This window comes from Bacillus sp. CGMCC 1.16607 (assembly GCF_042683745.1).
Classification (GTDB): Bacteria; Bacillota; Bacilli; order Bacillales; family Cytobacillaceae; genus Pseudoneobacillus.
Window position 1 is genome coordinate 1 of the sequence record NZ_JBHUJX010000008.1, and the last position, 741,066, is coordinate 741,066.

Annotated in this window: 766 protein-coding genes, 19 tRNA genes, 9 pseudogenes, 4 riboswitches and 3 other annotated features; of the genes and pseudogenes, 622 read left to right on the plus strand and 172 right to left on the minus strand. The window is 35.5% G+C overall.

Annotated features, from left to right (window positions below; all coding sequences use genetic code 11):
* The first annotated feature begins 36 nt into the window (after positions 1–36).
* The 18 genes from ACFSO7_RS02615 to ACFSO7_RS02700 all read left to right on the plus strand — a co-directional run bounded on the left by ACFSO7_RS02615 (position 37) and on the right by ACFSO7_RS02700 (position 2,146).
* Positions 37–111: transfer RNA gene (locus ACFSO7_RS02615), tRNA-Asn, on the plus strand.
* A gap of 7 nt (positions 112–118) precedes the next feature.
* Positions 119–210 (plus strand) — tRNA-Ser (locus ACFSO7_RS02620).
* Positions 211–228: 18 nt separating this feature from the next.
* A tRNA-Glu gene (locus ACFSO7_RS02625) sits at positions 229–303 on the plus strand.
* A 6-nt stretch (positions 304–309) separates the two neighbouring features.
* Positions 310–385 (plus strand) — tRNA-Val (locus tag ACFSO7_RS02630).
* A 24-nt stretch (positions 386–409) separates the two neighbouring features.
* Positions 410–483 (plus strand) — tRNA-Met (locus ACFSO7_RS02635).
* A 38-nt stretch (positions 484–521) separates the two neighbouring features.
* Positions 522–597 (plus strand) — tRNA-Asp (locus tag ACFSO7_RS02640).
* 8 nt (positions 598–605) lie between these two features.
* Positions 606–681, plus strand: a tRNA-Phe gene (locus tag ACFSO7_RS02645).
* Positions 682–698: 17 nt separating this feature from the next.
* Positions 699–771 (plus strand) — tRNA-Thr (locus tag ACFSO7_RS02650).
* Positions 772–786: 15 nt separating this feature from the next.
* A tRNA-Tyr gene (locus tag ACFSO7_RS02655) sits at positions 787–870 on the plus strand.
* Between the two features lie 7 nt (positions 871–877).
* Positions 878–951, plus strand: a tRNA-Trp gene (locus ACFSO7_RS02660).
* 20 nt (positions 952–971) lie between these two features.
* Positions 972–1,047, plus strand: a tRNA-His gene (locus ACFSO7_RS02665).
* Positions 1,048–1,121: 74 nt separating this feature from the next.
* A tRNA-His gene (locus tag ACFSO7_RS02670) sits at positions 1,122–1,197 on the plus strand.
* 33 nt (positions 1,198–1,230) lie between these two features.
* Positions 1,231–1,305, plus strand: a tRNA-Gln gene (locus ACFSO7_RS02675).
* 4 nt (positions 1,306–1,309) lie between these two features.
* Positions 1,310–1,384 (plus strand) — tRNA-Gly (locus tag ACFSO7_RS02680).
* A 7-nt stretch (positions 1,385–1,391) separates the two neighbouring features.
* Positions 1,392–1,465, plus strand: a tRNA-Cys gene (locus ACFSO7_RS02685).
* A 39-nt stretch (positions 1,466–1,504) separates the two neighbouring features.
* A tRNA-Leu gene (locus ACFSO7_RS02690) sits at positions 1,505–1,590 on the plus strand.
* A 27-nt stretch (positions 1,591–1,617) separates the two neighbouring features.
* Positions 1,618–1,698: transfer RNA gene (locus tag ACFSO7_RS02695), tRNA-Leu, on the plus strand.
* A gap of 374 nt (positions 1,699–2,072) precedes the next feature.
* Positions 2,073–2,146 (plus strand) — tRNA-Gly (locus ACFSO7_RS02700).
* A 92-nt stretch (positions 2,147–2,238) separates the two neighbouring features.
* On the opposite strand, the gene ACFSO7_RS02705 is transcribed toward ACFSO7_RS02700, so the two are convergent.
* On the minus strand, positions 2,239–2,907 hold the full coding sequence (locus tag ACFSO7_RS02705) for a B3/B4 domain-containing protein (RefSeq protein WP_377875095.1): 669 nt from the start codon (positions 2,905–2,907) through the stop codon (positions 2,239–2,241).
* A gap of 75 nt (positions 2,908–2,982) precedes the next feature.
* Here ACFSO7_RS02705 and queG point away from each other — a divergent pair, with 75 nt between their 5' ends.
* The 4 genes and pseudogenes from queG to ACFSO7_RS02725 all read left to right on the plus strand — a co-directional run.
* A complete protein-coding gene (gene queG, locus ACFSO7_RS02710) occupies positions 2,983–4,113 on the plus strand; it encodes a tRNA epoxyqueuosine(34) reductase QueG (RefSeq protein WP_377875097.1) in 1,131 nt (376 codons plus the stop codon).
* 89 nt (positions 4,114–4,202) lie between these two features.
* Positions 4,203–5,081, plus strand: a complete 879-nt coding sequence (locus ACFSO7_RS02715; RefSeq protein ID WP_377875098.1) for an amidase domain-containing protein — start codon at positions 4,203–4,205, stop codon at positions 5,079–5,081.
* Between the two features lie 44 nt (positions 5,082–5,125).
* Positions 5,126–5,602, plus strand: a complete 477-nt coding sequence (gene trmL / locus ACFSO7_RS02720; RefSeq protein ID WP_377875100.1) for a tRNA (uridine(34)/cytosine(34)/5-carboxymethylaminomethyluridine(34)-2'-O)-methyltransferase TrmL — start codon at positions 5,126–5,128, stop codon at positions 5,600–5,602.
* Between the two features lie 407 nt (positions 5,603–6,009).
* A pseudogene (locus ACFSO7_RS02725) lies at positions 6,010–6,432 on the plus strand (protein prkA); the annotation flags it as partial.
* Positions 6,433–6,467: 35 nt separating this feature from the next.
* Here ACFSO7_RS02725 and ACFSO7_RS02730 read toward each other — a convergent pair.
* The 4 genes from ACFSO7_RS02730 to ACFSO7_RS02745 all read right to left on the minus strand — a co-directional run bounded on the left by ACFSO7_RS02730 (position 6,468) and on the right by ACFSO7_RS02745 (position 9,484).
* Positions 6,468–7,922, minus strand: a complete 1,455-nt coding sequence (locus tag ACFSO7_RS02730; protein WP_377875101.1) for a recombinase family protein — start codon at positions 7,920–7,922, stop codon at positions 6,468–6,470.
* A gap of 49 nt (positions 7,923–7,971) precedes the next feature.
* A complete protein-coding gene (locus ACFSO7_RS02735; protein WP_377875103.1) occupies positions 7,972–8,355 on the minus strand; it encodes a hypothetical protein in 384 nt (127 codons plus the stop codon).
* On the minus strand, positions 8,355–8,960 hold the full coding sequence (locus tag ACFSO7_RS02740; RefSeq protein ID WP_377875105.1) for an ImmA/IrrE family metallo-endopeptidase: 606 nt from the start codon (positions 8,958–8,960) through the stop codon (positions 8,355–8,357). Before ACFSO7_RS02740 ends, ACFSO7_RS02735 begins: the two co-directional genes overlap by 1 nt.
* 164 nt (positions 8,961–9,124) lie before the next feature.
* Positions 9,125–9,484, minus strand: coding sequence for a helix-turn-helix domain-containing protein (locus ACFSO7_RS02745; RefSeq protein WP_377875106.1), 360 nt, complete (start codon positions 9,482–9,484; stop codon positions 9,125–9,127).
* A gap of 157 nt (positions 9,485–9,641) precedes the next feature.
* Between ACFSO7_RS02745 and ACFSO7_RS02750 the strand changes: the two genes are divergently transcribed.
* The 52 genes from ACFSO7_RS02750 (at position 9,642) to ACFSO7_RS03005 (ending at position 42,983) form a co-directional block, all read left to right on the plus strand.
* Positions 9,642–9,863, plus strand: a complete 222-nt coding sequence (locus tag ACFSO7_RS02750) for a helix-turn-helix transcriptional regulator (protein ID WP_377875108.1) — start codon at positions 9,642–9,644, stop codon at positions 9,861–9,863.
* A gap of 52 nt (positions 9,864–9,915) precedes the next feature.
* Complete coding sequence (locus ACFSO7_RS02755) at positions 9,916–10,260, plus strand: hypothetical protein (RefSeq protein WP_377875110.1); 345 nt, start codon at positions 9,916–9,918, stop codon at positions 10,258–10,260.
* A gap of 49 nt (positions 10,261–10,309) precedes the next feature.
* The gene (locus tag ACFSO7_RS02760; RefSeq protein ID WP_377875112.1) at positions 10,310–10,822 is read left to right on the plus strand and encodes a helix-turn-helix domain-containing protein; all 513 of its coding nucleotides are present in this window, start codon (positions 10,310–10,312) and stop codon (positions 10,820–10,822) included.
* A gap of 64 nt (positions 10,823–10,886) precedes the next feature.
* Positions 10,887–11,027 carry a hypothetical protein gene (locus ACFSO7_RS02765; protein ID WP_377875114.1) on the plus strand — a complete coding sequence of 47 codons (141 nt, stop codon included), beginning with the start codon at positions 10,887–10,889 and terminating at the stop codon, positions 11,025–11,027.
* A 360-nt stretch (positions 11,028–11,387) separates the two neighbouring features.
* Entirely contained in the window at positions 11,388–11,768 is a 381-nt protein-coding gene (locus ACFSO7_RS02770) for a hypothetical protein (protein ID WP_377875115.1), read from the plus strand.
* Positions 11,769–11,796: 28 nt separating this feature from the next.
* Positions 11,797–11,967 (plus strand): hypothetical protein, encoded by a 171-nt coding sequence (locus ACFSO7_RS02775; protein ID WP_377875117.1) that lies wholly within the window; start codon positions 11,797–11,799, stop codon positions 11,965–11,967.
* Between the two features lie 9 nt (positions 11,968–11,976).
* Entirely contained in the window at positions 11,977–12,141 is a 165-nt protein-coding gene (locus tag ACFSO7_RS02780; protein ID WP_377875119.1) for a hypothetical protein, read from the plus strand.
* A 1-nt stretch (position 12,142) separates the two neighbouring features.
* Positions 12,143–13,006 carry a DnaD domain-containing protein gene (locus ACFSO7_RS02785; RefSeq protein ID WP_377875120.1) on the plus strand — a complete coding sequence of 288 codons (864 nt, stop codon included), beginning with the start codon at positions 12,143–12,145 and terminating at the stop codon, positions 13,004–13,006.
* An 11-nt stretch (positions 13,007–13,017) separates the two neighbouring features.
* Positions 13,018–13,803, plus strand: a complete 786-nt coding sequence (locus tag ACFSO7_RS02790) for an ATP-binding protein (protein ID WP_377875122.1) — start codon at positions 13,018–13,020, stop codon at positions 13,801–13,803.
* The gene (locus tag ACFSO7_RS02795; RefSeq protein WP_377875124.1) at positions 13,804–14,034 is read left to right on the plus strand and encodes a hypothetical protein; all 231 of its coding nucleotides are present in this window, start codon (positions 13,804–13,806) and stop codon (positions 14,032–14,034) included.
* 199 nt (positions 14,035–14,233) lie between these two features.
* The gene (locus ACFSO7_RS02800; protein ID WP_377875125.1) at positions 14,234–14,440 is read left to right on the plus strand and encodes an XtrA/YqaO family protein; all 207 of its coding nucleotides are present in this window, start codon (positions 14,234–14,236) and stop codon (positions 14,438–14,440) included.
* A complete protein-coding gene (locus ACFSO7_RS02805) occupies positions 14,441–14,980 on the plus strand; it encodes a site-specific integrase (protein WP_377875127.1) in 540 nt (179 codons plus the stop codon).
* Between the two features lie 17 nt (positions 14,981–14,997).
* Positions 14,998–15,165: a hypothetical protein gene (locus ACFSO7_RS02810; RefSeq protein ID WP_377875129.1), complete on the plus strand. Its 168-nt coding sequence runs from the start codon at positions 14,998–15,000 to the stop codon at positions 15,163–15,165.
* A 46-nt stretch (positions 15,166–15,211) separates the two neighbouring features.
* A complete protein-coding gene (locus tag ACFSO7_RS02815; protein WP_377875131.1) occupies positions 15,212–15,490 on the plus strand; it encodes a hypothetical protein in 279 nt (92 codons plus the stop codon).
* A 79-nt stretch (positions 15,491–15,569) separates the two neighbouring features.
* On the plus strand, positions 15,570–15,809 hold the full coding sequence (locus ACFSO7_RS02820) for a hypothetical protein (protein WP_377875133.1): 240 nt from the start codon (positions 15,570–15,572) through the stop codon (positions 15,807–15,809).
* A gap of 2 nt (positions 15,810–15,811) precedes the next feature.
* Positions 15,812–16,228 carry a YopX family protein gene (locus ACFSO7_RS02825; protein ID WP_377875135.1) on the plus strand — a complete coding sequence of 139 codons (417 nt, stop codon included), beginning with the start codon at positions 15,812–15,814 and terminating at the stop codon, positions 16,226–16,228.
* A 34-nt stretch (positions 16,229–16,262) separates the two neighbouring features.
* Positions 16,263–16,394: a hypothetical protein gene (locus ACFSO7_RS02830; RefSeq protein ID WP_377875137.1), complete on the plus strand. Its 132-nt coding sequence runs from the start codon at positions 16,263–16,265 to the stop codon at positions 16,392–16,394.
* Positions 16,395–16,433: 39 nt separating this feature from the next.
* Positions 16,434–16,940, plus strand: a complete 507-nt coding sequence (locus ACFSO7_RS02835) for a hypothetical protein (protein WP_377875138.1) — start codon at positions 16,434–16,436, stop codon at positions 16,938–16,940.
* 39 nt (positions 16,941–16,979) lie between these two features.
* Positions 16,980–17,345, plus strand: a complete 366-nt coding sequence (locus tag ACFSO7_RS02840; protein WP_377875140.1) for a hypothetical protein — start codon at positions 16,980–16,982, stop codon at positions 17,343–17,345.
* Positions 17,346–17,443: 98 nt separating this feature from the next.
* On the plus strand, positions 17,444–17,698 hold the full coding sequence (locus tag ACFSO7_RS02845) for a hypothetical protein (RefSeq protein ID WP_377875142.1): 255 nt from the start codon (positions 17,444–17,446) through the stop codon (positions 17,696–17,698).
* A 59-nt stretch (positions 17,699–17,757) separates the two neighbouring features.
* Positions 17,758–18,156, plus strand: a complete 399-nt coding sequence (locus tag ACFSO7_RS02850; RefSeq protein WP_377875144.1) for a hypothetical protein — start codon at positions 17,758–17,760, stop codon at positions 18,154–18,156.
* Between the two features lie 23 nt (positions 18,157–18,179).
* Positions 18,180–18,407 carry a hypothetical protein gene (locus tag ACFSO7_RS02855; RefSeq protein ID WP_377875146.1) on the plus strand — a complete coding sequence of 76 codons (228 nt, stop codon included), beginning with the start codon at positions 18,180–18,182 and terminating at the stop codon, positions 18,405–18,407.
* A gap of 182 nt (positions 18,408–18,589) precedes the next feature.
* The gene (locus ACFSO7_RS02860; protein WP_377875148.1) at positions 18,590–18,976 is read left to right on the plus strand and encodes an ArpU family phage packaging/lysis transcriptional regulator; all 387 of its coding nucleotides are present in this window, start codon (positions 18,590–18,592) and stop codon (positions 18,974–18,976) included.
* Positions 18,977–19,308: 332 nt separating this feature from the next.
* On the plus strand, positions 19,309–19,494 hold the full coding sequence (locus ACFSO7_RS02865; protein WP_377875150.1) for a hypothetical protein: 186 nt from the start codon (positions 19,309–19,311) through the stop codon (positions 19,492–19,494).
* 192 nt (positions 19,495–19,686) lie between these two features.
* Positions 19,687–20,253 carry a tyrosine-type recombinase/integrase gene (locus ACFSO7_RS02870; protein WP_377875152.1) on the plus strand — a complete coding sequence of 189 codons (567 nt, stop codon included), beginning with the start codon at positions 19,687–19,689 and terminating at the stop codon, positions 20,251–20,253.
* A gap of 272 nt (positions 20,254–20,525) precedes the next feature.
* Positions 20,526–21,209 carry a phage terminase small subunit gene (terS, locus tag ACFSO7_RS02875; RefSeq protein ID WP_377875154.1) on the plus strand — a complete coding sequence of 228 codons (684 nt, stop codon included), beginning with the start codon at positions 20,526–20,528 and terminating at the stop codon, positions 21,207–21,209.
* 33 nt (positions 21,210–21,242) lie between these two features.
* Positions 21,243–21,530 (plus strand): hypothetical protein, encoded by a 288-nt coding sequence (locus tag ACFSO7_RS02880; protein ID WP_377875155.1) that lies wholly within the window; start codon positions 21,243–21,245, stop codon positions 21,528–21,530.
* Positions 21,530–22,213 (plus strand): hypothetical protein, encoded by a 684-nt coding sequence (locus tag ACFSO7_RS02885; RefSeq protein ID WP_377875157.1) that lies wholly within the window; start codon positions 21,530–21,532, stop codon positions 22,211–22,213. The genes ACFSO7_RS02880 and ACFSO7_RS02885 overlap by 1 nt, the downstream gene beginning before the upstream one ends.
* 117 nt (positions 22,214–22,330) lie before the next feature.
* Positions 22,331–22,657, plus strand: a complete 327-nt coding sequence (locus ACFSO7_RS02890) for a hypothetical protein (protein ID WP_377875159.1) — start codon at positions 22,331–22,333, stop codon at positions 22,655–22,657.
* Positions 22,654–24,402, plus strand: a complete 1,749-nt coding sequence (locus tag ACFSO7_RS02895; RefSeq protein WP_377875161.1) for a terminase large subunit — start codon at positions 22,654–22,656, stop codon at positions 24,400–24,402. Before ACFSO7_RS02890 ends, ACFSO7_RS02895 begins: the two co-directional genes overlap by 4 nt.
* Before the next feature lie 4 nt (positions 24,403–24,406).
* Entirely contained in the window at positions 24,407–25,660 is a 1,254-nt protein-coding gene (locus ACFSO7_RS02900) for a phage portal protein (RefSeq protein ID WP_377875162.1), read from the plus strand.
* Complete coding sequence (locus tag ACFSO7_RS02905) at positions 25,653–26,303, plus strand: HK97 family phage prohead protease (RefSeq protein ID WP_377875164.1); 651 nt, start codon at positions 25,653–25,655, stop codon at positions 26,301–26,303. Before ACFSO7_RS02900 ends, ACFSO7_RS02905 begins: the two co-directional genes overlap by 8 nt.
* Positions 26,300–27,577 (plus strand): phage major capsid protein, encoded by a 1,278-nt coding sequence (locus ACFSO7_RS02910; protein WP_377875165.1) that lies wholly within the window; start codon positions 26,300–26,302, stop codon positions 27,575–27,577. The genes ACFSO7_RS02905 and ACFSO7_RS02910 overlap by 4 nt, the downstream gene beginning before the upstream one ends.
* 13 nt (positions 27,578–27,590) lie before the next feature.
* Entirely contained in the window at positions 27,591–27,857 is a 267-nt protein-coding gene (locus tag ACFSO7_RS02915; protein ID WP_377875167.1) for a hypothetical protein, read from the plus strand.
* 4 nt (positions 27,858–27,861) lie between these two features.
* Entirely contained in the window at positions 27,862–28,167 is a 306-nt protein-coding gene (locus tag ACFSO7_RS02920) for a phage head closure protein (RefSeq protein ID WP_377875169.1), read from the plus strand.
* Positions 28,157–28,516: an HK97 gp10 family phage protein gene (locus ACFSO7_RS02925; protein ID WP_377875171.1), complete on the plus strand. Its 360-nt coding sequence runs from the start codon at positions 28,157–28,159 to the stop codon at positions 28,514–28,516. The genes ACFSO7_RS02920 and ACFSO7_RS02925 overlap by 11 nt, the downstream gene beginning before the upstream one ends.
* Positions 28,513–28,827, plus strand: a complete 315-nt coding sequence (locus tag ACFSO7_RS02930) for a hypothetical protein (protein WP_377875172.1) — start codon at positions 28,513–28,515, stop codon at positions 28,825–28,827. Before ACFSO7_RS02925 ends, ACFSO7_RS02930 begins: the two co-directional genes overlap by 4 nt.
* A gap of 2 nt (positions 28,828–28,829) precedes the next feature.
* Entirely contained in the window at positions 28,830–29,402 is a 573-nt protein-coding gene (locus tag ACFSO7_RS02935; protein WP_377875174.1) for a major tail protein, read from the plus strand.
* A 10-nt stretch (positions 29,403–29,412) separates the two neighbouring features.
* Positions 29,413–29,745 (plus strand): hypothetical protein, encoded by a 333-nt coding sequence (locus tag ACFSO7_RS02940; protein ID WP_377875176.1) that lies wholly within the window; start codon positions 29,413–29,415, stop codon positions 29,743–29,745.
* 222 nt (positions 29,746–29,967) lie between these two features.
* Positions 29,968–33,693 carry a hypothetical protein gene (locus ACFSO7_RS02945; RefSeq protein ID WP_377875177.1) on the plus strand — a complete coding sequence of 1,242 codons (3,726 nt, stop codon included), beginning with the start codon at positions 29,968–29,970 and terminating at the stop codon, positions 33,691–33,693.
* 11 nt (positions 33,694–33,704) lie between these two features.
* On the plus strand, positions 33,705–34,592 hold the full coding sequence (locus ACFSO7_RS02950; RefSeq protein WP_377875178.1) for a phage tail family protein: 888 nt from the start codon (positions 33,705–33,707) through the stop codon (positions 34,590–34,592).
* Positions 34,593–34,597: 5 nt separating this feature from the next.
* A complete protein-coding gene (locus ACFSO7_RS02955) occupies positions 34,598–35,704 on the plus strand; it encodes a siphovirus ReqiPepy6 Gp37-like family protein (protein ID WP_377875179.1) in 1,107 nt (368 codons plus the stop codon).
* Entirely contained in the window at positions 35,704–36,402 is a 699-nt protein-coding gene (locus tag ACFSO7_RS02960; protein ID WP_377875180.1) for a hypothetical protein, read from the plus strand. Before ACFSO7_RS02955 ends, ACFSO7_RS02960 begins: the two co-directional genes overlap by 1 nt.
* The gene (locus ACFSO7_RS02965; protein WP_377875182.1) at positions 36,403–36,714 is read left to right on the plus strand and encodes a hypothetical protein; all 312 of its coding nucleotides are present in this window, start codon (positions 36,403–36,405) and stop codon (positions 36,712–36,714) included. It abuts the gene before it with no gap.
* Complete coding sequence (locus ACFSO7_RS02970; RefSeq protein ID WP_377875183.1) at positions 36,714–37,409, plus strand: hypothetical protein; 696 nt, start codon at positions 36,714–36,716, stop codon at positions 37,407–37,409. The genes ACFSO7_RS02965 and ACFSO7_RS02970 overlap by 1 nt, the downstream gene beginning before the upstream one ends.
* A complete protein-coding gene (locus ACFSO7_RS02975) occupies positions 37,410–37,748 on the plus strand; it encodes a hypothetical protein (RefSeq protein ID WP_377875185.1) in 339 nt (112 codons plus the stop codon).
* Positions 37,748–37,888: an XkdX family protein gene (locus ACFSO7_RS02980; RefSeq protein ID WP_377875187.1), complete on the plus strand. Its 141-nt coding sequence runs from the start codon at positions 37,748–37,750 to the stop codon at positions 37,886–37,888. The genes ACFSO7_RS02975 and ACFSO7_RS02980 overlap by 1 nt, the downstream gene beginning before the upstream one ends.
* Before the next feature lie 104 nt (positions 37,889–37,992).
* Complete coding sequence (locus ACFSO7_RS02985) at positions 37,993–38,223, plus strand: hypothetical protein (protein WP_377875189.1); 231 nt, start codon at positions 37,993–37,995, stop codon at positions 38,221–38,223.
* A gap of 157 nt (positions 38,224–38,380) precedes the next feature.
* Positions 38,381–39,256, plus strand: a complete 876-nt coding sequence (locus ACFSO7_RS02990; RefSeq protein ID WP_377875191.1) for a hypothetical protein — start codon at positions 38,381–38,383, stop codon at positions 39,254–39,256.
* Between the two features lie 484 nt (positions 39,257–39,740).
* A complete protein-coding gene (locus ACFSO7_RS02995; protein ID WP_377875192.1) occupies positions 39,741–40,991 on the plus strand; it encodes a WG repeat-containing protein in 1,251 nt (416 codons plus the stop codon).
* 869 nt (positions 40,992–41,860) lie between these two features.
* Positions 41,861–42,340: a phage holin family protein gene (locus ACFSO7_RS03000; RefSeq protein ID WP_377875194.1), complete on the plus strand. Its 480-nt coding sequence runs from the start codon at positions 41,861–41,863 to the stop codon at positions 42,338–42,340.
* The gene (locus tag ACFSO7_RS03005; protein WP_377875196.1) at positions 42,327–42,983 is read left to right on the plus strand and encodes a glycoside hydrolase family protein; all 657 of its coding nucleotides are present in this window, start codon (positions 42,327–42,329) and stop codon (positions 42,981–42,983) included. Before ACFSO7_RS03000 ends, ACFSO7_RS03005 begins: the two co-directional genes overlap by 14 nt.
* Before the next feature lie 36 nt (positions 42,984–43,019).
* Here the strand turns inward: ACFSO7_RS03005 and ACFSO7_RS03010 are convergent, their stop codons facing one another.
* Positions 43,020–43,457: an SHOCT domain-containing protein gene (locus ACFSO7_RS03010; protein WP_377875198.1), complete on the minus strand. Its 438-nt coding sequence runs from the start codon at positions 43,455–43,457 to the stop codon at positions 43,020–43,022.
* 17 nt (positions 43,458–43,474) lie between these two features.
* Complete coding sequence (locus ACFSO7_RS03015) at positions 43,475–43,672, minus strand: helix-turn-helix transcriptional regulator (RefSeq protein ID WP_377875200.1); 198 nt, start codon at positions 43,670–43,672, stop codon at positions 43,475–43,477.
* 134 nt (positions 43,673–43,806) lie between these two features.
* Between ACFSO7_RS03015 and ACFSO7_RS03020 the strand changes: the two genes are divergently transcribed.
* The 20 genes and pseudogenes from ACFSO7_RS03020 to ACFSO7_RS03115 all read left to right on the plus strand — a co-directional run bounded on the left by ACFSO7_RS03020 (position 43,807) and on the right by ACFSO7_RS03115 (position 63,455).
* Complete coding sequence (locus ACFSO7_RS03020) at positions 43,807–44,049, plus strand: hypothetical protein (RefSeq protein ID WP_377875201.1); 243 nt, start codon at positions 43,807–43,809, stop codon at positions 44,047–44,049.
* A gap of 50 nt (positions 44,050–44,099) precedes the next feature.
* Positions 44,100–44,366: a hypothetical protein gene (locus ACFSO7_RS03025; protein WP_377875203.1), complete on the plus strand. Its 267-nt coding sequence runs from the start codon at positions 44,100–44,102 to the stop codon at positions 44,364–44,366.
* 386 nt (positions 44,367–44,752) lie between these two features.
* Positions 44,753–46,237 (plus strand): annotated as a pseudogene (locus ACFSO7_RS03030) (PrkA family serine protein kinase); the annotation flags it as partial.
* Between the two features lie 138 nt (positions 46,238–46,375).
* A complete protein-coding gene (locus ACFSO7_RS03035) occupies positions 46,376–47,518 on the plus strand; it encodes a polysaccharide deacetylase family protein (protein WP_377875205.1) in 1,143 nt (380 codons plus the stop codon).
* Between the two features lie 175 nt (positions 47,519–47,693).
* Positions 47,694–48,863, plus strand: coding sequence for a sporulation protein YhbH (gene yhbH, locus ACFSO7_RS03040; RefSeq protein ID WP_377875207.1), 1,170 nt, complete (start codon positions 47,694–47,696; stop codon positions 48,861–48,863).
* Between the two features lie 405 nt (positions 48,864–49,268).
* Positions 49,269–49,799, plus strand: a pseudogene (locus ACFSO7_RS03045) (protoglobin domain-containing protein); the annotation flags it as partial.
* A 240-nt stretch (positions 49,800–50,039) separates the two neighbouring features.
* Positions 50,040–50,558 (plus strand): annotated as a pseudogene (locus ACFSO7_RS03050) (methyl-accepting chemotaxis protein); the annotation flags it as partial.
* A 172-nt stretch (positions 50,559–50,730) separates the two neighbouring features.
* The gene (sda, locus tag ACFSO7_RS03055) at positions 50,731–50,934 is read left to right on the plus strand and encodes a sporulation histidine kinase inhibitor Sda (RefSeq protein WP_377875209.1); all 204 of its coding nucleotides are present in this window, start codon (positions 50,731–50,733) and stop codon (positions 50,932–50,934) included.
* Positions 50,915–51,943 (plus strand): annotated as a pseudogene (locus ACFSO7_RS03060) (HAMP domain-containing protein); the annotation flags it as partial. The gene sda and the pseudogene ACFSO7_RS03060, both read left to right, overlap by 20 nt.
* Before the next feature lie 6 nt (positions 51,944–51,949).
* The gene (locus ACFSO7_RS03065; protein ID WP_377876417.1) at positions 51,950–52,888 is read left to right on the plus strand and encodes a methyl-accepting chemotaxis protein; all 939 of its coding nucleotides are present in this window, start codon (positions 51,950–51,952) and stop codon (positions 52,886–52,888) included.
* Positions 52,889–53,053: 165 nt separating this feature from the next.
* Positions 53,054–53,704 (plus strand): response regulator, encoded by a 651-nt coding sequence (locus tag ACFSO7_RS03070; protein WP_377876419.1) that lies wholly within the window; start codon positions 53,054–53,056, stop codon positions 53,702–53,704.
* Between the two features lie 24 nt (positions 53,705–53,728).
* The gene (locus ACFSO7_RS03075) at positions 53,729–55,153 is read left to right on the plus strand and encodes a histidine kinase (protein ID WP_377875211.1); all 1,425 of its coding nucleotides are present in this window, start codon (positions 53,729–53,731) and stop codon (positions 55,151–55,153) included.
* A 188-nt stretch (positions 55,154–55,341) separates the two neighbouring features.
* Positions 55,342–57,837: an EAL domain-containing protein gene (locus ACFSO7_RS03080; RefSeq protein ID WP_377875213.1), complete on the plus strand. Its 2,496-nt coding sequence runs from the start codon at positions 55,342–55,344 to the stop codon at positions 57,835–57,837.
* A 52-nt stretch (positions 57,838–57,889) separates the two neighbouring features.
* Complete coding sequence (locus ACFSO7_RS03085) at positions 57,890–58,984, plus strand: GGDEF domain-containing protein (RefSeq protein WP_377875215.1); 1,095 nt, start codon at positions 57,890–57,892, stop codon at positions 58,982–58,984.
* Positions 58,985–59,005: 21 nt separating this feature from the next.
* A complete protein-coding gene (locus ACFSO7_RS03090) occupies positions 59,006–59,344 on the plus strand; it encodes an MGMT family protein (protein WP_377875216.1) in 339 nt (112 codons plus the stop codon).
* 57 nt (positions 59,345–59,401) lie between these two features.
* The gene (gene speD, locus ACFSO7_RS03095) at positions 59,402–60,238 is read left to right on the plus strand and encodes an adenosylmethionine decarboxylase (protein WP_377875218.1); all 837 of its coding nucleotides are present in this window, start codon (positions 59,402–59,404) and stop codon (positions 60,236–60,238) included.
* Positions 60,239–60,370: 132 nt separating this feature from the next.
* Positions 60,371–60,518, plus strand: a riboswitch (FMN riboswitch).
* Positions 60,519–60,642: 124 nt separating this feature from the next.
* Complete coding sequence (gene ribE, locus ACFSO7_RS03100) at positions 60,643–61,302, plus strand: riboflavin synthase (RefSeq protein ID WP_377875220.1); 660 nt, start codon at positions 60,643–60,645, stop codon at positions 61,300–61,302.
* Positions 61,303–61,313: 11 nt separating this feature from the next.
* Positions 61,314–62,507, plus strand: a complete 1,194-nt coding sequence (locus ACFSO7_RS03105; protein ID WP_377875222.1) for a bifunctional 3,4-dihydroxy-2-butanone-4-phosphate synthase/GTP cyclohydrolase II — start codon at positions 61,314–61,316, stop codon at positions 62,505–62,507.
* An 18-nt stretch (positions 62,508–62,525) separates the two neighbouring features.
* A complete protein-coding gene (gene ribH / locus ACFSO7_RS03110; protein ID WP_377875224.1) occupies positions 62,526–62,990 on the plus strand; it encodes a 6,7-dimethyl-8-ribityllumazine synthase in 465 nt (154 codons plus the stop codon).
* A gap of 18 nt (positions 62,991–63,008) precedes the next feature.
* The gene (locus ACFSO7_RS03115; RefSeq protein ID WP_377875225.1) at positions 63,009–63,455 is read left to right on the plus strand and encodes a DUF6376 family protein; all 447 of its coding nucleotides are present in this window, start codon (positions 63,009–63,011) and stop codon (positions 63,453–63,455) included.
* 64 nt (positions 63,456–63,519) lie between these two features.
* Here the strand turns inward: ACFSO7_RS03115 and ACFSO7_RS03120 are convergent, their stop codons facing one another.
* Complete coding sequence (locus ACFSO7_RS03120) at positions 63,520–63,741, minus strand: hypothetical protein (RefSeq protein ID WP_377875226.1); 222 nt, start codon at positions 63,739–63,741, stop codon at positions 63,520–63,522.
* Positions 63,742–63,815: 74 nt separating this feature from the next.
* Here ACFSO7_RS03120 and ACFSO7_RS03125 point away from each other — a divergent pair, with 74 nt between their 5' ends.
* Both ACFSO7_RS03125 and ACFSO7_RS03130 read left to right on the plus strand, forming a co-directional pair.
* Positions 63,816–64,310, plus strand: a complete 495-nt coding sequence (locus tag ACFSO7_RS03125; RefSeq protein WP_377875228.1) for a GNAT family N-acetyltransferase — start codon at positions 63,816–63,818, stop codon at positions 64,308–64,310.
* 86 nt (positions 64,311–64,396) lie between these two features.
* Positions 64,397–64,576: riboswitch (Lysine riboswitch) on the plus strand.
* 108 nt (positions 64,577–64,684) lie between these two features.
* Positions 64,685–66,115, plus strand: coding sequence for an amino acid permease (locus ACFSO7_RS03130; RefSeq protein WP_377875229.1), 1,431 nt, complete (start codon positions 64,685–64,687; stop codon positions 66,113–66,115).
* Between the two features lie 54 nt (positions 66,116–66,169).
* Here ACFSO7_RS03130 and ACFSO7_RS03135 read toward each other — a convergent pair whose 3' ends face one another.
* Complete coding sequence (locus ACFSO7_RS03135) at positions 66,170–66,616, minus strand: Dps family protein (protein ID WP_377875231.1); 447 nt, start codon at positions 66,614–66,616, stop codon at positions 66,170–66,172.
* Positions 66,617–66,941: 325 nt separating this feature from the next.
* On the opposite strand from ACFSO7_RS03135, the gene ACFSO7_RS03140 reads away from it, so the two are divergent.
* Entirely contained in the window at positions 66,942–67,262 is a 321-nt protein-coding gene (locus ACFSO7_RS03140) for a hypothetical protein (RefSeq protein WP_377875233.1), read from the plus strand.
* A 72-nt stretch (positions 67,263–67,334) separates the two neighbouring features.
* Here ACFSO7_RS03140 and ACFSO7_RS03145 read toward each other — a convergent pair whose 3' ends face one another.
* Positions 67,335–69,488 (minus strand): MMPL family transporter, encoded by a 2,154-nt coding sequence (locus ACFSO7_RS03145; protein ID WP_377875234.1) that lies wholly within the window; start codon positions 69,486–69,488, stop codon positions 67,335–67,337.
* A gap of 164 nt (positions 69,489–69,652) precedes the next feature.
* On the opposite strand from ACFSO7_RS03145, the gene ACFSO7_RS03150 reads away from it, so the two are divergent.
* The 4 genes from ACFSO7_RS03150 to ACFSO7_RS03165 all read left to right on the plus strand — a co-directional run bounded on the left by ACFSO7_RS03150 (position 69,653) and on the right by ACFSO7_RS03165 (position 72,541).
* Positions 69,653–70,612 carry a DNA-binding transcriptional repressor DeoR gene (locus tag ACFSO7_RS03150; RefSeq protein ID WP_377876421.1) on the plus strand — a complete coding sequence of 320 codons (960 nt, stop codon included), beginning with the start codon at positions 69,653–69,655 and terminating at the stop codon, positions 70,610–70,612.
* A gap of 62 nt (positions 70,613–70,674) precedes the next feature.
* Complete coding sequence (deoC, locus tag ACFSO7_RS03155; RefSeq protein WP_377875236.1) at positions 70,675–71,349, plus strand: deoxyribose-phosphate aldolase; 675 nt, start codon at positions 70,675–70,677, stop codon at positions 71,347–71,349.
* Between the two features lie 29 nt (positions 71,350–71,378).
* Complete coding sequence (locus tag ACFSO7_RS03160) at positions 71,379–71,777, plus strand: cytidine deaminase (RefSeq protein ID WP_377875238.1); 399 nt, start codon at positions 71,379–71,381, stop codon at positions 71,775–71,777.
* 119 nt (positions 71,778–71,896) lie between these two features.
* On the plus strand, positions 71,897–72,541 hold the full coding sequence (locus tag ACFSO7_RS03165; RefSeq protein ID WP_377875239.1) for a nucleotidyltransferase family protein: 645 nt from the start codon (positions 71,897–71,899) through the stop codon (positions 72,539–72,541).
* A gap of 33 nt (positions 72,542–72,574) precedes the next feature.
* Here the strand turns inward: ACFSO7_RS03165 and ACFSO7_RS03170 are convergent, their stop codons facing one another.
* The 8 genes from ACFSO7_RS03170 to ACFSO7_RS03205 all read right to left on the minus strand — a co-directional run bounded on the left by ACFSO7_RS03170 (position 72,575) and on the right by ACFSO7_RS03205 (position 78,919).
* Positions 72,575–72,775 (minus strand): YwbE family protein, encoded by a 201-nt coding sequence (locus ACFSO7_RS03170; protein WP_377875241.1) that lies wholly within the window; start codon positions 72,773–72,775, stop codon positions 72,575–72,577.
* A complete protein-coding gene (locus tag ACFSO7_RS03175) occupies positions 72,775–72,978 on the minus strand; it encodes a hypothetical protein (protein ID WP_377875242.1) in 204 nt (67 codons plus the stop codon). The genes ACFSO7_RS03170 and ACFSO7_RS03175 overlap by 1 nt, the downstream gene beginning before the upstream one ends.
* A 136-nt stretch (positions 72,979–73,114) precedes the next feature.
* Positions 73,115–74,275 carry an ABC transporter permease gene (locus tag ACFSO7_RS03180; protein ID WP_377875244.1) on the minus strand — a complete coding sequence of 387 codons (1,161 nt, stop codon included), beginning with the start codon at positions 74,273–74,275 and terminating at the stop codon, positions 73,115–73,117.
* A gap of 12 nt (positions 74,276–74,287) precedes the next feature.
* Positions 74,288–75,490: an ABC transporter permease gene (locus tag ACFSO7_RS03185; protein WP_377875245.1), complete on the minus strand. Its 1,203-nt coding sequence runs from the start codon at positions 75,488–75,490 to the stop codon at positions 74,288–74,290.
* Between the two features lie 11 nt (positions 75,491–75,501).
* Positions 75,502–76,437 carry an ABC transporter ATP-binding protein gene (locus ACFSO7_RS03190; protein WP_377875246.1) on the minus strand — a complete coding sequence of 312 codons (936 nt, stop codon included), beginning with the start codon at positions 76,435–76,437 and terminating at the stop codon, positions 75,502–75,504.
* Between the two features lie 155 nt (positions 76,438–76,592).
* On the minus strand, positions 76,593–77,264 hold the full coding sequence (locus tag ACFSO7_RS03195; protein WP_377875247.1) for a response regulator: 672 nt from the start codon (positions 77,262–77,264) through the stop codon (positions 76,593–76,595).
* On the minus strand, positions 77,261–78,454 hold the full coding sequence (locus ACFSO7_RS03200; RefSeq protein ID WP_377875249.1) for a sensor histidine kinase: 1,194 nt from the start codon (positions 78,452–78,454) through the stop codon (positions 77,261–77,263). Before ACFSO7_RS03200 ends, ACFSO7_RS03195 begins: the two co-directional genes overlap by 4 nt.
* A 312-nt stretch (positions 78,455–78,766) precedes the next feature.
* Positions 78,767–78,919 carry a YpzG family protein gene (locus ACFSO7_RS03205; RefSeq protein ID WP_377875251.1) on the minus strand — a complete coding sequence of 51 codons (153 nt, stop codon included), beginning with the start codon at positions 78,917–78,919 and terminating at the stop codon, positions 78,767–78,769.
* A gap of 407 nt (positions 78,920–79,326) precedes the next feature.
* Here ACFSO7_RS03205 and ACFSO7_RS03210 point away from each other — a divergent pair, with 407 nt between their 5' ends.
* The 7 genes from ACFSO7_RS03210 to ACFSO7_RS03240 all read left to right on the plus strand — a co-directional run bounded on the left by ACFSO7_RS03210 (position 79,327) and on the right by ACFSO7_RS03240 (position 91,762).
* Positions 79,327–80,943: a GGDEF domain-containing response regulator gene (locus ACFSO7_RS03210; protein ID WP_377875253.1), complete on the plus strand. Its 1,617-nt coding sequence runs from the start codon at positions 79,327–79,329 to the stop codon at positions 80,941–80,943.
* A gap of 4 nt (positions 80,944–80,947) precedes the next feature.
* Positions 80,948–81,985, plus strand: a complete 1,038-nt coding sequence (locus tag ACFSO7_RS03215; protein ID WP_377875255.1) for a HEAT repeat domain-containing protein — start codon at positions 80,948–80,950, stop codon at positions 81,983–81,985.
* Positions 81,986–81,988: 3 nt separating this feature from the next.
* Entirely contained in the window at positions 81,989–83,401 is a 1,413-nt protein-coding gene (locus tag ACFSO7_RS03220) for a glycosyltransferase family 2 protein (protein WP_377875257.1), read from the plus strand.
* The gene (locus ACFSO7_RS03225) at positions 83,398–86,622 is read left to right on the plus strand and encodes a hypothetical protein (protein WP_377875259.1); all 3,225 of its coding nucleotides are present in this window, start codon (positions 83,398–83,400) and stop codon (positions 86,620–86,622) included. Before ACFSO7_RS03220 ends, ACFSO7_RS03225 begins: the two co-directional genes overlap by 4 nt.
* A complete protein-coding gene (locus ACFSO7_RS03230) occupies positions 86,619–86,978 on the plus strand; it encodes a response regulator transcription factor (RefSeq protein WP_377875261.1) in 360 nt (119 codons plus the stop codon). Before ACFSO7_RS03225 ends, ACFSO7_RS03230 begins: the two co-directional genes overlap by 4 nt.
* Complete coding sequence (locus ACFSO7_RS03235) at positions 86,968–89,859, plus strand: ATP-binding protein (protein ID WP_377875263.1); 2,892 nt, start codon at positions 86,968–86,970, stop codon at positions 89,857–89,859. Before ACFSO7_RS03230 ends, ACFSO7_RS03235 begins: the two co-directional genes overlap by 11 nt.
* A 517-nt stretch (positions 89,860–90,376) precedes the next feature.
* Positions 90,377–91,762, plus strand: a complete 1,386-nt coding sequence (locus ACFSO7_RS03240; protein ID WP_377875265.1) for an L-cystine transporter — start codon at positions 90,377–90,379, stop codon at positions 91,760–91,762.
* 676 nt (positions 91,763–92,438) lie between these two features.
* Here the strand turns inward: ACFSO7_RS03240 and ACFSO7_RS03245 are convergent.
* The 8 genes and pseudogenes from ACFSO7_RS03245 to ACFSO7_RS03280 all read right to left on the minus strand — a co-directional run bounded on the left by ACFSO7_RS03245 (position 92,439) and on the right by ACFSO7_RS03280 (position 105,270).
* Positions 92,439–92,866 (minus strand): annotated as a pseudogene (locus tag ACFSO7_RS03245) (hypothetical protein).
* Between the two features lie 48 nt (positions 92,867–92,914).
* Positions 92,915–93,919: a DUF3231 family protein gene (locus tag ACFSO7_RS03250; protein WP_377875267.1), complete on the minus strand. Its 1,005-nt coding sequence runs from the start codon at positions 93,917–93,919 to the stop codon at positions 92,915–92,917.
* 655 nt (positions 93,920–94,574) lie between these two features.
* Positions 94,575–95,219 carry a gamma-mobile-trio protein GmtX gene (gmtX, locus tag ACFSO7_RS03255; protein ID WP_377875269.1) on the minus strand — a complete coding sequence of 215 codons (645 nt, stop codon included), beginning with the start codon at positions 95,217–95,219 and terminating at the stop codon, positions 94,575–94,577.
* Positions 95,220–95,267: 48 nt separating this feature from the next.
* The gene (gene gmtZ / locus ACFSO7_RS03260; RefSeq protein ID WP_377875270.1) at positions 95,268–97,988 is read right to left on the minus strand and encodes a gamma-mobile-trio integrase GmtZ; all 2,721 of its coding nucleotides are present in this window, start codon (positions 97,986–97,988) and stop codon (positions 95,268–95,270) included.
* Positions 97,989–99,476 (minus strand): gamma-mobile-trio recombinase GmtY, encoded by a 1,488-nt coding sequence (gene gmtY / locus ACFSO7_RS03265; RefSeq protein WP_377875272.1) that lies wholly within the window; start codon positions 99,474–99,476, stop codon positions 97,989–97,991.
* Between the two features lie 179 nt (positions 99,477–99,655).
* Positions 99,656–102,688 (minus strand): efflux RND transporter permease subunit, encoded by a 3,033-nt coding sequence (locus ACFSO7_RS03270; protein ID WP_377875273.1) that lies wholly within the window; start codon positions 102,686–102,688, stop codon positions 99,656–99,658.
* A 182-nt stretch (positions 102,689–102,870) separates the two neighbouring features.
* Positions 102,871–104,142: an NCS2 family permease gene (locus ACFSO7_RS03275; protein ID WP_483861707.1), complete on the minus strand. Its 1,272-nt coding sequence runs from the start codon at positions 104,140–104,142 to the stop codon at positions 102,871–102,873.
* Between the two features lie 207 nt (positions 104,143–104,349).
* A complete protein-coding gene (locus tag ACFSO7_RS03280; protein ID WP_377875277.1) occupies positions 104,350–105,270 on the minus strand; it encodes an RluA family pseudouridine synthase in 921 nt (306 codons plus the stop codon).
* Positions 105,271–105,418: 148 nt separating this feature from the next.
* On the opposite strand from ACFSO7_RS03280, the gene ACFSO7_RS03285 reads away from it, so the two are divergent.
* Positions 105,419–105,817: a YhcU family protein gene (locus tag ACFSO7_RS03285; protein ID WP_377875278.1), complete on the plus strand. Its 399-nt coding sequence runs from the start codon at positions 105,419–105,421 to the stop codon at positions 105,815–105,817.
* Positions 105,818–105,838: 21 nt separating this feature from the next.
* On the opposite strand, the gene ACFSO7_RS03290 is transcribed toward ACFSO7_RS03285, so the two are convergent.
* The gene (locus ACFSO7_RS03290; RefSeq protein ID WP_377875280.1) at positions 105,839–106,312 is read right to left on the minus strand and encodes a thioredoxin family protein; all 474 of its coding nucleotides are present in this window, start codon (positions 106,310–106,312) and stop codon (positions 105,839–105,841) included.
* Positions 106,309–106,737 (minus strand): disulfide oxidoreductase, encoded by a 429-nt coding sequence (locus ACFSO7_RS03295; protein WP_377875282.1) that lies wholly within the window; start codon positions 106,735–106,737, stop codon positions 106,309–106,311. The genes ACFSO7_RS03290 and ACFSO7_RS03295 overlap by 4 nt, the downstream gene beginning before the upstream one ends.
* Positions 106,738–106,891: 154 nt before the next feature.
* Here ACFSO7_RS03295 and ACFSO7_RS03300 point away from each other — a divergent pair, with 154 nt between their 5' ends.
* The 7 genes from ACFSO7_RS03300 to ACFSO7_RS03330 all read left to right on the plus strand — a co-directional run bounded on the left by ACFSO7_RS03300 (position 106,892) and on the right by ACFSO7_RS03330 (position 115,289).
* Positions 106,892–108,430 carry a GNAT family N-acetyltransferase gene (locus ACFSO7_RS03300; protein ID WP_377875284.1) on the plus strand — a complete coding sequence of 513 codons (1,539 nt, stop codon included), beginning with the start codon at positions 106,892–106,894 and terminating at the stop codon, positions 108,428–108,430.
* A 133-nt stretch (positions 108,431–108,563) separates the two neighbouring features.
* Positions 108,564–110,330, plus strand: coding sequence for a phospho-sugar mutase (locus ACFSO7_RS03305; protein WP_377875285.1), 1,767 nt, complete (start codon positions 108,564–108,566; stop codon positions 110,328–110,330).
* Positions 110,331–110,367: 37 nt separating this feature from the next.
* Positions 110,368–111,090: an SDR family oxidoreductase gene (locus ACFSO7_RS03310; RefSeq protein ID WP_377875287.1), complete on the plus strand. Its 723-nt coding sequence runs from the start codon at positions 110,368–110,370 to the stop codon at positions 111,088–111,090.
* A gap of 452 nt (positions 111,091–111,542) precedes the next feature.
* Positions 111,543–112,661, plus strand: coding sequence for a GAF domain-containing sensor histidine kinase (locus tag ACFSO7_RS03315; protein ID WP_377875289.1), 1,119 nt, complete (start codon positions 111,543–111,545; stop codon positions 112,659–112,661).
* Positions 112,662–112,675: 14 nt separating this feature from the next.
* On the plus strand, positions 112,676–113,320 hold the full coding sequence (locus tag ACFSO7_RS03320) for a response regulator (RefSeq protein WP_377875291.1): 645 nt from the start codon (positions 112,676–112,678) through the stop codon (positions 113,318–113,320).
* A gap of 196 nt (positions 113,321–113,516) precedes the next feature.
* On the plus strand, positions 113,517–114,050 hold the full coding sequence (locus tag ACFSO7_RS03325) for an NADPH-dependent FMN reductase (RefSeq protein ID WP_377875293.1): 534 nt from the start codon (positions 113,517–113,519) through the stop codon (positions 114,048–114,050).
* Between the two features lie 3 nt (positions 114,051–114,053).
* The gene (locus tag ACFSO7_RS03330; RefSeq protein WP_377875294.1) at positions 114,054–115,289 is read left to right on the plus strand and encodes an MFS transporter; all 1,236 of its coding nucleotides are present in this window, start codon (positions 114,054–114,056) and stop codon (positions 115,287–115,289) included.
* Between the two features lie 44 nt (positions 115,290–115,333).
* Here the strand turns inward: ACFSO7_RS03330 and ACFSO7_RS03335 are convergent, their stop codons facing one another.
* On the minus strand, positions 115,334–115,576 hold the full coding sequence (locus tag ACFSO7_RS03335; RefSeq protein ID WP_377875296.1) for a YhdB family protein: 243 nt from the start codon (positions 115,574–115,576) through the stop codon (positions 115,334–115,336).
* Positions 115,577–115,738: 162 nt separating this feature from the next.
* Here ACFSO7_RS03335 and ACFSO7_RS03340 point away from each other — a divergent pair, with 162 nt between their 5' ends.
* The 10 genes from ACFSO7_RS03340 (at position 115,739) to ACFSO7_RS03385 (ending at position 125,182) form a co-directional block, all read left to right on the plus strand.
* Complete coding sequence (locus ACFSO7_RS03340; protein ID WP_377875298.1) at positions 115,739–116,731, plus strand: M14 family zinc carboxypeptidase; 993 nt, start codon at positions 115,739–115,741, stop codon at positions 116,729–116,731.
* 11 nt (positions 116,732–116,742) lie between these two features.
* Positions 116,743–117,060 carry a DUF3889 domain-containing protein gene (locus ACFSO7_RS03345; RefSeq protein ID WP_377875300.1) on the plus strand — a complete coding sequence of 106 codons (318 nt, stop codon included), beginning with the start codon at positions 116,743–116,745 and terminating at the stop codon, positions 117,058–117,060.
* Positions 117,061–117,175: 115 nt separating this feature from the next.
* Positions 117,176–118,591, plus strand: a complete 1,416-nt coding sequence (locus ACFSO7_RS03350) for a SpoVR family protein (protein WP_377875301.1) — start codon at positions 117,176–117,178, stop codon at positions 118,589–118,591.
* Between the two features lie 192 nt (positions 118,592–118,783).
* A complete protein-coding gene (locus tag ACFSO7_RS03355; protein WP_377875303.1) occupies positions 118,784–119,608 on the plus strand; it encodes a GNAT family N-acetyltransferase in 825 nt (274 codons plus the stop codon).
* 26 nt (positions 119,609–119,634) lie between these two features.
* On the plus strand, positions 119,635–120,654 hold the full coding sequence (locus ACFSO7_RS03360; protein ID WP_377875305.1) for a phosphotransferase enzyme family protein: 1,020 nt from the start codon (positions 119,635–119,637) through the stop codon (positions 120,652–120,654).
* Between the two features lie 22 nt (positions 120,655–120,676).
* Positions 120,677–121,909 (plus strand): outer membrane protein assembly factor BamB family protein, encoded by a 1,233-nt coding sequence (locus tag ACFSO7_RS03365; protein WP_377875307.1) that lies wholly within the window; start codon positions 120,677–120,679, stop codon positions 121,907–121,909.
* A gap of 210 nt (positions 121,910–122,119) precedes the next feature.
* The gene (locus tag ACFSO7_RS03370; RefSeq protein WP_377875309.1) at positions 122,120–122,890 is read left to right on the plus strand and encodes a FixH family protein; all 771 of its coding nucleotides are present in this window, start codon (positions 122,120–122,122) and stop codon (positions 122,888–122,890) included.
* 151 nt (positions 122,891–123,041) lie between these two features.
* Positions 123,042–123,143 (plus strand): MerR family transcriptional regulator, encoded by a 102-nt coding sequence (locus ACFSO7_RS03375; protein WP_377876422.1) that lies wholly within the window; start codon positions 123,042–123,044, stop codon positions 123,141–123,143.
* Between the two features lie 216 nt (positions 123,144–123,359).
* Entirely contained in the window at positions 123,360–124,670 is a 1,311-nt protein-coding gene (locus ACFSO7_RS03380) for a hemolysin family protein (protein ID WP_377875311.1), read from the plus strand.
* A gap of 107 nt (positions 124,671–124,777) precedes the next feature.
* Entirely contained in the window at positions 124,778–125,182 is a 405-nt protein-coding gene (locus ACFSO7_RS03385; RefSeq protein ID WP_377875313.1) for a YbaN family protein, read from the plus strand.
* A 7-nt stretch (positions 125,183–125,189) separates the two neighbouring features.
* On the opposite strand, the gene ACFSO7_RS03390 is transcribed toward ACFSO7_RS03385, so the two are convergent.
* Positions 125,190–126,020 carry an EcsC family protein gene (locus ACFSO7_RS03390; RefSeq protein ID WP_377875314.1) on the minus strand — a complete coding sequence of 277 codons (831 nt, stop codon included), beginning with the start codon at positions 126,018–126,020 and terminating at the stop codon, positions 125,190–125,192.
* 161 nt (positions 126,021–126,181) lie between these two features.
* On the opposite strand from ACFSO7_RS03390, the gene ACFSO7_RS03395 reads away from it, so the two are divergent.
* Positions 126,182–126,595, plus strand: coding sequence for a hypothetical protein (locus tag ACFSO7_RS03395; RefSeq protein WP_377875316.1), 414 nt, complete (start codon positions 126,182–126,184; stop codon positions 126,593–126,595).
* 41 nt (positions 126,596–126,636) lie between these two features.
* On the opposite strand, the gene narI is transcribed toward ACFSO7_RS03395, so the two are convergent.
* The 7 genes from narI to ACFSO7_RS03430 form a co-directional block, all read right to left on the minus strand.
* Entirely contained in the window at positions 126,637–127,350 is a 714-nt protein-coding gene (gene narI, locus ACFSO7_RS03400; protein ID WP_377876424.1) for a respiratory nitrate reductase subunit gamma, read from the minus strand.
* 20 nt (positions 127,351–127,370) lie between these two features.
* The gene (narJ, locus tag ACFSO7_RS03405) at positions 127,371–127,922 is read right to left on the minus strand and encodes a nitrate reductase molybdenum cofactor assembly chaperone (protein WP_377875318.1); all 552 of its coding nucleotides are present in this window, start codon (positions 127,920–127,922) and stop codon (positions 127,371–127,373) included.
* Positions 127,909–129,459, minus strand: coding sequence for a nitrate reductase subunit beta (gene narH, locus ACFSO7_RS03410; protein WP_377875320.1), 1,551 nt, complete (start codon positions 129,457–129,459; stop codon positions 127,909–127,911). Before narH ends, narJ begins: the two co-directional genes overlap by 14 nt.
* A complete protein-coding gene (locus ACFSO7_RS03415) occupies positions 129,449–133,129 on the minus strand; it encodes a nitrate reductase subunit alpha (protein WP_377875322.1) in 3,681 nt (1,226 codons plus the stop codon). The genes narH and ACFSO7_RS03415 overlap by 11 nt, the downstream gene beginning before the upstream one ends.
* Before the next feature lie 142 nt (positions 133,130–133,271).
* On the minus strand, positions 133,272–134,321 hold the full coding sequence (locus ACFSO7_RS03420; RefSeq protein WP_377875323.1) for a M42 family metallopeptidase: 1,050 nt from the start codon (positions 134,319–134,321) through the stop codon (positions 133,272–133,274).
* A 151-nt stretch (positions 134,322–134,472) separates the two neighbouring features.
* Complete coding sequence (gene ytvI, locus ACFSO7_RS03425) at positions 134,473–135,504, minus strand: sporulation integral membrane protein YtvI (protein ID WP_377875325.1); 1,032 nt, start codon at positions 135,502–135,504, stop codon at positions 134,473–134,475.
* A 139-nt stretch (positions 135,505–135,643) separates the two neighbouring features.
* Positions 135,644–136,150 (minus strand): CBO0543 family protein, encoded by a 507-nt coding sequence (locus ACFSO7_RS03430; protein ID WP_377875327.1) that lies wholly within the window; start codon positions 136,148–136,150, stop codon positions 135,644–135,646.
* Between the two features lie 488 nt (positions 136,151–136,638).
* Between ACFSO7_RS03430 and ACFSO7_RS03435 the strand changes: the two genes are divergently transcribed.
* Together ACFSO7_RS03435 and ACFSO7_RS03440 are read left to right on the plus strand one after the other, a co-directional pair.
* Positions 136,639–136,938: a hypothetical protein gene (locus ACFSO7_RS03435; RefSeq protein ID WP_377875329.1), complete on the plus strand. Its 300-nt coding sequence runs from the start codon at positions 136,639–136,641 to the stop codon at positions 136,936–136,938.
* Between the two features lie 25 nt (positions 136,939–136,963).
* The gene (locus ACFSO7_RS03440) at positions 136,964–137,224 is read left to right on the plus strand and encodes a CGCGG family putative rSAM-modified RiPP protein (RefSeq protein WP_377875331.1); all 261 of its coding nucleotides are present in this window, start codon (positions 136,964–136,966) and stop codon (positions 137,222–137,224) included.
* 41 nt (positions 137,225–137,265) lie between these two features.
* On the opposite strand, the gene ACFSO7_RS03445 is transcribed toward ACFSO7_RS03440, so the two are convergent.
* The 3 genes from ACFSO7_RS03445 to ACFSO7_RS03455 all read right to left on the minus strand — a co-directional run bounded on the left by ACFSO7_RS03445 (position 137,266) and on the right by ACFSO7_RS03455 (position 140,201).
* Positions 137,266–137,808 carry a GNAT family N-acetyltransferase gene (locus ACFSO7_RS03445; protein WP_377875333.1) on the minus strand — a complete coding sequence of 181 codons (543 nt, stop codon included), beginning with the start codon at positions 137,806–137,808 and terminating at the stop codon, positions 137,266–137,268.
* A gap of 246 nt (positions 137,809–138,054) precedes the next feature.
* Complete coding sequence (locus tag ACFSO7_RS03450; protein WP_377875335.1) at positions 138,055–139,191, minus strand: histidine kinase N-terminal domain-containing protein; 1,137 nt, start codon at positions 139,189–139,191, stop codon at positions 138,055–138,057.
* Between the two features lie 137 nt (positions 139,192–139,328).
* Positions 139,329–140,201, minus strand: coding sequence for a cation diffusion facilitator family transporter (locus ACFSO7_RS03455; RefSeq protein ID WP_377875337.1), 873 nt, complete (start codon positions 140,199–140,201; stop codon positions 139,329–139,331).
* Positions 140,202–140,402: 201 nt separating this feature from the next.
* A riboswitch (TPP riboswitch) is annotated at positions 140,403–140,507 on the plus strand.
* 124 nt (positions 140,508–140,631) lie between these two features.
* Between ACFSO7_RS03455 and thiT the strand changes: the two genes are divergently transcribed.
* The 6 genes from thiT to ACFSO7_RS03485 all read left to right on the plus strand — a co-directional run bounded on the left by thiT (position 140,632) and on the right by ACFSO7_RS03485 (position 145,441).
* Entirely contained in the window at positions 140,632–141,201 is a 570-nt protein-coding gene (thiT, locus tag ACFSO7_RS03460) for an energy-coupled thiamine transporter ThiT (RefSeq protein WP_377875339.1), read from the plus strand.
* Positions 141,202–141,545: 344 nt separating this feature from the next.
* Positions 141,546–141,770, plus strand: a complete 225-nt coding sequence (locus ACFSO7_RS03465; protein WP_377875341.1) for a FeoA family protein — start codon at positions 141,546–141,548, stop codon at positions 141,768–141,770.
* On the plus strand, positions 141,770–143,764 hold the full coding sequence (gene feoB, locus ACFSO7_RS03470; RefSeq protein ID WP_377875343.1) for a ferrous iron transport protein B: 1,995 nt from the start codon (positions 141,770–141,772) through the stop codon (positions 143,762–143,764). Before ACFSO7_RS03465 ends, feoB begins: the two co-directional genes overlap by 1 nt.
* A 15-nt stretch (positions 143,765–143,779) precedes the next feature.
* Positions 143,780–143,917 carry a FeoB-associated Cys-rich membrane protein gene (locus ACFSO7_RS03475; protein ID WP_377875345.1) on the plus strand — a complete coding sequence of 46 codons (138 nt, stop codon included), beginning with the start codon at positions 143,780–143,782 and terminating at the stop codon, positions 143,915–143,917.
* A gap of 67 nt (positions 143,918–143,984) precedes the next feature.
* A complete protein-coding gene (locus ACFSO7_RS03480) occupies positions 143,985–144,446 on the plus strand; it encodes a helix-turn-helix transcriptional regulator (RefSeq protein WP_377875347.1) in 462 nt (153 codons plus the stop codon).
* A 167-nt stretch (positions 144,447–144,613) separates the two neighbouring features.
* Positions 144,614–145,441: a P-loop NTPase family protein gene (locus ACFSO7_RS03485; protein ID WP_377875349.1), complete on the plus strand. Its 828-nt coding sequence runs from the start codon at positions 144,614–144,616 to the stop codon at positions 145,439–145,441.
* A gap of 285 nt (positions 145,442–145,726) precedes the next feature.
* Here ACFSO7_RS03485 and ACFSO7_RS03490 read toward each other — a convergent pair whose 3' ends face one another.
* On the minus strand, positions 145,727–146,287 hold the full coding sequence (locus tag ACFSO7_RS03490; RefSeq protein WP_377876426.1) for a GNAT family N-acetyltransferase: 561 nt from the start codon (positions 146,285–146,287) through the stop codon (positions 145,727–145,729).
* A gap of 121 nt (positions 146,288–146,408) precedes the next feature.
* Here ACFSO7_RS03490 and ACFSO7_RS03495 point away from each other — a divergent pair, with 121 nt between their 5' ends.
* From ACFSO7_RS03495 to ACFSO7_RS03525, 7 genes are all read left to right on the plus strand, one after another.
* Positions 146,409–147,026: an NUDIX hydrolase gene (locus ACFSO7_RS03495; RefSeq protein ID WP_377875350.1), complete on the plus strand. Its 618-nt coding sequence runs from the start codon at positions 146,409–146,411 to the stop codon at positions 147,024–147,026.
* 94 nt (positions 147,027–147,120) lie between these two features.
* Complete coding sequence (locus ACFSO7_RS03500; RefSeq protein ID WP_377875352.1) at positions 147,121–147,345, plus strand: hypothetical protein; 225 nt, start codon at positions 147,121–147,123, stop codon at positions 147,343–147,345.
* The gene (locus ACFSO7_RS03505; RefSeq protein WP_377875354.1) at positions 147,342–147,614 is read left to right on the plus strand and encodes a hypothetical protein; all 273 of its coding nucleotides are present in this window, start codon (positions 147,342–147,344) and stop codon (positions 147,612–147,614) included. Before ACFSO7_RS03500 ends, ACFSO7_RS03505 begins: the two co-directional genes overlap by 4 nt.
* A gap of 211 nt (positions 147,615–147,825) precedes the next feature.
* Positions 147,826–148,311 (plus strand): DinB family protein, encoded by a 486-nt coding sequence (locus ACFSO7_RS03510; protein WP_377875356.1) that lies wholly within the window; start codon positions 147,826–147,828, stop codon positions 148,309–148,311.
* 300 nt (positions 148,312–148,611) lie between these two features.
* Positions 148,612–149,586 (plus strand): phosphotransferase enzyme family protein, encoded by a 975-nt coding sequence (locus tag ACFSO7_RS03515; RefSeq protein WP_377875358.1) that lies wholly within the window; start codon positions 148,612–148,614, stop codon positions 149,584–149,586.
* A gap of 157 nt (positions 149,587–149,743) precedes the next feature.
* The gene (locus tag ACFSO7_RS03520; protein ID WP_377876428.1) at positions 149,744–150,196 is read left to right on the plus strand and encodes an NUDIX hydrolase; all 453 of its coding nucleotides are present in this window, start codon (positions 149,744–149,746) and stop codon (positions 150,194–150,196) included.
* A 27-nt stretch (positions 150,197–150,223) separates the two neighbouring features.
* On the plus strand, positions 150,224–150,691 hold the full coding sequence (locus tag ACFSO7_RS03525; protein WP_377875360.1) for an NUDIX hydrolase: 468 nt from the start codon (positions 150,224–150,226) through the stop codon (positions 150,689–150,691).
* Positions 150,692–150,746: 55 nt separating this feature from the next.
* Here the strand turns inward: ACFSO7_RS03525 and ACFSO7_RS03530 are convergent, their stop codons facing one another.
* The 3 genes from ACFSO7_RS03530 to ACFSO7_RS03540 form a co-directional block, all read right to left on the minus strand.
* Positions 150,747–152,414: an ATP-binding protein gene (locus tag ACFSO7_RS03530; RefSeq protein ID WP_377875362.1), complete on the minus strand. Its 1,668-nt coding sequence runs from the start codon at positions 152,412–152,414 to the stop codon at positions 150,747–150,749.
* 185 nt (positions 152,415–152,599) lie between these two features.
* Positions 152,600–153,313 (minus strand): SRPBCC domain-containing protein, encoded by a 714-nt coding sequence (locus ACFSO7_RS03535; RefSeq protein WP_377875364.1) that lies wholly within the window; start codon positions 153,311–153,313, stop codon positions 152,600–152,602.
* Entirely contained in the window at positions 153,310–153,624 is a 315-nt protein-coding gene (locus ACFSO7_RS03540; protein WP_377875366.1) for a metalloregulator ArsR/SmtB family transcription factor, read from the minus strand. Before ACFSO7_RS03540 ends, ACFSO7_RS03535 begins: the two co-directional genes overlap by 4 nt.
* 198 nt (positions 153,625–153,822) lie before the next feature.
* Between ACFSO7_RS03540 and map the strand changes: the two genes are divergently transcribed.
* From map to ACFSO7_RS03585, 9 genes are all read left to right on the plus strand, one after another.
* Complete coding sequence (gene map / locus ACFSO7_RS03545; RefSeq protein ID WP_377875368.1) at positions 153,823–154,563, plus strand: type I methionyl aminopeptidase; 741 nt, start codon at positions 153,823–153,825, stop codon at positions 154,561–154,563.
* 288 nt (positions 154,564–154,851) lie between these two features.
* Positions 154,852–156,903, plus strand: coding sequence for a transglycosylase domain-containing protein (locus tag ACFSO7_RS03550; protein WP_377875369.1), 2,052 nt, complete (start codon positions 154,852–154,854; stop codon positions 156,901–156,903).
* Positions 156,904–157,293: 390 nt separating this feature from the next.
* Positions 157,294–158,469 (plus strand): beta-aspartyl-peptidase, encoded by a 1,176-nt coding sequence (gene iadA / locus ACFSO7_RS03555; RefSeq protein ID WP_377875371.1) that lies wholly within the window; start codon positions 157,294–157,296, stop codon positions 158,467–158,469.
* Between the two features lie 370 nt (positions 158,470–158,839).
* Positions 158,840–160,126, plus strand: a complete 1,287-nt coding sequence (locus ACFSO7_RS03560; RefSeq protein ID WP_377875373.1) for an MFS transporter — start codon at positions 158,840–158,842, stop codon at positions 160,124–160,126.
* Between the two features lie 121 nt (positions 160,127–160,247).
* Complete coding sequence (sigY, locus tag ACFSO7_RS03565; RefSeq protein ID WP_377875375.1) at positions 160,248–160,811, plus strand: RNA polymerase sigma factor SigY; 564 nt, start codon at positions 160,248–160,250, stop codon at positions 160,809–160,811.
* Positions 160,765–161,112 carry a YxlC family protein gene (locus ACFSO7_RS03570; protein WP_377875377.1) on the plus strand — a complete coding sequence of 116 codons (348 nt, stop codon included), beginning with the start codon at positions 160,765–160,767 and terminating at the stop codon, positions 161,110–161,112. The genes sigY and ACFSO7_RS03570 overlap by 47 nt, the downstream gene beginning before the upstream one ends.
* The gene (locus ACFSO7_RS03575; protein ID WP_377875379.1) at positions 161,102–161,299 is read left to right on the plus strand and encodes a sigma-Y antisigma factor component; all 198 of its coding nucleotides are present in this window, start codon (positions 161,102–161,104) and stop codon (positions 161,297–161,299) included. The genes ACFSO7_RS03570 and ACFSO7_RS03575 overlap by 11 nt, the downstream gene beginning before the upstream one ends.
* 20 nt (positions 161,300–161,319) lie before the next feature.
* Positions 161,320–161,523, plus strand: a complete 204-nt coding sequence (locus tag ACFSO7_RS03580) for a hypothetical protein (RefSeq protein ID WP_377875380.1) — start codon at positions 161,320–161,322, stop codon at positions 161,521–161,523.
* Positions 161,504–161,818, plus strand: a complete 315-nt coding sequence (locus ACFSO7_RS03585) for a YbjQ family protein (protein WP_377875381.1) — start codon at positions 161,504–161,506, stop codon at positions 161,816–161,818. The genes ACFSO7_RS03580 and ACFSO7_RS03585 overlap by 20 nt, the downstream gene beginning before the upstream one ends.
* Before the next feature lie 482 nt (positions 161,819–162,300).
* Here the strand turns inward: ACFSO7_RS03585 and ACFSO7_RS03590 are convergent, their stop codons facing one another.
* Positions 162,301–162,504 (minus strand): alpha/beta-type small acid-soluble spore protein, encoded by a 204-nt coding sequence (locus tag ACFSO7_RS03590; RefSeq protein WP_230497739.1) that lies wholly within the window; start codon positions 162,502–162,504, stop codon positions 162,301–162,303.
* A 344-nt stretch (positions 162,505–162,848) separates the two neighbouring features.
* On the opposite strand from ACFSO7_RS03590, the gene ACFSO7_RS03595 reads away from it, so the two are divergent.
* Positions 162,849–163,088 (plus strand): hypothetical protein, encoded by a 240-nt coding sequence (locus ACFSO7_RS03595; RefSeq protein ID WP_377875383.1) that lies wholly within the window; start codon positions 162,849–162,851, stop codon positions 163,086–163,088.
* A gap of 55 nt (positions 163,089–163,143) precedes the next feature.
* Here ACFSO7_RS03595 and ACFSO7_RS03600 read toward each other — a convergent pair whose 3' ends face one another.
* The 8 genes from ACFSO7_RS03600 to ACFSO7_RS03635 form a co-directional block, all read right to left on the minus strand.
* On the minus strand, positions 163,144–164,241 hold the full coding sequence (locus ACFSO7_RS03600; protein ID WP_377875384.1) for an ABC transporter ATP-binding protein: 1,098 nt from the start codon (positions 164,239–164,241) through the stop codon (positions 163,144–163,146).
* Positions 164,242–164,355: 114 nt separating this feature from the next.
* Positions 164,356–165,261, minus strand: a complete 906-nt coding sequence (locus ACFSO7_RS03605) for a PucR family transcriptional regulator (RefSeq protein WP_377875386.1) — start codon at positions 165,259–165,261, stop codon at positions 164,356–164,358.
* Positions 165,262–165,352: 91 nt separating this feature from the next.
* A complete protein-coding gene (locus ACFSO7_RS03610) occupies positions 165,353–165,535 on the minus strand; it encodes a hypothetical protein (protein WP_377875387.1) in 183 nt (60 codons plus the stop codon).
* A gap of 318 nt (positions 165,536–165,853) precedes the next feature.
* The gene (locus tag ACFSO7_RS03615; protein WP_377875389.1) at positions 165,854–166,063 is read right to left on the minus strand and encodes a YheE family protein; all 210 of its coding nucleotides are present in this window, start codon (positions 166,061–166,063) and stop codon (positions 165,854–165,856) included.
* A 53-nt stretch (positions 166,064–166,116) separates the two neighbouring features.
* Positions 166,117–167,310 carry a YheC/YheD family endospore coat-associated protein gene (locus tag ACFSO7_RS03620; protein WP_377875391.1) on the minus strand — a complete coding sequence of 398 codons (1,194 nt, stop codon included), beginning with the start codon at positions 167,308–167,310 and terminating at the stop codon, positions 166,117–166,119.
* Positions 167,307–168,674, minus strand: coding sequence for a YheC/YheD family endospore coat-associated protein (locus tag ACFSO7_RS03625; protein WP_377875392.1), 1,368 nt, complete (start codon positions 168,672–168,674; stop codon positions 167,307–167,309). Before ACFSO7_RS03625 ends, ACFSO7_RS03620 begins: the two co-directional genes overlap by 4 nt.
* Positions 168,652–169,755: a YheC/YheD family endospore coat-associated protein gene (locus ACFSO7_RS03630; protein WP_377875394.1), complete on the minus strand. Its 1,104-nt coding sequence runs from the start codon at positions 169,753–169,755 to the stop codon at positions 168,652–168,654. The genes ACFSO7_RS03625 and ACFSO7_RS03630 overlap by 23 nt, the downstream gene beginning before the upstream one ends.
* Positions 169,756–171,138, minus strand: coding sequence for a YheC/YheD family endospore coat-associated protein (locus ACFSO7_RS03635; protein WP_377875396.1), 1,383 nt, complete (start codon positions 171,136–171,138; stop codon positions 169,756–169,758). It abuts the gene before it with no gap.
* A gap of 260 nt (positions 171,139–171,398) precedes the next feature.
* Between ACFSO7_RS03635 and ACFSO7_RS03640 the strand changes: the two genes are divergently transcribed.
* The 5 genes from ACFSO7_RS03640 to ACFSO7_RS03660 all read left to right on the plus strand — a co-directional run bounded on the left by ACFSO7_RS03640 (position 171,399) and on the right by ACFSO7_RS03660 (position 177,741).
* Positions 171,399–171,746, plus strand: coding sequence for a YlbF/YmcA family competence regulator (locus ACFSO7_RS03640; protein ID WP_377875398.1), 348 nt, complete (start codon positions 171,399–171,401; stop codon positions 171,744–171,746).
* 139 nt (positions 171,747–171,885) lie between these two features.
* Positions 171,886–172,755 (plus strand): Cof-type HAD-IIB family hydrolase, encoded by an 870-nt coding sequence (locus ACFSO7_RS03645; protein WP_377875400.1) that lies wholly within the window; start codon positions 171,886–171,888, stop codon positions 172,753–172,755.
* Between the two features lie 348 nt (positions 172,756–173,103).
* A complete protein-coding gene (locus ACFSO7_RS03650) occupies positions 173,104–174,618 on the plus strand; it encodes a coproporphyrinogen III oxidase (RefSeq protein ID WP_377876430.1) in 1,515 nt (504 codons plus the stop codon).
* A 189-nt stretch (positions 174,619–174,807) separates the two neighbouring features.
* Positions 174,808–176,427 (plus strand): long-chain fatty acid--CoA ligase, encoded by a 1,620-nt coding sequence (locus tag ACFSO7_RS03655; RefSeq protein ID WP_377875402.1) that lies wholly within the window; start codon positions 174,808–174,810, stop codon positions 176,425–176,427.
* Positions 176,428–176,607: 180 nt separating this feature from the next.
* Positions 176,608–177,741: a zinc-dependent alcohol dehydrogenase gene (locus tag ACFSO7_RS03660; protein ID WP_377875404.1), complete on the plus strand. Its 1,134-nt coding sequence runs from the start codon at positions 176,608–176,610 to the stop codon at positions 177,739–177,741.
* Between the two features lie 101 nt (positions 177,742–177,842).
* Here the strand turns inward: ACFSO7_RS03660 and ACFSO7_RS03665 are convergent, their stop codons facing one another.
* A complete protein-coding gene (locus tag ACFSO7_RS03665; RefSeq protein WP_377875406.1) occupies positions 177,843–178,277 on the minus strand; it encodes an SRPBCC family protein in 435 nt (144 codons plus the stop codon).
* Between the two features lie 186 nt (positions 178,278–178,463).
* On the opposite strand from ACFSO7_RS03665, the gene ACFSO7_RS03670 reads away from it, so the two are divergent.
* Together ACFSO7_RS03670 and ACFSO7_RS03675 are read left to right on the plus strand one after the other, a co-directional pair.
* On the plus strand, positions 178,464–179,618 hold the full coding sequence (locus ACFSO7_RS03670) for a thiolase family protein (protein WP_377875407.1): 1,155 nt from the start codon (positions 178,464–178,466) through the stop codon (positions 179,616–179,618).
* Positions 179,619–179,753: 135 nt separating this feature from the next.
* Complete coding sequence (locus tag ACFSO7_RS03675; protein ID WP_377875409.1) at positions 179,754–180,473, plus strand: YebC/PmpR family DNA-binding transcriptional regulator; 720 nt, start codon at positions 179,754–179,756, stop codon at positions 180,471–180,473.
* A gap of 65 nt (positions 180,474–180,538) precedes the next feature.
* Here the strand turns inward: ACFSO7_RS03675 and ACFSO7_RS03680 are convergent, their stop codons facing one another.
* Entirely contained in the window at positions 180,539–181,339 is an 801-nt protein-coding gene (locus ACFSO7_RS03680; RefSeq protein ID WP_377875411.1) for a hypothetical protein, read from the minus strand.
* A 157-nt stretch (positions 181,340–181,496) separates the two neighbouring features.
* Between ACFSO7_RS03680 and ACFSO7_RS03685 the strand changes: the two genes are divergently transcribed.
* The 9 genes from ACFSO7_RS03685 (at position 181,497) to ACFSO7_RS03725 (ending at position 188,988) form a co-directional block, all read left to right on the plus strand.
* The gene (locus tag ACFSO7_RS03685; protein WP_377875413.1) at positions 181,497–181,904 is read left to right on the plus strand and encodes a cytosolic protein; all 408 of its coding nucleotides are present in this window, start codon (positions 181,497–181,499) and stop codon (positions 181,902–181,904) included.
* A 145-nt stretch (positions 181,905–182,049) separates the two neighbouring features.
* Positions 182,050–182,817, plus strand: coding sequence for a hypothetical protein (locus ACFSO7_RS03690; RefSeq protein WP_377875415.1), 768 nt, complete (start codon positions 182,050–182,052; stop codon positions 182,815–182,817).
* 3 nt (positions 182,818–182,820) lie between these two features.
* Positions 182,821–183,207 (plus strand): GntR family transcriptional regulator, encoded by a 387-nt coding sequence (locus ACFSO7_RS03695; protein ID WP_377875417.1) that lies wholly within the window; start codon positions 182,821–182,823, stop codon positions 183,205–183,207.
* On the plus strand, positions 183,194–183,898 hold the full coding sequence (locus ACFSO7_RS03700; RefSeq protein WP_377875419.1) for an ABC transporter ATP-binding protein: 705 nt from the start codon (positions 183,194–183,196) through the stop codon (positions 183,896–183,898). Before ACFSO7_RS03695 ends, ACFSO7_RS03700 begins: the two co-directional genes overlap by 14 nt.
* Entirely contained in the window at positions 183,898–184,815 is a 918-nt protein-coding gene (locus tag ACFSO7_RS03705; RefSeq protein ID WP_377875421.1) for an ABC transporter ATP-binding protein, read from the plus strand. Before ACFSO7_RS03700 ends, ACFSO7_RS03705 begins: the two co-directional genes overlap by 1 nt.
* Entirely contained in the window at positions 184,808–185,761 is a 954-nt protein-coding gene (locus ACFSO7_RS03710; protein WP_377875423.1) for an ABC transporter permease, read from the plus strand. Before ACFSO7_RS03705 ends, ACFSO7_RS03710 begins: the two co-directional genes overlap by 8 nt.
* 167 nt (positions 185,762–185,928) lie before the next feature.
* Positions 185,929–186,705 (plus strand): cobalamin-binding protein, encoded by a 777-nt coding sequence (locus ACFSO7_RS03715; protein WP_377876432.1) that lies wholly within the window; start codon positions 185,929–185,931, stop codon positions 186,703–186,705.
* A 98-nt stretch (positions 186,706–186,803) separates the two neighbouring features.
* A complete protein-coding gene (gene hmpA / locus ACFSO7_RS03720; protein ID WP_377875425.1) occupies positions 186,804–188,057 on the plus strand; it encodes an NO-inducible flavohemoprotein in 1,254 nt (417 codons plus the stop codon).
* A gap of 112 nt (positions 188,058–188,169) precedes the next feature.
* The gene (locus ACFSO7_RS03725; protein ID WP_377875426.1) at positions 188,170–188,988 is read left to right on the plus strand and encodes an enoyl-CoA hydratase; all 819 of its coding nucleotides are present in this window, start codon (positions 188,170–188,172) and stop codon (positions 188,986–188,988) included.
* Positions 188,989–189,028: 40 nt separating this feature from the next.
* Here ACFSO7_RS03725 and ACFSO7_RS03730 read toward each other — a convergent pair whose 3' ends face one another.
* A complete protein-coding gene (locus tag ACFSO7_RS03730; RefSeq protein WP_377875427.1) occupies positions 189,029–189,214 on the minus strand; it encodes a YhzD family protein in 186 nt (61 codons plus the stop codon).
* Positions 189,215–189,334: 120 nt separating this feature from the next.
* On the opposite strand from ACFSO7_RS03730, the gene ACFSO7_RS03735 reads away from it, so the two are divergent.
* The 3 genes from ACFSO7_RS03735 to ACFSO7_RS03745 all read left to right on the plus strand — a co-directional run bounded on the left by ACFSO7_RS03735 (position 189,335) and on the right by ACFSO7_RS03745 (position 192,717).
* Positions 189,335–190,234, plus strand: coding sequence for an ABC transporter ATP-binding protein (locus ACFSO7_RS03735; RefSeq protein ID WP_377875428.1), 900 nt, complete (start codon positions 189,335–189,337; stop codon positions 190,232–190,234).
* On the plus strand, positions 190,227–191,474 hold the full coding sequence (locus ACFSO7_RS03740; RefSeq protein WP_377875429.1) for an ABC transporter permease: 1,248 nt from the start codon (positions 190,227–190,229) through the stop codon (positions 191,472–191,474). The genes ACFSO7_RS03735 and ACFSO7_RS03740 overlap by 8 nt, the downstream gene beginning before the upstream one ends.
* 181 nt (positions 191,475–191,655) lie before the next feature.
* The gene (locus ACFSO7_RS03745) at positions 191,656–192,717 is read left to right on the plus strand and encodes a M42 family metallopeptidase (protein WP_377875431.1); all 1,062 of its coding nucleotides are present in this window, start codon (positions 191,656–191,658) and stop codon (positions 192,715–192,717) included.
* A gap of 59 nt (positions 192,718–192,776) precedes the next feature.
* Here the strand turns inward: ACFSO7_RS03745 and ACFSO7_RS03750 are convergent, their stop codons facing one another.
* The gene (locus tag ACFSO7_RS03750) at positions 192,777–193,241 is read right to left on the minus strand and encodes an SRPBCC family protein (protein ID WP_377875432.1); all 465 of its coding nucleotides are present in this window, start codon (positions 193,239–193,241) and stop codon (positions 192,777–192,779) included.
* Between the two features lie 231 nt (positions 193,242–193,472).
* On the opposite strand from ACFSO7_RS03750, the gene ACFSO7_RS03755 reads away from it, so the two are divergent.
* The 6 genes from ACFSO7_RS03755 to ACFSO7_RS03780 all read left to right on the plus strand — a co-directional run bounded on the left by ACFSO7_RS03755 (position 193,473) and on the right by ACFSO7_RS03780 (position 201,268).
* Complete coding sequence (locus ACFSO7_RS03755; protein WP_377875434.1) at positions 193,473–194,027, plus strand: NfeD family membrane protein; 555 nt, start codon at positions 193,473–193,475, stop codon at positions 194,025–194,027.
* Entirely contained in the window at positions 194,024–195,565 is a 1,542-nt protein-coding gene (locus ACFSO7_RS03760) for a flotillin lipid rafts scaffold protein FloT (protein ID WP_377875436.1), read from the plus strand. Before ACFSO7_RS03755 ends, ACFSO7_RS03760 begins: the two co-directional genes overlap by 4 nt.
* 121 nt (positions 195,566–195,686) lie before the next feature.
* Positions 195,687–196,910, plus strand: coding sequence for a metallophosphoesterase family protein (locus ACFSO7_RS03765; protein WP_377875438.1), 1,224 nt, complete (start codon positions 195,687–195,689; stop codon positions 196,908–196,910).
* A gap of 19 nt (positions 196,911–196,929) precedes the next feature.
* A complete protein-coding gene (locus ACFSO7_RS03770) occupies positions 196,930–199,917 on the plus strand; it encodes an ATP-binding protein (protein WP_377875440.1) in 2,988 nt (995 codons plus the stop codon).
* A gap of 118 nt (positions 199,918–200,035) precedes the next feature.
* The gene (gene yhaM / locus ACFSO7_RS03775) at positions 200,036–200,980 is read left to right on the plus strand and encodes a 3'-5' exoribonuclease YhaM (RefSeq protein ID WP_377875441.1); all 945 of its coding nucleotides are present in this window, start codon (positions 200,036–200,038) and stop codon (positions 200,978–200,980) included.
* A 96-nt stretch (positions 200,981–201,076) separates the two neighbouring features.
* Entirely contained in the window at positions 201,077–201,268 is a 192-nt protein-coding gene (locus tag ACFSO7_RS03780; protein WP_377875443.1) for a sporulation YhaL family protein, read from the plus strand.
* Positions 201,269–201,492: 224 nt separating this feature from the next.
* Here the strand turns inward: ACFSO7_RS03780 and ACFSO7_RS03785 are convergent, their stop codons facing one another.
* Entirely contained in the window at positions 201,493–202,344 is an 852-nt protein-coding gene (locus tag ACFSO7_RS03785) for a peptidylprolyl isomerase (RefSeq protein WP_377875445.1), read from the minus strand.
* Positions 202,345–202,651: 307 nt separating this feature from the next.
* Here ACFSO7_RS03785 and ACFSO7_RS03790 point away from each other — a divergent pair, with 307 nt between their 5' ends.
* Both ACFSO7_RS03790 and ACFSO7_RS03795 read left to right on the plus strand, forming a co-directional pair.
* Positions 202,652–202,732, plus strand: coding sequence for a YjcZ family sporulation protein (locus ACFSO7_RS03790; protein ID WP_377876434.1), 81 nt, complete (start codon positions 202,652–202,654; stop codon positions 202,730–202,732).
* 87 nt (positions 202,733–202,819) lie between these two features.
* On the plus strand, positions 202,820–202,903 hold the full coding sequence (locus tag ACFSO7_RS03795; RefSeq protein ID WP_377876436.1) for a YjcZ family sporulation protein: 84 nt from the start codon (positions 202,820–202,822) through the stop codon (positions 202,901–202,903).
* A 72-nt stretch (positions 202,904–202,975) separates the two neighbouring features.
* Here the strand turns inward: ACFSO7_RS03795 and ACFSO7_RS03800 are convergent, their stop codons facing one another.
* Complete coding sequence (locus ACFSO7_RS03800; RefSeq protein WP_377876438.1) at positions 202,976–203,161, minus strand: hypothetical protein; 186 nt, start codon at positions 203,159–203,161, stop codon at positions 202,976–202,978.
* A gap of 48 nt (positions 203,162–203,209) precedes the next feature.
* Positions 203,210–203,755: a DUF3267 domain-containing protein gene (locus ACFSO7_RS03805; protein ID WP_377875447.1), complete on the minus strand. Its 546-nt coding sequence runs from the start codon at positions 203,753–203,755 to the stop codon at positions 203,210–203,212.
* Positions 203,756–203,922: 167 nt separating this feature from the next.
* Here ACFSO7_RS03805 and ACFSO7_RS03810 point away from each other — a divergent pair, with 167 nt between their 5' ends.
* The gene (locus ACFSO7_RS03810) at positions 203,923–204,267 is read left to right on the plus strand and encodes a DUF1878 family protein (RefSeq protein ID WP_377876440.1); all 345 of its coding nucleotides are present in this window, start codon (positions 203,923–203,925) and stop codon (positions 204,265–204,267) included.
* Between the two features lies 1 nt (position 204,268).
* On the opposite strand, the gene ACFSO7_RS03815 is transcribed toward ACFSO7_RS03810, so the two are convergent.
* Positions 204,269–204,844 carry an HTH-type transcriptional regulator Hpr gene (locus tag ACFSO7_RS03815; protein ID WP_377875449.1) on the minus strand — a complete coding sequence of 192 codons (576 nt, stop codon included), beginning with the start codon at positions 204,842–204,844 and terminating at the stop codon, positions 204,269–204,271.
* A gap of 283 nt (positions 204,845–205,127) precedes the next feature.
* Here ACFSO7_RS03815 and yhzF point away from each other — a divergent pair, with 283 nt between their 5' ends.
* Complete coding sequence (gene yhzF / locus ACFSO7_RS03820) at positions 205,128–205,319, plus strand: membrane protein YhzF (RefSeq protein WP_377875450.1); 192 nt, start codon at positions 205,128–205,130, stop codon at positions 205,317–205,319.
* Positions 205,320–205,357: 38 nt separating this feature from the next.
* On the opposite strand, the gene ACFSO7_RS03825 is transcribed toward yhzF, so the two are convergent.
* Entirely contained in the window at positions 205,358–205,879 is a 522-nt protein-coding gene (locus ACFSO7_RS03825) for a tryptophan transporter (protein WP_377875451.1), read from the minus strand.
* A 180-nt stretch (positions 205,880–206,059) separates the two neighbouring features.
* Complete coding sequence (locus ACFSO7_RS03830) at positions 206,060–206,479, minus strand: HIT family protein (RefSeq protein WP_377875453.1); 420 nt, start codon at positions 206,477–206,479, stop codon at positions 206,060–206,062.
* Positions 206,480–207,085: 606 nt separating this feature from the next.
* On the opposite strand from ACFSO7_RS03830, the gene ACFSO7_RS03835 reads away from it, so the two are divergent.
* The 3 genes from ACFSO7_RS03835 to ACFSO7_RS03845 are packed head-to-tail and all read left to right on the plus strand — an operon-like array spanning position 207,086 to position 209,761.
* Positions 207,086–207,826: an ABC transporter ATP-binding protein gene (locus ACFSO7_RS03835; RefSeq protein ID WP_377875455.1), complete on the plus strand. Its 741-nt coding sequence runs from the start codon at positions 207,086–207,088 to the stop codon at positions 207,824–207,826.
* Complete coding sequence (locus ACFSO7_RS03840) at positions 207,819–209,024, plus strand: ABC transporter permease (protein ID WP_377875457.1); 1,206 nt, start codon at positions 207,819–207,821, stop codon at positions 209,022–209,024. Before ACFSO7_RS03835 ends, ACFSO7_RS03840 begins: the two co-directional genes overlap by 8 nt.
* A 5-nt stretch (positions 209,025–209,029) precedes the next feature.
* Positions 209,030–209,761 carry an EcsC family protein gene (locus tag ACFSO7_RS03845; RefSeq protein WP_377875459.1) on the plus strand — a complete coding sequence of 244 codons (732 nt, stop codon included), beginning with the start codon at positions 209,030–209,032 and terminating at the stop codon, positions 209,759–209,761.
* Positions 209,762–209,932: 171 nt separating this feature from the next.
* On the opposite strand, the gene ACFSO7_RS03850 is transcribed toward ACFSO7_RS03845, so the two are convergent.
* A complete protein-coding gene (locus ACFSO7_RS03850) occupies positions 209,933–211,132 on the minus strand; it encodes a M20 family metallopeptidase (RefSeq protein WP_377875460.1) in 1,200 nt (399 codons plus the stop codon).
* 233 nt (positions 211,133–211,365) lie between these two features.
* Between ACFSO7_RS03850 and ACFSO7_RS03855 the strand changes: the two genes are divergently transcribed.
* Positions 211,366–211,536: a hypothetical protein gene (locus ACFSO7_RS03855; protein WP_377875461.1), complete on the plus strand. Its 171-nt coding sequence runs from the start codon at positions 211,366–211,368 to the stop codon at positions 211,534–211,536.
* A 46-nt stretch (positions 211,537–211,582) separates the two neighbouring features.
* Here the strand turns inward: ACFSO7_RS03855 and ACFSO7_RS03860 are convergent, their stop codons facing one another.
* Entirely contained in the window at positions 211,583–212,980 is a 1,398-nt protein-coding gene (locus ACFSO7_RS03860; protein ID WP_377875462.1) for a hypothetical protein, read from the minus strand.
* 242 nt (positions 212,981–213,222) lie between these two features.
* On the opposite strand from ACFSO7_RS03860, the gene liaF reads away from it, so the two are divergent.
* Genes liaF through ACFSO7_RS03875 form a run of 3 tightly spaced genes read left to right on the plus strand, consistent with a single transcriptional unit; the run spans position 213,223 to position 215,729 of the window.
* On the plus strand, positions 213,223–214,035 hold the full coding sequence (gene liaF, locus ACFSO7_RS03865; protein WP_377875464.1) for a cell wall-active antibiotics response protein LiaF: 813 nt from the start codon (positions 213,223–213,225) through the stop codon (positions 214,033–214,035).
* A 10-nt stretch (positions 214,036–214,045) separates the two neighbouring features.
* Positions 214,046–215,098, plus strand: coding sequence for a sensor histidine kinase (locus tag ACFSO7_RS03870; protein ID WP_377875466.1), 1,053 nt, complete (start codon positions 214,046–214,048; stop codon positions 215,096–215,098).
* Positions 215,085–215,729: a response regulator gene (locus ACFSO7_RS03875; protein ID WP_377875468.1), complete on the plus strand. Its 645-nt coding sequence runs from the start codon at positions 215,085–215,087 to the stop codon at positions 215,727–215,729. Before ACFSO7_RS03870 ends, ACFSO7_RS03875 begins: the two co-directional genes overlap by 14 nt.
* Before the next feature lie 19 nt (positions 215,730–215,748).
* On the opposite strand, the gene ACFSO7_RS03880 is transcribed toward ACFSO7_RS03875, so the two are convergent.
* Positions 215,749–216,255, minus strand: coding sequence for an antibiotic biosynthesis monooxygenase family protein (locus ACFSO7_RS03880; protein WP_377875470.1), 507 nt, complete (start codon positions 216,253–216,255; stop codon positions 215,749–215,751).
* Between the two features lie 235 nt (positions 216,256–216,490).
* Here ACFSO7_RS03880 and hemE point away from each other — a divergent pair, with 235 nt between their 5' ends.
* From hemE to ACFSO7_RS03925, 9 genes are all read left to right on the plus strand, one after another.
* Positions 216,491–217,534 (plus strand): uroporphyrinogen decarboxylase, encoded by a 1,044-nt coding sequence (gene hemE / locus ACFSO7_RS03885; RefSeq protein ID WP_377875472.1) that lies wholly within the window; start codon positions 216,491–216,493, stop codon positions 217,532–217,534.
* Positions 217,535–217,569: 35 nt separating this feature from the next.
* A complete protein-coding gene (gene hemH / locus ACFSO7_RS03890; protein ID WP_377875474.1) occupies positions 217,570–218,502 on the plus strand; it encodes a ferrochelatase in 933 nt (310 codons plus the stop codon).
* Positions 218,503–218,536: 34 nt separating this feature from the next.
* On the plus strand, positions 218,537–219,976 hold the full coding sequence (gene hemY, locus ACFSO7_RS03895; protein ID WP_377875476.1) for a protoporphyrinogen oxidase: 1,440 nt from the start codon (positions 218,537–218,539) through the stop codon (positions 219,974–219,976).
* Between the two features lie 123 nt (positions 219,977–220,099).
* Positions 220,100–220,672, plus strand: coding sequence for a TetR/AcrR family transcriptional regulator (locus ACFSO7_RS03900; protein ID WP_377875478.1), 573 nt, complete (start codon positions 220,100–220,102; stop codon positions 220,670–220,672).
* 77 nt (positions 220,673–220,749) lie between these two features.
* Complete coding sequence (locus ACFSO7_RS03905; protein WP_377875479.1) at positions 220,750–222,954, plus strand: YhgE/Pip family protein; 2,205 nt, start codon at positions 220,750–220,752, stop codon at positions 222,952–222,954.
* A gap of 137 nt (positions 222,955–223,091) precedes the next feature.
* Entirely contained in the window at positions 223,092–223,826 is a 735-nt protein-coding gene (locus ACFSO7_RS03910) for an MBL fold metallo-hydrolase (RefSeq protein WP_377875481.1), read from the plus strand.
* 14 nt (positions 223,827–223,840) lie between these two features.
* Positions 223,841–224,830, plus strand: a complete 990-nt coding sequence (lplA, locus tag ACFSO7_RS03915) for a lipoate--protein ligase (protein WP_377875483.1) — start codon at positions 223,841–223,843, stop codon at positions 224,828–224,830.
* A 208-nt stretch (positions 224,831–225,038) separates the two neighbouring features.
* Positions 225,039–226,598 (plus strand): fatty acid--CoA ligase family protein, encoded by a 1,560-nt coding sequence (locus ACFSO7_RS03920; protein ID WP_377875485.1) that lies wholly within the window; start codon positions 225,039–225,041, stop codon positions 226,596–226,598.
* Positions 226,599–226,688: 90 nt separating this feature from the next.
* On the plus strand, positions 226,689–227,465 hold the full coding sequence (locus ACFSO7_RS03925) for an enoyl-CoA hydratase-related protein (protein ID WP_377875487.1): 777 nt from the start codon (positions 226,689–226,691) through the stop codon (positions 227,463–227,465).
* Between the two features lie 131 nt (positions 227,466–227,596).
* On the opposite strand, the gene ACFSO7_RS03930 is transcribed toward ACFSO7_RS03925, so the two are convergent.
* Positions 227,597–227,791 carry an alpha/beta-type small acid-soluble spore protein gene (locus ACFSO7_RS03930; RefSeq protein WP_377875489.1) on the minus strand — a complete coding sequence of 65 codons (195 nt, stop codon included), beginning with the start codon at positions 227,789–227,791 and terminating at the stop codon, positions 227,597–227,599.
* Between the two features lie 273 nt (positions 227,792–228,064).
* Between ACFSO7_RS03930 and ACFSO7_RS03935 the strand changes: the two genes are divergently transcribed.
* From ACFSO7_RS03935 to ACFSO7_RS03960, 6 genes are all read left to right on the plus strand, one after another.
* Positions 228,065–229,054 (plus strand): ABC transporter substrate-binding protein, encoded by a 990-nt coding sequence (locus ACFSO7_RS03935; RefSeq protein ID WP_377875490.1) that lies wholly within the window; start codon positions 228,065–228,067, stop codon positions 229,052–229,054.
* Positions 229,055–229,176: 122 nt separating this feature from the next.
* Complete coding sequence (locus tag ACFSO7_RS03940) at positions 229,177–230,208, plus strand: ABC transporter permease (protein WP_377875492.1); 1,032 nt, start codon at positions 229,177–229,179, stop codon at positions 230,206–230,208.
* Positions 230,183–230,974: an ABC transporter ATP-binding protein gene (locus ACFSO7_RS03945; RefSeq protein ID WP_377875494.1), complete on the plus strand. Its 792-nt coding sequence runs from the start codon at positions 230,183–230,185 to the stop codon at positions 230,972–230,974. The genes ACFSO7_RS03940 and ACFSO7_RS03945 overlap by 26 nt, the downstream gene beginning before the upstream one ends.
* 141 nt (positions 230,975–231,115) lie before the next feature.
* On the plus strand, positions 231,116–231,853 hold the full coding sequence (locus ACFSO7_RS03950; protein ID WP_377875496.1) for an AzlC family ABC transporter permease: 738 nt from the start codon (positions 231,116–231,118) through the stop codon (positions 231,851–231,853).
* A gap of 10 nt (positions 231,854–231,863) precedes the next feature.
* Entirely contained in the window at positions 231,864–232,148 is a 285-nt protein-coding gene (locus tag ACFSO7_RS03955; RefSeq protein ID WP_377876442.1) for an AzlD domain-containing protein, read from the plus strand.
* 136 nt (positions 232,149–232,284) lie between these two features.
* Positions 232,285–233,556, plus strand: coding sequence for a M48 family metallopeptidase (locus ACFSO7_RS03960; protein ID WP_377875497.1), 1,272 nt, complete (start codon positions 232,285–232,287; stop codon positions 233,554–233,556).
* Positions 233,557–233,682: 126 nt separating this feature from the next.
* On the opposite strand, the gene ACFSO7_RS03965 is transcribed toward ACFSO7_RS03960, so the two are convergent.
* Entirely contained in the window at positions 233,683–233,919 is a 237-nt protein-coding gene (locus ACFSO7_RS03965) for an IDEAL domain-containing protein (protein ID WP_377875499.1), read from the minus strand.
* A 176-nt stretch (positions 233,920–234,095) separates the two neighbouring features.
* On the opposite strand from ACFSO7_RS03965, the gene ACFSO7_RS03970 reads away from it, so the two are divergent.
* The 6 genes from ACFSO7_RS03970 to addA all read left to right on the plus strand — a co-directional run bounded on the left by ACFSO7_RS03970 (position 234,096) and on the right by addA (position 245,339).
* On the plus strand, positions 234,096–234,680 hold the full coding sequence (locus ACFSO7_RS03970) for a competence protein ComK (protein WP_377875500.1): 585 nt from the start codon (positions 234,096–234,098) through the stop codon (positions 234,678–234,680).
* 458 nt (positions 234,681–235,138) lie between these two features.
* Positions 235,139–236,200, plus strand: coding sequence for a ribosome small subunit-dependent GTPase A (rsgA, locus tag ACFSO7_RS03975; protein ID WP_377875501.1), 1,062 nt, complete (start codon positions 235,139–235,141; stop codon positions 236,198–236,200).
* Positions 236,201–236,352: 152 nt separating this feature from the next.
* Entirely contained in the window at positions 236,353–237,300 is a 948-nt protein-coding gene (locus ACFSO7_RS03980) for an LCP family protein (protein ID WP_377875503.1), read from the plus strand.
* A gap of 48 nt (positions 237,301–237,348) precedes the next feature.
* Positions 237,349–237,969, plus strand: coding sequence for a TVP38/TMEM64 family protein (locus ACFSO7_RS03985; protein WP_377875505.1), 621 nt, complete (start codon positions 237,349–237,351; stop codon positions 237,967–237,969).
* Positions 237,970–238,078: 109 nt separating this feature from the next.
* Positions 238,079–241,579 (plus strand): helicase-exonuclease AddAB subunit AddB, encoded by a 3,501-nt coding sequence (gene addB, locus ACFSO7_RS03990; RefSeq protein ID WP_377875507.1) that lies wholly within the window; start codon positions 238,079–238,081, stop codon positions 241,577–241,579.
* Entirely contained in the window at positions 241,572–245,339 is a 3,768-nt protein-coding gene (gene addA, locus ACFSO7_RS03995; RefSeq protein ID WP_377875509.1) for a helicase-exonuclease AddAB subunit AddA, read from the plus strand. Before addB ends, addA begins: the two co-directional genes overlap by 8 nt.
* Before the next feature lie 39 nt (positions 245,340–245,378).
* On the opposite strand, the gene ACFSO7_RS04000 is transcribed toward addA, so the two are convergent.
* The 6 genes from ACFSO7_RS04000 to ACFSO7_RS04025 are packed head-to-tail and all read right to left on the minus strand — an operon-like array spanning position 245,379 to position 247,310.
* Positions 245,379–245,597, minus strand: coding sequence for a spore germination protein (locus tag ACFSO7_RS04000; protein WP_377875511.1), 219 nt, complete (start codon positions 245,595–245,597; stop codon positions 245,379–245,381).
* Between the two features lie 14 nt (positions 245,598–245,611).
* A complete protein-coding gene (locus ACFSO7_RS04005) occupies positions 245,612–245,983 on the minus strand; it encodes a spore germination protein GerPE (RefSeq protein WP_377875513.1) in 372 nt (123 codons plus the stop codon).
* A 5-nt stretch (positions 245,984–245,988) separates the two neighbouring features.
* Entirely contained in the window at positions 245,989–246,168 is a 180-nt protein-coding gene (locus ACFSO7_RS04010; RefSeq protein WP_377875515.1) for a spore gernimation protein GerPD, read from the minus strand.
* Positions 246,165–246,791 carry a spore germination protein GerPC gene (gerPC, locus tag ACFSO7_RS04015; RefSeq protein WP_377875517.1) on the minus strand — a complete coding sequence of 209 codons (627 nt, stop codon included), beginning with the start codon at positions 246,789–246,791 and terminating at the stop codon, positions 246,165–246,167. The genes ACFSO7_RS04010 and gerPC overlap by 4 nt, the downstream gene beginning before the upstream one ends.
* A 55-nt stretch (positions 246,792–246,846) precedes the next feature.
* Positions 246,847–247,062, minus strand: a complete 216-nt coding sequence (locus tag ACFSO7_RS04020; RefSeq protein ID WP_377875519.1) for a spore germination protein GerPB — start codon at positions 247,060–247,062, stop codon at positions 246,847–246,849.
* A gap of 26 nt (positions 247,063–247,088) precedes the next feature.
* Positions 247,089–247,310: a spore germination protein gene (locus tag ACFSO7_RS04025; RefSeq protein WP_377875521.1), complete on the minus strand. Its 222-nt coding sequence runs from the start codon at positions 247,308–247,310 to the stop codon at positions 247,089–247,091.
* Between the two features lie 259 nt (positions 247,311–247,569).
* Between ACFSO7_RS04025 and ACFSO7_RS04030 the strand changes: the two genes are divergently transcribed.
* A complete protein-coding gene (locus tag ACFSO7_RS04030) occupies positions 247,570–247,929 on the plus strand; it encodes a DUF1516 family protein (RefSeq protein WP_377875522.1) in 360 nt (119 codons plus the stop codon).
* Positions 247,930–248,057: 128 nt separating this feature from the next.
* Positions 248,058–250,970: a bifunctional diguanylate cyclase/phosphodiesterase gene (locus tag ACFSO7_RS04035; RefSeq protein WP_377875524.1), complete on the plus strand. Its 2,913-nt coding sequence runs from the start codon at positions 248,058–248,060 to the stop codon at positions 250,968–250,970.
* A 199-nt stretch (positions 250,971–251,169) separates the two neighbouring features.
* Here the strand turns inward: ACFSO7_RS04035 and ACFSO7_RS04040 are convergent, their stop codons facing one another.
* A complete protein-coding gene (locus ACFSO7_RS04040) occupies positions 251,170–251,733 on the minus strand; it encodes a DUF2777 domain-containing protein (protein WP_377875526.1) in 564 nt (187 codons plus the stop codon).
* 160 nt (positions 251,734–251,893) lie between these two features.
* Between ACFSO7_RS04040 and asnB the strand changes: the two genes are divergently transcribed.
* A complete protein-coding gene (gene asnB, locus ACFSO7_RS04045; RefSeq protein ID WP_377875528.1) occupies positions 251,894–253,744 on the plus strand; it encodes an asparagine synthase (glutamine-hydrolyzing) in 1,851 nt (616 codons plus the stop codon).
* 33 nt (positions 253,745–253,777) lie between these two features.
* Here asnB and ACFSO7_RS04050 read toward each other — a convergent pair whose 3' ends face one another.
* Entirely contained in the window at positions 253,778–255,121 is a 1,344-nt protein-coding gene (locus ACFSO7_RS04050; RefSeq protein ID WP_377875529.1) for an MATE family efflux transporter, read from the minus strand.
* A gap of 114 nt (positions 255,122–255,235) precedes the next feature.
* Entirely contained in the window at positions 255,236–256,993 is a 1,758-nt protein-coding gene (locus tag ACFSO7_RS04055) for a glycoside hydrolase family 13 protein (protein WP_377875531.1), read from the minus strand.
* A gap of 240 nt (positions 256,994–257,233) precedes the next feature.
* On the opposite strand from ACFSO7_RS04055, the gene ACFSO7_RS04060 reads away from it, so the two are divergent.
* Together ACFSO7_RS04060 and ACFSO7_RS04065 are read left to right on the plus strand one after the other, a co-directional pair.
* Positions 257,234–258,775: an alpha-amylase family glycosyl hydrolase gene (locus ACFSO7_RS04060; protein ID WP_377875533.1), complete on the plus strand. Its 1,542-nt coding sequence runs from the start codon at positions 257,234–257,236 to the stop codon at positions 258,773–258,775.
* 89 nt (positions 258,776–258,864) lie between these two features.
* The gene (locus ACFSO7_RS04065; protein WP_377875535.1) at positions 258,865–259,914 is read left to right on the plus strand and encodes a LacI family DNA-binding transcriptional regulator; all 1,050 of its coding nucleotides are present in this window, start codon (positions 258,865–258,867) and stop codon (positions 259,912–259,914) included.
* A 37-nt stretch (positions 259,915–259,951) separates the two neighbouring features.
* On the opposite strand, the gene ACFSO7_RS04070 is transcribed toward ACFSO7_RS04065, so the two are convergent.
* The gene (locus tag ACFSO7_RS04070) at positions 259,952–260,443 is read right to left on the minus strand and encodes a YajQ family cyclic di-GMP-binding protein (protein ID WP_377875537.1); all 492 of its coding nucleotides are present in this window, start codon (positions 260,441–260,443) and stop codon (positions 259,952–259,954) included.
* Positions 260,444–260,557: 114 nt separating this feature from the next.
* Here ACFSO7_RS04070 and ACFSO7_RS04075 point away from each other — a divergent pair, with 114 nt between their 5' ends.
* Entirely contained in the window at positions 260,558–261,436 is an 879-nt protein-coding gene (locus ACFSO7_RS04075) for a CvfB family protein (RefSeq protein ID WP_377875539.1), read from the plus strand.
* A gap of 31 nt (positions 261,437–261,467) precedes the next feature.
* Here the strand turns inward: ACFSO7_RS04075 and ACFSO7_RS04080 are convergent, their stop codons facing one another.
* Both ACFSO7_RS04080 and ACFSO7_RS04085 read right to left on the minus strand, forming a co-directional pair.
* Entirely contained in the window at positions 261,468–261,599 is a 132-nt protein-coding gene (locus ACFSO7_RS04080; RefSeq protein WP_377875541.1) for a DUF3941 domain-containing protein, read from the minus strand.
* 75 nt (positions 261,600–261,674) lie between these two features.
* Positions 261,675–262,538: a DegV family protein gene (locus ACFSO7_RS04085; protein ID WP_377875542.1), complete on the minus strand. Its 864-nt coding sequence runs from the start codon at positions 262,536–262,538 to the stop codon at positions 261,675–261,677.
* A gap of 126 nt (positions 262,539–262,664) precedes the next feature.
* Here ACFSO7_RS04085 and ACFSO7_RS04090 point away from each other — a divergent pair, with 126 nt between their 5' ends.
* Both ACFSO7_RS04090 and ACFSO7_RS04095 read left to right on the plus strand, forming a co-directional pair.
* Positions 262,665–263,507: a YitT family protein gene (locus tag ACFSO7_RS04090; RefSeq protein WP_377875544.1), complete on the plus strand. Its 843-nt coding sequence runs from the start codon at positions 262,665–262,667 to the stop codon at positions 263,505–263,507.
* A gap of 14 nt (positions 263,508–263,521) precedes the next feature.
* Positions 263,522–263,908 carry a hypothetical protein gene (locus ACFSO7_RS04095; protein WP_377875546.1) on the plus strand — a complete coding sequence of 129 codons (387 nt, stop codon included), beginning with the start codon at positions 263,522–263,524 and terminating at the stop codon, positions 263,906–263,908.
* Positions 263,909–263,961: 53 nt separating this feature from the next.
* On the opposite strand, the gene ACFSO7_RS04100 is transcribed toward ACFSO7_RS04095, so the two are convergent.
* From ACFSO7_RS04100 to ACFSO7_RS04110, 3 genes are all read right to left on the minus strand, one after another.
* Positions 263,962–264,147, minus strand: a complete 186-nt coding sequence (locus ACFSO7_RS04100) for a DUF3813 domain-containing protein (RefSeq protein WP_377875548.1) — start codon at positions 264,145–264,147, stop codon at positions 263,962–263,964.
* A 2-nt stretch (positions 264,148–264,149) separates the two neighbouring features.
* Positions 264,150–264,302, minus strand: coding sequence for a hypothetical protein (locus tag ACFSO7_RS04105; RefSeq protein WP_377875550.1), 153 nt, complete (start codon positions 264,300–264,302; stop codon positions 264,150–264,152).
* Positions 264,303–264,418: 116 nt separating this feature from the next.
* Entirely contained in the window at positions 264,419–265,237 is an 819-nt protein-coding gene (locus ACFSO7_RS04110) for a Cof-type HAD-IIB family hydrolase (protein ID WP_377875552.1), read from the minus strand.
* Positions 265,238–265,452: 215 nt separating this feature from the next.
* Here ACFSO7_RS04110 and ACFSO7_RS04115 point away from each other — a divergent pair, with 215 nt between their 5' ends.
* From ACFSO7_RS04115 to ACFSO7_RS04125, 3 genes are read left to right on the plus strand one after another with little or no spacing between them, the layout of a single operon-like run.
* Positions 265,453–266,235 carry a prolyl oligopeptidase family serine peptidase gene (locus ACFSO7_RS04115; RefSeq protein WP_377875553.1) on the plus strand — a complete coding sequence of 261 codons (783 nt, stop codon included), beginning with the start codon at positions 265,453–265,455 and terminating at the stop codon, positions 266,233–266,235.
* A 25-nt stretch (positions 266,236–266,260) separates the two neighbouring features.
* Positions 266,261–266,572 carry a metal-sulfur cluster assembly factor gene (locus ACFSO7_RS04120; RefSeq protein WP_377875555.1) on the plus strand — a complete coding sequence of 104 codons (312 nt, stop codon included), beginning with the start codon at positions 266,261–266,263 and terminating at the stop codon, positions 266,570–266,572.
* A 3-nt stretch (positions 266,573–266,575) separates the two neighbouring features.
* Positions 266,576–266,914, plus strand: a complete 339-nt coding sequence (locus ACFSO7_RS04125) for a DsrE family protein (RefSeq protein WP_377875557.1) — start codon at positions 266,576–266,578, stop codon at positions 266,912–266,914.
* A gap of 810 nt (positions 266,915–267,724) precedes the next feature.
* On the opposite strand, the gene ACFSO7_RS04130 is transcribed toward ACFSO7_RS04125, so the two are convergent.
* Positions 267,725–268,426, minus strand: a complete 702-nt coding sequence (locus tag ACFSO7_RS04130; RefSeq protein WP_377875559.1) for a nuclease-related domain-containing protein — start codon at positions 268,424–268,426, stop codon at positions 267,725–267,727.
* Positions 268,427–268,645: 219 nt separating this feature from the next.
* Between ACFSO7_RS04130 and ACFSO7_RS04135 the strand changes: the two genes are divergently transcribed.
* The gene (locus tag ACFSO7_RS04135; RefSeq protein ID WP_377875561.1) at positions 268,646–269,767 is read left to right on the plus strand and encodes a TIGR04053 family radical SAM/SPASM domain-containing protein; all 1,122 of its coding nucleotides are present in this window, start codon (positions 268,646–268,648) and stop codon (positions 269,765–269,767) included.
* 37 nt (positions 269,768–269,804) lie between these two features.
* On the opposite strand, the gene ACFSO7_RS04140 is transcribed toward ACFSO7_RS04135, so the two are convergent.
* Positions 269,805–270,503 (minus strand): Crp/Fnr family transcriptional regulator, encoded by a 699-nt coding sequence (locus ACFSO7_RS04140; protein ID WP_377875563.1) that lies wholly within the window; start codon positions 270,501–270,503, stop codon positions 269,805–269,807.
* A 272-nt stretch (positions 270,504–270,775) separates the two neighbouring features.
* Here ACFSO7_RS04140 and moaA point away from each other — a divergent pair, with 272 nt between their 5' ends.
* Positions 270,776–271,798 (plus strand): GTP 3',8-cyclase MoaA, encoded by a 1,023-nt coding sequence (gene moaA, locus ACFSO7_RS04145; protein WP_377875565.1) that lies wholly within the window; start codon positions 270,776–270,778, stop codon positions 271,796–271,798.
* A gap of 329 nt (positions 271,799–272,127) precedes the next feature.
* Here moaA and ric read toward each other — a convergent pair whose 3' ends face one another.
* On the minus strand, positions 272,128–272,826 hold the full coding sequence (ric, locus tag ACFSO7_RS04150) for an iron-sulfur cluster repair di-iron protein (protein WP_377875567.1): 699 nt from the start codon (positions 272,824–272,826) through the stop codon (positions 272,128–272,130).
* Positions 272,827–273,085: 259 nt separating this feature from the next.
* Between ric and ACFSO7_RS04155 the strand changes: the two genes are divergently transcribed.
* The 4 genes from ACFSO7_RS04155 to ACFSO7_RS04170 all read left to right on the plus strand — a co-directional run bounded on the left by ACFSO7_RS04155 (position 273,086) and on the right by ACFSO7_RS04170 (position 275,970).
* On the plus strand, positions 273,086–274,351 hold the full coding sequence (locus ACFSO7_RS04155) for a molybdopterin molybdotransferase MoeA (protein WP_377875568.1): 1,266 nt from the start codon (positions 273,086–273,088) through the stop codon (positions 274,349–274,351).
* A complete protein-coding gene (mobB, locus tag ACFSO7_RS04160; protein ID WP_377875570.1) occupies positions 274,345–274,869 on the plus strand; it encodes a molybdopterin-guanine dinucleotide biosynthesis protein B in 525 nt (174 codons plus the stop codon). The genes ACFSO7_RS04155 and mobB overlap by 7 nt, the downstream gene beginning before the upstream one ends.
* A gap of 80 nt (positions 274,870–274,949) precedes the next feature.
* Positions 274,950–275,666 (plus strand): YwiC-like family protein, encoded by a 717-nt coding sequence (locus tag ACFSO7_RS04165; protein WP_377875572.1) that lies wholly within the window; start codon positions 274,950–274,952, stop codon positions 275,664–275,666.
* Between the two features lie 124 nt (positions 275,667–275,790).
* Entirely contained in the window at positions 275,791–275,970 is a 180-nt protein-coding gene (locus ACFSO7_RS04170) for a YjzC family protein (protein ID WP_377876444.1), read from the plus strand.
* 338 nt (positions 275,971–276,308) lie between these two features.
* On the opposite strand, the gene ACFSO7_RS04175 is transcribed toward ACFSO7_RS04170, so the two are convergent.
* Positions 276,309–276,500 carry a YjzD family protein gene (locus ACFSO7_RS04175; protein WP_377875574.1) on the minus strand — a complete coding sequence of 64 codons (192 nt, stop codon included), beginning with the start codon at positions 276,498–276,500 and terminating at the stop codon, positions 276,309–276,311.
* A 232-nt stretch (positions 276,501–276,732) separates the two neighbouring features.
* On the opposite strand from ACFSO7_RS04175, the gene ACFSO7_RS04180 reads away from it, so the two are divergent.
* From ACFSO7_RS04180 to ACFSO7_RS04245, 14 genes are all read left to right on the plus strand, one after another.
* Positions 276,733–277,470 (plus strand): lipase family protein, encoded by a 738-nt coding sequence (locus ACFSO7_RS04180; protein ID WP_377875576.1) that lies wholly within the window; start codon positions 276,733–276,735, stop codon positions 277,468–277,470.
* Between the two features lie 124 nt (positions 277,471–277,594).
* Complete coding sequence (locus ACFSO7_RS04185; protein WP_377875578.1) at positions 277,595–278,398, plus strand: hypothetical protein; 804 nt, start codon at positions 277,595–277,597, stop codon at positions 278,396–278,398.
* 121 nt (positions 278,399–278,519) lie between these two features.
* On the plus strand, positions 278,520–279,470 hold the full coding sequence (locus ACFSO7_RS04190; protein ID WP_377875579.1) for a BMP family ABC transporter substrate-binding protein: 951 nt from the start codon (positions 278,520–278,522) through the stop codon (positions 279,468–279,470).
* A 13-nt stretch (positions 279,471–279,483) separates the two neighbouring features.
* Positions 279,484–279,672 (plus strand): ComZ family protein, encoded by a 189-nt coding sequence (locus tag ACFSO7_RS04195; protein WP_377875581.1) that lies wholly within the window; start codon positions 279,484–279,486, stop codon positions 279,670–279,672.
* Between the two features lie 305 nt (positions 279,673–279,977).
* A complete protein-coding gene (locus tag ACFSO7_RS04200) occupies positions 279,978–280,913 on the plus strand; it encodes a beta-ketoacyl-ACP synthase III (protein ID WP_377875583.1) in 936 nt (311 codons plus the stop codon).
* A 36-nt stretch (positions 280,914–280,949) separates the two neighbouring features.
* Positions 280,950–282,188, plus strand: coding sequence for a beta-ketoacyl-ACP synthase II (gene fabF / locus ACFSO7_RS04205; RefSeq protein WP_377875585.1), 1,239 nt, complete (start codon positions 280,950–280,952; stop codon positions 282,186–282,188).
* Between the two features lie 289 nt (positions 282,189–282,477).
* A complete protein-coding gene (locus tag ACFSO7_RS04210; protein ID WP_377875587.1) occupies positions 282,478–283,260 on the plus strand; it encodes a DUF2268 domain-containing putative Zn-dependent protease in 783 nt (260 codons plus the stop codon).
* A gap of 148 nt (positions 283,261–283,408) precedes the next feature.
* Positions 283,409–284,428: an ABC transporter ATP-binding protein gene (locus ACFSO7_RS04215; RefSeq protein WP_377875588.1), complete on the plus strand. Its 1,020-nt coding sequence runs from the start codon at positions 283,409–283,411 to the stop codon at positions 284,426–284,428.
* Entirely contained in the window at positions 284,428–285,447 is a 1,020-nt protein-coding gene (locus ACFSO7_RS04220) for an ABC transporter ATP-binding protein (RefSeq protein ID WP_377875590.1), read from the plus strand. Before ACFSO7_RS04215 ends, ACFSO7_RS04220 begins: the two co-directional genes overlap by 1 nt.
* Positions 285,448–285,484: 37 nt before the next feature.
* Complete coding sequence (gene opp4A / locus ACFSO7_RS04225) at positions 285,485–287,206, plus strand: oligopeptide ABC transporter substrate-binding protein (protein ID WP_377875591.1); 1,722 nt, start codon at positions 285,485–285,487, stop codon at positions 287,204–287,206.
* 44 nt (positions 287,207–287,250) lie between these two features.
* The gene (gene opp4B, locus ACFSO7_RS04230) at positions 287,251–288,216 is read left to right on the plus strand and encodes an oligopeptide ABC transporter permease (RefSeq protein ID WP_377875593.1); all 966 of its coding nucleotides are present in this window, start codon (positions 287,251–287,253) and stop codon (positions 288,214–288,216) included.
* 14 nt (positions 288,217–288,230) lie between these two features.
* Positions 288,231–289,148 (plus strand): oligopeptide ABC transporter permease, encoded by a 918-nt coding sequence (gene opp4C, locus ACFSO7_RS04235; protein WP_377875594.1) that lies wholly within the window; start codon positions 288,231–288,233, stop codon positions 289,146–289,148.
* 168 nt (positions 289,149–289,316) lie between these two features.
* On the plus strand, positions 289,317–289,532 hold the full coding sequence (locus ACFSO7_RS04240; protein ID WP_483861706.1) for a YuzI family membrane protein: 216 nt from the start codon (positions 289,317–289,319) through the stop codon (positions 289,530–289,532).
* Positions 289,533–289,675: 143 nt separating this feature from the next.
* Positions 289,676–290,422 (plus strand): YjbA family protein, encoded by a 747-nt coding sequence (locus ACFSO7_RS04245; RefSeq protein WP_377875597.1) that lies wholly within the window; start codon positions 289,676–289,678, stop codon positions 290,420–290,422.
* A 38-nt stretch (positions 290,423–290,460) separates the two neighbouring features.
* Here the strand turns inward: ACFSO7_RS04245 and trpS are convergent, their stop codons facing one another.
* Positions 290,461–291,453 carry a tryptophan--tRNA ligase gene (trpS, locus tag ACFSO7_RS04250; RefSeq protein WP_377876446.1) on the minus strand — a complete coding sequence of 331 codons (993 nt, stop codon included), beginning with the start codon at positions 291,451–291,453 and terminating at the stop codon, positions 290,461–290,463.
* Positions 291,454–291,525: 72 nt separating this feature from the next.
* Positions 291,526–291,772, minus strand: a binding site (T-box leader).
* 501 nt (positions 291,773–292,273) lie between these two features.
* On the opposite strand from trpS, the gene ACFSO7_RS04255 reads away from it, so the two are divergent.
* The 5 genes from ACFSO7_RS04255 to ACFSO7_RS04275 all read left to right on the plus strand — a co-directional run bounded on the left by ACFSO7_RS04255 (position 292,274) and on the right by ACFSO7_RS04275 (position 297,897).
* Positions 292,274–293,914: a peptide ABC transporter substrate-binding protein gene (locus ACFSO7_RS04255; RefSeq protein WP_377875599.1), complete on the plus strand. Its 1,641-nt coding sequence runs from the start codon at positions 292,274–292,276 to the stop codon at positions 293,912–293,914.
* Between the two features lie 111 nt (positions 293,915–294,025).
* Complete coding sequence (locus ACFSO7_RS04260; RefSeq protein WP_377875601.1) at positions 294,026–294,961, plus strand: ABC transporter permease; 936 nt, start codon at positions 294,026–294,028, stop codon at positions 294,959–294,961.
* A gap of 2 nt (positions 294,962–294,963) precedes the next feature.
* Positions 294,964–295,881 (plus strand): ABC transporter permease, encoded by a 918-nt coding sequence (locus ACFSO7_RS04265; RefSeq protein ID WP_377875602.1) that lies wholly within the window; start codon positions 294,964–294,966, stop codon positions 295,879–295,881.
* Positions 295,882–295,892: 11 nt separating this feature from the next.
* A complete protein-coding gene (locus ACFSO7_RS04270; protein WP_377875604.1) occupies positions 295,893–296,960 on the plus strand; it encodes an ABC transporter ATP-binding protein in 1,068 nt (355 codons plus the stop codon).
* Between the two features lies 1 nt (position 296,961).
* Positions 296,962–297,897 carry an ABC transporter ATP-binding protein gene (locus tag ACFSO7_RS04275; RefSeq protein ID WP_377875606.1) on the plus strand — a complete coding sequence of 312 codons (936 nt, stop codon included), beginning with the start codon at positions 296,962–296,964 and terminating at the stop codon, positions 297,895–297,897.
* Between the two features lie 46 nt (positions 297,898–297,943).
* On the opposite strand, the gene ACFSO7_RS04280 is transcribed toward ACFSO7_RS04275, so the two are convergent.
* Positions 297,944–298,129 carry a hypothetical protein gene (locus ACFSO7_RS04280; RefSeq protein ID WP_377875607.1) on the minus strand — a complete coding sequence of 62 codons (186 nt, stop codon included), beginning with the start codon at positions 298,127–298,129 and terminating at the stop codon, positions 297,944–297,946.
* Between the two features lie 425 nt (positions 298,130–298,554).
* Between ACFSO7_RS04280 and spxA the strand changes: the two genes are divergently transcribed.
* The 5 genes from spxA (at position 298,555) to pepF (ending at position 304,723) form a co-directional block, all read left to right on the plus strand.
* Positions 298,555–298,950, plus strand: coding sequence for a transcriptional regulator SpxA (spxA, locus tag ACFSO7_RS04285; RefSeq protein WP_377875609.1), 396 nt, complete (start codon positions 298,555–298,557; stop codon positions 298,948–298,950).
* Between the two features lie 285 nt (positions 298,951–299,235).
* Positions 299,236–299,901, plus strand: coding sequence for an adaptor protein MecA (mecA, locus tag ACFSO7_RS04290; protein ID WP_377875610.1), 666 nt, complete (start codon positions 299,236–299,238; stop codon positions 299,899–299,901).
* 83 nt (positions 299,902–299,984) lie between these two features.
* A complete protein-coding gene (gene cls / locus ACFSO7_RS04295) occupies positions 299,985–301,496 on the plus strand; it encodes a cardiolipin synthase (protein WP_377875612.1) in 1,512 nt (503 codons plus the stop codon).
* Between the two features lie 114 nt (positions 301,497–301,610).
* Complete coding sequence (locus tag ACFSO7_RS04300) at positions 301,611–302,813, plus strand: competence protein CoiA (RefSeq protein WP_377875614.1); 1,203 nt, start codon at positions 301,611–301,613, stop codon at positions 302,811–302,813.
* An 89-nt stretch (positions 302,814–302,902) separates the two neighbouring features.
* On the plus strand, positions 302,903–304,723 hold the full coding sequence (gene pepF, locus ACFSO7_RS04305) for an oligoendopeptidase F (protein ID WP_377875615.1): 1,821 nt from the start codon (positions 302,903–302,905) through the stop codon (positions 304,721–304,723).
* A gap of 798 nt (positions 304,724–305,521) precedes the next feature.
* Here pepF and ACFSO7_RS04310 read toward each other — a convergent pair.
* From ACFSO7_RS04310 to ACFSO7_RS04325, 4 genes are all read right to left on the minus strand, one after another.
* On the minus strand, positions 305,522–306,385 hold the full coding sequence (locus tag ACFSO7_RS04310; protein WP_377875617.1) for a ClpXP adapter SpxH family protein: 864 nt from the start codon (positions 306,383–306,385) through the stop codon (positions 305,522–305,524).
* Positions 306,382–306,792, minus strand: a complete 411-nt coding sequence (locus tag ACFSO7_RS04315; protein WP_377875619.1) for a globin domain-containing protein — start codon at positions 306,790–306,792, stop codon at positions 306,382–306,384. The genes ACFSO7_RS04310 and ACFSO7_RS04315 overlap by 4 nt, the downstream gene beginning before the upstream one ends.
* A gap of 191 nt (positions 306,793–306,983) precedes the next feature.
* The gene (locus tag ACFSO7_RS04320) at positions 306,984–307,595 is read right to left on the minus strand and encodes a lytic transglycosylase domain-containing protein (protein ID WP_377875621.1); all 612 of its coding nucleotides are present in this window, start codon (positions 307,593–307,595) and stop codon (positions 306,984–306,986) included.
* A 13-nt stretch (positions 307,596–307,608) separates the two neighbouring features.
* The gene (locus tag ACFSO7_RS04325) at positions 307,609–308,208 is read right to left on the minus strand and encodes a CYTH domain-containing protein (protein ID WP_377875623.1); all 600 of its coding nucleotides are present in this window, start codon (positions 308,206–308,208) and stop codon (positions 307,609–307,611) included.
* Between the two features lie 119 nt (positions 308,209–308,327).
* Here ACFSO7_RS04325 and ACFSO7_RS04330 point away from each other — a divergent pair, with 119 nt between their 5' ends.
* From ACFSO7_RS04330 to ACFSO7_RS04345, 4 genes are read left to right on the plus strand one after another with little or no spacing between them, the layout of a single operon-like run.
* Positions 308,328–308,693: a UPF0738 family protein gene (locus ACFSO7_RS04330; protein WP_377875625.1), complete on the plus strand. Its 366-nt coding sequence runs from the start codon at positions 308,328–308,330 to the stop codon at positions 308,691–308,693.
* Positions 308,694–308,747: 54 nt separating this feature from the next.
* Positions 308,748–309,398, plus strand: coding sequence for a GTP diphosphokinase (gene yjbM / locus ACFSO7_RS04335; protein ID WP_377875626.1), 651 nt, complete (start codon positions 308,748–308,750; stop codon positions 309,396–309,398).
* Between the two features lie 51 nt (positions 309,399–309,449).
* Positions 309,450–310,250, plus strand: coding sequence for an NAD kinase (locus ACFSO7_RS04340; protein ID WP_377875628.1), 801 nt, complete (start codon positions 309,450–309,452; stop codon positions 310,248–310,250).
* The gene (locus ACFSO7_RS04345) at positions 310,251–311,141 is read left to right on the plus strand and encodes an RluA family pseudouridine synthase (protein ID WP_377875630.1); all 891 of its coding nucleotides are present in this window, start codon (positions 310,251–310,253) and stop codon (positions 311,139–311,141) included.
* Positions 311,142–311,479: 338 nt separating this feature from the next.
* Here the strand turns inward: ACFSO7_RS04345 and prpE are convergent, their stop codons facing one another.
* Positions 311,480–312,217 carry a bis(5'-nucleosyl)-tetraphosphatase PrpE gene (prpE, locus tag ACFSO7_RS04350; RefSeq protein ID WP_377875631.1) on the minus strand — a complete coding sequence of 246 codons (738 nt, stop codon included), beginning with the start codon at positions 312,215–312,217 and terminating at the stop codon, positions 311,480–311,482.
* Positions 312,218–312,415: 198 nt separating this feature from the next.
* On the opposite strand from prpE, the gene mgtE reads away from it, so the two are divergent.
* The 3 genes from mgtE (at position 312,416) to fabI (ending at position 316,635) form a co-directional block, all read left to right on the plus strand.
* Positions 312,416–313,801 carry a magnesium transporter gene (gene mgtE, locus ACFSO7_RS04355; protein WP_377875633.1) on the plus strand — a complete coding sequence of 462 codons (1,386 nt, stop codon included), beginning with the start codon at positions 312,416–312,418 and terminating at the stop codon, positions 313,799–313,801.
* 13 nt (positions 313,802–313,814) lie between these two features.
* The gene (locus ACFSO7_RS04360; protein ID WP_377875635.1) at positions 313,815–315,674 is read left to right on the plus strand and encodes a monovalent cation:proton antiporter family protein; all 1,860 of its coding nucleotides are present in this window, start codon (positions 313,815–313,817) and stop codon (positions 315,672–315,674) included.
* 187 nt (positions 315,675–315,861) lie between these two features.
* The gene (gene fabI / locus ACFSO7_RS04365; protein WP_377875637.1) at positions 315,862–316,635 is read left to right on the plus strand and encodes an enoyl-ACP reductase FabI; all 774 of its coding nucleotides are present in this window, start codon (positions 315,862–315,864) and stop codon (positions 316,633–316,635) included.
* A gap of 45 nt (positions 316,636–316,680) precedes the next feature.
* Here the strand turns inward: fabI and ACFSO7_RS04370 are convergent, their stop codons facing one another.
* Positions 316,681–317,607: an EAL domain-containing protein gene (locus ACFSO7_RS04370; RefSeq protein ID WP_377875639.1), complete on the minus strand. Its 927-nt coding sequence runs from the start codon at positions 317,605–317,607 to the stop codon at positions 316,681–316,683.
* Between the two features lie 179 nt (positions 317,608–317,786).
* On the opposite strand from ACFSO7_RS04370, the gene ACFSO7_RS04375 reads away from it, so the two are divergent.
* Entirely contained in the window at positions 317,787–318,437 is a 651-nt protein-coding gene (locus tag ACFSO7_RS04375; protein ID WP_377875641.1) for a CotO family spore coat protein, read from the plus strand.
* Between the two features lie 45 nt (positions 318,438–318,482).
* On the opposite strand, the gene ACFSO7_RS04380 is transcribed toward ACFSO7_RS04375, so the two are convergent.
* Entirely contained in the window at positions 318,483–318,971 is a 489-nt protein-coding gene (locus ACFSO7_RS04380; protein WP_377875643.1) for a CotY/CotZ family spore coat protein, read from the minus strand.
* Positions 318,972–319,186: 215 nt separating this feature from the next.
* On the opposite strand from ACFSO7_RS04380, the gene ACFSO7_RS04385 reads away from it, so the two are divergent.
* The 7 genes from ACFSO7_RS04385 to ACFSO7_RS04415 all read left to right on the plus strand — a co-directional run bounded on the left by ACFSO7_RS04385 (position 319,187) and on the right by ACFSO7_RS04415 (position 323,174).
* Positions 319,187–319,531, plus strand: coding sequence for a DUF1360 domain-containing protein (locus tag ACFSO7_RS04385; RefSeq protein WP_377875644.1), 345 nt, complete (start codon positions 319,187–319,189; stop codon positions 319,529–319,531).
* Between the two features lie 323 nt (positions 319,532–319,854).
* Positions 319,855–320,331, plus strand: a complete 477-nt coding sequence (locus ACFSO7_RS04390; protein ID WP_377875646.1) for a sporulation protein — start codon at positions 319,855–319,857, stop codon at positions 320,329–320,331.
* An 11-nt stretch (positions 320,332–320,342) separates the two neighbouring features.
* Positions 320,343–320,825: a stage V sporulation protein AC gene (gene spoVAC, locus ACFSO7_RS04395; protein WP_377875648.1), complete on the plus strand. Its 483-nt coding sequence runs from the start codon at positions 320,343–320,345 to the stop codon at positions 320,823–320,825.
* On the plus strand, positions 320,826–321,842 hold the full coding sequence (spoVAD, locus tag ACFSO7_RS04400) for a stage V sporulation protein AD (protein ID WP_377875650.1): 1,017 nt from the start codon (positions 320,826–320,828) through the stop codon (positions 321,840–321,842). It abuts the gene before it with no gap.
* 11 nt (positions 321,843–321,853) lie between these two features.
* Positions 321,854–322,210, plus strand: a complete 357-nt coding sequence (spoVAE, locus tag ACFSO7_RS04405; protein ID WP_377875652.1) for a stage V sporulation protein AE — start codon at positions 321,854–321,856, stop codon at positions 322,208–322,210.
* Between the two features lie 76 nt (positions 322,211–322,286).
* Positions 322,287–322,541, plus strand: coding sequence for a sporulation-specific transcription regulator SpoVIF (spoVIF, locus tag ACFSO7_RS04410; RefSeq protein ID WP_377875654.1), 255 nt, complete (start codon positions 322,287–322,289; stop codon positions 322,539–322,541).
* Positions 322,542–322,634: 93 nt separating this feature from the next.
* A complete protein-coding gene (locus ACFSO7_RS04415) occupies positions 322,635–323,174 on the plus strand; it encodes a CotY/CotZ family spore coat protein (protein WP_377875656.1) in 540 nt (179 codons plus the stop codon).
* Positions 323,175–323,196: 22 nt separating this feature from the next.
* Here the strand turns inward: ACFSO7_RS04415 and ACFSO7_RS04420 are convergent, their stop codons facing one another.
* The 3 genes from ACFSO7_RS04420 to ACFSO7_RS04430 form a co-directional block, all read right to left on the minus strand.
* Positions 323,197–323,361 carry a hypothetical protein gene (locus ACFSO7_RS04420; protein WP_377875658.1) on the minus strand — a complete coding sequence of 55 codons (165 nt, stop codon included), beginning with the start codon at positions 323,359–323,361 and terminating at the stop codon, positions 323,197–323,199.
* Between the two features lie 235 nt (positions 323,362–323,596).
* Positions 323,597–324,061: a hypothetical protein gene (locus ACFSO7_RS04425; protein WP_377875660.1), complete on the minus strand. Its 465-nt coding sequence runs from the start codon at positions 324,059–324,061 to the stop codon at positions 323,597–323,599.
* 13 nt (positions 324,062–324,074) lie between these two features.
* Entirely contained in the window at positions 324,075–324,479 is a 405-nt protein-coding gene (locus tag ACFSO7_RS04430; RefSeq protein WP_377875662.1) for an alpha-helical endospore appendage domain-containing protein, read from the minus strand.
* 245 nt (positions 324,480–324,724) lie between these two features.
* Between ACFSO7_RS04430 and ACFSO7_RS04435 the strand changes: the two genes are divergently transcribed.
* Positions 324,725–325,090 carry an alpha-helical endospore appendage domain-containing protein gene (locus tag ACFSO7_RS04435; protein WP_377875663.1) on the plus strand — a complete coding sequence of 122 codons (366 nt, stop codon included), beginning with the start codon at positions 324,725–324,727 and terminating at the stop codon, positions 325,088–325,090.
* A gap of 99 nt (positions 325,091–325,189) precedes the next feature.
* On the plus strand, positions 325,190–326,116 hold the full coding sequence (locus tag ACFSO7_RS04440; RefSeq protein ID WP_377875664.1) for an NAD-dependent epimerase/dehydratase family protein: 927 nt from the start codon (positions 325,190–325,192) through the stop codon (positions 326,114–326,116).
* Positions 326,117–326,251: 135 nt separating this feature from the next.
* Here ACFSO7_RS04440 and ACFSO7_RS04445 read toward each other — a convergent pair whose 3' ends face one another.
* Positions 326,252–327,358, minus strand: coding sequence for a glycosyltransferase (locus ACFSO7_RS04445; RefSeq protein WP_377875667.1), 1,107 nt, complete (start codon positions 327,356–327,358; stop codon positions 326,252–326,254).
* A 93-nt stretch (positions 327,359–327,451) separates the two neighbouring features.
* On the minus strand, positions 327,452–328,312 hold the full coding sequence (locus ACFSO7_RS04450; protein ID WP_377875669.1) for a DUF7164 domain-containing protein: 861 nt from the start codon (positions 328,310–328,312) through the stop codon (positions 327,452–327,454).
* A 453-nt stretch (positions 328,313–328,765) separates the two neighbouring features.
* On the opposite strand from ACFSO7_RS04450, the gene ACFSO7_RS04455 reads away from it, so the two are divergent.
* From ACFSO7_RS04455 to ACFSO7_RS04470, 4 genes are all read left to right on the plus strand, one after another.
* The gene (locus tag ACFSO7_RS04455) at positions 328,766–329,626 is read left to right on the plus strand and encodes an alpha-helical endospore appendage domain-containing protein (RefSeq protein ID WP_377875671.1); all 861 of its coding nucleotides are present in this window, start codon (positions 328,766–328,768) and stop codon (positions 329,624–329,626) included.
* Positions 329,627–329,821: 195 nt separating this feature from the next.
* The gene (locus tag ACFSO7_RS04460) at positions 329,822–330,700 is read left to right on the plus strand and encodes a glycosyltransferase (protein ID WP_377875673.1); all 879 of its coding nucleotides are present in this window, start codon (positions 329,822–329,824) and stop codon (positions 330,698–330,700) included.
* A 273-nt stretch (positions 330,701–330,973) separates the two neighbouring features.
* On the plus strand, positions 330,974–331,714 hold the full coding sequence (locus ACFSO7_RS04465; RefSeq protein WP_377875675.1) for a sugar phosphate nucleotidyltransferase: 741 nt from the start codon (positions 330,974–330,976) through the stop codon (positions 331,712–331,714).
* Positions 331,711–332,526: a hypothetical protein gene (locus tag ACFSO7_RS04470; protein WP_377875677.1), complete on the plus strand. Its 816-nt coding sequence runs from the start codon at positions 331,711–331,713 to the stop codon at positions 332,524–332,526. The genes ACFSO7_RS04465 and ACFSO7_RS04470 overlap by 4 nt, the downstream gene beginning before the upstream one ends.
* A gap of 71 nt (positions 332,527–332,597) precedes the next feature.
* On the opposite strand, the gene ACFSO7_RS04475 is transcribed toward ACFSO7_RS04470, so the two are convergent.
* Positions 332,598–334,889, minus strand: a complete 2,292-nt coding sequence (locus tag ACFSO7_RS04475; protein WP_377875679.1) for an ATP-dependent helicase — start codon at positions 334,887–334,889, stop codon at positions 332,598–332,600.
* A 187-nt stretch (positions 334,890–335,076) separates the two neighbouring features.
* On the opposite strand from ACFSO7_RS04475, the gene ACFSO7_RS04480 reads away from it, so the two are divergent.
* Positions 335,077–335,313, plus strand: coding sequence for a hypothetical protein (locus ACFSO7_RS04480; RefSeq protein ID WP_377875680.1), 237 nt, complete (start codon positions 335,077–335,079; stop codon positions 335,311–335,313).
* Between the two features lie 94 nt (positions 335,314–335,407).
* Here the strand turns inward: ACFSO7_RS04480 and ACFSO7_RS04485 are convergent, their stop codons facing one another.
* From ACFSO7_RS04485 to ACFSO7_RS04495, 3 genes are all read right to left on the minus strand, one after another.
* A complete protein-coding gene (locus ACFSO7_RS04485) occupies positions 335,408–335,833 on the minus strand; it encodes a GNAT family N-acetyltransferase (RefSeq protein WP_377875682.1) in 426 nt (141 codons plus the stop codon).
* A 6-nt stretch (positions 335,834–335,839) separates the two neighbouring features.
* Positions 335,840–336,352 (minus strand): YjcG family protein, encoded by a 513-nt coding sequence (locus ACFSO7_RS04490; RefSeq protein ID WP_377875684.1) that lies wholly within the window; start codon positions 336,350–336,352, stop codon positions 335,840–335,842.
* Between the two features lie 122 nt (positions 336,353–336,474).
* Positions 336,475–337,194 (minus strand): alpha/beta hydrolase, encoded by a 720-nt coding sequence (locus ACFSO7_RS04495; RefSeq protein ID WP_377875686.1) that lies wholly within the window; start codon positions 337,192–337,194, stop codon positions 336,475–336,477.
* Positions 337,195–337,451: 257 nt separating this feature from the next.
* Between ACFSO7_RS04495 and ACFSO7_RS04500 the strand changes: the two genes are divergently transcribed.
* The 4 genes from ACFSO7_RS04500 (at position 337,452) to ACFSO7_RS04515 (ending at position 341,946) form a co-directional block, all read left to right on the plus strand.
* Positions 337,452–338,462 carry a TAXI family TRAP transporter solute-binding subunit gene (locus ACFSO7_RS04500; RefSeq protein WP_377875688.1) on the plus strand — a complete coding sequence of 337 codons (1,011 nt, stop codon included), beginning with the start codon at positions 337,452–337,454 and terminating at the stop codon, positions 338,460–338,462.
* Between the two features lie 311 nt (positions 338,463–338,773).
* A complete protein-coding gene (locus ACFSO7_RS04505) occupies positions 338,774–339,304 on the plus strand; it encodes a DUF1850 domain-containing protein (RefSeq protein WP_377875690.1) in 531 nt (176 codons plus the stop codon).
* Positions 339,305–339,341: 37 nt separating this feature from the next.
* Positions 339,342–341,240, plus strand: a complete 1,899-nt coding sequence (locus ACFSO7_RS04510; RefSeq protein WP_377876448.1) for a TRAP transporter permease — start codon at positions 339,342–339,344, stop codon at positions 341,238–341,240.
* A gap of 148 nt (positions 341,241–341,388) precedes the next feature.
* Positions 341,389–341,946 carry a cysteine hydrolase family protein gene (locus ACFSO7_RS04515; protein WP_377875692.1) on the plus strand — a complete coding sequence of 186 codons (558 nt, stop codon included), beginning with the start codon at positions 341,389–341,391 and terminating at the stop codon, positions 341,944–341,946.
* Positions 341,947–342,185: 239 nt separating this feature from the next.
* Here the strand turns inward: ACFSO7_RS04515 and ACFSO7_RS04520 are convergent.
* A tRNA-Val gene (locus tag ACFSO7_RS04520) sits at positions 342,186–342,257 on the minus strand.
* A gap of 183 nt (positions 342,258–342,440) precedes the next feature.
* On the opposite strand from ACFSO7_RS04520, the gene ACFSO7_RS04525 reads away from it, so the two are divergent.
* Positions 342,441–342,710, plus strand: coding sequence for a hypothetical protein (locus tag ACFSO7_RS04525; protein ID WP_377875693.1), 270 nt, complete (start codon positions 342,441–342,443; stop codon positions 342,708–342,710).
* 178 nt (positions 342,711–342,888) lie between these two features.
* Here ACFSO7_RS04525 and ACFSO7_RS04530 read toward each other — a convergent pair whose 3' ends face one another.
* Positions 342,889–344,088 (minus strand): MFS transporter, encoded by a 1,200-nt coding sequence (locus tag ACFSO7_RS04530; protein ID WP_377875695.1) that lies wholly within the window; start codon positions 344,086–344,088, stop codon positions 342,889–342,891.
* Between the two features lie 278 nt (positions 344,089–344,366).
* Between ACFSO7_RS04530 and ACFSO7_RS04535 the strand changes: the two genes are divergently transcribed.
* The 5 genes and pseudogenes from ACFSO7_RS04535 (at position 344,367) to ACFSO7_RS04555 (ending at position 349,100) form a co-directional block, all read left to right on the plus strand.
* Positions 344,367–344,897, plus strand: coding sequence for an RNA polymerase sigma factor (locus ACFSO7_RS04535; RefSeq protein ID WP_377875697.1), 531 nt, complete (start codon positions 344,367–344,369; stop codon positions 344,895–344,897).
* Positions 344,890–346,254 carry a DUF4179 domain-containing protein gene (locus ACFSO7_RS04540; protein WP_377875699.1) on the plus strand — a complete coding sequence of 455 codons (1,365 nt, stop codon included), beginning with the start codon at positions 344,890–344,892 and terminating at the stop codon, positions 346,252–346,254. The genes ACFSO7_RS04535 and ACFSO7_RS04540 overlap by 8 nt, the downstream gene beginning before the upstream one ends.
* 240 nt (positions 346,255–346,494) lie before the next feature.
* Positions 346,495–346,704: an O-methyltransferase gene (locus tag ACFSO7_RS04545; RefSeq protein WP_377876450.1), complete on the plus strand. Its 210-nt coding sequence runs from the start codon at positions 346,495–346,497 to the stop codon at positions 346,702–346,704.
* 1,322 nt (positions 346,705–348,026) lie between these two features.
* Positions 348,027–348,158, plus strand: a pseudogene (locus tag ACFSO7_RS04550) (HAMP domain-containing protein); the annotation flags it as partial.
* Positions 348,159–348,203: 45 nt separating this feature from the next.
* Positions 348,204–349,100 (plus strand): methyl-accepting chemotaxis protein, encoded by an 897-nt coding sequence (locus tag ACFSO7_RS04555; protein ID WP_377876452.1) that lies wholly within the window; start codon positions 348,204–348,206, stop codon positions 349,098–349,100.
* Positions 349,101–349,619: 519 nt separating this feature from the next.
* Here ACFSO7_RS04555 and ACFSO7_RS04560 read toward each other — a convergent pair.
* The 3 genes from ACFSO7_RS04560 to ACFSO7_RS04570 are packed head-to-tail and all read right to left on the minus strand — an operon-like array spanning position 349,620 to position 351,563.
* Positions 349,620–350,303 carry a hypothetical protein gene (locus tag ACFSO7_RS04560; RefSeq protein WP_377875701.1) on the minus strand — a complete coding sequence of 228 codons (684 nt, stop codon included), beginning with the start codon at positions 350,301–350,303 and terminating at the stop codon, positions 349,620–349,622.
* Positions 350,300–351,196, minus strand: a complete 897-nt coding sequence (locus ACFSO7_RS04565; protein ID WP_377875703.1) for an ABC transporter ATP-binding protein — start codon at positions 351,194–351,196, stop codon at positions 350,300–350,302. The genes ACFSO7_RS04560 and ACFSO7_RS04565 overlap by 4 nt, the downstream gene beginning before the upstream one ends.
* Entirely contained in the window at positions 351,174–351,563 is a 390-nt protein-coding gene (locus ACFSO7_RS04570) for a GntR family transcriptional regulator (protein ID WP_377875704.1), read from the minus strand. The genes ACFSO7_RS04565 and ACFSO7_RS04570 overlap by 23 nt, the downstream gene beginning before the upstream one ends.
* A 288-nt stretch (positions 351,564–351,851) precedes the next feature.
* Between ACFSO7_RS04570 and ACFSO7_RS04575 the strand changes: the two genes are divergently transcribed.
* From ACFSO7_RS04575 to ACFSO7_RS04605, 7 genes are all read left to right on the plus strand, one after another.
* Positions 351,852–352,112: a metal-sensitive transcriptional regulator gene (locus ACFSO7_RS04575; protein ID WP_377875706.1), complete on the plus strand. Its 261-nt coding sequence runs from the start codon at positions 351,852–351,854 to the stop codon at positions 352,110–352,112.
* Between the two features lie 157 nt (positions 352,113–352,269).
* On the plus strand, positions 352,270–352,497 hold the full coding sequence (locus ACFSO7_RS04580; protein ID WP_377875708.1) for a sulfurtransferase TusA family protein: 228 nt from the start codon (positions 352,270–352,272) through the stop codon (positions 352,495–352,497).
* 58 nt (positions 352,498–352,555) lie between these two features.
* Positions 352,556–353,035, plus strand: coding sequence for a DsrE/DsrF/DrsH-like family protein (locus tag ACFSO7_RS04585; RefSeq protein ID WP_377875709.1), 480 nt, complete (start codon positions 352,556–352,558; stop codon positions 353,033–353,035).
* A gap of 26 nt (positions 353,036–353,061) precedes the next feature.
* On the plus strand, positions 353,062–353,358 hold the full coding sequence (locus ACFSO7_RS04590; RefSeq protein WP_377875711.1) for a rhodanese-like domain-containing protein: 297 nt from the start codon (positions 353,062–353,064) through the stop codon (positions 353,356–353,358).
* Between the two features lie 53 nt (positions 353,359–353,411).
* Positions 353,412–353,975 (plus strand): sulfurtransferase TusA family protein, encoded by a 564-nt coding sequence (locus tag ACFSO7_RS04595; protein WP_377875713.1) that lies wholly within the window; start codon positions 353,412–353,414, stop codon positions 353,973–353,975.
* A 40-nt stretch (positions 353,976–354,015) separates the two neighbouring features.
* Positions 354,016–355,143 carry an MBL fold metallo-hydrolase gene (locus ACFSO7_RS04600; protein ID WP_377875715.1) on the plus strand — a complete coding sequence of 376 codons (1,128 nt, stop codon included), beginning with the start codon at positions 354,016–354,018 and terminating at the stop codon, positions 355,141–355,143.
* Between the two features lie 54 nt (positions 355,144–355,197).
* A complete protein-coding gene (locus ACFSO7_RS04605) occupies positions 355,198–355,974 on the plus strand; it encodes a sulfite exporter TauE/SafE family protein (RefSeq protein WP_377875716.1) in 777 nt (258 codons plus the stop codon).
* 104 nt (positions 355,975–356,078) lie between these two features.
* Here ACFSO7_RS04605 and ACFSO7_RS04610 read toward each other — a convergent pair whose 3' ends face one another.
* Positions 356,079–356,588, minus strand: coding sequence for a CBO0543 family protein (locus ACFSO7_RS04610; RefSeq protein ID WP_377875718.1), 510 nt, complete (start codon positions 356,586–356,588; stop codon positions 356,079–356,081).
* Between the two features lie 155 nt (positions 356,589–356,743).
* Here ACFSO7_RS04610 and ACFSO7_RS04615 point away from each other — a divergent pair, with 155 nt between their 5' ends.
* From ACFSO7_RS04615 to ACFSO7_RS04625, 3 genes are all read left to right on the plus strand, one after another.
* On the plus strand, positions 356,744–357,475 hold the full coding sequence (locus ACFSO7_RS04615; protein WP_377875719.1) for a DsbA family oxidoreductase: 732 nt from the start codon (positions 356,744–356,746) through the stop codon (positions 357,473–357,475).
* A 352-nt stretch (positions 357,476–357,827) separates the two neighbouring features.
* On the plus strand, positions 357,828–359,390 hold the full coding sequence (locus tag ACFSO7_RS04620; RefSeq protein WP_377875720.1) for an amidohydrolase family protein: 1,563 nt from the start codon (positions 357,828–357,830) through the stop codon (positions 359,388–359,390).
* 12 nt (positions 359,391–359,402) lie between these two features.
* Positions 359,403–360,428 carry a LacI family DNA-binding transcriptional regulator gene (locus ACFSO7_RS04625; RefSeq protein ID WP_377875722.1) on the plus strand — a complete coding sequence of 342 codons (1,026 nt, stop codon included), beginning with the start codon at positions 359,403–359,405 and terminating at the stop codon, positions 360,426–360,428.
* Positions 360,429–360,550: 122 nt separating this feature from the next.
* On the opposite strand, the gene ACFSO7_RS04630 is transcribed toward ACFSO7_RS04625, so the two are convergent.
* From ACFSO7_RS04630 to ACFSO7_RS04645, 4 genes are all read right to left on the minus strand, one after another.
* Positions 360,551–362,203, minus strand: coding sequence for an FAD-binding dehydrogenase (locus ACFSO7_RS04630; RefSeq protein ID WP_377875724.1), 1,653 nt, complete (start codon positions 362,201–362,203; stop codon positions 360,551–360,553).
* Positions 362,204–362,247: 44 nt separating this feature from the next.
* A complete protein-coding gene (locus tag ACFSO7_RS04635; protein WP_377875725.1) occupies positions 362,248–362,472 on the minus strand; it encodes a hypothetical protein in 225 nt (74 codons plus the stop codon).
* A 200-nt stretch (positions 362,473–362,672) separates the two neighbouring features.
* Positions 362,673–362,816, minus strand: coding sequence for a hypothetical protein (locus ACFSO7_RS04640; RefSeq protein WP_377875727.1), 144 nt, complete (start codon positions 362,814–362,816; stop codon positions 362,673–362,675).
* 54 nt (positions 362,817–362,870) lie between these two features.
* Positions 362,871–363,068 (minus strand): DUF2187 family protein, encoded by a 198-nt coding sequence (locus ACFSO7_RS04645; protein ID WP_377875729.1) that lies wholly within the window; start codon positions 363,066–363,068, stop codon positions 362,871–362,873.
* Positions 363,069–363,242: 174 nt separating this feature from the next.
* On the opposite strand from ACFSO7_RS04645, the gene ACFSO7_RS04650 reads away from it, so the two are divergent.
* Positions 363,243–363,902, plus strand: coding sequence for a TetR/AcrR family transcriptional regulator (locus ACFSO7_RS04650; protein WP_377875731.1), 660 nt, complete (start codon positions 363,243–363,245; stop codon positions 363,900–363,902).
* 80 nt (positions 363,903–363,982) lie between these two features.
* On the opposite strand, the gene fumC is transcribed toward ACFSO7_RS04650, so the two are convergent.
* Entirely contained in the window at positions 363,983–365,371 is a 1,389-nt protein-coding gene (gene fumC / locus ACFSO7_RS04655) for a class II fumarate hydratase (RefSeq protein WP_377875733.1), read from the minus strand.
* 306 nt (positions 365,372–365,677) lie between these two features.
* Here fumC and katA point away from each other — a divergent pair, with 306 nt between their 5' ends.
* On the plus strand, positions 365,678–367,138 hold the full coding sequence (gene katA / locus ACFSO7_RS04660; protein ID WP_377875735.1) for a catalase KatA: 1,461 nt from the start codon (positions 365,678–365,680) through the stop codon (positions 367,136–367,138).
* A gap of 109 nt (positions 367,139–367,247) precedes the next feature.
* Here the strand turns inward: katA and ACFSO7_RS04665 are convergent, their stop codons facing one another.
* Complete coding sequence (locus ACFSO7_RS04665) at positions 367,248–368,723, minus strand: diguanylate cyclase domain-containing protein (protein WP_377875737.1); 1,476 nt, start codon at positions 368,721–368,723, stop codon at positions 367,248–367,250.
* 209 nt (positions 368,724–368,932) lie between these two features.
* On the opposite strand from ACFSO7_RS04665, the gene ACFSO7_RS04670 reads away from it, so the two are divergent.
* On the plus strand, positions 368,933–369,967 hold the full coding sequence (locus tag ACFSO7_RS04670) for an NAD-dependent epimerase/dehydratase family protein (RefSeq protein WP_377875739.1): 1,035 nt from the start codon (positions 368,933–368,935) through the stop codon (positions 369,965–369,967).
* A gap of 42 nt (positions 369,968–370,009) precedes the next feature.
* Here the strand turns inward: ACFSO7_RS04670 and corA are convergent, their stop codons facing one another.
* Positions 370,010–370,960 carry a magnesium/cobalt transporter CorA gene (corA, locus tag ACFSO7_RS04675; protein ID WP_377875741.1) on the minus strand — a complete coding sequence of 317 codons (951 nt, stop codon included), beginning with the start codon at positions 370,958–370,960 and terminating at the stop codon, positions 370,010–370,012.
* Between the two features lie 121 nt (positions 370,961–371,081).
* Positions 371,082–372,479: a branched-chain amino acid transporter BcaP gene (gene bcaP, locus ACFSO7_RS04680; protein WP_377875743.1), complete on the minus strand. Its 1,398-nt coding sequence runs from the start codon at positions 372,477–372,479 to the stop codon at positions 371,082–371,084.
* Positions 372,480–372,768: 289 nt separating this feature from the next.
* On the opposite strand from bcaP, the gene rluF reads away from it, so the two are divergent.
* The 3 genes from rluF (at position 372,769) to ACFSO7_RS04695 (ending at position 374,072) form a co-directional block, all read left to right on the plus strand.
* Positions 372,769–373,473: a 23S rRNA pseudouridine(2604) synthase RluF gene (rluF, locus tag ACFSO7_RS04685; protein WP_377875745.1), complete on the plus strand. Its 705-nt coding sequence runs from the start codon at positions 372,769–372,771 to the stop codon at positions 373,471–373,473.
* 320 nt (positions 373,474–373,793) lie between these two features.
* Positions 373,794–373,892: a YjcZ family sporulation protein gene (locus tag ACFSO7_RS04690; RefSeq protein ID WP_377875747.1), complete on the plus strand. Its 99-nt coding sequence runs from the start codon at positions 373,794–373,796 to the stop codon at positions 373,890–373,892.
* A gap of 39 nt (positions 373,893–373,931) precedes the next feature.
* A complete protein-coding gene (locus tag ACFSO7_RS04695) occupies positions 373,932–374,072 on the plus strand; it encodes a YjcZ family sporulation protein (RefSeq protein WP_377875749.1) in 141 nt (46 codons plus the stop codon).
* A 47-nt stretch (positions 374,073–374,119) separates the two neighbouring features.
* Here ACFSO7_RS04695 and ACFSO7_RS04700 read toward each other — a convergent pair whose 3' ends face one another.
* Positions 374,120–374,992 carry a metal-dependent hydrolase gene (locus tag ACFSO7_RS04700; protein ID WP_377875751.1) on the minus strand — a complete coding sequence of 291 codons (873 nt, stop codon included), beginning with the start codon at positions 374,990–374,992 and terminating at the stop codon, positions 374,120–374,122.
* 155 nt (positions 374,993–375,147) lie between these two features.
* Here ACFSO7_RS04700 and ACFSO7_RS04705 point away from each other — a divergent pair, with 155 nt between their 5' ends.
* From ACFSO7_RS04705 to ACFSO7_RS04730, 6 genes are all read left to right on the plus strand, one after another.
* Positions 375,148–376,728 (plus strand): peptide chain release factor 3, encoded by a 1,581-nt coding sequence (locus ACFSO7_RS04705; protein WP_377875753.1) that lies wholly within the window; start codon positions 375,148–375,150, stop codon positions 376,726–376,728.
* A 539-nt stretch (positions 376,729–377,267) separates the two neighbouring features.
* Positions 377,268–378,680, plus strand: a complete 1,413-nt coding sequence (gene nhaC / locus ACFSO7_RS04710) for a Na+/H+ antiporter NhaC (protein ID WP_377875755.1) — start codon at positions 377,268–377,270, stop codon at positions 378,678–378,680.
* A 121-nt stretch (positions 378,681–378,801) separates the two neighbouring features.
* Positions 378,802–379,272 (plus strand): hypothetical protein, encoded by a 471-nt coding sequence (locus ACFSO7_RS04715; protein ID WP_377875757.1) that lies wholly within the window; start codon positions 378,802–378,804, stop codon positions 379,270–379,272.
* A gap of 216 nt (positions 379,273–379,488) precedes the next feature.
* Positions 379,489–380,613, plus strand: a complete 1,125-nt coding sequence (locus tag ACFSO7_RS04720) for a DUF5667 domain-containing protein (protein ID WP_377875759.1) — start codon at positions 379,489–379,491, stop codon at positions 380,611–380,613.
* A gap of 124 nt (positions 380,614–380,737) precedes the next feature.
* The gene (gene sigI, locus ACFSO7_RS04725; protein ID WP_377875760.1) at positions 380,738–381,484 is read left to right on the plus strand and encodes an RNA polymerase sigma factor SigI; all 747 of its coding nucleotides are present in this window, start codon (positions 380,738–380,740) and stop codon (positions 381,482–381,484) included.
* A complete protein-coding gene (locus tag ACFSO7_RS04730; protein WP_377875761.1) occupies positions 381,481–382,587 on the plus strand; it encodes an anti-sigma factor domain-containing protein in 1,107 nt (368 codons plus the stop codon). Before sigI ends, ACFSO7_RS04730 begins: the two co-directional genes overlap by 4 nt.
* Positions 382,588–382,632: 45 nt before the next feature.
* Here ACFSO7_RS04730 and ACFSO7_RS04735 read toward each other — a convergent pair whose 3' ends face one another.
* On the minus strand, positions 382,633–382,833 hold the full coding sequence (locus ACFSO7_RS04735; RefSeq protein ID WP_377875762.1) for an alpha/beta-type small acid-soluble spore protein: 201 nt from the start codon (positions 382,831–382,833) through the stop codon (positions 382,633–382,635).
* A gap of 510 nt (positions 382,834–383,343) precedes the next feature.
* On the opposite strand from ACFSO7_RS04735, the gene ACFSO7_RS04740 reads away from it, so the two are divergent.
* A complete protein-coding gene (locus tag ACFSO7_RS04740) occupies positions 383,344–384,699 on the plus strand; it encodes a TrkH family potassium uptake protein (protein ID WP_377875764.1) in 1,356 nt (451 codons plus the stop codon).
* A gap of 36 nt (positions 384,700–384,735) precedes the next feature.
* On the opposite strand, the gene ACFSO7_RS04745 is transcribed toward ACFSO7_RS04740, so the two are convergent.
* Positions 384,736–385,071, minus strand: coding sequence for a DUF3905 domain-containing protein (locus ACFSO7_RS04745; RefSeq protein ID WP_377875766.1), 336 nt, complete (start codon positions 385,069–385,071; stop codon positions 384,736–384,738).
* Positions 385,072–385,206: 135 nt separating this feature from the next.
* On the opposite strand from ACFSO7_RS04745, the gene ACFSO7_RS04750 reads away from it, so the two are divergent.
* Both ACFSO7_RS04750 and ACFSO7_RS04755 read left to right on the plus strand, forming a co-directional pair.
* Positions 385,207–385,368, plus strand: a complete 162-nt coding sequence (locus ACFSO7_RS04750) for a hypothetical protein (RefSeq protein ID WP_377875768.1) — start codon at positions 385,207–385,209, stop codon at positions 385,366–385,368.
* The gene (locus tag ACFSO7_RS04755; protein WP_377875770.1) at positions 385,368–385,505 is read left to right on the plus strand and encodes a hypothetical protein; all 138 of its coding nucleotides are present in this window, start codon (positions 385,368–385,370) and stop codon (positions 385,503–385,505) included. Before ACFSO7_RS04750 ends, ACFSO7_RS04755 begins: the two co-directional genes overlap by 1 nt.
* Positions 385,506–385,533: 28 nt before the next feature.
* Here ACFSO7_RS04755 and ACFSO7_RS04760 read toward each other — a convergent pair whose 3' ends face one another.
* The gene (locus ACFSO7_RS04760) at positions 385,534–387,276 is read right to left on the minus strand and encodes a B12-binding domain-containing radical SAM protein (protein ID WP_377875772.1); all 1,743 of its coding nucleotides are present in this window, start codon (positions 387,274–387,276) and stop codon (positions 385,534–385,536) included.
* A gap of 309 nt (positions 387,277–387,585) precedes the next feature.
* On the opposite strand from ACFSO7_RS04760, the gene ACFSO7_RS04765 reads away from it, so the two are divergent.
* The 5 genes from ACFSO7_RS04765 (at position 387,586) to ACFSO7_RS04785 (ending at position 395,564) form a co-directional block, all read left to right on the plus strand.
* Complete coding sequence (locus tag ACFSO7_RS04765) at positions 387,586–388,599, plus strand: 2-oxoacid:acceptor oxidoreductase family protein (RefSeq protein WP_377875774.1); 1,014 nt, start codon at positions 387,586–387,588, stop codon at positions 388,597–388,599.
* On the plus strand, positions 388,599–390,893 hold the full coding sequence (locus tag ACFSO7_RS04770; protein WP_377875776.1) for a thiamine pyrophosphate-dependent enzyme: 2,295 nt from the start codon (positions 388,599–388,601) through the stop codon (positions 390,891–390,893). Before ACFSO7_RS04765 ends, ACFSO7_RS04770 begins: the two co-directional genes overlap by 1 nt.
* Positions 390,894–391,043: 150 nt before the next feature.
* The gene (locus ACFSO7_RS04775) at positions 391,044–392,855 is read left to right on the plus strand and encodes a methyl-accepting chemotaxis protein (RefSeq protein WP_377875778.1); all 1,812 of its coding nucleotides are present in this window, start codon (positions 391,044–391,046) and stop codon (positions 392,853–392,855) included.
* Positions 392,856–393,037: 182 nt separating this feature from the next.
* Positions 393,038–394,840, plus strand: coding sequence for a PAS domain S-box protein (locus tag ACFSO7_RS04780; RefSeq protein ID WP_377875780.1), 1,803 nt, complete (start codon positions 393,038–393,040; stop codon positions 394,838–394,840).
* A 145-nt stretch (positions 394,841–394,985) separates the two neighbouring features.
* Complete coding sequence (locus ACFSO7_RS04785; RefSeq protein ID WP_377875782.1) at positions 394,986–395,564, plus strand: DUF2087 domain-containing protein; 579 nt, start codon at positions 394,986–394,988, stop codon at positions 395,562–395,564.
* Between the two features lie 66 nt (positions 395,565–395,630).
* On the opposite strand, the gene ACFSO7_RS04790 is transcribed toward ACFSO7_RS04785, so the two are convergent.
* Complete coding sequence (locus tag ACFSO7_RS04790) at positions 395,631–396,419, minus strand: carbon-nitrogen family hydrolase (RefSeq protein WP_377875784.1); 789 nt, start codon at positions 396,417–396,419, stop codon at positions 395,631–395,633.
* Between the two features lie 230 nt (positions 396,420–396,649).
* Between ACFSO7_RS04790 and ACFSO7_RS04795 the strand changes: the two genes are divergently transcribed.
* From ACFSO7_RS04795 to ACFSO7_RS04820, 6 genes are all read left to right on the plus strand, one after another.
* On the plus strand, positions 396,650–397,822 hold the full coding sequence (locus ACFSO7_RS04795; RefSeq protein ID WP_377875786.1) for a pyridoxal phosphate-dependent aminotransferase: 1,173 nt from the start codon (positions 396,650–396,652) through the stop codon (positions 397,820–397,822).
* Positions 397,823–397,912: 90 nt separating this feature from the next.
* A riboswitch (SAM riboswitch) is annotated at positions 397,913–398,025 on the plus strand.
* Positions 398,026–398,100: 75 nt separating this feature from the next.
* Complete coding sequence (gene mtnW, locus ACFSO7_RS04800; RefSeq protein ID WP_377875788.1) at positions 398,101–399,315, plus strand: 2,3-diketo-5-methylthiopentyl-1-phosphate enolase; 1,215 nt, start codon at positions 398,101–398,103, stop codon at positions 399,313–399,315.
* Positions 399,315–399,989 (plus strand): 2-hydroxy-3-keto-5-methylthiopentenyl-1-phosphate phosphatase, encoded by a 675-nt coding sequence (locus tag ACFSO7_RS04805; RefSeq protein WP_377875790.1) that lies wholly within the window; start codon positions 399,315–399,317, stop codon positions 399,987–399,989. The genes mtnW and ACFSO7_RS04805 overlap by 1 nt, the downstream gene beginning before the upstream one ends.
* Positions 399,979–400,608 carry a methylthioribulose 1-phosphate dehydratase gene (locus ACFSO7_RS04810; protein WP_377875792.1) on the plus strand — a complete coding sequence of 210 codons (630 nt, stop codon included), beginning with the start codon at positions 399,979–399,981 and terminating at the stop codon, positions 400,606–400,608. The genes ACFSO7_RS04805 and ACFSO7_RS04810 overlap by 11 nt, the downstream gene beginning before the upstream one ends.
* Positions 400,609–400,636: 28 nt before the next feature.
* The gene (locus ACFSO7_RS04815; RefSeq protein ID WP_377875794.1) at positions 400,637–401,170 is read left to right on the plus strand and encodes a 1,2-dihydroxy-3-keto-5-methylthiopentene dioxygenase; all 534 of its coding nucleotides are present in this window, start codon (positions 400,637–400,639) and stop codon (positions 401,168–401,170) included.
* 229 nt (positions 401,171–401,399) lie between these two features.
* Complete coding sequence (locus ACFSO7_RS04820; RefSeq protein ID WP_377875796.1) at positions 401,400–401,663, plus strand: aspartyl-phosphate phosphatase Spo0E family protein; 264 nt, start codon at positions 401,400–401,402, stop codon at positions 401,661–401,663.
* A gap of 62 nt (positions 401,664–401,725) precedes the next feature.
* Here ACFSO7_RS04820 and ACFSO7_RS04825 read toward each other — a convergent pair whose 3' ends face one another.
* Positions 401,726–402,457: a ZIP family metal transporter gene (locus tag ACFSO7_RS04825; RefSeq protein ID WP_377875798.1), complete on the minus strand. Its 732-nt coding sequence runs from the start codon at positions 402,455–402,457 to the stop codon at positions 401,726–401,728.
* A gap of 495 nt (positions 402,458–402,952) precedes the next feature.
* On the opposite strand from ACFSO7_RS04825, the gene ACFSO7_RS04830 reads away from it, so the two are divergent.
* From ACFSO7_RS04830 to ACFSO7_RS04845, 4 genes are read left to right on the plus strand one after another with little or no spacing between them, the layout of a single operon-like run.
* Positions 402,953–403,777 carry an electron transfer flavoprotein subunit beta/FixA family protein gene (locus ACFSO7_RS04830; protein ID WP_377875800.1) on the plus strand — a complete coding sequence of 275 codons (825 nt, stop codon included), beginning with the start codon at positions 402,953–402,955 and terminating at the stop codon, positions 403,775–403,777.
* 34 nt (positions 403,778–403,811) lie between these two features.
* Positions 403,812–404,843, plus strand: coding sequence for an electron transfer flavoprotein subunit alpha/FixB family protein (locus ACFSO7_RS04835; protein ID WP_377875801.1), 1,032 nt, complete (start codon positions 403,812–403,814; stop codon positions 404,841–404,843).
* Complete coding sequence (locus ACFSO7_RS04840) at positions 404,836–406,134, plus strand: FAD-dependent oxidoreductase (RefSeq protein WP_377875803.1); 1,299 nt, start codon at positions 404,836–404,838, stop codon at positions 406,132–406,134. The genes ACFSO7_RS04835 and ACFSO7_RS04840 overlap by 8 nt, the downstream gene beginning before the upstream one ends.
* Positions 406,134–406,418, plus strand: coding sequence for a ferredoxin family protein (locus ACFSO7_RS04845; protein WP_377875805.1), 285 nt, complete (start codon positions 406,134–406,136; stop codon positions 406,416–406,418). Before ACFSO7_RS04840 ends, ACFSO7_RS04845 begins: the two co-directional genes overlap by 1 nt.
* Positions 406,419–406,555: 137 nt before the next feature.
* On the opposite strand, the gene ACFSO7_RS04850 is transcribed toward ACFSO7_RS04845, so the two are convergent.
* Both ACFSO7_RS04850 and ACFSO7_RS04855 read right to left on the minus strand, forming a co-directional pair.
* Positions 406,556–406,915, minus strand: coding sequence for a hypothetical protein (locus ACFSO7_RS04850; RefSeq protein ID WP_377875807.1), 360 nt, complete (start codon positions 406,913–406,915; stop codon positions 406,556–406,558).
* Positions 406,916–407,073: 158 nt separating this feature from the next.
* Positions 407,074–408,573, minus strand: coding sequence for an ATP-binding protein (locus tag ACFSO7_RS04855; RefSeq protein ID WP_377875808.1), 1,500 nt, complete (start codon positions 408,571–408,573; stop codon positions 407,074–407,076).
* Between the two features lie 158 nt (positions 408,574–408,731).
* Between ACFSO7_RS04855 and ACFSO7_RS04860 the strand changes: the two genes are divergently transcribed.
* Together ACFSO7_RS04860 and ACFSO7_RS04865 are read left to right on the plus strand one after the other, a co-directional pair.
* A complete protein-coding gene (locus tag ACFSO7_RS04860) occupies positions 408,732–409,166 on the plus strand; it encodes a MarR family winged helix-turn-helix transcriptional regulator (RefSeq protein WP_377876453.1) in 435 nt (144 codons plus the stop codon).
* Positions 409,167–409,266: 100 nt separating this feature from the next.
* On the plus strand, positions 409,267–410,961 hold the full coding sequence (locus tag ACFSO7_RS04865) for a M3 family oligoendopeptidase (protein WP_377875810.1): 1,695 nt from the start codon (positions 409,267–409,269) through the stop codon (positions 410,959–410,961).
* A 76-nt stretch (positions 410,962–411,037) separates the two neighbouring features.
* Here ACFSO7_RS04865 and ACFSO7_RS04870 read toward each other — a convergent pair whose 3' ends face one another.
* A complete protein-coding gene (locus ACFSO7_RS04870) occupies positions 411,038–413,167 on the minus strand; it encodes an ATP-dependent Clp protease ATP-binding subunit (protein WP_377875812.1) in 2,130 nt (709 codons plus the stop codon).
* Between the two features lie 233 nt (positions 413,168–413,400).
* Here ACFSO7_RS04870 and ACFSO7_RS04875 point away from each other — a divergent pair, with 233 nt between their 5' ends.
* Complete coding sequence (locus ACFSO7_RS04875; RefSeq protein ID WP_377875814.1) at positions 413,401–414,444, plus strand: YkvI family membrane protein; 1,044 nt, start codon at positions 413,401–413,403, stop codon at positions 414,442–414,444.
* A gap of 41 nt (positions 414,445–414,485) precedes the next feature.
* Here the strand turns inward: ACFSO7_RS04875 and ACFSO7_RS04880 are convergent, their stop codons facing one another.
* On the minus strand, positions 414,486–415,097 hold the full coding sequence (locus ACFSO7_RS04880; RefSeq protein ID WP_377875816.1) for a CPBP family intramembrane glutamic endopeptidase: 612 nt from the start codon (positions 415,095–415,097) through the stop codon (positions 414,486–414,488).
* A 142-nt stretch (positions 415,098–415,239) separates the two neighbouring features.
* On the opposite strand from ACFSO7_RS04880, the gene ACFSO7_RS04885 reads away from it, so the two are divergent.
* On the plus strand, positions 415,240–415,362 hold the full coding sequence (locus ACFSO7_RS04885; protein WP_377875818.1) for a DUF6254 family protein: 123 nt from the start codon (positions 415,240–415,242) through the stop codon (positions 415,360–415,362).
* A gap of 95 nt (positions 415,363–415,457) precedes the next feature.
* Here the strand turns inward: ACFSO7_RS04885 and ACFSO7_RS04890 are convergent, their stop codons facing one another.
* Positions 415,458–415,649, minus strand: a complete 192-nt coding sequence (locus ACFSO7_RS04890; protein ID WP_377875820.1) for a YkvS family protein — start codon at positions 415,647–415,649, stop codon at positions 415,458–415,460.
* Between the two features lie 264 nt (positions 415,650–415,913).
* Here ACFSO7_RS04890 and ACFSO7_RS04895 point away from each other — a divergent pair, with 264 nt between their 5' ends.
* From ACFSO7_RS04895 to ACFSO7_RS04905, 3 genes are all read left to right on the plus strand, one after another.
* Positions 415,914–416,108 carry a hypothetical protein gene (locus ACFSO7_RS04895; RefSeq protein WP_377875821.1) on the plus strand — a complete coding sequence of 65 codons (195 nt, stop codon included), beginning with the start codon at positions 415,914–415,916 and terminating at the stop codon, positions 416,106–416,108.
* Between the two features lie 242 nt (positions 416,109–416,350).
* A complete protein-coding gene (locus ACFSO7_RS04900; protein ID WP_377875823.1) occupies positions 416,351–416,941 on the plus strand; it encodes a cell wall hydrolase in 591 nt (196 codons plus the stop codon).
* Positions 416,942–417,026: 85 nt separating this feature from the next.
* A complete protein-coding gene (locus ACFSO7_RS04905) occupies positions 417,027–417,392 on the plus strand; it encodes a cytochrome-c oxidase (RefSeq protein WP_377875824.1) in 366 nt (121 codons plus the stop codon).
* A 39-nt stretch (positions 417,393–417,431) separates the two neighbouring features.
* Here the strand turns inward: ACFSO7_RS04905 and ACFSO7_RS04910 are convergent, their stop codons facing one another.
* On the minus strand, positions 417,432–417,806 hold the full coding sequence (locus ACFSO7_RS04910) for a PilZ domain-containing protein (protein ID WP_377875826.1): 375 nt from the start codon (positions 417,804–417,806) through the stop codon (positions 417,432–417,434).
* A 228-nt stretch (positions 417,807–418,034) separates the two neighbouring features.
* Between ACFSO7_RS04910 and ACFSO7_RS04915 the strand changes: the two genes are divergently transcribed.
* The 4 genes from ACFSO7_RS04915 to ACFSO7_RS04930 all read left to right on the plus strand — a co-directional run bounded on the left by ACFSO7_RS04915 (position 418,035) and on the right by ACFSO7_RS04930 (position 421,257).
* Positions 418,035–418,298, plus strand: a complete 264-nt coding sequence (locus ACFSO7_RS04915; protein WP_377875827.1) for a phosphocarrier protein HPr — start codon at positions 418,035–418,037, stop codon at positions 418,296–418,298.
* 2 nt (positions 418,299–418,300) lie between these two features.
* Entirely contained in the window at positions 418,301–420,016 is a 1,716-nt protein-coding gene (gene ptsP / locus ACFSO7_RS04920; RefSeq protein WP_377875828.1) for a phosphoenolpyruvate--protein phosphotransferase, read from the plus strand.
* 101 nt (positions 420,017–420,117) lie between these two features.
* Positions 420,118–420,999: an NAD(P)-dependent oxidoreductase gene (locus ACFSO7_RS04925; RefSeq protein ID WP_377875830.1), complete on the plus strand. Its 882-nt coding sequence runs from the start codon at positions 420,118–420,120 to the stop codon at positions 420,997–420,999.
* A gap of 81 nt (positions 421,000–421,080) precedes the next feature.
* Positions 421,081–421,257 (plus strand): hypothetical protein, encoded by a 177-nt coding sequence (locus ACFSO7_RS04930; protein ID WP_377875832.1) that lies wholly within the window; start codon positions 421,081–421,083, stop codon positions 421,255–421,257.
* 11 nt (positions 421,258–421,268) lie between these two features.
* On the opposite strand, the gene ACFSO7_RS04935 is transcribed toward ACFSO7_RS04930, so the two are convergent.
* A complete protein-coding gene (locus ACFSO7_RS04935) occupies positions 421,269–422,429 on the minus strand; it encodes an aminotransferase A (protein WP_377875833.1) in 1,161 nt (386 codons plus the stop codon).
* Between the two features lie 181 nt (positions 422,430–422,610).
* Here ACFSO7_RS04935 and ACFSO7_RS04940 point away from each other — a divergent pair, with 181 nt between their 5' ends.
* The 3 genes from ACFSO7_RS04940 (at position 422,611) to ACFSO7_RS04950 (ending at position 424,676) form a co-directional block, all read left to right on the plus strand.
* Positions 422,611–423,114 (plus strand): RDD family protein, encoded by a 504-nt coding sequence (locus ACFSO7_RS04940; RefSeq protein WP_377875835.1) that lies wholly within the window; start codon positions 422,611–422,613, stop codon positions 423,112–423,114.
* Between the two features lie 112 nt (positions 423,115–423,226).
* Positions 423,227–423,685: a DinB family protein gene (locus tag ACFSO7_RS04945; protein WP_377875837.1), complete on the plus strand. Its 459-nt coding sequence runs from the start codon at positions 423,227–423,229 to the stop codon at positions 423,683–423,685.
* An 85-nt stretch (positions 423,686–423,770) separates the two neighbouring features.
* Positions 423,771–424,676: a chemotaxis protein gene (locus ACFSO7_RS04950; RefSeq protein WP_377875839.1), complete on the plus strand. Its 906-nt coding sequence runs from the start codon at positions 423,771–423,773 to the stop codon at positions 424,674–424,676.
* 228 nt (positions 424,677–424,904) lie between these two features.
* On the opposite strand, the gene ACFSO7_RS04955 is transcribed toward ACFSO7_RS04950, so the two are convergent.
* Both ACFSO7_RS04955 and ACFSO7_RS04960 read right to left on the minus strand, forming a co-directional pair.
* Complete coding sequence (locus tag ACFSO7_RS04955) at positions 424,905–425,084, minus strand: H-type small acid-soluble spore protein (RefSeq protein ID WP_377875841.1); 180 nt, start codon at positions 425,082–425,084, stop codon at positions 424,905–424,907.
* A 107-nt stretch (positions 425,085–425,191) separates the two neighbouring features.
* Positions 425,192–425,674: a YkyB family protein gene (locus tag ACFSO7_RS04960; protein ID WP_377875842.1), complete on the minus strand. Its 483-nt coding sequence runs from the start codon at positions 425,672–425,674 to the stop codon at positions 425,192–425,194.
* Between the two features lie 270 nt (positions 425,675–425,944).
* Between ACFSO7_RS04960 and ACFSO7_RS04965 the strand changes: the two genes are divergently transcribed.
* Positions 425,945–428,044, plus strand: a complete 2,100-nt coding sequence (locus ACFSO7_RS04965; protein ID WP_377875844.1) for an EAL domain-containing protein — start codon at positions 425,945–425,947, stop codon at positions 428,042–428,044.
* 40 nt (positions 428,045–428,084) lie between these two features.
* Here the strand turns inward: ACFSO7_RS04965 and ACFSO7_RS04970 are convergent, their stop codons facing one another.
* Positions 428,085–428,948, minus strand: coding sequence for a metallophosphoesterase (locus ACFSO7_RS04970; RefSeq protein WP_377876455.1), 864 nt, complete (start codon positions 428,946–428,948; stop codon positions 428,085–428,087).
* 192 nt (positions 428,949–429,140) lie between these two features.
* Here ACFSO7_RS04970 and fadH point away from each other — a divergent pair, with 192 nt between their 5' ends.
* Entirely contained in the window at positions 429,141–429,905 is a 765-nt protein-coding gene (gene fadH / locus ACFSO7_RS04975) for a 2,4-dienoyl-CoA reductase (protein WP_377875846.1), read from the plus strand.
* 44 nt (positions 429,906–429,949) lie between these two features.
* Here the strand turns inward: fadH and ACFSO7_RS04980 are convergent, their stop codons facing one another.
* Entirely contained in the window at positions 429,950–430,747 is a 798-nt protein-coding gene (locus ACFSO7_RS04980; RefSeq protein ID WP_377875848.1) for a C39 family peptidase, read from the minus strand.
* Between the two features lie 136 nt (positions 430,748–430,883).
* On the opposite strand from ACFSO7_RS04980, the gene ACFSO7_RS04985 reads away from it, so the two are divergent.
* From ACFSO7_RS04985 to ACFSO7_RS05045, 13 genes are all read left to right on the plus strand, one after another.
* Entirely contained in the window at positions 430,884–432,098 is a 1,215-nt protein-coding gene (locus ACFSO7_RS04985) for an EAL domain-containing protein (RefSeq protein WP_377875850.1), read from the plus strand.
* 180 nt (positions 432,099–432,278) lie between these two features.
* Positions 432,279–432,845, plus strand: a complete 567-nt coding sequence (locus tag ACFSO7_RS04990) for a DUF3993 domain-containing protein (RefSeq protein ID WP_377875852.1) — start codon at positions 432,279–432,281, stop codon at positions 432,843–432,845.
* 169 nt (positions 432,846–433,014) lie between these two features.
* Complete coding sequence (locus ACFSO7_RS04995) at positions 433,015–433,248, plus strand: YkuJ family protein (protein WP_377875854.1); 234 nt, start codon at positions 433,015–433,017, stop codon at positions 433,246–433,248.
* Between the two features lie 133 nt (positions 433,249–433,381).
* Entirely contained in the window at positions 433,382–433,831 is a 450-nt protein-coding gene (gene cbpB / locus ACFSO7_RS05000) for a cyclic-di-AMP-binding protein CbpB (RefSeq protein ID WP_377875856.1), read from the plus strand.
* A 105-nt stretch (positions 433,832–433,936) separates the two neighbouring features.
* Entirely contained in the window at positions 433,937–434,821 is an 885-nt protein-coding gene (locus tag ACFSO7_RS05005) for a transcriptional regulator CcpC (protein ID WP_377875858.1), read from the plus strand.
* Between the two features lie 75 nt (positions 434,822–434,896).
* The gene (dapD, locus tag ACFSO7_RS05010) at positions 434,897–435,607 is read left to right on the plus strand and encodes a 2,3,4,5-tetrahydropyridine-2,6-dicarboxylate N-acetyltransferase (RefSeq protein ID WP_377875860.1); all 711 of its coding nucleotides are present in this window, start codon (positions 434,897–434,899) and stop codon (positions 435,605–435,607) included.
* 77 nt (positions 435,608–435,684) lie between these two features.
* The gene (locus tag ACFSO7_RS05015; RefSeq protein ID WP_377875861.1) at positions 435,685–436,803 is read left to right on the plus strand and encodes an N-acetyldiaminopimelate deacetylase; all 1,119 of its coding nucleotides are present in this window, start codon (positions 435,685–435,687) and stop codon (positions 436,801–436,803) included.
* A 282-nt stretch (positions 436,804–437,085) separates the two neighbouring features.
* A complete protein-coding gene (locus tag ACFSO7_RS05020; RefSeq protein WP_377875863.1) occupies positions 437,086–437,634 on the plus strand; it encodes a peroxiredoxin in 549 nt (182 codons plus the stop codon).
* Positions 437,635–437,837: 203 nt separating this feature from the next.
* On the plus strand, positions 437,838–438,290 hold the full coding sequence (locus ACFSO7_RS05025; RefSeq protein ID WP_377875865.1) for a TlpA family protein disulfide reductase: 453 nt from the start codon (positions 437,838–437,840) through the stop codon (positions 438,288–438,290).
* A gap of 170 nt (positions 438,291–438,460) precedes the next feature.
* Positions 438,461–440,221 (plus strand): ABC transporter ATP-binding protein, encoded by a 1,761-nt coding sequence (locus ACFSO7_RS05030; RefSeq protein ID WP_377875867.1) that lies wholly within the window; start codon positions 438,461–438,463, stop codon positions 440,219–440,221.
* Positions 440,222–440,232: 11 nt separating this feature from the next.
* Complete coding sequence (locus tag ACFSO7_RS05035; protein ID WP_377875869.1) at positions 440,233–442,053, plus strand: ABC transporter ATP-binding protein; 1,821 nt, start codon at positions 440,233–440,235, stop codon at positions 442,051–442,053.
* Between the two features lie 115 nt (positions 442,054–442,168).
* Positions 442,169–443,095: a DUF4349 domain-containing protein gene (locus ACFSO7_RS05040; protein ID WP_377875871.1), complete on the plus strand. Its 927-nt coding sequence runs from the start codon at positions 442,169–442,171 to the stop codon at positions 443,093–443,095.
* Positions 443,096–443,170: 75 nt separating this feature from the next.
* Complete coding sequence (locus tag ACFSO7_RS05045) at positions 443,171–443,830, plus strand: potassium channel family protein (protein WP_377875873.1); 660 nt, start codon at positions 443,171–443,173, stop codon at positions 443,828–443,830.
* Between the two features lie 69 nt (positions 443,831–443,899).
* Here the strand turns inward: ACFSO7_RS05045 and ACFSO7_RS05050 are convergent, their stop codons facing one another.
* The 3 genes from ACFSO7_RS05050 to ACFSO7_RS05060 form a co-directional block, all read right to left on the minus strand.
* Positions 443,900–444,331, minus strand: a complete 432-nt coding sequence (locus ACFSO7_RS05050; protein ID WP_377875874.1) for a cell wall hydrolase — start codon at positions 444,329–444,331, stop codon at positions 443,900–443,902.
* A gap of 280 nt (positions 444,332–444,611) precedes the next feature.
* Positions 444,612–446,282, minus strand: a complete 1,671-nt coding sequence (rnjA, locus tag ACFSO7_RS05055; protein ID WP_377875876.1) for a ribonuclease J1 — start codon at positions 446,280–446,282, stop codon at positions 444,612–444,614.
* A gap of 3 nt (positions 446,283–446,285) precedes the next feature.
* A complete protein-coding gene (locus ACFSO7_RS05060; RefSeq protein WP_377875878.1) occupies positions 446,286–446,498 on the minus strand; it encodes a DNA-dependent RNA polymerase subunit epsilon in 213 nt (70 codons plus the stop codon).
* Between the two features lie 673 nt (positions 446,499–447,171).
* Here ACFSO7_RS05060 and ACFSO7_RS05065 point away from each other — a divergent pair.
* Positions 447,172–448,071: a DMT family transporter gene (locus ACFSO7_RS05065; RefSeq protein ID WP_377875880.1), complete on the plus strand. Its 900-nt coding sequence runs from the start codon at positions 447,172–447,174 to the stop codon at positions 448,069–448,071.
* Between the two features lie 54 nt (positions 448,072–448,125).
* On the opposite strand, the gene def (ACFSO7_RS05070) is transcribed toward ACFSO7_RS05065, so the two are convergent.
* Positions 448,126–448,680, minus strand: coding sequence for a peptide deformylase (def, locus tag ACFSO7_RS05070; protein WP_377875882.1), 555 nt, complete (start codon positions 448,678–448,680; stop codon positions 448,126–448,128).
* Positions 448,681–448,805: 125 nt separating this feature from the next.
* On the opposite strand from def (ACFSO7_RS05070), the gene ACFSO7_RS05075 reads away from it, so the two are divergent.
* From ACFSO7_RS05075 to lpdA, 5 genes are all read left to right on the plus strand, one after another.
* Positions 448,806–449,480 (plus strand): YkyA family protein, encoded by a 675-nt coding sequence (locus ACFSO7_RS05075; protein WP_377875884.1) that lies wholly within the window; start codon positions 448,806–448,808, stop codon positions 449,478–449,480.
* Between the two features lie 421 nt (positions 449,481–449,901).
* Positions 449,902–451,017, plus strand: a complete 1,116-nt coding sequence (pdhA, locus tag ACFSO7_RS05080; RefSeq protein ID WP_377875885.1) for a pyruvate dehydrogenase (acetyl-transferring) E1 component subunit alpha — start codon at positions 449,902–449,904, stop codon at positions 451,015–451,017.
* Positions 451,018–451,020: 3 nt separating this feature from the next.
* Complete coding sequence (locus ACFSO7_RS05085) at positions 451,021–451,998, plus strand: alpha-ketoacid dehydrogenase subunit beta (RefSeq protein WP_377875886.1); 978 nt, start codon at positions 451,021–451,023, stop codon at positions 451,996–451,998.
* A gap of 91 nt (positions 451,999–452,089) precedes the next feature.
* A complete protein-coding gene (locus tag ACFSO7_RS05090) occupies positions 452,090–453,418 on the plus strand; it encodes a dihydrolipoamide acetyltransferase family protein (protein WP_377875887.1) in 1,329 nt (442 codons plus the stop codon).
* Positions 453,419–453,421: 3 nt separating this feature from the next.
* A complete protein-coding gene (gene lpdA, locus ACFSO7_RS05095; RefSeq protein WP_377875889.1) occupies positions 453,422–454,831 on the plus strand; it encodes a dihydrolipoyl dehydrogenase in 1,410 nt (469 codons plus the stop codon).
* Between the two features lie 39 nt (positions 454,832–454,870).
* Here the strand turns inward: lpdA and ACFSO7_RS05100 are convergent, their stop codons facing one another.
* A complete protein-coding gene (locus tag ACFSO7_RS05100; protein WP_377875891.1) occupies positions 454,871–455,242 on the minus strand; it encodes a small peptidoglycan-associated lipoprotein in 372 nt (123 codons plus the stop codon).
* Positions 455,243–455,423: 181 nt separating this feature from the next.
* Between ACFSO7_RS05100 and ACFSO7_RS05105 the strand changes: the two genes are divergently transcribed.
* On the plus strand, positions 455,424–455,663 hold the full coding sequence (locus tag ACFSO7_RS05105; protein ID WP_377875893.1) for a hypothetical protein: 240 nt from the start codon (positions 455,424–455,426) through the stop codon (positions 455,661–455,663).
* 47 nt (positions 455,664–455,710) lie between these two features.
* On the opposite strand, the gene ACFSO7_RS05110 is transcribed toward ACFSO7_RS05105, so the two are convergent.
* On the minus strand, positions 455,711–456,148 hold the full coding sequence (locus tag ACFSO7_RS05110) for a DUF1885 family protein (protein ID WP_377875895.1): 438 nt from the start codon (positions 456,146–456,148) through the stop codon (positions 455,711–455,713).
* A 152-nt stretch (positions 456,149–456,300) separates the two neighbouring features.
* Between ACFSO7_RS05110 and ACFSO7_RS05115 the strand changes: the two genes are divergently transcribed.
* Positions 456,301–456,600, plus strand: coding sequence for a DUF3055 domain-containing protein (locus ACFSO7_RS05115; protein ID WP_377875897.1), 300 nt, complete (start codon positions 456,301–456,303; stop codon positions 456,598–456,600).
* Positions 456,601–456,788: 188 nt separating this feature from the next.
* On the plus strand, positions 456,789–456,908 hold the full coding sequence (locus ACFSO7_RS05120; protein WP_377875899.1) for a GapA-binding peptide SR1P: 120 nt from the start codon (positions 456,789–456,791) through the stop codon (positions 456,906–456,908).
* Positions 456,909–457,180: 272 nt separating this feature from the next.
* Here ACFSO7_RS05120 and ACFSO7_RS05125 read toward each other — a convergent pair whose 3' ends face one another.
* Entirely contained in the window at positions 457,181–458,650 is a 1,470-nt protein-coding gene (locus ACFSO7_RS05125) for an aminotransferase class I/II-fold pyridoxal phosphate-dependent enzyme (protein ID WP_377875901.1), read from the minus strand.
* Between the two features lie 205 nt (positions 458,651–458,855).
* Here ACFSO7_RS05125 and ACFSO7_RS05130 point away from each other — a divergent pair, with 205 nt between their 5' ends.
* Together ACFSO7_RS05130 and ACFSO7_RS05135 are read left to right on the plus strand one after the other, a co-directional pair.
* Positions 458,856–459,815 (plus strand): NAD(P)H-dependent flavin oxidoreductase, encoded by a 960-nt coding sequence (locus ACFSO7_RS05130; RefSeq protein ID WP_377875903.1) that lies wholly within the window; start codon positions 458,856–458,858, stop codon positions 459,813–459,815.
* Positions 459,816–459,847: 32 nt separating this feature from the next.
* Entirely contained in the window at positions 459,848–460,123 is a 276-nt protein-coding gene (locus ACFSO7_RS05135; protein ID WP_377875905.1) for a UPF0223 family protein, read from the plus strand.
* Between the two features lie 307 nt (positions 460,124–460,430).
* Here ACFSO7_RS05135 and ACFSO7_RS05140 read toward each other — a convergent pair whose 3' ends face one another.
* Entirely contained in the window at positions 460,431–461,051 is a 621-nt protein-coding gene (locus tag ACFSO7_RS05140) for a YktB family protein (protein WP_377875907.1), read from the minus strand.
* A gap of 340 nt (positions 461,052–461,391) precedes the next feature.
* Between ACFSO7_RS05140 and ACFSO7_RS05145 the strand changes: the two genes are divergently transcribed.
* Complete coding sequence (locus ACFSO7_RS05145) at positions 461,392–461,586, plus strand: hypothetical protein (RefSeq protein WP_377875909.1); 195 nt, start codon at positions 461,392–461,394, stop codon at positions 461,584–461,586.
* A 150-nt stretch (positions 461,587–461,736) separates the two neighbouring features.
* Positions 461,737–462,525, plus strand: coding sequence for an inositol monophosphatase family protein (locus ACFSO7_RS05150; RefSeq protein WP_377875910.1), 789 nt, complete (start codon positions 461,737–461,739; stop codon positions 462,523–462,525).
* Positions 462,526–462,581: 56 nt separating this feature from the next.
* Here ACFSO7_RS05150 and ACFSO7_RS05155 read toward each other — a convergent pair whose 3' ends face one another.
* Entirely contained in the window at positions 462,582–462,767 is a 186-nt protein-coding gene (locus tag ACFSO7_RS05155) for a YlaF family protein (RefSeq protein ID WP_377875912.1), read from the minus strand.
* A gap of 168 nt (positions 462,768–462,935) precedes the next feature.
* Between ACFSO7_RS05155 and typA the strand changes: the two genes are divergently transcribed.
* The 3 genes from typA to ACFSO7_RS05170 are packed head-to-tail and all read left to right on the plus strand — an operon-like array spanning position 462,936 to position 465,412.
* A complete protein-coding gene (gene typA, locus ACFSO7_RS05160) occupies positions 462,936–464,774 on the plus strand; it encodes a translational GTPase TypA (protein WP_377875913.1) in 1,839 nt (612 codons plus the stop codon).
* Positions 464,775–464,795: 21 nt separating this feature from the next.
* Positions 464,796–465,128 (plus strand): YlaH-like family protein, encoded by a 333-nt coding sequence (locus tag ACFSO7_RS05165; RefSeq protein ID WP_377875915.1) that lies wholly within the window; start codon positions 464,796–464,798, stop codon positions 465,126–465,128.
* A complete protein-coding gene (locus tag ACFSO7_RS05170; protein ID WP_377875917.1) occupies positions 465,125–465,412 on the plus strand; it encodes a hypothetical protein in 288 nt (95 codons plus the stop codon). The genes ACFSO7_RS05165 and ACFSO7_RS05170 overlap by 4 nt, the downstream gene beginning before the upstream one ends.
* A 49-nt stretch (positions 465,413–465,461) precedes the next feature.
* Here ACFSO7_RS05170 and ACFSO7_RS05175 read toward each other — a convergent pair whose 3' ends face one another.
* Positions 465,462–465,662, minus strand: a complete 201-nt coding sequence (locus tag ACFSO7_RS05175; protein ID WP_377875919.1) for a YlaI family protein — start codon at positions 465,660–465,662, stop codon at positions 465,462–465,464.
* A 179-nt stretch (positions 465,663–465,841) separates the two neighbouring features.
* Between ACFSO7_RS05175 and ACFSO7_RS05180 the strand changes: the two genes are divergently transcribed.
* A complete protein-coding gene (locus tag ACFSO7_RS05180; RefSeq protein ID WP_377875921.1) occupies positions 465,842–466,297 on the plus strand; it encodes a pyridoxamine 5'-phosphate oxidase family protein in 456 nt (151 codons plus the stop codon).
* 190 nt (positions 466,298–466,487) lie between these two features.
* Here the strand turns inward: ACFSO7_RS05180 and ACFSO7_RS05185 are convergent, their stop codons facing one another.
* A complete protein-coding gene (locus tag ACFSO7_RS05185; protein WP_377875923.1) occupies positions 466,488–467,072 on the minus strand; it encodes a YhcN/YlaJ family sporulation lipoprotein in 585 nt (194 codons plus the stop codon).
* Between the two features lie 206 nt (positions 467,073–467,278).
* Between ACFSO7_RS05185 and ACFSO7_RS05190 the strand changes: the two genes are divergently transcribed.
* Entirely contained in the window at positions 467,279–468,607 is a 1,329-nt protein-coding gene (locus tag ACFSO7_RS05190; protein ID WP_377875925.1) for a PhoH family protein, read from the plus strand.
* A 39-nt stretch (positions 468,608–468,646) separates the two neighbouring features.
* On the opposite strand, the gene ACFSO7_RS05195 is transcribed toward ACFSO7_RS05190, so the two are convergent.
* Complete coding sequence (locus tag ACFSO7_RS05195) at positions 468,647–469,144, minus strand: peptidyl-prolyl cis-trans isomerase (RefSeq protein WP_377875927.1); 498 nt, start codon at positions 469,142–469,144, stop codon at positions 468,647–468,649.
* Between the two features lie 173 nt (positions 469,145–469,317).
* Between ACFSO7_RS05195 and ACFSO7_RS05200 the strand changes: the two genes are divergently transcribed.
* Positions 469,318–469,599 carry an Fpa/YlaN family protein gene (locus tag ACFSO7_RS05200; protein ID WP_377875929.1) on the plus strand — a complete coding sequence of 94 codons (282 nt, stop codon included), beginning with the start codon at positions 469,318–469,320 and terminating at the stop codon, positions 469,597–469,599.
* A gap of 119 nt (positions 469,600–469,718) precedes the next feature.
* Positions 469,719–470,924, plus strand: coding sequence for an FtsW/RodA/SpoVE family cell cycle protein (locus tag ACFSO7_RS05205; RefSeq protein WP_377875930.1), 1,206 nt, complete (start codon positions 469,719–469,721; stop codon positions 470,922–470,924).
* 39 nt (positions 470,925–470,963) lie between these two features.
* Here the strand turns inward: ACFSO7_RS05205 and ACFSO7_RS05210 are convergent, their stop codons facing one another.
* Entirely contained in the window at positions 470,964–471,863 is a 900-nt protein-coding gene (locus ACFSO7_RS05210; RefSeq protein WP_377875932.1) for a COX15/CtaA family protein, read from the minus strand.
* A gap of 660 nt (positions 471,864–472,523) precedes the next feature.
* Between ACFSO7_RS05210 and ACFSO7_RS05215 the strand changes: the two are divergent.
* The 8 genes and pseudogenes from ACFSO7_RS05215 to ACFSO7_RS05250 form a co-directional block, all read left to right on the plus strand.
* Positions 472,524–472,679, plus strand: a pseudogene (locus tag ACFSO7_RS05215) (protoheme IX farnesyltransferase); the annotation flags it as partial.
* Between the two features lie 149 nt (positions 472,680–472,828).
* Positions 472,829–473,896 carry a cytochrome c oxidase subunit II gene (gene coxB / locus ACFSO7_RS05220; protein WP_377875934.1) on the plus strand — a complete coding sequence of 356 codons (1,068 nt, stop codon included), beginning with the start codon at positions 472,829–472,831 and terminating at the stop codon, positions 473,894–473,896.
* A 32-nt stretch (positions 473,897–473,928) separates the two neighbouring features.
* The gene (gene ctaD / locus ACFSO7_RS05225) at positions 473,929–475,800 is read left to right on the plus strand and encodes a cytochrome c oxidase subunit I (RefSeq protein WP_377875935.1); all 1,872 of its coding nucleotides are present in this window, start codon (positions 473,929–473,931) and stop codon (positions 475,798–475,800) included.
* The gene (locus ACFSO7_RS05230) at positions 475,800–476,429 is read left to right on the plus strand and encodes a cytochrome (ubi)quinol oxidase subunit III (RefSeq protein WP_377875937.1); all 630 of its coding nucleotides are present in this window, start codon (positions 475,800–475,802) and stop codon (positions 476,427–476,429) included. The genes ctaD and ACFSO7_RS05230 overlap by 1 nt, the downstream gene beginning before the upstream one ends.
* Positions 476,430–476,433: 4 nt before the next feature.
* Positions 476,434–476,766 carry a cytochrome c oxidase subunit IVB gene (ctaF, locus tag ACFSO7_RS05235; RefSeq protein ID WP_377875939.1) on the plus strand — a complete coding sequence of 111 codons (333 nt, stop codon included), beginning with the start codon at positions 476,434–476,436 and terminating at the stop codon, positions 476,764–476,766.
* A 191-nt stretch (positions 476,767–476,957) separates the two neighbouring features.
* Complete coding sequence (ctaG, locus tag ACFSO7_RS05240; protein ID WP_377875940.1) at positions 476,958–477,863, plus strand: cytochrome c oxidase assembly factor CtaG; 906 nt, start codon at positions 476,958–476,960, stop codon at positions 477,861–477,863.
* 184 nt (positions 477,864–478,047) lie between these two features.
* Positions 478,048–478,509, plus strand: coding sequence for a DUF420 domain-containing protein (locus ACFSO7_RS05245; RefSeq protein ID WP_377875942.1), 462 nt, complete (start codon positions 478,048–478,050; stop codon positions 478,507–478,509).
* 107 nt (positions 478,510–478,616) lie between these two features.
* A complete protein-coding gene (locus tag ACFSO7_RS05250) occupies positions 478,617–479,789 on the plus strand; it encodes a GNAT family N-acetyltransferase (protein ID WP_377875944.1) in 1,173 nt (390 codons plus the stop codon).
* A 217-nt stretch (positions 479,790–480,006) separates the two neighbouring features.
* Here the strand turns inward: ACFSO7_RS05250 and ytvI (ACFSO7_RS05255) are convergent, their stop codons facing one another.
* Positions 480,007–481,065: a sporulation integral membrane protein YtvI gene (ytvI, locus tag ACFSO7_RS05255; RefSeq protein WP_377875946.1), complete on the minus strand. Its 1,059-nt coding sequence runs from the start codon at positions 481,063–481,065 to the stop codon at positions 480,007–480,009.
* A 211-nt stretch (positions 481,066–481,276) separates the two neighbouring features.
* On the minus strand, positions 481,277–481,636 hold the full coding sequence (locus ACFSO7_RS05260; RefSeq protein ID WP_377875948.1) for a YugN family protein: 360 nt from the start codon (positions 481,634–481,636) through the stop codon (positions 481,277–481,279).
* Positions 481,637–481,857: 221 nt separating this feature from the next.
* Between ACFSO7_RS05260 and ACFSO7_RS05265 the strand changes: the two genes are divergently transcribed.
* Positions 481,858–482,295, plus strand: coding sequence for a CBS domain-containing protein (locus ACFSO7_RS05265; protein ID WP_377875950.1), 438 nt, complete (start codon positions 481,858–481,860; stop codon positions 482,293–482,295).
* 181 nt (positions 482,296–482,476) lie between these two features.
* On the plus strand, positions 482,477–483,520 hold the full coding sequence (locus ACFSO7_RS05270; protein WP_377875952.1) for a CAP domain-containing protein: 1,044 nt from the start codon (positions 482,477–482,479) through the stop codon (positions 483,518–483,520).
* Positions 483,521–483,534: 14 nt separating this feature from the next.
* Here the strand turns inward: ACFSO7_RS05270 and ACFSO7_RS05275 are convergent, their stop codons facing one another.
* Together ACFSO7_RS05275 and ACFSO7_RS05280 are read right to left on the minus strand one after the other, a co-directional pair.
* Complete coding sequence (locus ACFSO7_RS05275) at positions 483,535–483,921, minus strand: hypothetical protein (protein ID WP_377875954.1); 387 nt, start codon at positions 483,919–483,921, stop codon at positions 483,535–483,537.
* Positions 483,922–483,932: 11 nt separating this feature from the next.
* Positions 483,933–484,421, minus strand: a complete 489-nt coding sequence (locus tag ACFSO7_RS05280; RefSeq protein ID WP_377875956.1) for a PaaI family thioesterase — start codon at positions 484,419–484,421, stop codon at positions 483,933–483,935.
* 147 nt (positions 484,422–484,568) lie between these two features.
* Here ACFSO7_RS05280 and ACFSO7_RS05285 point away from each other — a divergent pair, with 147 nt between their 5' ends.
* From ACFSO7_RS05285 to ACFSO7_RS05305, 5 genes are all read left to right on the plus strand, one after another.
* The gene (locus ACFSO7_RS05285; protein WP_377875957.1) at positions 484,569–484,976 is read left to right on the plus strand and encodes a YlbD family protein; all 408 of its coding nucleotides are present in this window, start codon (positions 484,569–484,571) and stop codon (positions 484,974–484,976) included.
* A gap of 12 nt (positions 484,977–484,988) precedes the next feature.
* Positions 484,989–485,231, plus strand: a complete 243-nt coding sequence (locus ACFSO7_RS05290) for a YlbE-like family protein (protein ID WP_377875959.1) — start codon at positions 484,989–484,991, stop codon at positions 485,229–485,231.
* A gap of 88 nt (positions 485,232–485,319) precedes the next feature.
* A complete protein-coding gene (locus tag ACFSO7_RS05295; RefSeq protein ID WP_377875960.1) occupies positions 485,320–485,739 on the plus strand; it encodes a hypothetical protein in 420 nt (139 codons plus the stop codon).
* An 84-nt stretch (positions 485,740–485,823) separates the two neighbouring features.
* The gene (locus ACFSO7_RS05300) at positions 485,824–486,267 is read left to right on the plus strand and encodes a YlbF/YmcA family competence regulator (RefSeq protein WP_377875962.1); all 444 of its coding nucleotides are present in this window, start codon (positions 485,824–485,826) and stop codon (positions 486,265–486,267) included.
* Positions 486,268–486,617: 350 nt separating this feature from the next.
* Positions 486,618–486,893, plus strand: coding sequence for a YlbG family protein (locus tag ACFSO7_RS05305; RefSeq protein ID WP_377875964.1), 276 nt, complete (start codon positions 486,618–486,620; stop codon positions 486,891–486,893).
* A 239-nt stretch (positions 486,894–487,132) separates the two neighbouring features.
* Here ACFSO7_RS05305 and ACFSO7_RS05310 read toward each other — a convergent pair whose 3' ends face one another.
* Entirely contained in the window at positions 487,133–487,522 is a 390-nt protein-coding gene (locus ACFSO7_RS05310; protein WP_377875966.1) for a DUF7147 family protein, read from the minus strand.
* Between the two features lie 168 nt (positions 487,523–487,690).
* Here ACFSO7_RS05310 and ACFSO7_RS05315 point away from each other — a divergent pair, with 168 nt between their 5' ends.
* The 3 genes from ACFSO7_RS05315 to coaD all read left to right on the plus strand — a co-directional run bounded on the left by ACFSO7_RS05315 (position 487,691) and on the right by coaD (position 490,508).
* Positions 487,691–489,088, plus strand: coding sequence for a hypothetical protein (locus tag ACFSO7_RS05315; RefSeq protein WP_377875968.1), 1,398 nt, complete (start codon positions 487,691–487,693; stop codon positions 489,086–489,088).
* 364 nt (positions 489,089–489,452) lie between these two features.
* Complete coding sequence (gene rsmD / locus ACFSO7_RS05320; RefSeq protein WP_377876457.1) at positions 489,453–490,010, plus strand: 16S rRNA (guanine(966)-N(2))-methyltransferase RsmD; 558 nt, start codon at positions 489,453–489,455, stop codon at positions 490,008–490,010.
* A 15-nt stretch (positions 490,011–490,025) separates the two neighbouring features.
* Positions 490,026–490,508: a pantetheine-phosphate adenylyltransferase gene (gene coaD / locus ACFSO7_RS05325; RefSeq protein WP_377875970.1), complete on the plus strand. Its 483-nt coding sequence runs from the start codon at positions 490,026–490,028 to the stop codon at positions 490,506–490,508.
* Between the two features lie 39 nt (positions 490,509–490,547).
* Here the strand turns inward: coaD and ylbJ are convergent, their stop codons facing one another.
* Positions 490,548–491,774 carry a sporulation integral membrane protein YlbJ gene (gene ylbJ / locus ACFSO7_RS05330; protein WP_377875971.1) on the minus strand — a complete coding sequence of 409 codons (1,227 nt, stop codon included), beginning with the start codon at positions 491,772–491,774 and terminating at the stop codon, positions 490,548–490,550.
* Between the two features lie 229 nt (positions 491,775–492,003).
* Here ylbJ and ACFSO7_RS05335 point away from each other — a divergent pair, with 229 nt between their 5' ends.
* Together ACFSO7_RS05335 and ACFSO7_RS05340 are read left to right on the plus strand one after the other, a co-directional pair.
* Complete coding sequence (locus tag ACFSO7_RS05335) at positions 492,004–492,795, plus strand: patatin-like phospholipase family protein (protein WP_377875973.1); 792 nt, start codon at positions 492,004–492,006, stop codon at positions 492,793–492,795.
* Positions 492,792–493,814 carry a SepM family pheromone-processing serine protease gene (locus ACFSO7_RS05340; protein ID WP_377875975.1) on the plus strand — a complete coding sequence of 341 codons (1,023 nt, stop codon included), beginning with the start codon at positions 492,792–492,794 and terminating at the stop codon, positions 493,812–493,814. Before ACFSO7_RS05335 ends, ACFSO7_RS05340 begins: the two co-directional genes overlap by 4 nt.
* A gap of 31 nt (positions 493,815–493,845) precedes the next feature.
* Here the strand turns inward: ACFSO7_RS05340 and ACFSO7_RS05345 are convergent, their stop codons facing one another.
* Positions 493,846–495,063: a nucleotidyltransferase gene (locus ACFSO7_RS05345; protein WP_377875977.1), complete on the minus strand. Its 1,218-nt coding sequence runs from the start codon at positions 495,061–495,063 to the stop codon at positions 493,846–493,848.
* 164 nt (positions 495,064–495,227) lie between these two features.
* Here ACFSO7_RS05345 and ACFSO7_RS05350 point away from each other — a divergent pair, with 164 nt between their 5' ends.
* The 4 genes from ACFSO7_RS05350 to ACFSO7_RS05365 all read left to right on the plus strand — a co-directional run bounded on the left by ACFSO7_RS05350 (position 495,228) and on the right by ACFSO7_RS05365 (position 497,572).
* The gene (locus ACFSO7_RS05350; protein ID WP_377875979.1) at positions 495,228–495,752 is read left to right on the plus strand and encodes a YceD family protein; all 525 of its coding nucleotides are present in this window, start codon (positions 495,228–495,230) and stop codon (positions 495,750–495,752) included.
* 86 nt (positions 495,753–495,838) lie between these two features.
* Positions 495,839–496,012: a 50S ribosomal protein L32 gene (gene rpmF, locus ACFSO7_RS05355; protein WP_377875980.1), complete on the plus strand. Its 174-nt coding sequence runs from the start codon at positions 495,839–495,841 to the stop codon at positions 496,010–496,012.
* Positions 496,013–496,112: 100 nt separating this feature from the next.
* The gene (locus ACFSO7_RS05360; RefSeq protein ID WP_377875982.1) at positions 496,113–496,865 is read left to right on the plus strand and encodes an enoyl-CoA hydratase/isomerase family protein; all 753 of its coding nucleotides are present in this window, start codon (positions 496,113–496,115) and stop codon (positions 496,863–496,865) included.
* Positions 496,866–496,951: 86 nt separating this feature from the next.
* Positions 496,952–497,572: an RsfA family transcriptional regulator gene (locus ACFSO7_RS05365; protein WP_377875984.1), complete on the plus strand. Its 621-nt coding sequence runs from the start codon at positions 496,952–496,954 to the stop codon at positions 497,570–497,572.
* 47 nt (positions 497,573–497,619) lie between these two features.
* Here ACFSO7_RS05365 and ACFSO7_RS05370 read toward each other — a convergent pair whose 3' ends face one another.
* Positions 497,620–498,075: an N-acetyltransferase gene (locus ACFSO7_RS05370; protein WP_377875986.1), complete on the minus strand. Its 456-nt coding sequence runs from the start codon at positions 498,073–498,075 to the stop codon at positions 497,620–497,622.
* 306 nt (positions 498,076–498,381) lie between these two features.
* On the opposite strand from ACFSO7_RS05370, the gene ACFSO7_RS05375 reads away from it, so the two are divergent.
* The 48 genes from ACFSO7_RS05375 (at position 498,382) to pyrE (ending at position 548,742) form a co-directional block, all read left to right on the plus strand.
* Positions 498,382–499,725: an acetyl-CoA carboxylase biotin carboxylase subunit gene (locus ACFSO7_RS05375; protein ID WP_377875988.1), complete on the plus strand. Its 1,344-nt coding sequence runs from the start codon at positions 498,382–498,384 to the stop codon at positions 499,723–499,725.
* A gap of 12 nt (positions 499,726–499,737) precedes the next feature.
* A complete protein-coding gene (locus ACFSO7_RS05380; protein WP_377875990.1) occupies positions 499,738–499,950 on the plus strand; it encodes a biotin/lipoyl-containing protein in 213 nt (70 codons plus the stop codon).
* A gap of 26 nt (positions 499,951–499,976) precedes the next feature.
* Positions 499,977–501,515 carry an acyl-CoA carboxylase subunit beta gene (locus ACFSO7_RS05385; protein ID WP_377875991.1) on the plus strand — a complete coding sequence of 513 codons (1,539 nt, stop codon included), beginning with the start codon at positions 499,977–499,979 and terminating at the stop codon, positions 501,513–501,515.
* A gap of 168 nt (positions 501,516–501,683) precedes the next feature.
* The gene (locus tag ACFSO7_RS05390) at positions 501,684–502,562 is read left to right on the plus strand and encodes a 2-dehydropantoate 2-reductase (RefSeq protein WP_377875993.1); all 879 of its coding nucleotides are present in this window, start codon (positions 501,684–501,686) and stop codon (positions 502,560–502,562) included.
* A gap of 11 nt (positions 502,563–502,573) precedes the next feature.
* Positions 502,574–502,960 (plus strand): DUF3397 domain-containing protein, encoded by a 387-nt coding sequence (locus ACFSO7_RS05395; protein ID WP_377875995.1) that lies wholly within the window; start codon positions 502,574–502,576, stop codon positions 502,958–502,960.
* 90 nt (positions 502,961–503,050) lie between these two features.
* Positions 503,051–504,685 carry a bacillithiol biosynthesis cysteine-adding enzyme BshC gene (gene bshC, locus ACFSO7_RS05400; protein WP_377875997.1) on the plus strand — a complete coding sequence of 545 codons (1,635 nt, stop codon included), beginning with the start codon at positions 503,051–503,053 and terminating at the stop codon, positions 504,683–504,685.
* Positions 504,686–504,850: 165 nt separating this feature from the next.
* Complete coding sequence (gene mraZ / locus ACFSO7_RS05405) at positions 504,851–505,282, plus strand: division/cell wall cluster transcriptional repressor MraZ (protein WP_377875999.1); 432 nt, start codon at positions 504,851–504,853, stop codon at positions 505,280–505,282.
* A 50-nt stretch (positions 505,283–505,332) separates the two neighbouring features.
* The gene (gene rsmH, locus ACFSO7_RS05410; protein WP_377876001.1) at positions 505,333–506,265 is read left to right on the plus strand and encodes a 16S rRNA (cytosine(1402)-N(4))-methyltransferase RsmH; all 933 of its coding nucleotides are present in this window, start codon (positions 505,333–505,335) and stop codon (positions 506,263–506,265) included.
* Between the two features lie 24 nt (positions 506,266–506,289).
* On the plus strand, positions 506,290–506,652 hold the full coding sequence (gene ftsL / locus ACFSO7_RS05415) for a cell division protein FtsL (protein ID WP_377876003.1): 363 nt from the start codon (positions 506,290–506,292) through the stop codon (positions 506,650–506,652).
* On the plus strand, positions 506,652–508,880 hold the full coding sequence (locus ACFSO7_RS05420; protein ID WP_377876005.1) for a penicillin-binding protein: 2,229 nt from the start codon (positions 506,652–506,654) through the stop codon (positions 508,878–508,880). Before ftsL ends, ACFSO7_RS05420 begins: the two co-directional genes overlap by 1 nt.
* A gap of 180 nt (positions 508,881–509,060) precedes the next feature.
* Positions 509,061–510,983: a stage V sporulation protein D gene (locus ACFSO7_RS05425; protein WP_377876007.1), complete on the plus strand. Its 1,923-nt coding sequence runs from the start codon at positions 509,061–509,063 to the stop codon at positions 510,981–510,983.
* Between the two features lie 165 nt (positions 510,984–511,148).
* Complete coding sequence (locus ACFSO7_RS05430) at positions 511,149–512,609, plus strand: UDP-N-acetylmuramoyl-L-alanyl-D-glutamate--2,6-diaminopimelate ligase (protein WP_377876009.1); 1,461 nt, start codon at positions 511,149–511,151, stop codon at positions 512,607–512,609.
* 3 nt (positions 512,610–512,612) lie between these two features.
* Positions 512,613–513,041 carry a hypothetical protein gene (locus ACFSO7_RS05435; RefSeq protein WP_377876010.1) on the plus strand — a complete coding sequence of 143 codons (429 nt, stop codon included), beginning with the start codon at positions 512,613–512,615 and terminating at the stop codon, positions 513,039–513,041.
* 2 nt (positions 513,042–513,043) lie between these two features.
* Positions 513,044–514,018 (plus strand): phospho-N-acetylmuramoyl-pentapeptide-transferase, encoded by a 975-nt coding sequence (mraY, locus tag ACFSO7_RS05440; protein WP_377876012.1) that lies wholly within the window; start codon positions 513,044–513,046, stop codon positions 514,016–514,018.
* Positions 514,019–515,368, plus strand: a complete 1,350-nt coding sequence (murD, locus tag ACFSO7_RS05445) for a UDP-N-acetylmuramoyl-L-alanine--D-glutamate ligase (RefSeq protein WP_377876014.1) — start codon at positions 514,019–514,021, stop codon at positions 515,366–515,368.
* Positions 515,369–515,478: 110 nt separating this feature from the next.
* Positions 515,479–516,579 carry a stage V sporulation protein E gene (gene spoVE, locus ACFSO7_RS05450; protein WP_377876016.1) on the plus strand — a complete coding sequence of 367 codons (1,101 nt, stop codon included), beginning with the start codon at positions 515,479–515,481 and terminating at the stop codon, positions 516,577–516,579.
* Positions 516,580–516,762: 183 nt separating this feature from the next.
* Complete coding sequence (murG, locus tag ACFSO7_RS05455; RefSeq protein ID WP_377876018.1) at positions 516,763–517,860, plus strand: undecaprenyldiphospho-muramoylpentapeptide beta-N-acetylglucosaminyltransferase; 1,098 nt, start codon at positions 516,763–516,765, stop codon at positions 517,858–517,860.
* A gap of 73 nt (positions 517,861–517,933) precedes the next feature.
* Positions 517,934–518,842, plus strand: a complete 909-nt coding sequence (gene murB / locus ACFSO7_RS05460) for a UDP-N-acetylmuramate dehydrogenase (protein WP_377876019.1) — start codon at positions 517,934–517,936, stop codon at positions 518,840–518,842.
* A gap of 336 nt (positions 518,843–519,178) precedes the next feature.
* A complete protein-coding gene (locus ACFSO7_RS05465) occupies positions 519,179–519,964 on the plus strand; it encodes a cell division protein FtsQ/DivIB (RefSeq protein ID WP_377876021.1) in 786 nt (261 codons plus the stop codon).
* Entirely contained in the window at positions 519,918–520,643 is a 726-nt protein-coding gene (locus ACFSO7_RS05470) for a DUF881 domain-containing protein (protein ID WP_377876022.1), read from the plus strand. The genes ACFSO7_RS05465 and ACFSO7_RS05470 overlap by 47 nt, the downstream gene beginning before the upstream one ends.
* A gap of 61 nt (positions 520,644–520,704) precedes the next feature.
* Complete coding sequence (locus ACFSO7_RS05475) at positions 520,705–521,403, plus strand: DUF881 domain-containing protein (RefSeq protein WP_377876024.1); 699 nt, start codon at positions 520,705–520,707, stop codon at positions 521,401–521,403.
* 3 nt (positions 521,404–521,406) lie between these two features.
* The gene (locus ACFSO7_RS05480) at positions 521,407–521,769 is read left to right on the plus strand and encodes a small basic family protein (protein WP_377876026.1); all 363 of its coding nucleotides are present in this window, start codon (positions 521,407–521,409) and stop codon (positions 521,767–521,769) included.
* A gap of 111 nt (positions 521,770–521,880) precedes the next feature.
* The gene (ftsA, locus tag ACFSO7_RS05485) at positions 521,881–523,164 is read left to right on the plus strand and encodes a cell division protein FtsA (RefSeq protein WP_377876028.1); all 1,284 of its coding nucleotides are present in this window, start codon (positions 521,881–521,883) and stop codon (positions 523,162–523,164) included.
* A 42-nt stretch (positions 523,165–523,206) separates the two neighbouring features.
* Positions 523,207–524,349: a cell division protein FtsZ gene (gene ftsZ / locus ACFSO7_RS05490; protein ID WP_377876030.1), complete on the plus strand. Its 1,143-nt coding sequence runs from the start codon at positions 523,207–523,209 to the stop codon at positions 524,347–524,349.
* Positions 524,350–524,619: 270 nt separating this feature from the next.
* Positions 524,620–525,558: a sigma-E processing peptidase SpoIIGA gene (spoIIGA, locus tag ACFSO7_RS05495; RefSeq protein ID WP_377876032.1), complete on the plus strand. Its 939-nt coding sequence runs from the start codon at positions 524,620–524,622 to the stop codon at positions 525,556–525,558.
* A gap of 44 nt (positions 525,559–525,602) precedes the next feature.
* On the plus strand, positions 525,603–526,322 hold the full coding sequence (gene sigE / locus ACFSO7_RS05500) for an RNA polymerase sporulation sigma factor SigE (protein WP_377876033.1): 720 nt from the start codon (positions 525,603–525,605) through the stop codon (positions 526,320–526,322).
* Between the two features lie 178 nt (positions 526,323–526,500).
* A complete protein-coding gene (gene sigG, locus ACFSO7_RS05505) occupies positions 526,501–527,280 on the plus strand; it encodes an RNA polymerase sporulation sigma factor SigG (protein ID WP_377876035.1) in 780 nt (259 codons plus the stop codon).
* 178 nt (positions 527,281–527,458) lie between these two features.
* The gene (locus ACFSO7_RS05510; RefSeq protein ID WP_377876037.1) at positions 527,459–527,725 is read left to right on the plus strand and encodes a YlmC/YmxH family sporulation protein; all 267 of its coding nucleotides are present in this window, start codon (positions 527,459–527,461) and stop codon (positions 527,723–527,725) included.
* Between the two features lie 269 nt (positions 527,726–527,994).
* Entirely contained in the window at positions 527,995–528,843 is an 849-nt protein-coding gene (gene pgeF / locus ACFSO7_RS05515; protein ID WP_377876038.1) for a peptidoglycan editing factor PgeF, read from the plus strand.
* The gene (locus ACFSO7_RS05520; RefSeq protein WP_377876040.1) at positions 528,821–529,501 is read left to right on the plus strand and encodes a YggS family pyridoxal phosphate-dependent enzyme; all 681 of its coding nucleotides are present in this window, start codon (positions 528,821–528,823) and stop codon (positions 529,499–529,501) included. The genes pgeF and ACFSO7_RS05520 overlap by 23 nt, the downstream gene beginning before the upstream one ends.
* Before the next feature lie 2 nt (positions 529,502–529,503).
* A complete protein-coding gene (locus ACFSO7_RS05525) occupies positions 529,504–529,932 on the plus strand; it encodes a cell division protein SepF (protein ID WP_377876041.1) in 429 nt (142 codons plus the stop codon).
* A 16-nt stretch (positions 529,933–529,948) separates the two neighbouring features.
* Positions 529,949–530,209 (plus strand): YggT family protein, encoded by a 261-nt coding sequence (locus ACFSO7_RS05530; protein WP_377876043.1) that lies wholly within the window; start codon positions 529,949–529,951, stop codon positions 530,207–530,209.
* Between the two features lie 50 nt (positions 530,210–530,259).
* Positions 530,260–531,033 carry a YlmH family RNA-binding protein gene (locus ACFSO7_RS05535; RefSeq protein WP_377876045.1) on the plus strand — a complete coding sequence of 258 codons (774 nt, stop codon included), beginning with the start codon at positions 530,260–530,262 and terminating at the stop codon, positions 531,031–531,033.
* A gap of 83 nt (positions 531,034–531,116) precedes the next feature.
* Positions 531,117–531,635, plus strand: coding sequence for a DivIVA domain-containing protein (locus ACFSO7_RS05540; protein ID WP_377876046.1), 519 nt, complete (start codon positions 531,117–531,119; stop codon positions 531,633–531,635).
* A gap of 48 nt (positions 531,636–531,683) precedes the next feature.
* Positions 531,684–531,916: a binding site (T-box leader), on the plus strand.
* A gap of 100 nt (positions 531,917–532,016) precedes the next feature.
* A complete protein-coding gene (gene ileS, locus ACFSO7_RS05545) occupies positions 532,017–534,788 on the plus strand; it encodes an isoleucine--tRNA ligase (RefSeq protein WP_377876048.1) in 2,772 nt (923 codons plus the stop codon).
* Between the two features lie 336 nt (positions 534,789–535,124).
* On the plus strand, positions 535,125–535,415 hold the full coding sequence (locus ACFSO7_RS05550) for a TraR/DksA family transcriptional regulator (protein WP_377876049.1): 291 nt from the start codon (positions 535,125–535,127) through the stop codon (positions 535,413–535,415).
* 77 nt (positions 535,416–535,492) lie between these two features.
* On the plus strand, positions 535,493–535,954 hold the full coding sequence (lspA, locus tag ACFSO7_RS05555; protein WP_377876050.1) for a signal peptidase II: 462 nt from the start codon (positions 535,493–535,495) through the stop codon (positions 535,952–535,954).
* 5 nt (positions 535,955–535,959) lie between these two features.
* Positions 535,960–536,871 (plus strand): RluA family pseudouridine synthase, encoded by a 912-nt coding sequence (locus ACFSO7_RS05560; RefSeq protein ID WP_377876052.1) that lies wholly within the window; start codon positions 535,960–535,962, stop codon positions 536,869–536,871.
* Between the two features lie 205 nt (positions 536,872–537,076).
* Complete coding sequence (gene pyrR, locus ACFSO7_RS05565; RefSeq protein ID WP_377876054.1) at positions 537,077–537,619, plus strand: bifunctional pyr operon transcriptional regulator/uracil phosphoribosyltransferase PyrR; 543 nt, start codon at positions 537,077–537,079, stop codon at positions 537,617–537,619.
* A gap of 149 nt (positions 537,620–537,768) precedes the next feature.
* On the plus strand, positions 537,769–539,076 hold the full coding sequence (locus tag ACFSO7_RS05570; protein WP_377876056.1) for a solute carrier family 23 protein: 1,308 nt from the start codon (positions 537,769–537,771) through the stop codon (positions 539,074–539,076).
* A 162-nt stretch (positions 539,077–539,238) separates the two neighbouring features.
* Positions 539,239–540,174 carry an aspartate carbamoyltransferase catalytic subunit gene (locus tag ACFSO7_RS05575; RefSeq protein ID WP_377876057.1) on the plus strand — a complete coding sequence of 312 codons (936 nt, stop codon included), beginning with the start codon at positions 539,239–539,241 and terminating at the stop codon, positions 540,172–540,174.
* Positions 540,140–541,417 (plus strand): dihydroorotase, encoded by a 1,278-nt coding sequence (locus ACFSO7_RS05580; RefSeq protein ID WP_377876059.1) that lies wholly within the window; start codon positions 540,140–540,142, stop codon positions 541,415–541,417. The genes ACFSO7_RS05575 and ACFSO7_RS05580 overlap by 35 nt, the downstream gene beginning before the upstream one ends.
* Positions 541,414–542,520, plus strand: a complete 1,107-nt coding sequence (locus tag ACFSO7_RS05585; protein WP_377876061.1) for a carbamoyl phosphate synthase small subunit — start codon at positions 541,414–541,416, stop codon at positions 542,518–542,520. The genes ACFSO7_RS05580 and ACFSO7_RS05585 overlap by 4 nt, the downstream gene beginning before the upstream one ends.
* On the plus strand, positions 542,499–545,711 hold the full coding sequence (carB, locus tag ACFSO7_RS05590; RefSeq protein ID WP_377876063.1) for a carbamoyl-phosphate synthase large subunit: 3,213 nt from the start codon (positions 542,499–542,501) through the stop codon (positions 545,709–545,711). The genes ACFSO7_RS05585 and carB overlap by 22 nt, the downstream gene beginning before the upstream one ends.
* Positions 545,708–546,487 (plus strand): dihydroorotate dehydrogenase electron transfer subunit, encoded by a 780-nt coding sequence (locus tag ACFSO7_RS05595; RefSeq protein WP_377876065.1) that lies wholly within the window; start codon positions 545,708–545,710, stop codon positions 546,485–546,487. The genes carB and ACFSO7_RS05595 overlap by 4 nt, the downstream gene beginning before the upstream one ends.
* Positions 546,484–547,395, plus strand: a complete 912-nt coding sequence (locus tag ACFSO7_RS05600) for a dihydroorotate dehydrogenase (protein ID WP_377876067.1) — start codon at positions 546,484–546,486, stop codon at positions 547,393–547,395. The genes ACFSO7_RS05595 and ACFSO7_RS05600 overlap by 4 nt, the downstream gene beginning before the upstream one ends.
* 1 nt (position 547,396) lies before the next feature.
* Positions 547,397–548,113, plus strand: coding sequence for an orotidine-5'-phosphate decarboxylase (gene pyrF, locus ACFSO7_RS05605; RefSeq protein ID WP_377876069.1), 717 nt, complete (start codon positions 547,397–547,399; stop codon positions 548,111–548,113).
* A complete protein-coding gene (pyrE, locus tag ACFSO7_RS05610) occupies positions 548,110–548,742 on the plus strand; it encodes an orotate phosphoribosyltransferase (RefSeq protein ID WP_377876071.1) in 633 nt (210 codons plus the stop codon). The genes pyrF and pyrE overlap by 4 nt, the downstream gene beginning before the upstream one ends.
* A gap of 53 nt (positions 548,743–548,795) precedes the next feature.
* Here the strand turns inward: pyrE and ACFSO7_RS05615 are convergent, their stop codons facing one another.
* Positions 548,796–550,067, minus strand: coding sequence for an ATP-binding protein (locus ACFSO7_RS05615; RefSeq protein WP_377876072.1), 1,272 nt, complete (start codon positions 550,065–550,067; stop codon positions 548,796–548,798).
* A gap of 165 nt (positions 550,068–550,232) precedes the next feature.
* On the minus strand, positions 550,233–551,945 hold the full coding sequence (locus ACFSO7_RS05620) for an Rqc2 family fibronectin-binding protein (protein ID WP_377876074.1): 1,713 nt from the start codon (positions 551,943–551,945) through the stop codon (positions 550,233–550,235).
* A gap of 239 nt (positions 551,946–552,184) precedes the next feature.
* On the opposite strand from ACFSO7_RS05620, the gene ACFSO7_RS05625 reads away from it, so the two are divergent.
* The 17 genes from ACFSO7_RS05625 to spoVM all read left to right on the plus strand — a co-directional run bounded on the left by ACFSO7_RS05625 (position 552,185) and on the right by spoVM (position 569,821).
* On the plus strand, positions 552,185–554,863 hold the full coding sequence (locus ACFSO7_RS05625; protein WP_377876076.1) for a calcium-translocating P-type ATPase, SERCA-type: 2,679 nt from the start codon (positions 552,185–552,187) through the stop codon (positions 554,861–554,863).
* 89 nt (positions 554,864–554,952) lie between these two features.
* Positions 554,953–555,828 carry a YicC/YloC family endoribonuclease gene (locus tag ACFSO7_RS05630; protein WP_377876078.1) on the plus strand — a complete coding sequence of 292 codons (876 nt, stop codon included), beginning with the start codon at positions 554,953–554,955 and terminating at the stop codon, positions 555,826–555,828.
* 59 nt (positions 555,829–555,887) lie between these two features.
* Positions 555,888–556,151, plus strand: coding sequence for an extracellular matrix/biofilm regulator RemA (remA, locus tag ACFSO7_RS05635; RefSeq protein WP_230495728.1), 264 nt, complete (start codon positions 555,888–555,890; stop codon positions 556,149–556,151).
* 9 nt (positions 556,152–556,160) lie between these two features.
* Positions 556,161–556,775, plus strand: coding sequence for a guanylate kinase (gene gmk / locus ACFSO7_RS05640; protein ID WP_377876081.1), 615 nt, complete (start codon positions 556,161–556,163; stop codon positions 556,773–556,775).
* A 3-nt stretch (positions 556,776–556,778) separates the two neighbouring features.
* Complete coding sequence (rpoZ, locus tag ACFSO7_RS05645) at positions 556,779–556,994, plus strand: DNA-directed RNA polymerase subunit omega (RefSeq protein ID WP_377876083.1); 216 nt, start codon at positions 556,779–556,781, stop codon at positions 556,992–556,994.
* Between the two features lie 152 nt (positions 556,995–557,146).
* Positions 557,147–558,358, plus strand: a complete 1,212-nt coding sequence (gene coaBC / locus ACFSO7_RS05650) for a bifunctional phosphopantothenoylcysteine decarboxylase/phosphopantothenate--cysteine ligase CoaBC (protein WP_377876085.1) — start codon at positions 557,147–557,149, stop codon at positions 558,356–558,358.
* Positions 558,355–560,769 carry a primosomal protein N' gene (priA, locus tag ACFSO7_RS05655; protein ID WP_377876087.1) on the plus strand — a complete coding sequence of 805 codons (2,415 nt, stop codon included), beginning with the start codon at positions 558,355–558,357 and terminating at the stop codon, positions 560,767–560,769. The genes coaBC and priA overlap by 4 nt, the downstream gene beginning before the upstream one ends.
* A gap of 74 nt (positions 560,770–560,843) precedes the next feature.
* Positions 560,844–561,329, plus strand: a complete 486-nt coding sequence (gene def / locus ACFSO7_RS05660; protein WP_377876088.1) for a peptide deformylase — start codon at positions 560,844–560,846, stop codon at positions 561,327–561,329.
* Positions 561,326–562,273: a methionyl-tRNA formyltransferase gene (gene fmt, locus ACFSO7_RS05665; protein WP_377876090.1), complete on the plus strand. Its 948-nt coding sequence runs from the start codon at positions 561,326–561,328 to the stop codon at positions 562,271–562,273. Before def (ACFSO7_RS05660) ends, fmt begins: the two co-directional genes overlap by 4 nt.
* Entirely contained in the window at positions 562,270–563,619 is a 1,350-nt protein-coding gene (gene rsmB, locus ACFSO7_RS05670) for a 16S rRNA (cytosine(967)-C(5))-methyltransferase RsmB (protein ID WP_377876092.1), read from the plus strand. Before fmt ends, rsmB begins: the two co-directional genes overlap by 4 nt.
* A gap of 2 nt (positions 563,620–563,621) precedes the next feature.
* Positions 563,622–564,704 (plus strand): dual-specificity RNA methyltransferase RlmN, encoded by a 1,083-nt coding sequence (gene rlmN / locus ACFSO7_RS05675; RefSeq protein WP_377876094.1) that lies wholly within the window; start codon positions 563,622–563,624, stop codon positions 564,702–564,704.
* A 4-nt stretch (positions 564,705–564,708) separates the two neighbouring features.
* Positions 564,709–565,467 carry a Stp1/IreP family PP2C-type Ser/Thr phosphatase gene (locus tag ACFSO7_RS05680; protein WP_377876096.1) on the plus strand — a complete coding sequence of 253 codons (759 nt, stop codon included), beginning with the start codon at positions 564,709–564,711 and terminating at the stop codon, positions 565,465–565,467.
* Positions 565,464–567,410: a Stk1 family PASTA domain-containing Ser/Thr kinase gene (gene pknB, locus ACFSO7_RS05685; protein WP_377876098.1), complete on the plus strand. Its 1,947-nt coding sequence runs from the start codon at positions 565,464–565,466 to the stop codon at positions 567,408–567,410. Before ACFSO7_RS05680 ends, pknB begins: the two co-directional genes overlap by 4 nt.
* Positions 567,411–567,429: 19 nt before the next feature.
* Positions 567,430–568,311 carry a ribosome small subunit-dependent GTPase A gene (rsgA, locus tag ACFSO7_RS05690; RefSeq protein ID WP_377876100.1) on the plus strand — a complete coding sequence of 294 codons (882 nt, stop codon included), beginning with the start codon at positions 567,430–567,432 and terminating at the stop codon, positions 568,309–568,311.
* A gap of 2 nt (positions 568,312–568,313) precedes the next feature.
* A complete protein-coding gene (gene rpe / locus ACFSO7_RS05695) occupies positions 568,314–568,970 on the plus strand; it encodes a ribulose-phosphate 3-epimerase (RefSeq protein WP_377876102.1) in 657 nt (218 codons plus the stop codon).
* A 29-nt stretch (positions 568,971–568,999) separates the two neighbouring features.
* Positions 569,000–569,647, plus strand: coding sequence for a thiamine diphosphokinase (locus ACFSO7_RS05700; protein WP_377876104.1), 648 nt, complete (start codon positions 569,000–569,002; stop codon positions 569,645–569,647).
* 93 nt (positions 569,648–569,740) lie between these two features.
* Entirely contained in the window at positions 569,741–569,821 is an 81-nt protein-coding gene (gene spoVM, locus ACFSO7_RS05705) for a stage V sporulation protein SpoVM (RefSeq protein WP_090758061.1), read from the plus strand.
* Positions 569,822–569,927: 106 nt separating this feature from the next.
* Here spoVM and rpmB read toward each other — a convergent pair whose 3' ends face one another.
* Positions 569,928–570,116 (minus strand): 50S ribosomal protein L28, encoded by a 189-nt coding sequence (gene rpmB, locus ACFSO7_RS05710; protein WP_377876105.1) that lies wholly within the window; start codon positions 570,114–570,116, stop codon positions 569,928–569,930.
* Positions 570,117–570,527: 411 nt separating this feature from the next.
* On the opposite strand from rpmB, the gene ACFSO7_RS05715 reads away from it, so the two are divergent.
* The 123 genes from ACFSO7_RS05715 to proS all read left to right on the plus strand — a co-directional run bounded on the left by ACFSO7_RS05715 (position 570,528) and on the right by proS (position 696,087).
* Positions 570,528–570,890 carry an Asp23/Gls24 family envelope stress response protein gene (locus ACFSO7_RS05715; protein WP_377876107.1) on the plus strand — a complete coding sequence of 121 codons (363 nt, stop codon included), beginning with the start codon at positions 570,528–570,530 and terminating at the stop codon, positions 570,888–570,890.
* Between the two features lie 36 nt (positions 570,891–570,926).
* Positions 570,927–572,594: a DAK2 domain-containing protein gene (locus tag ACFSO7_RS05720; protein WP_377876109.1), complete on the plus strand. Its 1,668-nt coding sequence runs from the start codon at positions 570,927–570,929 to the stop codon at positions 572,592–572,594.
* A gap of 474 nt (positions 572,595–573,068) precedes the next feature.
* Positions 573,069–573,731, plus strand: a complete 663-nt coding sequence (gene sdaAB / locus ACFSO7_RS05725) for an L-serine ammonia-lyase, iron-sulfur-dependent subunit beta (RefSeq protein WP_377876111.1) — start codon at positions 573,069–573,071, stop codon at positions 573,729–573,731.
* An 18-nt stretch (positions 573,732–573,749) separates the two neighbouring features.
* A complete protein-coding gene (gene sdaAA, locus ACFSO7_RS05730) occupies positions 573,750–574,631 on the plus strand; it encodes an L-serine ammonia-lyase, iron-sulfur-dependent, subunit alpha (protein ID WP_377876112.1) in 882 nt (293 codons plus the stop codon).
* Entirely contained in the window at positions 574,628–576,676 is a 2,049-nt protein-coding gene (gene recG, locus ACFSO7_RS05735; RefSeq protein ID WP_377876114.1) for an ATP-dependent DNA helicase RecG, read from the plus strand. Before sdaAA ends, recG begins: the two co-directional genes overlap by 4 nt.
* Before the next feature lie 138 nt (positions 576,677–576,814).
* Positions 576,815–577,381, plus strand: coding sequence for a transcription factor FapR (gene fapR / locus ACFSO7_RS05740; RefSeq protein WP_377876116.1), 567 nt, complete (start codon positions 576,815–576,817; stop codon positions 577,379–577,381).
* Positions 577,382–577,395: 14 nt separating this feature from the next.
* Positions 577,396–578,376, plus strand: a complete 981-nt coding sequence (gene plsX / locus ACFSO7_RS05745) for a phosphate acyltransferase PlsX (RefSeq protein WP_377876118.1) — start codon at positions 577,396–577,398, stop codon at positions 578,374–578,376.
* Between the two features lie 27 nt (positions 578,377–578,403).
* Entirely contained in the window at positions 578,404–579,351 is a 948-nt protein-coding gene (fabD, locus tag ACFSO7_RS05750; RefSeq protein ID WP_377876120.1) for an ACP S-malonyltransferase, read from the plus strand.
* A complete protein-coding gene (gene fabG / locus ACFSO7_RS05755; protein WP_377876122.1) occupies positions 579,348–580,091 on the plus strand; it encodes a 3-oxoacyl-[acyl-carrier-protein] reductase in 744 nt (247 codons plus the stop codon). Before fabD ends, fabG begins: the two co-directional genes overlap by 4 nt.
* Before the next feature lie 86 nt (positions 580,092–580,177).
* The gene (gene acpP / locus ACFSO7_RS05760) at positions 580,178–580,411 is read left to right on the plus strand and encodes an acyl carrier protein (RefSeq protein ID WP_377876124.1); all 234 of its coding nucleotides are present in this window, start codon (positions 580,178–580,180) and stop codon (positions 580,409–580,411) included.
* Between the two features lie 84 nt (positions 580,412–580,495).
* On the plus strand, positions 580,496–581,236 hold the full coding sequence (gene rnc / locus ACFSO7_RS05765; RefSeq protein ID WP_377876126.1) for a ribonuclease III: 741 nt from the start codon (positions 580,496–580,498) through the stop codon (positions 581,234–581,236).
* A 15-nt stretch (positions 581,237–581,251) separates the two neighbouring features.
* Complete coding sequence (gene smc, locus ACFSO7_RS05770; RefSeq protein WP_377876128.1) at positions 581,252–584,815, plus strand: chromosome segregation protein SMC; 3,564 nt, start codon at positions 581,252–581,254, stop codon at positions 584,813–584,815.
* 116 nt (positions 584,816–584,931) lie between these two features.
* On the plus strand, positions 584,932–585,924 hold the full coding sequence (gene ftsY / locus ACFSO7_RS05775; protein WP_377876130.1) for a signal recognition particle-docking protein FtsY: 993 nt from the start codon (positions 584,932–584,934) through the stop codon (positions 585,922–585,924).
* A gap of 274 nt (positions 585,925–586,198) precedes the next feature.
* On the plus strand, positions 586,199–586,531 hold the full coding sequence (locus ACFSO7_RS05780) for a putative DNA-binding protein (protein WP_377876132.1): 333 nt from the start codon (positions 586,199–586,201) through the stop codon (positions 586,529–586,531).
* A 12-nt stretch (positions 586,532–586,543) separates the two neighbouring features.
* The gene (gene ffh, locus ACFSO7_RS05785) at positions 586,544–587,896 is read left to right on the plus strand and encodes a signal recognition particle protein (protein WP_377876134.1); all 1,353 of its coding nucleotides are present in this window, start codon (positions 586,544–586,546) and stop codon (positions 587,894–587,896) included.
* Between the two features lie 120 nt (positions 587,897–588,016).
* Positions 588,017–588,289 carry a 30S ribosomal protein S16 gene (gene rpsP, locus ACFSO7_RS05790; RefSeq protein WP_377876135.1) on the plus strand — a complete coding sequence of 91 codons (273 nt, stop codon included), beginning with the start codon at positions 588,017–588,019 and terminating at the stop codon, positions 588,287–588,289.
* Positions 588,290–588,309: 20 nt separating this feature from the next.
* Positions 588,310–588,540 carry a KH domain-containing protein gene (locus ACFSO7_RS05795; protein WP_377876137.1) on the plus strand — a complete coding sequence of 77 codons (231 nt, stop codon included), beginning with the start codon at positions 588,310–588,312 and terminating at the stop codon, positions 588,538–588,540.
* Between the two features lie 86 nt (positions 588,541–588,626).
* The gene (locus ACFSO7_RS05800; RefSeq protein ID WP_377876138.1) at positions 588,627–589,013 is read left to right on the plus strand and encodes a YlqD family protein; all 387 of its coding nucleotides are present in this window, start codon (positions 588,627–588,629) and stop codon (positions 589,011–589,013) included.
* Between the two features lie 13 nt (positions 589,014–589,026).
* Positions 589,027–589,545: a ribosome maturation factor RimM gene (rimM, locus tag ACFSO7_RS05805; protein ID WP_377876140.1), complete on the plus strand. Its 519-nt coding sequence runs from the start codon at positions 589,027–589,029 to the stop codon at positions 589,543–589,545.
* Positions 589,542–590,279: a tRNA (guanosine(37)-N1)-methyltransferase TrmD gene (gene trmD, locus ACFSO7_RS05810; RefSeq protein ID WP_377876142.1), complete on the plus strand. Its 738-nt coding sequence runs from the start codon at positions 589,542–589,544 to the stop codon at positions 590,277–590,279. Before rimM ends, trmD begins: the two co-directional genes overlap by 4 nt.
* Before the next feature lie 134 nt (positions 590,280–590,413).
* On the plus strand, positions 590,414–590,758 hold the full coding sequence (gene rplS / locus ACFSO7_RS05815) for a 50S ribosomal protein L19 (RefSeq protein WP_377876144.1): 345 nt from the start codon (positions 590,414–590,416) through the stop codon (positions 590,756–590,758).
* Between the two features lie 141 nt (positions 590,759–590,899).
* Positions 590,900–591,454, plus strand: coding sequence for a signal peptidase I (lepB, locus tag ACFSO7_RS05820; RefSeq protein ID WP_377876146.1), 555 nt, complete (start codon positions 590,900–590,902; stop codon positions 591,452–591,454).
* Positions 591,455–591,472: 18 nt separating this feature from the next.
* On the plus strand, positions 591,473–592,345 hold the full coding sequence (ylqF, locus tag ACFSO7_RS05825; RefSeq protein ID WP_377876148.1) for a ribosome biogenesis GTPase YlqF: 873 nt from the start codon (positions 591,473–591,475) through the stop codon (positions 592,343–592,345).
* Positions 592,346–592,590: 245 nt separating this feature from the next.
* On the plus strand, positions 592,591–593,364 hold the full coding sequence (locus ACFSO7_RS05830; protein ID WP_377876150.1) for a ribonuclease HII: 774 nt from the start codon (positions 592,591–592,593) through the stop codon (positions 593,362–593,364).
* A 5-nt stretch (positions 593,365–593,369) separates the two neighbouring features.
* On the plus strand, positions 593,370–594,686 hold the full coding sequence (locus ACFSO7_RS05835; protein ID WP_377876151.1) for a hypothetical protein: 1,317 nt from the start codon (positions 593,370–593,372) through the stop codon (positions 594,684–594,686).
* Entirely contained in the window at positions 594,686–594,964 is a 279-nt protein-coding gene (locus tag ACFSO7_RS05840) for an EscU/YscU/HrcU family type III secretion system export apparatus switch protein (protein WP_377876460.1), read from the plus strand. The genes ACFSO7_RS05835 and ACFSO7_RS05840 overlap by 1 nt, the downstream gene beginning before the upstream one ends.
* 215 nt (positions 594,965–595,179) lie before the next feature.
* The gene (gene sucC, locus ACFSO7_RS05845) at positions 595,180–596,337 is read left to right on the plus strand and encodes an ADP-forming succinate--CoA ligase subunit beta (protein ID WP_377876153.1); all 1,158 of its coding nucleotides are present in this window, start codon (positions 595,180–595,182) and stop codon (positions 596,335–596,337) included.
* A 24-nt stretch (positions 596,338–596,361) separates the two neighbouring features.
* Positions 596,362–597,264 (plus strand): succinate--CoA ligase subunit alpha, encoded by a 903-nt coding sequence (gene sucD / locus ACFSO7_RS05850; RefSeq protein ID WP_377876155.1) that lies wholly within the window; start codon positions 596,362–596,364, stop codon positions 597,262–597,264.
* Between the two features lie 73 nt (positions 597,265–597,337).
* Positions 597,338–598,213: a DNA-processing protein DprA gene (dprA, locus tag ACFSO7_RS05855; RefSeq protein WP_377876157.1), complete on the plus strand. Its 876-nt coding sequence runs from the start codon at positions 597,338–597,340 to the stop codon at positions 598,211–598,213.
* Positions 598,214–598,487: 274 nt separating this feature from the next.
* On the plus strand, positions 598,488–600,563 hold the full coding sequence (topA, locus tag ACFSO7_RS05860) for a type I DNA topoisomerase (RefSeq protein ID WP_377876159.1): 2,076 nt from the start codon (positions 598,488–598,490) through the stop codon (positions 600,561–600,563).
* Positions 600,564–600,935: 372 nt separating this feature from the next.
* Positions 600,936–602,243: an FADH(2)-oxidizing methylenetetrahydrofolate--tRNA-(uracil(54)-C(5))-methyltransferase TrmFO gene (gene trmFO, locus ACFSO7_RS05865; protein ID WP_377876160.1), complete on the plus strand. Its 1,308-nt coding sequence runs from the start codon at positions 600,936–600,938 to the stop codon at positions 602,241–602,243.
* 63 nt (positions 602,244–602,306) lie between these two features.
* A complete protein-coding gene (xerC, locus tag ACFSO7_RS05870) occupies positions 602,307–603,206 on the plus strand; it encodes a tyrosine recombinase XerC (protein WP_377876162.1) in 900 nt (299 codons plus the stop codon).
* 24 nt (positions 603,207–603,230) lie between these two features.
* On the plus strand, positions 603,231–603,773 hold the full coding sequence (gene hslV, locus ACFSO7_RS05875; RefSeq protein WP_377876164.1) for an ATP-dependent protease subunit HslV: 543 nt from the start codon (positions 603,231–603,233) through the stop codon (positions 603,771–603,773).
* 19 nt (positions 603,774–603,792) lie between these two features.
* Entirely contained in the window at positions 603,793–605,199 is a 1,407-nt protein-coding gene (gene hslU, locus ACFSO7_RS05880; protein WP_377876165.1) for an ATP-dependent protease ATPase subunit HslU, read from the plus strand.
* 100 nt (positions 605,200–605,299) lie between these two features.
* Positions 605,300–606,079 carry a GTP-sensing pleiotropic transcriptional regulator CodY gene (gene codY, locus ACFSO7_RS05885; protein WP_377876167.1) on the plus strand — a complete coding sequence of 260 codons (780 nt, stop codon included), beginning with the start codon at positions 605,300–605,302 and terminating at the stop codon, positions 606,077–606,079.
* A gap of 404 nt (positions 606,080–606,483) precedes the next feature.
* Complete coding sequence (gene flgB, locus ACFSO7_RS05890; RefSeq protein WP_377876169.1) at positions 606,484–606,876, plus strand: flagellar basal body rod protein FlgB; 393 nt, start codon at positions 606,484–606,486, stop codon at positions 606,874–606,876.
* Positions 606,877–606,878: 2 nt separating this feature from the next.
* Positions 606,879–607,331 carry a flagellar basal body rod protein FlgC gene (gene flgC / locus ACFSO7_RS05895; RefSeq protein WP_377876171.1) on the plus strand — a complete coding sequence of 151 codons (453 nt, stop codon included), beginning with the start codon at positions 606,879–606,881 and terminating at the stop codon, positions 607,329–607,331.
* 16 nt (positions 607,332–607,347) lie between these two features.
* Positions 607,348–607,662 carry a flagellar hook-basal body complex protein FliE gene (gene fliE, locus ACFSO7_RS05900; protein WP_377876173.1) on the plus strand — a complete coding sequence of 105 codons (315 nt, stop codon included), beginning with the start codon at positions 607,348–607,350 and terminating at the stop codon, positions 607,660–607,662.
* 72 nt (positions 607,663–607,734) lie between these two features.
* A complete protein-coding gene (fliF, locus tag ACFSO7_RS05905; protein WP_377876175.1) occupies positions 607,735–609,327 on the plus strand; it encodes a flagellar basal-body MS-ring/collar protein FliF in 1,593 nt (530 codons plus the stop codon).
* A 19-nt stretch (positions 609,328–609,346) separates the two neighbouring features.
* Positions 609,347–610,363 carry a flagellar motor switch protein FliG gene (gene fliG / locus ACFSO7_RS05910; protein WP_377876177.1) on the plus strand — a complete coding sequence of 339 codons (1,017 nt, stop codon included), beginning with the start codon at positions 609,347–609,349 and terminating at the stop codon, positions 610,361–610,363.
* Positions 610,347–611,114, plus strand: coding sequence for a flagellar assembly protein FliH (gene fliH / locus ACFSO7_RS05915; RefSeq protein WP_377876179.1), 768 nt, complete (start codon positions 610,347–610,349; stop codon positions 611,112–611,114). The genes fliG and fliH overlap by 17 nt, the downstream gene beginning before the upstream one ends.
* A 2-nt stretch (positions 611,115–611,116) precedes the next feature.
* Positions 611,117–612,433: a flagellar protein export ATPase FliI gene (fliI, locus tag ACFSO7_RS05920; protein ID WP_377876181.1), complete on the plus strand. Its 1,317-nt coding sequence runs from the start codon at positions 611,117–611,119 to the stop codon at positions 612,431–612,433.
* 4 nt (positions 612,434–612,437) lie between these two features.
* Complete coding sequence (gene fliJ / locus ACFSO7_RS05925) at positions 612,438–612,881, plus strand: flagellar export protein FliJ (RefSeq protein ID WP_377876183.1); 444 nt, start codon at positions 612,438–612,440, stop codon at positions 612,879–612,881.
* 8 nt (positions 612,882–612,889) lie between these two features.
* Entirely contained in the window at positions 612,890–613,486 is a 597-nt protein-coding gene (locus ACFSO7_RS05930; RefSeq protein ID WP_377876185.1) for a MotE family protein, read from the plus strand.
* Between the two features lie 30 nt (positions 613,487–613,516).
* Positions 613,517–614,800, plus strand: coding sequence for a flagellar hook-length control protein FliK (locus ACFSO7_RS05935; protein WP_377876187.1), 1,284 nt, complete (start codon positions 613,517–613,519; stop codon positions 614,798–614,800).
* Positions 614,801–614,808: 8 nt separating this feature from the next.
* Positions 614,809–615,444: a flagellar hook assembly protein FlgD gene (gene flgD, locus ACFSO7_RS05940; RefSeq protein ID WP_377876189.1), complete on the plus strand. Its 636-nt coding sequence runs from the start codon at positions 614,809–614,811 to the stop codon at positions 615,442–615,444.
* A gap of 18 nt (positions 615,445–615,462) precedes the next feature.
* Positions 615,463–615,846, plus strand: a complete 384-nt coding sequence (locus tag ACFSO7_RS05945; RefSeq protein ID WP_377876191.1) for a TIGR02530 family flagellar biosynthesis protein — start codon at positions 615,463–615,465, stop codon at positions 615,844–615,846.
* 72 nt (positions 615,847–615,918) lie between these two features.
* A complete protein-coding gene (gene flgG, locus ACFSO7_RS05950) occupies positions 615,919–616,851 on the plus strand; it encodes a flagellar basal body rod protein FlgG (RefSeq protein WP_377876193.1) in 933 nt (310 codons plus the stop codon).
* A 46-nt stretch (positions 616,852–616,897) separates the two neighbouring features.
* Positions 616,898–617,116, plus strand: a complete 219-nt coding sequence (locus ACFSO7_RS05955; RefSeq protein WP_377876195.1) for a flagellar FlbD family protein — start codon at positions 616,898–616,900, stop codon at positions 617,114–617,116.
* On the plus strand, positions 617,106–617,534 hold the full coding sequence (fliL, locus tag ACFSO7_RS05960; protein WP_377876197.1) for a flagellar basal body-associated protein FliL: 429 nt from the start codon (positions 617,106–617,108) through the stop codon (positions 617,532–617,534). Before ACFSO7_RS05955 ends, fliL begins: the two co-directional genes overlap by 11 nt.
* 41 nt (positions 617,535–617,575) lie before the next feature.
* A complete protein-coding gene (fliM, locus tag ACFSO7_RS05965; RefSeq protein WP_377876199.1) occupies positions 617,576–618,574 on the plus strand; it encodes a flagellar motor switch protein FliM in 999 nt (332 codons plus the stop codon).
* Positions 618,564–619,817, plus strand: a complete 1,254-nt coding sequence (gene fliY / locus ACFSO7_RS05970) for a flagellar motor switch phosphatase FliY (RefSeq protein ID WP_377876200.1) — start codon at positions 618,564–618,566, stop codon at positions 619,815–619,817. The genes fliM and fliY overlap by 11 nt, the downstream gene beginning before the upstream one ends.
* Before the next feature lie 20 nt (positions 619,818–619,837).
* Complete coding sequence (locus ACFSO7_RS05975; RefSeq protein ID WP_377876201.1) at positions 619,838–620,200, plus strand: response regulator; 363 nt, start codon at positions 619,838–619,840, stop codon at positions 620,198–620,200.
* 206 nt (positions 620,201–620,406) lie between these two features.
* Positions 620,407–621,084: a flagellar biosynthetic protein FliO gene (locus ACFSO7_RS05980; protein ID WP_377876203.1), complete on the plus strand. Its 678-nt coding sequence runs from the start codon at positions 620,407–620,409 to the stop codon at positions 621,082–621,084.
* Positions 621,081–621,746 carry a flagellar type III secretion system pore protein FliP gene (gene fliP / locus ACFSO7_RS05985; protein ID WP_377876205.1) on the plus strand — a complete coding sequence of 222 codons (666 nt, stop codon included), beginning with the start codon at positions 621,081–621,083 and terminating at the stop codon, positions 621,744–621,746. Before ACFSO7_RS05980 ends, fliP begins: the two co-directional genes overlap by 4 nt.
* Before the next feature lie 14 nt (positions 621,747–621,760).
* On the plus strand, positions 621,761–622,030 hold the full coding sequence (fliQ, locus tag ACFSO7_RS05990; RefSeq protein WP_377876207.1) for a flagellar biosynthesis protein FliQ: 270 nt from the start codon (positions 621,761–621,763) through the stop codon (positions 622,028–622,030).
* A 4-nt stretch (positions 622,031–622,034) separates the two neighbouring features.
* On the plus strand, positions 622,035–622,811 hold the full coding sequence (gene fliR, locus ACFSO7_RS05995; protein ID WP_377876209.1) for a flagellar biosynthetic protein FliR: 777 nt from the start codon (positions 622,035–622,037) through the stop codon (positions 622,809–622,811).
* A complete protein-coding gene (gene flhB, locus ACFSO7_RS06000; protein ID WP_377876210.1) occupies positions 622,812–623,894 on the plus strand; it encodes a flagellar biosynthesis protein FlhB in 1,083 nt (360 codons plus the stop codon).
* A 43-nt stretch (positions 623,895–623,937) separates the two neighbouring features.
* Positions 623,938–625,974: a flagellar biosynthesis protein FlhA gene (flhA, locus tag ACFSO7_RS06005; RefSeq protein ID WP_377876212.1), complete on the plus strand. Its 2,037-nt coding sequence runs from the start codon at positions 623,938–623,940 to the stop codon at positions 625,972–625,974.
* Positions 625,971–627,137, plus strand: a complete 1,167-nt coding sequence (gene flhF, locus ACFSO7_RS06010; RefSeq protein WP_377876213.1) for a flagellar biosynthesis GTPase FlhF — start codon at positions 625,971–625,973, stop codon at positions 627,135–627,137. The genes flhA and flhF overlap by 4 nt, the downstream gene beginning before the upstream one ends.
* Positions 627,134–628,000 carry a MinD/ParA family protein gene (locus ACFSO7_RS06015; protein WP_377876215.1) on the plus strand — a complete coding sequence of 289 codons (867 nt, stop codon included), beginning with the start codon at positions 627,134–627,136 and terminating at the stop codon, positions 627,998–628,000. The genes flhF and ACFSO7_RS06015 overlap by 4 nt, the downstream gene beginning before the upstream one ends.
* A gap of 6 nt (positions 628,001–628,006) precedes the next feature.
* Positions 628,007–629,104 (plus strand): protein-glutamate methylesterase/protein-glutamine glutaminase, encoded by a 1,098-nt coding sequence (locus tag ACFSO7_RS06020; protein WP_377876216.1) that lies wholly within the window; start codon positions 628,007–628,009, stop codon positions 629,102–629,104.
* 18 nt (positions 629,105–629,122) lie between these two features.
* On the plus strand, positions 629,123–631,171 hold the full coding sequence (locus tag ACFSO7_RS06025) for a chemotaxis protein CheW (RefSeq protein WP_377876218.1): 2,049 nt from the start codon (positions 629,123–629,125) through the stop codon (positions 631,169–631,171).
* A gap of 37 nt (positions 631,172–631,208) precedes the next feature.
* Positions 631,209–631,679: a chemotaxis protein CheW gene (locus ACFSO7_RS06030; RefSeq protein ID WP_377876219.1), complete on the plus strand. Its 471-nt coding sequence runs from the start codon at positions 631,209–631,211 to the stop codon at positions 631,677–631,679.
* Positions 631,680–631,684: 5 nt separating this feature from the next.
* Positions 631,685–632,329, plus strand: a complete 645-nt coding sequence (locus ACFSO7_RS06035) for a chemotaxis protein CheC (RefSeq protein ID WP_377876221.1) — start codon at positions 631,685–631,687, stop codon at positions 632,327–632,329.
* On the plus strand, positions 632,319–632,816 hold the full coding sequence (locus tag ACFSO7_RS06040; protein WP_377876223.1) for a chemotaxis protein CheD: 498 nt from the start codon (positions 632,319–632,321) through the stop codon (positions 632,814–632,816). The genes ACFSO7_RS06035 and ACFSO7_RS06040 overlap by 11 nt, the downstream gene beginning before the upstream one ends.
* A 33-nt stretch (positions 632,817–632,849) precedes the next feature.
* Complete coding sequence (locus ACFSO7_RS06045; RefSeq protein ID WP_377876225.1) at positions 632,850–633,614, plus strand: FliA/WhiG family RNA polymerase sigma factor; 765 nt, start codon at positions 632,850–632,852, stop codon at positions 633,612–633,614.
* Positions 633,615–633,686: 72 nt separating this feature from the next.
* Positions 633,687–633,995 (plus strand): hypothetical protein, encoded by a 309-nt coding sequence (locus ACFSO7_RS06050; protein WP_377876227.1) that lies wholly within the window; start codon positions 633,687–633,689, stop codon positions 633,993–633,995.
* Between the two features lie 12 nt (positions 633,996–634,007).
* Positions 634,008–634,604: a hypothetical protein gene (locus ACFSO7_RS06055; protein ID WP_377876228.1), complete on the plus strand. Its 597-nt coding sequence runs from the start codon at positions 634,008–634,010 to the stop codon at positions 634,602–634,604.
* 146 nt (positions 634,605–634,750) lie between these two features.
* Complete coding sequence (gene rpsB / locus ACFSO7_RS06060; RefSeq protein WP_377876230.1) at positions 634,751–635,461, plus strand: 30S ribosomal protein S2; 711 nt, start codon at positions 634,751–634,753, stop codon at positions 635,459–635,461.
* Between the two features lie 176 nt (positions 635,462–635,637).
* Positions 635,638–636,519: a translation elongation factor Ts gene (gene tsf, locus ACFSO7_RS06065; RefSeq protein ID WP_377876232.1), complete on the plus strand. Its 882-nt coding sequence runs from the start codon at positions 635,638–635,640 to the stop codon at positions 636,517–636,519.
* A 102-nt stretch (positions 636,520–636,621) separates the two neighbouring features.
* Positions 636,622–637,344 (plus strand): UMP kinase, encoded by a 723-nt coding sequence (gene pyrH / locus ACFSO7_RS06070; protein WP_377876234.1) that lies wholly within the window; start codon positions 636,622–636,624, stop codon positions 637,342–637,344.
* A gap of 2 nt (positions 637,345–637,346) precedes the next feature.
* Complete coding sequence (gene frr, locus ACFSO7_RS06075; RefSeq protein ID WP_377876236.1) at positions 637,347–637,904, plus strand: ribosome recycling factor; 558 nt, start codon at positions 637,347–637,349, stop codon at positions 637,902–637,904.
* 243 nt (positions 637,905–638,147) lie between these two features.
* Complete coding sequence (locus ACFSO7_RS06080) at positions 638,148–638,924, plus strand: undecaprenyl pyrophosphate synthase (protein ID WP_377876237.1); 777 nt, start codon at positions 638,148–638,150, stop codon at positions 638,922–638,924.
* Positions 638,925–638,944: 20 nt separating this feature from the next.
* Positions 638,945–639,736 (plus strand): phosphatidate cytidylyltransferase, encoded by a 792-nt coding sequence (locus tag ACFSO7_RS06085; protein WP_377876239.1) that lies wholly within the window; start codon positions 638,945–638,947, stop codon positions 639,734–639,736.
* 31 nt (positions 639,737–639,767) lie between these two features.
* Entirely contained in the window at positions 639,768–640,910 is a 1,143-nt protein-coding gene (locus ACFSO7_RS06090; RefSeq protein WP_377876241.1) for a 1-deoxy-D-xylulose-5-phosphate reductoisomerase, read from the plus strand.
* Positions 640,911–641,141: 231 nt separating this feature from the next.
* Entirely contained in the window at positions 641,142–642,398 is a 1,257-nt protein-coding gene (gene rseP, locus ACFSO7_RS06095) for an RIP metalloprotease RseP (protein ID WP_377876243.1), read from the plus strand.
* A 204-nt stretch (positions 642,399–642,602) separates the two neighbouring features.
* Positions 642,603–646,925, plus strand: a complete 4,323-nt coding sequence (locus ACFSO7_RS06100; protein WP_377876245.1) for a PolC-type DNA polymerase III — start codon at positions 642,603–642,605, stop codon at positions 646,923–646,925.
* A 432-nt stretch (positions 646,926–647,357) separates the two neighbouring features.
* Positions 647,358–647,825, plus strand: coding sequence for a ribosome maturation factor RimP (gene rimP, locus ACFSO7_RS06105; RefSeq protein ID WP_377876247.1), 468 nt, complete (start codon positions 647,358–647,360; stop codon positions 647,823–647,825).
* A gap of 63 nt (positions 647,826–647,888) precedes the next feature.
* Positions 647,889–649,016 (plus strand): transcription termination factor NusA, encoded by a 1,128-nt coding sequence (nusA, locus tag ACFSO7_RS06110; protein ID WP_377876249.1) that lies wholly within the window; start codon positions 647,889–647,891, stop codon positions 649,014–649,016.
* Positions 649,017–649,030: 14 nt separating this feature from the next.
* The gene (gene rnpM / locus ACFSO7_RS06115; protein WP_377876251.1) at positions 649,031–649,312 is read left to right on the plus strand and encodes an RNase P modulator RnpM; all 282 of its coding nucleotides are present in this window, start codon (positions 649,031–649,033) and stop codon (positions 649,310–649,312) included.
* Positions 649,312–649,614, plus strand: coding sequence for a YlxQ family RNA-binding protein (locus ACFSO7_RS06120; protein WP_377876253.1), 303 nt, complete (start codon positions 649,312–649,314; stop codon positions 649,612–649,614). Before rnpM ends, ACFSO7_RS06120 begins: the two co-directional genes overlap by 1 nt.
* A gap of 19 nt (positions 649,615–649,633) precedes the next feature.
* Complete coding sequence (gene infB, locus ACFSO7_RS06125; protein WP_377876255.1) at positions 649,634–651,895, plus strand: translation initiation factor IF-2; 2,262 nt, start codon at positions 649,634–649,636, stop codon at positions 651,893–651,895.
* A gap of 54 nt (positions 651,896–651,949) precedes the next feature.
* A complete protein-coding gene (rbfA, locus tag ACFSO7_RS06130) occupies positions 651,950–652,315 on the plus strand; it encodes a 30S ribosome-binding factor RbfA (RefSeq protein WP_377876256.1) in 366 nt (121 codons plus the stop codon).
* Between the two features lie 89 nt (positions 652,316–652,404).
* Entirely contained in the window at positions 652,405–653,322 is a 918-nt protein-coding gene (gene truB, locus ACFSO7_RS06135) for a tRNA pseudouridine(55) synthase TruB (protein WP_377876258.1), read from the plus strand.
* A gap of 33 nt (positions 653,323–653,355) precedes the next feature.
* The gene (gene ribF, locus ACFSO7_RS06140) at positions 653,356–654,303 is read left to right on the plus strand and encodes a bifunctional riboflavin kinase/FAD synthetase (RefSeq protein WP_377876259.1); all 948 of its coding nucleotides are present in this window, start codon (positions 653,356–653,358) and stop codon (positions 654,301–654,303) included.
* A 141-nt stretch (positions 654,304–654,444) separates the two neighbouring features.
* Complete coding sequence (rpsO, locus tag ACFSO7_RS06145) at positions 654,445–654,714, plus strand: 30S ribosomal protein S15 (RefSeq protein ID WP_377876261.1); 270 nt, start codon at positions 654,445–654,447, stop codon at positions 654,712–654,714.
* Between the two features lie 244 nt (positions 654,715–654,958).
* Positions 654,959–657,076 (plus strand): polyribonucleotide nucleotidyltransferase, encoded by a 2,118-nt coding sequence (pnp, locus tag ACFSO7_RS06150; protein WP_377876263.1) that lies wholly within the window; start codon positions 654,959–654,961, stop codon positions 657,074–657,076.
* Positions 657,077–657,228: 152 nt separating this feature from the next.
* Positions 657,229–658,221, plus strand: a complete 993-nt coding sequence (locus ACFSO7_RS06155) for a polysaccharide deacetylase family protein (protein ID WP_377876265.1) — start codon at positions 657,229–657,231, stop codon at positions 658,219–658,221.
* Between the two features lie 47 nt (positions 658,222–658,268).
* Positions 658,269–659,513, plus strand: a complete 1,245-nt coding sequence (locus ACFSO7_RS06160; RefSeq protein WP_377876267.1) for a M16 family metallopeptidase — start codon at positions 658,269–658,271, stop codon at positions 659,511–659,513.
* Between the two features lie 118 nt (positions 659,514–659,631).
* Entirely contained in the window at positions 659,632–659,880 is a 249-nt protein-coding gene (locus tag ACFSO7_RS06165) for a YlmC/YmxH family sporulation protein (protein ID WP_377876269.1), read from the plus strand.
* A gap of 168 nt (positions 659,881–660,048) precedes the next feature.
* Positions 660,049–660,945, plus strand: coding sequence for a dipicolinic acid synthetase subunit A (gene dpaA, locus ACFSO7_RS06170; RefSeq protein WP_377876270.1), 897 nt, complete (start codon positions 660,049–660,051; stop codon positions 660,943–660,945).
* A gap of 1 nt (position 660,946) precedes the next feature.
* On the plus strand, positions 660,947–661,546 hold the full coding sequence (gene dpaB, locus ACFSO7_RS06175) for a dipicolinate synthase subunit B (RefSeq protein WP_377876271.1): 600 nt from the start codon (positions 660,947–660,949) through the stop codon (positions 661,544–661,546).
* A gap of 162 nt (positions 661,547–661,708) precedes the next feature.
* Entirely contained in the window at positions 661,709–662,761 is a 1,053-nt protein-coding gene (gene asd / locus ACFSO7_RS06180; RefSeq protein ID WP_377876273.1) for an aspartate-semialdehyde dehydrogenase, read from the plus strand.
* A 41-nt stretch (positions 662,762–662,802) separates the two neighbouring features.
* Positions 662,803–664,041, plus strand: a complete 1,239-nt coding sequence (dapG, locus tag ACFSO7_RS06185; protein ID WP_377876275.1) for an aspartate kinase — start codon at positions 662,803–662,805, stop codon at positions 664,039–664,041.
* Between the two features lie 17 nt (positions 664,042–664,058).
* A complete protein-coding gene (gene dapA, locus ACFSO7_RS06190; protein ID WP_377876277.1) occupies positions 664,059–664,931 on the plus strand; it encodes a 4-hydroxy-tetrahydrodipicolinate synthase in 873 nt (290 codons plus the stop codon).
* Between the two features lie 149 nt (positions 664,932–665,080).
* A complete protein-coding gene (locus tag ACFSO7_RS06195; protein WP_377876279.1) occupies positions 665,081–666,748 on the plus strand; it encodes a ribonuclease J in 1,668 nt (555 codons plus the stop codon).
* A gap of 287 nt (positions 666,749–667,035) precedes the next feature.
* Positions 667,036–667,779, plus strand: a complete 744-nt coding sequence (locus tag ACFSO7_RS06200) for a ClpP family protease (protein WP_377876281.1) — start codon at positions 667,036–667,038, stop codon at positions 667,777–667,779.
* Entirely contained in the window at positions 667,776–667,991 is a 216-nt protein-coding gene (locus ACFSO7_RS06205) for a YlzJ-like family protein (protein ID WP_377876283.1), read from the plus strand. Before ACFSO7_RS06200 ends, ACFSO7_RS06205 begins: the two co-directional genes overlap by 4 nt.
* 110 nt (positions 667,992–668,101) lie before the next feature.
* Positions 668,102–670,426, plus strand: coding sequence for an FtsK/SpoIIIE family DNA translocase (locus ACFSO7_RS06210; RefSeq protein WP_377876285.1), 2,325 nt, complete (start codon positions 668,102–668,104; stop codon positions 670,424–670,426).
* Between the two features lie 131 nt (positions 670,427–670,557).
* Entirely contained in the window at positions 670,558–671,283 is a 726-nt protein-coding gene (locus ACFSO7_RS06215; RefSeq protein ID WP_377876287.1) for a GntR family transcriptional regulator, read from the plus strand.
* A gap of 84 nt (positions 671,284–671,367) precedes the next feature.
* Entirely contained in the window at positions 671,368–672,474 is a 1,107-nt protein-coding gene (locus ACFSO7_RS06220) for a BMP family lipoprotein (protein WP_377876289.1), read from the plus strand.
* 187 nt (positions 672,475–672,661) lie between these two features.
* On the plus strand, positions 672,662–674,188 hold the full coding sequence (locus ACFSO7_RS06225; RefSeq protein ID WP_377876291.1) for an ABC transporter ATP-binding protein: 1,527 nt from the start codon (positions 672,662–672,664) through the stop codon (positions 674,186–674,188).
* Positions 674,185–675,237 carry an ABC transporter permease gene (locus ACFSO7_RS06230; protein ID WP_377876292.1) on the plus strand — a complete coding sequence of 351 codons (1,053 nt, stop codon included), beginning with the start codon at positions 674,185–674,187 and terminating at the stop codon, positions 675,235–675,237. Before ACFSO7_RS06225 ends, ACFSO7_RS06230 begins: the two co-directional genes overlap by 4 nt.
* A 1-nt stretch (position 675,238) precedes the next feature.
* The gene (locus ACFSO7_RS06235; protein WP_377876294.1) at positions 675,239–676,192 is read left to right on the plus strand and encodes an ABC transporter permease; all 954 of its coding nucleotides are present in this window, start codon (positions 675,239–675,241) and stop codon (positions 676,190–676,192) included.
* A gap of 360 nt (positions 676,193–676,552) precedes the next feature.
* On the plus strand, positions 676,553–677,833 hold the full coding sequence (gene yfmF / locus ACFSO7_RS06240) for an EF-P 5-aminopentanol modification-associated protein YfmF (protein WP_377876295.1): 1,281 nt from the start codon (positions 676,553–676,555) through the stop codon (positions 677,831–677,833).
* A complete protein-coding gene (yfmH, locus tag ACFSO7_RS06245) occupies positions 677,833–679,122 on the plus strand; it encodes an EF-P 5-aminopentanol modification-associated protein YfmH (protein ID WP_377876297.1) in 1,290 nt (429 codons plus the stop codon). The genes yfmF and yfmH overlap by 1 nt, the downstream gene beginning before the upstream one ends.
* A 144-nt stretch (positions 679,123–679,266) precedes the next feature.
* Positions 679,267–679,989 (plus strand): elongation factor P 5-aminopentanone reductase, encoded by a 723-nt coding sequence (ymfI, locus tag ACFSO7_RS06250; RefSeq protein WP_377876299.1) that lies wholly within the window; start codon positions 679,267–679,269, stop codon positions 679,987–679,989.
* Positions 679,990–680,093: 104 nt separating this feature from the next.
* A complete protein-coding gene (locus ACFSO7_RS06255; RefSeq protein ID WP_377876301.1) occupies positions 680,094–680,339 on the plus strand; it encodes a DUF3243 domain-containing protein in 246 nt (81 codons plus the stop codon).
* Positions 680,340–680,769: 430 nt separating this feature from the next.
* Positions 680,770–681,561 carry a DUF3388 domain-containing protein gene (locus tag ACFSO7_RS06260; protein ID WP_377876303.1) on the plus strand — a complete coding sequence of 264 codons (792 nt, stop codon included), beginning with the start codon at positions 680,770–680,772 and terminating at the stop codon, positions 681,559–681,561.
* A gap of 19 nt (positions 681,562–681,580) precedes the next feature.
* On the plus strand, positions 681,581–682,504 hold the full coding sequence (locus ACFSO7_RS06265) for a helix-turn-helix domain-containing protein (protein ID WP_377876305.1): 924 nt from the start codon (positions 681,581–681,583) through the stop codon (positions 682,502–682,504).
* Positions 682,505–682,562: 58 nt separating this feature from the next.
* Positions 682,563–683,141 carry a CDP-diacylglycerol--glycerol-3-phosphate 3-phosphatidyltransferase gene (gene pgsA, locus ACFSO7_RS06270; RefSeq protein WP_377876307.1) on the plus strand — a complete coding sequence of 193 codons (579 nt, stop codon included), beginning with the start codon at positions 682,563–682,565 and terminating at the stop codon, positions 683,139–683,141.
* A 28-nt stretch (positions 683,142–683,169) separates the two neighbouring features.
* Positions 683,170–684,426 carry a competence/damage-inducible protein A gene (locus tag ACFSO7_RS06275; protein ID WP_377876309.1) on the plus strand — a complete coding sequence of 419 codons (1,257 nt, stop codon included), beginning with the start codon at positions 683,170–683,172 and terminating at the stop codon, positions 684,424–684,426.
* A gap of 278 nt (positions 684,427–684,704) precedes the next feature.
* The gene (gene recA / locus ACFSO7_RS06280; RefSeq protein WP_377876311.1) at positions 684,705–685,745 is read left to right on the plus strand and encodes a recombinase RecA; all 1,041 of its coding nucleotides are present in this window, start codon (positions 684,705–684,707) and stop codon (positions 685,743–685,745) included.
* 297 nt (positions 685,746–686,042) lie between these two features.
* Positions 686,043–687,602: a ribonuclease Y gene (rny, locus tag ACFSO7_RS06285; RefSeq protein ID WP_377876313.1), complete on the plus strand. Its 1,560-nt coding sequence runs from the start codon at positions 686,043–686,045 to the stop codon at positions 687,600–687,602.
* Positions 687,603–687,731: 129 nt separating this feature from the next.
* Complete coding sequence (locus tag ACFSO7_RS06290) at positions 687,732–688,529, plus strand: TIGR00282 family metallophosphoesterase (protein ID WP_377876315.1); 798 nt, start codon at positions 687,732–687,734, stop codon at positions 688,527–688,529.
* Between the two features lie 288 nt (positions 688,530–688,817).
* Positions 688,818–689,078 (plus strand): stage V sporulation protein SpoVS, encoded by a 261-nt coding sequence (gene spoVS / locus ACFSO7_RS06295; protein ID WP_029281188.1) that lies wholly within the window; start codon positions 688,818–688,820, stop codon positions 689,076–689,078.
* A gap of 100 nt (positions 689,079–689,178) precedes the next feature.
* The gene (locus ACFSO7_RS06300) at positions 689,179–690,105 is read left to right on the plus strand and encodes a dipeptidase (RefSeq protein WP_377876318.1); all 927 of its coding nucleotides are present in this window, start codon (positions 689,179–689,181) and stop codon (positions 690,103–690,105) included.
* A 302-nt stretch (positions 690,106–690,407) separates the two neighbouring features.
* Complete coding sequence (locus ACFSO7_RS06305) at positions 690,408–692,141, plus strand: 2-oxoacid:acceptor oxidoreductase subunit alpha (RefSeq protein WP_377876320.1); 1,734 nt, start codon at positions 690,408–690,410, stop codon at positions 692,139–692,141.
* Entirely contained in the window at positions 692,142–693,008 is an 867-nt protein-coding gene (locus ACFSO7_RS06310) for a 2-oxoacid:ferredoxin oxidoreductase subunit beta (RefSeq protein WP_377876322.1), read from the plus strand.
* 129 nt (positions 693,009–693,137) lie between these two features.
* Positions 693,138–693,722: a YdcF family protein gene (locus ACFSO7_RS06315; RefSeq protein ID WP_377876324.1), complete on the plus strand. Its 585-nt coding sequence runs from the start codon at positions 693,138–693,140 to the stop codon at positions 693,720–693,722.
* A gap of 102 nt (positions 693,723–693,824) precedes the next feature.
* Positions 693,825–694,328: a DinB family protein gene (locus ACFSO7_RS06320; protein ID WP_377876326.1), complete on the plus strand. Its 504-nt coding sequence runs from the start codon at positions 693,825–693,827 to the stop codon at positions 694,326–694,328.
* Between the two features lie 62 nt (positions 694,329–694,390).
* Positions 694,391–694,606: a binding site (T-box leader), on the plus strand.
* Between the two features lie 50 nt (positions 694,607–694,656).
* Positions 694,657–696,087 (plus strand): proline--tRNA ligase, encoded by a 1,431-nt coding sequence (proS, locus tag ACFSO7_RS06325; RefSeq protein ID WP_377876328.1) that lies wholly within the window; start codon positions 694,657–694,659, stop codon positions 696,085–696,087.
* Between the two features lie 62 nt (positions 696,088–696,149).
* Here proS and ACFSO7_RS06330 read toward each other — a convergent pair whose 3' ends face one another.
* Together ACFSO7_RS06330 and ACFSO7_RS06335 are read right to left on the minus strand one after the other, a co-directional pair.
* Entirely contained in the window at positions 696,150–696,404 is a 255-nt protein-coding gene (locus tag ACFSO7_RS06330) for an alpha/beta-type small acid-soluble spore protein (RefSeq protein WP_377876330.1), read from the minus strand.
* 51 nt (positions 696,405–696,455) lie between these two features.
* On the minus strand, positions 696,456–696,752 hold the full coding sequence (locus ACFSO7_RS06335; protein ID WP_377876332.1) for a hypothetical protein: 297 nt from the start codon (positions 696,750–696,752) through the stop codon (positions 696,456–696,458).
* Between the two features lie 315 nt (positions 696,753–697,067).
* On the opposite strand from ACFSO7_RS06335, the gene miaB reads away from it, so the two are divergent.
* The 9 genes from miaB to ACFSO7_RS06380 all read left to right on the plus strand — a co-directional run bounded on the left by miaB (position 697,068) and on the right by ACFSO7_RS06380 (position 704,078).
* Positions 697,068–698,606: a tRNA (N6-isopentenyl adenosine(37)-C2)-methylthiotransferase MiaB gene (miaB, locus tag ACFSO7_RS06340; protein ID WP_377876333.1), complete on the plus strand. Its 1,539-nt coding sequence runs from the start codon at positions 697,068–697,070 to the stop codon at positions 698,604–698,606.
* A gap of 1 nt (position 698,607) precedes the next feature.
* On the plus strand, positions 698,608–699,066 hold the full coding sequence (locus tag ACFSO7_RS06345) for a YlbF/YmcA family competence regulator (protein WP_377876335.1): 459 nt from the start codon (positions 698,608–698,610) through the stop codon (positions 699,064–699,066).
* 253 nt (positions 699,067–699,319) lie between these two features.
* Entirely contained in the window at positions 699,320–699,859 is a 540-nt protein-coding gene (locus tag ACFSO7_RS06350; RefSeq protein WP_377876462.1) for an outer spore coat protein CotE, read from the plus strand.
* 113 nt (positions 699,860–699,972) lie between these two features.
* On the plus strand, positions 699,973–700,422 hold the full coding sequence (locus tag ACFSO7_RS06355; RefSeq protein ID WP_377876464.1) for a GNAT family N-acetyltransferase: 450 nt from the start codon (positions 699,973–699,975) through the stop codon (positions 700,420–700,422).
* 416 nt (positions 700,423–700,838) lie between these two features.
* On the plus strand, positions 700,839–701,675 hold the full coding sequence (locus ACFSO7_RS06360; RefSeq protein WP_377876337.1) for a GNAT family N-acetyltransferase: 837 nt from the start codon (positions 700,839–700,841) through the stop codon (positions 701,673–701,675).
* A gap of 92 nt (positions 701,676–701,767) precedes the next feature.
* Positions 701,768–702,244, plus strand: coding sequence for a GNAT family N-acetyltransferase (locus tag ACFSO7_RS06365; RefSeq protein WP_377876339.1), 477 nt, complete (start codon positions 701,768–701,770; stop codon positions 702,242–702,244).
* A gap of 8 nt (positions 702,245–702,252) precedes the next feature.
* A complete protein-coding gene (locus ACFSO7_RS06370) occupies positions 702,253–702,645 on the plus strand; it encodes a thiol-disulfide oxidoreductase DCC family protein (RefSeq protein WP_377876341.1) in 393 nt (130 codons plus the stop codon).
* 11 nt (positions 702,646–702,656) lie between these two features.
* The gene (locus tag ACFSO7_RS06375; protein WP_377876343.1) at positions 702,657–703,592 is read left to right on the plus strand and encodes an aminoglycoside phosphotransferase family protein; all 936 of its coding nucleotides are present in this window, start codon (positions 702,657–702,659) and stop codon (positions 703,590–703,592) included.
* A gap of 24 nt (positions 703,593–703,616) precedes the next feature.
* Positions 703,617–704,078, plus strand: coding sequence for a hypothetical protein (locus ACFSO7_RS06380; protein WP_377876345.1), 462 nt, complete (start codon positions 703,617–703,619; stop codon positions 704,076–704,078).
* Between the two features lie 207 nt (positions 704,079–704,285).
* On the opposite strand, the gene ACFSO7_RS06385 is transcribed toward ACFSO7_RS06380, so the two are convergent.
* The 4 genes from ACFSO7_RS06385 to ACFSO7_RS06400 are packed head-to-tail and all read right to left on the minus strand — an operon-like array spanning position 704,286 to position 707,687.
* Positions 704,286–704,888: a response regulator transcription factor gene (locus ACFSO7_RS06385; protein WP_377876347.1), complete on the minus strand. Its 603-nt coding sequence runs from the start codon at positions 704,886–704,888 to the stop codon at positions 704,286–704,288.
* A complete protein-coding gene (locus ACFSO7_RS06390; protein ID WP_377876349.1) occupies positions 704,885–706,027 on the minus strand; it encodes a histidine kinase in 1,143 nt (380 codons plus the stop codon). Before ACFSO7_RS06390 ends, ACFSO7_RS06385 begins: the two co-directional genes overlap by 4 nt.
* A 17-nt stretch (positions 706,028–706,044) precedes the next feature.
* Complete coding sequence (locus tag ACFSO7_RS06395) at positions 706,045–706,782, minus strand: ABC transporter permease (protein WP_377876350.1); 738 nt, start codon at positions 706,780–706,782, stop codon at positions 706,045–706,047.
* A 2-nt stretch (positions 706,783–706,784) separates the two neighbouring features.
* Entirely contained in the window at positions 706,785–707,687 is a 903-nt protein-coding gene (locus ACFSO7_RS06400; RefSeq protein WP_377876352.1) for an ABC transporter ATP-binding protein, read from the minus strand.
* 226 nt (positions 707,688–707,913) lie between these two features.
* Between ACFSO7_RS06400 and ACFSO7_RS06405 the strand changes: the two genes are divergently transcribed.
* The 9 genes from ACFSO7_RS06405 (at position 707,914) to ACFSO7_RS06445 (ending at position 718,482) form a co-directional block, all read left to right on the plus strand.
* Positions 707,914–708,372, plus strand: coding sequence for a DinB family protein (locus ACFSO7_RS06405; protein ID WP_377876354.1), 459 nt, complete (start codon positions 707,914–707,916; stop codon positions 708,370–708,372).
* A gap of 124 nt (positions 708,373–708,496) precedes the next feature.
* A complete protein-coding gene (gene spoIIP, locus ACFSO7_RS06410; protein WP_377876356.1) occupies positions 708,497–709,585 on the plus strand; it encodes a stage II sporulation protein P in 1,089 nt (362 codons plus the stop codon).
* Between the two features lie 103 nt (positions 709,586–709,688).
* Entirely contained in the window at positions 709,689–710,264 is a 576-nt protein-coding gene (locus tag ACFSO7_RS06415; protein WP_377876358.1) for a glycerol-3-phosphate acyltransferase, read from the plus strand.
* Positions 710,248–711,846, plus strand: a complete 1,599-nt coding sequence (locus ACFSO7_RS06420; RefSeq protein WP_377876360.1) for an aminotransferase class V-fold PLP-dependent enzyme — start codon at positions 710,248–710,250, stop codon at positions 711,844–711,846. Before ACFSO7_RS06415 ends, ACFSO7_RS06420 begins: the two co-directional genes overlap by 17 nt.
* A gap of 192 nt (positions 711,847–712,038) precedes the next feature.
* Positions 712,039–712,239, plus strand: coding sequence for a cold-shock protein (locus ACFSO7_RS06425; RefSeq protein WP_377876362.1), 201 nt, complete (start codon positions 712,039–712,041; stop codon positions 712,237–712,239).
* 416 nt (positions 712,240–712,655) lie between these two features.
* Positions 712,656–712,799, plus strand: coding sequence for a YycC family protein (locus tag ACFSO7_RS06430; RefSeq protein WP_377876364.1), 144 nt, complete (start codon positions 712,656–712,658; stop codon positions 712,797–712,799).
* A gap of 249 nt (positions 712,800–713,048) precedes the next feature.
* On the plus strand, positions 713,049–715,703 hold the full coding sequence (gene mutS, locus ACFSO7_RS06435) for a DNA mismatch repair protein MutS (RefSeq protein WP_377876366.1): 2,655 nt from the start codon (positions 713,049–713,051) through the stop codon (positions 715,701–715,703).
* A 316-nt stretch (positions 715,704–716,019) separates the two neighbouring features.
* Positions 716,020–717,855: a DNA mismatch repair endonuclease MutL gene (gene mutL, locus ACFSO7_RS06440; protein ID WP_377876368.1), complete on the plus strand. Its 1,836-nt coding sequence runs from the start codon at positions 716,020–716,022 to the stop codon at positions 717,853–717,855.
* Positions 717,856–718,023: 168 nt separating this feature from the next.
* Entirely contained in the window at positions 718,024–718,482 is a 459-nt protein-coding gene (locus tag ACFSO7_RS06445; RefSeq protein WP_377876370.1) for an SAM-dependent methyltransferase, read from the plus strand.
* A 68-nt stretch (positions 718,483–718,550) separates the two neighbouring features.
* Here ACFSO7_RS06445 and ACFSO7_RS06450 read toward each other — a convergent pair whose 3' ends face one another.
* The 3 genes from ACFSO7_RS06450 to mreBH form a co-directional block, all read right to left on the minus strand.
* Positions 718,551–718,829, minus strand: coding sequence for a hypothetical protein (locus ACFSO7_RS06450; RefSeq protein ID WP_377876371.1), 279 nt, complete (start codon positions 718,827–718,829; stop codon positions 718,551–718,553).
* Between the two features lie 117 nt (positions 718,830–718,946).
* Positions 718,947–719,351, minus strand: a complete 405-nt coding sequence (locus ACFSO7_RS06455) for a nucleoside 2-deoxyribosyltransferase (protein ID WP_377876372.1) — start codon at positions 719,349–719,351, stop codon at positions 718,947–718,949.
* 87 nt (positions 719,352–719,438) lie between these two features.
* Entirely contained in the window at positions 719,439–720,446 is a 1,008-nt protein-coding gene (gene mreBH, locus ACFSO7_RS06460) for a rod-share determining protein MreBH (protein WP_377876374.1), read from the minus strand.
* Positions 720,447–720,708: 262 nt separating this feature from the next.
* Between mreBH and miaA the strand changes: the two genes are divergently transcribed.
* From miaA to ACFSO7_RS06480, 4 genes are all read left to right on the plus strand, one after another.
* A complete protein-coding gene (gene miaA, locus ACFSO7_RS06465) occupies positions 720,709–721,662 on the plus strand; it encodes a tRNA (adenosine(37)-N6)-dimethylallyltransferase MiaA (RefSeq protein WP_377876376.1) in 954 nt (317 codons plus the stop codon).
* A 28-nt stretch (positions 721,663–721,690) separates the two neighbouring features.
* Positions 721,691–721,927, plus strand: a complete 237-nt coding sequence (hfq, locus tag ACFSO7_RS06470; protein WP_377876378.1) for an RNA chaperone Hfq — start codon at positions 721,691–721,693, stop codon at positions 721,925–721,927.
* Positions 721,928–722,102: 175 nt separating this feature from the next.
* Positions 722,103–723,056, plus strand: coding sequence for a stage V sporulation protein K (gene spoVK, locus ACFSO7_RS06475; RefSeq protein ID WP_377876380.1), 954 nt, complete (start codon positions 722,103–722,105; stop codon positions 723,054–723,056).
* A 72-nt stretch (positions 723,057–723,128) separates the two neighbouring features.
* The gene (locus ACFSO7_RS06480; RefSeq protein ID WP_377876381.1) at positions 723,129–723,560 is read left to right on the plus strand and encodes a histidine phosphatase family protein; all 432 of its coding nucleotides are present in this window, start codon (positions 723,129–723,131) and stop codon (positions 723,558–723,560) included.
* Positions 723,561–723,898: 338 nt separating this feature from the next.
* On the opposite strand, the gene ACFSO7_RS06485 is transcribed toward ACFSO7_RS06480, so the two are convergent.
* Positions 723,899–724,573 (minus strand): TerC family protein, encoded by a 675-nt coding sequence (locus ACFSO7_RS06485; protein ID WP_377876383.1) that lies wholly within the window; start codon positions 724,571–724,573, stop codon positions 723,899–723,901.
* 404 nt (positions 724,574–724,977) lie between these two features.
* Between ACFSO7_RS06485 and ACFSO7_RS06490 the strand changes: the two genes are divergently transcribed.
* Positions 724,978–725,574 (plus strand): YitT family protein, encoded by a 597-nt coding sequence (locus ACFSO7_RS06490; protein ID WP_377876385.1) that lies wholly within the window; start codon positions 724,978–724,980, stop codon positions 725,572–725,574.
* A 202-nt stretch (positions 725,575–725,776) separates the two neighbouring features.
* Here the strand turns inward: ACFSO7_RS06490 and ACFSO7_RS06495 are convergent, their stop codons facing one another.
* Positions 725,777–726,382 (minus strand): trimeric intracellular cation channel family protein, encoded by a 606-nt coding sequence (locus ACFSO7_RS06495; RefSeq protein ID WP_377876387.1) that lies wholly within the window; start codon positions 726,380–726,382, stop codon positions 725,777–725,779.
* A 238-nt stretch (positions 726,383–726,620) separates the two neighbouring features.
* Between ACFSO7_RS06495 and hflX the strand changes: the two genes are divergently transcribed.
* From hflX to glnA, 4 genes are all read left to right on the plus strand, one after another.
* Entirely contained in the window at positions 726,621–727,877 is a 1,257-nt protein-coding gene (hflX, locus tag ACFSO7_RS06500) for a GTPase HflX (RefSeq protein WP_377876389.1), read from the plus strand.
* A 14-nt stretch (positions 727,878–727,891) separates the two neighbouring features.
* On the plus strand, positions 727,892–729,178 hold the full coding sequence (locus ACFSO7_RS06505) for a methionine gamma-lyase family protein (RefSeq protein WP_377876391.1): 1,287 nt from the start codon (positions 727,892–727,894) through the stop codon (positions 729,176–729,178).
* Positions 729,179–729,311: 133 nt separating this feature from the next.
* Entirely contained in the window at positions 729,312–729,719 is a 408-nt protein-coding gene (locus tag ACFSO7_RS06510) for a MerR family transcriptional regulator (RefSeq protein WP_377876393.1), read from the plus strand.
* A 17-nt stretch (positions 729,720–729,736) separates the two neighbouring features.
* A complete protein-coding gene (gene glnA, locus ACFSO7_RS06515; protein WP_377876395.1) occupies positions 729,737–731,071 on the plus strand; it encodes a type I glutamate--ammonia ligase in 1,335 nt (444 codons plus the stop codon).
* A gap of 309 nt (positions 731,072–731,380) precedes the next feature.
* Here glnA and lexA read toward each other — a convergent pair whose 3' ends face one another.
* Entirely contained in the window at positions 731,381–732,001 is a 621-nt protein-coding gene (lexA, locus tag ACFSO7_RS06520) for a transcriptional repressor LexA (protein ID WP_377876397.1), read from the minus strand.
* Between the two features lie 157 nt (positions 732,002–732,158).
* Here lexA and yneA point away from each other — a divergent pair, with 157 nt between their 5' ends.
* From yneA to ACFSO7_RS06580, 12 genes and pseudogenes are all read left to right on the plus strand, one after another.
* The gene (gene yneA, locus ACFSO7_RS06525; RefSeq protein ID WP_377876399.1) at positions 732,159–732,482 is read left to right on the plus strand and encodes a cell division suppressor protein YneA; all 324 of its coding nucleotides are present in this window, start codon (positions 732,159–732,161) and stop codon (positions 732,480–732,482) included.
* 3 nt (positions 732,483–732,485) lie between these two features.
* Positions 732,486–733,133 carry a YneB family resolvase-like protein gene (locus tag ACFSO7_RS06530; RefSeq protein WP_377876401.1) on the plus strand — a complete coding sequence of 216 codons (648 nt, stop codon included), beginning with the start codon at positions 732,486–732,488 and terminating at the stop codon, positions 733,131–733,133.
* Positions 733,134–733,232: 99 nt separating this feature from the next.
* The gene (locus tag ACFSO7_RS06535; RefSeq protein ID WP_377876466.1) at positions 733,233–733,466 is read left to right on the plus strand and encodes a DUF896 domain-containing protein; all 234 of its coding nucleotides are present in this window, start codon (positions 733,233–733,235) and stop codon (positions 733,464–733,466) included.
* 185 nt (positions 733,467–733,651) lie between these two features.
* Positions 733,652–735,658 (plus strand): transketolase, encoded by a 2,007-nt coding sequence (gene tkt, locus ACFSO7_RS06540; protein ID WP_377876403.1) that lies wholly within the window; start codon positions 733,652–733,654, stop codon positions 735,656–735,658.
* Positions 735,659–735,732: 74 nt separating this feature from the next.
* Positions 735,733–735,930: a helix-turn-helix domain-containing protein gene (locus tag ACFSO7_RS06545; RefSeq protein WP_377876405.1), complete on the plus strand. Its 198-nt coding sequence runs from the start codon at positions 735,733–735,735 to the stop codon at positions 735,928–735,930.
* Positions 735,920–736,451: pseudogene (locus ACFSO7_RS06550) on the plus strand (IS3 family transposase); the annotation flags it as partial. The gene ACFSO7_RS06545 and the pseudogene ACFSO7_RS06550, both read left to right, overlap by 11 nt.
* Positions 736,452–736,981: 530 nt before the next feature.
* Positions 736,982–737,701 carry an MBL fold metallo-hydrolase gene (locus ACFSO7_RS06555; protein ID WP_377876406.1) on the plus strand — a complete coding sequence of 240 codons (720 nt, stop codon included), beginning with the start codon at positions 736,982–736,984 and terminating at the stop codon, positions 737,699–737,701.
* A complete protein-coding gene (locus ACFSO7_RS06560) occupies positions 737,701–738,276 on the plus strand; it encodes a TetR/AcrR family transcriptional regulator (RefSeq protein WP_377876408.1) in 576 nt (191 codons plus the stop codon). Before ACFSO7_RS06555 ends, ACFSO7_RS06560 begins: the two co-directional genes overlap by 1 nt.
* Positions 738,273–738,611 (plus strand): YrdB family protein, encoded by a 339-nt coding sequence (locus tag ACFSO7_RS06565; protein WP_377876410.1) that lies wholly within the window; start codon positions 738,273–738,275, stop codon positions 738,609–738,611. Before ACFSO7_RS06560 ends, ACFSO7_RS06565 begins: the two co-directional genes overlap by 4 nt.
* Positions 738,612–738,760: 149 nt before the next feature.
* Positions 738,761–739,201, plus strand: a complete 441-nt coding sequence (sirA, locus tag ACFSO7_RS06570) for a sporulation inhibitor of replication protein SirA (protein ID WP_377876411.1) — start codon at positions 738,761–738,763, stop codon at positions 739,199–739,201.
* A 77-nt stretch (positions 739,202–739,278) separates the two neighbouring features.
* Positions 739,279–739,491, plus strand: a complete 213-nt coding sequence (locus ACFSO7_RS06575) for a YneF family protein (RefSeq protein WP_377876413.1) — start codon at positions 739,279–739,281, stop codon at positions 739,489–739,491.
* A gap of 194 nt (positions 739,492–739,685) precedes the next feature.
* Entirely contained in the window at positions 739,686–739,838 is a 153-nt protein-coding gene (locus ACFSO7_RS06580) for a hypothetical protein (protein WP_377876415.1), read from the plus strand.
* The last annotated feature ends 1,228 nt before the right edge of the window (positions 739,839–741,066 follow it).

Here is a 741,066-nt window from a genome sequence, read left to right on the forward strand (position 1 = left end):
CCTGTGAGAGTAGGACGTCGCCAGGCATAATATCGTTCCGCAGTAGCTCAGTGGTAGAGCATTCGGCTGTTAACCGAACGGTCGTAGGTTCGAGTCCTACCTGCGGAGCCATATTTTTGGAGAGCTGTCCGAGTGGCCGAAGGAGCACGATTGGAAATCGTGTAGGCGGGTAACCCTGTCTCAAGGGTTCAAATCCCTTGCTCTCCGCCATATAAAATATTTCATTAAGGCCCATTGGTCAAGCGGTTAAGACACCGCCCTTTCACGGCGGTAACACGGGTTCGAATCCCGTATGGGTCACCATTTAACGGAGGATTAGCTCAGCTGGGAGAGCATCTGCCTTACAAGCAGAGGGTCGGCGGTTCGATCCCGTCATCCTCCACCATCATAATTTAATTTTCAATATCGACGCGGGGTGGAGCAGCCCGGTAGCTCGTCGGGCTCATAACCCGAAGGTCGCAGGTTCAAATCCTGCCCCCGCAATAATCCATCTAATAAATGGGTGCATAACATATTTAAATGGTTCCGTGGTGTAGCGGTTAACATGCCTGCCTGTCACGCAGGAGATCGCGGGTTCGATTCCCGTCGGGACCGCCATTAAATGTGGCTCAGTAGCTCAGTCGGTAGAGCAAAGGACTGAAAATCCTTGTGTCGGCGGTTCGATTCCGTCCTGAGCCACCATTAGTGTTTAGATTCTTGCCGGTGTAGCTCAATTGGTAGAGCAACTGACTTGTAATCAGTAGGTTGGGGGTTCAAGTCCTCTCGCCGGCACTCTTATCTAAATATGGAGGGGTAGCGAAGTGGCTAAACGCGACGGACTGTAAATCCGTTCCCTTGGGTTCGGCGGTTCGAATCCGTCCCCCTCCACCATTCTTATAGGGGTATAGTTTAAAGGTAGAACTAAGGTCTCCAAAACCTTCAGTGTGGGTTCGATTCCTACTACCCCTGCCAATTATTTTTTAAATATAATGGCGATCGTGGCGAAGTGGTTAACGCATCGGATTGTGGTTCCGACATTCGAGGGTTCGATTCCCTTCGGTCGCCCCATAATTTTTTAAAAAATATTCATAATTACTAAACAAATATCACTAAACTTTTAAAGTTAATCTATTAATATAATGGCGATCGTGGCGAAGTGGTTAACGCATCGGATTGTGGTTCCGACATTCGGGGGTTCGATTCCCCTCGGTCGCCCCATTAAATGTTTAATTTATTATTTAAAAATATTATTGGGCTATAGCCAAGCGGTAAGGCATCGCACTTTGACTGCGACATGCGTTGGTTCAAATCCAGCTAGCCCAGCCATTGTGCGGAAGTAGTTCAGTGGTAGAACACCACCTTGCCAAGGTGGGGGTCGCGGGTTCGAATCCCGTCTTCCGCTCCAATCTTATGGCGGCATAGCCAAGTGGTAAGGCAGAGGTCTGCAAAACCTTTACCACCGGTTCAAATCCGGTTGCCGCCTCCAATTATAATTTTATATGTTAAGTGGCAAATCTTTTATTTTGCCGGGGTGGCGGAACTGGCAGACGCACAGGACTTAAAATCCTGCGGTAGGTGACTACCGTACCGGTTCGATTCCGGTCCTCGGCATTACCCAAATTAAATAAATAGTATTACGCCGGTGTGGCGGAATTGGCAGACGCGCACGACTCAAAATCGTGTTCCTCTGGAGTGTCGGTTCGACCCCGACCACCGGTATAAAAATGTAAGAAACCTTATAAAGTCAATGCTTTGAAAAATTCAGAGCATTGATTTTTTTTGTTTTAAAGTATTTATTTAATTATGTGGAGAAATGAAATATTGCCGAAACCAGGTTTTGAGTTTGAAATCTATCGTGATCAATACTACTATCCCAATCATGAAGCGATAGTCTATTATCATCGATATAAACATGATATTGCTTAGTTTGCGGAAATAGGTTTCAAGGCATAAATGAACCAGGCGTGAGGGTAAACTCCAGATTGTTCATTAAATTAATGATATTTTTTCAAAAAAAAAACCAAAAAGGCTTGCATTTTATGTCGAAACTTGTTAAAATTTATTTTGTTGTTACAGAAATAAATTATTCAAATGCGGGTGTAGTTTAGTGGTAAAACCTCAGCCTTCCAAGCTGATGTTGTGAGTTCGATTCTCATCACCCGCTCCATACATATTGTTAACCAACGCAGTGTTCCATTTCTTAAGAATGAAGCATTGCGTTTTTTCTATTATGTAAGAATTAAAAAAAGACACCAATGATTAGTGTCCAATAATTTCAAATTTACCTTCTCCTCCATGAATTTGTAGAAACATATTCATTAATGATTCTGTTAGTTGTTTAGATTCATCTACATTCATAGATGGTCTCAGATAAATAATTTGTAGGGCAGATATCGTATTTTTTGTTACTTGTGTTCTATCTGAATCTACAAACGGACTTCCAAATGCGCCTAAATCATCTGAGGAAATAATTAGGTTTTCCAAAGAGTTTAATCTTCCATTAAGACCTAAGTATTCTTCCGATGGTTTTCCGATGCTAATTGTAACATTCCCATGGATATTACTTGTGTCATAAACCCCAATTGGAATACTGTATTGAAGAGAAAAGAAATTGTTAACATCAATTGCACTTTGTACGGTCTCTATGAAATTCTGTTTTTTTATTCTACGATAAAGTGCTTCTACGGAAGGTCGATAACGATTCGGATCTTTTCCTGTCTTTTTAAAAATTTCTCTCCATTCTTTAATACCCTCTATTTCCGTTACATTTTTGTCTTCTAGATCAAAATAAATGGATTCTTGAAATAAGCGTAATCTTCCTTTCAGCATTTGCGGAGATTCTGAGACAACAATATTTCGATAGTGGATGACACCTATTTTAAAATCAGGAACGATTTTGCTTAAATCTGATGAAATGATTATTTCCAAGCTTTGCACCTCCAAAAGTATACAAAAATAGTTTATCATAGGATAGGGAATGGGCAAAAGAAAAGGAGGGGTGATATGGATATACAAACTTTAAAAGAGGATATTATTCAATATAGTAAGAAAATTGGAATTGATAAAATTGGCTTTACAACTGCTTCACCGTTTGATGAGTTAAAAAACCGCCTAATCCGTCAGCAGGAATTAGGTTATCAATCCGGATTTGAAGAACCAGATATTGAAAAACGTGTTAATCCACCCCTGCTATTAGATCAAGCACAATCCATTATTTCAATTGCACTAGCATACCCCTCAAAAATGATAGTGCATATTCAAAGTAAAAAAGGATTAAGAAGAGGTATTTTCTGTCGAGCCTCATGGGGGCAGGACTATCATCATATATTACGGGATCGTTTACAGAAATTAGAAGAATATATTTCATTAAAAGTACCAAATGCGAAAGTTAAATCTATGGTTGATACAGGTGAGCTTTCTGACCGCGCTGTTGCTGAAAGGGCAGGAATCGGTTGGAGTGGAAAGAATTGTTCTATAATCACCCCTGAGTTTGGTTCCTTTGTATATTTAGGAGAAATGATTACCAATATTCCATTTCAACCTGATTCACCAATTGAAGACCAATGTGGAGATTGCACTTTATGTCTTGATGCGTGTCCAACTGGAGCGCTAGTTCAGGGGGGGCAATTAAATGCCCAAAAATGTGTCGCATTTTTAACACAAACAAAAGGATTCATTCCAGATGAATTTAGAGATAAAATCGGTAACAGAATTTATGGATGTGACTCCTGTCAGACAGCATGTCCAAAAAATAAGGGCAAGGACTTTCATTTTCATGAAGAAATGGAACCTAATCCTGAACTTGTTAAACCTTTATTAAAACCAATTCTTCATGTAAGTAATAAAGATTTCAAAGAGAAGTTTGGTCCTTTATCTGGGTCTTGGCGTGGAAAGAAACCGATACAAAGGAATGCGATTATTGCACTTGCTCATTTTAAAGATGAATCGGCAGTTGAAGATCTGATTTTCCTAATGAACAAAGATTCTCGTCCTGTCATTCGGGGAACGGCTGCGTGGGCACTAGGGAAAATTGGTGGAGAACAAGCCAAGAATGCTCTTGAAAAAGCAAAAATAATTGAACAAGATGAGGAAGTAAAATTAGAAATTGAAAAAGGCTTAGCTTTTTTCCAATAGTTTAGGAGCAATCGGATTACGATTGTTCCTATTTTATTAGATAAATCTATTTTTCCTTTCATATGTATTTTATGAAAGGAGTGTAAATCATGAGAGAACAGTTACAGAAATTGCTTGAGGAGAGGGTAAAGCAGTGTATAACCAATCCTAGTGGGTCAGATTTTTCATGTATAAAAATAGAAAAAAAGAAAGAAAACAATTTAAAAAGATTTGCCGAAATTGTCAAGGCTAAGGCTACTGGGAAGATTTTGAATAAAAGTGAAATTGGGGACAACACAAACGTTTCTTATCAAGTCCATTTTCAATATTTAATAAAACAAAAGGGACAATTATATTTAGAAGAAGAAATGGAACTTCGTATGGCAGATTTCTTTAAAGGAACATTAATAAAAGATGAAGAAGTTCGTCCATTTGAACAAAATCCGGAGGTGTCCATTGAAACCGATGTAGAGTATAGGGAAGAATCCCGAATAAAGTTTCAATATAACCGCCTTAAGGCAGTGCAGTATGCGGAAAGATGGTGGAATGATTACAATCCTGCATTTAAAAAAATTGAGGCAAATGATTGTACAAATTTCATTTCACAATGCTTATATGCAGGTGGTGCACCGATGAGAGGGTACCCGAATAAAGGAAATGGATGGTGGATGAAAGGGAATGCTTGGAGCTGGAGCTGGACCGTTGCACATGCATTTCGTAAATATTTAGGTAACTCTACGACTGGACTTCGGGCAAAGGAAGTAAGCCGCCCGGATCAATTGCTACTTGGAGATGTCATTTGTTATGATTTTGAAGGGGATGGTCGGTTTAATCACAACACGATTGTTACGGGAAAAGATTATTACGGGATGCCGCTAGTTAATGCCCATACGTATAATAGCCGATTGCGATATTGGGCGTATGAGGATTCTACTGCTTATACACCAAATATTAAATACAAATTTTTTACGATCGTAGATGATGAATGATTTGGTATAATTGAAGGTAGAAAAGACTTTATGAGGTGAAAATTGTGGCAGTACATGTAGTTTTATATCAACCAGAAATTCCAGCAAATACGGGAAATATTGCACGAACCTGTGCAGCAACAGATACGATTCTCCATTTAATACGCCCGCTTGGGTTTTCAACTGATGATAAAATGTTAAAAAGGGCGGGTTTGGATTATTGGGAGTTCGTTACGATTCATTATTACGATTCATTGGATGATTTTTTTGAAAAAAATGCCGGTGGTGAGTTTTTCTTAATTACTAAGTTCGGGCAGAAAAATCATTCAGACTTTGATTATTCGAATAAGGAAAAAGATTATTATTTTATATTCGGCAAAGAAACGACGGGGTTACCTAAGGATGTTATAGAAAAGCATATCGACCGTGCATTGCGGATACCGATGAATGATAATGTGCGATCATTGAATTTGTCCAATACCGCTGCAATATTGATATATGAAGCATTAAGACAGTTGGATTATTTACATTTAAGAAAATAAGAAAAACAGAAAGCGCCTCGAGGGGCTAGGAACTGGACAATTTTCGAAGTTCGAAAAGTTATATTTACTTACAAAATAAAAAAAGACCTCGATTGAGGTCTTTTTTTATTTTGTTCCCGGACGGTCGTTGTATCCAGATGTGAAAATAGCTGCTAAAAAGGCAACCATCACGCCTAAAATTAAGATTGTACCCATCGTATGTATTCCTCCTTTTTCAAGGTTCCTTTATACAGATAAGCTTATTATAACTTATCCTTTCCAAAGAGTGAATGCTATAACAGAATATTTTTGTGAACGAAAAATGAAAAATGACAATGTCTTATCCAAATGAAGATGAATGTTCAATTGTCCGTGCGCATAGATTATATTAATCGTCGTCTTTGTATTACGCTTCAAGGGAGGTCTTTATGGATATTCTAAAAAAGATTGAGAGGTTTCGCGAAGAGGAAGAAAAGCTGCGTTGGGAAGGCACATTTGGAGACTATCTACAATTATTAAAAGAAAAGCCATGGGTCGCACAGTCTGCACATTCACGTGTATATAACATGATCAGAGACGCCGGGATTGAAGAAGTAAAGGGCAAGAAACAATATAATTTTTTTAGTAATCAATTATTTGGTCTAGAAGAAGCTTTAGAGCGATTAGTCGAGGAATACTTTCATCCAGCTGCGAAAAGGCTTGATGTAAGAAAGCGGATATTGCTTCTTATGGGACCTGTTAGTGGTGGTAAATCAACGTTAGTAACAATGTTAAAAAGAGGGTTAGAAGCTTATTCACATTCGGAGCGCGGTTCAGTTTTTGCCATTAAGGGTTGTCCGATGCACGAGGATGCATGCATACGATAAGTAACCCTCATAAAAGGAGACTACCGAAAGCGGTAGTCTTTTATTATGACCACTGGTGGTTCTGGATATTTACCCATTTTAGATGGAGTAACTAGCTCAATTGTAAAACTTTCGAATAACATTTGTACAGCCTGTTTTTTTGCTTCAAAACTTAAATATGGCCATTCTAATTTTATATTCTGCAGCACAATTTTTATTTCCTCTATGGATGCCTCTTGTTCAAATTCCTCATATTGCTCTAATAATTCATTTTCTTGTATCGTAAGCAAGTCCATTTTCTTTTTATATTCATCCTTACTATATTCACCATCAATGTAAAGGTCTTTTGTTCGTTCCTTTTTTGTCCGGATTTTATGAAGCTGCTTATCCAACTCTTCTTTCGTTAGACCAAACTCTTCTTGGTCCTCATGAATTTCAATATCCAATTCGTCAAAGGACAGAAAATTTAACAATGCGGTTTCCATTGCTTCTTCCGCAATCGTCTGAACGTCACATACACCATATTTAAAGCGCCCAGCACATTTATAATGACGATAGACTCCCCCTGTTTTTCGTTTCTTAAAAGCGCCTGTAAAGCTATTTCCACACTTCCAACATTTTGCGACACCCGAGAAAGGATAATGATTATCTGAACGAAAAGCAGTGCTGCTACGTTCTCTCGATAATTTCTGAATATCATTGAATTCTTCTTCTGGAATTATTGCTTGAAAGCCTTCTTGGTTAATATCTTTAATAATTTCATTCCCAGTGTATGCTTTCCCTTTTACTGGGGAGCGCCAATTCCATCGGTTTTTTCCAGAATAGATGGGGTTACGTAGAATAAACCGAACGGAAAAATCACTCCATAATACCCCTTTTTTGGTTTTTATCCCATTCTTGTTTAAAGCTTTGGCTATGTTTTGTGATCCCATCGTTTGATACTTTTTGTATATGAAACGAACCCATTTAGCTTCTTCATCATTAATGACTAAGTTTCCTTTATCATCGTAATCATATCCATATGGAGCAGGACCACCATTCCGGTTTCCTTCTTGTGCACGATGCTTTAAGTTGTCATATACACGTTCAGCAATTGTTTCACGTTCCCATTCTGCCATAGCAGCTATCATGGTGATAAAGAGTTTTCCTGCTGGCGTGGTCGTGTCAAAAGGTTCTGTAGCAGATTTAAACATTACTTCGTGCTTTTCCATGAGCATGAGTAGTTCAAGAAGATCCTTTACCCTACGGACCAAACGATCTAGTTTATAAACTAAAAGAACATCAAATTTCTTTTCAATAATACCCTTCATCATAGATTGAATTCCTGGACGACCTTCAATATTTTTCGCAGAGATCCCTTCGTCCACGTATTCAATGACAATTGTCCAACCTTGTGACTCTGCAAATGCTCTCAATCGTTGAAGCTGATTATCTAAAGATACGCCTTCTTCCACCTGCATATCTGTACTAACTCGACGATAGATTGCACACCTCATATACAACACCTCAATTCAATCTATGCAAGTAGAAGGACAAGTTTGCTGATCAATTTGCGCCTAAAACAAATTTCATTGTTCTTTTATTTGGTATCAAACTTAAAATTTCCTCAACATCGGGCATTGTTAATACAAATTGTCTTACCAAATCACAATCCACATTATATATAGAAAGTCGTTTCTTCAATGATGTAAGGTTAATACCAATTTGACTAGGGGTGTTCGATTGAACCACTAGATCTGACAGTAGAATAGTTGTACTAATTATGGAATCGTCAAAATCATCTCGTCCTATAAATTCAAACGGAGAGTAAACCTCGAAATAAAAGATTGGTTTATTCCAATCAAGTTCACCTGTTTGAAAAGTAAGCACATACCAATAAGGCACCATTTCATCATTGACTAGATCATAATATACTCGTTGTTGGGGCATTATACTACCAGTCCTTTCTTATCTAAATTGGTGTATAGTTTTTTTAAAATAGCATTTGTTTCTTCAGAATAAGGTTTTGCCTTTGGGTATAGTGCTTCCAGCATTTTTCTGTGCTCTCCATCAAATTTGGATTGCTGAATTTGTTTTTGAAATCGAATGAGTCTTTCTTTTGCAAACTTTTCAGTTACATTGAAAGTTTTAGATACAAAAGCAGTTCCATCATTAACATTCATAAAATTGGCAATATGATAGTCTAATAGCATAAAAGTGGGTACACAAAAATGGTACATAAAGTTATCCGCTTGACCCTCTTGCAATCTATAAAATAACAACTCCATATTAGATTGATCTCCATAATGACGTAGTACATGACACAACTCATGCCCGAAGTCTTCCCATTGTTCAGGTGGACTTAATCGATTATCGAGAAACATTCGATATTTATCTTTATAAAAATTGGCTTCGCTCTTTTCGTCGTAGTAATGGACTGGTAAATTTAATTTTCCAGCTATTTTCATCATACATATGTCAGATGGCACAAATATAGATGAACGGTGGTACAAATTTTTAATAAAATCCTCCAATGGAGTGTAATAATATGTCAAAATATTTCACCTCATGAACATTATACAAACATGTGTTCGATATGGCAATAAAAAGAAAATGTCCAAATTGTGGACATTTCCTAGAAATTTAAAATTTTTAATAAAACAAAAGCACCCAAAGCAAAAAATATTTGTTTTAGGTGCTCGTTTAATTCTATATGAGACTACTTCTCCTCAGACTTAATAATCTCCCACATTTTTTTGAGTTTGCGAAGATCCTCTTCTTCTGACTTAGGTAACTCCTTATACCAACGCTGAAGATCTGGATCGTTGATAAAGTCCTGGAATTCTTTGTCATTATTTTGTAGATTAGGGTTGTTAGTGTTTCCCAAGAGCCAGTCAGTCGATACTCCGAATGTATTAGCTATCATGTTAAGTGTTTCTTTTCTAGGTACTCTATTTTTTTCTTCAGATTCATATCCAGCAATAGTAGGTCTAGTTACACCTAGTTTTTCAGCAATTTGTTCTTGAGTTAGACCTAAATCCTCACGTAATTTTTTAAACCTCTTAGCAAAAACAGACATTGTATCACCACCGGAACATTCTATATCAATTTTAAACTTTTTTGTTCCTTAAAGAAACGTAAAAAATAGGAACAAAACATGTTGACAAAGTTCCGTTTAGGAACTATTATAAGACTGTAAAGAATGTTCCTAAACGGAACTTAAAGAGGTGAAAGTAGTGACATCACGCACTGATTTAATTAGTAGAAGAAAAGAACTGAAATTTACTCAAGAACAAGTTGCTGAACTGTCAGGTATTAGTCGAGCTTACTATACAAATATCGAAGCAGGTCGCAAGGAACCGTCGATGGGGGTTGCAAAAAAAATCGCAGATGCATTAAAAACAACAGTAGATCAAATTTTTTTTAATAATAATGTTCCGAAGTGGAACGCAGGGTGAAAAGCTAGCAAAAATTTAAAAGCACTCATTAACTTTGAAAGGTTGTGTCGTAATGCAATATCACTTAGCTGACAATCTGGAACCACTTCAAACCATAGGGAATGGGATTGTCCAAGATTCTGTCTCCAAAATCTTGGAGAAAAGAACTGAAGCTACGATTGTCGCCTACTCAATTGAAGAAGGAAAAAAATATTCTAGCATTTATGTCCTATTTTTAAGCAAATACAAATTTTGCGATAGTTTTAATTTTAAAAGGTATGACTATTGGCATGATGAAAATGATTTGGAAGATAGAGGTTTGAAATCTGATCAATATGGTTTAGGCATTAACCTAGTTGATTTGGAAAAACTTTCACATCTTAAATCATTCTACTTAAGTGTAAAGCCAACGGAGTAACAAAGATATATGGGAAATGTTACAAATTTTTTAAAAAGGGGAGAGAAAGTTGGCATTTAGTGAAACAATGGCTGCGGCTAGAAAACGAAAGGGGATTACGCAACAAGATTTAAGCGAGTCTATAGGATATTCTCGCGCATCTGTTGCAAAATTCGAAACTGGAAAAAGAACTCTACCAAAAGAAGCTTTGTCAACTGTAACACAGCAAATTGATGATCCAAAATTTTACTTTGAAACATGGACGGAAACAACAGGGTTAGTAAGTATCCCCTATTTCGATGGGGAATACATAGATCGTCACCCTTCGAGCTTAGTTCATCTTGTAAAAAAAGAATCGGATGAGGCTTTGGATGCACTTGAAAATATATGTTGGTCAAAGCCAGTGAAAGCTTATACAAATAATGAACGTCAAGACTTAACTAAGTCTTTGCTGGAAGTTTTGGATGCGGCAGCTTCCATGGTTAATTTAGTGGCTGCCATTTGTAAGGAACATAAGATTTCGATGAAAGAATTATTTCTGTCATGGCAAATTAGCTTAAGAGCAAAAAGGTATAAAAGCTAGATTTATATTCTTACCATACTACTTTTTCTATCAACATATACATTTCCTAAAGGGGGAATGACTCATGAAAGTTCAACTAACCAAAGAACAAACAGCCAAATTCCTATCTTGCTTTATAGAAGATGCCAGAAGACTTGTCATTGCTCGAAAACAGAAAGCAAAAGAAACTGAATCAGCAATAAAGGAAAACGAAAAGGCGGGCTAAGCTAGCCTTTCGGTAGTGGACAAGCTATATAGGAGGGATGAAATTGAAGAGCTACATTTTGTATGCAAGTCGACTAATGACCGCAAGAGAAGTGAAGTTGCTATGTGCAGATTTGAAAGCTCAACGATACATACTAGATCAGACAGAGAAAGAAGGCAAAGGAAAAAGCAGCCAGTGCCGTCACACTAACTGCTTCATATAGTGAATATGTCCTTGAATTAAATATACCAATTTTTTTGATTGGCGGCAAGTGGTTGGACTTGCCGTAAAAACTAGGAAGGCGATTTCTATATACACCTGTTCGCATTCCACTCCTAGTTTTTACGGTGCGCACCAATCCATTCCAAAGGAGGGAAGCAAATGAACCGCGAGGAGAAGCGGAAAACACGGTTGGAAATATGTAAATTACTAGATACTGAGTGTTCGAAATGTGAATATCGGGTAAACCAAGGTGGAGCACACACATATTGTTATACGGTGTGTTCTGTTGGAATCAAGATGCAGTCTCTAGCTTCTCATTTAGTATGTGATGAAACTATGAAAGTTTTGCAACAAGTTACAGTTGAAAGAACAGAAAATGTAAAAACAGGATCTTGGAGTCATGAGGAAGAGTTCTACCTAGAAAATCATTTTCCTATTTTTAGTGTCAGTCACTTAGCAAACAGATTAAACCGTTCGCAAAAGTCAGTAGCTGCAAAAGTCTTTGCCATAAAAAGAGAAATCCCAAAATTAATTGGTTAATAAATAATATTCAAAAGGTGGACAAGCTATGCTTTTTGAAGTGGATTTTTCTATAAAAATTGATGGAGATTTTTATACCGTTCATACGGAGCTTATTCCTGCATTGAGCGTGTCTGAATGCAAGATAATGGCTGAAAACATTAAACAGGACTTGAGAAGAATACATGTCCAAGAGATTTACATTTTTATAGGAGCTTAATCTTAACCCATGATGATTACTAATCAATCAAAGGTATTATTGCCAGAGCGAATTTTAGATCCAGTTAATCAATTAGAATCCGTTCTAGAATACTTGAAAAGTTATCCTAATTACACACTTATTCGGATTGAAGACAGTTATGCAATTTGTGAAATACCAAGAGGGGAGAAATGAAATGGCAAAGTTTAGAATGGTACACACAGATTTCTGGGACGATCCAAAAGTCGTTGAAGAAATGACACCCGAAGACAAGTACTTTTTCCTTTATCTACTAACGAATAAAAATACTACTCAAATAGGCATTTATCAAATTACTAAAAAGCAGATGTCATTCGATTTAGGCTACACAATCGAAAGCATTAACGCATTGATGGATCGTTTTGTTAAACATCATAAACTAGTACTCTACAACCCTGATACAAGAGAAATAGCAATAAAAAATTGGGGTAAATACAACTTTAATAAAGGTGGAAAACCAGTTTTGGATTGTGTCAAATCTGAGTTGAAAATGGTCAAGGATATTTCGCTTATTCAATTCGTTGGAGAGCGTATCGAAAAAGTAGATATAAAAAAATTATACGATTCGTATACGATACGTGAAGAAAAAACGGATGATGATGGGAAGAAATGTGAAACGTTATTAAATCAATGTTTTGACGATACGTCCTCGATAGGTGGACAAGAAGAAGAAAAAGAAGAAGAAAAAGAAGAACAACAAGAAAAAGAAAAAGAAAAAGAAGAAGTTGCAGAAATCATTCAATTTTGGGATGACAATGGATTTGGGTTTAGCAATATCCATTCCAAAGAATCGTTGTTGTTGTGGTTAGATGATTCCAAATTCCCTAGACCAAAAGATATAATTCTTAAAGCTTTAAGCATAGCTTGCCATGCTAATAAGCGCCAAGGTAATTATGTTGAAGGCATTCTGCGTAAATGGGAAAACAGGTCTTTACTTACCGTTGAAGAAATTGACCAGGATGTTTCTAGAGCGAAGCAGACTAATAACACTCGCTATGATCCTTCAAAAGATAGTTTCTAGGAGGTTAGTGTATGCAATCCATTAGAAACATAACACTTTTTCCTATCAAAGAAGTTGGAGAGAAAACATGTACTTCATGCGGACACGTTTTTAAAATTTATGAAACATCCAGAGGAGTTACAGGAGCATGTAAAACATGTATTGAACGCGAACTTATTCACTCTCTTAATCTACCCAAATTAGAAGATTTGGAGAATGACAAACTTCGAAATTTTATTTTGAACACGGAAAAAGTAACAAGTGATATTCAAAATGCAACAGTTAGATCTTACCTACCCAAACATGAGATGCAAATTAAGGCTAAACAATTGGCTATTAGTTTTACTAAAGAATTCGATGGTACTAAATCTATGGTGTTTAGTGGAACTCCTGGACTTGGAAAAAGTCATCTATCTTTTGCAATTGTAAAAGCAGTGCGAGACAAGGGGCATAATGCTTTATTTATTAAAAGCACACATTTATTAGATTTATTTAGAAACTCTTACAGTGGTTCGGGTATTCCTGAAAGTCAAATATATGATCATCTAGAAAGTCTAGACTTATTAGCCATTGATGATATTGGTTCTGAGTATCTAAAAGCGAATGAAAGTGGTTTTGAAACTTGGGCATCAGATATTTTGTACAAGGTTTTTGACTCTAGAATCGAAAAGGCTAACATTTGTTCAACTAACTATTCAGAAAGTGAGTTAAAGAAGAAGTATGGAAATAACGGAGAGAGGATTATTTCACGCATGATGTTTAAGGCGAAAGCTATTCGATTAGAAGGTGAAGATTTTCGAAGACAGGAGGCATTTTGAATGGTTACGATGCAAGGATTTGAAGGACCAGTTCCCCATTCGATTATCATATGGCAACTCTCAGGTGAGGATCAATCAAAAACTATTTGTTATTCACACGAGGATGAGATTGCAGCAATTGAGCGAATGCATTCACTAGGGGATTTTTATAATAACTACGACAAAGCTATTGTCATTGGGGTTGATGATTCGATTGTTGAAATTCAAAAACACTTCTCAATTAGCGCCTAGATTTCAAGGGAAATCAAGGCAATGTTCATGTTGCGAGAAAACTTTTACAGTTACTTCCGATGAAGTCTTATATTGCTCTAGCAAATGCAAAAAGAATCATGACCTATTTAAAACGATTAAAAACAAAAAAGCCGAGCTAAGAGCCCGGCAAAAAAAACAATTAATAACACCTTAATTATAACATAAACGGGGTGTTCATGTGAGTAGAACTAGAGATTTAAAAGTCAATATCAATGATATGTCCATAAAGCAATCAATAGAACCAGGTGTTATAAAAGTTATTGTCCTTGACGGTACAAGAGGTACTGCAAAAATTTGTGAAGCTGTTGTACACGGTGAAACAGTTATCGAAACTCACAACGGTAAGACGAAGAAAATTCACTTTAGGGAAAGTGAGCTGATCTAAGTGAAAACCGTCCAGCCTATTCGTGATAAGCAGTTGATAGAATCCATGAAAATACAATTGGCAGATTGTAAAAGGAATGTCTTCTTGTTCACCTTAGGAATTAACACTGGACTTAGAATCAGCGATCTTCTCAGATTGAAAGTAAACGAAGTTAGAAATGTAACTCACATTATCATCATCGAGCAAAAAACGAAAAAGCTAAAAAGGTTCAAAATCAATGAAACTTTAAAATTGGCTATTAACGACTATACACATAGTATGCCAGATGATGTGTACCTTTTTAAGTCCCTTCGTGGGACAAAACCAATTAAGAGAGTCCAAGCTTGGAAAATTTTAAATCAAGCTGCTAAGCAAGTTGGACTTTCTGAAATCGGTACTCATACGTTACGAAAAACCTTTGGGTACCACTTTTACCAAAAGTATAAAGACGTGGCAGTACTACAACAAATATTCAATCATTCATCGCCAGCTGTGACGATGAGATATATCGGAATTAATCAAGATATCATGGATGAAAAAATAGATGGATTTAGTTTATAAAACGAGGAGGAATTTAAATGTTGAACAATGTTTTTGTGATTAAAACAAATTGTGACAGTGGGGAGTTTGAAAAAAAGATCAATAAATTTTTATCGAAGCTCTGTAAAGATACTGATACAAATGCAGCAATCTATGAATTAAATAATTCTGGTAAAGAACAGGTTGAACAAATTTTTAATAAATAGATTTATATAAAAAACTTCAACAATTATTCACTGGAGGTTGAATGTAGTGGCTGCTATACTTCAGTACTTAAATCAAGAAGGCAAAAAGAAACAGGTAGTTTTTAATAAATATCAAAACAAGATCTTCACCGCATTAATCAAGTACTATATTCAACTTCCAGGAGTGAAAAGATTACAGGTTATGGAAAAGACCTCTACAAGACCAGCAACATTTTATGAGTGTTGTAGATATGTAGAAAAACTAAAAGTAGAACATGGCAACAATTTGAAGCAACTAATTATCTGGGATGTTGATCAATTAAAAACTTACTCTGAATGGTGGTAACCAAAAGGGAGAAACTTTTCAACTAACAGTGATGATTAATAGAATTTGTATTATGTTTCCTAAAATTGGAGGGGTGAGAATGTTTAAAAAGATTAAAAGATTCAAAGATCTACTGTTTTGGAAATTTTCCATCTTGAAGCAAAAAATCAAGCATCCGAACGAAGGAAAATACACTCTAATGTGTCTAGCTGCTGGGTACACATTGGAAGATATTGATCACTACCTTGCCAATGAATATAAAGGTGATTACACCGATGATGATATTCATGTAAATCGTAATGATTGGTGCTCAGAAGAAGTCAGCTGTTGGGAGGAATGACCATGCGTGAGATAAAGTTTCGTGCTTGGGTTGATACTTATTCAAAGTGGCATATTACAGACAAATTATCCATCGGAAGTGACGGCGTGTTTTTTCACGCAGGTCAATCTAACATTACAAATCCTGAATGGATATTAATACAATACACAGGAAAAAAAGACAAGAACGGCAAGGAGATTTATGAGGGAGATATCGTAAAATCTCGAATGTATTATTCAGACAAGGATTGGGAAGATTTCGAAGTTATTGGCACAGTAACATATTTTGAAGGGTATGCCCAATTTTTGATTAAAGTCGAGAACAATCACCCTCAACTAGGATTCGATTTATTCCAATTTGATGATACCGATGAATATGAAGTTGCTGATCTTGAAGTTATTGGCAACATTTACGAAAATCCAGAGTTAATCAACTCTTGAATTATTCAGTTTCCCAGATTAAGGGGTGAAAAAGTTGGAAGCTAAAAAATGTTTTTGTGAAGATTGCGGAATGCAGTACTTAATCGTTTGGGATGATGAGAACTTTCATGAACCAGAGTTTTGTGCTGGCTGTGGAAGCGATAATGATTTGAAAGAAAGTGAGTAACAAAAGGATTGATTAAGTTTACTAGGCGGTGAGATTAATATGAGTCATTACTTTTATATCACACCTGTAGAATATGCAGAAGCAGAAATGAACGGAGTGGATCCTCACAATTTAGAAAGACGGATCCGGTTGCTGGGATGGGAAAAGCAAAAAGCTATTTCCACTCCTTTAGGCAAAATAACAGATCGTAAAGCTTGGACAAAAATTGCAGCAGAAAACGGAATAAAATATCAGACATTCATGAGTCGGATAAATATTTATGGAATGTCTGTGGAAGAGGCAGCTACTAAGCCTTTGCAGAACAGAAAACTAGCAGCTGAGAGGGCATCGGAAAGTAACCGCGTCATCCCGAAAGATTGGCTAAAGATAGCAATTGACAACGGAATAAATTATCACACTTTTCGTGATAGGTTAAAAAAAGGAATGAGCCCAGAGGAAGCTGCTACTAAGAAAGTAATGACTAGGTCGGAGTGCGGGCGTAAAGGTGCCGAAAGCTATCATAAGCAATACGGAAGATTTCATGAATTGGTATTTAAAAAGGCTTAATAAACAAAAGAGTAATTCAGTCAATTAAGGAGGGTTCCTGTGAAGAAATTTGACGGTGCAACAGATGCATTAAGAGAAGTAAAAAGGTTATCAAGTGAAATGAGCCCACACGATAAAATTTATTTTGCCTATAACGAGTATTACGAAAATTTTTATGTAACTGATGATAATGATGAATTATCAGAAGCTATTCATCAACGTTGGTGTGATTCTGGTTGTGATAGCGAACCTAAAGATGAAGCGAATGAATATAAGGTTTGGGAATATTCTTCAGCTGAAAACAAAGAAAAATATCCAAACTCATACAAAAATGCTAAGAAGTCTTTAATTCGCTCAGAGTTACCTTTAATTCGCAGAAAAAAAGAAGTTGAATGCGAGTATTCAGTTTCTTTTGTGATTGCCTAGTAAATACATTAAGCAGCGAGTTTCATAACAGACGCAAAATGCGACATAAAAGTGAATTTGATTTAGGGATGTTATAAATCAAGATGGAGGGAAATTAAATGCTAACAAAAAAAGAAGTAAAGAATTTAGAGAAGTATGCATCCAGCAATTCTGGTTCCTTGGTGAAAATATACGAGAATATTGAGGGCAAATTTAACATTCTGCCAATTAGGTCTAGTGCAAGTTTTAAAGGTGATAAGTTGGTCAGCGGTGAGCGTGTATTAGCGGAGTTAGACACTAGAGAAGAGGCCGAGAGTGCTTTAATCAATATATGTGGTTATTCAAAAGGGTTTATTGATTCACTTAGCCAGTGATGCACATTTCGAAGATGTAATGAACTAAATGATAGATCAGTTGATTAGGAGGGATAGTTTTGGAAATTACAGTGAACGAGCAAGCGCAACGCTTTTATTTAGCTTTAGATAAATGGGCTGATGTAGTGGGTCACGAAATTAAAGTAGGTAAATATCGATTTTGTGCAATTCCGTTGGGAAATCGTATTAATGTTTCAGAAGTGACAACTGGTTCCAAAGTGTTCAACATTCCTGTAGATATTTCAATTCACATTATCACAGAATCGAAAGAGGGTTCTATTCGCTTCTTTTATCAAATTGGAGAATCCATAAAACGCTTGATTGAGAAGCAAGTCGATTTTGACGGGATGCTTGAGAATATGAGAAAAATTACTTTCGATCGTTTGGGTGAAATGCCACCAATTGAAAATTTTGACACAGCTTGGATAGAAGCTGATATAAGTGAAGTTCTTAATTAATGATTGATTAGGAGGGAAAGAGGATGGCCAATACTCAAGGGATGAAAATGAAATACATCGTAATAAAAAACAGTGATGTTTTCGATGCAGATTCGGTTGCTCGGACTAATCTAGAATGTGCATTAGATTCAATTAATAAGCAACGGAAGAATAAAGGGAAAAAGGAAAATAACTATTTAGTTATCAACGTTGATGAACCGTATGCTGATGAAGTTATTGAGATTATGAAGCGCCATGGTCACTGGAATTAGTAAACAAAAGGTAGGAACTGTTAATTTCTAAAGAAAATATTACAAACAATCATAAAAATAGTATAATTATTTTAATTGAATATTAGTCCAAGAACGAGAAAGCGTGAGGACACTAATTAAGTAGCTTTTATTAGGCTCTTTAATTAGTGTCCTCTTTTTTTATAAAAAAAGGAGGGTTTTTCATGTTAGCAACACAACTAGCTTTCTTTCCAGAAATTAATGAAAAAGAAATTCTTTCTGAAGTAATTGAAATATTAGTTGATTATAAATCTTTAAAAGTAAAAATGTTAAATAGACAAGAAGTGCTGGAACGTGGATATAGCGGAAATCTTTTCCCAATATTTAAAAACAATGATTTAGAAAGCGAGTTAAAAGTTAATCTAATTGAGAGAGCTTTAAATTTTAGTCTGGATAAAACAGAAAGATTAATCATTGAAATGAAATATCTGAATTCTGAAGAAAAAACAGATTTAAATATTTACTTAGATCTTGGGATAAAAAAGAAATTATATTATATAAAAAAGAAAAGAGCTTTATTAGCAATTGCTAAGTCATTAGGGATGATATGAATGGAACAGAAAAGGAACAAAAAGGGTACCAAATTGGGTGCCTTTTTTTATTTGCATAATAGGTAATATTTTCTTATCAGCTGCTACAGTTGATAGGAGACGCATCTTTCCTTTATCAAAGGTGTACTCGAGCGATTCTGCACGATGTTGAAGTGTACATGGTTAACGAGAGGTGTACATGGAGTCATAAGCGCGCCAGGCAAAGAGGGTTCTTTTAAGAACTAGCGACCGAATCGAGCGGGGAATTTTGAAATCATTTTTCTTTTGATTTCTCAATCTCAGCCAACTCTCGGTGTATTGGGAATAAAATATTTTATTAAGAAGGTGATTTGATGCAAATTGCTAATCTGTTATCCAATGCAGATAAAAGAAAGATTGATAAAATCCGTTCGAATATGGATAAGCAACATGATCAAACCAAACAAAAATATGAAGAAAGAATTGATTGGAACGACATAATGGGTTGCAACAATAGGGGATTAAGACGAGGAAAAGGAGGAGCTTTTAAAAGAAGATAATTAACTCTACTATTTTGTATTCAGCATCACAGGCTAGCATCCACTCTTTACCCCTGTTTTATAAATATTAAAATCCTTGGTTATGTATGGTTGTTGATTCTGATTCTGATCATTTGGATGTAAACGATGTCCACCGTTATTGCCTGTGATGTTGAATAGAAGATAGTAAATAAAAGAAGGTGAGTTAATGAAATGAATTTTGTTCAGCCTATACGTGATCCAAAAGTCATTGAGGCAGTAAAACAATATTTCAAATTGAGAAGTATGCGTAATTATCTCTTTTTCTGCTTTGGTATATATAGTGGACTAAGGGTTAGTGATTTGAGAATGTTACGTGTGGGTATGGTAAGAGGAACTACTCACATCAATTTATTAGAGAAGAAGAATAAAAACAAAAAGTTATTTATCATACACCCTAGCATTATGGGAGATCTTGAAAAATATATTGCTGGAAAAATGGATAATGAATATTTATTCCCCAGTAGACAAATTAAAACCAAGAATAGGCTGAAAGGAGAGCCAATTGACCGTAGTACTGCCTATAAGATATTAAACGATGCAGCTCGTCATTTTGGACTCAAAGATATTGGCTGCCATACCATGAGAAAGACTTGGGGGTATCATCTATATAAACAAGACCCTCACAATTTAGCGTTACTAATGGATATGTTTGGGCATAGCAAATCAGAGGTAACTTTACGTTATATTGGTATCAATCAAGAGTGGATGGATGCTGCTATTGTTGGTCTTCCATACTAGTTTGGTAAAACACAATCATTTTAATGTGGCACTCATATTTTTAGGTGTGAAAAAACTAAGATTTCACAATGGAAAAACCATATTTTAAGAGTTCAACAGAATTTACATTATGGTTCACTCTAAACCCATATTTTAGGAGAATGATAGCGAAATACACTCACCTTTTAGAGGTGCTTTTTTTATGCTCTCAAAGCTAATATAAGGGGTCAAGAAAGGCTCGAAAAACAAAAACGTGAAAACAACTCAATTATGGTGGAGGTGGGGTGTATGACTTGTCTAGAGAGCCTAGTCCAAAAAGATTTCACGCATTAAAGATTTGGCTAAAAAGCGGGAGAGAAAAGAAGCCTAAAGAGATTGCAGATGAGTTAGGAGTAAGTGCAAATCTTATTAGGAAATGGAAGTGTATCGATAAGTGGGATGATATTCCAGATACTGGACCTCGAAGGGGAGCGCCGTATAGAAATAAAAATGCAGTAGGAAATAATGGCGGAGCACCACTAAATAATCAGAATGCTGTTAAACATGGATTATTCCGTAAATGGCTTCCAGATGATGATGAATTAAAAGAAATTTACACTGCTGTACGTGAAGGAATGAGTACCCTTGATATTCTGTATGAAGAAATATTAATTGGGTTCACTAATTTCATTCGATCACAAAAAATCATGTTCGTTAAAGATCAAAACGATATGACAAAAGAAATAAAAAAAGAAAAGAGCTACTCAGATGATAATTCGTCTACTGAGGAAGTTGAATATGAAATTCAATTCGCATGGGATAAACAAGCAAAATTGTTAACTGCACAAGCAGCAGCGATGAGAGCCTTATCGAATAAAATAAAACAGTATGAAGAAATGATTAGAGCTATGCCTCCAGAAGCTGTTAAGGAAGAGCATCGCTTAAGAATAGATAAACTCAAGGCAGATATAAGAGCAGTAGAAGCAAAGGCATGGTAACATGTCTATTTTTTATTAAGGGAGTAGATAATTATGGCAAGAAAAAAACAAGAAACACAAACAAGTTTAGTGAAAAAAACTGATCATTTATTAGTAGTAAAGCCTAATACGGCATTGGATGGAAAACAGTTTGAGTTGCTTTCCGATCTACTAAAGCGGGAAGAAAAAGAAAAGGATGTAAAAATTGTATTGATTCCTAACAGTGTTGATTTAGTGGATATTAGCGAAGTGGTCCATGAAGATGAACAGCAACCATTGAATGCTCCTGAGAAGGAAGAAGATAAGGAGACCAATGCTCAGTCAAGCGATGATGATAAATAATGGTTAAGTATGCAGTATTAAAATCTTTTTATGCTTCAGAAGAATGGATAAAACTTAGACTCCAACTTATCAATGAACGTGGAAATAAGTGCGAAAGGTGTAAGCAGATTATTCCAAGATCAAAAGATTTAATAGGTCATCATCTTATTGAGCTTACACCTGAGAATGTACATGATCGGATGATTAGTTTGAATCCAGAAATGATTGAGATTGTATGTTTCGATTGTCACAACAAAGAACATAAAAGGTTTGGCTATCAGTCTGAACGGGAAGTGTTTATTGTTTATGGTCCTCCTTTAAGTGGCAAGACAACATTCGTAAATGAGAATATTAACAGAGGCGATATAGTTATTGATATGGATCAACTATATTCTGCAGTATCGATGCTTCCTTTCTTCGACAAGCCAGACAATCTCTTTCAGAATGTTATGGGCATCCACAATCACTTAATTGATAATATCAAGACAAGGTTTGGCAAATGGCACAATGCTTGGGTCATTGGTGGATATGCTGATAAGTATAAAAGAAATAAGTTGGCTAATGATTTAGGAGCCGAACTTATTTTCTGTAACATTAGTAAGGAAGAATGCTTAAGAAGATTGTCTGTAGATGATGAAAGAAAATACAGAATAGATGAATGGCAAAGGTATATTGAGAAATGGTTTGAAACCTATACCGAATAACCATACAATCATAACCCCCCCATCTTTCGGCAAATGCCTCCTTCCTGGGGACCGAGAGGGGGAGGCAATTTTGACACACGCTGAAAAATTTCAATTTCCGTTGAGGTGTAAAAAAACATGTCTAAAAAGGCGGTTTATCAGCAAGAAAAGGAGAAGTTGACTGAGATTTTTGCTGATGTTGAGGAGTCGACGAGGAGACTCGTTGAGGGTCTTATTGAGGACGCAGCCTTTTTAAAGGCAGAGAATTATGTTCTAAAAGAGAATCTGACCGAAATAGGGATGATTATTTTTAATCCGAACAATAGACTACAGCAGAAACCAGTTGAAGCTTCAAAACAGTACTTAAAAAACGTAAATAGTTATGCTGTAATTATCAAAACGTTGAACAGTGTACTAAATAAAAACATATTAGAAGATGAAGAAGAATTGAGTGATTATGAATGATTTCTGGTTATAAACTAAAAAATAATCCAGATGAGTATGAAGGCACCCACTCCCATCTTTTAGAGTACATTAGAAAGTGTAAGTCTGGGGAAATTATTATTGGCCAAGAGCTCATGCAACAACTGGACGTTTTACTCACTCATTTTGAAAATCCAGATATCAAAATAGATTTTGAAGATGGTCACAAGCGAATAAAATTCATTGAAACAGAATGCAAGCATTTCGAAGCTCCTTTTGCCGGGAAGCCTTTTCTTTTAATGTTGTTTCAAAAGGCCTTCATTGAGGCAACGTATATGTTTAAAATTTTTGATGATGAAATCGGACGATGGGTACGTTTATATCAAGACGTGCTTTTTTTAGTTGCTCGAAAAAATGGAAAGACCCCTCTTATCTCAGCTGAATGTTTGGCAGAGTTTTTTTGCGGCGAAATAGGAACTCGAATCTTATGCTCAAGCAACGATTATGAACAGGCTGACTTAATGTTCCAAGCTATTAACTCTATGCGTGAGGAAAGTAAAACACTCGCAAATGTGACAAGGAGTAATATTAAGGGAATCTTTTTCGGTAATCCGAAGAAACCAAAAAAGAATGGGAAGTTTAGCTATAAAAACAAAGGTACTATTAAAAAAATCTCCGCAAAAACAGGCGCTAAGGAAGGGAAAAACATCAAAGTTGGTGCAGTCGATGAAGTTCATGAATTGAAGGATAATACCTCAGTTATGCCAATTCGGCAAGCGGTATCCACACAAGATGAGCCTCTTTACATTGAACTTACGACAGAGGGTGTTATTAATGACGGATATCTTGATGATAGGTTACGTGAAGCTAGGCAAGTTTTGAACGGTGAACTTGATAGACCTCGTTGGTTAATCTGGCTATATACACAGGATAGTGAACAAGAGGTATGGCAAGATGAAAAGTCTTGGGCAAAATCGAATCCGGGCATAGGTGTTATAAAAAAACGTAGCTTCTTAAGGAAAATGGTAGAAGAAGCAAAGACAAGTAAGTCTATGCGTGTTTTTGTTATGTCAAAAGACTTTAATATTAAACAAAACAATGCCTCAGCATGGTTGACACCTGATGATATCAAGAATGAAGAGGTTTTTGATATTGAAGAATTTAGAAATACCTTTGCGATTGGGGCTGTAGACTTATCGAAATCCGGTGACCTAGCGAGTGCAAGGATTTTTCTTATGAAGAAGGGTAGTCAAAAGAAATATACCTACCAACATTATTTTATCCCTGAATCCAAACTCGCAGAGCTTTCAAAAACGGATAAAGAAAAGTTTAAGGAATGGATCCGTGATGGTTATGTAACTGTATCGCCTGGAAATGAAAATGATTTTAGTCTTGTAACTGCCTGGTTCGTTAAGCTATACAAGGAATATGGCATTAGGGTTTATAAAGTAGGTTATGATAAGTGGTCAGCTATATATTGGGCAAAAGAAATGGATGATTACGGTTTTGATTGTGTAAGAGTGAGTCAGGATTGGGGCAGCATGTCGGAGCCTATGAAATTAGTTGAAGCTGATTTAAAAAGTGATCTTATCATTTACAATAACAATCCAATCGATAAGTGGTGTCTTGAAAATACAGCCTTGAATATGAATTCGAAAATGGACATTATGCCAATAAAAGTTCAAGGGAAAGAAGAACAGAAGATTGATGGTGCCGTAACAATGATTATTGGGTATAGAATATACATTGATAATCGTACGGAATTTCTTTCTTTGGTTGGGAGGTGATTAATTGGCTCTAAGAAATATATTTAAGAATATGTTCAGTACAAAAGAAAGCCGAGAAATGCAATATGCAAGAATGTTAGATGGTCATAGCCCTATTTTTTCTCAGTTCGGTCAAAATGTTTACGCATCCGATATTGTTCAGATGTGCATTGACGTAATAGCTTCAGAGATTAGCAAACTTCAACCTAAGCATATCCGTACAGACAATAAAGGGATGCAGATCCAAGTGAAAAGCACTTTAAATCGTCTTTTTAAATTTGCCCCAAACGAGTTAATGACTACGAGGGACTTTTTGGAAAAAGTTATATGGCTGCTCTATATGAATTACAACGTTTTTATCTATCCTACCTATGAAATTAAGATAGATTCGCTTGGAAAAGAGTATAAGGAGTATGTGGGGTTTTATCCACTCAATCCTAGTGAAGTTGTTTTTCTCCAAGACCAGTTAGGTAAGTTATTTGTGGAATTGAGTTTTGCAAATGGCTCACGTTTCACTTTAGCTTATTCAGAAATTATTCATTTACGCAAGAAATTTTCAGTTAATGACATAATGGGTGGTGGACAAGACGGACAACCAGACCATAAATCCCTGTTAAAAGTATTGTCTATTAATGATACAGTTCTCCAAGGTTTGGAGAAAGCAATCAAAACAAGTCTATCCATTCGTGGGATACTAAAAATTAATACAATGCTTGATGATGAAAAGCAACAAAAAGAAAGAGAGCGGTTTGAATCAGCGGTTTCTTCTGGACAAACAGGAATACTTCCATTGGATTTAAAAGGGGATTATATTGACATTAAACCTGATCCAAAACTGGTAGATAAAGATACATTAGAGTTTTTACAAAACAAGGTTCTGCATCATTACGGAGTATCTGTTCCCATTTTGACGGGTAAATTTACAGATGAAGAATACCAGGCTTTTTATGAAAAAACTTTAGAGCCGTTAGTGATTAGTTTCGGGCAAGCCTTTTCTAAAACGTTGTTTTCTCCTAGAGAACTCGATATGGGAAATGAGATGATCTTTTACCAAAAAGATATGATGTATCTAAGTACGAATGCCAAGTTAAATCTAGTGAAAACTGCGGGAGAACAAGGCCTTCTTACTGACAATCAAAAACTAGCTTTATTGGGATATCCACCAATCGAAGGAGGGGACAAGCGCACAATGTCCCTTAACTATATTGATGTTGAACTAGCGAATGCTTATCAAATGGGTAGAACGAAAGGTGTTAAAGGAGGGAATGAAAGTGAATAAAAGGTTGCCTTTAAAGGAAGACCCTGTTATTAGAAGCTTTGGAGCTGCAGATTTAAGAGCTTCAGAGGATGAAAGTGTTATAGAAGGGCATCCAGCTGTCTATGGTCAGAAGACCTTAATAGGCAGCTATTTTTATGAAGTTATAGAACGAGGGGCATTTGACGGCTGTAACTTTGATGATGTTTTGTTCTGTGTAAATCACGATTTGAAGAAAATTCCCTTAGCTCGAAGTAGAAGAAACAATGGAAATTCTACCATGCAGCTTACTACTGATGACAAAGGTTTATATATAAAAGCAACTCTGGATACTGAAGGTAATTCAGAAGCAAGAAATCTTTATAGCGCAGTAAAACGAGGGGACATCGATGGGATGTCTTTTATTTTTTTCATCCAGGAAGAAAGATGGGTAGACCTAGATAAGGAAAAACCAACAAGACATATTCTGAAGGTGAAAAGTGTTAGAGAAGTTAGTGCAGTCAACTTTCCTGCATATGCAGGAACTGACATAAATGCTCGTGATCAAGCTGTATTGGATAATGCAGCAATGGCATTGGAGAATGCAAGGTCTCAGCTGGATAACTCGAAAGACGAGCTTGAATTTGAAAAACAAAAACTTAAATTTTTGATGGAGGAATTTAAATGAAAAAGAAATTTCTAACTTTGCTTGCCAAAAAGAATCAAAGAAAAGAAGAACTTAGATCTAAAGGAACTGCAGCAAATACAGTTGAGGAACTACGCAGCATTAATACAGAATTAGAAGCATTAAATGGAGAAATCGAGGAATTGCGAAGTGCCATCGATGAACTTCCAGATGAACTTGAAGGAAATGACCCTCAAAGTCGAAATCAAGACCCTTCTGGAGAGCCTCAGTTAAGAAGTCATCCACCTATGAGTGGACTAAATATCCTTGGAACTTATGGAGTTGGTCAATCTCAACAACAACGTTCGGCTGATCGATTTGATACTCCAGAATATCGTTCTGCTTTTATGGATTATGTTACAAAAGGGGTTAAGTCTGATGGTTTAGAATTCCGTGCCGATGCGACAACTGGAACTGGTGATATTGGAGCGGTTATTCCAACAACGATTTTGAATCGTATTGTTGAGAAATTAAAAGACCATGGACGTATCTGGGCTCGTGTAACGAAGTCTAGTATTAAAGGTGGAATTCAAATTCCACTAGCGAATGCTAAGCCAGTGGCAACTTGGGTTTCTGCAGGGACAATGTCTGATAAGCAAAAGAAACAGACAAGCGGCACTATTTCTTTCTCGTATCATAAATTACAATGCCGTGTAGCTGTTGAGTTAGTTGCTGATACAGTTGCAATGCCAGTGTTTGAGCAAACGGTAACAGATAACATCTATGAGGCTATGGTTGTTGCTCTTGAAGAAGCAATTATTAATGGAGATGGTGCTGGTAAACCTTTGGGAATAACTAAAGATCCTGATATTACAGCTTCACAAAAGGTTGCGGTAGCGGTAGCGGATTTCAGTAAATATGAAACTTGGACTACTTTATTTGGTAAGCTTCCACGAAGCTACCGTAATGGAGCGGTTCTGATTATGGCCGACTCTGATTGGACTAAATATATTGAGGGTATGGTAGATACAAATGGTCAGCCAATTGCCCGTGTGACTTATGGCCTTGATGGTACACAACAAGAAAAATTACTTGGTAAAGAGGTCATTGCTCTTGAAGACTACCTACCTTCTATTGATGACGCTTCAACTGGTGAGGTTGTGGGTATTATCTGTAAATTGTCAGACTACATGATTAATAGTAATATGCAAATGACTTTTAAACGTTATTTTAACGAAGATACAGACGAGTGGATTAGCAAATCTACTATGATTTGTGATGGGAAACTTGCTGATCGTAACGGTGTAATACTGATTACGAAAAAAGCTACAGTCTAAGGTAGTGGTCTAGATGACTGATGATCAACTTCTAGTTGAGTGTAAAAAAGGGTTGAATATCCCAGTAGATAGCACCGCATTTGATCTTTTGCTTAAACAAAAACTTCTTGCAGTAAAAATGTTTATGACCAATGCTGGCGTTTCAGCAGATAGAATGGATAATGAACTTGCAGTCGGTGTCATGGTCATGGGTGTAACAGATCTTTGGGAATTAAAGTCAGGGGAAGTGAAATTTTCCCCTGCTTTTTTTACTTTAGTCACTCAATTGTCAATGGGGTGATATTGTGAGATTTAATAGCATCATTTATTTGATAAATGTCTCCTTAGAATCGGATGAATTAAAAAATCAAATTGAGAAAACTGCTGAAAAAAGGCAAACTTTTGCAGAAAAGAAATCTGTACGTCAGTCAGAATACTATCAAGCTGCTGTTTCGGGATTAAAACCTGAGATAGTTTTTTTGGTATGGACTTTGGAATATCAAGGTGAATCTAAATTGGAATATGAAGGAAAAGTATATTCTATTATTCGAACATTTGAAAAAAACGGATTCACGGAGTTAGTTTGTGAGGTGAAGGTCGGTGGGAGTTAAAATTGATAATCTAGCAAATGAAATTACTAAACAATTAGAACTTTATACTGACTTTGTAAAAGAGGAAGTTGAGAAGGCGCAGGATGAAATCTCAAATGAAACAGTGAAAGAACTTAGAGAAAAAAGTCCAGAGCGTACTGGTGATTACCGTAAAGGTTGGAGAAGGAAGAAAACTAAAAATGGTTATGTCATTCACAACGCCACCAATTATCGTCTTACTCACCTTTTAGAACATGGGCATGCAAAAGCTAGTGGTGGAAGGGTACCAGCAAAGGTACACATCAGACCTATTGAAGAAAAAAAAACAAAGGATTTTCTAGATAGAGTAGAAAGGGCAATCAAACAATGAATATAGCTGAGTTAGTTGGGATTCTTGAAGAAATAGGTTTTCCAGTAGCTTATTCTCAATTTAATGATCCACCAAGCCCTCCATACATTTGTTATTTAGTTTCACATTCATCTAATTTTTTTGCAGATGATGAAATCTATCATGAAATTGAAAATGTCCAAATTGAGTTATACACCACTAAGAAAGATTTGTTAGCAGAAAGGAAAGTAAAAGAAGTCTTAAAGGCTCATGAATTAGTCTTTGAAACTTCTGAAATCTATATCGATTCTGAAAAGTTATTTCAAAAAATATTTGAAGTGAGGCTGATTTGAAAATGTCAGAAAATAAAGTTGTTTTTGGTCTAAAGAATGCTTATTATTCTGTAATTACTGAAGGAGCAGATGGTTCATACACTTATGAAACGCCAGTTAGGGTGCCTGGGGCAACTCAATTGGCATTAGCTCCTAAGGGAGAACAAACAGATTTTTATGCGGATGATATCCTATATTACACAACAAGTGCTAACCAAGGGTATGACACTACATTAACGGTCGCTAACATTCCTGAAAAATTCCGCACAGATGTCTTAGGTGAAACATTACATGTTACTGATAAAACTTTGACAGAAAAAAATACTGCAAAATCAAAGAAAATCGCATTTCTATTTGAATTTGATGGAGATGTTAAAGCAACTCGTCACGTTCTTTATAGTTGTTCTGTATCTCGTCCAGGAATGGGATCATCTACAAAAACAACTTCATCCGAACCAGGCACAACTGAATTATCTCTTGTAGCGGGTCCTAGACCATCTGATGGGGTTGTTAAACGATCTACTTCGGCTGAAACTCCTGCATCAGTTTATGATGCATGGTATACAAATGTATATGAGCCTGCTCCAGCAGTGTAAGAGGTGACCTATGGAAAAGACAATTTTAATTGATGAAAAAAAAATAACGTTTAAAAGCACCGGAGCAACCGCATTACGATACAAAGCACAGTTTGGAAAAGATTACTTAACAGAAATTCTAAAATTAGACAAATTGAAAAAGTTTAATATGGAAGATGGAAATATTGACGGAGCGGATTTTGAAGTCTTTTATAACATCGCATGGGTTATGGCAAAAACAGCTGATCAATCGATTTCTGATCCTTTAACCTGGTTAGATGGATTCGATGAATTTCCTCTTCTTGATATCATTCCTGAGCTTCAAGAATTGATGACGTCTAGTCTTAAAGGTAAAAAAAAATAGAAAATGATACAGAGTCAAGAACATCAGATAGTGAATTTTCTACTGAAACGTTCTTGGCTCTTTGTTATAAATGCAAATTGACCAAGGCTGATTTAGAAGATATGACCATTGGAATGTGTATGGATTATATCGTTGAATATATTGAAATACAAAAACCACCAAAAGAAAATGTTAGAAAAGCATCACAAGCGGATTTTGACCGTTTTTAAGTGAGGTGAGAATATGTCTGATAAACGAATAAAAGGTATTACCTTGGAATTTGGTAGTGATACCACAGGGTTAGAAAAAGCCTTATCAGATGTAAATAAACAGAGTAGTAAGCTACAAAGTGAATTAAAGGACGTTGAGAGGCTGCTTAAATTTGATCCAGGCAACGTTGAAGCTTTGGCACAAAAGCAAAAACTATTATCTGATCAAGTAGTTGTAACGACAGATAAACTATCTAAATTACAACAGGCTGAACAACAAGTACAGTCTCAGTTTGAAAAGGGTAAAATATCTGAAGAACAATATAGGGCTTTTCGCCGTGAAATCGAATTTACTGAAAAATCTTTAGAAAGCTTAAATGGAAAGCTTTCTTATTTGAAGGAAGAGCAACAAAAAGTTGGAACCTCTACAAAACAATTAGAAACGTTTTTTCATGCGACTGGAACAAGTGTAACCGACTTTTCAGATGTTTTAGGAAATCGTTTAACAAACGCTATTTTGAAAGGTACGGCAACCTCGAAACAATTAGAGGATGCCATTCAAAAAATTGGACACGAGGCATTAGGTGCTAATGTCGATATAGATAAAATGAAACAAGCTCTTTCATCTTTGGATGATGGAGCTTCTTTAAAATCAGTTAAAAAAGAATTAGGCAGCCTCTCAAAGGAGGCAAGTGATGCCAAACAATCAGTCTCAGAATTAGGCGGGGCTCTGGAAGGGATTGCTGGTACCTTAGTAGCAGGTGGAGGAATCGCTGGTACCATTCAGCAAGCATTGGATACTTCCTCTTTAAAAACTAAAATTGATGTTTCTTTTGATGTACCCGAAAAATCAAAGGAATCGATAAAGTTAGCTGTTAAAGAAATAGAAGCCTACGGTGTAGACGGAGAAGCAGCTCTTGAAGGTGTTCGTAGACAGTGGGCTTTAAATAAAACCGCAAGTGATGAAGCAAATGCTTCAATAGTTAAAAGTGCTGCTACCCTAACACAAAGTTACGCTGGTCTTGATTTTACAGAAGTAATTCAAGAAATAAATGAAATAGCAAGCGAATTGAAAATGAGTAATGAGGAAGCTGCCGGTTTAGCTAACGCATTATTGAAAGCTGGATTTCCACCAGAACAATTTGATACTATCGCTGAATACGGTCAACAACTGCAAAGGGTAGGTTTTGACGCGGGAGAAGTACAGGCTATTATGATGGCAGGGGTCGATACAAAAACATGGAATATAGATAACCTTCTTGACGGCTTAAAAGAAGGTCGAGTAAAAGTAGCTGAATTCGGCCAAGGTTTAACTGAAGCTCAGATGATTGCTTTTAGGGCAGCGGATATTTCAGGCAAACAAGTAATCGCTTGGAGTGATGCGGTAGCAAAAGGTGGAAAAGATGGTTCGCAGGCAATGAATGAAATTGCTGTAGCCTTAAATGGAATAAAAGACGAAACGGTAAAAAATACCTTGGGGGTTCAGATTTTTGGAACCATGTATGAAGATCAAGGTCAAAATATTATCGACACATTAATAAATGCTAAAAATACAACAGTAGACCTAAAAAAAGGTCAAGAAGACTTAAATAATATGACTGATAAATACAGTGCCGATCCAGCAATCAAAATGAAAAAGGCAGTAACTGAACTAAAGACTTCTCTTGAACCACTCTTAAAAGTAGTTGCAGAAGTAATATCAAATGTTGCGGAATGGATTTCAAAGAATCCGAAACTAGCTGCAACTATTACGGCGATCGTAACTGGACTTGGAATATTAATTGGTATCATCATGGCAATGACACCAGTCATACTAGCACTGTCAGCAGCAGCGGGAGCCTTAAATATTGCCATGTTACCGTTGACAGGAATTATTCTTGGGATAATGGCGGCTATAGCAGCCGTTATTGCAATTGGTGTACTTTTATATAAAAACTGGGACACGATTAAGAAAAAAGCTAGTGAACTGGTTAAATCAATTAAAAACAAATTCAATGAATTTAAAGAGATTGACTTATTAGAAGTGGGTAAGAACATCGTTGGGGGTCTTATTAAAGGTATTGGGTCTATGGCGGGTTCCATTAAAGAAAAGGTAATTGAACTTGCCCAGAGCCTCCCTAATTGGATGAAAAAGGTCTTAGACATTCATTCACCTTCAAAAGTAACAGAAGAAATAGGTCAATTTGTAAGCCAAGGGTTGGCTAAAGGTATTGAAAAAGATAGTAAAAAGCCTGTTGCTTCAGCCAAGAAAGTTGCTTCTGATACCAAAAAAAGCTTTGAAAATGAATTTAAAAATATTGACCTTCGACTTGATGCGAAGAAAATTAATGTTCAAGAAGCTATCAATGAATTAGAAAAATTAAAGATAAAATACAAATCTCTTCCTAATGCAGTTGCAAAGGTTAATAAAGAAATCTATACCCTAAATAAAGAGCATGCAAAAATGGTCTTTGAGAATGAAGTAAAGTCCATAAAAGATAAGGCAGATTTAAATAAAATATCCATAGCTCAAGAATTAAAACTGTGGCAAGATCTTCAAAAACAATACGCATCTGGTAGTAAAGAGAGAATTGAAATTGATAAAGAAGTTCATAGGGTTAAAGGCGAACTTTTAAAACAACAATTTGATAATGAAAAGTCAATTGTCGACAAGAAGAAATATTATAATCAACTCTCATTAACGGAAGAACTTAGTGCTTACCAAGAATACATCTCAAAGTACAAAAAGGGTTCGGAAGAAAGAGAATATTATGAACGTGAAATCTATCGTGTTAAACAGGAAATTAACAATAAATTAATTTCCATAAACGAAGAGTATGCAAATAAAATCACTGAAACAAACAATCGTTTGATTGCTGAGGAAAAACGTTTAACAGATGAGTATAACCAAGCTGTTGAAAGTCGTACAAAATCTCTTTATAGTTTTTCGGGTCTTTTTGATGAGGTACAGAAAAAGAGTGATATTTCCGGAAAACAACTAATCGAGAATTTAAAATCACAAGTAGATACATTTACAAATTGGGCAAACACTCTACAAGAGTTAGCGGCAAAAGGTATAGATGAAGGTTTGCTCGAAGAATTACGCGCTATGGGTCCAAGTGCTGCAGCAGAAATCGCTGCATTAAATACACTATCTGCAAGTGAATTAGAATTGTATGTTCAGTTGTGGAAGGATAAAAATGCTTTAGCACGAACAGAAGCGATAAAAGAATTAGAAGAAATGAAACTTGATACACAATCCAAAATTACCGAGTTACGTGTCCAAACACAGGCAGATCTTGACTTATATAAAGCTGAGTGGATTACTAAAGTTCAGGAAATTCGTACAGGAGCTATAGGAGAATTAGACCCCTTAAGATCTTCTCTGAAAGGGATTGGGCTTCAATCCATTCAAGGATTGATTGAAGGAATGCAGGAAATGGTTGGACCATTAATGGAACAAGCCAGAAGCATTGCAGATGCTGTCTCCAGCACTATAAAAGAGGCATTAGATATTCATTCCCCTTCTCGTCTTATGCGGGATGAAGTAGGGAAAATGATCCCATTAGGGGTGGCCGAAGGGATTAAAGAAAATATAAAAGCTGTAATTAACGCCTCTAATCAAATGGCAAAAGCTACAATTCCAAGTACAACTAGTCATAACGTGAATAATTCCCGAACATATCAACCTAGTATTACAGTATATGGTGGTTCCTCAGCTAAAGATATTGCTATAGAAAATGAAAGAATGTTTAGAAGGTTAGCCTTTGAATTCAATTAAGAGGTGATCGAATGATAATCAAAAATATGACTATTACAAACAGTCGAGGCGATTCGATTACATTCGGTCGCCATTTTCGTTTAGCTGAGGATTTTGCTCTCAGTGGTTTATCAGCAACTATTAATTATACTGAGAGTACTTCAGATGGATCTAAATATCAAAATACAGTATTTGATAATAAGGAGTTTGAAATTCCTTTTATTATTTATAAATCAATATCTGATTTTTTGTGGATTGAGGAAAAAAGGAATGAAGCATACAAGGTATTTAATCCGAAAGCCAATCCCATGAGAATAGGTATTACGACTAAGGCTGACAAAGAATATTACATCAACGCCAACTTGGAAGGGGTGCCTTCCTTCCCGTCAGGATTCGAAAACAACAACCAAGTATGGCAGCGGGGACTTCTGCAGTTTAGTGCAAATGATCCTTTTTTTTATAGCAATAATGAAGAAAAAGTAGACATTGCTCTTTGGGTAGGGAATTTTGAATTTCCTTTAGAAATCAGTGAAGAAGGTATTGAAATGGGATACCGTGCTCCCTCATTAATTGTAAATGTATTTAATGATGGACAGGAGAGTACTGGGATGCTGATAAGGTTTAGAGCATTGGGTACGTTAAGTACTCCGTCATTAGTCAATGTAAACACATACGAATCTCTTAAAATCAATATAACCATGCTGCCAGGTGATGTAATTGAGGTCAGCACTTATAAGCGGCGGAAGCGAGTAACGTTAATTCGAAACGGTGTGATAAGTAACATTTTTAATCAATTAGATTTATCAAGTAAATTCTTGCAGCTTGACCTTGGAGATAATCTATTTAGATATGACGCGGTAGAAGGCTTGGACAATCTCGAAGTATCAATGACATTTACGCCGCGATTGCTGGGGGTTTAACTATAATGGAACTCTACGTGTTTGATAGGAACTTGAATTGTCTCGGCCTAATTGATGATTTTGTCGAATTGGAGATTCAACGACATTATACCAAAATGGGGCAACTGCACATGATTGTGGAAGGTAACTCAGAATCAATTGAACTTCTGCAGAAAGGAAGGATATTAGCCAAAACAAATGATCCCCAGCATGGATATTTAATCCTTACGAGAGATTATCGTGATGAAAAAAGCACAGAACTGGAGATTATTGCGCCTTCCCTAAATACGTTGCTTTCCAGACGATTACTCTTTGGTCAACAGTCATTTACTGGTACAGTCGAAAATGTCATGAAATCTTTTGTTTTAATCAATGCTGTCAATCCATCTAATCTTAACAGGAAAATTCCAAATCTCTTTATCTCTAGTAGCACTGGTATTAGCATTAATACTGAAGAGGTTGGAACTGGCGATCAGTTAGATGAATTTCTTTATGAGATTGCAAATAAGCACGATGTATCTTGGTCCATCTTAATAGATGACCATAATAAGCGATTTATCTTTGATGTTTGGCAAGGGACAAATCGGAGCGGAGACCAATCTTTAAATCCACACGTAACTTTTTCTAAGGATCGGGAGAATGTTCTAAGGCAACATTATACCGAATCAGATAGCGACCATAAAAATGTTGCTGTGGTAGCTGGGGAAGGCGAAGGAACTGCACGTACTATTGTGGTTTCAAATGATGACATTAGTGGTTGGGATAGGGTAGAGCTCTACGTTGATGCTAGGGATTTGCAAAGTACCTATTCGGATGAAAATGGTCAAGAAATTACTCTTACTGCATTCGAATATAATCAGCTATTAACTGAACGTGGCAAAAGTAAATTATCAGAATACCCTCAGATAATCACTTTCGAAAGTGACATTGATTTGTATTCAAATGAAGTCTATGGGGTGGATTATTTTTTAGGCGATAAAGTAAGTGTGAAAAATGATGACCTTGGCCTTATCATGCATACCAGGATTACCTCTGTTATTGAAAAGACAACCAAACAAGGAACAACTCTACAAGTCAATTTTGGAAGTAATATCCCATCATTTTTAGATAAAGTAAAAAGGGCGGTGAAATAGTGGCAATTAAAAGTGGTTTATTCAACAGCGTAAATGGTGACCGCAAATACAAAGCAGATTTTTTCGCGGAGTATTTTGCTAGTTTTATAGCAAATGGAGTATTTCCTAATCCGTCCACAGGATTACAAGTTATAACAAATGGGAATATGTCTGTTAGCATTCGAGCAGGAAAAGCATGGATTAACGGCTATTACATTGCAAATGATGCTGATTATACTCTGCAGTTGGATGTTGCTGATGGAGTACTTAAGCGCATCGATCGTATTGCTCTAAGACTTGATTTTTTAACAAGGCAGATTACACCTGTCATTAAAAAAGGTACGTTTGCATCGAATCCTACTGCTCGTACTTTACAAAGAGATGCAGATGCTTACGAGCTTGGAATCGCTGATATTCTAATCAACAACGGAGCCATTAGTATTTCACAAGCAAATATCACTGATACACGACTAAATACGGCGCTTTGCGGAATTGTTAAAGGTACAGTTGATCAAATTGACACAACGAATTTGTTCGCCCAATACGATGATGCATTTCAAGAATGGTTCGAGTCAATTAAAGATATTCTGGATGGCGATATAGCGGCTAATTTAGCCAATCGAATTTCAACTTTAGAGCAGACAGTTGCTACGCATTTGGCAGATTATCTTCAGTTTAAAAAAGATCAAGAAATTCTCTATTGGATGGGGGCGATTTAAATGGCAGTAATACCGAAAAGTTTTTTTAATGGTTATATGCTTAATACCACAACCACACACTATACTGTCCCAGCAGGCATAACCGCAATAGTAAAAAATGTAGTAATCTGTAACGTCACAAATACTGACCAGGTTGTAGATTTGGAAGTGGGGTCTGGCGGTGGTCATATATTGCAGCAGGCAACTATTAAAGCAAAAGATACGATAGTGATGGACTTAAGTATAGTATTAAATGCGGGTCATACCATCAAATCCAAGGTAAATGTTGGTGTACAATGTTCATTAATAGTTTCGGGCGTGGAGGTGTCCTAATGGGGATTCGTTCACTTAAGGATTTTACAATAGGAAAACCAAAGGGTTCGGGAGCCAGTGGAGGAACCAATCCTGCAATGTTGGGTACTATACAAACGGGCTATCGCGATTATCGGTTATTAGATGATGGGGGTATAATAGAATACACCATAGAGGATATGGGACAAAATCCTCGTTTTACAAAACGGGTCTATAACAGTAATGGAGTATTGATGGAAACCCTACCAATAAATCTTTTGACAAATAGGATCATTAATCAGTTGGGTGATCTTTCTTATTTGTTTATAAAGAAAAATCATTTTTACGCTATGCAATCTGATGCGGGTGTCATATCTATTCACAAATATACATTGAATGGTGTGTTTGTGAAAAAATTCCCATTTTCTACAAACTATAGTTATCTTGACATATTGGAAGAATCTGACCTTTCCTTGATTGAGGAAAGTCTGTTCGTTAAGATTTATAATTCAAATGGTGTTTATATTAGCGGGTATAATAATGCCGCCACACGTCAAACCATACCAATAGCAAAATTCATTTCCCCTACCGTCATTATCGGAAATGTAGGGACCTATAGTTTCATTCTCTATTTTAATGGGAGTTATTGGTCAACTAAACTTATTGGAACGTCATCAACTAATCCACAAACATCGACTATAAATCTATTATCACAATATGCATGGAGGGACAAATAAATGGAACGATTAAAGATTTCTAATTTAATTCAAAAAGATGGTAATCCAGATTATAAAGGACTCAATATTGATTTATTTGTAGGAGGGCAATTACTTTATTCTAATGATTTTAGTATCGAGAATCTTGCATATGTCACTACAAAGGAAGATACTATTCCTAGACATAAGGATATTCAAATCGTAACTGAAGAGGAATTCTTAGCATATAAGGAAACTTTGAATGTATCTAGACCAAAATCAGAAATTGAGATTTTAAAGGAAACAGTCGGACAACTTGAAACCCAACAAGGCGACCTACTCATGGAAATTGCATTACTGAAAATGGGAGGTAGTTTCTAATGTGGTACACGACAATCAAAAAGTATTATGACAATGGACACCCTTCTTATACAGATGAAAGCCTAATGAATTTTGTGAAGGCTGGAATGATTAGCAAAGATCAATACGAAGAAATCACTGGTAAAGCGTACACAGAGTAGGCTTTTTATTTTGTGAAAATTAGCCGTATTATAATGCTACAAGATAAAAAGTGACTTAATAGTTATTTAATAGTAGAATTATCCTGAAAAAGGGGGATATACTTTTGAATATTACTATTAAGCCACTAACGGATCAGTTTAATGATCCAATTTATCCAGTCCTAGTTGAAATTGAATTACCTAATAGGAAACTTAGTGAAGTTGTTTTGTTTAACCATGATAGAGAATTTGGTGAATTTGACTTTGGAAAATTAAAAGATTATATCAATGGGAGTCCAAAGACATTTCAAAATAGGATAAAAAACGAAATCAAGGAAGTTATTTTTAAGTCGTAAAATCTTTACGGCTTTTTCTTTTGAAAAGAACAAACTGACAATCAGCATTGGTTATTTCTCTACAAGAACATTTTATGCATATTCATTTGGAGATAATCCAATACAAGCAGGAAGGCCATTCATTAATATTGAATTAGTTTATGGGGAGTTGATGTTAATGAATGAGATTCTAAATAAGTTTATTAATTTACAAATTGAGCCAAGGAGACCTATTATAAATGAACGGAGTATAGCTTTAGATTGGAAAATGTCTTTTGGGCTGCCAAATTTTATTCTAGATCGTGCTGAAGAAATAAAAACAATGTACATGCTTGGAATGGATGTTATTCTAATGAAGTTCATTCCCATTTTTATAGAAGATATACTGAAATCCTTAGTGGTGAATTTTAAAGCGGACTATTTTGAGCAAATTTCAGAACTCTATAAAGATTACGAAGGTAAGAAATTCTACTTTTGGAATTATTTAAAAGAGGTTGAGGATTTTTCAATTTTTATAGAAGAAGATTTGAAATTTTGCCAGAGATATGTTCATGAGAAAATTAGGAACAATGAAATACACAATAAAGAATATAGTAAATATAGTGGAACTAAAAACTATCTAACCGATACTGAGACTGGTGAGGTTCGTGAGGCTGATGAGCAATTTGAAAAAATGATAGAAAGTGACCCTTCCTTATTAAGAGCAATAAATAGCAATAAAACTGTAGAAGCAATACAACAGGAAGTGGTGGGTATTTTAAACCTAATTCAAAGAAATGCACTACTGTTGAATAGAAGTGGTTACTTGGCTACAAAAGAAGTTTATGATGGGATAGGAAAAGTATCATCTAACTTTAAAATCACCGTAGATGAGGTTATTTTTAATGATTTAGAAATTGCATTGAATCAGAATCCATTAATAAAAACATTTGACATTTTAGAACATAATGAAAAAATCATTATAGAGCTAGCATATAAAAAGGCAGTTTTAAATGCAGAGGTTTTTCAGACATTAAGTTCTATAGTTAGAATAGGTTCTATTCAAGAAAGATAAAGCCAGCATTTATGTTGGCTTTTTTGTGTCACATTTGGAACAAACTACGTACTTGTTTGTGAACTAACGGGTAGATTAGCGTGGTGTTACCTGCTTTTATAAGCTTCACTGAAAAATTATTCATGAGGGATTTTCGGCTCGAAACTAAAATCAGTTCTTGACGAAATGCTCCGAAGCTAAAAATGGAAAAATATTTGCTAATCCTATATTGTTGTAAGTCCTACCCAACAACAAATAGGATTAGACAGATGCAGACCCATTATTTCAATGAATTACTCAACATTCCAGGGGAAATAACAGGAGCAAAGACGAGGGTTAGTCGTACTCTCACCCTGTTAGATTTATGCGTTCATCTGTCGGAATATATCTTTTTTTGCCGAAAAGCCTTTTTGGTTGTCGGTTTGTGCTAAAATTAACATAAGAAAAAACTCATAAGGAATCTCTTGTGTTTAGAGGTTTACAAAAAATTAAGGAGTGTAAAAAAATGAAAAAACCTTTTCTATCACTCGCATTTTCCCTGTTTATTGTTTTCGCACTTGTTCCGCAGGCTGCATTGGCGGCAGACTATATTGAAACCGTGCCGCCCCAATATGGTTGGGTAGGCGATTTCCATGAGGGGCTGGCGTGGGTTCAAGCTGGCGATTATCCCAACGAGAAATACGGATTCATAGACAAGACCGGAAAAGAGGTTGTTCCGCTCAAATATAATAGGGTAGGCGATTTCCACGAAGGTCTGGCATGGGTCGAGAAAGAAAAAAAATACGGCTTTATCGACAAGACAGGTAAGGAGGTCATTCCGCCCAAGTATAATAGCGCAGAATCATTTGCGGGGGGGTTGGCGATGGTTTATCTTGAGAAGCGTGACGGTGGATCTACATACGGCTTTATTGACACAACTGGCAAAGTGGTCGTTCCGTTTGGAAAGTATGACTTAGCAGATAGCTTCTCCAATGGTATGGCGAGCGTCACCTCAACCAGGAAGGGTGGCTACATAGATAAGACCGGCAAGGAGCTCGTGCAGCTTGGCAAGTATGCCAACCGGTGGCCTTTCTCTGAAGGTTTGGCGATGGTCAATCTTACCAATGGGAATGGCAATTTCGCTTATATTAACAAGACTGGAAAGGCGATTACACCGTTTAAGTATATTTTTGGAGGGCCATTTTCCGATGGGATGGCAGCGGTTCAAAATGGTAGTCGTAAATATGGATTCATAAACAAGACCGGCAAGGAGGTCGTGCCGCCCAAGTATGATTGGGTAGAAAATTTTTCCGAGGGAATGGCGGTGGTTAGTTATGGCGGTATGACCCCCGATAGCAAATGGGGATTCGTAGACAAGACCGGCAAAGAAATCATTCGCCCTGGAAAAAATGTTTATGTAAACCAATACTTTTCTGAAGGACTGGCGGGAGTAGGCGTCGGTGGTCAGTTTGTCTGGACAGGAGGGAGATATTCCTATCTAGGCGGCAAATGGGGTTATATAGACAAGGCTGGTCGAGAAGTCATTCCAAAACAGTATGACTGGGCATCCGAATTCTCCGAAGGAATGGCGGTGGTGGAAGTTAACGGCAAGCGTGGACTCATTGATAAGACTGGTCGTGAGGTTGTTCCTCCCATATATGATCTCATTGGAGAAGTACATGATGGAATGGCGTATGTTGGATTTGGCAGTGTCGGGCCTGGCTACACATACGGTTTTATCTCTGTACCCGACGCAACCCCCTATATACACTATTAAAGCTAACAATTATTTTAAACTGCGTGATTTAGGCCAAGCCTTTGACATCGGCGTTTCTTGGAACGGCGCCAAGAACGCAATCGTCATTGAGACAAGAGCAAGCTATACCGCTGATTAATAAGGAAAGCTACATGTAAAAGGCTATCGGATTTGATTTATCTGATAGCCTTTTAGAGTTTTTTTAAAAAAGGTTATTTCATCTTGTCTTATTATTGAATATTTACTTAAAGATGCTTAGAATTGGTTAAGGAGTTTCGTAATAAAAAGGTGGTGAAATAAAGGTATGCAAGTTCCAATATGGGATTTAGTTATGCCGATATTATCTGTTGTGATTTGGTTGTTGTTAGTCGTTTCAATTATATTTCTTGTGGTTAACTCCCGAAAGAGTACTCGAAGTCTTCAAACCATTGAAGCGTTACTTAAGTATCTGAAAAATAATAAAGACAACAACTAATGGAACAAAACCACTTTTCGGGTGGTTACAAATCATCGAGCTAACGGGATACGATAATTGAATAAGGAATTACCAGAGTCAGCCAACATATTAATTAATTTTTGGTTTTTTCTGTCGCATCAGGAACATACTGTGCAGTAAATTAAACACCTAAAAGGTGTATTTTTTTGTACTTTTTTGTTAAAGCTTTCATATATTGGAAGAAACGTTTCTTATTGACAATCAAAGAAACTTGTAGAGATTATTGATAGAGTAATCGATTAATTAGAAAACAAAAAGGGTTCTAATTAAACGTATTACATTAATATCTATTTATACACCTTTCAAAGAGTAGGTGTATTTTTTTATGCATTCATAACCCTAGAAATGCCCTGTACCGAGCAGGGCTATTTTTATTTAGATTGGGTTGATTAAAATGGAACAATATCAAAAAATATGGGCGGCCATCGTAGGAGCCTTGTTTACACCTTTATTTGAAAGCCTATATGGTGAAAGTCACACTGTGCGAGCCATTATGGCAGCAGTAGCATTCTTCATTTTTATGGATTGGATGAGTGGTACCAGAGCATCTAAAAAGGATAAATCATATGCGAGTAAGTACGGGATAGATGGTATCTTCCGTACTTTTTTTATTTTACTTTTACCAGCTGGAGGACATTTGTTGGATGCAGCCTCAAGCCTTCCAGGTATTTTCTTTGGTTTGCTTTCATTTGGTGTGCTATATCACGTCATTCAATCGATGACTGCTAATTCAATACGTGCTGGGTGGGTTGATTGGGTACCGATTAATATCTTAGAAAAAATAATTCAATGGGTCGGATCTGAAATCGACTCAAAAGTTAGTCGAGCCGAAAAACGTAATGATGAAAGAGGGATTAATAATGAACCTAAGTAGCGCGGGAAAAAACTTGATTAAACGTTTTGAGGGTTGCCGATTAACTGCATACAAGGCTGTGCCTACTGAACTACACTGGACAATTGGCTGGGGACATTATGGTCCAGAAATTAGAAAGGGTCAGACGATTACACAAGCTGAAGCTGATGCTTTATTTGATAAAGATGTTCAGCGATATGTGGATGCAGTTAATAGAATTGGCTTTAACTTTAATCAGAATCAGTTTGATGCATTAGTTAGTTTTTGCTACAATTGCGGACCAGGTAACCTATTAAAATTGTGTTTGGGAAAATCAATTACGAAGATTAGTAACGATATTTTGCTATATAACAAATCGGGTGGCAAAGTTTTAGCTGGTTTAGTTAAACGCAGAACTGCCGAAAGAGAATTGTTTTGTACGCCTATTGATCCAGTAGACACTACCCCTTATCGACTAGCTACAGGCAATTTTGGAAGCAAAGAAAGTTTGGCGAGAGCCAAGCAAAAACTCTTAGAAAAGTATAGTTGGCTTGTGTATGAAAAAGTGACCGATACAGAATTTCGTTTGGTAACAGGAACATTTAAGGGAAAAGATGTTGCTGAAGGACATGCAGCTGATTTAAGAAAGTTATTTGGTTGGACAGTATACGTTCAAGAAGCATAAGAAAAATCCCTTCCGGTCGGAGGGGATTTTCTATTTTTATATGTTTAAAATCTGCTTTTTTTTAAAATCAAATTCCTCTTGAGTAATAATTCCCTCATCTAATAAAGATTTAAGTTCTTTAAGAGAACCAAATTCAGATTTAGAAGAGCTTTGATTGTTAATTCGTTCTTCTATTTCTGCTTTTAATTTTAATGCTTCTTCGTTCTTATCTCTCTTAAACTTAACAGCATTTTGCGGTTGATCTACTGTTCTTAATATACCTACCATAGAACTTCTAGGTGTGGATAATTGCAGATAACCGGTTGAAGTTAACGAAGCTTCTTTGAATTTGATTTCTTGAATTTGACTAAATAATACTTTTGTTTCTCCACGTAATGCCTTATGGATCATTAGATCATTCTTGCCTCTTGTAAAAATTACACCATCATCTGTTAATTCCACAGTTGTATTAGGTTTTTTAAAAGTGTAATTCATTATGATTCCTCCTATATTTATTTTTTCATTTCAACTAACTGATCAATTGTTATTCCTAATATGCGAGATAAGTGAAACGATTGTATCAAATCAGGTTGAGTTTCATTTCGAACCCACCTTGAGAAAGTCTGTTCAGATACGCCAATTTGTTTAGCTAAATACTTATGTATTAATCCTCTTTCTTTTGCCCAATATTTGATTGTGTTAATAACCATATGTATTCACCTACTTTAAAATACAATTCTACAAATTCCTACTTTTTCCTCTAAACAATTTTGTATATAAAACTAATCATAAATAAGTATTAACGGTAATACCATATATTAAACAAGGAAAGGGGAGCAGAGACATGAGTAAAAACAAAGTAATTAAACCAGTGGGATTTAATGTTACTAATGAAAAAGATGTGGCCTTATTAGAACATGTCAAAAATGCAAACTTTAGTGGTTACGTAAAAGAGCTTATTTTTTCCGACCTTCAAAAAAGAAACCAGACACTTAGGATTGTCCAAAAGAGTGAAAACGGTGGTATTAAATATGTTCTGCCAACCGGTAATACCACTTCACCACCAAAAGATTGTGTAACACTGTAACACGGTTGACATATCCAATTGTCAATACAAGTGGAAAGGAGAGATAAAACATGATCGAAGGTAAGGGATTAGGTGGCAAGAAAATTAATCGTGTGAATGTCTCGTTATCGAACTTTCAAAATCAAAAGTTGAACAAGCTAGCTACAGCTTGTAATATGCGGCCTACTTCTTTAGCGTGTCTTCTTATTGAAAAATGTTTGAATAACGCCCAGGTTGTAGCAGATCTTCAAAAGGAATATGCAATTCATTCTGCTTATAAAGTTGTTCCTATAAATCATAATGGTGAACTGCAATACATTTTAAGCGAAAGGTGTTAATCTATATGGAATGGGTAACTTTTATTATAGGTGGTATTACATTCATGTTTGGTTATTTACTTTTTTCAACAAATAATGATCTAGATGACAGTGACGATGAGTTAGATGAAACGGAATCCGATTTAATTGTAAATCACGCTTCTGGACGTCATGTTACACTATCCTGTCAATCATGCAGAAAACTGAAAAAACACAAAGAAATAAAATCCAACCTGTTCCAATGTACAAAATGTAAAAGACAGGTAGACCTTAGAGCATCCTAGATTTTTACCATAAATTCAGCATCAAAATACAATTCGTTCTTAAGTGAAAAAATTTTCAGAAATCAGATAGTAGTTAGATAAAAATAGAGTTAGAGAGTGATATTTTAAAAGGGTACTTATCGTATGCATGAGGATGCTTTGCATTTAATTCCACATAATCTTCGCCAAGATTTTTATGATGAGTACGGTATACGCATTGAAGGGAATCTCTCGCCTCTAAATATGATGAGATTAGAACAAGAATATGGTGGACGCATTGAGGATGTTCAAGTAGAGAGAATTTTTTTCTCGGAGGATAAAAGGGTCGGAATTGGAACATTTAGCCCATCAGATCCAAAGTCACAGGATATTGCCGATTTAACTGGGAGCATTGATTTTTCAACGATTGCTGAATACGGATCAGAATCAGATCCTCGTGCTTATCGATTCGATGGTGAACTTAATAAAGCGAACCGTGGAATGATGGAGTTCCAGGAGATGTTAAAGTGTGACGAGAAATTCTTATGGCATTTGTTATCATTAACTCAAGAAGGTAATTTTAAGGCTGGAAGATTTGCGTTGATTTCCGCGGATGAACTGATTGTCGCGCACACGAATGAGACGGAATATCGTTCCTTTATTTCAAATAAGAAAAATGAAGCGCTTCATTCTCGGATCATCGTCATGCCTATTCCTTATAATTTAAAGGTATCACAGGAAGAGCGAATTTATGAGAAAATGATTCGCGAAAGTGATGTCGCAGATGTTCATATTGCTCCACATACACTTAAGGTTGCTGCAATGTTTACAATTTTAACACGTCTTAAGGAACCAAAAAAAGGCGATATTGATTTAGTGAAGAAGATGAGATTATATGATGGTGAACAGGTAGAGGGATACAATTCTGCAGATATCGAGGAGTTGAAGAAGGAATACACAGATGAAGGAATGAGTGGAATTGATCCTCGTTATGTGATAAACCGGATTTCTTCAACGATTATAAGGAAAGAGATTCCTTCAATCAATGCACTAGATGTATTACGTTCGTTGAAGGAAGGGTTGGATCAGCATCCATCCATCACAGCTGAACTTCGAGAACGTTATATGAACTTTATTTCTCTGGCTCGTAAAGAGTACGATAATATTGCGAAGAAGGAAGTTCAAAAAGCATTCGTCTATTCGTATGAAGAGTCAGCGAAAACACTAATGGACAATTATTTAGATAATGTGGAAGCATACTGTAATAAAAATAAAATGAGAGATCAATTAACAGGTGAAGAGATCAATCCAGATGAAAAACTAATGCGTTCGATTGAAGAACAAATTGGTATTTCGGAAAATGCGAAGAAGGCTTTCCGTGAAGAAATTTTAATTCGGATTTCCGCTTATGCTCGTAAAGGTAAACGCTTTGATTATAACTCTCATGATCGTCTGCGCGAAGCGATTCAAAAGAAATTATTCGCTGATTTAAAAGATATCGTGAAAATTACAACCTCAACAAAAACACCTGATGAACTGCAGCTAAAGAAAGTTAATGAAGTTGTAGCCCGCCTAATCGACGAACATGGCTACAACTCCACATCCGCAAACGAACTTCTCAGATATGTAGGAAGCTTACTAAATCGATAAACCTTTAACACACTAAAGCACTGGGGGATTGTCCCCCAGTGCTTTAGTGTGTTAAAATCCTTCTTTTCGAACTAGTCTACTCATATTTAGCCGTTTGGCTTAATAGATATAGTAGAAAAGTTCAAGGGGAGTAATGGCATGAAAAAAATTTGCGTTTATTTTTTCTTGTTTATAGTTGTTTTCATTTTTGGTGAAACGGATGTAATTGCAAATTCAGACACGAAAATCATTCCAATAGCCGTTAATGATCAATTAATTACTTTCCCTGATGAAAAGCCTGTATTGAAGGATCAGATAACGTATGTTCCTATACGAATCATTAGTGAAGCTATTGATGCAACATTGACAATTGATCTGCCGAATGAAACGTTTAGAATAACTACGAAAGAAAAATCCATGTTATTTGATGTTAAAAACTCAAAAATAAAAACATTGGATGGAAGCATGACAAATGTTAATCTATATAAGCAAAATGGTCGTAATTTTGCACCCCTTCGAGTAATTGGTGAGTATTTTAGTTATGACGTTCAATATATTTCAAATGGTCCAGTAGTTCGATTAGTCAACTCAAAAGCAAAACTGGATAGGAACCAATTTATAAAAGCGAATCAAAATGCAATTTCAAACTTTTACAATAAACCAATTGTAGATCATCGACCAAAAGTATATATAACATTTGATGATGGACCTATTAAAGGAACAGAAGAGATATTAGAAGTTTTAAAGAAGAAGAAAGCAAAGGCTAGTTTTTTCATGATTGAAACACAAATGAGATTATTTCCGAATCAAACGAAAAGAATTGTGAGCGAGGGACATTATCCAGCATTGCATAGTGTAACTCATAATAAAAATCTTTTATATGGAGGAAATTCAATAGCTGTAGCAAAGGAAATGTTAAAGACACAGAAAACCCTATTTGAACTCACTGGTTTTCATTCTAATCTTACGAGAGCTCCATACGGGAGCAAACCTTATATGAAAATTGCTTTTCGGGATGAATTGGTCAGAAATGATTTCAAAATGTGGGATTGGTCTATTGACTCAGAGGATTGGAAATATCATCAGACGGATCCAAAGGAAATTGTTGCGAATGTAAAAGGAGGAATTCAAAAACAAAAAAGCAAAAAAGAGCCAATTGTCATCCTTTTTCATATAAATAAAGGGACAGCAGCTGTCTTACCTGAAATTATTGACTATATTTATGCTGAAGGTTACCAATGTGTTGCATATGACCCGGCAGAACATTTTGTGATGAATTTTTGGAAGGATGAAAGACTATAAGTTGTCCAAGTATGGCAAAAGCATAATTGTCAAAATTATTTGTAAATTATTTCAGAAAACTGCATAGTATAAAGTAATTAATAGTAATTGAAGACCATAGTACGACACCCTAGTTATTGTATGAAACAGCATGAAAAAATGTGCAGGAAAAAAATTTTATTAGGAGGGTACAGAAATGACCGATGTGAACAATCATCAATTTGTGATTTCCAAGGAAGATTGGTCCCTCCACCGTAAAGGCCATGATGACCAGCAAAGGCATCAAGACAAAGTCCAAGAGGCCATTCGAAATAATTTACCTGATTTAATTACAGAGGAAAACATTATTATGTCCAATGGTCGAGATGTGGTAAAAATTCCAATTCGCTCATTAGACGAATACAAAATCCGCTACAATTATGATAAAAACAAACATGTTGGCCAAGGAAACGGTGACAGTCAAGTTGGAGATGTAGTAGCTCGTGATGGATCTAGTGGTCAAAAGGGACCTGGGAAAGGTCAAGGTGCTGGAGATCAGCCTGGTGAAGATTACTTTGAAGCGGAAGTGTCTTTGATGGAGATCGAGGAAGCCCTTTTTAAACAATTAGAGCTTCCAAATTTAAAAAGAAAAGAACAAGCAGAAAATATAGTTGAAAATATTGAATTTAATGATATTCGAAAAACGGGACTAATGGGGAATATTGACAAAAAGCGGACAATGATGACTGCATTTAAACGAAATGCAATGACAGGTGCACCAGCATTCTATCCGATTTATCCCGAAGATCTTAAGTTTAAAACTTGGAATGAAGTGAAAAAGCCTGACTCAAAAGCAGTCGTTATCGCGATGATGGATACAAGTGGTTCAATGGGAATATGGGAAAAATATATGGCGAGAAGTTTCTTCTTTTGGATGACTCGATTTTTACGAACAAAATATGAGACGGTAGAAATTGAATTTATTGCTCATCATACCGAGGCTAAAATAGTTTCAGAGGAAGATTTCTTTTCAAAAGGAGAAAGCGGCGGAACCATTTGTTCTTCAGCCTATCGTAAAGCCCTAGAAATCATTGATACGAAATATGACCCGATTAGATTTAATATTTATCCATTTCATTTTTCAGACGGTGATAATCTAACGTCAGATAATGCCAGATGTGTGAAGCTAGTTGAAGAATTAATGAAAGTATCCAATATGTTTGGATATGGAGAAGTCAACCAATACAACCGCCACTCGACCCTCATGTCCGCCTACAAAAACATCAAGGATGAAAATTTCCGCTACTATATTTTAAAACAAAAACCAGATGTATTTCATGCAATGAAGAGCTTTTTTAAGAATGAGGAATCAAAAGTATTATCTTAAGGAAAATCGACAGGTACACGAACCTGTCGATTTTGTATTGGATTTACCACAGTCCATAGAGTTGAGTATTTTTATACAATAGATAACAATCTTTTGTAATCAATCTTCTTTGATAAGCGTACTTATTGGGATTCCTTTCAAAAGAAATCCGAAATATATAAAATAATCTCTACATTTTTGTATTTTTCTAAAATATTTAGGTTTTTTCCTTATAGTGAAAAAGTTAACTAACGTCTATTATTGAATCACATATTTTATACAATCAAAAAAATCTTTCTGGCATAGTGGTCAGGAAGATTTTTTATTAGGGTGTTTTTATTGAATATATAGGGAAAACCCCTATATACAAATAAATATGGAAATATATACTAGAATTTCAACATTAATATATGGGGGAATTAAACATTGAAATTATCTTTCCGAAAAAAACTGTCGGAGTCCACCTTAGATTATTCAAAGCAACATGTTGTTTTTACAATAGAAGATCCAACCATACAAACTCAAATTAAGATGATTGATTTAACTAAAAAAGATATTCAAATATTAAAATCTCTTCAACCATTAATTAAAGAGAATCTTGAGTTTCTTACAGAAAGCTTCTATAATACTTTAAAATTCGAACCGTCACTCACTCAAATCATCGAGGATAATAGTTCTATCCAGCGCCTTCGGATAACCTTATCAGAGCATATAAGCGAAATGTTTAGTGGTGAAATCAATCAAGATTTTATTGAAACAAGGTATCGAATCGCCAAAGTTCATGTCCGAATTGGACTAAAAACAAATTGGTATATGTGTGCATTTCAAAACTTATTGTTATCCATCATGCAGATACTTACTAGCCATATTCTCACTAAGGAAGAATTTCATAAATCTATAGAGGCAGTATCAAAATTATTAAATTTTGAACAACAACTAGTTTTAGAAGCATATGAAATGGAAAACGAAAGAATCAGGCAAGAAGAGGCAAAAACAAAAGAAATGCTTAAAATACAACTGCAAGAGTCAGCCATTAATCTTTCCGCTATCTCCGAGGAAACAACAGCAAGTATTATCGGGTTAAATCAGCAAGTGTTGGAGATGTCTACTTTTTCTAGCTGTAGTTTAGAGGTTGCATCAATGGCAGAGGCGGAATCACAAAATGGAAAACGAGAAATAGACTTACAAAATGATTTAATGAAAAAAATATCAGAAAGAGTAAATAATATTTCGAGCGAGATGAATGTTTTAAATATGACTTCTACTAAAATAAAGGATATTGTTACGGTTGTCACTAAAATTGCTGAACAAACAAATCTTCTAGCTCTTAACGCAGCAATTGAAGCAGCCAGGGCGGGAGAGAGTGGAAAAGGCTTCACGATCGTTGCGTATGAAGTAAGGAAGTTAGCGGAAGAAACAAAGAATTCCGTTGAAGGAATTGAAGAGTTAATACGAACAACGAACGCTCAAATTGATAATATTTCTGTAACAACATCAGACACTAACGACCTAATTATTAAAGCATCGAAGAAAATCGAAGAAATCAATATATTTTTCGACTCCATTTTATTTATTATGGAAAAAAATAAGAATCAAAGTAAAGTAACAGAACAAAGATTAGAAGAATTAGTAAGTATAAGTGAGGATATTTCGAAAGCATCTGAACAAATATCTGTAACCTTTGAAAAGCTATCCCAACTTTCTACAGTTATATAAAGATTTTCACAAAAAAAATCTTCTTCCTATAGGACTAAAGGAGATTTTTTTTTGTCAAAAAGATTATTGATAATCAATAAATGGGAAAAGGAGTTTTTTTAGGGAACCCCCCTATATTTAGTAGGTTGATAATTTTGTAGACTAATAAAGATGTGATGAAAGGAGAATCTATATGTCCTGGCAAAATAAAATCGACGACAGTATGCTCATAAAAATTTATTTTGAAGCGAAAAAAAAGCATGTTGATCAATCTTTTCTCGATCTAATTATTAATGAAATCAATGTAAGGGGAATTTTAGTAACAAGAAAAAGCGAACATTTCGTTCAAATACATGATTACATTATGGAGGAACAACATGAAATCATTAAAATCTAAATTGCTAATTGTTATTATTCCTATTTTTATTCTGGCTTTAAGTGGTATTTCTTATATTAATCACAATAAAGCATCTGATTTTTTACAAAATTCATTCCAGAAAGAAGCAAATGTAAAGCTTGAAAAGATTCAAACGAAGGTCGATGATTGGTTAATAAATCATATAGATGTCGTATCAACAATGGCACTTAACGGCGATTTACAAACAGATAATCTTGAAAAACGAGAATTGTATTTTGAAAGTATGATTAAGTTGCATCCAGAGTTTGAAATGGTTTATATTTCTGACCTAACTGGAAAACACACGATAACATCCTTGAATAACGATCAAACTGATATATCAGAAAGGGACCACTTTATACGTTCTATCCAAGGTGAAACTGTTGTAAGTGAACCGCTTATATCCAAAGCATCTGGCAATATGGTTATAGTCGTTTCTACTCCTATTTATGCGGACGATCAAATAACAGGCGTAGTTGGGGCAACAATCCAAATCGAGAATTTACTAAATATTGTTGTTAAGGAAAAAGTAGGTAAGACAGGTTATCCATATATCTTCAATAAGGACGGTTTAGTACTGGCTCATCCGAAGAAAGAAAATATTTTAAAGCTGAACTTAAAAGATATTGGAGATAAAGACTTAACAGCAGCCATCACAAAAGCAATGAATGGAGAAAACGGCTTTGTCGAGTATACGTTTGAAGATATTCCGAAATATGTTTTCTATACAAAATCAACGGTAAACGAATGGGGAATAAGTGTTACTGCACCAATTTCAGAAGCGACGGAGCAAATGTATTATTTAGCAAAATTATCTTTAGTTACCGCTGGAGTTGTACTGATATTCACAGTGATTATCATTATGCTTTTTTCAACAAGATTTGTTAAACCAATTCAAAAGCTAAGTGAGATGACAAAGCAAATTGCTAGTGGAGATTTAACAATTAAAAATACGTTTCATTCAAAAGATGAAATCGGTCAACTAAATCAGCATTTCAAACATATGATTGAGAGTATGCAAAGTCTATTATATAAGATTAAAGATGTTTCCTCCCATTTAAAGAACTCATCACATATTCTTGAAAGAAGTAGTGGAGAAACGAAGGAAGCAGCGGAGCAAGTGGCTGTCACGATTTCTGAGCTGGCAAGTGGGACGAGTGATATTGCGATGTCTGTTCAAGGAATTGCCGGTGAAATGAATCAAGTGAAAGATACAATGGAACAGGTAACTGTGATTAATTCTGAAATGCTTCATAATTTTAATGAGACTCAAAGGATTACACAGTCAGGTGAAAAAGAAGCTCGCTTTGCCATTGAAAAAATGAATGATATAAAAGAAAAATCGGAAGAAAATGTTGAAATGATGCACCATTTAGGAAATAAAAATAAAGAAATTAATAGTATAGTAGCCATGATAAATAATATAGCAGCGCAAACGAATTTATTAGCCTTAAATGCTAGTATCGAAGCAGCAAGAGCTGGGGAACATGGTCGAGGATTTAGTGTGGTTGCTGAGGAAGTGAGAAAGTTAGCAGAAGAAACAGCTAAAGCAACAAGTCAAATTCAACATATTATTAGCGAAACGCAAGAGCAAACGGTTAAAGCCATTCAATCTATTGAAATGGAACAACAGCATATTAATGAAGGATTAGATAAGGTCAATGATGTAGGTGAATCATTTATTTCGATTAATGAAATGATGAACAAAGTGGTCGTTGAAGCTAGAGCGCTGGATGATTTCATAACAATTCTAAAAGACAAAGCAACAGTAATTGGATTAAATATAGAGAATATCTCTGCAGTTACAGAAGAAGCTTCAGCTGGAGCGGAAGAGGTAAGTGCTGCAAGCCAACAGCAGGCAGCATCGTCCAACCAAATATCAAAGGATGCAGAATCATTAAGCGAACTAGCAAAGTCACTAGAAAAAATTACTAGCCAATTTAAACTTGAATAATAGTAAAAAGGAGAGGAAATCAATATTTCCTTCCTTTTTTTATATATTTTTTGAAAGCTTTGTGAAGTGCATCATCCGTCAATCATTATGGTGTATATTTAGTTTAAAGATATAGGGCGAAAGACTTAGATGTAGTAAAAAAGGGGGGGGGGGCATGCAATGAATATGATAAAAGTTTTAATTGCAGATGATCATAAAATCGTTCAATCTGGATTAGCCATGCTAATCAATGGACAGCCCGATATTCAAGTTGTAGGAACAGCATCGGACGGATTAGAGGCGTATCATAAATGTATAGAACTTCAACCTAATGTTGTGTTAATGGATTTAAATATGCCTCCCGGTGAAAATGGTTTAATGGCAACAAAACGGATTAAAGAATCGTGCCTTGATACAAAGGTATTGATTCTAACGATGCATGATGAAAGAGATTATATTTTTAAAGTATTACATTCGGGTGCATCTGGATATTTGTTAAAAAGCTCAGAGGACATGGACTTAATTAACGCAATTCGAACCGTATTTCGAGGTCAGGCATACTTGTACCCGCGTGCTACGACTTTATTGATTGAAGATTATTTGAAACGTACAGTGGATGATCAGGAAAGCAAGTTAATGTTGTTATCTAGACGTGAACAAGAGGTATTATCATATCTTGCGAAGGGATATTCCAATAAGGAAATAAGTGAACTCTTATTTGTATCTGTGAAAACAATAGAGGCACATAGGGCGAATCTTATGCAAAAGTTAAAGCTGCATACAAGACCAGAGCTTGTTAAATATGCACTTCGAAACGGCTTGCTAGATTTTGAATAAACTAGAAAAAAGAAGGTTTTTTTGATGGTAACCATTAAGAAAAAAATACATCTTTTAACCACTTTTATGATTGTTTTAACGGGATCTGGTATGCTTTCGTTGCATTTTTACGATTACTGGAATTTGATTGTCCAAAATGAATTTAATAAAACACAATCAATGGCTTTATTATTAGATAAACAACTTGAAGGAACGTTTGATGAATTGTTAAAGGAGACAGGGCAATTAGATAGACGTGAGCAAGTTGCTATACTAAATAGCAAATTACAACCAATTATCGATAAAATGTCCAAATCATTTCCCGATTATGGAGCAGGTTATTATTCTAAAAAATTGAATTCAATTGTAGCATACGGACCTGAATTTGACCAAGAAGAACTAAGAGATTTACATCAATCACATAAGGCAAGAATGGTGTTTATAACAAAAAAGAGCTATCAATTTAAGGATTACTCGCAAACAAGAGATAAGCAGGTGATAGCGACTATTTATCCTATTATTAGACAGGGTGAGGTCATTGGACTTGTCTGGGCCTCGATTCCATCTATAGATGTATTGGAGCTTTTTTTAAAACAGATGAAGAGTCGAATTCTTCTATTAGGCTTCATGTTATTTGTTGCTTATTTAGGGACTAGATATATTACTAAGCAACATGAAAAAAGTTTAGCTATTTTCCGAAAGCGTGTTCGGAACTTAGATATAACAGAAAAAGAGTCACATGAAATTATGCCAGAGGTTTTGACTATTTACCAAGAGGTATTGGACGCTAGGAAGACAATTGTTGAAAATGAGAGAAAATACCAACGAGACATTACGGATAAAATTTTAAGAGCCCAAGAACAAGAACGGAAACGAATATCAAGAGAGCTGCATGATGGTGTGGGCCAATGGTTATTTAGTATTTTAGTAACTTTAAAGCTACTTAAAGAAGAAAAAAAGAATGAGATTATTAAAGCGGAACAAATCCAAACCATTGAACAATTGACAAAGATTTCAATGGATGAGATTAAAAGAATTGCATTAGATTTGAGACCAGCCTCATTAGACGATCTAGGTCTGATTCCCTCTATAAGATCATTAATTGATCGGTACGGAACCACCTTTCAAATGAAAGTTGTTTTTGAAGTTAAAAATAAAGTGAAAAAACTTAATCCTGATCTACAAACGACACTTTATCGAATATGTCAAGAGTCCCTAACAAATATTGCTAAATATGCGAAAACGGATAAAGTTTTTATTACAATAGGTATTCGAAATGAAGAAGTTTTCCTTGAAATCATGGATAAGGGAATTGGGTTTCAATATTTATCCGAGGCCTTAAATGCCAATGGGGGATTAGGTCTACACGGAATGGAAGAAAGAACGAAATTACATGGCGGTACTTTTAAAGTGATTTCAAAGTTGGGTGAAGGAACGACAATTTTGGTTTATATACCAATTGAAATGTAACAATGAGTTAGGAAAAATCAGATTGTGTAGAAAATTGTATAAAATTAGGGTAAGAAATTTGTTTTATAGGGAATTCCCTTATTCTTCTTTTCCTCTTTTTTCGACATACTAAAACATGAGTGTTTCTTTCGGCTATTGTAATTGCAAGCTATTAAACTAATATGCAATTAATATAGGAGTGCAAAATAATGAATTGGAAAATAGAAATGAGGGCTTACATAACGATTTTCATTGGATTGGTTTTATTGTTGGGAACAAAATATATTGGTCACACTTTTGAAAAATTTTATGACCCTAATAATTTTTTATCTTTACATACTTTGATTGAATTTTTATGTATTTCCATTTCCTTTTCAATATTTATACAAGGGTGGATGATTTTCACTCATACATTATCGAAATACCGAGTCATGATAGCATTATTATTTTTTGTAATGGGTATTTTAGATATTCTCCATACCTTATCTTATAAAGGGATGCCGTTCTTTCTAGAGGAAAGCTCTGTAGAAAGAGCAACTTGGCTATGGATTATCTCGAGAGTAATTCTCTCTTTAGGGTTATTTATGATCATCTATCAAAAGGATAAGGAAATAACGAAGGGTGCTAGATGGGGGCTACTATCTCTTACAGCTTTACTCGTTATTTCGATTGGTAATACTGTATTTTTGTGGGAAGACCAGCTTCCTATCTTAATTGATGCAGAGTCGGGTCCAACTAACATAAAAAGAATTTTAGAATACATCATATCTTTTATTTTTCTTTTAACTATTCTAATCCAAGTGAAGCGATACCGAGAATCGAAGGATCTATTAATTATTCCTTTTATTTTAGCTATCACATTTTCTTTATATAGTGAACTAATGTTTACAGTTTATAAAAATGTGTACGATTTAGATAATCTACTAGGCCATTTATTTAAATTGGCTGGGTATTATTTTTTTATGAAAGGAATCTTTATTTCCACAATTAAAGTACCTTTCATGAAAGAAAAGGAAGCAAAACAGGCATTAGAAACAAACGAAAAACAACTTAATACGATTCTATCAATGATTCCGACAGGTATTACAATTACGGACTCAAATGGTTCAAACTATTATGCAAATAAAGCAGCTGAAACGATATTAAATCTATCAAATGAAGAAATCATTTCGAGAGAAGTGACAAATCCAAAGTGGAAACTAAAAACATTAGATGGAATTGATTTTCCAGAAGAGGAACATGTTTTTCATACGGTTACAAAGACAAAGGAATCGGTATATGATGTAAAATGCATGTTGGATGGAGAAAAACGCACTGTCTTATCTATTAATGCTGCTCCCATTTTTAATGCACACGGACAAATTGAAGGTATTATCAATACGTTAACAGATATTACCGAGAAGGTAATGGCTGAAAAGAAAATTCATAGTCTTGCCTATGAGGATGAACTAACTGGCCTACCTAATCGTCATGCATTTATTGAAAAAGTTTCAAGTATGATGGATGATTCAAAATTAAATATAAATCTCTCTCTTTTACTTATTAATATTAATCGTTTTAAAAATGTGAATGACACATTAGGGACAGAAATTGGAGATTTTGTTTTAAAAGTCGTAGCAGAGCGATTAAGATTGTTCGATCATTCATTGGGTTTTATAGCTAGAATCGGACCTGATGAATTCGTCATTATGACTGAAAATAAAAGTGATATGAAGGAATACGCAAAAAAACTAGTTAAAGTTATGGAAGAACCAATTAGAGGAGAAGAGTTAAAATTCCATATTTCTGTTTCTATTGGTATTACTTCAATAGATAAATACATAGGTGATGAGGAGTTTATTACACAAGCAAATATTGCCTTAGCTGAAGCGAAAAAGTCAGAGCTTCCGTTTGTTTTATTCGATCCTAATATGAGTCGTAAATTGCTTGAAAAAGTAGCCCTTGAAAATGATTTACGTAGAGCCATTAATCAGGAAGAATTGTCATTATACTATCAACCGCAAGTAAATTCTTGTACAGGAAAAATGATCGGTGTAGAAGCATTAGTAAGATGGAATCACCCTGAAAATGGTATTGTTTCACCAGGAAAGTTCATACCAATTGCAGAGGAAACAGGATTAATCGTCCCTATTGGAAAATGGGTTATTAATGAAGCTTGTCGACAAATGAAAGAATGGCAATTAAAGGGCTATCCATCAATGAAAATCTCTGTCAATCTTTCTTTCCGTCAGTTCTTTCAAGAAGATTTGATCGAAACAGTTTCAGATGCTCTTCAAAACTCAGGACTGGACCCACAATTTCTGGAACTTGAGATAACGGAAAGTATGACGATCAATGTAAATTTGGCGATCAAAATTTTGAATCAATTAAAGGAATTAGGTGTAAGTATTGCTGTAGACGATTTTGGTACTGGTTATAGCTCATTAAGTTATTTAAATAAGTATCCGATTGACCTTTTAAAAATTGATCAAAGCTTTATTCGAAATATTAATATCGATAAAAATTACGAGGTTTTGCTTGGAACTATTATCTCAATGGCACAACATTTAAATCTAGAACTCATTGCAGAAGGTGTTGAAACAGTAGAACAAGTTAATTTCCTAAAGGAAAAGCAGTGTCTTGGAATTCAAGGATATCTCATTAGTAAGCCAATGACAAATATTGATTTTGAGAGATTTCTTGAAATGAACACGATTTTAATTTAAATAGTTATTCATCATGATGATTGGCTAGATTAATTTTTCTTTGAGGTGTGCAATGATTAAATCGCTTTTTACGAACATGGCGTATATTATTAGTTTTACATTTATAATAGCCAAATTGAAGGATGTTCTTAGTAGTTATCTGATTCAATTCCGTTATGTAAAGCCATTACTTATAGGGATATTCTCAGTAATTATTATGCAAGAGCAAATCACTATGAATGGAATGGTATTTGATCTTAGATGTGTCCCTTTACTTTGGCTGTCTCTTTTAAGAGGTTGGAAAATGGGATTCTTAGCCGCCGTCTTTCCGCTCATTTATCGTTTAAATATGGGTGGGCCAACTGTTCTAATTGGAACAGTTGTCACCATTATTCTCCCGGTGATCATAGGTGCTCTCTTTCATGAGAAAGAGCAGGCTCACGAAAAATTTAAACGATTAAACTTGAATCGAGTTATTTTAAGTAGCTCTATTTATTTTTTATTAAACTACATATTAGGGGTACTTACATTAGAATTACTGGCAATGGACTGGTTGGAGATTTCATTTTTCATGCTCATTTGTGGCATGTTATCCATTATTGCGATTACACTTATCATGAATGATGATAGCAATGTCAAAATAAGAAGAAATGAATTGATCCAACTTTCCACTTATGATGATAAAACTCAATTATTAAATTTCCGAACCTTTCTTGATCTAGTAGACAAAAAAGTAATGAATGGTATGAATGGTTATATTTTAATGATCGATATCGATCATTTTAAAATGTACAATGATACTTATGGACATACAGCAGGGGACGAGATTATTCGAAAAATAGGTGAAATTCTAAAATCATCTATTTCAGAAAAAGATCTTGCAGGTCGCTTTGGCGGTGAGGAATTTATCGTCTTTTTGCAAACAAATTCAAAGGCTGATGTTATCCTTTTTATTAAGAAGATAAAAACAAAACTAAAGGAAGCGGAATTTGAAGGGGCAAGCACACAACCGATAGGGCAAATTACCGTTTCAATCGGAGTAAGTCAGTCCACTCATCATATTCATGAGATGCTAGAACAAGCAGATAAAGCTCTATATCAATCCAAACATGAGGGTAGATGTCGCTTTACTTTTTATAATTTTAAAAAAACAATGAGGATGACGTAATTTTAATGAAAGGTGTCTACAATGGAGTCCTTTACTGAAAGAGCTATAAAGATTATTAAAAATATTCCAGTTGGAAAAGTCATGACGTATGGACAAATTGCCAAATTGTCAGGAAGTCCAAGAGGGGCTAGACAAGTCGTTAGAATTCTCCATTCAATGAGTAAAAAACATCGATTGCCTTGGCATAGAGTTGTAAATTCCAAGGGCGAATTATCTATTAAAGATGAGGAATCGTTGCAAGAGCAAATATTTTTCCTTCAAAGTGAGGGTGTAAAAATAATTAATAATCATTTTATTCACCTTGAAGAATTTCAATTTCATCTAGACATCGAAGAAGAAATATTTCTTGATGAAAGATGAATATAATCCCCCTATTCAAACAACCATAAAAGTATGAATGAAAAAGGGGATCAAAAAATGAAGCTTACTCCAACACAAAGAGTTGAATTATATGGATTTAATAATCTTACAAAGTCCTTGAGTTTTAATATGTATGATATTTGCTACACTAAAACGAAAGAGGAAAGGCAAGCTTATCTTGATTATATTGATGAGCAATATAATGCCGAAAGATTAACTAAGATTTTATCATCCGTTACAGATATTATCGGTGCGCACATATTGAATATTGCCAAACAGGATTATGTTCCTCAAGGATCAAGTGTGACTATTTTAGTATCAGAAGGTCCAGTGGAGGATTCACCGGCTGAATCATTTGAAGAGTCACCAGGTCCAGTTCCTATTACAAAAGGGAGTGCTGTAGTTGGAGCTTTGGATAAAAGTCATATTACTGTTCACACTTATCCTGAATACCATCCAGATGATGGAATCAGTACATTTCGTGCTGATATCGATGTTTCAACCTGTGGGGAAATTTCTCCACTTAAAGCGTTAAATTATTTAATACACTCGTTTGAAACGGATGTAATGGTCATTGATTACCGTGTTCGTGGATTTACTAGAGATGTTAACGGACATAAGTTGTTCATAGATCATGACATTAGTTCAATCCAAAATTATATTCCCGATGAGGTCCAAGAGTTATATGACATGATTGATGTGAATGTGTACCAGGAACATATCTTTCATACGAAATGTAAGTTGAACCAGTTTGATTTAGATAATTATTTATTCGGATATTCAAAAGAAAAACTGACTCCTGAAGAGCAAGTTTTGATTACAAAGAAACTTAAAACTGAAATGGATGAAATTTTTTACGGGAAAAATATTACCCAGGGGACTGTAGATTTTTGATAGGTAGATAAAACGATTCTTCAAAACATGAGGAATCGTTTTTATTTTGAAAATAAAACTGATTTTCTGAATCAAAGGGGTATTATTTCCCTTTAGCCATTCAATCAAGTATAATATTTGTTAACAATTAAATATTTCCTTCGGGGTCGGGTGAAATTCCCAACCGGCGGTGATGAAGCTAGTGCTTCTTAGTCCGTGACCCGTCTAACTTTTAAGCTAGACGGTGGATCTGGTGAAACTCCAGGGCCGACAGTTATAGTCTGGATGGGAGAAGGAAGAAATAAGGATTGGGTTCGAAAAATATTCGACTTAAGCCTTAGTTTCCTAATGTCATTTTTAGGCCCTGAAGTTTTATACTTTAGGGCCTTTTAGCATTTTATCCTTATAAAAAAGGAGAAGTAATTATGTTTACAGGTATCATTGAGGAGATCGGGTCGGTTACAAATATAAAACAGACTGGTGAAGCGATTGTTCTGACAATCGAAGCAAAGAAAATTTTATCGGATGTCCAACTAGGTGATAGCATATCTGTAAACGGTGTCTGTTTAACCGTTACAGAATTTACAAATAACCATTTCTCTGTCGACATCATGCCTGAGACAGTAAGAGAAACTAGTTTAAAATCCTTAAAGAGAGGGTCTAAGGTGAATTTAGAGAGAGCAATGGCAGCTGGGGGGAGGTTTGGTGGACATTTTGTTTCCGGACATGCTGATGGTATTGGGATGATCAAAAGTAAAAGACCGTTTGAAAATGCTATTTATTATGAAATTGAGGTTGAAGAGGAACTACTTCGTTACATTATCTATAAGGGATCGGTCACTGTGGATGGGACCAGTTTAACTGTATTTGGAGTTGGGGAGAATAGCTTTACCATCTCACTTATTCCACATACTTTTAGTGAAACAATCCTTGGATTTAAGGGAATTGGAGAAATTGTCAATGTCGAAAGTGACATGCTTGGGAAATATATCGATCATTTTCTAGCGAAACGATTTAGCGGGGAACTTCCGAAAGGAAAATCGAGTATTACTATACAATTTTTGGAAGAAAATGGGTTCAAATAAGGAGAGATAATATGTTTGATCCGATTGAAGAAGCAATTTACGAATTAATGCAAGGTGAGGTAGTCATCGTTTGCGATGATGAGGACCGAGAAAATGAAGGGGATTTTATTGCATTAGCTGAAAAAGCCAAGCCTGAAGTTATCAATTTTATGGCTACTTATGGAAGAGGATTAATATGTGTACCAATTGAGGAGGAGTTAGCGCAAAAGCTTGAACTGAATAATATGGTTGCGCAAAACACTGATCCACATGGGACAGCTTTTACTGTGAGTATTGACCATAAATCATCGACAACAGGAATCTCAGCGTTCGAACGCTCTGCCACGATTTTACAAATGCTTAATCCTGATTCAAAGGGGGTTGACTTTAAAAGACCAGGACATATCTTCCCGTTAGTGGCAAAAAAAGGTGGGGTTCTTAGAAGGGCAGGGCATACAGAAGCAGCAATTGATTTAGCTAAGCTATGCGGTTCAAAGCCAGCTGGAGTTATTTGTGAAATAATGAATGAGGACGGTACAATGGCGCGAGTACCAGAACTCAGAAAAATTGCCGATCAGCACAAGTTAAAAATGATTACAATCAAGGATTTAATCGAATACAGAAATCGAAAAGATAAGTTAGTAAATCGTGAAATTGAAATCAAATTACCGACAGAATATGGAGATTTTAAAGCTGTGGGTTATTCTAATGTCATTGATAATAAAGAGCATGTTGCTTTAATTCTGGGTGAGATTAAATCAGATGAGCCTGTTTTAGTTAGAGTACATTCAGAATGTTTGACTGGGGATGTTTTTGGATCATATCGCTGTGATTGTGGGCCTCAGCTTCATGCTGCCTTAAAACAAATTGAGAAGGAAGGTTCGGGTGTGCTGTTGTATATGCGCCAAGAAGGCCGTGGGATCGGACTGATTAATAAGATGAAGGCTTATAAACTTCAAGAAGAGGGTCTTGATACTGTTGAAGCAAATGAGAAATTAGGCTTTGCAGCAGATCTGAGAGATTATGGCATAGGCGCGCAAATATTAAAAGATCTTGGAATTAAAAAAATGAAGCTTCTTACAAATAATCCTAGAAAGATTACAGGATTAAAAGGTTATGAATTGGAAGTTGTTGAACGAGTTCCTATTCAAATGGAAGCAAGAGATGAAAACGAAAATTATTTGAAAACAAAATATAAAAAATTAGGGCATATGCTTCATTTTTAACAATAGGAGGATTTTTAAATGAGTAAAATTTATGAAGGCCATTTAGTAGGAACAGGCTTAAAGATTGGTATCGTTGTTGGTCGATTTAATGAATTTATTACTAGTAAGTTATTAAGCGGGGCACAGGATGCATTAAAAAGACATGGTGTAAATGAGGAAGATGTGGATATCGCTTGGGTTCCTGGTGCATTTGAAATCCCTTTGATTGCTCAAAAAATGGCAAAAAGCAATAATTATGATGCAGTAATTACACTTGGAACCGTTATTAGAGGCTCGACACCACATTTTGATTTTGTTTGTAATGAAACGGCTAAAGGTGTGGCTTCAACAGCTTTAAATACCGGCATTCCTGTCATCTTCGGAGTGTTAACAACTGATTCCATCGAACAAGCAATTGAAAGAGCGGGAACGAAAGCAGGAAATAAAGGCTGGGAATCGGCAGTAAATGCCATCGAAATGGCGAATTTATACAAAGCATTTTAATCAAAAGGAGGTTTTGATATGAAAAAGAGTTTGGTGATTTTTGCTGCTAGTCTATTGATCCTTCTAAGCGGTTGTTCATTATTAAATGATGCGAAAAGTACGATTACATATGTAAAAGATGCAACAGACTACTTTGGTAAAGCAACAGCTTTTGCCAATGAGGCACCTTCTCTTGCCCAACAAGCTGTGAAAGATCAGCAAGCAGCTGATAAACTGCAGACATTGCTTCAAGAGATGAAGGTAGAAATGGATTCGTTTAATGGACTGGAAGTACCTGAAATGGCAGCAGACTTGCACCAACAGATTGTGGATAAAAATAATATTATTGCTCAAGGTATTGACGTTTATTTAAGTAATATAAAGGATGGCAAACTTGATCCTGCTGTTCTTGAAAATACAGAACTATTTCAAAGCGTACAAGACATTTCAAGCATCATTGATCAAATAAAAAATCTAGGTCAATAATTTTTAAATTCGGATTGCATGAACATGAAAAAACGTTTGGATTAAGCTCCAAACGTTTTTTTTGTCATGGATTTTCTAAATTACCGCTGTCAGGAGTTCTATTATCGAAATAATTTTGAAAAGCTTTTTTATTTGTATGGTTATTGCTTGTAAAATAAGGATTATTTTCCGTTGGATCTTTAGGGTCTAAATTAGTTTTAATAACAAGCATTGGTTGGTTAGGTTGTTCAGCAATAATACGGTCATCTAAGCTATCAAAATCGGGCATTGAGTTTTTTTTATCCACATTTTCACCTCCATGTATTAGAATGTCAATAAAGACCATTTGTTATGAATATTGATGGAAAGAAGGGATTTTTAATGGTTTGCCTAGCTTTTTATGAAGAAAGATTCAGAGCTCAATTATTTGAGTTTAGTTTGCCAAGTGAACAGCATCAATTTACAGGTCTACCAGTAGACGTGTTAGAAATTTCAGTTAAGGATAAAGATCGTTTCCCAATAGTCATACTAGATGAGGATGATGTTGTCGGTTTTTTTATCCTTCATTACGGTGAGGAGATTTCTTCATTTTCAAAAAATCCAAATGCTATTCTCCTTCGGGCTTTATCTATTAATTATAAGCATCAAGGGAAAGGATATGGAAAATTAGCGATGGAGCAATTACCGAGCTTTGTAAAGGAAAACTTCCCTCAATTTGACGAAATCGTTCTTGCAGTGAATATGAAAAATATTGGGGCAAAAAAATTGTACGATAATGTTGGATTTATCGATCGTGGAGAACGAAGGGTAGGGAAGATTGGTCCGCAATACATATTGCATTATGGCATTAAAACGAAATACAGTGGTTTAGTATAATATTACCTTTGACAGTTCACTTTTCAGAATGTATGCTTACTAACGTAATAAATAATTTCAAAATAATTATTCCCTCATCAGCTAAAAGATGAGGTAGAGGTCGCGATTTTTAATAGTAAATTGACTAAGGGTGAGAGTACCCGATAGAGGTTAATTGAAAGGAAACGTCGCCGAAGCGCCATAATTACTCTAGTTATGGTAGCTGGGACTGTATCGAATAGGTGCAGGACTGTCATAGTGTTTAGCTATGATGAACTATCCATTTGGACTGATGCGGTATTGTAAACACACCGTATTCAGGTGTGTTTTTTGTTGTTTAAAAATGAAGATTATCACGTTTTAAGTATATAAAAGGATAAGTGAGGAGTGTACAAATGAGCCAAAACAACAAGCTTGGATTTTGGGTTTTAACAGCGTTGGTTATCGGTAATATGGTAGGGTCAGGGATCTTTATGTTACCGCGTTCATTAACAGAAGCAGCCAGCCCTGCAGGCGTAATGGGAGCCTGGGTTTTAACTGGAGCGGGAGTTCTAATGATTGCTCTTGTTTTTGGAAATTTAGCTATCAGAAAACCTAATTTATCTGGTGGACCGCAGATTTATGCAAAAGAGCTTTTTAAGAAAGATTCGAAAGCATCGATTCTTTCAGGATTTATGGCTTCGTGGGGATATTGGATTGGTACTTTTGCGGGCAATGTAGCTATTATTACGACTTTCGCTGGATATTTATCGACATTTTTTCCTGTAATGACAAGTCAAGCAGAGCTTTTTAGCTTAGGTTCTTTTACAATGAAAGTTGGAAATGCTTTAACATTCGTCGTTTGTACCATTTTACTTTGGGGTACACATTTTATTATATTGCGGGGGCTTGAGCATGCTGGAAAATTAAATTTTTTAGCAACTGCAACAAAAGTTATTGGTTTCTTTTTATTTATTTTGGTAGGATTATTCGCCTTTAATAAAGCAAATTTACTTCCATTTGTGGCACCAAGAGCAGATGAGGTAGGGCATACAATTGGATTGTTTGGACAAATAAATAATGCGGCAGTAGCCACTCTTTGGGCTTTTTGTGGAGTAGAATCAGCTATGATTTTTGCTGCAAGAGCAAAGAAAAAAATCGATGTAAAACGGGCTACGGTTCTAGGACTTCTGATTACCCTTACCATTTATATTGGAATTAGTACTTTGGTGATGGGGATGTTAAGTCAAGACGTTCTTGTTCATTCAGAAAAACCACTAATTGATGCAATTGATACCGTATTAGGTCCAATTGGAGGTAAGGTTTTAGCTGGAGTTGGCTTAATTAGTTTACTTGGTTCTACAATTGGATGGGTGATGTTAGGGGGAGAAATTCCTTATCAGGCAGCAAAACAAGGTTTATTCTTACGATCATTTCTAAAAGAAAATAAAAAAGGACTTCCTGTTACTGCATTAGTCATAAGCAATGGATTAGCTCAATTATTTATTTTTTCGACGATATCAAGTTCGATTTCAGCTGCATTTGATTTTGTTATTTATATTGCTACATTGTCTTATTTAGTACCTTATCTTATTGCATCTCTCTTCCAGTTGAAGCTAGTCATTACTGGGGATACGTATGCCAATATGATGAAAGAACGCTGGATGGATGGGGTTATCGCAGCTCTTGCTACCACATATTCGATCTGGGTCATTATTGCAGGTACTTCTGATCTAAAAACATTTCTTTTTGGAGTAATTTTGCTAGGAAGCGGAATCGTTTTCTATAAACAAGTGTTAGGGAAGCCGAAGATGAAAAAGGCATCTACGGAAAAAATACCTGCTTAATTAAAAAGAGACTAACCTTCTTAAGCTCAGTTTAAGTTGGCTAGTCTCATTTTTTTATACTGTTTTTCCTAAAAAAGCTTTCAACATCCAAACATGTTTTTCTAAGCTGGAATGAATGGCCAATAGCATATCACTAGTAATTTCATCATTAGCTTCATCAGCAATAGACATACCTTCTTTTAATTCTTTTACGAGAAGAGAAAAATCATTTGAAACCGATTGAACCATTTCTTCTGCGGATTCACTTCCTGAAGCTTCTTGGATTGATGCCATATTAAGACAGTCTTTCATCGTTGCAACGGGCTTACCACCAATGGCTAGTAGTCTTTCTGCAAGTTCATCGATATGTAGGCTAGCTTCGTTATAAAACTCTTCGAATTTAGTATGCAAGGTAAAGAACTGATTACCTTTTACATACCAATGATAATTGTGAAGCTTAATGAATAACACTGACCAGTTGGCAATTTGCTTGTTAATGATATTAGTTAATTGATTATCCACGACAATTCCTCCATTCCTTCATAGGTATTCCCAATTATTATTTTTCCTAATAAGGGATTTATTAAACAAACTATATCTTCCACAAAATGAGATAAAACCTCTCAACAACGACAAAAAGACATAAAAAATTCAAAAAAACTTTAGTGTATTAACGTGATGGGGGTCAGTCCCCCATCGCTTTAAAGCGATGGAGAACTGACGCGCTTTCATTTATGACAGAAACTTGTCACAAACCTTTGAAGAATATTTGAACTTTAATCTGTTAATCAGTATAGGGTTTAAATATTTTTTATAATAGATTTATAAAACATGGAGGTGTTTCGAGATGAATATGACGACTATTATTGAGTTAGAAAATAGTGAAGTAGAGCAAATTACAGGTGCGAAATTGGTTTTTATCCAGGAAAAAATTAATGATAATATTGTTGAAACTTGTGTAGAATGTTTTAAAATAGAAGGACTAGAAGAATGTATGAAAACTGATGAAGCTATGCAAATAGTATTTAACAAGCTTAAGCAGGATGGCATTATCCCAGAGCAAATACAAGATTTCTCATTTCAAATGCCTTCATGTGAACGTATCAAAAAGGATGTTTACAATGAAAGTGATATGCCTCAAAAAGTGATTATAACTTATATTTCCTGAAATAATGGAAATTTTTTTTAAAGAAATAAAGGGAGTTTTATCAAAAAACTCCCTTTTATAAATTCGCATTAATTAAGTTTCATTTTTGTTATGATTCGTCCTGAAAAACCACCAATTCCAATCACCTAAAAGCTTCATTAATGCAGGTACAAGAAGGAGTCTAACAATCGTTGCATCGATAAAAATAGCAATGGCGATTCCGATGCCAATTTGTTTAATTGGCATCACTCCTGTAAAGGAAAAAGCCCCGGTAATAACAATCATAATTGCTGCAGCCGACGTAATAATTTTACTAGTGGAAGTTAAACCTTTAACTGTTGCGTAACTATTATCTTTTGTTTCTAAATAAACCTCATGAATTCGAGAAATGAGAAACACTTCATAATCCATTGATAATCCGAATACAAGACTGAACACAAATACGGGTAAAATTAATCCGATTGAAACGGGTTCAAGATGAAAATGACCGTATTGAAAAATCCAAACGACAATGCCAAATGTAGCTCCTAAACTTAGCATATTCATAAATACAGCTTTAATGGGAATAAGAACCGATCGAAAAGCAACGGTCAAAATCAATAGGGTGGAGGCAAGAATGAATAATAACCCGTAAGGAGTTTTTATATATATTTCATCAAAGATTTCTTGTTCAAACTTTACTTGCCCACCTAAATACATACGGAAGAAAGTGTCTTTGTCCTCCCATTTATTTACCCATTTACGAGTATCAGCATCGCTTTTTTTCTCATTTAAGTAAACTTTCAAAAGCATTTTGTTTTTACTTATTAAAGTTTGGAAATTCCCTCTGAATTTCGGATCATTTTGCCACATTTGAAAAAAAATCTTAGCATTCTCTACTTTTGAAATGGAAAAGGGTGATTCGATAAACGTAACCATTGGATCTTTTTGAATACTTTTTATAAAATGAGTTGCATGTTCAAAATGCTTTTCAGTGGTAATTTCATCCTCGGTTTCTATTACCATTATTAGTTCATTTTTTTCTTCACGACCTTTAGGAATAAAATGCTTCTTATATTTCTCGAATGCAATTCTAGATTCATAATGAGGTGGTAAAGAATCCATTCCTGGTATCGCTAGTCGAATATCCTGAATCGGTATTAGGCATGCCAACAGAGCGGCCAACGATACCATGGTAATAATAATCGGATAGCGCATCACTAATTTGGCGAAGCCATTCCAAACCTTTTCATCTCGCCCTTTTATCTTTAATAATGGTAATGCATGTATTTTTCTTCCTAAAAAATACAACATCATTGGTAATAATGTTAAGGATGATAAAATGGAAACGAATACAACAATCATTCCGCCGATCGCGACATTTTGAAAAATATCGATTTGGATAAACAAAAGCCCAGACAAACCTATAAATACACAGATACCTGAGAAAATAATCGAACGACCAGCAGTACGTAAAGTGGTGATTAGGGCATCATCAAGAGAAGTTGATTGGATTTCTTCTTTATATCGGTTAATGAAGAGAAGAGCAAAATCAATACTTAAGGCTAAACCAATCATTGGAACAATATTCAAAATAAAAATACTTAAGTCTACAAAGTGATGAAAAAAATAAACAATTCCCATACTAACGAAAATGGAACTTACACCAATGATTAAAGGGATGCTCGCAGCAACTAAACCGCCAAAAGCTAATATTAAAACAATCAAAGCGATTGGTAAGCCAATCATCTCGGCTTTTGCTAAATCCTCTTGGCTAGCTTGATTTAAATCTTCAACCATGATTGGCTCACCAGTGACGGATATCTTGCCCATATTATTTTGAGCCGTGATTTTTTTTAATTTTTTTAAGATCGGTTTTAAATCATTCTCATTTAACTCTTTAAAAAGTAAGATCCCGAAAGCAACGTCCTCTTTCATCATATTCGAGAATTGGAGGGGAGAAATTTGTTTTTGAAGATGGGAAAGATGTTTTGTTTTTACAAAATAATCCTCAATCGATTTTTTCCAGCTTTCAAATGATAATGTCTTTCTCTCAAACAGGATAATGACAGGAATGTTTCCTTGGCCAAACTCCTTCTTTAATAGATTATTCGTCTGTTTATAAGTGCCTTCATATTCAAAACCGTTGCCACTTAATACATCCGGTAGTTTAATGGCAAAAAAGCCAAAACCGATAATGAGAAAAGCCCAAATGATAGCGAGCAAATATCGGTAATGAAAGATTCCACGATGAAATATTTTCACCATACAAGTCTCCTTATCAACTTAAAATAGGCAAGTAATCCATCTTATTATGCACTTCATCCCTTTTTCAAATACGAATTTACAAATGTAAAACCCTCATTTTACAAAATTTCACGAAAGAGTTAAAATAGAATTAAGTTTTCATAATATCTTTGAAGGTGATGATGGTGGAGCGAGATACGAAGATCAATAAAGTGATTGAAGCAGCGAAGCTTTTTTATTTACTTGATTACAATCAAAGCGAAATAGCAAAATTATTAGGTGTTTCTAGACCAACTGTATCTCGCCTTTTGCAGCAAGCGAAAAGCGAAGGTATTGTCCAAATAAAAATTAAGGATCCAGCTGAAGATGTAAAAAAGTTAGCATTACAGTTAGAAGAAACATTTCAATTAAAAGAAGCACTTGTGGCTTCCATCCCCCAATATGAAGATCAAATTATTAAAAATTATTTAGGGGAAAAAGCTGCCAGCTATATAAATAATATCGTTCAAGATGAAGATATTATCGGGGTTACGTGGGGAACTACACTATATCATGTTGCGATAGAATTGAAGCAAAAATTTGTCCGTGATGTAAAGGTAGTTCAACTAAAAGGTGGTGTCTCACATGCTGAAACGAATACATACGCTTCAGAAATTCTCTATTTATTTGGAAAAGCGCTTAATACGACACCTCATCACTTACCTTTGCCAGCAATTGTCGATCAAATCGTTGTAAAAAAAGCAATGGAAGCTGATCGTCATATTCGAAAAATCCTAGATTTAGGGAAGCAAGCGAATATTGCCTTATTTACAATAGGACCAGTAAAAAAAGAATCACTTCTGTTTCAACTAGGGTATTTTACCGATGAAGACATAAAATCTTTATTCAGTTGTGCAGTTGGAGATATATGTTCACGATTCTTTGATAAAGATGGAAATGTCTGCAATCCCCATCTTAATGACCGAACATTGGGCATTGATTTAGAGGAACTGAAAAAGAAAGATCAATCGATATTAATCGCTGGTGGTGCTCATAAAATAGAAGGTATTTATGGGGCATTAAAAGGCGGGTATGCCAATGTGTTAGTGACCGATCAGTTTACGGCGCGTTTTTTGCTAGATAAAGAAAATGTTGCTGTTTACTAATTTTCTCTCAATTTTTTGTGAAAACTACATAAAAGCATTTAAATGGAAAGGATAGATAAATAATGACAACTAATATTGCAAACATGATTGATCATACAGCTTTAAAGGCGAATACGACAAAAGAGGAAATTTTAAAATTAGTAGAGGAAGCAAAGGAATATAAGTTTGCATCCGTTTGCGTTAATCCAACTTGGGTTAAAACAGCTTCTGAATTATTAAAAGATACTCCAGAAGTAAAAGTATGTACTGTTATCGGTTTCCCGTTAGGGGCAAATACACCTGAGGTAAAAGCATTCGAAACGAGCAATGCCATCGAAAATGGTGCAACTGAAGTCGATATGGTAATAAATATTGGTGCACTAAAAGATAGGAATGATGAATTAGTCGAAAGAGATATTCGTGCGGTTGTGGATGCAGCAAAAGGAAAAGCTCTTACAAAGGTAATTATTGAAACTTCATTGTTAACTGATGAAGAAAAAGAAAGAGCTTGCCAAATCGCTGTAAAGGCCGGTACTGATTTTGTAAAAACTTCAACAGGATTTTCTACAGGTGGAGCTACTGTTGCTGATATTGCATTAATGAGAAAAACGGTTGGTCCTACACTAGGAGTAAAAGCATCAGGTGGAGTTAGAAATCGTGAGGACACATTGGCATTAATAGAAGCGGGTGCAACGCGCATCGGAGCTAGTTCAGGAGTCTCTATTGTGAAAGGTGAAACTTCTAATAGTTCATATTAAGAAGTTAACTTCTTAGGAGGGTGAAATCGATGGAAGAAAAACAATTAATTCAAGAAGCACTTACTGCTAGAGAAATGGCCTATGTTCCATATTCAACATTTAAAGTTGGGGCGGCGTTACTTGCTAAAGATGGAACGGTATACAGAGGATGTAATATCGAAAATGCAGGATATAGCATGACGAATTGTGCGGAGAGAACAGCTTTTTTTAAAGCCGTATCCGAAGGAGTAAGAGATTTTGTCAAAATAGCCATCGTGGCAGATACGGAAGGGCCTTGTGCTCCTTGTGGTGCTTGTCGTCAGGTCATTGCTGAGTTTTGTGACCCTGAAATGGAAGTCATCTTAACGAATTTAAAAGGTGATGTGTTGAATACAACAGTCGCGGAATTGTTACCTGGGGCATTTTTACCGAAGGATTTAAATAAATAATACTAGGGGAGTAGGCTTTTAGCTTACTTCCTTTTTTATAGGAATGGTTGATAACCTTAATTTTCTGGTTGATACTGTGGGGAAATAGCTAATAAACTTTGATAAAGGAGGTTCATTTAATGTCTCAAAATATAAAGACTACCTATTCAGGGATATATATTATTATCCTAGCAAGTGGTTTGGCGAAAAGGATGGGAAGGCGTAAACTTACTTTACCTTTTCAAGGCATTTCAATTATCGAACACCTTTTAAAAAAACTGGAACATATTTTTGTTGAAGGTAGAAAGATTGTTATTCCAACTCAAGATGATGAGTTAATGAAAATTGTCTCATCCTTCGATTGTCAGATTATTTATAACGAAACACCTGATAAAGGGATGGGGCACAGTTTATCATTAGCTATTGATTCGCTTCCTAATACAGCAGAGGCAGCGATAATACTTCTTGGGGATCAGCCAAAACTATGTATGAATGATATTTTAGAAGTTTGCCTTGAATTTAAACGTAGAAGGTTGGAAAATGACGAATGTCCAAAAGTAATTATTCAAATGAAATATAGTGATGGACCGGTAGGTCATCCGGTTTTATTTACTAAGCATTTTTTTGATGAATTAAAAGCTTTAAATGGCGATGTAGGAGGAAGAGAAATTATTCAAAGAAATGAGAGCTTTTTATTTTTCTGTAAAAGTAAGAATGAATATCCAAAAGATGTGGATTCACCTGACGATTATCGCCAGTTATTGAAAGAAGAAGGAATGAATTAAAAAAGCACCAAGGAATTTAATCCTTTGATGCTCTTACTGGTGTGGCTTAATTTCTTGAACTCTTCCAACCTGTCCATCTGTTAGCCTAACTTTAATGCCATGAGGATGAAACGCCGAGTTTGTTAAGATATCTTTGACAATCCCACTTGTTAGCTTTCCGGTTCTTTGGTCAGCTTTGAGAACGATATTAACCGATGAACCAGGTGTTATATCCTTTCGGTTTTGCCCATTCATTATACACCCATTTTTCTTCGTTGATTGCTTACCTTTTTTGTTTGTTGGCTTTGCATTTTTTTCGTCGCTTGAGAACCAGTAGTGTTTGATTTTCCTGCAGCTTGTTGGTTCTTTTTATTAGCTAACTGCTGTTTCATCGCTTCTTGCAGGCTCATTTTTTTCTTAGGTGCTCCTACTTGTTCTGATTGATTCGATTCAGTCATTCCTCATTCCTCCTAAACATGTTTGTACTATTTATATTATAATCTATTCTACTGTATTTTTAAAATCCATCATCAAAAATTGATATATGAATCTAAAACAAACCAAGTACTAAAGTTTACTTGGTTTGTTTTAGATCTATTCAAATTTTATTTTTCGCATCCCTACAAATAGGAAAAGTAACGCAAATCCAAAGAGAATACCTAGACTGTCTAAAATATTGACCAATGAACCCCCGTTAGCCATCAATTCGGTGAATCCTCTTATCGCCCATGTTTGTGGGAAAAACTCTGCCATTTTTTGCATGAAAACAGGTTCAATCTCAATTGGCCAATAAACGCCGCTGATCATACAAGTCGCCACAACGACTAAATTTCCAATGGAGGATTGCTGCTCAACGGTTTTAACTAAGCCTGCAATCAGAAGACCTAAGCCAACAATAGCAAGCAGCATAGCTGAAACTAATACTCCTGTGGCAAGAGGGTCTCCCCAGTTCACATCAAACATTAAATGAGTAGCAATCATCAACACTCCGAATTGAATCCAACCAATCAGAAAGAAAGATAATAAATAACCAAATGCAATTTGGAATCTCGACGCAGGTGTAGTTAGCATCCGGTACCAAACGCCATTTTTACGAGCTTCTAAAATCGTTCCAGTTACGCTCATCATCATAATCATTACAAACATAATTGAAAATCCAGACGCTCTTCCAGACATACCATCTAATTTCGGAGTAGGGCTCTTCTCATCAATATTTACTTTATTCAGGTTCATAGGGGATGAATCCGCTTGTTTTTGTAATTTTTCATACATAACTGGCCAAGCCTCACCGCTATATTCGCTCCAGTTGGTTGAAGCAAGTAATTCAATGTTTAACTTTGCAAGTTTATTTGATACGTATTGAGTAATGGTTGAACTAGAAGTGAATTCAGGAATCTTTTGAAAAGTAACAAGCGGATTACCTTCAGCAGCTAATTGTTCTTGAAAACCTTTAGATATTATGATTGCACCTGGTATTTCTTTATTTTCAAGCATTACTTTTGCATTTTTAAGTGAACTCTTTTGAATATCGAATAGGGTATTCCCATCCTTTATCTGTTCATATAGTGATTGAGACAGAATAGTATGATCTTGATCAACCCATAAAATCTTCATCTTTTCTTCATTATCTCCACCTAAGAGTGAGCCGAAAATCAAAGTGAATAATAGTGGCATGGCGAACATAAGTAGATAGCTTTGCTTTTTTTTCAATAATCGTTGTATCTCCATGACACATATAGCCCAAGATTTCTGCATGATCTTTCCTCCTTATCTTGCCTTTAATCGCCACGTACCAATTGATAACGATAAAAGTCCCATTAGTAATAATACAGCCATCGGTACGAATAATTGATTCCATGTTGCACCAGACATAATTTCTAAGAAGCTTGTTAGTGCCCACTTGTTTGGTGTAATATTTGCAAATATTTGTAGACTTTCTGGGAATACGTAGATCGGTAGCATCGAACCGCCTAATATGGCAAAGATTTGAATACCAACTCCACTAATGAGATCCGTTGTTTTCGCATCGGAAATGGCAGCAGCTAAGATCATCGATAATCCTGAAACGGCAACTGCATAAGTCATCCCAACGGCCATAACCTGAAGAACATTATCTCCCCAGTTCACATTAAAGAATAGAGTCGTTGCTGTATAAAATATCAATAATTGAATGACCGCAAACATGAGGGTTCCTAAAAATTTTCCAACTAAGATTGAAGTATTACTTGTAGGTGTACTCATTAAGCGAGATAATGTTTCAGTTGAACGCTCCTGAATAATCGACTTTGCCCCGACTGTCGCATTAAATAGTAAAAACATAGCAGCCATACCAGCAGCGTAATACTGCATGGAGGAAACAAATTTTTTGCCAATCGATACTTCCTTAATTTGAAACTCATTTTTACCAGCTTGATTCATCTCGTTATTAAAAGATTTCGCAACATCCTGCATATTGATATTCCCTGTACCTACAGCTGTAGATTGAGATAAATCCTTCATCACTGTGGTAGTTGAAACTGACATCGTCTTCACTCGATCTGTAAAGGATGTTAAAACAGATTCAACAACAGAGGCTTTTAATTGTTTATCAGATTGAGATAGGATCGTAATCTCCTTTAACTCTCCATTATTTAAACTAGCACTCCATTGTTTTGGGAAAGAAAGACCGACATCAATTTTGCCATCATCAAGCATATTCTTTAGTTCTTTTTTAGTTGAAACAGATTTTACTGTAATGAAGTTTAGTTCAGATAACACCTCATCTTTAAATGTGACGGCCATAGGATCTCGATCCTCTTGGAAGATTCCAACTGTTGTTTCACTAAATCCGCCATCCCCACCCATCACGGAATTAAGGGCAGCTCCTAGTATTGCCGTCAAAATAAGTGGCATCGCGATCATTGTCAAAAATCCTTTACGATCTTTAAAGCGAATCGTAAAATCTTTCCATGCAATCAATAAGCTTTTCATGAGTAATCCTCCTAATCGCGCAGTGAGCGGCCTGTTAAAGATAAAAATAGACTCTCTAAGTTTGGTTCTTGTACTTCAAAAGACTGGACTAATACATGGTTGTTTACAGCACATGACATAATTTCACCGACAACATGCTGATGGCTTTTAACAAAAATATCAAGTGAACGTTCTTCAGCGTTTGTGACGATTCTTTCTACATCGGACATTTCTTTTACACATTGGATAAAGGCATCTTCTAAAGAATTCACACTTAACTTAATAACGGTTCCACCAGCCAATCGGTTGCATAAATCTGTTTTCGTACCTAAAGCAATCATTTTTCCTTGATCGACAATGCCAATTCGATCACATAAAAATTCAACCTCCTCCATGTAATGGCTTGTATAGATGACAGTCATTCCATTTTGATTTAATTTTTTTACCGTTTCTAAAATATGATTTCTACTTTGAGGGTCAATTCCTACTGTCGGTTCATCCATAATTAATAATTCAGGCTCATGCATTAGGGAAGCACCGATATTAATTCGTCTTTTCATCCCACCAGAAAAGGTTTCGATCTTATGCTTTGCCCGATCACTTAGGCCGACGTATTCCAATACTTCGTCAGATCGTTTTTTTGCTTGTGATCCAGTCAATCCATACATTCTTCCCCAGAAGAGTAGGTTTTCTTTTGCTGTCATCGTTGGATACAAGGCAATTTCCTGGGGGACAACACCGATTTTCTTCTTAATGTCCATTGGTTTCTTTTTGACTGAACTTCCACCGACGGTAATTTCACCTGAATCATAAGCAAGCAATCCACAAATCATACTGATAGTGGTAGATTTGCCGGCACCATTTGGTCCTAGCAATCCGAAAGATTCCCCTTTATTTACAGTGAATGAAACTCCACGTACTACTTCTTTTTTATCAAATGATTTTTTTATCTCGGAAACAACTAACATGAATTCGCCACTCCTTTTGCTCATCAATTCTTAATTTAATTTTATATCGAGAAGAAATCTTTTCCATGTGGCGTGAGGTAGAAATTTCCTCATGAAAAAAAGACCTAATTAGGCCTTTTCAATTTTGGTATATGCTAAAAGTCATGTGCAAATGGTCATTCGAATGTAGTGATTCCGTATCTGACGGCGAAAATCGCTGCTTGGGTACGATCACGAAGCTCTAATTTATTTATGAGATTGGATACATGATTTTTTACTGTTCCCTCTGTAATAAATAGGATACTGGCAATTTCTTTATTACTATAGCCAAATCCAAGTTGACGCAATACATCGATTTCACGTTCAGTTAATTCTCGTATAATCTTCGGTGCTGTTTCTATTTTTTCAGTCTGTGAATCTATTTCTCTTGTTTTCTTTAACTCTTTTAACATTTGTGCAGTAATATCTGGTGGTAAAACGATTCCGCCAGATTGGACAGTTAGGATTGCTTTAACAATCGTATCCGTTGACATATCTTTTAATAAATAGCCACTTGCCCCTTCTTCTAATGCTTCAAATATTAGTTCACTGTCTTTAAATGTGGTCAACATTAAGACTTTTGTTTCCGTTGTATATTTGGTTATTAAACCTGTACCTTCGACGCCATTTGTGCCGGGCATCCGTATGTCCATTAATACAATATCTGGCTTCAATAACTTTACTTTTTCAAACGCTTCAAGACCATCACCTGCTGTAGCGATAATTTCGAGCTCTGGTCGTAAACCTAATAGTGTGGCTAAACCATCTCTAATAAGTGGTTGATCATCGACAATTATAATCTTAATCATTTATTGCCTCCTAAAATCCACTTTTTACTCATAAGTGGAAATTGTACTTTCGTTTGAAATCCTTCTCCTACAATACTCTCATATAACACAGTTCCACCATGTTCCTCGATCCGTTCCTTCATATTTATCAACCCAAATCCAGGTTCAATTGAATGGGTACCTTTTCCATTATCCTTCGTGCGAATCGTAATTGTATCATTCGTGCAATGGATTTCTAATTGAAAAGAAGTAGCCATTCCATGACGTTTCGCATTTGTTAAAGATTCTTGAATCGTTCGAATGATGGTCGGTTGAAGTGAAATAGGTATAATGGACGGATCACCAGTTAGTTCAAATATTGTCTCTAATTGTGCCATTTTATAAAAATCCTCGAGTAGTTTTCTGATGGATTGAATTAAAGTGAGCTGATCTCCTTCGTCCTCGTGTAAAGTTCTTACAGAAAAACGGATTTCTTGAAGTGCTTCACGCGCAAGAGTATCACAAACAACTATCGTTTCTTCAGCCTTTTGAATATCGAGCTTTATTAATGCTTTGCCGAGCTCTAATTGTACGAGTAATGCCGTCATTTTATGTCCAACCGTATCATGGATTTCCCTTGCAATTCGATTTCTTTCTCGAATAGTTGTTAATTCTTCTACTTGTTTGGAATACTTTTGAAGCTGACCATGTGCCTCAGATAAAGCATGGTGAGAATGGTTCATTTGTTCAAATTGTTCGTTCATCGTTTCGCGAGCTTCAAGTAATTTACGAATAAGATCACCAACTATAGCACCAAAAACAACGAAAGAAATACTAATTAAATTGTCTAGAACAACTATAGTTCCTGTTACCCGCCACCAATACAACATGACAATTATCCATAACACAAAGGCTACCCCGGAACTCCATTGCAACACTTTCTTATTTGAAACGCTAAGAAACACGGTTACTGAAACAACTCCTAATACGATTAAATAAATCGTAGAGCCAGGAAAAAGAAATCCATATGTAAAGGCTAATAAAGCGTCTGTAAATAAATAAGTTTGCAAAAGTTTTTGGCTTTTGTTTGAGAAAATCCTGAAATGATTAAAAAAGAATACAAATGTAGCAACAAATACATAAATTTTAAGAAAATGGTTGTCTTCTGGTACCTTTATGTAAAAGACATAACTTAATAAAATAAACATAATTAATCGTGTGTAACTTAACAAAACCTCACCCCAAAATTGATAAAAAATAATTCTATCTTGAATATTTCGTTTTACTAAGCGAAAAGACCTCTTTTAAATGCAAAAAAAGAAGACTCGTTTAAGAGTCTTCTTCTTGAAAATGTCCAGCTCCAGCGCCTAGCCCCGACGGACAGGATGTACTAGTGTCGACAATGCGACAGGACGTCGCGTTATTGTCGACCTCGAGGTCAAATGTTCGCCACCCAAAAAGTCAAAAAACGACTTTCCGGGTGGCAAAGCATTTGCTTGTCGGGGCTAATCAAGGCGCTTTCGCTTTTCTGTTATCAGATATCCTTACCATCTGTGAGCCTTTGCATTACTTTTTAGGATAATGGTATTTTGAGTTAATTGAGTATGACCATTAACTTGTGATTTCGAACGCTTAGGTCTTGTCCAATTATGGTGAAACTGCTGAGAATGTGGATCTAAATGATCTTTATAACTCATTTTTGAATCACCTCATCATTAGGATTGGATTATCTGAACATGATATTACATGAATATCATTTAAAGTATTTGATCATTTATAAGGAAATATTCTTTTTCCATTAGTTAAAACAGTATATAAGTAAAACTTCATAAAATAGTTGAAAATAAAAAGTAAACATCACTATAAAGAACGTATTTTATCACTTATAATTAGGGGTATTCCTTTATTATGGCTGTAATCGTAAACTTTGTTGCTTTTGAACAAATGTGTGGTTGATTGGAATATAGGGTTGCTCAATTTCGGCGTGGAGGTTCCCTTCTCTCCACGGGGAAACTTATGTCCTTTCGAAATCAACGGACAAACTTTAGCGTCTAAAAGCAATAATTTATACAATAGGAGCCTTTATTTAACACGAGGTGTAAAAATGTCATTTGAAAAATATAAAAATTTATTGATAAAAAAGATAAAGGATCAGATTTCTGAATGGTTTGAATCAAATTCTGTCCAGCTTATCCCTAACGAAGAGGTTCATCGTTTTTTACATTCAATAAAAGGAACGTCAGGAACAATTCAATTAGGCGGTTTGTTACAAATAACTAGCGAATTATTGGATAAAATAGAAACGAATGAGAAGAATTCATGGGAGAAGGATGAGCTTCGTGATTTCCTTTATCATTTAATTGGGGTTAGTTATGAATATGAAAATTTTGAAGAAATAGAAAGTAAACCACATCAACCTAGGGAGGGGAATATCCCTTTAATCCAAGTAATTGATGATGATGTGTCTATGCTCATACTTCTTAAAGATGCTCTTGAAGAAAATGGCTGGATGGTAATTGCAAACACAGAACCTGAAAAAGCAATCGATCAATATTTTGAATTAAATCCGGACTGTCTCATCATTGATGTGAATTTGCCATATAAAAATGGGTTTCAAATATTAGAAGCTATTCAAATGCATAATAAACAAAAGTTTATCCCGAAAATCATGATTAGTATTGACCAGAGTCGAGATACAAGGTTAAATGCGTATAAAAAGGGCGCTGATGATTTTATCACTAAACCTATTGATATTGAAGAGTTTATCATCCGTGTCGAACGACAGCTATACAGAAAACAAATCTTTGACCAATCCGTCTTACTTGATGAGCTTACCCAAGTGTATAATCGCCGTTTTTTAAACGAAGTATACGAAAAAAGTTTGAAAGAACTTTTTCGGACAAAAAATCCATTTACGATAGCTTTATTAGATTTAGACCATTTCAAAGCAATCAATGATCAATATGGTCATTTGATGGGCGATATGGTTCTAATGAAATTTGCACAGTTCTTAAAGGAAAATATCCGCAGTTCTGACTATGTTTTTCGCTACGGCGGTGAGGAATTTGTCTTACTATTTACTAACTGTAACGATAGTGACACGATAGATAGTTTGACAAGATTATTGAACAGGTTTAGCGAGATTGAATTTATATCAGGGACAACCACATTCCATGTTAAATTCTCTGGCGGTGTTTTTGTTGTTAATGATCCAAATATTTCGATGTCCACTGCACTAAAATCTGCCGATGAGGCTCTTTATAAAGCAAAAGAAGAAGGAAGGGCTAGAGTGATTAGCTCTAATTCAGTCGTACCAGGTCTTGTAAAACATAAGCTGTATGTTTCGATCGTAGATGATGATGCGATTATACGAACCATGCTAGTAAAAGTGCTGCAAACAATGAAATTTGATCATATGGAACTAGATATTAAAGCATTTGAAGATGGCTTGAAATTTTTCGAATCTAGTCGTCATGAAGAGCAGGGAGAACATTTTCTTATACTTGATGGTGTGATGCCAGTAATGGATGGCATAGAAATATTACAAAAAGTTAAACAAGGTAAAAATAAGGATCGGACGAATGTCCTTATGCTGACAGCCCGTAAATCCGAAAATGATATTGCAAGGGCTTTAAAGCTTGGAGCAGATGATTATGTAACAAAACCATTCAGCATGACAGAGCTCCAGGCACGGATCCAACGACTCATTCAAAGGATGTAGTAATATGTGGGAAAATGAATTACTGTATCTGTCTATTGCGACAGTTATTATTTTAGTGATTCAAAGTTTGATCCTCTTATATTTAATAATTAGAAAATCTTATGAAATTAGAGTGGGATTAAAAGTTGACAAGCACAAAAAGCGGTATAATGAGCGGTTAATGTCTTATTTAATAGATGGTGAGGTTTCCAGGGTTTCTCTTCCCAATACGAATGAAAAAAAAAGAGCACTTGAGGAACTATTAAGTAAATATGCTGAAATATTAGAAGGGAAAGAGGAAAAGAAAAATCTTTTTTTTCTAGTGGATTTGTACTTAGCCGACTATTATAAAGATCTATTAAAAAGTAATAAATGGAGCAAACGTATGAATGCTCTTTATCATATTGAAGAATTTAACATTTTAACTCTTGAAAATGAAGTAATAAATGTAATTAAAAAAAAGAGGGTAACAAAAGACGAAATCGTTCATGGCTTACGAATTCTTTCCCTATTTCAAAACAAAAACATATTTAATGAATTAGCTATAAATCACACACAATTATCCGAGTATGATTATCGTTCTATCTTGTTTGTTGGAAATGAAAATCATTTAGATATGTTTGTTCTCGGATTCCATAACTGTCAGCCTGCATTAAAAAATGCCATACTCGATATGATCGGATTAAAAAAAGAATTGAAATACTCACCTTTTCTTGAATCGGTTTTTAAATCAAGTTCAGGTGAGGAAAGATTAAGAGCTTTAAAAGCACTTGCTGCTATTGGATATGTAAAGGATATTTCGAAATATTTGCCGTTATGTAAGTCTTCGAATTGGCAGGAAAGAATGATGATTGCGAAATTACTAGGGAAGGTTAAGGAGAAGGAGAGTATATCTTGTCTTCGTGACTTGCTTCATGATTCAATCTGGTATGTACGATCTCAAGCCGCACAAGCCATCAAACATTTCCCAAATGGTCAAACAATACTTAAAGATATATACAACACGTCCAATGATCATTTTGCAAAAGATATGGCATGGGAATGGATCAATAAAGGAGATTAAATAATGCAAGGTAGTATCTGGATAGATGTCATATCAGCTTTTGCCTGGTTTATCGCTATTTTTATGATCTTTGTTATTGTTTTTTATTCGTCAATCTTACTCATATCATCCTTTCAGTTAAGGAGAGAATACCAACTCGATCGGAAAAAAACATATGAAGACTATTTAAGTGATTATTATAGTAAGCCCATTTCTATTATTGTACCTGCCTATAATGAGGAAGTAGGAATCATTCAAAGTGTCCGTTCTTTACTTAGTATTAATTATCCAAATTACGAAGTGATTGTCGTTAATGATGGTTCGGGCGATCAAACATCTGAGAAAATGATCGCTCACTATGACATGATTGAAGTGCAAAAAGCGGTTAGAATTCAAGTGAAAACGAAGCCAATTAAAAAAATGTATCAATCCAAATTGCTTCCTAATTTATATTTAATTGATAAAGATAATGGTGGAAAAGCAGATGCTTTAAATGTAGGTTTAAACTTTTCTCATTTTCCATATGTCTGTTCACTAGATGGGGATTCGGTTTTAGAAAGCGATGCTTTTTTAAAAGTAATGAAACCGATAATTGATTCAAATGAACAAGTCATAGCATCTGGTGGGAGCATTCGTATCGCAAACGGGTGTCAAATAGAAAATGGGAATATTTTAAAAATCGGATTATCAAGCAATCCTTTAGTCATTATGCAAGTGATTGAATACTTACGAGCCTTTTTAATGGGAAGAGTCGGATTAAGTAAGCATAATCTTTTACTTATTATCTCCGGTGCTTTTGGTGTCTTTTCGAAGAACTGGGTTTTAAAAGCAGGAGGCTATCGAACAGATACAGTTGGAGAGGATATGGAGCTTGTTGTCCGACTCCACCGTCTCTTAAAAAAAGAGAAAATTCATAAAAAAATTGTTTATGTTCCAGATCCTGTATGCTGGACCGAGGTTCCTGAAAGTCTTACTTATTTACGTCGTCAAAGAAGTCGTTGGCATCGTGGTTTATTTGAAAGCTTATGGATTCATCGGAAAATGACGTTTAACCCGAAATACGGCGCAATCGGATTTATTTCATTGCCCTACTTTTGGATTATTGAATTTTTTGGTCCACTCGTCGAATTGTTTGGTTATTTATTTATTCTTTTCTCTCTTTTCTTTGGAGGGATCTATATTGAATTTGCTATCTTAATCTTTTTTCTTTCTTGTTTTTATGGTTCATTTTTTTCGATGGCTGCCGTTTTATTGGAGGAATGGAGCTTGAGGAGATATCCTAAAATAAGTGATATCATAAAGCTTTTTTTATATTCTTTAACAGAAACATTATGGTATCGTCCCTTAACCGTTATTTGGAGATGTGAAGGTATTTGGCAGATCATACGTCGGGAATCTGCTTGGGGAGAAATGAAACGAAAAGGTGTTTCACAATGAAGATAATTTCTAAAGAAAAAACCATTGTCTTAACATACATTTTTTTACTGATTCTTGTTTTTACCAGCCCTTTTTGGTTATGGATTTTGCAAAAGGAAAGCTTTCTAAATGTACTAATCCTTGATAAAACGGTACCTGATGAAAGTTTTCGTGAACATAAAGGCTTAGTTTGGGTATTAAATAATGAAAAATATGTAAAGTCAGATGCAAAGCCTTATTCCTTTCGAAAAGATTATTTCGGTTTCATTCCTAAAAAAAGTCAACCCTTCGAGATAAAACCGCTTCCACCTCAGTTGGCAAACTATGATGTTTTGTATCTCACTGACCTATACGGAGTGTATGAACAAGATTTATTGCTGCAAAACCAAAAACGGTCGAATCGACTTTATGGTGGATTGGAAATAGAAGAAGTTGAGAACATAGAAGAAACACTTTTGCATAATCAAGGAAAAACTCTCATCGCTGAATTCAATACTTTTGCGAGTCCAACAGAGGAAGCAGCAAAAGTGAAAATGTCTAATCTTTTGAACGTGGAGTGGACTGGTTGGATTGGTCGATATTTTCATGATTTATCCGGCTCTGAAGTACCGATTTGGGTGAAGGATCAGTATTCGAAGGATTGGAACTTTACTGGCCCTGGACTCATTTTTGTAAATAAGGATAATTATGTTGAAGTAGTGGAAGAAAAGGACGTAAAAAGTGAAGGAATCCCAATTCATTTTACGAATAGGGGAGAAGCTTTTTTTAATAAAAATCTTAATTCCAAGTATACTTATTGGTTTGATATTGTTGATGCCAGAGACGATGAAGAAGTACTTGCAAACTTTGACCTTCCCATTTCAAAAGAAAAGAAACAAAGCTTAAACGAGCTTGGGATTCCATCTAAATTCCCTGCAGTTATTCATCATAAAAATACTCAATATACCTCCTATTATTTTTCCGGGGATTTTGCCGATGAAGCCGAGGTTCCTAGTATTTACCAAACAAGAGGAATCTCTTTATGGAAGAAGTATTTCAGTGAGCGAAAGTCTTTTTATTGGAAAACGTATGTACCGATGATGAAATACATATTTAAGAATGGGTTGCATCATGATGTCGATAAAATAGAAGTGGAATTGACTAATATAGATAACTTTACTGTAAATAGTCAAACAGGAGATCACTATCTTCAAGTAAAGAAGAATGGCAAGTGGGAAGATATTCTAATTAAAGGTGTAAACATGGGTATTGCAAAACCAGGTTATTTCCCAGGAGAAACAGCGATTACGAAAGATGATTATTTAAGATGGTTTAAATCCATTGGAGAAATGAATGCGAATGCAATACGCATTTACACCCTCCACCCACCAGGATTTTATGAAGCTTTATATGAATATAATCAAATGGCGAAAAAACCGCTATTTTTATTTCATGGTACTTGGGTATCTGAAGAAAGCTTGTTAGAAAGTCAGAATGCTTTTTCCGATAAGGTAGTAGAGGATTTTCAAACAGAGATTCGCCATATGATTGATATCGTTCATGGTAATGCAAAGATTTCTAAAAGACCTGGACATGCCTTCGGGGATTATAAAGCTGATATCTCCCCTTATATTCTAGGCTTTGTTTTAGGGATTGAGTGGGATCCTACCGTGGTCCAGCAAACAAATTTAAAAAATAAAAACAGAACAGTTTGGAATGGGGAATATTTCAAAACGAAAAATGCAAGTCCTTTTGAAGTATGGCTAGCACAAATGATGGATTATGCGGCTAACTATGAAGCGGACACATATAAATGGCAGCATACGATGAGCTTTACTAATTGGGTAACAACTGATTTATTAAAGCATCCTGCAGAGCCTTCAGTGCAAGAGGATTTAGTTACGGTGAATCCGAATCATATTCAGAAAACGAGGGAGTTTAAAGCTGGATTATTCGCATCGTATCATATTTACCCGTACTACCCTGATTTTTTAAATTATGAAAAGAAATATTTAGATTATATTGATAAAGAAGGACATCCAAATAATTACGCCGGGTATTTAAATGAGTTAATAAAAGTGCATGAAATGCCTGTTGTGGTAGCGGAGTATGGAGTACCAGGTTCAAGGGGGATGACTCATGTTAATCCTTATGGGATGAACCAAGGCTTTCATTCTGAAGAGGAACAAGGGAATATTAATAAGAAACTGTTTCAATCCATTGTGGATGAGGGATATGCTGGGGGATTAGTATTCACATGGCAAGATGAATGGTTCAAACGAACTTGGAATACGATGGATTTAGACAATCCGAACCGCAGACCTTTCTGGTCGAACGTACAAACAAACGAGCAGCATTTTGGTTTGCTCAGTTTTGACCCGGACTCTAGAGAACAGCAAGTATTTGTTGATGGATTAGAAGGGGATTGGAAAAAGATTCAGAAAGAACCGATCTATTTTGCAGAAAATAAAAGTGAGTTTCTACAGGAACTGAATATGCATGCTGATCAAAGCAATGTTTATATTAAGCTAAACTTCCAAAAGGCTATTGATTGGAAGGAAGACGATTTCTACATTTTAGTTGATACGGTTCCGAATCAAGGGCAAACGAATATCCAATTGGATAAGGGTACAAGGATTTCCACTCATAATGGGATTGATTTTCGCGTTAATCTATTGGATGAAAAGAATTCGAGAATGCTTGTAGATAGTTACTATGACCCATATTATTACCAGTATGGTGATCAACTTAAAATGATTGAGAACAAACCTTACGCAAATAAGAAAAACAATGGTGTCTTCCACCCGATTCGTCTTGCTCTAAATAAAAAGCTCGTAATTCCTTCGACAAATGAAACATTGCCATTTCAATCATATGAAACCGGAAAATTAATATTTGGTAATGGAAATCCCGATCATAAAGATTATAATTCTTTAACCGATATTAGTATCAATAAAGATAAAAAGGTTTTAGAATTGAGAATTCCTTGGCAATTATTAAATGTTAAAGATCCAAGTACAAAAGAAGCTTTAGGTGATTTATGGACTTCTGGACTCGAATCATCAAAAAAGATTGAGGAGATCCAATTGATGGTTATACCAGTTCATAATGGGAGAATAAGTGAATCTAAATGGCAAGAACGCTATTTTTCTTTTAATTGGAAAGAGTGGGAAGAACCTATATTTGTAGAACGATTAAAAAAGTCTTATTTTATAATGAAAGAGACTTATGATTCAGTCGGCATTAAGGGGGAAGAGAAGTGAAAAGAATCTTATTAGCTGAAGATGAAGATGTTTTAAGAATGCTGATAGTTGATACACTTGAAGATGAAGAATATGAAGTGGATGAAGCGGCTGACGGAGAGGAAGCACTTCATTTAATAGAACAAAATGAATATGACCTATTAATATTAGATTATATGATGCCTGTTTATACTGGTATGGAAGTCATTGAAAAAGTACGTGAAACAAGTAAGGTGAAAATTCTCATGCTTTCTGCTAAAAGTCAGCAATATGAACAAGAGAAAATTCTTTCCATTGGGGCAAACGACTTTATGGCTAAGCCTTTTAGCCCCCTTCAACTTTTAGACAAGGTTCAGGAAATGCTACATGAGGATTAATCAATATTTTAAAAAAAGTCTAGCAAGGCAATTTGTCTCCTTTATGGCAATATCGATTGGATCATTTTTAATAGGAGCAGCGATTCTTTGGGTATCTTTACATTTTTTTAAAGAAAATTACGCGGAGCAAATTGATTTATTGAATAAAAAGGAAAAGCTAGCACAGGAAATAAATGATTCATTTAATATTGCTTTTTCGGAAGCAAGGGGTTATTTTGCATACGGTAATCCTCTTCTTAAAGAAAATGCAATTGCCCAAGGGAAAAAGGTAATCAGTTTAGAACAGAAATTCGAGGAAATCGTCAATACAGACGAAGATGAAAGATATTTAAATAATGTATCTGAATTTACAACTTACTATTATGAAGGGATTTTGCCTGATTCCTTAAACAAATACGATAATGGGCATGCAGATGAAGTAGCCAATTTAGCAAATACAAAAGTAACAGCAAGGGTTAAAAGCTTTCAAGCCGATACAGAAACCTATCTTCATGATGTAGGTATTAAACTAGATCAAAGCTTTGAACGATTAATTCGTTTACAAACCTATGCCCAACTTGGATTCGTTCTCTATATCTTAATCATCCTGTTAACACTTTTAATCTTTACAAGAGTGATGTTTCGCAAAGTTGGTCACCCTTTGTCTCAGCTAGTGATAGCTGCTAATGAAATGGCTAATGGCAAAGAGGTGCCGATGGATAACCTTGATACAAGAAGAGAGGATGAAATTGGCAAACTTTCGCTAGCATTTCAAAAGATGGTGGAAACGGTTCAGGAAAAAGAACAGGACTTACTGGCTCAAAATGAAGAATTATTAGCACAACAGGATGAGTTGCAAGCACAACAATCAGAAATTGAGGAAACACTAGAAATAGTAAAAAGTAATGAGTTGAAGCTTCAGAAGAGAAACGAATTGATTAATAAAATTTCGAATTCCCTAAATAAACAAGAGGTCATCGATAGCATTGTAATGAATATGTGTACCATCATTGAAGCGGATTGTGGCATGATGGTGTTGTTGCATGAAGAGTTCTATTCATCCTATGGAATTTCCTTTGAAATGGCCTACCAATTTAAGGAGAATATCCTAAACGGCTTAAGCGAACGTTTATTAATTGAAAAAAAGCCATTTATGATTAAACGTGAACTTGAAAGTAGAGAAAAAGGCTATCATCACCTAGTAACGTATAGCTATGACCTATACTTACCGGTTTTATCAGCTAATCAAGAGGTAGTCGCGATCTTAGTTTTCAGTCGCTATGGGGAACCATTTCCACCTAGTCAAATGAATGAATATGAAGCCTTAACAAGAAATATTGCGATTTCTTTAGAAAAAATAAAGCTTTATGAAAAATCAGAGGAAGACCGTAGGCTAAATCAAGATATACTGAATACGATCCAAGAGGGAATCCAACTAATAAATGTACATGGTGAGATTCTCCAAATCAATAACCAATTAAAAGACATGTTCCAATGGGAAAAACAAACAAAGAAAATTGTCGGGTTACAATGGGAAGAATGGACTTCGATTATGACTGAAGAAGTCGAGGATCGAGAGGCATTAATGAAATTTTTAAAAAATGCTATTCAAACGAAAGAGAAAATCGACCAAAATACATTTATTTATAAAATGGGAGATCTTAACCAAGTGATAAAGGTTTATTACGAGAACTTGTATCATGGGGATTTTAAAGTTGGTACGGTTCTTGTACACCGTAATATTACAAAGGAATTTGAAGTCGACCAGATGAAATCAGAATTTGTTAGTACGGTCAGTCATGAATTAAGAACACCATTAGCTAGTATTCTTGGCTTCACTGAACTAATGCTCAATCGCGAATTGAAAGTGGAGCGAAAGCAAAAGTACTTAACAACTATTTATAATGAAGCAAAACGTTTAACGGCTTTAATCAATGACTTCTTAGATGTTCAAAGAATGGAAGCGGGAAAACAAACATATGAAAAGAAATTTATCAATCTCATCCCAATCATTGAAAAGGTAGTTGAAAATCAGCAAATTAGTACAAATCAACATCATATTCAATTTGTAAATAGGGGAAAGTCCGATCTTATTTTAGGTGATCGCTATAAAATAGAACAAGTATTTATGAATTTAATCAATAATGCTATTAAATATTCACCAGATGGTGGAGATATTGAAATTAAACTTTACGAAAAAGAGGACAAACTTTTTGTGGATATTAAGGACCAAGGTCTTGGAATACCAGATGAATATGTAGACAAACTCTTCTCCAAATTTTACCGTATTGATAATAGTGATCGCAGAAGGATTGGGGGAACCGGGTTAGGACTGGCGATTGTTCAAGAAATAATGAAGGCGCATGATGGTAATGTCACCGTCCATTCGGAGTATGGGAAAGGGAGTACGTTTACCTGTGCTTTCCCACTAATTCTTGTCCAATCGGAACTCGTTCCAAATGAGAAACAGAAAGACTTAGCTGTTGGATATAAGGTCATGATAGTGGAAGATGATCATAGTTTAGGTCAATTGATCTGCCAAGAGCTGAAAGAAAGTGGATTCCAGGTTTCATACTATAAAAATGGAATGGATGCCCTCACTGCATTAAAATACGAGATCCCTGATGCCATTGTGTTAGATATTCTCCTAGAGGAAAATGAAATTGATGGATGGGGAATCATGGAAAAGGTGAAACGTGAGGAAATATTAAAAAGTATTCCAATTTTCGTTTCAAGTGCCTTGGATGAAAAAGAAAAAGGCTACTCCTTGGGTGCGACCGATTATTTGATTAAGCCATATAAGCCAAGTCAATTATCAAAAGCGATTATGCAAACGTTATTGAAGATGGGTAAAGTGGGTCAAGTGTATATCCCTGAGGAGATATACGATGAAGTAGAATAATAAGTGGAAGTCAGCTCTCCGAAATGGTGAGCTGCTTTTTTTGTTGTTAAACTATAAAATACTCGGATGTGGATAACTTATTAACTTGTATAGTCCACGTCCAGCTCCAGCGCCTAGCCCCGACGTACAGGAAGTACTAGTGTCGACAATGCGACAGGACGTCGCGCTTTTGTCGACCTCGAGGTCAAATGGCGCCCCGAAGATGAGGTTAAAGAGCAAACCTCCTCTTTGGGACGGCATATGCTTGGCAAACTAAAGAACGGTTTGCATAAGTGTGATTAGGTCTCTGGCTTCGCTACTCTCGCCAATCGACCAGTCTTCTTTATTGGGGCTGATCAAGGCGCTTGTGCTTTTGTACGCATCCTTAAATATATAGAAATTCCAATAATTGAAATCACATAAATAAAAAGGTATACACATATATTTGATTAAGGCATAAAACTTATCACTTTTAATTCCGACTTAGCATATAGGTCTACATGCCTTGGGAAGATTAATAATATAGGGGGAGTGAATAATGTCCATTGGGTTTTGGATCAACATCATTGTCATGCTCTTACTCATTTTCAGTCTTTTCTTCCTTCAGAAAAAGCATGTATCCTTTTCAAAGAGAGTATTTTTATCATTAGCTATCGGTATTATTTATGGATTTACTCTTCAATGGATTTATGGCCCAACTTCCGAAATAGTTAGAGAATCAATTGACTGGTTCAATCTTGTTGGAAATGGTTATATAAAATTATTACAAATGGTTGTTGTACCTCTAGTCTTTATTTCTATTTTAGCAGCGTTTACAAGGATGAAACTTGCAGGTAATGTTGGAAAAATCAGTACACTGATCCTTGGCTTACTGATCGGAACTACGGCAGTAGCTGCTGCAGTGGGAATCGCCACAGCAGTGGGCTTTGATTTAGAAGCAATTCAAATTCAATCAGGGGATGCAGAAGCAGCCCGAGGAGTACAGTTAGAACAAAGATTTACTGAGATAGAAAACAAAACTTTTCCACAACAAATGCTTGATCTACTGCCAGCCAACCCATTTTTAGATTTTACAGGTGCGAGAGCAACATCGACCATTTCAGTTGTGATATTTGCTGCATTTATAGGGATAGCCTTTTTAGGTGTTAGAAGAAAGTCACCAGAACAAGCGGAGGTGTTCGCAAATTTAGTTGATGCTCTTTATTCGGTGATCATGCGGGTGGTCACAATTATTTTAAGATTAACTCCATATGGGGTGTTGGCAATCATTACAAAGGCTGTTGCTTTAAGCGATTTAGACTCAATATTAAAACTTGGAAAATTCGTCATTGCATCGTATGTCGCATTACTAATTATGTTTGCCATTCATTTACTACTTTTAACGATTGCGGGTCTAAATCCAGTAACCTATGTAAAAAAAGCTTTTCCAGTATTAACATTTGCCTTTACTTCTCGAACAAGTGCAGGAGCGTTGCCAATCACAATAAAAACCCAAAAGTCATTAGGAGTTCCTGATGCAACAGCCAATTTTGCAGGATCATTTGGATTAACTATCGGTCAAAATGGCTGTGCAGGAATTTATCCTGCCATGTTAGCCATTATGATTGCTCCAACTGCTGGGATCGATCCTCTATCACCATCCTTTATTGCATCCGTGATTGCCATCGTAGCGATTAGTTCACTTGGTGTGGCAGGAGTAGGTGGTGGAGCAACTTTTGCAGCAATTCTCGTTCTTTCCGCGTTAAATCTTCCAGTAGCCTTAGCTGGTTTGTTGATTTCTATTGAACCTCTTATCGATATGGGGAGGACCGCTGTAAATGTTAGTGGGGCGATGACTTCAGGGATATTAACTAGCCGAATTACTGGGGAAATTGATGGAGAGGTATATCAAAATTTAGATAATAAAATTGAAGCAGAAATATAAAGAGAAAGCCAGCCCATATCGCTGTAATATAGGGTAAATAGTATAATAAAATAAAACCCGACTTTATATTTAGAGGATTTAAGTTTGATTATATATAATCAAACTTTATAATCAAACTTTTATTTGTATATAAAAATACATCCATTAAAACTTTATTGAGATAATGGATGTATTTTTTATTGTGGTCTTTTAATAAAGATTGATAATTTATAATTAAGTTCGATCATTTATAATAAAGTTTGATAAAAAACCTGTATGAAATGCAGTTTTCTTATTCCACAATCGGGCCATTTAATGAAATACTTCTTGCTTATTCACATAAAAACCATCCTCTTTAATTTTAATATAGGGTAAATAGTATAATAAAATAAAACCCGACTTTATATTTAGAGGATTTAAGTTTGATTATATATAATCAAACTTTATAATCAAACTTTTATTTGTATATAAAAATACATCCATTAAAACTTTATTGAGATAATGGATGTATTTTTTATTGTGGTCTTTTAATAAAGATTGATAATTTATAATTAAGTTCGATCATTTATAATAAAGTTTGATAAAAAACCTGTATGAAATGCAGTTTTCTTATTCCACAATCGGGCCATTTAATGAAATACTTCTTGCTTATTCACATAAAAACCATCCTCTTTAAAAGTAGATAGAGGATGGTTTTTTAAGAAGTGTTATTTATGATTTTGCTAATGATCAACCCAATTATTATTCCAGGAAAAACAAATAGCATGGGGAGTCAAACAGGACCAAATAATATTCCAAATATCGTTAAGTTTGAAGAAAAGATTAATCCAACTGTTACAAAAAACGCTGGGAACACATAAGGTAGAAAAGAATGGGAGTCTTTTCCTTCACCTGCATCCTTCACTGAGTCCCATATAGAAAAAAGTACAAACAAGGATAGAACATCAACCACCGATAATCTGTATTATTTATGGCGTCAACAATTTTCCAATGAAAACTTAGAAGTATGACCTGATTAAAATTGGCTTGTACATTAATCAGAAATTCAAGTATCAATAAAACTGTGCCTTTAAAATACTTTCCGTTTAAATACTGCCCAAACCCAGGAAGTGCAATGCTCCACATTAGTTTTTCAAATGCATTCTTATTCACTTATACATGCCCTAATAATAATTACACTTTTTTTGCAATTTCTTTTCTATTAGGAGCTAGTGGTGGCTGTTCTAACCATTTATTTTGTACCATAAGATTAAACCACTTTTTAGTAAGCATAAGATTTTGTAGAATGGTGCTTTCGTAAGTGGCTACGAGGTCTGTTCGCATAGCCGATGCTAACCCTGCCCCGTGATACGCTTGTGCAGCTTGAAACAAGAAACCAGTATGATACAACATTAACTTATCTGAAAAAGGAGAGTCCGTTGAAGTTGTCACTTCTGTTTCCCAAGATTTCGGAGCTGGTAAATTATCGGTTTGCATTATTTTTGTAAATGATTTTATTTGTCCATCAGCCGTTTTCTCGGAGTCCATTAAAAACTTTCTTACTTCTTTTGTTTGTGCGACTTGGCTGAATGCGATTGAAAGAGTTTTTGCCATAATACTTTTTTTAAGGTTGAAAGAAATGCTTATGATTTCTGTCGCTGCTAACATCCTACCCTTTCCGAAAATTCCATCTGTGAAATCTTGGCTAGAAACATATTCAGGGTTTTTAGCCGGATAAAATAAAGGGTCTCTCTGAAAACTTCCTTTCGCAAGCAATAGATCAATTGTTTGATGATACATCCTTTTCCCATCATTATCACAGGAGTCGTAAAAATACCGTAAGTCCTCTCTTACAGAAACACCCAATGAAGTTGAGTGTCCTAGTAAACCGTGTAATGTCATGATATGTAAATAATTTAGGCAAAATATATCTGTGAACAACCTCTGTTTACCTTTAAAGAGGTCAGATTCAGTAAATCCAATTGGAACTGGAAACCCCTCATTTTTTATAAAAGTAACGATTTGTTGTTTTTGCTTTTCGAATGTCTTGATAGCATCCTCAAAAATAGCTTTAATTTGCTCATCCTCAATAATAGAGACCATATATCTATTTACAATATCAACGGCTGTTCCATTTACATACTCTCCCCATAGTGTACCTATCTCGGAAGATGTGAGTTTTAATTTATTGTTATCCATATAATCACCTCTTGGATATTATTCACCAATTTTTCCAATGATATGAATTACACTTAGTAGAACATTGTATAGGGGATTACAGCTTATTAGAAAGACGAATTCATTAAAAAAGGCAAGCAAGTTTCTATGCTCACCTTTTTCTACAACAATGTGAAATAGATTATACTTGTGGAATACTCAATGCTTAAGCTAAAGAAGGCATTCTTAACAAAGATGTTAATCTGGAAGTTAAATTACTTATTAAGAAAGCAGTTTTAATACCCATTATAATTAAGGTTGAGAATAAGCTAAAAAGAATATTCAAAGTATATACCCCCACATCGAAGTTTGTGTTAAATAATAACACTAAGGTTATTGTTAATCTGAGAAACAAATTTATTCAGTGGAATAACCTACTACGATAATATTGTGAAGAAATGTACTTAAGCGCACGGAGGATTTATTTTAATAAAGCCTTGAAATGATCTTCCGCAATCAGGCGCGTTTATGAAGTAACGCTGTATAAAATGATCAAACTTTTTTTATAATAAGCAAACTAAAAAATGCTAAAGAAGCATCCATTTTGATTAATCTTTTTTCAAAATGGATGCTTCTTATTAACTTAGTGTAAGGATTTACGAGGTGTTTTTGTTCAAACTTTATTTTAAAGCTACATTTATATTTCATTAAGAATTTTTTGTATGGCAGTTACATATCCTGCCTTATATATCTGAATGCCATTTTCTTTTACTCTGCCATAATTATCGGTAGTCCATCCCTGATGGTTCATAAATTCGTTTGATATGGCCTTTCTCAGTGCATCTATTTCGGTATCTGTCAGATTATAAGAAGGCTCGACTAAAACGACATCCTTCTTTTTGCTTAGATCGTTTATAGGACGCATATCAATAGTAAAGGTTGTTTGTTCTTTAAGCAGAGAGTTTTCTCTTTTGAGCTTTTTATTCTCTGACATAAGCATACCAACCAGTGCCTTTGTTGTTGGTTCGGAGATACTTGCTAAGATATCATCGTTTACGGTTGTTCTCTTTTCTTTTTTAGGCTTTTTAGTGGTAGTTTTATAGTATTCAGCCCACTGGCTTATCAAAACTCTGTAATCCTCGGCATTTTTGTTTCTAAGTGCCTGTTCACTTGGACCGCCATCATCTGCTATCAGTCTGGCTATAGTGCCAATAGAAAAATCTTTTACGTCAGACTCGGACTGTTTTTTACAGGCGTTATTTATGAGTTCTAATGTTTTCTTTTTCCTTGTAGAAGCGTTCTCATAAAACTTTGAGAACAGTTCATCTGGATCCATTTCCATCATATATCCTCCAATACATAAATTATTCCTAATCAATAGTAGAACTATCTATATTGGTAATAAATTACTGTTTAAAGTCACAGATTTAAGTTCATCAACAAACTCATTCTCAAACCCGATTTCTTCAAGTTTCTTACGCCCGATTGCATAAGGAATAGCATACTTTAAACTACCTGCACGATTAATCAAAAGCCTCATGAATTGATTTCCTGCAATGAGCTGTTCTTCTTCTGTTAATGAGAACATAACGGGCATTTTATTGTTATCTTTTAATGTTAAATCTATGATTTGAGACCTTTGAAGAACTACCTTGCTTGCATCTGTTTCAGGAAACAGTTCCGCCCCATTACAGATGATTTGAAGCTGTTCAAGTTCATGTTCAATGTTATTAATAGAAATTCCAACATCCGATATAGAACCTACGGTAACAAGCTGAAATCCATCATCAGAAGATGTTTCTTTGATTAACTTCATGCACCTATCAATGAGACGAAGAGTGGCATTATAATCATTTGCTAGCTTATCATTCTTCTGTATCTCCTGTGCATATAATTGCTCATATTTAAGCAATTCATGATGTTTTGTAAATATGGTTCCATTAAGTTCACATTCATATTTTTCATTTTCTAAAAGTTCTATATCATGCTGATATTTAATCACTCGTTTTCCTGTTTCGCCCATATTGTAGCCTATGGTATTAAAATGATGCACTAAGCCCGGAAGAAAAGCAGGACTAGTTACGAACCATCTACATCTGACACAGTTCTGCTCTGGAAAACCCGGAACAACACCATAAGTGATTTTATCCGTATCATCATTAACATATGTGCCACCTGAATCGCATCCAAAACAGCCTTTAGGACAAATTCCTTTATCACTTATAATAATACTTGCACCTGATTTTTGAGCGTTGATTACTGCCTGATAAGCTATTGGGTCATTGGCAGCTACACTTGTTTCTAACTGTTCATACTTTGCATCTCTAATAAATCTATCAAAAGCTTCTTTATCATTTTCAAGAATGCTCTTTTCAGCCTGATTCATTGTATCTGTAACATATGAAATACCTGCTTTTGTATAATAAAGAGTCATAATGAGTCTTGCGTGACCTGCGAGAGCCTTTGAAAGAATAGGCATTGGAACTCCACCTTCAAGAGCATAGGCAGTTATAAGTGATACTCTGAGTGAATGAAGGGGATAATAAGTCGTCGTTTGGTCATAGTCTGGACGCACAAATTTTAATGTTCTTTCTTCTTCGGATGATGTATTTTCTTTAAGCTGAACCTCAAGCTGTTTTAGTGTCTTATACCAAAAAGAATCAATTCCTTTTTTTCCTATTGGCAAGTGTTCCTGTCCTATTGAAGTAGGATCTCTGAAAAGAAATGTGATTTCCCCCATTTGTTTTAAAATCTTCACATCTTTTATATTTCCTAAGTGTTTTCCTGTCAGTTCTGTCCATTTTGCAGGTTGAGAAATAGGATTGTACTTCATCTGCCAATCCCTAAGTTTTGCAAGCCAGTATTGTGCTTCTTCGTACTGCCAAGGAATGTCATAGCCTTTATCCGATTCCTCTTTGTTGATGTCTGCTGTTTTATTCGTGTTGATAAAAAAACCTGTCATTTCAAGCTGCGTTGTTTTGTCTTTGAATTTACGAAGAACACCTCTTTCAACAGGATTTCTTTCTGTACCCTGACTTAAATGTGAATCATTCTTAATCCACTCTCCAGCCAAATTTCGCATAGACTGCACATACTTATATGTATCCCTTTCACCACTATCAAGCATACGCACTTGATAAGTTCTTAAAGGAAGAAGGAGCTTTGTCAAAAGCACCACAGTAGTCCCCGGAAACCACATTTCATATACTTCTTCAGAAAGTCCTTTTACTTTTCGTACATATTGGGAAGTTTTTCTGACTCTGAAAACACAGTCAGGGTCATTCTTATCAATAACAGACTCATCAACAATGAACCAATCACCACCTGCTCTACTTGAATCTCCTGCAATTTGTGCAAATTTCAAGTCTTTAAAGCAGGTTGCATTTGGAGAGCAGAGTATATTACGAAGGTCTTTAATGTATCTATAAGGCAGGACATTCTTGTCTGATTCATTACGTTGCGATGATTTTACAGAGTCTGGTAAGTATTTTGTTAGAGGATTTTCAAATTCTGCCGGAGTAAACTTCTTTCCTAAATCATTTTCAACCGAAAACTTCTCCGCAATAATCCAGTCAACAAATTCAACAATCTTTTTTGCTTCAGCTAAAGCATGGGATTGTGAGCCACTTTCTGCATAAATAATCTCGTAAAAATCTGGGGTATCATATTCTATTGAAATGAACTCCTGCACAGACCTAGTGATGTTATAGGGAATAACATATTTTTTAAAGAAGTTTGATAGAGATGCAAGTGTTGCGGCTTTTCCTCTTACAACCGTTTTTAGCCATTCCGTGGCATATCCATTCCATTCCTGTAAATCAGAATCATATTCTAAAAGCCATTCGAGGTTTTCACTCCTAGTTGTTCCATGTTGCCTTAACTCAAGTTCTCTTTTCTTTGCTTTTTCCTTTAACTGTTCAAGCCTCAGATTTTCTTTTGGCGATAATACATTATCACCAAAAGCTCCGTTTTTAATGAAATCTCGGAGCCATTTCATAACAGTAGTATGTTGAATACCATATTCTCGCTCAATATCCCTTGCTGATTTGCCGTTGCAAAGTTCTTCAATCATCTTATACTTAAAAAAATTATCATAACTTTTTCTTCCCATTTATTTTCTCCTATATCTGTATCTGTTCTGCTGTTTAGTTTCTTCATTCATCCATGCATCAATCTCAGTCTGCATTGGAAGTACACAACCATTATCCAAAGATGCAGTGGCATTATTTAGTGAAGCTGTAACATCTGCAACTGTTGGCTCTGTGTATACTTTCTGAGACTCGATAGATTTGTGGTGCATGGCAATTTGTTTGATGCGGTCAGGTATATTGGCATTTTTAAGTCTTTGACCATATGCGTGTCTATGTCCGTGTGGAGTAGTGCCATCTTTCTTTCCGACTGTCAAACCAATCTTTTCAACCGCTTTTTCGTGAGACTCCCTCTGAGTCCTAAGTGGCATCATTTCTCCTAGTGTTTTAGGCGAATGTGAGACAAAGGCAAATGGGTGAGTATCCTTAATGCCATCTCTTAACCTTTTTGCCATATACATTTTCCATACATACATAAAGATGTATCCCCATTCCTTTGACAACCAGTAAACATGCATGTATTTATCTTCATCGTTATCAAGTCTTGGCTCTTTCCACCCTGCAAATCGTTTGTCCTGTGCGGAATACATATTGCGTGGAAGCAAACCATATTTTAACAGAAGATAGCTTTCTCTGTCTGTTATATATTTACCAGTAGTAGGGTTCTTGAAATCCTGCGGGGCTTTTCCTTCACTTGGATGATAGATTCGTACCACAGCAAGATTTGGATCTTCATGGTCAGGGAAGATGTCCTGTACCCATAAATGAAATACTTCACTATGCCTAAGTCCACCGCCATGCATCAGTATAGTAATGGCAATATCACGCCAGTTATAACGGTCAACAAGGTCTAATTCAACGTTCTTTCTTGTATTCTTAAACCCTTCCCATAGGAGATCATGTATTTTATTTTCGGGGAAGGCTTTTGTATCTCCTTTTGATGAGTATGGTTTTCTTCTTCTAACAGCATTACGAGCTAATTTTGCAGTTTCAGAGATTTCATGAACATCATTTAAATGCCCTAGAAATGAGTTCTGACTTTTGTTTATCTGTGCCATCCAGTTAAGTCGTTCTTCATATCTTGTGGCTTTTCTCCAAGGGTTTAATTGAACAGCACCATATTCTTCATATAACCAATCTGATAACCCGTTTAAAGCAGATAAAAGCATATTCGCTGTTTCAATTCTTTTAGGTAACCAATAAAGTCCCGAAGGGTCTATACCTTCTTCATTTATTGTTCCTGAATAAACAGACTCTGTAAATGTATCAAAGAATTCTTTTGGAGAAGTATAATATTTCTGATTAGCTTCCATATAATCAAGCAATAGTCCAACAGCTTGTACTAACTTCTTATGCCAAGTTCTGCTTTTACTACGATTCCTTATTTGATATCTGTGTAATTGTTCAAAAAGCATTGTCTCTCCATTATACTCAACTAGAAGAGTAGGAAAATCTATGCTCCTGCCTGTATTATCCCTATATGTTTTTGAAGATACCTGAACATATCTCATATATATCCTCCTATACCTATAGTTTGATTATAATATTATATATAATACCATTAATATGTATGTATAACTACAATAAAAAAGGTACTACATCTTAATATGTAATACCTTTTTAATAGTTTGATTATAAATATTTCACCCTAGATAATAATTTTAGGGGCTGGCTTTTAATCTAATGATAATTAAATACTAATTTCTGAGGATGGTGATTTCTTTTGTCTTTGTTTTTTTGCTTTTTTAAAATGTAGTAGTTCGTATACTACTGGAATGACGATGAGAGTCAGTAATGTTGCTACGCTTAAACCACCGATGACAACAACTGCAAGGTTTTGTGAGACTAGACTTCCTGTTTCAGCTTTTTTGAAAAGAAGTGGAAGCATCGCACAAATGGTTGCTACAGCAGTCATAATAATTGGACGCATACGTGTTGCAGCAGCTTCAACTAGAGCGTCACGAATAATCATTTTTTCTTCGTTTTGTTTCACTCTATCTAGTAAAACGATTGCATTGGTTACAACCACACCGATTAACATTAAGGCGCCTAATAAAGAAGTAATATCTACTGGAATTCTACTCACTAGTAAACCTAATATAGCTCCGATCGCTGCCAATGGTAAAGAGAAAAGGATAGCAATTGGTGCACGAATCGTTTTAAAGGTTACAACCATGATTAAGAAGACAATTCCAACAGAAATGAGCATTGTCATAAACAAATCAGTGAAATCACTGGATTGTTGGGCACTTGCACCGCCGATTAATACTTCTACATCATCAGAGAGTTCCATTCCTTTTTTGTCTGCTTGCTTATTTCCGAATATGGCTAAGTTAACTTCTTTTGAAACCTCGGAAAGTTTCTTCGAATCAACAGTAGCAATAACGCGAATATAAGGGTCACCATCTTTATGGAATTGGTTTGTTGGTCGTTCTTCCGCTTGAAGACTTGCTACGTTTGAAACAGGTACCATTCCAGCAGGCGTCATAACATGAATATTTTCTAAATCCCTTGGTGATTTAGGATCTACCATTGGTTCTAAAAGAACTTTTGTCTCTTGATTATCTAGTTCTACTGTACCAAGCGGAATTTGATTAAGCATAACAGAAACTTGTTGAGCAACTTGGTCTGCTTGAGCCTTCGCCGGATCAACAACAAGAGAATAAACGGTCTTTTTCTCATCTTGATTCGTTTCTACAGTTTCAATTCCCTTAATACCATTAATTTCATCTTTAATATTGTTCGCTGTCTCTTCAATTAATTTCAGATCATCACCTAAAACATCAATTGTAATCTGAGGTAATCCAGCACCCATTAGAGATGCACCACTAACACTAAAAGAAGCATCAGGGAAATCGGTTTCTTGTTTTTCTAATTTCTTGATGAAATCATTTGTATCTTTTTTATCTTTTAAAATCGCTAATACTGCACCACTTGTTGGCGATCCAATATTTCCAAACTGTGCATTATCTGCACTATTTCCAACCTGTGTAACAACTTCTTTTACTTCTTTCTGTTCAAGGACATACTTTTCTAGTTTTAACGATTCTGATTTCACTTTATCAACAGGTGTATTATTTGGATAGTCTAAAGTAATTTGGACATAATCTGAAGATGAACTATCGACAGCACCTTTTGGCATGATGAAATATGTAGCAATTGAGCCTACAAAAACAATAAACGCCAAGCCTAATACAATTGCTTTATGGTTTAATGACCAAGTTAGTAATTTAGTAAACTTTTTAGGAGTTACATGCTTTGGTAGCTTTGTATTTTTTAATAACCCAGCACTCATTAAAGGTACAACTGTTAAAGCCACAATTAATGATGTTAATAAGGAATACGTAACTGTTAGGGCAAATGGTAGAAGGAAGTCTTGTAAACTACCACTGACTAGACCAATCGGTAAGAATACAGCCACTGTTGTTAGAGTGGAGGCAGTAATAGCAGAGCCAACTTCCTTCGTTGCTCCGATTACCATTCCAATGGAAAAGGATTCCTTTTGCATTTTACGGAAAATATTCTCGATAACGACAATACTATCATCGACTAAACGACCAACTGCTACGGCCACTCCACCAAGTGTTAAAATATTCAGCGTTACTCCAGAACGTGACAATAGGAATAAGGTAAACGCTAATGATAACGGGATCGATATGATTGTAATGAAAGTAGATTTTATATTTCGCAAAAATAGCATAATGACGATCGTTGCAAATAAGGCACCTAATAAAACTTCCTTCATCATTGCTTTAACTGAAGTTTCAACCATATCAGCTGTAGAAATAACGACGTTTACGTTTGTATTGTCGTATTTCTTAGTTAATTCCTTAGCAGCTTCTTTAATTTTTTTACTAATTGTTACGGCATTAGAATGGCTTTCTTTTTGGACGATCAAATATAATCCATCTGAGCCGTTGATTCGATTTAACATACCTTCAGGCTTCTTGACATCGATAGTGGCGATATCCTTTATTGCTACATTCGGTGCAACTTGAAGATTTTTAACCTTTTCAAGGGTATCGATTGTTCCAATAACTTTAATATTGCTTGACTGCCCGTCAATTGTTTTTTCACCAACAGCCATTGCCACATTTTTACCTTGTAATAATGTCATTACATTTTGGAATGAAACTTGCTTTACTGCCATTTTAGCATTGTCAAGCTTCACAGAGAGATAGGAATTAGCTGTTCCAAATGATTGGACATTTGCAACACCCTTAATATCTTTGAAATAAGGTACAATTTTACGCTTTGCAAAATCTAAATTATCAGGGGTGAGCCCTTCCTCAAATGTCACTGCAATTTGGGAAATAGGAATCATTGAAGTGTTCAGCTGAACGATAATTGGCTTTGAAACGTTTTGCGGTAGTTGTACTGATCCAATAGCTTCCTGAACCTCTTGCTTTGCTTCTTTCATACTAATTCCTGATTCGTAAAAAAGATCAATCTTAGAAAAACCATCTCCGGTCGAAGAGAAAATGTTTTTCTTCCCTTTAACACCAGCAACGGATTCCTCTAGTGGTAAAGTTACTTGATTCTCCATCGTTTTAGAGTCTGTTCCTTGACCCATAACGATGACCGTTACTTGCGGATTATCGGCTGATGGTAGAAATTCCATTGGTAACGTAAAGTAGCTTATAACCCCCATGACAAGGATTAGGATGGACATAATCGTAATGGCTGCTTTGTTTTTAAAAGACCATTTTGTAAACCATGACATTTGTAAATCCTCCATTCGTAGTATATATGAACTAATTCAACAATAGTAAATACTACCACCTGAGGGGGAAAAAGGATATATCTTTTAGGGAAATTTAAGAAATTTATTAAGGAATTTACGAAATGTTAACATAGTCAAAAAAAGAGTGCCCACTATACTGGACACTCTTGCACACGTTATTATCAATGCGGTAAAAACGCTAATTGGTAGAAAAACAATACTGCGAAAACATAGAGTAAGGGGTGAACCTTTCTCCATTCACCTTTTACAACTTTTAATAGCGGATAGGAAATGAATCCTAAAGCAATACCCGTTGCAATACTTGATGTAAGTGGCATGCTTAAAATGATTAAGAAAGCAGGAAATGCTTCATCTAATTGATCCCATTTAATATGGGAAATACTCCCCATCATTAAACTTCCCACAATAATTAATGCTGGAGCTGTAATAGCAGATATTCCTGAAACAGCGCTAACTAGTGGGCCAAAAAAAGCCGCTACAATAAATAGAATACCAACTGTAACTGATGTAAGACCTGTTCTTCCTCCAGCAGCTACACCACTCGATGATTCGATATAAGCAGATGTTGGGCTTGTACCAAACATAGCACCGATCGTTGTTCCAATCGAGTCAGATAATAAAGCTTCACGAGCACGTGGCATTGTATTTCCTTTCATTAAACCAGCTTGCTGAGCTACACCGATCATCGTACCTGTTGTATCAAAAATCGTTACGAGTAAAAAAGAGAAAACAACAGCATATAAACTATGTTCAACGACTTCTGAAATCGCTGTAATCGGATTTAATACGATCCAACCTTCTGGTAGTGAAGGAAGGGAGACAAATCCTTGATCAAATGATAGTTGACCAGTGAAAAAAGCGATAACTCCTGTAATAATCATTCCAAAAAATAAGGCACCATTTACCCGTAAAACCATTAACACTAATGTTATAGCAAGTCCAACTAATGCTAAGATGGCACTAGGTTCATGTAGGTTACCTAAGGCAACTAAATTGGTTGGATGTGCTTGGATAATTCCTGTTAAGCGAAGTCCGATAAAAGCGATAAATAAACCGATTCCAGCGGTAATACCATGCTTTAAATTATCTGGTATGGCTTCAATTAAATTTTTGCGAAAAGGTGTTAATGATAAGATGATGAAGATGATTCCCGCAATAAAGACAGCAGCAAACGCAGTTGTATAAGAAATATTTCCATGAGTTCCGACTACAGAATATGCAAAATAGGCATTCAAACCCATCCCTGGAGCGATCGCAATGGGATAATTAGCGAAAATCCCCATCCAAAGTGTCCCAACAACTGTCGCAATAATGGTTGCTGTGAATACTTGGTTAAAAGGTACGCCAGCATCTGCTAGGATGATTGGATTAACAACGACTATGTATACCATTGTTAAAAAGGTTGTAATCCCTGCTAAAATTTCAGTTTTCATATTTGTATTATTTTCTCGAAGCTTGAACACTAAGAATCCCTCCGTAAACACGAACATTAACTAACACGTTTACTATAATATTCGTTATTTGGTGTAAAAGCAATAGTTTTACGTAATAATATATTGTTATTATTAGTATTGTGAGTTCATTAAATGTTATGTATAAAAAAATGACCCAAAAGCACAGGAGCTTTTGGGGTGTCTAGGTCAAATTCCTTCATAATCTAATTCAGGAAATATGGGTGGGTTATCATGAAACGAGGCAAAACAAATAATTCTCTCATTAGTAAAGGGATGAACAAACTCTAGCTTAGCTGCATGCAGTGCTTGTCTAGCTACGGAGTTCTCACCACCATAAAGAGTATCCCCTAGTAAAGGGTATCCAATATGGCTAAAGTGAACGCGAATTTGATGTGTCCTTCCCGTCTCTAGCCAACATTTGACAAGAGAGGTTTTCGTAGAATGAAATCTTTCTAATAATTGATAACGTGTAATTGCTTCTTGTCCAGTTGGTGAAACGCGTCTTCTTGTAGCATGATGTCGATCACGACCAATAGGAGCTTGTATTGTGCCTTTTTTAGTTTTGACAATTCCTTGTACCAAAGCCAAATAGGTTCGTTTAATTAATCTTTGTTCTAGCATTCGATCCAATACAGCCCCGACTAACGGATGCTTAGCAAATAGAATAGCTCCCGACGTATCTCGGTCAAGACGGTGAATATGTCTCACCCAAGTGGATTGACCATTGGACTGGAGATAAAAGGCAACACCATTTAATAATGCATTCGTTTGAACTGAATCGTTTGCATGTGTATCCATACCAGCAGGCTTATTAACAACCAAGAGGTGATCATCTTCATATAGAACTTCAATCTCCATATAGTTTGGAACGACTTCGTCTTCAAGATTTTCAAAAAAATTAACGGATAATCGGTCTCCCAATTTCAATGGAAGAGTCCATTCGGCAGGAGAATGATTAAGCTTTACTCTTTTCTCCATTCGAAATTGATGGGTTAGTTTTTTTGGTGTACCCCAAATATCCTTAAATAATTGCTCAATCGTTTTCCCTGACCATTCTCCAGGCACGATAAATACCTGCCATTGGCCTTGCCGTTTAGTTTGAATCATATTTGATCTCCTTATTGTTAAAGATGTTAAAAAAGGGCCAGATTCCCCCAGTTTTGTGCCTTAAATTACCACGCTCTAACCTCTTAAAGTTATGGTATTCTTATGATATATCATTCTCAGTTCAGAGGTTTAAAGGGTGGTTTTTTAATTGAAGGTTGTTTATGCATCGACTCCCGAGCAGGAAGAAAAAATTAAAGAGCTAATTCGGCATTTTTACACAGTAGTATTTCCACTTTATTTTTCAGACGAAGAAATTTTGGATTTCAAGCGACTACAAGTATTATCTACATCTGATCGAACTTTTGAAGATGTTGGAACGCTCAAAGATGCTTACCAGGCGATTACAAGTTTACAAACTTTATGCCATATTTTAGAAGGTAATCATTTAGATCCGAAATATGATTTATTATTTAATAAAAATGTAGACACTTTAAACGAACTTGGATTATCTTTCCCGTTTCGATATGAAAATTTTACATGTTCGAAAAACTTGAAAGCTGAAAATTTGAGTGTTTATTCAAAAGCCGACAATGAAATGCTCATTTGAAAACGCCTGCTGCTGCAGGCGTTATTTTTTTACATTTTGTTCAAACCATTGTTTAAATACTGCTTTCTCTCTCTCTCCATCAATTCTAGCTACTTCTTTCCCATTTTTAAAATGAACGAGAGTTGGAGTTCCTTCAATCCCATATTGCTCCCAGCCATTTGGGAATTCCAATAAATTATATTGTTCAACATCAATATTCATATCATCTGCTAAAGGCATGAGAACGGGTGTCGTTCTTTTACAATGCGGGCAATTAGAAGCAAAGAAATAAACGGTTACATCTTCGTTATTTTCAAGCTTTGATTCAAGCTCATCTGGAAGAATAATGTTTTGATAATTTGGATCATCTAGTTGGTCAATCGTTTCCTGATGTAAGTCTTTAGTTTTATACGGATTATTGTCTCCAAGCTTTTCTTTGTTTTGAACATAATTTAATATTCCCATACCTGCAAAAAGGGCAATGATAATGACTAGAAAAATAATTACTTTTTTCATACGGCTGTTCCTTTCTTTTTCCAAATAATGAAGCTACAAATGAAAATAATAATAAAAGCGGTTAGTGCTAAAAACGGTATCGTTACGAAACCGAACCAATTAATGTACTCTCCTGTACAAGGAACTCTACCACATGTAGGAGCACTTTCAGCAAAAAAGTCTACTTTCTGTAATAAGTAGTGGTAGAGTGAGATTCCTCCACCAATTGCAGAAAATACCATGGAATAGAGTGAAATTTTGTAATCCTTTTTAATGACAGCGATCCCTAGTAATACGACTAAAGGATACATAAGGATTCGTTGATACCAACAGAGGACACAAGGTTCATACTGACGAATTTCCGAAAAATAAAGGCTTCCGAACATCGCAATAACCGAAGCTGCCCAAGCAGTAAATAATAATGATTCCTTCTTTTTTTCGTCCATAATAAACTCCTTTTTCATTCTAACTAATTCCTCAAATCTATCTTAATGGATAATGTGAAATATCACAAATTCAAGATATCAAGAAGAGTGAAAGAATATATTTTAGGAGAAAATAATATAATCATCTGAGTACCTTTTATAAGGGGTTGTTTTTATGAAAGAACTTGATTTATCCAAATTTGAAAAAAAGATGGTTATTCGGAATACCGCATATAAAGATATTGACGAGATCATTAAGCTTCAAGAGGTTTGTTTTCCTGGGATGGTTCCGTGGAAACGGGAACATTTAGAAAGCCATTTGGCGATATTTCAGGATGGGCAATTTGTCGCTGAATTCGATGGGAAAATAATTGGGTCTTGCTCAAGCTTAATCATAAATTTTGATGAGTACGATGCAAGACATTCATGGGATGACGTGACGGATAATGGCTATATAACCAATCATAATCCGGATGGGTATAATCTATATGGGATTGAGGTCATGGTTCACCCCGATTTCCGCCGAATGAAAATTGGTCAACGCTTATATGAAGCAAGAAAAGACCTTGCAAGACAATTAAATATTAAAAGTATTATCATAGGTGGCAGGATTCCAAACTATCATAAATATGCAGAAGAAATGACACCGAGAGAATATGTTCATGAGGTTAGTCTACATAAAATTTATGATCCTGTCCTTTCTTTTCAGTTATTGAATGGATTTACTTTGATGCGAATTAATCAAAACTATTTACCTGATGATGTCCAATCGCAAAAATATGCAACCTTAATGGAATGGAATAATGTAGATTTTCTCCCGAAATCGAAACGTTTCTATCAAACGAGTTATCCGGTTCGAATTTGTGTTGTTCAATATATGATGAGGCAAATTCATTCATTTGAAGACTTCGCCAATCAAGTAGAATATTTTACAGATGTCGCTTCAGATGCGGAATCTGATTTTGCCGTTTTCCCAGAAATTTTTACAACTCAGCTCATGTCTTTTCTTGATGAAAAAATACCGAGTAAGGCTGTCCGCAAGGTAGCTGAGTATACTGAGCAGTATATCGAGCTTTTTACTGATCTAGCCGTTCGCTACAACGTAAATATTATTGGGGGCTCCCATCTTGTGAAAGAAGATGATGATGAAGTGTATAATATTGCTTATTTATTTCGAAGAGATGGAACGATTGAAAAGCAATACAAGCTTCATATTACACCTAATGAAAGAAGATGGTGGGGGATTAGTCCTGGCGATGAGGTAAAGGTATTTGATACAGATTGCGGGAAAATCGCAATTCAGATTTGTTATGATATTGAGTTTCCGGAGCTTGCTCGAATTGCTACAGATATGGGGGCTAATATCATTTTCACCCCATTTTGTACAGAGGATCGCCAAGGTTATTTACGTGTACGCTATTGTGCACAAGCACGTGCAGTGGAAAATCAAGTTTATACTGTTATCTCTGGAACGGTTGGAAATCTTCCACAAGCTGAGAATATGGATGTTCAATATGCGCAGTCAGGAATATTTGCCCCGTCTGATTTTGAATATGCCCGTGATGGGATCGTTGGTGAAACAAATCCAAATATTGAAATGGTCCTTATCGGGGATGTAGATTTAGAAATATTACGGCGTCAAAGACAAAATGGTACGGTCAGACATCTAAAAGATCGGCGACATGATATTTATAAAATCAAATATAAGAGGTAGAATGAGTAGGGTCTGTTCATGGTAATGGACCCTTTCGTATGTTAAAATCGATTTTTGTCGGTTTATTATTAGAGGAAGTATTCGGTTATTATCGAAGTTATTTATAGAAGGAAGATTGATCGGAGGGAATGGAATGGGTTGGAAGCAAAAAGCGGACAGATGGCTACAATTTGATAATTTAGATGAAGACTTACGAGAACAAATAAATAAAATTCGTCATGACGATAAAGCATTGGAAGAAGCCTTTTATAAAAATTTAGAATTTGGAACAGGGGGAATGCGGGGAGAAATTGGGGTTGGTTCAAACCGTATGAATACGTATACCGTTCGCAAGGCATCTGCAGGTTTAGCAACATACATAGAAACTAACGGTGAATTGGCGAAGAAACGCGGAGTCGTTATTGCTTTTGATTCACGACATAAATCGGTTGAATTTGCCTTGGAAGCAGCAAAAATCTTTGCTTCTCGTGGAATTAAAACTTACTTATTTAACGAATTACGTCCGACACCAGAGCTTTCGTTTGCAATCCGGCATTTACATGCATTTTCAGGTGTGGTGATTACAGCAAGCCATAATCCACCTGAGTATAACGGATATAAGGTATATGGACAGGATGGTGCACAGTTGACACTGGATGCGGCTGATATCGTCATCGAGCACATCGAAGAAATTGACAATGAATTAGTACTAGTGGTTCAGGATGAAAATGTCTTAAAAGAGCAAGGTTTAATTGAGATGGTTGGAGTAGAAATCGATCAAGCCTATCAAAGAGAACTATTAACAATTACGGAGAATCCACAGCTTGCAAATGAAACGGATATTACCGTAGTGTTCACTCCATTACATGGTACCGCTAATCAACCGGCCCGTGATGGTTTGCGTGCTTTAGGTTATAAGAATGTACATGTCGTGGCTGAACAAGAACTGCCTGATCCCCAATTTTCAACAGTTAAAAGTCCAAATCCTGAAGAACATGCGGCATTTGAACTTGCAATTCGGGATGGAAAGCGTTTTGGAGCGGACCTTCTTATAGCAACAGATCCTGATGCAGATCGTTTAGGGATTGCTGTAAAAAATGAAGCTGGTGAATACATTGTTTTAACTGGAAATCAAACGGGCGCTCTTTTGTTGGATTATATTCTGTCACAAAAAAGCAATAAGGGGACGTTGCCACCGAATGGGATTGTGTTTAAAACCATTGTTACTTCTGAACTTGGTCGGAAGATTGCCTCGTCATTCGGGGTGGAAACAGAAGATGTGTTAACTGGTTTTAAATTTATCGCAGAAAAAATCGAGGAATATAACAATTCAGGTAAATACTCCTTTATATTTGGTTATGAAGAAAGCTATGGTTATTTAATAGGGGCTTTTGCACGTGATAAGGATGCGATTCAAGCTACTTTATTGGCCACAGAGGTGTGTGCTTTTTATAAAAAGCAGGGTATGACGGTTTATGAAGCGTTACTCAATCTTTATAACAAATATGGCTATTACCTTGAGGGTCTCCGATCACTTACTTTAAAAGGAAAAGATGGGGCTGAAACGATTCAACAACTTCTAACATCATTCAGGGAAGAAACTCTTGAGAGTATTGGTTCATTTCACATTGTTGCATCAGAAGATTATTTAACCAGTCATCGAAAAAACGAGCGTGGGCTGGAAGAAATTCATCTCCCGAAATCTGAAGAAATTCATCTCCCGAAATCTAATGTAATAAAATATATTTTTGCTGATGGATCTTGGGTATGCTTACGTCCTTCTGGTACAGAACCAAAAGTGAAGTTTTATTTTGGAGTAAATGGTGAAAATATGGAAAGTGCAAAAGAAAAGTTAGCTGAATTAGAGCATGTGTTTATGAGTTTAGTTGATCAAAAGTTAAAGCAAGTTTCAGTGAAATAGTATAACCATTACGTACAACAGGAAAGGAAGATACATTATGATAAAAGATCAAGTAGCCATTGTAACAGGAGCATCTCGTGGAATTGGGAAAGAAATTGCTTTAAAACTGGCTAAAGAAGGGGCCAAACTGACACTGGTTGGCAGCTCTCAAGATATCAATCAATCAGCGCAAGATTTAATTGAAAAAGGATTTTCAAATGTCATTGCTGTTCAAGCGAATGTTGCTAATGAAGACGATATGAATAGAGTTGTACAATCGACCTTAGATCAATTTGGTCAGATTGATTTACTTGTGAATAATGCAGGAATAGGTTTCTTTAAATTGACAGAAGAGGTCACTTTGGAAGAATGGCGAAAAGTGTTCGAGGTCAATGTTCAAGGTGTGTTTTTAGGAGCAAAAGTAGTCATTCCACATATGAAGGAGCGCAAATCGGGAACAATTATTACGATTTCATCAGATGTTGGACGTTACACGATACCTAACGGTGCAGCCTATACGGCCACTAAATACGCGGTCCAAGGTTTTTCTGGCTCTCTAGCACAAGAAGTTCGAGAGTATGGAATTCGTGTCGGAACGATTAATCCTGGAATGGTGGACACTTATTTTGCAAACTCCACCCAAGGCTTACCGGAAAAGGAAGAATGGTTAAAGGTTGAAGATATCGCGAACGCGGTTGTCTATATGGCTTCCGCACCGAAGCATATGCTAATTGATGAAATTGTATTGCATCCACTAGTTCAGAAATATCCAATTGCATAATGATTATGTTGACCCAGGAAGATATGCTTCTTCTTGGGTCTTTTTTTAAAAATTGTGATTGCTTTGTCATTAAAGCGGAACAAATTGTGACAAAGTCCGATAGAATTGTGAACTTGTCCGATAGACCGCCGAAAATCTTCAATAGACTAGACTTATTGTCCGATAGACCGCTGAATTTGTTCGATAGAAGTCCACTGCGACCTTTAACTCAGTAGAATTTGTCTGACAAACAAGTTCGGTAATCAAAAATTCGGATAAAAATGTTTGGAAAAGAAGTTTGACAGCCCCATAGTTCTGTGAAAATAATAGAACTTTTTCATCAGATGGTGTGAGTCAGCGAATCATGTGAGTTTCTTATACAACTTTAGTCTGAAGTCCTCTCATGCTATTTTCTAAGGTCGAATTTTAACAAACAAGATATAATAGAGAAAACAAAATATTGGAGGAGTCAGATGGAAGACAGGACACATCATTCAGAATTATTAGTATTAAAAGAGATCGCTGAACTATTGAATAAAGAGACAGAAATTTATGGAATGTTGTCAGGAGTACTTCAAAAATTACTCCAAGTTACAGGAATGGATTCTGGTTGGATTTTTTTAGTCGATGAAAAAGGTTCATTTGAACTGGCTGCACATGAAAATCTACCACCTGCATTAAATTATCAAGACTGTGCACCAATGTGTAAAGGCGGTTGCTGGTGTCTTGATCGCTATAACGATGGTAGATTGGAAAAAGCGACGAATATCATAGCTTGCAAACGAATTGAAGATGCCATCCTTCATAACTGGGGAGATACATTAGGAATTACTCATCATGCATCCGTTCCTCTTCGTGCAGGCAAAGAAAAGTTTGGAATATTAAACGTCGGTTCTCCTAATAAAACTTTCTTTCATCCGGACGAATTAGCGTTATTAGAATCGATTGCGTATCAAATTGGAACAGCATTGAAGCGAATTAAATTAATTCAAAAAGAGCAGGAAATGGCTTTAACAGCAGAACGCAATCGTCTTGCGAGAGATTTACATGATTCGGTGAACCAAATATTGTTTTCATTGAGCTTGACCGCCAGAGGTGGACGGGAAATGACCGAGCATGAAGAAGTGAAGGAGACCTTCTCTTATATTCAAGACTTGGCTCAAGAAGCATTGACAGAAATGAGAGCTCTAATTTGGCAGCTACGACCACAAGGACTTGAAAACGGTGTAGTTTCGGCGTTAAGTAGTTATGGAAATATGCTTGGATTGAAAGTAAAGACTAATGTAAAAGGATTAATATGCTTACCAGGAAGAGTAGAGGAAACCGTTTGGAGAATCGGTCAAGAAGCTTTAGCTAATTGTAAAAAACATTCTCAGCAGGGTGAAGTGGATATTCAGTTAATTGTTCAAAAACATCATTTCAATATGACGATTGAGGACTTCGGCTGTGGGTTTAATTATGATCAAAATCAAGAGCTTCCTTCTCTAGGACTAAAAAGCATGAAAGAACGAACAGAAGCAATGAATGGAACATTTGAATTACAAAGTTATCCTGGAAAAGGCACGAAACTACTAGTAAGAATTCCAATTTAAAGGAGGAAAAAAGTATGGCCATCAAACTTTTAATAGCAGATGATCATCACATCGTCAGGCGTGGACTAGTTTTTTTCTTAAAAACACAAAAAGAAATTGAAGTGATCGGGGAAGCCAAAAACGGACAAGAAGCGGTTGAAATGACGAAAAAATTAAACCCTGATCTTGTTCTCATGGATTTAGACATGCCAATTATGGACGGAATTGAGGCAACTAAACAAATTAAAGCTATTTTGCCCGAAATGAAAATTATGATTTTAACAAGCTTTTCCGATCAGGATCATGTCATTCCAGCAATTGAAGCGGGCGCTTCTGGCTATCAACTAAAAGATATCGAGCCCGATGAACTAGTCCGATCGATCAAAAGAATTCTTGAAGGCGAGAATCAACTACACCCAAAAGCAACGACACATCTATTATCTCATTTATCCAATAAAAGTAGAGATGTGAAGCAACCGATTGATGAATTAACAAAAAGAGAATTAGATGTGTTATTAGAAATTGCCAAGGGAAAAAGTAATAAGGAAATTGCATTGGCCCTCTTTATTACTGAAAAAACAGTGAAAACTCATGTTTCCAATGTGTTGGCGAAATTAGATCTGCAGGATCGAACACAAGCTGCCCTTTTTGCTGTTCGAAATGGATTAATGGAAAACTAGCATTATGTTTACTTAGCTACATCGCCTATTTATTCATGGTGGTGTATTTTTTTGCTCATCTACGACTAAAGTCTGAAGTGGGGACTAGTAAATCTCAAGCAAATGTTGGAGTCAGATTTCAAGCCTTCTTACGATATGTAAATCTATTTCTTCTCTTATAATAAAGACATATAAAAAAGTTAGGAGAGAAATGAAAATGAAATTATTAATTATTAATGGTAGTCCAAGAAAAAATGGTCGTACAGGTATTGTGATGAGAAGTATTGCAAAGATGTATGAAATGGAAAGTATTGACTTAAGTGGTGACGAGGCAGTTCCATTATATAATGGTGCGGATGAACAAGATCAACTTGAAAGTGTCATCAATCTACGAAATAAAGTGAAAGAGGCAGATGGGATTATTCTAGCTTCCCCCGAATACCATAGCGGGATGAGTGGAGTGCTAAAAAATGCTTTAGATTTTCTAGGAAGTGAGCATTTTAAACATAAACCGGTTGCCTTGCTAGCTGTAGCAGGTGGAGGTAAGGGTGGAATAAATGCTTTAAACAATATGAGGACAGTTATGAGAGGATTGTATGCGAATACAATTCCGAAGCAACTCGTTTTAGATCCTATTTGCTTTGATTATGACAACGACTCAATAAAAGAGGATCCGTCTAAATTAGTCGACAGCTTAGTAGAAGAATTAAAGCTTTATTCTAAAAGCTACCTCGTTTTAAAAGAGGTGTAAACGATGAATGAACTATATAAAGATCGGCGGTTTTACTTTATTCTTGCGGCAAATCTACTTTCATCGATTGGTTCAGGTATTACGATGATAGCCGTGCCATGGCTTTTAGTTTCAAAAGGGGACGGAGCGACTATCTTCGGATATGCAACCATCGCCATGACGGTTATAAATTTTATCATGTCCCCATTTATTGGGCAGTGGATTGACCGCTTCTCAAGGAAGAAAATGTTAATGATTGGGGAAGCCATTGGCTTTTTGATGATCTTGGGTTTTGCCATTAGTGGCTTTGCTGGGATTGAATATGGAAATTGGCATTATATGATACTATATGGAACAGGAAGCTTTTACTATAATCTTTTTTATCCGGGAATGTTTGCATTAAATCAAGAAATATTTCCGAAAAGCGTTTACAAGTCATTAAATGGTGCAATGGAGATTCAAGGTCAGCTTTCAAGTGTGATCGCGGGTGCATTAGCCGCTCTTGTTATTGGAAAAATTAATTTAGAGTGGATGTTATTGTTTGATGCGATGACCTATATAAGCGCTTTTTGCCTCTTCTGGGCTATTCCATATGTGCGGGGGGAAGCAATTTCTGAAAATGCAGACACGTTTTGGCTGAAATTAACTGAAGGATATCGCTATATGAAAAAACGGCCGAAATTATTTTTCTTTTTAATGGCTTCATTCATGCCTTTCATTGGTGTAATGGTAACTAATTATTTATTTCCTGTTTATTTATCCGATGTTTTAAAGGTAGATGGTTCAATTTATGGAGCACAAAGCATGGTATATGGGATTGGAGCTGTTTTAGCAGGTTTGCTTATTCCAGTTCTATCAAATAAATTAGGAAACCAGAACTCAATCGTTTTAACGACACTTATTTATACTATGGGGATCAGTGTAATTGTATTTGTAAAAATTGTTCCACTATATCTCGTTTTCATTTCTTTATTGGCATTCGGGAATGCCGGCACCCGTGTTGCAAGAAATTCATACTTAATGGATTCAGTCCCTAATCAAATCGTTGGCAGAGTCGATAGTTTGTTCCGTACGATTGGACTTGGAATCCGAGTTTTATTATTAACACTATTTACTTATGTTAACTCAGAACTACAGGTACACTATAGTTTTTATGCTTTAGCAGCACTACTAATCACTTCATTAGTAATTGTTATTTTCACAAAAAATACTTCACAAAAAAAAGCAGACATAATTTTGAAAGAAGTTGGGCAAAGCTAAGAGGGCTAGATAAATAGCCCTCTTTTTTATGGGGAGAATTATTTTCACATAAAATGGTATTCGTTTTCTTCGTGTACATTTGTATTTGCATGGTCGATGTATCGTAATAAGGCGTATAAATGTTTTTCAAGTACGGAATAGTCTTTCTCAAAATGATATGCGTGTAGAAAATGTTCAATTTTTTTTGATAAAAATTGGTCCTCCGTCCGTACCATTAAAATCAATAAATTATCCCATTGGGAGCGGTGAGTGTAGTATAAAGCACGATCATAATCAACAATATTCATTTCCTCTCCTCCTTGGTAGGAGCATGTGATTAGTGTATGACGTTCTTTAAGAAAGTTACCCGACAAATGTTGGACTTGCTGATAGGATAAGGTTTTCAACATTTTCCTGTATATTGTTTTTCACCTGAGGAAGACTGTGGGGATATATGAAAGGGTGTTTGTATGAAGAAGCAGGTTTTTTGTTTGATTATTATGTTTTTCCTATTTTCCAATGTAGTATCAGCAAGTGTCGTAAATCCCCATCAAACCTATACATATGAAAAAATGAAAGCCGATATTTGGGAATTAAAGAAAAAGTATCGCAAAGATTTACAAGTAAAGACCATTGGTTATTCACATTTTGGTCGGAAAATTTTTGCCGTGAAGTTAGGAAAAGGGGAAAAGAATATACTTTTGATTGGTGCCCATCATGGCAGAGAATGGCTAACAAGCTCTTTAATGATGGAGATGTTAGAAACGTATACCGATGCTTATCACAAAAATGAAAAAATTGGAACTGATTCATCCAAGCTGCTAGATGAGGTCTCCATCTGGTTTGTACCGATGTTGAACCCAGATGGAGTAACAATTCAACAAAACGGGATAAATGAATTTCCAAAATATCATCGGGACAATCTTCTAAAAATGAATTTGGAGTCGTCAGATTTTACAAGATGGAAGGCAAATGGAATGGGAGTGGATCTTAATCGGCAATATCCAACCGGATGGAAGAAACTAGTTACTGATAACATAACAGACCCTTCGTATCAATTTTATAAAGGGAAAAAACCCATTTCAACCCATGAAACGAAGTCAATTGTAAAGTTTACGAAAAAAATAAAGCCTATTATCGCTGTATCTTATCATACGGCAGGTCGTGAAATTTTTTGGAATTATGGAAATGGGGAAAATAAACAAAGGGACTATATGATTGCTAGTAAAGCTGCAGAATTAACAGGATACGATCTGGCAGCTCCACCTGAAAATGCAACGGGTGCTGGCTATACGGATTGGTTTATTAGCACTTTTCATCAGCCGGCATTGACGATTGAACTAAGTTATTTAGTTGGTGAAACCAACCCACCATTAAATGTATTTGATGAAGAATGGGATCGAAATAAATTATTAGGAATGATGTTAGCAAAAGAAGCAAAAAATATAAATACACTTAAATAGGAAAGTAGGAAATGAAATTGAGAAAATTAATCTTCCTGTCAGCATGTTTATTTTTTTTTAGCGGTATGAGCCAAGTGCATGCCGAGAAAATTGATTATGTGAAATATGGAAATATTGCGATCGCTGTTGCAAAAGCAGATTACCCAGGAGATCCAGTTACAGATTATCAATACTTGGGAAGAGAAAAAATATCTGAGACTGATGTTCAAGACTCCTTTAAATTTCAACTGAAGGAAAACGGGAAACCCGTCACAGTTGTTATTAAAGTAAAGCATAGCATCCAAAACAATAAACTATTATCGCTTAATGTTGAAGAGGTGAAGCAATAGCCCTAAAATGGGTTATTGCTTTTCTATATATCTAAAAAATCGAGTCTAACTTTGTTTTCATCATTCCCCCAACATGTTCATACATTGTGATAAGAGGATAAAGGGGGAGTGACGGATGAACGAGCAGGGTCGAAAAGATTTGGAATATGCGATCGCCGAAATAACTGAAATTGCGAAGGGCTTCGGTTTAGATTTTTACCCGATGCGGTATGAGATTTGTCCGGCTGATATTATTTATACCTTTGGTGCGTATGGGATGCCAACCCGCTTTTCACATTGGAGCTTCGGGAAACAATTTCATAAAATGAAACTGCATTATGATCTAGGTTTAAGTAAAATTTATGAGCTAGTCATTAATTCTAATCCTTGTTACGCGTTTTTGCTCGATTCTAATGCATTAATACAAAATAAACTCATAGTCGCGCATGTATTAGCCCACTGTGATTTTTTTAAAAATAATGTTAGGTTCCAAAACACGAAAAGAGATATGGTTGAGAGTATGGCTGCAACAGCAGAAAGAATTAGCCAATATGAAATTTTATATGGGAAGCAAGAAGTGGAATCTTTTCTAGACGCTGTATTAGCTATTGAGGAGCATATTGACCCATCATTAATGAGGCCAAAGTTAAATTGGACATTAGAGGATCTAGATGGAGAAGAAGAAGTAGAGAAACCTAGTGCTTCCCCTTACGATGATCTTTGGAAACTAGATGAGAAAGATAAACAAGTAGTTCCTAAACGGACAAAGAAGAAATTCCCGCCACAACCAGAAAAAGATTTGCTCTTATTTATTGAGTCATACAGCCGAGAGTTAAAGGAGTGGCAACGTGACATTTTAACGATGATGCGCGAGGAAATGCTTTATTTCTGGCCGCAGCTTGAGACAAAAATCATGAACGAAGGCTGGGCTTCGTTCTGGCATCAGCGTATTTTACGTGAAATGGAGTTAACAAGCGGCGAAGCGATTGAATTCGCAAAGCTAAATGCAGGTGTTGTTCAACCATCGAAAACAGGGATTAATCCCTATTATTTAGGAATTAAAATTTTTGAAGACATTGAAGAGCGTTTCGACAATCCAACAGAAGAAATGATCCGACGTGGGGTGAAACCTGGCTCTGGCCGGGAAAAAATGTTCGAAGTGCGTGAAATCGAATCGGATATTTCCTTCCTCCGTAACTATCTTACAAAGGATTTAGTTATGCGCGAGGATATGTACTTGTTCCAAAAACAAGGTAAGGATTATAAAATCGTCGATAAAGAGTGGGAGCATGTTCGCGATCAGCTAGTAGGCATGCGCGTCAACGGTGGCTTCCCCTATATCACTGTTAATGATGGCGATTATTTGAAAAATGGAGAGCTCTATTTAAAACATTGGTATGAAGGAATTGAACTCGATCTGAAATATTTAGAAAAGGTACTTCCTTATATTAGCCAACTTTGGGGTAGACCCGTCCATATGGAAAGTGTGATTGAGGGAAGAAATATGCTGTTCACATATGATGGAAAAGGGATTCATCGGAAATATTTATAATCAAAAAGGTTGCTGAATTTTTCAGCAGCCTTTTATTATTCTAAAATTGGAGGGAAAAAATCCAAAATTAAGAAATAGTTAAGAAATAGTTTAGGAGAAGTTAAAACATTTTGTTTATAATTATACTAACCAATAAAATAAGATAATCGTACCTCATTTAACAAAAAGATAGCAGTTAGGAGGGGCTTAGAAATGATTATTGAATTAAAAAAAGAAAATTTTTATATATGTAAAGACCTTATTAATCCCAAAGGTCAATTAGAGGTAAAAGCAATCATCGAGGGCATTAATCCAGGACGTATTTTTATTGATAATTTTGAATCTCCGAGGTCAGGACTTATTTGGCAAGGGAATAATGATGGCTTTTATTTCATTGGAGAGTCAAACAATGATCAATTTAATGCGGAAATCAATCACTTTATTGAATGCAAAATTGCAATAGAGGCAAAGGAATTGGGCTTAGTTTGGTTTGAAGGATTTGGAAATCACTCTGATTGGAATCCGACAATTGAAGAACTATTTAAACATCGTGACTTAGGTAAATGGAACCAGAGAGCATATAAACTAGACAAGGAAAACTATCTTCATACTAATGAGCCTGTTATTCAACAAGAATTTAAGGTGCAAAAAATAACGAAAGTATTTTATGAATCTAATTCTATGAAAAATAACGATTTTCTGAATTCGAAAATATTAGAATTTTGGCCAACTTCAGATGATTTCTTCGAAAATGGAGGAATCGGGTATGTTGCCATTTATAACGATGAAATCGTCAGTTTATGTTTCTCAGGATTTATTGCAGATAATGTTCACGGCATTGATATCGAAACTTTATCTGGATTTCGTGGAAACAAGCTTGCTCGAAAATTAGCACATGCTTTTGTACAAGAATGTTTAAGAAATGATGTTATTCCTTACTGGGATTGTATGGAAGGAAATAAACCATCCGTAACAGTCGCTGAAAGTATTGGGTTTATACAGGATTTAAGCTTTATAGGTTATGAATTTCGTTTTTAAATATACATAGTTAGAAGGTTAGTAGAATGCTAAAAAGTATTGAAGAATTATATAGTAAAGAAATATTAAACGAAGTATTTGCTCGTTATGGCATCCAAGAAAATGATGCGAATTTTCTTGGTGGATTTGATAGTTATGTGTACGAGTATAAAAATGATAGAAACAATTTGATTTTAAAAGTAACCCATTCCTTCAGAAGAACCAAAGAAGAGGTTATGGATGAAATAAATTGGTTGCAATATTTAAAAGAAAATAAGGTTTCTGTCTCAGGTGTTCTTCCGTCAATAAATGGAAACTTAGTTGAAGTTTATCCATTAGGGGAAGGTAATTATTTTTTATCAACTCTGTATGAAAAAGCTCTAGGCACATCACCAACTATAGAAGATTGGAATGAAAAGCTATTTGAAGAGTGGGGGCAAATCACTGGGAGACTCCATTCACTAGCAATTGACTATAAACCACTTCAGTGGAGTCGAAAGAACTGGCTAGATGAGGAATATTTGAATGTGGAGAAATATATCCTAAACGACCAAGAAATAGTTAGAGAAAAATCCCTCAACTTAGTCAAAAAGATGAAGGAACTTCCAAAAAATAAGAATCAATTTGGAATTGTGCATGGTGATTTACATTACATGAATTTTTTTCTGAATCAAGGAGAAATTCAATTATTCGACTTTGATGATATTCATTATAACTTCTTTATAAATGATTTGGCGGTTATCATATTCTATGCTTATTGGCGACCTTTGTCAGAGTATAAAAATGAGAATGAGTTTGAGAAAATGCTTCTTCATTTTTTTAAAGGATATTTAAAAGAAAAAACAATGGATAAAGAATTGTTTCTCCTTCTACCTGAATTTCTAAAGGTTAGACATCTCATTCTTTACATTGCTGCACTACAAGAAATTGATCCTATGTCGCAGAGTGAAGAAGAAGGAAAATTTTTAGTAGGGCTTAAAGAAGTGATCGAAAAAGATTATCCAATTGTAGCGTTAAACTTTGAAGAATTTTGGCACAACCACATTGAAGTTGAAATAAAAAAATAACAAAGTCAAGGGAGATACAGTGATGGAACAAACAGTGCAATCAGTTGAAAAAGATACAGTCCACTTTCGAAATGATCTTCAACGTTCAGGAGTTTATTCGACAAAAGAGGTAACATCTTTTCAAAAAATGAAATGGAATGTTAAAACGGATGGCAGAATTTATTCCTCACCTGTCATTTATCAAGAGACGGTGTATAACGGGAGTGAAGATGGAAATCTTTACGCCATTAACAAAATGACTGGTGAGATCAAATGGAAATTTAAAACAGAAGGGGCAGTTCGTTCTTCAGTGGCGATTTCCAATGGGATGGCCTATTTTACAAGTATGGATGGATCTCTTTACGCGATTCATATTGAAACTGGGGAAGTGAACTGGACTTTTAAAACAGAAGGAGAAGTAATGAAGGATCCTTGGGATTATTTTTTATCTTCACCGATTATTTTTGATGGAAAAGTTTATTTTGGTAGTGGAGACTTCCATATTTATGCAGTCGATGCATTGAATGGTGAAGAAGTTTGGAAGTATAAAACAGGAGGAGTGGTTCATGCATCTCCTGCCATTTATAATGAAACATTGTACATAGGAAGTTATGATGGGTATTTTTATGCTTTAGATGTAAATACAGGTGAAGCACGATGGATTTTTAGAACAATTGGAGACACTTGGTTCCCAAATGGTGATATCCAAGGTTCTGCATGTGTTGTAGATGGGATTGTTTATTTTGGAAGCCGTGATTATAATCTTTATGCTTTAGATGCTGAGACAGGTAGAGGAAAATGGAATTTTAAAGCTCCTGGAACTTGGATAATCACAACTCCAACAGTGAAGGATGGTGTTGTCTATTTCGCAACATCGGATCACTCACAAATTTACGCAATGGATGCAAAAACTGGAGATTCTTGTTGGGCGTTCCCAGTGCATATTAACACATTTAGCTCGGGGGCTATTGCTGGAGACCATATTTATTTTGGAAATATGAACGGTAAATTATATGCATTGAATGTGAAAAATGGCAAAGAAGAATGGGAATTCCAAACAGAAGCAAGCAAAAAGTATTTCACTGAGTTACTTGATGAAGAGGGTAAGTTCGGTGAACCATTATTAGAAAAGCAACGTAATGTTAAAACGATACAAGATTTTATTGATCTATATGACTCGATTATGTCATTAGGATCGATTATCTCATCACCTGTCATAAATGATGGAACGATTTATTTTGGCAGCACTGATGGATCCATTTATGCAATCGAATAGTGATTTCGTTTCATTCATCTTAACGCCGATTTCCCTCTGAAATCGGCGTTTTAGATTTCACATATTGTTCACATATTGATGTTGTTAATTCGTACTTTGTCTATTACGATGGTATTGAGAATGATCATTATTTATAAAAGTGAAAAATTAAGGATATAATGGACGCATACTTATGAAAACGACCATTTGTAAAAAACAAAGGAGATTATCATGAAGAAATTAATTGTTGCACTTATTTTATTAATTGGAGTAATCGCAGGATGCTCGAGCAAAAAGGAGGAACAGCAAGCTGAGCCTTCATTAGAAATTATTGAAGTGAATATTCAGATTCCTGAAACGATTAATCCTAATGAAGAAGCAGTTATCCAGGCTGTTGTTACACAAGGGAAAGAAAAAGTGGACGATGCTAATGAAGTAAAATTCGAGATTGAAAAAGTGGGACAGCAAGAACATGAAATGCTTGAGGCTAAAAATGAAGGTAAAGGTGTCTATTCCATAAATAAGACTTTTACTGAAAATGGCAAGTATATTGTAACTTCTCATGTGACGGCAAGAGGTATGCACTCCATGCCAAACAAAGAATTTACAGTTGGTACAGTAGAAGAGGATCATTCCGAAAGCGATGCCGCTGGACATGAGGGTCATGAAGCTAGCCAAAATGATCAAGCAACTGGTCATGGACATCATGATTCAACAATAGAAATCCTTTTCAATCAAGATTCGGATATCGCAGTTAATAAAGAAGCCTTATTAAAGACAACAATTAAACATGAAGGTTCACCACTTTTAGGGGCAAAGGTGAGGTATGAAGTATTATTAGAAAACGAGAATACTCCACAATGGATTGAAACAAATGAAGATGGAGAAGGGAGCTATTCTGCAACGAATATATTTAAAAAAGCTGGAATGTATCACTTACAAATTCACGTGAATAAAGATGAAATTCACGACCATAAAATCGTTATGATTAATGTAAAATAAGTGAATAAAAAATGGCTGACTCACAGAGTTAGCCATTTTTTATTAGAATAATATAGAAAAAAGATGAAATCGTTGACTGTTAGGTTCGTTTTCATATACATTTATATTATCTATATTAAAAAGAGGTGAGACCATTGGGAAGTACTATCGAATTGGTGAGTTAGCGAAAATGATGGAGATTTCAATAAGAACCGTCGATTATTATCCCCAATCAGGTGTTTTGGATACTCATCGAACGGATTCAAAGCTATAAAACTTCCTTTTTGCTTATTCAAGCTATACGCAATGAATTTATAAATCTAAAAAGCTGTCAGTTTTGTTGCAATTAAATTTGTAGAAAATTGTCATGATTTTAGTACAAGGCAAGAGTAAACAGGAAGAATAAAAAATGAACTTTCATAATAAATACTATAAAACATAACACTAGGAGGTGTATTCCTTCACTGTATTCATACAGGAAGGAGATTATTTGGACATATTTAATTTGATCATGGTGGCAATTTTAATTGCTTTAACAGGTTTTTTTGTGGCAACAGAATTTGCGATTGTAAAAATAAGAAGTACCCGAATCGATCAATTGGTTGCAGAGGGGAATAAAAATGCAATTGCTGCCAAAACCTTGATCTCAAATTTAGACGAGTATTTATCTGCTTGTCAACTAGGTATTACGATAACTGCTTTAGGATTAGGTTGGTTAGGTGAAGAAACCATTGCGCATATTTTACATCCAGTTTTTGAAAAATTGAATTTTTCCGAATCTGTAGTAACTGTGACTTCTGTTTCAATCGCCTTTGCTCTTATAACCTTTTTACACGTTGTAGTAGGGGAGCTTGCACCGAAAACATTGGCTATACAAAAAGCAGAGCAGGTAACACTTTTATTTGCAAAGCCAGTTATTTTTTTCTATAAATTAATGTATCCAATCATCAAAACATTAAATGGTTCTGCACGACTTTTGACAGGCCTTTTTGGATTAAAAAGAGTATCTGAACATGAAATCGCTCATTCTGAGGAAGAGCTTAGAATGATTTTATCTGAAAGCTATAAGAGTGGGGAAATTAACCAGTCTGAATATAAATACGTAAATAATATCTTTGAATTTAATGATCGAATTGCAAAAGAAATTATGGTCCCAAGAACAGAAATGGTCGGATTTGAAAAAGACCTTACCATTGGAGAATTTATTTCGACAGCAACAGAAGAAAACTATACTCGTTATCCCATATACGAGGGTGACAAAGACCATATTGTCGGCATGATCAATATGAAAGAAGTATTAACAGACTTTGTTAAAAAGAGAAATATGGATGAGCCTATTATCAAATATTCTCGTCCTGTCATAAAAGTAATGGAATCCATGCCTATCCACGATCTACTATTAAAAATGCAAAAAGAACGTGTCCATATGGCGATTTTAGTTGATGAATACGGTGGTACAGCTGGGCTTGTGACGGTCGAAGATATTATTGAAGAAATTGTAGGAGACATTCGTGATGAATTTGACCATGATGAAGTACCAGATATCAAAAAAGTGAATGAAAATAAAACGATTATTGACGGAAAAGTTTTAATTGAGGAAGTCAATGATTTGTTTGGTCTAGATATTGATGATACAGATGTAGATACGATAAGTGGTTGGATTCTAACAGAGAAAATGGAAGCAAAAGAAGGCGACAAAATTGCATTAGGTGATTATGAATTTAAGATCCTTGAAATGGAAGGATATCATATCAAATCACTAGAAATAGTAAAAATGCTCGGACAAAAATCGTTAGCTTAATAATGAATTAAAAAGAAACTCTTGAATTATCAAGGGTTTCTTTACTTTTATGCTCTAGTTAAATAACATATAAGATATGTATCTTTTAAAGTAAGGGAAGTTTAAAAATGAAGGGATTACTGAAACCGCTACTAATTTTTTTAGGTTCGTTATTTGTGATATTAGGCGTCATTGGTATTGTTGTACCACTTATACCGACAACACCATTTCTTTTATTAGCTGCCTTTTGTTATGCGCGTTCATCAGAGAGAATGCACCGTTGGCTATTAAACACAAAATGGCTTGGAGCCTATATTAAAAGTTTTCAGTCAGGGGAGGGGATACCTCCTAAGGTAAAATATACAGCGATACTTGTTTTGTGGATTAGTTCTAGTTATTCCATATTTTTTATTATTCCACTTGTATGGGTAAGAATAGTAATTCTGTTGATTGTGATTTATATAACGTATTACATATGGTCGATTCCTAATAAGGAAAAAACAAATGTTAAATTTAATAAAGGAAGGAGTTGATCCTTCCTTATCGTTCTTCTAAATTATTTTCCAATGATATTCTATCTATATTAATCCTCTCAAGAATTCTTCTTTTTCGATATAGCATATCTCCTACTTCAGCAATATCCTTTATCATTGAACGATTTGTAAAAGCTCCGAAAAGTAGTCCGGCAACGGGGACCATTTGAAATAATTTTTTCCAACCGAATTGATCACGATAGGTATAAATTACCTCACGCCAGCCTTGTAACTGTAAAATCGCTTCACTACGCTGACTCTCTCTTTTATAGTATGAGGAAAGTTCCTTTAGAATCGCTTCTTTCCCGACAATATCGGAGGAAGTAAATTGTAAGCATTTAATAATAAACACTCTTTCATTTTTATCATTTGGATCAAAACCATATATAATGGCTATTTCCTGGAGTGTTTTTAATGATAATCCTAGAAGGGCGGGAATATCGATGGCTAGTGTAAACAAACCACCAAAACCGGTTGATGCTCCTTGAATCGCTGCTACTTTTACTCGTTTATCTGATATTTGTTGAGAGATTTGTTTCATTTTTGCTAAAGGAATGGTGGACACATCTTGTATCGATTCGATAGGAACATCAGCATTCTTTTGAATTGTCTTTAATAATTGTTTTTCTTGAATAAGGTATTTTCCACCGGTTTGAAGGTAGCTACCCATTTCTTCAAGGAGTAGACCAATTTTTTCATGGATAATTTTCGGTGTGATCTTATCTAATATTTTAAATGGCAAACGAGTGATTCGTTCCCAAAACCAAAGTCCACTTTGTTCTTTTTCCCATTTTTCAATGACCTGAAGTTCATCTATAAGTGTTTCTTTTGTTTCCAATTTCTCCGCCCACTTTCTTTGTAGGTTACAAATGTTATATAAAAAGGATAACATATGGAAATGAGGAAAACCAATGATGTAACACCACGTCAAAAAACTGGTTTACTTAAGTTAAAAATGGACATAATGGTTGCAATGTTAAAAAAAGGAGCTGAATGTAAATGTCTGGTCCAGCATTAAAGATGTTAGATTCTCACCGCTCTATTCATGAAGGGGCTTATCATGAAGCTAGTGAACTTACTGAAATTCTACTGAAATTACATATAGAACAAAAGTCCGAACAATCAATAGAAGTTGCCAATGCCTTATTAGAGAGTTGGAAAACAAGAACATTGGCCCATGCACAGTCAGAGGAAGAAGGCCTTTATCAAGAAAAGATGAAGGAAAGTCCGGAAATGGAAAAGGCAGTAATCGGCTTAATACGGGATCACGAAATTATGAGAGTAATGGCAAAGGAAATTGAAGAAAAATTAGAAGAAAAAAAGGTAACAGATGAAATGATTTATCTATTTAGATCACTGCTCATCATGGTGAAAATTCATAGCAATGAGGAAGAAAAGTATTTATTGCTGTAAACACAGGAAAATGCCCTCTTACTGACAAGAGGGCATTTCTATTAGTCTTTTTTAACCTCAGAAGATACGATTTTATTTGGAGTCATCTTTCTATATATAATGTATTTTCGACCAAGATACTCAAGTGGTAGACTCCAAACATGCACGAGTCTGGTGAATGGCCAAATCGCAAAAAGTAGAAACGCTGCTAATACATGTAATTGAAATCCGATCGGCGTAACTGCCATCAATTCTGGCATTGGTCTGAATGTTAGGATTCCCCTAAACCATGGTCCAATGGTGTCTCTGTAATCAAAAGTCCCACCCGAAGCTGTATATCCTACTGTGTTTGTAAACCCTACTAATACGACTGCACCAAGAATAATTAGAATAAACAAATCTGTTTTTGAACTATTTCTTGCCACACGTTTTTTAGTCGTTCGTCTTAAGAATAGTAAAAAGCCTCCGATGACCGTTGCCACCCCAGCAAGCCCACCTAACCAAACCGCACCAAAGTGATACATATGTTCAGAAATGCCAATGACGTTGTAAAATCCTTTAGGGATTAAAATTCCTCCAACATGACCAAAGAAGACGAAAATGATCCCCCAGTGGAATAAAAGACTTCCCCATTTTAACAGATTATCTTTTTGAATAAATTGACTCGATTTAGCGGTCCAACCAAATTGGTCGTGATTGTATCGGTGAATATGACCTAAAACAAAAATGGTTAAAGCAATATAAGGAAAAACAACCCATAGAAAATAATCAAACATTGTCAATGAAAATCCCACCCTTAACTTGCGTTTCCTTTTTCAATCTCATTACTTTCTAGTTCAAACAGGCCAGAGAACGACTGCAAGCAAATTTCAATGATAAGCGCATAGGGGCTCTCTTCCTTCAATAAAGATTGTAAAAGATTTTCCATCGCCTTTTTATGAATAGCAAATAGCTTTCTCACAATGTGTTCATCAGCAACCGACGCAAATTCTAATATTAAAGGGAGATAGTCTGGTAGTTCCTCCTCCTTTAAGAAGAATCCGGCCTTAGCATACTCCATTTTTAACTTTACGAACCCTAAACCTCTTTCACGGTTATCACCAAATACACCGTAGGTTAAATACAAGGTTGATTGATCATTGAAATCGAATTGTTTCACGTATCGGTTGCATAGATCTTCAAATGTGATCGATTCGACAAACGATAAAAAGTCTTGGAACCTTTTCTTTGCATATCGATTTTCAAATGAGGTAATAAACTCTTTCATCTCTTGGTTATGAACCCAGCTATTTTCTGGATAACTTAAAAATGTGGAACAAAGCTTGAAGACGATTTTATCTTCTTCCATCATAATCGCCTCCAACCACATCTGCCCAGAATTGATCGCTAAAGGAATCGAAGTCGTAATCTTTCCCACTATTCGTAAAGCAATCTGAACAGCCCTCCATAAAATCAAATCCAGTTGATCCTTGACCACCGTACATATTTCCTACAAGCTCACGGTGGGCTTTTGGAATGACATAACGATCATTGTATTTCGCAATGGCAGATAACTCATACATTTCAATCGCCATTGCCTCCGTCATACCTACAGATTTTAAAATGTCCGTATCAAAGGGTTTTCCGATATTTTTGCTGCGCATATAACTTCTCATCGCAACTATTTTCTTTAGTACCTTACTTATAACATTCGTATCTCCCGCACTCATCAAATTAGCCAAATATTGCAAAGGAATTCTAAATTGGTCGATTGTAGGGAAAACAACCTTGGGATCTAATGAATCCATTTGTCCGTTAAATGCGTTCATAATCGGACTTAGTGGTGGGATATACCAAACCATTGGCAGTGTTCTGTATTCTGGATGGAGCGGTAAAGCGATTTTCTGTTCAACGGCAAGCTTGTAGATTGGTGAATTTTGTGCAGCTTCAATCCAATCTTCTGATATTCCAGCTTTTTTTGCCTCGGAAATGATTTTTGGATCATTTGGATCTAGAATGATACCAAGGTGAGCCTCGTATAAATCCTTTTCGTCTGGAACAGAGGCAGCTGACTTTACCTTATCCGCATCATAAAGAATAATTCCGATATAACGAATTCTTCCCACACAAGTTTCAGAACAAATAGTAGGTTGGCCATTTTCAATTCTTGGAAAACAAAACGTACATTTCTCTGCTTTCGTCGTTTTCCAGTTAAAATAAACCTTTTTATATGGACAAGCAGTCATACAATGTCGCCAGCTGCGGCAAGCATCTTGGTCAACTAAAACAATCCCGTCTTCCTCACGTTTATAAATAGCTCCAGAAGGACAAGACGATACACACGGGGCATTAACACAGTGTTCACAAATTCTTGGCAAATACATCATAAAGGTTTGTTCATATTCGGAAATGATGCTCTGATCTAAACCGTTCATATTTGGATCGTTTTTTCCCGTTTTGTAAACCCCAGCTAAATCATCCTCCCAGTTAGGACCCCAAGTAATATCCATGTATTCGCCTGTCAGCTGCGATTTCGGCCTGGCTACAGGCTGGTGCTCACTTGAGGGACTTTTAATGAGATGATCATAATCATATGTCCAAGGTTCATAGTAATCATCAATCTCGGTTAAATGAGGATTATAAAATAAATTTAGTAACTTACTCGCTCTACCACCTGCTTTTAATTCAAGTTTTCCATTTCTTAATTCCCAGCCACCTTTTCGAGTATCTTGATTTTCCCATTCTTTTGGATAGCCTACCCCAGGCTTCGTTTCAACATTGTTCCACCACATATATTCTGCACCTGGACGATTTGTCCAGGTGTTATTACAAGTAACACTGCAAGTATGGCAGCCAATACATTTATCCAAGTTCATGACCATTCCAAACTGGGCTTTAATTTTCAAGCCAATCGACCTCATTTCTTTCGATTTTACGTATGATAACCTGTTCATCCCGTTGATTTCCAGTAGGTCCGTAATAGTTAAAGCCGTAGCTCAGTTGGGCATAACCCCCGATCATTTGGGTAGGCTTAATGTGTATTCTAGTTGGACTGTTGAATGTCCCGCCTCGTTGTTTCGTGATGTTCGAGCCAGGTACATTAATCAAACGATCTTGAACATGGTACATAAACACGATTCCTTGAGGAATTCTGTGGCTGACAACCGTTCGGGCGACTACAACTCCATTGCGGTTGTACATTTCAATCCAATCATTGTCGTCAATCCCGACCCTTTCTGCGTCTTTATTATTCAGCCAAACATGTGGACCACCCCTGAAAAGGGTAAGCATTGGTAACGTATCTCCGTACGTACTATGATAGGACCATTTAAAATGTGGGGTTAAATATCTAAGTGTAAGCTCCTTATCTTGTGTCAATGGCTTATGATCGCGGTCATAGAAGGCTGCTTTTTGTAATGGACCTTTAAAGGTCGGAAGCTCTTCACCGAATTCAAGCATCGTTTCATGATCGAGATAAAAATGTTGTCTACCTGTTAATGTCCGAAATGGGATCATCCGTTCAATATTGGTCGTAAATGGGGAATACCTACGATTCCCTGTTTCCGATCCACTAAAGACAGGGGAAGTGATGACTTTTCTCGGTTGGGCTGTTATTTCATCGAAGGAGATGTGCTCCTCAGCTCGTTCACTAGCTAAATCGGTTAATTTTTGCCCTGTTTTTTCCTCCATTGCTTTCCATGCTTTCATCGCCATATGACCATTTGTTGTACTAGAAAGTGTTAGTATTGCTTCAGCAGCATTACGATCAGTAAATAGATTTGGACAATCATGATATTCCTTCGTATCTTTGGCAGGTCCAAGAATTTTTAAAAGTTGTTCGTACTCTGCCTTAGCATCCCATGAAATTCCTTTCGCTCCGATAACATCTTTAATTTTCGGACCAAGGGAAATGAACTTCTCATATACTTTTGAAAAATCCCGCTCAATGACATGAAGACGTGGAAAATTGAACCCAGGTTTTGGATCGATTTTTCCATCCTTCCAATCAGGAATGTGCCCAAAGGTTTGTGCAATTTCATCAGGCGAATCATGGAGAAGTGGTGTAGCGACGACGTCTTTAACTGGCTTTGGAAAATATTTTTCAGCCATATTAGAAAAGCGTTTGGCCAATTTTTTGAATGTATCCCAATCCGATCTACTTTCCCATGGTGGGGTGATCGCTGGATTGAATGGATGGATAAATGGATGCATATCTGTACTGCTAATATCGTATTTCTCGTACCAAGTTGCGGCCGGAAGAACAATATCTGAGTAAAGTCCTGTGCCTGACATGCGAAAGTCCATATTGATGAGAAGATCAAGCTTTCCATCGGGTGAATCGGATGAACTATCAATTTCATCTGTCGATAGGTTCGCTGTCTGGGCACTTAATGGATTCCCATGTGTACCGAGAAGATGTTTTAAGAAATATTCATGACCTTTAGCTGAGCTACCTATTAAGTTTGCTCGCCATACAAACATCGTTTTCGGGAAATTGATCGGATCACTAGGATTTTCAATTGAGAACTTCATCGATTTGTTTTTCACCATATCCACCATAGATTGAATCGCTTCTTCATTGCTATTTGCATTAATTTCGTCTAATAGCTTTAAAGGATTGCGATTAAATTGAGGATAGGACGGAAGCCACCCTAATCTTGCGGCTAATCCGTTGTAGTCTCCTAAATGTTTATATTTCGGTTTATCAATTAACGGTGAAATTTGTTGTTCGGCAAGCTGGTCCTCATAGCGCCATTGTTCTGTGGCAAAGTAGAAGAATGAGGTTCCATTTTGGAGTCTTGGCGGACCACCCCAGTCACGTGCCATGGCGATGGTTTGCCAGCCTTCAAGTGGACGAACCTTTTCTTGTCCAACATAATGAGCCCATCCGCCTCCATTTACCCCTTGGCAGCCTGTAAGTAATACTAGATTTAAGATCGCACGATAAATGGTGTCAGAATGATACCAATGGTTAATTCCAGATCCCATGATAATCATCGAACGTCCTTTACTATCAATCGCATTTTGGGCAAACTCTCTTGCAATTTGGGCGATTTGCTTCGCGTTTACTCCCGTTTTTTCCTCCGCCCATGCAGGCGTATACGTTTCAGGATCAGTATAATCCTTTGGATAATTGCCTTTTAAACCGCCACGGTCAACGCCAGTATTGGCGAGCATTAAATCAAAAACGGTTGTTACCCAAAGATCCTTTCCGTTATGACTAATTTTTTTAACGGGAACTCCACGTTCAATAATATCTTTACTTTCTTCGTTAAAATAAGGAAATTTAACCACAATGACTTCGTCTTCATTCCCCAATAAAGTGAGTGCGGGTTTAATATTTTCACTAAACTCGTCAGCAAGATGTAAATTCCATTTTTGGTCTTTTTCATAACGATGGCCTAAAGTACCATTTGGAACAACAAATCTCTTTTGAACCTCATCAAATACAACCGTTTTCCAATCCGCATTGGTCATATCCAATCCGAGGTCACTAGCACGTAGAAAGCGATCTGCGGTATACCCTTCTTTATGTGGCTTTAAGGTGATTAAGAAAGGTAGGTCGGTATATTTTTTTACATAATCCTGGAAGTAATCAACTTGTTGATCGACATAGAATTCCTTCAAGATTACATGGGTCATCGCCATACCTAGTGCACCATCCATACCAGCAGGAACAGCTAGCCATTCATCGGCAAATTTAACGAATTCGGCGTAATCTGGACTCACAGCAACTACTTTTGTCCCTTTATATCTTGCTTCTACCATGAAATGGGAATCAGGTGTTCTCGTTTGTGGCAAATTAGATCCCCAAACTAATAAATAGCTAGAATTATACCAATCTGAGCTTTCTGGTACATCGGTCTGTTCCCCCCATACTTGTGGGGAAGAGGCTGGCAGATCCGCGTACCAGTCATAAAAGCTCAATAGAGTACCACCGATTAAATTTAGGAACCTTGCACCGCCAGCATAGCTGACCATTGACATGGCTGGGATTGGAGAAAATCCAAAAATTCGATCGGGTCCAAAATCTTGAAGCGTATAAATGATTTGACTCACAATCATCGTTTCGATCAAATCCCAATCTGCTCGAACAAATCCACCTTTCCCGCGAGCCTTTTTATAGCGATTACTTTTTTCAGGATTGGTTGAGATTCTCCGCCATGCTTCAACAGGGTCATTTGTGGCTTTCATTTCTTCCACCCAAAGCTCAAGCAGGGCACTTCGGATATAGGGGTAACGAACTCTAAGTGGGCTGTAAGTATACCAGGAAAAGCTTGCCCCACGCGGACAGCCCCTTGGTTCATATTCTGGCATATCTGGTCCAGTTGTCGGATAATCTGTTTGCTGCGTCTCCCAAGTAATAATTCCGTCTTTGACATGAACCTTCCAGCTACACGAACCAGTGCAGTTGACACCGTGTGTAGTGCGGACCACTTTGTCATGCTGCCATCTTTCACGGTAATATTTCTCCGATTCACGACCTTTCGGTGAGAGTTCACTATGATCAGTAAGTTCTTCTGTCTTCCCGAAGTATTTCATCTTCTTTAGAAGCGGGGGAATTTTATTCATCATTTTATAAAAGTACTCCCTTTCCATTAATATCTCTTTTTGTTATCTCCTATAAGTGGTGTAATATGCGAAAATATGGAAAGTGGAATAAAAAAAGCCAAAGATGGAAGAAAGAAATCTTCTCGTCATTGGCTTTAGAATAATTTTATAGAACCATTTCTGACTGAACGTAATGGAATAAAAGTTTGGCTGTGTTTTCAATAGATGATATATGTGTACGTTCAAAGGCGTGTGAAGAATCAATTCCAGGGCCGATCAAGCCGTGAACAATATCGCTTCCTGAGCGAATGGCCGCTGATGCATCAGACCCATAAAAAGGATACAGATCGATTTTATATTTAATATCGTGATCCTCGCAAAGCTGGGTTAGTTTTTTTCGAAGTCCATAGTGATAAGGACCGCTAGCATCCTTTGCACAAATAGATACAGTATATTCATCAGTAGCTTGACCGTCACCCATTGCCCCCATATCAACAGCTAAATATTCGACAGTTTCAGGTGTAATATTGGAATTACCCCCATAGCCAATTTCTTCATTATTGGAAATGAGAAAATGAGTAGTATAAGGTAATGTAATATTGTCTGTTACAATTTGTTTCATTAGTTGCAATAAGATTCCGACACTTGCTTTGTCATCAAGGTGGCGAGATTTAATGTAACCACTGTCTGTTAATTCAACTCGTGGGTCAAAAGAGACGAAGTCCCCAACTTCAATACCAAGTGCACGCACTTCATCTGCACTATGTACTTTTTCATCAAGTCGAACTTCCATATTATCAATATTTCGTTCTGCTTTACCAGCATCCTTATATACGTGGACAGATTGTTGATGCATTAAAATTGTTCCGCTAATCGTTTTACCAGAAGATGTTTCTATTTGACAGTATTCACCTTCAATAGAGTTATATTTAAACCCACCGATTAAATCAATTTTTAATCGACCACTTGATTTGATTTCCTTCACCATTGCGCCAAGAGTATCTACGTGAGCGGTTAGCATGCGGTGTATCTGTGTATTTTTTCCGTGGATGGTTGCAATGAGTCCACCTTTACGGTTTCTATACGTTTCCACTTTAAGTTCTTTCAAAAATTTTTCAACAAACGTAATGACCGTATTTGTATTTCCTGAAGGGCTTGGAATGGAGACTAATTCTTTTATTAAGTTAAGAGTTTCTTTTGAGCAAGGATATGGCATTTTAATACCTCTCTTCTATGTAATGTGAAAAACATTTCCTCTAAAAATTATACAATTGTTAAGAGGAAGATGAATAGTTAAAAGTGTATGTATTGATAAAATTGTTTGAAAACATATAAAAAAAAAGCACCCCTCAAAGAGATGCTATCAATTAGATTCTAAAATTCAACTTAATAATGTTTGCTTTTACTAAAGTGTTCCAGACGATAACAATCCCAGGTCCAACGAACATTCCAATAAAACCTATGAGTTTAAAACCGATAAATAAACTAATTAGTGAGGCAAGAGGTGAAATACCTAGATTTTGGGATAATACTTTTGGCTCTATGATTCTTCTAATTATAGTTATTAAGACAAACAATAAGATGAGTCCTGTTCCAAGGAAATCATTATTTTGCAAGAAAGCAACCACCGCCCACGGCACTAAAACCGATCCCGTACCGAGAATAGGTAAAATATCTACGATCACAATCAACAAGGCAATAGCTGATTTATATGGGACTTGTAAAATCCATAAACCGGTAAAAGCTAAAAGAAAAGTGATAAAGCTTAGGATGATTTGAGCTTTGATAAATCCAATGGAAGCATTTGCTAATGGTTTAAGGACAAGATTAATTTTCTCTCTTGTTTGGTCTTTTAAATATGAATTAAACTTATTGATAATATTTGGAAATTCTAAACTGATCAGAAATAAGGCAATTAAATAGATGAGAAATTCCACTAAAAAACTAGGAATAGTTGTCAACAGGGAGATTATTGCTTCTCCAGTATTTCGTAAAAATTGATTTAATCCCTCAATATTATTCTCAAATGATTTTTCAATAGAGGAAATGACATCAGGCGGTAAATTACTTACATATTGTTCCCATTTCTTGATCAATGGATAGATACCTGACTCGTAAAAATTAATCACTACATGAGTGGTTTGTTTTGAAATTTCGGTTGCCTTTTGTGTCAGTGTAGATACAGCGTAATAAAATGATAAAAATAAAAGAATGATATAACTTAGAAAGGTGACAAGAACGGCTTGAAGACGTTTAAATCGAACCTTTTGAATTAGTGTTTGGATCACCCGTTCTAGCATAGCTGCAGTGATTCCAGCAAATACGATTGGTAACATGTACGGTAATATGAGATATAAAATAATTAAGCCAATTATGATAAAGGTCCATTTTTTCCACATAAAAGTAACTCTCCTCGAAACATCAATTAACAAAAGACACTAAGATAATTATAGAGTGTTACCTACAGAATGTATATTTATAAACATAAAATTCTTTCAAGTAATAAAAAAGACCCCTATCAAGGGGAAGAGTAAGTTTCTATTTTAAAGGAATATCGAAAATTTGAAGTAAAGTGATAATAATGATGATCGACAGAAAATAAGAAAGAAAAGGTCGGGTGTAATGTAGTCGTATCATGGTGTACATCACCACATAAAAAAGTGGTTCCATCCAATAAGTATAGCCATTATTTAATTCTATTTTTTTGAAATAGATGTAAATATATTCAATGATTGTAGAAACGATGATCCATTTAAAAATATAAAAAAATTGCTTTGTACGGGCTTGTTGAAATGGAAAATTCGATAAGAACATTAAAGTTATCCCTGGGAGAATGATAAATGTATATAAAAGGGCCGTTAAGACATGTGATTTAGGGAAACCACTGGGAATGTATTGCCAAAGAAGTTTCTCAGCGCAAAGCACCTCATATAATAAATTTAAAATGATAACGTAAAAGATCGTAATAGCATACTTTGGCCATTCCCTCCAGTTTCCTTTATAAAATGAAAGAATCCCAATTAGACCAGTCAGAAACAAATGCATATGAAAACCCCTTAAGTATAAGTACGATATTAACTCTTTCCAAAAGTATTATTTCCAAATAAATGGAATATAATCCGAAACGTTACTTTACCGCATTAAAGTAACGGGGGACTGACCCCCAGTACTTTAACGCGATAAAGAGGATGGGTGCTTGACAATAATTTTGTGTACCTCATAACGCTATACGGGTTTAATCGGGCCAATAGAACTTTATGAAACAAATCCCGATATCCCTGAATTGAAAAATTTGTTAATAGAACGAAAGCATAAGGCTACAATAGATATGATTCATGATACTACCCCTTGGTGGGATTGGAATTGGTAAAGAGACAAAGCATATAATAAGTTAAAACATCTATCGTTAAAGTAAGAAAAGGGTCTGTTTCTACTCATGAGAAACAGACCCTTATTGTTGCTGAAATTGTAACATATTTTATAAAGAAATGATGATAATATTTATTTATAAACTGAAGAGGAGACATGTGAATATGGATCGATTATTGAAAGCAATAGAGGAAATAAAAACAGTTGTCCTCTCTAATCAAAGTAAACTAGAAAGTATTGAAAAAAGACTTTCACGACTTGAAAAGGTAGATAGTATTGAACATCGAGTGGCGGTTAATCAAATTGATCTTTCAGATATAAAAGAAGTGTTAGAAGGTATTAAAGAGAACTTTCTTATCGATGGGGGAAGTGAAATAAAAAATATTCATAAGAGATTAGATTCCCATCTGATCAAACTTGCTAGAGCTGAAGAGGATATTATTATTTTAAAGACAAAATCGTAAAGACGTGTACTTTAAAGGAGTATTTATGGATAAAGATTGGACAAAAGATCTTGAGCATGATGAATACGAAAACGACATTGACATAATTTTGAAAGATGCCATAAAAGCAGTTGAAGACACTTCACCAGGAAAATTTGTTAATCTCGTGACATCTAAAAATTTTGGGAGTCCCGTAGTATATTTGCAACCATTAATTGAAGAGGTTTTTAAAGATACAGTTTCATTAAAATTTATTGATCAATGTGGATGCGGTGGATATGTATTAAGGGTATGGAAACTAAACTAGCATAATCATTAGTGGGGGACGAACCCTCACTAATGAAATCTTCACTTAATCCAATCTTTTTTTAACATTCCGTAAACAATTAAATCATGAAAACGTCCATAAAGTTTTTCCCCATCACGAATAATTCCTTCTTGCATAAAGCCTAATCTTTCGGGGATCGCACGACTTTTGTCATTATAGGCACCACATCTTATTTCCACCCGATTTAAATGAAGTTCAAAAAAAACATAATTAAGAATTGCTTGTACAGTTCTCGTCATAATTCCTTTCCCTTGAAACCCTTCTGCTAGATAGTAGCCAATTGTTGTTTGGTGATTATTCCAATCGATTTGATGAAGTCCGATGGCCCCTACTAATCTTCCTTTAAAACGAATTCCTAAATTAAATCCATTATTATCGGCAAATTGTTTTAACCACATAGGAATGATTGAGTGGTACTGTAACGGAGATTCCATGGAGTCTACCCAAGGTAACCATTCGCGTAAATGAAGACGATTTTGATCGATTAGATAAAAAAGCTCTTCAGCGTGATGAAGCTGAAACAATTGCAATTCAATATCTGAATCTACTTTTAATGTAAACATTTTTTCACCTTTCCTTTTTCAAAAGATAAGAAAACATTTTCAGACTTCGAAAATTGGTCTAGTGCAAGCGTCTTATCCCCGACGTACTGGAAGTACTAGTGTCGACAATGCGACAGGACGCTGCGCTTTTGTCTACCACGAGGTAAAATGTTCGCCAGCCAAAAATTCAAAGAATGACTTTCCGGCTGGCGAAGCATTTGCTTGTCGGGGCTGATCAAGGCGCCCGCGCTTTTCTTATTGTTTCATTCATTTATATATGGATGAGTTTAAGGGAAGAATAATTGAGAATACCGTTTGATCTATACTAGAATAACAGTTTAAATCTCCTTTATGTTTTTCGATAATTTCACGGCAAACAAAAAGACCGAGACCAGTACCTAGCTTCTTTGTTGTAAAGAAAGGCTCAAATATCGTTTTTTGAAGCTCTTCAGGAATTTTCGGTCCATTATTACCGATATTAATTTGGATAAAGGATTCAGATAACAAATTACACTTAATATGAATAACGGGTTCTTCCATTCTATGGTGTCCTAATACATCAATCGCATTAAAAATGATATTAATTAGGACTTGTCGAATTTCATCCGCGTATCCATATAGATCAACATCATCTATAAATTCTTTTATTATTTTCACTTTAACATCTAGTATGCTTGGATAAAGGAACACAAGTACTTCTTCAAGTAAGGTATTTAGTGAAAAGGTGGTTTTTTCCTTTCCGATAAGTTCCTTTTTCGATAACAAAAGGAACTGAGATATTCTAAAATTGAGTTGTTCAAGTTCATTCGAAATAATATCTAAATACTTCATACCTGGATACTCTGACTTTATAAGCTGTATAAAGCCTTGGATCGAGGTTAATGGATTCCTAAATTCATGAACAAAACTAGAGGTCATTTGCCCAAGAAGGGTTAAGCGATCTTCGTGGGTGGAATCAATCATCTGTGTTTTTTCCTCAATGATTTTATTTTTAGCATCAGTATAGCTAGAGATCGCAAAGTATAAGAATTTATCAAAGTTATAATTGATTTTTTTTATCGCTTCTTGAATGACATCCCAGCTAAGTTTGGTTTCTAGTAACCTTTGGTGGATAAGCGTTCTACCTATACCAACATTATTAACAAAATCACCAATATTGATATTTGCTTGAACTCTTTCTTTGACTACTCTTTCAGCAAGATTCTGAATGAGATTTTCAATTTGATTGTCTGGAAGCGCATAAATATTCAAGAGGATATTAAACATAGACTCGCCATTTTCACGAATTTGTCTTATAAATGGATCTTCACTGGAGACGATAATTGATTCGGCCCATTCATTTAACATTTCTTCTCTATGAGTTGATAAATAGTCGATTAATTTTATTTTAGTATTGGATAACATCTCAAACCTCCATGGTTTCCAAGAATGCTTCTATGTTATCAATAGTATTCGAGTCATTTTGGTAATTTCCTCTATCGAGTTTTGTAGAAACGTAAGAAATTATGACGAAAAATATTGAAAATGAGGATGTATAATCCTTAATTATCAAAAAATGGTTCAATATGGATAAAAGCATTTTCTACTTCATGTTTTTCTTTAAGAAGGCTCTCAATTTCTTCCGTTATGCGATGACTTTCAATCACATCGAGTTTTGGGTTCACGTGAATCGTTGTTTCTAAAAAAATATAATTCCCATGTGTCCTTGCTTTGACATCTGTTACATCCAAAACCCCTGGTGTTTCCTTAATCGTTTTTTCAATATTTAACAATTGCTCTTGATCAAAACCATCAGTCAATGTGTGGGTAGCCTCTGTGAATATATGCCAGGCTGTTCTACAAATAATTAATCCAACGATCACAGCCGCAACGACATCAAGTAATGGTATTCCAATGTATGTTCCAACAATTCCAATAAAAGCACCAATACTGACAAAAGCATCTGAACGATTATCATACGCAACAGCTTTGATGGAAGCGCTTTTAATTTTACGACTTAGAGAAAGATTGTACCGATAAACACCGAACATCACCATTGCAGAAAATAGTGCTGTCCAGGCAGTTATCCAATCTGGATGGGAAGAATGTTGAGAGAAGAAAGATTGGACCCCTCCAATAATGACATTAACCCCAACAGACATCATAATAAATGCTGCTACAAGTGAAGCGATAGATTCTGCACGGTAATGTCCGTACAAATGATTGTCATCAGGCGGTTTTCTAGCTATCTTTAATCCAATTAGGACTGCTATCGACGCGATAATGTCGGTAGAGTTATTTAAGCCATCTGCCCATAAACCTTCTGAATGGCCGATTTTTCCAATTGTTAATTTAATTGTAGCTAATATGATATAGGCAAAAATGCTAATCCAAGCACCTTTTTCTCCTGCCTTGAGTTGAGAATTCGTTTCCATGTAGTGACCCCCATTATGTAAATAGCATTTATACCTTAACAAATGAAATCCATGTGGGTCTATAGAAAAAATGTCTACTTGATACAGGTCTATTGAAGGCAGTGAAATAATTTGGCTGTAGGAAAAATTTAAATAGATTGTAAGTTTTACTTGTAAAGAAGATAAAATCATTGTATAGTCAAGATGTTTGAATAAATAAATATTATCCACAAGGGGAGCCGACATTCGGCTGAGAGTGAGCGTTTGAGTTCTAACCCTTTGAACCTGTTAGTTAATGCTAGCGTAGGAATGTGGTTTGGGATCGAAGCAATGTGGACCGTCCAAAACCGTCTATATTGCTTTTTTATTTACCAAAAAACTGAAAATCTATACGTGAGTAACGCAGAGGGTTATAATCAAACGTTTCCGAAAATTAAGGGGGAAACGGAGAATGAAACAGAACAAAACATTATTTTTAGTAGAGATTGCGATCTTTACAGCATTGGCTTTTTTATTAGATCTCGTATCGGGCTTTATTTTTTCAAGAATATGGCCGCAAGGTGGGTCGGTTTCGATTGCGATGGTGCCAATCTTCTTAATGGCGTTTCGTTGGGGAATAAAGGGCGGTGTCTTAACAGGCTTTTTATTAGGATTACTTCAATTTGTACTAGGATATTCGCAAATCTATACTCCTGTACAAGGTATTATTGATTATTTAGTGGCATTTTCCGTTGTTGGATTGGCTGGAGTTTTCGTTGGTCAAATCAAGCTAGGTGTTCAGAAACAAAAAAAAGGCCAATGGATGCTTTTTGCAACAATTGGGATTTTTATCGGAAGTCTTTTAAGATTTCTTTCTCATTATTATACAGGAATTGTCTTTTTTGGTGAGTATGCACCGAAAGGTACGCCAGCTGCACTATATTCATTCATTTATAATGGAACATATATGCTTCCGAGCTTTATTTTAAGTGCCATCATTGTTATTTTAGTCATTAGTGCTGCACCGAAGAAAATGATATAAAGTGAAACTTCCGTCAATGGGGGTGTTCTTCATCCCACACTGATGGTTAGTTGAACCAATACGGGCAGTTGACCCCGACCTATCTTCTTTGTTCTCTTAGAATCTTGAGGTGGGGGTCTTACTGCCCGTTATGTTGGGATAAATGTGAAGGTCAAACCGGCGAAATTTTGCGGTTTGGCCTTTTAATTTTGTCAACTTTGTGACAATTTTGATTTAAGCTTTTAACACGTCCCGTCATATCAACATTTAGGTTTGATCCATGTGATAAATTCCATTGATAAGGACTCTCAATCATGTTATAAAGAAAGAGAATCATTCTCATTTATAAGAAACAGGTGGTAAAAATGTTAGGTCAACTCAAAGCAGGTGAGAAGGGAATCATCTCCAATATTTCAAAAGTAGATGCCCTTGTAAGACGGCGACTTCTTGATCTTGGGATTATGGAAGGATCAGAGGTGTGCATTAAATGTATCATGCCGTTTGGTGGACCTTTTATGTTAGAGTACTGTGGTCAATGTGTAGGAATACGTCGTAAAGAAGCAAACAGAATTGAAGTGGAGAGATTATAATGGATATCGCATTACTAGGCAATCCAAATACGGGGAAAACTTCATTATTTAATCATCTCACTGGTACATATGAATATGTAGGCAACTGGAGTGGCGTTACCGTTGAGAAAAAAATTGGTCAATTTAAAAATAAGCGTGACCAATTAATTGATTTACCTGGAATTTATACTCTTAATCCTTTGTCTAAGGACGAGGGAGTCGTAACGAATTATTTTCTTACTGAACATCCTGATAAACTTTTAAATATATTAGACGCTTCACAGTTAGAGAGAAATCTCCACTTAACTCTTCAACTTTTAGAGTTTGAAAAACCAATTATCATTGGATTAAACATGCTTGATGTAGCAAGAAATCGCGGTATTCAAATTGATGTAGAACTCCTATCTAAGAGATTAGGAATAGAAGTAAATCCAGTCATCGCACGAAATGGGCAAGGCTGTGATGAATTAGCTAATCGAATTGCTACTAGTCAGCCATTTAAATTGGCTGAACCAATCGTTGATTACGGGCAAGAGATGGAGGCTGCAATCAAGCAGGTTACGAAAATGCTTGAAGGACAAAAGACACCATCCACAAGGTGGTTAGCCCTTCAATTATTCGAGGGAAATCCATATGTTAAGGAATATTTATTGCAGCGGGTGGGCCCTACGGAACTTTTAAAAATAGTTGAGGATTTAGAGAGTTCAGTAGATAGTAAGTCTTTAGACAGATTTATTTATCAAAGAAGAAAACACTTCATACAATCTATCATAAATGAATCGGTCACATTTACGAAAAAGGAGCAAACACCTCTATCAGAAACAATCGATAAAATTGTGACGAATAAATTTTTAGGAATGCCGATTTTCTTCTTATTAATGTATTTGTTATTCATGCTTACCTTTAACTGGCTTGGCTTTCCGCTATCAGATATGTTAGATGCATTAATCTCTGGTCCCTTAACAAATGGGGCTAATAAACTCCTTCATTTGATTGGGGCATCGACGTTTATTCATTCATTAGTAGTAGATGGAATCATCGCAGGGGTTGGTGGGGTCATTGTCTTTGTACCCCAAATCTTTATTTTGTTTTTCTTTATCTCCTTACTAGAAGACTCGGGATATATGGCAAGGGTTGCTTTAGTAATGGATCGTATTATGGAGCATGTAGGCTTAAATGGAAAAGCATTTATTCCAATGATCATTGGTTTTGGTTGTAACGTCCCAGGAATCATGGCAGCTAGAACGATTGAAACTCCGAGGGAACGATTATTAACAATCTTACTTACTCCCTTAATGTCTTGCTCCGCTCGTCTACCTGTTTATGCTTTATTTGCTGGAACTTTTTTTATTAAACAGGAAGCGCTAATTGTTCTATCATTATATATACTCGGAATTATTGTGTCGTTGCTACTTGCAAAGATTTTTTCGAAAACATTATTAAGCGGGGAAACTTCCTTATTTGTAATAGAATTGCCTCCATATCGATTGCCACAGGGAAAAGCTTTATGGAGAAGCACATGGGATAAAGGTAAAGGGTTTGTAAGAAAAGCAGGAACTTTTATTTTTGCAGGTTCAGTCTTTATTTGGCTACTTTCCTATGCGGGTCCAGATGGACTGAATGTCAATATGGACGATAGCTATTTAGCGGCAATCGGTGGCGTGTTCGTCCCATTGTTGCAGCCAATTGGGTTTGGTACGTGGCAAGCAGGTGCTTCCTTGCTTACAGGTTTTTTAGCAAAAGAAGCGATTATCTCTACAATGAATATTATTTATTTTGTTCCTAATGAAGCTTCTCTTCAAGGCGTATTAGCTACTTCATTTACACCTTTAGCCGCCTATAGTTTTATGGCTTTTATTTTGTTATATATCCCTTGCTTAGCGACGGTGGCTACGATTTATAAAGAAACTGGCTCAAAGAAATGGACTTTATTTTCGATTGCCTATGCTTTAATCGTTGCGTATATTATTGCTTTAGTCATTTATCACGTAGGAAAGTTGCTTGGCTATTCATAAGAAGGAGTGGGAAATATGTTAGCTAATATCATAATTGGAGGAACCATTTTTGGATATGCCAGCTTTGCACTCTTTCGTTTTATAAAAAAATCAAAAGAAGGTAAATGTGCTGGGTGTGGGATCAAGGATTCGTGTCAAAGTAAGTGTGAGTAGGTTGTAAATTTGCCTTCTTTTTTTAAAAATTTTGGTGTAAAATTACCCTAAAAAGGGTTGTGGAAAATTGAACAAGGACGAAATCATTGAAATGGTATCAGAAAATCTCCGAATGATTCGGATGGAAGCTGAATATACCCAAGATAAAATGGCTGAGATCATTGGGTTATCGAAAAAGACACTAGTTCAAATTGAAAAGGGTAGAGTGAGAGCAGGCTGGTCAACCGTTGTAACAGTTTGTGCTTTATTTCGGGAAACTGAAATAGTTCGATTATTTTTGGGGAATGACCCAATAGAAGTTTTAGAAACGATTGCAAGAGACGATATTGATTTTCGTAAGGAACGGACTTTGGGCGGGAAAGTTTGGTGGAGAGAACTAGATAAAAAGAATGGCTTGATACTTCAGCAAAATATTATCAGTAAACATTTTCGTATTTTAGATGACGAAAACTATCGGATTTACAGTAGTTTTGATGAAGCGACATCGAAATTGCGATTTCAAGAATTAATTAAAATAGACAGTAAGTGAGTCTCAGAATTATTCTGAGGCTTTTTTATGGTTACATGATCGCCACTTCAAGAAGGATAATAAAATAACAATATAGAAATGATAGATTACAAATATTTGAGGTGAGGAAAGTGGAGTAGAATCAAGAATAATTTATCCATTCATTATAGATATTAGGAGATACTACATTGACAAAAACAAAATTGATTTTAATAGAAGGCATTCCTGGGTCAGGAAAATCAACAACTGCCCAACTTACGTATGATATTTTAAAAGAAATGAATATTGGTTCAAAATTGTTTTTAGAAGGAAACTTAGAACACCCTGCTGATTATGATACGGTGTCTTATTTTTCAAAAGATGAATTTACCGACTTGAAGGCAAATTTTAAGGAGTTTGAATCTTTATTATTGAGTATCGCAGTAGAACAAGAAAACGGTTATTTAATACCTAGATATAAAATAGGTGATTCGAAACTCCCTGATGAATTGTCAAGTACATTATGGAACCATGATTTATATGAATTGCCGTTAGAGTTACATATAGAATTAATAACTGCAAAATGGGAGCAGTTTCGTGATATGGCCTTAAATAGTGAAGAAACTTACATCTTTGAATGCTGCTTTATCCAAAATCCAGTTACTACTGGGATGGTTAAATACGATGCATCGGATGAGGTTGTGATGAACTATATTAAGAGATTGGCAGATATCATTGAACCGTTAAATCCCGTTTTGATTTATGTGGACCAAAAGGATTTGAGTTATTCCTTTACAAAAGCTGTTCAAGAAAGGCCGAAAGACTGGTCAGAAGGATTTATGAACTATTATAATCACCAAGGCTATGGAAAAAGATGTGGTGCAGAAGGTTTAGAAGGTACAATAGCTGTACTTAAAGCAAGGAGCGAATTAGAAGCTAAAATTTTTGAAGCTTTAAAAATGGAAAAGTACAAAATAGATAATTCTGAGTTTGATCTGGAAAGTTATAAAGTTGAAATAATGGGAATAGTTAAGTAAAGAATATAAAAGATATTTTCCCTTTACTGGTAAAGAGTTTGTTCAAAAAGGAGTTTTGTCTTTAACAGCGCTTATTAAAGATATTTTTCTTCGTTAAGAGAGGAGTTTTGTCTTTAATAGTGGCAATTAAAGACATTTTTCTTCGTTAAAAGAGGAGTTTTGTCTTTAATAGTGGCTATTAAGGACATTTTTCTTTGTTAAAAGAGAAGTTTTGTCTTTAACAGAGCTTATTAAAGACATTTTTCTTCTTCAAGAGAGGAGTTTTGTCTTTAATTCAACTGAACATTAGTTTGATTTATATTTATGCGCTTCCCACTCTTCCCTCAAAATTCCCATTCGAATGGAGTCATAATATACACCATCGTAATACCTACATCTTCTCATTCGACCTTCTAATTGCATTCCCAATTTTTCCGCACATCGCATCATTCGTGGGTTCCCTGACCATGTGGTTAAACCAACTCTGCCGATTTCAAGTTGACTAAATAAATAATCAATCCATAAAGTAAGAGCTTCTGTTCCAAATCCACCACTCCAATGATTAGATGAATAGATGACAATTCCTACTTCAAGCCAACGTGTAGCCTGATGTTCCCAATAGAAACTAACATCACCAATAATTTCTCCATTGTGTTCGATAATCAATGCGTTTGGAACATCTGTAAAGTTCATTCTTTTATCCATTCGTTCGTAAAATTTCTCTAGAGTACATGGCTCAAGTGGAAAATATGGTGCATCATAATTTTTCCATTCTGGTTTTTCAACAGTGTAAATTAAATCGTATAAAACTGGAACATCATTTAATTCCAGTGTTCGAAGAGTAACCCTTTTTCCTGTAAGTTTCATTTTTTTCAAAATCTACACCCCCATCGTTTATTTCCACAACTGGATGGGGGATTCCTGCATTTCTAACTTGATTTATAGGTTAAGGTAATATTTGGTATAATTAAATAGGTGGTGATAAAAAATGGAACCTAAATGGCTTGAATGGGCAAAACAGTTACAATCAATTGCACAGGCAGGATTAACTTATTCTAAAGATGTTTATGACATAGAAAGGTTTGAATTAATAAGGAATATAAGCGTTGAAATTTTATCCCAACATACTGATATTGAAAAATCTATTATAAGAGATTTGTTTGCTACTGAGTCAGGTTATGCAACACCTAAAGTAGATATAAGAGCTGTTGTATTTAAGGAAGAGAAAATATTAATGGTTAAAGAAAATACTGATGGTAAATGGTCACTACCGGGGGGATGGGGCGATATAGGACTTACTCCGAGTGAAGTTGTAGTGAAAGAAGTAAAAGAAGAATCAGGTTTTGATGTGAGAGCAAAGAAATTGATTGGTGTTTTTGATAAGAAATGTCATCCACACCCACCTTCTCCATTCCATGTTTATAAAATTTTTATCCAATGTGAAATAATTGGCGGAGAACCAAAAGAAGGAGTAGAAACGAGTGCAGTAGAGTTTTTTGCTGAAAACGAACTACCATTATTATCAATTAAGAGAAATACCGAATCACAAATTAAATTAGCTTTTCAACATTTATATAATCATCAAGAACCTGTCTATTTTGATTGATAATCGTAGCACTTAAAAGAACAAAAAGTAACCTTTGCTTAAAATTTGCGTCAAATAATTTGAAGTAATCTTTTGGCTAATGAGTGATAAAGGGGTGAATACGCTGAAGAGAAAAGGATTATTTTCAGTTTTAGTATTCTTTTTATTCTTAGCTGCATGCTCAGATGTAAAGGTTTCAGAAGAAACAAAATTAACACAATCAACCTTACCTAAATTTATATTTGAAAAAGATGAGTTCCCACCATCTGCACCTGGCTATATTAAAGTAGGTGAGACACTCGGTATGAAATGGCAAAGGGAAGTTTTGAATGGAGAATGAAAAATAGTCGCGTCCAAACTGATGCTGCAAGTCCTAACCAAATCGCGGAACATTTCAAAGCCATTATAGTGGAACCAAATAGAAAAGTGAGTATTGAGATAGAACAAAATCCCAATTTAAGTGTGTATTTTTGGAATTACGAAGGGGAAGTTGATTTGCAAGATGGGCAGATAACAGTTCCAGCTTCAAAAGGTCGTTATATTTATGAAGTTTTAGCCATTTGGTCAAATGGTCAAGTATCATATACATTTGTTGTAGAAATAAAATAAAGTATTCTTCAGTAACGGGATTTTATTGTATGATGAACTACTCGGGTGAGTTCGGAATATGGAAGTAAGGGACCGCAATCAGATTAAAAGTGAACCACATAATCTGCATCGTTATAATTATAATATTTTGATAGTTAGTACTGGTGTTCCAATTTTCATAATTGCTATTATTATACTTAGAAGGAAAAAATAATTAATTTGGAGGAGTTAGATGGAGTCATTATTTCGTTACAATTGGATGGTAAGAAAAGAATGGTATGAATGGTGCGAGGAAGTGAACGAAGAGGAACTACTTTTAGAACGTACAGGTGGAGTAGGAGGGATTTTGCAAACACTATTTCATATCATTGATGTTGAATGGAGTTGGATTCGAATTCTTCAGGGGAAACCAGATTTCCAAGAGAATTTTGATGAATACAATAGTTTGCAAAAAATAAAAGAATTAGATAAGAAATTCCATACTGAGGTAGAAGAATTCGTACGTAAATGGGACCATAGTTTGGAGGGAAATCTACTCCAAGAAACACTGCCTGACGGAAGAATAGTCATCGATACATGGGGTGAGGTCATGAGACATGTGATTGCTCACGAAATTCATCATATCGGACAATTGTCAGTTTGGGCGAGGGAACTAGATAGAAGACCAGTATCAGCAAACTTTATCGGTCGTGGATTACTGCAACACAAAGTAAACTAGGATTAATTTTCTAAGATTAATATTTTATTTACAGAAGAAGCCTTTATATGTATAATTTGGAATGTTAGGAAATTTAACTAGGTAGGAGGTTGATATTGTGATTAATTCAAAACTTAATTTGCAAGCAAAAGAATTACGATGTCCAATTATTAACCTTCATGTGCTAACTATAGGTTAAATTTATACTTAATTATTCAATTTGGAGACTATCGTAAAATGATAGTCTTTTTATTTTTTTAAGGTTAATCGGATTCGTTATCCTAACATCTTTTGTTCTTGTACATTATGGAGGATAAAAAGATGATGAAGTTAACAATGATGAGAGATTTATTAGAATCAGAAACGCACCAAAACTTTATTAATAGTGTGTTAGAGAATTGGGGATATGATCAAGACTCAGTGCGTTTCATAAGAGCTAGCAGCAATTTCATTTACTCTTTTGAACATAATAGTAATAAATATATTTTGAGATTAACCCCGGAAAAAAATATCAATGAATTAGAAAATGAAATATCTTTTTTAAACTTTCTATCCGAACAAGATGTGTCTGTAAACGCTCCAATAAAATCGATAAACGGAAATACAATTGAGATAATAAATGATACATTGGGAATTTTTTATGCCGTGGTATTTCCTTATTTTGAAGGCAAACTTTATGAAATAGAGGAATTGAATAATAATCAATTTGTTTTATGGGGAGAAGCTTTAGGGACATTACACAAAAGTTCTAAAAAGTTCTCATCCATTCACAATCAGGAAGGCACTCAATCAATTAAAGAATTACTAAATAGATTAGATCGAACATTACCATTAAATGAAGTCGAAGCTAGAAACGAGTTTGAATTACTTAGAGACTGGATGGAACATTTAAATCAGACTGAACTTAATTACGGCAGAATTCATTATGATTTCGAACTTGATAATTTGATTTGGGCTGATGAGAAAATTCAGATGATCGATTTTGAAGATGGTATTAATTGTTGGTACGCTGCCGACATAGCATTTGCTCTAAGAGACCTTTTTGAAAATGAGGTTAATTTATCCAATAAATCGTTTCAGTTATTTCTTAAGGGATATAGTAAAGAGATGGTGATAACTGAACAAGAAGTGAAAGAAATCCCTATGTTTTTAAGGCTTCATAATCTAATCATGTTTGGACACTTGCTAGAAACAATAGACATAGATAGTAGCACCGAAAATCCTCAGTGGGTGATTGGATTAAAAAATAAATTGATATTAAAGATAGCTCAGTATAGAGAAGGTTTTAAAAGATAGTATTATCGTATGATGAAGTTTAGCTAATAAACAACCACCTGCTTTTACAGGTGGTTGTTTATAAGAAATAGGAGTACTAAAAATTAGGTTTTTTCTGGGATTCCTTTAATAAAAATGAAACTAATTTACTTTGAAAATATTACCCTTATTTAATGAGATGAATGGGATTACAAAATTAGAAAGGATACTCCAAGTGACTAATAAAATCGTTGTTGCTGTAAAAGGTGTAGTAATAAATGAAGGAAAAGCTTTGCTTATCCAACGTTCTGATCATGATGAAGTTGGTGGGGGCACGTGGGAATGTGCTGGAGGTAAGATTGAATTTGGAGAAGATTTAGAAACAGCACTTATTAGGGAAATACAAGAAGAAGTGGGGTTAACGGTAATAGTTGATAGAATATTATACGCAGCAACGTTCAAAACAAACCCATCAAGGCAAGTAGTCATTCTTACATATTTATGTAAAACTGAAGACAATGTAGTTACCCTTTCGAATGAACATAAGGATTTTATCTGGGCAAAAAAGGATCAAATTAGATTGCTCTTACCTCAAGAAATAATAAGAGATTTTGAGGGAAATAATGTGTTCGACTTGGATGAGTTGGTGTGAGCGTTTCTATATTGGAGGATTTTTTTAATGAATTATATAAAAGATATGAGAAGTAAGATTGGTCACGCGACTCTACTAACTGTAGGTTGTGGAGTCATCATTGAAGACAGTGAGAAGAGAATATTACTTCAACATCGAACGGATGAAGATAATTGGTGTATACCTGGTGGCTTAATGGAAATTGGAGAATCATTTGAACAAACAGCTAAAAGAGAAACTTTCGAAGAGACAGGGTTAGATGTTAAGAATCTGGAGTTGTTTGGAATCTATTCAGGTGAAAAATGCTTTGCTGAATATCCAAATAAAGATAAAGTCTTTAGTGTTCAAATCATATTTAAGTCAAATAGCTATGAAGGTGATTTGAAACAAATTGATACAGAAAGCAGAGAGCATAAATTTTTCGATAGAGAAGAATTGCCATCTAATTTAAACCCACGTCAAAAACCATTTATATTAGATTGGGCAGTAAATAAGAAGACTCCGATAATCAGTTAATATACATAAGCAAAAACCTGAACCCATTGGAAAGCCAATGATTCAGGTTTTTGCTTTAATTATCTAAAGGTAATCGTATCTCAACTAAAGTTCCTTCATTTATTTTACTTTGATAAGTGATACTGCCGTGATGTTGTTTAATAATTTTGTGACAGATCATTAAACCTAGTCCTGTTCCCTTTTCTTTTAAGGTGTAAAATGGTTCTCCCAGACGGGGGAGTAGTTCCTCAGGGACACCACAGCCTTGATCTTGAATGGAAATAATACACTCTGCTTCTGTATTTTTTCGAAGTTTTAATTGAATCTCTCCGTCCTTATTCATAGATTCAAGAGCATTTTTTAAAATATTGAGGAGAACTTGTTTTAATTGATTCTTTTCACCAATAATAAAAAAAGCTGATTCCTCTATCTCTAAATTAAAACGAATGTTATTCAACAAAGCCTGTGGGGATAATAACTCGACTGTATTCTCGACCATCTCACGTAAATTTGTACGATTAAGTTGAATGGCCTGTGGTTTCCCTAACGACAGTAGTTCACTAGTTATGGTTTCAATTCGTTCCAATTCACTAAGGATTAAATCAGTAAAGACATTTGAATGTTCTTCCTTTTTATAAAGTTGAACAAAGCCTTTTATGGTTGTAAGTGGATTCCGTATTTCATGTGCGACACCTGCTGCCAATTCTCCTACAATGGATAATTTTTCAGATTGAAGTAAAATTTCTTCAGCTTTTTTTCGTTCAGATATATCTCTACTGATAATAACAATATGCTCAATGATATTGTACTCTCCAAGAACTGGCATACAACGTGACTCGAATTCAACCCAAGAACCAACTTTATGTTTAAAACGAAATTCCATCGATTGAGATTCTTTTTTTTCAAAAAGCTTCAAAATTGTATCTTTGAATAATTCAATATCCTCAGGGTGAATCATTTTACATAATTCAACATTTTCAAATTCCGTATCGTTGTATCCTAAGACGATCTCATGCGAGGGTGAAAAGTAACTGATAGAATGATCTTTATTCATTACCATTATTAGATCGGAAGTGTTCTCTGCAATAAGCCGATATTTAGATTCACTAGCTTCCAATGTCACCAATGCTTCTTTTAATTCTTGTTCCGTATTTGATACAATTTTAAACATGTCTGTAAGTTTCTTATTAACCCTATTGAGCTTTTGATAGGATTCGATAAGTAATCCGCCAATAATTACTCCAAATAATATAAATATTAAATATTGTAAATGAAAGAACGGTTGATCTCTAAATATATTAAAAATTATTGGTACATTAACCACATAAATAACTGAATATGCACCAAATAAAGCAAAGCATTTTTTTATTGGTGAAAGTCTTGGTAAATACAAATGAATGACAGAGAAGCCTAACATAATAACTATCCAGCCAATAATTGCTGGAGTCCAATGTCCACTGTCAAGAAGTCTTGCAGCTATTGCAAATGTAGCTGTAATGTAACCAGCTATGGGTCCAAAATACGAAAATACTAAAATAACGGGAGCATAGCGAATGTCGTAAGAATAACCTTGTTGATGGATAGATAGTAAAACGAGGACATAGGAAACGATACCTGCATACAATCCAATCCAAAGGCGATAGTGTTTAAGCGGCTTATAATTAATAAAAGAATGAATAACTAAAGGTGTACTAACCATTAATGAAAAAAATGAGAGATTAACGATGTATTTAAATAAAATCAAATGTTTCCCACCTAATCGCTTTTTTCGGATGTAACTATTATCATAAACTAGAGTGGTAATCATATCCATAAAAATTTTTAGGAGTAATAAAAGGTATAAAAACTATGTGTTCTATAGAAGAACTTAGAAAAAATTAAAAGCGATTTTCATATTGAAAATCGCTTAACTTAGGATTAGTAAATTATTTAGCCTGCAGTTGAAGGTGTGATTTTACTACCATATGGGACAGTGTTCAATTCGACTTTAATCTGTTGACCACTTCTATTTATTTCGAGAGTCACTCGTTGATTCGGAATTGTTTCAGTAATAAATCTTTCGAACGGTTCGTAACCATCGATGGATATACCATTTACATATGTTATAATGTCGCCAATATGGAGTAAGCCAAAAGCAGGAGTATTCGGAATTATACTCACAACCTCTGTACCTGGTGTTTCAATGGAAGAAGTTGTTTTATGGTTTACACCAATCCAACTAAGCCAAAATGAATGACGAATATCATCATTAACTTCAAGTACACTTTTTAGATTTCTCATGAACTGATAAGTACCAAAGCACATATTCTCCATTTCCATTATTCCAAGGTTACCGGACCATAATCCTGTATATTCAATCGTAACTAAACTTCCACTTTCTTCAGGGATGATCGACCAAATTGTTAATTCTTTATCTTGATCTTGGATTACAAGCTTCTTGAGTTCTTCGATCTCGATGATTGTACCGCTAAAAGTTACACCCCAACCGTAATCTAATTCAATTTTTCCACCTACTTGTAAATGAATTTCACAGCTAGTTGTCTCCCATTTATTGCGTTCCCTCTCATCTGTAAGAGCTTTCCAAATTCTTTCAGGATTAGCTTTAATAAAAATTTCCCTTTTAACAGAATGAAAAGTTTTCATTTTTCATCCTCCTCTTCTAAATATGATTTTAGCCTTGCAAGCTTTTGTTCCATGATCATACCTAACTCATGCTGTAATGATTTATAGTGATGTTCATATGATTTCGTGTTTAATTTATAGAAGCAAAACTTCCCATCTCTTCTCTCAATGATTAAATTTTCTTCTTTTAAAATAGTTAAATGTTTCTTAATAGCTGGTTGGGAAATAGGAAAAGAGTTTACAATTTCCGACTGTGTATGTTCTTTAAGAGATACCATCAGTAAAATCTGACGTCTAATCGGATCTGCAATGGCACGATAAAAGTCTGTCATCAGTACCCCCAATTTATTATATAACCATTTGGTTATATATAAAATAACAATTCGCTTGATTTTTGTCAATATGCGGCTACTGGTAAGTAGTTGAAATATTATGAAGTTTTTCAGATTTGATGATATCCCTTGGATTTTATTTTCGAATAAAGGTACAATTTAGACTTAGGATATTAAGTTTATTTGGTGGTGGATAACATGATTGCAAAGACAGAAGAAGATATTATTGCTTTAAAGGAAATCGGGAAGATAGTAGCAGTGATTAGAGATGAATTGGTTCGGAGAACGGTACCAGGTATTACGACAAAAGAACTTGATGATATCGCTGGAGAAATGTTCGAAAAGGCAGGCGCTGTCTCTGCACCAAAAGGTGAATATGATTTTCCGGGGTTTACTTGTATCAGTGTTAATGAAGAAGTGGCACACGGTATTCCTGGAAAACGAATCATTTCTGAAGGTGATTTAGTTAATATAGATGTTTCTGGTTCAAAAAACGGATATTTCGCTGATACAGGAATCTCCTTTGTTGTTGGTAACGGAGCGGAAATATTAACAAAAATTTGCGAAGTCGCTAAAGAAGCTTTTGAAGCAGGTTTGAAAAAGATAAAGCCAGGTGCGAAAATAAATGGAATTGGAAAAGTAGTCAATCAAACAGCGAGAAATCATGGTTTAACAGTTATTTATAACCTAACAGGGCACGGTATTGGTCGTTCCATTCATGAAGCACCTGATCATATTTATAATTACTATGAAAAATATGACAGTCAGTTGTTGAGGGAGGGAATGGTCATCGCATTTGAACCATTTATCTCAACCCTTGAAGAGGAAGTTTATCAATTAGACGATGGTTGGACATATGTAACCGAGAAAAGCTCTGTTGCTCAATTAGAACATACCATTATCGTTACGAAAAATGGACCAATGATTATTACACAATAGTAGTAGATTGACTTAAACATAGCCTTAATGACTTAACAAATGAATTCATTAATCGAGACCGCCATTTAGGCGGTCTTTCAATTTGTTTTTTATAGCTACCTACCCCCATTTGCCGTACGTCACTTTCGAATCATTTATTTCATAAGATTTTATTGGGAAAATTAATTTAAAGGTGTAATTACATTAATATTTGGGAAAAAGAACATCGAGGTACTCCAAAAAAAGGGAGCGATTGAAAATATAGTTCGTTCTAAAAAAACAGAGCAGCTATATTCGTAAGGAGGATTTATGATTAAGAAATTTCATTTTCATAAAAAGGTTAGAAAGAAATGGAAACAGCTTCATTTAAATCAGGTTTTTGTTCTCACGTTTGCATCGTTTTTATTAGTATTTATTAGTGTGTTTTATTATTTAGCTAATGGGGTTGAAGTGAGTGCGCTTGAAAAAGGCTACTCACAATCGACGGTCATATATGATCGAAATGGGAATGTGGCTAGTAAAATTTCAGCTAATAAAACAGAAAGCGTTCGGTACAATCAAATCCCTAAACATATGATTGATGCTGTCGTTTCGATAGAGGATCACCGCTTTTTTGAACATAATGGAATTGATTTTAAGGGAATCATTCGAGCTTTCGTTCGTAACACAAAAGCTGGCGGTATTGTCGAAGGTGGTAGCACGATTACCCAACAGTTAACGAAGAATGTTTTTCTTTCAACAGAAAAATCATATAAGCGGAAAATGGACGAAGTTTTTTTAGCAAGAGAATTAGAAAAAGAATATACAAAGGAAGAAATATTACAAATATACTTAAATACCATTTATTTTGGTGATGGAGAATGGGGAGTTAAAAGGGCAGCTCTTCATTACTTCGGAAAAGAAGTCCAGGATTTAACAATTGATGAAGCGGCGATGATTGCTGGTTTAATAAAGGCGCCATCAGCATTAAGTCCCTATCGGCATTTAGAGAAAGCGACCGAAAGGAGAAATGTTGTTCTTGGAAAAATGAAGGAATATGAATATATTACAGAAGAACAATATCAAGCAGCAATAAAGGCGAAAGTGGTTTTAAATGAACATGGTGGAGATCCTCTTCGTGGAAAGTTTCCTTATTATGTTGACCATGTATTAGAAGAAGCAATTAATAAATACGGCTTCTCTCAGGACGAATTATTAACTGGTGGTTATCAAATCTATACTGAATTAGATCCTTATAAACAAGAGGCGATGGAACAAGTTTATGCAGATGATTCCCTGTTTCCACAAAGTTCTGATGAGAAACTGGTCCAAAGTGGAGGAATTTTACTGGATCCAGCGACGGGTGGGATTCGTGCTCTTGTCGGTGGTAGAGGGGAACATGTATTTCGGGGCTATAATCGGGCAACCCAATTAATTGCTCAGCCAGGTTCGACAATGAAACCACTTGCTGTTTATACACCTGCATTAGAAAATGGATGGGATATCACGAATGATTTAAAAGATGAACCAATGATATTCGGGAATTATGAACCGAAAAATTATAATCATCAGTATCAGGGGTCTATACCGATGTATATGGCTGTACAAAAATCGGTGAATGTACCGGCTGTCTGGCTATTAAATGAGATCGGATTAAATAAGGGACTAGAAAACTTAGAGGAATTTGGTATTCCTTTAGTCGAGAAGGACCGCCACTTAGCTATTGCCTTAGGTGGGATGGATAAAGGTGTCTCTCCTTTAACGATGGCTGAGGCTTATTCTGTTTTTCCAAATGGGGGAGAAAGAATGGAAGGGCATTCGATCGTGAAAATTGTGAGTCCAGATGGAAAAATAGTTGCTGAGTGGAATGAGAAAAAAGTAAAAGTGACGGAAAAAGCTGTCGCAGATAAAATGACTACGTTGCTAATGGATGTTGTTGAAAATGGAACGGGTCGGGCAGCAATAATCCCAGGTCGGGAAGTCGCGGGAAAAACAGGTTCGACGCAAGTTCCGATTGAAGGAATAAATGGTGTGAAGGATCAATGGTTTGTTGGCTACACACCACAATTAGTAGGTGCAATATGGGTTGGCTATGACAAGACAGATAGCAATCATTATTTAACGACAACTTCTAGTGAAGGTGCGGCGGTTATTTTTCAAAAGGTAATGGCAAAATCGTTAGAGAATGAAGAAGTAAAAAGCTTTCACTTAACACCACTCGCTTCGATCATTGCTGAAAAGGAAAAAGAAAATATTTGGCAAGGTATGAAAGAACTCGATGGTAAAATGAAAAAAGAAGCAGAAAAGTGGAGAAAGAAAATCGAGAAGGAAAAAGAAAAGTGGAAGAAAAAAGCGAAGAAACATGGTAAATGGAACGATTAATAAAGAAGCATGACTAAAAAACAGGAGATTATCCTGTTTTTTTTGTTTTTCACCTATCAAAAATCTTACATTTTTATTTCTAATTATTAACATAATCTTCAAAGAATTACCTTTAAAAATATATCCGACCAAAATGGTGATATATCCGACGATTTTTCTACTTTATCCGCACTTATTTATCATATATCCGTCAATAACACAAATATATCCGCATATTTCACATTTTCGTCACAAATTTTTAACAGGATCCGTCAATGTTCGTTCACTCTCTGTTTTGATTTGTAAAAATAATTTTAAAATTAGTAAAATTTTGTCCTCTGACTAATTGCTTCGGATAACGAATCAATATATAGTTATTTTTAAAAAGGGATTAAAAATGGGGGAATGAAATTGTTAACATTAATCAAAAACGGGGAAGTATTTACTCCTGATTACATAGGAAAAAAAGATATTTTACTAGTCGATCATAAAATTGGTTATATCCAAGACGAAATAAATGTTCCTGAAAATTTTGTCGAAATAAAAGTAATTGATGCAAGTGAGAAATACATTGTTCCAGGATTTATTGACGCCCATGTTCATATTATTGGTGGTGGTGGCGAAGGTGGTTTTCGAACTCGTACACCAGAAATTCAATTGACCGATGCAACACTTGCAGGAATTACAACTTTAGTTGGAGTGATTGGAACAGATGGAACAACAAGGAAGATGGCAAGTCTAGTTGCAAAGGCGAGAGCTTTAGAGGAAGAAGGCATTTCCTGCTATGTGCAAACGGGTTCATATCAAGTACCAGTGAAAACATTAACGGGTAAAATAGAAGATGATATCATCTTAATTGATAAAATTATCGGAGTGGGAGAAGTGGCTATTGCTGATCATCGTTCTTCACAACCAAATACAGAAGAGCTAGCGAAGATTGCTGCTGAAGCTAGAGTGGCGGGCATGTTATCTGGAAAATCGGGTATTGTAAATATTCATGTGGGTGATAGTTATGACCATCTGAAATTGATTGAGGAAGTTGTGGAAACAACAGAAATTCCGATTCGTCAATTTTATCCTACCCATATTAATCGTAATCCTCATCTTTTCGAAGAAGGAATACGGTTTGCGAAAATGGGAGGTTATGTCGATTTTACAACGAGCTCCATTCCGAAATTTCAGAAGGAAGGCGAAGTAAAATGTAGTTCAGGTTTGAAAAAAATGCTCGATGCAGGGGTAGATATTTCACAAATTACATTTACATCCGATGGACAAGGAAGTTTGCCAGACTTTGATGAAAATGGTGAACTGATCGGACTTAAAGTGGGGAAAGTTGCTTCCCTATATAAAGAGGTAAAAGATGCGATTGTCCATGAAAATCTTTCACTTGAGGCAGTGATACGTGTCATTACCGAAAATCCAGCCCAAATTTTGAAATTAAAGCAAAAAGGAACAATTCAAACAGGAAAAGATGCCGATCTAGTTTTACTAGATAAAACAGATTACGAAATTCATTCGGTTATCGCGATGGGACAAGTAATGGTAGAAAATAAACAAGCAATTGTCAAAGGGACATTTGAAGAATAAATCAATTGCTATCTATCTCCACCTACTAGCCCCGATGCACAGGATGTACTAGTGTCGACAATGCGACAGGACGCCCGAGCTTTTGTCGACCTCGAGGGTCAAATGTTGTCCACCCAAAAGTCAAAGAACGACTTTATGGGTGGACAAGCTTTGCTTGTCAAACCAAAGAACGGTTTGCATAAGTGCGACTAGGTCTCCGGCTTTGCTACTCTCGCCAATCGACCAGTCTTCTTTATCAGGGCTGGGCAGTCGGTTCCGCTTTTCAATTCCTCCGTCTTGAGGAGGAGAAAAAAACCATCATCAGTCGCTATTTCCTATTTTGTCCATTTAGTATGATTGGATTATCAAATAGCGAATAGGGGAAATATTCATGAAAAAGTTTCGGGAGATTTTTCAAAATCGAACGTTTAGAAATCTATTCTTTGCTACTTTTACATCTCAAATGGGTAGTACGATTGGATTAACGGCCTTTATGTTTTATTTGCTTGATCGATTCTCTGATCAACCGGTATATGCTTCGATTACAGAGCTCATGTATTCATTGCCAACTTTAGCGGTTTTCTTCCTTGTGGGAGTTTTTGCTGATCGCATGGACCGTCAAAAGATTGCTTATAATTGTGATTGGATTAGTGCCGTACTTTCTGTTTCATTAATTGGAACCATCCTGATAGGTTGGATGCCACTTATCTTTTTTGTTCTTTTCACAAGAAGTGCGATTTCAAAATTCTTCTACCCAGCTGAAAGCGCAATGGTTCAAGGGATTTTGAAAAAGGATGATTATACGACTGCTGCGGGATTAAACCAGTTAGTAAGTAGCTTGTTTATGCTTTTTGGAAATGGATTAGGGATTGCTGCTTATTGGTCCCTTGGAATTTATGGAGCAATTGCGATCGATACACTTTCCTTTATTATAAGTGCGATTTTAATTAAATCAGTTAAAATTGCCGAGGAAGTTCGCCTTCCAAATGGGAAACATACGATGAAAGACTTGAAACTTTCCCTTGTTTTTAAAGACTTTAAGCTTGGAATTTCTTATATTTTGTCTAATAAACTTTTAAGAACATTACTTATCGGATTTATCGTGTTTGGTGTAGTTAACGGGGGCTTTTCTGTCATCCCTATCTTTATCCTTAAATATAAGCTAGCGCCAAATACATATGAGGAACTTTCTATTTGGATTGGCGTTATTTTTGGAACTGGTGTACTTATTGGAAGTTTAGTTGCGTCCGTTCTTGTCCAAAAAGTGAAGCTCTATCAATTAGTTATCCTAGGTCTGTTAATTTCAGGAGGTTTTATTGTTCTTGCCTCGTTCCCAAATAATATTTATATGTTCATGGGATTAATTTTCATCGCATCCCTAGGGCTTCCATTTGTTAATATTGCCATTGGCGGTTGGATGCCAAGTATAATTGATCCGAAAATGATGGGTAGGGTTCAAGGGTGGATCACTCCGTTAATGATGTTATCCCAATCCATTACTTTAGGTGTTATTGCTGTTTCCTTCCCTAAAATCTTAACAGTGGAAATGCTTTATTGGATGGTAGGTGGCTGTTTAATGCTAGTAGGGATTTATTATATGATAAGCTTACCAAAGTATGTTCGTTCATCTGATAATGAAGTAGAAGCAAAGCCATTGAGTCAACAAAGTGGTGCTTAATAATAAAGGGTGACAACAGTCACTCTTTTTTTTAATATTTTTTTAAAAAAGTGTGAACTAAATAAAGACTCTGTTCGTCATACAATTAGAAAAAGAGATAGCGGGGAAAGTGAGGAAGGTAATGGACGATAAAAATTTGATTAAAATGGCAATGAAGGGTGATGCGACTGCATTTGCACTCCTTTTCCACGAAAACTATCCTTTTTTGGTTAAATATTTAATCAAAATTTCGATGAATATAGATTTAGCGGAAGAGATCGCCCAAGAAACAATGGCTAAGTGTATGGAGAAAATACGTCTATACAATGGTAAGTCAAAGTTTTCGTCATGGCTAATATCGATTGCCACGAATCTATATATAGATCAATTAAGAAAGAAGAAAAGGGAACAAAATTGGCAAATACAAGAACAAGCCTTTCGGAAAATAAAATGGCAATTTGAAAGCAGAAACGAAGAGTGGAACGATGCTTTAAATGCTCTAGGAAAATTGTCTGAAGAAGTACGAATACCGATTATCTTAAAGCATTATTATGGATATTCTTATGATGAGATAGGAAATATGATGAATCTGTCGCCAGGAACAATAAAATCACGAATTCATAACGGGATTGTGACAGTAAGAAAGGAGTTAAAACTGGATGAAGAAATCAAAAATCATTCCACTGAAAACAGAACAATTAATTGATCATAAGACGATAAAGAAGATTTCAGAAGGTCTTGATTCTTTTGACTGTATGCCTATTGAAACTCCTAGTCAAAATTGGTTTGAGCATTTTGTCATTGAGCAGCAAAAGAAAGCAAAGGAAAAATGGAGAAAAGAGCTGTTTCTGTTTGCTTTAGTCGCTATTTTTATTTTAAGTGGAATTATTTTTTCCCTTTATCGTATGCCGATTATTTTTATCATTTTACAAGGTCTAGGGATCTGTTCTGCCATCCTATTCAGCATGGTTTACTCTCTTAAGCAGGTGAAAAATCATGAAGGGTGAATTAACTCCAGAATTAATTATCATGGTTACCATTATTCTACTAAGTCAAAGTATATTCTTATTTATTAATGCCAAAAGAAATCAACATAATTATTGGCTGTGGGGTATCCTAGGACTTATTCAAGCACCAGTACCAACGCTTGTTTATCTTATTTTTGTACGGAAAATTTGGCAGAAAAACAACTAGGGTTATTTGGAGGATTATTTATGGAGAAACTTAAGGTTCTCTTAGTACTTATTGCTGGTGTGGGGCAAATTTTAGGAATCATTTTGTTGTTCATAAATATTAAATTAGCTATTATTGTTTATATCATTTATGCACTGACGATATTTGCCATCATTTTTTTATTAATTAAAGATCGAAAAAAGGAAAAACGAGAGGATGAAGAAAATGATTATCGTAACTACTGATTATGTACCAGGTAAAGAAATTAAGGAATTGATGGGTTTTGTAAAGGGGAACACGATTCAATCTAAGCATATTGGGAAAGATATTTTAGCCGGCTTAAGAACAATCGTCGGTGGTGAAATAACAGAATACACGGAAATGATGGATGAAGCTAGACAAAAAGCGATTGGCCGCATGGTAGAAGATGCAAAAAGTAAAGGTGCAAACGCGATTATCGGGATGAGATTGCAGTCTGCATCACTTATGCAAAATGCTTCGGAAATCATTGCCTACGGAACAGCTGTGCTCGTGGAATAAATTAATCTATATGACTTGCTAAATTTTCATGAATTGTTCACTTAATTGTCACGAAATTGAAACATCTCATCAATATCCATTTCGTTATTTATGGTAATTTTATATTGATAGATTAGTTCAAATTGGGGCATGGGGTGGATAAGATGGAAGAACTTTCAGTTACATTAATTATTGCCAGTATTATGATTCTAACTTTTTTCACGGGATATATTCTCATTAAAGCTTAACTACTTAGCTAATGGCTAAGTAGTTTTTTTATAAGATAAGAAAGTATAACATTTTCGGACTTCGAAAATTGTCCTGCTCCAGCGCCTAGCCCCTCGAGGTCAAATGTTCGCCAGCCAAAAAGTCAAAGAACGACTTTCCGGCTGGCGAAGCATTTGCTTGTCGGGGCTGATCAAGGCGCCTGCGCTTTTCTTATAGAAAAATTTAAGCCCCCTTTATAAAGGGGGCTAAGCCATATTATTCAGTTTTGTATATAATTATCTTTGGAAGCCGCCTAATTGCTGTTCAGCCATTTGAACTAAACGTTTAGTGATTTCTCCACCTACAGAACCGTTAGCACGAGAAGTTGTGTCTGCGCCAAGATTAACTCCGAACTCATTTGCAATCTCGTACTTCATTTGGTCTAGTGCTTGTTGTACACCTGGAACTAAAAGTTGGTTTGAGTTGTTGTTACTTGCCATAATCTAACACTCCTCTTGATTATTTTAGGGTCAGTGTGGAATTGAACCACTTATGGTAATACCATTGCCACCAGGTCCTAACCCATAATATGATTAGCTGGATAAAGACTTTGTAACTTGGAATCCTACTTATTAGGGTCTGGGTTATGATTTGATGAATATATTGGTAGTTAATACATTGAAAGTTCATCTCCTCGTTGGCTGCTTTTGTTTGTTGCTTGTACTGTCTATTATGCTAAGATATTTGGACAATATTCGCTTTTAAATAAAGGTAATTTCTTCCGTCATGACAACTCGAAAAAATACACATGCTAATCATAAATGAAGAGAAGGGTTTGTGTACGATGAGTATTTGTCATTTATGTAATGGATTTAATGAAATAAAATTGAAATGCCAATGTGGTAGTGAAATGGTTGATTGCGGAAGAGTAATGGATTATTACGATGATTATAGTGCTTATATGGAAATTGACCAATTAAAATTAGAAGATGGGTATCCAAATACATTTTCAGATGAAAAATGTCCGCATCTGTTTACTTGTTCAAACTGTGCATTGGATAACGTAATTTTTATAAATGAATAAAAAAATCTAAAAACAGCCAGATCACAATGAGTGATTGGCTGTTTTTATAAATCAATTAACGAATTCTCATTTCAGTTTGAGTGTCAAAGAAATGAGTTTTATTCATATCAATCGCAAGCTCAATAATATCACCAGGTTTGATATGTGAACGAGAATCAACACGTGCAATAAAGTCTTGATCACTAATGGAAGAATACAACATTGTTTCGGCGCCAGTTAATTCTGAAACATCAATTTTAGCATCGATTTTTGTTCCAGGTGAAGCTTCAATGAAAACAGGTTCGTCATGTATATCTTCAGGACGGACACCAAGAATCACTTCTTTACCAACATAGCCTTGGTCGCGAAGAGTTTTCATTTTTCCTTCTGGAATGGAAAGGGTAACTGTTCCAATGACAAATTTACCATCTTCAATTTTTCCATTAAAGAAATTCATCGCAGGAGATCCGATAAATCCACCGACAAATACATTTTCTGGCTTTTCGTACACCTCTTTTGGTGCACCTACTTGTTGAATTAACCCATCTTTCATAACGACAAGTCGAGTAGCCATTGTCATTGCTTCTGTTTGGTCATGGGTAACATAAATCGTTGTTGTCTGTAATCTTTGGTGTAATTTAGCAATTTCTGCACGCATTTGTACACGTAATTTAGCATCTAAATTGGAAAGTGGTTCATCCATTAAGAATACTTTTGCATCACGAACAATCGCACGTCCTAAAGCAACACGTTGACGCTGACCACCAGAAAGTGCTTTTGGTTTTCGGTCAAGATATTGTTCAAGTCCTAATATTTTTGCCGCATCATTCACTCGACGATTAATTTCATCTTTAGGAAATTTACGAAGCTTCAAACCGAATGCCATATTGTCACGTACTGTCATATGTGGGTAAAGAGCATAATTTTGGAAAACCATCGCAATGTCACGGTCTTTCGGGGCGACATCATTTACTCGTTTTCCATCAATATAGAAATCACCTTTGGAAATTTCCTCGAGACCAGCGATCATCCGTAATGTCGTAGATTTTCCACATCCTGATGGGCCAACGAATACAATAAACTCTTTGTCTTGAATATGTAGGTTAAAATCAGTGACTGCCGTTACTTTATTGTCATAAATTTTGTAAATATGGTCTAATTTTAATTCAGCCATTGGAAAAAGCCTCCTCATAAGAAATAATTTTCTTATAAATAGTTTACCTAAGATATTCATTTTCCTATATGGACAAATTGCACAAAGTTTACATGTCTTTTTTTAGGCATATTGTTACTTTGTTTTTTCCATAATTTCACAAGCGGAGTAAACTGTTATCGCTGAATGAAAATCTTTTAATGGTATACCTGTCTTTTCGGTAAACTTATCTAATCGATATTGTAATGTGTTTCGGTGGATGAATAAACTTTTCGAAGTCATACTTGCATTCATATTGTTTAAAAGAAAAGATTTAATTGTTGAGAATAATTCGTTATCCTCATACAAGACAGGTAGAATATCATGTTGAATAATCTTTTTCATTGAATCAGGTAAGTGGAATGCCAATTGAGAAGGAACGATTTTTTCAAAGTATAAAAGTTTGTCCTGCGAGTTTGCGCGAATGGCATCTAAATACAACGCTCGTTCATGTTGGAATAATGGATGAAATGCTTCGGATAAGCTTCGGAATTTTCCGATATAGATAAATGGTTCAATGAAAAAATCTGTTCTCATCGTTTCAAACATGGCAAGAAAATCGTTCTCTACTAATGAGTGATTCGATTTTGGTTCGATAATAATCCCATTGCACTCATCTTCCCAAATGATGATAATTTCAGAATGAAAAAATGCATGTAACGCGGATTCAAAATCATGTCGATTAATTTTACCAGTTGACCATTGAAAAAAAATATTTCGAAAGGTCAATCCATGTTCATGGGGGGGGATTGGACCTTTTTCCATTAAATATCGGTGCCAATTTTGGGCAGATGGGGAGGAAAGTATAGTGTTTCCTATAGGCTGGAAATAATCAAATAGTGATTTTAAAAGGACTAATTGATTATCCATTATGTCCTGCTTTGGAATGCCGAACCATTCATTCGTTTTAAGGGTAAACCAGTAAAAATGTCCGAAATGATCCTCTGGCTTTTGATTAGTTAATATTAAATTTGGGTAAAGTAATTGCAATTTTTTTAACATTATACCCCTCATTATCCATAGTAATTAGTAAGATTATAACAAAAAAAGGTTCATTCATCTAAGATGAATGAACCTAATTCGAGAAAGTGGCTTAGTACGGTGGTTCTTCCTCATAAAGATCTCTAGCTTCTTCAATGTTGGTTGAATCCGCTCTCATATGAACAGAACCCCCAGACATTCCTTCATTAATCATTCGGTCCACATCTAAATAGACCTTATCTTTTCCTTCATAATGTAAATCCTTGTTAAAGTTTGGCGAATCCTTTTTTTCCATAAAGCAGACCTCCTTTTCTTTATTTTTTGAAAGAAGGTCCATTCTCATACGCAGAAATTGTCCAGCGCAAGCGTCCGGCCCCGACGTAAAGGATGTACCAGTGTCGGCAATGCGATAGGACGCCCCCGAGCTCTTGTCGACCTCTAGGTCAAATGTTCGCGGGTCCAAAAAGTCAAAGAACGACTTTCCGGGCCCGCGAAGTATTTGCTTGGCAAACCAAAGAACGGTTTGCATAAGTGCGACTAGGTCTCTGGCTTCGCTACTCTCGCCAATCGACCAGTCTTCTTTATCGGGGCTTACAAGCGCGCTTCCGCTTTTCTATTCGTATACATGAAATAACATTAATTCATGGATTTGTTCTTTTAAGTTTTGCTCATCCTCTTGCGCTGGTGATGCTGAAGTCCATTCAATACTGCCGTTTTGATGGTAAATTCCAGCGAATTTTTGCTTTTTGAAATAAAAGGAAAAAGTCCAACCAGGCAATTGTTGGTGCTCATAAATTGATTTGTATTGAAAGTGAGTAATCATATTATCCCTCCAGCTTTATTTTAGCATATTTGGAAGGGAGGTGACTTAGTCCATTATTTATCATCAAACCCTGTCAACTGAAAAAATAATTGACATAGATGCTGTATTCTTTTCCGTTCAATTTCTTCTTCATCAAAGCTCATCGGCTTGGAGTTGACTTCATAAACAACATATTTCCCACCTGAGTTTAGTCCCGCATCAATGGAAAACTCTCCGAAAAAACCAAGTTTGTTCGATAAAACCATGCCAATCTCTTCTACGATCATTTTAATAAAACGATCATGCTCATCTGTTCGAATCGACTGGTAAGGAATGATAAAGCCACCATTGGTTGTATGCGTAGTTAAACCATGTTGTTCAGTTGCCCTTATGCCAATTCCTGTTACAATATATTTTTGTTTTGGTACATCCCAATGGGTCAATACTCGAAAATCATAACGAAAACCATTTAATAGGTCTGGCTGAATGGTGCGTTGGGCAATAAATGGAATTTTATAAAACATTTCGTCATGCTGATTCCATAGCTCTACAAAATTCGAAAAAAATTCTCTTTGTCCATGCGTTTCAAGCACCAATTGCTCATTTTCAAAATATAAGCGATATATATTTTTGCCTTTTGAATGCTTTCTTGGTTTTAAATAAATGTCTTCATACTGATTAAAAAATAGTTCGAGATTTTCCATGGAATCAATGAGTATGGTTTTTGGGAGGAATCGTTTTATATTATTTTTGCTCTTAAGAATTTGAAATAGATCAAATTTGTCGATAAATCCTGGATTAAAGATTGGAATTCCGAATTGTTGAAAAAGTGCTACACATTGTTGATAAAGTACGGTTTGTTCTGATTTTCGAAAGGGAATGCGATTGTAGACGATGTCTGGAAAGGGCATTTTCACTCGGAGCCATTTTTCATAGCTCGGTAAATAAATATAGCCAATGATTGAACCACTTTCTTTCAAGTCTTCATAGGAAAAAATAAATGACAGAGCGTTTCTTTTCAATAATCCCTGTTGGATGTCAATAAATAACTTACTATTTCCTGCGAGAGAATTCTCACTTTTGGAAGCGGTCATAATGCCAATTAAAGGACCAATATGTTGGTCCTTTAATTGGAGATCGAACAGTATCCCTTGATTTTTGAGAAAGTTAGACTCATATCTAATCTCTTTTTTTAGACCACCAAAAGTGCAATTCTCTTGTTCATTTTGAATCCATGTCTCATTTTCTGGCAAATAAAAAATAGTCATCTAAATATTTCCTCAGGGGTATGGATTGATTTTTCAGTTAAGAAAATTGCAAAGGCAATCGATAACTTTCTTGTTAGTAAATCAAAATCCTTCAGCTCTGGATGATTGAAAATGGAGCGGCCAGGTTTGGAGTTAGCCTCAAAGAGCCAAACCTTCCCATCTCTATCTATTCCTAAATCGAATCCAATCTCTCCAATAATTCCTTCTAGATGTCTTTCTAGAGAGTGACTTAACTTTAATGCAGCTTCTTTTAATTTTGGTACATATATATTTCTTTCTTCCATTGTGAAAATTTCTTCTAAAGTTTTGATCACCCCGCCACTTTTTACATGAGTCGTAACACTGCCAGACCCAGCAATTTTGGCTGCCATGGCTGAGACATGCCAGTTCCCATTTGCATCCTTATTCGTATGAATACGAAAATCAACTGGACGATGATCGGATTTTAATAAAGGAATTCCCTGTTGGACAAGCATTTTCTCTAAAGGACGCTTTCGAAAAACATGTTTAATTAAACTTTCTAATGAAGTAAACTTCTGGAGCCGTTTTACCCCTTCTTTATCAAAGTAGCGGCAATAATAAGCATTTTCAATTTTATCAAGGAGTAGTTGATGAACCCCTAATCCAAGACTTCCATTTATCGGTTTCATGTACACTGAATCGTATTTAGCAAGCATTTTTTCAATTGGAGTAAAGGAAGTAAATGGATTTGTTTCGGGTAAATATTCTGAAACGGTGAAATCATTATAAAGTTTTTCATAAATATCAAGTTTATTAAAGAAACCAGGATTATACCATGGGATTAAGTACTCGGTTTCCATTCGGGTTTTAACTGCTTTTTGTTCATGCTGGCTTTCACTTTTTCGATTTGGCAGACGATCATACACGACATTTGGAAAGGGAATGAGATGCTGTTCCCAACCATTTTGTTTGTAAAAATATCCTTCAATTACCCCTTGTTCCCAATCGATATGCTGTTCTCCAAATACAAAAGGAATCACACCTACAGACTTTTGGACGGAAAGTAATTTTGAAAAAAACAAGGAACGGTCTCCAATAGGCCGAAGGGGATATGGGGTAAATCCTGATGTAAATATCCCAACGAGTGGTCCGAGGAATAGTGTATTATTTTCATAAAAAACATGTAAAGGTATTTTTAGATTATGAAAATGCAATTCTTCCATTAAGTCAGAGCTCATCACTAAAATGTTCAGATTTTGGGGATGGGCTAAAAAAGTTGCCTCACAAGAACGACTACCGAATGCAATACGTTCTATATTTGTTAAAAGCGGCTTAAGTTGTGCAGGGTATAACACCGTTTTACTCAACTGATCATTGATTTCAATAGGATAACGTTTTCGCATCGTATCTCTTCCTTCCATTTTGTCCAGAGCTATCTAATGTTCTTCCGTAAAGTATAGGGGCGAAGAAAAGATCATCTCTATTCTCAGGTGTAGTTTCTAAGATAACCTTTCTTCCAGGTTTGGAATTAATATCGAGAACCCAAATGGAACCATCCTTTGCCATACCCACATCAATTCCAAGTTCGAATAATGGTAGGAACTTTTCCTCTAAAACTTTTGGTATTTCTCGTAAAAGCTCATTTATCTCTAGGTCGATAAATTCTTTTTGATTTGGGGATAGCTTTTGTTTCCATAACCCATAGCTTTCTGTCTGACCACCTGCATGTAAATTGGATATAATTCCATCAGGGTGTCCTACTCTAATCCCTCGACCACGCTCCATCCAGCTCCCATCCTCACATTTTTGTAGCAAGATTCGAATATCAAAGGGCTGATTATTCTCATTTGATAGCTCTAAATAGGGCTGCACCAAATAATTCTTTTTAGAAATTAAAGTGCTGATCCAAGTATGAAATTTCTTTTCGTCATGAAATTCTTTTTGAATATGTCTGTTTTTATTAAAGGTTTTAACTTTAATGGGAAGCGTTTCATATTCGATATAATAGATTCCATTTCCTTGAGAGCCATTAATGGGTTTGATTACGATTCTTTTGAATTGGTTTAGTTCTTCTAAAACAACACTAAGATTAGTAATCGATTGCGTTAAAGGAAGATAGGGAGATAGTACCGATTGTTTTAGAACATGATTTAATTCCAGCTTATTCGGAAGTCCATAACCGAGGAATACGATGTCTTCCCGCCCTTTTAACCAAGAAACGATGGAAGAGCATTGTTTCGATTGGAAATCATCACCGTAAAAGCAGCGATCATATAGAATAGTTGGGATTGGAAACTCAGTTGCTGCCCATTTTTTTGTATGAGGGTCATATATGCTTCCACTTATCTGTTGAGAAACAGGATGAATGTTAGAGGGGATAAAACGGCAGCATGTCATACCAAGCTCAGATGCTCGGATCGCTATTTCTGTAAAATAGGCCATCTCACTATTTTCGTTTAAAGTAATAATTCCAAAGGCTTCCACCTAGCCTTCCTCCTTCTTATTGACATATTCTAAAGCCAACCTAAAACAATAGGAAACAATTGATTTAGCTGAGGGTCTGATTTTAATTTCTTGTTCTTCGAAATTTTTTGAAGGCTTGGAATTAACTTCGATCATCCAAGGGTTTCCATCCGTATCAATACCCATATCAATTCCTAATTCACCTGTTAGCCCCTCTGCATTCTGACTAATGAGTGAAGCAAACTCCAAAGCTAATTCTTTCATAAAGGCTAATTGCTGCTGGGCGGTTTTTGTTTCAAAAAAAAGAGATAAGGCTTTTAATGGTTTCATCATTTCTCCACCGCGAGCGATATTCGAAACAAATTGTTTTTCTGCGGATAAACGTGCTACGACAGAAGTAACATTCCAAGAATTTTGATTGTTTTTATGACAAAGAACACGAAAATCCATTAGTCGATTTTGGATTTTGATAAAAGGTATCCCTTGTTGAATTAAATAGGTGTTATTGTTAATATATGGGGTTAACTTCTCATGTAACTCTTCCTGATCATTTATATTTAGACGATCCTGCTTATCTTTGAAATAGCTAAATTGAAGTTGATATTGTTCTCCATCATTTATTATTCGAATAATATTTCTTCCTTGGCTACCATGTATCGGTTTTAAAAATATGGTTTTGTATTTTTGAAGCATCTCGTCTAAATTTTTTTTACTATAAAGGGTGGTGACTGGTAGGTAGGGCTGCAAATGTTCCTCTGTTATTAATACGTCATAAACTTCCCATTTAGACAAAAAACGGTCATTAAACATAGGGATTTGTTCGATGAGGATTTGATTACGAAACTTCCTAAAACTTTCACTAGATTCGATTCTTCTTGAGTGGATACGATTATAGATCACGTCAGGAATGGGTAATTTGGATTTACACCATTTTCCATCATTATAATAAAAGCCAGTAACATAATCATCGGATATGATTTGTAAAGGAAAAACATAAAATAGTCCACCAAGAACTTTAGTCACATATTCTAATTCCTCACTAAAAGAATGAACTGATCGGAAGTGAGGATTTTCAAGATCTTCTTCATTCACTTCTGTAAGCAACCCAATTACAGGTGCTAAGTAAAGTGTTTGCTTAGAAAAGATATAGTGGCTCACAAAATGGTAGGTTTGGATAGGTAAATACCACTCTGTCAAAAGCTCTTCTGAAATCATAATTTCAGGAACGTTGATATTATTTTCTAATACTTTAAGTCGGATGAAATGTTTTCCGATACAAATTGTTATGATACCATTAGTTGTTAGTTTCCATTTTTCAAACAGCGGTTTTGAAATATAAATTAGACGCTCTTCGGTTTTATTCTCAGTATGGGGGACCAATGTTATGGGGCTGAAAGAATTCACAAATACCATTCCTCATTTGCTCGTCATGGAGGTTCCGTTTTATAATATTAATTAGGCAAAATTGATATAGTATCGTATGAACAAACGCCTAGAGTGGTGAATAGTTAGAAATGTAAATGTAAATGTAAATGTAGATTGGGAATAGCAATAATCGGTTTTATTAACGCTTACTTTCCTTATTAATTAAAGGGAACGTTTCGCATTTTTACACATAGTTTGATATAGTGGGAAAAGTGCCTAAAAGAGAAGGAGTGTTTCGGATGACCAATTTGTATGATGCAGCTTATGATATGGAAAAAGCAATCCGTAATAGTGCTGAGTATGCTCAGTTAAGAAAGATGTATGATGAAGTGTATAAGGATGAAACAGCTAAAAGAATGTTTGAAAACTTCCGTAACATTCAAATGGAGCTTCAACAAAAGCAAATGATGGGCTACGATATTACAGAAGAAGAAGTACAGCATGCTCAAAAAACGGTTGCCCTTGTTGGTCAGCATGCAACGATTGCGAAACTGATGGAAGCAGAACAAAGAATGAGTATGATCATTGGCGAACTAAATCGTATCATTATGATGCCGTTGGAAGACTTGTACGGCCCAATGGAATAGTAGTATGTAGGAAAGCTGACTCTGTCGGCTTTTTTTGTATAGTCCCACCTTACCTTAAAGTTACAATGTTCTATTTGTTCGTTTTTATACATAAAAATGATTTATGGAGATTTACAACTAGAACAGGGGGCATAATCTTATGATATTCCGCTTATTAGCTATAAATATTGATGGGACGTTATTGCAATCCAATAGCAGACTCCATCGTTCCGCCAAAGAGGCCATCCAATACGTTCAGCATAAGGGAGTGGATGTTACACTTGTCACATCACGAAGCTTTCCTTTTGCAAAGAAATTAGCCAATACATTAAAAATAAATATACCAATCGTTACAAGTAGAGGTTCGTATATTTCGAGTACAGACGAAAAACCTATATTTGTGAAAAGATTAGAAGAAGATGTTGCTTTTGAAATATCAAGATTATTAGAAGGGTTTGAATGTCAAATTCGATTAGTCAATGAGGAGTATTCGTTGGGAAATCGATCCAAGCTATCGAATAATTTGATGGCAAAAACGATTTTTTCTTCGGCGGATCCCGCCTTTTATCCTCATCAATTTGTTGATTCTGTTAGTGAAGCTTTAACGGATAATCCAATGACCCCATCTAAAATTGAAGCCTATTTCGAAGATGAAGAAGACTTAGATGATGTTGTGCAAGCTTTGAAGGGAATGTACATTGAAATCGACTCAGTTAAGATAAATAAATTGAGACTAGAAATCGTTCCGGCAGGAGTTTCCAAGTTAAATGGGCTATTATACTTAGGTGAACATCTGGGGCTAACAAGTAAACAAATGGTTTATATTGGAGATGACTCGGATGATATTCCATTGATTGATGCAGTTGGACTAGGAGTAGCTATGGGGAATTCCTCTTTTGAAGTCAAGAAAGCAGCTGATTGGGTCACCCGTTCAAATAATCAGCATGGAGTCACTTATATGGTAAAAGAACACTTCCGTAAACAGCATCCGATTGAATTTCTCCGAAAGATGAACATTTTAAAAAAATAGAATGAAAGGCTAAATCAAATGGAGTGTCCATGGTTTAGCCTTTTTCTATTCACCTGCCGATTTCTTCTTGTTGACCTCCTAAATGGGTTCCGATACACTTAAGTAAGCTTATTTTGAGTTTAGAATGAATAATTTTTTTAGACTTTGAAAAATGTCCAGCGCAAGCGTCCTAGCCCCGACGTACAGGAAGTACTAGTGTCGACAATGCGACAGGACGTCGCGCTTTTGTCGACCTCGAGGTCAAATGTTCGCCACCCAAAAAGTCAAAGAACGACTTTCTGGGTGGCGAAGCATTTGCTTGTCGGGGCTGATCAAGGCGTTTGCGCTTTTCTTAGAAAGGTGATTGCATTGCAAATATTGATAACTGGCATAGAGGATGATCGATTTCATCGCCCTTTGCAATTGATTGCGAATTTGTTTTTTGAAGAAACAGTACTTGTTTTTGATCCCGTTATGGAATCAGATTTAAAAATAAATATAGACTTAAGTATGAATGTCGATATGAAGGTCGTAGTAACTCTTTTCGCAAATGGGAACGAAACCTTTTCATCAAGTACCCAGAAAGAACTAACGGATACGGATAATGATAAGGAACGTTGGAAAGAAATCAAAAATACGGTCCTCTCAGTTTATTTGAAAGTTCTTCAGGACTATACAGGAATAACTCAAAAGTGGGGATTTCTGACTGGAATCAGACCAACAAAGCTCCTACACAAAAAAGTTCAAGAAGGCGTTCCGCAGGAGCTGGCCCATTCACAATTGAAAGAGCAGTACTTAATTTCCGATGAAAAAATTCAATTGATGCAGCATATCGTTGATCGCCAGCTTGCGGTTGTTCCTGACCTATACGATTTACAAAATGAAGTCAGCATTTATATCGGGATACCATTCTGCCCAACCAAATGTGCATATTGTACATTTCCTGCCTATGCGATTAATGGTCGCCAAGGTTCCGTTGACTCCTTCCTTGGTGGGCTTCATTACGAAGTTCGAGAGACAGGAAAGTGGTTGAAGGAAAAGGGAATAAAGATCACGACTGTATACTATGGCGGAGGAACCCCGACAAGTATTACCGCTGAAGAGATGGATATGCTTTATGAAGAAGTATACCAATCCTTTCCGGAAGTTGAACACATTCGTGAAATAACGGTTGAAGCAGGTAGACCTGACACGATCACACCTGATAAATTAAATGTTTTGAAAAAGTGGAATATCGACCGTATTAGTGTTAATCCGCAATCGTATATACAAGAAACATTAAAGGCGATTGGTCGTCATCATACCGTTGAAGAAACAATTGAAAAGTTCCACTTGGCGCGACAAATGGAAATGAATAATATCAATATGGATTTAATTATTGGTTTACCAGGTGAAGGAGTTCCAGAATTCACTCATACATTAAATGAAACAGAAAAATTAATGCCTGAATCATTGACCGTTCACACACTTTCGTTTAAAAGAGCTTCCGAAATGACACAAAATAAGCAAAAATATCAAGTTGCAGACCGTAGCGAAGTGGAACAGATGATGGAATTAGCCGAAAAATGGACACATGAACACGGCTATAATCCGTACTATTTATATCGTCAGAAAAATATTCTTGGCAATTTAGAGAATGTAGGTTACGCGTTCCCAGGTCAAGAAAGTATTTATAATATTATCATTATGGAAGAAGTTCAAACGATCATTGGACTAGGTTGTGGGGCAGCAAGCAAATTCATTCATCCTAAAACAGGAAAAATCCAACAGTTCTCCAACCCAAAAGACCCGAAAACGTACAATGAAAGCTTTGAAGAATACACGAAAAAGAAAATAAATATATTAGAAGAAATATTCACTTCTGACAAAGCACTTGCCGATTGATGGAGGCAAGTGCTTTTTTGTATTTTTCGCATTCCCAAATTAGTTAAAATATGATAGAGTTTAATTGTCTGAATTTTCAGACTGATAAATTAAATAATTTTTAATAGAATGAAATGATCCAAATGTCTCATACAATGAAACAAGCAGTCTTTTTTGTAGAAAGCGCTTACTAAAAAGGGGGAAGTTAATATGATGAACACTCCATTGACGATGACACAAATGATTAAACGGGCCGAGAAGTATTTTCCTAAAAAACAGGTCATCTCAAGAACGACAAAGGGAATACAACGTTTTACTTATAAAGAAATCGGTGAAAGAACGCGAAAGCTTGCTAGTGCTTTACAAACATTAGGAGTGGAAAGAGGGGACAAAGTTGGAACATTAGCTTGGAACCATCACCGCCATTTAGAAGCGTATTTTGCCATTCCGTGTAGTGGTGCCGTTCTCCATACGATCAACATTAGACTTTCCGCGCAGCATATTTCCTACATTATAAACCATGCAGAAGATCAGGTTTTACTAATCGATTCAGATATCCTACCACTTATTGAAAAAATAGCTGACAGTCTACAAACAGTTAAAGCCTATATTATTATGACGGATGAAGATGAGCTTCCTGACACCACCCTTTCACCTGTTTATCATTATGAAAAATTGCTTGAAGAAGCGGACCCTAATTATGAATATCCTGATGATATTGGGGAAAATGATCCGGCGGGAATGTGCTACACTTCCGCCACGACTGGAAATCCAAAAGGGGTCATCTACTCACATCGTGGTATTTATTTACATAGCATGGCACTTGGGATGGCAGATAGTGCAGCTGTAAGTGAAAAGGATATTGCACTGCCTGTCGTTCCAATGTTCCATGTAAATGCATGGGGTCTACCTTTTGCTTCAGTTTGGTTTGGTACGACATTAGTTTTACCAGGACCATACTTCACACCGAAGATCATTGCCGAGCTGATTGAACAGGAAAAGGTTACGATAACAGCAGGTGTACCAACAATTTGGTTAGGTCTACTGAAGGAATTGGATGAAGGCAATTATGATATGGGTAGTCTTAGATCCATTCTATGTGGGGGTTCTGCAGCTCCACGTGGAATGATCCAAGCATTCGAGCAAAGGCATAAAATTCCTTTTATGCATGCTTATGGAATGACTGAAACAAGCCCTCTTGTCGTCATTTCAACATTAAAAAGCTATCAGGAAGATCTTTCCCAGGAGGAAAAAATCAATATAAAGGCGTTACAGGGCATATTGGTTCCGGGCTTAGAAATGAAAGTCATTGGTAAAGATGGTGAAGTTGCCTGGGATGGTAAGGAAATGGGTGAACTGACGATCCGTGGTCCTTGGATTGCTTCCGAATATTATAAGGATGAGAGGTCAGATGAAGCATTCCGTGATGGATGGCTTCATACTGGGGATGTCGTCACCATTGATGAGGAAGGCTACGTCAAAATCGTTGATCGAACAAAAGATTTAATTAAGAGCGGTGGTGAATGGATCTCCTCTGTTGATTTAGAAAATGCGTTGATGGCACATGAAGCTGTTTTTGAAGCAGCGGTAGTCGCTGTTCCTCATAAAGAGTGGCAGGAACGTCCAGTTGCTTGTGTCGTATTAAAGGATTCCTATATCGGAAAAACAACAAAAGAAGAGCTCGTTCAATTTTTAGCACCACAATTTGCAAAATGGTGGCTCCCAGATGAAATACTATTTTTAAAAGAAATTCCGAAAACATCGGTTGGAAAGTTTTTAAAGAGGGCTCTAAGAGATTCTGTTCGAGAAGAGATTGGACAGAAGAAATGATGAACAAACGCCACCACAGGTATTGCTTTTCGGATTCCTGTGGTGGCGTTTTTTTAGAAACTTATTTTGGAAACGATGTTAATTTTCTAAGTTTGGAATACGGTACTTGATTACGGAATATTACTTTCAATTGAATGACAAAATAAACATAAAAAAGCCAATACTAGATAGGAGATAAAAATGAAAGCTGTAACTTATCATGGACCGAAAAATGTAATAGTTGATCAAGTAGAAGATGCCAAATTAGAAAAAAAAGACGATATAATTGTTAGAATTACATCGACAGCTATTTGCGGTTCAGATTTGCATTTGTATCAAGGGAACATGCCTTTACCTCCTGGGTATATTATTGGTCACGAACCAATGGGTATTGTTGAAGAAATAGGACCAGAGGTAACAAAAGTAAAAAAAGGTGATCGGGTTGTCATTCCTTTTAATGTTGCATGTGGTCAATGTTTTTATTGTCAACATGAAATGGAAAGTCAATGTGATAATTCGAATCCACATTACGATTCCGGGGGTTATTTTGGCTATTCAGAGAAGTACGGAAACCATCCAGGTGGTCAGGCTGAATATTTAAAAGTGCCGTTTGGTAACTTTACCCCCTTTGTTATCCCTGAATCCTGTGAATTAGAGGATGAATCCCTTCTCTTCTTATCTGATGTTCTACCTACGGCCTATTGGAGTGTAGAAAATGCTGGGGTGAAATCTGGGGATACGGTTATTGTGCTTGGATGCGGCCCAGTTGGTTTAATGACTCAAAAATTTGCTTGGATGAAAGGTGCTAAGCGAGTGATAGCCGTTGATTATTTGAATTATCGAATGAATCATGCCAAAAAGATGAACAATGTTGAGGTTTATGAATTCACAAAATATCCTGATATGGGTGAGCATTTGAAAGAAATTACTCATGGTGGAGCAGATGTGGTCATTGATTGTGTCGGGATGGATGGAAAAAAATCACCTCTAGAGTTTTTGGAACAAAAGTTAAAACTCCAAGGAGGAACCCTTGGACCAATTCAAATTTCTACAAAAGCGGTTAGGAAATATGGAACTGTTCAACTTACCGGAGTGTATGGGGGAAATTATAATTTGTTTCCTTTAGGTGCCTTCTTTGCTAGAAATATTAACTTAAAAATGGGGCAAGCACCAGTCATTCATTTCATGCCAACCTTATTTGAAAAAATAATGAATAAAGAATTTGATCCGAAGGAAATTATTACGCACAAAATGCCCCTTGAAGAGGCAAGCTACGGTTATCAAATCTTTAACAATCGAGAAGATGATTGTATAAAGGTAGTACTTAAGCCATAAATTTGTTTAGAGACTATCTCAAAATGGGATAGTCGATTTTTTTAGATTCATTTATGTATGGAAAGCGGTTCTAACGCTATCCGGAACCATTGTACTTCCCTCTAATTTTCAAGAATGTCCTTTATTTTTTTTAAGTCTTTCTTGTTTGCCTTTTTCATCATTGTGGACATAAATGGAGCGAACCATTTTGAAAACCCTGTTGGGATTCCCTTGTTTCTTAAAGTCATTCGTGTAAGATCATCCCCTAGTGCTTCCCATGTATATGTAGTCTCCATGGGAAACGGTCCATCAGCTGTTCTCATGACAAGTTTTTGACTCGGAAAATACTCTACAATTTCGTAAACATATGAAAGATCTCGACCTAAAAATTCTGCTTTGAAAGCAATTTGAGAGCCTAGTGTTAATGGCTTAGCTGTTCGCCATTCAACTGAGTTTATATTTACATACCATTTAGGCGCATTGTCGGGATTTGCTGCATATTCCGAAACTTTTTCAAGAGAATTCTTTATATTAATTTCTGTAAATACATCTACCAATTTTGAAACCCCCAAATCTTTTCGTTTCTTTAAAAATTATCATAGTGAAGTAAAGAACTCAATGTTTCACAACGGGTATTTTCAATCTACATTTAAATATGTATAGTCTGAAAATTTAGTATAATGGAATATAGAGAAAAAGCTGAGGGACTGTGACAAATTTTTTAGAAAAAAGGGGAATGGAATATGCGTGAAGTAGTTATTGTGGAAGGTGTACGTACACCGGTAGGTAGAAAAAATGGGGTTCTTAAAGATATTCGACCCGATGATTTAGCAGGGGCTACTTTAAGGGAACTTGTCAATCGAGCGGGTATCGACCCAAATCAAGTAGATGATGTGATCTTAGGGTGCGTAACTCAATCGGGGGAACAAGCAGGTGATATTGCCAGGGTAGCAGCTTTAATTGCTGGGTTTCCGATTACTGTTCCAGGAACAACGATTGACCGGCAATGTGGTTCTAGCCAGCAAGCAGTTCACTTTGCAGCACAGGCTATTCTTTCAGGTGACATGGATGTGGTCATAGCAGGTGGAGTAGAAAGTATGTCTCGTACACCGATAGGATCAAATTATCAGGGAGCGTCAATAAGTGAAAAACTTGGGGAACAGCATGAAATGATACATCAAGGTATTTCAGCGGAAAGGATCGCAGCGAAATATGGATTTACCCGTGAACAACTTGATCAATTTTCAGTTGAAAGTCACCAAAAGGCGTTAAATGCACAGATGGAGGGATACTTTACAAAAGAGATCTTTCCGATTAAAGTGACATTGCCAGATGGTCAAATGACCATAATTAGTGAAGATTCTGGACCTCGTAAGGAGACTTCGCTTGAGGCGTTATCGAAGCTAAAACCAGCTTTTATAGAGGACGGAGTCATTCATGCCGGAAATTCTAGTCAGATTAGCGATGGAGCGGCTGCTTTGCTGCTTATGTCTCGTGAGAAAGCTGAGGAGCTAGGATTAAAGCCAAGATTTTCAGTTCACACAAGAGTGGTAGTGGGTTCGGATCCGACACTAATGCTGACAGGACCAATACATGCCACAGTTAAAATTTTGGAGAAATCTGCCCTTTCTATTGAAGATATTGATGTATTCGAAGTCAATGAAGCCTTTGCTCCCGTTCCATTGGCATGGCTAAAAGAAATAGGAGCGGACCCAAGAAAGCTCAATCCAAATGGTGGAGCGATTGCCCTAGGTCATCCACTCGGAGGAAGCGGAGCTCGTATAATGGTGAGCATGATGCATGAGCTTGAACGAACTGGTGGACGTTACGGCCTTCAAACAATGTGTGAAGGGCACGGAATGGCAAATGCGACTATTATTGAACGGCTTGATCATTAGATTTCACTTACAACATTAACCACTTAACAAATGAACCACCAAAGGTATAATATTATTTTGAAAAAGTGTTGAATATACAATTTATTACTTTATAATAATTTAGTGTAGATTCAAAGTTGAAAGCGAGTGTTCATAATGGGCCGTAAATGGAACAATATTAAAGAGAAGAAGGCTTCAAAGGATGCAAATACAAGTCGTATTTATGCGAAATTTGGAGTTGAAATTTATGTAGCAGCAAAATCAGGTGAACCAAATCCAGAATCGAACCAAGCTTTAAAATTTGTCCTTGAGCGTGCAAAAACGTACAATGTTCCGAAACATATTATAGACCGTGCGATTGAAAAAGCAAAAGGTGGTTCAGAAGAAAGCTATTCTGAACTACGTTATGAAGGGTTTGGGCCAAGTGGTTCAATGATCATCGTTGACGCTCTTACAAATAACGTTAACCGTACAGCTTCAGATGTTCGTGCTGCTTTTGGAAAAAACGGTGGGAATATGGGAGTAAGTGGTTCGGTAGCTTATATGTTTGATGCTACAGCTGTTATCGGCCTTGAAGGCAAATCCGCGGATGAAGTACTTGAAATTTTAATGGAAGCTGACGTAGAAGTTCGCGACATTATTGAAGAGGATGAATCAGTGATTGTATATGCTGAGCCTGACCAATTCCATGCTGTACAAGAAGCATTAAAGAGTGTCGGCATCACCGAATTTACGGTTGCCGAATTAACGATGCTTGCTCAAAATGATGTAACTCTCCCAGAAGATGCAATAGCAAAATTTGAGAAGCTTATTGATGCATTAGAAGACTTGGATGATGTTCAGCAAGTGTACCATAATGTTGATTTAGGTGAGTAAAAGGATAAAGCAGACCTAAGTGATTAAAACTAGGTCTGCTTATTTTAATTTGCGAATTTCTCCATCTATCTCTTCTCAATCTTAGAAGGATTATTAATTTTATATGTAACTGAAAACTCCAAACGGAATTCCTCTTCCTCCACATCTTTCCCTTTAGGTAAGGTCTTTTTAACAATTTTCCCATCAAATTCAAGGTTTTCACCTGGTTTTAGTTCGAACTTTTTCAAGGTTTTACTATGAGCACACCAAGCAAGACCTACTTCGATTGCTTCCTCTTGTTCAATTCGGACGTTCTCAAGTACAACTACTTCGTCGTTTTCCTCGTTGAAATGGTTCCAGCTCATTGCGAATTGTTTTACCGTCCCAGTAAAGTGAACTTTTTCTTCTGGGAGCACTAGTTTAGCTGGTTTTTCCTTTTTTACTTTAGGCAGTTGCGTTTCTTTCTTTTCTGGAGTCGTTTTTGGGATTTCCGGAGTCACTTCGTTCTTAAGTTCGGGCTCTATCACAATTGCTTCGGTTGAATCTGCAGTATCCAAGGTTTTGCTTTCTTTACCGAAACTGGAAGACTGCATTTCTTTCAAGTAGGCAGGATGAATGCAAGATAGATGACCATCTTGGAATTCGATAATAAGAGTATTATACTCTGTTGCCTTACCGAAAGTTTCGTAACCTTTTATAGATACTAATCTTTGCTGTGTTTTATCTTTGTACCAAAACTCTTTTTTTACTTCTTTTGTTGTGCTAAGTCCCCATTCCCTAACTTTATCTGCATAATGTGCTTCATCACGAAATACTTCGAAGTCACCTTTTGGAGGAATATATTTGGTTATGTTGGAGTCTTCAATATGAGGCAAAACAATCGCCATCGAACCACTTCCTTTCTAATTCTATTTTACAACTTGATTAGGTAGAAAAAAAGTAAGCTAAATCAATCTGATCTATATCTCGGAAAAATCTAAACAATAAATTTCAGCGAAGAAGGGTATATTATTTACGTCATCATCCTAAAACGGAGGTTTTATAATGAATTCTTTTGTCGTAAATTTTCATAAAGAAGATAATGTCGACGCGATGCAAATTCAAAAATTAAATGAAGAGGATTTTCAAAAAGCAACAGAGGGAGGGACAAGACATTTATTTGATCTTGATACAAATATGGGCTTTTTTGTGTTTTTTGATGCGGAAGACAACGATGGGGATGTATCACATATGGTTCTTCAATATGAAGAAGATAATGAAGATCCTGCAGCCTGCTATTCTTTCCAAATGAAAGACTTTTACGAGTTTATGGCTTTATATTTAAATGATTTAGAATTTAATGAAGAGATAGATGAAGAAGAGAATGAAGATGAAGAAGTACATGGTCCTATACATCATCTTGCCCATCTTCTATATCATATCGTCGAAGAAGGACAATCAGTAAAACCATAAATAATTCCTTTAAGCAGCCCAATCATTTTATTGGCTGCTTTATTTTTTTTGGAAAAATTTTAAAAAACTATTGCCAGTGTTTATGTGTTAGTGTACTATCTAACTAGAACACTAAGATGTTTCAAAAAGGAAGAGAGGGATGCATATGGATGCCTTTGTTGGATTACTCAAAAAAGAATGGAAGCTATCTCGGCTAAGTATGTTAGTCGGTCTCGCTATTTTAGTTACCATTCAAATACTTGCTTATTTTCTAAGTTTGCGATTTGAGGAACCAATGATATTTTTTATAACAAATGTTGTTTTTCTATTTTTACATGTCTTTTATTTTTGCGTTTTTTTCGGTATTAGCATTCATGGAGAGACGAAGCAACTTCAAATGTGGCTCCATACACCACAAAGAATTTCTAGTCTAGTGACAGCTAAGTACATTATCACTTTCGTTGGGTACATTTTTTCTTTTACAATTGTGGCTATTACAACTAGGCTTTCCTATGAATTAGTGGCTGATAAATTAGACTATGTGAATTTATTCACGATTGAAAATACCATTGGATCCACAATTTTACTATTTTTAGGCTCGTTTTCTTTAGGGATATTAGTTTTCTTCTTTACTGCTCTAAATCTTTGGCAGAAAAAATACATTAGAAGATTTCAGGGCTTAACACTTGTTTTTATGATCCTCATTCTTTTTATTGCAGTAAACTTTTTTGAACAATCTGCTTTCTTTAAATTCATGACGTCTTGGTTTCAAATTTCTCTACCGATTACAGAATCCATTTCGTTTTCTGGTAGTGATACGAGTGTTGGAAGAGATGTAACATTCTATTTTGGTGATGCCCTTTATCGAATAGGAAAGTCCGTTTTTCTTTTCTGTTTTTCTTGTTACTTAATTGACAAGAAGGTGGAGGTGTAAAACATGGGTGAGGATTTCCATGGAACTAAACCGATCTATCTTCAACTTGTTGACCGAATTCACCGTCAGATCATCCGTGGAGAAATCAAGTCAGGTGAAAAACTACCATCTGTACGAGAAATGGCCATTCAATCAGGTGTAAATCCAAATACAGTTCAACGAACATATAGCGAATTAGAAAGGATGAATACAGTGGAAACACGGCGTGGGCAAGGAACCTTTGTAACTGAAAATGAGGTAATATTGTCAGACTTAAGAAAGAGTTTACAACTTGATCTTGTCCGTGAGTTTACTGTTAGCATGACTGAAATGGGCTTTACGTTGGTTGAAATGATTGAAGTATTAAAGAAAGTAGCAGGAGAGGAGGAAACTCCAAATGATCGTGTTTGATCAAGTTACAAAAATGTATGGTTCAAAGATTGCCTTACACCCATTTACATGGAATGTAAGGCAAGGGGGAATTGTCGGATTAATTGGTGAAAACGGAAGTGGAAAATCTACAATCCTTAAGCTGATGTGTGGTCTGCTGAAGCCATCAAAAGGATCGGTAACATTGAATAGCCAAACTGTGACAAGGAGAAGTGCAGAAAAAGTTGCCTATTTATCAGAATTAGACGCTTATTATTCTGGCTTTACTGTTTCAGAAACGATTGACTTTTTTTCTACACAATTTCCAGATTTTGATCGCCAAAGGGCCTATGATGTCCTTTCCTTTATGAATTTAGATGGAGGTCTAAAGGTTAAGGAGCTTTCCAAAGGTAATCGTAGCAGAATGCGTATGGCTATCACTCTTGGTAGGAATGTGCCGTATATTTTATTGGATGAACCTTTTTCGGGAATGGATCCAATGGTTAGGGAATCTATCATTAAAGGGTTACTATCATTTGTAGATATTGATAATCAAACGATTATCATCACTACTCACGAAATTGCTGATATAGAACCTTTATTAGATGAGGTCATTGTCCTGAAAAAAGGGAAAGTGATTGCTCGTGAAGATGTTGCGACGATCCATGAAACAACAGGCATGAATATTTTAGATTGGTTTAAAAAGCTGAATAGCTATGAGGAGGGAAAATAATGGAATCCTTAGTACAGTTGAGGAATGTAAAGAAAAAAATAGGCAAGAAAGAAATTATTAAAGGGTTAAGCTTTGATGTTTATCCAGGGGAAGTATTTGGTTTCTTAGGTCCAAACGGAGCAGGGAAAACAACGACGATTCGAATGATGGTTGGCTTAATGGCGATAACAGAGGGAGAAATAGTTATCTCAGGCAAAAGTGTTAAAAATAATTATGAGGAAGCGATTCAGTTTGTGGGTGGAATTGTCGAAAACCCAGAAATGTATAAATTCCTCACTGGTTATCAAAATCTTATCCATTTTGCTAGAATGCATAAAGGGATCACAAAGCAAAGAATTGATGAAGTGATTGAATTAGTAGGCTTGCAAAATCGTATTCATGACAAGGTAAAGACTTATTCTCTAGGGATGAGACAACGATTAGGTCTAGCTCAAGCATTACTGCATAAACCAAAGTTGCTTATTTTAGATGAACCAACAAACGGTTTAGACCCAGCTGGAATCCGTGAAATACGAGATTATTTAAGAAAACTGGCCCGTGAAGAAGGCCTAGCCGTGATTGTTTCGAGTCATTTGCTTTCCGAGATGGAAATGATGTGCGATCGCATTGCTATTATTCAACAAGGTTCACTTGTCGAAGTGAAATCGATGAATGATTTTGTTAATGAAATGGAATCTGATCTACATTTATTCTCAGTAGAACCAAAAACAGATGCTGTAAGTGTACTGAAAGAGAAATGTGGCGTGACATCAAAAGAAACAAATGAAGGCTTAGAAGTATCAACTGCAAGAACAGAAATCCCAAGACTTGTAAAGGTGTTAGCTGAAAACGACATTCAAATTTATGGAATAACTCCATTAAAGAAAACGTTGGAAGACCGATTCTTAGAGGTAACAGGAGGTACGAACATTGGCTAGTTTAATTGGGTTAATACAAAATGAAAATATGAAAATATATCGACGTGTCGGTACGTGGGTAATGATCGGTTTACTAATTTTGGCTACGGTTGCAGGGGCTATTTTAAGCTCGAAACTCGGAAATAACAATAAAAATAGTGATTGGAAAACGGAATTAAGTGCAACAACTAAACAATTAGAAGCAGATGTTGCAAACCCTGATATACCAAAAGCGTTTAAAAAAATGCAAGAAAAGCAATTAGAAATTAATAAATATCGACTTGAACATAATATTGCGCCTCTTGAGGGTTCAACCCTATGGGGCTATACATTAGATGCAGCTGAAATCATCACCTTTATTACTTTATTTACGGTTATTGTGGCTGCGGGTTCTGTTGCCTCAGAATTTTCATGGGGAACAATTAAATTGCTATTGATTCGACCAGCCTCTAGAGGGAAAATATTGCTAGCAAAATACATCTCTACCATTCTATTTGCTTTATTTTTGTTGGTGGTTTTACTCTTAACATCGATGTTAATAGGTGGAATAGTATATGGATTTGGTCATTTAAACCTACCGCACCTTGCTTACTCGAGTGGAAAAGTTGTTGAAGTTTCCATGCTTAGTCATATTTTAAGTATTTATGGTCTAAATTCAATCCAGTTAATCATGATGGTTACATTTGCATTTATGATATCATCTGTATTCCGCAGCAGTTCATTAGCAATCGGTTTAGCCATCTTCTTAATGTTTATGGGAAGTCAATTAACTCATTTAATTTCGATGAAGTTTGATTGGGCTAAGTATATTCTTTTTGCAAACATGGATTTAACTCAGTATATTGATGGGGTTCCGCTTGTGGAAGGAATGACGATGACGTTTTCTATCATCATGCTTATCATCTATTTCATCGGTTTCAACGCATTGTCCTGGATTATTTTCAGAAAAAGAGATATTGCTGCTTAAAATGTAAGAGGTCAGATCTTCGGATTGGCCTTTTTTTTTGTCCCCCTTTTTTAAAAATTTTGAAAAGTATATGATAGTGGTAACTTGGATGAGAAGGAAGGACATTCTATATGATTGAAAAGTTTGATGAAATTGAAATAGAAAAATCTAAAAGTATTAAGGGTGAATTGAAGGTCGTGTCTTTATGTCCTAGTAATACAGAGATAATGGAATACTTAGGATTAACGCACTATCTTGTTGGAGTAGATGACTTCTCGGATTGGCCAAAATCAATAGAACATTTGCCCAAATTAGGCCCTGATTTGTCAATTAATATGGAGCTTGTGCAACAATTAAATCCAGATCTAGTTTTGGCTTCTTTAAGTGTTCCAGGTATGGAGAAAAATGTTGAGGCTTTAATCGAACTTGGTATCCCTCACATCGTTTTAAATCCGCAATCATTATCAGATATTGAATCAGATCTATTGAAAACGGCAGAAGCACTTGGTTTACTTGAATATGGTATTGAGGCGGCAAAACATTTTCGTACTAGGTTAGAAAAAATCAAACAGAAACATGCATCCGCAGGAATTCGACCGTCTCTTTATTGGGAGTGGTGGCCGAAACCGATTTTTACTCCTGGGAAGCAAAACTGGTTAACGGAAATATCTGCTGCTGCAGGGGCAAGAAATTTATATGATGATGTAGATTTAGCAAGCGTTCAGACTGACTGGGAAGATGTTATAAAGAGAAATCCTGATTTTATTTGTTTAGCTTGGGTGGGAGTTCGGAAGGAAAAAGTTCAAAAAAGTAACGTAAAAAAACGAGTAGGATTTGATCAATTGGAAAACATATCAGAAGACCGAATCCTCATTCTTGAAGAAGAGCTTTATTGCCGACCATCTCCAAGATTACTTGATGGTTTAGAGAAGCTTGTGGATTTGATCCATTCTAATGAGGATTAGAAATGAAAAAAGCGGTGCTTAAATATTTGGCAGCGCTATTTTTATTTTAGGTGTGATTTATATCACTTTCTTAAAATAACATTTTGCTTATAATCACTATGGCAACGTTAGAAAGAAACATTGAAGGAGTGTTTATTTTGCTAAATCAAAAAGAAATAGAAATTGTAAAATCAACTGTACCCGTTTTAGAAGAACATGGTGAAAAGATCACAACTCGTTTTTATCAATTAATGTTTGGCAATCATCCTGAATTATTAAATATTTTTAACCACGCGAATCAAAAACAAGGTAGACAGCAAAAAGCTCTTGCAAGTACGGTTTATGCTGCTGCTAAGTACATAGACAATCTTGAAGCGATCGTACCTGTTGTTAAGCAAATTGCTCATAAACATAGAAGTTTAGGGATCTTGCCAGAACATTATCCGATTGTCGGAAAACATCTATTACTAGCTATAAAGGATGTACTTGGAGATGCTGCTACAGATGAAATAATTAATGCATGGGCTGAAGCGTATAATGTCATTGCAGATGCATTTATAAGTATCGAAGCAGAAATGTATGATGAAGCGAAAAATCAAGAAGGTGGATGGGATGGATTCCGTCGTTTCATTGTCGATAAAAAAATCATTGAAAGTGAAGTCATTACTTCATTTTACTTGAAACCAGAAGATGGTAAAGAAATTGCTCATTTTACTCCAGGACAATATATTAGTGTGAAGATGGAAATTGAAGGTGAAGAAAATACTCATATTCGTCAATATAGTCTTTCGGATGCACCAGGAAAGGGATACTATCGCATCAGTGTGAAGAAAGAGGTTAGTCCGGAGTATACAGATGGAATGGTTTCGAATTATCTCCATGATCAAGTAAATGAAGGGGATGTTTTAGAAATAAGTGCTCCAGCAGGGGACTTTGTCCTCGACATAGGAAAACAAACTCCAGTTGTATTGTTAAGTGGTGGAGTCGGTTTAACTCCAATGGTTAGTATGTTAAATACGGTTGTGGAAAATCAACCAACTAGAGATGTAACCTTTATTCATGCAGCGGCAAATGGTAAAGTCCATGCTCTAAGAGATGAAGTGGCTGGTGTAAGTGAGAAAGAAAATATCAAATCTTTTGTTTTCTATAATGATCCAACCGAAGAAGATCGAAAAAAGAAACAATTTGATGTTGAAGGTTATGTCACCCGCGAATGGTTAGGTGAAAATACTGACACAAAAGGAGCAGAATATTATTTCTGTGGACCTGTTCCATTTATGAAAGCTGTATACCAAGCATTACTCCAACTAGGTGTGGCTGAAGATCGTATCCACTATGAATTCTTCGGCCCTATGGGAAATCTGCAAGAATAATTTAACACAATAAAGCGCTGGGGGAATGTCCCCCAGCGCTTTACTGTGTTAAAGATAAATGAATGATTATTCAGAAAAAGATTACTTTTTGTTGTGATTCATTTTATAATGAATGAAGATTCAGATTTTAGGAGGGGTTTGGTTGGTGAAGGATACAACAGAATTGGTGCTGTTAAAGGTGAATAATCGAGTGGCAACAGTTGAGATGAATAGGCCAGAGGCAATGAATGCACTTAATGGTGAATTGATTAAAGGATTAATTGTTAAGCTGAAAGAAATTAGTAAATTAGCTGACATTGATATTATTATTTTGACTGGAAATGAAAAAGCTTTTTCGGCCGGTGGAGACATTAAATCGATGCTAGAGCTTAGTAATGATCAAGATTTCTATTCGATTATGGATGATATTAATGAATTGTTAATAACACTTTATAGCCTGCCTAAACTGACAGTTAGTGCGATTTCTGGGGCTGCTGCAGGTCTTGGGCTAAGTCTTGCCCTTGCAACAGATTATGTAATTGCTGATGTAGAAAGTAAATTAGCAATGAATTTTATAGGGATTGGCTTAATCCCTGATGGTGGCTCCCATTTCTTTTTAGAAAAACGTCTTGGAGAAGTTAAAGCAAAAAAGCTTATTTGGGAAGGAAAAGTCATGTCAGCTTCCTCGGCATTACAAATCGGACTTATAGATGAGGTAACAGAAGGTGAGCTGTCAGATAGTGTGAATCTAAAAGTTTCTCAGTGGCTTCATTCACCTATTAGAGCTATGCTCCAAACAAAGAAAATATTCGCAGAAAATAACATAGCCAAACTACTGCAGATTCTTGAATTAGAAAAACTAGGGCAACATAAGATGAGACAAACAAAAGACCATCTTGAAGGAATTCAAGCATTTGTTGAAAAAAGAAAACCAAATTTTATTGGGAAATAAAAAGCAGGGCTGACTCATTTGTCAGCCCTGTTCTTAAAATCTAAACATGAAATAAAACTAATTTTCCAGTTGGTGAAACACAACGATGAGTTTTATCTAATAGATTCTTCTCTTGGAGGAGTTGTTCCCCTTTTGCCTTCGCCTCTCCATCATTAGAGGCTTGAAAGGCTTCATCTAGGAGCTTTTCACCATTTGCTTCAAATGCCGTTAATTTATAGGTCTTCATTGCTAAAACCTCCATTTATGAATATTCAAATTAATATTATTTTTACATAATTTTCGAAAAAAATGAACCCTTTTTCAAAAATTAAACGTAAAGAGAGAGAAGGTAAAGGAGGAGAGACAAATGGTATTAAAAATAGAAAATGTAACCAAACGGTTTGGACAGTTTTCTGCTGTTAGTGACTTATCCTTAACAATTCCAGACAGTGAAATTTTTGGATTTCTAGGTGCAAATGGTGCTGGAAAAACAACGACTTTTCGGATGATTCTAGGACTTTTGGATGCGAATGAAGGAAAAATTACATGGGAAGGTAAAGCTATCAACTATTCGACCAGCCATTTAATCGGCTATTTACCAGAAGAAAGAGGGTTATATCCGAAACTTAAGGTTATCGACCAAGTAGTTTACTTAGCAAGATTAAGAGGTATGAATAAGAAAGAAGCTCTAAAAGAACTTAATTATTGGCTTGATCGCTTTAAAGTTCCCGAATATTTGAATAAAAAGGTAGAAGAGCTTTCAAAAGGTAATCAACAAAAGATTCAATTTATCTCAGCTGTTCTACATAAACCAAAGCTACTCATTTTAGATGAACCTTTTAGCGGGTTAGACCCTCTCAATGTTGAATTATTAAAGGAAGCGGTTCTTGATTTAAAGAAAAATGGGACAACGATTGTATTTTCTAGTCATCGAATGGAGCATGTCGAGGAACTATGTGAATTTTTATGTATCATGCATAAAGGGAAACCAGTCGTTCATGGTGAATTGAAAGAAATCAAAAGATCCTTCGGTAAGAAAAATCTAATCATTCATGCCGATTTTTCACTTGATTTTATAAAACAAATCAAAGGCATTACACGATTTAAAACAACGGCCGAGGGAGCTTATATCCAAATAGAATCCGAAGAAATATCTGCAACCATTTTAAATGAAATGGTTGGTAAAGGATTTATTCGCAAATTTGCTCTTGAAGAGCCATCTTTGAATGACATTTTTATCGAGAAAGTAGGTGCTGCTTATGAGTAAGTTCTGGATTATCCTTTTTCATACCTACGCTTCAAAAATAAAAACAAAGTCGTTTATCGTAACAACGGTAATATCTGTTGCGATACTCCTCGCTTTAACAAATATGAATCGAATCATTGATGCTTTTAATTCAAATGATGAGAAAAAAATTGCAGTCATCGATGAAACAGGTCAGTTAGTAGTTCCACTTCAAGAACAAATGAAAGCAATTGATAAAGAACTTGTAATTGAAATCTTTAAAGGTTCTGAAAGAAAAGCAGAGAAATCGATTGAAGAGGGTAATTATAAAGGTTTATTAGTGCTTTCTTATAATAAAGATCATTTGCCAGCTGCTACCTATAAAGCAAATAGTGTGGCGGATACAGAAATCTCTGGTGGCCTTGAAAGAGCACTCCAGCAATTGAAAATGATGGAAACTGCATCCCAAATCAATTTAACGATGGAACAGTTAGCAAAACTTAATGAACCTATCCAATTTGAGAAAATTGCTTTAGAAAAAGATGCTAAAACCGAAGAAGAACTTAATCAAGCCCGTGGGCTTGTCTACGTACTTTTATTTATTATTTACTTCTCTGTTATTATGTACGCAAATATGATTGCTATGGAGGTTGCAACTGAAAAGTCATCAAGGGTAATGGAAATCTTAATTTCAAGTGTTTCGCCTGTGAAGCAAATGTTTGCCAAAATATTAGGGATCGGTTTACTAAGTTTAACTCAGTTAGCCATTCAGCTTTCAGTGGGTTATTTTTCAGTTAAAAAGAACTTAAGCTCATTAGAAGGCGGATTTTTTGATGCATTTGGATTTAATAGTTTACCAATTATGACTATTATCTATGCAGTTATTTTTTTCGTATTGGGATATTTTCTTTATGCAACACTTGCAGCATTCCTTGGATCCTTAGTGAGCAGGATAGAGGATGTTCAGCAAATGATAACTCCAATGACACTCTTAGTAGTGGCAGGTTTCATGCTAGCCATGTTTGGTTTAGGCAATCCAGAGGCATCCTTTGTAAGAATTACATCATTTATTCCATTTTTTACACCTATGATTATGTTTTTACGTGTTGGAATGTTGAGCATACCAGTATGGGAGATTTCTTTAAGTATTTTCATATTAATTGGTACAATTGTATTTTTAGGCATTTTCGGTGCGAAAGTGTATCGTGGTGGAGTCCTTATGTACGGAAAATCAAATTCTTATAAGGATATTAAAAAGGCGATTCAAATTGGGAAAAAATAAATAGAAAAGTAGACAAAACGTTGAGCTATGAAATGAGTTTGACGTTTTTTCTTTTTAAAAACTTATAGACGTGAACTTATGTATTAGAATAATACAGTTGAAATCTGAAAATTCATTCATTATAATAGGGTGGAATAAATATTTCGAGTATAGAAATAAAACGTCAAGGGAGAAATGAGTAATGATTGAATTACTAAGAACGCTTACAAGTCTTTCTGGACCATGTGGCTACGAGCACTCTGTAAGTTATTATTTGAAAGAGTATTTAAGTGAAAAAGTGGATGAGGTTAAAATTGATTCTGTTGGAAATGTCATAGCTTATAAAAAAGGGAATAAAGCCGGCCCTACAGTTCTATTAACAGCACATATGGATGAGGTAGGATTCATTGTAAAAAAGATAGAAGCAAATGGCTTAATCCGTTTCGAGAAATTAGGTGGGCACGATGATCGAATATTATTGGCGCAGCCAGTTAAAGTAATGGGAGCGAACGGTGAGATTCCAGGAATGATTGGAACCATATCAGCTCATTATGCAAAGTTTGATGATCCTGCAAAAGTAAGAAAACATTCTCAACTATATATTGATATTGGGGTTAGTTCAAAAGAAGAAGTACTTGAACTTGGGATAGAAATTGGAACACCTGTGACTTGGGGGTCAGAATTTCAAGTGATTGGACTAGAAAACAAACAAAGAGTTAGGGCTAAATCTTTGGATGACCGCGCTGGGTGTGCTGTACTAGTTCAAGTGATAGAAGAACTACAACATGTTTCCTTTGCAGGCGAATTAATATTTCTATTTTCTGTTCAGGAGGAGGTTGGCTTACGTGGAGCTAAGACGGCTGCCGAACATCTTGATGCAGATGCAGCAATTGCTATTGATACAACTGCAGTAAGCGATACTCCTGAAGAAATGATGGATCAAACATTAGCTTTAGGTAATGGTACAGGAATAAAAGTAATAGATTTTAGTTTAATTGTACATAAGACTATGAAGGATTTGCTAGTTAGATTAGCTAAAGAAAAGAATATTCCATTCCAATTAGAAGTGTTTCCAGGAATCGGGACCGATGGAGGAGCTGTAAATTACGCAAACAAGGGAATCCCTACTGGTGTGCTTTCAATTCCTTCACGTTATGCCCATTCTCCTGTAGAGCTTGTGGACCTGGGAGATATCGAAGCAACAAAAGAGTTAGTAAAAGAATTTATTTTAAATCTCCATGAAGGACAATGTTTTCCGTTTTAATTTAGAAAAAACCATGACCTTAATTAATTTTGCTTTGATCATGGTTTTTTACGAAAATATTAATGAATCGCAGTTTTACTCTTTTCTTCAGCAACTTCCTTGACTCGCTCAGTAAACTGAATAACGATTTTATCGTTTGCCAGTTTGACGGCAAGTTTTACAAACCATTTTAATGGATTATTTGTTGCTGTATATTTAAATAATGTTTTATATTCATCCAGTTTTATTAATTCATAATCTGCTGTAATATCGAACATATTAGCAAGATTAAAGCCAATTTTTAACTTTTTCTTATCTTCGGTATCTAAATAGTCTAATGTTTTCACTTCATATTGTTGTGTTCTTTTCCCTTCCTGATAAACTTGCAAATAAATACTGCCGATTTTATCAGGAGTTTCTTTAATCAGTTTATTCTCAATCACCTGTGGCATGATTTTTTGCATTTCTTCAAGTGAACCGTTAAATAAGCTCCAAACCACTTCGATTGACGCGTTAATTTCTATTTCTCTTGACCATTGTTTCATCGTAAATACCTCCTCAGCTTTTTTTGTTCATTTTAACACACAAAACTAATTCAATTTAAAAAAGTTCAAAAAGTTTCCAGAGAATTGTGAAACCTTTTTCATAGATAAACGTAAATAATGTAGGAAATATATTTGGTTTAATTGAAGGAGGGAGTTAGAAATTCATTCCTTTCATTTTGGAATTATTTATCCCCATTTACGAAGACAAAACGAGTAAAAAGGTGAAAAACTATGGAGATTTTTGGATTATCTATTGAATCTTTTTATTTAACGGTACTTCTTATCGTTGGTGGAGTGACCATTCTTTATCTTTTTTTTGGTGACGCACTTGGAGGGGTATTAGAGGCAACGGGCTTTATTAACCCAACTTTAATTTTCTCATTTATTACTTTTACATCTGCTTCTGGCTATTTATTTGAAGTACTTACATCATTTAATCATTTAATCATTTTAATTATTTCAATCGCAATAGCTATTATTCTAGATATTTTGTTAAATGTTTTTGTTTTGATTCCACTTTCTTCAGCGGAGGAATCGCTCGTATATACAACGAATTCATTAAAAGGTAGAGTAGGCAAAGTGATTATCCCCATTCCTGAAGACGGTTATGGTGAGGTGGTTATTCAAAGTAATAGTGGGACGATATCAAAGTCTGCCCAAAGCTTTGAAAATCATGCCATCCCTGAAGGAGAAGAAGTGCTAGTTATTGATGTTCAAAATAGTGTTTTACAAGTATCACCCTATAAAAATTTAGAGAAATATTTACATGAGGAGGAAGCTAAATGATTGAACCAGTGTATATTATTGTGGGATTAGTTGCATTTTTGGTCCTAGCTTTTATTGCTGTTTTTATTACGAAGTATCGGACTGCTGGACCGGATGAGGCTTTAATTATCACGGGGAGCTATTTAGGAAGTAAAAATGTTCACGTAGATGAATCAGGCAATAAAATTAAAATCATCCGTGGGGGCGGTGCATTTATTTTCCCCGTATTCCAACAAGCAGAACCATTAAGCTTACTTTCTAGTAAACTAGAAGTATCAACACCAGAAGTGTATACAGAACAAGGTGTGCCAGTTATGGCGGATGGAACAGCGATTATTAAAATCGGTGGATCGATTGAAGAAATCGCAACGGCAGCTGAGCAGTTTCTAGGTAAGCCTAAGGAAGAACGAGAAAATGAAGCTCGTGAAGTACTAGAAGGTCATCTTCGTTCGATTCTTGGATCGATGACGGTGGAGGAAATTTATAAAAATCGTGACAAATTTTCTCAGGAAGTTCAAAGGGTCGCTTCACAAGATTTAGCTAAAATGGGCTTAGTCATTGTTTCTTTTACGATTAAGGATGTACGTGACAAAAATGGTTATTTAGATTCTCTTGGTAAACCTCGAATTGCTCAAGTGAAGCGTGATGCAGATATTGCAACAGCTGAAGCAGATAAAGAAACAAGAATTAAACGAGCTGAAGCAGATAAGGATGCACAAAAAGCAGAGCTAGAGCGTGCAACAGAAATTGCTGAAGCTGAAAAAGAAAATCAAATGAAAATGGCTGAGTACCGTCGGGAACAAGATGTAGCCAAAGCTCGTGCTGACCAGGCTTATGATTTGGAAACTGCTAGAGCGAAACAAGAAGTAACAGAGCAAGAGATGCAGATTAGAATTATAGAGCGTCAAAAGCAAATTGAGCTAGAAGAAAAAGAGATTTTACGTCGTGAAAAGCAATATGATTCTGAAGTGAAAAAGAAAGCTGACGCTGACCGTTATTCTGTTGAACAAGCAGCTGCAGCTGATAAAGCAAGACAATTGGCAGAAGCCGATGCGAATCGCTATCGAATTGAAGCCTTAGCTAAGGCAGAAGCTGAGAAAGTCCGAATGGATGGTTTGGCAAAAGCAGAAGCACAACGAGCACAAGGGGAATCAGAAGCAGAAATCATTCGATTGAAAGGTCTAGCAGAAGCAGAAGCGAAACAGAAAATTGCAGAAGCCTTCGAACTGTATGGTCATGCTGCAGTACTTGAAATGATTGTTAAAATGCTACCTGAATATGCGAAGCAAGTGGCAGCACCTCTTTCTAATATTGATAAGATAACTGTCGTAGATACTGGCGGTGGCAGTGGAGAAAATGGAGGCGCAAACAAAATCACAGGATATGCTACAAATCTAATGTCCACTTTACAGGAATCATTAAAAGCTTCATCAGGAATAGACGTCAAAGAATTATTAGAAAACTTCTCAGGAAAAGGCAATGTGCGTCAAAGCATCGAGCAACTTTCCGCTGAAGTAGCAAAAACAAAACCAACATCACAAACAAACGACACACTTTAACAAACTAAAGCACTGGGGGTCAGTCCCCCAGTGCTTTAGTTTGTTAAAGTTTACTATTGATAGAACGTGCATTCGCCTTTAGGGAGTGGTAAAATAATAGTAAAAGAGGGGAGAAGAGATAATGATGAAAAAAATTACATTTCTACATACGGCTGATCTTCATTTAGATAGTCCGATGGTTGGTTTAAGCCATCTCCCAGAGAAAATGTATAAGAAATTACTTAATAGCACGTTTTCTGCATTTAGAAGAGTAGTCGATACCGCCATCGAAAATCAGGTGGATTTTCTCATTATTGCTGGTGATATTTATGATGGTGAAGATAGAAGTATACGTGCACAGGTACGTTTTCGGAGTGAAATGGAACGGCTTCAGGCTGCCAACATTCCTGTTTATATAACACATGGCAATCATGACCACCTCTCAGGTTCATGGACACAAATTTCTCTTCCATCAAATGTAATAGTGTTTGGTAAGGAAGTTGAGATTCATACTTTTTTGAAAGATAATGTAACCGTTCATTTATATGGATTCAGTTATCCAACCCGTCAAGTTCTTGAAAGAAAAATTGAAGACTATCAGAAAATCTCTGGTGCCGATTTTCATATTGGAATATTGCATGGAAATGATGGAGGAAGTAGTAGTCATGGTAATTATGCTCCGTTCCATGTTCAAGACTTAGTCGAAAAACAATTTGATTATTGGGCACTAGGACATATACATAAAGGAAAAATCTTGTCAGAATCACCACCCATTGTATATCCGGGAAATATTCAGGGCAGACACCATAAGGAGGATGGACCAAAAGGCTGTTATTTGGTGTCCTTATCGGAAACTAATTATCAGCTAAGTTGGATTGAAACTACTGATATAGAGTGGAACACGGTTGAAATCGATTCCAGTCTATGTAACTCTTTTCAAGAGGTTTATCAATTATGCACCGACAAGCTGAACGAAATGAGAAACAACCATGCGAAAGGGAAATTAATCAAATTGGTTATCAACAATCTTAAAGCAATTGAAGGAAAAGATAGTTTAATAAATGGTGAACTATTAGAAATATTGCAAGAGAATGAAGTGGAAGAAGAATCATTTATTTGGGTTACTGCCATTCAATTTAAGGAAAAGCAAAATGATAAAAAGGAAACGTTAAAAAGTGAAGATGGCTTCTTTATGGAATTATATCAAATTATAGATGATTACAATCAATTGGATAAGGCTATTGAGCCTCTATACCAGCATTATTTAGCCCGTAAATACATAAGTAATTTAAACGATGAAGAGAAGAGAGAAATGTTGACTGAAGCCGAACGGATTCTAATCGACTTACTATTTGAAAAATCTTAAGATAAAGGAGACGGATGGCATGAAAATAGTAGAAATTCAAATCTATGGCTATGGAAAAATTGAAAATCAAGTCATTAAAGATTTGGACCAACTACATGTTTTTTACGGACCAAATGAAGCTGGAAAATCAACAATTATGTCATTTATTCATAGTATCCTCTTTGGATTTCCTACAAAGCAGCAAACCGAGTTAAGATATGAACCAAAAAATCATACGAAATATGGTGGGAAACTAATTATCTTGCATCCGGTAGAAGGAAAAGTAGTCATTGAAAGAGTAAAAGGGAAATCGATTGGGGATGTACTTGTAAAACTTGAGAGCGGTCATACCGGCGGAGAAGAGCTTTTATCAAAACTATTGAAAAATATGGACAAAGGAATGTACCAGTCAATTTATTCTTTCAATCTAAATGGCTTACAAAATATTCACCAATTAAAAAGTGAAGACCTTGGGAAATTCCTCTTCTCAACAGGGGCAGTTGGAACAGATAAGCTCCTTAAAGTTGAAAGTGCATTAAAAAAGGAACTTGAAAATCGCTTTAAACCAGGTGGAAAGAAGCCTATCTTGAACGAACAATTAAAGGAACTTCACGAACTTCACCAAAAACTAAAGGAAGCTGGAGAAAAAAATGATGCTTACTCTTCTCTCATACAAAAAAGACTTAGTAAAGTTGAGTCAATTGAATCCCTTCAATTAGAAATGAAAAATCTTCAACATAATATTAATCGTATGAAAGAATGGAAAAATCAATTTGCCTATGTACAAGAACTAAAAAAAATAAATCAAGATCTTGATCGTACGAAAATGTTTACCTTTCCCACAGATGGGATAAAACGTTTCGATAGCATCGTGCAACTGTTGAAACCAATGGAGGCCGTAGAACAGGCATTGCTCGATAAACAGGAAAAATTAAAACTGAAATTGTCAGAGATAGAAGTTAATGAAACATTACTTCAACTTGAAATAGAAGTGGAAGCAGCACTGACAAATACCCCCATTTATGATCAATTATCAAACGAATTAATTGATATAAAATTTCGAATCAAATCACTTCAATTAAAAATGACGGAACAAAAAGAAAAACTCCATTATTCGATAAATGATGATCAACTAGCAATGATTGATACGAGCATTTTTATGAAAGAAAAAATAGGTCAAGCTCAATTGAAATATTTCCGATTTAAGGATCAAAAACAAATGCTAGATGGTCGTTTTCTTGAGGAAAAAAATACTCTTGAGCAGTTGGAAAAGGAAATCGTTTTGCTAGAAGAACAAATACTACCTGTGAATGATAGAAATCATTTTCTTCAGCTTTTAAAAAGTGAATCCGCAAAGAATCAGGTAGAAAGTGAACTGAAAGAAGTTCAAGAGAAAATTAATTTTCATAAAGAATTAAAAAAAATCAATATTAGAGAAGCAAAAAAATTAAAAACACAATCCAGTTTTCTACTCCTCTTTATCATACTTTCAACGATATGGAGTGGAATCAATAAGGAATGGATACCACTTTTCATAGCGAGTTTTTCGCTAATAGTCTTCAGCTATTTCTTCTTTAAAAAGCCAGGGAAGAACGCAATGGATGATGAGGTTTTAAAGTCTCTTATTCAAAGAGAAAAACAATTAATGCTTGAAATGACGTCATCAAAAGAAAGTGGAGCTGAACAAGCAGCAATAAAAATTAGCATGGATGATCAATATCAAAAGCAATTACAGTTACTTAAATTACGGTTATCTCAGCAACAGCTTCGTTATGAGCAAGTGATTCTTTCCTATGAAAATTGGGAAACAGAGTCAATGAAACACAACGATTCCATAAGCGAACTGATTCAAATGTTAATGCTACCTAAGGATATTCCATTTGAAAGCTTAAATGATGCTTTTCATATCATTTCTGATTTAAAGGATTTGCAAGGTGAAATGGAAAAACTGTCAGCTCAGCAAATTCAAGTAATAGAAAGACAAAATTCAATCGTGATGCATATAAAACAACTAGCAGAATTGTTCTTACTTAATTCAAATGGGAATGTAGCAGAAACAACCATCAAACTAAAAGAGGCGCTTAAGGAAGCTCAGCAAAACAATTTACAGTTCAAAGCATTGCAACAAAAGCTAGAAGAGCTAAAGATAGAAATTGGGACAGCCTCTAAAGAAAGACAATACTTAGCTAAACAGTTGGAAGAATTATTAATTGATGTGAATGCGAAAGAAGAAGAAGAATTTCGTTTCTTGGCAAAAGAAGCGGAGAAGAGAGAGCTTCTTAAAGAGAGATCTGCCCTCATAAAAAGGCAAATCGAAATAGCGGGTTTCTCGATCACAGATTACGAAGAGTATCAAAATTTATCACAACTAGATGACCAAATAGACCACTGGGATCAAAATTATCAACAACTGGAAGGAAAATCAAATAACCTTCAAAAAGAATTGGCAGAGATAAAATTTCAAATTTCGTTTCTTGAGGAAGGTGGAACATTTACAGAGTTACTTCATCGTTATAAGCAACAGAAATATGAGCTAGAGGAACAGGCAAAAATATGGGGTACCTATGCAGTTGCGAAAAATCTTTTAACAAGAACAATCGAGAAATATAAAGTGGAAAAATTGCCAGTAATACTAAAAAAGGCGGAAGAGTATTTTACCTTTTTAACAATGGGTTCATATATTCGAATCCATCCAAAGGAAGATAGTAGTGGCTTTTTAATCGAGAGAAATGACCATACCTTTTTTGAAGCTAATGAATTAAGCCAAGCTACGATGGAACAAATATATGTATCTTTAAGATTGGCATTAGCAACAACCATTTTTGAGAAAATACATTTTCCAATCATTATTGACGATAGCTTTGTAAATTTTGATCAGCAACGAACAAAGCGGATGATCCAATTGTTAGGTGAAATTAAAGAGCATCAAATCCTCTTTTTTACTTGTCATTCTCATTTGCTTTTCTTCTTTGAAGAGAAACAAATTCTGCAATTAGAAAAAAAGGATGAGTTATTGGTTCTTAAATAATTGGTAAGAAGAAAAGGATGGAAGGCTAAAATTGTTGCCTAGCGCAAGCGTACTAGCTCTGCGCTTTTCTAATTTTAATTTATATTATAATATTGGTAGGAAGGGGAGGTCGAATTTTATGAATAAAGGATTATTACAATTTGAAGTAGGAGAACAGGTTGATCTCTTTTTATTGGTAAAAAGCTCAGTGAAGGGGATAGCAAGTAATGGTAAGCCCTTTTTAACATTGATCTTGCAAGATCAAAGTGGTGAAATGGAATCAAAGTTATGGGATGCATCTGATGAAGATGCAAAGGTCTATAGCCCAGAATGTATCGTTAAAATAAGCGGCGATATTCAAAGCTATCGCGGAAGAAATCAATTAAAAATCAGACATATTCGGCCTAGCATTCCCTCAGATTCTGTTAGTTTATCAGATTTTCTTGAAGTGGCTCCACTATCAAAAGATGAAATGACTAGCAAACTAACTCAATATATTTTTGAAATGAAGAATCCAAATATCCAAAGAATTACAAGATATTTAATAAAAAAACATCAGCAATCCTTTTTAGAATACCCTGCTGCAACGAAAAATCATCACGAATTTGTTTCCGGCTTAGCCTACCACGTTGTTAGTATGCTAGATTTAGCTAAGGCGATTGCAACTCTATATCCGAGTCTAGATAAGGATTTACTCTACGCGGGAATTATATTACATGATATGGGTAAAGTAATGGAGTTATCTGGACCGATTTCGACTACTTACACAATCGCTGGAAATTTACTTGGTCATATTACGATTATGGTAAATGAAATTGGTAAAGCTGCTGATGAACTCGAGATTTCTGGAGAAGAAGTTTTAATGTTACAACATCTTGTCTTAAGTCATCACGGAAAAGCAGAATGGGGAAGTCCTAAACCACCGCTAATAAAAGAAGCGGAAATTTTGCATTATATTGATAATCTTGATGCGAAAATGAATATGTTAGATCGAGCTCTAGAAAGAGTCAAACCAGGTGAATTTTCTGAAAGAATATTTCCATTGGAGAACCGTTCCTTTTATAAACCTACTTTTCATAAATAATGCTAGATTTTTTACTAATTTAATAGAATAAATGGGTAATATTTTGAATATGTTGATAGGGAAGGTGGACAACCTTATTTTGAAGGGAGTAAGATGATGACCATTCCTATCTGGGTAATTGCAGTATTTGTTGGCATTATGATTAGTGCTATTATGGCTGTTCGAACAGGGAAAGAAGAAAGACAGTTAGAAATGGAAAGTATAGAGCGTGAAGGTGAAATTTACATGGAACGTCTAGAAAAAGAGAGAAATCTTAGAACAAAAAACGAGCGTGAATATGAATCGTAAGAAAAAGGACTGACAATTTGTCAGTCCTTTTTCTAGTGGCTTAGGAAATTATTGATATATAAGTTGTAAATAAATCTGAAGTAGTTTTTCGTAATCCAGCTCCAGCGCCTAGCCCCTCGAGGTCAAATGTTCGCCACCCAAAAAGTCAAAGAACGACTTTCCAGGTGGCGAAGCATTTGCTTGTCGGGGCTGATCAAGGCGCTTCCGCTTTTTTTTCCTATTTTTTATTGTTTTAATTCAAGTGCATCTTTTAAGTCTTTATCTTTTATTTTCACTTTAGCATTTTTCATTTCACGATCCATTGCTTTCTGAACCGTTTCTTCGGTTACCTTTGAAGCAGTCATTTCTTTCTTTAATTCTTTCTTCATTTCTTCAAATGGTTTTTTCTCTTTTTTGTCAGTTAATTTAATGATGTGGTAGCCGTGTTCGGATTTTACTGGATTGCTGATTTCATTCATTTTTAATGCATATGCTGCTTCTTCAAATGGTGCTACCATCATTCCAGGGCCAAACCAGTCTAAATCTCCACCTTTTTGTGCAGAAAGAGTGTCAGTTGAGTATTTTTTAGCTAACTCTTCGAAATTACCGCCTTTATCTAGCTTATCTTTGATTTCTTTTGCAGTCTTCTCATCCGCCACTAAAATATGGCTTGCTCTAATTTCTGTTTTGTAGTTATCATAATATTCCTTAAGCTCTTTATCTGTAATTTTAACATCCTTAAGGGCAGCTTTTTCTTGAAGAAGACTAATTTTCATCACTTCTTTAAATTCATCTTCGTTTTTGTATCCGTAATTTGTCAGAGCTGTTTCAAAGTTCTCTCCTAATTCTGCTTTGATTTGCTCCAATCTTTCATTCAACTCTTTATCTGTCACTTTGTATTCTTTTGTTAGGACTTTCTCGTAAAGCAATTGTTGTAATGCTCGTTCACCAATTTTATCCTTCATCGCTTCGTAAAGCTCGTCCTTCGTAATATTTCCTGCTTTCGTTTCTACCACTACATCTGCATTATTTTGGCTACATGCGGATAAACCAATAACTCCAGCAGCGATGGATAGGGATATCATCCATTTTTTCATGTTGAACACTCCTAAATCTTTATTTACTATAAAATTTGTCCAGCTTCAGCGCCTAGCCCCTCGAGGTCAAATGTTCGCAATCCAAAAAGTCAAAGTACGACTTCTGGATTGCGAAGCATTTGCTTGTAGGGGCTGATCAAGGCGCTTCCGCTTTTCTATTCACTATATCACAAATGTAGAAAAGAACAAAAATAATAACTATATTGTCTTTGTCATAGTCCAGAAAATGGGCTTTTTTTTTATGCCAAATGTCTATGTCAATACATATGATGTGGTGAGGGGGATGAGGTAAAAGGAGGAATTAAAAATGGGCCGCCATAATTTTGGATTTGCTTTAATTGTTGTGTTGTTCATTTTATTAATTATTGTAGGAGCGTCAATTTGCTAAGAAAATAATTAAGGTCATGATAGATGCCTATTCGAAACAACCTTAGCTTGAATAGGATAGGTTAGAAAGATTAAAGGAGGTGTTACCATGGGTGGAAATTACGGCGGAGGCTTCGCGTTAATCGTTGTATTATTCATTTTGTTAATCATTGTAGGTGCTTCTTGGCTATAAGAAAGCAAAAAGAAACATGGAGAATTGTCTCCATGTTTCTTTTCATAAAAAGTAGCAAGGTCACTCAGCACTTTAATTAAAACTATATAGAACTTCTACATAAGAGGAAATAAGAAGAATGGTAACTAAAATATTTATGATTTGAAATACTTTTGGTTGTTTTTCTTCGGGTATTTCCTTTTGAATACATAAAGCATTGGTTAATTTGTTTATATTAAATAATATTAATATGGCAAAGATGATGAAAACGGAGATCATCAACATCAACGACTCCCTCCTTATTTAGGTTAGAATAGGCGGCATCCATTAGGAAACGGATTTAAAGACTAAAATTTCAAAGCCTTCATCATTTTCCTCAATAAAGGAATGATTTGGGGCAAAAAGGATATTTTTAGCACGAATAAAATCGGACACGCATAAGCCAATATGAAAGGAAAGTAATATAGTGAAATAATGGCTATAATTTGGAAAAAAAATAAATCCAAACGAAATGAGTAAACCGATTATAATAAAAGGAAAAAATAGTGCTAGTAAAAATGTCCATTTTCGAATAGGTTCGTGAACGCGAATATGGATAATTGGTAAAATGCTACCGTACATTTCGAAAGATTTATTGACTCGTTCCCCTAAATGCGCAATCGGTAAATAATGAAAGAGCTTATGAATTGGATACAGAAAAAAAATACTTAATAGTAATAAGAAAAAGTAATTACTTTTTAAAGGTAATTCAGTTAAATAGGTTACAGGAACATAGAGAATAATAAACGAAAATAACATCGTTAAGGAAGACAAAATAAATAGTCTTTGTGAACCGTATTGCTTAGCGATATTAATCGTTCTCCAGCAATTCATCGAATTATACCTCCATATGGAGAAAGTAGTAAGTACCCTTTAAGGGCTTAAATTAGTAAGTTTTCTTTCAAAACTTACTAAGATAATGTACGATGAAAGAAAGAAAAAATCAATATGTTTTTTTAGACAAATATTTTAGTAACTATAGTTACCTTTACATTGATGAGGTGAATCGCTTGGAAGAATCAGAAGTTATAAAACAATTAAAAGTATTACAGTATCATCAATCACTCATCGTTACGATGTTAACTAAATCCCAGGATGAATTTTATAAATTAGTCATTCAAAAAGGACTTACAGAAGATGATGTCCAAAAATTTCATTCTAAATGTGTGCACTTAAGCATTCAGCTAGAAGAACAAAAAGCGGAGGGGTTTGTATATTTTCATCCGCTTTATCTTCAATTTTTAGATTCCCTACCGAGTAATCTGACAGCGAAAGAAGTGATTCTCGCTTGTATATCTCAAAATCTATATTTGACTTTGATGACAGAATTGAAGAATTATTTGTAATTTAGACAAGTTCATGATCAGCGGATGGCTTTTTTCTAAGCATTCCCTTTTCATCGGTAAATTCAGTCTCAATATTATTAAAGGATTTCTCGAATATCTCCATAAAGTCATCCCCGTAAATATTCCGGATAATTGCCATCATTTCAATAATATCAGGGAATTTTCCATAGAGATCTCTTAATGGAAGGGCCCCTGAGAAAGCGGCATTTTTATCTGGCTCATAACTTTCCATTAATTCTAAAAAGATTTTTTCTCCCTCTTCTGTTAATTCCACATACGTGTTTCTTTTATCGTTTTCTTTCTTTGAAAATCTTAATAGTCCACGTTCTTCTAATTTTTTCGAAAAATTAAATGCTGTTGAAACGTGCATTACACCAAATTTTGCAACGTCCGAGATCGAAGCCCCTTTTAAATGGTAGGCAATCCACAAAATATGATGTTCATTAATATTTAAATCAAATGGTTTAATCCATTGCTGCCAGTCTTTTTCGATTGATTTCCATAATGCTTTGCTCAATTGGGCAATCCTTTGACTAAATAGCATTGCTTCCTTCATTGAATACAGTTTATCAGACATCCCCATTTTTCACCTACTTTATATATTTCTCTACTAACATTATGCCAATAAAACAAAAATTAATAAAGATATAAATTTACAAAATTTTTAGAAATAATCATAAAATTACAAAATACTAATAAAAAATAACTTATTATTCAAAATTCGCCAAAAAAAAATTAAATCCTTTTTTTTACTATAATTAATTATGAATGATAAATTGACTTCATATAAACAGAAGAGGTGTCATAAAATGGTGTTAATACAAGCAGGGAAAATAACTTTCATATGAGGTGGTGGAAAATTGAAGGGGATCATTTACAGTTTCTTTGGACTAAGTATCGTTTTATTTTTAGGCATGGCTCATTATTTTTTAGCTTCGCAACGCCCTGGCGCGTATCCACCAAAATATTTATTGAGAAAGAGATCAACTACACTTGCCATTGGTGGAGTTTTATTTTTATCAATTGGATTATTACTATTAATGTTTAAATAAAAAAGCCTGACCTTTAAATAAAGGTCAGGCTATATTCTTTAATTTATTTGTGTAATAAACTTCGTACGTTTTAATACCGATGTTGCAACTGGATATAAAATGACCATTGTTATCGTATTTAGTGCTGTTGCAGGTAGAACCACTGCAGCAAATAAGGCAACAAAAGGTCCTGGTAATCCAACAATGAAATAGGCAGACGTTAGGAAAATAATACCTGAAATAATTGTACCGATTGCAGTTATTATACCAACTGAAACAATGGATCGATTAAATTTCTTAAAGGCAAGGAACAATCCAAAAACAATAAAAGCTGTAAAAAACTTATCAATTATATTTGGAAATAAACCTCCAGGGAATGTAGACGTAATCCCAGAAATAATCCCTGTTACTAATCCTAAAAGCAAAACGCTCTTTTTCTCAGGGAAAAGTATAATCCCTAAAAACATCATGGTTAGCATCATATCGGGTTTCATCCCTTGAAAGATGCCAGGCACAACAGCGTGAAGCACAGCACCGATCCCAATAAGTAGGGATAGGGCAACAAGATTTTTCGTATTCATTTCTCAACTCTCCTCTGCTTTTCTATAGCTTTTTACTTTTCCAACAGTGCCCTCGTAGCCTGTTGCGAAAAGCTTGTTGTAATTATATCACGGCTTTCAACTTGTTTAAAGTGAAATTTTCAGTAAATTTTTATCTCAAATTAAATGACCCCAATCATTTAAAGTGGGGTCACATTCGGTTTATAGATGCTTGCTGATGCTAGTAGCGATTTCCTTTAAATCTTGTCCTGAGTATTGCTCTTGATGGGATTTCCAAACCGCACCAAATCCATCTCCTTTTCCATAGCGGGGAATGAGATGAAGATGGAAGTGGAATACAGATTGACCGGCATGCTCCCCATTATTATTGATGGAATTTAAACCAATCGGGTTGAATTCTGTTTTTAAAGCGTTAGCAATAGATGGGACAACTTCGTAAAGCTTAGCTGCTATTTCAGGTGTTAACTCATATAAATTTTCTTTATGTACTTTTGGTATGACTAATGTGTGACCTTTCGTTACTTGACTAATATCAAGAAAGGCAAGAACATGTTCATTTTCAAATACCTTTGCAGCAGGAATATCTCCATTAACTATTTTACAAAAAATACACTCGCTCATCGTTATCTTCCTTTCTGGTTATTCCTTGTTTTCCTATTTTATCATAACCGAGAAAAAAGATGAAAGGCAGGATCCGCTAGGAATCCCACCTTCATGAAGGGGTTAAACTGCTTCAATAAGACGTTTATTTCGGGAAGTTTTCTTTGATAAACACCTCATTTTAATGAGTTATTTTATCTTTAAGGAAACTATTACTTTGTTCAAGCTGACCATCCCCTTGATTCCTTATATGTTATCACAACTTATAAAGCGGAATGATGATCTGCGACAAACACCTCATTTTTTAAATTTAGTGTTGTAACAAGTATTTTGATGGATTAAAAAGCACTCGTGCGCAATGTAACCATCCCCTTATTTTTAAAACGTTTAGGAAGCTCTGGAATTGAAACGTAATTTGTCTTTAACAGACACCTCATTTTCAATTTAGATGATTTGCATCAAGTGGTTATCCCCTTCAAAGTTTAGAATAACCATTTTGAAAGGTTATATACCTAAAACGATAAAAGAATTTTAGAAGCTAAACAAATTGGCATTTCCTATTTTTGTGAAACCATATTTGATACAATACGTATGTATTATATAAGTTATTTAGAAAGGACGACGTTCATGTCATTGTTAGAAATAAAAGAACTTACAGGTGGATATACGAAAAAGCCAATTCTCCAAAATGTCTCCTTTACTGTAAATGAAAATGAGATCGTCGGATTAATTGGTTTAAATGGAGCGGGAAAAAGTACAACGATTAAACATATCATTGGCTTAATGGAGCCACATAAAGGCGAAATCAAAATAAATGCAAAAAGTTTTATTGAAGATAAAGAAGGCTATCGAAAACAGTTTACTTTTATACCGGAGACACCGATTCTTTACGATGAGTTAACACTTGAGGAGCATTTAGAATTAACAGCAATGGCCTATGGACTCGAAAGAAATGTGTTTAAAGAAAGAATGACTGCACTTGTTCAAGAGTTTCGGATGGCCAAAAGATTAAAATGGTTTCCGGCCCATTTTTCTAAGGGAATGAAGCAAAAAGTCATGATCATGTGTGCTTTTTTAGTACAGCCGCATCTTTACATTGTTGACGAACCTTTTGTAGGTTTAGATCCTTTAGGCATACAGTCATTATTAGATTTAATGAAGAAAATGAAAGAAAGTGGGGCGGGCATATTAATGTCAACCCATATACTAGCTACTGCTGAACGTTATTGTGATCGCTTTGTTATTTTGCATGAAGGAAAAATCCGCGCACAAGGTACATTAAAAGAATTAAGAATGCAATTTCAAATGCCTGATGCCACATTAGATGATTTGTATATTCAATTAACGAAGGAAGAAGATTATGTTTGATGTCATGAATTTGTGGTCAGAGCGTTCGAAAAAGACAGTCAAAGAATTAAGTAGGTATTTACGTTACATATTTAATGGGCATTTAATGATTGTGCTACTATTTCTCATAGGTTCTGTAACCTTTTATTATCAATCATGGGTGAAAACTTTAGATGAACAATTTCCTGCTGGACTGATCATGTCGCTTATCTTAAGCGTTTTTTTAACCTATAGTCCAATCTATACATTTTTATTAGAAGCTGATCGTGTCTTCTTATTACCTTTAGAAAATAAATTAAAGCACTATTTTTGGAAATCAGGAATGGTTAGCTTTATATTACAAGCATATATGCTAATTATGGTCCTAGCTGCTCTAATGCCTATATATGTTCAAGTTTCTAGAGCAAGCTATAAAAACTTTTTCTATTTTCTTCTGATCCTCCTTTTACTAAAAATATGGAATTTATCAACAAGATGGAGAATTCAATATTTTGTTGAAAAAAATGTACAGTTCACTGATTCGTTCGTTCGATATTGTATAAATTCTGTATTTTTGTATTTAATTTTTAATTCAGCGAATTCGATTTTACTCGTTATTCTCGGATTGGTCATGCTAGGAATGTTTTACTACTTCTATAAAAACTCATCGAAAAAAGGGCTGAAGTGGGAAGAGATTATTTTATTGGAGCAGAATCGTTTAACTGGTTTTTATCGAATTGCTAACCTTTTTACCGATGTACCTAAATTAAAAGATGTCGTTAAAAGACGTAAATGGCTGGATTGGCTTGCATATAGAATCGTATATCAGCAGGAAAATTCTCAACAATATTTATTAATGAGAACTTTTCTACGTTCAGGAGATTATTTAGGATTAGTTATTAGACTTACAGTAATTGGCTGCCTTCTAATTTATTTTTGGGACTTTGTTTATGGGAAGTTTTTATTCCTCCTTTTATTTATGTATTTAACAGGATTTCAGCTTTTGCCATTGAAGAACCATCATCAAAACTTGCTTTGGATTGACTTATATCCCATTCAGGAAAATCAACGCGAAAAAGCTTTTCAAAAAATATTGTCCACTGTCTTACTAATTCAAGGTTGCCTATTTGGTCTCGTCTTTTTAATAAAAGGGGATTGGTTATTTTTCTTAGTGGGAGTTATTGTAGCTGTCATTTTTACACTACTGTTTGTTCGTTTTTATAGTTTGAAGAAGGTGTGATGTCGGTGGATCAATTTGAATATGAACGTAAAATTTATGAAGAATTAATCTTATGGAAAAAGGAAATTACAAAGAGACCAACTGTTCTAGAACGTTTTTCCAAAAAAGCACAACAAAAGATAAATCATATCATTCCTGAAAAAGTTCATATCGCAGTCACTGAAGCGATGAAAGGGATGGTTCAGGCTACGCTTACAGGTTCAAATTTTACGACGAAGAAATCTCAAGGTGCTGGATTAACCTTATATGAAAAAGACGAAAAATTAAAGGAGAAGCTCAATACTTACCGTCGTACTGCTACGATTGAGGGAGCAGGAACCGGGGCGGCAGGCTTCTTAATGGGGCTGGCGGATTTTCCATTATTTTTGTCCATTAAGATGAAGTTTCTATTTGAAGTAGCTTCGATTTATGGGTTTGACACAAGAGATTATGAGGAAAGGCTATTTTTACTTTATGTGTTTCAATTAGCTTTTTCTAAAGATGAGGCTAAAGTTAATACATTAGAGATCATTGAAAAGTGGGAACAGGATAAAGATTCAATGAAAGAGTTAAATTGGCGAACATTTCAACAAGAGTATAGGGATTATATTGATTTAGTAAAACTGCTGCAAATGGTCCCAGGTTTTGGTGCGATTGTAGGAGCTTTTGCCAATTATCGTTTAACCGAGCATCTTGGTGAGACGGCGATGAATGCTTATCGGTTGAGACTATTATCAAAAAGAAACTTATTAGAATAATAACAAAGGCGCGACATCCTGTCGCATTGTCGACACTGGTACATCCTGTACGTCGGGGCTAGGACGCTTGCGCTTGACGCGGACTATACAAGATAAGAAGTTATCCATATCCGAGTATTTTATAGTTTAACAATAAGAAAACCAGTCAATTGACTGGTTTTCTCCTATTATTTACACTAGTACGTTATTCGCTACACTTTTTTTTTGGTATTGAAGTGCTGCTGTTCCTAGTGTTTTCGCTGCGATTAGCATAGCTTTTTCATTAATATCGAATTTTGGATGATGGTGTGGATAGCCCACATCTTCTCCGCTAGGCATAGCACCGGTAAAGAAGAAAGTGCCTGGAACATGTTGTAAATAATAGGCAAAATCTTCACCACCCATATGTGGTTCTGTTTCTTCAACGGTTTGTACTTCTGAAATCGATTTTGCACAATCAATTAGAAACTCAGTTTCCTCCTTATGGTTTACAACCGCAGGATATCCTTTTTCATAAAGATATTCATATGAGCTGTCTGAGGCAAAACATGTTCCTTTAATAATTTTTTCAATTTCTATTTCGATATCAGCCCGAACTTTTTCATTAAATGTACGAACAGTTCCAATTAATTTTGCACGGTCTGCAATGACATTAAATGCATTATCGGCAACAAAAGAGCCGACGGTTACAACGGCGGAATCAATTGGGTTTACTCTTCGGCTGACAATTTGTTGAAGATTCGTCACAAGCTGTGAGCCAATCACAATGGAATCTTTCGTTGTATGTGGTGCTGCTCCATGCCCACCTCGTCCTTGTATAGTAATTTCAAATCGATCAGCGGCAGCCATTACTGGACCAACACGATATTGGATTTTTCCAGTTGGCTCACTAGCCCACAGATGGGTTCCAAAAATAACATCGACACCTTCTAAACAACCGTCAGCAATCATTGAAACGGCTCCACCTGGAGCATATTCTTCTGCATGCTGATGGATCATTACGTAAGTACCTTCTAATTCGTCTCGATGTTCGTGTAATACTTTAGCTAGTACAAGAAGTGTAGCTGTATGTCCGTCATGTCCACATGCATGCATAACACCAGGAACTAGCGATTTATAAGGAACGTCTTTTTGATCTTGTATTGGTAATGCATCGAAATCAGCTCTAAGAGCTACAGTTTTTCCGGGTTTCGCTCCATAGACTTTGGCGACAATCCCATTTCCGCCTACATTTCCTTTTACTTCAATGCCAAGCTTTTCATAAAACGATTTTATGTAATTTGCAGTTTGTACCTCTTGGAAGGACAATTCAGGATGCTGATGCAAATAACGGCGAATCTCTACCATTTCTTCGTAATGACTATCTAAATTTTCAATCAATTCACGATGCATTTCAACACTCTCCCTAAGAATGAATTATTTTTCATAATAATTATATCATGATTTAGTAAATTCTACGGTTTAAGGTGAAAGTAATTATATTTTGATGGAAAAAAGTGGAGTAAGGTTAATGGGATTTTCCTAATTCTTTGTTCGTTTTTTTTGATAAAATAAATATGTAAGATAGCTAATATACAAAGGTAGAAAACAAAAAATATTTATGTTTAGCATCTAGGGGTATCTATATGAAATGGCTGATTATTTGGGCACCACTACTCGAATTAATTCTTGGATTCTTAATTTATATTAGATTTGCAGAAAAAGTAAAAGATGTAGCGTATATGGTTCTTATACAAATCATTATTTACTTTGTTTTAATGAATGGTTTACTACTATACGGTGTATTATCACATTAAAAGTGGATCTTAAAACAGATCCACTTTTTAATAATTCACTTGCAATTTATATTAAAAACATAGCAACAATCGTCGTTACAACTAATCCTATGGCCACTGGTTTTAAATTTCTTCTAGCTAATTCAAATGCATCAACATTACAGATGGCTGCTGCAGGAATGAGTGCCCAAGGAACAAGGGTTCCACCTCCGACCCAAATTGCAGCGATCTGACCTAAAGCTGTTAATGTAGCAGCTCCTGCTCCTAGAGCTGTTGAGAATAGTTGGGCAACCGATCCAGCTAGAGATATTCCAGAAAATCCTGATCCATCTAAACCGGTAATAGCACCGACTGAAGTTAACGTGATTGCTGCAACTTCTTGGTTAAGTGGTACAACATTTGCTAATGCAATACCTAAATCATTTACTATTCCTTGTGATGCTTTCGGTAAATATTCTCCTACGATTGTGTTAAAGCCTGCATCACCTAAATAGAAGAAGGCAGCGATTGGAATAACAGGACCAAACACTTTAAATCCAAATTGAAAGCCTTCTATTAAATAACTAGTTGTTTTTTCAAGACCTTTGCTTTTATGAGTTATCATTGTAATTAAAGCAAGAATAAAAATCGATGTTCCTCCAATTAGTGCAGTTGCATCACCGCCTTGAAGATCAAAAGCAAACATCGCTGCTACATCTAAAGCAAATAACAGAGGGATTAATAGTGCAAAGAATCGCTTCTGATTTAATGAAAGTAATGAGGAATCCTCGCCTTGCTCACCAAAAACATGGTTATTCTCCAAACTCTCTACCTTTAAAATTCCTTTTTTTATATCACGTTTCAGGAAGTAAAAAGCTGTGATTGTAGTGACTAAACCCATAGTAAACACTAGGGGAATACTTGCTTGGATGACTTCATTGACAGGTAAACCAGCGGCATCTGCGGTCAGCTTCGGTGCTGCTTGAATGATAAAGTCACCTGATAAGGCGATTCCGTGACCGAATAAGTTCATTGCCATTGCCACGCCTAAAGCTGGCAATCCAACTCTTATAGCCACTGGCAATAACACAGCCCCTAATAAAGCAACAGCTGGGGAAGGCCAGAAAAACCACGAAATGACCATCATAAGGATCCCAATCGTCCAATAAGCTAGTGTGGAATTACGGATTAATTTTGAGAAGGGTGAGATCATAACATCGTTTATTCCTGTTGATGTTAACGTTTTACTCATGGCAACAATAATAGAAATAACTAGTATCGTTGAAAGTAATTCTGAAATTGCATATATAAAACTATTAAAAATGCTACTGACGGAGTGACTGACTGAACCTGTGGCTGCTATGGCGATTAAGAAAATACCAATAATACATATGAGAGTAGTATCTCTTCTCATCACCATAAAGCCGATAATAAGTGCGATAAACAAGACGTAAATCCAATGTATGGCAATTAAATCAACTCCCATAAAAATCCTCCTTTAGTCCGATTGAAGTTAGGGCATTCGCCCTTTCGGGTGTATTACACAATATGAAGTTTGAGATAATTGGTGAGGAGTGACGAAAGAAAAATATCCGTCTGTAGACGGACAAAAAAACGTCTGAAGAATGTCCTATTATTATGGATAACAATTAAAATAAACTTATATGAAATTCAAAAAGGTATTTCTGTGAAGTTATAGAATTGTAAAGTGTAGAAAGAGGGGATTATATGCGTCAATCGATGAATCAAATCGTCTTTGCGGCCATTCTTCTATTTGTCGGTATTTTTCTATTGTTAATGAATGTTGGTGTCATTTCCTTGGAAATAAAAGAACTTATTGTCGAATCCTATCCTTTCATCCTCCTGTTATTTAGTCTATTTTTATTGATGAAAGCATTGACGAAGCAAAGGAAAGGTAGTTTATTTTGGGGAATATTTTTACTGGTTTTTTCTACCATGTTAGTTTTAAATAATTTTAAAATTATCTCCTTTCATATTAGTGACTTTTGGAAACTGTGGCCTGTATTAATTATTTATAATGCTATCCTTTTGTTGTTGAGAAAAGGGAAAGTCAAAGTAATCTTCCGTTCTGAACTCCCTAATAAAATTTCTATGCAAAGTAATATGGATGAAATTGGTAAATATCAAGACCTCAAATATTCAAATTCTGAAAAAAAAATAAGAGGCTTCTCCATTGGAGACGTAGAGATGAAAAAATCAAATTGGTCACTTGAACCAATGAATCTCTATAATACGATTGGTGATTATTTTATCGATTTTAGCAAAGCATATATTCCGGAAAAGGAAACTCCGATCCTCGTTCAAGGCTGGATTGGTGATGTTAAAATGCTAGTCCCCGATGATGTAGCTGTAAAGGTTGAAGCGAAAGTGAAAATCGGAGATATTCGTATTTTCGATATTCGCTCAAGTGATATTAATCGGCAATTGGTTTATCAAACTCCTGAATATGATGACTATATAAAAAAATTAACTATTCGAATTGAATTGAAAATCGGTTCCGTTCGTATCGATAAAGTTTAGGAGAGAAGAAATGAAAAGATTTCATAACCGTTTTTGGTTTTTTCAAAGCTTTATCATGTCAGGATTTATTAGTGCGTTAATCTTTTTTGTTGGCTTACAAGGTTATCTCTTTTTTGCAAAGAAACCAGTTATTTCTATCAACATCTCTTTTTGGCTTTTTTTCTACATTTTAGCTATTCAGATCATCGTTGGCGGTTATTTTGGATTGAAGAATAGTACTTTTTTAAAGGGGCAATTTGGGGATATCCATTTATTCATTTCAGGATTGAAAAGCGGAAAGCTTTCTGACAGAATGAATCGATCTGAAAATGAAGAGATGGGTCCGATTGTAGAAGAATTAAATCAACTTGCTGTTTACTTAGAGGAACAGGCATTTTCGATTCAAAGAATGGCGGATGAAAAGGTTTCTTTAGCTCAGTCAGCCCATACAGCAGCTGTTATGGAAGAAAGACAACGTCTTGCAAGGGACTTACACGATGTTGTTAGTCAACAATTATTTGCTCTAAGTATGCTTTCATCTGCTACTTTAAGATTAATAGATAAGCAGCCGGAAAAAGTAAAAGAACAAATTACTGAAATTGCTGATATCGCCATAAAAGCGCAAGGGGAAATGAGAGCATTACTACTTCATTTAAGACCCGTACAACTTACCGAGGATTCTTTATGTGAGGGAATCATAAAACTGATTAAAGAATTGAAAGAGAAAACAAAACTTGAATTTCAAGCAAGTATTGATGAAATCGAAGATCTTTCAACAGCTGCTGAGGAACATCTTTTTCGTATCATACAAGAAGCACTTTCCAATATTCTACTTCATTCGGAAGCGAGTAAGGTGAAAATTACTTTGGCGGAAAGAGAACATGATATTTACCTATATATATCGGACAATGGACGTGGGTTTGATCCATCAAAAGACCGATTTGCTTCGTATGGCTTAAAAACGATGCGAGAACGATGTGAGGAAATTGGTGGTGTTTTTAATATCCGTTCAAAGGCAATGGAAGGAACTTATATTGATATCAGAATTTTAAAAAAGGTGAGGGAGAAGGATGCAAGAAATTAAAGTTGTCGTTGTGGATGATCATGATATGGTTCGTAAAGGTATTATTTCTTATTTATTAACAGAACCTAATATTTCTGTTGTGGGAGAAGCAAGGAGTGGAACAGAAGGAGTTAAATTAGTAAATAAAGTAAAACCCGATATCGTATTAATGGATCTATTAATGGAAGATGGGAATGGTATTTTAGCTACGAAGGAAATTTTAAAAAGTCTTCCTAACTGTAAAGTCATTATTATTACTAGCTATTACGATGATCAACAAGTATTCCCAGCACTTGAGGCAGGGGCTTTTAGTTATTTACTAAAGACAGCATCAGCTGATGAAATTGTTCAAGCTATCTATAAAGCTATTAAAGGTGAAACAATTATTGAACCAAAAGTAGCGAATAAAATGTTAAATCGTTTCAGGCAAAATGATCGTAAGCCACATGATGAATTAACGGATAGAGAATTAGATGTTTTAAAGTGTTTAGGAGAAGGGATGACCAATCAAGAGATAAGTGAAGATTTATTCATCGGAATTAAAACAGTAAAGACACATGTTAGCAATATTTTAAGTAAATTAAATGTGACAGATCGAACACAAGCTGCCGTCTACGCCAATAGAAATGGCATATTAAAAAATAGTAAATAGGGATGGATATTTTCCATCCTTATTTGCTATTTTCTTCTGTGTAAATAAAGTACGTAGTGATATATGGTGGCATAGTAAATAAATTGGACTTTGTATTAAATTCACCATTTCCTGGAATTTGGGAGTGTACATTCGAATTCTTCCAGTTTTGATATGATTTCTCGTTTTCCCATAATGTAAAAATGATATAAGTATTGGAGTTTAATGGCTTCAAAAAACGAATCGCTTTAAATCCCGGCATCGATTCTGTTAATCGTTGTCGATTTTTTACTTGATATTCGAATACAGGCTTCCCTTCATCTGCTATCGAGATATTATTCATCGCTACAAACCCCTTATGATTTAGCTGTCCATGCGAATCTATCACTTCATATTTCCTTGGTGCTTGAAAAAAAGTAGAACCATTTGTCTCATGAACGAGTAACGCATGTTCATTGTTTAGCATGAGAACCATATTTTCTTTAGAAAATTTTCTTTGCGTAATCTTTAAAAATTCCAGAGTTCCTGCTGTAATAAAAATATTCACTGCTTTACACCTCGATTTTTGTGGGATAATTTTAAATACACTAGAAAAAATTTGAAAAAAGTGATGCTAAATACGACTGTTTTATGACAATTACGGCTGTTATCTATACATAGCTAGTTCAAAAAAGCTATATTTGATACAGAATGAATATTTCCGTGCCTATAGATTCTAATTTTTACTTTAATATATTACAATGATAGGCAGACATGCTATAGAAGGGTGGATAAATTTTATTATGACTAAAAAAATAAATGAAACATTTTTGAAAGCAGCTAAGGGAGAAAAAACAGATTATGTACCTGTTTGGTATATGCGACAAGCAGGACGCTCACAGCCTGAATATCGAGCAATAAAAGAAAAGTATTCATTATTTGAAATTACTCATCAGCCAGAACTATGTGCTTATGTAACTAAATTACCGGTTGATCAGTACGATGTGGATGCTGCGATTCTATATAAGGATATTATGACACCACTGCCAGCTATCGGTATGGATGTAGAGATTAAATCAGGCATTGGCCCTGTCATTTCTAATCCACTTCGTTCCTTAGCAGATGTGGAAAAATTAGGTGAGATTCATCCAGAACAAGATGTACCGTATGTTCTTGATACCATTAAGTTATTAACACAGGAACAATTATCTGTTCCTTTAATTGGTTTTGCAGGTGCACCGTTTACCCTTGCAAGTTATATGATCGAGGGGGGCCCATCGAAAAATTACAATAAAACAAAGGCGTTTATGTACGCAGAACCTAAAGCTTGGTTTGCCCTAATGGATAAGTTAGCTGAAATGACGATTACATATGTCAAAGCTCAAATTAAAGCGGGAGCCAAAGCGGTTCAAATTTTTGATTCTTGGGTTGGTGCATTAAATGTGGCGGATTATCGTTATTTTATAAAACCAGCCATGCATCATATTTTTTCTAGTTTAAAGGAAGAAAATGTTCCACTTATTATGTTTGGAGTGGGGGCAAGTCATCTTGCATTAGAATGGCATGATCTTCCTCTAGATGTTGTTGGTTTGGATTGGCGTTTACCTATTCAACAAGCAAGAGAAATGGGCATTAAGAAAACAGTACAAGGAAATCTAGATCCATCGATCTTACTTGCTCCATGGGAAGTAATAGAAGAAAGAGCAAAAGCGATCATTGACCAAGGGATGGCAGAACCTGGATACATCTTTAACTTAGGTCATGGTGTCTTCCCAGAAGTAAGCCCTGACGTATTAAAGAAATTAACCACTTTTATTCATGAATATTCAGCTTCTAAAACAAAATAAATAATGCTTCTTAGTCAAAAAAATGAGGTGTAGATGTGTCAAAAAAGAAAATGGGATTGCTTGTGATGGCTTATGGAACGCCATATAAAGAAGAAGATTTAGAAAGATATTATACACATATTCGAAGAGGCAGAAAACCTTCAGATGAAATGGTGGAAGAGCTTCGTGAACGATATGTCGCGATTGGTGGAATATCACCTTTAGCAAAAATTACGACAGAGCAGGCAAAAAGCTTAGAGACATATTTAAATGATAGTCAAGATGAAATTGAGTTTAAAATGTATATTGGACTAAAACATATAGAACCATTTATTGAAGATGCGGTTGCGCAAATGCATAAAGATGGGATTAAAGAAGCAGTGAGTATTGTTCTTGCCCCACATTTTTCTACTTTTAGTATCAAATCATACAATGGTAGAGCAATGGAGGAAGCAGAGAAATTGGGCGGACTTGAAATAAAATCCGTTGAAAGCTGGTATAAGGAGCCTAATTTCATTGATTATTGGGTAGAAAAGGTGAAAGAGACTTTTTCAAAAATGCCAGCTGAAGAGCGAAATAATGCTTCACTTATAGTTTCAGCACATAGTTTACCAGAAAAAATTCTTTTATCTGGTGACCCGTATCCAAACCAACTTCAAGAAACAGCAGATTTAATCGCTGAAGGTGCTGGGGTTAAAAATTATGCAGTTGGTTGGCAGAGTGCAGGGAATACACCAGAACCATGGCTTGGCCCAGATGTTCAAGATTTAACGAGGGACTTGTATCATCAACATGGATATAAGGCATTTGTTTATACACCAGTTGGATTTGTTTCTGATCATTTAGAGGTTTTATATGACAATGATATTGAATGCAAAGCTGTAACAGATGAAGTAGGAGCAAACTATTATCGACCAGAAATGCCTAATACAGAGCCAAAGTTTATTGAGGCAATGGCTTCAGCTATTTTTAAATTAATTCGTAATTAGGATAAATAGAAAATAAAAAAGAAGGCGACTTAAAATGGAGGATACCAAAAAAGTAGTTGTGATTGGTGGGGGAATTACTGGGCTTTCTGCTGCATTTTATTTGCAAAAGGAAGCTCGTGAAAACAATTTGCCCTTAGATATTAAACTAATTGAGGCCTCACATCGTCTTGGCGGGAAAATGCAAACCGTCGTACAGGATGGGTATACAATCGAACGTGGTCCTGATTCTTTTTTGGGTAGGAAACAGAGTATGTCGAGATTAGTTAAAGCTGTAGGTTTAGAGGATAAGCTCATTAGCAATACTTCAGGTAAATCCTATGTTTTAGTGAATCAACGACTTCACCCAATGCCTGGAGGAGCGGTCATGGGAATTCCTACTCAAATTGCTCCTTTTATAACGACAGGCTTATTTTCGGTACCAGGTAAGCTGCGAGCCGCTGCTGACTTTATTTTACCGAAATCAAATGAAAAAGAAGACCAGGCATTAGGCGCATTTTTTCGAAGAAGATTAGGAGATGAAGTGGTAGAAAATCTTATCGAACCCCTTCTTTCAGGAATCTATGCAGGTGATATTGACCAATTGAGCCTAATGTCAACCTTCCCGCAATTTTATCAAGTCGAGCAAAAATATCGTAGTTTGATATATGGAATGAGGAAGTCTACTCCACCTAGACCAAAAATATCTCCTTCTGAAAAGAAAGAAAAAGGAATCTTCCTTACTTTAACGACTGGGCTTCAATCTTTGGCTGACAGAGTAGAAGAATTACTAGAGCCACATTCTGTATTAAAAGGATATAAGGTGGAAGAAGTAGTAAAACATTCTGATCAAAAATATAGAATTGAATTAAATAACGGGGAAATATTGGATGCTGATTGTATTGTTGTAAGTGTTGGTCATCAAATAGCTCAATCTTTGTTTTCCAAATATGAATTTTTTAATGTCTTTAAAGAAATGCCATCTACCTCTGTTGCAACAGTTGCGCTGGCATTTCCAAAAGAAGCTATTTCAAAGGATATTGAGGGGACAGGCTTTGTTGTATCAAGAAATAGTGATTATACGATAACAGCCTGTACATGGACTCATAAAAAATGGCCTCACTCAACTCCTAATGGAAAAGTTCTCCTTCGTTGTTATGTTGGACGTGCAGGAGACGAAGCAGTCGTAGATTTATCGGACGATCAAATTACGAAAATTGTATTAGATGATTTGAAAAAAACAATGGATATTTCGATGGAACCTGAGTTTTCGATTGTTACTCGTTGGAAGGAAGCTATGCCGCAATATACGGTGGGACATAAAAAACGAATAGAATCTGTTAATCAAGGTTTAAAGACTGAACTTCCAGGGGTATTTTTAGCTGGAGGATCCTACGAAGGATTAGGACTTCCAGATTGTATCGACCAGGGGGAAGCAGCTGTAAAAAAAGTATTAAGCTATTTAAAGGTAAGCGAAAAAAATGTTGTAACCATGTAAATTTTGTAGAGAGTGAACAAAAGGTCACTCTCTTTTTATTGCATTATGCATTAGAAAGTGCTATATTTCTAAATGTAAACTAATTGACCAAAATGTTCATTTGGTCAGAAGGTGAGGTGAGACATGTCCATTGACCGAAAAAAATTGATTTTAGATGCAGCTACAAAATCATTTTCTTTGTTTGGTTATAAGGCAACTACAATGGATCAAGTGGCAAAGCTAGCAAATGTGGGTAAAGGAACAATTTATACTTTTTTCAAAAATAAAGAGGAGCTCTTTGATGAAATCATCAAGGGCCTTATACAAGAAATGAAATTTGCCGCAGAAGAACCATATGACAATTCACTGTCATTTCACGAAAACGTTCATCAATCATTACTTAGGATTCTAGAATTTAGAAAAGAACATCAATTGACAATTAAGCTTTTTCAGGAAGAGAAAGAAATGGGTACTCCAACCGTAATCGAGGTAATATCTACACTTGAAAAAGTCGTATTAAATTACGTGAAGGAAAAAGTAGCACTAGGGATAAAACGTGGCGATATTAAGGAATGCGATCCCGAATTAACGGCTTTTGTGATGCTGAAGTTATATATTTCATTAATATTTGATTGGGAAAAGGACCACGAACCTCTAGATAAAGAACAGATTTTAAAATTATTCCAGCAATATATTTTTGATGGATTATCCAAATAGGAAATCCTTCTTTTTTGGATAAAAATGACCAAATGAATAATTTAGTCAGTATAAATTAAATGGGGGAAAAAACATCTATGAAAAATCAATTGTTTAAAAAGGAGCTATTAGCGATTTTTAAAAATAAAAAGCTATTAATTCCTATTTTAGCCGTTCTATTTATTCCCGTTTTATATTCAGGGATGTTCTTATGGGCCTTTTGGGATCCTTACGATCATTTGAAGGATCTTCCTGTTGCTATTGTAAATAATGATCATGGGGCAGATTTCGAAGACGACAAGCTTACACTAGGTAAGGATTTAGTCGATAAATTGAAGGAAAGTGATGACTTTCACTTTATATTTGTTGATAAAGAAATAGGAGTGAATGGGTTAAAAAATCAAGAATATTACATGCTTGTTGAAATTCCCGAAAATTTCTCGGAAAATGCAACGACATTATTGGATGATAGTCCACAAAAGCTATCCTTAATCTATAAACCAAATGAAGGCTATAACTTCCTTTCAGCCCAAATTGGTTCAACGGCTATAGAAAAAATTAAGTCATCTTTATCAGAAAAAATAACGGAAACCTATTCTGAGACAATTTTTGATAAAATAAAGGATCTTTCAAACGGTATCGCTGAAGCAAGTGATGGTGCTAATAAATTATATGAAGGTTCACTTAAACTAAAAGATGGTTCAACAGATTTGCAGGATGGATTAGCGACATTAGCAGAAAAATCCATTGAATTTAACGAAGGTATTATGAAAATTGATAATGGAGGCAACGAGTTAAATTCAGGTGTAGGTAATTTGTCAACCGGTATGTCTTTACTCGACGAAAATTATCAAAAGCTTGAGGATGCTTCGTCAAAGCTTGTGTTAGGCAGTGCAAAAATTCAAGATGGATTTCAAAGTGCTGTAGCAGGTATAGATGAATTAAAAGGGAAAACGCCTTCACTTATCGCTGGAACAGAACAGCTAGAAGGGGGAGCAACCAAATTAAGCTCATCTGTTAACCAATGGCAGACTGGAGCTAATGCGACTGCTGTCGGTGCAGAAAAAGTAAGTGCCGGTTTAAATGCCTTGAATCAGCAAATGGAACAATTATTGGCAAATAATACAACAATTCCGGCTGAGCAAAAAGTAGCTCTTCAAATGACAATGAAACAGCTTTTAGTCGGAAGTCAGCAAGTGGCTGCTGGAACGAGTCAATTATCTGAGAGTGCAAAGAAAATCGACGAAGGTTCAACAGCTCTTGCAATGAATTTAAGTAAATTAAAACAAGGTGAGTTACAGCTTCTTCAAGGGGTCAATCAATTAGCCGCTGGATCAAGCCAACTCAATAATGGGCTTGGAGAATATGTTAGCGGACAAAAACAATTTCATGAAGGAGTAACATTATTCGGAACCAAATTATCAGAAGCAAAGGCTGGTTCTACTGAACTTGCTAATGGCTCAAAGCAGCTATCCTCTGCACTTAACAAGCTAGCAGAAGGTTCACATGCATTACAAGATGGAGTTGGAAAACTTAAAGATGGTTCCGAAAAATTAAATGAAGGAAATATTGAGCTTTCATCTGGAGCGAATGATTTAGCGACAGGCCTTACAGATGGAGCAGAAGAAACATCGAAGTTTAAACCAACAGAAAAAACAAGTGAAATGATGGGAAGTCCTGTTGAGATAAAAAATGAAAAAATCAATAAAGTGCCGAACTATGGTACAGGATTTGCACCATATTTCTTATCATTAGGATTATTTGTCGGAGCACTATTACTTTCAATTGTTTTTCCTCTAAGGGAGCCGGCAGATGTTCCAAAAAATGGCTGGAGCTGGTTTATTAGTAAGTTTGGTATTTTAGCAGGAATTGGTGTGATTCAAGCATTAATTGCAGCTGCTCTGCTTCTATTTGGACTTGACTTACATGTCGAGAGTATACCTTTATTCCTATTATTTGCAATTATTACAAGCATAACATTTATCGCTCTTGTCCAAATGTTAGTAACAGTTTTAGGTGACCCAGGACGTTTTATTGCGATCATTGTCCTAATTTTACAATTAACAACAAGTGCTGGTACTTTCCCATTAGAGTTAATTCCCAATGCATTACAACCGATAAATGCCATATTACCGATGACTTACTCAGTGAGTGGCTTTAAATCTGTTATTTCAAGTGGTGATTTTAATTTTATGTGGCAAAATGCCTCCGTTTTATTTGGATTTTTAGGTTCTTTTATGATTTTAACGTTTAGCTATTTTAATTTTAAACATAAACGTCAATTTGAAGTCTTAAGTAAATAAAATTGTTAAAGATAAAAACCAGCCACAGTGGCTGGTTTTTATCGATTTTGAGCTTAGAATGGTAACATTGTGTGAGAATGCGTGAAAAAAATCAGCAAATTAGATATATTGAAGATAGTTGAATGGAGGGTAAATGAATGAAACTTACGGTAATTGGTTTTTGGGGTGGCTATCCAAAGAAAAATGAAGCAAGTTCTGGATATCTTCTTGAGCATAACGGCTTTCGTCTATTAATTGATTGTGGAAGTGGTGTTCTGTCAAAATTGCAAAATTTTTTGCAACCTGAGGAACTTGATGCAGTAATCTTATCCCATTATCATCCAGATCATATTGCTGATATTGGTGTGCTTCAACATGCTAGGCTAATTCAAGGATTTTTGGGCAAGAAATTTGGTTCACTTCCTATATACGGACATGGATTTGATCAACAAGAATTTGCGAAGCTGACATACAAGGAAATCACTCATGGTGTGGTGTACAAACCTGATCAGCCCCTATCCATAGGACCGTTCGAAATGAAGCTTATGCAAACGAATCATCCAGTTCCTTGCTTTGCGATGCGAATAGAAGCTGAGGGAAAGGTTTTCGTTTATACCGCTGACACATCTTTTAAACATGAGTTTGTTCCTTTTAGCAAGGGAGCTGATTTATTGCTTTGTGAATGTAATTTTTATGGAAATCAAAATGGGCAGAATGCTGGTCATATGACGAGTAACGATGCTGGAAGACTAGCTGTAGATGCTAACGTGAAAAATCTTATACTGACACATTTACCCCATTATGGAGAATTAAATCAACTTATCGTCGAAGCAAAAACAATGTTTAATGGGCCAGTATTTTTAGCTAATGAAGGATTAACTTTTCAAATTTAAAGGAGTGTTTTGAAGTGCTATTTATTGATAATAAAGGAATTACGGATCCACGAATTAACCTTGCCATTGAAGAGTATGCTCTGAAAAATTTAGATATTAATGAAACGTATCTTTTGTTTTACATAAATGAACCTTCAATTATTATTGGGAAAAATCAAAATTCGATTGAGGAAATCAATACGGACTATGTGGAGAAAAATGGTATTCATGTTGTTCGTCGCTTATCTGGTGGAGGTGCTGTCTACCATGACCTAGGAAATTTAAACTTTAGCTTTATTACAAAAGATGATGGTGAGAGCTTCCATAATTTTAGAAAGTTTACGGAGCCTGTTATAGCGGCGCTGAAAAACTTAGGGGTAAATGCAGAATTAAGCGGAAGAAATGATATTTTAGCAGAGGGGCGAAAGATCTCAGGCAACGCCCAATTCTCAACTAGAGGGAGAATGTTTAGTCACGGGACGCTATTATTCGATTCAGAAATTGAACATGTTGTCTCGGCTTTAAATGTTAAGAAAGATAAAATTGAATCAAAGGGAATTAAATCAATTAGGAGTCGTGTGGCTAATATTTCCGAATTTTTATCAGAGAAAATAGACATTCAGGAATTCCGGAGCCAGCTTCTTAAAAACATTTTCTTTGAATCAAATGATATTCCAGAATATGTTTTAACGGAAGAAGATTGGAAGAAGATTCATGAGTTATCCAAAGAAAGATATCAAAATTGGGACTGGAATTATGGAAAATCTCCTAAATTTAATCTACAACATTCCCATCGTTTTCCTGTCGGCCAAATCGATGTTCGATTGGAAGTGAATAAAGGGGTAATCGAAAACTGCAAAATTTACGGTGACTTCTTTGGAGTCGGAGATGTTAATGAAATTGAAACATTATTAAAAGGGATAAAATACGAGAAATCCTTATTAGAACAAGCTATTGCAGAAATCAACATCCCACACTACTTCGGCAACATCACAAAACAAGACTTCATCAATTTAATCTATTAACGCACTGGGGGTAAGCCCCCAGTGATTTAACGAATTAACGTGGTGGGGGACTGACCCCCGCCACGTTAATTCGTTAAAGGTAGTTTTATTTTTGGCTTTTCTCTTGTGTAGATAATTTTCTTTCAATATAATATATTTAGAAAATTTTTTTAGTTATGAAATGAATGAGTATTCATTCAATTAATATTTTGAGAAAAGGGATGGGAATATGAATTTATCAATGCAGCTTCACTTAACAGCAAGTTCATTACCTCAAAAACCAGCATTCTACTTTTCAGATCAATCAACAACCTATCAACAGTTAGATGCAGCTGTAACTAAGTTTGCATCAGGATTAGAGAAATTAGGGGTCAAACAAGGAGATCATATTGCTCTCTTATTAGGGAACTCACCATATTTTGTCATTGGTATGTACGGGGCACTTCGTCTTGGGGCAACCGTGATACCGATTAACCCTATTTATACTGCAGATGAAATTAGCTATATCATTAAAAATGGTGATGTGAAAACGGTTATTGCTTTGGATTTATTAATACCTCTTATAGATAAAATGAATCCCTTATTAGTAAATGTAGCAAATTACATCATTTGTGAAACACCGAAGGAAGATAACCAATCGCTTCCAATTGAATCACTAACTGTTTATCCCAAATTGAAATCGTTTTCAAATGTTTTAGAAAGTGGTCAGCTTGATTTTGCTGAACCAGAATTAAATGATGAAGATGTAGCTATTATTCTCTATACTTCAGGAACGTCAGGTAAACCTAAGGGGGCTATGCTCACACATAAAAATCTTTATTCTAATGCGAAAGATGTAAGCGATTACTTGAGAATGAGTGAATCTGACAGAGTTGTCACAGTATTGCCTATGTTTCATGTGTTCTGTTTAACGGTTGCGCTAAATGCACCGTTAATGAACGGGGCTACATTGCTGATTGTTCCTAGATTCAGCCCTATAGAAATTTTTGCCCTTATTAAAGAATACGAGGCTACTGTTTTTGCAGGAGTACCTACTATGTACAATTTTCTATTTCAATTGCCTGACACTGACCCGAAAGATATTCAATCATTAAGATTATGTATTTCTGGTGGAGCATCAATGCCTGTCGCACTTTTGAAAAATTTCGAAAAGAAATTTAATGTGGCTATTTCTGAAGGCTATGGTTTGTCTGAAGCATCTCCTGTTACATGCTTCAACCCGCTTGATCGTCCACGAAAGCCAGGATCCATTGGAACTTCAATCGTAAATGTTGAAAATAAAGTGGTCGATGAACTAGGTGTTGAGGTGCCAGCTGGAGAGGTTGGAGAACTAATTGTCCGTGGTCCCAATGTGATGAAAGGGTATTATAAAATGCCAGAAGACACAGATGCAACGATACGAGATGGCTGGCTTTATACAGGTGACTTAGCGAAGATGGATGAAGAAGGTTATTTTTATATTGTGGACCGTAAAAAAGACATGATCATTGTCGGTGGCTATAATGTTTATCCACGTGAGGTCGAGGAAGTATTATACAGCCATCCGGAAATTGTTGAAGTGGCTGTTTTAGGAGTTCCAGATATAAATTTAGGGGAAGCTGTTAAATGTTATGTTGTTTGTAAAAATCCAGACTTATCTGAGGCTGACTTACTAAAATACTGTTCAGAGCACTTAGCGAAATATAAAATTCCTAGTACAATCGAATTCCTTGAAGAGTTACCAAAAAACACAACAGGAAAGATTTTACGGAGAGCTTTAAAAGATAAGGTACTTGAAGAAATAAAGTAACCAGTCCCAACTTCTAATTTTTTCATAAAGGATTATTGAAAAAAAAGTAGAATTATTTAATCGTAGATGATTGATAAGGGGACGAGATTTTTGGAAAACATTTTATTAGATATAAAGCAGCATATTGCGTTTATAACGATTAACCGTGAGGACTCGCTAAATGCCTTTAATTATGAAACTTTAAAGGAATTGCAGGACTCTGTAGAAAAAGTACGTGTAAATCCCGAGGTACGTATTGTCATTTTTACAGGTACCGGTGAAAAAGCATTTAGTGTAGGTGCAGACTTAAAGGAACGTAAAACTTTAAGTAATGAAGAAGTTAAGCGAAATATTTATAAGATCAACGAAGTATTCAATGCAATTGATACTCTTCCACAACCAACTATTGCTCTTATGAATGGTTACGCATTTGGAGGCGGAATGGAGCTCGCTTTAGCATGTGATTTTCGTATTGTTACGGAAAAAACATTATTAGGACTAACAGAAACAAGTTTGGCTATTATTCCAGGCGCTGGTGGAACCCAAAGGTTACCGAGACTCATTGGACAAGCAAAAGCGTTAGAATTAATTTTAACAGCTAGACGTGTTTCTTCTGAAGAGGCATATAAGTTTGGACTTGTTAATCAAGTCGTTCCACGAGAAAAATTACTGGAAACTGGATTGGATTGGGCGAATTTGATTTTGCAAAATGGACCAGTCGGGGTACAACAAGCGAAATTTGCAATTAAGCAAGGAATGAATGTTGATTTAGCTACTGGGCTTCAAATTGAACGAAAAGCATATGAAGTGACCATTCCTACGGAAGATCGCATGGAAGCGTTGCAAGCATTTAGTGAAAAGCGAAAGCCTGTTTTTCAAGGGAAATAGGGTCTAATAGAAAGCAATTCAATGTAGTGGGCTACATTTGAATTGCTTTTTATTTAGAAAGTCGTGGTTATGTGTTTAAAAAAAACAAACAGGAGACCCTGAAATAGGGTCTCCTACTCTGGAAAACAACATTACTTTCCTTGTTGCTCTCTAAGATGTTGCTCTGCGATGGCAATAAGACGCTTCGTCATTTCTCCTCCAACAGAACCGTTTGCTCGTGCGGTCGTATCTGCACCTAGTTGTACTCCAAACTCATTGGCAATCTCTTCTTTCATTTGATCTAGAACATTTTCAGCTCCAGGAACCAATAGTTTGTTTCTGGCCATGATACATCACTCCCGACGAAAGTATTGAGCATGTTATTCGCTCATCTATAAGATAACCGCATTGAAAAGGTTGGATACAAAATTATTGTAGGATGTTTTTTTTAGTGTTAAAAGGACATTTTTTGAATTAAGAATGTACCAACTGTATCAATTTATAATGAATTATTAATTTTCAAAAAAGTATTGCAATTGTAAATGTTTTTTTCGTATAATTTAGTGCATAAAAGCATAAAAGCGTTTAAGTATAAAAGTGAGAGAGTGTGGGGGATAAAAATGATTAAAGGACTTAAGAGGTTAGCGGTTTTAAGTGTCATTGGGTCCATTGCGTTAAGCGGATGTGGGAAGGATAAAGGTGATCCTAATGGGTCTGAAAAAACGAAAAGTTTTACGATTGGGGTTACTCAAATCGTTGAACATCCTTCTCTAGATGCAGCCTTTAATGGTTTTAAAAAGGCGTTAGAAGACCAAGGTGTACAAGCAGACTATGATGTTCAAATTGCTCAAGGTGATCAAAATAATAATCAAATGATTGCAAATAACTTTGTTGGTGATAGCGTAGACTTAATATTTGCCAATTCAACCCCTAGTGCTCTTGGGGCGTTAAATGCGACTAAAGATATACCTATTGTATTTACTTCTGTAACAGATGCAGTTGGTACAGGTCTTGTTGAATCGATGGAGAAGCCTGGTGGAAATGTAACTGGAACAACGGATACACATCCAGATGCCATTCCAAATTTGGTTAAATTCATACAAAAGTATTTTCCAAATAGTAAAGTTGGAGTTATATATAATTCGGGTGAACAAAACTCGGTTGCACAAATTGATTTAGTTAAAAAAGAGATGAAAAAGGCTAATGTAAGACTAGAGGAAGCCACTGTTTCTACTTCTTCTGAAGTGAAACAAGCAGCAGAATCTCTCATTGGAAAAGTAGATGTATTTTACATTATTACAGATAATACTGTTGTTTCGGCTTTGGAATCGGTAATCCAAGTAGCCAATGAGGGTGATGTTCCTTTATTTGTAGGTGAACTTGATTCAGTTAAAAGGGGTGGATTTGCTGCCTATGGATTTGACTATTTTGATATCGGTTATGAAGCTGGAGAAATGGCAGCGAAGGTTCTTACAGAGGGGAAAAAGCCGTCTGAGCTACCTGTACAGTATCCACAGAAATTAAAGCTACAACTAAACAAAAAAGCAGCCGAAGAAATGAACATCCAATGGAAAGAAGAATGGAACAATCTAGGTGAAACAATAAAATAGAAAACATATTCATTAACGCGTTAAAGCACTGGGGGTCAGTCCCCCGGTGAGGCAACGCGGTGAAGTGTCGGGGGACTGACCCCCAGCGCTGTGCAGTGTTAAAGTGGGGAAGGGGGATGTGTATGTCGACGGCAATTTTTGGTGCATTTGAGTCTGGGGTTATTTATGCAATTATGGCTTTGGGCGTTTACTTATCTTTTAGAATATTAGATTTTCCGGATTTAACGGTGGATGGAAGTTTTGTAACTGGAGCGTCAGTTGCTGCTGTATTGATTGTTAATGGGACTAGTCCAATGATCGCAACACTAGTAGCCCTTTTAGCTGGTTTCTTAGCTGGATGCATGACTGGATTGTTACACACGAAGGGTAAAATTAATCCCTTATTGTCAGGGATTCTCATGATGATTGCCCTTTATTCGATAAATTTGCGAATTATGGGAAAATCGAATATTCCTTTACTTCAAGAAGAGACGCTTATTACTTGGATTTCAAAACATTGGAAAAATCTTGGATTAGATGAGGGGATCCAATCTACTCTATCTGCTATTGGTCAGTCAAGCTTCATTCCAAAAACATGGGCTATTATTATAACTATGAGTTTACTAGTTTTGGCTATAAAAATAGGGGTAAATTGGTTTTTAAAGACTGATATTGGATTGAGTATTCGAGCGACAGGTGATAATGAAACAATGATAAGGAGTTTCTCAGCTAATACCGATTTTCTAAAAATATTGGGTCTTGGAATGTCAAATGCCCTTGTTGCTCTTTCAGGGGCAATAGTCGCCCAGTACAATGGATTTAGTGATGTCGGCATGGGAATCGGGATGATTGTTATTGGTCTTGCTTCTGTTATTATTGGTGAAGCTGTATTTGGAGCAAAATCTATTGTAAAAGCAACTTTCGCCGTTATTGGTGGCGCCATTTTATATCGATTGATCGTGACACTTGCTCTTAGAGTAGACTTCTTGGAAACGGGCGATATGAAGATGATTACCGCCTTTATTGTTATTTGCGCTCTTGTTATACCCAAAATTTGGGGACAATTTAAAGACAATCGAAAGAAGAAAAAAAGGCTACTATCAACCAATTCAAATTTAGCGTATGCCGTAAAGAAGAGTGGTGAAAAGCTTGCTGCAGCTGAATCAGATTTATAAAGTATTTAATGAAGGAACAATGGATGAAAAAATTGCCTTAAATCATTTAAACTTATCGATGAGTCAAGGTGATTTTGTTACGATAATCGGAAGTAATGGCGCAGGAAAATCTACTCTATTAAATTTAATTGCAGGAAAACTTATCCCAGATTTAGGGGAAGTGATAGTAGATCGAAAAAAATTAACTTTAATTAAAGAACATAAAAGAGCAAAATTTATCGGTCGAGTTTTTCAAGATCCAATGGCTGGAACAGCCCCGACTCTAACAATTGAAGAAAATATGGCCATTGCTTACACACGGACAAGAACACGTGGTTTCTCTTTAGGAGTTTCTAAAAAAAGAAAAGCCTTTTTTAAGGAAAAGCTTGAGACCCTTCAGTTAAATTTAGAAAATCGTTTAACCGCGAAGGTTGGGCTATTATCGGGTGGTGAAAGGCAAGCATTGTCCTTATTGATGGCTACTTTCACCGATCCTAAAATTCTATTATTAGATGAACACACTGCTGCTTTAGATCCTTCGCGGGCTGAACTTATCACATCATTAACAAAGAAAATTGTCGAAGAAAATAATCTAACAGCTATTATGGTTACCCATAATATGCAACAGGCTATTGAGTTAGGGAACCGTTTAATTATGATGGATGGTGGAGAAATTATTTTCGAAGCAGATAAAGAACGTAAAGAAAAACTAACAGTTGAAAACTTATTAAAAGAATTTCAACAAATTCGTGGGGGATCGATCTCTGACAGAGCAATACTTTCATAGGAAGCATGGGGTTGGCATATGTTAGGCCACCCCCTTTTTCTATCCTCATCATACTCCTAGTTGTGAATCAATTGAAGAAAATGTATAATAATTTATTAATCTATTAATCTATTAATGTTAGAAACCGTGGTGAAAATTGAAATGACGGAAATGGCAATGGAACGACATTCTTCAGATTTTAAAAGAGGGATTCAAGCAGGTATCAGTATTGCAATCGGGTATTTTCCTATCGCTCTAACATTCGGTTTGCTTGCGAAAACAACAGGATTATCTATAGGAGAAACTGTGATGATGAGTCTAATCGTATTTGCGGGAGCCTCACAGTATATTTCTTTATCTCTTCTATCGTTAGGGACAGGAACATTTGAAATCATTCTTACTACTTTTATTGTGAATATTCGTCATTTTTTAATGTCGGCTTCCTTGAATGAAAAAGTGGAAGAAGATCATACTTTTTTTAAAGTTCTTTACTCATTTGGAATAACGGATGAAACCTTTTCGGTTGCCGCAACTAAAGAAGGGAGTGTGTCTACTGGGTACATTTTTGGAGTAATCTCCATTTCCTATGCTAGTTGGGTAGTGAATTCTGCTATCGGTCATCTTGTCGGCGCCAGTCTTCCGAAAACATTACAAGAAAGTATGACAGTTGCCTTATATGCCATGTTTGTGGGCTTATTAGTTCCATCTATGAAAAAAAATAAAAAAGCTATTTACTTAGCAAGTGTAGCAGCCGCTTTTCACACGGTGTTTACATTCGCAAATATCTTATCTACAGGATGGGCTATTGTACTGGCAACGATTTTATCAGCTATTATTATAGAAATAGTAGAAATGCTAAAAACAAAAAGGAGTAAAGGGGGAGCTCCTTTTGAAGATTGAAATTCTATGGATGATAATTGGGATGGGGATTGTAACTTATTTACCCCGAATGCTTCCGTTTGTTTTATTTAAAGGAAAGGAACTTCCTTCATTCTTTCAAGGGGTTTTAAAAAATGTTCCATTTGCAACGCTTGGGGCACTCATTTTTCCAGGGATTCTATTGATTCAAGAAGATATTTGGTACGGAGTTTTAGGAGCAGCTACAGCCTTCATAACAGCCTATCTTGGTGCAAATGTAATTGTTGTTGTACTTAGTTCCATAGCTGTTTTAACAATTTACTCCTATTTCGTATAATGTAAGAAGTCGGTCTTTTTGATCCGGCTTTTTATTCATTTTAAGACAGCATCAATGCTTTTTTTATCTCCTTGTTCTAAAAAATATATTTTTAACTAAACTTAAATAAGAGGGTGGACAAGAGGGGGTATCAAAAATGGTTAGGAAAATGGGTGTTTATGCAATTATTGCCTACACCTTATATGGATTGTTTTTTTATTGGTATTTATTTTATTTTGCTGATTCAAGTCTTCCGTTTGAGTTTGAAGGCTCTAAGGCAGATCCAGCAACGTTTTTAAATGGAAGGGAGTTAATGCTAAGCGAAGAGTACTCAAAAACAAGAAATTTATTGTTCTTTCTATCCACTCCATTTGAATGGCTATTTTATTTTTTAGTTTTAATTTTTGGCCTTTCAAAAGCTTTTAATAAGTGGTCACAGCAGACAACAGCATATCCCTTATTACAAAAAGCAATTTACTTAATTTGGCTTTCGATTTTTGCATTTGCAGCAACATTTCCACTAAGCTACATCAGTTATTCTTTATCGAAAACATACAATATTTCAACACAAACCTTCACTTCTTGGATGAAAGATGAACTGATTGATTTTTGGGTCAATTATGGAATGATGCTGATTATTGTCTGTGTGCTCTATTGGTTAATCAAGAAAAGTAAAAAGCATTGGTGGCTATACGCTTGGTTTTTATCCATCCCATTCACTTTGTTTTTAATGTTTGTACAACCAGTCATTATTGATCCTTTGTACAATGATTTCTATCCATTAAAAAATAAGAAGTTAGAGACTCAGATTTTGTCATTAGCTGAAAAAGCAAACATCCCAGCGGAACATGTTTACGAAGTAAATATGGCTAAAAAGACGAATGCTTTAAATGCGTATGTGACAGGAATTGGCTCAAATTCGCGAATTGTTCTTTGGGATACTACCCTAAATCGTCTCAATAACGATCAAATTCTCTTTATCATGGCACATGAAATGGCTCACTATGTGGAGAAACATTTGTATTTTGGAATAGCGGGTTATTTGCTTCTATCTTTGTTCGGTCTATATTTGGTGAACCGTATTATGGAATGGATGATTAACAGATGGGGAGAGGAATTGAAAATTCCAAGCAAGTCTGATATTCGTTCATTGCCATTGTTTTTAATGCTACTCTCCATATTTATGTTTACTGCCAGCCCACTTTCTAATTTTGTCTCTCGTTATCAAGAGTCAAGGGCTGATCAGTATGCGATTGAAATGACAAAAAATCCTGAAGCGGCCATTACTTCTTTCCAAGAGCTTACACGGTCTGGATTAAGTCAAGTGAACCCACCGTTATTAGTGAAAATCTTCCGTTATGGCCATCCGACCATGCTTGAAAGAATTTCAAGAATTGAACAATTTGAAATAGATAATAAGGGAAAGTGAACAAAAAAAAAGGCTTACTTGTTCAGATTGTTTATTTCTGAATCAGTAAGCCCTCTTTTTATTAAGCGGATTTTTACGATTGTTGAATGACATTATATCCTCCATATTTTTAAAAATTTACTTCACCTATGTTCCAAAACATTTATTAAGCTCGTTTAATTGCTGCGATAATTGCATAAATTTGACTTTATCACGTTTATCAATCGCTGAATCGATACTAAGTTGAAGTTTTTCTTTCTTTGTCCGGAGTTGAATTTCTCTCAAGAACATTTCGATATACAAGTTTTGAACAAATGCTTCTTTTTCGTTTTGTCTATTCATAGCACCGGACTTCATTAAATCTGTGTAAGACTTATCCTTCATGTTCATCACCCCTGATGCTTTTTTATATTATATGGAATTAGGAAAGTAAAATCAACCAATATTTTTAAATTTTCTGAAAATATTTTTATGTCAATTTTCGTAACTTTTTCCAAAAAAATATAATAAATAAATTTCGAATGTTATGATAACTTTATATTGGAAAGGGGTTGAATAGGTTGAAAGATAAATTTATTGAAGAGTACGAAATTAATCCGTGTACAATGTTAATCATTCCGCATGTTTACGGCAGCAAAATTTATTCTAAAATTATCGAATTGGAGGATGAAATCATTTCACCATTTAAACCAATTGATATTATTAAAGCAAGTTGCGAATTTTTTGGATCTAGCTATGAAGGGCGCAAGAATGGAAGTAGACGATTGATCGGAATTACGCACAAAGCCCCCATTGCGATTGACCCCACAAATTCGATTTATTTCTTTCCAACTACTTCTTCTGTTCGTCCCGAGTGTATTTGGGTATCACACGAACATGTTTTACACCATCGTCGTTCAGACTCTAATATTACACATGTTACATTCCGTAATAAGGAAACTTTCGGGCTTCCTATTTCAGCTAGATCATTTAATAATCAACTCATTCGAACAGCTCATTTAAGGACAAAATTAGCACAAAGAATGAGTGAAATGGAAAGAAAAACCTACTTCTATCTTCACACTCCAAAGTTCTTGACGGCATTAGAAAAAAGGGATGAGTATGAAGAAAACAGGAAAAAGCGAAGCACTCACTTATTTGATTGAAAAATAAATAAGAGTATGTCTCAATTTTTAAAAAAATAAATAAATTAGGTTTACATTTTAAAAAAACTAGCATATACTAAAATCAACTAATTGAAAGGTGGGTGACGTGTAATGACAAATTTAATTGGATTAACTCTCATTGTTGAATATCGTTGCATAGCCCACAAGTACGGTTTATAAAGTTATTTAGAACAGTTTGGAGAAATAATTATTCCTTTAGAATGTTTATTTATTCCTTCATTTCTTTATGCTTACTTAAAACCATGGGCTATGTGTGCCTATGGTTTTTTGTTATGGAAAAAAATGAAGTTGAAATTGTCTAGCTACAGGCACCATCGGCTCGAGGTCAAAAGCCAATCCGTCAAGAAGGTTAAAGAACAACCTTCTTGACGGCTCGTCTTTTGCTTGTCGCCGATAAGCAGGCACCTTTCGCTTTTCTAAAAATTGGAGGAACAAAATTGAATTTAAATTTAATCGGTATGAACCAACAAGTAAAAGAAATGTTTGCCCCGTATATTGAGCAAGGATTTACGATAGGAAGAGTAGCTCTCGAGCATAAAAGAATGTATCGGGTTTGGACAGAAAATGGAGAGCCACTATGTGAAGTTTCAGGTAAGTTTTCATATGTATCTTTTGGGAGAGAAGATTATCCAGCTGTTGGGGATTGGGTTGTTCTTCAAGAAAGAATAAATGAAAATCGAGGAACGATTCATGCAATCCTCCCTCGAATGAGTAAATTTTCTAGAAAGTCAGCAGGGAGAGTCACAGAGGAACAGATTGTTGCAGCCAATGTGGATACGATCTTTTTAGTAAATTCCTTAAATGAGGATTTAAATTTACGAAGACTTGAACGTTACTTGCTTCTCACTTGGGAGAGTGGGGCGAACCCTGTCATTATATTGAGTAAAGCAGACCTTTGCGAAAATATTGCTGAAAAGGTAATGGAGGTAGAATCCGTTGCTTTAGGAGTTCCAATTATTGCAATCAGTGCTTTAGAAAATGATGGTATCGATAAGCTTCAGGAATTTCTTCAACCCGGAAAGACTGTTGCCCTATTAGGATCTTCAGGTGTAGGGAAATCAACAATTACAAATATTCTACTTGGAGAAGAAAAGCAAACCGTCCAGGAAATTCGAACAGGTGATGATAAAGGGAAGCATACAACAACACACCGTGAAATGATTCTTTTGCCAAATGGATCGGTGTTGATAGATACACCAGGAATGAGGGAATTGCAGCTTTGGGAGAGTAATGATGGGGTATCAGAAAGTTTTTCTGATATTGAAGGTCTAACCGATAATTGTCGTTTCCGTGATTGTAAACATGAAAAGGAACCAGGCTGTGCCGTTCGTGAAGCAATTGAAAATGGTGAGCTGCCAGTAGAAAGGCTTCATAGTTATAAAAAGCTATTAAAAGAATTAGCCTATCTTGATCGAAAAGTTGATAAAAAAGCTCAATCAGATGAGAAGAAACAGTGGAAAAATATTTCGAAACAAATGAAGCATAAAGTCAAAAAATAAACAATAATTTAAAAACCTCTTCCGCGTGAAGAGGTTTTTACTGTATTTTCATCAGCTTTTCCTGTACTTTAATATAGAGGAAAAGTATCCTTATTAAGTAGACAATCAATACTAAGCAAAAACGAAAAGTTTGATGAATGGACGGGTTAAAGATGAGATCTGAGAAACATAAGAAAAAAAGGAAAAAGAAAAAGAAGCTGAGAGGAATTTTATTTATATTATTACTCCTAATTGGAGGCATTTTCGCTTATTCTTATTTCCAATACAAACAGGGGATTGAGAAATCCAGTAACGATAAAAATGTACCAGAACAAACTAAATTTGAATTTCATGGTGATAAAGATCAGTTTGGAGGAACGAATGTATTACTTTTAGGCAGCGATGCAAGGGAAAAAGGACCATCAAGATCAGATACGATTATGATCGCTCATTATCACGAGGATAAAGGTACTTTTAAAGTGACATCGATCATGCGAGACACATATGTAGATATTCCTGGTCATGGTCAAAATAGAATTAATACCGCCTTTGCTTTTGGAGGGCCAGATTTATTAAGACAAACGATTAAAGAAAATTTTGATATTGATTTACAATATTACGCCATTATTGATTTTCAAGGATTTGAGCGTGTGGTTGATGAAGCCTTCCCTGAAGGGGTAAAGGTGGATGTAGAAAAGAAAATGGACAAATCAGATCATATAGGGGTAAATATCGAACCTGGTGAACAGTATTTAGATGGTAAGCATTTATTAGGGTATGTTCGATACCGTAATGATGCAATTGGAGATTTTGGTCGAGTTGAAAGGCAGCAAAAGGTAGTAAAAGAGGTAGCAGATCAATTGACAAGTATTCAAAAAATTCACAAACTGCCAAAGCTTGTCGGTGTGGTAAAACCATTTATAAATATGAACTTAAAAACGACAGATATCTTATTCATGGGTAAAGATTTTTTATCGGGAAATCGTGGGGAAATAAAGACATTTAGAATTCCAGCGGAAGGTAGCTTTTCGCCAGAACGTATTTCAGGAGTTGGAGAAGTCCTAGCAATTGATAAGGAAGCGAATCAAAAGGCTCTTCATGAGTTTATTCAACAACCATAACGGACAAGCTTTAACTAGATTGCATTTTAATTTCAAGGGAGAAACAAGATGGATTTTGCAACGTTAAAAGAGTGGTTTACACTAGAGAATATTATGAGCTTAATCCAAGAGTATCGAGCATTGGGACCACTGCCGGGAATATTTTTACCTATGCTTGAAGCGTTTCTCCCTTTCTTACCTTTAGTTTTATTTGTCATGGCAAATGCAAGTGCATTCGGGCTTTGGGGCGGTTTTTTATTCTCCTGGATTGGCGCATGTGCAGGGGCATTACTTGTGTTTCTTCTAATCCGAAAGTTTGGTCAGAAACGAGCCTTTTCCTTTTTACAAAGGCATTCTAAGGTTCAAAAATTAATGATTTGGATTGAGCAGCATGGTTTCGGACCATTATTCTTATTACTGTGCTTTCCATTTACTCCATCCGCCATTGTCAATATTGTAGCTGGATTATCAAAAATGAGGTTCGCTCAATACATGTTAGCTGTATTGATCGGGAAAATGGTGATGATTTTTACAATCAGTTTCATTGGTTATGATATTCGCTCATTGATTACTCAACCAATTCGAACAGGAATCGTAGTTGGTATCATATTCGTTCTCTGGTTCGTTGGTAAAAGGATAGAAGGAAGATTAAATAGAAGATCTGATCAAAGAAAAATAATGCAGGAATAATAAAAAAGCGTATATAATGCGCTTTTTAATTTTGATAAATGACGAACGTGTATTCGTATTTGGTTTATGATAAAATAATAAATAGAAAATGTCTTAAGGAGGCGAAAATATGTCAGTACGCTTATTATATGGTCGCTCTGGAAGTGGAAAAACAACTTATTCTCTAAATGAAATAAAGAGCAAGTTAATGGAAGAACCAGAAGGCAATCCTATTATTTATTTAGTACCCGACCAAATGACCTTTTTATCTGAATACCGCCTCATTTCAGGTGAAGATATAAATGGAATGATTCGTGCACAAGTATTTAGCTTTACACGATTAGCGTGGAGAGTGCTACAAGAAACAGGTGGAATTAGTAGACAGCACTTAACAAGTGTTGGTTTAAATATGTTGATCCGAAAGATTATTGAGGAAGAAAAGACTGAACTGAAAATATTTGATAAAGCTGCAGATAAAAATGGATTTATTGAGCAATTGGAACAAATGCTAACGGAATTCAAGCGATATTGTGTACAGCCGAATGAATTGAAAATGAAACGTGAAGCACTTATACAAACTGGTGAAAGTACTTCAAGAGTCCTACAAGATAAATTACATGATCTTGAGCTCATTTATGAAAACTTCGAACAATCATTGCAGCAAAAATATGTAGATTCAGAGGATTATTTTCGGCTCTTGACAGAAAAAGCACCATCATCCTCTTATATTAAAAATGCTGAAGTGTATATTGATGGTTTTAACAGTTTTACACCACAGGAATATATGATTATTGCGGCACTCATGAAAAATTGTAAACGGGTCACTATTGCTCTCACTTTAGATGAACCATTTTATCAACAATCACCAGATGAACTTCATCTTTTTCGATTATCAGGTGAGACTTGTCAAACAATTTATGAAATCGCCCATACAGAAGGAGTAGAAATAGAAAAAGCCATCCCTTTTTTAGAACAAAAAAGATGGACCAATGATTCTCTGAGGCATCTTGAAACACATTTCGATACAAGACCAGCTATAAAGTATGATCAAAAATCCCATATTCATATAGGACAAGCTGTAAACCGCCGTGCTGAAGTTGAGGGTGTAGCAAGAAAAATTAGAGAGTTTGTAAGTAAAACAACAGGTAACCGATATCGGGAAGTTTCCGTTTTAATAAGAAATGGAAATGAGTATCGTGAAATGCTAGAAACGGTTTTTGAAGATTATAATATTCCTTACTTTATTGATCAAAAGAGAACGATGCTCCACCATCCTCTAATAGAGTTCATTCGTTCTACATTAGAAATACTTTATTCCAATTGGCGTTATGAACCAACCTTTAGAGCCATCAAAACAGAATTATTATATCCATTAAAAGAAAACAGAAATATACTACGTCAGCAAGCAGATAAATTGGAAAATTACGTATTAGCCTATGGAATCCAAGGAAAGCAATGGAGTAAAAAAGAACGATGGATTTATCGGAAATATAAAGGAATTGAATTTGAATCGACTATTCAAACCAATGAGGAAAAACGTCTTGAAATAGAACTGAATGAAATTAGACTAAAAATTACTGCTCCAATTTTAAGATTATCTAGAAGATTAAATAAATCTTTGAAGACAAGAGAGTATTGTGAGGCTTTATTTTTATTTTTAGAAGAGTTAGATATACCTGCAAAGTTAGAAGAGTGGAAACTTCTAGAAGAGTCGAAAGGAAATCTCGTTCAAGCTCGAGAACATGACCAAGCATGGAATGCAATCATTGATCTTCTAGACGAATATGTTGAAATGCTATCAGAAGAAGAGCTTAGTTTAAAACAATTTGCGACTATTTTAGATGCAGGTCTGGAAACATTAAGATTTTCACTTGTACCACCGGCACTAGACCAAGTTATCGTGGCAGATTTAGAGAAGTCAAGGCTCTCGGAAATGAAAGCTACTTTTGTCATCGGTTTAAATGATGGCGTATTTCCTGCCAAGTTTTCGGATGAAGGAATTTTAGCAGATGATGATCGTGAACAATTGATTTATAATGGCTTAAAAATTGGCCCAAGCAGTCGATTAAAGCTTCTTGATGAACAATTTCTTGCTTACAAAGCCTTTACACTTCCATCTGAAATTCTTTATTTAACTTATCCGTTAGCAAACGAAGAGGGAAAAGGCTTAGTGCCTTCTCCATTCATTAATCGAATAAAAGAATTGTTTCCGAACCATGAAGAACATTATTTCGTCACTGATACAAACGAACTTCAGGAAAAAGAACAGTTGGAGTATGCAGCCAACAAAAAAACGACCTTAAGCCATTTAACTGCACAGCTACAATTAAAGAAAAGGAATTATCCTATCTATGATTTATGGTGGGATGTTTATCATTATTATCTTGAAAATGAAGCTTGGAAACAGCCAACTGTAAAAGTATTATCAAGTCTATTTTACACCAATCAAACAGTACAAATTTCAACAGATTTAACAAAAGAATTGTACGGGGAACAAATACAAGCTAGTGTTTCGAGGATGGAGCTATTTCATAGCTGTCCTTTCTCGCATTATGCACAATACGGGCTCCAATTGAAGGAAAGGCAGATTTTCAGACTTGAGGCTCCAGATATTGGCGAGCTTTTTCATGCGGCACTCAAATATATATCCAATACAATAATTGAGGAAAAAAAATCATGGGCTCAAATGAATCGGTCTGATTGTGAAAAATTAGCAAAGCAAGCAATGGATGCTCTGGCACCTAGACTGCAAAATGAAATTCTATTAAGCTCTAATCGACATCATTATATTAAGCGGAAGCTAGAACAAATCATAAGTAGAGCCTCTTTCGTCTTAAGTGAGCATGCTAAAGCAAGTGGTTTTTCTCCAATCGGTCTAGAACTAGGATTTGGTCCAAAAGGAGAGTTACCAGCTTTACAATTTGAATTGAACAATGGTCGCAATATGTCTCTTGTAGGACGAATTGATCGAATCGACCAAGCGACTAACCAAGACGATATTTATTTAAGAGTTGTTGATTATAAATCAAGTGCAAAGGATGTTCAATTGCAGGAGGTTTACTACGGACTTGCACTACAAATGTTAACTTATTTAGATATCGTTATTACACATTCAAGCAAACTAGTAGAAGCCCAAGCTTTACCTGCCGGCGTTCTTTATTTCCATGTTCATAACCCAATGGTTCAATCGAAAAAGTCATTATCAATAGATCAAATTGAAGCAGAAATTTTTAAAAGGTTTAAAATGAATGGACTGCTGTTAGCTGAGCCAGAGGTACTTCGATTAATGGATGAGGGTATCGATGTTGGTGCATCAAAAATCATTGCTGCTGGAATGAACAAAAACGGAACATTATCCAAAGCCTCTAAAGTCGCCACAAAAGAAGAATTTGATTTATTAAGAGGCCATGTTAGAAATATGTACGTTAACACAGGGAATGAACTCGTGGAAGGCAATGTAAAGATTGCGCCATATAAATTGAAAGATAAAACTCCATGTACGTTTTGTTCATTTAAACCAGTATGTCATTTTGATCAGTCAATCGAATCCAATGACTATCGACTTCTCATGCCTCAATCGAAGGAAAAGGTATTGCAAGGTTTAGTAAAGGGGGGAGAAAGTAATGTCTAATCGGTTTATTCCAATAAAGCCTGAAACAGTGACATGGACAGATGACCAATGGAAGGCAATTTTTGCAAAAAATCAGGACATTTTAGTGGCTGCAGCTGCTGGATCTGGAAAAACTGCCGTATTAGTCGAAAGAATCATTCAAAAAATTATTTCGACAGATGAACCTACGAATGTAGATGAATTATTGGTAGTAACTTTTACGAATGCTTCTGCCGCAGAAATGCGACATCGTATTGGCGAAGCATTAGAAAAAGCGATAAATGATAATCCAAAATCTACACATTTAAGAAAACAATTAACTTTATTGAACCGGGCTTCCATTTCTACACTACATTCTTTTTGTCTAGAAGTGATTAGGAAAAATTATTATTTAATTGATATTGATCCTGGTTTTCGGATTGGAAATGATACAGAAGTACAGCTTATCCGAGATGAAGTACTAGATGAATTATTTGAGGACGAGTACGGAAAAGAAGGTAATGAATCCTTTTATCAATTAGTCGATATGTTTAGTAATGATCGAAGTGATTTAGCCTTACAAGATATTATAAGCGAATTGTATGATTTTGCTAATGCCAATCCTTCACCAGAACAATATTTGCTAAAAGTTGCATCAATGTATGATGTTAATATGGAAACACCTCTTGAGGATTTACCATTTATGCAAACCTTATTATTCGAGATTAGTATTCAACTTGAAGGTGCAAAGGATTTATTGAATCAAGGAATGGAGTTAACTAAATTACCCGCAGGTCCCTATCCAAGAGCGGTGACCTTCACAGAAGATATTCAATTAATTGACACCCTTATACAGGCGAAAAATGAATCATGGTCAACATTATACGAAGCTATGCAAACCTATTCATTTGAAAAAATCGCCATATGTCGTGGCGAAGATTTTGATAAGGGATTAGTCGAAAAATCCCAAAAAATTCGTGATAAGGTTAAAAAAATCGTTAATGAATTAAAGGATGAGCTTTTTTCAAGAAGACCCGAAAGTTTTCTGAAAGATATGAAGGAAATGCAAACTCATATTGAAACATTGATGGACTTAGTTAGAAAATTTTCAGTCAAATTCTCTTTTACAAAAAGAGAAAAGGGATTAGTTGACTTTGCCGACCTAGAACATATGTGTTTGCAAATTTTAACAAATCAAACGTCTTATGGCCAATTTCAACCCTCGGAGGTTGCATTATCATACCAGAGACATTATAAAGAAGTACTTGTCGACGAGTATCAAGACGTAAACATGGTTCAAGAGACAATCCTAAGACAGGTTTCAAAAGCACAAGAAGCGTCTGGCAATCTCTTTATGGTTGGTGATGTAAAACAATCCATTTATCGATTTCGCCTGGCTGAACCGAATTTGTTTTTGGGGAAATACATTCGCTTTCAAACAGATGGAGAGCAAACGGGTTTAAGAATTGATTTAGCAAAGAATTTCCGAAGCCGGAAAGAAGTTCTTCATGGGACAAATTTCTTGTTTAAACAATTGATGGGTGTAAAGGTTGGAGAGATTGAGTACGATGAGGCAGCGGAACTTAAGCAAGGAGCTCCATATCCAGATTCTGACGAATATTCGATTGAAGTAATACTTGTTGACCTTCAAAAAGAAGATGTTTCAACAAACGAAGAGAACAGCGAAGAGAATGAGACAGAATTTAATCAAATGGAGCTAGAACAAGCACAACTGGAAGCAAGAGTGATGGCACAACAGATTAAACAATTTATTTTAGAACATAAACAAGTGTATCAGGCGAAATCAAAATCATATCGCGCTGTTACCTATCGTGACTTTGTTATTTTGCTTCGCTCGATGACATGGGCTCCGCAAATCATGGAAGAGTTTAAACAGCAAGGAATTCCGATTTATGCAAATTTATCTAGCGGTTATTTTGAGGCAACAGAGGTTGCGATTATGATGTCATTATTAAAGATCATAGACAACCCTTATCAGGATATTCCGCTAGTATCAGTTTTAAGATCGCCAATAGTCGGTTTGAATGAGGAAGAACTTGGACAACTTCGCTCATATGGAAGAAAAGCTTCATTTTTCGAATCATTGTTGGCTTATAGTAAAAGTGAGGCAAGGAAAGAAAATAATAAGCTATTTGAACAAATTTCCCAGTTTTTAAGCCAGTTAAATGAATGGCGTATAAAGGCAAGACAGGGTGCCTTGTCTGATCTAATATGGCAGCTTTATCGTGACACCTATTTCTATGATTTTGTCGGTGGAATGCCAGGTGGAAAACAACGACAAGCAAATTTAAGGGCTTTATATGACAGAGCGCGTCAATATGAACAAACATCATTCAGGGGACTATTTCGCTTTTTACGCTTTGTAGAAAGAATGACGGACCGCGGAGATGACTTAGGAGCTGCAAGATCGTTAGGGGAACAAGAAGATGTTGTAAGGATCATGACCGTTCATAGCAGTAAAGGATTAGAATTTCCATTTGTATTTATTGCGGGGCTTGCAAGAAACTTTAATACATTGGATTTGAAAAAGTCGTATATGTTAGATAAGGATTTTGGATTTGCAGCTAAATATATTAATCCGGAAAAACGTATTTCGTATCCATCTCTACCACAACTGGCTTTTAAGCGGAAGAAGAAACTCGAAATGATAGCTGAAGAAATGCGTGTATTATATGTTGCGTTAACTAGAGCGAAAGAAAAATTATTTTTAGTATCCTCGGTTAAGGATTTAGAAAAGAAGATAGACATATGGGGAAATACTGTTTCCAATACTGATTGGCTTTTGAAGGAATATGAGCGCTATTCTGCAAACGGATATTTGGATTGGATCGGTCCTGCACTCATTCGTCATCGTGATTTTGCTAAACTACGAAGTGAAGAGGATCTTATATATCCCCTCATGACAAAAGAAATCTTTGAACACCCGTCTTGTTGGAAGATGTTAATGATAAAAGCAGACGAATTAAAAAATCTAAAACAAGAAGAAGAAAATGTAACAGAAAATTTTATGGATTTAGTAGAAAAGGGGAGTCCAGTTCCCATTCAATCCGAATGGAAGGAACAAGTATATGCTCAATTGAACTGGAACTATTCTTATATGAATGCGACCAATTATCGATCAAAGCAATCTGTATCTGAAATGAAAAGACAGAGGGAAATAGGAACAGAAGATAGCGGACAGGAACTATTAAAAAAGTTTCAAAAACCAATTCTTAAACGTCCTAAATTTCTTCAAGCAAAGTCTTTTTCCCCAGCAGAAAAAGGGACGATTCTCCACCTTGTGATGCAGCATATTCAATTAGAAAAACCCATTACATTTGCTTCGTTATCGGCATTATTAGAGCAGTTAGTTACTAATGAACTCTTAACAATGGAACAAATCGAAATCATTGACATTAACCAAGTCATTGGTTTTTTTGAAACGGGGATTGGTCAGCGGTTGCTTCGTGCGGAGAAAATTCAAAGAGAGGTGCCGTTTAGTTTCACCCTTCCTGCTCAAGAAGTTTATCCTAATTGGAAAGGTGAAAGCGAACCAATTTTTATCCAAGGGGTAATCGATTGTGTATTTGAAGATTCAGAAGGCCCGGTATTACTTGATTATAAAACCGACGGAATTACCGATCGTTTTAAAGGCGGGTTCCAAGAAGCGGAACCTATTTTAAAAGGACGATATCAATTACAAATCGAACTATATTCACGAGCTTTAGAACAAATTTTGAAAAAGCCTATTAGAGAAAAATACCTTTATTTTTTTGATGGTGCACATGTGATTAAAATGTAAGAAAAAAAGGAAGACAGTAATTTGAACTGTCTTCCTTTTTTAACCATTTCCAGTAACCGGTTGGTCTATTACATTTGTGTCTAATACATTGTTTGCGCTAATTCCATTTGCAGTCATAATTCCAATTCCAGTGTTGGCAGCTCCCGCACCAGCACTTGATTTTGATGCGGATTTTGGAGAGATGAATAAGGAATCTCCAAATTGAACGACTCCTCCACCCACATTTGAAATTTGGACAGGTCCAATGATGGCAGGCATTTTTTAAACCTCCTTTACTCATGTTCAAATAATTGACGAATATGTTTGATCCTCGACTCCATATAAACATGATCGCTGCTACCGATATGAACAATCGATGCTGCTGAAACCCCTGTAATATTTATATTAGAAACTTTGATACAGGGGGATAAATTGTTGCTTTGAAACATAATGACTTCATCAATTGGTGGAAGTGGAATCGGTTCTTTAAATACCCAATAATTTGAGAAATCACCTTCATTCCCGAAAAAAACCTCTGCCTCTCTTTGAACAGCTAAAGCCCTTGAAAAACCATTAACTATTTTGGAATCACCAATTTGTGCGATGGAGGAAATAGTAACAACGATAATTTTTAAATGGTCTACTTTGGAATATCTACTTAACATTGAATTTAACCTTTTGGAGCTAATGGAACGAATGGACCGATAATTAAGGATTCAGCAGGAGTATCAAATGTGGAGGCTAATTGAATCGTTTGCGTATCACCAACCATAAGTAAGGAGGAACTTGTAACTCCACCCACTTGGATGTTAGATACACAGATTTCTCGATTATAAACTTGAAAATTCATGATTCTGTTCTTCCTTTCATTTCATTAGGTAGGTTATTTAAAAAAACGTTTATACCTTTATGAATATCTTTCTTAATGGTATCTATTAATTGGGCTTCGCTTTCCATTAACAGGTCTGGATTTCGCTGTTCTTTAGGAAGTAGATTTAGATAATATTCAATTCTTTGAGGTAATTGTTTTGTAATATCATCTTTAAGGAAGGTTATATACGAATCGTCAATATTTTCCCCAGTGGCTTGTTCGTGCTCATGAATGATGGACTTTACGTCGGTTTCTAATGATTGTAATATCGCTTCCTGTAATCTCATGGAGGACTGAAAGCGATCCGAAGCGGTGAGTGGATTATTTGAAATCTGATTATTACCTGTCACTGTAAAGTCCTCAATGCCCTGCAGATCAGAAGGATTGAGTCCAATATTTAAAGTTCCTTCTAATGATTCTACCTTTAATTGATCAAATTTATATTCAATTCTATCTACATGAATTGCGCTTTTGTTTTTTAAACTCTGAATGTCTTCTTCGAGTGTGTTAATTTTTTGCTCTAATTGGTTGATTTTTTTATTCTGATATTCAACAAACGAATGAAGTTGTTTTATATATTCATAAAACTTGTAATCATACATCTGTTTTCCCCCCTAGAGCGTATTTTTGTCTATTACGGTCTTTCACTCTCGTATATTATGAGATTGAGATTGGGACTGAAGGAGTCTCTAATACGTCACTAGGCGAAATTTTTTCCGCCTTTGGAGCTGGTTTGATAAAACCACCAGTGTTATAAAGGTATGATGCAGGTTTAATGATACCAGCACTGCCAATCTGAAAAACACTTGAATTTGATAAACTTCCGATTTTTATAAAATTAATTTGAATCGTTTGTTGGATATAAAAATTCAATTCATTCACCTACTTTTGCTACATTTTTAAACATTGAATAGTATTCCTTGATCAACCCCGTCTTGATCATAGGTATTCGTTTGACTTTGATAATTGTGTACGTAAAGTCCTTCCCCCGTATTGAATGAGCCTGCACCTGCAAAAGTTTTTGCATTGGCTATTGGCATAATCTTATAAACATCCCCGATATGGAAAACTGAACTTGAACCGATTGAAATAACTTGAACGACACCGACAATCGCTGGCATGATGTACACCCTTTATTTCTATTTTTAATTAACTTTCGTGTAAAGAAACAGACGAATAGATATTATTACTTTATTATCCTATGTATTAAGATGTAGTTTGTGATTAAATAGCCTATACTTTCTGTTCAATGATGTGTCCCAATCCATCATATAAAAAACGGAATTTTTAAGATAATTTCATTAAGAAGTTATATTCATTTTTATACTTTGCAAAGTATGGTAAGATACGTATGAACAATACATAAGGAGGCTTTTTTTAATGACACATGCTCATATTACTTCTTGGGGTTTGGCCCTTATTTTATTTATAATTGCCATTTTGCTCCAAAGAGGCGGAAAAGCAAAAGGATTTAAAGTATTGCAAATGATCCTGAGAGTGTTGTATTTACTCATTTTAGGGACAGGTTTATTGCTACTATTCAAAAATGGAATGTTAAAAACCGATTTAAGCTTACAGTATATTATCAAGGCAGCAGCGGGACTTTGGATTATTGCATTATTTGAAATGATTCTTGGTAGAGTTTCGAGGAATCAATCGACAAAAGTTTTATGGATTCAGTTTATTATTGCATTTGCTCTAGCCCTTTATTTAGGCTTTAAACTTCCTTTAGGATTTTAAGATTAATTTAAGACTTAAACAAAGAAAAAGCTGTCTAATGATGGCTTTTTTTATTTTTTTCATTTGATTAGGAGGGAAACTATGATATTTTTAACATAGATAATCTAATAAAAAATGGTGATCATATAATGGCCAAGTCGATATCATGTATTTATCATAATTTAGAACAACTGAATAGTTTCATAGATTTGAATGGCCTTTCAAACTTTTCTAATATTTTAGTACAAGTATTTTCAGGAAACCCTGAGAAAAAAGATATTATTGAGGTGCAAAAAGCCCTTAAGGAATTGCTACCAAATGTTACTGTTATAGGCTGTACGACAGCAGGAGAAATTTTCCAAGGCGAAATTCTTGATTTTCAAATTTTATTGGTTTTCACATTATTTGAAAAGGTGGAATTAAATTCAACTCTTCTTCATCTTGATTTATTTCAAAATGATAGTTATTTAATGGGGAAAAGTTTAGCCACTCGATTAATTTCAGCTGATACAAAAGCAATGATTTTGTTTCCAAGTAGTTTCGAAGTCAATGTTCAGGAGCTATTGCAAGGGATCTACGCTGAAAATCCTCGTGTAGTTCTTGGTGGTGGTATTGCAGGAGACAACGGGAAATTCGAAGAAACTTTTGTTTTTACTAGTGAAGAGATAACTGCAAAAGGGGTGGTCGCAGTTACTTTACAGAGTGAAGATTTAGTTGTTGAGAATTTTTCTGATTTCAAATGGCAAGAAATTGGTCAACCTTTTCACGTTACGAAATCAAATGGAACGACCATTTTAGAAATTAATCATAAAAAGCCAATTCAAATACTAAAACAATACCTAGGCGATGCTTTTATCAAAGGGCTACCCCAATCCGGAGTCGAGTTCCCATTTATGATGGATGACCGTGGTAAGAAGGTTTCTGTTTTTATTACTAAAAAACATAAGAATGGAACAATTGAAGTAAACCGGACTGTAGCTGAAGGGGTAGAACTTACTTTTGCCTATGCAAATGTAGGTGAAATTATAAATAGCTCCATATCAAAAATGAAACGTTTGGCAAAGCAGCAGGTTGAGACTATTTTTGTTTACAATTGTTTGGCTCGAAAACGGTTTATGAACCATTTTACTAATGAAGAACTGAAGATGTTAAATAGTATAACTTCCGTCAACGGGTTCTTTTCATATGGAGAAATTGATTATCACCTCAATGATTCGCCGCAAATTATTGGTCACTCAATAAGTTATTTAATCATTTCAGAGGGTGTTGAGTCCGAAAACGTGCCGCTCAATCTTCATTTTGAGTACAATTATCCAGATGAAATAAATTCGATGGTAACTTTAACACATTTAATGCAGAAATCTCAAGCAGAGATTCGAATTCTGCACGAAAACCTACTAACCTCTGAACAGTATTATCGTTCATTATTTAATAATAATACGGACTTTGTTTATTCAACTGATTTAAATGGGAAATTTACTAGTGTAAATCCCGCTTTTGAAGCAACATTCGGTTATAGAGAATTAGAGGTTATTGGAAAATCGTCGTTACGCTATATTGATGAAAAGGATATTCCTAGAGTAAAGAGCCATTTCGTTCGAGCTTTAAAAGGGAAAGAACAATATTATAATATTGAAATACCATTAAAGAATGGAAAAATTGAACTTTTCCAAATTAAAAATATTCCAATAACCATTAATAATGAAACGGTTGGTATTTTTGGGATGGGCCGAAATATAACGGAACAAAAGAGAATTGAAGAAAGAAACATTCAATTAGCTTATTTTGACCAAGATACGGATTTACCAAATCGCTTAAAGTTAACGGAAATATTAGAAGAAATGCTTCAGCGTGCGAAGAAGAAAAAGCGTATGCTTGCTGTTCTTTCAATAGATTTTGACCGTTTTAAAATTATTAACGATAGCCTTGGTCATTACGCAGGGGATTCAATATTAAAAGACCTTGTGAATCGATTGAAACAATCATTACCAAGTGGAGCTTATTTAGGCCGATTTGGTGGCGATAAATTTACTTTGATACTTTCAAAAGATATTGGAATGGAATCTGTTATGAAAGTGGCAGAAACGGTTCAGGCTGAAATTTCTAAACCACTTTTTTATTTAAATGAGGAGTTTTTTGTTACTTCAAGTATTGGTGTCAGTCTATTTCCTATTGATGGTCTTGATGAGCATAGCCTTTTAAAAAATGCCGATATTGCAATGAATCGTTCGAAAAATCATGGTGGTAATCGAATTACATTTTTCTCGACAGAAATGAATGAACAAGCAAAGACACGCTTAGAACTTGAAAGTTATTTAAGAAAAGCATTAATCAAAAATGAATTTTTTCTTATGTTCCAGCCTTTAATTGACCTATCAACCGGAAAAGTTTTTGGAAGTGAAGCATTAATTCGTTGGAATCATCCGAAACTTGGTCTCGTATCTCCAGCGGATTTTATCCCACTTGCAGAAGAAACAGGATTGATACAGGAAATTGGAAGTTGGGTTTTAATAACGGCATGTAAGCAAAATAAAATGTGGCAGGAAAATGGTTTTGGTCATCTATCCGTCTCAGTAAATGTTTCGGCGGAGCAACTACAACAACCACATTTTGTAAGCGAAGTAAAAAATGTATTAGAAAAAACAGGACTTGAACCGAAATATTTAATTTTAGAATTAACAGAAAGCATGATGCTTCGCAATATAGAAAATAGTATAAATGTAATGAAGTCATTACAAAAACTCGGAGTTAAAGTATCTATTGATGACTTTGGAACAGGTTATTCTTCTTTGAGTTATTTAAGGAATTTACCAATTAATAAACTGAAAATTGACCGCTCTTTTATTAATAACTTAAAGAATGATGCCTCTGACATTGCGATTGTAAAAGCGATTATAACCATGGGATATGGCCTTGATATTCAAGTGGTAGCAGAAGGTGTAGAGACGAAAGAACAAATTGAACTGCTTAAAGATTTGAAATGTCATTATGCCCAAGGTTATTATATTCATAGACCATTAATGGTTGAACAGTTTGAAAAAGATCTACTAATAATGGAATAGAAATGAAAACCAAGGCTTCCAATAGGAATCCTTGGTTTTTTTGAGATAAGGGATTATTTTGGTCTTCGAAAATGGTCCAGCTTCAGTGCCTAGCCCCTCGAGGTCAAATGCCTCGACACCCAAAAAGTCAAAGAACGACTTTCTGGGTGTCAAAGCATTTGCTTGTCGGGGCTGATCAAGGCACTTCCGCTTTTCTCTATTATGATATCATTTTTTCAATGACCACTCGTTTACCACTATTTAATGTAAATTCAAAGCGGTCACTTGTGTTTTCTAAGTAACAAAAATGGTGTTGAACATTAACTATATGTTCTTGATTATCAAAGATGAGGAAATTTACTCCGTTTTTTCCACGTTCGTTTTTTAGAAAACTTAAATGATTATAGCAGTATAAACAATCATAAATTGAAAATTGTAGAGAATTTAAGGTAGTAACAAATTGAAAGAATGCATCATCATTCATATCTTCTAAAATTTTTTCTAACGAATAAAATATATGTTTGCGAATACGGATGAGATCTTGATCAGCTAGATAAAGAGTCTCATTAGGTAAACAAATCTTCCCGTCTTCAAAAAGCACTCCTTTTCTCCAACGTTGCAAACGAAATATTTCGATTTCTTGATGAAGGAATTCTTCCATTAAGGAGGCTTCTTCCGTTTCATTATCGAAGAAAACCCACTGATTATTTATAAACTCAACAGAACCTTCATTAAAGGCTCTTGCCTGGTTTTCCAATAGCTTGATACGTTGATATTGAGTCATCTGCTAACCTCCATGAATGTAGCTCTCACCTTCCTTTGTAGACATATTGATTGGTTTTTAAACGGTGATTGTTGATTTTATGGACAATTTACGATATGAAACGAACTGCATATCATAAAACATTCACAAGCAAGTTTTCATGATGAAAGGAAGGATGAATATGTGTGGTATTACCGGTTGGGTTGATTTTGATAGAAATTTAAAGTCAAAAACGGATTCACTCAAACAAATGACAGAAACCTTAGCAAAAAGGGGACCGGATGATACCAATATTTGGACGGCTACTCATGTTGGTTTTGGCCATAAGCGGTTAGTTGTTGTAGATCCAGAGGGTGGCAAGCAGCCGATGATCAAAGTAAAAGACGGATTATCCTTTTCTATTTGTTACAATGGTGAATTGTATAATACTGAGGATATTCGCAAAGAACTTCTATTAAAAGGATATTCCTTCCAGGGTCATTCTGACACTGAAGTTTTATTAAATGCCTATATAGAATGGGCAGAGGAATGTGTAGATTATTTAAATGGAATTTATGCTTTTGCCATCTGGGATGAAAAGAAAGAACAACTTTTTATTGGGCGTGATCGATTAGGTGTTAAACCACTTTTTCTAAAAGAATTAGACAGAGGCATCTTGTTTGGCTCTGAGATCAAAGCGATAATAGCTCATCCAGACGTTAAAGTAGAAATTGACCGTGAAGGGTTGTCTGAAATCTTTGGTCTTGGACCTTCCCGATCTCCAGGACATGGGGTATTTAAAGGGATAAAAGAATTACGTCCGGGTCATGCCTTAATATTTAGTAAAAACGGATTGAAAATATGGCGGTATTGGAATGTAAAAAGTGAAGTGCATCAAGATAGTTTGTTAGAAACAGTTGAAAAAGTCCGATTTCTAGTTAAAGATTCCGTGACAAGGCAGCTCGTATCAGATGTCCCATTATGTACATTTTTATCAGGAGGAGTAGATTCGAGTGCTATTACCGCAATTGCCGCAGAAGCCTTTCGATTAAAAGGAAAGGGGCATCTGCATACTTATTCCATTGATTATGAAGGGAATGATCAATTTTTTAAAGCTAATGAATTTCAACCAGACTCGGATGCAAAGTGGATTGATATCATGTCAAAAACCTTTTCTACTAAACACCATAACTTTATTATTCCGCAGGACCGATTAGTTGAATATTTAATCGAAGCGGTTCATGTAAGGGATTTACCGGGTATGGCAGATATTGATTCATCACTTTTATGGTTTTGTCGTGAAATAAAAAAAGATTTTGTTGTGAGTCTATCAGGGGAATGTGCGGACGAAATTTTTGGTGGGTATCCTTGGTTCCACCGTGAAGAAGATTTTAACCGCGAAGGATTTCCATGGATGAGATCACATTTAGCAAGACAAAGCTTATTAAGAAAAGATTGGCAGGAGAAATTAAAATTACATGATTATGTGATGCATAGGTATTACGAATCCATAGAAGAAACTCCCATTCTAGATGGTGAAAGTGGAATAGAGAAGAAACGAAGGGAATTATTTTACTTGAATCTACAATGTTTTATGACTACTTTATTAGATCGCAAAGACCGTATGAGTATGGGAGCAAGCTTAGAGGTAAGGGTTCCATTTGCGGACCATCGCTTAGTTGAATACGTATGGAATATCCCTTGGGAATATAAAATGTATGGGAATCAAGAAAAAGGAATATTACGGAAGGCGTTAGAAGGTATTTTGCCAAATGAAATCTTATATCGTAAGAAAAGTCCTTACCCTAAAACGCATAACCCTCAATATACCAGATCAGTTACTATTTGGTTAAAAGAAATTCTACAGGATAAGAACTCAATATTACATGAATTTTTAGACAAGAAACAATTAATAGAGTTAGTGGAATCAGGTGGAAACTCTTATAAAGAGCCTTGGTTTGGGCAACTAATGACAGGACCGCAGCTTCTCGCCTATTTAGCGCAATTTCATGTATGGTTTAAGGATTATAATATCCAAATAATTGATAAATAAAAGAGGAAGAGGCTTGCAATTTAAGCCTCTTCTTTACCCATTTGATTGTACAAACGATTTAGTAACCCAAACCCTTGTTTTCCATCTCCAAAGCATGAGAAGTCCTCTGAGCCATTCATCAGCGATAAAAGCAATCCAAATACCCAATAACCCTAATCCGAAATAGATCCCAAGTAAATATGATAAAGTCACACTAACACCCCACATCGAAAGGATTCCCATATAGACAGGGAATTTTACGTCTCCAGCAGCTCGAAGTGAATTAATAATGACAAGATTAAACGATCGCCCAGGTTCCAATAGAATAGTGAGTAAAATAAGGGAGCTTCCTATTGCTATAATATCCGAATTAGTTGTGAAAATTTTAAATAACTGGTCTGAAAAGAATGAGAATATAACGGCTGCTGCTAAAGATATGACAAACGACAGTTTTAAACTTTTTAGGCATCTTTTATAAGCTTCTTCAATTTGTCCTTTTCCAATCATATGTCCAATTAGTATTTGAGTTCCTTGACTGATCGCAACACTACACAAATAAATAAACATCATAATATTTTGTGTATAAATTTTTGCAGTTAATGCTTCTGTACCGAGAATAGCGATAAAATAAGTTATCACCATTTGTGAACCATTATACGAAATATGCTCGCCTGCAGAAGGGATTCCAATTTTTAATAGATTTTTTATATGATGCATCGGAAATGGGGCTAGAAGTTTTAAAGAATACACTTCAGGTACTCTTTTATAAACAATATACAGGCCGACAAGTAGCGCAATGCATTTACTCAGACTAGTAGAAATAGCTACCCCAGTAACACCAAAAACAGGAATACCCAAAGGACCAAATATAACAAGATAATTTCCGATGATATGAAGTATATTCATACCGATAGTTATATACATAGCATCTTTAGTGAATCCATAGCTACGTAAAATGGCACCTACTGTCATCAAAATAGCTTGAATAAAAGCGAATCCTCCAACAATTTTCAAATAAGTATTCGCTTCATTCATTAACTCTTGGGGAATATCCATTAACTTTAATAAAAAAGTACTAGAAATTGCTAAGATAATACTTAAAATAATGCCAATTAGTAAATTTGTTCCTAATGAAACAAGTGAAATTTCTGATGCCGCAAGTTTTTGATTAGCCCCTAGGTTTTGCGCCACGAGGATGGCAGTCCCAGTTGCAATAAATCCAAACATGACAATAATTAAGGATAAAATTTGATTGGCAACACCAACTGCAGCGACGGAATTATCGGAATATTGGGATAGCATTAATGTATCGGCATTACCCATTAACATATGAAGAAGAATTTCAATGAATATGGGCCAAGTTAGTGTAATTAAAGACATTTTTTTTAGATTATTCATTTAGCAAGACTCCAAGTTTTAAATTTTTAAAAAAAGCGGAAGCCCTTCCGAAATGGAAAGGGCTTCGCTTTTCATTATACTAGTAAAACCGTCTAAGATTGAAGTGTTTTTCTATTAAAATTCTAGAATGCTAAAGCCTAAACCTTCTAAGTTGACCATAAGTTCATTGGATTCGGCAGCAAATTCCTCATTCGTCCACATATTCCGAATTTTTTTGCCATGCAAATTAAACGGTAAAGGGTATTGTGTTTGCGCATCCTTCGTATTAATAATGACAATATAGCTTTTGTTACCGTTCGATTTTGTATAGGCGATACATGATTCGTGATAATCAGAAGGAAGAAAGGTAAGCTCTCCTTCATTTGCAAGAAGAGGGTACTCTTTACGCAGTTTAATCAGTTTCTGAATATGATTGAATAAATCACGATTTTGTTTAGTAGTATCCCATTCCATACATTTGCGGCAACCTGGGTCTTGTTCCCCTGTTAATCCAATTTCATCACCATAATATATACATGGAGTTCCAATGAATGTAAGCATGATAGAGTAAATGACTTTCACTTTTCGGATATCGTCAATACATTCCGTTAAGATCCTTGGTGTGTCATGACTACCAACAAGATTAAATGCCACTTCATTTACTGTTTTAGGATACATATGTAGCACAGATGTCATATTCTCCACGAACTCTTTTGCAGTAATGCTTTCCTTCGCAAAAAGGTGAAGAATATTCGTAGTAAAGGAATAATTCATCACAGCATCAAACTGATCACCACGTAACCATGGCATAGAATCATGCCAGATTTCACCTAAAATGTACAATTCAGGATTGATTTTTTTAACCTCCTGACGAAATTCTCGCCAGAACGCATGGTCCACTTCATTGGCAACATCTAATCGCCAGCCATCGATATCAAATTCCCGTACCCAATATCGTCCTACTTCCAATAAATATTCTTTAACTTCTGGATTTTCAGTATTTAATTTCGGCATAAATGGTGTGAATGCAAATGTATCATAGTTAGGTTTTGGTTCTGTTACAAGAGGAAATTCAAGGACATGGAACCAATCCTTAAAACGCGATTGCTCTCCTTTTTCTAGAACATCTTGAAACTGTGGAAAATAAAATCCACTATGATTAAATACAGCATCAAGCATAATTTTGATCCCATTTTCATGACATACTTTTACGAGTCTTCGAAAGGTTTCGATATCACCAAATTGTGGGTCAATCTCAAAATAATTAATCGTGTCATATTTATGATTTGAATGTGCTTTGAATATAGGTGTGAAATAAATTCCACTAATCCCTAGTTCTTGCAAGTGATTGATATGATCAATAACTCCTTCTAAGTCCCCACCAAAGAAGTTTGTAGATGTTGGAGCTGTGCTCCCCCATTCTAAAGTACCCTCAGGATTAGTTGAAGGATTTCCATTTCCGAAGCGCTCAGGGAAAATCTGATACCATACAGTGTTCTTTACCCAACTTGGTGTATGAAAAATATCAATTGGATTGATGTAAGGAAAAGTAAAACAAAGATAGGTATCTGTAGGTTTTTCTATGAGAAAACCTTTTTCAGTAAAATATATACTCTCGTTTTCATTTGATAAGAAGAAACCGTATTTCAACCGCCGAAAAGGTGGCTGTACCGCTATAAACCAATAATCAAATAGTTGATCTGAACCTGTATGAATCATGGGTTTTTCATGTGTCATCCACTTTCCATCTTCCCAATCGTATGGGTCCCCAAATATTAAAGAAACATTTACTATATCCTTTTTCTTAGTTCTAAGACGAATATGTAGATCTCCATTTGGGCAAGCATATGCATAATTATCCTTAGGTCGATGATAGATGGCTTCTTTAATCATAATTGGACAACTCCTTATATTAATGGATGAGTATAAATAAGGTTATTTCACTCTTTTTAGAATGTCAAAGGGAATGCCAATTTTCTAATTGCCAAATTAGCAGGTTCGCTTTTCATTCCAAAAATATTTGTTTAGGGTTTGACGGCAAGCGGGACAAGGGGGATAATCTAATAGTGATGGCATGAAAAGTGAAACTCTTTGCATGTCAAAATTATATGTAAATAAGATGGAGGAGCGGAAATGAAAAAAAGAGTGTTTACACTCCTATTAATTCCGTTTCTTCTTTTTTACGCCCTTCCCGTTGGGGCCGTTGAAAAAGAAGGACGAAAATGGCAGGATGAAACGATTTATTTTTTAATGGTAGATCGTTTTAATAATGGTGACAATAAAAATGATATCGAAGTGAATGCGAAGGATCCACTTGCCTATCATGGTGGTGATTTTCAAGGGATTATCGACCAACTTGATTACTTGAAGGATATGGGATATACCGCAATATGGTTAACTCCAATATTTGATAATGCAGAAAACGGTTATCATGGATATTGGATAAATGACTTTTACAAAACAGACGAGCACTTTGGAAGTATTGATACATTTAAAAAGCTTGTAAAAGAAGCACATAATAGAGATATGAAAGTCATTCTTGATTTTGTAGCAAATCATGTTGCGCCAACCAACCCATGGATTAATGACTCTCAGAAGAAATCTTGGTTTCACGAAAAGAAAGGGATTTCAAATGGTGATAATCAGCAGGATCTTGAAACGGGATGGGTTGACGATTTACCCGACTTAGCACAAGAAAATCCAGATGTTGAAAAATATTTATTAGATGCTGCCCAGTGGTGGATAAAAGAAACAAATATAGATGGCTATCGATTGGATAATGTGAATTATGTACCTATAACTTTTTGGGAGAAATTCTCGAAGAAGGTGAAAGAAACTAAAAAAGACTTTTACCTACTTGGAGAAGTATCGACGAAGGATCCTAATTATATTGTGAAATATGACAAAGCGGGCATAGATGGATTTGTAGATAATCCGTTAAACGAACATTTAAGAACAGCGTTTGCTAAACCAGATCAAACATTAAACCCGCTATTTACTAATTGGAAGAGAAATGAAGAAATCTATGAAGATCCTTATGTAATGGGGACTTTCTTAGATAACCATGATACAACGCGATTTACGCAAGATATGGCGCAGAATAATCAAAATCCCGGAACTCGCTGGAAGCTAGCTTTAACCTATTTATATTCAACCCCAGGAATTCCGATTGTTTATTATGGAAGTGAGATTGCTCTAAATGGTGGGGCAGCTCCAGATAATCAAAGACAAATGAATTTTCGTACGGATAAGGAATTAATTGATTATATAACAAAAATTGGAGAATTACGTCAGCAGCTTCCATCACTAACTCGGGGTAAAATGGAAGTATTGTACGAAAATAAAGGTATGGGAGTTTATAAACGAACTTATCAAGATGAGGTCGCGATTATTGCTATTAATAATACTTCCAAATCACAGCATATTACCTTGACTACTAAGGAAATAGAGCCAGGAAAAGAATTAAGAGGTTTGTTAGCAAATGATTTGGTGAGAAGTAAAAATGATAAATACGAACTAATTATCGATCGTGAGGAAGCAGAAATCTACGTATTGGCAAAGAAAACAGGTTTAAATATTCCTTATTTAACTGTAATGGGTATTGTCTATTTAGCGTTTATCATTTTTATTGTTCTAATATGGAAAAGATCGAAGAAAAAACGCACCACTTCATAATCCTCTTTCAAGCTGAATAGATCCTTAAGCGTTTGTAAGTATAGTTTAGTTAAATTGGATTATAACGGAAAGTAATGGGGGTGAGAGGGATGGCAGTTACAATAAAAGATGTAGCCAGGTTGGCAAATGTTGCACCTTCAACGGTTTCTAGAGTTATTGCGAATAGTACAAGGATTAGCGAAAAAACGAAAGAAAAAGTTAGAGAGGCAATGGACAAACTTGGATACCATCCTAACATCATCGCCAGAAGCCTCGCAAGTCAGACTACCCAAGCCATCGGTCTTGTCATGCCAAGTTCAACGGATAAAGTATTTCAAAATCCTTTTTTTCCAACTGTACTTCGTGGGATTAGTGAGGCAGCAAACAAACGGCAATATGCTCTATATATGACGACTGGTAAAACAGATAGTGAACTATATGAAGGTGTTGTCCAAATGGTTCAAGGTGGTCGAGTCGATGGAGTTGTCTTACTTTACTCTAAAGTTGAGGACAAAATCTTAAACTATTTACAACAAAGGGAAATTCCATTTGTTGTGATCGGTAAACCTTTCAAACATGTTGAAGAAATTACACATGTGGATAATGATAATTTTCGTGCAGCAAAAGAAGTTACGGAATATTTAATTAATCTAGGTCATGAAGCAATTGCCTTTATCGGTGGGGATATAAACCTTGTCGTTACAGTTGAACGTTTACTTGGCTATGAGAAAGCTCTTCGTGACAATGATTTACCTTTAAATAGAGAATATATGATCCACGAAGAGTTTTTACAAGAAGGTGGGCAAGAGGCAGTGAGAGAATTAATGCTCCTTGGACAACCTCCAACTGCATTAGTTGTGGCAGATGATTTAATGGCTTTAGGAGTGTTAAATACGTTAGATGAAATAGGCATTGCTGTTCCAAAAGATATCTCTATTGTTAGCTTTAATAATGGGTTGATCTCTGAAATGTCACGGCCTCCTTTAACCTCTGTAGATATTGGTATTTTCGACTTGGGATTTGAAGCAGCGAAAAATCTTTTTCTTAGAATTGAAAATCCAAAAGAACCAATAAAGAGAATTATCATCCCACACAAACTAATCAAACGATGTTCATGTGAAATGCCATCGAATAAAAAGACAGTCATTACTCTGAATTAAAGAAAGAATCTGTCCTATATTGGACAGATTCTTTCTTTTATCGATAGTTAACAAACTGTACTTCAACCGTTAAATCAGCGGCCCGAACAGCTGCAATAATTTGTTGTAAATCATCACGACTCTTTGCTGTTACGCGGATTTGATCCTCTTGAATGGTACTTTTTACCTTCAATCCGCTATTTTTAATAATGGTATTAATTTTTTTGGCATTTTCTTTATCAATACCTTGTACGAGCTTAGCGCGTTGTCGAACGGTTCCACCAGAAGCACCTTCTAATTTTCCATAATCAAGATTTTTTATTGGGATGCCTCTTTTAATCATTTTACTTAGCAGGACATCTTTTAATTGATCTAGTTTATAATTATCATCTGAAAGTAGAACAAGCTCTTCTTTGTCCAGGCTTACTTCACTTTTACTACCTTTAAAATCATATCTTGTTGAAATTTCTTTCATCGTTAAACTAATGGCATTTGTGACTTCAGAGAAGTCAACTTTGGACACAATATCAAATGAACTCTCTTTTGACATAAGCAACCTCCAAAAAACATTTTATTAATGTCTTTATTATAGTAAAATTAAGCAGTTCAAACAACTTTAGGAAATAATGTGGTATATATAGTATTTTTCAAAGGAGGAAGTTAATTGTATTTAATTAGTGAATCAGTAGGAACCATTGTAGAATTAACCGTATCACGAAAATCTGAATTTGGCTATTTTTTAACTGATGGACAAGAAGATGTTCTATTACATTTTAATGATGCTAGTAAAGAATATGAAATAGATGAAGAGGTCGAAGTATTTATATATATCGATTCAAATGGAAGATTCGCTGCATCATCGAAAATGCCCCTTATTACGCTAGGTCAATATGAATGGGTTAAGGTTGTTGATGTTCGTTATGACCTTGGCGTATTCTTAGATATTGGGTTACAAAAGGATCTTCTACTAGGTAAAGATGATTTACCTGTAGTCAAGGATGTATGGCCGCAAGAAGGGGATATGGTTTATGCCACTTTAAGAGTCAACCGAAATAATCGTCTATATGCGAGAATCGCCTCTGAACAAATCATTTCAGAAATTTCGATTCAGGCGAAAGAACAAGTGTTAAATAAAAATATTCAAGGATTTGTGTACCGAACAGCTAAAGTAGGAACTTGGATGCTGTCTGCTGAAGGTTATCGTGGATTTATTCATGAGAGTCAGCGTAAACAAGAACCTAGACTCGGTCAGAAGGTAGAAGGCAGAATCATTGATGTGAAGGAAGATGGAACAATCAATGTTTCCTTATTACCAAGAAAGCAAGAAGCTTTAGGATCGGATGCGGATACGATATTAGATTTTTTACACTCTAGGAACGGTGCTATGCCTTATTGGGACAAGAGTATGCCAGAAGATATTGAAATGAGATTTCAAATGAGCAAAGCAGCATTTAAGCGTGCACTAGGTAAGTTGATGAAGGAAGGAAAAGTCTATCAAGAACAAGGATGGACGTATATAAAGAAAGAAGAAGAGCAAGCTTAAATGCCTGCTCTTCTTAATGTTAAACCCATTCCTAGCGGTGGTCTGTTTTCTTAGAATATTGATTTTTCCCTGCTTGACGGTTTTTTTCTCTCATCATATTCTTTTCATGTCTTAAGGCATTGTTGTCTTTTGCTTTTTTATCATTATCTGTAGTATGTGGCAAATTAAAAAACTCCTTTCCATTGAGAGTGAACCCACTTTTCTATTATCTGAAAAAAAGGAAAGGAGTATGTAATATTTATGAATTTTGAACTTTATTTAAGAAGAATAAGGCAATGGTTCCAGGACCGGTATGTGCACCAACAGCAGAGCCGATGTCGGTAATAATGACCTCTTTTGATTGGAATTCTTCCTCTATAATTGATTTTAATTCATTTGCTGTGTCATAGTCAGCAGCATGGCTAATACCTATCGTTTGTTTGTCTAAAGAATTTCCGCGTTCCTTCATGACTTCGACCATTCTACGTACAAGCTTCTTTTTACCTCTTATTTTCTCTAAAGGGACAAGTTTCCCATTTTCCACGTTTAATAGTGGTTTAATATTCAATAAACCTCCTAAAAATGCGGAAGCCTTTGAAAGTCGCCCACCTTTGGCAAGATGACCAAGATCATCTACTGTAAATAAATGCTCCATATGGGTGATATAAAATTGAACAGTTGCTAAAATATCTTCTTTTGATTGATTTGCTACTGCTAGCTTAGCTGCCTCTCTCACAACAAGACCATAACCTAAAGAAGCACATTTTGTATCCACGATCGTGAGCTGGAAATCTGGATAGTCTTCCTTTACTTGATCTAACATCATTACAGCTGTTTGGTAAGTTCCCGAAAGTTCGGATGAAAAAGCGATATAAATCCCGTCTTGCTTTTGTTTAGCCATCTCTGTAAAAACCTGCTCAAACTTTGTTGGTGAAACTTGAGAAGTTTTAGGCATTTTTCCTGCTCGGATCGCTTCATAAACAGATTCAGGCTGGATAGTAACTAAATCCTCGTATTCTTGTTCATCTACTAATACTTTCAATGGCAGTAATTGTACTTGATACTCCTCGTAAAAGCTTAAGGGTAAATCACAAGCACTGTCAGCGAGAATTTTTACTGACATCATGTCACCTTCTTTTCCCATTTTTCTTTATTTAAGTGTATCGGTTTCATAAAAAAAATACAATTAGAAAGATTATATGGATATTGGATGAAAATGGGTAAAGACTTAAGGAAAGGGGGTAATTTTATGTTGTGGTTACAAACAAAAAAATTAGCGGTCGTTCTTGCAGGAGCCCTATTAAATGCAATTGGTATGAACTATTTTTTAATCCCAGCTGACGTGTATGCTAGTGGGTTTGCAGGTCTAGCCCAATTAATTTCACGGATAGCAACTGAATATACACCCTTTCATATTTCAACAGGAATTCTTTTGTTACTATTGAATATCCCTGTAGCCATACTTGGGTGGAGGGGGATTGGTAAATCATTTACACTTTATAGTTTCATTAGTGTTTTATTCATGTCTTTATTTTTAGAAATATTGCCAGCTAAACAATTTTCTGAAGATTTATTATTGAATGCCGTATTTGGAGGTGTCATTGCTGCAGTTGGAGTAGGAATAACATTAAAATGGGGTGCTTCAACAGGGGGACTTGATATTATTGCGATGATTTTATCAAGAATGAAGGACAAGCCAGTTGGGACCTATTTCTTTCTGTTAAATGCCATCATTATTATTTCGGCTGGATTCTTATTTGGTTGGGAAAAGGCTCTCTACACACTTGTCACGCTTTACGCTTCGACTAAAGTGATTGATACAATTCACACAAGTCATCAAAAACTAACAGCCATGATTATTACGAAGAAAGCGGATGAATTGAAAAATTCGATACATTCCAAACTCGTAAGAGGAATCACAACAGTACCAGCCAAAGGTGCCTTCACAAATGAAACGAAAGAGATGCTGTTAATCGTTATTTCAAGGTATGAATTATTTTATTTAGAGAGAATTATAAAGGAAGTTGATCCAGATGCATTTACAAATATCGTTCAGACAGTGGGGATATTTGGATTTTTCCGTAAAGATTAATAGGGGGATACAATATGCGGTTATTAATTCTTTTAACTAGTTTTATTTTAATTTGTATGGAACCACGAGAAACTGTTAGTGAGGCTATCTGGAGCAACGAATCGGCAATTACGTTTATTAAAAATGTTGAAATTACTAAGAAAAATGGGACTTATGTTGTAATGGCTGATGTAAGACCAAAATTAGGAGTATTTTATTATGTTTTAGAGGATGGTCACAATGAATGGATTGCAGAAACAAAAGTAAAAGTTAGAAAAATGTCTTCTGAGTGGGAACGAATAAATATTGAATTAATTTTTCCAAAAAATAAATTTCAAGATAAATTACCCATGATCTTATATTTATATGAAAAAGATGAGAAAGGAGAAATACTGCATCCCACAGCTAAAAAAATAAGCTAAGGAATAAGGACGCTGGTACGAAATAATCGTACCAGCGTATTTCAGTCCTTGCCCTACGATAGCTGATCAAGCTCACTTTGCATTTGTGCTAGTTGGGCTTGTTCGGCTAAGTTTGAGTTTGCATAGGCTGAACTTAATGCATTTTTTGCTCTTGATATGGCTGTTTGCTTTTCACTTGCTTCTGCTGATTTTGCTAACTCAACAAACGTTCTGGCTTCTTGAAACAACCTGTTTCCCATGTTTATATTCCTCCGAGAGACGACTCTTTCACATTGGCCATTTTTTGAGCCTCAGCTTCAGCATAAGTAGTGTGATATGGGATACGTTCAGCATGTTTCGATACTGAGTCCACTCCTTGTTGCACAAAGCGTTTAGACTTATTACGTTTACCCATTCGTAATCCCTCCAATATAAGAGCATACTATTATGAAACAGCCTTATGCCGCTTCGATTAATAGTATGCTCAACTTTCGTGTATTCAAAAAGGGAAAACATTGGATAAAATAAACTCTATAAAGCCTTTAATTTTAATAAATCATTTAAATAAATGCCAATACCATCTTCTTCATTACTCAATGTTACATCGTTTGCAATGTTTTTTACTTGGTCAATACCATTTCCCATGGCAACGCCGTAGCCAGCATACTCTAACATTTCCAAGTCATTATCTTCATCACCAAAAGCAATTATTCTAGAAGAAGGGATTTGATAATAGTCAGCGACCTTTTGGATACCAACAGCTTTATTTAACCCTGTTCTGACAATTTCAATAACATGCCAAGGTGCTGCCCAACGGCGATGGTCAATCACTTCTGCATGTACATCACTTAAATGCTTTCGAATCGTTGGGACATGCTCTTCTTCAGCATGAATAAGCATACTTGTTGGTGATTGTTCTAGAAATTTTCTTAAATCACCTGTCGTAATGGAGGGATTTCCTAGAGCAAATATATCTAACAACTTTTGATCATGATAATGTAAAAAGACATCGTCCATTACTTCTGCAATAATATTATGGAACTGGAAATCTTGACACGCTTCCACAATGTCCTTTGCAACTTTAATATCAAGAGGGGAATGATAAGTACCCCAATTGTAATTCATTGGGTGATGCACAAACGCTCCATTAAAGTTAACAATTGGTGTATTTAATTCTAGTTCCCGATAATACATTTCACTCGAGCGAAAAGGTCTTCCTGTGGCGATCATGACATAATGTCCAGCTTCCTTTGCTTTTTGAAGAACTTTTTTCGTTTTAGATGAAATCGTTTTGTCATCTTTTAATAAAGTGCCATCAAGGTCAAGTGCAATAATATATTTTTCAGTCATAATATCTCCTTCTTAAATCGAAATGAAATATAATCTTATATTAAGGATAAATCTTTGAGGAAAACTTTGTCTACATGGTATAGTGAAAAAATAGGTAAAGTTTACATTACATACATAATTAATATGCTACCATTTTTTTCTATGCAAGTGTAATAAAACGCACTACTATTGGTCTAAAAGAAAGATATACTGTAGAAGTTTAGGAGGTTTATCACTTGATTTTGGTGGAAAACATTAAGGTGGATGGAATTCCAGCCTTGCATATAGTAGACGAAAGACTAAAAACAAACCAACTGCCTTTTGTTATTTTCATACATGGATTTACGAGTGCAAAGGAACATAATCTTCATTATGCCTATTTAATGGCTGAAAAAGGAATGAGAGTTGTTTTACCTGAAAGCAAACACCATGGTGAGCGGCAAACAAATATAAAAGGATCTGAGTTACCTTTTCATTTTTGGGATATTGTTTTATCGGCAATTGATGAATTAGAAATGATAAAACAATATTTTGAAGAGAAAGAACTTATAGATGAAGATAGAATCGGGGTAGCTGGTACATCTATGGGTGGAATCATTACACTTGGTGCGTTAACTCAATACGAATGGATACGTTCAGGGGTCTGTTTAATGGGACTACCTTATTATGAAAAATTCGCTCGCTACCAAATGGACGAAATGAAAAATCAAGGAGTGAAATTGCCGTTATCACAAGAGGAAATAACGCAGTTATTGAATCGTTTGGAAAAATATGATTTATCATTGCAGCCTGAAAAATTAAAGAAAAGACCATTATTATTTTGGCATGGTAAAAAGGACCAAGTAGTACCCTATAAGTATTCATATCCATTTTATGAACAACTGAAGGGCAGGGGTGAGCTTGTTCAATTTTTAACGGATGAAAAAGCAGGACATCAAGTGAGTCGTGAAGGATTATTAAAGACAGTGGATTGGTTTGAAACTCATTTAGTGTTTGAGAAAATAGCTCCTAAACGGTAATAAATATTTATGAGGAGGATTTATAATGGATGAACAATTAAAAGAAAATATTATGGGTGCGTTAGAGCTTGTTATTGACCCAGAACTCGGTGTCGATATTGTCAATCTTGGATTAGTGTACGACGTTGAAATGGATGACACTGGTTTTACAAAAGTGACAATGACTTTAACTTCGATGGGATGTCCATTAGCAGGTACAATTGTCGATCAAGTGAAAAGGGCTTTGGCAGACATACCGGAAGTGAATGAAGTGGATGTAAGTATTGTTTTTAACCCACCATGGACGAAAGATCGTATGTCTAGATATGCAAAAATAGCTCTAGGAATAAGGGGCTAAAAGATGAAAAATAAAGTGATTTTAGTCAGTTCCGACCAGTTAGGTAAAGGGGATCCTCAGTTAGGTGAATCTGTTCTTGAGACATTCTTTACTCTTTTGAAGCAGCGTGAAGAGCTCCCACATGGAGTATTTTGCATGAATCGAGGGGTGTTTGTGCTTACTGATGAATCATTTGTCTCCGTTCATTTAAAGGAGCTTGCTGATAAAGGTGTAAAAGTGTATGGGTGTAAAACATGTGTAGATCATTATGAGTTATCTGAAAAGCTCACAGTTGGAACGATTAGTTCGATGGCAGATTTTATTGAGCTCGCTAGTGAGTATGAGATCTTAACAATATCATAGGAATGAATGGGCTGCCTGCATGAATTTGTGGGCAGTTTTTATTGTTGATGCTTGTTGAATGGAAAAAATCAAAAAACATGGATTGATAGAGAGCAATAGAGTCCTCATAGTGTCCGCTAAACTTTAAAAAAGGAGACACGGTCACTATAGTGAGTTCATGATGCCCGTTAAGCATAAAAAAATGGAAACGCTGTCATCATAGAGAGTTCATGATGCCCTCTAAGCATTAAAAATGGAGCTACGGTCATTATAGAGAATTCATGATGCCCGCTATGCATAAAAAATGGAGCTACGGTCATCATAGAGAATTCATGATGCCCGCTATGCATAAAAAAATGGAAATGCGGTCACCATAGAGAGTTCATGATGCCCGCTAAGCTTAAAAAAATGGAACTACGGTCATCATGGAGAGTTCATGATGCACACTAAGCTTAAAAAAATGGAGACACGGTTATCATGGAGAGTTCATGATGCCCGCTAAGCATATAAAAAAGGAAACGCGGTCACCATAGAGAGTTCATGATGCCCTTTAAGCATAAATAAACAGAAATCAGTCACCTTAGATCTATAATGACATCAAATACCATTTCTTTAATTTAAATCAAAGGGTACATAATAAGAATATTTACCATGACCAATGAGTTTATAGTTTTTATTTAAAACCCTCCGTATCGTCTTCTTTGACTTTATTACTTTACGCCAATCATAAATTGCATTTGTGGTAATTTTTCTATCGGGAAAAAGAATGTGAAATTCTTGAACATTCCGTAAAACAGCCTTTGTAATATCCTCATTACATCCACACTTATTTCAAATCAATATGTTCTCAACAACACCAACATTAAATGAGTTGCACATAGAACAAATAACATCTACGTTAAGTTCATCATAAGTGTAGACAGGTACACGGGTAAAAGGTGATTTTTCTAAATGATGAGACAATAGTTTTTCAGCAAATTTCAAATGTCTTTCTAATAATTTAGATTCACTTAGATTAATTTTTTTCATAAAGCGGTCAATTTGTGATGGGAAAATAATCGGGAGGTTCAATGGGGCTTGATAAAGGTAGAAATCGGTGTTGACGAAAACAAGATATGCCTCGATCGAAAAATTTAACTTTAAATCTTGAATCATTCTTCGGAGTAAGGTTTCGCTGCGTTTCAATTGTGCTAAGGGGTCTTTTATTTCAGATTTAGACAAGGTATACCAGCTTCCGCTGTCTAAATAATAATCCCCTTCAAAGTTCTTAATATCGAAAAGGTAAATTGTTTTTGAAATTATGAGCAGTGCATCAATTTGAAAAAATGAGTTGTTTATCTCAAATAATAAATCACTAAGAATAAGATGATCAGAAGTGAGAGATTTTAACCTTTCATCAAACTTTAGTTCCCCTTCAAAACCCTTCTCAAGGTTTAAATAATAATTTAAATCTTTTCTAGACAACTGTATTCTTTTATTCAATAACCTGAATAGTTTAAGCTCTTCAGTTTCAAATCTTTGTCTTAAAAACATTTGCCCACTCCCTATTCTTTTTACTCAAATCAAATCTCAAAAAAGTATGCTTATCCAAGTGTTGCAAAGGGTTTATCTAGAACAAAACTAGTATTTTTCACAAAACCGTCACAGTTTACCTGAAAGACTTTCGATCTGTGAGATATCTCACTTTTTCAATAAAAGGCCTGCATTATAATACAGTTACAAGGCGTTGTATTAAATAGGAGGCGCTATATTATGTTTAGTAGAGATTTTAATAAAGATCCGTTTATTGTCATTTGGGAACTAACTCGAGCTTGTGGGCTAAAGTGTCTACATTGCCGAGCTGAAGCACAATATCGTCGTGACCCTAGGGAGCTTTCTTTTGAAGAAGGAAAGCATCTAATTGATCAAATATATGAAATGAATAATCCGATGCTTGTTTTTACTGGTGGCGACCCACTAATGAGAGAAGATGTTTTCGATATTGCCAAATATGCTATAAATAAAGGTGTTCGTGTTTCGATGACACCAAGTGCTACTCCAAATGTTACAAAAGAGTCTATCGAAAAAGCGAAAGAGGTTGGACTTGCAAGATGGGCATTCAGCTTAGATGGCCCAACGGCAGAAATACATGATCATTTTCGTGGAACAACGGGTTCTTTTGATTTAACAATGGAAAGAATTAAATACTTGCATGAATTAGAAATTCCGATTCAAATAAATACAGTTATTTCCCGTTATAATTACGATTATTTAGATGAAATGGCAAAGCTTATTGAGGATTTAGATTGTGTATTATGGAGTGTCTTTTTCCTCGTGCCTACAGGCAGGGGACAAGAAAAGGATATGATCTCTCCAGTGGAGCATGAAAAAGTATTCCAATGGTTGTATGAATTAAGTAAACGTGTTCCATTTGATATAAAAACAACAGCTGCACAGCATTATCGAAGGGTTGTTATTCAACAAAAAATGCGAGAAATGAAAGAACAAGTGGAAGAGATCCAGTATTTAGATGCCTTAACTCAACAAGGTTTAACTGGTTCGATAGATGGTTTGGGCCGTGCTCCAAAAGGAGTAAATGATGGAAATGGATTTGTGTTTATCTCACATATTGGCGATGTTTATCCAAGCGGATTATTACCGGTAAAAGCAGGAAATGTAAGAGAACAGCCACTTGCGGAGATTTACAGAGAGTCACCGATATTCCAAGCTTTGCGAAATCCTGATTTGTATAAAGGAAAATGTGGACAATGTGAATTCCGATATGTATGTGGGGGATCTAGGTCCAGAGCGTATGCCATGACAGGAGATTATTTAGAAAGTGAACCATTCTGTGTCTATATTCCTAAATCGATGCGTCAAAAACAAGTAAATTAGCAATACAAAAGGGATGGTTGAACACCATCCCTTTCATTTACTCAATATTACAATATACTGCAGGACAATTTTCGCAGCCGATATCATCTTTTAAAAATTGCAAGTCGTGGATGGTGATCTTCCCTTTTTTTATGGAGATGATTTCATCCCTTTTTAGATCATTTAAAATTCGGTTCGTACTCTCGCGGGATGTACCGCAGAAATTTGCTAAGTCTTGATTTGTTAATGGCAGATCAATAAGAATTCCATCTTTTTTCTCCACTCCGTAACTATTTGTCATTCGAATAAGGGTAGAGAACAATGCGCCTTTTTTTCCATTTAGGACAAGGTCTCTAAATTTTGTTTGTGTTTTACGCACGTGGTCACTCATCCATTTCATAAATTCAAAGGCAAGTGTAGGGTTCTGGAAGATTTCGCTTTCAAGAATATCCTTTTTAATCGCAACAATTTCCCCTTCTTCAAGGACTTTTGCGCTTAGTAAATACTTAGGACTTTCTGTAAATAAAGTTAGCTCACCACATATATCATTTTCACCGCAAATTCGTAAGGATAATTCTCGACCATCAGTTGTAATTTTGCTTATTTGAATTTTGCCTGACATGACAATATATAGTTCATCAGCATCCATTCCCTCTTGAAAAAGGAAAGTGCCTCGCTGTGAGTAAAAATGTCGATCAGCAAAGCTTAGAAGTTCTTTAATTTCAATGGAATGAGTTGGTTTTATTTTACTCATCATGATAGTTCACCCTTTTTTAAAAGATTATGAAATGGCTGTGATAAACCGCACAGATTTATTAATAACGTAATTAAAACATAATCAAAATAAAACAAAAAGGCTTTTCACAAAACCGTCATTTATTTAATACGTTTTAGAACATACAAATATTATAATCTCTTAAGATGATTGGATTTTCATACTTACAAGTTTAATGTGAAGATTTATGCTAAAATAAGTTAAAGAAATTTTTATAAAATGGTTCCCTGAGTGTTTCACCAAAATTGGAGTTGATGATATTGAAAAAATCCATTATTAAAGACCAATTAAATAGACCTTTAAGGGATTTACGGATTTCAGTTATCGATCGGTGTAATTTTCGTTGCCAATATTGTATGCCAGCAGAAATTTTCGGTCCTGATTTTGCTTTTTTACCTAAAAGTGAATTATTGACATATGAAGAAATAGAGAGATTAGCTAAAATATTTGTCCGTCATGGAGTTGAGAAAATAAGACTTACTGGTGGTGAACCGTTACTAAGAAAGGACCTTCCGTTATTGGTTCATAAATTAAGTCAAATTGAAGGATTGAGTGATATTGGTTTAACAACTAATGGAGTGTTATTACCTCAACATGCTCAACCTTTAAAGGATGCTGGACTAAAAAGGGTAAATATTAGCTTAGATAGTCTAAAGGATGAATTATTCGGGCAAATAAATGGAAGAAATATTGGAACGAAGCCTATTCTTGATGGAATCAAAGCGGCTAGAAAAGCTGGTTTAGGTGTGAAAATTAATATGGTCGTAAAAAAAGGTTTAAATGATTCGGAAATTCTGCCGATGGCTGAGTTTTGCAAAAACGAAGGCTTAGAGCTTAGATATATTGAGTATATGGATGTTGGTTCGACCAATGGATGGCGAATGGATGATGTTGTGACGAAAAAGGAAATTTATGAAATAATAAGTTCCAAGTTTGATATTGAAGCAATTGATGCAGATTATTTTGGAGAAGTTGCGAAGCGATATCGTTACAAAGATACGAATATAAATGTAGGTTTCATTACTTCTGTGTCTGAATCGTTTTGTTCGAGCTGTACTCGTTCTAGATTATCTGCGAATGGGCAATTGTTTACTTGTTTATTTAATGGGAACGGGCATGATTTTCGAGACTTCATGCGTGCAGGCGCATCTGATGAGGAAATTGTACAGCGGTTGACTAATATCTGGAATGGCCGTAATGATCGATATTCTGATGAACGAACTGCTGAAACCAATCAATATCGAAAGAAAATTGAAATGTCTTATATTGGTGGATAGAATAGAAAAGGCTGGGAGGTGAATCGCAGCCTTTTTCTAAAGAATTGATAAACTTCTTCTTGTACTTCGGAAATTGTCCAGCTATAGCGCCTTGCCCCGACATACAGGATGTACTAGTGTCGACAATGCGACAGGACGCCCGAGCCCTTGTCGACCTCGAGGTCAAATGTTCGCTCCCCAAAAAGTCAAAGAACGACTTTCCAGGTGGGCAAGCTTTGCTTGGCAAACCAAAGAACGGTTTGCATAAGTGCGACTAGGTCTCTGGCTTCGCTACTCTCGCCAATCAATCAGTCTTCTTTATCGGAGCTTACAAGCACGCTTCCGCTTTTCTAAATATACCTAGGAAACAATATATTATTTTCTAAATGAACATGCATAAAGGTTTCCCCTTCAAGCATTTCCAATCGTTTGTACACTAAGCGGTAGGTGCCGCATGCATCGACTGGAGGAACGTAATCTGAAGTTATCTCACGAAGTTCCCTCAATATTTCACCTGCATGATCATGTTCTTTTTCAAGTTGAACAATTTGGCTAATAGCATCTTCCTTATTTTCAACATTGCCTTCTTCAATTTTTAAAATTAATGGGAAAGAAATTTCCTCTTCTTTCTTCGTATGTTCCAAAAGTTCCTTCTTGAGTTCATAAAACAACTCATAAACTCTTAATAGTTCTGGATGAGAATCACCATGGACCTTTGCTACTTTTGTTACATACGGACTTAATAAACTAAGTTCTTCTTCTAAAGGACGATGGTAACGTTCAATGACATGATTGATGATTGTTTTTGAATCAGATTCCAGCCAAACTTCCATATCATTTTGACCATTATGCTCACTTTTTTCATATAGCTCCTTTAATTCGGAGAGTAGTGATTCTATATTTATGCTGTTTGCTACAACTGCACTGGATAATGGTGTATTTCCACCACAACAAAAGTCAATTCGGTTGCGTTTGAAAATATCACTTGATTTCGGGAAGTCATTGACAATATCTTTTACTAATGATTGTTCTGTAAATGGAAAATTCATATTTAAATATCCTCCTTGAAATGGTTATTTCATTTTAAATTCTACAATTTAAGGATACTGGATTGAAAGAGATGTCTAGGTGACATGTATCACACTTTACCTATATTTTTTAGTAACCTTTTTACTTGTCTTAAGTTTTAGTTTGGAGAACATAGGACCGCATTTGAATGTGACGTTTGCCATGTCTATTCTCATTTGTTTCCCTTATAATAGAATACATATCAAGAATCAAAAAGAGCCCTTTTTAGGAGTTGATCATATGTTAGAAAAAAGAAATCCAATACCAGTCGCGAAAGCGGTACAACTAGTGATGGAATTTCAAAAAGGTGGAAAAACAGAATACATACCGATATCAGAATCTTATGGAAGATATTTGTCAGAGGATTTGGTGGCAACAAATGATGTTCCACATTTTGATCGTTCACCATACGATGGATTTGCGATCCGATCTATCGATTCCCAAACTGCCTCTCAAAACCATCCAATTACTTTTGAGGTGATTGATGAGATAGGAGCTGGAATGGTAACAAATAAGCAATTAGGAGAATTTCAAGCAGTCCGTATCATGACAGGTGCGATGATGCCTGCTGAAGCGGATACAGTTGTCATGTTAGAGCTGACAAAGGAATCTAAGGAAAACGAGAAATCGTTTATGACGATTAAACGTCCATTCAAAAAAGGGGACAATGTCTCATTTCAAGGGGAGGATACAGTAAAAGGTACGGTGTTAGTGGAAAAAGGGGCATTTATTAACCCCGGTATTCAGGCTATGCTTGCTACATTTGGGTATCAGCAGGTTCCGGTAGCCAAAAAGCCAATAGTAGGATTATTTGCCACTGGTACAGAATTATTAGAGGTTAGTGACCCACTTGTACCAGGGAAAATTCGCAATAGCAACTCCTATATGATTTCTGCTCAGATTCAGCGTGTAGGTGGAGATGTCATTTATTTTGGAAAACTTGCAGATGATTTTGATAATTGCTTTGCAGCGATTCAAGAATCCATTTCAAAAGTTGATATTTTAATTACGACAGGTGGGGTATCTGTTGGTGACTATGATTACTTACCTGCTATATATGAAAAACTTGGTGCCGAGGTTTTATTCAATAAAGTAGGAATGCGACCAGGTAGTGTGACAACAGTTGCACAGCTAAATGGAAAGCTGTTATTTGGTCTATCTGGAAACCCATCGGCATGTTATGTCGGGTTTGAATTATTTGCCCGACCAATTATTAGGAAAATGCTTTTTTCAAATCATCCTCATTTAAAAATAGAAGAAGCGACATTAGAAGCTGATTTTCCAAAAGCAAACCCATATACAAGGTTTGTTCGTAGCCATGTTTATATTGAAAAAGGACAATTAAAAGTAGAACCTAGTGGTGTTGACAAATCGAATATTGTAATGAGCTTGGCTGGGGCAAACTCTTTAATGATTTTACCTGGAGGGACGAGAGGGTTTCTGAAGGGAACCAAGGTGGAAGTTTTATTATTAGAAGAAAAAGTTGGCAGTCACTGGCCATGGTAAGTTCGTTTGTTTTTCAAGTAGTTGGATTCCAAAATAGTGGAAAAACAACCTTAGTGCAATCTCTAATTGAGAAGCTTTCCTCAGAGGGTATTAAGGTTGGGACAATTAAACATCATGGACATGGCGGGAAGCCTGAAGTGAACGAAAGGAAGGATTCGGCTGTCCATATTCAAACAGGTGCACATTTGTCATTGGTTGAAGGGGATGGTCGATTGATTCTTCAGGCCGAAAAAACTTCATGGTCTCTCGACGAACAAATTAGTTTATTGTCATCGTTTCAATTAGATTTCATTCTGATTGAGGGACATAAATATGCAGACTATCCAAAAGCAGTTATTATCAAGCAAGAAAAGGATCTTCAATTACTAAGGGAGTTAACGAATGTAAAAGCTGTTTTTGTCTGGAGTGAAGATTTATCGAATCAGCTATTTCCTTTATTTGAAGTGGAGTTTTTTCAGTTGAATGATTTAAAAGGGATGGAATGGCTAATACATTACTTGAAAAACCATATTAGATAGAAAGAGTTGTGATTAAGTTCACTTTTATTTAGACATATATCCTATATATTGGAGGTATGTAAACAATAGGGGTGAAACCTATGAAATTATTTCTTCCTAAACAACATGGTGCTTGGGCAATGTTAATTATCCCTTTTTGGCTCGGTGTAGCTGCAACTAAAATGGTATGGCAACACATTCCTTTCTTTGTAGGTTGGTTGCTTCTTTATTTAGCTACATATCCGATGCTGTTTCTTTTTAAGAGGAAAAAGCTTAGTTATTATTTAAAATGGACAATCATTTATTTAGCACCTGCCTTATTACTTTTGATTGTTCCGTTATGGTATGAGACAAGGATTTTTTATTTCGGTATATGTATGGTTCCATTTTTTATAGTGAACGCATACTATTCCAGTAGAAACAAGGATCGTGCTTTTGGAAATGATATATGTGCAATTCTTGCTTTTTCAATTGCAGGAATGGCCAGCGGATTTTTGGCTTTCGAAGAAATAACCGCCAATCTTATTTTAGTATTCTCAAGTTGTATTCTATTTTTTGTTGGCAGCACATTTTATGTCAAATCAATGATTCGAGAAAAGAAAAATAAGTTCTTCAAATGGATTTCGTGGTGTTATCATTTATTCGTACCTTTTGTTTGGTTACTATTAGGGGAATGGTTAGTTTGTATTGCTTTTATTCCTAGTTTAATTAGAGCCATTGGTTTATACGGTAAACCTCTTTCAGCAAAAAAGGTTGGAATTTATGAAATAGTCAATGCCGTTATTTTTTATCTAATCTTAGTGACCCGATTAATATAATGAATTATTCCTTAGGGAATATATGTCGCTTTTTGACTGGCTTATTTTGGCGAAATTTTTCGATATGAACCATGGAGAATAGGTAATACTATTATTGATCTTAAAATGGGAGGTATGGATGAATATGGGCCAAAGTCATCAGTTTAAATCAGGACATAAAGCTCCAAATAACGGTTATTATGTAGAAATAGGTGACACAGGCGATAATGTCGTTAATCCTAAGAAAATCAAATTAAAAGCGGGAGACACATTCCCAGAAACTTCTAACGACAAGCGTCATTGGACCTATCAAAGAAAGCCATAATCAAATGAAAAAGTAGCCATCCAATTTGGATGGCTACTTTATTAGGTAAGGAAGTTTAACTTGTATGTACTTCGAAAATTGTCCAGCTCCAGCGCCTAGCCCCGACGAACAGGAAGTTCTAGTGTCGACAATGCGACAGGACGTCGCGTTTTTGTCGACCTCGAGGTCAAATGTTCTCCACCCAGAAAGTCAAAGAACGACTTTCCGGGTGGAGAAGCATTTGCTTGGCAAACCAAAGAACGGTTTGCATAAGTGCGACTAGGTCTCTGGCTTCGCTACTCTCGCCAATCGACCAGTCTTCTTTATCGGGGCTGATCAAGGCACTTCCGCTTTTCTAATTAGTGTGCCTCATGATGATCGACTGGCTCGTTTGGAATGACAAGCGTCACGACAAAGATTAATACGGCAACAATGACAGAGATAATGGTTCCTGTGTTAAAGTCATATGTAGTACCAGTCATCGAAGTTACAACATAGTTTAGCATTTGAACTAATAAAAAAGTCCAAAATAAAGTCCAGAAATAACGCATCAATATTCACCTCTTACTTCGTTCTAAATCCTAAAAAAGTATCTAACCTTTAGTACTTTTGTTTTTCCCTATCCATCTTAACATATGAGTGCAAAATGTGAAACGTTGAATGTTGAAAAAAGAGCGATATTATATTTGATTTAAAACTTCCCCATCGTATGGGCATATTCCCGTTCCAATTATGTTAAAGAACATACAATAATAGAAGGAATTTAAGTAAAGGAGTTTTATTATGGAAAACCGAAACTTTATTCTGGATACGGAATGGAATATGATTCATTACTCCGAAAAGCCAAATGGTTTTGGTATTCTCATAATCGGAGATGAAAGACATTTCGTCGATGAGCACAAGAGTTTTTGGACACAAAACGAGGGGAAACAATTGCTACTCACCCAATTAAAAGAGAGTGGGTATACGATATTTTATTCTAATCTCTATGGGAAACATTGGGGGACAAACAGGGCAACATGGTTAGCTGAAAGACTGTACCATCATATTATGAGAACAGAGATTTTAAACTCTAAAATCCATATCATTGCTGAAGGAATGGGAGCACTCATCGTGATGGAATTATTAAAAACTCTTGGAAAAGAGATCCGTTCCGTCGTATTTCTAAACCCTATTTTTTCTTTAAAGTATCATTTAGAACAAGAAAAGGAACATAAATTTTTCTATAAAAAACTGTTAAATGAGATTTCCCATGCATATGAATGCGAACGACGAATGGTTGATGATAAGATCAACGAAATGGTGGATTTTGGGGAGGTTATTCCAACTCATCCTTTGAAAGTTATTCACATTCTTTCAGGTAGACGTGCATATAATCAATCGGAATTCTCAAAGAAAATGTTAACAAGATGGGAAACGGAGAACAGTCATATTTATTCTAGCTTTATTTTGCCAGAAAAAAAGCAACAGCTTGGAAAGATGATAGTGGAGTTTTTTCATCCATTTGAACAAATTTTATAGTCCTTGTTCTTAATATAGGCAATATATATAAATTTCATCGCATAGGATAAAATGAGGATTTTTTAACTAGCAATCAGTGAGGGATCATATTCCCCACTGATTGTGGTTTAAGGAGGGTTTGTTTATGGAAAAAGCGATTGTTTTTGAAACATATAGTTTTCTTGGATTTGGAATATGTAAGAGGTTATTAGAAGATGGTGTGCAAGTTCTTGGACTTCAACTATTTAATGACGACTTTCTAGATGAAAAAAAATTAATGATCGGTAGAAATGCAAATTTTGAAGAAAAATCAGTACAAGATCCCGCCTTAACTAACAAAGATACGTCTGATCATGTTTTATTCCTCTCCTATTATGATTTATATTTTTCTAATGATGATTCCACACAACAAAGTATAATATATGAAATGATAAATCAACTTCAACACCTTTCTTACAAAAAAATCTACTTATTATTTCCAATAGAATTTATTGATCGGATTCCTTCATCACTTCTTCAAACGATTCAAATCTTGCAAGAAGATTCTAGGTCCATCTCTATTTATTTACCAACTCTTTTTGGTCCTTGGCAGTCTGAAGTATTTCTTTTTCAGCAAAAGTTCTTACAAGAGTATTTCAAACATCAGCCACTGCTTAACGAAAGAGAATATACTGATGATGCGATTTATATTGAGGATGCAGTAGAAGAAATCATCAGCTTAATGTATTCGAGTGAACAAACAGATGTAATTTTTCAAAGTGATGAAGAGGAAAAATGGATAAAGTGTGCAGAGTTTTTAAAAATGGATACACCGAAACGTAATAATAAAGTAATTGATAGAAAAGAAAATAATATACGAATCGTTAAAATCAAAGAGAAGAATTCATATCAAGCTGGACTAATGAAGCAAAAGGAACTTTTAGCAAGGATGATCCATCCAATGACTTAAAGTTCTTTTCAATTATTCTTTCACCGTTTAAAATAATAGTTAAAATAGAAAGGATGTTGATGATAATAAATATTAATTTACCTATTGTTATTTGGGTGTGGGTTCGAAAGGAGTGGTTGTCATGTATAAACACATCTTGCTAATTGTTTCTTGCTTTTTACTATTAGTAAGTTGTGAAAAAACTACAGTTCCGGGGAACCTACATAAAGTAGGATTACTAGTTCCAGAGACAGTAAATGATCAAGTTTGGGGAACGAAGGGCTACAAAGGTTTATTAAAAATCCAATCAGACTTTAATGTTGATGTCTATTATAAAGAGGGTATGGACCGAGAAACGCTTGTTAGAAGAGCGGTAAAAGAATTTGATCAAAAAGGTGTTAATTTAATTTTTGGACATGGTAATGAGTATGCGGATTATTTTAATCATATAGCAAAAGAGTATCCCGATATTCACTTTGTTAGCTTTAATGGAGACGCTACTGAATCAAATACAACAAGTTTAAGTTTTGAATCTCACGCTATGGGTTTTTTTGGGGGAATGGTTGCAGGTCATATGACAAAATCGAATAAAATAGGGGTCATTGCGGCTTTTGATTGGCAACCTGAAATTGAAGGATTTAAAGAAGGGGTAATGGTTGAAAATCCAGATGCAATCGTTAAAGTAAAATATGTAGGTCATTGGGATGATAAAGATCGTTCCTTACAATTATTAGACGAGCTATTAAAAGAGGACTTTGATACTGTTTATCCAGCTGGAGACGGGTATAATGTACCTGTCATTGAAAAAATGAAGGAAAGCGGTAAATACGTAATTGGATATATTTCTGAACAGTCTGATTTAGGTGAAACCACGGTGTTAACAAGTACCATTCAACATGTAGATGCACTTTATGGACTTGTCGCTAAAAAATATCAAAATAATGAGCTGGATTCGGGGAATCTTTATTTTGATTTCCAAGATAGAGTGATTACACTTGGGAAGTTTAGCCCACTTGTTGATAAAGAATTTAAAAGAAAGATTGAACATGATATTCAAAATTACATAGAAACAAAAAAATTACCTATTCAATAAGGAGACATACGAAATGCAAGATCAATCAATGAAATTCCTACAAATTGCGATGAAATACTTTCCTGAAGCTCAAGCCCAGCTAAATCAAGCAGGTGTGGAACTTTCAATGGAAATGATTCAACCTTTAATGTCGCTATTCACGAAAGTTATGAATGAGGCTTACGAATTAGGCAAGGCTGATGCACTAGCGAAGGAAGATTAAATCAACCGATTATGTTCGGTTGATTTTTTTTTGAAAGTATAACATTTTCGAACTTCGAAAATTGTCCAGCTCCAGCGCCTAGCCCCGCGAGGTCAAATGTTCGCCAGCCAAAAAGTCAAAGTACGACTTTCCGGCTGGCGAAGCATTTGCTTGTCGGGGCTGATCAAGGCGCTTCCGCTTTTCTTTCATCTACCTATTGCAAAAAACAAGCATTATTTGATAATATTAGTACCAAGTCATAATAATTGATATTAATAATAAAGATATGATAGCCAAAAGAACGATTATAAAGGAGTTGGCTGATAATGAATGCTGGTATTGTTGGGATAGGAAGATACTTACCTGAAAAAGTGGTAACTAATTTTGATTTAGAAAAAATGATGGATACTTCGGATGAATGGATTCGCACGAGAACAGGCATTGAAGAGAGAAGAATTGCATCGGATGATATGAATACATCTGATATGGCATATGAGGCAGCTATGAAAGCCATTGAAAATGCGAAAATATCTTCTTCTGAAATCGATATGATTCTCGTTGCAACCGTAACACCAGATCAACCATTTCCGTCAGTAGCATGTATGATACAAGACAGACTCGGAGCAAAAAAAGCTGCTGCGATGGACATTAGTGCTGCTTGCTCTGGATTTATGTATGGGATGGTCACTGGCAAACAATTTATCGAAAGTGGAACTTATAAATACGTATTAGTTATTGGTGTAGAAAAGCTTTCAAAAATAACTGATTGGAATGATCGAAATACTGCCGTATTATTTGGTGATGGGGCAGGTGCAGTGATCCTTGGTGAAGTTTCAGAAGGTCGAGGAATTCTTTCCTTTGAATTAGGAGCAGACGGTTCTGGTGGTAAATATTTATATCAAGAAAAAGAGTTTATTAGCATGAATGGTAGAGAGGTATTTAAGTTTGCCGTTAGACAAATGGGAGAAAGCAGTGTAAATGTTTTAGAAAAAGCAGGACTTACTAAAGAGGATGTTGACTTCCTCATTCCACATCAAGCTAATATTCGAATTATGGAAGCATCTAGACAACGTTTAGAACTCCCAGCGGAAAAGATGTCTAAAACTGTTCATAAATATGGTAATACCTCTTCAGCTTCGATTCCAATGGCCATCGTAGAAGAAGTAGAGGCAGGTAAAATTAAAGATGATGATTTACTTGTTTTAGTTGGATTTGGTGGGGGGCTCACTTGGGGGGCTATGGCCTTACGCTGGGGTAAATAATAATAGAATGGACAATGAATATAGGAGTTGACCTAAATGAAACGTCGGGTAGTTATAACTGGTATAGGGGCAGTGACCCCACTTGGATGTAATGTTGAAACAACATGGAAAAATATTAAAAATGGGGTATCAGGTGTTGGACCACTTACAAGAGTGAACGCAGACGAATATCCTGCAAAAGTAGCAGCAGAAATTAGAGATTTTAATGTAGAGGATTTTATCGATAAAAAAGATGCAAGGAAAATGGATCGCTTTACTCAATATGCGGTTGCAGCTTCTTTAATGGCAGTAAAAGATGCAGATTTAACAATTACCGATGAAAATGCTCCTCGGGTTGGAGTTTGGATTGGTTCAGGTATCGGTGGAATGGAGACCTTCGAAAATCAATTTGAAACGTTTTTAAATCGAGGTTATCGTCGAGTCAGTCCGTTTTTTGTCCCGATGATGATACCGGATATGGCTACAGGTCAAGTATCAATTACTCTTGGTGCAAGAGGATTTAATTCTTGTACAGTAACAGCTTGTGCAACAGGAACAAATTCAATCGGAGATGCATTTAAAGTGATTCAACGCGGAGATGCGGATGTCATGGTAACTGGTGGAGCAGAAGCACCGATTACAAGAATGTCGGTTGCAGGATTTTGTGCTAATACTGCCCTCTCTACGAATCAAGACCCAAATAAGGCAAGTCGACCATTTGATAAGAACCGTGATGGTTTCGTAATGGGTGAAGGTGCAGGGATTGTCATTTTAGAAGAATTAGAACATGCTATAGCTCGTGGGGCACATATCTATGCGGAAATCGTTGGATACGGAGCAACAGGGGATGCGTATCATATTACGGCTCCAGCACCTGAAGGAGAAGGTGGAGCTCGTGCAATGAAAATGGCGTTAGATGATGGTAATCTAAAGCCAGAAGATATCGACTATATTAATGCACATGGTACAAGTACAGAGTATAATGATAAATTTGAAACTTATGCAATCAAGACTGTATTCGGTGAGCATGCTTACAAGCTTGCTGTAAGTTCCACAAAATCTATGACAGGTCATTTACTCGGTGCAGCTGGCGGTGTGGAGGCAATTTTTACGATTCTTGCGTTAAAGGAAAATATTTTACCACCAACCATTAATTTGGAAACACCAGACCCAGAATGTGATCTTGATTATGTACCAAATGAGTCTCGTCAACGAGAAATTAAAGCGGCAATTAGTAACTCTCTAGGCTTTGGTGGTCATAACGCAACCATAGCTTTTAAAAAGTATGAGAATTAAAAGTTAACGAGGGGCTAACTAGCTCCTCGTTTTTTTGCTGCTTAGGAAACTATAAAATACTCGGATGTGGATAACTTCTTTACTTGTATAATCCACGTCCAGCTCCAGCGCCTAGCCCCTCGAGGTCAAATGGCGCCCCAAAGATGAGGTTAAAGAGCAACCTCCTCTTTGGGACGGCATTTGCTTGTCGGGGCTGATCAAGGCGCCCCGCGCTTTTGTTGCTCATTAAAAGCATTTTTTTACCTCGGGCATATGATGGTGTAAAAATGTTGAATAGTGGGTGAATAAAATGGGAATAGAAAAAACAAATACTTGGCTGAAAGACTCGTTCAATGATCCAATTGCGATATGTAAAAAAATAAGTCCTTCATCTAGTAAGAAAGAGTTAAATAAACTATATCAATATTTATGTCAGTTTGGAATGTATCGCCCTACTAAAGATTGTCAAACAACTTATGAAGAGCTAATAAAAAATAAAACATGGGAAAAAGTTCAATCTTATTTTCAAAAATACAAAAAAGAATGGAATGGACCTGACATTCCAATTTATATTTTCCCAATTGGAAATAGAAATGGATTATTTTTTAAATCAAACAATTCAAAATCGGGAGTCTCTTTTCAGGATAAACTTTTTCTATTTTTATCAAATGTTAAGGATGATAAAGAAATAGAAGCTTTATTTGTCCATGAATACCATCATGTGTGTAGAATGAATGGTCTAAAAAAATCGATATCCGAGTATACATTATTGGATTCATTAATTATGGAAGGATTAGCGGAAGATGCGGTACATGAACATCTAGGTAAGCAGTACACAGCAAGTTGGAGTAAGGAGCTATCAGACGAGCATTTTCAACAATATTGGAAAAAATATTTAAAAGAACATTTAGCAGTAAAGAAAAGTGATAGTCTTCATGATCACCTTTTATTTGGAAAGGGGCTAGTTCCCAATATGCTAGGGTATACATGCGGATATCATTTGGTTAGAACGTATAAGAAAAAGAAACATTTTTCTACGATATCTTCCTTCCTTTTATCTCCAGAAATCTTTTTTAAGAATGCCTCTAAGTAAGCCTGTGGAAACAGGCTTTTTGTCAGTCTCTAAAGTTTTAGTTGCGAAATATTAAAAAAAGTATTGCAATTGTAATAACTTTGTAATAATATTTTATTCAAATAAAGCAAAATATACAGAATATTATAAAAGACTAAGAGGTGTCCTTATGAGTGTTAATAAACATAAAGACGCACCATTGCTTGAAGTGAAGAATCTAGAAACAGCCTTTTCCATTGATGGAACTTACTACAATGCGGTGGATAATGTTTCTTTCACAGTAAAGCCACGACAAATAGTCGGAATTGTTGGTGAGTCGGGTTGTGGTAAATCAGTTATGTCACTTTCTATCATGAAGCTTTTACCAAAAGGAATTGGGAAAATTCGTTCTGGTGAAATTCTTTTTGAAGGGACACATTTGGAAAAATTAACAGATAACGAGATTAATAAAGTCCGTGGTAAAGATATTTCAATGATCTTCCAAGAACCAATGACTTCATTAAATCCAGTTTTCTCGATCGGATTTCAATTGCAAGAAGTGCTTTTTAATCATCAAAAAATCAATAAAAAAGAGGCACGCCTTAAAAGTATTGCCCTATTAAAAAGCGTTGGAATCTCCAGACCGGAAAAAATTGTTGATGAATACCCTCATCAATTATCGGGTGGTATGAGACAAAGGGTTATGATTGCGATGGCCATCGCATGTCAACCGAAATTACTTATTGCTGATGAACCAACAACTGCTTTAGACGTTACGGTACAAGCCCAAATACTAGAATTATTAAAAGAAATCCAAGAAGTTAATGATATGTCAGTCATCCTAATTACCCATGACCTTGGGGTAGTTGCTGAAATGTGTGACGATGTTATCGTAATGTATGCTGGAAGAATTGTGGAAAAAACGGACGTAGACACTTTATTCCATGATCCTAAACATCCGTACACTAAACTTCTAATGGGGGCAATACCGAAAATGGACGAAGATGTCGAAGTCTTAAGTTCTATTAAAGGAATTGTCCCATCCTTAAAGAATATGCCAAAACAAGGATGTAAATTTGCAGCACGTTGTCCGCAAGCAATGCCTGAGTGTTTAACAAATACCCCGCTCTTAGCTGAAGCAAGCACTGGTCATGAAGTAGCTTGTTTATTATTTGAAACAAGCAAGCCGAAAGAAGGGGTGAAATCATAATGAGCAATACAGAAGTAAAAGATTCAAATATTCCGGCAAGAAAAGATATTGGTAAGGAAAACATTCTCGAAGTTCGTAATTTAAAAACCTATTATCCTATTAAAGGTGGAATTCTTAGAAAGACAGTTGCAGTTGTAAAAGCTGTTGATGATATTTCATTTGAAATTAAAAAGGGTGAAACTTTAGGTTTAGTAGGAGAGTCAGGGTGTGGAAAGTCAACAGCCGGTCGTACAATCCTTCGTTTACTAGAACCAACAGATGGGGAAATCATCTTCAATGGTCAAGATATTACGAATGTTAAAGGGACATCTTTAAGAAAAATTCGCAAAGATTTGCAAATGGTTTTTCAAGACCCATATGCTTCACTTAATCCGATGATGATGGTAGGAAATTTAATTTCCGAACCAATTCGAAACTATACAAAGAAAACGCCAAAAGAGTTAAAAGAAGAAGTAATGGATTTACTTGAGAAGGTTGGACTTCCAGAAGATGCCTATTATAAGTATCCACATGAATTTTCTGGTGGACAACGTCAAAGGATTGGTATTGCGAGAGCATTAGCGTTAAGACCAAAATTGATTATCGCCGATGAGCCAGTTTCTGCACTCGATGTTTCCGTTCAATCACAAGTTCTAAATCTTTTAAAAGAGCTTCAACATTCTTTCGATTTAACATTCTTGTTTATTGCACATGATTTAAGTGTTGTAAAACATATGAGTGATCGCATCGGAGTTATGTATTTAGGAGGTCTTGTAGAGGTAGCAGGAAAAGATAGTTTGTATGCGGAGCCTTTACATCCATATACTCAAGCATTAATCTCGGCTATACCTGAGCCAGACCCTAGGAAGAAAAAGGATAGAATCATCCTAGAGGGTGATGTACCAAGTCCAATTGCTCCACCATCAGGCTGTACATTCCATCCACGTTGTCAATTCGCAAAACCCGAATGTTCTAGTGTGAAGCCAACATTGAAGGAGGTGAAGCCAGGGCATAGGGTTGCGTGTCACTTATACAACTAAGATGGAAATAAAAAATACCTATTACGGGGGGAAGAAAATGAAAAAGACAGCATTATGGCTTGTTTCCCTTATGGTGATCATGTCGTTATTTTTAGCGGCTTGTTCCGGAGACAAAGCAAGTACAAAGCCAGACAAAAAAGATGATGACAAAAAATCAGGTGAAGTTAAAGAAGGCGGTAAAGTAACATTTGGTTACACACAACCATTCAAAGGCGTTCTTTCTTACGCTTACTATGAAGGTGAAGATGATTCTAACGCTCTTCAATTCATGCATGAAGGATTAGTCGCAACAAATGATGAATTACAACCTGAACCAAACTTAGCTGATTGGACACTTTCAGATGACCACTTGAAATTAACATTCAACCTTAAAAAAGGTGTTAAATGGCATGATGGTGTTGAATTAAAAGCAGAAGATATGGAATACGCTTGGTACTTAATCGCGGATCCAACTTATGAAGGTGCACGTTTTGCTAACGTAGCAATGATCAAAGGTGCTCAAGAATATAAAGACGGTAAAGCAAAAACAATCGAAGGAATTAAAGTAATTGACGATTACACTATCGAAGTAACTGTAACAGAGCCATCTGTTAACTTACTAGATAATATCTGGTCTATTCCAGAACCAAAGCATTACTATGGAGATATTTCTTCTAAAGAATTACCTAACTCTGATCAAATTCGTAAAAATCCAATCGGTGTTGGACCATTTAAAGTGAAAAACATCGTACCTGGTGAAATGATTGAGTATGAGCGTTTTGATGATTACTGGCGTGGAAGAGCAAAACTTGATGGCGTTGTTTACAAAATCATCGATGGTTCTCTTGCTCAAGGTTTAGTTGAAAATGGTGAAATTGATGTATTAATGGCTCCATCTGATCAATGGGAGCAAATTAAAGCACTTCCAAATGTAAACCCTGTAACAATTGATGCATTATCTTACAGCTATATCGGTATTGACCAAGGTCGCTACGATACAAAAGCTGGAAAAGTAGTAATGGATAACCCGAAATTTGCTAACAAAAACTTACGTCATGCTATGGCACATGCTTTAGATCGTCAAGCATTCGTTGATGCTTTCCGTAACGGTTTAGGTAAGCCATTAAACGTTCCATTCCCATCTGTTTCTTGGGCGAAAATTGATGACAGCGAAATTAACGGATATGAATATGATCCAGAAAAAGCTAAGCAATTACTTGATGAAGCAGGATATAAAGACGTTGATGGCGATGGATTCCGTGAAGATCCAAATGGTAAACCATTTGTAATTAACTTCGATGCTATGAGCGGTGCAGAAACTTCTGAGGCTCGTGCTCAATTCGTAATCCAATCTTGGCAAGAAGTTGGCTTAAACGCTAAGCTTAACGGCGGTTCATTAAAAGATTTCAACTTATTCTATGACACTATTGAAGCAGATGATCCATCTGTAGATACTTTCCATGCTGCATGGGGACTTTCAGCAGATCCAGATCCAGCTGGTATTTGGTTATCAACTGATAAGTGGAATATGTGGAGATGGTACAACGAGAAGTCTGATGAGTTAATCAAAAAAGGTGTTAAATTCCCTGAAGGTGACCAAGACGTAATCGAATATCGTAAAGAAGTGTATGCTGAATGGCAAAAACTTGTTAACGATGAGCTTCCAGTTATCTTCTTCGAACAACGTGAGGATGCTTGGGCTATTAACAAACGTGTAGGCGGAGTACATGTAACTCCATTCGGAGTAGACGAATACTACAACTGGCACATCACTGAATAATTCAACTTTACTCTAAATACATTGTTTGATAAGGAGAATGGAGTATGCTTCAGTATATAATCCGAAGAGTTTTAGGAATGATTCCTATAATTTTCCTTATCTCAGTAGTGGTATTTACCCTGGCAAAATTAATGCCAGGGGATGCCCTATCTGGAAAAATAGACCCACTTAATTCAGACCCAGCTTATATTGAAGAAATGCGCGAAAAAATGGGCTTAAATGACCCGCTACCGACGCAATATGTACGCTGGATTGGTGGTGTTCTACAAGGAGATTTTGGGGATTCATTTGTTCATAAGTTACCTGTAACTGAATTAATTGGTGAGCGTTTACCTAATACTATTATTTTAGGTATCAGTTCTTTATTAATTACTTATATTCTAGCATTTTTAATGGGACGTTTTTCTGGCCGTTTTCCATATTCGGTTGGAGATTATTTAATATCAGGTTTTAACTATTTTGCATTAGCCATTCCGAGCTTCGTTGCAGCATTAGTGGCTATTTATATCTTTGCTATTAAGCTTGGCTGGGTACCAGCAAGTGGAAGTATTGGCTCTGGTGTAGAACCCGGAACGATAGAATATTTTATAAGTAAAATTAAACATACTATTTTACCTGCTATTGTCCTAGGTGCTATGGCAACAGCTGGTTATACACAATTTTTACGTAATGATATGATTGAAAGCTCTCGCAAGGATTATGTTCGTACTGCAAGAGCAAAAGGTACGAAAGAATCAGCGATTTATAATAAGCATATATTAAGAAATTCAATCATTCCGATTGTTACCCTGCTTGGCTTTGATATCGCAGGCTTATTGGGTGGAGCAATTATTACTGAAACCATTTTTACGTATCCAGGGATTGGGTACTTATTCGTTCAAGCAGTTGGTTCTCGCGATTATTCTGTTATGATGGCAATTGCCATGATGCTAACTATTTTAACGTTAATCGGTAACCTTATTGCAGATATACTCTACGGTTTAGTAGATCCAAGAATTCGTCTAAGTTAGGTAGGTGAGAGAGAATGGAACCAACTTTATCGCATCAAACCACTCCGGCTGTTGGTAAACCAACGAAGCCAAAAAGTCAATCACCATGGGCTCTCGCCCGCCGTAAGTTTTTAAGAAATAAAGTGGCTATGGTCAGTTTAATATTCCTACTGGCAGTTTGCGCATTATCATTATTAGCTGAGCCTTTAACCATGCCTATTGAAGATACTGCAAAGATCAATATTCGAGAGATAGGTAAAGAACCATCAGCAGAGCATTTTTTTGGAACAGATAAATCAGGAAGAGATATTTTTGCTCGTACACTTCACGGTGGAAAAACGTCATTAACACTTGCTTTCTCAATCACCATTTCAGTTGTCGCAATTGGTACGATTGTTGGAGCTGTATCAGGATTTTTCGGCGGTTGGGTAGATAATGCCTTAATGAGATTTACGGATTTTATGATGAACTTCCCATTCTTATTGTTCGTAATCGTGTTAAAGTCGATATTTTTAGAGTCTAGTACTGGAACATTAATATTTGTTATCAGTGTCCTGAGTTGGACGGGTACGGCCCGTTTAGTTAGAAGTAAAGTCATGGCTGAAAAAGAAAATGAATATGTTTTAAGTGCCATTTCAATCGGCTGTTCACCAGCTAAAACAATTTTTGTACATCTTTTACCAAATGTAATGTCAACGATTATTGTACAAGCAACATTGCTTCTTGCTTCAATGATTGTTGCTGAAACAGGTTTAAGTTTCCTAGGATTTGGTGTTCCAATGAATATTCCAACTTGGGGGAATATGCTTCAAGAAGCTCGTAGCCCTGATATTTTAGCGAATAAATGGTGGATCTGGATTCCACCTGCAGGAATACTTACTTTCACTATTCTATCGATTAACTTTATAGGTGAAGGATTAAAAGATGCCTTCAATCCTAAATCAAACAGATAATCTACCGTATACTGGTAGATTATTTTTTTGCATTTTTTCTACTAATTTACTAAAAAGTTGTAGTACATATCCATTAGGAGTCATTCATATACTTTGTAAAAATAGGACAAGTTCAAAGGGTGAATGAAGTGAATAATCATAAAGCTATTGACGAAATGAGTAAAAAACATGTTCTATAGAGTACTCCTTTTACTCATCGGATTTGGATTTTCAGTTTCAGGAGGTATAAGCATGATTGCCTATTTGAACCTTTTCACGATAGGAAATGGAATTATGGGGTATTTGTCCTTTATTATTCAGAGACTGGAATGTTATTTATTTCCACTTGGGATCATGATGGTATGGTTTAGTATATATTTTTCTACTGAATTAAAGAAGGATTGATGGATATAGAGGAATAATTTTACTAAGCTCTGCCCATACTGATGGACAAACAGTTTCTTGGCTAGCAACTTTTATTCGAAAGTGAAAACGAAATTGCCAAAAAACTTCGAACGCTTTAGTTTCTAAAAGTGAGGGATTATACAATGTTATATCTTCATGATGTGTGGGTGAATTGGTTTGAAGGAGAGGAAAATGGATATAATGTTTGCCATTTTCATGAGTGGAGAAAAGATGATGCTGTGGAATTACTGGATCAAGTTCCTTTATTAAGAGTGGAGCCAATTTTATTCAATTATATCGAGAATGACTTAACAGAATTGCCGCAACAATTACTTGATGATATTTTTCAAAAGGCTTTCTTAAGAAAAAATCATGAAAGAGTTCAATTAGACTATTGCTTCGTAGTAACTGATGGAGTAGGAATCATTGCAATTGATACAATTGGTTATAATATTCCTATCAGAAAAAGTAGACTGATTCCTAGGCAAGAGCATCTCGTATATGAAATGATTGAAAATCATTCACCTAGAAAATATCATTTCGATCAACAAATACAGAAGAAGGATTTTCACATTTTAGCTCCTGAACCTGAGTTAATGTCGGGTTTAACAAGAAAGGAGCGGCAACTTAAGCAATTATTATTCATGGCATTAGACCAATTGTATTCATCAAAAAATACTTCTGAAATTCGCTATTGGTACACGGAATGGAACCCTGTTAAATATTCGTTTATTCAAGACCAAGAGTTTGAAAAGGTATGGAATCAGTTGTTTGAGGAAATTAAGCATGGCTGGACGAACAAACATTCCGTGTTTTGTGAAAACCTCATCAAGGGCCAACCTTTTTTTGAAAAGCTTTGGGAAATGGAGCACGGCCCAAAAGTAAATTAGTCGGGATCTTAGTGATCCCGACTAATTTTTTTGAATACCTATTTTCTCTTTCTACCAAGTCCCATCGCATTTTCCATTTTTTTAATCATTTTGCTTGCAACGATATTTGCTTTTTCTGCGCCTTTATCTAATACTTCGTCAAGATAGTCTGACTCCATTAATTCATGATATCTTTTTTGAATCGGTTCGATTTCATTAATGAGGACTTGAGATAAATCAGCTTTAAAATCGCCATATCCATTTCCTTCATACAATTCTTCAATTTCAGAGATGGATTTATTTGAAAGAATAGAGTAAATAGTTATTAAATTGGATATTCCAGGTCTATTTTCTTTGTCGTACTTTACATTTCCTTCTGAATCGGTTACGGCACTCTTAATCTTTTTCTCGATTTGTTTTGGATCATCTAAAATGCTGATAAAAGCTTTTGGATTTGGATCGGATTTACTCATTTTTTTCGTTGGCTCTTGTAAAGACATAATTTTAGCACCAACTTTTGGAATCCGTACTTCTGGAATGGTGAAGATATCATTGTATTTTTTATTAAATCTTTCGGCCAAATCCCTTGTTAGTTCAAGATGCTGCTTTTGATCTTCGCCTACTGGAACTAGATTCGTACCGTAAAGTAATATATCTCCAGCCATTAAAGGTGGATAAGTTAAAAGGCCTGCTACAACCGCTGCTTTTCCTGCTGATTTATCTTTGTACTGTGTCATTCTTTCCAATTCTCCAATATATGCTACACATTGAAGCATCCAGCCTGCTTGGGCATGAGCTGGAACCTCTGATTGAATAAACAAGGTGACCTTCTCAGGATCAATGCCAACAGCCAAATAAAGAGCAGCAAGGCTACGAATATTCTTTCTTAAAAGAATGCGATCTTGTGGAACAGTGATGGCATGTTGATCAACAATACAAAAGTAGCAATGATACTCATTTTGTAATTCTACAAATTGTTTTAAAGCACCAATGTAATTTCCTAATGTAATGGTACCACTAGGTTGAATACCTGAAAAAATGGTTTGCATAATGATTTTACCTCCAATAATATGGTTTAAAATTTTATAAGCTCAAAACAATAAAAAAAAGACCATTCGTCCATAAATAGGGACGAATGGTCCGCGTTGCCACCCTAATTACTCGAAATGAGTCTCTTTAGCCCTCAAATACATTCTTCCTTAAATGAGGTACCTTTGTAACGTAAGGTAAACGCCAAGTCATTTGGTTATGATTAACCTTCCTACTTGAAGCTCAAAAGTCCATTCCATTCATTGGGATGTTTGTTTTCACCAACCACAAACTCTCTTTAATCCTTCAATTGAATGTACTATTCTTTTTCATTGCAGTATATTTAAATATTAAAATTTTACCTTTTCCTATAACTCCTGTCAAGTAAAATGGTAAATGAAAAAAATTTTTTTAAAAGTTAAAATAAAATTTTTGACGAATTATGTCGAAAAAATGCCTATAATTCAAGTATTCTTAATATTATTATATTGGAAAACCAAAATTTAGGACATAAATCACACTTGCAATAAATTTTTAAACTATTTATAATAAACTCAACAAATGAATTCTTACGAAATTGTCTATTAAATCGTCAGAAAACATTGATAAAACAACATAGTGGATTCTGTTTGTTAGAAAGTTCTAAAAACTTTCTAACTTAATTTTCAGAAATATTAAATAGTCAGTTGTAATAAATTACTATTTTAGTATATTACTATAATGTGAAAAGACAGACTATTCCATAAATATTCTCTATGTGTACAAATGTATTTCAGATTGATTTTTGGGGATTTTATTAAACGTATTGATTCTTTGTCGAATTAAAATATAGGGGGTAAAACAGTGAAGAAAAGAATTTCAATCTTTTTTAGCATGTTACTAGTACTAAGCATGTTCTTAGCGGCATGTGCTGGTAAAGACACTAGCGGTGGAAAATCTAACGAAGGTAAAGATAAAGCGTCAGATGTACCACAAGAACTACGCTTAAATATCAAAACTGAGCCATTTTCATTAAATCCTGGTTTAGCAAATGACAATACTTCTGGAAGTGTTTTATATCAAACATTTGAAGGATTAACTCGTATTGGTAAAGAAGGTAAGCCTGAAAATGCAATGGCTGAAGATGTTCAAGTATCTGAAGACTTAAAAACTTACACATTTAAGTTACGTGATGCAAAATGGTCTAATGGTGACGCAGTAACAGCAGAAGATTTCGTTTATGCATGGAAATGGGCACTTGATCCTGCAAACCAATCACAATACGCTTATCAACTTTATTATGTTAAAGGTGCACAAGCAGCAAATGAAGGTAAAGGTTCTGTAGATGAAGTTGGAGTTAAAGCAATTGATGAAAAAACTCTAGAAGTTACTTTAGAAAACCCAACTCCTTATTTCTTAGAGTTAACTGCATTCTACACATACTTCCCAGTTAACCACAAAATCGCTGAAGCGAATGCAAACTGGTATGCTGAAGCAGGTGAAAATTATGTATCAAACGGTCCTTTCAAAATGACTGAATGGACACACCAAGATAAAATCGTTCTTGAAAAGAATGATAACTATTGGGATGCTGATACAGTTAAATTAACAAACGTTGAAATGTACATGATCAATGATACAAACACTGAATTATCTATGTTTGATAACGGGGAATTAGATCGTGCTGGAGCTCCATTTGGAGAACTTCCAACAGATGCGATTCCACAATTAAAAGATTCTGGTGATCTAGTTGTTCAACCAATCGCTGGTACGTACTGGTATAAATTCCAAACAGAACAACCACCATTAAATAACAAAAACATCCGTAAAGCTTTAGCTTATGCGGTAAACCGTAAAGCAATTGTTGAAAAAATTACACAGGGTGGACAAATTCCAGCTATGGGTGCAGTACCACCGTCAATGTTCCCTGAAAACGAACAAGGATATTTCAAAGATAATGACACTGCGAAAGCAAAAGAATTTTTAGCTGCTGGATTAAAAGAACTTGGTTTAAAAGATGCTTCTGAATTACCAGCAATCACTCTTTCTTATAACACAAGTGAAGCACATCAAAAAATTGCACAAGCAGTTCAAGATATGTGGAAAACTGAACTTGGTGTAAATGTTAAGCTTGATAATGCTGAATGGGCTGTTTATATTGACAAGCTTCATAAAGGCGATTACATGATCGGTCGTATGGGCTGGTTAGGTGATTTCAACGACCCGATTAACTTCCTTGAATTATTCCGCGATAAAAAAGGCGGTAATAACGATACACTTTGGGAAAATGCAGAGTTCAAACAATTATTAATTGACTCTCAAAAAGAAACAGATCCAGAAAAACGTACTCAAATGTTAAAAGATGCTGAAGCAATTTTCATTGATGAAATGCCAGTATTACCTCTTTATTACTATACAAATGTATGGGTACAAAAAGATAACCTTAAAGATGTAGTCGTGTCTGGTCTTGGTAGTGGCCAATTAAAATGGGCATATCTTGAATAGATTTTTAACTAAATAAGGGCATGATATTAAGGTATATGGGCATCCGCTCATATACCTTGATTTTCTGAAAGGGACTTTTCGCAATTTACTAACAATTGGAGGTGTGCACCATTGGCAAAATACCTAAGTAAGCGTTTACTTTACATGTTACTATCTTTATTTCTTATTGTTACAGCAACATTTTTCCTCATGCGTATCGCGCCAGGAAATCCCTTTACTTCTGAAAAGCAATTGCCGCCTGAAATTGAAGCTGCACTAAATGAACATTATGGTTTAAATGACCCGTGGTATGTTCAATATGGTGAATATTTAGGTAGAATTGCAACATGGGATTTCGGTCCATCATTTAAATATAAATCGAGAACAGTTAATGATCTCATCAGTGATGGTTTCCCTGTTTCATTAGCATTGGGCGCTCAAGCAATCCTCATTGCTTTAGCGTTAGGTGTCTTATTAGGAGTAATAGCTGCACTCTATCATAATAAATGGCAAGATTACACTGCAATGATTGTTGCCGTTTTAGGTATATCTGTACCATCCTTTATTATGGCGAGCTTCTTGCAATATATCTTTGCAATCAAATTGGGGATTTTACCGGTAGCAAGATGGGATTCATTTATGCATACTATCTTACCTTCATTAGCTTTGGCTTTATCACCAATGGCATTTATTGCTCGTTTAACACGTTCGAGTATGTTAGAGGTTTTAGCGAATGATTATATTCGTACTGCAAAATCAAAAGGACTTAGTAAAGGTGTTATTACGATTAAACATACGATTCGAAATGCCTTATTACCAGTAGTATCTTATATTGGTCCTTTATCAGCTGGTATTATAACGGGTAGTTTCGTTATTGAAAAAATATTTGGAATTCCAGGTCTTGGTTCACATTTCGTTACTTCTATAGCAAATCGTGACTATACGGTAATTATGGGAGTTACTGTATTTTACAGTATCATCCTATTGATTTCTATTCTTCTAGTCGACATAGCCTACGGACTAATTGATCCACGTATCAAAATAGCCGGCGGGAAGAAAGGAGAGTAATTATGCAACAAATTTCAAAAGAGAAATTTCAAATTGTTGGAAATAAAGGGACGGATTCTGAAAGAATCTCAAAACCAAGTCTTTCTTTTTGGAAAGATGTATCTATTCGTTTTCGAAAAAACAAGCTTGCCATGTTCGGGATTGTATTGTTAGTTATACTTGTTTTCATGGCGATCTTTGGACCATATATGACAAAATATGATTACGTAACCAATGATTTGATGAATACGAATCAAGCTCCAAATGGTGATCATTGGTTCGGAACAGATGATCTTGGACGTGATATGTTTGCACGTACATGGGAAGGTGCAAGAATTTCACTTGCAATTGGTGTGTTTGCGGCATTAATTGATTTTACAATTGGTGTTTTATGGGGTGGAATTTCAGGTTATAAAGGCGGACGAACCGATGAATTAATGATGAGAACAGCTGACATTTTATATGGTGTTCCATACTTATTACTTGTTATTCTATTAATGGTTGTATTAGGACAAAATCTAGGAACGATGATTTTGGCGATGACAATAACAGGTTGGATTAATATGTCCAGGATTGTGCGTGGTCAAGTACTATCTTTAAAAGGACAAGAGTATGTTTTAGCATCACGTACACTAGGTGCAAGTATGTCTAGAATTATGGGTAAACATTTAATTCCTAACACAATGGGTCCGATTTTAGTTACGATGACACTTACTGTGCCTTCGGCTATCTTCACTGAATCTTTCCTCAGCTTTTTAGGTTTAGGCTTAACACCTCCACTTGCGAGTTGGGGTACAATGGCTGCTGATGGACTACCAGCTCTAAAATATTATCCATGGCGTTTATTCTTCCCAGCAACTTTTATCGCTTTAACTATTTTTGCCTTTAACGTTATTGGTGACGGTATGCGGGATGCATTAGACCCAAGACTACGTAAATAAGGAGTGAGGATATGGAAAAAGTATTAGAAGTGAAAGATTTAGAAGTCTCATTCCAAACATATGGAGGGGAAGTCAAAGCTGTCCGAGGTGTTAGCTTTGATTTATATAAAGGGGAGACATTAGCAATTGTAGGAGAATCAGGTTCAGGAAAATCTGTAACCACACAGACGATTATGAAACTAATTCCTATGCCTCCTGGTAAAATAAAAGGCGGTCAAATTTTATTTGAAGGAAAAGACATTGTTCCAATGACGGATAAACAGATGGAAAAGGTGCGTGGGAAAGAAATTAGTATGATTTTCCAAGACCCGATGACTTCTTTAAATCCTACCATGAGAATTGGGCGCCAAATTATGGAAGGTTTAATCAAACATCAAAACTTATCCACTACTGCGGCGAAGGAACGTGCGGTCGAATTACTTCGATTAGTTGGTATTCCAATGCCTGAAAAACGTGTCAATCAATATCCACATGAATTTTCTGGTGGAATGAGACAACGTGCGATGATTGCTATTGCCCTTGCAGCGAATCCCAAGCTATTAATTGCGGATGAGCCTACAACTGCATTGGATGTTACCATTCAAGCACAAATCTTAGAGTTAATGAAAAGTTTGCAATCAAAAATGGACACTTCGATTATTTTTATTACTCATGATCTTGGGGTTGTAGCAAATGTTGCTGATCGTGTAGCTGTAATGTATGGCGGACAGATTGTTGAAACAGGAACGGTTGATGAAATTTTCTATGATCCACGTCATCCTTATACTTGGGGATTACTTGCTTCAATGCCTAGCTTGGATAATGACGATAAATCTGAATTAGCAGCCATACCAGGGACGCCTCCTGATTTAACGAATCCTCCAAAAGGGGATGCATTTGCAGCAAGAAATCCCTATGCTATGCAAATTGATTTTGAAGAAGAGCCGCCGATGTTCCAAATTTCAGAAACACATTTTGCAAAAACTTGGTTATTGCATTCGGACGCTCCAAAAGTTGAGCCACCTGACGCTGTTAAGAGAAAAATGCGTAAATTATCCTCTACCTTTGAAAAGCCTGTACTTGTAAAGGGAGGGAAATAACATGGCAGAAAAATTACTAGAAATAAAAAACTTAAAGCAGCATTTTAATACTGGGAGACCAGACTTAGTTAAAGCGGTTGATGGTGTTAGCTTTGATATATATAAAGGGGAAACACTAGGTCTTGTTGGAGAATCCGGATGTGGTAAATCGACAACAGGCAGAACAATCATTCGCCTTTACGATGCAACTGATGGACAAGTTTTATTTAATGGTGAGGACGTACATGGTAAAAAATCTAAAAGTGAATTGAAGAAATTCAATCGCAAAATGCAAATGATTTTCCAGGATCCTTATGCATCGTTAAATCCACGTATGACTGTAGCGGATATTATTGCAGAAGGAATCGATATTCATGGACTTGCAAAGACAAAGCAAGAACGTATGAAGCAAGTATATGATCTACTTGAAACAGTCGGTTTAAATAAAGAACATGCTAACCGTTATCCACATGAGTTCTCTGGGGGACAAAGACAGCGTATTGGAATTGCACGAGCTTTAGCTGTACAGCCTGAATTCATTATTGCGGATGAGCCAATTTCGGCACTCGATGTTTCAATCCAGGCTCAGGTTGTTAATTTAATGAGAAAACTACAGCGTGAAAAAGGATTAACTTATCTTTTCATTGCTCATGATTTATCGATGGTTAAATATATCAGTGATCGTATTGGGGTTATGTACTTCGGAAAACTTGTGGAATTAGCCCCTGCAGATGAATTATATAAAAATCCATTACATCCATATACTCAATCATTACTATCTGCTATTCCGTTGCCAGATCCAGAGTCTGAACGAACTCGTAAAAGAATTTCTTATGATCCTAGTGTTCATAACTATGAAGGTAATGAGCAAATTGAAATGCGAGAAGTGGCACCTGGGCATTTTGTTTATTGTTCTGAAAAAGAATTTAAGCAATACCAAGCTCAATATATTAACTAAAAAAAAACGATCTCAAATTCGAGATCGTTTTTCTATATTTAAATGGTTATTTTTTCTTTCCGCCAACCCTCTTCCAACCAGCTTGTACACTTGCGGATTTATCTACAAATTCTGAATTTCTTTTTCCACCAAATACCTTTTCTCCAAATCCATTGGTTATTACTCCCATTAAGGCAGTGATACCGATAATGAGTATTGCAACAATTGTTAAATCCATTATGTAACCTTGCATAAATAAACCTCCATTTTACGTTGTGTGATCTTCACAAACGAAATCACTTTAATAAAATCCCCTAATCCTATTGTAAAAGAATTTTCATACTAATTAAAGAGGAAAATCATTAAATCCTAATTACTTATTCAAATATTTCACCATCTAGTTTAAAAGAATGATTAATAATTACGATTCAAAATGGTCATGTTCATAAAATAAAATTATTTATATAATGAGTAAAAAAAATGAAACTTTTTCGAATTTGATACGTCTAATAATATGGAGAGAAAATATTAAGCCTTATGGGCATCGATTGAAAAAAGTATACCTTTTTGATAGTGAGTGATGTATAATTAATGATATAAATTACTTTATTAAAGTTATTTTAATTTAATCATTATCGAACTTACTATAAAGATCTTTATTAAAAGGAGTGAAGGAAAATGGTTACCTTATATACTTCACCAAGTTGTACATCATGTAGAAAAGCTAAAAGCTGGCTTGAAGAGCATGAAATTCCATACGCAGAAAGAAATATTTTTGCAGAACCTCTATCTATTGATGAAATAAAAGAAATTTTGAGAATGACTGAAGATGGAACAGATGAAATTATTTCTACAAGATCAAAAACATTTCAAAAATTAGATGTGAATGTGGAAAGTATGCCATTACAGGATCTTTTCGAATTAATAAAAGATAATCCAGGATTATTAAGACGTCCGATTATTCTCGATGAGAAACGCCTTCAAGTGGGTTATAATGAAGATGAGATACGTAGATTCTTACCAAGAAAAGTACGTACTTATCAACTAAGGGAAGCACAACGATTAGTGAATTAAAAGGTGGAAAAGACCTTCATGTTGAATAGACATTGAAGGTTTTTTTGTTTATAGGAAAACTTTTTAGGACTTCGAAAATTGTTAAATTCATAAATAATTGTTATAATACTTTAAATAGGCATATGACGATTTTTATTTATTTTACAGTTTTTATTTCCCAAATTTGCTATTTTGTCATAAAATGAAAGTACAAGGTGTAGAATATCCATTATCATTTATGGTATGTCAGTATATTTAACGGGGGTATTTATTCCTTCAATCATATACCAGAAGGGAGAGTGTATGATGGAAATTGAAAGAATTAATGATAATACAGTTAAATTTTATATTTCATATGTTGATATAGAAAAAAGAGGCTTTGATCGTGAGGAAATTTGGTACAATCGTGAGCGTAGTGAAGAACTCTTCTGGGAGATGATGGATGAAGTCCATCAGGAAGAAGAGTTTGAAGTAGAAGGTCCTCTTTGGATCCAAGTACATGCAATGGAAAAAGGATTGGAAGTTCTGGTAACAAGAGCTCATATGGGAAAAGACGGTCAGAAATTTGATTTGTCTGGTACTTCTGATAAGCTGAAGGATTTACCTGTGGATGAACGGATTGAAGAATTGCTCGATCATCATTTTAATTCCGGTAAAGATGAGGAAGAATTTGTAAGTGAGGAACCGCTTGAATTTGTGCTATCTTTTAGAGACTTTGAGGATGTCATTTCACTTGCAAAACGACCTGGTCTGGATGACCTATTTACAAGATTATTTGCATTTGAGAATAAATATTATTTATATGTAGAATTTGACGAAGAGATCTTTAGCGAAGAAGAAATCGATAATTTGTTAAGTATTTTAATGGAATTCGGTATGGAATCTCCATTGACGATGCATCGACTTGAGGAATATGGTAAAGAAGTAATTGATGAAAATGTATTTGAAACATTAAGAACATACTTTTCTTAATAAAAATGCCGATTTCAATGGTTGAAATCGGTCTTTTTTCTATACACTATTAAGATTACAAGATTGTTTAGTAGGTGACGAAGTTGAAGAGCACGGTACGCATTGTTCTGTTCCTTTCCGTATTAATTGTACTAGGATCTTTTTTTAAGGATTATATTGCTGGTGAATTTTTTAGGTACACAAGTATTTTCATTACTATGTCAGTGATTTTTATTAGCTTTGTTATCTTTCTAGAGAATCGCCATCCAACACAAACGTTAACCTGGCTTGTCGTTCTAGGTAGCTTCCCATTAGTTGGTTTTTTCTTTTACCTACTTTTTGGTCGTAACTATCGGAAGGAAAGAATTTATCGAAAAAAATATTTTCTTGATAAACAAGCATTTTTAAAGGTCGAAGGTGAGAGTGATCCGAAAAGTGAAGAGAAAATGCGTCAAATGGGTGATCAGCAACGGAGATTATTTAATTTGGCGCAAAAATTAGGCAATAGCCCTATTTCCTTTGCTACTTCAACTAAAACGCTAACGAATGGTGCAGAGACCTTTCGATACATTCTAAGTGAAATACGAAAAGCAACACATCATATACATTTAGAATATTATATTGTTCGTGATGATGAGATCGGTCACGAAATAAAAAATTTATTAATTGCTAAAGCGAAAGAAGGAGTGAAGATTCGGTTCCTCTATGATGCAGTTGGGTCTTGGAAGCTATCCAAATTGTATATTCGGGATTTGAAAAATGCTGGAATTGAAATGGTTCCGTTTGGGCCAGTTAGACTTCCATTTTTAAATAATAAATTTAACTTCCGAAATCATCGGAAAATTATCGTCGTTGATGGATCTGTTGGTTTTGTTGGTGGATTAAATATAGGAGATGAGTATTTAGGAAGAAGTAAGCAATTTGGATTTTGGCGTGACACACATCTTATGCTTAAAGGAGAAGCGGTTCGATCACTACAGTTAATTTTCCTTCAGGATTGGTATTATATGACGAACCATAGCTTTTTAACAGCTGAATATTTATCACCTGATCTGCAAGAGAATATTCACGGTGGAGTCCATTTAATTGCTGGTGGCCCAGATAATGAATTGAGTGTCATAAAGAATATTTTCTTTTCAATGATTACCTCTGCGGAAAAATCAGTTTGGATCGCTTCTCCTTATTTTATCCCTGATGAGGATATTTTTTCAGCAATTAAGGTTGCTGCACTGAGTGGCATTGATGTAAGAATTTTAGTTCCGAAACGACCTGATAAACGAATTGTCTTTCATGCATCAAGATCTTATTTTCCAGAATTAATGGAGGCTGGGGTTCAAATTTATGAGTATGAAAGAGGATTTATGCATAGTAAAATAGTCATTGTAGATCATGAAATTGCTTCGATTGGAACATCAAATATGGATATGAGAAGCTTCCATTTAAATTTTGAAGTCAATGCTTTCCTTTATCGAACTAGAAGTACCCAAAAACTCGTTAGCGATTATTTAAAAGATCTGAATTACTCGAAAAAAATTGATTTAGAGGTATTTAAAAAGCGTAATATTGGCTTGCGTCTTTTAGAATCCACCTCCCGTTTACTATCGCCACTACTTTAAACATCCCTGTTGAGTATCTATGTCTACAGGGATGTTTTTTTGAATTCTCCCTTGAGCGTGAGAGGATATTATTTGAATGATGGCGAATTAGATAGTGAAAGGAGGATTCATTCTATGTTAACAGCGTTAAAAAAAAATGGGGATAGGATATGTTTAGGTGACGGATGGGGGAAAGCTGACCTTCAAGTATTAAGGAATAACGAGTTATTTTATTGTCCACTATGTAGAGAAAATGTAATTCTTAAATTAGGCGAGAAACGAGTCTTTCATTTTTCCCATTTGCAAGGGAGTAGTTGCTTGTTCGAGTATGAACGCGAATCAGAATACCATATGAATGGGAAACTTCAGCTTTATCACTGGTTGAAACAACAAGGGTTAACTCCCGAAATGGAGTACTATGATCCAAAAATTAAACAAAGAGCTGATATTATCTTTTTTATTGGTCGAAAGAAATTTGCATTAGAATATCAATGTTCTAGCATTAGTGAAGAGAGTCTTAGTAAAAGAACAAAGGGCTATCTATCAAATGGGTATTCTCCCATTTGGATCCTTGGTGGCAATCAATTTAGTAGATGTACAGCATATATTTCCTCACTTTCTGATCTCCACTATTTATTTCTTCAAAGTTTTACCTCAAATATATGGACGATCCCTTATTACTGTTCAGTAGTAAAAAAGTTCATTCTTCTGCAATCTATTCAGCCTATTTCATCAAGAAGAGCTTTTACCGATCAAAAGCTTATTAGTATAGAAAAAATAAATATGACGCAGTTGCTCTCATCTTTCAAAGTTAAAAATATTCAACCAATGCTTTGGGTAAAAGAGCTCCAAAAATGGAAACAGAAGCAAGTTCAGTTTCAAAATGCTTATCATCATCCATTTTTACGCGCCCTTTATGAAAATAACCTCAATTTATTTTTATTGCCCCCATATATTGGCCTACCAATTCGATATAGTCCATATATTATGACTCCACCAATCATATGGCAATCTTATTTGTTTATCGATGTTTTTTTAAAATGGAATATCGATAAACCGATTAAATTTCATAACATTTACGTCCCTTTTATGAAAAGAATTTTCCAGAAACATATTCAAGTAAGGCAGCTTCCACTTTTGAAAGAGGGACATATATCGATGGCTGTTCAAGAATATTTGCAGCTACTTGTTAATGTTGGTTTTTTCAAAAGGGTAAATTCGAATACATTCCTTATTAACAAACCTATTGACGTTCCTAACAATGTTAATAAACAAAGAGAATTGGAAGAATTTTTTTATAAAAAGTATGAAAAAAGCATTTTTGAAAATTGGACATAATAGATTGATGAGGAAGGATTTTTTTATAACTAAGTCGAATAATTACTTAGGAATGATTCGAATGACGAAGGATATTTGGAGGGATTTTAATGGTGAATGAGGTAAAAGTAAAAACACTTCCAGCTCGAAGTGAGATTTCAGTTGAAGATACTTGGCGATTAGAAGATATATTTGCTACTGACGAGGCTTGGGAGAAAGAATTTCAGGATGTGAAAGGTCTTATTCCTGATTTAAAAGGTTATGAGGGGAAACTTGGAGAAAGTGCAGACACTTTATATGAAGCATTACAAGCTCAAGATCATCTTATTGGGCGAGTAGGTAAGCTATATACATATGCACATATGAGATATGATCAAGATACAACAAACTCTTTCTACCAAGGGTTAGATGATCGTATTAAAAATCTTTATTCGCAAGCAGCGAGTGCACTTGCTTATATTGTTCCAGAGATCCTTTCAATCGATGAAGTAAAGATTAAAGGCTATTTAGCTGAAAAAGAAGAATTAAAGCTATATGAGCATGCATTAGACGAAATTAATTTACAGCGTCCTCATGTCCTTAGTGCGAAAGAGGAAGCATTATTAGCAGAAGCGAGTGAAGTATTAGGAAGTTCAGGCAATACGTTTGGGATGTTGAATAATGCTGATTTAGTCTTTCCATCGATTAAAGATGAAAACGGGGAAGAAGTAGAGGTTACTCATGGAAGATACTCTAGATTCTTAGAAAATGAAGATCAACGCGTTCGTCACGATGCATTTAAAGCTGTTTATGACACATATGGAAAGTTTCGTAATACGTTTGCTAGTACGTTAAGTGGAAATGTGAAGAAGGATAATTTTAACGCTAGAATTAGAAATTACTCTTCCGCTAGACACGCTGCTCTTGCAGCAAACAATATTCCTGAAAGTGTTTATGATAACTTAGTGAACACTGTGAATGATAATCTTCATTTATTACAGCGATACGTTAAGCTACGGAAAAAGGTGTTAGGTGTGAAAGAGCTTCATATGTATGATCTGTACACACCGCTCGTAAAGGATGTAAAAATGGAAGTAGCTTACGATGAAGCGAAAGAGATGATTTTAAAAGGGTTAGCTCCACTTGGCGAGGATTATATAAATGTGTTAAAAGAAGGCTTTGAAAATCGTTGGGTGGATGTTCATGAAAATAAAGGGAAACGCAGTGGCGCCTATTCTTCTGGAACATATGGCACAAATCCATATATTTTAATGAACTGGCAGGACAATGTAAATAATCTATTTACTCTTGCCCACGAGTTTGGTCATTCGGTTCATAGTTATTACACCAGAAAAACACAACCCTATCCATATGGAGATTATTCAATTTTCGTAGCGGAGGTAGCCTCTACATGTAATGAGGCTTTATTGAATGATTATTTATTAAAAACAATTGATGATGAGCAAAAGAGATTGTATTTACTAAATCATTATTTAGAAGGATTCCGTGGGACGGTCTTCCGCCAAACGATGTTTGCTGAATATGAGCATATGATTCATCAAAAAGCGCAAAATAATGAAGCTCTAACAGCCGATTCGTTAACAGAAATGTATTATGAATTAAATAAGAAGTATTTTGGTGAAGATGATCTGATTATTGATCAGGAAATTGGTTTAGAATGGTCTAGAATTCCACATTTCTATTACAATTACTATGTGTACCAATATGCAACAGGTTTCAGTGCTGCAACTGCGTTAAGTAAGCAAATATTAGAAGAAGGAGAGCCAGCGGTAAAACGCTATCTTGAATTCTTAAGTGCTGGAAGCTCGGACTATCCAATCGAAGTGTTGAAGAAGGCTGGAGTAGATATGACAAGCTCACAACCAATTGCTGAAGCGTGTAAAGTATTTGAAGAAAAGCTAAATGAAATGGAAAGTTTGTTGTCCAAATAAATAGAAAAAAAGGAACCGAATGGAATAGAACGGTTCCTTTTCTCATTTAAACCCCCTAAAATGTTTTCGGCTATTGATAAAACTTACGAAAATGAGTAAAGAAAGAAAAAGAATCGGAGCACTAACAAAGAGCGGAACTAAATTCATTAAACCTAGAAGTTGAAGACAAAAAGAAAAAAGGATAAAAATTATCATAAGGAAAACGGAAAATTTTTTCACAAAAAGACTCCCCCTAACAGTTTATTACTAAAATATATTCGATCTAAATTGAGGGCATGCCCCTTTTTGACAATATTGTGAAATAAAGCACAAACTTATTGTGTAAGTAAATTATTCCATGATATATTTAATCATGAAGTTAATCACTTAACAAACATATACCCCTTTGTTTGATCGTGAAAAATTTCTCCCATCCCCTTTGTTAAAAAAGCGTAAGGCGCCTGTTTATCAGTGACAAGCAAAAGCTGATGGCGCCCGAAGCTTGGATAATTATCGAAACCAAAAGAATGATATAAATTTTTAAAAAAAGACAAAAGTCTTGCAGAATAATTTTGCAAGGCTTTTGTCTTTTTTGTCCTAGTTAAGGAAACTATATTACTCGGATGTAGATAGCTACTTAACTTGTATAGTTTACGTCCAGTTCCAGCGCCTAGCCCCTCGGGGTCAAATGGCGCCTTAAAGATAAGGTTAAAGAGTGAACCTCCTCTTTGGGACGGCATTTGCTTGTCGGGGCTGATAAAGCACCCCGCGCTTTTGTTCATAAAAATGGGAGCTCTAGAATTTCTAGATGCTCCGCTGTCATTGGTCGATATATCTCCAAAACACGCCATATTTAACAGGAACTTGTTCTACTTTTTGTTTGAGCAAAAGTTTTTTCATTTCGCGTTCTACTTGTGGAATAGTCATATTGTATACGACCGCAATTTCTTTAGTGGCAACAAGCTTAAAGTATTTCAAAAAGCTTTCAAGTGGCGGATGTATAGCTTTTACAGGTTTATCTTGCAAAATTTCTTCGATAATTTGCACATACACTTCGTAAGGGTAATAGCCTGTTATTTTAATTCCCTCATCTTCCGCATTTTCATTGAAAAATACGAGTGTTGGAATTTCTTCAACTTCCATCTCATTTGTAATTTTTAAATCACATTGAAAGGCCTTGGCTGCCGTTTCCGAATGGATGTCGGCAATAAATTCCTCGACATCAAGCCCTACACTTTTTGCAGATTCTTTTAGTACTTCAAAATCGGAAATATTTTGTTTATCTAAAAATAACACTTCTTGGAGTTTTCGAAGAAATTTAATACCCGCTCTTCGTCCTTGAAGTTCTGCTGCTTTGATTGAAATAGATGCAATAAAAGGTGAGGAAATTGGGTTTTCTAACCATAAAGTTCCATCACAGGACATACCTGTTCGAGTAGCTGTTTTTTCCCAATGTTCTGCCATGATTTCAAAATTTTTCCTTTTAGAAATATTTAGCGAACTGATCTTACCACTAATCACATATTTAATTGAAAAATATTTTCCGTACTCAATCATAAGCTTTTTCATGATTGGCTCAAGTGCCCAGCATTCTGGACATAATGGGTCAATGAACATATAGATTTCAATTGGCTTCTTTTCTGTCCCATGGAAGTAATTGGACTTTGGATTGTTTACATTCAATTTTGATCACCATCGAGTTTTTCTTGGGTTTCTGGAGTATTGATCATATGTTGGGCAGTAAGGTGAAGACGAGCAAAGAATTCGTCCCTTATATGTCCAGTTAATTCAACTTCATCCATCGCTTCATTCATACAAGATAGCCATGCTTTCGCACGTCTTGGTGTGATTTCAAATGGTAGATGTCTAGCACGCATCATCGGATGTCCATGCTCATCTGTATAGAGAGTCGGACCACCTAAATATTGTGTAAGAAATTGCTTTTGCTTTCTAGCAATTTCGTTGAAACCAGTTGGAAAAATAGGAGCCAAATCAGGATGCCTACTAACCCGTAAATAAAAAGCATCGACTAACTGATGTAATTTGCCCTCACCAATTGCATCAAATGGGGTAAGTGGATTTCCAATCATGTTGATTACTCCTTTAATATGATATATTTTTCAGGTCCTCCATCCTGTGAAAAAGGTGCAGGATATATAACTTTCCTTTATTTTAGCAATGCCATTAGTATAACTCAAACAAATCGCTTCGAAACCGCTACTTTTTTCGAGGAACGAAGGAATCCATAAAAAAAACTGTCTGTTTCGATAACAGACAGAAGTTAAGAATAGAAATGATTGCTTACTTTTTTAACATAGTCTTGTGTTTCACGAAATGGAGGGATTCCCCCATGACGGTCGACATTGCCAGGACCGGCATTATAGGCAGCAAGAGCGAGATTAATATCACCATCGTATCGATCTAACATTTGACGCAAATACTTACTGCCTCCGAATATATTTTCTCTAGGGTTAAAAACGTTTTCAACACCTAGTCCTTTCGCAGTTGCTGGCATTAATTGCATTAAGCCAGAAGCACCTGCTGCACTCATCGCATTCGGGTTGAAATTTGATTCCTGCTTAATTACGGATCGGATTAATTTACTTGGAATTTGATAATGCTCGGCAGCTTCCTCAATGATGTCATCTAACTCTTTTGAACTTGAATTGGCTGCTTTTAAATTCATTGGCGGTAAGGAAGACTTAAATAAATCAACTGTATTCAAGTTATTTTGATTTGTATCATCTGTTAGTGTCGAAATCTCATTCTCTGATAGTAGTTCATTCATTAAGTCTTGAAATAGAGACGGTGATGAGTTATTAGATGAGTTTGGCAACTGAAAGCTTTGTAGTGCCTTTAATTCGAGCATGGCCTTTAGTTTATCAACATTCATTGTTATGCTCCTTTTATAACGATTGATCACTTTTGATTTGTAGATATTTTCGTTCGTAAAATCTCATTACCTTATTTTCCGTTTTCCTTTTAGGAATTTGTAGGGTAGAGAGTAGTTCTAAAAAATATGATTGTCCCGTTTGAAAATCTTCTACTTCGTATTCTAACTCATAATCTTCTACGTTTAAATAGGTACTATAATCCAAAACAAGAAGTCCATTTTTATATTTCCATTCTGCACGTTTTGTTGATAGCGTTCCAAAGAAATGAATATCGGAAATATGGATGTTCATTTCTAATAAGAAATTGGTAACTTCGCCTTGTGGAATGATATTTTGATTGATGGCAGCATTTGCTTCCATTTCAGTGATGGTTTGATTAGTTTCTAATAATCCATTTGCGATAGGTTGTTTTAGTGTAAGCTCATATGCTTGTCCTTTTTTTCGAATTCGTAGCGCACTTTTATTTTCTTTTAAATCAAAGTCTTTTGTATCAAAATAATGGTTATCTTGTACAAAAAACTGAGAATCTTGAAGTTGGAAATGAGTTTTGATTATTTTATATTCGGATAATGTCAGTTCATTTTTAAATTCGATTTCAATAGTTTGTGACAAATGAATCATCCTTTCAAAGTAAGTTTATCATGATTGTAGTTGATAAAAAAACCTTTAATTTTTATGAGATAAATAAGGTGTTGTGTTAAAATGAAAAGGAATAATGGAGGGTGGAAAAAATGGCAAAAAAAGTTTATGTATTATCGATAGAAAAGGAAGAACAATCGTTAAAGTTGATCGTAGATGAAAGCATTCGATTCATCAATGCTGAGGCAAAGGGTCAAATGTTAGTAGATTCAGATCAATTTGCCTTTGTTTATATCATTGAAATGGACGGGGAATATACATATATTGTCTTAAAAGAAGAATACTGGCCAATGTTAAAAGAAGCTTTAGATGAATCACTTTCCGCATTTCTTTTTAATCAAAGTGAGGAATTACCTTTACCAATGTTTAATGAAGAATTAGAATATTTAATTGGAAATATTAAAGGGAACAGTAATTATGGAGAGGCAATGGTTGAAAAGGTAGAAACAACTTTTTGATCTTCGTGGTCATCCTTTTAAAGAATTAGAGATTATGTATGAGGTGATCATCAAATGAAGCAATGGGATTATTTTTTAGCACCTTATAAACAAGCAGTAGATGAATTGAAAATTAAATTAAAAGGAATGAGAAGTCAATTTGAATTGGATACTAGTCATTCCCCGATTGAATTTGTTACAGGTAGGGTAAAGCCAATCGCAAGTATTTTAGATAAGGCGAATCATAAAGGAATCGCCCTTGATCGGCTCGAAGAAGAAATGCAGGATATTGCAGGACTTCGAATGATGTGTCAATTTGTTGATGATATTCATGCAGTCGTTAAACTACTTAGAAATCGAAATGATTTTGAAGTGGTGGAGGAAAGAGATTATATTTCTCATCAAAAGAAAAGTGGCTATCGTTCCTATCATGTGGTCATCAGGTATCCTGTACAAACGATCCATGGCGAAAAGAATATTTTAGTCGAAATTCAAATCCGAACATTAGCGATGAATTTCTGGGCGACGATTGAACATTCCCTTAATTATAAATATAAAGGTCAATTCCCTGAGGATATACGTATGCGATTAATTAGGGCAGCGGAGGCAGCTTATCATTTAGATGAAGAAATGTCACAAATACGCGGTGAAATTCAAGAAGCTCAAGCCTTTTTCACAAGAAATAAAGAAACGAAAGATGGAAAGAATTCCGAACGAAAAATGTAAGTTGGCTTTACGTAATATAGAAGTAGAATTTGATAAGAGGAGCAAAATAAGATGCGATTTGCCATAACGACCAAAGGTGATTCAAAATCGAATACTCTTATGCATAAAATGAGAACCTATTTACAGGATTTTGATTTAATTTACGATGAAGATCAACCTGACATAGTAATATCCATTGGCGGCGATGGTACATTGCTTTATGCTTTTCATCGCTATAGTAGTCGATTAGACAAAACAGCATTTGTTGGAGTTCATACAGGTCACTTAGGTTTCTATGCGGACTGGGTTCCAGAAGAAATTGAAAAGCTTGTCATAGCGATTGCTAAAACTCCATACCAAGTCATTGAATATCCGCTAATGGAGGCTATTATTCGTTATCAAAATGGAGGTAGGGAAACTCGTTATTTGGCATTGAACGAATCAACGGTTAAGAGCGTTGAAGGAACTTTGGTGATGGATGTTGAAATTCGTGGTGAGCATTTTGAACGCTTCCGTGGTGATGGACTGTGTGTTTCTACTCCCTCAGGAAGTACAGCTTATAATAAAGCGCTAGGAGGAGCAATCATCCATCCTTCACTAGCTTCGATTCAGCTTGCGGAAATGGCATCGATTAATAATCGTGTATTTCGGACAGTAGGGTCACCACTCATTCTTCCGGACCATCATACATGCATGTTGAAACCTGTCAACCGGCCAGATTTTCAAGTAACGATTGATCATTTAACGATTTTACATAAAGACGTAAAATCGATTCAATTTCGTGTTGCTGATGAAAAAATCCGCTTTGCCCGTTTTCGCCCATTCCCATTTTGGAAACGAGTACATGACTCGTTTATTTCGGACTCTAATTAAATGGATAAACAATTTTTCCTTTTATGGACGATTAGTGCAAAGGATATTGGACTGACAATAAAGGAGTTTTTGAAGGAAAGAGAGATTTCAAAGGCCGCATTGACAGATATTAAGTTTGGTGGTGGCGGGATATTTGTAAATGGGAAAGAAGTCAATGTTCGGTATGTGTTGGGTGAGGATGATACATTAAAGGTGGTTTTTCCGTTAGAAATACCAAGTGAAGGTATGCGGAAAGAGAACATTCCATTGAATATTGTTTTTGAAGATGAATATTTATTAGTCGTAAACAAGCCTCCATTCATGAATACTATTCCATCAAGAGAGCATCCAACTGGAAGTTTAGCTAATGCGATACTAGGCTATTATGAACGGATAGGATTGATAGCAGCACCTCATATCGTAACCCGACTAGATCGAAATACATCTGGACTTGTTTTGATTGCCAAACATCGTCATGTTCATCACTTGTTAAGTAAGCAGCAAAAAAATGGGTTGGTCGATCGAATGTATGTAGCACTTGTACATGGACAATTGGGTGAAGACTCTGGCACTGTTAAGGAACCGATTGGCAGAAAGCTTGATAGTATTATTGAGAGAGAGGTAACAGTAAACGGTCAATATGCTTGTACTCATTATCAAATACTACAGCGTTACAATGAAATTTGTTACATACAGCTTAAGCTAGAAACGGGGAGAACACATCAAATCAGAGTTCATATGTCTTATCTCGGTCATCCCATTGTTGGGGATGATCTTTATGGGGGGGAAATTGAATTAATAAACCGTCAAGCTTTGCATTGTAGGAAATTATCTTTTTTTCATCCTTTCAATAAAAAAATTCTTTCTTTTGAAGTGCCAGTTGCAAGTGATATGGAAAACATTATGAAGTAAAAGGCTGCCCATTTTTTGGGGTAGCCTTGTTTAAAAAATAAGAAAGTATAACATTTTTGGACCTCGAAAATTGTCCAGCGCAAGCGTCCTAGCCCCGACGTACGGGATGTACTTGTGTCGACAATGCGACAGGACGCCTGAGCCCTTGTCGACCTCGAGGTCAAATGTCCTACAGCCAAAAAGTCAAAGAACGACTTTCCGGCTGGCGAAGCATTTGCTTGGCTAATCAAAGAACTGTTCGCATAAGTGCGACTAGGTCTCTAGCTTCGCTACTCTCGCCAATCGACCAGTCTACTTTGTTGGAGCTGATCGAAGCGCCTCGCGCTTTTCTTAGTATCTTATTTAATCTCACGAAATTTCTCTGCAACATAAGGCATGGAGGAGGGAACTGAAACGACTTCTTTCTCAGGGTATCGTAATGCTGTTAATTTTCCACCAAATACAGCACCAGTATCAATGTTTGCGGTGTTTCCAATCCATCGAACTTCTTCGACAGGGGTATGCCCATACACAATCAAGGACTTTCCTTTATAATGTTTTGCCCAATCTCTGCGGATTGGCGAACCATCTGGATTTTTTTCTCCAGTAATATCCCCATATAACACAAACGTTTTTACCCCAGAGTGGCTTTTTCCAATATAATCCTCACGTATTCCCGCGTGGGCAATGACTAATTTCCCTTCATCTAATACTTGATAAAGTGGTGCCTTTTCATAAAGTTCTACAAATTTATTGCGAATTACTTTCTGATCTCCACTATTTAAGACTTCAAATTCGGCCACAGTCGTTTCAAGGCCGTGGGATATTTGAACCTTGTTTCCTTGAAAATATCGATATAATTTATTGCAATGATTTCCAGGACTATAATGGGCATGACCTGTCATAACTAAATCCCAAACAACTTCGATTACTTTTAATGACATCGGTCCTCGGTCGGTTAAATCACCAACAAATGCGAGTTTTCGATTTTCTGGATGCACAGGAATATTTTCCTTCCAATGATAACCAAGCTTTTGAGTTAGCGCTTCAAATTCTTGGAAACAGCCATGGATATCACCTATTATGTCAATACTCATGTTAAAAACTCCTTTGAAAAAACCTATGTATAATCTTCAATTTATTCTTTCCAACATAGTATTTTTTATGAAATTGTCGATTCGATCTAAATAATATGGGAACATTAAGATGGATTTAAAAATTTTGAGACAACAAAAAAAAGTTTTGTTAGTATTATGTAGGTAAGTTAACAAGATAGGTGAAAGGGGGTAAAGAAGATGAAAGACCAATTTGAAAAACAAGACGAACGAACTCTACAAATGAATTTTGAAATGATAAGTGAAGCTTTGATGAAGGATGAAATGGATTTATTTCGTGAAGAATTTCTTCAACTACATCCATATGATCAGGCTACTTTCTTTTCAGAATTAGACGAAGAAATTCGTACAAAGGTCTATCATTACCTTTCTCCAGAAGAAATGGCATCTCTTTTTGAAAATTTAGAAATTGAAGAAGATGAATATCAAGACGTATTAGCAGGAATGAATCCCAATTATGCGGCAGACATGCTTTCAAATATGTATGCAGATGATGCGGTTGACGTCTTAAACGAGCTTGATAAAGAGCAGGTGGCTAGCTATTTAACGATTATGGATGATGAAGCGGCACAGGAAATTAAAGAGCTTCTTCATTATGAAGAATATACAGCCGGTAGTATTATGACGACCGAATATATTGCGATATCCAAAAATCAAACTGTTCGGTCTGCGATGGTAATTTTAAAAAATGAAGCGCCAAGGGCTGAAACGATTTACTATGTATATGTCGTTGATGAAGAAAAACGACTCGCTGGGGTTATTTCATTAAGAGACTTAATTGTCAGTGATGATGATGTGATGATTTCTGATGTGATGTATGATCGGGTGGTTTCCGTTTCTGTAGGGGAAGACCAGGAAGAAGTCGCTAAGAAAATAAAGGATTATAACTTCTTGGCTGTACCTGTTGTTGATTTCCAAAACCACTTATTAGGAATTATTACGGTTGATGATATTATGGATGTAATGGAAGAAGAAGCATCTGATGACTATTCAAAGCTTGCAGGGGTCTCTGATATGGATACTCTTGATCGTAACCCTATATCGGCGGCTAGAAAAAGATTGCCATGGCTAATTATTTTATTATTTTTAGGAATGATGACAGCGAGCTTAATTGGAAAGTTTGAAGAAACATTAAATAGAGTAGCAATTTTAGCAACTTTTATTCCACTGATTGCTGGTATGGCTGGTAATACGGGAACACAGGCACTTGCTGTTGCAGTAAGAGGGATTGCCACAGGAGAAATTGAGGAAGAAAATAAGTTGAAGCTGCTTATTCGGGAAGCAGGCACTGGATTAATTACAGGGACCATTTGCGGTGTATTAGTTTCAATGGTTGTCTATTTCTGGCATGGGGATGTTTACCTAGGATTATTGGTCGGTGTTTCCATTTTTTCAACTTTGATAGTAGCGACTTTAGCCGGTTCTTTTATTCCGCTTATTATGCATAAATGTAAGATAGATCCAGCAGTTGCATCAGGTCCATTTATTACAACAATCAATGACATTATAAGTATTCTCATTTATTTTGGAATGGCGACAATTTTTATGAATTATTTAGCGCCATAATAGGGGGGAGTATATGGATAATCACGCTTCGGTTATTTCGCTTCTTATTGTGATGATCGTTGCATTTATTACACCAATCCTTATGCATCGTTTTAAAATGAATTTTATTCCAGTCGTAGTAGCAGAAATCATCATGGGGTTACTGATTGGAAAAAGTGGGATGGATATTGTTCATGATGATATGTGGCTTGGAACATTATCGACTTTGGGGTTTATCTTTCTTATGTTTTTAAGTGGAGTAGAAATTGACTTTTCTGCTTTTACAGGGAAGAAAAAACGCGAAAAGCTTTCGAATGGAAAGGTAGAACCTAATACGTTTTTTGTGGCTTCGATTATTTTTTTAGGGATTTTTGCATTATCATTAGGGCTTTCATTTTTATTCGTTTTCTTAGGATTTATTGAAAATGCCTTACTTATGACTTTGATCATATCGACGATTTCGTTAGGTGTGGTTCTTCCGACTTTGAAAGAAGCGCACTTAACGAAAACGGCAATAGGTCAAATTATCTTATTAGTAGCTGTCATTGCTGATTTAGTTACAATGATTTTATTAGCAATCTTTGTTTCCTTAAATAGTGAAGGTGGCGGAAATACTTGGCTATTGCTTATTCTATTTGCGGCAGGAATAGTCTTGTATTTCATTGGAAAGCGATTTAGAAATCGTAAATTATTAGAAACGCTGTCAAAAGGTACCATTCAGATTGGAACTCGTGCCGTTTTTGCTCTAATCATTGTTTTAGTGGCTGTGTCAGAGACAGTTGGGGCAGAAAATATTTTAGGAGCTTTTCTGGCAGGGGTGTTAGTTTCTTTACTATCGCCAAATCAAGAATTAGTTCATAAATTGGACTCTTTTGGCTATGGATTCTTAATTCCGATTTTCTTTGTTATGGTTGGGGTTAAATTAGATGTTTGGTCATTACTAAGTGATCCTAAATTGCTTTTGTTAATCCCACTCTTATTCATTGCTTTATTATTGTCGAAACTTATTCCAAGCTTTTTTCTAGGTTTATGGTATGATCGAAAAACAGTTTTAGCATCCGGATTTCTATTAACGTCAACTTTATCACTTGTGATTGCGGCAGCCACTATTGGGGAGCGAATAAATATTATCACCCCTGAAATGAGCGGAACGTTAATATTAGTAGCAGTCATAACCAGCATTATCACACCGATTGTATTTAAAAGATTATTCCCAAAAGATAACAATCGAATAAGAAAACTAAAAGTAGCATTCGTTGGAGCCAATCAATTTACACTGCCTGTTTCACTTGAATTAAAGTCATCTTTATATGAACCGACATTATATCATGTTAAACAAGAAAAGGCAGAATTTCTAATCGCTGATTCTGTCTTTGACGTGATTGAAATAGAGGATTATTCCTTTGATATGCTGAAGGGCACTCCCTTATTGGAGGCAGATATAGTCGTTGTATCCACGGGAGATGAGGAATTAAATGCTACATTAGCGATAGCTATTAAAGAAACAGGAGTAACACGAGTGATTGTGCGAATTGAGGCACCGGATTTAGACGAAGGACTTCGAGAACATAACATTGAAGTGTTTTCTGTTTTCCTATCGACAAAAACCTTAATGCGCGCTTTAATTGAGTCGCCAAGCTTAATAAATCTACTAACGAACCGCGAGACTTCATTATATGAAATTCGAATGATGAATGAAGAATATGAAGGGCTAAGTTTAAGAAGGTTTCCCTTTACGGGTGATGTCATTTTTGTTCGAATCATTCGAGGCAAAGATTCCATTGTTCCCCATGGAGATACCGAACTACAAATGAATGACCGCTTAATAGTAACAGGAACAAAAGAATACGTAGATGAACTGAAACGAGAGCTAGAATTTTGTGAATGGTGCTAAAAACATTTGCTTTAGCACTCTAAAGGAGCGGGGGTCAGTCCCCCATCGCTTTAAAGCGATGGGGGACTGACCCCCGGTGCGTTAATATGGTTAAGGATAGTTGAGACTTTTCATTTTTGGGTTATTCGTGTATATTAGTACTAGGTACTAATAACTTGTTATAATAAAAGCTAGGAGGATCATTGAAATGAACTTATCTTTAACTAATAAAACATATGTTGTCATGGGTGTTGCGAATAAAAGAAGTATTGCATGGGGGATTGCTCGTTCTCTTCATGCTGCCGGAGCGAAATTAATTTTTACTTATGCTGGTGAGAGATTAGAAAGTAGTGTACGTGAACTTGCAGAATCTCTTGAACAAGAAGAAGTAACTGTACTACCTTGTGATGTAACGAATGACGCTGATATTGCTAAATGTTTTGCCACAATTAAAGATAAATTTGGTGTCATTCATGGATTAGCTCATTGTATTGCATTTGCTAACAAAGAAGAGCTACAAGGTGATTACATGAATACGACTCGAGATGGGTTCTTATTAGCCCATAATATTAGTTCATATAGCTTGACTGCAGTTGCCAAGGAAGCAAAGGAGTTAATGACCGAAGGTGGAAGCATTGTAACTTTAACTTATCTTGGTGGAGAGCGTGCCATTTCAAACTATAATGTAATGGGTGTGGCGAAAGCATCCCTTGATGCAAGCGTGAAATATTTAGCATCTGATCTTGGTAAGCATGGAATTCGAGTAAATTCCATTTCTGCTGGCCCAATTCGTACATTATCAGCCAAAGGAGTAAGTGATTTTAATTCCATTTTGAAAGAAATTGAAGAAAAAGCACCATTACGTAGAACAACAACACCGGAAGAAGTGGGAGATACAGCTGTCTTCTTATTCAGTGAATTGTCTCGAGGAATAACTGGAGAAAATATTCATGTGGATTCTGGTTATCATATTTTAGGATAGAACAGGAAGGCTGAATCCTTAATAGGAAAGGATTCAGCCTTTTTCTTAAACAAGTGAATTTACAGAGAATTTCTTCAATATCTGCCCCTTGTCCATTACAACGATTTCATCATTAACTTGAACGATAATAGATTGTTTTAGTCGAGTAGTTGAATAATAGTTATACCAGTTTTTGATTGAGTGGATAATTTCATTGTCTATTTTTTCAACAGGATTGGCTGGCTTGGAGAAATAGTACCCTTGCCCTAGATCAATCCCCAATTCGATCACCTTTTTAAGCTCTTCTTCTGTTTCAATTCCTTCGGCAATAATCTTACTTCCGATTTTTTGAGCAATGGAGGTAAATGCCTTTAAAATATCCACTTTAACATCATTATTAGCAATATCCTGGATTAATGATTTATCTACTTTAATAAATTCTGGGGCTAGTTCCGTAATGGCTTGAAGGGATGAATAGCCAGCGCCAGCATCATCAATTGCAATTTGAAAGCCTTGATTTCGATAATGATTAAGAACATTTCGAAAAGCATCATAATCTTCAATCGCACTTCTTTCTGTAATTTCAAAGACAATATCTTGCGGCGACAAATGATATTGCTTTAATAAAGACATCGTATGACCAGGAGTGAAAAATGGATCATAGATCACATGAGCACTAATATTGATAAAAAGTTTATGATTACCATTAAGTATTTCTTTACTACTCTCAAACGCAAGTTCCCGACAAGTTTTTTCAAGTGAATAAAGATGACCAGTTTGTTCAGCGAAAGGGAATAAAGAAATAGGAGAATAAAAAGGACTTCCAACTGGTCCCCGAGTCAATCCCTCATATCCAAAAACTTCACCAGATTTAATATCCATAATCTGTTGATAAATTGTTTTAAGTTTTTTTGATCTTAATATATTCAAAAATTCCTGGTATTTCATTTGGTATTCCGTTTTAGTCAATTGTTCCTGCATGAGTGCGATCATATTCTAAATCCTCTCGAATGTATTCCATATTTCGACAATACCAAGAAAATATGAATAAAACGTTAATGAATTGTAAATTTTTTGTTTTTTCGATTAGATAAAACGAAATATAAATCAATAACGATTGCTTCACCTCTGCATATGATATAAATGGTAAATAATGATATGGAGGTTAAGGCATGGCAATCGAGAAAAATCAGCGACCCCTTCTTTATATTGAACAACCAAATTTTGATAAATTAGTTGTTCCAATGCAACAATATTTCATTTCTAGAAAACCCTTTACGAAAAAAATTGAAGAGCAAGAGCAATCTGAACTTAATAACATGATGGTTGAAGAACCTAAAGATGAATTAACAGATCCAAATGTAATGGAATTTATGTTGGAAGGCATTCTTTCATCGAAAGAAGAAACAAAAGATAGTAATGAAAATATGGATTATCTTCCAACTTTTGATAATATTATTGACACCACAATTGAACTTAAGAAAAAAAGAAAAGGAAGATCAGTAGAGGATGAAACGGAAGAAGAAGAAGAATCAGAAGGTTCCCATAAACAATCAAATTCAAAAGAGAAGAATGAAAAAAAGAAAAGTAGAAAACGGACCCCATTCAACAATCTTAGTTTAACCGAAAAGTTAAACGAATTACGAAAAATGCCAAGGATTAGGGTTAAAGTTTTATATGAAATCGTAACGAAGGATAAAAACTATAGTGGGTATTTTATTTCTTTCAAAAACGACGGGGTGATTATTCAACCTAAAAATAGTGATAAAACAGTTAAAATTCCTGAACAACAAATAATTGATGTAAGAATTACAGGTTTCTAATAGTAATGGGCCTACCAATACGGTAAGCCCATTTTTATTACTAGACTATAGTCTAATTGGATCTAAGCATGTTACTGCGCAGAAGCAATTTAAGTCAACTGTAATACAAATTCCAGTTCCTTCAATATCAGATAGTCTGACAGAGTTTCCTGGGAATTGGTCACAAGGATCATTAGCATTATTTCCATGACCTGTAGACAATAACTCTAAACTAGCACAACAGTTTTCGTCTACAGAGTTTACTCTAAATAAGAAAGATTGTACACATTCAAGTCTACCAGCGTGTTGCGGATCATTTCGAACGCCTACTCCTAGGAATGGGTCGCAATCGCAATATAGAATGACAGGAATGGTATTAGGTCCAGTAGTTGGAGTTACTACATCCCCTAATAATACATTAATAGATCTTTGACAGCTTACATCACAATTGTCCTCTTCTACCGGACTTACTTGATCTTGCGCATCAACGATAGCTCTTAACACACCACATACGCAATTTTCATCTTCATGAGGTCCATGTCCTCTACAAGACATATATTTCATCTCCCTAAAATTAATATTTTGACTCATTGTCTTTAATAGAATATGAATGGCGCTTTATTTGGTGTGGGCAAGAGGAGAAAAATAGGTGAAAGCAACTAAAATTGAGCAATGGAAAAATTAAAGAATTTTGCCCATACAGGACGAAATATTACGCATAAAATAAATGACAAATAAGAATAAGAAAAATGAAGGGATGAAAATAGAAATTGTCAAATTGGTTTGATTTTGTCATTTTGATCTTTGCGACCTTTCGCCTTACTAGGTTAATCGTTTATGATAAAATTACAGAATTTCTACGTCGCCCATTTCATCAAACTCAAGAGGAGACTTTACCTGATGGAACAATAGAGGAGTATATTATTATAAAAGGAACTGGACTAAGGCATTGGATTGGAGAATTATTAAATTGCCATTGGTGTACAGGTATTTGGAGTGCGATCATCATTTACTTATGCTATTTTTTTTGGCCATCCATATCTCAACCATTTATTTCTATATTAGCGATGGCAGGTTGTGCGTCTATTGTTCAAACACTTTTGGAAAGAGAATAAAACTTAATAAATTAGCCTACGAACGAATCTGTTAAAGTTCCATAAACTATACTATAGACTTTCATTTGAAAGGACTGTAGGATATGCAGAGACAACCTGAAAAAGATAAAGGAAATAATAAAGAAGTAGAGACAGAATCCATACAGCGTAGAAAACGCAAAAAAAGGGGCTGTGGTTGCGGTAAGAAAAAAAGTTAAATAGAATGCAACGTCTATCATTAGTGATAGGCGTCTTTTTTTTTATCTTTTCCATATGAACCGTTCTGAATAAAAATAGATAACAAGCAGAAAATAGAAAAAAATGCATGTTAAGGTGGAAGAAGCATGAAAAAATTCAAGTTAAGAATCTTGACCTTTTTATTATTCTCGATTGCACTATCTGGCTGTAATCAAAGTGAGGCGGAGGAAGAAAGTAGGATTTCCTTAATTAAGGCAACGAACCCAAGTCCTGTCCAACTTACTAATGGGATAAGAGAAGAGAATATAGTGGACGACATAAAGAAAGATGTAATGAAATTTAATGAAATATACGATGTAGCTATTATAAAGGTAGATAAAAATACAATCGTTGTATATAAGGTTAAACATATGTACCGATTTCGAATGAAAGCAATCGAGAAGAGAATTAATAAAAAGCTAGAAAATAGTTATCCGAATGAAAAATTCACGGTATCTAGTGATTATAAAATTTTTATGGAAGCACTTGAACTGAAAGAAAAGACGGAGGATCCAAATTACTCTAAAGAAAAGGCTGAAAAAAAATTGAAAAAAATAATTGATTTAAAAGAGGAACGTACTTAGGAGGTGAGAGGATGGGCAATAAGAAGCAAAAACAAAAATTAACACCACAGCAACAGCAATATCAAAACCTACAGCAAAAACACGAATTGAAGCGACCAGTATTAAAAAATTGTCTTAAAGCTTTTTTAGTGGGAGGCATCATTTGTTTAATTGGTCAAGCCATTACATATTTTTATATTGCTTTTTTCAATTTTACCGAGCAAACAGCTGGAAATCCTACTGTTGCAACAATGGTATTCTTGTCAATGCTGCTAACTGGATTTGGGGTTTATGATCGAATTGGCCAATTCGCAGGTGCGGGAAGTGCAGTACCTGTTACAGGATTCGGAAATGCCGTTATTTCCGCAGCGATTGAACATCGAACAGAAGGGTTTGTATTAGGTGTTGGAGGGAATATTTTCAAACTTGCTGGTTCTGTTATCGTTTTTGGGGTTTTCTCAGCGTTTATCGTAGCTCTGATTAAAACGACATTAAAAATATGGGGGGTGCTTTGATTGCTCCAAGGAAAACAGAGTTGGATTTTTCCTAATCGTCCGATGATTGCGGCGACTGGAGTATCTGGTGGTCCATTTGAAGCAAATGGAAAGCTAGCAGATGATTTTGATATATTACACGATGATTTATGGATGACGAAGGATTCTTATGAAAAAGCTCATCGGTTATTGCTAGAAGAAGCATTACAAACCGCGTTGCAAAAAGAAAATATGACTAAAGATAAGGTCCATTTTATGATTGCGGGAGACTTGATAAATCAAATAACCCCATCAAGCTTTGCAGCAAGAACAATGGAAATACCCTATTTTGGAATTTTTGGAGCGTGCTCAACCTCTATGGAGGGTTTAGCATTAGCCTCCTTTATCATTAATTATCAAGGGGCTGAGTCTATTTTAACAGCTGCATCGAGTCATAATGCGGCAGTTGAGAAGCAGTTTCGATATCCGACTGAATACGGGGGACAAAAGCCACCTACAGCCCAATGGACTGTAACTGGTGCAGGAGCTGCATTAGTAAAAGCGAATAATGGAGATAACTCAAAGCCTGTTATAACTTCAGCAACGATTGGTAAGGTTATGGATATGGGGTTAACAGATCCTTTTAATATGGGTGGAGCAATGGCACCAGCAGCCGTCGATACGATCACTGCACATTTTAAGGATTTAGATCTTTCTCCAACTTACTATGATCTAATCGTGACGGGGGATTTAGGAAGAATTGGCCATAATACTTCTATTGAATTGTTGCATAAAAACGGTGTCAATATTGAAAGAAGTAAGTATGTGGATTGTGGCTTACTTATATATCGTGACGATCAACCTGTTCAATCAGGAGGAAGTGGAGCAGGATGTTCGGCAACGGTCTTGTATGGACATTTAATCAATGAAATGAAAAAAGGTAAATATAAAAGAATACTCGTTGTTGCAACAGGTGCACTTTTATCTCCATTAAGTTTTCAGCAAAATGAAAGTATACCTTGTATCGCACATGCTGTTTCAATCGAAATGCCTAGTTAGGAGGGATTAAAATGCTTGCGATGTTTTTTTGGGCATTTGTCGTTGGCGGGGCTATTTGTGTCATTGGTCAATTAATGTTTGATGTTTTAAAACTGACACCGGCACACACTTTAAGTACTTTGGTTGTTATCGGGGCTATCTTAGATGGATTTGGATTATATGAGCCTTTGATTGATTTTGCCGGAGCAGGTGCAACCATTCCGATTACAAGTTTCGGTAATTCCCTTGTCCATGGTGCGATGCAAGAAGCGGATAAACATGGTCTTGTAGGAGTGTTAACGGGGATGTTTGAAGTAACCAGTTCGGGAATATCAGCAGCGATCATTTTTGGATTTATCGGAGCACTTATCTTTAAACCTAAAGGGTAATATTCAATTTTCATACACCCATTTCCGCCTTCTTCATACAATAAAGTAGTTTGATGAAGGAGCGTGGTCCTAAATAATGGATAATGGATTTTTTAAAAACGTTGAAAAGAAAACCGGCGTTAATATGAAGGATATATTAGAACTAGCCAATTCCTTACAACATGCAAATTTTAAAGATGAAAAAACAGTAAGAAGTGTGATTCGACGAGTTTCTCAAATCGCAAACAAACCTGTGTCAAAGGAAATGGAAGAAAAAATCGTCAAATCTATTGTTAGTGACGGAAAGCAATTAGATTTTAATGCGATTTCGAAAATGATGAATAAAAAATGAAAACATCGGCTAATTGAAGTGGAACTTCAATTAGCCATTTTTCTTTGGCAAGCTATAGGCTAGTATCCTTCTCAAAATAGGAGATATTTCCATATGATAATTAAGGATGAAATCTGCCTTAAAGGAAGTGAAAAATCTATGGAAGAGTGTCAAGAAAGTTCAAGTTGTGTAAAAAATACATTAGAAAAAATACTAGAAGCACAAAAAATGTCTAAAAAAAAGGAATGTGAAGCTTGCAAAACATCATGCGAAAATTCAATAGATAAGTTGTTACATCAAGAATGCAATCATTCTAAAAACACTATTCCTTTTATTCTTTATTGTAATTGTGAACCTTTTAAGGTTGAAGGTGTTACGACTTGTTTTGACGAATGTTCGCACAGAGAAAAATTTATTTGTTTTACAACCTTTATTTTTCGAATAAAAGATTTAAAAGGGGAATGTGCTGTAATAGAGTTACTTAAAATAAAGAATCATGATCATTGTAGTCCATATAGTAATAACCAACCTTGTTCTTTATGTTGCCAATTAAATTGTGAAGATATAGATGATTTAGTTGCAACGGGAGTTTGTCTAAAAGTTGATCTTTCTTGTTTTTGTGCCATTCAATGTTTACCTGCAGCTAGCTTATAATATTAAAAAGCGAGGAGCATTATTAGCTCCTCGTAATTGTATAAACATTGATGAGTCTATTTACAGCAATGAGAACAGCGGCATCTATGACTGCAGCAACAACAATGACAACGAAGATGACAACAATGGCAACGACAATGACAGCAATGGCATTTCTTATTATGATGAGTACAATTATTTTTAACACACATGGATAAATCCTCCTTTATTTTTGATATAATAGTATATTTTAGATTGGTTTATTTTGGAAAGGCTATAGTGATGAGATAGATGTACATTTATGTTCAAATTTAGTGGAGTATAAAACTTTTAACATAGAAGAAAAGGTTAGAAATTGTAAAATAATAAACTTTAAGACACCGAATATTGAAAAAAACCAGTCAATTTCGACTGGTTTTTTTGAAACTCTTTCTAAAAAACGTTTATTCAATCTCATTTTCTTCATGGGCTGTACAAAAATTGAATATTAAGTTCTTCCGTTTTCGTAAAAGAAAAGAAGATTGGTTTATTTCTTCTACTAATTGTTTTCTTTTCCAGTCGCTTAGATGACACTTATTTGTTAATTGATAGATGAAGTTAATTCTTTCAATAAACTGGTCTTTTTTTAGATATTCAAAATCTTTTAGAATTCTGTAATCAAAAAATAACTCTGTCAAATCAAATTCATCATAAAGGATTTCAATTTTCTGGTTTATTTGTTTTTGCAATTCATTTGTATGTTTAATTACAGTATAAGCAGTATCACCAACAATTAGGTCATTGCCTTTCTCTTTCTGGACTTCTAACAATGTAAGGACAGCATTTAAATATTTGAACAATGATAGTTCATAATAAAAGACTGACATTAATATCTGAATAACTTCACATTTTGTTCTATTTTGATTCATGTTGGATCATCCTTTAACAGCAGTCATGTGAAGATTTTTTACAGTTCGGACAACAACAGTCCACTTTGCAACATTTATGGTGCTCATGATGGTGTTCCTTACAATGATCATGATGGGAACATGAATCTTTATCATGAAATTCCAGAACATTTTCTAACTTCCTTAACAACAACCATTCCTTCATTACAATAGTTTCTAAAAGTTGAGTAACCCCCTTATTGAATTTGATGATTTCACAACTAGTCGGATTGGTTGGGAAGTCATGACATTTTCCGACGAACGCTTGGATTTTTTCAGCTTCTGCGTTCATGATATGTGACAATGCAATTTCTTCTAAAGCAATGGATTCCAATAAATCTATGATTACTTCATTTCGATTCGGACGATGTGGCTCTGCCGGGATAGTCGGCATACTCATAAAACAGACTCCTCCTTCATTCGTAACAGCTTATACATTTAATCTATGGCATGTTTATTACTTTGTTCCAATTGTACAAGCCTGTTAATCAGTGCATTTGTAAAATGTGTTATTAACAATAAATAAACAAAGATAATATATGTTTTTTCAGTAAGGCAAAAGGCTAAATAAATGGAATGCCCAAACAAAATAAATAATTCAGAATAAAATGTCATTAAAAAGTAGTGAAAGGAGAGATAACTAAAATGACTAATCCTAAATTGCCTGCTAATTTTGTTCCGGATTTCAATTTAAATGCAGAGGAAGTAGCCTTAATACTACTTTCGTCAATAGCTCATGAGGAACTTGCTCTTGCACATTTGATGAATGCGGAGGCAGAAAAGCTACAAGCAGTCGTAGGAACATTAATGACTCCTTCTGAAACTACTATAAGGCATGACATTGGGGCAAAAACTTTTGAAGAACTAGTAGAGATTGATCGAAGTGTGGAAAGAATGCTGCAAACCATTATAAAAAAAGAAATGCTACTCCAATTTAAATTTGATAATGTACTAGAATTTCTTGATAAATTCCCGACTAATCCAAATGTTGATTCATGTAATGACGCATAATATAAAGTTACAATTTATTACAGAATATCAGTAGAAATCAAGATGTGGCATTATAACCAAAAATAGAAAACTAGCGAGTTATTTATTGGAGGCTAAAAGTTGAGCAAAGTTTTAGTTACTGGCGGTTGTGGTTTCATTGGGTCTCATATTGTAGATGAATTATTATTAAATAATTATGAGGTAGTAATAGTTGATAATTTATCCTCAGGAAATAAAAAAAATATAAATTTAGAAATGGTTGATTATCATGAATGTGATATTAATAGTTTAGAATTCCATAATCTTATTGATAAAAGTAAACCGGATTTTATTATTCATCATGCTGCACAAGTGAGTGTAGCTGAATCTGTAAAAAATATGATGAAGGATATGGAAATAAATATTAAAGGTTCATTAAATGTGATGCAAGCAGCAATACGAAACAAAGTTAGTAAAATTGTATTTGCTTCAAGTGCTGCTGTATATGGGGAACCACGATATTTACCCATTGACACTAACCATGATACACATCCTCTTTCTCCTTATGGCGTATCAAAACTAACTGTAGAAAAATATTTACAACTAGCAAAACAGTTATATGGAATAGATTATACAATCTTGAGATACAGTAATGTTTATGGTCCAAGACAAGACACAAAAGGTGAAGGAGGGGTAATATCAATATTTATTGAAAAGCTAGTAAAAGGTGAAAAACCTGTTATTTTTGGAGACGGGGAGCAAACAAGAGATTTTGTATTTGTTAAGGATGTAGCAAAAGCTAATGTAAGCGCTTTGAAATATGGGAATGGTGAGACATTGAATGTGTCATCAAACAATAATATTAGCATTAAGGATTTAATCGCTGTTATGGATGAAACATTTCAATTTTCTATATTTCCTATTTTTATGAATGAAAGAGATGGAGAGATCAAGCATAGCTGGTTATGTAATGAAAGAACTAAAGAAATATTAGGAGTGAAGTTTGAATCAGAATTAAAACATGGTCTTATCGAAACTTTTGAATACAGACAGTCAAGAGATATTTAATTAATTGAATCAACATCTGCTTTATATATTCAGGTGTGTTTAATTGAATGGAAAAACAAGTATTGCTAGATTGGAAACCAATCTAGCAACTCATTTTTAATAATGGTAAAAGGCATAATATTGATGAAGAGGTTTTTATTTTGCAACAAGAGATAAATATTTTAATATTAATTGATTTACTACTGATTCAATTTCAAAGTTTTGTGATATATATTCTCTTCCTTTTTTTCCGAAATTTGATTGTTTAATAGGAGATAACAACACTTTTTTTAAGTCTCTTGCGATTAAATCTATTGTTTCTGACTTAATGGATTTATGATCACCAAAATAATATCTCCATGCAGTATTAATATTTTTAGGTTTAACTATACCAAAATATCCGTTATTTCCAACAGCAATAACAACCCTCTCGCATGCCATTGCTTCTAATGCAACCCTCCCAGTTCCAACAACACAATTTGCAAGAGAATATAGTTCAGGTAGATCTCTTCTTTTCCCTAACATATGAATAAATTTTTTATCTGTAGTTGAATGTGCAGATTCTACTAATGATAATAAGGGGACTAAATAATTTCTATCTAAACTTTCTCCTACTACAACAACGTGTAATGATGGAAACTTTTCGTTACGAATTTGAATACTTGCTTCTAGAAACAATTTACAAATTTCCGATTTTCTAGCATCCCCTAATCTTGAAGCATATAATATTACTGGTGCTTCTTCCGGAATATCTAATTTATTTCTCAATTCTGAATTCGGAATAAAATTATATTCTTTTATATCTATTCCATTTGGAATTAGAGTAGAAGGAATGCCTATTCCTTTTAACCAATCAAAAATAGGTGGACTTACACTAATAATATTAATGAAATTAAGATCAAAATGATCATGGGGATTCATATATATTGCATGCATACTGTAGATTTGGGGAATACCCATCTCTTTACAAGTTTCATACATTAAACATGCAGTCAAATCATGGGAGTGAACAATATTAATATTATTTTCAAGAATGATTTGCTTTATCTTGCTTTTTGAAAATAATGAATCATTAAAGCCTATATAAACTGGACATCCAAGGGTTAAAAACTCATTTAACATTGAACCTCTCTTCGTAGCCAATATAGCAACAAAAATACCTTGACGTAATAATTCCTTAGTAATCGACAAAAGGTGGGTTTCCGTCCCACCTACATGAAAGGCATCAATTGTCATTAAAATTCGTGGTTTTTTTTCACTCATTTTCACACCTCTTTTTTTACAAATGTAACTTATTTGCAATAATATAAACCTAGCAAAATACCACTACATAAATAATCGGGATTGAAAATTACATCAATTGTTACTAGGCTGAAGCCATGGCAATTCTTTTTTTGCTTTTAAGGCTATAAAGAGACAGTAATCATTCACTTTCGTTGTATCAAGTTCTTCCATTGAAATATGATCATATTTTCCAGCTTCAAAATCAAACTTAGAAAATTTATCAAAAGTATGCCAACAATGAATATGAGGGTGTTTCATGACTAAGTCTGAAGAAGTGGAGAAATAATCCAGTTTTTCCCCATCAATAATGACTTTATTCACCAAATGATTCACAGCTATTTCACTACTATACATAGATGTTACTCCCCAAAACCACCCCGGCCAAATCCCGTGTCCATTACTAAACTCATTATTAATAATATATTTAGCTGTAGACACTGCAAGATTGCAAACTTTCCTTACCAATGGTGCGTAACCGTAATGTGTTGATCCAACATTATGGATTCCTCGATGCTTATATCCAAGGCTATGTGAAATCCTTTTAAGTCTTCTCTTTACATCTTGATTGTGAACATACCCTCCTCCACCAACAGTATAAAAATCTGGATAGTAATCGTTCCATGCAGGGGTTAAAAAGGTATCTACATCTGTTCGAAGCAGAAAATCGTATTCATCAAGAAAAGCAGAACGATCATCTGCTAAACAACTGATTGAATTAATATAATGATACTTTTGCCATTGCTTTCTATAACTTATCGGTTTGTATTTAATCTTTATACAATCTTTAGGAACTTTTTTTAATGCTTTGCTAGTTCCGAATACAACAATATCTGTATCTGTTGATTGAATATATTTTAATGATGTATATAGCCAACCGAACTGCATCATTAGATTAGGTTTATCCTCAAGATAAACTACTAATGCCCTTTTCATATAACACCTCTCATAATTTAATTTATACAATCTTTTTTATCTAGGAAAAAACAGAGAAAACACATACTCTATATTCAATATTTCATTGATATCATATGATGGCTTGTTTTCTTTGTGCCGGTAGATTTATATTTCAGAAAAATTGATAATTTTGCACATGAATAATTTTGCTTGAAGGTACAGCAGGACAGGTTATCAATTTTTATGGGAATTAATACTCATATTTATATATTATTTTAGGAAGTTTAAATTGTGTTTTTGTTCTGTTATACATGTCCAGACAGTATAAAAAACAATGAATAATATACGGATAGAAAGGAGGAAGAGAGAAGTTTGCCTTCTGGATTATATTAAATTTTTTTTTTGCAAAATAAACAAATCGTCCAGACCAAGAAGGTAGATAGGAATAAAGTGTTGATGTATTAAAAAAATTTTAAGGAGATGAAAAGTATAATGACTTTTCCATTATTACCTGAAGATATTGAAAGTCTTGATTTAAATCCAGATCAAATAGCATTTTTATTGCTTGCATCTATTGCATTTGAAGAGCTAGGACTTGCACATTTGATTAATGCTGAAGCTGAAACGATTCAAGCAGTTTTAGGTACACTTGTTGATAGCGATGAAAATCAAGTAAACGAGGATATTGTGGCAACTAGTTTTGAAGAGCTACTGGAAGCTAATAGCAGTGTTGAGAAAGTATTGAAAACAATTATTAAAAAGGAAATGTTGCTTCAATTTAAATTTGAAAATGTATTAGAATTTCTTAATCAAGTAACAACAACAGCTCCACCAGTAACAACAACGGGAGCACCAGTAACAACAACAGGTGCACCAGTGACAACAACAGGAGCACCTGTAACAACAACATCTGCTCCAACGGATATTTGTACTGGTGCTTGTCGTATTGATCCTTTAGTTGATGTAAGAGTAGAAACAAGCTCACCTGCGACACAATCAGTAACAAATGCTAACATCTGCGATAATTGTAATGAAGAAGGTAATCTATTTAGTTTTGTATTTAATGATATCGGTGCTTCAAGAATAGCATCTGTAGTAGGTCTTCCAGAAACTTTTGTTATTGATTGTAATGATGACAACACTATTTTAACTCTTAGTGGTTTAGCTTTTGCTGTTATTCAACAACCACCTAATCCAAACGTGCCATTTATCGGTGAAGTACCATTTACTGCTACGTTTAATGAAACCACTCAAACACTTACTGTTCTAGCTGACCTTCCAGCTCCACGACCAGATTTTACTGCTACTGTAACTTTCCCAGCTGGTACAATTGTTGTTTCACCATGTGATTAGAATAATTTTACTAGATTAATAATGGGTTGAGTGCAGAGAATTTTCTCTGCACTTTTATCATTTATTCTTAATAAGTTATATTACAAAGCTTATTTTGTATTTAAACTTCCATTTATCCTACTTTAATCTTTTATAAAGAAGCATTGTAAGATTCAAAGTTATTTAATTGTGAAAATTAATAAAGGAGTGAAACATTTGGTTAATAAGTCACTCGTTTCTATAGTGATACCTGTTAAAAATGAAGGTGAAAATATTAAAAATACAATTGATTCTGCTTTAAGTATTAAAACAGACTATGATTTCGAAATAGTGGTTGTAGATGATGCCTCTGAAGATGGCTGTTGTTCATTTCTGCACAATAATAATAATGAAAAAATTAGAATGTTCCGGACAGAGGGACTTGGACTTTCGAATGCAAAAAATGCCGGAGCTGAATATGCAAAAGGAGATATTTTAATATTTTGTGATGCCCATCTTTTTTTTGAAGACTACTGGATAGATAGGTTAATTGAGCCCATTCAAAAAGGTACTGCTGCAGCTACGAATCCAGGCATTGCAGATTCTGCTAACCCTACCAATATTGGATACGGTTATACATGGAACAAGGACCTTGAACCGAAGTGGAATACTGTGAAAAAAAAGAATCTTTATCCTGTTCCTTTATTAGCAGGTGGATGTATGGCGATATCTAGAGATGCATTTAGGGATGTTGATGGCTTTGAAAGGGGATTTAGAGTGTGGGGACATGAAGACGAAGAAATTTCATTTAAACTATGGCTTTTCGGTTATTCATGCTACATTGTTCCCGATGTAACGATATTGCATATATTCCGGCCACAAGCTCCTTTTGAATTGAATTGGGATCATATTAATTACAATTTATTAAGGATGGCCTTGTTACATTTAGATTTTAAACGTGTAATTAAACTATCTAATTTAATTAAACATAGCAATAAGACAAAATTAATGGCGGAGGTATTGCTAAGCGATATACTTGAAAAACGAGCCATTTACGAGAAAAAGAGAAAACATGATGATAATTGGTTTATGGATAAATTTAATATCCCTTTTTAAATTTTTAATTCTTTAGATGTCTGCATTGTCGTAATCGTTGCAGGCATTTTTTATTAAATATCTTTGGTCAAGCTTTTATTTTCAATAAGTACTTAATATAAATTTTTTGTGACTCTGAAAAGTGTTAATTGTATGTTTGAAAAGTTGACTTTCCACTTTGTAGAATTGCGAGGAAAATGAATAAACGGTCTATCACTTATTAAGAGTTTTTAAAATACTTTATATAATAAAATATTTTATGCGATTTTTCGCCATAAAAGGAGGATATAACATTTGGATAAAATTGGTTTAATTCCATGTGCTGGAAGAGGAAGTAGACTTTCTTTACCTTTTTCAAAAGAATTATTCCCAAATGTTCATACATTAGCTTATAGCCCTATTATATTGTACACAATTAATGCTATGAAAAGTGCTGGAATAAAACATTTTGTGATTACAATTAATCCTCAGAAAATGGATATTGTTAAATTCTTAGGAAATGGAAAAAAATTCGGTGTTTCAATATATTATTGTGTCCATCCTGAACCGCGCTCATTGCCACAATCTCTAGATGAAGCTTACAATTTATTAAAGAATAAAACAGTAGTATTTGCTATGCCAGATACATTTATAAAACCTTCGAATTATCTTCAATTATTATTAAACACTCACGAGAATGACCAAAAATCTGAAGTAACTCTAGCCTGTTTTCAAACAAAGAATCCATCTAAGTTTGGTATGGTTGATTTTTCAGAGGACACTGAAAACGTTATATCTATTTTGGATAAGCCGTTATCTACGAACTTAAAATGGATGTGGGGGGCAATGGTATGGAGCCCTGAATTTACGGAAGCACTTCATCAATTTGTAATAAATAAAAGTGATGAAGACAGTAGCGAGAAGGAACTCGTTTTATCCGATGCTCTACTACCATTAATAGAACGAAATAAAGTAAAAGCATATTGTTTTCCTGATGGCACGTATATGGATTTAGGTACGTATAACGAAATACAAGAATGGAGTAAAGGGGAATGAAAAACCTTGAAGTAGTAGAAAGGGGAAATCCTATGAAAAGAATTTGTATTGCAATACCTGTACATGAAAAAAGAGAATTAATAATAGAATTGTTGGAAAACATCAAGTATTTCTGCCCAAACTCATCTGTTGTTTTATTTCAAAGCGGCAATGATCCTGAACTATGTAAGGACCTTGGAGTACCTGTGTGTCCGACCTCATTTCCATTAACGTGGGGACAGAACTTTCCTTGGTTCTTTTTAAATGTGATGGAATGGTTAGAACAAATCCAACATCCATATGATTATTTAGTTAACATTGATTCTGATGCACTATTTATTAAAAAGGGATTTGAAGATTTTATTCTAACAGAGATGCAGGAATATGATTATATGGCTACTAGATTTCAGGAGCCAGAAGATTTCTGGGTTCCGGGTCTGTCAATGAAAAAAGTATGGCCACTTTGGCAACAAATTTTTAAAAGAGAAACCTTTCATGCAAGTTTTGCGGTTGGGCAAGTATTTAGTAGGAAATACGTAAACGAAATTTTAAATTATAATAAGCTTGATTTGATTAAAGTATTTATGAAACTAACTGAAAAAGAAATTTTTGCACTTGAAGAAATGCTCTTTGCTACTTTAACTTTTACTCTCAATATAAAAGCAAAACGTTACCCCAGAAACGTAGATGCTAGGAATAGAGTTCACACTCCATTTACAGTAGAAGAAGTAAAATCAATGATAGAGGCAAATGAAGAAACTTATTTTATACATCCAGTAAAAAGAGAGATAAATAATCCTGTAAGGGAATATGCGAAAAAATTAATGATTTGATCTGATTGATGGAAGTTTGAGATAAAAAGAGGAGCTTTATTAGCTCCTCAAAAAGGGTAAACTATTTTCAACTACAGGATATTTGATTTTACTAATAAATGCTTTAAAAATCGTGACCTATTTGCATTTCTCCCACGCCTATTCTCCAAAATAGACATAAACAAATTCCGCTTCGCCCGCGTTATCGCCACATATAATAATCTTCTCTCTTCCTCAAGTGCTCCTACATTCCCATTACGATATTCTTCTAAAGCAAAATCGTGTGGAATACTACCATCAACGACTCCAAGTACAAATACCTTTTCGTATTCAAGACCTTTCGCACGGTGAATGGTACTTAAAGTAATCGCTTGATCAAGGTTTTTACTGATTATTTTTATTTCTTTATTTTGAGCGGAGATATGCTCTGCGTGTAATAAAAACTCCTGAATATTTATAAAGGATCTGGCAGCAACCTTTAAGTCTTTCAAATCATCTGACCCTTTTTCAATTTTGTTTCCTTCACTGCCACGCTTCTTTAGGTAGTCTTCAAATCCAATATCTTTTGCAATTCGCTCGATCGCATGGACAGGGGAGAGATGCTTCAAAGAACGAATAATACTTGGTAGAGTTTTAAGTTTTTTGTCCTGAAAAGCAAAGCTTGTTTTGACAACTGATAAAGACTCTAACATACTACAATCGTTTAAAATACTGTCTGCTTTAATGTCTCGTAACACTCCTTGTCTTAAAAATAAGCTCGGAAGAATGGTGTTTAATGCTTCTGAATCATCTTCATTTATACTCAGTTTCAAATAAGCAATTACGCTCCTTGGAATAAAGCGATCATAGAAGGATTCGGCATCCTGAGTGATTCGAAACGGTAGATTCGAAGTGACTAAACGCTCAAATATTGCTCGTGAGCTAGCATTTGTTCGAAATAGTATCGCAAAATCAGAAGGCTTTGCCCCTTTACTAATTCTTTCCTGAATTTCTGTTACGACCATGGTTGCTTCCTCTTCCTCATCATACGGATAGAAGAGAACAGGAGGTTTTTCAGTTGAATATTGTGCACTCATCACTTTTGACCGCCTCTTCTTATTATGAGCAATTACATCGTTTGCGACGGTGACAATCTCATGTGAAGATCGATAATTTTCTTCAAGTTTTATGACCTTCGCATTGGGAAAATCCTGTTCAAATTGGAGCAAATATTCAGGGTCGCTGCCGCGAAAGGCATAGATTGATTGGTCGTCATCCCCAACCGCAATGACATTTTTATTAATCTCTGACAATAGTTTCATAAGCTCATATTGTACTTTATTAATATCTTGAAACTCGTCGATTAGGAAGTAGTGGAATCGCTGCTGATATTTTTCGAGAAGATGGCGATTTTCTATAAATAATTGATAGCACCCAACAAGCATGTCATCAAAATCAAATTGCCCCTCTTTTTGTTTAAATTCTTCATATTTTTTATAGAGAAAAGCTGTTTGTTCTTCCCATTTTGATTGAGATTTTACCTTATATGGTAGGATGAGAGAATTTTTCCAATAGCCAATTTGTTGTAGGGCAAGATCAAAGGCAAATTCCTTCTCGTTTATATCTAGTTCCTTTGCTGCTTCACGAATGATTCTTTCTTTTTGCCAGTCTTTGTTTAATATTTTCGCTGAATTCCATTTTTCTGGTTCGTGATGCATTAAGATTCGATAAAAAATGCTATGAAAGGTACCAGTAACTAAACGATTAATTTGATTCGCCTGTATGTCAGGATACTGATTAAGGCGCATTTTCATTTCACCAGCAGCTTTTGAGGTAAATGTCACAAGCATCATCGTACTTGGGTCGATCTTTTTTTCACGGATCATATAAGCTGTTTTCGTTGTTAATACTCTTGTCTTCCCACTACCAGCGCCAGATAAAATGAGTAGTGGTCGATCTGAATCAAGAACGGCTTGAGTTTGATTGAAATCAAGAGGAAATCCAGCTTGAAGGAGCTTTTGAATGTAAGGATCCGTTTGATGGGATGTATCAACTTTATTTTTGCAAAACGTCACTTTGACAGGTAAAAGCTTAGCTCTTCGGAAGGTAGTACGTGAAGTTTGATCTTCCGATATATTCCTACTTTTCGGAATGCGGAACCCATTTTGCTCTGTAAATTCGATCTTTTCAATTATGGTTGTTTCTTCTGTTTCACATGCTTCTATATGTGGACTGCTATGAAAAAAATAAGGTGCCTTTTTCATCCCAATATAAAGCTGGACTGATTTTTGACAGACTGAACAAGTTAACCTTTCCTTTTTACCTGCCAAATAAAGTTGATGAAAAAGTTCACGTGGATAGGTTTCAAGATTGATTTTTTCATTGTTTACAATGGCTATTTGCATAATGGTTCCCCTTGGTTTTAATTCACATGGCTAATCATATCAAATATCAAAGATAACCTAAAGAGGAATTCAGGGAACAAGTGTGGAAGTATTAGGTAATAGATATTTAAAATTAGGCATAATATAGGTAAAAATGTGGAGCTGCTAGTACCTGCGATAGATAATTTCCGAAAAAGTGGGTGAGAAAGTGGGGTACTTATTACCATTAACACCGTATCAAGAAATGCAATATCAAAATCGAGATATGAAGTTCACTAGCCGTTATGTACAAACATTTCCAATTGCACCCTTACAACGAGTTGCCCGAGAAGATCATTTCAATCACGATCCAAGACATAAAACCTTTCGAAAAAAAACAAATGCTGAAATGAAGCTGATAGGTGAAATTACAGGGAAGGGGATATATTTTGATGAATGGATATGATAAAAGTGAATGCGCTCATGTAACTCCGACAGCCTATACGTCTCGAAAAGTACTCTTGCGCTGGAACATTACAATGAAGAAAACTCTTGTCATGTTAGACAAGAGTTTTCTTCATTGTTTTATGAGGAATTCCTGCATCTAGAAATTCTTCCGATACGATTTCATAACCAAGACTTTCGTAAAAAGGGATGGCTTGGGTTTGAGCATTTAGCTTCAAACTTGGAATTTGATTCGCTTTAGCAAAATCTTCTATGCCACGCATAATTTCTTTTCCAGCACCTGTGCCACGTGCTTCTTTGCGCACGCAAATTCGCTCGACTTTACCGATTCCATCTAGGACACGAAATCGGCCCGCACCTATGGCACGCTTGTCGCTGTATAAAATAAAATGAGTAGCGTCGTCCTCGTATTGGTCAATTTCTTCTTCTTCTGGAACCTTTTGTTCGGCAACAAATACTTCTTTTCGAATCGAAAAGGCATCTTGTAATTCTTCTGCTGTTGTAACAATTTTTAACTTCATTAATGATTATTCCTTTCCAAGACGAAATGTTTCATAAACTGTCCATGAGCCATTATCTAGCTGGTATAACAAATGGAAACGATCCACTAGTTCCTCATGGTTGAAGTTGTGCATTCTTAAAGCACCATATACATCAGAATGTTCATCATTTGATAATTTTTGTCCGATTGTTATATGGGGGACGAATGCATATTCTGACTGACTATGATCTAATTTTTCATTAATTTCATTATGCAGTTGTACGAGTACATCGCTCGTTTCTACCTTCATATAAATCACATTATTTACTGGATGAAAAGAGCTATATTTCGTTGATTTTAAGGAGAATGGTTCATAATTGTTAGCAATTTCTTTCAGTTGATTCGCTAAATCTTTCACTTCAATATCTGTTGCAGTGAAGGCATTTTTTAATGTTAAATGCGGAGGGATTAACGAGTAATGTGGATCATATCGCTTTCGATAAGAGTTCGCTAAATCTTGAAGTTTTTTAGATGGAAAAATTACTACTCCATAATTCATTTCATTACCTCCAAAAGATTTTATTTTGAATCACATGAAAAGAAAACATTATTATTTCTAAATATTATAACAAAAATTTGAATGAAATGTTTGATTTCGACAAAATGAGCCAAAAAACAGGACTATCTTAGTAAATGCGACAAAGCTCGTTTTAAATCTGGCTGCCAATAGGTCCAAGTATGGTCTCCATTGAATTCATCATAAAAATAAGGAAAGTTCTTTTCTTTGAAAATCGTTGAAAGCTTTCGGTTTGCCTCCAAAAAATTTCGTTCCTTTTCGTTTCTTGTTGGTACGTCGGTTTCTTCTGTTCCGACCACATGGTAAACATCAAGTAAATGAGTTTGATCAAATTGCTGCACTCTCGTTAGTACCTCTTCATTTACATATGGTGACTGTAGAATTAATTTTCCAAATGTATGCGGATAGTCAAGTGCAGCTAGCAATGAAACAGTTGCTGCAAGAGAATCACCTAGAAGAGTACGTCCCATTCCCATTTGAAAAGAGGGAAATTCACGATCCAAAAAAGGAACGAGCTCATGGGCTAAGAAACGAATATAGGCTTTATGCTTCCCACCATCGGGATGATATTTCTGCCTCCTATCTTCCACATCTCGATAAGGCAGTCCGATGATGATGGTATTCGCCATTTCTTTATTATGTAATAGTTCATCCGTCATTCGTCCAATACGTCCAAGTTGGAAATAATCTCGTCCATCTTGAGCGATAAGTAATTGATACTTATATAAAGGCGAAAAGGATGAAGGTAAATAAATGAGCATCTGAACCTCTTCTTGCAGTTCCTTACTATATAGCTGTATATCTTTTGTCAATCCTCTATTCATTTAAAATCCTTCCTTTATTCATGTTTATCTCTTCTTCTACGAAGGTTATCAAAATTGTATCACATAATTTTTAGCATTGTTAAAATAGTGGATTTTCATGCTTACATTTAATACACTTTTTTTTACTGAAAAAAGTAATACAGAAAAAAATTAAAATAGTGAAATAACTTCCAAAAAAATATTTATTTGACAATTTTGTATATTTATATGGTAAAATCAATTAGTATTCAGAATTTTATAAAAAAGGGGGAAGTGACTTGAAAAGAAAAAGCTTTCTTTTAATGACTATGTTTGTTTTAATCGTTTCCATGTTTTTAGCAGCTTGTGGAAGCGACAAAACGAATGGTGATGATGAAAAAGGGAAAGACGATGACAAAGTGGTAGAAACCGAAAAACCGAAATATATGAGTATCGTAACCGGCGGTACAGGTGGTACTTATTATCCATTAGGTGGTTCTTTAGCGAATATTATTAAAGATGAAACTGGGATTGAAACCAATGCGGAAGTATCAGGTGCATCTGCTGAAAACATGACCACATTAAAGGATGGAAATGCTGAAATCGCTTTCACACAAACAGATATCGCTTCTTATGCAAAAGATGGAAAATTAATGTTTGAAGGTAACGTAGTAGACAATGTTTCAGCAATTGGGACACTTTATCCTGAAACGGTGCAAATTGTAACAACTTCAAAATCTGGGATCAAAACGGTTGCGGATTTAAAGGGGAAAAAAGTATCGGTTGGAGCACCAGGTTCTGGAACATTTGCTAATGCTGAACAAATTCTTGAAGTACATGGGATTACAATGAAAGATATTGATGCAAAACATTTATCTTTCGATGAGTCTACGGCAGGTATTCAGGATGGTTCAATTGACGCTGCATTCGTAACAGCTGGAACTCCTACAGGAGCAGTTGAAGGGTTAGCTGCAACAGAAGAGGTTGTCATCGTGCCTGTTGAAGTTGACAAAGCTGATGAGTTAATTGCTAAATATCCATATTATGCGAAAGAAGAAGTACCATCTGGTGTTTATGGGTTAACTTCTGCCGTTCCAACAGTGGCAGTACAAGCAATGTTAGTCGTTCGTGATGATTTAGCAGATGACCTTGTTTATGACATTACTAAAGCTGTGTTTGAAAATACGGATAAAATTGCGCACGCAAAAGGAAAACTGATTAAAGCTGAAAAGGCTTTAAATGGAGTAGGAATCAAAGTGCATCCTGGAGCGCAAAAATACTTTGAGGAAAAAGGGATTAAAGCAGAGTAAGTTTATCCTAAAGAGTAAATAAGTATTTGACCGGCTGCTTTACCTTAATGGTGAAAGGCCGGTCAAATTCACTTAATAAAAGATAGTATTCATAATTTATTTAGACTGGGAAAATTGTCAAGCTCCAGCGTCTAGCCCCGACATACAGGATGTACTAGTGTCGACAATGCGACAGGACGTCATGATTTTGTCGACCTCGAGATCAAATGTTCTCCACCCAAAAAGTCAAAGAACGTCTTTCCGTGTGGAGAAGGATTTGCTTGTCGGGGCTGTTCAAGGCGCTTGCGCTTTTCTTTATGGTGGGGGTCATTTTGATTCATTTATTGATGAAAAAGAAGAGAATTTATTTAGTATCCCTCATTTTTATAATCATAGCCATAATTCTATTCTTACCATACAAACAAGCGCTAGTCTTTGAATATCAAAACACAGGTAAAGTGCTTGTATTCCTTCCTTTAAAAAGTCATGACACTTTTAAAATGAAATACACCCATTCGATTCACCTCACAAGTGTAGTTGAAAGCTACGCGATAACGAAAAAAAAAGAAATTAAACAATACGAACTTATGTATGAAAATTTCGCAATTGGAATGCCTTCCGATGCAGGGGAAGGAGAAGTTTTTGAAGAAAAAGATGGTAAGTACTACATAAAAAATATGAATCGAATCTTTCCTTCATTCGACTTGAGAGTTGGAAAGGTGAGGGCGAATCATACAATCATCTATAAAAATAAAGAGTATCCCTTATCGAAAAGTATTACCCCTGGAACCTGGATACGAATCCACGTGAAAAGGGTAAATATGATAGAGAGCTTAAAAGGAGTGAATATTCTTGAGTTATAATGAAGGAATATTATCAGAAGAACAACAACAAGAAATCATGGAAAAATACGATCCAGAAGCGGGTACGAGAAAATTAACGGGTGTCATTAGCTGGATTGTCTTCCTAGGACTTTTAGCTTTTTCACTCTTCCAGCTCTACACGGGAGTCTTCGGGCAGTTAACAGCTCAATTGCAAAGAACCATCCATTTAGGTTTTGCATTAGCACTCATTTTCTTACTTTACCCAGCTCGTAAAAAGAATTTGAAAAAGAACAAGGTCGCTTGGTATGATATGATCTTGGCTTTAATTGCGATTGTCGTCGGATCCTATTGGCCCCTTATGATCGATGACCTAGTTATGAGGGTAGGGCGTTTAACGGATCTAGACTTTTATGTTGGTCTCGCTGCTATTTTATTAGTATTAGAAGCAACTCGTCGAACGGTTGGCTTGCCAATTACTATTATTGCCACGATATTTTTGGGCTACGCGATTTATGGTCCTTATATGCCAGGATTTCTTGCACATCGCGGATTGGATTTGCACCGTTTAGTCCAAACGATGTTTTTTACAACTGAAGGGATATTAGGTACTCCTCTTGCCGTATCGTCTACCTTTATCTTCTTATTCCTTTTATTTGGCTCTTTCCTTGTAAAAACAGGTGTAGGACAATATTTTAACGACTTAGCTGTTGCGATTGCTGGAAGAAGCGTTGGTGGACCAGCTAAAGTAGCGATATTCTCTAGTGCCTTACAAGGAACAATTAGCGGAAGCTCTGTTGCTAACGTTGTCACTTCAGGTGCTTTTACCATTCCAATGATGAAAAGGCTGGGGTATAAAAAGGAATTTGCTGGTGCGGTAGAAGCGGCATCCTCAACAGGTGGACAACTAATGCCTCCTGTCATGGGAGCTGCAGCCTTCTTAATGGTTGAGTTCATTGGTGGGATAAGCTATTGGGATATCGCCAAAGCGGCTGCCATTCCAGCGATTTTATATTTTACAGGAATTTGGATCATGACTCATTTTGAAGCAAAACGTTTAGGACTTAGAGGTCTGACAAAAGAAGAAATGCCTGACAAAAAGGAAATTATCAAGGATCTTTATTTATTACTTCCGATTGTTGCAGTATTAATTCTATTGATGACTGGAATGAGCGTCATGCGTTCAGCTCTTTGGTCCATTTTAATAACGGTTGTCTTAAGTGGGCTGAAGAAAAAGACAAGAATGGGTTTTAAAGGAATCATTGAAGCTTTAGTAGATGGGGCAAGAACGGCTTTAGCTGTTGCTGCTGCGACTGCTTCTGCAGGGATCATTGTAGGGGTAGTGACAAAAACAGGACTAGGATTGAAATTAGCAAATGGTTTACTTGATCTTGCAGATGGTAAATTGCTATTGATTTTATTCTTCACGATGATTGCTTCATTAATATTGGGTATGGGAGCTCCAACGACTGCAAACTATGTCATCACATCTACGATTGCTGCACCAGCGATTATATTAATGGGAGTACCTGATTTACCTGCCCATTTATTTGTTTTCTATTTTGGTATTATTGCTGATATCACTCCACCGGTAGCCTTAGCAGCCTTTGCAGCAGCAGCCGTTTCGGGCGGGGAACCAATAAAAACCGGTATCGATTCATCCAAGCTTGCGATAGCCGCTTTTATTATCCCTTACATGTTCGTGTTATCACCGGAGTTACTGATGATCGATACAACTTGGACTTATTTAATTTGGATTGTCTTTACTGCTTTAGCGGGAATGACTGCGATTGGAGCAGGAATCATTGGATATTGGTTCAGGAAGCTTGTATGGTATGAGCGACTAATGGGGATCGCTGGTGGTCTATTATTGATTTATCCAGAAGGGGTTACAGATATTATTGGTCTAGGATTACTATTTGTAGTCATTGCATTGCAATTCATGAATAAGCGTCAAAATATGAAGTTAAGTGTTTAATAGGGGGAGGGTTTGACTTCTGATCGAGCTAGTCAGCCCTTTTTTTGCCGAAAAGTCTATATTAAATGTAAGCTTGAAAAATTAAAGGGAGAACGCATAATTAAATAATTAATATTGCGTTTTTCTACATTTGAAAGGGGAAAATCATTTGAATCAACTATTATTAATCGTTGATGCTCAACAAGAATTAATTGATGGAAATCAAGAAGAGAGTGCGGTATTCAAAAAAGAGCAGATTATTAGGAATATTAATATAGCGATTGAAAAAGCAAGGGAATCCAATGTTCCAGTTGTGTTTGTAAGAGATCTCGATGTTTCTGAAGGAAAAGGTAGAGGATTTCAAGTTCACAATGAAATTATTATACCTTCGGAAGCGAAGTTTATCGATAAATCTGCAACAAATTCCTTTCATGGGACAGATCTACTAAATCACTTACGATCTCAAAAAATTGAACATGTTGTTGTTATGGGCTGTAAAACACAACACTGTATAGATAGTGTAGTCAGAACAGCCACTATTAGTGGTTTGGATGTAACTTTAGTCGGTGATGGGCATTCAACAACGGACAATGATGTTTTAAATGCAGAACAAATCATAAAGCATCATAATAGTACTCTTCATGGTCATTACAATGTCGAGCACTTTTCAGTTGTCAGAAATGTAAATGAAGACTTGTTCCGTCCAATTCATGACTCATATAGGTGATATAACTCTAAAAGCGGTACTAAAATATACGGTTCCATTAAACAATTATCAGGCGCGTTTATTTAGAAACGCGTCTTTTTTATTGAATTGTACCCTTGGGTTACACCAACTGAAGAAACGGTAATAGAATAATTAAGAATGTGCATTTTCAGTAGTATTCAGTTTTTACACAGAATGCTTCAAGAACTGAAAAAGCCCCAATCCCTTGTCTATCAAGGAATTGAGGCTTTCGGGTTGTATGACCTGTGAGGGACTTGAACCCCCGACCCCTTCCCTGTCAAGGAAGTGCTCTCCCACTGAGCTAACAAGTCAAAATATTATATAAGGTACATTTCTAATTATATGAAAAAACGAAAAAATGTCAAGAAAAATATAGTTTTTATGTATATTCTTAGTATTATGGAAGATAAGGCTATTCCTTCAGTAGGTAAATAGGATGTTGAAATAGATTTTATACTAGATTAAAAAAAGTGAGAAAGTAGGAGCAAACAACAATGGATATTCTTTATACACTTATCATGGGGATTATTTTTCTAACTCCTCCCATTTTAATTCCCTTCTTTAAAAAGAAATGGGGATGGTTTATTACGGTAATCATGGGTTACGCTCTTTATATATTGTGGGGAATCTATCTCCATTTTACTGCTGATCCAACTGAATACGGGACGGGCTACGGTATGTTGATTCTTCCATTTCTGATTTTTATTAGTATAGTGGGATATTTTATTCAGAAAGATTTGGATAAAAATAAGAGGAAGTCATGAATCTGTATGCGATGGAACAAGAGGTCATCAAATTCTAGCAAATTGGTGAAACCATGGTTAATAATAAGGATATGTATCCAGCTTAAGATGTTCGTGTTGTAGATAAACAGTAGAAATGAACAGCCCAAATCGCTTAGTGAACTGGGCTGTTGTCTTAATTTACTACAATTATTTATTACTATATTTCCCTAAGTTTTATCTGCTTATTTTTATTAGCTAAACGTTTCTGCCACATAATCGTTACAAACATTGTAAAGATTAGAAAAATAAGTCCCATTATAAACGGATAGATAATATTAACATCATATAACATTCCCGCCAGAGTGGGTCCTAAAACATTTCCGATACTCATGTAAGAGTTATTCATGCCCATTGCGAAGCCTTGTTCATTTCCAGCCATTTTGGAGATAAGTGTATTTAAAACAGGTCGAAGAATGGAAGTAGCAAGAAAAATTAATAGTGTAACTCCAAAGAAAAGTGTATAGGTAGATGCAAGAAGAGAAAGGAGAAAACCTAGCGTTGATACTCCTAAAAAGATAATTAAGACTACTCCTTCACCAAAACGACTCACGATACGATCAACGACAAAAAGCTGCACAATGACACTTACAATACCCGTTGATGTTACCATTAACGCAATTTGTTGTGGAGTTGCACCAAATTGATTATCAACGAATAGACCAAGAACGGATTCGTATGCCATTAAACCAAAACTCATTACGAGGGTAATAATTAACGGAATAAAATAAGGCATCTTCACAGAGCGAATCATCTTTCTAGCCATGGATTCTTCATCCTTTGGAAAATCCTTTGTATCTGAAGTTTTACTTTCTTTCAGAACATAGATAGAAAATAATACGGCAATAAGTGAAACAAGTGCAGAAATCAAAAGTGGAATCTTTAATCCATAATCAGCTAAAAAACCTCCTACGCCTGGACCAATAACAATACCCAGTGACATGGCAGCAGATACTAAGCTATTACCTTTTGCTCGTTGATTTACTGTAGTAATATCAGCTACGTAAGCAAAAATAGCTGGAACAAGCAATGCTGCTCCAATTCCGCCAATAATACGTGAAGCATAAAGCCACCAAATTGAATTAAAGCCATAGAATACGAACATGGAAATCGTCAAACCTATTAATCCATAAATAATCATTTTTCTGCGTCCATATTGATCAGCCCATTTTCCCGCAATAGGAGAAAAGATTAATTGCGCACCTGCAAATAGGGCAATCATTAACCCAGCAGCAGTACCACCTTGGTTAATGGACTCTAAATATGCAGGTAAAATAGGAATAATAATACCAAAACTTCCAATCGCAATAAACATATTAATCATCAATATTACGATCTTTTTTCGTTGTTCAGTATTCATGTTGATCACCTCTTTTTCTTTATATAGTGGAATTAACTCATTTCTTTTATAGTCTTGTATATTAATAATTTACATAATTGGGAAATCCGCAACAATTCAAGACTAAATAAAAAGTCAATTGTACTTTAATAACATACAATTGTCAATCACTCATAATTCTTAAACACAAACGTCATTACAATCAACTTATGATAAAGAACATAAATATAAATTCCTGTGAACCAAACGATGATAATTAGACTCTAATAATTGAAAAAAACAAAAGGAGGAATTAAAGTTTGAATCCTGAAGCGTTAGTGATCCGTGTACAACAAGGAAATAAAGAAGCATTTGTGCAGTTGATTAAAGGGATGGAGCATTCACTTTACAAGATTTCAAAAGCGATACTACTTTCTGATTCTGAATGCTTGGATGCTGTACAAGAGACATTGTTAATTGCTTATACGAGAATTGATCAAGTGCGGGAGCCTAAATTTTTCAAGACGTGGATTACCCGAATTCTAATTAATGAATGTAATAAAATTCGAAAAAGCCAAGCGAAAATCGTAAAGTTGGAAGGTGTAGTGGAGCCTTCTGTCGTTGAAATACGTGATTCGATTATGGATTTGCAAAGTGCTATTAATGGGTTAGAGTCTGATCTACGGATTGTGATTACGTTATATTATTACGAAGATTTATCGATTAAAGAAATAGGGTCAATCCTAGACATTGCTGGGGGAACGGTAAAGTCGCGGTTAAACAGGGCGAGAACGAAACTATTTCATCTATTAAATACGAACCAAACAGAAGGGAGATTGCTTCATGAATAGAAAATTAGAGGAGCAGCTGCACGCCTGGGGAAAAGAGAATGAGAAGGTGCCAGAAATTTTCTCAAAAGGGCTGGAAGAGGCATTGAATAATCTACCCGAATTACATAGTCCAATTGTACGAACGAAGGCGAAAAAGAATAAGTTAGCTATAAAAGTAACAGCGGTCTCCGCAGCAGCACTCACCATTGGAGTTATTGGTTCAGGTTTCCTCTCTCCGGCAATGGCAAACGTTTTAAAAGAAGTTCCATTTATTGGGTCTGTCTTTGGCGATTCTTCTGATTCTTCTTTGAAAAAAATTGAAGAGAAAGGGCTTGCCTCCAAATTAAATGAGACAGTTACCGACAACGAGGTATCACTTACCATTACGGAAGCATATTTCGGGGGTGGGCGTTTAGCGATCGGATATATTATTGAAACGGACAAAATGGAACTAGAGTCTTTTGGAAAGGCTAAAGGGATTCCGTTATCTTATAAAGCTTTGCTAGATGGACAATCCTTCGCTCATTTGACAGAATTTGAACAAAGTGTGGAAGATGGAGTAGCGCGAGGCATTATGGATGTTGGAGTAGGAAACGTGTCCGACTTATCAGAGGAGCCAAACTTAGAACTTCGTGTAAAGGAAATTAATGGTATAAAAGGCTCGTGGAATTTTAACATAAAGGTAAGTAATAAGCAGACAAAGGCGGCCACTACTTCCTTTACTCCAATGGTCTCGACTACATGGGAGAATGCTACATTTGTAGTGGAAAAAGCGGAATTCACTCCAGCGGGGTCCCAAATTGTGATTGACAGAACACTTCCACGAGATGAAAAGGATAACTACTCCTTTGTTGTTTATGATGAAAATGGTACTTCACTAGGGTTTGCTGGTGGTTCCGGCAGTGCCATCATTGACAAAGGAAACGGGATTGTGAACTTTAAAGACACCATTTTACTTCCAGGTCGTGACACAGCACCTAAGGGCTTGGTCATTGAAGTATTTAATAATCATGGAGAAGTATATGATCCTACTCAATCTGAAATGGTGACATTGAATTTAGATGAAACAAAACTGCCATACACCATTGACTATCCTAATGAAAGTGAATTAATTATTACAGGATTTGAACAATTACCAGATAAAACCGTTCTCAATTATGATATAAAAGGAAGCTTAGGTCTTCAAAACACCTTTATCATGCTCGAGGATCAAAAAGGTGAAAGAATGACACCAAAAATGGACGCACAACGAACAACCATAGACCAACTATCATTCAAAAGGGAATTTGATAAAACTTCAGGCGCCATGAAATTAATAACTGAGGTAGTAAAAAATAAAGTAGAAAGTAAACTGATTAAAATGGATTTTGAAGATTAAATTTTGGGTAACAGAAAGTTCTCGTAAACAAATTAAAATTATTATTCATATGAAATGGATATACAAAGAAAATCCCTGTGGAGAGAGTTTCTCCTCGGGGATTTTTTTGAACCCTTTTTGTGAAAACTGCCAGGGAGTATGATTAAAGAAAAAAACTTTCTCCATAGGATAGCGAATGCATTTTTAGAGATAGTGAAATTAATACGTTCAACGATTAAGCGATAATTATAGTTTCAATCAATTAATTCTAAAAAAACAAGTAAAGAGAAAAAGAAATTTGATTTTCTTATCGATGTAGACAAAGAAAATTACCTAAAGCTTAGCATTGAATTGGCGGAATCTAGTGCTTTAATTGTTACTGATAATGTTCTTGCAGGCGGTAGTGTATTAGATCAGGCTATTACTTCCAGACAATATACTGAAATAATTAAAAATTTAATAGAAAGGTAGACAATCATCACTGATTGAAATCTCTCCTTATTCCAATCGGTCACGGGATGATCATTTGGAAGGTGAATGATGTAGAGAAAAAACATATAAAAATAGAGTATGAGTTATTATCGAATTGGAAGAAGGTGATGTTCAACCTTGCATCTCAGAGATGATTTTCACTTATTTCTCTGACTCCGACTCTCACCAACCACCAGTCTCTTTTTTGCGAAATTACATGCAAAATACTGTTGTTAAACCTACCATCTCTCTGTAATTGAACATATTTATTTTTAATTTACTGCAATTTACTAATTTGGAATATTTTTATTGTAAAATATTAATTTCAAATCTAGAAAAAAAGGCTTATGATATAATGTGTGAATTATCAAAATAGAGAAACACATTTGAACGGAGGACATTCAGTGAAACTAGGCACTAAAGTTTCGGTTTTTTCAATTTCTACCATTGTATTAACTGTCATTCTACTATTTATTTTTACAACTCAATCTGAAAAAACATTGTTAGAAAATCAAATGGAATCAGATTCCGCTAATCAACGGGTTCAGTTAATGAACGCTTTTGAAGCAGATGAAGTCGTCTTGCAGTCTTTAAAAGATAATTTAAAAACAAATTATTTAAAGCTTGCTAAGGCAGTAAGATTCCAAATTGAAACACAGGAAAATCCCTCTGTTGATTATTTAAAGTCATTAGCCCAATCCATTGGTGTAGATGAAATTCATATTATTAACGAGGAGGGAATATTAATTAACAGCAATAGCCCAAATTTCATTGGCTACGACTTCTCGTCAAATGAACAATCTTCTGTCTTTTTGGAGGGAATTGAGAACAAAAGCTTTGAGTTGGCCCAAGACCCAAGTACCCGTGGGGCGGATAATAAAATGTTTATGTATGTCGGGGTTGCCAGTTTAACAAAACAGGGTGTGATCCAAATCGGATTAACCCCAACGGAATATCAAGAGATGGTGGACTCAATAAATTACCAGGATTTAATTTCTACTCATACTTTTGCTGATACTGGATTTACCTATATGGTAGATCAAACTGGGGTGATAATTGCCCATCCAGATGAAACTTTAGTTGGAAAAAAGATCACTGAAATCTCAGAATTAAAAACATTATCTAATGATAAAAAAGGAACGATTGAAACTTCCGATTATTTTATTACGTATGAACGAGATGAAAAAGGTAATCTTTTTGTTTCCCAAGTTCGCCCTAATGAGTATTTATCTAAACTTAAAGCAGTAAAGCTTGCTTTTGGATTAACAGGGGGCATAATGGTTGTCATTTCGATTCTAATTCTAATTTCTCTCTCTAATATAATGATTAAACGACCTATTCAAACGGTAATCCAGCAAATACAGCGAATCGCTGAAGGGGATTTAACGGTAGAATTTACTACGAAGAGGAAAGATGAATTTGGGATTCTTTATCACCATTTGAAGGATATGACAACAAATTTGAGGAATTTGGTTGGACAAATTGCCGAAGGTTCACAAATGGTTGCAGCAACTTCTGAACAAATCTCAGCAACAAGTGAGGAATTTTCGAGGGCAAATGAAGAAATCACTAAATCAATTCACACGATTTCATCAGAGAGTGATTCACAGGTTTTAAACATACAGAATGCCAATGATTTTATTCAGCAACTTTCTACTCAAATGAACCAAATATCTCATAATGTTGGGAATGTGAGAGAATATGCTATCTCATCTTCCTCAACTGCGGAAGAAGGAAATGCAATTGTTGTGAAAATAAGTGAGCAAATGTCACTAATGGATTCACACGCATCCGAAACCGAGAGCATAATCCATACATTGGAGAACAAATCCGCTCAAATAGGCGAAATAGTTTCAATCATTTCAAGCATTTCCAATCAAACCAATCTACTTGCCTTAAATGCGGCGATCGAAGCAGCACGAGCAGGAGAACACGGAAAAGGATTTGCGGTTGTAGCAGAAGAGGTTAGAAAACTAGCAGATCAAACGGTCAATGCAGCAGCAGAGATTAATGACCTTATTATGGAAATACAAAAGGATACAAAGGATGCAGTAGAATCTATGAATTCAACTAGTTTAACAGTTAATGAAGGGGCAAAACTGGTGAATTCCGCAGAAAAGGCATTTTTAAATATTTCCCAATCTGTGCAGCAAGTGGCAGGACAGATTAAGGATATATCGCAAATAGTTGCTGAAAATAACGAAAATACTGACACAGTTACAAAGGCAATTCAATCGATTCTTAAATCAGCTGAAGAGTCTTCAGCCTATTTCCAAAACATTGCAGGAGCATCAGAAGAACATCACTCCTCTGTGGAGGAAATTACAACAGCAACCAATAATCTATCTAAGCTTGCTGACGAGCTTCAAAACTCAATTAATAGTTTTAGAATATAATAGAGTAATTAGAAAAAAGTTAACGTATCTGGACTTCTGTCCTTATCGTTAGCTTTTTCTATTTTTATCAAAGAGAGTGTTGAAATTTGCAATAGTAAATAAATTGATACCAACGGGGGGAGGTAAATAGCTAATAAGTTTATTGAAAAGGTGAGGCAACTCTTGTGAAAACTAAATACAAAAAGGATGTTAGAAGATTGCTAAGAATATCTGTCAATTAAAAAGTGCTTGAGCGTAACACTCCTTATTCTGCTGAATTAAATACAAAATGAGGAGTGTTTAATATTTATATGATTTTGTATATCCGTAAAGTTGTTTCAAATAAAGTAATTCTCATAATATCTGTATTAAGTTACTTATTTTCTATTTATCTCACATGTTTAATAGGACTATCGCATTTGAATTGTTTAAAAAAAAGAAACTGACAAGCTATTAAAGGTTCTGCCGACTTTTCTCTAATTTGAAGCTACCAGATATGGTATGAAGTAATATGTTGGTTCCCCCTACTCGATTACACAATTAAACAGTTGCTCTTCTCAATAGCACAAATGTAAGCAACATATATAATAATGTAGGAAGAATGAGCCAATATGCAATTTGAACAGCAGTAAACTTTGCAAACCATTGAAAAATATCCATCCAAACTCCATTATAAGTTACTAACAAAGCTACAACGCTTAAAACTAATAATATAGAAATGATCGCAATAAGAAGGCCTTTTGCACCAAAGCGACGAGATGTACTAGATATTAGTAATCCGATAAAAAATAAATTTATTAACAAGATAACATACGTTGTCAATTGTTCCAAAAGTGATCCATCATTTAAATAGGGAAAGTGAAAGAAATGTACCTTGCCGCCCCACCCATTTGTAGCATTTTCAATAACTGAAAGGATTACTAACATGATTCCAAACAATATATTTATAGCGACACCCATCACTACTGTGCCAAGAAAATAATCCGTTCTTCTAATGGACATTCCGATTGCATAAGGAAATGTTTGCGTCACAACAATGATCCCCATGACCAACATATAGAAAAAGATGTACGAAACCCCTCCGGTATACATTTTCTCATCACTTGAAATAAGCAGACTAACGATTAAATTTAAAAGAAACACCGAGAAGAGAATGATGTTTGGTATTAAAAACCATGCCCATTTATCTCTTAAGTACATTCTTAACACACCTTGAAAATTCATTGAGCAATCGCTCCTTCACGTGTAGGTTTTTCCTTCGTCAAATGGACGACCAATTGCTGTATGGATACTGGTGAAATTTCAAGTCCACAAACGACGGCTTGATTATGATCCATACTGTTCTTATTTTGAATGACGGTAGCAGAGAGCAATCCACCAAAAGTCTCCCGATGGATTACTTCCTTGTCTCTAATATATGTTTCTACTCTTGCCGCTTGCCCGGTTACAGTAAATGCGATACCTCGTAAATTTTCCGCTTCTTCATTTATGATTAATCGGCCTTTGTCAATGACTAATATATGTTCAAGTAAAGAATCTACCTCATCAATCAAATGGGTCGACAAGATGACAGTACGTGGATATTCCGAGTAATCCTTCATCAACCTGTCATAAAATAAATCTCTTGAAACTGCATCAAGACCTAAATAAGGTTCATCAAAAATCGTTATCGGTGCTCTACTAGCAAGGCCGATGATTACCCCAACTGCTGAGTGCATTCCCCTTGATAGTTTCTTTGGTTTACATTTTAAAGGGAGATTGAAATCTTTAATTAAGGAATAAGCTAAATTCTCATCCCAATTTGGGAAAAGTGATTTAGATACTTTTAAAATATCATGAACACAGAAATTATCTGGATATTTTTGACTTTCTTTGATAAAACAAATTTTGCTTAGTACATTACTGTTTTCTTCTGGATTCTCACCAAAAACTTTTAATTGACCACTAGTAGGGAACTCCTGTGCAGAAATCATTTTCATTAATGTTGTTTTACCTGCACCATTTCTTCCAAGTAAACCGTAAATTTTATTTTCTTCTATTGTAAAATTAATATCTTCAATCGCCTTAAATTCCCCGTATGACTTATTAAGTTGTTTAATTTCGATTACCTTTTTCATTCCTTTCCATCCCCTCTCCAACCATGTTTGTCAACTGATCAACTGTAATTCCTAACTTTTTTGCTTCATGGATCATTGTGATTACATACTGTTCAAAAAACTGTTCTTTCCGTTTGTTAATGACTATTTCACGTGCCCCAGCTGCAACAAACATTCCGATCCCCCGCTTTTTATATAAGATACCTTCATCCACCAATAAATTGACACCTTTGGCTGCAGTTGCAGGATTTATTTTGTAAAATGCGGCAAATTGATTTGTCGACGGTACCTGTGATTCTTCCGGCAACCCACCTTCGATAATGTCATCCTCAATACGCTCCATAATTTGCAAAAAAATGGGCCGGCCATCGTCAATTAACTGTTTCATATTCTCACCACCACATTGGTTAGTTACTTATGTAATTAACCATATAACAGTAAAAGAATAGAGTCAATAGGCTTTATTAGATAAAGTTGATTTTTTAAAATATTTTGATTACAAAATCTAAAAAAGGTTTAGAATCAATGTTACGGATAATTCGAAAGAAAAAAGAGAAATATGATAGTCTAACTAGCATTGACAATATACCTATAAGGGTATAATATAATCGATGTACTAAAAAAACCAACAGTAATTGTACTTGTATAAAAAATTCTTATGGAAAGGAGAACAATAATGGAGTACAACGACCAAATAAAAAATCGAGTTAAACGTATGGAAGGCCAACTTAGAGGGATTTTGAAAATGATGGAAGAAAACAAAGATTGTAAAGAGGTCATAACGCAATTGTCAGCTGTACGCTCAGCGGTAGATCGGACAGTTGGTGTAATCGTAAGTTCAAATTTAGTTGAATGTGTTCTAGAGGCTGAAAAAGATGGAAAAAATACGGACGAGTTAATAAAAGAAGCTGTCAACTTGCTTGTAAGAAGTAGGTAATAAGAAAAGCGGAAAGCGCCTGTTTATTGGCTTTTGACTTCAAGCCGAGGGCGCTTGTAGCTGGCCAATTTTGATAGAAAGGGTTGACACCTTTTTTTTCTTTCTTTAATATACCTATAGGGGTAATGGTAAATAATAAACTAGGAGGAAATTAATAATGAATGTAAATAAATTGTTGGATGCAAAAGGATTAGCTTGTCCGATGCCAATCGTAAAAACGAAAAAAGCAATAGTCGAAATCGAATCAGGTCAGGTATTAGAAATTCACACGACCGATAAAGGTGCAAAAAATGATTTAACAGCCTGGGCTAAATCAGGTGGACATGAACTATTGAAACATGAAGAAGAAAATGATGTGTTCAAGTTTTGGATTAAAAAAGGCTAATTTTTATAAAATGAAAAATACCCATATGGGTAAAAATAAACAACTAGGAGGAAAACAAATGACAGAAGAGAAAAAGACAACGATCGTATTATTTAGTGGTGACTATGATAAGGCGATGGCAGCCTATATTATTGCAAATGGTGCAGCAGCATACGATCATGAAGTAACCATCTTCCATACTTTTTGGGGATTAAATGTATTACGTAAAAACGAAAATATTGAAGTGAAAAAAGGATTTATGGAAAAAATGTTTGGAAAAATGATGCCTAGAGGTGCAGAAAATATGGGACTATCAAAAATGAACTTTGCCGGCTTTGGTCCTAAAATGATTAAAGATGTGATGAAAAAACACAATGCGTTGCCGCTTTCTCAATTAATTGAAATGGCACAAGAGCAGGATGTAAAATTAGTAGCTTGTTCGATGACCATGGATTTGTTAGGACTGCAAAAAGAAGAACTGTTGGATCAAATTGAATACGCAGGAGTTGCCGCTTATTTAGCTGATGCACAGGATGGTAACGTAAACTTATTTATCTAAACTATTTTAGGGAGGAGAATTTTACGATGAAAGAAATGACTGCGAAAGAAGTAGAGTTATTATTAAATGAGAGAAAGGTCTTAAATATAATAGATGTGCGTGAAGTGGAAGAAGTAGCATTAGGGAAAATACCTGGGGCAGTAAACATACCATTAGGGTTAGTCGAGTTTCGTATGCACGAATTAGATAAAACTAAAGAGTATATTATGGTGTGTCGTTCAGGAGGAAGAAGTAGTCGCGCTACACAATTCCTTGAAAGTTATGGATTAAAGGTCATTAATATGGCAGGTGGAATGCTTTCTTGGGAAGGAAGCATAGGGTAAATTTTTTTATATAAAACAATACCCCTCGCGGTATAGAAACTGGAGGAATGAAGATGGCGAATATGAGAGCACATGAAATATTAGATGCAAAGGGACTAGCATGCCCAATGCCTATTGTAAAAACAAAAAAGGCGATGAACTATTTAGAGGCTGGTCAAGTAATCGAAGTTCAAGCCACAGATAAAGGGTCAAAGGCTGACCTTAAAGCTTGGGCAGAGAGCACGGGGCATCAATATTTAGGTACGTTAGAAGAAGGTGATGTTTTAAAGCATTATTTGCGCAAATCATCGGGTGAAGAAATAATCGAAAGACATCATCCAAACGTAGTCAGTAATGATGATTTAGAGAAGAAATTAAATGAGAATATAATTATCCTCGATGTTCGGGAAGTTGCTGAGTATGCCTTTAGCCATATTGAAAAAGCAATCTCGATCCCATTGGGAGAATTGGAAGATCGATTGAATGAATTGAACAAAGAGGATGAAATTTTTATTGTATGCCGTACAGGAAGCAGAAGTGATCTAGCAGCTCAAAAGTTAACAAAGAATGGTTTTACAAATGTTTTTAATGTCGTACCGGGTATGAGTCATTGGAAAGGACAAACAAGTAAACTATAATTTTTTTGGAAAAAAATATACCATAGGGGGTAGTAGGAACATGTCAGTAATTGTAATGACTTCAAAAGAAGTAACTAAAAAAGTAATGAATAAAGAAGAATTATTTATTTTAGACGTACGCAATGAATCTGATTTCAAAGATTGGAAAATTGAGGGGGAGAACTTCGAATATTTAAATGTTCCATATTTTGATTTACTTGATGGTGTGGAAGGAATTTTAGAAAAAATTCCTTCTAATAAAGAGGTTTTGGTTGTTTGTGCGAAAGAAGGTTCATCGATATACATTGCTGAAATGCTTTCTGAAGCTGGCAAGACTGTTTATTATTTAAAAGGTGGCATGAAGGCATGGAGTGAATATTTAGAACCAGTTAAAATTGGGGATTTAAGTGGTGGCGGTGAAATCTATCAGTTTGTCCGAATCGGAAAAGGCTGCCTTTCATATATGATTGTCTCAAACGGTGAAGTTGCTATTATTGATTCAACTAGAGTGACGGAAATCTATCTTGAATTTGCAGAAAGCATTGGAGCAAAGATTACTCATGTATTTGATACACATCTACATGCCGATCATATTTCGGGAGGTCGAATGATCGCGGAAAAAACGAATGCAACTTATTGGCTGCCACCAAAGGATGCAATGGAAGTAACATTTGAATTCCAACCATTGGAAGATGGGAATAAGGTGACAATTGGTAACATTGCCATTGATATTCATGCATTACACACTCCAGGACACACCATTGGATCGACTTCTTTTGTGGTTGACTCAAAGTTCTTACTCTCAGGCGATATTTTGTTTATTGATTCCATCGGGAGACCAGATTTAGCTGGTATGGCGGAAGACTGGGTTCAAGATTTAAGAGAAAGTTTATATTCACGTTACAGAGAATTATCTGAGGATCTAATCGTTTTACCTGCACACTTTATGATTATCGCTGAATTAAACGAGGATGGAAGTGTATCTGAAAGATTAGGTACCTTATACGCAAGAAATCATGGTCTAAACATTGAGGATGAAAATGAATTTAGAAAGCTAGTGACAGAAAACTTACCACCACAACCGAATGCATACCAAGAAATTCGTCAAACAAATATGGGGAAAATGAGACCAAATGAAGAGCAACAACGAGAAATGGAAATTGGACCAAATCGTTGTGCAGTAAGATAAAAAGATACCTATTAAGGGACCCTGTTCAGGTTCCTTATTGGGAAGGAGGACAAGATGGATATACAATTAATGATTTCCATTTTCTTCATTGGTTTTGTTGGCTCATTTATTTCTGGAATGTTAGGAATTGGCGGATCGATTATTAATTTTCCTATGCTGTTGTATATCCCCGTCGTTCTAGGTGTTGGTCATTTTACAGCACATGAAGTATCAGGAATAACCGCGATTCAAGTGTTTTTTGCAACGATTAGCGGTGTTTGGGCATATCGAAAAGGTGGTTTTCTAAATAAAAAATTAATAACATACATGGGTATTAGTATTTTGCTTGGAAGTTTTATTGGAGGTTTTGGTTCTACGCATTTGCAAGAGGAAGGAATAAATATTGTTTACGGCATTTTAGCGATTATCGCTGTTGTATTAATGTTTGTTCCTAAAAAAGGAATTGATGCGATTTCTCTTGAAAAGGTAAAGTTTAACAAATGGATTGCGGCGACACTTGCATTTTTTGTAGGAATTGGAGCTGGGATTGTAGGGGCAGGAGGAGCCTTCTTGTTAGTTCCAATCATGCTTGTCGTTTTAAAGATACCTACAAGAATGACAATTGCTTCTTCGTTAGCGATTACACTTATTTCTTCAATTGGTTCAATTACCGGGAAAATTTATACAGGTCAAGTGGATTTTTTACCGTCCCTGATAATGGTTATCGCCAGTTTAATTGCTTCACCAATAGGTGCAATTGTAGGGAAAAAAGTGAACACAAAGATTTTACAAATCATTTTAGCTTTATTAATTTTTGCAACAGCGGTGAAAATTTGGATAGATATTATTTGATTTTGGAAACAGTAACTAACGGTCATCATAAGAGGTTTATGGTGACCATAAACCTTTTTCGAAAACATTTGACTTTTAAATCCTTTAATGAATTTATAATCTATCTAATTAATCGGAACTTGAAACCGTAAAAGTAGAAAAACGATAATTGGAACTGATAAAACATATGCCAATAACGGACGATAAAAATGTAATAAAAGCATGGGAAGCATGATGATAACGAAGAAAATGGACCATCCAAAGGTCCAGCCGTTAGTATAAACACATAGGCCTTTCCAAACCATAATAAATTCAAATAATAGCCATAAGGCAATCCAAAAAAACATATACAAACACTGCTTTAAAAAATTATCTTTAGGAAATCGATATAAATAAACAAGCAATGTACTTGGATAAATAGTAAACATAATAAAAAGGTTATTAAATACATGGTTCGGCAGTAAATTTGGCGGATTCGGATAAGACCACAACTGGTAATTTAGAGTGAACATATTGTAAAGAAGATCGCCTATTATGAAAAATTGGATTGTTGATAAATATTTTTTCCAATTTTTCCAATCTCCCCAGCACCATGCACAAATAATTGTGAAAAATCCAATCAAAATGTGAAACATTAAATCACCTTTCGCAATAAAGAATAATAATCATTAATGAAGTTCTTATTTATTGTTTCCAAGATACTTCCAAAAATGATTGAGAGTTTTAATTTTAGCACTTTTAGATTCCTGTGCTAAAATAAATTTAGTTGAAAAATAAAGAGGTGTAGTAAATGAAAATTGAGATATGGTCAGATTTCGTTTGTCCGTTCTGTTATATCGGGAAGCGTCGTTTAGAAGAAGCATTAAACCAATTTCCACATAAAGAGAAAGTTGAAGTAGAATTTAAAAGCTTTGAACTTGATCCTAATGCACCCGAATATAGTGGAAGAAGCATACATGAGGCACTTGCAGTGAAATATGGAATGACCATTGATGAGGCAAAAAAAGCAAATGAAGGTGTCGGTAAACAAGCCAATAGCGTTGGGTTGACTTTCAATTTTGAAGAGATGAAACCAACAAACACTTTTGATGCTCATAGATTGGCTAAATATGCAAAAACACTAGGAAAAGAACGTGAAATTACTGAAAGGCTACTATTTGGTTACTTTATGGAATCGAAGAACCTAGGGGATCAAGAAACACTCTTAGATTTGGCAGAATCAGTAGGATTAGATAGGAATGATGCAGTAACTATTTTACAGGATAAAAACGCTTTCGCTAATGATGTACGGATAGACGAAGGACTTGCACAAGCATATGGTGTAAGAGGAGTGCCATATTTTATTATCAATCAAAAGTATGCAATTTCAGGTGCACAGCCTACGGAAACATTCTTACGTGCACTTTTACAAGTTTGGCAAGAAGAATCAACTACTCCTGTCTTGCAGGATCTATCATCAGAAAGTGTAGATGATGCAAGTTGTATGGATGGAAGCTGTGCAGTTCCGGGGAAAAATGAATAGTTTATTATTATAATTAATATCAAGACCGAGGTATACATAAATATACTTCGGTCTATTTTTTTTGAGATATCTATTGGTTTAATTTTTTGGGAACGTTCCCAAAAAAGATTGACGGTCATAATAAGTAAATGATATTTTTAAAATATAGTTTTCAGACTTTTTAATAAATTGCAATTAAAGTGGCGTTTCAAAAAAAATTTCTAAATTTAGTATCAAAAGGAGCCTTATATATTTTGCCGAAGGTATGCAAAACTATTTCGATAAAAAGCTTAAAAAGGAAATGGACACTCTCGAGGTAAACAAGATGAATTTAGTGAAAATTTTACAAAATAGACTAAGAGGTAGGATAAAAATGAATAAAAAGATTTTGCTAGGAATGACGATTATAATCTTCGTTATTTTCGGGGGATTCGTTGTAAAACAAAAGACAAATACTACAGCTATAGAGGAAAAGGTTATAGATCCATGTATAGAATATATAGAGAGGGTGAGGGCAAAGGAAAACAATGAAGATCTAGTTGAAAAATATAAAGATCTCCTCATCATAGATTCCCATAATCATGATGCCACAAGTTATCAAAAAATGAGTGCCATATGGAACAAATATTATATAGACAAGATTGCTGTTTCAGGTTATGTAGCTCGTAAGAATAGTATATTAACAGATCAACTAACATGGGAAGCCTATCAGGAATATCCAGATCAAATATATCCATTTTTCGGAGGGTTTGATCCATATTCTACTGACAGCTTAAAGATGATTAAAGAACAATTAGAAAAAGGGTATGTTGGTATCGGTGAGCTTGCTGCTCCTTCCCATAATTCTTCAACAGTAAGTAATAGCGAATGGAAAGCAGAAAACGCAATGGATGGAATTCTTCCGGAAGTGTATAAACTAGCGGGAGAATATAAAGTTCCAGTCCTATTACATATAGATCCTCCGCATGGGAGTTCAATTGAAGTTTTAGAACAAGCAGCTAATCAATACCCAGAAACGACTTTTATATTTGGACATGCGAATGCATTTAACGACCCAGAATCGTTAATAAATCTAGCTAGTAATCACCCTAATATTATTCTAGATATATTTGCTGGTTTTACTGCTTATAATCAAGCAAGTGGACTTGCATTATCAGATTTTTCTGCCTTAATTGAGAAATTTCCTAATCAGGTTGTTATGAGTACAGATTCAGGTTATGGAATTGAATATGAAGAAGCTATCTTAGCTATGTATGAATTAATTGATATATTAAAGCCTGAAACCGCATGTAAAGTATCTCATCAAAACTTTCAAAAATTAATGGAGGGGCAAAAGTCAACTGAGAACCAAATCAACCTCATTGATGATTATGCAAACCAATTAAAGCGGGAAGTAAAGCAACCGACATCGAAATTAGAAGCAAATAAAATGATTTTTAGCCTAGAAAAAGAACTTGATTTAGATCGAAAGCCATTTAATATGAAAGAATTTAGCCCCAAAGAGGTAGGGGAATCAAAACAGAAAACATTTAATGAATTGAACGAGATGGACATGGTCGCTATATCAAGAGATTTGATAGAAAAACTGCAACGGGGAATGTATAGTGAAGAAATTGAAGACTTGAATTACGAAGAACTACATTCTACTATTTATTTTGAAGGGGCTATTTTAGAAAAATATAAGATGGGAAGAGCAACAAGTCCGTATTTGCACAAATATCGATATCATAATCTTACTTTTAGTAATGAAATTGTTTCTATGAATGAAGATGATTTTATGTATGAGGGTGACCTTTATGAATATGTTACATCACTTGAAACGAACGAACGAACGACTGATGTATCAAGATTTAAAATTTGGGTCGCTTATGATAAGGAAACGAATTCTTATAAAATAAAAGATGAACTTGCTGTAGGGATTCAAGTGAAGGATTAAGGGCGTGTGTGAATGGGAGTCTCCATTAAAGATGTAGCAAAAAAGAGTGGATTATCCACTAGTACGGTATCTCGAGTATTGAATAATCAATATGGTGTTAGTCAGAAAACAAAGCATCTTGTCCTGAAAGCAGTTGAAGAATTAGGATACGTACCTAATTTACAAGCAAGAGAATTGGTCAATAAAAAGAGTAATTTAGTTGGTCTAATCATTCCGGAAACGGATTTTGAAGCACGACCAGCTTTTTTCGAAATCCTTCCTTATTTGAATCAAACTATTTCGCTATATCAAAAAGAAATCATTATATCGGCTGTCACGCCGATTCCACGTCGCTATCAGGATAATCAATTGGAAACGTTTTTAAAGAAAAGAAACCTGGAAGGCTGTATCATCCTTCCGGGTTTCATTAGTGATCATCCAATTTATAAAGAGGCTAGAAATACTCATTATCCCATTGTGGTTGTCGGTGAAAACTCCTATTCTAATACTTGTTCATCAATTAAAGTTAATGATGAAAAGGGAGCCCAAATAGCTACAAATTTTTTTATCGAAAACGGGCATAGAGAAATTGGATTTGTGAATGGTCCGAGTCATGCTTCGATTTGTATAGAAAGATTGACTGGCTATAAAAAAGCATTAAGTGATGCGAATATCCCCTGGAATCAGGAAAGGATCATTGAAAGTGATTTCACAGGAGAAGGTGGAGCAAGGAGTGCTGAAAAATTACTGGATTCTTTTCCTTCTTTAACGGCGATCTTTTTTGCAAATGATATTATGGCGATTGGAGCTATATCCGCATTATCAAAAAGAGGGGTAAATATTCCAGAAACAATTTCGATCATTGGATATGATGGAATATTTTTAACTAAATATACGAATCCACCACTGACCACTATCGAATTAGAAAGTTCATTAATGGGAACTAAAATCGGTGAATTATTAATCAGAATGACTAATGGGGGAGTAGGAAAGAGGAAATATCTTACCCCAAAATTAACAATAAGAAGTACTGTGAAAAATATAAGTGGTTTTAAATAAATTTTTAATGTAATCCTAATTTTCAAAGATAAACTATAGTAACAAGAAAACAGCTATCTGTTGTGATTAGGCTAACTTCAAATAGCTGTATTTTCTATTGAAAATTAATTTAGCGAAGAAATTTATTCTAATTCCTTAACAATTGCTCTCCCCGCTTGCCTTCCAGTGAAAAGACAGCCACCTACAAAGGTTCCTTCAAGTGAACGATAACCATGAATTCCACCGCCACCAAAGCCAGAAACTTCACCAGCAGCATAAAGACCAGGAACTGGATTTCCAGTTTGATCTAGGACCCGACCAGATAAATCGGTTTGCAATCCACCAAGTGTTTTTCGACTGACAATGTTTAGACGGACGGCAATTAACGGTCCCATTTTTGGATCCAATATTTTGTGTGGGGAAGCGACTCTAATTAGTTTATCTCCTATATAATTACGTGCTCCGCGGATAGCCGTAATTTGTAAGTCTTTTGTAAAAGTATTGTCTATTTCACGGTCTCTCGCCATAATTTGCTGCTCAATATCAGCAAAATTAAGTAGATTATCGCCTGTAATTTTATTCATACCTGCAACAAGTTCATCGAGGGTGTGCGCAATCATAAAGTCTTCACCTTTGTCCATGAACGCCTTTACAGGTGCGGTTGGACCTGGAAGGACTCGTGATAAGACTTTTTTTATACTTTTACCAGTTAAATCGGGATTTTGTTCTGACCCTGAAAGGGCAAATTCCTTTTCAATCATTTTCTGTGTCAGTATAAACCAAGAGTAATCGTACCCTGATTTTTGAATAGTTTCAAGTGTTCCCAGAGTATCGAAGCCAGGGAAGTTCGGTGCTGGAAATCGTTTCCCTTTGGCATCAAGCCAAATCGAAGAGGGGCCGGGTAATATACGTATACCGTGCATTGGCCATACTGGATCCCAGTTTTTTATGCCTTCAGTATAATGCCACATGCGATCGCGATTCACAATTCGTCCGCCTACTTCCTCCGTAATGGCTAACATTCGTCCGTCTACATGCTTCGGCACGCCTGAAATCATATTTTTAGGGGGCTTGCCCAGTCGTTCTGGCCAATTTTTCCGTATGAGATCATGGTTTCCGCCAATACCTCCGCTAGTGACCATTACGGCTTTCGCATAAAATTCAAAGTGATCAATGACTTCGCGGGAGCTCTCCTCACCACGCGCTGCAGAGCTAGCGATAAGTATGTCTCCTTTTACCCCAATAACAGCACCATTTTCTTTTATTATTTCATTGACTCGATGCCTTGGACGATAGTCGACAATACTTTTCGCTATAGCTTGACGCACGCGCTCCTCAAATGGTTTCACAAGTCCAGGACCTGTACCCCAAACAATGTGGAACCGAGGAACGGAATTTCCATGTCCATCAGCAAGATATCCGCCTCGCTCTGCCCAGCCTACCACTGGAAAGAAACGAATACCTAAGGAATAAAGCCATTCACGTTTTTCTCCAGCAGCAAAGTTAACATAGGCTTCAGCCCATTTTTTGCCCCAATAATCTTCATCATCTCTATCAAATCCAGCTGTTCCGAGCCAGTCTTGCCAGGCAAGATCGCGTGAATCTTTTATTCCTAAACGTCGCTGTTCGGGTGAATCAACAAGAAATAGTCCCCCAAAGGACCACCACGCTTGTCCACCGAGGGAAGCTTCTGGTTCTTGATCTAAAAGAAGGACTTTCTTTCCTGCATCAGCTAGTTCAGCAGTAGCCACTAAACCAGCTAGACCCGCACCAACAACAATCACATCATATTCCATCTAATTTCCTCCCTAGGCTACCATAAATCTAATATGTAGATCCATTAAAGTTTAAGATCGTTATTTGGTCCATTTAATGACATTTTTTCGAGTTCGAGCTTCATTTTTTCTGTTTCAATCAAAAAGTTTTCGTGTTTAAGTTTTTCCAGTTCAAGTTCATCTTTAAGCATCTGATGCTTCAGCTGAGATTGCTTTTGAAAATGCAAAGAGATTGTTTTTATAATTGGAAGTGAAAAAATTAAAACGACGGCAACTAAACCTGTAGACACCTGGATTCCTCCTTCGATTTTTAATAATCAATATAAATTATTTGATAAGCGGGAATATTCTTATTATAAAATATCATATCAAAAATAAATAAAAACGAGTATAGGTTATTTACGAAGGAAGGATAAGAAAGTTTCAACAATAAAATATGAATAAAAAAGCCTCAAACCTTTTAAGGTTTGAAGCTTATAAATTTACTATTTTATCGAGAGATAATGGAAGCTGGAAGTGCAATGATCTTTCCACCAATTTGAATATGGATTGTATCGTTGAATACTGCTTTCACAATTCCTTTTAAAGAAACGGTTGAATTTATCGCTAATTTCGGTTCAGAGTTATTTGTCATTCATCATAACCTCCAATTAGATAAAAATTTATAGGGTATTTCTATGTTTATTTATTATATTATAACTAGTTTATAATTGTCGTGTGAAACTTCTGTTACTGGAGATTTAATTTTCATTCGATTGGCATCTGAATGATTCAGTTGAACGACTATATTTTCGTCATTTACAGTCAAAACTTCCCCAATAAGAGAAACATCTTTTTTCGTAAAAAGGACTTTGTCACCTTTTTTAGCCGGCTTGTTTGAGATCATTTTCATCAAACTCCCTATGAAAGATTCGTAAGTGATTACTTAGAATACTAGAATAGTATAAAAATATGAACTGTAGTTCAATTATTGCATAGTCAATTAGAAAGTGTCAATGGAAAAGTTGAACTTTGGTTCATGTTTGATTTTTGTGGTATGATACTGGTAGAGGTGAATACAATGTCAGAAAAAGATGATGGACAATTAGTTGGAACGTTCCCTTTTATGCCAAAGCAGGAAAGGGCCCAACAAAAAAGACTTCTATTATTAGAGAGTGGTCGTTGTTTATTTATTGAGAAAGGTTATGATCAAACGACGGCTAAAGATATTGCCTTGCATGCAGGGGTAGCAACGGGAACTTTTTATCGATATTTTTCTGATAAAAGACAATTGTTAATGTCACTTTTAGAGGATAAATTAGAGAATTTATTGCCACCTGAGCCAAATTGGATAAATGAAGATCCTGAACATGTACTTTCCTCTATATTACATGCGCACTATAAACGGTTGGATAATTTAGGAATACATAAAGTGCTACCCGAATTATTGCCTAAGGATCCGGAATTAGCGGATGTACTCCAAGAGGCGAAACGAAAAATGCACGCCCGCATCCATTCGGGATTAGTAATAGCGAAGGAAAAAGGTTTGACGTGGCAAGACTTAGATCTAGATTTAGTAACATGGTCAATAATGATGTTGGTTGAATGTGGACCACAAAAGGAAGTTCAAAGTGGAAACCCAATGAATTATCAAGAAATGTCAAAAATAATCTGTCGAATTGTTTTTCCGCCAGAAGTACTACATCGATTACAGTTTGAAAAAATGGAGAAAGAAAAATGAGTTTAAAAAACGGGCAGTGAACGGTCACTATGAGACCTTCATAATACCCGTTTTTTTATTTATAAGTCAGAATCCCCAATTTATTCCTTTGGCTGTATCATTTCTTCAGGTTTTACAAAACGATCAAATTCTTCTTTCGTCAACATACCTAGTTTGATAGCCGCTTCTTTTAATGAAAGTCTTTCCTTATGGGCATATTTTGCAATGGCTGCTGCTTTTTCATATCCAATATGAGGATTAAGTGCGGTTACTAGCATAAGTGATTCATTCAAATACTTTGTAATTACTGGGATATTAGCTTCAATACCTATAGCACAATGGATTCGAAAAGAATCAATGGTATCTGCCAACAATCTTACAGATTGCAAGAAATTATAAATAATAACGGGTTTGAATACGTTTAATTCAAAATTCCCTTGGCTAGCGGCAAATCCGATCGCTGCATCATTTCCCATCACCTGAACAGCAACCATAGTCATTGCTTCGCTTTGGGTCGGATTCACTTTTCCAGGCATAATTGAACTACCAGGTTCGTTTTCTGGGATCGTAATCTCGCCAATCCCACATCTTGGTCCGCTTGCTAACCATCTTACATCATTGGCGATTTTCATTAAATCTGCAGCCAATGCTTTAAGTGCTCCGTGAGCAAATACAGCTTCATCGTGACTCGTTAATGCGTGAAACTTATTTATAGATGAATGAAATGAGAGTTTTGTGAAATTAGATATTTCTTCTGCTACAAGCTTACCGAATTGCGGATGTGCATTAATACCTGTTCCAACGGCAGTTCCACCGATTGCTAAGGACTGCATCTTACTGATTGAGTCGGAAATCATTTCTTTAGATCGTTCTAGCATATGTACCCATCCACTTATTTCTTGAGCAAGAGTTAATGGGGTCGCATCTTGAAGATGGGTTCGACCAATTTTAATAATAGAAGAAAACTCTTTTTCTTTTACTTGTAAGGTAGAAGTGAAAATTTCTATTGATGGAAGTAAGGTTTCAGATACTGCTTTTACACCTGCAATATGCATGGCTGTAGGAAAGGTATCATTCGAACTTTGACTCATATTTACATGATCATTCGGATGAATTCGTTCCTCGAATTGTTTTTCAGTTAACCATTCGTTTCCAACATAGGCTATCACTTCGTTCACATTCATATTACTTTGTGTGCCACTGCCAGTTTGCCATACAACTAGAGGAAAATGATCGTTTAATTTTCCTTCGATTATCTGATCACAAGCATATACAATTGCTTTTGTTTTTTGGGGACTTAGTTTTCCTAGTTTTTCATTTACTATTGCTGTACTTCTTTTTAAAATCGCAAATGCATGAATGATTTCCAGCGGCATTTTCTCCAAACCGATTTTGAAATTGTCTTTACTACGTTGTGTCTGGGCACCCCAAAATTTGTTTTTAGGAACATTTACTTCTCCCATTGTGTCTTTTTCAACTCGAAATTCCAATTTATCCACCTCGCTACTTTGTTTATATACTCGGTACATAATATGCATGAAATCATTGTAGTCTATGCTTTCACTCATACATTAATATGTTTGGAGTCTCCATTTTTTTAATTAAGAAATAAAGTGACAAGTTTTCTTCATTTTTGAATATACATTCAATGAGTCCAAGTTATAACATATCTGAATTTTAGAAATAGACTATTAATTTATTTAAATACTTATTTATAATTATTATAAAAAAGTATTGATTTTTGATTGATAAATGTTATCATAAGTTTAGTAGACAAATTATACGAGGTGATTGAAATGAATACGAATAAAAACCATTTAACTACTTCTTGGGGAGCACCCGTAGGTGATAATCAAAATTCTATGACGGCAGGGTCACGTGGCCCAACATTAATACAAGATGTTCATTTACTTGAGAAACTAGCACATTTTAATAGAGAACGTGTGCCTGAACGAGTTGTTCATGCAAAAGGTACGGGAGCGCATGGTTATTTCGAAGTAACGAATGACTTAACAAAATATACGAAAGCAAACTTCTTGTCAGAGGTTGGGAAGCGTACACCAATGTTCATTCGATTCTCAACAGTTGCTGGCGAACTAGGTTCAGCTGATACTGTTCGTGATCCACGTGGATTTGCTGTGAAATTTTACACAGAAGAAGGAAATTATGATCTAGTTGGAAACAACACACCAATATTCTTTATACGTGATGCAATTAAATTCCCGGATTTCATTCATACACAAAAGCGTCACCCACAAACTCATTTGAAAAATCCAAACGCAGTTTGGGACTTCTGGTCTCATTCTCCGGAAAGCTTGCACCAAGTTACCTACTTGATGGGGGACCGTGGCTTACCAGCTACTTTACGTCATATGAACGGTTATGGTAGCCACACGTTTAAATGGGTGAATGCAGATGGAGATGCAGTTTGGGTGAAATATCACTTCAAAGCTGACCAAGGTGTGAAAAATATGACAGCTGAAGTGGCAGCTAAGCTTGCTGGAGAAAATCCAGACTATCATACTGAAGATTTATTTAACGCGATTGAGAATGGGGACTTCCCATCATGGACATTGCATGTTCAAATTATGCCATTTGAAGACGCGAATACTTATCGATTTGATCCATTTGATGTGACAAAAACTTGGTCACATAAAGACTATCCATTAATTGAAGTTGGCCGTATGGTTTTAAATCGCAATCCTGAAAATTATTTTGCTGAAGTGGAGCAAGCAACCTTCTCTCCTGGAACTCTTGTACCTGGTATCGAAGTGTCACCTGATAAAATGCTTCAAGGACGTATATTCGCTTATGCGGATGCGCACCGTTATCGTGTTGGCGCAAATCACAATGCATTACCAATTAATCGTCCACACAGTGAAGTGAAAAACTATCAACGTGACGGCCAAATGCGCTTTGATGGCAATGGCGGTAAATCCGTTTACTATGAACCAAATAGCTTTGGTGGACCAACAGAAACTTCTGAAAACAAACAATCGGCATTTGCAGTTTCAGGTGTTGCTGAACAAGTCGCTTATGATCAAAATGATCATTACACACAAGCGGGTGATCTTTACCGATTAATGAGTGAAGATGAAAGAACACGTCTTGTTGAAACGATTGTAGGTGCGATGAAGCCTGTAGAAAGTGATGAAATTAAACTTCGTCAAATTGGTCATTTCTTTAAGGCCGATCCAGAATACGGAACTCGTATTGCAGCAGGATTAGGCTTATCATTACCACAAGAAGTAAAGTAGTCTGATCGTTTCAAAAATTAAGTAGCAAAAAAGCCCTTGTCGAACTTTTTTCAACAAGGGCTTTACTTTTATAGTAAAAAATTTTTTGACTTCAAAAATTGTCCAGCTTTTAGAGGTCAAATGTTTGTACTTGGTTTCTTTCTTTTTTTGCTAAATAAAGTGCTTCATCCGCAGTAATGATTAATTGTAAATGACTTTTATTTGCGGTAGGGATAATGGTGGATACTCCAGCACTTATTGTCACAAATGGTATTACTTTTGAATTCATATGTGGAATGGCTAGATTTTGAATCGTTTTTCTTAATTCTTCAGCTAATTCGGTGGAAACTTTTTTGTTTTTGTTTGGCAGGATAATTGCAAATTCCTCACCACCATAGCGAGCAACAAGAGTAGTTTCATCTGTAAATAAAGATTGAGCTGTATTGGCAACCTCTATAATGCACTCATCACCTTGTTGGTGACCGTATGTATCGTTATAAATTTTAAAATGATCGATATCAAACAAAATCAAAGAAATAGGTGTGTTTTCTTTTATTGCTTTTTTCCATTCTTTTTCTAAAGTATGGTCAAAGCTTCTTCGATTCGCAATTTCTGTTAATCCATCTAAATTTGAAAGTTTCTTTAATTTTTCATTCACTTTTAATAACTCTTCTTCAACTTGCTTCCGATCTGTAAAATCTCTAGATGCACAAATAATTTCAGCTTGTTGGTTACCTTTACTCATCATCAATTTTGAAGTGGTTTCTAACCAAATGTATTCTTCATCTTTTCGTTTAAAACGATACCTTGCTACAAATTCCCTCTTATTATTTAATATTGTTGCGTGTGATTGTTTAATTTTTTCGAAATCTGCAGGGTGATAAAAATCATATGGATTCTTGCCAATTAATTCTTGTGGTTCATATCCTAAAATTTTGGTACAGGAAGGAGATAAATATTTAAAGCTCCCGTCAATATGATGGGTTGAAATTAGATCAGTTGAATTCTCAGCCATTACTTTAAAATAAAGAATCGATCGATGATTGTCATTTGATTTCTTTATATATTCTACGAAGTAATAGATAAAAACACCGGCTAGAATAGAGATACTTAAGTAGAATGGAATAAATTGGTTGGAAATTCTCGGATTATTAACTAAAACATAAATGAGAATGGAACTCGCTGCTACATAAGAAGCATTCATGTAAATGTATTTAATAATAAGAGGAATATTACATTTAGAGTAATATCCTAAAAGTATTCCCATAATGATTGCCACACTAGCAGCTGATATGGATGTAATACTAATCCCAAAGATTAATATTCGAAAGCTTCCAACAAGTATACCAGCAATGATCGATGAAATTGGACCGCCAAAGATTGCCGCAATGACAAGAGCTAAATGTCTTAAATCCAAAATCACCTTATCCGTAACATAGATGGTACTAAACATTAGGATTATACCAAACATCCCTGAACCTATACCCAAATACACTCTCGTTTTAAAAGATGAGGTAAAGTCTAATGAACGATTCTGATATAATCTACCGACTAAAAATAAAAACGTCGATGTAATAGCTACATTATTTAATAGGTCAATATACATACAAATTCCCCCGAAATAACTTATCACAAAAATGAACACGAAACAAATAATTTTTGTCGAAAAATGACAGTTAATTTTCTCACTTATTTTGCTTACAATATAAAACATAAAATGTCGAAAGAAAAATTATGTCTGTTCATACTCCAGTTTGTAATCAGTATTCAAATTATTTAGAATATAATTAAGCGATATAAACTGGGGGGATGACATTGAAAATATTAATTATTGGTGGAACTAGATTTTTAGGTAGATTTATAGTGGAAGAAGGACTAAAAAGAAATCACGAAATCACTTTATTTAATAGGGGAAATAATAAAGATTTGTTTCCAAACGTTGAGCAAGTGAATGGAAATCGAAATCAAGATATCGCTTTATTGATGAATCACAAATGGGATGCTGTCATCGATACATGCGGTTATTTACCACAATCATTAGATAAATCCATCGATGTATTAGCAGATCAAGTGGATCAATATGTATTTATATCTTCTATTTCGGTTTATAGAGATTTTTCGAAGAAAGATATAAAAGAAGATGCAGAATGTCTACCAATGACTCGAGCTGAAGCAGATGAGTTAACGAAGGATTCAGATGCTGCTGTGATGAGCCATTATGGTGAATTAAAGGCTTTATGTGAGCAAACGTTAATAGAACGAATGCCTGGTAAAAGTTTAGTTATTCGCCCGGGATTAATTGTAGGGCCATATGATGCGACAGATCGATTCACATATTGGGTGCATCGAGTAAGTGAAGGTGGGAAAATTTTAGCACCAGGTAACCCAAATCGAATGGTTCAATTTATTGATGTGAGAGATTTAGCAAAATGGACCATTCATATGGTAGAGAAAAAGCAAACCGGAATTTTTAATGCTACTGGAAGCGATCAGGAATTAACAATGAGTGAAATGCTTCACTCAATTAAAAGCGGAGTTGATTCTGATGCCGAATTTATTTGGGCAGAGGATGAATTTTTGTTAGAAAATGAGGTAGGACCTTGGATGGAATTGCCTCTATGGATCCCTGAAGATAAACCATTATCCGACGGAAAGATTATGAGTGGAATGCTTGCCGCCAATATTGATAAAGCTTTATCTGAAGGCTTATCCTTCCGACCAGTATCTGAAACAGCATATGATACTCTAAAATGGTATAAAGAGTACAATAATGGCCAATCGATGAAAGCGGGTATGAATAAAGATAAAGAAAATCAGTTACTTGAGAAATGGTTAATGGGGTCGAAATAATGACAAGAGACTAGTGTTTTTACGCTAGTCTCTTGTCATATTTCATTTAAACCAACCTTTCTTCTTAAACCAAATAAACATTGTAATAGCTATAATGAGCATGATGATAAGTGTTCCGAAGTAGCCATATTTCCATGCCAACTCTGGCATATGCTTAAAATTCATCCCATATAGCCCTGCTATAAATGTTAATGGCATAAAAATAGTCGTAATAATCGTTAAAACTTTCATGACACGATTTGTTTCGTGTGAATTTAAGGATAGGTAACTATCACGGATATCGGTTGTTAATTCCCGACTTGCTTCGATCATTTCCATTAATTTCAATAAATGATCGTATATATCCGAGAAATATTCCTTCTTATGTACAATGGCTGTTAATCGTTGCGAATTTAGCATTCGATAAGCGAGGTCTCGCATTGGTGAAATCGTATGTCTTAATATCAGAAGATGGTGTCTGGTTTCAAAGAGATGATCAAGTAAAGCTTCCATTGATTTTTGATTGGAGTTATCATCAATTTCATTTAATGTATCTTCTATTTGATAAACTAATGGAAAGTAATTATCTACAATTTTATCTAGTACATAGTATAAAACATGTGCAGGATCCCAATTTTTTGAACTTTTTGATAAAATTAGTCGTTGCCAAACATCATCCATTTCAATTGACTGATTTTGGTGAAAGGTGACAATATAATTTTCACCTAAGAAAAAATTCACTTCTTCTTTTTCAAAAGTCCCGGAATTAATGGATTGGGTTACAAAGAAAGTATAATCCTCATAGTAATCTAATTTAGGTCTTTGTAAAGTATGAATACAATCCTCAATGGCTAATGGGTGAAATTGAAAAGGTTCATGTAAATAGCTGATTTCCTCATCGGTTGGTTGATCAAAATCCACCCAGTACCATTGATAATGCTCAGATGTTAATTTTGAGATCTCAATTCCTGTGTAAATTTTCTTATCTTTTCCAATGGCAACAGTTCTAATCATGACAAACCCCTCTATTCATTTCATATGTCATATTATAACAAAATTAATGAAAGCCCAACCAAAAGACCGTTGAATTGGTTCTTTTAGTTGGGCCTATTTGTAACTAAACAGAATGATTCTATTACTGAGGTGGTTGGTTTAATTTGCTGTTGTGTCGGCCATAAACTACATAAACAATTAACCCGATAACCAGCCATATAACAAATGCAATCCATGTTGTTGCGGGTAATTGAAGAGCTAAATAACCGCAAAATAGAACAGCAAGAATTGGAATAACCGGAACAAATGGTACTTTGAATGCGCGATTTATGTTCGGTTGTGTTTTACGTAATACAAGAACTCCTAAAGATACAACGATAAAGGCAAAAAGTGTCCCGATATTCGTTAATTCTGCAAGCTTTCCTAGAGGGATAATTCCTGCAAAGATAGAAACAATTATTGCTACGACCCAAGTATTAAGGATTGGAGTTTGAGTTTTCTCATTTACCTTGGAAAATACTTTTGGTAATAAACCATCACGGCTAATCGCATAAAATAAGCGAGTTTGACCATACAGCATTACAAGTAGGACAGTTGTGATGCCTGTAATGGCACCTAAAGAAATAAATCCAGCAACCCAATCCTGATGAATATAATTTAGGGCGAAAGCAACTGGGTTTTTCACATTCAATTCAGTGTAAGGAACAATTCCTGTTAAAATAGCTGCTACAACAATGTAAAGAATGGTACAAATACCTAATGAGGCGATGATTCCAATTGGCATATTACGTTTAGGATTTTTCACTTCTTCTGCTGCGGTGGATACTGCATCAAAACCAATATAAGCGAAGAATACAGTAGCTGCACCGATGGTTACACCGTGAAAACCAAAAGGCATAAATGGAGTCCAGTTTGTTGGTTCGACATACCATACACCTACACCAATAAACAATAAAACAACTGCAACTTTTATAATAACCATAATTGTATTGAATTTTGCAGATTTTTTGACACCTTGTGTTAATAATACTGAAATTAACAAAACGATTATAATTGCTGGTACATCAATATAAGTACCTGCTTCTGGATTATAGGCACTCGTTAATGCTTTTGGAAAATGTATACCGAAGCCACTTAATAAACCTTGGAAGTATCCTGACCATCCAGCAGCTACTGCAGATGAGGCAACTCCATACTCCAGTATTAAATCCCAACCTAAAACCCAGGCAATGATTTCACCAAATGTAGCATAGCTATATGTGTAAGCACTACCCGAAACGGGGACAGATGAAGCGAATTCGGCGTAGCAAAGTGCGGCAAATATACAAGCAAGTCCAGATAAAATAAATGATAAGATAATAGCTGGACCTGAATGCAAGCTTGCAACTACACCTGTTAAAACAAATATCCCAGTTCCAATAATAGCTCCAACTCCGAGCATTGTTAAATCAAAGGCACCTAATTCCTTTTTTAAGGCTGCACCTTTTTTTTCTGATTCAAGAAGTAACGCTGTTATGGATTTTTTTCGAAATAAACTCATAGATGTCTTCCTCACAAATGTAGATTTTTGTCGAAACTTGTAAAAGAATAATACAACGTACAGAATAGTTTGTAAATAGCAAAAATATAGATATTTTGGCTACAAATATATATTTCGTTAATCAAAATTACTATATTATAAAAATGATTTTACTTATTAATATGTTCCTTTGAATCAGATTAAAAACTAACTTTTGTGAGTGAAGGTTATTTTTAACGGTACCTGAGTTTCCTTGACTTCGATTTTTTTATATAATTTTAGTTATAAGATATAGGAAAAGAGGATTCAAATGAGAATTAATAAATATATTGCTGAGACGGGCTACTGCTCTAGAAGGGAAACCGATCGATTAATAGAGGCCGGAAGAGTGACAATAAATGGTGACATTTGTGAACTTGGGAGTCAAGTTGAGCCAGGGGATATTGTCTTAATTGATGGAAAATCGATAAAGGCAAAACCTGAGCCCGTTTACATAGCATTAAATAAGCCAGTAGGAATCACTTGTACGTCTGAAAAGCATGTAAAAGGTAATATTATCGATTTTGTAAACCATACGAAACGTATATTTCCAATTGGACGATTAGATAAAGATTCGCAAGGGTTAATTCTTTTAACGAATGATGGAGATATTGTTAATCGTATTCTACGAGCGGAACACGGTCATGAAAAGGAGTATATTGTGACTGTTGATAAAAGCATAACGAATGCCTTTTTAAAAGGAATGTCAGGAGGCGTAGAAATTCTTGGAGAAGTAACTAAGCAGTGTGAAGTTACACGAATTAGTGATCGTGTATTTCGAATTATTTTAACGCAAGGACTGAATCGCCAAATTAGACGAATGTGTAAAGCTTTCGGTTATCGGGTGATGAAGCTAGAACGAATTCGAATAATGAATATTCATTTGGATGGATTAGAGATTGGTCAGTGGCGAGATTTGACCGATCAGGAAAGAAATAAACTGTTTTCCCTATTACAGTATCAAATTGAAGCTTAATATACATGAGTGTTCCTTAATAGAAGGGGCACTTTTATTTTTTTATAGCTTAAGGAAGCGACTTCAAAATGATATAAGATTGTTTAATCTTTTCAGACTTCGAAAATTGTCTAGCTACAGCGCCTAGCCCCTCGAGGTCAAATGTTCGGCATCCCAAAAGTCAAAAAGCGACTTTCAGGATGCCGAAGCATTTGCTTGTCGGGGCTGACCAAGGCGCTTCCGCTTTTCAAAATGAAAAAGCCCATTTTGCCTATAGTTATTCGCACATTTCCACAAGCTTGAATAGGATATATTGAGATTCAAGAAGGAGGTAGTTCAGAATGTCTGGTACACATGGTGGTTTTGGATTTGGCGGAGGCTTTGCATTACTAGTTGTATTGTTTATTCTGCTAATCATTATTGGAGCATCTTGGTGCTAATTTAAATTTAAAAATAAAAAATGAACAGGAGTGGATCATATGTACGGATACGGATTTGGATGTAATCCTTGTTGTTTTGGCGGCTATGGTTACGGCGGTGTTGGATATGGTGGAGGATTTGCGTTAATTGTAGTTCTATTCATCCTATTAATCATCGTAGGTGCAGCTTGCTTTAACTAAGAACTCGCTTTAACGCATTAAAGGACTGAGGGACTATCCCCAGTCCTTTAATGCGTTCCCGGGCTGGTGTATTCGAACAGGAATGATTGACCGTTTCGATAAAAGCGGGGGTCGTATAGACCTAGTTGTTTTTCGTTTTCGACGATGACGACGAATGGTGCCCATTGATACAATGTTTTAGCTTCTGGTTTATTTTCGAATAGGTAGTCTAAATTCGCATCCTCTTGAGATTCAAGCACATACTTTTTCTTTTTTGTTTTGAAAATGCCATCTTCGAAAATTGTGACTGTGTGGTCTTGTTTCGTAATGATTTGAAAATTTGTAGGTATAAATTCTGCTGATAGAGCAATTTGTTCATAATCATTACTATATTTAAGGTAAAGATAATACCCTTCAGCACTTTGAATTAGCACATGAAGTAGGATTAAAACCCAAGCCATTCGGAAATATAGTGGTTTTTTCTTCTTTCCCTTTCTTGATAATATATAAGCTGTCCCAATAATTATCCAAAAAACAAAATCTATGATAGGAATGGTCCCGAATGTAATTCTTAATTGTGAGAAGGGTTCAAGATACCCTGTTCCCCATGCATTAAATAAATCACTCGTTATGTGAATGAAAACTGCGAACCACCCTAAGAAAAATAACCTTTTATCATGAACACGAAAGAAATACCAGCAAATTAGAAATAATAATAAAGCCCAGATTGGAGACAGGAAGATGGAGTGAGTAATTCCTCGGTGCCACATTTGATACATTCCTTCATGATCCCAAAACTTCGAAATGACGTCGCTATCAGGAATTTGGCTAGCACCAACTGTCGTAAATAAATAAGCCATCTTTGTACGTTTATCCATATTCGATTTATCAACAGTACCGTATAAGGTAAGTCCAAATAATGTATGAGTAATTGTATCCAATTCCAGTCACCTCCGCATAAGTACTATTATATACAATTGAGATGATAGTGAGAAATAAAGAGGATGGATAAATTGTAGATTGCAAAGTGAAGAAGAGAAAGCTAAGATTGAAGTTATGAGTATTAAATTTGTTGGGAATAGAAAGGATTTTCTACATGGTAAAAAAGTTACAAGATGAGGTATTATCCCGAAGAACATTTGCAATTATATCCCACCCCGATGCAGGTAAAACGACTTTAACTGAAAAGTTGCTTTTATTTGGTGGCGCGATTCGTGATGCGGGAACAGTTAAAGCAAAGAAAACGGGGAAATTTGCAACAAGTGACTGGATGGAAATTGAGAAACAGCGTGGAATTTCGGTTACATCTAGTGTAATGCAATTTGATTATGATGGTTTTCGTGTAAACATTTTAGATACTCCAGGGCATCAAGATTTCAGTGAAGATACGTATCGAACGTTAACAGCGGTTGATAGTGCTGTAATGATCATTGACTCGGCTAAAGGAATTGAAGAGCAAACATTAAAATTATTTAAAGTTTGCCGTATGCGTGGAATTCCTATTTTCACCTTTATAAATAAATTAGATCGTCAAGGAAAGGCTCCTCTTGAGTTATTAGCAGAACTAGAAGAGGTTATGGGGATTGAATCATACCCTATGAACTGGCCGATTGGGATGGGAAAAGAGTTTTTAGGAATTTATGATCGCTTCTATAATCGAATTGAACAATTCCGTGTCGATGAGGACCAAAGATTTTTACCATTAAATAATGACGGAGAAATTGATGGTGATCATCCTTTGAAAAATTCAGGTCTTTATGACCAAACATTGGAAGAAATCATGCTATTAAATGAAGCGGGAAATGAATTTTCTGTGGATCGCTTAAAGGATGGATCAGTTACACCAGTGTTTTTTGGTAGTGCATTGACCAATTTTGGAGTACAAACATTTTTAGAAACATACTTGAAATTTGCCCCATCACCACAACCAAGAAACTCAACTGTTGGAGAAATTGATCCTCTTTCAGATTCTTTTTCTGGATTTATTTTTAAAATTCAAGCAAATATGAACCCTGCTCACCGGGATCGAATTGCGTTTTTACGAATATGCTCAGGTAAATTTGAACGTGGGATGACAGTTAACATTCCTAGAATTGGTAAGCAAATAAAGCTTGCCCAATCTACTCAATTTATGGCTGATGACCGAAGTACGGTTGAAGAGGCTGTAAGTGGCGATATCATCGGATTGTACGATCCAGGTACGTACCAAATTGGCGATACAATAACGATTGGAAAAGATCAGTTTCAATTTGATCGTCTTCCGCAGTTTACACCAGAAATATTCGTTCGAGTCTCTGCGAAAAACGTTATGAAGCAAAAGCATTTTCAAAAAGGGATTCAGCAGCTCGTTCAAGAAGGGGCGATTCAACTCTTTAAAACAGTCAAAACCGACGATTATTATTTAGGAGCAGTCGGTCAGTTACAATTTGAAGTATTTGAACATCGAATGAAGAATGAATATAACACTGAAGTGTTAATGGAACGCTTAGGCTCAAAAATTACACGTTGGGTTGAAGGAGATTCAGTGGATGAAAATCTTTCAAGCTCTAGAAGTATTCTCGTAAAGGATCGATTTGATAAATTTGCTTTCTTATTTGAAAATGAATTTGCCTTAAGATGGTTCTCCGAAAAGAATACAAATGTTAATCTTTATAACCCAATGGACCAACATGATTAATTATATTTGACAAACGCGATCCTCTCACAAGAGAGGATCGTTTTTTTCATATTGACACTATAACTATTCTAGATTATATTTACTTTATCGCTTAAAAGCGTTCAAGCGCGAAAATATATATTCTGTGTCTTCAGACGAAGTAAAATGATCTTTTGCAGCATAAAGAGACTAGATGTTTGGTGAGAATCTAGGCATAAATCATTTGAAATACAGCTGAGTATCAAACAGACACGATTTTTTAAAGTGGATGTGCGTCATATTGACCCATCAACTAGGGTGGTACCGCGGAGCTTCTTCGTCCCTAACGGATGAAGGGCTTTTTTTGTTTTTTAGGAAACTATAAAACACTCGGATGTGGATAACTTCATAACTTGTATAATCCACGTCCAGCTCCAGCGCCTAGCCCCTCGAGGTCAAATGGCGCCACAAAGATGAGGTTAAAGAGCAAACCTCCTCTTTGGGACGGCATTTGCTTGTCGGGGCTGATCAAGGCGCCTGCGCTTTTGTTCTTTTTAAAACACAATGTAGGGGGATTTAACATGCAACTAGAGGATTCAATGCTAAAATTAAAAACATTTGAAGCTGTATTCATCACTATTCTTATTTTATCTGGCATTAGTTTTTCAATTATCCGTTTGGAGATGGTTCCACATATCCCAATTATTCTTTCAATCATATTTTTATTGATTTTTGGATTGATTAAAGGGGTTTCGATAGAACGGTTAGAAGCCGGAATAGTGGAAGGGGCAAAATCAGGACTTGGGGCTATTATGATCTTTTTCTTTATCGGGATGCTTATTAGTTCTTGGATTGCTAGTGGAACGATTCCAACAATTGTATATTTTACATCAGAAATGATTACTGGTCAGTTTTATTTTGCGATTGTTTTCGTCATCACTGCCATTATTGGGTTAAGTATTGGAAGTTCATTAACAACAGCAGCCACCATTGGGATTATTTTTATTAGTATTAGCCAAAGTTTGGAATTATCTTTACCGATAACGGCAGGTGCGATTATTTCTGGGGCATTCTTTGGGGATAAAATGTCGCCATTATCTGATACAACAAATCTTGCTTCAACCATTGTAAAAGTCGATCTGTTTGAACATATTCGAAATATGGCTTGGACTACAGTGCCAGCCTTCATTTTTACTTTTATCTTTTTTATTTTACTTTCTCCTAAGGATGCACAGATAGATGCCAGCACTTTAGAAATAATGAATACTGTATTAATGGAGTTAGATTTCATACATCTTTGGGCGTTAATCCCGTTTCTTATATTAGTATTTCTAGCACTTAAAAAAGTTTCTGCTATTATTACACTATCTGCAAGTATTGTTTCAGCGATGATCATTGCCTTTTGTACTCAAACACATCTGGGAACGAAGAACATACTATCTACTCTTTATTTCGGATATGTTTCGAATAGTGGAAATGAAAAAATCGATACTTTACTAACGAGAGGTGGGATGGAAAGTATGTTATTTTCGGTCTCACTCGTCATATTATCCTTAAGTATGGGGGGACTATTATTTAAGCTAGGAATTTTACCTGCTTTACTCTCATCAATCCAAAGATTTTTAAGGAAAGCTTCCATAATAATTTGTTCTGCAGCTGCTACGGCAATTGGCATCAATTTCTTATTAGGGGAACAATATTTATCGATTCTTTTGACAGGAAACACCTTCCATGAACTTTTTCAAAAAGCTGGACTTGAATCGAAAAATCTCTCGCGTGTACTAGAGGATGCTGGTACAGTGATAAATCCGCTTGTTCCATGGGGAGTGAGTGGAATTTTTCTAACAAATGTATTAGGAGTGACAACGGTCGATTATTTTCCGTTTACTTTCTTTTGTTTGTTTTCACCATTATTAACCGTTCTATTCGGATTGACAGGTTTTACAATCTCAAAGAAGGATGTTCTACCTTCTATAACAAGTTCAAATATTTAGGGGATTTACATTCATTTCGGATATCGAAACAGTCCTTTCTATCGATATAATTACATGGAAAAATGGAATACTAGGAAGTATATCATGTGAAATATATCCTAGTTAAGACGTGAGAGATTATATGAGAAAAATGACCAAGATCGAAGCCATATTATGGAGTGTAGCTTTACCTGGATTTGGACAAATATTAAGGGGGCAGTATTTTACTGGAACATTATTCATTTTTTTAGAATTCCTCATCAATGTAAATAGTCATTTTAATTTGGCTATTATGCATAGTTTTCTTTGGGAAATCGACGAGGCGATTGCGGTTATCGATTATCAATGGCTCATGTTCTATCCATGCTTATACATGTTTGCGATGTGGGATGCCTATCGATATGCGATGCCAAATAAGGAGAAGTTATCTTTTCTACCCTTTGTGTTTGGAGCTTATTTTGTCACCGTGGGGCTTATGTACTCAACTGAACTGAAAGTTTTTAATATTCTTTTCGGCCCTGTATTTTTGCCCATGATGTTTCTTCCACTAGGATTAATGGTTGGATTTTTGATTCGAATGGTCCTTATACGCAACGAAAAAGTGCATTCATAAAAAATGTGAAGAGCTGGAATTAAGCCATTCCAAGCCTTCACATTTTTTTTGTCTCTTCCGCTTTTTCAATCACTCTACTAGTCACAAGCAACAAAATTTTCGAAAACAGTTTTATTTTTTTATTAAACCCCCAAATCGAAAAAAAGCTTCTCGTAATCATTTAGTGAAGTTGCGATCGCAAAAATCATTTTAAAATAATATTAGAGGTGAATGGAATTGAAGAAATTTATCAATCAAAAAGAAATGAACAAAATGGCAAAAACAGCTTTAGCAATGGTCTTAGCAGGGACGTTTACCTTTTCGTCCTCATTAGCATTCGCAAATGAAACGAATACTGAGGATAATAAGTATGAAACAGTAGAATTAAATAATGAACTTTCAAATAATAATACTTCTACAAATGATTCAGTTACTACAGAGACTAAAACAGATGCTGAAGTAGCAAAGCCAGCATTGGTACCTGGGGATTTTTTCTACTTTGCTAAATTGTCCATCGAAAAAATTAAGTTGATCTTAACGACTAACGATGTGAAGGAAGCAGAGTTATTTGCAAAATTTGCTTCCGAGAGATTAGCAGAAGCTGAAAGCTTGTTTGCTAAAGGAGACGAAAAATTAGCTATAGAGACAATCCACAAAGCACTTGAAGATATGGGAAAAGCGAATACGGAAGTAGAGAAGCAAACTGAAAATAATGAGCCTTCAAATGTGACTGGTGAAGTAACAACTGAATCAAAAGAGACAGAAGTTGTGGTTTCAGAAAACGTTGGGGATTCAGAAAACAAAGATGTAGAAGCAGTAGATGATGTTCAAAAATTATTATCACAAAATATTATTGCTCTAACAGCAGCAATGGAAAAAGTGCAAAATCCAGTAGCAAAAGCGGCTCTACAAAAAAATATCGAAAAAAGCTATGCCAAGCTAGAAAGAAAAATTGCAAAAGTAGAAGCACGATTAATAAAAGAAGCAAAAGAGGCAGAATTACAAAATACTACAGATGATAAGGAAGTAACTAGCCCTTCCGAAACTACAACAGAAACAAAAGTTAATACAGAAACAAAAAATGAGGTTTCAGTCGAATCAAGTAAGGAAGAAGTAAAAACCACTACACAATCTACAGTTGAAAATGAAGTAAAGCTAGAAGAAAAGAAAATGGAAAATGTAAGTAAACAAGAAGTGAAAAAAATGAAAGAAAAAGCAAAAGAGGAAATAAAAGAGAAAAGAGAAGAAGCTAAAAAAGTCTTTAAAGATGCGAAAAAAGAAATAAAAGAGGCTAGACATGAGGCAAAGAGCGCTTTAAAAGAGCAAAAGGGTAAAGCGAAAGAAGAAAAGGGTAATAAATAATTACTAATAACTGGAAAAGATAGTCCCTGAAATAATTTGGCTATCTTTTCCTCTCACCATCCCCCCTAAAAACTCATCTCACCGACGTATGTTATAATGTTTTAGGTGAAGAGAGGTGAGGCTAATGCTAAGTTTATTGTTCATGGCAAAAAAGCGAAAAAAATCGTTAGAAGAAACGGTGTTGAAAATTCAACAAGGCGATGAAAAATTATTAAATGAAACCATCGATTCTTATAAGCCATTCATTGCTAAGGCAGTATCATCTGTTTGTAAAAGATATATACACGAATCCGATGATGAGTTTAGCATTGGTCTTATTGCGTTTAACGAAGCGATTCAAAAATATTCTCCCGAAAGAGGGAGTTCTTTGTTAAGTTTTGCGGAAGTCATGATTAAACGTCGGGTTATAGATTACATTCGTAAACACTCAAAGCACAATAGTATAAGCATTGAATTTGGCATGCAAAATCAGGAAGATGATTCCCCTAGCTTAGCTATTGAAAATGAAATATCGATTGATGACTATCAAAAGACAGTAGAAGCTGAATTAAGAAGACAAGAAATCATTCAGTTCCAACAAATTTTAAAGGAGTTTGACCTTTCCTTTCAAGATTTAGTAGAACAATCCCCTAAGCACGCTGATGCGAGAAAGAATGCAATGATTATTGCAAATTTACTTGTCGAAGATGAAAATTTACAATCCTATTTAATCGATAAAAAAAGGCTTCCGATTAAACAATTAGAAGAAATTGTTCAAGTAAGTCGAAAAACAATCGAACGAAATCGGAAATACATTATTGCGATATCATTAATTTTAATCCATGATTATGTTTATTTGAAAGATTATATAAAAGGGGTGTTGAAAACGTGAGAAAGGGCATTGTAATGGAAGTTGATGAACGTTTTTTAACATTATTAACCCCAGAAGGCGAGTTCTTGAGGGCACGTAAGCAAAAACAGGATTATTTAATTGGTCAAGAAATTGACTTTTTCCCCATTCAAGAGGTGGTAAAGAAAACGTCATGGTATCATACTTTATCTAGAAAGTCCGTAGCAGCTGCTGTATTTGCCATCATGATCGCATCTGCAGCATTTCTACCAATCTATGGTGATCATGATGTTTATGCCTATATGTCTATAGATGTGAACCCGAGTATAGAACTAGCAATTAATGATGAGTTAGAGGTTATTCATTTAGATGCTTATAATCATGAAGGGGAACAAATTATTTCTAAGCTATCGAAATGGAAAAATCAAGATGTCTCGGTTGTCACAAATGAAATCATTAAAGAAATAAAGGACCAAGGGTTTTTTCAGGATCATCAGGAAGTAGTTATCTCTACTGTATATAAGGAAAAGAAGAAAGAGAATGTAACGAAAAAACTTGAAGCCAATATAGAAGAAATCGAAGAAACAATCGAAAAAGATAACCTTCACCTTACCGTAATTCAAGGAACGAAAGAAGAAAGAAAAGCCGCTCATAAAATAGGGGTTACTACTGGAAAATTAAAAGAGGAACAATCGAAAACCAAAAAAGAAGAGAATAATAAAATAGAGAAAAAGCCATTGAATAAAGATAATAATAAAGAAAAGAATCAGCCTAAAACTTCAAAAAATGAAAATCAAGGTCAAAAACCTAATGGTAAGCCCCAAGGTCAGACTAAGGTAAAACCGAACAATCAAAAAAAGGAAGAAAAAGACATTGAAAAAAAACAAGAAAAGGGGAATTCTTCCGCCCCTGGCCAGATAAAAAAAGAGGAATCGAACGATAAAAACATTAAGTCGCAAGGAAAGTCTAAGGGGAAAGAACAAGAAAAAAAGTCAGTAAAGGTCAAGTCTGAAGACAAAAATGATCAAGAAGATAAAGATGATGATCACGATGATAAGAATAAAAAAGATAAATCTAATCATCAGAAAAAGGAAAAGGGAAATAAAAAAGAGAAGAAACATTCAAAAGAGCGTGATGATGATTAAAGTCCGGACAAAGTTGTCCGGACTTTTGCCATGTATATGAAATTTTTATTGATGATTGTGTCCAGATAGCTGAGCTTGTGCTTGTTGTACAAGGCGCTTCGTAATTTCTCCACCGACAGAACCGTTTGCACGCGAAACGGTATCTGAGCCTAAATTGACCCCAAATTCCTGTGCAATTTCATATTTCACTTGATCCATATATTGTTCAATGCCAGGTACAAGTAATTTATTACTACTTCTAGCCATTATCTTTGCTCCTTTTCACCTTTAATTTTGGATGTAAAGCAGAGGAGGATTTTCTCTGTAAATATAGTTTGGTTTTCAAGGGATTATTTCATTAGAGGTAAATTTTTCGTAATTTCCATTAAAAGATTAAATTAAAATCGATTTTTACTTTATTCAGCGAAGTTTTTTCTTTAATATATAAGAATGTATAACTTTTTGCTACATCGAAAATTGTCCAGCTCCAGCACCTAGCCCCGAAGTACAGGATGTACGAGTGTCGACAATGCGACAGGACGTCGCGCCATTGTCGACCTCGAGCTCAAATGTTCGCCACACAAAAAGTTAATGTACGACTTTCCGGGTGGCGAAGCATTTGCTTGGCAAACCAAAGAACTGTTTGCATAAGTGCGACTAGGTCTCTGGCTTCGCTACTCTCGCCAATCGACCAGTCTTCTTTATCGGGGCTGATCAAGGCGCTTCCGCTTTTCTTATTATAGATGGAAGAGTAATCTGAAAGGAAAGAAATACAAAATGAAGAGTTTTTTGCGTAAGCTTGTATCAAGACTATCTCCAGCCCAAATCATCGTAGCCTATTACTTTATGGCGGTAACCATTAGTATGATTTTATTAAGTTTACCAATTGCTCTAAAGCCAAACGTGAAATGGTCGTTTATGGATGCGTTATTTACGGCAGTTAGCGCGGTAAGTGTTACAGGACTGTCTACTGTTTCCATCGTGGATACCTTTACCGAAAAGGGAATTTATATACTTATGTTCGTTCTACAATTTGGTGGAATAGGGGTTATGACGTTAGGTACGTTTTTTTGGCTCATTCTCGGACGGAAAATTGGACTTCGCGAAAGAAAACTAATTATGACCGACCAAAATCAATCGAGTTTATCAGGCTTAGTAAACCTTTTAAAACAGATACTTTTTCTAATTATTTTAATTGAAATCATCGGTGCACTAATATTAGGTACCTATTTTATGAACTATTATTCGAGCTGGGAAGAAGCCTTTCTACATGGGATGTTTGCATCCGTTAGTGCGACAACCAATGCTGGCTTTGATATAACTGGACAGTCTCTAGTCCCATTTGCAAATGATTATTTTGTTCAATTAGTGTCAATCATTCTCATTATATTAGGATCAATTGGTTTTCCTGTTTTAGTGGAAACAAAGGAGTATTTATTAAATCGAAAAAATGAAAGTAAAAATCACTTCACATTAAACACAAAACTGACAACGATCACTTTTTTTGGTTTATTAATTTTTGGAACGATTGGAATTTTAGTATTGGAGTTTAATCATTTTTTTAAAGATAAAACTTGGTATGAGTCGTTTTTTTATGCCTTTTTCCATTCAACAACAACGAAAAGTGCGGGCTTAACGACGATGGATATCAATCAATTTAGTGAACCGACCCAATTATTTCTTTCTGCCTTAATGTTTATTGGTGCTTCACCAAGTTCAACAGGTGGTGGTATTCGAACAACAACATTTGCTTTAAATTTATTGTTTTTCTTTCATTTTGCAAGAGGAAACCGATCAATCAAAATTTTTAAAAGAGAACTCCATGAAGAGGATATTATTAAATCACTAGTCGTCTCAATGATGGCGCTATTTATTTGTTTTACTTCTCTTTTAATTTTATGTATTACGGAGGATCATTCTTTACTCGCTCTAATATTTGAAGTTTCATCTGCCTTTGGTACAACAGGATTATCTTTAGGGATTACATCTGATCTTTCTACCATCGGAAAAATTATTATCATGTTACTTATGTTTATTGGAAGAGTTGGAATGCTTACATTCTTATTTATTATCGGTGGTAAACGAGTGGAACCCAATTTCCATTATCCGAAGGAAAGAGTAATAATAGGTTAAAAAATGAGAAGGCGCTGTCTAGCGCCTTCTCATTTTTTAATCTTTTCCAAGGCTGACATCTTTAGTAGGGTGCATGAACGGATACGCTTGTGGTTTTCTTTTGCTTTCTAAAAGTTCGCGGTTTTCGGTTGTATTCCAACCGATATCGTTTGTAGGATGCACCCATTCGTCACCCGCCATTACTTCTGGATCGGTTTCATCGCTCCAGTTCTCTAAAGGGGAATTTTCCGAAGAATAATTACTATCTCCAATGATTACACCGTGTGAATTTTCAAACGGGGGCTGCATTTTTATTCCCGTTCCTTTAAAACTCGGTGCAGTTATTTGGTGTGGAAGAGTTTCATCAATAGAAAGTTTTTTTTTCTTTTTCAAACCAAATCACATCCTTTATATATTAGTGTAAATAACATTCCTTTTTTTATGTGGGGAAATTTTAGTACGAGAGATTTAGTATCATTTATTAATAAATAGAAATAATAATGTTGAATGAAATGGAGGGACTAATAAATGGCGAAAAGAAAAGCACAATTCGACGCTGTTGAAAAACAAACGAAAACACCAAAGAAAAATCTTGCAGAAGCTGAATTTTCGGCAGAATTTAGTGAAGGAGAAAGCACGATGAAGGGTGCAAACCGTAACTCAAAACAAGGAAGAAAAGGAAAATCATAATGAAAAATAAAAAAGAGAAATTAAGGGAAAATGCAAATGTCGAATTTGGAGTGGAATTTGGAGATTTTAATAGCGCCAAATTTTATGAATTGCCATTTGCGAATCAGAAAATAAAAAATGATAAACCTAAAAAATAACCCAAGGGAAGCCTCCCTTGGGTATTCTTTATTGATTAAAACTAAAGATTTTTGCTCCTTCATTGTTCGGAGAAAAGAATATGAGTAGGATAGCCTCAGTTTGAACAATTTCTCCATTTTGTAAATAATTTTGCAAATTAAATGAAATGTTTTCAAGTAAGGTATGCTTATATAATTCTTTTTCATTAAGATGTAAGTGAGCAAATTCTTCGCCAAGCAGTAAAGGGTTATCGATAATTTGTTTGTAAATAGATGATCGTTGAACTTTATCTAATCTTGCCTCCCACCACGGTTTTCTTGGGTTGAATTTTTGATGAAGAAGGTAGTCATATTTCATAATTCCTTCCACTATCGCAAGATCAGGAATCCTCTTCGCTTGTAAAAATTGATATAAACGAGTAAACAAATCTTCTAATTGATGACCAATTCTTGCCCAGCCCTGCTCATCCCAAAATGTCCCGAAGTCCTGAAAGAAATCAAATGGTGTATCAAAGACTTTTGTTACTAAATATTCAACGGTATGATTCATTCGATGGGCATTCCAATATTTTTCTAATACATCCTCTACCTGTTTAATTCTAATAATATCTTGAAAAGATAGAACGTTATTACCAAGAATTTCGTACGGGGAATGATCCATGAAAATATATTTGTGCTGTTCAGCCCGCAGCCTAACCCCTGTTCCACGAAGCATTTTTAAAAATCCTAACTGAAGCTCCTCAGGTCTCATTTCAAACACATCATTAAATGTTCTTTTGAAGGAGTCATAATCTTCCTCAGGGAGTCCAGCAATTAAATCAAGATGCTGATCAATTTTCCCACCTTCCTTTACCATAGTAACGGTACGGGTGAGCTTTGCAAAATTTTGCTTTCTCATTACTAATTCATTTGTATAATCATTTGTCGATTGGACGCCAATTTCAAAACGAAACAGTCCTTTTGGAGCATTTTGATTTAAAAATTCGATGACTTCTGGTCTCATAATGTCGGCAGTTATTTCAAATTGAAACACAGTCCCTGGTAAATGTTCATCGATTAAAAATTGGAACATCTCCATGGCATAACTTCTACTAATGTTAAACGTTCTGTCGACAAACTTGATTGTTTTAGCCCCATTTGCCATTAAATAGCGAATATCGTCCTTCACTTTTTCCCTATCAAAATAACGAACGCCAACCTCAATCGAAGAAAGACAAAATTGACAACTAAACGGACAACCACGACTAGTTTCAATATATGTGACTCTTTTTGATAAGTGTGGAATATCCTCTTCAAATCGGAAAATAGAAGGTAATTGTTTCAAATCTAATTTATTTCTTTGGGGATTGATTTTAATCATGCCATCCAATCGATAGGCAATTCCTGGAACAGAATTAAACTGATTACTTTCTCTTAGCTCTCCAAGCAATTGTTTAAAGGTTTCTTCCCCTTCACCGATGACAATAAAATCAAACTCTGGAACGTTCGTCATCCAGTCATAAACATCATAAGTGACCTCAGGACCACCGACAATAATATGGATAGAAGGATTGATTTTTTTAATCATTTTTATGACCTTGATCGTTTCTTCAATATTCCATATATAGCAGCTGAATCCAATCACATCAGGATTCTTCTGAATTAAATCAGAAACGATATTCATGACTGGATCTTTAATCGTATATTCAGTGAGCTGGACATCGTATTCAGGCTGTGCATACGTTTTTAAATAACGGATTGCGATGTTTGTATGTATATATTTTGCGTTTAAAGTAGTACAAATAATATTCATAAACTAAACTCCTTAGTCAAACATAATCAACAGTCTATTTTACTTTATTGTCGTCAAAAAAGATAGTAGAAAAACATGTCAAGTCCTTTTTACTTGTGAAAAAATGAGTTAATATATCTGTTATATTACATATTATTGTCTGTTACATAAAAAATGAATACGTTTACATCCTTGTGTAAGTAACGATTTTGATTGAAGAAATCGCTGTGTTATAGAAATTTTTTTGTTATGTATGACTTTTGTCACATTATTTTAAGCAAGAAACTTATACAATAGCCTCTGGGGAATGTTATTTTGGGAGGGAGAATTTTGTCTATTTTACCACAGAAGAACGAACTTGGATTTTTTGAAATCCGATTAGAATCAATCGGAGGCTTAGGTGCCAATTTAGCTGGAAAAATGTTGGCTGAAGCAGGAGTACTAGGTCTTGGATTAAATGGCTCGAACTTTTCATCCTATGGATCTGAGAAAAAAGGATCGCCAGTAAAAAGCTTTGTGCGCTATTGTGACCCAGAAGTAGAAATTCGAGATCATAGTCCAGTGGAAGAACCGCATGTGATTGGAGTTTTCCATGAAGCGTTATATAAAATGGTTAATGTTGTGAGTGGAATGAGACCTAACGGAATTATTTTAGTTAACTCAACTCGCGACTTTGATGAAATAAAAAAAGACTTACATATTGAGTTTGGAACGGTTGCGATTGTTGATGCTTTAAGCATCGCCGTCGAAGAAAAAACAAAAGTAAACACAGCCATGTTAGGGGCATTATTCAGAATTTGTGAGTTTTTGGAGCCAGAGACAATGCGTGAGGTGATTCGGAAAACGTTCGAGAAAAAATATCCACATTTAGTAGAACCTAATATCCGCACCTTTGATCGTGGTTATAACGAAGTTCAATTTAAAACATATGAAGTTCCAGAGGATGCAGTAGGGAAAAAATTTGAACGACCATTACCACCTTTAGGGTATTTAACACAAGAAATTGGCGGCGTAATCACAACACAAGCAAATAGCATCCTAAAAGACTTAAGCGGATCTAGACAAGGGTTTTTGCCCCAGTTAGAACATGAGAAATGTATTCATTGTGCGGCATGTGACACTGTGTGCCCAGATTATTGCTTCGTATGGGAAGAAGGAGAAGACAAAAAGGGTCGCAAACAGATGCTACTAAAAGGAATTGACTATCAATATTGCAAAGGCTGCTTAAAATGTGTGGAGGCATGTCCAACTTCAGCATTGACTGATCTACGTGAAATGATTGGATTTGCAGAAGAAAATCGTGTGAAACAAAACTTCCCATATGTGTTAGGAGGTCTATCATAATGGCTATTTTAGAGGAAATCGTGAGATCAAAGAACATTGCTGAACAAATAACAACATTTGAATCGGGAAATGAAATGGCTGCCATGGCAGCTGCGCAAATTAACTACCATATTATGGGTTATTTTCCGATTACTCCTTCTACAGAAGTTGCTCAATATTTAGATCAAATGAAGGCTCGTGGTGAACATGATATTAAATTGATTCCCGCTGATGGTGAACATGGCTCGGCTGGTATATGTTACGGGGCTTCTGCTACAGGTGCTCGTGTCTTTAATGCAACTAGTGCAAATGGTTTCCTATATATGATTGAACAATTACCTGTTCAAGCTGGTACTCGTTTTCCGATGGTGATGAATTTGGTCACACGTGCAGTTAGTGGGCCACTCGACATTCGAGGTGATCACTCTGACCTGTACTATGGTTTAAATGTAGGTTGGGTGATATTAACAGCTAGGACACCTCAAGCTGTATATGACATGAATATTATGGCATTAAAAATTGCTGAACATTCTAAAGTTCGTTTGCCTGTTATTGTTGCATATGATGGATTCTTTACTTCACATCAAAAGAGAAAAGTAGATTATTTTAAAGATCGTACGGTTGTCCAGCAATTTGTCGGGGAGTGTCCGACGGATTACAACTTTGCCCGTGATCCGAAACAACCAGTCACAATCGGGGCACATATGAATGGAGATGACCTAATCAACAACCATTTCCAACAGTCAGAAGCTATTTATGCTGCTGGTGAAGTATATAAAGAGGTGGCGGCGGAATATGCGAAGCTTTCAGGACGCGAATATTCTGTCCTTGACCTTTATAAAATGGAAGATGCAGAAGTCGCAGTATTTTTATTAAATTCAGCTGCGGAATCTGCAAAGGATGTTGTCGATCGTCTACGTAAAAAGGGAGTAAAAGTAGGAGTTATTAGTCCAAATATCATTCGTCCGTTCCCAGCAAAAGAAATCCGCGAAGCCTTAAAGAATGTAAAATCATTATTAATAGGAGAGCGAGCAGATTCCTATGGGGCTAACGGTCCTAATTTAACTCATGAGGTAAAATCAGCTCTTCAAGATGATAAAGAAAATCAAACAATTGTATTGAGTCGTGTGTTTGGTTTAGGTGGGAAGGATTTCTATGCAGATGATGCAGAAAAATTCTTTGAAATGGCGCTTGATGCAGCTGAAAAAGGTTATGCAGAAAAACCATTCGATTACTACGGACATTTCCCAGGCAATCCTGAACAAATTTTGAAACCAGTCATCACACCTCAACACGGTGAGGTCTATAAATCAGGGCTTATTGATGTAAAAATGGACGAAGTAACTAATAAGTTGAAGGTGAAAATCCCGCCACTACGTCAATTAACAAATAAACCGAAGCGAATTGCTTCTGGGCATGGAGCTTGTCCTGGATGTGGGATATTTGCAGGATTGGAGCTGTTTTTTAAAGGTATTGAAGGTGACATTGTTGTATTATTTCAAACAGGTTGTGCCTATGTAACGACAACATCTTATCCACATAGTTCACATAAGCAAACGATGATTCATAATTTGTTCCAAAATGGTGCGGCAACCTTATCAGGAACAGTTGAAGCATTTTTCGAATTAAAGAACCGTGGGGAAATCGAAGTTTCGGAGGACGCTACCTTTGTCATGATCACCGGAGACGGTGGAATGGATATAGGGATGGGATCTGCAATTGGTACAGCTTTACGCAATCATAAACTGATCATGCTTGAATATGATAATGAGGGCTATATGAATACAGGCTCGCAAATGTCTTATTCTACTCCATTAGGTCATATGACAAGCACATCCAATGTTGGAAAAAAACAAAAAGGAAAGGCGTTTCATCATAAAGATACTGCTCAAATTATGGCGTCAACCAATATTCCATATGTTTTCACAGGAGCAGAGGCTTTCCCACAAGACTTAATTAAAAAAGGTGCCAAAGCACAGTGGTATGCTCAAAATGTTGGAACTGTCTACGGAAAAATATTAATCACTTGCCCGCTGAATTGGAAGTCAGAGGATCGGTATGGAGAGGTCATTTTAGAACAAGCTGTCAATTCCTGCTTCTTCCCATTATATGAAGTGGAACAAGGGATTACACAAATCACATACAATCCAGAAGAGAAAAATAAACGTGTTTCTCTTTCAGAATGGCTTAAATACATGGGGAAAACAAAACATTTATTAAAAGAAGAAAATAAAGAAATGCTCATAGAATTTGAAGAAGAAGTAGAAAAAAGATGGCAAAGATTAAAAGCTAAACATGATAACCAATATTTATAATAAAAAATAAGACTAGTTCAATTATGAACTAGTCTTATTTCTAACAAAATTCTAAACTCTTTCTTCAAAATTTTCTCAATATCATTTATAATGAGAAAAAGTAATGTCGAATATTCACATAACTTGTAGACAGAAAAAGGGGGAAAAAGTTTGAAAGGGGCAAGATTTTTTAAACGAAGTAATAAACAGCCAAAAGCAAAAAAGACTGAATCTTTTAAAAACGTTCGTCTCGAAAAATGGATGCAATTCTTATCGTCGGCTAAACTGTGGAATCGATTAAAGCTCGGTCAAAAATACGGAATTGCTCTTTTCATTACCATTGGTCTATTTGCCATATCTACCGTCATTACTTTTATTCTATTATCATCTGTACAAGATAAAATGGTTAGAGTTGAAAAAACAGGGGTTCAAGCGATACGAATTTCTGAAGCAGCGGCGATATTCCACCAAAAAGGAGTATCAATCGGTAATTATATTATTGATTCTAATCCAAAACATCTAAAGAATTTCGAAGAATTGTCGAAGGAATTACAAGCTCTAAAAGCAGAAATACGAAAAGGCTTATCTACCCAAGAAGAAAAGACATTGTTTATCTATATGAATAAAAATGATGAACAATTAAATCTCATCTTTACCGGAGTGATCATGCCTGAGGTTAAGCTTTTAAATGAGCGTGAATATCGCCTAGGAAAATTAAAGGTTGATAATTTAATAGAAGAAAATGTTCAAAAGTTAGATGCTCTAAAAGAAATTTTACAAAAAGATCAAAAAAATGCGGTGACTTCTGCTACTGCAAGTCTTGTTTTAACATTAATGGTCCTAGTTATATCAGTTATCGTTTCAATGGTTTTAGGTATTATAACAATTGTCATTATTGGTCGATTAATCTCAAAAAAATTGAATCATATCGTCTCCGTTTCGAATGAAATTGCAGCTGGTAATTTACATGTTGAATTACAAGAATATAAAGGTAAGGATGAGATTGCAGCATTAAGCAAAGCAACAAGCTTAATGAAAGAGCAATTGAGCACGATGATTCAGGAAATCTCAAGTGTTTCGAATCATGTAAATAATAAAAGCGGTGAATTAAATGTTGCCGCATCTGAAGTAAGGGCTTCTAGTCAGCAAGTAGCATCCACTATGCAGGAGCTTTCAAGTGGAGCGGAAGTACAGGCAAATCATGCATCCGAATTGTCCGAAATAATGGATGACTATTTAAGAAAAGTGAATGAAGCTACTGAGAGCGGGGAAGTGATTCGCAAGTCATCAAACGATGTATTAGTCATGACCCAAAAAGGTAACACTCTCATGAGAGAATCACAGCAACAAATGGTGAAAATTAATCATATTATGAAATCATCTGTTGATAAGGTTCAAGGTTTGGATGATCAAACGAAACAAATTTCAAAGCTTGTTAAAGTAATTCATGAAATCGCTGGTCAAACGAATCTTCTTGCTTTAAATGCAGCCATTGAAGCTGCTAGAGCTGGAGAACATGGCCGTGGCTTTGCGGTAGTTGCAGATGAAGTACGAAAGCTTGCAGAGCAAGTATCATTTTCAGTATCAGATATTACAAAAATTGTGCAGGGCATACAAACCGAATCTAATAATGTTGTTCATTCACTTCAAGCAGGATATAGTGAAGTGGAAGAAGGAACAAATCAAATTGAAATAACTGGGCAAACCTTTAAGGAAATTTATGAAGCAGTCACGTTAATGACGGATAAAGTGAAAGAAATTTCAGATAGTCTTGAACAAGTGGCTAAAAGTTCAGTTTCAATGAATGCTTCGATTGAAAATATTGCCTCCATTTCAGAAGAATCTGCTGCTGGAATCGAACAAACAAGCGCCTCAGTTACTCAGACAAATCATTCAATGGAAGAAATATCTGAAAACGCGGGAGCACTTGCAGAATTATCAGACCAATTAAATTCAATGATTTCAAAATTTAAACTATCTTAATAATAGCCGATTGGAACTGTGAAGAAATTTGCAGTTCTTTTTTTTATCTAACAGATTTATGTTTTTTAGAATAATTTTTGCTTCTCATATTTTTATAAAGGAGATTTTAACTAATTTATCGAATTTAGTGAATATATTATTTTTTCAGTTTTCAGTGATAGCTGGGGAGGATTTTTGACCTTATGAATAATAGCAATTTAACCACACAAAGCCCCAATTCTTTTTCATATGATATTTTTGACAAGGTTTTAGATGGTATTGTCATTTTAAATCATACAGGAATTATTATTGATGTTAATAAAGCATTTTGTCACTTTGTTAATCTGAACAAAGATCAAATAGTAGGTCAAACAATGGAACATTTTGTACCTAAAAATAAACATTACAAACTTCGAAGAATAAAAATTTTACTTGATCAAAATCGAAATACAAAAGGTGTATTGCCCATTCAACATATTAATGGGATATCACATTTTAGCGTGATTACAACGATTGATGAAAATACTCAAAATCTTATTTCTGTCTTTAGGGATATAACGGAAAAGGTGAATTTTAATAATCATTCAACTAAATATGATTATTTTTTTAAAGAGCTTTTTATCGAGGCAATGGATGGCATTATTTTCTGGGATGCAAATGGAAAAATAATTAATGCGAATCAAGCAGCTTGCAGAATATTTAACTGTAGTTATCAAGAATTAATTGGAACAGCCTTTAGTAAGTTTATTCATCAAAAGAACAAACATCAAAAAGGTATTCTCAAAGAATTATTCCAAACGGGTGCCGCAAGCAATCAATTGTTTATTTTATTACCAAACGGTCAAGAAAAGCTAATTGAATTTACCTCTCGATTACATTCTGTTGAAAATTTCCATATGACTATTTTCCGTGATGTGAGTGAGCGGTTTCGGATGGAACTCGAATTAAGAGAGAGTGAAAAAAAGTTTCGTAAAATATTTGAAGGTTCGTTGGAAGGGCTTATCCTTTGGAATGATCAAGCTGAGATTATCGATATTAATGAATCTGCATGTAAAATATTTAAAAAAACGAGAGAAGAAATAATTGGTCAATCATTGTTTGGTCTTTTGCCAGATATAAATAGAAACAGACAAGAACTTGCAAAAGTTCTAGAAAACTTTGTTAATGAAGGAAAACTAAATGGAACATTTACGGTCAATTTAGAACAGGATACCATTGAATATTATGAATTTAGTGCTTTACATCATCTATTTTCCGATGTGAATTTTATGGTTTTAAAAGATGTGACAGAGAAATTAGAGATGGAGGATCGTCTGAGGAAGTCAGATACTTTAAATGTAGTAGGCGAGCTTGCCGCAGGAATTGCTCATGAAATTCGTAATCCAATGACCGCTTTAAAAGGATTTATCCAGCTTCTACAAGGGGAATTTAAAGAAGAACGTTCTATGTATTTTCAAGTTATCCTATCTGAGCTTAATCGGATCGATTCAATCATAAATGAATTTCTCATTCTGGCTAAACCACAAGTAGTAAAATATTCAAGTGTGGATTTAATAAAAATTATGAAAGAGACAGTAGAATTACTAAGTGCGCAAGCGGCAATGTATAATGTTCAATTTCATTCTTTCTATGAGGAGTTCATACCAGGAGTCTACTGCGAATCCAATCAATTAAAAAAGGTTTTTGTCAATATGCTAAAAAATGCTATCGAAGTGATGGAAAAAGGGGGAAAAATAACTATAAAGATGGAACGGGAAAACGAAAATTATATTCACATTTCCATCAAAGATGAAGGAATGGGTATTCCAGAGGAAAAACTGAAAAGACTAGGAGAGCCATTTTATACAACGAAGGAACGCGGAACAGGTCTTGGCTTAATGGTCAGCTATAAAATCATTGAAGAGCATAAAGGAAGAATTACAGTTGAAAGCATAGAAGGAATGGGGACAACTTTTCATATCTATTTGCCTATCAATTGCTCTAGTATGGAAACTGAAAAGAGTTAATAAAAGTCTTTTATACTAAAGAGAGTTCGTTTGGAAAAAGTAATCCGTATAGTTGGGATTACTTTTTTAGTTTATAACTTGCTTTTATATGTTATTTTCATTATCATCTAATTAGATGATTATCTAAGAAGAAAGGAAGGGTCAGATGCAGTTAAATCGCTTAATTGATTTCCATAAAACAATGGGTGATGCGACAAGATTACGAATTCTTTCTTTATTATCGAGCGGTCCTCTTCATGGACAAGCGATAGCAGGTAAACTGGGGCTAACCGCACCGACCATAACCCACCATTTAAAAAAACTTAGGGAAATTGATGTTGTTTATGAAAGAAGAGAGAAAAATACAATTTATTTTTATTTGAAGCATTCTGTTGTAAGACAACAAGCCCAAAGCTTGATTCAACTCATAGAAGGGAAGGAATCGAAAATGAATGAGCAAAGTGAAGAGCATCAAAAAATCATTGCTAACTTCTTTTCGAAAGATGGGAAGCTTAAAAGCATTCCTGCTCAAAGGAAGAAAAAATTGATTGTTTTTGAACATATTTTAAAAGGATTTGAAAAAGGGAAGAAATACGAAGAAAAGGAAATTAATGAATACATTCTAAAGTTTCACGACGATTACGCAACCATAAGGCGTGAATTTATTATCAATCATTACATGTTTCGAGAAAATGGCATTTATGAATTAAACCCAGTTGAAATGTGGGCAAAGATAGACGGGTAAAGTAAAGACAGAATGGCGATTTAGCCATACTGTCTTTTTTACTTTATCAACTATACTACTATTTTATTACTTTTCATAGTGTTCTGGTTTTCGATCTTGAAAGATGGGTATTATGTTGCGTACGTTCCTTACATTCTCTATATCGATTTCACCATAAATGATTTCTTCTTGTTGTGAGCCTTCCGCAATAATTTCCCCCCAAGGGTCGATGATAAGGGAATGCCCTGCAAATACATTGTCTGGATTTGAACCAGAACAGTTACATGCAATCACATAACATTGGTTTTCGATCGCTCTTGCCGTAAGAAGCGTTTTCCAATGATGTAGCCTTGGTGCAGGCCATTCTGCAACGACAAAGATGGCTTTTGCCCCCTTTAATACATGTGCTCTAATCCATTCAGGGAAGCGAATGTCGTAGCAAATTTGTCCTGCGAATACTTGATCATCTAGTGAAAATATTCCTTGATTTCCACCTGGCTTCAAGTAAAGATGCTCATCCATCAATTGGAAAAGATGAAGTTTGCTATATTGGTGCACGAGTTCACCTTCACGATTGATCACAAGAAGTGTGTTATATATCCCATCCTCCTGCTTATTTGCAATTGACCCACCAATAATATGTACCCCATGTTGTTTTGCTTCTGACTTAAGAAATTCAATTGTGTGAATCGCGTCATTATCCGCGATTGTTGAAAGATTTGTTAAATCATAGCCTGTCGTCCAAAGCTCAGGAAGAACGATTATATCAGGTGATTTTTTCATAGCTTGCTCGATAAGAGTATCAACCTTTTGGAAATTCAGTTTTGGATCACCAAAGTGAATATCCATTTGAATCAATGCAAGGTTAAATTTCAACACACTCACCTCTATCAAAAAATTTTTTCTTTACATTCTGACAATAACCATATATCATTTCATACTAGAATTTCAATACAAACTTTTTCCCACATTAAAGCAGTGGGGGTCAGTCCCCCAGCACGTTAACGCGTTAAATCATTGGGGGTCAGTCCCCCAACACGTTAAAGTGGTGAAACGATGGGGGACTGACCCCCAGTACGTTAATACGTTGAAGTAGGTGGATGTTGATGAGGTCTTTTCCGCAGTCAGATTTGTTAAATAGTTTGCCGAAGCAGTTTTTTGCGTCTTTAGTGAAAAAGGTGTCACACTATATTGCTAATGGCTATGATGTAATTAATTTAGGGCAAGGTAATCCAGATCAGCCGACGCCTGATCATATTGTGAAAAAGCTTCAAGAGGCTGCTGCCAATCCAAAAAATCATAAGTATTCACCTTTCCAAGGGTATAAATACTTGAAGCAAGCGGCTGCCAATTTTTATGAACGAGAATATGGTGTCCAGTTGAATCCAGACGAAGAGGTGGCTATTTTGTTCGGAGGGAAGGCAGGGCTTGTAGAAATTCCACAATGCCTATTAAATCCTGGAGACACCATACTAGTCCCTGATCCCGGTTATCCCGATTATTTATCAGGTGTAGCCCTTGCAAAGGCAAATATGGCTATTATGCCTTTACTTGAAGAAAATCATTTCCTACCAAATTATGAAAATATCGATCCTGCCATTCTAGAGAAGTCAAAACTTATGTTTATTAATTATCCAAATAACCCGACAGGTGCAACTGCAACACCTGAATTTTTTTCGAAAACAGTAGAGCTGGCAAAGAAGAACAATATTTGTGTTGTTCACGATTTTGCCTATGGAGCCATTGGGTTTGATGGTAAAAAGCCTCTTAGCTTCTTACAAACGGAAGGTGCAAAAGATATTGGGATTGAGATTTATACATTATCAAAAACATATAATATGGCTGGCTGGCGGGTTGGATTTGCTGTCGGAAATCGAAGTGTAATTTCAACGATTGAACTTATGCAGGATCACTTATATGTGAGTATTTTTGGCGCGGTTCAAGAAGCTGCAGCAGAGGCGTTAAACGCTTCACAACAATGTGTAGAAGAACTAAACGATCTTTATGAATCACGAAGAAATGTACTGATAGAGGGATTGAAGTCCATCGGATGGAATGTAACAGCCCCAAAGGGTTCCTTTTTTGCTTGGTTAAAGGTCCCAGAAGGATTTACCTCAGAAGAATTTGCCGACTATTTATTAGAGAAGGTGCAAATTGCTGTCGCACCTGGACTTGGATTTGGGAGTTATGGGGAAGGTTATGTTCGCGTTGGCTTATTAACCTCGGAAGAAAGGATGCACGAAGCAGTTAGAAGAATCCAATCTTTGAAAATATTCTAAAAAATATGTTGACAACTTAAAAAAATCCTGTCATAATCCATATTAATTTGAGAAAACAATATCATTAACTTTAAAATAGAATAAACGATTTTCTTATCAAGAGCAGGCGGAGGGACTAGCCCAATGAAGCCCGGCAACCGATTTTATGAATAATTCATAAAGCACGGTGCTAATTCTTGCAGCATAAAGCTGATAGATAAGAGGACGTTAGTTTGTCACGCTAACCTCTTCTTATTTGAAGAGGTTTTTTTATTGCTTTAGGGAAGGAAGTATCCATCATGAATGATTTAATAGCAACGTATTTGATAAAAGAAATAAATGGAAGCCCGTTAAAAAAAGCTGAAGAAATAGCTTTAGGTTTAACCATCGGTTCTTGGACAGACCTGCCTGAACTTGAACAAAATCAACTGAAAAAGCATAAAGGTAAAGTTGTTTCGATTGAAGAGATAACTGATAAGGAAGGCGAAGCCATTATAAAAATTGCCTATCCGCTTCTAAACTTTTCAGCGGATATACCGGCGATATTAACAACCGTATTTGGAAAGCTTTCGCTTGATGGTAAAGTCAAACTTATCGATTTAACTTTCCCTGAACAGTTAAAAAAAGCTTTTCCGGGTCCTAGATACGGAATAGAAGGCATTAGAAAATTGCTCAATGTCTACAATCGTCCTCTACTCATGAGTATTTTCAAAGGCGTAATCGGTAGAGATCTTGATTTTTTATCTAAACAACTAATGGCACAAAGCTTTGGTGGAATTGACATCGTCAAGGATGATGAAATTCTCTTTGAAAACGAACTTACCCCATTTGAAAAACGAATTGTTGCTGGTAAGAAAATATTAAAAACAACTCTTGAAGAAACGGGCAATCGAACCTTGTATGCTGTTAATTTAACAGGAAGATCATCTAGTCTAAGAGATAAAGCAAGAAAAGCGGCTGAATTAGGAGCAGATGTATTATTATTTAATGTATTTTCATACGGATTAGATAGTTTACAAGAATTACGTGAAGATCAAGAAATTGGATTACCGATAATGGCTCACCCTGCTGTTAGTGGATCTTTTCTTTCTTCAAGTCATTACGGATTCTCACATGCTTTGATTTTAGGAAAATTACTGCGATATGCTGGAGCAGATTTCTCCTTATTCCCTTCACCATATGGATCGGTTGCACTTGAGAAAGTGAAAACATTGGCAATCAAACAAGAGCTTTTGAAAGAAGATGAATTCTTTTTAAAGACATTCCCTGTTCCATCGGCAGGAATTCATCCAGGACTCGTTCCGTTATTAATCAATGATTTCGGTACTGACTCTATTATCAATGCTGGTGGTGGTGTACATGGACACCCAGGAGGGGCATCATCAGGGGGAAAAGCTTTTCGACAAGCAATTGATATCCACTTATTAGGAAAAACTCTACAAGAAGGCGCATCATACTATCCAGAATTAAAGGTAGCCCTAGAGCTTTGGGGACCTAAGGAGGTAAGAGCCTAATGATAAAACCAGTCATTTATTGTGATTTTGATGGCACCATCACAGAGAAGGATAATATTATTGCCATCATGAATGAGTTTGCACCACCTGAATGGGAGCCAATTAAAAACGATATTTTGTCTCAAAAAATTAGTATCGAAGAAGGCGTTGGTAAAATGTTTGCTTTATTACCAAGTACCTTAAAGGATGAAATTGTTCAGTTTTCGTTGAAACACGCTGTCATCCGCGAAGGCTTCAACGAATTACTGCAGTTGACTAAGGGAGAAAATATTCCTTTCTATGTCGTTAGTGGGGGGATTGATTTCTTCGTACACCCTATTTTGGAACAAGTAGGATTCATTGGAAATATTTATTGTAACAGTGCTGATTTTTCTAAGCAAAACATTCAAATCCGATGGCCAAATCCTTGTGACCAAAATTGTCAAAACGGCTGTGGTTGTTGTAAACCAAGCATTATCCGGAAATTAAAAAGCGAAAATGAATTTACGATTGTTATTGGCGATTCGATTACAGATTTAGAAGCAGCTAAGCAGGCAGACTTTGTTTTCGCGAGAGATTTTTTAGCAGAAAAATGTGAGCAGCTAAAAATAAAGCATAAGAAATTTAACACTTTTTATGACTGCTTCGATTCAATAAAGGAATTGACAAGGGGGGAATTAGCCAATGTTACATGAGAAATGGAATGAGTTAGCAGATGTTAAAGATGAGCTTGCAGCAAGGGATTGGTTTATGGGGACGAGTGGTAATTTAGCCATTAAAGTTCAAGATGACCCACTACAATTTTTAGTAACAGCTAGTGGCAAAGATAAGCGTCAAAGAACGAATGAGGATTTTTTGCTTGTGGACGAATTTGGCAGACCTGCTAATGATACTCATTTAAAACCTTCTGCTGAAACGCTATTGCATGTTGAAATTTATCGCCGAACGAACGCAGGCTGTAGCTTGCATGTCCACACAATTGATAATAACGTCATTTCAGAAGTTTATGGGGATCGTGGAGAGGTTTCATTTCAAGGACAAGAGCTAATTAAAGCGTTTGATCGATGGGAGGAAGATGCTATCCTAAAAATCCCGATTATCCGTAACTACGCTCATATCCCTTCTTTAGCTAAAGCATTTTCGGATCATATTCAAGGAGATTCAGGTGCCGTTTTAATTCGTAATCACGGGATTACGGTTTGGGGAAGATCGGCATTTGAAGCAAAAAAAATCTTAGAGGCATCTGAGTTTTTATTCCGATATCAACTTCGGTTATTAGAACATAAACCATTTCAATTATTTAAAGTTGTATAATGAAATTATTCTAGAAAGGAAGATAAAAATGGCTTATATTCAATTACAAAAAACAGGAAATCAAATTCATAATCAAGAGGAAGTTTTAGATTTTTTAAATAAGCAGGATGTCATTTACGAAAATTGGGATATTAATAAGCTGCCGAAGAGTTTAGTTGAGAAGTTTTTATTATCAGATGTGGAGAAGGAAGAAATATTAAGTGCCTTCTCAGATGAAATTGCTGACATCTCAGAACGACGAGGATATAAAGCACAAGATGTCATCGCTTTATCTGAAAATACTCCCAATCTTGAAACATTATTAGTTAATTTTCAAAAGGAACATCATCATACAGATGATGAGGTTCGATTTATTGTAAGTGGCCATGGGGTTTTCATTATTCAAGGGAAGGATGGAGAATTTTTTGAAGTTCATCTAGAGCCAGGTGATCTCATTTCCGTACCAGAAAATATTCGCCATTACTTTACATTAAAAGAAGATCGAAAAGTGGTTGCCGTAAGAATATTTGTTACAACGGAAGGTTGGGTACCGATTTATAATCACGACGAGGTCATTGCATAAGCAGTTTTAGCCTTTCATCATTTGATGAAGGGCTTTCGATTTTTTGGAGATGAAATTTGTCGAAAACATAGGACCTACGACTAAACAAACTGTCGAATCAATTAGTATAAATAGAACTTTTGTCTAATTTTGCGATTCTATTTACATTTTTACATATTATTGTCATAATCGTTCAAGTATAGATAAATTATTTAATGGTAAATGGAATGTTGATTAGGGGGAAAAAGAGTTGTGCCTGACAGAAAAGAAGCATTCTAATCGAATGTTAGATGAGATTAACAAAGTTAGAGAAATAATGATGAAATCTGCCGCCGTGACAGGATTTACTAGCGATGAAACCATTCATTATAGCCAAGAATTGGACAAGCTCATTTACGAATACCAATGTACCTTTCGTAGGGAACAAAAGAACACAAAAGATGTAAAAATTACTTTTACACAAATGCTCATTTGGCCTAGAGCTTCTTTAACCTCTGAGATTATATATATATAGAAGAAAAGGGACTAAAGAATCGAACTCTAGTCCCTTTAAAATTAAATTAATAGTGCCTAAAATTAGAAAATATCAATAATGAGTATCATAAATAGTAATCCAAATATAAATGAATAAGTGGATGAACGTTCATTTCCATCACCGTGGCTTTCTGGGATTAATTCCTTATAAATGATAAACAGCATCGCTCCAGCCGCAAACGCAAGTCCATACGGAACAAGCACTTTCACATAATTAGTAAGGTAGTAACCTAACAATGACGTAACAATCTCAATTGCACCTGTAAGAGTAGAAATGAAAAAAGCTTTCCATTTATTAATTCTTTGATTAATTAAAAATAAGGCAACCAATAGACCTTCTGGTGCGTTTTGAAAACCAATTGCGAAGGCAATCATATTTCCAGTTTCTCCGTGATTTGATGCATAGCTAACCCCGACAGAAAGGCCTTCCGGAATATTATGAAGCGTAATCGCTGCGATAATTAACAATGCTTTTTCATCGAACTGCAATCCACTTTTCGAATGATGTAAATCAATATGTGGGATATTTTTTTCCATTACATTTAAAGTATAAACCCCAAGAAAAATACCAATCGCTAAAGGGGGGAAGCCTGCATAGCCAAGTGCCTCAGGTATGAGCCCTAACATTGATGCTGCCATCATAACACCAGCAGTGAAGGCTAATAATGTATCCCGCCATCTATGAGTAAGAGAATGATTCATAAATAGGATAATCAATGCTCCCAAACCAGTTGATAAGGCTGATAATATACTTCCAATTACCACTTCGCTCATGGAATTGTCCTCCTTCTTCTGAAAATTTATCATTTTCGAACATTTGTGTGATTTTTATCATTGTTTATATCTATATATTTCTTATAGTATAAGTAATGGTTATTATACTTCAGCATTAGACTTCCACATAGCCTACCTATTACATTATTAAATACCTTCATTGATCAGCTAGATTAGCTTGAATATAAGATAATGCATTTATTCTACTACACTTATTTGATGAACGATACAATTTTTCCTTTGCGCAACATAATTACATAATTAATTGATGGACTATCGCCTAGTGTTATTCATTCTATATCATATTCAATGAACAGAAATGGTTACAATTTTTTTGCAAATGATTTTTGTGAATATATTCACATGTTAACCGATAATTTAACTTGTTTGTACTATGCTTATATTACGAGTCATATATCGTAATAAGAGCATTTTCAAATAAATATGAAAGCAGCACTTTTTACAATTCCTAAAATAGAGGAGGTCAACAATTACATGCATATTGTCGTTTGTGTTAAGCAAGTTCCTGATACAAAAATTATTAAAATTAATCCAAAAACAAACACTCTAGACCGTCGCAGTGCACCTGCCATATTAAATCCTTACGATGCACATGCTGTTCAAGAGGCTGTTAGACTTAAAAAACTGATTGGCGGTACCGTTTCTGTCCTATCTATGGGACCGCCCCAAGCGACAGCTGTTATTAAGAAAAGTATCGAAATAGGGGCTGATGAAGGCTATCTCATTTCTGATCGTGCATTTGCTGGAGCAGATACACTTGCAACTAGCTATGCATTATCTAAAGCTCTTGAAAGAATTGCAAAGGACAAACCAATTGATATGGTAATATGCGGAAAACATGCAATCGATGGTGATACTGGTCAAGTAGGTCCTGGAATTGCTAGACGACTTGATATTCCGCCAATTACAAATGTAATAGAAGTAACTGATGTGAATGAAAAAGAAAAAACGGTTATCATCAAAAGAAAATTGACCAATGGTTATGAATTGATTCAAACTCAAATACCTTGCCTGTTAACGGTTGAGAAAGAAATTAACAAAATTGAATATTCACCACTTCCTAATATGATAAAGGCTGCAAGATATGAGTCTATCATTTGGACTGTCGGGGATCTTGAAAATGTGGACAGAGTACAGCTAGGTTTGAAAGGTTCGCCAACGATCGTTGGAAAAATGTTTACTCCACCGAAACCAGAAGGTGGTAAAAGACTTGAAGGGACTTCAGATGAACAGGTGAAACAACTTGTTGAATTACTTTTGGAGAAAAAAGAACTTTTTGCTTTACCGACGAAAAAATAAGAGGCAATTAACCTATTGATAAGGAGGGTCACCTATGAATCTTGAAGAATACCAAGGGGTTTGGGTATTCATTGAACAAAATGAAGGTGAAATTGAAGGTGTTTCACTTGAGTTATTAGGTGCAGGCAGAACATTGGCTGATAAATTAGAAGTTCCACTTTCAGGTGTATTATTGGGCGATGGTGTACGACACTTAGCAAATCAAGTTATCTATCATGGGGCTGATGAAGTGTATGTGATCGACCATCCCGTGTTAAAAGATTATCGGACAGAATCCTATATGAAGGGTGTTATGTTGTTAGCAGAAAAATACAAACCGGAAATCTTTTTATATGGTGCAACTCCTAACGGAAAAGATTTAGCAAGTGCGGTGGCAACTGACTTAAGCACAGGATTAACAGCTGACACAACTATGCTAGACATTGATTTAAATAACCGGCTTTTTGAAGCTAGTCGACCTGCATTCGGTGGAAATATTATGGCAACGATCTTATGTAAAAAACATCGCCCTCAAATGGCGACAGTACGTCCGAAGGTAATGAAGGCATTAGAGCCAGACTCAAGCCGAGTTGGAAAAATTATCGAAGAGACTATTTCTTTAAAAGAAGAGGATATGCGAACAAAAGTACTTGAAATTGTGAAGGATTTATCAAAGAAGGCAAATTTAGCTGAGGCCCATGTTATCGTTTGTGGTGGGAAAGGTATGGGTGATTATCAAAACTTCCAAATGCTTTATGAACTTGCAGACACAATAGGTGCAAGTGTTGGAGGTACAAGAGATGTTGTTGAAGCTGGTTGGCTTCCACATGAGCAGCAAATCGGTCAAACAGGTGAGACGGTTACTCCTAAAGTTTACTTTGCAGTTGGAATTTCGGGTGCTATTCAACATGTTGTCGGTATGAAAAACTCCGAGACTATTATAGCCGTTAATAAAGATCCAAATGCTCCGATATTTGATGTGGCTACCTACGGAATCGTCGGAGATGCACTGGAGATTGTCCCGAAATTGATTGAACAATTCAAAGAATTACAGAAAACTTCAGGAGGTGAAATGAGCTATGTCTGAAAAATTTGATGTGATTGTAGTAGGAGCAGGTCCTGCTGGCACAGCTTGCGCCTTAACATGTGCGAAGAGCGGTTTAAAAGTATTATTAATTGAGCGTGGAGAATATCCTGGAAGTAAGAACGTAATGGGTGGCGTTTTGTATCGAAAGCAAATGGAGGAGTTGATTCCTGAGTTTTGGAAGGAAGCTCCGCTGGAAAGACCAATTATTGAACAGCGTTTCTGGATGATGGATAAGGAATCAGTTGTTACATTTGGTTATAAAGGGCTTGAGTGGGGAGAGGAATCCACTTATAACAACTTTACTGTACTAAGGGCACAATTTGACCAATGGTTCGCTGCGAAAGCTGTTGAAGCGGGTGCTCTATTAATCAATGAGACAGTTGTTCTTGAATGTATTGTTCAAGAAGGAAAAGTTGTCGGCGTCAGAACGGATCGCCCAGATGGTGAGGTGTACGCTGATGTAGTTGTATTAGCAGATGGAGTTAACTCCTTACTTGGCAAGCAGCTCGGATTTCATAAAGAATTCCGTCCTGATGAAGTAGCTCTAACCGTGATGGAGGTGATTAACCTACCTAAAGATAAAATAAATGACCGCTTTAATTTATCAGATAACCAAGGCTGTACAATTGAAATTTTCGGAGATTCCACTAAAGGAAATTTAGGCACGGCATTTCTGTATACGAATAAGGATAGTTTAAATATTGGTGTTGGTACTACGCTTTCAAGTATGATCAAGGCCAAAATAAAGCCATATGATCTATTAGACTATTTAAAAAATCACCCAATGGTTAAGCCTTTAATAGAAGGTGGGGAGTCTGCAGAATATTTAGCTCATCTTATTCCCGAGGGTGGGCTGCGCTCCGTCCCAAAAGTGGCTGGTAATGGGGTGGTAGTCGTCGGAGATGCAGCACAACTTGTTAATGCAATCCATCGTGAAGGCTCGAATATGGCGATGTCTTCTGGAAAAATGGCAGCAGAAGCTATTATCGAGGCAAAATATCGTGGAGATTTTAGCGAATCAAGTTTAAACTTGTATCGCGAAAAACTGTATGACAGCTTTATTATTAAGGATTTAGAGAAGTATAAGGATGCTGCGCATACGTTTGAAAAATATCCACAATACTTTAATGAGTATGTTCCGATGATGAATAAGGCGATGAGTAAATTCTTTACCGTTGATGGAACTCCAAAACGTGATAAACAAAAAGAAATTATGCGAAGCATCACGAAGGAGAGAGGCACATTTAATGTCATGAAAGATATGTATCGTGCGTGGAAGGCGGTGAAATAATGTCTACGAAAAATATCGAAGAAAAACAGTATTTATTACGTTTTAAATGTGATACGAAGTCACATTTAACGGTATTGGATCATGATATATGTATGACTAAATGTCCGGACAAAATTTGTACGATCTTTTGCCCAGCCGAAGTATATAAATGGGAAGGATTAAGAATGCAGGTAGGCTACGAGGGTTGTCATGAATGTGGTAGCTGCCGAATTGGCTGTCCACATCAAAATATTAAATGGGAATACCCAAAGGGTGGACATGGGATTGTCTTCAGATTAGCATAAATTGAGAACTTGTCTTGTTGAGAAGGCTACACGAATCATATCGATTCGGTGGCCTTTTCTTGCTTTTAGTAAACATAGTATGTATATATTTTCACAATCGAAGATAAAAAAGGGTGAAGCGCAAAAAGGGGAATCTGTTAAGAGGCGGCACCCATTCTCTCTCGGATGTTTGAAGAAAAAATCGCATCGTCTTGCCCATACATCTCTAACTCGCACGAGATATCAATAGCCTGTTCTATGGAATCAAAACATGTGGATGCAAAAAAAGGCTGACTCCACGTATATCGACCTTCTAAATCAGTTGGAACTAGACATACTTGCCATTGCTGATCCTGATTTTGAATCGGATTAATATTTTCTTTTAAAGTAATTAACCAGTGGGTTGCTTCTAAAAGATGGACAGTACCTTCATGAATAATTTTAAGAGCTTGTTTGTCCTTCATGCCAATAGGGATGATTGATTTTGGATAAAATTCTAGGGTATCGGACTGGTACATACATAAACCTCCTTCATTTTGCGTTCTACCATTATTATATGTGAAAAACCACCAAATTTTATCATCTAATTGTTAAAATTTTTCGAATATTTTACCTGAGATATTATGAACATTTCTTTTTGAAGTTTTATAACATCAAAAAGGCTCATAAATGAATATTATGAGCCACTTAATGGGATTTGAATGGTCACTTTTGTGCCTTTCCCTTCTTCGCTTTCCATTTCAATCGAACCATCGAATGATTGAATGATTCTTTTACAAACGACTAGTCCAAGGCCAGTACCTGTATCTTTAGTAGTAAAGAATGGCAAAAAGATCTTTTTTAAACCCTCTTTTGAAATACCGATCCCTGTATCTGTGAAGACTAACTGACATTGTGTACCGTTATGGGTGATGTCAATAGATAAGCAACCTTCTTTATCCATTGACTCGAATGCATTTCTTGTTATATTTAGGATTACTTGTTTCAATTGATCCTTTGAACAACTGATGATAATTGGATCAAGAGGTACAGACACTGTACATTTAACTTGATGTAGATTCCCTTCTGAAACGATTAGAGGTTCGATCTCATGGATGACTTGCCGTAAGTCTAGCTTCTCCAACTTTTGTGCGGTTGGCTTTCCAAGAATTAAAAATTCACTAACAATTTCATTAATTCTTTCAATCTCATTTTGGATAACTGAAAAATAGTACTGATCTTCCTCAGATTTATATTTTTCACTAAGTAATTGAACGAGTCCTTTAATTCCAGTTAATGGATTTCGTATTTCATGTGCACTGCTTGCTGCTAAAGAGCCGACAAGTTCTAATTTTTGAGCTTCATTTTGAGCACGTTCATGGCTGGCTTGTCGCTTTAAAAATAAATATTTACTAAGCAAGAAAAGGATATTTGTGATAATAAAGAGTGAAAGAATAAATTTACTTAAATCAATCAATATTGCTTTTATGTTTACTGGAGCTATTTTAACTTTTATTGTCCAGGGCAGTTGTTCAATCGGCACTGAAATCCATTCTTTCACATTTTTGATCTTGGATTTATCATTTAAGCTAATCATTTCATTATTACTCGAACTGATTACTTTTATTTTCTCTTCTGGTGAAAGAACTCGCATCGTATTTTCAATATAATCAATTCGTAAATTCGCTAGTATGATGGCTTTTAGATGTTGGTGATCATCTATTACCGGTGTGGCTAAGCCGACGACTCTTTGATTATTTATCATCATTTCGCTGTAGTCAGATATGATGGAATCTTTAGATTTAATGACAGTTTGTATGTACTCCTTACTGGAAAGATCGGTGTCCACTAAAAAAGAATTTGATCCTTCCAATACTTTTCCTTTTGGATTAAGGATATAAAGTCCTCCAAACCGAGGATCAGTTTGATGAATTTTCATTAACAGTGGCTTGATTTTCTCCTTAGAATCTTCTGTGATTAATGAAGATAGGGAGAGTATTTTTAGGCTGGTCATTGTTTCACCAATAAAAGTGTCCCAAGTTCGTTGATAGATTGACCCAATCCATTTTGCGTACTCTGTTCTTTCCTGCTCTTCTTTTTGAGTGATGAAATGTAAATAATATGAGCTGGAGAGTATAGTAGGGAGTAAAACAATAAGAAAATAGATAAAAATATTAGATTTAAACCATTTTTTCATAGCGATCCTCTTGATTGAATTATTTAACACATTATACATTAACATAGTGAATGAAATTAGCAAAAGATAAATTGACAACATATGAGATTTTCACTATAATAACTTTGAATTCAAGATATTTATCAGTCATTTTTGAATAAAAAGGAATGAAACATGTGATGGTTGACTCAAATCAGTCTTTAAAACTATATATAGTTTTATCAAGGGCATATAAGGCAATAAATGAACACGTAAATAAATTAATCCAATCTAAAGGTTTAAATCCCACTGAATTTGCTGTTTTAGAGCTTTTATACCATAAAGGTGACCAGCCGCTGCAGCAAATTGGTGGAAAAATTTTGTTAGCTAGTGGCAGTATTACTTATGTGGTGGATAAACTTGAAGAAAAAGGATTATTAAAGAGAATTGCCTGTCCAAATGATCGTAGGGTTACTTTTGCTCAAATTACGGATGAAGGTAGAAAATTTATCGGAGATATTTTTCCTGGTCATGAACAACGTATTCATGAATTAATGTCTAGTCTAACAGTAGAAGAAAAAAATATAGCGATCGAACTAATTAAAAAGCTCGGATTATCTGTTGGAAAATATTAACAGTCCCTTTTATGGGGCTGTTTTTTTGTTTTTTAAAGGAATATTGGTTCAATTGTCGAAATAGTTATAGTGTTTTATTTTTTATGAGGGGGATTTTTGTATGAGGTTTGAAGATTATACTTATAAAAGACCGAATATGACTGAAGTGAAAGAAGCTTTTCAATCAGCGCTTGAGCAGTTTAAATCTGCTGATAAAATCGAAGTACAAAATGATGCAATGAAGAAAGTGAATGAGATTAGAGGGAAATTGGGGACGATGTTCAACCTTTGTTCGATCCGCCATTCAGTGGATACGAATGATGAATTTTACAAAGCGGAGCAAGATTATATGGATGAAATTGCCCCAGAAGTAGAAGGGCTTATTTCAGAGTATTATGAAGCACTAGTAGCTTCTCCATTCCGCTCTGAACTAGAAGAAAAATGGGGTCGTCAATTATTTGATTTAGCTGAAGGACAATTAAAAACTTTCCATCCTGACATTATTCCTTTATTGCAAAAGGAAAACAAACTTTCTACCGAATATACGAAGCTAGTCGCTTCAGCAAAAATCGATTTTGAAGGCGAAGAACGTACACTTGCCCAACTAGATCCATTCACAGAAGCAAAAGATCGTGAAATGCGGAAATTAGCGAGTGAAACAAAGTTCGGATTTTTCAAAGAAAATGAAGAGCAGTTTGATCAGATTTATGACGAGCTAGTTAAGGTTAGAACGGAAATTGCTCAAAAGCTTGGCTATAAAAATTTCGTAGAATTAGGTTATTACCGAATGAGTCGTACGGATTATAATGCTGAAATGGTGGCGAATTTCCGTAACCAAGTGAAAGAGTTTATCGTACCAATTGCGACTAAATTAAAAGAGCGTCAAAGAGAGCGTATTGGTGTAGACAAATTGAAGTATTATGATGAAGGGTTTAAATTTGAAAGTGGGAATGCGATTCCAAAAGGTAGTCCGGAATGGATTATTGAAAATGGACAAAAAATGTATGAAGAGCTTTCGAAAGAGACAGGAGATTTTTTCCGCTTTATGCAGGAAAATAATTTAATGGATCTAGTTGCGAAAAAAGGAAAAGCTGGTGGTGGCTATTGTACGTATATCGATGAGTATAAAGCACCATTTATTTTCTCTAACTTTAACGGTACTTCAGGTGATATTGATGTTTTAACCCATGAAGCTGGTCACGCATTCCAAGTGTATTCCAGCCGTCATTTTGAAATTCCGGAATACAATTGGCCAACATATGAAGCGTGTGAAATTCATTCGATGAGTATGGAATTTTTCACATGGCCTTGGATGGAGTTATTCTTTAAAGAAGATACGGATAAATATAAATTTTCTCATTTAAGCGATTCATTACTTTTCTTACCTTACGGTGTTTCAGTCGACGAATTCCAGCATTGGGTGTATGAAAATCCAAATGCAACACCACAAGAAAGAAAGCAAGCTTGGCGTGATATCGAGAAAACATATTTACCACATAAAGATTATGATGGAAATGAGTATTTAGAAAGTGGCGGCTTTTGGCAACGCCAAGGTCATATTTACAACTCTCCATTCTATTATATTGATTATACTTTAGCTCAAATTTGTGCATTCCAATTCTGGAAGAAATCTCGAGAACAATTTGAAGATGCTTGGAAGGACTATAATGATCTTTGTCAGTTAGGTGGAAGTCTTTCATTCACTAAACTAGCTGAGGCAGCAGGATTAATTTCACCATTCCAAGATGGCTGTGTCGAATCTGTTGTTGGAGAAATTGAGAACTGGTTGAACTCAGTAGACGATAAAAAACTATAAGAAAAAACAGCGAAGCCCAAATGGCCTCGCTGTTTTTTTAACGCTTTAACGCACCGGGGGACTGACCCCCAATGCATTAGTGTGTTAAAGTGATTTTGTTATTAGCTAGGTTGATTGTGATTGTTTTTGTTTGTTGGTTTTCTATGATTACGTCTGCGATTTGATCTTCAAGCTGATCTTGGATGACTCTTCTTAGTGGGCGGGCACCAAATTGTGGATGATACCCTAGTTCAGCTAATTTTGCCTTCACATCTTCGTGAATGTCTAATGTTATACATTGTTCATTTAATGTTTCCGTTAATTCTGAAAGCATAATATCTACGATTTGTAGAAGATGTTCTTTCTTAAGTGCTTTGAATTCAATTATACTATCGAAACGATTTAGAAATTCGGGTTTAAAATAATGACTTAATGATTCGAGTATACCCGATTTTGTTTCTGCTTCTTCTTTACCAAATCCCATAGTAATATTGCGAAGACCAACTCCCGCATTGCTTGTCATGATGATAACGGTATCTTTGAAGCTAACCGTACGTCCTTGGCTGTCTGTAAGACGGCCGTCCTCTAAAATTTGTAAAAATATATGCTGCACATCAGAATGCGCTTTTTCAATTTCATCTAATAATATGATTGAATAAGGATTTCTACGGACTTTTTCAGTTAATTGCCCTGATTCTTCATGTCCTACATATCCCGGAGGTGAACCAATTAGCTTAGATACACTATGCTTTTCCATATATTCACTCATATCCAATCGAATTAATGCATCATTTGAGCCAAATAATTCTTTTGCAAGCGTCTTTGTTAATTCTGTTTTTCCAACTCCGGTTGGACCAACAAATAGGAATGATCCAATCGGTCTATTTTTTGATTTTAATCCAGCACGACTTCGGCGGATAGCTTTTGCAATTTTTTGTACGGCTTCTTCCTGACCAATGACTTTATCGCCAAGATTTTTTTCCAGATCCATCATTTTTTTACTTTCATCCAATTGTAAATTTCCAAGAGGAATACCGGTTTTCTTCTGGATCAATTCTTGAATATGTGAAGATTCTACGACAACTTCATTACGAGGCTGTTTCTCTATTAACGCTTTTTCTAACATTGATTCCTCGTCTCGAAGTTTAGCAGCTAGCTCATAGTCTTCTTTTTGTAAAGCAACTTCCTTTTCTTTTCCGATCTCTTGTAATCGACCTTCAACTTGTAAGAAATCTGTATGGTTAATTAATAGATTTAATTTTGACCCTGCCTCATCCATTAAATCAATTGCTTTATCAGGTAGAAAGCGGTCTTGAATGTAACGATGCGAAAGCATGACACATGCTTTAATTGCCTCGTCTGTATATTTCACTTCATGATAGTTTTCATATTTTGATTGAAGCCCTTTTAAAATGGTGATGGCTTCTTCTGGTGTTGGTTCTTGAACGTGAATAGGCTGAAAACGTCGTTCCAAAGCAGGGTCTTTCTCTATGATTCGATACTCTTTTAATGTAGTTGCCCCAACAACCTGTAATTCACCACGAGCGAGAGCAGGCTTTAATATATTTCCTGCATCCATAGATCCTTCGGCGGAGCCAGCTCCCACTAGTAAATGAATTTCGTCGATAAATAAAATGATATTTTTATGATGCTGTAATTCTGTAATTAATTGCTTCATTCTCTCTTCGAATTGGCCGCGTATACCTGTATTGGAAACTAGAGAAGCAATATCTAATAAATAAACCTTTTTATTTTGCAGTTTTTTTGGGACTTTACCTTCAGCGATTTTTAATGCTAAGCCTTCAGCGATAGCTGTTTTCCCAACACCGGGCTCCCCAATTAAGACTGGATTATTTTTATTGCGTCTATTTAAAATTTCAATAACTCGATTTATTTCTTCTTCACGTCCGATTACAGGGTCGATCAGTCCTGCTTTAGCTGCTTGCGTTAAATTGCGTCCAAAATGATCAATGAATCCGTTTGATGATTGTTTATATTGTTGGTTCTCAGCAGGAACAGCTTTCATATGTGGCGTTTGTTGCCCAACTTGTGAAAGAAAATCACCGAACGGAAAATTCGTAAATCCTGATATTCCAAAAGGAGCCTTCAATTTTTCCTTGTTGTTTTGATAGCATTCATGACAAAGTTGTTTATTTTGATGTTGACCGTTAATCGTATAATGAAGTTGAACGTTTGCGTCATTTTTTTGACAAGATTGACATTTCATTGATTAATGCCCTCCTAAAGATAGAAATTTTAAAATATATGTCTCCACCGAATAAGGTGGAATTGTATAATAATAGTTTGACTATGTTTGACCTTTATGAGTCTAGTATAGTTTGACCTTCTTTGACTTTCAAGTAATTTGTTTTGGGAATTAACGGAAAAAAGAATATGCTTAAAAAGCTCGTCATGGTTTGTCCTTTCTTTCATATATATGGAAGGGAAGGGGGAGATTTAGTGAAAACGAATTGGGGAGCAGCCTTTCAAATTGCCGCTGTTTACGTCGGTACTGTCGTTGGGGCTGGCTTTGCAACTGGAAGAGAAATTGTTGAGTTCTTTTCCCGCTTTGGCTTTTTCGGCTTTATTAGTATATTAATGACTGGATATTTACTTATTTTTTTAGGTTCTAAATTAATGAGGATCGCAGCTCAGATCGGTGCAAAATCATATCAAGAGTTTAATGAATATTTATTTGGCAAATATATAGGGATGGGAATCAACTTTTTAATGTTGTTCATGTTGCTCGGGGTATGCGCTGTCATGTTATCGGGAGCGGGAGCGATATTCGCAGAGCAGCTTGGGTTAAATAAAATAATCGGGATTGTTATCACGATTGCTTTATCGTTTTTAGTCATGATGGTTGGGTTAAAGGGTCTTTTTGCAGTGAATAGTCTTGTTGTACCATTAATGATCTCATTTAGCTTTATGTTAATGATTAAATCGATTCAAATGCCAAACTTTATCGAAAATTTTTTATTCATTCCGTATGTTGATGATGGTTGGAAGACAGTTATTGCTCCGTTCTCTTATGCTGCCTTCAATCTTGGGCTTTCTCAAGCCGTCTTAGTACCAGTAGCAGCAGAAATTAAAGATGACCAAACGATTAAATGGGGGGGAATATTAGGTGGAGCAGCATTAACGCTCATCTTACTTTCTAGTCACCTAACTTTAGTTATGCTTCCTAATTTAGAAATGTATGAAATTCCGATGGCAGTGATTATGAAAAATATCGCATCTGGATTTTATTGGATTTTTGTGTTCATCATTTATGGGGAAATTTTCACCTCGGTCATTGGAAATGTTTTTGGGATTGAAAGGCAATTGAAAAAATATATTCCAGTTTCAAAAATGATGATGGTTTCTATGATCTTTCTTATCACGTATTTTATTAGTTTGGTTAACTATAGTACGCTACTCTCCTATTTGTATCCACTATTTGGATATATAAGTATTATTTTTATCGTCTTATTATGGATGAGGCAGTTACCTGATAAAAAGTGAAGAAAGCTGGAAAAAGTGACACGTCCACTTTTTCCAGCTTATTAATTTAGAGGGAAAAGGATAAAAATAAATAAATCAAACACTAAATGTGAAACAATAACAAGCGGAATACTTCTTTTCCATGCATACAAATACCCCCAAAAGAGGCCGGCAATAAAAGTGGCAAGGACTAATATCCATTCACCAGTGTAAATATTCACGGATGCATAAATGACAGAAGATAGAATGATACTTTTCCAAAAGCCTATTTTCGTGAGCAATTTTTTAAGAATAAATCCTCTCCAAAAGATTTCTTCTCCTGGAACGGCAATCAACATCAATGAGAGATAATGCCAGAATAGAGTTGGAGAAAATACACGGTATAATTTCGAAATTTGAACATCAACATTAATCTTCCATAGCTTTAATAGAAATTCTCCCATTGAAAAGATTCCAAATAATAAAAAACCCGATAAAACACCAATAATGAGATAAATATGTAGTGGTACTTTGTCATCTATTTCTTCTTGTGAGATCGAAAAGCTGATTAATAAAAGCATACTAGCTGTAAAAATATACCAAAAAACTTTGGGCTCGTTAAATGTAAAGAAAAAAAGGACATGAGCAAGAATAAGTCCAAGTAAAAAACGGAAATCAAACAAACCTATCTTCATAAGGAAAAAAAACTCCTTTCTATTACTTCTGTAATTTTAACCTAAAAAACAGCTCGGTGTAAGACAAATCCCAAAAAACCATTACTGATAAAAATCATTAATATTGCTTATGCTATATGTATCAACGAAAGGAGGAACAAGTATGACAAAGGCTAAAAGAGAGAAAGAAAGAGCTTGGACAGTTAGAAAACAAGATCAACATCCACATGGGAAAGTTAAATCGTTAAAAGAATTGTCAAATGGACCCTTGCAAGGAAAAGAATAATTTTCTGAATATAATATTGATAATAATGAAAAAATAAACAAGCAGCTAAAAACTGCTTGTTTATTTACACAGTATTGAAGAATGTGACTTCCCTTTTATATGGCAGCATTCTCTTTAATAATTTTATAGTTTTTATGATTAATAACGGTACGTTGGTCTAATTCTAAATCACGATAATTATCCATATAAGTGAGATCAACGATAACAGAGTTTTCATTTACTTTTTCAACAATACCTTGTAAGCCTTCTTTAAATTCGATGACGTTACCAACTTCTGCCTTTTTCAACCATTTCCTCTCCTTATTAAGCCATTTTACAAACTTCAGTTTGCACTAAATATTGCTTTAAGTAAAGAATTTAACATTCAATTCAAAAAAGCAAGAAAGATCATTTTATATAGCAATAAAAGTTTTTTAGCTTATTTTACCATAACTTTAATCAAATTTACATCTATTTATCTGAAAATTTTAAAAAAGGCATATAACCTATAGAAAATGTTATGATAAAGCCAATTATTTAGAAATCAATGGACGAAGTAGCGGGTGAGTAAAATGGATGAAAAATTGATAAATGAAATACTTGATCAATTAAAAAACGGAAGTTTGACACAATATTATGTTGAAAAAGATAATTTCTTATCCTTTCGAAAAGTTTTAGTGAAAAGAGAAGATTTTAAGCATTTTCGGGGAATTGCACAGCGTGGGGGAGCAGTTAATTATTCGTATTTAGAAGTTCCAAGGAGTTAGAAGCAGAATTTTATTACATTCAATTGTAACACTTCCGTAATAATTCTGTTATACAGAATCCTATTTCTGTTATAAATTTGCTTATTTTGGAAATGTTATTGATTGTGATAATTTTCCAATAGCCGAATGAATGGTTTAACCATAGTAGGTTCAAGACCTTTCCAAATGTTGGACGATGAAATGAATTATTACAGGTGTTAGCCTATTAGTAGAGCAAAATAACGCTAGTAGGAGGTTTTATTATGAAGAAAATGAAGAAACTACTAATTGGATCAGCTCTTTCTTTATCAATTTTTGGATTCCAATTACATGCAGATGCAGCTGTAAACCATAAGGTAAAATCGGGTGAAACATTTTGGAAGATTGCAAGTAAATACGGTGTACCTATTCACAATTTAATGAATGTCAATAATCGAACCAGTTCACAATTAAATGTTGGTGAGACTTTAGAAATCCCTGCAAGTATTTCTCAAGCAGAAAAAGATCTTTTAGCTAGGCTTGTTTCAGCAGAAGCAAAAGGCGAATCTTATGCAGGGAAAGTCGCTGTAGCAACAGTTGTATTAAATCGGGTAGATCATCCGAAATTTCCTAACACGATTAAAGGGGTTATATACCAAATTAGTGGCGGACATTATGCCTTCTCACCTGTTCAAAATGGTGCAATCAATCGACCAGCGGATTCAGCATCAAAAAAAGCGGTAAATGAAGCACTTGCTTTTAGAGGCGGTGGTAAGGGATCTATTTACTTTTACAATCCTAAAACAGCAAAAAGCAGTTGGATAAAGTCTCGTCCAGTGACGACAAAAATTGGGAATCATGTGTTTGCATTATAAATAAAAACATTACAAAAGTTCTAGGTAAAAGGATATGTTCATATATTGTGAAAGAAAGATGAACTTTTACCTGGGGAGTGATGAGATGGGAGTTCGACTAATTAAAATTTCTGTTGTTTATTTTGCAATTGGAATTTTGTTAGGGTACTACATGTCAATTTCACATTCTTATGCGTTAAAACCGGTTCACGTTCATATTAATTTGTTAGGCTGGACAGCACTAACATTGGCAGGAATTATTTATCACTTATTTCCTACAATTAGCAAGAATCGATTAGGAACATGGCATTTTTGGCTCCATAATATCGGTCTTCCTATTATGATGATTTCTTTAGCAATTCTTGTTACGACTGGAAATGAATCAGTTTTACCAGGTGTGGCAACAGGAGCAACGATAACGGTTCTTGGAGTTCTGTTATTTGTTTGGAATGTATTAAGAAATGTAAAATAAACGAGGGTAAGGGTGGTGATTAATCACCCTTACCCTCGTTTATTTTTTGTAACCCATTTGAATGACTCTAGCGAATCCTTTTAATTCTTCAATGATCTCAAGCTTTGTTTCTGCATCATCTCTACCTACAAGTCCATATATATAATAGGAATGAAAAGTTTTCTTCCAAATGAGATCCCCAATTAAACGTATTTGTTTCTTGTTAATTGAAAAGCTCATTTCAATTAAGAAGTTTTTTTCATTAACAGGCAAATTTAAATCTGTTTTAAATCTAACTCCATTCGGGCTAACATCTAAAATGTCAGCACGTCCTATTTTAGAATTATTCTCATTATAGATTTTTAATATTTTGTAAGTAGCAGGAATAGGATCTTGAAAGTGAAAACGAAAAGGTTCCTTACGTTTATACTGCATTTATATCACCACGGTTATTGAAATATATTAAGATTTTAACATGGAAAAATTAGTAATTCTAATAAATATTATGACAAACTTGTGAATGATAAAATTTACTAAATCGTTCAAAATTTAAGAATGAAGCAACAAGAAATTCGATATACATGTTTCAAGAGGTGTTGGATAAAATATAACCGTATTTCAAGTAACGTATTCATTCTATTAATATAAAGGAGTTTGATATTCATGGTAGAAAAACAATTTAAGGTAATAGCGGAAACGGGTATACACGCTAGACCTGCTACACTACTCGTTCAAACAGCAAGTAAATTTGATTCTGAAATTTATCTATCATACAAGGATAAAAAGGTTAATCTTAAATCAATTATGGGTGTTATGTCTCTTGGAGTAGGACAAGGTGCGGACATTACGATTTCTGCCGAGGGATCGGATGAAGCGGAAGCTGTTAATAGCCTAGAAGAAACATTGAAAAAAGAAGGTTTGGCTTAAATATGACTTTTTTAACTGGGATTGCAGCTTCACATGGCATTGCCATGGCTAAAGCATATCGATTAGTGGAGGCAGACTTAACTTTTTCAAAAATAATTGTTAATGATGCTGTCGAGGAAATTTCAAGATTCCGTAATGCTTTAGAAACCTCAAAATTGGAGCTATCCGTAATTCGAGATCAGGCAAGAGATAATTTAGGACAAGATAAGGCAGCTATTTTTGAAGCTCATCTTCTCGTATTAAGTGATCCTGAATTAATTAAACCGATTGAAGATAAAATTAAAACAGAAAAAGTTAATGCTGAGGTAGCATTAAAAGAAACATCAGATCTATTTATTATAATGTTTGAGCAAATGGACAATGAATATATGAAAGAAAGGGCAGCGGATATCCGTGATGTGACCAAACGAGTTCTAGCTCATTTATTAAATGTTTCAATTGTCAATCCGAGCATGATTGCGGAAGAAGTAATAATTGTGGCTGAGGATTTAACTCCATCGGACACCGCACAGCTGAATCGCGAATTTGTCAAAGGATTTACAACAGATATTGGAGGAAGAACATCGCATTCTGCCATCATGGCACGCTCAATGGAAATCCCTGCTGTTGTTGGAACAAAAAATGCAACGAGAACAATACAAAATGGAGATTTCATTATTGTTGATGGGTTAAAGGGAGAAGTACATATAAATCCAACACCAGAAGTTGTAGAAGCCTATAAACAAGTCCATCAAACCCATCAAAAACAAAAGGAAGAGTGGGCAAAGCTTGTTCATGAAAAGTCAATAACAAAGGATGGTCACCAAGTTGAACTTGCTGCTAATATCGGAACTCCTAAAGATTTAAAAGGAGTGATTGAAAATGGTGGAGAAGCTATAGGCCTCTATCGCACTGAATTTCTTTATATGGGTAGAGATCAACTTCCTACCGAAGAAGAGCAATTCCAAGCCTATAAAGAAGTGCTAGAAGGGATGAAAGGAAAGCCTGTTGTTGTGAGAACTCTTGATATTGGTGGAGACAAAGAACTACCTTATCTTGATTTACCAAAAGAATTAAACCCATTTCTAGGTTTCCGAGCTATTCGTCTTTGTCTTGAAGAGCAAACGATTTTCCGGACCCAGCTTCGAGCGCTTTTAAGGGCAAGTGTATTTGGTCATTTAAAAATTATGTTTCCCATGATTGCAACGATTGATGAATTCCGCCAAAGTAAGGCTATTCTGGAAGAAGAGAAGCAGAACCTACTTAATATAAGCGAGAAGTTCTCTGAACAAATTGAACTAGGGATTATGGTGGAAATTCCATCAACTGCCGTTTTGGCAGATCAATTTGCAAAAGAGGTCGACTTCTTCAGTATTGGTACAAACGACCTTATTCAATACACGATGGCTGCAGACCGTATGAATGAACGCGTTTCGTATTTATATCAACCGTACAATCCAGCGATTTTGCGTTTAGTAAAAATGGTTATTGATGCTGCCCACAAAGAAGGTAAATGGGCTGGTATGTGTGGTGAGATGGCTGGAGATGATTTAGCTATTCCTATTTTAGTTGGACTTGGATTAGATGAATTTTCGATGAGCGCTACTAGCATTTTGAAAGCTCGTTCGCAAATTCGTCAGCTCTCAAAACCAGATCTAGAATTACTAGCACAACAAGTTCTAACTATGAGTACGACTAAAGAAGTCCAAGCTGCTGTTCGAGAAGTAACTAAAAAATAGAAATTAGAGCCTGAGAAAAGAGATTTGGCTGTAGCCAGTCTCTTTTCATTTTCCGTCCTCATGCTAAAATATAGATAATAGAGTTAGAAGAGGTGGAGAAATTGTTGAAAATAGAAGAAACGGTAATCGGATTTATTGGAGTAGGCGTAATGGGGAATAGTATGGCCAAAAATTTATTAAATGCTGGTTTTACATTAGTCATTACATCAAGAACGAAAGAAAAAGCCTATGAGTTGATCGATCTAGGTGCTAAATGGGTAAATACCCCGAAAGAAGTCGCCAAAGCTTCAAAAGTCATTATAACAATGGTTGGTTATCCATCAGATGTTGAGGAAGTGTACTTTGGGGAAGATGGGCTTATTGCCAACTGCCCGAAACATACATATTTAATAGATATGACAACTTCAACTCCTACTTTAGCAAAAAGAATTCATGAAGAAGCACTAAGAGCTGGTTTACATGCTTTAGATGCTCCTGTTTCTGGAGGAGATATTGGTGCGAAAGAAGCAAGGTTAGCAATTATGGTTGGCGGAAGAGAAGAAGATTTTGAAGCTGTATACCCGATTTTTCAAGTACTAGGAAACAATATTATTCACCAAGGTGAAGCAGGTGCGGGACAACATACAAAAATGTGTAATCAAATTGCGATTGCTTCCAATATGATTGGTGTGTGTGAAGCCATTGTTTATGCCGAAAAAGCAGGGCTAAATCCGGAAAAGGTATTACAAACAATTTCTTCTGGTGCAGCGGGAAGTTGGTCCCTTTCAAATTTAGCACCAAGAATTCTTAAGGAGAATTTTGAGCCAGGATTCTATATTAAACATTTTATTAAAGATATGAAAATTGCCCTTGATGAAGCCGACAACCTTGGTATGGATGTACCTGGATTATCTTTAGCGAAGAAGATGTATGATCAACTAGCAGATAATGGCGAGGAAAATAGCGGTACACAAGCACTTTATAAATATTGGGCAAACCGCTAAAAGTTACGAGAACAAAGAGACTGAATAAAATCCTTCCTTCCCATTCATAATAAATTTGAATAAGAAAAGGAGGTTTTTATGATGGCGAAAAAAAATAAGAAAAATGATGCGGACCAAAAGAATAAACAAGGATTTGATTCGGCGGTATTAAATCAGGAATTCGCTCACGAATTTGGAAGTGAAGCGACGAACCAAATTCATAAAGATAAGGCAAAGAAAGAAAAGGCTTCAAAGAATAATGGGAAATACAATGGATAAAAAAATGCCCTTTATAGGGCATTTTTATTAGAATTTAAGTAGGATTCTAACCGGTTTAATCCTTCTGTTAATGTTTCCATAGAATAGGCATAGGATAAACGGAAATAGCCCTCGCCATACTTAGAAAATGCACTCCCTGGAACAACGGCGAATTTCGCTTTTTCAACTAAATCGAGACAAAAATCGAATGAATTAAGATGTTTTACAGGTGCTTTCACAAAAAAGTAAAAAGCCCCGTCCGGTTTAATAACCTCTAGTCCCATCGTTACTAAACGCTTGTATACATAGTCTCTTCTTTTTTCGTATTCCTTCTTCATTGGAATCGCATCATTTATTCCATTTGTAAGTGCCTCAAGTGCTGCTGCCTGCGAAATGGTCGTTGCACATGTCACATTATATTGGTGAACTTTTAACATATGCTTTGAAATTTGCTCTGGAGCAAATAACAAACCGATTCTCCAGCCTGTCATTGAATGAGATTTCGACAGTCCATTAATGACAATCGTTTGTTCATGAATGAAAGAGGCAATCGAAGAATGTTCATGCTCATAACTAAGTTCGCTATATATTTCATCTGCTAATATAAAGATATCTTTTCCCTTTACTAAATCAGCAATTTCTTTTAATTCCGTTTTTGATAGACTTACACCAGTCGGATTGGAAGGATACGGTAAGACGATACAGCGTGTTTTATCAGTAAGATATGGTTTTATAACATCTGCTGTCATCCGAAATTGGTATGGGCGAATATCAGCATGAACAGGTGTTGCCCCGCATAAGCGGATGATAGGCTCATAGCCTGGATAGACGGGTCCAGGTAGGATAGCCTCTACTCCTGATGTTAAAATCGTTCGAAATGCAATATCGATAGCCTCACTAGCCCCAGTAGTGACAATTACCTCTGATTCCGGATTATAGGAAATATTATATTTTGTATGAACAAAATCAGCAGCAGCTCTTCTCAGTTCAATTGTTCCAGCATTATGAGTATATGTAGTAAAATCATTATCAATTGCCTTTTTTCCAGCTTCTTTCACATGTAAAGGGGTAGGAAAGTCTGGTTGTCCAATTGTAAGGGAGATCATATCTTTTGTTCCAGAAACAAGATTGAAAAATTTGCGAATTCCCGATATTTCGATATCCTTAACTTTAGAATTAATTAAATGTTCCATTTTGTTTCAACCCTTTTCACATATTTATATCACTATTCTATCATGAAGAATCATTAAAATTCATATTATAAGAAGAAGATTTGCATCTTTTTCAAAATGATTAAGATTTCAAACGAAGCATGAAGAGAAAAAGATTATATGATGTTATAATTAGTAAGAATTTGCACGGGGAGGAAACAAAATGGAAGAACAATTTCAAGAGCAAAAAAGGGAGTATGCTGGATTTTGGATTCGCTTTGCGGCCTATTTATTAGATAGTATTATTATAGGAATTCCAGCAACAATCATTATTTTGATCGTATTTTTTGGGGCATTTGGTGCAACAGTCGGTTTTGAGTCATTCACAGACCCTGCTTACTTAGAAGCGGAAATGACTGATCAAGAAGCTTTTGCTTTCCTAGGGGCTTACTTGCTTTCCATTTTAATTAGTATATTGCTTACCGTCATCTATTTTGCAGGAATGCATTCATCTAAATGGCAAGCAACGATTGGAAAGAAATTAATTGGTCTAGTTGTGACAGATTTAAAGGGAAATCGAATTTCTTTTTGGCGAGGTTTGGGCCGATACTTAGCAATGGCCTTTCTTTCTGGTATATTCATGATTGGTTATATCGTGGCGGCATTCACTGAAAAAAAACAGGCACTTCATGATCTCATCGCTGGAACACTAGTGCTAAAGAAATAATCAGAAGACACTACTGAATCGTTAATTCAGCAGTGTTTTTTTATTTATAAAAAGGTTTTTTTACATTATTTGTGGAATTATTAACTGATAAAGGAAGAGGGGGTACAAATAAATGAATCTCATTGAAATAAAAAAACACTATGAAAGTTTTCAAGAGTGGCTGCAATCATTAAACAAATTGGATGATACGAAATGGTTTGAACCAATTGCTGAAGGGAAATGGTCGACCGCAGCTATCGTCGCTCATTTACTCTTTTGGGATAAATATTCTTTAAATGAGAGATTCCCATATTTTGCTCAAGGTGCCCAACTTGATCGCTATCCAAATTTTCAACAAGTAAATGATTCTGCTAGAGAATATGCACATAGTGGTATAACGAAAGAACAATTAATTAAGGAGATTATAGAAGTTAGGCAACAATACTATCAATTAATTGATCAATACGATGAAGAAAGCCTCTCTATCGCATTTTCAATTGGGGATCATACTTTAACAATCGGGGAATATTTTATTGATTTTATCGGGCATGATCAACATCATCATAAACAAATAATTGATGCAGTTTATTAAATTGTCATAAAAATTCCTTTATAGTAGAAGTGGTCTTTCGTGGTATATTAATAGAATAAGGAATGAATGAAAGAAGGGCTCTATAATGGATAACAACAAAGGAATTTTATTAGAAAGTGGAACGAATGAACTTGAGATTGTGGAATTCAGCATTGGTAATAGTAAATTTGGAATTAATGTAATTAAAGTAAAAGAAATAATTCATCCGGTACCGGTCACCTTTATTCCTCATGCACACCCGAATGTAGAAGGTATAATTGAACTTAGGGGAGAAGTTTTACCGGTCATAAATGTAGCCCAATCTCTTGGGCTACCACCGTCGACTAGACCAGAAGATGATAAATATATAGTAGCCGAGTTCAATAAACAAAAAATCGTTTTCCATGTTCATTCGGTCACTCAAATTCATCGAATTTCATGGCAAGAAATTGAGAAGCCATCCGAAATGTACCAAGGTCATAATAGTCAGGTGATTGGTGTTGTGAAATTAAGAGGAGAAATGGTTCTCTTACTTGATTTTGAAAAAATCGTTGTCGACATCAATCCGGAATCTGGTATTAATGTACAACAAGTTAAAAAACTTGGTCCTAGGGAGCGCTCACATAAACGCTTACTTGTTGCTGAAGACTCGCCGTTATTAAGAAAACTATTATTTGATACTTTATCAGAAGCGGGATTTCATCAAGTAGAGTTCTTTGAAAATGGGAAAGATGCATTTAATTATCTTGAAGGCATTGCTGAGGCAGGAAAAGATATTACAAAGGAAATTCAACTAGTTATTACAGATATAGAAATGCCCCAGATGGATGGACACCATTTAACAAAGAGAATTAAAGAGCATCCACAATTAAAGAAGTTGCCCGTTATTATTTTCTCATCCTTAATTACAGATGATTTAAGACATAAAGGGGAAGTCGTTGGGGCTGAACATCAAGTAAGTAAGCCCGAAATTGCTGAATTAGTATTAACTATTGATAAATATATTCTTTAAACTCAAGGGAAAATGACGTGGTTAACACGTCATTTTTTACCTTTATAGCTAAGGAAATTATAGTTTTATAAGTTGTGTTCAACTCTGAAGGAGTTTTTCGTAATCCAGCGCAAGCGTCCTAGCCCCTCGAGGTCAAATGCTTCGCCACCCAATAAGTCAAAGATCGACTTTATAGGTGGCGAAGCATTTGCTTGTCAGGGCTAATCAAGGTGCATACACATTTTGTTCTTATCCTTCAATTAGTTCAGAAATATTAACATTTGTACGTTCCTCTAATGGTCCACGTAAATGTACAGTCGCTGTTTGACCATCTTCATTTATTTGATCAATCCATACAGATGTTCCGTGGTACTTTACCTCTATATCTGCAGATGAAGATAAGATTTGTTTCACTCGTTTAATATCCAATACAATCACCTCTATTTTAAAATTCCACATTAGTTTCTTATTCAGATGAAAAATTATACATAGTATATTTTAATCCATTTAAAAAACCTGTTCTCAATGGACAGGTTTTAATAACTTTCACCTAATTTTTTAAACACCGGTTTGTTGAAAGGTTTATGGGGTTTATTTTTACTTTGATCAGGATCTTTTATGCCAGTATAAGTTTGTAAAAGGGTTTTAGCCAGATTTAATGAAAGAGTAGATTTTGGATTTCGAATGCTCTCATCAAGCTTACCAAGGTGAGGAAGTTCTATGAAATCTGTTTTAATAGGGGGGATGTGAAAGGTATATTGATCACAAACCACTAATACATCTGAGCGTTGTTGACTATTTCTTGGATTCTGTGAAAAATGAAGACCTACCTTTTTGGCTTTGCCTTCTTTAATCATTTTCTTTAAAGCTTCATGCTTTAATGTATAAAGTTGTTTTGGATTTGGTGCGGTTTTGGCATGTCGGTTCACAGTGAAGATCGCCTGAGAGAGGTTGCTAATAGTTGGTTCGATTAATTGGGGGTTTTTTGGTTTCCTATCCACAAGTGTAACTCCTTTCATTATCTATTTATTCTATTATATCTTTTTTTCACTAAAATAAAAATGAAAATAATACAACAATCTTCCTTTTTATTAGAAAACTAATAGGACCAAAGTAGGGAACATAGTAAAACTAATGGGATTTAAAATATTTTACTTTTCAAATTATTTATAATAGGTAAAATGGAGTTAAGAAAATTTTACTAGTATAATGGAAATGAATTTTTTTCTTAAATTGACGATAACATAAATATATAATTTTATTGTAGACGTTATTCAAAGGATGGTTTGATGGATAAAAAAGAGATTCTTGCTTCCGAATTTATCAATTTTCATTTGGAAAGTAAGATGGAGAAAATGATAATTGATATTATCTTCCGTCATGTAAAAGATATGGTTTTTATTATGAAGGTTGAAGATGGGCCAAAATTTAGATACATGTTTGCCAATGAATCTGGCTTGAATAAAGCTGGTATTCCTAAAGATTCAATTGGACGACAAATAGAGGAAGTCATGGCACCTGAAAGGGCAATCTACTTGCAGCGGGAGTATGAAAATCTAATTTCATCTGAAGTGACTAACGTTTTCTCAGATGAAATTCTGCTGGAAAATGGAAAAAGTGTGTTTGGTGAATCAATCTTAACTCCAGTTAAAGATATGGATGGAAAAATCCAATATGTTGTATCGATTACTCGTGATGTAACAGAAAACTTAATAGAGAAAAATCGTTTAATTGAAAGTGAGCAACATTACCGATCCATTGTTGATCACAATCTTGATGCTATATTTTCCATCGATTTGGATGGGAATATATTAGAATCCAATCCAGCTGCACATCAGTTAGCAGGATACGAGAACGATAAAATGAATATGTCTATATTTGATTTGATTTCAGAAGGAGATTTGGTTAGCTTTAAAGATTTGTTAGATCAATCACGAAAAGGATATTCACTTGAGTCTATGGATTGCCGTTTTCTTCATCGAAGTAAGAATCTACTTACGGTACATATTAAAACGGTTCCGATCGTTATTTTTAATGAAATTAAAGGTATTTACGTAATCATTCGTGATATTTCCGAACAAGCAAAACATGCCGAGAACATAAAATACATGGCCTTTCATGATCAATTAACAGGGCTATTTAACAGACGTTCATTACTAGATCATTTGCAAGAAGAAATTCTCTTAGCTAAACAATCAAATAGAGAATTTGCCTTATTGACGATTGATTTGGATCGCTTTAAATATTTGAATGATACATTAGGACATCTCATTGGAGATGAAATTTTAAAGAGTGTGGCTAGAAGGCTATCAAGTATGAAAGTGAATGACACAAAGGTATATCGGCAGGGTGGCGATGAATTTATGTTGTTACTATGTCATACTAATCGCTCGGACGCAGCCCGTTTTGCTGAAAGGATTTTAGCGAACTTCACGAATTCCTTTTATATCCAATCCCAAGAATACTATATAACACCAAGTATCGGGATTAGTATGTTTCCGTTTGATGGAGAAGATTCCGAGACATTAATTAAAAACGCTGATGAAGCTCTCTTTCGTGTAAAAGAAAGGGGGAAGGCACATTATCAATTTTATCGTTCGGATATGAATTCATCTATAAATAATATTGTTTCCTTAGAGACTCATTTACGTAAAGCGATTGAAAAAGACGAGCTAACCCTTTACTATCAGCCACAAATTGATCTATCGACCACTGCAGTAAATAGCTTTGAAGCTTTATTAAGATGGAATTGTGCGGAGCTTGGGTTTATTTCTCCAGGTGAATTTATTCCACTTGCTGAAGATACAGGATTAATCATTCCAATTGGGAATTGGGTAATTGAAACGGCCTGTAGACAAATAAGAAGTTGGAATGATAAAGGATTTAACGATATTCGAATTGCAATTAATATTTCACCAATACAATTTCAGCAATCAAATCTTGTAAATACAATCAAAACAATGATTGAAAACTTTCAAATTAGCCCTTCTACCTTAGAAATTGAAATAACGGAAGGTGCAATGGGAGATAAAAAAGAAACGATTCCTATATTGAAGAAGTTAAAGAAGTTAGGAGTATCAATTTCAGTAGATGATTTCGGGACAGGTTATTCTTCATTAAGTTATTTAAAACAATTTCCAATTGATGTATTGAAAATTGATCAGTCATTTGTAAAAGATATTCTTCATAATGAAAAAGATGCGGCTATTACCAGTACAATCATCCATTTAGGTAGAAGTCTAGGACTTGAGGTTATCGCGGAAGGAGTAGAGTATAAAGAACAAGTAGAATTTTTGTTGAAAGCAGAATGTCAAAAAGTCCAAGGATTCTATTTCTCAAAACCTTTGCAAGCGAATGAAATTGAAAGAGAATTTTTAGTGGGAAAATAATAAAAGGAAGGATGTATTAAGCAATTTACATCCTTCCTTATTAATTTGTATTAGATAAGGTGAACATTGTTATTTCCGGTTTGGAAAGGAAACGAAAGGGGAGGCGGGTTGTTCCAATTCCACGATTCACATATAGAAGTAGATTTTCAATCTCATAGAAGCCTTCAACATATTTTTTTGCAAATGGTGGTGTAATAAGGGCTCCAACAAATGGGATTTTTATTTGTCCCCCATGACTATGTCCGCTTAATTGTATTTGTACATTGTATTTAACTGCCTCGTCAGCAAGGTCTGGGGCATGAGATAGTAAAATTTTATATTCATTACTTGGGATTTGATGAAAAGCTTTTGAAAAGTTTGGTTTACCTAGCATTGCGTCATCCAAACCAATTATATGAATTCGACTTTTATCAACCATGGATATTTGTTCAGATTGATTTAATAATAACGTAAATTCAGATTGGTCCATGATATTTTTATATATATCTGAACCGTAGCCCCCATGATCATGATTTCCATAGATTGCATATTTCCCAAATGGTGCTTGTAAGTTTTTTAATAGTGGAATGATTTCTTCAGCGTAGGGATACTGATTAGGAGCGTCCATTAAATCACCAGTGAAAAAAATGACATCTGGCTGAAGTTGATTGATTTGATTAAGCATTTTCTTAAACTGATCTAAATTATATTGAAATCCAAGATGAGTATCGCTAAATTGAACAATTTTAAAGCCATTGAAACTACTTGGGATATCTGTGTGAGTTATTGAATGGGAAGCTACCTTCAATAACCTTGGTTCGATTTGATGGGCATAGAAGTATCCACCATACCCCGTTCCAATCATTGTAAGTACGGATCCTATCGTTTTTTTTATAAAACTCCTTCTTGAGACCTTTTTAGCCATAAGTATTTCTACCAACCTATCCTCCATTATCTCTTTAATACTAACAAAGAAATGTTTGAAAAAGAAGTACAAATAATAAACAGTTTTTTCTAACTGAATCAAGTGTAAGTTTCTTAAGTGTAATTATTCGAAAATTCCCAAAATATGATACAATAATAAATGAATAATGATTCATTTGCGGAGGGGAATAAAATGAACGGAAAAGTCGTCATCGTTACTGGTGGTTCAAGTGGAATGGGAAAATATATGGCAAAGGAGTTTGCTAAAAAAGGTGCTAATGTAGTAATTACTGGAAGAAACATCGATAAACTTGAGGCTGCGAAAGCTGAAATCGAGATAGTCCCAGGCCAAATATTAAGTGTGACGATGGATGTACGTAAAATAGAAGATGTCATACGAATGGTCCAAGAAACAGATGAAAAATTTGGAACGATCGATTTTTTAGTGAACAATGCAGCAGGGAACTTTATCTGTCCAGCTGAAAAGCTAAGTGTAAATGGTTGGAATTCGGTAATAGACATTGTATTAAATGGGACATTTTATTGCAGTAGTGAAATAGGTAAATATTGGATCGGAAAAGGGATAAAAGGAAGAATGATCAATATTGTTGCTACTTATGCATGGAATGCAGGTGCAGGTGTCATTCATTCAGCAGCAGCAAAAGCAGGAGTACTTTCATTGACGAGAACTTTAGCAGTTGAGTGGGGCAGACGATATGGAATTACTGTTAACGCTATTGCTCCTGGCCCAATTGAGCGTACAGGTGGGGCGGAGAAGCTTTGGGAATCAGAAGAAGCCGCAAAGCGAACATTGAAAAGTGTTCCGCTTGGTCGGTTAGGTACTCCAGAAGAAATTGCTGGTTTAGCCGCTTTTATTTTTTCAGAACAAGCTTCGTATATTAATGGAGAGTGTATTACAATGGATGGAGGTCAATGGCTTAATCAATATCCATTTTAATTTTCGGAAGGAGACCACGTTTCATGGTTCTCCTTCTTTTCTATTCATTCATAACTTACTGCTCGAGACTTCAAAGCTTTCCAGGATTGAATAAACTGTTGCTTGTTTACTTTTACATTTTTCCTTCCTGATAGTGGGTCATTTAAATAAACAAATTGTGAATCATATCCCACTAAGACGACAACATGTAGGTCTAATGGAGTTTTGATGGTATGGTTCCCATGTTTCCATGATTCCCAACGATCAGGTAGGCGATAATCCCCAGTTGTCCAAATAACTACTGGATATCCTTTTGAAACGTGGGCTAGCACTTTATCAAAAGGTTGATTTGTTAAATTCACCACTCTGTCTGGTATATACTCATTCATTAATTGCACAATAGGTTGATCAAAAACAGCATAACCAGCTTTTCCATTTCTACCAGTCATGTCCCCCACAAAACCTTCATGTGGATCTCCCCATCGGAGGATATCTCCTTTTTGTGACCGTATGATTGGATCACCATCTTTTTTTACCTTCCTATACAACTCCATTTTGTTCACTTTCACACCTGCATAATTTAAGACCATAGTTAAACTCGTTACTTCACATCCGTATCTTAGTTCTGGATTCTGTTTAATTAATGGGACATCAATCAATTTTGTTTGAGAAATAACTTCTACAGGTTTATCCTTAAGTGGTAGATTTTGCCCAAGCAAATATTCAGTGAACCAATTTTCTGTATGAGAATGTACACCATTTATATAATAATCGTTTATGATAGTAGCATGCGATACCTTTGCAGTAACATGACTACAGACAAGTAATGGAAAGATCGCAGCAAAAAAATGGATCTTTTTCATTAGAACACATCCTTTCTGTCTGCTTTTATAGTTTTTGTTTAAAGTCACAAATTACATTAGCTTTTTAATGGCAGGATGTGATAAATGATGTGATAGAAGCAACTGGGAAATATCGGTTGGGAATAGGGAGGCCTTTATGGATGCATTGGATATTATAACTGACTTAGAAAATGTCTTTCCGTATTTTCAGGCAATCTTTAATGCGGATGAACATCGAATTATTGGTTACGAAATATTTGGAAGATATCGAAGTTCAGAAGGAATTATTAGTATTGGATCATTTTTTGAGGATGAACAAGTACCTGAGGAATATCGAATTCTTGTTGATAATGAGGTATTAAGAAAAGCATTACAATTATCATTAGATTTAGATGATGATGTTCTGTTGTTCATTAATCGAAATGCTAAATTACTTTTACATGACGATGACGAAAGTTTTCTTAACCTTTTAATCGAGTATGAAAAATTAGGTGTGAAAATGGCCCGCTATATATTAGAAATATCAGGAGGACTTGATCAAGGAGATATTGATCATTTAGATCATCTATTGACGTACTATAGGACATATGGAATGAAAATTGCGATGGATAAGATCGGAAATGATCAAAATGGACAATTGGAAAGAATTGGACAAATCGCCCCCGATATTATTAAAGTGGATTTAAAAGCATTGAAATCAACAGAAACTTCAAGAGCATTTCAAGATGTTTTATTCACATTATCTATGTTAGCGAGAAAAATTGGAGCTACATTATTGTTTGAAAATATTGAGATGGTTTATCAGCTTCAATTTGCCTGGAAAAATGGGGGCCGTTTTTATCAAGGTTATTATTTACAGAAACCATCCGAACAATTTGTTGATAGATCCATTTTAAAAAGTCGATTAAGAGAAGAAATTCATGAATTCATTACTTATGAGAAAAAGAATCTTGTCTCATTGATTGAAATGAGAAATTTACTTCAAGCTAAACTGCAATTGGTATTAGCTAAAAATAAAAAAACGGATTCTTATGATGATTGGCTCATGAATTTTAGTAAAGAGTTTGATGATATCGCCTTTCGCTTATATGTTTGTGACGAGGATGGTTTTCAAAAATCAGCGAATATATTTAAAGAAAAGAATTCTTGGGTATTACAGGAGGACTATATAAATAAAAATTGGAGTTGGAGGCCATTTTTTCTTGAAAATATCATTTATATGATGAAAGAGCAAAAGGGTATCCTATCTGATCTTTATAGTGATATTGAAATAGGAGAGTTGATTCGCACCTTCTCCTATCCATTAAATGAGAGTGATTTTTTGTTTATTGATATTAGCTATGATTATTTATATGAGCAATTAAAATTTTAAGAGTCGTTTAATCACGGCTCTTTTTTTGTTTGATTATATATTTTGTCAAATAGGGTAAATAAAGGGCTATACAAGTTTATTTATGTCAAATGCTGCCATTATTTTACGAATGATTCATCGGCTGAATGGACAATTTTGTTGATAAAATAAATACATTAAACAAAATGAGGGGGAACAATCATGTGGAAAAAATATGTGATAAGCTTATTAGTTGCAATACTTGTAATGATGATCATTCCAATTTCCCCAATGGCGACCGACATTCAATTAACCAATCGAGAGGACATTTTAAAATTTATGGAGAATGCTTATTTTGCACAAAGCTCTTTAAGTGAAATGGATCGGAGTATGGACGAAATTGATTTCATCCTGGATCCATATTTTTCTAATGATTATAAACGAAGTTTTTTAGATTCAAACATTTTTGAAGAAAATGGTAAATTTACAACCTATGGTACCGATTTTGGGCAATATTATATTCCTTATCATCGATTCTCATCTAATACAAATATTGTAATCGAACAAAGTCAAATTTATTTATTTGAGTACTTTCCAAAAAATAATGAAGGGCCGGTAGGTTATGAAGATCATTATGAGGGGATATTGATTGAAAAAATAGAAGGTGAGTGGAAAATTTCCAAATATCTGTATAATGATATTCCACAGAAGATTATAGATAAAGCTGAAAATCAGGTAATTGCCCAATTTGAAAGACGAATAAACGATAGATTTACTCTGCTATTATAAAAAAAATATCTCTCTTCTCATAATTTTTCTTGTACAAACACACATAGTTATTTTATTCTGTTTATATTGGCATGTATTTAATGGAAAAACTTGAAAGAGTTTTACTAGAATAGAAACATGTTAATAGAGAAACCTATGAGTAGTGTTTCGTTCTGAAAGGAGAGAGAGTATGTCACAGCTTCAAGGGATTTTAACAAGATTAAAAAACCTCCAAGAACAAGCGAATGGAGAATCAAGCCAAAGATATTTCGAAGTGAATGGGGAAAGAAAATGTCAAGTCACTTTTCACCCTAAAACAGAAACCTTTGAATTAGAAGTATACTTTGAAAAAGAAAAACCGAAGCGTTATCAATTTGATAACATTGATATGATTACAATTGAAATTTTTGATTTAATTCAATAAGTGAGAGACCTTAAACGGTCTCTTTTTCAATTTTATTAAGACAATGGCATGGCCTAATTAAGCTATTATGCCCCATATCTAAAAAATTATGATAAAATGAAGACATCATATTCAAATATTGAGGAGTTTTTGAATGATTAGTCTTCATAGTGGAGAATTCTTAGAAATCAACATTCAAGATTTGATGATCCCATCTGAAAGAGTGGCGCATGTGCAAGTTGGCAACACGCTCGAACATGCTTTACTAGTTTTAACTAAAAGTGGATACACGGCTATACCTGTTTTGAATTCAGAATACAAGTTAAAGGGATTAATAAGTACTCCTGTTGTGCTGGATTCCATTTTAGGTCTTGAGCGTATTGAGTTTGAATTATTAGAAAAAAATCGTGTGGAAAACGTAATGAATCCAGCTATTCCAAGAATAGCGATTAATGGCTCTTTATTAGTCAGCTTAGAATTACTCGTAGACCATCCCTTTCTATGTGTAGAAAATGAAGACGGTTATTTCGAGGGAATATTAACAAGAAGAGCTGTATTAAAGCAGTTAGTACAACATACTAGAAAATTAAATAAGAAGTCCTAATAAAGACGGAAAATCCCACTTGCTACATGTGGGGTTTTTTCGTCTGATAATGAAAAAGTTGAAACATTAGGATATACTATAAGAAAAACTTATAAAGAGGTGCATATGTCTTCTCTATCGGAATTTCAACTTTTAACCGTTTTAGCTCAGGAAATGAACATGAGGAAGGCAGCTGAGCGTCTATTCGTGTCACAACCAGCACTATCACAGCGACTTCAAAATATCGAAAAGGAATGGGGAACAAAGCTCTTTATCCGTTCTCAAAAAGGACTAGCTTTAACCCCTGCTGGGGAACATGTAATTCGTTTCGTGAATGAAACATTGCAAAAGGAAGAAGAAGTTCGTGAAGCACTCCACGCCCTGCAAAATGAAGTACATGGTACACTCAAAATTGCTGTTGCCTCCATTGTAGGGCAAAATTGGTTACCGCAAGTTCTTAAAATGTTTATTCAGCGTTATCCTCAAGCGAAAATTTCACTTATTACCGGCTGGAGTAGTGAAATATTAAAAGCGATGTATGAGGATCAGGTTCATATTGGAATCATTCGAGGGACACCTGATTGGAAAGGTGTTAAAATTCATTTGTTTAAAGATAGCCTGTATTTAGTAGATACTGAAATAACAAAACCAGAGCAAGTATTAGAAACAGATCGCCCCTTTATACAATTTAAAAGCGATTCCAATTATTATCAGGAAATTCAAGATTGGTGGCATCGGAAATTTCAAACAACACCAAAGCGTACAGTTGTCGTCGATCAAATTGAAACATGCAAGCAAATGACTTTTAATGGAATTGGATATGCAATTCTTCCAGCGATTACTTTAAATGGTGCTGAGAAAAATATTTTTAAAATCCCATTATTAGATGAAAATGGAGAGTCATTAAGTCGTGATACTTGGTTATTAGGATATGAATCTGCATTTGAATTAAAGCAGGTGAAAGCATTTGTTGAGTTAATTCAAGAATTTATACAGAACGCAGGACATTAGATTTTTTGCTTGTCTTGGATATAGTTGTTTGCTAAAGTATGATGTAGAAAATACCACTTTAAGGGGACTATAATAATGAAAATGATGGACGCAAATGAAATTATTTCTTTTATTCAAAATAGTAAAAAATCAACACCTGTAAAAGTATACATAAAAGGTGATCTCGAAAACATCAATTTTGGAGCTGAAACGAAAACATTTATTACCGGAAATTCTGGAGTCGTTTTTGGTGAATGGGCTGAAATTAGTGCAGCTATTGAAGAAAATAAAAGTAAGATTGAAGACTATGTGGTGGAAAATGATCGACGTAACTCAGCCATTCCATTACTAGATACGAAAAATATTAAAGCTCGTATTGAACCAGGTGCAATCATCCGTGATCAAGTTGAAATTGGGGATAATGCTGTCATTATGATGGGTGCATCTATTAATATTGGTGCAGTCATAGGTGAAGGCACAATGATTGATATGAATGTTGTTCTAGGTGGACGTGCAACAGTAGGAAAGAATTGTCATATCGGAGCAGGCACAGTATTGGCGGGAGTTATTGAACCTCCATCAGCAAAACCTGTTATCGTAGAAGATGATGTGGTTATTGGCGCAAATGCAGTCGTTCTTGAAGGTGTGACAGTTGGAAAAGGTGCAGTAGTTGCAGCTGGTGCTATTGTAATTGATGATGTTCCACCAAATACAGTTGTAGCAGGAACACCTGCACGTGTAATTAAACAAATTGATGAAAAAACAAAATCTAAGACTGAAATCAAACAGGAATTGAGACAGTTATAATAAAAATAGAGAAAGCGTGGATAGATCCTTCTTCCACGCTTTCTTTCTAATTTTTTAGGGAATTGGAGAGGAATAAAATGAATCCTTTTGTAAAGATTCGAAGAGAATTACATCAAATACCTGAACTAGGATTTAAAGAAATTAAAACTCAAGCTTATTTATTGAATTATCTTTCTCAATTTACTGAAGACCGACTAACGATTAAGAAATGGGAAACAGGACTTTTCGTGAAAGTACATGGCTTAAATCCGAGCAAAACCATTGGGTACCGTGCTGATATTGATGGACTTCCGATTGTAGAAGAAACGGATTTGGACTTCCAATCCGTTCATGAAGGTAGAATGCATGCGTGTGGCCATGATTTTCATATGAGTATTGCGTTAGGAGTATTAACTTATTTTGTTCATCATCCGATGAAAGATGACTTGTTATTTATTTTCCAACCAGCTGAAGAAGGACCTGGTGGCGCAGAACCGATGCTAAAGAGTGATATAATGAAGGCATGGAAGCCTGATATGATCATGGCTCTTCATATCGCACCAGAATATCCTGTAGGAACAATTGCTGTAAAAGAAGGCCTCTTATTTGCCAATACTTCAGAACTATTTATTGATTTGAAAGGAAAAGGTGGACATGCGGCATATCCACATAAAACAAATGATATGGTGGTTGCAGCTTGTTCCTTAGTTTCCCAACTACAAACTGTCATTTCTAGAAATGTTGATCCACTTGATAGTGCCGTTATTACAATTGGTAAAATTTCAGGGGGAACTGTGCAAAATATTATTGCAGAGCGTGCACGAATAGAAGGAACAATCCGAACTCTTTCAGTTGAGTCGATGAAAAAAGTAAAAAAACGTGTGAAAGCAATCGTAAAGGGAATTGAAGTAGGCTTTGAATGTGAGACAACGATTGATTTCGGATGCATGTACCATCAAGTTTATAATCACGAAGAATTAACAAGAGAATTTATGGAATTTATCGAGAAAAGCGATCAAATGACCTTATTTGAATGTAAAGAAGCTATGACAGGAGAAGACTTTGGATATATGCTCGAGGAGATTCCTGGATTTATGTTTTGGCTCGGGGTGGCTTCTGAATATGGACTTCACCATTCGAAGCTAAATCCTAATGAGATAGCGATTGAGAAAGCCATTACTTTCATAACGGACTATTTATCCCATCAAGCTCGATAATTGTCATTTTTATGTAGTAAATAGGCAGATTATTTTATTCTTTAAGATAGAAATGTTACACTTAATATGCATATGGAAATATTTCCAGGGCTTGTATTTCATTTAGAATAAGGGCAAAACATGTAAGGGAATCTTATCTTTAAGTTGAATAATGTGATCTTAATTAAAATTATTATTACTTAATATTGACTAAAAAGAGGGTATTCCCTATAATGGAAATTGTCGAAGGAAAACAAATGAGAGTACATATGACTTTTAATTATTTAATTGGAGGGATTAGACATGCCAGAACGTATGGTAGGTAAACAAGCACCACGTTTCGAAATGGACGCAGTATTATCTAACAAGGAATTTGGTAAAGTAAGCTTAGAAGAAAATATGAAAAATGGTAAGTGGACTGTCCTTTTCTTTTATCCAATGGACTTTACTTTCGTATGCCCGACTGAAATTACTGCGATGTCAGATCGATTCGATGAGTTCGAAGATTTAGATGCTGATGTGATTGGCGTATCAACTGATACAATTCATACTCATCTTGCTTGGATCAAAACAGACCGTAAAGAAAATGGTCTTGGCGATTTAAACTATTCATTAGCTGCAGATACAAATCATACCGTTTCCCGTGAATATGGTGTGTTAATTGAAGAGGAAGGGATTGCTCTTCGTGGATTATTCATCATCAGCCCTGAAGGTGAATTAATGTACTCTGTTGTCAATCATAATAATATTGGCCGTGATGTAGATGAAACATTACGTGTGTTACAAGCGCTTCAAACAGGTGGCTTATGCCCAGCTAACTGGAAACCTGGACAAGCTACATTAAAAGTGTAAAAGTCATTTTAGACCTAACGATGGTGTTAGGTCTTTTTCAAAGTTGTCAGCTCCAGGCGCCATCGGCTCGAGGTCAAATGTTCTCCATCAAAACGTCAAAGAACGACTTTCTGGGTGGAGAAGCATTTGCTTGTCGCCGATAATCGGGCGCCTTACGCTTTTCTTAAACCGTGATGATTATGTAAATGAGAGGAGAGAGATAGATGAAATTACGGGAACCAATGCCAGAACTTACCGGTGCAACAGAATGGTTAAATGGAGAAGTTACAAAGGAACAATTAGTTGGAGAAAAGCCAACCTTAATCCATTTTTGGTCAGTCAGTTGTTATTTATGTAAAGAAGCAATGCCACAAGTCAATCAATTCCGTGATCAATATAAAGATAAATTAAATGTTGTGGCTGTCCATATGCCTAGGTCTGAGGAAGATTTAAATATGGAAGAAATTAAAAAAAGTGCTGCTGAACATGGTATCATACAACCCATTTTCGTTGACAACGATCATAAATTAACAGAGGCCTTTGAAAATCAATATGTTCCTGCGTATTATGTATTTGATAAAGACGGAAATCTTCGCCATTTCCAAGCAGGTGGAAGCGGCATGAAAATGTTAGAAAAACGTGTAAACCGTGTTCTTGATGAAATGGAAAAAGCTTAAATAAATGAAACAGCAATCCTTTGGGTTGTTGTTTTTTTATTTTTCAATCTATTTTAATTTTTTGAAAAAAATAATACAAAAGACTGGAAAAATACTTCGAAACTCGATATATTTATATTTACGTTCTAAATTTTAAAAATTTTCAAAGTTCTAACAAAGGGAGGGTCATCATGAATACGTTTAAAAAACTGAAATCATACTATTGGCCATATGTGAAATATTTTTTCTGGTCGATTGCGTTTCTATTGCTTGTCACTGCAATTACTGTTGTGTATCCAATCATTTTGCAGTTGACCATTGACGAAGTTGTTCTAAATAAAAAGTATAGCTGGGTTCCATATTTAGCGATTGGATTTATTGTCCTGATGGCGATAAAAGGGGTAGCAACATACATAAACCAATATTACGGAGATTTATTTGGGATCAAAGCCGTTTATAAATTGCGGAATTCCTTATATGAAAAGCTTCAATTTTTACCTTTTCGTTATTATGATAACGCAAAAACCGGAGATCTCATGTCCAGATTAACAGCAGATGTCGAAGGGTTTCGATTCTTTCTGTCATTCGGTATTTCCGAGCTAGTGAGATTAGTTATTTTAATAGCGATAAGTGTTGTAGTCATGTTCTATTATTCGATTCCTTTAACATTAGTGACGTTAGTGACATTACCATTTTTAGCAATCGTTGTTTTTAAGTTTGAAAAAGCGGCTCATGCTGCGTTTAGGGGAATTAGAAAGTCATTTGGTCGTTTAAATACAAATGTTCAAGAAAATATTAGTGGAATTAATACAGTTAAATCTTTATCAAGAGAAGATTTTGAAATTGGTAAATTTAATGATTCGAACGGTGATTATAAAGAAAACTATTTAACAGCTTCAAAGGTGTGGGCTAAATTTTTCCCGTTAATGGAGTTTTTAGGGAATATGAGTGTTGTCTTTTTATTAGCTTATGGAGGCTTTCTAGTTATCGATGGGCAATTAAAGCCAGGGGAACTTGTTGCTTTTTATAGTCTTGTTTGGTATATCATCTGGCCAATTGTAAACTTAGGATTTGTCATTAATTTATTTTCACAAGCAAAAGCATCAGGAGAGAGGCTTCTTGAAGTTTTAGAAGAAGAAAAAGAAATTTCAGAAGGTGAACATTCACTTGAAATCGAAAAGCTTCGAGGAGAAGTAGAATTTAATAATGTGACTTTGCGTTATGATGCAGAATCCAAAGATGCTCTCTATAATATCTCATTTAAAGCCCATCAAGGAAAAGTAATTGGTCTTATTGGTTCTACTGGTTCGGGGAAAACGAGCTTAACCCAATTAATGACTCGATTTTATGAACCGATTAATGGAGAAGTTTATATCGACGGACGAAATGTTAATGAATATTCTTTGCATTCTTTAAGAAGAAATATTGGATTTGTCCTTCAAGAATCCTTCTTGTTTTCATCTACGATCAGGTCAAATATTTCTTACGGAAGACCAGATGCAACTATGGAAGAAATTATCGATGCGGCGAAACGAGCTCAAGCCCATGACTTTATTATGGAGCTCCCTGATGGTTATGAGACCGTGTTAGGTGAAAGAGGAATGGGACTATCTGGTGGTCAAAAGCAGAGAATAGCGATAGCGAGAGCGATTTGTGTTGACCCTAGTATTTTAATTCTAGACGATGCAACAAGTGCAGTTGATATGGAAACTGAATTTAAAATCCAAAAAGCATTGAAGGAAGTAATGAAGGGGAGAACTACCTTTATTATTGCCCATCGAATTTCATCATTAAAACATGCTGATGAAATATTAGTATTAGAAGAAGGACGAATTGTTGAACGTGGAGTTCACAGTACACTTGTTCAAAATCAAGGATTATATCAAAGAATTTATGACATTCAATATAAAGATCAAACGGTCATTTTGCCAACCCAATCAGGGTTAGCTTAGGAGGTGCTACGATGCAGAAGAAAAAAATTAATGAAAATGTTTTGAAACGATTTCATTATTCCACTGATCAAGTCATAGATCAACCCTTTAACTGGAAGCAAATGACTCGATTATTTAGTTATATGAAGCCGTATCGAAAGAGATTGCTGCCTTTATCCATTGCCATGGTTATTATTTCAACCCTAGTGCGACTAACCATACCGATTTTAATCGGAGTATATATATTTGATAATGCTCTCATTAAAAAAGATACTAATCTTTTAACCATTTTAGTTTGCACAGTGGGTGGACTTTATCTTACATCATATTTGGCAAATATTTTTCGAATAAAATGGATGAATGAACTTGGGCAAAGTGTGATCTATGATTTGCGCAAGCATTTATTTACGCATGTGCAAAATTTATCCCATCGCTTTTTCGATCAGCGTTCTGCAGGTTCGATTCTCGTGCGGATTATGAATGATATTAACTCTCTACAAGAATTGTTTACAAATGGGGTTATTAACCTTTTGATGGACATTGTCTTGTTAATTGGGATTATTATTATATTATTTACGTTGAGCCCTGCTTTAACGCTAGCTGTTCTTGTCATCTTACCAATCATGTTTTTTATTTCGACTAGCCTAAGGAAAAATATTCGACGTGCTTGGCAGCTTGTCCGTTTAAAGCAAGCAAAGATGAACTCTCATTTAAATGAAAGTATTCAAGGGATTCGTGTAACGCAATCGTTCACCCAAGAAAAAGAGAATATGTCCTTTTTTGAAGGAGTAAACTTTGAAACATATGAAAGCTGGAGAATTGCCTCAAAGAAAAATGCAATGTTTAGACCTCTAGTTGAATTGACGAATGCACTAGGTACAGCCGTCCTTATATGGTATGGTGCAAGCCTGATTCAGAACACAACTCTCACGATTGGGGAATTTGTTTCATTTGCCTTTTATTTAGGAATGTTCTGGGAGCCAATTTCACGACTCGGTCAAGTATATAATCAGCTGCTAATGGGGATGGCCTCTTCGGAGAGAATATTTGAGTTCTTGGATGAAAAGCCTTTAGTAGCGGAGAAAGTAAATGCGATTCAAATCAATGAATTAAAGGGTCATATAAAGTTTGAAAAAGTAGAATTCTCATATGACACAAAACGAACAGCACTAAATGGAATTGATTTAGAAATTCAATCTGGAGAAACAATAGCTTTAGTTGGACATACTGGGTCAGGAAAAACAACAATTGCGAATTTGATCAGTCGTTTTTATGATGCTACAGGTGGTTTAGTGAGAATTGATGGCTATAATATAAAGGATATTTCACTGAAAAGTCTCCGTAACCAAATAAGTGTTGTTCTTCAGGATACGTTTATTTTCTCTGGTACAATAATGGAAAATATCCGTTTTGGAAAACCTGACGCGACTGACGATGAGGTCATGAAAGCTGCGGAAGCGGTAGGTGCTAATACATTCATTGAGAAGCTTTCAAACGGTTATTTAACAGAAGTAGAGGAAAGAGGAAATGTTTTATCCGTAGGTGAAAGACAATTATTGTCTTTTGCGAGATCGCTCCTTGCTAACCCTAGGATTTTGATTTTAGATGAAGCGACCGCAAGTATTGACACTGAAACAGAATTGAAGATACAGCATGCCTTAAAAACATTATTATCGGGGCGAACAGCTATTATTATTGCCCATCGATTATCGACGATAAGGGAAGCAGATAACATCTTTGTCCTTGATCATGGTCATATTATCGAGCAGGGAAATCATCAGCAATTAATGGATATACAGGGTGAATATTATCATCTTGTCAAAGCTCAGTACCAAGTATCGAGTGCTAGCTAAATAATGAAAGGCGTGTGGTCATATAACCACACGCCTTTCATTATTTGCTAAAATTTTGAAACTTTTATTAAGTAAAAACGTCAGTTATTAAAAGATATATAATGGGGTGAAGTTTTTGAAAAAATGGTGTAAGACATTAGTATCCTTTATCTTTATTTTATTACTAGCGGCTTGTAGTAGCGATAGCAAAGAGAGTGCAAAATCCGATTTGGGAAGTGCTTTGGATCAGGCAACTAGTGAAATGGAAAATTCCCTTTCGATGGGTGGAAGTTCGGAACAAAAGTCAAAGTCAGTTTCTGCTGAAACGAAGAAGAGTGTGGAACGGATGGTTATTTATAAAGCAGATGTCCGCTTGCGAGTGAAAAATTATGAAAAAGCCCAGCAAGAATTAGAGATAAAAGCTAAAAACTTAGGCGGCTTCGTTGTTCAATCAAATGTATATCGAAGTGACGGCAAGCAAATGAGTGGGACGATCACTTTAAGAATACCTGGAGAGCACTTCGGACAGTTTCTTCAAGATGCTGAAGGAATGGCAGAGGAAGTAATTGAAAGAAATGTAAATGGGGAAGATGTTACGGAAGAATATGTAGATTTAGAATCTCGTTTGCGTTCTAAGCGTGTCGTAGAGGAAAGATTACTTGATTTTATGAAAAAGGCTCAGAAGACAGAAGATTTATTACGGATTTCAAATGATTTAGGTGTTGTTCAAGAAGAAATTGAGAAAGTTTTAGGTCGAATGAAATATCTTGAAAATCAAACCTCCTATTCAACGATTACGATTAATCTTTATGAAGAAAATGTCATTATACCAAAAATTGAAAAAGGAGAATTGGATACTTGGGAAAAAACTAAAAAACAATTTGTGACAAGTACAAATTTCCTTTTAAGTGCTTTTTCAGGTCTTTTTGTTTTTATAATTGGGAATCTTCCCGTATTACTATTCATTACTGCAATTCTATTCATTTTATATTTTATTATGAAGAGGTACATGAAACGACCTACTGATGTAAACCATTCCATACACCGTGATGAAGATCAGTAGAATTCTTCCCATTTCATTATAAAAATGCTAAGATGAAGGCAGAATTTATGCACCCATATGCTGGAGGTACTTTTTGTGAAAAAGGAATTTGCTGTAATTGGTTTAGGGCGCTTTGGTGGAAGTATTTGTCGGGCGCTTGCTGAACAAGGAATGGAAGTAATGGCCATTGATAATAACGAGGAACGTGTGAATCAATATGCTATGATTGCCTCTCATGCAGTTGTAGGGGATACAACAGATGAAACGGTCTTGAAAAGTTTAGGAATTCGAAATTTTGATCATGTAATAGTTGCCATCGGTGATGATATTCAATCAAGTATATTAACGACTCTGATTCTAAAAGAGTTAGGTGTGAAGAATATTACCGTAAAAGCGCAAAATGATTATCATGAGAAGGTTCTTCTTAAAATTGGTGCTGATCATGTCGTCCACCCAGAAAGAGATATGGGAAGACGTATAGCACATAATATTGTCTCGAATAATGTTCTAGATTATTTAGAGCTTTCAGATGAACATAGTATTGTAGAAATTGTTGCTAGTAACAAATTAGATGGTCATTCATTAATTGATTTAGATATTCGCGCAAAGTATGGAATTAACATCGTAGCAATTAAACGAGGAGACGAGATACTTGTCTCTCCACAAGCAGGTGAAATCATTCTGCAAGGTGATATTCTTATTGTTATTGGTGCAGATGCAGATATTAATCGATTTGAAAAAAAGGTCATCCAATAATCTAGTGTTGAATGAACTAAATTGAAAAAAGGATACTGTGCTCATACATATGTATCCTTTTTTTATGCCTTAAACAAACGTATTATAAACGCTTGCACATTCTTCACCAGTTGGTTCGTAGAAACAGTGAAGTTTGAAACGTCCAACATGGGGTTGATTATACCATGTTGGTGGACAATCCCCTGCTGGTCTAAAATACCAAAGACTGAATTTGGCAGGCCATATTCTTTCGCCTCTAATCGCTCTACGGGCCAATCGTTTCTCATTTTCTCTTGCACGTTGGTAGAAATATCCTTTCGTAACGGCCTCAAAGGCATGTTCTTGATGAATCATTTGCGGGATGGTTCGAAGCCCTTTAAAATCGGAACAATTAGCTCTGAGTCGATTTATGCCAACATTTCCTACCATCAGCATACCTTGGTTACCTTCTGCTTCTGCTTCTGCTCTAAGTAATCTTGCTAACATATCTATATCTGACGCGTTAGCCTTTACAATTGCCATGACATCACCCCAGTATTTTATGTATTATCATATTGAGATGTATTCGTATTGGTGAATGACAAAAAGAAGAACCTGGAATTTTGATCCAGGTTCTTCTGATGTCCAGCGCAAGCGTCCTAGCCCCGAAGTACAGGATGTACAAGTGTCGACAATGCGACAGGACGTCGCGCTCTTGTCGACCTCGAGTTCAAATGTTCGCCACCCAAAAAGTAAAAGAACGACTTTCTGGGTGGCGAAGCATTTGCTTGTGGGGGCTGTTCAAGGCGCTTCCGCTATTCTATTATACTTCCATTATAATTGGAAGGATCATTGGGCGACGCTTTGTTTTTTCGTAGAGGAATGGAGCTAAAGTATCTGTGATTTCGTTTTTGATTTCTGACCATTGTGTCGTTTTTCGATCTGCAATGATCTTATTTAAATGTTTCGATATTAAATTTTGTGCTTCATTGATTAAATCACCGGATTCTCTCATATAAACAAATCCCCGTGAAATAATATCAGGTCCTGATGCAATTTTTGATTCTTTCATATTAATGCTGACAACCACTACAACTAAACCTTCTTCTGAAAGAATACGTCTGTCACGTAGGACGATATTTCCAATATCACCAATTCCACTTCCATCGATATAAACTACGCCAGACGGAATTTTACCTGCAATTTGAGCTGAATCTTCAGATAGAGCTAATACCTCACCATTATCCATAATAAAACAGTTTTCTTCGGATACACCACAATCAACGGCTAATTTAGCATGCATTTTTTGCATGCGATATTCGCCATGTATCGGCATAAAGAATTTTGGTCTAATAAGTCTTAACATTAGTTTTTGCTCTTCTTGTCCACCATGTCCTGAAGTATGAATATTGCTTAGTGGTCCATGAATAACTTCTGCTCCAGCTTTATATAGCATATTAATCGTACGGCTAACACTTATCGTATTTCCCGGAATCGGCGATGAAGAAAAGACAACGGTATCACCAGGAATAATTTGTATTTGACGGTGTGTACCATTGGCAATACGAGAAAGTGCTGCCATCGTTTCACCTTGGCTTCCTGTACAAAGGATGGTTACTTGGTTTGCTGGTAACCGATTAAGCTGATGTACGTCGATAAATGTATCCTTAGGTGCAATAATATATCCTAAATCTTGTCCAATGTTGATTGCAGCTTCCATGCTTCTTCCAAAGACTGCAATCTTTCTTCCGTTTTGAACAGCTGCTTCGACTACTTGTTGTAAGCGGTGAATATTTGAAGCAAAAGTAGCGAATATTACTCGCCCTTCTACTTTACGAAAAATATCTTGAATACTTTCTCCTACACGACGTTCTGACATGGTAAAGTTAGGAATTTCACTATTCGTGCTGTCTGAAAGGAGACAAAGAACTCCATCCTTACCTATTTCAGCCATTTTCGTTAAATTTGCAGGTTCACCGACAGGAGTGAAATCAAATTTAAAATCACCAGTATGAACAATTTGTCCATTTGGAGTTTTTACGACAATTCCATAAGAATCAGGAATACTGTGAGTCGTTCTAAAAAAGGAAACAGATGTTTTTCTAAACTTAATAATATCTTCTTCTTTTATTTCGATTAGTTTCGCATTTCTTAAAAGGCCATGCTCTTCAAGTTTGTTTCGAATAAAGCCTAACGCTAGTTTGCCGCCATAAATAGGGATATTAATTTCTCTTAACAAATAAGGAATTCCACCGATATGGTCTTCATGGCCATGTGTTACGAATAACCCTTTAATTTTTTCTTCGTTTTTTACTAAGTAGGAGTAATCAGGAATAACATAATCGATTCCTAAAAGTTCATCCTCGGGAAATTTAATTCCAGCATCAATGATAATAATTTCATCTTGGAATTGGACCGCATAGGTGTTTTTCCCGATTTCGCCAAGGCCTCCTAATGCAAATACCGCTGTTTGGTCATTTTTAACAAATTTCATAAATTATCCTATCTCCAATACTTTAAAATCTTCATTTTGTTTTTCGTATTCTAAATAAGCACCTTTAACCGCTTCGACAAATTCAATATTATACCCACGATCTGCTAATTTGATGCGCACGTCTTTTTGGGAATCTCCCTCAACATAAAGAATTTTTGTGTTTTCACGTACGGGCACCTGTGTTATTGACTCTTGAAAATATACTTTAAAAATCATCATTTTCGCTCCTTACTCCATATAAACTTTTTCTATTATATAAAAAATTAGCATTTATTTCATGTGTTTTCTATTTTTTGAACCGATTACTCATTTTGCCTAAAAAATTTATATTGTTTAAATTTACAATAAGGAAGGAGCCCTTCGCAAGTTTGAAGGGCTCATCTTCGAAAATTGTCCAGCTATGGCGGCTAGCTCCGATGTACAGGATGTACAAGTGTCGACAAAGCGACAGGACGACGCGTTCTTGTCGACCTCGAGGTCATGAGCCAATCACTATAAGAAGGCAAAGAACTCCTTCTGCCAGTGCTCGTCTCTTGCTTGTCGGGGCTCTAGCAAGTCGCCTCCGCTTTTCTTATGCAATTGTTTTTTTACGTAATAATTCTTTCCACTGTTTTAAAAGCTTTTCTCTTAGCTTCTTTAACATGGTGGATCATCTCCTTACTTCTTATTTTAAACAATCCTTGTCCAATGTAAAGAAGGGGAGGCTATTTAATTGAAAATTGTACGAATCTGCCTTCTCTCTCTAATATTATATGATAAATTATAAGATCTTTTCATAAAGAAACATGGAATTTTATGGGATTTTAATATTTTTCCTCTATAAGTTGATTGAAATAGCAATTCATCTACATGTTTGGTAAAGTAAGAAATATGGGTTGGGGGGATAGGTTTGGGAAAGTTGTATGGTAGTCTTCTAACATTAAGTCTCATTTGGGGCACATCATTTTTGTTTATAAAAATTTTATTAGAAGAACTGTCCCCTGCTGCAGTTGTATTTGGTAGATGTTTCTTTGGGACAGTTACTTTGATTATTATTGCTTTTATACGAAAAGATCAAATTTTGAAAAAAAATCTTCCATGGGGATTTATTTTACTAGTAGCTTTAACTAATAATGTCTTACCTTGGTTTTTTATTTCTTCAGGTGAAACAAGTATTTCTTCAAGTTTAGCTTCTATTTTGAACGCAACTACACCAATATGGACTTTAATTATTGGATTTCTTTTTTTTGGGAATGTTTTGAAGAAGAATCAATGGTTTGGAATTTTTATTGGATTTATGGGTATCTTTCTATTATCTGATTTTAGTTTAAGCGATTTTAATAAAAGTCATATGACAGGTGTTATGTTTATGTCTGCTGCAGCCTTTTGTTACGGAGTGGCTTCACAGATGACAAAGAGGTACTTAGTAGATTTATCGATCATGCAAATTTCTTTTTACACTTTATTTATTTCTTCAATTATTAGTTTTTTCTTAATGATGATCACCTCACCTAAATCGGTTACAGGTTTTACTAATTACGAAAATATCCTTCTATTACTCGGTTTAGGAGCTTTAGGATCCGGGGTTGCATATCTCTTATATTATTATATGGTTACGAAAGGAAGTCCGGAATTCGCTTCATTTGTTACATATCTTGCCCCAGTTTCTGCGATTATGTGGGGGGCATTATTATTGAATGAAGCGATTCACTCTTCAATGGTTATCGGTCTTATTATCATCTTTTCTGGCGTATTTATTTCATCTAAACGAACAAGAGCGGATAAAAATACGGAAAAACCTGCTGCATAGGCATTACGAAGTAGAAAGTAAAAAATGGTTGACCCTACTTTAGAGGGTCAACCATTATCTTTGAATAGGGATAGCATTTTCGATTTTTTTATAAGGATCTAATTTATCAATATGATCAAAAAACATAATCCCATTCAAATGGTCAATTTCATGTTGAAATACGATAGCTGGGAGCCCTTTTAAACGTAGTTTGACTTCATTTCCATCTGCATCAAATCCTTTTACTGTCACTCTTGAGAAACGTGGAACATAACCAGGAATGGATTCATCAACAGAAAGACATCCTTCACCAGATGTTAAATAAGATTGTTCAACAGAGTGACTGATAATTTTTGGATTCATAAGAGCATGACTGTAAAGATTTCCTTTGGAATCCTCAACATGTACGGCAATCATTCGTTTTGACACATTAATTTGTGGTGCTGCAAGTCCAATCCCGGGTCTTAAGCCGTATGTAATGGAAATTTCGAGATCCTGACTATTTTTTACATATTCTAATAAGCTTTGTAGTATTTGTTTGTCTTCTTGTGAGGCAGGAAGTTCTACCTCTTTAGCTATTTTCCGTAAAGTTGGATGTCCATCACGAATAATATCCTTCATAGTAATCATTTTGCTGTCACTCCTGATCGAAACTTTCTTAATTTAGTATATGATAAGTCTATCAGAGATTATAAAAAATGTTAATATTGTTGTTATTGATATCGAAATAATTGCTTTTTAGGAGGGGAGATAAGGTGTTAAGAAGAAAAGGTCATATGTTCATTGCTCTTATTACAATATGTATTTTATTCAGTTTGGGAGGTTGTTTAAATCAGAAAACAGCTCTGGAAAAAATGTATGAGGTCATGGAAAAAGTAGTAAAGGCTGAAAACACATTTGAGGATCAGCAAGATCCGTTAGTCCGTGTAGAACAGGAAGAAAAAGAACTTTACGATCAGATAATTACACTTGGTATGAAGGAATATGATCAAATTGTAAAGCGTGCTGACAAGGCCCTATTACTTGTTGATGAAAGAGAAAAATTAATGAAACTGGAAACAGAGAGTATCGAAAAGTCTAAAGAACAATTTAAAGAGCTATACTCTTTAATTAAAGAATTAGATGATGAGAAAATGAAAAAGGATGCAAATCATTTATATACGATTATGATGGACCGATATGAAATCCATCATGAGCTGGAACAATCTTATACTAAAGCTTTAGAATATGATAAGGAACTATATAATCTATTTAAAAGAAAAGATCTAACTCTTGAACAGGTAGAAAATCAAATTAATCAAATTAATCAAACCTATGAGGAAATATACAAAATTAATGATCGTTTTAATAATCAAACACAAAAATATAATGATTTAAAATTAAAATTTTATAAAGAAGCTGGATTTAACATTGTTAATATGGAGAAATAACAAAAAGGCAGATTGTAATCTGTCCTTTTTTTTGTATCTATACAGTTGAAAAATGCAGATGATTTTATAATACAGTTTTTTCGATGATTATAATACAGTTCTAAAATTTTATAATTTAATTTGTAATGCCTTTATAATGAAAAATAATAATACTTAGGAATTGACGAAGATAAAACGAGTGTTGTAAACTGAAAATTGTACTTTAAATTGTATTATTTTTTTATCAAAAAACATTAATACAGAATATGATGTGGTAAATTCAATGAAAATTGATTTATTATCATTTTCTGTGGAAAACTACTCAGAAAGTGTGGTTTCAGCGTTATCTGGCATGGGTTTTCTAATCATACTTGTTTTTGGGTAATCTAAACTTTGTAATAGTAGGTCGTATTTTTTTATAAGAAAGGAAGAGGTGACGAAAATGACTTCTCAAGTAAAAAAAGCATTTTTCGATTCAACAACTCAGTTCGAAAATGTAGAGAAACAATTTCAAACTGTACAAATTTTAAATGAAGAAGGCGAAATTGTTAATGAGGCTGCAATGCCAGATTTAAGCGATGAACAATTGCAAGAATTGATGAGCCGTATGGTTTATACACGCATTCTTGACCAAAGATCAATTTCTTTAAATCGTCAAGGGCGTTTAGGTTTCTATGCTCCAACTGCAGGACAAGAAGCTTCACAATTAGCTTCCCATTTTGCTTTAGAAAAAGAAGATTTTATCTTACCTGGTTACCGTGATGTGCCACAAATGATTTGGCATGGTTTACCATTAGCTCAAGCTTTTTTATGGTCTAGAGGTCATTTCCAAGGAGGGAATATACCAGAGGGTGTAAATGCAATTGCTCCTCAAATCATTATCGGTGCTCAGTATATTCAAGCTGCTGGTGTTGCACTTGGAATGAAGAAACGTGGTAAAAAAGCTGTAGCGATTACGTATACAGGTGATGGTGGAGCATCTCAAGGTGATTTCTATGAAGGTATTAACTTTGCAGGTGCGTTTAAAGCTCCGGCAATCTTTATCGTTCAAAATAACCGTTTCGCTATTTCGACACCGGTGGAAAAGCAATCTGCGGCTAAAACAATAGCTCAAAAAGCAGTTGCCGCAGGTATCCCTGGTATTCAAGTGGATGGTATGGATCCATTAGCTGTATATGCTGCTGTGAAAGTGGCTCGCGAGCGTGCGATAAATGGTGAAGGTCCAACGCTAATTGAAACATTAACTTATCGCTATGGACCACATACGATGGCGGGTGATGATCCAACTCGTTATCGTACGGCTGATTTAGATAATGAATGGGAAAAGAAAGATCCACTAGTTCGTTTTAGAAAATTCTTAGAGAAAAAAGGTTTGTGGAGCGAAGAAAAGGAAAATGAAGTAATTGAAAAGGCGAAAGAAGATATTAAAGAAGCAATTGCTTTAGCGGATCAAGCTCCAAAGCAAAAAGTTACAGACTTAATTTCTATTATGCATGAAGAATTACCATATAACTTAAAAGAACAATATGAAATATATAAAGAAAAGGAGTCGAAGTAAGCCATGGCGCAAATGACAATGGTTCAAGCAATCACGGATGCGTTACGTACAGAACTGCGAAATGATCCGAATGTATTAATTTTCGGGGAAGACGTAGGCGTAAACGGTGGTGTGTTCCGTGTAACTGAAGGCCTTCAAAATGAATTCGGTGAGGACCGTGTATTTGATACACCACTAGCTGAGTCTGGTATTGGTGGTTTGGCTGTAGGTCTTACTTTACAAGGGTACCGTCCCGTTCCAGAAATTCAGTTTTTTGGATTTGTTTACGAGGTTATGGATTCCATTTCCGGTCAATTAGCAAGAATGCGTTATCGTTCAGGTGGACGCTATAATTCACCTGTTACCATTCGTTCACCATTTGGAGGTGGCGTACATACTCCAGAAATGCATGCTGATAGTTTAGAAGGGTTAATGGCTCAACAGCCTGGATTAAAAGTGGTCATCCCGTCAACACCGTATGATGCGAAAGGATTATTAATTTCTGCTATACGTGATAATGACCCGGTTATTTTCCTTGAACACATGAAATTATACCGTTCCTTCCGTCAAGAAGTACCTGAAGAAGAATACACAATTCCATTAGGTAAAGCAGAAGTAAAGCGTGAAGGTTCAGATTTAACGATTGTTACTTATGGGGCAATGGTACATGAATCATTAAAAGCCGCAGAAGAGCTTGAAAAGGAAGGTCATTCTGTGGAAGTTATCGATTTACGTACAGTTAGTCCTATCGATATCGAAACGATCATTACTTCTGTGGAAAAAACAGGACGCGCCATTGTTGTACAAGAAGCTCAAAAACAAGCGGGGATTGCAGCGAATGTAGTTGCAGAAATCAATGACCGCGCAATTTTAAGCCTTGAAGCTCCTGTGTTGCGCGTTGCTGCACCTGACACAGTCTTTGCATTCCCACAAGCGGAAACAGTATGGTTACCGAATTATAAGGACGTTATTGAAACAGCTAAAAAGGTTTTAACTTTCTAATGAAAAACTGTATAGGGGCTTTTCTAGCCCTTTTTGAATAGAATTCGGAATTAATTTGTTTTAAGAGTGAAAACTAGGAGGGTGAAAATCTGTGTCATTCCAATTTAAATTACCCGATATTGGTGAAGGTATCCATGAAGGTGAAATTGTTAAGTGGTTTGTAAAAAAGGGTGATAAAGTTCAAGAAGACGATATCCTTTGTGAGGTTCAAAATGATAAAGCCGTTGTTGAAATTCCTTCTCCTGTTGCGGGTACAGTTGAAGATGTATTAGTTGCTGAAGGAACAGTTGCGACGGTTGGCCAAACATTAATTACATTTGATGCACCTGGATACGAAAACATTAAATTTAAAGGTGATCATGAGGACGAAGCTCCGAAGCAAGAGACGAAAGTAGAAGTAAAACCTGAAACACAAGCAGCACCAGTAGCTGTAGCTACAACATCAAATGTTGCTACAGAACCTCAAACAGAAGTAGATGCTAATAGACGTGTGATTGCTATGCCTTCTGTTCGTAAGTATGCTCGTGAGAAGAGTGTAGAAATTTCTAAAGTACAAGGTTCTGGAAAAAATGGCAGAGTCTTAAAGGAAGATATTGATGCATTCTTAAGTGGAGTGACGACACAAGTTGTTACTCAAGATCAATCGTCTGTTCAAGAAAATGTCGCAGCGACGACTACAGAAACAAAAATAAATGCAGCTCCAATTCCACAGGGGCAATACCCTGAAACACGTGAGAAAATGAGCGGAATCCGTAAAGCGATTGCTAAAGCAATGGTTAATTCAAAGCATACAGCTCCACATGTTACATTAATGGATGAAGTAGATGTCACAAAGCTTGTCGCACATCGTAAGAAATTTAAAGAAGTGGCCTCTGAAAAGGGTATTAAGCTTACATTCCTCCCTTATGTAGTAAAGGCATTAACAAGTGCTCTACGGGAGTATCCAGCTCTTAATACTTCTCTTGATGATGCAGCAGGCGAAATTATCCATAAGCATTACTACAATATTGGTATCGCAGCAGATACGGAAAAAGGCTTATTAGTACCTGTGGTAAAAGATGCTGACCGAAAATCAGTCTTTACCATTTCGAATGAAATTAATGAATTAGCTGTGAAAGCTCGTGATGGTAAATTAGCACCTGATGAAATGAAAGGTGCATCATGTACAATTTCTAACATCGGTTCTGCTGGTGGTCAATGGTTTACACCAGTTATTAATCATCCGGAAGTGGCAATTTTAGGTATCGGCAGAATTGCTGAGAAACCAGTTGTCAGAGATGGAGAAATTGTTGCTGCTCCAGTTTTAGCACTTTCATTAAGTTTTGACCATAGAATGATCGATGGTGCTACTGCTCAAAATGCACTTAACCATATGAAACGTTTATTAAACGATCCAGAACTTTTGTTAATGGAGGCGTAAGCGATGGTAGTTGGAGATTTCCCGATAGAAACTGATACTCTTGTCATTGGTGCTGGTCCTGGTGGTTATGTAGCGGCAATCCGAGCTGCTCAATTAGGACAAAAGGTAACAATAGTTGAAAAAGCAAACCTCGGTGGAGTTTGTTTAAATGTTGGTTGTATTCCATCGAAAGCACTTATTTCAGCAGGTCATCGTTATGAATCAGCGAAACATTCTGATTCAATGGGAATTATAGCTGAGAATGTGAAAGTGGATTTTACTAAAGTCCAAGAATGGAAAGCTGGGGTTGTGAAAAAATTAACCAGCGGAGTTGAAGGACTTTTAAAAGGGAATAAGGTTGAGATTGTACGTGGAGAGGCGTATTTTGTTGATGCAAATACTTTACGTGTAATGGATGAAAATTCAGCCCAAACGTATAATTTTAAACATGCAATTATTGCCACAGGCTCGAGACCAATTGAACTGCCTGCTTTTAAATACTCGAAACGTGTCTTAGATTCAACGGGTGCTTTAGCACTTGATGCAATTCCTGAAAAAATCGTCGTTATCGGTGGAGGGTACATCGGAACTGAGCTTAGTGGTGCATACGCTAACTTCGGAACCCAAGTAACCATATTAGAAGGCACAGATGAGATTCTAAATGGTTTTGAAAAACAGATGTCTGCACTTGTAAAACGTAATTTAAAGAAAAAAGGTGCGGAGATTATTACAAAAGCATTAGCTAAAAGCGTACAGGAAAATGAAAATAGTGTCACTGTTACGTATGAAGTTAATGGAGAAGAGAAAACAGCCGAGGCTGACTATGTTTTTGTTATGGTAGGTCGGAAGCCAAATACCGATGAACTTGGTTTAGAACAGGTTGGAATCGAAATGGCTGAACGCGGGATTATTAAAACAGATAAGCAATGCCGTACCAATATAAGTAATATCTTTGCTATTGGTGATGTCATCGAAGGCCCTCCATTAGCTCATAAAGCCTCTTATGAGGGGAAAATTGCTGCTGAAGTAATTGCAGGGCATCCGGCTGTAATCGATTATCAGGCGATTCCAGCAGTTGTTTTCTCTGACCCTGAGCTTGCTTCCGTTGGGTATTCTGAAGCACAAGCGAAGGAAGCAGGTATTGAGGTGACGACTGCGAAATTCCCGTTTGCCGCAAATGGTCGTGCACTTGCTTTAAATGCTACAGATGGCTTTGTAAAATTAGTCACCCGTAAAGATGACGGTTTAGTGATAGGAGCTCAAATTGCAGGTCCAAGTGCTTCTGACATGATTGCAGAACTTGGTCTTGCGATCGAAGCTGGAATGACAGCTGAAGACTTGGCTATGACTATTCATGCACACCCAACATTAGGGGAAATCACCATGGAAGCTGCAGAAGTGGCCATCGGAAGTCCGATTCATATTGTGAAATAATAAGAAAAAGTCCTTTTCGATGAAAAGGACTTTTTCTTATTATTTTAATGCTTGAGATACAGTTTGAATAATTTGGTCTTTTGAAATGTTTCCGGTTATATTGGCAACAATTTGATCATTATAAATTACAATGATTGCTGGTGATTTTTTAATTTCAAAAGAATCATAGTATTTTTTTCCATCTGCACTTGTAAACACCATCATATTTTCTACTTCATGTGGAAAGTTCCTTCTTAGCTCAATGATAGCATCATAATAAGCGGCTTCTTGTTGGACATTCGTTTCATCAGAAAAGAAAATAAGTTGTTTCACATTGTCCTTTATAGACAAGGAGTCAATGGAATAATGATTGCTACAAGAGGCAGTGAAAAAGAGTAAGGAACAAATATAAACTGCAGCCAAACCTTTCATTTCTTTTGCCTCGATTCATAAAAATATAATAAAGTGTCGAAAAATTCATCCATTTTTCCTATATTCTAGCACAGAAGATGGACGAAAGATGGCTTGTCATTTATTTGTTACACAAATGAAAAATAACTGCTTGGGTACTCTCATATATTAGTTGAAAGACATGTAGAGGCAGGGGTATTGTATGAAAATATATGTAGTCATATTATTACAATTAATCATTTGGAGCGGCTATACCCTTTTAGAATGGCTTTCCAAACATGATCAAAAAATATATAACGTGCTCATGTTTTTTATTTTTTTCTATTTAGCTATTCAAATTGGCAATTTTATTATGAAGTCAGCAAAAAAAACAATTTTTATTACAACATTGAGTTTAACGCTATATGCTTCTGTCCATTTCACCTTAAGCTTAATGAAATAAGGATGTCCTTTATCAAAAAAAAGAACAGCTATCAGCTGTTCCTTAAATTATTTTCTCGGATTAAAATACATGATTCTTCCGTTAAATAAATGAAGCTCTCCTTGTAGTTTTTTTGCTAAAAACTTACAAAATTCATTTGCTTTTCCTTTATCTCCATAAGTTGAAATTTCAGGTAAGGTGACTTGTATGTATGTTTGTGTACGAGTAGAGCCATCTTCATTTTGAATATTCTCTTCATCAACACCTAGTAAAATTGCCTTATAACGTTCATGGTGAGAATATAAGTAAAACCATGTTCCTTTTCCAGATGGTTCTTCCTTTATCTCGTAAGGGAATGCAGCTTCCGTATACATCCAACTTAATTGGTCCCCTGTTTTTGAAGTGATGTCTTTATAATATGTGAAAAGATCCTTCAATTCATCTGTGCTGATCGTATCCTTCGCTGATGAAGGCACTAATTTTATATATGCATTGCTTGCCAACATGATCTCCCCCTAGATTACCTTGTTCTATTTCATTCTAGCATTGAATAAAATGCAATGACAACTCTTCTAATAAAGATTTTTATTAATTGACTTGTAACGATCAAAAAATGGATTGAAATTAAATTTCAAATATTAGGATAAGGAGGTATTCTATGGATTTATTTGATAAACTTTATGATGAGCATGAGAAAGTAAAGGTTCGATTTATTGGTTTTGCTACTGAAAATGCTAGGTATGATTTTGGAGTCATTTATACGAATCTTTTTTTTGGTAAACCCCTTGTCGTTTGTATGCAAACTGGCCGCTCCACTCTCCTCGATTCAAGAGATATTGAAGACATTGATCATTTACAGCAAGTATTCCGTATTCCCAACAAAGAACAAACCGCAGATTTAGTTGAATTCTTTAGAGATTCTCTCCCAGGCATTCCATTTGTAACTGAATATGAATAAAGGAAGAACAGGTCCTTAACATTCGGGCCTGTTCTTCATATTTGATGCAATAATATTATTAAAAAGCGAAATAGGTTATACAATTTAGGCTTGAAATTTCAAATATGTTATATTATTATTTAATTAAAGAGTATTAAAGCGCTTTCAAAGAATCAGCCATTTTTAATTAAAAAGGAGACTTGAGAAGAATGGGTACAATTGTATGCCAAGCTTGTAACTCGACTATTGAACATTTCGAAAACGAAAAAGTATCAATCCTTTATTCAAAGTGTGATGATGGCTGTACAGGCCACCATGACGAAGAATAATCATAAAATATAAAAACAGCATTCCTTGGAATGCTGTTTATTTTTTTTAGGAAACTATAAAATACTAGGATGAATATAGCATTTTTAATTGTATGGTTCACGTCCAGCTCCAGCTCCTAGCCCCAGCGTACAGGAAGTACTAGTGTCAACAATGCGACAGGACGCCCAAGTTTTTGTCGACCTCGAGGTCAAATATTCGCCACCCAGAAAGTCAAAGAACGACTTTCTGAGTGGGGGAGCATGCTGATCAAGGAGCCCCGCGCTTTTGTTCTTTATTGAATTGCTCTATGCTCTTTAATGACTCGCAATGTTTTTATGGTCTCATCTTCTGGACCTTGAACAGGAAGACCTACTTCGATATTTTTTTGTATATAGCTTAAATTATCTTTAGTAATGATTTCACCTGGAATAAAAATTGGAATCCCAGGAGGGTACACCATGACAAATTCAGCAATAATTCTTCCGACCGCCTCTGCAATCGGTACAACCTCTGTTTTTGCATAGAAAGCATCACGTGGTGTTAAAGCTAATTTGGGAATATCAGGTAATAATACTTGGGCAGCAATTTTTCCTGAAAGATGATGGAATTCTTTAGATAGAGCTTTTAATGCCTCTATCAAGATATTTGCTTCATTTAAAGAATCTCCGGGAGTGACAATACACAAAATATTATATAAATCAGACATTTCAACTTCGATATTGTAATGTTCTCTTAACCATACTTCGACCTCATAACCAGTTATTCCAAGATCTTTGATGGATATGATAAGTTTAGTTGGATCGTAGTCAAATGTAGCCTTTGTACCTAAAATTTCTTTGCCTACACATTTTAGATGCTCAATGTCATTTATTTCCTTACGCATATACTGAGCTAATTTAATTGTTTTATCAATTAAATCTTTACCTTCTGTGGCAAGCCTTTTTCTAGCTACATCCAATGAGGCAAGTAATAAATACGAAGTTGATGTTGTTGTTAGCATACTTAAAATCGTTTGAACACGTTTAGCTGAAACAAGTCCTTCTCGAATATTAAGAATTGAACTTTGTGTCATTGATCCGCCTAATTTATGAACGCTTGTTGCAGCCATGTCAGCACCAGCTTGCATCGCGGAAAGTGGTAGTTCATCATGGAAGTGAATATGAACACCATGTGCTTCATCTACTAGAACGGGCACGTGATAGGAATGGGCAATTTCAACAATTTTCTTAAGGTCAGCAGATATTCCAAAATAGGTTGGATTGATAACCAATACACCTTTTGCATCTGGATGTTGTTCTAATGCCCTAGAAACAGAATCAGTTGTTATTCCATGTGATATTCCAAGTTCATGGTCCACTTCGGGATGAATAAAGATAGGAGTGGCTCCAGAAAAAACAATTGCTGACATTACGGATTTGTGAACATTTCTTGGAACGATAATTTTTTCGCCAGGTCCGCAAACCGCCATAACCATGGTCATAATCGCTCCACTCGTACCTTGAACTGAGAAAAAAGTATGGTCTGCACCAAAAGCTTCAGCTGCCAAATCTTGAGCTTTTTTAATCATTCCTTTTGGTTGGTGAAGATCATCCAAAGGTCCAATATTTATTAAATCAATCGAAAGGGCGTTTTCGCCAATAAACTCGCGAAAACTAGGGTCAATTCCAGCACCTTTCTTATGTCCTGGTATATGAAATTGAATGGGATTCTTTTTTGCATGTTCTACTAAACCACTAAATAGCGGGGTTTCATTTTGTGACAATTTTATCTCACACCTCTTTACAATTACTTATTCATTATCTTGAATAAAAAGTCATAAAACAAAGGAATTATAGCACTTATCGTATGGCTTGCATAGTAAAATTCATAAAGTTAATAGTTAATTATTAACTAGTTTTCGACTAAGAAAGGAAAATAACTCATAAAAATCGAACTAAACAAAAGAAATGATTGAAAGGGGAATAAATGTGAGTTGGAATACTAAAGTTACAAACTTATTAAACATCGAATATCCCATCATTCAAGGAGGGTTGGCTCATCTCGCTTATTCCGATTTAGCTGCAGCTGTGTCAAATGCTGGCGGGTTAGGACAAATAACGGCTATGTCATTAGAAAGTCCAGAACAACTAAAAAATGAAATCCTTAAAGTAAAAACAAAAACGAATAAGCCATTTGGGGTTAATTTTGCTATTGGCCAGCACGGGAGACCTTACGAAGCTTTTTTAGAGGTGGCGATTAAAGAACAAGTTCCTGTAATTACAATGACAGGAGGCAATCCTGCGCCACTATTCCATCAATTGAAGGGTGTTAATACGAAAAAATTAGTCCTCGTAGCTGCTAAACGACAAGCCCAAAAAGCTGAAGAGCTTGGTGCAGATGCTGTAATGGTAGTAGGGCAAGAAGGGGGAGGACATTTAGGGAAAAATGATATCGGTACGATGGTACTTATCCCTCAAGTAGTTGATGCCGTAAAAATCCCTGTTATTGCTTCGGGTGGAATTGGGGATGGTCGAGGGCTAATGGCTGCACTTTGCTTAGGCGCGGAAGGGATTGAAATGGGGACAAGATTTATTGCTACAAAAGAATGTGTAGATGCTTCAGAAGCATATAAGAATAAATTAGTTGATGGAACTGAAAATGATACAGTCGTAATAAAAAGATCCCTTGGAGCCCCAGCACGAGCTATTCACAATGCATGGACGGATAAAATTTTAGAACTTGAAGATAAAAATGTAGACTATGAACAACTGAAGGATTATATTAGCGGAAAAGCCAATAAAAGGTTTATTTATGATGGAAACTTTGATGAAGGTTTTGCTTGGGCTGGTCAAGTAATGGGAATGATTAAAGATATCCCTAGTGTCAACGAATTAATGAATCGAATAATCACCGAGGCTAACCATATTAGACAAAGCTGGTCAAAATGATAATAATGGAAAGCGAGAGGAGTGTGCTTTAAATGGAATATCAATATCCAATTGAACATACATGGACAACAGATGAAATCGTTGATGTCATCAAATTTTATGATTGTCTTGAACAGGCTTACGAAAAAGGAATTGATCGTGATTTATTATTAGCTGTATACCGAAGATTCAAGGAGATTGTCCCAAGTAAAGCAGAAGAAAAGAAATTATGCGGTGAATTTGAAGAGATGAGCGGCTATTCTGCTTATCGTACGATGCAGAAAGTGAAGGATGCAGCTTCTGGTGATCGCATTAGAATGAAGAAATAAAAAAGAAAAGCGACAAGCGCCTTGATCAATCTCGATAAAGAAGACTGGTCGATTGGCGAGAGTAGCGAAGCCAGAGACCTAGTCGCACTTATACAAACCGTTTTATGGTTTGCCAAGCTTAGCTTTGCCACCCGGAAAGTCGATCTTTGACATTTTGAGTGCCGAACATTTGACCTCGAGGTCGACAAAGGCTCGGGCGTCCTGTCGCATTGTAGACACTCGTCCATCCTGTACGTTGGGGCTAGGACGCATACGCTGGACAACAGAAGGAGTCACCATATATTTGGCTGACTCCTTTTCATGTAGATTAAGTAAGCTTATATAAAGGCAGAAGAGTTATGAAGGTATTTTCAATTTCTTTCAATAAATCAGAAGAAGACATTTGAACAACTTCTTCTTTACTAAAATGACGACCGCATAATAGTTCTGCTTTCTTTACTGTCTGAACACGTTGAAATAATTCTTGTACCCCCTTTCTTCCTAATTTGCTATGAAGGGTTGCTCCAGGCTTCATGTGATCATCTGACCACATAAAGTGAGAAGGGATTTGTTTTTGGATCATTGTTATTTTTTTCTCAAATTTAGAAGCAATTTCAGCTTTTTGAGGTGCTTCATATATGACAGCAAACCAAATAAATAAGTGGGTTTCCCATAGCCCAATTTGGAAATGGGGCAACATTTTATAACCTCTCGGATTTTTGGAGAAGGCAACCCAAGTATCTTTAGGTGGATTGATAGTCCTGCGCGCATGCTTTGCCACATGTGGAAACATTTCATCGCCTGTAATAGATGATAATGTAGGTGTAAAGTGCATTCCTAATGCTTCTAATTTTGGTCTTATCCTCGTTTTAAGCTCTGCCATCCTTGCTTCAAAACCTTCTATAGTAAATACATCAAAATCTTCATTTGTAAAGCCACTAAATTCCATTAATAATTCCTCCTGCTAATAATGCCTTAATAGTAACATAACGAAAAAACAACTTAAAAGAAAGATACTTTATCCCACACTTAACGGGCAGTAAGACCCCAACCTCAAGTTTGCTTAGAACATAGAAGATAGGGGGATCAACTACCCGTAAAGGTCCGATTGGTTCAACTAACCATCAGTGGGGGTGAAGAACCCCCCACTGATGGAAGTTTCACTTTATAACGACTGGGTAGACGTCCAATTTTGTTACCATTGACAGCTTAAAACATAAGATAATAGTAAAAATAATCAGAAAAAAGAATCGGAAAAATCAATATCATATTGGAAGGAGTGTTGTCCTATGAAACAATTGATGAACCAAACGAAAAAGAAAGCAGCCCTAAAAGAAAGAACTGCTGTTCTCAAATTAGAAATGGATTATGAATTAGCGACTTTGTTTGATGCGATAAAAGATCAAAATGAAGAACAAAAAACAAAATGTATAAACAAATTGGAGAAAATCCGTCAAGAACTTGTTGGCCTGCAGGCTTTATAGATTCAAAAAAAGAACGAATTCTGTATATGGCAGAATTCGTTCTTTTTTTGTTACTTATTGAAGAAAAGCGGGAATTATATTACTTGAAAGCAATCGTATTATACAATAAGCTTAATTGAATCGAAAAATTTGGAATTTGGAGGAATTTTAATGGAGTGGGAAATAATCAGCGCTTATGCAAAGGAATGGACAAAGGAAGCTGGAGAAAAGATTCGATCTTCCTTTTCAACGACATTAAATATAACTTCAAAATCAAGCCCAAATGATCTTGTGACTAATATGGATCAGGAGATTGAGCAATTTTTTATTGGAAAGATTCGTAAGAATTTTCCTAATCATAAAATTTTAGGGGAAGAAGGCTTTGGTGATAAGTTACATAACACAGATGGAGTTATTTGGGTTATTGACCCAATCGATGGTACGATGAATTTTATTCATCAGCAACGTAATTTTGCTATTTCTGTTGGAATTTATGAAAATGGTATTGGGAGAATGGGAATTATCTATGATGTAGTTCATGATGAGTTATACGTTGCCTATAAAGGAAAAGGGGCATTTTTGAATAATCAGCCTATCCCCCCCCTTAATGAAGTGACTGTCAAAGAAGCAATCATAGGATTAAATGCAATATGGGCAACGGAAAATAAAAGAATTGATTATCGTAAGGTTGTACCATTAGTCCAAGATGTCCGCGGAACGAGATCTTATGGCTCAGCTGCATTGGAATTGGTTTATGTGGCAACTGGAAGGATAGATGCTTATATAAGTATGAGACTTGCTCCGTGGGATTTTGCAGCAGGTATTATCATTGTTGAAGAATTAGGTGGGATTTCATCCGATATGTTGGGACAAAAGCTAAATTTGCTGGAGAAAAGTTCCGTCTTTGTTGCAAAACCTGGCTTACATCAGGAAGTACTTGAGAAATATATATTGAAATAAAATAAAGAGCAGAAATAGTTATAGAACACTATTTTTGCTCTTTTATTGTATAAAAATTACAATTTACCATTTTCTCTCATCTTCTTTTTGGTTGTAAAACCAAACCCCATGACAAAAACTAAAGCGAGTATACATGCAATAATACCAAGTATACTTCTTTCACCAATCGCAATTCCAATACCCATAATCGATGCAGTAGCTAGTAAAGCAAAAAATAATAATGGCCACTTAATTTTTTTCATTGATATACCCCCATAATGAGTCAGAAGGCTCATCAGTATTTAACAATATAAACATATATAATATATTACACAAAATGCTTATAGTTTTCTACATTAATTGTGGTATAATGTTTTAGTTATAAAAGGACTTGATATTTTGAACCTTATCTCATTAGGAGTTGAACATATTTGAAAATCAGAGAAAATATTCGCAACATCGCTATTATTGCCCACGTTGACCATGGAAAAACAACAATGGTTGACCAATTATTAAAACAATCCGGCACTTTCCGTTCTAACGAGCATGTTGAAGAAAGAGCGATGGATTCAAATGATATTGAAAGAGAACGCGGGATTACAATTTTAGCTAAGAACACGGCTATTCAGTATAAAGATACCAAAATTAATATTCTTGATACCCCAGGACATGCTGATTTTGGTGGAGAAGTAGAACGTATCATGAGAATGGTTGATGGTGTATTACTAATTGTTGATGCATATGAAGGATGTATGCCACAGACTAGATTCGTATTAAAAAAGGCGCTTGAGCAAAAATTAACACCAATTGTGGTCGTAAATAAAATTGACCGTGACGCTGCCAGACCAGCAGAAGTGGTGGATGAAGTTATCGATTTATTTATTGAATTGGGAGCAAATGAAGATCAATTAGAATTCCCAGTTGTATATGCTTCAGGTATTAATGGTACATCAAGCCTAACTCCTGAAAAGCAAGATGAAAATATGCAATCTTTATATGATACGATTGTTGAGCATATCCCTGCTCCGGTTGATAATCGTGAGGAGCCACTTCAATTCCAAGTGGCGCTACTAGATTATAATGACTATGTTGGACGTATTGGAATTGGTCGTGTTTTCCGTGGGACAATGCGTGTAGGTCAGCAAGTAGCATTAATGAAGCTTGATGGATCGGTTAAACAATTCCGTGTTACAAAAATGTTCGGTTTCTTCGGTTTAAAACGCCAAGAAATTCAAGAGGCATTACCAGGGGATTTAATTGCCGTATCAGGAATGGACGATATTAACGTTGGTGAAACAGTTTGTCCTACAGAACACCCAGAAGCTTTACCAATCTTAAGAATTGATGAGCCAACATTACAAATGACATTCCTAGTCAATAATAGTCCTTTTGCAGGTAGAGAAGGAAAATACGTAACAGCTCGTAAAATCGAAGAGCGCCTTCGTTCCCAATTAGAAACAGATGTGAGCTTACGTGTAGAAAACACGGACTCACCAGATGAATGGATTGTTTCAGGTCGTGGAGAGCTTCATTTATCTATTTTAATCGAGAATATGAGACGTGAAGGCTATGAACTTCAAGTATCTAAGCCGGAAGTAATTGTTCGTGAAATTGATGGAGTTCGATGCGAACCGATCGAAAGAGTTCAAATAGATATTCCTGAAGAAAATACAGGCGCAGTAATGGAATCGATTGGTGAGAGAAAAGGCGAAATGGTCGATATGGTTAATAATGGAAGCGGACAGGTTCGCCTAACTTTCATGGTACCTGCACGTGGGTTAATAGGGTATACGACCGAGTTCTTAACATTAACTCGAGGTTATGGTATCATCAATCATACATTTGATAGTTATCAACCAATGGCGGCTGGTCAAGTTGGTGGAAGACGCCAAGGTGTACTAGTTTCAATGGAAACAGGTAAAGCGTCTACTTATGGAATTCTTGGAGTAGAAGATAGAGGAATCATTTTCTTAGAACCAGGAACTGATATTTATGAAGGGATGATAGTCGGAGAACATACACGTGAGAATGACTTGACTGTTAATATCGCGAAAGTAAAGCAAGCGACTAATATTCGTTCGGCGAATAAGGATCAAACAACATCCATGAAAAAACCAAGAATTATGTCTTTAGAACAGTCATTAGAGTATTTAAATGATGATGAATACTGTGAAATAACACCTGAATCGATTCGATTGCGTAAAAAAATTCTTGATAAAAATGAACGTGAACGTATTGCTAAAAAGAAAAAGTATGCTGAAATGAGCTAATGAAAGGAGGATAAGTCGAATATGGATGTTAGCGGCCGATTATCCTTTTTTGCGGCATTGTTCCGAGTAGATGAACAGCCAGTAACAGGAATGTGGTTACTTTATATTACAACTATCGTCTTATCCATCATTGTATTCAAGCTAGGTTTTGCGAAAAAGTTGCCACTTGCTAAAACGATTATCATTTATATCTTTTTAATTTTAGGTTGTACGATTTTAACCTTTCTAGGCGTATTTTTACCAGTCGCAGAAGGTTTAGTTGTTGCTTCAATCATTTTAATTATTTATAAAATTCGCCTGAAACAACAAAAGAAAATCGAAGCCAGTGCGAATTCATCGGAGGGGAAACTGTGAAATCGCTTCAAGATGCCCTTTATAATTGGTTAACGATTAAAGTTGTATGTGACGAGCGTCCAGATGATACGGCGGCTTTAGAAACGAAAGAACTTTTCGATAATATTTTACAAAAAGATCATGGTGTTTCTGATATCGTCGTCACGACGGATGCTGTCATGTATTATGTAGAATATACTCACGCAGACGAACAAAAAAAAGCTAGGTATCCTAGAGAACTTATTGAAATCATGCTTGACCAAATAAATCATGCCCCCGAGAAATATGTAAATTATCCTAGTTAAGTTTAATAAAAAAGAGCACGTTGCAAAACGTGCTCTTTTTTATTACGATTCACCATTCATCTTCATTAGTTTTAGGTCGATTAAATTGAAATTTTCCAGAGTCTAATCGTACTTTTGTTTTTTCTGCTATTCTTTCATCACAGTCTTTACACATAAATGTATGAATCGGTCGATTTCTTAACCTTTTAGCTTGTAATGATTCATTTTCAATCGATTCCACTTTATCACAAATGACACATTTTACTTTCATAATACACCTCGGTTAATAGTTAAATCCTGAATAAATCACTTCGTTAAGGTATAGTATATCATTGTTAAGTACATTTGTATAAACGGGGTCATTTTATCAAGATATTCAAAAGACTTGTCAGTTGATGTATGAAATGGATAAATGTATGATGATGGTAGTGAAAAGGAGGAAAATGATTAATGCCAAACCAAGTAGAACCAAAACTTATTAAACCATTATATGATGAGCTTCAAAAAGAGCGTTTTGTCACTCTTGCAACCATTGATTTTGAAACAGGTGGGCCTAATGTAAGTGCTATATCCTGGATATTGGCGAAAGACGAAGAAACTATTTATTTTGCTGTCGACAACCGCTCAAGAATAATACAAAATATCCAACAAAATGCCAAAGTAGTGATTAATATCATCACAAATGAATCTACTTATTCAATCAGCGGTCACGCTTCGCTCAAGGAAGAAAAACTAAGTGATGTACCATTAAAATTAGGCTTAGTTGATGTGAAAATTAATGAAGTACGTGATGTTATGTTTTATGGTTCGAAAATTACAGTTGAACCACAGTATGATAAAACATACGATAAAGATGCTGCAGCTAGACTTGATAAACAAGTGATGGATGCTATAAGAAAAGCTTAGTCAGATGACTAAGCTTTTCTCATTTTTTAAATGATAAGAAAGTATAGCAACTTTCTGGGTATCGAAGCATTTGCTTGGCAAACCAAAGAACGGTTTGCATATGTGCGACTAGGTCTCTGTCTTCGTGTTCCTCGCTAATCGCCCAGTCTTCTTTATCGGGTATGGACAAGACGCCACGCGATTTTCTTATTTAATCTAGATGGTGGTTGGATTGTTTTTCTTGTTTGTTATTTAAATTTTTCTGATCTGATTTATTTAATTGCTTTTTAGAATCCTCGATTCCAGACTTTGGTTTTGGATCAATAATATCAGCCGGTATTTCTGGCATTAATCTGCCAGAAATATCTGCAAGCTCGTTTATAATCCCCTGAATAGGCTCTCCATTTTCGATATCTTCAGAGATCTCTTTTAGCCTTGCTGTTAAATCGGGATCTGCGATAACAATAGCTTTGGCGCCATAAGGATCGTTTTTTAAGCTTTCTGCTACTGAATATTTTATCGAGCCTACTTGGGACCGATCGATATTTTCCTTCACATCAATACCGACGATCGCATATTTCCCGATTACTACTGCTGTAGCATCGTTAATATTTGGCATACTTGAGGTAAGTTTCACTAAATGTTGGGCGATTTCTTGGCCTGTTTTACGATCAACTTCTTGAAGAGTAGAATTTTTTACTTGAATTAAATTTTGCTGTTGTTTTTCTACAACTCCATTATTATTACATCCGCTAATAATGAATAATAAGGTAAGGAGTAGTAATCCTATTTTCATGAGCAGTCTCCTCCAAATCATTTAACACTTTATTGAAATATTAAATCCACCCATTAAGTGAAGCTGTAAATAAATAAACTCTTACCAATCCATTAATATTTATTGTGCAAAAATTCTTCTATCTTTATACGAATAAACATATATTTTAGCAAAGTCCCATCTTACTGTTTACACAAATTATAGACACTAGATCAGGAGGCGACAGATTGAATAAAATATATGTTCTTGATACTAACGTTTTGTTGCAGGACCCCTATTCAATCTTTTCATTTCAGGATAATGAAGTGGTAATTCCAGCTGTGGTGTTGGAAGAAGTGGACTCAAAGAAGCGTTATATGGACGAGGTGGGAAGAAACGCTAGAAAAGTCTCGAAGCTTTTAGATAGCTTGCGCGAAACGGGAAAATTACATGAAAAAATAGAACTTGAAAATGGTGGTTTTTTACGTATTGAATTAAATCATCGCTCTTTTCAACAACTACAAGAAATATTTGTTGAAAAGACAAATGATAATCGTATTCTTGCCGTAGCAAAAAATTTGAATTTAGAAGAAGAATCAAAAGAAAATGGAAAAAAAGTAATATTAGTAAGTAAAGATGCCCTTGTTAGGGTGAAGGCAGATGCAATTGGGCTTTACGCCGAGGATTTTTTAAGTGATCGAGTGATTGAGGATGATTCCGTTTATACTGGCTTTTTGGAGGTTTATATTCCATTAGAGATTATAAGTCGTTTTTATGAAAAAGGTGAATTGTTACTTTCTGAAATTGTTAATCACCCTTTTTATCCAAATCAGTTTCTCATCATGAAAGATGCATTAGGTGGATCAGCCTCGGCTATAGGGATGGTTGATAAAACCGGAAAAAAAGTAAGGAAATTGGTAATTAATCATGAACATGTATGGGGAATACATCCGCGAAATGTACAACAAACGATGGCGATTGAATTATTATTAAGAAAAGATATTCCTTTAATTACGTTGATTGGAAAAGCAGGGACAGGAAAAACACTTCTCGCATTGGCATCTGGATTGATGCAAACTGAAGATTATGGGGAATATAAAAAACTTTTAGTTGCAAGACCAATCATTCCTGTTGGAAAGGATCTAGGCTACTTACCAGGTGAAAAACAGGAAAAGCTACGACCATGGATGCAACCTATTTACGATAATTTAGAGTATTTATTCAATACAAAAAAACCAGGTGAACTTGATGCGATATTAGCAGGAATGGGTTCGATTGAAGTGGAAGCATTAACCTATATACGTGGTCGCAGTATTCCTGATCAATTTATTATTATAGATGAGGCGCAAAACTTAACTAAGCATGAAGTAAAAACAATATTAACAAGAGTAGGGGAGGGAAGTAAGATTGTTTTAATGGGTGACCCAGAACAAATTGATCATCCGTATTTAGACGCATATAATAATGGTCTTACATACGTGGTTGAAAGGTTTAAAGAACAATTTGTTGCTGGTAGTGTGAAATTACTAAAAGGTGAGCGTTCTGGTTTAGCGCGTTTAGCCGCAGAACTACTATAGAATCAATAAGAGGAGACGAAGATGGAACTTCGTCTCTTCTTAGAGCACGCAAATCTCTCTAACATTAGTTATCGGTTGATTTTGATTAGAACCATCTCCAAAATATATATGAATAGGACCGTCTTCATATAATGGTTTCCCTTTATTCGAAAAGCCTAGTAAAAGCTCGTAACCTGCTGATAAATCAACTTCGATACTTTGATTTTCAGTGGTGATGGACAATTTTTTAGCATCCTCTAGTGGAGAAGCAGTCAGTAAAAAAGGTTTTAATGGAATTCCAAAACTTCCTGTAATTATCTGTTCTTTTATAAATGTCTTTTCTGAAATTTTTGTAGTTGGCAATGCAGCGCCCTCGATAATTTCGCGATCCCAATGGGAAGACATTTCTTTTGTATATTCTTCTAACTCGTTTCTATCCACTCTGTTTGACTGAAAATAACTGTCTAAATCGACTTTCCGATCATCAAATATCCATACTCCAGGGTCTAAGGTGATTGTATATTTCACTTTTCCTTTAATCATCACAATTTTTTCCATCTAGATGTATTCCCCCTTTTATCTTCCTAATGATTATACAAATAATAGATTAAAATGTCATTTTTCATCTTTATACCATAAGTCTCACATGAAACAAAGGTTGCATTTTTCTTGCTTTAAAGTTAAAATTTATAGATAAGAATAGGTATGGCTCTGAAATGGGGGGATCAATGTTGGCGTCTGAAATGATAATCAATCATCAAGAGAAAGCTTTTGCCATTTTGAAGGCTGACGCTGATAAAATTCTAAAGTTGATCAAAGTACAGATGGAAAACCTAACTATGCCACAATGTCCTCTATATGAAGAGGTATTGGATACACAAATGTTCGGTTTATCTAGAGAGATCGATTTTGCTGTTCGACTGGGTTTAGTCGACGAAAAAGAGGGAAAAGCTCTACTTGGTCAATTAGAACAAGAATTATCTGTGCTCCATGAGGCTTCTTTAAAAAAATAACATTCAAAAACTCAAACGATTATCATCAATTGTTTGAGTTTTTTTGTAATAATGAGTCCTCAAGACTTTTATCAATAGTACAAGATATAATAAATTAGTAGAAATAAGGATGAGGATTTATGTTTAAAAAGATATTAAAGTCCTATGATTACTCGCTTATCATTGCAATTATTCTTCTATGTTTATTTGGCTTAATTATGATTTACAGTTCAAGCATGGTATCTGCTATACAAAGATATGAAGTGGAAAGTGACTATTTTTATCAAAAGCAGAAAATATCATTAATATTAGCTGCATTGATATTTATAATAGTCGCTTTGTTTCCTTATAAAGCACTAGCAAGTAATAAAATCCTTGTACCGATGGTGTTTTTCTCCCTCATTGGTCTAGCTGGACTATTCGTATTTGGTCACGTTGCTGGTAATGCTCAAAGCTGGATTAAGATTGGGTCGTTTAGGATTCAGCCATCTGAATTCGTTAAATTAGGTGTCATTATTTATCTATCAGCGGTGTATGCGAAAAAGCAGAATTATATTAATGAATTTGATAAAGGGGTTGCTCCACCGTTAGTTTATTTAGTCCTCGCTTTTTTGTTAGTTGCTGCCCAACCAGATTTTGGAACAGCCGGGATTATTTTTTTAATTGCAGTAACGATCATTCTATCATCAGGTATGAATGTAAAGAATATTATTCGTTTAATAACAATAGGTGTATTAACGCTATCACCGATTTTATTTTTAATGAAGGATGAAATATTTTCAGATAAGCGAATTGGACGTTTTATTGCATTTAGTGATCCATTTGCAGTGGAACAGGATTGGGGCTTTCATCTTGTTAATTCATACTTAGCTATAGGTTCTGGAGGGATAAATGGATTAGGGTTAGGTAAGAGTATACAAAAACTAGGATATCTTCCTGAATCACATACAGACTTCATTATGGCCATTGTAGCTGAGGAATTGGGGATTTGGGGTGTTGGTTTTGTAATTATATCTCTTGGATTTATCGTTTTAAAAGGAATATTAATAGGGATGCGCTGTAAGGATCCATTTGGAAGTTTATTAGCAATAGGAATTTCCAGTATGATCGGAATACAATCCTTTATCAATTTAGCCGGTATTTCAGGACTAATCCCAATGACAGGGGTACCGCTGCCATTTATTAGCTATGGTGGTTCATCTTTACTCCAACTTTCTATCGCAATGGGAATACTTGTGAATGTATCTATGTTTGTAAATTATGAACATAAATATAAGCAAAAACAAGAAAAACCAAAATCAGAAAAAAAGAGTATCCCTTCTTATAAAAATACCGTTCGTTACTAAACAAAAAATAAAGCTGTGAGCTCTTACGAGCACACAGCTTTATTTTTTTGATCTTGATGCTAGTAAGATTAAATAGCTTAATACACCAAACAAACATGAAATAAAAAATGCATGTGCTAAAGCAATGTAGAGGTTTAGTCGAGTAAAGATAATTAGCATACCTGATAATACTTGTAATGACACTAGAATGAATGAAATCATCCATCCCCAATAAATCACTTTTTGGTTTTTGTAATTTTTAATCGCTAAATAAAAACAATAACCAATCCATATGAAAATGAGACCTGCAGCAGTTCTGTGTCCCATTTGAACCCATTCATAAAGGTTTTTAGGTAATGCAATGTCGCTATTTGAACATAATGGCCAGTCCAAACAAACAAGACTTGCATTCATATGTCTGACGAGAGCACCAGAATAAACGACGAAATAACTATAAATAGCAACGCCATAAATATGTTTTTTCATTTTTGAATCGATTGGAACTTTATCAGCCTCAAATTTTTTATCTACTTCAAAGATTAGAAGAGTAAGAAGTAATACAGAAGCAAAGGATATTAATGAAATACCAAAATGTAAAGCTAAAACAAAATCAGATTGCCCCCAAATGACAGCAGCAGCCCCAATCAAACCCTGTAACAAAAGGAAAAAGAAAGAAAGGATAGAAAGGAACTTTGTTTCACGAATATGACCAATAGATTTCCATGCCCATATCGATAAAATAAGAACCATGAAGCCTACAGCTCCCGATACAACCCTATGGGCAAGTTCGATAATTAATTCAACTGTTATATCGGATGGTATAAGTTCTCCATTACATAGCGGCCATGATCTTCCACAACCCATTCCAGAGTCGGTTTTAGTAACGAGTGCTCCACCTAATAAAATAAGTAGCATACCAATGGTTGTTAGAACGGCAAACCACTTTAATAGTCGATACAAACTATTCACCTACTTAGAACAATAAAGTTCAGATATTTGTCTTTCACAATTACGGAATGTATAATGAAAATTGGTTTGCATCGTAATTAGCAAACCCTTATACATAATAGCTGAAAAGTGCAAAAAAGAACAGAAATGAATGCTTAAAATATAAATTTTATTAATTTTGAACAATCTGAATACAATTAACACTATTATTATATTAATTATCGTTGAAAGATTTCTTTCCTTCTGTTAGAAATATAGGTAGGAAACTATGAATTAAATTTATTAAAAACAAGTATTCGTACATCTGACACAAAAAAGTCAAAAAATATACAAAAAAAGTTCACAAAAAAGTTCCAAAGTGTGATTTAATATATTGAGAATCAAATTATTTTTCTACACTAATATTTAATACTACCGTAATAGTGGAAACAGTTCTTTCCATTCTATTTTTATTTCCCTCGTTTGTTATTGCAAACATAGTATTTAAATAATTGTATGAAAAGAATGTTCAATCCTTCAATGGTTCTCGGGTGTAGATTAATCTAATTTAGTTCAGGAACGATTTTACTTGCATTTATCACTTTTATGTTTATCGATTGAGCGGTGTGTTTAGTTACATATCTTGTTGTTATCGCTTCCATTTTTACTTATGCCATAGGAGTAACCTTCGTCGTTTTGGCAACCATATTAAATATTGGTTGGTTTGCTTTAGGATTATATGGGTACAAAATCAGAGATGATATAAAATGGGCATTATTAATGTTTGTATACTCACTTCAATATTTGACTATTATGTTTGTAGCAATAGTCATCGTAACACTTATTTAATTTGGATAATCAATTTCATTCTTTATTAATTGGTTAAAAATAATTTTCTATGTTTATTCGCTAATTACATAAAGATGAAATTTATTTATATTTTTTTTGATCAAACATTTCAAAAAGAAACTTTAAAGAAAGAGGGGTTTGATTAAGCTATGAAAAGGCTTACGAAATGGCGTCTTTTTTCATTGTTTACAATGTTGACGCTTGTCCTTTCCGGATGTGGTAAACCGTTTTTATCAACGTTAAAACCTGCTGGTGAAGTGGCAAAAATTCAATATGATTTAATGTTGTTAAGTACAGCAATTATGGTTGGTGTTATTGCTGTTGTCACAATAATTTTTATTATTGTTGTGATGAAATTTAGAAGAAAGGATAATAAGATTCCAAAACAAGTTGAGGGAAGCCACACACTTGAAATTATCTGGACTTCTATACCAATTATTTTACTTCTTGTCTTAGCAATTCCAACAGTTTCTGCAACATTTAAATTAGCAGACGTATCTGAAATGGATAAAAAAGATGAAGATGGGAAAAGAGATGCTTTAGTTGTAAATGTTAGAGCTAATCTTTACTGGTGGGAATTTGAATATCCTGATCTAGGTGTTATAACTGGTCAAGAATTAGTCGTCCCAACTGATCAAAAAGTATACTTTAACTTAAAGGCCTCAGATGTAAAACATTCTTTCTGGATTCCAGCTGTTGGAGGAAAGTTAGATACGAATACTGATAATATTAATAAGTTCTGGCTGGAATTCGATTCTAAAGCTGCAGATGAAGCTGGTAATTTATTCTATGGAAAATGTGCTGAGCTTTGTGGTCCATCACATGCATGGATGGATTTCAAAGTAAAAGCGATGCCAAAAGATGAATTTGAAAAATGGGCTACTGCTATGCAAAATACGAAAGAAGAACAACCAGCTAATGCTTTAGCGCAAGATGGTCAAGAAATTTTCAATAAAAGCTGTATTGGTTGCCATGCTGTATCACCAGTTGATGGTAAACCTGAAGCAGCAAGAATGGGTCCTAACTTAGCAACATTTGGTGAGAGATCTCGAATTGCTGGTATTTTAGACCATACTGAAGAAGACTTAAAAAATTGGTTGAAAAATCCTGAAACATATAAGCCAGGAAATAAAATGACTGGACAATATGGGGATTTAACACCAGAACAAATTGATGCTTTATCGGCATACTTAATGAGTCTAAAAGTAATGGATTAATAAAGGATATAGTTTAAAAGGGAGGTAAAAAGGTGAGTACCTTAGCTCAAAAAAAGGGATTTGGCGCTACTTTATGGGACTTTTTAACAACAGTCGACCATAAAAAAATTGCAATCCTTTACCTTATCGCTGGCGGATTCTTCTTCCTAGTCGGTGGACTAGAAGCAATGTTCATCCGTATTCAACTTGCTATACCTCACAATGATTTTGTGAGTGCTGGACTTTATAATGAAATTTTAACAATGCATGGTACAACTATGATCTTCTTGGCAGCAATGCCTCTTGTTTTCGCATTTATGAATGCTGTGATGCCATTACAAATTGGTGCACGTGATGTTGCTTTTCCATTCTTAAATGCATTAGGTTTTTGGTTATTCTTCTTTGGGGGACTTTTCTTAAACTTATCATGGTTCCTTGGCGGTGCTCCAGATGCTGGGTGGACTTCATATGCATCACTTTCACTTGAATCGCCTGGACATGGAATTGATTTCTATGCGCTTGGATTACAAATATCAGGTGCCGGTACATTAATTGGGGGTATTAACTTCCTAGTGACGATCATTAATATGCGCGCACCTGGAATGACTTATATGCGTATGCCGATGTTTACATGGACAACGTTTGTAACATCTGCATTAATCCTATTTGCTTTCCCTCCATTAACTGTTGGATTATTTTTAATGATTTTTGACCGTATGTTTGGAGCAAACTTCTTTGATGTAAGTGCTGGCGGTAATGCTGTTATTTGGGAGCATTTCTTCTGGATATTCGGTCACCCAGAGGTATATATTTTAGTACTACCTGCATTTGGTATATTCTCTGAAATCTTTGCTATTTTCTCTCGTAAACGTTTATTCGGATATTCATCCATGGTGTTTGCGACAGTATTAATTGGATTTTTAGGGTTCATGGTTTGGGCTCACCATATGTTTACAACAGGATTAGGTCCAGTTGCCAACGCAATTTTTGCTGTAGCAACTATGGCTATTGGTGTACCTACAGGTATTAAGATCTTTAACTGGTTATTTACAATGTGGGGCGGAAGTATTAAATTTACTACACCAATGCTTTACGCTGTTGCCTTTATTCCTTCATTCGTTGCTGGTGGAGTTACAGGAATCATGTTAGCTTCAGCTGCTGCTGACTATCAATATCACGACACTTACTTTGTTGTAGCCCACTTCCATTATGTAATCGTTGGTGGGGTAGTATTCGCGATTTTAGCAGGTACGCACCTTTACTGGCCGAAAATGTTTGGTACAATGTTAAATGAATTTTTAGGAAAAATCACTTTCTGGTTATTTTTAATTGGATTCCATTTAACGTTCTTCATTCAGCATTTCCTTGGATTAATGGGTATGCCACGTCGTGTATTCTCTTTCTTACCAGGCCAAGGATTTGAAACGGGTAACTTAATAAGTACTGTTGGTGCCTTCTTTATGGCTGTTGCAGTAATTGTATTATTAATTAATGTCATCATGACTTCAGTTAAAAATGAAAGAGTTGGTAACGACCCTTGGGGTGATGGTAGAACATTAGAGTGGGCTATTTCTTCACCACCACCGTTTTATAATTTTAAACAATTACCACTTGTTCGTGGTTTAGATGCTTATTGGATTGAAAAAATGGAAGGCAAAAAAGAATTAACTCCTGCTGAACCGTTGGGTGATATTCATATGCCGAATTCATCTTTCATACCATTTGTGATTTCTTTTGGTCTATTTGTTGCTGCATTTGGAGCGATGTACCAATTTGATGATAAACCATGGGGTATACCGGTGTTAATTCTTGGATTCTTGATCACTTTAAGCTCAATGTTCTTCCGTTCAGTTAAAGATGATCATGGATTCCACATTCATAAAGAAGATTTAATTGATGATAAAGATAAGGGGGTTAAAGCATAATGCACGCAGAAGATAAAATGACTTATGAAACTTGGCCTGCGGCGCCAGAAAAAGCTACCCTTGATGGTAAAAATAAATTTCTTGGCTTTTGGTTATTCTTAGGAGGAGAGACGGTTCTTTTCGCCTCTCTCTTTGCAACCTATCTTGCTTTAAAAGATAAGGTACCTAGTGATACACATGCTTTGGCAAAAGATTTATTTGAGCTTCCACTCGTATTTATGGCTACAATGTTGCTTTTAACGAGTTCTTTAACGAGCGTTTATGCAATGTACCATATGAAAAACTTTGATTTTAAGAAAATGCAGCTTTGGTTAGGTTTAACTGTTCTATTAGGAGCTGGGTTTTTAGGACTTGAAATTTACGAGTTCAATCATTATGTGCATGAATATCATCACACATTTACAAGTAGTGCGTTTGGATCCGCATTTTATACGTTAACAGGATTCCATGGAGCACACGTTGCATTTGGATTAGCGTGGATTATTACTTTAATGATACGTAATTCAAAACGTGGATTAGACCTTTACAATGCTCCAAAGTTCTATGTAGCAAGTCTATACTGGCACTTTATTGACGTTGTTTGGGTATTTATCTTTACAGTAGTATATTTAATGGGAATGGTGGGATAAACTGATGGCGAATTTACAACCAGATTCAGGTAACCCAAGAGTTGACATTGAATACCGACGTAAGAAGAATAAAGAGGAAATGAAATATCAAGTAACATCATTTTCTTTAATGATCTTTCTAACGCTCATTGCTTTTTTTGCGGTAGGCTATGACTTATCAGCATGGTTTACTGTTCCGTTTATCCTTTTATTAGCTGCTGTACAAGTTGTATTTCAGCTATATTATTTCATGCATATGAGTCATAAAGGTCACGAAGCTCCTTCCCTATTTCTATACTCAGGTTTATTCATTGGGCTCGTAACGGTTTTGGCATTTTCAACCATCATTTGGTGGTAAAAGAGATGAAAAAGGAAATCAGATTTACTGATTTCCTTTTTCCATGTAAATACAGAAATAAGAATTTACTAGTAGAAGATAACTCTAGCAAAATTAGACTAGGATAAATTGGAAACTACGCCTGCGTTGCAGGTAATTTAATCGACTAGTATAATGTGGTTAGATTGTTAATATAAGAGGTGACCTTTAAAATGTTTTCACTTGAAATGTTTGGGTTTCGTGCGCTGTGGAGTCCTAACTTCTTTCTATTTTTACTAGCTCTTTTGTTTCTATTTTTTTTCGTAACTCACCTGAAACGTAATAAGTTTGCAGACAGTGAGCCTTTGAAGCGTTCAGAAGCGGTTTTATTTACACTAACGATTGTATTATTGTATTTAACAAAAGGTGGACCGCTGGATTTAATGGGGCATTTAATGTTTTATGCTCACATGATTCAAATGGCTGTTCTATATTTAGTCATACCGCCACTATTAGTCATTAGTATACCAACGTGGTTATGGAGAAAAATTTTAAATCATAAAGTAGTTAAGCCACTTTTTCATTTTTTCACAAAGCCATTAATTGCATTGATTATTTTTAATGGTATGTTTTCGTTTTATCATATCCCACTTATTTTTGACACGATTAAGTTAAGTATGTGGATGCACGCTAGTTACACAGCGATATTGTTTGTTTTTGCTATTGCTATGTGGTGGCCGTTAATGAATCGAATTCCTGAGTATCAATCTTTAAGTGGCTTAAAAAAGGTTGGATATGTATTTGCGGATGGTATTTTATTAACGCCAGCATGCGCACTTATTATTTTTGCAGATACTCCAATGTATGCAACTTATTCGGACCCAAGTGTATGGATGGAGGCATTAAAACTTTGTGTGCCAGCAGCTACCTTAACAACACTGAATTTAAGTGGACCAGAAGTTTTTAGTTCAATGTCTATTATTGATGACCAACAATTAGGCGGGGTCATTATGAAAATTATTCAAGAGATTGTTTATGGTGTCGTGTTAGCACAAATTTTCTTTAGTTGGTATCGAAAAGAACAAAGCGAATCCGAGGTAGATCAAAATCATTTAATGAATCCCCGATATGTGGAGTAATAGCAACTAAATTTGAATCTCATTTGAAAAACTCCTTTTATACTTGGGGGTTTTTTGTTTTGTTAAAATTTATACCAAATCTTTCCGTACTTTAATCTTGAAATGCTTTATATTATAGCATAAAATTATTTAGAACTATTGTTTTATCAAATTTATTATATTCATTTTGAAAGGACGTTTTTTTATGTCGCTCCCTATATTACCCACGATTAGCACTACATTTATTGTATTAAGTGCAATCACAGTTGCCATTGGATGGAGTCAAATTAAACAACGAAAAATCGAAGCACATAAAAAAACGATGATGTTAGCAGCTGTCTTCGCATTAATCTTTTTTATCATCTATGCTTCAAGAACGATTTTTATTGGTAATACTGCTTTTGGTGGTCCAGATAATATTAAAGTTTATTATACAACTTTTTTAATTTTCCATATTACATTAGCGACAATTGGAGCAATATTAGGTATTGTATCTTTATATACTGGAAATAAGAACCTTTTAAATAAACATCGTAAATTAGGGCCAATAACGAGTGTTGTATGGTTTTTTACCGCTATCACTGGTGTAGCTGTATATTTACTTTTATATGTTTTTTATAAAGGTGGGGAAACAACTTCGATGATAAAGGCGATTTTGGGTTTTTAATAGATAGTGTACTGAACTGACATTTTTAATGTCAGTTTTTTTAAAGGGATTTTGTTTAAAAAAAGCGAATTACTCAGTTTGACAATGATAAAAAGAGGAGAATTTAAATGGAGTTAAAAGTATTAACAGAAACAGATTATCAAGCGTCTATCGAATTATCGAGCTATGCGTTTCAATATACAGTTCCTACTGAAGATATTCCAAAAGTTAAGGAAAGGCTTCGAGATCATCATGTAGTTGGATTATGGGATGATATAAAATTAGCTGCAAAATTGCATATTATTCCCCTTCATATCGTAATGAATGGGCAGCATTGGAAGATGGGTGGAATTGCTGGTGTTGCTACCTTTCCAGAGTATAGAAGGAAAGGGCTTGTAAATGAATTAATGGCTTATTCAATAAATAAAATGAAAGAAGAAGGTCAAATTGTTTCATTACTTCATCCATTTAAAATTTCTTTTTATCGGAAATATGGTTGGGAGGTTTTCACTGAAAATCGAAAGCTTGAAATTGAGAGCAGTTTTTTAAAAATGACTCAACCGATAACAGGAAATATAAGAAGATTTTCAAAGGAAGATCATCATTCAGAAATAGAATCCCTTTATCAAGTTTATTGCAATCGTTATAACGGGATGCTAGTAAGAGATGAAATATGGTGGAAAAATAGTGTTTATAGTGATGCACAAATAGCTTTATACTATAACGAGGAGATGCAAGCAAAAGGATATATTTTATATAATATTAAGGACCGAGTAATGGACATCCATGAAATTGTTTCACTTGACCAGAATGCCAGGGTGCAGCTATGGAACTATATTTGCCAACATGATTCAATGGTGGATAAAGTGAAAATTCTCTTATCAGTACATGAGCCATTCCTATACTACTTAAGTGAGCCGAAGGTGAAGAATGAAGTCGAACCTTATTTTATGGCAAGAATTGTGGATGCTAAAAAGTGCCTGGAACAATATTGCTTTATTGATACAAAAGACAAAGTTATTATTCATTTAGAGGATGAATTTGCAAAATGGAACAACGGAACCTACTTTATTACTACTGATGAAATCAAATCATTTAATGCAAAAGAAGGTAGTTATTGCCAGCATCCACCTAATCGAGGGCTAACGATGAATATAAACACTTTGTCAGCCATATTATTTGGTTATAAAAGGCCGATAGAGTTATTTGAAATGGATTTCATTAAAGGTAACAGTGATGAAGTAAAAATATTGGATAATAAAATTCCGCGCGTGAATGGATTTTTTTACGATTATTTTTAATAAAAAGGCTCTGTTAAAGCGCAGTGTTGTTTATTCGCACTGTTGATGGGAGCGGAAGGCGCTTGACTCCTGCGGGAGCAGCGGGACAGGTGAGACCACACAGGCGAGAAAAGCGCTGAGGAGGCTCACCGCACGCCCCGCGGAAATCAAGCGCCTGAAGCGGAAATCAACAATCTACTTTAATAGAGCTAATAAAAAGAGGCATTTGCCTCTTTTATTATAATTTAAAATTTGTTTTAATTATTCCCGCTTCTATTGCTGAATTGTAAATAATAAGTAATAATGGTCCAATAATGAATCCATATATACCTAATAATTTAAAACCTAAATACATGGCAATGAGTGTTGATAGGGCAGATAATCCTATATGACTCCCCATTACTTTAGGTTCAACGGTTCGTCTGATGATAATTAGAAAGATTGCCAAAACCGATAATTGTGTCCCAAGGCTAATATCTCCAGTTAATAGATGAAATAGCGCCCAAGGGCCAAGAATAATAATTGATCCGATAATTGGGATAAAATCTATAATCCAGATGAATAGAGACAGGACTAGAGCAACTTTAGGTGTAATTAATAGTAATCCTATCAATGAAACAATAAAGATAATAATACTTACTAGTAATTGAGCTTTAAAAAATCCAAATATAACAAATGACAGTCTGGAACTCATGAAATTAACTTTATCAGCCGTTTTGTCTTTAAGATGGGAGTATAGTGTTTCTCTTAATCGGGGTAAGTCCAATAAAAATAAAAATAAAGCGATTAAATAGACAATAAAGCTAACTAAATAATCTGGAATATTAGTTAACACTGCTTTCACGTTATTTATATTTAAGTAGGCGATAATATCTTCCTTTACTTTAGTAAGAAAGCCTTGAACTTGCTTACTAATCTCATCGACAACTTCTTTTGGTAAATCTTTTGCTGCTGTAGTTAATTTTTCCTCCGCATGTACCCACTCATTGGAAATTTCAGTTATATATAAAGGAGCTTTTTGAATAATGTTAATCGCTTCAGAAATGACTTTAGTCGTTATAAAATATCCCGATATTCCAATGAATAATAGAAAGCTTATAAAAACAAGTAGAACGGATAATCGTTGATTCATTTTGAATTTTTTTTGCAGTAACTTTACTAGTGGTTCCAAAAATAATGCTGTAACTAAAGCGAAAATAAGTGGAACAGATACTGGTAATATCATATAGCCTAATAAGACAATCGCGATTATTCCAATTAAAATATATAAATTTCGTCGAGTAAAAATTACAGACAATGTAGAACCCCTTTCACAAAACTAACAATTTCTAATAAAAGTTACATTTAAATTATAGTATGCCTTTTATGATTTATACAATATAAATAGGTGATTTCTAGAATAATATTAATAATATTATATTTATTTCAAATTAATGGTTAATACGGTTTCGAATATAGATATTAGTGTGTAAAAAAATAAAAAAGACGCAGTAGTTGCGTCTAAATTATTACTTTGCAAATTTTTCAATTTGTCCCTTAATGTCTGTAAGGATTTTTTCACATTGACTAACAAGCGATTTAGGGAAGTTTTCTCCTTCTCCATATTCCACTCCGTGAGGGTAATAATGTTTACCAAGTAATGGTGTCATTAATTGTATCACAGCTTTATTTGTATCGACGTCACCTTCTACAGAATGACCAAATACACGTAAATAGTAAACTCCTTCTTTAAGTTCAAATTTACGATCGTATGTAACTCGTTCATAGTCCCATTGACCTTCGCGAACTAAACCAAAATCAAGCATTACTTCATCAAGACGGTTTACGTCAGCTTTGATTTTTTCGATACCTGTGTTCTCAAATTTCATAATTGTCCCTCCATTTTACACGCTAATAATAGCGTTCCCATTATTATCTCAAACTTAATAATAGTAGAAAAATGTTGAAGTTGCAATGACAAACGTTATTCATTTTAAGACAACACTCAGGAAAGTAAGGAATAGCATAAAAATACTATTTCGGGGAAACATATTTTAGTGTTCAGATGATGATTCACTAGCACATTTAGAAAAATACAGGAGGCATACACGTGGAAAATATTCGTGATATTATGACTGATGAAGTTGAATGTTGCTCTTTATTGGATAATGTGTTTGAAGTAGCATCGAAAATGAAAGAATGGAATGTAGGGGCAATTCCGATTGTCGATGGTGAGAGACTTGTGGGTATGATTACAGATCGTGATATAGTTGTTCGCGGTGTCGCAGAAAAACACCCTGGTTCTACTAAGGTCGAGGATATTATGAGTAGTGAACATTTGGTGACAGTGTCACCAGATACAAACACGAAAGAGGCTGCTCAATTAATGGCAAAACATCAAATCCGGAGACTTCCTGTTGTCGAAGGAGATAAACTAGTTGGAATTGTTGCACTTGGAGATTTGGCAGTTCGTGAGTTAACAGATGATCAAGCTAAGAAAGCATTATCTGATATTTCTGAGACAGGATATAATGGACTACAACATTAACTAAGGCGCCTTAAGGCGTCTTTTACTTTTAATTCACAATATTTTTGTACAAACTTTAGATTGTTAGCTAACAAAGAAGGTTATTGATGTTATAATATTTGATAATAATATTAATAGAAAGATTAGAAAAAGTGGGAGAGGAGGGCAACCTCTGCGTGGACTTATTCGTATTTTAATTTTATTGGCAATTTTTTTAACGGTTGGATTTTATGCTAATTTTAATCAAGATAATAAAGACGAAGGATTAATACAAAATGAAAAGCCAACTTCAGAAGTTGATGATACTCTTTCAAAAACACCAAATGGGAATACTAATTATTCTTCACAAGAAAGACCAAAAGAAGGAATATCAACTTTAATAGGTAAAGATTTAAAGACTTTGGAAAAGACTTTAGGTAAACCAATTCGAATTGATCCATCCTATTATGGTTATCAATGGTATATTTATAATACAGATTATAATCAATATCTACAGGTTGGGATAGAGAATAACAAAGTTGTTACAATATATGCTATTGGTAAAGATTTAAATGTAGCGCCTTTCAAAATTGGACAATCAATTGAAGAAGTCTTTTCAACCGTTTTTATCGAAACGAATATAAATATTGACCTTAATGATAGTTCCTATCGTTTTGAATTAAACGATACGGATGTCAATATGAGACCACTTATACAATTAGGAAATATTTTTGCTGAAATTTATTTTGATAAATTTACTGGTAGTCTTTCAAGTATTCGCTTTCTAGATTCACTAACATTAATTAAACAGAGGCCTTATGAATTGGTGTATCGCGGGGAGCTGATTGAACCTAAACCAATTGAAGATTTTGAGTGGGAGAAAATTGAAAAAGCGACTGAGCAACAAATATTTGATTTAACTAATATTTTGAGGCTACGTCATCATTTAAATGCAGTAGAATGGGACGAAAAGACTTCCGAAGTAGCATATGGACATAGTAAAGATATGTTTACAACAAATACATTTTCCCATACATCAAAAGAATTTGGGGAGTTATCTGATCGGTTAAAAACAGCAGATGTTTTTTACAAGCTTGCTGGGGAAAATATAGCAGCAAACTATATTGACGGACCTGCAGTAGTCGAAGGTTGGTTAAATAGCAAGGGGCATCGCGAGACACTGTTAAATAATGAATTCACCCACTTAGGTGTTGGAGTTTATCACAAGTATTACACTCAAAATTTTATACAAAGATGGGAAGAATAATAAGACAGAGCTTTTTATTTGAAAAGCTCTGTTTCTTTTTCTTTTTCTGTAATAATTTCAAATTTTAAAAAACGAAATTGATTTTCTTGCCAGTTTCCGTATAATCGGACAAGCTCACCGACTTTTAAGGAAATTGGTTGCATATTTTTCGTAAAAGGTGTTACCCTTGAAACTTGGATTGTCTTTGTTTCCGTCAATAGATGTATGTCAATTACTTGGATAAAGCGATGATAATAAAATCTTTTTTTCGATTCGACAATTTGAAGAATCTCACCCGAAACGATAGCCTCTTCAATTAACTGATTGAGACTTAACCATTTTTCTTCATTTTCCTTCATATCTTTTCTAGTCACCCAATAAAAGTAAAAACATATGATGGGAATGAGAATTGCTGTAACCATGAGATGTACCTCTATTCTTTCTTTTCAATGATGAAGAATGTTCCAGTCGCATGAGCAATTTTCCTTCCGTCGGAACGATAAACATCTCCAGTAATAAGCATTACTTTAGTACCTTTATGACTTACTTCAGCTTTACAAGTGAGATACTCTCCTTTTCCGACAGAAATGTAATGGACATTTAATTGACTTGTGACAGCCGTGTATCCTACTGGTAAGAGAGAATTAGCTAGATTCCCCATAGCAGAATCAAGTAATGTAGCTGTTATCCCGCCATGAACAATATTTAATGAGTTATTTAAATATGAATATAAAGGAATGGTGACCTCACAAACATGATCATTGATTGTCCGTTCCATGTGCAAAAGCCCACCGATATAAGAAGTATTTATTCCTAGTTGCTTATTTTGAACGCCTTTCAAGATATTTTTAAGATTTTCTAATTCTTCTTCATTGTCTCGTGAAATGCACTCTTCGAATAATTGTCTAATTTCTTCCTTCATTAGTAAACCTCTTTTCCATAATCTTTAAATATCTTATCATTTTCATTCCTTAATTTATAGACTACCATGTATGAACTTTTCACCAAATGAATGGTAGTATCATATCTTATAATAGGCGCAACCTGAATGACTCGAGGTGATTGTAAAATGACTTCAAAAAAACAACATCCAAATGTTATTAAATTTAAGGAGTTTGTAATGAAACATCCAAAGATGACCACTGAAGTGCGAAGTGGGGTTGTAACATGGCAAGAATTATATGAAGATTGGTACTTGCTTGGTGAGGATGATCCTAGGTGGAACGAATTTAAAGAGGGCACTGTGAAAAAAGAAATGGAAGAAACGAATACTGAAAACAAATCAGACTGGATGACGCAAGTATTTGGTTACTTGAAGACAATGGATATCAATCAAATACAACAGCATATTAATCACGTAAGCCAAGCGATAGGAGCAGTTCAAGGGGTATTGTCACAATTCCAGGCGCCATCACAATCTACTGCTCGTAAAGAACCAAACCAACCTTCACATCCGTTTTCGTTTCGTAAGGATTAAGGAGAGAATAAGATGAGAATGGAAATTTTTGAGTATCTTCAGGAAAGAAGCGATTTAAAAGAATTTATTCGGCAGCAACCGATCTGGTATAGGAAGCTGACAAGAAATCCGCAAGATTTACAATCCTTTGAGACGGCATCTTTGCAATATTTTCGCAAAACAATTCCTGATCATGTAGAAAAATTTTCGAATAGTGTTCAAATGGCTTCGATGATGATGCATATGTTTCAAGCGATGAATCAAAATGAATCATAAAGACTTTCTTTCATAATGAAGGAAGTCTTTTTTGATGGAGTAGAAATAAATTGAATAGCAAACAATACAAGTAAAGGAGTGATGGACATTGAAAGGAATTTTTAGGCTATTTATCATTCTCACAATTCTTCCTTTATTTGCATGTCAAAAAGATATACCTAAACCTGAATCGAGAAATATCATTTTTCCTTCCGTTACATTGGCTTCTGCTTCGGGATTTGTAAAAACTCAAAAGGATTCCTTTATCGTAAATCATTTTATAAGAGGAAATGATGTTTTTATTGAGTGTAGGATTTCAAATTTTTCTTTTAGAAATTCTGAAAAGAATGGAAATCAAACTGGTAAAATGCTCGTTTTTATAGATGGAAAGAAAAAACAAGAGTACTCAGCAGCTGCTTTTATATTGAAAGATCTTTCAAAAGGTAATCATCGAATTTCTTTACAAATTGTGGATGGAAACGGTCAAAAGACCTCATTGAAAAAAGAGTTTATGGTAACTATTCCTTAGGAGACTAAATATATATCAGAAGCAAACGCCTCGCTTTTCGATTTTAACTCTTCATGTTAATATAAGAAGTGGAGGTGAGCGAACGTGCTTGCTACAAGTGAACGAATTCTACTGTTAGATCATTCAGTAGAGTTAGCCGAATGGATTATTCAATCTGATATTGTTGAGCAATATCAAATTTCTTTATATAAATTAAGAGCGAATAAAGAATCTCAAAGAAAAATTACCGCTTTTAATCGTTTAAAAGATCGATATGAAGAGGTACAACGCTTTGGTAAATATCATCCCGATTATAAGGTAATTATGACTCAAATCCGAGATGTTAAAAGGGAAATGGATTTAGATGATCATGTTGCCGAATTTAAGCAGGCCGAGAATGACCTACAACGCTTATTGGATGAAGTAAGTATGATCGTAGGAAAGTCGGTTTCTGAACATGTAAAAGTACCGACAGGCAATCCGTTTTTTGATTCTTCGTCTGGCTGTAGTGGAGGATGTGGTTCAGGTGGAAGCTGTGGTTGCTCTTAAACGTCGTCACAAAATGCTTTGAAAAAGTCTTACCTAGACGGTAAGACTTTTTTTAGATAAGAAAGTATAACATTTTCGGACTTCGAAAATTGTCCAGCTACAGCGCCTAGCCCCGACGTACAGGATGTACTAGTGTCGACAATGCGACAGGACGTCGCGCCCTTGTCGACCTCTAGGTCAAATTTTCGCCAGCCAAAAAGTCAAAGAACGACTTTCCGGCTGGCGAAGCATTTGCTTATCGGGGCTGATCAAGGCGCTTGCGCTTTTCTTAATATTGTAAGAAACAATTGATAAACAATCTTTTGATATGATAGACTAAATAAAATAACGCGTTTTGAAGGGGTAGTTAGATGTTCGGTCAGCGTCAAGGATTGATCGTTTGGCTTCATTCACTTAAACAAGCCAAAATGTTAAGAAAATTCGGGAATGTCCATTATGTATCCAAAAAATTAAAATATGTGGTCATTTATTGTGACCAAATCGATGTGGAACAAAATATCGAAAAACTCCGTAATTACTCATTTGTTAAAAAGGTTGAACCTTCCTATAAACCATTTTTAAAAATGGAATTTGAGAACTCTTCACCTGATAAAGCAAAAGAATATGATTATAAAATGGGGATCTAGGGTGAGGAATATTTCCTCACCCCATCTTTTTTATAATGTCTATTTAAAGCGTTCTAGCTCCTCGAGGTCAAATGTTCGACACTCAAAAAGTCAAAGAACGACTTTCCGAGTGTCCAAGCATTTGCCTGGCAAACCAAAGAACGGTTTGCATAAGTGCGAATAGGTCTCTGGCTTTGCTGCTCTCGCCAATCGATCAGTCTTCTTTATCTGAGCTAATCAAGGCGCTTCGGCTTTTCATGTTATCTTAGCTGGGGGATAAAATGATTCAATCGTAAGATTCCAATTAAGTATTGAAAATATAAGGCAGATTCAGCAAATTGATTAGAAGGTTTAACCGTTAACTCAATAATCGTTTTTTGAAGTTCATCTGCGATTTGTTGGAACAATTCATAACGTTTGTTTGAAATATTATGTGGATTTGGGATTCCTTCCCGACAAATATATAAAGCTTGGAATTCTCCAACTACCGTCGGTTTCATCACAACCACTAATGAAGTTACCTTTTTTTCATTGATATCTGTATGTAAGGCCATCATATGCAAAATTCGATTGTGGTTTGCCCGTGTTAGTTCTAATAATTCATAAATATCTGAGTATCCTTCACCTAATTCGATAAAACGTTGGATCATTTTACATAACTCCTTCATTTTTTCTAATACGAAAATAAGTCTAGCATGAATAACTGAATGAATAAATCTATTTTGTATATTTCTTTTCCCATCCTAAACTAAAAGAGAAAAATGACGAAAAAAAGATTAGAAAAGGAATTTTTACAGCTACCCAAAGGGGAAAAAGTTATGAAAAAATTTGTTGTTTTACTGATGTTTTGTTTAATGATAACTTTAAGTATATTACTCAAATGGCAATGGCATGCTTACTCAAGTAATGGATCTGTGGATAAGATCACAGAAGCCGACCAAAGAGTACAAATTGTTGCCACAGCTAAAAATTTGAATATTAAACAAACCTTCTCAGGATTAGACTCAAAAAAAGAATATGATCTAATCATCCCCAATTTAATTACGGACTGGAAATGTGAAATGGAATCTGGGAAAAAATGTCCCTCTAAAGATCAAAATCCAGCGACATTTCTTCCCGTTAATGGAATGATTGAAATAGAGTATACAATTCCTTTAGATCGAGAAAAGTCATATAGCTATTTATCCGATTGGAAAATTCATCTTCGTGATGTTCATATTCAAAATTCGACTGTTTCAATAGCTGAGTCTTTCCATAGAAATGGAATGTGGATAGTTGGAATGCCGTTAAAAGGGCATAAAAAACAAGATTTAATCGACTTTTTCTCTTTTGCTGGAGAAGGAGATTTTAATAGTCTATATTTCCAAATTGATCCATTTAAATATCAATTACAAAAATCAAACATATTCTATTATGTTGATAAAGAAATACAAAAAAACATGAAATTCCCAATTTATAATCAGCTACCAGTAAAATCCTTTATTGCCCTTGTATTTACTGATCATATTTCGAAAATCAGTTCAGATATGATCATACTTAATCCAAATCAGTCTACTCATGCAGTGGAAAAAATATTACTTTCACATTACTATCAAACTAAATTTAATCAAGACTTAGGTTGGATGGTTGATTTATTAGTAGCTCATCAATTAGAAGAATTACCAAAAAATACAAAGGCATTGCAAGTATATAATGAGCTAAAAAATGAGTTATCATCTGAAGAAAGCGAAAAGTTTTATGAAATAATTTCGGGAAGCCAAAAAAATCTTTCTGATCAAAATCTAGATGATTTTCTGGGTGAAATAAAAGGTTTAAAGACTAGGTTTTTTCAAATAAATAAGGGTACAAAGAATGTTTCACCGCTCTATTTTTATCAATTAAAATCGGTAAAGATCCGAAATGAGGAACCAACAAACATTGAAGTGATCCACCAACATGGGAAAATGCTTTATCCAATAAACAATTTATTGACCCAAATGGGATACAAAGTGGAACATTCAACAGATCAATTACTCATTAAAAATAGTTCAAATAGCTATGAGTTTTTTCCAAATCAACACTTATTTCGTATGAATGGTCAAGACTATGGTTTGTTGGAAAACCCACTTATCCTTATTGATCAAAATTATTATATGGAGCAAAAGTGGCTACAAACCATATTTAAGATCTTAATGGAAGAGAATGATGGTGTCTTACAAATGAATGAAACACCCTAAGTAGAAAGAAAAAAGCCCTACAACCAATTGGTTGTAGGGTCCTTCTATATTCCTCAGAAAGGAAAGAAGGCAAAGGGAGAGGAGAAACCGGAGGAAGAACTTATGGGGAAACGTAAGTCTTCTCCGCGGTTGGCAACAACATCCTCGATTAGATGCTGTTACTAACATTATTTCCATAAACAGTTTGCTTATACAGTATTCATTATTATTTTTTCCATAGATTGTTGTGCATTATTTTATACAGCCGATTTGATCTATTGATTGTCATAGGCTTGTCGAATATTTCAATTTGGCGAGTATAGAGCTGATATGGTAGGATATTGGTTGAATGGAAAATTTGTTGAATAATAGTGGAGATGGAATCATGAGAGTTGTTTCAGGTACCTGTAAAGGTCGAAGTTTAAAAGCAGTTCCAGGTAGTACAACAAGACCGACAACAGATAAAGTCAAAGAGGCTATTTTTAATATGATTGGCCCATACTTTAATGAGGGAATTGGATTAGATTTGTTTGCAGGTAGTGGTGGACTTGGCATAGAAGCCTTAAGCCGGGGAATAGATAAAGTAATATTTGTAGATAGAGATTCGAAGGCAATTCAAATTATTAAAGATAATCTAGTTGCCTGCGACCTATTGGATAAAGCCGAGGTGTACCGTAATGATGCGGATCGAGCGATTAAAGCGATCTTAAAAAGAGAAATTAAATTTGATTTTATTTTTCTAGATCCGCCATATAAAAAGCAGCAATTATTAAAACTATTAGAAACGATAGAAAAGGAACAACTAGTAATTTCCGATGGGATGATTGTTTGTGAACATGCGACAGATGTTATTCTTCCGGATGAAGTAGGTTTATTGAAAAATATAAAAAAAGAAACATATGGAATCATCAGTATTTCCATCTATCAGCTTGTAAATGAATGATTTGAGGTGAAAAGAATGGCGAGTATTGCAGTTTGTCCTGGAAGTTTTGATCCAATTACATTAGGACATCTGGATATAATAAAACGTGGTGCAAAGGTATTTGATCAAGTATATGTTGTTGTGCTAAACAATTCTTCAAAAAATCCGTTATTTAATGTTCAAGAAAGAATGGATCTAATCCTTGAAGTAACGAAAGAGATCCCAAATGTAAAGGTGGATTCATTTCAAGGATTACTCGTTGATTATGCTAAAAGTGTAAATGCCAATGCGATCCTTAGAGGATTAAGAGCTGTTTCCGATTTTGAATATGAAATGCAAATCACTTCAATGAACAGAGTGCTAAATGAAGAAATCGAAACTTTTTTCGTCATGACGAATAATCAGTACTCCTTCCTGAGTTCTAGTATCGTAAAGGAAGTGGCAAAATATAATGGAAATATATCTGAACTTGTTCCTTCTCCTGTACAGAAGGCATTAGTAAATAAATTTAAACCGTAAAAAAACCCGTTTCCTCTAAATACATCAGAGGAAATGGGTTTATTGTTTTTGTATAACAACTTTTTTGGCTAAAAGGATTACGTAAAAACTTAAAGCGACGATGGTTATTAAGGGTCCGTATTGACTGATAAAATAATAACAGCTATGTAACAAGGATCCCTCTTCAAAAAAAGCAACTGGAATCGCGTGAGAAGGTTGTTCAATTTGATAAAAACGTTCATAAACCGTTTTCCAGAAAACTAAAGTTAAAATGCTTGCAATGAATCCATGTAAAATTCTTGCGATAAAAAAAGGTTGGAATCGGATATCCGTTTGAGCAAGGATACTTGCTACCTGTGCTTGAACACTGAAACCACTAAATGCAAGAATAAAGCTAGTGATAATCGCTAATTGCATAAGAGAGGTATCTTGAACTTGACTAGTCATTTGACTACCTTGAGTAATCTCAAATAAACCTGATATTAGTGGAACACTAAGGGATTCTGGTATTGATACGGACTGTAGGATAAATTCAATGATTTTTGCTAAAAAGGCTGTAATATGAAGATGAAAGAGAATTTTGTTGATAACCGAAAATAAAATAATAAATCCGCCAATCATTAATAATGTTTGTATGGAAGAGGTTACAGCATCTCCAATTAACTTGCCGATGGGCCGATTGTCTTGGATACGAGTTCTGTGTAAAGCTTTCAGAGCGGTTCGAATGGGAAATTTAGATTTGTTTTTTTCATTTTCCCTATCTTCTACATCATTGCGTCCATAAAAACGCATAATCAGCCCAACACATATATTTCCAATGTAATGGGATAGAGCTAATATAACGCCTAAATGAGCATTTTTAAAAAATCCTACTGATACAGCCCCGAAAATAAATAGGGGATTGGAACAGTTTGTAAACGAAACTAATCGCTCCGCTTCAATTCTACTTAATTGTTTTTCTTGTCTTAAACGAGCAGTAAGCTTTGCCCCTGCTGGGAAACCAGAAGCCATGCCCATTGCCCAAACAAACCCACCGACACCTGGTACTTTAAATAGTGGTCTCATTAAAGGTTCAAGTAAGACACCGATAAATCTGACAATCCCGAATCCGATAAGCATTTCTGAAATAATAAAAAAAGGTAATAGGGATGGAAAAACAATTTGCCACCACATATCTAATCCTCTGATCGAGGCTTTAAAAGATTCCTCAGGAAAAATAATTAGCGAGGCTGCCATAATAGTAACAGCAACTGCTAAGAAAGCTGTTTTAAACCTCGAACGCCACAAATATAAGACCTCCTCAATCTGACAATGAATTGTGCAATGAATGTGAAGAATGGTAGAATAGGGATTATTTAAAAAAATCCCATTGAAACTAAAATGAATTTAATTCATTTATGCCTGTCCCCACATATCACAATATACTCATATAAATGAAAATTAGACCATAAGATTGTTGTAGACTCTAGCTTATTAGAAATCTAAATAGAGACTATAAGATTAAGGGGGAATCTCCTTGAGGCGTCCGAAAATTGGTTTGGCACTTGGGTCAGGAGGAGCTCGTGGATTTGCTCACCTTGGAGTAATAAAGGTTCTAAAAGAAGAGGGAATTCCTATTGATATGATTGCTGGTAGCAGTATGGGGGCACTCGTAGCTTCGTTTTATGGAGCTGGAATCGACTTTGATCAACTGTACCGATTATCTACAGCCTTTAAAAGAAAATATTACTTAGATTTTACCGTTCCTAAAATGGGATTTATCGCTGGAAAACGAGTGAAAGAACTTGTTAAGGTTTTTACACATAATAAAAATATTGAACAATTAGTGATTCCAGTTGCAATCGTAGCAACTGATTTAGTGTCTGGGGAAAAGGTTGTGTTTAAAACTGGACCTGTGGCAGATGCAGTACGTGCAAGTATTGCCATACCTGGAATTTTTGTTCCAGTTAAATGGAATAATCGAATTCTAGTTGATGGTGGAGTGGCAGATCGTGTGCCAGTCTCGGTTGTGAAGGAAATGGGTGCTGATATTATCATTGCAGTCGATGTTTCTCAAGTAAAAAGAGATGCTGAAATCACGTCGATATATGATGTGATTATGCAAAGTATTGATATTATGCAAAAAGAATTAGTCACTTATCGTGAAATCGCTTCGGATGTGATGATTCGCCCACAAGTACAAAACTATAGCTCGAAATCGTTTACTAATATTGAAGAAATTATTTCTATTGGTGAATTTGAAGCAAGAAATCAACTCACTTTAATCCGAAATTTAATGGAGAGTTGGAAGGGGCAAACATCAGAATGATTAAGAAATATTATATTCGACCTTTACTAATAGCAACGATAATTATTATGGCTAGTTCTTTTTTTACATTGCCTTATTATGTTTCAAAACCTGGAATGGCAAAAGAATTGCATCCGATTATCAAAGTTGAGAATGGTTATGAGGAAACAGGAACTTTTATGTTGACGACTGTCAGAATGGGAAAGGCAAATATTTATTCATATTTATTAGCTAAAGTCAGTAAATATCAAGAAATATATCCAGAAAAGCTGATTAAAGGAGAGGATGAATCAGAGGAGGAATATAATACTCGTCAATTGCATTTAATGGAAGGTTCAAAGCTTAATGCGATCGAAGTAGCCTATAAAAAGGCAGGGATCCCCGTTGATTTTCATTATAAAGGGGTTTATGTATTAAATATTTTCCCTGAAATGCCTGCTGATGGAAAACTTCTCCCTGGAGATCGAATTTATGAGGTGGATGGAAAAGGATTCGATTCGTCAGATTTATTTATCGATTATGTAAAAAACAAAAATGTGGGAGACTCCATCCAGTTAACAATTGAGCGAAAAGAAAAGGTAAAAAAACTTAATATCCCTATTGCTACTTATCCTAAAAAGGCGTCTATTAAAGGAATTGGCATAGAATTAGTAGATGATAAAGAAATTATTGTAAAACCAGCCGTAAAGGTGAATACAGATGAAATTGGAGGACCTTCAGCTGGATTGATGTTCACATTAGAAATTTATAATCAATTAACGAAGGAAGATTTTACGAAGGGCTACCAAATAGCTGGAACAGGTACGATAAGTTCTGATGGAACAGTTGGACCAATCGGTGGAATCGAACAAAAAATTGTTGCAGCAGACAAAGTAGGAGCTGAAATTTTCTTTGCCCCAAATGAAAAAGGTGCGGCAGATTCGAATTACAAAGCTGCTGTAAAAACGGCAAAGGATATTCATACCAAAATGAAAATTATCCCAGTTGATACATTTGAAGATGCAGTCGCTTATTTAGAAAAATTACCAATTAAGAGATAAAACAAAAAAGCACCGCGGGTGCTTTTTTGTTTTATCCTTTTATAATAACAGGTGGCTGTTTATACTCCGATTGTAATAGCATAGATTGTTGTGGTTCTGATAATCCTAAGGAATATAAGTGAGAAACTTTTAAATCGAGTGTTAAATCTAAATTATTTTGAAAAGAAGAAACTTTTGTGACTAGGGGTAATGAAATCTCTTTTTTCTTCATGTTTAAGTATTTTTGACCTTTCTCCGTCATACCTAGCAAACGTAAGTAAGAAGGAGCTTCATTTTCCTTTATCATATCTGTCTTTTTTGTGTTGGTAAAAATGTGAAGACAAGCTCTTTGTAATCTTGTCCAAGTGTAACGTTTTGTTTTAACAGTTTGCATAAATTCATGGAAGGTGCGAGAATGAAATGCAGCAGTTTTAAAACGATTTTCTAAACCTTCTTCAATTTCGTATATTGCCGTTAAATCAGTGGCACTAGAATTCATGATTTTATATTTTAAAAATGGCCAATAATTTTCCCATTGGTGAAGTGTCCCATATGTTTGTATGTATTTTAATAATAGATTTTTAGTTGATTTAGGTACAAAACGCTCAATCTCATCTTGAGAAAAATTAGAGAATAGAGCTTTTCGTATACTAGTAGCACTTGCAATTGTTTCTGATGAGAAATGTTCATCATGGTACTCAGCATTCTTCCGTTTAATGGTTATAGGTTTCATATCACTTTTTAACTTATCAATTGCTTCTACATAATGGTACCCTAATATATTATTTGGTTTTGAAAGATCGACCATTTGAGTCGTAGGAGCAAGATCGAAGAAGGCAAATTCTAATGCCTTAGGGTAACTTATGCCACTTTTCATATGTTCTTTTATCGACTTTTGAAATTTTTCATTATTGTGTTCAATTAAGGCTCTAGTCTCATGAAATGAACGAATATTCCCATGTTCGCTGCCAAAACATAAAGTCTCACATCGCAAGGAATCTAAAATAGATACAGATCCAAAAGCAAAAGTTTCTGCCTTTTGGGTAGCAAAACGGTATGGAAGTTCTATGACGATATCTACACCACCTAATAAAGCCATTTCGGTTCGAAACCATTTATTAACAAGTGCAGGTTCCCCTCTTTGCAGAAAATTCCCACTCATGACAGCAATGACAACATCAGGATCTGCTTTCTGTTTAGCAGTTTCAATATGAAAAAGATGACCATTATGAAAGGGATTATACTCAACAACTACACCAAGTGCCTTCACTAGTACCCTCCTCTTTTGAATAATATTTATGAATAAACTAGCTTTTAGATACAGAATCAGTTAAGATTTGTAAAAGATACAAATAAATTATAGTGTAAAGAAAAAATATTGACAAATATTTATTGTAAAGCTATAATTACCTTTGTTGCCTTGGGGTGATTCAATTGAAATGGACAATAAATCAGTTGCAAAAATATCGAAACAAGGAATTTTTAATTGATGAAACGATTCGTATGGATGACATCAAAAATGATGATTCAGAAATACGTGACGTGTCACCCATTCACCTTAAAGGTCGTGGGGATATCAGTTCAACGAAAGTAACTTTTCATTTAACAATCGATGGTTATTTAGTTTTACCTTGTTCTCGTACTTTAGTTGATGTGAATTTTCCAATTCATGTAGAAACAACTGAAACCTTTCTTTTATTTGGATCAGATTTTGAGCCAGATGAAGAGGTTCATCGAGTAAATGGAGATGTGATTGACTTGTATCCAGTCATTCGCGAGATTCTCTTACTTGAAATTCCAATGCAAGTCTTTTGCGATGATGTTCCTGGTGAAATCGCTGCACCTCAGTCGGGTAAAGATTGGGAAGTAATAAGCGAATTGAATCAACAGGAAAAAATAGATCCTCGTTTAGCAGATCTTGCAAAATTTTTTGATAACAACAATTCTTCCGATTCATAATCGGTTGAAACAAAGAAGCAAAGTGAAGATCCAGTTCCCACTGGCCTTCATACTTTCTTAATACACTCTTTAAGGAGGTGGGAAGAATGGCTGTACCTTTTAGAAGAACTTCTAAAACTGCAAAAAGAAAACGTCGTACCCATTTTAAATTAAATGTTCCAGGTATGGTAAGTTGCCCAAACTGTGGTGAAATGAAATTAGCTCACCGCGTATGTAAAGCTTGCGGAACATATAAAGGAAAAGAAGTTGTAAACAACTAATTTATCCTTTTGGATATAAAGCACAAGGAGCATTTGCCCTTGTGCTTTTCCTTTTTTTTAAGTAAATTTTTTATACTATAGAAGATTGAAGGTGATAAGAATGGATCCGTATTTGATAGAGGATGATAGAGGAGTTTTGAGTTTTACGATCAATCAACCAGAACGTCGCAATGCAATTAATTTTGAAATTATGGAAGGTATAGAGAAGGTTTTAGATATAGCTGAAAATCATTCTTATAAGGCTCTTGTGATAACGGGTACGGGAAACCAAGCGTTTTGCTCGGGTGGAGACCTATCAGTTTTTCATCAATTAAAAACAGAGGAAGAAGCGTTTCGAATGCTATCTAAAATGGCTGCTATTCTGTTTAGATTATTAACATTCCCTAAGCCCACGGTTGCCATATTAAATGGTACGGCGGTTGGTGGAGGTTGTGAATTAGCGACAGCATGCGACTTTCGGCTTGCTAGAAAAGGGATAAAAGCAGGGTTTATACAAGGTAAATTAGCGATAACTACTGGATGGGGCGGCGGGTCAATGCTATTAGAAAAGCTTTCCCCCGAGAATGCAATGCAATTATTAATGACTGCTGATACCTTTGAAGCAGACCGGTTATTAGAGCTTGGGTTTATCCATCATGTTTATGATCAGGATGGAATGAAAGCTGGCCGCTATTTTCTTGAAAAGATGATCACGCTTGAAACAGATGTACTTAAAGCTTATAAAACAATTTTAGTTAGAAAGTGGACACAATCTAATTTACAGCAAAGAATTCAAGAAGAAGTAAGAACTTGTGCAAAACTTTGGGAGACTGAAGCTCATCATATTCAAGTCGATAGATTCTTAAAAAAATAAATATACATAGAGAAACGTTAAACAGTCTATCTTTTCTAGTAAGTGCATATGTATGAATATAAATGTACACTAGGAGGGATTAACCTATGTCTTCAACACGGCAAGATGCCTGGAATCAGGATGAAGATTTGTTTTTAGCTGAGGTTGTTTTGCGTCATATTAGAGAAGGCGGTACTCAGCTTCAAGCTTTTGAAGAAGTAGGCAAACAATTATCGAGAACATCCGCTGCATGTGGTTTTCGTTGGAATTCATATGTAAGAAAGCAATATAAATCGGGGATTGAATTAGCAAAAAAACAAAGAAAAGAATCGAAAAAACAAGTAACGGAGATAGATGATCAAACTGATATTCTAAATCAAGATGACGTTGAAAAGCAGGATAATTTAATGGAAGAATCTTTCGGAATTTCTTTCAAACATGTGCTTTCCTTTTTAACAACTTTACATGAGAAAGCGGAAGCTTCGTTATATGAAAAAGCAGAGAAGTTAAAACAAACGGAGAAGATCAACGACTTGGAGAAAAAAATCTATTACTTAGCTGCTGAAAATGAGAAGTTAACTTCAGAGTTAAAAACGATTGAAAAAGATTATCGATCTCTAATTGAAATAATGGAACGGGCAAGAAAAATGGTGGTTCTACAAGAAGAAGATCGTCATCCAAAAGTGAAATTTCAGATGGATAAAAACGGTAATTTGGAAAGGATTTAAAAATAAAAAAAGGGTCTGAAATTTCAGACCCTTTTTTACTTTAAAAATTATTGAATTGGCTGCCAAATCAATGGGTTTTCTCCAAGATCACGTTGCATATCGTAAGTCACTGAAGTAAATCCTTGTTTCTCCCAGAATTCCTTGGATTTCATTCTAGGATTTGTTTTTATAGGTAATCCATAACTTTTGGCAAATTCCACCAATGCAGAACCGTAACCTCTGCCTTGGTAATCTGAAAGAACCTCTAGCTTCCATAATTCCAAATAATCTCGTGACGGTTTAAAATAACGATCTGAAGGAGCATCAACTTGATATAAACTCATTCGGGCTACAAGCTTATCGCCAAAATAAATTCCATAAAAAGGTGAATCACTATCATTTTCGATAATATTTGCTTCTAAATCCTCAAGCATAGAAAGTTCTTGGAGACCATACTCTTTAAATTTCTTAAATTCTTCTAATGTCTTGTAATTTACCTTTAATTTTTGAACTTCAAACGGCATATAAAATTCCTCCTTCATCAGAAATGAGGAAGCAAGAGCTTCCATAAGAAATTATATTCTCAAAAAGTTTTTAACTAGCCTATAAAAATATAATAAGCGAATAACGCTCGAATGAAAACATTTAGTACGTTAGAGTTTTCTATATTATAATACAAAAAGAACAAAAATTCTGCATTATTTTTATGGAAGCGTTTTCGAATTAGGCAGGAAATTTAAAGAACTTTGTAGAAATCTATTATTTACTGGGATTTAGAAAAATTGATCCTAATGTTCAATAATAGCTGTAGTTAAAGAAAGGGGCTTAAAATGCAAAAAATCTTAATTGCAAATCGTGGAGAAATTGCTTTAAGAATAATTAAAACTTGTAAAGAAATGAATATAGAAACCATTGCGATTTATTCAGATGCTGATGTTGATATGCCTTTTGTAAAAGAAGCGACAAAAGCGATTCGTATTGGCGAGCCACCTGTCAATAAATCTTATTTGCGATCAGATTTAATATTGGAAATTGCTAAGCAGGAAGGTGTAGATGGGATTCATCCTGGATATGGATTCCTTTCCGAGAATGCAGCGTTTGCTTCTCAAGTACAAGCTGAGGGAATCATATTTATCGGACCATCTCCAAAAACGATTGAGTTGATGGGTGATAAAATCGTTTCAAGAACAACGATGCAAAATGCAGGAGTACCTGTCGTACCAGGAAGTAGTCTTGGGGTAGTAAATGAAGAAGAAGCTTGTGCATTGGCAAATCGCATTGGTTTCCCTGTTATGCTTAAGGCTAGTGGCGGCGGTGGTGGGATAGGTATGATTCGCTGTGAAGATGAGCAAGCGCTCGTTAAGTCATTTGCATCAACAAAATCAAGAGCGAAAGCTTATTTCGGTTCTGATGAAGTATTTGTTGAAAAATGTATAGAAAATGCCCGCCATGTTGAAGTTCAAATATTTGGTGATTCATTTGGTAACGTAGTTCATATGTTTGAACGGGACTGTTCTGTTCAACGTAGAAATCAAAAGGTGATTGAGGAATCTCCTTCACCATTTCTTTCTGTAGCCACAAAGGAAAAGATGTTTGAAACGGCCATACTTGCAGCAAAGTCAGTAAATTATCTTAATGCAGGAACGATTGAATTCATTGTCGATGAAGAGGAAAATTATTATTTTTTAGAAATGAATACAAGGCTGCAGGTTGAACATCCTGTAACAGAAATGATCACGGGGCAAGACTTGGTTAAATGGCAAATACTAGTAGCGAGAGGAGAAAGATTGCCTCTTTTACAAACAGAGTTAATACAAAAAGGTCACGCTATTGAGTTTCGTCTTTATGCGGAGGACCCTATAACCTTTTTACCATCTCCAGGTAAAATTACTAGCTTAAAATGGCCTGATTTAATGGGGGCACGTATTGATTCAGGCTATGAAAGCGGCCAAACAGTTTCCCCATTTTATGATCCGATGATTGCAAAGTGTATTATGAATGGAGAAAATCGTGCGGATGCACTTGCAGTTTCGCAAGAATTTTTTGAAGAATATAGTATAGAGGGGATTAAAACGAATGCCCCATTATTCCTTGAAATACTAAAAAATGAAGAGTTTATTCGCGGTAATTATACTACAGCATTTCTCACAAAAAAAATAACTAACAAAAATTAGGAGGAAATCAAAATGAAAGAAATTACATCAACTATGGCAGGTACTGTATTTAATGTCCTTATTTCACAAGGTGAAGAAGTCCAAGTAGGACAACAGGTTTTAGTATTAGAGTCGATGAAAATGGAGATTCCAGTGGAAAGTTCAGTAGCTGGTAAAGTCCTTGAAATGAAAGTTAATATTGGTGACTTCGTTAATGAAGGGGACGTTTTAGTCGTTATTGAATAAGAGACCGATCAATAGGGGGGAGAAACATGACAACAAAGGCATTGAACGATACTTTATTTGATAAAAGGCAAGAAATTGAAGCAGGTGGACACCCGAAATACCATGAAAAATTAAAGGAACAAAACAAATTATTCGTTCGTGATCGATTAGTAAAGCTGTTTGATAACGGTGAGTATGAAGAAGATGGAAAGTTTGCTAATTATTCAGCGGGAGATCTTCCAGCTGATGGAGTAGTAACAGCAATTGGGAAAATTAACGGACAAACCGTGTGTGTAATGGCTAATGATTCGACTATTAAAGCTGGTTCATGGGGTGCTCGCACTGTTGAGAAAATTATTCGTATCCAAGAAGTAGCGGAAAAATTAAAGGTTCCTATACTTTATTTGGTTGATTCTGCTGGTGCGAGAATTACTGATCAGTTAGATATGTTCCCTAACAGACGAGGGGCAGGGAAAATCTTTTATAACCAGGTGAAATTATCAGGTATGGTTCCGCAAGTATGCTTACTTTTTGGTCCATCAGCTGCTGGAGGAGCCTATATCCCAGCATTCTGTGATATCGTGATCATGGTTGATAAAAATGCATCTATGTATTTAGGTTCTCCAAGGATGGCGGAAAAAGTAATTGGTGAAAAGGTCACACTTGAAGAAATGGGTGGTGCAAGAATGCACTGTTCTATTAGCGGGTGTGGGGATCAGTTAGCTTTAAGTGAAGAAGAGGCTATTGAATCGGCTAGAAAATATTTAAGTTATTTTCCTGCAAGTTTTAAAGAGAAAACTGCAAAATTAGAAGGAATTTTACCAAAACAGGGACGTCAGTTAGAAGACATTATTCCTGAAAACCAAAACGCTCCATTTGATATGTACGAGTGTATAGATACATTGATCGACGAGGGTAGTTTTTATGAAATAAAGAAACTATTTGCACCTGAGTTAATTACCGGTTTTGCGAGAATGGACGGAAGAGTCATTGGAATTGTGGCGAACCAGCCTAAAGTTAAGGGTGGCGTATTGTTTGTAGATTCAGCTGATAAAGCAGCTAAATTTATTACTTTATGTGATGCATTCCATATTCCTTTATTATTCTTAGCTGATGTGCCAGGTTTTATGATTGGGACAAAGGTAGAAAGAGCGGGAATCATTCGTCATGGGGCAAAATTAATTGCTGCAATGAGCTCCGCAACAGTACCGAAAATTTCGGTTATTGTCCGAAAAGCATATGGGGCAGGCCTGTATGCAATGGCAGGTCCAGCTTTTGAGCCAGATTGCTGTATTGCTTTACCAACTGCTCAAATTGCTGTTATGGGTCCAGAAGCTGCTGTCAATGCAGTATATTCGAATAAAATTAATGAAATTTCAGATCCAAAGGAAAGACTAGCATTTGTTCAAGAGAAGCACCAAGAGTATAAAGAACATATCGATATTTACAAACTTGCATCAGAATTAATTGTCGATGAAATTGTTGCTCCATCTGAACTAAGGGCAGTTTTAACAAATCGTTTCGATCTTTACGAAACAAAAGAAATGAATTTTAGTGTGCGTAAACATCCGGTATATCCAGTATAGGATGATACGACAATTGTAAATAAAGTAATGAGGAATTCCTTAATTTTAGGATTCCTCATTTTTTTTATAAATAAAATAACTAATCATACAATCTCCCATCATATTTGGTAAAATATAGACAAGATAAAAGGGATATTATTCTCCTTTGGAAATGGAATGAGTGATAGGATGAAGATTGGAATTATCGGTGGTGGATCAATCGGTTTATTGTTCGCGTTTTATTTAAGTGAGGAATATGAAGTTACTATATATACAAACACATTCGAACAAGCAGATGCCATAAAAAAAAATGGGATCCTTTTAAAACATAAAAATAATGAGCAAACAAGATTCGTAAATTCAAATTGGATTAAACAATGGTCAGGACAGGAAGATTTAACGATAATAGCTGTGAAACAATATCATCTTGAAGATTTAATTTCGAAGCTTAAAGAGCAGCAAATAAAGAAAACTAATTATATCTTCCTGCAAAATGGGATGGGGCATTTAAAGTTTTTGAAAGAGTTAAACGCAGATGTGATATTTGTAAGTTCAGTAGATCACGGTGCCTATAGAGAGAGTTTCCATTCTGTCCTACATAATGGAATAGGACAAGCAAAGCTTGCTCAATACAAAGGGGAATTCGACTTGCCACAAGCTTTTTTTTCGATTCCTAATTTTTCGATTGTGATGGAAAAGGATTATTTCGAAATGTTGCTAAAAAAACTGGTAGCCAACTCTGTAATTAACTCCTTAACAGCCGTTTTGAGGGTAACAAACGGTGAAATTATAAACAATCCGCATTATTTTTGTAATGTTCAAAATTTATTCAATGAGATAGAGGAGATTTTACAATTAAAGCAAGGTGAAATCTATTTCAACGAAGTGATAAATATTTGCCATAAAACATCAAGTAATCGGTCATCCATGCTAAAGGATTTAGAATCCAAGCGACCGACGGAGGTAGATGCTATTCTTGGGTATATTCTAGAGGAGGCGGAGGTCAAAAACGTAAAAGCTCCTATCTGTCAAACTTTGTACCATATTATAAAAGGAAGTGAGAAATAGGAGGGTCATATATGTCAAATGTTATTTCTTCATTTATTGCTTTTTTTATAACTATTCCAATCCTTATGTACATTATAATCTTTATTATTAGCAAGCAATTTACGAAAAATCATCGTAAATCTGTTCATCTTGCATTGGATTACAGTACAATTTTTTTTATTATGTCTGTTCATTTTTTAGTGAAAACGATATGGGATCACTCTTATTTGTCTTTCATTTTTATTTTTATGCTTTCTTGTGCTATCATATTTGCAATTATGAATTGGAAAATCAAAGGAGAAATTATATTCACTCGAATATTCAAAGGATTTTGGCGTTTTAGCTTTCTTATTTTTTTCCTCGCATACATAGGTTTAACCATTTATGGGGTAATCGTGAGAGTTGGTACACATTTATAAAGAATGGAAAGCAAAGTTTTTTTATCTTTTTCAAGACAATGTTATACTAACCTCATATGAATATGTTTTCAAAGGAAAGGACGTACTTAAATGGAGATGATAAATCTCTCAATACCTGCTACAAATCGTTTTGCCTCAGGGTATTTACAACAAAATCCCGAAATTATGGATTTTTTTGATTACCGTTATGGTGATATTGATCAAGACAAAGAACGATTAAAAGAATTGCAAAATCGGATATTCCCCAGAGAGGTATTAGCAGATCATATTAAAACGTTTATGAAACGCTATCCTACTTCATTAAAGGTGCAGGAATCACTTGAAAAACTTAAGAACCCCAAGAGTACAGTTGTAATCGGTGGACAGCAGGCTGGCATTCTAACAGGGCCTCTCTATAGTATACATAAAGTGATTTCTATTATTAAACTGGCAGAAAAGAAAGAAAAAGAATTAAATATACCTGTCGTCCCTGTTTTTTGGATTGCAGGTGAGGATCATGACTATCACGAAGTGAATCATGTCTATGTTCCATCTGAACAAAAACTACTAAAAAAAGTATATCCCGAAAAAATGCATCAAAAGAAAATGGTTTCTGATATTTCATTGGATCATAAAATTTGTGAGCAATGGGCTTTTGAAGTAATGGAAAATTTAGGGGAAACAGAGAAGACACAAGAAATGAAAGCCTTTCTCCAAAAGGCAATTGAAGAATCCAATCATTTTGTCGATTTTTTCGCATATATCATTATGGAATTATTTAAGGACAAAGGGCTACTCCTTGTCGATTCAGGAAATAAAGATCTAAGGAATATTGAAAAAGAGTTCTTTATTAAGCAAATTGAGAATCATGGAGCTATTTCAAATGCATTAGATCAACAACAACAGATTATTAAAGGCCATGGATACCCTTTAACAATTGATGCTTCATTACATTCCGCTAATCTTTTTTATTATGAAAAAAACTATAGTGAGAGATTGCTGCTTGAATTTTCGAAAGAGAAAAATTCTTTTATAAGTAAGAATAAAGCTGTATCTTTTTCAGAGGCAGAATTATTGAATTTAGCCAATGAATATCCTGAACGATTAAGTAATAATGTGGTGACAAGGCCGTTAATGCAAGAATTACTATTCCCGACAATTGCTTTTATTGCTGGTCCTGGGGAAATTGCTTATTGGGCGGAGCTGAAAAAGGTTTTTGAAATATTTGCAATTAAAATGCCTCCAATTGTTCCACGTTTAAATTTTACATTTTTAGAAAGAGCTGTAGAAAGGGATATCGAGGACTTAGGATTATCGGTAGAGGAAGTATTACGAAATGGTACATCATCTGCAGTGTCTAAATTCTTTTCTTCCGTAAAAGATTCAGAGCTTGAAGAGCAATTTCTTCGAATCAAAGAACAAGTTTCTGGACAATATCAAATTATTGAGAAAAAACTCACCAATTTGGATCAAGGATTATTGCCGTTATTAAGTAAGAACGAAGCAAAATTATTGGAACAAATCGATTTCATGAAATCCAAAATTGAACAGTCGATACAGCAAAAGCATGAAAATACGTTTCAAAAATTTAATCGGATTGAAAATTTCCTTCGCCCAAATGGTGGCCCGCAAGAAAGAACGTGGAATGTATTTTATTTTTTAAACAAATATGGTTTTTCAATTATTCATGAAATGATGAATGTGCCACTCGTATTCGATGGTTATCATAAGGTTATTAAAATTTAATTCAGAAGGAACTCGGTCTTAGGTGATCGGGTTCCTTTTTGCATTATTTAGAAAAAATATTGTTTTCTTGAAGGAATTTTAATATGAGGGGAGAATAGTTAAAAAAGGGGTGGAGGAAAGTGGGGGATTGTGGTACATTTTAGTTAGAAAGTGGGTGTAGTGGGTATGTTCATGGGTGAACACCATCATAACATTGATAGTAAAGGGCGCCTTATTGTGCCTGCTAAATTTCGTGATAACCTTGGGGACGTATTCGTTTTAACTCGAGGATTAGATCAATGTTTATTTGGTTACCCACTGATTGAGTGGAAGGAAATAGAAGAAAAGCTGAAAGCCTTACCGCTTACAAAAAAAGATGCCCGAGCATTCACTCGATTTTTCTTTTCTGGTGCAACAGAAAGTGAAATTGATAAACAAGGAAGAACCAATATACCTACACCACTTCTTCAATATGCAAAATTAGAAAAAGAATGTGTTATTTTAGGGGTTTCCAATCGAATTGAAATATGGAGTAAGCAAATTTGGGAAGACTATTTTAATGAGTCAGAAGAATCTTTTGCTGAAATTGCGGAAAATATGATTGGATTTGATATATAATAGACAAATATTTTCGCGGGAAAGTTGTTCGATTGGAAAGGAAGATGTAAATGTTTGAACATACAACAGTACTATTAAAAGAAACGGTAGATGGATTAAATATTAAGCCAGACGGTATTTATGTCGATTGTACATTAGGTGGAGCGGGTCATAGTGAACTCATACTTTCGCAACTATCTAATAAAGGAAAGCTATTTGCTTTTGATCAAGACCAAACGGCGATTAATCATGCGAAGGAAAAGCTGGCAAAATATGAAGGACAAGTCACTTTTATTAAGAGTAATTTCCTGAACATTAAGGAAGAGCTCGAAATATTAGGTATTGATAAAGTAGATGGTGTTTTATATGATCTTGGGGTTTCTTCCCCACAACTAGACACACCTGAAAGAGGATTTAGTTATCATCATGATGCACCACTTGATATGAGAATGGATTATGATGCAGATATTTCCGCCTATCATGTTGTGAATGAATGGGCATATGAAGACTTGGTCAGAATCTTTTTTCAATATGGTGAAGAAAAGTTTTCTAAACAAATCGCTCGTAAAATAGAAGCAGCAAGAGCAATTAAACCGATTCAAACAACGGGCGAATTAGTTGATTTAATTAAAGAAGGAATTCCTGCCCCAGCAAGAAGAAAAGGCGGGCATCCAGCGAAACGGGTTTTCCAAGCCATTCGAATTGCTGTAAACGACGAGCTTTCTGTTTTTGAGAAATCGTTGGAACAAGCCATTCAGCTTTTGAATCCTGGTGGAAGAATAAGTGTTATTACCTTTCACTCCTTAGAAGATCGTATTTGTAAAGTGATTTTCAAGAAAGAAAGTGAAGGGCCACAATTACCTCCTGGTATGCCATTTATTCCACAAGGCTATGAGCCAATATTGAAATTAATTACCCGAAAACCAATACTTCCTTCTGAGCAGGAGCTTGAACAAAATAATCGTGCTCGTTCAGCTAAACTTCGAATTGCAGAAAAAAAATAATAGAAATGTACTGGAGGGGAAAAAATGAGCAATTTAGCGAGAAAATTACAACAAGAGAAGCAATATGAACAGCAAATAAAAGGACAAGCTATAAAACCGAAAAAGGAAAAAAATTTTTGGCTAACACCCGGAGAAAAAGTGATTGGATTACTTTTTGGTGCGGTGGTATGTTTTGGAGCTGTCCAAATGATTTCTGCTCAAGCCTCCATTTACGAAATAAACAAGGATATCCAAACTATAAATACATCAATCGGTGAACAGCAAAAGGTAAATAATGATTTGAAAATGCAGGTTAGTGAGTTAAGTACGTATGAGCGTATTTGGGAAAAAGCAAGAAAGCTTGGACTGAACTTAAATGAAAATAACGTTAAGGTTGTGCAAGACTAATGACGAAAAAACAGCCAAATATGAATGTTGGGGCAGCTGGATTATTTATTTTTTTCGGCCTGCTCTTTTTTGTCTTAATTTATCGGTATGTGACAATTCAATTTACGGGTGAAGCTGCTGGACAAGTTTTAGCTGCAAAAGCAGAGCAAAAATACTCTCGAGAACGAGTGATCAATGCGAAGAGAGGTACGATTTACGACCAAAACGGTGAAGTTATTGCTGAAGAAGCGGCTTCCTATACACTTGCGGCTATTTTAGATAAATCGATGACTTCTAATCCTAAGAAGCCAAACCATGTTGCTGATCCAGAAAAAACGGCTAGAGCTTTAGCGAAATATATAAACCTTCCCGAATCAGAAATTTATCGTATATTGAGCAAAAAAGGTTTATTTCAAGTGGAATTTGGTAAAGCAGGGAAAGATATTTCACATCAAACAAAAAAAGAGATAGAAAAATTAGATCTGCCAGGGGTAATTTTTTTACGAGACACAAAGAGGTTCTATCCAAATGGAATATTTGCTTCCCATTTAGTCGGATTTGTCGAGGAAAAGGAAGATAAAAATGGAAAAACAAGTACGGTTGGGACTATGGGAATTGAAGAAAGCCAAAATGATCTGCTAAATGGAAAAGATGGTATGATTCACTATGAGAGTGATCGTTGGGGCTTCTCATTACCAGAGGGGAAAGAAAGCGTTAAGCCAGCAAAGAATGGAAATAATATCTATTTAACAATTGATAAGAAAATTCAAACCTTTTTAGAGGATGCTTTGAATAAAGTAGCTGTCGAATATAAACCAAAAAAAATGATTGCTATCGTTGCTGATCCCAAAACGGGAAATATTCTTGCCATGGGTCAACGTCCCACTTTTCACCCTAAAACAAGGGATGGGATTAGCGAGGGATGGCATAATGAAGCGATCGAAATTTCATTTGAGCCAGGATCTACGATGAAAATATTTACACTTGCAGCTGCAATCGAGGAAAATGTGTTTAACCCTAATGAGGAGTATAAATCGGGTTCCTATAAAATACCAAATGTAAGAGCCATTCATGATCACAACTATGTCGGATGGGGTAATATTACTTTTCTCGAAGGAGTTCTAAGATCATCTAACGTTGCTTTTGCAAAAATAGCTGAAGATAAATTAGGATTCGATATCTTCCGTGAATACTTAACTAAATTTGGATTGGATAAGCCAACAGGTATCGACTTACCAAATGAGACACCTGGGAAAATATTATTTAAATATCCAATTGAAAAAATAACTACCGCCTTTGGACAAGGTTCTGTTATCACTCCGATTCAACAAATTCAAGCAGCAACAGCTGTTGCGAATAATGGAAAGATGATGAAGCCACATGTCATACAAAAAATTGCAGATGCTGATACAGGTGACATTGTTTTGGAGAAAAAGCCTGAAGTTGTAGGGCAACCGATTTCTGCAGAAACTGCAAAGCAAGTAAGGGATATACTTGAAATGGTGGTAACCGCTCCCGAAGGTACTGGTAACCGTTATCAAATTAGTGGTTATTCTGTTGCGGGTAAAACAGGAACAGCGCAAATTCCAGGACCGGATGGGAACTATTTAACTGGAGCCCAAAACTATATCTTTTCTTTTTTAGGAATGGCTCCGAAGGACGATCCTAAATTAATCGTCTATGTAGCTGTTCAACAACCTGAGATTGATAGTTATTTTAATGGTTCGATTCCTGTTTCTATGATATTTAATCCTGTTATGAAAAATAGTTTGCAATACTTGAACATTGAACCATCAAAAGCAAAAAAAGCAGCAACAATAACTCTTCCTGATGTGAAAAATCAATCAGTAGATGAGGCTAAAAAATTATTAAAATCCAAAGGTTTAGAAGTAGTGATAATGGGTAGCGGTACAAAAATTATTGATCAACTCCCTAATGAACATTCAAATGTTTTAGAAGGAGAGAAGGTTATTTTAAAAACGGATGGAAAACTATATATTCCTGATTTAATGGGATGGTCTCTTCGCGATGCAATAAAAGTGGCTAATCTTGGTTCATTAAATTTTAATCCTGTGGGTGATGGTTTTGTGATTAAACAAAATCTGGCGCCTGGTGCTGCTGTGAAAGAAGGGGAATATTTAATTTTAGATTTTGAAACACCAAAAGAGCAATTTGATCGATTGAATCAAGAAAAACAAGCGGAAGAGAATCAATCCACTGAAGAAGTAGAAGTAGAGGTAAAGGATTAATCATTCTTTAGACTTCCATAATAGAAGGGCCGTTCTAATCTTAGAGGTACAAGCATATATTTTGAACGAAATATAGATTTTGAAAGAATGATTTTATCGTTCTTTCTTGTCTATTCTATTCCTTATCCTAAACAATCATTTTGAAAATTAGGACAAGCAGAAGGGAGAACGTTCAATTATATGCGTGTTTCAAATGTTACGGTTAGAAAGAGATTGGCTGTTGCTTTATTTATTGGGATATTAATATTTTTTATTATTGACGTACGTTTAGGTTATGTTCAATTTTACTTAGGAGATATGCTCACTGATCGTGCAAGAGATTCATGGAGTAGAAATATTTTCTTTGAACCTGAACGGGGACAGATAACCGATCGTAATGGAGTGGCTCTAGCAACTAATATGAGTGCTCCAACCGTATATGTTGTACCGAGACAAGTGAAGAAACCGGCAGAAACAGCTGAAAAATTAGCAGCCATTCTTAATGCAACAGTCGAAAGTACGTATAAGCAAATTACAAAAGTAGAATCTAGCGTGAGACTTCGTGAGGGAAGAAAAATCTCGCATGAAAAAGCAAAAGAGATTCGTGCTCTAGGGCTTGAAGGAGTTTACATTGGCGAAGATTCGAAGAGGCATTATCCGTTTGGAAGTTATCTCTCTCATGTGCTAGGATTTGCTGGGATTGATAATCAAGGATTAATGGGTTTAGAGCTATTTTATAATAAAGAGCTAAGTGGAAAAAGAGGTTCAGTCCAGTTTTACGCTGATGCAAAAGGACAAAGAATGAATGATATGGCCGATGATTATGAAGCGCCAGTGGACGGCATGGATTTAAAATTAACGATCGATACGAAAGTGCAAACAATTGTTGAACGGGAATTGGATCAGGCACAAGCAAAATATAATCCTGATGGAATTATTGCGATTGCCATGAATCCAAATACTGGAGAAATTCTTGCCATGTCTAGTCGACCGGATTTTGACCCTGCTAATTTTCGCAACGTTCCATCTGAAGTCTATAACCGGAATCTTCCTGTTTGGAGTACTTATGAACCTGGATCAACATTTAAGATCATTACACTAGCTGCAGCGCTGGAAGAAGGAAAAGTAGACTTAGAGGATGACCATTTCCATGATCCAGGATTTGTGAAGGTCGAGGGAGCTACCTTGCGTTGTTGGAAAAAAGGTGGGCACGGCTCGCAAAGCTTTTTAGAAGTCGTTCAAAACTCTTGTAACCCTGGATTCGTAGAATTAGGACAAAGATTAGGTAAGGATAAGCTATTTCAATATATAAAAGATTTTGGTTTTGGTCAAAAAACGGGAATTGATCTCCAAGGTGAAGGTACTGGTATAATGTTCAAGCTTGATAGGGTTGGACCAGTGGAGCTTGCTACTACTGCTTTTGGTCAAGGGGTATCGGTTACTCCAATCCAACAAGTAGCTGCAGTTGCCGCCGCAGTAAATGGTGGTACACTGTATACACCATATATTGCAAAGGAGCTTGTTAATCCGATTACGAAAGAAGTAATAATGAAAAATACGCCTAAAGCAAAGCGACGTGTTATTTCACCTGAAACATCAAAAGAAATTCGACATGCACTTGAAAGTGTCGTTGCACAAGGTACAGGGGGAAGAGCTTTCATTGATTCTTATCGAGTTGGTGGAAAGACAGGTACAGCACAAAAAGCAGCCAACGGCAGATATTTAGAAAACAATCATATCGTATCTTTTATCGGTTTTGCACCTGCGGATGATCCTCAAATTGTTGTCTATGTCGGGGTCGATAATCCAAAGGGGACAGTACAATTCGGGGGAGTTGTCTCTGCACCAATTGTAGGAGCTATCATGGAGGACAGTCTGCACGCTCTTGAAGTTAAACCAAGAAAGAATCAAATTCCGAAAAAAATGACTTGGGAGGATGTCCCACTCATTGAAGTACCGGATTTAATTGGTTTATCTAAAAGAGAACTGCAAGAGCATCCGATTAATTTGAAAATTGATGCAAGTGGACAAGGAGATATTGTTGTAAAGCAAGCTCCTGAACCAGGCACGAAAATAAAAGAAGGCTCCACCATCCGTTTGTACTTCGATGAAAAAGAAAATTAAATCTTACTTATGGGCGGCCCCTTAAACGCCGCCCATTCATATGAAATAATATCTTTTTGTTCAAATAGCGAATTTATCTAATTTCATGTAAAATAAACACACAGATAAGAGATAATTACATATAATGTTTTGTTTTGTTTTTATAAAGAAGGGATCTGAAAGAGAATGAATTTACATAGTTTAATCGACAAATTACACCTACTTGTCCCTTATAATGGGCCAAATCCTGAAATATCTTCCATTGAAAATGATAATCGAAAAGTCCATAATGGAAGTTTGTTTATTTGCTTGAAGGGCTACACAGTTGATGGTCATGACTTTGCCAGGTCCGCCGTAGAACGTGGAGCAGTAGCTGTATTAGCTGAAAGGGAACTTAACCTAGATGTACCAGTAGTTGTTGTTAAAGATACTTTTAGAGCTATGGCTGTATTAGCTGATGCTTTCTATGGTCAGCCTAGCAGGAAGCTACATCTCATTGGAATTACTGGGACAAACGGGAAAACAACTACAAGTCATATCATTGAAAAAATATTTGCCGATCAAAAAAAGAAAACTGGGTTAATTGGTACGATGTACACAAAAATATTGGATGAGAAATTTGAAAATAAAAACACAACCCCTGAAAGTTTAACATTGCAAAAAACATTTTATGAAATGGTGGAAAAAAATATTGATATGGCGGTAATGGAGGTTTCCTCTCATGCCTTGCATTACGGACGTGTACATGGATGTGATTTTGATATTGCTATATTTACAAATCTAAGTCAGGATCACCTTGATTACCATGAAACGATGGAAAACTATAAACAAGCAAAAGGGCTATTGTTCTCACAATTGGGTAACACTTTTCAGCACGAACATCCCAAATATGCCATTTTGAATGCGGATGATCCTACCATTTCTGATTATCAAAAAATGACTGCTGCTACGATCATTACATATGGGATTGATCAAGAAGCGGATATAAAAGCAGAGAATATTAAAATGACACCAAAGGGAACTTCCTTCGATGTTGTCATACAAAAAGATAGTTATCCGATCACTATACAATTAGCTGGGAAATTTAATATTTACAATGTATTAGCAAGTATTGCTGCAGCACTGGCTTCAAAAATTAGTATTATTGACATTATCTCTTCAATTGAAAAAATATCAGGAGTATCAGGTAGATTTGAACTAGTGGATGCAGGACAAGATTTTTCCGTGATCGTTGATTATGCTCACACCCCTGAAGCTCTTGAAAACGTCTTGAAAACAATTAAACAATTTGCTGAAAAGAATATTTATGTCATCATTGGCTGTGGTGGAGATCGGGACAAAAAGAAACGACCTTTAATGGCGAAAATAGCTTGTGAATATGGATCAAATGCAATTTTTACATCAGATAATCCACGAAGTGAAGATCCTCTTTCCATTATTAAAGATATGGAAGAAGGAGTTCAAGATAAAAATTATATGTCCATCACTGACCGTAAAGAAGCCATACGATATGCTATTAATCAAGCAAAGTCAGGTGATATTGTTCTTATCGCGGGTAAAGGACATGAGACTTACCAAACAATCGGTGATAGAAATTTTGATTTCGATGATCGTTTAGTTGCAAAAGAGGCTATTGAGGAGAGATAAAAAATGTTCTTAGCATATTCCGATTTGGTCAAGTTATATCCTAATACTAAAGGGATTAAAGACGAATTTGAATTTATGACTGTTTCGACGGATTCTACATTTCACCAACAAAAAGGGTTGTTTATCCCATTGTACGAGGACTCGGGTGAACTGAAAGAAGCGATTCAAAATGGAGCGGTTGGAGCTATTTTAGAGGAGCAAATGGAAATACCTAAGTATCTCCCTAATCAGTTTCCTGTCTTTTTAACAAACAATTTAAACGATGCACTGAAACAGATTCTATCTACCTATTTAGAGAAATTAAATGGAGAAAATACCAACATGATGAATATGACTAAATTCCTTTTTGATGAAGAAAGACGTCTGAATGAGTGTCTTTCTTCATATGATAAACCTGTATTAAAATTTATCTCGAAAGCTAGGAGGGGATAAAAATGTTGGAGCAAGTTATAGTTTTCACAATATTGATGGGATTTCTCGTAACAGTATTACTTTCTCCCATTTTTATACCTTTCTTAAGAAGGTTAAAATTCGGGCAAAGTATTCGTGAAGAAGGTCCAAAAAGCCATCAAAAAAAATCTGGAACACCGACAATGGGTGGTTTGATCATTCTACTTTCCATTATCATTACGACAATTGTTATGACAGGGAAATTTGCAGAACCGACTGTAAAAACATATTTACTTCTTTTTGTAACAATAGGCTTTGGTTTGTTGGGCTTTTTAGATGATTTTATTAAAGTTGTAATGAAGCGAAATCTTGGACTAACTTCTAGACAAAAGCTTCTAGGTCAAATTATTATTGCATCCATATTTTATTTTGTATTTAAGCAAAATGAATTTTCAACAGAACTTACCATTCCGCTCATCGATTATTCTATTGAGCTAGGTTGGTTTTATTATCTTTTTGTCGTCTTTTGGCTCGTAGGTTTTTCCAATGCTGTTAATTTAACTGATGGTCTTGATGGCCTATTGTCAGGAACGGCCGCAATTGCATTTGGAGCGTTTGCCGTACTTGCATGGAGCCTTTCGCAGCTTGAAATTGCCATTTTTTCTGTAGCTGTTGTTGGAGCTGTGTTAGGCTTTTTAGTGTTTAATGCACATCCTGCCAAAGTATTTATGGGTGACACGGGTTCTTTAGCATTAGGTGGCGCCATTGCAACGATAGCTATTCTAACAAAAATGGAGATCATTTTACTCATTATCGGTGGTGTTTTTGTTATAGAAACGCTATCAGTCATGTTACAAGTTTTTTCATTTAAAACGACTGGGAAACGGATATTTAAAATGAGTCCACTTCACCATCATTATGAATTGGTTGGTTGGTCTGAATGGCGAGTTGTAGTTACTTTCTGGAGTGTAGGCTTACTTTGTGCAATACTTGGAATCTATATTGAGGTGTGGTTGTAATTGAGACAAATAAAAAAGTATCAACATAAAAAAATATTAGTACTTGGTTTAGCAAAAAGTGGGGTAAGTGCAGCTTCCTTATTACATAAGCTAGGTGCCTTTGTGACGATTAATGATAAAAAACCTTTATCTGAAAATCCTGAGGCTCAAGGGCTGCTTGAGCAAGGAATTACTGTAATATGTGGTGATCACCCTGTGGAGTTATTAGATCAAGGGTTCGAACTTGTCGTAAAAAACCCAGGGATTCCCTATTACAATCCTATGATTGAGAGAGCAGTGGAGTTAGGAATACCAATTATTACAGAAGTAGAGTTAGCTTATGAAATTTCTGATGCACCATTCATTGGTATAACAGGTACAAACGGAAAAACAACCACAACTACACTTATATTTGAAATACTACAACAAGCAAGCCTAAAGCCGCTAATTGCAGGTAATATTGGAACCGTCGCTTCAGAAGTTGCTCAGGTTGCTTCAAAAGATAATCATATTGTTATCGAATTATCATCATTTCAATTAATGGGAATAGAAACTTTTCAACCGAAAATTGCCATTTTGACAAATTTGTATGATGCCCATCTTGATTACCATTGTACTAGACAAGAATATTTTGGGGCAAAGTCATTGATTACAAAAAATCAGACAGAGGATGATTATTTTATTGTAAACAGTGACCAAGAAGTAGTAATGGAAATTGCTAGACTTTCTAAAGCTCAAATTGTTCCTTTTTCAACTAAGAAATATTTAGAAGAAGGCGCAGCTGTTAAGGATGGTTGGATTTATTTTAACGGTGAACCAATTATAGAAAGAGACAAAGTGGTTTTACCTGGCGATCATAATTTAGAAAATATTCTATCTGCAATTGCGGCTGCAAAATTATCTGGGATAAACAATGAAGCTATTCAGAGGGTTTTAACTATGTTTACAGGTGTAAGGCATCGTTTGCAATTTATTGGCGAAAAACAGGGTAGAAAAATTTATAACGATTCGAAGGCTACAAATATTTTGGCAACGAAAAATGCATTAGCCGCATTTATAGAGCCTGTTATTTTATTAGCTGGCGGTTTGGATCGTGGGAATGAATTTGATGAACTTCTACCAGCCTTGAAAAACGTAAAGGCATTGATTACATTTGGGCAGACAGCTGAAAAACTTGAACGTGTAGGTAAGGAAGCAGGAATAAAAACGATTAAGCGTGTCGATAATGTTGAAAAGGCCGTGCCTGTAGCTTATGAACTTTCCGAGGCAAATGATGTTATTTTGTTATCTCCTGCATGTGCGAGTTGGGATCAATATAAAACTTTTGAGGTCAGGGGAGACATGTTTGTAAATGCTGTGCATAAGCTTTAGTAAGGGCTTGTCTACATAAAGAAATCGGTGTACCGCCTGACGAAAAAGTGGTTCGGGACAAAACAATTTCCCGAAATAGCCCTAAAACATGTAGTCGAGGTGTGTAAATAGTGTCGACAAAAAAAGCTACCCCTGATTTAATTTTAATGATTACCACTTTTACCCTTTTAGCAATAGGTTTAGTAATGGTTTATAGCGCAAGTGCTGTTTGGGCCGAGTATAAATTCGAAGATTCCTTTTTCTTTGCTAAAAGACAAATGTTGTTTGCTGGTGTTGGAATTATTGCTATGTTCTTTATCATGAATATCAATTATTGGACATGGAGAACATGGGCAAAAGTCATTTTAATTATTTGCTTTATTTTATTGATTGCCGTATTAATACCGGGGATTGGTAATGTAAGAAATGGATCCAGAAGTTGGATTGGAGTTGGAGCTTTTTCGATACAGCCATCTGAATTTATGAAGCTTGCGATGATCGCCTTTCTCGCTAAATTTCTATCAGAAAATCAAAAGGTGATTACTTCCTTTAAAAAGGGACTTATTCCATCATTAGGACTAGTTTTCCTCGCATTTGCTTTAATTATGCTCCAACCTGATCTAGGAACAGGAACTGTAATGGTCGGTACCTGTGTTGTAATGATTCTAGTAGCTGGAGCAAGGATATGGCATTTTGCCATTTTCGGACTGATAGGCTTAGCTGGATTCGTAGGACTTGTCATATCTGCACCATACCGAATTAAACGTATTACTTCATTTCTAGACCCATGGCAAGATCCACTTGGTAGTGGGTTTCAGATCATTCAATCATTATATGCTATTGGACCGGGTGGACTTTTTGGCCTTGGCCTCGGGCAAAGTCGTCAGAAATTTTTCTATCTACCTGAGCCTCAAACTGATTTTATTTTTGCCATATTAGCCGAAGAGCTTGGTTTTATTGGTGGTTCATTCATCTTGTTACTTTTTGCTCTATTACTATGGCGGGGGATTCGTATTGCATTAGGTGCTCCAGACCTATTCGGAAGTTTTTTGGCTGTAGGAATCATTGCAATGGTGGCTATTCAAGTAATGATTAATATTGGTGTTGTAACAGGGCTAATGCCAGTTACTGGAATCACTTTACCTTTTCTAAGCTATGGAGGTTCCTCATTAACATTAATGTTAATGGCGATAGGGGTATTACTTAATATTAGTAGATATTCAAGATACTAACCATTCGAACGGCCGCACCTAGATAAAATGAACCCTGTTTTTTGCAGGGTCTTTTTGTTTTTTCTCTACTAGAATTAGATTACCTGTTAAAATAAGGATTATTACAATTTTTTAACAAGTAATTTAAAACAGTAATGTTCAAATAAAATTATAGTAGAATAGAATTCAGTTGGAGGTGGAGAAATGAGAATTGTCGTAAGTGGTGGTGGTACAGGTGGGCATATTTATCCTGCACTTGCCCTTATCCACGAAATACAGAAAAAATCTAAAGAAATAGAATTTTTATATATTGGAACACATGACGGGCTTGAAAGTAAAATTGTTCCTCGTGAAAAAATATTATTCAAGACAATACATATTACTGGATTTAAAAGAAAACTATCTATTGATAATATAAAAACGGTTTATCGTTTTCTTAAAGGTGTTAAGGAAAGTAAGAAATTATTAAGGGAGTTTAAGCCAGATGTCGTAATTGGGACTGGGGGCTATGTATGCGGACCAGTTGTTTATGCTGCGTCTAAACTGGGTATCCCGACGATCATTCATGAACAGAACAGTGTTCCTGGGTTAACGAATAAATTTTTAAGTCGATATGTAGATAAAATTGCGGTCTGTTTTGAAGTGGCTAAAGAATATTTCCCTGCTGAAAAAGTGATTTTTACTGGCAATCCTAGAGCAACAGAAGTACTAGGTAACGACGCGATACAGGGTAGGTTGAAAGTAGGGCTAAAAACTAATTTGCCAGCTGTTTTAATTGTCGGCGGGAGTAGAGGAGCAAAACCGATAAATGAAGCAGTAATTAAATCATTATCGGAATTAGGACAAAAACCGTATCAAGTTCTTTATGTTACGGGTGATATTCACTTTCCACATGTACAGCAAGAAGTGGATTTAGTTGGAAATCCTGAAAATGTGATCATTAAACCTTTTATACATAATATGCCTGAAGTTTTGGCGGGGATTGATTTAGTCGTAGCTCGATCAGGAGCGACAACTCTGGCTGAAATTACATCTTTAGGTATTCCAAGTATATTAATTCCAAGCCCATATGTAACGAATAATCATCAAGAAAAAAATGCAAAAGCTCTAAGTGAAAAAGGAGCAGCGGAATTGGTGTTGGAAAATGATTTATCAGGCAAACTTTTAGTGGAGAAAATAGACCAAATTCTATTACATAAAGATAGATGGATGCGAATGAAAGCAGAATCCAAAGCTTTAGGAGTACCAGATGCAGCTGAGCGGTTATATAAAGTAATGAAGCAGATTGCCATTAAGGAATAAAAAAGTAGCCCAATGAAAATGACTGCATAAACTATTAATAACTTCGAAAATAAGTAAGAAAGGGAGGTTGGAAATGAACGGATTAATAAATGATTTCATGCAATTAAACATAGGTAAAGTAAAACAAAGTGAACTTTTAGCTAACCATACAACGATAAAAATTGGAGGACCAGCAGATATTTTTGTAGAACCATCATCCATTGAAAATCTTGAAAAATTAATGGAAATCATTATAAAACATCAAGTTCCGTGGCGTGCCATCGGAAGAGGTTCTAATCTATTAGTTTCTGATAAAGGGATTGAAGGGGTTGTCATAAAGCTAGGACAAGGAATTGACAACTTAACAATAGAAGGATCAGAAATTAAGGTTGGTGGAGGTCATTCCTTAATAAGCCTATCGACTATGTTGAGTAAAAAAGGTTATTCGGGACTGGAATTTGCAAGTGGGATACCGGGATCATTAGGTGGAGCTGTATATATGAATGCCGGTGCGCATGGATCAGATATTTCAAAAATATTCAAAAAGGCAAGAATTCTTTTTAGTGATGGGACAATTGAGTGGCTTACGAACGAGGAAATGGAATTTTCATATCGAACGTCCATATTGCAAAAGAAAAGACCTGGTATCGTATTAGAAGCCGTTTTACTTTTACAAAATGGCGATAAAGAAAAAATTGTTGCTGAAATGCAAAAGAATAAAGATTATCGAAAAGATACTCAGCCTTGGAATTATCCATGTGCGGGAAGTATTTTTCGAAATCCACTACCAAACTATGCAGGAAAGCTTATTGAAGTTGCAGGTTTAAAAGGATATTCCATCGGCGGGGCAAAAATATCTGAAATGCATGGGAATTTCATTGTTAATGCAGGGAATGCAACTGCTGAAGATGTGTTGGCATTAATTCAGCACGTAAAGAAAACAATCTATGATTTATATGAAATTGAAATGGAAACGGAAGTAGAAATAATCGGACGAAGCTAGCCAAATTTGGATAGGATAATAGGCTAGTTTTACTAAAAAACCACTTACGATTTACAAATATTGTGATATAATATTTTTTTAGAGACTGGCAAAAAAATAGAGAAGGTGCCTTACGTAACGGCATGAACTTGTTCGTGCCGTTGTTTTGGTTTAAGTTAAGAAAGGCAATTAATATTGGACTTCGTAAGTTGTCCAGCTCCAGCGCCTAGCCCATCGAGATCTATGTTCGCCACCCAAAAAGTCAAAGAACGACTTTCCGGGTGTCGAAGCATTTGCTTGTCGGGGCTAATCAAGGCGCATCCGCTTTTCTAATAAGCTTAAGGGGTGGTGAATTTAGTGGGTAAAGGAAATATTGTTTCACTGGAAGATCGAGTTCCAAAGTTGAAACAACAACGAAGAAAAAAGGCAAATAGGCGTTTGATATTTTTATTATTATTATTTTTCTCTCTAATTGCCTGTGTTTCTTATATCCAATCCCCTTTAAGTAAAGTTAAGAATATTCAAGTCTTTGGACAAAATTTATACAATAAAGATCAAATTATTTCACAATCCGGTTTAGATAGGAACCAAAATATTTGGAAAGTGGACAAGAGTGAGATTGCTCTCCAAATCAAAAAACTACCAGAAGTAAAAAAAGTAAAGGTATCTGTTAAATTACCTAATACTGTACAAATCAAAATTGAAGAATATAAACGAATGGCTTTCTTTGCTAAAGAAACGTCGTTTTATCCAGTATTAGAAAATGGGAAAATATTAAAGGAACAAAAACTAAATCAATTGCCATACAGTGCACCTATTTTAAAGGAATTTAAGGAAGGAAAGCCTTTGGAAGAAATGATTGTAAGCTTAAAAGCATTACCTCCAGAGGTAGTCAATTCCATATCAGAAATTCATCATACACCAACAAAAACAGATCATTATCATATTACCTTATTTATGAATGATGGATTTGAAGTGAGTGCTACATTAAGAACATTTTCTGAAAAAATGAAACATTATCCCTCCATACTTAGCCAATTAGACCAGAATATTAAAGGTGTCATTGATTTAGAAGTGGGATCTTACTTTAAAGCCTATGAAGCGAAAGGGGAGGAATCGCTTGAAGATAAAGGTGAAAGGTAATCATGTTATCTTAGCCCTTGTCTTTCTTGTTCTTGGGTATATGATTGCTTTTTCTTACCACTTAACAGAACGTGTCAATGAGAATAAACCAAAAACGAATAATCAATGGGAACGTAATTTAAGTCTTCGTAATCAAATCATCAATGAACAAGAGAGAAATCGTGACTTACAAAAAGAATTAAATAAAAAGCAAGAAAAAGTTTCACAAATAGAAAAAGAATTATCGAAAGAAGCACAAATCTTCTTTAATTTAGCTGAAGATACGGAAAAATACCGTATGTTTTTAGGGAAAATTAAAGTAAAGGGAAAAGGAGTAGAAGTAACTCTAGCCGATGGTGATTATAATCCAATAGAGGAAAATGCAAATAATTATATTGTGCACGAACACCATGTCTTTAAAGTGATAAATGAATTGTATATTTCTGGTGCGACTGCTATATCGATCAATGGTCAAAGATTATCTCATAATTCTTATATTGTTTGTAATGGGCCAGTGATCACAGTGGATGGGTACCAACATCCAGCACCATTTATCATAACGGCTATAGGTGATCCAGAGGTTTTATCTTCAGCACTAAGTCTAGTAGGTGGTGTTACGGATCAGCTTGTAAACGATAATATCGTTGTTACCTTAGCAACTAAAGAGGATATTTTACTAGATCCCATCCTAGGAAAATAATTAAAAATATTAAAGAAGGTCAGGTAGTAAGGTGAGCTTTAAAAAAAATTGGAGTTTTACGATGATTACCTTAGTTATCGGTTTTATGATTGCCATTCAGTTTCAAACGGTACAAAAACCAGTTGTTAGGGATACAAGGGACGTATGGCAACTTCGAGAGGATTTATTGAAGGAAAAGGAAATACAATCGAAGTTAATTAGAGAAATTCGTTCCAACGATGAAAAAATTGCTTCATATGAGACAACAAGACGACAAAGTAAAGAGCAGGTTTTAAGAGATACTTTAGAAGAGCTAAAACGTGAAGCAGGTTTAACTCCTATTACCGGTCCAGGGATTATTTTAAAGGTGGAGCCTATATATGAAGATATTGTATTAGGTGAGCCTTTAACTGATATTTCACCTGAGTTGTTGCAAAGGCTTTTAAATGAATTAAACATGTATGAAGCGAAATTTGTTGCCATTGATGGGAATCGGATTATTAATACAACTGTGATAAGAGATATTAATGGAGAAACAAAGATAGACGGAAATCGGATTTCACAAATTCCTTTTGAAGTCAGAGTCGTTGTTGAGAATATGGAAAAGGCTGAGAAGCTTTATAACCGTATGCAAGTCTCGAAATCAATGGAGGAGTTTTTCATTGATAATTTAAAAGTTTCAGTGACAAAACCTTTACAAGTAGTATCTATTCCAGCATATAGTGATACCATTCGAGTCCGTTTTATGGAGCCGATTAAGGCAGATAAAGGAGGAAGTTAGGTTATGTGGCTTCCATTATTAGGTTTAATTGTTGGGGTTTTTCTCGGTTTGTTGACTGAAATCAGAATACCTGAAGAGTATTCCAACTATCTTTCAATTGCCGTTTTAGCTGCATTTGATACATTATTCGGGGGAATACGGGCTCATTTACAAAAAATATATGATGAAAAAGTTTTTGTATCAGGATTCTTCTTTAATATTATCCTTGCTGCAAGTTTGGCTTTCCTAGGTGTACATCTTGGTGTAGACTTGTATTTAGCAGCTGTGTTTGCATTTGGAGTAAGGCTTTTTCAAAACATTGCTGTAATACGAAGAATAATTTTAACAAAATGGTCAAGCAATCATGAAAAAATTGAAAAAATTTAGATTTCTTAAAGGGAAAACTACAGTTGTGACGAATATTTTTAGTAAGAATTAGAATTAGGGAGTATTGATTGTTGTTCTTATTAGTAAATGTACTAAAGGAGGTGCCAAAGAATGAACAGCAATGAAATATATGTAAGTCTTGACATCGGTACATCCAGTGTGAAAGTAATCATTGGTGAAATGGTCAATGACTCTTTAAATATCATTGGCGTTGGGAACGTTAAATCGGAAGGATTAAGGAAAGGCTCCATAGTCGATATAGATGAAACCGTTCATTCAATTAAAAGTGCGATTGAACAAGCTGAACGAATGATTGGCATGGAAATCAATCAAGTGATTGTTGGAATAACAGGAAATCATGTATCATTACAGCCATGTCATGGTGTAGTAGCTGTATCAAGTGATAATCGCGAAATTAGTAATGAAGATGTGGCACGAGTAATGGATGCAGCTAAAGTAGTGTCCATCCCACCAGAGCGAGAAATTATTGATATCATTCCGAAACAATTTATCGTAGATGGATTGGATGAAATTACTGATCCTCGTGGTATGATTGGTGTAAGACTTGAAATGGAAGGTTCGATTATTACCGGATCAAAAACGATTTTACATAACACTCTACGTTGTGTAGAGCGTGCAGGTCTTGATATATTAGACATTACCCTACAACCTCTTGCAGCTGGTGCTTTTGCTTTATCGAAAGATGAAAAAAGTCTAGGTGTTGCCTTAATCGATATTGGTGGAGGTTCAACGACCATTGCAATTTTCGAACAAGGTTATTTGCGGGCAACTAGTGTACTTCCACTAGGAGGGGAGCATTTAACGAAAGATTTATCGATTGGCCTCCGAACTTCAACGGAAGATGCGGAAAAAATAAAAACAAAATATGGACATGCTTTCTATGATGATGCTTCAGAAGATGAGGTTTTTAGTGTTCCAATTATCGGAAGTGATCAACATCAACAATTTAGTCAGCTAGAAGTGGCTGATATTATTGAAGCGCGAATGGAAGAAATTTTTGACCTCGTGCAAAATGAGCTAAAGAGGATGGGAATTAGAGATTTGCCAGGAGGATTTGTTCTTACTGGTGGGGTCGCAAATATGCAAGGTGTCCTTGATTTGGCACAAGTAATCTTTCAAAATAGAGTTAGAATAGCCATTCCAGATTATATAGGGGTAAGAGAACCACAATATACGACGGCAGTCGGATTGATTAAATATGCATACAAGAATGCTAGATTACAAGGCCGTGAACTTGAAGCAACGGTGAAAGTATCACATGCGAAAGAAAAGCGTGTCGTTAAACAACCGCAACCAAAGTCGAAGTCTGAAAAGCAACCGGAAGAAAAAATGACATCAAAGGTAAAAAAATTCCTTGGTTACTTTTTTGAGTAGAACTGTGCTTAAAGGAATATGGACGAATTAGGAGGATTTGTCATGTTGGATTTTGATACAAATTTAGATCAACTTGCTACGATAAAAGTAATTGGCGTCGGTGGTGGCGGTAATAATGCAGTAAATCGAATGATTGAACATGGTGTGCAAGGGGTAGATTTCATAGCTGTAAATACAGATGCACAAGCATTAAATCTATCTAAAGCAGAAATAAAAATGCAAATTGGCGGAAAATTAACTCGAGGTCTTGGTGCTGGTGCTAATCCTGAGGTAGGTAAGAAAGCAGCGGAAGAAAGTAAAGAACAAATCGAAGAAGCACTACGTGGGGCAGATATGGTTTTCGTAACTGCTGGAATGGGTGGCGGAACTGGTACTGGAGCTGCACCAGTTATCGCTCAAATTGCAAGAGAACTTGGAGCCTTAACCGTAGGTGTTGTTACTCGTCCTTTCTCATTTGAAGGGAAAAAACGAGCTGGACAAGCTGCTGGTGGAATTGCCTCAATGAAGGAAGCTGTAGATACATTAATTGTAATCCCTAATGATCGACTTCTTGAAATTGTAGATAAAAGCACACCTATGCTTGAAGCATTCCGTGAAGCGGATAACGTATTACGTCAAGGGGTTCAAGGTATTTCTGATTTAATAGCGACACCTGGACTCATCAACCTTGACTTTGCTGATGTAAAAACGATTATGGCAAACAAGGGGTCTGCCTTAATGGGCATTGGTGTGGCTTCTGGCGAAAACCGAGCGGCTGAAGCAGCTAAAAAGGCTATTTCTTCTCCATTACTTGAAACATCTCTTGATGGTGCACAAGGTGTGTTAATGAACATAACAGGTGGGACAAATTTAAGCCTTTATGAAGTTCAAGAAGCGGCAGATATTGTTGCATCTGCATCTGATCAAGAAGTAAATATGATTTTTGGTTCAGTTATTAATGAGAATTTAAAAGAAGAAATCATTGTAACAGTAATCGCAACAGGATTTAATGAAGAAATGGCGATGCCAAAAGTAACTCGACCTGCATTTGGACAAGTTAAACCGAATATTGGTGTTACTAAACGTGAGCCAAAAAGAGAAGAGATTCCACAAGAAACGTATCGAAATCCTGCTCCAGCGCAGTCCGTACAAGAAGATACATTAGATATTCCGACATTTTTACGAAACCGTAATAGAAGAAGATAATAGAAAAGCATAAGCGCAGGACAAATAGAAAAATCCCAAGCCATTTGATAGGCTTGGGATTTTTTATTTTGAATAAATCATTTATATCATAGTAAATATGACAAAATCCGAAAAGAATAGGGAAAATTTCTGCTATTTCCTTTACAGAATATGACACACTTCCCCTTCGTAGATAGGTTATACTTTTTCGTAACGGAATGATAGAAAAGATTAAAAATATTCTACCAATTTCGTGATGGGAAATGGCTCTTGCTTGAAGGAGGAAAATATTTGACTGTTTATTTGGATGTTATTTGGTTTCTAAATTTTCTCTTTGACAGTCTTCTCCTCTATTTAACATCAATTATGCTAAAACGTCATGTTACTTGGTGGAGGATTTTTTTAGGGGGAATTGTAGGGAGCTTAATTATATTCTTATCCTTCTCGCCACTTGCTTCAATTGCAGGTAACCCACTAGTAAAATTAGGTTTTTCCTTTGTTATGATTTTGGCTACCTTTGGATATAAACGAATACGGTTTTTTCTAAAGGCTCTTATGCTCCTCTATTTATCAACATTTTTGACAGGTGGAACATTAATTGGTGTTCACTATTTTATCAAGTTTGATAATCAACTTACATCTGATGTTTTTCTTGCAAGTTTAAAAGGTTTTGGTGATCCAATCAGCTGGTTATTTGTCATGATTGGTTTCCCAGTAGCTTGGTATTTTTCCTCCAAAGGAATTGAAAAGATGGAAATGATTAATATTCAATTTGAACAACTCGTCGATGTTCATTTATCGATACAGGATCTGCAGTTTACGATAAAAGGATTGGTGGACAGCGGAAATCAGCTATATGATCCCATTACGAAATCACCTGTTATGATTGTTTCTATTCATCAAGTAAAGGAGATTTTCCCTAGCGAATTAATTGAGATGGGGAAAGAACCTGAAGCTTATCTTTTTGGTAACAAGCAAATACCATCTGAATGGGAAAGTAGAGTGAAAATTATTCCGTGCCGAGTCGTCGGCCAGGATCATCAGTTAATTATCGCTTTTAAACCAGATTCCTTAAAAATTGGAACAGACAGAGGCGAATTTAATGTAACGAAAGCGTTAGTCTCTCTTACTTTACAACAGCTTTCCGCTGACGAAGCGTTTCAATGCATTGTTCATCCAAAAATGATGACAAATGCGAGCGCTATTTCAGATTCAACAAAAGTAAGCTAATAATACTATACTCGATAAAACAAATTTTAGAAGGAGGACCTAACATGAAAAAATTAAAACTTCGCCTATCTTACTATTGGTATAAGTTATTAATCAAATTAGGACTTAAAACAGATGAAATCTATTATATTGGCGGAAGTGAAGCACTCCCCCCTCCTTTAAGTAAAGAAGAAGAGGAATTACTTTTAAATAAATTACCAAACGGAGATAAAGCAGCCCGTTCTATTTTAATTGAACGTAATTTAAGACTTGTTGTTTATATTGCGAGAAAGTTTGAAAATACCGGGATTAATATAGAAGACTTAATCAGTATCGGGACAATAGGATTAATTAAAGCTGTAAATACTTTTAACCCTGAAAAGAAAATTAAGCTAGCTACATATGCTTCAAGATGTATTGAAAATGAAATATTGATGTACTTAAGAAGAAATAATAAAATTCGTTCCGAGGTTTCATTTGATGAACCATTAAATATAGATTGGGATGGAAATGAGCTATTACTATCGGATGTTTTAGGGACCGAAGAAGATATCATTACGAAGGATTTAGAAGCTAATGTTGACCGTAAGCTTTTAGTAAAAGCCTTGCACCAGTTAACGGAAAGAGAAAAACAAATTATGGAACTTCGTTTTGGATTAACAAATGGGGAAGAAAAAACCCAAAAAGATGTTGCGGATATGCTTGGTATTTCTCAATCATATATTTCAAGATTAGAAAAAAGAATCATTAAAAGATTAAGAAAAGAATTTAATAAAATGGTATAGCATATATTAATTTATTTTTTTTGAAAAAATTTTTTATTTTTAAACCCTTGATTCTACCAATACAAATGAACATTATTCAATGATTTTCATCTTTGGTTCATTTGGTCCAGGTGCATATTTTTCCTTCTCACGGAGATACTTAAGTTTGTACAGCAACTCCTGTGAGGAGGGAAAAGGATTGACTCGAAATAAAGTTGAAATTTGCGGTGTTGATACATCAAAGCTTCCTGTATTAAAGAACGAAGAAATGAGACTACTCTTCAAGCAAATGCAAGCAGGAGATCATTCTGCAAGGGAAAAGCTTGTAAATGGGAATCTCCGATTAGTGCTTAGTGTGATTCAACGATTTAATAATCGTGGAGAATTCGTTGATGATCTGTTCCAGGTTGGCTGTATCGGGCTAATGAAGTCAATTGATAATTTTGATCTAGGCCAAAATGTTAAATTCTCTACATATGCAGTACCTATGATTATCGGTGAAATTAGAAGATATCTTCGGGATAATAATCCTATCCGTGTGTCACGTTCCTTAAGGGATATTGCTTATAAGGCTTTACAAGTAAGAGAAAAGTTAATGAGTGAAACTTCAAGGGAACCGACTGCAGAGGAAATTGCCAAAGTTTTAGAAGTGCCACATGAGGAAATCGTGTTTGCCTTAGATGCGATTCAAGATCCTGTCTCATTATTTGAACCTATTTATAATGATGGTGGAGATCCGATTTATGTATTGGATCAGTTAAGTGATGACCGAAATAAAGATACGACCTGGATTGAAGAAATTGCTCTTCAAGAAGGGATGAGAAGATTAAATGATCGAGAAAAATTAATATTAAGAAAACGTTTTTTTCAAGGTAAAACACAAATGGAAGTTGCAGATGAAATTGGAATATCGCAAGCACAAGTTTCAAGGCTAGAGAAAGCAGCAATTAAGCAAATGAATAAGAATATCCAAAGCTGAGAACAAAGCGACATGCGCCTTTAAAAACCCGACAAGTTAATGATTCGCCTCCAAGTATTTTTAATATCTAATTGAAAAATAAAGCTGCCCATCACGGCAGCTTTATTTTTTGTTGGAAAAAGACCATATTTTATTTTAACTATCATATATTTTATAAAGAAATGCTGGGGGTGAAGATATGGTAAGAATATCTGATTTTCAAATAAAAGATGTCGTTAATGTTGCCGATGGAAAAAAACTCGGAAATATAGGGGATATTGATATTAATTTGTCGACAGGGAATATTGATGCAGTTATTGTGAGCGGTACAGGGAAAGTATTGGGTTTCTTTGGTAAAGATGAGGATGTCATTATTCCATGGAAAAATATATTAAAAATTGGAGAAGACGTGATATTAGTCCGTTATAAGGAACGAGATATAAAATATATTGAGGAAGAGGCTTAATTAAGCCTCTTTATTTTCATTTCGCTATTATGAACATCCAATTATATATGGTAAACTATAGAAAACATTAGAAAAGCGGAAGAGCCCGTTTAGCGACGTATGGACTGGTCCGCTCCGCATGAGATAAAGGAAACACGAAGAGCGATAGCGATTCGATGTTGACTTATCGTAAGGAGGAGAGGGACAGTACACTAGTCGCTGGGCGCTAGAGCTGGACAATTTTCAAAGTCAAAACACTTTTACATATCTTTATTTAAAGGTTGGGGAATATGGAACCATTTGTTTTGAAAACAAAGGAGTATTTTTCTTTACAACCATGGGCAGAGGAGTGGCCAAATTTAGTCGTAGGATTTACGACAAAAAATGGTGGGTTTAGTGATCAAGTCTTTTCTTCGTTAAATTTTGGACTTCATGTTGGCGATCAAAATGATGATGTTTGCAAAAATAAGCAGAAACTTGCTGAATTACTGCAATTTCCGACAAAATTTTGGGTTGCTGCAGAACAAACACATGGAAAAAATATTAAAGAAATTAACGTAAAACATCGTGGGCTTGGTGCCTATCAATATAGTGATTCTATAAAAGATACGGATGGTTTTTATACGAATCAAAAAGGAATTCTTCTAACACTATGTTATGCTGACTGTGTACCAATTTATTTTATAGATAAAAGAACAAATACAATTGGTCTAGTCCATGCGGGTTGGAAGGGAACTGTAAACGGTATTTCAGTTAAAATGATTGATAGATGGAAGCAGAATGGTATTCATCTAGATGATATTTTAGTGGTGATCGGACCATCTATTTGCGAAAAATGTTATGTCGTTGATGATTTTGTTATTAATTTCGTACAAAAGATACTAGAAGATGTCGAAAAAAAGCCCTATAATCAAATAAAAGATGGACAATATCAATTGGATTTAAAACGTTTAAATCAATTACTATTAATTCATTCTGGAATACCCGAATCCAATATTTCACTCACAGAATTTTGTTCAAGTTGTAATGCATCCGATTTTTTCTCTCATAGAAGAGATCAAGGTAAAACAGGACGCATGATGAGTTTTATCGGTTGGAAGGAGGATTCTCTAATAAATGAAAGTAACAACAAAGCTTGAAAAAATTAAAAATGAAATAAATGATGTGTGTTTTCAAATAAATCGCGATCCCAATGAAATTAAAATTATTGGAGTCACTAAATATGTAAGTGTAGAGAGAGCTAAAGAGGCTTTAGAAGCTGGAATTCATCATCTCGGGGAAAATCGTGATGAAGGATTACTAGAGAAATGGGAATCATTAAAGGATAAACCTACATGGCATTATATAGGCTCTTTACAATCAAGAAAAGTGAAGAATATTATTCATATCGTAGATTATATTCATTCATTGGATCGATTATCACTAGCAGAAGAAATTAATAAACGTGCCAATGAGCCGATCAAATGTTTTGTACAGGTAAATGTATCAGGTGAAGAATCTAAACATGGTTTAAGTCCAGTTGAAGTACTACCATTTATTGAAAAGATGAAAGATTTCGGTAATGTGATCATAGATGGTCTGATGACAATGGCACCACTTACAGCTGATGAAATTGTCATTCGTAAATGTTTTAACACTTTAAAGAAATTACAGATACAAGTATCAGAAAAACAGTGGAAACATGCCCCTTGTCAGGAATTATCGATGGGAATGTCTAATGATTTTAAAATTGCCATTGAAGAAGGAGCAACAATGGTACGTATTGGAACTGCTCTAGTAGGAGAAGAAGAGGTGTAAAGATGAGTATTAAGTCCAAATTTAAAACATTTTTCTTTTTAGATGATGAATATGATGATGAAGAACAAGAATATATTGAAGAAGAGGTAGAGCCTGTCAAACCCGTAAAACAAGCTTCAAATAAACAAAATGTCGTGAGTTTACAAAGTCTTCAAAAATCCTCAAAAATGGTTTTAGTGGAGCCACGGGTGTATGCAGAAGCACAAGATATTGCGGATCATTTAAAAAATCGCCGTTCAGTAGTCGTGAACCTCCAGCGAATAGAACATGATCAAGCAAAGCGTATTGTTGATTTCTTAAGTGGTACAGTGTATGCAATAGGTGGGGATATTCAAAAAATTGGTGCTAATATTTTCCTTTGTACCCCAGATAATGTAGAAGTTTCAGGTAATATTTCGGAAATCATGTTCGATCATGATTTTTCAAGATAAGAGGTGGTAATGGTATATGTCAATTTTGTTTAGCTTTTTAGGAAGTTTAATTTATTACTATTCATGGGCTTTAATTATTTATATTTTACTATCGTGGTTTCCTGGTGTGAGAGATTCATCCTTTGGTCACTTTCTTGCACGCATATGTGAACCGTATTTAGAGCCGTTTAGAAGATTTGTTCCTCCAATTGGTATGATTGATATATCACCGATTGTGGCGATATTAGTCTTAAGATTAGCAACAACGGGATTATCCCAAATTCAACTTTGGTTTTAATCATCTTATTACAGCAAAAGATTTCCTTGTAACGATTTTAGGAGAATTCGATGAACATTTATCAACATTTCCGACCAGAAGAACGTGAATTTATTGACCAAGTTTTATCTTGGAGACGTACAGTCGAAGATTCTTTTGCACCAAAACTGACGGATTTTCTTGATCCTCGTGAACAACAAATTGTCAAATATGTGATTGGGGAAGATGGAGATATAAAATGTGATTTTTTTGGTGGTATTAACCATTCTGAAAGAAAAAGGGCAATTGTGGCTCCAAATTATTTTGTAATGGAGAAAGATGCCTTTCAGATTAGTATATTTGAAATGGATTACCCAAAAAAATTTATTACAATTGAACACCCCCAAGTTTTAGGCAGTTTGATGTCTTTAGGAATTAAGCGGGAAAAATTTGGCGACATTCTCATTAATGGGGATCAAATTCAAATTGTCGTTGCAAAAGAAATAAATTCGTATACCCAATTGCAATTTACTCAAGTAGGTCGTACAAAAATAAGTTTAAGTGAAATACCATTTAGCCAAGCTATCCCAATGAATATTACTTGGCTGGAAGAAGTGGAAACGGTCTCTTCCTTAAGATTAGATAGTGTGATTTCAACAATCTATAATATTTCCAGACAGAAATCCCAAACTTTATTAGCGCAGGGACTTGTAAAAGTTAATTTTAGGGCAATTGAGAAACCCTCATTTGAATGTAGAGAATATGATATGATTTCCATTCGTGGATATGGAAGGGCAAAAATTAGCTCTATTGAGGGAAAAACAAAAAAAGATAAATGGCGTATCACCGTAGGAAAGCAAAAATAATTACTTTTTTGGCAGGAATAATGGGAAACCTGTCGAATTATGGATAATACATATATAGAAAACAGTTCTTGGGAGGTGGCGTCATGCCGTTAACGCCGTTGGATATACACAATAAGGAATTTAATCGGGGATTCCGTGGTTATGATGAAGATGAAGTAAATGAATTTCTTGACCAGGTGATCAAAGATTATGAACTTATTCTTCGTGAGAAAAAAGAATTGGATGAGCGTCTCAGTGAAATGAATGATCGTTTAAAGCATTTTACAAATATTGAGGAAACGTTAAATAAATCGATTGTCATTGCTCAAGAAGCTGGGGAAGATGTGAAACGAAACGCACAAAAAGAGGCAAAGTTAATTTTAAAAGAAGCTGAAAAAAATGCAGATCGAATTGTAAATGAAGCATTATCTAAAGCACGAAAAATTGCCTTAGAAATAGAAGACTTGAAGAAACAATCAAAAGTATTTAGAACACGATTTAAAATGTTAATTGAAGCCCAATTGGATATGCTAAATAATGATGATTGGGATCATTTACTTCAATATGAAGTGGATGCTACTGAATTAAAAAGTTTACAAACAGAAAGTGAAATAACATCTTGACGAATGGCTGAGTATCAGCATATAATGACAGAATAATTTAATTACTGCTTATTGACAATGACAGGGACAGTACATATTCAAAGAAGCTTTATTAGCGAGATGGGAAAGGTGAAAGCCCATTAAAGTATGTTTATGGAAGATCACCCTTGAGTTCTGATCTGAAATCCATTTATTTGGATATTAAGTGAGGCGTATAATTCACGATACGAATGTAGAAAGAGTGGATTAGTTTTTCTAATCTATTAGGGTGGTACCACGGGAAAAGCCTTCTCGTCCCTTTTTTAGGGATGAGAGGTTTTTTTTATTTTCTAGAAAAGTATGAATTGGTTCCCTTAAGGTTATATTGTCAAAAGCAATTGAAAGATATTGGAGGAAAAAATAATGGATTTTAAAGATACTTTATTAATGCCGCAAACAGAATTTCCGATGAGAGGAAATTTACCGAAGCGTGAACCAGAAATTCAAGAAAAATGGTATGAAACGGATATTTATAGAAAGGTTCAAGACCGTACTAAAGGTCGCCCTTTGTATGTATTACATGATGGACCTCCATATGCAAATGGAGATATCCATATCGGTCATGCTTTAAATAAAATTTTAAAAGATTTTATCGTTCGCTTTAAATCAATGAGTGGTTACCAAGCACCATATGTACCTGGTTGGGATACACATGGATTACCAATTGAACAAGCGCTAACGAACAAAGGTGTTAAGCGTAAAGAAATGACGGTTGCAGAATTTAGAAAGCTTTGTGAAGAGTATGCATATGAGCAAATTGATAATCAAAGAACTCAATTTAAACGTTTAGGTGTAAGAGGGGATTGGGAAAATCCATACATTACTTTAAAGCCGGAATACGAGGCGCAGCAAATTAAAGTGTTTGGTGAAATGGCGAAAAAAGGCTATATTTACAAAGGCTTAAAACCTGTATATTGGTCCCCATCTAGTGAATCTGCGTTAGCAGAAGCCGAGATCGAGTATAAGGATAAGCGCTCTGCATCGATTTATGTTAGTTTCAAGGTGGAAAATGGAAAAGGATTATTGGAAGAAGGAACAAATGTGATCATCTGGACGACTACTCCTTGGACGATTCCAGCAAACCTTGCCATTTCCCTACATCCTGACTTAGAATATGTTGTCGTAGAGGCTAATGGAGAAAAATTTGTTGTTGCAGAAGAACTTCTTGAGGCAGTTACAAAGGAAATTGGTTGGGAAGAAACAAAGGTATTAAAGAAATTCAGTGGTAATGAAGCTGAGCATGTCGTTTGTAAGCACCCTTTATATGATCGAGAATCTATTATTGTCCTTGGGGAACATGTTACAACCGATGCCGGAACTGGATGTGTTCATACCGCACCTGGCCATGGGGAAGATGATTTCCAAGTCGGACAAAAATATGGTTTAGATGTGTTATGCCCAGTAGATGACAAAGGCGTTATGACAAAAGAAGCGATTGGGTTTGAAGGTTTATTTTACGATGAAGCAAATAAACCAATTACCGAAAAGCTTGAAGAAGTTGGAGCTTTATTAAAACTTACCTTTATTACTCATTCTTACCCACATGATTGGAGAACAAAAAAACCTGTTATTTTCCGAGCAACTGCACAATGGTTTGCTTCCATTAAAGATTTTCGAGAAGAGCTTTTAAAAGCCGTTGAAGAAACAAAATGGGTACCTGCATGGGGAGAAACTAGATTATTTAATATGGTTCGTGACCGTGGGGACTGGTGTATTTCTCGTCAACGTGCTTGGGGAGTTCCAATTCCTGTATTCTTCGCTGAAAATGGAGAAGCAATTATTACTGATGAAACAATCAATCATGTTTCTAATTTATTCCGTGAGCAAGGGTCAAATATTTGGTTTGAAAAAGAAGCAAAAGAATTATTACCAAATGGATTTACTCATCCTGGAAGTCCAAATGGTAAATTTACTAAAGAAACGGATATTATGGATGTTTGGTTCGATTCAGGTTCGTCACATCAATCTGTATTGGAAGAAAGAGATGATCTACAAAGACCTGCTGATTTATATTTGGAAGGGTCTGATCAATATCGTGGTTGGTTTAACTCATCTTTGTCTACGAGTGTAGCTGTAACAGGAAAAGCCCCATATAAAGGTGTTCTAAGTCATGGATTTGTTCTTGATGGTGAAGGACGTAAAATGAGTAAATCACTTGGAAATGTAGTAATTCCAGCTAAGGTAATGGATCAAATGGGTGCAGATATTTTACGTCTTTGGGTGGCTTCAGTAGATTACCAAGCAGATGTGCGTGTTTCAGATGCTATTCTGAAGCAAGTAGCAGAGGTTTACCGTAAAATTCGTAATACCTTCCGTTTCCTATTAGGAAATCTTGCAGATTTTAATCCTAAAACAGATGCTATTGCATATGAAAATCTCCGTGAAGTAGATCGATACATGCTTGTTAAATTAAATAAACTAATCAAACATGTGACGGAATCATATGAGAAATTTGAATTCGCTAGTATATACCATGCAATTAATAATTTCTGTACTCTTGATTTAAGTGCATTCTATCTTGATTTTGCTAAAGATGTTTTATATATTGAGGCAAAAAATCATCCAGAACGTCGGGCAATTCAAACTGTACTACATGAAAGTTTGATGACGTTAACAAAGCTCGTGTCACCTATCCTGTCTCATACTGCTGATGAAGTATGGGGTTATATTCCTTCTGTCAATGAGGAAAGTGTACAGTTGACAGATATGCCTGAATATAAAGAAATAGAAAATGCGAAGGAGTTAGAGGAAAAGTGGAATAGTTTCTTGAAACTTCGTGATGATGTTCTAAAAGCACTTGAAGAAGCGAGAAATGAAAAAGTGATTGGAAAGTCTTTAACTGCGAAAGTTACATTGTACGTAAATGACAAGACAAAGGAATTACTAAATTCAATTAGCGAAAATTTACAGCAGCTCTTTATCGTTTCTGGCTTTGAAGTTGCAGGAACTTACGAAGAAGCGCCTGAAAACGCACTAAAGCTTGAAACATCTGCTATTGTTATTTCTAAGGCTGAAGGAGAAACATGTGAGCGTTGTTGGATTGTAACACCAGAAGTTGGAAAGGTAGAAGAGTATCCAACACTTTGTACAAGATGTGCGGAAGTCATCAAAGAAAATTACGCTACTCAATCTTAATCATGAAATGGAGGCTAAACTTTATGTTTAGCCTCTTTTTTGCATAGATAGAAAATAAAACATTTTTGAGTTATTAAAAATGTCCAGCGCAAGCGTCCTAACCCCGACGTACAGGATGTACAAGTGTCGACAATGCGACAGGACGCTCACTTTTGTCGACCTCGAGGTCAAATGTTCGCCACCCAAAAAGTTCAAAGAACGACTTTCCGTGTGGGCAAGCATTTGCTTGTCGGGGCTCACAAAAGCGTCTACGCTTTTCTTTTTCCAATAGTTGTTCAGGTTGTTTTTTTCTATGGGACAAATACTATTCTTAATATCGTTACGGAGGTGTTAGGAATGAAAGTTTTTGAAAAGAAGCTTTATGAGGAACTCCGTGATTTTGAACGAGAAATGAAAAGTAAATTAGATAGAAATTTGGTAGATGAAAGAATTAAATGTTTTGTTGAAGCAGAATTAAAGGATATTCAGGTTACACTTTGTAAAATTGAAGATGGTCAATTCGGTAGATGTGAAATGTCTGGCGAGCTTATCCCGTTTGATCTATTATCATTCGTTCCTACTGCGAAGACATTCAATGATTTTAAAAAAATAAAAGCTTTTTATAAAATACCGCACTCCTATAAATAATTGGGATCATTGTCGTAAGGTTTATAATTGTGATAAAATGCAAAGGAACGATTGAAATTAGGTTTGGAGGTTTCTTAGTGTTTTATTACATAATTGCTTTATTTGTTATTTTATTGGACCAATTAACGAAATGGCTTATTGTGAAAAATATGGAACTTGGAGAAAGTATAGCGATTATTGAGGATTTTCTCTATATTACCTCACACAGGAATCGTGGTGCGGCTTGGGGAATATTACAGGGGCAAATGTGGTTTTTTTATATTATAACTGTAGTAGTGATTATCGGAATTATTTATTATATTCAAAAGCTGGCTAAAGAAAAAAAATTATTTGGTATATCATTAGGTCTTATGCTTGGTGGTGCAATAGGGAACTTTATTGATCGTGTATTACGAAAAGAAGTTGTCGATTTTGTCAATACATATATATTCAATTATGACTTCCCAGTTTTCAATGTTGCTGATGCAGCACTTTGTGTCGGAGTTGGACTTTTAATGGTGCAAATGGTAAGAGAAGAGCGAGAAGCTAAGAAGGGGTAAAATGAATGGAAAAGTTAGAACACATCATCCAAGAAGATCAAAAACAAGATCGAATTGATAAAGTATTAAGTAGTTTAAACGCTGAATGGTCTAGAACTCAAGTTCAGCAATGGATAAAAGATGGTCATGTGCTAGTAAATGGCCAAAAGGTAAAAACGAATTATAAATGTAGTTTAAACGATTCAATCGAAATTTTGATCCCTGAGCCTGAAGTGCTTGATGTGTTACCAGAAGAGATGAATTTAGATATTTATTATGAGGATCAAGATGTACTAGTCGTAAATAAGCCAAAGGGGATGGTTGTTCATCCTGCGCCTGGGCATACAACGGGGACATTGGTAAATGGATTAATGGCTCATTGTAAGGATTTATCGGGTATTAATGGGGTATTGAGACCTGGTATCGTTCATCGAATCGATAAAGACACATCAGGACTATTAATGGTCGCTAAAAATGATTTAGCTCATGAAAGTCTTGTGAATCAATTAGTAGCTAAAACGGTAACAAGAAAATATAAAGCTGTTGTTCATGGCCATATTCCTCATGATTTCGGAACAATTGATGCACCGATTGGGCGTGACACGAAAGATCGTCAAAGTATGACTGTCGTAGATAATGGAAAAACAGCGGTCACCCACTTTCATGTATTGGAAAGATTTAAGGAATTTACGTTTGTGGAGTGTCAACTTGAAACTGGGAGAACTCATCAGATTCGTGTACACATGAAGTATATTGGCTATCCGCTTGCTGGTGATCCTAAATATGGTCCAAGAAAAACATTAGAGTTAGAGGGACAAGCTCTACATGCTGGTCTATTAGGTTTTAAACATCCACGTACAGGAGAGTATTTAGAATTTGAAGCTCCACTACCTCAACCGTTTGAGGAACTTCTAGATGAACTAAGAAAAAATCATTGACAAAATTCGAGTCTTTCTATAAGATAATGATTAGTTAAATAAGTCCTTTAAATCAGTCCCGTGAGGCTGAGAAGGAAACGGATATTAATTTAGGGATAGATTATCCCGATTTAATTGTGACTCGTTTACCCTCTCATCAACCGGTGAGAGGGTTTTTTGTCGAATACAAACCCGTTTCCAATAAAAATGGAAGAAGGTGAAAAGAATGACTAAAAAAGCAGTTGTTTTAGATGAGCAGGCAATCAGACGTGCTCTAACACGAATAGCCCATGAGATTATTGAAAAAAATAAAGGGATTGAAAATTGTGTACTAGTAGGCATTAAGACAAGAGGGATTCCTATCGCTAAACGTCTTGCAGAAAAAATCGCTCAAATTGAAGAAAAAGAAATTAGCTTCGGCGAAATAGATATTACCTTATATCGAGATGATTTAACTAAAAAGACTAACGACAATGAGCCACTTGTAAAAGGATCGGACATCCCATTTGAGATTACAAACCAAAAGGTTATTCTCGTAGATGATGTATTATACACTGGCAGAACAGTAAGGGCGGCAATGGATGCCTTGATGGATATAGGAAGACCTTCAGCGATACAATTAGCGGTTTTAGTTGATAGAGGTCATCGTGAATTACCAATTCGTGCAGACTATGTTGGTAAAAACATTCCGACCTCTAGTGATGAAAAAATAGTCGTTGAATTGAATGAAATAGATGAAATCGAACAAGTTAGTATTTTTGATAAATAAATAGCACACCCTTTAAATGAAGTCCTGTGAGGCTGTCGAAGGGGTAAAGACAAAAGATCAAACTCTTTTGCCTTTTCCTACCCTCTTTGCGCCTACTTATTGCAAGAGGGTTTTATTATGGAGAAAACTAAGACTGAGGAGAAATGAAAATGAGTAAACCAATATTAGATGTAAATGATGTGCCAAATAAATTTCAATGGTTATCTTTAAGTTTACAACACTTATTCGCCATGTTTGGAGCAACCATTCTTGTACCATATTTAGTAGGTTTAAGCCCTGCGATTGCTCTAATTTCAAGTGGTCTTGGTACGATTGCCTTCTTAATCGTAACGAAATGGCAAGTACCGGCTTATCTTGGTTCTTCCTTCGCATTTATTGCACCAGTCATAGCTGCCAAAGCTGCAGGTGGTCCAGGTGCCGCGATGATGGGAACCTTCTTAGCTGGACTTGTTTACGGTGTAGTTGCCTTAATGATAAAAGGTGTAGGTTACCGTTGGATCATGAATCTTCTTCCACCAATTGTCGTTGGACCAGTTATCATCGTAATTGGATTGGCTATCTCAGGAGTGGCGGTTGACATGGCTATGAATGATCAAGTTACACATGAATATAGCTTGTTACTTTTTTCGATAGCATTAGTGACTTTAGCTGCTACGATTATCTGCTCGATCTTCTTTAAAGGGATTATGAGTTTAATCCCAATCTTGTTTGGAATAATTATTGGATATTTGTATGCACTTGCAGTTGGGGTTGTCGATTTTACTCCAGTAAAGGAAGCAAAATGGTTTCAAATGCCTGACTTCTTAATACCAGGAGTTGATTATTCGATCAAGTTTTCTTGGAAGATTGTTCTATTAATGGTTCCCGTTGCGGTAGTTACTTTGTCTGAGCATATCGGTCATCAGCTAGTATTAAGTAAAGTAGTTGGTAGAGATTATATTAAAAATCCTGGTTTGCATCGTTCTATTTTAGGAGATGGAATGGCGACAATGATTTCAGGATTAATAGGTGGTCCACCAAAGACAACTTACGGTGAAAATATCGGTGTTCTAGCAATCACAAGAGTTTATAGTGTGTATGTCATTTTTGGAGCAGCAGTTTTAGCAACGGTTTTCGGATTCGTAGGGAAAATTACAGCTCTTATCGGTACTATACCAACTGCGGTAATGGGAGGCGTTTCGATCCTTCTATTCGGAATTATTGCTTCTTCAGGGTTACGAATGTTAGTAGATAATAAAATTGATTTTGGCGATAAACGAAACTTAGTAATTTCTTCAGTCATACTCGTGATTGGAATCGGTGGTGCCTTTATTAAAGTATCTGATGAATTACAAATCCAAGGCATGGCACTAGCAGCCATTTGTGGAGTCATTTTAAACTTAATTTTACCTGGCAGAGAACCAGTGAAAGATAATTTATTCGATGAAGAAATAAATAAAGAAGATCAAGTAGCGTAATAACCTTTTAAATCAAGTCCAGAGAGGCTTAAAAGGGTGTTTGCATGAACTTGCCATTTTATTTAAGGGGATATTTTCACTCCTTTCTTAAAACTGGCTTAAACACCCTGAACGATATGGTTCAGGGTGTTTTTTTATAAAAATAGATAAGGGGAGAAACGTATGAACCATCTTTTTACCACTTCGGAACTAACCATTGAAGAAATTATTGGCATTTTAGAATCAGCAAAAAGATTTTCTGAAGGAGAGCATTGGAGTCCAGAAAATCAGACGTTTGTTGCTAATCTATTTTTTGAGCCTAGTACGAGGACGAAATGTAGCTTTGAAGTGGCAGAAAGAAGGCTTGGTTTATCGGTTATTCCATTTGAAACGAATTCTTCAAGTGTGTTAAAAGGTGAAACCCTTTACGATACAGTTAAAACATTAGAATCGATCGGGGTAAACGCAGTCATCATTCGACATGAAAAAGAACGCTATTATGATGAATTAATTAAAAATATTAAGATACCTATAATAAACGGCGGCGATGGCTGTGGGCATCATCCAACACAATCTTTACTTGATTTATTCACCATTCAACAGCAGTTTGGTTCTTTTCAAGGCTTAAAAGTAGCAATAGTTGGGGATATCAAGCATAGTCGCGTGGCCCGTTCGAATGCTGATACTCTTATAAGATTAGGTGCAAATGTGGTGTTCTCTGGTCCTGAAAATTGGTTCGATCAAGAAATAGTTAATGAATGTCCTTACGAAACAATTGACGAGGTAGTAAAAAGTGCGGATGTGGTAATGCTCCTACGTATTCAACATGAACGTCATGACGAAAAGGATATGTTTTCAGCAGAAGATTACCATCAAAGGTATGGACTGACAGTCGAAAGAGAAAAACAAATGAAGCCAGGAAGTATCATCATGCATCCAGCTCCAATTAACCGAAATGTTGAAATTGCCGATGAGCTTGTGGAATGTGAGCGTTCACGAATTTTTAAACAAATGGAAAATGGAGTTTATGTCCGAATGGCAGTCTTAAAAAAAGCACTTGAAAATCAAGGGGGAGGGCAACAAAATGTTAATCAAAAAAGCGAACCTGTTTACAGATAATGGACTTAAAGTCGTGGATATTTTAATCAAAGATGGAAAAATTGCTTCAGTTGCTGAGGATATTGCTGAGGATAACAAGGAAATAATTGATGCAAAAGGATTATTAGTATCGCCAGGATTTATTGATCTTCATGTCCATCTTCGTGAACCAGGTGGAGAAAAAAAGGAAACGATCGAAACGGGTACAAAAGCGGCTGCTAAAGGCGGATTTACAACGATTGCTGCGATGCCAAACACAAGGCCAGTTCCAGATAGTGCGGATCAACTTGAATGGCTAAATAAAAGAATAGAAGAAACAGCAAATGTTCGTGTACTTCCATACGCATCCATTACTTATCGCGAATTAGGTCAAGAATTAACCAAATTCAATGAATTAAAAGAAGCAGGAGCTTTTGCTTTTACAGATGATGGTGTGGGCGTGCAGTCAGCTGGCATGATGCTTGAAGCAATGAAAAAAGCAGCTGAATTGAATATGACGATTGTAGCCCATTGTGAGGATAATACATTAATTAATAAAGGATGCGTACATGAGGGGATTTTTTCAGAACAGAATGGATTAAGAGGAATCCCTTCCGTTTGTGAATCCATCCACATTGCCAGAGACGTGTTATTAGCGGAAGCATCTGGCTGCCATTACCATGTTTGTCATATTAGCACAAAGGAATCAGTAAGGGTTGTTCGTGATGCTAAACGTGCAGGAATCAACGTCACAGCAGAGGTCACACCACATCACTTACTACTAAGTGAGAAAGATATCTCATCATTAGACGCCAATTTCAAAATGAATCCACCATTACGTGGTGAAGAGGATAGACTTGCTTTAATCGAAGGCCTTTTAGACGGAACAATTGATTTTATTGCAACCGATCATGCTCCACATACACATGAGGAAAAATTAGAAGGTATGGAGCTTGCTCCTTTTGGAATTGTTGGCTTAGAAACCGCCTTTCCGTTGTTATATACGAATCTAGTAAAAAAGGATGTTATTACTTTACAACAATTAATCGAGTTTTTAACGAAGAAACCAGCACAAGCTTTTAACCTTCCTTATGGAAAACTGGAAGCTGGAGCACCTGCTGACATTACCTTCCTTAATTTAGAACAAGTGGATGAGATCAATCCAGATGAATTTCTCTCCAAAGGAAAGAATACTCCATTTACTGGATGGAAATGTCAAGGTTGGCCAGTTATGACTATGGTCGATGGAAAAATTGTCTGGAAAAATGAAAGGGTGGAAGTATGAGACGTCAATTAATTTTAGAAGATGGAACAATCTTTATTGGAAATGGTTTCGGGAGTGAAATTGATAAATTCGGTGAGGTTGTTTTTAATACAGGAATGACTGGTTATCAGGAAATTCTGTCTGACCCATCCTATTGTGGTCAAATCGTCACACTAACCTACCCATTAGTGGGGAATTATGGGATAAACCGTGATGATTTTGAATCGATTATTCCAGCAATTAGTGGCTTTATCGTAAAGGAAGTAGCGGATTTTCCTTCTAATTGGCGAAACGAATGGACACTTGATGAGTATTTTAAGCTGAGAAACATTCCTGCAATATCAGGAATTGATACAAGAAAATTAACAAGAATTATCCGTCAGTACGGCACGCTTAAAGGGGCTATTTGTAGTATTGATGAAAACGTAGAAGAAGTGATTGCAAAGCTTCGTCACAATGATTTACCAATCGATCAAGTAAAACAAGTCTCTACGAAAACAGCCTACCCAAGTCCAGGTAGAGGAGATCGGATTGTCCTTGTTGATTTCGGGATGAAGCATGGCATTTTGAGAGAATTAAACAAACGTGATTGTGACGTAATCGTCGTGCCTTATAACACAACAGCAACGGAAATATTACAGCTTCGACCAGACGGAATTATGCTTTCAAACGGACCTGGAGATCCAAAGGATGTTCCGGAAGCAATCGAAATGATCAAAGGAATTCTTGGTAAGGTTCCAATGTTTGGAATCTGTTTAGGGCATCAATTATTTGCTTTAGCTTGTGGTGCTGATACAAATCGATTGAAATTCGGTCACCGTGGCTCGAACCATCCAGTAAAAGATTTACAGACAGGTAGAATTGCAATTACTTCACAAAATCATGGCTATACAGTCGAGGAAGCTTCGATCATTTCAACTCCATTAGAAATTACACATATCGCTTTGAACGATGGAACAGTTGAAGGATTAAGACATAAGGAATATCCTGCATTTACGGTTCAATACCATCCAGAAGCTTCACCTGGACCTGAAGACGCAAACGGCTTATTCGATCAATTTTTACAAATGGTTAAAACGGAAAAACAGGAAGGGGTTTCAGCATGCCAAAACGTACAGATATAAATTCAATTTTAGTCATTGGATCAGGTCCCATTATCATAGGTCAAGCAGCAGAGTTTGATTATGCTGGAACACAAGCCTGTATTGCTTTAAAGGAAGAGGGCTATAAAGTAATCCTAGTCAATTCTAATCCTGCAACGATTATGACGGATACAGAAATGGCTGATGTCGTTTATATTGAGCCACTTACATTGGAATTCGTTAGTCGAATCATTCGAAAAGAGCGTCCAGATGCCATCCTCGCTACACTTGGTGGGCAAACGGGATTGAACTTAGCTGTAGAATTAGCGGAGTCAGGAATCTTAAAAGAATGCGGAGTCGAAATTTTAGGCACAAAGCTTTCGGCGATTCAACAAGCAGAGGATCGTGAGTTATTTAAGGATTTAATGAATGAGCTAGGTGAGCCTGTGCCAGAGAGTGAGATCGTTCATAATTTAGAGGAATCGTTCAAGTTTGTCGATCAGGTTGGCTACCCAGTGATTGTTCGTCCTGCCTTTACTCTTGGGGGAACTGGAGGCGGTATTTGTCATAATGAACAAGACCTTATCGAAATTGTCTCTAGTGGGATTAAAAATAGTCCAGTCGGGCAATGTTTGTTGGAAAGAAGTATAGCAGGCTTTAAAGAAATTGAATACGAGGTTATGCGAGATTCCAATGATAATGCAATTGTTGTTTGTAATATGGAAAACTTTGATCCCGTTGGTGTACATACTGGGGATTCGATTGTCGTAGCACCGAGCCAAACATTAAGTGATCGTGAATATCAATTGTTACGAAATGTATCTCTAAAAATCATTCGTGCCCTAAAGATTGAAGGTGGATGTAATGTTCAGCTTGCTCTAGATCCTTATAGCTTCCATTACTATATCATTGAGGTTAATCCACGTGTAAGCCGATCGTCTGCTTTAGCATCAAAAGCGACGGGATATCCGATTGCAAAGCTAGCAGCAAAAATTGCTGTAGGATTAACACTTGATGAAATGATGAACCCAGTTACTGGAAAAACTTATGCGAGCTTTGAACCAGCATTAGATTATATCGTGACAAAAATTCCTAGATGGCCATTTGATAAATTTGAATCAGCGAATCGCTCCCTTGGAACACAAATGAAAGCAACTGGCGAAGTCATGGCTATTGGTAGAACGTTTGAAGAATCATTATTAAAGGCAGTTCGTTCATTAGAATCTAATATTTATCATTTAGAACTTAATGATGCAGTTCAAATTGATCATGAAACGATCGAAAGAAGAATACGCAAACCAGGCGATGAAAGACTATTCTATATTGCTGAAGCCATAAAAAGAGGAGTAAGTATTGATACCATTCATGAGTGGAGTCAAATTGATCTCTTCTTCCTAAAGAAAATCGAAGGAATCCTTTTCTTTGAAAATGAGCTAGCAAAAAATCCATTTAATAACGACTATGGAAAAATGGCAAAAGAAAAAGGCTTTTCTGATGTAATTCTAGCAAAACTTTGGAAGACAACGGCCATCGAAATTTATTCTTGGAGAAAAGAAAAAGGTATTATCCCAGTCTATAAAATGGTTGATACTTGTGCGGCAGAGTTTGAATCTGAAACACCATATTTTTATGGAACATATGAAGAAGAAAATGAGTCTATTGTCACTGATAAAAAAAGCGTACTAGTATTAGGTTCTGGACCGATTCGAATCGGCCAAGGTATAGAATTTGATTATGCAACAGTACACTCTGTTTGGGCGATTAAAGAAGCTGGCTATGAAGCGATTATTATTAACAGCAATCCTGAAACGGTTTCTACCGATTTTAGTATTTCTGATAAGCTGTATTTCGAGCCATTAACGATTGAAGATGTGATGCATATAATCGACCTGGAACAACCGGAAGGTGTAGTTGTACAGTTTGGTGGGCAAACAGCTATAAATCTTGCAGCAGCATTAGTTGAAAGAGGAGTAAAAATTTTAGGAACGAGTTTAGAAGATTTAGATAGAGCCGAAAATCGTGATAAATTTGAGCAAGCTCTTGTACAAATGGATATCCCACAACCTCTTGGAAAAACAGCCCTTTCTGTTGAAGAAGCGGTAAACATTGCAACAAACATCGGTTATCCAGTACTTGTACGCCCTTCCTATGTACTTGGCGGCAGAGCAATGGAAATCGTCTATCAAGAAAAGGAATTAATCCACTATATGGAGAATGCAGTGAAAATTAATTCGGAGCATCCAGTCTTAATTGATCGTTATTTAACTGGAAAAGAAATTGAAGTGGATGCGATTTCTGATGGGAAAAACGTATTAATCCCGGGGATCATGGAGCATATTGAGCGAGCAGGAGTACACTCAGGTGATTCGATCGCGGTGTATCCACCACAAACATTATCGTCATCTGTTAAGGAGAAGCTAATCGATTATACGCAAAAGTTAGCAAAAGGATTAAATATTATTGGTCTATTAAATATCCAATATGTTGTAAGTAACGACGAAGTTTATGTAATTGAAGTTAACCCACGTTCAAGTCGTACAGTACCATTTTTAAGTAAAATTACGAATGTACCGATGGCTAAAATTGCAACGAAAATCATTCTAGGGCAATCATTAATAGAACAAGGATATACACCTGGATTAGTCCCAGAAAAAACAGGCGTTTATGTGAAGGTTCCTGTATTCTCATTTGAAAAACTTCGCCGAGTGGATATTACACTTGGACCAGAAATGAAATCAACAGGTGAAGTAATGGGGAAAGATTTAACACTCGAAAAAGCTTTATACAAGGGCTTAATTGCTGCAAAAATGAAAATCCAAAAGTTCGGAACGGTGCTTTTTACAGTCTCTGATAAAGATAAGGAAGAAGCACTCTCACTAGCAAAACGATTTGCCGCGATTGGTTATCAAATTGTAGCAACAAGCGGAACGGCTGAATTTATGAAAAATGGCGGAGTTCAAGTGGATGTTGTTGAGAAAATAGGTTCAGAAGGAGTGACTTTAATTGATGTCATTCGTAAAGGGGAAGTCCAACTCATTATTAACACATTGACTAGAGGAAAACAGCCAGAGCGTGATGGCTTTAAAATTCGCAGGGAATCAGTTGAAAATGGAATTGCTTGTTTAACTTCACTAGATACTGCCGATGCCATATTAAAAGTAATAGAATCAATGACCTTTTCAACAGAGGCGATGGCCGGTACATCTGCTTCTAAGGAGGCTATCCTCGTATGATCAAACAAGAAAATTGTCTTGTAATAGAACAAAAAGAAATAGCAGATTCCATCTATAAGCTCACCTTACAAGGTGAGCTTGTAGATGAAATGCAGATACCTGGACAATTTGTTCATTTAAAAGTTGGAGATGGCGTCGACCCAATTTTAAGAAGGCCGATTAGTATTTCGAGTATCGATCAGTTGAATAAACAATTTACGATGATCTATCGTAAAGAAGGAATAGGAACATCAAAATTATCAGAAAAGATTCCTGGTATGTCTGTAAATGTTTTAGGGCCACTAGGAAATGGCTTTCCTGTACACGAATCCAATACAGGAAACACTGCTTTACTTGTTGGTGGCGGAATAGGAGTCCCTCCTTTACTTGAGCTCTCTAAACAATTAACGGCAAAAGGGGTCAACGTCATTCATGTTTTAGGTTTCCAGACCGAGAGTGTTGTTTTTGGAGAAGATGATTTTTCATCATTGGGTGAAACATATATAGTTACGGTTGATGGGACTTACGGTTATCAAGGTTTTGTAACTGATATAATCAATCGCTATAATTGGGATTTTGATACGATGTACTCATGTGGACCAACACCAATGTTAAAAGCACTAGAGGCAGGATTTCCTAATAAAAAGGTGTATCTTTCATTAGAAGAGCGCATGGGTTGTGGAATCGGTGCTTGCTTTGCATGTGTTTGTCATACAGCCGATGATCCAACAGGTTATTCATATAAAAAGGTTTGTAGTGATGGCCCAGTTTTTCAAGCAGGGGAGGTTGTGCTATGAGTTCATTAACTATCCAGTTACCGGGATTACATTTGAAAAATCCAATTATGCCTGCTTCTGGTTGTTTCGGTTTTGGTCGAGAGTTTAGTCAATTTTATGACTTAAGTAGCTTGGGCGCGATTATGATTAAAGCAACTACATTAGAACCGCGGTTTGGAAATCCAACCCCACGGGTGGCAGAAACACCTGCCGGAATGTTGAATGCAATAGGTTTGCAAAATCCTGGACTTCATAAAGTATTAACGGAAGAACTTCCATGGTTGAATCAATTTAATGTTCCGATCATTGCTAATGTTGCGGGATCATTAGAAGAAGATTATGTGGAAGTGGCAAAACAAATTTCCCAAGCCTCAAATGTTCATGCATTAGAGTTAAATATATCTTGTCCGAATGTAAAAACAGGTGGGATTGCTTTTGGAACGATACCAGAAGTAGCGAAAAATTTAACAAAAAAAGTGAAAGAAGTTTCTTCTGTACCTGTTTATGTGAAGCTATCGCCAAATGTGACCAATATCGTAGAAATGGCAAAGGCAGTTGAAGAGGGCGGCGCAGATGGTTTGACAATGATCAATACATTACTAGGGATGAGATTAGATTTAAAGACTGGCCAACCAATCCTAGCTAATCGTTCAGGTGGTTTATCAGGTCCTTCGATTAAGCCAGTTGCAATTCGGATGATTTATGAAGTAAGTCAACAAGTTTCTTTACCTATTATTGGAATGGGTGGAGTTCAAACAGCTGAAGATGTCATTGAGTACTTTTATGCTGGAGCAAGTGCCGTTGCGGTCGGAACAGCAAATTTCGTCGATCCATTTATATGTCCAAAAATAATTGAAGAGCTTCCAATATTGCTTGAAAAATTAAGATTTGACCATATTTCTGAATGTACGGGGAGGAGCTGGAGTTAATATGAGAAACTCGTTAATTATCGCGCTTGATTTTTCGTCGAAAGATAAGGTTACTCGTTTTTTAGAGCCGTTTCAAGGTGAACAGCTTTTCTTGAAAGTGGGAATGGAGTTGTTTTATCAAGAAGGACCAAGTATCGTAACTTATTTAAAGGAAAAAGGTCATCAAGTATTCCTTGATTTAAAGCTTCATGATATTCCGAATACAGTTTTCCAAGCTATGAAGGGAATTTCCTCTCTAGGCTGCGATCTTGTCAATGTGCATGCAGCAGGTGGTTTTGAAATGATGAAAGCTGCACGTGAAGGACTTGAAGCAGGTAAGAATTCTGGCTCACATAGACCTTTTTGTATCGCTGTTACCCAGCTTACAAGTACTTCAGAAGAACAAATGGTAAAAGAGCAACTGATTAAAACTACATTAGAGGAATCTGTTCTTCATTATGCGTCATTATCAAAGTTAGCTGGTTTGGACGGGGTCGTTTGCTCTGTTAATGAATCGTTAAAAATTCATGAGAACCTTGGGACAGAATTTTTAACGATTTGCCCTGGAATTAGGCCCGCACATTCAGAAGTACAAGATCAAAAAAGGGTGGCTACTCCTGAATTTGCTCAAAGTATTGGCGTATCAGCAATTGTAGTGGGTAGAGCGATTACACAAGCAGTAAATCCGTTACAAAGTTATAAGCAAATTTTAAATGATTGGAGAGGCGTAACAGCATGAAAAGAGAAATCGCAGAAAAGTTATTAGAGATTCAAGCCGTTTCATTAAATCCAAATGAGCCTTTTACATGGTCTTCTGGATTAAAATCCCCTATCTATTGTGATAACCGTTCTACCATTGGTTTTCCAGAGATTAGAGGTACGATAGCGGAAGGATTAGCCTCTCTTATTAGAGAGAATTTTCCTGGAGTTGAGTGTATATCAGGTACAGCAACAGCGGGAATTCCACATGCGGCTTTGGTAAGTGAACGTCTTAATTTGCCAATGAATTATGTGCGCTCTAAAGCGAAAGCACACGGTGCGGGTAAGCAAATCGAAGGACAAGCGCTTAAAGGACAAAAGGTCGTAGTAGTAGAAGATTTAATCTCTACTGGAGGAAGTGCAATAACCACTGTTCAGGCATTAAGGGGAGCAGGTTGTGAAGTATTGGGAGTCGTTTCGATCTTTACTTATGAACTTGAAAAAGCCGAACAAAATTTACGTTTAGAAGAAATTTCATCTGTCTCACTCAGTGACTTAACCACATTAGTGGATGTTGCAGAAGAAAAAGGGTACATCCAAAAGGCAGAGCTTGATAGTTTATTAGAGTGGAAGAAAGATCCGCAGGAATGGGCTAAACAATTTTCCTAATATGAATGAACCTCGGGTATGATACCCGAGGTTTATTCATTAACAAATTCTTATTAATTTTCTTCAGCACTAATTTCACTAGAATCTTTATTTGTAGGGAATTTAAAGAGAAAGGTGGTCCCAACTCCTACTTCACTTTCCACTTTAATTGACCCCTTCATCGCACGAACAATACTGTAAACTACCATCATTCCAAGACCAGTTCCACCAGAACCTTTTGTTGAATAATAAGGTTCTCCTAATCGGTCAAGCTGATCTTTAGACATTCCAATTCCAGTATCCTTTATATAAATGGATATACAATTTCGAGTGAATTCCGTACTGATATTTAAATATCCACCGTTTGGCATAGATTCAACAGCATTTTTACAAACATTAATAAAAACTTGACGAAATTTTTGCCTATCACCTTGTATAAAGCCAACCACTGAAAAATCAGTTGTAATTTGGACAGAGTTTTGATTAGCCATTGGTTGTAAAATTGAAATGACCTGCTGTAGCTCTTTCTTAACATTGAGATTTTCATTATGTACGAGCGAAGGCTTTGCAAAAGTCAAATAATCTTGTATAACTCTCTCAGCAGCCTTAAGTTCTTCTTTAACAATGGCAAGATAATCATCTTGTTGTTTTCTTGTTAAATATCCATCTTGAAGTAATTGAACAAAGCCTATCGCTGCGGTTAATGGATTTCGTATTTCATGGGAAATGGCGGCTCCCATTTGTTCAACTGCCTGTAGCTTTTCGGTTTTAATTAGCTGACTTCTCATTTTTAAATTTCTTTGGAAAAACTCGATACCATATGAAACAATTCCAATTCCTAGAGCTGGAACAATGAGATAAGCAAAGTATAGGTCAAACCAATTCTTAATTGGTATCGCTATTTGTATGGCCGTTGCAGTCATCATTGAGAATAGTATACCAATTAAAATTGAATAAGTGATTCGTTTATTTGTGGTTTGGCGTATAAACCAAGGATACATTCTCCAAAAAAGAATGGCATAAGTAACATAAAGTCCTAAAGTGAGAAAGAAACCAGTATTAATCCCATAGAAAGATCTAATTACTACTACAACCAATGATAGAAAAGGAGCTAATCCTAGATATAGGCCTCCAACAACATAAGGAATTAATCGTAAGTCAAAATGTAAGGATGGACTACTAGAATACGAGAATTGGATGCATGTCCATATCAAAACAATGATTAGAATAATAAAAGGATACTTTGAAATGGTCGCTTTCTTGTTCCGATCCGCTAATACTAAACTAAAAAAAAGGAAAAAGATTAATAAAGAAAGATTTGAAAGAAGATGTTTCGTTATTTCCAAAGGTCTCACCTTCCAAAGGGCTATTAGAGAAAGTTTACAGGTATTTTTACCCATATTCAAGAGAATTTAATTAATTTTTAAAATATTTAGTATTTACTATTAGTACTAAGTAATAAACAATGATGGAATTAGGCCGATTACACTTATGAATCGGCCTAAACAAGATTATTTCATTTTTAAAGAAAGAATTTTATCTTCATCAGGAGTTACATGAATCGTTTGTTGATTGTCATAAATAACAAATCCAGGTTTAGCACCATTCGGTTTTTTCACATGACGAACCTTTGTGTAATCAACTGGGACAGAGCTTGAAAGTCTAGCTTTACTAAAGTATGCTGCCAGTATAGCAGCTTCTATGATGGTTTCCTCATTAGGATTTTTACTACGGATGACAACATGGGAACCAGGTATATCTTTTGTATGGAACCATATCTCATCCCTTGCTGCAAGCTTATTTGTCAAATAATCATTTTGTTTATTATTTTTTCCTACTAATATTTCTGTTCCATCGCTTGCTGTGTAAGTCTCTAGGTGAGGCTTATTTGAAATAGCACTTTTAATTTTCTTTTTCTGTCTTTCACGAATATATCCTTCTTCTACAAGTTCTTCGCGAATTTCCGCAATATCCCTTATTGATGCTGCCATTAGCTGTTGTTGGAGAGCTTCAAAATATAATAGTTCATTTTCCGCTAATCGAATTTGTTCTTTCACAATTTCAATAGAATTTTTAGCTTTTTGGTATTTTGAAAAATACTTTTGTGCATTATCTGATGGAGATTTTAATGGATCTAAAGGAATAATAACGGTTGCCCCGTTTTCGTCATAGTAATTAATAACCTCAATTTCTTGCAATCCTTTTTGGAGGGCATACATATTTGCGGTTAATAGTTCACCATATAGTTGGTATTCATCCGCTTTGTTTGCATCCTCTAAAGTAGATTTCAGCTTTTTAATTTTATTTTCATTTTTATCCTTTTCATTTTGAATAAAACGCTCTAAATCATTAGCTTGTTGCTTCACGCGATCACGTTCTGCTTTTCCAAAATAGTAGCGGTCTAACATTTCACTTAATAGTGTAAATTGTTTTACTTCACCCTTCATATGATTAAGTGGAAAAAAATAAAAGGCTTCTTTCTGAGTATTCATTGTAATAGATGGTTGAATTTTCCCGTTTTTAATTTGTTGGACAATATCCATAAATGCTTTCGGTAAAGTTATTCGATTTGCTAACCCAGATTGAAAAATGATTTCACGTGCAAATATAGGTGAAATTCCTGCAATCTGTTCTACTAATTGCTTATCAATTTTTCCAGCATTAAAGTCTATTTTTTTTAAAACATCGATTTCTTCCATCTCAAATGGATTTAATTTATCCTGACTTGGAGGAAGTACGTATGGTTGTCCAGGCAATATAGCGCGATGACTATTTACTGCGTAAGAAACATGCTTAACACTATCAAGAATCATATTTTTTTCTTTGTCAATTAGAATGATATTGCTATGTCTTCCCATAATTTCTATTATCAGTTTTTTTAAACTTATATCCCCTAACTCATTTCTTCCTTTGACTTCAATAGCGACCATACGATCAAGTCCGATTTGATAAATATCTTCAATAATGGCCCCTTCTAAGTGCTTGCGAAGGAGCATGCAAAACATCGGTGGTTCACTAGGATTCTCATAAGATTCATTCGTTAGCTGTACCCTGGAATAGCTGGGATGGGCGGAGAGCAATAATTTGTGATTCTTTCCATTTGCACGAATTTGTAGAATGATTTCATTTTTAAAAGGCTGATATATTTTATTAATTCGACCTCCTAATAAGGTGGCGGAAATTTCCTCTGTCATTATTTTTGTAAATAGACCGTCAAAAGACATGTAAAACATCCTCTACTTTATTTTTTTTATTAGATAAGAAAGAATAACTTTTCGATTTCGAAAATTGTCCAGCGCAAGCGTCCTCGCCCCTCGACAGGCAAATGCGCTTTTCTACGTTTCCTTATTATATTTTAAACTCCCTATCTTATTTTAGCATTAATATGGACTTGCCTGAATATGCTTTCTTTAGAGTAAGGACAAACTTGCAGAAATACATTAAAGGGAAGTGAGATAGCAGGATGAAATTTCACGAAATGTCGGAAAAAGATATCGAAAAAGCATTAGATACTGATTTTTCGGCAGGATTATCAGACAAACAGGTCGAGCAAAGGTTGAAGCAGCAAGGGCTGAATGAACTTCAGGAAGGAGAAAAGCAATCTGCTTTACTCTTATTTTTCAGTCAATTTAAAGATTTTATGGTTTTAGTGTTACTAGCAGCGACGCTGTTATCAGGATTTCTAGGGGAATACATTGATGCTATTGCCATCATTTCTATTGTGATTATTAATGGAATATTAGGTTTTTTTCAAGAAAGAAAGGCGGAAAAATCTTTACAAGCTTTAAAGGAATTGTCTGCTCCACAAGTTCAAGTTCTACGAGAACGCGCTTGGAAAAAAATCCCTTCTAAAGAGCTAGTAGTGGGAGATATCATAAAATTTACTAGTGGTGATCGCATTGGTGCAGATATTAGGCTTATTCAAACAACCAGTTTAGAAATTGAAGAATCAGCATTGACAGGAGAGTCCGTTCCTGTACAAAAACATACGAGTCAATTGAGAGCAAAGGATCTTGGTATTGGGGACATGGAGAATATTGCTTTCATGGGAACGATGGTAACGAGGGGAAGCGGGATGGGTGTTGTCATCGCAACAGGAATGAAAACAGCGATGGGACAAATTGCAGACCTTCTCCAAAAAGCAGAAACGATGGAAACTCCATTACAAAGAAGATTAGAGCAGTTAGGTAAAATTTTAATTACAACAGCATTACTTTTAACTGTATTAGTTGTTGCCGTTGGTGTGTTACAAGGTCATGATTTATACACGATGTTTTTAGCTGGAGTATCTTTGGCAGTTGCTGCCATCCCAGAAGGATTGCCAGCCATTGTAACGGTTGCATTATCACTTGGCGTCCAAAAAATGATTAAAAAGAATGCGATTGTTCGAAAATTACCAGCAGTTGAAACACTTGGATGTGCTTCAGTTATTTGCTCAGATAAAACAGGTACGATGACCCAAAACAAGATGACTGTCACACATTTATGGAGTGGTGGAAAAACGTGGAGAGTCGATGGTGTTGGTTATGAACCTGCGGGGAATTTTTTAAGAAACGATGAAGTAATCGATATAAAGAAAGAAAAAGCATTACAACAGTTATTGATGTTTGGAATCCTTTGTAACCATGCCAATCTTACAATGAAGGACGACGAATATATATTAGATGGGGATCCGACAGAAGGTGCTTTACTTGTTAGTGCAATGAAAGCAGGATTTGACCGAAATAATCTTTTAAAACAATACGAAATTATTAAAGAGTTTCCTTTTGATTCTGCTAGAAAAATGATGAGTGTGATTGTGAAAGATACAAACGGACGAGAATTCATTGTGACAAAAGGAGCTCCAGATGTTCTTATTAGTTTAAGCGAGTCTATACTCATTAATGAAAAGATTGTTCACATGTCAAAAGATAATAAAAGTGATGTGCAAAATGCGATTAATGATCTTGCTTCACAAGCGCTAAGAACGATGGCTATAAGCTATAAGCCTGTTTCAGGAAATGCTCTTTCATTATCTGAAAAGGATGCTGAAAAGGATTTAATCTTTATCGGTTTACAAGGAATGATTGATCCACCAAGACCAGAAGTTAAAGATGCGGTAAAGGAATGTAGAGAAGCAGGCATTAAAACTGTCATGATCACAGGCGATCATATCATCACTGCAAAAGCAATTGCTAAACAGTTAGGTATTTTAACAAAAAATAGTAAGGTTCTTGATGGTAAGGCATTATCTCAAATGAGTGTGGATGAATTAGAAGAGGTTGTTGAAGATGTATCCGTATTTGCTCGTGTATCGCCAGAACATAAATTAAAAATCGTTAAAGCTCTCCAAAATAGAGGACATATTGTCGCTATGACCGGTGATGGGGTAAACGATGCGCCTGCAATTAAAGCAGCAGATATTGGAGTAGCGATGGGAATAACGGGCACTGATGTAGCAAAAGAAGCCTCATCATTAGTCCTGCTAGATGATAATTTTGCAACTATAAAAGCAGCAATCAAAGAAGGGCGAAATATTTATGAGAACATTCGAAAGTTTATTCGCTATTTATTAGCATCGAATGTAGGAGAAATACTAGTTATGTTGTTTGCGATGTTACTAGGATTACCTTTACCGTTAGTACCAATCCAAATCCTGTGGGTCAATCTTGTAACAGATGGTCTACCAGCAATGGCTCTAGGTTTAGATAAACCGGAAGATGATGTAATGAAACGTGGCCCAAGACATCCGAAAGAAGGTGTTTTTGCAAGGGGGCTAGGATGGAAGGTTATATCTAGAGGGTTTCTTATTGGTGCAATGACATTGATTGCGTTTATGATCACTTATCATCGTGATCCCGATAATCTTGTATATGCCCAAACGATTGCCTTTGCTACATTAGTAATGGCACAATTGATTCATGTATTTGATTGCCGTAGTGAGAAATCCGTTTTATCTAGAAACCCATTTGGGAATCCTTATTTAGTGTGGTCAGTCATTTCTTCCGTAATCCTGATGCTAATCGTTATCTATTTTCCGACATTACAACCTATTTTCCATACGGTGCCAATTGAAGGAAGGGATTGGTTATTAGTTCTTGGATTGTCTTCTATTCCAACTTTTTTATTGGCTGGTTCATTTTTGGTAAGAAAAACAAAATAAATTGTGGTATAATCCAAAAGGTAGTAGAGTGTACTCTATTACCTTTTATTTTGGAGAAAACGACTTCAGATGGGATGTGCATAGAGTATATGGTCAAGAGTATGACAGGTTTTGGACGAAGTCAAAAGGAATCAAATGATTTTTCGGTAACAGTAGAAATGAAAACTGTTAATCATCGATTTTGTGAGTACCATATTCGAATGCCCCGACAACTACTAAGAATAGAAGAAAAAATAAAAAAACAGATAAGTGAATATGTTCAAAGAGGTAGAGTGGAAGTTTTCATAACATTAGAAGGAAATTCTGCCGTTCATAGAAAAGTGAGCATAGATTGGTCTCTCCTTGATGAATATTACCAATACATAATAAAAATTAAAGAGAAATACGAACTCCATGAAGATATCTCGATACATGATTTATTACAGCGTGAAGAATGGCTGCAAATAGATGAAGTGGAATCTGGTAATGATGAATTGGAGGAACTGGTCTTAAAAGGTGTTGAAGAAGCGGCTAATCAATTGTTGGGGATGAGAATTGTAGAAGGAAACGAACTTGAAATCGATATCAAAAAGCAGCTTTCTATTTTAGAAAATACAATTGAACAAGTAAAACAATTGTCTCCCTTAGTTGTCCAACAATATAAAGAGCGTTTAGAAAAGCGAATTAAAGAATTTATATCGGGATCTATGGATGAACATCGTTTTATTACTGAGGTAGCTATATTTGCTGATAAGGTAGATATAAACGAAGAATTGACTAGATTAAATAGTCACATTCGGCAATTTGAAGTAACATTATTATTAAATGAACCGATTGGTAGGAAATTAGACTTCTTATTGCAGGAAATGAATAGGGAAGTCAATACGATTGGCTCGAAAGCAAATGATGCTAAAATTGCCAAAGAAGTGATCGAAATGAAAAGTTTCCTTGAAAAACTGAAAGAACAAATACAGAATATTGAATAAAACAGTTTAGAAATAGGAAATAGCGGTGAAAATAAATAACTGATGACAGGGGGATCATCATGTCCATAAAACTCATTAATATTGGCTTTGGAAACATCGTTTCTGCGAACCGTATCATTGCTATTGTAAGTCCTGAATCGGCTCCAATTAAACGTATTATACAAGATGCCCGAGACCGTGGTTCGTTAATCGATGCCACTTATGGTAGAAGAACACGTGCTGTTATCGTAATGGATAGTGATCATGTTATACTATCAGCTGTCCAGCCTGAGACGGTTGCGGCACGATTAAATGACCGCGACGATATTATTGATGAAGGGTAGGATTTTTTCATGCAAGAAAAAGGGTTATTAATTGTATTATCAGGACCATCTGGGGTAGGAAAAGGAACGGTTCGAAAAGCCATTTTCTCTCAGCCTGATACTGAATTTGAATATTCGATCTCGATGACGACTCGATCACCGCGTGAAGGTGAAGTAGATGGTGTTGATTATTTCTATAAGTCACGAGAGGAATTCGAAGATTTAATAGAGAAAGATAAATTACTTGAGTATGCCGAATATGTTGGAAATTATTATGGTACTCCTGTTGACTATGTAAGAGAAACTTTAGATTCAGGAAAAGATGTTTTTCTGGAGATTGAAGTAAAGGGTGCTAGACAAGTACGTAAAAAGTTTCCGGAAGGGTTGTTTATTTTTCTAATGCCTCCTAGTTTAGGGGAGTTAAAAAATAGAATTGTTACTCGTGGAACCGAAACAGAAGATTTAATTACAAACCGTTTACTGACAGCCCGAGAAGAAATCGAAATGATGGACTTATATGATTATATCGTGGAAAATGATCAGGTGGACCTTGCATGTGAGCGCATTAATGCTATTGTCAAAGCAGAGCATTGTCGACGTGAACGGGTTGAATATCGTTATAAAAAATTATTGGAGGTTGAATAAATTATGTTATATCCGTCAATTGACAATTTATTAAATAAAATCGATTCGAAATATTCACTTGTATCTGTTGCAGCTAGACGAGCAAGAAAAATGCAACTTGGTGAAAGTCCAAGACTTTCAAAATATGTTTCACACAAGTATGTTGGAAAAGCTTTAGAAGAAATCCACGCTGATGAATTAATCGTTGCAAAGAAAAACAATGAAACGCTAGGAGAGTAGTTTCAGGACATATTAAACAGGATAACAACCTATAAATTGAGGTTGTTATTTTTGTTTAGCTCAATTCTGTTTTTCTTAAATGAAAAAGATGAAAATTTTCATTTCTTTTTGCATAATAGAGAAGAAGCTTCAATTTAGTAGGGGGTTTTCTTATGTTACACAACAAAAAAATATTATTATGCGTCTCAGGTGGAATTGCTGTATATAAGTCTGTAGCTTTGACTAGTAAATTAGTTCAAGCAGGTGCAGAAGTAAAAGTTATTTTAAGCCACTCAGCATCAAAATTTGTCAATCCATTAAGTTTTCAGGCACTGTCCCGAAACTTTGTTTATACAGATACTTTTGAAGAACATAATCCTAAGGTAATCTCTCATATTGATTTAGCAGATTGGGCAGATCTCGTTCTTATTGCACCAGCAACAGCAAACACCATCGGTAAACTTGCTAATGGAATTGCTGATGATATGATGACCACGACATTATTAGCCTCAACAGCACCAGTTTGGATAGCCCCAGCCATGAATGTACATATGTATGACCATCCTGCTGTGAAAAACAATATAAACACGCTTTCTAAAATGGGTTATGGATTCATTGAGCCAAGCGAAGGATTCCTTGCTTGTGGGTATGTAGGAAAAGGGAGACTCGAAGAACCAGAAAGAATAGTAGAAATCTTATATGACTATTTCGATGATCATCATAAAAATGATTTAGTAGGAAAGAAAATATTGGTGACTGCAGGTCCAACACGTGAAAAAATTGATCCAGTCCGTTATATTTCCAATCATTCAAGTGGTAAGATGGGATTTGCCATTGCCGAAGAAGCGGTCAAATTAGGCGCTGAGGTTTATTTAGTTTCTGGACCAGTGTCCATCTCCCCACCTAAGAACGTTCATTATATATCAATTGAAAGCGCGGAAGAAATGTATAATGAGGTATTTAAGCGTTATTCAGATATCGATATCGTAATAAAAACAGCTGCTGTTGCAGACTATCGTCCAAAAAATCAATTCAATCAAAAAATCAAAAAACAACCAGGAGATCAGATACTTGAATTAGAACGCACAAAGGATATATTGATGGAATTAGGAAAACAAAAAGAACAGCAATTTCTAGTTGGCTTTGCAGCAGAAACAAATGATGTTGAGGACTATGCTAAGTCAAAATTAGAAAAGAAGAACGCAGATATGATTGTGGCTAACAATGTAACTATTGATGGAGCAGGTTTTGGAACAGATACAAATATTGTAACGATATACAAAAGGAGCGGTGAATGTATTTCATTACCACTTTTAACAAAAAATGAAGTTGCTAGGAAGCTATTGAATGAAATTTCTCTTGCGATAAAGGAAGGATTGGAATGACAATTGCAAGTGTAATTGTGGATGTTCCTGCTCGACAAACAGATAAATCTTTCGATTATTTAATACCAAAACAGTATGAAGGAAGTATTTCAGCAGGAATGAGAATTGCCGTTCCTTTTGGTCCAAGAAAAATTCAGGGCTTTGTTGTGGAAGTGAAGAAAGAATCGGATTTTTCTCAATTAAAAAAAATTAGTGAGCCAATGGATTTATATCCTGTGTTAACTGAAGAATTATTAGCACTTGGGGATTGGTTAGCGGAAAAAACACTTTGTTACAAAATTTCTGCTTTTCAAGCGATGCTTCCTGCTGCATTGAAAGCAAAATATGAAAAAAAAATCGTTTTATCTGAAAAAGTGAATCCCAGGCAGCTCCCTTTTACACTTCAACCGTTTTTTTTGGAAAAAAACGAGCTGACATGGGAAGAAGCCATACATAATGGAATCCTATTAGATATTCAAAAAGAAGCTGCCATCGGTCATATTGAAGTGGTGTATGAAGTAAAGGAAAGATTGAAGAAAAAAAAATTAAAGCAAATATGCCCAGCTCTCACGATTCATGAATTACAGATAGAAAAAGAAAAGCTATCTAATCGGGCCTTAAAGCAGCATGAAGTACTTGATTTTTTTATTGACCGACCTAATCCAATTGAATTGAGAAGTTTATTAGCTGCATTAAACATTTCATCTGGGACTGTAACGGGATTAATCGAAAAAAATATTCTTATTGAAAAGGAAATAGAGGTTTATCGTGACCCATTTCAAGATCGACATTTTAAAAGAACATTTCCATTGACATTAACCGTAGATCAGCAAAAGGTCATTAATCCAATCCAACATACAATTATAAATGATAAGCATAAGGTGTTTTTATTGTATGGAGTCACCGGAAGCGGAAAGACCGAAATCTATTTACAGTCTATCCAAACGGTCCTTGACCAAGGTAAAGAAGCAATCGTACTTGTACCTGAAATATCTCTTACTCCTCAAATGGTTCACCGTTTTAAGGGGAGATTTGGGGATAAAGTTGCCGTTCTTCATAGTGGGTTATCAGCAGGTGAAAAATATGATGAATGGCGAAAAATCCATCGGAAAGAAGTTTCAGTCGTTGTTGGTGCAAGATCGGCCATTTTTGCACCATTCGAAAATATTGGCATCATAATTATTGATGAAGAACATGAGACCAGCTATAAACAGGAGGAAACTCCCCGTTACCATGCAAGGGATGTTGCTATAAAAAGAGCAGAAACTTTTAAATGCCCAGTCGTGCTAGGAAGTGCCACACCATCCCTTGAATCATTTGCTCGTGCACAAAAGGGAGTATATGAATTACTATCATTACCAGTACGAATGAATAATCAGTCTTTACCAGCTGTCGAAATCGTAGATATGAGAGATGAATTAAAGAGTGGAAATCGATCAATGTTTTCGAATAAACTGTTTGAAAAAATGAAGGATCGTTTAGAAAAAGGTCAGCAGATTGTCTTGTTTTTAAATAAGAGAGGCTATTCTTCCTTTGTCATTTGTCGTGATTGCGGTTATGTAATCAATTGTCCTCATTGTGATATTTCCTTAACATACCACCGCAGTCAGCAGCAAATGAAGTGCCATTATTGTGGACATGAAGAGCAAGTTCTAAAGACTTGTCCCGAGTGCACAAGTGAACATATTCGTTTTTTTGGAACTGGGACTCAAAAAGTAGAGGAAGAGTTAGGGAAGGTTTTACCTGAAGCAAGGGTCATTCGTATGGATGTTGATACTACTAGTCGAAAGGGATCACATGAAAAACTACTAACTGCCTTTCAAGAAGGAAAAGCAGATATTTTACTTGGAACGCAAATGATTGCTAAGGGGTTGGATTTTCCAAATATTACACTTGTTGGTGTATTATCCGCAGATACGATGCTTCATTTACCTGATTTTCGCTCGTCAGAAAAAACTTTTCAATTACTCACACAAGTAAGTGGAAGGGCGGGGCGTCATGAATTGCCAGGTGAAGTAATTATCCAAACATATACACCAGAACATTACAGTGTTCAATTATCTGGCAAACAAGACTTTGAAGAGTTTTATCAACATGAAATGCAAATGCGAAAAATTCATCGATATCCACCCTTCTATTATTTATCGTTAATAACAATTACTCACGAAGAATTAATGAAGGTTGTATCGATTACAGAGAAAATCACGAAATACTTACGATCTAAGCTATCAAACCAGGCAATTGTCTTAGGTCCGGTTGCTTCACCTATTCCTAGAATCAATAATAGATATAGATACCAATGTTTGATAAAATACAAGAATGAACCAACTCTTACGAATGCGTTCAAAGTCATTCTAGATCAATACCAACAAGAAATGGCTTCAACTGGTTTACAAATTTCAATTGATTTAAATCCCTATATATTGATGTAAACGGTTATGAATTTCAGGATAATTGTGAAAAATGTTAACAACTAGACTTTGAGAATGTTTTGGAGGATATACTTTTGGCTATTCGAAAAATTGTAATGTACCCTGCCGATATTTTAGAAACACCTTGTAAAAAGGTAGAGGTTTTTGATAAAAAACTAGTGAAATTATTAAACGATATGTACGATACGATGATAGAATTCGATGGTGTAGGCCTTGCCGCACCTCAAATTGGTATAGATAAACAAATCGCCATCGTTGACATTGACGATGAGGATGGAACAATTGAAATGATCAATCCTGAAATAATAGAAACCTCTGGTGAACAAACAGGTCCAGAGGGATGTTTAAGCTTTCCAGATTTGTATGGTGAAGTTACAAGACCATATTTCGTGAAAATAAAGGCTCAAGACCGTAAAGGCAAATTTTATACTTTAGAAGCTGAAGAATTTCTAGCGCGTGCAATTTTACATGAGATTGACCATCTTCATGGCGTTTTATTTACCTCAAAGGTATCAAAATATTTAACAGATGAAGAATTAGAAGGGGTTGAAGAGGAATGACAAAGATTATTTTTATGGGGACTCCTGATTTCTCTGTACCGATACTGAAGAGAATTTTAGAAGATGGATACGAAGTAATAGGTGTTGTTACCCAACCAGATCGTCCTGTTGGTAGAAAAAAAATAATGACAGCTCCTCCAGTAAAGGTAGAGGCCGAAAAACATGGAATTCCTGTTTTTCAACCTGAAAAAATCAGAAGACAAGAGGATCTAGAACCGATACTTACACTTCGACCGGATTTAATTGTAACCGCCGCTTTCGGTCAAATTTTACCTAAAACATTACTTGATGCACCTAAATATGGATGTGTAAATGTACATGCTTCTTTATTACCAGAATTAAGAGGGGGGGCACCCATTCATTATTCTATTATACAAGGGAAAGAAAAGACTGGAATTACCATTATGTATATGGCTGAGAAATTGGATGCGGGAGATATTTTATCGACCGTAGAAATTCCTATTGAAGAAAGAGATACCGTTGGGACCCTTCACGAAAAATTAAGTGAAGCTGGTTCAAATCTCTTATCTGAAACTTTACCAAAGTTACTTAATAGTGAGTTGAGACCTATTCCCCAAAACGATTCTTACGCTACCTTTGCACCGAATATTAAAAGGGAACAAGAAAGAATTGACTGGACTAAAACTGGGGAAGAAATATATAACCATATACGTGGCTTAAATCCATGGCCAGTAGCCTACACCGAATGGGAAGGGTCAGTACTTAAAGTTTGGTGGGGAGAGAAATATTCATCAAAAATAATATCCGAACCAGGTACAATTATTAGTCTAGAAGATGACGGAATTGTCGTTCAGACAGGAAATGAAACGGCGATTAAAATAACAGAGCTACAACCTTCAGGTAAAAAGAAAATGTCAGGTGAACAATTTCTTAGAGGGGCTAATAATCAAATGCTTGGAAGGAAGCTTGGTCAAAAACTATGACAAAAACGATGAAAAATGTTCGTGAAACAGCTCTAGATTTATTAGAGACAATAGAAAAAAATCAATCCTATAGCAATCTTTTACTACATCATGCAATCGAAAAGAATAAGGTGCCTGAACGTGATGTTGGACTATTAACTGAATTAATCTATGGAACATTACAAAGGCAAATGACCCTAGACTTTTATTTAGAACCTTTTATAAATCAATCTAAAAAACTTGAAAAGTGGGTTAGACATTTATTAAGAATGACTCTCTATCAGTTGGTATTTTTAGACAAAATTCCAGATCATGCGGCTATTTTTGAAGCCGTAGAAATTGCCAAAAAACGAGGTCATAAAGGAATCGCTGGAGTTGTTAATGGAGTTCTTAGAAATATCCAAAGGAAAGGTCTACCCTCACTTAACGAAATTACAGACCCAATTAAACGTGTTTCTGTGGAAACGAGTCACCCATATTGGTTAGTGGAAAGATGGACAAAACAATTTGGGATCGATAAAACAAAAGAAATGTGCGAGTTGAATTTACAAGCACCAACTCAAACAGCCAGGGTAAATTTGACATTAATTACTCGCGAGCAATGTATTGAAAAACTTCAGGAAGAAGGTTTCTTAGTGGAACCTAGTACAATCCTGTTGGAATCAATTCATTGTTTGAAAGGAAATTTAGCATCTTCACATGCCTATAAAGAAGGATTTTTAACGATACAAGACGAAAGTTCTATGCTAGTTGCTTATGCACTTGGAGTAACTGAAAATGAGAAAATACTGGATTCATGTGCAGCTCCTGGAGGAAAAACAAGCCATATTGCTGAAAAGTTAAATGGTTCTGGAGTGGTTTTTTCACTAGATTTACATGAGCATAAAGTGAAACTGATTCTAGAAAATGCGAGCCGATTAAGATTATCGAATATCAAAGCACAGGCTCTCGATAGTCGTAAGGTAGGAGAACATTTTCAAGGAGGAACATTTGATCGAATCCTCGTTGATGCACCGTGTTCTGGATTAGGTGTAATGAGAAGAAAGCCCGATATGAAATACACGAAAAGGGAAGAAGATTTAAATCGGCTTCAATCAATCCAATTGGATTTGTTAAATGCTGTTTCCCCTTTATTAAAAAAAGATGGTATTCTTGTATATAGTACTTGTACTGTCGATCAAGAGGAAAATCAAGCAGTTATCCGTGCCTTTTTAAATCAAAACCTTGATTTTGTCGGGGATAATGAGTGGAAAGAACGAATGCCTTTGGCAATTCAACCACTCATTGAACAATATGATTTGCAAATATTCCCTCAAGATTTTGGCTCAGACGGATTTTATATTGCTTGTATTAGAAAGAAGGTGTAATGATGGAAACGACAAAGAATGTTACAACTATGATAGAAACAAACCCATCCATCTATTCATTGCAATTAGAGGAATTAAAAGATTGGTTAAAAGAAAATGATGAGAAAACATTTCGAGCAGAACAAATTTTTGATTGGCTTTATAAAAAAAGAGTTAAATCCTTTGAAGAAATGTCCAATCTATCAAAAAGTTTAAGGGAAAAGCTGGAAGGGAAATTTTCTTTAACAACATTAAAAACGATCATTCAGCAAACTTCTACTGATGGCACAATTAAGTTTTTATTTGAACTTCATGATGGATATTCGATTGAAACAGTATTAATGCGTCATGATTACGGGAACTCTGTTTGTGTAACAACTCAAGTTGGCTGTAGAATTGGATGTACGTTTTGTGCTTCAACACTTGGTGGATTGAAACGGCATTTGGAAGCAGGAGAAATAGTAGCTCAAGTGGTTAATGTTCAACAAGTTCTAGATGAATCCGATGAGAGAGTAAGCTCTGTTGTTATTATGGGAATTGGCGAACCATTTGATAATTATGACAATATGCTTTCCTTCTTAAAGATTATCAATCATGATCAAGGATTAAATATCGGAGCCCGTCATATTACGGTCTCTACAAGTGGAATTGTACCTAAAATTTATCAATTTGCAGATGAAAACACACAGATTAATTTTGCTATTTCGCTTCACGCGCCAAATACCGAGTTAAGGTCACAGTTAATGCCAATAAATAGAGCATATAAGCTAGCAGAATTAATGAAGGCAGTTAAGTATTATATTAATAAAACAGGTCGACGTGTCAGCTTTGAGTATGGATTATTTGGTGGTGTAAATGATCAAGTAGAACATGCAGAAGAACTTGCAAAACTTTTAAAAGGAATTAAATGTCATGTAAACTTAATTCCTGTTAACTATGTACCTGAACGCGACTATGTTCGCACACCTAAAGATCAAATCTTTGAATTTGAAAAAACATTAAAAAATCATGGAGTAAATGTAACGATTAGACGCGAGCACGGTCATGATATTGATGCAGCATGTGGACAACTTCGTGCAAAGGAGCGGCAAGAGGAGACGAGGTGAAAGGATGAAAGCTGTTTTTAAGACTGACCCTGGAAGAGTACGCCTTCACAATGAAGATCATGGGGGAATCTTTGTTAATGGTGAAAACAACCGCCTAGCCATCGTAGCAGATGGAATGGGCGGTCACCGGGCTGGGGATGTAGCGAGTAATATGACCATCAATTTTCTTCAAAAAGCTTGGGAGGAATCTGAAAATATTCAAACAGCTGATCAAGCAGAAGAATGGTTAAAATTAAAAATTAATGAAGTGAATAGTGAATTGTTTCAACATGCTATTTCTCATTCAGAATGCGAAGGAATGGGCACAACGATCATTGCTGCCATCTGTACAAATCATTTTGTAACATTAGCCCATATTGGTGACAGTAGATGCTATTTATTAAATGAATCTGGATATAAACAATTAACAGAAGACCATTCTTTAGTTAATGAGTTAGTCCGTTCAGGACAAATCTCAAAAGAAGACGCTGAAAATCATCCAAGAAAAAATGTCATCCTAAGAGCGCTCGGTACAGAAAAAACGGTAGAAATGGATATTATTACAGTAATTTTTGAAGAAGGAGATATTTTACTCCTTTGTTCCGATGGATTATCAAATAAAGTAAGTGAAAAAGAAATGCTCGATATTCTATCAAAAAAAGAGGAACACGAGATGCGTGCAGAATCTCTAATCCAATTAGCCAATCATTACGGCGGTGAAGACAATATCACCCTTGTCATTGTAGAACATTCAATAGGCGAGGAGGTTGATGAATTATTATGATCAATGGGAAAAGAATTAGCGGACGTTACAAAATAATAGATATGATAGGCGGAGGCGGAATGGCCAATGTCTATCTTGCACATGATATGATTTTAGACCGTGACGTTGCTCTTAAAATGCTACGATTAGATTTTGCAAATGATGATGAATTTATCCGTCGATTCCATCGTGAAGCTCAGTCTGCTACAAGTTTAGCGCATCCAAATATTGTGAGTATTTACGATGTAGGCGAAGAAGATGGGCTATATTATATTGTCATGGAATATGTTGACGGACAAACACTTAAACAATACATACAACAAAATGCACCGTTGCGGGTTGATGAAGCAATAGAAATTATGAAGCAACTTACATCAGCGATATCACATGCCCATCAAAATCATATTGTACACCGAGATATAAAACCGCATAACATTTTGATCGATCGAAAAGGAAATGTGAAAATTACTGATTTTGGGATTGCGATGGCTTTGAGTGCTACAAGTATTACACAAACTAATTCTGTTCTTGGCTCTGTGCATTATTTATCACCAGAGCAAGCAAGAGGTGGCACTGCGAACAAAAAATCGGATATCTATTCCTTAGGTATTGTCTTTTTTGAGATGCTGACAGGTAGATTACCATTTTCAGGGGAATCGGCCGTTTCGATTGCTTTAAAACATTTGCAATCTGACACACCTTCTCCGAAAAGATGGAATCCTAGCATTCCTCAGAGTGTTGAAAACATTGTTTTAAAAGCAACAGCCAAGGATCCTTTTCATCGATACAATAATGTAGAAGAAATGGAGGATGACCTCATAACAGGTCTTAATCCAGAACGAATTAATGAATTAAAATTTGTTATTCCCGTTGATGATGAAGCCACAAAAGCTATCCCTGTTATAACAAATGATCGTCCTTTCAAAAACTTGGATGAGACAATCGTGGCAAAAGGAAATCAACTACAAGATGATTCAAAAAAACTACCGAAAAAACGAAAAAAGTGGCCAATCGTTATGGCATCTACTTTTTTAATTATCGTACTACTGGGTATTTTTATTGTTTTCTTTTTGCCATCATTTCTAGCACCCGATATCGTAGAAGTGCCTGATGTTAGCAGTCAATCTTTAAGAGATGCAAAGGAAGATTTAGAAGCTGCTGGATTTAAGATTGGTGAAGAACATGAATTAACTGATGATGAGATTCAAGAGGGTTTTGTTATTAAAACAAACCCTAAAGCAGGTAGAAAAGAAAAACAAGGAACCACTATTGATCTTTATTTAAGTTCTGGTAAAAAGACTTTTAAACTTTCTAATTATGTTGATCGACAATATGATGTTGTTGTCCAATTACTGGATAATAAAAACTTTAAAGACATCGAAAAAAATGATGTGTTTGATTCTAGTGAACCAGGTACAATATTGGAGCAATATCCTGATCCAGAGGAAGAGGTTATTCCTGAGGATACAGTCATAAAGTTTACTGTTAGTAAAGGTCCTGAAATGATAAAATTAAAGGATTTAAGAGGATTTAATCAAACAAATGTAGAGGAATATGGTAAATCTACTGGTTTAATAATCGATATGTCAAAAACAGAGTTTCATGAAACGTTTCTAGAAGGCACGGTTATTAAACAATCTCCAGATCCTGATACAGAACTTAAAAAAGGTGATACAGTTACTGTCATCCTTTCAAAAGGGAAGGAAAAAATTCCTCCTAAAACAGTAAAAAAACAAGTTTATATACAATATGAACCAGCTGTAGAGGGAACTCCTCAAGAAATTAGTGTTTATATTGAAGATGCAAACAGAAGTATGACTACACCATGGGATACTTTTTCGATTACTGGACCTAGAGAACTGACGATAGAATTGCTCATCCTTTATGGAAAAAAAGCAGGATATAAAATCTTTAGGGATGGTGTCATAATCGAAGAAGAGGAAGTAGATTATCCAGACGAATAAGTAAACAAGGAGCGTTGCTATGCCTGAAGGAAAGATTCTAAAAGCGTTAAGTGGGTTTTATTACGTAATCAATGGTGAAGAAATTGTTCAATGTCGAGGACGTGGAGTTTTTAGGAAAAACAAAATTACCCCGCTTGTAGGTGATGATGTGGTTTTTCAAGCTGAAAACGAGAATGAAGGATATATCCTCGAAGTGAAAGATCGAAAGAACGAATTGGTTCGTCCGCCGATTGCGAACGTTGACCAAGCTCTTCTTATTTTTTCTGCTGTTGAGCCTTCCTTCAGCACAGCGCTACTTAATCGTTTCTTAGTTTTAATTGAATACAATCATATACAACCAGTTATTGTTATAACGAAGATGGATTTAACAACAGAAAAAGATCGAAAACTTATAGAGCAATATACAGAAGATTATCGAAATATTGGCTATGAAGTTGTTTTAACATCTTCAGAAACAGAAGACGGACTTGAGGACCTTCATCCTCATTTGGAAGGGAAAATTTCCGTTTTTGCTGGTCAGTCTGGTGTTGGAAAATCATCTTTATTAAATGCACTTAAACCTGACTTAGAGTTAAAAACTGACATCATCTCCTTACATTTAGGACGCGGAAAGCATACGACACGACATGTCGAACTTATTAAAGTTGGAAATGGTCTAGTAGCTGATACTCCAGGTTTTAGTTCACTCGAATTTTTAGATATTGAACAAGAAGACTTAACATTTTGTTTCCCAGAGTTTCAAAAGGCAAGTGAGCATTGCAAATTTCGAGGCTGTCTTCATTTATCTGAACCAAAATGTGCAGTTAAATTAGGAGTGGAAGATGGTTCCATTCCGGAATATCGATATACAGATTATCAAGTTTTCATCCAAGAAATAAAAGAGAGGAAGCCGAGGTACTAAAAATGGTGAAAATTGCACCTTCCATACTTTCAGCGGATTTTTCCAAGCTTGGCGAAGAAATAAAGGACGTAGAAAATGGTGGAGCCGATTATATTCATATAGATGTAATGGATGGACATTTTGTACCTAATATTACAATCGGCCCTCTTGTAGTTGAAGCGATTCGTCCGATAACAAATTTACCATTAGATGTGCACTTAATGATCGAAAATCCTGATCAATACATTGAGGCTTTTGTTAAAGCAGGCGCTGATTATATTACAGTCCATGTAGAAGCTTGTCCTCATTTACATCGAACGATCCATTTAATTAAGTCGTTTGGTGTAAAGGCAGGAGTCGTATTGAATCCAGCAACTCCTGTGGAAAGTATTCAGCACATCATTTCTGATGTAGATATGGTTTTATTAATGTCAGTTAACCCTGGCTTCGGCGGGCAATCATTTATTGAAGAGGTTATTCCTAAGATTATTAAGGTAAGAAAATTGCTTGAGGTAAAGGGACTTAATGTCGAGATTGAAATCGATGGCGGAGTCAATGAAGAGACAGCAAAACTTTGTGTAGAAGCAGGAGCCACTGTATTAGTAGCTGGTTCAGCTGTTTATAATCAAAAAGACCGTGCAAAGGCAATTGCTGCATTAAAGGCTGACCATATTGGTTAGTCTTTTTTTGCAATAGGAAGGGGAAAGAAATGGTTATCAATATAGTAGCAGGTGGCCCATTAGAGTATTTGCCAGATTTAGAAACTTATCATTCAGATCAGACGACTTGGGTTGGTGTGGATCGAGGGGTTTTTACCCTTCTTTCAAGAGGGATCAAACCTTCATATGCGTTTGGAGATTTCGATTCAGTGATAAAGGAAGAATTGATGGTTGTGGAAAAAGAAGTTCAGAATCTTCGAAAATTCATTCCCGAAAAAGACGAAACCGACCTAGAATTAGCCTTAAATTGGGCATTAGAACAACACCCATTTGAGATTAGAATTTTCGGTGGGACAGGTGGGAGACTAGATCATTTTTTTGCTAATGTACAATTATTATTTAAGGGATTAACCACAAATAGTGAATGTCCCATTTCCATTATCGATAATAAAAATATAATATTTTTAAAATTACCTGGAGCTCATACTCTACCAAAACTTCATGACAAAAAATATATATCCTTCTTACCTTTTACCAGTACAATTGAAAAAATAACATTAAAGGGTTTTAAATATCCGTTAATTGATAGGAATATTTCTGTGGGATCCACACTATGTATTAGTAATGAACTTATTGCTGATTATGGTACTTATTCTTTTTCAAATGGCATATTAATAGTGATAAGAAGTCAAGACTAAAGCCCGATTTTGAGGGTACTTATTTATTTCCTTTGAATAAGATGATTAAGGAAAAAACAAAAGGTTGTGTAAAGATGCCTAAGGAGGGACAATATGAAGTTTTATACAATTAAACTGCCGAAATTTTTAGGTGGACTTGTCCGAGCGATGATTGGTGCGTTTAAAAAGGAATAATCGAAACTAATAAAGTAAAAGCACCTATAATGGTGCTTTTATTTTTTAAAAGATAAGAAATAATAATAAAAGGACACCCTAATTGGATGTCCCAAAGTTTGTAAAATTAAACGCGCTCAACTTTACCAGAACGTAAAGCTCTTGTTGAAACCCAAACACGCTTTGGCTTTCCGTCAACAAGAATACGAACCTTTTGAAGGTTAGCACCCCATGTACGTTTTGTAGCGTTCATAGCGTGGGAACGAGCATTACCTGTACGAGTTTTTTTACCAGTTACTACACATTTACGTGGCATATTATTTCCCTCCTTACGATCAAAAGCAGAAATTACTTTCATGCTAATTTTTATAAAATTTGGACAATCTGTTAATTAGAAAAACAAATTGTTACATGTTTTTCTTACTCAAACATACTTTAATAATTTATCATACAACTTGTTTGAATGCAATAGTTATAGAAGATGCTTTCAAGAAAAATTCCTTGACAACAAGAAAAGCGGAAGCGGCTCGCTCTGCCCCGACAAGCAAAAGTCGATCCATGAAAGAAGGCGTACTTTGCCTTCATTCAAGGAGTGGCTTTTGACCTCGAGGGGCAAGCCGCTGGAGCTGGACAATTTGCAAAGTTCTAAGGTATGACTTTTAAATTTAGTACACTTATAGTAAAATGTGTGTAGTCAAGGAGCAATTTCCAAAAGGGGGAACGTCTCATGTCCATTGAAATGAAAACGAAGTACGGTCAAATTGATATTTCAAATGAAGTAATTGCAACCATTGCTGGTGGAGCTGCGGTTGATTGTTATGGAATTATAGGAATGGCTTCTAAAAATCAGCTTAAAGATGGGCTTACTGAAATTCTGCGTAGAGAGAATTTCACACGTGGCGTGATCGTTCGTCAAGAAAATGAAGAAGTGCATATCGATATGTATATTATCGTAAGTTACGGAACGAAAATTTCTGAAGTGGCTCATAATGTGCAATCAAAGGTGAAATATACACTTGACAAGACAATGGGGATTGCTGCGGAATCTGTGAATATTTATGTGCAAGGTGTACGCGTGATGAACCCATAAGTTCGTAGTATCGAACAATTGTGAGGAGGTAGGATTGTGTCAATTACAGCATTAGATGGAAAACGTTTTGCTGAAATGGTGATTCAAGGTGCCAATCATTTGTCTGCAAATGCAAAAATGGTAGACGCATTAAACGTTTTTCCTGTGCCTGATGGTGATACTGGTACAAATATGAATTTGTCCATGACATCAGGAGCAAAGGAAGTAAAAAATAATACACAAGATCACATTGGTAAAGTTGGTGTGGCTTTATCTAAAGGTTTATTAATGGGGGCTCGTGGAAACTCTGGTGTTATTTTGTCACAGCTATTTCGAGGATTCTCAAAAGCGATTGAGCAAAAAGAAAATATTAGTGGGAAGGATTTTGCAGCGGCGTTAGAAACAGGTGTAGAAACAGCGTATAAAGCAGTTATGAAACCTGTTGAAGGAACAATTTTAACTGTTGCGAAAGATTCAGCTAAAAAAGCTGTCCAAACTGCAAAAAAAGAGACAGACATTATTAAAATAATGGAAGAAACTTTGATAGAAGCGAAAGCATCGTTAAATCGAACACCTGACTTGCTTCCTGTTCTAAAAGAAGTTGGTGTTGTTGATAGCGGCGGCCAAGGCTTAGTTTTAGTATATGAAGGATTCCTTGCTGTCCTAAAAGGGGAAAGTCTACCAGAGGCTTCATTTATTTCTAGTTTGGATGATCTTGTAAGTGCGGAACATCATAAATCCGTACAGGGCCATATCAATACGGAAGATATTGAATTTGGCTATTGCACTGAATTTATGGTGCGGTTCAAGGATGAAAAATTAAAACAACCATTTTCCGAAGAAAAGTTTCGACAAGATTTAAGTCAGTTCGGCGATTCATTACTAGTTATTTCTGATCAAGAAATTGTTAAAGTACATATCCACTCTGAAAATCCTGGCGATTGTTTAAGTTATGGGCAAAAGTATGGGGATTTAATTAATATTAAAATTGAGAATATGCGTCAACAACATACGAATATTGTCGGTGAATCTACCCATTCTCCACTACCAGAATTGAAAAAAGAGAAACAAGAGTATGGTATTGTAACCGTTTCTATGGGGAGCGGGATTGCTGAACTATTTAAAAGTATTGGGGCTCACGCGGTTATTGAAGGCGGCCAAACGATGAATCCTAGTACAGAGGATATCGTAAAGGCGATTAAAGAAGTGAATGCGAGAAAAATTATTATTCTGCCTAATAATAAAAATATTATTATGGCTGCTGAACAGGCAGCTGAAGTTGCTGATGAAGAAGTTGTTGTGATTCCTTCTAAAACTGTTCCTCAGGGTATGACAGCATTATTATCCTTTAACCCTACGGCAGATCTTCATGTGAACGAAGATACGATGAAGGAAGCTCTGAAACATGTTAAAACGGGCCAAATTACTTTTGCGGTTCGAGATACAAATATTGAAGGACTTTCTATAGAGAAAGATGATTTTATGGGGTTAAATGACGGGAAAATCACTGTTAAAAACAAAAACAAGCTCGAGGCTGCCAAATCTCTATTAAAAGAGATGTTGGATGAAGATTCCGAAATCTTAACGATTCTTCAAGGTGAGGATACGAATGACCAAGAAGTGGAGCAATTAATATCCTTTATTGAAGAGGACTACGAGGATGTTGAAGTTGAAGTACATAAAGGAATGCAGCCTTTATATTCTTTTATCTTTGCAATTGAATAGTGAATCGTTAAAATAGAAGGGGATTCCCTTCTATTTTTTTGTTGATAATCTATAAAATACTCGGATGATGATATCTTCTTAATTTGTATATTCCACGTCCAGCTCCATCGCCTAGCCCCGACGTACAGGATGTACTAGTGTCGACAATGCGACAGGACGCCCGAGCCTTTGTTGACCTCGAGGTCAAATGGCGCCCCAAAGATGAGGTTAAAGAGCAAACCTCCTCTTTGGGACGGCATTTACTTGTCGGGGCTGATCAAGGCGCCCCGCGCTTTAGTTCCTATCGGAATTTATTTCCATGAAATCCGTACTCATAAGGGTAATTACGCCTGTGTCTCCGCCATTTGGCTTGACTGTCGGCGAGTTTTCTTTATGGAATTAAAGGGAATTCGTTATTAAAGGAGCCAAACGGTGAAATTTTTAATATAATTATAATAGAAAACTAACTATTGTGTAGCATAGGGGGAGAAACTTTTGAAGTATAAAAGTGTCTTTGATATTATTGGTCCAATTATGATAGGTCCTTCAAGTTCACATACTGCTGGTGCAGCGCGTATTGGAAGAATGGCAAGAACTTTATTCGGTCGTGAACCAAAATGGGCAACGATTTCTTTATATGGTTCATTTAAGGATACTTATAAAGGTCATGGAACAGATGTAGCATTAATTGGTGGAATACTAGATTTCGATACAGACGATAAAAGAATTATTCAAGCGTTAGATATTGCTAACGAAAAAGGTATGAAGGTAAGTTTTATTGAAGAGGATGCGATTACAGATCATCCAAATACAGCAAGAGTTTTCATTGGTGACGAAAATGGAGAATTGGAATTGGTAGGTATTTCTATCGGAGGTGGAAAAGTCGAAATTACCGAGTTGAACGGTTTCGAACTAAAGCTTTCCGGTCATCATCCAGCAATCCTTGTCGTTCATAATGACCGTTTCGGCGCGATTGCCAGCGTCGCCAATATATTGGCAAAACACGAAATTAATATAGGTCATATGGAAGTATCTCGTAAAGAGGTTGGCAAACTAGCCTTAATGACAATTGAAATGGATCATAATATAGAAGATGCTGTTCTTTCTGAGATTGAGCAGTTACCAAACATTCTTAGAGTAACGAAAATTGTGGATTAATAGAATGGAGGAAATACTGTGTTTCGCAATGTTGCTGAGTTAGTCGAAATGGCTGTTAGTCAAAATAAAAAAATTTCAGATATAATGATTGAACAAGAAATGAAGGTTCGAGGTTTTTCTCGTGAAGAAGTAATGGGATTAATGGAACGGAATCTAGTGGTTATGGAAGAAGCGGTGGAAAATGGAATAAAAGGTGTTAAGTCACATTCTGGTCTTACAGGTGGAGATGCGGTTCTCCTTCAAAAATATATTGAAAAAGGAAATTTCCTTTCAGGGCATACGATTTTGGAAGCAGTTAGTAAGGCTGTTGCTACAAATGAAGTAAATGCGGCAATGGGAACAATTTGTGCCACACCAACAGCTGGTTCAGCGGGTGTTGTACCAGGAACTCTATTTGCTGTCAAAAATAAATTAAAACCAACTCGAGAAGAAATGATTAAGTTCCTATTCACATCGGGTGCTTTTGGATTTGTCGTTGCCAATAATGCGTCGATTTCAGGGGCTGCTGGAGGATGTCAGGCAGAAGTAGGTTCTGCTGCAGGAATGGCTGCTGCAGCAATCGTTGAAATGGCAGGTGGAACACCTCAACAATGCGCAGAAGCTATGGCAATCACTTTGAAGAACATGCTTGGGCTTGTTTGTGATCCGGTTGCGGGATTAGTAGAAGTCCCTTGTGTCAAACGTAATGCGATGGGTGCTGCCAATGCAATGGTAGCAGCCGATATGGCTTTAGCAGGTATAACAAGTAGAATTCCGTGCGATGAAGTAATCGAAGCGATGTTTAAAATTGGGCAATCAATGCCTACTGCTTTAAAAGAAACTGCTCAGGGAGGTTTGGCGGCAACACCAACTGGTCGGGCGTTAGAAGCAAAAATTTTCGGTATTCCACTAAATAAGTGAATAACGTGCTAAGTCAATCCGTAACCGCCATTACGGGTATTGGAGAGGAAACGGCAGAATCCTTAACGGAACTAAATATTTATACAGTAAGAGATGTGCTAGAATATTTCCCGTACCGTTACGAGGATTATCGGCTTCGTGATCTTTCAGAAGTAAAGCATGATGAAAAAATAACAGTAGAAGGGAAGGTTCATAGTGAGCCTTCTCTTGTATACTATGGCCGTAAACGCTCAAGACTCACAATCCGAGTTCTTATCGATCGTTACTTAATTAATGTCGTATTCTTTAACCAACCCTTTTTAAAAAATAAAATCGTAATGAATGAAACGATAACAATTACTGGAAAATGGGATCAACACCGGCAAACAATAACAGCAAATGAGGTTAAAATAGGAAGTCAATCCGAGAAAACAGGGTTTGAACCTATTTATCATGTTAGAGGAAAAGTGACAAATAAAGGCTTAAGAAGATTTATTCATCTAGCAATCTCTCAATTTGGTCATAATATTGAGGAAAATATCCCAGAAGGATTATTGAAGAAATATCGATTATTAAATCGAAGAGATGCACTTAAGAAGCTACATTTTCCACTTTCTGAAGAGGATGTCAAGCAAGCGAGAAGAAGATTTGTATATGAGGAATTTTTATTATTTCAAATAAAAATGCAAGCACTTCGAAAGTTTGAACGAGAACATTCTGCTGGGAAAGAACAGCAGTTTCAAAGTAGTCAATTAGAAGCGTTCATAAATAAACTGCCATTCCCATTAACCAATGCACAAAATAGGGTTATAGAGGAAATTTTGTTTGATATGAAATCTCCATTTCGTATGAATCGTTTATTACAGGGAGATGTTGGATCAGGTAAAACAGTTGTGGCAGCTATTTGTTTATACGCTTCTGTCACTTCTGGTTTTCAAGGTGCTTTGATGGTTCCGACCGAAATATTAGCAGAACAACATGCAGAAAATTTAAAGGAGTTATTACTGCCTTGGAATATTCAATGTGAATTGTTAACTAGCTCGGTAAAGGGAAAAGAGCGAAAACGTATTATAGAAAATTTGGCAAATGGTGAAGTCAATATCCTTATCGGAACTCATGCACTTATTCAAGATGAGGTCATATTTCAAAATCTAGGACTTGTCATCACTGATGAACAGCATCGCTTTGGTGTAGAGCAAAGGAGAATTTTACGGGAAAAGGGAGAAAATCCAGACGTTCTCTTTATGACTGCAACTCCTATTCCAAGAACATTAGCCATTACAGTGTTTGGGGAAATGGATGTTTCCATCATTGATGAAATGCCTGCCGGAAGAAAAGTGATTGAAACCTATTGGGCTAAACAAGATATGTTAGACCGAGTTCTGAGTTTTATGGAAAAGGAACTTGTTCAAGGTAGACAGGCTTATGTGATTTGCCCGTTAATAGAAGAATCAGAAAAGCTCGATGTACAAAATGCAATTGATGTACATAGTACTTTGTCACATCATTTTCAATCACGCTATCAAGTAGGTCTAATGCATGGAAGATTATCTTCTCAAGAAAAAGAAGAGGTCATGCGGGCATATAGTGTGAATGAGATCCAAGTTCTCGTGTCTACAACCGTTGTCGAAGTAGGTGTCAATGTTCCGAATGCTACATTCATGCTTATTTATGATGCTGAGCGATTTGGCCTGTCTCAACTACATCAACTAAGAGGTCGTGTCGGTAGGGGGCATGATCAATCGTATTGTATATTATTAGCCAATCCTAAAACGGATGTTGGCAAAGAGCGAATGAAAATTATGACTGAAACAAATGATGGCTTTGTCTTGAGTGAAAAAGACTTAGAATTAAGGGGACCTGGTGATTTTTTTGGTAAGAAGCAAAGTGGGCTACCTGAATTTAAACTTGCAGATATGGTACATGATTATCGGGCTCTTGAAACAGCAAGAGATGATGCAGCAAGATTAATTCACTCAGAGATTTTTTGGAACTCAACCGATTATTGGCCACTTCGAGACTATTTACAACTGTCAGGTGTTTTAACAGGTGAAAAATTGGATTAAATAATTTTGGATAAGCAAAAAAATACTAGTTTCCTAAAAAAGCAGAGGCGAAGTTCTAATGAATTTCTTGCAATCTGCTTTTTTTACTTTTATACTACTATTAGTACCTAGTCATAATATCTCGGACGGTGTTATTAAATGAGACGAAATAAAAAAGAACGGCAACAGCTTTTGGTCAAAACGATACATGAGAATCCGTTTATTACTGATGAAGAGCTAGCGGATAAATTTTCAGTAAGTGTTCAAACTATACGTTTAGACCGTTTAGAGCTATCGATACCGGAACTACGTGAACGGATAAAAACTGTTGCCGAAAAACGGTTTGATGATGAAGTGAGATCCTTACCGATTGAGGAAGTCATTGGTGAGATTATTGATATTCAGCTCGATCATAGTGCTATTTCAATTTTTGACGTAAAAACTGAACATGTTTTCAAACGCAATCAGATTGCACGTGGTCATCATTTATTCGCTCAGGCTAATTCATTAGCAGTTGCAGTTATTAACGATGAACTGGCACTAACGGCTAAATCAAATATTCAATTTAAACGAGCCGTAAGGGAAAATGAACGTGTGATTGCAAAAGCAAAAGTGGCTAATATAGATGAAAAAAATGGAAGAACGATTGTTGAAGTAAACAGTTATGTAAATAATGAGCTTGTATTTACAGGTGAATTTGCGATGTATCGTTCGAAAAACAACTAAAAGGATGAGACAAAATGAAACTCGCCATTGATGCAATGGGTGGAGACAATGCCCCAAAGGAAATCGTTTTAGGCGCGATGAAAGCGATTCAACATTATCAAAACCTACATATTACTTTAGTAGGGGACGAAGCGAAAATAAATCCATTTTTAACTAATAAAGATAGAATTGAAATCTTACATACAGAAGAAGTGATTTTAGGGACGGATGAGCCTGTTCGAGCGGTAAGAAGAAAGAAAAATGCTTCCATGGTTCTTGCTGCCCAATTAGTTAGTGACGGTAAGGCTGATGCGTGTATTTCAGCAGGAAATACGGGTGCTTTAATGGCTGCAGGGCTATTTGTAGTAGGGCGAATAGAAGGAATTGAACGCCCAGCTTTAACACCAACCTTACCTACAATTGGTGGTGAAGGTTTCTTATTACTAGATGTAGGTGCAAATGTCGATACGAAACCAGAACATCTTTTACAGTACGCGATAATGGGATCGATTTATAGTGAAAAAGTTCGTGGAATCAAACAACCACGTGTTGGTTTATTGAATATTGGAACAGAAGAAAAAAAGGGAAATGATTTAACAAAACAGTCCTTTGAAATATTAAATACAGCACCAATTCATTTTATTGGAAATGTGGAGGCGCGTGATTTATTAAACGGTGTTGCAGATGTTGTTGTTACAGATGGTTTCACTGGTAATATGGTGCTAAAAACAATTGAAGGTACAGCAATGTCCGTATTTAAAATGTTAAAAGGTGCTTTAACTAGCAGTTTAAAAAGTAAGCTTGCCGCTGCTGTTTTAAAACCTGATTTAGTACTCCTAAAAAATAAAATGGATTATTCGGAGTATGGTGGAGCGGGTCTATTTGGTTTAAAGGCTCCCGTTATTAAGGCACACGGGTCTTCAGATGCGCAAGCGATATTTAGTGCTATACGTCAAGCAAAAGAAATGGTTGACCAAGATGTAACACCTTTAATTAAAAAAGCCATTGAAAAATAAATTATATAGTTAGTGAGGAGTGTTTTGATGGGGAAAATTGCGTTTATTTTTCCAGGACAAGGGTCCCAAACGGTCGGAATGGGAAAAAATCTAGCGGATGAAAACGAAAAAGTTGCTTCTTTTTTTAAGAAGGCTGATGAAACATTACAAACATCATTGTCTTCATTAATTTTTGAAGGTCCACAGGAAGAGTTAACATTAACTACAAATGCTCAACCTGCATTACTAACGACATGTATGGCTATTTTAGAATATTTTAGTGATTTTCATATACATGCTGATTATGTTGCGGGTCATAGCCTAGGCGAGTATTCGGCTCTAGTGGCTTCAGGTTCGATCTCTTTTGAAGAAGGTGTATATGCTGTTCGTAAACGAGGTGAATTAATGGAAGAGGCTGTTCCTAATGGTGAAGGAACAATGGCTGCCATCCTCGGGCTTGATCGTGAGCCATTAACGGAGGTTACGACTAAAATTACGGATGAAGGGCATCCTGTTCAGTTAGCCAATTTAAATTGTCCCGGTCAAATCGTTATTTCAGGATCACGTAAAGGGGTAGAGCTTGCTTCTGAAAAAGCAAAGGAAGCTGGTGCAAAACGCGCTTTACCACTTGATGTAAGCGGACCGTTCCATTCTTCACTCATGCAGCCCGCTGCAGAAAAGTTTGAGGAAGTATTAAATAGTATAAGTATTGTAGATGCTAAAATTCCTGTCATCGCTAATGTAATGGCTGAACCGATTACTGATGCTACTATGATAAAAGAAAAACTCGTTGAACAATTGTATTCTCCCGTTTTATGGGAAGATTCAATCCGTAAAATGCTTGATTTAGGGGTAGACACTTTTATTGAGATTGGACCAGGAAAAGTATTATCCGGATTAGTAAAGAAAATTGATCGTTCTGTCAAAACATATGCAGTATCTGACATGGAAAGCTGTCAAGCAACGGTCGAAGCATTAAAGGAGGAAGCTCAATGAACCTAATAGGAAAAGTGGCTTTGGTCACTGGAGCATCACGCGGAATTGGCAGAGAAATAGCGTTAGAATTAGCAAGACAAGGAGCCAATATTGCAGTAAATTATTCTGGAAGTGAAGCAAAAGCAAATGAAGTGGTTGATAGTATTAAAGAATTGGGACAAGACTCATTTGCTGTCCAATGTGATGTTTCCAATCCAGATGCAGTAACAAACATGGTGAAAGAAACGGTTGAACGTTTTGGTAAACTGGATATTCTTGTTAATAATGCTGGTATTACAAGAGATAATTTGTTAATGCGTATGAAAGAGGAAGAGTGGGATGATGTTATTAATATCAATCTTAAAGGAGTTTTCCTCTGTACGAAAGCAGTAACGCGTCAAATGATGAAGCAAAGAAACGGCCGAATTATTAATGTCGCTTCAATAGTAGGAGTTAGTGGGAATCCTGGGCAAGCTAACTATGTTGCTGCCAAAGCTGGGGTGATTGGTCTAACGAAAACAACTGCCAAGGAATTAGCGGCACGAAACATTACAGCAAATGCTATTGCCCCTGGTTTTATTACAACGGATATGACAGATAAACTTACCGAAGAAGTAAAAAATGAAATGCTGAAAGTCATTCCACTTGCTCGTTTTGGCGAACCGAAAGATATTGCAAAAGTGGCAGCCTTCCTTGCATCGGACGACAGTGCCTATATGACTGGCCAAACGCTTCATGTTGATGGTGGTATGGTTATGTGATACTAAGTTTTGTTACATAATTTTTATAGTAGACTTTATTCTTTATTAGAAATCTACTATAATGGCTTGAGGGGAGGTGAACAAGCATGGCAGAGGTATTAGAGCGTGTTACAAAGGTGATTGTTGACCGTTTAGGTGTTGAAGAGTCTCAAGTGAAACTTGAAGCTTCTTTCAAAGAAGACCTTGGTGCAGATTCCCTTGATGTTGTTGAACTTGTAATGGAATTAGAAGATGAGTTCGATATGGAAATTTCTGACGATGATGCTGAAAAAATTGCTACAGTCGGTGACGCTGTGAATTACATACAAGGCAAATTGTAATCGTTAGGTTTGAAAGGCTCCGTTTTCGAAAACGGAGCTTTATTTCTATTGAACTAAGGAATTAGAAAGTAAGGTGGAAGTAAGATGCGCAAGAATAGCAAGGAAATTCAGTACAATCGCGCAAAAGATCAACTATTTAAACAATTTCAAACACAAATAGGGATTCAATTTGCTGATGATAAATTACTTAAACAAGCTTTTACTCATTCATCTTATGTGAATGAGCATCGCAAAAAGCCATTTGAAGATAACGAAAGGCTCGAATTTTTGGGTGACGCCGTATTAGAACTAACTGTTTCTCAATTCTTATATAAAAAGTATCCAATGATGAGTGAAGGTGAGTTAACAAAATTAAGAGCTGCCATTGTATGTGAACCTTCTCTAGTCGCCTTTGCAAATGAACGTTCTTTTGGTCAATTAATCCTTCTAGGAAAAGGGGAAGAAATGACGGGTGGAAGGGAACGTCCTGCATTATTAGCAGATGTTTTTGAAGCATTTATTGGTGCACTTTATTTAGATCAGGGGATTGAAACAGTCATTGAATTTTTAGAAAAAAACGTCTATCCAAAAATAAATGCTGGTGCTTTTTCTCATGTGATGGATTTTAAAAGTCAATTGCAAGAACTTGTCCAAAGAGATGGTATAGGTACATTGGAGTACAAAATTCTCCAAGAAATAGGACCAGCTCATAGCCGTGAGTTTGTGTCTTTAGTTGCGTTAAATGGAAAAGAGCTAGGTGTAGGTACTGGGAGATCAAAAAAAGAAGCCGAACAGCATGCCGCTCAAAAAGCTTTGCTTAAATTAAAAGAGATAGAAAAACATTAAGGAAGGAGGGAGCAGATGTTTTTAAAACGATTGGAGGTCGTCGGGTTTAAATCATTCGCAGAGCGAAGTGTTGTGGAATTCGTTCCAGGTGTAACCGCGGTTGTCGGTCCAAATGGAAGCGGGAAGAGTAACATTACTGATGCGATTCGGTGGGTATTAGGTGAACAGTCAGCTAAATCATTACGTGGTGGAAAAATGGAAGACATTATTTTTGCAGGTAGTGATTCGAGGAAATCATTAAATTTTGCAGAAGTAACCTTAACACTAGATAACGAAGACCATTTTTTACCGATCGATTACAGTGAAGTTAGTGTGACTAGACGAGTTTATCGCTCAGGTGACAGTGAATACTTAATTAACAGGCAGTCTAGCCGTCTTAAAGACATTGTTGATTTATTTATGGACTCAGGATTGGGTCGCGAAGCTTTTTCAATCATAAGCCAGGGTAGAGTAGAAGAAATATTGAATAGTAAAGCGGAAGAACGTCGAACAATCTTTGAAGAAGCTGCTGGTGTTTTGAAATATAAAACTAGAAAGAAAAAAGCAGAAGGTAAATTAACAGAGACACAAGAGAACTTAAACCGTGTAAATGATATTTTACATGAATTAGAAGTTCAGGTGGAACCTCTGAAGTTTCAGGCTTCAATTGCCAAGGATTTTTCAGAAAAAAAAGTGGAATTAGAAAAATATGAAGTGGCATTAACTGTTTATGACATCGAGGAACTTCATCGAAATTGGGAAAGTATTTCGAAACAATTTGAGCAGCATAAGGACGATGATATTAAACTATCAGCGGATTTGCAGAAAAAAGAAGCAACAATTGAAGAATTGCGGGATCATATTACCGCATTAGATGAATCAATCTCTGACTTGCAAAATGTATTGCTTCATACGAGCGAAGAACTTGAAAAATTGGAAGGTAGGAAAGAAGTTCTAAAGGAACGGAAAAAAAATTCTACTCAAAATAGAGAACAACTTGAAAAAAATATTAAAGAGTTTTCAGAAAAAATTCAGACTATCCGTGTGCAAAAAAGTGAGCAGGAATCTATTTTCCTTACACTTGAGAAGGAAGCTAAACAAATTCAGGAAAAGTTAAATGAAAAAAGAGAACAATCTCTGTTATTTAGCGAGAATATTGATGAGAAAATTGAATCGTTAAAGAGTGAATACATCGATAAATTAAATGAACAAGCAAATTGTAATAATGAAACAAAATATATTGATCAACAACTTGAACAGCAAGGAAAAAGAGCTTTAAAACTTGAAGATGAAAACGGTAAATATCTTTCGGAGCGAAAATTAATATTTGATAAAAAACTTGATTTACAATCATCTATAAGTATCATCCAAAATGAAATCGAAGAACAAGTTTATATGTTTCGAGAAAGTCAAAAGAAACTTGACTCATTAAAAAACAATTATCAAAGTCAAGAGAAAACCTTGTATCAGGCCTATCAATTCCTCCAGCAAGCTAAATCCCGTAAGGAGATGCTTGAAGAAATGGAAGAAGACTTTTCTGGATTTTTTCAAGGAGTTAAAGAAGTATTGAAGGCAAGGGGAACTAAATTAAATGGGATTAAAGGTGCGATTGCAGAGTTAATCAACGTTCCGAAAGAATATGAATTAGCAATCGAGACTGCCTTAGGTGGGGCAATGCAACATATTGTTGTTGAAAATGAAGAAAGTGGTAGATTAGCCATTCAATATTTGAAGCAAAATGCTTTTGGCCGTGCAACCTTCTTGCCAATGAATATTTTAAAAGGAAAATCTCTCTCTGCCACTCAGCTCCAAATGATCCAAGGACATTCCTCATATATAGGAACAGCTTCGGACTTAATTCAGTTTGATTCACCATATAAAGAAATCGTTTTAAATTTATTAGGAAATGTAATTATTACGAAAGATTTAAAAGGCGCAAATGAAATTGCAAAAATTCTTCAATATCGCTCACGTTTAGTTACGTTAGAGGGTGATATCGTGAACCCTGGTGGATCAATGACCGGAGGGGCATCAAAACAAAAAACATCTTCTTTATTATCGCGTAAAGGAGAACTTGAAGAATTAAAGAAAAAGCTATTCGATATGGAGGATAAAACCTCAAAGCTTGAAGATCTTGTGAAAAAATTTAAACTAGATATTGAAATACAAGAAGGACGTTTGGAAGTTTTAAGGAAAAATGGCGAACAATTACGTTTAAAAGAACAATCGTTAAAAGGGAATCTGCGAGAAATCGAAGTTGAGGAAAAGAATATTAATGAGCGTCTTTCCTTATATGATATTGAAATGAAGCAATTTTCTGAGGAGAAAGAATCTTTAATCAATCGAAAGGAACTATTACATTCGAATTTGGTTGAAATTGCAAACGACATCACTCAGATGGATCAACAATTGCAGCAATTAAATACACAGCGAACGACTGAAAAAAGCTCAAAAGAAATATTAAATGAAGAGATAAGTGAGTTGAAGGTTGCAATTGCTGCGAAGAAGGAGCAACTCACACATACAAAAGAAAGATTGCTATACAGTGAGACACAACTAAGCGAAAATGAAGAATTGCTCCTTTCCTTCGAAGAGGATTTATCGATTTTAAATTCGGATATGAACAATAGCCACTCAGGTGAAGCTCAACTAGAAATAGCTGCGAAGAAAAAGCTCCAAGATAAAAATGAGACAATAAAGTTGATTTCCACTAGAAGAGAAGAACGGTTGAAACTAAGTAGTTTGTTAGAAGATACTGAATTAGAAGCGAAAGAACTAAAACGTCAGTACAAAGGACTGGTTGAAGCAATAAAAGACGAGGAAGTTAAGCTAAATCGACTCGATGTGGAGTTAGAGAACAAGCTATCCCATTTAAGAGAAGAATATTTACTATCATTTGAAGGGGCAAAAGAACAATTTTCATTGGAAATACCAATGGTAGAAGCTCGTAAAAAAGTGAAATTAATCAAGCTAGCTATTGAAGAATTAGGGACGGTTAATTTAGGTGCCATTGAAGAATATGAAAGAGTTTCCGAACGTTATGAATTTTTGTTGGAACAAAAAACAGATTTACATGAAGCGAAGGATACGTTATTTCAGGTGATTGACGAGATGGATGAGGAAATGAAAAAGCGTTTTTCGCAGACGTTTTCTGGGATCAAAACTCATTTCGAACCCGTTTTTCAAGCTCTCTTTGGGGGAGGGCGTGCGGATTTAAAGCTGACAAACCCTGAAGATTTATTGAACACAGGAGTGGAAATTGTTGCACAACCACCAGGGAAAAAACTGCAAAATCTTGGATTATTGTCTGGAGGAGAAAGAGCTCTAACAGCAATTGCACTTCTATTTGCTATCTTGAAGGTCCGTCCAGTACCATTTTGCGTGCTTGATGAAGTTGAGGCGGCACTTGATGATGCGAATGTTTTTCGATTTAGCCAGTATTTAAAAAGATATAGCGTCGAAAACCAATTCATTGTCATCACCCATCGAAAAGGAACAATGGAAGGTGCAGACGTCCTATACGGTGTAACCATGCAGGAATCAGGCGTCTCCAAACTAGTCTCCGTCCGCCTAGAAGACTCAAAAGAACTAGTTCAATAGCTTCACCGCGTTAAAGCGCTGGGGGTCAGTCCCCCAGCACATTAGCGCGTTAAATCGTCGGGGGACTGACCCCCAGTACGTTAATGTGTTAAAGTGAATTTTAAGGATGTGATAGGATGAGTTTTTTTAAGAAGTTGAAGGAAAAGATTACGAAGCAGACAGATGCGGTGACGGAAAAGTTTAAAGAGGGATTGACGAAGACACGGGACAATTTTTCTAGTAAGGTAAACGATCTAGTTGCACGCTATCGAAAAGTAGATGAAGATTTTTTTGAAGAACTTGAGGAAATTCTAATTCAGGCAGACGTTGGATTTGAAACGGTTATGCAATTGATCGATGAGTTGAAAATGGAAGTGAAGAGGAGAAATATTCAAGACTCAAAAGACGTTCAAAGTGTAATTTCGGAGAAATTAGTTGATATTTACAAAGATGCAGACCAATCTTCAACTGAAATTAATATCCAAGAAAATACTCTTACGGTCATCCTATTTGTTGGGGTTAATGGTGTTGGTAAAACAACAACAATAGGGAAACTGGCTCATAAATATAAAACCGAAGGTAAAACGGTTCTTTTGGCCGCAGGTGATACATTTAGAGCAGGTGCGATTGAACAACTGGAGGTTTGGGGAGAAAGAGTTGGCGTTGAAGTAATTAAACAAGAAGCTGGCTCTGACCCAGCTGCTGTCATGTTCGATGCGATTCAATCAGCTAAAGCACGTCAAGCTGATATTTTACTTTGCGACACAGCAGGTCGTCTACAAAATAAAGTAAACCTAATGAAAGAGCTTGAAAAAGTAAAACGAGTGATAGAAAGAGAAGTACCTGGGGCACCACATGAGGTTTTACTTGTGTTAGATGCCACAACTGGTCAAAATGCATTAATCCAAGCAAAAACATTTAAAGAAGCAACAAATGTTTCAGGGATTGTCCTATCTAAACTAGATGGTACGGCAAAAGGTGGTATCGTTTTAGCCATTCGAAATGAGCTAAAAATACCTGTTAAACTAGTAGGCCTCGGGGAAAAAATGGATGATCTCCAAGAATTTGATGCCGAGAAATATGTATATGGATTATTTTCAGAACTAATTGATAATGAAGTGGCTGAATAGGTTAAATAGTGTAATCCAGCGCCTAGCCCCGACGTACAGGAAGTACTAGTGTCGACTATGCGACAGGACGTTGCGTTTTTGTCGACCTCGAGGTCATAAGCCCCTCCAGGAATAAAGGTAAAGAAAACCTTCTTTCCTAGAGCGTCTTATGCTTGTCAGGGCTGATCAAGGCGCTTCCGCTTTTGTAGTGTAAAGTAATTTCCTTGACACCATTTTAAAATCTGTGTAAACTTACATTTGTAAAGGCTTTTCACTTAACAAGGAGGGGCTAGGCATGCTTGAAAAAACAACAAGAATGAATTATTTATATGATTTTTATCATTCGTTGTTAACACCGAAGCAGCAAAGTTATATGTCTCTCTACTATCTAGATGACTACTCATTAGGAGAAATTGCGGAAGAGTATAATGTTAGTCGTCAAGCAGTTTACGATAACATTAAGCGTACTGAAACAATGCTAGAAGAGTATGAAGAAAAGCTATTGTTATTTCATAAATTTCAAGAGAGAAGCAAATTAATTCATAAGTTAAAAGAATTATTAGAAGAGGAAAACCTTTTCAAAACGACTATTGCTGAGGCAGTTGCAGAACTCGAGAAATTAGACTAGGAGGCGGCATATATGGCATTTGAAGGTTTAGCCGACCGTCTGCAAAATACACTCCAAAAAATCCGCGGTAAAGGCAAAGTTACGGAAGCTGATGTTAAGGAAATGATGCGTGATGTACGTCTAGCCTTACTTGAGGCCGACGTTAATTTCAAAGTAGTGAAAGACTTTGTCAAAAAGGTAAGTGAAAGAGCGGTTGGTCAAGAAGTACTTAAAAGCTTAACACCAGGGCAGCAAATCATAAAGGTAGTTCAAGAAGAATTAACTGAACTAATGGGTGGGGAGCAAAGTAAGATTGCAGCCTCACACAGACCACCAACCGTCATAATGATGGTTGGTTTACAAGGTGCTGGTAAAACAACTACAACTGGTAAATTAGCAAACTTGCTTCGTAAAAAATATAACCGCAGTCCATTACTTGTTGCTGCAGATATTTATCGTCCTGCTGCCATTAAGCAGCTTGAAACGCTTGGAAAACAACTAAATATGCCAGTATTCTCTTTAGGAGATCAAGTTAGTCCAGTTGAAATTGCTAAACAAGCAATCATAAAGGCAAAGGAAGACCATAATGACTATGTCTTAATTGATACAGCTGGGCGTCTGCATGTCGATGAAAATTTAATGGACGAATTAAAAAACATTAAAGAATTGACTAAGCCAGATGAGATTTTCTTAGTTGTTGATGCAATGACAGGTCAAGATGCCGTCAATGTCGCACAAAGTTTCAATGATCAGCTTGGACTTACTGGAGTTGTATTAACAAAGTTGGATGGAGATACACGCGGTGGAGCAGCATTGTCCATTCGTGCAGTGACGAACACACCAATTAAATTTGTCGGTTTAGGTGAAAAAATGGACGCAATTGAGCCGTTTCATCCTGAACGTATGGCTTCCCGTATTCTTGGTATGGGAGATGTCTTAACTTTAATCGAAAAGGCACAGGCGTCTGTGGATGAAGAAAAAGCGAAAGAACTTGAGCAAAAAATGCGAACAATGTCTTTTACGCTTGACGATTTTCTTGACCAATTAGGTCAAGTTCGTAAACTTGGTCCATTAGATGAAATATTGAAAATGATGCCAGGTGCTAATAAAATTAAAGGGCTTAATAATGTTCAAGTAGATGAAAAGCAAATTGCGCATGTCGAAGCCATTATTCGTTCCATGACAAAAGCTGAAAAAAATCAGCCGGAAATCATTAATGGAAATCGTAAAAAGAGAATTGCTAAAGGAAGTGGTCGTTCCGTAACAGAAATCAATCGCTTACTAAAACAATTCGAAGACATGAAAAAAATGATGAAGCAAATGACAAGCATGCAACAAAAAGGTAAGAAAAAAGGTGGCTTTAAATTACCTTTTAAACCGTTCTAGCCGCTTGTGCTAGATAATTTAAGTGAAAAATATGGATGTAAAGAAAAAAGACTTTACAAACCATTTATATTTCTGTTATTATTCTATCTTGTGTGAAACTATTCGGAGGTGCTTATTAAAATGGCAGTTAAAATTCGTTTAAAACGTATGGGAGCAAAAAAATCTCCTTTCTATCGTATTGTTGTTGCAGATTCTCGTTCTCCTCGTGACGGACGTTACATTGAAGTAGTTGGAACTTACAATCCAGTAGCTCAACCAGCTGCAGTGCAAATTAACGAAGACTTAGCATTAAAATGGTTACAAGATGGTGCAAAACCATCTGATACAGTTCGTAACCTTTTCTCTAAGCAAGGCATCATGGAAAAATTCCATAATGCAAAGTACTCTAAATAAATTGAAAGAAGCCGTAGATTATGAAACAGTTAATTGAGACGATTGTTAAGCCCCTTGTAGATCATCCAGAAGATGTTCATGTGAATGTCGTAGAAGAGGATTATCGCGTAACCTACCAGCTTTCTGTCAACAAGAATGACATGGGAAAAGTAATTGGAAAGCAAGGGCGTGTTGCAAAAGCGATACGAACTGTTGTCTATGCGGCAGGAACTTCACAAAAAAAGAAAATCTATTTAGAGATTAATGAGTAAGAGATTAAACCATTAAAAGGAGGGGAAACCCTCCTTTTTTTACATACTAAAAATTAATGAAAGATTACTTGAAAGCAGGCGTCTTTATGAAAATTCTTCAAACTGTTGTGGTAAAACAAGTGCTAACGGAGAAAAGTAAAAAAGAACTCCTCGAAAAATTTGAAGCAAACATTTTTCAAATTAAAAAAGAATGTGAGCAGCTTCAGTTTGAACAGAAAAAATTGGAGAAAAACAGTAAATTACCTCCGATAAATGTTCGTAAACATTTTGAAAATGAAATTCAAGAACGTCTTAATAAAATAAATCTCCTTACTTTTCAAATTGAACAACTTCACTTACTTCCTTTAGGTAGTGAAATAAAAGAAAGGGAAGTACAGGCAATTGTTGAAGTTGAGGTAGGTGATCATTGGGAAGAAAAATGGAACCGTTCAGAAATTATTGTTTTAGACGGGATTATTCAAGAAATGCGCTAGAGGTGATGAATAGATGGGAAATTGGTATAACGTAGGGAAAATAGTTAATACACATGGAATACAAGGAGAAGTCCGTATTATTTCAAAGACGGATTTTGTACAAGAACGATTTAAAGTAGGCAATCAATTATTTTTATTTATGGATGAAAAAAAGGAACCTACCTCGCTTACAATAGCAAGTCATCGAACTCATAAAAATTTTGAATTGTTGACATTTGAAGGATTGCAAAATATTAATTTGGTAGAAAAATTTAAAGGTGGAATGTTAAAAATTCCTGAAAGTCAATTAACTCCACTTGAAGAAAATGAATATTACTTCCACGAAATTATCGGTTGTGAAGTTTTTACAATGACAGGCGAAGAAATTGGGAAAATTAAAGAAATATTAACTCCTGGTGCAAATGATGTTTGGGTTATTAAAGGAAAAGGTGGTAAAGAGGTACTTATTCCTTATATTGAACAAGTAGTAAAACAAATTGATGTGAAGAATAAAAAAGTATTGATTGAACCAATGGAAGGTCTATTATCATGATGAAGGTGGATGTATTAACTCTTTTTCCCGAGATGTTTAAAGGTGTGTTTGGACATTCGATATTAAAGAAAGCATATGAGAAAAAAGCTGTTCAGTATAATGTAGTAAATTTCCGAGACTTTGCCGACAATAAACATTTTACTGTTGATGATTATCCTTATGGTGGAGGAGCGGGGATGGTTTTAAAACCTCAGCCGATTTTTGATGCAGTCCAAGCACTTAACAACAAGGAAAAGCATAGTAGAGTGATCCTGTTATGTCCACAAGGGGAACGCTTTACTCAAAAAAAAGCAGAAGAACTAGCAAATGAAGAACATCTTATTTTTATATGTGGTCACTATGAAGGATACGATGAAAGAATAAGAGCAAATTTGGTTACTGACGAAATATCGATTGGTGATTATGTATTAACAGGTGGGGAACTCGGTGCCATGGTTGTCATTGATAGTGTGGTTCGTTTATTACCAGAGGTGCTTGGAAACGAGGAATCACATCAAAAGGATTCCTTTAGTACAGGGCTATTAGAGCATCCACAATATACAAGACCTGCAGATTTCCGAGGAATGAAAGTACCTGAAGTTTTGCTTTCAGGAAATCATAAGCATATTGATGAATGGAGAGCAAAAGAATCATTACGCAGAACACTTTCGCGAAGACCAGATCTTCTTGATATGATTCAACTTACAAAAGAACAGGAAAAATGGTTAGAAGAAATTCGTAATGAGCTTAAATAAAATATTGAAAAGCATGACCTCTTATGATAAGATACTATTTGTGACTTAGGCTACTAATAGCCTGGTCGGTATTAAGATGTTCCGCTACAAGTATTGAGAATTGTAAGAGCATCTGTTGGAAGGAGTTGAAAACGATGCAACAATTAATTAAAGAAATCACTCAAGAACAACTTCGCACTGATCTTCCTGCTTTCCGTCCTGGTGATACTGTACGTGTACACGTTAAAGTTATCGAGGGAACTCGTGAGCGTATTCAGTTATTTGAAGGTGTAGTGATTAAGCGTCGTGGTGGTGGTATCAGCGAAACTTTCACAGTACGTAAGGTTTCTTACGGTGTAGGCGTTGAGCGTACATTCCCTGTACACACACCAAAAATCGCGAAGCTAGAAGTTATCCGTCGTGGTAAAGTTCGCCGTGCGAAACTATACTATCTACGTAATCTTCGTGGTAAAAAAGCTCGTATTAAAGAAATTCGATAATGACCAAAGAAAGGGCTTGTTTAACAAGCCTTTTTTTTAGTTTATAACATTTTCCAAAAAAATTGCTCCCATCGCGTTTAATGTTCCGATTGTTTTGTAAAATAAGTATATGTCAATTAATCTTAGAATGGTGGGGAAAAAATGACCAAGAAAAAAAGTGAAATATGGGAATGGACAAAAGCATTAGTTATTGCTGTGGCACTTGCAGCAATCATACGTTACTTCTTTTTTGCTCCGATAGTAGTTGATGGATTATCCATGATGCCAACTCTTCATGATCAAGATAGAATGATTGTGAACAAATTAAATTACAAAATTGGAGATCCTAAACGATTTGATATCATTGTTTTCCATGCACCTGAAAAGAAAGATTACATAAAACGAATAATCGGTCTGCCTGGTGATCATGTTGAGTATAAAGATGATACACTATACATAAATGGTAAGGCCTATAAAGAACCGTACTTGGATGAATATAAGAAACAAGTGATAGATGGACCATTAACAGATCCATTTACTCTTGAAGAAAAAATCGGTCGGAAAACGGTACCAAAAGGGCATCTATTTGTAATGGGTGATAACCGTCGCTTTAGTAAAGATAGTCGTCATATTGGGACAATCCCAATGGAAAAGGTATTAGGAAAAACGAGTATTGTGTATTGGCCACTAGAAGATTTTCATTTTGTAAATAGATAACATTAGGAGGTGACTATCTTGACGATTCAATGGTTTCCAGGTCATATGGCCAAAGCTCGTAGAGAAGTCACAGAAAAACTAAAGCTTGTAGACTTGATCATGGAATTATTAGATGCACGTATACCGTTATCATCTAGAAATCCAATGATTGATGAAATTACCCAGCATAAGCCAAGATTAGTTTTATTAAACAAAGCAGATATGGCAGATCCTGCAATTACAAAAGAGTGGGTTGCTTACTTTTCAGATAAAGGTATAATGGCGCTACCTATTAACTCCCATGAAGGTGAGGGTATGAAACAAATCGTTTCTGCTGCTCATGATTTACTAAAGGAGAAATTTGATCGTTTAAGGGCAAAAGGGGTAAAACAGCCTAGAGCAATTCGTGCGATGATTGTTGGTATTCCAAATGTTGGGAAATCTACTTTAATTAATCGTTTAGCGAAAAAAAATATTGCGAAAACTGGCAACACTCCAGGAGTAACGAAAGCACAACAATGGATAAAAGTTGGGAAAGAACTTGAATTACTTGATACACCAGGTATTCTTTGGCCAAAATTTGAGGACCAAGAGGTAGGATTAAAACTTGCTGTGACAGGAGCAATCAAGGATACGATTCTAAACTTGGAGCAATTAGCTGTTTACTCCTTAAAGATGTTAGAAAATCGTTACCCCAATCGATTAGAAGAACGCTTTAAACTCCGTGAGATTCCTGAGGATTTAGTTGAAATGTACGATCATATTGGAAAACTCCGAGGTTGTTTAGCTGGCGGTGGTATGGTCGATTATGATAAGGTTTCAGAATTAGTTATTAGAGAAATTAGGTCTGAAAAATTTGGACGAATTTCTCTTGAAAGTCCCAATGATGTCATTGTTTTAGACGAGGAATAAAGAAAAGCGCAAGGCGACCGCTTAACGGCAACAAGCAAATGCTTCTCCGCACGGAGAGACATTCTTTGACTTTTGGCGTGGAGAACACATTTGACCTCGAACCGATGGCGCCTAGAGCTGGACAACTTTCGAAGTACAATGATATAAATTCTGATATTATAATAAAGGCCCACCATTCGGAGGGTCTTTATTTTTTTCAGTTATTGCCGATAAAAATAATAGAAATTAGTAAATAGGAGAAGCAAATGGGAAATAAAACGTTAAGGGAAGTTGAACAAATACTTAAAAAGATAGATGATCGTAATCATCCACTCATAAAGGATTTTGTAAATGATGAACGAAAAGGGGTACAGCAATTACTTTTACGATGGCAAAAGAAAATAGAGTTGGAGAAAAAATCAAAAGAGAAATTTGAGGAAATGACAGTATTTGAGAATAAATATATTTCTAGTGGTTATCAATGGGTCGCTGGCGTTGATGAAGTTGGGCGCGGTCCATTAGCGGGACCTGTTGTGGCTGCAGCTGTCATTCTGCCGAAAGATTTTTATTTATCTGGGATAGATGATTCTAAGAAATTAACCGAGAAAAAAAGAGAGGAATATTTTAATATTATTCAAGAGAAAGCGATTGCGATTGGAATAGGTTTGATCGAGCAAGACGTAATCGACGAGATTAATATTTATGAGGCAACAAAAAAAGCGATGAATTTGGCTGTGTACTCCCTTTCTAAAAAACCAGAAGTACTACTTATCGATGCCATGAAACTAGAAACCCCTTATTTAACAGAATCTATTATTAAAGGGGATGCAAAAAGCATATCGATCGCAGCAGCCTCCATTATTGCTAAAGTGACAAGAGACAAAATGATGAAAGAATATTCGATGCTTTATCCAATGTATGGTTTTGAGCAAAATATGGGATATGGAACAAAAGAACACATAGATGCGATTCAAAAACATGGGATAACACCCATTCATAGAAAAAGCTTCGCTCCGATAAAAGATTATTTCGCAAAATAAAGAAGGTGATTACCATCGTTTCTTCAATTATTTCCTCTGTTTTTCAATTGGATAATAAACGTCCCGACGCTACACCATTAAGAGCTGGACAAGTTTTTAATGGGAAAATTCTTAAGTTATTTCCAAATCAGACTGCTGAGGTGCAAATTGGAAACCAACGAATGATTGCCCAGCTAGATGTCCCTTTAGAAGTGGGTCGCCACTATTGGCTTCAGGTTCAACCAAGTGAAGGTACAGTCGAATTGAAGCTACTAGATAATAATTCCTTGTCTTTGAGCCGCCAAGAGGGCTTAGAAACGGTTTTTAAAGCATTTAGCCTCTCTTCATCCAAAGAAAATGTGGAAGTCGTGAAATATTTTTTAAAAGAACAATTACCAATATCGAAAGAACTAGTTCAAAATGCAGCTAATTGGATTAAAAATAGTACACAACCTTTAGAGGAACTAAATACGATAAATTGGATGATTAAACAAGGTTATCCGGTAACAAAGGATATTTATCACGCTTTGATATCTATGAATGGAAAAGAAAAGATAACAGAAATCATGCAATCGGTATTAAATGGACTACAAGAGGAAAATCAAATTACTTCTGTTTCAAGTTCACTAAAAGAAGTTCTTACAACACTTATTTCAAATGAAGAAACTCCACAAATAAATTTCCAGTCGACTTTCTTAGGAGATGAAAAAACGTTCCATCCACTTTTGAAGAAGTTGATCGAATCACTAGGTTTTCAATACGAAAAAGATGTCTTTACCTTTTTAAATGGACAAGAAAATGAATCAATAAGACAAGACAATTTAAAGGGATTGCTTATTCAATACTTAAGTGAAAAATCAGATATATCACAAAAAGAGCCAGCTGAACAACTGCTACAACGAATTACAGGTATGCAATTACTTTCAAAAGATATGGGACCGGTTCAACAATTTATTATGCAAATTCCATTTCCATTATGGAATCGTACGACTGATCTCACTCTTCAATGGAGTGGACGTAAAAATGAAGATGGCAAGATAGATCCCAATTTTTGTAGAGTCATTTTCTACTTGGAATTAGAAACTTTAAAGGAAACGATGGTGGATTTGCGTATACAAAATAGAATTATCAGTATAAAAGTATTGAATGAAAATCATCAATTATTGAAGGAATTAAAGTCGTTTCAAGCGATGTTAAAAGAAAATTTAAAGAAAATGAGCTACAATCTTTCATCCTTGGAATTTGAAGATATCAATGATAAACAGTTTAATAAAAGAAGTCACTCAAAGCTTCCAATTACCTATCAAAATCAATCCTATACAGGAGTTGATATTAAAGTATGATGGATAATCAACGAAAAGAAGCGATTGCTTTAGGATATGAAGCCAACTTACAAGAAGCTCCTATCGTTATTGCAAAAGGTAAAGGTTTAGTAGCAGATACGATTATTGAGAAAGCAAAAGAAAGTGGGATTCCGATTCAGGAAGATCCTTCACTCGTTCAATTATTATCTCAATTAGAGATAAATCAATCGATTCCAGAAGAATTATACAAAGTAGTGGCTGAGGTATTTGCATTTATTTATCGAGCTGACCAAATATCTAATAAAATGAAAGATTAGAGATAAACTTGTTTTTAAATTTGTTTTATTAGAAAAATAAAAGTGGTTATCCTACTAATAGAAAGGCCAGAAATACTCATGAAAAGTAAAAAATAAAGATATAAAAATTTAAAAGAAAGATAATTTTTTACTCTTTATGGTAGACAAGGTATGTGTCATTTAATAAAATTAAAACGCAAGATTTTTTTTTGATCAGTATGATAGGAGGATGGGTAATGAATATCCATGAGTATCAAGGGAAAGAAATCCTCAAGAGTTACGGGGTACTAGTTCCAAACGGAAAAGTAGCATTTACAGTTGATGAAGCTGTAGAAGCTGCAAAAGAACTTGGCACGCAAATTTGCGTGGTAAAAGCGCAAATCCATGCTGGTGGTCGAGGTAAAGCTGGCGGTGTTAAAGTTGCTAAAAATCTTGATGATGTTCGTACATATGCAAGTGAAATTTTAGGTAAAACACTTGTTACACATCAAACTGGTCCTGAAGGAAAAGAAGTAAAACGCTTACTTATCGAAGAAGGCTGCGATATTAAGAAAGAGTACTATGTAGGTTTAGTTCTTGACCGTGCAACTTCCCGTGTCGTTTTAATGGCATCTGAAGAAGGCGGAACAGAAATTGAAGAAGTGGCTGAAGCGACTCCTGAAAAAATCTTCAAAGAAGTAATTGATCCAGTTGTTGGGCTATCTGCATACCAAGCAAGACGAATTGCATTTAATATCAATATTCCTAAAGAACTAATTGGACAAGCAGTGAAGTTCATGATGGGATTATATACTGCATTTGTTGAAAAAGATTGTTCAATTGCTGAAATTAATCCACTAGTTGTAACTGGCGACGGAAAAGTAATGGCATTGGATGCAAAGTTAAACTTTGATTCCAACGCACTATACCGTCATAAAGATATTTTAGAATATCGTGATTTAGATGAAGAAGATGCGAAAGAAATTGAAGCGTCAAAATATGATTTAAGCTACATTTCCCTTGATGGAAACATTGGATGTATGGTAAATGGCGCAGGTTTGGCGATGGCTACAATGGATATCGTTAAACATTATGGCGGCGACCCTGCAAACTTCCTAGATGTTGGGGGCGGTGCTACAGCGGAGAAAGTTACTGAAGCATTCAAAATCATCCTTTCTGATCCAAACGTAAAAGGTATTTTTGTAAATATCTTTGGTGGAATTATGAAATGTGACGTTATTGCAACTGGAGTTGTTGAAGCAGCGAAGCAAGTTGGCTTATCAGTTCCTTTAGTTGTTCGATTAGAGGGAACGAATGTCGATTTAGGTAAAAAGATTTTAAGTGAATCAGGCCTAAATATTATTGCTGCTGAATCTATGGCAGACGGTGCACAGAAAATTGTTTCATTAGTTTAATAGGATTTTGAAAGGAGAATTGACGTGAGCGTATTTATAAATAAAGATACAAAGGTCATTGTTCAAGGTATTACGGGTTCGACAGCCCTATTCCATACAAAGCAAATGCTTGAATATGGTACTCAGATCGTTGGAGGAACTTCTCCAGGTAAAGGCGGAACAGAAGTAGAGGGTGTACCTGTATTTAATACAGTTAAAGAAGCTGTGGACGCTACAGGAGCAAACGCATCAGTTATTTATGTTCCTGCACCATTTGCGGCCGATGCCATTTTAGAGGCTGTTGATGCAGAGTTAGATTTAGCGATCTGTATTACAGAGCATATTCCTGTGTTAGATATGGTTAAAGTGAAACGTTACATGGAAGGTAAAAAAACACGTTTAGTTGGACCGAACTGTCCTGGAGTTATTACTCCAGATGAGTGTAAAATCGGAATCATGCCTGGATACATTCATACAAAAGGCCATGTTGGGGTTGTATCCCGTTCAGGAACATTAACATATGAGGCTGTTCACCAATTAACACAAGCAGGTATCGGCCAAACTACAGCAGTAGGTATTGGTGGAGACCCTGTAAACGGAACAAACTTTATTGATGTTTTAAAAGCATTTAACGAAGACCCAGAAACTTATGCAGTTATCATGATTGGTGAAATCGGCGGAACAGCAGAAGAAGAGGCTGCAGAGTGGGTTAAAGCAAATATGACTAAGCCAGTTGTTGGATTCATTGGTGGACGCACAGCACCTCCAGGAAAACGTATGGGCCATGCAGGAGCAATTATTTCTGGTGGAAAAGGAACTGCTGATGAAAAAATCCGCGTAATGAATGAATGTGGTATTAAAGTTGCAGATACACCATCAGTAATGGGCGAAACATTAATCGGAGTTCTTAAAGAACAAGGTTTATACGATAAATGTAAGACCCACTAATCAATATTTTAACAATATATATAGTCCCTCTATCTAAAGGGGGACTATTATAACTATTAGGAGGTTTTTTATTTTGGATGAGTTTAGAAAAAAATTTATTTATCTCTGTCATTTTCCAAGAATTACTTGGACCGATGTGTATAAAACCTTAAAAAGAGACCCCCAACTTTTGAATCTCACCAGTGAATATCCCCTAAAAAAATCACAATTATCTTTCACAGACTCCTTTCAATTAACTTCCAATCAAAATCAATTTTCGCAAAATGATTTTCAAGATAAAATTCGTCATTATCCAGCAAATGATATAGAAATAATTACCTATTTTGACGAATCATATCCCAATATGCTAAAAGAAATTTATCAGCCACCTTGGTGTCTATTTGTTAAAGGAGATATCTCATTACTCAATGAGCCCAAGAAATTAGCAATAGTCGGTTCTAGACAAGCATCATCGTACGGAAAAAGCGCCATTCAGCATATTCTCCCTCCGTTATTAGAAAAAAATATCGTCATTGTAAGTGGATTAGCAAAAGGTATTGATGCTTTAGCACATCAAATGACGATAGAAAGAGGTGGGAAAACGATTGCAGTTATTGCCGGAGGGCATTTCCACCTTTACCCTCAAGAAAACAAAAATCTTGCCAAACGGATGGAAATGGATCATTTGATCATTTCAGAATACACACCTGAAACAAGACCATCAAAATGGCAGTTCCCAGCTCGAAATCGAATCATTAGCGGACTTTGTGAAGGGACATTAATCATTGAGGCGAAACGTAAGAGTGGCTCTCTCATAACAGCGAATTTTGCTGTACAAGAAGGCAGAGAGGTTTTTGCTATTCCTGGAAGTATTTTTAACCCTTATTCTGCTGGAACAAATGATTTGATACAGCAAGGTGCAAAACTAATTATGTCAGGTGAAGATATATTAGCCGAAATGAGACAATAAAGTGTCATATTGAACATAAAAATGAAAAATGATGAGGTTTTAGAGGATTTCATTGGAAAAAGGTTGAATTTATTGCAATAATGTTATACATTGTGCAACAGGTATTTTAATTTATTTATAGTGTCATTTATTCCTTGAATAATTATGTTTGAAAACGTTTTCTTGACTAATTGACTAAGAATAGATAAAGATATAGTTGAATTGATGTTTGACAATAGTAGTTTATATCGTTAATAATAGTGGATATTTTAATCCCTCTAAGGAGGACATATGGATGTCGGAATTTTTAGTAATCGTCGAATCGCCTGCAAAAGCGAAAACGATTGAAAGATATTTAGGTAAAAAATACAAAGTTAAAGCTTCCATGGGACATTTAATTGATTTACCAAAAAGTCAAATGGGTGTAAATATAGAAAATAATTTTGAACCGAAATATATTACGATTCGTGGAAAAGGACCAATTTTAAAAGATTTAAAGCTAGCTGCTAAAAAGGCAAAAAAGATTTTTCTTGCGGCTGACCCTGATCGCGAAGGAGAAGCTATTGCTTGGCATTTGGCACAAAGCTTGTCCATTGATATAACTTCAGATTGTCGTGTTGTATTTAATGAAATTACAAAGGATGCGATTAAAGAATCGTTTAAACACCCGAGACCTATTAATATGGATTTAGTTGACGCTCAACAAGCAAGAAGAATACTGGATCGTCTTGTAGGGTATAACATTAGTCCATTGCTATGGAAAAAAGTAAAAAAAGGTTTAAGCGCTGGTCGCGTCCAGTCTGTAGCTGTTCGTTTAATCATTGATCGTGAAAATGAAATAAATGAATTTGTACCCGAGGAATATTGGACGATTGATGGAGAATTTTTAAAAGGGAAAGAAGTCTTTGAAGCAAGCTTCTTCGGAATAGATGGAAAAAAATTAGAGCTAGGTTCAGAAGAAGAAGTAAAAGAAATATTAAAGCAAATGAAGGGCAAAAAGTTATTAGTAGATTCAGTTACTAAAAAAGAGCGTAAGCGTAACCCAGCACTACCTTTTACTACATCTTCTTTACAACAAGAAGCGGCTCGAAAATTAAACTTTCGTGCTAAAAAGACGATGATGCTAGCTCAGCAGCTTTATGAAGGAATAGAGCTAGGTAAAGAAGGTACCGTTGGTTTAATCACATATATGAGAACCGATTCAACTAGGATATCTGAAGTTGCCCTTGCTGAAGCAAATAACTATATCGAAGCTACTTTTGGTAAAGAATATTTGCTTGAAAATGCACGCAAGGAGAAAAAGCAATCGAATACACAAGATGCACATGAAGCCATAAGACCAACAAGTACATTAAGAGATCCGCAATTATTAAAAGAATTCTTATCAAGAGATCAATTTCGATTGTATAAATTAATTTGGGATCGATTTGTTGCAAGCCAGATGGCATCGGCTATCATGGACACAATGAGTGTGGATTTAAAAAACGGAAAAGTCTTTTTCCGTGCAAATGGTTCTAAAATTAAATTTCCAGGATTTATGAAGGTATATGTGGAAGGAACGGATGATCAATCAGAAGATCGAGATAAAATGCTCCCAAATCTTAAAGAAGGGGATGAAGTCCTAAAAAAAGACATTGAACCTAAACAGCATTTTACACAGCCGCCACCTCGATATACGGAAGCACGTCTAGTAAAAACACTTGAAGAGTTAGGGATTGGTCGACCATCTACCTTTGCCCCTACACTAGACACGATTCAGAAGAGGGGTTATGTTTCACTTGATAATAAACGATTTATTCCAACCGAATTAGGTGAAATAATCCATCAATTAATTGTAGAATTTTTCCCTGATATTATTGACGTTGATTTTACAGTCAAGATGGAACAAGGATTAGATGATATTGAAGATGGCAAAATAAATTGGGTGAAAATTATAGATGATTTTTATCGCGATTTTGAGGCACATTTAGAAAAAGCAGAGAAAGAAATGGAAGAAATAGAAATTAAAGATGAACCTGCTGGTGAAGATTGTGATTTATGTGGCAATCCAATGGTTTTTAAGATGGGAAGGTACGGAAAATTCATGGCTTGTAGTAATTTCCCTGATTGCCGAAATACGAAACCAATCGTTAAAGATATTGGAGTAAAATGTCCAAAATGTGAACCTGGAAATATTATTGAAAGAAAAAGTAAAAAACGAAGAATTTTTTACGGTTGTAATCAATTTCCTGAATGTGATTTCTTATCTTGGGATAAACCGATTGCCAGAGCTTGTCCAAAATGTGAAAGTTTATTGGTAGAAAAGAAGCTGAAAAAAGGTATTCAGGTTCAGTGTGTTCAATGTGACTATAAAGAAGAACAGCAAAGTTAAGGGTGAGAAAATGCTCACTCTTTTTCTTTTATTGGAAACTATAAAATATTCGGATATAAATAACTTTTTAAATTGTATGGTTCACGTCCAGCTACAGCGCCTAGCCCCTCGAGGTCAAATGTTCTAAACCCAAAAAGTCAAAGAACGAATTTCTGGGTTTAGAAGCATTTGCTTGTCGGGGCTGAGCAAGGCGCTTCCTCTTTTGTACTTTTGTATTGATTTTTGTAGGAATATAAGGCTTTAACCTTTTTTTATTTTAATTCGTATTGTACAATGCAGAATGGATATGAATGAAGAAAGAGTAAAAAAGTGTATCAAAATACAATAATAGAAATAATGAAAATGGATTAGTTATGAAACAGGAGGATTTTCATGAGTGAAATATATGTAAATGTAATCGGAGCAGGATTAGCTGGTAGTGAGGCTGCGTGGCAAATTGCAAAGAGAGGCATAAAAGTAAAATTATTTGAAATGCGCCCTGTAAAACAAACACCTGCGCATCATACAGATAAATTTGCTGAATTAGTTTGTAGCAATTCATTAAGAGCTAACACGTTGACAAATGCGGTTGGTGTATTAAAAGAAGAAATGAGAAGGCTTGATTCTGTTATTATACAAGCTGCTGATGAGTGTGCCGTTCCAGCAGGTGGTGCTTTAGCAGTTGATCGTCATGAATTTGCCGCAAGGGTGACTGAATTGGTTAGGAATCATCCCAATGTCACTGTCTTAAATGAAGAAGTTACGGATATTCCAGAAGGACCTACAGTTATAGCTACTGGACCTTTAACTAGTGAAGGGTTATCAAACAGCCTCCGAAATTTAACTGGGGAAGATTATTTATATTTTTATGATGCCGCAGCTCCTATTCTTGAAAAAGAAAGCATAAATATGGATAAGGTGTATTTAAAATCACGTTATGACAAAGGAGAAGCAGCTTATTTAAACTGTCCAATGACAGAGGAAGAATTTGATCGTTTTTATGAAGCGCTAATTTCCGCAGAAACTGTTCCTTTAAAAGAATTTGAAAAGGAAATTTTCTTTGAAGGTTGTATGCCAATTGAAGTTATGGCAAGCCGTGGAAAGAAGACAATGCTTTTTGGCCCAATGAAGCCAGTAGGTTTAGAAGATCCTCGCACCGGTAAAAGACCATATGCTGTTGTTCAGCTTAGACAGGATGATGCTGCAGGAACTTTATATAATATTGTTGGATTCCAAACTCATTTAAAATGGGGACCTCAAAAGGAGGTTCTTCAGTTGATTCCTGGATTAGAAAATGTTGAAATTGTTCGGTATGGAGTCATGCATCGGAATACATTTATTAATTCGCCAAAAGTTTTACGAGCAACTTATCAATTTAAGGAGCGTTCTGATTTATTTTTTGCAGGTCAGATGACTGGTGTTGAAGGTTATGTAGAATCAGCTGCTAGTGGATTAATAGCTGGTATTAACGCAGCAAGACTTGTATCAAATGAGGAGCCATTGGAATTTCCTCATGAAACAGCCATTGGTAGTATGGCGCGTTATATAACTACTACTAATTCAAAAAATTTCCAACCGATGAATGCAAACTTTGGATTATTTCCAGAACTTCCTGAAAAAATAAAAGGTAAGAAAGAAAGATATGAAAAGCATGCAAATAGGGCGCTAGAAACAATTCAGAACTTTGTGAAAAATTTGTAAAATCAATTGCAAGGGCTATTAATGTATGATAATATTTAATAGCCTTTGTGAGGTGAGGATTCTTTGGTAAATGTGAACGTTTCATTACAGTTATTTATTGAATATTTACAAATAGAGAAAAATTACTCAAAATATACTATTGAACATTATCAACATGATATTAGTGAATTTATTATGTTCATGACTGAACAAGCAATTCCAGATTTTCCAGATGTTCGATATTCTGATACACGTCTATATTTAACCAAACTATTTGAAAAGAAATTATCACGGAAAACAATTGCTCGCAGAATTTCAAGTTTAAGAAGTTTTTATAAATTTCTTTTGCGTGAAAGTATAATTGAAGATAATCCATTTTCACTTTTGTCCATTCCAAAAATTGAAAAAAGGTTACCTGAATTTTTTTATGAAGAAGAATTAGAACAACTTTTTGTGTCATGTGAAGTGGAGACGCCCATTGGTCAAAGAAATAAAGCAATATTGGAAATGCTCTATGCTACGGGGATCCGAGTCAGTGAATGTTGTCAAATTCGATTAAAAGATATTGATTTTTCCTACTCAACTGTTTTGATTCATGGAAAAGGAAGTAAAGATCGCTATGTACCTTTTGGGAAATTTGCACATGAGGCCATTCTTCAGTACATAAATGATGGAAGACAGAAATTAATATCTAGTAAACAGCCACATGATTTTTTATTTGTTAATTTTCGTGGAGGTTCTTTAACAGATAGAGGGATTCGAACTATTTTAAATTCGATGATCGATAAATCAACATTAAACGGGAAAATCCACCCACATATGTTGAGGCATACATTTGCAACTCATTTGTTAAATAAAGGTGCAGATATGCGTTCGGTTCAAGAATTATTAGGTCACGCGTTTCTATCGTCAACACAAGTTTATGCCCATGTTACGAACGATTATTTAAGGAATACGTATTTAAAGCATCATCCACGTGCGTAATTTTAGAATGAAGGGGTGCATTTTATGTCTCAATTTCATGCAACGACGATTTTTGGAATCCATCATAAAGGTGAATGTGCGATGTCAGGTGATGGTCAAGTTACTTTTGGTAGTGCAGTTGTGATGAAACACACTGCAAGAAAAGTACGGAAGTTGTTTAATGGAAAAGTCTTAGCAGGTTTTGCTGGTTCAGTAGCTGATGCTTTTACATTATTTGAAATGTTTGAAGGGAAATTAGAAGAGTTCAATGGAAGTCTTCAACGTGCTGCTGTGGAGCTTGCAAAACAGTGGAGAAGCGATCGAGTTCTAAGAAAGTTAGAAGCGATGCTTATTGTTATGGATAAAGAGCATATGCTGTTAATTTCTGGTACGGGTGAAGTTATTGAACCTGATGATGGTATTTTAGCGATCGGTTCTGGAGGAAATTACGCATTGGCAGCTGGGCGTAGTTTGAAAAAATATAGTGGTGAACATTTATCAGCAAGAGAGATCGCAAAGGCCTCATTAGAAATTGCAGCTGAAATATGTGTTTATACAAATGAAAATATTATCGTTGAAGAGTTATAACGGGAAGGAGAATTGATTCATGTTAAAAGGAACGAATTTAACCCCCCGACAAATTGTTGAAAAGCTTGACCAATTTATTGTAGGCCAAAAGGATGCTAAAAAAGCTGTAGCGGTTGCACTTAGAAATCGTTATCGTCGAAGTCTACTTGATGAGAAGTTGCGCGAAGAGATTATTCCAAAAAATATATTAATGATCGGTCCAACTGGTGTAGGTAAGACTGAAATCGCGCGAAGAATGGCAAAGTTAGTTGGAGCGCCATTTATTAAAGTAGAAGCAACGAAATTTACTGAGGTCGGTTATGTTGGTCGTGATGTAGAATCCATGGTTCGCGATTTAGTCGAGACATCTGTTCGACTGGTTAAAGAAGATAAAATGCAACGTGTAAAAGAAAGAGCAGAACGTAATGCAAATAATCGGTTAATTGATTTATTAGCTCCATCGGCTAAGAAAACAAATAATATTAAAAATCCTCTAGAATTATTATTCGGTGGCGGAAGTGGAGAAAAAGAGCAGGAATCATCTGCATCTGAAGAGCATGATTTAAATGAAAAACGCCGTACTCTTAGGGAAAAACTTGCTTTAGGTGAACTTGAAAATGAACAAGTGACAGTGGAAGTTGAAGAACAAACACCTTCCATGTTCGATATGCTTCAAGGCTCAGGTATGGAGCAAATGGGTATGAATATGCAAGATGCTTTTAGTAGTTTAATGCCCAAAAAACGAAAGAAAAGAAAATTAACAGTAAAAGAGGCAAGAATCGTGTTAACAAATGAGGAAGCTCAGAAGTTAATCGATATGGATGAGGTAACACAAGAAGCCATTGTTAGAGCAGAACAAACAGGGATAATTTTTATCGATGAAATCGATAAAATAGCTAGTAAGAATTCGGGAGGATCATCAGCGGATGTTTCTAGAGAAGGAGTCCAACGAGATATCCTACCTGTTGTTGAAGGTTCTACAATCGTAACAAAATATGGTTCAGTTAAAACAGATTATATTTTATTTATTGCTGCAGGTGCTTTTCATATGGCGAAACCTTCTGATTTAATACCGGAATTACAAGGTCGCTTCCCGATTCGCGTCGAATTGACAAAACTAACTGTAAATGACTTCTACCGAATTTTAGTGGAACCTGATAATGCATTAGTAAAACAATATTCGGCATTATTGGAAACAGAAGGTATACAAATTGAATTTTCTGACGATGCTATTCATAAGATAGCTGAAGTGGCATTTGAAGTAAATCAAAATACCGATAATATTGGAGCGCGAAGACTTCATACAATTTTGGAAAAACTACTTGAAGATTTATCATTTGAGGCACCAGATATCTCGATGGAGAAAATAACGATTACCCCACATTATGTTGAAGAAAAATTGGGAGTTATTGCGCGAGATAAGGATTTAAGTCAATTTATTTTATAAGTAACTGGTTCATATAGAACTATTGGCAAAAATACTCCTCAATTTTAGTATTAGTTGATTAAATAGAGAAATAATAGTGGAAGCAATAGGAGGAAGAAAAATGAATTTATTAACCAAAACAAGAAAAATTAATGCTTTATTACAAAAAGCTGCTGGGAAACCAGTTAATTTTAAAGAAATGTCCGAGACTTTAAGCGAGGTTATTGAGGCGAATATTTTTGTTGTAAGTCGTAGAGGGAAATTATTAGGATTTGCGATTAATCAACAAATTGAGAATGAGCGAATGAAGAAAATGTTGGAGGACCGTCAATTCCCTGAAGAATATACGAATAATTTATTTAATCTCCAGGAAACTTCTTCTAATCTTGATGTAGAAAGTGAATATACGGCATTTCCAATCGAAAATAAAGATTTATTCCGTAGCGGATTAACAACAATCGTTCCAATAATCGGTGGGGGAGAGCGTTTAGGAACATTAATACTTGCACGTTTAGAAGAAAAATTTCATGATGATGATTTAATCCTCGGTGAATACGGTGCAACGGTTGTTGGAATGGAAATATTACGCGAAAAAGCAGAGGAAATTGAAGAAGAAGCTCGTAGTAAAGCAGTTGTTCAAATGGCAATTAGTTCATTATCGTACAGTGAGTTAGAAGCAATTGAACATATTTTTGAAGAATTAAACGGACACGAAGGATTATTGGTTGCTTCAAAAATTGCTGACCGCGTTGGTATTACTCGTTCCGTCATTGTTAATGCATTACGAAAGCTAGAAAGTGCTGGAGTAATTGAATCACGTTCTCTTGGGATGAAAGGGACGTATATTAAAGTATTAAATGATAAATTTTTATTTGAATTAGAAAAGTTAAAAACAAATTAAAAAAAACACTGAATGGCGTAATTGCTATTCAGTGTTTTTTTAATTTTTGGATACATAATCATAACCACCATATTAAAAGAGGATTTATTTTTTTATTATAATTGCCCAACTTAATAATTGTTAGGAAAATTTAGTTCTAAATACTCAAACATATTTTCTGAAAATATATTAATATAAGTTAATGAGTAGAAATCGACAAAAATCGCGAAAAAATATTCTACACGAAAAGTCAAGAAATATGATAAAATGACAATTATTAACTAGAGCAACCATTAAAATATATAGTACCAGCTATAGTATTTACTAAATTCGACATAGACAACTATTTTTATTTTCATTACAATGAACTAAGTAGATTTCTACAATAACCACTATAAATCTACAAAATTCTACGAGGTGTATTTATGAAGCTTTTTTCTGGCACAATCTCGACTTTAGAACAAGGTCTGAATTACGCATCACTTAAACAAAAAGTGATATCACAAAATATAGCGAATGTTGATACTCCAAATTATAAAGCAATGAATGTCAGTTTTAAAAATGTTTTACAAAATGAACTACAATCAACAATAAATGCAAAGCGAACAAATTCACGTCATTTTGATTTTCAATCACAATCAGGTCAGCAAAATTTCATTAGCCATAATCCTGTTCAGTATAACCATAATGGAAATAGTGTGGATTTGGATAAAGAGATGGCAGATCTTGCAACGAATCAAATTTATTACAATGCATTGATAGAACGAATTAATGGGAAATTTTCAACGCTCCAAAATGTCATTCGAGGAGGTAAATAAAAATGTCTATGTTCACTAGTATGAATACTACATCTTCTGCTTTAACTGCTCAAAGGCTGAGAATGGACGTCATATCCTCAAACATGGCAAATGTTGATTCGACTAGAGGGAAATACATTAATGGAGAGTGGGTACCATATCGTCGTAAATCGGTCGTTTTAGAACCTAAGGGTGGATCTTTTCATTCCTTTCTAAATATGGCTATGAATCATACAACGGCAGAAAATGGGGTTAGGGTTTCAAAAGTAGTCGAAGATACGAATACGCCATTTAAAATGGTTTATGATCCTGAACATCCTGATGCTAATGAAGAAGGGTATGTTCAATTACCGAATGTAGACCCTTTAAGGGAAATGGTGGATTTAATTAGTGCAACTCGCTCGTATGAAGCAAATGTTACTGTTTTTAATGCTTCTAAAGGTATGATGATGAAAGCTCTAGAAATCGGAAAATAAAGGAGAGTTTTAATAAATGGATAAGGTTATATTCCCTTCAGTAAGTCAATTATACTCTTCAAATAAATTAACAGGCTCTACGAAGTCTACTAATACACCATTCGAAACGCAGAAAAGTTTTGCGTCCGTATTAAAAGAAACAATTAGTAATGTAAATAAAGCACAAATTGATTCAGATGTAATGACTAATAAACTTGCACGTGGTGAAAACGTTGATCTACATCAAGTAATGATTACATCCCAAAAAGCAAGTATTACCCTCCAAGCTACGATGGAGGTTCGGAATAAAGTAGTAGAAGCTTACCAAGAAATTATGAGAATGCAAGTTTAATAGATTACTTAAAAATTTGGAGCGGTTATTAACTGCCTGCCGAAATATAAGACAGAATAACCGGGGGTTATTATGAAAGAGTCGTTTCAAAGAAACTTAAACAAATATAAAGAGTTTTGGAACAATCGTACAAAAAAACAAAAGCTTACTTATGTAGGCTCTTTCCTGTTTTTAATTTTAGCTATTTCATTAGTTGTATTCTTTACTACCAGAACAACATTGGTTCCACTATATAGTAATTTAACCCCATCTGAAACAGGCACGATTAAGGAAAATTTAGATGGACGAGGGATTGTATCGGAAATAAGTGATGGCGGGACTACAATCAAAGTTCCTGAAGAAGCCGTGGATAATCTAAAAGTAGAGTTAGCCGCACAGGGAATACCAAAGTCTGGTAGTATCGATTACTCCTTTTTTAGTCAAAATGCTGGAATTGGAACTACAGATAACGAATTTAAAGTAATGAAGCTTGACGCGATGCAAACCGAATTGGCTAACTTAATGAAAGGCATAGACGGGATTAATGATGCCAAGGTTATGATTACCCTTCCCGATAAAGGAATTTTTGTAAGCGATCAAACAGAAGCAGCATCAGCTTCTATCGTGTTAAATACAAAAGCAGGTTATCAATTTGAAGATGCACAAATTAAAGCCCTATATCATTTAGTATCAAAAAGTGTTCCTAATCTCCCTACAGATAATATCGTCATCATGAACCAATTTTTTGAGTATTTTTCTTTAAATGATGAAAAAAATTCCAATGGAACAACTTTTGCCTCCCAAAATCAGATTAAGAAAGAGATTGAGAGGGATGTACAAAGACAAGTTCAAAATATGCTTGGTACTTTAATGGGACATGATAAAGTCGTTGTTTCTGTTACAGCGGATGTTGATTTTACACAAGAAAAAAGTGAACAGAATTTAGTCACTCCAGTTGATCAGGAAAATATGAAAGGTATTGCCATCAGTGCTCATAAAATTACTGAAACGTTTACTGGTAATGGTGCATCTGCAGGTGGAATTCCTCAAGGGGAGGATTCTTCAGATGCACTTGGTTCATATGTAGAAGGATCAACAAACTCCAACGGAGATTACGAAAAAATAGAAGAGACGATTAATAACGAGGTAAATCGAATTCGCAAAGAAATCGTTGAAAGTCCTTATAAAATTAGAGATTTAGGGATCCAAGTTATGGTTGAACCTCCAAATCCAGATGATTTAGCTTCATTGCCACAAGAACGTGTAGATGATATTACGAAAATTTTAGGAACGATAGTTAGAACAACGATTGATAAGAATGCAAATGGTACAGAGTTAACAGATGAGGTTTTAAAAGATAAAATCGCAGTTTCAGTACAAAAGTTTAATGGAAAAGTGGAATTTAATGAACAAACAAAAACTAGCCTTCCATGGTGGATTTATTTAGCAGGTGGAATTCTACTTACTATTATTGGAGTACTTATTTTCCTTTATATTAGAGCGAAAAGAAAACGACAAGAAGAACTAGAACAGGAGCGTCAAGAAATTGACCCAATCTACGTACAAGATGTAAATGAAGAGACCGAAACGGAAAATAGTGTACGTAAGAAGCAGCTTGAGAAAATGGCAAAAGAAAAACCAGAAGATTTTGCTAAGCTACTTCGTTCATGGATTGCTGAAGAATAGAAATATGGAGGTGTAGTTAATGGCTAAAAAAGATCAAAAAGAGTTAACAGGTAAACAAAAAGCGGCTATCCTCCTTATTTCACTTGGCCCTGATGTATCAGCATCTGTTTATAAACATTTAAGTGAGGAAGAAATAGAGAAGCTAACATTGGAAATATCAGGTGTAAGAAAAGTCGATTCACAGGCTAAAGAAGAAATTTTAGAAGAATTTCACAATATTGCACTAGCACAGGATTATATTACTCAGGGAGGAATTGGGTACGCCAAAACCGTATTAGAAAAGGCTCTTGGTCCTGAACAGGCAGCTGTTATTATCAATCGTCTTACCTCTTCATTACAAGTAAGACCATTTGAGTTTGCTAGAAAAGCAGATGCCGCACAAATTTTGAATTTTATTCAAAATGAGCATCCGCAAACAATCGCATTAATTCTTTCTTATTTAGATTCTGCAAAGGCGGGACAAATACTTTCTGAATTGCCTCAAGAAATGCAAGCTGATATTGCACGAAGAATTGCTGTAATGGATAGCACTTCTCCTGAAATCATCAATGAAGTAGAACAAATTTTAGAAAAGAAATTATCTTCTACAGTGAGTCAAGATTATACTCAAACTGGTGGAATTGAAGCAGTTGTAGATGTTCTAAATGGAGTTGATCGTGCAACGGAAAGAACAATCCTCGATGCACTAGAAATACAGGATCCTGAGTTAGCTGAAGAAATTAAAAAGAGAATGTTTGTATTCGAAGATATTGTTACCCTTGATAATCGTGCGATACAGCGTGTGATTCGCGATTGTGAAAATGAAGATCTCATGCTAGCTCTAAAAGTTTCTTCAGATGAAGTAAAAGAAATCGTCTTTAAAAATATGTCTAAACGGATGGTTGAGAGTTTTAAAGAGGAAATGGAATTCATGGGTCCTGTTCGTTTACGAGATGTTGAGGAGGCCCAATCACGTATCGTCGCGATTATTCGACGACTAGAAGAGGCTGGTGAAATCGTCGTTGCTCGCGGAGGAGGGGATGATATTATTGTCTAGACTAATTAAATCAGGTTGGACAAACCCTGAACCAGTAACTAAAAAAGTTATTTCAATTCGTATGATCCCAAGCATCGATATAGAAAATGACATTATCGAAGAACAACCTGCAGGAAAAAGTATGGAGGAAATATTAGCTGATGTTCAATTAGAAGCAGAAGCTATTAAAAGACATGCAATCGAAGAAGCTGAAAATATTCGATTTCAAATAGAACAAGATAAATTGTTTTGGGAAGAAGAGAAACAGCGGTTAATAATTGCTGCCCAAAATGACGGCTTTGAACAAGGGTTATTACAGGGTCGCGATCAAGGATTAACTGAATACCAGGAGTTAATTCAAAGTGCGCATGAAGTAGTTGTAGCATCTAAAAATGAATACCAGAAACAAGTTGAATCCGCTGATCAAACGATATTAAATATTGCAATGTCTGTAGCGGAGAAAATTTTAAATAAAAAACTTGAGGATCAAGAACAATTCTTTCCAATAGTTAAAAGAGCTTTAATAGAAGCTAAAAATTATCGCGAAATTCAACTTCACATTCATCCTACACATTATGGATTCCTTTTATCTCATAAAGATGAATTAATGGGCTTATTTCCGAGGGAAACTGATTTTTACTTGTATCCAAATGATTCATTAACTGAATGGAGTTGCGTCATTGAATCTTCAAATGGTCGGATTGATGCAAGCGTTGATAGTCAATTAATAGAAATCAAGAAAAAGCTTCAGGAAATGATGGAGAGTGAGTAAAAATGAACTGGGACCAATTCATTTATGATATACACCAAATCGACACATTTAAACGATATGGGAGAGTTAAACGTGTTGTCGGATTAATGATCGAGTCACAAGGACCTGAAAGCTCGATTGGTGATGTGTGTTTGATTCATGTTGGTTCCAAAAATAAAAGAGTGATACAAGCAGAGGTTGTAGGATTTAAGGAAGAAAATATATTATTAATGCCCTATACGGCATTAAGTGATATTTCTCCAGGCAGTTTAGTCGAGGCTACTGCTAAGCCATTAGAAATAAAAGTAGGGGCAGGCTTAGTCGGAAGTGTCATCGATTCAATGGGCCTACCATTAGATGGCTCGAACTTGCCGAAAGGTTTAACCCCTGTTTTAACAGAACAAGCTCCACCTAACCCAATGAAGAGACCTCCCATTGAACACTCGATTGAAGTGGGAGTACGTATGATTGATGGTTTATTAACTGTAGGTAGAGGTCAGCGTGTCGGAATATTTGCAGGAAGTGGTGTAGGGAAAAGTACTTTACTAGGGATGATTGCTCGAAATACGAAAGCTGATCTCAATGTGATCGCTCTTATAGGAGAGCGTGGTCGAGAAGTTAGAGAATTTATTGAGCGTGATCTAGGAGAGGAAGGGTTGCGTCGCTCCATTGTTGTTGTAGCAACATCTGATCAGCCAGCCTTAATGAGAATTAAAGGGGCTTATACGGCAACAGCAATAGCCGAATATTTTCGGGATAAAGGTCTTAATGTCATGCTCATGATGGATTCGGTTACACGTGTTGCTATGGCACAACGTGAAATAGGGTTAGCTACTGGTGAGCCTCCAACTACAAAAGGATATACTCCATCCGTTTTTGCCGTATTACCAAAGCTTTTAGAGCGTACAGGAACAAATGAATTAGGATCTATAACAGCTTTTTACACTGTATTGGTTGATGGCGATGACATGAATGAACCGATAGCAGATACAGTTCGAGGAATTTTAGATGGACATTTTGTATTGGATCGTGAACTTGCAAATAAAGGGCAGTTTCCGGCACTAAATATTTTAAAAAGTATAAGTCGGGTCATGAACAATATTGTCCCAATAGAACATAGGCAGTCTGCTGAAAAATTAAGAGAACTGTTAAGTACGTTTATTAATTCAGAAGATTTGATAAATATAGGAGCCTATAAAAAAGGTTCTTCGCGTGAAATAGATGAAGCAATAAGATTGTATCCAAAAATCTTATCCTATTTGAAACAAGGAACCCATGACAAAGTCTCAATGGAAGAAAGTCTAGAATCATTACACCATTTGATTGTTAAAGGAGAATAAACGCATGCGCTATCAATTCAAATTCGATCAAATTCTTCATATTAAGGAAAGAGAGAAAGATGATGCGCTAGCGATTTTTAATGAGTCTGTAAGAAGCTTCGAAGAAGTAGCTGAAAAGTTGTATGATCTATTAAAAAAAAAGGAAGATTTGGAAACGTATCAATTAGAACGATTGGGGTATGGTATTCCTGTCCAAGAGATTAGACACCATCAGCAATTCATTTTGAATATAGAAAAGACCATTGAACACTATCAAAAAATGGTTATGAATGCACGTAATCGAATGAATTTTCTTCAAGAAAAACTATTAGAGAAAAATATCGAAGTGAAGAAATATGTAAAAATGAAAGAAAAAAGTTTTAGTAAATTTTTAGAAGAAATGAAATATTTGGAAGATAAACAAATGGATGATATCTCATTACAACAATTTATGTATCGTGGAAACTAGGTGAATGTATGGATAAATCGTTAGAACAAAATGAAAATAAGACAAATCGTTTTCAATGGTTTCTTGTTGTCGTAATTATCCCATTATTATTTGCGATAACGGTTACGATTATTGTCATGACAATTGCCGGGATAAATGTTTTTGAAACGGTAAATAAATATGGACAAAAACTGCCATTTGTTTCAAGCTATTTTGCTGATAATGATTCCCAATCTCTTGAAAAATTGGAATCTGATATAGTAGATCTTGAGGCATCTATAAAAGATGGGGAAGCAAAAATTGAAAAACTAGAATCACAGTTAGGAAATAAAGACGAAGAAATCGAAAAATATAAATTAGAAAAAGAACAACTTGAAATGCAAATCTCAGAATTAATGGCCATCCAAGAGGAAAACAAGCGTGCGTTTAAAGAAATTGTCCAAACCTATGAAACGATTTCAGCCAAAAAAGCTGCACCTATTGTAGTAAATCTTAAAGAAGAAGAAGCACTGAAAATTTTAACAAATGTGAAAGCTGAAACTTTAGCTTCAATTTTGGAAAATATGTCAGCGAAGGATGCTGCAAAATATACGGAACTATTAACTGCAAATGAAGGAAATGAATAGTTTTATGAATATGTGAAGGGGGGTGAAAATATGGGAAGTATTGGAGTTAGATCTATCCAGTTTAATAATGATATAAAAATGGAGAATACATCAAAATCAAATCAGCTATCTCCTAAAGGGTTTGGTGCAGTTCTATCAACTATTTTACAAACTGATCATTCTACACCTAAAGAAGATTTACAAGGTAATATTCCAATGTCCTCAAATGAGATGGAAGAATTAATTTCGTTTCTTCAGAATCAGGATCTATTTAATCTAGATAACGGTGCTGAAATCTTAAATAAGTTACTAGATAATTCCAATAGTAAAATAGAGGAACTCCCGTTAGAAACACTTTCAATGTCAGCTGATGAGTTGCTGAAACTACTAAATGAATTGGCTAATCTTTTAGGGAATGACGGGAAAGATCAAATTCCTATTCATTTTGATGAAAAGGAACTTATTGAGAATATGGACGATATTCTTGCTCTATTAACGAAGGCTCAAAGCTTGCCCAATCAGGAATTTCAAAAAATTGTAGATCAAGATTTTGCAAAAATTTTAAAATTCACAAAACTAGTGGATTTACTTTCTAAAAATCAAGATAATCTTAGGGAAAATGAAAAACTATCTAAATTGTTAGAAGCAATAACAAATAAGATAGAGCAATTAATGAAAAGTAATACAACAAATTTTAGAACTGAATACTTACAAAAGACCTTTACACTTTTAAGTAAAGAAATTAAGCAAAGTAATTCTGGTTTTGGAAGAACAGTTGTAGATTCATTATTAAATCAAAACAGTCAAATAATTGGCAAAGAATTTGAATTGCCTAACAATGGTGTTTCTTTATTACAACAAATGTCTAAGCCAGAACAATTAACTTTAATGCTTGAGGGTTCAAAGAAACCTGTTTCTCCTGAACAGTTAATGAAACAATTTGAGTCGATTCTATCCAAAAGTCAATTTACAAAAATGGATGGTATGCAAAAATTGATGATTAAATTAGCTCCAGAACATTTAGGTTCATTAAGGATAGAATTGATTCATAAAGACCAAATGTTGGTAGCGAAAATTTTAACTACTACTGGTGCAGCAAAAGATACTCTTGATTCTCATTTGAATGGCTTAAAGCAGGCAATGGCTAACCAAAACATACATGTAGAAAAAATTGAGATTTCACAGCAATTAACTCCTCAAGAACGTCCGTTTCAACGTGATACTGAGCATCAAGAGCAAGGACATGAACAAGAGAGTAAGAAAAAGGACAAACATGAGTCCAATGGAGAATTTACTGAATCTTTTGCAGAAGCTTTAGTAAATCTGGAAGTATAGGTGATAAAATGACCAATAATATTGATTCTTCTTTATACTTATCAAATTATCAGAAACAAACTAGAAAAACGGGATCGGATATTTTAGGAAAAGATGACTTCTTAAAAATACTAATGACTCAGCTACAGAATCAAGATCCGTTAAACCCGATGCAGGACAAGGATTTTATCGCCCAAATGGCAACTTTCTCAAGTCTCGAACAAATGACGAATATGAATAAAACCATTGAGCAATTTGTGGAAGTATCAAAACAAAATAGTATGATCTCGTATAATCAGTTTGTTGGTAAAGATATTACATGGCATAAATTAATTCCCGCTGAGGATGAAACTTCTGAACCAACAATTACTGAAGGTAATGGTCGGGTCGCATCCATACAATTTAAAGAAAACCAAGTTTATTTAATTCTTGAAGATGGTACTGAACTTGAGCCTGGAAATATATCGAAGGTTAATAATGTTTCATCAGAAAGTCATATGCTCCAAGCCTCAATGATGATTGGGAAAACGGTAACATATGTAAATGATAGTAAAGAAGAAGGAATTGCTAGGGTAAAATCGGTTTCGTTTAAAGATGGAAAAACTTTATTTGAGCTTGATAATGAAGCAAAAATTTCGTCATCACAAATTATGAAAATTGAATAGAGAATAGGAAGTGGTTGGATGGAAAACTCTATTTTTCGTCCGATGCCATCCAAGCCCATTCATCAGCATACAACTAAGAAAACACAGCTAGGATCAGTTGCCAACCCTTTTTCACATCATTTGCAAGAAGCCATTAATGTTCAAACAAAATTAACGGTAAGTAAGCATGCAAAAGAAAGATTATCCCAACGTGATATTCATATTGATCAAAGTCGGTGGGAAATCATTGAAAAAAAGGTAGCCGAGGCAAAGAAAATGGGTGTCAAGGATTCATTAGTATTACTACAAGATGCAGCTTTAATCGTAAGTGCAAAAAATAATACAGTCATTACAGCGATGGCACGTGATGAAGCGTCAACACAAATTTTTACAAATATCAATGGAACAATAATTATTGAATAATGGCTGGACCAATTTTATGGAAGCCAGGCTGTGGAATGATAGAAGCAGCTACAATCGAAAGGGGTTAATCGAATGCTACGCTCAATGTACTCAGGAATAAGCGGAATGAAAAACTTCCAAACTAAACTAGATGTAATTGGTAACAATATTGCAAACGTAAATACATTTGGATTCAAAAAGGGTCGTGTTGTATTTAAGGACATGATTAACCAGAGTATTGCTGGGGCTAGTAGCCCGACAGGAACAAGAGGTGGGGTTAATGCAAAGCAGGTAGGACTTGGGTCTACACTAGCTACAATTGATACAGTCCATAATGGAGGAAGTACACAAACAACAAATAGAGTACTTGATTTAGCAATTGCTGGGGACGGATTCTTTCAAGTAGCGTCATCAAATCTTGAAGACGCAACAGACCCACTATCATTTGATGGTTTTAATAATATTCAATATACTCGTGCTGGAAATTTTTATTTTGATAAACAAGGATTTATGGTCAATGGTGATGGACAATTTTTGGTTGGTTTTGCTGCTACGCCTACAGACGTAGCTGACTCGACAACATTTCCAACTCCAGATAGTATAAGTTTTACGACAGTAGATATTGCTTCTCCGCCTACTGGAACTGAATATAAGCCGATACGAATTCCTACTGATGCTAAAAGTATGAGTATAGGTAAAGATGGTACAATCACATTTGTAGACGCTGCAGGAAGTCTTAAATTGGCGGGGAAAATAATTATGGCTAAATTCCCAAATTCTGGTGGACTTGAAAAATCAGGAAATAACACTTTTCAAGAAACAAACAACTCAGGGGCAGCAACTTTGGATTTCGCGGGTAATTCTGGTATAGGAACTACTGAATCAGGAGCCTTAGAAATGTCCAACGTAGACCTTTCCGAAGAGTTCACTGAAATGATCGTTGCTCAACGTGGGTTCCAAGCTAATACAAAAATTATCACTACTTCTGATGAAATCCTTCAAGAGCTAGTAAACTTAAAACGATAGTTTAGGAGGAGGGGTTAGGGACCGTGTTCCTGACCCCGATAAATAAGTGATTAAAGTATCCAAATTAAACGGGAAAACATTTTTATTAAATGCACTTTATGTTGAAACGATTGAGTCCTTTCCTGACACGACGATTACCTTATCTAACGGTCGTAAATATGTCGTGAGAGAGACAGAGGATGAAGTTCAAACATTAATTATTAAATTTTATCAATCTGTCAACCTTCTAGGGCAACAGTTGGAGGAAAGCGAAAATGAAAAATAATAAACTTCTTATGATTATGATTGTCATGCTTGTTGCCATTGCTCTTGTAGGAGCGATTGCCGTAACAATCATTTTAAAAACGTCTAATGAAGGTAAAGAAAAAGAACCATCAATTGAAGAAATTATCGAAGCATCTGTCGATGTTCCAGAATTAACTACTAATTTAGCTAGCAATGATTTTATTCGTATTTCATTTAAGATTCAAACAGATGGTAAAAAAGCAAAAGAAGAATTGGAACAACGTGATTTTCAAGTGAAAAATATAATAATTCAAGAACTATCCGAAAAAAAATCGGAAGAACTTAAAAGTAAAGAAGGAAAGATACAATTAGAAAACACTTTAAAAGAAAAAATCGACAGTCTAATGCAAGAAGGACATGTTGTGAAAGTATATATTACTCAATCACTCCTCCAGTAATATGTTAATAAAAAAATTTATTATAGATGGAGGTGAGGATTTTGTCTGGAGAAGTATTGTCTCAAAGTGAAATAGATGCTCTATTATCAGCTTTATCAACAGGTGAAATGGATGCCGATGAATTAAAGAAAGAGCAAACTGAAAAGAAGGTTAAAAGCTACGACTTCAAAAGAGCTCTTCGTTTTTCAAAAGATCAGATTAGAAGTTTGACGCGTATCCACGAGAATTTTGCAAGGCTGTTAACAACTTTCTTTTCAAGTCAGTTGAGAACCTATGTGCAAATAAGTGTTGCATCTGCCGATCAAATTCCATATGAAGAATTTATACGGTCAATTCCAAAAATGACAATTTTAAATGTATTTGAAGTTCCTCCACTTGAAGGTAGAATTTTAATGGAAGTGAACCCGAATATCGCCTATGCTATGATGGATCGAATGTTAGGTGGACAAGGTAGCAGTATGAGTAAAGTGGAAAATTTGACAGAAATTGAAACGAGAATTATGTCCACTACTTTCGAGCGAGCATTTGAAAATTTGAGAGAAGCTTGGGCTACTATTTCAGATATTGATCCAATGCTTGATGTATTTGAGGTTAATCCGCAATTTTTACAAATGGTTTCACCAAATGAAACAGTTGTGGTTATTTCCTTAAATACGACAATCGGGGAAGCGAGTGGAATGATCAATATTTGTATCCCACATGTTGTTTTAGAACCAATTATTCCTAAATTATCTGTCCATTATTGGATGCAAAAGGAAAAGAAAGATACAAATCCAACTGTAGTTGAATTACTTGAGAAGAAAATTCAAAATGCAGAGGTTCCTTTAGCAGTGGAATTAGGAAACTCCGAAATATCCATACAAGATTTTCTCATGTTGGATATTGGTGATGTCATCGAATTGAATCAATTAATTGATCAGCCATTATTAATAAAAGTCGGAGAAATCCCTAAATTTATTGGACAACCAGGGAAAGTGAATAAAAAGCTAGCTGTTCAAGTGCTAGAAACAATGAAGGGGGGAGACGAATATGGTGAGTGATGGCATGTTATCCCAAGATGAGATTGATGCTCTTTTAAGAGGATCAGGACCAGAAGAAATGGAAGAAGAATCAGATGTATTTTTAGTAGAAGATTATATATCATTAATGGAGCAAGATGCCCTAGGTGAAATAGGTAATATTTCTTTTGGAAGCTCCGCTACGGCATTGTCTACTTTATTAAATCAAAAGGTGGACATAACAACACCAACTGTATCAGTTATTCCGAAAGTGAAAATAAATGAGGAATTTCCTCATCCTTATGTAGCCATCCAAGTGAGTTATACTGAAGGATTTTCAGGAAGTAATTTATTAGTGATACAACAAGGTGATGCTGCAATTATCGCTGATTTGATGCTTGGAGGAGATGGACTTAATCCAGGAGATTTAATGGGCGAAATTCAGCTAAGTGCAGTTCAGGAAGCAATGAATCAAATGATGGGTTCAGCTGCTACATCGATGTCTACTATATTTAGTAAAAGGGTGGATATTTCCCCACCGACAATTGATTTACTTGATGTACAAAGTGGAGAAGGAACTCATCGTTTACCAAATGAGGAAATGATGGTAAAAATATCGTTTCGATTAAAAGTTGGAGATTTAATTGATTCGAATATCATGCAATTATTGCCTTTGGATTTTGCAAAAAGTCTTGTTACAGAATTAATGAATCCTACTCCAGCCCAAGTTACACAGAAGCCATCTTCGGTAGAAGATATCCCTGTGGAAACTGGACAAAATATTACTAACTCTTTGAATTCTGAATTCACGGCTCCACCTATGCAAGGTCAGCAACCAGAAATTTGGCAGCAACAACCACAATATGCTGGGTTTCAGGAACAGGGATATCAAAATTATCCACAAAATATGGGATATCAAACAGCACCTCAACATTTTGGTTCAAGTATGACAAGTACAATACCACAAAACGTTCAGCCTGCTGTATTTTCAAATTTTGAACCTATGAGAATGCCTGAAACTGAAACAAAAAATTTAAATATGCTTTTAGATATTCCGTTACAGGTTAGTGTGGAGCTTGGAAGAACGAAAAGGTCTGTCAAAGAAATTCTGGAGCTTTCCTCAGGTTCAATCATTGAACTCGATAAATTAGCAGGTGAGCCTGTAGATATTTTAGTAAATAATCGTTTAATTGCCAAAGGAGAAGTCGTTGTTATAGATGAAAACTTTGGAGTCAGAGTCACAGATATTATTAGTCAAAGTGACCGAATAAAAAAACTTAGATAAAAGATAGGGGTAATTGGGGAATGGCACATAAAATATTAATTGTTGATGATGCAGCATTTATGAGAATGATGATTAAAGACATATTAAGTAAAAATGGTTACAATGTCGTTGGAGAAGCAGCGGACGGTGCACAAGCAATTGAAAAATATAAAGAAACACAACCAGATTTGGTGACAATGGATATTACAATGCCAGAAATGGATGGGATTACAGCGCTTAAAGAAATTAAAAAATTAAATCCAAATGCGAAAGTAATTATGTGTTCAGCTATGGGGCAGCAAGCGATGGTAATTGATGCTATCCAAGCAGGAGCAAAGGACTTTATTGTTAAACCTTTCCAAGCAGATCGCGTACTAGAAGCAATTGGAAAGACTCTTGGCTAAGAAAGAAAAGTAGAAAACCCGTTATCGGCGACAAGCAAAAGGCAAATCGGCAGGAAGGTTGGTCTTTAACCTTCATGGCGGTTTGACTTTTGACCTCGAACCGATAGCGCTTGGTCGACTAAAAACGCCACATCCTGTGGCAACGATGACACTTGGATGTCCTGTCCGTCGGAACTAGACAGGAAAAAAGAAAAAGGGTGTAGACCTTGCAAATAAAAACATTGTTTCCTAAAATCATTTTCGTATTTATAATTGCTCTGCTAGGATCGCAAACTGCGGTTTATGCAGAGCAAGTAAAAAACGTAAAAGAATGGGTCGAAAATCAAGATAAAGAGAATAAAGTGGAACCGGAGAAGAAAACAGTCCCCAATCAACAAAAGAACGTGGATAAAGAGGTATCCAATGTTGGAGTAACTTTTTTTGACTTTGTAAAAATGATTTTTGCCTTACTATTTGTCATCGCCCTTTTGTATGCAGTATTAAGGTTCGTAAATAAAAAAAGCAAATCATTTCAATCAACTATGCTTGTTGAAAATCTAGGTGGTACAAGCTTAGGAGCGAATCGTTCAGTACAACTAATAAAGATTGGGAAACAAATACTTGTAGTCGGAGTTGGAGAAAGTATTCAACTATTAAAGGAAATAGATGATGAAGTGGAGTATCGGGAAATTGTGGAATCTTATAATAAGAAAATGGATCAGATGATACAGCCCAGTGATCTAATTTCAAGGTGGATGGATAAGCTTAATAAGTGGAATAAAACAACTGTAAAAAAAGAAGATAAACAGTTTTCCTCTATTTTACGAAATCAGTTAAACGAATTCTCAAACGGAAGAAAGAAATTATTAGAAGAGATCGAAAAGGAAGGATCAGATGAACGATGAATGAATTCATGGAAATCTTTAATAATAGTTCACCTGATAATGTCTCAACTTCTGTAAAGTTGCTTTTACTTCTTACAGTTCTTTCAATCGCTCCGAGTATCTTAATCTTACTTACATGTTTTACAAGGATAGTAATCGTTTTATCCTTTGTAAGAACGGCGCTTGCAACTCAACAAATGCCACCGAATCAAGTTATTATTGGATTGTCCTTATTTTTAACCTTTTTTGTTATGGCACCTACTTTTCATGAAGTAAATAAAGAAGCTTTGACTCCTTTATTTAATGATAAAATCAATCTCGAAGAAGCATACGAGAGAGCGTCTACCCCATTTAAGGAATTTATGAGTGTTCATACAAGGCAAAAGGATTTGGCTTTATTTTTGGAATATGCAAAGGTAGATAGACCCGAAAAAATAGAAGACATTCCTTTAACCGCCTTAGTACCAGCATTTGCTATAAGCGAAATAAAAACGGCTTTTCAGATTGGTTTTATGATATTTATTCCTTTTCTTGTCATTGATATGATTGTTGCAAGTGTCCTGATGTCGATGGGTATGATGATGCTTCCTCCTGTCATGATTTCTTTACCATTTAAGATCCTATTATTTGTGCTAGTTGATGGTTGGTATTTAGTGGTGAAATCTCTACTACAAAGCTTTTAAGTGGGTGAATAATTTTGAGTTCGGAATCCGTAATTACAATTGCAGAACGTGGGATTTATACTGTGCTAATCATATGCGGCCCTTTATTGGTTATCGCTTTAGTCGTAGGTTTAATTATTAGTATCTTTCAAGCAACAACTCAAATTCAAGAACAAACACTTGCATTCGTACCAAAAATTGTAGCTGTGCTACTAGGACTTATATTTTTGGGACCTTGGATGTTAAGTCATATGCTTTCATATGCGACTGATATCTTTTCAAATTTAACGAGGTTTGTGGGCTAATAGAATGTTAGATTTTATTCCTAATTTCCCAGGGTTTTTATTAGTTTTTGTAAGAGTCACATCTTTTTTTCTAATGATGCCTCTCTTTTCTTATCGGACGATTCCTACTACTCATAAAGTTGGTTTTGGATTTTTTCTTTCATTAATTATTTATTTCACTTTAGATGTTCCAGTTTTTGAAATTGATGTTGCTTATTTTTTCATAATTATGAAAGAAGCGATTGTAGGAATATCGATTGGATTTGTTGCTTATATGATGCTTTCAGCCATACAAGTAGCGGGTGGGTTAATTGACTTTCAAATGGGTTTTGCTATTGCGAATGTCATTGATCCCCAAACCGGTGCACAGAGTCCTTTAATGGGTCAATACTTTTATACAATTGCTCTTTTATTGATGCTAACGATTAATGGTCACCATTTAATCATCGATGGAATATACCATTCATTCCAATTTATATCATTAGAACAAGCTTGGATACCTTTAGGCGATTCCAATTTAGTGGAATATATTCTTCAAGCTTTTTCACAAATGTTTATGCTCGCCTTTCAAATGGCTCTACCTGTAGTAGGTTGTTTATTTTTAACAGACGTGGCATTAGGAATAATGGCAAGAACTGTTCCGCAATTAAATATCTTTGTCGTCGGTGTACCAGTGAAGATTGCGGTTGGCTTAGTAGTAATTTTCATTTTAATGAGTGTGATGACAACGGCGATGTCACATATGGTTGAGATTATGCTTTACACGATGCGTAATTTAATGGATTTATTAGGGGGGAAATAGGTGAGATTATTATCACTTGATTTACAGTTTTTTTCTGGTGAAAAAACAGAAAAAGCGACCCCGAAGAAAAGGCAGGATGCTAGGAAGAAGGGTCAAGTAGCTAAAAGCCAAGATATGAACACTGCCATATTATTAATCGCCATTTTTTCCTTCTTATGGTTGGCAGGGGGATATTTACTAGATATTACATTAAATATATTTAGGCACTCCTTTCAAAATTATTTATTAATGGAGTTATCCGAACAAAGTGTTTTCCCATTATTAATGGTGATTCTAAAAGAAATCTCATATTTTCTAGGACCCATTCTATTAGTAGCAATGATTTCAGGTATTGCTGCAAATTACTTTCAAGTAGGATTTCTTTTCTCTCCAGAAGCAATCCAAATGAAATTGGAAAAAATTAATCCAATTCAAGGATTTAAAAAAATTTTTTCTATAAGATCTATCGTTGAATTATTAAAGTCGATATTAAAAATTTCCTTTGTAGGCTCCATTGCTTTTATTATTTTATGGAATAGAATAGATGAAATTTTTGTTTTATCTCAAGAATCTATTGGAGATTCATTAGTTACACTTGCTTCAATTACTGTTCAAATTGGATTGTTTTGTTCAATAGGATTATTATTTTTAGCAGTTCTGGACTATTTTTATCAAAAATTTGATTTTGAGAAAAATATTCGAATGTCTAAACAAGATATTAAGGATGAACACAAAAATATTGAGGGAGATCCCCTTATTAAGTCAAAAATAAAGCAACGTCAAAGGGAAATGGCTATGCGGAGAATGATGCAAGAAGTGCCGAATGCCGACGTTGTCATAACGAACCCAACTCATTTTGCCATTGCGTTAAAATATGATGAAGAAAAATCAGATGCACCTTATGTAGTTGCTAAAGGTGTTGATTTCGTTGCTCAAAAAATCAAGTTAATCGCAAAGGAAAATGATGTGATTACTGTGGAAAATCGCTCTTTAGCAAGAGCTTTATATAGTCAAACTGAAATTGGGGATGCTGTCCCTGAAGAGTTCTTTAAGGCAGTTGCTGAGATATTAGCTTTCGTATATCGTACAAAAAACAAACTATAACAATTGATAAAAGTTATTGTAAGAGTAGGGAGAGAAGAACAATATGTCAGCAAGAGACTTGACAGTATTGCTAAGTGTCATAATGATTGTCGCCATGTTGATTATCCCATTACCAACCTGGTTATTAAGTGTATTAATTATTATAAATATATCTTTAGCTTTACTTGTTCTATTAATCTCAATGAATATGAACGAAGCACTTGATTTTTCAATCTTTCCATCTCTATTACTACTTTTGACCTTATATCGTCTTGCTTTAAATGTGTCAACTACCCGTGCCATCCTTTCTCACGGTCATGCTGGTGGAGTCGTAGAAACATTTGGTACCTTCGTTGTTGGTGGAAATGCGATTGTAGGTATGGTTATTTTCTTAATACTCGTAATTATTCAATTTATCGTCATTACTAAGGGTTCAGAGCGTGTTTCTGAAGTCGCAGCACGTTTTACTCTAGATGCAATGCCTGGTAAACAAATGAGTATTGATGCGGACTTAAATGCTGGAATGATTTCTGAACAACAAGCACGAGAAAGACGAGAAAAGGTAAGTCGTGAAGCTGATTTTTATGGATCTATGGATGGGGCAAGTAAATTTGTTAAAGGGGATGCGATTGCTGGGATTATCATTGTATTAATCAACTTAATTGTTGGTATGATAATCGGAATGCTTCAAGATGGTCTAGGAATCGCTGAAGCTTCTCAAAAGTATTCCTTATTAACCGTTGGTGACGGGATTGTCAGCCAAATTCCTGCATTATTAATTTCAACTGCAACAGGTATCGTCGTAACGAGAGCGGCTTCAGATGGCAATCTCGGAAAAGATATTTCTACACAGCTTCTTAGATATCCGTATATGCTTTATGTTACGGGGGGCACCATTTTTACTTTAGGATTATTAACACCAATTAATGATTTTTATACGATTCCGATTGCTGGATTATTTGCATTCGGTGGTTATATGGTATCTAGAGTACCAAAGCATGATGATGATAAAATTCAAGAATTAGATCAGGAATTAGAATCTAATGAGATGAAAAGTCCAGAAAGTGTCGTAAATCTTTTAAATGTTGATCCGATTGAATTTGAATTTGGATATGGTTTAATCCCATTAGCAGATGCTAATCAGGGTGGAGATTTATTAGATCGGATTGTGATGATTAGACGTCAGCTTGCCATTGAATTAGGTCTAGTTATTCCAGTTGTAAGGATTCGTGATAATATCCAATTACAGCCCAATGAATATCGACTGAAAATAAAAGGGAATGAAATGGCTCGAGGCGAACTTTTATTGGATCATTACTTAGCGATGAGCCCTGGAGTCGATGATGATTCTGTTGAAGGCATTGATACAATAGAGCCATCATTTGGTCTTCCTGCAAAATGGATTACGGAATCGATGAAAGAACAAGCTGAAATCTTTGGATATACAGTCGTAGATCCACCTTCAGTTGTGTCCACACATATTACGGAAGTCATTAAAACAAATGCATTTCAATTATTAGGAAGACAAGAAACAAAGCAGCTTATCGATCACATTAAGGAAAGTTATCCGATTTTGGTGGAAGAAATTACTCCAAATCCATTATCGATCGGTGAGGTTCAAAAAGTATTAGCGAAATTATTAAAAGAAAATGTCTCGATTCGAAATCTACCGATCATATTTGAAACATTAGCAGATTACGGAAAAGTAACTTCGGACACAGATATATTAACTGAATATGTTAGACAAGCTCTAGCACGTCAAATTACAACACAATTTAGTGGGAGAGAAGATCTACTTAAAGTAGTAACCATATCGGGAAAAGTTGAAAAAATGATTGCGGAAGGGATTCAGCAAACGGAGCATGGAAATTATTTATCTATTGATCCTGCCCACTCACAATCAATCTTAGAGTCAATTGCTTCACAAGTGGAGCAACTTTCTTTAATGGAGCAAACACCAATTATTTTATGCTCTCCAGCTGTGAGAATGTATGTAAGACAATTAACTGAACGATATTTTCCTCAAATACCAATCTTGTCTTATAATGAATTAGAGTCGACTGTAGAAGTTCAAAGTGTAGGGGTGGTGAATATTGATTGAAGGTAAAAAAATACGTAGCATCATCCATGCCAGAAGCAATGAAATTAATACGTGCAGAATTAGGAAATGATGCTGTCATTCTTAATTCAAAGATGATTCAAACTGGTGGATTTCTCGGTTTTTTTAAAAAGAAGAATATTGAAGTAATTGCTGCAGTTGATCCGAAACCAATTCAGCACACTCAAGTGAATGGGAATAGTAAAAAAAATACGAAGGAAATTACACCACAAATTGAAAAAAGAGTGATTGAATCCAAAACACAACTACCCTCACAACTTAAAGGGTCAGATGAATTAATTACTGAATTAACAGAATTGAAAGCATTAATGAAAACCATCTCGATTCAGGATGTGGGAACATCCTCTTTCTTGCCAGAACCAGTAAAAAATGTTGATCAAATCCTTCGCAATCAAGAAGTAAGCTCGGGAATGATAGAAAAAACAATTGGAAAATTGTTAGAAAAATGGTTTATAACAGGTGCAAATGCCTCGAAAAAAGATGTCCTTGGATGGGCGAGTGAAGTAATTATTGATGAAAATAGTCAATTATCATTTGGCGGTATTACGTTTAATAAAAAGTTTGTGAACGTTGTCGGACCGACAGGGGTAGGTAAGACAACGACCTTAGCAAAAATAGCTGCAGACTGCGTGTTAAAGCATAAGAAAAAAGTTGCTTTTATTACGACTGATACTTATAGAATTGCGGCAATTGATCAACTGAAGACATACGCGAAAATTCTTAATATTCCGATTGAGGTATGTTATAACATTAATGATTTTGAAGAGGCAACAAAAAAATTTGATGAATTTGATGTTGTTTTAATAGATACTGCCGGTCGGAATTTTCGAAATCATCAATATGTAGAAGATCTAAAAAAAGTAATTGATTTTAATAATGATATGGAAACTTTTCTCGTTCTTGCGTTAACTTCTAAGCAAAAAGATATGGAGGATATTTTTCTACAATTCTCTACTATTCATATTGATAGGTTGATTTTTACAAAAATTGATGAAACGTCACAATATGGATCTATGCTTAATATTATTGAAAAATATCAAACAGGAGTTGCCTACTTAACAAATGGTCAGGATGTTCCTGACGATATGATTACAGCTACTTCAGAAATTATTGCCAATACAGTTCTTGGAGTCGATTTGAAATGAAGGATCAAGCAGAGAATTTACGTCTCAAATTGCAGACTCAAACGAAGGATCAATACAATGCTAGAACAATCGCTGTAGTAAGTGGTAAAGGTGGAGTAGGGAAATCGAATTTTTCTTTAAATTTCTCACTCTCCCTTTTGAAGTTAAATCATAAAGTTCTTTTGATTGATATGGATATTGGAATGGGAAACTTAGATATATTAATGGGAAAAGCCCCAGAATATTCAATCGTTGACTATTTATCAAATCATGTTCCACTTCAAAATATTATCATGGAAGGACATGAGGGTATTCATTATATTGCTGGAGGAACAGGTCTATCGCAATTAGTAAAATTCGATGAAGAACTTATTGAACAATTTACTAGTGAACTGCACCTACTATTTAAACAATACGAATATGTAGTGTTTGATATGGGGGCAGGGATATCGGATGATACATTAAGAATATTGCTGTCTGTTCATGAAATTATTGTGGTAACAACCCCAGAACCAACATCGATAACGGATGCCTATGCTACAATGAAATTTATTCATTTACAGGATCCTACTTTAAGGATGTATTTAGTAGTAAATAAAATTTTATCAGATAAAGAAGGAAAAGAAACATATAGGAGAATTTCAACAGTTTTGGATAAATTTTTGGATCGTGAAATTGTGTCACTAGGTTTTTTACCTGAGGACCGTTCGATCCAACAGGCTGTTAAACGTCAAATTCCATTTTTGTTGTTTAACCCAAAATCTCCGGCTTCTTTAGCTTTAAAATCGATTACAGATCGATATAAAAAACAGAAGTTCGATGATGAAACTCCCTCTTCATTGCCGTTTGTTTTAAAGTTAAAGAAATTTCTCTTTGAGAGGTAGTGTAATATGTCGGATAAAATTAATATTCTTATCGTCGATGATTCAGCCTTTATGAGAAAACTTATTAATGATTTTCTAGAGGACCATCCACGCATTCAGGTTATCGGCACAGCAAGAAATGGTGAAGATGCCATTAAGAAAATTAAAGAATTAAGGCCACATGTTGTAACGATGGATGTTGAGATGCCTATCATGAATGGACTTGAAGCATTGAAAATAATTATGAAAGAAATCCCTTTACCAGTCGTTATGCTTTCTAGCACAACGAGAGAAGGTGCAGAGAATACGTTAATCGCGATTCAGAATGGTGCATTTGATTTTATTGCTAAACCGTCTGGGGCAATTTCATTAGATTTATATAAGATTAAAGAAGAATTAATTGAAAAGGTAATATCTGCTAGCAGGGCAAACATTTCAAGATTGATTGGTACTAAAATTGACACACTATCATCAGTTCCAAAAACGCAAAATTATAGTAAAATTGAACTAGAGAAAAGCCAACTTAAACAAGTAAATCCTGTTTGGGAAAAAAAATTAAAAAAGCTTATTTGTATTGGAACTTCAACTGGTGGACCAAGAGCATTGCAAAATGTCTTAACCAAACTTCCAAAAGGGATCGAGGCACCCTTGTTCATTGTTCAACACATGCCGCCTAGTTTTACAAAATCACTTGCAACACGCTTAGATTCTTTGTCTGAAATTAAAGTGAAAGAGGCAGAAGATGGTGAAATTGTTCAAAAAGGGGTCGCGTATATTGCTCCTGGAGGCTTCCATCTAAAACTAAAACAAATGGGTACCGCCTTAGCCATCCAAATTGATCAATCTCCATTAAGAAATGGGCATCGGCCAGCAGTTGATGTATTATTTGAATCAATCAGTGAGCTGCAAGGATATGCAAAAATTGCTGTCATTATGACAGGTATGGGTACGGATGGTTCACAAGGTTTGTTAAGACTAAAAGAAAATGGTTTGGTAAAAGCGATTGCAGAATCTCAAAATACATCCATCGTTTATGGTATGCCAAAGGCTGCAGTTGCTACTAAACTAATTGACGAAGTTCAGGATGTTGAAAAAATAGCCGAAACCATTTTGAAATATGTTTAATTTAAGGGGTGTGTGGATATGGAAATGAACCAGTATTTAGAGGTGTTTATTGAGGAAAGCAAAGAACATTTACAATCTTGTAATATCCATTTATTAGAATTAGAGAAAAACCCAGCAGATATAAAAATTGTAAACGAAATTTTTCGCTCTGCCCATACGCTAAAAGGTATGTCTGCCACAATGGGGTACGAAGATTTAGCTAGCCTTACCCATCAAATGGAAAATGTTTTAGATGGAATTCGTAATATGAAAATATCGGTTACTCCAGAAATACTTGATGTTGTCTTTTTAGCTGTGGATGACTTAGAAGCAATGGTTCTTTCAATAGCAGACGGTGGAGACGGAAAACGTGATGTTACATTAGTAGTTGAGAAGCTGAAGAAAATAGAAAAAGGTGAGTCGCTAGTGAATGTAACTGCTGCAATCCAAGAAGTTGCTGCATCCACTAGTATCGAAATGATTAATGCCAAAAGTGAATACGATGAATTTGAATTAACTGTTTTACAGCAATCTAATGAACAAGGTTTTGAAGCTTTTGAGATTACCGTATCATTAAGAGAAGACTGTTTATTAAAAGCAGCACGAGTATTTATGGTATTTGAAGTATTGGAGAAAATCGGTGAAGTAATTAAATCAAATCCTTCTGTTGATCAATTAGAAGAAGAACAATTTGACCATTCATTTACCATCACCATTGTTTCGAAAGAATCAAAGAATGACATTGAGAAGAAAATTTTGAAGGTATCAGAGGTACAAAAGGCAGAAGTTATTACACTTGATATTCAGAAACTTCGAAAACAAATAGAAGAAAATTTAAATATTAATGAACAACAAGTGGAAGAGATTGTGGTAAATGCTGAGTCGAATAAAATTCAGCAAGAAGAACAGAAAAAATCCAATTCTAAGCAAGCGAGCATTGGAAATAAAACGATCCGTGTAAATATTGAAAGACTAGATATTTTGATGAATCTATTTGAAGAATTAGTAATTGATCGTGGGCGTCTAGAACAAATATCTAAGGAGTTTAATAACCAGGAACTTCATGAGACAGTAGAAAGAATCACACGAGTGTCGGGTGATCTTCAAAATATCATTTTAAATATGCGAATGGTTCCAGTTGATACAGTTTTCAATCGGTTCCCAAAAATGGTTCGTCAGTTAGCAAGGGATTTAAATAAAAAAATCAATCTTGAAATCATCGGTGCTGAGACTGAATTAGATCGGACGGTCATTGATGAAATTGGTGATCCATTAGTTCACTTGCTAAGAAATGCTATGGACCATGGTGTTGAAATGCCAGAAGTTAGAAGGCAAAAAGGCAAAAATGAAGAAGGTACCATAATATTAAAAGCTTATCATAGCGGGAATCATGTATTTATTGAAATCGAAGATGACGGTGCTGGAATTAGTAGAGAAAAAATCCTTCAGAAGGCACTTGCTAAGGGGATTGTTAACGAGCAAACTGCTTCAACATTGACGGACAAACAAGTATATGAATTAATTTTTGCATCTGGATTTTCAACAGCTGAGAAAATTTCGGATATTTCAGGTCGCGGTGTTGGCTTAGATGTAGTAAAAAATACGATTGAATCGCTTGGTGGTTCAGTTTCTATCGATTCTCAATTAGGTAAGGGGTCAATCTTTTCTATACAACTTCCACTTACCTTATCCATTATTTCTGTGATGTTAGTAGAAATACAAAAAGAAAAATATGCTATTCCGCTATCATCCATTATTGAAACAGCTATTGTTAAGAAAGAAGAAATACTAAATGCTCATAATCAAAAAGTAATTGATTTTAGAGGGAAAGTAGTTCCTCTAATATTCTTAAAAGATATTTTTGAAGTACCAGTTTTTGAAGAAGAAGATGGTTTTTATTCAGTTGTAATTGTCCGAAAAGGAGATAAGATGGCTGGATTAGTAGTTGACTCGTTTATAGGTCAGCAAGAGGTGGTTCTTAAATCACTAGGAAACTATTTAACTAGCGCATTTGCCATTTCTGGAGCTACTATACTTGGTGATGGACAAGTTGCACTTATCGTTGATTGCAATGCGTTAATAAAATAGTAAGAATAAATTCATTTTCTAATAGGAGTGAGCCACAGTGACCGAAACAGCTACAACTGATTTAAAGATCATTATTTTTCAGCTAAAAGAAAAAGAATATGCTATTCCAGTTAGTCAAGTAAGTTCAATTGAGAAAATTGAACATATTACTCGAGTACCTAGAACTGTTGATTATATTAAAGGTGTTATTAATTTACGTGGAGTTGTAACACCGATTATAGACCTACGTAAACGATTTGGTTTAGAGGAAGCCACTTATTCTGATAGTACTAGAGTAATAATGGTTTCAATTGATCAACTTGAAGTTGGATTAATTGTAGATGCTGCAAATGATGTCATTGATATTGATGTGAATTCTATCGAGCCTCCCCCAGTCGTAGTTGGGGTTTCAGAAGCAGAATATATTAGTGGTGTTGTAAAGGTGGAAAAAAGATTAAAAATTTTATTAGATCTTGAAAAGGTGCTTAATACCGATGAAGTCAAATCTATTAAAGGATTGGAAGGTTAATCGGAATGACTTTCGTTAACCAAATATCCACCGTCCATCTAGATATATTAAGAGAAGTAGGGAATATTGGAGCGGGGCATGCCGCAACTGCTCTTTCGAAATTATTAAACAAACGAATCGATATGAAAGTTCCAGATGTCAAAATCGTCAGCTTTAATGAAATGATGGAAATGGCTGGTGGAGCGGAAAATATTGTTGCTAGCGTATTTTTACGATTAGAGGGAGATGCTCCAGGTAGTATGTTTTTTATCTTACCCATCTCCCAAGCAACGAAATTTATACAGCAAATGATTGATGATCCCAGCTTTTCATTTATAGATCAACCTAATCATGAGTTGGCGCTTTCTGCCTTTCAAGAGTTAGGGAATATTTTATCAGGTTCATATTTATCATCTCTTTCTGACTTTACTAATTTATCACTGTATCCTTCCGTTCCATCTCTAAGTATTGATATGTTTGGTGCAATTATTAGTTATGGAATTATAGAGTTATCACAAGTTGCTGATCATGCCATAGTTATTGATACAGCTTTAAATGAGGATGATATTAATGATTTGGAAGGAGTAAAAGGTCATTTCTTCCTTTTGCCAGACCCTGATTCATTCTCAGTCATATTTGAGGCATTGGGAGTATCAACTGATGATAGATAGTGTGATGGTCGTAAAAGTAGGTATATCAGAATTGAAAGTAATAAAATCACCTTCAACTATTAGAACATCGGGATTGGGTTCTTGCGTTGGGGTAGTTGTTTACGATCAAACCGTACAAATAGCAGGCCTTGCTCATGTTATGCTACCGGATTCCTCCTTGTCAAAAGTAGCGGGGATGAATATAGCGAAATATGCTGATACAGCAGTAAAGGAATTGATTTCCCAACTTATGAAATCTGGAGCACGTATGGGAAATTTAAAAGCGAAATTAGCAGGTGGAGCTCAAATGTTTCAATTTACTACATCAAGTGATGTGATGCGTATTGGTCCGAGAAATGTTGATGCAGTAAAGAAGGAGCTACAAGATTTACGAATTCCTGTTATTGCTGAGGATGTTGGTGGGAATAGCGGACGAACAATCGAATTCAATCCTAAAACCTGCATGCTTGAAATTCGCACAGTAAATAAAGGTGTTCATTTCATTTAATTTCTAGTAATTTTCTATTCTAGGGGGGGTATCATGGTACAGACCGTTTTATTTGACGAACAAACAGCATGGGGCAGTTGGACAAAGTCTCGAGATGCAGACGCAGGTAACTATCTAGTCAAAAAGTATTTATCTCTAGTCTCGTACCATGTCCAACGAATTGCGATTGGATTGCCGAAAAATGTTTCACGTGATGATTTGAATTCATTAGGGATGATGGGATTATTTGATGCATTAGAAAAATTTGATCCAAGCCGCGATTTAAAATTTGATACGTATGCTTCCTTTCGGGTTAGAGGTGCAATTATCGATGGACTTAGGAAAGAAGATTGGCTTCCGCGATCCACGAGAGAAAAAGCAAAAAAAATAGAAGCCGCAATCGAAAAATTGGAACAAAAATATATGCGTAAGGTATCTTCAAGTGAAATTGCTAATGCATTAGGAATACCAGAAGATGAAGTTTGTACAACAATAAATGAACATTTTTATGCGAATGTGCTTTCGATCGATGAACAGCCTTCTGATCTAGATGAAAAAGAAGGATCTAGTTTTTCAATAAAAGATGATAAGTCTATTATTCCAGAAGAGAAAATTGTTCGTACGGAACTCCTTGAAGAATTAGCAAACTTAATAGAAAGATTAAATGAAAAAGAACAATTGGTGATTAGTTTATTTTATTATGAAGAACTGACTTTAACTGAAATTGGCCAAGTTATGAATTTATCTACATCTAGAATTTCGCAAATCCATTCTCGAGCTCTTTTTAAACTAAACCAATCATTAGAGAAAATAATTTAAAATTAAAAAACCTTCTTTAAATAAGGAAGGTTTTTTTCTTGAAGAATTACCCTAAAATAAGGATGTGATTGTATGAGTTTGAAAGCAATAGAAATGCAGATTGCACTGCCAAGAACTCAAGATGCAGGAAAAATTCATGAACAATTACAACAACGTGGACAGATTAGCCAAGATCGATTAGCAGAAAAAAATCAAAAAGAGCAAGAGAAAAAACGAGTGACTGTTAATAAGAATGAGTCAAAGGACAAAGTAGTTGTTAAAAAGGATACAGACAAAAAGCAGCAAAACAATCAACAAGAAAAGGGCGGAAAAATGAAAGAAGCAGATACTGAAAAAATCATTCACCCTTATAAAGGCACGAAAATAGACTTTAGTGGATAAGTAGGAGATCATATGAGTACTTTTTTTATCATCATTTCACTTCTTTTAAATTTTGTTGCATTCTTTGTTATCCTTATATTATTTCAAAGGCAAAACAAGCTTTTTGAAGTAGAGAAAAACCAGGAAAAACTAGTAAAGGAAATGGAAGAGGTCATTGCATCATATTTAATGGAGATGAAAGAGGACAATGAAAGATTTATTGAAAAAATTAATCAAATAAATCAATCAAGAAACATGAAGGTAGAATCAAAAGTAGAAGAAAAAAGGCAAAGTCAACATACATATTCAGAAGAAAGTGCACATAACAAACTAACAGAAAAACTTGAAAGTACTTCCGCACGTCCAGTTTATGCTGTAAGTCGAGTCCAGATTGCGAATGCCTATAAACAAAATCAGTATCCTCAAATAAAGAAGGATGAGTCAAATTCTGTTCTTTCGGATATTCCAATTAATACGAATGGAATTGAAACAGTTTCGATAAAGAAATCGATTTTAGAAGAAATATTACTATTACAAAATCAAGGATATTCAGAAGAAGAAATAGCAAAAAAACTAAATAAAGGTAAAACTGAAATTCAACTTTTACTTAAATTTCAGCAAAACGATTAGGAAAAGCTTGAACGCTGAATATATTTATGCTATATTAGTTCATGGTGTTATTACACACGCTTACGGATTTAATCGATAGGTGCTGTTTACAGTCATCGTTTAAAAATGAAATAAGCGGAGGAAAATTAAACCTAGGAGGAACAAACATGTCAGTTATTTCTATGAAGCAATTGCTTGAAGCTGGTGTACATTTCGGTCACCAAACTCGTCGTTGGAACCCAAAAATGAAGAAATATATCTTCACGGAGCGTAACGGAATTTATATTATTGATCTTCAAAAAACAGTTAAGAAGTTTGAAGAAGCTTATAATTTCGTGAAGGAGCTTGCTGATAACGGCGGGAAAATGCTTTTCGTTGGTACAAAAAAACAAGCTCAAGATTCAGTGAAAGAAGAAGCAGAACGTTCTGGAATGTACTTTGTTAACCAACGTTGGTTAGGTGGTACTTTAACAAACTTTGAAACAATCCAAAAACGTATTTCCCGTTTAAAAGATATCGAAAGAATGTCTGAAGATGGTACTTTTGAAGTATTACCGAAAAAAGAAGTTGTTCAATTAAAGAAAGAACAAGAACGTTTAGAAAAATTCCTTGGTGGAATTAAAGATATGAAAGGTCTTCCTGATGCATTATTCATCATTGACCCACGTAAAGAACGTATTGCTGTTGCTGAAGCACATAAATTAAACATTCCGATCGTAGGTATTGTAGATACAAACTGTGATCCAGATGAAATCGATTATGTAATCCCAGCAAACGACGATGCAATTCGTGCTGTTAAACTTATTACAGCTAAAATTGCTGATGCAATTTTAGAATCAAAACAAGGCGAAGAATTAACAGCTACTGTTGAAGCATAATTCGCTTTAAGCATTTTAGCTTGGTGCTATGGGAAAGGTGATAAGAGGGAAGCACCCTTTATCACCTTTTTTTAAAGTAAACCATTGATTACATGATGAAAATCATGCAAACACTATTCATACGGTTACATAAAATTAAAACCGCTACTATACAATAATAAGGAGGAAATACTCAAATGGCAGTTACTGCACAAATGGTAAAAGAACTTCGTGAAAAAACGGGTGCTGGAATGTTAGATTGCAAAAAAGCACTTACTGAAACAAATGGTGATATGGAAAAAGCAATCGATTTCTTACGTGAAAAAGGAATGGCTGCTGCTGCAAAGAAATCAGATCGTATTGCTGCTGAAGGAATTACGGCTATTCTTTCACAAGGTAATGACGCTGTAATTTTAGAAGTTAACTCTGAAACTGATTTCGTTGCTAAGAATGAAGGATTCCAAATTCTTGTTAAAGAATTATCTGAGCATTTATTAAATAATAAGCCATCATCTGTTGAAGAAGCTACTTCACAAACAATGGAAAACGGTGTAACAGTTGCAGATCATATTAATGCTGCTATTGCAAAAATCGGTGAGAAAATTACTCTTCGTCGCTTTGAAATTTTAACTAAATCAGATAACGGTGCATTCGGTGAATACTTACATATGGGTGGCCGAATTGCTGTATTAACGGTATTAGAAGGAACAACTGATGCAAGTGTTGCTAAAGATGTATCTATGCACGCTGCTGCTCTTCACCCATTATACGTTTCTCGTGATGAAGTATCACAAGAAGAAGTTGAGCGTGAGCGACAAGTTTTAACTCAACAAGCTCTAAATGAAGGAAAACCAGAGAATATTGTTGCGAAAATGGTAGAAGGACGTCTTGGTAAATATTTTGAAGATGTTTGTTTACTTGATCAAACATTTGTTAAAAACCCTGACCAAAAAGTACGTCAATTCGTTGAGTCTAAAGGTGCTACAGTACGTGGATTCGTTCGTTACGGTGTAGGAGAAGGTATTGAGAAACGTGAAGATAACTTCGCTGAAGAAGTTATGAGCCAATTGAAGAAATAATTTATTGTAAAATAGATAGGAATAGTAATAGGGGACACTCACAGCGTGTTCCCTATTTTTAAAGTGGAAATTTAAAGCTGTAAATTATCTTTGGAGGTTCATATGACCAGCCCTAAATACAAACGCGTTGTTTTAAAATTAAGTGGAGAAGCGTTAGCAGGAGATGCCGGCTTTGGAATTAATCCATCTGTGATTAAATCCATTGCCAATCAAGTAAAGGAAATTGCTGAAATGAATGTCGAGGTTGCTGTTGTTGTTGGTGGCGGTAACATTTGGCGTGGGAAAATTGGCAGTGAAATGGGTATGGACCGAGCGAACGCAGATTATATGGGGATGCTAGCTACAGTCATGAACTCACTTGCCTTACAAGATAGTCTTGAGCAACTTGGGATAGAAACACGTGTTCAATCATCTATTGAAATGCGCCAAGTGGCTGAACCATACATACGTCGAAGAGCGATTCGTCATCTTGAAAAAAAACGTGTTGTCATTTTTGCAGCAGGTACAGGAAATCCTTATTTTTCTACAGATACTACAGCTGCTTTACGAGCTGCTGAAATTGAAGCAGAAGTAATCTTAATGGCGAAGAATAATGTAGATGGAGTTTATTCAGCTGATCCACGAACTGATAAGACTGCAAAAAAATATAATCAAATCACCTATTTAGACGTTATTAAAGAAGGCTTAGAGGTTATGGATTCAACTGCTTCTTCTTTATGTATGGATAATGATATACCACTAATCGTTTTCTCTATTATGGAGCAAGGCAATATTAAACGTGTAGTGATGGGTGACAATATCGGAACTATTGTGAGGGGGAAATAATTATGCCAAAAACAGTCATTTCTAATACGAAGGATCGCATGAGTAAAGCGATTCAAGCTTTTACAAGAGAATTAGCTAGTATTCGGGCAGGAAGAGCAAATGCATCATTATTAGATCGAATCACAGTTGACTATTATGGTGCTCCTACTCCTGTCAATCAATTAGCGGGAATCAGCGTGCCTGAAGCACGATTATTAGTTATTCAACCGTATGATAAATCCATCTTAGGAGAAATTGAAAAAGCCATCTTAAAATCGGATTTAGGTATTAATCCTACAAATGATGGTTCTATTATCCGAATTGCGATACCGCAATTAACCGAAGAACGTCGTAAAGACTTAGTAAAATTAGTCAAAAAAGAAAATGAAGAAGCTAAAATTGCGATTCGAAATATTCGACGTGATGCGAATGATGATTTAAAGAAACTTGAAAAAAACGGTGAAATTACTGAGGACGGCCAACGTGGTTATTCTGAAGATATCCAAAAATTAACAGATGACCATATTGCCAAAATTGACCAAATCACAAAAGATAAAGAAAAAGAAATTCTTGAAGTGTGATGAATGTAGGGAGACCCTCTGATAAGGGGGTTTTTTTGCCTTTATAATGAAAGATGTCTATAACCCAATTTAATTATTCTGTTTTAACTTTCAAGAACATAAATTATTTTATAGAGATATCTTTAGTATTTTTTGGTATGATAAAAATATGATTATTATGTTTCTAACAATAGGTTAGGTAGATCTTCTTAACATATTTAAAATTTATTCGGAGGAAGATTACTTTATTTGGAGGATATGTATATGTTAAGTAAAATTAATCTGTGGAAGAAAGGATCAAATTCTTCCAATCTCCGAGATCGAATTGCAAATATAAGGAAACATTCGATTCCCTCTCATATTGCTATAATTATGGATGGTAATGGACGTTGGGCAAAAAAGAGAGCTTTACCAAGAGTAGCGGGTCATCACGAAGGTATGAAGGTTGTACGTAAAATAACAAAGCTAGCAAATGAATTAGGGGTCGAAGCATTAACTTTATATGCGTTTTCTACTGAAAATTGGAAAAGACCTAAATCAGAAGTGGAATACTTAATGAAGCTACCAGAAGAATTTTTAGGGACATTTTTGCCTGAATTGATTGAGGAAAATGTTCAAGTGAAAATGATTGGTAACAAAAATCAACTACCATCATTTACTTTAAGAGCCATTGATAAAGCGATGGAAGATACGAAAGAAAATACAGGGCTTATCTTAAACTTTGCCTTAAATTATGGAAGTAGATTAGAAATTATTGAAGCGGTACAGAATGTCTTAAAAGACTGTAAAAGTGGAATAATAAATGAAAGTGAAATAACGGAAGAAGTTTTTTCTTCTTATTTAATGACCTCTAATCTGAAGGATCCAGATCTGTTGATTCGTACAAGCGGTGAAATTCGGTTAAGTAATTTTATGCTTTGGCAATTAGCTTATAGTGAATTTTGGTTCACTGATACACTATGGCCGGATTTTAAAGAAGAAAACTTACTTGATGCCATTGAAGCTTTTCAAAACCGCCAAAGAAGATTCGGAGGAGTATAAAAAAGGTGTTGAAATTATAAATGAAGCAAAGAATCATAACAGCAGTTATCGCAGCAGCTATTTTTCTTCCTATTGTCATATATGGAGGAATACCATTTATCATTTTAGTTTATTTAATGGGTTCAGTTGGATTATATGAATTACTAAAGATGAGAGGTATAAAATTATTTTCTATAGGTGGATTCATTGCTTTATTTTTACTGTGGATTCTTCTCCTACCAAATGAATATCAAGATTTCCTAGTAAATATTAATTTTACAAAGTCTGAATTTGCCTTCTTAGCGATTTTATTGTTTTTGACTTATACTGTTGTGACAAGAAATCGATTTACCTTTGATCATGTTGCCTTTTCCGTCTTAGGTACTATTTATGTGGGACTAGGCTTTTACTATCTAATTGAAACCCGTGAAGCAGGGCTTATGTATGTTTTTTATTCCTTGTTTATTATTTGGGCAACAGATTCGGGTGCTTATTTTATCGGTAGAGCATTAGGAAAACGAAAGCTTTGGCCTGAAATTAGTCCGAATAAAACGGTAGAAGGAGCCGTAGGTGGAATCGTATGTGCATTAGTTGTGGCAGTACTATTTAATTTATTTACAGATATTGATGCATCGCTTATCCAGCTTTTAGTTATTACAGTCGTTTTATCGATTTTCGGTCAAATAGGAGATCTTGTAGAGTCTGCATTGAAGCGACACTTCAATGTTAAAGATTCTGGTCGTATTCTACCTGGACATGGTGGAATTCTAGATCGATTTGACAGTTTATTATTTGTTTGGCCACTTTTAAGTTTTTTACATTTAATCGGGTAAAGTTTTTCCTTTTATTGGAGTTGAGATATTATTGAAATACATTAGTTTATTAGGTGCAACAGGTTCAATCGGACAACAAACACTAGATGTTATTTTTGAACATCAAAATGAGTTTAAATTAGTAGCAATGTCTGTCGGAAAAAATATCGACCTTGCTAGGAAAATAATTTCCATACATAGTCCTGAGTTAGTATCTACTCAAGATAAATCTGGTTATGAAATATTAAAAGCAGAATTTACAAATATTAAATTTACATATGGAAATGAAGGGTTAACTGAAGTAGCTATTTATGAAAAATCAGAGGTACTTGTCAACGCAATACTTGGAAGTGTCGGTTTATTCCCGACTTTGCAAGCGATAGAAGCAAAGAAAACAATTGCCATCGCTAATAAAGAGACGCTTGTTACAGCAGGTCATCTAGTAATGGAGGCTGCGAAGAGAAATAATGTATCTTTATTACCGGTTGATAGCGAACACTCCGCTATTTTTCAAGCCCTACAAGGTGAAAATAGCAAAAATATTGAGCGACTAATTATTACAGCTTCTGGCGGAAGCTTTCGCGATAAGAGTCGAGATGAACTAGTAAATGTAACAGTCAAAGAAGCACTTAATCATCCTAATTGGTCAATGGGAGCAAAAATAACCATTGACTCTGCTACGATGATGAATAAAGGTTTAGAAGTCATTGAGGCCCATTGGCTCTTTTCTATCCCTTATGAACAAATATCTGTCTTACAGCATAAGGAAAGTATTATACATTCTATGATTGAATTCCATGATAGTAGTATAATGGCGCAGTTAGGTACACCTGATATGAGAGTTCCCATTCAATATGCTTTAACTTACCCTGATCGCTTGCCTTTACCTACTTCAAAACGTTTAAATTTAGCAGAAATTGCAACTCTTCATTTTAAGGAAATGGATTTCAATCGTTTTCGTTGTCTTGCATTTGCTTATGAAGCAGGTAAAAAAGGTGGAACGTTACCTACTGTATTAAATGCTGCAAATGAAGTAGCAGTTGCAAGATTTTTAACTGGAAAAATAAAATTCCTTGAGATCGAAGAGTTGATTGAAAAAGCACTTATTGCTCATGATAATATGTCAAACCCGAGTCTTGCGACTATTCAAGAGGTTGATACAGAAACGAGACAGTTTGTTAACAAACTTTTATAAAGAAATGCGGAAGCGCCTGTTTAGCCCTGACAAGTAAAAGACGCTCCCAGGAAAAAGGCGTCTTTTGCCTTTATTCTGGGAGTGGCTTTTGACCTCGAAGTCGATAAAAGCGCGACGTCCTGTCGCAGTGTCGACACTTGTACATTCTGTACATCGGCAAGGACGCTTGCGCTGAACAATTTTCGAAGTAAGAATGGTTTTCTTATCTTCCAGAAAAGGTGGTTTTTTTAGTTGAGTACTGTGATAGCCTTTATCGTTATATTCGGTGCGCTTGTTTTTTTTCATGAATTAGGTCATTTTGTATTTGCGAAAAGAGCAGGGATCCTATGTCGTGAGTTTGCTATTGGATTTGGGCCAAAGATTCTTTCTTTTAAAAAGGGCGAAACGATATATACCGTTCGTCTTTTACCAATCGGTGGTTTTGTCAGAATGGCTGGGGAAGATCCTGAAACCGTTGAGCTTAAGCCAGGCTTTCGTGTTGGACTAGTTTTAAATAATGGTTTAGTGGACAAAATCATTTTAAATAACAAAGAAAAATATCCAAATGCTAGAATTGTTGAAGTTGAAAATGCTGATTTAGATCATAAGCTTGTCATTAATGGATTTCCAGAAGATGATCCAGAAGTAATGACCGCCTTTCAAATAAGTCCTACAGCCGTATGTGTAGAAGATGGAGTGGAAACTCAAATTGCCCCTTTTAATCGGCAATTTGGTTCGAAAACATTAGGGCAAAGAACAATGGCCATCTTTGCAGGTCCAATGATGAACTTCATTCTTGCCTTCGTTACCTTTCTCATTATTGCTCTTTTTCAAGGAGTACCTGCTAATGATCCTGTTTTAGGAAATTTAACAGACGATGGTGCAGCAAAGATAGCTGGTCTTCATGAAGGGGATGTTGTAGAAACGATTGATGGTGCGGAAATTTCTACATGGTCAGATGTTGTGGAAATTATTCGCCAAAACCCTAGTAAAGAACTTGTTTTTTCAATTGATCGAAAAGGTGATTCAATGGAAATCCCTGTTACACCTAAAGAGGCAGAGTCTGAAGGGAAAAAAATTGGGATTATTGGTGTATATAGCCCAGTTGAGAAATCACCTCTTCAGGCAATTTCATATGGTTTTGAACAAACGTATTTTTGGACAAAAGAGATTTTTGTTATGCTAGGAAAATTAGTTACAGGTCAATTTTCGATTAATATGCTATCTGGACCAGTAGGCATTTATGTTTCTACGGATACAGTAGCAAAATCAGGGATATTTAATTTAATGAGATGGGGAGCCATTCTAAGTATTAATTTAGGAATAATGAACTTATTACCACTTCCAGCACTTGATGGAGGACGACTCATGTTTTTTGGTGTTGAAGCGTTGAGAGGTAAACCAATTGACCGGCAAAAAGAAGGAATGGTACATTTCATTGGATTTGCTTTATTAATGCTATTAATGCTAGTCGTGACATGGAATGATATCCAACGATTCTTCTTATAAAGTTTTTAAAAAAGTATATATCTGAGTGCCATTTGTTTATATAAAGGCACTCTTTTTTAATGTCAAAAATACCTATTATTGTGAGCTACTGAAATAAAAAAAGAATGAATTTATATGATATAATTACTCATATCTTTTCAAAAAAATGTAGAACTTTGTAATAAATTATATAAATATTCAAGAGTGATAGGGGAGAGTGAAAAATTGAGCAATCTTGACTCTAAAAAAAGAGAGAGCTTTCACATACTATTGCAGCAAATACGTTTGACGGATGATATATTTGTTCAGCATTTTCACGCTGCACAAATTGAAAAAGTAATAGTGGATAAAGAAAAAAAGTCTTGGCATTTTCATTTTAGCTTTGTAAATATTTTACCGTTTTCTATTTATCAACAATTCACAAATCAATTAGAAAAATCATTTGCCCATATTGCAAGAGTCTCCTATACCATTGATGTATCGAATCAGCAGTTTTCAAATGAACTAATTATAGATTACTGGAAAAATTGTATTCGAGAAATTGATGGGATATCCCCTCCGCTTTTAAAACTTTTAAATGAGCAAATTCCTAAAATTCACGGTTTACGATTAATAATTACTGTTAGGAATGATGCCGAGGGCTTAGCGCTAAAACGAAAATATGCTGAATTCATATCAAATATTTATCAAGCTTATGGATTCCCACCACTTGTTATTGATACAGAAATAAATAGTGGTGATGGAGCTAGTGAAGAATACCAGCAATTTTTAGAAGCGAAGCAAAAAGAAGATGAAGAAAGAGCTTTATTAGCAATGGTTGAAATGCAGAAGAAGGAAACAGAGCAGGAAAACGGTACTGCTCAAGATGAAGGACCTGTTTCAATTGGTTTAACGATTAAAGATGATTCTGAACATAAAAGACTTGATGAAATCGTGGATGAAGAACGTCGTGTAGTTGTTGAAGGATATGTATTTGATGCAGAAACGAAGGAACTTCGAAGCGGTCGAACATTATTAACCTTTAAAATTACTGATTATACAAGCTCAATAATGGTAAAAATGTTTTCCCGCGATAAAGAGGACGCTGCTGCCTATCAAAGAGTCAAAAAAGGTATGTGGTTAAAAGTTCGAGGAAGTGTTCAAAACGATACTTTTGTACGTGATTTAGTCATGATTGGCAATGATATAAATGAAATTAAGGGACCACAAAAGAAAGATACAGCTGAAGGTGAAAAACGAGTAGAACTTCACTTGCATACTCCTATGAGCCAGATGGATGCGGTTACTTCTGTTAGTGCGTTAATTTCACAGGCTAAGAAATGGGGACATAAAGCAATTGCTGTAACAGATCATGCTGTTCTTCAATCATTTCCAGAAGCATATGGAGCGGGGAAAAAGAACGATATTAAGATTTTATACGGTGTTGAAGCAAATTTAATTGATGATGGTGTTCCTATTGCGTACAATGATGCACATCGCCTATTAGCAACAGATACGTATGTTGTATTTGACGTTGAAACAACCGGTCTTTCAGCTGTATACGATAAAATAATTGAATTAGCAGCAGTAAAAATCCGAGAAGGTGAAATTATTGATCGATTTGAAGCTTTTGCGAATCCACATCACCGGTTGTCTGCTACTACAATTAATCTAACAGGAATAACCGATGATATGGTTGAAAATGCACCGGAAATTGAAGAAGTTTTACAAAAGTTTCATGATTGGACTGGGGATTCTGTATTTGTTGCCCACAATGCATCCTTCGATATGGGATTTTTAAATCTTGGGTATAAGCGAATGGGCTATGAAAAAGTAAAGAATCCAGTCATTGATACTTTAGAATTAGCTAGGTACCTATATCCAGAGTTTAAAAATCATCGTTTAAATACATTAGCAAAAAAGTTTGATATCGAATTAACTCAACATCACAGAGCCATTTATGATGCTGAAGCTACAGGATATTTATTAACGAAAATGCTAAAGGATGCACTTGAAAAGGGAATTGAATATCATGATCAATTAAATGACAATATGGGTCAAGGGAACGCTTACCAGAGAGCAAGACCGTATCATTGCACTTTATTAGCCCAAAATGAAGTCGGTTTAAAAAATCTATTTAAACTTGTATCGATTTCCCAGCTTCAATATTTTTACAGAGTACCTCGTATTCCTCGATCTGTTTTACAGAAGCATCGCGAAGGCATTTTAGTTGGATCAGGATGTGATAAGGGAGAAGTTTTTGAGGGAATGATGCAAAAAGGTCCAGATGAAGTAGAGGATCTCGCTCGTTTTTATGATTATATTGAAGTTTTTCCAAAGCCTGTCTATGCACATTTAATCGAAATGGAGTTAGTGAGAGACAATAGAGCACTTGAGGATATTATAAAAAATATTATCCAACTTGGTGAGAAGCTTGAAATTCCTGTTGTCGCGACTGGAAATGTACATTATTTAAAAGAAACAGATAAAATTCATCGAAAAATTCTAGTTAATTCGCAAGGTGGAGCCAATCCTTTAAATCGTCACCAATTGCCTGATGTCCATTTCAGGACAACGAACGAAATGTTGGACGAATTTTCTTTCTTAGGAACTGAAAAAGCTAAAGAGATCGTTGTAACAAATACAAATAAGATTGCCGATATGATTGATTCAATTAAGCCAATAAAAGATGACTTATATACGCCAAAAATTGAAGGGGCAGATGATGAAGTTCGCGAGATGAGCTATGCGCGGGCTAAAAGCATTTATGGCGATACATTGCCTGAAATTGTTGAAGCACGGCTTGAAAAAGAATTAAAAAGTATCATCGGACATGGTTTTGCTGTTATTTATTTAATTTCACATAAGTTGGTTAAAAAATCATTAGATGACGGCTACCTAGTAGGTTCGCGTGGATCCGTCGGTTCTTCATTAGTTGCAACGATGCAGGAAATTACCGAGGTCAATCCATTACCACCACATTATGTTTGCCCAAGTTGTAAACACTCCGAATTTTTTAATGATGGTTCTGTTGGATCTGGTTTTGACCTTCCGGATAAAGATTGTCCAAATTGTGGGGACCATTATAAAAAAGACGGGCATGATATTCCTTTCGAAACCTTTTTAGGATTCAAAGGGGATAAGGTTCCAGACATTGATTTGAATTTTTCCGGAGAGTACCAGCCAAGGGCACATAACTATACGAAAGTTTTGTTCGGTGAAGATAATGTGTTCCGTGCAGGTACAATAGGAACGGTGGCAGATAAAACAGCTTATGGTTATGTGAAGGCGTATCAACAAGAAAATAATCTTCAATTACGTGGTGCTGAAATTGATCGTCTCGCTTCAGGCTGTACAGGAGTTAAAAGGACGACTGGTCAACATCCAGGTGGTATTATTGTTGTCCCTGATTATATGGATATTTATGATTTTTCACCAATCCAATATCCTGCGGACGATAGTTCATCTGATTGGAAAACAACACATTTTGATTTTCATTCGATTCATGATAATTTATTGAAGCTAGATATATTAGGTCACGATGATCCGACGGTTATTCGTATGCTTCAGGATTTAAGTGGCATTGATCCTAAGACAATTCCTACCGATGATCCAGAGGTAATGAAAATTTTTAGCGGTACAGAGTCACTTGGAGTAACTGAAGAGCAAATTATGTGTAAAACAGGAACATTAGGTATACCAGAGTTCGGAACTCGATTTGTTCGACAAATGTTAGAAGATACAAAGCCAACAACGTTTTCTGAGTTGGTTCAGATTTCAGGACTTTCCCATGGGACTGATGTTTGGCTCGGCAATGCACAAGAACTAATCCACAATAATATATGTAATCTTAGTGAAGTTATTGGTTGCCGTGACGATATAATGGTTTATTTAATTTATCAAGGTCTAGATCCAGCTTTTGCCTTTAAAATCATGGAATCCGTTCGTAAAGGTAAGGGCCTCTCTGACGATATGGAAGAAGAAATGCGGAAAAACAATGTACCAGAATGGTATATTGATTCATGTAAGAAGATCAAATACATGTTCCCTAAGGCGCATGCGGCAGCTTATGTTCTAATGGCTGTAAGAATTGCATACTTTAAAGTGCACCACCCACTTCTTTATTACGCAGCATATTTTACGGTTCGTGCAGAAGATTTTGATATTGAAGCGATGGTAAAAGGATCGCATTCGATTAGAGCGAAAATGGATGAAATTAATGCTAAAGGATTAGATGCTTCTACAAAGGAAAAAAACTTATTAACTGTTTTAGAATTAGCTTTAGAAATGAATGAAAGAGGCTTTTCCTTTAAAAAAGTGGACCTTTATAAATCGAGTGCAAATGAGTTTATTATTGATGGGGATTCGCTCATTCCACCTTTTAATTCGATTCCTGGATTAGGTACTAATGCCGCCTTTAACATTGTAAAAGCACGTCAAGAAGGAGAATTTTTATCTAAAGAAGATCTCCAACAAAGAGGAAAAGTGTCAAAAACCATTCTTGAATTTTTGGACAACCACGGTTGCCTAGAATCATTACCTGAACAAAACCAGCTTTCTTTGTTTTAACAGCCTTGCGCTTTTGGTTTTTGTCCAGCACCAAGCGCCATCTGCTAGAGGTCAAAAGTCAATCCGTCATGAAGATTAAAGTACAACCTTCACGTCGGCTCGTCTTTTGCTTGTCGCCGCTAAACAGCCGCTTTGCGCTTTTCGTTGTTGTCTAGCTCCAGCGGCTAGCCCCTCGAGGTCAAAAGCTAATTCCAGAAGAAAGGCAAAGAACGCCTTTTTCTGGAATCATCTTTTGCTTGTCGGGGCTGATCGAACCGCTACCGCTTTTCGTTGTTTGCATTAAAAATCTGGTTATGTTATAGTTTTATTGGAAATACTACGTATAAACTAAGCAAGACACAACAAGAGTGGGGAAACCCACTCTTTCGTCTTGTGTACTTGTATTTTTTGGAAAAATCAAAAGTGGAATGTCAGGTCCAAAGGAGGTAAAAAATGAGCAAAGTTACCGAGGTAGTTACGGAACTAGTCACCCCAATTGTAACGGATGCTGGGCTTGAATTAGTCGATATCGAATATGTAAAAGAAGGAAGAGACTGGTTTCTTCGAATATTCATTGATAAAGACTCTGGTGTCGATATCGAAGAATGCGGCTTAATAAGTGAAAAATTAAGTGAAAAATTAGATGAACTTGATCCTATTCCACATAATTATTTTCTTGAGGTCTCTTCGCCGGGTGCAGAGCGTCCCCTTAAAAAAGAGAAGGATTATGAAAATGCAATAGGAAAAAATGTATTTATCAAAACATATGAACCTATCGAAGGTGAAAAAACATTCGAAGGTACTCTAATATTTTTCGACGGTCAATTCGTGAAAATTGAAATGAAAATAAAAACTAGAAAAAAAATCATCGAGATTCCGTATGAAAAAATTGCGAATGCTCGTTTAGCGGTTACATTCTAACAATATATTTTAAAAAGAAGCTCAAAGAAAGATGATGTGTGATAAAAGGGGGATACAAATCTCATGAGCAGTGAATTACTGGATGCTCTTATGATTTTGGAAAAAGAGAAAGGGATTTCTCGTGATGTCTTAATTGAAGCTATTGAAGCAGCTTTAGTTTCTGCGTATCGTCGAAACTTTAACCAAGCTCAAAATGTGAGAATAGATTTAAACCTTGGTTCCGGAACGATGCGTGTATTTGCAAGAAAAGAAGTGGTTGAAGAAGTCTTTGACCCGAGACTTGAAATATCAATTGAAGATGCTACAAGGATTAATCCAAATTATCGGGTAGAAGATATTGTTGAGCTTGAAGTAACACCGAAGGATTTTGGTCGTATTGCTGCACAAACTGCCAAACAAGTTGTTACACAAAGAGTACGTGAAGCTGAGCGTGGAATTATTTATTCGGAGTTTATTGATCGTGAAGAAGATATTATGACCGGTATCGTTCAACGTCTTGATTCTAAATTTATCTATGTAAGCTTAGGGAAAATTGAAGCATTACTTCCTATAAACGAACAAATGCCAAATGAACGTTATAAACCTCATGATCGTATCAAGGTTTTTATTACGAAAGTAGAAAAAACGACCAAAGGTCCACAAATATTTGTATCCAGAACACATCCGGGTTTATTAAAAAGATTGTTCGAAATTGAAGTTCCCGAGATATACGATGGTACTGTAGAAATAAAATCAGTTGCTCGTGAAGCGGGAGACCGTTCGAAAATATCTGTACATTCAGTAAATGATGAAATTGACCCAGTTGGAGCTTGTGTTGGTCCTAAAGGAGCACGTGTTCAAGCCATTGTTAATGAGCTTAAGGGCGAAAAAATTGATATTGTGAAATGGTCAGAGGACCCTGTTGTGTTTGTTGCTAATGCATTAAGCCCTTCAAAAGTACTTGATGTAATCGTAAATGAAAATGATAAAGCAACAACTGTAGTAGTTCCTGATTATCAATTGTCATTAGCCATTGGAAAACGTGGTCAAAATGCACGCCTAGCTGCAAAACTAACGAACTGGAAAATTGATATTAAATCAGAAACAGATGCTAGGACAGCTGGAATTTATCCTCGTGAGGAATCATTCAACCTGTTTGGTGACGATGAAGATGAGCTTGATTTTGAATATCAAGAAGAAAACGATTTTTAAAGAGGTGAATGATGATGAACAAAGGAAAAAAAGTTCCTATGAGAAAATGTGTAGCTACTGGTGAAATGAAACCGAAAAAAGAACTTGTTCGCATCGTTCGCTCGCAAGAAGGTATTGTTAGTATTGACTTGACAGGAAAGAAATCTGGTCGAGGTGCATATTTATCTAAAGAAATTGAAGCTATTCTTTTAGCAAAAAAGAAAAATATTCTATCTAATCATTTACAGGTGACAATAGAGAATTCAATCTACGATGAACTAATAGAAATGATTGAGAAGGAGAAACGACAATCCTAATGAACTCAAATCAATGGATGTCATTGCTTGGCTTGGCCAATCGGGCGCGAAAAATTATTTCAGGTGAAGAGCTTGCCGTTAAAGAAATTCGAAGTGGTAGAGCTAAACTGATTTTGCTAGCAGCAGACGCATCACAAAATACAACGAAGAAAATTTCCGATAAATGTAATTTTTATAATATCCCCTTGAAGATGGTTGAAAACCGGGAACTATTGGGTCAGGCTATTGGGAAGGAAGCTCGAGTCGTTGTTGCAATTCTTGATAGTGGTTTTGCTGGAAAACTGGTAACGTTGCTCGATTAATTTTAGCGGGGGTGAAAATATGAGTAAAATACGTGTTTATGAGTACGCCAAAAAACACAATGTTTCAAGCAAAGATGTTATTCATAAATTAAAGGGAATGAATATAGAGGTTTCAAATCATATGGCCACAATTGAAAATGATACATTGAAAAAACTCGATAGCCTTTACATAAAAAAAGAAGAGGGCAATCAATCTGTAAAACCACAGCAAAAAGAAATGAATAATAAACCTCAAAATAAGCCACAACAACAGGTGAAGACAGTGGGACAAGAAAAACCTAAAGCAAAAGCTATTATAGAAGACGATGATAAAAATGTTGATCCAACAAAAGTAAAAGTTAAATCTGCTCCTAAAAATCTAGAAGGTAAGAAGCATGATTCTCAATACCAATCAAAAGAGAATAAAGCATTTAATAAACCAAATACTAACAACAATAATAATAAAAACCGAAAACCGGGACAACAAAATAAAAGGCATCAGCCTGCTCAGCAAACTCAGCAGCAACAACCTAAAAAGCAAAAAGAGCTCCCAACTAAAATCACTTTTAGTGAATCATTAACAGTTGCTGAATTAGCTAAAAAACTACATCGCGAGCCATCAGAAATCATTAAGAAATTATTTTTACTAGGAATAATGGCAACAATTAATCAATCGTTAGATAAAGATGCGATCGAATTAATTGCTGGTGAATATGGTGTCGAAGTAGAAGAGGAAATCAAAATTGATATTACGGATTTGGAAAACTATTTTGTTGAAGAAGAGGGAGCAAACCTTATTGAACGTCCTGCAGTCGTTACGATTATGGGTCACGTTGACCACGGAAAAACGACCCTTTTGGATTCTATTCGTAATACTAAAGTTACCGAAGGCGAAGCAGGCGGGATTACCCAGCATATCGGTGCGTATCAAGTCGTTGAAAAAGATAAAAAGATTACTTTCTTAGATACTCCAGGTCACGCCGCTTTTACAACGATGCGTGCACGTGGTGCAAGAATTACTGATATAACGATACTAGTAGTTGCTGCCGATGATGGTGTGAAGCCCCAAACAATCGAGGCGATAAGCCATGCGAAGGCTGCAGAGGTACCAATTATTGTTGCTGTTAATAAAATGGATAAACCAGCAGCAAACCCTGACAAAGTAATGCAAGAACTATCTGATCATGGATTAGTTCCTGAAGCTTGGGGTGGAGAAACTATTTTTGTTCCAATTTCAGCAAAAAAAGGTGAAGGTATTGATAATCTTTTAGAAATGATATTGCTTGTTGCTGAAGTGGAAGAATATAAGGCAAATCCGAATCGAAATGCAGTTGGAACCGTTATTGAGGCACAACTTGATAAGGGCCGTGGTTCCGTAGCTACGTTGTTAGTGCAAAATGGAACTCTTAAAATTGGAGATCCAATTGTAGTTGGTAATACTTTTGGTCGTGTTCGTGCAATGGTCAACGATCTTGGGCGACGTGTGAAGGAAGCAGGTCCATCTACACCAGTTGAAATAACAGGATTAAGTGATGTTCCACAAGCTGGAGATCGTTTTGCTGTTTTAAATGATGAGAAGACAGCACGTCAAATAGGTGAAACTCGTGCACAGCAAGCATTAATTGCACAACGTGGAGAAAAATCCCGAGTGACACTGGAAACATTGTTTGAACAAATGAAACAAGGGGAAATGAAGGATTTAAACTTGATTGTTAAAGCTGATGTACAAGGTTCGGCTGAAGCATTAAGTGCATCCCTACAAAAAATTAATGTCGAAGGTGTTAACATTAGAATTATCCATTCGGCAGCTGGAGCAATCACTGAATCAGATATCACCCTAGCAGCAGCATCTAATGCAATCGTTATTGGTTTTAATGTACGTCCTGATGTAAATGCGAAACGCGCAGCTGAAGCTGAAAGTGTTGACATTCGTCTACATCGAATTATCTATAAAGTTATGGAAGAAATTGAAGCAGCTATGAAGGGAATGCTTGACCCAGAATTTGCTGAGAAAATCATCGGGCAAGCAGAGGTTCGCCAAACCTTTAAAGTGTCTAAAGTGGGAACCATTGCAGGCTCTTACGTAACAGATGGTAAAATTACACGAAACAGTGGAATTCGATTAATCCGTGATGGCGTTGTTATTTTTGAAGGTGTAATTGATGATTTAAAACGCTTTAAAGATGATGCAAAAGAAGTGAGTCAAGGATATGAATGTGGTATTACCATTAAAAACTTTAACGATGTTAAAGAAGGGGATATCATTGAAGCGTATATTATGGAAGAGATAGAACGTAAATAATATTCGTATATCATCACCGACTTAGAATGGTTTTAATTACGAGGTGAACAACTAATGAGTCATAGAGCTAACCGTGTTGGAGAACAGATGAAGAAAGAACTAAGTGATATTATTGGACGAAAAATAAAAGACCCACGTATTGGTTTTGTTACCGTTACTGATGTCCAAGTATCAGGAGATCTCCAACAAGCAAAGGTATATATCTCTGTTTTAGGCGATGAAGAGCAAAGAGAAAATACATTAAAGGGATTAGCAAAAGCAAAAGGCTTTATTCGTACCGAAGTGGGACAGCGAATACGTCTTCGTAAAACCCCTGAAATTATTTTCGAATGGGATGAATCGATTGATTATGGAAATCGGATAAATACCATTCTTCATCAGCTTCAAGAGGATAGCGGAAAAGATAATCAAGATGAATAGTGAACAATAGGGGGCTGTCCCAAACGGAATGATCACAGGTTCCATTTGGGTCAGTCCCTATTTGTATTAAAGATTTGGAGGTAAGATATATGGAAGGAATCCTACCACTATTTAAACCAGCAGGATTAACATCGCATGATTGCGTATTTAAAATTCGTAAAATACTTAAAACGAAAAAAGTTGGACATACTGGAACTCTGGATCCAGATGTAACAGGAGTTTTACCAATCTGTATTGGTAAAGCAACAAAGATTGCAGAATATATAACTGATGCGGGAAAAGCTTATGAAGGTGAAGTGACGTTAGGTTTTTCTACGACGACAGAAGATGCGTCAGGAGAAGTTGTCGAAAGTAAGAGTATTGATAGAACAATTTCGCGGGATGAAATTGTAAAAGTTTTAAATACATTTCAAGGAGAAATAGAACAAACGCCTCCAATGTTTTCGGCTGTCAAAATAAATGGAAAAAGACTATATGAGTATGCAAGACAAGGAATAGAAGTAGAAAGACCAACTCGCAAAGTAACGATATACTCAATTGAATTGCTAGACGAACGAGATCATTTTACAGGAAATACGATTTCTTTTCGGTTTCGAGTCAGCTGTAGCAAAGGTACCTATATACGTACATTAGCCGTCATGATTGGTGAACTTTTAGGATTTCCAGCACATATGTCAAAATTAATTCGTATCCAATCTGCCTCATTTGCGCTTAATGATTGTTTTACATTAGAAGAAATTGAACAGCATATGAAAAACGGTGAAATAGAAAAGATTTTATTCCCGATTGAGGCTGGAATTTCTCATTTGCCGAAAATAAAAATTAGTGATACAGTAGCAGAGAAAGTTAAGAATGGGTCATTAATGCCTATTTCAGACGAATTAACAAATATAGACGGTCCTATTATTGTAGAACGACAAAATGGGGAAGCTATCGCTATTTATACAAAACATCCTAGCAAACCAGATTTGTTAAAGCCTATGAAAGTTCTTAGAAACGAAAGCTAATAAAGGTACTGTTATATAGAAAAGGTGAGTTTCGTGGAAGTAATAAAATTACAACATCCCCATCAAATCTCACAAATGCCACCACTCTCAGTGGCGCTTGGATTTTTCGATGGCGTTCATCTCGGGCATCAAAGAGTCATATTAGAAGCGAAAAATGAAGCAAATAAATTAGGAATCAAAAGTGGTGTTATGACTTTTGATCCGCATCCTTCCGTTGTGTTAGGAAAAAGCGAGAAACATGTGGAATATATAAGCCCAATTGAGGATAAAATTCAAATCATTCAAGATTTGGGTATCGATTATCTGATTATTGTCCGCTTTTCATTAGAATTTTCTCATTTACTTCCTCAAGAATTTATCGATCAATACGTGATTGGACTTAATATTAAACATGTTGTCGCCGGCTTTGATTATTCTTATGGAAAAATGGGAAAGGGGACAATGGAGACCATCCCATTTCACTCAAGAGATAGATTTACATACACGGTTATTTCAAAGCTTTCAATTGAAGGTGAGAAAATCAGTTCTACTTTGATTCGCAAGCTTATTACAAACGGAGATACTGACAAGTTACCGAGCCTTCTAGGTAGATATTATCAAACTTCTGGTAAAGTGATTCATGGTGACAAACGTGGGAGAACCATTGGCTTTCCTACAGCAAATATTGATTTATCAGGGGAATATTTACTCCCCCCAATAGGTGTATATGCGGTTAGATTGAAGGTTGAAAATACATGGTTTGATGGAGTATGCAATATTGGATATAAACCTACTTTTAAGAAGGAGAACCATCATAAACCTTCGATTGAAGTGCACATTTTCAATTTTGACAAAGAGATTTATGGATTTTTTGTAACCATTGAATGGCATAAATATATTCGCAAAGAACAAAAATTTAATGGAATTGATGAATTAGTTGCCCAAATACAATTGGACAAGGAACATGCAATGGAACATCTCGAAAAAATATCGGTTAGTTAAAGTAGTAAGGATTGCTTGCATTTTGTCAAAAAAAGTAGTATTCTTAATAACGTATTAATAAATGAACCTTTGCTTGGCAAGTCGAATCACCGACGCTTGCTCGGTAACTGGGGATTTGAAAAATTTTAGGAGGTGAATAGGATGGCAATCACTCAAGAGCGTAAAAATGAACTTATCAATGAGTTCAAAACTCATGAGAGCGATACTGGATCTGCAGAAGTTCAAATCGCTGTCCTTACAGAATCAATCAATAATTTAAATGAGCATTTACGTACTCATAAGAAAGACCACCACTCTCGTCGCGGTCTTTTGAAAATGGTAGGTAAACGTCGTAACCTTTTAACTTACCTGCGTAACAAAGACGTTCAACGTTACCGTGAGTTAATCAATAAACTTGGATTACGTCGATAAGTCAAAAAAAGCGGGATTTTTTCCCGCTTTTTTAGTGCTTAAAAGAAAATACATATACATAATGATTTAAGTGTTTAAGGAATTGGTCATACTATTATTGGATATTGTTTAAGTTTTTTTACATTACCAATCGGCGATTTCAAATACTTTTACTTAATTATAGAAAATATGATGTGAAAATATGAAGAGTAACTGAAATTTTTGCTACCTTTATATGATGTGATAGAGAGGGGTATAGAGAAAAATGGGACAACAAAAGCAAATCTATTCTATGGATTGGGCTGGGCGTAGATTGACTGTTGAATATGGTCAGCTTGCGAAACAGGCAAGCGGAGCCGTCCTTATCCGGTATGGTGACACAGTGGTTTTAAGTACAGCAACCGCATCAAAAGAACCTAAAAACTTAGATTTCTTTCCTTTAACAGTAAATTACGAAGAGCGTCTTTATGCAGTTGGTAAAATTCCTGGAGGATTTATTAAGCGCGAAGGTAGACCTAGTGAAAAAGCTATTTTGGCAAGTCGATTAATCGATCGCCCCATTCGCCCTTTATTTGCAGATGGATTTCGAAATGATGTTCAAGTAGTTAGTATCGTTATGAGTGTGGATCAGGACTGCTCGTCAGAGATGGCTGCAATGTTCGGTTCCTCTTTAGCTCTTTCTGTATCTGATATACCATTTGAAGGTCCAATTGCTGGTGTAATTGTTGGAAGAATTGATGGTCAATTTTTAATTAATCCTACGGTTGAACAAATGGAAAAAAGCGATATTCACTTATCAGTTGCTGGGACTAAGGATGCCATTAATATGGTTGAAGCTGCAGCAAATGAAGTGCCTGAAGAGATTATGTTAGAGGCTATCATGTTCGGACACGAAGAAATTAAGAAATTAATTGAATTTCAAGAAAAAATTGTTTCTGAAATTGGAAAAGAGAAAAGAGTGATTTCTCTTTACGAAATTAACAGTGAAATCGAAGCGACTGTTAGAAATTTATGTGAAGAAGAACTAAACAAGGCCATTCAAGTTCAAGAAAAGCATGCACGTGAAGAAGCCATTAAAGCGGTTAAAAATGAAGTGATTGCCAAATATGAGGAAGAGGAAGCCGATACTGATACATTAAAACAAGTAAAGCAAGTATTGGACAAACTCGTAAAAGCAGAAGTTCGCCGCTTAATTACCGTGGAAAAAGTTCGTCCTGATGGTCGTAAAGCAGACGAAATTCGCCCTCTATCTTCCGAAGTAGGCTTGCTTCCTCGTACACATGGATCAGGTTTATTCACACGTGGACAAACTCAAGCATTAAGTGTTTGTACTTTAGGGGCACTTGGAGATGTTCAAATTCTTGATGGCTTAGGGTTAGAGGAAGAGAAACGATTTATGCATCATTACAATTTCCCACAATTTAGTGTCGGCGAAACAGGTCCATCTAGAGGCCCGGGACGCCGAGAAATTGGACACGGTGCATTAGGTGAAAAAGCATTGGAACCAATTATTCCAGATGAAAAAGATTTCCCATATACTATTCGTCTTGTATCAGAAGTTTTAGAATCAAATGGTTCGACTTCACAGGCAAGTATTTGTGCAAGTACACTTGCTATGATGGATGCAGGTGTTCCAATTAAAGCACCAGTAGCAGGTATTGCTATGGGATTAGTTAAATCTGGTGAACATTATACGGTCCTTACTGATATACAAGGAATGGAAGATCACCTTGGGGATATGGACTTTAAAGTTGCAGGTACATCTAAAGGTGTTACAGCCCTGCAAATGGATATTAAAATAGATGGTTTATCGAGAAATATTCTTGAAGAAGCTCTTCTCCAAGCGAAAAACGGTAGAATGCAAATCCTTCAATCAATGTTAGATACTATTTCTGAGCCAAAAACAGAGTTATCACGCTATGCTCCAAAAATTTTAACAATGGCAATTAATCCAGATAAGATTCGCGATGTCATTGGGCCAAGCGGTAAGCAAATTAATAAAATTATTGAAGAAACTGGTGTGAAAATTGACATCGAACAAGATGGAACTATTTTCATTTCATCTACTAATGAAGATATGAATCAAAAGGCGAAGAAAATTATTGAAGATATCGTTCGTGAAGTTGAAGTTGGACAAATGTATTTAGGTAAAGTGAAACGAATTGAAAAGTTCGGTGCATTTGTCGAAATATTCGCTGGAAAAGATGGTCTTGTTCACATTTCTGAATTAGCTGAAGAGCGAGTTGGAAAAGTGGAAGATGTCGTTTCGATTGGTGACGAAATTTTAGTTAAAGTAACTGAGATAGATAAACAAGGAAGAGTCAACCTATCTCGAAAAGTTGTTTTAAAAGAACAAAAAGAAAAAGCAGAACAACAGTCATAGTTAATTCTAGAATAAATAGCTTAATTATCAGCAAGTCAGGGAACCCCTGGCTTTTTCTTTTACATAATCTATTTATCAATATACTTCTTCCTTCCTTTTTCGGTCTATCTTGTACGAGCCTTTCATAATATTTATGGAAGGAGGAAGGTATCATGTTAAAGAAGGTTTTAAGTATTGTATCGATTGTTGTATTGGTAGGATTATTAGTGAATCGACCTTTAATAAACAATTACGTTTTATCCCTAAAAGATGAAGCCATTCCTGTATCTAAAATAGATGATTCATTAAAAAGAGAAATTGAAAACCAAGCAAAAAAATATGAAATTCCTGCAAGCGATGCCAGAATTGACAAGGTATGGAAGGCAACACCTGGATATAATGGATTGAAAGTTGATATTCACGCATCTTATAAAAACATGGAAAAGCAAAAAAAGTTTGAAGAGAAAAAAATTGTTTTCGAACAAATAGAACCGAAGATTCATTTAGGAGATTTGCCACCATCTCCAATCTATCGGGGACATCCTGATAAACCTGCAGTAGGTTTTATGGTTAATGTAGCTTGGGGAAATGAATATCTCTCTAGTATGTTAGAAACGTTAAAAAAACATAATGTTCATGCGACCTTTTTTCTTGAAGGAAGATGGGTTCAGAAAAATCCAGATTTAGCTAAAATGATTGTGGCAGCGGGACATGAAATCGGAAATCATTCTTTTTCACATCCTGACTTGAAAATACTATCTTCTGCAAGAACTCGTGAGGAAATTTTACAAACTAATAAGGTCATAAAAGCAACGACCGATATATTACCAAAATGGTTCGCTCCTCCAAGTGGAAGTTATCGTGATGAAACGGTACAAATTGCTGCTGAAATGGGAATGGGCACTGTTTTGTGGAGTGTAGATACGATTGATTGGCAAAAGCCAACTGTTGAAACATTAATTAATCGTGTATTAAAAAAGGTACATAATGGTGCATTAATTTTAATGCACCCAACCGAATCAACAGCAAAATCTCTTGATATAATGATTTTGAAAATGAAAGAAAAGAATCTGCAAATCGGGACAGTATCAGAAGTCTTAGATGAGAAAAGATTGATGAAAAATAATTTGAATTTAGGGGAAAATAGTAACAATAGTAATCGTTAGTGTTGGTTAACTAAAATAACGGTTATCCAAGAACAGGAGGAATATCGTTGATCAAAAAATATACTTGTCAAAATGGTGTTACAGTCGTCCTTGAAAACATTCCGACGGTTCGCTCTGTAGCAATTGGTGTGTGGATCGGAACAGGTTCACGTAATGAAAATCCGCAAAATAATGGAATCTCGCATTTTTTAGAGCATATGTTTTTTAAAGGAACTAAAACGAGAACGGCTAAAGAAATTGCCGAATCCTTCGATAGTATTGGTGGTCAAGTCAATGCATTTACTTCTAAAGAGTATACCTGCTATTATGCTAAAGTGTTAGACACACATGCAGAATTTGCCTTAGAGGTATTAGCGGATATGTTCTTTCATTCGACATTCGATGAAGAGGAATTAAAGAAAGAAAAAAATGTGGTATATGAAGAAATAAAAATGTATGAGGATACACCCGATGATATCGTTCATGATTTATTAAGCAGTGCTGTATACGAGAAGCATCCGTTAGGGTATCCCATTTTAGGAACTGAGGAAACGTTAGCTACATTTACTGGTGAAACTTTAAAAAATTATATGCATGACTTATATACTCCTGAAAATGTGGTTATTTCGATCGCAGGAAATGTACAAGAATCATTTATTAAAGAAGTAGAAAAATATTTTGGTTCATATGAAGCAGGGAAAACTCAATTAACTGAAAATCTTCCCACATTTCATTCGAACCGAATTACTCGTAAGAAAGAAACGGAGCAGGCCCATCTTTGTTTAGGATTTGAAGGACTTAAAGTAGGGCATGAAGATATATATAGCTTAATCATTCTAAACAATGTCCTGGGTGGGAGTATGAGTAGCCGATTATTCCAAGAAGTAAGGGAACAAAGGGGTCTTGCCTATTCTGTTTTCTCTTATCATTCCTCTTACCAGGATAGTGGAATCTTAACGATCTATGGTGGGACCGGTGCAAAGCAACTGGATGTTTTATTCGAAACAATTCAGGAGACTTTAGAAAAGTTTAAAAAAGAAGGTTTAACAGAAAAAGAATTAATAAACAGTAAAGAGCAACTTAAAGGAAGTTTAATGCTTAGCTTAGAAAGTACAAATAGTCGAATGAGTCGAAACGGAAAAAATGAGTTGCTTTTGAAACGTCATCGTTCATTGGATGAAATAGTTGAACAAATTGATCAAGTGACGAAGGATAGTGTTGATCGTTTAATTAACACAACCTTTTCTAATCAATATTCAGTTGCTATTATAAGTCCAGATGGTGAATTACCAGCCAATTTGAAAAATGTATAATGTTTAGAACCCTCACATTGTGGGGGTTTTCTATTTTTAAAATACTCTTATGACAACTAGTCTAATTTGTAATTACCTCTTATAAACTAGGAATAGAGAATCAAAGGAGGAGAGAATTTTGCGATTAAGTGAATTAAGTGGAAAAGAAATCGTCGATGCCAAGAAGGCTGAACGATTAGGGGTGCTCGGGCAAACCGATTTAGAAATCAATGATAAAACAGGGCAAATCCAAGCACTTTTAATACCTTCATTAAAATGGTTTGGTTTAAGAAAACAAGGTGGAGAAGTTAGGGTCCCATGGAAGCATGTAAAAAAAATTGGTACCGATATGATTATTATTGATATTGAAGAGGAAGAAGAAAATTGAATCTAAAAGGCCTAAGAAATCTTTATTGGTTCCTTAGGCTTTTTTTATTTAGGATGACTCACCTATTTTATTCTAGTTACATAATATGTTGAAGTAGTTCACATTTAATCATACAAAAAAATGTGTATCATTTCCTGTTTGATTTTATTAAAGAAGGTGAATATCTAAATGCTTACAGGGATGCAAATTGCTGTAATAGGCGGAGATGCTAGGCAACTAGAAATAATTAGGAAACTGACTGAATTAGATGCCAAATTATCGTTAGTCGGATTTGAACAACTAGATCATGCTTTTACAGGTGCTATAAAGGAAAAAATGAATGAAGTTGATTTTAAAGAAATGGATGCCATCATCCTACCTGTTCCAGGCACTGACCTTGATGGTCATGTAGAAACGATATTTTCTAATGAAAAGGTTATGTTGACAGAAGACATACTGTCAAAAACACCTGCTAATTGTACGATATATACTGGTATTAGTAATTCTTATTTAAGCGGTATAACGTCAAAAACTAAGCGGACATTGATCAAATTATTCGAACGTGATGATGTTGCTATTTATAATTCGATTCCGACAGTAGAAGGGACGATTATGATGGCCATCCAACATACTGATTTTACCATTCATAGTTCGAAAGTGACTGTATTAGGTCTTGGGCGAGTTGGAATGAGTGTGGCGCGAACCTTCCATGCATTAGGGGCACATATTAAAGTTGGTGCACGTAAAAGTGAACATTTAGCAAGAATAACTGAAATGGCGTTAGAGCCTTTCCATTTAGATAATCTAGAATCTGAGGTGAGGGACGTGGATATTTTAATCAACACTATTCCTCATATGATTGTTAATGCAAAAGTAATTTCAAAAATGCCGTCACACACATTAATAATAGATTTAGCCTCTAAACCCGGTGGAACGGATTTCCGATATGCAGAAAAGCGAGGAATCAAGGCCCTTTTAGCACCTGGTTTACCAGGAATAGTGGCACCAAAAACCGCGGGTCAAATTCTTGCAAACGTTCTTTCTCAACTTCTACACGACGACATCATAAGCAGAAAGGAGAAATAACATGAATTTAAAAGGAAAGCGAATCGGGTTTGGTCTAACGGGTTCACATTGTACGTATGATGCTGTTTATCCAGAAATTGAAAAGCTGATCAATGAGGGAGCAGAAGTCATTCCAGTAGTTACCTTTACTGTAAAGAATACAGATACTCGATTTGGTAAAGGAGAGGATTGGATTGAAAGGATAGAGGACCTTACTGGTAATAAAGTAATCGATTCGATTGTCAAAGCGGAACCACTTGGGCCAAAACTTCCATTGGATTGTATGGTTATTGCTCCATTAACTGGAGTCTCTATGAGCAAATTTGCCAATGCCATGAATGATTCACCTGTTTTAATGGCAGCTAAGGCTACTCTCCGTAATCAGAAACCTGTCGTATTAGGAATATCGACTAATGATGCTTTAGGGCTAAATGGAGTTAATTTAATGAGATTAATGGCAACAAAGAACATATATTTCATTCCTTTTGGTCAGGATGATCCTGTTAAAAAGCAAAATTCGATGGTAGCGAGAATGACAATGTTGACAGAGACCGTTCAAGCTGCTTTAAATGGGATTCAAATACAGCCTGTGCTTGTCGAAAGATTTCGTGATGGAATCTAACCCTTTACCCCTATTAAAAAGGAAACAAAAACATTATTCTTTACTAGTGCAGTATGTTAAAATAAATCTAATTATGGAAGTGGGGGCAACTAAATGCCTCCTATTTCCAATCATAAAAGAAAAATGTAAATCATTTCACTAGGAAATGAAAGGGGAAAATAAATGGGACAGGTAAAAGGTTTACACATTGCTGTGGTTGGGGCGACTGGAGCAGTTGGCCAACAAATGATTCAAACACTTGAAAATCGAAACTTATTAATCGATAAAATAACTTTTTTATCTTCAGCACGTTCAGCTGGTACTAGAATAATGTTTAAGAGTGAAGAGTACGTTGTTCAAGAAGCGAAGCCTGAAAGCTTTGAAGGGGTGGATATCGCTCTTTTTAGTGCTGGAGGTAATGTATCAAAAGAACTAGCACCAGAAGCTGTTAAAAGAGGTGCCATCGTTGTAGATAATACAAGTGCTTTTCGTATGGAAGAGAATATCCCATTAGTCGTGCCTGAGGTGAATGAGTCAGATTTATTGAATCATAATGGGATTATCGCTAACCCAAACTGTTCTACGATTCAAATGGTGGTAGCGCTTGAACCAATCCGCCAAAAATATGGCCTTAAAAAAGTAATTGTGTCTACTTATCAAGCGGTTTCAGGAGCAGGTGCTGCCGCTATTGAAGAATTAAAGGAACAATCTAGAAATTTATTAAATGGGGACCAACACGAGCCAAAGGTTTTACCAGTTAAATCAGAAAATAAGCATTATCAAATTGCTTTTAATGCGATTCCGCAAATTGATAAATTTACAGATAATGGTTTTACTTACGAAGAAATGAAAATGATCAATGAAACGAAAAAAATTATGCATATGCCAAAATTGCAAGTAGCAGCAACTTGTGTTCGTTTACCTGTTGAAACTGGGCATTCAGAATCGGTCTATTTTGAAATTGATACGCAAGGTATTACCTCAGATGAAATCAAACGATTATTAAGCGAAGCACCGGGTGTTATTTTACAGGATGATCCAAAAAATCAAATTTATCCTATGCCTGCTATGAGTGTTGGCAAAAATGATGTTTTTGTTGGAAGAATCCGTAAAGATATCGATGAAGACTTAGGTTTTCATATGTGGGTTGTTTCAGATAACCTATTAAAGGGAGCGGCATGGAATTCTGTTCAAATTGCTGAAAGCTTGGTAAAACTAGGTCTTGTTCAAAAATAATTCAGGTTCTCTGACCATTAAGAAGGTATAGAGGTGTAATGATGAAGATACTCGTTCAGAAATTTGGTGGCACTTCAGTTAAAGATGAAAAAAGTCGAGAATATGCGAAGCGCCATATCGAAAAAGCCTTAGCGGAAAATTATAAAGTAGTTGTCGTGGTTTCAGCTATGGGTAGAAATGGTGATCCCTATGCTACAGATACATTACTATCATTAATTGGTAAGAACAATGTAAGTAAGAGAGAGCAAGATTTATTATTATCATGTGGGGAAGTAATCTCAAGTATCGTTTTTACTGATATGTTAATAAGCGAAGGTATTAAAGCAGTCTCCATGACAGGAGCACAAGCTGGCTTCCGAACGAACGATGACTATACAAATGCTAAAATTATTGAGATGAAATGTGAACGATTAATGAGAGAGTTAGAGAAAAATGATGTTGTTGTCGTAGCCGGATTCCAAGGTGCAGCTAAAAATGGAGATATCACAACCATTGGTCGTGGGGGAAGCGATACTTCTGCTGCAGCTTTAGGTGCTGCGCTAAATGCAGAATGGATTGATATATTTACAGACGTAGATGGCATTATGACGGCGGATCCAAGAATAGCTGATAATGCAAGACCGCTGTCTGTTATGACTTATTTAGAAGTATGTAATATGGCGTATCAAGGGGCGAAAGTGATTCATCCTAGAGCAGTTGAAATCGCCATGCAAGCAAAAATACCTATTCGTATCCGTTCTACTTATTCAGATGGATTAGGTACTTTAGTCACAACAATCAACAAAAATAGTCAAGGTACAGATATTAAGATTCGTCCAGTGACTGGAATTGCACATCTTTCGAAAGTGACTCAAATAAAGGTTTATGCAAAGAAGGAACAGTACGATTTACAGTCAGAAGTATTTAAGGCAATGGCAAATGAAAAAATTAGTGTTGATTTTATCAACATTTCTCCAACGAGTGTCATCTATACAGTAACGGAGGAAATGACGAATAAAGCTATTCAGATATTGAATCAATTGGGTCATGATCCTGTTGTAGAACGTAACTGTGCGAAAGTTTCTGTCGTTGGTGCCGGAATGGCAGGGGTTCCTGGTGTAGCTTCTAAAATAGTTACTGCATTATCAGAAAAAGGAATTCGTATATTACAATCAGCAGATAGTCATACGACCATTTGGGTTCTAGTTAAACAAGATGATTTAAATTTGGCAGTGAATGCTTTACATGATGCCTTTCAACTGGAAAAAGAAACAGTCTTATTTGAACGAACGGATTTTTAGAAAAGGGATGTGTAATAATGGTATTATTTGGTCGTGTATCAACCGCGATGGTAACACCTTTTGACAAAAAGGGACATATTGATTTTGCAAAAACCACACAACTTATTAATCATTTAATTGAAACTGGCACCGATTCTCTTGTAGTGGCCGGAACGACAGGGGAATCTCCAACATTATCAAAAGAAGAAAAACTTGCCCTTTTTCAACATGTGATTAAAGTAGTCGATAAAAGAGTTCCTGTCATTGCAGGGACGGGAAGCAATGACACATATGCTTCGATTGAATTGACGAAGAAAGCCGAACAAATTGGCGTAGACGCGGTCATGCTAGTGGCACCGTACTATAATAAACCAAACCAAGAAGGACTATATCAGCATTTTAAGGCTATTGCCGAAAGTACGAGATTACCAGTAATGGTTTATAATGTTCCAGGGCGGACGGTAACAAATATTTTACCCGAAACGGTTGTTCGTTTATCTGCGATTCCAAATATTGTTGCTGTTAAAGAAGCTAGTGGTGATTTAAATGCAATGACTCATATTATTGCGAATACGGATGATGATTTTCTATTATATAGTGGAGATGATGGAATTACTCTACCTGTCCTATCCATTGGCGGTGTAGGTATTGTATCTGTTGCCTCTCACATCATTGGAAATGAAATGCAGGAGATGGTTCATTCATTTCTAAATGGAGAGTTACAGAAGGCGGCTAAATTACATCAAAAACTTTTACCAATCATGCAAGGGTTATTTGCTGCTCCAAGTCCTGCTCCAGTCAAAACAGCCTTACAATTAAAAGGCCTGGATGTAGGGTCTGTAAGATTGCCATTAGTGTCATTAACAGAACAAGAACGAAATTCACTAACGAATTTAATTAATTCTCTTTAGAAGAAAGAGCTATTTTAAGTAATGATTACTTAGGATGGCTCTTTTCCTTTTAAGAATACCTATTATTGTTGTAAACATTTTCCTCCATCTAGTATAATTATTTTAACTGATCTCGGGTCGGCTTATATCAGCATAGGAGGAACTATAATTTGGATATCAGAAAGAATGAAGCAATTAAATTGATTGCCCTCGGCGGGGTAGGGGAAATTGGTAAGAATATGTATGTTGTCGAAGTCGATGAAGATATATTCGTCATTGATGCAGGGTTAATGTTACCTGAAAATGAAATGCTCGGTATCGATATCGTCATTCCTGATATCACTTATTTGGTGGAAAATAAAGAACGCATCAAAGGGATATTTTTGACTCATGGACATGAAGATCATATCGGGGCTCTTTCCTATGTGTTGCGAAAAATAGAAATTCCTGTATACGGAACGAGATTAACATTAGCTCTTGCAATAGAAAAAATGAAAGAACAAGAATTTGACGGTCCTTATATATTTAATGAAATTAACTCACATTCTAAACTTGATTTTGGAACAGCGCAAGTTTCTTTTTTTCGGACGAATCATAGTATTCCAGATTCAATAGGTGTGTGTGTACATACATCAGAAGGTATCGTGGTCTATACTGGTGATTTTAAATTTGATCATGCAGCTTCAAAAATGTACCAACCTGAAATCGGTAAAATGGCTCAAATCGGTGAAATGGGAGTTCTTTGTTTAATTTCAGATAGTACAGAAGCTGAACGACCAGGATATACAACTTCAGAAACGATTGTAAAAATGGAAATATCAAATGCTTTTTATAATGCAGACGATAGAATTATTGCAGCATGCTCGGCTTCTGATTTAAATAGGATTCAACATATACTTGATGCAGCAGCTGAACATAATCGTAAAGTCATAGTAGTAGGTAAAAATTTAGAGCGAATTTATAATATTGCAGTGGAGTTAGGTTATCTTGAAATCCATGATGATTTAATCCTACCGATGTCACAAATGGAGCAATACCCAAATGAACAAATAGTCGTCTTAATGACTGGTATGCAAGGAGAACCGATAGAAGCACTTCAAAAAATGGCAAAGCAGGTACATAAGCAGATCAATATTCAAAAAGGCGATTCAGTCCTTATTGCCGCAACCCCACTTAAAGGAAATGAAGTTTTTCTTTATAAAACAATCGATATGCTTTATCGAGCAGGTGCAAATGTTATCTCCAGTAAAAAAACTCTTCAAGTATCGAGTCACGGAGGACAAGAAGAACTTAAATTTATGATAAATCTTATGAAGCCTAAGTATTTTATTCCCGTCCATGGCGAATATCGTATGCTTTATGCCCATGCAAAAATTGCACAACATATTGGACTTCAAGCATCCAATATACTTATACCTGAGAAGGGCGAGGTTATTGAAATTAAAAACGATTCAATGACTTATAACGGGAAAGTACCATCTGGTAATATTTTAATTGATGGAATTGGAGTAGGAGATGTTGGTAACATTGTTTTAAGAGACCGCAAACTACTCTCACAAGACGGAATATTAATTGTAGTTGTAACTTTAAAAAAGTCAGAAAAGAAAATGGTTGTAGGACCAGAAATTATTTCACGAGGGTTTGTTTATGTTCGTGAATCTGAAAAATTGATCGATGACTCAATAAGTTTGGTTCGAGAAGTGGTAGAAATCCAATTACAAAGGGATTCTTTTGATTGGGGAGGAATAAAACAAGAGATAAGAGATAGTCTATATCAATTTTTATTCGAAAAAACAAAGAGGAAACCAATGATTCTACCAATCATCATGGAAGTTTAATTGACACTGGAAAACCAGTGTCTTTTTTTGTTTCTTTTCTCACGGATATTTGTTTTTAGTTGATAAAGTTTGTCCGTTGCTTATCGCTTCGGTCACTTGCTTTCCGCGGAAAGCGAACATCCCTACGTCCCAATCAACCACTTTACTAGATCAAGTACTACAAAGTTTACATAAATAGCCTTTCATTTTGCCTTTATTGTAATTTACTTTCTCTATTTTATCCACATCGAAAATTGATAAATGGATAATACTAACACTATGAAGTCAAGAAGGGAGATTATATGGATATGGAGCAATATAAGAATGATACTGAACAAGAAGAACAAGATTCTCCGAAAGAGGATAAACCCTCAAGTTTAATGGAGAAAATTCAACAACTTGGACAAACGAATGTTCCACAGCTTTCTAATGATTCTAAAATCCATTGTTTAACCATTGTGGGTCAAATAGAAGGTCATTTAGCGCTACCACCACAAAATAAGACAACTAAATACGAGCATCTTATTCCACAGTTGGTGGCTATCGAACAAAACCCAAAAATAGAAGGATTATTAGTAGTATTGAATACTGTTGGTGGTGATGTTGAGGCAGGGTTAGCCATTTCGGAAATGCTCGCATCTTTATCAAAGCCAACCGTTTCTATTGTTTTAGGAGGAGGGCACTCAATCGGTGTCCCGATAGCTGTTTCGTGTGATTATTCCTTTATTGCCGAAACAGCGACAATGACAATTCATCCTGTTCGACTAACAGGACTTGTCATTGGGGTGCCACAAACCTTTGAATACCTTGATAAAATGCAGGAGCGCGTCGTAAATTTTGTGACAAAGCATTCAAAGATAACCGAAGAAACCTTTAAAGACTTAATGTTTGCCAAAGGAAATTTAACAAGAGATATCGGAACAAATGTGATTGGCAAGGATGCAGTCAAATATGGATTAATGGACGAAGTGGGAGCTCTTGGACAAGCAATCAAAAAACTTAATGAGCTAATGGAATTACAAAAAGAAGCAGAAGGTGGAATCATTCAATGATTCTATATACAATCATGCCGCAGGAACTGATTTATCCAACAGACGAACAAGAGTTTAGTAAACAAATGATGGTCCAATATGATGGTATTCCTCTATTAGTCGAGCAAAATGCCGATCAAAGTTTTCAAGTGATCCGAATCATTAGCAGTGATCCGAATCATTATTTAGATAGTCGATGTACACCAGGTTCAAAAATTTCCTTGTTTACTTAAGCTTGTCCGCTAACTCTTTACTCATTATGATATAATATAGGAATATGTAGAAAGCAGCCAATTGGCTGCTTTCTACATATAAACCATACAGAATAATTTAGGTGATCAATTTGGCTAAAAAAAAGCGCAGACAAGGAATGAAAAAAGATCAATTTAAACAAACAGTCCAATTTGAATTAACGGGATTAATTTTGCTTGCTTTTTCTATACTTTCAATAGCAAAGCTTGGAGCTGTAGGTCAAGCATCTGTTTATTTTTTTCGTTTTTTTATGGGTGAATGGTATATGGTTAGTTTGCTTGGACTTGTATGGATTAGTATTTATCTAATGATTAAAAGAGAAACTCCAAGACTATTTCATGTAAAGCTAATAGGCATTTATTTAATTATAAGCGCCATTTTATTACTAAGTCATATGACCTTGTTTAATTTACTTTCAAATGGTGGGAAATTTGAAAACCCAAGTGTGATTGCTAATACGTGGGAACTTTTTTGGATGGAAATTAAAGGGGAAACGAGCACGAGTGATATGGGTGGTGGCATCATTGGAGCACTACTGTATGCAGTTTGTCATTATCTTTTTGCTGGCGCAGGAACTAAATTAATTTCTATTATTTTGATGATCATTGGGGCAATATTATTAACTGGTCGCACTTTTGGTGAAGTAATTTCAAAATTAATGAAAGCTACTTCTGCTTTTTTTGCAAAACAATGGGAGCAGTTCCTTAAGGATTTTAAAGAATGGAGATCGGGGTCGATAAATAAAAAGGTTGAAAAAAAGGCAAAAATAATAAATGAAAATGATAAACAAGAAGAAGATGGAATTATTGTTTCGATTGCTACTCCTGATCAAAATCAAGCTGAAGCACAAATTTCTGAACCCATCATTTCTAGTTTCACAGAAAAAGCCTTTACTAATCATGAAGGTGAAGAGGTGATCAAACCTAGGAAAAAATCAGAAAAGGAGGAAGAGACTGTTCTTCCTATTTCATTTATGGAAGTGGAAAACCACGATTATGAGTTACCGCCACTACATATTTTGAATCAACCTAGACAAACGGACCAAAGTGGAGAATATGAATTAATTCATGCGAATGCTGCGAAATTAGAAAGAACGTTTCAAAGCTTTGGTGTGAAGGCAAGAGTAACACAAGTACATTTAGGCCCTGCGGTAACAAAATATGAAGTTCATCCAGATGTCGGAGTAAAGGTAAGTAAAATCGTGAGTTTAAGTGATGATTTGGCGCTAGCACTTGCTGCAAAAGGCATTCGTATTGAAGCTCCTATCCCTGGGAAAAGTGCGATCGGAATAGAAGTTCCAAATACAGAAGTCGCCATGGTTTCATTACGTGAAGTATTGGAATCCAAACAAAATGATCGGCCAGATTCAAAACTTCTTATTGGTTTAGGTCGCGATATCACAGGTGAAGCTGTTTTAGCTGAATTGAATAAAATGCCACATTTATTAGTAGCAGGTGCTACGGGTAGTGGAAAAAGTGTTTGTATTAATGGAATCATTACTAGTATATTGATGAGGGCAAAACCTCATGAAGTAAAACTAATGATGATTGATCCGAAAATGGTAGAATTAAATGTTTATAATGGAATTCCTCATTTACTCGCACCAGTAGTAACAGATGCAAAAAAAGCTTCACAAGCTTTAAAAAAGGTAGTAAATGAAATGGAAAGAAGATATGAGCTTTTTTCACATACGGGGACTAGAAATATTGAAGGCTATAATGATTACATTAAGAAATTAAACTTTGAAGAAGGGGAGAAACAACCACTTCTTCCATATATTGTTGTTATTGTTGATGAGTTAGCAGATTTAATGATGGTAGCTTCATCCGATGTAGAAGATTCCATTACGAGGCTTGCCCAAATGGCACGTGCTGCAGGTATTCACTTAATCATTGCTACTCAAAGACCCTCGGTAGATGTAATCACAGGGGTTATTAAAGCTAATATTCCGTCTCGAATTGCCTTTGCTGTATCGAGTCAAACGGACTCAAGGACTATATTAGATATGGGTGGTGCGGAAAAATTATTAGGTAGAGGGGATATGTTATTTTTACCAGTTGGGGCATCTAAACCAATACGAGTTCAAGGTGCATTCCTATCAGATAGCGAAGTGGAAGATACAGTGGAATTTGTGATTGGACAGCAAAAAGCTCAATATCAAGAAGAAATGATCCCAGATGACATTCCAGAAACAACTGTTGAAGTGGACGATAATTTATACGAAGAAGCTGTAGAATTGATCATAGATATGCAAACAGCATCTGTTTCTATGCTTCAACGCAGGTTCAGAATTGGTTATTCTCGGGCGGCAAGATTGATTGACGAAATGGAGGCACGGGGAGTTGTTGGTCCTTACGAGGGCAGTAAACCACGTGTTGTACTAATCAATAAACCCAAAGAGGAAGCTAGCAGTTAAATATTCTTTTTTCTATAAATCGAAAAACGACTATTTATTTATCGAAGAAAAAATGGTATAGTATTGACGATTAGTAGGAAGATTATACATCTGAGGTCTGATGTCTTAGGGAAATAGTTGGAGGAACCTGCATGTCTATTAAGTCAGATAACCGACATCTGTATTTACAAGTAATTGATCGATTAAAGCAAGATTTTGAAAAAGGTGTTTATAAAGAAAGAGAAAAACTACCTTCTGAATTTGATCTTGCCAAACAACTTGGAGTAAGTAGAGCGACTCTTCGAGAAGCTCTTAGAATTCTAGAAGAAGAAAACGTTATCATCCGTAGGCACGGAGTTGGAACGTTTGTCAATTCAAGACCTCTCTTCACTTCAGGAATCGAGCAATTAAACAGTGTCACAAATATGATTAACCAAGCAGGTATGAAGCCAGGAACTATTTTTTTAAGTTCATCAACTGAGGGACCTACCGAAGAAGATGTTCGTCGATTTTCATGTTTACCTGAAGAGGGGATTGTCTTAATTGAAAGAGTTCGTACGGCAAATGGAGATCCCGTTGTCTATTGTATCGATAAGATTCCAGAACGAATCTTACCGGAAACATTCTCCCATGATGAAGAGTCGATTTTTTCAATCATAGAGGATGTAACGAATAGAAAGATAACCTATGCCATAGCTCAAATCGAACCGATTGGCTATCACGAAAGAATCTCACCTATTTTAGAATGTGAACCTGAAACTGCATTATTAGTATTAAAGCAAATGCATTTCGATGAAATGGATGAACCCGTCCTCTATTCGGTAAACTATTTTAAGGCAGACAAATTTAGTTTTCATGTATTACGAAAACGTATTTAGTTATTGTAAAATGAAAACGGAATCATGGTTGACCTTGAAGTTTCTACTACAATCACGAAATTAATTATTAAGGGGGTACATATTTTGAAAAAGCGTAAATTTGGATTAGCGCTATCTCTTGTACTTGCTGCTGGAACTCTTTTAGGAGCATGCGGAGCAAAAGACGAAGATGCAAAAGGTGGAGACACAGATAAAAAAGGTTCAGATTTCAAAGTAGGTATGGTTACTGACTCTGGTACGATTGATGACAAATCATTCAACCAAGGTACTTGGGAAGGGATTCTACAAGCTAAAGACGAGTTAGGAATTAAAGAGAAATATTTAAAGCCAACAGGAACTACTGAATCAGATTACTTAAAAGAAATTGGTAACCTGTATGATGCTGGTTATAAATTTATCGTTACACCTGGTTTTAAATTTGAAACAGCTGTTTTCCAAGCTCAAGATAAATATAAAGATGCAAAGTTTGTAATCATTGATGGTAACCCACACTCTGGAGACTTTAACCCAGTGGTTAAAGAAAATACAGTTTCTATTTTCTTTGCAGAACATGAGTCTGGTTTCCTTGCTGGTGTTGCTACAGCTCTTCAAATTAAAGAAGGCGATGCAGGATTTATCGGTGGTATGGAAATTCCTCCAGTACAAAAGTTTAACTGGGGCTTCCAACAAGGTGTTAAATATGCTAATGAAAATTTAGGCACTAAAATTTCGATTAAAAAAGAGAACGTTATTTATCAAGGTAGCTTTGATAATTTAGCAGCTGGTGGACAAATTGCTGCTCAAATGTTCGACCGTGGTGTAAAGGTAATCTTTGCAGCTGCTGGTGGTGTTGGTGTAGGAGCAATCAACGAGGCTAAAACTCGTGTGAAGGCTGGAGAAGAAGTTTGGATGGTTGGTGTTGACGTAGACCAATATGCAGATGGAATCTATGAAGGTGACAAATCAGTTGTCTTAACTTCAGCAACGAAGAAGATTGACCATGCAGCATTTAACATGATTGAACAAGAGCTAGACAAAAAATTCCCTGGTGGTCAAACAATTATTTTTGATTCTAAAAACGATGGTGTAGGACTTCCTGAAAAGAACCCTAACCTAAGTGAGGAAACAATTTCTTCAGTTAATGATGTTTTTGAAAAAATTAAAAATGGAGAAATTACAGTTTCGGGTGAACAAGGAGATTTATTGAAGTAATCAATTACACAAAAGGGACGGTCTTTCCGTCTCTTTTGTATATTACAGTAGTAAAGAAAGAATATTAACAAATGTCTTTCAATTTGTTTTCATGGGAATATTTCCCTGTTTGGAATAATCCTTATATATGATTGGGGACTCCCTAATATGAAAAGAAATGAGTCTAATTAAAAAGGTGAGTGCTACGATGAGTTATGTTGTTGAAATGTTAAATATAAGGAAGGAATTTCCTGGTATTGTAGCAAATGATGATATTACCCTCACGTTAAAAAAAGGGGAAGTACATGCACTTTTAGGTGAAAATGGGGCAGGAAAATCTACCCTAATGGGTGTATTATTTGGAATGTACCAACCTGAAAAAGGGACAATTAAGGTCCATGAAAAAGAAGTGAAAATTACCAATCCAAACGTTGCTAATCGACTTGGAATCGGGATGGTTCATCAACACTTTAAACTTGTAGAGAATTTTACAGTTACCGAAAATATTATTCTTGGAAGTGAACCGCTAAAAGGTGGTCTAGTCTTAGATATTGAAAAGGCTGCAAAAAGAATCGCTGAATTATCGAAAAACTATGGACTAAATGTGGATCCCTATGCAAAAATCGAAGATATTTCTGTTGGAATGCAACAAAGGGTTGAGATTTTAAAAATGCTTTATCGTGAAGCAGAGGTTCTAATTTTTGATGAACCAACGGCCGTTTTAACACCAAATGAAATTGAAGAATTAATGAAAATAATTCGTAATCTTATAAATGAAGGTAAATCAATTATTATCATTACACATAAATTAAAGGAAATAAAAGCTGTTGCAGATCGTTGTACAGTTATTCGACGGGGAAAAGGGATTGGGACAGTTAATGTGGCTGAAACTAGTGAAGCCACACTTGCAGAAATGATGGTCGGTCGCCATGTTAATTTTAAAGTGGACAAGAAAAAAAGTACACCTGGTGAAGTGGTGCTTAAAATAGATTCTGTTTCAGCAAAAAATAATCGAAAAGTAATGGGTCTTAAGAATTTTTCTCTAGAAGTACGAAAAGGTGAAATTGTTGGGATTGCTGGGGTAGAAGGAAACGGTCAATCCGAAATAGTGGAGTCGATAACTGGACTTCGTAAAGTAGAATCTGGAGAGATATTCCTTAATGGAGATCAAATAACCAATATTCCCATTCGTCAAAGAATTGAAAAAGGAATAGGGCATATTCCAGAAGATAGACAAAAACGGGGACTAGTATTAGATTATACATTGGAATCAAATATGGTTATTGAGGTTTATAATAAACCACCTTTTTCAAAATATGGTTTATTAAATTTTTCTGCAATTAAAAAGTATGCGAGTAAAATAATTGAAAATTTTGATGTTCGTTCTGGAGAAGGAGCTGCATCTATTACTAGAACGATGTCAGGTGGGAATCAACAAAAGGCCATTATCGGTAGGGAGATGGAATTGAATCCTGACTTGTTAATTGCTGTACAACCAACACGGGGGTTAGATGTTGGTTCCATTGAGTACATCCATAAACGAATTATTGAGCATCGCGATAGCGGTAAAGCAGTACTATTAGTTTCGTTAGAATTAGATGAGGTATTGCAACTTTCAGACCGGATTGCCATCGTTAATAATGGAGAATTAATCGGTATAGTCGATGCATCTGAAACCAATGAAAATGAAGTTGGTTTAATGATGGCTGGTGTGAGTAAGGAGAGTAGCGTATGAGAAATACGATTGTTGGATTAATTTCAGTTCTTTTAGGATTGATAGCTGGTGGATTATTAATGTTTTTTATTGGAAGCAATCCAATAGAAGGTTATTCTTACTTGCTTCAAGGTGGGTTGAGAAACATAGAACGGATAGGGAATACTTTAGCAACTGCGACACCACTCATCTTTACTGGTCTTTCTGTTGCCTTTGCTTTCCGTACAGGTTTATTTAATATCGGTGCTTCCGGTCAAATGTTAATAGGTGGCTTATGTGCAACTGCTATAGGTCTAACCTACGACCTTTCAAGACCATTACTTTTAACTCTCATGATTTTAGCAGGGTTAATTGGTGGAGCAATTTGGGCATTTATTCCGGGATTATTAAAAGCAAAATTTAATGTACATGAGGTAGTATCTACCATAATGATGAACTGGATTGCCTATTGGACGATTTACTATATTATCCCTAGTTATTTTAAGGGAGGAACTGAAACTGAGTCAGCCAAGCTTGGAGCAAAAGCTACTTTAATTACTCCTTTCTTAACGGATATGTTCCAGGGATCTTATATTAATTTAGGAATTTTCTTAGCTGTTATAGCTGTAATTATTATTGCATTTATCATTAATAAAACAACTTTAGGGTTTGAATTAAAAGCTGTAGGTTTCAATCGCTATGCTGCAGAATATGCAGGGATGAAAGTAAACCGAAACATCGTTTTATCGATGCTTATTTCTGGAGCGCTTGCTGGTCTTGGAGGAGTTGCTCTTTATACAGGGAATGCTTCAAGTATCCAAATTGGTTTATTACCATCCCAAGGCTATGATGGTATTGCTGTGGCACTTTTAGGTGCAAATTCCCCTATTGGTGTATTTTTTGCGGCACTACTTTTCGGTATTCTTTATTCTGGTACGGGCTTTATGAATGCGATGACCGATATCCCACCAGAAATCGCCAATACAATTATTGCCATCATTATTTATTTTGCTGCAACTAGCGTCTTAATTGAACGATTAATTAGTAAAAGTCGAAAACGAAAAACATCAGCTAAGAAGGGGGAATCATAAGATGTGGACGATTATTGAGCAAATTTTCCCATATGCTATTATTTTTACGATCCCTCTTCTTATTACAGCTTTAGGCGGATTATTTAGTGAACGAAGTGGAATCGTAAATATAGGGTTGGAAGGATTAATGATTGTCGGTGCATTTGGATCTGCAATTACAATTTTTAATCTGCAAGACAAAATAGCTAATCATTCTCTAGTTCTCTGGATTGGAGTTTTAGCAGGCGTAGTCCTCGGTATTCTTTTTTCATTATTACATGCATTTGCTAGTATTAATTTGAGTGCTAACCAAGTTATTAGTGGTACAGCTATCAATATGATTGCAGCTGCTCTGACAATATTTTTAGCAAGAAATATTACTGGAAGTGGGAATATTCGTATAAGAAGTAGCTTTGACCCAACTAATATTCCTGGCTTATCATCTATACCGGTCATAGGTCCGTTATTTTTCACAAGAACGTATCCGACAACATGGTTTATTATAATAGTCCTTTTAGTTAGTACTTTTATTTTATATAAAACAAAATTTGGACTGCGTTTACGATCTTGTGGAGAGTTTCCTCAAGCAGCAGAAGCTGCAGGTGTTAATGTAAGAAGAATTCGTTATTTAGGTGTAATGATTTCTGGTGCTTTCGCTGGGCTTGGTGGAGCAATCATTATCGTGACTTATGGAGGAGAATTTACTGGTACTGTTTCAGGTTTAGGATTCCTGGCATTAGCGTCATTAATTTTCGGACAATGGCGACCATTTGGTGTCTTAGGGGCTACATTGTTTTTTGGATTTGCAAGTACCATTGCAAACGTATCACAAGTTATACCTGAACTTTCAGTTATTCCACCAATTTTATTAAAAATATTCCCATATGTAGTAACTTTAATTGCATTAGTCATTTTCTCGAAATCATCTCAGGCGCCTAAAGCAGCAGGAGAAACATTTGATTCAGGGAAACGTTAATAAATTAATAAAATACATGAAGACTGGCCTAAACAGGTCAGTCTTTTTTTGTTTCAAGATTAGAAAGTATAACATTTTCGGACTTCGAAAATTGTCCAGCTCCAGCGCCTAGCCCCTCGAGGTCAAATGTTCGCCAGCCAAAAAGTCAAAGAACGACTTTCCGGCTGGCGAAGCATTTGCTTGTCGGGGCTGATCAAGGCGCTTGCGCTTTTCTTAGTTTAGGATATCGTATAGGTTTATTAACAAAGGATAAGCTAAAATATAACCTAAATCTTAAATTAGCAATTTAAGGAAAAATAAGTTATCATGTCGTTACATATGATGAAGTAGTGCATATTTAATTTGTAAGGAGGACTTTGAATGCCCGTTCTAGCTGAAACCGTAAAAGAGATGAAGGGATACAAGCTTCATATAGTGAAGACAGATAAATATAAGACGAATACAATTGTTTGGAAAATGAAAGCTCCATTAACAAAGGAAGACGTTACTTTAAGAGCATTACTCCCACATGTTTTACAAAGTAGCTCACAAAATTATCCAACTACTACAAAGCTAAGATCGTATTTAGACGAATTATATGGTACTAGCCTTTATGTCGATTTAGCTAAAAAAGGTGAGTATCAGATTATGAGTTTTTCGATCGAAGTGGCTAATGAAAAATTTTTATCAGACCCTGCTCCATTACTTCAAAAAGCGATTGATTTTTTAGCTGAAATAATAACGAACCCAAATATACAAAATCAATCATTTAACGTTGAGACTGTCGAAAAAGAGAAAAAAACATTAAAACAAAGAATTCAATCCGTTTTTGATGATAAAATGCGTTATTCGAACTTACGATTGGTAGAAGAAATGTTTAAAGAAGAGCCTTACTCTCTTCATGTGAATGGTCAAATGGATGATGTAGAAGGGATAACTGCAGAAAGCTTGTATCAATTTTATCAAAAGGCATTACAAGAAGATGAGTTGGATTTATATGTAATAGGGGATGTTGAAGAAAATGAGGTTGAGCGAATTGTTAACAGCCTATTTCAGTTTGAAAAACGCACACCTAAAGAAGTAATGGACTATAGCAAAAAGGTAGTTGAGTCTACCAATGTGGTAAAAGAAAAACAAGATATTAAACAAGGGAAATTAAATATTGGTTACCGGACTAATGTTGTCTATGGTGATAGTGAATATTTTGCTCTACAAGTTTTTAATGGGATATTTGGAGGGTTTTCTCATTCGAAATTATTTATTAATGTACGAGAGAAAGCTAGTTTAGCTTATTATGCAGCGAGTAGGATGGAAAGCCATAAAGGAATCATGATGGTAATGTCTGGAATTGATTTTAACCATTATGATCAAGCTGTTGGAATAATAGATGAACAGATGGAAGCAATGAAAAAAGGCGATTTCACAGAAGATGAACTAAACCAAACAAAGGCAGTTATCGAAAACCAACTTTTAGAAACGATCGATACTTCTCGGGGAATTGTCGAGGTTCTTTATCACAATGTTGTGGGACATATCAATATTAGCCTAGAGGACTGGTTGGTTGAAATGAGAAAGGTTTCAAAAGAAGATATTATTGCCGTTGCGAATAAAATTGAAATCGACACTATCTACTTTTTAACTGGATTGGAGGCAGGACAATAATGGAGAAAATAACCTTTGACCAGCTACAGGAAGAATTATATTATGAGAAAATGCCAAATGGCTTAGATGTCTATATTTTACCGAAAAAAGGGTTCAATAAGACTTATGCTACCTTTACTACTAAATATGGTTCAATTGATAATCATTTTGTTGCTAAAGGGGATACAGAATTTACTAAAGTACCTGATGGAATTGCCCATTTCTTAGAGCATAAATTGTTTGAAAAAGAAGATGGTGACGTCTTTCAGCAGTTTAGTAAGCAAGGAGCCTCGGCAAATGCTTTTACATCATTTACAAGAACAGCGTATTTATTTTCTAGTACTAGTAATTTTGAGAACAACTTGGAAACATTAATTGATTTTGTCCAAGAACCTTATTTTTCAGAAAAGACAGTTGAAAAAGAAAAGGGGATTATTGGTCAAGAAATTACGATGTATGACGACAATCCAGATTGGAGATTATACTTTGGTCTAATTCAAAATATGTATAAAAATCATCCTGTAAAGATTGATATAGCGGGAACAATCGATTCCATTGCAAAAATTACAAAGGATTTGCTTTATCAATGTTATTATACCTTTTATCATCCAAGCAATATGTTATTGTTCGTTGTCGGATCAGTAGAAGTTAATAGCACAATGCGTTTTATAAAAGAAAATCAAGCGAAAAAGTCGTTTGAGGAACAAGCTGAAATAAAACGTCAATTTGAAGAAGAGCCTAATGAAGTAGCGGAGAAAAAGAAAATATTACAAATGAATGTTCAAACTTCAAAGTGTTTATTAGGGATTAAAGCTTTACAGAGCAAACTTTCAGGTGAGCAATTGTTAAAAAATGAATTAACCATAAATTTATTATTAGATTTACTTTTCGGAAAAAGCTCTGAGAACTACCAAAAGCTTTATTCTGCGGGGCTAATTGATGAAACTTTTTCTTATGATTACACTCATGAAACAGGGTTTGGATTTGCCATGATGGGTGGAGATACACCAGAACCAGATCGCTTAGCCGATTCACTTGAAAAAATGTTAATGGATGCTGCTTCTGGCAATGGGATTTCGGAAGAAGGACTAAATAAGGCTAAAAAGAAGAAAATAGGTGCTTTCTTACGTTCCATTAATTCCCCAGAATATATAGCTAACCAATTTACGCGATATACTTTTAATGATATGAAACTGTTCGATGTAGTGCCGACATTAGAAAAAATTACTCTTGAAGATGTACGATCAGTAGCGTCTGATTTTATTTCAAAAGAACGATTTACTGTTTGCCAAGTCATTCCAAAAAAATAATATTTGAAAGGAATGACTTTTATGGTCATTCCTTTTTCAATGTCTAGGTTTATGAAGGCTATAAGTACAAACCCTCATCTATGTACTAGCTTTCTAATCTTTGAAAATTCCGTTAAAATAAGAATAAAAAATGGAGATCAAATGATGAGTAAATTTGTTTTAATAACTGGTGCAAGTGGCGGGATCGGGCAAGCGATTGCTAAAAAGCTTGCGAAAGAGGGATATAATTTATATTTACACTATAATCAAAATGAACAAAAAATTGTCGAGCTTCTTGAAGAGCTAAACGAATATGAAGGAGAATATATTCCAATCCAAGCCGACTTAAGTGTGTCTAACGGTCATCGAAAAATAACGAATCAGATATTTACATTAGATGCGATCATTCATAATAGTGGTCAATCCCATCATGGAATGTTGATGGATCTAGATGAACAAGTATTAGAGAGACTTATGAATGTTCATGTAGTATCCCCATTACTTTTAACAAAAATGTTATTACCGAAGTTGACGATTAAAAGACAAGGTGGCATCATTGTCATTTCATCTATTTGGGGTCAAACAGGAGGGGCATTTGAAGTGGCTTATTCAACCGTTAAAGGTGCACAAATTTCTTTTGTAAAGGCTTTAAGTAAAGAATTAGCCCTAAATGGAATTAGAGTCAACGCAATTACTCCAGGTGCCATTGAAACTAGCATGATGGCTGATTTTGATCAAGATGATTTACAAAGAATGAAAGAAGAAATCCCTATGGGCCGATTAGGAAACCCAAATGAAGTTGCAGATGGAGTATCGTTTTTGCTTTCTGAACAATCTTCGTATATTACTGGACAAGTTTTAGCGATTAATGGTGGATGGTATATGTAAGTATTTGAAAACGCGGATTTGAGATGAGAGTCCATTTTAGGATGTATAATTTTGACCTCTTGATACAAAATAAACTTGTACTAATTTAAAGGAGGTTTCAATGTATGTCTGTATTAGATAATTGGCAACAATGGAAGGATTTCTTAGGAGATCGCCTCAATCAAGCAGAATCCCAAGGGATGAATAAAGGTGTTATTAATGACCTTGCCTATCAAATTGGAGATTACCTAGCTGGTCAGGTTGAACCAAAAAACGAACAAGAGAGACTACTTTCCGATTTATGGTCAGTCGCAAGCGAAGACGAGCAACAAGCAATTGCCAACATCATGGTTAAACTCGTTCAGAAATAACATTAACTAAGAGAGGGGAAACCTTCTCTTTTTTTGGTGTTTAGGAAACTATAAAATACTCGGATATGGATAACTTCTTAACTTGTATAATCCCACGTCCTGCGCAAGCGTTCTAGCCCCGACGTACAGGAAGTACTAGTGTCGACATGCGACAGGACGCCCGAGCCTCGAGGTCAAATGGCGCCCCAAAGATGAGGTTAAAGAGCAAACCTCCTCTTTGGGCCGGTATTTGCTTGTTGGGGCTGATCAAAGTGCTTTTGCTTTTATTCTCCACCGCATTAACGTACTGGGGGACTGACCCCCAATACGTTAATGCGGTAATGAATTCCTGAATTGGCTGTTTTTGCTTTCATCTTCGTGTAAAATCATATATGATAGTATCAAGGTTTTTGTTGAAAATTGTCACGTATTTTGACAAAGGGGTTTTTTTATGGCGAAGACGGAATGGTATTTAGAATATGAGATTCAAAAAAACCGACCTGGTTTATTAGGAGACATTTCTTCATTATTAGGGATGCTCTCTATCAATATTGTTACGATAAATGGTGTGGATGAAGGTCGTCGTGGTTTATTAATATTGGCTAATGATTATCATCAAATTCAAAGATTAGAGTCTATTTTAGCAACAATGGACACAATAAAAGTAATTAAACTAAGAGAGCCTAAACTAAGAGATCGTTTGGCTGTTCGACATGGTCGTTACATCCAAAGAGACGTAGATGACAAAAAAACTTTTCAATTTGTTCGTGATGAACTTGGCTTATTAGTTGATTTTATGGCAGAATTATATAAGCAAGAGGGCCATAAATTAATTGGAATTCGTGGAATGCCGCGTGTGGGAAAAACGGAATCGATTGTGGCAGCAAGTGTATGTGCGAATAAACGCTGGCTATTTGTTTCATCAACCCTCTTAAAACAAACGATTCGAAATCAATTGATTGAAGATGAATATAACGAGAACAACCTTTTTATTATTGATGGTATTGTTTCAACAAGAAGAGCGAATGAACGTCATTGGCAATTAGTCCGTGAAATTATGCGTTTACCAGCAGTAAAAGTGGTTGAACATCCTGATATATTTGTTCAAAATACAGAGTACAATCTGGATGATTTTGATTATATTATTGAACTGAGAAATGATCCAGATGAAGAGATTACATATGAAATTGTTAATCAAACCCACTTATTCTCTGATTCTGACTTTGGAGGATTTGATTTTTAATATTGGTAGGTGTTAAAAGTTGACAGAATTAGGTAAACGACTAAAAGAAGCCAGAGAAGCCAAAGATATTAGCTTAGATGATTTACAAACGATCACTAAAATACAAAAACGTTATTTAATTGGGATTGAGCAAGGTAATTTTGCAATTATGCCAGGGAAGTTTTATGTTAGGGCATTTATTAAACAATACGCTGAAGCAGTAGACCTAAATCCAGAAGAAATATTCGATCTGTATAAAGAAGAGGTTCCAAATATAGTAAATGCCGATCTGCCTGAGCTATCTAGGGTACAAACGCGTAAAAGTATACCTAGTGATAATTCAAAGGTCAGAGATATGATTCCCAAAATTCTCATTGTTGCATTTTTGCTCGGAGTTGCTGCTTTAATTTATTATGTTTTTATGATTTATGCGGATGATGATAGAAACGAATCTGTAAATAATGGTAATGAAGCTGTAAACTATGATACAGATAAATTAGACAAAAAATTAGAGGACAAGACTGAAAACAATTCTGCTGAAGGTAAAAAGGATAATGATGCAACAGATGTAGATTCTTCAACTGATTTGGATCAAGAAACAGAGATCGTTGAAGAAGTAGAAACACCGAAGCAAGAGGTGACTGTTGTATCTACGAATGGTCGTAATACCGTTTATGAATTGAAAAATTCAGATCGATTTGAGTTAAAACTTGTTTCAACCGGTGCAACATGGGTGAACATGAAAAATGATAAAGGTTTTTCCTTTTTTCAAGGAACGTTAAAGAAGGGTGAAACGGAAAGTCAAACGGTGGACTATTCAAAAGAAAGCGAAGCGGTACTTATTATTGGAAGATCGCTTGACACAGAGATTTATATCAATGATCAAAAGATTGAATATGCTGTCGCACCTACTGATGAAGTAACGCAGAATATCGTTATTCGCTTTATTCCAAAAGAAGAATAGTCATCATGTTGATGACTATTTTTCAACGTGTTTATATTGCAATTGGAGGTTATTGTGGATGAATATCCCAAATAAAATTACAGTATCAAGAATTTTTCTAATCCCTTTATTTTTAATTATCATGTTGGTTCCATTTAATTGGGGGGATATGTATTTACTTGGTGCTACAATGCCTGTTACTCATTTTGTGGGAGCGTTAATATTCATATTTGCAGCTTCAACGGATTGGGTAGATGGTTATTATGCGCGAAAATATCATTTAGTTACGAATCTTGGTAAATTTTTAGACCCTTTAGCGGACAAGCTTTTGGTGTCAGCTGCTTTAATTGTTCTAGTTGAGCTTAGAGATATACCTTCTTGGATGGCAATTCTCATCATTAGCCGTGAGTTTGCTGTTACAGGACTTCGATTAGTTTTAGCTGATCAGGGGGAAGTGGCAGCCGCTAAAACACTTGGAAAAATAAAAATGTGGGCACAAATTGTTGCTATTTCAGCTTTTCTTCTTCACAATACTATTTTCGAGCTGCTATCCATTCCATTTGATGAAATTTCACTTTGGATAGCATTAATCTTTACCATTTGGTCTGGATGGGATTATTTTATTAAAAATAAAGCGGTATTTAAAAATTCGAAGTAAGTATAGGTAGATTACAGGGGGTACTTACATGAATGCAGAAATTATTGCAGTTGGTTCCGAATTATTACTTGGGCAGATCGTGAATACGAATGCCCGTTTTTTATCACAACAATTAGCTGAACTAGGTGTGAATGTATACTACCATACGGTTGTTGGCGACAATGCTAATCGACTTGATCAAGCATTATCGATTGCGGAAAGCCGTTCCGATATCATTATTTTTACAGGTGGACTAGGTCCGACAAAAGACGATTTAACAAAAGAAACCATCTCGAAACACTTAGATACTCCTCTCGTTATGAACATTGAAGCACTTAACTCTATTGAATACTATTTCGAACGAACAAAAAGAGTTATGACAGATAATAATAAAAAGCAGGCATTAGTGCTTGAAGGATGTCATGTTCTTCCAAATGATCATGGAATGGCACCAGGAATGCTTTATAAATCAAACAATAAAATTTATATACTTTTACCAGGTCCACCAAAAGAAATGGAACCGATGTTTCACAGCTATTGTCGTACAGCACTATTAAATGAATTTGATAAAAATGATCGGATTACTTCACGAGTTTTGCGTTTTTTTGGTATTGGAGAGGCAGCATTAGAATCTGAAATTGATGATATTATTAATCTACAAACGAACCCAACAATTGCTCCTTTAGCTTCAGACGGGGAAGTAACTTTAAGGTTAACTGCAAAGCATCATGATGATAATGAAGCTATGCGAATGCTTGATGATACCGAAAAAAACATCCTTTCAAAAGTAGGTCAGTATCTTTACGGGTATGATGATACTTCTTTAATGATGGAGGTTTATAAAGTTCTCCAAAATAAAGGGTTAACGATTTCAAGTGCGGAAAGTCTAACTGGTGGAATGTTTCAAAGTCATCTAACATCGATAGATGGAGCAAGTAGTATATTTAATGGTGGAGTTGTTTGCTATTCAAATGAAACAAAAATGAATATTGTCCAGGTGAAACCTGACACAATTAAAGTTCATGGTTCAGTAAGTAAAAAATGTGCAGAAGAACTAGCAGAAAATATTGCAAACCTAATGCATACAGATGTAGGGATTAGTTTTACTGGAGTAGCAGGTCCTAATAAACTTGAAGGTCACTCAGTTGGTACTGTATTTATTGGGATATCAATCAAAGGAAAGCCCACTTTGGTTAAAAAGTTAGAGTTGGCAGGAAGTAGAGAATCAATTCGTTTACGAAGTGTAAAATATGGTTGTCATTATTTAATAAAATATTTAAACGAGATACAGGTTAAACTCTCATAGTTTTCCTGTATTTTTTGTATTAGTTAATAATTTTGAAATTAAATTTCAGATAATGGATAATAGCGACGTTTTAAGAGGGAATGTAAAGTGAAAATAGCCAAATCGTTCTTACATTCTATCATTTTAATAAGATTTTTTACCAGAAAATAATCGAATAGGTGTTCGATATTTTACTCGACAAACCATTAAAAAACGGTTATAGTAGAGTTAAGTTAAATAGACGTGAGAAAAGCTAGTTGATAGATTCTTCTCACTACAATTAAAGGAGGAGAATAAGTATGAGTGATCGTCAAGCAGCCTTAGAAATGGCTTTGAAGCAAATAGAGAAACAATTTGGTAAAGGTTCCATTATGAAGCTTGGAGAACAAACTGATCGTAAAATATCAACATCCCCAAGTGGTTCTTTAGCTTTAGATGCAGCACTTGGAGTTGGTGGATATCCGAGAGGACGTATTGTTGAAATTTATGGACCTGAAAGTTCAGGTAAAACGACAGTTGCTTTACATGCTATTGCTGAAGTTCAAGCAAATGGGGGTCAAGCAGCTTTCATTGATGCTGAACATGCGCTTGACCCAAGCTATGCTCAAAAACTTGGTGTGAATATTGATGAATTATTATTATCCCAACCAGATACGGGCGAGCAAGCGCTTGAAATTGCAGAAGCATTAGTGAGAAGTGGAGCAATTGATATCATTGTTGTTGACTCTGTTGCTGCTTTAGTACCAAAGGCTGAAATTGAAGGTGAAATGGGCGATGCACACGTTGGTCTTCAAGCTCGTTTAATGTCCCAAGCATTACGAAAGCTATCTGGTGCAATTAACAAATCTAAAACAATAGCTGTCTTTATCAATCAAATTCGTGAAAAAGTAGGCGTAATGTTTGGTAATCCTGAAACGACTCCTGGTGGCCGAGCTTTAAAATTCTATTCAACCATCCGCCTCGAGGTACGTAGAGCAGAAACGTTAAAACAAGGCACAGATATGGTTGGAAATAAAACAAAAATTAAAGTAGTAAAAAATAAAGTTGCTCCTCCATTCCGTACAGCGGAAGTGGACATTATGTACGGGGAAGGAATTTCCAAAGAGGGGGAAATTATCGACCTTGGTTCGGAGCTAGATATCGTTCAAAAGAGCGGTTCATGGTATTCCTATAACGATGAACGATTAGGACAAGGCCGTGAGAATGCTAAGCTATTCTTAAAAGAGAACCCTTCGCTACGCACAGAAATCCAAATGAAAATACGTGATCATTATGGTATGGATTCAGAAAAAGTCATTACTGAGACAGAAGATGAAGAACAGTTTGAACTACTTGATTAATTTCTAAAGGACTAGATTTTTCTAGTCCTTTCATATATATTCTAGTTTTTTTCCTAATTCTCCAATATTCATTTCCCATTCAAAAATGCCCTTGTTGATGACTTCAAAATATTTCTAGTCCTTTCATGACAAACCTTGACAACGTGCTATATGCAGCTATACAATTAAATATGTATATTTTACAATTTTTATGAGTATTGAGACGTTTAAAAGCCTTTGTGCTGTATATTGATAATTGACAATGTACATGCCGACACTTAGAAACGTAAAAAGTTCATAGCAAGAGGAGGTGTAACGATGGAACTCGAAACAATCATCTCCATTTTGCTTGGCCTTATCGTCGGTGCAGTTGTTGGCTATTTTATTCGAAAATCCATTGCTGAAGCAAAAATCGCAGGTGCAAAAAGTGCCGCGGAGCAAATACTTGAAGATGGCAAACGTGATGCGGATGCCCTTAAAAAGGAAGCTCTTTTAGAAGCAAAGGATGAAATTCACAAGCTTCGTACAGAAGCAGAACGAGATGTTCGTGAACGAAGAAATGAACTGCAAAAACAAGAAAATCGTTTACTGCAAAAAGAGGAGAATCTTGACCGAAAGGATGAATCACTTAACAAACGTGAAGTTCAATTGGAGAAAAAAGAGGATTCTCTTAACCAAAGACAACAGCATATTGAAGAGATGGAAAGCAAAGTGGACGAGAAAGTACGAGCTCAGCAAACTGAACTCGAACGTATCTCAAGTTTAACCAGAGATGAAGCGAAGGCAATTATTTTAGATCGTGTTGAGCAAGAACTTGCTCATGACATCGCAATAATTGTAAAAGAATCCGAAAACCGTGCAAAAGAAGAAGCTGATAAAAAAGCAAAAGAAATTCTCTCATTAGCGATCCAACGTTGCGCAGCCGATCACGTAGCAGAAACAACCGTATCTGTAGTAAACCTTCCAAATGATGAAATGAAGGGTCGTATAATTGGTCGTGAAGGACGAAATATTAGGACATTAGAAACGCTTACAGGAATTGATTTAATTATTGATGATACACCTGAAGCAGTTATTTTATCTGGATTTGACCCTATACGTCGTGAAACAGCTCGTTTAGCGTTAGAAAAGCTTGTACAGGATGGGCGTATTCACCCTGCACGAATTGAAGAAATGGTTGATAAAGCGCGCCGAGAAGTGGATGAACATATTCGTGAGATTGGTGAACAAACCACTTTTGAAGTTGGTGTGCATGGATTACACCCAGACTTAATTAAAATTTTGGGTCGCTTAAAATACCGTACAAGCTATGGTCAAAATGTATTAAAACATTCTACTGAGGTCGCATATTTATCAGGGCTATTGGCTGCAGAATTAGGTGAAGATGAAACTCTTGCACGCCGTGCGGGGCTCCTGCATGATATTGGTAAAGCTATTGATCATGAAGTGGAAGGTAGCCATGTTGAAATCGGTGTGGAACTAGCAACAAAGTATAAGGAAAATGCTATAGTTATAAATAGTATTGCCTCTCATCATGGTGATACTGAACCAACTTCAATTATAGCTGTACTTGTTGCAGCTGCCGATGCCTTATCAGCTGCTAGACCAGGTGCTAGAAGTGAAACACTTGAGAACTATATTCGCCGTTTAGAGAAGTTAGAAGAAATTTCAGAGTCTTATGAAGGCGTTGAGAAATCCTTTGCGATTCAAGCAGGTCGTGAAATTCGCATAATGGTTAAACCAGAAGCAATAGATGACTTAGCTGCACATCGCTTAGCTCGAGATATTCGTAAACGTATTGAAGAAGAACTTGATTACCCAGGGCATATAAAAGTGACGGTTATTCGTGAAACTAGAGCCGTAGAATATGCGAAATAAACAATAAAGCGGTGCAATTGCACCGCTTTATTGTTTTTTATCAAACTACATAATAAAATGAACAATTCATACTAATTATTTTTTTGTGCTAAAATATACTAAATGGATGTTTTTAGAAAGGAAATTGTAATGTATATATTATTTGTAGGTGATGTTGTAGGATCACTAGGTAGAGATATGGTAAAAGAGTATGTACCGAAATTGAAGGATAAATACCGTCCCCATATTACGATTATTAATGGGGAAAATGCTGCGGGTGGAAAAGGAATAACAAATGAAATATATCGTCAATTTTTAGAAGTTGGAGCCCAAGCTGTAACTCTAGGCAACCATACTTGGGATAATCGTGAAATATTTGAGTTCATTGATCAAGCAAAATATCTTGTTCGACCTGCAAATTTCCCAGAAGAAACTCCGGGTAAAGGCATAGTTTTTTTAAAAATAAATGACCTTGAGGTAGCCGTTATCAGTTTACAAGGAAGAACCTTTATGAATGCAATTGATTGTCCTTTTAAGAAGGCAGATCGTCTAATTGAAGAAGCTAGAAAAAGAACTCCCATTATTTTTGTTGATTTCCATGCGGAAGCAACTAGTGAAAAACAAGCAATGGGATGGTATTTGGATGGGCGAGTATCCGCTGTTATTGGTACCCATACTCATGTGCAAACTTCTGATAATCGAATATTACCAAGTGGTACCGCATATTTAACAGATGTTGGAATGACTGGTCCATATGATGAGATATTAGGAGTTGATAAAGATTTAATTATTAAACGGTTTTTAACAAGTTTACCAGTTCGTTTTGAAGTTCCAAAAGCAGGAAGAGGAATATTAAGTGCAGCACTTATTCAAATTGATCCGAAAACTGGTTTAGCAAAGAAAATTGAGCGGATTATTATTAATGATGACCATCCATTTTATTCATAGTTAATCCCCCTGCATAAGCAGGGGGATTTTGTAAAAGAATAAATATATTTTTCTTTTACAAATTTTGTCCAAGCTGGAATATGTGATTTTATCCTTGAATATAGTAACAGTGGAATGATTTATCAGTACTATGGGCGATAAAGTTAAGGAGAGATGCCCACTGATAGCCGAATATTTCTACTTTTGATAAATAGGTAACCTGTAAACCTATGAATCAAGTTATTATTGATACCTGATTTGTACATGGTGTTTCATGCGGGATCGGGATTAAACAAGGAGGAGCTAGGAATGGAAATCTTAAAAGTTTCAGCAAAATCTAATCCTAATTCGGTAGCTGGTGCACTTGCTGGGGTTCTGCGTGAAAGAGGGGCGGCAGAAATTCAGGCAATTGGTGCGGGTGCATTAAATCAAGCGGTAAAAGCAGTAGCGATTGCACGAGGATTTGTGGCGCCTAGCGGGGTCGATTTAATTTGTATCCCAGCATTTACCGATATACTGATAGATGGTGAAGAACGAACAGCTATCAAACTAATTATTGAACCAAGATAATTTTTTCGCTCATTACATTTTGCTCGCCAATCGGCGAGTTTCTTTATTAGAACAAAACTCCACAAAGCAGCTAAAATGGTCAGAATGGAGGAAGAGCTAAGTGAAAATTTTCGATGCCCATTGTGATGTATTGTATAAAATGTTTTTAGATCCTACTATCGAATTTCATAAGTCTGATAAATTACAAGTCAATCTTGATCTTATGGAAAAAGTTGGTTCGAAAATCCAGTGTTTTGCAATATATATTCCCGCATCAGTTCATCCTGACCTTGCCTTTCATGCTGCTTTGTATATGATCGATATTTTTTACGAGAAAATAATCAAATTACATCCAAAAATGAGAGTAATTACTAGTAAATATGACATAATGAATTTAAAAAATGATGAAATTGGCGCAATCCTAACTCTTGAAGGTTGTGATGCTATTGGCAAAGATCTACTTAAATTAAAAACACTCCTAAGATTAGGAGTGACATCAGTTGGACTGACTTGGAATTTTGCCAATGAAGTTGCAGACGGTAGCCTTGAAGCTAGAGGTGCAGGTTTATCCAAATTTGGAAAAGAAGTAGTTACATTATTGAATAGTACACAAACTTGGATTGATGTATCTCATCTATCTGAAAAGGGGTTTTGGGACGTTATCGAGTGGGGGGATTATCCTTTCGCCTCGCATTCAAATAGTTATTCACTATGCCCTAATCCAAGAAATTTAAAAGATGAGCAAATTGAAGCAATAATTGAAAGAGATAGTGTTATTGGAATAACCTTTGTTCCATCTTTCCTCTCAGGTAAGAATCAAGCCACAATAGATGATATTCTGAGACATTTAGAACATATGTGTATGTTAGGTGGCGAGAAACATGTGGGTTTCGGTTCAGACTTTGATGGAATTAATGAAATGGTGATAGGATTGGAAAATTTCGGTGATTACTCTTTACTTATAAATGAATTATATAAATACTATACTGAAAATCAAGTAAATGGGTTTTTATTTGAAAATATGAAGAAGAGGTATCCTAAATCATAATATGGAAGGCTGTGGAGTCAATTCGTTTCCACAGTCTTTTTATATGAATTTATTAATATTGGGGAAAACTATTTATTCTATTTATAATTAGAATAAAATATTCATATTTTGTTCAATAATTAGTCAGAAAGGGTTGCAATTTTTTGTTCATAGGTCTAGAATTGAAAGCGTTTAGTACCCATCCAAATAATCCAGCTTATAGCCCGTGGTCATTTGTAAAGGGCATTAAACTCAGTGAATTACTTGGAAAAGTGCTACAATTACTATTGTAACGTTTTTACATATCTAAAGGGGTGTAAGTCATGATCAATCAACTTTCATGGAAAGTTGGAGGGCAACAAGGGGAAGGTATTGAAAGTACTGGAGAAATTTTTTCGATTGCACTTAACCGTTTAGGCTATTATTTATACGGTTACCGCCACTTTTCATCTCGTATTAAAGGTGGTCACACAAACAATAAAATCCGTGTTAGCACAACAGAAGTTCGTTCTATCTCAGACGACTTAGATATTCTAGTAGCTTTTGACCAAGAAACGATTGATCTTAACTACAAAGAATTACATGATCGCGGTGTGATAATGGCTGATGCAAAATTTGATCCAAAAAAGCCAGAAGATACAAATGCTAATTTGTATGCTGTGCCATTTACAGATATTGCTTCAGAATTAGGAACATCCCTTATGAAGAATATGGTAGCAATTGGGGCTACTTCTGCAGTTCTAGACCTTGATATTAAAGTTTTTGAAGCAATGGTGCAAGAAATCTTTGGTCGCAAAGGTCAACAAGTTGTTGAGAAAAATATGGAAGCCATTAAAGCGGGCTTTGAATATATGAAAAAAGAACTTGGTGACGTTGAAACGATGCAGCTAGAAAAAGCTGATGGTAAGCAACGTTTATTCTTAATCGGAAACGATGCGATCGCACTTGGTGCATTAGCTGGTGGAACTCGTTTTATGGCAGCTTACCCAATTACTCCAGCTTCTGATATTATGGAATACTTAATTAAAAAACTGCCAGCATTAGGTGGAACAGTTATCCAAACAGAAGATGAAATCGCGGCTGTCACAATGACAATTGGTGCAAACTACGGTGGTGTTCGTGCCATTACTGCATCATCTGGTCCTGGATTATCTTTAAAAATGGAAGCGATTGGTTTATCAGGTATAACGGAAACACCAATTGTTATCATTGATACTCAACGTGGGGGTCCATCAACGGGATTACCAACAAAACAAGAGCAATCTGACTTAATGGCGATGATTTACGGAACACATGGTGAAATTCCGAAAATCGTTATGGCTCCAAGTACAGTTGAAGAGGCATTTTATGATGCTGCTGAAGCACTAAATCTTGCAGAAGAATATCAATGCCCTGTCATTTTATTAACAGATCTTCAATTATCTCTTGGTAAGCAAACAGTTGAACCTTTAGAATTAGATAAAGTAGAAATTCGTCGTGGAAAACTGTTAACAGGTGAACTTCCTGAAGTGGCAGATAAAGGTTATTTCAAACGTTATGAAGTAACGGAAGATGGCGTATCTCCGCGTGTTATTCCTGGTATGAAACATGGTATTCACCATGTGACAGGTGTTGAACATGACGAAACAGGTAAACCATCTGAATCAGCAACAAACAGAAATGCGCAAATGGATAAACGTTTCCGTAAAGTAGAAAATATTCGTTTTAATACACCTGTTTATAAAAATGCTCCACATGAAGAGGCTGACTTACTAATTGTAGGTTTTAACTCAACTCGTGGTGCAATTGAAGAAGCTATGGGTCGACTTGAGAAAGATGGAATGAAAGTGAACCATGCACATATGCGCTTAATTCACCCATTCCCTAAGGATGAAATCTTGCCGCTTCTTAAATCAGCGAAGAAAATTGCAGTAATTGAAAACAACGCAACTGGCCAATTAGCAAACATTATTAAAATGAATGCTGGTTTTGCTGATAAAATGCATAATATCTTAAAGTATGACGGAAATCCGTTCTTACCACATGAAGTACACACAAAATGTAAGGAGTTGTTCTAAATGGCCACTTTTAAAGAATTTCGTAACAATGTAAAACCGAACTGGTGCCCTGGCTGTGGCGACTTCTCTGTACAAGCTGCGATCCAGCGTGCTGCTGCAAATGTTGGTTTAGAACCTGAAAATTTAGCTGTTATTTCCGGAATTGGATGTTCTGGTCGTATCTCTGGTTATATTAATTCATACGGATTCCATAGTATTCACGGCCGTTCTTTACCAATTGCTCAAGGTGTTAAAATGGCTAATCGTGATTTGACAGTTATCGCTTCTGGTGGTGACGGTGACGGTTTTGCAATTGGGATGGGTCATACGATTCATGCGATTCGTAGAAATGTTGATATCACTTATATCGTTATGGATAACCAAATCTACGGATTAACTAAAGGTCAAACATCACCACGTTCTGCTGTAGGTTTTAAAACAAAATCTACTCCATCTGGATCAATCGAGCCATCTCTTTCTCCAATGGAAACAGCTTTAACAGTTGGTGCTACGTTTGTTGCCCAAAGTTTTTCAACTGATTTGAAAGATTTAACAGCTTTAATTGAAGCTGGTTTAAACCATAAAGGTTTTTCATTAATTAATGTATTTAGCCCTTGTGTAACTTATAACAAAGTAAACACATATGATTGGTTTAAAGAGAACTTAACAAAGCTTTCTGATATTGAAGGATATGATCCATCTAATCGTGAAATGGCGATGCAAACATTAATGAAGCACAATAGCTTAGTGACCGGATTAATTTATCAAGATACAGAACGTAAATCTTATCAAGAATTAATCCCAGGTTTCTCAGAAACACCACTTTCACAAGCGGATTTAAAACTTGATCAAGCTCATTTTGATAAGTTAGCTGCTGAATTTATTTAATAAACAAGTAGTCCACGATAATTTAATTATCGTGGGCTTTTTTGTTTCCAAAGTGAAATTACTAATTTTTGGGGAGATATATGGTAAGATTAAGATATTAAACATAAAAAAATTAAAGGGATTGTGGAGATGAGTAAAAGGAAAAAATTGATGCTGTTTGTTGGTGTGCTGACACTTTGTTTCACTATATATTTTGGATACTTACATATGAAAATAAGGGAATATTCTGATTTAGTAGTATTAGATCATGCAGAATATATGATCATCCTCGGGGCGAGAGTCAAAGGTACTGTTCCTTCATTAGCTCTACAATATAGAATTGATGCTGCAGCCCAGTATTTAACCAAAAACCCTCAAACGATTGCAATTGCATCTGGTGGAAAAGGTCCTGGTGAAGAGATTACCGAAGCTGAAGCGATTAAAAGGGATTTAACCGAACAAGGCATTCATGAATCGAGAATCATATTGGAAGATAAATCTACAAACACGATAGAAAATATTAATTTTTCGAAAAAGCTTATTCCGAATAACCTTGAAAAAGGACTAATCGTTTCAAATGATTTTCATATTTTCAGAGCAAAAATGATTGCCCGAGACCAAGGCATAGATTTAGAAGGACTACCTGCTAAAACACCAACGGTCGCCTTGTTGAAATCCTATACTAGAGAATATTTAGCAATTACAAAATATTTCTTAAATAAATATATTTTTTAATGGGGACAACTAATAGTCCTTTAAAAAATTATGGTAAAATATGAAGGATATAAAAAATAGATGTCGAATTGTTAATTTGTCTTAATATCAAGGGGGATGAACATGTTTTATTCAGTGAATGACTTTTTAGGACTATGGATGTATGAATCAGGTGCCACTCAAAATGTATTAAATCAGCTAACGGATGAATCATTGCAACAAGAAATCACACCTGAGAATTGGAGTTTAGGCCGTGTAGCATGGCATATAACTACAGCAATCCGTTTGTTTACAGCACCGACGGAATTAAATTTCGTCGCTGCCGCAGAGGATTTCCCTGTTCCACGCTCGGCTAAATTCATTGCAGATAGTTACGCACAAAGCTGTGAGGCGTTCTTTGAAGCAATGACAAGTCAATGGAATGATGAGACTTTACATGAGATCGTTGATTTCTTCGGTCAGGAAATGCCTATCGGACAATTGCTAATGATAATGATTCAACATCAAATTCATCACCGTGGTCAGATGACGGTATTAATGCGTCAAGCAGGCTTAAATGTTCCAGGAATATATGGACCATCCAAGGAAGAATGGGCGATGATGGGGCTAGACGCACCACAAATGTAACTTTTAGAATGTACACATGTTGACAATTGTGTTTTACTAGAATATAATTTGAAAAAATCAATAATGAAACATTGATGAGGATTAGTAAAATGAATTATGTCTTTTATAGAGAGGGGGCTATTTGCTGCAAGGCTCCTATTGACAAACATTTGAACCTACCTCTGAGTTCTGGATCTGATCAATGTGAAGATCACAGCGGATAATGTCCGTTATCATGAAAAGTGTGTAGAGCTTTGCTTTGCAAATTAGGGTGGTACCGCCAAGTCTTGGTCCCTTTTTTGGAGATCAAGGCTTTTTTGTATTTTATTAAATATCTAGGGGTGTCAAAATGGCAAAAGAATTCGTTAAAGACGTTACGAGTATGGATGAAGATTTCGCTAAGTGGTATACAGATGTAGTGACGAAAGCAGATTTAATTGATTATTCAAGTGTCCGTGGTTCGATGATAATTCGTCCTTATGGCTATGCGCTTTGGGACAATATCAAAAATGAATTAGATGCTCGCATTAAAGAAACAGGGCATGAAAATGTGTATATGCCTTTGTTTATTCCAGAAAGTTTATTACAAAAAGAAAAAGACCATATTGAAGGATTTGCACCTGAAGTTGCATGGGTGACTCACGGAGGCTCAGAGGAACTTACTGAAAGATGGTGTGTTCGTCCGACTTCAGAGGTTTTATTTTGCGAGCATTATAAAAATATTATCCACTCTTATCGTGATTTACCTAAATTATATAATCAATGGGCAAACGTAGTTCGTTGGGAAAAAACAACAAGACCATTTTTACGTACTTTGGAGTTTCTATGGCAGGAAGGTCACACATGTCATGCGACCGACGAAGAGGCACATGAAGAAACGAAAAAAATGCTTGAAGTTTATGCAGAGCTTTGTGAAAATGTTTTGGCGATCCCTGTTATAAAAGGCCAAAAAACAGAAAAAGAAAAATTTGCAGGGGCAAAATATACGTACACTATTGAGAGTTTAATGCATGATGGTAAGGCGCTTCAGTCTGGTACATCACATCATTTTGGTGATGGATTTGCGAAAGCGTTTGGTATTCAGTTTACAGATCAAGACGGTAGCCTTCAGCACGTTCACCAAACTTCTTGGGGATTCACGACTCGTATTATTGGAGCAATGATTATGGTCCACGGAGATAATCGAGGTCTAGTTATTCCACCAAAGATTGCACCTACTCAAGTGATGATTGTTCCAATTGCACAACATAAAGAAGGTGTCCTTGATTTTGCCTATGATTTAAAAGATAAGCTTTCCAAGCTGGCTCGTGTTGGCATTGATGCAAGTGATAAAAAACCAGGCTGGAAATTCAATGAGTATGAAATGAAAGGCGTTCCAATCCGCCTTGAAGTAGGACCTAAAGACATTGAAAACGGACACGTGATTTTAGCTAGACGTGATACGGGTGAAAAGACAACAGTCTTAATCAATGAATTAGAAACTAAGCTAATGGAATTACTTACTGATATTCAAAATAATTTATTTACAAAAGCAAAGAAGCACAGAGAAGAAAGAACATTCAATGCGACTACCATAGAAGAAATTAAAGGAATTCTCGAGGAGAATCCAGGTTTCATAAAAGCAATGTGGTGTGGAGATCAAGCATGTGAGGATAAAATTAAAGAAGAAACTGGGGCTACATCACGATGTATGCCTTTCGAGCAAGAAACAGTTTCAGAATCATGTGTTTGCTGCAGTAAGAAAGCAAATCAAATGGTTTATTGGGCAAAAGCATACTAAAAACAAAAGCTGAAGCTAGTCGAATACAAAAAAAGGGACCCCGAGGAAAATCGGGGTCTTTATTATGTCTTTTTCGTTAAATTGTCTTGTGCCATTTTAACAAGTTCTTTGACCATACTACCACCTAATTTCCCGCCTACTTTACCAGCTTCATAAGAAGTTAAACCACCATTGTAACCTTTTTTCAGTGGAACTCCAACTTCCTCAGCTGCTTCAAATTTCGCATCTTCTGGATTTTGTGTGTTTACTATTTTTGCTTTTAATTGATCTAAACCGTTTCTAGCCTCAGGTACAAGTATTTTATTTCGTCTGGTCATTAATTTGTCCTCCTATGTTACGGTTACTAAGAATCAATAGATTTAATAGGTTTATCGATTATGACAATACACTTTTAGTACGTCTTTTATTCGATCTGTATCATATGAGATAATTTTATAGTGATCACCATCTAGATGACTTTGAAACCCATTTATCCCTTGACTATTTAAAAAATCATCTACATCATCCAATGTATCTGTAACATTAGAGAGTGTTTTAAAACCTATGAAATCATCGTTCACATAAATTTCATAGCGATCATCTGATAACTTTGTTATGTTATCTGTTGAATTATTTGCTGTAATTGCCAAACCTAAAGCTTGATTTTCAAATCCATCTGTAACCAAATAATCCCCTCCAAAGCATGATTTGAATTTATTTTCCCCGAAAATAGGTCAAATATAAGGATAAGAGATAAATGCGAATCAATATGCAATAATTCTGTGATAATTATCACTTTCAAATGATCATTTTTCCTTTAATATATCTTACGGTATCTTCGAAATCCCCCATGAATACGTTAGTATTTCTATTGTTTTAGTCCCTATAAACCTTTATACTATAATAATGTGTATAGATAAAAAAACACATTTTCTTAAATTTTTTTAAAGGGACACTTTATTAAAATAAATGAATTTTCCTAGAAAGGGGATTAACGAAAAATGAACGAAAAACAACGTTTAGAATCTCAAAAGATAGAATCTGCTAATTCTTCGGACAAAAAATCCGCCAAGGATTACAGCCAATACTTTGAAACTGTTTTTCAAGCTCCATCTTTAAAAGATGCGAAGAAACGGGGAAAAGAGGAAGTTAAGTATCAGTCAGACTTTCAAATCCCTGAAGAGTTTCGTGGAATGGGAGAGGGACGTAAATTTTATATCCGTACTTACGGTTGTCAAATGAATGAACATGACACTGAGGTAATGGCAGGGATTTTCATGGCGTTAGGCTATGAGGCTACTTCAACTGTTGAAGATGCAAATGTTATTTTATTGAATACATGTGCGATTCGGGAAAATGCGGAAAATAAGGTGTTTGGTGAACTTGGGCATTTAAAAGCTTTGAAAAAGGAAAAACCAGACCTTTTAATTGGTGTCTGTGGCTGTATGTCTCAAGAAGAATCCGTAGTTAATAAAATTCTTAAAACGTATCAGCAAGTAGATATGATTTTCGGTACACACAATATTCATCGTCTACCGAATATTCTCCAAGAAGCATACATGTCTAAAGAAATGGTTATCGAGGTTTGGTCAAAAGAGGGAGATGTAATTGAAAATCTTCCGAAAGTTCGCCGTGGTAATATTAAGGCTTGGGTAAATATCATGTATGGTTGTGATAAATTCTGTACGTATTGTATCGTTCCTTATACACGTGGTAAAGAAAGAAGCCGCAGACCAGAAGATGTCATTCAAGAGGTACGACAATTAGCCGCCCAAGGTTATCAAGAAATTACTCTTCTTGGTCAAAATGTAAATGCATATGGGAAAGATTTCGAGGACATTCAATATGGATTAGGCGAATTAATGGATGAGATTCGAAAAATTGATATCCCACGTATCCGCTTTACAACCAGTCACCCGCGTGACTTCGATGATCGTTTAATTGAAGTTTTAGCTAAAGGCGGAAATTTAATGGATCATATCCATCTTCCCGTACAATCAGGGTCTACTGAAGTTTTAAAAATAATGGCTCGTAAATATACTCGTGAACAATATTTAGAGCTTGTCCGTAAAATAAAAGCGGCGATTCCAGATGTTTCCTTTACAACAGATATTATTGTTGGTTATCCAAATGAGACGGATGAGCAATTTGAAGAAACTCTTTCATTATATCGTGAAGTAGGATTTGAATTAGCTTATACATTCATTTATTCACCACGTGAAGGTACACCAGCTGCTAAAATGGAAGATAATGTACCGATGGAAGTGAAAAAAGAACGTCTACAACGCCTAAACAATTTAGTAAATGAACTATCTGCAGAAGCAATGAAAAAATACAAAGATCAAACTGTTGAAGTTCTTGTTGAAGGTGAAAGTAAAAACAATCCGGACGTACTAGCAGGATACACAAGTAAAAATAAACTTGTTAATTTCAAAGGACCAAAAACAGCAATTGGAAAGATCGTGAAGGTTAAAATTACGGATGCAAAAACGTGGTCTTTAAACGGAGAAATGATCGAAGAACTAATAGAGGTGAAATAGATTGGCTAAATATACAAAAGACGATATTGTTGCAAGAGCGAAAGAATTAGCAAATATGATTGCAGAAACGGATGAAGTAGATTTCTTTAAGCGAGCAGAAGCACAAATTCATTCTAATGAAAATGTTCGTTTATATATTTCTGAAATCAAAGGATTACAAAAACAAGCAGTAAATCTGCAGCATTATGGAAAGCCGGAAGCACTTAAACGTGTAGAGGATAAAATTGCATCGATTGAGCAAGAATTAGATGAAATTCCCGTTGTAAAAGAATTTAAACAATCACAAATAGAGGTTAATGACTTACTCCAATTAATCGCAAATACGATTTCAAATACCGTCACTGACGAGTTAATCGCTTCAACTGGTGGAGATGTACTTCGCGGTGAAACAGGAGCTAATGTGGAAAATCAAGCTGGTTGCAGCCATGATCATGACCACGATCACGACCATAACCATTAAGATAAAATGAACCAAGTTACAATAAGTAGCTTGGTTTTTTTTATTGTAAGAATGAATTCATTCTAACCAACTTTTTGCACGCATAAAATGATAAAGATTAGCGATCTGTATCCATTTAGGAACATCCCACCCAGAAAAGCATAAGATGAATTATGACTAAACTTTTATCCAGTATTTTAAAAAAATTTATCGCACACTAGTCTAATATCCCGCATAGGATGAAATGAAAATGAAAGAGGAGGGTTCGCTCGATATGGGAGAATACAGAGAGATTTTTGCGAAAGCGGTCGTAGCGAAAGGACGTAAATTCACGCAGTCCAATCACACGATTCGTCCAGAACACCATCCAACGAGTATTCTTGGCTGTTGGATAATCAACCATAAATACGAGGCGAAAAAAATCGGTAGAACGGTAGAAATTAGCGGCTCCTATGACATTAATGTTTGGTACTCCTATAACGATAATACAAGAACAGAAGTTGTGACGGAGCGCGTTTCTTATACAGATGTCATCAGATTAAATTACCGTGATCCTGATTGCTTGGATGATCAAGAAATTATCGCTCGTGTCTTGCAGCAGCCAAACTGCTGTGAAGCTGTGATTTCGCCAAATGGAAACAAAATCATTGTGCATGTGGAAAGAGAGTTTCTTGTGGAAGTCATTGGTGAAACAAAAGTATGTGTGAAAGTTTACCGTGATTGCAAGGACTGTGACGATGAATGGGGCACTGATTTAGATGATGAATTTGAAGATTTAAATCCTGACTTTTTAGTTGGGTGCGAGGAAGAATAACAGCTTGCTAGGAAGGTAAACTTCCTAGTTTTTTTTATGCAGGAAAATAGGCTATTGTTATCGAAACATATAAATGAAATGATTGTTGATAAAAATTAATTACTTGGAGGAAAATATTGAACATTTTATTGAAACCTATTACTAAAGAAAACTGGGAAGATGCAATTCAGTTGAAAGTGAACAAAGATCAGGAATCCTTTATGGCTTCAAATTTGTATTCGATCGCTGAAGTTCAATTTTTGGATGAATTTCGAGCAATGGGAGTATATTTAGATGAATTAATGGTTGGATTTACCTTATTTGGTATTGATCCAGATGATGGAAACTATTGGGTTTATCGACTTATGGTGGACCATGAGCATCAAGGGAAAGGATATGGGGTATTAGCCGTTCAGGAAATAATTGATTATATAATCAAGCAAAACCATGCCAATATTCCATATATTATGATTGGTTATCATCCAGAGAATTATGGGGCAAGACAAACTTATAGAAAAGCTGGCTTTGTGGAAACTGAAATCGCACCATGGGGAGAACAACTAGCGAAATATAATCTGCTGTAAAGTAGCACGTGGCTTACGTGCTCTTTTTAATTAGAAAATTCTTGTTCAAAATATGATAGAGTAGTATTAAAATTATATTTAAATCATACAGTATTCATTTGATCTCGAGGTCCTCAAGTGGGCAAAGTCCTTTTGCATTGTTGACACTAGATCCTTCTGTTCATCGGGGCTAGGACGATTACACTGGACAATTTTCGAAGTCCAAAGAAGTTTTCTTTCTACTTTTCAAAAAAGGAAATTCACCGTGGATTTCCTTTTTTGTATTAATAAAAATGAAGATGTGATAATCTATCAATTGAGAAATATTTTTGTAAATTTGGAGGTGATTTGTTACGAAGAAACGGACAAACGCATTTCTGTTTTTTATTTTACTCCATAGGAATGAAAAATAAAAAATAGAATGAGGGAAACAAATCATGATTTATGAACTTAAACCTAATGAGTATAAAAAAATAAAGCCATTATTAATCAATCTAGAAAACCACCCAGTGATAAATGGGGTCATTGACGGGAACAATTTAGGGCGAATTTTTGTTGATCACTTAGATGCTCCAAAGACAGCACTTGTTTGGGCGAAGATGGAGATGTTTTTTCTCATAGGAGATAGTAAGCATGGTCATTTTATTACTAAATTAGAATCGTTTATCATCAACCATATTAAACCAGAAGCCTTGGCTATTGGTGATACTGATTTCAATCTTGAGGCATTTCCTTTCCACGAATGGAAGGATGCAATTTTCCGCAATTTTTCGGTATCATTTAATGAAGGTCAAAGAGTACCCTTTATTTTTAAAAAGGATCGGTTCTTAGATTATCTTGGGAAATCTATCTTTCAACCAAGTGACTATTCAATCCGCCTCATTGATCATAGAGTGATAGAAAATGATAATGAAAAAGTAATAGAAAAAGAGATTTTGAAATTCTGGGAGTCGTTTGATCATTTTTTTCAAACGGGTTTCGGATATTGTGTGACGAAGGGTAATGAAGTAATTGGGTCCTGTATTTCTGTATTTGTAACGGGAAATGAGTATGAAATAGGGATTAATACGTACAGTACAGAGCATCGTGGAAAGGGTCTAGCTACTTTAATGGCACGAGAATTTATTTGTAATTGTTTGGAAAAAGGTGGAATCCCTCATTGGACAACCGAGGATTTTAGGAAAGATTCCATCGCCATTGCAAATAAATTAGGTTTCAAGCAGCTACCTAATTATTCAATGTTATATATTCCTTTTAAGGAATGGATCTTATAAATAGTAACATTAAAAATCTTCTTACTACTTTGGGTAAGAAGATTTTTGTTATAATAATATTCAGAAAACAATTATCCGCTGGGGTGAAAGCAATGAACTTTAATGCTAAAAAAATGAATGAGGACTATGCAAAAGAAATTCTACTTTGGAAATATGAGGCTCCATATGACTTATATAATAATGAATGTAATGATGAAGGGGTAAATGAGTTATTAAATGGTGACTATGTTGCAGTAGTAAATGAAATAGATGAATTAGTTGGATTTTGTTGTATAGGTGCTTCAGCTCAAGTACCAATAGGTAATCGATTTGGAGCATATGCTGAAGATATGGTAGATATTGGCCTTGGGATGAAGCCGAATCTAACCGGGAAAGGTCATGGTATAGAATTCTTTTCGTTTATTTTAAGATTCGTACATGAATCACAAGAGCGAAACCTCCCACTTCGATTAACCGTCGCAACTTTTAATAATAGAGCTATACACTTATATAATAAATTAGGGTTTATCGAGAACGTAACTTTTTATTCAAATGAGATAGAATTTACTACGATGATAAAGGAAATGTAGGTGTTTTTATGGCTAAAATTATCCTATTCGATGGGGTTTGTAATTTTTGCGACAGCAGTGTTCAATTTATTATTAAAAGAGATCCTAGGGGAAATTTTAAATTTGCTTCTTTGCAAAGTGAAACCGGACAAAAACTGTTAAAGCAAGTTGGGCTTAAGGATGAGATTGATAGCTTTGTGTTAATCGATGACGATCAGTATTATTTGAAGTCATCTGCTGCCTTAAAAGTATCTAGGAATTTAAATGGGGCTTGGAGTTTATTCTCCCTACTTACCGTAATTCCCGTACCAATTCGTGATTATTTATACGATATTCTAGCCAAAAACAGATATAAATGGTTTGGTAAAAAAGATAGCTGTATGCTCCCCTCCCCAGAAGTGAGAAGTAGATTTCTAGATTAAAGGAGAACAAAATGATTCAATTGACGGAAACGTATGTAAATAATATTCTTTTTATCCATAAGGAAAAGGGAGAAGAATGGTTAAATCAATTAGATCAATTGATCTCCTACTGTGAGCAAAGATGGTCAATACATGTTCAAAACCCATTTGATTTATCGTTTAATTTTGTGGCACCTGCTATTCAATGTGATGGAACAGAAATAGTGCTGAAGCTTTCGATACCAAGTGATGATTATTATCATGAGTTGGAGGCTCTTAAATATTTTAATCAACATCAACGTAATTTCGTTCAGTTGTTAGATTTCGATAAAGAAAGAGGAATCATTCTTCTTGAACGACTTCAGCCCGGGGAAATGCTTGCTTCTTTAGCTGAAGATGAAGAGGCTACTCGTATTGCAGCTAAAGTGATGAAAAAGCTATGGACACCAGTACCAGAGGGGAGCAATTTTCCAACAACAAGAGATCGTGAAGATCATTTATTAGACATGATTAAAACCAACCCATATGGAATTGGTCCCGTCTCAATGTCGTTATTGGAAGAAGCTAGTGAAATCTTTAAAAGGGCTAATGATACATCAAAAGGAAATTATTTACTACATGGGGATTTGCATCATTATAATATTCTATCAAGTGAAAAAAATTCATGGATGGTTATTGATCCGAAGGGGCTAATTGGAGAGCGGGAGTACGATCTCATTCAGTTTTTAATGAATAAATTACCTGATTTTGATAATGAGAAACGGATTGAACTCAGAATAAATATATTTGTAGAAGAATTAGGATTAAATAAAGAAAGAATCTTATTATGGGGTGTTTGCCATTCCATATTATCTACAGCTTGGTCTGTAAATGATGAGGGAGAATACGATTATAAGTTTTTCCAATCCATTCAAGTGTTTAGAAAGCTTTATAAGAAGATGTTAGATAATAAACCAAACATAAAATAAACGTGAAGCCAAGGAGGGGTAAACTTGAATGAAACAAAATGGATCAGATATAATTTATGGCTCTTACTCATTATAATTCCACTTTCATTAGTAGGATACTGGTTCGCAGTGAATAAGGAGTCTTTATTCTATCTTTATGAATGGTCAGTTTATCTAATCTTATTAGCTTCAATCATTGTAGCCTTTGTTGGAATTGTAAAAGTTAAGAGTGATGTTAAATGGGTATCCTTTTCAATCTTAGCCTTTCTTTTGCAATTTGTAGTGCTTTGTTTATTTTTAGGTCCATTGTCATTTTCAGGTTTATTTTATGTCTTTTATATTTTGGCTATAATTGCTCTAGCAACCTATATTATCGTCATCAAAAAAACAAAGAAATATAGGTTACTCTCCATTATTTTTTTCATATTGACCGTAATGTTCATACTTTATATGATTATATTACATTCTTTATGGGGAAATGATTTATCCTTTATCACATTATTATAGATTTACTTACAATAAGTAGTGTAATAGACATTGTTTTTATGTTATGGGAAATAACGGTAGAAATGTTTGTGTAGATAAATGGATATAAAGTAATAGCTGACAATGAGCAACTTCCAACGAATGTATTGGAAAATTTATTAGTAAATGATGAGTATATTAAATAAAAGTGAATCTGACCAATTAAACGAAAGAAGAGATGGAATTTTATTAAATCCATCCCTTTCTCTTTGCTATACTTACTGCATCATTGCGGTTTTTTGCATCTAATTTATGAATGATTTCGGAAATGTAATTTCTAACAGTACCAGATGATAGGTATAGGGATTCCGTCATTTCTTTAGTCGTTTTCCCTTCATCAGCGAGACGCAAAATTTCTTGTTCCCGATTATTAAGTGGATTTTCTTCTCGGATTACTTCGAAAGTTAATTCAGGACTGAAAACTCGTTTTCCAGTCATTACTTTTCGAATGCCATCCGCCAGTTCGTCTATAGATCCATCTTTTAATAAATAACCATGAATACCAATTTTTATCGCACGTTCAAAGTAACCTGGACGTGCAAAAGTTGTTAAGATAATAACCTTACTGCTTGATGAGCGCTTAACTAACTCCTCTGCTACTTCTAGACCATTTTTTAATGGCATTTCAATATCCATCAGACATACATCAGGTTGAAGGGATAAAATGGATTTTAATGCATCTTCTCCGTTTTGTGCCTGGCCTATAACTTTCATATCTTCCTCTAAATTTAATAATGACCCTAAAGCACCAAGAAGCATTTTTTGGTCCTCAGCAATAAATAATCGTATCATACTGCGGTACCTTCTTTCTCCACTTTTTCAATAATGGGGACTGTCAATTCCACTACTGTTCCATTTTGATTAGAAATGATTAAAGTACCGTTAATTAATTCCAGACGTTCCTTCATCCCTGTTAATCCATTTCCATAATGATAAAGATTAGCTACACCCATTCCATCGTCTCTTACAATCACTTTTAATCGATCCGCAGTCTTTTGAATAGTGATAAAGCAATTCTTACTTCTACTGTGCTTCACCACATTTGTAGTAGCCTCTTTTAAACACATACAGATGATGTTTTCCGTAAATGGAGAGATGGTTTCTGAAAAATCTGTTTCGCCACTATAATAATGGTTTATATTTGCTGTCTTTAAAATTTGTTGTACTTGCAATATTTCTTCAGGGATTGATGCGGCTCTCATATCGGTAACAAGTTCTCGGACTTGTTTTAAAGCAGCTCGTGAAGTATGTTCCATTTCTTTTGCCTCAAGTTTTGCTCGATCAGGGTCAGCAGATGTTAAACGTTGGACAAGCTGACTTTTTAACGTAAGTAGTGACAATGTATGCCCAAGTGTATCATGTAAATCACGGGCAATCCTTAAACGTTCTTCACGCTTAACCAACTCTTTAATTTGTTGATTGGCTTGATCGAGCTTTTTCTCCAAATCTGCTCTTTTATTCATCGAACGAATTCCAAAAGGGGAAATGAACATAATGATCATAAAAGGGAAAACATACAATATATCTTTTGTTTCCATATCGAATTGATTACTAAGTAGATAATATAAAACTGGAATCAATTCTACGAAAACTAATCCCAAAAATCCAAGTTTAAACATTTTCGGATCACGGTACCAGCCGATAAAATTTGCAGGGAAAAAACCTAAAAACAAATAATTAAGATGATAAAATACGCTAAACAGAAAGACAATACCCAACTGAATGGCTAACCACCAGGAAAAGCTCTGATTAGTCGTTGCGAAATACAATTGTCGGTATGTAACAAGAAATAGTAGGATCATGATAAAGCCAATTATTTGTTTTAGTCCATCCTCATTAATTAAAGAGAAGACAGGGAACAAGACATAGACAAGCCAAACAAAAGGCATAAAACCGTAACGTTTTGGAAATATCAAAATCTCTTTACTCATAAAATGAAACAATCTCATCACACCGCTTCTTGTTTTCTTCTAATATATTTAGATAGTAACATGAACAAGATCATAAAGAATACTAATATAAGATAATTCTTCCAATCTGGATAATTCCCGCGAATGATCTCCCATGCACCATCTCCATAGTTATAGGAAGGCAGCCATTTTCCAATGTTTTGCATCATTTTAGGCATTATTTCAAGTGGCATCCACATCCCACCAGCAATCGCTAACATCATATAAATAAGATTACTCACACCAGAAGCGGTTTCCACTTTTTTCATTGTGCCAACTAATGTACCTAGAGCAAGAAAGGGAATAGCTCCTAGAAGAATCCATAAACCACATAATAGCCATACATTGAATGAAAAAGAAACACCATTTATGATCGCACCTGCAGAAAATATGACAATGATCGATAATGCATGCATAACACTTTGGCCAACCATTTGAGCGATAAAATATACACTATCTGGTAATGGGGTAAGACGCATAAACTTAGACCAACCTTGCGAATTTTCCTGAACCTTACGAATCCCAAGTGTCATAATCGATGACCCCATTACACTAAAAACAGTCATTGACATTAAATAATGTGCTTGCCACAGTTCTTTATCAGGAGCATTCGTATTTACGACATTTGTAAATATATAATAAAAGAGAATCGGCATGACTAATGACCAAAACACAAAATAACGATTTCTTAGCACACGTAATATTTCACATTTACATTGCAAAATAAAAAGTTTCATTGTTACATAACCTCCTTATGCTCTGCGGTAAGTTGTTCAAACGCTTCTTCTAACTTTCCACGTACTATCTCAATATTTTTAGCTCCAATTTTTTCTTGGAAAATAATTTCTAATATTTTATCTGTATTTTCCGACTGGATAATGACACGATCATTTTTTCGATAAATATGTTCGATTTCTGGATGGTTATAAAGTCTTTGGAGGGACGTTTCTGGATCTACTTCAAAAGAAACTGATTTTTTAGTAATTCTTTGCTTGATTTCTGTCGGTGTTCCATCTTCAATGATTTCGCCATTTTTAAATAATAGAACACGTTTTGCGACATCGTCTGCTTCTTGAAGATAATGAGTCGAAAAAATGATTGTTTTTCCTTGTTCAGATAACATATTTACTGTTTGCCAAAAACGGTTTCTAGAAGTAATATCCATTCCTACTGTTGGCTCATCAAAAATAATTAGTTCTGGATTCCCAGCTAGTGCCAGAGCGAAACTTAAACGGCGTTTTTGTCCACCTGATAGTTTTTCTGCTCTTGATTTTAAGTCCTCATCTGTTAAACCAGTTACAGTAATTAATTCCTTAAGTGACAAAGGTCTAGGATAATAGCTTCTAATTAACTCTAGTAATTCTTTAACAGTTAATCCTGGCATTACACTTACTTCTTGTAACATGGTCCCAATTCTCTCACGGACACTTTTTTCTTCTGGTAATTGACCAAACAACCTCACTTCACCATTAGTTGGTTTCAATAAACCTAATATCATTGAGATGGTTGTCGTTTTTCCTGCTCCATTTGGGCCAAGAATAGCTATTATTTCCCCCTTTCCTATGGAAAAAGTTACATCTTTCACAGCTTCTTTATCTTTAAATGATTTCTTCACATTTTTTACACTCACAATTTCAGTCATTACCTACAACACCTCCTGATTTCTAAACTCATTGTATAACGCTGGAAAAAGCTTTTTTAGTAAGTGATGTCATTAGTTTTAGGTGACAATTGTCATATTACTAAACAAATGATAAAGGGCTTTCAAAGGATTAAATAACTTATGAAAATATCAAGCTCAAATATTTCCTTTTTTGTCTTATTTTTAGTAAATTTGATTCGTATGAGTTATAGAAAGGGGTATTGTGATGAGCGATTTAGTCTTGAAAAATTTTGAGATGACAAGAAGTTTATTTTTAAAAAAACTGGAGGGAATATCTCAAGAATCTTCTTTGATCTATCCTGAAGGATTTAACAATCATATTCTTTGGAATATTGGGCATGTGCTAACATCGACCGAACAATTTATGTTTGGATTTCCACATAAAACAGCTAATCTTCCCGCTCATTATGTTGAATTATTTGGAATGGGTACAAAACCAGCAGATTGGCAAGACGATGTTCCAACCTTACAAGTTTTAATCGAACAGTTAAAAGATCAAGTTACTAGACTGAAAGAGATTCCAACTGAAAAATTGAACGAACATCTTACTAAACCATTTTTAGGAATTGAAACGTACGGTGAATTGGCTAACTTTGCTTTATTCCATGAAGCCCATCATTTAGGACAAATTCATCTTATGAAAAGATTAGTTGAAAAGAACTAATAGCAATTAATAGAAAAAGCTCAGCAAAAATGCTGAGCTTTTTCCTTTTAAATACTAGTTTTTCATTCTAATTATTCGCTTTATTTCATATTTATAACATATAAAGCTGGAATCGGGTGGTAATATGGAAACTTCTGTTTTTCGTTTGAAAAATCTATTCATGATTCCTGTCGTGTTCGCCCTCATTTTCCTTATTCCATCATTTATTTCCTACTCTAATAAGAATTTTCTTCAAATGAGTGTGAACATGGAAGTGGCGAAAACGGACCTTCTCTTAAAGTTTATGAGTAATGAAAATGCACATTTACAGTTAGCCTTTAAAAATAAACAAAGTAATTTTCTAGCTCATTCTATAAAGATTTGGGAGGATTTCACAAATATACGAATCGACGATTTAAGGAGTTTTTATCAGCTAGAAATCCCGGGCTTTTCATTTAATATCAACCATAAGGAAAAGCTGCACACATTTGAATCACCCCCACCGATGGAGGAATTAATGACTGAAAGAAGGATAACTGAAACAGCATTAAATGCGGAGCAGGAAGTGAATGCGATTTCATCTCCAAATAATAAAAAAATCTTTATTTATCATACTCATAATTGGGAATCTTATAATCCTTCCAGTGGACAAGATTCAACACAAAAGGAAAATGAAAAAATTAATATTACAACAGTAGGAGATTTATTAAGTAAAGCATTAGAAAAGAGAAAGATTAATTCAATTGTAGATAAAACCAATATTGAACAAGAGCTACAGAAAAAAGGGTGGAATACGTATAAATCTTATCAATTAAGTAGGGATATTGTAAAAACAGTTATGGCAAAAAACAACGATGTTGAATACTTCATCGACATACATCGTGATTCTACCCCTAAAAAACAATCGACCATAATGATTAATCAAAAGTCCTACGCAAAATTAATGTTTGTGATTGGAGAAGATAATAAGCAATATGAAAAAAATGTTCGGTTTGCCGATACATTGCATCAATTTTTGGAAAATAGTTATCCAGGGGTAAGCTTAGGAGTAAATCCAAAAAAAGGGCCATTAGTCGATGGAGTCTATAATCAAGATTTGTCCCCGAACCTATTAGTGATCGAGGTAGGTGGAGTGGAAAATAATTTGGAGGAAATAAAAAATACAGTAAATATTTTAGCAGAGGCAATTAGTCAGCAATACTGGAAAGCAATAGAGGTAAATGGTACAAATTAAAAACATTATTCTGAATTAATATGATATTATGAATTTCGTTATTTCAAAAAAAATGTTACTATTCTTATATCTCCTAAATCTTTGTAAATAGGTTGTGTTATAGATGATATGGTTTTATTTCGTTTTATCATATTTAATCGGTACAATCATGTTTGGGTATATAATAATCAAATTTCTTTACAGAAAAGATATCCGTTTGCAAGGGAGCGGAAATGTTGGAGCAAGAAACGCGGGGCGAATATTTGGAAAGAAAGCATTTGTTATTATCTTTCTTGGAGATGCCCTAAAAGGTTCAATGGTTGTACTTGTAGCACAGTATCTTCAATTCTCTGATTCCATTCAATTACTTGGACTTGGAATCGCTATACTAGGGCATTTATGGCCAATTACATTGAATTTTAAAGGAGGAAAGGGGATTTCAGCCTTTATTGGAGGAATCATTGCATTTGAGCCGTTAAGTGTTCCAGTCATTCTCTTATCATTTTTAGTACTCTACCCATTTGTTAGAAGTTTCACCGTAGCTGGTCTAGGAGCATTTGTTTTTATCCCAATTTTATTACTGTTTAGAGATTATGATGGGCTTAGCTGTTTTATTTTAATAGGCATTCTACTTGTCATTATCCTTGTTCATTCTGAAAATTTATTTGAAAGGCTGAGTTATTTTGGAAGAAAAAAATGATTACTTATTTAAAATTGCAGCATACCCACATGAGTTTGAGCAAATACATGCACTAAATTATCAAACTTTTTCAGAGGAGATCCCTCAGCATCAAAAAAATGAACGAGAAATATTAATAGACCCCTTTCATAATGAAAATACATATATTATCTGCTTAAAGAATGAAGAATTGGTCGGGATGATTGCCATTCGTGATCAACGTCCCTTCTCACTTGATCGAAAAATTGGTCCAGTGGAGCAGGCTCTTCCAATAAAAGTAAATAGACTTTGCGAAATAAGATTGTTAGCTGTAAAAAAAGAATACCGAAATGGTAGGGTATTTGTAGGGTTGGCACAATATTTAGCGAAGTACGGCTTGAAAAAGGGCTATGATGCATGTGTGATATCAGGAACCGTTCGACAAGCAAAACTATATAAACAAATGGGATTTTTGCCTTTTGCGCCATTAACAGGGACTGATGAAGCACAATTCCAACCATTGTATTTAACGAAACAAACCTTTGAAGCTTCATTGGCGGGAAGAATATTACGACCAACCATTCCATTTCTTCCTGGACCAGTAAGAATAACAGATGCTGTGATTGAAGGATTGAGTAACAGGCCTATTTCACATCGATCAGAAGTTTTTTTTGATAAAATAGAAAAGGCAAAGAAAATACTCAAGGATTTAGTAAGAACTAAACATGTTCAAATATTATTAGGTTCTGGAACATTGGCCAATGACGTAATTGCAGGGCAATTATCATTAGAAAAAGGCAAAGGGATTATTCTAGTCAACGGCGAATTTGGAAGTCGATTAGTTGAACAGGCGAATCGTTTTGGGCTTAACTTTGATATAGTGGAAAAAGATTGGGGACAAGTTTATACAAAAGAGGATATCCTTTCTCATTTATCAAAGGAAACGACTTGGATGTGGGGTGTCCATAGTGAAACATCGACAGGTATGTTAAACAATCTCAATATGTTAAAAGATATTTCAAAAGAGCATAACTTAAAACTCTGTCTTGATTGTATTAGTTCGATTGGAGCAGTCGAATTGGATTTAGAAGGAGTATATTTAGCTTCTGGGGTAAGCGGGAAGGCATTGAAGGCGATAACAGGTTTATCCTTTGTTTTCCATCATCATGATGTGAAGCCATCTATGAGGCTTCCTAAATATATAGATTTAGGATATTACTTGGAAAAAGATAGCATACCATTCTCACACTCTTCTAACCTATTAGAAGCTCTTCTACTTTCATTAGAAGAACTATCAATACAAACATTTGATAAAGTGAAAGAAACATACCATTTTATTAGGAATGAATTATTCGAGAAGGGTTTTAAAATGACTACCCCAGAACAAATAGCTTCTCCAATCATCATCACAATCGAAATCCCAAAAGAAATATCCTCTACCGCAATTGGTGAGAGTGTCCTATTTCAAGGGTTTCAACTACACTATGAGAGCTCCTATTTAAAGGAGAGAAACTGGATCCAAATCGCATGTGTTGGTGATTACTCAGTAACAGAGATTACTAGTATGATTCAATTATTTTCTGATGTTTATCTTTATGAAATACGAAATAGCAATTTGTTATAGTTCTTTCATTAGCATTTTGCAAAATTTTCATTTTGAGTAAAGATTAACTTGCTTATCTTCCTATTTACTGATAGTATTAAGGAGAATTATTTTTGTTCGAGATGTAGGATAAGTGTTAAGCGCTTTGTCTTGATTGCTCCAGAGCAAGGATAGTATTACAATGTGTCACTGAACACGTAGGAGGCAACAAACATGGAAAAAGGTAAAGTAAAATGGTTTAATGCAGAAAAAGGTTTCGGATTCATCGAGCGTGAAGCAGGAGACGACGTATTCGTTCACTTCTCAGCAATTCAAGGCGAAGGCTTCAAATCTTTAGACGAAGGTCAAGAAGTTTCTTTTGACGTAGAACAAGGTCAACGTGGACCACAAGCTTCTAACGTTCGCAAATTATAATTTTTGGCTTATATAAAACAGACTCTTTTCTAAGAGTCTGTTTTTTTGTAAATATAAGAAATTATAACATTTTGGACTTCGAAAATAGCCCAGCGCAAGCGTCCTAGCCCCGACGTACATGATGTACTAGTGTCGACAATGCGACAGGCCGCCCGAGTCCTTGTCGACCTCGAGGTCAAATGTTCTCCAGCCAAAAAGTCAAAGAACGACTTGCCGGCTGGAGAAGCATTTGCTTGGCAAACCAAAGAACGGTTTGCATAAGTGCGACTAGGTCTCTGGCTTCGCTCCTCTCGCCAATCGATCAGTCTTCTTTATCGGTGCTGATCAAGGAGCCCCGCGCTTTTCTTAATTTCTTTTGCTTCATTTCTAAAAAATCGATACAATTGAAATAAAGAAAAGTCAAAGGTGGTTATACAATGAGACCTATGCAAATATCTGCAGAAACAGCTCAAAAGCTTTCTGAACAATTAAAGCTTCCGATTGAACAAATTATGCATATGCCAAAGCATATATTAATTGCCAAGTTAGCGGAATTAGAAGCAAAAAACGATGAGAATTAATCTTTAACTGATTTCATTGAAATAAAATACTATTTTTTCAAAGTAAGGTTTAAGGAAAGATTCCTTTCTGTTCAAAGGTTGTAACTATTTGGAACGACGAAAAGACTAGAGCCAAAATGCTTTAGTCTATTTTTATAATTTATTAATATCCCCCTGTTAACAAATCCCAATACTAAAAGATAAAGAAACGATATGTTATAATTAATTGTCGAAATATCGAATAGATAATGAGAAATGTTGGAGGAAATTATGGCAGCATATACGCCGATGATACAGCAATATTTACAAGTAAAGGCAGAATACGAGGATGCCTTTTTATTTTTTCGCTTAGGCGATTTTTACGAAATGTTTTTTGATGATGCTATTAAAGCTTCCCTAGAACTAGAGATCACATTAACGAGTCGTGAAGGTGGGGGAGAAGACCGCATTCCGATGTGCGGAGTTCCTTACCACTCAGCACCTAACTATATTGAGCAATTAATAGAAAGAGGATATAAAGTAGCTATTTGTGAACAAACTGAAGATCCAAAACAGGCTAAAGGTGTAGTGAAACGTGAAGTTGTTCAACTAATTACTCCAGGTACAGTTATGGAGGGTCGAGGACTTCATGACAAAGAAAATAATTTTATAGCCACAATTACTTTTTTTAATGATGACACCTACGGTTTCGCTTACACCGATTTAACGACTGGTGAAGGAAAAGCGACATTACTGAATGGAAATTTCGAGGATGTGTTAAACGAAATATCTATTTTAGGAGCGAAGGAAGTAGTCATAGATTCTGAGTTTGCGATTGAACATAAGAAGAAATTAAGCGATCGAAATGTCAGGGCTTTATCTATTGAAACTGAAACTAGTATCGACCCATCCTTTTCACATATCGTTGAGGAAATTAAAGAGGACAAGCTCAGTAAAACAGTGGCACGTTTACTGCATTATTTATATCGTACTCAAAAAAGAAGTCTTGATCATCTACAACCTATTAAGTTTTATGAAACTCAATCCTTTATGAAAATAGATTATTTTTCAAAAAGAAATTTAGAAATAACAGAGACGATTCGAAATAAAGGAAAAAAGGGATCGTTGTTATGGCTTTTAGATGAAACAATGACAGCTATGGGGGGGCGTCTGCTAAAACAATGGATGGAGCGCCCGCTCATTGATCAGAAGCAAATTACACATAGACATTCAATTGTTGAATTGTTCATGCAACATTATTTTGAACGACAAGAGCTTCGTGAAAAACTTAAAGAAGTGTATGATTTAGAGCGTTTAGCAGGTAGGGTCGCCTTTGGAAATGTGAATGCAAGAGATTTAATACAATTGAAAAAATCGTTAACTCAAATCCCATTTTTAAAACAAATATTACACTCAATAGGTTTTGAGATTGCAACTAATATAGCGGAGAAACTTAACCCGTGTGAAGAAGTAACCGACTTATTAGAGCGGGCACTTGTCGAAAATCCACCTCTTTCGGTGAAAGAAGGAAATATGATTCGTGATGGTTTTAATGAGGAACTCGATCGATACCGTGATGCAAGTCGGAATGGAAAAACGTGGATTGCCGGGCTAGAACGACAAGAACGTGAGAAAACAGGAATCAAATCTTTGAAAATTGGGTATAACCGTGTGTTTGGCTATTATATTGAGGTGACAAGAGCAAACCTTCACCTTTTAGTGGAAGGACAATATGAGCGGAAGCAAACATTAACGAATGCAGAGCGCTTTATTACTCCTGAACTAAAGGAAAAAGAGGAGTTAATTTTACAAGCTGAAGAAAAAAGCGGTGAATTAGAGTACGAACTATTTGCTCAAATTCGGGAACATGTTAAGTCCTATATTCCACAGCTTCAATCACTGGCAAAGTCTGTTAGTGAGCTTGATGTATTGCAATGCTTTGCTCAAATAAGTGAAGATAGACATTATGTAAAACCGACTTTCTCCTTTGATCGCAAAATTTACATCAAAGATGGCCGCCATCCCGTTGTGGAAAAAGTGCTTGCTGCACAGGAATATGTGCCGAATGATTGCTATATGGATAATGAACGCGAAATTTTGTTAATAACTGGCCCGAATATGTCAGGGAAAAGCACGTATATGCGTCAAATTGCGTTAACTTCGATTTTAGCACAAGTAGGTTGTTTTGTACCTGCAACGGAAGCGACGTTGCCAATCTTTGATCAAGTGTTCACGAGAATTGGAGCCGCTGATGATTTGATTTCTGGTCAAAGTACGTTCATGGTTGAAATGTTAGAAGCGAAAAATGCAATTATGAATGCGACTCCAAAAAGCTTGATTTTATTTGATGAAATTGGTCGTGGAACATCGACATATGATGGGATGGCATTGGCTCAAGCGATAATTGAGTATATTCATGAGCAGATTGGTTCAAAAACATTATTTTCAACCCATTACCATGAATTAACCGTTTTAGAGAATGATTTATCAAAATTGAAAAATATTCATGTTAGTGCGATGGAGCATCAAGGGAAGCTCGTTTTCCTTCATAAAATTAAAGAAGGAGCGGCCGATAAAAGCTATGGAATTCATGTGGCAGAGCTTGCAGAACTTCCAAAAGAACTAATCAAACGAGCGAATGAACTATTAAATCAATTTGAACAGAAACAAATGATGGTTGATGCTTCGAAATTGACCAAAAATGAAATAACTTCTTCTTTTGATCAATTAAATGAGGTACAAAAGACAAATATCAATTCAAGTCTGGAAAAAGTATTACAACCTAGTCAATTGTCCTTTTTTGATGAACCGAAAGAAAAGGTTAAACCCGTTTTAGGTAAGGAACAAAAAGTATTAGAACAAATTAAAAAGCTTGATATATTAGATTTGACTCCTCTCCAAGCGATGAACACCTTATATGAGCTTCAAAAAAAATTGAAAAGTTAATAAGAAAAGTGCGGGTGCCTTGAACAGCCCCGATAAAGAAGACTGGTCGATTGGCGAAGTAACGAAGCCAGAGACCTAGTCGCACTTATGCAAACCGTTCTTTGGTTTGCCAAGCAAATGCTTCGACACCCAAAAAGTCGTTCTTGACTTTTTGGGCGTCGAACATTTGATCTCGAGGTCGACAAGGGCGCGACGTCCTGTCGCATTGTCGACACTAGTACATCCTGTACGTCGGGGCTAGGACGCTTGCGCTGGACAATTTTCGAAGTCCAAAAAAGTAATACTTCTTTATCTTTAATCAAGGGAGGTGGCAATATTGGGGAAGATTTTTCAATTGGATGATGCATTAGCGAATAAAATCGCAGCAGGTGAAGTTGTAGAACGACCTGCTTCTGTTGTAAAAGAATTGGTCGAAAATGCGATTGATGCAGGAAGCTCTGTTATTGAAATTGAAATCGAGGATGCTGGTCTCTCAAAAATACGAATTACAGATAATGGTGATGGAATTGAGGAAGCTGATGTATTAATTGCCTTCCAAAGACATGCCACCAGTAAAATAAAAAATGAAAATGACTTATTTCGCATCCGAACATTAGGTTTTAGAGGTGAGGCATTACCAAGTATTGCCTCTGTTTCAAGACTTGAAATGAAAACCTCTACGGGAGACTCAGCGGGAACTAGAGTAATCTTTGAAGGTGGAAAACTAGAGGTTCATGAAAAAGCTTCGAGTCGTAAAGGTACAGATATTACGGTTTCAGACTTATTTTATAATACGCCAGCACGGTTAAAATATATGAAAACGATTCATACGGAACTTGGTAACATTACTGATGTGGTTAATCGGATTGCTTTGTCACATCCTGAAATTTCCTTTCGTCTCATTCATAATGAACGAAAACTTCTGCAAACAAATGGAAATGATGATGTTCGTCAAGTTTTGGCAGCCATATATGGAATGAGTATCGTAAAAATGCTTATACCAATTAAATTGGAGTCTTTAGATTTCAAAGTATCAGGTTATGTTTCTTTACCAGAGGTGACGAGAGCATCAAGAAATTACATTTCGACGATGATCAATGGGCGTTTTATTAAAAATTATCCGTTGGCAAGAGCGATTCAGGATGGCTATCATACTTTGCTCCCAATCGGTCGATACCCAATCGTTTTGTTGAATATCGAAATGGACCCAATTCTAGTTGATGTAAATGTACATCCGTCTAAAATGGAGGTTCGACTAAGTAAGGAGCAGGAATTGAACGAGCTTATAACGAGTGCGATTCGATCAAGTTTTAAGACGAAAACTTTGATTCCTTCTGGTGTAATTCATACGAAACAAGAGCGATCAAAATCAGAACAGACATCATTAGTGTTGGAAGAAAGGGCAGATGTCCAAGACAAACGGAGTGAAAGGGACTATCCCAAGCAGAATTTTATTAAAGAGCAGTTGGATCCAGTACATTACGATGAAATTGTACCGAGTGTGCCGAAGGCTTTTTATAATGAAGATCCGCAAGTTGAACGAGTTCATGAAATAATGGATGATGGAATTTTAGAAAAACCAGTTGTTACCCGAGTCCCGATCCTGTATCCGATTGGTCAAATGCATGGAACGTATATTCTTGCTCAAAATGATCAAGGGTTGTATATTATTGATCAGCATGCAGCCCAAGAGCGAATAAAGTATGAATATTTTCGAGAGAAGGTAGGACAAGTTGAGAAGGAATTACAAGAATTACTCGTTCCTTTGACATTTGTGTATCCAACCGATGAGTATCTTAAAATCGTGGAAAATCGAGTGGAGCTTGAGAAGGTTGGGGTTTTTTTAGAGGATTTTGGTCATAACAGTTTTATTGTCCGTGCTCATCCTTTTTGGTTTCTAAAGGGCGAAGAGAAGGAAATTATAGAAGAAATGATTGAACAGCTTCTGGAAATGAAAAAAGTAGATGTGAAAAAGCTGAGAGAAGAAGCGGCGATTATGATGAGCTGCAAAGCGTCAATAAAGGCAAATCGCCACTTAAGACAAGACGAGATTCAAACGCTTTTAAATGATTTAAGGGCAAGCTCAGATCCATTTACTTGTCCACATGGTAGACCAATTATCATTCAATATTCGACCTACGAATTAGAGAAGATGTTTAAGCGGGTGATGTAGTTTTATACAAGGTAAAACCTATATTTGGGTTTACCTTGTTTTTTTATATAGAAAAAACACTTTACCCATAAGGAAATATTATACTGAATAATAAAAAAAACATTATTTTCCTTATAACTAAGTGGGTGATAAGATTTATATATTATTAAATTGAGGTGAGATCTAAATATGTTTTCAGTAAAAGCGATTGGAACAGTATACAATGAACGGAAAAAAGTTGAAGACGATTACTGGGGGGAAATCATTTCTGTAATTGAATTGGATGGTGAGTTAGAGGATAGTTGTTTAGACGAACTTGATACATTCTCCCACATAGAAGTAATGTTTGTGTTTCATCTCGTCCCAGATAATAAAATACAATATGGTTCCCGGCACCCAAGGAATAATCAAAATTGGCCAAAGGTTGGAATATTTGCCCAAAGGGGGAAAAATAGACCTAATAGAATTGGAACAACAATTGTAAAAATATTGAAAGTAGAGGGGAGAAAGATATATGTGACTGGATTAGATGCTATAGACAGAACTCCTATTATCGATATAAAACCTGTGATGAAAGAATTCTTACCGAAAGAAGAGGTCAAGCAACCAAATTGGTCAACAGAATTAATGGGGAATTATTGGAAGTAATTAAGTAGTTAGATGCAGCAGCAAAAGGATGCTCTGGTATAATCCAAAGCATCCTTTGTTTTTTGAGTTTATCGACCGTGGTGTCCGCCATGATGCCCACCATGGTGTCCGCCATGATGCCCACCATGGTGTCCGCCATGATGCCCACCGTGGTGTCCGCCATGATGCCCTCCATGGTGTCCTCCATGATATCCACCATGGTAACCACCGTGATGTCCACCACCATAATAACCACCGTGGAATCCTACGTTGTAACCATAGGGATGGTTATAATATCCATAGCTTGGATGATATGGATATTGTTGCCACGGTTGCACCACACCAATGATTAAAGGATTGTAAGTCATCTGATCACCTATTTCTATAATATTGTCTCTATACTGTATGATGAAAAGGTGGACAGGTGCATGTCAAATACATTGGATGAAATAAAAAAAGCTGCAGGGGTTTTTTCCTGCAACATTTTAATGAACTATTAATTCTGTTTCCTGCTTAATTACTAGATTAATAAAATCGCTGATATGTCCTATAAACGGTCTTACTTCTTCTAAAAAATAAAAGGTTGAAGTAATCGTTAAATTATTAATATCTTCATTTGGAGAATACAAATAAACTCTTTTATTTTGAGCTAATGCCATGCCTAATTCTACATGTGTTCCTTTACCGCCAGGCAGAAGGGCAATAAGAAAATCAGCATTTAGGACACCCGTTCTTTCAGCTTCTCCTACTTTTTTCAATTCTTCATAGCTTTCAGCCCTGTTATTAACGGTCCAATCATACGTATGTGTGAAACCACATGCCTTTAATTGTGCCGCAACATATTTAACATTTTCTTTATTTTGCAAACCAGAAGCGATATAAAATTTCATACCATTCACCTTTTTCTAAACAATCATTTTCATTTATGATAATCTGATTTGCGAAAAGGTACAAGTAAAAGAAATGATGAGAGCTAGCTATTTAGCAATGGAATGTAATTTTTGTATATATTTTAAAGCCTTCCCAGTTCCTAGTGCAACTGATTCAAGTGGATTCGGAGCTAAATGAACAGGGACATCAATTTCTTTGTTTACCCATTCTTCCATCCCTTTTAGTAGCGCTCCACCGCCAGTTAAAATGACGCCACGATCAACAATGTCTCCACTCAATTCAGCTGGACATTCCTCTAAAGTGGCACGAATGGCCTCTAAAATATGAGACAGAGATTCTTTTAATGCCTGTTGAATTTCTACAGAACCTAGACGAATGGTTTTAGGAAGACCTGTGACAAGGTCTCTTCCCCTAATTTCCATATGGATTTCATCATGTTCGATAAGTGCATAACCGATTTCGGTTTTGATTAACTCAGCTGTTCTTTCCCCAATCAAGACATTATAGGCTTTTCGAACATATTGTATAATATCATCATGAAGCCGATCCCCAGCAATGCGTATGGAATGACAGGCAACAACTCCACCAAAAGAAATAATCGCTACTTCTGTTGTTCCGCCGCCAATATCGACAACAACATTTGCTATAGGCTCATCAACGGGCAGTCCAGCTCCGATCGCAGCTGCAACAGGCTCTTCAATTAAATGGACTTTTTTAGCGCCTGCATGGCGAACAGCATCCTGTATGGCACGCCGATCAACACTAGTAGATCCAGAAGGTGTACAGATAACAACATTAGGTTTGCGAATAGCAAATCCTAAATTTTTTGAGGCTTTTCTCATAATATGTTGAAGTAATTCAGTTGTAACGTCAAAATCGGCGATTACTCCATTTTTTAAAGGTCGAATGGCAATAATTTTGCCAGGTGTCTTTCCAATCATAGCTTTTGCTTCGATTCCGACAGCGAGCACTTTTTTTGTTTCTGTGTCAATTGCAACTACGGAAGGTTCATTTAATGCAATTCCTTTGTTTTTACTATAAACAAGAATATTTGCGGTTCCTAAGTCAATGCCAAGATCTAAAGTTGATAACATATAAGTCACATCCAATTCATTTTACTATCTAATTATGAACTCTATAGACTTCTGAAAGGTTAACATAACTATGGGGGTTACTTGTCCTTTGTTATAAAACCGTTATTTAATTGTAATTTTTCAAGGAGTAAATGGTGGAAATGGATATTATTTGTAGGGAATAAAAGCATTGTTTTATGGATATAATCTTTAGATGTTCTACTGCTTACAAAATATATGTTAGGATAGAAGCAAAGTTAAGTTAAAAGGCAGTGTGAAATAGGTGGATAAAAGAGAAAAATTGTTGGTTTTAATCGGGCCAACAGCGGTGGGAAAAACAAAATTAAGTATTGAACTTGCTAAAAAATATAATGGGGAAATTATAAGCGGTGATTCCATGCAAATATACAAAGGGATGGATATTGGTACTGCTAAAATTAAACCAGATGAAATGGAAGGAATTCCACATCATTTATTAGACATTAAAAGCCCAAATGAAAGTTTTTCTGTCGCTGAATTTCAACAGATCGTTCGTAAGGAGATTTCGGATATACAAGGGCGAGGTAAACTGCCCATGCTAGTAGGGGGAACTGGCTTATATATTCAATCTGTGATTTATGATTATCAATTTTCTGATACTTTCTCTGATGATTCTTTTCGTTTATCATTGGAGGAGAGTGCCAAGCAATTTGGAAATGAATATGTTCATGATAAGCTAAGAAAGATTGATCCCGAAAGTGCAAATCGAATTCATGCAAATAATATTAGAAGAGTGATTCGGGCGTTAGAAGTTTTTCACTGTACTGGAAAAACGATAACTGAATATCAACTTGAACAAGAGCAGGAATTGTTATACGACGTAGCTTTAATTGGATTAAGTATGGATCGGGAACAATTGTATGAACGGATTAATTTTAGAGTCGATCAAATGATGGGAACTGGATTGTTAGAAGAAGTAAAATCGCTATACGAGGATGGTATACGAGAAGTACAATCTATTCAAGCAATTGGGTATAAAGAAATTTATGATTACTTAGATGGAAAAGTGTCATTGGAAGAGGCTATCCAAAATTTAAAGCAAAATTCAAGAAGATATGCTAAAAGACAATTAACATGGTTTCGAAATAAAATGGATGTAACCTGGTTTGATATGGGTGAACAGATAAGTTTTTCAAAAAAAATGATTGAAATTTCGTCTTTTGTGGAAGGAAAGCTCCAAATAAAAGCGAATACATAATATTAGAGATAATAGAGGAGGAAATCCAATGAACAAATCCATTAATATTCAAGATCAATATTTAAATCAACTTCGTAAAGAAAGTACAAACGTGACTGTGTTTTTATTAAACGGTTTTCAAATTAGAGGACAAATTAAAGGTTTTGACAACTTTACCGTTTTATTCGAATCAGAAGGTAAGCAACAGTTAGTATATAAACATGCTATTTCTACGTTTGCACCACAAAAAAATGTTCAATTAGACTTAGATAATAGTGATAAATAAGGAATTAGTCGTATGAGTCCACATAAAGTGGACTCTATTTTTTTTCGAAAAATCTTTAATGAAATAGGACTCCTGTGAATAAATATAATAGAGCGGGTTTATCCATTGGAATAGGCATTTGTCACAAAAAACACCATCAATGCGTATACTGTCTTTTGAATGAGAGGTGAAAGCTTTGGATCAACCGATGCGCATGAAAAATAACGGACAAATTAGCATTGTCATAAATTCACAAAAAAGAACATCAATGGCTAAAGAACTAGCAGAAACCCCAGTTGTTCCAAAGACCATTCCACCTGAGCATACGGCATTAAAAGAAATTGAAGAAGAGCTGTTGCAGCTAGTTGGAATGGAAGAAATGAAAAGAACAATTAAGGAAATTTATGCTTGGATATATGTCAATAAAAAACGGGATGAAATGGGCTTAAAATCCGGAAAACAAGCATTGCATATGATGTTTAAAGGAAATCCAGGCACGGGTAAGACTACGGTTGCAAGATTAATTGGGAAGTTGTTCCAAAAAATGAATGTTCTCACAAAGGGGCATTTAATTGAAGCTGAACGAGCAGATTTAGTGGGGGAATATATCGGTCATACTGCGCAAAAAACAAGAGATTTAATTAAGAAAGCAATGGGCGGAATTCTGTTCATTGATGAGGCATACTCTTTAGGTCGTGGTGGAGAGAAAGATTTTGGGAAAGAAGCTATTGATACGCTTGTAAAGCATATGGAAGATAAGCAACATGATTTTATTCTCATTTTGGCTGGCTATTCACGTGAAATGGAGTATTTCCTAAGTTTAAATCCTGGGCTACATTCACGCTTCCCATTAGTCATTGACTTTCCAGATTACAACATTGAACAATTGATGGAAATTGGTGATCGAATGTTGAAGGAGCGAGAATACTCTCTTAGTCACGAAGCAGAAAAAAAACTAAAAGATCATCTTTATTGGTTAAAAACAAGTTTGACTTCAAACAGCTTTTCAAATGGACGATATATTCGAAATGTCATTGAAAAGTCGATTCGAGCTCAAGCGATGAGATTATTAATGAATAGTCATTTTGATCGCCACGATTTATTATCAATACGTAGCAATGATTTAGTTTTTGAAGAAGATCAAAATTGAAAATAGCAACTACGACCTATTAAATATGGGTCGTTTTTTGATTGGAAAAAGAATATGTAAGGAAAAATATTATTGAATAGAGAAATAATGTATGGATTAGATATTGATCTTAAAAAACTGGAGGATAAAAAAATTATGAAAATCATATTAATACGACATGGACAATCAGAGGCTGATTTATTAGATGTACATGAGGGAAGAGCTGATTTTCGACTTACGGCACTAGGGGTTGAACAAGCAAAAAAGCTAGCTACTTGGATGAAAGGGAAGTATGAACCGGAAATCATTTGGACGAGTCCATTATTGAGAGCAAAAGAGACTGCTAGTATAATAGGTGAAGCTTTAAAGGTTCGTATTAAGGAAGATGAAGGGGTTAAAGAATGGAATAATGGTGTTTTAGCTGGGTTAAAAAGGTCTGAAGCCAAAATGATATACCCTGAACCAGTGTCTAGACGGAAACCTCATGAACGTATTCAAAATGGGGGGTCTGAGCTCGAGTTTTGATTACGAGCTGAAATGATTTTATCAATAAATAGTAACTGAGTCAGAAGGAATCGAATGCATGGCGATCGTGTCACATGGAGGATGATCTCACAAATATTAAGATCATTTTTACTATTAAAGGTTCATACTGAATGTGTATTTTCTACAGGTGATACTGGTTTGCATTTATTACATATGAATGGAAAGAATAGAAGGGTATTATTTTAAATAGTTCAAAGCATATTGGGGAATAAAGCATAAAATAAAAAGGGAGGAAGCTCCTCCCTTAATTTGTCCAGCGCAAGCGTCCTAGCCCCGACATACACGGAGTACTTGTGTCAAAGAGCGAAGCGTTTTTCTTAATTAGCGTGTGAAATCATGCCTCTCTTTTTAAATCTTGCAATGAGAAGGACGCCTCCGATAACGACAGCTGATAATCCCCATTTTAACACAGGATTATGTTCGAAGAAGTTCGCCCACATTTTTTCTTCCATAATCATTTTTGATGCAGTAAAAGCAAGAATGGCGGCACCGAATGTGATGATAACTGGATAACGTTCAACAAGTTTTAAAATGATTGTACTTCCCCACACCATAATTGGAACTGAAATAATTAATCCGATGACAACTAATCCAAAATGACCGTGTGCGGCACCAGCAACTCCAATCACATTATCAAGACCCATTAAGGCATCTGCAATAACAATCGTTTTTATTGCTGACCAAAAATTATCTCCTGCTTTAATTTCATGTCCTTTATCATCAATAAGTAATTTATAAGCAATCCAAACAAGTAACACACCACCAATTAGGAGTAGTCCGGGAATCTTTAAGAGCCAAACTACAGTTAAGGTAGCGATCATTCTGATGACGATAGCCCCAACTGTTCCCCATACAATAGCCTTCTTTTGCTGCGTTTTTGGCAATCTTCTTGCAGCTAATCCAATGACGATGGCATTATCACCTGCTAACACTAGATCAATAATAATAATAGATAACAAAGCGGACCAAAATTCAGGTGAAAGTATTTCCATTTTTTACACTCCTCCAATAGTTAAATTTTAGGTAAGTTGATTATTTTGTTCTGCCTGTATACACAAAAAGACCTTTACCATACGGTAAAGGTCTTAAAGAAAGAGACCTTACCCTATGGTAAAGGTCTCGCTAACAACAATTTCGTTGCCAACAAAGCCGGGGATATTCCCGTAATGACGACTTTGCTGTGACAGCTACTCCCCTTTAAAAGGTTGAGAATAATAATCTACTATTATTGTAAAAACAAATTGTTACGAAGTCAAGATTTTTTTGGGCTTGAACAAAGAATCCGATCTGATGATAGGTATTTTTCTAACTAACTAATCGGGACAAAGCTCTTCTATTTTCATGATAAAAGCATATAAATGAACTATGTCCAAGTCTGTTCGGAGATGAATAATGTATGAACTTTAAACAAAAAGCACTTGCTATTATTGTAGGTAGTATATTTTTATCTATAGGAATTAATTTCTTTCTTATCCCTTTTGAATTATTAGATGGGGGAATTATTGGAATTGGACTCATCATTAATTATTTATTGGGACTTAAAGCAGGACTTGTAATCATTTTTTTAAGTATTCCTATATTTATTTTAGCATGGATCTATAATCGTACTTATTTTTTTAATAGTCTTCATGGAATGTTGTTTTCATCCTTTGTCATTGATTTGCTATTTCCATTTCATGAAAACTTTACTTCTACCTTTTCGATATCGCCGATTATAAGTTCAATTTTTGGTGGAATATTTGTTGGGTTGGGGATCGGAATAATGCTGCGATTTGAAACGAGTACGGGTGGAACAGACTTAATTGCGCAATTTCTATCTGAAAAGCTGTACATAAATGTTGGATTGATGATATTTATTATTGATGCTCTCGTTATTATTGCTGGAGGTTTACTCTTATCAAGAGATACTTTTATACTTTCTGCATTAACGATAACATTCGTAGGCGTTGCAACAAGTTTGTGTACGATAAATAAAAAAGGGGAAGTGGTATAATTGAATCAAAAAAAGACCTTTACCAAATCGGTAAAGGTCTTGCTAACAACAATAATGTTGCCAACAAAGCCGAGGATATGGATCCTGAGAATGACGACTTTGCTGTAAAAGCTACTCCCCTTTAAGGGATTAAATATGAAATTATCTTTCGAATCAATTATATATCATATATTACGCAAGATGGGATTAAGATGTGACAAAATTACATCGGACTGAGACCCTTATTTGGCAATCTCCATTGATACGTATAGGACAATACTCTTAAAACGGTTATAACAAAAAATAGCCCGTAAAGTTCAATCGGTGAGGAAGTAATTTTTAAGCCAATAGCAAAACCGCAAATGATTGCCCAAACAGCATATATTTCTGCCTTTAACACAGTTGGTTTTCTACCTGCTAATAAATCACGAATGATGCCCCCGCCACTCCCTGTAAGAACCGCGGCTACAACAATGGCACTCATAGGATGATTCATGTTTGATGCGTATAGTGCTCCTTGAATAGCGAAGGCCGCTAAACCAATCGCATCAAACAGGTTGCCCCAGCGTTGCCAATGCTTTAACATATTCTTTGGAAACAAAAAAACCGTAGTTATGGATAATAAGGCAATTTGAAAGAAAAGCCCCTGATCCCATAGAGCGGATATTGGAACGCCAATTAATAAGTTCCTGATAGCCCCGCCACCAAATGCAGTAACAATACCTAATATATAAACTCCTAAAATATCATATTCCTCTTCCATGGCAACAATCGCTCCACTAACAGCAAATGCAATCGTTCCTATCATACTTAAAACTTCCCAAGTCATATTCTGTACTCCTCTTGTTGTCAACTAAACTACATTTATAAAAACAAACATATTGATTTTATCACGATAAATATAAAAATCAATAGATACTTCATTATTTACTCTGACACTGGAACGCTTTAAAGCTTCGGGGGACAGACCCCCAATGCTTTAAAGCGGGAAAGGGAGGACTATTTTGTTTGTTGGCTGTTTTTGGTATGATGGATGGTAAATATATCATGGAAAGTGGGTTGGTTAGTTGGAACAAAAAGTAGATTTCGAAAAAGCAATTCTGGTCGGATGCCAAACGACTGAGGATGATACAAGGTTTCAATATTCTTTAGATGAACTCGCTTCGTTAACAGAGACGGCAAAAGGTAAGGTCCTTGCGTCTGTTAGTCAAAAGAGAGATCGAATTCATCCAGCCACTTATATTGGTAAGGGTAAAGTAGAAGAACTAAAAGCATTGGCAGAAGAAGTGGAAGCAGATTTAATTATTTTCAATGATGAACTATCGCCTAGTCAAAATCGTAATCTTTCAGCCAGGTTGGATGCCCGCATTATCGACAGGACACAACTGATTCTTGATATTTTTGCTGGGAGAGCTCGTTCAAAAGAAGGGAAACTCCAAGTCGAGCTAGCCCAACTTCAATATTTGATGCCAAGACTGATGGGCCAAGGTATCGCATTATCAAGGCTTGGAGGAGGAATTGGAACACGTGGTCCTGGTGAAACAAAACTGGAATCTGATCGCCGCCATATTAGACGCCGAATCGATGAAATTAAAGAACAGCTCCGAGTTATTGTCCAACACCGTGATCGTTATCGGGAGAGAAGGAAGAAAAATAAAGCTTTTCAAATTGCTTTAGTCGGCTATACAAATGCAGGAAAGTCAACGTTATTCAATCGTTTATCTGAAGCGGATTCCTTTGAGGAAAATCAATTATTTGCTACACTGGACCCTATGACTCGAAAATTGATTCTACCGAGCGGATATATTTCGTTATTAACGGATACGGTTGGATTTATTCAAGACCTTCCTACTACTCTAGTGGCAGCCTTTCGCTCGACTTTAGAAGAAGTCAAGGAAGCTGATTTATTACTTCATGTTGTTGATTCGTCAAATCAAGATTACTATGGCCAAGAACAAACTGTACATAAACTACTAGAAGAACTGAAAATACAACAAATTCCTCAGTTAACAGTATATAATAAGAGAGATCTTCAGCATTCGGATTTTGTTGCATCAGCAGAAACAGAGTCCATTTTAATCAGCGCCTTCAATCAAGAAGATATAGCTAAATTAAAGCGAAAGATTGAAGAGGTAGTGATTGGAATGATGGAGCCATACTTTGTGAATGTACCTTCGACTGAAGGTAAATTACTTGCTCATTTAAAGAATGAATCCATTCTTAGGGAACTATCTTATGATGAGGACCTAGATACATATAAATGTAAAGGATTTGCCTTAGTGGATCATCAAATTAGTGGACAATTATTAAAATATAAAGTTTAGATTGGAGTTACAGCATGTTTCAACATTTAAAAAATGGAGGGCTACTTCAGCCTCTTGTAACAGACATTGAAAAACAAATTCAATCCATTCATCATGAAATTGATAAAAGAATTGACGCTAATCAATTTCGAGTATTAAAAAGTTTTCAAAATCATAAAGTAAGCGATTCACATTTCATCCCTACAACCGGTTATGGCTATGATGACAATGGACGAGATACGTTAGAAAAAATATATGCAGAGGTTTTTGGTGGAGAAGCTGGTTTAGTTAGACCACAAATCATTTCTGGGACACATGCAATCAGTATTGCTTTATTTGGGGTGTTAAGACCTGGAGATGAGCTATTGTATATTACAGGTAAGCCCTATGATACGCTTGAAGAAATAGTAGGTATTCGTGGAACGGGTGTCGGCTCATTGAAGGAATACAATATTTCGTATCAAAGTGTTGAGCTCACTGATAAAGGCGGAGTAGATTTTAATGAAGTGGCAAAAAAAATAAAGCCGAACACGAAAATGATCGGTATTCAGCGATCGAAAGGGTATGCAACAAGGCCTTCTTTTACCATCGAGGAAATAAAAGAAATGATAGCTTTTGTCAAAGAAATCAAGCCTGAAATGATCGTGTTTGTTGATAATTGCTACGGGGAATTTGTTGAGGATTTAGAGCCTTGTCATGTAGGTGCAGATTTAATAGCAGGATCTCTTATAAAAAACCCAGGGGGTGGAATCGCTAAAACAGGAGGCTACATTGTCGGAAAGAAAGAATGGGTCGAAGCATGTTCCTATCGGATGACATCACCTGGTATCGGAGCGGAAGCAGGCGCATCTCTATATAGTCTTCAAGAAATGTACCAAGGCTTCTTCCTTGCCCCTCACGTTGTAGGTCAGGCATTGAAAGGAGCTGTATTCACTGCAGCGATTCTTGAAAAATTAGGTATGAACTCACATCCAAAATGGAATGCAAAGCGAACAGATCTGATTCAATCCGTACAATTTGATGATCGAGATAAAATGGTCGCATTTTGCCAAGCAATTCAATTTGCTTCTCCAATAAATTCTCATGTCACTCCTTATCCGAGCTATATGCCTGGATATGAGGATGATGTGATCATGGCAGCTGGGACATTTATACAAGGTGCCAGCATTGAATTGACTGCTGATGGTCCGACAAGACCTCCTTATGTAGCGTATGTCCAAGGAGGATTAACCTATTCTCACGTTAAAATGGCTATTTGTATTGCGTTAGATCGATTAATTGAAAATGGGTTAATAACCATACATGAAAAAAGACAACTATAATAGTTGTCTTTTTTCATTTTTTTGAGATTTGAAATGTCTTAAAAAATTTCCATGTTAGAAAACCTAACATCATATTGACACTTTTTATAACATGACATATACTAATAATATAAAAATCTAAAGGAGATTAGTCATGAGCGAAAAGGAAATCCGTCGTTCGATGCCATTGTTTCCAATCGGGACTGTAATGCAATTAACCGATTTAACGGCAAGACAAATCCGATATTATGAAGAACATAAGTTAATATCTCCTGCAAGAACAGATGGGAATAGACGACTTTTTTGTTTAAATGATATTGATAAACTCCTTGAAATAAAAGATCTAATTGATCAAGGTGTAAATATGGCGGGGATTAAAAAACTATTTGCCGTTCAGGAGCACCATGAATTATCACAAGAAGTGAAGAAAGAAGTAGAAAAAGTAAAAAGAGAACTTTCTAATGAGGAATTGCGGAAAATCTTACGTAAAGAACTCATGCAAGCAGGACGTTTTAACCAGTCATCACCTCGAAAGGGTGAGATGGGTCGATTTTTTCATTAATTTTAGGAGGAATCTACATGGCGAAGTTTACAAGAGAAGACATTAAGCGATTAGCAGGGGAAAGTAATGTTAAATTTGTACGTTTACAATTTACTGATATTCTAGGAACAATCAAAAACGTAGAAATACCAATTAGTCAATTAGATAAAGCGTTAGACAACAAAATGATGTTCGACGGATCTTCAATTGAAGGTTTCGTACGCATTGAAGAGTCAGACATGTATTTATTCCCTGATCTCGACACTTGGGTAGTTTTCCCGTGGACTGCAGAAAAAGGAAAAGTAGCACGTTTAATCTGTGATATTCACAATGCAGATGGGACTCCTTTTGGTGGAGACCCAAGAAACAATTTAAAACGCATTTTAAAGGAAATGAATGATCTAGGCTTTACGGATTTCAACCTAGGACCTGAGCCAGAGTTCTTTCTATTTAAATTAGATGAAAAGGGTGAACCAACCCTAGAATTGAATGATAATGGAGGCTATTTTGATTTAGCGCCAACAGACCTTGGCGAAAATTGCCGTCGTGACATCGTATTAGAACTAGAAGAAATGGGTTTTGAAGTCGAAGCTTCTCACCATGAAGTAGCACCTGGTCAGCATGAAATCGATTTTAAATATGCTGATGCATTAAAAGCTTGTGACGACATCCAAACATTTAAATTAGTTGTTAAAACAATTGCACGAAAACACGGATTACATGCAACCTTTATGCCAAAACCGTTATATGGAGTAGCAGGTTCTGGAATGCACTGCAACCTTTCTCTTTTTAATAATGGAGAAAATGCTTTCTATGACCCTAGCGCAGATTTACAAATGAGTGAAACAGCAAAACAATTTATCGCAGGTATTTTAACTCATGCGCAAAACTTTACAGCAGTTACAAATCCGACAGTTAACTCATATAAGCGTTTAGTACCAGGTTATGAGGCACCATGTTATGTAGCGTGGTCTGCACAAAACCGTTCTCCATTAATTCGTATTCCAGCATCACGCGGAATGAGTACGCGGGTTGAGGTTCGAAGTGTAGATCCAGCAGCGAATCCATATCTTGCTATGGCGGTTCTTTTAAAAGCAGGATTAGATGGAATTAAAAACAAATTAACACCTCCAGCACCTGTGGATAGAAATATTTATGTAATGACTCCTGAAGAACGTGCAGAATCAGGTATTACTGATTTGCCTGCAACATTAGCAGAAGCTTTAACAAAAATGAAAGCAGACGAGGTAATTACTTCCGCACTAGGTCAACATATTCTTGAACACTTTGTTGAAGCGAAAGAAATTGAGTGGGATATTTTTAGAACGACCGTTCACCAATGGGAACGCGATCAATATATGAATATGTATTAAAAAATAAAGACCGGATTCTGATATGTTAATTTCAGAATCTGGTCTTTATCAATTGATAAAACATCACAGATTTAACTTACTCTCTTATTCTTTATTATTTGCATTTGTTGTAAATAAGAGATAGATAAATATGAATAATGATAGCAGACTTAAGGCGCCGTTTAAGATAACCTCAAATATAGTTCCATTCACCATATTGCTGAAGGTGCCGCTAGAAAAAAGGAAAAATAAAATTAGCCAGAAAAACTTTTTGTATTGATTGTAATAAAGTCGTATCATCTTAATCACCTTAATTATGATTAAATTCTACTAGTGAACATTTCTGAATACGCCAACTACTTTACCTAATATGGAGACGTTTTGAAGTAGGATAGGTTCTAAAGACGAATTTTCAGGTTGTAGGCGGAAATAGTCTTTTTCTTTAAAAAACCTCTTGACTGTAGCTTCATCTTCATCGGTCATAGCAACAACGATATCTCCATTGTTGGCAGTTGGTTGCTGTCTAACAACTACATAGTCCCCATCTAATATTCCTGCTTCTATCATGCTATCTCCCATAATTTCCAACATAAAAACATTTTCGTCAGCTGGTGCAAAACTTGCTGGAAGTGGAAAATATTCCTCGACATTTTCAATCGCGGTAATAGGAAGTCCTGCTGTTACTTTTCCAATCACAGGGACTGTGATGACATTTTGCATAGGTATAGTAGAGGTTTCTAAATCCAGTATTTCGATTGCTCTCGGTTTAGTCGGGTCTCTTCTTATTAAACCCTTTGATTCAAGTCGTGCTAAATGTCCATGTACAGTCGAACTAGAAGCAAGACCTACTGCTTCTCCAATCTCTCGTACAGACGGAGGATAACCTTTTGCGCGAACTTCATCTTTAATAAAGGCCAGTATATCTTGTTGGCGCTTGGATAACTTTGTCATAATAACGCACCTCATGTCAATTTGTTAGTTCGATTATAGCATGTATTACCAATTAATACAAACATAAGTTCGTTAATGTGTTGACAACAAACAAATGTTCGTAATATAATCGATTTGAGGAAAATAAGAACATATATTCTATAAGAGGTGTTAGTTTATGAAGCAAATTTGGACAAAACATACATACACGATTTTATTAATTAGTATAAGCTGTTTTACTGCTTTATTTTTAAGCTTTAAATCTGATTTAAAGGAAGAGCAGAATATGATCATTACGATTAACCATGGTGATACACTTTGGGACATTGCAGGTCGTTATTCAACTGTAAGTGGATTGTCAAATAAGCAATTTGTCAACTGGATGCTTACTCATAATGAGTTGGATGAAAGAAAGCTAACCCCAGGTGAACAAGTTGTTTTACCAATTAAGAATTTTCCAAGTGGATCAACTAATGAAATAGCCAGTGCAATAGGTGAATAAAAAATGAAAGCGATTATTTATTGTAGAGTTAGTACGAATAAAGTAACCCAAGAAACTTCACTTAAAAGACAAGAGGAAGAATTAATTAAATTAGCAGAAATTCAAGGCTATGAAATTGTTTCTATTATTAGAGACCAAGCAAGCGGATATGAACTTGAAAGGGAAGGAATAATAGAAGTATTACGATTAATAAAAGAAGATTCAATCGGTGCACTTCTGATACAAGATGAAACTCGTCTTGGGCGTGGAAATACAAAGATCGCTTTATTACATTGTATTAGAAAAGAAAATGTAAAATTACTTTCGGTTTCTCATCAAGGGGAATTGCAACTATCAGAAGCAGATTCCATGGTATTACAAATTGTTGGAATTGTAGAAGAATATCAGCGGAAAATTCATAATTTGAAAATTAAAAGAGGAATGAAACGAGCTGTTCAAAACGGCTTTGAACCTAAGAGGAATTTGAAAAACCAGGGATTGCATGCTGGTCGTGAAAAAATTGAAGTGCCAATAGAAGAAATTGTACGATTACGGAAAAATAATTTAACTTTCACTGAAATAGCGGCAACTTTAAGAGGATTTGGCCATAACGTTTCTAAAGCCACTGTTCATAGAAGATATCAGGATTATATAGACTCGATAGAAGGATAGATCGTTTGCCTTGTCAAAAAGCTTTTTTTTTAGTAATATCATGTAGTAATTTTAATGATGGTTACTGTTATGATATTTAGAAAGAAAGATGGGTTGAGTATGCTTCCGAATGAACGGATTGATCGCATCAATGAATTGGCAAGAAAAGCGAAAACAACTGGGTTAACAGAACTTGAAGCGAAGGAGCAGTCAAGGCTTCGCAGGGAATATCTTGAACAATTTCGTTCTTCCATGCTAAAAACTTTAACAGGTGTAAAGATCATTGATCCTAAAGGTGATGATGTAACACCAGATAAAATTAAAAAGTTAAAATCGAATACTCCTTTGCACTAGTAGTACACGGTTTTGTCTTTTATCCAACTCACACATACTTAAGCCATCTTTGTGACAAAATATTTACAAAGTGGCTTTTTTTGCTATTTAAGTATTCGTTTGGTTGTATTAATAGTATGGACACATTAATATTAATATTGAAAATTAAAATCTATAGTTAATCTACTTTGAAGGGAATGTATTTTATGTTTGAAAAGATTGATGCTCTTTCCGTAGCTTCCATACGTACTTTATCGATTGATGCAATTGAAAAAGCGAATTCAGGTCATCCGGGAATGCCGATGGGTGCAGCTCCAATGGCTTATACATTATGGACTCGTTTTATGAATCATAATCCAAAAAATCCAAATTGGTTCAATCGTGATCGTTTTGTTTTATCGGCAGGTCATGGGTCCATGCTGCTATATAGTTTATTACATTTATCTGGTTACGATTTATCAATGGATGATATAAAGAATTTCCGTCAATGGGGAAGTAAAACTCCAGGGCATCCAGAATTTAGACATACTGCTGGTGTAGAAGCTACTACAGGGCCATTAGGCCAAGGTATCGCGATGGCTGTTGGTATGGCAATGGCTGAGCGTCATGTTGCTGCTGTATATAATAAAGAGAGTTATGAATTAATTAATCATTATACATATAGTATTTGCGGAGATGGTGACTTAATGGAGGGTGTATCCGCAGAGGCGGCATCACTAGCAGGTCATCTTAAACTTGGTCGATTAGTAGTGTTATACGATTCAAATGATATTTCATTAGATGGGGATTTGTCTCAGTCATTCTCGGAAAGTGTTGCTGACCGATTCAAATCCTATGGATGGCAATATATAAAAGTAGAAGATGGAAATAATTTAGAAGAAATAGCGCAAGCGCTAGAAGAGGCGAAACAGGACTTAAATCGTCCAACAATGATCGAAGTAAAAACGGTAATTGGCTACGGTTCCCCTAATATGTCTGGAAAATCAGATGTACATGGTAAGCCGTTAGGTGCAGATGAATTGAAATTAACGAAAGAAGCTTATCAATGGACCTTCGAAGAGGATTTCCATATTCCACAAGAAGTATATGACTATTTTAAAGAGAAAGTTGTAGAAAATGGTCAGAACAAGGAAAAAGAGTGGAATGAATTATTTGAACAGTACAAAGAGAAATTCCCAGAACTAGGTTTACAGCTTGAAATGGCCCTAAATCAAGAGCTACCTGCAGGGTGGGATAAAGATATTCCCGTCTATACAGAAGGGAAAAGCTTAGCAAGTCGTGCTTCATCTGCTGAGGTAATAAATGGGATGGCAAAAAATTTACCTTCTCTGTTTGGCGGCTCGGCTGACCTTGCTGGATCGAACAATACAACTATTAAAGGGTCAAATGATTTCTTACCAAATACATACGAAGGTCGTAATATTTGGTTTGGTGTTCGTGAATTCGCAATGGGTGCTGCGTTAAATGGTATGGCATTACATGGTGGATTAAAAGTGTTTGGTGGAACATTCTTTGTGTTTTCAGATTATTTGCGCCCTGCGATTCGATTGGCAGCTTTAATGGGTTTACCTGTTACCTATGTATTTACACATGATAGTATCGCAGTAGGTGAAGATGGCCCTACACATGAACCGATTGAACAGTTACCAGCTTTACGTGCAATGCCTAATTTATCTGTCATTCGTCCAGCTGACGGTAATGAAACAGCTGCGGCTTGGAAGATTGCTATGGAATCAACCGATAAACCTACAGCTTTAGTTTTAACGAGACAGAATCTTCCAACATTACCCAATACTGATAGAAATGCCTATGATGGGGTATCCAAAGGTGCTTATGTGATTTCACCTGCTAGTAAGGAAACGGCTGATGCATTATTACTTGCTACTGGTTCTGAGGTTAATTTAGCTGTTGAAGCCCAAAAAGCACTACAAGCTGAAGGGATCGATGTAGCTGTCGTGAGTATGCCATCATGGGATCGTTTTGATAAACAATCTAAAGAATATAAGGAAAGCGTTCTTCCGAAAATAGTTAAAAAACGACTTGGTATTGAAATGGCTGCATCTTTAGGATGGCATAAATACACTGGTGATGAAGGAGATGTTCTTGCCATCGATCAATTTGGTGCCTCTGCTCCAGGTGGGATTGTTATGAAAGAATACGGATTTTCAGTTGAAAATGTCATCACGCGAGTTAAAACTTTATTACAAAATTAAAGCAAAAAGCGAACTAGATTATGAACTGCACCCTAATTGTTAGACACAACTAACAATTGGAGGTGCAGTTTTTTATGACGAAATATTCCTTAGAAACAAAATTAGCCGCAGTGGAAGCTTATATTAATGGTGTAGAATCGTTGAGAGACATAGCTCAAAAGTACAATGTTGGAGTCATAATGTTACAAGTTTGGGTCACAAAGTTTCGTAAACATGGGATAGATGCATTTCAAAATAAATATACAAGGTATTCAATTGGGTGTGGCCCCTAATATCCTTAATCGTAATTTCAAGTCTAAAAAACCAAATGAGAAATGGGTTACGGACATTACAGAGTTTAAATTGTTTGGAGAAAAGCTATATTTATCTCCAATTTTAGATTTGTATAATGGTGAAATAATTACATATACGCTCGGCTCAAGACCAACTTATTCACTTGTCTAAACCATGTTAGACCAAGCTTTTGAACGATTACAAGAGAATGAGATTCTTCTCTTCCATTTAGATCAAGGCTGGCATTATCAAATGAAAAAATATCAACATGCCCTAAATAAACGCGTAATTACGCAGAGTATGTCTCGTAAAGGGAACTGTTACGAAAATGCCGTTATGGAAAACTTCTTTGGTATCCTGAAATCAGAGCTTCTTTATTTGAAGGAATTTTGACAGTGTCGAACACTTTAAACAAGAATTAGGAAAATATATAGAGTACTATAATCACAAACGAATTAAGGCAAAATTAAAAGGCATGAGCCCGGTACAATACCGAGTTCATGCCCTCCAAGCTGCCTAAAGAAATAACATGTCTAACTTTATGCGGTCACTTCATTAGATTAGTTCGCTTTTGTTGAAATTGTCCAGCTTCAGCGCCTAGCCCCTCGAAGTGCGACTAGGTTTCTGGTTTCGCTACTCTCGCCAATCAACTAGTCTTCTTTATCGGGGGTGATCGAAATGCTTCAGCTTTTCTATATAACTTGCCACTTCACAAGTAAAGTATAATCTATTTATAGTTAAAATAAATTTGCCGCGGTCTGTTTCCACCTGAAGTTTTCTTAAACGATGCTAGCCCTACCTCTCTAACATCCTTACGGCTCCGAAGCCGATCCAGTGTGAATAAGTCCATTTAAAACAATAGTAGAATGCCAATTCATTTACTTTTACAGTTTCAAGTTACGTCAATTAATGAAGAATATAAAATATAACACTTTAAATGTATTGATGTCAAGTTTTTTGAAAAATAATAATGTCGAATAAAATCACTTGCTAAACTAATGTTATTAGTTATAATACTAATTAGATTAGTTTATTAAGGAGGATTTTTCCATGCGTATTCAGAAGCAAGGATTTTTATATCAAATTACATTTCTTACAAATATTTTTCCAGTAAATTGCTACATTGTTGAGGAAGAATCAGAATTAACTTTAATTGATGCTGCACTACCATATAGTCATAAAGGAATATTGAAAGTAGCAGATCAAATTGGAAAGCCAGTTACTCGAATTGTTTTAACACATGCACATGATGATCATCTAGGTTCTTTAGATAAACTAAAGGAGAAATTACCGAATGCAAAAATATATATTTCTGAAAGAGACTCTAAGCTTTTAAAAGGAGACAAAACTTTACAGTCAGATGAACCTCAAATGCCTATTAAAGGTGGTGCTCCTAAGGGATTGAAATCGAGACCGGATTTTTTCGTGCAAGACAGAGAAGTGGTAGGATCTTTACAGGCTGTTTTGGCTCCAGGACATACACCGGGACATATGGCTTTTTTAGATACTCGTACAAATGCATTAATCGCAGGTGATGCTTTTCAAACGCGAGGTGGAATAGCTGTTGCAGGAAAAATGAATCTATTATTTCCATTTCCGACGTTTGGTACATGGAACTTTAAATTATCTATTAAAAGTGCCGAATTACTACGTAATTTGCAACCTTCTTTATTAGCAGTCGGACATGGTGATATGTTAGTAAACCCAATAGAAGAGATGTCTCGTTCAATCATAAAAGCAAAAGAAACACTTAGAAAGAAGGGGAAATAGTGCGTAAAGGTCTCGATAAACTATCTGTGTTACAGGCTGCTGGTGATATGGTAGATCAATATGGGTTTGATCAAATTTCACTTGCAAGCTTGGCAAAGTCATTACAAATTAAGACACCTTCATTATATAACCATGTGGATGGACTCCCTGGTTTAAAAAAGGAATTGGCAGGCTATGCCATTGGAAAATTAAAAGAAACTTTAATAATAAGTGTAATAGGTAAATCTGGGGAGGAAGCGCTTTATGCCATTGGTAACGCATATGTTGAATTTGTTAGAAATCATCCAGGCCTTTATGAGGCGACAATGGCGAAAGTCGTATTTACCGATTCTAAAATGATTCAAACAGCTGATGAAATTGTTCAATTAATACTTAAAGTTTTAGAAGTGTTTCATCTTCAGAAAGATGATGCACTCCATATGGTTAGGGGTTTAAGGAGTATTGTTCATGGTTTTGCTTCGTTAGAATTGAAAAATGGATTCAATATAGAATTGAGTAAAGACGAAAGTTTTAAGCAAATATTGCAAACTTTTGTATGTGGAATTAAAACAAGAAGGTTAGGTGAGAAAGTATGATTGTCCTAAAATGGGCTAATTTAGGTTTGCGATTTATATTAGAGCTATGTGGCTTACTTGCTATCGGTTACTGGGGATTTCACACTGGGAAAACTCTTATTACAAAGTCTTTGCTTGGAATTGGCACTCCACTACTAGTTGCAGTCGTTTGGGGAATGTTTATTTCCCCCCAAGCGCCATACCAATTATCTAATCCATTACGAATCTTGCTCGAATTAGCTATTTTTGGATCTGCAACCGCAGCATTATTTTCAACTGGACAATCGAAAATAGCGATTACATTTGCCATTTCTGTTGTTGTAAATAGTACACTTATGATTATTTGGAAACAGTAGAGATTGAGGTCTAATGAAAATTTAAATTTTCAATCCAAAATATACAGTTTCGACAAAAGTTGTCATTCTTTTTAACATCTTCAGACAAACCTTTTTCTATTGTTTATTTATAATAGATGAAAGGAGTTTGTCCACAAGGAGTGATCACGTTGAGAGTGTATCAGCTTTACTTGATTGAAGATGAATTTGCTAATCATTATTTTGGTAGAGAGCGAATGTTCTTTGAATTGTTTTTAGAGAGTGAACAAAGTTCCGGAAAATTAAAATTAATAATAAATAAACAGATCAATTATATAACAAAGCCTATACCAGCTTTAAGAATTCACCAAATGATCCACCAAGAATTATCAAAAGTAAAAGGTTACTCAGCTAAAAATGGATTTTATGAAGTTGCTTTACCTGGAAAAACAAGTGGTGCCACTTTAGTAATCAGTGACAAGTATGTCACGGTCACAGCAGATGGTAGCTATGAAGCAGAAGCGATTTTTTTCGAAGTTTTAAGAAAATGTGAACCATCGTTCTTGGCCATTGATACAGAGTGTGGGCGATATGGATGGCTAAAGCCGATTAAAGAAAGAAAATTTGTTTAATTAGTACGAGATATTGTATAATAGCTTTTGTTTTGCTAGACTGTATTTGGTAGACAACATGAAGGAGGAAGTGTTTTATGGGTTATTATATTCTAGTTGGTATACTATGCTTAGTTGCTGGTGTAGCACTAGGATTTTTCATTGCTCGGAGATATATGATGAGCTACTTAAAGAAAAATCCACCAATTAATGAACAAATGTTAAAGGTTATGATGATGCAAATGGGTCAGAAGCCTTCCCAAAAGAAAATCAATCAAATGATGCAAGCAATGAATAAGCAATCTAAATAATAAGGGTACTTGAACACTTGCCACATAAGGCTTTGTCATTTGTTTATAAGCAATGAAATAGAGAAGTATAATCCAATATTTGTTAATTTGGTTAATTTCTCTTTTACGCTTTATGTGATAATTGCGTAATCATCCTTTTTGAAAAAAACCACCACTTTTTCTGTGAAAGATAAACAGGAAAGGTGGTTTTTTAATTGGAATTGGAAGATTTGTTAAACGAATATCTATTTTATTGTGAAGAAAAAGGATTAACCAAGAAGAAGATGATTAATAAACGCCAAGAATTAAGGCAATTGAAACAATTTTTGTTAGTAAAGAGAAGGATTCATGAATTAGAAAATGTATAAGCCCATGATTTGAAGGCTTATTTTAGATTAAAGCAACAATCGGTGATGCAACCTCAAAGAATAGTTTCGGTGATTAAGTTGATTAGAGTGTTCTTTAGTTGGTGCGAGAGAGAGGAATATTCGAAGGAGAACATAGCTAAAAAAGGTGAAAATTCCTAAAGTACCAAAGAATGTATTTAAAGGATTTTAAGAAAAAGAAGTACAAGCGATGATTGATTCTTTTTCATTTAGGAACGACCTCGAAATTAGAAATAAAGCCACTATTGCTATGTTGGCTGATTGTGGTCAAGGGGTTTAAATCTATTAATGTAAAAGAAACTACTATCTTGTGAATGGTATAGGGAATAAAGAGAGAATGGTTTTTATCAATATTAATCAAATACGAAAGATTGAAAAAGAAATATTTTAAAAATAAAGTTACCGATGAACATTCCTTTTTTATCTTATACAAGCTCCGGAAATTTAAACTTGGCATAGAATGCGGTAGTAAATGAGGCTGGCAAAAGGGCTTGAATTAAAGGGAAGAGTGTTTCGCCTCATTCACTCAAACATTTTTATTCTGTCAAAAGTTTAACGACTGTTAATATGAATGTTTACTCTATATCTCGAATGTTAGGGCATGGGGATATATCGAAAGCTCAGAGGTAGTTATCCTCTTTAAGTGACGTTCAGTTGTTGGCTAAAGCAATTAGCAGTAGCTCATTAATGAATCTAAACAGATAATCAAACATGAACTCAGACATCTTAGATGAACTTACATTAGATCAAAAAGAACAGATATTAAAACAAATATTGAATTTTTTAATGCCTCTATAACTGAAATTATACTAGGAGATAACCATATAGAAACGATTTATTTCATTTTAAAGATATTAAGTGGAAATCAAAATAACCTACATGACTTTGCTTATGGATTTAAAAAGTAAACTAAAAAGAGGCCAACGCTCGCTACGTTGATCTCTTTGCACACATCCAATAATTCTTGGAGCATTTTTTGATCCTAATGAAAGTATTCAATTACCATTATAAAAGAAAGGGACTTAATAAATGCGTTTTAATCAAGAATTACCGAAATGGTTAAAAACAGGAAGTGGAAACCCCCTTTCATTCTGATATGCTCCCCTTTAAGTAGACAGATTAAAAAATAAAAATCTGTTTACTCAAGGGGAGTATTTATTTTGTCTAAAAGGGCTTATCCTGTAGAGGAAAAATTGAAGATATTAAAGGC

Excerpts from the sequence above, each read along its gene's own strand:
- queG (WP_377875097.1), top strand. The coding sequence starts at position 2,983 with ATGGATATACAAACTTTAAAAGAGGATATTATTCAATATAGTAAGAAA.
- ACFSO7_RS02715 (WP_377875098.1), top strand. The coding sequence starts at position 4,203 with ATGAGAGAACAGTTACAGAAATTGCTTGAGGAGAGGGTAAAGCAGTGT.
- ACFSO7_RS02730 (WP_377875101.1), bottom strand. The coding sequence starts at position 7,922 with ATGAGGTGTGCAATCTATCGTCGAGTTAGTACAGATATGCAGGTGGAA.
- ACFSO7_RS02735 (WP_377875103.1), bottom strand. The coding sequence starts at position 8,355 with ATGCCCCAACAACGAGTATATTATGATCTAGTCAATGATGAAATGGTG.
- ACFSO7_RS02745 (WP_377875106.1), bottom strand. The coding sequence starts at position 9,484 with ATGTCTGTTTTTGCTAAGAGGTTTAAAAAATTACGTGAGGATTTAGGT.
- ACFSO7_RS02755 (WP_377875110.1), top strand. The coding sequence starts at position 9,916 with ATGCAATATCACTTAGCTGACAATCTGGAACCACTTCAAACCATAGGG.
- ACFSO7_RS02765 (WP_377875114.1), top strand. The coding sequence starts at position 10,887 with ATGAAAGTTCAACTAACCAAAGAACAAACAGCCAAATTCCTATCTTGC.
- ACFSO7_RS02770 (WP_377875115.1), top strand. The coding sequence starts at position 11,388 with ATGAACCGCGAGGAGAAGCGGAAAACACGGTTGGAAATATGTAAATTA.
- ACFSO7_RS02775 (WP_377875117.1), top strand. The coding sequence starts at position 11,797 with ATGCTTTTTGAAGTGGATTTTTCTATAAAAATTGATGGAGATTTTTAT.
- ACFSO7_RS02780 (WP_377875119.1), top strand. The coding sequence starts at position 11,977 with ATGATGATTACTAATCAATCAAAGGTATTATTGCCAGAGCGAATTTTA.
- ACFSO7_RS02785 (WP_377875120.1), top strand. The coding sequence starts at position 12,143 with ATGGCAAAGTTTAGAATGGTACACACAGATTTCTGGGACGATCCAAAA.
- ACFSO7_RS02790 (WP_377875122.1), top strand. The coding sequence starts at position 13,018 with ATGCAATCCATTAGAAACATAACACTTTTTCCTATCAAAGAAGTTGGA.
- ACFSO7_RS02795 (WP_377875124.1), top strand. The coding sequence starts at position 13,804 with ATGGTTACGATGCAAGGATTTGAAGGACCAGTTCCCCATTCGATTATC.
- ACFSO7_RS02810 (WP_377875129.1), top strand. The coding sequence starts at position 14,998 with ATGTTGAACAATGTTTTTGTGATTAAAACAAATTGTGACAGTGGGGAG.
- ACFSO7_RS02820 (WP_377875133.1), top strand. The coding sequence starts at position 15,570 with ATGTTTAAAAAGATTAAAAGATTCAAAGATCTACTGTTTTGGAAATTT.
- ACFSO7_RS02825 (WP_377875135.1), top strand. The coding sequence starts at position 15,812 with ATGCGTGAGATAAAGTTTCGTGCTTGGGTTGATACTTATTCAAAGTGG.
- ACFSO7_RS02835 (WP_377875138.1), top strand. The coding sequence starts at position 16,434 with ATGAGTCATTACTTTTATATCACACCTGTAGAATATGCAGAAGCAGAA.
- ACFSO7_RS02845 (WP_377875142.1), top strand. The coding sequence starts at position 17,444 with ATGCTAACAAAAAAAGAAGTAAAGAATTTAGAGAAGTATGCATCCAGC.
- ACFSO7_RS02855 (WP_377875146.1), top strand. The coding sequence starts at position 18,180 with ATGGCCAATACTCAAGGGATGAAAATGAAATACATCGTAATAAAAAAC.
- ACFSO7_RS02860 (WP_377875148.1), top strand. The coding sequence starts at position 18,590 with ATGTTAGCAACACAACTAGCTTTCTTTCCAGAAATTAATGAAAAAGAA.
- ACFSO7_RS02865 (WP_377875150.1), top strand. The coding sequence starts at position 19,309 with ATGCAAATTGCTAATCTGTTATCCAATGCAGATAAAAGAAAGATTGAT.
- ACFSO7_RS02870 (WP_377875152.1), top strand. The coding sequence starts at position 19,687 with ATGAATTTTGTTCAGCCTATACGTGATCCAAAAGTCATTGAGGCAGTA.
- ACFSO7_RS02880 (WP_377875155.1), top strand. The coding sequence starts at position 21,243 with ATGGCAAGAAAAAAACAAGAAACACAAACAAGTTTAGTGAAAAAAACT.
- ACFSO7_RS02885 (WP_377875157.1), top strand. The coding sequence starts at position 21,530 with ATGGTTAAGTATGCAGTATTAAAATCTTTTTATGCTTCAGAAGAATGG.
- ACFSO7_RS02890 (WP_377875159.1), top strand. The coding sequence starts at position 22,331 with ATGTCTAAAAAGGCGGTTTATCAGCAAGAAAAGGAGAAGTTGACTGAG.
- ACFSO7_RS02895 (WP_377875161.1), top strand. The coding sequence starts at position 22,654 with ATGATTTCTGGTTATAAACTAAAAAATAATCCAGATGAGTATGAAGGC.
- ACFSO7_RS02910 (WP_377875165.1), top strand. The coding sequence starts at position 26,300 with ATGAAAAAGAAATTTCTAACTTTGCTTGCCAAAAAGAATCAAAGAAAA.
- ACFSO7_RS02915 (WP_377875167.1), top strand. The coding sequence starts at position 27,591 with ATGACTGATGATCAACTTCTAGTTGAGTGTAAAAAAGGGTTGAATATC.
- ACFSO7_RS02930 (WP_377875172.1), top strand. The coding sequence starts at position 28,513 with ATGAATATAGCTGAGTTAGTTGGGATTCTTGAAGAAATAGGTTTTCCA.
- ACFSO7_RS02935 (WP_377875174.1), top strand. The coding sequence starts at position 28,830 with ATGTCAGAAAATAAAGTTGTTTTTGGTCTAAAGAATGCTTATTATTCT.
- ACFSO7_RS02940 (WP_377875176.1), top strand. The coding sequence starts at position 29,413 with ATGGAAAAGACAATTTTAATTGATGAAAAAAAAATAACGTTTAAAAGC.
- ACFSO7_RS02945 (WP_377875177.1), top strand. The coding sequence starts at position 29,968 with ATGTCTGATAAACGAATAAAAGGTATTACCTTGGAATTTGGTAGTGAT.
- ACFSO7_RS02950 (WP_377875178.1), top strand. The coding sequence starts at position 33,705 with ATGATAATCAAAAATATGACTATTACAAACAGTCGAGGCGATTCGATT.
- ACFSO7_RS02955 (WP_377875179.1), top strand. The coding sequence starts at position 34,598 with ATGGAACTCTACGTGTTTGATAGGAACTTGAATTGTCTCGGCCTAATT.
- ACFSO7_RS02965 (WP_377875182.1), top strand. The coding sequence starts at position 36,403 with ATGGCAGTAATACCGAAAAGTTTTTTTAATGGTTATATGCTTAATACC.
- ACFSO7_RS02970 (WP_377875183.1), top strand. The coding sequence starts at position 36,714 with ATGGGGATTCGTTCACTTAAGGATTTTACAATAGGAAAACCAAAGGGT.
- ACFSO7_RS02975 (WP_377875185.1), top strand. The coding sequence starts at position 37,410 with ATGGAACGATTAAAGATTTCTAATTTAATTCAAAAAGATGGTAATCCA.
- ACFSO7_RS02980 (WP_377875187.1), top strand. The coding sequence starts at position 37,748 with ATGTGGTACACGACAATCAAAAAGTATTATGACAATGGACACCCTTCT.
- ACFSO7_RS02990 (WP_377875191.1), top strand. The coding sequence starts at position 38,381 with ATGAATGAGATTCTAAATAAGTTTATTAATTTACAAATTGAGCCAAGG.
- ACFSO7_RS02995 (WP_377875192.1), top strand. The coding sequence starts at position 39,741 with ATGAAAAAACCTTTTCTATCACTCGCATTTTCCCTGTTTATTGTTTTC.
- ACFSO7_RS03000 (WP_377875194.1), top strand. The coding sequence starts at position 41,861 with ATGGAACAATATCAAAAAATATGGGCGGCCATCGTAGGAGCCTTGTTT.
- ACFSO7_RS03005 (WP_377875196.1), top strand. The coding sequence starts at position 42,327 with ATGAACCTAAGTAGCGCGGGAAAAAACTTGATTAAACGTTTTGAGGGT.
- ACFSO7_RS03010 (WP_377875198.1), bottom strand. The coding sequence starts at position 43,457 with ATGAATTACACTTTTAAAAAACCTAATACAACTGTGGAATTAACAGAT.
- ACFSO7_RS03015 (WP_377875200.1), bottom strand. The coding sequence starts at position 43,672 with ATGGTTATTAACACAATCAAATATTGGGCAAAAGAAAGAGGATTAATA.
- ACFSO7_RS03020 (WP_377875201.1), top strand. The coding sequence starts at position 43,807 with ATGAGTAAAAACAAAGTAATTAAACCAGTGGGATTTAATGTTACTAAT.
- ACFSO7_RS03025 (WP_377875203.1), top strand. The coding sequence starts at position 44,100 with ATGATCGAAGGTAAGGGATTAGGTGGCAAGAAAATTAATCGTGTGAAT.
- ACFSO7_RS03035 (WP_377875205.1), top strand. The coding sequence starts at position 46,376 with ATGAAAAAAATTTGCGTTTATTTTTTCTTGTTTATAGTTGTTTTCATT.
- yhbH (WP_377875207.1), top strand. The coding sequence starts at position 47,694 with ATGACCGATGTGAACAATCATCAATTTGTGATTTCCAAGGAAGATTGG.
- sda (WP_377875209.1), top strand. The coding sequence starts at position 50,731 with ATGTCCTGGCAAAATAAAATCGACGACAGTATGCTCATAAAAATTTAT.
- ACFSO7_RS03065 (WP_377876417.1), top strand. The coding sequence starts at position 51,950 with ATGCAAAGTCTATTATATAAGATTAAAGATGTTTCCTCCCATTTAAAG.
- ACFSO7_RS03070 (WP_377876419.1), top strand. The coding sequence starts at position 53,054 with ATGATAAAAGTTTTAATTGCAGATGATCATAAAATCGTTCAATCTGGA.
- ACFSO7_RS03075 (WP_377875211.1), top strand. The coding sequence starts at position 53,729 with ATGGTAACCATTAAGAAAAAAATACATCTTTTAACCACTTTTATGATT.
- ACFSO7_RS03080 (WP_377875213.1), top strand. The coding sequence starts at position 55,342 with ATGAATTGGAAAATAGAAATGAGGGCTTACATAACGATTTTCATTGGA.
- ACFSO7_RS03085 (WP_377875215.1), top strand. The coding sequence starts at position 57,890 with ATGATTAAATCGCTTTTTACGAACATGGCGTATATTATTAGTTTTACA.
- ACFSO7_RS03090 (WP_377875216.1), top strand. The coding sequence starts at position 59,006 with ATGGAGTCCTTTACTGAAAGAGCTATAAAGATTATTAAAAATATTCCA.
- speD (WP_377875218.1), top strand. The coding sequence starts at position 59,402 with ATGAAGCTTACTCCAACACAAAGAGTTGAATTATATGGATTTAATAAT.
- ribE (WP_377875220.1), top strand. The coding sequence starts at position 60,643 with ATGTTTACAGGTATCATTGAGGAGATCGGGTCGGTTACAAATATAAAA.
- ACFSO7_RS03105 (WP_377875222.1), top strand. The coding sequence starts at position 61,314 with ATGTTTGATCCGATTGAAGAAGCAATTTACGAATTAATGCAAGGTGAG.
- ribH (WP_377875224.1), top strand. The coding sequence starts at position 62,526 with ATGAGTAAAATTTATGAAGGCCATTTAGTAGGAACAGGCTTAAAGATT.
- ACFSO7_RS03115 (WP_377875225.1), top strand. The coding sequence starts at position 63,009 with ATGAAAAAGAGTTTGGTGATTTTTGCTGCTAGTCTATTGATCCTTCTA.
- ACFSO7_RS03125 (WP_377875228.1), top strand. The coding sequence starts at position 63,816 with ATGGTTTGCCTAGCTTTTTATGAAGAAAGATTCAGAGCTCAATTATTT.
- ACFSO7_RS03130 (WP_377875229.1), top strand. The coding sequence starts at position 64,685 with ATGAGCCAAAACAACAAGCTTGGATTTTGGGTTTTAACAGCGTTGGTT.
- ACFSO7_RS03140 (WP_377875233.1), top strand. The coding sequence starts at position 66,942 with ATGAATATGACGACTATTATTGAGTTAGAAAATAGTGAAGTAGAGCAA.
- ACFSO7_RS03145 (WP_377875234.1), bottom strand. The coding sequence starts at position 69,488 with ATGGTGAAAATATTTCATCGTGGAATCTTTCATTACCGATATTTGCTC.
- deoC (WP_377875236.1), top strand. The coding sequence starts at position 70,675 with ATGACAACTAATATTGCAAACATGATTGATCATACAGCTTTAAAGGCG.
- ACFSO7_RS03160 (WP_377875238.1), top strand. The coding sequence starts at position 71,379 with ATGGAAGAAAAACAATTAATTCAAGAAGCACTTACTGCTAGAGAAATG.
- ACFSO7_RS03165 (WP_377875239.1), top strand. The coding sequence starts at position 71,897 with ATGTCTCAAAATATAAAGACTACCTATTCAGGGATATATATTATTATC.
- ACFSO7_RS03170 (WP_377875241.1), bottom strand. The coding sequence starts at position 72,775 with ATGAATGGGCAAAACCGAAAGGATATAACACCTGGTTCATCGGTTAAT.
- ACFSO7_RS03175 (WP_377875242.1), bottom strand. The coding sequence starts at position 72,978 with ATGACTGAATCGAATCAATCAGAACAAGTAGGAGCACCTAAGAAAAAA.
- ACFSO7_RS03180 (WP_377875244.1), bottom strand. The coding sequence starts at position 74,275 with ATGCAGAAATCTTGGGCTATATGTGTCATGGAGATACAACGATTATTG.
- ACFSO7_RS03185 (WP_377875245.1), bottom strand. The coding sequence starts at position 75,490 with ATGAAAAGCTTATTGATTGCATGGAAAGATTTTACGATTCGCTTTAAA.
- ACFSO7_RS03190 (WP_377875246.1), bottom strand. The coding sequence starts at position 76,437 with ATGTTAGTTGTTTCCGAGATAAAAAAATCATTTGATAAAAAAGAAGTA.
- ACFSO7_RS03195 (WP_377875247.1), bottom strand. The coding sequence starts at position 77,264 with ATGATTAAGATTATAATTGTCGATGATCAACCACTTATTAGAGATGGT.
- ACFSO7_RS03205 (WP_377875251.1), bottom strand. The coding sequence starts at position 78,919 with ATGAGTTATAAAGATCATTTAGATCCACATTCTCAGCAGTTTCACCAT.
- ACFSO7_RS03210 (WP_377875253.1), top strand. The coding sequence starts at position 79,327 with ATGTCATTTGAAAAATATAAAAATTTATTGATAAAAAAGATAAAGGAT.
- ACFSO7_RS03215 (WP_377875255.1), top strand. The coding sequence starts at position 80,948 with ATGTGGGAAAATGAATTACTGTATCTGTCTATTGCGACAGTTATTATT.
- ACFSO7_RS03220 (WP_377875257.1), top strand. The coding sequence starts at position 81,989 with ATGCAAGGTAGTATCTGGATAGATGTCATATCAGCTTTTGCCTGGTTT.
- ACFSO7_RS03225 (WP_377875259.1), top strand. The coding sequence starts at position 83,398 with ATGAAGATAATTTCTAAAGAAAAAACCATTGTCTTAACATACATTTTT.
- ACFSO7_RS03235 (WP_377875263.1), top strand. The coding sequence starts at position 86,968 with ATGAGGATTAATCAATATTTTAAAAAAAGTCTAGCAAGGCAATTTGTC.
- ACFSO7_RS03240 (WP_377875265.1), top strand. The coding sequence starts at position 90,377 with ATGTCCATTGGGTTTTGGATCAACATCATTGTCATGCTCTTACTCATT.
- ACFSO7_RS03250 (WP_377875267.1), bottom strand. The coding sequence starts at position 93,919 with ATGGATAACAATAAATTAAAACTCACATCTTCCGAGATAGGTACACTA.
- gmtX (WP_377875269.1), bottom strand. The coding sequence starts at position 95,219 with ATGGAAATGGATCCAGATGAACTGTTCTCAAAGTTTTATGAGAACGCT.
- gmtZ (WP_377875270.1), bottom strand. The coding sequence starts at position 97,988 with ATGGGAAGAAAAAGTTATGATAATTTTTTTAAGTATAAGATGATTGAA.
- gmtY (WP_377875272.1), bottom strand. The coding sequence starts at position 99,476 with ATGAGATATGTTCAGGTATCTTCAAAAACATATAGGGATAATACAGGC.
- ACFSO7_RS03270 (WP_377875273.1), bottom strand. The coding sequence starts at position 102,688 with ATGTCATGGTTTACAAAATGGTCTTTTAAAAACAAAGCAGCCATTACG.
- ACFSO7_RS03275 (WP_483861707.1), bottom strand. The coding sequence starts at position 104,142 with ATGAAAACTGAAATTTTAGCAGGGATTACAACCTTTTTAACAATGGTA.
- ACFSO7_RS03280 (WP_377875277.1), bottom strand. The coding sequence starts at position 105,270 with ATGATTCAAACTAAACGGCAAGGCCAATGGCAGGTATTTATCGTGCCT.
- ACFSO7_RS03290 (WP_377875280.1), bottom strand. The coding sequence starts at position 106,312 with ATGAAAAAAGTAATTATTTTTCTAGTCATTATCATTGCCCTTTTTGCA.
- ACFSO7_RS03295 (WP_377875282.1), bottom strand. The coding sequence starts at position 106,737 with ATGGACGAAAAAAAGAAGGAATCATTATTATTTACTGCTTGGGCAGCT.
- ACFSO7_RS03300 (WP_377875284.1), top strand. The coding sequence starts at position 106,892 with ATGAAAGAACTTGATTTATCCAAATTTGAAAAAAAGATGGTTATTCGG.
- ACFSO7_RS03305 (WP_377875285.1), top strand. The coding sequence starts at position 108,564 with ATGGGTTGGAAGCAAAAAGCGGACAGATGGCTACAATTTGATAATTTA.
- ACFSO7_RS03310 (WP_377875287.1), top strand. The coding sequence starts at position 110,368 with ATGATAAAAGATCAAGTAGCCATTGTAACAGGAGCATCTCGTGGAATT.
- ACFSO7_RS03315 (WP_377875289.1), top strand. The coding sequence starts at position 111,543 with ATGGAAGACAGGACACATCATTCAGAATTATTAGTATTAAAAGAGATC.
- ACFSO7_RS03320 (WP_377875291.1), top strand. The coding sequence starts at position 112,676 with ATGGCCATCAAACTTTTAATAGCAGATGATCATCACATCGTCAGGCGT.
- ACFSO7_RS03325 (WP_377875293.1), top strand. The coding sequence starts at position 113,517 with ATGAAATTATTAATTATTAATGGTAGTCCAAGAAAAAATGGTCGTACA.
- ACFSO7_RS03330 (WP_377875294.1), top strand. The coding sequence starts at position 114,054 with ATGAATGAACTATATAAAGATCGGCGGTTTTACTTTATTCTTGCGGCA.
- ACFSO7_RS03335 (WP_377875296.1), bottom strand. The coding sequence starts at position 115,576 with ATGAATATTGTTGATTATGATCGTGCTTTATACTACACTCACCGCTCC.
- ACFSO7_RS03340 (WP_377875298.1), top strand. The coding sequence starts at position 115,739 with ATGAAGAAGCAGGTTTTTTGTTTGATTATTATGTTTTTCCTATTTTCC.
- ACFSO7_RS03345 (WP_377875300.1), top strand. The coding sequence starts at position 116,743 with ATGAAATTGAGAAAATTAATCTTCCTGTCAGCATGTTTATTTTTTTTT.
- ACFSO7_RS03350 (WP_377875301.1), top strand. The coding sequence starts at position 117,176 with ATGAACGAGCAGGGTCGAAAAGATTTGGAATATGCGATCGCCGAAATA.
- ACFSO7_RS03355 (WP_377875303.1), top strand. The coding sequence starts at position 118,784 with ATGATTATTGAATTAAAAAAAGAAAATTTTTATATATGTAAAGACCTT.
- ACFSO7_RS03360 (WP_377875305.1), top strand. The coding sequence starts at position 119,635 with ATGCTAAAAAGTATTGAAGAATTATATAGTAAAGAAATATTAAACGAA.
- ACFSO7_RS03365 (WP_377875307.1), top strand. The coding sequence starts at position 120,677 with ATGGAACAAACAGTGCAATCAGTTGAAAAAGATACAGTCCACTTTCGA.
- ACFSO7_RS03370 (WP_377875309.1), top strand. The coding sequence starts at position 122,120 with ATGAAGAAATTAATTGTTGCACTTATTTTATTAATTGGAGTAATCGCA.
- ACFSO7_RS03385 (WP_377875313.1), top strand. The coding sequence starts at position 124,778 with ATGAAGGGATTACTGAAACCGCTACTAATTTTTTTAGGTTCGTTATTT.
- ACFSO7_RS03395 (WP_377875316.1), top strand. The coding sequence starts at position 126,182 with ATGTCTGGTCCAGCATTAAAGATGTTAGATTCTCACCGCTCTATTCAT.
- narI (WP_377876424.1), bottom strand. The coding sequence starts at position 127,350 with ATGTTTGATTATTTTCTATGGGTTGTTTTTCCTTATATTGCTTTAACC.
- narJ (WP_377875318.1), bottom strand. The coding sequence starts at position 127,922 with ATGGAAGAAGATAAAATCGTCTTCAAGCTTTGTTCCACATTTTTAAGT.
- ACFSO7_RS03415 (WP_377875322.1), bottom strand. The coding sequence starts at position 133,129 with ATGATGAATAAAATTCCCCCGCTTCTAAAGAAGATGAAATACTTCGGG.
- ACFSO7_RS03420 (WP_377875323.1), bottom strand. The coding sequence starts at position 134,321 with ATGCCATATCCTTGCTCAAAAGAAACTCTTAACTTAATAAAAGAATTA.
- ytvI (WP_377875325.1), bottom strand. The coding sequence starts at position 135,504 with ATGTGGAAAAAATGGACCTTTATCATAATTGGCTTAATTATTTTATAT.
- ACFSO7_RS03430 (WP_377875327.1), bottom strand. The coding sequence starts at position 136,150 with ATGCATTTGTTTCTGACTGGTCTAATTGGGATTCTTTCATTTTATAAA.
- ACFSO7_RS03435 (WP_377875329.1), top strand. The coding sequence starts at position 136,639 with ATGGATCGATTATTGAAAGCAATAGAGGAAATAAAAACAGTTGTCCTC.
- ACFSO7_RS03440 (WP_377875331.1), top strand. The coding sequence starts at position 136,964 with ATGGATAAAGATTGGACAAAAGATCTTGAGCATGATGAATACGAAAAC.
- ACFSO7_RS03445 (WP_377875333.1), bottom strand. The coding sequence starts at position 137,808 with ATGTTTACATTAAAAGTAGATTCAGATATTGAATTGCAATTGTTTCAG.
- ACFSO7_RS03450 (WP_377875335.1), bottom strand. The coding sequence starts at position 139,191 with ATGTTATCCAATACTAAAATAAAATTAATCGACTATTTATCAACTCAT.
- ACFSO7_RS03455 (WP_377875337.1), bottom strand. The coding sequence starts at position 140,201 with ATGGAAACGAATTCTCAACTCAAGGCAGGAGAAAAAGGTGCTTGGATT.
- thiT (WP_377875339.1), top strand. The coding sequence starts at position 140,632 with ATGAAACAGAACAAAACATTATTTTTAGTAGAGATTGCGATCTTTACA.
- ACFSO7_RS03465 (WP_377875341.1), top strand. The coding sequence starts at position 141,546 with ATGTTAGGTCAACTCAAAGCAGGTGAGAAGGGAATCATCTCCAATATT.
- feoB (WP_377875343.1), top strand. The coding sequence starts at position 141,770 with ATGGATATCGCATTACTAGGCAATCCAAATACGGGGAAAACTTCATTA.
- ACFSO7_RS03475 (WP_377875345.1), top strand. The coding sequence starts at position 143,780 with ATGTTAGCTAATATCATAATTGGAGGAACCATTTTTGGATATGCCAGC.
- ACFSO7_RS03490 (WP_377876426.1), bottom strand. The coding sequence starts at position 146,287 with ATGAAACTTACAGGAAAAAGGGTTACTCTTCGAACACTGGAATTAAAT.
- ACFSO7_RS03495 (WP_377875350.1), top strand. The coding sequence starts at position 146,409 with ATGGAACCTAAATGGCTTGAATGGGCAAAACAGTTACAATCAATTGCA.
- ACFSO7_RS03505 (WP_377875354.1), top strand. The coding sequence starts at position 147,342 with ATGAAAAATAGTCGCGTCCAAACTGATGCTGCAAGTCCTAACCAAATC.
- ACFSO7_RS03510 (WP_377875356.1), top strand. The coding sequence starts at position 147,826 with ATGGAGTCATTATTTCGTTACAATTGGATGGTAAGAAAAGAATGGTAT.
- ACFSO7_RS03515 (WP_377875358.1), top strand. The coding sequence starts at position 148,612 with ATGATGAAGTTAACAATGATGAGAGATTTATTAGAATCAGAAACGCAC.
- ACFSO7_RS03520 (WP_377876428.1), top strand. The coding sequence starts at position 149,744 with ATGAATGGGATTACAAAATTAGAAAGGATACTCCAAGTGACTAATAAA.
- ACFSO7_RS03525 (WP_377875360.1), top strand. The coding sequence starts at position 150,224 with ATGAATTATATAAAAGATATGAGAAGTAAGATTGGTCACGCGACTCTA.
- ACFSO7_RS03535 (WP_377875364.1), bottom strand. The coding sequence starts at position 153,313 with ATGAAAACTTTTCATTCTGTTAAAAGGGAAATTTTTATTAAAGCTAAT.
- ACFSO7_RS03540 (WP_377875366.1), bottom strand. The coding sequence starts at position 153,624 with ATGACAGACTTTTATCGTGCCATTGCAGATCCGATTAGACGTCAGATT.
- map (WP_377875368.1), top strand. The coding sequence starts at position 153,823 with ATGATTGCAAAGACAGAAGAAGATATTATTGCTTTAAAGGAAATCGGG.
- ACFSO7_RS03550 (WP_377875369.1), top strand. The coding sequence starts at position 154,852 with ATGATTAAGAAATTTCATTTTCATAAAAAGGTTAGAAAGAAATGGAAA.
- ACFSO7_RS03560 (WP_377875373.1), top strand. The coding sequence starts at position 158,840 with ATGAAAAAGTTTCGGGAGATTTTTCAAAATCGAACGTTTAGAAATCTA.
- sigY (WP_377875375.1), top strand. The coding sequence starts at position 160,248 with ATGGACGATAAAAATTTGATTAAAATGGCAATGAAGGGTGATGCGACT.
- ACFSO7_RS03570 (WP_377875377.1), top strand. The coding sequence starts at position 160,765 with ATGAAGAAATCAAAAATCATTCCACTGAAAACAGAACAATTAATTGAT.
- ACFSO7_RS03575 (WP_377875379.1), top strand. The coding sequence starts at position 161,102 with ATGAAGGGTGAATTAACTCCAGAATTAATTATCATGGTTACCATTATT.
- ACFSO7_RS03580 (WP_377875380.1), top strand. The coding sequence starts at position 161,320 with ATGGAGAAACTTAAGGTTCTCTTAGTACTTATTGCTGGTGTGGGGCAA.
- ACFSO7_RS03585 (WP_377875381.1), top strand. The coding sequence starts at position 161,504 with ATGATTATCGTAACTACTGATTATGTACCAGGTAAAGAAATTAAGGAA.
- ACFSO7_RS03590 (WP_230497739.1), bottom strand. The coding sequence starts at position 162,504 with ATGGCAAGTAACAACAACTCAAACCAACTTTTAGTTCCAGGTGTACAA.
- ACFSO7_RS03595 (WP_377875383.1), top strand. The coding sequence starts at position 162,849 with ATGAGTATTTGTCATTTATGTAATGGATTTAATGAAATAAAATTGAAA.
- ACFSO7_RS03600 (WP_377875384.1), bottom strand. The coding sequence starts at position 164,241 with ATGGCTGAATTAAAATTAGACCATATTTACAAAATTTATGACAATAAA.
- ACFSO7_RS03605 (WP_377875386.1), bottom strand. The coding sequence starts at position 165,261 with ATGTTAAAAAAATTGCAATTACTTTACCCAAATTTAATATTAACTAAT.
- ACFSO7_RS03610 (WP_377875387.1), bottom strand. The coding sequence starts at position 165,535 with ATGGAAAAAAAGGATTCGCCAAACTTTAACAAGGATTTACATTATGAA.
- ACFSO7_RS03615 (WP_377875389.1), bottom strand. The coding sequence starts at position 166,063 with ATGATTACTCACTTTCAATACAAATCAATTTATGAGCACCAACAATTG.
- ACFSO7_RS03620 (WP_377875391.1), bottom strand. The coding sequence starts at position 167,310 with ATGACTATTTTTTATTTGCCAGAAAATGAGACATGGATTCAAAATGAA.
- ACFSO7_RS03625 (WP_377875392.1), bottom strand. The coding sequence starts at position 168,674 with ATGCGAAAACGTTATCCTATTGAAATCAATGATCAGTTGAGTAAAACG.
- ACFSO7_RS03640 (WP_377875398.1), top strand. The coding sequence starts at position 171,399 with ATGACCAATTTGTATGATGCAGCTTATGATATGGAAAAAGCAATCCGT.
- ACFSO7_RS03645 (WP_377875400.1), top strand. The coding sequence starts at position 171,886 with ATGATATTCCGCTTATTAGCTATAAATATTGATGGGACGTTATTGCAA.
- ACFSO7_RS03655 (WP_377875402.1), top strand. The coding sequence starts at position 174,808 with ATGATGAACACTCCATTGACGATGACACAAATGATTAAACGGGCCGAG.
- ACFSO7_RS03660 (WP_377875404.1), top strand. The coding sequence starts at position 176,608 with ATGAAAGCTGTAACTTATCATGGACCGAAAAATGTAATAGTTGATCAA.
- ACFSO7_RS03670 (WP_377875407.1), top strand. The coding sequence starts at position 178,464 with ATGCGTGAAGTAGTTATTGTGGAAGGTGTACGTACACCGGTAGGTAGA.
- ACFSO7_RS03675 (WP_377875409.1), top strand. The coding sequence starts at position 179,754 with ATGGGCCGTAAATGGAACAATATTAAAGAGAAGAAGGCTTCAAAGGAT.
- ACFSO7_RS03680 (WP_377875411.1), bottom strand. The coding sequence starts at position 181,339 with ATGGCGATTGTTTTGCCTCATATTGAAGACTCCAACATAACCAAATAT.
- ACFSO7_RS03685 (WP_377875413.1), top strand. The coding sequence starts at position 181,497 with ATGAATTCTTTTGTCGTAAATTTTCATAAAGAAGATAATGTCGACGCG.
- ACFSO7_RS03690 (WP_377875415.1), top strand. The coding sequence starts at position 182,050 with ATGGATGCCTTTGTTGGATTACTCAAAAAAGAATGGAAGCTATCTCGG.
- ACFSO7_RS03695 (WP_377875417.1), top strand. The coding sequence starts at position 182,821 with ATGGGTGAGGATTTCCATGGAACTAAACCGATCTATCTTCAACTTGTT.
- ACFSO7_RS03700 (WP_377875419.1), top strand. The coding sequence starts at position 183,194 with ATGATCGTGTTTGATCAAGTTACAAAAATGTATGGTTCAAAGATTGCC.
- ACFSO7_RS03705 (WP_377875421.1), top strand. The coding sequence starts at position 183,898 with ATGGAATCCTTAGTACAGTTGAGGAATGTAAAGAAAAAAATAGGCAAG.
- hmpA (WP_377875425.1), top strand. The coding sequence starts at position 186,804 with ATGGCAACGTTAGAAAGAAACATTGAAGGAGTGTTTATTTTGCTAAAT.
- ACFSO7_RS03725 (WP_377875426.1), top strand. The coding sequence starts at position 188,170 with ATGAAGATTCAGATTTTAGGAGGGGTTTGGTTGGTGAAGGATACAACA.
- ACFSO7_RS03730 (WP_377875427.1), bottom strand. The coding sequence starts at position 189,214 with ATGAAGACCTATAAATTAACGGCATTTGAAGCAAATGGTGAAAAGCTC.
- ACFSO7_RS03735 (WP_377875428.1), top strand. The coding sequence starts at position 189,335 with ATGGTATTAAAAATAGAAAATGTAACCAAACGGTTTGGACAGTTTTCT.
- ACFSO7_RS03740 (WP_377875429.1), top strand. The coding sequence starts at position 190,227 with ATGAGTAAGTTCTGGATTATCCTTTTTCATACCTACGCTTCAAAAATA.
- ACFSO7_RS03745 (WP_377875431.1), top strand. The coding sequence starts at position 191,656 with ATGATTGAATTACTAAGAACGCTTACAAGTCTTTCTGGACCATGTGGC.
- ACFSO7_RS03750 (WP_377875432.1), bottom strand. The coding sequence starts at position 193,241 with ATGAAACAATGGTCAAGAGAAATAGAAATTAACGCGTCAATCGAAGTG.
- ACFSO7_RS03755 (WP_377875434.1), top strand. The coding sequence starts at position 193,473 with ATGGAGATTTTTGGATTATCTATTGAATCTTTTTATTTAACGGTACTT.
- ACFSO7_RS03760 (WP_377875436.1), top strand. The coding sequence starts at position 194,024 with ATGATTGAACCAGTGTATATTATTGTGGGATTAGTTGCATTTTTGGTC.
- ACFSO7_RS03765 (WP_377875438.1), top strand. The coding sequence starts at position 195,687 with ATGATGAAAAAAATTACATTTCTACATACGGCTGATCTTCATTTAGAT.
- ACFSO7_RS03770 (WP_377875440.1), top strand. The coding sequence starts at position 196,930 with ATGAAAATAGTAGAAATTCAAATCTATGGCTATGGAAAAATTGAAAAT.
- yhaM (WP_377875441.1), top strand. The coding sequence starts at position 200,036 with ATGAATAAAGGATTATTACAATTTGAAGTAGGAGAACAGGTTGATCTC.
- ACFSO7_RS03780 (WP_377875443.1), top strand. The coding sequence starts at position 201,077 with ATGACCATTCCTATCTGGGTAATTGCAGTATTTGTTGGCATTATGATT.
- ACFSO7_RS03785 (WP_377875445.1), bottom strand. The coding sequence starts at position 202,344 with ATGAAAAAATGGATGATATCCCTATCCATCGCTGCTGGAGTTATTGGT.
- ACFSO7_RS03790 (WP_377876434.1), top strand. The coding sequence starts at position 202,652 with ATGGGCCGCCATAATTTTGGATTTGCTTTAATTGTTGTGTTGTTCATT.
- ACFSO7_RS03795 (WP_377876436.1), top strand. The coding sequence starts at position 202,820 with ATGGGTGGAAATTACGGCGGAGGCTTCGCGTTAATCGTTGTATTATTC.
- ACFSO7_RS03800 (WP_377876438.1), bottom strand. The coding sequence starts at position 203,161 with ATGATCTCCGTTTTCATCATCTTTGCCATATTAATATTATTTAATATA.
- ACFSO7_RS03805 (WP_377875447.1), bottom strand. The coding sequence starts at position 203,755 with ATGAATTGCTGGAGAACGATTAATATCGCTAAGCAATACGGTTCACAA.
- ACFSO7_RS03815 (WP_377875449.1), bottom strand. The coding sequence starts at position 204,844 with ATGTCTGATAAACTGTATTCAATGAAGGAAGCAATGCTATTTAGTCAA.
- ACFSO7_RS03825 (WP_377875451.1), bottom strand. The coding sequence starts at position 205,879 with ATGAATACGAAAAATCTTGTTGCCCTATCCCTACTTATTGGGATCGGT.
- ACFSO7_RS03830 (WP_377875453.1), bottom strand. The coding sequence starts at position 206,479 with ATGAGCGAGTGTATTTTTTGTAAAATAGTTAATGGAGATATTCCTGCT.
- ACFSO7_RS03835 (WP_377875455.1), top strand. The coding sequence starts at position 207,086 with ATGTCATTGTTAGAAATAAAAGAACTTACAGGTGGATATACGAAAAAG.
- ACFSO7_RS03840 (WP_377875457.1), top strand. The coding sequence starts at position 207,819 with ATGTTTGATGTCATGAATTTGTGGTCAGAGCGTTCGAAAAAGACAGTC.
- ACFSO7_RS03850 (WP_377875460.1), bottom strand. The coding sequence starts at position 211,132 with ATGCATCGTGAATTGATTGAAAATTTAGATAGTCATTACGAAGAAATG.
- ACFSO7_RS03855 (WP_377875461.1), top strand. The coding sequence starts at position 211,366 with ATGAAATGGCTGATTATTTGGGCACCACTACTCGAATTAATTCTTGGA.
- ACFSO7_RS03860 (WP_377875462.1), bottom strand. The coding sequence starts at position 212,980 with ATGGGAGTTGATTTAATTGCCATACATTGGATTTACGTCTTGTTTATC.
- liaF (WP_377875464.1), top strand. The coding sequence starts at position 213,223 with ATGCGTCAATCGATGAATCAAATCGTCTTTGCGGCCATTCTTCTATTT.
- ACFSO7_RS03870 (WP_377875466.1), top strand. The coding sequence starts at position 214,046 with ATGAAAAGATTTCATAACCGTTTTTGGTTTTTTCAAAGCTTTATCATG.
- ACFSO7_RS03875 (WP_377875468.1), top strand. The coding sequence starts at position 215,085 with ATGCAAGAAATTAAAGTTGTCGTTGTGGATGATCATGATATGGTTCGT.
- hemE (WP_377875472.1), top strand. The coding sequence starts at position 216,491 with ATGACTAAAAAAATAAATGAAACATTTTTGAAAGCAGCTAAGGGAGAA.
- hemY (WP_377875476.1), top strand. The coding sequence starts at position 218,537 with ATGGAGGATACCAAAAAAGTAGTTGTGATTGGTGGGGGAATTACTGGG.
- ACFSO7_RS03900 (WP_377875478.1), top strand. The coding sequence starts at position 220,100 with ATGTCCATTGACCGAAAAAAATTGATTTTAGATGCAGCTACAAAATCA.
- ACFSO7_RS03905 (WP_377875479.1), top strand. The coding sequence starts at position 220,750 with ATGAAAAATCAATTGTTTAAAAAGGAGCTATTAGCGATTTTTAAAAAT.
- ACFSO7_RS03910 (WP_377875481.1), top strand. The coding sequence starts at position 223,092 with ATGAAACTTACGGTAATTGGTTTTTGGGGTGGCTATCCAAAGAAAAAT.
- ACFSO7_RS03920 (WP_377875485.1), top strand. The coding sequence starts at position 225,039 with ATGAATTTATCAATGCAGCTTCACTTAACAGCAAGTTCATTACCTCAA.
- ACFSO7_RS03930 (WP_377875489.1), bottom strand. The coding sequence starts at position 227,791 with ATGGCCAGAAACAAACTATTGGTTCCTGGAGCTGAAAATGTTCTAGAT.
- ACFSO7_RS03935 (WP_377875490.1), top strand. The coding sequence starts at position 228,065 with ATGATTAAAGGACTTAAGAGGTTAGCGGTTTTAAGTGTCATTGGGTCC.
- ACFSO7_RS03940 (WP_377875492.1), top strand. The coding sequence starts at position 229,177 with ATGTCGACGGCAATTTTTGGTGCATTTGAGTCTGGGGTTATTTATGCA.
- ACFSO7_RS03950 (WP_377875496.1), top strand. The coding sequence starts at position 231,116 with ATGACGGAAATGGCAATGGAACGACATTCTTCAGATTTTAAAAGAGGG.
- ACFSO7_RS03955 (WP_377876442.1), top strand. The coding sequence starts at position 231,864 with ATGATAATTGGGATGGGGATTGTAACTTATTTACCCCGAATGCTTCCG.
- ACFSO7_RS03960 (WP_377875497.1), top strand. The coding sequence starts at position 232,285 with ATGGTTAGGAAAATGGGTGTTTATGCAATTATTGCCTACACCTTATAT.
- ACFSO7_RS03965 (WP_377875499.1), bottom strand. The coding sequence starts at position 233,919 with ATGAAGGATAAGTCTTACACAGATTTAATGAAGTCCGGTGCTATGAAT.
- ACFSO7_RS03980 (WP_377875503.1), top strand. The coding sequence starts at position 236,353 with ATGAGATCTGAGAAACATAAGAAAAAAAGGAAAAAGAAAAAGAAGCTG.
- ACFSO7_RS03985 (WP_377875505.1), top strand. The coding sequence starts at position 237,349 with ATGGATTTTGCAACGTTAAAAGAGTGGTTTACACTAGAGAATATTATG.
- addB (WP_377875507.1), top strand. The coding sequence starts at position 238,079 with ATGTCAGTACGCTTATTATATGGTCGCTCTGGAAGTGGAAAAACAACT.
- addA (WP_377875509.1), top strand. The coding sequence starts at position 241,572 with ATGTCTAATCGGTTTATTCCAATAAAGCCTGAAACAGTGACATGGACA.
- ACFSO7_RS04000 (WP_377875511.1), bottom strand. The coding sequence starts at position 245,597 with ATGCCTGCCATCATTGGACCTGTCCAAATTTCAAATGTGGGTGGAGGA.
- ACFSO7_RS04005 (WP_377875513.1), bottom strand. The coding sequence starts at position 245,983 with ATGTTAAGTAGATATTCCAAAGTAGACCATTTAAAAATTATCGTTGTT.
- ACFSO7_RS04010 (WP_377875515.1), bottom strand. The coding sequence starts at position 246,168 with ATGAATTTTCAAGTTTATAATCGAGAAATCTGTGTATCTAACATCCAA.
- gerPC (WP_377875517.1), bottom strand. The coding sequence starts at position 246,791 with ATGTATGATTACAAGTTTTATGAATATATAAAACAACTTCATTCGTTT.
- ACFSO7_RS04025 (WP_377875521.1), bottom strand. The coding sequence starts at position 247,310 with ATGCCAGCGATTGTCGGTGTCGTTCAAGTTATTTCAATCGGTTCAAGT.
- ACFSO7_RS04030 (WP_377875522.1), top strand. The coding sequence starts at position 247,570 with ATGACACATGCTCATATTACTTCTTGGGGTTTGGCCCTTATTTTATTT.
- ACFSO7_RS04035 (WP_377875524.1), top strand. The coding sequence starts at position 248,058 with ATGGCCAAGTCGATATCATGTATTTATCATAATTTAGAACAACTGAAT.
- ACFSO7_RS04040 (WP_377875526.1), bottom strand. The coding sequence starts at position 251,733 with ATGACTCAATATCAACGTATCAAGCTATTGGAAAACCAGGCAAGAGCC.
- asnB (WP_377875528.1), top strand. The coding sequence starts at position 251,894 with ATGTGTGGTATTACCGGTTGGGTTGATTTTGATAGAAATTTAAAGTCA.
- ACFSO7_RS04050 (WP_377875529.1), bottom strand. The coding sequence starts at position 255,121 with ATGAATAATCTAAAAAAAATGTCTTTAATTACACTAACTTGGCCCATA.
- ACFSO7_RS04055 (WP_377875531.1), bottom strand. The coding sequence starts at position 256,993 with ATGATTAAAGAAGCCATCTATCATCGACCTAAGGATAATTATGCATAT.
- ACFSO7_RS04060 (WP_377875533.1), top strand. The coding sequence starts at position 257,234 with ATGAAAAAAAGAGTGTTTACACTCCTATTAATTCCGTTTCTTCTTTTT.
- ACFSO7_RS04065 (WP_377875535.1), top strand. The coding sequence starts at position 258,865 with ATGGCAGTTACAATAAAAGATGTAGCCAGGTTGGCAAATGTTGCACCT.
- ACFSO7_RS04070 (WP_377875537.1), bottom strand. The coding sequence starts at position 260,443 with ATGTCAAAAGAGAGTTCATTTGATATTGTGTCCAAAGTTGACTTCTCT.
- ACFSO7_RS04085 (WP_377875542.1), bottom strand. The coding sequence starts at position 262,538 with ATGTCAGTAAAAATTCTCGCTGACAGTGCTTGTGATTTACCCTTAAGC.
- ACFSO7_RS04090 (WP_377875544.1), top strand. The coding sequence starts at position 262,665 with ATGTTGTGGTTACAAACAAAAAAATTAGCGGTCGTTCTTGCAGGAGCC.
- ACFSO7_RS04095 (WP_377875546.1), top strand. The coding sequence starts at position 263,522 with ATGCGGTTATTAATTCTTTTAACTAGTTTTATTTTAATTTGTATGGAA.
- ACFSO7_RS04100 (WP_377875548.1), bottom strand. The coding sequence starts at position 264,147 with ATGGGAAACAGGTTGTTTCAAGAAGCCAGAACGTTTGTTGAGTTAGCA.
- ACFSO7_RS04105 (WP_377875550.1), bottom strand. The coding sequence starts at position 264,302 with ATGGGTAAACGTAATAAGTCTAAACGCTTTGTGCAACAAGGAGTGGAC.
- ACFSO7_RS04110 (WP_377875552.1), bottom strand. The coding sequence starts at position 265,237 with ATGACTGAAAAATATATTATTGCACTTGACCTTGATGGCACTTTATTA.
- ACFSO7_RS04120 (WP_377875555.1), top strand. The coding sequence starts at position 266,261 with ATGGATGAACAATTAAAAGAAAATATTATGGGTGCGTTAGAGCTTGTT.
- ACFSO7_RS04125 (WP_377875557.1), top strand. The coding sequence starts at position 266,576 with ATGAAAAATAAAGTGATTTTAGTCAGTTCCGACCAGTTAGGTAAAGGG.
- ACFSO7_RS04130 (WP_377875559.1), bottom strand. The coding sequence starts at position 268,426 with ATGTTTTTAAGACAAAGATTTGAAACTGAAGAGCTTAAACTATTCAGG.
- ACFSO7_RS04135 (WP_377875561.1), top strand. The coding sequence starts at position 268,646 with ATGTTTAGTAGAGATTTTAATAAAGATCCGTTTATTGTCATTTGGGAA.
- ACFSO7_RS04140 (WP_377875563.1), bottom strand. The coding sequence starts at position 270,503 with ATGATGAGTAAAATAAAACCAACTCATTCCATTGAAATTAAAGAACTT.
- moaA (WP_377875565.1), top strand. The coding sequence starts at position 270,776 with ATGATATTGAAAAAATCCATTATTAAAGACCAATTAAATAGACCTTTA.
- ric (WP_377875567.1), bottom strand. The coding sequence starts at position 272,826 with ATGAATTTTCCATTTACAGAACAATCATTAGTAAAAGATATTGTCAAT.
- ACFSO7_RS04155 (WP_377875568.1), top strand. The coding sequence starts at position 273,086 with ATGTTAGAAAAAAGAAATCCAATACCAGTCGCGAAAGCGGTACAACTA.
- mobB (WP_377875570.1), top strand. The coding sequence starts at position 274,345 with ATGGTAAGTTCGTTTGTTTTTCAAGTAGTTGGATTCCAAAATAGTGGA.
- ACFSO7_RS04165 (WP_377875572.1), top strand. The coding sequence starts at position 274,950 with ATGAAATTATTTCTTCCTAAACAACATGGTGCTTGGGCAATGTTAATT.
- ACFSO7_RS04170 (WP_377876444.1), top strand. The coding sequence starts at position 275,791 with ATGGGCCAAAGTCATCAGTTTAAATCAGGACATAAAGCTCCAAATAAC.
- ACFSO7_RS04175 (WP_377875574.1), bottom strand. The coding sequence starts at position 276,500 with ATGCGTTATTTCTGGACTTTATTTTGGACTTTTTTATTAGTTCAAATG.
- ACFSO7_RS04180 (WP_377875576.1), top strand. The coding sequence starts at position 276,733 with ATGGAAAACCGAAACTTTATTCTGGATACGGAATGGAATATGATTCAT.
- ACFSO7_RS04185 (WP_377875578.1), top strand. The coding sequence starts at position 277,595 with ATGGAAAAAGCGATTGTTTTTGAAACATATAGTTTTCTTGGATTTGGA.
- ACFSO7_RS04190 (WP_377875579.1), top strand. The coding sequence starts at position 278,520 with ATGTATAAACACATCTTGCTAATTGTTTCTTGCTTTTTACTATTAGTA.
- ACFSO7_RS04195 (WP_377875581.1), top strand. The coding sequence starts at position 279,484 with ATGCAAGATCAATCAATGAAATTCCTACAAATTGCGATGAAATACTTT.
- ACFSO7_RS04200 (WP_377875583.1), top strand. The coding sequence starts at position 279,978 with ATGAATGCTGGTATTGTTGGGATAGGAAGATACTTACCTGAAAAAGTG.
- fabF (WP_377875585.1), top strand. The coding sequence starts at position 280,950 with ATGAAACGTCGGGTAGTTATAACTGGTATAGGGGCAGTGACCCCACTT.
- ACFSO7_RS04210 (WP_377875587.1), top strand. The coding sequence starts at position 282,478 with ATGGGAATAGAAAAAACAAATACTTGGCTGAAAGACTCGTTCAATGAT.
- ACFSO7_RS04215 (WP_377875588.1), top strand. The coding sequence starts at position 283,409 with ATGAGTGTTAATAAACATAAAGACGCACCATTGCTTGAAGTGAAGAAT.
- ACFSO7_RS04220 (WP_377875590.1), top strand. The coding sequence starts at position 284,428 with ATGAGCAATACAGAAGTAAAAGATTCAAATATTCCGGCAAGAAAAGAT.
- opp4A (WP_377875591.1), top strand. The coding sequence starts at position 285,485 with ATGAAAAAGACAGCATTATGGCTTGTTTCCCTTATGGTGATCATGTCG.
- opp4B (WP_377875593.1), top strand. The coding sequence starts at position 287,251 with ATGCTTCAGTATATAATCCGAAGAGTTTTAGGAATGATTCCTATAATT.
- opp4C (WP_377875594.1), top strand. The coding sequence starts at position 288,231 with ATGGAACCAACTTTATCGCATCAAACCACTCCGGCTGTTGGTAAACCA.
- ACFSO7_RS04240 (WP_483861706.1), top strand. The coding sequence starts at position 289,317 with ATGTTCTATAGAGTACTCCTTTTACTCATCGGATTTGGATTTTCAGTT.
- ACFSO7_RS04245 (WP_377875597.1), top strand. The coding sequence starts at position 289,676 with ATGTTATATCTTCATGATGTGTGGGTGAATTGGTTTGAAGGAGAGGAA.
- ACFSO7_RS04265 (WP_377875602.1), top strand. The coding sequence starts at position 294,964 with ATGCAACAAATTTCAAAAGAGAAATTTCAAATTGTTGGAAATAAAGGG.
- ACFSO7_RS04270 (WP_377875604.1), top strand. The coding sequence starts at position 295,893 with ATGGAAAAAGTATTAGAAGTGAAAGATTTAGAAGTCTCATTCCAAACA.
- ACFSO7_RS04275 (WP_377875606.1), top strand. The coding sequence starts at position 296,962 with ATGGCAGAAAAATTACTAGAAATAAAAAACTTAAAGCAGCATTTTAAT.
- ACFSO7_RS04280 (WP_377875607.1), bottom strand. The coding sequence starts at position 298,129 with ATGCAAGGTTACATAATGGATTTAACAATTGTTGCAATACTCATTATC.
- spxA (WP_377875609.1), top strand. The coding sequence starts at position 298,555 with ATGGTTACCTTATATACTTCACCAAGTTGTACATCATGTAGAAAAGCT.
- mecA (WP_377875610.1), top strand. The coding sequence starts at position 299,236 with ATGGAAATTGAAAGAATTAATGATAATACAGTTAAATTTTATATTTCA.
- ACFSO7_RS04300 (WP_377875614.1), top strand. The coding sequence starts at position 301,611 with ATGTTAACAGCGTTAAAAAAAAATGGGGATAGGATATGTTTAGGTGAC.
- pepF (WP_377875615.1), top strand. The coding sequence starts at position 302,903 with ATGGTGAATGAGGTAAAAGTAAAAACACTTCCAGCTCGAAGTGAGATT.
- ACFSO7_RS04315 (WP_377875619.1), bottom strand. The coding sequence starts at position 306,792 with ATGATTGGAAATCCACTTACCCCATTTGATGCAATTGGTGAGGGCAAA.
- ACFSO7_RS04320 (WP_377875621.1), bottom strand. The coding sequence starts at position 307,595 with ATGAATGTTGATAAACTAAAGGCCATGCTCGAATTAAAGGCACTACAA.
- ACFSO7_RS04330 (WP_377875625.1), top strand. The coding sequence starts at position 308,328 with ATGGCAAAAAAAGTTTATGTATTATCGATAGAAAAGGAAGAACAATCG.
- yjbM (WP_377875626.1), top strand. The coding sequence starts at position 308,748 with ATGAAGCAATGGGATTATTTTTTAGCACCTTATAAACAAGCAGTAGAT.
- ACFSO7_RS04340 (WP_377875628.1), top strand. The coding sequence starts at position 309,450 with ATGCGATTTGCCATAACGACCAAAGGTGATTCAAAATCGAATACTCTT.
- ACFSO7_RS04345 (WP_377875630.1), top strand. The coding sequence starts at position 310,251 with ATGGATAAACAATTTTTCCTTTTATGGACGATTAGTGCAAAGGATATT.
- prpE (WP_377875631.1), bottom strand. The coding sequence starts at position 312,217 with ATGAGTATTGACATAATAGGTGATATCCATGGCTGTTTCCAAGAATTT.
- mgtE (WP_377875633.1), top strand. The coding sequence starts at position 312,416 with ATGAAAGACCAATTTGAAAAACAAGACGAACGAACTCTACAAATGAAT.
- ACFSO7_RS04360 (WP_377875635.1), top strand. The coding sequence starts at position 313,815 with ATGGATAATCACGCTTCGGTTATTTCGCTTCTTATTGTGATGATCGTT.
- fabI (WP_377875637.1), top strand. The coding sequence starts at position 315,862 with ATGAACTTATCTTTAACTAATAAAACATATGTTGTCATGGGTGTTGCG.
- ACFSO7_RS04370 (WP_377875639.1), bottom strand. The coding sequence starts at position 317,607 with ATGATCGCACTCATGCAGGAACAATTGACTAAAACGGAATACCAAATG.
- ACFSO7_RS04375 (WP_377875641.1), top strand. The coding sequence starts at position 317,787 with ATGGCAATCGAGAAAAATCAGCGACCCCTTCTTTATATTGAACAACCA.
- ACFSO7_RS04380 (WP_377875643.1), bottom strand. The coding sequence starts at position 318,971 with ATGTCTTGTAGAGGACATGGACCTCATGAAGATGAAAATTGCGTATGT.
- ACFSO7_RS04390 (WP_377875646.1), top strand. The coding sequence starts at position 319,855 with ATGAAAAAATTCAAGTTAAGAATCTTGACCTTTTTATTATTCTCGATT.
- spoVAC (WP_377875648.1), top strand. The coding sequence starts at position 320,343 with ATGGGCAATAAGAAGCAAAAACAAAAATTAACACCACAGCAACAGCAA.
- spoVAE (WP_377875652.1), top strand. The coding sequence starts at position 321,854 with ATGCTTGCGATGTTTTTTTGGGCATTTGTCGTTGGCGGGGCTATTTGT.
- spoVIF (WP_377875654.1), top strand. The coding sequence starts at position 322,287 with ATGGATAATGGATTTTTTAAAAACGTTGAAAAGAAAACCGGCGTTAAT.
- ACFSO7_RS04415 (WP_377875656.1), top strand. The coding sequence starts at position 322,635 with ATGATAATTAAGGATGAAATCTGCCTTAAAGGAAGTGAAAAATCTATG.
- ACFSO7_RS04425 (WP_377875660.1), bottom strand. The coding sequence starts at position 324,061 with ATGAATCAAAATAGAACAAAATGTGAAGTTATTCAGATATTAATGTCA.
- ACFSO7_RS04430 (WP_377875662.1), bottom strand. The coding sequence starts at position 324,479 with ATGAGTATGCCGACTATCCCGGCAGAGCCACATCGTCCGAATCGAAAT.
- ACFSO7_RS04435 (WP_377875663.1), top strand. The coding sequence starts at position 324,725 with ATGACTAATCCTAAATTGCCTGCTAATTTTGTTCCGGATTTCAATTTA.
- ACFSO7_RS04445 (WP_377875667.1), bottom strand. The coding sequence starts at position 327,358 with ATGAGTGAAAAAAAACCACGAATTTTAATGACAATTGATGCCTTTCAT.
- ACFSO7_RS04450 (WP_377875669.1), bottom strand. The coding sequence starts at position 328,312 with ATGAAAAGGGCATTAGTAGTTTATCTTGAGGATAAACCTAATCTAATG.
- ACFSO7_RS04455 (WP_377875671.1), top strand. The coding sequence starts at position 328,766 with ATGACTTTTCCATTATTACCTGAAGATATTGAAAGTCTTGATTTAAAT.
- ACFSO7_RS04470 (WP_377875677.1), top strand. The coding sequence starts at position 331,711 with ATGAAAAACCTTGAAGTAGTAGAAAGGGGAAATCCTATGAAAAGAATT.
- ACFSO7_RS04475 (WP_377875679.1), bottom strand. The coding sequence starts at position 334,889 with ATGCAAATAGCCATTGTAAACAATGAAAAAATCAATCTTGAAACCTAT.
- ACFSO7_RS04485 (WP_377875682.1), bottom strand. The coding sequence starts at position 335,833 with ATGAAGTTAAAAATTGTTACAACAGCAGAAGAATTACAAGATGCCTTT.
- ACFSO7_RS04490 (WP_377875684.1), bottom strand. The coding sequence starts at position 336,352 with ATGAATTATGGAGTAGTAATTTTTCCATCTAAAAAACTTCAAGATTTA.
- ACFSO7_RS04495 (WP_377875686.1), bottom strand. The coding sequence starts at position 337,194 with ATGAATAGAGGATTGACAAAAGATATACAGCTATATAGTAAGGAACTG.
- ACFSO7_RS04510 (WP_377876448.1), top strand. The coding sequence starts at position 339,342 with ATGGAAAAATACGATCCAGAAGCGGGTACGAGAAAATTAACGGGTGTC.
- ACFSO7_RS04525 (WP_377875693.1), top strand. The coding sequence starts at position 342,441 with ATGGATATTCTTTATACACTTATCATGGGGATTATTTTTCTAACTCCT.
- ACFSO7_RS04530 (WP_377875695.1), bottom strand. The coding sequence starts at position 344,088 with ATGAATACTGAACAACGAAAAAAGATCGTAATATTGATGATTAATATG.
- ACFSO7_RS04540 (WP_377875699.1), top strand. The coding sequence starts at position 344,890 with ATGAATAGAAAATTAGAGGAGCAGCTGCACGCCTGGGGAAAAGAGAAT.
- ACFSO7_RS04555 (WP_377876452.1), top strand. The coding sequence starts at position 348,204 with ATGGTTGCAGCAACTTCTGAACAAATCTCAGCAACAAGTGAGGAATTT.
- ACFSO7_RS04560 (WP_377875701.1), bottom strand. The coding sequence starts at position 350,303 with ATGAATTTTCAAGGTGTGTTAAGAATGTACTTAAGAGATAAATGGGCA.
- ACFSO7_RS04565 (WP_377875703.1), bottom strand. The coding sequence starts at position 351,196 with ATGAAAAAGGTAATCGAAATTAAACAACTTAATAAGTCATACGGGGAA.
- ACFSO7_RS04570 (WP_377875704.1), bottom strand. The coding sequence starts at position 351,563 with ATGAAACAGTTAATTGACGATGGCCGGCCCATTTTTTTGCAAATTATG.
- ACFSO7_RS04575 (WP_377875706.1), top strand. The coding sequence starts at position 351,852 with ATGGAGTACAACGACCAAATAAAAAATCGAGTTAAACGTATGGAAGGC.
- ACFSO7_RS04580 (WP_377875708.1), top strand. The coding sequence starts at position 352,270 with ATGAATGTAAATAAATTGTTGGATGCAAAAGGATTAGCTTGTCCGATG.
- ACFSO7_RS04585 (WP_377875709.1), top strand. The coding sequence starts at position 352,556 with ATGACAGAAGAGAAAAAGACAACGATCGTATTATTTAGTGGTGACTAT.
- ACFSO7_RS04590 (WP_377875711.1), top strand. The coding sequence starts at position 353,062 with ATGAAAGAAATGACTGCGAAAGAAGTAGAGTTATTATTAAATGAGAGA.
- ACFSO7_RS04595 (WP_377875713.1), top strand. The coding sequence starts at position 353,412 with ATGGCGAATATGAGAGCACATGAAATATTAGATGCAAAGGGACTAGCA.
- ACFSO7_RS04600 (WP_377875715.1), top strand. The coding sequence starts at position 354,016 with ATGTCAGTAATTGTAATGACTTCAAAAGAAGTAACTAAAAAAGTAATG.
- ACFSO7_RS04605 (WP_377875716.1), top strand. The coding sequence starts at position 355,198 with ATGGATATACAATTAATGATTTCCATTTTCTTCATTGGTTTTGTTGGC.
- ACFSO7_RS04610 (WP_377875718.1), bottom strand. The coding sequence starts at position 356,588 with ATGTTTCACATTTTGATTGGATTTTTCACAATTATTTGTGCATGGTGC.
- ACFSO7_RS04615 (WP_377875719.1), top strand. The coding sequence starts at position 356,744 with ATGAAAATTGAGATATGGTCAGATTTCGTTTGTCCGTTCTGTTATATC.
- ACFSO7_RS04620 (WP_377875720.1), top strand. The coding sequence starts at position 357,828 with ATGAATAAAAAGATTTTGCTAGGAATGACGATTATAATCTTCGTTATT.
- ACFSO7_RS04625 (WP_377875722.1), top strand. The coding sequence starts at position 359,403 with ATGGGAGTCTCCATTAAAGATGTAGCAAAAAAGAGTGGATTATCCACT.
- ACFSO7_RS04630 (WP_377875724.1), bottom strand. The coding sequence starts at position 362,203 with ATGGAATATGATGTGATTGTTGTTGGTGCGGGTCTAGCTGGTTTAGTG.
- ACFSO7_RS04640 (WP_377875727.1), bottom strand. The coding sequence starts at position 362,816 with ATGACAAATAACTCTGAACCGAAATTAGCGATAAATTCAACCGTTTCT.
- ACFSO7_RS04645 (WP_377875729.1), bottom strand. The coding sequence starts at position 363,068 with ATGATCTCAAACAAGCCGGCTAAAAAAGGTGACAAAGTCCTTTTTACG.
- ACFSO7_RS04650 (WP_377875731.1), top strand. The coding sequence starts at position 363,243 with ATGTCAGAAAAAGATGATGGACAATTAGTTGGAACGTTCCCTTTTATG.
- katA (WP_377875735.1), top strand. The coding sequence starts at position 365,678 with ATGAATACGAATAAAAACCATTTAACTACTTCTTGGGGAGCACCCGTA.
- ACFSO7_RS04665 (WP_377875737.1), bottom strand. The coding sequence starts at position 368,723 with ATGTATATTGACCTATTAAATAATGTAGCTATTACATCGACGTTTTTA.
- corA (WP_377875741.1), bottom strand. The coding sequence starts at position 370,960 with ATGATTAGAACTGTTGCCATTGGAAAAGATAAGAAAATTTACACAGGA.
- bcaP (WP_377875743.1), bottom strand. The coding sequence starts at position 372,479 with ATGAGTTTATTTCGAAAAAAATCCATAACAGCGTTACTTCTTGAATCA.
- rluF (WP_377875745.1), top strand. The coding sequence starts at position 372,769 with ATGAGAATTAATAAATATATTGCTGAGACGGGCTACTGCTCTAGAAGG.
- ACFSO7_RS04690 (WP_377875747.1), top strand. The coding sequence starts at position 373,794 with ATGTCTGGTACACATGGTGGTTTTGGATTTGGCGGAGGCTTTGCATTA.
- ACFSO7_RS04695 (WP_377875749.1), top strand. The coding sequence starts at position 373,932 with ATGTACGGATACGGATTTGGATGTAATCCTTGTTGTTTTGGCGGCTAT.
- ACFSO7_RS04705 (WP_377875753.1), top strand. The coding sequence starts at position 375,148 with ATGGTAAAAAAGTTACAAGATGAGGTATTATCCCGAAGAACATTTGCA.
- nhaC (WP_377875755.1), top strand. The coding sequence starts at position 377,268 with ATGCAACTAGAGGATTCAATGCTAAAATTAAAAACATTTGAAGCTGTA.
- ACFSO7_RS04715 (WP_377875757.1), top strand. The coding sequence starts at position 378,802 with ATGAGAAAAATGACCAAGATCGAAGCCATATTATGGAGTGTAGCTTTA.
- sigI (WP_377875760.1), top strand. The coding sequence starts at position 380,738 with ATGCTAAGTTTATTGTTCATGGCAAAAAAGCGAAAAAAATCGTTAGAA.
- ACFSO7_RS04735 (WP_377875762.1), bottom strand. The coding sequence starts at position 382,833 with ATGGCTAGAAGTAGTAATAAATTACTTGTACCTGGCATTGAACAATAT.
- ACFSO7_RS04740 (WP_377875764.1), top strand. The coding sequence starts at position 383,344 with ATGAAGAGTTTTTTGCGTAAGCTTGTATCAAGACTATCTCCAGCCCAA.
- ACFSO7_RS04750 (WP_377875768.1), top strand. The coding sequence starts at position 385,207 with ATGGCGAAAAGAAAAGCACAATTCGACGCTGTTGAAAAACAAACGAAA.
- ACFSO7_RS04755 (WP_377875770.1), top strand. The coding sequence starts at position 385,368 with ATGAAAAATAAAAAAGAGAAATTAAGGGAAAATGCAAATGTCGAATTT.
- ACFSO7_RS04760 (WP_377875772.1), bottom strand. The coding sequence starts at position 387,276 with ATGAATATTATTTGTACTACTTTAAACGCAAAATATATACATACAAAC.
- ACFSO7_RS04770 (WP_377875776.1), top strand. The coding sequence starts at position 388,599 with ATGGCTATTTTAGAGGAAATCGTGAGATCAAAGAACATTGCTGAACAA.
- ACFSO7_RS04780 (WP_377875780.1), top strand. The coding sequence starts at position 393,038 with ATGAATAATAGCAATTTAACCACACAAAGCCCCAATTCTTTTTCATAT.
- ACFSO7_RS04785 (WP_377875782.1), top strand. The coding sequence starts at position 394,986 with ATGCAGTTAAATCGCTTAATTGATTTCCATAAAACAATGGGTGATGCG.
- ACFSO7_RS04795 (WP_377875786.1), top strand. The coding sequence starts at position 396,650 with ATGAGGTCTTTTCCGCAGTCAGATTTGTTAAATAGTTTGCCGAAGCAG.
- mtnW (WP_377875788.1), top strand. The coding sequence starts at position 398,101 with ATGAATGATTTAATAGCAACGTATTTGATAAAAGAAATAAATGGAAGC.
- ACFSO7_RS04805 (WP_377875790.1), top strand. The coding sequence starts at position 399,315 with ATGATAAAACCAGTCATTTATTGTGATTTTGATGGCACCATCACAGAG.
- ACFSO7_RS04810 (WP_377875792.1), top strand. The coding sequence starts at position 399,979 with ATGTTACATGAGAAATGGAATGAGTTAGCAGATGTTAAAGATGAGCTT.
- ACFSO7_RS04815 (WP_377875794.1), top strand. The coding sequence starts at position 400,637 with ATGGCTTATATTCAATTACAAAAAACAGGAAATCAAATTCATAATCAA.
- ACFSO7_RS04825 (WP_377875798.1), bottom strand. The coding sequence starts at position 402,457 with ATGAGCGAAGTGGTAATTGGAAGTATATTATCAGCCTTATCAACTGGT.
- ACFSO7_RS04830 (WP_377875800.1), top strand. The coding sequence starts at position 402,953 with ATGCATATTGTCGTTTGTGTTAAGCAAGTTCCTGATACAAAAATTATT.
- ACFSO7_RS04835 (WP_377875801.1), top strand. The coding sequence starts at position 403,812 with ATGAATCTTGAAGAATACCAAGGGGTTTGGGTATTCATTGAACAAAAT.
- ACFSO7_RS04840 (WP_377875803.1), top strand. The coding sequence starts at position 404,836 with ATGTCTGAAAAATTTGATGTGATTGTAGTAGGAGCAGGTCCTGCTGGC.
- ACFSO7_RS04845 (WP_377875805.1), top strand. The coding sequence starts at position 406,134 with ATGTCTACGAAAAATATCGAAGAAAAACAGTATTTATTACGTTTTAAA.
- ACFSO7_RS04850 (WP_377875807.1), bottom strand. The coding sequence starts at position 406,915 with ATGTACCAGTCCGATACCCTAGAATTTTATCCAAAATCAATCATCCCT.
- ACFSO7_RS04855 (WP_377875808.1), bottom strand. The coding sequence starts at position 408,573 with ATGAAAAAATGGTTTAAATCTAATATTTTTATCTATTTTCTTATTGTT.
- ACFSO7_RS04860 (WP_377876453.1), top strand. The coding sequence starts at position 408,732 with ATGGTTGACTCAAATCAGTCTTTAAAACTATATATAGTTTTATCAAGG.
- ACFSO7_RS04865 (WP_377875810.1), top strand. The coding sequence starts at position 409,267 with ATGAGGTTTGAAGATTATACTTATAAAAGACCGAATATGACTGAAGTG.
- ACFSO7_RS04870 (WP_377875812.1), bottom strand. The coding sequence starts at position 413,167 with ATGAAATGTCAATCTTGTCAAAAAAATGACGCAAACGTTCAACTTCAT.
- ACFSO7_RS04880 (WP_377875816.1), bottom strand. The coding sequence starts at position 415,097 with ATGAAGATAGGTTTGTTTGATTTCCGTTTTTTACTTGGACTTATTCTT.
- ACFSO7_RS04885 (WP_377875818.1), top strand. The coding sequence starts at position 415,240 with ATGACAAAGGCTAAAAGAGAGAAAGAAAGAGCTTGGACAGTTAGAAAA.
- ACFSO7_RS04895 (WP_377875821.1), top strand. The coding sequence starts at position 415,914 with ATGGATGAAAAATTGATAAATGAAATACTTGATCAATTAAAAAACGGA.
- ACFSO7_RS04900 (WP_377875823.1), top strand. The coding sequence starts at position 416,351 with ATGAAGAAAATGAAGAAACTACTAATTGGATCAGCTCTTTCTTTATCA.
- ACFSO7_RS04905 (WP_377875824.1), top strand. The coding sequence starts at position 417,027 with ATGGGAGTTCGACTAATTAAAATTTCTGTTGTTTATTTTGCAATTGGA.
- ACFSO7_RS04910 (WP_377875826.1), bottom strand. The coding sequence starts at position 417,806 with ATGCAGTATAAACGTAAGGAACCTTTTCGTTTTCACTTTCAAGATCCT.
- ACFSO7_RS04915 (WP_377875827.1), top strand. The coding sequence starts at position 418,035 with ATGGTAGAAAAACAATTTAAGGTAATAGCGGAAACGGGTATACACGCT.
- ptsP (WP_377875828.1), top strand. The coding sequence starts at position 418,301 with ATGACTTTTTTAACTGGGATTGCAGCTTCACATGGCATTGCCATGGCT.
- ACFSO7_RS04930 (WP_377875832.1), top strand. The coding sequence starts at position 421,081 with ATGGCGAAAAAAAATAAGAAAAATGATGCGGACCAAAAGAATAAACAA.
- ACFSO7_RS04935 (WP_377875833.1), bottom strand. The coding sequence starts at position 422,429 with ATGGAACATTTAATTAATTCTAAAGTTAAGGATATCGAAATATCGGGA.
- ACFSO7_RS04940 (WP_377875835.1), top strand. The coding sequence starts at position 422,611 with ATGGAAGAACAATTTCAAGAGCAAAAAAGGGAGTATGCTGGATTTTGG.
- ACFSO7_RS04945 (WP_377875837.1), top strand. The coding sequence starts at position 423,227 with ATGAATCTCATTGAAATAAAAAAACACTATGAAAGTTTTCAAGAGTGG.
- ACFSO7_RS04950 (WP_377875839.1), top strand. The coding sequence starts at position 423,771 with ATGGATAACAACAAAGGAATTTTATTAGAAAGTGGAACGAATGAACTT.
- ACFSO7_RS04960 (WP_377875842.1), bottom strand. The coding sequence starts at position 425,674 with ATGAAAGGAGTTACACTTGTGGATAGGAAACCAAAAAACCCCCAATTA.
- ACFSO7_RS04965 (WP_377875844.1), top strand. The coding sequence starts at position 425,945 with ATGGATAAAAAAGAGATTCTTGCTTCCGAATTTATCAATTTTCATTTG.
- ACFSO7_RS04970 (WP_377876455.1), bottom strand. The coding sequence starts at position 428,948 with ATGGCTAAAAAGGTCTCAAGAAGGAGTTTTATAAAAAAAACGATAGGA.
- fadH (WP_377875846.1), top strand. The coding sequence starts at position 429,141 with ATGAACGGAAAAGTCGTCATCGTTACTGGTGGTTCAAGTGGAATGGGA.
- ACFSO7_RS04980 (WP_377875848.1), bottom strand. The coding sequence starts at position 430,747 with ATGAAAAAGATCCATTTTTTTGCTGCGATCTTTCCATTACTTGTCTGT.
- ACFSO7_RS04985 (WP_377875850.1), top strand. The coding sequence starts at position 430,884 with ATGGATGCATTGGATATTATAACTGACTTAGAAAATGTCTTTCCGTAT.
- ACFSO7_RS04990 (WP_377875852.1), top strand. The coding sequence starts at position 432,279 with ATGTGGAAAAAATATGTGATAAGCTTATTAGTTGCAATACTTGTAATG.
- ACFSO7_RS04995 (WP_377875854.1), top strand. The coding sequence starts at position 433,015 with ATGTCACAGCTTCAAGGGATTTTAACAAGATTAAAAAACCTCCAAGAA.
- cbpB (WP_377875856.1), top strand. The coding sequence starts at position 433,382 with ATGATTAGTCTTCATAGTGGAGAATTCTTAGAAATCAACATTCAAGAT.
- ACFSO7_RS05005 (WP_377875858.1), top strand. The coding sequence starts at position 433,937 with ATGTCTTCTCTATCGGAATTTCAACTTTTAACCGTTTTAGCTCAGGAA.
- dapD (WP_377875860.1), top strand. The coding sequence starts at position 434,897 with ATGAAAATGATGGACGCAAATGAAATTATTTCTTTTATTCAAAATAGT.
- ACFSO7_RS05015 (WP_377875861.1), top strand. The coding sequence starts at position 435,685 with ATGAATCCTTTTGTAAAGATTCGAAGAGAATTACATCAAATACCTGAA.
- ACFSO7_RS05020 (WP_377875863.1), top strand. The coding sequence starts at position 437,086 with ATGCCAGAACGTATGGTAGGTAAACAAGCACCACGTTTCGAAATGGAC.
- ACFSO7_RS05025 (WP_377875865.1), top strand. The coding sequence starts at position 437,838 with ATGAAATTACGGGAACCAATGCCAGAACTTACCGGTGCAACAGAATGG.
- ACFSO7_RS05030 (WP_377875867.1), top strand. The coding sequence starts at position 438,461 with ATGAATACGTTTAAAAAACTGAAATCATACTATTGGCCATATGTGAAA.
- ACFSO7_RS05035 (WP_377875869.1), top strand. The coding sequence starts at position 440,233 with ATGCAGAAGAAAAAAATTAATGAAAATGTTTTGAAACGATTTCATTAT.
- ACFSO7_RS05050 (WP_377875874.1), bottom strand. The coding sequence starts at position 444,331 with ATGGCAATTGTAAAGGCTAACGCGTCAGATATAGATATGTTAGCAAGA.
- rnjA (WP_377875876.1), bottom strand. The coding sequence starts at position 446,282 with ATGAAATTTGTTAAAAATGACCAAACAGCGGTATTTGCATTAGGAGGC.
- ACFSO7_RS05060 (WP_377875878.1), bottom strand. The coding sequence starts at position 446,498 with ATGATTTTTAAAGTATATTTTCAAGAGTCAATAACACAGGTGCCCGTA.
- def (WP_377875882.1), bottom strand. The coding sequence starts at position 448,680 with ATGATTACTATGAAGGATATTATTCGTGATGGACATCCAACTTTACGG.
- pdhA (WP_377875885.1), top strand. The coding sequence starts at position 449,902 with ATGACTTCTCAAGTAAAAAAAGCATTTTTCGATTCAACAACTCAGTTC.
- ACFSO7_RS05085 (WP_377875886.1), top strand. The coding sequence starts at position 451,021 with ATGGCGCAAATGACAATGGTTCAAGCAATCACGGATGCGTTACGTACA.
- lpdA (WP_377875889.1), top strand. The coding sequence starts at position 453,422 with ATGGTAGTTGGAGATTTCCCGATAGAAACTGATACTCTTGTCATTGGT.
- ACFSO7_RS05100 (WP_377875891.1), bottom strand. The coding sequence starts at position 455,242 with ATGAAAGGTTTGGCTGCAGTTTATATTTGTTCCTTACTCTTTTTCACT.
- ACFSO7_RS05105 (WP_377875893.1), top strand. The coding sequence starts at position 455,424 with ATGAAAATATATGTAGTCATATTATTACAATTAATCATTTGGAGCGGC.
- ACFSO7_RS05110 (WP_377875895.1), bottom strand. The coding sequence starts at position 456,148 with ATGTTGGCAAGCAATGCATATATAAAATTAGTGCCTTCATCAGCGAAG.
- ACFSO7_RS05115 (WP_377875897.1), top strand. The coding sequence starts at position 456,301 with ATGGATTTATTTGATAAACTTTATGATGAGCATGAGAAAGTAAAGGTT.
- ACFSO7_RS05120 (WP_377875899.1), top strand. The coding sequence starts at position 456,789 with ATGGGTACAATTGTATGCCAAGCTTGTAACTCGACTATTGAACATTTC.
- ACFSO7_RS05135 (WP_377875905.1), top strand. The coding sequence starts at position 459,848 with ATGGAATATCAATATCCAATTGAACATACATGGACAACAGATGAAATC.
- ACFSO7_RS05140 (WP_377875907.1), bottom strand. The coding sequence starts at position 461,051 with ATGGAATTTAGTGGCTTTACAAATGAAGATTTTGATGTATTTACTATA.
- ACFSO7_RS05145 (WP_377875909.1), top strand. The coding sequence starts at position 461,392 with ATGAAACAATTGATGAACCAAACGAAAAAGAAAGCAGCCCTAAAAGAA.
- ACFSO7_RS05150 (WP_377875910.1), top strand. The coding sequence starts at position 461,737 with ATGGAGTGGGAAATAATCAGCGCTTATGCAAAGGAATGGACAAAGGAA.
- ACFSO7_RS05155 (WP_377875912.1), bottom strand. The coding sequence starts at position 462,767 with ATGAAAAAAATTAAGTGGCCATTATTATTTTTTGCTTTACTAGCTACT.
- ACFSO7_RS05165 (WP_377875915.1), top strand. The coding sequence starts at position 464,796 with ATGGATGTTAGCGGCCGATTATCCTTTTTTGCGGCATTGTTCCGAGTA.
- ACFSO7_RS05175 (WP_377875919.1), bottom strand. The coding sequence starts at position 465,662 with ATGAAAGTAAAATGTGTCATTTGTGATAAAGTGGAATCGATTGAAAAT.
- ACFSO7_RS05180 (WP_377875921.1), top strand. The coding sequence starts at position 465,842 with ATGCCAAACCAAGTAGAACCAAAACTTATTAAACCATTATATGATGAG.
- ACFSO7_RS05185 (WP_377875923.1), bottom strand. The coding sequence starts at position 467,072 with ATGAAAATAGGATTACTACTCCTTACCTTATTATTCATTATTAGCGGA.
- ACFSO7_RS05195 (WP_377875927.1), bottom strand. The coding sequence starts at position 469,144 with ATGGAAAAAATTGTGATGATTAAAGGAAAAGTGAAATATACAATCACC.
- ACFSO7_RS05205 (WP_377875930.1), top strand. The coding sequence starts at position 469,719 with ATGTTTAAAAAGATATTAAAGTCCTATGATTACTCGCTTATCATTGCA.
- coxB (WP_377875934.1), top strand. The coding sequence starts at position 472,829 with ATGAAAAGGCTTACGAAATGGCGTCTTTTTTCATTGTTTACAATGTTG.
- ACFSO7_RS05230 (WP_377875937.1), top strand. The coding sequence starts at position 475,800 with ATGCACGCAGAAGATAAAATGACTTATGAAACTTGGCCTGCGGCGCCA.
- ctaF (WP_377875939.1), top strand. The coding sequence starts at position 476,434 with ATGGCGAATTTACAACCAGATTCAGGTAACCCAAGAGTTGACATTGAA.
- ctaG (WP_377875940.1), top strand. The coding sequence starts at position 476,958 with ATGTTTTCACTTGAAATGTTTGGGTTTCGTGCGCTGTGGAGTCCTAAC.
- ACFSO7_RS05245 (WP_377875942.1), top strand. The coding sequence starts at position 478,048 with ATGTCGCTCCCTATATTACCCACGATTAGCACTACATTTATTGTATTA.
- ACFSO7_RS05250 (WP_377875944.1), top strand. The coding sequence starts at position 478,617 with ATGGAGTTAAAAGTATTAACAGAAACAGATTATCAAGCGTCTATCGAA.
- ACFSO7_RS05260 (WP_377875948.1), bottom strand. The coding sequence starts at position 481,636 with ATGAAATTTGAGAACACAGGTATCGAAAAAATCAAAGCTGACGTAAAC.
- ACFSO7_RS05275 (WP_377875954.1), bottom strand. The coding sequence starts at position 483,921 with ATGGTTACAGCAATTCTCATTCCCATCATATGTTTTTACTTTTATTGG.
- ACFSO7_RS05280 (WP_377875956.1), bottom strand. The coding sequence starts at position 484,421 with ATGAAGGAAGAAATTAGACAATTATTCGAAGAGTGCATTTCACGAGAC.
- ACFSO7_RS05285 (WP_377875957.1), top strand. The coding sequence starts at position 484,569 with ATGACTTCAAAAAAACAACATCCAAATGTTATTAAATTTAAGGAGTTT.
- ACFSO7_RS05290 (WP_377875959.1), top strand. The coding sequence starts at position 484,989 with ATGAGAATGGAAATTTTTGAGTATCTTCAGGAAAGAAGCGATTTAAAA.
- ACFSO7_RS05305 (WP_377875964.1), top strand. The coding sequence starts at position 486,618 with ATGTTCGGTCAGCGTCAAGGATTGATCGTTTGGCTTCATTCACTTAAA.
- ACFSO7_RS05310 (WP_377875966.1), bottom strand. The coding sequence starts at position 487,522 with ATGATCCAACGTTTTATCGAATTAGGTGAAGGATACTCAGATATTTAT.
- ACFSO7_RS05315 (WP_377875968.1), top strand. The coding sequence starts at position 487,691 with ATGAAAAAATTTGTTGTTTTACTGATGTTTTGTTTAATGATAACTTTA.
- rsmD (WP_377876457.1), top strand. The coding sequence starts at position 489,453 with ATGAGAGTTGTTTCAGGTACCTGTAAAGGTCGAAGTTTAAAAGCAGTT.
- coaD (WP_377875970.1), top strand. The coding sequence starts at position 490,026 with ATGGCGAGTATTGCAGTTTGTCCTGGAAGTTTTGATCCAATTACATTA.
- ACFSO7_RS05340 (WP_377875975.1), top strand. The coding sequence starts at position 492,792 with ATGATTAAGAAATATTATATTCGACCTTTACTAATAGCAACGATAATT.
- rpmF (WP_377875980.1), top strand. The coding sequence starts at position 495,839 with ATGGCTGTACCTTTTAGAAGAACTTCTAAAACTGCAAAAAGAAAACGT.
- ACFSO7_RS05360 (WP_377875982.1), top strand. The coding sequence starts at position 496,113 with ATGGATCCGTATTTGATAGAGGATGATAGAGGAGTTTTGAGTTTTACG.
- ACFSO7_RS05365 (WP_377875984.1), top strand. The coding sequence starts at position 496,952 with ATGTCTTCAACACGGCAAGATGCCTGGAATCAGGATGAAGATTTGTTT.
- ACFSO7_RS05370 (WP_377875986.1), bottom strand. The coding sequence starts at position 498,075 with ATGCCGTTTGAAGTTCAAAAATTAAAGGTAAATTACAAGACATTAGAA.
- ACFSO7_RS05375 (WP_377875988.1), top strand. The coding sequence starts at position 498,382 with ATGCAAAAAATCTTAATTGCAAATCGTGGAGAAATTGCTTTAAGAATA.
- ACFSO7_RS05380 (WP_377875990.1), top strand. The coding sequence starts at position 499,738 with ATGAAAGAAATTACATCAACTATGGCAGGTACTGTATTTAATGTCCTT.
- ACFSO7_RS05385 (WP_377875991.1), top strand. The coding sequence starts at position 499,977 with ATGACAACAAAGGCATTGAACGATACTTTATTTGATAAAAGGCAAGAA.
- ACFSO7_RS05390 (WP_377875993.1), top strand. The coding sequence starts at position 501,684 with ATGAAGATTGGAATTATCGGTGGTGGATCAATCGGTTTATTGTTCGCG.
- ACFSO7_RS05395 (WP_377875995.1), top strand. The coding sequence starts at position 502,574 with ATGTCAAATGTTATTTCTTCATTTATTGCTTTTTTTATAACTATTCCA.
- bshC (WP_377875997.1), top strand. The coding sequence starts at position 503,051 with ATGGAGATGATAAATCTCTCAATACCTGCTACAAATCGTTTTGCCTCA.
- mraZ (WP_377875999.1), top strand. The coding sequence starts at position 504,851 with ATGTTCATGGGTGAACACCATCATAACATTGATAGTAAAGGGCGCCTT.
- rsmH (WP_377876001.1), top strand. The coding sequence starts at position 505,333 with ATGTTTGAACATACAACAGTACTATTAAAAGAAACGGTAGATGGATTA.
- ftsL (WP_377876003.1), top strand. The coding sequence starts at position 506,290 with ATGAGCAATTTAGCGAGAAAATTACAACAAGAGAAGCAATATGAACAG.
- ACFSO7_RS05420 (WP_377876005.1), top strand. The coding sequence starts at position 506,652 with ATGACGAAAAAACAGCCAAATATGAATGTTGGGGCAGCTGGATTATTT.
- ACFSO7_RS05425 (WP_377876007.1), top strand. The coding sequence starts at position 509,061 with ATGCGTGTTTCAAATGTTACGGTTAGAAAGAGATTGGCTGTTGCTTTA.
- ACFSO7_RS05430 (WP_377876009.1), top strand. The coding sequence starts at position 511,149 with ATGAATTTACATAGTTTAATCGACAAATTACACCTACTTGTCCCTTAT.
- ACFSO7_RS05435 (WP_377876010.1), top strand. The coding sequence starts at position 512,613 with ATGTTCTTAGCATATTCCGATTTGGTCAAGTTATATCCTAATACTAAA.
- mraY (WP_377876012.1), top strand. The coding sequence starts at position 513,044 with ATGTTGGAGCAAGTTATAGTTTTCACAATATTGATGGGATTTCTCGTA.
- murG (WP_377876018.1), top strand. The coding sequence starts at position 516,763 with ATGAGAATTGTCGTAAGTGGTGGTGGTACAGGTGGGCATATTTATCCT.
- murB (WP_377876019.1), top strand. The coding sequence starts at position 517,934 with ATGAACGGATTAATAAATGATTTCATGCAATTAAACATAGGTAAAGTA.
- ACFSO7_RS05470 (WP_377876022.1), top strand. The coding sequence starts at position 519,918 with ATGAAGCGAAAGGGGAGGAATCGCTTGAAGATAAAGGTGAAAGGTAAT.
- ACFSO7_RS05475 (WP_377876024.1), top strand. The coding sequence starts at position 520,705 with ATGATTACCTTAGTTATCGGTTTTATGATTGCCATTCAGTTTCAAACG.
- ACFSO7_RS05480 (WP_377876026.1), top strand. The coding sequence starts at position 521,407 with ATGTGGCTTCCATTATTAGGTTTAATTGTTGGGGTTTTTCTCGGTTTG.
- ftsA (WP_377876028.1), top strand. The coding sequence starts at position 521,881 with ATGAACAGCAATGAAATATATGTAAGTCTTGACATCGGTACATCCAGT.
- ftsZ (WP_377876030.1), top strand. The coding sequence starts at position 523,207 with ATGTTGGATTTTGATACAAATTTAGATCAACTTGCTACGATAAAAGTA.
- sigE (WP_377876033.1), top strand. The coding sequence starts at position 525,603 with ATGAAAAAATTAAAACTTCGCCTATCTTACTATTGGTATAAGTTATTA.
- ACFSO7_RS05510 (WP_377876037.1), top strand. The coding sequence starts at position 527,459 with ATGGTAAGAATATCTGATTTTCAAATAAAAGATGTCGTTAATGTTGCC.
- pgeF (WP_377876038.1), top strand. The coding sequence starts at position 527,995 with ATGGAACCATTTGTTTTGAAAACAAAGGAGTATTTTTCTTTACAACCA.
- ACFSO7_RS05520 (WP_377876040.1), top strand. The coding sequence starts at position 528,821 with ATGAAAGTAACAACAAAGCTTGAAAAAATTAAAAATGAAATAAATGAT.
- ACFSO7_RS05525 (WP_377876041.1), top strand. The coding sequence starts at position 529,504 with ATGAGTATTAAGTCCAAATTTAAAACATTTTTCTTTTTAGATGATGAA.
- ACFSO7_RS05530 (WP_377876043.1), top strand. The coding sequence starts at position 529,949 with ATGTCAATTTTGTTTAGCTTTTTAGGAAGTTTAATTTATTACTATTCA.
- ACFSO7_RS05535 (WP_377876045.1), top strand. The coding sequence starts at position 530,260 with ATGAACATTTATCAACATTTCCGACCAGAAGAACGTGAATTTATTGAC.
- ACFSO7_RS05540 (WP_377876046.1), top strand. The coding sequence starts at position 531,117 with ATGCCGTTAACGCCGTTGGATATACACAATAAGGAATTTAATCGGGGA.
- ileS (WP_377876048.1), top strand. The coding sequence starts at position 532,017 with ATGGATTTTAAAGATACTTTATTAATGCCGCAAACAGAATTTCCGATG.
- ACFSO7_RS05550 (WP_377876049.1), top strand. The coding sequence starts at position 535,125 with ATGAAAGTTTTTGAAAAGAAGCTTTATGAGGAACTCCGTGATTTTGAA.
- ACFSO7_RS05560 (WP_377876052.1), top strand. The coding sequence starts at position 535,960 with ATGGAAAAGTTAGAACACATCATCCAAGAAGATCAAAAACAAGATCGA.
- pyrR (WP_377876054.1), top strand. The coding sequence starts at position 537,077 with ATGACTAAAAAAGCAGTTGTTTTAGATGAGCAGGCAATCAGACGTGCT.
- ACFSO7_RS05570 (WP_377876056.1), top strand. The coding sequence starts at position 537,769 with ATGAGTAAACCAATATTAGATGTAAATGATGTGCCAAATAAATTTCAA.
- ACFSO7_RS05575 (WP_377876057.1), top strand. The coding sequence starts at position 539,239 with ATGAACCATCTTTTTACCACTTCGGAACTAACCATTGAAGAAATTATT.
- ACFSO7_RS05580 (WP_377876059.1), top strand. The coding sequence starts at position 540,140 with ATGTTAATCAAAAAAGCGAACCTGTTTACAGATAATGGACTTAAAGTC.
- ACFSO7_RS05585 (WP_377876061.1), top strand. The coding sequence starts at position 541,414 with ATGAGACGTCAATTAATTTTAGAAGATGGAACAATCTTTATTGGAAAT.
- carB (WP_377876063.1), top strand. The coding sequence starts at position 542,499 with ATGCCAAAACGTACAGATATAAATTCAATTTTAGTCATTGGATCAGGT.
- ACFSO7_RS05595 (WP_377876065.1), top strand. The coding sequence starts at position 545,708 with ATGATCAAACAAGAAAATTGTCTTGTAATAGAACAAAAAGAAATAGCA.
- ACFSO7_RS05600 (WP_377876067.1), top strand. The coding sequence starts at position 546,484 with ATGAGTTCATTAACTATCCAGTTACCGGGATTACATTTGAAAAATCCA.
- pyrF (WP_377876069.1), top strand. The coding sequence starts at position 547,397 with ATGAGAAACTCGTTAATTATCGCGCTTGATTTTTCGTCGAAAGATAAG.
- pyrE (WP_377876071.1), top strand. The coding sequence starts at position 548,110 with ATGAAAAGAGAAATCGCAGAAAAGTTATTAGAGATTCAAGCCGTTTCA.
- ACFSO7_RS05620 (WP_377876074.1), bottom strand. The coding sequence starts at position 551,945 with ATGTCTTTTGACGGTCTATTTACAAAAATAATGACAGAGGAAATTTCC.
- ACFSO7_RS05625 (WP_377876076.1), top strand. The coding sequence starts at position 552,185 with ATGAAATTTCACGAAATGTCGGAAAAAGATATCGAAAAAGCATTAGAT.
- ACFSO7_RS05630 (WP_377876078.1), top strand. The coding sequence starts at position 554,953 with ATGGTCAAGAGTATGACAGGTTTTGGACGAAGTCAAAAGGAATCAAAT.
- remA (WP_230495728.1), top strand. The coding sequence starts at position 555,888 with ATGTCCATAAAACTCATTAATATTGGCTTTGGAAACATCGTTTCTGCG.
- gmk (WP_377876081.1), top strand. The coding sequence starts at position 556,161 with ATGCAAGAAAAAGGGTTATTAATTGTATTATCAGGACCATCTGGGGTA.
- rpoZ (WP_377876083.1), top strand. The coding sequence starts at position 556,779 with ATGTTATATCCGTCAATTGACAATTTATTAAATAAAATCGATTCGAAA.
- coaBC (WP_377876085.1), top strand. The coding sequence starts at position 557,147 with ATGTTACACAACAAAAAAATATTATTATGCGTCTCAGGTGGAATTGCT.
- priA (WP_377876087.1), top strand. The coding sequence starts at position 558,355 with ATGACAATTGCAAGTGTAATTGTGGATGTTCCTGCTCGACAAACAGAT.
- fmt (WP_377876090.1), top strand. The coding sequence starts at position 561,326 with ATGACAAAGATTATTTTTATGGGGACTCCTGATTTCTCTGTACCGATA.
- rsmB (WP_377876092.1), top strand. The coding sequence starts at position 562,270 with ATGACAAAAACGATGAAAAATGTTCGTGAAACAGCTCTAGATTTATTA.
- rlmN (WP_377876094.1), top strand. The coding sequence starts at position 563,622 with ATGGAAACGACAAAGAATGTTACAACTATGATAGAAACAAACCCATCC.
- ACFSO7_RS05680 (WP_377876096.1), top strand. The coding sequence starts at position 564,709 with ATGAAAGCTGTTTTTAAGACTGACCCTGGAAGAGTACGCCTTCACAAT.
- pknB (WP_377876098.1), top strand. The coding sequence starts at position 565,464 with ATGATCAATGGGAAAAGAATTAGCGGACGTTACAAAATAATAGATATG.
- rsgA (WP_377876100.1), top strand. The coding sequence starts at position 567,430 with ATGCCTGAAGGAAAGATTCTAAAAGCGTTAAGTGGGTTTTATTACGTA.
- rpe (WP_377876102.1), top strand. The coding sequence starts at position 568,314 with ATGGTGAAAATTGCACCTTCCATACTTTCAGCGGATTTTTCCAAGCTT.
- ACFSO7_RS05700 (WP_377876104.1), top strand. The coding sequence starts at position 569,000 with ATGGTTATCAATATAGTAGCAGGTGGCCCATTAGAGTATTTGCCAGAT.
- spoVM (WP_090758061.1), top strand. The coding sequence starts at position 569,741 with ATGAAGTTTTATACAATTAAACTGCCGAAATTTTTAGGTGGACTTGTC.
- rpmB (WP_377876105.1), bottom strand. The coding sequence starts at position 570,116 with ATGCCACGTAAATGTGTAGTAACTGGTAAAAAAACTCGTACAGGTAAT.
- ACFSO7_RS05715 (WP_377876107.1), top strand. The coding sequence starts at position 570,528 with ATGTCCATTGAAATGAAAACGAAGTACGGTCAAATTGATATTTCAAAT.
- fapR (WP_377876116.1), top strand. The coding sequence starts at position 576,815 with ATGAGACGAAATAAAAAAGAACGGCAACAGCTTTTGGTCAAAACGATA.
- plsX (WP_377876118.1), top strand. The coding sequence starts at position 577,396 with ATGAAACTCGCCATTGATGCAATGGGTGGAGACAATGCCCCAAAGGAA.
- fabD (WP_377876120.1), top strand. The coding sequence starts at position 578,404 with ATGGGGAAAATTGCGTTTATTTTTCCAGGACAAGGGTCCCAAACGGTC.
- fabG (WP_377876122.1), top strand. The coding sequence starts at position 579,348 with ATGAACCTAATAGGAAAAGTGGCTTTGGTCACTGGAGCATCACGCGGA.
- acpP (WP_377876124.1), top strand. The coding sequence starts at position 580,178 with ATGGCAGAGGTATTAGAGCGTGTTACAAAGGTGATTGTTGACCGTTTA.
- rnc (WP_377876126.1), top strand. The coding sequence starts at position 580,496 with ATGCGCAAGAATAGCAAGGAAATTCAGTACAATCGCGCAAAAGATCAA.
- smc (WP_377876128.1), top strand. The coding sequence starts at position 581,252 with ATGTTTTTAAAACGATTGGAGGTCGTCGGGTTTAAATCATTCGCAGAG.
- ftsY (WP_377876130.1), top strand. The coding sequence starts at position 584,932 with ATGAGTTTTTTTAAGAAGTTGAAGGAAAAGATTACGAAGCAGACAGAT.
- ACFSO7_RS05780 (WP_377876132.1), top strand. The coding sequence starts at position 586,199 with ATGCTTGAAAAAACAACAAGAATGAATTATTTATATGATTTTTATCAT.
- ffh (WP_377876134.1), top strand. The coding sequence starts at position 586,544 with ATGGCATTTGAAGGTTTAGCCGACCGTCTGCAAAATACACTCCAAAAA.
- rpsP (WP_377876135.1), top strand. The coding sequence starts at position 588,017 with ATGGCAGTTAAAATTCGTTTAAAACGTATGGGAGCAAAAAAATCTCCT.
- ACFSO7_RS05795 (WP_377876137.1), top strand. The coding sequence starts at position 588,310 with ATGAAACAGTTAATTGAGACGATTGTTAAGCCCCTTGTAGATCATCCA.
- ACFSO7_RS05800 (WP_377876138.1), top strand. The coding sequence starts at position 588,627 with ATGAAAATTCTTCAAACTGTTGTGGTAAAACAAGTGCTAACGGAGAAA.
- rimM (WP_377876140.1), top strand. The coding sequence starts at position 589,027 with ATGGGAAATTGGTATAACGTAGGGAAAATAGTTAATACACATGGAATA.
- trmD (WP_377876142.1), top strand. The coding sequence starts at position 589,542 with ATGATGAAGGTGGATGTATTAACTCTTTTTCCCGAGATGTTTAAAGGT.
- rplS (WP_377876144.1), top strand. The coding sequence starts at position 590,414 with ATGCAACAATTAATTAAAGAAATCACTCAAGAACAACTTCGCACTGAT.
- lepB (WP_377876146.1), top strand. The coding sequence starts at position 590,900 with ATGACCAAGAAAAAAAGTGAAATATGGGAATGGACAAAAGCATTAGTT.
- ACFSO7_RS05830 (WP_377876150.1), top strand. The coding sequence starts at position 592,591 with ATGGGAAATAAAACGTTAAGGGAAGTTGAACAAATACTTAAAAAGATA.
- ACFSO7_RS05840 (WP_377876460.1), top strand. The coding sequence starts at position 594,686 with ATGGATAATCAACGAAAAGAAGCGATTGCTTTAGGATATGAAGCCAAC.
- sucC (WP_377876153.1), top strand. The coding sequence starts at position 595,180 with ATGAATATCCATGAGTATCAAGGGAAAGAAATCCTCAAGAGTTACGGG.
- topA (WP_377876159.1), top strand. The coding sequence starts at position 598,488 with ATGTCGGAATTTTTAGTAATCGTCGAATCGCCTGCAAAAGCGAAAACG.
- trmFO (WP_377876160.1), top strand. The coding sequence starts at position 600,936 with ATGAGTGAAATATATGTAAATGTAATCGGAGCAGGATTAGCTGGTAGT.
- hslV (WP_377876164.1), top strand. The coding sequence starts at position 603,231 with ATGTCTCAATTTCATGCAACGACGATTTTTGGAATCCATCATAAAGGT.
- hslU (WP_377876165.1), top strand. The coding sequence starts at position 603,793 with ATGTTAAAAGGAACGAATTTAACCCCCCGACAAATTGTTGAAAAGCTT.
- codY (WP_377876167.1), top strand. The coding sequence starts at position 605,300 with ATGAATTTATTAACCAAAACAAGAAAAATTAATGCTTTATTACAAAAA.
- flgB (WP_377876169.1), top strand. The coding sequence starts at position 606,484 with ATGAAGCTTTTTTCTGGCACAATCTCGACTTTAGAACAAGGTCTGAAT.
- flgC (WP_377876171.1), top strand. The coding sequence starts at position 606,879 with ATGTCTATGTTCACTAGTATGAATACTACATCTTCTGCTTTAACTGCT.
- fliE (WP_377876173.1), top strand. The coding sequence starts at position 607,348 with ATGGATAAGGTTATATTCCCTTCAGTAAGTCAATTATACTCTTCAAAT.
- fliF (WP_377876175.1), top strand. The coding sequence starts at position 607,735 with ATGAAAGAGTCGTTTCAAAGAAACTTAAACAAATATAAAGAGTTTTGG.
- fliG (WP_377876177.1), top strand. The coding sequence starts at position 609,347 with ATGGCTAAAAAAGATCAAAAAGAGTTAACAGGTAAACAAAAAGCGGCT.
- fliH (WP_377876179.1), top strand. The coding sequence starts at position 610,347 with ATGATATTATTGTCTAGACTAATTAAATCAGGTTGGACAAACCCTGAA.
- fliI (WP_377876181.1), top strand. The coding sequence starts at position 611,117 with ATGAACTGGGACCAATTCATTTATGATATACACCAAATCGACACATTT.
- fliJ (WP_377876183.1), top strand. The coding sequence starts at position 612,438 with ATGCGCTATCAATTCAAATTCGATCAAATTCTTCATATTAAGGAAAGA.
- ACFSO7_RS05930 (WP_377876185.1), top strand. The coding sequence starts at position 612,890 with ATGGATAAATCGTTAGAACAAAATGAAAATAAGACAAATCGTTTTCAA.
- ACFSO7_RS05935 (WP_377876187.1), top strand. The coding sequence starts at position 613,517 with ATGGGAAGTATTGGAGTTAGATCTATCCAGTTTAATAATGATATAAAA.
- flgD (WP_377876189.1), top strand. The coding sequence starts at position 614,809 with ATGACCAATAATATTGATTCTTCTTTATACTTATCAAATTATCAGAAA.
- ACFSO7_RS05945 (WP_377876191.1), top strand. The coding sequence starts at position 615,463 with ATGGAAAACTCTATTTTTCGTCCGATGCCATCCAAGCCCATTCATCAG.
- flgG (WP_377876193.1), top strand. The coding sequence starts at position 615,919 with ATGCTACGCTCAATGTACTCAGGAATAAGCGGAATGAAAAACTTCCAA.
- fliL (WP_377876197.1), top strand. The coding sequence starts at position 617,106 with ATGAAAAATAATAAACTTCTTATGATTATGATTGTCATGCTTGTTGCC.
- fliY (WP_377876200.1), top strand. The coding sequence starts at position 618,564 with ATGGTGAGTGATGGCATGTTATCCCAAGATGAGATTGATGCTCTTTTA.
- ACFSO7_RS05975 (WP_377876201.1), top strand. The coding sequence starts at position 619,838 with ATGGCACATAAAATATTAATTGTTGATGATGCAGCATTTATGAGAATG.
- fliP (WP_377876205.1), top strand. The coding sequence starts at position 621,081 with ATGAATGAATTCATGGAAATCTTTAATAATAGTTCACCTGATAATGTC.
- fliR (WP_377876209.1), top strand. The coding sequence starts at position 622,035 with ATGTTAGATTTTATTCCTAATTTCCCAGGGTTTTTATTAGTTTTTGTA.
- flhA (WP_377876212.1), top strand. The coding sequence starts at position 623,938 with ATGTCAGCAAGAGACTTGACAGTATTGCTAAGTGTCATAATGATTGTC.
- ACFSO7_RS06015 (WP_377876215.1), top strand. The coding sequence starts at position 627,134 with ATGAAGGATCAAGCAGAGAATTTACGTCTCAAATTGCAGACTCAAACG.
- ACFSO7_RS06020 (WP_377876216.1), top strand. The coding sequence starts at position 628,007 with ATGTCGGATAAAATTAATATTCTTATCGTCGATGATTCAGCCTTTATG.
- ACFSO7_RS06025 (WP_377876218.1), top strand. The coding sequence starts at position 629,123 with ATGGAAATGAACCAGTATTTAGAGGTGTTTATTGAGGAAAGCAAAGAA.
- ACFSO7_RS06035 (WP_377876221.1), top strand. The coding sequence starts at position 631,685 with ATGACTTTCGTTAACCAAATATCCACCGTCCATCTAGATATATTAAGA.
- ACFSO7_RS06040 (WP_377876223.1), top strand. The coding sequence starts at position 632,319 with ATGATAGATAGTGTGATGGTCGTAAAAGTAGGTATATCAGAATTGAAA.
- ACFSO7_RS06045 (WP_377876225.1), top strand. The coding sequence starts at position 632,850 with ATGGTACAGACCGTTTTATTTGACGAACAAACAGCATGGGGCAGTTGG.
- ACFSO7_RS06050 (WP_377876227.1), top strand. The coding sequence starts at position 633,687 with ATGAGTTTGAAAGCAATAGAAATGCAGATTGCACTGCCAAGAACTCAA.
- ACFSO7_RS06055 (WP_377876228.1), top strand. The coding sequence starts at position 634,008 with ATGAGTACTTTTTTTATCATCATTTCACTTCTTTTAAATTTTGTTGCA.
- rpsB (WP_377876230.1), top strand. The coding sequence starts at position 634,751 with ATGTCAGTTATTTCTATGAAGCAATTGCTTGAAGCTGGTGTACATTTC.
- tsf (WP_377876232.1), top strand. The coding sequence starts at position 635,638 with ATGGCAGTTACTGCACAAATGGTAAAAGAACTTCGTGAAAAAACGGGT.
- pyrH (WP_377876234.1), top strand. The coding sequence starts at position 636,622 with ATGACCAGCCCTAAATACAAACGCGTTGTTTTAAAATTAAGTGGAGAA.
- frr (WP_377876236.1), top strand. The coding sequence starts at position 637,347 with ATGCCAAAAACAGTCATTTCTAATACGAAGGATCGCATGAGTAAAGCG.
- ACFSO7_RS06080 (WP_377876237.1), top strand. The coding sequence starts at position 638,148 with ATGTTAAGTAAAATTAATCTGTGGAAGAAAGGATCAAATTCTTCCAAT.
- ACFSO7_RS06085 (WP_377876239.1), top strand. The coding sequence starts at position 638,945 with ATGAAGCAAAGAATCATAACAGCAGTTATCGCAGCAGCTATTTTTCTT.
- rimP (WP_377876247.1), top strand. The coding sequence starts at position 647,358 with ATGAGCAAAGTTACCGAGGTAGTTACGGAACTAGTCACCCCAATTGTA.
- nusA (WP_377876249.1), top strand. The coding sequence starts at position 647,889 with ATGAGCAGTGAATTACTGGATGCTCTTATGATTTTGGAAAAAGAGAAA.
- rnpM (WP_377876251.1), top strand. The coding sequence starts at position 649,031 with ATGAACAAAGGAAAAAAAGTTCCTATGAGAAAATGTGTAGCTACTGGT.
- ACFSO7_RS06120 (WP_377876253.1), top strand. The coding sequence starts at position 649,312 with ATGAACTCAAATCAATGGATGTCATTGCTTGGCTTGGCCAATCGGGCG.
- infB (WP_377876255.1), top strand. The coding sequence starts at position 649,634 with ATGAGTAAAATACGTGTTTATGAGTACGCCAAAAAACACAATGTTTCA.
- rbfA (WP_377876256.1), top strand. The coding sequence starts at position 651,950 with ATGAGTCATAGAGCTAACCGTGTTGGAGAACAGATGAAGAAAGAACTA.
- truB (WP_377876258.1), top strand. The coding sequence starts at position 652,405 with ATGGAAGGAATCCTACCACTATTTAAACCAGCAGGATTAACATCGCAT.
- rpsO (WP_377876261.1), top strand. The coding sequence starts at position 654,445 with ATGGCAATCACTCAAGAGCGTAAAAATGAACTTATCAATGAGTTCAAA.
- pnp (WP_377876263.1), top strand. The coding sequence starts at position 654,959 with ATGGGACAACAAAAGCAAATCTATTCTATGGATTGGGCTGGGCGTAGA.
- ACFSO7_RS06155 (WP_377876265.1), top strand. The coding sequence starts at position 657,229 with ATGTTAAAGAAGGTTTTAAGTATTGTATCGATTGTTGTATTGGTAGGA.
- dpaA (WP_377876270.1), top strand. The coding sequence starts at position 660,049 with ATGCTTACAGGGATGCAAATTGCTGTAATAGGCGGAGATGCTAGGCAA.
- dpaB (WP_377876271.1), top strand. The coding sequence starts at position 660,947 with ATGAATTTAAAAGGAAAGCGAATCGGGTTTGGTCTAACGGGTTCACAT.
- asd (WP_377876273.1), top strand. The coding sequence starts at position 661,709 with ATGGGACAGGTAAAAGGTTTACACATTGCTGTGGTTGGGGCGACTGGA.
- dapG (WP_377876275.1), top strand. The coding sequence starts at position 662,803 with ATGAAGATACTCGTTCAGAAATTTGGTGGCACTTCAGTTAAAGATGAA.
- dapA (WP_377876277.1), top strand. The coding sequence starts at position 664,059 with ATGGTATTATTTGGTCGTGTATCAACCGCGATGGTAACACCTTTTGAC.
- ACFSO7_RS06200 (WP_377876281.1), top strand. The coding sequence starts at position 667,036 with ATGGAGCAATATAAGAATGATACTGAACAAGAAGAACAAGATTCTCCG.
- ACFSO7_RS06205 (WP_377876283.1), top strand. The coding sequence starts at position 667,776 with ATGATTCTATATACAATCATGCCGCAGGAACTGATTTATCCAACAGAC.
- ACFSO7_RS06215 (WP_377876287.1), top strand. The coding sequence starts at position 670,558 with ATGTCTATTAAGTCAGATAACCGACATCTGTATTTACAAGTAATTGAT.
- ACFSO7_RS06225 (WP_377876291.1), top strand. The coding sequence starts at position 672,662 with ATGAGTTATGTTGTTGAAATGTTAAATATAAGGAAGGAATTTCCTGGT.
- ACFSO7_RS06230 (WP_377876292.1), top strand. The coding sequence starts at position 674,185 with ATGAGAAATACGATTGTTGGATTAATTTCAGTTCTTTTAGGATTGATA.
- ACFSO7_RS06235 (WP_377876294.1), top strand. The coding sequence starts at position 675,239 with ATGTGGACGATTATTGAGCAAATTTTCCCATATGCTATTATTTTTACG.
- yfmF (WP_377876295.1), top strand. The coding sequence starts at position 676,553 with ATGCCCGTTCTAGCTGAAACCGTAAAAGAGATGAAGGGATACAAGCTT.
- yfmH (WP_377876297.1), top strand. The coding sequence starts at position 677,833 with ATGGAGAAAATAACCTTTGACCAGCTACAGGAAGAATTATATTATGAG.
- ymfI (WP_377876299.1), top strand. The coding sequence starts at position 679,267 with ATGAGTAAATTTGTTTTAATAACTGGTGCAAGTGGCGGGATCGGGCAA.
- ACFSO7_RS06255 (WP_377876301.1), top strand. The coding sequence starts at position 680,094 with ATGTCTGTATTAGATAATTGGCAACAATGGAAGGATTTCTTAGGAGAT.
- ACFSO7_RS06260 (WP_377876303.1), top strand. The coding sequence starts at position 680,770 with ATGGCGAAGACGGAATGGTATTTAGAATATGAGATTCAAAAAAACCGA.
- pgsA (WP_377876307.1), top strand. The coding sequence starts at position 682,563 with ATGAATATCCCAAATAAAATTACAGTATCAAGAATTTTTCTAATCCCT.
- ACFSO7_RS06275 (WP_377876309.1), top strand. The coding sequence starts at position 683,170 with ATGAATGCAGAAATTATTGCAGTTGGTTCCGAATTATTACTTGGGCAG.
- recA (WP_377876311.1), top strand. The coding sequence starts at position 684,705 with ATGAGTGATCGTCAAGCAGCCTTAGAAATGGCTTTGAAGCAAATAGAG.
- rny (WP_377876313.1), top strand. The coding sequence starts at position 686,043 with ATGGAACTCGAAACAATCATCTCCATTTTGCTTGGCCTTATCGTCGGT.
- ACFSO7_RS06290 (WP_377876315.1), top strand. The coding sequence starts at position 687,732 with ATGTATATATTATTTGTAGGTGATGTTGTAGGATCACTAGGTAGAGAT.
- spoVS (WP_029281188.1), top strand. The coding sequence starts at position 688,818 with ATGGAAATCTTAAAAGTTTCAGCAAAATCTAATCCTAATTCGGTAGCT.
- ACFSO7_RS06305 (WP_377876320.1), top strand. The coding sequence starts at position 690,408 with ATGATCAATCAACTTTCATGGAAAGTTGGAGGGCAACAAGGGGAAGGT.
- ACFSO7_RS06310 (WP_377876322.1), top strand. The coding sequence starts at position 692,142 with ATGGCCACTTTTAAAGAATTTCGTAACAATGTAAAACCGAACTGGTGC.
- ACFSO7_RS06315 (WP_377876324.1), top strand. The coding sequence starts at position 693,138 with ATGAGTAAAAGGAAAAAATTGATGCTGTTTGTTGGTGTGCTGACACTT.
- ACFSO7_RS06320 (WP_377876326.1), top strand. The coding sequence starts at position 693,825 with ATGTTTTATTCAGTGAATGACTTTTTAGGACTATGGATGTATGAATCA.
- proS (WP_377876328.1), top strand. The coding sequence starts at position 694,657 with ATGGCAAAAGAATTCGTTAAAGACGTTACGAGTATGGATGAAGATTTC.
- ACFSO7_RS06330 (WP_377876330.1), bottom strand. The coding sequence starts at position 696,404 with ATGACCAGACGAAATAAAATACTTGTACCTGAGGCTAGAAACGGTTTA.
- miaB (WP_377876333.1), top strand. The coding sequence starts at position 697,068 with ATGAACGAAAAACAACGTTTAGAATCTCAAAAGATAGAATCTGCTAAT.
- ACFSO7_RS06350 (WP_377876462.1), top strand. The coding sequence starts at position 699,320 with ATGGGAGAATACAGAGAGATTTTTGCGAAAGCGGTCGTAGCGAAAGGA.
- ACFSO7_RS06360 (WP_377876337.1), top strand. The coding sequence starts at position 700,839 with ATGATTTATGAACTTAAACCTAATGAGTATAAAAAAATAAAGCCATTA.
- ACFSO7_RS06365 (WP_377876339.1), top strand. The coding sequence starts at position 701,768 with ATGAACTTTAATGCTAAAAAAATGAATGAGGACTATGCAAAAGAAATT.
- ACFSO7_RS06370 (WP_377876341.1), top strand. The coding sequence starts at position 702,253 with ATGGCTAAAATTATCCTATTCGATGGGGTTTGTAATTTTTGCGACAGC.
- ACFSO7_RS06375 (WP_377876343.1), top strand. The coding sequence starts at position 702,657 with ATGATTCAATTGACGGAAACGTATGTAAATAATATTCTTTTTATCCAT.
- ACFSO7_RS06385 (WP_377876347.1), bottom strand. The coding sequence starts at position 704,888 with ATGATACGATTATTTATTGCTGAGGACCAAAAAATGCTTCTTGGTGCT.
- ACFSO7_RS06390 (WP_377876349.1), bottom strand. The coding sequence starts at position 706,027 with ATGAGTAAAGAGATTTTGATATTTCCAAAACGTTACGGTTTTATGCCT.
- ACFSO7_RS06395 (WP_377876350.1), bottom strand. The coding sequence starts at position 706,782 with ATGAAACTTTTTATTTTGCAATGTAAATGTGAAATATTACGTGTGCTA.
- ACFSO7_RS06400 (WP_377876352.1), bottom strand. The coding sequence starts at position 707,687 with ATGACTGAAATTGTGAGTGTAAAAAATGTGAAGAAATCATTTAAAGAT.
- ACFSO7_RS06405 (WP_377876354.1), top strand. The coding sequence starts at position 707,914 with ATGAGCGATTTAGTCTTGAAAAATTTTGAGATGACAAGAAGTTTATTT.
- spoIIP (WP_377876356.1), top strand. The coding sequence starts at position 708,497 with ATGGAAACTTCTGTTTTTCGTTTGAAAAATCTATTCATGATTCCTGTC.
- ACFSO7_RS06415 (WP_377876358.1), top strand. The coding sequence starts at position 709,689 with ATGATATGGTTTTATTTCGTTTTATCATATTTAATCGGTACAATCATG.
- ACFSO7_RS06425 (WP_377876362.1), top strand. The coding sequence starts at position 712,039 with ATGGAAAAAGGTAAAGTAAAATGGTTTAATGCAGAAAAAGGTTTCGGA.
- ACFSO7_RS06430 (WP_377876364.1), top strand. The coding sequence starts at position 712,656 with ATGAGACCTATGCAAATATCTGCAGAAACAGCTCAAAAGCTTTCTGAA.
- mutS (WP_377876366.1), top strand. The coding sequence starts at position 713,049 with ATGGCAGCATATACGCCGATGATACAGCAATATTTACAAGTAAAGGCA.
- ACFSO7_RS06445 (WP_377876370.1), top strand. The coding sequence starts at position 718,024 with ATGTTTTCAGTAAAAGCGATTGGAACAGTATACAATGAACGGAAAAAA.
- ACFSO7_RS06450 (WP_377876371.1), bottom strand. The coding sequence starts at position 718,829 with ATGACTTACAATCCTTTAATCATTGGTGTGGTGCAACCGTGGCAACAA.
- ACFSO7_RS06455 (WP_377876372.1), bottom strand. The coding sequence starts at position 719,351 with ATGAAATTTTATATCGCTTCTGGTTTGCAAAATAAAGAAAATGTTAAA.
- mreBH (WP_377876374.1), bottom strand. The coding sequence starts at position 720,446 with ATGTTATCAACTTTAGATCTTGGCATTGACTTAGGAACCGCAAATATT.
- hfq (WP_377876378.1), top strand. The coding sequence starts at position 721,691 with ATGAACAAATCCATTAATATTCAAGATCAATATTTAAATCAACTTCGT.
- ACFSO7_RS06485 (WP_377876383.1), bottom strand. The coding sequence starts at position 724,573 with ATGGAAATACTTTCACCTGAATTTTGGTCCGCTTTGTTATCTATTATT.
- ACFSO7_RS06490 (WP_377876385.1), top strand. The coding sequence starts at position 724,978 with ATGAACTTTAAACAAAAAGCACTTGCTATTATTGTAGGTAGTATATTT.
- ACFSO7_RS06495 (WP_377876387.1), bottom strand. The coding sequence starts at position 726,382 with ATGACTTGGGAAGTTTTAAGTATGATAGGAACGATTGCATTTGCTGTT.
- ACFSO7_RS06505 (WP_377876391.1), top strand. The coding sequence starts at position 727,892 with ATGTTTCAACATTTAAAAAATGGAGGGCTACTTCAGCCTCTTGTAACA.
- ACFSO7_RS06510 (WP_377876393.1), top strand. The coding sequence starts at position 729,312 with ATGAGCGAAAAGGAAATCCGTCGTTCGATGCCATTGTTTCCAATCGGG.
- glnA (WP_377876395.1), top strand. The coding sequence starts at position 729,737 with ATGGCGAAGTTTACAAGAGAAGACATTAAGCGATTAGCAGGGGAAAGT.
- lexA (WP_377876397.1), bottom strand. The coding sequence starts at position 732,001 with ATGACAAAGTTATCCAAGCGCCAACAAGATATACTGGCCTTTATTAAA.
- yneA (WP_377876399.1), top strand. The coding sequence starts at position 732,159 with ATGAAGCAAATTTGGACAAAACATACATACACGATTTTATTAATTAGT.
- ACFSO7_RS06530 (WP_377876401.1), top strand. The coding sequence starts at position 732,486 with ATGAAAGCGATTATTTATTGTAGAGTTAGTACGAATAAAGTAACCCAA.
- ACFSO7_RS06535 (WP_377876466.1), top strand. The coding sequence starts at position 733,233 with ATGCTTCCGAATGAACGGATTGATCGCATCAATGAATTGGCAAGAAAA.
- tkt (WP_377876403.1), top strand. The coding sequence starts at position 733,652 with ATGTTTGAAAAGATTGATGCTCTTTCCGTAGCTTCCATACGTACTTTA.
- ACFSO7_RS06545 (WP_377876405.1), top strand. The coding sequence starts at position 735,733 with ATGACGAAATATTCCTTAGAAACAAAATTAGCCGCAGTGGAAGCTTAT.
- ACFSO7_RS06555 (WP_377876406.1), top strand. The coding sequence starts at position 736,982 with ATGCGTATTCAGAAGCAAGGATTTTTATATCAAATTACATTTCTTACA.
- ACFSO7_RS06565 (WP_377876410.1), top strand. The coding sequence starts at position 738,273 with ATGATTGTCCTAAAATGGGCTAATTTAGGTTTGCGATTTATATTAGAG.
- ACFSO7_RS06575 (WP_377876413.1), top strand. The coding sequence starts at position 739,279 with ATGGGTTATTATATTCTAGTTGGTATACTATGCTTAGTTGCTGGTGTA.